872 protein-coding genes, 5 tRNA genes, 1 other RNA gene, 54 pseudogenes and 5 riboswitches (2 of these 937 cut by a window edge) are annotated in these 922,746 nt (G+C 49.5%); of the genes and pseudogenes, 561 read left to right on the forward strand and 371 right to left on the reverse strand.

The genetic code is table 11. The features are described from left to right. A protein-coding gene (locus tag B0W44_RS11545) for a metal-sulfur cluster assembly factor (protein ID WP_077721367.1) crosses the window boundary here: on the forward strand, positions 1-13 show its end. 287 nt of this gene lie to the left of the window's left edge; only the last 13 of its 300 coding nucleotides appear in the window; the start codon falls outside the window, past its left edge; it ends in the stop codon at positions 11-13. 126 nt (positions 14-139) lie between these two features. On the opposite strand, the gene B0W44_RS11550 is transcribed toward B0W44_RS11545, so the two are convergent. After that, entirely contained in the window at positions 140-649 is a 510-nt protein-coding gene (locus B0W44_RS11550; RefSeq protein WP_228441045.1) for a DUF2179 domain-containing protein, read from the reverse strand. A 225-nt stretch (positions 650-874) separates the two neighbouring features. Between B0W44_RS11550 and B0W44_RS11555 the strand changes: the two genes are divergently transcribed. The 6 genes from B0W44_RS11555 (at position 875) to B0W44_RS11580 (ending at position 7,688) form a co-directional block, all read left to right on the forward strand. Beyond that, a complete protein-coding gene (locus B0W44_RS11555; protein WP_077720167.1) occupies positions 875-1,450 on the forward strand; it encodes a biotin transporter BioY in 576 nt (191 codons plus the stop codon). A 218-nt stretch (positions 1,451-1,668) separates the two neighbouring features. After that, positions 1,669-2,802 (forward strand): glycerate kinase, encoded by a 1,134-nt coding sequence (locus tag B0W44_RS11560; protein WP_077720168.1) that lies wholly within the window; start codon positions 1,669-1,671, stop codon positions 2,800-2,802. Positions 2,803-2,847: 45 nt separating this feature from the next. Beyond that, positions 2,848-3,918 carry a class I fructose-bisphosphate aldolase gene (locus B0W44_RS11565; protein ID WP_077720169.1) on the forward strand — a complete coding sequence of 357 codons (1,071 nt, stop codon included), beginning with the start codon at positions 2,848-2,850 and terminating at the stop codon, positions 3,916-3,918. A gap of 92 nt (positions 3,919-4,010) precedes the next feature. Continuing rightward, entirely contained in the window at positions 4,011-5,201 is a 1,191-nt protein-coding gene (locus B0W44_RS11570) for a KamA family radical SAM protein (protein WP_077720170.1), read from the forward strand. 108 nt (positions 5,202-5,309) lie between these two features. Continuing rightward, entirely contained in the window at positions 5,310-6,194 is an 885-nt protein-coding gene (locus B0W44_RS11575; protein ID WP_077720171.1) for a MurR/RpiR family transcriptional regulator, read from the forward strand. A gap of 105 nt (positions 6,195-6,299) precedes the next feature. Further along, entirely contained in the window at positions 6,300-7,688 is a 1,389-nt protein-coding gene (locus B0W44_RS11580; protein ID WP_077720172.1) for an aspartate aminotransferase family protein, read from the forward strand. A 242-nt stretch (positions 7,689-7,930) separates the two neighbouring features. Here the strand turns inward: B0W44_RS11580 and B0W44_RS11585 are convergent. After that, positions 7,931-9,210: pseudogene (locus B0W44_RS11585) on the reverse strand (ISNCY family transposase). Between the two features lie 141 nt (positions 9,211-9,351). Between B0W44_RS11585 and B0W44_RS11590 the strand changes: the two are divergent. Together B0W44_RS11590 and B0W44_RS11595 are read left to right on the forward strand one after the other, a co-directional pair. Then, on the forward strand, positions 9,352-10,329 hold the full coding sequence (locus B0W44_RS11590) for a trypsin-like serine peptidase (RefSeq protein ID WP_228441050.1): 978 nt from the start codon (positions 9,352-9,354) through the stop codon (positions 10,327-10,329). A gap of 74 nt (positions 10,330-10,403) precedes the next feature. Beyond that, positions 10,404-10,763: a carboxypeptidase-like regulatory domain-containing protein gene (locus tag B0W44_RS11595; protein ID WP_169835549.1), complete on the forward strand. Its 360-nt coding sequence runs from the start codon at positions 10,404-10,406 to the stop codon at positions 10,761-10,763. 446 nt (positions 10,764-11,209) lie between these two features. On the opposite strand, the pseudogene B0W44_RS19345 reads toward B0W44_RS11595, so the two are convergent. Both B0W44_RS19345 and B0W44_RS19350 read right to left on the reverse strand, forming a co-directional pair. After that, positions 11,210-11,408, reverse strand: a pseudogene (locus B0W44_RS19345) (transposase); the annotation flags it as partial. Positions 11,409-11,416: 8 nt separating this feature from the next. Further along, positions 11,417-12,542 (reverse strand): annotated as a pseudogene (locus B0W44_RS19350) (ISNCY family transposase); the annotation flags it as partial. Between the two features lie 408 nt (positions 12,543-12,950). On the opposite strand from B0W44_RS19350, the gene B0W44_RS11610 reads away from it, so the two are divergent. From B0W44_RS11610 to B0W44_RS11630, 5 genes are all read left to right on the forward strand, one after another. Continuing rightward, complete coding sequence (locus B0W44_RS11610; RefSeq protein ID WP_077720175.1) at positions 12,951-13,958, forward strand: TAXI family TRAP transporter solute-binding subunit; 1,008 nt, start codon at positions 12,951-12,953, stop codon at positions 13,956-13,958. A gap of 58 nt (positions 13,959-14,016) precedes the next feature. Continuing rightward, positions 14,017-15,960 carry a TRAP transporter permease gene (locus B0W44_RS11615; RefSeq protein ID WP_077720176.1) on the forward strand — a complete coding sequence of 648 codons (1,944 nt, stop codon included), beginning with the start codon at positions 14,017-14,019 and terminating at the stop codon, positions 15,958-15,960. A gap of 551 nt (positions 15,961-16,511) precedes the next feature. Beyond that, on the forward strand, positions 16,512-17,777 hold the full coding sequence (locus B0W44_RS11620; RefSeq protein WP_228441053.1) for a hypothetical protein: 1,266 nt from the start codon (positions 16,512-16,514) through the stop codon (positions 17,775-17,777). A 106-nt stretch (positions 17,778-17,883) separates the two neighbouring features. Further along, positions 17,884-18,561 carry an aspartate/glutamate racemase family protein gene (locus B0W44_RS11625; RefSeq protein ID WP_077720177.1) on the forward strand — a complete coding sequence of 226 codons (678 nt, stop codon included), beginning with the start codon at positions 17,884-17,886 and terminating at the stop codon, positions 18,559-18,561. 49 nt (positions 18,562-18,610) lie between these two features. Beyond that, entirely contained in the window at positions 18,611-19,768 is a 1,158-nt protein-coding gene (locus B0W44_RS11630; protein ID WP_077720178.1) for an NAD(P)/FAD-dependent oxidoreductase, read from the forward strand. A gap of 219 nt (positions 19,769-19,987) precedes the next feature. Here the strand turns inward: B0W44_RS11630 and B0W44_RS11635 are convergent, their stop codons facing one another. Then, on the reverse strand, positions 19,988-21,205 hold the full coding sequence (locus tag B0W44_RS11635; RefSeq protein ID WP_077720179.1) for an aspartate kinase: 1,218 nt from the start codon (positions 21,203-21,205) through the stop codon (positions 19,988-19,990). Between the two features lie 309 nt (positions 21,206-21,514). Here B0W44_RS11635 and B0W44_RS11640 point away from each other — a divergent pair, with 309 nt between their 5' ends. From B0W44_RS11640 to B0W44_RS11690, 11 genes are all read left to right on the forward strand, one after another. Then, positions 21,515-22,996 (forward strand): aldehyde dehydrogenase family protein, encoded by a 1,482-nt coding sequence (locus B0W44_RS11640; protein WP_077720180.1) that lies wholly within the window; start codon positions 21,515-21,517, stop codon positions 22,994-22,996. Positions 22,997-23,015: 19 nt separating this feature from the next. Then, positions 23,016-24,212: an ornithine--oxo-acid transaminase gene (locus tag B0W44_RS11645; protein WP_077720181.1), complete on the forward strand. Its 1,197-nt coding sequence runs from the start codon at positions 23,016-23,018 to the stop codon at positions 24,210-24,212. 88 nt (positions 24,213-24,300) lie between these two features. Further along, positions 24,301-25,764 carry a sodium/proline symporter gene (locus B0W44_RS11650; protein WP_077720182.1) on the forward strand — a complete coding sequence of 488 codons (1,464 nt, stop codon included), beginning with the start codon at positions 24,301-24,303 and terminating at the stop codon, positions 25,762-25,764. 92 nt (positions 25,765-25,856) lie between these two features. Further along, positions 25,857-27,968: a sigma-54-dependent Fis family transcriptional regulator gene (locus B0W44_RS11655; RefSeq protein WP_077720183.1), complete on the forward strand. Its 2,112-nt coding sequence runs from the start codon at positions 25,857-25,859 to the stop codon at positions 27,966-27,968. Positions 27,969-28,193: 225 nt separating this feature from the next. Next, entirely contained in the window at positions 28,194-28,889 is a 696-nt protein-coding gene (locus tag B0W44_RS11660; protein WP_077720184.1) for a CoA transferase subunit A, read from the forward strand. After that, a complete protein-coding gene (locus tag B0W44_RS11665) occupies positions 28,825-29,544 on the forward strand; it encodes a 3-oxoacid CoA-transferase subunit B (protein ID WP_077720185.1) in 720 nt (239 codons plus the stop codon). The genes B0W44_RS11660 and B0W44_RS11665 overlap by 65 nt, the downstream gene beginning before the upstream one ends. 15 nt (positions 29,545-29,559) lie before the next feature. Then, the gene (locus B0W44_RS11670) at positions 29,560-30,417 is read left to right on the forward strand and encodes a 3-hydroxyacyl-CoA dehydrogenase (RefSeq protein WP_077720186.1); all 858 of its coding nucleotides are present in this window, start codon (positions 29,560-29,562) and stop codon (positions 30,415-30,417) included. 52 nt (positions 30,418-30,469) lie between these two features. Further along, positions 30,470-31,594 carry an acyl-CoA dehydrogenase family protein gene (locus B0W44_RS11675; RefSeq protein WP_418304096.1) on the forward strand — a complete coding sequence of 375 codons (1,125 nt, stop codon included), beginning with the start codon at positions 30,470-30,472 and terminating at the stop codon, positions 31,592-31,594. Positions 31,595-31,642: 48 nt separating this feature from the next. Further along, complete coding sequence (locus B0W44_RS11680; protein ID WP_077720188.1) at positions 31,643-32,836, forward strand: thiolase family protein; 1,194 nt, start codon at positions 31,643-31,645, stop codon at positions 32,834-32,836. A 23-nt stretch (positions 32,837-32,859) separates the two neighbouring features. Continuing rightward, positions 32,860-33,852, forward strand: a complete 993-nt coding sequence (locus B0W44_RS11685) for a hydroxyacid dehydrogenase (RefSeq protein ID WP_077720189.1) — start codon at positions 32,860-32,862, stop codon at positions 33,850-33,852. 6 nt (positions 33,853-33,858) lie between these two features. Continuing rightward, positions 33,859-34,635 carry an enoyl-CoA hydratase/isomerase family protein gene (locus B0W44_RS11690; RefSeq protein ID WP_077720190.1) on the forward strand — a complete coding sequence of 259 codons (777 nt, stop codon included), beginning with the start codon at positions 33,859-33,861 and terminating at the stop codon, positions 34,633-34,635. 17 nt (positions 34,636-34,652) lie between these two features. Here B0W44_RS11690 and B0W44_RS11695 read toward each other — a convergent pair whose 3' ends face one another. After that, positions 34,653-35,822, reverse strand: a complete 1,170-nt coding sequence (locus B0W44_RS11695) for an NAD(P)/FAD-dependent oxidoreductase (protein WP_077720191.1) — start codon at positions 35,820-35,822, stop codon at positions 34,653-34,655. A gap of 17 nt (positions 35,823-35,839) precedes the next feature. Between B0W44_RS11695 and B0W44_RS11700 the strand changes: the two genes are divergently transcribed. The 11 genes and pseudogenes from B0W44_RS11700 (at position 35,840) to B0W44_RS11750 (ending at position 47,092) form a co-directional block, all read left to right on the forward strand. Beyond that, positions 35,840-37,177 (forward strand): CdaR family transcriptional regulator, encoded by a 1,338-nt coding sequence (locus tag B0W44_RS11700; RefSeq protein ID WP_169835551.1) that lies wholly within the window; start codon positions 35,840-35,842, stop codon positions 37,175-37,177. Between the two features lie 160 nt (positions 37,178-37,337). Then, the gene (locus B0W44_RS11705; RefSeq protein ID WP_228441669.1) at positions 37,338-37,613 is read left to right on the forward strand and encodes a hypothetical protein; all 276 of its coding nucleotides are present in this window, start codon (positions 37,338-37,340) and stop codon (positions 37,611-37,613) included. Between the two features lie 156 nt (positions 37,614-37,769). Then, positions 37,770-38,537 (forward strand): electron transfer flavoprotein subunit beta/FixA family protein, encoded by a 768-nt coding sequence (locus tag B0W44_RS11710; RefSeq protein ID WP_077720194.1) that lies wholly within the window; start codon positions 37,770-37,772, stop codon positions 38,535-38,537. A 13-nt stretch (positions 38,538-38,550) separates the two neighbouring features. After that, positions 38,551-39,536: pseudogene (locus tag B0W44_RS11715) on the forward strand (electron transfer flavoprotein subunit alpha/FixB family protein). An 83-nt stretch (positions 39,537-39,619) separates the two neighbouring features. Next, the gene (locus tag B0W44_RS11720) at positions 39,620-40,807 is read left to right on the forward strand and encodes an LL-diaminopimelate aminotransferase (protein ID WP_077720195.1); all 1,188 of its coding nucleotides are present in this window, start codon (positions 39,620-39,622) and stop codon (positions 40,805-40,807) included. A 64-nt stretch (positions 40,808-40,871) separates the two neighbouring features. After that, positions 40,872-41,471: a short chain dehydrogenase gene (locus B0W44_RS11725; protein ID WP_077720196.1), complete on the forward strand. Its 600-nt coding sequence runs from the start codon at positions 40,872-40,874 to the stop codon at positions 41,469-41,471. A 135-nt stretch (positions 41,472-41,606) separates the two neighbouring features. Further along, a complete protein-coding gene (locus tag B0W44_RS11730; protein WP_077720197.1) occupies positions 41,607-43,103 on the forward strand; it encodes a Na+/H+ antiporter NhaC family protein in 1,497 nt (498 codons plus the stop codon). A 146-nt stretch (positions 43,104-43,249) separates the two neighbouring features. Then, positions 43,250-44,611, forward strand: a complete 1,362-nt coding sequence (locus B0W44_RS11735) for a YjiH family protein (RefSeq protein ID WP_179947392.1) — start codon at positions 43,250-43,252, stop codon at positions 44,609-44,611. Positions 44,612-44,767: 156 nt separating this feature from the next. Further along, a complete protein-coding gene (locus B0W44_RS11740; protein ID WP_077720199.1) occupies positions 44,768-45,784 on the forward strand; it encodes a helix-turn-helix transcriptional regulator in 1,017 nt (338 codons plus the stop codon). Positions 45,785-45,965: 181 nt separating this feature from the next. Continuing rightward, entirely contained in the window at positions 45,966-46,418 is a 453-nt protein-coding gene (locus B0W44_RS11745) for a GreA/GreB family elongation factor (RefSeq protein ID WP_077720200.1), read from the forward strand. Between the two features lie 101 nt (positions 46,419-46,519). Beyond that, entirely contained in the window at positions 46,520-47,092 is a 573-nt protein-coding gene (locus tag B0W44_RS11750) for a lysophospholipid acyltransferase family protein (protein ID WP_077720201.1), read from the forward strand. A 74-nt stretch (positions 47,093-47,166) separates the two neighbouring features. Here B0W44_RS11750 and B0W44_RS11755 read toward each other — a convergent pair whose 3' ends face one another. Continuing rightward, positions 47,167-47,718 (reverse strand): DJ-1/PfpI family protein, encoded by a 552-nt coding sequence (locus B0W44_RS11755; protein ID WP_077720202.1) that lies wholly within the window; start codon positions 47,716-47,718, stop codon positions 47,167-47,169. Positions 47,719-47,852: 134 nt separating this feature from the next. Here B0W44_RS11755 and B0W44_RS11760 point away from each other — a divergent pair, with 134 nt between their 5' ends. From B0W44_RS11760 to B0W44_RS11770, 3 genes are all read left to right on the forward strand, one after another. Continuing rightward, entirely contained in the window at positions 47,853-48,242 is a 390-nt protein-coding gene (locus B0W44_RS11760) for a hypothetical protein (RefSeq protein ID WP_077720203.1), read from the forward strand. A gap of 108 nt (positions 48,243-48,350) precedes the next feature. Next, on the forward strand, positions 48,351-49,319 hold the full coding sequence (locus B0W44_RS11765; RefSeq protein ID WP_077720204.1) for an HRDC domain-containing protein: 969 nt from the start codon (positions 48,351-48,353) through the stop codon (positions 49,317-49,319). Positions 49,320-49,350: 31 nt separating this feature from the next. Further along, positions 49,351-50,322 (forward strand): N-acetylglucosamine kinase, encoded by a 972-nt coding sequence (locus B0W44_RS11770; protein ID WP_169835552.1) that lies wholly within the window; start codon positions 49,351-49,353, stop codon positions 50,320-50,322. 107 nt (positions 50,323-50,429) lie between these two features. Here B0W44_RS11770 and B0W44_RS11775 read toward each other — a convergent pair whose 3' ends face one another. The 5 genes and pseudogenes from B0W44_RS11775 to B0W44_RS18605 all read right to left on the reverse strand — a co-directional run. Continuing rightward, entirely contained in the window at positions 50,430-51,017 is a 588-nt protein-coding gene (locus tag B0W44_RS11775) for a CalY family protein (RefSeq protein ID WP_077720206.1), read from the reverse strand. Positions 51,018-51,079: 62 nt separating this feature from the next. Continuing rightward, positions 51,080-51,646 carry a signal peptidase I SipW gene (gene sipW, locus B0W44_RS11780; RefSeq protein ID WP_228441056.1) on the reverse strand — a complete coding sequence of 189 codons (567 nt, stop codon included), beginning with the start codon at positions 51,644-51,646 and terminating at the stop codon, positions 51,080-51,082. Positions 51,647-51,686: 40 nt separating this feature from the next. Continuing rightward, positions 51,687-52,172, reverse strand: coding sequence for a hypothetical protein (locus B0W44_RS11785; RefSeq protein WP_077720208.1), 486 nt, complete (start codon positions 52,170-52,172; stop codon positions 51,687-51,689). A gap of 190 nt (positions 52,173-52,362) precedes the next feature. Next, entirely contained in the window at positions 52,363-54,162 is a 1,800-nt protein-coding gene (locus B0W44_RS18600) for a serine hydrolase domain-containing protein (protein ID WP_418304097.1), read from the reverse strand. A 60-nt stretch (positions 54,163-54,222) separates the two neighbouring features. Next, a pseudogene (locus B0W44_RS18605) lies at positions 54,223-55,053 on the reverse strand (endonuclease/exonuclease/phosphatase family protein); the annotation flags it as partial. A gap of 314 nt (positions 55,054-55,367) precedes the next feature. Between B0W44_RS18605 and B0W44_RS11795 the strand changes: the two are divergent. The 33 genes and pseudogenes from B0W44_RS11795 to B0W44_RS11945 all read left to right on the forward strand — a co-directional run bounded on the left by B0W44_RS11795 (position 55,368) and on the right by B0W44_RS11945 (position 90,230). After that, positions 55,368-57,401: a glycoside hydrolase family 3 protein gene (locus B0W44_RS11795; RefSeq protein ID WP_228441059.1), complete on the forward strand. Its 2,034-nt coding sequence runs from the start codon at positions 55,368-55,370 to the stop codon at positions 57,399-57,401. An 82-nt stretch (positions 57,402-57,483) separates the two neighbouring features. Beyond that, positions 57,484-58,752, forward strand: a pseudogene (locus tag B0W44_RS11800) (exo-beta-N-acetylmuramidase NamZ family protein); the annotation flags it as partial. A 9-nt stretch (positions 58,753-58,761) separates the two neighbouring features. Beyond that, a complete protein-coding gene (locus B0W44_RS19230; protein ID WP_418304098.1) occupies positions 58,762-59,016 on the forward strand; it encodes an FIMAH domain-containing protein in 255 nt (84 codons plus the stop codon). Positions 59,017-59,205: 189 nt separating this feature from the next. Further along, positions 59,206-61,746 carry a glycoside hydrolase family 84 protein gene (locus tag B0W44_RS11805; protein WP_169835553.1) on the forward strand — a complete coding sequence of 847 codons (2,541 nt, stop codon included), beginning with the start codon at positions 59,206-59,208 and terminating at the stop codon, positions 61,744-61,746. A 132-nt stretch (positions 61,747-61,878) separates the two neighbouring features. Next, the gene (locus B0W44_RS11810; protein WP_077720213.1) at positions 61,879-62,184 is read left to right on the forward strand and encodes a hypothetical protein; all 306 of its coding nucleotides are present in this window, start codon (positions 61,879-61,881) and stop codon (positions 62,182-62,184) included. A gap of 142 nt (positions 62,185-62,326) precedes the next feature. Next, positions 62,327-63,478 carry a phosphodiester glycosidase family protein gene (locus tag B0W44_RS11815; RefSeq protein ID WP_077720214.1) on the forward strand — a complete coding sequence of 384 codons (1,152 nt, stop codon included), beginning with the start codon at positions 62,327-62,329 and terminating at the stop codon, positions 63,476-63,478. A 416-nt stretch (positions 63,479-63,894) separates the two neighbouring features. Continuing rightward, complete coding sequence (locus B0W44_RS11820; RefSeq protein ID WP_228441062.1) at positions 63,895-64,620, forward strand: GntR family transcriptional regulator; 726 nt, start codon at positions 63,895-63,897, stop codon at positions 64,618-64,620. 126 nt (positions 64,621-64,746) lie between these two features. Next, positions 64,747-66,108, forward strand: a complete 1,362-nt coding sequence (locus B0W44_RS11825) for an ABC transporter substrate-binding protein (RefSeq protein WP_077721369.1) — start codon at positions 64,747-64,749, stop codon at positions 66,106-66,108. Positions 66,109-66,192: 84 nt separating this feature from the next. Next, positions 66,193-67,086 carry a carbohydrate ABC transporter permease gene (locus tag B0W44_RS11830; RefSeq protein WP_077720215.1) on the forward strand — a complete coding sequence of 298 codons (894 nt, stop codon included), beginning with the start codon at positions 66,193-66,195 and terminating at the stop codon, positions 67,084-67,086. Between the two features lie 51 nt (positions 67,087-67,137). Beyond that, positions 67,138-67,992 (forward strand): carbohydrate ABC transporter permease, encoded by an 855-nt coding sequence (locus B0W44_RS11835; protein WP_077721370.1) that lies wholly within the window; start codon positions 67,138-67,140, stop codon positions 67,990-67,992. 83 nt (positions 67,993-68,075) lie between these two features. Beyond that, positions 68,076-69,005 (forward strand): N-acetylmuramic acid 6-phosphate etherase, encoded by a 930-nt coding sequence (murQ, locus tag B0W44_RS11840; protein WP_077720216.1) that lies wholly within the window; start codon positions 68,076-68,078, stop codon positions 69,003-69,005. Next, positions 69,002-70,564 (forward strand): beta-N-acetylhexosaminidase, encoded by a 1,563-nt coding sequence (gene nagZ, locus B0W44_RS11845; protein WP_149027000.1) that lies wholly within the window; start codon positions 69,002-69,004, stop codon positions 70,562-70,564. The genes murQ and nagZ overlap by 4 nt, the downstream gene beginning before the upstream one ends. A gap of 122 nt (positions 70,565-70,686) precedes the next feature. Further along, positions 70,687-71,667, forward strand: a complete 981-nt coding sequence (locus tag B0W44_RS11850; protein WP_077720218.1) for a GNAT family N-acetyltransferase — start codon at positions 70,687-70,689, stop codon at positions 71,665-71,667. Positions 71,668-71,681: 14 nt separating this feature from the next. Then, positions 71,682-73,010 (forward strand): ABC transporter substrate-binding protein, encoded by a 1,329-nt coding sequence (locus tag B0W44_RS11855; protein ID WP_077720219.1) that lies wholly within the window; start codon positions 71,682-71,684, stop codon positions 73,008-73,010. Between the two features lie 63 nt (positions 73,011-73,073). Further along, positions 73,074-73,988 carry a carbohydrate ABC transporter permease gene (locus tag B0W44_RS11860; protein ID WP_077720220.1) on the forward strand — a complete coding sequence of 305 codons (915 nt, stop codon included), beginning with the start codon at positions 73,074-73,076 and terminating at the stop codon, positions 73,986-73,988. Between the two features lie 5 nt (positions 73,989-73,993). After that, the gene (locus B0W44_RS11865; RefSeq protein WP_077720221.1) at positions 73,994-74,845 is read left to right on the forward strand and encodes a carbohydrate ABC transporter permease; all 852 of its coding nucleotides are present in this window, start codon (positions 73,994-73,996) and stop codon (positions 74,843-74,845) included. A gap of 160 nt (positions 74,846-75,005) precedes the next feature. Then, complete coding sequence (locus tag B0W44_RS11870) at positions 75,006-75,953, forward strand: GNAT family N-acetyltransferase (RefSeq protein ID WP_077720222.1); 948 nt, start codon at positions 75,006-75,008, stop codon at positions 75,951-75,953. A gap of 70 nt (positions 75,954-76,023) precedes the next feature. Beyond that, entirely contained in the window at positions 76,024-77,340 is a 1,317-nt protein-coding gene (locus B0W44_RS11875) for an ABC transporter substrate-binding protein (protein WP_169835554.1), read from the forward strand. A gap of 51 nt (positions 77,341-77,391) precedes the next feature. Beyond that, positions 77,392-78,339: a carbohydrate ABC transporter permease gene (locus tag B0W44_RS11880; RefSeq protein WP_077720224.1), complete on the forward strand. Its 948-nt coding sequence runs from the start codon at positions 77,392-77,394 to the stop codon at positions 78,337-78,339. Then, the gene (locus tag B0W44_RS11885; protein ID WP_179947350.1) at positions 78,339-79,211 is read left to right on the forward strand and encodes a carbohydrate ABC transporter permease; all 873 of its coding nucleotides are present in this window, start codon (positions 78,339-78,341) and stop codon (positions 79,209-79,211) included. Before B0W44_RS11880 ends, B0W44_RS11885 begins: the two co-directional genes overlap by 1 nt. Before the next feature lie 91 nt (positions 79,212-79,302). Then, positions 79,303-80,010: a PIG-L deacetylase family protein gene (locus B0W44_RS11890; RefSeq protein ID WP_228441068.1), complete on the forward strand. Its 708-nt coding sequence runs from the start codon at positions 79,303-79,305 to the stop codon at positions 80,008-80,010. A gap of 3 nt (positions 80,011-80,013) precedes the next feature. Then, on the forward strand, positions 80,014-81,192 hold the full coding sequence (locus B0W44_RS11895; RefSeq protein ID WP_228441071.1) for an exo-beta-N-acetylmuramidase NamZ family protein: 1,179 nt from the start codon (positions 80,014-80,016) through the stop codon (positions 81,190-81,192). Between the two features lie 135 nt (positions 81,193-81,327). Further along, a complete protein-coding gene (gene yhfZ / locus B0W44_RS11900; RefSeq protein ID WP_077720227.1) occupies positions 81,328-82,263 on the forward strand; it encodes a GntR family transcriptional regulator YhfZ in 936 nt (311 codons plus the stop codon). A 93-nt stretch (positions 82,264-82,356) separates the two neighbouring features. Then, on the forward strand, positions 82,357-82,731 hold the full coding sequence (locus B0W44_RS11905) for a PRD domain-containing protein (RefSeq protein ID WP_169835555.1): 375 nt from the start codon (positions 82,357-82,359) through the stop codon (positions 82,729-82,731). Next, positions 82,728-83,093, forward strand: coding sequence for a DUF2620 domain-containing protein (locus B0W44_RS11910; protein ID WP_077720229.1), 366 nt, complete (start codon positions 82,728-82,730; stop codon positions 83,091-83,093). The genes B0W44_RS11905 and B0W44_RS11910 overlap by 4 nt, the downstream gene beginning before the upstream one ends. Positions 83,094-83,123: 30 nt before the next feature. Next, a complete protein-coding gene (locus B0W44_RS11915; protein ID WP_228441074.1) occupies positions 83,124-84,422 on the forward strand; it encodes a YhfT family protein in 1,299 nt (432 codons plus the stop codon). 41 nt (positions 84,423-84,463) lie between these two features. Then, positions 84,464-85,378 carry a phosphotriesterase family protein gene (locus B0W44_RS11920; protein WP_077720231.1) on the forward strand — a complete coding sequence of 305 codons (915 nt, stop codon included), beginning with the start codon at positions 84,464-84,466 and terminating at the stop codon, positions 85,376-85,378. Between the two features lie 10 nt (positions 85,379-85,388). Next, complete coding sequence (locus B0W44_RS11925; RefSeq protein ID WP_077720232.1) at positions 85,389-86,501, forward strand: aminotransferase class V-fold PLP-dependent enzyme; 1,113 nt, start codon at positions 85,389-85,391, stop codon at positions 86,499-86,501. Continuing rightward, positions 86,502-87,677 carry a YhfX family PLP-dependent enzyme gene (locus tag B0W44_RS11930; protein WP_077720233.1) on the forward strand — a complete coding sequence of 392 codons (1,176 nt, stop codon included), beginning with the start codon at positions 86,502-86,504 and terminating at the stop codon, positions 87,675-87,677. A gap of 15 nt (positions 87,678-87,692) precedes the next feature. Further along, positions 87,693-88,379, forward strand: coding sequence for an alkaline phosphatase family protein (locus tag B0W44_RS18610; RefSeq protein ID WP_228441077.1), 687 nt, complete (start codon positions 87,693-87,695; stop codon positions 88,377-88,379). Next, positions 88,283-88,909, forward strand: a complete 627-nt coding sequence (locus B0W44_RS18615) for a phosphopentomutase (protein WP_228441672.1) — start codon at positions 88,283-88,285, stop codon at positions 88,907-88,909. Before B0W44_RS18610 ends, B0W44_RS18615 begins: the two co-directional genes overlap by 97 nt. A gap of 93 nt (positions 88,910-89,002) precedes the next feature. Next, positions 89,003-89,485: a gamma-glutamylcyclotransferase family protein gene (locus B0W44_RS11940; RefSeq protein WP_077720234.1), complete on the forward strand. Its 483-nt coding sequence runs from the start codon at positions 89,003-89,005 to the stop codon at positions 89,483-89,485. Between the two features lie 124 nt (positions 89,486-89,609). Then, positions 89,610-90,230 (forward strand): nitroreductase family protein, encoded by a 621-nt coding sequence (locus tag B0W44_RS11945; RefSeq protein WP_077720235.1) that lies wholly within the window; start codon positions 89,610-89,612, stop codon positions 90,228-90,230. 420 nt (positions 90,231-90,650) lie between these two features. Here B0W44_RS11945 and B0W44_RS11950 read toward each other — a convergent pair whose 3' ends face one another. Further along, positions 90,651-91,934, reverse strand: a complete 1,284-nt coding sequence (locus tag B0W44_RS11950; protein ID WP_077719633.1) for an IS110 family RNA-guided transposase — start codon at positions 91,932-91,934, stop codon at positions 90,651-90,653. A gap of 229 nt (positions 91,935-92,163) precedes the next feature. Between B0W44_RS11950 and B0W44_RS11955 the strand changes: the two genes are divergently transcribed. From B0W44_RS11955 to B0W44_RS11985, 9 genes are all read left to right on the forward strand, one after another. Continuing rightward, entirely contained in the window at positions 92,164-92,754 is a 591-nt protein-coding gene (locus B0W44_RS11955) for a TetR/AcrR family transcriptional regulator (RefSeq protein ID WP_077720236.1), read from the forward strand. Positions 92,755-92,784: 30 nt separating this feature from the next. Then, entirely contained in the window at positions 92,785-93,720 is a 936-nt protein-coding gene (locus B0W44_RS11960) for a cytosine permease (RefSeq protein WP_250637970.1), read from the forward strand. After that, positions 93,651-94,079 (forward strand): cytosine permease, encoded by a 429-nt coding sequence (locus tag B0W44_RS18830; RefSeq protein ID WP_250637971.1) that lies wholly within the window; start codon positions 93,651-93,653, stop codon positions 94,077-94,079. The genes B0W44_RS11960 and B0W44_RS18830 overlap by 70 nt, the downstream gene beginning before the upstream one ends. Beyond that, complete coding sequence (locus B0W44_RS11965; RefSeq protein WP_077720237.1) at positions 94,076-95,170, forward strand: S-methyl thiohydantoin desulfurase family protein; 1,095 nt, start codon at positions 94,076-94,078, stop codon at positions 95,168-95,170. The genes B0W44_RS18830 and B0W44_RS11965 overlap by 4 nt, the downstream gene beginning before the upstream one ends. Then, on the forward strand, positions 95,167-96,417 hold the full coding sequence (locus tag B0W44_RS11970) for a hydantoinase/oxoprolinase N-terminal domain-containing protein (RefSeq protein ID WP_335582612.1): 1,251 nt from the start codon (positions 95,167-95,169) through the stop codon (positions 96,415-96,417). The genes B0W44_RS11965 and B0W44_RS11970 overlap by 4 nt, the downstream gene beginning before the upstream one ends. Continuing rightward, positions 96,401-96,718 (forward strand): hypothetical protein, encoded by a 318-nt coding sequence (locus B0W44_RS19090; RefSeq protein ID WP_335582613.1) that lies wholly within the window; start codon positions 96,401-96,403, stop codon positions 96,716-96,718. The genes B0W44_RS11970 and B0W44_RS19090 overlap by 17 nt, the downstream gene beginning before the upstream one ends. Before the next feature lie 240 nt (positions 96,719-96,958). Next, entirely contained in the window at positions 96,959-100,351 is a 3,393-nt protein-coding gene (locus B0W44_RS11975) for a PD-(D/E)XK nuclease family protein (RefSeq protein WP_077720238.1), read from the forward strand. A 318-nt stretch (positions 100,352-100,669) separates the two neighbouring features. Then, complete coding sequence (locus tag B0W44_RS11980; protein ID WP_077720239.1) at positions 100,670-104,254, forward strand: UvrD-helicase domain-containing protein; 3,585 nt, start codon at positions 100,670-100,672, stop codon at positions 104,252-104,254. Between the two features lie 19 nt (positions 104,255-104,273). Beyond that, a complete protein-coding gene (locus B0W44_RS11985) occupies positions 104,274-104,780 on the forward strand; it encodes a YkvA family protein (RefSeq protein WP_077720240.1) in 507 nt (168 codons plus the stop codon). Between the two features lie 229 nt (positions 104,781-105,009). Here the strand turns inward: B0W44_RS11985 and B0W44_RS11990 are convergent, their stop codons facing one another. Further along, positions 105,010-105,672 carry an SGNH/GDSL hydrolase family protein gene (locus tag B0W44_RS11990; RefSeq protein ID WP_077720241.1) on the reverse strand — a complete coding sequence of 221 codons (663 nt, stop codon included), beginning with the start codon at positions 105,670-105,672 and terminating at the stop codon, positions 105,010-105,012. 199 nt (positions 105,673-105,871) lie between these two features. Here B0W44_RS11990 and B0W44_RS11995 point away from each other — a divergent pair, with 199 nt between their 5' ends. From B0W44_RS11995 to B0W44_RS18985, 3 genes are all read left to right on the forward strand, one after another. After that, the gene (locus tag B0W44_RS11995; protein WP_077720242.1) at positions 105,872-107,275 is read left to right on the forward strand and encodes a hypothetical protein; all 1,404 of its coding nucleotides are present in this window, start codon (positions 105,872-105,874) and stop codon (positions 107,273-107,275) included. A 70-nt stretch (positions 107,276-107,345) separates the two neighbouring features. Further along, entirely contained in the window at positions 107,346-107,816 is a 471-nt protein-coding gene (locus tag B0W44_RS12000; RefSeq protein WP_077720243.1) for a hypothetical protein, read from the forward strand. 189 nt (positions 107,817-108,005) lie between these two features. Next, positions 108,006-109,022 carry a resuscitation-promoting factor gene (locus tag B0W44_RS18985; RefSeq protein ID WP_077720244.1) on the forward strand — a complete coding sequence of 339 codons (1,017 nt, stop codon included), beginning with the start codon at positions 108,006-108,008 and terminating at the stop codon, positions 109,020-109,022. Positions 109,023-109,285: 263 nt separating this feature from the next. Here the strand turns inward: B0W44_RS18985 and B0W44_RS12010 are convergent, their stop codons facing one another. Continuing rightward, positions 109,286-109,516, reverse strand: coding sequence for a hypothetical protein (locus tag B0W44_RS12010; protein WP_077720245.1), 231 nt, complete (start codon positions 109,514-109,516; stop codon positions 109,286-109,288). 170 nt (positions 109,517-109,686) lie between these two features. On the opposite strand from B0W44_RS12010, the gene B0W44_RS12015 reads away from it, so the two are divergent. Continuing rightward, positions 109,687-109,917 (forward strand): hypothetical protein, encoded by a 231-nt coding sequence (locus B0W44_RS12015; RefSeq protein ID WP_077720246.1) that lies wholly within the window; start codon positions 109,687-109,689, stop codon positions 109,915-109,917. A gap of 32 nt (positions 109,918-109,949) precedes the next feature. Here B0W44_RS12015 and B0W44_RS12020 read toward each other — a convergent pair whose 3' ends face one another. The 4 genes from B0W44_RS12020 to B0W44_RS12035 all read right to left on the reverse strand — a co-directional run bounded on the left by B0W44_RS12020 (position 109,950) and on the right by B0W44_RS12035 (position 112,147). After that, positions 109,950-110,306 carry a hypothetical protein gene (locus B0W44_RS12020; RefSeq protein WP_077720247.1) on the reverse strand — a complete coding sequence of 119 codons (357 nt, stop codon included), beginning with the start codon at positions 110,304-110,306 and terminating at the stop codon, positions 109,950-109,952. 75 nt (positions 110,307-110,381) lie between these two features. Then, positions 110,382-110,813, reverse strand: a complete 432-nt coding sequence (locus B0W44_RS12025; RefSeq protein ID WP_077720248.1) for a GNAT family N-acetyltransferase — start codon at positions 110,811-110,813, stop codon at positions 110,382-110,384. Between the two features lie 17 nt (positions 110,814-110,830). Continuing rightward, the gene (locus B0W44_RS12030) at positions 110,831-111,346 is read right to left on the reverse strand and encodes a 2'-5' RNA ligase family protein (RefSeq protein WP_077720249.1); all 516 of its coding nucleotides are present in this window, start codon (positions 111,344-111,346) and stop codon (positions 110,831-110,833) included. A gap of 78 nt (positions 111,347-111,424) precedes the next feature. Next, entirely contained in the window at positions 111,425-112,147 is a 723-nt protein-coding gene (locus B0W44_RS12035) for an alpha/beta hydrolase (protein WP_077720250.1), read from the reverse strand. Between the two features lie 101 nt (positions 112,148-112,248). On the opposite strand from B0W44_RS12035, the gene B0W44_RS12040 reads away from it, so the two are divergent. The 6 genes and pseudogenes from B0W44_RS12040 to B0W44_RS12060 all read left to right on the forward strand — a co-directional run bounded on the left by B0W44_RS12040 (position 112,249) and on the right by B0W44_RS12060 (position 114,455). Then, positions 112,249-112,794, forward strand: a complete 546-nt coding sequence (locus B0W44_RS12040) for a phosphatidylglycerophosphatase A family protein (protein ID WP_077720251.1) — start codon at positions 112,249-112,251, stop codon at positions 112,792-112,794. Positions 112,795-113,044: 250 nt separating this feature from the next. Further along, positions 113,045-113,212, forward strand: coding sequence for a hypothetical protein (locus B0W44_RS18205; RefSeq protein ID WP_169835344.1), 168 nt, complete (start codon positions 113,045-113,047; stop codon positions 113,210-113,212). 174 nt (positions 113,213-113,386) lie between these two features. Continuing rightward, positions 113,387-113,463 (forward strand) — tRNA-Asp (locus B0W44_RS12045). Positions 113,464-113,473: 10 nt separating this feature from the next. Then, a tRNA-Ile gene (locus B0W44_RS12050) sits at positions 113,474-113,550 on the forward strand. A gap of 13 nt (positions 113,551-113,563) precedes the next feature. Then, a tRNA-Val gene (locus tag B0W44_RS12055) sits at positions 113,564-113,638 on the forward strand. Between the two features lie 233 nt (positions 113,639-113,871). Beyond that, positions 113,872-114,455 (forward strand): annotated as a pseudogene (locus tag B0W44_RS12060) (GrpB family protein). 20 nt (positions 114,456-114,475) lie between these two features. Here the strand turns inward: B0W44_RS12060 and B0W44_RS12065 are convergent. Continuing rightward, on the reverse strand, positions 114,476-115,216 hold the full coding sequence (locus B0W44_RS12065; protein ID WP_077720252.1) for a CPBP family intramembrane glutamic endopeptidase: 741 nt from the start codon (positions 115,214-115,216) through the stop codon (positions 114,476-114,478). A gap of 682 nt (positions 115,217-115,898) precedes the next feature. Here B0W44_RS12065 and B0W44_RS12070 point away from each other — a divergent pair. The 8 genes and pseudogenes from B0W44_RS12070 to B0W44_RS12105 all read left to right on the forward strand — a co-directional run bounded on the left by B0W44_RS12070 (position 115,899) and on the right by B0W44_RS12105 (position 125,068). Further along, the gene (locus B0W44_RS12070) at positions 115,899-116,459 is read left to right on the forward strand and encodes an NADPH-dependent FMN reductase (protein WP_077720253.1); all 561 of its coding nucleotides are present in this window, start codon (positions 115,899-115,901) and stop codon (positions 116,457-116,459) included. Between the two features lie 758 nt (positions 116,460-117,217). Further along, a complete protein-coding gene (locus tag B0W44_RS12075) occupies positions 117,218-118,207 on the forward strand; it encodes a LacI family DNA-binding transcriptional regulator (RefSeq protein WP_077720254.1) in 990 nt (329 codons plus the stop codon). Positions 118,208-118,266: 59 nt separating this feature from the next. Further along, the gene (locus tag B0W44_RS12080) at positions 118,267-119,568 is read left to right on the forward strand and encodes an ABC transporter substrate-binding protein (RefSeq protein ID WP_077721372.1); all 1,302 of its coding nucleotides are present in this window, start codon (positions 118,267-118,269) and stop codon (positions 119,566-119,568) included. 242 nt (positions 119,569-119,810) lie between these two features. Beyond that, a complete protein-coding gene (locus B0W44_RS12085) occupies positions 119,811-121,052 on the forward strand; it encodes a carbohydrate ABC transporter permease (RefSeq protein WP_077721373.1) in 1,242 nt (413 codons plus the stop codon). A gap of 24 nt (positions 121,053-121,076) precedes the next feature. Further along, positions 121,077-121,903 (forward strand): annotated as a pseudogene (locus B0W44_RS12090) (carbohydrate ABC transporter permease). A 29-nt stretch (positions 121,904-121,932) separates the two neighbouring features. After that, a complete protein-coding gene (locus B0W44_RS12095; RefSeq protein ID WP_077720255.1) occupies positions 121,933-122,967 on the forward strand; it encodes a Gfo/Idh/MocA family protein in 1,035 nt (344 codons plus the stop codon). A gap of 74 nt (positions 122,968-123,041) precedes the next feature. Continuing rightward, positions 123,042-124,103, forward strand: coding sequence for a Gfo/Idh/MocA family protein (locus B0W44_RS12100; RefSeq protein WP_077720256.1), 1,062 nt, complete (start codon positions 123,042-123,044; stop codon positions 124,101-124,103). Next, entirely contained in the window at positions 124,100-125,068 is a 969-nt protein-coding gene (locus tag B0W44_RS12105; RefSeq protein WP_077720257.1) for a sugar phosphate isomerase/epimerase family protein, read from the forward strand. The genes B0W44_RS12100 and B0W44_RS12105 overlap by 4 nt, the downstream gene beginning before the upstream one ends. A 133-nt stretch (positions 125,069-125,201) precedes the next feature. On the opposite strand, the pseudogene B0W44_RS12110 reads toward B0W44_RS12105, so the two are convergent. Further along, positions 125,202-125,318: pseudogene (locus B0W44_RS12110) on the reverse strand (response regulator transcription factor); the annotation flags it as partial. Between B0W44_RS12110 and B0W44_RS18925 the strand changes: the two are divergent. From B0W44_RS18925 to B0W44_RS12120, 3 genes are all read left to right on the forward strand, one after another. Next, positions 125,316-125,441 (forward strand): hypothetical protein, encoded by a 126-nt coding sequence (locus B0W44_RS18925; RefSeq protein ID WP_257788077.1) that lies wholly within the window; start codon positions 125,316-125,318, stop codon positions 125,439-125,441. The pseudogene B0W44_RS12110 and the gene B0W44_RS18925 overlap by 3 nt on opposite strands. 193 nt (positions 125,442-125,634) lie before the next feature. Further along, a riboswitch (SAM riboswitch) is annotated at positions 125,635-125,747 on the forward strand. Between the two features lie 364 nt (positions 125,748-126,111). Next, on the forward strand, positions 126,112-126,657 hold the full coding sequence (gene ssuE / locus B0W44_RS12115; protein ID WP_077720259.1) for an NADPH-dependent FMN reductase: 546 nt from the start codon (positions 126,112-126,114) through the stop codon (positions 126,655-126,657). 28 nt (positions 126,658-126,685) lie between these two features. Next, complete coding sequence (locus tag B0W44_RS12120; RefSeq protein WP_077720260.1) at positions 126,686-128,086, forward strand: LLM class flavin-dependent oxidoreductase; 1,401 nt, start codon at positions 126,686-126,688, stop codon at positions 128,084-128,086. Between the two features lie 143 nt (positions 128,087-128,229). Here the strand turns inward: B0W44_RS12120 and B0W44_RS12125 are convergent, their stop codons facing one another. Together B0W44_RS12125 and B0W44_RS12130 are read right to left on the reverse strand one after the other, a co-directional pair. Continuing rightward, on the reverse strand, positions 128,230-129,150 hold the full coding sequence (locus B0W44_RS12125) for an NAD(P)/FAD-dependent oxidoreductase (protein WP_077720261.1): 921 nt from the start codon (positions 129,148-129,150) through the stop codon (positions 128,230-128,232). Between the two features lie 143 nt (positions 129,151-129,293). Further along, a complete protein-coding gene (locus B0W44_RS12130; protein WP_077720262.1) occupies positions 129,294-129,695 on the reverse strand; it encodes an Rrf2 family transcriptional regulator in 402 nt (133 codons plus the stop codon). Between the two features lie 280 nt (positions 129,696-129,975). Between B0W44_RS12130 and B0W44_RS12135 the strand changes: the two genes are divergently transcribed. The 10 genes and pseudogenes from B0W44_RS12135 (at position 129,976) to gnd (ending at position 141,160) form a co-directional block, all read left to right on the forward strand. After that, positions 129,976-131,253 (forward strand): extracellular solute-binding protein, encoded by a 1,278-nt coding sequence (locus B0W44_RS12135; protein ID WP_077720263.1) that lies wholly within the window; start codon positions 129,976-129,978, stop codon positions 131,251-131,253. A 54-nt stretch (positions 131,254-131,307) separates the two neighbouring features. Beyond that, positions 131,308-132,183 (forward strand): carbohydrate ABC transporter permease, encoded by an 876-nt coding sequence (locus B0W44_RS12140; RefSeq protein ID WP_077720264.1) that lies wholly within the window; start codon positions 131,308-131,310, stop codon positions 132,181-132,183. 12 nt (positions 132,184-132,195) lie between these two features. Then, entirely contained in the window at positions 132,196-132,999 is an 804-nt protein-coding gene (locus tag B0W44_RS12145; protein ID WP_077720265.1) for a carbohydrate ABC transporter permease, read from the forward strand. 7 nt (positions 133,000-133,006) lie between these two features. Next, on the forward strand, positions 133,007-134,764 hold the full coding sequence (locus tag B0W44_RS12150; RefSeq protein WP_077720266.1) for a cache domain-containing sensor histidine kinase: 1,758 nt from the start codon (positions 133,007-133,009) through the stop codon (positions 134,762-134,764). A 15-nt stretch (positions 134,765-134,779) separates the two neighbouring features. Then, the gene (locus tag B0W44_RS12155) at positions 134,780-135,859 is read left to right on the forward strand and encodes a response regulator (protein WP_169835556.1); all 1,080 of its coding nucleotides are present in this window, start codon (positions 134,780-134,782) and stop codon (positions 135,857-135,859) included. Beyond that, positions 135,790-136,293, forward strand: coding sequence for a helix-turn-helix domain-containing protein (locus B0W44_RS12160; RefSeq protein ID WP_077721374.1), 504 nt, complete (start codon positions 135,790-135,792; stop codon positions 136,291-136,293). Before B0W44_RS12155 ends, B0W44_RS12160 begins: the two co-directional genes overlap by 70 nt. A 39-nt stretch (positions 136,294-136,332) precedes the next feature. After that, a pseudogene (locus B0W44_RS12165) lies at positions 136,333-137,771 on the forward strand (glycoside hydrolase family 1 protein). After that, a complete protein-coding gene (locus tag B0W44_RS12170; RefSeq protein WP_077720268.1) occupies positions 137,772-138,668 on the forward strand; it encodes an ROK family protein in 897 nt (298 codons plus the stop codon). It abuts the pseudogene before it with no gap. Between the two features lie 23 nt (positions 138,669-138,691). After that, complete coding sequence (gntK, locus tag B0W44_RS12175; RefSeq protein WP_077721375.1) at positions 138,692-140,230, forward strand: gluconokinase; 1,539 nt, start codon at positions 138,692-138,694, stop codon at positions 140,228-140,230. A 9-nt stretch (positions 140,231-140,239) separates the two neighbouring features. Then, complete coding sequence (gene gnd, locus B0W44_RS12180; protein ID WP_257788048.1) at positions 140,240-141,160, forward strand: phosphogluconate dehydrogenase (NAD(+)-dependent, decarboxylating); 921 nt, start codon at positions 140,240-140,242, stop codon at positions 141,158-141,160. A 101-nt stretch (positions 141,161-141,261) separates the two neighbouring features. Here the strand turns inward: gnd and B0W44_RS12185 are convergent, their stop codons facing one another. Beyond that, positions 141,262-141,609, reverse strand: a complete 348-nt coding sequence (locus B0W44_RS12185; protein ID WP_077720270.1) for a UPF0236 family transposase-like protein — start codon at positions 141,607-141,609, stop codon at positions 141,262-141,264. 282 nt (positions 141,610-141,891) lie between these two features. Between B0W44_RS12185 and B0W44_RS12190 the strand changes: the two are divergent. The 9 genes and pseudogenes from B0W44_RS12190 to B0W44_RS12230 form a co-directional block, all read left to right on the forward strand. Continuing rightward, positions 141,892-142,602: pseudogene (locus tag B0W44_RS12190) on the forward strand (AbrB family transcriptional regulator); the annotation flags it as partial. Positions 142,603-142,806: 204 nt separating this feature from the next. Then, positions 142,807-145,467, forward strand: coding sequence for a penicillin acylase family protein (locus B0W44_RS12195; protein WP_077720272.1), 2,661 nt, complete (start codon positions 142,807-142,809; stop codon positions 145,465-145,467). Between the two features lie 216 nt (positions 145,468-145,683). Then, entirely contained in the window at positions 145,684-147,051 is a 1,368-nt protein-coding gene (locus B0W44_RS12200) for an SLC13 family permease (protein WP_169835557.1), read from the forward strand. 26 nt (positions 147,052-147,077) lie between these two features. Continuing rightward, positions 147,078-148,661, forward strand: a complete 1,584-nt coding sequence (locus tag B0W44_RS12205) for an ATP-binding protein (RefSeq protein WP_077720274.1) — start codon at positions 147,078-147,080, stop codon at positions 148,659-148,661. Positions 148,662-148,796: 135 nt separating this feature from the next. Next, positions 148,797-150,782: a CocE/NonD family hydrolase gene (locus B0W44_RS12210; protein WP_169835558.1), complete on the forward strand. Its 1,986-nt coding sequence runs from the start codon at positions 148,797-148,799 to the stop codon at positions 150,780-150,782. A 244-nt stretch (positions 150,783-151,026) separates the two neighbouring features. After that, a complete protein-coding gene (locus tag B0W44_RS12215; protein WP_077720276.1) occupies positions 151,027-151,692 on the forward strand; it encodes a response regulator in 666 nt (221 codons plus the stop codon). Positions 151,693-151,776: 84 nt separating this feature from the next. Further along, on the forward strand, positions 151,777-152,829 hold the full coding sequence (locus B0W44_RS12220) for a DctP family TRAP transporter solute-binding subunit (RefSeq protein WP_149027003.1): 1,053 nt from the start codon (positions 151,777-151,779) through the stop codon (positions 152,827-152,829). Positions 152,830-152,831: 2 nt separating this feature from the next. Then, positions 152,832-153,917 carry a TAXI family TRAP transporter solute-binding subunit gene (locus B0W44_RS12225; RefSeq protein WP_228441080.1) on the forward strand — a complete coding sequence of 362 codons (1,086 nt, stop codon included), beginning with the start codon at positions 152,832-152,834 and terminating at the stop codon, positions 153,915-153,917. Positions 153,918-154,022: 105 nt separating this feature from the next. Then, the gene (locus B0W44_RS12230) at positions 154,023-155,981 is read left to right on the forward strand and encodes a TRAP transporter permease (RefSeq protein ID WP_228441083.1); all 1,959 of its coding nucleotides are present in this window, start codon (positions 154,023-154,025) and stop codon (positions 155,979-155,981) included. A 183-nt stretch (positions 155,982-156,164) separates the two neighbouring features. Here the strand turns inward: B0W44_RS12230 and B0W44_RS12235 are convergent, their stop codons facing one another. Then, entirely contained in the window at positions 156,165-156,608 is a 444-nt protein-coding gene (locus tag B0W44_RS12235) for a VOC family protein (RefSeq protein WP_077720278.1), read from the reverse strand. Positions 156,609-156,696: 88 nt separating this feature from the next. Between B0W44_RS12235 and B0W44_RS12240 the strand changes: the two genes are divergently transcribed. The 3 genes from B0W44_RS12240 to B0W44_RS12250 all read left to right on the forward strand — a co-directional run bounded on the left by B0W44_RS12240 (position 156,697) and on the right by B0W44_RS12250 (position 160,412). Continuing rightward, a complete protein-coding gene (locus B0W44_RS12240; RefSeq protein WP_228441086.1) occupies positions 156,697-157,599 on the forward strand; it encodes a helix-turn-helix transcriptional regulator in 903 nt (300 codons plus the stop codon). Between the two features lie 289 nt (positions 157,600-157,888). Next, positions 157,889-158,257 carry an NAD(P)H-binding protein gene (locus B0W44_RS12245; RefSeq protein ID WP_077720279.1) on the forward strand — a complete coding sequence of 123 codons (369 nt, stop codon included), beginning with the start codon at positions 157,889-157,891 and terminating at the stop codon, positions 158,255-158,257. A 937-nt stretch (positions 158,258-159,194) separates the two neighbouring features. Then, on the forward strand, positions 159,195-160,412 hold the full coding sequence (locus B0W44_RS12250; RefSeq protein ID WP_077720280.1) for a DUF819 family protein: 1,218 nt from the start codon (positions 159,195-159,197) through the stop codon (positions 160,410-160,412). Between the two features lie 56 nt (positions 160,413-160,468). On the opposite strand, the gene B0W44_RS12255 is transcribed toward B0W44_RS12250, so the two are convergent. Further along, positions 160,469-161,038: an LOG family protein gene (locus tag B0W44_RS12255; RefSeq protein WP_077720281.1), complete on the reverse strand. Its 570-nt coding sequence runs from the start codon at positions 161,036-161,038 to the stop codon at positions 160,469-160,471. A 105-nt stretch (positions 161,039-161,143) separates the two neighbouring features. On the opposite strand from B0W44_RS12255, the gene B0W44_RS12260 reads away from it, so the two are divergent. The 7 genes from B0W44_RS12260 (at position 161,144) to B0W44_RS12290 (ending at position 171,426) form a co-directional block, all read left to right on the forward strand. Continuing rightward, positions 161,144-161,461 carry a MazG nucleotide pyrophosphohydrolase domain-containing protein gene (locus tag B0W44_RS12260; protein ID WP_077720282.1) on the forward strand — a complete coding sequence of 106 codons (318 nt, stop codon included), beginning with the start codon at positions 161,144-161,146 and terminating at the stop codon, positions 161,459-161,461. Positions 161,462-161,937: 476 nt separating this feature from the next. Then, positions 161,938-162,933, forward strand: a complete 996-nt coding sequence (locus tag B0W44_RS12265) for an ABC transporter substrate-binding protein (protein ID WP_077720283.1) — start codon at positions 161,938-161,940, stop codon at positions 162,931-162,933. Next, complete coding sequence (locus B0W44_RS12270) at positions 162,872-163,924, forward strand: FecCD family ABC transporter permease (protein WP_228441089.1); 1,053 nt, start codon at positions 162,872-162,874, stop codon at positions 163,922-163,924. The genes B0W44_RS12265 and B0W44_RS12270 overlap by 62 nt, the downstream gene beginning before the upstream one ends. Beyond that, complete coding sequence (locus tag B0W44_RS12275; protein WP_077720285.1) at positions 163,921-164,745, forward strand: ABC transporter ATP-binding protein; 825 nt, start codon at positions 163,921-163,923, stop codon at positions 164,743-164,745. Before B0W44_RS12270 ends, B0W44_RS12275 begins: the two co-directional genes overlap by 4 nt. 64 nt (positions 164,746-164,809) lie before the next feature. Continuing rightward, positions 164,810-165,739, forward strand: a complete 930-nt coding sequence (locus B0W44_RS12280; protein WP_228441092.1) for a magnesium chelatase ATPase subunit I — start codon at positions 164,810-164,812, stop codon at positions 165,737-165,739. Beyond that, positions 165,729-167,699 (forward strand): VWA domain-containing protein, encoded by a 1,971-nt coding sequence (locus B0W44_RS12285; protein WP_077720286.1) that lies wholly within the window; start codon positions 165,729-165,731, stop codon positions 167,697-167,699. Before B0W44_RS12280 ends, B0W44_RS12285 begins: the two co-directional genes overlap by 11 nt. A 40-nt stretch (positions 167,700-167,739) precedes the next feature. Continuing rightward, positions 167,740-171,426 (forward strand): cobaltochelatase subunit CobN, encoded by a 3,687-nt coding sequence (locus tag B0W44_RS12290; protein WP_077720287.1) that lies wholly within the window; start codon positions 167,740-167,742, stop codon positions 171,424-171,426. 71 nt (positions 171,427-171,497) lie between these two features. On the opposite strand, the gene tatC is transcribed toward B0W44_RS12290, so the two are convergent. Both tatC and B0W44_RS12300 read right to left on the reverse strand, forming a co-directional pair. Then, positions 171,498-171,947, reverse strand: a complete 450-nt coding sequence (gene tatC, locus B0W44_RS12295) for a twin-arginine translocase subunit TatC (protein ID WP_077720288.1) — start codon at positions 171,945-171,947, stop codon at positions 171,498-171,500. Positions 171,948-172,000: 53 nt separating this feature from the next. After that, on the reverse strand, positions 172,001-172,180 hold the full coding sequence (locus B0W44_RS12300) for a twin-arginine translocase TatA/TatE family subunit (protein WP_077720289.1): 180 nt from the start codon (positions 172,178-172,180) through the stop codon (positions 172,001-172,003). A 178-nt stretch (positions 172,181-172,358) separates the two neighbouring features. Between B0W44_RS12300 and B0W44_RS18630 the strand changes: the two genes are divergently transcribed. From B0W44_RS18630 to B0W44_RS12335, 10 genes and pseudogenes are all read left to right on the forward strand, one after another. Continuing rightward, a complete protein-coding gene (locus B0W44_RS18630; RefSeq protein ID WP_228441673.1) occupies positions 172,359-172,535 on the forward strand; it encodes a twin-arginine translocation signal domain-containing protein in 177 nt (58 codons plus the stop codon). Further along, complete coding sequence (locus B0W44_RS12305; protein WP_237087462.1) at positions 172,532-173,785, forward strand: alkaline phosphatase PhoX; 1,254 nt, start codon at positions 172,532-172,534, stop codon at positions 173,783-173,785. The genes B0W44_RS18630 and B0W44_RS12305 overlap by 4 nt, the downstream gene beginning before the upstream one ends. 50 nt (positions 173,786-173,835) lie before the next feature. Beyond that, positions 173,836-174,417 (forward strand): TasA family protein, encoded by a 582-nt coding sequence (locus tag B0W44_RS12310; RefSeq protein ID WP_077720290.1) that lies wholly within the window; start codon positions 173,836-173,838, stop codon positions 174,415-174,417. 284 nt (positions 174,418-174,701) lie between these two features. Beyond that, on the forward strand, positions 174,702-175,361 hold the full coding sequence (locus tag B0W44_RS12315; protein ID WP_228441095.1) for a GntR family transcriptional regulator: 660 nt from the start codon (positions 174,702-174,704) through the stop codon (positions 175,359-175,361). 1 nt (position 175,362) lies between these two features. After that, positions 175,363-175,650: an SDR family oxidoreductase gene (locus tag B0W44_RS18635; protein ID WP_418304047.1), complete on the forward strand. Its 288-nt coding sequence runs from the start codon at positions 175,363-175,365 to the stop codon at positions 175,648-175,650. Positions 175,651-175,696: 46 nt separating this feature from the next. Further along, positions 175,697-175,891: pseudogene (locus B0W44_RS19240) on the forward strand (enolase C-terminal domain-like protein); the annotation flags it as partial. Positions 175,892-175,952: 61 nt separating this feature from the next. After that, positions 175,953-176,264, forward strand: a complete 312-nt coding sequence (locus B0W44_RS18640) for an enolase C-terminal domain-like protein (RefSeq protein ID WP_228441098.1) — start codon at positions 175,953-175,955, stop codon at positions 176,262-176,264. Positions 176,265-176,405: 141 nt separating this feature from the next. After that, positions 176,406-177,656, forward strand: coding sequence for a hypothetical protein (locus B0W44_RS12330; RefSeq protein ID WP_077720293.1), 1,251 nt, complete (start codon positions 176,406-176,408; stop codon positions 177,654-177,656). A 107-nt stretch (positions 177,657-177,763) separates the two neighbouring features. Beyond that, entirely contained in the window at positions 177,764-177,886 is a 123-nt protein-coding gene (locus B0W44_RS19245) for a TRAP transporter large permease subunit (protein ID WP_418304100.1), read from the forward strand. A gap of 149 nt (positions 177,887-178,035) precedes the next feature. Next, positions 178,036-178,428 carry a GIY-YIG nuclease family protein gene (locus B0W44_RS12335; protein WP_077720294.1) on the forward strand — a complete coding sequence of 131 codons (393 nt, stop codon included), beginning with the start codon at positions 178,036-178,038 and terminating at the stop codon, positions 178,426-178,428. A 127-nt stretch (positions 178,429-178,555) separates the two neighbouring features. Here B0W44_RS12335 and B0W44_RS12340 read toward each other — a convergent pair whose 3' ends face one another. Then, a complete protein-coding gene (locus B0W44_RS12340; protein WP_077720295.1) occupies positions 178,556-179,470 on the reverse strand; it encodes an endonuclease/exonuclease/phosphatase family protein in 915 nt (304 codons plus the stop codon). A 380-nt stretch (positions 179,471-179,850) separates the two neighbouring features. On the opposite strand from B0W44_RS12340, the gene B0W44_RS12345 reads away from it, so the two are divergent. From B0W44_RS12345 to B0W44_RS12385, 9 genes are all read left to right on the forward strand, one after another. Continuing rightward, positions 179,851-181,260, forward strand: a complete 1,410-nt coding sequence (locus B0W44_RS12345; RefSeq protein ID WP_228441101.1) for a PTS mannitol transporter subunit IIBC — start codon at positions 179,851-179,853, stop codon at positions 181,258-181,260. Between the two features lie 18 nt (positions 181,261-181,278). Further along, positions 181,279-183,378, forward strand: coding sequence for a BglG family transcription antiterminator (locus B0W44_RS12350; RefSeq protein WP_077720297.1), 2,100 nt, complete (start codon positions 181,279-181,281; stop codon positions 183,376-183,378). Then, positions 183,375-183,815 (forward strand): PTS mannitol transporter subunit IIA, encoded by a 441-nt coding sequence (locus tag B0W44_RS12355; RefSeq protein ID WP_077720298.1) that lies wholly within the window; start codon positions 183,375-183,377, stop codon positions 183,813-183,815. Before B0W44_RS12350 ends, B0W44_RS12355 begins: the two co-directional genes overlap by 4 nt. Next, positions 183,812-184,951 (forward strand): mannitol-1-phosphate 5-dehydrogenase, encoded by a 1,140-nt coding sequence (locus B0W44_RS12360; RefSeq protein ID WP_077720299.1) that lies wholly within the window; start codon positions 183,812-183,814, stop codon positions 184,949-184,951. The genes B0W44_RS12355 and B0W44_RS12360 overlap by 4 nt, the downstream gene beginning before the upstream one ends. A 448-nt stretch (positions 184,952-185,399) precedes the next feature. Then, entirely contained in the window at positions 185,400-186,806 is a 1,407-nt protein-coding gene (locus B0W44_RS12365; protein WP_077720300.1) for a cytochrome ubiquinol oxidase subunit I, read from the forward strand. Beyond that, entirely contained in the window at positions 186,793-187,809 is a 1,017-nt protein-coding gene (cydB, locus tag B0W44_RS12370) for a cytochrome d ubiquinol oxidase subunit II (RefSeq protein ID WP_077720301.1), read from the forward strand. The genes B0W44_RS12365 and cydB overlap by 14 nt, the downstream gene beginning before the upstream one ends. Next, the gene (gene cydD / locus B0W44_RS12375) at positions 187,809-189,533 is read left to right on the forward strand and encodes a thiol reductant ABC exporter subunit CydD (RefSeq protein ID WP_077720302.1); all 1,725 of its coding nucleotides are present in this window, start codon (positions 187,809-187,811) and stop codon (positions 189,531-189,533) included. Before cydB ends, cydD begins: the two co-directional genes overlap by 1 nt. Then, positions 189,530-191,281: a thiol reductant ABC exporter subunit CydC gene (cydC, locus tag B0W44_RS12380; protein WP_077720303.1), complete on the forward strand. Its 1,752-nt coding sequence runs from the start codon at positions 189,530-189,532 to the stop codon at positions 191,279-191,281. Before cydD ends, cydC begins: the two co-directional genes overlap by 4 nt. Before the next feature lie 554 nt (positions 191,282-191,835). Beyond that, positions 191,836-193,029 (forward strand): phospholipase D-like domain-containing protein, encoded by a 1,194-nt coding sequence (locus B0W44_RS12385; protein WP_077720304.1) that lies wholly within the window; start codon positions 191,836-191,838, stop codon positions 193,027-193,029. Positions 193,030-193,295: 266 nt separating this feature from the next. On the opposite strand, the gene B0W44_RS12390 is transcribed toward B0W44_RS12385, so the two are convergent. Continuing rightward, on the reverse strand, positions 193,296-194,111 hold the full coding sequence (locus B0W44_RS12390) for a helix-turn-helix domain-containing protein (protein ID WP_077720305.1): 816 nt from the start codon (positions 194,109-194,111) through the stop codon (positions 193,296-193,298). Positions 194,112-194,431: 320 nt separating this feature from the next. Here B0W44_RS12390 and B0W44_RS12395 point away from each other — a divergent pair, with 320 nt between their 5' ends. The 12 genes from B0W44_RS12395 (at position 194,432) to B0W44_RS12450 (ending at position 208,619) form a co-directional block, all read left to right on the forward strand. Further along, positions 194,432-195,370, forward strand: coding sequence for an ABC transporter permease (locus tag B0W44_RS12395; protein ID WP_228441104.1), 939 nt, complete (start codon positions 194,432-194,434; stop codon positions 195,368-195,370). After that, positions 195,367-196,251, forward strand: a complete 885-nt coding sequence (locus B0W44_RS12400; protein WP_228441107.1) for an ABC transporter permease — start codon at positions 195,367-195,369, stop codon at positions 196,249-196,251. The genes B0W44_RS12395 and B0W44_RS12400 overlap by 4 nt, the downstream gene beginning before the upstream one ends. Before the next feature lie 124 nt (positions 196,252-196,375). Then, a complete protein-coding gene (locus tag B0W44_RS12405; protein WP_077720307.1) occupies positions 196,376-197,941 on the forward strand; it encodes an ABC transporter substrate-binding protein in 1,566 nt (521 codons plus the stop codon). Between the two features lie 101 nt (positions 197,942-198,042). Further along, complete coding sequence (locus B0W44_RS12410; protein WP_077720308.1) at positions 198,043-199,068, forward strand: ABC transporter ATP-binding protein; 1,026 nt, start codon at positions 198,043-198,045, stop codon at positions 199,066-199,068. Then, complete coding sequence (locus B0W44_RS12415) at positions 199,061-200,089, forward strand: ABC transporter ATP-binding protein (RefSeq protein ID WP_077720309.1); 1,029 nt, start codon at positions 199,061-199,063, stop codon at positions 200,087-200,089. The genes B0W44_RS12410 and B0W44_RS12415 overlap by 8 nt, the downstream gene beginning before the upstream one ends. Before the next feature lie 268 nt (positions 200,090-200,357). After that, complete coding sequence (locus tag B0W44_RS12420; protein WP_077720310.1) at positions 200,358-201,233, forward strand: sugar phosphate isomerase/epimerase family protein; 876 nt, start codon at positions 200,358-200,360, stop codon at positions 201,231-201,233. 21 nt (positions 201,234-201,254) lie between these two features. After that, the gene (locus tag B0W44_RS12425; RefSeq protein WP_077720311.1) at positions 201,255-203,507 is read left to right on the forward strand and encodes an FAD-dependent oxidoreductase; all 2,253 of its coding nucleotides are present in this window, start codon (positions 201,255-201,257) and stop codon (positions 203,505-203,507) included. A 358-nt stretch (positions 203,508-203,865) separates the two neighbouring features. Further along, positions 203,866-204,798 (forward strand): carbohydrate ABC transporter permease, encoded by a 933-nt coding sequence (locus B0W44_RS12430; RefSeq protein ID WP_077720312.1) that lies wholly within the window; start codon positions 203,866-203,868, stop codon positions 204,796-204,798. 91 nt (positions 204,799-204,889) lie between these two features. Beyond that, a complete protein-coding gene (locus B0W44_RS12435; RefSeq protein WP_335582614.1) occupies positions 204,890-205,606 on the forward strand; it encodes a carbohydrate ABC transporter permease in 717 nt (238 codons plus the stop codon). A 292-nt stretch (positions 205,607-205,898) separates the two neighbouring features. Beyond that, entirely contained in the window at positions 205,899-207,092 is a 1,194-nt protein-coding gene (locus B0W44_RS12440) for an ABC transporter substrate-binding protein (protein ID WP_169835560.1), read from the forward strand. A 133-nt stretch (positions 207,093-207,225) separates the two neighbouring features. Beyond that, the gene (locus B0W44_RS12445) at positions 207,226-207,819 is read left to right on the forward strand and encodes a histidine phosphatase family protein (protein ID WP_077720314.1); all 594 of its coding nucleotides are present in this window, start codon (positions 207,226-207,228) and stop codon (positions 207,817-207,819) included. A gap of 107 nt (positions 207,820-207,926) precedes the next feature. Continuing rightward, a complete protein-coding gene (locus B0W44_RS12450) occupies positions 207,927-208,619 on the forward strand; it encodes an MgtC/SapB family protein (protein ID WP_228441110.1) in 693 nt (230 codons plus the stop codon). Here B0W44_RS12450 and B0W44_RS12455 read toward each other — a convergent pair. Then, a complete protein-coding gene (locus B0W44_RS12455; RefSeq protein ID WP_228441675.1) occupies positions 208,594-208,932 on the reverse strand; it encodes a DUF4097 family beta strand repeat-containing protein in 339 nt (112 codons plus the stop codon). The genes B0W44_RS12450 and B0W44_RS12455 overlap by 26 nt on opposite strands. Before the next feature lie 653 nt (positions 208,933-209,585). After that, positions 209,586-209,714: pseudogene (locus tag B0W44_RS19095) on the reverse strand (ATP-binding protein); the annotation flags it as partial. A gap of 340 nt (positions 209,715-210,054) precedes the next feature. Here B0W44_RS19095 and B0W44_RS12465 point away from each other — a divergent pair. The 11 genes from B0W44_RS12465 (at position 210,055) to B0W44_RS12515 (ending at position 223,064) form a co-directional block, all read left to right on the forward strand. After that, positions 210,055-210,927 carry a sugar phosphate isomerase/epimerase family protein gene (locus B0W44_RS12465; protein ID WP_077720317.1) on the forward strand — a complete coding sequence of 291 codons (873 nt, stop codon included), beginning with the start codon at positions 210,055-210,057 and terminating at the stop codon, positions 210,925-210,927. Positions 210,928-210,995: 68 nt separating this feature from the next. Continuing rightward, a complete protein-coding gene (locus tag B0W44_RS12470) occupies positions 210,996-212,060 on the forward strand; it encodes a Gfo/Idh/MocA family protein (protein WP_077720318.1) in 1,065 nt (354 codons plus the stop codon). 99 nt (positions 212,061-212,159) lie between these two features. Continuing rightward, complete coding sequence (locus tag B0W44_RS12475) at positions 212,160-213,065, forward strand: carbohydrate ABC transporter permease (protein WP_077720319.1); 906 nt, start codon at positions 212,160-212,162, stop codon at positions 213,063-213,065. 15 nt (positions 213,066-213,080) lie between these two features. Then, positions 213,081-213,917, forward strand: a complete 837-nt coding sequence (locus tag B0W44_RS12480) for a carbohydrate ABC transporter permease (protein WP_077720320.1) — start codon at positions 213,081-213,083, stop codon at positions 213,915-213,917. 43 nt (positions 213,918-213,960) lie between these two features. Beyond that, entirely contained in the window at positions 213,961-215,343 is a 1,383-nt protein-coding gene (locus B0W44_RS12485) for an extracellular solute-binding protein (protein ID WP_077721381.1), read from the forward strand. A gap of 101 nt (positions 215,344-215,444) precedes the next feature. Next, on the forward strand, positions 215,445-216,137 hold the full coding sequence (locus B0W44_RS12490) for a FadR/GntR family transcriptional regulator (RefSeq protein WP_077720321.1): 693 nt from the start codon (positions 215,445-215,447) through the stop codon (positions 216,135-216,137). A gap of 159 nt (positions 216,138-216,296) precedes the next feature. Then, a complete protein-coding gene (locus B0W44_RS12495) occupies positions 216,297-217,589 on the forward strand; it encodes an ABC transporter substrate-binding protein (RefSeq protein ID WP_149027008.1) in 1,293 nt (430 codons plus the stop codon). 59 nt (positions 217,590-217,648) lie between these two features. Next, positions 217,649-218,590 carry a carbohydrate ABC transporter permease gene (locus tag B0W44_RS12500; protein WP_418304048.1) on the forward strand — a complete coding sequence of 314 codons (942 nt, stop codon included), beginning with the start codon at positions 217,649-217,651 and terminating at the stop codon, positions 218,588-218,590. A gap of 6 nt (positions 218,591-218,596) precedes the next feature. Further along, positions 218,597-219,421 (forward strand): carbohydrate ABC transporter permease, encoded by an 825-nt coding sequence (locus B0W44_RS12505; protein WP_077720323.1) that lies wholly within the window; start codon positions 218,597-218,599, stop codon positions 219,419-219,421. Positions 219,422-219,437: 16 nt separating this feature from the next. After that, positions 219,438-222,620, forward strand: coding sequence for an alpha-mannosidase (locus tag B0W44_RS12510; RefSeq protein ID WP_077720324.1), 3,183 nt, complete (start codon positions 219,438-219,440; stop codon positions 222,618-222,620). A gap of 261 nt (positions 222,621-222,881) precedes the next feature. Next, positions 222,882-223,064: a hypothetical protein gene (locus tag B0W44_RS12515; protein ID WP_077720325.1), complete on the forward strand. Its 183-nt coding sequence runs from the start codon at positions 222,882-222,884 to the stop codon at positions 223,062-223,064. Between the two features lie 9 nt (positions 223,065-223,073). Here the strand turns inward: B0W44_RS12515 and B0W44_RS12520 are convergent, their stop codons facing one another. Next, positions 223,074-224,300, reverse strand: coding sequence for an IS256 family transposase (locus B0W44_RS12520; protein ID WP_077718568.1), 1,227 nt, complete (start codon positions 224,298-224,300; stop codon positions 223,074-223,076). A 140-nt stretch (positions 224,301-224,440) separates the two neighbouring features. Here B0W44_RS12520 and B0W44_RS12525 point away from each other — a divergent pair, with 140 nt between their 5' ends. The 17 genes and pseudogenes from B0W44_RS12525 (at position 224,441) to B0W44_RS12605 (ending at position 246,532) form a co-directional block, all read left to right on the forward strand. Further along, positions 224,441-227,569 (forward strand): fibronectin type III domain-containing protein, encoded by a 3,129-nt coding sequence (locus B0W44_RS12525; protein WP_077720326.1) that lies wholly within the window; start codon positions 224,441-224,443, stop codon positions 227,567-227,569. Positions 227,570-227,855: 286 nt separating this feature from the next. After that, a complete protein-coding gene (locus tag B0W44_RS12530; protein WP_077720327.1) occupies positions 227,856-228,971 on the forward strand; it encodes a glycoside hydrolase family 172 protein in 1,116 nt (371 codons plus the stop codon). A gap of 54 nt (positions 228,972-229,025) precedes the next feature. Beyond that, complete coding sequence (locus tag B0W44_RS12535; RefSeq protein WP_077720328.1) at positions 229,026-230,321, forward strand: ABC transporter substrate-binding protein; 1,296 nt, start codon at positions 229,026-229,028, stop codon at positions 230,319-230,321. Positions 230,322-230,347: 26 nt separating this feature from the next. Next, positions 230,348-231,247 carry a carbohydrate ABC transporter permease gene (locus B0W44_RS12540; RefSeq protein ID WP_228441112.1) on the forward strand — a complete coding sequence of 300 codons (900 nt, stop codon included), beginning with the start codon at positions 230,348-230,350 and terminating at the stop codon, positions 231,245-231,247. A gap of 11 nt (positions 231,248-231,258) precedes the next feature. Then, positions 231,259-232,092, forward strand: a complete 834-nt coding sequence (locus tag B0W44_RS12545; protein WP_228441114.1) for a carbohydrate ABC transporter permease — start codon at positions 231,259-231,261, stop codon at positions 232,090-232,092. Between the two features lie 13 nt (positions 232,093-232,105). Further along, complete coding sequence (locus tag B0W44_RS12550; RefSeq protein ID WP_169835561.1) at positions 232,106-234,160, forward strand: glycoside hydrolase family protein; 2,055 nt, start codon at positions 232,106-232,108, stop codon at positions 234,158-234,160. A gap of 178 nt (positions 234,161-234,338) precedes the next feature. Then, the gene (locus B0W44_RS12555) at positions 234,339-235,355 is read left to right on the forward strand and encodes a LacI family DNA-binding transcriptional regulator (protein WP_077720330.1); all 1,017 of its coding nucleotides are present in this window, start codon (positions 234,339-234,341) and stop codon (positions 235,353-235,355) included. A 111-nt stretch (positions 235,356-235,466) separates the two neighbouring features. Beyond that, the gene (locus tag B0W44_RS12560; protein ID WP_077720331.1) at positions 235,467-236,057 is read left to right on the forward strand and encodes a KpsF/GutQ family sugar-phosphate isomerase; all 591 of its coding nucleotides are present in this window, start codon (positions 235,467-235,469) and stop codon (positions 236,055-236,057) included. A gap of 28 nt (positions 236,058-236,085) precedes the next feature. Then, positions 236,086-237,018, forward strand: a complete 933-nt coding sequence (gene rbsK / locus B0W44_RS12565; RefSeq protein WP_077720332.1) for a ribokinase — start codon at positions 236,086-236,088, stop codon at positions 237,016-237,018. A gap of 141 nt (positions 237,019-237,159) precedes the next feature. Next, positions 237,160-238,455, forward strand: coding sequence for an ABC transporter substrate-binding protein (locus B0W44_RS12570; RefSeq protein ID WP_077720333.1), 1,296 nt, complete (start codon positions 237,160-237,162; stop codon positions 238,453-238,455). A 56-nt stretch (positions 238,456-238,511) separates the two neighbouring features. After that, a complete protein-coding gene (locus tag B0W44_RS12575; RefSeq protein WP_228441116.1) occupies positions 238,512-239,603 on the forward strand; it encodes a glycoside hydrolase family 172 protein in 1,092 nt (363 codons plus the stop codon). A gap of 33 nt (positions 239,604-239,636) precedes the next feature. Beyond that, on the forward strand, positions 239,637-240,335 hold the full coding sequence (locus B0W44_RS12580) for an ABC transporter substrate-binding protein (protein ID WP_077720335.1): 699 nt from the start codon (positions 239,637-239,639) through the stop codon (positions 240,333-240,335). A gap of 129 nt (positions 240,336-240,464) precedes the next feature. Further along, positions 240,465-242,090, forward strand: coding sequence for a transposase (locus tag B0W44_RS12585; protein ID WP_077718376.1), 1,626 nt, complete (start codon positions 240,465-240,467; stop codon positions 242,088-242,090). 26 nt (positions 242,091-242,116) lie between these two features. After that, positions 242,117-242,686, forward strand: a pseudogene (locus tag B0W44_RS12590) (extracellular solute-binding protein); the annotation flags it as partial. 102 nt (positions 242,687-242,788) lie between these two features. Beyond that, entirely contained in the window at positions 242,789-243,652 is an 864-nt protein-coding gene (locus B0W44_RS12595; protein WP_077720337.1) for a carbohydrate ABC transporter permease, read from the forward strand. Positions 243,653-243,671: 19 nt separating this feature from the next. Then, positions 243,672-244,478, forward strand: a complete 807-nt coding sequence (locus tag B0W44_RS12600) for a carbohydrate ABC transporter permease (protein ID WP_077720338.1) — start codon at positions 243,672-243,674, stop codon at positions 244,476-244,478. 179 nt (positions 244,479-244,657) lie between these two features. Next, complete coding sequence (locus tag B0W44_RS12605; RefSeq protein WP_149027011.1) at positions 244,658-246,532, forward strand: FIMAH domain-containing protein; 1,875 nt, start codon at positions 244,658-244,660, stop codon at positions 246,530-246,532. Positions 246,533-246,994: 462 nt separating this feature from the next. Here B0W44_RS12605 and B0W44_RS12610 read toward each other — a convergent pair whose 3' ends face one another. Further along, a complete protein-coding gene (locus B0W44_RS12610; protein ID WP_077720340.1) occupies positions 246,995-248,317 on the reverse strand; it encodes an IS1380 family transposase in 1,323 nt (440 codons plus the stop codon). A 222-nt stretch (positions 248,318-248,539) separates the two neighbouring features. On the opposite strand from B0W44_RS12610, the gene B0W44_RS12615 reads away from it, so the two are divergent. From B0W44_RS12615 to B0W44_RS12660, 10 genes are all read left to right on the forward strand, one after another. Further along, positions 248,540-248,698, forward strand: coding sequence for a thiocillin/thiostrepton family thiazolyl peptide (locus B0W44_RS12615; protein WP_077720341.1), 159 nt, complete (start codon positions 248,540-248,542; stop codon positions 248,696-248,698). A 127-nt stretch (positions 248,699-248,825) separates the two neighbouring features. Continuing rightward, positions 248,826-250,661 (forward strand): hypothetical protein, encoded by a 1,836-nt coding sequence (locus B0W44_RS12620; RefSeq protein WP_077720342.1) that lies wholly within the window; start codon positions 248,826-248,828, stop codon positions 250,659-250,661. After that, positions 250,654-252,627 carry a TOMM precursor leader peptide-binding protein gene (locus B0W44_RS12625; RefSeq protein WP_149027012.1) on the forward strand — a complete coding sequence of 658 codons (1,974 nt, stop codon included), beginning with the start codon at positions 250,654-250,656 and terminating at the stop codon, positions 252,625-252,627. The genes B0W44_RS12620 and B0W44_RS12625 overlap by 8 nt, the downstream gene beginning before the upstream one ends. 14 nt (positions 252,628-252,641) lie before the next feature. After that, on the forward strand, positions 252,642-255,320 hold the full coding sequence (locus tag B0W44_RS12630) for a lantibiotic dehydratase (protein WP_077720343.1): 2,679 nt from the start codon (positions 252,642-252,644) through the stop codon (positions 255,318-255,320). Next, a complete protein-coding gene (locus B0W44_RS12635; RefSeq protein WP_077720344.1) occupies positions 255,317-256,309 on the forward strand; it encodes a thiopeptide-type bacteriocin biosynthesis protein in 993 nt (330 codons plus the stop codon). The genes B0W44_RS12630 and B0W44_RS12635 overlap by 4 nt, the downstream gene beginning before the upstream one ends. Positions 256,310-256,317: 8 nt before the next feature. Beyond that, the gene (locus B0W44_RS12640; RefSeq protein ID WP_077720345.1) at positions 256,318-257,298 is read left to right on the forward strand and encodes a lantibiotic dehydratase C-terminal domain-containing protein; all 981 of its coding nucleotides are present in this window, start codon (positions 256,318-256,320) and stop codon (positions 257,296-257,298) included. Between the two features lie 5 nt (positions 257,299-257,303). After that, on the forward strand, positions 257,304-258,881 hold the full coding sequence (locus B0W44_RS12645) for a SagB family peptide dehydrogenase (RefSeq protein WP_077720346.1): 1,578 nt from the start codon (positions 257,304-257,306) through the stop codon (positions 258,879-258,881). Positions 258,882-258,892: 11 nt separating this feature from the next. After that, positions 258,893-259,603, forward strand: coding sequence for an SAM-dependent methyltransferase (locus B0W44_RS12650; protein ID WP_169835562.1), 711 nt, complete (start codon positions 258,893-258,895; stop codon positions 259,601-259,603). 87 nt (positions 259,604-259,690) lie between these two features. Next, positions 259,691-260,461 carry an SDR family NAD(P)-dependent oxidoreductase gene (locus tag B0W44_RS12655; protein WP_228441118.1) on the forward strand — a complete coding sequence of 257 codons (771 nt, stop codon included), beginning with the start codon at positions 259,691-259,693 and terminating at the stop codon, positions 260,459-260,461. 39 nt (positions 260,462-260,500) lie between these two features. Further along, the gene (locus B0W44_RS12660; RefSeq protein ID WP_169835563.1) at positions 260,501-261,226 is read left to right on the forward strand and encodes an SDR family oxidoreductase; all 726 of its coding nucleotides are present in this window, start codon (positions 260,501-260,503) and stop codon (positions 261,224-261,226) included. Between the two features lie 192 nt (positions 261,227-261,418). On the opposite strand, the gene B0W44_RS12665 is transcribed toward B0W44_RS12660, so the two are convergent. The 4 genes from B0W44_RS12665 to B0W44_RS12680 form a co-directional block, all read right to left on the reverse strand. Beyond that, entirely contained in the window at positions 261,419-262,615 is a 1,197-nt protein-coding gene (locus B0W44_RS12665; RefSeq protein ID WP_169835564.1) for a dockerin type I domain-containing protein, read from the reverse strand. 2 nt (positions 262,616-262,617) lie between these two features. Beyond that, positions 262,618-263,004 carry a hypothetical protein gene (locus B0W44_RS12670; RefSeq protein WP_077720351.1) on the reverse strand — a complete coding sequence of 129 codons (387 nt, stop codon included), beginning with the start codon at positions 263,002-263,004 and terminating at the stop codon, positions 262,618-262,620. Continuing rightward, the gene (locus tag B0W44_RS18990; RefSeq protein ID WP_077720352.1) at positions 263,001-265,514 is read right to left on the reverse strand and encodes a S8 family serine peptidase; all 2,514 of its coding nucleotides are present in this window, start codon (positions 265,512-265,514) and stop codon (positions 263,001-263,003) included. Before B0W44_RS18990 ends, B0W44_RS12670 begins: the two co-directional genes overlap by 4 nt. A gap of 366 nt (positions 265,515-265,880) precedes the next feature. Beyond that, positions 265,881-266,759: a LysR family transcriptional regulator gene (locus tag B0W44_RS12680; RefSeq protein ID WP_077720353.1), complete on the reverse strand. Its 879-nt coding sequence runs from the start codon at positions 266,757-266,759 to the stop codon at positions 265,881-265,883. Positions 266,760-266,883: 124 nt separating this feature from the next. Here B0W44_RS12680 and B0W44_RS12685 point away from each other — a divergent pair, with 124 nt between their 5' ends. The 15 genes from B0W44_RS12685 to B0W44_RS12750 all read left to right on the forward strand — a co-directional run bounded on the left by B0W44_RS12685 (position 266,884) and on the right by B0W44_RS12750 (position 282,665). Continuing rightward, on the forward strand, positions 266,884-267,546 hold the full coding sequence (locus B0W44_RS12685) for a type 1 glutamine amidotransferase domain-containing protein (RefSeq protein ID WP_077721386.1): 663 nt from the start codon (positions 266,884-266,886) through the stop codon (positions 267,544-267,546). A 398-nt stretch (positions 267,547-267,944) separates the two neighbouring features. After that, entirely contained in the window at positions 267,945-269,726 is a 1,782-nt protein-coding gene (locus tag B0W44_RS12690) for a cache domain-containing sensor histidine kinase (protein WP_077720354.1), read from the forward strand. Next, positions 269,698-270,498, forward strand: a complete 801-nt coding sequence (locus tag B0W44_RS12695; protein ID WP_077720355.1) for a response regulator transcription factor — start codon at positions 269,698-269,700, stop codon at positions 270,496-270,498. The genes B0W44_RS12690 and B0W44_RS12695 overlap by 29 nt, the downstream gene beginning before the upstream one ends. Before the next feature lie 107 nt (positions 270,499-270,605). Next, on the forward strand, positions 270,606-271,919 hold the full coding sequence (locus tag B0W44_RS12700; protein ID WP_077720356.1) for an ABC transporter substrate-binding protein: 1,314 nt from the start codon (positions 270,606-270,608) through the stop codon (positions 271,917-271,919). A gap of 115 nt (positions 271,920-272,034) precedes the next feature. Continuing rightward, on the forward strand, positions 272,035-272,931 hold the full coding sequence (locus B0W44_RS12705) for a carbohydrate ABC transporter permease (RefSeq protein ID WP_077720357.1): 897 nt from the start codon (positions 272,035-272,037) through the stop codon (positions 272,929-272,931). 3 nt (positions 272,932-272,934) lie between these two features. After that, positions 272,935-273,774 carry a carbohydrate ABC transporter permease gene (locus tag B0W44_RS12710; protein ID WP_077720358.1) on the forward strand — a complete coding sequence of 280 codons (840 nt, stop codon included), beginning with the start codon at positions 272,935-272,937 and terminating at the stop codon, positions 273,772-273,774. Positions 273,775-274,315: 541 nt separating this feature from the next. Next, on the forward strand, positions 274,316-275,128 hold the full coding sequence (locus tag B0W44_RS12715) for a ZIP family metal transporter (protein ID WP_077720359.1): 813 nt from the start codon (positions 274,316-274,318) through the stop codon (positions 275,126-275,128). 144 nt (positions 275,129-275,272) lie between these two features. Continuing rightward, positions 275,273-275,704, forward strand: a complete 432-nt coding sequence (locus B0W44_RS12720) for a DUF2935 domain-containing protein (protein ID WP_077720360.1) — start codon at positions 275,273-275,275, stop codon at positions 275,702-275,704. 455 nt (positions 275,705-276,159) lie between these two features. Further along, positions 276,160-278,199: a BglG family transcription antiterminator gene (locus B0W44_RS12725; RefSeq protein ID WP_077720361.1), complete on the forward strand. Its 2,040-nt coding sequence runs from the start codon at positions 276,160-276,162 to the stop codon at positions 278,197-278,199. 21 nt (positions 278,200-278,220) lie between these two features. After that, positions 278,221-278,700: a PTS sugar transporter subunit IIA gene (locus B0W44_RS12730; RefSeq protein WP_077720362.1), complete on the forward strand. Its 480-nt coding sequence runs from the start codon at positions 278,221-278,223 to the stop codon at positions 278,698-278,700. A gap of 1 nt (position 278,701) precedes the next feature. Then, positions 278,702-278,986 (forward strand): PTS sugar transporter subunit IIB, encoded by a 285-nt coding sequence (locus B0W44_RS12735; protein WP_077720363.1) that lies wholly within the window; start codon positions 278,702-278,704, stop codon positions 278,984-278,986. Between the two features lie 93 nt (positions 278,987-279,079). Then, positions 279,080-280,342: a PTS galactitol transporter subunit IIC gene (locus tag B0W44_RS12740; RefSeq protein WP_077720364.1), complete on the forward strand. Its 1,263-nt coding sequence runs from the start codon at positions 279,080-279,082 to the stop codon at positions 280,340-280,342. Between the two features lie 26 nt (positions 280,343-280,368). After that, a complete protein-coding gene (locus tag B0W44_RS12745; RefSeq protein ID WP_077720365.1) occupies positions 280,369-281,400 on the forward strand; it encodes a zinc-binding dehydrogenase in 1,032 nt (343 codons plus the stop codon). Positions 281,401-281,464: 64 nt separating this feature from the next. Continuing rightward, positions 281,465-281,608, forward strand: coding sequence for a hypothetical protein (locus B0W44_RS18210; RefSeq protein WP_169835565.1), 144 nt, complete (start codon positions 281,465-281,467; stop codon positions 281,606-281,608). A 4-nt stretch (positions 281,609-281,612) separates the two neighbouring features. Beyond that, positions 281,613-282,665 (forward strand): galactitol-1-phosphate 5-dehydrogenase, encoded by a 1,053-nt coding sequence (locus B0W44_RS12750; protein ID WP_077721387.1) that lies wholly within the window; start codon positions 281,613-281,615, stop codon positions 282,663-282,665. A gap of 48 nt (positions 282,666-282,713) precedes the next feature. On the opposite strand, the gene B0W44_RS12755 is transcribed toward B0W44_RS12750, so the two are convergent. Then, on the reverse strand, positions 282,714-283,274 hold the full coding sequence (locus B0W44_RS12755; RefSeq protein WP_077720366.1) for an FAD-dependent oxidoreductase: 561 nt from the start codon (positions 283,272-283,274) through the stop codon (positions 282,714-282,716). A gap of 211 nt (positions 283,275-283,485) precedes the next feature. Between B0W44_RS12755 and solA the strand changes: the two genes are divergently transcribed. The 3 genes from solA to B0W44_RS12775 all read left to right on the forward strand — a co-directional run bounded on the left by solA (position 283,486) and on the right by B0W44_RS12775 (position 286,900). Continuing rightward, the gene (solA, locus tag B0W44_RS12760) at positions 283,486-284,628 is read left to right on the forward strand and encodes an N-methyl-L-tryptophan oxidase (RefSeq protein WP_077720367.1); all 1,143 of its coding nucleotides are present in this window, start codon (positions 283,486-283,488) and stop codon (positions 284,626-284,628) included. Between the two features lie 64 nt (positions 284,629-284,692). Further along, a complete protein-coding gene (locus B0W44_RS12765) occupies positions 284,693-285,211 on the forward strand; it encodes an O-acetyl-ADP-ribose deacetylase (protein ID WP_077720368.1) in 519 nt (172 codons plus the stop codon). 432 nt (positions 285,212-285,643) lie between these two features. Beyond that, entirely contained in the window at positions 285,644-286,900 is a 1,257-nt protein-coding gene (locus B0W44_RS12775) for a cysteine desulfurase-like protein (protein ID WP_077720370.1), read from the forward strand. Between the two features lie 38 nt (positions 286,901-286,938). Here B0W44_RS12775 and B0W44_RS12780 read toward each other — a convergent pair whose 3' ends face one another. Next, positions 286,939-287,829: a manganese catalase family protein gene (locus B0W44_RS12780; RefSeq protein ID WP_077720371.1), complete on the reverse strand. Its 891-nt coding sequence runs from the start codon at positions 287,827-287,829 to the stop codon at positions 286,939-286,941. A gap of 280 nt (positions 287,830-288,109) precedes the next feature. On the opposite strand from B0W44_RS12780, the gene B0W44_RS12785 reads away from it, so the two are divergent. Next, entirely contained in the window at positions 288,110-288,994 is an 885-nt protein-coding gene (locus tag B0W44_RS12785; RefSeq protein ID WP_077720372.1) for a sulfite exporter TauE/SafE family protein, read from the forward strand. 14 nt (positions 288,995-289,008) lie between these two features. Here B0W44_RS12785 and B0W44_RS12790 read toward each other — a convergent pair whose 3' ends face one another. Beyond that, positions 289,009-289,566 carry a GNAT family N-acetyltransferase gene (locus tag B0W44_RS12790; protein ID WP_077721388.1) on the reverse strand — a complete coding sequence of 186 codons (558 nt, stop codon included), beginning with the start codon at positions 289,564-289,566 and terminating at the stop codon, positions 289,009-289,011. A gap of 478 nt (positions 289,567-290,044) precedes the next feature. Between B0W44_RS12790 and treP the strand changes: the two genes are divergently transcribed. The 4 genes from treP (at position 290,045) to B0W44_RS12810 (ending at position 296,100) form a co-directional block, all read left to right on the forward strand. Further along, entirely contained in the window at positions 290,045-291,973 is a 1,929-nt protein-coding gene (treP, locus tag B0W44_RS12795; RefSeq protein WP_077720373.1) for a PTS system trehalose-specific EIIBC component, read from the forward strand. Positions 291,974-292,011: 38 nt separating this feature from the next. Beyond that, on the forward strand, positions 292,012-293,661 hold the full coding sequence (treC, locus tag B0W44_RS12800; protein ID WP_077720374.1) for an alpha,alpha-phosphotrehalase: 1,650 nt from the start codon (positions 292,012-292,014) through the stop codon (positions 293,659-293,661). Between the two features lie 12 nt (positions 293,662-293,673). Beyond that, positions 293,674-294,387 carry a trehalose operon repressor gene (treR, locus tag B0W44_RS12805; RefSeq protein ID WP_077720375.1) on the forward strand — a complete coding sequence of 238 codons (714 nt, stop codon included), beginning with the start codon at positions 293,674-293,676 and terminating at the stop codon, positions 294,385-294,387. 378 nt (positions 294,388-294,765) lie between these two features. Then, entirely contained in the window at positions 294,766-296,100 is a 1,335-nt protein-coding gene (locus B0W44_RS12810; protein WP_228441120.1) for a hemolysin family protein, read from the forward strand. A gap of 50 nt (positions 296,101-296,150) precedes the next feature. On the opposite strand, the gene B0W44_RS12815 is transcribed toward B0W44_RS12810, so the two are convergent. Beyond that, the gene (locus B0W44_RS12815; protein WP_077720376.1) at positions 296,151-297,092 is read right to left on the reverse strand and encodes a 1,4-dihydroxy-2-naphthoate polyprenyltransferase; all 942 of its coding nucleotides are present in this window, start codon (positions 297,090-297,092) and stop codon (positions 296,151-296,153) included. 196 nt (positions 297,093-297,288) lie between these two features. Between B0W44_RS12815 and B0W44_RS12820 the strand changes: the two genes are divergently transcribed. From B0W44_RS12820 to B0W44_RS12900, 18 genes are all read left to right on the forward strand, one after another. Beyond that, positions 297,289-298,683: an isochorismate synthase gene (locus B0W44_RS12820; protein WP_077720377.1), complete on the forward strand. Its 1,395-nt coding sequence runs from the start codon at positions 297,289-297,291 to the stop codon at positions 298,681-298,683. Beyond that, entirely contained in the window at positions 298,680-300,458 is a 1,779-nt protein-coding gene (gene menD, locus B0W44_RS12825; protein ID WP_077720378.1) for a 2-succinyl-5-enolpyruvyl-6-hydroxy-3-cyclohexene-1-carboxylic-acid synthase, read from the forward strand. Before B0W44_RS12820 ends, menD begins: the two co-directional genes overlap by 4 nt. Continuing rightward, positions 300,443-301,252, forward strand: a complete 810-nt coding sequence (menH, locus tag B0W44_RS12830; RefSeq protein WP_077720379.1) for a 2-succinyl-6-hydroxy-2,4-cyclohexadiene-1-carboxylate synthase — start codon at positions 300,443-300,445, stop codon at positions 301,250-301,252. Before menD ends, menH begins: the two co-directional genes overlap by 16 nt. A gap of 14 nt (positions 301,253-301,266) precedes the next feature. Then, a complete protein-coding gene (gene menB, locus B0W44_RS12835; RefSeq protein WP_077720380.1) occupies positions 301,267-302,085 on the forward strand; it encodes a 1,4-dihydroxy-2-naphthoyl-CoA synthase in 819 nt (272 codons plus the stop codon). Between the two features lie 181 nt (positions 302,086-302,266). Continuing rightward, positions 302,267-303,748: an o-succinylbenzoate--CoA ligase gene (locus tag B0W44_RS12840; RefSeq protein WP_077721390.1), complete on the forward strand. Its 1,482-nt coding sequence runs from the start codon at positions 302,267-302,269 to the stop codon at positions 303,746-303,748. A 123-nt stretch (positions 303,749-303,871) separates the two neighbouring features. After that, entirely contained in the window at positions 303,872-305,080 is a 1,209-nt protein-coding gene (gene ilvA / locus B0W44_RS12845) for a threonine ammonia-lyase (protein ID WP_077720381.1), read from the forward strand. Positions 305,081-305,106: 26 nt separating this feature from the next. Continuing rightward, positions 305,107-305,802, forward strand: a complete 696-nt coding sequence (locus B0W44_RS12850) for a DUF554 domain-containing protein (RefSeq protein ID WP_077720382.1) — start codon at positions 305,107-305,109, stop codon at positions 305,800-305,802. A 123-nt stretch (positions 305,803-305,925) separates the two neighbouring features. Further along, positions 305,926-306,702, forward strand: a complete 777-nt coding sequence (locus tag B0W44_RS12855; RefSeq protein ID WP_077720383.1) for an ABC transporter ATP-binding protein — start codon at positions 305,926-305,928, stop codon at positions 306,700-306,702. After that, positions 306,677-308,608 carry an ABC transporter permease gene (locus B0W44_RS12860; RefSeq protein ID WP_077720384.1) on the forward strand — a complete coding sequence of 644 codons (1,932 nt, stop codon included), beginning with the start codon at positions 306,677-306,679 and terminating at the stop codon, positions 308,606-308,608. Before B0W44_RS12855 ends, B0W44_RS12860 begins: the two co-directional genes overlap by 26 nt. Positions 308,609-308,766: 158 nt before the next feature. Continuing rightward, the gene (locus tag B0W44_RS12865; RefSeq protein ID WP_169835566.1) at positions 308,767-309,378 is read left to right on the forward strand and encodes a DedA family protein; all 612 of its coding nucleotides are present in this window, start codon (positions 308,767-308,769) and stop codon (positions 309,376-309,378) included. After that, positions 309,375-310,502, forward strand: coding sequence for an MGDG synthase family glycosyltransferase (locus B0W44_RS12870; protein ID WP_077720386.1), 1,128 nt, complete (start codon positions 309,375-309,377; stop codon positions 310,500-310,502). Before B0W44_RS12865 ends, B0W44_RS12870 begins: the two co-directional genes overlap by 4 nt. A 13-nt stretch (positions 310,503-310,515) precedes the next feature. Beyond that, positions 310,516-311,343, forward strand: coding sequence for a patatin-like phospholipase family protein (locus B0W44_RS12875; RefSeq protein WP_077720387.1), 828 nt, complete (start codon positions 310,516-310,518; stop codon positions 311,341-311,343). Between the two features lie 163 nt (positions 311,344-311,506). Then, positions 311,507-311,632: a hypothetical protein gene (locus B0W44_RS18930; RefSeq protein WP_257788049.1), complete on the forward strand. Its 126-nt coding sequence runs from the start codon at positions 311,507-311,509 to the stop codon at positions 311,630-311,632. Between the two features lie 71 nt (positions 311,633-311,703). Next, positions 311,704-312,459 (forward strand): dimethylarginine dimethylaminohydrolase family protein, encoded by a 756-nt coding sequence (locus B0W44_RS12880; RefSeq protein ID WP_228441123.1) that lies wholly within the window; start codon positions 311,704-311,706, stop codon positions 312,457-312,459. Positions 312,460-312,479: 20 nt separating this feature from the next. Continuing rightward, positions 312,480-313,301, forward strand: coding sequence for a transporter substrate-binding domain-containing protein (locus B0W44_RS12885; protein ID WP_077720388.1), 822 nt, complete (start codon positions 312,480-312,482; stop codon positions 313,299-313,301). A gap of 23 nt (positions 313,302-313,324) precedes the next feature. Next, the gene (locus B0W44_RS12890) at positions 313,325-313,984 is read left to right on the forward strand and encodes an amino acid ABC transporter permease (RefSeq protein ID WP_077720389.1); all 660 of its coding nucleotides are present in this window, start codon (positions 313,325-313,327) and stop codon (positions 313,982-313,984) included. Between the two features lie 33 nt (positions 313,985-314,017). Beyond that, complete coding sequence (locus tag B0W44_RS12895; RefSeq protein ID WP_077720390.1) at positions 314,018-314,746, forward strand: amino acid ABC transporter ATP-binding protein; 729 nt, start codon at positions 314,018-314,020, stop codon at positions 314,744-314,746. 26 nt (positions 314,747-314,772) lie between these two features. Beyond that, positions 314,773-315,723 carry a dimethylarginine dimethylaminohydrolase family protein gene (locus B0W44_RS12900; RefSeq protein ID WP_228441126.1) on the forward strand — a complete coding sequence of 317 codons (951 nt, stop codon included), beginning with the start codon at positions 314,773-314,775 and terminating at the stop codon, positions 315,721-315,723. Here the strand turns inward: B0W44_RS12900 and B0W44_RS12905 are convergent. Next, the gene (locus B0W44_RS12905) at positions 315,714-315,842 is read right to left on the reverse strand and encodes a helix-turn-helix domain-containing protein (protein WP_228441129.1); all 129 of its coding nucleotides are present in this window, start codon (positions 315,840-315,842) and stop codon (positions 315,714-315,716) included. The genes B0W44_RS12900 and B0W44_RS12905 overlap by 10 nt on opposite strands. Before the next feature lie 172 nt (positions 315,843-316,014). Between B0W44_RS12905 and pruA the strand changes: the two genes are divergently transcribed. From pruA to B0W44_RS12930, 5 genes and pseudogenes are all read left to right on the forward strand, one after another. Then, a complete protein-coding gene (gene pruA / locus B0W44_RS12910; RefSeq protein WP_077720392.1) occupies positions 316,015-317,562 on the forward strand; it encodes an L-glutamate gamma-semialdehyde dehydrogenase in 1,548 nt (515 codons plus the stop codon). A 33-nt stretch (positions 317,563-317,595) separates the two neighbouring features. After that, positions 317,596-318,787: pseudogene (locus B0W44_RS12915) on the forward strand (ornithine--oxo-acid transaminase). Positions 318,788-319,000: 213 nt separating this feature from the next. After that, positions 319,001-319,420, forward strand: a complete 420-nt coding sequence (locus B0W44_RS12920) for a Fur family transcriptional regulator (protein WP_077720393.1) — start codon at positions 319,001-319,003, stop codon at positions 319,418-319,420. Positions 319,421-319,445: 25 nt separating this feature from the next. After that, positions 319,446-320,897 (forward strand): catalase, encoded by a 1,452-nt coding sequence (locus B0W44_RS12925; protein ID WP_077720394.1) that lies wholly within the window; start codon positions 319,446-319,448, stop codon positions 320,895-320,897. Positions 320,898-321,123: 226 nt separating this feature from the next. Then, positions 321,124-321,453: a tRNA-binding protein gene (locus B0W44_RS12930; protein ID WP_077720395.1), complete on the forward strand. Its 330-nt coding sequence runs from the start codon at positions 321,124-321,126 to the stop codon at positions 321,451-321,453. Positions 321,454-321,483: 30 nt separating this feature from the next. Here the strand turns inward: B0W44_RS12930 and coaA are convergent, their stop codons facing one another. Further along, positions 321,484-322,440 (reverse strand): type I pantothenate kinase, encoded by a 957-nt coding sequence (coaA, locus tag B0W44_RS12935; protein WP_077720396.1) that lies wholly within the window; start codon positions 322,438-322,440, stop codon positions 321,484-321,486. 165 nt (positions 322,441-322,605) lie between these two features. Here coaA and B0W44_RS12940 point away from each other — a divergent pair, with 165 nt between their 5' ends. From B0W44_RS12940 to B0W44_RS12955, 4 genes are all read left to right on the forward strand, one after another. Next, positions 322,606-324,162 (forward strand): MDR family MFS transporter, encoded by a 1,557-nt coding sequence (locus B0W44_RS12940; RefSeq protein ID WP_077720397.1) that lies wholly within the window; start codon positions 322,606-322,608, stop codon positions 324,160-324,162. A 144-nt stretch (positions 324,163-324,306) separates the two neighbouring features. Continuing rightward, on the forward strand, positions 324,307-326,007 hold the full coding sequence (locus B0W44_RS12945) for a carbon starvation CstA family protein (protein ID WP_228441132.1): 1,701 nt from the start codon (positions 324,307-324,309) through the stop codon (positions 326,005-326,007). A gap of 28 nt (positions 326,008-326,035) precedes the next feature. Then, on the forward strand, positions 326,036-326,371 hold the full coding sequence (locus tag B0W44_RS19100; protein ID WP_335582669.1) for a cory-CC-star protein: 336 nt from the start codon (positions 326,036-326,038) through the stop codon (positions 326,369-326,371). Beyond that, positions 326,314-327,378 carry an ArsA family ATPase gene (locus B0W44_RS12955; protein ID WP_228441135.1) on the forward strand — a complete coding sequence of 355 codons (1,065 nt, stop codon included), beginning with the start codon at positions 326,314-326,316 and terminating at the stop codon, positions 327,376-327,378. The genes B0W44_RS19100 and B0W44_RS12955 overlap by 58 nt, the downstream gene beginning before the upstream one ends. Positions 327,379-327,414: 36 nt before the next feature. Here B0W44_RS12955 and B0W44_RS12960 read toward each other — a convergent pair whose 3' ends face one another. From B0W44_RS12960 to B0W44_RS12970, 3 genes are read right to left on the reverse strand one after another with little or no spacing between them, the layout of a single operon-like run. Then, a complete protein-coding gene (locus tag B0W44_RS12960) occupies positions 327,415-327,744 on the reverse strand; it encodes a P-II family nitrogen regulator (protein WP_077720399.1) in 330 nt (109 codons plus the stop codon). Next, positions 327,722-328,501, reverse strand: coding sequence for a DUF1538 domain-containing protein (locus B0W44_RS12965; protein WP_335582615.1), 780 nt, complete (start codon positions 328,499-328,501; stop codon positions 327,722-327,724). The genes B0W44_RS12960 and B0W44_RS12965 overlap by 23 nt, the downstream gene beginning before the upstream one ends. After that, complete coding sequence (locus tag B0W44_RS12970; RefSeq protein WP_077720400.1) at positions 328,498-329,187, reverse strand: DUF1538 domain-containing protein; 690 nt, start codon at positions 329,185-329,187, stop codon at positions 328,498-328,500. The genes B0W44_RS12965 and B0W44_RS12970 overlap by 4 nt, the downstream gene beginning before the upstream one ends. An 89-nt stretch (positions 329,188-329,276) precedes the next feature. Here B0W44_RS12970 and B0W44_RS12975 point away from each other — a divergent pair, with 89 nt between their 5' ends. After that, positions 329,277-329,825, forward strand: a complete 549-nt coding sequence (locus B0W44_RS12975; protein WP_228441138.1) for a shikimate kinase — start codon at positions 329,277-329,279, stop codon at positions 329,823-329,825. Positions 329,826-330,012: 187 nt separating this feature from the next. Next, complete coding sequence (locus tag B0W44_RS12980; RefSeq protein ID WP_077720402.1) at positions 330,013-330,213, forward strand: YqzE family protein; 201 nt, start codon at positions 330,013-330,015, stop codon at positions 330,211-330,213. 56 nt (positions 330,214-330,269) lie between these two features. On the opposite strand, the gene B0W44_RS12985 is transcribed toward B0W44_RS12980, so the two are convergent. The 3 genes from B0W44_RS12985 to B0W44_RS12995 all read right to left on the reverse strand — a co-directional run bounded on the left by B0W44_RS12985 (position 330,270) and on the right by B0W44_RS12995 (position 333,149). After that, complete coding sequence (locus B0W44_RS12985; protein WP_077720403.1) at positions 330,270-330,545, reverse strand: YqhV family protein; 276 nt, start codon at positions 330,543-330,545, stop codon at positions 330,270-330,272. A 79-nt stretch (positions 330,546-330,624) separates the two neighbouring features. Further along, complete coding sequence (locus B0W44_RS12990) at positions 330,625-331,434, reverse strand: YqhG family protein (protein WP_077720404.1); 810 nt, start codon at positions 331,432-331,434, stop codon at positions 330,625-330,627. After that, on the reverse strand, positions 331,431-333,149 hold the full coding sequence (locus tag B0W44_RS12995) for a DEAD/DEAH box helicase (RefSeq protein ID WP_077720405.1): 1,719 nt from the start codon (positions 333,147-333,149) through the stop codon (positions 331,431-331,433). The genes B0W44_RS12990 and B0W44_RS12995 overlap by 4 nt, the downstream gene beginning before the upstream one ends. A gap of 143 nt (positions 333,150-333,292) precedes the next feature. Next, a riboswitch (glycine riboswitch) is annotated at positions 333,293-333,465 on the forward strand. A gap of 213 nt (positions 333,466-333,678) precedes the next feature. Here B0W44_RS12995 and gcvT point away from each other — a divergent pair. Genes gcvT through gcvPB form a run of 3 tightly spaced genes read left to right on the forward strand, consistent with a single transcriptional unit; the run spans position 333,679 to position 337,603 of the window. Then, complete coding sequence (gene gcvT, locus B0W44_RS13000) at positions 333,679-334,776, forward strand: glycine cleavage system aminomethyltransferase GcvT (RefSeq protein WP_077720406.1); 1,098 nt, start codon at positions 333,679-333,681, stop codon at positions 334,774-334,776. A gap of 29 nt (positions 334,777-334,805) precedes the next feature. After that, positions 334,806-336,152 carry an aminomethyl-transferring glycine dehydrogenase subunit GcvPA gene (gcvPA, locus tag B0W44_RS13005; RefSeq protein ID WP_077720407.1) on the forward strand — a complete coding sequence of 449 codons (1,347 nt, stop codon included), beginning with the start codon at positions 334,806-334,808 and terminating at the stop codon, positions 336,150-336,152. Next, entirely contained in the window at positions 336,149-337,603 is a 1,455-nt protein-coding gene (gene gcvPB, locus B0W44_RS13010) for an aminomethyl-transferring glycine dehydrogenase subunit GcvPB (RefSeq protein ID WP_077720408.1), read from the forward strand. Before gcvPA ends, gcvPB begins: the two co-directional genes overlap by 4 nt. Before the next feature lie 443 nt (positions 337,604-338,046). Here the strand turns inward: gcvPB and B0W44_RS13015 are convergent, their stop codons facing one another. Beyond that, positions 338,047-339,327: an ISNCY family transposase gene (locus B0W44_RS13015; protein ID WP_077718433.1), complete on the reverse strand. Its 1,281-nt coding sequence runs from the start codon at positions 339,325-339,327 to the stop codon at positions 338,047-338,049. 278 nt (positions 339,328-339,605) lie between these two features. Between B0W44_RS13015 and B0W44_RS13020 the strand changes: the two genes are divergently transcribed. The 7 genes from B0W44_RS13020 (at position 339,606) to B0W44_RS13050 (ending at position 347,707) form a co-directional block, all read left to right on the forward strand. Next, positions 339,606-340,298, forward strand: a complete 693-nt coding sequence (locus B0W44_RS13020; protein ID WP_077720409.1) for a DUF3169 family protein — start codon at positions 339,606-339,608, stop codon at positions 340,296-340,298. 61 nt (positions 340,299-340,359) lie between these two features. Beyond that, entirely contained in the window at positions 340,360-340,614 is a 255-nt protein-coding gene (locus tag B0W44_RS13025) for a response regulator transcription factor (protein ID WP_077720410.1), read from the forward strand. Then, positions 340,604-342,760, forward strand: coding sequence for a peptidase domain-containing ABC transporter (locus B0W44_RS13030; RefSeq protein ID WP_169835567.1), 2,157 nt, complete (start codon positions 340,604-340,606; stop codon positions 342,758-342,760). The genes B0W44_RS13025 and B0W44_RS13030 overlap by 11 nt, the downstream gene beginning before the upstream one ends. A 112-nt stretch (positions 342,761-342,872) precedes the next feature. Then, entirely contained in the window at positions 342,873-343,115 is a 243-nt protein-coding gene (locus B0W44_RS13035; protein WP_077720412.1) for a mersacidin/lichenicidin family type 2 lantibiotic, read from the forward strand. Between the two features lie 21 nt (positions 343,116-343,136). After that, positions 343,137-343,379, forward strand: coding sequence for a mersacidin/lichenicidin family type 2 lantibiotic (locus tag B0W44_RS13040; RefSeq protein ID WP_169835568.1), 243 nt, complete (start codon positions 343,137-343,139; stop codon positions 343,377-343,379). Between the two features lie 72 nt (positions 343,380-343,451). Continuing rightward, positions 343,452-346,586 (forward strand): type 2 lanthipeptide synthetase LanM family protein, encoded by a 3,135-nt coding sequence (locus tag B0W44_RS13045; protein WP_077720414.1) that lies wholly within the window; start codon positions 343,452-343,454, stop codon positions 346,584-346,586. Positions 346,587-346,879: 293 nt separating this feature from the next. Next, complete coding sequence (locus B0W44_RS13050) at positions 346,880-347,707, forward strand: lipoate--protein ligase family protein (protein ID WP_077720415.1); 828 nt, start codon at positions 346,880-346,882, stop codon at positions 347,705-347,707. A 9-nt stretch (positions 347,708-347,716) separates the two neighbouring features. On the opposite strand, the gene B0W44_RS18935 is transcribed toward B0W44_RS13050, so the two are convergent. Beyond that, positions 347,717-347,848, reverse strand: coding sequence for a hypothetical protein (locus B0W44_RS18935; protein ID WP_257788050.1), 132 nt, complete (start codon positions 347,846-347,848; stop codon positions 347,717-347,719). 246 nt (positions 347,849-348,094) lie between these two features. Further along, a complete protein-coding gene (locus B0W44_RS13055) occupies positions 348,095-349,321 on the reverse strand; it encodes an IS256 family transposase (RefSeq protein WP_077718568.1) in 1,227 nt (408 codons plus the stop codon). Between the two features lie 372 nt (positions 349,322-349,693). Here B0W44_RS13055 and B0W44_RS13060 point away from each other — a divergent pair, with 372 nt between their 5' ends. Then, complete coding sequence (locus tag B0W44_RS13060) at positions 349,694-350,041, forward strand: hypothetical protein (protein WP_169835569.1); 348 nt, start codon at positions 349,694-349,696, stop codon at positions 350,039-350,041. Positions 350,042-350,102: 61 nt separating this feature from the next. Beyond that, positions 350,103-350,669 carry a sporulation delaying protein family toxin gene (locus B0W44_RS13065; RefSeq protein ID WP_169835570.1) on the forward strand — a complete coding sequence of 189 codons (567 nt, stop codon included), beginning with the start codon at positions 350,103-350,105 and terminating at the stop codon, positions 350,667-350,669. A 115-nt stretch (positions 350,670-350,784) separates the two neighbouring features. On the opposite strand, the gene B0W44_RS13070 is transcribed toward B0W44_RS13065, so the two are convergent. Then, complete coding sequence (locus tag B0W44_RS13070) at positions 350,785-351,219, reverse strand: PH domain-containing protein (protein WP_077720418.1); 435 nt, start codon at positions 351,217-351,219, stop codon at positions 350,785-350,787. A gap of 134 nt (positions 351,220-351,353) precedes the next feature. Then, the gene (locus tag B0W44_RS13075; protein WP_077720419.1) at positions 351,354-351,746 is read right to left on the reverse strand and encodes a thiol-disulfide oxidoreductase DCC family protein; all 393 of its coding nucleotides are present in this window, start codon (positions 351,744-351,746) and stop codon (positions 351,354-351,356) included. A 606-nt stretch (positions 351,747-352,352) separates the two neighbouring features. Here B0W44_RS13075 and B0W44_RS13080 point away from each other — a divergent pair. The 6 genes and pseudogenes from B0W44_RS13080 to B0W44_RS18655 all read left to right on the forward strand — a co-directional run bounded on the left by B0W44_RS13080 (position 352,353) and on the right by B0W44_RS18655 (position 356,728). After that, the gene (locus B0W44_RS13080; RefSeq protein ID WP_077720420.1) at positions 352,353-352,910 is read left to right on the forward strand and encodes an SdpA family antimicrobial peptide system protein; all 558 of its coding nucleotides are present in this window, start codon (positions 352,353-352,355) and stop codon (positions 352,908-352,910) included. Continuing rightward, positions 352,895-353,881 carry a sporulation-delaying protein SdpB family protein gene (locus B0W44_RS13085; RefSeq protein ID WP_077720421.1) on the forward strand — a complete coding sequence of 329 codons (987 nt, stop codon included), beginning with the start codon at positions 352,895-352,897 and terminating at the stop codon, positions 353,879-353,881. Before B0W44_RS13080 ends, B0W44_RS13085 begins: the two co-directional genes overlap by 16 nt. Before the next feature lie 61 nt (positions 353,882-353,942). Beyond that, on the forward strand, positions 353,943-354,509 hold the full coding sequence (locus tag B0W44_RS13090; RefSeq protein WP_169835570.1) for a sporulation delaying protein family toxin: 567 nt from the start codon (positions 353,943-353,945) through the stop codon (positions 354,507-354,509). 179 nt (positions 354,510-354,688) lie between these two features. After that, positions 354,689-355,377: pseudogene (locus tag B0W44_RS13095) on the forward strand (response regulator transcription factor). Continuing rightward, complete coding sequence (locus B0W44_RS13100; RefSeq protein WP_228441141.1) at positions 355,374-356,411, forward strand: HAMP domain-containing histidine kinase; 1,038 nt, start codon at positions 355,374-355,376, stop codon at positions 356,409-356,411. The pseudogene B0W44_RS13095 and the gene B0W44_RS13100 overlap by 4 nt, the downstream one beginning before the upstream one ends. Continuing rightward, positions 356,390-356,728 (forward strand): sensor histidine kinase, encoded by a 339-nt coding sequence (locus tag B0W44_RS18655; protein ID WP_228441144.1) that lies wholly within the window; start codon positions 356,390-356,392, stop codon positions 356,726-356,728. The genes B0W44_RS13100 and B0W44_RS18655 overlap by 22 nt, the downstream gene beginning before the upstream one ends. A 251-nt stretch (positions 356,729-356,979) precedes the next feature. On the opposite strand, the pseudogene B0W44_RS13105 reads toward B0W44_RS18655, so the two are convergent. Continuing rightward, a pseudogene (locus B0W44_RS13105) lies at positions 356,980-357,897 on the reverse strand (IS110 family RNA-guided transposase); the annotation flags it as partial. A 111-nt stretch (positions 357,898-358,008) separates the two neighbouring features. On the opposite strand from B0W44_RS13105, the pseudogene B0W44_RS13110 reads away from it, so the two are divergent. From B0W44_RS13110 to B0W44_RS13120, 3 genes and pseudogenes are all read left to right on the forward strand, one after another. Further along, positions 358,009-359,007, forward strand: a pseudogene (locus tag B0W44_RS13110) (transposase); the annotation flags it as partial. Between the two features lie 123 nt (positions 359,008-359,130). Then, entirely contained in the window at positions 359,131-360,531 is a 1,401-nt protein-coding gene (locus B0W44_RS13115) for a VWA domain-containing protein (protein WP_077720423.1), read from the forward strand. An 83-nt stretch (positions 360,532-360,614) separates the two neighbouring features. Next, positions 360,615-361,322, forward strand: a complete 708-nt coding sequence (locus tag B0W44_RS13120; RefSeq protein WP_228441147.1) for a hypothetical protein — start codon at positions 360,615-360,617, stop codon at positions 361,320-361,322. 595 nt (positions 361,323-361,917) lie between these two features. Here the strand turns inward: B0W44_RS13120 and B0W44_RS13130 are convergent. After that, entirely contained in the window at positions 361,918-363,189 is a 1,272-nt protein-coding gene (locus B0W44_RS13130) for an IS1380 family transposase (RefSeq protein WP_077721187.1), read from the reverse strand. Positions 363,190-363,441: 252 nt separating this feature from the next. Between B0W44_RS13130 and B0W44_RS13135 the strand changes: the two genes are divergently transcribed. The 4 genes from B0W44_RS13135 to B0W44_RS13150 all read left to right on the forward strand — a co-directional run bounded on the left by B0W44_RS13135 (position 363,442) and on the right by B0W44_RS13150 (position 365,989). Beyond that, entirely contained in the window at positions 363,442-364,317 is an 876-nt protein-coding gene (locus B0W44_RS13135; RefSeq protein ID WP_149027017.1) for a hypothetical protein, read from the forward strand. Between the two features lie 28 nt (positions 364,318-364,345). Then, positions 364,346-365,170 (forward strand): hypothetical protein, encoded by an 825-nt coding sequence (locus tag B0W44_RS13140; RefSeq protein WP_077720426.1) that lies wholly within the window; start codon positions 364,346-364,348, stop codon positions 365,168-365,170. Positions 365,171-365,282: 112 nt separating this feature from the next. Beyond that, positions 365,283-365,648, forward strand: coding sequence for a TadE/TadG family type IV pilus assembly protein (locus B0W44_RS13145; protein ID WP_077720427.1), 366 nt, complete (start codon positions 365,283-365,285; stop codon positions 365,646-365,648). Further along, positions 365,645-365,989: a Tad domain-containing protein gene (locus B0W44_RS13150; protein ID WP_077720428.1), complete on the forward strand. Its 345-nt coding sequence runs from the start codon at positions 365,645-365,647 to the stop codon at positions 365,987-365,989. Before B0W44_RS13145 ends, B0W44_RS13150 begins: the two co-directional genes overlap by 4 nt. A 64-nt stretch (positions 365,990-366,053) precedes the next feature. Here the strand turns inward: B0W44_RS13150 and B0W44_RS13155 are convergent, their stop codons facing one another. After that, complete coding sequence (locus B0W44_RS13155; protein WP_077718608.1) at positions 366,054-367,397, reverse strand: ISLre2 family transposase; 1,344 nt, start codon at positions 367,395-367,397, stop codon at positions 366,054-366,056. A gap of 459 nt (positions 367,398-367,856) precedes the next feature. On the opposite strand from B0W44_RS13155, the gene B0W44_RS13160 reads away from it, so the two are divergent. Beyond that, positions 367,857-368,450, forward strand: a complete 594-nt coding sequence (locus tag B0W44_RS13160) for a PepSY domain-containing protein (RefSeq protein WP_077720429.1) — start codon at positions 367,857-367,859, stop codon at positions 368,448-368,450. A 344-nt stretch (positions 368,451-368,794) separates the two neighbouring features. Here the strand turns inward: B0W44_RS13160 and B0W44_RS13165 are convergent, their stop codons facing one another. Further along, positions 368,795-370,171: an MATE family efflux transporter gene (locus B0W44_RS13165; RefSeq protein ID WP_335582616.1), complete on the reverse strand. Its 1,377-nt coding sequence runs from the start codon at positions 370,169-370,171 to the stop codon at positions 368,795-368,797. Between the two features lie 201 nt (positions 370,172-370,372). On the opposite strand from B0W44_RS13165, the gene B0W44_RS13170 reads away from it, so the two are divergent. Continuing rightward, the gene (locus B0W44_RS13170) at positions 370,373-371,647 is read left to right on the forward strand and encodes a serpin family protein (protein ID WP_077720430.1); all 1,275 of its coding nucleotides are present in this window, start codon (positions 370,373-370,375) and stop codon (positions 371,645-371,647) included. A 112-nt stretch (positions 371,648-371,759) separates the two neighbouring features. Here the strand turns inward: B0W44_RS13170 and dat are convergent, their stop codons facing one another. After that, positions 371,760-372,614: a D-amino-acid transaminase gene (gene dat, locus B0W44_RS13175; RefSeq protein WP_077720431.1), complete on the reverse strand. Its 855-nt coding sequence runs from the start codon at positions 372,612-372,614 to the stop codon at positions 371,760-371,762. A gap of 309 nt (positions 372,615-372,923) precedes the next feature. Between dat and B0W44_RS13180 the strand changes: the two genes are divergently transcribed. From B0W44_RS13180 to B0W44_RS13195, 4 genes are all read left to right on the forward strand, one after another. Then, complete coding sequence (locus B0W44_RS13180; protein WP_237087412.1) at positions 372,924-376,238, forward strand: vitamin B12-dependent ribonucleotide reductase; 3,315 nt, start codon at positions 372,924-372,926, stop codon at positions 376,236-376,238. A 217-nt stretch (positions 376,239-376,455) separates the two neighbouring features. After that, positions 376,456-377,187 carry a metallophosphoesterase gene (locus tag B0W44_RS13185; RefSeq protein WP_077720433.1) on the forward strand — a complete coding sequence of 244 codons (732 nt, stop codon included), beginning with the start codon at positions 376,456-376,458 and terminating at the stop codon, positions 377,185-377,187. Between the two features lie 70 nt (positions 377,188-377,257). Beyond that, complete coding sequence (gene mntR / locus B0W44_RS13190; RefSeq protein WP_077720434.1) at positions 377,258-377,719, forward strand: transcriptional regulator MntR; 462 nt, start codon at positions 377,258-377,260, stop codon at positions 377,717-377,719. A gap of 77 nt (positions 377,720-377,796) precedes the next feature. Further along, positions 377,797-378,756 (forward strand): patatin-like phospholipase family protein, encoded by a 960-nt coding sequence (locus tag B0W44_RS13195; RefSeq protein ID WP_335582617.1) that lies wholly within the window; start codon positions 377,797-377,799, stop codon positions 378,754-378,756. Positions 378,757-378,764: 8 nt separating this feature from the next. Here the strand turns inward: B0W44_RS13195 and B0W44_RS18215 are convergent, their stop codons facing one another. Then, positions 378,765-378,956, reverse strand: coding sequence for a hypothetical protein (locus B0W44_RS18215; protein ID WP_169835573.1), 192 nt, complete (start codon positions 378,954-378,956; stop codon positions 378,765-378,767). Positions 378,957-379,225: 269 nt separating this feature from the next. Beyond that, the gene (locus tag B0W44_RS13205; RefSeq protein ID WP_077720437.1) at positions 379,226-379,903 is read right to left on the reverse strand and encodes a L,D-transpeptidase family protein; all 678 of its coding nucleotides are present in this window, start codon (positions 379,901-379,903) and stop codon (positions 379,226-379,228) included. A 170-nt stretch (positions 379,904-380,073) separates the two neighbouring features. On the opposite strand from B0W44_RS13205, the gene aroQ reads away from it, so the two are divergent. The 3 genes from aroQ to efp are packed head-to-tail and all read left to right on the forward strand — an operon-like array spanning position 380,074 to position 382,178. After that, complete coding sequence (aroQ, locus tag B0W44_RS13210) at positions 380,074-380,526, forward strand: type II 3-dehydroquinate dehydratase (protein ID WP_169835574.1); 453 nt, start codon at positions 380,074-380,076, stop codon at positions 380,524-380,526. Beyond that, positions 380,523-381,587 (forward strand): M24 family metallopeptidase, encoded by a 1,065-nt coding sequence (locus tag B0W44_RS13215; RefSeq protein WP_077720438.1) that lies wholly within the window; start codon positions 380,523-380,525, stop codon positions 381,585-381,587. Before aroQ ends, B0W44_RS13215 begins: the two co-directional genes overlap by 4 nt. A 33-nt stretch (positions 381,588-381,620) precedes the next feature. Beyond that, positions 381,621-382,178, forward strand: a complete 558-nt coding sequence (efp, locus tag B0W44_RS13220) for an elongation factor P (protein ID WP_077720439.1) — start codon at positions 381,621-381,623, stop codon at positions 382,176-382,178. 22 nt (positions 382,179-382,200) lie between these two features. Here efp and B0W44_RS13225 read toward each other — a convergent pair whose 3' ends face one another. The 3 genes from B0W44_RS13225 to B0W44_RS13235 form a co-directional block, all read right to left on the reverse strand. Further along, positions 382,201-382,656, reverse strand: coding sequence for a DUF441 domain-containing protein (locus tag B0W44_RS13225; protein WP_077720440.1), 456 nt, complete (start codon positions 382,654-382,656; stop codon positions 382,201-382,203). A 57-nt stretch (positions 382,657-382,713) separates the two neighbouring features. Then, the gene (gene comA / locus B0W44_RS13230) at positions 382,714-383,490 is read right to left on the reverse strand and encodes a phosphosulfolactate synthase (protein ID WP_077720441.1); all 777 of its coding nucleotides are present in this window, start codon (positions 383,488-383,490) and stop codon (positions 382,714-382,716) included. 194 nt (positions 383,491-383,684) lie between these two features. Beyond that, positions 383,685-384,851 carry an MFS transporter gene (locus tag B0W44_RS13235; protein ID WP_149027019.1) on the reverse strand — a complete coding sequence of 389 codons (1,167 nt, stop codon included), beginning with the start codon at positions 384,849-384,851 and terminating at the stop codon, positions 383,685-383,687. 179 nt (positions 384,852-385,030) lie between these two features. Here B0W44_RS13235 and spoIIIAA point away from each other — a divergent pair. From spoIIIAA to B0W44_RS18940, 33 genes and pseudogenes are all read left to right on the forward strand, one after another. Continuing rightward, positions 385,031-385,965, forward strand: a pseudogene (gene spoIIIAA / locus B0W44_RS13240) (stage III sporulation protein AA). Beyond that, positions 385,962-386,477 carry a stage III sporulation protein SpoIIIAB gene (spoIIIAB, locus tag B0W44_RS13245; protein ID WP_077720442.1) on the forward strand — a complete coding sequence of 172 codons (516 nt, stop codon included), beginning with the start codon at positions 385,962-385,964 and terminating at the stop codon, positions 386,475-386,477. The pseudogene spoIIIAA and the gene spoIIIAB overlap by 4 nt, the downstream one beginning before the upstream one ends. 15 nt (positions 386,478-386,492) lie before the next feature. Beyond that, positions 386,493-386,699, forward strand: a complete 207-nt coding sequence (spoIIIAC, locus tag B0W44_RS13250) for a stage III sporulation protein AC (RefSeq protein ID WP_077720443.1) — start codon at positions 386,493-386,495, stop codon at positions 386,697-386,699. 16 nt (positions 386,700-386,715) lie between these two features. Continuing rightward, positions 386,716-387,108: a stage III sporulation protein AD gene (spoIIIAD, locus tag B0W44_RS13255; RefSeq protein ID WP_077720444.1), complete on the forward strand. Its 393-nt coding sequence runs from the start codon at positions 386,716-386,718 to the stop codon at positions 387,106-387,108. A 25-nt stretch (positions 387,109-387,133) separates the two neighbouring features. Then, positions 387,134-388,351 carry a stage III sporulation protein AE gene (gene spoIIIAE / locus B0W44_RS13260; RefSeq protein ID WP_077720445.1) on the forward strand — a complete coding sequence of 406 codons (1,218 nt, stop codon included), beginning with the start codon at positions 387,134-387,136 and terminating at the stop codon, positions 388,349-388,351. A gap of 12 nt (positions 388,352-388,363) precedes the next feature. Further along, on the forward strand, positions 388,364-389,005 hold the full coding sequence (gene spoIIIAF / locus B0W44_RS13265; protein ID WP_169835576.1) for a stage III sporulation protein AF: 642 nt from the start codon (positions 388,364-388,366) through the stop codon (positions 389,003-389,005). Position 389,006: 1 nt separating this feature from the next. Further along, a complete protein-coding gene (spoIIIAG, locus tag B0W44_RS13270; protein ID WP_077720447.1) occupies positions 389,007-389,654 on the forward strand; it encodes a stage III sporulation protein AG in 648 nt (215 codons plus the stop codon). Positions 389,655-389,666: 12 nt separating this feature from the next. Further along, complete coding sequence (locus B0W44_RS13275; RefSeq protein ID WP_077720448.1) at positions 389,667-390,320, forward strand: SpoIIIAH-like family protein; 654 nt, start codon at positions 389,667-389,669, stop codon at positions 390,318-390,320. 163 nt (positions 390,321-390,483) lie between these two features. Continuing rightward, a complete protein-coding gene (gene accB / locus B0W44_RS13280; RefSeq protein ID WP_228441680.1) occupies positions 390,484-390,948 on the forward strand; it encodes an acetyl-CoA carboxylase biotin carboxyl carrier protein in 465 nt (154 codons plus the stop codon). Positions 390,949-390,961: 13 nt separating this feature from the next. After that, on the forward strand, positions 390,962-392,353 hold the full coding sequence (gene accC / locus B0W44_RS13285; RefSeq protein WP_077720450.1) for an acetyl-CoA carboxylase biotin carboxylase subunit: 1,392 nt from the start codon (positions 390,962-390,964) through the stop codon (positions 392,351-392,353). Further along, positions 392,325-392,693, forward strand: a complete 369-nt coding sequence (locus tag B0W44_RS13290; RefSeq protein WP_169835577.1) for an Asp23/Gls24 family envelope stress response protein — start codon at positions 392,325-392,327, stop codon at positions 392,691-392,693. The genes accC and B0W44_RS13290 overlap by 29 nt, the downstream gene beginning before the upstream one ends. 19 nt (positions 392,694-392,712) lie before the next feature. Next, entirely contained in the window at positions 392,713-393,102 is a 390-nt protein-coding gene (locus tag B0W44_RS13295; protein ID WP_077720452.1) for an Asp23/Gls24 family envelope stress response protein, read from the forward strand. 52 nt (positions 393,103-393,154) lie between these two features. Next, positions 393,155-393,553, forward strand: coding sequence for a transcription antitermination factor NusB (nusB, locus tag B0W44_RS13300; protein ID WP_077720453.1), 399 nt, complete (start codon positions 393,155-393,157; stop codon positions 393,551-393,553). A gap of 15 nt (positions 393,554-393,568) precedes the next feature. Next, the gene (locus B0W44_RS19105; RefSeq protein WP_335582618.1) at positions 393,569-394,045 is read left to right on the forward strand and encodes a tRNA (adenosine(37)-N6)-threonylcarbamoyltransferase complex transferase subunit TsaD; all 477 of its coding nucleotides are present in this window, start codon (positions 393,569-393,571) and stop codon (positions 394,043-394,045) included. After that, a complete protein-coding gene (locus tag B0W44_RS19110; protein ID WP_335582619.1) occupies positions 394,006-394,536 on the forward strand; it encodes a Kae1-like domain-containing protein in 531 nt (176 codons plus the stop codon). The genes B0W44_RS19105 and B0W44_RS19110 overlap by 40 nt, the downstream gene beginning before the upstream one ends. Continuing rightward, positions 394,533-395,417, forward strand: a complete 885-nt coding sequence (gene folD / locus B0W44_RS13310) for a bifunctional methylenetetrahydrofolate dehydrogenase/methenyltetrahydrofolate cyclohydrolase FolD (protein WP_077720454.1) — start codon at positions 394,533-394,535, stop codon at positions 395,415-395,417. The genes B0W44_RS19110 and folD overlap by 4 nt, the downstream gene beginning before the upstream one ends. Positions 395,418-395,721: 304 nt before the next feature. Then, positions 395,722-397,097, forward strand: a pseudogene (xseA, locus tag B0W44_RS13315) (exodeoxyribonuclease VII large subunit). Next, complete coding sequence (gene xseB / locus B0W44_RS13320) at positions 397,084-397,335, forward strand: exodeoxyribonuclease VII small subunit (RefSeq protein WP_077720455.1); 252 nt, start codon at positions 397,084-397,086, stop codon at positions 397,333-397,335. Before xseA ends, xseB begins: the two are co-directional and overlap by 14 nt. Positions 397,336-397,341: 6 nt before the next feature. Then, positions 397,342-398,241 (forward strand): polyprenyl synthetase family protein, encoded by a 900-nt coding sequence (locus tag B0W44_RS13325; RefSeq protein ID WP_228441150.1) that lies wholly within the window; start codon positions 397,342-397,344, stop codon positions 398,239-398,241. A gap of 677 nt (positions 398,242-398,918) precedes the next feature. Next, complete coding sequence (locus B0W44_RS13330) at positions 398,919-399,569, forward strand: hypothetical protein (protein WP_077721399.1); 651 nt, start codon at positions 398,919-398,921, stop codon at positions 399,567-399,569. After that, positions 399,533-401,419, forward strand: a complete 1,887-nt coding sequence (gene dxs, locus B0W44_RS13335; protein ID WP_077720456.1) for a 1-deoxy-D-xylulose-5-phosphate synthase — start codon at positions 399,533-399,535, stop codon at positions 401,417-401,419. The genes B0W44_RS13330 and dxs overlap by 37 nt, the downstream gene beginning before the upstream one ends. A gap of 1 nt (position 401,420) precedes the next feature. Next, positions 401,421-402,239, forward strand: coding sequence for a TlyA family RNA methyltransferase (locus B0W44_RS13340; RefSeq protein ID WP_077720457.1), 819 nt, complete (start codon positions 401,421-401,423; stop codon positions 402,237-402,239). A gap of 296 nt (positions 402,240-402,535) precedes the next feature. Continuing rightward, a complete protein-coding gene (locus B0W44_RS13345) occupies positions 402,536-402,985 on the forward strand; it encodes a hypothetical protein (RefSeq protein WP_169835578.1) in 450 nt (149 codons plus the stop codon). Beyond that, entirely contained in the window at positions 402,986-403,909 is a 924-nt protein-coding gene (locus tag B0W44_RS13350) for an NAD(+)/NADH kinase (protein ID WP_077720459.1), read from the forward strand. It abuts the gene before it with no gap. After that, complete coding sequence (gene ahrC, locus B0W44_RS13355) at positions 403,906-404,352, forward strand: transcriptional regulator AhrC/ArgR (protein WP_077720460.1); 447 nt, start codon at positions 403,906-403,908, stop codon at positions 404,350-404,352. The genes B0W44_RS13350 and ahrC overlap by 4 nt, the downstream gene beginning before the upstream one ends. Positions 404,353-404,367: 15 nt before the next feature. Continuing rightward, entirely contained in the window at positions 404,368-406,074 is a 1,707-nt protein-coding gene (recN, locus tag B0W44_RS13360) for a DNA repair protein RecN (RefSeq protein WP_077720461.1), read from the forward strand. Positions 406,075-406,272: 198 nt separating this feature from the next. Continuing rightward, on the forward strand, positions 406,273-407,634 hold the full coding sequence (gene spoIVB, locus B0W44_RS13365; RefSeq protein WP_077720462.1) for a SpoIVB peptidase: 1,362 nt from the start codon (positions 406,273-406,275) through the stop codon (positions 407,632-407,634). Positions 407,635-407,770: 136 nt separating this feature from the next. Next, positions 407,771-408,502, forward strand: coding sequence for a sporulation transcription factor Spo0A (gene spo0A, locus B0W44_RS13370; RefSeq protein WP_418304101.1), 732 nt, complete (start codon positions 407,771-407,773; stop codon positions 408,500-408,502). A 107-nt stretch (positions 408,503-408,609) separates the two neighbouring features. After that, entirely contained in the window at positions 408,610-409,782 is a 1,173-nt protein-coding gene (gene steA, locus B0W44_RS13375; protein ID WP_228441155.1) for a putative cytokinetic ring protein SteA, read from the forward strand. 31 nt (positions 409,783-409,813) lie between these two features. Next, positions 409,814-410,428 (forward strand): copper transporter, encoded by a 615-nt coding sequence (locus B0W44_RS13380; protein WP_077720463.1) that lies wholly within the window; start codon positions 409,814-409,816, stop codon positions 410,426-410,428. A gap of 12 nt (positions 410,429-410,440) precedes the next feature. Next, the gene (locus tag B0W44_RS13385; protein WP_077720464.1) at positions 410,441-411,115 is read left to right on the forward strand and encodes a glycosyltransferase family 2 protein; all 675 of its coding nucleotides are present in this window, start codon (positions 410,441-410,443) and stop codon (positions 411,113-411,115) included. Further along, a complete protein-coding gene (locus tag B0W44_RS13390; protein WP_077720465.1) occupies positions 411,115-411,840 on the forward strand; it encodes a hypothetical protein in 726 nt (241 codons plus the stop codon). Before B0W44_RS13385 ends, B0W44_RS13390 begins: the two co-directional genes overlap by 1 nt. Next, entirely contained in the window at positions 411,837-411,971 is a 135-nt protein-coding gene (locus B0W44_RS18940) for a hypothetical protein (protein ID WP_257788051.1), read from the forward strand. Before B0W44_RS13390 ends, B0W44_RS18940 begins: the two co-directional genes overlap by 4 nt. Positions 411,972-411,976: 5 nt before the next feature. Here the strand turns inward: B0W44_RS18940 and B0W44_RS13395 are convergent, their stop codons facing one another. Beyond that, positions 411,977-412,267, reverse strand: a complete 291-nt coding sequence (locus B0W44_RS13395; RefSeq protein ID WP_169835579.1) for a DUF2627 family protein — start codon at positions 412,265-412,267, stop codon at positions 411,977-411,979. A gap of 154 nt (positions 412,268-412,421) precedes the next feature. Here B0W44_RS13395 and B0W44_RS13400 point away from each other — a divergent pair, with 154 nt between their 5' ends. The 5 genes from B0W44_RS13400 (at position 412,422) to B0W44_RS13420 (ending at position 418,467) form a co-directional block, all read left to right on the forward strand. Next, positions 412,422-413,528: a Leu/Phe/Val dehydrogenase gene (locus tag B0W44_RS13400; protein WP_077720467.1), complete on the forward strand. Its 1,107-nt coding sequence runs from the start codon at positions 412,422-412,424 to the stop codon at positions 413,526-413,528. 112 nt (positions 413,529-413,640) lie between these two features. Next, entirely contained in the window at positions 413,641-415,065 is a 1,425-nt protein-coding gene (gene lpdA, locus B0W44_RS13405) for a dihydrolipoyl dehydrogenase (protein WP_077720468.1), read from the forward strand. A gap of 156 nt (positions 415,066-415,221) precedes the next feature. Beyond that, on the forward strand, positions 415,222-416,163 hold the full coding sequence (locus B0W44_RS13410; RefSeq protein ID WP_077721402.1) for a thiamine pyrophosphate-dependent dehydrogenase E1 component subunit alpha: 942 nt from the start codon (positions 415,222-415,224) through the stop codon (positions 416,161-416,163). Positions 416,164-416,243: 80 nt separating this feature from the next. After that, entirely contained in the window at positions 416,244-417,227 is a 984-nt protein-coding gene (locus tag B0W44_RS13415) for an alpha-ketoacid dehydrogenase subunit beta (RefSeq protein WP_077720469.1), read from the forward strand. A gap of 22 nt (positions 417,228-417,249) precedes the next feature. Next, positions 417,250-418,467, forward strand: coding sequence for a dihydrolipoamide acetyltransferase family protein (locus B0W44_RS13420; protein WP_077721403.1), 1,218 nt, complete (start codon positions 417,250-417,252; stop codon positions 418,465-418,467). A gap of 66 nt (positions 418,468-418,533) precedes the next feature. Here the strand turns inward: B0W44_RS13420 and B0W44_RS18220 are convergent, their stop codons facing one another. Continuing rightward, positions 418,534-418,704: a hypothetical protein gene (locus B0W44_RS18220; RefSeq protein WP_169835580.1), complete on the reverse strand. Its 171-nt coding sequence runs from the start codon at positions 418,702-418,704 to the stop codon at positions 418,534-418,536. 297 nt (positions 418,705-419,001) lie between these two features. Here B0W44_RS18220 and B0W44_RS13425 point away from each other — a divergent pair, with 297 nt between their 5' ends. The 3 genes and pseudogenes from B0W44_RS13425 (at position 419,002) to B0W44_RS18660 (ending at position 421,714) form a co-directional block, all read left to right on the forward strand. Then, positions 419,002-419,439: a cobalamin B12-binding domain-containing protein gene (locus B0W44_RS13425; protein ID WP_077720470.1), complete on the forward strand. Its 438-nt coding sequence runs from the start codon at positions 419,002-419,004 to the stop codon at positions 419,437-419,439. Positions 419,440-419,474: 35 nt separating this feature from the next. Further along, positions 419,475-420,593 (forward strand): M20/M25/M40 family metallo-hydrolase, encoded by a 1,119-nt coding sequence (locus B0W44_RS13430; protein WP_077720471.1) that lies wholly within the window; start codon positions 419,475-419,477, stop codon positions 420,591-420,593. A 114-nt stretch (positions 420,594-420,707) separates the two neighbouring features. Continuing rightward, positions 420,708-421,714: pseudogene (locus B0W44_RS18660) on the forward strand (DUF3866 family protein). Here B0W44_RS18660 and mciZ read toward each other — a convergent pair. Further along, the gene (mciZ, locus tag B0W44_RS17845; RefSeq protein ID WP_149027021.1) at positions 421,698-421,850 is read right to left on the reverse strand and encodes a Z-ring formation inhibitor MciZ; all 153 of its coding nucleotides are present in this window, start codon (positions 421,848-421,850) and stop codon (positions 421,698-421,700) included. The pseudogene B0W44_RS18660 and the gene mciZ sit on opposite strands and share 17 nt — an antisense overlap. Before the next feature lie 94 nt (positions 421,851-421,944). On the opposite strand from mciZ, the gene B0W44_RS13450 reads away from it, so the two are divergent. From B0W44_RS13450 to B0W44_RS13600, 31 genes are all read left to right on the forward strand, one after another. Continuing rightward, on the forward strand, positions 421,945-422,490 hold the full coding sequence (locus tag B0W44_RS13450; RefSeq protein ID WP_077720474.1) for an NUDIX domain-containing protein: 546 nt from the start codon (positions 421,945-421,947) through the stop codon (positions 422,488-422,490). Further along, positions 422,487-423,653, forward strand: a complete 1,167-nt coding sequence (locus B0W44_RS13455; protein WP_228441158.1) for an endonuclease Q family protein — start codon at positions 422,487-422,489, stop codon at positions 423,651-423,653. Before B0W44_RS13450 ends, B0W44_RS13455 begins: the two co-directional genes overlap by 4 nt. Positions 423,654-423,752: 99 nt before the next feature. Next, a complete protein-coding gene (spoIIM, locus tag B0W44_RS13460; protein ID WP_077720476.1) occupies positions 423,753-424,409 on the forward strand; it encodes a stage II sporulation protein M in 657 nt (218 codons plus the stop codon). A gap of 106 nt (positions 424,410-424,515) precedes the next feature. Next, a complete protein-coding gene (fur, locus tag B0W44_RS13465) occupies positions 424,516-424,995 on the forward strand; it encodes a ferric iron uptake transcriptional regulator (protein ID WP_179947353.1) in 480 nt (159 codons plus the stop codon). Between the two features lie 184 nt (positions 424,996-425,179). Then, complete coding sequence (locus tag B0W44_RS13470) at positions 425,180-425,419, forward strand: DUF4227 family protein (RefSeq protein ID WP_077720478.1); 240 nt, start codon at positions 425,180-425,182, stop codon at positions 425,417-425,419. A gap of 1 nt (position 425,420) precedes the next feature. Next, the gene (locus tag B0W44_RS13475; RefSeq protein WP_077720479.1) at positions 425,421-426,311 is read left to right on the forward strand and encodes a tyrosine recombinase; all 891 of its coding nucleotides are present in this window, start codon (positions 425,421-425,423) and stop codon (positions 426,309-426,311) included. Positions 426,312-426,352: 41 nt separating this feature from the next. Next, positions 426,353-427,537 carry a phosphopentomutase gene (gene deoB / locus B0W44_RS13480; protein WP_077720480.1) on the forward strand — a complete coding sequence of 395 codons (1,185 nt, stop codon included), beginning with the start codon at positions 426,353-426,355 and terminating at the stop codon, positions 427,535-427,537. 20 nt (positions 427,538-427,557) lie between these two features. After that, on the forward strand, positions 427,558-428,385 hold the full coding sequence (locus B0W44_RS13485; RefSeq protein WP_077720481.1) for a purine-nucleoside phosphorylase: 828 nt from the start codon (positions 427,558-427,560) through the stop codon (positions 428,383-428,385). Positions 428,386-428,391: 6 nt separating this feature from the next. After that, on the forward strand, positions 428,392-429,216 hold the full coding sequence (locus B0W44_RS13490; RefSeq protein ID WP_077720482.1) for a purine-nucleoside phosphorylase: 825 nt from the start codon (positions 428,392-428,394) through the stop codon (positions 429,214-429,216). A gap of 18 nt (positions 429,217-429,234) precedes the next feature. Next, positions 429,235-430,545, forward strand: coding sequence for a pyrimidine-nucleoside phosphorylase (locus tag B0W44_RS13495; RefSeq protein WP_077720483.1), 1,311 nt, complete (start codon positions 429,235-429,237; stop codon positions 430,543-430,545). A gap of 149 nt (positions 430,546-430,694) precedes the next feature. Further along, positions 430,695-431,738, forward strand: coding sequence for an endolytic transglycosylase MltG (gene mltG / locus B0W44_RS13500; RefSeq protein ID WP_169835582.1), 1,044 nt, complete (start codon positions 430,695-430,697; stop codon positions 431,736-431,738). A gap of 96 nt (positions 431,739-431,834) precedes the next feature. Further along, positions 431,835-433,157, forward strand: a complete 1,323-nt coding sequence (locus B0W44_RS13505; protein ID WP_077720485.1) for a D-alanyl-D-alanine carboxypeptidase family protein — start codon at positions 431,835-431,837, stop codon at positions 433,155-433,157. Positions 433,158-433,275: 118 nt separating this feature from the next. Next, the gene (spoIIAA, locus tag B0W44_RS13510) at positions 433,276-433,629 is read left to right on the forward strand and encodes an anti-sigma F factor antagonist (RefSeq protein ID WP_077720486.1); all 354 of its coding nucleotides are present in this window, start codon (positions 433,276-433,278) and stop codon (positions 433,627-433,629) included. 23 nt (positions 433,630-433,652) lie between these two features. Continuing rightward, positions 433,653-434,081: an anti-sigma F factor gene (gene spoIIAB / locus B0W44_RS13515; RefSeq protein ID WP_077721405.1), complete on the forward strand. Its 429-nt coding sequence runs from the start codon at positions 433,653-433,655 to the stop codon at positions 434,079-434,081. 9 nt (positions 434,082-434,090) lie between these two features. Beyond that, the gene (sigF, locus tag B0W44_RS13520) at positions 434,091-434,846 is read left to right on the forward strand and encodes an RNA polymerase sporulation sigma factor SigF (RefSeq protein ID WP_077720487.1); all 756 of its coding nucleotides are present in this window, start codon (positions 434,091-434,093) and stop codon (positions 434,844-434,846) included. A gap of 74 nt (positions 434,847-434,920) precedes the next feature. Then, entirely contained in the window at positions 434,921-435,463 is a 543-nt protein-coding gene (locus B0W44_RS13525) for a stage V sporulation protein AA (protein WP_228441164.1), read from the forward strand. A 69-nt stretch (positions 435,464-435,532) separates the two neighbouring features. Continuing rightward, a complete protein-coding gene (locus tag B0W44_RS13530; protein ID WP_077720488.1) occupies positions 435,533-435,946 on the forward strand; it encodes a stage V sporulation protein AB in 414 nt (137 codons plus the stop codon). Between the two features lie 102 nt (positions 435,947-436,048). Next, a complete protein-coding gene (gene lysA, locus B0W44_RS13535) occupies positions 436,049-437,386 on the forward strand; it encodes a diaminopimelate decarboxylase (RefSeq protein WP_077720489.1) in 1,338 nt (445 codons plus the stop codon). Positions 437,387-437,406: 20 nt separating this feature from the next. After that, positions 437,407-438,174, forward strand: a complete 768-nt coding sequence (locus B0W44_RS13540; RefSeq protein ID WP_228441167.1) for a segregation and condensation protein A — start codon at positions 437,407-437,409, stop codon at positions 438,172-438,174. Continuing rightward, the gene (scpB, locus tag B0W44_RS13545; RefSeq protein WP_077720491.1) at positions 438,167-438,742 is read left to right on the forward strand and encodes an SMC-Scp complex subunit ScpB; all 576 of its coding nucleotides are present in this window, start codon (positions 438,167-438,169) and stop codon (positions 438,740-438,742) included. The genes B0W44_RS13540 and scpB overlap by 8 nt, the downstream gene beginning before the upstream one ends. Positions 438,743-438,839: 97 nt before the next feature. Then, on the forward strand, positions 438,840-439,478 hold the full coding sequence (locus B0W44_RS13550) for a DUF2953 domain-containing protein (RefSeq protein ID WP_077720492.1): 639 nt from the start codon (positions 438,840-438,842) through the stop codon (positions 439,476-439,478). 15 nt (positions 439,479-439,493) lie between these two features. Continuing rightward, on the forward strand, positions 439,494-439,925 hold the full coding sequence (gene ytfJ, locus B0W44_RS13555; RefSeq protein ID WP_077720493.1) for a GerW family sporulation protein: 432 nt from the start codon (positions 439,494-439,496) through the stop codon (positions 439,923-439,925). 110 nt (positions 439,926-440,035) lie between these two features. Beyond that, the gene (locus B0W44_RS13560) at positions 440,036-441,091 is read left to right on the forward strand and encodes a D-alanyl-D-alanine carboxypeptidase family protein (RefSeq protein ID WP_149027022.1); all 1,056 of its coding nucleotides are present in this window, start codon (positions 440,036-440,038) and stop codon (positions 441,089-441,091) included. Between the two features lie 40 nt (positions 441,092-441,131). Continuing rightward, positions 441,132-441,764 (forward strand): nucleoside recognition domain-containing protein, encoded by a 633-nt coding sequence (locus B0W44_RS13565; RefSeq protein ID WP_335582620.1) that lies wholly within the window; start codon positions 441,132-441,134, stop codon positions 441,762-441,764. 127 nt (positions 441,765-441,891) lie between these two features. Continuing rightward, entirely contained in the window at positions 441,892-442,428 is a 537-nt protein-coding gene (locus tag B0W44_RS13570) for a spore maturation protein (RefSeq protein ID WP_077721406.1), read from the forward strand. A 137-nt stretch (positions 442,429-442,565) separates the two neighbouring features. After that, on the forward strand, positions 442,566-442,919 hold the full coding sequence (locus tag B0W44_RS13575) for a DUF1516 family protein (RefSeq protein WP_077720495.1): 354 nt from the start codon (positions 442,566-442,568) through the stop codon (positions 442,917-442,919). A 138-nt stretch (positions 442,920-443,057) separates the two neighbouring features. After that, positions 443,058-443,774 (forward strand): pseudouridine synthase, encoded by a 717-nt coding sequence (locus B0W44_RS13580; protein WP_077720496.1) that lies wholly within the window; start codon positions 443,058-443,060, stop codon positions 443,772-443,774. 141 nt (positions 443,775-443,915) lie between these two features. Continuing rightward, positions 443,916-445,505: a cytochrome c biogenesis protein ResB gene (gene resB / locus B0W44_RS13585; protein ID WP_149027023.1), complete on the forward strand. Its 1,590-nt coding sequence runs from the start codon at positions 443,916-443,918 to the stop codon at positions 445,503-445,505. Positions 445,506-445,537: 32 nt separating this feature from the next. After that, positions 445,538-446,761: a cytochrome c biogenesis protein CcsA gene (gene ccsA, locus B0W44_RS13590; protein WP_418304049.1), complete on the forward strand. Its 1,224-nt coding sequence runs from the start codon at positions 445,538-445,540 to the stop codon at positions 446,759-446,761. Positions 446,762-446,810: 49 nt separating this feature from the next. After that, entirely contained in the window at positions 446,811-447,527 is a 717-nt protein-coding gene (locus B0W44_RS13595; RefSeq protein ID WP_077720498.1) for a response regulator, read from the forward strand. Next, positions 447,524-449,365 carry an ATP-binding protein gene (locus B0W44_RS13600; protein WP_418304050.1) on the forward strand — a complete coding sequence of 614 codons (1,842 nt, stop codon included), beginning with the start codon at positions 447,524-447,526 and terminating at the stop codon, positions 449,363-449,365. Before B0W44_RS13595 ends, B0W44_RS13600 begins: the two co-directional genes overlap by 4 nt. Before the next feature lie 91 nt (positions 449,366-449,456). Here B0W44_RS13600 and B0W44_RS13605 read toward each other — a convergent pair whose 3' ends face one another. From B0W44_RS13605 to B0W44_RS13620, 4 genes are all read right to left on the reverse strand, one after another. Next, entirely contained in the window at positions 449,457-450,167 is a 711-nt protein-coding gene (locus tag B0W44_RS13605; protein ID WP_077720499.1) for an SDR family oxidoreductase, read from the reverse strand. Positions 450,168-450,299: 132 nt separating this feature from the next. Further along, on the reverse strand, positions 450,300-451,880 hold the full coding sequence (serA, locus tag B0W44_RS13610; protein WP_077720500.1) for a phosphoglycerate dehydrogenase: 1,581 nt from the start codon (positions 451,878-451,880) through the stop codon (positions 450,300-450,302). After that, complete coding sequence (locus B0W44_RS13615) at positions 451,873-453,021, reverse strand: pyridoxal-phosphate-dependent aminotransferase family protein (RefSeq protein WP_077721409.1); 1,149 nt, start codon at positions 453,019-453,021, stop codon at positions 451,873-451,875. The genes serA and B0W44_RS13615 overlap by 8 nt, the downstream gene beginning before the upstream one ends. 377 nt (positions 453,022-453,398) lie before the next feature. After that, a complete protein-coding gene (locus B0W44_RS13620; RefSeq protein WP_077720501.1) occupies positions 453,399-453,890 on the reverse strand; it encodes an inorganic diphosphatase in 492 nt (163 codons plus the stop codon). Between the two features lie 109 nt (positions 453,891-453,999). Here B0W44_RS13620 and B0W44_RS13625 point away from each other — a divergent pair, with 109 nt between their 5' ends. The 8 genes from B0W44_RS13625 to B0W44_RS13660 all read left to right on the forward strand — a co-directional run bounded on the left by B0W44_RS13625 (position 454,000) and on the right by B0W44_RS13660 (position 460,017). Continuing rightward, positions 454,000-454,329 (forward strand): rhodanese-like domain-containing protein, encoded by a 330-nt coding sequence (locus B0W44_RS13625; protein WP_077720502.1) that lies wholly within the window; start codon positions 454,000-454,002, stop codon positions 454,327-454,329. Further along, positions 454,326-455,126 (forward strand): DUF92 domain-containing protein, encoded by an 801-nt coding sequence (locus B0W44_RS13630; protein WP_077720503.1) that lies wholly within the window; start codon positions 454,326-454,328, stop codon positions 455,124-455,126. Before B0W44_RS13625 ends, B0W44_RS13630 begins: the two co-directional genes overlap by 4 nt. Before the next feature lie 146 nt (positions 455,127-455,272). Next, entirely contained in the window at positions 455,273-455,848 is a 576-nt protein-coding gene (locus B0W44_RS13635; RefSeq protein ID WP_077720504.1) for a CPBP family intramembrane glutamic endopeptidase, read from the forward strand. A 72-nt stretch (positions 455,849-455,920) separates the two neighbouring features. Then, positions 455,921-456,352 carry a hypothetical protein gene (locus tag B0W44_RS13640; protein ID WP_077720505.1) on the forward strand — a complete coding sequence of 144 codons (432 nt, stop codon included), beginning with the start codon at positions 455,921-455,923 and terminating at the stop codon, positions 456,350-456,352. 46 nt (positions 456,353-456,398) lie between these two features. Beyond that, the gene (locus B0W44_RS13645; RefSeq protein ID WP_149027024.1) at positions 456,399-456,785 is read left to right on the forward strand and encodes a hypothetical protein; all 387 of its coding nucleotides are present in this window, start codon (positions 456,399-456,401) and stop codon (positions 456,783-456,785) included. Positions 456,786-456,904: 119 nt separating this feature from the next. Next, on the forward strand, positions 456,905-457,501 hold the full coding sequence (locus tag B0W44_RS13650; protein ID WP_077720507.1) for a genetic competence negative regulator: 597 nt from the start codon (positions 456,905-456,907) through the stop codon (positions 457,499-457,501). 170 nt (positions 457,502-457,671) lie between these two features. Further along, the gene (locus B0W44_RS13655; RefSeq protein WP_077720508.1) at positions 457,672-458,955 is read left to right on the forward strand and encodes a Glu/Leu/Phe/Val family dehydrogenase; all 1,284 of its coding nucleotides are present in this window, start codon (positions 457,672-457,674) and stop codon (positions 458,953-458,955) included. 69 nt (positions 458,956-459,024) lie between these two features. Further along, positions 459,025-460,017: a YpdA family putative bacillithiol disulfide reductase gene (locus B0W44_RS13660; RefSeq protein WP_077720509.1), complete on the forward strand. Its 993-nt coding sequence runs from the start codon at positions 459,025-459,027 to the stop codon at positions 460,015-460,017. 12 nt (positions 460,018-460,029) lie between these two features. Here B0W44_RS13660 and B0W44_RS13665 read toward each other — a convergent pair. After that, positions 460,030-461,000: pseudogene (locus tag B0W44_RS13665) on the reverse strand (asparaginase). 86 nt (positions 461,001-461,086) lie between these two features. Between B0W44_RS13665 and prsW the strand changes: the two are divergent. Further along, entirely contained in the window at positions 461,087-461,761 is a 675-nt protein-coding gene (gene prsW / locus B0W44_RS13670; protein ID WP_077720510.1) for a glutamic-type intramembrane protease PrsW, read from the forward strand. Between the two features lie 132 nt (positions 461,762-461,893). On the opposite strand, the gene B0W44_RS18225 is transcribed toward prsW, so the two are convergent. After that, positions 461,894-462,055, reverse strand: coding sequence for a hypothetical protein (locus tag B0W44_RS18225; protein ID WP_169835583.1), 162 nt, complete (start codon positions 462,053-462,055; stop codon positions 461,894-461,896). 123 nt (positions 462,056-462,178) lie between these two features. On the opposite strand from B0W44_RS18225, the gene ypeB reads away from it, so the two are divergent. The 9 genes from ypeB (at position 462,179) to B0W44_RS13715 (ending at position 470,746) form a co-directional block, all read left to right on the forward strand. Beyond that, positions 462,179-463,528 carry a germination protein YpeB gene (gene ypeB / locus B0W44_RS13675; protein WP_077720511.1) on the forward strand — a complete coding sequence of 450 codons (1,350 nt, stop codon included), beginning with the start codon at positions 462,179-462,181 and terminating at the stop codon, positions 463,526-463,528. A gap of 258 nt (positions 463,529-463,786) precedes the next feature. Further along, entirely contained in the window at positions 463,787-464,467 is a 681-nt protein-coding gene (gene cmk, locus B0W44_RS13680) for a (d)CMP kinase (protein ID WP_077720512.1), read from the forward strand. Between the two features lie 159 nt (positions 464,468-464,626). Further along, positions 464,627-465,778: a 30S ribosomal protein S1 gene (gene rpsA, locus B0W44_RS13685; protein ID WP_077720513.1), complete on the forward strand. Its 1,152-nt coding sequence runs from the start codon at positions 464,627-464,629 to the stop codon at positions 465,776-465,778. Between the two features lie 144 nt (positions 465,779-465,922). Further along, complete coding sequence (locus tag B0W44_RS13690) at positions 465,923-466,546, forward strand: YphA family membrane protein (RefSeq protein WP_418304102.1); 624 nt, start codon at positions 465,923-465,925, stop codon at positions 466,544-466,546. Then, a complete protein-coding gene (locus B0W44_RS13695; RefSeq protein ID WP_077720515.1) occupies positions 466,539-467,408 on the forward strand; it encodes a YIEGIA family protein in 870 nt (289 codons plus the stop codon). The genes B0W44_RS13690 and B0W44_RS13695 overlap by 8 nt, the downstream gene beginning before the upstream one ends. Positions 467,409-467,424: 16 nt before the next feature. Next, complete coding sequence (locus B0W44_RS13700; RefSeq protein WP_077720516.1) at positions 467,425-467,619, forward strand: capping complex subunit for YIEGIA; 195 nt, start codon at positions 467,425-467,427, stop codon at positions 467,617-467,619. A 73-nt stretch (positions 467,620-467,692) separates the two neighbouring features. Further along, positions 467,693-469,018 (forward strand): ribosome biogenesis GTPase Der, encoded by a 1,326-nt coding sequence (der, locus tag B0W44_RS13705; RefSeq protein WP_077720517.1) that lies wholly within the window; start codon positions 467,693-467,695, stop codon positions 469,016-469,018. Positions 469,019-469,035: 17 nt separating this feature from the next. Then, a complete protein-coding gene (plsY, locus tag B0W44_RS13710; protein ID WP_228441681.1) occupies positions 469,036-469,635 on the forward strand; it encodes a glycerol-3-phosphate 1-O-acyltransferase PlsY in 600 nt (199 codons plus the stop codon). Between the two features lie 58 nt (positions 469,636-469,693). Then, positions 469,694-470,746: an NAD(P)H-dependent glycerol-3-phosphate dehydrogenase gene (locus B0W44_RS13715; RefSeq protein ID WP_169835686.1), complete on the forward strand. Its 1,053-nt coding sequence runs from the start codon at positions 469,694-469,696 to the stop codon at positions 470,744-470,746. 169 nt (positions 470,747-470,915) lie between these two features. Here B0W44_RS13715 and B0W44_RS13720 read toward each other — a convergent pair whose 3' ends face one another. Continuing rightward, on the reverse strand, positions 470,916-471,299 hold the full coding sequence (locus tag B0W44_RS13720; RefSeq protein ID WP_169835584.1) for a hypothetical protein: 384 nt from the start codon (positions 471,297-471,299) through the stop codon (positions 470,916-470,918). A 269-nt stretch (positions 471,300-471,568) separates the two neighbouring features. Here B0W44_RS13720 and B0W44_RS17850 point away from each other — a divergent pair, with 269 nt between their 5' ends. The 16 genes from B0W44_RS17850 to aroB all read left to right on the forward strand — a co-directional run bounded on the left by B0W44_RS17850 (position 471,569) and on the right by aroB (position 483,626). Beyond that, positions 471,569-471,730 (forward strand): DUF2768 family protein, encoded by a 162-nt coding sequence (locus B0W44_RS17850; protein WP_169835585.1) that lies wholly within the window; start codon positions 471,569-471,571, stop codon positions 471,728-471,730. A gap of 37 nt (positions 471,731-471,767) precedes the next feature. Further along, complete coding sequence (locus B0W44_RS13725) at positions 471,768-472,373, forward strand: nucleotidyltransferase family protein (RefSeq protein WP_077720520.1); 606 nt, start codon at positions 471,768-471,770, stop codon at positions 472,371-472,373. Positions 472,374-472,389: 16 nt separating this feature from the next. Continuing rightward, positions 472,390-473,118: a hypothetical protein gene (locus B0W44_RS13730; protein WP_077720521.1), complete on the forward strand. Its 729-nt coding sequence runs from the start codon at positions 472,390-472,392 to the stop codon at positions 473,116-473,118. 171 nt (positions 473,119-473,289) lie between these two features. Continuing rightward, a complete protein-coding gene (spoIVA, locus tag B0W44_RS13735; protein ID WP_077720522.1) occupies positions 473,290-474,768 on the forward strand; it encodes a stage IV sporulation protein A in 1,479 nt (492 codons plus the stop codon). Between the two features lie 175 nt (positions 474,769-474,943). Continuing rightward, positions 474,944-475,216, forward strand: coding sequence for an HU family DNA-binding protein (locus B0W44_RS13740; RefSeq protein ID WP_077720523.1), 273 nt, complete (start codon positions 474,944-474,946; stop codon positions 475,214-475,216). Between the two features lie 116 nt (positions 475,217-475,332). Then, positions 475,333-475,896, forward strand: a complete 564-nt coding sequence (folE, locus tag B0W44_RS13745; RefSeq protein ID WP_228441170.1) for a GTP cyclohydrolase I FolE — start codon at positions 475,333-475,335, stop codon at positions 475,894-475,896. A 132-nt stretch (positions 475,897-476,028) separates the two neighbouring features. Further along, positions 476,029-476,105: transfer RNA gene (locus B0W44_RS13750), tRNA-Pro, on the forward strand. 120 nt (positions 476,106-476,225) lie between these two features. After that, entirely contained in the window at positions 476,226-476,447 is a 222-nt protein-coding gene (gene mtrB / locus B0W44_RS13755) for a trp RNA-binding attenuation protein MtrB (protein ID WP_077720525.1), read from the forward strand. Between the two features lie 57 nt (positions 476,448-476,504). Further along, positions 476,505-476,978 (forward strand): hypothetical protein, encoded by a 474-nt coding sequence (locus tag B0W44_RS13760; protein ID WP_077720526.1) that lies wholly within the window; start codon positions 476,505-476,507, stop codon positions 476,976-476,978. Positions 476,979-477,069: 91 nt separating this feature from the next. Then, positions 477,070-477,855, forward strand: coding sequence for a heptaprenyl diphosphate synthase component 1 (locus B0W44_RS13765; RefSeq protein WP_077720527.1), 786 nt, complete (start codon positions 477,070-477,072; stop codon positions 477,853-477,855). Between the two features lies 1 nt (position 477,856). Next, positions 477,857-478,612, forward strand: coding sequence for a demethylmenaquinone methyltransferase (locus tag B0W44_RS13770; RefSeq protein ID WP_077720528.1), 756 nt, complete (start codon positions 477,857-477,859; stop codon positions 478,610-478,612). A 44-nt stretch (positions 478,613-478,656) separates the two neighbouring features. After that, the gene (gene hepT, locus B0W44_RS13775) at positions 478,657-479,589 is read left to right on the forward strand and encodes a heptaprenyl diphosphate synthase component II (protein WP_237087466.1); all 933 of its coding nucleotides are present in this window, start codon (positions 478,657-478,659) and stop codon (positions 479,587-479,589) included. Between the two features lie 89 nt (positions 479,590-479,678). Next, positions 479,679-480,125, forward strand: coding sequence for a nucleoside-diphosphate kinase (gene ndk / locus B0W44_RS13780; protein WP_077720530.1), 447 nt, complete (start codon positions 479,679-479,681; stop codon positions 480,123-480,125). Between the two features lie 378 nt (positions 480,126-480,503). Continuing rightward, positions 480,504-481,277 (forward strand): CheR family methyltransferase, encoded by a 774-nt coding sequence (locus tag B0W44_RS13785; RefSeq protein WP_077720531.1) that lies wholly within the window; start codon positions 480,504-480,506, stop codon positions 481,275-481,277. Between the two features lie 88 nt (positions 481,278-481,365). After that, positions 481,366-482,529 carry a chorismate synthase gene (gene aroC, locus B0W44_RS13790; protein ID WP_077720532.1) on the forward strand — a complete coding sequence of 388 codons (1,164 nt, stop codon included), beginning with the start codon at positions 481,366-481,368 and terminating at the stop codon, positions 482,527-482,529. 2 nt (positions 482,530-482,531) lie between these two features. After that, positions 482,532-483,626, forward strand: a complete 1,095-nt coding sequence (gene aroB, locus B0W44_RS13795) for a 3-dehydroquinate synthase (RefSeq protein WP_077720533.1) — start codon at positions 482,532-482,534, stop codon at positions 483,624-483,626. Between the two features lie 103 nt (positions 483,627-483,729). Here aroB and B0W44_RS13800 read toward each other — a convergent pair whose 3' ends face one another. Beyond that, positions 483,730-484,449: a YwiC-like family protein gene (locus B0W44_RS13800; RefSeq protein ID WP_228441682.1), complete on the reverse strand. Its 720-nt coding sequence runs from the start codon at positions 484,447-484,449 to the stop codon at positions 483,730-483,732. Positions 484,450-484,653: 204 nt separating this feature from the next. On the opposite strand from B0W44_RS13800, the gene B0W44_RS13805 reads away from it, so the two are divergent. The 9 genes from B0W44_RS13805 to B0W44_RS13845 all read left to right on the forward strand — a co-directional run bounded on the left by B0W44_RS13805 (position 484,654) and on the right by B0W44_RS13845 (position 492,784). Next, on the forward strand, positions 484,654-485,031 hold the full coding sequence (locus tag B0W44_RS13805; RefSeq protein ID WP_077720535.1) for a YbaN family protein: 378 nt from the start codon (positions 484,654-484,656) through the stop codon (positions 485,029-485,031). 80 nt (positions 485,032-485,111) lie between these two features. Next, complete coding sequence (gene hemQ, locus B0W44_RS13810; protein ID WP_077720536.1) at positions 485,112-485,858, forward strand: hydrogen peroxide-dependent heme synthase; 747 nt, start codon at positions 485,112-485,114, stop codon at positions 485,856-485,858. A 161-nt stretch (positions 485,859-486,019) separates the two neighbouring features. Beyond that, on the forward strand, positions 486,020-486,487 hold the full coding sequence (locus tag B0W44_RS13815; protein ID WP_077720537.1) for a hypothetical protein: 468 nt from the start codon (positions 486,020-486,022) through the stop codon (positions 486,485-486,487). Then, positions 486,484-487,101 (forward strand): molybdenum cofactor guanylyltransferase, encoded by a 618-nt coding sequence (gene mobA / locus B0W44_RS13820; protein ID WP_077720538.1) that lies wholly within the window; start codon positions 486,484-486,486, stop codon positions 487,099-487,101. Before B0W44_RS13815 ends, mobA begins: the two co-directional genes overlap by 4 nt. 53 nt (positions 487,102-487,154) lie before the next feature. Further along, the gene (gene modA, locus B0W44_RS13825; protein ID WP_228441176.1) at positions 487,155-487,976 is read left to right on the forward strand and encodes a molybdate ABC transporter substrate-binding protein; all 822 of its coding nucleotides are present in this window, start codon (positions 487,155-487,157) and stop codon (positions 487,974-487,976) included. Between the two features lie 44 nt (positions 487,977-488,020). Next, on the forward strand, positions 488,021-488,650 hold the full coding sequence (gene modB, locus B0W44_RS13830) for a molybdate ABC transporter permease subunit (protein WP_077721411.1): 630 nt from the start codon (positions 488,021-488,023) through the stop codon (positions 488,648-488,650). Between the two features lie 99 nt (positions 488,651-488,749). After that, positions 488,750-490,147, forward strand: a complete 1,398-nt coding sequence (locus B0W44_RS13835; protein ID WP_077721413.1) for a sigma-54 interaction domain-containing protein — start codon at positions 488,750-488,752, stop codon at positions 490,145-490,147. Between the two features lie 152 nt (positions 490,148-490,299). Beyond that, the gene (gene speB, locus B0W44_RS13840; protein ID WP_077720540.1) at positions 490,300-491,250 is read left to right on the forward strand and encodes an agmatinase; all 951 of its coding nucleotides are present in this window, start codon (positions 490,300-490,302) and stop codon (positions 491,248-491,250) included. 85 nt (positions 491,251-491,335) lie between these two features. Beyond that, positions 491,336-492,784 (forward strand): aldehyde dehydrogenase family protein, encoded by a 1,449-nt coding sequence (locus B0W44_RS13845; RefSeq protein WP_077720541.1) that lies wholly within the window; start codon positions 491,336-491,338, stop codon positions 492,782-492,784. Here the strand turns inward: B0W44_RS13845 and B0W44_RS18230 are convergent. Next, on the reverse strand, positions 492,760-493,011 hold the full coding sequence (locus B0W44_RS18230) for a hypothetical protein (protein WP_169835586.1): 252 nt from the start codon (positions 493,009-493,011) through the stop codon (positions 492,760-492,762). The two genes, B0W44_RS13845 and B0W44_RS18230, sit on opposite strands and share 25 nt — an antisense overlap. A 79-nt stretch (positions 493,012-493,090) precedes the next feature. Between B0W44_RS18230 and B0W44_RS13850 the strand changes: the two genes are divergently transcribed. From B0W44_RS13850 to B0W44_RS18840, 9 genes are all read left to right on the forward strand, one after another. Next, positions 493,091-494,389, forward strand: coding sequence for an MFS transporter (locus B0W44_RS13850; protein ID WP_169835587.1), 1,299 nt, complete (start codon positions 493,091-493,093; stop codon positions 494,387-494,389). A 545-nt stretch (positions 494,390-494,934) separates the two neighbouring features. After that, positions 494,935-495,252 (forward strand): hypothetical protein, encoded by a 318-nt coding sequence (locus tag B0W44_RS18235; RefSeq protein WP_169835588.1) that lies wholly within the window; start codon positions 494,935-494,937, stop codon positions 495,250-495,252. A 58-nt stretch (positions 495,253-495,310) separates the two neighbouring features. Next, a complete protein-coding gene (locus B0W44_RS13855) occupies positions 495,311-496,465 on the forward strand; it encodes an iron-containing alcohol dehydrogenase (protein ID WP_169835589.1) in 1,155 nt (384 codons plus the stop codon). A gap of 17 nt (positions 496,466-496,482) precedes the next feature. Continuing rightward, positions 496,483-496,653, forward strand: coding sequence for a hypothetical protein (locus tag B0W44_RS18240; protein ID WP_169835590.1), 171 nt, complete (start codon positions 496,483-496,485; stop codon positions 496,651-496,653). A gap of 31 nt (positions 496,654-496,684) precedes the next feature. Then, the gene (locus B0W44_RS13860) at positions 496,685-498,079 is read left to right on the forward strand and encodes a purine-cytosine permease family protein (protein ID WP_077720544.1); all 1,395 of its coding nucleotides are present in this window, start codon (positions 496,685-496,687) and stop codon (positions 498,077-498,079) included. Beyond that, positions 498,066-499,139 carry a carbon-nitrogen hydrolase family protein gene (locus B0W44_RS13865; protein ID WP_077720545.1) on the forward strand — a complete coding sequence of 358 codons (1,074 nt, stop codon included), beginning with the start codon at positions 498,066-498,068 and terminating at the stop codon, positions 499,137-499,139. Before B0W44_RS13860 ends, B0W44_RS13865 begins: the two co-directional genes overlap by 14 nt. A gap of 106 nt (positions 499,140-499,245) precedes the next feature. Next, a complete protein-coding gene (locus B0W44_RS13870; protein WP_228441683.1) occupies positions 499,246-500,046 on the forward strand; it encodes a carbon-nitrogen hydrolase family protein in 801 nt (266 codons plus the stop codon). Positions 500,047-500,068: 22 nt separating this feature from the next. Beyond that, positions 500,069-500,722, forward strand: a complete 654-nt coding sequence (locus B0W44_RS18835; RefSeq protein ID WP_250637972.1) for a sodium:solute symporter family transporter — start codon at positions 500,069-500,071, stop codon at positions 500,720-500,722. A gap of 47 nt (positions 500,723-500,769) precedes the next feature. Beyond that, positions 500,770-501,489, forward strand: a complete 720-nt coding sequence (locus tag B0W44_RS18840; RefSeq protein ID WP_228441179.1) for a sodium:solute symporter family transporter — start codon at positions 500,770-500,772, stop codon at positions 501,487-501,489. Positions 501,490-501,811: 322 nt separating this feature from the next. Here B0W44_RS18840 and B0W44_RS13880 read toward each other — a convergent pair whose 3' ends face one another. Next, on the reverse strand, positions 501,812-503,092 hold the full coding sequence (locus B0W44_RS13880) for an ISNCY family transposase (protein WP_077718433.1): 1,281 nt from the start codon (positions 503,090-503,092) through the stop codon (positions 501,812-501,814). A gap of 172 nt (positions 503,093-503,264) precedes the next feature. Here B0W44_RS13880 and moaC point away from each other — a divergent pair, with 172 nt between their 5' ends. The 9 genes from moaC to B0W44_RS13925 all read left to right on the forward strand — a co-directional run bounded on the left by moaC (position 503,265) and on the right by B0W44_RS13925 (position 509,394). Beyond that, a complete protein-coding gene (gene moaC / locus B0W44_RS13885) occupies positions 503,265-503,750 on the forward strand; it encodes a cyclic pyranopterin monophosphate synthase MoaC (RefSeq protein WP_077720546.1) in 486 nt (161 codons plus the stop codon). Next, entirely contained in the window at positions 503,747-504,268 is a 522-nt protein-coding gene (locus B0W44_RS13890) for a MogA/MoaB family molybdenum cofactor biosynthesis protein (RefSeq protein ID WP_077720547.1), read from the forward strand. The genes moaC and B0W44_RS13890 overlap by 4 nt, the downstream gene beginning before the upstream one ends. Positions 504,269-504,318: 50 nt before the next feature. Further along, entirely contained in the window at positions 504,319-505,566 is a 1,248-nt protein-coding gene (locus tag B0W44_RS13895; protein ID WP_077720548.1) for a molybdopterin molybdotransferase MoeA, read from the forward strand. Next, complete coding sequence (mobB, locus tag B0W44_RS13900) at positions 505,563-506,069, forward strand: molybdopterin-guanine dinucleotide biosynthesis protein B (RefSeq protein WP_228441182.1); 507 nt, start codon at positions 505,563-505,565, stop codon at positions 506,067-506,069. The genes B0W44_RS13895 and mobB overlap by 4 nt, the downstream gene beginning before the upstream one ends. Positions 506,070-506,085: 16 nt before the next feature. Next, complete coding sequence (locus B0W44_RS13905; protein WP_228441685.1) at positions 506,086-506,541, forward strand: molybdenum cofactor biosynthesis protein MoaE; 456 nt, start codon at positions 506,086-506,088, stop codon at positions 506,539-506,541. Next, positions 506,534-506,776, forward strand: coding sequence for a molybdopterin converting factor subunit 1 (gene moaD, locus B0W44_RS13910; protein WP_077720550.1), 243 nt, complete (start codon positions 506,534-506,536; stop codon positions 506,774-506,776). Before B0W44_RS13905 ends, moaD begins: the two co-directional genes overlap by 8 nt. 81 nt (positions 506,777-506,857) lie before the next feature. Next, entirely contained in the window at positions 506,858-507,148 is a 291-nt protein-coding gene (locus B0W44_RS13915; protein WP_077720551.1) for a HesB/YadR/YfhF family protein, read from the forward strand. A gap of 429 nt (positions 507,149-507,577) precedes the next feature. Then, on the forward strand, positions 507,578-508,897 hold the full coding sequence (locus tag B0W44_RS13920; protein WP_077720552.1) for a methyl-accepting chemotaxis protein: 1,320 nt from the start codon (positions 507,578-507,580) through the stop codon (positions 508,895-508,897). Positions 508,898-509,043: 146 nt separating this feature from the next. Beyond that, a complete protein-coding gene (locus tag B0W44_RS13925) occupies positions 509,044-509,394 on the forward strand; it encodes a c-type cytochrome (RefSeq protein WP_077720553.1) in 351 nt (116 codons plus the stop codon). 80 nt (positions 509,395-509,474) lie between these two features. On the opposite strand, the gene B0W44_RS19115 is transcribed toward B0W44_RS13925, so the two are convergent. The 3 genes and pseudogenes from B0W44_RS19115 to B0W44_RS13935 form a co-directional block, all read right to left on the reverse strand. After that, a complete protein-coding gene (locus B0W44_RS19115; protein WP_335582621.1) occupies positions 509,475-509,867 on the reverse strand; it encodes a hypothetical protein in 393 nt (130 codons plus the stop codon). A 9-nt stretch (positions 509,868-509,876) separates the two neighbouring features. Beyond that, entirely contained in the window at positions 509,877-511,166 is a 1,290-nt protein-coding gene (locus B0W44_RS13930; protein WP_335582622.1) for a cbb3-type cytochrome c oxidase subunit I, read from the reverse strand. A gap of 5 nt (positions 511,167-511,171) precedes the next feature. Next, a pseudogene (locus B0W44_RS13935) lies at positions 511,172-511,648 on the reverse strand (cytochrome c oxidase subunit II). A 336-nt stretch (positions 511,649-511,984) separates the two neighbouring features. Here B0W44_RS13935 and B0W44_RS13940 point away from each other — a divergent pair. Beyond that, entirely contained in the window at positions 511,985-512,695 is a 711-nt protein-coding gene (locus B0W44_RS13940) for an MOSC domain-containing protein (RefSeq protein WP_077720554.1), read from the forward strand. A 100-nt stretch (positions 512,696-512,795) separates the two neighbouring features. Here B0W44_RS13940 and B0W44_RS13945 read toward each other — a convergent pair whose 3' ends face one another. Next, positions 512,796-513,485 carry a response regulator transcription factor gene (locus B0W44_RS13945; RefSeq protein ID WP_077720555.1) on the reverse strand — a complete coding sequence of 230 codons (690 nt, stop codon included), beginning with the start codon at positions 513,483-513,485 and terminating at the stop codon, positions 512,796-512,798. Positions 513,486-513,661: 176 nt separating this feature from the next. On the opposite strand from B0W44_RS13945, the gene B0W44_RS13950 reads away from it, so the two are divergent. The 31 genes and pseudogenes from B0W44_RS13950 to B0W44_RS19360 all read left to right on the forward strand — a co-directional run bounded on the left by B0W44_RS13950 (position 513,662) and on the right by B0W44_RS19360 (position 540,395). Next, positions 513,662-514,144, forward strand: a complete 483-nt coding sequence (locus tag B0W44_RS13950) for a DsrE/DsrF/DrsH-like family protein (protein WP_077720556.1) — start codon at positions 513,662-513,664, stop codon at positions 514,142-514,144. Between the two features lie 115 nt (positions 514,145-514,259). Next, on the forward strand, positions 514,260-514,832 hold the full coding sequence (locus B0W44_RS13955; protein ID WP_077720557.1) for a sulfurtransferase TusA family protein: 573 nt from the start codon (positions 514,260-514,262) through the stop codon (positions 514,830-514,832). A 25-nt stretch (positions 514,833-514,857) separates the two neighbouring features. Then, entirely contained in the window at positions 514,858-515,991 is a 1,134-nt protein-coding gene (locus tag B0W44_RS13960) for an MBL fold metallo-hydrolase (RefSeq protein ID WP_077720558.1), read from the forward strand. Between the two features lie 26 nt (positions 515,992-516,017). Further along, on the forward strand, positions 516,018-516,245 hold the full coding sequence (locus B0W44_RS13965; RefSeq protein ID WP_077720559.1) for a sulfurtransferase TusA family protein: 228 nt from the start codon (positions 516,018-516,020) through the stop codon (positions 516,243-516,245). 62 nt (positions 516,246-516,307) lie between these two features. Beyond that, positions 516,308-517,087: a sulfite exporter TauE/SafE family protein gene (locus B0W44_RS13970; RefSeq protein WP_077720560.1), complete on the forward strand. Its 780-nt coding sequence runs from the start codon at positions 516,308-516,310 to the stop codon at positions 517,085-517,087. A 198-nt stretch (positions 517,088-517,285) separates the two neighbouring features. Further along, on the forward strand, positions 517,286-517,912 hold the full coding sequence (locus tag B0W44_RS13975; protein ID WP_077720561.1) for a class I SAM-dependent methyltransferase: 627 nt from the start codon (positions 517,286-517,288) through the stop codon (positions 517,910-517,912). Beyond that, positions 517,869-518,129, forward strand: coding sequence for a metal-sensitive transcriptional regulator (locus tag B0W44_RS13980; RefSeq protein ID WP_077720562.1), 261 nt, complete (start codon positions 517,869-517,871; stop codon positions 518,127-518,129). Before B0W44_RS13975 ends, B0W44_RS13980 begins: the two co-directional genes overlap by 44 nt. A gap of 225 nt (positions 518,130-518,354) precedes the next feature. Further along, positions 518,355-518,507, forward strand: coding sequence for a cytochrome c oxidase subunit 2A (locus B0W44_RS17860; RefSeq protein ID WP_149027028.1), 153 nt, complete (start codon positions 518,355-518,357; stop codon positions 518,505-518,507). Between the two features lie 24 nt (positions 518,508-518,531). After that, positions 518,532-519,014, forward strand: coding sequence for a cytochrome c oxidase subunit II (locus B0W44_RS13985; protein ID WP_077720563.1), 483 nt, complete (start codon positions 518,532-518,534; stop codon positions 519,012-519,014). After that, entirely contained in the window at positions 519,014-520,663 is a 1,650-nt protein-coding gene (locus B0W44_RS13990) for a b(o/a)3-type cytochrome-c oxidase subunit 1 (protein WP_077720564.1), read from the forward strand. Before B0W44_RS13985 ends, B0W44_RS13990 begins: the two co-directional genes overlap by 1 nt. 56 nt (positions 520,664-520,719) lie before the next feature. Next, complete coding sequence (locus tag B0W44_RS13995) at positions 520,720-521,307, forward strand: SCO family protein (protein ID WP_077720565.1); 588 nt, start codon at positions 520,720-520,722, stop codon at positions 521,305-521,307. Positions 521,308-521,454: 147 nt separating this feature from the next. Then, complete coding sequence (locus tag B0W44_RS14000; RefSeq protein WP_077720566.1) at positions 521,455-522,561, forward strand: sensor histidine kinase; 1,107 nt, start codon at positions 521,455-521,457, stop codon at positions 522,559-522,561. After that, positions 522,558-523,250, forward strand: a complete 693-nt coding sequence (locus B0W44_RS14005) for a response regulator (RefSeq protein ID WP_077720567.1) — start codon at positions 522,558-522,560, stop codon at positions 523,248-523,250. The genes B0W44_RS14000 and B0W44_RS14005 overlap by 4 nt, the downstream gene beginning before the upstream one ends. A 40-nt stretch (positions 523,251-523,290) precedes the next feature. Then, entirely contained in the window at positions 523,291-523,791 is a 501-nt protein-coding gene (locus B0W44_RS14010) for a CcdC family protein (RefSeq protein ID WP_077720568.1), read from the forward strand. 89 nt (positions 523,792-523,880) lie between these two features. Next, entirely contained in the window at positions 523,881-524,039 is a 159-nt protein-coding gene (locus B0W44_RS18245) for a hypothetical protein (RefSeq protein WP_169835591.1), read from the forward strand. 384 nt (positions 524,040-524,423) lie between these two features. Continuing rightward, a pseudogene (gene trpE, locus B0W44_RS19355) lies at positions 524,424-525,946 on the forward strand (anthranilate synthase component I). A 7-nt stretch (positions 525,947-525,953) separates the two neighbouring features. Next, positions 525,954-526,975 (forward strand): annotated as a pseudogene (gene trpD, locus B0W44_RS14020) (anthranilate phosphoribosyltransferase). Further along, entirely contained in the window at positions 526,965-527,738 is a 774-nt protein-coding gene (trpC, locus tag B0W44_RS14025; protein ID WP_077720569.1) for an indole-3-glycerol phosphate synthase TrpC, read from the forward strand. The pseudogene trpD and the gene trpC overlap by 11 nt, the downstream one beginning before the upstream one ends. After that, a complete protein-coding gene (locus B0W44_RS14030) occupies positions 527,735-528,379 on the forward strand; it encodes a phosphoribosylanthranilate isomerase (protein ID WP_077720570.1) in 645 nt (214 codons plus the stop codon). The genes trpC and B0W44_RS14030 overlap by 4 nt, the downstream gene beginning before the upstream one ends. Then, positions 528,376-529,583: pseudogene (gene trpB, locus B0W44_RS14035) on the forward strand (tryptophan synthase subunit beta). The gene B0W44_RS14030 and the pseudogene trpB overlap by 4 nt, the downstream one beginning before the upstream one ends. Further along, positions 529,580-530,401, forward strand: a complete 822-nt coding sequence (trpA, locus tag B0W44_RS14040; RefSeq protein ID WP_077720571.1) for a tryptophan synthase subunit alpha — start codon at positions 529,580-529,582, stop codon at positions 530,399-530,401. The pseudogene trpB and the gene trpA overlap by 4 nt, the downstream one beginning before the upstream one ends. Before the next feature lie 56 nt (positions 530,402-530,457). Next, positions 530,458-531,564 carry a histidinol-phosphate transaminase gene (gene hisC, locus B0W44_RS14045; RefSeq protein WP_077720572.1) on the forward strand — a complete coding sequence of 369 codons (1,107 nt, stop codon included), beginning with the start codon at positions 530,458-530,460 and terminating at the stop codon, positions 531,562-531,564. Then, entirely contained in the window at positions 531,561-532,682 is a 1,122-nt protein-coding gene (locus tag B0W44_RS14050) for a prephenate dehydrogenase (RefSeq protein ID WP_228441185.1), read from the forward strand. Before hisC ends, B0W44_RS14050 begins: the two co-directional genes overlap by 4 nt. A 227-nt stretch (positions 532,683-532,909) precedes the next feature. After that, entirely contained in the window at positions 532,910-533,389 is a 480-nt protein-coding gene (locus tag B0W44_RS14055; RefSeq protein ID WP_077720574.1) for a hypothetical protein, read from the forward strand. A 211-nt stretch (positions 533,390-533,600) separates the two neighbouring features. Continuing rightward, a complete protein-coding gene (locus B0W44_RS14060) occupies positions 533,601-534,887 on the forward strand; it encodes a tetratricopeptide repeat protein (protein ID WP_169835592.1) in 1,287 nt (428 codons plus the stop codon). A gap of 151 nt (positions 534,888-535,038) precedes the next feature. Continuing rightward, positions 535,039-535,932: a protease HtpX gene (gene htpX, locus B0W44_RS14065; RefSeq protein WP_077720576.1), complete on the forward strand. Its 894-nt coding sequence runs from the start codon at positions 535,039-535,041 to the stop codon at positions 535,930-535,932. 160 nt (positions 535,933-536,092) lie between these two features. Further along, on the forward strand, positions 536,093-536,974 hold the full coding sequence (locus B0W44_RS14070; RefSeq protein WP_077721416.1) for a putative RNA methyltransferase: 882 nt from the start codon (positions 536,093-536,095) through the stop codon (positions 536,972-536,974). A gap of 461 nt (positions 536,975-537,435) precedes the next feature. Beyond that, a riboswitch (SAM riboswitch) is annotated at positions 537,436-537,539 on the forward strand. Positions 537,540-537,676: 137 nt separating this feature from the next. Next, a complete protein-coding gene (locus B0W44_RS14075; RefSeq protein ID WP_077721417.1) occupies positions 537,677-538,141 on the forward strand; it encodes an OsmC family protein in 465 nt (154 codons plus the stop codon). A 115-nt stretch (positions 538,142-538,256) separates the two neighbouring features. Continuing rightward, on the forward strand, positions 538,257-539,339 hold the full coding sequence (sfnG, locus tag B0W44_RS14080; RefSeq protein WP_077720577.1) for a dimethylsulfone monooxygenase SfnG: 1,083 nt from the start codon (positions 538,257-538,259) through the stop codon (positions 539,337-539,339). Further along, on the forward strand, positions 539,336-539,923 hold the full coding sequence (locus B0W44_RS14085) for an NADPH-dependent FMN reductase (RefSeq protein ID WP_077720578.1): 588 nt from the start codon (positions 539,336-539,338) through the stop codon (positions 539,921-539,923). Before sfnG ends, B0W44_RS14085 begins: the two co-directional genes overlap by 4 nt. 391 nt (positions 539,924-540,314) lie before the next feature. After that, positions 540,315-540,395, forward strand: a complete 81-nt coding sequence (locus B0W44_RS19360; protein WP_472462589.1) for a putative holin-like toxin — start codon at positions 540,315-540,317, stop codon at positions 540,393-540,395. 225 nt (positions 540,396-540,620) lie between these two features. Here B0W44_RS19360 and B0W44_RS14090 read toward each other — a convergent pair whose 3' ends face one another. After that, a complete protein-coding gene (locus B0W44_RS14090; protein ID WP_335582623.1) occupies positions 540,621-541,547 on the reverse strand; it encodes a HipA family kinase in 927 nt (308 codons plus the stop codon). Positions 541,548-541,755: 208 nt separating this feature from the next. On the opposite strand from B0W44_RS14090, the pseudogene rlmD reads away from it, so the two are divergent. Next, positions 541,756-543,143: pseudogene (rlmD, locus tag B0W44_RS14095) on the forward strand (23S rRNA (uracil(1939)-C(5))-methyltransferase RlmD). A 296-nt stretch (positions 543,144-543,439) separates the two neighbouring features. Further along, complete coding sequence (locus tag B0W44_RS14100; protein ID WP_077720580.1) at positions 543,440-544,180, forward strand: class I SAM-dependent methyltransferase; 741 nt, start codon at positions 543,440-543,442, stop codon at positions 544,178-544,180. A 701-nt stretch (positions 544,181-544,881) separates the two neighbouring features. Here the strand turns inward: B0W44_RS14100 and B0W44_RS19260 are convergent. Then, positions 544,882-545,025: pseudogene (locus B0W44_RS19260) on the reverse strand (WYL domain-containing protein); the annotation flags it as partial. Positions 545,026-545,132: 107 nt separating this feature from the next. Between B0W44_RS19260 and B0W44_RS14110 the strand changes: the two are divergent. The 11 genes from B0W44_RS14110 (at position 545,133) to B0W44_RS14155 (ending at position 552,619) form a co-directional block, all read left to right on the forward strand. Next, the gene (locus B0W44_RS14110) at positions 545,133-545,321 is read left to right on the forward strand and encodes a hypothetical protein (protein ID WP_149027029.1); all 189 of its coding nucleotides are present in this window, start codon (positions 545,133-545,135) and stop codon (positions 545,319-545,321) included. Further along, positions 545,317-545,394 carry a hypothetical protein gene (locus tag B0W44_RS19265; RefSeq protein ID WP_418304103.1) on the forward strand — a complete coding sequence of 26 codons (78 nt, stop codon included), beginning with the start codon at positions 545,317-545,319 and terminating at the stop codon, positions 545,392-545,394. The genes B0W44_RS14110 and B0W44_RS19265 overlap by 5 nt, the downstream gene beginning before the upstream one ends. Positions 545,395-545,601: 207 nt before the next feature. After that, complete coding sequence (locus B0W44_RS14115) at positions 545,602-546,225, forward strand: SDR family oxidoreductase (protein ID WP_077720583.1); 624 nt, start codon at positions 545,602-545,604, stop codon at positions 546,223-546,225. Positions 546,226-546,423: 198 nt separating this feature from the next. Next, positions 546,424-547,575 carry a hypothetical protein gene (locus B0W44_RS14120; RefSeq protein ID WP_077720584.1) on the forward strand — a complete coding sequence of 384 codons (1,152 nt, stop codon included), beginning with the start codon at positions 546,424-546,426 and terminating at the stop codon, positions 547,573-547,575. A gap of 43 nt (positions 547,576-547,618) precedes the next feature. Next, positions 547,619-548,179, forward strand: a complete 561-nt coding sequence (locus B0W44_RS14125; RefSeq protein WP_077720585.1) for a ReoY family proteolytic degradation factor — start codon at positions 547,619-547,621, stop codon at positions 548,177-548,179. A gap of 99 nt (positions 548,180-548,278) precedes the next feature. Further along, positions 548,279-548,701, forward strand: a complete 423-nt coding sequence (locus B0W44_RS14130) for a DUF2487 family protein (RefSeq protein WP_077720586.1) — start codon at positions 548,279-548,281, stop codon at positions 548,699-548,701. A gap of 184 nt (positions 548,702-548,885) precedes the next feature. Continuing rightward, positions 548,886-549,464 carry a QcrA and Rieske domain-containing protein gene (locus B0W44_RS14135; protein ID WP_077720587.1) on the forward strand — a complete coding sequence of 193 codons (579 nt, stop codon included), beginning with the start codon at positions 548,886-548,888 and terminating at the stop codon, positions 549,462-549,464. Next, entirely contained in the window at positions 549,464-550,135 is a 672-nt protein-coding gene (gene qcrB / locus B0W44_RS14140; RefSeq protein WP_077720588.1) for a menaquinol-cytochrome c reductase cytochrome b subunit, read from the forward strand. Before B0W44_RS14135 ends, qcrB begins: the two co-directional genes overlap by 1 nt. A 20-nt stretch (positions 550,136-550,155) precedes the next feature. Beyond that, complete coding sequence (locus B0W44_RS14145) at positions 550,156-550,995, forward strand: menaquinol-cytochrome c reductase cytochrome b/c subunit (RefSeq protein ID WP_077720589.1); 840 nt, start codon at positions 550,156-550,158, stop codon at positions 550,993-550,995. 84 nt (positions 550,996-551,079) lie between these two features. Next, positions 551,080-551,727, forward strand: a complete 648-nt coding sequence (locus tag B0W44_RS14150; protein ID WP_149027030.1) for a DUF1405 domain-containing protein — start codon at positions 551,080-551,082, stop codon at positions 551,725-551,727. 100 nt (positions 551,728-551,827) lie between these two features. Continuing rightward, positions 551,828-552,619: a sporulation protein YpjB gene (locus B0W44_RS14155; protein WP_077720591.1), complete on the forward strand. Its 792-nt coding sequence runs from the start codon at positions 551,828-551,830 to the stop codon at positions 552,617-552,619. On the opposite strand, the gene B0W44_RS14160 is transcribed toward B0W44_RS14155, so the two are convergent. After that, positions 552,606-553,502, reverse strand: a complete 897-nt coding sequence (locus B0W44_RS14160; RefSeq protein ID WP_077720592.1) for a YitT family protein — start codon at positions 553,500-553,502, stop codon at positions 552,606-552,608. The two genes, B0W44_RS14155 and B0W44_RS14160, sit on opposite strands and share 14 nt — an antisense overlap. Before the next feature lie 136 nt (positions 553,503-553,638). Here B0W44_RS14160 and B0W44_RS14165 point away from each other — a divergent pair, with 136 nt between their 5' ends. The 11 genes and pseudogenes from B0W44_RS14165 (at position 553,639) to ku (ending at position 563,230) form a co-directional block, all read left to right on the forward strand. After that, entirely contained in the window at positions 553,639-553,968 is a 330-nt protein-coding gene (locus tag B0W44_RS14165; protein ID WP_077721418.1) for a nucleotide pyrophosphohydrolase, read from the forward strand. Beyond that, positions 553,961-554,760 (forward strand): annotated as a pseudogene (gene dapB, locus B0W44_RS14170) (4-hydroxy-tetrahydrodipicolinate reductase). Before B0W44_RS14165 ends, dapB begins: the two are co-directional and overlap by 8 nt. A 16-nt stretch (positions 554,761-554,776) precedes the next feature. After that, complete coding sequence (mgsA, locus tag B0W44_RS14175; RefSeq protein WP_077720593.1) at positions 554,777-555,181, forward strand: methylglyoxal synthase; 405 nt, start codon at positions 554,777-554,779, stop codon at positions 555,179-555,181. 58 nt (positions 555,182-555,239) lie between these two features. Further along, positions 555,240-556,361, forward strand: coding sequence for an N-acetyl-alpha-D-glucosaminyl L-malate synthase BshA (bshA, locus tag B0W44_RS14180; RefSeq protein ID WP_077720594.1), 1,122 nt, complete (start codon positions 555,240-555,242; stop codon positions 556,359-556,361). Positions 556,362-556,365: 4 nt separating this feature from the next. Continuing rightward, on the forward strand, positions 556,366-557,613 hold the full coding sequence (locus B0W44_RS14185) for a CCA tRNA nucleotidyltransferase (protein ID WP_169835594.1): 1,248 nt from the start codon (positions 556,366-556,368) through the stop codon (positions 557,611-557,613). Continuing rightward, positions 557,594-558,574: a biotin--[acetyl-CoA-carboxylase] ligase gene (locus B0W44_RS14190; RefSeq protein ID WP_077720596.1), complete on the forward strand. Its 981-nt coding sequence runs from the start codon at positions 557,594-557,596 to the stop codon at positions 558,572-558,574. Before B0W44_RS14185 ends, B0W44_RS14190 begins: the two co-directional genes overlap by 20 nt. A 241-nt stretch (positions 558,575-558,815) precedes the next feature. Next, positions 558,816-559,661, forward strand: a complete 846-nt coding sequence (panB, locus tag B0W44_RS14195) for a 3-methyl-2-oxobutanoate hydroxymethyltransferase (protein WP_077720597.1) — start codon at positions 558,816-558,818, stop codon at positions 559,659-559,661. After that, positions 559,658-560,602: a pantoate--beta-alanine ligase gene (panC, locus tag B0W44_RS14200; protein ID WP_077720598.1), complete on the forward strand. Its 945-nt coding sequence runs from the start codon at positions 559,658-559,660 to the stop codon at positions 560,600-560,602. The genes panB and panC overlap by 4 nt, the downstream gene beginning before the upstream one ends. After that, positions 560,517-560,900, forward strand: coding sequence for an aspartate 1-decarboxylase (gene panD, locus B0W44_RS14205; RefSeq protein WP_077720599.1), 384 nt, complete (start codon positions 560,517-560,519; stop codon positions 560,898-560,900). The genes panC and panD overlap by 86 nt, the downstream gene beginning before the upstream one ends. Before the next feature lie 72 nt (positions 560,901-560,972). Then, a complete protein-coding gene (locus tag B0W44_RS14210) occupies positions 560,973-562,439 on the forward strand; it encodes a tetratricopeptide repeat protein (RefSeq protein WP_077720600.1) in 1,467 nt (488 codons plus the stop codon). Positions 562,440-562,444: 5 nt separating this feature from the next. Beyond that, positions 562,445-563,230 carry a non-homologous end joining protein Ku gene (gene ku, locus B0W44_RS14215; protein ID WP_077720601.1) on the forward strand — a complete coding sequence of 262 codons (786 nt, stop codon included), beginning with the start codon at positions 562,445-562,447 and terminating at the stop codon, positions 563,228-563,230. Positions 563,231-563,237: 7 nt separating this feature from the next. On the opposite strand, the gene B0W44_RS14220 is transcribed toward ku, so the two are convergent. Next, the gene (locus B0W44_RS14220) at positions 563,238-563,546 is read right to left on the reverse strand and encodes a hypothetical protein (protein WP_077720602.1); all 309 of its coding nucleotides are present in this window, start codon (positions 563,544-563,546) and stop codon (positions 563,238-563,240) included. Positions 563,547-563,675: 129 nt separating this feature from the next. On the opposite strand from B0W44_RS14220, the pseudogene wrbA reads away from it, so the two are divergent. Both wrbA and B0W44_RS14230 read left to right on the forward strand, forming a co-directional pair. After that, positions 563,676-564,286, forward strand: a pseudogene (gene wrbA, locus B0W44_RS14225) (NAD(P)H:quinone oxidoreductase). A 74-nt stretch (positions 564,287-564,360) separates the two neighbouring features. After that, on the forward strand, positions 564,361-565,296 hold the full coding sequence (locus B0W44_RS14230) for an ATP-dependent DNA ligase (protein WP_077720603.1): 936 nt from the start codon (positions 564,361-564,363) through the stop codon (positions 565,294-565,296). Between the two features lie 66 nt (positions 565,297-565,362). Here the strand turns inward: B0W44_RS14230 and B0W44_RS14235 are convergent, their stop codons facing one another. Next, positions 565,363-567,042: a high affinity choline transporter 1 gene (locus tag B0W44_RS14235; protein WP_077720604.1), complete on the reverse strand. Its 1,680-nt coding sequence runs from the start codon at positions 567,040-567,042 to the stop codon at positions 565,363-565,365. 376 nt (positions 567,043-567,418) lie between these two features. On the opposite strand from B0W44_RS14235, the gene betB reads away from it, so the two are divergent. Both betB and B0W44_RS14245 read left to right on the forward strand, forming a co-directional pair. Then, positions 567,419-568,903, forward strand: coding sequence for a betaine-aldehyde dehydrogenase (gene betB / locus B0W44_RS14240; RefSeq protein ID WP_077721419.1), 1,485 nt, complete (start codon positions 567,419-567,421; stop codon positions 568,901-568,903). Next, positions 568,903-570,102, forward strand: a complete 1,200-nt coding sequence (locus tag B0W44_RS14245) for a choline dehydrogenase (RefSeq protein ID WP_418304104.1) — start codon at positions 568,903-568,905, stop codon at positions 570,100-570,102. Before betB ends, B0W44_RS14245 begins: the two co-directional genes overlap by 1 nt. 33 nt (positions 570,103-570,135) lie before the next feature. Here the strand turns inward: B0W44_RS14245 and cudC are convergent, their stop codons facing one another. Beyond that, positions 570,136-570,684 carry a choline uptake/conversion transcriptional regulator CudC gene (gene cudC, locus B0W44_RS14250; RefSeq protein ID WP_077720606.1) on the reverse strand — a complete coding sequence of 183 codons (549 nt, stop codon included), beginning with the start codon at positions 570,682-570,684 and terminating at the stop codon, positions 570,136-570,138. Positions 570,685-570,878: 194 nt separating this feature from the next. Here cudC and ligD point away from each other — a divergent pair, with 194 nt between their 5' ends. The 8 genes and pseudogenes from ligD (at position 570,879) to B0W44_RS14290 (ending at position 579,093) form a co-directional block, all read left to right on the forward strand. Next, entirely contained in the window at positions 570,879-571,754 is an 876-nt protein-coding gene (gene ligD, locus B0W44_RS14255) for a non-homologous end-joining DNA ligase (RefSeq protein ID WP_228441188.1), read from the forward strand. A gap of 51 nt (positions 571,755-571,805) precedes the next feature. Then, positions 571,806-573,095, forward strand: coding sequence for an amidohydrolase (locus B0W44_RS14260; protein WP_228441190.1), 1,290 nt, complete (start codon positions 571,806-571,808; stop codon positions 573,093-573,095). A 27-nt stretch (positions 573,096-573,122) separates the two neighbouring features. Then, positions 573,123-574,724 carry an ATP-binding protein gene (locus B0W44_RS14265; protein ID WP_228441192.1) on the forward strand — a complete coding sequence of 534 codons (1,602 nt, stop codon included), beginning with the start codon at positions 573,123-573,125 and terminating at the stop codon, positions 574,722-574,724. After that, entirely contained in the window at positions 574,721-575,401 is a 681-nt protein-coding gene (locus B0W44_RS14270; RefSeq protein WP_077720607.1) for a response regulator, read from the forward strand. The genes B0W44_RS14265 and B0W44_RS14270 overlap by 4 nt, the downstream gene beginning before the upstream one ends. Positions 575,402-575,523: 122 nt before the next feature. Beyond that, positions 575,524-576,506: pseudogene (locus tag B0W44_RS14275) on the forward strand (tripartite tricarboxylate transporter substrate binding protein). A 57-nt stretch (positions 576,507-576,563) separates the two neighbouring features. Further along, complete coding sequence (locus tag B0W44_RS14280; RefSeq protein WP_077720608.1) at positions 576,564-577,022, forward strand: tripartite tricarboxylate transporter TctB family protein; 459 nt, start codon at positions 576,564-576,566, stop codon at positions 577,020-577,022. Positions 577,023-577,044: 22 nt separating this feature from the next. After that, entirely contained in the window at positions 577,045-578,541 is a 1,497-nt protein-coding gene (locus B0W44_RS14285; protein WP_077721424.1) for a tripartite tricarboxylate transporter permease, read from the forward strand. Positions 578,542-578,853: 312 nt separating this feature from the next. Next, positions 578,854-579,093 (forward strand): hypothetical protein, encoded by a 240-nt coding sequence (locus tag B0W44_RS14290; RefSeq protein ID WP_077720609.1) that lies wholly within the window; start codon positions 578,854-578,856, stop codon positions 579,091-579,093. A 127-nt stretch (positions 579,094-579,220) separates the two neighbouring features. On the opposite strand, the gene B0W44_RS14295 is transcribed toward B0W44_RS14290, so the two are convergent. Further along, complete coding sequence (locus tag B0W44_RS14295; protein WP_149027033.1) at positions 579,221-579,442, reverse strand: hypothetical protein; 222 nt, start codon at positions 579,440-579,442, stop codon at positions 579,221-579,223. A 157-nt stretch (positions 579,443-579,599) separates the two neighbouring features. Between B0W44_RS14295 and B0W44_RS14300 the strand changes: the two genes are divergently transcribed. The 8 genes and pseudogenes from B0W44_RS14300 (at position 579,600) to B0W44_RS14335 (ending at position 585,874) form a co-directional block, all read left to right on the forward strand. Further along, on the forward strand, positions 579,600-580,295 hold the full coding sequence (locus B0W44_RS14300; RefSeq protein WP_077720611.1) for a hypothetical protein: 696 nt from the start codon (positions 579,600-579,602) through the stop codon (positions 580,293-580,295). After that, positions 580,292-580,759 (forward strand): cell wall elongation regulator TseB-like domain-containing protein, encoded by a 468-nt coding sequence (locus B0W44_RS14305; RefSeq protein WP_077720612.1) that lies wholly within the window; start codon positions 580,292-580,294, stop codon positions 580,757-580,759. Before B0W44_RS14300 ends, B0W44_RS14305 begins: the two co-directional genes overlap by 4 nt. 129 nt (positions 580,760-580,888) lie before the next feature. Continuing rightward, positions 580,889-581,428, forward strand: coding sequence for a hypothetical protein (locus B0W44_RS14310; protein WP_077720613.1), 540 nt, complete (start codon positions 580,889-580,891; stop codon positions 581,426-581,428). Next, positions 581,421-583,115, forward strand: a complete 1,695-nt coding sequence (locus B0W44_RS14315) for an AAA family ATPase (protein ID WP_077720614.1) — start codon at positions 581,421-581,423, stop codon at positions 583,113-583,115. The genes B0W44_RS14310 and B0W44_RS14315 overlap by 8 nt, the downstream gene beginning before the upstream one ends. A 425-nt stretch (positions 583,116-583,540) precedes the next feature. Continuing rightward, a complete protein-coding gene (locus B0W44_RS14320; RefSeq protein WP_077720615.1) occupies positions 583,541-583,768 on the forward strand; it encodes a hypothetical protein in 228 nt (75 codons plus the stop codon). Positions 583,769-583,851: 83 nt separating this feature from the next. Further along, positions 583,852-584,238: a hypothetical protein gene (locus B0W44_RS14325; protein WP_149027035.1), complete on the forward strand. Its 387-nt coding sequence runs from the start codon at positions 583,852-583,854 to the stop codon at positions 584,236-584,238. 5 nt (positions 584,239-584,243) lie between these two features. Further along, on the forward strand, positions 584,244-584,531 hold the full coding sequence (locus tag B0W44_RS14330; protein WP_077720617.1) for a hypothetical protein: 288 nt from the start codon (positions 584,244-584,246) through the stop codon (positions 584,529-584,531). Positions 584,532-584,693: 162 nt separating this feature from the next. Continuing rightward, positions 584,694-585,874, forward strand: a pseudogene (locus B0W44_RS14335) (pyridoxal phosphate-dependent aminotransferase). A 136-nt stretch (positions 585,875-586,010) separates the two neighbouring features. On the opposite strand, the gene B0W44_RS18250 reads toward B0W44_RS14335, so the two are convergent. Both B0W44_RS18250 and B0W44_RS14340 read right to left on the reverse strand, forming a co-directional pair. Continuing rightward, a complete protein-coding gene (locus tag B0W44_RS18250; RefSeq protein ID WP_169835595.1) occupies positions 586,011-586,175 on the reverse strand; it encodes a hypothetical protein in 165 nt (54 codons plus the stop codon). 87 nt (positions 586,176-586,262) lie between these two features. Then, positions 586,263-587,483, reverse strand: coding sequence for a CapA family protein (locus B0W44_RS14340; RefSeq protein ID WP_077720618.1), 1,221 nt, complete (start codon positions 587,481-587,483; stop codon positions 586,263-586,265). 120 nt (positions 587,484-587,603) lie between these two features. Between B0W44_RS14340 and B0W44_RS14345 the strand changes: the two genes are divergently transcribed. Next, a complete protein-coding gene (locus B0W44_RS14345) occupies positions 587,604-588,329 on the forward strand; it encodes a DnaD domain-containing protein (RefSeq protein ID WP_077720619.1) in 726 nt (241 codons plus the stop codon). Between the two features lie 245 nt (positions 588,330-588,574). Here B0W44_RS14345 and B0W44_RS14350 read toward each other — a convergent pair whose 3' ends face one another. Continuing rightward, a complete protein-coding gene (locus B0W44_RS14350) occupies positions 588,575-589,690 on the reverse strand; it encodes a S8 family peptidase (protein WP_077720620.1) in 1,116 nt (371 codons plus the stop codon). Between the two features lie 277 nt (positions 589,691-589,967). Here B0W44_RS14350 and B0W44_RS18675 point away from each other — a divergent pair. Both B0W44_RS18675 and B0W44_RS14360 read left to right on the forward strand, forming a co-directional pair. After that, positions 589,968-590,884, forward strand: a pseudogene (locus tag B0W44_RS18675) (YheC/YheD family endospore coat-associated protein); the annotation flags it as partial. Between the two features lie 39 nt (positions 590,885-590,923). Next, positions 590,924-592,117, forward strand: a complete 1,194-nt coding sequence (locus tag B0W44_RS14360; protein ID WP_228441686.1) for a glycosyltransferase family 4 protein — start codon at positions 590,924-590,926, stop codon at positions 592,115-592,117. A 15-nt stretch (positions 592,118-592,132) separates the two neighbouring features. On the opposite strand, the gene B0W44_RS14365 is transcribed toward B0W44_RS14360, so the two are convergent. Then, positions 592,133-593,344, reverse strand: a complete 1,212-nt coding sequence (locus B0W44_RS14365; RefSeq protein ID WP_169835597.1) for a UDP-N-acetylmuramoyl-tripeptide--D-alanyl-D-alanine ligase — start codon at positions 593,342-593,344, stop codon at positions 592,133-592,135. A gap of 352 nt (positions 593,345-593,696) precedes the next feature. Between B0W44_RS14365 and B0W44_RS14370 the strand changes: the two genes are divergently transcribed. The 10 genes from B0W44_RS14370 to B0W44_RS14415 all read left to right on the forward strand — a co-directional run bounded on the left by B0W44_RS14370 (position 593,697) and on the right by B0W44_RS14415 (position 601,541). Further along, positions 593,697-594,449: a sugar phosphate nucleotidyltransferase gene (locus B0W44_RS14370; RefSeq protein ID WP_077720624.1), complete on the forward strand. Its 753-nt coding sequence runs from the start codon at positions 593,697-593,699 to the stop codon at positions 594,447-594,449. Between the two features lie 67 nt (positions 594,450-594,516). After that, positions 594,517-595,374, forward strand: a complete 858-nt coding sequence (gene rfbD, locus B0W44_RS14375) for a dTDP-4-dehydrorhamnose reductase (RefSeq protein WP_077720625.1) — start codon at positions 594,517-594,519, stop codon at positions 595,372-595,374. Then, positions 595,367-595,822, forward strand: a complete 456-nt coding sequence (locus B0W44_RS14380) for a dTDP-4-dehydrorhamnose 3,5-epimerase family protein (protein WP_077720626.1) — start codon at positions 595,367-595,369, stop codon at positions 595,820-595,822. The genes rfbD and B0W44_RS14380 overlap by 8 nt, the downstream gene beginning before the upstream one ends. Positions 595,823-595,832: 10 nt before the next feature. Then, positions 595,833-596,777: a glycosyltransferase gene (locus B0W44_RS14385; protein WP_169835598.1), complete on the forward strand. Its 945-nt coding sequence runs from the start codon at positions 595,833-595,835 to the stop codon at positions 596,775-596,777. Next, a complete protein-coding gene (locus B0W44_RS14390) occupies positions 596,774-597,532 on the forward strand; it encodes a glycosyltransferase family 2 protein (protein ID WP_169835599.1) in 759 nt (252 codons plus the stop codon). Before B0W44_RS14385 ends, B0W44_RS14390 begins: the two co-directional genes overlap by 4 nt. Before the next feature lie 194 nt (positions 597,533-597,726). Continuing rightward, positions 597,727-598,230 (forward strand): sulfotransferase family 2 domain-containing protein, encoded by a 504-nt coding sequence (locus B0W44_RS14395; RefSeq protein WP_169835600.1) that lies wholly within the window; start codon positions 597,727-597,729, stop codon positions 598,228-598,230. Next, positions 598,227-598,457 (forward strand): hypothetical protein, encoded by a 231-nt coding sequence (locus tag B0W44_RS14400; protein ID WP_169835601.1) that lies wholly within the window; start codon positions 598,227-598,229, stop codon positions 598,455-598,457. Before B0W44_RS14395 ends, B0W44_RS14400 begins: the two co-directional genes overlap by 4 nt. 66 nt (positions 598,458-598,523) lie before the next feature. Further along, positions 598,524-599,516 carry a CgeB family protein gene (locus B0W44_RS14405; RefSeq protein ID WP_077720631.1) on the forward strand — a complete coding sequence of 331 codons (993 nt, stop codon included), beginning with the start codon at positions 598,524-598,526 and terminating at the stop codon, positions 599,514-599,516. Positions 599,517-599,586: 70 nt separating this feature from the next. Continuing rightward, a complete protein-coding gene (gene cysC, locus B0W44_RS14410) occupies positions 599,587-600,123 on the forward strand; it encodes an adenylyl-sulfate kinase (RefSeq protein WP_077720632.1) in 537 nt (178 codons plus the stop codon). Positions 600,124-600,143: 20 nt separating this feature from the next. Further along, positions 600,144-601,541, forward strand: a complete 1,398-nt coding sequence (locus tag B0W44_RS14415) for an alkaline phosphatase family protein (RefSeq protein ID WP_077720633.1) — start codon at positions 600,144-600,146, stop codon at positions 601,539-601,541. Between the two features lie 41 nt (positions 601,542-601,582). On the opposite strand, the gene B0W44_RS14420 is transcribed toward B0W44_RS14415, so the two are convergent. After that, positions 601,583-602,923, reverse strand: coding sequence for a sulfatase family protein (locus tag B0W44_RS14420; RefSeq protein WP_169835602.1), 1,341 nt, complete (start codon positions 602,921-602,923; stop codon positions 601,583-601,585). 229 nt (positions 602,924-603,152) lie between these two features. Here B0W44_RS14420 and B0W44_RS14425 point away from each other — a divergent pair, with 229 nt between their 5' ends. Beyond that, the gene (locus B0W44_RS14425) at positions 603,153-604,136 is read left to right on the forward strand and encodes a CgeB family protein (RefSeq protein ID WP_169835603.1); all 984 of its coding nucleotides are present in this window, start codon (positions 603,153-603,155) and stop codon (positions 604,134-604,136) included. A gap of 20 nt (positions 604,137-604,156) precedes the next feature. Next, complete coding sequence (locus B0W44_RS14430; RefSeq protein WP_077720636.1) at positions 604,157-605,491, forward strand: glycosyltransferase family 2 protein; 1,335 nt, start codon at positions 604,157-604,159, stop codon at positions 605,489-605,491. Positions 605,492-605,533: 42 nt separating this feature from the next. Here B0W44_RS14430 and B0W44_RS14435 read toward each other — a convergent pair whose 3' ends face one another. The 3 genes from B0W44_RS14435 to B0W44_RS14445 form a co-directional block, all read right to left on the reverse strand. Further along, positions 605,534-605,728: a hypothetical protein gene (locus tag B0W44_RS14435; RefSeq protein WP_077720637.1), complete on the reverse strand. Its 195-nt coding sequence runs from the start codon at positions 605,726-605,728 to the stop codon at positions 605,534-605,536. Positions 605,729-605,740: 12 nt separating this feature from the next. Then, a complete protein-coding gene (locus tag B0W44_RS14440; protein ID WP_077720638.1) occupies positions 605,741-605,953 on the reverse strand; it encodes a DUF2642 domain-containing protein in 213 nt (70 codons plus the stop codon). Between the two features lie 122 nt (positions 605,954-606,075). Continuing rightward, the gene (locus B0W44_RS14445) at positions 606,076-607,464 is read right to left on the reverse strand and encodes a glycosyltransferase family 4 protein (protein WP_077720639.1); all 1,389 of its coding nucleotides are present in this window, start codon (positions 607,462-607,464) and stop codon (positions 606,076-606,078) included. Positions 607,465-607,630: 166 nt separating this feature from the next. On the opposite strand from B0W44_RS14445, the gene B0W44_RS14450 reads away from it, so the two are divergent. Next, a complete protein-coding gene (locus tag B0W44_RS14450) occupies positions 607,631-608,896 on the forward strand; it encodes a nucleotide sugar dehydrogenase (RefSeq protein ID WP_077720640.1) in 1,266 nt (421 codons plus the stop codon). A gap of 12 nt (positions 608,897-608,908) precedes the next feature. Further along, positions 608,909-609,895: an NAD-dependent epimerase/dehydratase family protein gene (locus B0W44_RS14455; protein ID WP_077720641.1), complete on the forward strand. Its 987-nt coding sequence runs from the start codon at positions 608,909-608,911 to the stop codon at positions 609,893-609,895. Between the two features lie 84 nt (positions 609,896-609,979). Here the strand turns inward: B0W44_RS14455 and B0W44_RS14460 are convergent, their stop codons facing one another. The 7 genes from B0W44_RS14460 to B0W44_RS14485 all read right to left on the reverse strand — a co-directional run bounded on the left by B0W44_RS14460 (position 609,980) and on the right by B0W44_RS14485 (position 614,063). Next, positions 609,980-610,168, reverse strand: a complete 189-nt coding sequence (locus B0W44_RS14460; protein WP_169835604.1) for a hypothetical protein — start codon at positions 610,166-610,168, stop codon at positions 609,980-609,982. A 106-nt stretch (positions 610,169-610,274) separates the two neighbouring features. Next, positions 610,275-611,105 carry a S8 family peptidase gene (locus B0W44_RS14465; RefSeq protein ID WP_077720643.1) on the reverse strand — a complete coding sequence of 277 codons (831 nt, stop codon included), beginning with the start codon at positions 611,103-611,105 and terminating at the stop codon, positions 610,275-610,277. Positions 611,106-611,198: 93 nt separating this feature from the next. After that, complete coding sequence (locus B0W44_RS14470; protein WP_077720644.1) at positions 611,199-611,771, reverse strand: hypothetical protein; 573 nt, start codon at positions 611,769-611,771, stop codon at positions 611,199-611,201. Positions 611,772-611,858: 87 nt separating this feature from the next. After that, positions 611,859-612,011 (reverse strand): hypothetical protein, encoded by a 153-nt coding sequence (locus B0W44_RS18255; protein ID WP_169835605.1) that lies wholly within the window; start codon positions 612,009-612,011, stop codon positions 611,859-611,861. 84 nt (positions 612,012-612,095) lie between these two features. Beyond that, positions 612,096-612,341 carry a hypothetical protein gene (locus tag B0W44_RS14475; RefSeq protein WP_077720645.1) on the reverse strand — a complete coding sequence of 82 codons (246 nt, stop codon included), beginning with the start codon at positions 612,339-612,341 and terminating at the stop codon, positions 612,096-612,098. A 68-nt stretch (positions 612,342-612,409) separates the two neighbouring features. After that, complete coding sequence (locus B0W44_RS14480) at positions 612,410-612,697, reverse strand: hypothetical protein (RefSeq protein ID WP_077720646.1); 288 nt, start codon at positions 612,695-612,697, stop codon at positions 612,410-612,412. Positions 612,698-612,851: 154 nt separating this feature from the next. After that, complete coding sequence (locus tag B0W44_RS14485; protein WP_077720647.1) at positions 612,852-614,063, reverse strand: glycosyltransferase family 4 protein; 1,212 nt, start codon at positions 614,061-614,063, stop codon at positions 612,852-612,854. Positions 614,064-614,230: 167 nt separating this feature from the next. Between B0W44_RS14485 and B0W44_RS14490 the strand changes: the two genes are divergently transcribed. The 6 genes from B0W44_RS14490 to B0W44_RS14510 all read left to right on the forward strand — a co-directional run bounded on the left by B0W44_RS14490 (position 614,231) and on the right by B0W44_RS14510 (position 619,525). Further along, the gene (locus tag B0W44_RS14490) at positions 614,231-614,950 is read left to right on the forward strand and encodes a sulfotransferase family 2 domain-containing protein (RefSeq protein ID WP_077720648.1); all 720 of its coding nucleotides are present in this window, start codon (positions 614,231-614,233) and stop codon (positions 614,948-614,950) included. 64 nt (positions 614,951-615,014) lie between these two features. After that, positions 615,015-615,800: an N-acetylmuramoyl-L-alanine amidase gene (locus B0W44_RS14495; protein WP_077720649.1), complete on the forward strand. Its 786-nt coding sequence runs from the start codon at positions 615,015-615,017 to the stop codon at positions 615,798-615,800. A 79-nt stretch (positions 615,801-615,879) separates the two neighbouring features. Continuing rightward, positions 615,880-617,043: a sulfate adenylyltransferase gene (gene sat, locus B0W44_RS14500; RefSeq protein WP_149027126.1), complete on the forward strand. Its 1,164-nt coding sequence runs from the start codon at positions 615,880-615,882 to the stop codon at positions 617,041-617,043. A 124-nt stretch (positions 617,044-617,167) separates the two neighbouring features. Continuing rightward, complete coding sequence (locus tag B0W44_RS18260; RefSeq protein WP_169835606.1) at positions 617,168-617,341, forward strand: hypothetical protein; 174 nt, start codon at positions 617,168-617,170, stop codon at positions 617,339-617,341. A 144-nt stretch (positions 617,342-617,485) separates the two neighbouring features. Beyond that, positions 617,486-618,136 carry a PAQR family membrane homeostasis protein TrhA gene (gene trhA / locus B0W44_RS14505; RefSeq protein ID WP_077720651.1) on the forward strand — a complete coding sequence of 217 codons (651 nt, stop codon included), beginning with the start codon at positions 617,486-617,488 and terminating at the stop codon, positions 618,134-618,136. A 96-nt stretch (positions 618,137-618,232) separates the two neighbouring features. Beyond that, positions 618,233-619,525 carry a S8 family peptidase gene (locus B0W44_RS14510; protein ID WP_169835607.1) on the forward strand — a complete coding sequence of 431 codons (1,293 nt, stop codon included), beginning with the start codon at positions 618,233-618,235 and terminating at the stop codon, positions 619,523-619,525. A gap of 142 nt (positions 619,526-619,667) precedes the next feature. Here B0W44_RS14510 and thiW read toward each other — a convergent pair whose 3' ends face one another. Genes thiW through thiD form a run of 4 tightly spaced genes read right to left on the reverse strand, consistent with a single transcriptional unit; the run spans position 619,668 to position 622,450 of the window. Further along, the gene (thiW, locus tag B0W44_RS14515; RefSeq protein ID WP_257788052.1) at positions 619,668-620,168 is read right to left on the reverse strand and encodes an energy coupling factor transporter S component ThiW; all 501 of its coding nucleotides are present in this window, start codon (positions 620,166-620,168) and stop codon (positions 619,668-619,670) included. Next, complete coding sequence (gene thiE, locus B0W44_RS14520) at positions 620,165-620,830, reverse strand: thiamine phosphate synthase (RefSeq protein WP_077720653.1); 666 nt, start codon at positions 620,828-620,830, stop codon at positions 620,165-620,167. The genes thiW and thiE overlap by 4 nt, the downstream gene beginning before the upstream one ends. After that, positions 620,830-621,627 (reverse strand): hydroxyethylthiazole kinase, encoded by a 798-nt coding sequence (gene thiM, locus B0W44_RS14525; protein ID WP_077721426.1) that lies wholly within the window; start codon positions 621,625-621,627, stop codon positions 620,830-620,832. The genes thiE and thiM overlap by 1 nt, the downstream gene beginning before the upstream one ends. Positions 621,628-621,631: 4 nt before the next feature. Next, positions 621,632-622,450, reverse strand: a complete 819-nt coding sequence (thiD, locus tag B0W44_RS14530; RefSeq protein ID WP_077720654.1) for a bifunctional hydroxymethylpyrimidine kinase/phosphomethylpyrimidine kinase — start codon at positions 622,448-622,450, stop codon at positions 621,632-621,634. Between the two features lie 112 nt (positions 622,451-622,562). Continuing rightward, a riboswitch (TPP riboswitch) is annotated at positions 622,563-622,676 on the reverse strand. 568 nt (positions 622,677-623,244) lie between these two features. On the opposite strand from thiD, the gene B0W44_RS14535 reads away from it, so the two are divergent. Then, entirely contained in the window at positions 623,245-624,453 is a 1,209-nt protein-coding gene (locus tag B0W44_RS14535; RefSeq protein WP_418304053.1) for a CynX/NimT family MFS transporter, read from the forward strand. A gap of 220 nt (positions 624,454-624,673) precedes the next feature. On the opposite strand, the gene ehuA is transcribed toward B0W44_RS14535, so the two are convergent. The 11 genes and pseudogenes from ehuA to B0W44_RS14585 all read right to left on the reverse strand — a co-directional run bounded on the left by ehuA (position 624,674) and on the right by B0W44_RS14585 (position 635,700). Next, entirely contained in the window at positions 624,674-625,507 is an 834-nt protein-coding gene (gene ehuA / locus B0W44_RS14540) for an ectoine/hydroxyectoine ABC transporter ATP-binding protein EhuA (RefSeq protein WP_077720655.1), read from the reverse strand. Further along, a complete protein-coding gene (gene ehuD, locus B0W44_RS14545; RefSeq protein ID WP_077720656.1) occupies positions 625,507-626,208 on the reverse strand; it encodes an ectoine/hydroxyectoine ABC transporter permease subunit EhuD in 702 nt (233 codons plus the stop codon). The genes ehuA and ehuD overlap by 1 nt, the downstream gene beginning before the upstream one ends. After that, the gene (gene ehuC, locus B0W44_RS14550) at positions 626,205-626,846 is read right to left on the reverse strand and encodes an ectoine/hydroxyectoine ABC transporter permease subunit EhuC (RefSeq protein ID WP_077720657.1); all 642 of its coding nucleotides are present in this window, start codon (positions 626,844-626,846) and stop codon (positions 626,205-626,207) included. Before ehuC ends, ehuD begins: the two co-directional genes overlap by 4 nt. 102 nt (positions 626,847-626,948) lie before the next feature. Beyond that, positions 626,949-627,881, reverse strand: coding sequence for an ectoine/hydroxyectoine ABC transporter substrate-binding protein EhuB (gene ehuB, locus B0W44_RS14555; protein ID WP_077721428.1), 933 nt, complete (start codon positions 627,879-627,881; stop codon positions 626,949-626,951). Positions 627,882-628,237: 356 nt separating this feature from the next. Then, positions 628,238-629,677: an aldehyde dehydrogenase family protein gene (locus B0W44_RS14560; RefSeq protein ID WP_228441197.1), complete on the reverse strand. Its 1,440-nt coding sequence runs from the start codon at positions 629,675-629,677 to the stop codon at positions 628,238-628,240. Between the two features lie 56 nt (positions 629,678-629,733). Continuing rightward, the gene (locus B0W44_RS14565) at positions 629,734-630,774 is read right to left on the reverse strand and encodes a homoserine dehydrogenase (RefSeq protein WP_077720658.1); all 1,041 of its coding nucleotides are present in this window, start codon (positions 630,772-630,774) and stop codon (positions 629,734-629,736) included. Between the two features lie 22 nt (positions 630,775-630,796). Then, a complete protein-coding gene (locus B0W44_RS14570; protein WP_335582624.1) occupies positions 630,797-631,786 on the reverse strand; it encodes a M20 metallopeptidase family protein in 990 nt (329 codons plus the stop codon). Next, positions 631,723-632,028, reverse strand: a complete 306-nt coding sequence (locus B0W44_RS19120) for a hypothetical protein (protein ID WP_335582625.1) — start codon at positions 632,026-632,028, stop codon at positions 631,723-631,725. Before B0W44_RS19120 ends, B0W44_RS14570 begins: the two co-directional genes overlap by 64 nt. 13 nt (positions 632,029-632,041) lie before the next feature. Beyond that, positions 632,042-633,265, reverse strand: a complete 1,224-nt coding sequence (locus B0W44_RS14575) for a cystathionine gamma-synthase family protein (protein ID WP_077720659.1) — start codon at positions 633,263-633,265, stop codon at positions 632,042-632,044. A gap of 43 nt (positions 633,266-633,308) precedes the next feature. Next, positions 633,309-634,292, reverse strand: coding sequence for a cyclodeaminase (locus B0W44_RS14580; RefSeq protein WP_077720660.1), 984 nt, complete (start codon positions 634,290-634,292; stop codon positions 633,309-633,311). Between the two features lie 212 nt (positions 634,293-634,504). Next, positions 634,505-635,700 (reverse strand): annotated as a pseudogene (locus B0W44_RS14585) (M24 family metallopeptidase). Between the two features lie 270 nt (positions 635,701-635,970). Here B0W44_RS14585 and eutB point away from each other — a divergent pair. From eutB to B0W44_RS14600, 3 genes are all read left to right on the forward strand, one after another. Continuing rightward, positions 635,971-636,954: a hydroxyectoine utilization dehydratase EutB gene (gene eutB, locus B0W44_RS14590; protein ID WP_077720661.1), complete on the forward strand. Its 984-nt coding sequence runs from the start codon at positions 635,971-635,973 to the stop codon at positions 636,952-636,954. Positions 636,955-636,967: 13 nt separating this feature from the next. Next, positions 636,968-638,680 (forward strand): PucR family transcriptional regulator, encoded by a 1,713-nt coding sequence (locus B0W44_RS14595; protein WP_077720662.1) that lies wholly within the window; start codon positions 636,968-636,970, stop codon positions 638,678-638,680. Between the two features lie 87 nt (positions 638,681-638,767). Continuing rightward, complete coding sequence (locus B0W44_RS14600) at positions 638,768-639,856, forward strand: tyrosine-type recombinase/integrase (RefSeq protein ID WP_077720663.1); 1,089 nt, start codon at positions 638,768-638,770, stop codon at positions 639,854-639,856. A gap of 96 nt (positions 639,857-639,952) precedes the next feature. On the opposite strand, the gene yneA is transcribed toward B0W44_RS14600, so the two are convergent. Further along, the gene (gene yneA / locus B0W44_RS14605) at positions 639,953-640,207 is read right to left on the reverse strand and encodes a cell division suppressor protein YneA (RefSeq protein ID WP_169835608.1); all 255 of its coding nucleotides are present in this window, start codon (positions 640,205-640,207) and stop codon (positions 639,953-639,955) included. A gap of 154 nt (positions 640,208-640,361) precedes the next feature. Between yneA and lexA the strand changes: the two genes are divergently transcribed. Continuing rightward, complete coding sequence (gene lexA / locus B0W44_RS14610) at positions 640,362-640,982, forward strand: transcriptional repressor LexA (protein ID WP_077720665.1); 621 nt, start codon at positions 640,362-640,364, stop codon at positions 640,980-640,982. Here the strand turns inward: lexA and B0W44_RS14615 are convergent. From B0W44_RS14615 to yfmF, 35 genes and pseudogenes are all read right to left on the reverse strand, one after another. Further along, positions 640,976-643,111 carry a heavy metal translocating P-type ATPase gene (locus B0W44_RS14615; protein ID WP_077720666.1) on the reverse strand — a complete coding sequence of 712 codons (2,136 nt, stop codon included), beginning with the start codon at positions 643,109-643,111 and terminating at the stop codon, positions 640,976-640,978. The two genes, lexA and B0W44_RS14615, sit on opposite strands and share 7 nt — an antisense overlap. A gap of 279 nt (positions 643,112-643,390) precedes the next feature. Further along, positions 643,391-644,725: a type I glutamate--ammonia ligase gene (gene glnA, locus B0W44_RS14620; protein WP_077720667.1), complete on the reverse strand. Its 1,335-nt coding sequence runs from the start codon at positions 644,723-644,725 to the stop codon at positions 643,391-643,393. 66 nt (positions 644,726-644,791) lie between these two features. Next, positions 644,792-645,274, reverse strand: coding sequence for a DUF456 domain-containing protein (locus B0W44_RS14625; RefSeq protein WP_169835609.1), 483 nt, complete (start codon positions 645,272-645,274; stop codon positions 644,792-644,794). Between the two features lie 500 nt (positions 645,275-645,774). After that, positions 645,775-646,689 carry a glycine betaine ABC transporter substrate-binding protein gene (locus B0W44_RS14630; RefSeq protein ID WP_228441200.1) on the reverse strand — a complete coding sequence of 305 codons (915 nt, stop codon included), beginning with the start codon at positions 646,687-646,689 and terminating at the stop codon, positions 645,775-645,777. A gap of 331 nt (positions 646,690-647,020) precedes the next feature. After that, positions 647,021-647,834 (reverse strand): annotated as a pseudogene (locus B0W44_RS14635) (phosphoenolpyruvate synthase); the annotation flags it as partial. A gap of 169 nt (positions 647,835-648,003) precedes the next feature. Beyond that, positions 648,004-648,285, reverse strand: a complete 282-nt coding sequence (locus B0W44_RS14640; protein ID WP_335582626.1) for a helix-turn-helix domain-containing protein — start codon at positions 648,283-648,285, stop codon at positions 648,004-648,006. Positions 648,286-648,348: 63 nt separating this feature from the next. Next, the gene (locus tag B0W44_RS14645) at positions 648,349-648,885 is read right to left on the reverse strand and encodes a cupin domain-containing protein (RefSeq protein ID WP_077720669.1); all 537 of its coding nucleotides are present in this window, start codon (positions 648,883-648,885) and stop codon (positions 648,349-648,351) included. Between the two features lie 205 nt (positions 648,886-649,090). Next, entirely contained in the window at positions 649,091-650,344 is a 1,254-nt protein-coding gene (locus B0W44_RS14650; RefSeq protein ID WP_077720670.1) for a methionine gamma-lyase family protein, read from the reverse strand. A gap of 55 nt (positions 650,345-650,399) precedes the next feature. After that, on the reverse strand, positions 650,400-651,227 hold the full coding sequence (locus B0W44_RS14655) for a DNA-methyltransferase (protein ID WP_077720671.1): 828 nt from the start codon (positions 651,225-651,227) through the stop codon (positions 650,400-650,402). Positions 651,228-651,289: 62 nt separating this feature from the next. After that, the gene (locus B0W44_RS14660; RefSeq protein WP_077721432.1) at positions 651,290-652,195 is read right to left on the reverse strand and encodes an AAA family ATPase; all 906 of its coding nucleotides are present in this window, start codon (positions 652,193-652,195) and stop codon (positions 651,290-651,292) included. 145 nt (positions 652,196-652,340) lie between these two features. Beyond that, the gene (gene hfq, locus B0W44_RS14665) at positions 652,341-652,580 is read right to left on the reverse strand and encodes an RNA chaperone Hfq (protein ID WP_077720672.1); all 240 of its coding nucleotides are present in this window, start codon (positions 652,578-652,580) and stop codon (positions 652,341-652,343) included. A 41-nt stretch (positions 652,581-652,621) separates the two neighbouring features. Further along, positions 652,622-653,571: pseudogene (gene miaA, locus B0W44_RS14670) on the reverse strand (tRNA (adenosine(37)-N6)-dimethylallyltransferase MiaA). Then, positions 653,558-654,379 carry a class I SAM-dependent methyltransferase gene (locus B0W44_RS14675; RefSeq protein WP_077720673.1) on the reverse strand — a complete coding sequence of 274 codons (822 nt, stop codon included), beginning with the start codon at positions 654,377-654,379 and terminating at the stop codon, positions 653,558-653,560. Before B0W44_RS14675 ends, miaA begins: the two are co-directional and overlap by 14 nt. A 90-nt stretch (positions 654,380-654,469) precedes the next feature. Continuing rightward, the gene (gene mutL / locus B0W44_RS14680) at positions 654,470-656,329 is read right to left on the reverse strand and encodes a DNA mismatch repair endonuclease MutL (RefSeq protein ID WP_077720674.1); all 1,860 of its coding nucleotides are present in this window, start codon (positions 656,327-656,329) and stop codon (positions 654,470-654,472) included. Between the two features lie 239 nt (positions 656,330-656,568). Continuing rightward, complete coding sequence (gene mutS, locus B0W44_RS14685; RefSeq protein WP_077720675.1) at positions 656,569-659,169, reverse strand: DNA mismatch repair protein MutS; 2,601 nt, start codon at positions 659,167-659,169, stop codon at positions 656,569-656,571. A 64-nt stretch (positions 659,170-659,233) separates the two neighbouring features. Then, a complete protein-coding gene (locus B0W44_RS14690; protein ID WP_077720676.1) occupies positions 659,234-660,598 on the reverse strand; it encodes a putative amidoligase domain-containing protein in 1,365 nt (454 codons plus the stop codon). Between the two features lie 154 nt (positions 660,599-660,752). Then, positions 660,753-661,328 (reverse strand): outer spore coat protein CotE, encoded by a 576-nt coding sequence (gene cotE, locus B0W44_RS14695; protein WP_077720677.1) that lies wholly within the window; start codon positions 661,326-661,328, stop codon positions 660,753-660,755. Between the two features lie 149 nt (positions 661,329-661,477). Next, positions 661,478-661,897, reverse strand: coding sequence for a YlbF/YmcA family competence regulator (locus B0W44_RS14700; protein WP_077720678.1), 420 nt, complete (start codon positions 661,895-661,897; stop codon positions 661,478-661,480). Position 661,898: 1 nt separating this feature from the next. Beyond that, positions 661,899-663,374 carry a tRNA (N6-isopentenyl adenosine(37)-C2)-methylthiotransferase MiaB gene (gene miaB / locus B0W44_RS14705; RefSeq protein WP_077720679.1) on the reverse strand — a complete coding sequence of 492 codons (1,476 nt, stop codon included), beginning with the start codon at positions 663,372-663,374 and terminating at the stop codon, positions 661,899-661,901. A 44-nt stretch (positions 663,375-663,418) separates the two neighbouring features. After that, the gene (locus B0W44_RS14710) at positions 663,419-664,228 is read right to left on the reverse strand and encodes a hypothetical protein (RefSeq protein ID WP_077720680.1); all 810 of its coding nucleotides are present in this window, start codon (positions 664,226-664,228) and stop codon (positions 663,419-663,421) included. 112 nt (positions 664,229-664,340) lie between these two features. Further along, positions 664,341-665,081 (reverse strand): MBL fold metallo-hydrolase, encoded by a 741-nt coding sequence (locus tag B0W44_RS14715; RefSeq protein ID WP_077720681.1) that lies wholly within the window; start codon positions 665,079-665,081, stop codon positions 664,341-664,343. 186 nt (positions 665,082-665,267) lie between these two features. After that, positions 665,268-665,528 carry a stage V sporulation protein SpoVS gene (spoVS, locus tag B0W44_RS14720; protein WP_054949812.1) on the reverse strand — a complete coding sequence of 87 codons (261 nt, stop codon included), beginning with the start codon at positions 665,526-665,528 and terminating at the stop codon, positions 665,268-665,270. Between the two features lie 94 nt (positions 665,529-665,622). Continuing rightward, positions 665,623-666,420, reverse strand: coding sequence for a TIGR00282 family metallophosphoesterase (locus tag B0W44_RS14725; protein WP_077720682.1), 798 nt, complete (start codon positions 666,418-666,420; stop codon positions 665,623-665,625). Positions 666,421-666,478: 58 nt separating this feature from the next. Next, positions 666,479-668,020, reverse strand: coding sequence for a ribonuclease Y (gene rny / locus B0W44_RS14730; protein WP_149027127.1), 1,542 nt, complete (start codon positions 668,018-668,020; stop codon positions 666,479-666,481). Positions 668,021-668,223: 203 nt separating this feature from the next. Next, complete coding sequence (locus tag B0W44_RS14735) at positions 668,224-668,892, reverse strand: RecX family transcriptional regulator (RefSeq protein WP_169835610.1); 669 nt, start codon at positions 668,890-668,892, stop codon at positions 668,224-668,226. 75 nt (positions 668,893-668,967) lie between these two features. Next, positions 668,968-670,014: a recombinase RecA gene (recA, locus tag B0W44_RS14740; RefSeq protein ID WP_077720685.1), complete on the reverse strand. Its 1,047-nt coding sequence runs from the start codon at positions 670,012-670,014 to the stop codon at positions 668,968-668,970. A gap of 163 nt (positions 670,015-670,177) precedes the next feature. Beyond that, entirely contained in the window at positions 670,178-671,764 is a 1,587-nt protein-coding gene (locus B0W44_RS14745) for a DEAD/DEAH box helicase (RefSeq protein WP_077720686.1), read from the reverse strand. Positions 671,765-671,799: 35 nt separating this feature from the next. Next, on the reverse strand, positions 671,800-673,035 hold the full coding sequence (locus B0W44_RS14750; protein WP_077720687.1) for a competence/damage-inducible protein A: 1,236 nt from the start codon (positions 673,033-673,035) through the stop codon (positions 671,800-671,802). Positions 673,036-673,071: 36 nt separating this feature from the next. Then, the gene (gene pgsA / locus B0W44_RS14755) at positions 673,072-673,647 is read right to left on the reverse strand and encodes a CDP-diacylglycerol--glycerol-3-phosphate 3-phosphatidyltransferase (RefSeq protein ID WP_077720688.1); all 576 of its coding nucleotides are present in this window, start codon (positions 673,645-673,647) and stop codon (positions 673,072-673,074) included. A 70-nt stretch (positions 673,648-673,717) separates the two neighbouring features. Continuing rightward, complete coding sequence (locus tag B0W44_RS14760) at positions 673,718-674,560, reverse strand: helix-turn-helix domain-containing protein (RefSeq protein ID WP_077720689.1); 843 nt, start codon at positions 674,558-674,560, stop codon at positions 673,718-673,720. Positions 674,561-674,598: 38 nt separating this feature from the next. Next, the gene (locus tag B0W44_RS14765) at positions 674,599-675,372 is read right to left on the reverse strand and encodes a DUF3388 domain-containing protein (RefSeq protein WP_077720690.1); all 774 of its coding nucleotides are present in this window, start codon (positions 675,370-675,372) and stop codon (positions 674,599-674,601) included. Between the two features lie 138 nt (positions 675,373-675,510). Beyond that, the gene (locus B0W44_RS14770) at positions 675,511-675,762 is read right to left on the reverse strand and encodes a DUF3243 domain-containing protein (protein ID WP_077720691.1); all 252 of its coding nucleotides are present in this window, start codon (positions 675,760-675,762) and stop codon (positions 675,511-675,513) included. 77 nt (positions 675,763-675,839) lie between these two features. Continuing rightward, positions 675,840-676,589 (reverse strand): elongation factor P 5-aminopentanone reductase, encoded by a 750-nt coding sequence (gene ymfI, locus B0W44_RS14775; protein ID WP_077720692.1) that lies wholly within the window; start codon positions 676,587-676,589, stop codon positions 675,840-675,842. Next, positions 676,573-677,874, reverse strand: coding sequence for an EF-P 5-aminopentanol modification-associated protein YfmH (yfmH, locus tag B0W44_RS14780; RefSeq protein ID WP_077720693.1), 1,302 nt, complete (start codon positions 677,872-677,874; stop codon positions 676,573-676,575). Before yfmH ends, ymfI begins: the two co-directional genes overlap by 17 nt. A 2-nt stretch (positions 677,875-677,876) precedes the next feature. After that, positions 677,877-679,157 (reverse strand): EF-P 5-aminopentanol modification-associated protein YfmF, encoded by a 1,281-nt coding sequence (gene yfmF, locus B0W44_RS14785; RefSeq protein WP_077720694.1) that lies wholly within the window; start codon positions 679,155-679,157, stop codon positions 677,877-677,879. A 128-nt stretch (positions 679,158-679,285) separates the two neighbouring features. On the opposite strand from yfmF, the gene B0W44_RS14790 reads away from it, so the two are divergent. Together B0W44_RS14790 and B0W44_RS14795 are read left to right on the forward strand one after the other, a co-directional pair. Beyond that, complete coding sequence (locus B0W44_RS14790; RefSeq protein WP_077720695.1) at positions 679,286-680,704, forward strand: alkaline phosphatase family protein; 1,419 nt, start codon at positions 679,286-679,288, stop codon at positions 680,702-680,704. Positions 680,705-680,808: 104 nt separating this feature from the next. Further along, positions 680,809-681,732 (forward strand): DMT family transporter, encoded by a 924-nt coding sequence (locus B0W44_RS14795; protein WP_228441206.1) that lies wholly within the window; start codon positions 680,809-680,811, stop codon positions 681,730-681,732. A gap of 9 nt (positions 681,733-681,741) precedes the next feature. Here the strand turns inward: B0W44_RS14795 and msrA are convergent, their stop codons facing one another. From msrA to B0W44_RS17885, 87 genes and pseudogenes are all read right to left on the reverse strand, one after another. Beyond that, entirely contained in the window at positions 681,742-682,725 is a 984-nt protein-coding gene (msrA, locus tag B0W44_RS14800) for a peptide-methionine (S)-S-oxide reductase MsrA (protein ID WP_077720696.1), read from the reverse strand. Between the two features lie 76 nt (positions 682,726-682,801). Continuing rightward, the gene (locus tag B0W44_RS14805; RefSeq protein ID WP_335582627.1) at positions 682,802-684,379 is read right to left on the reverse strand and encodes a glycine betaine ABC transporter substrate-binding protein; all 1,578 of its coding nucleotides are present in this window, start codon (positions 684,377-684,379) and stop codon (positions 682,802-682,804) included. A 25-nt stretch (positions 684,380-684,404) separates the two neighbouring features. Further along, the gene (locus B0W44_RS14810; RefSeq protein WP_077720697.1) at positions 684,405-685,514 is read right to left on the reverse strand and encodes an ABC transporter ATP-binding protein; all 1,110 of its coding nucleotides are present in this window, start codon (positions 685,512-685,514) and stop codon (positions 684,405-684,407) included. Positions 685,515-685,718: 204 nt separating this feature from the next. Continuing rightward, a complete protein-coding gene (locus B0W44_RS14815) occupies positions 685,719-688,034 on the reverse strand; it encodes an FtsK/SpoIIIE family DNA translocase (RefSeq protein ID WP_077720698.1) in 2,316 nt (771 codons plus the stop codon). A 109-nt stretch (positions 688,035-688,143) separates the two neighbouring features. Next, positions 688,144-688,356, reverse strand: a complete 213-nt coding sequence (locus B0W44_RS14820) for a YlzJ-like family protein (protein WP_077720699.1) — start codon at positions 688,354-688,356, stop codon at positions 688,144-688,146. Then, positions 688,353-689,135 carry a ClpP family protease gene (locus B0W44_RS14825; protein ID WP_077720700.1) on the reverse strand — a complete coding sequence of 261 codons (783 nt, stop codon included), beginning with the start codon at positions 689,133-689,135 and terminating at the stop codon, positions 688,353-688,355. Before B0W44_RS14825 ends, B0W44_RS14820 begins: the two co-directional genes overlap by 4 nt. Positions 689,136-689,406: 271 nt before the next feature. Further along, positions 689,407-689,763: an amidohydrolase family protein gene (locus B0W44_RS18845; RefSeq protein WP_077720701.1), complete on the reverse strand. Its 357-nt coding sequence runs from the start codon at positions 689,761-689,763 to the stop codon at positions 689,407-689,409. After that, a complete protein-coding gene (locus B0W44_RS14835; protein ID WP_077720702.1) occupies positions 689,700-691,097 on the reverse strand; it encodes an amidohydrolase in 1,398 nt (465 codons plus the stop codon). The genes B0W44_RS18845 and B0W44_RS14835 overlap by 64 nt, the downstream gene beginning before the upstream one ends. Before the next feature lie 190 nt (positions 691,098-691,287). Continuing rightward, a complete protein-coding gene (locus tag B0W44_RS14840; RefSeq protein ID WP_077720703.1) occupies positions 691,288-692,961 on the reverse strand; it encodes a ribonuclease J in 1,674 nt (557 codons plus the stop codon). Between the two features lie 211 nt (positions 692,962-693,172). Further along, the gene (gene dapA, locus B0W44_RS14845) at positions 693,173-694,051 is read right to left on the reverse strand and encodes a 4-hydroxy-tetrahydrodipicolinate synthase (protein WP_228441209.1); all 879 of its coding nucleotides are present in this window, start codon (positions 694,049-694,051) and stop codon (positions 693,173-693,175) included. Positions 694,052-694,092: 41 nt separating this feature from the next. Further along, a complete protein-coding gene (gene dapG / locus B0W44_RS14850; protein ID WP_077720704.1) occupies positions 694,093-695,322 on the reverse strand; it encodes an aspartate kinase in 1,230 nt (409 codons plus the stop codon). 17 nt (positions 695,323-695,339) lie between these two features. Continuing rightward, a complete protein-coding gene (locus B0W44_RS14855; RefSeq protein WP_077720705.1) occupies positions 695,340-696,368 on the reverse strand; it encodes an aspartate-semialdehyde dehydrogenase in 1,029 nt (342 codons plus the stop codon). A gap of 57 nt (positions 696,369-696,425) precedes the next feature. Next, positions 696,426-697,028 (reverse strand): dipicolinate synthase subunit B, encoded by a 603-nt coding sequence (locus tag B0W44_RS14860; RefSeq protein WP_077720706.1) that lies wholly within the window; start codon positions 697,026-697,028, stop codon positions 696,426-696,428. Next, positions 697,025-697,923 (reverse strand): annotated as a pseudogene (dpsA, locus tag B0W44_RS14865) (dipicolinate synthase subunit DpsA). The gene B0W44_RS14860 and the pseudogene dpsA overlap by 4 nt, the downstream one beginning before the upstream one ends. A 77-nt stretch (positions 697,924-698,000) precedes the next feature. Then, a complete protein-coding gene (locus tag B0W44_RS14870; protein ID WP_077720707.1) occupies positions 698,001-698,255 on the reverse strand; it encodes a YlmC/YmxH family sporulation protein in 255 nt (84 codons plus the stop codon). A 148-nt stretch (positions 698,256-698,403) separates the two neighbouring features. Then, a complete protein-coding gene (locus tag B0W44_RS14875) occupies positions 698,404-698,583 on the reverse strand; it encodes a Spo0E family sporulation regulatory protein-aspartic acid phosphatase (protein WP_169835612.1) in 180 nt (59 codons plus the stop codon). A gap of 20 nt (positions 698,584-698,603) precedes the next feature. After that, positions 698,604-699,047 (reverse strand): dUTP diphosphatase, encoded by a 444-nt coding sequence (gene dut / locus B0W44_RS14880; protein WP_077720709.1) that lies wholly within the window; start codon positions 699,045-699,047, stop codon positions 698,604-698,606. Further along, positions 699,040-699,812 (reverse strand): annotated as a pseudogene (locus B0W44_RS19125) (M16 family metallopeptidase). Before B0W44_RS19125 ends, dut begins: the two are co-directional and overlap by 8 nt. 5 nt (positions 699,813-699,817) lie before the next feature. Continuing rightward, positions 699,818-700,300, reverse strand: coding sequence for a M16 family metallopeptidase (locus tag B0W44_RS19135; protein WP_335582629.1), 483 nt, complete (start codon positions 700,298-700,300; stop codon positions 699,818-699,820). 37 nt (positions 700,301-700,337) lie between these two features. Then, positions 700,338-700,526 carry a polysaccharide deacetylase family protein gene (locus B0W44_RS18270; protein WP_077720710.1) on the reverse strand — a complete coding sequence of 63 codons (189 nt, stop codon included), beginning with the start codon at positions 700,524-700,526 and terminating at the stop codon, positions 700,338-700,340. Further along, positions 700,520-701,302, reverse strand: a complete 783-nt coding sequence (locus B0W44_RS14895; protein ID WP_169835613.1) for a polysaccharide deacetylase family protein — start codon at positions 701,300-701,302, stop codon at positions 700,520-700,522. The genes B0W44_RS18270 and B0W44_RS14895 overlap by 7 nt, the downstream gene beginning before the upstream one ends. A 157-nt stretch (positions 701,303-701,459) precedes the next feature. After that, positions 701,460-703,349 carry a polyribonucleotide nucleotidyltransferase gene (gene pnp, locus B0W44_RS14900; protein WP_418304105.1) on the reverse strand — a complete coding sequence of 630 codons (1,890 nt, stop codon included), beginning with the start codon at positions 703,347-703,349 and terminating at the stop codon, positions 701,460-701,462. Then, entirely contained in the window at positions 703,298-703,612 is a 315-nt protein-coding gene (locus B0W44_RS19270; RefSeq protein WP_418304054.1) for a hypothetical protein, read from the reverse strand. Before B0W44_RS19270 ends, pnp begins: the two co-directional genes overlap by 52 nt. Before the next feature lie 73 nt (positions 703,613-703,685). Next, positions 703,686-703,955 (reverse strand): 30S ribosomal protein S15, encoded by a 270-nt coding sequence (gene rpsO, locus B0W44_RS14905; protein ID WP_077720712.1) that lies wholly within the window; start codon positions 703,953-703,955, stop codon positions 703,686-703,688. A gap of 171 nt (positions 703,956-704,126) precedes the next feature. Next, a complete protein-coding gene (locus tag B0W44_RS14910) occupies positions 704,127-705,074 on the reverse strand; it encodes a bifunctional riboflavin kinase/FAD synthetase (RefSeq protein ID WP_077720713.1) in 948 nt (315 codons plus the stop codon). Between the two features lie 6 nt (positions 705,075-705,080). Continuing rightward, positions 705,081-705,980, reverse strand: a complete 900-nt coding sequence (gene truB / locus B0W44_RS14915) for a tRNA pseudouridine(55) synthase TruB (RefSeq protein ID WP_077720714.1) — start codon at positions 705,978-705,980, stop codon at positions 705,081-705,083. Positions 705,981-706,025: 45 nt separating this feature from the next. Further along, on the reverse strand, positions 706,026-706,964 hold the full coding sequence (locus tag B0W44_RS14920) for a DHH family phosphoesterase (protein WP_077720715.1): 939 nt from the start codon (positions 706,962-706,964) through the stop codon (positions 706,026-706,028). After that, complete coding sequence (gene rbfA / locus B0W44_RS14925) at positions 706,939-707,301, reverse strand: 30S ribosome-binding factor RbfA (protein ID WP_077720716.1); 363 nt, start codon at positions 707,299-707,301, stop codon at positions 706,939-706,941. Before rbfA ends, B0W44_RS14920 begins: the two co-directional genes overlap by 26 nt. A 23-nt stretch (positions 707,302-707,324) precedes the next feature. Continuing rightward, positions 707,325-707,606 carry a DUF503 domain-containing protein gene (locus B0W44_RS14930; protein WP_077720717.1) on the reverse strand — a complete coding sequence of 94 codons (282 nt, stop codon included), beginning with the start codon at positions 707,604-707,606 and terminating at the stop codon, positions 707,325-707,327. Beyond that, positions 707,603-709,816, reverse strand: a complete 2,214-nt coding sequence (gene infB, locus B0W44_RS14935) for a translation initiation factor IF-2 (RefSeq protein WP_418304106.1) — start codon at positions 709,814-709,816, stop codon at positions 707,603-707,605. Before infB ends, B0W44_RS14930 begins: the two co-directional genes overlap by 4 nt. Positions 709,817-709,881: 65 nt before the next feature. Further along, positions 709,882-710,175: a L7Ae/L30e/S12e/Gadd45 family ribosomal protein gene (locus B0W44_RS14940; RefSeq protein WP_077720719.1), complete on the reverse strand. Its 294-nt coding sequence runs from the start codon at positions 710,173-710,175 to the stop codon at positions 709,882-709,884. Positions 710,176-710,178: 3 nt separating this feature from the next. Continuing rightward, entirely contained in the window at positions 710,179-710,451 is a 273-nt protein-coding gene (rnpM, locus tag B0W44_RS14945; RefSeq protein ID WP_077720720.1) for an RNase P modulator RnpM, read from the reverse strand. Between the two features lie 54 nt (positions 710,452-710,505). After that, on the reverse strand, positions 710,506-711,618 hold the full coding sequence (gene nusA / locus B0W44_RS14950) for a transcription termination factor NusA (RefSeq protein WP_077720721.1): 1,113 nt from the start codon (positions 711,616-711,618) through the stop codon (positions 710,506-710,508). Positions 711,619-711,661: 43 nt separating this feature from the next. Further along, positions 711,662-712,120, reverse strand: coding sequence for a ribosome maturation factor RimP (rimP, locus tag B0W44_RS14955; protein WP_077720722.1), 459 nt, complete (start codon positions 712,118-712,120; stop codon positions 711,662-711,664). A 282-nt stretch (positions 712,121-712,402) separates the two neighbouring features. Next, a complete protein-coding gene (locus tag B0W44_RS14960; RefSeq protein ID WP_077720723.1) occupies positions 712,403-716,701 on the reverse strand; it encodes a PolC-type DNA polymerase III in 4,299 nt (1,432 codons plus the stop codon). Between the two features lie 71 nt (positions 716,702-716,772). Continuing rightward, positions 716,773-717,699 (reverse strand): TIGR01777 family oxidoreductase, encoded by a 927-nt coding sequence (locus B0W44_RS14965; protein ID WP_077720724.1) that lies wholly within the window; start codon positions 717,697-717,699, stop codon positions 716,773-716,775. 127 nt (positions 717,700-717,826) lie between these two features. Next, on the reverse strand, positions 717,827-719,080 hold the full coding sequence (gene rseP, locus B0W44_RS14970) for an RIP metalloprotease RseP (protein ID WP_077720725.1): 1,254 nt from the start codon (positions 719,078-719,080) through the stop codon (positions 717,827-717,829). Between the two features lie 64 nt (positions 719,081-719,144). Beyond that, positions 719,145-720,296: a 1-deoxy-D-xylulose-5-phosphate reductoisomerase gene (locus B0W44_RS14975; RefSeq protein ID WP_077720726.1), complete on the reverse strand. Its 1,152-nt coding sequence runs from the start codon at positions 720,294-720,296 to the stop codon at positions 719,145-719,147. 22 nt (positions 720,297-720,318) lie between these two features. After that, positions 720,319-721,113 carry a phosphatidate cytidylyltransferase gene (locus tag B0W44_RS14980; RefSeq protein WP_169835615.1) on the reverse strand — a complete coding sequence of 265 codons (795 nt, stop codon included), beginning with the start codon at positions 721,111-721,113 and terminating at the stop codon, positions 720,319-720,321. 39 nt (positions 721,114-721,152) lie between these two features. Further along, positions 721,153-721,926, reverse strand: a complete 774-nt coding sequence (locus tag B0W44_RS14985) for an undecaprenyl pyrophosphate synthase (RefSeq protein ID WP_077720728.1) — start codon at positions 721,924-721,926, stop codon at positions 721,153-721,155. Between the two features lie 82 nt (positions 721,927-722,008). Beyond that, a complete protein-coding gene (gene frr / locus B0W44_RS14990; protein WP_077720729.1) occupies positions 722,009-722,566 on the reverse strand; it encodes a ribosome recycling factor in 558 nt (185 codons plus the stop codon). Further along, positions 722,567-723,292, reverse strand: coding sequence for a UMP kinase (gene pyrH / locus B0W44_RS14995; RefSeq protein ID WP_077720730.1), 726 nt, complete (start codon positions 723,290-723,292; stop codon positions 722,567-722,569). Positions 723,293-723,412: 120 nt separating this feature from the next. Then, the gene (gene tsf / locus B0W44_RS15000; RefSeq protein WP_077720731.1) at positions 723,413-724,066 is read right to left on the reverse strand and encodes a translation elongation factor Ts; all 654 of its coding nucleotides are present in this window, start codon (positions 724,064-724,066) and stop codon (positions 723,413-723,415) included. 97 nt (positions 724,067-724,163) lie between these two features. After that, positions 724,164-724,928, reverse strand: a complete 765-nt coding sequence (gene rpsB, locus B0W44_RS15005) for a 30S ribosomal protein S2 (protein WP_077720732.1) — start codon at positions 724,926-724,928, stop codon at positions 724,164-724,166. A gap of 155 nt (positions 724,929-725,083) precedes the next feature. After that, entirely contained in the window at positions 725,084-725,530 is a 447-nt protein-coding gene (locus B0W44_RS15010; RefSeq protein ID WP_077720733.1) for a hypothetical protein, read from the reverse strand. Beyond that, positions 725,523-725,990, reverse strand: a complete 468-nt coding sequence (locus tag B0W44_RS15015; protein ID WP_169835616.1) for a DUF6115 domain-containing protein — start codon at positions 725,988-725,990, stop codon at positions 725,523-725,525. Before B0W44_RS15015 ends, B0W44_RS15010 begins: the two co-directional genes overlap by 8 nt. A gap of 11 nt (positions 725,991-726,001) precedes the next feature. Beyond that, positions 726,002-726,805, reverse strand: coding sequence for a FliA/WhiG family RNA polymerase sigma factor (locus tag B0W44_RS15020; RefSeq protein WP_077720735.1), 804 nt, complete (start codon positions 726,803-726,805; stop codon positions 726,002-726,004). 24 nt (positions 726,806-726,829) lie between these two features. Next, positions 726,830-727,228, reverse strand: coding sequence for a hypothetical protein (locus B0W44_RS15025; RefSeq protein WP_077720736.1), 399 nt, complete (start codon positions 727,226-727,228; stop codon positions 726,830-726,832). Positions 727,229-727,231: 3 nt separating this feature from the next. Beyond that, the gene (locus B0W44_RS15030; RefSeq protein WP_077720737.1) at positions 727,232-727,711 is read right to left on the reverse strand and encodes a chemotaxis protein CheD; all 480 of its coding nucleotides are present in this window, start codon (positions 727,709-727,711) and stop codon (positions 727,232-727,234) included. Beyond that, positions 727,701-728,318 (reverse strand): chemotaxis protein CheC, encoded by a 618-nt coding sequence (locus B0W44_RS15035; protein WP_077720738.1) that lies wholly within the window; start codon positions 728,316-728,318, stop codon positions 727,701-727,703. The genes B0W44_RS15030 and B0W44_RS15035 overlap by 11 nt, the downstream gene beginning before the upstream one ends. A gap of 13 nt (positions 728,319-728,331) precedes the next feature. After that, entirely contained in the window at positions 728,332-728,802 is a 471-nt protein-coding gene (locus B0W44_RS15040; RefSeq protein ID WP_228441212.1) for a chemotaxis protein CheW, read from the reverse strand. Positions 728,803-728,833: 31 nt separating this feature from the next. Further along, positions 728,834-730,807 (reverse strand): chemotaxis protein CheA, encoded by a 1,974-nt coding sequence (locus B0W44_RS15045; RefSeq protein WP_228441215.1) that lies wholly within the window; start codon positions 730,805-730,807, stop codon positions 728,834-728,836. Then, positions 730,800-731,417, reverse strand: coding sequence for a CheB methylesterase domain-containing protein (locus tag B0W44_RS15050; protein WP_077720741.1), 618 nt, complete (start codon positions 731,415-731,417; stop codon positions 730,800-730,802). The genes B0W44_RS15045 and B0W44_RS15050 overlap by 8 nt, the downstream gene beginning before the upstream one ends. A gap of 1 nt (position 731,418) precedes the next feature. After that, complete coding sequence (locus tag B0W44_RS15055) at positions 731,419-732,309, reverse strand: MinD/ParA family protein (protein WP_077720742.1); 891 nt, start codon at positions 732,307-732,309, stop codon at positions 731,419-731,421. Further along, entirely contained in the window at positions 732,302-733,399 is a 1,098-nt protein-coding gene (locus tag B0W44_RS15060; protein ID WP_077720743.1) for a flagellar biosynthesis protein FlhF, read from the reverse strand. The genes B0W44_RS15055 and B0W44_RS15060 overlap by 8 nt, the downstream gene beginning before the upstream one ends. Beyond that, entirely contained in the window at positions 733,396-735,432 is a 2,037-nt protein-coding gene (gene flhA / locus B0W44_RS15065) for a flagellar biosynthesis protein FlhA (RefSeq protein WP_077720744.1), read from the reverse strand. The genes B0W44_RS15060 and flhA overlap by 4 nt, the downstream gene beginning before the upstream one ends. Positions 735,433-735,447: 15 nt before the next feature. Beyond that, positions 735,448-736,536: a flagellar biosynthesis protein FlhB gene (flhB, locus tag B0W44_RS15070; protein ID WP_077720745.1), complete on the reverse strand. Its 1,089-nt coding sequence runs from the start codon at positions 736,534-736,536 to the stop codon at positions 735,448-735,450. A 3-nt stretch (positions 736,537-736,539) separates the two neighbouring features. After that, the gene (gene fliR, locus B0W44_RS15075) at positions 736,540-737,319 is read right to left on the reverse strand and encodes a flagellar biosynthetic protein FliR (RefSeq protein ID WP_077720746.1); all 780 of its coding nucleotides are present in this window, start codon (positions 737,317-737,319) and stop codon (positions 736,540-736,542) included. 7 nt (positions 737,320-737,326) lie between these two features. After that, positions 737,327-737,596 carry a flagellar biosynthesis protein FliQ gene (gene fliQ / locus B0W44_RS15080; protein WP_077720747.1) on the reverse strand — a complete coding sequence of 90 codons (270 nt, stop codon included), beginning with the start codon at positions 737,594-737,596 and terminating at the stop codon, positions 737,327-737,329. A 28-nt stretch (positions 737,597-737,624) separates the two neighbouring features. Further along, the gene (fliP, locus tag B0W44_RS15085) at positions 737,625-738,359 is read right to left on the reverse strand and encodes a flagellar type III secretion system pore protein FliP (RefSeq protein WP_418304107.1); all 735 of its coding nucleotides are present in this window, start codon (positions 738,357-738,359) and stop codon (positions 737,625-737,627) included. Positions 738,360-738,382: 23 nt separating this feature from the next. Continuing rightward, complete coding sequence (locus tag B0W44_RS15090; RefSeq protein ID WP_077720748.1) at positions 738,383-738,847, reverse strand: FliO/MopB family protein; 465 nt, start codon at positions 738,845-738,847, stop codon at positions 738,383-738,385. A gap of 23 nt (positions 738,848-738,870) precedes the next feature. Then, the gene (locus B0W44_RS15095; protein WP_077720749.1) at positions 738,871-739,236 is read right to left on the reverse strand and encodes a response regulator; all 366 of its coding nucleotides are present in this window, start codon (positions 739,234-739,236) and stop codon (positions 738,871-738,873) included. 30 nt (positions 739,237-739,266) lie between these two features. Continuing rightward, positions 739,267-740,444 (reverse strand): annotated as a pseudogene (gene fliY, locus B0W44_RS15105) (flagellar motor switch phosphatase FliY). Continuing rightward, entirely contained in the window at positions 740,431-741,432 is a 1,002-nt protein-coding gene (gene fliM, locus B0W44_RS15110; RefSeq protein ID WP_077720752.1) for a flagellar motor switch protein FliM, read from the reverse strand. The pseudogene fliY and the gene fliM overlap by 14 nt, the downstream one beginning before the upstream one ends. A 29-nt stretch (positions 741,433-741,461) precedes the next feature. Beyond that, positions 741,462-741,893, reverse strand: coding sequence for a flagellar basal body-associated FliL family protein (locus tag B0W44_RS15115; protein WP_169835617.1), 432 nt, complete (start codon positions 741,891-741,893; stop codon positions 741,462-741,464). A 4-nt stretch (positions 741,894-741,897) separates the two neighbouring features. After that, positions 741,898-742,113, reverse strand: a complete 216-nt coding sequence (locus B0W44_RS15120; protein WP_077721436.1) for a flagellar FlbD family protein — start codon at positions 742,111-742,113, stop codon at positions 741,898-741,900. A gap of 12 nt (positions 742,114-742,125) precedes the next feature. Continuing rightward, on the reverse strand, positions 742,126-742,950 hold the full coding sequence (gene flgG / locus B0W44_RS15125; RefSeq protein WP_077720754.1) for a flagellar basal body rod protein FlgG: 825 nt from the start codon (positions 742,948-742,950) through the stop codon (positions 742,126-742,128). Between the two features lie 71 nt (positions 742,951-743,021). Continuing rightward, complete coding sequence (locus B0W44_RS15130; protein WP_077720755.1) at positions 743,022-743,450, reverse strand: flagellar hook capping FlgD N-terminal domain-containing protein; 429 nt, start codon at positions 743,448-743,450, stop codon at positions 743,022-743,024. Positions 743,451-743,491: 41 nt separating this feature from the next. Then, the gene (locus tag B0W44_RS15135; protein ID WP_077720756.1) at positions 743,492-744,937 is read right to left on the reverse strand and encodes a flagellar hook-length control protein FliK; all 1,446 of its coding nucleotides are present in this window, start codon (positions 744,935-744,937) and stop codon (positions 743,492-743,494) included. Between the two features lie 24 nt (positions 744,938-744,961). Then, on the reverse strand, positions 744,962-745,792 hold the full coding sequence (locus B0W44_RS15140; protein WP_077720757.1) for a magnesium transporter MgtE N-terminal domain-containing protein: 831 nt from the start codon (positions 745,790-745,792) through the stop codon (positions 744,962-744,964). Then, positions 745,789-746,244 carry a flagellar export protein FliJ gene (gene fliJ / locus B0W44_RS15145; protein WP_077720758.1) on the reverse strand — a complete coding sequence of 152 codons (456 nt, stop codon included), beginning with the start codon at positions 746,242-746,244 and terminating at the stop codon, positions 745,789-745,791. The genes B0W44_RS15140 and fliJ overlap by 4 nt, the downstream gene beginning before the upstream one ends. Continuing rightward, a complete protein-coding gene (fliI, locus tag B0W44_RS15150; protein WP_077720759.1) occupies positions 746,245-747,576 on the reverse strand; it encodes a flagellar protein export ATPase FliI in 1,332 nt (443 codons plus the stop codon). Next, on the reverse strand, positions 747,503-748,372 hold the full coding sequence (locus tag B0W44_RS15155; RefSeq protein ID WP_077720760.1) for a FliH/SctL family protein: 870 nt from the start codon (positions 748,370-748,372) through the stop codon (positions 747,503-747,505). The genes fliI and B0W44_RS15155 overlap by 74 nt, the downstream gene beginning before the upstream one ends. Then, positions 748,356-749,363: a flagellar motor switch protein FliG gene (fliG, locus tag B0W44_RS15160; RefSeq protein WP_077720761.1), complete on the reverse strand. Its 1,008-nt coding sequence runs from the start codon at positions 749,361-749,363 to the stop codon at positions 748,356-748,358. Before fliG ends, B0W44_RS15155 begins: the two co-directional genes overlap by 17 nt. A gap of 25 nt (positions 749,364-749,388) precedes the next feature. Further along, positions 749,389-750,987, reverse strand: coding sequence for a flagellar basal-body MS-ring/collar protein FliF (gene fliF / locus B0W44_RS15165; RefSeq protein ID WP_169835618.1), 1,599 nt, complete (start codon positions 750,985-750,987; stop codon positions 749,389-749,391). A gap of 102 nt (positions 750,988-751,089) precedes the next feature. Further along, on the reverse strand, positions 751,090-751,383 hold the full coding sequence (gene fliE / locus B0W44_RS15170) for a flagellar hook-basal body complex protein FliE (protein WP_077720763.1): 294 nt from the start codon (positions 751,381-751,383) through the stop codon (positions 751,090-751,092). Positions 751,384-751,403: 20 nt separating this feature from the next. After that, positions 751,404-751,835, reverse strand: a complete 432-nt coding sequence (gene flgC, locus B0W44_RS15175) for a flagellar basal body rod protein FlgC (protein WP_077720764.1) — start codon at positions 751,833-751,835, stop codon at positions 751,404-751,406. A 1-nt stretch (position 751,836) separates the two neighbouring features. Then, on the reverse strand, positions 751,837-752,274 hold the full coding sequence (flgB, locus tag B0W44_RS15180) for a flagellar basal body rod protein FlgB (protein WP_228441218.1): 438 nt from the start codon (positions 752,272-752,274) through the stop codon (positions 751,837-751,839). Between the two features lie 294 nt (positions 752,275-752,568). Beyond that, positions 752,569-753,978, reverse strand: a complete 1,410-nt coding sequence (gene ltrA / locus B0W44_RS15185) for a group II intron reverse transcriptase/maturase (RefSeq protein ID WP_077720766.1) — start codon at positions 753,976-753,978, stop codon at positions 752,569-752,571. Between the two features lie 476 nt (positions 753,979-754,454). Next, positions 754,455-754,631, reverse strand: a pseudogene (locus tag B0W44_RS15190) (GTP-sensing pleiotropic transcriptional regulator CodY); the annotation flags it as partial. 49 nt (positions 754,632-754,680) lie between these two features. Further along, entirely contained in the window at positions 754,681-756,087 is a 1,407-nt protein-coding gene (gene hslU, locus B0W44_RS15195) for an ATP-dependent protease ATPase subunit HslU (RefSeq protein ID WP_077720768.1), read from the reverse strand. 23 nt (positions 756,088-756,110) lie between these two features. Continuing rightward, complete coding sequence (hslV, locus tag B0W44_RS15200) at positions 756,111-756,656, reverse strand: ATP-dependent protease subunit HslV (RefSeq protein WP_418304055.1); 546 nt, start codon at positions 756,654-756,656, stop codon at positions 756,111-756,113. A gap of 146 nt (positions 756,657-756,802) precedes the next feature. Beyond that, positions 756,803-758,877, reverse strand: a pseudogene (gene topA, locus B0W44_RS15205) (type I DNA topoisomerase). 86 nt (positions 758,878-758,963) lie between these two features. Next, positions 758,964-760,064: a DNA-processing protein DprA gene (dprA, locus tag B0W44_RS15210; RefSeq protein ID WP_077720770.1), complete on the reverse strand. Its 1,101-nt coding sequence runs from the start codon at positions 760,062-760,064 to the stop codon at positions 758,964-758,966. A 130-nt stretch (positions 760,065-760,194) separates the two neighbouring features. Continuing rightward, positions 760,195-761,109, reverse strand: a complete 915-nt coding sequence (gene sucD / locus B0W44_RS15215) for a succinate--CoA ligase subunit alpha (RefSeq protein ID WP_077721438.1) — start codon at positions 761,107-761,109, stop codon at positions 760,195-760,197. A gap of 62 nt (positions 761,110-761,171) precedes the next feature. Further along, positions 761,172-762,332: an ADP-forming succinate--CoA ligase subunit beta gene (sucC, locus tag B0W44_RS15220; RefSeq protein ID WP_077720771.1), complete on the reverse strand. Its 1,161-nt coding sequence runs from the start codon at positions 762,330-762,332 to the stop codon at positions 761,172-761,174. Positions 762,333-762,508: 176 nt separating this feature from the next. Beyond that, positions 762,509-762,649 carry a YqzM family protein gene (locus B0W44_RS17885; RefSeq protein ID WP_149027043.1) on the reverse strand — a complete coding sequence of 47 codons (141 nt, stop codon included), beginning with the start codon at positions 762,647-762,649 and terminating at the stop codon, positions 762,509-762,511. Between the two features lie 157 nt (positions 762,650-762,806). Between B0W44_RS17885 and B0W44_RS15225 the strand changes: the two genes are divergently transcribed. The 4 genes from B0W44_RS15225 (at position 762,807) to B0W44_RS15240 (ending at position 764,466) form a co-directional block, all read left to right on the forward strand. Next, positions 762,807-763,238 carry a cupredoxin domain-containing protein gene (locus B0W44_RS15225; RefSeq protein WP_077720772.1) on the forward strand — a complete coding sequence of 144 codons (432 nt, stop codon included), beginning with the start codon at positions 762,807-762,809 and terminating at the stop codon, positions 763,236-763,238. Between the two features lie 188 nt (positions 763,239-763,426). Then, positions 763,427-763,855, forward strand: coding sequence for a hypothetical protein (locus B0W44_RS15230; protein ID WP_077720773.1), 429 nt, complete (start codon positions 763,427-763,429; stop codon positions 763,853-763,855). After that, on the forward strand, positions 763,852-764,229 hold the full coding sequence (locus B0W44_RS15235; RefSeq protein WP_169835619.1) for a hypothetical protein: 378 nt from the start codon (positions 763,852-763,854) through the stop codon (positions 764,227-764,229). The genes B0W44_RS15230 and B0W44_RS15235 overlap by 4 nt, the downstream gene beginning before the upstream one ends. 48 nt (positions 764,230-764,277) lie before the next feature. Continuing rightward, positions 764,278-764,466 (forward strand): hypothetical protein, encoded by a 189-nt coding sequence (locus B0W44_RS15240; protein WP_077720775.1) that lies wholly within the window; start codon positions 764,278-764,280, stop codon positions 764,464-764,466. Between the two features lie 152 nt (positions 764,467-764,618). Here B0W44_RS15240 and B0W44_RS15245 read toward each other — a convergent pair whose 3' ends face one another. The 21 genes and pseudogenes from B0W44_RS15245 to B0W44_RS15345 form a co-directional block, all read right to left on the reverse strand. After that, positions 764,619-764,879 (reverse strand): hypothetical protein, encoded by a 261-nt coding sequence (locus tag B0W44_RS15245; RefSeq protein ID WP_077720776.1) that lies wholly within the window; start codon positions 764,877-764,879, stop codon positions 764,619-764,621. A 6-nt stretch (positions 764,880-764,885) separates the two neighbouring features. Beyond that, positions 764,886-765,131, reverse strand: a complete 246-nt coding sequence (locus B0W44_RS15250) for a hypothetical protein (protein WP_077720777.1) — start codon at positions 765,129-765,131, stop codon at positions 764,886-764,888. A gap of 118 nt (positions 765,132-765,249) precedes the next feature. Continuing rightward, positions 765,250-766,104, reverse strand: a complete 855-nt coding sequence (locus B0W44_RS15255; protein WP_077720778.1) for a PHP domain-containing protein — start codon at positions 766,102-766,104, stop codon at positions 765,250-765,252. Continuing rightward, positions 766,101-766,841, reverse strand: a complete 741-nt coding sequence (locus B0W44_RS15260) for a phosphonate C-P lyase system protein PhnL (protein ID WP_077721439.1) — start codon at positions 766,839-766,841, stop codon at positions 766,101-766,103. The genes B0W44_RS15255 and B0W44_RS15260 overlap by 4 nt, the downstream gene beginning before the upstream one ends. Before the next feature lie 93 nt (positions 766,842-766,934). Continuing rightward, positions 766,935-768,125, reverse strand: a complete 1,191-nt coding sequence (phnM, locus tag B0W44_RS15265; protein WP_077720779.1) for a phosphonate metabolism protein PhnM — start codon at positions 768,123-768,125, stop codon at positions 766,935-766,937. Between the two features lie 12 nt (positions 768,126-768,137). Beyond that, on the reverse strand, positions 768,138-769,004 hold the full coding sequence (locus B0W44_RS15270; protein ID WP_077720780.1) for an ATP-binding cassette domain-containing protein: 867 nt from the start codon (positions 769,002-769,004) through the stop codon (positions 768,138-768,140). Beyond that, positions 769,004-769,846 (reverse strand): alpha-D-ribose 1-methylphosphonate 5-phosphate C-P-lyase PhnJ, encoded by an 843-nt coding sequence (locus B0W44_RS15275; RefSeq protein WP_077720781.1) that lies wholly within the window; start codon positions 769,844-769,846, stop codon positions 769,004-769,006. Before B0W44_RS15275 ends, B0W44_RS15270 begins: the two co-directional genes overlap by 1 nt. Positions 769,847-769,876: 30 nt before the next feature. Further along, entirely contained in the window at positions 769,877-771,001 is a 1,125-nt protein-coding gene (locus B0W44_RS15280) for a carbon-phosphorus lyase complex subunit PhnI (protein WP_077720782.1), read from the reverse strand. After that, positions 771,001-771,627: a phosphonate C-P lyase system protein PhnH gene (phnH, locus tag B0W44_RS15285; RefSeq protein ID WP_077720783.1), complete on the reverse strand. Its 627-nt coding sequence runs from the start codon at positions 771,625-771,627 to the stop codon at positions 771,001-771,003. Before phnH ends, B0W44_RS15280 begins: the two co-directional genes overlap by 1 nt. Next, positions 771,614-772,051: a phosphonate C-P lyase system protein PhnG gene (gene phnG, locus B0W44_RS15290; protein WP_077720784.1), complete on the reverse strand. Its 438-nt coding sequence runs from the start codon at positions 772,049-772,051 to the stop codon at positions 771,614-771,616. Before phnG ends, phnH begins: the two co-directional genes overlap by 14 nt. Before the next feature lie 15 nt (positions 772,052-772,066). Then, the gene (gene phnF, locus B0W44_RS15295) at positions 772,067-772,789 is read right to left on the reverse strand and encodes a phosphonate metabolism transcriptional regulator PhnF (protein ID WP_077720785.1); all 723 of its coding nucleotides are present in this window, start codon (positions 772,787-772,789) and stop codon (positions 772,067-772,069) included. A gap of 169 nt (positions 772,790-772,958) precedes the next feature. Continuing rightward, positions 772,959-773,834 carry a PhnE/PtxC family ABC transporter permease gene (locus tag B0W44_RS15300; protein WP_077720786.1) on the reverse strand — a complete coding sequence of 292 codons (876 nt, stop codon included), beginning with the start codon at positions 773,832-773,834 and terminating at the stop codon, positions 772,959-772,961. Next, entirely contained in the window at positions 773,834-774,619 is a 786-nt protein-coding gene (locus B0W44_RS15305) for a PhnE/PtxC family ABC transporter permease (RefSeq protein WP_077720787.1), read from the reverse strand. Before B0W44_RS15305 ends, B0W44_RS15300 begins: the two co-directional genes overlap by 1 nt. Beyond that, complete coding sequence (gene phnC, locus B0W44_RS15310) at positions 774,609-775,397, reverse strand: phosphonate ABC transporter ATP-binding protein (protein ID WP_077720788.1); 789 nt, start codon at positions 775,395-775,397, stop codon at positions 774,609-774,611. Before phnC ends, B0W44_RS15305 begins: the two co-directional genes overlap by 11 nt. Before the next feature lie 36 nt (positions 775,398-775,433). Continuing rightward, positions 775,434-776,464 (reverse strand): annotated as a pseudogene (locus tag B0W44_RS15315) (PhnD/SsuA/transferrin family substrate-binding protein). A gap of 560 nt (positions 776,465-777,024) precedes the next feature. Further along, positions 777,025-777,302, reverse strand: a pseudogene (locus B0W44_RS15320) (NUDIX domain-containing protein); the annotation flags it as partial. Positions 777,303-777,309: 7 nt separating this feature from the next. Further along, complete coding sequence (locus B0W44_RS15325; protein WP_077720789.1) at positions 777,310-777,750, reverse strand: FIMAH domain-containing protein; 441 nt, start codon at positions 777,748-777,750, stop codon at positions 777,310-777,312. Then, positions 777,711-781,718 carry a GH92 family glycosyl hydrolase gene (locus B0W44_RS15330; protein ID WP_077720790.1) on the reverse strand — a complete coding sequence of 1,336 codons (4,008 nt, stop codon included), beginning with the start codon at positions 781,716-781,718 and terminating at the stop codon, positions 777,711-777,713. Before B0W44_RS15330 ends, B0W44_RS15325 begins: the two co-directional genes overlap by 40 nt. 375 nt (positions 781,719-782,093) lie before the next feature. Next, a complete protein-coding gene (locus B0W44_RS18680; RefSeq protein ID WP_335582630.1) occupies positions 782,094-785,918 on the reverse strand; it encodes a GH92 family glycosyl hydrolase in 3,825 nt (1,274 codons plus the stop codon). Further along, entirely contained in the window at positions 785,885-787,189 is a 1,305-nt protein-coding gene (locus tag B0W44_RS18685) for a discoidin domain-containing protein (protein WP_228441223.1), read from the reverse strand. Before B0W44_RS18685 ends, B0W44_RS18680 begins: the two co-directional genes overlap by 34 nt. A gap of 101 nt (positions 787,190-787,290) precedes the next feature. Beyond that, the gene (locus B0W44_RS15345; protein WP_169835620.1) at positions 787,291-787,512 is read right to left on the reverse strand and encodes a hypothetical protein; all 222 of its coding nucleotides are present in this window, start codon (positions 787,510-787,512) and stop codon (positions 787,291-787,293) included. 322 nt (positions 787,513-787,834) lie between these two features. Further along, positions 787,835-787,947: riboswitch (SAM riboswitch) on the forward strand. Positions 787,948-788,123: 176 nt separating this feature from the next. Between B0W44_RS15345 and B0W44_RS15350 the strand changes: the two genes are divergently transcribed. Both B0W44_RS15350 and B0W44_RS15355 read left to right on the forward strand, forming a co-directional pair. Then, on the forward strand, positions 788,124-789,497 hold the full coding sequence (locus B0W44_RS15350) for an LLM class flavin-dependent oxidoreductase (RefSeq protein WP_077720793.1): 1,374 nt from the start codon (positions 788,124-788,126) through the stop codon (positions 789,495-789,497). 47 nt (positions 789,498-789,544) lie between these two features. Next, positions 789,545-791,050 carry a sodium:solute symporter family protein gene (locus B0W44_RS15355; protein WP_077720794.1) on the forward strand — a complete coding sequence of 502 codons (1,506 nt, stop codon included), beginning with the start codon at positions 789,545-789,547 and terminating at the stop codon, positions 791,048-791,050. A gap of 357 nt (positions 791,051-791,407) precedes the next feature. Here B0W44_RS15355 and B0W44_RS15360 read toward each other — a convergent pair whose 3' ends face one another. The 6 genes from B0W44_RS15360 to B0W44_RS15380 all read right to left on the reverse strand — a co-directional run bounded on the left by B0W44_RS15360 (position 791,408) and on the right by B0W44_RS15380 (position 799,190). Next, the gene (locus tag B0W44_RS15360; protein ID WP_077720795.1) at positions 791,408-792,490 is read right to left on the reverse strand and encodes an alpha/beta fold hydrolase; all 1,083 of its coding nucleotides are present in this window, start codon (positions 792,488-792,490) and stop codon (positions 791,408-791,410) included. 113 nt (positions 792,491-792,603) lie between these two features. Next, positions 792,604-792,762 (reverse strand): hypothetical protein, encoded by a 159-nt coding sequence (locus B0W44_RS18690; RefSeq protein ID WP_228441226.1) that lies wholly within the window; start codon positions 792,760-792,762, stop codon positions 792,604-792,606. Next, positions 792,759-795,791 (reverse strand): FtsX-like permease family protein, encoded by a 3,033-nt coding sequence (locus B0W44_RS15365; protein ID WP_228441229.1) that lies wholly within the window; start codon positions 795,789-795,791, stop codon positions 792,759-792,761. Before B0W44_RS15365 ends, B0W44_RS18690 begins: the two co-directional genes overlap by 4 nt. A 95-nt stretch (positions 795,792-795,886) precedes the next feature. Then, positions 795,887-796,126 carry a hypothetical protein gene (locus tag B0W44_RS15370; RefSeq protein ID WP_149027045.1) on the reverse strand — a complete coding sequence of 80 codons (240 nt, stop codon included), beginning with the start codon at positions 796,124-796,126 and terminating at the stop codon, positions 795,887-795,889. 257 nt (positions 796,127-796,383) lie between these two features. Beyond that, positions 796,384-798,309, reverse strand: a complete 1,926-nt coding sequence (locus B0W44_RS15375; protein WP_149027131.1) for a glycoside hydrolase family 127 protein — start codon at positions 798,307-798,309, stop codon at positions 796,384-796,386. 53 nt (positions 798,310-798,362) lie between these two features. Beyond that, a complete protein-coding gene (locus tag B0W44_RS15380; protein ID WP_077720798.1) occupies positions 798,363-799,190 on the reverse strand; it encodes a carbohydrate ABC transporter permease in 828 nt (275 codons plus the stop codon). Positions 799,191-799,347: 157 nt separating this feature from the next. On the opposite strand from B0W44_RS15380, the gene B0W44_RS15385 reads away from it, so the two are divergent. Continuing rightward, positions 799,348-800,574 carry an IS256 family transposase gene (locus tag B0W44_RS15385; protein ID WP_077718863.1) on the forward strand — a complete coding sequence of 409 codons (1,227 nt, stop codon included), beginning with the start codon at positions 799,348-799,350 and terminating at the stop codon, positions 800,572-800,574. A 133-nt stretch (positions 800,575-800,707) separates the two neighbouring features. On the opposite strand, the gene B0W44_RS15390 is transcribed toward B0W44_RS15385, so the two are convergent. The 5 genes from B0W44_RS15390 to B0W44_RS15410 all read right to left on the reverse strand — a co-directional run bounded on the left by B0W44_RS15390 (position 800,708) and on the right by B0W44_RS15410 (position 808,552). Further along, positions 800,708-802,372 carry an IS1634 family transposase gene (locus B0W44_RS15390; RefSeq protein WP_077720799.1) on the reverse strand — a complete coding sequence of 555 codons (1,665 nt, stop codon included), beginning with the start codon at positions 802,370-802,372 and terminating at the stop codon, positions 800,708-800,710. 174 nt (positions 802,373-802,546) lie between these two features. After that, positions 802,547-803,773 (reverse strand): IS256 family transposase, encoded by a 1,227-nt coding sequence (locus B0W44_RS15395; protein ID WP_077718863.1) that lies wholly within the window; start codon positions 803,771-803,773, stop codon positions 802,547-802,549. A gap of 1,141 nt (positions 803,774-804,914) precedes the next feature. After that, positions 804,915-806,237: an IS1380 family transposase gene (locus B0W44_RS15400; protein WP_077720800.1), complete on the reverse strand. Its 1,323-nt coding sequence runs from the start codon at positions 806,235-806,237 to the stop codon at positions 804,915-804,917. A gap of 142 nt (positions 806,238-806,379) precedes the next feature. Beyond that, positions 806,380-807,720 (reverse strand): IS4 family transposase, encoded by a 1,341-nt coding sequence (locus tag B0W44_RS15405; RefSeq protein ID WP_077720801.1) that lies wholly within the window; start codon positions 807,718-807,720, stop codon positions 806,380-806,382. A gap of 451 nt (positions 807,721-808,171) precedes the next feature. Then, on the reverse strand, positions 808,172-808,552 hold the full coding sequence (locus B0W44_RS15410; protein WP_077720802.1) for an NAD(P)-binding protein: 381 nt from the start codon (positions 808,550-808,552) through the stop codon (positions 808,172-808,174). A gap of 331 nt (positions 808,553-808,883) precedes the next feature. Here B0W44_RS15410 and B0W44_RS15415 point away from each other — a divergent pair, with 331 nt between their 5' ends. Next, positions 808,884-809,555, forward strand: a complete 672-nt coding sequence (locus B0W44_RS15415; RefSeq protein ID WP_077720803.1) for a transposase — start codon at positions 808,884-808,886, stop codon at positions 809,553-809,555. Between the two features lie 331 nt (positions 809,556-809,886). Here B0W44_RS15415 and B0W44_RS15420 read toward each other — a convergent pair whose 3' ends face one another. The 4 genes and pseudogenes from B0W44_RS15420 to B0W44_RS15435 form a co-directional block, all read right to left on the reverse strand. Further along, positions 809,887-811,017 (reverse strand): mandelate racemase/muconate lactonizing enzyme family protein, encoded by a 1,131-nt coding sequence (locus B0W44_RS15420; protein ID WP_077720804.1) that lies wholly within the window; start codon positions 811,015-811,017, stop codon positions 809,887-809,889. Positions 811,018-811,057: 40 nt separating this feature from the next. Beyond that, entirely contained in the window at positions 811,058-812,317 is a 1,260-nt protein-coding gene (locus tag B0W44_RS15425) for a dicarboxylate/amino acid:cation symporter (protein WP_179947355.1), read from the reverse strand. 54 nt (positions 812,318-812,371) lie between these two features. Beyond that, a complete protein-coding gene (locus B0W44_RS15430; protein ID WP_077720805.1) occupies positions 812,372-813,085 on the reverse strand; it encodes a FadR/GntR family transcriptional regulator in 714 nt (237 codons plus the stop codon). Between the two features lie 13 nt (positions 813,086-813,098). Continuing rightward, positions 813,099-814,282 (reverse strand): annotated as a pseudogene (locus tag B0W44_RS15435) (trans-sulfuration enzyme family protein). Positions 814,283-814,519: 237 nt separating this feature from the next. Between B0W44_RS15435 and B0W44_RS15440 the strand changes: the two are divergent. Continuing rightward, entirely contained in the window at positions 814,520-815,875 is a 1,356-nt protein-coding gene (locus B0W44_RS15440; RefSeq protein ID WP_077720806.1) for an ISLre2 family transposase, read from the forward strand. Between the two features lie 403 nt (positions 815,876-816,278). Here the strand turns inward: B0W44_RS15440 and B0W44_RS15445 are convergent, their stop codons facing one another. From B0W44_RS15445 to B0W44_RS15460, 4 genes are all read right to left on the reverse strand, one after another. Next, positions 816,279-816,662, reverse strand: coding sequence for an OsmC family protein (locus B0W44_RS15445; RefSeq protein ID WP_077720807.1), 384 nt, complete (start codon positions 816,660-816,662; stop codon positions 816,279-816,281). An 80-nt stretch (positions 816,663-816,742) separates the two neighbouring features. After that, on the reverse strand, positions 816,743-817,468 hold the full coding sequence (locus tag B0W44_RS15450) for a hypothetical protein (RefSeq protein ID WP_077720808.1): 726 nt from the start codon (positions 817,466-817,468) through the stop codon (positions 816,743-816,745). 16 nt (positions 817,469-817,484) lie between these two features. Then, complete coding sequence (locus B0W44_RS15455; RefSeq protein ID WP_077720809.1) at positions 817,485-818,204, reverse strand: cytochrome c biogenesis CcdA family protein; 720 nt, start codon at positions 818,202-818,204, stop codon at positions 817,485-817,487. A 13-nt stretch (positions 818,205-818,217) separates the two neighbouring features. Then, entirely contained in the window at positions 818,218-818,790 is a 573-nt protein-coding gene (locus B0W44_RS15460) for a TlpA family protein disulfide reductase (protein ID WP_077720810.1), read from the reverse strand. A 416-nt stretch (positions 818,791-819,206) separates the two neighbouring features. Here B0W44_RS15460 and B0W44_RS15465 point away from each other — a divergent pair, with 416 nt between their 5' ends. From B0W44_RS15465 to B0W44_RS15475, 3 genes are all read left to right on the forward strand, one after another. Then, a complete protein-coding gene (locus tag B0W44_RS15465) occupies positions 819,207-820,031 on the forward strand; it encodes a tyrosine-type recombinase/integrase (protein WP_077720811.1) in 825 nt (274 codons plus the stop codon). Between the two features lie 346 nt (positions 820,032-820,377). Then, entirely contained in the window at positions 820,378-820,989 is a 612-nt protein-coding gene (locus tag B0W44_RS15470; protein WP_335582633.1) for a thermonuclease family protein, read from the forward strand. A 53-nt stretch (positions 820,990-821,042) separates the two neighbouring features. Continuing rightward, entirely contained in the window at positions 821,043-821,828 is a 786-nt protein-coding gene (locus tag B0W44_RS15475) for an HNH endonuclease (protein WP_228441232.1), read from the forward strand. Here the strand turns inward: B0W44_RS15475 and B0W44_RS15480 are convergent. Next, on the reverse strand, positions 821,791-823,152 hold the full coding sequence (locus B0W44_RS15480; protein ID WP_077718657.1) for an IS4 family transposase: 1,362 nt from the start codon (positions 823,150-823,152) through the stop codon (positions 821,791-821,793). The two genes, B0W44_RS15475 and B0W44_RS15480, sit on opposite strands and share 38 nt — an antisense overlap. Before the next feature lie 422 nt (positions 823,153-823,574). Here B0W44_RS15480 and B0W44_RS15485 point away from each other — a divergent pair, with 422 nt between their 5' ends. The 3 genes and pseudogenes from B0W44_RS15485 (at position 823,575) to B0W44_RS18945 (ending at position 826,590) form a co-directional block, all read left to right on the forward strand. Further along, the gene (locus B0W44_RS15485) at positions 823,575-824,897 is read left to right on the forward strand and encodes an IS1380 family transposase (RefSeq protein ID WP_077720814.1); all 1,323 of its coding nucleotides are present in this window, start codon (positions 823,575-823,577) and stop codon (positions 824,895-824,897) included. Between the two features lie 227 nt (positions 824,898-825,124). After that, positions 825,125-826,433, forward strand: a pseudogene (locus B0W44_RS15490) (BCCT family transporter). Positions 826,434-826,461: 28 nt separating this feature from the next. After that, the gene (locus B0W44_RS18945) at positions 826,462-826,590 is read left to right on the forward strand and encodes a hypothetical protein (protein ID WP_257788054.1); all 129 of its coding nucleotides are present in this window, start codon (positions 826,462-826,464) and stop codon (positions 826,588-826,590) included. A 69-nt stretch (positions 826,591-826,659) separates the two neighbouring features. Here the strand turns inward: B0W44_RS18945 and B0W44_RS15495 are convergent. The 4 genes and pseudogenes from B0W44_RS15495 to B0W44_RS15510 all read right to left on the reverse strand — a co-directional run bounded on the left by B0W44_RS15495 (position 826,660) and on the right by B0W44_RS15510 (position 830,048). After that, positions 826,660-827,627 (reverse strand): annotated as a pseudogene (locus tag B0W44_RS15495) (formylglycine-generating enzyme family protein). 14 nt (positions 827,628-827,641) lie between these two features. Continuing rightward, positions 827,642-828,382, reverse strand: coding sequence for a sulfite exporter TauE/SafE family protein (locus tag B0W44_RS15500; protein ID WP_228441235.1), 741 nt, complete (start codon positions 828,380-828,382; stop codon positions 827,642-827,644). A 156-nt stretch (positions 828,383-828,538) separates the two neighbouring features. Further along, positions 828,539-829,438, reverse strand: coding sequence for a LysR family transcriptional regulator (locus B0W44_RS15505; RefSeq protein WP_228441690.1), 900 nt, complete (start codon positions 829,436-829,438; stop codon positions 828,539-828,541). Positions 829,439-829,751: 313 nt separating this feature from the next. Beyond that, positions 829,752-830,048 (reverse strand): hypothetical protein, encoded by a 297-nt coding sequence (locus B0W44_RS15510; RefSeq protein WP_077720816.1) that lies wholly within the window; start codon positions 830,046-830,048, stop codon positions 829,752-829,754. Between the two features lie 458 nt (positions 830,049-830,506). On the opposite strand from B0W44_RS15510, the pseudogene B0W44_RS15515 reads away from it, so the two are divergent. Together B0W44_RS15515 and B0W44_RS15520 are read left to right on the forward strand one after the other, a co-directional pair. Then, a pseudogene (locus B0W44_RS15515) lies at positions 830,507-831,151 on the forward strand (IS1634 family transposase); the annotation flags it as partial. A gap of 495 nt (positions 831,152-831,646) precedes the next feature. Further along, positions 831,647-832,786 carry an IS4 family transposase gene (locus B0W44_RS15520; RefSeq protein WP_077720817.1) on the forward strand — a complete coding sequence of 380 codons (1,140 nt, stop codon included), beginning with the start codon at positions 831,647-831,649 and terminating at the stop codon, positions 832,784-832,786. A 222-nt stretch (positions 832,787-833,008) separates the two neighbouring features. Here the strand turns inward: B0W44_RS15520 and B0W44_RS17895 are convergent. The 3 genes and pseudogenes from B0W44_RS17895 to B0W44_RS15530 form a co-directional block, all read right to left on the reverse strand. Beyond that, positions 833,009-833,195: pseudogene (locus B0W44_RS17895) on the reverse strand (IS1634 family transposase); the annotation flags it as partial. A gap of 175 nt (positions 833,196-833,370) precedes the next feature. Continuing rightward, positions 833,371-834,855: an IS1634 family transposase gene (locus B0W44_RS15525; RefSeq protein ID WP_077720818.1), complete on the reverse strand. Its 1,485-nt coding sequence runs from the start codon at positions 834,853-834,855 to the stop codon at positions 833,371-833,373. Between the two features lie 376 nt (positions 834,856-835,231). Then, positions 835,232-836,554 (reverse strand): IS1380 family transposase, encoded by a 1,323-nt coding sequence (locus tag B0W44_RS15530; RefSeq protein WP_169835621.1) that lies wholly within the window; start codon positions 836,552-836,554, stop codon positions 835,232-835,234. Between the two features lie 307 nt (positions 836,555-836,861). Here B0W44_RS15530 and B0W44_RS15535 point away from each other — a divergent pair, with 307 nt between their 5' ends. Next, positions 836,862-837,218, forward strand: coding sequence for a hypothetical protein (locus B0W44_RS15535; RefSeq protein ID WP_228441241.1), 357 nt, complete (start codon positions 836,862-836,864; stop codon positions 837,216-837,218). 503 nt (positions 837,219-837,721) lie between these two features. Here B0W44_RS15535 and B0W44_RS15540 read toward each other — a convergent pair. Continuing rightward, positions 837,722-838,264: a magnesium chelatase subunit ChlI family protein gene (locus B0W44_RS15540; RefSeq protein ID WP_077720821.1), complete on the reverse strand. Its 543-nt coding sequence runs from the start codon at positions 838,262-838,264 to the stop codon at positions 837,722-837,724. On the opposite strand from B0W44_RS15540, the gene B0W44_RS17900 reads away from it, so the two are divergent. Continuing rightward, positions 838,240-838,680 carry a helix-turn-helix transcriptional regulator gene (locus tag B0W44_RS17900; RefSeq protein ID WP_169835622.1) on the forward strand — a complete coding sequence of 147 codons (441 nt, stop codon included), beginning with the start codon at positions 838,240-838,242 and terminating at the stop codon, positions 838,678-838,680. The two genes, B0W44_RS15540 and B0W44_RS17900, sit on opposite strands and share 25 nt — an antisense overlap. Positions 838,681-838,762: 82 nt before the next feature. Here the strand turns inward: B0W44_RS17900 and B0W44_RS15550 are convergent, their stop codons facing one another. From B0W44_RS15550 to B0W44_RS15585, 8 genes are all read right to left on the reverse strand, one after another. Further along, complete coding sequence (locus B0W44_RS15550) at positions 838,763-839,989, reverse strand: IS256 family transposase (protein ID WP_077720822.1); 1,227 nt, start codon at positions 839,987-839,989, stop codon at positions 838,763-838,765. A gap of 285 nt (positions 839,990-840,274) precedes the next feature. Beyond that, positions 840,275-843,748 carry an FIMAH domain-containing protein gene (locus B0W44_RS15555; protein WP_077720823.1) on the reverse strand — a complete coding sequence of 1,158 codons (3,474 nt, stop codon included), beginning with the start codon at positions 843,746-843,748 and terminating at the stop codon, positions 840,275-840,277. A 136-nt stretch (positions 843,749-843,884) separates the two neighbouring features. Continuing rightward, positions 843,885-844,760: an SMP-30/gluconolactonase/LRE family protein gene (locus tag B0W44_RS15560; RefSeq protein WP_077720824.1), complete on the reverse strand. Its 876-nt coding sequence runs from the start codon at positions 844,758-844,760 to the stop codon at positions 843,885-843,887. A gap of 99 nt (positions 844,761-844,859) precedes the next feature. Further along, positions 844,860-845,882: a glycoside hydrolase family 88 protein gene (locus tag B0W44_RS15565; protein ID WP_077720825.1), complete on the reverse strand. Its 1,023-nt coding sequence runs from the start codon at positions 845,880-845,882 to the stop codon at positions 844,860-844,862. A gap of 18 nt (positions 845,883-845,900) precedes the next feature. Further along, positions 845,901-847,118 carry a mandelate racemase/muconate lactonizing enzyme family protein gene (locus tag B0W44_RS15570; protein WP_169835623.1) on the reverse strand — a complete coding sequence of 406 codons (1,218 nt, stop codon included), beginning with the start codon at positions 847,116-847,118 and terminating at the stop codon, positions 845,901-845,903. 86 nt (positions 847,119-847,204) lie between these two features. Next, the gene (locus B0W44_RS15575) at positions 847,205-848,140 is read right to left on the reverse strand and encodes a dihydrodipicolinate synthase family protein (RefSeq protein ID WP_169835624.1); all 936 of its coding nucleotides are present in this window, start codon (positions 848,138-848,140) and stop codon (positions 847,205-847,207) included. 5 nt (positions 848,141-848,145) lie between these two features. Next, positions 848,146-849,267 (reverse strand): mandelate racemase/muconate lactonizing enzyme family protein, encoded by a 1,122-nt coding sequence (locus B0W44_RS15580; RefSeq protein ID WP_335582672.1) that lies wholly within the window; start codon positions 849,265-849,267, stop codon positions 848,146-848,148. An 80-nt stretch (positions 849,268-849,347) separates the two neighbouring features. After that, positions 849,348-850,160: an SDR family NAD(P)-dependent oxidoreductase gene (locus B0W44_RS15585; RefSeq protein WP_169835626.1), complete on the reverse strand. Its 813-nt coding sequence runs from the start codon at positions 850,158-850,160 to the stop codon at positions 849,348-849,350. A 320-nt stretch (positions 850,161-850,480) separates the two neighbouring features. On the opposite strand from B0W44_RS15585, the pseudogene B0W44_RS19365 reads away from it, so the two are divergent. From B0W44_RS19365 to B0W44_RS15610, 6 genes and pseudogenes are all read left to right on the forward strand, one after another. Next, positions 850,481-850,633: pseudogene (locus B0W44_RS19365) on the forward strand (helix-turn-helix domain-containing protein); the annotation flags it as partial. Continuing rightward, entirely contained in the window at positions 850,634-851,254 is a 621-nt protein-coding gene (locus B0W44_RS15590) for an IclR family transcriptional regulator (protein WP_237087417.1), read from the forward strand. 261 nt (positions 851,255-851,515) lie between these two features. After that, a complete protein-coding gene (locus B0W44_RS15595) occupies positions 851,516-852,799 on the forward strand; it encodes an IS110 family RNA-guided transposase (RefSeq protein ID WP_077719633.1) in 1,284 nt (427 codons plus the stop codon). 416 nt (positions 852,800-853,215) lie between these two features. Further along, positions 853,216-854,508 (forward strand): ABC transporter substrate-binding protein, encoded by a 1,293-nt coding sequence (locus tag B0W44_RS15600; RefSeq protein ID WP_228441246.1) that lies wholly within the window; start codon positions 853,216-853,218, stop codon positions 854,506-854,508. Positions 854,509-854,526: 18 nt separating this feature from the next. Then, positions 854,527-855,417, forward strand: coding sequence for a carbohydrate ABC transporter permease (locus B0W44_RS15605; protein ID WP_077720831.1), 891 nt, complete (start codon positions 854,527-854,529; stop codon positions 855,415-855,417). Positions 855,418-855,483: 66 nt separating this feature from the next. Next, the gene (locus tag B0W44_RS15610; RefSeq protein ID WP_228441249.1) at positions 855,484-856,266 is read left to right on the forward strand and encodes a carbohydrate ABC transporter permease; all 783 of its coding nucleotides are present in this window, start codon (positions 855,484-855,486) and stop codon (positions 856,264-856,266) included. Between the two features lie 96 nt (positions 856,267-856,362). On the opposite strand, the gene B0W44_RS18950 is transcribed toward B0W44_RS15610, so the two are convergent. From B0W44_RS18950 to B0W44_RS19275, 52 genes and pseudogenes are all read right to left on the reverse strand, one after another. Next, positions 856,363-856,497, reverse strand: coding sequence for a hypothetical protein (locus B0W44_RS18950; protein ID WP_257788055.1), 135 nt, complete (start codon positions 856,495-856,497; stop codon positions 856,363-856,365). Positions 856,498-856,499: 2 nt separating this feature from the next. Further along, positions 856,500-856,925: pseudogene (locus B0W44_RS15615) on the reverse strand (tetratricopeptide repeat protein); the annotation flags it as partial. 65 nt (positions 856,926-856,990) lie between these two features. Continuing rightward, a complete protein-coding gene (locus tag B0W44_RS15620; RefSeq protein WP_077718568.1) occupies positions 856,991-858,217 on the reverse strand; it encodes an IS256 family transposase in 1,227 nt (408 codons plus the stop codon). Between the two features lie 1,084 nt (positions 858,218-859,301). Then, positions 859,302-860,006 carry a hypothetical protein gene (locus B0W44_RS15625; RefSeq protein WP_077720833.1) on the reverse strand — a complete coding sequence of 235 codons (705 nt, stop codon included), beginning with the start codon at positions 860,004-860,006 and terminating at the stop codon, positions 859,302-859,304. A 13-nt stretch (positions 860,007-860,019) separates the two neighbouring features. After that, the gene (locus B0W44_RS15630) at positions 860,020-860,565 is read right to left on the reverse strand and encodes a S1 RNA-binding domain-containing protein (RefSeq protein WP_228441252.1); all 546 of its coding nucleotides are present in this window, start codon (positions 860,563-860,565) and stop codon (positions 860,020-860,022) included. A gap of 32 nt (positions 860,566-860,597) precedes the next feature. Beyond that, positions 860,598-860,840 carry a hypothetical protein gene (locus B0W44_RS18695; protein WP_228441255.1) on the reverse strand — a complete coding sequence of 81 codons (243 nt, stop codon included), beginning with the start codon at positions 860,838-860,840 and terminating at the stop codon, positions 860,598-860,600. A gap of 28 nt (positions 860,841-860,868) precedes the next feature. Continuing rightward, positions 860,869-862,575: a type IV secretory system conjugative DNA transfer family protein gene (locus B0W44_RS15635; RefSeq protein WP_228441258.1), complete on the reverse strand. Its 1,707-nt coding sequence runs from the start codon at positions 862,573-862,575 to the stop codon at positions 860,869-860,871. A gap of 12 nt (positions 862,576-862,587) precedes the next feature. Next, complete coding sequence (locus B0W44_RS15640; RefSeq protein WP_169835628.1) at positions 862,588-863,028, reverse strand: hypothetical protein; 441 nt, start codon at positions 863,026-863,028, stop codon at positions 862,588-862,590. Between the two features lie 50 nt (positions 863,029-863,078). Further along, on the reverse strand, positions 863,079-863,267 hold the full coding sequence (locus tag B0W44_RS15645; protein WP_077720835.1) for a hypothetical protein: 189 nt from the start codon (positions 863,265-863,267) through the stop codon (positions 863,079-863,081). Beyond that, positions 863,261-864,259, reverse strand: a complete 999-nt coding sequence (locus B0W44_RS15650) for a replication-relaxation family protein (RefSeq protein WP_077720836.1) — start codon at positions 864,257-864,259, stop codon at positions 863,261-863,263. The genes B0W44_RS15645 and B0W44_RS15650 overlap by 7 nt, the downstream gene beginning before the upstream one ends. A gap of 513 nt (positions 864,260-864,772) precedes the next feature. Further along, the gene (locus tag B0W44_RS15655; protein ID WP_077720837.1) at positions 864,773-865,348 is read right to left on the reverse strand and encodes a hypothetical protein; all 576 of its coding nucleotides are present in this window, start codon (positions 865,346-865,348) and stop codon (positions 864,773-864,775) included. Positions 865,349-865,828: 480 nt separating this feature from the next. After that, positions 865,829-866,221, reverse strand: coding sequence for a hypothetical protein (locus B0W44_RS15665; protein WP_077720839.1), 393 nt, complete (start codon positions 866,219-866,221; stop codon positions 865,829-865,831). A gap of 312 nt (positions 866,222-866,533) precedes the next feature. Continuing rightward, a complete protein-coding gene (locus tag B0W44_RS15670; protein WP_077720840.1) occupies positions 866,534-867,631 on the reverse strand; it encodes a ParM/StbA family protein in 1,098 nt (365 codons plus the stop codon). Continuing rightward, positions 867,612-868,283, reverse strand: coding sequence for a hypothetical protein (locus B0W44_RS15675; protein ID WP_077720841.1), 672 nt, complete (start codon positions 868,281-868,283; stop codon positions 867,612-867,614). Before B0W44_RS15675 ends, B0W44_RS15670 begins: the two co-directional genes overlap by 20 nt. Continuing rightward, the gene (locus tag B0W44_RS15680) at positions 868,283-868,762 is read right to left on the reverse strand and encodes a DUF488 family protein, N3 subclade (RefSeq protein ID WP_077720842.1); all 480 of its coding nucleotides are present in this window, start codon (positions 868,760-868,762) and stop codon (positions 868,283-868,285) included. The genes B0W44_RS15675 and B0W44_RS15680 overlap by 1 nt, the downstream gene beginning before the upstream one ends. Positions 868,763-868,839: 77 nt before the next feature. Continuing rightward, a complete protein-coding gene (locus B0W44_RS15685; protein WP_077720843.1) occupies positions 868,840-869,082 on the reverse strand; it encodes a hypothetical protein in 243 nt (80 codons plus the stop codon). A 33-nt stretch (positions 869,083-869,115) separates the two neighbouring features. Further along, a complete protein-coding gene (locus B0W44_RS15690; RefSeq protein WP_077720844.1) occupies positions 869,116-869,337 on the reverse strand; it encodes a hypothetical protein in 222 nt (73 codons plus the stop codon). A gap of 37 nt (positions 869,338-869,374) precedes the next feature. Beyond that, positions 869,375-869,716, reverse strand: a complete 342-nt coding sequence (locus B0W44_RS15695; RefSeq protein ID WP_169835629.1) for a DUF4320 family protein — start codon at positions 869,714-869,716, stop codon at positions 869,375-869,377. Positions 869,717-869,840: 124 nt separating this feature from the next. Beyond that, positions 869,841-870,062, reverse strand: coding sequence for a hypothetical protein (locus tag B0W44_RS15700; RefSeq protein WP_077720846.1), 222 nt, complete (start codon positions 870,060-870,062; stop codon positions 869,841-869,843). Positions 870,063-870,177: 115 nt separating this feature from the next. Beyond that, on the reverse strand, positions 870,178-870,981 hold the full coding sequence (locus tag B0W44_RS15705; protein WP_077720847.1) for a type II secretion system F family protein: 804 nt from the start codon (positions 870,979-870,981) through the stop codon (positions 870,178-870,180). A 40-nt stretch (positions 870,982-871,021) separates the two neighbouring features. Next, entirely contained in the window at positions 871,022-871,918 is an 897-nt protein-coding gene (locus B0W44_RS15710) for a type II secretion system F family protein (RefSeq protein WP_077720848.1), read from the reverse strand. Then, entirely contained in the window at positions 871,915-873,285 is a 1,371-nt protein-coding gene (locus B0W44_RS15715; protein WP_077720849.1) for a TadA family conjugal transfer-associated ATPase, read from the reverse strand. Before B0W44_RS15715 ends, B0W44_RS15710 begins: the two co-directional genes overlap by 4 nt. A gap of 17 nt (positions 873,286-873,302) precedes the next feature. Then, positions 873,303-874,604, reverse strand: coding sequence for a CpaE/TadZ family protein (locus B0W44_RS15720; protein ID WP_077720850.1), 1,302 nt, complete (start codon positions 874,602-874,604; stop codon positions 873,303-873,305). Between the two features lie 11 nt (positions 874,605-874,615). Beyond that, a complete protein-coding gene (cpaB, locus tag B0W44_RS15725; RefSeq protein ID WP_077720851.1) occupies positions 874,616-875,419 on the reverse strand; it encodes a Flp pilus assembly protein CpaB in 804 nt (267 codons plus the stop codon). Positions 875,420-875,425: 6 nt separating this feature from the next. Next, positions 875,426-875,836: a hypothetical protein gene (locus tag B0W44_RS15730; protein ID WP_077720852.1), complete on the reverse strand. Its 411-nt coding sequence runs from the start codon at positions 875,834-875,836 to the stop codon at positions 875,426-875,428. 13 nt (positions 875,837-875,849) lie between these two features. Next, entirely contained in the window at positions 875,850-876,368 is a 519-nt protein-coding gene (locus B0W44_RS15735) for a hypothetical protein (RefSeq protein WP_077720853.1), read from the reverse strand. 273 nt (positions 876,369-876,641) lie between these two features. Continuing rightward, positions 876,642-879,434, reverse strand: coding sequence for a PQQ-binding-like beta-propeller repeat protein (locus B0W44_RS15740; RefSeq protein WP_077720854.1), 2,793 nt, complete (start codon positions 879,432-879,434; stop codon positions 876,642-876,644). A gap of 66 nt (positions 879,435-879,500) precedes the next feature. Continuing rightward, the gene (locus tag B0W44_RS15745) at positions 879,501-880,238 is read right to left on the reverse strand and encodes a hypothetical protein (RefSeq protein WP_077720855.1); all 738 of its coding nucleotides are present in this window, start codon (positions 880,236-880,238) and stop codon (positions 879,501-879,503) included. Between the two features lie 204 nt (positions 880,239-880,442). After that, complete coding sequence (locus B0W44_RS15750; RefSeq protein ID WP_169835472.1) at positions 880,443-881,177, reverse strand: CpaE/TadZ family protein; 735 nt, start codon at positions 881,175-881,177, stop codon at positions 880,443-880,445. Further along, positions 881,129-882,325, reverse strand: coding sequence for a hypothetical protein (locus B0W44_RS18275; RefSeq protein ID WP_169835471.1), 1,197 nt, complete (start codon positions 882,323-882,325; stop codon positions 881,129-881,131). Before B0W44_RS18275 ends, B0W44_RS15750 begins: the two co-directional genes overlap by 49 nt. 12 nt (positions 882,326-882,337) lie before the next feature. Further along, on the reverse strand, positions 882,338-882,706 hold the full coding sequence (locus B0W44_RS15755) for a hypothetical protein (protein WP_077719524.1): 369 nt from the start codon (positions 882,704-882,706) through the stop codon (positions 882,338-882,340). Continuing rightward, positions 882,706-883,920 carry a peptidoglycan DD-metalloendopeptidase family protein gene (locus tag B0W44_RS15760; protein ID WP_077719523.1) on the reverse strand — a complete coding sequence of 405 codons (1,215 nt, stop codon included), beginning with the start codon at positions 883,918-883,920 and terminating at the stop codon, positions 882,706-882,708. The genes B0W44_RS15755 and B0W44_RS15760 overlap by 1 nt, the downstream gene beginning before the upstream one ends. Before the next feature lie 17 nt (positions 883,921-883,937). Then, positions 883,938-886,145, reverse strand: coding sequence for a hypothetical protein (locus tag B0W44_RS15765; RefSeq protein ID WP_077719522.1), 2,208 nt, complete (start codon positions 886,143-886,145; stop codon positions 883,938-883,940). A gap of 17 nt (positions 886,146-886,162) precedes the next feature. Further along, complete coding sequence (locus B0W44_RS15770; protein WP_077719521.1) at positions 886,163-888,031, reverse strand: VirB4 family type IV secretion system protein; 1,869 nt, start codon at positions 888,029-888,031, stop codon at positions 886,163-886,165. A 3-nt stretch (positions 888,032-888,034) separates the two neighbouring features. Beyond that, positions 888,035-888,838 (reverse strand): TraC-like domain-containing protein, encoded by an 804-nt coding sequence (locus B0W44_RS15775; RefSeq protein ID WP_077719520.1) that lies wholly within the window; start codon positions 888,836-888,838, stop codon positions 888,035-888,037. Between the two features lie 439 nt (positions 888,839-889,277). Continuing rightward, a complete protein-coding gene (locus B0W44_RS15785; protein WP_077720856.1) occupies positions 889,278-889,583 on the reverse strand; it encodes a TrbC/VirB2 family protein in 306 nt (101 codons plus the stop codon). A gap of 344 nt (positions 889,584-889,927) precedes the next feature. Beyond that, complete coding sequence (locus tag B0W44_RS15790; RefSeq protein WP_077720857.1) at positions 889,928-891,214, reverse strand: glycoside hydrolase family 78 protein; 1,287 nt, start codon at positions 891,212-891,214, stop codon at positions 889,928-889,930. After that, entirely contained in the window at positions 891,180-891,941 is a 762-nt protein-coding gene (locus B0W44_RS15795) for a Kelch repeat-containing protein (protein ID WP_077720858.1), read from the reverse strand. Before B0W44_RS15795 ends, B0W44_RS15790 begins: the two co-directional genes overlap by 35 nt. Before the next feature lie 15 nt (positions 891,942-891,956). Next, positions 891,957-892,346: a hypothetical protein gene (locus B0W44_RS15800; protein ID WP_077720859.1), complete on the reverse strand. Its 390-nt coding sequence runs from the start codon at positions 892,344-892,346 to the stop codon at positions 891,957-891,959. Positions 892,347-892,457: 111 nt separating this feature from the next. Further along, positions 892,458-892,967 (reverse strand): hypothetical protein, encoded by a 510-nt coding sequence (locus B0W44_RS15805; RefSeq protein WP_149026954.1) that lies wholly within the window; start codon positions 892,965-892,967, stop codon positions 892,458-892,460. After that, positions 892,909-893,304 carry a hypothetical protein gene (locus B0W44_RS15810; protein WP_149026953.1) on the reverse strand — a complete coding sequence of 132 codons (396 nt, stop codon included), beginning with the start codon at positions 893,302-893,304 and terminating at the stop codon, positions 892,909-892,911. Before B0W44_RS15810 ends, B0W44_RS15805 begins: the two co-directional genes overlap by 59 nt. Before the next feature lie 107 nt (positions 893,305-893,411). Beyond that, on the reverse strand, positions 893,412-893,603 hold the full coding sequence (locus tag B0W44_RS15815) for a Flp family type IVb pilin (RefSeq protein ID WP_077719513.1): 192 nt from the start codon (positions 893,601-893,603) through the stop codon (positions 893,412-893,414). 23 nt (positions 893,604-893,626) lie between these two features. Continuing rightward, the gene (locus B0W44_RS15820) at positions 893,627-893,815 is read right to left on the reverse strand and encodes a hypothetical protein (RefSeq protein WP_077719512.1); all 189 of its coding nucleotides are present in this window, start codon (positions 893,813-893,815) and stop codon (positions 893,627-893,629) included. A gap of 118 nt (positions 893,816-893,933) precedes the next feature. Next, the gene (locus tag B0W44_RS15825; RefSeq protein WP_077720860.1) at positions 893,934-894,242 is read right to left on the reverse strand and encodes a hypothetical protein; all 309 of its coding nucleotides are present in this window, start codon (positions 894,240-894,242) and stop codon (positions 893,934-893,936) included. Then, positions 894,206-894,475 carry a hypothetical protein gene (locus B0W44_RS17905; RefSeq protein WP_149027054.1) on the reverse strand — a complete coding sequence of 90 codons (270 nt, stop codon included), beginning with the start codon at positions 894,473-894,475 and terminating at the stop codon, positions 894,206-894,208. The genes B0W44_RS15825 and B0W44_RS17905 overlap by 37 nt, the downstream gene beginning before the upstream one ends. Positions 894,476-894,648: 173 nt before the next feature. Then, complete coding sequence (locus tag B0W44_RS15830; protein ID WP_077720861.1) at positions 894,649-895,080, reverse strand: type II secretion system F family protein; 432 nt, start codon at positions 895,078-895,080, stop codon at positions 894,649-894,651. Between the two features lie 105 nt (positions 895,081-895,185). Then, the gene (locus B0W44_RS15835; protein ID WP_077720862.1) at positions 895,186-895,563 is read right to left on the reverse strand and encodes a hypothetical protein; all 378 of its coding nucleotides are present in this window, start codon (positions 895,561-895,563) and stop codon (positions 895,186-895,188) included. 29 nt (positions 895,564-895,592) lie between these two features. Next, a pseudogene (locus tag B0W44_RS18700) lies at positions 895,593-896,348 on the reverse strand (ATPase, T2SS/T4P/T4SS family). Positions 896,349-896,417: 69 nt separating this feature from the next. Beyond that, positions 896,418-896,699 carry a hypothetical protein gene (locus B0W44_RS15850; protein ID WP_077720865.1) on the reverse strand — a complete coding sequence of 94 codons (282 nt, stop codon included), beginning with the start codon at positions 896,697-896,699 and terminating at the stop codon, positions 896,418-896,420. A gap of 225 nt (positions 896,700-896,924) precedes the next feature. Continuing rightward, entirely contained in the window at positions 896,925-897,398 is a 474-nt protein-coding gene (locus B0W44_RS15855) for an SAF domain-containing protein (RefSeq protein ID WP_077720866.1), read from the reverse strand. Between the two features lie 25 nt (positions 897,399-897,423). Next, positions 897,424-897,738: a hypothetical protein gene (locus B0W44_RS18280; RefSeq protein WP_169835345.1), complete on the reverse strand. Its 315-nt coding sequence runs from the start codon at positions 897,736-897,738 to the stop codon at positions 897,424-897,426. After that, positions 897,633-897,857: a metal-dependent hydrolase gene (locus B0W44_RS19275; RefSeq protein WP_169835631.1), complete on the reverse strand. Its 225-nt coding sequence runs from the start codon at positions 897,855-897,857 to the stop codon at positions 897,633-897,635. Before B0W44_RS19275 ends, B0W44_RS18280 begins: the two co-directional genes overlap by 106 nt. Positions 897,858-898,506: 649 nt before the next feature. Between B0W44_RS19275 and B0W44_RS18285 the strand changes: the two genes are divergently transcribed. After that, positions 898,507-898,806 (forward strand): hypothetical protein, encoded by a 300-nt coding sequence (locus tag B0W44_RS18285; protein ID WP_169835469.1) that lies wholly within the window; start codon positions 898,507-898,509, stop codon positions 898,804-898,806. On the opposite strand, the gene B0W44_RS15880 is transcribed toward B0W44_RS18285, so the two are convergent. The 11 genes from B0W44_RS15880 to B0W44_RS15925 all read right to left on the reverse strand — a co-directional run bounded on the left by B0W44_RS15880 (position 898,784) and on the right by B0W44_RS15925 (position 906,250). Next, on the reverse strand, positions 898,784-899,224 hold the full coding sequence (locus B0W44_RS15880; protein ID WP_077719504.1) for a RusA family crossover junction endodeoxyribonuclease: 441 nt from the start codon (positions 899,222-899,224) through the stop codon (positions 898,784-898,786). The genes B0W44_RS18285 and B0W44_RS15880 overlap by 23 nt on opposite strands. Further along, a complete protein-coding gene (locus B0W44_RS15885; protein WP_077719503.1) occupies positions 899,182-899,568 on the reverse strand; it encodes a hypothetical protein in 387 nt (128 codons plus the stop codon). The genes B0W44_RS15880 and B0W44_RS15885 overlap by 43 nt, the downstream gene beginning before the upstream one ends. Next, positions 899,543-899,938, reverse strand: coding sequence for a DUF6075 family protein (locus B0W44_RS15890; RefSeq protein WP_077719502.1), 396 nt, complete (start codon positions 899,936-899,938; stop codon positions 899,543-899,545). The genes B0W44_RS15885 and B0W44_RS15890 overlap by 26 nt, the downstream gene beginning before the upstream one ends. Positions 899,939-899,977: 39 nt before the next feature. Further along, the gene (locus B0W44_RS17915) at positions 899,978-900,472 is read right to left on the reverse strand and encodes a hypothetical protein (protein ID WP_149026950.1); all 495 of its coding nucleotides are present in this window, start codon (positions 900,470-900,472) and stop codon (positions 899,978-899,980) included. A 68-nt stretch (positions 900,473-900,540) separates the two neighbouring features. Next, on the reverse strand, positions 900,541-901,197 hold the full coding sequence (locus tag B0W44_RS15900; RefSeq protein WP_077719500.1) for a hypothetical protein: 657 nt from the start codon (positions 901,195-901,197) through the stop codon (positions 900,541-900,543). 120 nt (positions 901,198-901,317) lie between these two features. Beyond that, positions 901,318-902,160 (reverse strand): hypothetical protein, encoded by an 843-nt coding sequence (locus B0W44_RS15905; RefSeq protein ID WP_077719499.1) that lies wholly within the window; start codon positions 902,158-902,160, stop codon positions 901,318-901,320. Next, positions 902,157-904,370, reverse strand: a complete 2,214-nt coding sequence (recD2, locus tag B0W44_RS15910) for an SF1B family DNA helicase RecD2 (RefSeq protein ID WP_169835468.1) — start codon at positions 904,368-904,370, stop codon at positions 902,157-902,159. The genes B0W44_RS15905 and recD2 overlap by 4 nt, the downstream gene beginning before the upstream one ends. Before the next feature lie 210 nt (positions 904,371-904,580). Beyond that, positions 904,581-905,156: a transcription termination/antitermination NusG family protein gene (locus tag B0W44_RS15915; protein ID WP_237087420.1), complete on the reverse strand. Its 576-nt coding sequence runs from the start codon at positions 905,154-905,156 to the stop codon at positions 904,581-904,583. Then, positions 905,137-905,526: a hypothetical protein gene (locus tag B0W44_RS18290; RefSeq protein WP_169835632.1), complete on the reverse strand. Its 390-nt coding sequence runs from the start codon at positions 905,524-905,526 to the stop codon at positions 905,137-905,139. The genes B0W44_RS15915 and B0W44_RS18290 overlap by 20 nt, the downstream gene beginning before the upstream one ends. Positions 905,527-905,681: 155 nt before the next feature. Then, positions 905,682-905,987 carry a DNA-binding protein gene (locus B0W44_RS15920; RefSeq protein ID WP_228441264.1) on the reverse strand — a complete coding sequence of 102 codons (306 nt, stop codon included), beginning with the start codon at positions 905,985-905,987 and terminating at the stop codon, positions 905,682-905,684. Positions 905,988-906,025: 38 nt separating this feature from the next. Then, positions 906,026-906,250: a helix-turn-helix domain-containing protein gene (locus B0W44_RS15925; RefSeq protein ID WP_077720871.1), complete on the reverse strand. Its 225-nt coding sequence runs from the start codon at positions 906,248-906,250 to the stop codon at positions 906,026-906,028. 165 nt (positions 906,251-906,415) lie between these two features. Here B0W44_RS15925 and B0W44_RS15930 point away from each other — a divergent pair, with 165 nt between their 5' ends. The 6 genes and pseudogenes from B0W44_RS15930 to B0W44_RS15955 all read left to right on the forward strand — a co-directional run bounded on the left by B0W44_RS15930 (position 906,416) and on the right by B0W44_RS15955 (position 912,003). Further along, positions 906,416-906,787 carry a helix-turn-helix domain-containing protein gene (locus B0W44_RS15930; protein ID WP_077720872.1) on the forward strand — a complete coding sequence of 124 codons (372 nt, stop codon included), beginning with the start codon at positions 906,416-906,418 and terminating at the stop codon, positions 906,785-906,787. Positions 906,788-906,902: 115 nt separating this feature from the next. Beyond that, on the forward strand, positions 906,903-907,424 hold the full coding sequence (locus tag B0W44_RS15935; RefSeq protein WP_169835633.1) for an ImmA/IrrE family metallo-endopeptidase: 522 nt from the start codon (positions 906,903-906,905) through the stop codon (positions 907,422-907,424). Positions 907,425-907,435: 11 nt separating this feature from the next. Further along, positions 907,436-907,577, forward strand: a pseudogene (locus B0W44_RS19370) (Arm DNA-binding domain-containing protein); the annotation flags it as partial. Between the two features lie 267 nt (positions 907,578-907,844). Continuing rightward, the gene (locus tag B0W44_RS15945; protein ID WP_077721187.1) at positions 907,845-909,116 is read left to right on the forward strand and encodes an IS1380 family transposase; all 1,272 of its coding nucleotides are present in this window, start codon (positions 907,845-907,847) and stop codon (positions 909,114-909,116) included. 265 nt (positions 909,117-909,381) lie between these two features. Beyond that, entirely contained in the window at positions 909,382-910,119 is a 738-nt protein-coding gene (locus tag B0W44_RS15950; protein WP_077720875.1) for a tyrosine-type recombinase/integrase, read from the forward strand. A 657-nt stretch (positions 910,120-910,776) separates the two neighbouring features. After that, positions 910,777-912,003: an IS256 family transposase gene (locus B0W44_RS15955; protein ID WP_077720876.1), complete on the forward strand. Its 1,227-nt coding sequence runs from the start codon at positions 910,777-910,779 to the stop codon at positions 912,001-912,003. A gap of 483 nt (positions 912,004-912,486) precedes the next feature. On the opposite strand, the gene B0W44_RS15960 is transcribed toward B0W44_RS15955, so the two are convergent. Further along, positions 912,487-913,059, reverse strand: a complete 573-nt coding sequence (locus B0W44_RS15960; protein WP_077720877.1) for a TetR/AcrR family transcriptional regulator — start codon at positions 913,057-913,059, stop codon at positions 912,487-912,489. Positions 913,060-913,335: 276 nt separating this feature from the next. On the opposite strand from B0W44_RS15960, the gene B0W44_RS15965 reads away from it, so the two are divergent. From B0W44_RS15965 to B0W44_RS15975, 3 genes and pseudogenes are all read left to right on the forward strand, one after another. Next, positions 913,336-913,869 carry a YceI family protein gene (locus tag B0W44_RS15965; RefSeq protein WP_077720878.1) on the forward strand — a complete coding sequence of 178 codons (534 nt, stop codon included), beginning with the start codon at positions 913,336-913,338 and terminating at the stop codon, positions 913,867-913,869. 206 nt (positions 913,870-914,075) lie between these two features. Next, entirely contained in the window at positions 914,076-915,149 is a 1,074-nt protein-coding gene (locus tag B0W44_RS15970; RefSeq protein ID WP_077720879.1) for an LLM class flavin-dependent oxidoreductase, read from the forward strand. Further along, a pseudogene (locus B0W44_RS15975) lies at positions 915,146-915,691 on the forward strand (NADPH-dependent FMN reductase); the annotation flags it as partial. The gene B0W44_RS15970 and the pseudogene B0W44_RS15975, both read left to right, overlap by 4 nt. Positions 915,692-916,351: 660 nt before the next feature. On the opposite strand, the pseudogene bla reads toward B0W44_RS15975, so the two are convergent. The 4 genes and pseudogenes from bla to B0W44_RS15995 all read right to left on the reverse strand — a co-directional run bounded on the left by bla (position 916,352) and on the right by B0W44_RS15995 (position 919,816). After that, a pseudogene (gene bla / locus B0W44_RS15980) lies at positions 916,352-917,250 on the reverse strand (class A beta-lactamase). A gap of 400 nt (positions 917,251-917,650) precedes the next feature. Continuing rightward, positions 917,651-918,070 (reverse strand): arsenate reductase (thioredoxin), encoded by a 420-nt coding sequence (arsC, locus tag B0W44_RS15985; protein ID WP_077720881.1) that lies wholly within the window; start codon positions 918,068-918,070, stop codon positions 917,651-917,653. 91 nt (positions 918,071-918,161) lie between these two features. Beyond that, positions 918,162-919,457, reverse strand: coding sequence for an arsenic transporter (locus B0W44_RS15990; RefSeq protein ID WP_077720882.1), 1,296 nt, complete (start codon positions 919,455-919,457; stop codon positions 918,162-918,164). A gap of 14 nt (positions 919,458-919,471) precedes the next feature. Continuing rightward, positions 919,472-919,816: an ArsR/SmtB family transcription factor gene (locus B0W44_RS15995; protein ID WP_077720883.1), complete on the reverse strand. Its 345-nt coding sequence runs from the start codon at positions 919,814-919,816 to the stop codon at positions 919,472-919,474. Between the two features lie 159 nt (positions 919,817-919,975). On the opposite strand from B0W44_RS15995, the gene B0W44_RS18295 reads away from it, so the two are divergent. After that, positions 919,976-920,185: a hypothetical protein gene (locus B0W44_RS18295; RefSeq protein ID WP_169835634.1), complete on the forward strand. Its 210-nt coding sequence runs from the start codon at positions 919,976-919,978 to the stop codon at positions 920,183-920,185. 100 nt (positions 920,186-920,285) lie between these two features. Here the strand turns inward: B0W44_RS18295 and B0W44_RS16000 are convergent. The 4 genes from B0W44_RS16000 to rnr all read right to left on the reverse strand — a co-directional run. Then, a tRNA-Thr gene (locus B0W44_RS16000) sits at positions 920,286-920,361 on the reverse strand. Between the two features lie 11 nt (positions 920,362-920,372). Next, positions 920,373-920,737, reverse strand: a transfer-messenger RNA (tmRNA) gene (gene ssrA, locus B0W44_RS16005). A 92-nt stretch (positions 920,738-920,829) separates the two neighbouring features. Continuing rightward, positions 920,830-921,303, reverse strand: a complete 474-nt coding sequence (gene smpB / locus B0W44_RS16010; RefSeq protein ID WP_077720884.1) for an SsrA-binding protein SmpB — start codon at positions 921,301-921,303, stop codon at positions 920,830-920,832. Between the two features lie 78 nt (positions 921,304-921,381). After that, a protein-coding gene (gene rnr / locus B0W44_RS16015) for a ribonuclease R (protein ID WP_077720885.1) crosses the window boundary here: on the reverse strand, positions 921,382-922,746 show its 3' portion. It continues 918 nt past the right edge of the window; the window shows 1,365 of its 2,283 coding nt (coding positions 919-2,283); its start codon lies beyond the right edge, outside the window; its stop codon occupies positions 921,382-921,384.

Raw genomic sequence — 922,746 nt, forward strand, 5'->3', positions numbered from 1 at the left:
GGGCATTCATTAAGGTGAAAACAGGAAATTCCAGTTGTGGAGACGTCCTTTCTCCGCAACTTTTTTATTTTTGACGGCGAGATAAGGCGGGTAAACAAGAGAAACCTTCATGGACCGTTCTCTTTGCGCGGTTGTAAGTTCACTGTACCCGCTTCACCCAGAAGCCGCCGACGAACGTTTTCGGTTCAAAGGAAATGACGAACGCCTGCGGGTCAATCTCTTGCACTTTTTGCAGCAGTTCCCGCTGGCGACTGCGTTTTGTCAATACGTTCAAGACGAGGCGTTCTCCGGCTAATCCTTCCGCCGACCAGGCTGTTACGCCAAATCCTTCTTTCCGCAATTTGGGCGCCATGTCAGAATCGTCCCGCCTCGTCGTGACCTGAACCATGATATAGCCCATCGCCATTTTTTCCTCGATCAGCGACCCCGTGTACACGCCGATGGCAAATCCAAGGCAGTAGACGACGAGGTTGTACCACGTATCCATATTGGCGAGAACTGCTGACAATCCTAGAATGTAAATAAACACCTCAACGAAACTGATGAGGGAAGCGAGGCTGCGGTTTCCTTTCATCATAATGATTAAGCGCAGTGTCGAGATGCTGACGTAGGCAACTTGAACAACGAGAATGAACAAGACGATCCCCAACAGTTATCCCTCCCTGTACGACTGCGGTGAGACATCCGTAATGTAACACGAGGAGCGGGGATTTGGAATAGACGGTGACGCCTCAATTTTGACAAAACGGTAGCAAAATGAATGGGATGTCCGCTGGCACGGTTTTTGTTGACATCGGCGGACCATTGCTCTACACTCTAAATGTAAACCAATTATAATAAATAAGTTAACAATTGTACCGAAAGGATGGAAGACATGGGATCGAGACGTTTACGCATGCAGATGATGGCGGCGCTGTTCGCCGGGATCACCGCAGCTTGTGCACAAATCGCCTTTCCTGTACCGTTTTCACCGGTTCCGTTCACCGGGCAAACACTGGCCGTCGCTTTGGCCGCAACAATACTGGGAGCGCGCTACGGGGCTTTGTCGATGCTGATATACACTCTCATGGGGGCTGTAGGGATGCGCGTGTTTGCAGAATTTAGTGGAGGGTTACACGTTCTCGTCGGACCGACGGGGGGATTCATATTCGGATTCATCTTAGGAGCTTACGTGACAGGAAAAACGATTGAACTGCACCGCAACCCCGGGTTTCTGTGGGCCGTGTTTGCCAACGCTGTCGGATTAGTCATCATCTTTGCGGCAGGGACGGCTCAATTAAAGTTCGTGGCCGACTTAGGCTGGAGAGAAGCGGCGTTAGCCGGAGTCGTCCCGTTCATTCCGACAGGTGTGTTGAAAGTTGTCCTTGCGTCTGCCGTCGGCATTGTCGTCAGGAGGCGCCTGCAGCATATGGGTGTGTTGCATCAACCGGTGCGTCAGAAGACAGCTTGATCGCGTTCTCCTAGTCGCGGTAAACTGACTGTCACAACGGACTCCCTTGCCTTGGACACAAGGAGGGTCTCTTTTTGTCAACGGAAAGTAGCCCGAAGGCCTACCCTTGTGTCCCCGTCGATTTTCACCTGATGCGGCGTTGGTGAAAGCGTGATAAGACGGCGGAATGGAGAGAAATGTGTTATACTTTTTGCAGAAGAAAACAGTGGAGGAAAGAGATGCGTTTCGTTGTAGCACCAGATTCTTTTAAAGGGAGTTTGACTGCCGTAGAAGTCGGCCGGCTGATTGAAAAAGCTCTGCTGCGGGAAATGCCGGACGCCCATGTCGATGTCGTTCCGATGGCGGACGGCGGGGAAGGGACGGTGGAGTCGTTTCTCTTTGCCGTAGAGGGGCAGCGCCTCGACCTGAGTGCGACAGGTCCGACGGGCGAGAGGATACCGACATTTTATGGCCTTTTACACGACGGGGAGACGGCTGTCATCGAGGTGGCGGCGGTGGCCGGTCTCACGCTCGTTCCGGAAGGGAAGCGCAACCCCCTCTATTTGACGACGTACGGCGTCGGTGAGTGTCTGCTCCACGCACTGGACCAAGGGGTCAAACGCATCGTCGTCGGGCTCGGCGGAAGCGCGACGAATGACGGCGGGTTGGGCATGCTGCAAGCCCTCGGCGTTACCTTTCGCGACGGAGACGGAAAACGAGTGGAGCCTTTTGCCGCATCGCTGTCCAGGGTGCAGTTCGTCGATTACGGTACCATCGATCCGCGCATCAAGGAAGTCGACGTCCGAGTCGCGTGCGACGTAGACAATCCGCTGTGTGGTCCGAGGGGGGCGACGCACGTTTTCGGCCCGCAAAAAGGTCTTCGTCCAAATCAACTGGAAAGGGTGGACGCAGACCTCGCATCGTACGCAGAGCGCGTGGAAGCCCATGTGAACCAAGCGTTCCAGCACCATCCAGGTGCAGGGGCGGCTGGCGGTCTCGGCTTTGCCATGCTCTCTATAGGAGCTTCCCTCGAATCGGGGGCGGCCCTCGTCGCTGAAACCGTCGGCATGAAAGAGCGGTTGAGGTCGGCCGACTGGCTCGTCACGGGCGAAGGAAAGACCGACAGTCAGACACTGCACGGCAAAGTGCCGTACTACTTGGCCAAGCTGGCGAAAGAATGCGGGACCCCGACGATTTTGATGTCCGGCAGTTTGGCAGGAGATGTGGAGCCGCTTTACGACGTGTTTGCCAGCATGCACGCCATCCCGAGGGGGCCGATGACGCTCGAGGAGGCCCTCGGCCAGGCTGAAGCGCTCATTTACGACAAAGCGCGAAACATCGCGCGGTTGCTCAACGTACAACACAAAAGGTGAGCAGGATTAAGTACAGATTGACGATAATGCGATGAGGTGATAAGCGTGATTGAACAAATTCGACACTATTTAGGAGATGAGGCCGACGATTTGCTGCACCACGAGTGCAAAACGATTCCAAAGGAGCAGTTAGTTTTGCCTTCGCCCAATTTTGTCGACGACGTCGTCGCCAACTCCGACCGCAACAATCAAGTTCTTAAAAATTTACAGTGGATGTTTAATACCGGTCGACTGGCTCACACGGGTTACCTCTCCATCCTGCCGGTCGACCAGGGCATCGAACATTCGGGAGGGGCTTCCTTTGCCAAAAACCCCGCCTATTTCGACCCGGAAAACATCGTCAAATTGGCCATAGAAGGCGGATGTAACGCCGTTGCCTCTACATACGGTGTGTTGGGGGCAGTGTCCAGAAAATACGCGCACAAAATTCCGTTCGTCGTCAAAATCAATCACAATGAACTGCTCTCGTATCCGAATGCGTACGATCAAATTCTGTTTGCCAGCGTGAAGCAGTGTTGGGAAATGGGAGCAGCCGGAATCGGAGCCACGATTTACTTCGGTTCCAAAGAGTCGAACCGGCAGATTCAAGAGATCAGCGAGGCGTTTCAGTATGCCCACGAATTGGGGATGTTTACGATCTTGTGGTGCTATCTCCGCAACGAACACTTTAAAGTTGACGGCACCGATTACCATACGGCGGCTGACTTGACCGGTCAGGCGAACCACCTCGGTGTGACGATTGAGGCGGACATCATTAAGCAAAAACTCCCAACGTTAAACGGCGGATATAAGGCCATCCGCGCTGCTTCGGGGAAGAGCTACGGCAAGACTGATGAGCGCATGTACACTGAACTTACGACGGATCATCCCATCGATCTCACCCGTTATCAAGTGGCGAACGGTTATATGGGCCGGGCCGGTTTGATCAATTCAGGTGGCGCGTCAGGAGACAACGACTTTGCCGACGCAGTGAAAACGGCTGTCATTAACAAGCGGGCCGGCGGCATGGGCCTCATTTCGGGACGCAAAGCGTTTCAACGGCCGATGAGAGAAGGGGTGAAGCTGTTACACGCCATCCAGGACGTGTATTTGTGTGACGAAGTGACGATCAGCTGACGGCCTCAAATTTGGGGGAAGGGGGGAGTATGTTATAATAAACTTAGTCGTTTGTTTAATAGATTCATATAGAAAGGTGATGATGCGTCGTAATGGCACAACCGAAGTATATTACGAATATTGACCGGATTACACAGATCCCTGCGGCAGAGCGGGAGAAACTGAAGCAGATTACCGAAAAGTTTGTCTTCCGGGTGAACGATTACTATTTAAGTTTGATTGATTGGGATGATCCGAATGATCCGATCAGAAAACTGGTTATTCCGAACACGGGCGAACTGTCTGAAGAGTACGGCAGGTGGGATGCTTCAGATGAGGATACGAACTACGTCGTTCCCGGTTGCCAGCACAAATACAAAACGACGGCCCTCTTGATCTGCTCTGAAGTGTGCGGGGCGTACTGCCGATACTGTTTCCGCAAGCGCCTGTTCCGCCACGACGTGAAAGAAGCTATGTCTGACGTGGAACCGGGTCTCAAGTATATAAGCGAACACCCTGAAATCAACAACGTCTTGTTAACCGGCGGCGACCCCCTCATACTGGCCACGAAAAAAATTAAAATGATTCTCGAACGCCTCCGCGCCATCGATCATGTGAAAATTATCCGCATCGGTTCCAAACTTCCCGTCTTTAACCCGATGAGAATTTATGAAGATGAAGAACTCCTCCAAGTGATCCGCCAACACTCTTCGCCTGAAAAGCGCATTTACATTATGGCGCACGTGAACCACCCGCGGGAAATTACCGAACAAGCTCGCAAATGTTTCCAGGCACTGCACGATGCGGGAGCCATCGTCGTGAACCAGACCCCTGTACTCAAAGGCATCAACGACGATCCGGACGTCTTGGGAGAGTTGTTGGACAAGCTGTCGTGGGCTGGAGTGACGCCTTACTATTTCTTCGTCAACCGGCCGGTCAGGGGAAATCACGACTTTGTGCTGACGTTGGAAGAAGTGTACAACATCGTTGAGCAAGCGAAAGCGAAAACGTCGGGCCTCGGGAAACGCGTTCGCTTGTCGATGAGCCATACGTCAGGCAAAATTGAGATATTGGCCATTGAAAACGGCAAGGCGTATTTGAAATATCACCAGTCAAGGGACGGGAACTACGGCAAATTTATGGTGTTGGACTGCCCGAAAGATGCGACGTGGTTTGATGATCTGCCGGGTAATGAAAAGTATTGGAAGAAACCGGAGAAAAAAGTGGAAGAAATTGTCTCGGTCAACGAGTTGAGTGATATTCCTCAGAAAAAAAGGGTTGGTTCAGCTGCTGCCGCGAAGTAACGATTTTGCCGTACGCAAGAAAAGCGTCATCTTTGAATTGAACCTCTTCCGTACGGAAGAGGTTTTTCATCACTGATTTGGACTGCCCTACGAGAAAGGTGTGAGAGCGTGAAACAGACGGACGTATACCGGCACATAGCGGCTCAAAGACCGCACATGAGCAAATCGCAAAAAAAGATAGCAGAGTACATTTTAGAGAATCCGAATACCGTTCCGTTTTACACTGTGAGCAAACTGGCCAAAATGACAGGTGTGAGCGAAGCGACCATCGTCCGCTTTGCAACGTTTCTAGGGTATTCGGGGTACCCTGAAATGCAGCAGTACATGCTGGATTCCGTGGAAAAACAGTTGACGACGGCCGAACGGTTGGAAATGTCGAAAAGTGTGTACAACGAAGAGGAAAAAGGCATTTATGAAATTTTTCAAGACGACATCGCTAACATCAAGACGACGATGGAGACGCTGGACGTTACAGCTTTGCAGAGGGCGGCCGACACTTTGTTGAGCAGAGACAAAATTTACATCGTCGCCAGTCGCAGTGCCGTCTCCCTCGGATTTTTCCTCCACTACTATTTGGACATGATGTTGGGGAACTGTGAAATGGTACAGGCGGCTGATTCCGTTTACGAAAGGTTAGAGAGTTTGAATCAGAACGATGTCGTCGTCGGACTCAGTTTTGCCCGTTACACGCGAAAAACGATCGACATCGTCTCTTTTGCCAAAGACCGGGGCGCTGCCACAATTGCCATTACGGACAACCTGCTGTCCCCACTCGTTCCTTTCTCTGACATCACCCTTCTCTCATCAAGCCAGATGCCGACGTTCCTCGATTCGTTCGTCGGGCCCCTCAGTTTAATTAACGCCTTAATTGCCTACGTTGGCAAGCAAAAGGGTCAGGAGTTACATCGCCGTTTGAATAAGTTGGAGGACATTTGGGAGCGGTTTGACGTATTTTACCACAAAGAGGAAGATAAGAACACCATCAAGAAATAAAAATTACAAAATAAATTTCGTGATGAAATAATTATTGCATTTTCTCTCCACTCGATTATACTCTTAAGTAAGCACCCTTTATACACAATACGAGTTGAGTGGAGGATGATGATGGTAACCGGCGGATTGACAGATTCCGCAGTCAAAGGGTCGTCTGAGGCGTATGAGAGAGCGTGTCAAGTTCTTCCTGGAGGTGTTACGGCAAACATCAAGTACTTCGCCCCCCACCCCATCGTCATGAAGCGCGCTTGTGGCAGCAAACTGTTTGACGTGGACGGTCATGCATATATTGATTACATGTTGTGTTACGGTGCGCTCATAACAGGACACGGACACCCGCGGGTGTTGCAGGCGATTACGGATCAGATGAAGGAGATCGGTACGACCGTTTTCGGTACGCCGCACGAACTGGAGGCGGAACTGGCTGAAAAGTTGACGGACTTTTACCCTGGCGTCGATATGGTGCGATTTACGAACTCCGGTTTGGAAGCGACACTCCTTGCCATCCGAATAGCTAAGGCGTTTACCGGAAAAGAGAAAATCGCGAAATTCGAAGGACACTACCACGGCGGCTACAATCAGGTGCTCTTCAGCGTACACCCCGATCTCAACCGGGCCGGTGAGAGCGACCATCCTACTCCCGTCCCGGAGTCGACAGGAATGTCTGCCCACGACAGGACACAGACCGTCATTTTACCCTTTAACAATCTGGAGGCAACGGAACGCCTGCTCCGCCGGCACGCCGATGAGTTGGCGGCTGTGATCTTGGAGCCGGTTCAAGGTGGTTTCATTCCGGCCGAATTGGATTTTATCCACGGACTTAGAAAAGTGACGGAAGAATTGAACATCGTCCTCATTTTCGACGAAGTGAAAACAGGGTTCCGAGTGTCCCTCGGCGGAGCACAAAAAGTGTACGGCGTGAAACCGGATTTGACAGCACTCGGAAAAGTGTTGGGAGGCGGATTTCCCATCGGCGCGGTCGGGGGAAAGAAGGAAATGATGCAGATGACCGATCCGCGGCGGGGCCGTGACATTTTGTCCGCTGTTCACAGCGAGTCAGATGAGACGGACGTGTTGTTTCACAGCGGCACGTACAACGGTCATCCCATTGTGTTGGCCGCTGGTTTGGCCACGATACGGATACTGGAAGAAAAGGGAACGCTTGATGATTTGTCCGCCAAAACAGAGAGGCTGAGGCGCATGCTGGAGGAAGTGTACCTCCGTTACGGCGTGCCGATGCAGACTCTCGGTTGGGGCAGCATCTTCAATATCGTCTTGACCAATCGACCGGTGAAGAACTACCGCGACATGCACCAAGACAATCAGGCCCTTCGCAAAGCGCTCGATTACGAATTGCTGCGACTAGGTATTTACGTCAAACCGCTCAACCGTTACTCCATGTCGACCGCTCACGTCGAAGCTGACATTGAGCGCACAGTCGAAGCCCACGAATCCGCACTGAAAAAGATCGTCCCCCGTCATCCTGCACGATAATTTCTCAGAGAGATCTGTCAAGCGTCAGTGAAAATGTCCTATTAACTCGTCAGTGATTCTGTCCTATTTTAGTTATTCCCTCCATCCCGTTCAGGAGCGTAGCTTGTAGTGGCCCTTTCATCAAGGGTAAAGGCTTATACCCGAGTTTCACTCGCCCTTGATAAAAATGCCCACGACAAGCTCCCTGGCTAAAAGGGATGAAGGGATCACAGTCCGTATTCTAACGGCACAGTCTAGATTTTTTAAGCCCGTTGTCGTATCCTAGATTTAGATTGGGTGCGCCCATATTGGCGCCAAGGATGATTGAGTGCGGGCTTGTGAGGTTGTTTCTCCGAGCTCGCCTTTTGTTTTTGCAGCGACTGGCGTTTTGGTTTTACTGTTTCCTTTAGGGGGTAATCCACCCTTTGTGCCGGACAAATAGTCTTCCGTCTAATGTTTCTCGCACTTCGACACGGGTTTTGCGCGGGATGGTTTGTTGGTGATCCGAGCGATCTATTGTGTAGGTTTTTCCTTTGTAAGCAATTGTTTCTCCGGTTCCCAGAGTACGCTTTTCACGGTAGCAAAGAATTAGATCCAACGCTTGTCCTTGTTCCAAAGGGACAAACGCACTTTCTGGGTCACGCGGTTCAACCGCAAACTGTTCGTTATGCGCTTTGATCAACTCCGGCAGCACCGTGTTGGCCTCCTCAATGGTGTCGATGCCCCGGAGGCGCAACTCGACAATCCAACGGTCTTGTAGCGTTTGGAACAGCCGTTCAATCCGTCCCTTGGCTTGTGGTGTTAAGGCTTTGATATGAGTCACACCTAACTCTTCAAGGGCTTGTCCGAATTGCGACAAAGGAACGGGTTCTCCCGCCAATTCCTGCTCGATCGTTTGCTTCTCGTTAGGGGAACGGAAAATCATATGGCGATCCGAATACACACTCATCGGAATGCCAGTTTGCTCAATCATCTGTCGTGTCAGCCTAAAATAGCCCTCGGTGTCCTCCTGTGGCCGGAAAAGAGCAGCCACGACTTTTCCAGTGGCATCATCAATGGCGGCAAGAAGGGACATCGGTTCCGCTCGATCTTCCAACCAAGGGTGAGGGCTCCCGTCCATTTGGACTAACATGCCGGCTTGTGGCTTTCGCTCACGTGGCCGGTGCACGTTAGCCGGACGCCGTTTGCGTTTCGGTTTGATGCCGGCCTCAGAGCGAATGCGACGCACGGTTGACGGACTGACGTGAATTCCTTCGTACTTGGCCAACAATTCGGCAAAATGCACATCATTACACCCTTGATACGCATCGCTTTGGTGGAGCTCCAGAATTCTTTGACGTGTATTGTCAGACAGTGCGTGTGCCGATTTGCGTCCTTTGTTTTTGTGGATAATCCCCGTTTCCCCCTCCTCAAGCACCCGTTTTTTGAGACGACAAACCTGGCGGTAACTTAACCCAAGGAGTTCAGCGGCTTCACCTCCTGTGATCAAACCTTGAATCCAGCGATCAATGACGGTGTAACGCTTCAGCTCTTGTCTGCTCATGAATATGTTCTCTCCCATATGTGACATTTTCACTGACGCGTTACAATATGACAATATCACTGACGAACAACACCTACAATAAATAATATTGTATTATTATAAACAAATAGATATATCTAAATTTTTAAGGAGAGTGGTAGTATGTTGTTTTCAAAGGTCTTCCGAATGTTGTTTGTGTTTACTCTGTTGGTAGCAAGTTTAACTGGCTTTCAAGTATTCGATGTGCCACCAAAGGTTTACGCGGCTGAATCGCAGTCCCCTCACACCCCCATTGCTAGTGATGATTCGAACTATTTTAGCGATGTCAATCCGCCAAAAGACGCGATAATTAAAGAGAAGAATGGGTTCTTATCTCCTGGATTTTCCGGTTCTGGTACGCCGGGTGGGCAAAAATTACAAACCCCTAAGACATCTCAGATTAAACATATTGATTCTCCAATAGACACGTCTGATATAATTGGGGTAGACGACCGCTTGCGAGTTTCTGACACGACACTCTATCCCTATAGGGCAATTGTGCACATCCAGAGCAGTCTAGGCACTTGTTCAGGATGGTTAATTGGACCCTCTACAATCGCAACAGCAGGGCACTGTGTGTATGACGATATTAATAATGTCTGGGCAAGCGGGGTAACGGTCTATCCGGGGCGAGATGGAAACAAATTTCCTTATGGGTCCGTACCAGCTTATCGTCTCTTCACAGTAACAGGATGGACAGAGGGGAATCGTGAGTACGATTATGGGGCTATACAATTAAGTGAGCCAGTTGGTAATACCACCGGTTATTTTGGCTTTCGCTCAACCCCAGCTTCATTGAACGACATCATCGTTAATTTAAGCGGTTACCCGTCAGATAAACCATCCGGAACTCAATGGCAACACTCGAATAGGATTGTACAATCAGAGGATCGTCAACTATTCTATCCCATCGATACATTTCGTGGTCAAAGTGGGTCACCTGTCTACGAATTCAATAACCCGGATTGTGCCGGGCCGTGTGGGTTGGCTATTCATGCCTATGGTAGATACGGAGGTTCCAGCTTCAACAGGGGGACACGTATTAATTCAGATGTATTTGACAACCTTGTAACTTGGATAAACTATCCTGAACCTGAATAACCGTTGCTTCATTTGCATAAAAGTTCAAAGAGAGGGTATTACCCTCTCTGCCCTTTTCACAAGGAGTGGTCATCGTGAAAAAGTACAACACCATTATCCTTGCCATAATATTCACTCTTAACCTTGCTTTGTTTGGCTGCAGTTTTACTAGCGGGGATGTACATGATCAGGTCACAGTCGTAGGTCAAATTACTAATAAAAAGGGGGAACCTATCCCTGATTTGCCAGTCAATCCTGAACCTACTTTCTTTCCTCGTCCACCTATTCCTGAAATTGGCATTTCTACCGATGAAAACGGCGAATACTCTCTTCATTTACCCCCTGGTAATTATAATTTTAATATCATAGATAATGGCGAAGCGATATTAACTGAGAATGTCAACATTAAAAGAGGCGAAAAGGAGAAGCGGTTGGATTTTACGATTGATCCTTAAAATAACACATTATGAATGATTATCTATATTACCTATCACTAGCGTTGCATAAAACTTAATCCCGTTTGTCAAATTGGAGGAAAATGGGCGCCCCTCATTTTCATTAAATATATCGAACATTCCGAATACGTTCTTTTAATTCAAGAACTAAAAGGGCTAGTTGGCTTAAAAGTAGCCCATGATCCACATTGTCACAATATTCTACTTTGTTTAGATAACTTCCATTACATCAGCGTACAGACCTTCAATACTCTCCATTCCTTCTTCTTCTAACTGTTTTACGAACTGGCGAAACTCCTCTTCAGGATCAACACGACGCCTGCCACGGCTAGTACGCGTTGGCTTTCGATGAAGTAACTGAATCAAATCCAGTAAAGGTTTGAAGAGGGTATCACGCACATGTTGTAACAATCGGAACAAAGTGTGTGGTGACTTGGTTCGCTGTTGTAACAACCGCAGGAGACAGTAGGTGATGAGAGCGATCCATATTTGGTTATATACGGCACGCTCACTCTGTCCGTAAAACTTTTTGATCTGAAGGTGCTGTTTTGCCCACTTGAAAAATAGTTCTATCTGCCAGCGTTTGCGGTACAACTCACCAATCTCTTCTGCGCTCCGCCCCCAATCGTTGGTGATCAGTTGAATGAGCTTGCCTTTGCTGTGTGCCGGACAAATAGTCTTCCGTCTAATGTTTCTCGCACTTCGACACGGGTTTTGCGCGGGATGGTTTGTTGGTGATCCGAGCGATCTATTGTGTAGGTTTTTCCTTTGTAAGCAATTGTTTCTCCGGTTCCCAGAGTACGCTTTTCACGGTAGCAAAGAATTAGATCCAACGCTTGTCCTTGTTCCAAAGGGACAAACGCACTTTCTGGGTCACGCGGTTCAACCGCAAACTGTTCGTTATGCGCTTTGATCAACTCCGGCAGCACCGTGTTGGCCTCCTCAATGGTGTCGATGCCCCGGAGGCGCAACTCGACAATCCAACGGTCTTGTAGCGTTTGGAACAGCCGTTCAATCCGTCCCTTGGCTTGTGGTGTTAAGGCTTTGATATGAGTCACACCTAACTCTTCAAGGGCTTGTCCGAATTGCGACAAAGGAACGGGTTCTCCCGCCAATTCCTGCTCGATCGTTTGCTTCTCGTTAGGGGAACGGAAAATCATATGGCGATCCGAATACACACTCATCGGGAATGCCAGTTTGCTCAATCATCTGTCGTGTCAGCCTAAAATAGCCCTCGGTGTCCTCCTGTGGCCGGAAAAGAGCAGCCACGACTTTTCCAGTGGCATCATCAATGGCGGCAAGAAGGGACATCGGTTCCGCTCGATCTTCCAACCAAGGGTGAGGGCTCCCGTCCATTTGGACTAACATGCCGGCTTGTGGCTTTCGCTCACGTGGCCGGTGCACGTTAGCCGGACGCCGTTTGCGTTTCGGTTTGATGCCGGCCTCAGAGCGAATGCGACGCACGGTTGACGGACTGACGTGAATTCCTTCGTACTTGGCCAACAATTCGGCAAAATGCACATCATTACACCCTTGATACGCATCGCTTTGGTGGAGCTCCAGAATTCTTTGACGTGTATTGTCAGACAGTGCGTGTGCCGGTTTGCGTCCTTTGTTTTTGTGGATAATCCCCGTTTCCCCCTCCTCAAGCACCCGTTTTTTGAGACGACAAACCTGGCGGTAACTTAACCCAAGGAGTTCAGCGGCTTCACCTCCTGTGATCAAACCTTGAATCCAGCGATCAATGACGGTGTAACGCTTCAGCTCTTGTCTGCTCATGAATATGTTCTCTCCCATATGTGACATTTTCACTGACGCGTTACAATATGACAATATCACTGACGAACAACAATTTCTCAGAGAGATCTTGTCTTTATCGGGAAATTTCGATAAACTTGTAAAGTGTGTGTAATAGTAAAACTTATATAGAAAAGTCAGTCACTTCAATGTTGTTCGTAACCGACCGGGCGATGGTGTGAATAGGCGGAGCCTCACCTGGTCGGTTCCACACGTCCTACAGGCATACATATACATCCCCGCTTACTCTAGCCAACGATAGACTTTGCGTATAAAAAATTCTCCTACAACCATACAGCTTATTTTTTACTGGTAAAGAAGGTGATAACGGGGCACAATAGGCATACACACAGTAGTACTATTATTTAAAAAAAATTGGGGGTATGTTAAATGAAGAAGAAAGTGACGGTTCTGGTGATATGCGCCACAGTGTTCGCACTCGTCACGGCGTGCAGCGGTGCAGGCGGGGGAGATGTCGGCATTGCCATCGGTCCGTCGGCGAGCGCTACCCAGGCGGTTACAAAAGTCATTCTCGACGCTTATGGAATCGAGGAAGGAAGCTATCGAGAATTTCAAGAAGGTTTTGGGGATGCCATGGACGGCGTCAAAGACGGCAATATTGACATTTCATTCGGCGTTCTCGGTTTACCGGCAGCGTCGATTACAGACTTGCAAGCGTCGACGGGCGATGTCAAACTGCTCAGTCTTTCCGATGAGGCGATCCAATACGTGGAAGAAAAAAGCGGTTACTTGCGTTATACGATTCCGGCCGACAGTTATGACTTTTTGGAAGAAGACGTGGAAACAGTGACAGCGTATGCGGTTCTCGTTGCCAACACCAACACCGTCGATGACGAACTGGCATATGAGCTGGCGAAAGTAATGATCGAGCACGCGGATGAAAATACACACGCACAAGCGGAACAGATGACTTTAGAAAACGCGTTGAACGGTTTGGAAGGGTTACCGATCCACCCGGGCGCGAAACGGTACTATGAGGAACAGGGTTTGACCGTTGAGGCGGAAGAAGCGCAAATTAGTGCAGACGCTGCTAATCGCAAAAGTGAACTCGTGCTCGGAACTGGGAGTCAAGGAGGAACGTATTACCCGTTAGGCGGAGAGATTGCTAACATCTGGAATAATTATATCGATGGAGTCAATGTCACCAATACGGAGACCGGCGCATCAGTGGAAAATCTGGTAAGCATACGGGATGGGACGATGGATCTCGGGATGACCGTTCACGTTCCGGCTAGAGAGGCGCTGGAGGGAACAGGCGAATTTGACGGGTCCCCAGTGGAAAACTTCGCTTTCATCGGACACATCTATCCGGAAGTGGTTCAAATAGTGACACGAGAAGCTACAGGGATCAACAGCCTGGACGAATTAGCAAATTAGTCAAGTCAGGTGGAGAGCCCCTCCACCTGACTTTCTTCACATACGAGGAGGTGACCGGATGAGCAAAGACCAACTGCAGCCAGAACATGCAGAAGCGATCTTGGAAAAGTACGATCGACAGAGCGCCGTGAGGCACCACATCGGAAAGTGGGGATGGGTGGTCACGTTCCTTGCGGTCTATTTGACCTTATTCCATCTGTACACCGGTTACTTCGGCACGTTTCAGACACAGATTCAGGGTGCCGTCCATCTCGGAACAGCTCTCGGGTTGATTTTTTTGTTGTATCCGGCCAAGAAGGGCAAGACCAAAGAGCGAAAAGGGGTTCCTTGGTACGATGTCGTTTTAGCCTTTACGTCGTTATTTGTCGGCTATTATAAAATTGTTTTCTTTGATGAAATTCTGCAGGCACGAGTGACCGGTTACAGCCTGCTCGACTTTACACTGGCTGTACTCGGTGTGTTACTCGTCCTGGAAGCGACGCGGCGTACCGTCGGCATTCCCATCATCGTTGTCGCTTCCGTCGCTATTTTGTACGCCTTGTTCGGCAATGTCATTCCGACACAAGTGCTCTCCCATTCCGGATTTGCCTTTGACAAAGTGATGACCGACTTGTGGTACAGAGAGAACGGCATATTCGGTACGCCGATTCAAATCTCGTCAAAGTTCATCTTTCTCTTTTTGTTTTTTGGAGTGGTGCTGGTGAAGTCCGGAATCGGGCAGTTTTTTAACGATTTGGCCTTTGCCGTCACAGGGCGGTTTACCGGCGGAACGGCCAAAGCGGCTGTAATTGCCAGTGCCTTTCAAGGGATGATCTCGGGCAGTTCTGTCGCGAACACAGTGGCATCAGGGTCGTTTACGATCCCTATGATGAAAAAAGCGAAGTTTAAACCGGAATTCGCCGGAGCGACGGAGGCATCGGCATCGACTGGCGGCCAGTTAATGCCACCTATTATGGGGGCGGCGGCGTTTATCATGGTCGAGTACATCGGGGTTCCCTACTCTGACATCATGTTAGCTGCTGCTGTCCCAGCGCTGTTATACTTTTCCGGTATCTTTATCGGCACACATTTCGAAGCTAAAAAGCAGGGCATTTTAGGTGTGCCGAAGCATGAACTGCCGGAAGCGAAAGAGCTCCTGTTGAAAAAAGGGTACATGTTGTTGCCGCTCATCATCATCGTTTTCACCTTGTTGTCCGGGTTTACGCCGCAAAGGGCGGCCCTGCTCGGGATTGCTGTCGCGTTTGCCGTCAGTTTTTTCCGGAAGGACACGAGAATGTCGCTGCGCCAAATTTTAAACACGTTGGAAGAAGGGGCGCGGGTCGCGTTGCCCGTTATCGCCGCTGTCGCCTGTGCCGGGATTATTGCCGGGGTTGTCGGGATGACAGGCCTCGGTTCAAAATTTGCGGCTGGCATTATTGCATTAGCGGGAGGCACCCTCATTCTCGCTCTCTTTTACACGATGATCGCGTGCTTAATTCTCGGAATGGGGCTGCCGACGACGGCTAATTATGTCGTCACTTCCACTGTCGCCGCGCCGGCGCTCATCAACGAGTTCGGACTGGCGCCGATTGCCGTCCATTTGTTCGTGTTTTACTTTGGTATCGTGGCGGACATCACACCGCCCGTCTGTTTAGCGGCCTTCGCCGGTGCGGGTATCGCCCGGGCCAACCCGTTCAAAACGGGTGTGACGGCGGTGAAGTTGGCCATCGCGGCGTTTATCGTGCCTTACATCTTTGTGTACAATCCGATCATCGTCCTCGTGGATGCGACACCGCTCTCGCTGCTTCTCGCCGTTGTGACTGCCCTGATCGGCATGGCTGCCGTCAGCAGTTCCGTCATCGGTTTCTTCGTTCGCCGATCGAACGGTTGGGAGAGAGTCGTTCTGTTTATCGCCGGGTTGTCCCTCATCTCGCCGGAGAATATTTCTGACGTCGTTGGATTGGTCGTCATTGCGTTCATCTGGCTGCTTCAGAAACGCCGTGCGGACAAAACCCGCTCTTGAACTGTGCAGACGAACAGACAGTCACAAGACGTGAGACAACCATCGCCACCGAGGGAGACCGAGGTGGCGATGGTTTTTTGATGATGCTGTAAACTTGGCGCATCAGTTCATATGCATTGTTCGTTCGAACAGTAAATCGTCTTTTCCGTTCCGATCAATGGGTCTTCTAAATCTACCTCATGCTCCAATTGGTCCGCGAATTGCAGAACCACCAGATATCATTTTGAACCTTAAAAAAAATAATGACGTTACATTATTTACATAATCATGTATGGTGGAATCATTGAACTTGAGGGAGGGTACAGATGTGTAAGCGAGTGGGTGAGCTATGTTAAAAGGAGAATAGAATCTTTCCGCTAGGGAGAGGGGATTGTCTAAACTCGGCGGCGTGGATGGCGTGGATAATGAGTTGAGTAAAAAGAAGAAGGTCCGATTGCGTGAGTAGAGTAAAGGTTGCTCTGGAGCAAAGCAGATATTCGCTGGTCGGTTGAACGTGTGAGGAAGGTGTTGAAGTCTGGAGATTTTTAAGTATTCACAAGGAGCACGATATGATGGTAACCGTCATAATTCCGATTGTATTGTTGCTCGTGATTATTTTAGTGCCAGCTATTCCCAAAATCGGAGGGGAAGTCCGGATCGGGCTGCTCGTGGCCGGCGTGTCCGCGGCTTTCTTGGGTGGGCTGGGAGCAGCGGATACGGTGTCGGCTGCGATTTCCGGCATTGACAAATTGGCTTGGGTCATCATGTTGTCAATCTTTGGCAGTTTTTACGCAGAATCACAGGTAAAGTTGGGTACGATGGATACAGTACTGAACACGTTTCGCTCGCTCTTCGGAAATTCCTCAAAAGGGCTCATTGCATCTATTATTTTCACCTTAGTCCTGGCCGGCTCACTACTCGGCGACGCCATAGCAGCCGCGACGGTGATTGGCTTTTTAGTCGTAAGTTCACTCCGGGATTTGCGGTTAAACGGAGAGCAGATCAGTCTGATTATACTCATGGGAGCTGTAATCGGCTCCGTGATGCCTCCCATTTCTCAGGCCATATTCTTATCTTCTTCTCTCATAGGAATAAATCCTGAGCCCGTGCTAAAGGTCGGATACGTAACCGTTGGGTTAGGTGTTGTGGTTGCCGTTATTACAGGTGTGCGCTTAGTAAACATGAAAAAAATTCCCGAGGCCTTGCTTCCAAAGCAGACATTTAAACAGATTTTGAGTTCTCACTGGTACACACTTGTTCCGTTAGCTCTGCTTGTTGTGATCGTTGTGGCGTCGTCGGGTTTTGGTTTCAATATTTTTGAAAGGTGGACGCCGTTTGTGCGACTTTCTCGTCTTCTGAATCAATATCCGATTATTCAAGGCATCACCTTTCCTGTCGTTCTCGCCATTATCGTCGCCTTGGCTGTGAGCTTTCTGTTCCCGCGAGTGAGGCGTGAAGCAGTGCCGATATTTATAGGCGGACTGCGTAAAGTAAACAAGACGGTGCAAATCCAGCTGTGCGCAGGCATCATGATCGGAATTTTTTATGAGGCTGGTCTAATTGAAATGGTGAAAGCGTTCGCAGAAAGTTTAGAACCTACGGCTATGAAGTGGGGAGGTGGTTTTGCAACGATACTCGTCGGGATGTTAACCGGCTCCCAAACGACAGCCCAAACGGTGATCGTCACCTTTTTGGGACCCGTTTTGATGAACCTAGGGGGTAGAACCAGTGAATACGGCCCTTGGCGCGGCACATCTAGCGATGGCGGGACAGTCCATGCCTCCAGTAGGGTTAACGACATTTGTCATCGTCGGCATTGTCGGCGGGATCATGAATGAAAAAGTAGACCCCGTGAAGGTCATGATCTTGGCCTTGCCACTAACGGTTTACTTTGCAATTTCAGGTTTTATCGCCTGGTTTATTTAGAAGAGGGGAATAAAAGAGATGGAAGAAGCGAAAATAGGGGTTTTGATGTTGGACACTACATTTCCTCGACTTCTCGGTGACATCGGCAATGGGTTGACCTTTCCCTTCCCTGTCAAATACGCACTGGTCAAAGGGGCGACAGTCGATCGCGTGGTCAAAGAAGGGGATCCATCTTTGCTGCAGCCTTTTGTAGAGGGTGCCCTTACGTTACAGAGACAAGGAGTTCAAGCGATCACGACAAGTTGTGGGTTTTTATCCCTTTTTCAGAAAGAGATTGAACAAAAAGTAAATGTCCTGTTTTACGCTTCCAGCCTTATACAAATTCCATTTGTCTATCGTTTAGTAGGAAAGCGGGGACAAATTGGCGTTATGACGGCAAGCAAAGCATCCCTCAGTTCCCAACACTTCAAAGCGTTGGGGATACATCAAATACCGATGGCTGTTGAAGGGATGGACAACATGCCTGAATTTACGCGATGCTTTGTTGAGGGGCAGGAGGACATGGACGCAGACAAAGTAGAAAAAGAAGTGGTCGGAAAAGCGAAGACGCTTGTAGACAACCACCCAGATGTGCGGGCTATTGTTCTCGAATGCACCAACATGTCTCCTTATAAAGAAAGGATTAAAAAGGCTGTAAATCTGCCTGTATTCGATATCGTATCATTAACAGAGTTTGTATATGCCGCGTTGCCGTGACAGTAGGTTTGGATCTCTTTTTGAAAGAAATGGGAAATGGGGAAAGAACATGTCATACCGTGTCATTGTCGTTGGTGGAGGCATCATCGGTACGTCGATCGCGTATTACTTGACGAAACTCGGGGTAGAGGTGACATTAATTGAAGCGAAAGACCTCGCTTCGGGTACGTCGGGGGCGTGCGACCGAGCGATTATGCTTCAATCGAAAAAACCGGGGCCTTTGCTCGATTTAGCGATAGAAAGTGCTCACATGTATGCCGACCTCGAAGCAGAGTTAGGCGCAGATCTGGAATATCGGAAATGCGGTGGCATGATCCTGGTCGAGACGGAACAGGAGCGGGAAGCGATCCAGCGCCTTGTTGACCAACAGCAGAAAGCAGGGTTACAAGTAGAGTTCTTATCTGGAGCAGAAGCGCGTAAACGCCAACCAGGATTGTCCAAGGACGTAATAGGGGCGACCTGGTCTGATGACGATGCTGAGGTTAATCCGTTAAACGTTTGTTTTGCGATGGCCAGTGCCGCTCGAAAACGGGGAGCTGACATCCGTCTCCAATCAAGAGTGACTGGTCTCATCACTGATCGTGAACGAGTCGTAGGAGTTGAGGTCAGCGGTGAGAAAATATTCGCCGACGCCACTGTCCTATCGTCAGGAGTTTGGACACCAAAACTACTGGCTCCACTGGGACTTCACGTCCCGATCATTCCACGCCGGGGACAGATCCTCGTATCCGAGCGAATTCCACCGATGATCAACTCCGTGATTTTGAGTGGAGCCTACATTGCATCTAAAATGTTAAAGAGAGCAAGCAGTGGGGAAAAGACCGATACTGCGGGAATCGGCCTCGCGATTGGACAAACCAAAAGCGGAAACTTGCTCATCGGCGGCTCTCGCGAATTTGTGGGGTTTGATCGGCGGCCGACTGCAGAAGTTTTACATGCCATTAGCCAAACAGCTGTAAGAGTTTTTCCAGTTTTAGGGAGTGTCAACATTTTGCGCGCTTTTGCTGGACTTCGGCCTTATACTCCGGACAAAATGCCTATCCTTGGAGTGGTAAAAGAGTGGTCCGGCTTGTACATTGCAGCTGGTCACGAAGGGGATGGAATCGCCCTTGCGCCGGTAACAGGTAAATTAATGGCGCGCGTTGCGTGTGGCCTTGATCCAGGCTTCGACCTGCGTCCTTTTTCACTGTCGCGTTTTCAGCGTTAAACCAGTAGAAGAGAAAGGAGGAGGTGCGCCACTTCCTATCGCATCCCGTAAAAGGTCGCCAGCAACCAAAACGCCAAGCGGAGTTTTTCAGCTGTGGGGGTGGCATGACCGCCTCCTTCGCTGGTGAGCATTGAGTGGTCGAAACACGGAGAAAGCAATGGTGCGTCTAACGCATGCAGCGGCCCTTGCGAGCTGCAACGCGCCCAATCGCCAGGGCGACTATTGAAACTGCGAGACTTGCAACACAGCCTCTTTCGCCTTGTCGAGGTCGAAAGCCTGGTGTAACGCGTTCGCTGCTTTCATGACATCCTCCTGGCAGATCAAACAGGATACACTGTGTCTGGAAGTCGTGACCGATTTTCCCTTAATGGAAGCGCGGTGCAATTGTTCCTCAACAGTGGAGACAATATCGGGGTTGTCCGCCTCGGCACCGACGACCGAAAGGAGGGCTTTATCGTACTCGTAGTCGACACGTTCGACTGAGCCCTTGAATTCGCTGAGCATAGCCGAAAGTTTTGGCACATGCTCACGCTTGATGAGAAAGGAAAGCTCCCGTGTACCTTTGTCTCTCACGAGGGAAGAGTGGGCTGCAACAGCAGTCAAACGGTTGACGACAGTTGGTTCCCTTTTCGTCAGGGCGAGGGTCACGTTTACCAGATGCTCCATACACGCAATGCCGCTCACGGGGATGGCGGAACGTGTAGCACGAGTTTCGGTTATACGCGTCCCGTCTGCCTCGTGAAAACTCGACCGCACGATTAAAGGGACGCGGTTCTGCATCGCACATGCCACTGCCCGGGGATGTAACACGTGTGCTCCTAAACGAGACAGGGCGAGCATTTCATCGTAACAGATATGGGGTAACGGCCGGGCGTGTGGGACGATGCGGGGATCAGCCGTATATACGCCGTCCACATCTGTCAAAATGTCGCAGCGTTCTGCCCCCAAAGCCGCTGCCAGTACGACCGCCGTCGTATCGGATCCGCCGCGTCCGATGGTGGTCACTTCACCGTCTCCCGTCACCCCTTGAAATCCTGCCACAACGACGACGCGCCCTTTTTCGACGTGGGACAAAATCTTCTCTTGCTGCACTTCGACAATATCTGCTTCAGTGTGAACATCTTCAGTGATAATCCCAGCTTGCCAGCCCGTCAGCGAAACAGCTTTTACCCCGTGTTGATGCAGGGCCATGCACAATAGCGCCATTGACACTTGTTCGCCCGTTGCAAGTAGTTGATCCATTTCCCGCGGATGAGGAAAAGGGGTAATAGTTTTCGCCATGTCTGTTAAATGATCGGTTGTGTCCCCCATGGCGGACACGACGATGACCAGCTGATGTCCCTCGTCGACTTCTTGTGCGATGCGTTTGGCTGCTCTCTGAATGCGTTCAATTGATTTTAAAGACGATCCGCCGAACTTTTGCACAAGTAAACCCATAATATGTTTGCCAGTCCTTCCTTCAAAACAAATTTTTTGTCCTCACTACATGAACATATGTTTATATACAATGGACATTGTATCAGGAAATCCCTTTTTTGACAACTGTTTTTGTTCAAATGTCAGTGAAACCATGACTCTGTATTCGAAAATTTCATTTAATGAATGACTACATTAATCAATGATAATTCGCATTTCTTGTGAATAATCTGTAACGGTACGACAAGATGACACACTTGGGTATGCTGGCATGACATTTGCATAGTCGTATAGTGTCGGAGAAATTGTGCTGTAAAGGAGGAAGCAGACATGAGTGAGTGTGTCAACTTCATTGATGGAGAATGGGTACCGTCTGCGACCGGGAGGTTTCGGGATAATCTGAACCCGGCGACGGGTGAAGTCTTGGGGCAAGTGACTCAGTCTGACGAAGGCGATCTGGATCGGGCCGTAGCGGCGGCTGTTGCCGCACAGCAAAAGTGGCGCCTCGTCCCGGCACCTGAACGTGCTGACGTGCTTTACCGGGCCGGGCAGTTACTCAAAGAGCGAAAGGAAGAGTTATCGCAAGCACTTACAAAGGAAATGGGGAAGGTCATCGCCGAAGCGCGGGGCGAAGTGCAGGAAGGGATTGACATGGCCTTCTTTATGGCGGGGGAAGGGCGGCGGTTGGTCGGAGATACGACTCCGTCTGAGCTCCCGAACAAGTTTGCCATGAGCGTCAGAGCCCCGGTCGGCATTGCCGGACTCATTACACCGTGGAACTTCCCTATTGCCATTGCCACGTGGAAAGCGTTTCCAGCGATCGTCGGCGGCAATGCTGTCGTGTGGAAGCCGGCCTCGGAAACGCCGGTGCTGGCAAACATGCTGGTGGGTATTTTGGAAGAAGCGGGTCTCCCAAAAGGGGTTATGAATCTCGTTTACGGTTCGGGGCAAGTCGTCGGCGAAGCGATGGTTGAGCATCCGGATATCGACATCATTTCCTTTACCGGGTCGACCGAAATTGGGCGCAGCGTTGCAGAGAAAGGCGGACGCCACTTAAAACGCGTCTCGTTGGAAATGGGCGGGAAAAACGGCATTATCGTCATGGACGATGCCGACTTGAAACTGGCTGTGGACGGCATTATTTGGAGCGGTTACGGGACGAGTGGGCAACGCTGTACAGCGGCCAGCCGGGTCATTGTGCACCGCGCGGTAAAAGAACAGTTGGAGGAAATGCTCCTTGAACGCATCCGGAACTTGACATTGGGCAATGGCCTGGACGAATCGGTCGACGTCGGACCCGTCATCAACCCTTCCGCCCTGAACAAAATTCACGGATATGTGAAAATCGGCAAAGAGGAGGGAGCCCGCCTTCTCTGTGGCGGAGAGGTGGCAGATACAGGCGAACTGGCAAAGGGCCATTTTTATCAGCCGACCTTGTTTACGGACGTGGAGCCTTTCATGCGCATTGCGCAAGAAGAAATTTTTGGTCCGGTCATTTCAATCATTCCGGTCGACAGTCTCGATGAAGCGATAACAGTGAACAACAGTGTCGCTTACGGCTTGTCCAGTTCTATTTTTACGCAGGATGTCAACCGCGTGTTTACTGCGATGCGCGACCTCGATACGGGAATTGTGTACGTTAACGCAGGCACGACAGGTGCCGAAATTCACTTGCCTTTTGGCGGCACGAAAGGAACGGGCAACGGACACCGCGATTCCGGTATTGCAGCCCTGGACGTGTTCACGGAGTGGAAGAGTGTGTACGTCGATTACAGCGGAACTTTGCAGCGGGCACAAATTGATAACAATTAGGTCGACAGGGGGAAGCGCGATGACAACACAAACGGCGACACAGCGCATCATACAGGACAACGAGCAGTTCGGTGCACGTATCGACCAGCCGTTGCCGATCGTCATTTCTAGGGCGGAAGGCATTTGGGTTGAAGATGTAGAAGGAAAGCGGTACATGGATATGCTCAGTGCCTATTCCGCACTCAGCATGGGACACCGTCATCCCAAAATCGTTCAGGCGTTAAAAGATCAAGCCGATCGCGTGACACTTACGTCTCGCGCGTTTTACAACGACCGGCTGGGCGAGTTTTTCCGCAAGTTGACGGCGCTGACGAAGAAAGACATGATTCTGCCGATGAATGCCGGAGCGGAAGCGGTGGAAACAGCCGTGAAGACGATGCGCCGCTGGGCGTACGAAATAAAAGGCGTGCCTGAGAATCAAGCGGAGATCGTCGTGTGTGAAGGGAACTTTCACGGCCGGACGACGACGGTGATTTCCTTCTCCTCTGAAGCGTCGTACAAGCGGGGGTTCGGGCCTTTGACGCCGGGATTTAAAACAGTTCCTTACGGGGACATTGACGCACTAAAGGCATCGATCACACAGAACACGGCCGGATTCCTCATCGAGCCGATACAAGGAGAAGGTGGGATACGCATCCCGCCCCAAGGTTATTTGCGCGAAGCGTACAACGTCTGTCGCGAACGGAACGTGTTGTTCGCCGCAGACGAGATCCAAACCGGACTCGGGCGTACCGGACGCCTTTTTGCCTGTGACTGGGAAGGTGTAGAACCGGACTTGTACATTTTGGGCAAAGCTTTGGGCGGCGGAGTGTTTCCAGTGTCGGCCGTTGCAGCGAACGAAGACATCTTCCAGGTTTGGACCGTCGGTTCCCACGGGTCGACGTTTGGTGGAAATCCCCTCGGCTGCGCTGTTGCGATGGCGGCTCTGGAGGTGCTTGAGGAAGAAAACCTCGTAGAGAACGCGTCTGAAATGGGCGAGTACATGCTAGGAGAGTTGAAGACAATTCACAACCCGCACATTCGCGATATTCGCGGGCGCGGTCTGTTGATTGGGGTCGAGTTGGATACAGCGGCACGGCCTTACTGTGAACGCCTCAAAGAGAAAGGGCTGCTCTGCAAGGAGACCCACGGTAACATTATTCGTTTTGCTCCTCCGTTAATTATCGGAAAAGAAGACATCGACTGGGCGATAGCGCGCGTACGTCAAGTGTTGTAGTCATGCATGAATAGCAGCAGGTCAGGCATGTGGCGAACATGGTTGGTCTGTTGCTTTTTTGTAAAAAAAAGGAAAGGAGAAAAAAGGCGTGGACAGAGTCATTTTGACCGAATTGATCGTTTACTGTGCTGTTATGCTCCTACTGGGCTATTACTTCAGCCGGAAGAAGTTAACGCAATCGGATTTTTTGCTCGGTGGAAAAAAACTCCCCGGGTGGGCCCTCGCCTTTTCCGAGCGGGCGACGGGTGAATCGTCCTGGCTGTTGCTCGGCTTGACGGGTTTTACGTTTGCAAACGGCCTTTCTGCCATTTGGGTCTGTATTGGCATTGCGGTCGGGATTAGCTGTGCCTGGCTCTTTTTGGCCAAAAGATTCATGCGCGAAACGAACGCCCACAACTTGCTCACGATCCCAGATTTCCTCTCTCTGAAATTTCAGGCCCACGCGCGACTGATCCGTTGGACAGCCACGCTGCTCATCGTCAGTTTCTTTATGTTTTACCTCGGAGCACAATTTGCCGGTGCCGGAAAGACACTGTTTTCTACGTTCGATCTGGACATTACGGCGGGTATTCTGTTGACGGCACTAATTGTCGTTGTATACGCAAGCTTGGGAGGATTTATGTCAGTCGTGTGGACCGATGTGATCCAAAGTTTGCTCATGGTGATCACACTGGTCGTCCTCCCCGTCGTTGCCCTTTTTCACATTGCTGCGAGCGATTTATCGATCGGATCTGCACTGGCGAATGCCCCGGAAGGAGTTGATTCGTGGACGGGCGGGCTCACCGGATTCGGACTGGGGCTCCTTATTGTGAACAATTTAGCCTGGTTTTTTGGGTACTTAGGTGGGCAGCCGCAATTGACGTCTCGATTTATGGCATTGAGAAACGAGAAAGAGGCGAGAACGGCGAGCGTCGTCGGCATTATTTGGACGGTGTTGGCTTACGGCGGTGCTTTTTTAATCGGCATTACGGCGTTGACCCTTTACGATCCGGCCAATTTTTCCGATGTGGAGACAGTTTTGCCGCATATGGTTACGGATTTGTTGCCGTCTTGGATTTCCGGCATTTTGTTAGCAGGCATTTTAGCCGCCATCATGTCAACTGCAGATTCGCAGTTGCTCGTCGTCACCAGTTCGGTCAGCGAAGATATTATGCACAAAGCGTTGGGATTCAACTTAACGGAAAGACAGCTTGTCGCGGTCTCCAGAGTGACGACCGTCGTCGCCGGCATTGTAGGTCTCGTTATTGCCCTTACGTCGGAGTCCCTCGTTTATCTCGTGGTCAGCTGGGCGTGGGCCGGTGTAGGATGTACGTTGTCAGCAGCGGTCATTCTGGCTTTCTTTTGGAAGCGCACGTCTGGCATCGGCATCGTGGCGACCATTGTCACCGGATTTTTAGCCACGGTCGTCTGGATCAGCACGCCGCTAGAAGAAGTGTTCACGTCCCGCGCAGCGACTTTTTTCATGGCCATGGTTGCGGGTGTCGTTTTCAGCTTGATGTTTCCGGATCGACCGAGCTATAGTAAAAATGAACAGAAGAGTGCCACAGTTTAGGAATGTCATTCGGCTGTGCGACTGACTGTCCCAGAGGTACCATCGTGAACGAGGGTTAAGAAAACGCTTAATTTTGAGGGGTGAACTCAAGGATGAAGCGTTTCGTAAAGGATGTCATGATTGAAATATCGTTGACGTTTACAGAAAACATTTCGCTAGGTGAAGCGTGGGCGATAATGAGAGAAAGGCATTTGCCTGGTGTTCCATACGTGTCGCGGGAACAGTCTGTGGAAGGAATTGTCTCTGTGGAAAACGTGACTCGCGACCTGTTAGCGTCAGGAGATCACTCTCAGTCCGTTAAACACAGCGTTGATCGGCGTTGCCGGTACTTGGAACCTTCCCAGCATATAAGCGACGTTTGGAATAAAATTTATGCCTACAATATCGTGTTGGACAATTCACAAGTCGTCGGGATTGTCCGCGAAATCGACGTGCTCAGAGAGTATGCCCGTGAAGCAGAGTATCGCTTAAAAGAGTTGGATGCCGTTTTTGAATTTGCACACAACGGGATCGTGGCGATTGACGAATACGGCACGATTACGTCTTTTAATCCGGCGGCCGAGAAAATTAGTAAAGTGCCGAAAGAAGAGGCCGTCGGGAAGTACATTTCAGACGTTTTGAAACCGAAAGGGCTGCTGGAAGTGGTGCGCAGCGGCAAACCCCGTTTGGGGGAAAAGTACAAAGTCGGTCGCCGCTGGTACATTACGAACAGGACGCCGATTGTCCAAGGAGGCATGATCAAAGGAGGGGTTGCCGTCTTCCAAGACATTTCCGAAATCGAGGAAATGTCCAACCAGTTAGAGGAAGTTACACACATGAATCAGGAACTGGAAGCGATTTTACAATCCTCGTATGACGGTGTGCTGGTGATGGGGGCAGGCGGTGACATCATCCGGGCCAACCGCTCATTTTTAAACATGATGCACATGCACGGCGCCGAACTTGAAGGGATGACGTTGGAAACCGTCATGCAACAGAAAGGCTTTAGCACATCGTTTGCAGATCTGATTCAATTAAAGTCAACCGTCACGACGATCGAGAAAAACGAGCATACCGGCGAGGTGTTAGGCATTTCGTTGACTCCGTTTGACAACGGCATCTCGTCAGGAGATGACGTGCGTTACGTGGTGAACGTCCGAAACTTGAGTGAGCTGACTGAACTTCGGGAGGCACTGATTAAAACGCGTCTGTTGACGGAGCAGTATAAGGAAAAGTTAAAACCTGAGAAACAAAATAAAGGCGGACTAGTCGCCGAATCGAAAGAAATGCAGAACGTCCTTGAGTTGGCGTACCGGGTAGCCAACGTCGATTCGACGGTTTTGATCTTGGGCGAGTCCGGTGTCGGAAAGGAGGAATTGGCACAGTACGTTCATCAGAACAGCCCGCGCGCTGACGGATCGTTAGTCAAAATCAACTGTGGCGCGATCCCGGATCACCTTCTCGAGTCAGAGTTATTCGGGTATGAACCGGGGGCGTTCACAGGGGCGCACAAAAACGGCAAACCGGGTTTACTGGAAATTGCGCACAACGGGACCGTACTCCTCGACGAAGTGGCAGATTTACCGCTCCAACTTCAAGTCAAACTGTTGCGCTTTTTGCAAGACGGCGTGGTCACCCGCGTCGGCGGCGTGAAAGGGAAAAAGGTGGATGTCCGAATTATTGCGGCGACGAACAAAGACATTCAACAGTTGGTCGAGAAGGGGGAATTTCGAGAGGATCTGTATTTCCGTTTAAATGTCGTTCCGATCACAATTCCCCCGTTGCGAAAACGAAGGGCGGACATTTTGCCGTTAGTGCATGTTTTCTGTAGGCAATTTTGTGAGAAATACGGTCTAAATAAATCGTTTTCGCCAGAGGCGTTAAAAAAGCTGCTTCACTACCACTGGCCGGGCAATGTAAGGGAAATGATGAACATTATTGAGCGCTGTATGATCACGACAAAAGGAAATGTCATCGACGTCGAACAGTTGCCCACGGATCTTTTTGCCGACCGGCGGGCGGAAGATTTAGTGAACGTCAAAGGGTTGCTTCCCCTTCGCAAAGCTCGGTCCATCGTCGAGAAACAGTTAATTGATGAAGCCATTCGGATGTTTGGAACGACGTATAAGGCGGCGGAAGTACTCGAGGTGGATCAGTCGACCATCGTACGTAAGATGAAAAAGATGAGCGAACGTGAAGGAGAAAGGTCAGCCAAAAGAATGTAATGTGTTTTTGCATCATACAATGTAATCATGAGTTCAACCGTACCTGAATAGGTGCGTTTTTTTACATTGCAAACTCTCATGCCACTCTGGGGCACAGGCACACGGGTCGCGGCGTGAAGAGGTGAGACTTACGCAGGTGTTGACGTCATAAGTGGAGCGGGAGGTACTTGGCACAACTTTTGCTATGTACATTTACAGATATTTTAAAGGCGGTGGAATGAGTTCGTGGAAAAGTTACAGACGATTTCCAAAGCCGTTCAGTTGTTAAGTGACGGTGACACCGTCATGGTCGGCGGTTTCGGTTTGTGCGGGACCCCGTTCAGCCTCATCGATGCCTTAGCAGAGCAAGACAAGGCGAGGAATTTAACCGTTATTAGTAACAATTTAGGAGAACCGGGAAGAGGGTTAGGAAAGCTTCTTCTGTCAGGACACTTAAAAAAAGCGATCGGTTCGTACTTTACGACAAATGTGGACGCTGTCGAGGCGTACAACCGAGGAGAGTTAGATATTGAGCTCTTCCCCCAAGGGACGCTCGCCGAAGCGATCCGAGCCGGCGGTGCGGGAATCGGCGGTTTTTACACACCGACTGGCGTCGGAACAAAACTGGCGGAAGGAAAGGAAATTCGAGATATCGATGGGACGAAGTACTTGTTTGTCAAAGGGTTGACAGCCGATGTCGCGCTGATCAAGGCCCATCAAGCGGATACGTTGGGCAATTTGACGTATGCCAAGACGGCTCGTAATTTTAACCCCCTCATGGCCACTGCGGCCGAACTTGTCATTGCGGAAGTCGACGAAATCGTTCCAACGGGGTCGATTCCGCCGGAAGCTGTCGTGACACCCCACGTTTACGTCGATGTCGTCGTCGAAAGTGAGCGATACGAAAAGAAAGGGGGGCATTACGTTGCCAAAGGAAGCTAGCCCGGAGCGCGTGCGCATTGCGAAGCGGGCAGCTGAAGAGTTTCGATCCGGTCAGGTCGTCAATCTCGGCGTCGGCATTCCGACACTCATTCCGGACTATTTGACGCCGGCACAAGATGTACACCTGCAATCTGAAAACGGTTTGCTCGGCATAGGTCCAACGCCGGAAGCAGACGAAATAGACATGGATTTAATCAGTGCGAGCAAGGAGCCGATTACGATGGCGGCAGGGGCTTCTCTCTTTGACAGCGCCTTTTCTTTTTCGATGATTCGCGGCGGTCACATTGACGTTGCCGTCATGGGCGCCTTGCAAGTGAGTGAAAAAGGGGAACTGGCGAACTGGGCTGTCCCCGGGGAGAACATTCTCGGTGTTGGCGGGGCGATGGACCTCGTCTCTGGTGCCAAACGGCTCATCATCACGATGACCCATCACACGAGGGATGGAAAGGCAAAGCTCGTGAGGCGGTTAACGTACCCGTCAAGCGGTTTGCGGCGGGCGAACACGGTGATTACAGAACATGCCGTCTTTACGTTTAAAGACGGGAACATGGTGTTAATAGAGATGCATCCCGACTTAACTGTGGACCAATTGCGGGACATGACGGAAGCTTCCTTTGACGTGTCCCCGACATTAAAACCTTTAGCAGTCGATTAAGGAGGCGTCGGAACTGTGAAACGCATCGCCGTCGTTGGAGCTGGAACGATGGGGCGAGGCATTGCCTACGCCGCGGCATTAGGAGGGTATGAGGTCCGATTGTTCGACATTCGCCCAGAGGCACTGACGAGCGCCCGATCTTACATTGAGACAGAAATGCGGCGCAGTGCTGAAAGGGGATACATTACACCCCAACAGGCGGACCGCGCCCTTTTGGCCATTCACTATGTGTCTCACATGGAAGATGCGGCTCAGGACGCTGACCTCGCCATTGAAGCCGTCCTTGAACAAATCGAATTGAAAGTGGACGTTTTTCAAAAACTCGACAAGTGGTGTCCGACCCGTGCGATTTTGGCCACAAATACGTCGACGATGAGCCCGACGGAAATAGCGGCCGCGACGAAACGGCCGGGGCAAGTCCTGGCGATGCACTTTTTTAATCCAGTGCACAAGATGAAACTGGTCGAAATCATCCGCGGTCTGGACACGTCGGACGAAGCGGTTGAAGCGGCCAAAGACGTTGCCAAGCGCATGGGGAAAGAGACCGTGGAAGTGAATGAATTCCCGGGTTTCGTGACGAGTCGCATGAATTGTCTAATTGGCAATGAAGCGATGATCATGCTGCAAGAAGGAGTCGCGTCAGCAGAAGACATCGATCAAGCGATGAAACTCGGCCTTAACCACCCGATGGGGCCCCTCGAGTTGGCCGATCTCGTCGGTCTCGACACACGTCTTCGCAATATGGAGTACTTACACCAGACGCTCGGGGAAAAATATCGTCCGGCTCCCATCTTAGTTAAGTACGTCAAAGCCGGGAGATTAGGCCGTAAGTCTGGTAAAGGATTTTACGACTACACAAATGTTGATGGCTAAACGTTGGGAGAGAGCGTGAATGAACTTTGAGTTGGAAAAAGACATTCGAGACATGACTCGCATGGTCCGCGAGTTCATTCAAGGGGAAGTGGAACCGGTGGCGGCGCAAATTGAAGAAGAAGACGAGATTCCCCGACACGTCGTGGACATGACAAAGGAGCTGGGGCTCTTCGGGATCAGTATTCCAGAGGAATACGGCGGTCTCGGTTTGAACATGGTAGGGAAATGTGCCATTTACGAAGAACTGGGGAAAACACACAACGGGTACACCACCCTCGTAGGGGCGCACACTGGCATCGGAACCGTCGGGATCGTAGAATTCGGAACAGAAGAACAGAAACGCAAGTATTTACCTAAAATGGCCACTGGAGAGTGGATCGGCGCCTTTGCGCTGACAGAACCGAGTGCCGGGTCCCAGGCGTACAACTTACAGACAACAGCGGTCAAAAAAGGAGACCGATACATTGTGAACGGCAGTAAGCACTACATCACGAACGCCGTGGACGGGCACGTCTTCACGGTGATGGCCGTCACGGATCCGAAGAAAGGAGCAAAAGGGATAACGTCTTTTATCGTGGAAAAAGACTTCCCCGGGTTTAAACTGGGCGCGGTGGAAAAGAAGATGGGCTTGCGCGGCTCACACTCGGCCGAGCTTTTCTTTGAAGACATGGAGGTGCCGGCAGAAAACGTGCTCGGAAAAGAAGGAGACGGGTACATCAACGCTTTGAAGGTTTTGTCCAACGGACGGGCTGGTTTAGCAGCGCGGAACCTCGGTTCATCCCAAAAACTGTTGGATATGAGTATAGCGTATGCATTGGAGCGGGAACAGTTTGACAAGCCGATTTTCGAGCATCAGGCCGTCCAGCACATGATCGCCGAAATGGCCCTTGACATTGAGACGCTGCGTTCGTTAACGTACCGTGTGGCGTGGATGGTCGACGAGAAGATGAACGTCATTAAAGAAGCAGCGATGGCGAAGTGGTACGGTTCAGAAGTGTACAACCGCGTAGCCGATCTCGCCGTTCAGATACACGGGGGGATCGGCTACATGAAAGACTACCCGATTGAACGTTTTTACCGCGATGCGCGCATCACGAAAATATACGAAGGCACGACACAAATCCAAAAAAATATCGTCGCCACCCAATTACGAAAACAGTATACCCGTAAAGGCTAGGATTGGGAGACGACATCTCCTTTCCCACATAAACGGAGGCGATAGTGAATGAAAGACGTGGTCATTGTGGATGGAGTCCGAACGGCGATCGGGCGCATGGGAGGCACGTTGAAAGAGGTACCAGTGGACTTTCTCGCCGCTAAAGTGATAAAGGCAGTATTGACCAGGACAAACCTTGAGGGTGAAGCGGTGGACGAAGTGATTTTCGGCCACGCGAAACAGAGTTCCGACAACCCTAATCTCGCCCGGTTGGCCCTTTTAAGAGCTGGATTGCCGGTAGCCGTACCGGGGTACACCGTCCATCGCCAGTGCGGTTCCGGGTTGCAAGCCGTTCTCAACGCGGCCCAGCAAATTCAATGCGACTTGGCGGACTTCGTCGTCGCCGGCGGAGCCGAAAGCATGAGTACAGCGCCGTATTACATTCGCGGTGTCCGGTATGGCTTGGTAGCGGGGAACGGTGAAATCGTCGATCCGAATACTGAAAGCCAGCCCCGTGCGCAGCCGATTGAGGCGTACGGCCACTTGACGATGGGGTTGACTGCGGAAAACTTAGCAGAACAGTACAACATTTCCCGGGAAGAACAAGATGTGTACGCACTCGAAAGTCAACGCCGTGCGGCGAGGGCCATTGAAGCAGGACATTTTAAAGGAGAAATTGTCCCTTTTGAAGTCAAAAGGCGCAAACAGACGGTCATCTTCGACACCGATGAGCACCCGCGGCAGACGTCGCTAGAGAAGTTGGCGAAACTGCCGGCGGTGTTTAAAGAAGGGGGGACCGTCACGGCCGGAAACGCTAGCGGCAGGAATGATGCGGCAAGTGCCCTCGTCATCGCGTCCCGGGAAGCGGCTGAAATGCGCGGTTTAAAACCTAAAGTGCGCATCTTGGCACAGGCTGTGGCGGGTGTGCGCCCGGACGTTATGGGGATCGGTCCCGTTCCAGCGACGAAAAAGGCGTTGAAAATAGCGGGACTCAAGTTGGAAGACATAGACTTGATCGAATTGAATGAAGCCTTTGCGGCCCAGACGTTGGCCGTCATGAGAGAGATGGGCCTGGATCACAACAGAGTGAACGTCAACGGCGGTGCCATTGCCCTCGGCCACCCGATAGGTGCCACCGGAGCCATTTTAATGACGAAGCTGATCCACGCATTAGAGCGGCGCAAAGTCCGCTACGGATTAGTCTCCCTTTGTATCGGCGGTGGGCAAGGTATTTCGTGTATCGTGGAAAATTTAAACACTTAGACAGTTTGGGAGAGGATGTGGGGATGAAACCGAAAGTGTTGCAAATCCTCCCGATGTACCATCAAGCGGGAGAAACCGTGTTAAACGAAGGAGCCGATGTGGTCCGGACGGATAACCTCGATCCTGAACATTTAAAACAAATGGTGCAGCACGTAGAAGGTGTCGTTCTCCGGGCACCGGCAAAAATGACATCAGACATCATTCGCTCCAACCCGCGGTTGAAAGTCATTTCGGGCGCCGGCGTCGGTTTAGACAATATTGACGTTCAGTGCGCCACCGCATGCGCCATTCCCGTTTTACACGCGCCGAGCGTCAATGCAGTGTCGACGGCAGAACACGCTCTTACTTTGATGTTGTGTTTGTTGCGTCAAATAAAACTTTTTCAAGAAAAGATGCACGCAGGGGATTTCGCTTCTCGGGATACGATCGTGACGAATGAATTGCGGGGGAAGACGGTTGGCTTGATCGGATATGGCGCCATCGCCCAAGAAGTGGCAAAGCGCTGTCGTTACGGATTTGACGCGAACGTCGTCGCTTACGTGAGGCGAATCCCCGACGAACGGCAGAAAAGGGCCCATGACCTGGGCGTGCGGCTGACGACGAACTTGATGGAATTGCTCTCCACCGCGGACATTGTATCCGTGCACGTTCCGTTTAGTCCCGACACGCGCCACATGATACAGAGAGAACATTTTCGAGCGATGAAACGCTCCGCTTTCTTCGTGAACACAGCCCGGGGAGGTGTCGTCAACACGGAGCATTTAATCGAGGCGCTCAAGCGGGGCACGATTGCCGGAGCGGGAATCGACGTGTTTGACCCTGAACCCCCTCCGAAGGACTTGCCGCTCTTAAAGCTGTCCAACGTCGTCGCCACACCGCACATCGGCGGCGTGACAGAGGAGGCCAATCGGATTACGTCCACGACGGTCGCACGCAATGTCCTGCGTGTTCTGCGGGGAGAGATGCCCGAACACATTGCCAATCCAGAGGTGTTGGGAAAAAACGTAAAGGAGTGAAACAGTGTGACGTTCGAACACATTACCGCGAAGGCAGAAAACGGTGTCGGCATCCTGACCATTGACCGTCCTGACGTGTTGAACGCCCTGGACCTCCATACTCTACATGAGGTGGAAAGGGCCCTCGAAAAGTGGCGGCGAGATGAAGGCGTTCGCGTCGTCATCATCACCGGTGCAGGAGAAAAGTCGTTTGCTTCCGGTGCGGATATTGGAGAGATCAACAGACGGACGATGATGGAAGCGCTCCGTCCAAACATGACGGTCACGTATCGAAAAATTGAATTGTACGATAAACCGACAATCGCCGCCATCAACGGCTACGCGTTGGGGGGCGGATTTGAGCTTGCTCTCTCATGCGACATTCGCATTGCGTCGGACCACGCGAAGATGGGGTTGCCGGAAGCGAGCTTAGGGATCATGCCGGGAGCCGGAGGAACCCAACGCCTCGCCCGCATTGCCGGCAAAGGAAAGGCGTTGGAATTAATTTTAACCGGTGACATCTTAACAGCGGAACAGGCTGAAGCAGCAGGCCTTGTCAGCCGTACAGTACCACGGGAACATCTCTTAGAGACGGCCAAAATGTACGCAGACAAAATGAAAGCAAAAGCTCCCCTTGCCCTCCGGTTGGCAAAAGCGGCCGTCCATTACGGTTATGAGATGGATGTCGATGCGGCGCTCTATATGGAAAAATTGTCCCAGACCGTTCTCATGGGATCGGAAGATAAACGTGAAGGGACGGCAGCCTTTCTGGAAAAGCGGAAGCCTCGGTTTAAAGGGAGATAATGGTCGAACCCCCTTCTTCACACGACAGCATCTTCGATGACGAGGTCGTTTTCTTTAAACCGTTCCACACGAAGTGGAGTTAAATCGACCGTTTCGTACCTTCCAGTTCGGATGAGTTCAGAAAGCCCTTTTCCGACGGCTGGCGCTTGTTGCATTCCGTGACCGCTAAATCCGCAGGCAATGTAGTAGCCTTTCAACTCCGGATGTTCGCCGATGATTGCGTTATGGTCTTTCGTGTTGAAATCGTACAAACCGGCCCAGCCCCGCTCAATCTTAATTTGTTCAAAATTCGGCACGCGGTGGGCGAGCACCGGCCACAGTGTTTCCATGAACAGTGAGCGCTTCCAAGTGAAATCAAACCCAGGGCGGGTGTCTTCCTCCGAATACCCAGCAATAATTTTTTCACCCTCGTGTCGGAAGTAAACGCCCGTCGGATCAATGGTGAGCGGCAACTGTTTTTTTAGCGCTTTTGAAACGTCAAATTGGAAAATTTGTCGCTTTAACGGGACGACAGGCAATGGCAGCCCGATCTTTTGACTGATAGAGGCCGCCCAGGCGCCGGCACAATTGACAACGACCGGAGCTGTATACGTACACCCGTTTTTTAGCTTGACCCCGAGCACCTTTCCGCTTTCCGACAAAATGGTGTCGACCGCCTCAAACGTGTACGTCGCACCGAGTTTTTTGGCCTTGCGGATATAGCCTTGCATAACAGAGTAAGGATCTAAGTACCCGTCTTCAGCACAGTACAGACCGCCTGCCAGATCATCCGCGTTCAACTCTGGAACGATGTCAGTCAGTTCTCGTTTTGTCAAAAGTTGTGATGGTACGCCGAGCGTGTGCTGCCGGTTTAAGAGCGTTTCGAACCGGGTTAACATGTGCTCAGTGGCAAGAAACAGATACCCGTGTTGTCTGAAATTTATTTCGGACGGTTCGCCGTCAACGGCCATGGAGTCCGGAAAGGACTTGTAAACGTTTAAGCTGTATCGACTCAATTGAATATTGATCGTTTCTGAAAACAGCTGCCGAATGCCACCGGCGCTGCGAGGGGTTGAAGAGAATTCATATATCGGGTCTTTCTCAAAAATGACAATTTTTCCTGTAAAACCGTCATCGAGCAGATGAAAGGCGACACTAGACCCGATAACGCCTCCCCCGATGATGAGGATGTCAGCTTTGTCGTTCATTGCCTTCCCTCCAAAATGTGAAAACTGTTGTGCCTACGTTTTTTGTCTCATATCCCATCGCTTCAATCTACGGGCAGTTTATACAAAAATTGCGTGAAGGCGTTGTCAGCAAACCGAACGTGGACGCCGTGAAAACGCCCAAAACTTCTATACGAAAGGGGTTTGCCTACATGCGAATACTTGAACAGATTGCACAAAAGGTTGTGGAGAGTACGCGAGAAACGCTCGGTTACCCCATCAGCATCACTGATGCGAAGGGAAAGATCATCGGTTGTACAGAAGCAGAGCGGTTAGGTACGCATCATCCTCCTTCAGTAGACGTGTTGAAGAAAAAAGCACCGATCTGTTACGGAGAAAATGATGTCAAAAAATTAAAAAACGTCCTTCCGGGTGTTGCAGTGCCGCTTTCCCTTAATGGCCGCGCAGTCGGGGTCCTCGGGGTGGTGGGAAAGCCACAAGACCTCCTTCCCTATGTCAAGCTAGTAAAGGGTTATGTTGAGTTGATGTGCCGTGAAGCGTTTCATAACGAAATGGTTGATCTCGAAACTAAAATGACGGAGACGTTTGTACAGTACTTGTTGCAGACACACCATGTGGAAACAGCGGATTGTTTAGAACGGTACAGCAAAATTATCGGATACGATTTTACGCGTGATCGCGCCTGTATTGTGATCGAAATGAAAGGTGTGTCTGAGAAGATAACAGCACAGTCTGACGGTCGTTTTTATTTGCAGCAATTTAAGCGAAATGTGTTAAAGCAAGCAGCATCTACTTTTAAAAATCATCCTTCTGACGTTATGGCTATGCTGAATATCGAGCAATTAATCATTTTAAAATCCTACAATGAGAACGAGTTTCTCTCCAATCAGACGCTAGAGGAAAAAAGTCAGGTTTTCAAACGTTTTTTACAGAGAGTGTACGGGCTTATGGCTTACATCGCTATTGGCGACAAGAGGCCTGGAACAGAAATTCATGAATCTTATCGCCATGCATTAAAAGCGCTGGAAATTGGAAAAAGGAAAAACAGTGACGACGATGTGTTCTTTTACGATCATTGGGGCGTGACATTGCAACTTCTTCCGTTGGAGATAACGAATGACATGAAAGAACAATTGAACAGAATCATTGAACCTTTTGTGAAAGATGAGCAATTCCGTGAGCTGTACCGCACTTTTATGACGTATTGTGAACACAATTTAAATCTGAGCGAGACCGCACGTCATTTATACATTCACCGCAATTCGTTGATTTACCGCTTAAACAAAATGAGTAAACTTACCTCGCTGGATTTAAGTCAATTTGAACAATGCCTTCTCTTGTACGTTGCGTTAAAGTGTGGTGTATGTGTAAAATAACCAAAAAATGATGTCTATTTAGAGTGGTTTTTGTGTACTTTACTAGTAGAACTTATGTTACTGCTTCATATACAAAATTGTTAAAGCGTTTTCAAATATTGGGGGAGGGGAGCAGTTATGGAACAAAAGGAACTTTTTAAAACGAATTCCATCAGAAGCCATTGTTCAAACGGACAAAGTAGTGGTTGAATCACGGGAGGCAGCATTGGAAGAAGCAGGTGATCTGACAATACCTGTCGAAAAAGGAGACTTTAATCCGGAGTGCATTTACGCGGAACTTGGTGAAATTGCGAGTGGGACGAAACGTGGAAGGGAGAGCGATGACGAAACGACCGTTTTTAAATCGGTCGGCTTGGCTGCTGCCGACATAGTGGTCGCAAAAGAGATATATGAAAAGGCGATACGTGCTGGTTTTGGACAAAAAGTGTCCCTTTAAACCAAATAGATGTTCTTTTACATCGTGATGATGCACTTGTGCTTTGAAACAACTGTTGTATGGCGAAAAATAGAGCGAGATTCTTGCAGGAAGCATTGGCACGAATATTGCATAGTATTTAGTGGAGCATTAGCCGATTGGATAGGAGTGATTGCGTTGAACGTCATCGTATGCTTAAAACAGACATTTGATACAGAAGAGAGAATCGTGATTGAAGACGGAAAAGTTAGCGAAGACGGTGTCGAGTTCATTATCAACCCGTATGACGAGTACGCCGTGGAAGCCGCCATTCAGCTGAAAGAAGAACACGGTGGCGAAGTGACCGTCATCACCGTCGGCCCCGATCGGGCTGAACAGGCCTTGCGCACTGCCCTTGCGATGGGGGCGGACAAAGCTGTTCTCATCAATGACGAGTCGCTGTTCGGAGACGAGCACACCATCGCGAAAGTGCTGGCTCAAGCGATTAAGAGGCTGGATTACGACGTCATTCTTGCGGGCTACATGGCCGTCGACGGCGGTTCAGCCCAAGTGGGGCCCCGCCTGGCTGAAGAATTGGGCATTCCCCACATCTCCACGATTACAGATCTGAAAGTGGAGGGAAAAGAGGCCCTGGTCGAAAAAGACGTGGAAGGAGACACCGCTTACATGAAGGCACCCCTTCCAGCTTTGTTCACCGCCCAGCAAGGTTTGAACGAGCCCCGTTACCCGTCTCTGCCGGGAATCATGAAAGCGAAGCGCAAGCCGTTAGACAGGTGGGACGCCGACACCCTCGGCCTCAACCCAGAGGATCTCGTGTCTCCCACGGAAGTTTTGGAAGTTTTCCTTCCGCCGGAAAAGAGTGCTGGCCGCGTGCTGGAAGGAGAATTGGAAGATCAGATAAAAGAACTCGTCCACTTACTGAAACACGAAGCGAAAGTCATTTAAGGGGGAAATGACCATGAGTCGACACGTCCTGGTGATCACCGAGTACCGCGACGGCACGTTGCGACAAGTGTCTTTTGAAGCCCTTACCGCTGCACGGCAAATAGCGGAAGGAGGACCGATCACAGCGTTGGTGACCGGGGACAGACACTCTGACGTGACAGAGGAACTGGCCCGTTATGGTGCCACCCGCGTTTTGTTCATCACCCACGAACAGCTTCGACAGCCGATTGCGGACGTCCACGTTCAGGCGTGGATGTACGCAGTGGAACAGGAAAAACCGGACGCCATCCTGGCCCCGCATACGGCCATCGGAAAGGACGTCAGTCCCCGCGTTGCCGTTAAACTGGATGTAGGATTGATAACAGACTGTACTGCAATTCGTGTGGAAAACAAGCGCGTCGTCTTTACACGCCCCATCTACGCCGGTAAAGCGTTCATGAAAAAAGCGTTTAAAAGTGAAAAGTGTCTCTTTGCCACTATCCGGCCCAACAACGTAACCGCCGAACCCGTGGACACGCCGGCGGAACCCGTTGAAACCACTGTGAATCTGGAGTTGCCGGCCGACGCGGTTCAGACGTCTGTGGAACGGGTGGAGCGGAAGGCGACATCGGGTGTCGACTTGAGTGAAGCCCGAATCGTCGTTGCCGGCGGGCGAGGCGTCAAAAGCGAAGCGGGATTTGAACCGCTGTACGAACTGGCCGACGTCCTTAAAGCGGCTGTCGGTGCTTCCCGGGGGCGTGTGATGCCGGGTACTGTGACTACGCTTTGCAAATCGGGCAAACCGGAAAAGTCGTTACACCGGAACTGTACATCGCCTGCGGCATCTCTGGAGCCATCCAACACCTTGCGGGGATGTCCAACTCAAAAGTGATCGTCGCCATCAACAAAGATCCTGACGCTAATATTTTTAAAGTCGCGGACTACGGCATCGTCGGCGACTTGTTTGAAGTGGTGCCGAAACTGACAGAACAGTTGCGAAGTGTGTGGCAGTCGGCATAAAAATGAGCGGATGTGCCGATACCGTGAGCAGCGCATCGAAAGAAAAGGAAGACGGGGAGAAACCTGTCAGGGGGTAGGGGTAAATGGGCAAAGGGAAAACATTGCGGTTTCAGTCAAAGCGTACAAGTCACATTCCGCCATACATGTTTGCAGAACTGGATGTGAAAAAAGCCCGTTTGAAAGAGACTGGCATGGATTTGATTGATCTCGGGATTGGGGAGCCAGGTTTTTCTCCCCCGCCACACATTATTGAAAGATTGGGAGAAGAAATACGAAAAAGTGAAAACTCTATGTACCCCAGTTATATCGGGTGCCGAGAATTTCGCGAAGCGGTGTCCCGGTACTACAAGGAACGTTACGATGTGGAATTGGACCCGGATACAGAAGTGATAGCCCTTATCGGATCAAAGGAGGGGGTGGCCAATCTCATCCTGTCTCAACTCGATCCAGGGGACCTTGCCCTTGTCCCAGATCCGTGTTATCCGGTGTACCGCATGGCGACCTTGCTTGCCGACGGAGAATGCTATTCACTGCCATTGAAACCGGAAAACGCATTTTTGCCGGACTACCCTGAGATAGAAGAATCTGTCCGGGAGCGGGCCCGTTTATTAGTCGTCAACTATCCCAATAATCCGACGACTGCGACCGCCGATCGAGGCTTTTATGAACGTACCGTCGCCTTTGCGAAACGACATAAAACGATCGTGGTTCACGACTTTGCCTACAATGAGATCTCTTTTAACGGTTACGAGCCCGTAAGCATTTTACAGGTAGAGGGAGCGAAAGATGTTGCCGTCGAGCTGGGTTCACTGTCCAAAACATTTTGCATCCCTGGGTGGCGCATCGGGTACGCCGTCGGAAATCGGGACGCCATTCATGCCCTGAAAACCGTTAAGAGTAACACGGATTCGGGACAATACAGTGCTGTTCAACGCACGGCGGCTTATGCCCTTAACGGCCCGAGGGCGTTTTTAGAAGAGAACCTCAAGATATATCGGAAAAGGCAGCAGGTCGTCGTCTCGGGGTTGAGGGAAATTGGAATGGAGGTGGCAGAACCGAGAGCGACGTTTTTTGTGTGGGCACCTTTGCCTGAAGAACATTCGAACTCCGCTCGTTTCGCAGAGAAAGTTTTAGAGGACACCGGTGTCGTTGTGGCGCCGGGCGCCGCTTTCGGGTCATGCGGGGAAGGGTATATCCGCCTTTCGCTTTCCGCTCCGACTGAACGTTTGCAAGAGGCAATAGCGCGTATGAGAACGTCTTTAAAACGTTGAGGGAATGAACATGTACAGTGTGTTATATTCTATGTAAACACTTTTTCACGAGGTGGAGGTCAAGATGAGAGTGCTCATTGTGGGTGCCAGTGGCACCATCGGGCAGGCTGTGGCGAAACAACTGGACGAACGTCACGACATTATTCGCGCCGGGCGGAAAGGGCCAGACGTTTCCGTCGACATAACATCCGTTGACAGTATCAGGCACATGTATGAACAAATCGGTCCCATTGACGCCGTCGTCAGTACAGCCGGGAGTGCACATTTTGCTCCCCTTACCGAGTTAACACCGGAACTGAATGAAATCGCTGTCGAAAACAAACTTAAAGGTCAAATCAACCTCGTGCTGTTGGGGATGCAAAATGTCAATGATAACGGAAGCTTTACGTTGACAACCGGCATCTTGATGGACGATCCTATTCCGCAGGGGAGCTCGTCGGCCATGGCAAACGGCGGTATCAAGGCATTCGTAAAGTCAGCCGCTATTGAATTACCCCGGGGGATTCGCATAAATAGTGTGAGTCCGAATGTCTTAAAAGAGTCGTTACATAAATACGGCGACTTTTTTCCCGGTTATGAGGCAGTTTCGGCCGAGCGCGTCGCCCTTGCTTACCAAAAAAGCGTAGAGGGAGCTCAAACTGGACAAACGTACGAGGTGTATTAAAACAGTGCATGGCCATTTCGTTTAAGCACGAGGCGAGACGTGTTCCGCGCAGTCGACTGCTGCCTTTTATTTTTTTATGTTATAGTAAACTGACGCCCATTGCATGACAATAAGCGTCGGAAAGGAGAATGGAATGTGGAAGCGACATGGCTATCGGTTTTGCCGCCCCTTATTGCCATCGGGTTTGCGTTGTGGACTCGCGAGGTGATTCTATCGCTTTTGCTGGGAATTTTGAGTGGGGCGTTGATACTGTCCGGTTTTTCCCTGACAGAAGCTCTGGGTGAGACGTTTACGACTGTTTTTGCACAATTGGCAGATCCAGAATGGAATGTGCCGATTCTCGCGTTTTTGTTGTTATTAGGTGGGCTGACGGCACTCATTACGGAGTCCGGGGGCACGGAAGCGTTCGGCCGCTGGGCGATGACAAAAGTCAAAACGCGTGTCGGCGCTCAACTCATGACGTTTTTCACGGGGGGTCTCATCTTTATTGACGACTATTTCAACAGTTTGGCCGTCGGTCAGATCACCCGGCCCATTACGGACAGGCACGGCATTTCCCGCGCTAAACTGGCTTATTTAATCGATTCAACGGCTGCCCCCATCTGCATTCTCGTGCCGCTGTCCAGCTGGGGAGCGTATTTGCTTACGCTGCTAGCAGAACCGGTACAAACATACGGTGTGGCGAATGATCCGCTTTCCGCTTTCGTGATGATGGTCCCGATGAATTACTATGCGATAGGAGCACTCATTTTGCTCGTCATGACGGTGTACCTGAAAATCAATTTAAAGCCGATGGATCGTTTCGAAAGGGAAGCGATGCGCCGCGATCCAACACGAGCGGGAGAAGAAAGGAGCGATACAGCCAGCCAAGTGTCGGACTTGTTGCTGCCGATCCTCGTTCTCATTGTCGGTACGTTGTTCTTTATCTTGCAGACGGGCGGATATTTACAAGGCGGTGTGGGGATATTTGAAGCGCTGGAAAACACAAACGCCGCGATGTCCCTCGCGTACGCGGGTACCTTAGCCATCGTATTCGCTGCCCTGCTGTACATACCGCGCAAGCGCATGGCTGCGAAACAGTTTATACCGACCTTCGTCAAAGGAATGGAAAGCATGTTGATCGCCGTCGTCATCTTAATCCTGGCCTGGTCGATTGGCGACATCGTCGACCGCTTGGAAACCGGGCCGTATCTGGCGACCCTCGCTGAAGCGGGGCTTCAAGCGTGGCTCATCCCGGCGGTGCTGTTCTTGCTGTCCGGCGTGATGGCGTTTGCCACTGGCACGTCCTGGGGAACGTTTGCGATTATGATTCCCATCGCTTCCAGCGTCGTCGGGAGTGTACAGCCGGAGTGGGTGTTGCCTGCTATTGCCGCTGTTTTGGCCGGTGCTGTTTTCGGGGACCACAGCTCGCCGATTTCGGATACGACGGTGCTCTCGTCAGCCGGTGCTGAATGTGACCACATCGACCACGTGAGGACCCAATTGCCGTACGCCCTTTTAGCCGCCACGGCGTCTTTTGTGGGGTACATTGTGTTCGGACTGACAGCCCAAATCTGGCTCGGCCTCATCGTCTCGGTTGCCCTGTTGGTTGGATTCGTCTGGCTGGCGGGAAGAAAGTTGGTCGACGCCTGATGAAGTAAAGTAAATGAAGGTAGACTTGGACTTGTAAGAGCGGTGCTGCCCATTGTGAAGATCGCCTTTATGCTTTAGGTGGTTTCGTGCTATTCTACTTAAAGTGGTCGTTTCAATCTGACGTGAGAGGTGATGGTGAATTGCATATCAAAAAAGGGGACGCCTTCGTTCCGAAGCGGAGCGATTATGTCAAATTCCTCGTTCCGTCCCTCATCGGAATTTTTCTGTTTATTGTGCCAATTAGGTATAAAGGTGAGATCACCCTCCCCGTAGCCTTTCTCGCCAACGGGTTAGGAGATATTTTGGCCGATGTCTTGCCGTTTATCGCTGTCCTCTTACTGCTCGTCACGGTACTGTTGACGGTAGTGGCAAAAGTGTTTAAACCGGAATTTATGATGAACCGCGCCTACCTGAAAGGGTTGTTCGACGTCGGCTACCTTTGGGTAACGGCGCGAGTGCTCGGAGCCCTGTTCGCAGTGATGACGTACTACGAGCTCGGACCGGAGATCGTCTGGTCCGAAAATACGGGTGCGATCGCCCTGTACGATTTGGCTTCCTTTCTGCTCGTCATCTTTTTGTTTGCCGGGTTACTGCTCCCGCTTCTTCTCAACTTTGGATTGCTAGAGTTTTTCGGCACGCTCATGTCCAAAGTGATGCGCCCGCTCTTTACGTTGCCAGGGCGATCGGCGATCGACTGTTTGGCTTCCTGGATCGGGGACGGGACGATCGGCGTGTTGTTGACGAGCAAACAGTACGAAGAAGGTTATTACTCGAAGCGGGAAGCGGCGGTCATCGGGACGACGTTTTCCCTCGTGTCGATTACGTTCAGTATTGTCGTTCTCGGCTATATGGATCTGATGCACCTTTTTCCCAAGTACTATTTAACCATTGTCGCCGCGGGACTGGTTGCCGCGGTGATTATGCCGCGCATTCCGCCCCTGTCGCGGAAGTCGGATGATTACTTTGAGCCGGTCGGAAAGCAGTTGGACAACACAGTGTCTGACGATGCACCCCTCTTCAAAAAAGCGTTGACACTTGCTGCTGAACAAGCTCGTAAAGTAAAGGGAGCTTCGGCCGTTGTCAAAGGCGGGGTTCAAAACGTCCTCGACATGTGGATTGGAGTCGTGCCCGTCGTTGTGACGCTGGCGACCCTCGCGAACATCGTCGTCGAATACACGCCGTTTTTTGAATATCTCGGTGCGCCGTTTGTTCCGTTACTCTCACTGTTGCAGGTACCGGAAGCATCGGAAGCGGCACAAACAGTTGTCGTCGGTTTCGCCGACATGCTTTTGCCCGCTCTTATCGGCAGCGGCATCATCGAAAGCGAGTTCACAAAGTTTGTCATTGCCAGCTTATCGGTGACACAGCTCATTTACTTGTCCGAAGTCGGGGCTCTGTTGCTCGGTTCCAAATTGCCGGTTAATTTTCTCGATTTGATCATCATCTTTCTGGAACGGACCGTTATTACGTTGCCGGTGATCGTATTCATGGCGCATTTACTGTTTTAAGCACTATTCAAAAAAGCTGGGAGCTGTCCATGTCGATCCGATGACAGGGTCTTACCCGGTACGGACGCTCGCCTACAGCTGACAACGTCCGTCCGGATTTAGATCCTCACGATATGTGGTAGAATAGTTGTATCTCATTGGGGGAGGATTTAAAGGGTGTCAGCGAGACAGAAAGAAGAGAAAAAAATCGTCAGTCTTATTCGCATGATTAATCTGATTCAGCAAGCGCCTGGCATCAAACCGAAAGAGCTGGCAGAACGACTGGGCGTCAACGAGCGTCTCATTTACCGTTACAAGCGGGACTTGGAGGATGCTAACATTCCGATCAAGAGCGATGGGTACGGTAAAGGCTACACGTACGCTGGCGATTTCGCCATGTACCCCCTCGATTTAACCGAAAAAGAATTGATGTCTTTCACCGTGATCCCGATGGCGATTCGGCAGTTGGGCAACCAGGTGCCGAAGGAATGGCTGAGCGCTTACGAGAAAATTGCTGCTTCATTGACCAGTTCAAGGCGTGACAGGCGTCGAACTTGGCAAAAATTGAGTGAACACATTTTACTGGGAACGTCGTTGAGCACCCAACTCGTCAACGCAGAGGAGCAAGACGTCGACAGTGGGGCTGAGGGGCGGGATTTGGGCGATTTGTTGCTGGCCATAGCCGAACAGCGGACGATTGAAGTCGTGTATCACACGTTGAGTCGCGACACGATAAACAGAAGAAAGATTGACCCGTACTACTTGATTCCGAAGGACAACCGCTTTTACGTCATTGGCTACTGTCATTTGAAAAAGGAAGTGCGCACGTTTCGCTTCAGCCGTTTTCGCGAGATGACGTTGACGAAGGAGACATTTCAAAAGGGGACCTTTCATCTGGGCAAGTATTTGGAAAACGTGTGGAACATCGAAAAAAAGGATGAAAACGTCCGCTTTGTCGTCCGGTTCAGCGCGGACATTTCACGCTACGTGTTAGAAGAAGAAGTGGCAGTGAAACCGAAGGTGACTCAAAACGAAGACGGCAGTATTGTGATGGAAGTGACAGTATCCAGCGGAGACGAGTTTTTGCGTTGGCTGATGCAGTACGGACCAGAGGCGGAGATTGTGGAACCTCAGCATTACCGTGAAAAAATGCGGGCGCTCGTTGGACGGTGGTCTCGTTTGTACCGAGCTTAACTGTGAACGTGAATCCATTTCCAACCGGTTGCCAAAATTGTGATAAGCTATAAAATGAAAGTGATACTTATCCCTCGAACAGGGATATATTTTTTGGGAGGTTTTTTTATGAAAGAGAGGCGAAACCTTTGGCGAACTCAGACGATGGATGTATCCGTCGTTCGACAACTGAACCGAGAGGATGACGACTGTGAGCCTTGAGTCCGATGCGTTGCGAAAACGCTTAATTGAACAGCTGACGTTCTTTGATGAGAACAAAATGCAGTTGTTGGACACGTATTTTCCCCACGATCGCTTTGGCTACCAAGAGCGGGAAAGGTATCTTCATTTTTTGGACCGATACGTGAAAGCAGTGGAAACGATTGTGCAACAGCTGAATGAGGCGTCTGGTTCCGCCATTCCGAAAGTGCTGATCGGCTGTGAGGTGTTGCTGTTTTACGAGGAGTACGACGAAGAAGACACGCTCACGATATGCTTTCCGGAAAAAGCGGACCCCGATTCGGGAAAGGTGTCGTTTCTTTCCCCCATTGCGTCACAGATTTTACTCCGCTCAGTGGACGACACTGTACAGCTCAATACGCCGCAAGGAGATACAAGTGTCACCATCCGGGATATTCGCTTCGCCGACTGGTGACAGGACAGCCCTTGATTCCGTCCGATCAAGGGCTTTTGTATGGAAAAATGGTATAATAACTCTGAAGTGATCCCTGAGATTCGCTTTTGGGAGGAAAAACCGTGTTATACCGAATCGCGTACATCGTGCTGTATACTTGGCTACATATTCGATTTCGCATTCAGATTAAAGGTGTCGAGCACATTCCCGACGGCGGGTGTATTCTCGCCATGAACCATACGAGCAACTACGACCCGATCATCGTAGGGGCTCACACGCCGCGAAAGATGTACATCATGGCCAAAAAAGAGTTGTTTTCCAACCGGGTGTTCGATTACGTTTTGCGTCGGCTCGGCGGTTTTCCCGTCAATCGAGAGGGGGCCGACATCCGCTCGTTGCGCCATGCGCTAAAGCTGCTGGAAGAAGGGAAAATTTTTGCCATATTTATTGAGGGGACGCGATCGAAGACCGGCCAGTTGCAAGTGCCGAAAAAAGGGGTCGGCTTTATCGCCAGGAAAAGCCAAGCTCCCGTCATCCCGACGTACATATACGGGGTCAAACGGGGATGGTTTGCCAAGGCGGGTGTGACGTTCGGTCCGCCTGTCCGCGTTGAAGATGAAGAGGATTATGAGGCGATTGCCAATAAGATTGCAGATGCCATACAGGAGCTCGTTGAAGCGGAAAAGGCCGATTGAACCGTAGCAGTCAGTGGTGAAGTCCGACACAACGGGCCTTCACCACTTTTGAACTTCCGGGTTTCGCTCAGTTGTCACGGTTGAAGCAACGTGAGAAACTCGCGCATGAAGCCAGGCAAATCTGGCCAGGCATGTCCGGATACGAGGTTGCCCTCCACGTGGAGCGGCTGTTCCACGTAGGTGGCGCCCATTCGTTCTACCGACGGCTTGCAGGCAATGTAAGCTGTCATTTCACGTCCTGCCATGACATCTGGTACGACTTCCAGCACTTGCGAAGCGTGGCATATAGCTCCGACCGGCTTTTGGTTTTCAAAGAAGTGTCGGACGATGCCGGGGAGGTGTTCATTCAGACGAATGTACTCCGGTGCCCGACCACCTGGGATGATGAGCCCGTCGTAATCGGCCGGATTGACTTCCTCAAAGCTGATGTCTGATTCAATGAAGTATCCCTGTTTCTCTTCATAGGTGTCCCAACCGGTGAAATCGTGGACGACTGTTTGCAACTTTTTCTTTTCTGGCGAAGCGATGGTCACCTCTACGCCCGCTTCTTGCAAACGAAAGTAAGGATAGTAGATTTCCAACGCTTCGACAGCATCACCGGAGACGATCAACACGTGCTTGCTCATCACACACTCCTCCTACATGTACTTTACTTAAAATATACCTAAATTGAGGTTCGAAAACAAACAGTTGCCTGACAAGTTTGGCCATGTGGTAATATGTAATTAAAAAGTGTAAACGGTGGGAGCGTGAGGACAGCGTGGACAAAATTCACGTCCTACTCGTGCGTGAATGGGATCAGCAAATGGGCGGCAGCGGTTGTTGCGGGCGTATCGAAGGTGATTGGGCGAGAAAGGTGTTTTCAGAGAGGCGGGCACGAATGGAGCAAATGGGAGCCGTATACCGCGCCCTGTACGAAGCGTTTCCGAACCAAATAGAGGTGGAAGTCGTCGATCCGCGCAACTTGATTGCATACACAGCCGTCGTGTTGCGGGAACAAAACAAACGCGACATGAGCGTTTGGCAAAAAGTGAAGCAGTGGGTGCAAGGATTGAATCAAAGTGCCGTCTTTGTCAACGGAGAGCTGGTCTTTCGGAGAGAGGTGCCAACACCGGAGCAAGTCGTTTCTACCGTTGGAACGATGGCGTGACGGGCTGGTACATAAAAAATTTTAGAACTAACGAAATGGTCGCAAAACGACGAAATAATAGATATAAAGAACTGGGTCTAAAGACTCACAATATTGAGGGGATTGGAAATGGAGAAGCAGGTACGGGCAGCGGAAATGCTGTACCACTTGACAAAGCCCAATCAATTCGTGCAAATCGCGCTGTCTCGCGTAAACGAGCTGGAATATGAGATCAGGGTCGAGTATTCAAATTCGCGTGATTTTAGCGCTGTTGAAACAGGTGATGTGTTCACGCTGTCCGATTTGCACGAAGCGATGAACGTCTACCGTGACTGCTACGTCGCTTTGTTGCGCAAGGGGTATTGCTACTGGGGGCTCATTCCCCGGGACCGGAACGAATGGGAACGGACGGCGGAGAAAAACCGCCTGCTCTACTTTATTGAAGAATACTGTCACTTGAAAGCGTTGAAAGAGTTGAGAGAATGGCGGGACGAACAGGCAGACAAAGAAGGGGTACGACACAGCGCCGTTTTTTCTGACCGCAACTTGCGTACGTTGGCGACGTTCTTGCCCCAAAACAGGGAAGAGCTGATGAATTGCCCTGGGATTGGCGAAGCGAAACAGACGTTGTACGGAAGTGAACTGTTAACCATATGTAGACGGTACAAACGAAAGTTCAGCACACCGCTGCCGAGCATACTGCCAAAATACAAGTACAAAGACGGGGAGGAGGAGCGGTTTCGCCCCTTCCGCGTAAAGCGCATCCCCGCTAAAAATTCGAGTGCATTACGGGAGAAAGTGTTGCGCATTGGCGAGACCGGTCGCGATGTGCAAGAACTCTCTATTCTGTCCAAGATCGATGACCGGGAAACGCGGCGCCGCGTGGCCTCAGCGGCGAACAAACTGCGCAATCCAGAGGTGACGCGCTCGATTCGCCATTTGTTGTTCGATGAGGGGCCGCAAGTTCGTCAGTTTATGTTGCGTGCCATTATTTCTTCTGATTTACGGGAAGAAATGGCAGACGACGTGCGCCTGTTGCTTGAAATCGAACCTAAATCGTACAACCGCGCTTTGTGCAAGCGCATCCTTGCCCAGTAGCGGGCACACCAAAACGCCGTTGAATAAAAGGGTGAAGGACGTGACGACATTTATCGGGATTGACGGTGGAGGAACGAAGACGTCTGCTGTCGTCGCAAATGAGCGGGGGACGATTCTCGGAGAAGCGACAGCGGGGCCGAGCAACCCGAACGGAAGCGACATGGAGCGGATTGGCGACGTGTTCCGCTCGGTAAAGCGGCAATTGACGCCATACGTCGGACATTGGAAGCATGCAGTGGTGTTCGCGGGGATTGCCGGCGTCTCGCACCGGGACGTACACGACGCGTTACGGCGTTGTTTACAAAATGTGTTCAGCGATGTTCAAAAGCTTACACTGGATCACGACGGGATGAATGCACTGGCCTCTGTGACGTACGGTGAACCGGGGGTGATTCAAATTGCCGGTACCGGTTCGCTGACGTTCGGTGTGGGGAAACAGGGAACCCGTTGCCGTATCGGCGGCTGGGGTTATTTACTCGGCGACGAAGGAAGCGGGTTCGACTTGGGAAGGCGGGCGTTAATCCAGGTGATGAAAGCTTACGACGGCAGGGGGCGTCCCACCGTCTTGACGGATTTGGCCCTCAAAAAATGGGGACTCGAAAGTCCGGAAGATGTGATCCCGTACGTGTACCGTCACGATGTCAGACGGATTTTGGCGTCGTTCACGTATGAACTGTTTCAAGCGGCCGAAAACGATGACACCGTGGCTCGAAGCGTGATAGAAGAAGCGGCCGAAGAGTTGGCGCTCTCGATTCTCACCGCTCTTGAGTCACTCGATCTACTGGATGAACCGGTGCCCGTCGGCTTAATTGGAGGAGCGTTTCAACCTCTCCTCATTCGTGCCCTTGAGAAAAAGCTTTCCGGAACTGCTGTTCACCCGTCACGCCTTTTGCGTCCGCAAGTCAAACCGGTTGTCGGGGCACTGGCCTGGGCGTACAAAAGTGCAGGTATGGACCCGAAACTTTTGTTAGGGAAAAATGAAGATTGTAGAACTGCCTATTGATTGTGGACGCGAAAATGGAAAGGAGCCGTGCTCATTAGACGGGGCAGGTGCGTGAATTGAGCGCATAAAAAAGAGGCAGGTGCATCCTGCCTCACGGTCTACTTTCACTATTGCTCTTCACCAGCCGTTTGGGTAGCGGTAAACGTCCACGTCAGATTTAAGGAGTCTCCCTGAAACTGGTTTTGGTCTTCGCCATTGTCGAGGAAGTTAAACTTGACGACGAGGTCGTCACTCGTGCCTGCCGGCAACCCTTGTTCTTCGAGAATCGGATCAAATATGTGCTTATTGACGGCTTCCGGCGTCATGTCCTTCAGTTCAGCCAACGTCGTCTCATATACGACTTCATCAAGTTTGTCGGCGTTGTACAAAAATTCGACTTGGATGTGTTCGCCGAAGTCTTCCGTGTTGTCGCCTTCGGCATCTTCAACGGTGTAGTCTGTCTCTAAATACACCTTGTCAATGTCGAGGGAGCCGTTGTTTTGCAGTTCAAAATCGCGAATGAACGAATCTCCCGGCTTCATATTATCGATGGCGATGATTTCCGTCGGTTCGACCGACAAGTCCAGTGTGCCAGCTGCGAACGTGTTGTTCGTCTGCTCGCTGTCACTGAAGTAGGCGAACGTCCCTCCTCCGATTAACCCTAAACCGACGACAGCGGACATAATCCCCATGCCCAGTCGCTTCTTAACCTCCATGTGTTGTCCTCCTTGTTTTTATTGTGTATTGTGAACTTCTCAAATACTTGAGAAGTTACAACCTACTCCACGTGGGCGGTCGATTCTTTTTCTTTCATGTCGATCAACCGCAGTGCGCGCCAAACGGTAGCCATTCCGTAAATCAAGAGCATGACGCCCGGTACAATTAACAACAAAACAGCACCTTGTTTTGAACTGGCGAAATTCATCACATACCCGAGGTACGGAATCGTGAAGCCCGTATACTCCCCGACGACGTTCTCAGCCAGGACGGGTTCTGGATCGACTGTGTCGTTGTTATCCCCTTTGGTGACGTACTGCTGGCCACCGTTTTTCACGTCCACAATTCTGTGGGTGATGAGAGTACCATCCTTCGTTTGAAAAGTGATGACATCGCCTTCCTGGAAACGGGTCATATCGCCCCCCGGTTTGATGGAGATGACGGAACCAGTCTGTATGTCAGGTTCCATCGAGCCGGACAGCACCGTTTTCAGTTGGTAGCCGAAAATGTCTGGTTCACCGCCGGAGGCTCTGGCAGAGATGACGGCGACCAGCGTGACGATGAACAGTGAAAAGAGGAGAACGGTTATTACATTGCCGATAATGTTAAACGTTTTTTTCCAGAACACGAGTGAACATCTCCTTAAATGCCGCCGAATGAACCCGCTTTCAGTCGAGGTGTCGATCTTCGGTTTGTCCGAATGGCTCATCTTCGGGGTTTGTGACGTAGGCTTGATCCGGTTCTGCTTCAGGACTAGTTGCTCTATCTACAGTGTCATTTTCCCCTTGACTTTCACTATTTTCTAATGCACCGTCTCCGGCATCTATCGTGTCTCCTTTATCTTGACGATCTTGACCGCTCTCTTGACTCTTTCTGTCTTCAGTTGCTGAGCCTACCTCTTGCTCAGCAGTCTCTTTTTCTCCTCGTTTTTCTTCAGTGTCTTCTACGGGTTGGCCATTTTGTTCATCGTTCCACGCGTGAGAAGCTGAAACGGTTCCTTCCACAGTAACCGTGTCGTGGAACGACGCTTGCGTCGGTGTCACGAGTTGGAGAGAGAGACCAAACAACCCGTACAGAAGTGCGAGCGTCACGAGCAACTGAAAGGAAGGACTTGTCCCATTGTGAGACGAACGTCTTAAGCGGGTCTTTTTCATGGACTTCGCTCCTTCTGTCATCACTTGAAAGGATAGTACCGATTCAAGTTTACTCACCATTAAAACTAAAGGATAGATTATTATTTGTCTATACATCGTTTGGACTATCTTTTTAATAGTTTGGTAATTTTATACAACTTTTTGACTACGGTGTTAGACGTGGGTCACTGTTTTTTTGCGTCATGTCCTTTCAACGGCTGCGCTCTTTCCAATGGTCACTTTCCCATTCCGGTTCTACGATGTCCCCGTTTGGCAACACGAGGCGGGGGTTGTGCACATACCAGCCTCGTCCGTTTCCAGAGCTGTCTGTCGTGTATTTAAAGCGGATATACTTTGAACCTCGGGGAACGGACCAAGACATCTCGGTCCACCCATCACTGCTTCCTGTTACGGTTTCCCCGATTTTTGTCCACTCGCGTCCATCTGCTGATACTTCCACAGTCCCGACGTCGTACTCGTTCTCTATCAAGTACCACGTGTCAATAGACAGGCTCGCATCTTGTTCAAGTTCGACAGAGGCGGTCAGGGCGGCTTCAAGATCGTGGCCGTAGCCGGAGAACCAGGCTGTTTTCCCTTTCGGGATCGCAACCGGAATGGAGTCTGCCGCAAGTCGCGCGATTTGGCGGCGAATGCCGTTTGTCGAGACGGTGTCCCGCGTTGGATGAACCCGGTTAGTCAACAGAATGGCGATCGTGTCGTTTGTCGGGCTCACGACGATGGAAGTCCCGGTGTAGCCGGTATGGCCAAGGGTATTCTGTTCTGACAAGGCGTCCATATACCAGATTTGGTTCAGTTCCCAGCCGAGGCCGTGATCATTGCCAGGGAATTGTGGCAGCTGATTTTCTTCCAGCAGTTCGACCGTTTCAGGTTCGAGAATGCGTTTCCCATCGTACTCACCGTCTTGGAGCAGCATGTGGGCGAAAACAGCTAGGTCTCGGGCAGTGGAAAAGACGCCGGCATGTCCAGCGACGCCGTCAAGCGCCCAGGCGTTTTCGTCATGCACTTCGCCCCACACGAGTCCCCTGTCTGTCCAAGGCTGGTATTCCGTAGCGGCAATGCGTTGGCGCAAGGATACGGGAGGATTGTACATCGTATCGTTCATTCCTAGAGGGTCTGTTATCACGTCTTTCACGAACGCGTCGAGCCGTTGTCCAGAAAGGCGTTCAACGAGGACGCCCAGTGCAATCAAGTTTAAGTCGCTGTACGTGTAAGTCGTCCCGGGCTCGTGATCCAGAGGGTATGTGAGCGCGATGTTCAGCCTGTCTTCTCGGTTTTCACCCATTTGATACAACGGAATCCACGCCCTGAAACCGGAGGTGTGGGTCATCAGTTGGCGAATGGTAACGTCGGATTTACCGTTTTGGGCAAACTCCGGGATGTATTTGGCCACGGGGTCGTCTAGGGCGAACTTCCCTTGTTCGTACAACTTCATGGCAGCAGTTGTCGTAAACAGTTTACTGATAGAGGCAAGGTCGAAGATCGTATCTTCCCTCATCGGGAGCGGGTCGTCCATTTCAGAGAAGGTGTCGTCCTCATATTGGGCGGCGTAACCGTATGCGTCGTGTTTGACGATAACTCCTTTACGCGCAATCAGGGTGACGGCTCCGGGCATGACGCGTTCCGCAATGGCCCTTTCAATGGCTCCATCGATATCATTCAGCGGTCGAGGGTCCATTCCGGCACTTTTCGGGCTGCCTGTTTTCAATGCGGGGGAGGAGGGACCCGGTTCTCCCCACGGAAAGTACGAATACCGTTTCAGCATGGCGTCTGCCTCAACCTTCAAGGCTTGAAAAGCTTTTTCGGATATGTGTTCACCGTCTCGATGGTGCTCGAGCAGCTGTGTGAAACTTTCCACATGTTTGATCACTTTGTCCGTTATCCCTTTTTCTTCGTAGCGCTTGACAGCCGTCAGGTGGACCTTTAACGAGCGGGCCACACTGTCACGGGCAAAAGCGCCCTCTGTTTCGAACCGCTCCACGAGTTTGTGCATTGCGGCCGCACTGACCGGGCTTAAGGATACTGTCGATGTGACGAGGAGATGGTCAGAAGCGGGGGACGGGAGAACGGCAGCCGATTGGACGTCTATTCCTGGAGAAGCCAAGATGTAGTCAATGCGACGGTCGGGGGAGTCGGCGGGAAATGTGTAACCGTCACCCGTGCCCGCTGCAGCCCACGCGTCTGTGAACTTCTCAAACAGCGGTTCCAGTTCGCCGGCGTCAGGTCTTGCGTTCATATCGCCGACTAATACGGTGTTGTTGCTGATCGACATGACGCGCTGCATGTCCTCCACTTGCATTTCCCGGACAGTTGGGTCGCTGCGGTAATCGAGATGTGTGACGTAAAACCACACCGGCGTTCCGTTTACGTCGATGAGCGCTTCCAGAAAACCGGGAGAGGGTTTCGGTTCGGGTTCAGGGTCCTGTGTGGACAATCGCGTAATCTCGTGGTTGACGCCCTTCACAATCGGAAACTTGCTTAAGACGGCCACGCCAAATTGTCGCCGCGGCTGATCCGGTTGGGCGGGGTCCATGTCGTAAATGGGGGCAAAGTACGCCTCCATGTCTAACATTTCGGCGAGGAGGCTCACTTCGTCGACAAAATCGCTGCGGCTGCCCCAGTGGACGTCGACTTCCTGCAACCCGACAATGTCAGCTCCCGATGCTTTGATCGCCGTTGCCGTCCGCTCTAAGTCAAACTGTCCGTCTGCGCCTGTCCCTGCGGCGATGTTGTACGTGGCGACTTTTAGCTGTTGCTGTGTGTCAGAACGGGCTAGGGCAGGGGGGACGATTGTGAAAGAGAGGAACACGCACAGTGCCGTTAAGGTACAGACAATTTGCGTCAAGCCAAACTTTTGGGTGCTACTCACGTTTCTTCCCTCCATCGTGAATGGTTTATCTGTCTTTATATTAAAACTATACAATATTAATGTGACAGTCTAGATGACTTTCGGATGAATTGAGTCGACAAGGCATTGCGCTCTAAAAGGGACGCAGCGACAAGGTTTCCTTTAATAGCGTGAGCGAGATAGGAAAACAAACATATTAAATTATTTTGAAATATAGTTCAAAAGTGGTATAGACGATTGTAACTCTATCGTTTAAGTTTAGGATGATTACAGCAATTTGAATGACAAAGGGGGCAGATGGTGACCGCTTGTTTGCGAGACGTTGAGTTTATGAGAACGGGGGGATTCTTTTGAAGTCTCAGTGGTGGCATACTGTTGTAATCTTGACGCTAGTAGGGGTTTTGATGTTACCGGTGGGCAGTTTCGCTGAAACAAACGATGCTCAAGAAAGACGAGTGGACGAACGTGACATCTCGGACATCGTGGATCGCATGACGTTGGAAGAAAAAGTCGGCCAGCTGTTCGTCATCCACGTGTACGGGAAAACGCCGACAGATCCGGACTACGAAGATACGAATTTGAGAAATAACCGCGGGGCCAAAAACTTCAAAGAAGCGATTGAGAAATATCATATCGGTGGTGTCATTTATTTTAATTGGACCGACAACATTGGAACGCCCCTTGACGCAGCACAGGTGAATGCGCTCTCAAACGGAATTCAGGAAATTGCGATGGACCAGCGCGTCCCGGTTCCCCTCTTCATTGCCACTGACCAGGAAGGTGGCATTGTCGCCAGAGTGACCGAACCTGCCACAGTATTTCCCGGCAATATGGCCCTCGGCGCGACGCGTTCAACGGAATACGCCCAGCAGACAGCCGAAATCATGGGAACAGAACTGAAGAGTCTCGGCATTAACATGAATTTCGCACCGACCGTCGACGTTAACGTCAATCCGGCTAATCCCGTCATCGGGGTCCGCTCGTTTTCGGAAGATCCGGAATTAGTGTCGGATTTAGGCGTCGCACAAGTTCTCGGATACCAGTCACAAGGGGTGATGGCCACGGCGAAACACTTCCCGGGGCACGGTGATACCGATGTCGATTCCCACTACGGGCTGCCGATTATTGAACACGACTTGGAGACGTTACACGAAGTGGATCTGAAACCGTTTAAGGCAGCGATCGACCACGGAATCGATGCCATCATGACGGCGCACATTGTCGTCCCGGCCCTTGACGATTCCGGTTTGCCTGCCACGCTCTCAAAGCCGATCTTGACCGATCTCCTCCGCGATGAGCTAGGGTTCGACGGCCTGATTGTGACAGACAGTCTGGGAATGTCCGGCGCCAACGTCGTCCCGCCGGAACGAGTGCCGGTGGAAGCTCTTAAAGCGGGTGCCGACGTGCTGTTAAATCCGCCAGATGTCGACCTGGCTTACCACGCTGTGTTGGATGCTGTACAAAGCGGAGAAATTAGTACGGAACGACTGGATCAATCAGTGTACCGCATATTGGCAGCCAAAGTGAAACGCGGCTTGTTTGACAACCCTTACGCCGATCCCGAAGCAGTTGACAGTATCGGCAGTGAAGAGCATTTGCAGGTGGCAGAAGACATGACTGACAAGAGTATCACGTTGGTGAAAAACGATTACGACCTGTTGCCCCTCGACGGTGAATGGACATGGCTGGTCACTGGACCCAGCAGCGGGAAACCGACCACCCTTTCCAACCTTTTAAGCGACAAAGGGTTGGAAACTGAAAGCTACGAAACGAGTGCGAGTCCCACCGCTGCTGAAATTGATACCGCCGTGTCTTTGGCGGAAAACGCCGACGCTGTCGTTGTGACGACGTATACCGCCAATGCGAACACAGCTCAACAACAACTCGTACAAGCCCTCTTACAAACTGACAAGCCGGTCATCGTCGCCGCGATGCGCAACCCGTATGACGTTGCGGTATTTCCCGAGGTTGACGGCTACGTCACCACATACGGAGACCGGGACATTTCCGTGCGAGCGTTGGCAAGGGTGTTCACGGGCGAGGTGAATCCAGAAGGACAGCTGCCGGTCACCGTTCCGGAGCAGTATGATTTCGGTCACGGCATCGGCTATGAGGACATCTCCCTCAGTGCTGAGCGCATCAAGGCGTACGTCGGGCAGTTGGAGGATGGAGGAGAGATAGACCAACCTGCCGTTCGCGCCTTACAGGTGCATTTGACGGCTGTAAACCGTTACGAAGACAGACAGTTGAAAGACAAAGTGGTGAAACATCTGGAAGGATTTAAGTTGCTCCTGGACCGTCAGCACGAAAGTGGAGCGATTGGTGAAAAGGGGCATCACATTTTGAAACTTAAAACAGACTCTTTGATCAAAAAGTGGGAGTAGTGTCCAAAAGAGGAGCAAGACCGTGTCTTGCCCCTCCTTTTGACCGTACCGTTTCCGAATCTTTTATTGGAGGAGATGAATCTTGAAGAAGTGGTCGTTCGTCACGTTGGCCATCGTGCTCTTGTTTTCCTCGCTTTCTGCGACGGTTTCCAGTCAAGGTGGCGGTGATGCTAACAAAGAAGTGGCGCAAAAAGCGGAGCCGTTTCAGCTAGGGGTCGAAGTGTTGCTCCAGGAACAGCTGGATGAAATTCGCGGCAAAAATGTCGGTTTGATTACAAATCCGACCGGGGTCGATCAAAACTTGAACAGCATCGTCGATCTGTTACACAACCACCCGGACGTGAACCTCGTCGCCTTGTACGGCCCTGAACACGGGGTGCGGGGAGACGCCCAGGCTGGGGAATACGTGGAATTTTACATCGATGAAAAAACTGGGCTCCCCGTGTACAGTCTGTACGGCGAAACGCGCAAGCCGACACCGGACATGCTGGAAGACGTCGACGTCTTGCTGTTTGACATTCAGGACGTGGGCACCCGCTTTTACACGTACATTTACACAATGGCGTACGCGATGGAAGCGGCGGCAGAAAACGATATTGAGTTCATCGTCCTCGACCGTCCCAACCCGCTGGGCGGCACGAAAGTGCAAGGTCCGGTACTGGAACCGGATTACGCATCGTTCGTCGGACTGTACCCGATACCGTTGCGCCACGGCATGACTGTCGGAGAGTTGGCCCTGTTGTTCAACGAAGAGTTTGAGATCGGGGCAGACCTGAACGTCGTGGAAATGAACGGATGGAAACGTTCCATGTACTACGACGATACGCCGCTCCACTGGGTACTTCCTTCTCCCAACATGCCGACGCTGGATACGGCCCTTGTCTATCCAGGGGCGGCCTTGATCGAAGGCACGAATGTCTCTGAAGGAAGGGGGACGACGAAACCGTTTGAACTCATCGGGGCGCCCTTCATAGACGGAACAGATCTGGCCGAACAGTTAAATGCGTTAGAGCTTCCCGGCGTCACGTTCCGAGCCGCTTACTTCACACCGATGTTCTCCAAACACAGCGGTGAACTGTCCGGCGGCGTTCAAATACACATCGACGACGTGAAGACTTTCGACCCGGTTGAGACAGGTTTAGCCGTCGTCAAAACGATTCACGACATGTACCCGGATGACTTCCAGTTTCGGGCTGAAAACGAGGCGGGGATTTCATTTTTTGACAACCTGATTGGAAACGGCTGGATTCGAGAAGAAATAAGCAAGGGGACGTCCGTTGCCGAGATGAAAGAACGCTGGCAAGAAGACTTGCGAGACTTCAAACAGATCCGGAGGAACTACCTGCTTTACACCGTCAGTGTGACAGACTTGAAAACGCTCGTAGACGACTACGCTGAACGCGGGGAGATCGCAAACGACCGTGCGGTCCACTCGTTACAAGTGCATTTAACGGCCGTTGAACGTTTCGAAGGGCAAGCGTTGGCGGATAAAGTGGTCAAACACATGACGTCTTTCATCCAGCTTTTGGATTACCAGAAGGAACAGGGATTCATGTCTGAACAGGCGCACGCTGCACTGAAGGGAGAAGCCGAGGCGTTGATGGGGCAGTGGTAATGGAGTGACGTCATGCGTTTTCAAGTCCCCTTGTGGCAAGAGGGTTGTGTGCCGCGAGGGGACTGCATTGCGTACGCCTCCTGACGCTAAGTGGCTTTTCGTCATATTTTCGGCAAAGAAGGTGGTTGCATGCTACAAAAAAAGGGTCGTTTCCAGACATGTTGCGTGCTGTGCTTAACTGTCCTTTTGTTGTTACCGGCAGGTCTGAACGGTGAAAAAGTGGCGAACGCCCAAGGAGCCGAAGCTATTGTCATCAACCCGACGCCGCAGAGCCTCACCGTCAGGGGAGAAGGCTTTCCCCTTCCCCCTGTCGTCGGCCTGGTAGTAGGTGACGGGACCGACGACGCCGCCGTTCGCGAAGTGGAAGATGCGTTAAAAGCGGCGGACGTCAAACGGATCGAACGGCGGAACGCCGGTGAAGACGCCCCTGACACTCCGGTGACCATTTGGGTCGGGGGCCCGTCTGAAAATGCGGCCTCAGCCGACGTCCTGGAAAGCTTGAACGCCGAAGGGCCAGGTGAACTGGGAGATGAAGGCTATGTTCTCGTCTCAGATGTCGACCCGAAGGGAGACAGACAGATTGTCCTCGCCGGCAGCGATCCGGCGGGCACCTTTTACGCCACCCAAACCTTCCGTCAATTGATAGCGGAGCGCCCGGGGCGTGACCGAGTTCCGGCAGTTGAAATTCGCGACTGGCCGGACATGCCCGTACGGGGAGCCATTGAAGGCTTTTACGGGCCGCCGTGGTCGCACGAAGACCGGTTGAGCCAGCTGGAATTTTACGGAGAGCACAAGATGAACGCCTACATTTACGCCCCGAAAGACGACCCGTACCATCGGGAGAAGTGGCGCGAACCGTATCCGGCAGACGCGTTGGCGGAAATACAGGAGTTGGTGGACAAAGCGAGGAACGAACACGTCACGTTCACATTTGCCATCTCGCCGGGGAACACCATCTGTTTCTCAGACGATGAAGACTTTCGCCTGTTAGTAGAAAAAGCGCAAGCGGTGTGGGATCTAGGGGTACGCTCCTTCGCTATCTTCCTCGACGACATCAACCCGAACTTGCGCTGCGAGCAGGACATCGAGAAGTTCGGCGAAGACCGGAATCCGCCGGCTTCAGCCCAGGCTTACCTGCTCAATCGGTTTAACCGCGAATTTATTGCGACACACGAAGGGGCAGAGCGGCTGATCACCGTGCCGACGGAGTACTCGCAACCTGGAACATCTCCGTACCGCGAAGAATTTGCAGACCGGGTGGACCCGGACGTGATCGTCCAGTGGACGGGGATCGGGGTCGTGGCGCCTACGATCACGACTGAAGACGCGGACACGATTCACGACATCTTCCAGCACGACTTGCTCATTTGGGACAACTACCCAGTGAACGATTACGACCGCAACAGGCTGTTCCTTCACCCGATCGTCGGACGGGACGCCCATTTAACAGAACACGGCGTCATCGGTCTGACCGCCAACCCGATGAACGAGGCGGAAGCGTCCAAAATCCCGCTGTACACGATTGCGGACTACGTGTGGAATTCGGCCGCGTACGATCCGGACACGTCGTGGGACAGAAGTATTGAGTACTTTGGCGGGGAGGCAGCAGACGCGTTAAGGACATTTGCGGAGCAATCCTACTCTTCCCAGTTGAATGAGACGGAATCCCCTACACTGTCCCGCTTGATTCACGCGTTCTGGGAAGGTTACGAAGCGGAAGATTTTGACGCACAGGCGCAGGAGTTGCTGGAAGCATTTGAACGCGTTCGGAATGCGCCGGCAGAACTAAGAAGCGAGTTGAAAAACGAAAAGTTTCTGGAGGAAGTCTCTCCCTATCTCGACAAAACGGAACTTTACGGTCAAGCCGGAATGGCGGCGGTTAAAATGTTGAAGTTCCAGCAAGAAGAGAGAGACGAGGCAGCATGGGAACAGAGAATGACTGTACAACAATTGTCCGCGGAAGCAGGTAACATTCCGCAAAAGGTCGCAGAAAATGTAATAGAACCGTTCTTACAGCAAGCGCTTGAGAAACACGACGAATGGATCGGAATCACGCTGCCTTGGACTGTCAACTTAGCGGCTCACAAACCGGTCAAAGCCTCTTCCGTCGAGGTCGATGACTTCCCGCCGGAATTAGCCGTTGACGCGGATGATTCAACGCGCTGGTCTTCAGGCCTTACCGACGACGAATGGATTTACGTCGACCTTTTGCAACAGTACCCAATCAACAAAGTGGTGTTGAAATGGGAGACGGCGTATGCCACCGGGTATAAGATCCAGGTTTCAAACGATGCAGAACATTGGAAAGATGTGTATGTGACAGACGACGGCAAAGGTGGAGAGGAAGTCGTCTATTTCTCGACAGAAAACGCGAGATATGTACGCATGCTGGGAACGAAGCGGGCCACGAATTGGGGCTTTTCACTGTATGAATTTGAAGTGTATCCACCAGTCCGCGCTGCTGATGTGAAGAGGCTTCTCGTTGAGCGTTTCGAAGCAGAAGGCGATTTGCAGGAGGAAGCTGCCCGTACCTTAAAGGTTCATTTGTCTACGGTGGAGCACTTCGAAAAGCAGGGGGCAGCCGAGAAAGTGATAAAACACGCAACAGGGTTGAAATCTCTGTTGGACTATGAGCGAGAACGTGAGCGAATATCTGCAAAGGCCCATTACTTTCTTAAAATCTCAGCAGATGCACTGATTCAGAAGTGGCAGCAGCCTTTAAACCGTTGAGCCCTAGCAGCAGCCATTTGCATGTCTGAAGACGTAATCTGTCCATCCCTTGTGGCAGGCCATGTCCTGTCACGAGGGATCGGATGAAGTTGAATGAGAGGGATGGTGCGGTCATTGAAGGAGAGGAGAAGCGTGTTTAAAAAAAGCACTGTGTTGGGCTTGGCAGTGATGCTTGCACTCAGTTACTTCGGCTTGACGAGTGTTGCCGAGGGAAGTCCCGAATCTCAGCCCCGACTGACAGCGAAGCCGCACGTGACAGAAACGACGACACTTCCAAACCTCTCGTTAGGGAAGAGACATTTACCTGAGATAAGGAAATCTACCCATGTGACAACTGGCGTCACGCACACTGAGATTGTGAGGGGTACGAATCGCACAAAGCGTTTTACACCGTGGAAATGGGATTTTTTGATACAGGAAGGGAAGCCCGTAAGTTGAGGAAAGCATTGAGAAAGAGTGGATATAAAGCGAAAGTGCTTCCTGTTCGGGATCGAGGATTTAAAGATACCGATGTTCGTGAGAAGTTCATAGGCTATGCCGTCCAAGTGGGGAATACCCCAGTGAGAGAGCAGCAAATGCCATGGCCGAGAAAATCCGCAACAGCGGATTTGTCGTTTCGAGGGTCGTGTATTCGGAGTACGACGGGACGCGGAAGAGCACGGGGCCGTGGCGAGTGCACGTGTTAGAAATAGACCCAGATCAGTTTAGCGGCCGTTTACAGCTCGGCATTGCCCGCGATCAAATAGAGGGCAACGAACCCCTTTCGACAATGGCGGTCCGACATCGGGCTTTAGCGGCTGTGAACGGCGGTTATTTTGTGATGAGCAGCCGAGACGGTACGCCTGGCGACCTTGCCGGCATCTCGGTTCTCGATGGAAAGTTAATTAGCGAATCAGTCGGTGAAAGGACGAGCCTCATTCTGGAAGGAAACCGGGCGTCCATCGCCGAGGTGGGAACGATGTTAACGTTGGAAGGTGAAAACGGCAATTCGCGTGTCGTCGATGGGATTAACCGCAGCCCAGGGCTCATTCGAAGTTGTGGCGGCGTCGATGACGTTCCTTCCGAACTGCCGATGCACGATATGACGTGTACAGACGACGATGAGATCATTCAGTTCAATGCTGCTTACGGGGACAAGACTCCACCTGGGGACGGGTATGAGATTGTTTTAGATGGGGAAGGAGTTGTGACGCGTACGAATGAAGGGCGGGGAAGCGATATTCCCGAATTCGGCACCGTTCTGTCCGCAACGGGAGATGCGGCCGACTGGTTAAGGCAGAATACGGCAGTCGGCGAACGCGTCATTCTCACCCACGATCTGTATGTAGACGGTGAGCTAACGCCGATTTCTCCAGGACTGAATATCGTAAATGGCGGGCCAAGACTGCTGGAAAACGGACAAAAGACGATCCTCGCCGAAACGGAAGGGTTTTCCTGGAGTCCTGAATTTTATTACAACTTTGGCCTTTATCGCCATCCGAGAACCCTTGCAGGAATAAAAGAAAATGGAAACATTCTCTTTGTCACCGTTGATGGACGGAACCCCGGTTCAAGCATTGGTGTCAGCTTCCATGAAAGTGCAGCGCTTCTACAAGACCTTGGAGCAGTCGAGGCGATGAACCTCGATGGCGGGGGCTCTACCACAATGGTTGTCGGGGATGAGGTGGTGAACACCCCATCAGGGTCAACGGAGCGAGCGATTGCTGACGGCATTTTCATACTCGACCGCTGAGTGGTTTTGTACTGACGTGAAGGCGCTGCTCATTTGAGTCAAAGGAGACATTGCCGCTGATGATGCAGCCCCCGCCTCGGCACTCTATCTAGCGACTCTGAGTCTGGAACTGTCGGTCTTAACACACGCGGAAAGTTTTCAAAATTGGCGAGACCGAGAAAGTGAAGGGTTCGATAACCGAAAAGGAGGATCATAACGCGTATTTTATCCTAGGGCGGCATTGAAGAATAGAGTGTGTCGTACACGGTTGTTCCCTGTGGTAAAATGTGTTCGCCACAGGGAATAACAGTTTTAGATTTTAAAAAAAATATCTGATCTTGCAGGTATTTTGCGATCTTTGTCGAATAACATACATATATATACAGATGTCTATACAAATTAACCACTTCTCGAAATCTATGAAAGTTGGAGATGACATGAAGTTTGTGCTCAACAAAAATACACCAATCCCGTTGTATTACCAGTTAAAGCAGTGGATCATCGAGCAAATCGAACGCGGTGACTTAAAACCGGGAGACGTGATTCCGTCAGAGCGCGAATTGAGTGAGGAATTCGAAATCAGCCGCATGACGGTGCGGCAAGCGCTGACAGAACTGGTCAACGAAGGGAAACTCGTGCGAGAGAGGGGAAAGGGCACATTTGTCGCCGAGCCGAAAATCAGTCAAGACCTATTTCGGCTGACGAGCTTCAGCGAAGACATGAAGAGTCGCGGAATGACACCGGGGGCGTCCGTCATCGACGTCACAGTGAACACCGCCTCCTCCGTCTTGCAAAAACACTTAAACGTCGACGCCGAGGATAAAGTGTTGATCATTAAACGTTTGCGGATGGCGGACGACAAACCGATGGCCCTCGAAACCGCCCACTTTCCGCTCTCAAAGTTTCCCGGTCTGGATGAACAAGACTTTAACAATATGTCCATCTATCAATACATTGAGTCGCACTACAACACTGCCATCTCTTCGGCGTCCCAGTCGATTGAGGTCGGGTTGGCGAACGAGACCGAGGCGAAGTTGTTAGATATCAGTCCGAACTCTCCAATCCTCCTGATAGAACGCATGACGTACGATGGCCATCGACAGCCTATCGAGTATGTGACGTCCGTTTACCGGGGGACCGCTACAAACTGTATGTGGAATTAAAGAGATAACCCGTGGAGGGGGTGATGCTCAAACTGAGAGGCGAAGTCAGTGAGGACGGACGATTACTTAGTTGGGTCATTTGTCTAATAAGTAAATAAGTAAAGAGGGGGAAACAGAGTGCTTCTAATCAAAAACAGATGGATCGTTTCAGCAGCGATCCTGGTCTTGTTGTTGGGGCTTTTGGCAGGCTGTGCTTCCGGCACCGAAGAAACGGGTACAGATGCAGAGGAAACCGAGGGAAACAGTGAATCGGATGAATCGGCGACAGAGGGAAGCGGTGAAATCTCTGGCGAACTGGAAATCCAGTACTTTGTCGGAGGGTACGGTGATGCCTGGTGGAAAGAAGTCATCGCCGATTTCCAAGATGCCTATCCCGATGTAGAAATTGTCGAACATGCGGGTCCCAACATTAATGAAGAAATGAGAACGCGCTGGATCTCTAACGATCCGCCAGACGTCGTTTACATTGACGGAGCTGGTTCGAGCGAGACGCAAATGGTCGAAGACGGACAGTTGATGGATCTGACGGAATGGGCGGAAGGCTTGACGCTGGAGGACGGTTCGTCGTTACTGGAGAGCTTCATCGTTGAACCGAACCGACACGACGGAAAGTTGTACACGCTGCCGCTCGTGTTTGACACGTGGGGAATTTGGTACGATGCCGCACTGTTTGAAGATAAGGGATATGAAGTGCCGACCGACTTCGAAAGCTGGATGCAGTCGATGGCCGAGATTAAAGATCAAGAAGGAATCGCGCCCTTTACGACGACAGGGCAGCATCCGTATTACTTCTTGAGAGGGGTGCTCTATCCGGCCTTTGCTTCTGTCGGAGGGGACGAACTGTTGGCTGATCTCGTAACCGGAGCGGAAGGAGCGTGGACGAGCGACCCTGTTCTGGAAATTATGGAAAAAGTGGAACGTATGCAGAAAGAAGGAATGATTGACGAAGGGTTTGCCGCCATCAATCACACACAGTCGCAAATGAACTTCTTGCTCGGGAAGAACGCATTTATCCCTGTCGGATTCTGGCTGCCTAACGAAATGGCGAACGACAAACCGGAAGATTTTGTGTACGGCTTCATTCCGTCACCGATGCAAGATCCAGGTGAACCGTATCGCATCGTCCCGGATTTGCGTCCCTTGGCCATAGCGGAACAGGCGGAAAACCCGGAAGCGGCCAAGGCGTTTGTCGAGTTTGCCTTTAACCGCGACTATGCCGTGCGCTTTTCTGAGTTGACCGGTGCGATGATCAATTTGACGGAAGTGGATCTGTCTTCCAACGACAACGTACCAGAGTACCTCAAAACGGCAAATGAGTTGATCAACGATCCAGAGAAAGTCCAGATCAACCGACTGCCGCACCCGATGAGCGCCGATTTGGAAACGCCGATCAGTGACGCGTTAGTCGCGTTAATGACTGGGAACATCGACGCAGAGGAGTTTACGAAAAGGGCTGAGGAAGCGGCCGCCAATTACAGAAATCAATAAAGAAAAGGGCAGGGGTATGGTGGACATCTCACCATACCCTGACCTTTAGAACACATTCTGGTCTGGTCAAGAAAGGGGAATGACATGGTACAACCGAAAAGCCAGCGCATTGCGTTTATTCTGTTTTGTATTCTCCCGACTCTGATATTATTCGTTTTGTTTACGGTGTATCCCATGGTGAACGGACTTTATTTGTCTTTTTTTGAGTGGTCGGGGGCTTCTGCGGACAAAGCATTCGTCGGGTTGAAAAATTACGTGAAACTGTTAAACGACCCGATCATTCCACGGACGATCTGGCACGACTACTTCCTCGTGTTGACAAAAGTGGTCGGCATCATGGTGTTAGCGACGTTTTTTGCCGTCGCTTTAACCCAATTGCGGATAAAGGAATCGCCCTTTTACCGGGTCATCTTCTTTTTTCCTAACATTATGTCAGTCGTCGTCATCGGCATTTTGTGGTCGTTCATCTACAACCCCGACCTGGGGATTGTCAACTCGGGATTGAGGGCCATCGGTTTGGAAGAGTGGGCGCGCCCGTGGTTAGGAGACGAGACGTGGGCACTGCCCAGCTTGGTGTTACCTGCCGTGTGGGCGGGCATCGGCTTGTTCATGCTGATGATGATGGGTGGCATTTTGAACGTTCCGAAGACGCTGTACGAAGTGGCCAAGATAGACGGCGCGAGCGAGTGGCAGCAGTTTTGGCGCGTGACCGTTCCTCTCATCTGGCCCCAGATCAAAAACTCCATTCTTTACATCGTCATTACGACGTTAAACGGTTCTTTCATCCTCGTCCAAGTGATGACACAAGGCGGTCCGAACAACGCCACGCAAGTGATGGGGTCGTATTTGTATCAACAAGCGTTTAAGCAGTACAACTTCGGGTACGGGGCGACGATCGGGGTCATGATCTTGATCCTGTCCTTGGTTACGGTGCTTGTCTTACAATTTTTTCTGCGCAGAGAGCGCGTTCAGTATTGAGGGGGTGGGCATGTGAGAACTCAGTTGGACAAAGTGGAGACGAACAGACAGATGAAGCCCAAACCTGCCCGGCGTCTCGGCGAAGTGGCGGCGAGGGCCGGCATTCGCATTCCGCTAATTGTCTGGTCGATCGTCGTGCTGTATCCGCTGTTTTGGATGGTGATGGGGGCGTTTAAATCAAATGCAGAAATTTTTGCTTCTCCCTGGGCCCTCCCGGAAGTGTTTAACTATCAAAACTTTATCCAGGCGTGGACCGATTACAACATCGGAACAAGCTTTTTCAACAGTTTGATCGTCACTGTGTTCGGAGCGCTGTTAACGTTGCTGTTGGCCGTGCCCACCTCCTATGCCCTGGAAAGAGTCCGGTTTAGAGGCAGTACGTTTCTGTACAATGTGTACCTTGCGGCGATGATGATCCCGATGGTGCTCGGCTGGATTCCGCTCTTTTTCCTGCTCATGAACTTTAACTTGCTCAACAGCTTGATCGGCTTGATCCTCGTCTACGCCGTAAGTCAAGTACCGTTCAGCGTGTTCATTTTGACTGGCTTTATGGGAACCATTCCGTCCGAATTGGAAGAATCGGCGGCCATTGACGGGCTGTCCCCTTTCGGGACACTGTGGCGCATCGTCACCCCGCTCACGGCATCGGGAATTATTACGGTGACGATTATGAACGCCATTACGTTTTGGAACGAGTACTTTATGGCGCTCATTTTCCTCCAATCCCAAGAAAAATACACACTCGGCTTGGCCATGGACTACATCAACTCTGAGGTTCAGTACACGAACGCGTGGGGAACGCTGTTTGCAGGGCTCACGATTTCAATTATTCCGGTCATCATCGCGTACGCTGTCTTTCAACGGCACATTAATAAAGGGATGACGGAAGGCGCCGTAAAAGGATAAAGCGAGGCACTATACGCGTTCCGTGATGGTGCCGCCAAAGCGGCACGGGAATCAAAAATCGGTAGAGATTGGGAGAGATGGTGATGGATCGTACATTGAGGACATTGACCACAGAGCAAATAAACCCGCATACCCTCCACATTGATACGATGGACAGTGAGTCCATCGTGCGCCTCATGAACGAAGAAGAGGCAGTTGTCATCCAAGCGGTGAAAGAAGCGATACCAGACATTGCTAAAGCAGTGGACCTGATCGTGCAACAATTTAAAAAAGGCGGCCGCCTCATTTACCTAGGAGCGGGGACGAGCGGTCGCCTCGGTATGTTGGACGCTTCCGAATGCCCGCCGACGTTTGGCGTGCCGCCGGAAAAGGTGCAGTTTGTGCTGGCTGGCGGCTCAGAAGCGTTTTTGAAAGGCATTGAAGATGCCGAGGACGACGAAGGGGCGGCCAAACGCGATTTGACTGCCTTGAACCCAGATGAAAATGACTGTTTGGTCGCGATCAGTGCCAGCGGACGGACGCCGTACTGCGTGAGTGCGCTGCAAATTGCGCAGGAGTTAAACGTTCCCACCGTCACGATTTCCTGTAACAAGCCGGCTGAAATGAGCCGGTATGCGGACGTTCCCATCGAAGTCGTCTGTGGGCCGGAAGTGCTCGTCGGTTCCACGCGGCTAAAAGCTGGGACGGCGCAAAAAATGGTCTTAAATATGCTCAGCACCGCGAGCATGATTCGCCTAGGCAAAGCCTACCGAAATTTGATGGTCGATATGGTTCCGATTAATTCCAAATTGAGAGAACGTGCCAAGCGCATGGTCATGGAAGCGACAGAAGTATCTTATGCAACTGCCGAGAAAGCGCTGCTCGAAGCCAACTGGAATGTGAAAGCGGCGATCGTGATGGTGTTAGCCGACGTTCCGGCGGCAAAAGCTGAACAGTTGCTGGAAGAAGCAAGTGGGTTTGTTCGAAAAGCGGTGGCAATGGCTGAAACAGATGGAGGGGAGGGAGACTTGTGAGCGTGAGCCAAATGTCCCTGCGGCAGAAAATCGGACAGTTAATGATGATAGGTTTTCATGGCACGAGACTTTCGGAAAAAGTGCAGCGCATGATTGTAGAAGACTGCGTCGGCGGGATCATACTCTTCGGGAGAAACATCGGTACACCGGAAGAAGTGTTGCGACTGACAAGCGATTTGCAGACTTGTGCCAAAACGGCCGGGCACCCGTTTCCCCTTTTGATTTCCATCGACCAGGAAAACGGGGTTGTGCGGCGACTCGGGAAGGGAACCACTCTTTTTCCAGGCAACCGGTTGCTCGGAGCAGTCGACGATGAAAAGGTGACGCGGCACATCGCCAGGGCGACAGCTGAAGAGCTGAAGGGATTGGGCATCAATATGAACTTGGCGCCCGTTCTCGATGTGAACAACAATCCGCAAAACCCGGTAATTGGCGTGCGCTCCTTCGGCGAATCGGTGGACGGGGTGATCCGGCACGGATTGGCTTTTATAGAGGGCCATCAAGCGGTAGGTGTCGTCACAACGGCTAAACACTTCCCAGGCCACGGGGATACGGATGTCGATTCACACCTCGATTTGCCGACGGTTCCCCACGGTCTCAAACGCTTGGAAACAGTGGAACTCCGTCCGTTCCAAGAGGCAATTGACGCCGGGGTATGTTGTGTGATGATCGCGCATGTCTTTTTTCCTGCATTTGAGGCCGAAGACAAAGTGCCTGCAACGTTATCCCATTCAGTCGTAACCGGTTTGTTGCGTGAAAAAATGGGGTTTAACGGGGTTGTGACGACAGATTGCCTGGAGATGGACGCTGTGTCGAAGACGATCGGGACCGTTGAAGGCGCTTTGCGGGCCCTTAAAGCGGGCGTCGACGTTCTCATGATTTCCCACTCCCATGACCTGCAAGAGAAAGCGATGGAACGGATCGCCCAGGCTGTGGAATCAGGAGAACTGGAAGAAGAAGTCATCGACCGGTCTGTTCGCCGTATCCTGCTCTTAAAAGAGCGGTACCTGTCCTGGCATAGCGTTTCTGCGGCAGGCAAGGGCGTTCCAGATGCGGTCGGCGCTTCAAGACACCGCGAGCTAGCTAAACGCGCGTACGCGCGCGGGGTGACGTTGCTAAAAGACGACGGCATTTTGCCGCTGAGCCGTGATACGGACTGCAAGATTCTCGTTGTCGCCGTGTCCGGTAAAAACGTTTCAACACCTGTCGAAGACCCTCGTTACGCCGATTATCGTCTCGCGGACGCTGTGCGCCGTTACCGTCCAGGCGCCAGAGATATACGAGTCGGCATGGAACCGACGAAAGACGAGATGAAGAATGTGGAACGACACATGCAGTCGGCGGATGTCGTCGTTTTCGGTACGGTGAACGCCCATCTCCACCGGCAGCAGGCAGAGCTCGTGAATCGCTTGTCGTCGTTTGGAAAACCTGTCGTTGTCGTCGCGATGCGGGACCCGTACGACTTAACAGTTATCCCAAACGTTTCGGCTTATGTTGCGGCTTATGAGTATACGCTGCACGCATTAAACGCGGCCGTTGATATCGTCTTTGGAAAGTAGGGTCTGAAGGGAAGTTGCCGGATGAGTGAGAATAAAATAGGGACGCGTAGCATAGTATCTAGTAGGATGTCTAGAACTTATTTGGTCTAGACATATAATCCATTTACTGAAGGAGAACGGCAATGGAATGTATTCCCTTTTCCTTAGATCGTCTGAACGATGTGTGCCAGCTTTGGAATAGGGAGCTGGGACACGATTTTCCGATGAGGTGCGAGTTGTTTAAACAAAATACCATTTTAGACAAGACTCTATTTCGAAACGGCTCGTGGATAACCGTTGACAGAGAAAACAAGGTAACGGGAGTTATCATTTCAAAAATGTGGCATGAGGGGGATTTAAATGTCGATTTTGGAAGAGGGACGGGATGGATTCAAGTCCTGGTCGTAGACTCGAATTACAGGAATTCAGGAGTGGGCACAACGTTGTTAAGGAAAGCTGAAAACGCTTTTAAACAAAAGGAGATTTCCAAAATCGTTCTTGGAAAAGACCCGTGGCATTTCTTTCCTGGCATTCCTGACGAGTATGGTTCTGTAAAAAAGTGGTTTGAACGTCGCGGCTACGCCTATATCCATCGCGTTTACGACATGTATCGCCATTACAGTGTGGGAGAACCTTGCCGTTTATCCCGCCGACGAGGTGTTAGATTTTTTCTCATGGGAAAAAGCGACAAAGGGAAGTTACTCGCTTTTTTGAACAAATGCTTTCCAGGGAGATGGGAGTATGAAGCTATCCAATACTTTGAACGCGGCGGAACAGGGCGGGAATACGTCATCTTTGAAATAAATGGCGAGATCAAAGGTTTTTGCAGAATCAACGATTCAAGATCGCCGTTCATTGCACCCAACACTTATTGGGCCCCACTTTTTGACAGCGAGCTCGGCGGCATCGGTCCACTCGGGGTAGATCCTGAATTGAGGGGTAGGGGGTACGGAACGGGGTTAGTACAAGCTGGAATCTATTTTCTTAGAAAGCGGGGAATCCAACATGTTGTCATCGATTGGACAGATTTGAGGGAATTTTACGGAAAGCTGGGATACAGAGTGTGGAAGAGTTACGGACAATACGAGAAGGATCTTTTGACGACCGATGAAACAGTTCATTGAGGAGGAGAGTGCATTTGGGGAAGAAAACAGTGCGGTGCGTCATTGTTGTGGCTTTGACTGTGATGGTAGTGGCTGCGTGTCGTCAGGGAGGGACGGATTCAACGGACAGCGGGAAAGAAAAGGTGGAATTAACGTGGCTCGTAACTAGCAGTCCCCAGCGAGAGCCATGGCACAAAGAAATGGTCGAGAAGTTCCAGAATGAACACCCTCACATATCGATTAACTTGCAACAAATACCTTACGCCGATGTAGATCAAAAGTTGCAAACTCTAATCGCAGGAGGTACACCGCCAGACATATGGTGTCCTAATTGGAGCCAGTCCGGTTTTCCGACCTTTCAAGCAATGGACGCCCTGTTAGATCTTTCACCGTACATCGAGAAGGACCCGGAAGTTGTGGAAGGGATCGATGACAATTTGATGGAACTGTACCGAGTAGATGGAAAGTACTACGGAATCCCTTTTCAAAACTACGGCTCGTATTTGTACTACAATAAGGAGTTATTTGACAAAAGAGGACTGGATTATCCAACGACGGATTGGGATGACAAAAGTTGGAGCTGGGATCAAATGGTTGAATACGCAGAAAAACTCACTGTAACATCAGAAGATATAAACGAACGGACTTTTGGCTTTATGAGCAATGATGAAACAAACAAACAGGCCTGGCTCTTCGGCGGGGACTTTTTTAGTGCTGACGACTACGCCAACGGTGAAATGGAGACGCCGCAACTTCTAGATAACCCGAAAAATGTGGAGGCGATCCAGGCCCACGTCGATTTAATTCAAAAAGGAATTTCCCCCACGCCTTCACAAACAGAAGGGCTATCTGAAATAGGAGATCCTTTCATTAGTGGAAAAGTCGCCATGGCGACGAACGGGGGGTTTGCGTTTATTAACCTCAAAGCGGCAGACTTTGATTGGGGCGTTGCTGCTCTCCCCTACGTAGAAGGGAGACAGGCTTCACTTTATACTGACCCGTGGAGTATTAGTGCCACAAGCGATCATCCCGACGAAGCGTGGGAGTTTTTAAAGTATATAACAGATCCAGAACACGGTGCGAAGCGGTATTTGGAGTATACGGATGCAACACCTGCCCATCGCGGCTTACTTGAAGACTGGTACCGGGGCATTGCTGAAGAAGCGGGAATGGCCTACGAAGAGATAAAAGAGGTGCACGAAGGGTCACAACGTTACGGAAGGGGGTCAGACAATCATCAAATCAAACAGTTTAGCAGCATTAGAAGAGTCATTGAACAAACGATGCCGGCTGTTTATGACGGAAGTATGAGCGTCGAAGAAGGATTTAAAGTTATTGAGCAAGGGCTCCTCAACTTAGACTGAAATACTTTAAACATTCCTTTGGCTGTACAGCCAAAGGAATGTTTAAGGGAGGTGAAGGATTGGATGTCACGTAACTTCAGGAGAAATCCGGAAATCGTGCGCGAAGAGAGGGCGTTTTGGATTTTTGCCTCGCCTTGGATCGTTGGGACCGTTCTTTTTACAGGGGGCCCGATGATTGCATCGCTATTCCTCAGTTTTTCCCGTTATGACATTATCTCGTCTCCGGTATTTGTCGGATTAGAAAATTATATCCAGCTTTTCCAGGACAAACTGTTTTATAAATCGCTCTCCGTTACGGCCTACTACGTCTTGTTATCTGTTCCGTTTACGATTATAAGCGCTCTCTTGTTAGCCGTTCTTTTGAATCAGAAAGTAAAGGGACTGGCCTTTTTTCGAACGTTTTACTATGCCCCGTCCGTCATCTCAGGTGTATCCGTCGCCTATCTTTGGGCGTGGTTGTTGAATCCCGATTTCGGGGTAGTGAACTCGATCCTGTATGATGTGTTTGGCATTCAAGGACCTAAGTGGTTTCATTCGTCAACGATGGTAGTTCCGTCTATGGTTTTCATGCAGCTTACCGCGTTAGGGAGCACGATGGTCATTTTTTTGGCGGGATTGCAAACGCTGCCTGACGATTTGTATGAGGCTGCACAAATCGATGGCGCAGGGAAAATCCGGCAATTTTTTAATATAACGGTTCCACTCATTTCTCCCGTTATTTTGTTTAACACCATTATCGGCATTATTACTTCGTTTCAGATTTTTACCCAGGCTTACGTCATTACAAAGGGAGGCCCAGACTGGAATTCTTACTTTTATGTCTATTATCTTTTCGAGACGGCTTTTGCAAAGTTTCAAATGGGATATGCATCTGCCCAAGCCTGGATACTGTTTGTAATCATATTCATTTTGACCATGCTCGCTTTGCTCATTTCGAGGCGGTTTGTGTACTACGAATACGTTAAAGAACGGACGTGAGGTGTATGAGTAAAGTATACGCGCGAGGAGAGCACGGACCTGTTGGGAAACTGGGCATATACACGCTCTTGGTTGTCTTCTTGCTGTTGTTCTCATTTCCGGTCTTTTGGATGGTATCCACGTCTTTAAAGTCTATGACTGAAATACACCAAATACCGCAGTCTTGGATTCCGTCTGACTTTTTGTGGCAGAACTACGTTGAAGTGTTTAAGATGGCTCCTTTCGGCACTTATTTGTGGAATACGATTTGGTACACGGGCATTACGGTCATTGGCACCGCCTTAACTTCTTCTTTAGTGGCGTATGCGTTTGCAAGGCTGAGGGCGAGGGGGAGCCAGTTTTTGTTTGGCGTGGTGTTAAGCACGATGATGTTACCGCAGCAAGTCGTCATGATTCCCCAATACCTTTTGTTTAATAAGTTAGGCTGGACTGATTCTTATTTACCCCTTGTCGTTCCGTCTTTTGGCGCCAGTGCTTTTTCAATTTTTCTGCTAAGGCAATTTTATTTAGGAATTCCCCGGGACATGGATGAAGCGGTCAAGATTGATGGAGGTGGCTATTTCACCATTTATTGCAAGATTATACTTCCTTTGTCGGTTCCGGCGCTGGCCACTGTTGGGATTTTAGAATATATGTTCCGCTGGAATGATTTGATGGGACCCCTCATTTATGTGCACAGCACTGACAAATATCCGTTAGCTTTAGGGTTAGCCAATCTAACGGCCGAACAGGGCGCAACCCCTTGGAACGTATTAATGGCCGCTTCCGTTATGGCTGTGTCGATTCCATTGCTCCTATTTTTCTTGGCTCAAAAATACTTTATAAAAGGAATCGCTATAACTGCATCAAAAGGATAAGAATTTAAATATAATTTGATGAAATTTCCTATGAAAAAATGAGTTGCAAGCAGGGAATTCATGTGCGGTGTCGAATATTTACTTGAGGCCCATTTTTAATACAGGAGGTCTATACCTACATACGTATATACCATAGAGGTTACAGGAGTTGAACGTTGAAATGGTGTCGTATCGTTTTTACAGGGCCGGTGACGAAACAAAAGTGGTTCAATTGTGGAACGAATGCTTACTTCAGGACCCGATCACTCAAAAGCGCTTTCGGAACCTCGTACTGTTGGACCCTAATTTTGATCCTGAAGGGCTGCGGTTAGCGTTTGCGGAAAACGAACTGGTCGGATGCGCGTATGCCGTTAGGCGGCGCGTCCCGTTGCACGGAACTGACCTTGAGCCGGACAGTGGGTGGATTCCGTTTTTCTTTGTGCGTCGCGACTGTTCCCGGCGGGGGATCGGTTCGCGGCTGTTGAGCGATGCGTGTCAGTTTTTGCACCGCACCGGACGGAAAGACGTGTTTTTTGCTTCTTACGCCCCGAACTACATTTTACCCGGTATTGATAAAAGCGCTTACCCCGAAGGGTTTCAGTTTTTGCAGAAGCAAGGGTTTAAGGTTCAATACACTCCCGTTGCCATGGACCGTTCACTCGTCGGCTACGAGATTCCGGAAGATGTGCTGGCGTTGAAAAGGCGGCGGGAGCAGGAAGGGTATACATTTGAGACAGCCCGGGACAGCGATTTGTACAACGTGATCCAGTTTGCGAACACGGTGTTTCACCCGGATTGGGGAAGGGCAGTCCGCGAAGGCGTGTTGCAGGGGTTGCCGTTGGAGCGCATCATTGTGGCCCGTCAAAAGGGAACAATCGTTGGGTTTTGTCTCTACGGGGGGTACGAAGGGGTTCCTGAGCGGTTTGGCCCGTTTGGGGTAGATCCGGAACAACGAGGGAAGGGTCTCGGCAAAATACTGCTGTACGACTGCTTGCACAGGATGCGTTCAGAAGGGTTGCACGGGGCCTGGTTTTTGTGGACCGGGAAAAGGACTTCTGCCGGGTATTTGTACAAGCGAGCGGGCTTTGAAGTGACACGACAGTTCCACGTGATGAAAAAGTGCCTTTAGAGTGCCTTTAATTCCCGGTCCAGTCGTTACAGAGGGCCCATAAAGAGTGATGTCAGGAGGAGGAAGTAGCGTGAAGCATTATGTCAAAAGCCTGTTATTAATGTTCTCTGCCGTTTTGGTCGTCGGGTTAATCGGGTGCAGTTCTTCTGGAGCGGGTGAAGGAAATGCAGACAGTAAGAGCGACGAAGGCGCGGTCGAGCTCACGTTATTGACACATTACTCCCAACAACAAGAAGAAGAGTTACAAACATACATTGACCAGTGGAATGAAGAAAATCCGAACATTCACGTCACCCACAAGTCCATTGCCGACTTTTCCCAGTTGTTGCCGACGATGATGGCCCAGCAAACAGCCGGTCAGCAGGCGGATATTCTCCACGTGTACTCCTTGTGGGGCGGGCAACTCGTTCAGAGCAACGTTTTGGCTGCCCCCCCTGAAGACGTCATAGCCGACATTCGAGCGAATTATCCCGACGCTGCGGTAAATGGAGCTACAGTTAACGGGGAACTGTACGGCTATCCGACGGAAATCCAAACGTATGCCCTTTACTACAACAAAAAACTGCTGGAGAAAGCCGGTTATTCAGATCCGCCCGAGACGTGGGACGAGCTGTATGAAATTGCGGAGGCGACGACAGAGCGCGAAGGCAAAAAATTAAAAGTTGCTGGTTTCGGGTTAAAGTCATCTCCGGACTCGTCCGGAACGACTCACCCGTTCCTTTCCCTTTTGTACTCCGCAGGAGGAACGTTTATAAGCGAAGACGGAACCGAGACGTCCATTCATTCGGATGCGGCACTCAAAACCCTGCGGTTTCAACAACAGTTGATAGAAGACGGGTTGACGGACACAAGCTTTGAGGTCGCCGATGCGTTTCCGTCGGAGCAAGTGGCGATGACGATAAACGCCGGTTGGTGGCAAGGCACCTTGAAGGCGACGATGGGGGACAAGTACGCGCACGTCGGCGTTACATCCGTGCCTTCTCCAGACGGATCGGGCAGCGGTTCGGTTTCCTACGGATTCTTTTACGGGGTGAACGAGAGGTCACAACAGCAAAAAGAAGCGTGGGAGTTCTTGAAGTGGCTGAACGGGGAAGCGCAGGAGAACGGCGCAACGCCGGAGGCAAACTTTCTCGCGAGCCAAGGGATTATACCGTCTCGCACGTCTGATTTAGAAGCGCTTGAAACAGCGTTTGCCACGCCGAACAATCAGCCGTTTATAGAAGCGTTGGAATACGCTGTCCCGGAACCGAACGTCTTAAACGGAGAGAAAATTAAGACGTCCTTGCAGAAACAGATCGAGAGCGTGTGGAGCGGTCAAATCACGCCTGAACAAGCGCTTGAAACTGCTGAACAGCAAATATTGAGAGACTTAACAGCGAATCAGTAACGGGGATTCCGTCTTCCCTCGCCATTTCCACAAAGACGTGAGGTGATCGTGATGAAAACCGCAGAAGACATCAAGGAAATCACTCTTCCGCCTCGTCAAACGGGGAGATGGGACAGCCGCCGCAGTCAAACTGTGGTGGGATACTTGTTTTTGGCACCGACGTTGCTCTTTTTCGCGGTCTTTCTCGTCGTTCCCCTCGGGTTTTCTTTGTTTATCAGTTTTTCATCGTGGAGCGGGTTTGATCTGACGTCTATTGAGTGGGTCGGCCTACAAAATTACAAAGACATTTTGTCGAAAGATTCGGCGTTTCTCACGCCAATATTGACGAATACGCTTTATTTTGCATTCGGGACGGTTCTGTTGTCCTTTGTGGCCGCGGTCATAGTCGCCTACATGATCACGCGCCTAAAATTCGAAGGCTTTTGGCGGACGTTGTATTTTCTTCCAATGGTCACGACCGTGGTAGCTGTCGGAAACGTGTGGAAATTCATGTACGACCCGAACGGCGGCTTGATTAATGCCGTCCTGAACCGTCTCGGGATGCCCACCGTCGCGTTCCTGGATAATCCGGACACCGCACTCACGTCCATCGTCGTCGTCTCCGCCTGGGCTGCGATTGGCAGTGCGGTACTCATACTGACCGCCGGGTTGAAAGGGATTCCCGAATCGTATTACGAAGCGGCCGAGTTGGAAGGCGCCAGCGTGAGTAAAATGTTCTGGCACATTACCTTGCCTCTCTTGCGTCCGTCGATGCTCTTCGTCCTCATAACTGGGCTCATCAGCGGATTGCAGTCTTTTACTCTTACGATGGTGATGACCGGTGACGGAGGGCCAGGCAATGCGACAAATGTGGGAGGACTGGAAATGTACAATCAGGCCTTTCAGTACAGTGCGTGGGGAATCGCCTGTGCCATGGCTTTCATCCTGTTCATCATCGTCTTTGTCGTCACGGCCATTCAGTTAATGATCTTCAGACGAGGGGGAGTTGAAAGCTACTGATGAAGACAAAATTCCCTTGGTGTTCTTATTTAGTCGTGACTGTCGGCAGTATCATGATGGTGTTTCCGTTTCTGGACATGTTTTTCACATCGTTCAAAGGGCCAGACGAAATCAATACGACGGATTACAAACTGTTACCCAACTCGTTTGAGTGGGACAATTACGTCACCGTGTTTCGGGAGATGAACATGGCCCTCTTGTTTCGAAACAGCATCATTGTCACCGTCAGTGTGACGGTTCTCGTGCTACTCACGAGCACACTTGCTGGTTACGCGTTGACCAAATTGCGCTTTAAAGGGCGCAATGCCATTTTTCGTTTTATCTTGGCGACGATGATGTTCCCGCCGTTTTTGTTTCTCATTCCGAACTTTTACATCATGGTGCATTTCCCTTTAGCCGGGGGGAACGACATATTCGGGAACGGCGGGTACGGCGGGTTGGCCACGTCGTTGTGGGCGTTAATTCTTCCTTTCGCTGTGAGTGGTTTCGGCATTTTTCTCATGCGGCAATTTATTATGACCATTCCCGATGCTTTGATTGAAGCCGCGAGGATTGACGGCGCTTCTGAGATTCGCATTTTTTGGCAGATTGTGGCGCCGATGACGACACCTGCCCTCGCCACACTGGCGATTTTTACTTTCATAAACCAGTGGAACGAATTTATATGGGCGCTCTTAATTTACACTGTGAACAGTGATCTTGCGACGCTGCCTGTCGGGATTCAAATGTTGCAGTCGTATTTAGATCCAAGCTTAACGCAAGCGTTGGTAAATGCGGCGTTGACGATCAGCGTCGTGCCCGTTTTCCTCGTGTTCCTGTTCTTACAGAAGTACTACGTTAAAGGGATGGTCATGTCGGGGATCAAGGAGTAAAGCATAACGAATGCGTTTGGAGGGTCGAGGGTATGGGAAGGGGGCGTTTACTTAAAATGACATGTCGACGATTACAGGAGGGAATGGAAAGGTGAATCAGAAGAAATCTCACATCTTGGCGATCGGTGGGCACGCAGGGGACCTTGATTTAACCGCGGGAGCCGTGATCGCCAAATACACGCAGTCCGGTCACAAAGCAACGTTTTTGCACTTGACGCCAGGTGAGAAGGGACATCCGCGACTGTCGCCGGAGGACTACGCTCAGCAGAAAATCGAAGAAGCGCATCAATTTGCTGAGATCGTAGGGGCAGACGTGCGTTTTCTCGATTACAAAGATGCTGAATTGCCGGTTAACGATCAAGTGAAGTACGAAGTTGCCGACGTCATCCGCGAGGTGAAACCCGACATTATTATTACGCACTGGAAAGGCAGCATGCACAAGGATCACACGAACACGCATTACATTGTAGAAGACGCCCGTTTTTATGCAGGATTGCCGACGATTGAACGCGAACGGCCGGCCCATTTTGCACCGAAACTGTACTATGCCGACAACTGGGAAGATCCGTACGGCTTCGAGCCGGACGTGTTTATAGACATTCCGGACGAAGCGTATGAAACGTGGGTCCGAGCGATGAAGGTTTACGCTTACGCTCGGGGAGAGACGTCCGGTTTCCCGTTTATCGAGTACTACAAGGCGTTGACGATCGTTCGCGGGGCGCCGGCGGGATTTAAGCGTGCTCAAGCGTTCGCTGTACCGAAGGGAGCTTTGGTCAAGCGTCAACGATTTTTTGAATAATACGTGAGAAAGTCAGCTGGAGGTGTTGTCGTGCGGCTCGGTCTCGATGTTTTTTTACGACGACACGTGCGAGCGTTTAAAGGGGAACGGATAGGGCTCGTGACGAACATGACCGGAGTCAACCGCCGTCTCATTCCGATTATCGATTTGTTTTACGAACATCCCGATATCCGGTTGACCGCTCTGTACGCGCCGGAACACGGAATTCGCGGTGATGCGAAAGAGGGCGAAGCTGTCGCGTCTTCAACGGACGCATACACAGGTTTACCGGTGTTCAGCTTGTACGGGAAATACAGAAAGCCTACTCCCCAAATGCTAGAACCCGTGGATGTGGTTGTTTTCGACTTGCAAGACATTGGATCGCGTTACTATACGTTCATTTATACCATGGCCTACGTCATGGAGGCGTGCGGCGAACAAGGAAAACGGTTTGTCGTTTTAGACCGTCCCAATCCGATCGGCGGGACGTCTGTCGAAGGAAATGTACTTGAACCGCAGTTCAGGTCCTTTGTCGGGCTCTACCCTATCCCGAACCGGCACGGTTTGACGATCGGCGAACTGGCGTTGTTGTACACACACGAATTTGGCATATCGTGTGACGTCACCGTTGTTCAGATGGAAGGGTGGGAGCGGGACATGTACTTTGACGAAACTGGGCTGTTCTGGGTTCCACCGTCACCGAATACGACGGGTTTAGATATGTGTACACTGTATCCGGGTACATGCTTAATTGAAGGGACCAACCTTTCGGAGGGGCGCGGCACGACGCGGCCGTTTGAAATAGCAGGTGCTCCTTTTGTTGACGGATATACCTTGGCGAAACAGTTTAACGAACGCAGAGTGAGGGGCGTGCTGGCCCGTCCGGTTTCATTCGTTCCCACGTATCAAAAGTACAAAGGTTTACGATGCGAAGGGGTTCAGCTGCACGTCGAAGACCGGGAAAAGATCCATGCGTTTCAAGTCGGCATAACGTTGTTGGAAACCGTTGCCGCCTTGTATCCCGATCAGTTTTCGTTCCGGGAAGCGGAGAGGGGGAGCGCGTGCTTTTTTGATCTCTTGGCGGGGACTCAGAAGCTGCGCCACCACATTCTCGCAGGCAGTACAAGGGAATTTTTGAAAGAGTGCGAACCGGAGCTGGAGCAGTTCAAGCGGCGAGTCGAGCCGTATTTGCTGTACGCATGACAAGCGATCAACGTTGGACGTGTAGAGCGGGACTGAACACTTTGCATGAAAGGGGGACAAATTGTATTTTACGTTTAGTACAGAATACTGTATATTAATTATAGAGTGTAGTGTCCGATTCACGGGGGGTGAAAAATGGCGTCGATATCCGACCGGCTGTACACGAAAAACGGTTTGGCTGCGAGGAAAATCGCCGGGCGTCTTCTGTCCGTAAAACCTGGTGAGCGCATTCCACGGGTGAGTGACTTCGCCAGCGAGTTGTCCCTTGGAAGGGGAACAGTTCAAGGAGCGCTGCGGCTGCTGGAAGACATGGGGGCGATTGATCTTGAAGCGCGGGGGCATTTAGGGACGTTTCTGAAGAGTAAAGATGATCACGCCTTGTGGGAAATCGCCGGCATGTCGCAGTTGGTGGGCGTGATGCCCCTCCCCTACTCGCGTAAGTACGAAGGGCTGGCGACGGGTCTCCTCGAAGCGTTTCACGATCTGGATGTTCCTTTCAACCTAGCGTTTATGCGCGGCTCGAAGCACCGTCTGGATGCGTTGAAATCTGGCCGTTACGACTTCGCCGTCATATCCGGCCTGGCGGGAGAACTGGCAGAAGACCAAATGGAGGATTTGCACGTTGTGAAAAGGCTTGGTCCATATTCTTACGTATCGGGTCACGAAATCTTTTTTGCGGATGCAAGTGAAACAGCGATACGTGATGGAATGCGTGTCGGGATAGATTATTCCTCGGCTGACCAGTACATGTTAACGTCATATGAATGCCGGGGGTTAGCTGTTGAATTCGTCGAAGTCAACTACATGCAACTAATCGATATGTTGCGGGAAAGAAAAATTGACGCCGCCGTTTGGAATAAAGACGAATTCAGACATGCCGATCTGTTAGGGCGCGCCCCTTTTCAGTCAGAAAGAGCGCAGAAACTTTCCCAAAAAGTGAGTGAAGCCGTGTTAGTCGCTGAAAGTGAAAACAATGAGGTTGTCAAACAGCGGCTGGCTGATCTTTCCGTTGATAAGGTTCGCCGCGTTCAACAGAAAGTGGAAGAAGGCAGGATGTTTGCGCGTTATTAAAGCGTCAAAGGTCAATATATTGTGATTGCAGGGCACTCAATTGACCGTCTTTTTGAAGTATAATACTATATACTGTATATTGGAGGATTCAACGTGACGGCATTGGATGAACGTTTAAAAGTGTTAATCGAAGGAGGAGTCGTAATTCCGAAGGCAGCCGACATAGCGAAAAATGCTGTTAAGCGGTTGAAAGACATTTACGGTTTTCTGCCTGAGGACAGAGTGAGCGTGTTTGTGACACACCTCGCGACCGCTTTGACGCGCCTTGAACGGAAAGAAACTGTTGGGGCTCCGCCACCGGAGTTGCTAAAAGAGGTGGAGGCGACCCCGTTTATAAAAGAAGCACTTCTTGAGATCGACTGGATCGAGCACGAGTGGGGAACGGAGCTGCCAGTTGAAGAAAAACAGTTTTTAAGCATCCATTACGTCTCTTTAATACAGGGTGCAAAAGGAGGTGAACCGTCGTGAAAGTGGTAATTGGCGGACAGGTCGATAAAAAAGAAGTGGAACAGTTGGTCATAGAACACGGTCCAGCGGGAGTAGAGACAGCCATCAAGTCGGACATGGAAGCGGCGATGGCGATTAAGTCAGGCGCAGCCGATTACTACGTCGGGGCTTGTCACACAGGCGGGGGCGGCGCTTTGGCTATGGCCATTGCCATTGTCGGGAGGGACAAGTGTGAAACGGTGTCGATGCCGGGGCGCAAACCGGACGAAGCGAAAGTTCGAGAAGCTGTCCAATCAGGCAAAAAGGCGTTCGGCTTTACAGCTGACCACAAAGAGATGGCTGTCCCGATGATTATGAAAGCGATCAAGGAATTGGGTGAATGACACTAATTTGAGGGAGAGAAGGTGGGTCACATGATGGAAATGGTGGTTGTCGTCCTGGTAGGCGCGATGGCGGCCGTTCTGGCTAACAGGGGCATTGCTGTCTTTAACGATGGATTGCGGCCGATCGTTCCTGAAAACATTGAAGGGCGTTTGAATCGGCGCGAGCTGGCGTTGACGTCCTTTGCGATGGGGTTTGGTTTGGTGGTCGGCTTTGGCATTCCGTTTACGCTGACGGCCAGCATCATTCTCATTCACAGCATTTTGCTGGGGACAGATATTATCGGCCTTTCCACGCCGAACAATAAATGGGGAACTCCCTTGGCGGCGGTAATCGGAGGCGCGTACGGCGCGGGCTTACTCATCGGGTTGGAAGGTTTCGTCAAACTGTTTGAATACCTTCCAGTCAATTTTATGGAGCCGATGGGGGAAGTCGGCACACCGGTCGTCGTCATGTTCATGGTGTTTCCTGCACTGGCAGTCGCCTTTCAGTTTGGTATTTCAAAGGGAATCTGGACGTTTCTCGCGTCAGCTTTTGTACGGCAGTTGGCTGTCTGGCTGAATGAGAGCGAAATGCTGTCGTTCAGCGGAACAACCGTGACATTGAATCAGGAAGGGATTGCGCTCATTACCGGAATGATCTTTTTGATTGCCTTCGCCGTCAGGCAGAAGCCAAGCGAAGAAAGCGGCAGTGTAAACCTAGCGACAGTGTTCAGCGACCGCGTCAGCCGAATCCGTAAAAATGTCGTGTACTTCATGGTTATGGGCGGATTAATTGCGATGGCGACGAACATGCTGCTCATTGCCGGCGACCCGATTTCTTTGAACTTGCTCGCCGAAGGGCAACAAACAGACGCGGCCATTGCAGCCCTAGCTCGAGCGGTCGGGTTTATCCCACTCGTTGCCAGTACGGCGATCGCAACGGGTGTGTACGGACCGGTGGGATTTACCCTCGTGTTCGTCGTCGGGTTGTTGCTGCCAAACGTCTGGTTAGCAGGGATCGTCGGAGCTTTGGTCATCATGGTGGAAGTGCTGCTCCTCAGTCACATCGCCCGTTTACTGGATAAGTATCCCGGCGTGAGGAAATCGGGTGAAAACATTCGCACGGCGATGACTCGCATATTGGAGGTGGCACTGCTGATTGGGGGTGCCAATGCGGCGAATGCGATCGCTCCTGGCTTAGGTTTCTTTGTCATCGCGGGAATTTATTTGTTAAACGAAGCGGCGGGGCGTCCCATCGTCCGGATGGCTGTCGGTCCCATTGGGGCCATCGCGGTAGGGATTATCGCGAACTTACTAGTCCTCGCGGGATTAATGCCGCCTCCGCAATAAAGTGCCACGAGCAAATTTACGAAATGTAGAAAGGAATTGTCATGGCGAAAAAGATACGCACAGTGACCGGTGACATTCACCCTGACGATCTTGGGAAGACGATGATTCACGAGCACGTGATCATGGACTTGTCGCACGTCCGACAGGACGATGACCCCGTCCTGTCGGACTCTGAAGCGATGCGTACGGAGTTAGAACGGTTAAAGGCGGCCGGTTGCGGTGGAATTGTCGAAGTGACGAACCGCGGCATGGGCCGGGACGTGAAAGCTCTGAGCGCTCTTTCAGAGAGGCACAACCTCCCGATTGTCGCGGCAACGGGCTATTACAAGCAATCGTATTACCCAGAGGAAGTGAAGGCAAAACGGGAAGAGGACATTGTCGAGTTGTTTGTCGCCGAACTGACTGAAGGGATCGAAGGAACAGGAGTTCGAGCGGGAATTATTGCAGAAATCGGCAGCAGCTACAACGAAATGACAGAAGATGAAAAGAAAGTCTTCCGGGCGGCGGGCCGGGCACAGAAGATGACAGGAGCTCCGCTCAGCACCCATTGTGAGTTGGGCACATTGGGGTCTGAACAGGTGCAGCTGTTTGCCGAGATGGACGTCGACCCCGCTAAAATCTCCATCGGCCATCAAGATCTGAACGGCGATCGCGACGAATACGAGCGCTTGCTGCAAGCAGGCGTGTACATTCAGTTTGACACTATCGGCAAAAACAACTACCGCCCAGAGGCGGAACGGCTGTCTGATTTACTGTATTTACTGGACAGAGGGTACGTTGGACAGCTGATGTTGTCGTGCGACGTGACGAAACAGTCGTATTTGAAAGTAAACGGCGGATTTGGCTACGAATACTTGTTCACCCGCTTTATTCCGTTGCTCTTGGAGAACGGTGTATCCGAGAGAGAAGTCACGACGATGATGGTGGATAATCCGCGCCGTTTCTTGTCTTTTTAGGAGGTTGATTATGAGCAATCCAGTATTGACGACGATGACGATCGAACAGGCGAAACAGAAACAGTTTCAGTTGACAGAAGCGATTGCGGAGGAATTTACGGGGCGGGAGTTTTTTGCACAAGGAGACGTCGGCGTGGTTCCTGGACTGGGCAGACCAGTGCAAACGGACAAAGTGGAACGGGTGTTGGCCCGCTTTTTCCGTGTGGAAGCATGTGCCCTCGTACGCGGGGCCGGAACAGGGGCGATACGGGCAGCGTTAAGCGTCCTGTTAGAGCCGGGCGATGCCTTCTTCATGCACACGAGCCCGATGTACAAGACGACGCAGGAGACGGTCCGCCTCATGGGGCTCCGCCCTGTTTACGTGGATTACAACGATGTGAAGTGTTTGCGGGACGCGCTAACTGAACGGACGGAATGCCGTGTCTTTTACGTTCAGCATTCACGCCAGAAACCGGATGACGCGTACGACCTCGAGACCGTCATCAATCTGGTGCGCTCTGTGCGGCCCGACCTCCCGATCGTCGTGGACGACAACTACACTGTGCTGAAAGTCCCCAAAAGCGGGGTCGAGTTGGGAGCGGCGTACTCCTGCTTTTCAGGGTTTAAATTACTCGGCCCTCCGGGAATAGGAGTCGTCGTCGGAAAGGGCGACGGTATCGCCAAAATCCACGAACGGAATTATTCCGGAGGAGGGCAGGTGCAAGGGGAGGAAGCGATGGATCTGCTCCGCTCCCTCGTCCTAGCGCCGGTCGCCATCGCCGTGCAAAACGAACAGACCGAGCGGTTGAACGCGCTGCTCAACGAGGGAGCCGTCCCGGAAGTGAAGAGAGCGTACATCACCAACTCCCAGTCGAAAAATGTCATTGTCGAATTCAGACGACCGATAGCGCAAGATGTGATGAAGGCGTGTGAACGGCACGGCGCCGCCGTTTACCCGGTGGGCGCTGAGTCCCGGTATGAAGTGCTTCCGATGATTTACCGCCTTTCCGGTAGCTTTTTGGAGAGCCGTCCCGATTTGGCGCGAACGGCGGTTCGCGTCAACCCGATGCGTTCTGGGGCAGAGCTTACGATCCGGATTTTACAAAAGGCACTGGCTGACGTGTTAGACAGAGGCGAAGCGTAAATGTTTGTGCCAGTGACACTGGAGCGCAATCCGTCCTTAATTGAGACAGCTGTGACACTTCACCGGAAAGGCGAGATTCGCCCCAACACTTACGTATTGGATCTGGATGCCATCGCCTTCAACACCCGTCAACTGGTCCAGGCGGCTGATCAAAACGGCCTCAACCTGTACATGATGACGAAACAAATCGGTCGCAACCCCGAAGTGGCCAAGTTGATCGCCGCCAACGGCATTGAGCGGGCGGTCGCGGTCGATCCGTGGGAAGCCGTCACCTTGGGACGTGCAGGGATCCAACTGGGGAACGTGGGACATTTAGTCCAAATTCCTTCTCGCATGATCGAGGAGATCCTCTCCTACCGCCCGGAAGTCGTCACCGTCTTTTCCGTGAAAAAAGCAGAAGAAATTTCGCAGGCGGCTGAAAAAATGGGGAGGATTCAAAAGCTGCTCTTAAAAGTTGTCGGCCGCCACGACGTCATGTATCAAGGTCAGCAGGGCGGTTTTAGGGAAGATGAGTTGATCGCCGCCGCACGGGCCATCAGCCGGCTTTCCGGCGTGCGTATCGCAGGGGTGACCGCCTTCCCTTGTCTTTTGTACCGCGAGGAAAAGGGCCGCGTGGAACCGACGGCCAATGCGCACACCGTCCTCAGCAGCGCGGAGAAATTGTCGTCAGAGCTCGGCATCCCCCTTGAACAAATCAACATGCCCAGCGCCACATCGGTCCACACGATTCCGATGCTGGCAGAGCTAGGGGCGACACACGGCGAGCCAGGGCACGCCCTGACCGGGACGACGCCGCTGCATCAAAAGGAAGGTCAGGCGGAATTGCCGGCGATGGTGTACGTCAGTGAAATTTCTCACACAGATCGCCATGTCGCGTATGCGTACGGGGGAGGTTTTTACCGCCGCTCACATGCAAGATGCGCCCTTGTCGGAAAAGATTTTCCTGAGATGCGCCGCCGTGTCGTGCCCATTCGGGAAACGCCGCCCGAATACATCGATTACTACGGGACACTTGAAAAGGGGACGCACCCGATAGAAGTCGGAGACACGGTAATTTACGCCTTTCGCACCCAAATTTTTGTGACGCGAAGTGAAGTCGCTCTTGTGGAAGGCATTCAGAGCGGCAATCCGTCGCTGAGAGCCGTTTACGACAGCTCAGGAAAAAAACTGCGGTAAAAGGAGAAATGGCACATGGGAAACAAACGGGCGATCGTCCTCATTTTGGACAGCCTCGGAGTCGGGGCGATGGATGACATCGTACCGGAACGGTTGCAGGACCGTGGGGCGAACACTTTTTACCACATTTTAGATCAGGCAGAAGAAATACACATCCCGCACTTGGAATGGCTGGGAATCAACCATATTTTACACCATCCGCGGCTCGCCTCACCGAAGGCGCCAGCAAATGCCAGCTTCGGAACGCTCAAACTTGAACACGACGGGGCTGACAGCTATGCGGGACACCAGGAAATTATGGGGACTGCTCCGAAAAAGCCGTTGAAGGAGCCGTTCGTGAAAAACATCGAACAGGTCCGAGAGGCGCTCAAACGTCGCGGATACACGGTGGAGATTCCCGATCCCAATTTGCCGTATTTGCTCGTCAACGGACAGGTCGTCGTCGCCGACAACATCGAAACCGACTACGGGCAGATTTACAACGTGACCGCCCCTTTGGATTGTGTGCCGTTTACGGAAGTGCTGGAAATCGGAAGAGTCGTGCGGTCGGCCGTAAAAGTGAACCGCGTCATCGTCCTCGGCGGAGAGCATGTGTCCCCGAACGGATCAGAGCGAGTGTCGAACGCCGCGACGACGGGCTCGTCGGGGTTAATTCGCCGAAATCGGGGGTTTACCGGCAAGGCTATCGAGTACGGCACTTAGGGTACGGGGTTGACCCGCGCACACAGACGAGCAGCATACTCGCAGAAGAAGGGATTCACGTCACCCTAATCGGAAAAATGCAGGACGTCATTACGTGTGACGGCGCTGAGAAAATTCCGGCAGTTGATACAAACGTGGTGATGCAATCTATCGTTGAATCGATGGTGTCGGTGGATCGCGGCCTCATTGCTGCGACGGTGCAGGAAACAGACCTGGCCGGGCATGCACAAGATGTCGATCGCTATGCTCAGAAAATTATGGAAGTTGACCGTGCGCTGTCCACTGTGCTTGAGCGGTTGTCGGACGAGGATTTGCTTATACTGAGTGCCGATCACGGCAACGATCCCACCATCGGACACAGCCAGCACACGAGGGAGAAGACTTTCCTGCTGGCGTACGGAAAATCGTTCACAAGTACAGATGTCGGGGAGCGGGACAGTTTGTCCGATATTGGCGCAACAGTTGCCGAATTTTTCTCTGTGCGCCAACCGGAAAACGGTAAAAGTTTTTATCCGCTGTTAACCGGGTGATCTCCTCATAAAGTGAGCCTGTGTCTAGTCGTCGAAGGGCGTTCCTTCGTATATTATAAGAATGAGAATGTGCAGAAAAAGGAGGTCGCAGTAGTGCGCAGGCGAGACACGGGCACGCTCTACTTTGCGTACGGTTCGTGTATGGACGATGTGCGGCTGCGGGAGCACGGGGTGAACCATTTGTTTCAAGATGTCGTCGGCCGAGGCGTGTTGCGCGGATACCGACTGGCATTCACGCGCCAAACAGGAGATTGCGCGTACGCCGACATCGTCCCCGACCCGAGAAGCATCGTGGAGGGAAAAGTGTACCGGCTGACGTCAGAAGCGGTTGATTACTTGGACGAGCGGGAAGGACGGGGGAAAGCGTACGACCGCGTCTGGTTGGAGGTAGACGTGAACGGAACACAGATGCCATCTGTACTGTCGTACACTGTGGTACAGAAAAGCGAGGCAGAGCTGCCTCCTCCGAAATGGTACGCTTTAGAAATTTTGCGCGGTGCCGAAGGCACAGTCAGTGCCCGCTACCTAGAGGCTTTACAGAAGAAGTTCCGGCAGGAGTTTAAGTTGGATGTCTAATCTGGCCCTTGAACCCTCTCGATGGTCGAAGTGATTCGCTAAGCTGCGATGAACGATCGCGGCTTTTTTATTTGCCTTTTGCCCGAGAAATTTGGTACAGTCGTGAGTACGAAGGAGGTTACGTATGGACGTACGCGATACGATTGAACAGCGGCGGGCTGTGAAGCGCTATGACCCGACGCGTGAAATCAGTGAAGACCGTATCCGGGAGTTGTTCCGCCTCGCTTCCTTGGCGCCGTCCGCCTGGAATTTACAGCACTGGCACTTCATCGTCGTCAGGAGCGCCGAACAGAAGGAACGGTTGCGCAAGGCAGCCAACAACCAGCCGAAAGTGACAGAAGCATCTTTGACCGTCGTCGTCTGCGGCAATTTAGACGCTTATCGAGACGCAGACCGCATCTACGACTCGTTCGTGAGAAACGGGTATTTGTCAGAGGAACAAAAGCGACGAAAAATTATCGGCATCGAACAGTTTTACGCTGATCCGCAAAACCGGCGCGACGAAGCGATCCGCAACGCTTCCCTGGCGGCCCAGACATTGATCCTGGCCGCCACAGAGATGGGCTACGCCACGTGCCCGATGATCGGATTCGACCCAGACGCGGTTCGCGAGGTGGTCGAGCTCCCCGACCACCTCCTTCCAGTCATGCTGATCACAGTCGGATTCGGTGAGGAAACGCGCCCTCGCAACGACCGCAAACCGTTTGAAGAAATTGTCGACTTTGATGTATTCGGGCGTTCGTGACACGCCAAACCACCTCCCTCTTGAAATAAATAATTTTCTTTAACATGCTCGTTCATTCTCAAATTTTCATAGGAACTTATTTCGAAGCTTTTTCATGGCTTTTACCAGAAAGTCCTCTTTTCGGAATATTCCGATAGAGTGAAGAGTAATGCCCTAAAACTCCTGTAATGGAATTTTCAAAATTATTTATGATCGCGCATCTCTTCTCCACTCAGCTCATGGTCGCTTACCCTCCCATGGCTCACGGGATTTTCTCCTCACATTCCTTCGTCCGGCATATCCATGAGGTGGAGGCCGACTTTGCTCCTTTACGGGGTCTGGGCCCTGATGGTGAAAATATGGTTCGGCTCTGCGCTTCGATTGTGTTCCCACCGTCCTTGAGTGTCAAACGAAAGGTTGCCTACTCCCTAACTTTTTCTTTTAAGCTGCTTCCTGTATGGAAAACTGAGGCATGTCTCGCAGCATTTTCTCGCCGTCAAACCGGTATCGTTTCTTGGCCATTGCAAAAAACACGCGGATGAGTTTACAACTCAGGGCAATGAGCGATTCTTGTTTCTTAAGCGGGTGTTCTTGCCGCGTTGTATAGTATTCGTGCAAGGCTTTAAAGGCCGCATTATGCACAACGAGCGGACGAACCACGAGATATAAGGCTTTGCGCAGTCGCCTGCGTCCACGCTTGGTGATGTGGGTCTGACCTTTGCATTTCCCCGATTGGTGTACGGTTAAGCTCAGCCCGGCAAGGCGTTGAATCTGGCGTGGATGTTCATAGTGGGCGATGTCTCCAACCTCGCCGAAAAAGGTGGCCACGGTCAAAACGTTAACGCCCTTCATGGCGATCATCTCTTCAGTTCCTGGAATCACTTTGACCAGCTGCTCCATCTCTTCATCGATGCTTGCGATGCTTTCTTGAAGATGCTCGTATTGTTTGAGCAAACTTTGCAGGGCACGTTTGGCCATCCGCGTTCCGACGGTTAATCCGATGGAACGCTCAGCTGCTTGCCGCAGTGTATGGGCCCGTTTGATTCCGATGCCTCGCTGGGCGACCTGTTTCCACTCCCTCACCAGGTCTTCTGCCGATATGGCAGTGACCTCTGCCGGCAATGGGAAATGGCTCAGGGTGTACCAAGCGGCTTTGCCATCCCAATCTTTAAACACTCTCCGGAATTCCGGAAAATAACGATCGAGCCAGTTGTCAATCCGACCGGTGATGATCTGCAAATCTTTCGACAGCTGATCGCGAATTTTAAGGCCTTCCCGCAGTTCGGCATATACACCCTCTTGCAGGTTCGGTACGGCGTATCGGCCGTCTGTGATCAATTGGGCGATGACGTGGGCGTCTTTTGTATCTGTTTTAGATGGCGAATTGTCATCGAGCTCCTTCGCTTTTTTCACATGCATCGGATTGACGACGACAAACGGGATTTCTTTCGCCTTGGCGAAATAGGCGAGATTGAACCAATAGTGTCCGGTCGGTTCACAACCGAGGATCACATGTGTTTTTTCATATGCCTGTTGCTTCTCGGACACCCAAGCTAATAATCGCTCAAAGCCCGTTATGTTGTTTTCAAAAACCAATCGCTTACCAAACTCATACCCTCGGTCATCGACTGCTCGGGCGACGTGCTTTTCTTTCGCAATGTCAATCCCTACAACTAATGTCTCCGGTGTGATTTGCTTCAATTTCTTATTCCGGTTATAATTCACTTCGAATCCTCCTTGGGTTTTGAATTTAGGAGTCGATGTCATCGACATCCCGTACTATACCAAGGAGGCTCTTTTTTGTTAAACCTCAATTTTCTTCATTACAGGAATGCTCCTTTAGGTTCTTGCCTAAGGAGGTAATTGTATTTAATGGACAAGTGTTGTGTCGGTGTACGTACTGTTGAATATCTTAAACAACTTCTATATAATAAGCCTAACTATCATTAGTTAGGTGATCGCGGTGACCCGGCAGAACATCAAACAAGCCGCTCTGAACCTGTTAGCCGCACACGGGTATGAGAAGACAACTCTCTCAGCTATCGCCAAAGAGGTCGGCATCAAAGCGCCGTCCATTTATTCATTCTTTGAGAGTAAAGAAGCGTTGTTCGTGGAAATTTACCGCGACTTGCTGGACGAGCACTTCATGCAGCTCAAGCAGCTCATAACCAGTAATGAAGGAAAGGCTCCGGAGAAACGTTTGAAACACCTTTTAAAAGGCATTTTGTCATACCATGTGCACCATCCGAAAGAATCTCGTGTCCTGTTGCAGTTGTTGTTGTTCCCGCCAGAGTTTATGCAGGACGAAATCGAGCGCCTCTTTATAGAAAAAGAAGAGATGCAGCGCAAACTGTTGATGGAGATTTTTACGGATGCCATGAATGAAAACGTCGTCCGAAAACAGGCGATGGACGATTTAATCGCTTCTTTCTTTTGCTTGATGGATGGTCTGTTTTTGGAGTTGTTTTACTACGGAGAAGATGTGCTCATGGGGAAATTGGAACAAATATGGCAGGTCTACTGGACAGGCTTAACCACGTCTTAACATACAACACGAAAAGGCAGGGATACACGTATGCAAGATCTGAAGATAGAAGATTTCGAACGGCGTCCTGTTCCGCCGTCCGTTCGAAAGAGTTGGTGGTCTATCAGTTTGGTTTGGATTGCGATCGGGATTGATTTGTCAGCGATGCTGCTCGGTGCAGAGTTAGGTGGAGGAATGGACTTTCAATCCGCTTTGTTAGCGGTTTTTGTCGGCTCTCTCTTTTTGGGTGTACTGGCTTCTTTTTGTGCTTACATCGGTGCAGCGACGGGGCTGTCGACTTCCATGATTTCCCGCTTTGCTTTCGGGGAATACGGAGCGCGAATCGTCTCCGTCATCATAGGGGTTTCTCTACTTGGTTGGTTTGGGGTTCAAGCAGGCTTTTTTGCTGAAAATGCCTATGCGGCTGTTGAGCATTTATTTGGCGTGTCGGTTTCCACAAAATGGCTCGCCTTGTTTGGTGGATTACTGATGATGACCACTGCCATATACGGGTACCGTGCCATTGAGCGGCTGAGTGTCTACTCGGTTCCATTCCTTGTCGCCTTGATTTTGCTTGCGATGAGCCTGGCGTTTTATCAACAAGGGTCAGGGGCATTGTTTGAAGCTACCGACAACACCTTTAGTTTTGGAGCGGCCACATCATTAGTCATCGGGATCTTTGTATTGGGTGCCATGATCTCACCGGACGTATCTCGATGGGCGAAAAGTCGAAAAGACGCCGTCTTGGCGGCATTTTTCGGATTTTTTGTCGGGAATAGCTTCATGCTGATCATGGCGATCATCTTGTCGAAAGTGCTTCACACAGATGATTTAACCTACGTCTTTTTCGCAGTAGGTTTGGTATTCCCGCACTTTTGGTTCTCACCTTGGCTCAATGGACGACCAATACGAACAACTTGTACTCGTCGTCCCTCGGTTTTTCCGTTGTCTTTCGGCGCACATCGAAAGTTGTCATCACAATCGTAGCGGGTTTGGTCGCAACCATGCTTGCAGTTTTCGGCATTTACGATCGGTTTATTACTTTTTTGTCGATCATGACGATGTTTATCGCCCCGGTTGGTGGGATTTACACCGCTGAATATTACCTCATCAACAAAAAGCGCTTCTCCTTTGAAAATGAACACATTGTCAAACTGAATGTCTGTGCGGTGATCGCGTGGGTGGTCAGCACCTTTATCAGTTATATGACGACGGATGCGCCAGATGGTTTGGCCTTGTTTACGCTCACGAGCGTGCCTGCACTCGACGGCTTTCTTTCGGCATTTGCAATCCAAACGCTTTTAAGCCTTTTGATTCGGAACGAAAAGTGGAAGGTGGTTAAATGAAGCAGCTAAACGAACAGGCTATCGAAGATATTGCCATGGGTGCGGCAGTGCTCGGCACCGGTGGAGGAGGAGACCCTTTCATCGGTAAAATGATGGCCCTGGAGGCGGTGAAAAAGTACGGGCCCGTTTCGGTCGTCACGGTGGACGAATTGGAGGATCAGGCCCAGGTAGTGCCCGTGTGCATGATCGGGGCGCCGACCGTCATGGCTGAAAAAATCCCGTCTATGGAACAAGTAACCGCGGCAATCGAATGTTTAGAACAGGAAAAAGGGCAAGCGGTCGATGCGGTCATGCCGATTGAGATCGGCGGAGTCAATTCGCTCATCCCCATCGTTGCGGCTGCCAAAAAAGGCATCCCGGTTCTCGATGCCGACGCCATGGGACGCGCTTTCCCAGAGTCCCAGATGGTGACGTTTCATTTAGAAGGGTATTTGCCTGGTTCGGTGACTCTAGCGGATGAGAAAGGAAATGTGACCTTGCTTCGACCGATTGACGGTGCCTGGTCGGAGCGGTTGGCACGGGCGATCACCGTGGAAATGGGAGGGTCGGCTTCGATGTGCGATTACTGGCTTTCCGGCGCAGACGTGAAGCGGGCCGTCATCCCTGGCACTTTACACACTGTCGAAAAGATCGGGCGAATCATACGGGAAGCGCACGGGAAAATGGAGAATCCGGTACGGAACATATTGAGAGAACTGCAAGGTTATGAATTGTTTACAGGAAAGGTGGTCCACATTGAGCGGAGCATTGACGGCGGATTTACCCGCGGGAAAGCCGCCATCGAAGGAACAGATCGCGATCGGTCCAAAGTGATGAACCTCTACTTTCAAAACGAACACTTGCTGGCCGAGGAAGACGGGAAATTGCGCGCGGTGCCCCCTGATTTGATCGCCGTGTTGGATGAAGAGACAGGTTATCCGGTGACGACGGAAAACATCCGATATGGAGCCCGTGTAACGGTCGTCGCCTTTCCTGCCCATCTGAAATGGCGCACTGAAGTCGGGTTAGAAACGGCCGGCCCCCGGTATTTCGGTTACGATTGCGACTACATTCCGGTAGAAAAACTGTGTAAAGGAGGGAAAGCCGAGTGACGTATCGACTGGGGATAGATGTCGGTGGCACGAATACAGATGCGGTGATTTTGGATGAATCACGACAGGTCGTGGCCAAAGTAAAACAACCCACGACAAGCGATGTGATGACGGGAATTTATCGAGCCATCGAGAAGTTGTTAGCACAAGCGCCCGTCGATCGCGGATCGATTCGCTATGCGATGCTCGGGACCACTCAGTGTACGAATGCGATCGTGGAAAGAAAGCAGCTCAATCGAGTGGGAATCATTCGCATCGGTGCCCAGGCGACGACGGCTGTTCCTCCGCTGGCCGGTTGGGATGATACGTTGCGGCAAGTGATTGGTGAGCACATTCATGTTCTCTCAGGCGGCTACGAATACAGTGGAAAGACGATCGCTCCCTTTGATGAAGAAGGTTTAAAACAAGCAGTTCGCGAGATGAGAGGAAAAGTCCAATCGATCGCGGTGATTGGCGTTTTTTCTCCTGTCCGCGTGGAACAAGAGCGTCAAGCCGCACAAATCATTCGGGAGATAGCACCAGAGATGCACGTCTCCCTCTCTCATGAAATTGGATCAATCGGCCTCGTCGAAAGGGAAAATGCAACGATCCTAAATGCAGCCTTAATGAATGTGATTCAAGGGGTTGTGGACGGTTTTAACGGAGCGTTGCAAAAACATCGCATTGGGGCTGAACTGTATTTAGGACAAAATGACGGAACGTTGATGTCCAGTCAATATGCGCTTCAGTACCCGATCTTTACCATTGCGTGCGGTCCAACGAATTCCATCCGAGGCGCCATGCATCTGTCGGGTTTGAAGGATGCGATCATCGTGGACATCGGAGGGACGACGACAGATGTCGGTGTGGTACAAAAAGGATTTCCGCGCCAATCGGCGCTAGCAGTAGACGTCGGAGGGGTGAGGACGAACTTCAGAATGCCGGACATACTGTCCATCGGTTTGGGGGGAGGGACCGTGATCCATGAAAAAGGGAGTGAGTTGACGATCGGTCCAGAGAGTGTCGGCTATTTGCTGCCGGAAAGAGGGCAAGCCTTTGGCGGTCCCGTCTTAACGGCCACGGACGTGGCGATCTGCCTCGGCCTCGCCGATATACCTGGAACAGATCCAACACGTGTACGCCTATCACCTGCCTATGCTCAGCGCGCCCATCGACGCATGGTCGAAAAAGTGGCCGACGCCATTGACCGGATGAAGACGAGTCCCGATGCAGTCCCCGTTGTGTTGGTCGGTGGGGGAGCGTCCTGATGCCGGAGCAGCTGCCTGGGGCATCAGAAGTCATTCGCCCCCGCATTCCGATTCGGCCAATGCCATCGGTGCCGCCTTAGGGGATATTAGCGGCGATGTGGAAAAAGTGTACTCCCTCTCTGAGATGTCTTATGACGAAGCCCTCGCCGACGCCAAGCAGACAGCAATCCGAGAAGCGGTTCACGCTGGGGCCGATCCCGATACGGTTCAGATCATGACTATCGAAGACGTGCCGCTCGCGTACATGCCGGGGAATGCGACGCTGATCAAAGTCAAAGCGGCTGGCGAGATTAAAAAGTAAACAACGTCACACCATTCAGGAATTGAATCCACAAGTGCACCCGCCCTTGCATAAGACGTAAAGCAAGGGGGTGCACTTTTTCATGTCGGCCGTTTGGGTGGAACGCAAACAGACGTTTCATGACCATACGGCGTCAAAAGGTTTGCTATAATAAGTGTAAGCTCATGATCGGCGAACAGTAGTGGGTAATGAACCACCATATTGAATAGATTGACGGGAGAGACAGGGGAGGTACTTGTAGTGAAGCGGTTGTATACGGGGCCGTTCTCTGCCCGGCTGCGGCACGTATGGGTGGAGCGGGCGCGTAAGATGCCGACGGAGCAGTGGCTGTGGATACTGCCGACGCGGCATTTGCTCCAGACGGTGCGCGAGATGCTGTTGGAAGGCCGCGGCGGGCTGGTGGACGTGCCGCTCTTGACGTTTGACGACATCGCCGCGCGCCTGGTGAAACACGTCCACAGGCGGACGCTGTTTCTCAATCCGTACGCGCGGGAAAAACTGGTGGAGAAGCTGCTGGAACGTCACGCCGATGATCCCCGCCTGTACGTGTTCCAGCCGATTCTCGATCAACCGGGCCTGGCCCGATCCCTTGCCCACGCCATCGGGGAGATGAAGCGGTCAGGGTTGACGGAACAAGCCGTGGCCTCGTACTTACAGCGGGATCGGTCGGATCAACCGTCCGCCAGGCGGCAGCAAGCCCTCGCTTTTTTGTTTTTGCGTTACCAAGAGGCATTACACTTAGGAGACGGAAACCGTACTGGTGTCGATCCAGAGGAATTGCTGCTCAAGGCGTGCCACATTCTCGAAGGACGTCACACCCTCGATCACTCACTGGTTGACCGGTTGTCGTTTACCGATATACATACGTTGTGGGTGGACCATTTTACCGATTTTACGCCGCTACAAATGCGGCTGTTGCGCTCCCTCGTCAAAGCGTCTGCCGAAGTCGGCATTTACATCCCGTTTCCCTGGGAGAAAGGGGGGCAACTGCCACAACTGACGGCACAGTTGCACGAGACGGTGCGCGCTCTGGAACAGTGGGGGCTGGAGCGTGTAGAGCTCTCCGGGCGTTCGCAGACGGCAGCGCGGGAACAGTTGGAGAGGGACTGGCTCTCTGGCGCATCGACTGCACCGCTCGCTCCTCCCCACCTGTTGGAACGAAGCGGGGTGACAGACGGAAACGAGGAAGGGACTGCCTGTGCGCCGGAGGGGTTGGAATGTTTGCCCGCCTGCACACGGAAGCGGGAAATCGAGACGGTTGCCAAAGAGATCAAACGCATCGTTCGCGCAGAAGGCATCGCCCCAAGCGATATTGTCATCGTCGTCAAAGACGAAAGCTATAAACCGCTCATCCACGATGTCATGCAGCGAGACGGGGTGCCCCTGTACGACCATGAACAGGTCGGTTTGCACGAAACGGCCATGGCGCGGCAGCTCGTGTCGCTGCTGCGCCTTGCCGTATCCGATTGGGAACGGCGCGATCTGATCTGCCTGGCTGAGGGAGGGTACTTACGCTGGCAACACCGTCCGCCCTACGGGTTGGAGACGTGGGTGAAAAAAGTCGGCATCGACAAAGGCCGGACGAACTGGCAAAACGCCTGCAAGCGGGAGTTGGGCCGCCTGGAATGGCTAGAACAGGAAGCGCAAGGTGCCGATTGGGAGCCGGCGGAGCGGGAGAGGCGGCTAAAGCAACTGGCACGACAGAGACAGAACGTACAGCGCATCCTCGCCTGGTTCGACGAATTACAGCAGATTGAGGAGGCGTGGGCATCGGCCGCATCGTGGTCCGCATTTGTCAAAGCTGTTGAACGGATGTGGGACGAGCTGGATGTGGAAGGGTGCGTCAAGCGCGTGTGGAGTCGTCATTTAAAACGGGGAGAGGTAAACGGGTATCGCCGCGATTGGGACGCGTATCGCACCCTTTGTGATACGTTGCAAGAAATGAAAGAGATGGAAGGGCTCATCCCGGAGAGCAGCCGCACGTCCCGCGACGCGTTCGTGCGGGAATTGAGCGCTCTCCTGTCCCGAAAACGGGTCACTGTCACCTTCGGTCACACCGGGGGCGTACGCCTCATGGACCCGTCAGGCGTAAGAGGGGCCAGTTTCGACACGGTGTTCATCATCGGACTGAATGAAGGCAGTTTTCCGGTCCACCATGCTGAAGACTGGCTCATCCGCGATGCAGAACGGGTGGCGTTTCACGGAGGACAAGCCCGTTTGCCGGCCAGTTACGCCCACAACGAGATGGAACAGCTGTTTTTTGAGATGGCGGTCTGCACGGCGCGGCGACGCTTAATTCTCTCCTACGTTTCACCTGAAGGGAATGAGGAAATGTTGCGTTCGCGTTTTTTGGATCAGTTGGAACGCCAGTACGCCACAGGCCCCTGGCTGTCCCCACCCCGGTTCAAAGAAGCGATGGAGAGCCGTTTGTACGCCGAAGAGGCGAGGGATGTGACTTCTCCCCAAGAGTACCGGCACTGGTTTATGGCCAAATGGGCGGAAGGGGGAGAGGCGTTTCAGCAATCGCTCGTCCAAACGGACGATCCCGTCTACAGGGAAGAGCGGCCAGCTCTCTGTCAGCTGGTGGAGCGCGCGGAGATTGAGCAGGAACGTTACCGGCCGACTTACGGGCGATGGGATGGCCATTTGCTCGACCCCCGCATTCACGCCCGGCTCCGTCAGGAGTTTTCTCCGGACCGCACCTACAGCGTGTCGCAGCTCAACGATTACGCCGCGTGTCCGCTGCACTTTTTCTTCTCCCGCGTTCTCGGCGTCGAACCACTGGAAGAGACGGAACAGACGTTGTCTCCCCTCGATGCCGGAAACGTGCTGCACGAAGTATTGCGTCGTCTGTTGGCTTCCCGCTTGGATCGGCACATGTGTGATGTCCCCTTAGAAGAGTGGCAGGCGACCCTTCGTTCCGTGTTCCAGGAGGTGACAGCAACGTGGGAGCACGAACAGGCCCACGCGTTGCCGCCCCTGTGGCCGTTGGAAAAGAAGCGGTTGTCCCGGATGCTGGAGCAGTGGTTGCAACACGAATACAAAAGACAGGGACGACGGCGCTTTAAGCCGCGTCACGTAGAGTTTTCGTTCGGACTTCCCCGCGGCAGGGAGGGCGTCGACAGGCATTCGAGCGAACACCCGATTTCCCTGTCCTTAAGGGGCGAGACGCTCCGGTTGGTGGGGCGGATTGATCGCATCGATCACGACGAAGACGGGCACTTCGTGCTGTACGACTACAAACTGTCGACGATGCGTTACGAAGGGTGCCAGAACGTGGAGGAGACGACGAACTTCCAACTGCCGTTGTACGTGCTCGCCTACCGTCGCTGGCTGGAAGAACAAGGGCGTCCGGGAAAGCCCGTTGGCGCCGGTTTTTACGGACTGCGCGCCCAAGACAAGTACAAAAAAATCGGCATCTGGGAGGAGGCGTCGCTCACCGACCTCGGGTTAGGCAAGTTGCGGTCGGGGGTAGCTGACGACGTCGTGCAAGTGGCAGAGACAGCCTTGGAACGGGTGGCCGACTTGTTGGACGGCATCCGCCACGGCCGGTTTTACATGCTGCCGGAACACGAACCGAACCCGTATTACGGCGATGAGGCCCTGTACCGCCATCAAGGGATAAAGCGTTAACCGGCTGGTTACCTGACTGGCAATTGTGTGAGCAAGCGATGGTGCACGGGTCCACCGTGGATAAGAAAAACGTGTAGGCGTCATTCGCAGCGGGAGAGAGATGTCTTAAGGCCATGGAAGACTGCATCCTTGAATGGACGAGATCCTTATCGAAACGGCAGCGTGGAGATCCGCTTCAAAGGCCGTGCCCTCGAACGGCCACCTTTTTTTGGAATGGCCTCAAGACACCTCCTCTCCGCGCCCGGTCACACCATGTTCATACGATTGCCAGTGCCGTCACAACATTAACGTCTGTCTTTCTGAAAGGGGTGGAACGAAGTGAATGGGAGTGTCCCCATACGTCACATCACACGCGATCCCGCTCCACAGCCGGGACAACAGCGGGCGATTGAACTGATCGACCGCGATGTCATCGTCTCGGCCGGTGCCGGGTCGGGCAAGACGTGGGTGTTGACCGAACGGTATATCGAAATGCTCAACTACGGAACCCGGCCGGAGCAAATCGCCGCCATCACCTTCACGAAAAAAGCGGCGGCAGAAATGAAAGGGCGCATTCGCCAGGCGATTGCCAAGATGGAGGAAACGTCGGCAAGTTCAGAGGAGGCGGCTTATTGGAACCGGTGCAAACAAGAGTTGGAGCGGGCGGTCATTACGACGATTCACGGCTTTTGCACCCGACTGCTGAAGGACGCCCCGCTGGAAGCGGGCGTAGACCCCGCGTTTCACGTCTTAGACGAGAAAGAGGCCGTCCTGTTGGAACGGGAGGTGTTCACAGAAGCCGTCGACACGTGGCTCCAGGAGTCAGGGGCTCGCGCCGAACGCGTGTACCGGGAACTGGGTGACCGCCGCACCGTCATTCGGAACATTTTGGCCTTGCACCACCACATGCGCACTTATCACGTGCGGGAAGAGGACATTTTAAGCGAAACGTTTGCCACGCTGGACGAGCGGAAGGAACGGTTTCACGCCATAAGGGAAGAACTGCTGCAACTGGCGGATGACGCTCTGGCATGTGTGGAGGAACTTCTCGACGAGCGCGAGCATCCGCCCAACTATCTAACCGATGCCCATGCCTGGCTGACCAATCTCGTCTCCGCCATCAACCGGACGGCCGGCTGGGACGGAACGTATGAGCGGGAGACGGCCGACGTCTTCGTTTCACTGAAAGGGAACATGTGGCGGAACACGGGGCCGGACCACCTGAAGGCGCTGCACGGACAGTTAAAGGAAAAGGTGGCGGAGTGGCTGCTCTACACTGAAGCGCCTGCATACCGGGAACTGTTGCGCGACATCGTCAGCTTGACCACCAGCGCGGCAGAAAAGTACCGGGAAGCGAAGCGCCGCAAACAAGGGCTGGACTTCCACGATCTGGAGCAGGTGACGACGGACATGCTCTCCCGCCATCCGGAAGTGGCGGAGCGGTGGCGGCAGACGCTGCATTACGTCATGGTGGACGAGTTCCAAGATACGAACAGTCTGCAAAAGGACATCCTCGACAGGCTCATCGGCAGTGACGGGCGAGTGAAGCAGTTCGTCGTCGGTGACGGGAAACAGTCCATCTACCAATTCCGCGGCGCCGACGTGGCCGTCTTCAACCGGACCGATGCCGACATACGGCAGAGCGGGGGAGCCGCCGTTTCCCTCGACGTCAACTTTCGCACCCAGCACCGGCTCATCCACTACATCAATTCCCTGTTCGCCTTCCTCATGCAAAAAGAAGAAGGGGACCCTGACTACGCTGTTGCTTACGAACCGCTCGTCGCCCACCGCAAGCCTCCACACGACCGTCCGGCAGTAGAATTGCTGGCGACGGCGATTCCGAAGGACAGTGACGACGATGCGCGGCAGATGGAGGCTGAGCGGGTGGCACGGCGCATCCGACTGATGGTTGAGGGAAAAGAGCCCCTCGTGTGGGAGGCACGAGGCGGGGAAGAGAAGCCGCGGCCAGTGGAATACCGGGATATCGCCCTCCTTTTGGCGACGCGGACGCACTTGGACGTGTACGAGCAAGCGCTCCTGAACGAAGGGATTCCGTACACTGTCGTCGGCGGACGCGGCTTTTACCGTAAACAAGAAGTGCTCGATGTGCTGAACGTGTTGAAGTTCGTGCAAAACCGGGACGATGAACTGGCCCTGTTGGGGTTTTTGCGTTCGCCGTTCGTGCACTTAAGCGATGAGACGCTGTACTGGCTGACCCGGGAACAGCGGCTGTCCCGAGCCTTTTTTTACCTCGAGACCCCGCCGAGAGAAGTGGAGCCAGTCGAGTGGGAACGGCTGCTCCAGGCGCGGGAACGCTACTTGCGTTGGGAACAGCTGAAGCAGACCGATAACGTCTACCGCCTGATGCGCTCGATACTGGACGACAGCGGGTACATATCGGTGCTGCTGGCGCTGCCGAACGGGGAGCAGGCGGCACTCAATGTGGAGAAACTGCTGGACATCGCCCGGGAATCTGACGGACAAGGTTTGACCTTGTTCGACTTTTTGGCCCGGATGGAGACGCTGCGCGAGGAAGGGATGGAAGAGACGGAAGCCGAGTGGATTCGCGACCGGGGCAATGCGATGGTGATCATGACGGTCCACGCTTCTAAGGGTCTCGAATTTCCAGTTGTCGTGCTTCCCGACTTGTCCCGCAACGTCTTGCAAAAGGGAGCGCTGAGCCCGCGGGTGTTGTACGCCCCGGGTCACGGGCTCGCTGTGAAAACGTTCCGGGAGAGCGGGGAAGCGGAAGGGGACGGGCTGTTCGACAGCTTGAGCGAAATGGCGCGAGATCGGGAGCTGAAGGAGGCGTACCGCCTGTTTTACGTCGCCGTCACCCGGGCACGCGACTACTTGCTCCTTGCCGGTTCGCAGAAAGAGCAGAAGCGCCCGAGTGAATCGTTGAAGCACCAATGGCTGGACTGGGTCGTCAAGCATTTGGGAGCCAAACAACTGAGCGACCTTCCCCCCGGGGTTCTGTCCCTTGACACGGACTGGTCGTTAAAGGTAACGTGGGAGTTGGATGAGGCAGAAGACGAACGACGTGAAGACACCGCTGCTGATACTGTGTCCGTGAAAAAAGAGAAGGACCTTCCATGGCTTCAACGTGAGGGAGCGACCGCTTTTTACCCGTTGTACGCACCGTTAGATCTTGCACGTGATGCTAAGGGCGGTGACGTTCACTCCGTGTCGGCCTTGATGGACTACACCGAATGTCCCCGCTTATACGTTCTGAAACACTGCCTGAAAATGCCACAGCAGTCTTCTTCAGAACGCAACGGAGTAGAAGCGGAACAACCGGTGAGACGTTTGACGGGGATCGAAGTCGGGAATGTCCTGCACCGCGTCATGGAGCGGGTGGAACAGGAGGTGCCCGTTGACGAGCTTATCGCCGATGCCTGCCAGAGCGAAGGGTTGGACTTCCATACAGACGACGTCGTCCAGACGATTCATGCCATGGTGGACCACTACCGCCACAGTGAGTGGTTTGCGAAAAGCAGACAAGCAAAGCGCGTGTGGAATGAATTGCCTTTCCATTACCGGATCGGCCCCCACACGGTGACGGGCGTCATTGACAAACTGTTTGTCGATGTAAAAGGGGAGGCCACGCTTTTAGATTTTAAGACCAACTGGATTGAGGACGAAAACCATTTAGACCGTTTAGCGGCAGCGTACACAGTCCAAGTGCAAATGTATGCCGCCGTCGTGCAAGAATTGCTCCAACTTCCGGTGAAACAAGCCATCCTCTACTTTTTACAAGGGAATCGCCCGGTGGAAGTAGAGGTCAATGCTCTGCAGTTAGAACAGAAAAAGCGGGAGTGGGAACAGGCGTTAGCTGCGATGCACCGCTTGTCTCTCGAGGGCGCATTGCCGCCTTGTACGGATGAAAGCTGCCACTGCCGCCAATACTTAAATGTTGAATAAAATGGTGAGGTGTTTCTAGATGACACAAGACGGTAATGAAAAGCAAGACAATCCCAACGTCCCCGTCGTTGTATCGATGAATCGCAAGGAACAGCGCTTTTACGACAAGTTGCGCCGCCAGTTGCGGGACAAGTTGAACGAATACCGGGACAAGTTGGGAGAGCGGACAGCGGACTACTTGCTTTTGCTCCCGGATTTGTTCGTCCTGTTCGTTCGCCTGGCGCGGGATAGCCGCGTTCCAAAGGAAACAAAAATCGTGGCCGGGATTACGATCGCGTACTTCATTTCGCCCATCGACCTCATTCCCGACATGATGTTCGGCCTGGGATGGCTGGATGACCTCGTGTTGGCCGTCTACGCGCTGAAGCGGGTGTTATTGGACGTGGAGCAGGAGATCGTGCTGGAGCACTGGACAGGGGATGCCGACTTGCTCGAAAAAGTGCAGGAGATCGTAGAAAAGGCGGACAGTCTCGTCGGAAGCCGCGTCGTGAACGCCATTAAACGGACGCTGTCCAAGGAGAAGTAAACAGGTTGACGGGAGGCGAGGAACGTACACGTCACACACGTGTGCGTTCCTTTCATTTTGTTAGGATTTTGTAAGGAGCAGGAAATATCGAACGTGGTTAAAACGGGCTTAAAGGAGGAGCGGATGAGGCCCCAAAAAGGTGAATGGCAGAATCCGATGAATGGGAAGACCTTTTTGTCGTTCGTGATGGCGGAAAACTTTAAGGTTCACCATCATTGCGATGCGAAGATCATTTCAGCAATTCTCTTGCAAAACAGTGGGCAATAGTGGAATAGCCGTCCACATTGGGGTGGACGGGAGAGCGGCGGCTCAAGGGACGGTACTCTTCCAACCGCCCTGTACGGTAATTTTCCAGGAGGATCGACTCTCTTCCCCGGAAAGCCGCGTACAGATCGGCGACAGGGAACCCGTACCGTTCGGCTGTCGGGCGTATGACACCGTAATTGCAAAATTCCACCGTCTCGACAGCTAATGGCGTCAGCGGAAACGGATTGTAAAACGTCCCGAAGACGACGTTTCCCCTGGCGAGCCAGTGGAGCTGTTCGCAAATGCGGTGAAAGTTGCGGGCTAACGTGTGAACAGCCTCGTCCAAGTACGTGTCGTTTCGCCATAAACGCCATTTGAAGTAGGCGTAAATGAGATCGTTCCCGCCGATGCAGACCGTGACAAACTGGGCGTGACGGACGGTTTCAAATACGCGCGGTGATTGCAACTGATTCAAAAAGCCAGAACTGGACATCCCGTTTTTTCCCCAGTTTCGTCCATACACTGGATGGTGGAAGGACTGTGCCAACCACCTGGTCAAAATAGAAGGGTATCTCTGTTTCTTGCGAACGTTGCGGCCGTTGGTGATAGAATCACCCAGTGCGACGTACATCAACGGATCGTCCATCACCCGTACTCCCTGCACATGAGATACTGTTTATCTTATGTCGTGTGTTAAGACGTGTGACAAACATCAATACGTATCCCGTCAAGTTCGCCGAAGGGAAGAGAACGGGACGTGCTCCCTTAAAACCCCGGCTGAATAGTCTAATACGAACCCGGTATTGACACTGGGTTAGGAGTCTCACTATGGAGGGAGAGGGCGTATGGCGTGGACGATCAGTCATTGGGTTTACTTACTCGGAGCCATTGTCGTTCTGTTCACAATGCTACGGCGAAAAGGAGTGGTCGTCCCATCAATTTTGGCTACATTTTGCCTCGGATTGACTTACCATCACAGTATTGTGGCTGGCATCGGCACCATCTTTCAGGCCAGTCTTTTTTCGGCACAAAAGTTGTTCAACATTTACTTAATCATTGCCGTAATGGTCGGTTTGCTGAAAACGCTGGAAGCGAGTCAAGCGGACCGGTTGATGTTGCGGCCAATCGAGAGATGGATCGTCGGTCCCAATGTGGCGTTCTGCATCCTCGCTATCGTGACGTTCGCCTTGTCCGTTTTTTTCTGGCCGGCTCCAGTTGTTCCCCTCATCGGGGGATTGCTCATTCCGGCAGCGATTCGCGTCGGCCTTCATCCGATGGCAACAGCAATGGTGGTGTCCCTTGCCGGACACGGCATGGCACTCGGCGGTGACGTGGTCATACAAGGTGCACCGAAATTGACAGCTGCATCCTCAGGTTTGCCCGTCGAAACGATCATTTTGCGTGCCGGCGTCCTGTCCTGTGTCGCAGGGATTGTGGCCCTTTCCATTACGTTTTTCATGATGCGTCGTATGAAAACAAATGGCGCTTTTCGTGCGGAAAGACAAGGGAAACCTGTCATCGCGCAAGACATGTTAAACGGAAACCGCTTGTCTGTCAACGATTCAAGCCGTCCGACGGGAAAATCAGCACTCGGCATGGCGATTTTAGTTCCGATTGTGTTGGTCGCCGTCGTAGTTGTCATGGTTTGGCAACATATAACGGGAGACGCGGCGACGGCCCTTTTGGGAGGGACGGCGGCTTTGCTCATCATCCTCGGTTCCTTTTGGAGCGAAGGGTGGAAGGCACTCGATACCGTGGTGCAGCATTTTATTGACGGATTTGTATTTGCCTTTAAGGCGATGGGACCGGTTATTCCAATTGCCGGATTTTTTTTGCTCGGAAGTCCCGATGCATCCCAGGCGGTCCTCGGAGAGCAGGCGAGGGGGTATTTGTTTGACATTTCGATGGGACTGCAAAACGTTGTGGCGGATTTCCCGTTCGTGACCAGTTTGGGCATCCTTACCATCGGTATGTTGACCGGCTTGGACGGTTCCGGATTTTCTGGCTTGCCCCTTGTGGGCACACTGGCGATAGCTATGGGAGGCGGAGAAGTCGATCCTGCTACACTTGCCTCAATCGGTCAAATTGGAGCCGTCTGGACCGGCGGCGGCACACTGGTGGCATGGTCTCCAATTGTCGCCATTGCCGCGTTTGCCAATGTGTCGATCACTGAATTGGTGCGCAAAAGTTTCTTACCCGTGATAACGGGCCTTCTGGTGGCGACCGTTGTCGGGCTCATCGTTTGGTAACAGAAGTCCAAGCAAGCCGCCTCTTTTGAGCATACGGTGTTCATATGCCAACAGAAAAGAGGCGGTTTCCATGCAATGTTCCAACCGCAACCTGCTGCAGAACGGCAATTTTCGGCTAGGCTCCCATCCGTGGAAAGGGCGTAACATTCACTTGACAGCCAATCCACTGGTGGAACACGACTATTCCATGGCAATGGGGAACCTGAACAGTGAAACGCCCAGCCTGCTGTTCCAAACGGTAAGCGGTCCGTTTGAGAGCCAGTGTGCCTACTATCTGTATTTTCGTGTGCTCAATCGCAGTCCCGAGCACATACAACCGCGGTTGTTTGCCGTCGTGTCCTATTTAAGTCGTGACGGGCGCATACAGAGGACGACTCCGCTTCGGGTCCTTCCACCGCATGTGAAACCGCAGCGGTTTAGTTCGTACTTCACAATTGTACCGCCTCCGTCGACGACGACGCGTTCCCTTGTTGTCGTGTTTTACGTCGATCGCGGCACTGTGTTCGTCGACTACATTCGAGTCGCTTCTCACCGTGTGTAAGCCGGGATGAGACATTGTCGATGGATGTCATTTCAACGTGTTCAAAAAATTTTTTGAATCCTGTTATTACAGGGAACGAAAGACGTCGCGGCAATTCGACACAAATTTTGGCAGTGACTCAGTCGGTGAAGTTTGTTATAATGCCTCAAGATTGGCGTTTTCCTCCCGAAACTCCAAAGGAGGCGTTGCATGAAGCGAAAGGTCGTTATAAGTATAGGCATCCTCACTGTCCTCGCTTTGGCCGGAGTGTTCACAAGTTTCGCGATGCAGAAAGAAGTGACCGTCACCTTTAACGACGGGCAAAAGAATATTCTGGCCAAAACGTGGAAGGGAACGCTGGAGGAAGTGTTGGCTGACGCCGGAGTCGATGTCGACGCATTAAAAGCCAAGTACGAGCCAAGTGTTCCTTGGGATCAAGCCATTACCGATGACGTCCACGTTCGGATGACACGTGTATTTAGTGTCACACTCGTCGATGGCGGCGAATCTGCTTCCGTCAAAACGAAACAATTTACGGTTGAAGACTTTTTAGATGAAATGAATGTGACCCTGGGTGAGCTAGACGAAATCAACGTGTCTCTGGACAGTCGAGTTCAGGACGGCATGCACATCGTCGTCGACCGCATTGATAAGAAGGTCAAAACAGAGAAAGACGAGATCCCTTTCGATACGGTTAAGCAAAAAGACGCCAATCTGGTAAAAGGAAAAGAAATCCTCGCCCGCGAAGGAAAAGCCGGAGAAAAAATCACAGAAATTACATACGTCTACAAAAACGGAGAACTCATCGATAAAGATGAAGAAGTCGTCAAAGTAATAGATCCAGTAGACAAAGTCGTCAAAATTGGCACAAAAGAACAACAGACAGAACAAAAAGCGAAGAAAAAAGAGTCTGGAGTAAAACTCGCATCAAGGAAGTCGTCAAACCAATCGTCGTCGTCTGCTAAAAGCACGCCTAAAAGCACGCCATCAGGCAGTGTGTGGGATAAGTTAGCCGCCTGCGAATCTGGAGGCAATTGGTCGGCCAATACCGGTAACGGTTATTACGGCGGCTTGCAGTTCAGTCTAGATTCGTGGCGAGCCGTAGGAGGAAGCGGATACCCCCACGAACACAGCCGGGAAACACAAATTGCGATGGGCAAAAAATTGCAAGCGCGCCAAGGTTGGGATGCCTGGGGGGCGTGCGCGGAGAAACTCGGTTTAAATTAAGCGGGATGAATAAATTATGGGAGGACATTCGCCCGGATGCCACAATGGTATCCGGGCGAATTTTGTTTCATGAAAAGGAAACTTTTTTGAAAACACAACGAAAGTCCGACATTGTAAGCGTTATATTTATATCAAAATAGGTAAAATTACACTAACGGAATCGAGAAGAAGTGTGTATAATAATAATCGAATGACCCCTTTCTAATAGATTCCTCCCTTTGAGCGCTGTCACTTGTGATGGCGCTTCTTTTTTTGTGCGCCCGCTATTTTGTCCACTCGCTCCAATTGGATTCGGTCACGAAGGACGGAATCGCTTTGCCGCTACTGCTCATTCTTTCATACGCTTCATTTAACAGCTTGCGCTCACGCGACTGCTCTTCCGTCAGTTTTCCCTGTCTATCCAGCTGGTTTAATTCCAGGATGCGGTTCTGAATCGCTTTCACCACCGCGGAGGCCTGGGCGTGGGAATCCATCAGCAATATGCGTTTAATCACGACATTACCCTCCATATCGTAAGATCGTGAATGCTATCACAATATCCTGTATTGTTATCATAACGCAAAACATTTACAATATGGTTTAGAAACCGTTAACAATTTGTGAACAATACGATTGGCACATTACAGCCGCACAATCGCCTTGCGCCGTTACAGGAGGCCTAAATATGAAGATGGGTGAACATGATATGTATAGTATTCCACCGTGGTCGGTATTGTATTCGGAACGTCTCCCTGCTAAAGTTGCGATGCGAAATGAAAAGCGTGTGACACCTGTTCAACACATCCCGCCTACAGCGTTGGCTTTAAAACAGTATCAGGGAGATTCAAACGCCGCACGCCTGAAAGATGGAAGGTACACTCTCCAGCAGGGACAGAAAATTGATCGTTACGCGTAAAACAGCATCCGGGATTTTCCCCGGATGCTGTTTTAAGATGGTTTTTCGGACATCGTCTGAAGGTAGGAGGCAATTTCCGCTAGTTTGTGCTGAGCTGCTTCGATGACGGCCTTCGGAATGTGTTGTGTCGATTGAAAGCGACTGGGACCCCGCATTTTGCCAACGTAAGGTCGATCCAGTTGTAACAGTGCACCATCTGTTCCTTTTCCTCCTTTGTGGCGAGCGGGGATGCGCAAAAAATAGACAGTGTGGGACGCCGTGTCTTCAATGTGAATGTGGTAGGTGACGGTTTGGTCTCCGCGACGGGAAAACCCTTGAGACTGGAGGATGTGGTCAATGACGGCAAACGGTTTCACCATTCCGTTGAGCAGCGACTTCTCTAACTCCAAAGGGCAACCTCCTCAACCGGTTCATTTTATAATATACAGTTTTGCCTATAATAACGTATGCACCGACAGCGTGTTTCAATAAAAGGTTTTTTTCATTGCGATGTGCTCAATGTCGGCATCGAAGAAGAGGTCGCCGTAAGCTTTATATCCTAGTCGTTCGTAAAACTGCTGGGCCTGAATTTGCGCGTGCAATTGGATAGAAGTGGCGTTTTTTCGCCGAGCCTCCTCCTCAAGAGCCTGCATCAACAATTTGCCGACCCCGTTCCCGCGGTACGGCTTTAATACGGCAACGCGTTCCGCTTTCACCGTCAGGTGGTCTTTCCAGCGGAGGCGGGCCGTTCCCACCGGCTCTCCATCGATGTAAGCGACAAAGTGCGTCGCTTCGTCCTCGTACTCATCAATCTCGAGTTCCATCGGCACGCGTTGCTCCTCCACAAACACTCGTCGCCGAACACAGAATGCGTCTGATTTGTCCTCAGAGGTGATCTTTTTAACCGATACGTTCACGGGAACTCCTCTTTCATTTACTTCTTTTTATTAAACAGAAACGTTTGGTATACGGTCCACATCTCGTTTTCCATCTGGTACAGAAGGTGGAATCGGTCGATTTCTGCCGTGATGTTTATATCTTTCATGCGCAGTGTTCCGTATATGTCATTTAATTCGGCGTTTGTCATCTCCTGCGCAATGGTCAGATGCGGAACGTAACTGTACGTTTCTTCATCGTATAAAATCCCCTCATTACACTGTTCGTGCAAACGAATGACGGGTTCTTCATTCCGAATGGCCAAGTACACGACATTTGTCGTCGGATGGAAAGTACTCACTTTGTGAAATTCAATTTGAAAAGGTTCTGTACGTTCTGCCACTTTCTCGAGGTGGCTGACGACGTCTTCAAGTTTACGTTCTTTTAACTGAAATGGGTATTTCAACGTAATATGTGGAGGTATCAGTGAATAGCGAGGATCATAGCGTTTCCTGAAAGAATTCGCCAGGTCTTGAACATCCCGTGGCGGGAAAATCACAATACCGTAGTTCATGTAATACAATTCCCTCCTCAAAGATCGTTTATTAAATTATTCGCGTTGGGCAACGGTTTTCCTGCTGGGTTGTCGAAATTATCTGGACCAGAAATAGGCCAGGGCGTCGGGCAGGTTCTTTTGCCACAGTCCCCATGTGTGCCCGCCTTCCTGTTCCTCATAGTGGAACGGAGTGCCTTTTTCTTCTAACAAATTCCGCAGTTTTCGGTTAGCCTGCAGGAAGTCCATCGTTCCCATTGATGTGGAAACGTGACGTTCGTTAGTTCCGACCATGAAGTAGTAGCGAGTTTTATCCAGGTGTCGCGCGTTGTGAAGGGCTGCCGTTGTCGACGGACTGTAGAAAGCACCTGACTGACTGATGACGATTTGAAATTTTTCTGGGTAGTTCCAGGCCAGCTGACAACCGACGACCCCTCCCAGGGAGGAACCGATCGTCGCCCGCTCTTTCGTTCGAAGCTGTAATACACTATTCTCCACGTACGGGATTAATTCTTCGACGACGAACGACAGATACGCTCGATGTCGGTGTCCTTCCGGGTGGTACTCCGCGTTGCGCAATTTTTTGTCCACTGGAATGCCTACTATGACGATGGGTTTTAGTGTCCCATCTCTGTAGCGTTCGTTCGCAATCGTGCGAATCCGGCCCATCGTCAAATAATCTTCGCCGTCGTGTGCATACAGAACAGGATAAGGTTGATCAAGGTCGAAGTCTTCCGGAATGTACAACCAGAACTTCCGCGTTTCCCTTAAAAAACGACTGTCGATCGCATGCCGGGATATTTGGCTGCGCGGTGAAGACATTTAATGACACACTCTCCTTCGGAACACATACCCCTCTCATATGATATTATAAATTTATCCCCCGATAAATACAAAAGAGGGAAGACGAAAGGAGAGGTTTGATGGCAAACATTCAGCGCATTCACAGTAAAGACGTTAAAGAGGCTGCCCTTAAGCGCTTGCGTGATCGAGGGGTTCAGTTAGAAGACATTGCCGATATCGTTTATGAGATGCAGTCTCCGTACAATCGAGACTTGAGTCGTGAACTGTGTCTGGACAGCGTCATTGCCGTGTTAGAAAAAAGGGAGATTCAGCATGCGATTTTGGTCGGAGTCGAACTGGACCAGTTAGCGGAGAAAGGCCTTCTCTCGGAACCGTTACAATCGATTGTCGAAGCGGATGAAGGGTTGTTTGGGTGTGACGAGACGTTAGCTCTGGGCTCCGTGTTCGGCTACGGCAGCATCGCTGTGACGACGTTCGGATATTTGGACAAACAGAAAGTCGGCATCATACGAAACTTGGACAATAAAAAAGGAAAAAAGATTCACACGTTTTTAGACGATCTTGTGGCCAGTATCGCTTCTTCAGCTTCAAGCCGTCTGGCTCACCAAATGCGGGACAGAGAGGAGGCGGAAGGCAGTATTTCGGGGGAGAAAAGTGCCGGTTAACGAAAACAGTGCATAAAAACAGCCGAGACAGGAGGCTCGGCATGACACGAATGAGGAGGAAACATGATAGGCGACTGTTGGCCAAAAATTTGCGGCCAACCCCTTCATTGTGTTTTATGATATCGTATGTTCCCTGAAAGCGATTAGCTTGGGCATCAAGTCGATTTGTGCGTTTGCCAGGAGACATGATTAAAAAAAGGATGAACCGCGAACGATAAACATACAGGCAGTGATGAAGGGGGATTGCGCCATGATGGCTTGGATATACTGGGCAAAATTGTACGAATCGAAGTTTCAGGCTCGCTGCTTGGCTGCCCGCCTGCGAGAAGATTGGTGGATCAACGGTTACGACGGCCCAGCTGAAGTCGAAGTGTTCCGCTCGCGAAAAGGACGTTACGGCGTCAAATATATGTGGTAACAGAAGGATGGGGCTGGCAGACGCTCTTTACATGAAGTGTGTCACCCAAACAAAAATGTTGAGGCGATCTCTTGCAAAGCAGGCCTTAATGGTGTATATTAATGTTTGTCATTGTCATAAACGTCACGGTTAAGCGTAGGCCGAAATTTCTAAATTGGTGCTCACGTTAGGTGTGGAGCTGTGGTGTAGAGGCCTAACATGCCTGCCTGTCACGCAGGAGATCGCGGGTTCGAATCCCGTCAGCTCCGCCACGACATTCTTGGGCCTATAGCTCAGCTGGTTAGAGCGGTCGGCTCATAACCGATTGGTCACAGGTTCGAATCCTGTTAGGCCCACCACTCCGATACTTACGGGCGGTTAGCTCAGTGGGAGAGCGCCACCTTGACACGGTGGAGGTCGGAAGTTCGATCCTTCTACCGCCCACCACTTTAAACCCTTGGGTATCAAGGGTTTTCTTATTTTGGCAGGTGTTATCTTGGTAAGGGAAACGAGATTTGAGGACAAATGGGGGACATCATAGGTATCCATCGTGATACGAATCTCGGTATGTCCACGTCGCTCTGAAATGATTTTGGCATGGACACCTTGGTGAACACCCGCTTCACGACCAATGCCGACCTGCCAGGCGAATCGCCATGAAGGGCGATTAATTGGCGTTGATGCGCGATAGTTCAAAATCTAAAAATGAGGAAAGACTTCAGGAAGTAACAGTAGGAGAACTAAAACCTCATAACGCCCCCATTACACTCGTTGACTATGATCCGAAATGGCCGAAGTTATTTGACCGGGAGGCTAAAAGAATTTACTCCATACTCGGTAAAAAGGTACTTCAGTTGGAGCATGTTGGATCAACTTCAGTGCCAGGTTTATGTGCTCTAAGCCAATTATTGATATTCTATTGGTTGTCAAGGATTCTGCTGACGAAAGGGCTTACGTTCCTGACCTGGAGGAGGCAGGCTACACTTTACGCATTCGAGAACCTGGTTGGTTTCAACACCGACTTTTTAAAGGCCCTGACGCAGATATTCACTTACACGTGTTTAGTAAAGGATCTTCTGAGAATGACCGAATGCTGCGATTTCGCAATTGGCTGAGAATTAATCGCTCCGACCGAGAGAAGTATGCAAGGGTAAAGCGTAAATTAGCTGACCGTAAATGGAAACACGTCCAAGACTATGCGGATGCCAAAAGTTCAATCGTACAGGAAATTATGGAGAGAGCAAACGCAGTCGATGACGCTTGAAAATTTCCAAGCGTTCACAGTCATGTTTGTTTTTCCGTTACATTTTCTCCTAATTGTGCAAAAAAGTCGATTAAGAAATGGAAAACAATCAGTGGTAAAATTGACCCTAAACCAATATAGAGGATAGAAAAAACCATTCCCATCACTGTCGTCCTTAAAACCCCCGTTATCAAGCCCTGGTAAGTGTGGGCGAGACCAAACAGGAATGAGGCTAAAAGCGTAATTAGCCAAATTGAAAAATGAGGAAATAAGAATGCTAAAGCAGAGATTAAAAATCCTCTATATATAATTTCTTCGGTTACGGCTGCGGTGATTGAAACGTAATTCCACAACTTCCTCTCTTTCTTAGTTGTCGGAAGTATTTCTGAGAAAGCTGCTTTTTCCCATTCTTTTTCTTTTACTTGCAATAATTGATTTTTAATCTTCGCACTATAACGGTAGCCAATTAAGTAGTACAAGATAACAAATAAATAAAATAACGCAATACCGAATGCGGAATAGGTAATAACTGGGCCAAAAATCTCGGTGTTAATCGCTGGCCATGTTAATCCAATATCCTTATAAGTCAGGTCGGTAAATGCAGCTAAAAGTAATATAAATATGGCGGGAACCCAAAGACCTATAATTGAATGGATATAGTAATGGATTCTTGCTTTTTCGTTCGTTTTGACATCTAATTTGAATTTTCGAAAATCAACATAACCAACAATCGGTTCATACAATAAAGTAAAAATGATGACTAACCAAAAAGCAAATTCCACATCTCTACCCCATTTCCTAATTTTATTCCACGCCAGCTTTTATTCTTGTTCATAAGGGAGCTTTGCGACATCTGTTTTAATCTGACCAGTCGGTTTAATAGCTGGCAAAAAAAATTGAGAGCACCCCTCTGAGGAAGTACGTAACCGATGGGGATACTGGCCATTCCATTGTATCTTCGTCGATTAACTAAAGAAACAACTCATCCTGACTTTTAAAGCGATAAAAAATACCCCCTTTGCTTACACTGCCGTATCGTACTAAATTCCGTGGAAGTGCCTGAATACGACTTCTGATATAAAACGGTTCTTTTGCTCTCTCCAAAAATATCGTGCTTTTTTATCCTTCCGCAGTTGTCATGGTGCCAGATTCTAAACCGACTGTTTGGTTTAATTTTATATTATTCGATACTTTTTTGCAACCGACATTTTTTCGCGTTCTCCAAAGTGCCACCACAACATCCGAGTACCCTTTTTGAAAAAAAGGGCATCCAGTTTGTTGGCAGCCTCACGGCCTGACGACCTTAACACATGGCCCACAAGTATCCGTGATGTCAAATTTGCGGGAGTGGTCATCGAGCGATACAATGTACTTATCCGCGCGTGTCATCAGGAGGTGGATGTGCGAATACCGTTGCACGGTCAAATTTGAACATCCGTAACTCTAAATGAAAGGGATGGTTATGTGACAAAAATAGGTGTATTAGTCGGCAGTTTGCGAAAGGAATCTTTCTCTAAAAAAATTGCGTCCAATGTCGTATCCCTCTTTCCTGAAGGATACGAGACAGAGTTTATTGAGATTGGCAATCTGCCTTTATATAATCAGGATTATGATGATGAAAACAGGGTTCCGAAAGAATATACGGCATTTCGCAACAAAGTAAAGGAGCTTGATGCGGTTATATTTGTAACGCCTGAATATAACCGGTCTGTGCCTGCTGTATTAAGTAATGCTCTGGATGTCGGTTCCCGTCCCAAGACGGATAATGTATGGAACGGGAAGCCAGCCGCCATTATCAGTCAGTCTCCAGGAAATTTGGGAGGATTCGGCGCCAATCATCATTTACGTCAAATCTTGACGGCTGTCAATATGCCGGTAGTCCAACATCCTGAAGTCTACATTTTCAATACACCGAAGCTATTAGATGAAGAGGGAAAGATAAACAACGAGGGAACCATTCAATTTTTACAGACTTTTGTAGATGCCTTTGTCGGATTGATTAAGAGAAATCTTGAATATGCATAGTAAACGCGGGGGTTCGGCGACAAATTGGCGACAAATTAAGGTCTTCTCTTCCTTGATCCTAAATGCCGCCGAGTAAACCGTGACACGCACCCGTGTACATAGTCGCCATTTGTGGTATGATAAGAGTGGGAAGTGAATACCATAATCAAGACCGCAGGTGCTGTCACACCTACGGTCATCGCACAATAGACCGTGCCCCGCCAAAGGGGCGGCTCAGTTAGTCAGACAATGACCTCCTAAGCCCGCTAAAGCTCAAGGGAGGTCATTAGTCCTTTTTGGACATCATGAACGCGACCAACATCCCAAATGCGATCAGAAGAGACAGCACCTGAAAAGTGGTCATACGCCTCACCCCCTCTCTATCTACAGGGGATGAGCCGCCTCCCTTGAGAAGCCGACCTATTGCATTTTAAGTCTACCATATTGTTCACCTGAATGAATCGCAATTGCATAAAAAATCCCACAATCGCCTTGCTGCTAAGAGCGCATGTTTTTAGGTATTAATGCGTGTGAGCGTTGGCTGTCACACCTTTAATTTTTGTCATCACAAACGCAGATGAGCAGGAAGATAACATTTATTTTATAAACGCTGAAATTTATAAATCAATGCGTTACTCATTTTGAAAGAAAGTGTATTTAAATCAAAAAAATATAGAATTATTTAAATTAACTGTTGCGTTCGCGAGCAAAATGCGGTATGATTGAAATCGATTTCAGAAATCGATTTCAGATTGAGGCGATCAAGAGGTGTATACTCGTTGGCGACAATCGAAGACGTCGCAAAAATGACCGGTTTGTCACCGGCTACGGTATCGCGAGCGCTGAACAATCATCCGTACGTCTCAGAAGAGAAGAAGCGAATCGTACTGGAGGCCGCAGCGAAGTTAAACTATCACCCGAACGCTTCGGCGAAAAAGTTGAGAGAACAAAAAGCTGATACGATCGCCGTCATGATTCCGTGGTTGACAAACCCGTTTTTTGCTTACTTGCTGGAAGGGATCGACACGGTGGCGACAGAAAACGATCTACAGTTGTTAGTGTGTCAGACAAGAAACGATCCTCAAAAAGAACTCGGTTTTTTTACGTTGCTGCAAACAAAACAAGTGGACGGCATGATCCTGACTTCCGTCGAGAACAGTTGGGACACATTGTGTAATTACGTTGAATACGGTCCCATCGTCATGTGTAATGAGTACGACAAAAGGGCGGAGTTACCAGCTGTGTTCACGGATCAAACGTATGGTGGCTACGTTGGCACCCGGCATCTCATCGAGAGAGGACACACTAACATTGCATTTTGTCGGGGGAGAGCTGACAGCAATTTGGTCAGCGAAAGAGAACAGGGATTTAGAAAAGCGATGGAAGAGGAAAACATCCCGATTCGTGAAGCGTGGATGCTCAACGATGTGATGGACCTTGAAGACGGCAAGCGAGCAGTCAGAAAATTGCTGAACATGCGACACATGCCAACAGCTGTATTTACGGGCAGTGACCAAGTAGCTGCCGGTATGATTTTGGAAGCTCGCGCCCATGGATTACGCGTGCCAGAAGATATCGCTGTCATCGGGTTCGACGATCAACCGATTGCTGAAGTGACAGAGCCAGCACTGACGACGATTAAGCAACCGATTAAAGAGATGGGAAAAAAAGCGATGGAATTAATGCTTGACGCTGTCCTTCACAAGAAAAAGTGGGGGAAAGTCGGTATTGAACTGCCGTTAGACCTTATCGTCAGACGATCCACTTAAACGAAGCAATCTGAAATCGATTTCACAAATATTAAACGGAGGTGTTAGAAGTGAAAGTGATGCAAAGTGTTGCACTGTTGTTGCTCGTGATGACGTTGACAGCTTGCAGTACCGCGCAACAGACGCAAGGTGACGCAACGTCTGAGCAAGGAGAACAAGCGGAACAGGGAAGCGAAGATGAACAAGTGACGATCGTTTATTCACGCGGCAAAGATGACACGAAAGGCACTGAGAAGCTTGTCGAAGCATTTGAAGAGAAATATCCCAATATAAAAGTTGATGTCCGCGAGATGCCAACGGATACAGGGAAGCAGCATGACGCCTATGTAACCGCATTCAATGCCAGATCGAGTGAAATTGACGTGCTCGATATCGACGTCATCTGGCCGGCCGAGTTCGCACAAGCGGGCTATACGATGGAACTCGACCGCTTCATCGAACAAGATGGATTTGATTTAGCCCAATACAACGAGGGCGCCCTTGCCGCCGCCCAGTTTAACGGGAAGCAGTGGGCACTGCCGAAATTTATCGACGCCGGTCTGTTGTTCTACCGTAAAGATGTGGTTTCAGACGATGAAGTGCCGACTACTTGGGACGAGTTACAACAGTTAGCGAAGGAAAAGCAAGGAGAGAACGGAACGAAATTCGGGTACGCTTTTCAAGGAATGCAATACGAGGGGCTCGTTTGTAATGCGATCGAGTTTGTCGCTTCATACGGGGGAGCGATTATCGACGAAAATGGCGACGTCGTTGTGAACAGTCCGGAAACGATCAAAGGTCTAGAAAAGATGGTAGAGATCGCCAGATCTGATATAGTCCCCGACAACGTCACGACTTTCACTGAACCGGAAACGTATACGGCGTTTATCGAAGGTCAATCTGTCATTATACGCAACTGGCCGTACGTCTACGCCCTTGCCAACGATGAAGATCAATCGAAGATCGTCGGCAATGTCGGGGTGGCCCCACTTCCAGCCGGTGACAAAGGTTCGGCTGCCGCCCTTGGTGGGTGGATGACGGCCATAAACAAAAACTCTGAACATCCGAAAGAAGCTTGGGAGTTTCTAAAATTCGCGGCTGGGCCAGAGGGGCAAAAGATTAACGCGATTTACGGGGGACGCGCACCGGCTATCCCGGCGCTTTACGAAGATGAGGAAGTGCTTGAAGCGAATCCATTTTATGCGGAGGAAGGGTTTGTGAAAGCTTTGGAAAATGCTGTTCCGCGTCCCGTAGCGGCCAACTATCAAGAAATATCGGAAGTGATGCAAATTCATATTTCACAAGCGATGACTGGGCAAATCACGGTTGAGGAAGCCGTACAACGAATGGAAGCCGATATTGACGAAAAGCTCGTACAGTGACACTGGACGGACTGCATCTGGTAAATGGAGCGGTTGGCCTTCGTGTGGAGAACGTTAACCGCTCTTCAGAAAACGTCTTTGTTCCCCTATCGCCTCAGAAGGGAGTTGACGATGTGAACAACGGAGCGCCTGGCGTCAGCCACCGGTTGGCAACCGAAAAAAGGCTCTTTCCATTTGCAAGCCGTAAACGCAAAAAGGAAAAAAGTGATCAGAAGGCTGCTTTTTTTCTCATCGCACCGTCGATGACTCTCATATTTCTCGTCGCGGTTTGGCCTGTCATGCAATCGTTTTATTTCAGTTTGTTTGATTTACGCCTCAACGACCCGTCAAAGTCCTCAGTCAATTCGAGCTACAGTATCGATTTGGAACGGTACCTGAACAACGCGCCGTTTTTGCTTGGGGCACTCGGTCAAGCAGTGTCTGAAGATGAAACAGTGGCTGAGGAACTGACGGCGATTAAACAACAACTGCAGTCACTCGATGAAACGTTGCAATCTGACGCAAACGTAAAGGAAAAGTACGATGCGGTCAATGAAAAGCTGATCAATTTTGAAAATGTCAGTTCTGACCTTCAATTTGTCAAAGTGGACAAAGAGACGTCGGCGCAATACCTCGAAACGGTAGAGGTGATACAAAACCGTTTAGATGAACTACCGGAAGCACAATTACCGCAAAAAACGAAACTCGTTGGACTGGCATCTGGCATGAACGACGCGATCGTTCAGCCCAATTTCATCGGCCTCAGACATTATGAAAACAATTTTTCTGATCCACGTATGTGGAAAGCCCTTTGGAACACGACATTTTTCACAGTCGTTTCCGTCTTTTGCGAATTGCTGTTCGGACTTGGGATCGCCCTGCTTCTTCATAAAACGTTTTTCGGCCGTGGTCTCGTGCGGGCTACGATATTAATACCTTGGGCTGTTCCGACGGCTGTTTCTGCCTTAATGTGGAAATTTCTGTACGACGGTCAAAACGGTGTCGTGGCCCGCATTTTCGAACAAGTGGGGTTGATCAGTCGCATGTCCGACTTATTGACGACAGAGGCGGGGGCGATGTTTGCCGTCATTTTCTCCGACGTGTGGAAAACAACTCCTTACATGGCGCTGTTAATTTTAGCAGGTTTACAGACGATTCCACATACGTTGTATGAGGCAGCTGGGATCGACGGTGCAGGCAGATGGAAGCAATTTTTGATGATTACGCTACCGATGTTAAAGTCTAGCATCCTGGTTGCCCTGTTATTTCGCACATTGGATGCCTTTCGCGTGTTTGACCTCATCTTTGTGTTGACAGGTGGTGGACCGGGTAATGCCACAGAGACGATTTCCATCCTCGCTTACAAGGTCATGTTTTCACAGACGAATTTCGGGGAGGGATCGGCTTTGTCCGTCATCGTGTTTGTGTGCGTGGCGATAATTTCTGCGATTTATATCAAAATTCTCGGCAAAGATTTGTTAAGCGACGGAACGGCTAAGTCGTGACTGAATGGATTGGAGGGGAGCGGCATGAGAAAAAATGCGGGACCGTTCTTTTACATTTTCTTGACCGTGTTTGTGTTCGCGGTGATGTTTCCGTTTTTGTGGATGTTGGCCAGTTCCATTAAGCCGGCTACCGAATTGTTTGGTGAGACAGCGTTTAACCCGATAGCGAAAAACCCGACGCTCGCAAACTACGTGTCAGTTTTTTTGACTACCCGTTTCTACGCTACTTGTGGAACAGCACAGTCGTATCCTCAGTGACGACGATCTACACTGTCGTCGTCGCTGCTTTTGCCGCATATGCCGTCGCCCGGCTGCACTTTAGAGGAAAGAGTGTTATTTTAGGGATCGTGCTGTCGGTTTCGATGTTTCCACAAATCGCTGTCATTTCACCGATTTACATGTTTTTGAAAAATTTGGGTTTAACGAACTCGTATCTCGGGTTAATCATTCCGTATACGACGATTACGTTGCCGTTGTCGATTTGGATATTAGTGACCTTTTTTCGCAAAATCCCATTTGAACTGGAAGAGGCCGCTAAAATCGACGGGGCCAATTTAATGCAAACGCTGTGGAAAGTTATTTTTCCACTGGCGGTGCCGGGCGTCTTTACAACGGCGATCCTCGTTTTTATCGCCGCTTGGAACGAATTTTTGTTCTCCCTCACAATCAATACAGAAGAACATTACAAAACGGTTCCGGTTGGAATCGCCATGTTTCAAGGACAGTACACCATTCCGTGGGGAGAGATCACGGCTGCAACCGTCGTCGTGACCATTCCCCTTGTGTTGCTCGTCCTCGCTTTTCAACGGCGGATTGTTGCCGGATTGACCATGGGTTCCGTGAAGGAGTAAAGCTAACAAAGGGGTAGGAGGGTTTACGCATGAAAAAGTTGAAAATTGGCGTCATTGGATGCGGCAGTATCGCGCGCCAGCGTCATTTGCCTGAATATGCAGCTCATTCGCAAGCAGAAATCACGTCCGTTTGCGATATCGTCCTGGAGCGCAGCAGAGAGGTGGCTGAGCAGTACGGGGCTGTCCCCTTCACCCGTTACGAAGATCTGTTAGCCAGTGACGTCGATGCCGTCAGTGTGTGTACACCGAATTATTTACATGCTCCAGTGACGCTTGCGGCGTTGAACGCCGGCAAACACGTCTTGTGTGAGAAACCGATGGCGACGACAAAAGACGATGCCTTGAGCATGATGGAAGCGGCCGAAAAAAACGGAAAAAAACTGATGATCGCCCATAACCAGCGCTTCGTTCGTTCCCATGTAAAAGCTAAACAGTTACTCGAAAAAGGTGAAATAGGGAGAATTTACAGTTTTCGGACTACTTTTGGCCACGCTGGTCCGGAAAACTGGAGTATTGATGGTGGCGACAGTTGGTTCTTCCATAAACATGAGGCGTCCTTCGGGGCGTTGGGCGACCTCGGTGTGCACAAAGCGGATCTGATACGGTTTTTGCTAGGCGAAGAAGTGGTAGAAGTGGCTGCGTTTGTCGAAACGCTAGCGAAATCGCACGCGACAGTCGATGACAATGCGGTCTGTATATTAAAGACAGAAAGTGGGATTGTCGGTAGTCTGGCAGCGAGTTGGTCGTATGTGTCGGAAGAAGACAACACTACGATGATTTACGGGGAAAAGGCGATCCTGCGTCTAGAGGACGATCCCAATCACGCCCTCGTTGTACAGTACCACAACGGAGAAGTGGTCAAATACGCGCTAGGGAACATTCAGTCTAATGCTGCAGACGGACAGACCCAATCTCATGTCGTCGATGCATTCGTTCGGTGCATCGTCAACGACACCCCTCCTCCCGTCAGCGGACGAGAGGGACTGCGCGCATTGCACATTATTTTAGCCGCACTTGAATCAAACGAAAAAAAGCGAGTGATCCGACTAGACTATAGTTCGTAAACGGTGGTGCGCGAAAATGGTCGATCCGTTAAATGACCGATAACGGATACTTAAGGCAGATCGGAGTGTTCTAGATGAAAAAACTGCGGATGGGGTTGGTCGGCGCAGGACGTATCGCTACGGCTCGACACATCCCCGCTTATATGACGTTACCTCAGAAAGTAGATGTGACGGCGATTTGCGACATTCACGTCCAACGGGCAGAAGAAGTTGCGCGGGCTTACTCGATTCCACGCGTCTTTGAAGATTACCGCGACATGCTGAACGAGGTCGACGCTGTCACAATATGTACTCCGAACACCTTTCACGCTGACATCGCGATTGCCGCTTTGAAAGCGAATGTGCACGTGTTGAGTGAGAAGCCCATGGCTTTGACGACGAAAGAGTGCGCTTCCATGATCGCAGCGGCAAAACAAACCAAAAAAATATTGTCAATCGGTTACCACTACCGATTTATGAAACAATCGCAAGCTGCCAAAAAGCTGATGATGCACGGCGAAATCGGCCACCCCCTTGTCGTGAGGGTGCAGGCGCTGCGCCGCCGAAAAGTGCCGGGATGGGGGGTATTTACGCAAAAAGAGCTACAAGGTGGTGGTAGCTTGATCGACTACGGATGTCATCTTCTAGATTTGGCATTATGGCTGATCGGTCATCCGCAACCGCTAGAAATTATGGGAAGCACATACAACGCCTTGAGTAAAACGCCCGGACAAGTGAACGAGTGGGGGAAGATCGATTCCGAATCGTTTGACGTTGACGACCACGCGGTAGGATTTGTGAAGTTTGCCAACGACGTCACCTTGTTCATTGAATCGTCGTGGGCCGCGAACATTCGAGAAGATGTGGAAAGTTTGAGCATATCAGGTGACCGAGGTGGACTTGACGTATTTCCGCTTCAATTGAACTATACCAAGCATGGAATGTTGTTTAACACCGAATCCCCGTGGTTACCGGGTTGTGACGATCCAGGCCTGGCACAAGCGGAAAACTTCGTTTCTGCCTGTTTGGGGGAGGCGGACGTCATCGTCAAGCCAGAAGAAGCGATGGCTGTGTCACAGATTATTGAAGCGATTTATGAAAGTAGCGAATCAAGAAAAAGTGTCCAGTTCGAAAAAGGAAAGGAGATCTCACGGTGAAACTCGGTGTGTTCTCGGTGTTGTTGTCAGATCTATCATTTGAAGAAATGTTGGATTATGTGAAAGGAGCCGGCATATCTGCGGTAGAAATCGGTACAGGGAACAATCCTGGAGATGCGCATTGCCCGCTCGACACGTTGTTGGAGAACAAAGGTGAGCGGGAACGGTATTTGCGAGCCATTCAAACACGCGGGTTAACAATCAGCGCCTTCAGTTGTCATGGCAATCCGCTCTCGCCGAATAAGGACGTGGCGCAATCGTCTCACGACACGTTTGTGAAGACGGTCCGATTGGCTGAAATGATGGATGTTCCCGTCGTCAACTGTTTTTCGGGTACGGCAGGTGATCACGATGGAGCGAAATACGCGAATTGGCCGGTAGTCCCGTGGCCGACCGAGTACAGCGACGTACTGAAGTGGCAATGGGAAAAAAAGCTTATTCCGTACTGGAAACAGTGGGGACAGTTCGCACAGAACCACAATGTCAAAATCGGGTTGGAATTGCATGGCGGCTTTCTCGTCCACACACCTTATACACTGTTGAAACTGCGCGAGGCTACGTGCGAAGCTGTCGGGGCCAATTTAGATCCGAGTCACCTGTGGTGGCAAGGCATCGAACCGGTGGCAGCGATTAGGATATTGGGAGAAGCGAACGCGATCCATCATTTCCACGCCAAAGACACGTACATTGATCAAGATAACGTCAACATGCACGGTCTCACTGACATGCAACCGTACAGTCACGTAAAAACGAGGGCTTGGACGTTCCGCACCGTCGGCTACGGTCATGACTTGAAAGAATGGTCAGACATGATGAGTGCCTTACGCACGTACGGCTATGACTATGTCGTCAGTATTGAACACGAGGACCCGCTCATGTCCATCGAGGAAGGACTTACCCGTGCAGTCCGTAATTTGCAATCGATTCTCATGAAAGAGGAACCGACAGACATGTGGTGGGGGTGACACAGGTCGGGCCTTAGGCTCGACCTGTTGTACGCCCGCACCCCTTGAAGCAGAATGTTCCCGTTGAGACCAGAAGAAAAACAGTCGTTGACCAAGAATCTTATTTTCCCAACACCGACCAACTCGTTGTACGTCATGGTTCAATCCAGTGATGCTTCAGCGCATAAATCGCTGCTTGTGTGCGATCCTGTACCTTCATTTTACCGAGAATGTTTGTGATATACGTTTTAACGGTTTTTTCAGTGATGTGATTCAAGCTATATACGGATTAGCTGCCATCGGTTTGTTTGTTCTAATGACGATCATCATTTGGAAACTCAGACATGTCAGGCCAGCAGATACAACGCCTTATGAAGAAGTAACATCGTTTTAAAAAGGAATTCAACGTCTCAATGCAGAAATGGTCTGCTTGTGACCAGATCCGTTTCAAGCACTAGAGGTGACTTGCTGATGTTCAGGGAAAGGTATTTAGCTACCTTCATGAAAATTAAAAGTTGACAAAAAATGCTTGACAGACGATAAACCTTAAGCTACCATAAAAAGACCTAAAATTACATAACAAACATTCCTTATCAAGAGTCGGGGGAGGAACCTGGTCCGATGAACCCGCGGCAACCATTACTTGCCCAAAGTAAACGGTGCCAATTCCAGCAGACTGTGAAGGTCTGAAAGATGAGGAAGAGTTGATCGTTTGTTTATACAAAAACCTCTTCCGAATCGGAAGAGGTTTTAACTTTTCCGGGGTAAAGGGTGTTCGTGGGATGGAAACAGTTCGTTATTACGTTGTTTCCGTAAATCCTAGTATCAAAATTGGATAAGTTCATTTTAAGGGGGTGATCGATCGTCTTCTGTACTTACCATTCGAGCTAGGTAAATTAGTCACTGATTCGTTTAAGGCATTGAATGCGGTACAGAGCTTGAGCCAGTGCACTGTGAGTACAAATGGCATGCCACGTGTCGGATGCCCTAAGAACCCGTCTGTCTCTTGACGTCACGCGATTAGGAGCAGTCTATCACCAAAAAAATTTTAGGAGTGCAAGTTAATGAGCGACGTTATCACGATATCGGGAAGCCCATCTGAACATTCGAGATCAGAGTGTGTCCTGAAATTTCTCTGTTCTTTGATAGAACAGGAAGGACTGTCGACAATCCAAATTTCAGTTCGAAACTTAAAACCAGAAGATCTCGTCTACGCGCGGTATGACAGTCCGTCGATTGAGGACATAGCACTATCAATTAAAAACGCCAAGGGACTCATTGTCGGCTCCCCTGTCTACAAAGCGTCTTACTCGGGTGTGCTTAAAGCGTTATTTGATTTGCTTCCGCAGGATATTTTGAAACATAAGCCAACCCTTCCGATCATGGTTGGGGGGAGTTTGGCTCACTTGTTAGCCGTTGATTTTGCTTTAAAGCCGCTGCTAACTGCGTTAAAAGCGCAAAACTTACAAGGTGTTTACTTGCTCGACCAACAGATTGATCGTGAGAACGAAACAAACCCCATTGTCAATCAAGAGGTTTTGCAACGAGTAAAAAAAGAATTGTATTCGTTCATTCGGACCGTGAAAGAGCAAAAAGCTTTGGTCGTTTAGACGATGTTGTACCTGGAGGTCTGCTCAAATGAAAAAGCAGATTCATTTGAATGGTTTTACCCAAAATTCGGTTGCTCCTCATTCACCAGGATTGTGGAGACATCCGGCAGATCAAGGTTATCGACATGGGGATCTCTCCTACTGGATTGAGATGGCTCATCTTCTAGAACGCGGAAAGTTCGATGCTATCTTTCTGGCAGATGTAAGTGGTGTTTACGATGTATATCAAAACAGTTACAAACCGGCAATCCGTAACGCTGTCCAAGTTCCGCTTCACAATACCTTGCTTCAGATTTCTGCGATGGCTGCGAACACGCAATATTTGGGGTTTGCAGCGACTTATTCGGCTACTTATACACAACCGTACAAATTGGCGCGAGAGTTTTCCACGTTGGACCATTTGACGAAAGGACGTGTAGCCTGGAATATTGTGACCTCCTACTTGGAGAGCGAGGCGGTCAATCAGGGATTAAAGACCAGAATTGAACATGACAAACGTTATGAACGAGCAGAAGAGTATATGGATGTGGTCTATAAATTGTGGGAATACAGTTGGGAAGAAGATGCGGTCATGGCAGACGAGGAAATCGGCGTATATGCTGATCCTGAAAAAGTTCATCCCATTCAACATAAAGGGGAATACTTTAGCGTGCCCGGTATTCACCTAGTCGAACCTTCTCCACAAAGGACCCCCGTGTTGTTCCAAGCAGGCTCTTCTTCTAGGGGGCGCGACTTTGCGGCAAAACATGCAGAAGCTGTTTTTACGACGACCCAGAATACCATAGCGGAATTAAAAGCTTTTTCAACGGATATACGCAGCAGGGCTAAGAAGTTTGGTCGTCGTCCGGAAGATATCCTCATTTTTCCCGGGGTCGTCCCTATCGTGGGCGCTACCGAAGCAGAAGCAAAGGCCAAGTACGAGGAATTGAAACAGTATGTCAGTTATGAAGGAACACTCGCGCTTTTGTCGGGACATACGGGAGTTGATTTCTCCCATTATAATCCTGATGAATACGTTGAAAACTTGGAAACGAATGCATCTCGGGGTTTTCTCCATCAATATACTACTGTCAACCCAGAGAAGAAATGGACGGTGCGGGAAGCCGTTACACATCACGGTCTCGGTATCGGAGCCTGGAAAGTCGTTGGGACACCGGAACAAATAGCGGATCAGTTTGAGTCTATGGCGGTAGAAGGTGACGTTGACGGATTTAATATCATTCAAGCCATTTCCCCCGGAACATTCCGCGATTTTGTGGACTATGTCGTTCCGGAGCTGCAAAGCCGCGGGATTCATAGGACGGAGTATGAGGCAACAACTTTACGTGAAAACATGTTTGGAAAGGGCAGGGTTCGTTTACCTAGTAATCATCCAGCAAAAAGACTCGGTTCACATTTGTCCCGTGAGGCGGCGAAGTCAGTACGTTGAAGAGGATCACCCACCGACTGCGGTAAGCATCGGTGGGTGATTTATGCGACTTAACTTGTACCATTGTCCCACCGCACTTGATGATGGGGCACTTGTATTTTCCGACAACTCCATTCTAACCGAGGATTTTGAAATGGCTCGCTTTATGTTAATAGCGAAAATCTCTCATCCGTCATATCAGCATTTACAGCTACTCCCGCCTTATGACCTTCTGCAGCAGAAATTATTAACGAAGAAGGAGCGAATTGTGCGAACTCACCAGCGGCATAAATATTTTTTTGTGAGGTGCGCCCAAAATCATCTGTTACAATCTGTCCGTTCTCCTGTATTTCAATACCGAGGTGTTCAGCAAATTGATTAGGGCGATAAAATGATAGTTCAATAAACCCACCACTCCTTTTGATTTCCAAGCCTGAAGCAAACGCAACTTTTTCCAGGTATCCATTTTCTCCGTACAATTTTTGTATCGGTTCCGTGTTGACTACTATTCCTTTCCGCTCTAAATCGTCCTTTATAGGTTGAGATATTTCGTGACCGTTGGTTGCCACCAATAAATCCTCAGACCAATTGTGAATCAGCTTTCCCAAATGAAACGCCGCACCTTCGTGTTCTGCAATTAAAATGAGTGGTTGGTCTCTTAACTCCCATCCATCACAATACGGACAGCTAAATAAACTTTTTCCGTAATATTGACTTATTTCTGGAACTTGCGGGAATATTTCTCGTATCCCCGTGGCTAAAATTATTTTTTCCGCAAGGGACTGTCTGCCCTCAGACGTTGTAATCTTAAACAGTGCATCACTCGCTTGTTTTGTGACCTGTGTCACCGTTTCTCTAAAAAAATGAACGGACGGATACTTACTCAGCTCTTCGATTGCAATATTTTTGAACTCCGCTGGCTTAATGCCGTCTCGTGTCAAAAATCCATGGGATTCTTGCGTGACCCGGTTTCTGTTCGTCCCGTCATCAAATAGCGCGACATTTCTTCGCGATCTTCCAAGTATTAAACCTGCACTCAAACCGGCAGGTCCGGCACCTAAAATTGTACAATCAAAGACTTCCACTGTTGTCATCCTCCTCATTCAATGTTCAAGATAGTTTAATTGCAGACATTAAAACTCTATAAAGGCAACAAAGGTGCAAAAAATAAAGAACATCGATAAAAAAGAATTCATATCCACCACAATATACTTGAAAATAACCCAGATTAGAGGGTAGACGTTGCTTTCTTCGCAAGATCAGAAATTTTTTGCTTCTTCAATTGCTCCTCCATTTTTTCTTCTGCCGAAACCATGACCTTTTGAATCAAGCAATCCGGATTGTGGTTTAGGCAGCCTTCAAACAGGGACGCAGATCCTTCAATCGCGTGAATGATGTCTAGAAACGAAATGTCTTCCCAATTCGACTTTAGCTTGTATCCTCCATTGACACCGGAAGAGGACTCAATCATTCCTGCTTTGACGAGTTTCGTCAGGATTTTGGATAAATACGTAGGTGATACCTGAAGCCGTTCTGCCAACTGCAGCACATCCACACGTTGAGTGGGAGTGGTAGCGGCAAGATGGAGCATGGCGTGAAGGGCGTAGTTCGTCGCTTTAGAATACTTCACGTGATGTTCACCCCTTTCAAAGACTTTGTCTATCCATAATATCTTTTATGGAGGTATATGTCAAATATTTATGCTCCGTTAAAATGGCTTTCCAATAATGACCGATTGTGAAAGTTCAAACGTATTTAGAAACGTTCCCAATTAGGTGGAAGCCTTATTTTTGTATTGTTGTAAAGGGTTTCAAATATATTGGATGATTTTATAGTTTTATAGGATACAAATAAAGAAAATTAAACTGTTACACTATATGTGAGCGCTAACATTAAAGGGGGAAACCGTCATGAAGAGGTTAGGATTGATAATGTTAGGACTTTGGAGCATCGTCATTTTAGCTGCTTGCGGTAACGACAGCGAGGAGGCGTCTGCGGACGGTAACATTGAACTGACACTTTGGAACGACTGGACCGAAGACCGTCCTGAAAACACTGTTTATAAAGATATTATCGCCAAGTTCAATGAAGAGCATGAACGTATTGAGATCGTACTGGAAAGTATTCCCCACGACCAGTATGAAACAAAACTCAGAACGCAAGCGGCCGGAAATCAACTTCCGGATATGATGCGTGTGTGGCCGGGAGCTAGAACGGCTCCTCTTGCAGAAGGCGGCGCATTGCTTCCGCTTAATCCAATTATTGAACACTGGGATGGGGTGATCCCAGACGACATTTTACAAGATTATGCGGTGGATGGAAATTATTATGCGATACCGTCCAACATCAGTTTGACCAGTTTAATTTTTTACCACAAAGATATGTTAGAAGACGTTGGTTACGTGGAATTCCCCACGACCTACGAAGAGTTAAAGAAGTTAATACAAGATTTAAATGATCAAGGTATAACTCCCATAGCGCTTGGCAACAAGGCTGCCTGGCCATTGCAGTCTGTTTATATCTCCACTATCGCAGACCGATATACCGGCTCCGATTTTCTGGAAAACGCGTTAAACGACAATGGATCATTTGTTGATGATCAATTTATACAGGCTTTATCCGTCATTGATGAGTTAACGCGGTTAGGTGCATTTAATGAAGACATGAATACAATCGATGAAGCGCAGTCTAGAAACGAATTCATCAAAGGCTCCACAGCGATGCACTTTGCGGGGTCCTGGGCCATAGGTCCGATTTTAGACAGTGTTGAGAACACAGATAACATAGGTGTGGCACCGTTTCCAACATTTGAAGGTGGCGAAGGAGATGCGAGCAAAATTTCAGGTGTCGCGGGTGGCGGCATTGCGGTGAGCAGCAATCTAAGTGAAGAGGAGCAAGAAGCCGTCTTTGAATTTCTCAAGTATTACTATAGCGACGATCTGTTTCAACAACTTATACGAGCTAACATTGTGGTCCCGGCAGATGTAGAAATGGATGACAGCATCCCTCAAGTGTTCCAGGAGGCCAATAGTTTGGCTCAAGGGGGGCTGGCACCAGTGTATGATGCGACTTTGACACCGGAGTTAACCGACGTGATCAACAATGGTCTTCAATCGATAACGCTGGGCGAAAAAACAGCTGAAGCGTTAGCTGAAGACATGCAGAAGCAGTTGGAAGAAAGCAGATGAGTACGGGTTGCCTTTTTAGGCAACCTGTACACACTCTTCGGAGGAGAGGGGAACATGCATCTCGTCAACAGAAAAAGAGTAGCCATTGTTGTTGGCATACTGCCGGCTTTCACAATGTATGCTGTGTTTGCGATCTTTCCGATTATGCATTCCTTTTATTACGCCTTAATGAATTGGGACGGCTTTTCAAATATGACGTTTGTCGGACTCGACAACTTTAAGAAGTTATTTCAAGAACCGTTATTCTGGAATTCGGTTAAAAATAATATTTATGTCGTGTTAGCTTCTGTGTTAGGGCAAGTTCCAATTGCGTTATTTATTGCACTTTTACTCAACAGAAAATTAAAAGGCGCCAGGATATTCAGGACGGTTGGTTTCCTGCCCGTTGTTTTGTCTACAGTGATTATCTCTTTAACGTGGAGTCTTATTTATAACTCTCAAAACGGTATGCTGAATGGCCTGTTGAGGACTATCGGGTTAGAAGGATTGGCCCAAAATTGGTTAGGGGATACGCGGTGGGCATTGATGGCTGTTTTAGTTACGATTATTTGGCAATTTGTTGGCCTCTACCTCATTATTTTTTTGGCGGCGTTACAAAATATACCGGAAGAAATATTGGAAGTTGCTAAAATTGACGGCGCTTCCGAATGGGTCACGACTTGGAAAATCACAGTGCCAATGATTTGGGACACGATTATCGTCGCCGTCATGCTATGTATATCAGGCAGCTTGAAAACATTCGATTTAATTTATGTCATGACGAAAGGCGGGCCTGCCCACTCCACGGAAGTGATGGCGTTATATATGTTTAATGAGACATTCAACAAATTGAACTACGGTTACGGCAGTGCCGTGTCTGTATGTATTTTCATCTTTAGTCTGATTTTAATTCTGATGGTGACGAAACTGTTTGGCAGAAAAATGATGTAGGGGGGATTCGAAATGGCGAGATATCTTGTTTTGATTGTTTTTGCTTTAGTCAACGCTTATCCGATCGTTTGGATGATCATGAATTCCTTCAAGTCAGAAAGGGAGTTTGCTGTCAATCCGTTCGGTTTCCCAAAGGAGATGGTTTTGGAAAATTACGTTGATGCTTGGGAAATCGCTAATTTTGGGGTCTTGTTTAGAAACAGCGCATTTGTCGTTATGACGGCAACCGTTATAACCGTGCTCATTGGGGCGCTCGCGTCGTATTTTCTATCCAGGTTTGAATTTAAAACGAATAAGCTTCTATACACCTTTTTCATTTTTGGAATGTTAATCCCCATTCACGCAACATTAGTCCCCATGTTTATATTAATGCGAAATCTTGGATTATTGGATACGTCTGTAACATTGCTGTTTCCGTACACTGCCTTTCACTTGCCGATCACGATATTTATTTTGACGAGCTTCATGAAGGCTTTTCCGAAGGAGATAGAGGAATCGGCGATTATGGACGGCAGTGGCATCTTTCGCATTTTTTGGTCGATTATTTTGCCCATGTCGCGTCCGGCGTTAGCAACTGTCATTATTCTTAATTTTATATATAATTGGAATGAGTTTTCGTTTGCCTTGGTCCTCATTAACGAACCGTCTCTCCAAACACTTCCGCTGGGCCTTGCAAATTTTGCGGGTCAGTTTACGACGAACTACGGAGCGCAAATGGCTGGGCTGACGATGTCGTTAGTTCCGATCGTCGTGTTCTACTTATTTTTCGAGAAGAACATTGTCAAAGGGATGACAGCCGGTGCTGTAAAGGGGTAAGGGTGCCATGAGGCGGCACTGGGGATTGAGAAGAAAGTTTGTGATTTTGTTCCTCGTCTTCATCACTCTACCGACGGTTCTCTTTGGTTTTCGAGTCTATTATCAATCATCGGTATCGCTAAACAAGCAAGCGGAAAAGGATTTAGTTAGCAAACTGGAAAAGAATGAACAAATTCTTTTATCGATCATCAAGAACGTCGAAAGCATGACATCCTATATGATTTACGATCAGGATTTTCGAACCTTTTTTACAACAGCTGAAGAAGAGATGCACCGGCTAGAATATAAAAACGCAGTGAAAGGCATAAACGGGTACTTTACGTTTCAACTGATGTCCAATGAATACATCTCTTCTGTATATTTAGAGGGGAAAGACGGGCATTCGTTGAGATTCGGGGAACCGATTAAAGGGAATGAAGGGCGATTGGACCGTGTTGCAGAGGAGGGAGAAGGGGCCCCGGTTTGGAGTCATGCTTATCGGGTGACGAGTGACTGGGACGGTGAGAAATATTTAATCAGTGTATCCAGAATCGTCAATGACCTCAATCGAATTAATGATCCCATTGGAAAAGTGAGAATTCGTCTCGATTCGTCAAAACTGTTTAAGCACCTTGAAGCAAATGCGTCAACGCAAACAGGCCATTACTTTGTGGTCACCATGCAAGGAGATGTTGTCATTCACCACAATCCATCGTATGTGGGAAAGCGATATCCCGATCCTAAGCTGACGGACTGGGCAATCAACGGTGAACTGTCATCCTACAACTATGAAACAGATTCCGGTAACTATCTTGTTGTGAAAAAGAGGCTGGAAGGTACAAATTGGATCTCCGTTGCCGTCGTGGATGAAGGAGAATTGGTCAAAGAATTACACAATGTACAAGGTTCTGTAAGAAACATGGTGATCGTTCTCTTTCTATTAGGAATGGCGGGATTTGCATTTTTTTACCAGTCAAATGTAAAGCGCATCATCGCACTGACAACCCAAATCAAGCAAGTGGAAAATGCGAATTTTGCTGCCAGTGTCGATGTGAATTCTTCGGATGAAATCGGAAAACTCGGCATGCAGTTTAATAAAATGGTGCAAAACATCAAAAGATACATTGATTCAGAGTACAAACTTAAAATTAAACAAAAAGAATCTGAATTAAAAGCGCTTCAGAGCCAAATGGATCCACATTTTTTATACAATACACTGGACATGATTCGCTGGACGGCACGGTTGGAAAATGCGATGGAAACCGGACAGTTAATCGAGCAGCTTTCAAAAGTGTTTCGAATGAATGTGAAAAATGACAACATGTGGGTTCTGTTAGAAGACGAGCTGGCTTACATTCAAGCTTATCTCGAACTACAGAAAAGTCGTATGGGTGACCGGTTGGATTTCAGCATTGTGATGGACGATCGAGTGAAAGGACACCTGGTGATGAAGCAAATGCTGCAACCGCTTGTGGAAAACAGTATTCAGCATGGATTTAAACAGTTGCCCAGACAAGGGATGATTTACATACGATGCTATCAAGCTAATGCTCAACTATGGATTGACGTCATAGACAATGGTTGGGGATTTCAAACAGAGGATAAAACGAATGATCGACACACGGGATACGCTTTAAACAACCTAAAAGATCGGTTAAATATTGCTTTCGGAGAAAAATACGGACTCGTTCCGTTGGATACGAATGAAGGGGCGGCATATCGTCTGGTACTTCCTCTTCTGAATGAGGAAAAATTAAAGGAGATCCAAAAGGAAACAGGTGAATAGGCGATGTCTTTCAATATGTTAATCGTGGATGACGAACCTGTTATATGTCGTGGCTTAGAAAATACCATTCAGTGGGAACAGCACAATGTCAAAGTTGTGGATACCGCGCATGACGGTGAAGATGCGATCGAAAAAATACAACGCCACGCTCATGTTGACATTGTGATCACGGATGTAAAGATGCCAAATGTAGACGGTCTGCAATTGGCCTCTTTCCTCCATGAACGCTACCCTCAGATTCGCATGATTGTGATCAGCGGATACGATGAGTTTGCATATGCCCAGAAAGCGATCCAACTCGGTGTGAAAGACTATTTGTTAAAACCCGTCAATGTTGAGGAGCTCGTCCAAAAAGTCCGGGGACTCACGCGTGAAATAGCGGACGAACGGAAATTAAGAGCAGAGTTTCGGGAAACGAGTTTAAAGAACGCGATTTTCCAACAAATAGCTGACGTACCGGTACGATGCCCTCATCCGTTTCGCGCATGTGAAGATGTTAAAATTTATCCGTTTATAAGTGTGTTACAGGAATATATGCAGAAAATGAAGCACTTAAGTGATGACAAGATAAACGTACAAAAGATGCGCTGGAAAAACCTCATCGATACGACCCTGAACCAAAATGGATTTGAATCCGTATCCGTTTTTACAGGGGAAAATGTCTTACTTACATGTGTGAAAGTTGAAAACGAAGACCGTTTCCCAAAGAAAATCGTTTCGCTGTTGAAACAAGACTGGTTGACGTTCATATGGAGTGATGAGGTCATTCACCTCGCCCGCCTTAAGGCAAAAATGACAGAGTTGACAAGGGCGATAAATTATTTGCCTTTAGTAGAGGACGGAGAGATTGTTTTATCTAAATTTGAACGTGAACGACGACGTGTACCGACCTATCCTTACGACCTGGAAAAAAAGTTTGTCGATGAATTCTTGCAATTTGGAAGCGCGGGTTTGCGAGACCTATCGGATGAATTGTTTCGTTACTTCAGGTCACATAAATTTTTTCTGGAAGAGGTTGTTCAAGTATGCAGGGAGATTTTGATCAAGGTCATCAATCAATACGGGCCTCTGCTCGGGACAATGTGTACCCGTTAGATGTCCAGTACAAGCAGTTTGTGGATGTCCAGTTGTATAATTCTTACCGGCTTTTACAAGAATTGTTCGATGACGATGTGATGGCGATTACGAGCAAGCTGGACGAGAAAAAAGAGGATCAAAAGAATTGGATGATTGAAAGGGCTGAAGCGTATATACAGGAATACTATACATCAAACATTAAAGCGTATGAAGTTGCAGATGTGATCAATGTTTCGCCTAATTACTTCAGTTATTTATTTAAACAAAAGACGGGAAAAAAATTTAATGAATATGTCAATCAGCTAAGGGTTGAGGAAGCCAAATCACTCCTCGTCGAAACCCCTTTTAAGGTTAGTGAGATATCCGAGCAAGTCGGATTTCAGGAGTATAAGTACTTTGCAGAAGTATTCAAAAGTTTACTGGTATCACGCCCACGGCTTATCGCCATTTGATGTCAAAAAATGAACGAGTGAAGCAAGGAGGAACATAATATGGGAGAAATCAAGGTCAAAGTGCCGGAAGATTTTATGATGGGGCGGCGGCTTCCGCATGGCAAACAGAGGGATGGTCCGGAAAGAAAGATTTTCAAGATTCCTACTTGGATGTTTGGTACAAACATGACAAAAACGTGTGGCACAACGGATACGGGCCCGCAGTCGCGACAGACTTTTATCATCGTTACAAAGAAGACATACGGCACATGAAGGAGATCGGGCTCACCCATTTTAGAACATCCATCAATTGGTCCCGTTTCTTAGTCGATTATGAACATGCCGTAGTAGACGAAGAGTATGCGCGTTACGTCGACGATGTGATCCATGAACTGATTGAAAATGGTATCGAACCGATGATATGCCTTGAACACTATGAAATTCCGGCCGTTTTATTTGAGAAATACGGCGGTTGGGGCTCCAAACACGTCGTGGACTTATTCGTTCAATACGCGGAAAAAGTGTTTGAACGTTACGGTGACCGTGTGAAACATTGGTTCACCTTTAATGAACCGATTGTTGTTCAAACACGCGTATATTTAGATGCCGTTCGCTGGCCATTTGAGCAAAATACAAAAAAATGGATGCAATGGAACTACAACAAGAGCTTAGCCACTGCCCGGGTCGTGAAGTTGTTTAAAGCATTAGGTTTGCGAGAAAAGACAGGCGCTAAAATCGGTGTGATTTTAAACCCCGAGGTGACCTATGCGCGGTCTGTCGCCGAACATGACCAAGAAGCCGCGAGAATGTACGATTTATTTTTCAACCGCATCTTTTTAGACCCGTCGATCAAAGGAGAATATCCACAAGCGCTATTTGAGTTGATGGAAAAACACAGTATCGCGTTCGAGCATACGCCGGAAGAGTTGGACGTGATCAAAGAAAATACGGTTGATTATGTCGGGCTGAACCTTTACTTTCCACGTCGCGTAAAAGCCCGTTCATCGGCATGGAATGAAAACACCCCTTTTCATCCGGAGTACTATTACGAACAGTTTGATCTTCCCGGCAAAAAAATGAACCCTTATCGCGGTTGGGAAATTTATCCGAAAATCATGTACGATATGGCCATGCGGATGAAAGAAGAGTACGGCAACATCGAGTGGTTTATTGCAGAAAACGGCATGGGGGTAGAGGACGAACAAAGATTCAAAAATGACGATCAGGTGATTCAAGATGATTACCGAATCGAATTTATTCGTGAACATTTAACGTGGCTTTTAAGAGCTGTTGAAGCGGGCGTGAATTGTAAGGGCTATATGCTGTGGGCTTTTACAGACAACGTTTCACCGATGAACGCTTTTAAAAACCGGTACGGTTTAGTGGAGATCGATTTAGAAAATAATCTGAAACGGTCATTCAAGAAATCGGCATACTGGTATAAACAATTAATAGAAACGAGACAGTTTGATGCGACTAACGACGATCAGGTGAAATAAATGAAATCTTACTTGGCTGTTGACATCGGCGGAACGTTTGTAAAGAGTGGCATGGTTCGAGAAAACGGCGAAATAGTTGCAACTCATAAGGTCAAAACGCCTAAAACGCTCGATGACTTATTGCATACCATTCAGGCGTTTTGTCATTCCCGCCCAGGTGTTGCTGGGATTGCGATAAGTTGTCCCGGAGCTGTATCAGACGATGGAGTCGTTTATGGATCTTCTGCGATCCCGTATATACACGGACCAAGTGTGAAGAAATTAGTGGAACGCCGAACAGCACTACCTGTTTTTGTCGAAAACGATGCCAACTGTGCAGGCTATGCGGAAATGTGGAAAGGATCTGCCAGAGGGAAAAAAGACGTTCTTGTGATGGTGATTGGCACTGGGATAGGCGGGTCCGTATTCAAAAATGGGTTACTGCACAAAGGAGCGAATTTACACGGCGGGGAATTTGGCTACATGCTCTTGACCCCCGATGTTCAAGACAGTAACGACGTATGGTCCAGAGTGGCTTCCACTAAAGCACTGGTCAGAAAAGTAGCGAAGATGAAACAGATGAACCCCGATTCCATATTGGGAGAAGACATTTTTAAGATGGCCGAATCAGGTGATCAGGCTTGTATTCAAGCTATAGACGCATTTTATCATCTTTTAGCTGTCGGGATTTACAATTTGCAGTATATTTACGATCCCGAAATCATATTAATCGGCGGGGGAATTAGTGCAAAGGAAGATTTGATAGACGAAATAGATGAAAGACTCGATAGAATTTTAGAGAAGATTGACTTGGCAAAAGTCAAACCTAAAATAGAACCGTGCAAATTTCGGCAAAATGCAAATTTGTTAGGAGCCGTTTACGGATTTATGTTGGAGCATCAGAATAGAGAGCTGTAAGGAGTGGAGTGAAATTGGCGTACGTGATCGGGGTTGATATCGGCACGACAAGTACGAAATCGATCGTGTTTGATCTCGAGGGAAAGATTGTCGGGCGGTATCTGGTTGATTATCCGCTTTACACGCCGGAGCCCGGGGCGGCTGAGCACAATCCAGATGAAGTTTTTGATGCTGTTACGAAGACGATTGCCCAATCCATTCACAAAGCCGGAATCGACCCCCGACACATACGGTGTGTCTCGTTCAGCTCCGCCATGCACACACTGATCGGGGTAGACGACCATGGCCAGCCGCTGACTGGCTGTCTCTCGTTTGCTGACACCCGCAGCTTCGCCCAGACACGACACATCCGCGAGCACCTAAACGGTCACGCCCTTTACCTTCGCACTGGAACACCTTTGCATCCGATGGCGCCACTCTCCAAGTTGCGCTGGTTACGCAACGAACGCGGTGATATTTTTAACCGTGTTTACAAGTTTGTCTCGATCAAGGAATATGTGTTGGCACGGCTGTTTAATCAATACGTCGTCGATTACTCCATTGCGTCTGCCACGGGCCTCTTCAATTGGCAGCAGTTCGCCTGGGATCAGGAAGCGCTACGTGTGGCAGGGGTGAAGGAGGCGCAACTTTCAACCCCACGACCACCTACCCACATGTTGACTGGCTTGGACCGAGCATGGGCTGATACACTGAACTTACCCGTCAATGTTCCGTTTGTCATAGGGTCGAGTGACGGTGTACTGTCCAATATTGGTCTCGGTGCCGTTCGTCCCGGTGTCATGGCGGCCACCATCGGAACCAGTGGCGCGGTCAGAAGGATGGTCCATCACCCTATGATTGACCCGGAGGGGCGCCTTTTCTGTTACGCCTTAACGGAAGATCGCTGGGTGATCGGAGGGCCTGTTAACAACGGGGGACTTGCGTTTCGCTGGGTACGCGATGAACTTGGAGAAGCAGAAGTTGCCACCGCAAAACGATTGGGAAAAGATCTGTATGAAGTGTTGACAGAGGTTGCCGAAAGGGTGCCTCCGGGCTCGGAAGGGTTGATCTTTCTTCCTTTTCTGACAGGTGAACGGGCACCGTACTGGAACGCAAACGCCCGCGGCATGTTTTTCGGATTATCGCTGAATCACCGCAAAGAACACATGATTCGCTCTGTTTTAGAAGGCGTCATCTACAGTATGTACAGTGTCGCACTCGCGTTAGAGAGTCTCGCGGGCGAGGCAAAAGAAATTCGTGCGTCGGGCGGATTTTCCAGATCGCCCCTGTGGCGGCAAATATTAGCTGACGTGTTTGGTAACGAAGTGACGATTCCCGTCCATTACGAAAGCACATGCCTCGGGGCGGCAATACTGGGGATGTGGGCTCTCGGAGAAATTGACTCTTTTGAAGAGGCTCAAGATCTAGCCGGAGCGGTGAACCGTCACAGACCGATTGTGGAAAACGTGAACACTTATCGAAAGTTAATGGCGATCTACCGCCGTGTTTACGATCATTTGTTAGACGAGTTTGAGGCGATCGCAGAGTTTCAAAGAAGCGTTGGTAGACACGGAACCAATTGAACTATAAAGATGTTGAAGGAGAGATCCTGTATGCAGATTGGACTAATCGGTTTAGGGAAAATGGGGTATAATCTTGGGCTCAACTTGTTAGAACATGATTACGAGGTTGTAGCCTACGATGTCAAAGAGGACCGAGTCCATGCTCTTGTTTCCGAGGGCGCCAAAGGGGCTTTTCAGGTGTCAGAGTTGGTGGCTACTCTGAGCAATCCCCGCGTGGTGTGGTTGATGGTGCCTGCGGGAGAGGCTGTTGACCGTATTTTGCACGATATATTGCCTTTAATGGAGAAGGGTGACATCTTGATTGACGGGGGGAATTCCCATTACAAAGACTCCATCGCCCGCTACCATCGAGCACGAGAGAAAGGCGTCCGCTACTTTGATGTGGGAACGAGTGGCGGAGTATCAGGAGCCCGGAACGGTGCCTGTTTGATGATCGGCGGTGACGCTGATGTCTTTCCCACAATTGAACCCATTTTTGCCGACATCAGTGTCCAAAACGGTTACTATTTCGCAGGTGGCATAGGAAGCGGGCATTTCTTGAAAATGATACACAACGGGATTGAATACGGAATGATGCAGGCGATTGCCGAGGGGTTTGAGTTGCTGGAGAGAAGCCCGTTTGACTACGACTACAGAAACGTGGCCAAAGTATGGAGTCACGGATCGGTCATTCGCGGTTGGTTAATGGAACTGACAGAAAAGGCCTTTGCTAAAGAACCGCGCTTGGAAAGTATTAAAGGGGTCATGCATTCGTCCGGTGAAGGAAAGTGGGCGGTGGAAACGGCGCTGGATGTACAAGCATGTGCTCCCGTTATCGCGCTGTCTCTCATGATGCGCTATCGCTCGCTCGAAGACGACACCTTCGCGGGTAAAGTCGTAGCAGCTCTACGAAAGGAATTCGGAGGACATGATGTGGAAAAACACGAGTAAATGAGGAACAAGTCCAAAATTGTGTGTAAATTATCTCCATAAGCCGGCGAGGCGCTTTGTCACCTCTGACGCCAATCGGTAAGTCATCCCCGGAGCGGTCGCTAACTCCGCCCCAGTATCATGACGTCAGGACTGTATCTTTTACGAGGTTTTAATCCTATCGCCTCATCAACCGGATAATGCGCGTTGCCGTTTTTGTCATACATTAAGTGGCGTCGGTAGGTCACTGGCCCAAAGAAACAGGTGAACTGGCGCTGATCACGCCGCTCACTTTTCCAACCGTAATAGGTCTTGTAATACGCCACCAGGGCCTGATCCAGTTGCTCCAAAAACTCCCCCAACTGATCCGCAATGATGCCCATCATTTTCACACGTAGGGTTTCCCAAAAGGACAACATGTCTGAAGACTGTTCTAAAATAGATGCGATTTCTGGTATAATTGGTTTCAAGGAAGACCTCTCCTTTCGTCACGGTTAGGAGTCATGTTTAGGTCTTCCTTTTCTGCATTTTTCCTCAGAAATTCTGCTAAGCCCCTTCGAGTGAAATTTTATACATACTTGTATTCATAACGTGCGTCTGTTTTTATTATTTGAATGTCCCTGCTGGATGGCTGTTAGGGTCACTATGTGCGAGTATTATCTACAATTTATTCGTGAGTCCGAGGAAACCTAATAAGCGATTATTCACTTTTGCGTTATGTTTGATCGGTTTAACACTCGGATCTCTGGCAAGCTGCTCACCGTTTGATTTTTCCTATAATGGTTGGGCTGTTTTTAACTTTAGCAGGAGGGTGGACTCTTGGGCACATTTTATTTCGCTTTTCTAAACTAGATAGAAAAACAGCTTTTTTTTCGTTTATTCCGGGAGGAGCTTCCGAAGTTTTAGGATTGGCAAGTAAACAAGGGGCTAATGTGCCAATAGTAGCTACTTTTCATACAGCCAGAATATTACTTTTTGTAACTATTCTACCTTTTTTAGCAGGTAATGGGGGCGAAAACCCTTTTCCGTCATCTTTAGTAGTGGACGTTATTCTAAAAATAGATGATTTAATTGTGATGTTTTGTTTGGTAACGGTCGCTTTAACATTTAACTATTTGAAATCATTTCCTGCTGGGCCGCTTTTCTATTCGACATTGCTTGCATTGATTTGGAATTTTGGAGGGTCGTTTGAGATGCCTGTATTGGCGACAGGTATTGGTCAAATGTTAATAGGAGTTAACATAGGCCTCAAATTTAATCGAGAAACATTCAAAACATTAAAGTCGATAGGAGTGCTTGGAATTTCGTCTTTGTTATTAATGGTTTCTTTAAGTATTACGGTAGGGTATATTTTTTCCATGTGGACGCAAGTGGATTTTTGGAGTTCTGTTTTAGGATGGGCACCGGCTGGAGTCTGCAGTAATCATGCTTCAGTTTATACGGCTTTATACAGTTTTTTTTAGTTTACCACTAGTGAGTTTGTGGTTAAAAAAATCTTAGATGGATCCTAGCCTATTGACCAAAAAGACCAAAAAGATTCCTATGATTTATATATTGTAAATAAAATTTTATTGTCCTATGATTTGGATATCCAACAAGTCAAAAAATTCTTTTAAATATGTTATGTTTATAGGAATTTTTTAAATGATATACAAGGAGTGAGGTTATTGAAAAGAAAAGCAATATTGTTGATTCTCGTATGTGTGCTTTTGATTACGCCTACTTTTTATTCAGGTAACGCGGCAGAATCGTCGTTGCACTATAAAGTCTCTGGACTTGAAAAACCAGCCGAGATTCTTGTTGACCGGTGGGGAATTCCACATATTTACGCCTCTTCTACAGATGATGTTTATTTTGCACAAGGATTTAATGTCGCCCGTGATCGTTTATGGCAACTTGATCTATGGCGTAGGAATGGATTGGGAAAGCTCTCGGAAGTCCTTGGCCCAGAATACATAGAACAAGACAGAGCGAAACGTTTATTTTTATACCGCGGAGACATGGATAAAGAGTGGGAAGCTTATGGCCCGGATACGGAAAAGATTGTGACATCGTTTGTTAACGGTATCAACGCCTATATTGACCTGACAGAAGAGGATCCCGATCTGATTCCAGAAGAATTCAAGATTCTTGGCTACAAGCCTTCTAAATGGCAGCCTGAGGATGTCGTTCGCATTCGAAGTCATGGTTTGACACGAAATATCACCAATGAAGTAGCTCGAGCTATTACGTTAAGAGAATACGGTAAAGACGTTGAAAACATTCGTAAAGGCTTAGAGCCAGATTGGGAATTTACTATTCCTGAAGGATTGGATCTTGAAGCCATTTCCGAAGATGTTTTGGCAACTTATCGGTTAGCGACAAATGGTGTTTCTTTTGATGGAATTGACAATCAGGTTACAACGGAAAACTTAAATGATCAAATTGAATACGAGTCTAATCTCGGGAGTAACAACTGGGTCATCAGTCCTGAAAAATCAAAAACGGGTCGACCGATCTTAGCTAATGATCCTCACAGAGCACTAGGCGTACCTTCACTTCGTTATATAGCGCACTTGTCAGCACCCGGATTAGACGTTATCGGCGGCGGTGAACCTATCCTGCCAGGCATTTCCATTGGCCACAACGGAACAGTAGCATTCGGGCTCACTATATTTGCGATCGACCAGGAAGATCTGTACGTATATGAAACAAATCCAGACAATCCTTCTGAATATCTTTACCAAGGCAAATGGGAAGAAATGACATCTGTAAAGGAAGAAATCAAGGTTAAAGGTGAGAATCAACAGGAAGCAGAATTAGAATTTACCCGACATGGACCAGTTATATATAAAGATGAAGAAAATAATCGTGCTTTCGCAGTTAGAGCGGCATGGTTAGAACCGGGAATGGCACCGTACTTGGGAAGTTTGGCTTACATGGGAGCTAAAAGCTGGGATGAGTTCTATGAGGCAATGAACAAATGGGGATCGCCATCAGAGAACCAAGTATATGCTGATATAAATGGAAACATTGGGTGGAAACCAGGTGGGTTGACACCCGTGCGAGATAATTGGGATGGGTTATTGCCAGTACCTGGTGATGGAAGATATGAATGGGACGGCTTCCTCAACCAAGAAAATTTACCCTTCGAATATAATCCCGATCGGGGTTGGATTGGTACAGCAAATGAAATGAATTTGCCGGATGATTATGATTATGAAAAATATAAACTCGGATTTGAATGGAGTGCGCCATTCCGTTACCAGCGTATTGCGGAAGTAATGGAAAACTATGAAAAAATAGGATTGGAAGATTCACAGCGCCTTCAAACGGACTACGTATCAATTCCTGGACAGCGCATCACTAGATTACTAGATGGTCTTCAGTCCTCTGAGGAAAAAGTAAACCGTGCTTTGACATTGCTACAAAATTGGGATGGTGACTTATCCATTGATTCATCCGCAGGTGCCTTGTTTGAAGTATGGTATCAACACCATTTACGCAAGGCAGTTGTGGAAGAAATTATGTCAGAAGAAGCAGCTCATCACGTTGGATCTGGTGACCCTGTTGTTATCTTAAATCTGTTAGAAAATCCGGATGAACGTTTCGGAGAGAATCCAGAAGAAGTGCGTGATCAAATTCTGTTGTCTAGTCTAGTAGACGCAATCAGCCATGTAGAAGAGCTTCTCGGATCGCAGATGGATCAATGGCAATGGGGAGATTTGAAGCATGTCTATTTGGAACACCAGTTATCTGATTTAGTTGATGAGGAACAGCGAAAAAAAATGAATATTGGTCCTCTTCCACGTGGTGGAAGTGGAGACACTGTTGGGAATACGAGTTATAATAGAGGAAATTTCCGACAAACCAGCGGCGCAACCTTTAGGATGGTTCTGGATGTTGGAAACTGGGACAATTCAGTTGCGATGAACAGCCCTGGTCAATCAGGAGATCCGAACAGCAAACACTACGATGATCTGTTCCAAAAGTGGGCAAATGATGAGTCAATCCCGTTGTTATATAGCAGAGAAAAGGTTGAGGAAGCAACGGAAAAACGTATTGTTCTATTGCCTAATCTGGAAACAAGTGCCGACAGCATACAAACACTTGTTGAGCATTTCGAAGAAGAGGGTGAATTTGCAAACGATGAAGTTTTTCATTCTTTACTTCTTCATTTGAGGGCAGTGAGTCATTTCGAAAACCTAGGAGCAGCCGAAAAAGTCGTTAAGCATATGGGTGGTTTTAAGGATTTAATCGACTATCAACAAGACAATGGGTTGATTTCCGAATTTGTGTACAGCGTGCTCATAGCTGAAGCTAATAATTTAATTGAGAAGTGGCAATGAACTTTAAAGTGGACAACGTAAACGTCTGACGGAAGGGGGAGCAGAGGATCCTGTTCCTCCTTGTTGTCATTTGTGCGTGATTAAGAATTTTGGGAAATAGGTGTCGAAATGCCGAGAAAAAAAGTTATAAAATCCGAACCACAGTACCGATCCGCTAATCTCGAAGGTCTACACAAAGAAAAGCGTCTGAATAGAAAAACAGCATTCGCTTTCTGTGTGGCCGTCTTATTGTTTGGTATAGCGGTCGAAGGGTTAGGGGCCGAAGTCCCCTGGGAGGCACGCGCAACCATTGGCATTACGCTCGCAGCCATTGTTTTGTGGGCATCAGAGGTCATTCCATTTGGACTGACATCGTTGCTCGTTTTAGTAAGTCTAGTGATGACCGGCGCTTGCACTGTGGAAGTTGCTCTAAGCGGGTTTTCCAAAGGAGCTGTCTACTTGATTGTAGGCGGGATGATGATGGCACAAGCTGTCAACCACACTGCACTGGGAAAGCGATTGACATATGCGCTTATGGCCCGAACAAAAGGTGACATGAAGCGTATTTTATGGGCTGTGATACTCGTTCCGCAAATGCTCGCTTTATTTATCCCTGCGACAAGTGTCAGAACGGCGTTACTGCTTCCGCTCGTCTTGTCTATTGTCAACGTGCTCCACCTGCCCGAACGGTCCGGAGCAAAAAAGCAATTACTCGTCGGTTTGGCTTTCGGGGCGAATGTAAGTGGTACGGCAATACTGCCAGCCGCCATCGGCAATGTGCTCACGGTAGAGATACTCGATATTTATCTAAAACACAGTATTTCATATATTGACTGGTTTTGGTACACATTCCCCGTCTGGTTCGCTATGATTCCAACGACCTGGTGGTGTATTCGCAGAGCGTTTCCGGCAGAACGAGAAACTCATCATGCGTTAACTGCGGTCATGCAGCAGAAGTTGCAGGCATTAGGGCCCCTTACGAGTGAAGAAAAGCGTTGCTTGCTGATCTTGGCTGGAACCGTTTTCTTGTGGATGAGTGCAGAATGGCACGGTTTGGATCCTGCCATTCCAGCACTGCTGGCGGTTGTCGCCATGAGCCTTCCCGGTGTCGGCGTCGCAACGTGGAGGGAAGTCGTTCAAGTCGATTACGGTTTGGTACTGTTGCTCGGATCAACATTATCCCTCGGCATTGTACTAAATAATTCCGGTGCGATTGACGTGGTTACACAATGGTTGAAGGGAGCTTGGTTTGTTCATCTGGCGGAGGCGCCTTTTTTATTAATCGTTGTGATGATTGTGATGGCCCATCTTTATCATCTTGTGGTATCCAATATTTCCACTGCCGTGGTCACGTTCCTCCCCATGGTAATCGGTGTCGCTCTGGAGATGGGGGTTAATCCGGTTGTATTGAGTGTATTGTCGGCGATCACTATTTTGTACGGGTTTCTTCTTGTCGTTGAAACGCTCCCCACGGTTCTTGTGCACGGAACGGGTGAAATCAATCAACGTGATTTTTGGCGTGCCGGAGTCCCCCTCACTGTCGGGTCGATTATGATACTAACATTAGTGGCGGTAACATGGTGGAAATGGATCACTTTTGCATAAGCGATGAGGTGTGAGGTTTTTCAATAATGAAGCGAAGAATGAAATTGCGGACCAAAATGCTGCTCCTCTCTTTTATATTGGTCTCTTCTTCGGTCATCGTCAGTGGTTTGTCAATGCTGTACAGCATTTCCTATTCTTTTGAAAAGGAGATTAGACAGCGTGCGATTGCTATTTCCAGAACGGTTGCCCAGTTAGATGAAATACGGGACTACGTGGGAAAAGAAGGCGGCGCACGGATCATTCAACCGGTGGCCGAACGAATCCGTTTAGCCACGAATGTTGATTACATCGTCATTTTAGACATGAATCGCATAAGGTATTCCCACCCTTCGGAATCGCGGATCGGGGAGAGGTTTGAAGGTGGGGACGAGGGTGCCGCATTTTCTGAATTGGAGTATACCTCGAAGGCGAAAGGGACGTTAGGGTACGCAATTCGCGCTTTTGTCCCTATTATGGATAGAGAAGGCATTCATCAAGTCGGAGTCGCGGTTGTTGGCATTTTAGCCCCAACATTTGAATCTTATTTGGCTGAGTATCAAAGCAATATGTTGCTTTCGTTAGTATGGGGGCTATCGATCGGATTAATAGGCTCTTGGATTATCGCCAACAGTGTAAAAAAGCAAACCCATCAGTTAGAACCCTTTGAGATAGGGCGGTTGTTGGAAGAGCGTTCAGCTGTCATGGAAGCAATGGATATTGGCATCATTTCGATTGATATTAATGGGAAAGTCAACTTCATGAACAGAGTAGCGGAACAGTATACGAAGGTAGCAACTTTATTTGATGACGCTGAGGATCTCACCTTGAGTCAATTGTTTTCAGGGACGTGGCTGATGGATCTGAACTTTGTCAATCAAAAAATTCAAAATAAGCCTATCAGTATCCACGGCACGATGTACTTAATTTCTTCCTATCCTCTTCATGTCCATCAAGATCTCGTCGGATCTGTAGTGACGATAAAAAGTCGGTCAGACGCTCACCAATTGGCCGAGGAGTTAACTGGCATTAAAAATTTGGTCGGCGCTTTAAGAGCTCAGAACCACGAGTACATGAATAAATTGCATAGTATCGCAGGTTTAATTCAGTTGGATCGGACTGAAGAAGCATTGAATCTGATGATTGACGAAACTTCTCAGGAAGAAAACCTTGTTCAGTTTCTGAAAGACAACATTGACGATTACGCTGTTTCCGGGTTACTGCTTGGAAAGCGTTCTCGGGCAAGGGAGCTCGGTGTGACTCTGAGGATAGATAGAAGCTCCTATTTATCCCAAATAGTAGATGGGTTTAGGGCCGGCGATCTTGTCAGTATACTTGGAAATTTAATTGACAATGCCATTGAAGCCTGCCAAGGTCAGGAAAAACACGTTGTCTGTTGTTTGGTGCAAGGTGATGAACATGGGCTGCGTATTGTCGTTTGTGATACGGGGAAAGGGATGTCACACGACGAACAAACAAAGATTTTTGACTATGGCTATAGTTCCAAAGCAGAGGAAGGCCGGGGGATTGGCTTGGCCTTGGTAAAGGAAATTGTAGAGGCTAACCAAGGTTGTATTCATGTTGAAAGTCAAGTTGGAAGCGGGACAAAGGTTGAAATCACAGTCCATCGTTAGAAATGACGACTCGTCCAGGAAACGATTGTTCCCTAAGACCAAAAAGACCAAAAAGATCAGTATTATCGTTATATGGAAAATTATTGTAAGCGCTTTATAATGACAAGAGACATTGTTTCCCGAGGAGGAGCGGCGATGGGTAGAAAAAAGTATTTTTCCGCTTTATTGATGTTGTTACTCTTTGTTTCCACCACCTTAGGGCACAGTATGTTCGACAATACGGCGGAAGCATTTGAGGAGGTTCAAGTTGACGGTCCAAAGGGAGTGGGAACCGAAAACAGAAATTGGGTTACAGAGCCCGAGACACCGCCGACGTCAAGTGAACGCTATCCAGTTACAGTATACGAGGACGTAACCATTCCGATGCGTGACGGTGTCAAATTGAAAGGCCGTTTATTCGTTCCAGACCTTCCGGATGGACCGGGGCCTTGCGTCCTTTATCCGAACGGTTATGGGCACGGAAGCCCGGATTCAGGAGAAAATAGAATTCCCCGTGATTTGGCAGAACGCGGTTATGCGTCTCTACACGTCAGTATGCGCGGTTCAGGAACTTCGGAAGGGGAAGGGAACCTTTACAACAAATACGGAGAAGACGGTTACGACCTTGTGGAGTGGATGGCAGACCAACCGTGGTGTAACGGCAAAGTTGGAACGATCGGATCATCGTTGAGAGGAATTAATCAGTGGTTGATTGCTAAAGAACTTCCGCCAAGTCTAAAGGCGATAAGTCCGATCATAGCCTGTGGTGATTGCTACCATTACTTATGGTATCCAGGAGGCATGCTACCAGGTCCTGGACGGGTTGCCCGTGGCGAGCCTGAATACCCATCTGCCATACAGCATCGCAATTTTGATGACTGGTGGCGTGAACGCTCCACATTGACTGAGGACCTTGAAGCAATAGCTAGCCACGACATTGCCGCCCTGATTTCTGGCGGATGGAATGACTACATTTCCCCGGGTAATGTGCATGCGTTCAAGGAATACAGCGCGGCAGGTGGTATAAGTAAGATGATTATGGGTCCGGGGGCCCATGGTTCGGTGACAGGTTTACTGCCTTATGATTTTGAAACCTACCAGGTACTCTGGTTCGATCGTTATCTAAAAGGGATAGACAACGGGATCGATGAGGAAGATAACGTCTTAATTTATGTACAGGGTCCGAACCAGTGGAGATTTGAGAAGGCGTGGCCAATTCCCGATACGCGAACAGTCAAAATGTATCTGAGTGAGCAAAAAAGCGGCTCTATTGAAAGCAAAAACGATGGCTCCTTTAGGTCAATTCCTTCGTGGGAGCGAAGCGAAAGCGCTAACTACGAGTACTCACCTGAATCGGGCCCGTTTTTACACACGATGCTGGATTCATCCAGCGGCCGGTTAAAGATTGACCAGACGCCCTATGAAGAGCAAACGGTCACATGGACTACATCTCCCCTGCTCGACGCTACAGAAGTAACAGGAACGATGACACTAGACATATGGGCTGAGACAAATGCAGAGGACATTGACTTCGTCGTTCAAATTTCTGACGTAGCCCCAGACGGAACATCCACGGCAGTGACTGCGGGCTACTTGAATGCGCCGCGATCCAAATCGCGTTCTCATCCTCTACCCCTTGTTCCAGGAAAAATTGAGCACTATCAAATCGAAATCCTGCCAACCTCTTATGTTTTTAAAGAGGGACATCGCATCCGTTTAAGTATTGCAGGTGGAACGAAGGAGCATCCGGAACAAAGGGCACCCCAAGGCCCCGGTCTGAATCCGAATGAGGCTTCTGTCAAGATTTATCAGGATGAGAATCATCCGTCGAGTTTAGAGATTCCCGTGATTGGCACTGCGGTGCCACCGTTGGATCCGGGCAGTGCGACGGACATGATTACCGTTGTTGAGCACTTTAAAGAAGAGGGAGAGATCGCAAACGATGCAGCATTTCGGTCATTACAGACTCATTTGACTGCCGTCGGGCATTATGAAAACAGGGGATTAACGGAAAAAGCTGTCCACCACATGAAAAGCTTTAAGCTGTTGTTGGAGCATCAGAACAAAAATGGATGGATTTCCGAAAAGGCTTACAACATACTCAAAAGAGACGCTGATTATTTGATTAAGAAGTGGCAGTAGGTTTTAAGACCGTGTACGTGAATGTCTTGTATCAAGGAAAAGAAGTCCTTCGGGGGCTTCTTTTTTTGGCCGCCGTTCCAGCAAAAGGATGCCCCAGGAACTTTGACATCATGCAGTAGCCATTTTGGCAATAAGTTGACTGTTAATTTTAAGATTTTTAAGTTAGAATTATAAAAATAATCATCGTTAGTTTTATTAAAAATTTATATTTTTAAACGCCAAGTTAATTGAAAGGGGTGTTGATATGATTAAAGTCGTGATGGTTGAGGATGATCCAATGGTATTGGAAGTAAACAAAGGGTTCTTAAAAAAAATCCCTTCTTTTCATCTCATCGATAGTGTAATGGACGGTCGTAACGCCTTGCAGTCCATAAAGACACACAAGCCAGATCTCGTGTTGCTTGATATGTATTTGCCGGAGATATCTGGGTTGGATGTGCTAACGGAAATCAGAACGCACGACATTCCGACAGATGTACTGATGATTACAGCTGCACGGGACGCTAAAACAGTCCACAAAGTTTTTCGATTAGGGGCTGTGGACTACATCGTTAAGCCTTTTCGATTCGACCGATTTCGGCTCGCTTTGGAAAAATACCAGAAGATGTGGAAGAAATTGATGGAAGTGAAGACGATCAGTCAGGAAGATATCGACCATTGGATAGAGAGGGATTACGACGGTAGATCCGAATCACTCCCCAAAGGAATTAGCGACATTACGTTAAAGCAAATCATGATGGCCCTCTTTGAGCAAGATCAACCAGTCACTGCAGAACAACTAGCCAATGACTTGGGAATGGCTAGGGTTACAGTGCGTCGATACCTGGAATACTTGGTACAACAGAATAAGATACGCGTTGAAATTGAATACGGGAGTGTCGGGCGGCCCAGACACTATTATTCGATCTGAGACCAAAAAGACCAAAAAGATCAGTATCCTCGTTTTATTGGCTAAAAAGTGTAAGCGGTTTACAATTTCATTGTCGTTAAAGGGGTGGTGATCATACTCCGGAAAGTTATACTCACGACCTGTCCTATAATCATTCTTTTTGTTTCTGTTTCTTGTCAATACGGGACTTATCCTCAAGATCATGAGCAACTGAGTGCAGATGAACGCATCGTGATTCGTTTTTCTCATGTTGTGGGCGAAGATACTCCGAAGGGTCAGGCCAGTCGTAAGTTTGCCGAATTGGTTGAAAGTCGAACCGACGGTTACGTGGAAGTTCAAGTCTTCCCCAATAGTTTCCTGTACCGGGACGGCGAAGAATTCGATGCTCTTTTGAAAGGAGATGTTCAAATGATCGCTCCTTCGACATCGAAAGTAACAAAACTTGTTCCTGAATGGCAAGTCATTGATTTACCTTTTGCTTTTAACAGTGACCAAGAAGTGAATGAATATTTAGAAAGTCCGGCGGGACAAGTACTGTGGGATAAATTGAAACGCGAAGGCCTGTACCCACTGGCGTTTTGGAATAATGGCTTTAAGCAGATGACGAACAACCGGAACCCTTTAATCGACCTTGCCGATTTTAAGAATCTCCGCTTCCGTGTCATGTCGAGTGAAGTGTTAGAAGAACAATTTTCCCTTTTAGGTGCGCAGGCACACGTTGACGCCTTTGATCAAGTTTACCCGCTCTTGGAAAAAGGAGAAATTGATGCCCAGGAAAATACTTTTTCAAACATTGTCAACAAAAACATTCACACTCAACAAGAGTACATGACGATTAGTAATCATGGGTATTTAGGTTACCTCGTCCTTATGAATGAAAAATTTTGGCAAAACCTGTCAGACGAGATTCAGATCGTGTTGTTGGAAAGTATGCAGGAAGTGACGGAATGGGAAAGAGGGATTGCTGAGGAAATCAACCGCGAAAACAGACAGACGCTTGAACAGTGTGACTGCGTAAACCTTCATGAATTAACCCACGAGGAGCGGGTTGTGTGGGAAAGAGCCCTTGAACCGCTGTACGATTCATTTACAGAGCAGTTTGGAGACAAATACATACATTATATTCCAAAATTTAAGAAAGAAAGGAGTTACAACTGAAAGTGCAAAAAGTAACGTTGAACATGTACAGACAATGGGACAAGATCTTTTTCGTCGTGTTGTTTGGACTGGCGCTAGTAGCCCTCGCTGCGTGTGGGAATCAGGCCGGAGATGCATCTAATGAGACTGGGGGTGAGGAAGCTCCTGAAGAAGCTAATGCAGAAGAACGGGATTACCCCACCACAGTTACCATAGGCACTGCTTCACAAGGTGGAACTTACTACATTTTCGGTGGTGGGCTGGCTAATTTACTGGAAGAACATCTCGGTGTAACGTCAAACGTCGAAGTCACTGGAGGTCCGGTGCACAATATGCAATTAATCCAATCTGGTGATCAAGAACTAGGTATGGTGACAACGGGACCGGCATACGAAGGGGTCACCGGTACCGGGGAATGGACCGGAGGGGAAAAGCTGGATGACGTAAGAATTACGTTTCCGATGTATTCGACCCCCTTCCACTGGTGGGCACTGGCCGATAGTGGTGTGACAGATCTCTCCGGGATTGAGGGACAACGTGTCGGTGTCGGTCCTGCCGGGGGGACGTCAGGGACCTATTTGCCCATGATCCATGAACTTTTAGAATTGAATACAGAAGATGTACAGGCGGGTGCCAGTGATATGGCTTCCCAAATGTTAGATGGTCAGCTTGATTATATCGGGTTCGCTGCCGGGATTCCTATCGCAGCAGTGACGGAAGTGGAGGCGCAGCGGGAAATCAATTTATTTGGAGTTGAGGGGGAGCAACGCGACCTTATTTTGGAAGAGTTTCCCTTCTTCTATGAGTATACGATTCCGGCAGGTACGTACGATTCTTTGGATGATGATTTAGAGACGATCGCGATGTACAACTTTGGTATCGTCCACAAAGATGTGAATGCCGATTTCGTCTATGATTTGGTCAAAGCTTACCACGAAAACATTGAGCAAATGATCGACACCCATGCGTCTGCTAAAGAAGCTGAAGATCCCGAAGCGATTTTAAATAACAAAAACCTTCCCATGCACCCAGGAGCAATTCGCTATTACGAGGAAATTGGAATCAAACTACCGGATGAAGTTTATCCACCGGAGTGGGACGGGAATTAGGCCTGTTTTATGGAGAGAGAATCATTCCCTACCTTTTTATAAAAAGGTAGGGAATCCTTTTCACCTTACAGGTTGAGGCAGTATTTACACAGGAGGTGACCGAATGTGACGGATAAAGGGAAATCGCCAAAAATCGATACATCCGTAGACATTAAATCCTTTTCCAAAACCCGCGATTTAACGGGATGGGTTCGACACTTGTTTATGACGGTCGCTGTCGTCGGCGCTCTTTTTCACCTGTACATTTTAAATATTAATCCTATCGACCCGTGGGTATTCAGAAGTACACACCTTGTATTCGGTGCTGTGTTAGGATTTTTAATTTATCCTGGGTGGAGAACAAGATCCTCCAAAATCCATGTTGTGGACTGGATCTTGGTCGTCGTCACGATTTATGTTGGTTTCTACATTTTTGTCAACCTCGATCAGCTTTTGTTTCGCTTTGGAGTATCGCCTACTCGTATGGATTTCTACGTCGCGTTGGCCGGTTTGTTGATCGTCCTTGAACTTACGCGGCGCACGAGTGGTTGGATGCTTCCTCTTTTAGCTTTACTGTTTGTTTTATACGTATTTGTAGGGCCGTATCTACCTGGCATTCTCCATCATTCCGGATATTCGGTTGAGCGGTTTGTCACGTACATCTACGGACTGGATGGCGTGTTCGGCGTGACTTTAGATGTATCGTCCAAGTACATTATTCTCTTCATTATTTTCGGAGCTTTTCTGCAAATGTCAAGGGTGGGGCAATACTTTATTGATGTCGCCTTTGCTGTAGCCGGGGGATTGCGGGGAGGTCCTGCCAAAGTCGCCGTCGTTTCCTCCGGACTCATGGGAATGATGAACGGAACATCCGCCGGTAATGTAGTGGCGACTGGGTCTCTCACCATTCCGTTGATGAAAAAAGTCGGATATCCACCGCGATTCGCAGGGGCGACCGAAGCCACCGCCTCGGCCGGAGGGCAGTTGTTGCCCCCGATCATGGGGGCTGGCGCCTTCTTAATGGCTGAGATTATTGGCATTCAATACACGGAGGTCATCATAGCGGCAATCATTCCTGCCATTTTATACTTTATTTCCGTTTACTTCATGGTCGATCTTGAGGCGATTAAACAGGGAATGAAAGGATTATCCCGTCAAGAGTTGCCACAGCTCAAAGACATGCTGAAAAGCGCCTACCTTTTTCTGCCGGTCGTTTTACTCATTTACTTGCTGGCGAACGGTTTCTCTGTCATCTTAGCCGGTAGCTTAGGGATTGTGGCGTGTCTTGTCGTCAGCCTGTTTCACCCAAAAACACGTATGGGTCTGAAACGGATTTTACATGCGTTTGAATTAGGAATGAAGGATTCTGTCCAACTGATTGCGGTTTGTGCATGTGCGGGCATCATTGTGGGCGTAATTGCGTTGACCGGTGTGGGACTGCGTTTCAGTTCCATGCTGTTGTCCATCGCTGACCACAATTTGCTGATCGCCTTATTGTTCGCAATGGTGATCTCTATTTTACTCGGGATGGGGATGCCTACAACAGCCGCTTATGCCGTAGCGGCATCAGTCGTGGCGCCGGGGTTAATTCGCATGGGCGTCGAGCCGTTGTTTGCCCATATGTTTGTCTTTTACTATGCCGTCATCTCGGCCATTACGCCTCCCGTTGCTTTAGCTGCTTATGCAGCAAGCGGTATCGCGGGGACGGACCCCATGAAGACTTCCATCCAAGCTTTTAAGCTGGGATTAGCTGCGTTCATTATACCCTTCATGTTCTTCTACAGCCCTCAACTGCTGTTAGAAGGAGGAGAGTCGGTCGGAGGTATCCTATTTGCTGCCATTACGGCAACCATTGGCGTCTATCTGTTGGCTTGTGCAGTCCAGGCATGGTTCTTCGGCAAGAAAGCCAGTTGGTATAGTAGACTCTTGTTATTGGCAGCATCGATTATGTTAATGATGGCCGATGTTACTTCTGATTTCATCGCCCTCGGCTTCGTCCTGATCGTCATTTTGATTCAAACTGTGACAGCCCGAACGGAGGCGGTCAGTCGAGTGACGGGACAGGAGAAAAAGGTCAAGATGTGACTTTTCGGCCTGTACAGCCGGACCGTTCTGATTATAAGATAAGACCGCTATTTCAGTAAGTCACACAAACCATTTTCCACAAATTTAAAAGAAAGTGTGCCCAAAACCTCAGCGGTTTCGGGCAGTAAAAGGGAGGTTCTGCGCGCATTTTCGAGCATACCTTGCGCCTCTTCTTGTGATTTATTAAAAATCATGCATCGTTACACAAAGCTGTATAACGATTCCAAACGGATCTCGAATAATCGCATACCCGGGACTAAACGAATTTTCTTTAAGAGGTACTAACACGGTTACCTTTCCATGTTGAACCAGCGAATGGTATAGGTTCGTAATGACAAGTTTATCTTTTGACTGAATACACAGTGACGAGCTGTTGCCCAATTGCCACGGGTGTGAAGGATCCATCGTCTCGTCTGCTACCATAAGTTTGTTAGCGCCAATTTCCAAGACAGAGTGTGTAATATAATGATCCTGACCTTCTTCATAGGTGAAATGAGGGTCCATTTCCTTCATCTCTTTATAATTTTTCTTAAGGAGAATATTTGCTCCTAAATACTTTTCATAAAACGCAATGGCCGCTGCAGCTTTTCCATTTAAAGATAAAAATGGAATCACTTCAACATTCATTTTGTTGCCTCCTTTATCATCATTCATTACACTATCAAGTATAGTCATCAAAGGTGACAATCTGTGGCACCATTAGGAGGCGTTTTTCGTGAAAAAAACAGAACGTATAAATCAAATGCTCCGCTTCATCAATCAGAAGCAGCGTTTTACTCTTCAAGATTTAGTACAAGAATTTCAAATATCAAAAAGAACAGCATTAAGAGACATAGCAACGTTGGAGGAGATTGGTGTACCTTTATATGCCGAACATGGCCGTTATGGAGGGTACCGATTGCTTAATTTGATGCAGCTCCCACCAATATCTTTTAACAATCAAGAAGTTTATGCCCTTTATTTTGCCATGAAAGCACTACGTAGCTTTGCTAATTTACCTTTTCAAGTATCTTTTCTTTCCATTCACAAAAAATTTCTCAATGCATTAACGGAAAGCCAAAGACAAGCTATCGAGAGAATGCAAAATCGAATTTCTTTTCGGCATACGGAACAAATCAAAGATAGTGAACATTTGGAGATTTTGTTAATGGCAGCTGTAAATAATAAAGTGATCAAGATATCTTATCAAAAACTGTCCAAAACAGATGCTCGTTTGATTCAGCCCATTGCCATTTACTTCATGAAAGGCTATTGGTATTGTCGAGCTTATGATGTGGATAAAAGAGTTTACCGTGTTTTCCGTTGTGATCGGATCACATCTGCTGAAGCAAAAGATATCCAACCCTTAGCGGAGTTAACCGAAATAACGATGCAAAATGCTCATTCACTCTGGCGTCCTTCTGAAAATGCGGTTCAATTCAAATGTTTAATTGACCAAAGGGGAGTAGAGTATTTTCAGCAAGAACATTACCCCTCGATGAGATTAATCAATGAGATGGGAAATACGTACCTTGTCGGTTCATATGAGCCAAACGAACTTGATTTTATCATTAAGTTCCTTTCTGGGTTTGGTAAATCCATAAAAATAATGGAACCTGTTATTTTAAAAGAAAATTAAGACAGTACTATACGGATTTACTGGATAGCATTTAGACCTTAAATGTCTCGACTAAGTTTTGCCGACGGACTTGGTATAAAATTCGAACTGGGGAGGTCACCGAATGACTTCTATTCTCACATAGGTTGACTTGCATCGTGCCTATTTGAAGGTTTGGATTTATATGGTTAACCTCTGGCAATTTTTGTCGGCACTCGATGTGAACATCGATGGTATAAACTGTCTCAGTTAACGATTGATCATTTTGCTTAATCGTGTTCATAAAGGCTGATTTTTGAGGAGAGCTCAAATGAAGCGTGTATTAGTGGCTGGTGCAACGGGTTATTTGGGAAGATACGTTGTTAAGGAACTAAAAAGGCAAGGGTATTATGTCAGGGTACTCGTAAGACACCCAGACAAGTTAAACCAAACGGGGGATTTTCTAGCGCCTTCTATCGGTGACGATGTTGATGAAATCGCCGTAGGTGACATTACAAAACCGAATACGTTAAAACACATTTGTGACGACATGGATTACGTTTTCTCATCTGTTGGAATCACGAGGAAAAGTCATGGTTTGACCTTTAAAGATGTTGACTATCAAGGGAATGTCAACTTATTAAAGGAAGCAGAGCACAGTCATGTTGCGACGACGTTTGGGAGGATCCCGGTCCTTTAATTGAAGCTAAAGCGCGTTTTGTTAAGGTTTTAAAAGCATCGCATATCAGCCATATTGTAATCAGACCGACCGGCTATTTTTCTGACTTAACCCAGTTGTTGACAATGGCCAAAAAAGGTAGAGTTTACCTGATTGGAGACGGTCAATCTAGAATGAATCCGATTCACGGCGAAGATTTAGCGCATTTTTGTGTACAGTCCCTCTCGGAAGTAAATCAATCACTTGATGTCGGCGGTCCCGAAACATTGACATATGAACAATAAAATGGCCTTTGATGTGTTGGATCAGAGAGAACAGATCACACACCTTCCATTCAGTCTATTAAACACCATTTCTTTAGGTCTGAAATTGTTCAGTAAACATCATTATGGGGTTTTACGTTTTTTTATGAACGTCATGCCTCACAATGTGATTGCACCAATGTATGGAAAACATAAGTTTAAAGATTTTTTCAGGAGAGAGTGTAACGAGAAGCGGAGCGGAAAGCGAACTGATGATCCTCGAACTAATCCACTAGACCTGGAATCTGGTGGCTTTTAGTTATGTTAAATTGCATGTTTCGACACATGCCTCAACTAAATGTAAAAAATTTGCGTTTTTCCTTATTCCACGGGAAATAAGCAGAGGTGGTTTCGTTTTAAGCATATTTTAAGGAGGGATTTTATTTGGCTCCTGTTTATCCTGATTTCTACTTGCCTGCATTTTGTTTTTAGTTCTATTCAGGGCATTGACGTTTTTTAGATCGTCGTTTATTCTAATAATTGTAAAAAAATTATTACATAAAATCATGTTTAAAACGAAATGGCAGTCACATCAATGGGATAAGTTTTGGACGCATAGAGAAGAGCAGGAAGTCGAGCGAGGAATTAATTTTTCCATTGGCTTAGGTACTACGCCGCTAAATGACAGAATAATGAAACAATTAGGGGGCTGAAAAATGTCAGATTCGATTATACAGCCTGATGATACATGGATGTTATGGGCATTTTTGGCAGGTTGGGCCGCGGTAAGCATTTATTTAGAGCAAACATATAAGTGGGCATCCAAAATGTCAGGGGCAATCATAGCGCTTGTCGGTGCCATGCTTCTAGCAAACTTCAATATAATACCGACTGAATCTCCCGTTTACGATACGGTTTGGTCTTATGTCGTTCCGTTATCCATTCCGTTACTTTTATTCCGTTCCAACATTTTAAAAATATGGAACGAAAGTGGAAGATTGCTGGTCATCTTTCTGCTAAGCTCAACTGGTACAGTTACGGGCGCAATTGTTGGTTTTTTTTTGTTACGGGATCACCTTCCGGTTCTAGATAAAATTGCTGCGATGATGACAGGTTCATATATTGGTGGGGGAGTCAACTTTGCAGCCATGTCAGCAAAATTTGAAACACCGGGAGAAATTGTGTCTGCGACGGTAGTGGCAGATAATATGTTAATGGCACTCTATTTCCTTGTATTGATCCTCATTCCAACTGTTTCCTTCTTTAGAACACATTATAAAACTCCTTATATAGATGAACTTGAAAAAAATACAGATAACAATGACAATCTAGCTTCTTCCTATTGGAAGAAAAAAGAAGTCGCTTTAAAAGATATTGCCCTTGCCGTAGGGACTGCCTTTGTCATTGTGGGAGTTTCCTTTAAAATTGCCGAATTTTTCGATGGAATCATTCCTTCCGGGGAACACGTCCACTTCTTCCTGAATGTATTGAATGGCATTTTAGGGGACAATTATTTAATGTTGACTACCTTAACGATGACAGCAGTAACCGTGTTTCCACGTTATTTTGAAAGCATTCATGGTGCGCAGGAAATCGGGACGTATTTAATTTACGTTTTCTTCGTCGTCATCGGGGTACCCGCATCCTTACCGTTAATTTTACAAAACGCCCCTCTGATTTTTGTTTTCGTTTTGATCATGGTTTGTATTAACATGTTTGCATCCTTCTTGTTGGGTAAACTGTTCAAATTCTCACTGGAAGAAATTATCCTTTCCAGTAATGCCAATATTGGCGGGCCGACTACCGCTGCAGCGATGGCTATTTCTAAAGGGTGGACCCAATTAGTCGGTCCAATCTTATTAGTTGGGACATTAGGTTATGTTATTGGAAACTACGCCGGAACGGCAATAGGAGTTTGGCTAAGTCATTTCTAAGTTCTTTGGTTAACCTGATGAAGATCTGGCTGACGAAACGAATGCAAGGGCGATTGTCAGCGCCGATAAGTTTTTATAGCCGGTGGTTCATAAGAGTCAAATTGATCAAGTAACCGGTTTGGTTCAACGTCTACAAGGGCCATAGAACGGTACGTTTCATGCATGAATTGTTCCTTCGTCATATGCTGAAACAATTCCAGCAAAGGATCAAAGTAATGATTGATATTAAGAAGACCACAAGGTTTTTGATGGAGTCCTAATTGGGCCCAGGTAAAAATTTCAAAGAACTCTTCCAATGTTCCTGGCCCACCTGGCAAAACGACAAAACCGTCTGCAAGCTCTGCCATTCGAGCCTTCCTCTCGTGCATCGAATCCACAATAATCAGTTCTGACAATCGTGTATGGGATATTTCTCTCTGTTCCAAAAATCTCGGCATAATCCCGATGACGTGTCCGCCTTCCTCTAAAACAGCGTCCGCAACGGCTCCCATCAGGCCGACACTCGCTCCGCCATAAACAAGTGTAAGATTACGCTTGGCTAGCTCTTCACCCAAATTCTTGGCGTTCTCTATATACACATTAGATGCTCCCTCACTGGAACCACAAAATACAGCTACGTTTTTCAATGTGGCGTCTCCTCTCTATCTGAATTCTGTGCACAGCGATCATATTATACAAAAGTCTTGATGAATTGTTAAACTTTACGATAATGGAATGAGGGGTGAGAAAAAATGGATGTCACTGAATTTCAACAATGGGTTAAGGAGTATTATGAAAATAGGGGCTGGTCTGAACTAGACATTTTTATTCGCATTGGTTTTCTAGCAGAGGAAACTGGAGAAGTCGCACGGGCCATTCGAGCCCTTGAGATCGGTAGGGATAGACCGGATGAGGTCACTGACTCGTTTTTAGACAATAGAAAGGCTTTAGTAGAAGAATTAGGAGACGTATTGGGGAACGTCATTGTAATAGCCAATAAATATAACATCTCTTTAGAGGAAGTGTTTCATTCTCACAAGGAGAAACTTTCAAAGCGTTACTCTAGTTAAGTCCGTAAAGTGATCCCATTTCAACATCCTCGGTTTCTGAAACCGTTCAGGTAAGGAGGATGTTGAAATGGCTCCATGAGTTCGCCTCAATCTTGCTCCCATCAAGAAAGTCGTCTTTTCATTGAGCTGTTCCTCCTGTACAAGCCGTCTATGCGAAAAACGTTCCAAAAATCGAGCTGCTTGTGGCTTGCCACATGTGCACAGAGATCGAATGAATACATTCGTCAATCTATTCTTACTATTATAAATAATTTCGAAGCGATTGACGTAATGAAAAGTTGCTGATAAGATGCTGTATGTAAATCGTAATCATTACGATTAAGATGCCGTCATTTTCATGAGATCTGTCGGTTTGAAGTGTATTTTTTGACGAAAGGAGGGCACGGGTTCCATAAGGTAGTCGAAGCCAGAGTTATCTAATTGAACGGGGACATGTCCGTTCTGTTTGATAGTCCACAGCCTGGAGGTAATATGTCATGAGCTCCTCAAAACTTACAAAAATTTGTGCGTACTCGCTCATCATCTGTCATTTTGTGCTGTTGGCGACAAGCTGTTCGCCATCCACTGTAACTCCCACAACACCCGAATCTGTACCGCTCGATCAGCCGGAGCCATTGTCTTTTGAAGATGATGCCGGCCGGGAGATAACGTTGCCCCAAAAACCGCAGCGGATCGTCGTGCTGTCACCTCAACTGTTGAATTTACTATATGCCGTCGGGGGACGCGCAGTTGCCCGCGCCACATCGACAGGCGAAACGGTCCCGGAAACAGCGGAAAATCTGGAAGATGTCGGAGGGATGACGACAGTCCACACGGAAAAGCTGCTGGCGTTAAAGCCTGATCTCGTAATTGGGTCCACCGTTTTTCATCGCGACTTGGCCGGAGTGTTGGACGAAAGCCGTGTGCCGTTTGCCCTGTTTAAACTCGGTACATACTCGGACTTGAAAGAAAAAGCGGTATTGTTCGGCAAAATCGCCGGAACGGAAGGCAAGGCGAAAGAGGAGCTCGTAAAGCTGGATCGGCAGATGAACCAATTAACTGCCAAGGTTCCGGCTAATCAAGCGCCTACGTTTATCATGCTGAACGTGACTCCGAGCAGCATTTCCGTCCAGCGGCAGAACATGATCGGGCTCGAGGTAGCGGCGATGTTGAAAATGAAAAATGTGGCGGAAACGTTGCCCGCTTCGGATACGAGCCCGTCCACTGCCCCATTCAGTTTGGAAAAAATCGTCGAACTCAATCCGGATTTCATTTTTATTCTCATTCACGGCGCCAGAACAGAGGGTGAGCATAAAATCCGGTCCGATCTCGCTGGACAGCCTGCTTGGGCATCGCTCCGAGCCGTCAAAGAAAACCGATTGGCCATTTTGCCGTCAGATTTGTTCCTGTCCAATCCGGGCTTTCGGCTGAATGAATCGGTTGAGTATTTGGCAAAGCTCGTTTATCCGGACGTTTACGGTCATGGCAAGTAATCCGTTTCGCGTTTCAGTCTCCAGGAACGTTCTGGTGTTTATCGCTCTGACGGCGGCGGCTTTTCTTGGGATTGCGTTTGGCATCGGTACTGGAGCGGTATCGATTTCACTGGTGGACATCTGGCAGTACTTGTTTCACGGCTACGACGGTCCGATGAAGGAGATTGTGTGGAATATCCGCTTGCCCCGCACATTGGTTGGAGCGTTTGTGGGAGCCAATCTGGCTTTGTCTGGTGCGATCTTGCAAGCGGTCATGCGCAATCCGCTGGCTGACCCGCACATTATCGGCGTTTCGTCGGGAGCAGGACTGTTTGGTGTCATCGTGTTGATTTTATTTCCCCACATGTGGTCGATACTGACCCCGGTTGCTTTTCTCGGGGCCTCCGGAGCCGCGATCCTGATTTATTTGCTGGCCTGGAGAGATGGCGTCCAACCGGTTCGCCTCATTCTGGCTGGCGTTGCAGTATCGTCTTTTCTTGGCTCGGGTATTTCCGCCTTGCTGATTTTTTTTAGCGACCGAGTCGACGGAGCGCTCGTGTTTATGGTCGGCGGATTGTCTGCCAAAAGCTGGCCTGAGCTGGAAACGATCCTTCCTTATTCGGTTCTGGGTCTATGCGTGGCCCTTTCCGGCAGCTCGCATCTGAATGTGCTGGCACTGGGAGATTCGAACGCCCGGGGGCTCGGACTGCCCGTCGAGGCGGTTCGTCTCATCATGGTAGCGACAGCCGCTTTGCTCGCTGCGAGTGCGGTGAGCGTTGCCGGGCTGCTCGGTTTTGTGGGGCTGATCGTACCGCACTCGGTCCGTTTGCTCGTCGGCAGTGACTATCGGATCCTTCAGCCTGCTACTGCCTTGATGGGCGCTGCCGTCGTGACTTTTTGCGATACGTTCGCCCGCATGATGTTTGCGCCCGTGGAGCTTCCGGTCGGCATTATAATGGGCGTGCTTGGCGCACCGTTCTTTTTGTACTTGTTGAGGAGGGAAGCGGGATGACGGCGTTGGTGCTGGAAGAAGTTACGGTCAAGTATCAGCATCGCACTGTGATCGACAAACTGAACTGGCAGGTGGAAACCGGTAAAATCTACAGTGTTATCGGCCCGAACGGATGCGGCAAGAGTACGCTGCTCAAAACGATCGCCGGCCACTTAAAACCAGACCGGGGAGAGGTTTTGCTGGATGGCAAATCGATCGGCAGCTATTCACGGCGGCACTTGGCGAAGTGTGTCGCCATGCTTCAGCAGAGTCAGGATAAGCTGCCGGAAATGACTGTGCGCGCGCTCGTCGGTTACGGGCGCTTTCCACATAAACCGATGTGGGGAGCCAACCGAAAGGAAGATGAGGAGATCGTAGAGTGGGCAATGGCACAGACCGGAACCCTCCCTTTTGCGGAGCGAAAGTTGTCCGCATTGTCCGGAGGCGAACGCCAGCGGGTTTGGATTGCGATGACGCTGGCGCAAAAGACGAATCTGTTGTTATTGGATGAACCGACGACTTATCTCGATGTGAGCCACCAATGGGAAATTATGGAGCTTATCGCTGACATTAACCGGAAGTACGGCATAACCATTGTCATGGTTTTGCATGACATTAACCATGCTGCCGCTTGCTCCGATGAAATTATGGTGATGAGCGCCGGTCGTATGTATGCGAGCGGCACTCCCGAGCAAGTCATCACCGAAGAAATGCTCGGCGACGTCTTTGGCGTGAAGGGTCTCGTGGAGCGGGATACTGACAGCGGCCGCTTGAACTGCCTCATCAGGGGACTGCTGGGAACGGCGAATCTTCCAGCGGGGAAAACGGTTAAGGCAACGTAAAGTATAACTCGGAAATCTGCTGACGAAAAAGGCATAAAAGCCAGGGAGAGGATGGGAAATAAACGTGAACTCGGAAGTGTTTCCGTTTGCGGCGATTGTCGGGCAGGAAATGATGAAAAAGGGACTGCTGCTCAATCTTGTCAATATGAGTCTCGGCGGCGTATTAATCCTCGGCGAGAAAGGCACGGCCAAATCGACGGCGGTACGGGCGCTCGCCGATTTGATGCCTGGACTGCGCGTCGTCAATTTACCTGTCAGTGCTACGGAAGATCGCGTCGTCGGCACTTTGGATATTGAGCATGCGGTCCGGGAGGGGGAAAAACGGTTTGAGCCGGGGCTGTTGGCGGCGGCACACGGACATATTTTGTATGTGGATGAGATCAATTTGCTGGATGACGCGATTGTCGATGCGCTGCTCGATGCCGCTGCCATGGGGGTGAACACGGTGGAGAGAGAAGGGATATCGCATTCGCATCCGAGCCGGTTTGTGCTCATCGGCACCATGAATCCGGAAGAAGGCGAACTGCGTCCCCAGCTGCTGGACCGGTTCGCACTTTCAGTGGAAGTGAACGGAGAGCGCGAGGTGACGAACCGGATGGAGGTCATTCGCCGCCGATTGGCGTTCGAATCAGATCCCGTCCAATTCCGGCGAACGTACGAGAAGGAACAGGCGGAACTTCGCAGGCGGGTTGAACGCGCCCGAGAATTGCTCCAACGCATCGAACCGTCTGAGGATTTACTGGTATGGACCGCGACGGTCGGGATTCGACTGGGGGTGGACGGCCACCGCGCGGACATCATGTTAATGAAAACGGCCATGGCGCTCGCCGCGTTCCAGGGAAGGACTCGTATTGTGCCAGAGGATATGGTTGAAGCGGCGATGATGGTGATGCCACATCGCATGCGCAAGCGGCCGTTCGAAGAGGAGGCTTTCGACGCCGAAGCGATACGGACGCTTCTCGGGGATTTACAGGAGGTCACTCATGCGCCTTAACGCTGCCGTGTATCCGTTTTGTGCCGTCGTCGGCCAAGACCGTGCAAAAAAAGCGCTCTTGCTTCATGCGGTCAACCCCTTGCTGAAAGGCGTGCTGTTGGCCGGCGCACCGGGCACAGGGAAGACGACCCTTGTGCAAGGCGTTGCCGAACTCTTGCCGGAGCGTAAGAGAATTGACATCCCCCTCACTGTCGACGAAGACCGGCTTTTAGGAGAATTGGATATCGCGGCTGCCGTTCGGAGCGGTGAGCCTGTGTTTGCCCCAGGTTTGCTCGCCGAGGCGGACGGGCACATGGTGACAGTCGACAACGCAGACCTAATGCCGGAGAGACATCTGAAAACAATTTTAACCGCCGCGGATTGTGGGAATTGCGAGTCGAAGAGCCGGGAACGGTCTGATTGGAAGCCATCACGGTTCCTGTTGGTCGGCACGTTGGTTCCGGAGGAGGGGAAGCCGATGCCCGCCATGTTGGATCGGTGGGGCTTGTACGTCCGTCTCGAAACGCCGGCGGATCCTTCAGAACGGGCGGCAGTCGTAAGCCGCTTATTGGCCTTCGATCGGAACCCTGATGCGTTCAGACACAAGTTTGAACGGGAGACAGAAGCTTTAAGAAAAAGAGTTGCCGCTGCAAGAGGGCGACTTTCGACCGTCCATGTCAGTGAGAACGTGCTGCGACTCGCAGCAGAAATTGCGGGGGAAGCCAGATGTCCGGGACACCGAGCAGATATCCTGCTGCTTGAAACGGCTAGGGCCCTTGCAGCGTGGGAGGGTCTCTCCGAAACGACGTCTCATCATCTGCGTGAAGCAGCCGGATTCGTGTTGCCGCATCGCATGATGGGAGCGTTGGAAAATCCGGAAGTTTCAACCGGGGAACCGTCCGAGGGGGATCAAGCGCGGGAGCAGATGGAGAACAGTGCACCCCCCCATCGTTCGAGTGAACCAAGCAGTCCCGAACCCAACGACGCTAGGCAAGAAGATTCGGATAGCCGGAAGCAAGGCGGCCAAGTTGGCCAACTTGAACACACACCCCCGTCCGTACATCCAGGCGACAACGTCGCCGAATCCGATTACGGCCACGCTTCTAACTCCGAAGCACACGCTATCGTTGAAACAGTTGGTCAAGAAATCGACATCCGTCAGTTCATGTTCACGCCGCCCTGCGCCTTGCAGAAGGCGAATGCGGGAAAACGGAATCGAGGGGGAACGGGCTCATCTGCTGGCCGGTACGTTCGGGCTGAGAAACCGCGGGGACCGCTAAAGGACCTCGCCTTCGATGCCACGTTTCGAACGGCGGCGCCTTATCAGCGTTTGCGCCGGGAGCGTTACGGTCCGAACGACAGACAGCTCACATTGTTGATAGAGCCGAGGGACTTGCGTGTGAAGGTCCGGGAAAGCAGAACTGGAACCGCGTTGTTGTTCGTTGTTGACGCAAGCGGCTCAATGAACGCGGGCAAAAGAATGAAGGCCGTCAAGGGCGCCGTGTTATCCTTGCTCCGCGATGCGTATCGGCAGCGGGACAGCGTCGGTTTGATCGCTTTTCGGGGCAGGGGGGCGGAACTTTTGCTGGGCATGACGCGCAGCGTGGAACTTGCCGAGCAAAAGCTTAAAATGATGCCGGTTGGAGGGAAAACGCCCTTATCAGCAGGGCTAATCAAAGGGTTGGAGACGATCCGGTCCGTGTCGAACAAAGGGAGCGGGCTCGTTCCGGCGATGGTTGTCATCACCGACGGGAAGGCGAACGTCAGCTTCGGATCGGGGCTTGATCCATGGCGGGAAAGCCGGATCGCCGCCCAACGCGTTGCCGCGGCAGGCGTGCGAACGCTGGTGATCGATACAGAGGAAGGATTCGTCCAGCTCGGTTACGCCCGCAAGCTGGCGGACGATTTGCAAGGCTCGTATTACCGACTGGCAGAGTTGGAAGCTGACCACATCGAACGTGCCGTACGAACTCTGGTTTAGGTGACGCACTCATGAATTTATGAAATGGGAGGATGACAGGTTGAAGCTGTTCATTTTAACGAGTGGGGACACGACTCTGGCCCTTTTGTCGAGAGCGTATCGGACGCTGGATCAGAAGCAGCGGAGTCAATTGCAGCTGGCCATCGCCGACTTGGGGAACCGAAATCTTGACGAACTGCGGCTGGACATCGAAAAAAAGCTCCCCGGAAGCGACTTGGTGATGATCGATGTGCATGGAGTCCGCCGGGAGGTGGTTGAACAACTCACCTTCATGCTGGGCAAAGGGACGGTTCCAATCGTCCCGCTGGGCGGCAATTCCGCCGAGATCCTACCTCTGCTTCGCCTCGGCAAGCTGACCTCCGAACATTTGCCGGACCCCTCGGACCAAGGTGCAGGAACTTCGCTGCCACAAGATCTCAAAGCAGATTACGATTGCTATTTGCGGTTTGCCGAATATTGGCGGGGCGGCGGTACGTCCAATATGCTCGGGCTGCTATGTCTGGCAGGCCGGGCGTACGGGGGCTGTGACCGGTTGCCGGAGCCAGACGATCCTGTTTGCGTTCGTGAATTGTGCATCTTTGAACCGAGAGAGCAGAAGGTGTATTTATCCGTGTCTGCCTACCGTTTCAGCCGCGGATACACTGACGATCGGCCGAACGTGGCCCTCCTGTTTCTCGGCAACGGAAATCCGCTGGACACTGCCGATTGTATCGGACAACTCATGAGCAAATTGGAAGCCTTCGCCAACGTCATGCCGATCGCCTTTCCTTCCGTGATGAACATCCCCATCGATCGGTTGCGCGATCTTTTGCTTGGAGACGGACGACGTGCGGATCTCATCGTCAATCTGCTGCCTTTCCGGCTTGGAGTGGGCCCTGGCGGGACTAGTGCAGGCGAGGCGGAAGACATGCTCAAAGTGTTGGAAGCCCCCGTGCTCCATCCGGTTTTCCTGTCTAGTACGACGGAAAGGGAATGGAGACAGTCCGTTAGCGGGCTGGAGCCGCCACTGCTGCTTGTCCAAGTCGTGCTTCCGGAGCTTGACGGCAGCATTGAGACGTATCCGATCGCCGCACTGCAGGATGAAGGGGAAGATGCGGAATTGGAAGTGCCCTTGAAGCGGCTGCAGCTCATTCCGGAGCGGACGAATCGGTTGATCGGACGCATTCGCCGCTGGCTGGCGTTGCGAAGCAAACCGAACCATGACAAGAGACTGGCCATTGTGTGTTATCACTATCCGCCAGGCGAAGGAAATGTCTTCGGCGCTTCCTTCCTGGACACGTTCGAATCGGTGGCCCGTTTATTGACCTGGCTCAAGCAGCGGGGATACAACGTGGAAGAGATGTCCGCAGCAAAGCTTCGCGCCCGCTTCACGGAAGAGGGTCTAGTCAATTCCGGAACGTGGACGGGCGATCGTGCGTCCAGGGAAATGATCCGTTACGGCGATCCTGATTTTGAGACCAAGTTATCCGGTCGTTCATGGGGAAAAGAGGCGATGGTCCGTTGGGGCCGACCGCCCGGTGATGTGATGACCGAGAACGGTTCGTTCCTGATTCCCGGAATTGTAAACGGCGATGTGTTTGTCGGTGTGCAGCCGACTCGGGGCATTCACGAGGAACCGGAGAAGTCGGTTCACGATCGGTCGCTGCTGCCGACGCATCAATATACGGCGTTTTATCAATGGATCCGCGAGGAGTTCAAAGCAGATGCCGTCGTGCATGTCGGCACGCACGGCACGCTGGAATTTCAGCGCGGCAAAGAATCCGCCCTGTCAGGAGACTGCATACCAGACGATTTCATCGGGGATTTGCCCAATTTGTATTACTATTACGTCGGAAATCCGTCCGAAGCGATGATCGCCAAGCGCCGCAGCCATGCGGTGTTGATCGGCTACCAGGCGCCTCCCTTTACAGAAGCTGAACTTTACGGCGAGTGGCGCCGTCTCGAAGCGCTGCTTCATGAATACCGTGAAGCCGAGCTGCAAGATCCTGACCGGTGCGATGAGATTCTCGCAAAGCTAAAGACCGAAGCGAAGTCGCTCCACTTGTCCGTCGAGACGCCGGAGCAAATGGAGGAAGAGCTGTACCGGATGCAGCGTTCCCTTATCCCGAGCGGGCTGCATGTGCTGGGAGACGGCTATTCGCCTGAAGCGGCAGCTGCTCACATGCGGTTTGTGCTGCGCCACGATCGGGGAAACATCCGCTCCTTGCGCAGCTTGCTCGCGGAAGGCAGGGGCTTGAAGGCGGAAGAACTGCTTTCCGGCGGGCATGCAGAACGGCTTCGAGAAATAGATGTCGAGGCTGACTCGCTGGTTGAAACGTATGTGGCGACGAAGTCGCTTCCGCCGGCTTACGCGGGGAGGAACCCGGAGTGGGTCAAATCGTTGATTCGTTCATTGGAGTACGGATACAGGGCTTACGAAAGCGCGACGGTCAACGAGGAGGCGGAAAGTTTGCTGCGGGCGTTGGAAGGGCGGTATATACCGGCCAAACTCGCCGGTGACGTGCTGCGCACCCCTGAGGTGCTGCCGTCCGGACGCAATCTGTTTCAATTTGACCCGAGCCTGGTTCCGAGTCGAACAGCAGCTGAAAGAGGGGCGGCGGTGGCGGAAAGTTCGATACGGCAATACCGCCGACAACACGGCGAATATCCGAACACGACGGCGGTCGTACTCTGGGGTCTGGAAACATCGCGGACGCAAGGGGAAACGATCGGTCAAATTCTTCATTACATGGGGGTTCGGATCGGCGGAATCGGTACTTTTCGCACGGAATACGAGGTGATCCCGCTCTCTGAATTAGGCAGACCGCGTCTGAACGTCGTGGTGCATATGACCGGTTTGTTCCGCGATATGTTCCCGAATGTACTGGAAGATTTAAACCGGGTCTATCGGCAGGTGTCCGAACTCGATGAACCCGACGAGTGGAATTGGTTCAAGGCGCATACGCGAAAAGTGGAGGCTGAGCTGCTCGCCGCCGGATATGGGGCAAAACAGGCCCACGACTTGGCGTGCGGCCGGATGTTCGGCCCGGCGCAAGGGGAATACGGTACAACCGTAACCCGAATGATCGAGACGAAACAGTGGCGCGATGAATCCGAGCTTGGACGGGCATACGCGGACAGCCAGCAGTATATTTACAGCTTGGAAGAGCGTGGACGGGCGGAACCGGCGCTGTTCCGTTCCCACTTGCTGGCGGTCGACATCGTATCGCAAATTCGCAGCAGTCACGAGCGGGAGGTAACGGATTCCGACCATTACTATGAATATTTCGGCGGCTTGTCCAAGTCAGTGGAGTTGTTGAAAGGCCGCAAGGCGGAAATTCACATTACGGACACGACGGGGGAGCAGGTGAAGACCGAACCGGCGGATCTTGCGATTGCGCGCGGGGTCCGCACCCGGCTGACCAACCCCAAATGGATCGACGCGTTGATGCGACATCCTTATCACGGCACGATGGAAATTGCCCGCCGGTTCGAATATGTGCTGGGCCTTGCGGCAACGACCGGAAAAGTGGAGACGTGGGTCTTTGACCAGCTGTACGACGTCTACATTGCGGATGAGGAAATGAGTCGCGAGATGCGGGACAACAACCGGTGGGCTTATCATGCGATGATGGAAACACTTCTTGAAAGTCACCAGCGGGGGTACTGGCAGCCGGAGGAAACGGTCATTGATCGCCTTCGGCAAAAATATATGGAACTCGAAGGGGATTTGGAGGACGTCCGGTAAGCCAGAATCCGCCATGCCCGGTTTTTGCAAAACGGATTTTGCTGTATCGGCTTTGCTCAAACCGGGCCTGCCTATATACTCTCCTGTTGCATAAACGTTTTGAGCTGTTCTTGTTTTTTTTCGATAGACGCTTTGGACAAATGGATACTTGCTTCATACAACAAAATGAATGGGACGGATACGAGGAGCGGCAACAAAAAGTCTGGCGGTGTGAGCAGTGTACTTACAACCATTATAGCAAAATAGGCATACTTCCTTATGTTTTTCATGTGATCCGGTGTGAGGACCCCAAGAGTCGTCAAGAACATGGCGCCAACCGGCAGTTCAAACAAAAGGGCAAATGGGACAGTGATTCGGAATAGAAACTTAAAGTACCCTTCTACGGTTATCATCACATTAAACATGCCATCTGATAAAGATAGAATAAACGGGAAAATCAACTGTACAAACACCACGTATCCAAATGCGAGCCCGCCGACAAATAGTAGAAAAACAAAGGGAATGAAGAGACTAAATCCAATTCATTTCTGTTCTGTTTTTTTCTCCACTTGGCAATTAAATTCACGATCAACACCTATTGATCCGACTTTTTCTCATGGTCGATCTCCCTCGCCATGTCTTGAACAGCGTGTTTGAATTCCTTCAACGTCTGCCCTGTAGCCCTCCCGATTTCTGGCAGCTTCTTCGGTCCAAAAATGACGAGCGCAATCGTCAAAATCAAAATTAACCCTGGAATGCCTATTGTTGAGAACATCCTTTCACCTGCTTTCTTCGTCTATTCGTTTTTCTCTATTCTAACAAGAAAATTTCAGAAAACAGAATAATTAACGGAAAATTAACAATAAAACTAAGTGTTTAACTGTTACTTAAACGCTACTTAATGTTTTATTGTTACTTTGGTTCATGAAAATGAAGGAGGGATTGTGATGGGCATGGACAGGCGACAATTTTTAAAGGTTAGTGGACTGACAACAGCGGCTATTGCATTAGGAACGACAGGACTGTTATCACTTGGAGAAAACGGACGTAAGGCATTAGCAGCCCCTAGGCCAACTCGAGGTTCATTTGGGGGTATGGTCCGCTGGTCAAAGATCCAGGAGGGGTTCTGAACCTTCCGAGGGGGTTTCAGTACCGCATTATTTCCGAAGAGGGCGGAAAACTTTCTGATGGTCGCCCTATTCCGGCATTGTTTGACGGCATGGCGGCATTTCAAGGAAAAAACAATGCGACCATCCTTGTCCGCAACCACGAATTGACGAGTCAAACAGATAACCCTGTAATAGGCAAAAATCCGTACGATAAAGACAATACTGGTGGGACCACCGCTCTAGTGGTGGGTCCTGATCGTAAATTGATCAAAGAATATGTGACGTCATCTGGTACCGTTCGAAATTGTGCGGGTGGGGGCACCCCTTGGGGAACGTGGCTGACGTGTGAAGAAACGAGGGAGACAGGACATGGGTATGTATTTGAAGTTGATCCACTAGACCCTGAGAACAATTTATCGAAAACACCGATTCGAGCAATGGGAGCTTTTTCCCATGAGGCCGTAGACGTGGATCCCGCGACGGGGATCGTGTACATGACGGAAGATGATGGCCCAGAGAGTTACTTTTACCGGTACATTCCGAATGATCCTAGCGGAAAAGTCGGTTCTCTGCATAAAGGGGGGAGATTGCAAGCGGCTGCCATTGAGGAAATGAGCTCCAACGAAATAAGTAAGTATTACACTGGCAAGAAATTTGGCATTGTATGGAAAGACCTTGACCCAGAAAAACCGACGTTAGATGCGCGCAATAAGGGATGTATCCAGTTTTCCCGCTTGGAAGGCTGCCATTTCGTGAACGGAGTATTCTGGTTTTCGGACACGGATGCAGGGGATAAGCACTTAGGACGGATTTATCGCTATATCCCAGCTACGAATACGTTAGAACTTTTCTTCGAATCCACAGATGCGAACGATTTGGAATCGCCTGACAATGTCACCATTACGCCGTGGGGTGATTTGTGGATCGTAGAGGATGGAGCGGGATCAGACCGTATCATCGGGTTAACTCCTGAAGGAACGACCTACGTCTTCGCAGAAAATGTACTGAATTATTCAGAATTAGCTGGCCCCACTTTCTCTCCTGATGGACAAACTTTTTTTGTCAATATTCAAACGCCTGGAATTACGTTCGCCATTTGGGGGCCGTTCTCACATAGAAACGCGGCTAGAAGCCGTTTAATGGGGCACGCTGCACCACCGGAGCACTATGCACCTAAAATTTCGGACAACTTAATGGCATTCGCAGAGGTACAAGGCATGTCTACGTTGGAAGCAGCTGCGTTCCATCGCCACGGTGTGCCTATATTATAGAGAGCTAAATTGAATTCAAGAAAAAGAAGTGAAAAGGAGATGGTTTTACCATGAGTGTAAAGAGAAAATTAGGTTATGGATTTGCATTAGTGGTACTTGGATTGTCTTTAGTGGTAGGAGGAACGTTTGCATACTTCAGTGATACAGCGACCGCCAACAACACATTTACCGCTGGTACACTCGATTTGGCATTAGACCCGGAAGTCATCATCGATGTCGAAAATTTGGTGCCTGGCGATTCTGAGTTCCGCACGTTCTACTTGGAAAATAACGGAACGCTCGATATCAAAGAAGTGCTTCTTCGTACCAGCTATACGGTAGAAGATGCTAAGAACGACAATACCGATGACTTTGGAAAACACATCCGTGTCAACTTCCTGGAAAATGCAGATAAGTCTGAGGACTATGGGTACAATGACATTATTTACTCTACCACGCTATACGATCTGCAATATATGGTTCCAGATGCGGTAGAAAAAAACATCATTGGTTTTGAAAATGAGCAAAGCGGATTGCCGGCTGGTACGAATGACACGATGTATGTCGAATTTGAATTTGTGGACAATGGAGAAGATCAAAATCAATTCCAGGGAGATACTCTAAACCTTCAGTGGTCATTTGAAGGCAGATAATAGAATAAAAAAATCATAAATAATCCCCGGTTTGCTCATGTGAGTAAACCGGGGATTACGTATTTATGTAAGATTCCCCAAAAGCGACCTTGATCGGGACGAGGCAGGCCGTAAAACCTGAAAAATTGAGAAACCTCACGGTTCCCGATGAATTTTTTGAAAATAATTATTGACAAACAATTCATGATATACTAATATACAAGTATATTAGAGTTCTAGTATGCCTTTAGGAGTGAGTAGAGCTGCTAAACATTAACGATATGACTGAAACGGCTCACCATTCAGTGAGTGAACGCGCTTACTCTGTATTAAAAAAACTGATTATTAATCTGGACCTGCCTCCAGGGAAAAAAATCACAGAAAACGAAATCGCTGAAGGTTTTAAAGTGAGTCGAACACCTGTGAGAGAAGCTTTTTTGAGATTGTCACAAGAGGGATTAATCGTCGTTTATCCACAAAGGGGTTCGTTTGTGTCCCTCATCGATTTAGATCATGTTGAAGAAGCGAAGTTTATGCGCAAGCATTTAGAACCTGCCGCAGCTAAATATGCTTCAAGTATTGAGTTTCCAAGAAAACAGTTAGAAGAGCTGGAAAAAAACTTAAACGACCAAGAGGCGTGTGTTGAGGAGGAAAATTACAAAAAACTGTTCGATTTAGATGGGGAATTCCATAGAATCATCTTTACCGGATGTCACAAAGAGCGTACGTGGAAGTCACTGCAGCAGATGATGATCAATTTAGACCGGATCCGAATGTTAAGTTTAGCTTCCCACTATAATTGGCAAATTATTTTGGAACAGCATCGAAAAGTGGTTCAAAGTATCCGGTCAAAAAACCCAAACCAGGCGGAACAAGTGATGTTGGAGCACATGAAACTAGTAGACGTGGACATTGGCGACCTTGTACAGCGATACCCCGATTATTTCAAGAGAAGGGCTGGTTAACGTGAGATTAGAAGACAAAGTTGCAGTTGTGACCGGAAGCGGAAGGGGCATCGGGGCTGCTATTGCGCACGGTTATGCTAGTGCCCGGGTCACGAAAATTGTTCAAGGCTTAATCCGTAAAGGGGGGCATCATCCGGAGAAGCTGGAAGCGAGAATCCCTGCCGGAAGGATGGGAGAAGTTGAAGATTTAGTGGGATCAGCCGTATTTTTAGCCTCTAATGAATCGGACTATGTAACCGGAACCACGTTGATTGTAAACGGTGGCTGGCTTGCAAACGGATACACGTAAAAAATCTAGCATGTGAACAACTAAATGTTAAAGGAGAAATGTTCGGATGAAAATTGTTGATGTACGGCCAACCACGGTCACAATACCGTTAGAAGCTCCATTGCGGCATAGCAACGGCGTGCATTGGGGGCGGTTCGTACGGACGATCGTTGAGGTTGAAACAGACGAAGGAATTGTAGGAGTGGGGGAATTAGGCGGAGGGGGAGAAAGTGCTGAACTTGCTTTTCAAGGTCTGAAACAATACTTAATCGGCCACGATCCTTTTCAATTAGAGGCATTACGCTTCAAAATATCAAAACATCTTGAATCCGGCTGTCGACGTCATTTTGCTAGATACGACGTTCTGGGGAGGCATTCGCCCCTGTTTAAAGGCAGCCGCGATTTGCGAAGCGTTTCAATTGGGTGTAGCGGTTCATTCTTCCGGAGAGTTAGGAGTACAATTGGCCACCATGTTACATCTGGGCGCAGTGATCCCAAACATGACGTTTGCGCTCGACGCCCATTACCATCACCTAGTGGATGATGTGATCGAGGGAGGGAAGCTCCAGTATTGTGGATGGAAAGATCCAAGTGCCGGAAAAACCTGGCTTAGGGGTTACAATCGACCGAGATAAACTGGGAAAGTACGCAGATTTATACAAAGAATTAGGGGGATATCCGTATGACCGGGACCCCTACCGCCCTGGTTGGTATCCGTTAATTCCAAATCATGAATGGGCGAATCCAGAAATCTGTTTGGGAGAAGGTGATTCGAAATGGGAAATAACACAGTGAAGAGCCGATCAGAGATTAGAGACGTTGTGGCACAGGGAATTCAAGATACAAAAATAATTGATGTACACACTCACCTGTTTCCGCCCTCTTTTGGGGAACTATGTTTGTACGGCATCGACGAACTTCTGACGTATCATTACCTTATTTCTGAAGCGTTTCTGTGGCTGGATATACCGTACGAATCTTTTTGGAAGATGTCTAAAAGAGAACAGGCCGACCTCATTTGGGAGACGCTGTTTTTACAAAATAGCCCGGTAAGTGAAGCCGCGCAGGGGATACTTACTATTTTAGACGAATTGAATGTACCCGTTTCAAAAAACCTTGACGACGTCCGTCGAGCGTTCGATCAGCGGGACGTAGACGAATACATATCGCGGGTTATGCACGTATCGAATGTCGAAGAAATTGTGATGACAAATGACCCGTTTGATCCTGCGGAAAGGCAATATTGGGAAAAAGGAGAGATGGGAGATGACCGGTTCCGTTCTGCACTCCGATTAGATCCTCTCGTAAACGATTGGGATCACACAGTCGCATTAGTACGGGAAATGGGGTATGAAGTTGATGAAAGGGTGGACCGAAGAACAGTAAAATCGCTACAACAGTTTTTAAAGGATTGGATAGAGAAGATACATCCGTTGTATGTCGCGCTATCTCTACCACATACGTTTACCTTTCCTGAAAGAGGCTCCTCAACCAGGATTCTTGAGGAATGTTTAATACCGATATGCGAACAGTACGAATTACCCATGGCATTAATGGTCGGTACAAAAAGACAGGTAAATCCGGATTTAAAGCTGGCTGGGGATATGGCGGGAAGAGCTGACATGGCAGCATTAGAAAATTTGTGCAGACAATATCCGCATCAAAAATTTTTAGTGACCATGCTCTCCAGAGAAAATCAGTATGAGTTGATTACGCTTTCTCGCAAGTTTAGAAACTTGATGATTTTTGGGTGTTGGTGGTTTTTAAATACACCTTATCTCGTCGAAGAAATAACGCGAATGAGATTTCAACTTCTAGGGAACCGTTTTATACCTCAACATTCAGATTGCCGGGTTTTCGAACAGTTGATTTACAAATGGAAACACACCAAGCATATCTTAGAAAATCTTTTAATGGAGCATTACGAACAGCTATTGAAGAAGGGATGGCCAGTCGAAGTGTCGGACATTCGGAATGACATAGAAAAGCTGCTAAGAGGAAATGTTTTACATTTCATAAACTCATAGCCGAGAAAGGGGAAGAGAAAAATGAAGAGGTTGAGTTAACATAACAGAAAACCCGTACTTGATCACGGTCATGGTGTTAGGGTTTTTAGTGTTCGCCGGGTATGGTTATGGAAAGCACAGTGAATACACTGTTGTTGACGCCTATTTTTCTACCAATTATGCAAAGTATCGGGATGGACCCGGTGCACTTTGGCATTTTAAGGGTGATACCGTGTGAATCATTAATGTGAACTTTGAGAGTGACTGTACTTGGAGGTAGTGCCAAACCATCCTAGCGTCCAGCAGATCCGTTTTCGGCATTAAGTCACTGGTCCAGTCCGACGACATTCTCCGGAAGTACGACGCCAATCGCGTTAAGCAAGAAAGGAAATGCGGTGTCATGAAACCCCTAAAATATGAAAAAAATCATACGCTTTACGCCATTAAAGCCTTGATGACGCGTGACTACGAAAATATTACGATCGGCAAACTGGGGACTTTTTCTTTTCAAAAAGGGTTGTATGTGTATGTCGGCAGTGCCAAAAGGAATTTGCACTCCAGAATTGAAAGGCATATTAAATTGGAGAAAACGAAACACTGGCACTTTGATTACGTACGGCCTTTTCTTCAAATAGTAGAGATAGAGACATATTCAGGAGAAGAAAGAGAATGCCGGCTTTTTCAAAGGCTCATGACAGAAAATGGAGGACATGTACCTATTCGTGGTTTTGGTTCTTCCGATTGCCACTGTAAAGCGCATATGTTCTTTGTTCCTTTGAAACAGCACTTGTGATCGAATAGCTTCTTTTTTTGAAACCGTCAGTCGCCTTTACGATAGAAAAAAGCCCGCTGTTCAGTTTTGGGTATCACAAGCAGAAAACCGCTTGTTGAAAACTTTCTTGCGGGCTATAAAATAGTGGTTATCTCATTTTGATGTCCGCGACGACGGGGAAGTGATCGCTCGGGAACTGACCGTGCTGTTGAAAATTCGAGATTTCGATCGTTTTCGCAGTAACAGATCCGCGCGCCATAATCCAGTCGATGCGCTGCTCAGCTCCTCCGCCGGTTACATCCTCGAAACCGTTAAAAGTGCCAAGCCCTTCGCCGATGCGCTTGTCGGCTGACTCCCAGAGGTCGACAAAGGAACCGTCGTTTACCAGCGTTTCATACGGTGCTGTGCTGGGTCCGGTGTTGAAGTCGCCCGTTAAGACAATCGGGAGTTCGGGATCGAAATCTAGAGCGCGTTCCACGATCAGCCTGGCGCTTTTTTCCCGCGCTTCTTCCGAGACATGGTCGAAGTGCGTATTGACCAAATAAAATTCTTTTTTTGTTTTCACATCAAGAAAGCGAACCCACGTAACCATTCTCGGGATGGTGTTTCCCCATGAAGTTGAACCGATGACCTCGGGAGTATCCGACAACCAGTAATGATCATATTCTTGCGGTTGCAGGCGGTTAGCGTTGTAGAAGACCGCCATGAACTCACCCTTACTGCCGCCTTCCCGGCCCAGTCCGATCCATTCGTATCCAGGCAAGTCTTGGTGGATATGTTTTAGTTGGTGGTAGACGCCTTCTTGTGTGCCGATCACATCAGGTCGTTTGCGCTGGAGCAGCTTTCGCATGACTGGTCGACGCTCTTCCCACGAGTTTGGCGGGACGTCACTGGCGTAGCGCAAATTGTAACTCATCACCCGCAGCTTGCCGGACGAGACAGGTTTCCCTTTGTCTTTGGCGGCGGCGATGCCGTTGTGAAAGACAAGCGGCAGTACCGTAAATCCACTGAGAACAACAGACAAGGCGAGAATACTTACAACGAAGCGCTTCGTCCTTTTCATCTTCTCCTCACGTTCCTTTCTGTTTTGAACTGTACGTAGATAACGATCGTGAGCATTTAATAAGAGTCTATGATCATTTTATTAAGGTTTGATATATTTTATTATTCGCTCCACTTTCATCGGGACAATTGGCATGGATAGCTGAGTCATTGCTTTAGATCCGTTTCAGTAAAAAGGGGAATGGGTGTCGATGTAAAAGACATCGCATCGCCGTTGAGGGGAACCGATGCATGAAGAAGATCAAACGGGCAAGAGATGGTGAGGAGGAAAGGGCCTCCTTTTTTAATTTTGTCAGTATCGCTGATGACGAAATCGTGTTTACATTCCGTTGTCGGCTGGGATGACAGCGTTTTATGATAACGTTAGGGAGGTGGGTTAGAGTGTCCCAACAAGAAGGGGGAACGCTTAGGACGAAGGTTCAGCGGCTTGGAAGTCATTTGAGCGGTATGATTATGCCGAACATCGGTGCGTTTATTGCGTGGGGACTCATTACGATGTTGTTCATTCCGACGGGATGGATCCCGAATGAACAGCTGGCCTCGTTAGTAGATCCGATGATCAAATTCTTGTTGCCGTTGCTCATCGGGTATACTGGAGGAAAGATCGTTCACGACGTCCGCGGAGGGGTTGTTGGAGCGACCGCCACGATGGGGGTCGTCGTCGGTGCGGACATCCCGATGTTTATCGGGGCCATGATCATGGGACCGTTAGGTGGATACGCGATCAAGAAAGTCGACCAACTGTTAGCTGGGAAGATTCGGACAGGATTTGAAATGATCGTGAACAACTTTTCGGCCGGCATTCTTGCCGGATTGTTAACCATCTTCGCTTTTTGGGGAATAGGACCCGTCGTGAGGGGGGTAAGCAGCTTTCTGGCTTCTGGAGTGGATGTGATGATCGGCGTTGGCCTCTTGCCATTGGTGAGTTTACTCATCGAACCGGGGAAAGTGTTGTTTTTAAACAATGCCATTAACCACGGCATCTTAAGCCCGATTGGCGTCGAACAAGCGGCAGAGTTTGGAAAATCCATTCTGTTTTTACTCGAAACGAATCCCGGACCCGGCCTGGGCATCTTGCTCGCGTTTTTGTTCTTCGGCCGGGGAACGGCGAAACAATCTTCATCCGGTGCCGCCGTCATCCACTTCCTCGGGGGAATTCACGAAATTTACTTTCCGTACATTTTAATGAGACCGCTGCTGATTGTAGCGGCGATCGCGGGCGGGATGAGCGGTGTATTCACATTTTCACTCTTCAATGCAGGACTTGCCGCGGTACCGTCACCGGGAAGTATATTTGCATTGCTTGCCATGACTCCCCGGGGAAATTACTTGGGGGTCATCGTAGGGGTTGTCGTGGCAACGGCGATATCGTTTATCATCGCGTCAATCATTCTCAAAACTGCCGAATCCGAGGAGGAAGATTTGAAAAGCGCGAGTGAAAAAATGCAAACGATGAAAGGGAAGAAGAGCCGTGCCGCTGAGGTGTTAGCATCGGTAAAAGGACCGACAAACAAAGTCGTCTTCGCCTGTGATGCAGGGATGGGTTCGAGCGCGATGGCCGCTTCGACGTTCAGGAACAAAGTAAAGGAAGCTGATCTGGACACTGTGGAAGTAGCGAATACGTCGATCAACAACTTGCCGGATGATGCCGATGTGATTATTACCCACCGAGACTTGACTGAGCGGGCGAAGGAGATAAGGCCGGATGCCGAACACATTTCGGTGGAAAATTTTTTAAACAGTCCCGAATATGAGGAGCTCTTGACAAGATTGAAACAACAACAGCGTTGAGGTCAGGAGGTGGATGGTGTGTATGTCACCACCCGGGAGCGCTCAATCTTACAACGGTTACTGGACGGCAGGAACAAAACGACGATTCAGACGTTAGCCGACGAACTCGGTGTGAGTACGCGCACCATCCAGCGCGACCTCAAAGGCGTGGAAGACGTTCTGACGGAGTATCATTTGACGCTTGAAAGAAAGGCCGGCACGGGTTTGGCTGTGCAAGGAGAAGCAGAAGCCCGGGAGCAATTGAGGCGCTTTCTGTCTTCGCTCCGACATGAAGAGTATACACCGGAGGAGCGGCGGTTGTTGCTGCTCACAGTGTTGTTACAACACCGTGAACCGATTAAGCTGTTCGCTTTGGCCAGCCACCTTAATGTAACGGTTGCGACCGTGAGCCACGACTTAACCAAGGTGGGGAAGTGGCTGGAAGACTTCCGTCTCACGCTCGTTCGCAAAAGGGGTTACGGTGTGGAAATAAAGGGAGAGGAACGAGACGTCCGCAGGGCGATCGGTGCGCTGATCAACGAAAATTTAAACGAAGCACACGTTTATCGCGCCATCGTCAGTCGCATATCCGAAAGGGAGGAAGCGACGGACCCGGTCTCGGAGCGCTTGCTTCATTTAATGGATTTAGAGATGCTGCGCGATGTGCAGCGGGCAGTGGAATCGCTGCGGAAGCAGTTCTCCGAACACGTGGCAGACAGTTCTTACTTCGCTTTAATTGTCCATGTCGCACTGGCGATCGACCGCATTCGCCAAGGCAAAAAAGTCGAAATGGCACCGGAGTATTTACAAAAATTGGCGATGCACAAAGAATACCACCTTGCCAGTCAGTTAGCTCACGCGTTAGAAAGGATGTTCGGCATCGACATCCCTGACGAAGAAATCGGGTATATGTCGATGTATTTAAGGGGAGCCAAGTTACGAGAAGAGCGGGATGACGTGCTGGAAGAGTCCAACCTGCAACTGGCTGTCCGAGTGAAACAGTTGATAGACGGTGTGGAAGACGAGCTTCAGACAGCGTTTCACGACGAATCACTGTTTAAAGGGCTGCTCTCCCATTTAAAGCCGGCGCTCTATCGGGTTCGCCAAGGAATGAAGATATACAACCCGCTGCTGGAAAAAATAAAAGCGGACAATCCGGATCTCTTCCACATTGTGAGGAAACAGGCCCAGCGAGCGCTCGATTCCGGGACGATTCCGGACGAGGAAATCGGGTTTCTCGTCATGCATTTCGGTTCGGCGATTGAACGCCGGAAACGGCAGTCTGCCGTTAAAGCGTTGGTCATTTGTTCCAGCGGCATCGGCTCGTCTAAACTGTTAATGAGCCGATTACAAAAGGAATTTCCAGAAATCAGAACAATCGAAAATGCATCCCTGTTCGACGTAGAGAAGAAAAATGTGGATAATTACGACTTGGTCATTTCAACCGTTCCGTTAAAACATGTGGCGGACTACTTTTTAGTCACCCCGTTCCTGTGGAAAAAAGAAGTGAACCAAATCAGAGACTTCCTCGAAAGTTATCAGCCGAAGCAGCCGGTATCCCCACGTGATCCGGATCAACGCCAAACGACTGAACATTTGCTCGAACGGTTCGAGCAAATGGCTTCCGTCAATGAAGACATCGTCTCCATTCTCACTCATTTTCAGGTGAAGGAATTGGAGGAGAACGTGTCGTTAGAAGACGGTCTCAACGACATATGCCGGGATTTCGAACGGAGCGGTTTGCTGTCCGGCGCGAACTCGGTTGTCGAGGGTCTGCTCGCAAGAGAGCAGGCCGGAGGGGTGGCCATTCCGGAGACGTCTCTTGCTCTGTTTCACGTTCGCACAGAGGAGATTGAGAAGCCGTGTGTTTCCATGTGTGAGTTAAAAGTTCCCGCCCTTCGAAAAGGCATGGACGGGATGAGGGTCCCTGTCAAGCGCGCGCTCGTTTTACTCGCCCCTTTAAGTATGAGCGAACAGCGCCTTTCGCTGATGAGTTCCATCAGTGCTCTCCTCATCAAAAGTGAGGCACATACGACGGTGTTTGAAAAAGGATCAGAGACAGAGATTCGTGCATTGCTGGCGGAATCGTGTCAGAACTACGTGCGGAATTTAATCAATCAAGGAGTGGACGATGCATGAGCCTTTCCATTTTGACAGAGAAGAACATTACGATGAGAGCGAAAGCAGCGTCTAGAGAGGAGGCGATTCGCGAAGCCGGTGATGTACTGGTTCAAAACGGGTATGTCGAGCCCGCTTATGTCGAAAAAATGCTGGAACGTGAACGAGTGACCACGACGTATATGGGAAATCTGTTGGCCATTCCCCACGGAACAGAGGACGCAAAAGCAAACATCAAAGCATCAGGAATTTCTGTCCTGTTGTTTGAACAGCCCGTGGACTGGGACGGCCATGACGTACGGCTCGTCATCGGCATTGCAGGGAAGGGGAACGAACATTTGGACGTGCTGTCAAAAATAGCAATTTTATGTTCGAAAGAAGAGAATGTCCGCAAACTGCTGCAAATTCAATCGGCGGATGAAGTGCTTCGCTTTTTCTCAGAAGGGAATGCAACATGAAAGCTGTTCACTTCGGGGCCGGAAACATCGGCAGGGGGTTTATCGGGGCACTGTTGCGCCAATCTGGTTACGATGTCGTTTTTGTCGACGTCGACGCACGGATTATCCATGAACTGAATACCCGCCGAGCGTATGAGGTGAAGGTGGCGGAGCAAACCGTTGAACCTTTCACCGTAGAAGGGATTCGCGGACTGAACAGCCGGACGGACGAACCAGAAGTCATAGAGGAGATCGCTTCCGCTGACCTTATCACGACAGCGGTGGGCGTTGCTGTTCTGAAGTTCGTCGCCGCACCGATCGCCGCGGGACTTGTCGCGCGGAAAGATTCACAGACACCGCTCAACATCATCGCCTGCGAAAACGCCATCGGGGCGAGCACAATGCTCCAGGAATACGTGCGAGCGCTGCTCACGAAAGAAGAGTGGCTACGGCTTAAAGAACGGGTCGGTTTTCCCAACGCTGCTGTCGATCGGATTGTGCCCAACCAAGGCGAAAGGGATCTGCTGTCCGTGACGGTAGAGCCTTATTATGAATGGGTAGTCGATGAAACGGCAATCAACGGACCGGCCCCTTCCATTCACGGCGTGACGTACGTGAAGGACTTGTTGCCTTATATCGAGCGGAAACTGTTTACGGTGAACACGGGACATGCGATGACTGCGTACCTCGGTTTCAAACAGGGCATGAAGACGATTCAGGAAGCGATTCACGACGAGCCGATCGCATCGCGCGTCAGGCAAGCGCTCAGTGAAACGACTGCGCTCCTCGCCGACGTACACGGCTTTTCTGAAGCGGAACTGCGGACGTATGCGGAAAAAATTTGGCTCCGTTTTAGGAACCCGCATTTATCCGACCGGGTGGAACGGGTCGGTCGGAATCCGATTCGCAAGCTCGGCTACAACGATCGGTTGGTCAAACCGGCGAGACTGTTACTCGATCGGGGTTATGAACCGCAGGCGTTGGTTCAAGGAATTGTTGCCGCGCTCGCGTTTGACGTCAGCGAGGATGAAGAGAGTGTACGCCTGCAGAAGATGCTGAGCGAAAACGGTGTGGAGTCGACGATTGTTGAAGTGACAGGGTTAAAACGCGACGATGAGCTCGTGAAACGCATTGTAAAGAGTGAAATGGAAGATTGAATTGACCCGGAGATCCGGGTCTTTTTTTGCCCTTTCCCCATTTCCTTCGCGATTGTTCAGCATGATCACGTTGTGTGCTTCGTCCTTCGGTTTCACGGCAACAACAAGTCCACCAATGAGGTTGTCTCCCCTTGATGGATGTCGTCGTCAACAAGGGACACATTTTGTTCTGCACACGCGTTCACCCTCCTGATTTTTGTTTATAAATGAACATAATTGACGAACCGTTTTTCTCTCCGGCAACGTAACTTATTGTTAACAATGTTTTCGACAATCTTACAGTTGTTCGCATTTTGTTCAATAATTCACAAACAGATTGTCATATCTCGCGCGTTCAGAGAGACAGACTGTATGTGACAATAAAAGTAAAAGCTCTAGCGAGTCGTGCGCGACAATTTTGAACGTTCGACTGTCGCATGACACACAGGAGGAAAGGTGGGGAAACGACGTGGATGTGCTCACCTTATCGAGAATCCAATTTGCAGCTACGACGATATTCCACTACTTATTCGTGCCCTTGTCGATTGGGTTGGTATTGTTAATCGCGATTATGGAGACGATGTATGTCATCAGGGGAAATAAAACGTACAAAACCATGGCCCAATTTTGGGGGAAATTGTTTCTGATCAACTTTGCGGTCGGGGTTGTGACCGGGATTATTCAGGAATTCCAGTTCGGGATGAACTGGTCTGATTACTCCCGCTTTGTGGGAGATGTCTTCGGAGCGCCGCTGGCGATAGAAGCGTTGCTTGCGTTTTTTATGGAATCGACGTTTATCGGGTTGTGGATCTTCGGATGGGACCGTCTGTCGAAAAAAGTACACCTCGCCTGCATTTGGCTCGTATCGGTCGGCACAGTGTTGTCCGCGTTCTGGATCTTGGCAGCCAATTCGTTCATGCAGCGTCCCGTCGGCTTTGAAATCAACAACGGCCGAGCGGAAATGAATGATTTCTTCGCTTTGATCACGAACGGACAGTTGTGGGTAGAATTTCCTCACACCCTCTTTGCTGCTTTTGCCACTGGGGCGTTCTTCGTGACGGGGGTGAGCGCTTGGAAATTACTCAAAAAGCAGGACGTAGCTCTGTTCAAACGATCGTTCCAAATCGGGATCGTCGTCGCCTTGATTTCTTCCTTACTCGTTGCGCTTTTCGGTCATCAACAGGCACAGTATTTAATTCACACACAACCGATGAAGATGGCGGCCAGTGAAGGATTGTGGGAAACGAGCGAAGACCCGGCTCCTTGGACGGTGTTTGCGGCAATCGACCCGGAGAATCAGGAAAATCGAGCTGAAGTCAAAATTCCGTACTTGCTCAGCTATTTGTCCTACAACCAATTCTCTGGGGAAGTAAAGGGAATGAAGGAGCTGCAAGCAGAGTACGAGCAAACGTACGGCCCTGGACACTACATTCCCCCGGTTCGTACGACGTTCTGGAGTTTCCGCATCATGATCGCTGCGGGAATGCTGATGCTTGCCTTCGGATTGTACGGCGTGTACTTGACACTTCGCAAAAGACTGGAGCAAGGCAACACATGGTTCATGCGTCTGATGGTTCCGGCCATCTTTTTGCCGCACATTGCCAATACGTCCGGGTGGATTATGACGGAGATCGGCCGTCAACCGTGGACCGTCTTTGGTTATTTGCGAACAGAGGACAGCATTTCGCCGGGTGTCACCGCTCAAGAAGTGTTGTTTTCGTTGATCTCCTTCTCGACGATTTACACGATACTAGCGGCTGTGATGGTCGTTTTGTTCGTACGTGTCATTAAAAAAGGACCGTATGAAACGGCCAACGTTGATGATGGAACATCCGAAGACCCGTTTGATCGGAGGGAACACCATGCTGTCTCTTAACGAGTTGTGGTTTCTGATTGTCGCGGGGTTGTTTATCGGTTTTTTCTTCTTGGAAGGGTTTGACTTTGGTGTCGGCATGTCGACAAAGTTTCTCGCCAGGACGGAAGGAGAACGCCGTACGCTCATCAACGCCATCGGACCGTTCTGGGACGCCAATGAAGTGTGGTTGATAACGGCGGGTGGGGCCATGTTCGCAGCCTTTCCCCACTGGTATGCCACGTTGTTCAGTGGCTATTACGCACCGTTCGTCGTCGTCTTGCTGGCTTTGATCGGACGCGGAGTCGCTTTCGAATTTCGCGGAAAAGTCGACAACAGGCGGTGGAAGAACGCGTGGGATCACGTCATTTTCCTGGGGAGTTTGCTGCCGCCGTTTTTGTTCGGAGTCGTCTTCGCCGGTCTGCTTTACGGACTGCCGATTGACCGGCAGATGGAGATGCAAGCCGGTCTGTTCGATATCGTCAATGTGTATACAGTAACGGGGGGGATCACCGTCACGTTGCTATGTTTCGTCCACGGATTGCTGTTCACCGCGTTGCGCACGGTAGGGGATTTGCAGGAACGGGCGCGTTTCACGGCACAGCGGCTCCTTTTTCCGCTGGCCTTCCTGCTCTTCGCATTCAGTGCGATGACGGTCTTTATGACTGACGTGTTTCACGTGCGTGGCGAGATACTGTCCGCTACGGCCGCTTGCGGTGTGATCGCGTTTGTGCTTGCAGGGGCGTTCATTTCAAAGCGGAAAGACGGATGGGCCTTCTCCATGTCGGGACTCGTCATCGTTCTTGCCATTGCTTCAGTGTTTATGGGGTTGTTTCCGCGGGTGATGATCAGTGAGATCGACCGTGCGTTCAACTTGACAGTGTATAACGCAGCATCTGGGCCGTATTCGCTCAAAGTGATGACGATTGTGGCTGTGACTCTCATACCGTTTGTACTCGGTTATCAAATGTGGAGCTATTACGTATTTCGCAAACGCGTCAGTGAGAAGGAGCATTTGGAATACTGATGGATCGTACATTGCGGGAGCTTCCGGGAATCAAAGCGGTTCTCGTGCAGCTGTTCATGCTGACACTTGTGCAGAGTGTCGCCATCATCTTGGCGGCAAAATGGTTGGCTGAAGGGGTTTCGTCTCTGTTTGCCGGGGAACCGCTTCCGCAACAGTTCGGGATTATGGGATTGTTTGTGCTCGCTTTTCTCATCCGGCACGGGATGGCTTCCCTCAAGCAAAAGGTCGCATACCGTTTCGCCGAACGAGCGGGGACGGACGTGCGGAAGCGGCTGCTGGAACGGCTGTTTCAACACGGGCCAAAGTTTGCCAAATCAGAGGGGACTGGCCATCTGGTAACCCTTGTGCTCGAAGGCGTGTCCCAGTTTCGCACGTACGTGGAGCTATTTCTGCCCCGCATGATTGGGACTTCCCTCACACCCGCTCTCCTGCTTGCGTTTATTTTTACACAGGATGCCGTTTCAGGCGTGATTCTAGTTGTGACGATGCCGCTTCTTATCGTGTTCCTCATCCTCATCGGATTAGCGGCGCGTAAACAAACAGAGGGGCAGTGGCACACGTACCGGACACTGTCGAACCATTTCGTCGATTCGCTCCGCGGCTTGGAGACGCTAAAGGTTCTCGGTCAGAGCCGTAAACACAGTGACACGATCAGCCAGGTGAGTGACAAGTACCGGCGGGCGACGATGCGTACCCTGCGCGTCGCCTTTCTGTCCTCTTTTGCCCTCGATTTTTTCACGATGCTGTCTGTTGCTTTAGTCGCTGTCAGCTTAGGGCTGCGCCTCATTGACGGACACGCGGTGCTCGGGACAGCGCTCACCGTCCTCATTCTGGCACCGGAGTATTTCCTGCCCGTGCGCATGTTGGGCGCCGATTACCATGCCACTTTAAACGGCAAACAGGCGGGGGAAGCGATTCAGGCGATCATCGAGCGGGAGGAGGAGCTCGACGAAGCCCAACCGATACCTTCCGTTACTTGGACAGACGACAGTGTGCTCACGCTTTCGTCGATTAGTGTCCGTTACCAAGGAGAGGGAGTCTCTTCCTTGAACAACGTATCCGCTGAAATCCAGGGATTCAGCAAAATCGGAATTGTCGGGGAGAGCGGTGCTGGAAAGTCGACACTGATCGATGTGCTGGCCGGCTTTCTGCGTCCGACGTCTGGGACATTCACGTTGGATGGAGCGAAGTTACAGTCGCTCACCTTTGAGGCGTGGCGGAAGCAAACCACCTACATTCCGCAACATCCCTACCTGTTTCATGCGTCACTAGCAGACAACATCCGCTTTTACAATCCTGATGCGTCCAAGGAACAAGTCGAACGTGCGGTGGAATTTGCAGGATTGCGCCACTTGACCGAACGTTTACCACATGGCTTAAACGAACGGATCGGGGATGGTGGACGAAAGCTCAGCGGCGGTCAGGAACAGCGCGTCGCCTTGGCTCGTGCGTTCTTAAGCGAGCGGCCGATCTTGTTGTTCGATGAGCCGACTGCTCACCTGGACATCGAAACTGAGTACGAACTGAAAGAAACGATGCTCCGCTTGTTTCAGCACAAGCTCGTTTTTTTCGCCACCCATCGCCTGCACTGGATGCCGCACATGGATCGCGTGATCGTGCTGGACAATGGCAGGGTGGTCGAGACCGGAACGCATGAGGAACTGCTGGCACGAAATGGCGCGTACGTCAAATTAGTTCGAGCGCTGGGAGGGGCGATTGTATGAAACAGGAGTCTTGGATTCGACTTCATTTTCGAAAGCAACGGTGGCGTTTTATGTGGATCGCAGTTTTAAGCGTGCTGACGCCGTCGTGTGCGGGTGCCCTCATGTTCACGTCCGGCTACCTCATCTCGAAGGCTGCGCTTCGTCCGGAAAACATTTTAATGGTGTACGTGCCTATTGTACTCGTGCGCACATTCGGGATCGGGAGGGCTGTCGTGCACTACGTCGAACGTTTGGCAGGTCACGATGCCGTCCTGCGCATCCTGGCAAACATGCGCGTCCGTCTGTACCGTATTTTGGAACCGCAGGCACTGTTCATCCGCTCTCGCTACCGTACAGGGGATGTGCTTAGTGCGCTCGCTGACGACATCGAGCACTTGCAGGACGTTTATCTCCGCACAGTATTTCCGACAATAGCCGCTGTGGTGATGTATGGACTGTGTATCGCCGCTCTCGGCTGGTTCGATCTGCCGTTTGCGTTGCTCATGGCACTGTACGTGTTCGTCCTCGTCTTTATACTTCCCGCGGTTTCTCTATGGCTGAAGAACGCGAAGCAGCGACATGTGAAACAGAAACGCAATGGGTTGTACCGGATACTCACGGACGCTGTGCTCGGCATGAGTGACTGGGTGATCAGCGGGCGTGCGTCGCAGTTCGTGCAGTCGTATGAATCGGATGAAGCAAAAGTGGCCGAAGTTGAACGTACACTGCACCAGTGGACCACCTGGAGAACGTTCCTCGCCCAGTGTGTCGTCGCTATCGCAGTGATCTCCACCATGTATTGGGCGGGACAGCAATTCGCGGGAGGGGAGCTGGCGGCTACGATGATTGCGGCGTTTACGCTCGTCGTTTTTCCAGTGATGGACGCATTTCTAGCCGTACCGGAAGCGGTCGAGAAAATTCCGGAGTACCGGGAATCTTTGGATCGGATAAACAGAATGAGCGGTACAGAAAAAGCTAGCTCACACACAGAGCGGACACTTCAGGCTGAAGGGGTGCATGCGGCACAGCTGCAGGCTCACATTCGGCTGGAACGCGTCCGTTATCGTTATCCGCAATCAGAAGAGTGGAGTGTCAACGGCATTTCACTCGACATCCCACAGGGGAAAAAGATCGCCGTACTCGGGCGCAGTGGTGCGGGAAAATCGACCTTGATCAAGCTGATACAAGGTGCCGTCGTTCCTCAAGAGGGGCGCGCGACGATCAACGGCAAACATGCGGCCCGTTTCGGGGACGAGATCCCGCGGGTCATCTCTGTACTGAACCAACGTCCGCATTTGTTTGACACGACGGTGGGGAATAACATTCGCCTCGGAAAACCAGATGCCGGAGACGAAGAGGTCCGCCAGGTGGCGCAAAAAGTGAAATTAGACAAGTTGATCGAATCTCTGCCTGCGGGATATGATACGCCAATGTTGGAGACGGGAGAGCGTTTCTCGGGCGGAGAGCGACAACGGATTGCGCTAGCGCGAGTCTTGCTTCAGGACACCCCTGTTGTCATATTGGACGAACCGACCGTAGGACTCGACCCTCACACGGAGCGTGACTTACTTAGGACGATCTTCCGTACGGTTCAAGGGAAAACACTGATCTGGATTACACACCACCTAGTCGGGGTAGAACAGATGGATGAGGTGATCTTTATAGAGGACGGCCGAATAACCATGCACGGCCCGCACGCCGTGTTAATCGAGAAAGTCTCTCGCTATCGTCACCTTTACCATCTCGACCGTCCGGATGACTCTCCGTGATTCATAACGTTTTGATTGACTTAGTCGTTTTTTTATCGCTGGAATATATACGCCAAGTATCGATAAGCAAAGCCAACAAATGGTCGGTGCACATCGGGGTTAGAGTGCGCACAAAATACTGATTTACACTTGACAAATATATTTTTCTTATTCAAAATAAACTAAAAAAATAAAAAACGAACAAAAATAATTATAAAAAACAATTTTACTGCTAGAGTGAAACGATATGAATTATAGTTTTCAAAATCGTGGGCAAAAGAGAAAGTAAGTCTTGTCTCATTAGAATGTGAATGGCAGAATCCGAAATGGTTGCTCGTTCTCGGACATATCGTGTGTTACAGCGAAATGAATGTTGGTAAACGGACCTTGAAAGTGAAGGATTCGATGACACAGCATTGTGAAGTAGATTTTCGCTATACAAAAAGGGGGGAGGCCTCACACCGAAAACCAGTGGTTACAGGTTAACGGGGAAGCGAAGTTCTGCATTGTCAAAACTCTTCTAGGAACAGAGTGGCTATAAGCAGTACTGAACGTAGAGAGGAGAATGCCAAACAATGCCTAAAGCGGTCAAGAGTTTTTTAGTGACGTTAGTTATAATCGTAGTGACAGCAACAGCGATTACTCCCAGCTCGGCTAAGGAAATGGAAGAGGATCCGCAGCCTTATCAGGACGCTTCGGAGGTTACCACAAAAGCTGTCTTCAACAACCCTGCTGGGGGAGACCCTGAAACGATCGTTCGGGAGATCTGCAACCTTATTCGCCAGGCCCCTTCTGGGTCGCGGATACGCATTGCACAGTTCGTAATATCCGGGGCGGCTGGCATGGACTTTGCGAAAGAGGTGATCGCAGCTCATCGGAGGGGGGTTGACGTTCAAATCGTGATCGACGGATGGCAAGTGGACAACCCTGCCATGGCAGCTATTATCGCTGAACTCGGTCGCGACAAATCCGCTCGGTCGTGGGTTCACATCTGTAGTCGACGCTCCCCGGAAGGGAACACGTCAGCCTGCATCGGGGACAAGGGTCAGCATAACAAGTTCTACCTGTTCTCCGAGACCGGTGGAAAGTCCAACGTCGTCGTGCAGTCTTCTGCAAACGTTACCGACCTGAACTCAACGACGTATTGGAATAACGCTCTCATTCTTGTGGGCAACTGGCGTTTGTACCGCGCCTACAATACCTACTTCGAGGATCTTGCCGCTGAAGTCGAAAGTGACGACTACTATTGGACAGTCACGACGGGCATGGCCGGGGGTTCGGTGCGGGCGCACTTTTTTCCTCGCGCAGGTACTGATGCCTCCACCGATCCCATCGTCGAGGCGCTAAAGAAGGTTGACTGTAGGAGCGGAACGTTTATAGGTATCGGCATGTCCGAGTGGGACGCATATCGGATCAAGATCGCCGAAAAGCTTGCAGACTTGGCCAACGACGGCTGCTCGGTCCTCGTCGTTCACGGCCCCATAGACGATGAGGTTCGCGATGTGTTGCAATCGGTACCAAGGATAGAAGTTCGAGAGCTCAATGATGGCAGTCAACTGCCGGGGCGCATCCACTCTAAGTACATGATCATAAACGGTATGTATGACGGCGACACCGACGCGAAGTGGGTGTTCACTGGGAGTCACAACTACAACCTGACCTCGCTTCGTCGCAATGACGAGACGATGCTACAGACTAACATCCGAGGTATCTATGAGTTGTACAAGGCTAACCTTCTCACCATGCGTAAAGCAGCAACGGTTCAATGAGTTTAAAAAACGTAGGGGAGGTACTGCTAAGAGGGCGCAGTGATTAGAGTTAACGTACCGCACAGCTGGGACCAGTTGTCCCAGCTTTTCTGCATTAGTCTTCGTTCGACTACACGGCCACTGTTCCGCGAAGCGTTCCGGCTGATCGGTTATTCACTCGTCCTCCTTCAGATCGAATAATATCGCCCGTGCAAGCGTCACAAAAATTGAGTTTTGTATGTGCACGTTTAGTGTTAGATTTTGTTCATAACGAGTGTTTTCCTTGATTATACCCTGTTCTGTTGACGGTATTTTGACGGACTCACGTTCATATGACGACTGAATACGCGACTTAGGTAGAATCCGTTATCATAACCGCACCGTTTGGCGATTTGATCTAATGTTAGATCAGTGTCCAGAAGCAGCTTTGCTGCTTTACGGATGCGCAGGGTGCGAACTAGTTCTGAAGGTGTGATATGAAATGCCTTTCGAAAACGGCGTGTAAACTGAACTGGGCTTAATTCCAACATCTCGGAAAGTTCGCGCATACTGAATTGCGTATGTGCTTTATTAAATAACCATTCTGCAGCCCGATTCATTAGTTCATCGTCCGAATTTGTCAATTTGGTTAACTCATCTTGGTGAGAGGAGTTGTCCCATTCGTTACAGGCGAGTTGCCATATATCGTTAAGTATCCACTGTTTGAGAAGCATATTCCGCGTGTCAGTCGCGAGATGGAGCTTTCGTAAATAAGCAAAATCTGAAGCGAGACGTTTTTCGTCTGCAGGTTGTGATTTAAACGACGGCATTAGAACTGGAATATCCAATGTGGGTTTCTTGTCAAATTCGAATCCTATAAAATGAAGCGACATCGGCGATAACATTTCTCTTTGGAACGAGTAACCTGGCGGGCAGAATACCAGTTCACTCTTCTCTGCAATCCCTCTTTCAACACCAATTTGATATTGGAAACTACCTGATTCAACGGCGAATACTACCCATACAGGATACGTGTCCGTGCGAAACCTGAACCGATCTTTTCGTTCCCAGTAAACATGAGAAATTAAGTGCAATGAACAGTCGCATAAATATTGTGAAGTCACAAATATCCCACTTTCATTATGAAATAAAGTACATGCTTATTATAATACAGCATTTTTTGTTCAAATACTACTTCTTAACTTAAGGTTTTTGAAATCAAATAAATTTAAAACGGAATTGACAATTTAGGGTGTAACTATATATAATGTTTTATAAACAAGCATATAAAAGCATGTATGATCAAAAAAGAGCATAACCCAGCGGGAAGTCAGTTATAAAAATATATTTAAATGAATTTGTCCATTATGTAATCAGTGTAGTTTGAGTCTTATCACTTCGGTAATGAAAGCACTGAAAACCCTTTCTACTGTCTAAGACGGAGGTGGATCGTTTGGCGGGATATTTAATCCGGCGAATATTGTATTCATTATTTGTTATTTGGGGAGCTGTTACCATTATATTTTTTGTTATTCGTGTTGTTCCCGGTGATCCAGCTACAGTAATGCTGGGAACATCTGCTACTGAAGAGCAAATACTAGAACTGCAGAAAGAACTCGGGCTGAATGATCCTTTATTGGTTCAATACGTGAATTACCTGAAAGATGCGGTAAATCTCGATTTCGGGGAATCGTTTAAATTGGGCGGTTCAGCACTTGATCATGTATTTTATCGGTTTCCATTTACAATCACACTAGCGGTTACAGCAATAATTATTTCGATCACTGTTAGCCTGCCGTTAGGAATTTTAGCGGCAAAAAAATCCAACGGAATCATTGACTGGATGATTTCTACGACGTCCTTGCTTGGACAATCACTACCGACTTTTTGGGTTGGGATAATGTTAATTATTATTTTTGCTCGTTTTTTAGGTTTGTTTCCTAGTGGAGGTTCAGGATCGATTGCTCATTTAATTCTTCCTGCAACTACTTTATGTCTTCCTTTTATTGGTATGATTATCCGTTTGATTAGAAATGGCCTTCTTGATGAACTTAGCCGTGGGTATGTTCAAACGGCAAGATCGAAAGGTCTTAAGGAAAACAGTATTTTGTATATCCATGTGTTACGAAACGTACTTATTCCGGTCATTACCGTTATGGGACTTTTATTAGGAGAATTTATAGGTAGTGCGATCATAATTGAAGTCGTTTTCTCCTGGCCTGGTATAGGCAGATTGTTAGTAGATTCTATTCTCAATCGTGATTATGCGATTGTCCAAGCTTCTGTTGTGTTATTAGCGACCGTGTATGTTTTTCTTAATCTTGTGGTTGATATCTTATACGGTTATATCGATCCGCGTATTCAGGTGGAGGAATCACGATGACACAAGAGAGTACGATGTCTGTCTCTAATGAGATGGTAATGAAAAGGACTACATTAGTTAAATGGGATTGGGGAATCATTATTGCCTGTATACCCGTTACCATGTATGTCCTAATTGGAATTTTCGGTCCGATATTTATCGATTTTGATCCAACCAAAACGTTTACCGGCAGTCGGTTGCTACCACCGGGATCCGTCCTTGAAAATGGAAAAACTGCTTGGCTTGGAACAGATCAAGTAGGAAGGGATATCCTTTCCCAAATTATTTACGGAACACGCATATCACTATTAGTATCCCTTGCCACCGTTTTGATCGGCGGATCTGTCGGTGTCTTGTTAGGGCTGATCTCTGGTTATTTTGGTGGTTTAGTAGATTCCATCATCATGAGAATTGCGGATATTCAACTTGCGTTCCCAGCTATATTACTTGCTATTTTAATTGCTGGTGTCCTCGGGCCCAGTATAACCAATGTTATTATCACGCTATCCATAACCCGATGGGTGACTTTCGCCAGGGTAACGCGAGGGGCGACCATGGCGACAAAAAAACGTGAATTTGTTGATTCCGCAAGAGTATTAGGTGTTTCTAATCTTAAAATATTGTTTAAACATGTTTTTCCGATGTGTGTATCTCCGCTCATGGTTATCATAACGGTACAAATAGGGTTAGTTATCATTTCTGAAGCCTCTCTTAGTTTCCTTGGCTTGGGTGTGCCTCCTTCCCAACCGTCATGGGGATTATTGATTTCGCATGGACGTGATTACATTAATTCTGCATGGTGGATTGCAACGATGCCTGGCATCGCCTTAGCAATCCTAGTTGTGAGTGTAGGTTTTTTAGGAGATAAACTAAGAGATAAATTTGATCCATCTTTAGATTGAGAAATGTACATATAACTGAGCGACAAACATTATCGCAATTTACATTTTGATCAGATACTCGGTGATCATCGTGCTTTTTAGAGTTTTCGATGACACAAAACAACCTAACGGGAGGGTTTACACTATGCAGAAATGGCGTTTTACGGTAAACAAATTCAAATTGATAGTGCTTGGATCCTTTCTGATCTTATTCGCTGGTTGCGCAGGAATCTCGGAAGAATATTCGGGAGGTGTGTCAAGTGAACCAACTGACAAATCGACAGCCGCGAAAAGTGATGACCAAACACTCAAAGTTGCCTTTGATCAAAGTATTAATTCTCTTGATCCGTATGGTGCTCACAACGGTGAGCCGTCCACGGTACTGGCGAGCAGGCAAATTTATGACACATTAGTTATTAAAGATGGTACAGATTACAAGCCTAGGCTTGCCGAAGAGTGGAAAGAAAAAGATGCTAATACGTGGGTCTTTAAAATAAGGAAAGGGGTTACCTTTCACGATGGTTCACCTTTAACGGCAGAAGACGTTAAATACTCCTTGGAGCAACAAGTGAACTCAGAAGATTCTCCTTTAACCGTTTTGTGGAATGATTTTGAGGCTGTTGAAGCTACAAATGATCATACGCTGACCATTAAGACGAAAAAACCAATGGGCACGATGCTATCTAACTTATCTCTCTTATTTATTACACCTGCCGATTCAAAAAATGATGATTTCTATGAAAAACCGGTAGGTAGTGGGCCGTTTAAAGTTGAATCTTTTGTACCAGGGGAAAGCTTGATACTGACAGGTAATGAAGATTTTTGGGATGGGGCACCAGATCTAACGAAGCTTGAATTTGTCAATATACCGGAAACAGCAGCAAGACTCACAGCATTGCAAACTGGAGAAATAGATGTCACGTGGACCATCCCTGCCGATCAAATTGCTGAATTAGAGCAAGCTGAAGACATAGAGATAATAAAAACTCCGAGTTATCTTTATTACTTTAACTGGTTCAACAGTAGTAGAGAGCCTTTTGATGACCCGTTGGTACGTAGAGCAATGTGGCACGCCATTGATACGAAAACGATCGTAAAGGATCTGTTCGGTGAAACAGGAGAAGTCATGAGCTCGCCGATCCCTAAAGAAGTATTCGGGTCTTCAGACATGGAAACTTACGCGTATGATCCAGAGCTGGCGAAAGAACTGTTAGCGGAAGCCGGTTATCCAGACGGTTTTTCAACGAGTATGATGTGGAGTAATGGTGGTGGCCCGCAAATTCTCCAACTTGCGGAAACGATGATGTCCTATTGGTCAGAAATAGGTGTTCAAGTGGAACCGATTCAGATAGAAAGAGCAGAATGGATTGAAAAGCTTGTTGCTCTTGACTGGGATATGGACTTACAGACGAACTCTGTCATCACGGGTGATGGTGACTACACGCTCGGAAGGTTATATATTTCAGATGCGAATCGAAACGGTTATAAAAACGAAGAATTAGATAAACTGTTGATTGCCGCCAAAGAAACGACGGACCAAGCAGAGCGTCAAAAGTTATACAATCAAGTAAATCAAATTATTTGGGATGAAGCTGTCGGTATTTTTCCCCTTGAATTAAAACAAATAGCAGCAATTCGAACTCATGTTGAAGGTTTTAAACCAAGTCCTTCAGATGATCCGGAATTCAGGTATGTTTCTGTAAAGAAATAAGGCTGGAACCTATCTTTTAGTTCAACTTAGATACTTGTAGAGGGGTACTCAAATTCAATTGTACGGATGAAACCAGTTTGCCCGATGGAGGAGGTCAGTCAATGGGTGTAGACCAGGTTTTAGATAGAAGGCAACCTAACACGATAGAACCGTTGCTTGAAGTTCGTGACCTTTCTGTAGCGTTTCGTTCAAAAACTGGCAATGTTACTGTGGTCAAAGATGTCAATTTTTCATTACAACCATCTGAAACATTAGCAATACTCGGGGAGTCGGGAAGCGGTAAGAGCACTGTTGCATTAGCTTTAATGGGTTTACTGCCCAAACCAAATGGACGTATCTCCGGAGGGAGTATTTATTTCCAGGGTAAAGACCTTGTCCGTTTGGGAGAATCAGAAAGAAGGAAGCTCCGTGGTTCACAAATGTCGATGATTTTCCAAGACCCTTTGAGTGCTTTAAATCCAGTATACACGGTAGGCTATCAAATTGGGGAAGTCCTTCGTATTCATAGACGGATGTCCAGAGACAAAATAAAGAATGCAGTTATCGAATTAATGGAGCAAGTTCACATCCCTGATGCTCGTAAACGTTACAACAATTATCCACATCAATTTTCAGGTGGTATGCAACAGCGTATCATGATTGCAATGGCATTGGCTTTGGAGCCGAAGGTCCTTATAGCGGATGAGCCTACAACGGCATTAGATGTAACGGTACAGGCACAGATTATGTATCTGCTAAAAGAACTTCAAAAAACTAAAAAAATGGGATTAATTCTTATTTCCCACGATCTTGGTGTCGTCGCTAACCATGCGGATCGTATAGCGGTTATGTACGCTGGGCATATGGTGGAAACGGGGAAGGTGGAAGACGTATTCCGTAACCCTGCACACCCATATACCGTTGGTCTGATGGAGTCCCTTCCGACGCTTCACAAACATAGTACCCGCCTATCCCCCATAAAAGGTTCTCCGCCCAACATTCTGACACCTCCAAAAGGTTGTGCATTTCATCCTAGATGTCCAATAGCAAAGGACAGATGTAAGGATGATACGCCTTTGTTAAATAAGGTGACTGAAGGTAGAGACAGTGCTTGTCATTTCTATGAGGAGGTTTTAGATAATGACTAGAGCGGAGAAGCCAATCTTAGACGTTGTTAATCTTGTGACATCCTTTCCTATCAAGGGAGGTATTCTTAAGCGAAAAGTCGGAGAAGTTCAAGCGGTTTCAAAAGTTAGTTTTAAGATCTATCAGGGCGAAACCCTAGGATTAGTGGGCGAGTCTGGTTGTGGGAAATCAACTGTTGCTCGAACAATTGTAGGTTTAGAAAAATCTGAAAGTGGCCACATTTATTTTAACGGTCTTGATCTTACAAAGCTTTCAAATCGGAGAATGAGAAAAGTGCGCAAGGATATACAATTCATTTTTCAAGATCCCTTTGCTTCTTTACATCCTAAAATGACGGTTAAAGAACTGATTCAAGAACCTTGGGAAGTACACCCCGAGGTGGTAGACAGGTCTGACTGGGATAAAGAAGTGATGAGACTCATGGAGATGGTAGGATTAAATCCTGCTAGCCGATATAATTATGCCCATCAATTTTCTGGAGGCCAATGTCAGCGTATATGCATTGCACGGGCACTAGCTTTAAGACCTAAGTTAATCATTTGTGACGAAGCCGTTTCAGCACTTGACGTATCTATCCAGGCGCAGATTTTAAATCTACTTCAAGATTTACAAAAAGAGTTAGGCTTAGCGTACTTGTTTATCTCCCATGATCTTTCTGTTGTCCGGCATATATGCGACCGCATTTGTGTCATGTATTTAGGAAAAATTGTTGAATTTGGTGACCGAGACCAAATTTTTCATTCACCTTCCCACCCCTATACCCAAGCATTGCTGTCTGCAGTTCCAGTTCCGGAACCGTGGAATATTGTGGAGCGTAAAGAGTTTATCTTAGAAGGAGATATCCCTTCACCAGCCAATCCACCATCAGGTTGTCGGTTTCGAACTCGCTGTTGGAAAGCTCAAGAAATATGTAAATTAGAAGATCCACCACTCAATGAACAAGAAGAGGGACACGCGAGTGCATGTCACTTTGCGGAAGCTGATAAAGGTGTCATCCCTAAATTTAAAGAGACGGTAAAGTAAAGAACTTGTCCTACATTTATGCATGAGTATGTTTTTGATTTAACTGAAGTGCAGGCAACCCTTTTCACAAGGTGAGTAGATCCGATCCATGACGTTTTTTGACCATTTTTTTGAAATAAAGTATATGGGAAATGACGTAATCGTGTATGTTAAATAGATTATATTGTCTATATAATGAAAAATAATACAAGGAAAGGCGTTTGAAATCTACTGTGACAAGACTTCGTTTCTTGACGGTAACTGAAAATGTACGAAAGGATGAACCGCATTGAGATTAGCGACTTCTACTTGTATATTCGGTCACACGTTAGATGGGCGTTATCTCTCCTACAAAGAATCAATCAGGCGGTGTAAGGCAGCTGGATTTAATGTGATCGACGTCAATTTTTGTCGGGCGCTTTCCGGAAAAACCGACCTTGCGAAGGAAAATTGGCGACAATTAATAGACGACTTGAGAAATGAGGCAGAGAAAATCGGTGTTGAATTTTCACAATCACATCCTGTTTTTTTGCCAGGTCACGTTAAAGATCACCCTATAGAACTACAGGAATTATATGACGAAATGATGAGGCGCTCTATTATCGCGAGCTCGATTCTCGGTGTAAAGTGGGCTGTTATTCATCCTGTCGAAGAAAAAGAAAAGACGGTTTTTGACACTGAAGCGAGTATTAAAGCCAATTTGGAACTTCATGCCCCTATAGTTGAACTTGCCGTTAAACATGACGTTGGAATAGCCTTCGAAAACATGATAGACAAGGCTGATTCCAAAAGGCGCTTTGCCAGTCATGCCGGGGAACTTGCGGCTCTCATAGATGCTTATAACGATCCGGGTGTAGGAGCCTGTTGGGATTTTGGCCATGCTAACTTCCTTTACAAAGATCAGCGCATAGCGCTTCGAACTCTTGGGAAGCGTCTTAAAGCAACGCACGTAGATGATAACTATGGAACTAAAGACGAGCATATGTTTCCGTTTCATGGAAATATAGACTGGCATTCCATCATGCCAGTACTAAGCGAGATTGGATATGAGGGAGATTTTACTTACGAGACACAAAACGAATTTGATAACCTTCCTGATCACGTTAAAGACCATGTTGCAAAAGTGGGTTATGAAATTGGGGTTTACTTACTGTCATTAGCGTAATTATTAAAGGGAGTGATTGTCATGAGATACGAATTTGTTCGATCAGACGTGACAGTGGTTGGCGGAGGTTTGGCAGGGGTTTGTGCAGCTGTATCAGCGGCAAGGATGGGTAAAAAGGTAGCTTTAGTCCAAAATCGTCCAGTTCTCGGGGGAAATTCTAGCAGTGAGATCCGGGTGTGGGTGTTAGGGGCCACTGGCCTCGGTGTTAACCGTTATGCACGGGAAACTGGTATTATCGGTGAAATGTTGGTTGAGAATCAATTTGTGAATCCTGACGGAAACCCATACTATTGGGACTTAGTCGTTTTAGAAACTGTTCGAAAAGAGTCTAATATTCAGCTGTTCCTCAATACAAATGTGTACGAAGTGGAAGCGGACGGTGATGAGTGGAACAGGAAGATTCATTCCGTTACTGGTTTTATGATGGGTTCAGAGAAAAAAATTCGCTTTGAAAGTCCAATATTTTTAGATTGTACAGGTGATGGGACGGTTGCCTTTCTTGCAGGAGCGAAATATAGAATAGGGAGAGAAGCACAACATGAATTTAATGAAAGTTGGGCTCCTGAGAAAGCTGACAATATTACACTAGGGAGCACTATGTTTTTTTACACTAAAGATGCAGGCCATCCTGTGAAATATGTGGCTCCAAGTTTTGCGAAAGATATTACGAAAACTCCTATTCCAATGAAACGTGTATTTAAAGCTGGGGATAACGGTTGTTACTATTGGTGGATTGAATGGGGCGGGGAAGCTCACATTGACACCTTGTATGATAATGAGCGCATCCGTGATGAACTCTGGTCTGTTATTTATGGTATTTGGGACTACATTAAAAACTCCGGGAAATTCGATGCGGACAATATGACATTAGAATGGGTGGGAAGTGTCCCTGGGAAAAGGGAGGTTCGACGTTTTGTAGGTGACTACATATTAACGCAAAACGATTTGGTAAACCAAGTTCAATTTGAAGATAATGTTGCTTTTGGAGGCTGGTCGATGGATCTTCATCCACCAGAAGGAATGTATGCTTCTGATTATGTTTCGAAGCTACTTTGCCCGGACGGCATCTATCAAATTCCATTCCGCAGTCTTTACTCTAAAAATGTTAACAACTTATTATTTGCAGGTCGAAATATTAGTGCAACTCACGTTGCATTTGGTTCAACTCGAGTAATGGCAACATGTTCAGTGATGGGTGAAGCAGCAGGAGCAGGTGCCGCCCTCTGTGTAGATAAAGGAGTAACTCCACGAGAGTTATATCAACATTATATAAAGGAATTACAGCAAACTTTACTTTGGAAGGATGCTGCCATTATCGGGCTGAAGTACGAGGATCCAACAGATGTCGCACTTCAAGCGACAGTTACGGCTTCGAGTCATTTAACGAAGATAGAAGTTGAAAAGGCGAAAAATCCTTTTCATTTAGATACCGATGTCGCATTTTTGATCCCAGTAGATCCCAAAATGATGGATATAGAAATTTTAATGGATGTAAAAAAAGACACTGAGGTAGAGGTTGAAGTGTGGGACACGGGTAAACCGGAAAACTACATTCCACATATTTTGCAGGTGAAAGATACTGTAACAGTAAAAAAAGGAGACCGTCAGTGGGTCAGTTTCCACCTTCCTTGGTCACCCGAAAAAGCACAAAACGCATTCGTCATTGTCAGAGAAAACGAAAATGTATCGCTTTATCAATCGGATGAACCGATGACCGGTACTTTAAGTTTTGTAAGAGAAAAAAAATCAAATATCTCAAGGTTATTGGAAGCGATAAACAACGAACAATTAGTTGTGCAATGGAGTCAAAAACCTGTCATCCGCAAGCCTTTTTGTTTTCGACTGAAGGATGATACGCGTGCGTTCCATCCAAGTAAAGTAACTAATGGTTATCTTCGCCCATACGGAGGACCTAACATGTGGGTTTCGGCCCCCATGGAAGCAGGTCAAGAAGAGTGGGTAAAGTTACAATGGGAAAAACCGATAAGATTTTCACAAATTCATATTATTTTCAATAACGACGTTAATGAAGATTTAAACAACCTTCATTATAAACGTACACCCTTTGAAGTGTTTCCAGAACTTGTTGGGAGTTATCGAATCGAAGCAAAGATAAATGGCGATTGGAAAGTGATAGCTGAAGAAAAAGAAAATCGAGTAAGACGAAAGGTTCACTATCTAAAGCATGCAGAAAAGACGGATCAGTTGAGGGTTGTGGTTGAATCTACAAATGGATCGAGATTTGCAGAAATCGTAGCAATTAGAGTCGTTTAAATACCAGATTTTTAAGACAATGTAAAGGGTGTATTTCCATTTTGAAAATATCTCCAATAGCTTTATTTTTAAAAATATAAACTAAAATAAGCATTAAAAATAACAATATTATATAAATAGTGCTATAAATATGATTAAAACCGTTGACTTTAAGCAATAAAAACATTTATAATGATCAAAAACGAGCAAAAAGAAACAATAATGCTGACGGGAGTTGCATGGTGGAAAAAATACAGAGAGAGACGATAGAAGCAAAAGCGTACCGGTGAGTAGCACCCGGGAAATTGAGGATGATTATTGTGTTTATTAGTAAGGTGGATTGTTAATTAAGTAAGGGTTTACAGGAGGTCAATCAGTAATGAGTCGAGGAACTAGCCGAACATCAGGCCTTAAAAGAATTGGCAGACGTAGTAATAATACATCTATAAAAGACTTTGGCAGTGCAATGTTGTACCTCTTTCCCGCCCTTTTGATTTTTAGCGTTTTTATTTTTTACCCTATAGTGCGTACCGTTTACCTTAGCTTATTTTTAACTGATCGGCAACGAAATCCAGTTGAGTTTATTGGGTTACAAAATTACATAGACATGTTTTTATCAGAAGATTTTCTATCTACTCTAACTGCGACATTTCTATTTGTCCTATACATTGTACCTGCTACTATCTTCATTTCTTTATTCCTAGCGGTGCTAGCGCACGTTAATTTAAAAGGTATAAAGTTTTATAAAGTCATCTATTCTTCCACTCTCGGTGTTTCAGTTGCAGCAAGTGCGATGATATTTCGCTATTTTTACCATCCAGATTTAGGACTATTTAATAAAATCTTAAGTTTTTTTAATATCGGAAAAATAGAGTGGTTGATTGACCCCGATTGGGCTCTATTTGCAATAGCAATCCCAACTGTTTGGATACACATCGGGTTTAATTTCATCGTCTTGACGGGCGGGTTACAAAACATTCCAAAAGAATTATATGAGAGCGCCCAGATTGACGGGGCAGGGTGGTGGCGACAACTGTTGAACATTACCATCCCCCAGTTATCGCCTATCCTATTTTTCGTCACAATCATTTTGGTTATTGGATCGTTTCAATCTTTCGCCCAGATTGATCTCTTGACAGGTGGCGGACCTTCAGGTGCTACGAACCTTATCGTTTACTCAATTTACCAAGATGCGTTTGTTCGGTACAATGTTGGTTCTGCATCTGCACAAGCGATCTTTTTATTTGTACTTATCATTTTGATTACTTTGTTGCAATTTAAATTTGGCGAAAAAAGGGTGCACTATCAATGAAAACAGTTGAAAAGGTTTTTAGATATATATTGCTGTCTATCGCCGCGTTCATTATCTTGTTCCCCTATTATACGCATTTTTCATTAGTTTAATGGAAACTGGACAGTACATTTATCCATCTAATGTTTTGTCATCGTTGACATTTGAAAATTATTATCTTGCTTTACAGACAGCACCTATTTTTAAGTTTTTACTAAACAGTCTTATTTTTGCGGGGCTCATAACAGTTGGACATCTCATTACGAGTAGTTTAGCCGCTTTTGCTTTTGTGTTTATTCCCTTTAGGGGTAAGGGGGTTATGTTTTCAATTGTGTTGTCAACAATGATGATCCCCTGGGAAGCGACAATTATTCCAAATTACGACACGATTATTAAACTCGGGTGGTTGGATGCGTTTCCTGGGTTGATTGTTCCTCATCTTGCTCTAACCTTGGGTATTTTTCTGCTAAGACAACATTTTTTAACGCTACCTAAGGAATTGTATGAAGCAGCTCGAATTGATGGCTGTTCACGTTTCCGTTTTTTCTTACAAATGGTTTTACCGTTATCACGCCCGATTTTAGCTGCTCTAGGAACGTATTCTTTTATCACGAATTGGAATCAATATTTGTGGCCCCTGTTAGTTACCAACAGTAATGAGATTCGTACTGTTCAAATTGGGTTGAAAATGCTTATTTCTCAGGAAGAACAAAATGACTTTCCCATAATCATGGCTGGTATCATCATGATTTTGTTGCCAACATTGCTTATTTTAGTCATTGGTCATAAGTATTTGCAAAAAGGTTTGGCGTCTTATTCACAAAAGTAAACCGAGCGAGAGACAAATCCAAGGTGACGAAAGCTAAGCCCGATATCATGAGGAACAGGAGGGATGTCGAGAAATATGTAGGGATTGCCGTAATGGGCAACGTTCTTTAAAAGTATGTTTAATGAGGTGTTAATATGAGGAGAAAAATTATTGTAAGTTTCTTAATCACTGTATTAATGGTTTTTTCAGTAGCATGTCAAACTTCGCCTGAAGAAGAAGTAAATACTCGGACAGAAGATGGAAAAACCGTCGTAAACTTTTGGCATTCCATGGGGGGCACAATCTTACTATCTTGGAAGAATTAATAGAGCAATATCATAATAGTCAGGACAAAGTCGTAATTAACCCTATCTTTCAAGGAAATTACATTGAAGGGTTTAGTAAAATAAATTCGGTCTTGGGAACAGACGATGTGCCGGACCTCATGCAGTTGAATGAACACTCAAATAAGCCAATGGTTGATGCAGGATACATTACACCGATGCAAGACTTTATTGATCGCGACAACATAGATATACGTTCTTTCGAACCAGCAGTTTTGGGTCGGTACGAAGTTGACGGCAAGCTCTATGCGATGCCCTTTAACCCATCTATTGCTGTCATTTATTACAATAAAGAAGCCTTTAGGGAAGTGGGCCTCGACCCAGAAACCCCACCTCATACCTACAGTGAATATGAAGAAGCCGCGGAAAAATTAACAGTTCGTAACGGGGACAACATTGAACGATACGGTCTTAATATATTTACAACTGCGTGGCGTTTAGAACAACTTGTTGTGAATCAAGGTGGTTATCTCGTTAATAATGAGAACGGACAATCTGGGGAAGCGACAGAAGGAACGATTAACAGTGAAGAGTTTATTCGAGCTTTTACTTGGATAAAAGATATGTATGACAAAGGGATTTATGGGCATTATGGCCGAGATCCTGCGGACGCTCTTGATGCATTTAATGCTGGAAAATTAGCTATGGTGGCTCATACATCTTCGGCCGCAGTGCCCACTATCGACGAAGCCCCTTTTGAAGTAGGAATAGCATTATACCCTGTTCCGGACGGAGTTGAACCACATGGATCGGTTATTGGCGGAGCTTCATTGTGGATTTTTGATGATATCCCTGAAGAGAAACAGGAGGCTGCATGGGATTTTGTTAAGTTTCTCGTGCAACCGGACACTCAAGCATATTGGACAACTAACACAGGATATTTCCCAGTGAACACTGAAGTATATGAAACAGAAGTTTATCAAGAATTCCTGAAAAAATATCCTCAAATTCAAACAACGTTAGACCAACTCCATCTCGGGGAAGTTGGGCCCGCAAACAAGGGCGCTTATATTGGAGTTTACCCAGACATTTACGACATACTCGAAACTCAGTTTGAAAAGGTGATAGACGGTTCTCTTGACATCAAGGATGCACTTTACGAAGGAAACGAATTAGTAACAAAAGAGCTTGAGAGGTATCAAAAGACACAAGGTTCAAATTAATCTTTGTAATTTAATGTCAGGAGAGAGGAAAAGTTCCTCTCTCTGACACCATAGTTGAGCATCGAGTTTCGTTCAATCTGAAATCAAGATCTGTACGCTGTACAGTAACTCGAATCGGAAAAAGGGGTTAAACATGACAACCATTGCTTTTGTAAGACATGGTATCACTGATTGGAACATCAAAAAAAGAGCACAAGGACATTCTAATAATCCTTTAAATGAGATCGGGCGTCGACAAGCTCGGTCTGTTGCTAAACGCTTGTCGGATGAAAAGTGGGATGTGATCGTTTCAAGTGATCTCTTGCGAGCTCGAGAAACAGCTGAAATTATTTCATCTTATATAGGGAAGCCGATCACATTTGATAAAAGGCTGAGAGAGATTGGTCTGGGAGAAATTCAAGGCACTACTGAAGAGGAGCGAATACAAAAGTGGGGAAAGATTTGGCGACAACTTGACCTCGGTGTAGAAACAGATCAATCATTGGGAGAACGAGGGATAGCATTTGTCGAAGCTATGGCTCGAAAATATCCAGGCAAAAGAATTATTGCGGTGAGTCATGGAATAATTATCGGACAAACATTAAAAGAATTATTCCAGAGTGACACTCGGGACAATAATTTAAATAATACTTCTGTAACAATAATAACGAAAAGTAAAGGCGCTTGGAGATATCTTCTTTATAATTGTACGTGTCACTTGAAGACTGAACTAATAAATGAGCAATAACAGACTGGTATCCAGTAAATAACAATTACTCATTTTATCGTAAAAGAACCAGATTCTGTTTTTACGGTTCCGGTTATACTGTACCAATAGTTTAAGGGGAGAATATAGTGGCATTAGAAATAAGTTACACGGTTGTCGCAGAAAGGCTTGTCCTCGCGGCAGTACTCGGCGGAATGATCGGATGGGAGCGGGAACGGCGCAATAAGCAGGCGGGGTTTAAAACCCACTTACTCGTCTCCGTCGGTTCCGCTCTCATTATGTTGACGTCTATTTACGGCTTCGGCGATCTCGTCGACCATCCGAACGCCCGTTTCGACCCGGCCCGGCTCGCCGCGCAGGTGGTGAGCGGCATCGGGTTTCTCGGTGCCGGTGCCATTTTGCGCCATTCTAACATGGTGGTTTCCGGATTGACGACGGCCGCGACACTGTGGGTTGTGGCGGCCATCGGTTTAAGTGTGGGAGCGGGGTTTTACTTCCCCGCCGTCGCGACAACAGGCATCGTGTTAATCAGCGTGGTCGTGCTGAGAGGGGTCGAGGTCCGGTTTGCGAAGAAAAAAGTGAAAGAGCTGAACATCACGGTTGAAGACGTGGAAGGAACGCTCGTGGACATTAGCGACGTCCTGGACAAAGAGAGGGTAGACGTCCGCAAAGTGACCTTTTCAACCAAACAGGGCGGAGAGGAAGCGGCCCTCACTGTCGTCAAGTTCCGCATTCGGATGCCAGCCAAGAAAGATTCCCTCGAACTTGTGAATCGACTGCACAACATTCACGGCGTCAAAGAAGTGCAGTTGAATAAATGAAACTTTTGACAGGGGAGACGGTTACATTTCCCTCTTCTGTCTGGAGATCAACTGATGCGTCGAGCTGTTGCAGTGTTATATTTCCAAACTCAACTGTACCTTTAAGGACCTCTCCCTGACATCCGTTTAGAACAACATCCCCTTCTGCTGCCTTGACATTAATGTTTTTGGCTAATAACGTTTGATCTGACGTGAGATCCCCCAAACTTGTCTTCAGATTCAATGTTTCATGCATTTTGTCAGGGATGTACACGTTGAACTGAGAGGCACAAACAGGGAAAGCAGAAACAAAATCATCCCTCCGCTGTGCCACCAAAGGGGGACGCTTCTGCACATCAGCTTCAGTTCGGAGCGAAAGAGATCATAAAACGAATGTTTTCGCACACTTTCCACTGGTTGTAATGTGATCGTTTCGACTCCTTCAGGCCCATGTTTGAGCCCATCCGTCACAACGTCTGCGTTCGTTTTCCGGATAGATGTTGTGTTTGGTGAGGACAAAAGGGAACTCCTCTGGAACATCGGGACCGAGACCAGAAACAAGAAAGCACCGACCAACAACCAAACTAGACGTCCTGTGACATAGTTTTTGGTTCAAGTGATCCCTGTCCATTCAAATGTTGAAAGAGATTGGGCTGTTTGATATCCAAAATTCATGTGCGTTGCGTTTACCGTCGGAAAGGCTCGTTTGATTCCATTCAAAACTTCAGTGAAGATTAATTGAGAACCAAAGATATCTATCTTCCCAACCCCTGAAAAACTTAAAGCACTGATCGCTGTCCATATACTGAAGAAAACGATATTCCCCTATGACCCAGTGCCTATTTTTTTCCATATTTTTTACTTACTTGGTGAATCTTCAGTTCCATTACAACCCTTCGCTCCTTACCACTCAAATTCACATGTGGGTCTAAGAAGGATTGTAACCAATGAAAGTAAAATTGAGGTAAACGGCAGACAAAATCGAGACTAATTCGAGAGTGGGAACGAAATGTGCAATGCGGTTCCTTCGTTGACGTGGATGTGACCGTTGTGAGCGGAAATCAACTGGTGAGCCACAGCCATTCCCAGGCCGGTTCCTTCCGATATTGTATCTGTTGAGGTTTCCCGATAGTATTAAACCGTACGGCGAACGAGTTCGACGACATCCCTGTTCTCTATTTCCAGAGGAACGTGTGATTCTTCCAGTCGGAATGACAAATTTAAATCTTGCATGAGTTCATTCATGTATTGAGCTTTTCCTTGAATTTCCGATAGGAATTCCCTTTTTTTCTACTCCATTGAAACTGGTTTCGTTATTTATAAGTTAAATTTATAAGCTAAATTGTTCTAAATACGGCGCATAATATATACACTATTTTTAGTATCTTGGGGGAATATTGCAAGGCTTGGAACCAAGCATTGCCTTGAAACTTGGACTAATCCGAGGTGAACGATTGTGAAAATCGGAGTCAGTACGTACAGCTTTTTGGATGCCGTGAAGGCAGGAGAAATGGATGTGCTGGATGTCGTTCAATGGATAGCTGACAATGGCGGAGAACATATGGAAATTGTCCCTTACGGCTTTACGTTGGTAGACAATTTGGAACTAGCCGATGCAGTGCGTGACCAAGCGAAAAAGGCTGGGATTGAGTTATCGAACTACTCCATGCCTGCCAATTTCGTCCGGCGTACGAAAGATGAATTTGAAGCCGAAGTCGCAAGGGTGAAAGAGCATGTCGATCTCCTGGATCGCATGGGAATTCAGCATATGCGCCATGATGTGACAGCTTTTACACTGCCGCCTGAAAACGCGACGATCGAATACTTTGAAAACAGCTTGCCACAAATAGTAGAAGGTTGTCGCCGTATCGCTGATTATGCAGCTCAATTTGGGATTACAACCACCATTGAAAACCACGGCGTTGCCGTCCAACACAGTGATCGCGTTCAACGGGTGCTCCATGCCGTCGATAGACCAAACTTTAAGACGACTCTCGATATAGGAAATTTCATGTGTGTGGATGAAGACCCAATCGTCGGTGTGAGCAAAAATTTGCCGTATGCGTCGCTCGTTCATTTTAAGGACTTTTATGTCCGTCCGTTCTACCACGATCCCGGCGGTGGAAAATGGTTTAAAACGGTTAACGGCAATTTTTTGCGAGGCTCCATCGTTGGACACGGAGACATTGAAGTTCGCGAGATCGTAAAACTGATTAAACGTTCAGGTTACGACGGGTATCTTACTTTGGAGTTTGAAGGCATGGAAGACTGCAGGGAAGCTTGTAAAATCGGTTTGGACAATTTGAGACGTTTTTGGGAGGAGGCATAAGTTTACCATTTGAGGAAGTGCGCTGGAGCGTGTGCGCGAATTCAGAGGGGAGAAGAGAGGGAAACAATGTGGAGCCAATAAAAGTCGGTGTAATTGGTGCAGGTTCTATATCGGAAATGCACTTCGAATCTTATCAACACCATGACGATGTGGAAGTTTATGCCGTGTGTGACTTGAATGGACAAAGGGCCAAGGCGAAAGCGGAAAAGTACGGTGCCGAGAAGTATTTTACAGACTACCGTCAACTTTTGGATCTTCCGGAAATCGATGCCGTTAGCGTGTGCACTTGGAACGACTCCCATGCGGAAATTTCCATAGCCGCCTTAAACTCAGGTAAACACGTGTTGGTCGAAAAGCCGTTGTGTAAAACAGTGGAAGAGGCACTGGCGATCGAAAAAGCCGTTCAAGAAAGTAATGGAAAAGTCCTTCAAGTGGGCTTTGTTCGTCGGTTTGGCACGAACACTCAAGTTTTAAAAAAGTTCATCGATGCCGGAGACCTCGGCGACATCTATTACGCTAAAGCCTCTTGCCTTCGGGTTCTCGGCAATCCGGGAGGTTGGTTTGCCGACAAGGAACGTTCGGGAGGCGGGCCTTTAATTGATCTGGGCGTGCATGTGATTGACCTGTGCTGGTATCTCATGGGCAAACCAAAGGTCCAGTCGGTTAGCGGCAACACGTACAGTCGGCTGGGTAACCGGTCAAATGTCGAAAACAAATCATTTTATAAAGCAGCCGACTACGATCGTCACAAAAATACGGTGGAAGATTTGGCAAATGCCATGATCCGGTTTGAAAACGGCGCTTCGTTAATGGTCGATGTCAGCTTTACTTTACATGCAAAAGGAGAATCTGTTGCAGTCAATGTATACGGAGAAAAGGGAGGGGCGGAAGTCGAACCTGAGCTACAAATTACAACCGAAAAACATAACACTATTTTGAATGCGACGCCACAGATTGACGCCTTATCTTTTGATTTTAAAAAGGGGTTTCAAAACGAAATCGACCACTTCGTATCTTGTTTAAAAGGTGATGTAGAAACCATTTGTCCAGTGCAAGACGGCGTCGAAATCATGAAAATATTAGCTGGCGTATACGAGTCGAGCGAAAAAGGAAAAGAAATCTATTTGAGCTAGCCATTACCTCCTTCGCACCAAAGGGAGGTGGTTCTGTTCTCCGCTGTTGTGTATGCGATTACAATTTGTGCATTAATTTTTCAAGGGGGCTTTAGATTGATGGGAGATGTGTCTCGCAGAAAGAGGTGGTTACAGCCGAAAGATTGGGTCGGATTACTATTTTCCGGCCCGCTAATCATTGGTATGGCGGCCTTCGCCGTCTATCCGATGGTGGCTGCCCTGCTACTGAGTTTTCAGGAATCTAACGGAATCTCGGGCACGTGGGTCGGGTTAGACAATTACAGCCGCATCTTTCGCGATCTCGCTTTTTGGAGAGCCCTTTCCAACACATTTTATATGGCGGCACTGTCTGTGTTGCTCGGGACTTTTTTATCGTTTGTATTGGCGAGCCTGATCAACAGCCTCCCTTGGAGCAGAAGCAAAAATTTTTTCAAAAGCATCTTTTTTTTACCGAACGTTGTCTCTGCCGTCGCGACGAGTATCCTGTTTTCATTTCTTTTATATCCGGAAAACACCGGGTTGTTGAACTACGTGGCCGGTCTCTTTGGCATCGAACCAGTCGGGTGGTTTACCGACCCTGCCCATTCGAGGAACAGCATGGTGTTATTAAGTTTGTGGTCTTCGCTAGGCTATAACACCATTATTTTTTTCGCTGCCCTGCAAAGCGTTCCCAAGCAATTGTATGAAGCGGCGGAAGTCGACGGCGCCGATGGCGTCAAAAGGTGGTGGCATATCACGATACCGTATGTAAGACCGATCTTTTTATTCGTGATCATCATCAGTACGATCAACGGCATGAAGCGTTTTACAGACGTTTGGCTCATTGGCGGAACCGCGGGCAACCCCGATGGAACGTTAATGACCGCGGTTTTGTATATTTACCGCTACGCCTTTGTATCTTCGGAGATGGGGATTGCCTCAGCCGCCTCCTACATCTTGTTTCTTGTGATCCTGGTTCTCACGGGGCTGATGTTAAAAACGAACAAGAAAGCGAGCGTTGATTGAGGGGAGAGAGAGTCCATGGCGCGCAGTAAGGCAGTGACGCATGGGGGCGTTTTGGTGCTCTTGTCCGTCAGTTCGTTGATCATGGTGATTCCGTTTTTGTGGATGCTCATGACGAGTTTTGACTGGGCAGCCAGACTGAATATACCGTTTCCGCCTAAATTTTGGCCACAAGATTTTTCACTGCAGACATACGAAGCGGCGTTTTTGAACATCGACATGCTCCGCTACATTTTTAATTCTCTTCTCGTATCCTTTGGCGTGATTGTCGTCAGTTTGTTCTCTGCGTTATTATCCGGATACGCCATCTCCAAGATACAATTCAAAGGGGCGAACGCCGTTCTCCTTTTAGCGCTCAGTACGATGATGATCCCTTTTGAAATGACGATGATCCCACAGTATTTGCTTTTTGATAAATTACAACTGCTCGACACCTATTGGGCATTTTACTTACCGGCGCTCAACTACGCGTTCGGCACGTTTTTAGCCAAACAGTTTATCGATCAACTTCCTTCCAGTTTAAGAGAAGCGGCGATCATGGATGGGGCGAGGGAATTTACGGTATTTTGGCGTGTTTACTTTCCTATCTGTACGCCGATTGTGGCGACGATGACGATCTTGCAGTTTCTCGCCGTCTGGAACGATTTGTTGTGGCCGCTGCTCGTTCTAAACGATCCTGCGAAGTACACGATTCAACTCGGCTTGGCCATGTTTAGCTACAACCAAGGGATGAATCACTTCCCTTCCATCATCATGGCGGCGACGACGATTAGTTTGATACCGATTCTCGCGGTATACGTCTTTTTGCAGCGGTACATCGTTGAAAGCATCGCTTTAACCGGCTTAAAACAATAGCTCGTAGAGGGGAGAAATGTCAGTGATTAATGGAGGGACGGTCATGAACAAGCGTGTGCTCCTCACATGGACTTCCATATTGGTGATCAGTCTTTCCGGGTGTTCATTGTGGAAGGCGAACAGCGATGAGGCCGATTCGGATATAGCCGTCGTCTCCGAAGTCTCGGGAAAAGTGCGGGTCGCGTTAGCCGGCTGGCAGGTTGCCAATGGGCTCGACCCTGTCACAGTCAAGAAAACGACCGGTTTTAGTGAGTACTCAAAGAAGACATTTAATCACATGTACCCGAATATTGAGTTGGAAGTGATCCAGATCCCGTGGGAAAATGCCCAGGCGAAACAGAAAGCGCTGTTACTGTCGAGGGATGTGGACGTCTTGTACACCGGTGGCGCGTTTGCCTCCCAGTTTTACCAACAGGGTTTGTTGAGAAACATTGACGATCTCATTGAAAACGACAGACGTTTTGACCCTGACCTTTATATCCGGAATGTTTATGAAAATTCGTTTAGCACGAAATCTTTAGACGGTCAGCACCAATTTGGATTGCCATCGGTCCTCGGAAGTTACATGATCGTGTACGATAAAAAGTTATTCGACGATTGGGGCGTCGAGTATTTGTCGGAGACCCCAACACCTGAAGAAGTGCTGCACAAAGCGAAGCGCATGACGGGGAAAAACCCGGTAACGGGCGAAAAAAATTACGGATTGTGGTTCCAAGGGAACAGTTTAAACCAGTACACGTTTGTGACGCTGACGTACGCCTACGGAGCGGAGGGAGCTGTTGGAAGTCTCAATGACTTGAAGCGTGTGCGATGGGAGTTGAACAAGCCTGAAATGAAAAAGGTGTTTGAATGGTTGAAAGAAGCGTCAACGCTTGCGCCTCCCGCCTTTATAAACGGTCAAGGAAAAGAAAACTTCGGTCTCGAAAACAACAACATCGCCATTGGCATTCTCAGTGCCAGCGCCTTTCCGGCGTTTAGCGAATACAAAAGTTCCGGCGACACAAAGCTGATCGAACGATTCGTGCCGGTAAAAAATTTCGGACCGGATGGAAAGGGATGGATCCCGACGGATCCGATTGTCATGGCTAAAAATGCAGACGATGTTCGAGCATCGTGGGAAGTGATGAAGTTTTTGGCCAGTTACGACACGCAAAAACATAACTACGAGAACTTTCAGTACAACCCTTCGATAGCGGACCCCGATTTCGTCGATCCACATGACGTCTACACACAAAAGGCAATCGAAATTGCGAAATTGGCGGAACCTACGTTAATGGATGAAGCGAATCCTTTTTTTGGAACCAAGATGGTGCCTGTCATCAACGGGTTTATCAGTCAAGCGCACAATAACCGTGCACCGGATATTGACGAGCTATTAAAAAATCTGCAACAAGACGCAACGGAGTGGTCAAGACACCAAAAATGACGTTTCTCATTCATACATCCATATAATTCGGAATACAATGAACCTATCATACAGGTGTACCGTCATACTGGGTGGAAGGGTTGGGGAGAAGGGGACGAAGCATGCGAAGAATTAAGAAAGTGTCGTTGAGCAAGATGATTGCAGATGAAATCAAAAATTACATTAAAAGCGAGCACTTACACGAAGGAGATAGACTCCCGTCTATGGATCGCTTGATGAAACAACTCAACGTTGGGCGTTCTTCCCTCCGCGAGGCCTTAAGGTTTTTGGAAGCTATCGAAGTGATTGAAGTGATCAACGGAAAAGGCATTTATGTCAAAGATGCCAACACGTACCGCATTGAGACGAAAATCAACATTCAGAACGAGAAGCAGTTTTTACTGCAAATGAGTGAAGTGCGACGAGCATTGGAAGGAAAAGCAGTAGAATTGGCTGCGAAAAGAGTGACAGAAGCGCAAATAAAAGAGCTCGAAGCTTACTTGACGCAATATAAACACTTTTTGGACAGAGGGGAAAGGGAGGAGGCGTCCGGGGCCGACGCCCGTTTCCACCAAACGCTTTACCGGGCGGCGCAAAACGACATTTTGGAAGGCATTATACATTCGATTCGCGACAATCTTGACGAATTTTGGAAGAGCCCGTTCGGTATTCAGTCAATCTTTGACAATTCATACCCTTTCCACCTCACGTTGTTGGATGCGCTTAAAGCGGGGGACAGCGAGCGTGCGGTACAAGAGTTCGATAAGCTCATGGACGCTGTCGAGCACTCGATACACCAAGTTCACGTTGAGTAATGGGATAACGTCGTCAGCTCTTAACAGGAGGTGAATCGCCAATGGATGACAAAATTCAGTGTCGACGAAGGGGGTGTTGACTGACCTACGACGGGAACTGCTGGGTGCCGGAAGCGGAAGAAGGCCAACCATGTGAACATGAGTTCGGGAGGGAAGGAAATGAAACGCTCGAAACGTATCGATACAATCCTTTTAGCTGTGACCGTTGTGTGGACAACGGTTTTGGCCGGCTGTGCGTCTGGAGAAAGTGAAGTCACATCGGGCGGGAACGGGACAACCGTCACGTTTTGGCACGGGTCGACGGATGTAGAGCAAGAAGCCCTTGAAGAGATCGTAAAAGCGTTTAACGAGCAGCAATCTGACGTGACGGTGGAAGCTGTTTACATCGCGCAACAAGGTGAAGGGCAAAACGAGAAGCTGCTTGCGGCCATTGCCGGTGGCAATCCGCCGGATGTCGCGTATTTTGACCGTTTTGAGGTCGGTTCCTGGGCAGCTCAAGGATCGCTGACCGATCTGACAGAGTACGCCGACCAAGACAACATCGAAGACAACGATTATTACGAATACGCGATAAACGAGGCGAAATACGAAGGAAAACTGTACGGTTTGCCGATGGACACTGACGCCCGTCTATTGTTTTACAATAAAGACCACTTTAAGGAAGCCGGGCTCGATCCCGAAAATCCGCCGAAAAAGATTGCCGAATTGGAAGAAGTCGCGGAGAAGTTGACGATTAAGAAAGGGAACCGCTTTGAGCGGATCGGCTTTATCCCGTGGTATGGCCAGGGATGGATGTACACGTGGGGATGGGTGTTTGGCGGTGAATTTTACGATGAAGATACCGGCCAAGTGACGGCGGACGATCCTAAAATTGTAGAATCCCTGCAGTGGATGACGGACTACGCCCAAGAGTACGGCATCGAAAATTTGACGGCGTTTACGGATTCGGCAGGCTCAGGGGCTGAAAGCCCATTTCTCACCGGTCAAATAAGCATGGTGGTAACGGTGCCGAGCATGGTCGGCAGTATTAAGAAATACAAACCGGATTTGAACTACGGGGTCGCTCCCATTCCTACTCCGACCGGAGATCATTTCACGACTTGGGCGGGAGGATGGAGTTTCGTCATCCCTAAAGGAGCCCAAAACGAGGAAGCCGCCTGGGAGTTTATGAAATTTGCGGCAGGGCCGGCAGGGCAGAAAATTTACAGTGAAAAGACTGGAAATCTGGCTTCAATCAAAGCGATTAACGATGAATTGCATACAGATGACCCGATTATGAAAGCATTTGTTGACATTTTGCCGCAGGCGCGTCACCGTCCCGTCATCTCGGAGGGCTCTCTGTTGTGGAACGAGTTGGTTCAGGCGAGGGACCTCGCGATTCGGGAGAAGGACACCCCGGAAAATTTGTTAAAAGCTGTGTCAGATAAAGTGAATAAGGCTCTGAATCAATGACAAGGGAGGAGGCCGACGGAGGACGGATTTCCGTTACTTCCCAGTAAGGAGGGATGACGGTGGCTAAAACGGAGCAGGTGGTGAGCACCAAAACGGGCAAACCGGTAAAGATGGGGATTTCGTGGCACAAGCGGGAACGGGTTTGGGGATGGCTGTTTGCGTCTCCGTGGATCATCGGGTTTTGCGTCTTCTTCGCTTTTCCGCTCTTTTCTTCCATTTACTACAGTTTTACGAGCTACAGCATTTTGCAACCGGGAGAATTCGTCGGGTTGCAAAACTATCGGACACTCATGCAAGATCCAGTGTTTTGGGACGCGGTTTACAATACGGTGTACTTTACTGTTTTCTTTGTTCCCCTCAGTATCATTTTCGGTGTCAGTCTCGCCCTCTTCCTCAATATGAGAGTGAAAGGGATGGCTGTCTACCGTACGATTTTCTTTCTTCCGACACTAGTGCCGCAAGTAGCTTTGGCCGTTTTGTGGGTCTGGCTGTTGAACCCCCAATTCGGCTTGGTCAACGGCATGCTGGCGTCAGTCGGAATCGATGGGCCGGCATGGCTCGGGGACGAATCGTGGTCAAAGCCGTCGCTCATTTTAATGTCTCTGTGGGCGATCGGGCAGGCAGTAGTCATCTACTTGGCAGGATTGCACGACATTCCACAAGACTACTACGATGCTGCCGATGTTGACGGGGCCAACTGGTTTCAAAAAATTAAAAGCGTGACGTTGCCACTGCTCACGCCTGTCATCTTTTATAACTTGGTTATGGGAGTGATCGGGGCTTTCCAGCAGTTTACCCTTCCGTATACGTTGACAAAAGGACAGGGTACGCCGGCCAACTCGCTCATGTTTTACGTCATGTATTTGTACGACAACGGGTTTAAATATTTCAAGATGGGCTATGCGTCGGCCATGGCGTGGATTCTTTTCCTAATCATCATGCTGTTAACGGGCCTGATTTTCCTGACGTCGAAGCGATGGGTCCATTATCAGGGGAGGTGAGGGAGAATGAAGAACAAGGTGAAAAAAGTGTTGACACACGTTGTCTTGCTGCTCGCTTCTTGTTTTTTTATCATCCCCTTCGTGTGGTTGCTGTCCACGTCACTCAAACCCCCGACGCAAATTTTCACTTGGCCTCCCGAATGGATTCCCAAGCCGTTCACGTGGTCCAATTACATCGACGCTGTGGCGTACATTCCTTTTTTTACGTATTTGAAAAATACAGTCGTCATTACAGTGTTGAGTACCGTCGGCGCGATGCTGTCGTGTCCGTTGGTCGCCTACAGTTTTGCCAAGCTGCGCTGGAAGGGGCGCAATGTGTTGTTTGCCATTACGATCGCGGTGATGATGATTCCCACTCAGGTGACGATGATTCCGCTGTTCATCATGTTTGAAAAGTTCGGCTGGGTTGGGACACCGTTACCTTTGATCGTCCCGGCATTTTTCGGTATCCCGCTGTTTATTTTCTTATTGAGGCAGTTTTTTCTCGGACTTCCTGGCGAACTCCTAGATTCTGCGAGAATTGACGGTGCGGGAGAATTTCGCATTTACTGGCAGATTATGCTCCCGCTGGCGAAACCGGCCGTCCTCGCAGTCGGATTGTTCCAGTTCATGAACAGCTGGACAGACTTTATCGGCCCGCTCCTTTATTTGACAGAGCCGCAATCGTACACGTTATCCCTCGGACTGCAACAGTTCCACAATCTCCGGGGTGCAGAGTGGGGACTGATGATGGCTGTCGCGACGATGATGACGTTACCTGTCGTGGTGTTGTTTTTCCTCTTACAGAAGACGTTTATCCGGGGGATCACGTTTACCGGTATAAAGGGATAGTTAGGAGGCATGGTGCATGTTACTGGCTGAAGCCAAGTTGAAAAAACGTTTGAAGGAGTTGGAACCGTATCGTTACCGGGATGCTGTCCGCGTCTCGCCACTCAAGTTTTGTCTCGACGAAAAACGTGAAGTGGTCAGTTACCCCCCCTCTTCCGCCAAGTGGAAAAGTATCCGTGTGGGTGAGAGGTGGAAAGGACGCGATCTGTACGCCTGGCTCACATCCGACGTTTACGTTCCTGGTGAATGGAACGGGAAGCAAGTGGTCGGTCTTTTCGATTTTGGAAAGACGGGCGGGGGGCACAATTCCGGATTTGAATCCCTGTTGTTTGTGAACGGGAAACCGTATCAGGGGGTGGATTCGAACCATCGAGAAGTGTTTCTTCCGGAGAGTGCCCCCGGCGACACGGTTCAGTTGGCATTCCGGTTGTGGTCCGGTCTCGAAGGGGGCGGGCCCCGGAAAGAGCAGGAACATGAAATCAGGCGTGCGGAGTTGGCGTGGCTGGATGAGGAGACGGATAATTTGTACTATACCGCACGGGCTGTTCTTGAAGCTGTCATGGTGTTGGAGGACAACAGCGCTGAGCGTACGCTGTTGCTTCAAACACTCGACCGTGCCTTTAAACAGATTGACTGGTCTAAGCCGGGTTCCGAAGCGTTTTACCGAAGTGTTCACGGGGCGAGGGAGCGTTTGTCCCGGGAATTGGAGCAGCTTCAAAAACACCATCCGGTGACGGTCCGTTGCATCGGCCATACCCACATCGATGTGGCCTGGTTGTGGCGGCTTAAACACACGCGGGAAAAATGCGCCCGTTCCTTCTCTACTGTATTGCGATTGATGGAACGGTATCCGGAGTACGTCTTTTTGCAGACACAACCGCAACTGTACGACTACGTGAAAGCGGATTACCCCGGCGTCTATGAGCAGATCAAGGAGAGGGTAAAAGAAGGGCGCTGGGAAGCGGGCGGCGGCATGTGGGTTGAAGCGGACTGCAACCTGCCTTCCGGTGAATCGCTCGTGCGGCAACTGTTGTTTGGGACACGATTTTTTCGCGACGAATTCGGAGTGGAATGCCGATACTTGTGGCTCCCCGATGTGTTCGGTTATAGCTGGGCGCTCCCGCAAATTTTAAAGAAATCCGGCATTGACGTCTTCATGACGACGAAAATCAGCTGGAACCAGTATAACCGCATGCCGCACGACACGTTTTTTTGGCGCGGTATTGACGGCAGTGAAGTGTTGACTCACTTTATTACGACACCTGTCCCGGATCCCGAACCTGGCTCCTGGTTTTACACGTACAACGGTACAATTACGCCGGAGACCGTGAAAGGGATTTGGGACGCTTATCGCGATAAGACAGTCAATCGGGAGCTGCTCCTTGCTTACGGATACGGTGACGGTGGCGGTGGCGCGAACCGCGACATGCTCGAAATGCGCCGGCGGGTCGACAGGATTCCGGGCCTGCCGCATGCGGAAACGGGCAGGGCGGATGAATACTTTGCGAGGCTGAAGGAACGGATAACCGGTGCTGAAGATTATGTTCACACGTGGGACGGAGAATTGTATCTCGAATACCACCGCGGCACTTACACGAGCCAAGCGTACAACAAAAAGATGAACCGCAAACTGGAACTCATGTTTCGCGAAACGGAGTGGCTCGGCGCCATGGCGAGCGCGGTTCATGCCGACTGGACTCACTATAAGGACAAGGAGCTGATCGAAGGGTGGAAGATCGTGTTGCGCAATCAGTTCCACGATATTATTCCCGGCTCCTCAATACGCGAAGTGTACGAGGACAGCAGAGAAGAGTACAGGGAAGCGGAAAAGCGCGTCACAGCTGTTTGGCAGAACGCAGTGCGATCTTTCGTGACTCCAAAAGACAATGTTGTGACAGTGTTCAATTCGGCGCCGTGGACGCGTGAGGACCTGGTGAAAATCCCGGTCGGCGATGGTATGCGCACTGGAGAGTGGACCGATGTGAAGGGGCGGAAATTGGAGGCTGAACGTGTCGGCGACCAATGGTTAGTCACTGTGGGCGGATTGCCGCCGATGGGATATTCCACATTGACGTTCCACAGTGAAAAGCAGACGGCAAAAGGAAGTGAAGGGGCGGGTGCAGCTTCAAGTGACTCGTCAGAGGACAGCCAGGCCTTTAAACTATCCGCTTCGGGAATTGTTACTCCATTTTATGAACTGGAATGGAACAGCCAAGGGCAGCTCGTAAAGATATATGACCGCGAAAACCGACGGCATGTGCTAAAGTGCAAAGAGCGGGGGAACGTGTTGCAACTGTTTGAGGATAAGCCATTAGCTTTTGACGCGTGGGACATTGACCTTTTCTATCAGGAGAAGATGGAGGAAGTCGTCGATCTCGTATCGGTAGAGGTATGTGAACACAATGCGTTGCGGGCGGTCGTTCGATTCACGTGGCAGTATCGCGAGACGACAATCAAACAGGACATGATCGTGTACGCGAAAAGCCGCCGCATCGATTTCCGGACAGAAGTAGATTGGCAAGAAACCCAACGTTTGCTAAAAGTCGCTTTCCCTGTAAACATTCGGGCCACGGAAGCGACGTACGACATTCAATTCGGCAATGTGAAGCGGCCTACTCACTGGAATACGAGCTGGGATTACGCCCGGTTTGAGACCGTCGGTCACCAGTGGGCAGACCTTTCTGAGCGAGGGTACGGTGTCAGCTTGTTAAACGACAGCAAATACGGTTACGACATTAAGGACAGTGTCATGCGGCTATCTTTACTGAAATCTGCCGTCTATCCCGATACGGAAGCCGACCGCGGCCGGCATACCTTCACGTACTCACTGTACCCCCATCCAGGCGACTGGTTGGAAGGCGGAACGGTATACGAAGCCTGGGCGTTAAATCAACCCTTAACGTTTGTTCACGGTTCGTCTTCCGTTCCGGAACGGTCTCTTTTCCGCATCTCAAACCCGCATGTAATGATCGATGCCGTCAAAAAAAGTGAAGATCGAGAGCGTCTAATTTTACGCGTTCACGACTTTTCGGGCGGGCGTGAAGACGTTGAAATTTCGAGTGATTTCACGATTCGATCGTGGCAAGAGTGTAATTTGATGGAGCGTCCCATTGGGGAGGAAGTGCGAGAGGATCGAATCCGCTTCCATTTAAATCCGTATGAGATCAAGACGTTTCTAGTCGATATCGTCGATCCCGACTAGCTCAGCGGAGCAAGCGGCATAAGATTGTACACAAATGCGACGTGTTAGCATGCCGGTATTCGGACGGGAGTAATACCGGCTTTTCTCTGTACTTTCATGTTTCGACGAGCCATGCTGTTATAGCACAAAGACTGCCAAAATCGTAGCGAACGGATTGCGATTGTTCGTCTGATTTTTACAACGATGACATCCGTTATCTGCATTTAATACGAAAGCGTTTTCTATTAAACTAGTCGTAAATTATACGAGGGAGTTGAGAAGATGAAGGCAGTATCGAAACTTCGGGTCGTTTACTTACAGCTGGTTCAACGGTGGAAAACGCAGCAGGTTGTACAAAAACTTCGACAGATAAAGGTACTCGGCTACACGTCCAATAGACGGTTCGTTAAGCCGACCGTGTCTGTGATCAAGTCCGAAATTGTGTGTAAAAAGCTCCTCGGTTAGATAAGCTGCCTACATGATGCGTGTCACCTTACTATGTGTTTTTGCTGAATGGCTTTTGCGCCAGGTGAAGTAATCTTCCATATCGAGGTATTTCCGACCACTGGCCCACTTCTCATCCTGTTCCATGAGTAAGGCCCCCAACAGACGAATCACCGATTGGCGGTTGGGAAAAATGCGAATCACACGTTCCCGTCTGCGGATTTCTTCGTTCAACCGCTCGACGCTGTTGGTGGTACGCAGTCGCTTACGGTACTTCTCAGGGAAAGCCAAAACGGCGGTGGCATCATCAAACCCGTTTTCCAAAATACGCATGGCTTTAGGCGCTTTCTCTTCAAAGACTTTCAGCGTTTCGTTCAAAAGCATTCTGGCTGTTTCGATATCCGCTGCATCCAGGATGCCACGGACATGGCGATGAACTTCGTCTCTCAGCGCTTTTGGTGTGGCATCCAGAATATTACGCATCAAATGGGTTTGACAGCGTTGCCAGGTGACCCCTTGGAAATGGTGACGAATGGCACGGACTAAACCGCCATGGTCATCAGAGGTGATCAAATCGACACCACCAAGACCACGTTGTTTTAACCAACTGAAAAATTCGCTCCAGCTGGCTTCCGATTCCGTGTCACCGGTCATGATCCCCAAGACTTCCCGGTAACCGTCTGTGTTGACACCGATTCCTATCATCACTCCTCTGGACCGTACCCGGCCATCCTCACGGACTTTGAGGTACAAGGCATCCACCAGCACAAACGGGAACCGGCGGTCTGAAAGCGGACGATAATTCCAAGCCTCCACAATAGGATCAAGCCTTTTGCACAGGTCTGAAACGGTGGACTTGGAAAAATGAGTGCCGCAAAGCTCTTCGGTAATCTGAGTCACTTTACGTGTGGAAACCCCATTCACGACCATTTCCATCAAAGCCAACACCAAAGCTTGCTCGCTCCGTTGGTAACGGGCAAACAGTTCAGTGGAGAACTGACCGTTTCGAATCCGTGGAACACGTAACGTAATGGTCCCCACCCGAGTGGTTAATTGATGAGGATAGGATCCATTGCGATAGCCTTGACGGGAATCCGTGCGTTCATAGCGTTCAGCTGCCAGCTGTTCGGTCACCTGCGCTTGGAGAATTTGGTTTAATACCGATTCCAGTAATTTCGCTACACCAGCGTCTTTTGAATGTCCTAAAAAAAGTTGCTGCAAAAGTTCTTGATCTACGGTAATCTGGTATTGAGCCATTTCAAAATTCTCCTCTCCAGAATGGTATTTCCGACAACTCCATTCTAACCGAGGATTTTGAAATTGGCTCCTTTATTTTTAAGGAATCCATTTTACACAATTATAAGGACTTAACTGTGTCTGTTCTTCTCACCTTATTAATGGCATGCAGTTTTTTCAGAGGGATATCTGAAGCGGAATCACGAGTTTCGGTACCAGAAGCGCCACGAAATTTACAAATACCGACTCTTGCGTATGACGAAAGCAGCATAACCCTTGTATGGGAAAAGCCTGAAAACTACGACGATATTGTGGATTTTAACGTCTACATGGATGGTAAAAAAATAGGGAGCTCGTCTAAAGATAACAGTGGACCAGCTAAAGCTTACATCGACAATTTTTATGAAAACATCGATAAAGATAATTTCCACACAAACATTCTTATTCACAACTTTAAAGTAGAAAATCTCCAACCGGACACGGCATATGAATTTTATGTCACTTCGGTTAATGCAGACGGTGTCGAATCGATGCCATCTAACAAAATTACAGGGAGAACAACGCCTGTTAAAGACGTTTTTAACGTTGAAGACTTTGGCGCCACCGCAGATGACGATATAAAGGATACAGAAGCAATCCAGGCTACAATTGATGCAGCGACACCAGGTTCCATCGTTTTAATTCCTGAAGGGAAATTCATCTCTGGCGAAATTTGGTTAAAGTCGGATATTACCTTTCAAGTGGACGGTTATTTACTCGGCTCCCCGGATGCGGAAGATTACAGCCGGGGTTTCTGGTTATACGACTATTCTACAGATGAGCGTTCTTTTTCCTTGATCAACGCCCACACGTACGATTACGGCAGCTTGAAAAATATTCGAATAGTCGGTGACGGAGTCATTGACGGCAACGGGTGGAAATACGATGACAGACATCCGACGATAGACGAGCTGGGCAACGAACTGCCACGTCTGGTCGCAGGGGATAACGCTAAAGTGACGGGTGGGGTCAAAGTTGTCGATGGACAAATGTCTCCGTTAGACTTAGACTCCAAGGACACACTTGGCATTTTAGCTGCCAACCAGTCCTATGCGGCTCAACAATCGGGGATGAACGCCAAATCGGCCTACGCGACCCGCTCGAATCTCATTACCGTGCGGGGGGTTGACGGCATGTACTACGAAGGGTTTACTCAACTCAATCCCGCCTTCCACGGTATCGTCAACCTTCACAGTGAAAACATCGTAGTAAATGGAACCGTTTCTAAAACTTATGATGGAAACAATGCTGACGGATTCGAGTTCGGCAACTCTCGAAATATTATGGTGTTCAACAATTTCCTCGACACAGGAGATGACAGCATCAACTTTGCGTCAGGCATGGGTCAAGCTGCAGCAAACGCTGAACCGACAGGCAATGCGTGGATCTTTAACAATTACATTCGGGAAGGGCATGGCGGCGTGGTGACAGGGAGCCATACAGGGGGGTGGATTCAAGAACTTCTAGTCGAAGATAATATCATGTATAAAACGGACGTGGGCCTGCGTTGTAAGACGAATACGCCGATGGGGGGCGGCGCGCGGGATATCCTTTTTAGAGACAATGCACTGGAGAGCATCGATGGAGATGGTCCGTTCGTCTTTACATCTTCGTACACGGACCCGAACGCCGCTATTCTTTATGAGCCTGCAGAAACCATTTCTCAGTTTAAAGATATGGAAATTGTCAATACAACGGTTCGCAACCAGGAAGGTCAGGCGCAATCCATTCTCATCACAGGTCATCGCGATGTGGGTGAAGTCTTTCACGAAAATATCGTCTTTAGAGACGTGAAGTTTGATAACGTCCGATCAACTAACATTCGCTACGGAAAAGACATTCAATTTTACGATGTGGAATTTACGAATGTTCAAGACAATGACGGCGATCCATGGCGAATCGCAAATTCGACTGGACTAGTCTTTGAAAATACAACCATGTCACCCGTCGCCGAAGATGCGGCACAAAAACCGCAATGGGAGAAAGGTTCAACTGTTCGTGCGAAATCTTCATCCGATGGGAGAAGTGTCACGCTCACTTGGAGTGAAGCGACTGACAACGTAGGCGTACAGGGCTATACCGTGTATAAAAATGGTGAAAAAATAGGAATGGACTACACGACCGTTTCCGGAACGAGTTATACGGTTCACGGTTTAGCTCCTGCGACAGAGTATACGTTCAAAATCGAAGCGACAGATGCAACAGGTAACCGCACATCTGATGGACCGGAAGTGAACATAACGACTTTAGGAGCTAAAGATACAACCCCTCCAACACTTCCGGAAAATACAGAAATCAAAGAACTCACCACCCGGATACCAGCGAGCGATACGTTTAGCGGGAAGGAAGAAGAAGTGGTGTATCCTGGATTTACGTGGGCATCTGTCGCTTGGGAAAAGAGTTCTGATGAGAACGGGATTGCCGGTTACTACGTGTACGCCAATGGTGAGCTAAAAGGGTTTACGCCACAAAACCAATACACGTTGACGAAGCTGGAGCCGGGAACAATCTATCGTGTGGAAGTCGAAGCTGTGGATGTTGCAGGTAACAAAGTGGATTACGGCACATCCCTTGAAATTGAAACTGCCCCGCCGTACCCAATTGGCGCCCCCACAATTGAAGGGGATCTAAACGCTACAGTAAAAGGCTCAAGTGTCGAGTTATCTTGGAACGAGGCAACAGCGGTCAACCAAGACATAGTGGGGTACCGGGTGTATGTCAACGGCCAACCCGTTAAGCCCGAAGGTGTAGAATTTACGCCAATTAACCGCGCTGTGACGACGAGGGACACCACCTTTACTGTGGATGGGCTTGATCAAGGAGATTACACGTTTAAAGTGGAAGCCGTTGGTCGCGGAGTCAAACTGTCCAAAAGGGAAAGACTTGCCAGTCAGATTCCGAACGGCCTCGTGGAAGTAGAAGAATTTAGGTGGAGTGGAAGTGGTCCAAGCACTGAAGTTTCATTGACAGCGGATGTAAGTGCAGCCGACATGAAGGCGCTCGTTGAGCGCTTTGAGGAAAAGGGAGAATTTGCGAACCGCGACGCTGCCCGTTCCTTAATCATCCACCTGACGGCAGTCGATCACTTCGAAAGGCGAGAAGCGGCTGAAAAGGTAGTCAAACATATGAAACGCTTTAAAGTGTTACTTGACCATCAGCAAGACGGTGAGTTGATATCTGAAAGGGCGTTTCAAGCGCTTCACTCTCATGCGGATGCATTGATGAAAAAGTGGGAACAGTCCCTTCGGTAACTCTCCCCCGTGACAGGCGATACTGTCACGGGGGGATTAATATTAGGGGCCTTGAAGTAGTCTCTCTGGCTGAAATAAACGTCAGGCTCTCGATTAACGTTTTTTTTGATTGAGGCGTTTTTTTATTGATGCAAAAAGATATAGAGGCGTTACTTTTAAACGACAGATACCGCGATCACGCCAGTGTAATTGACAAATAAAAAATTTAAAAAAAAGTGTTGAAATGGCAAACTGTTCAGTGTATACTAGTAATCGATTACATAAACGTTTACATAAACGATTACATATGAATGGGGGCGTCGAAATGCGATTTTTCGGTTCTTCTCTCAGAGATTTATACCGGGAAAGAAGCGGTAAAAGAAAAAGAGAGTCCAGTTATGACCGTACCGGCGGCAACCGTGACTTTTACAAAATTTATCCCGGAGATCGTTGTGAAATTTTCAATGTGACAGGGTCTGGATGCATCACTCACATTTGGATGACGATGGCTCCTTTAGAAGAAGTAGATGAATCATTTCTCCATCGAAAAATCGTCATAAGGATGTACTGGGACGGAGAGACCATACCGAGCGTTGAGGCGCCCATCGGTGATTTCTTCGGGATGGGACACGGTATCACAAAAAACTATTGGTCTGCTCCGCTCGCCATGAGTCCAGAAGATGGTCGTTCCTTAAATTGTTTTTTTCCGATGCCGTATGCGACAAATGCCAGAATTGAGATCGAAAGTGAAGCTGAACATCCTATTAAATTCTATTTTTACATCGATTACGAAGAGTATGAGGGGGAAGTTGATTCACAGCTGAGGTTTCACGCCCAATGGCGAAGAGAATTGACGAAAGGAATTGACGATAATATTTCGAACGCTTTATACCAGTTCGGCGGTAAAAATACGACAGGCGAAAACAACTACGTCATTTTGGAAGCAGAAGGAAGGGGCCACTATGTTGGTTGTAATTTAAATATTCACAACTTACGCTTTACCCATGAATGGAATTGGTATGGCGAAGGTGACGACATGATTTTCATTGACGGGGAAGCTTGGCCGCCGACACTGCATGGGACAGGGATGGAAGATTACTTTAATACAGCTTGGTGTCCGCAACAAGAGCAGAACACGCCCTATCACGGCATTATTCTCGGCGGAGGACCGAACTGGTCTGGGAAAATAACAGCTTATCGCTATCACATCCAAGATCCGATCATGTTTAATCAGTCCATCAAGGTGACGATTGAACACGGACACAACAATCACAGAAGCGATGATTACTCCAGTACGGCCTATTGGTACCAAACGTTACCGCATAAGACATATCAGCCGATCGCCTCTGTTGAGAAACGGATGCCTCTTCCAGATACGTTGCCGTTTAACAGAGAAGACTTTGAAAAATGCTTCAACTATTGATCTCCTTTTTTAAATGTGTAGTTTACATATCTATTTACAAAGGAGGGCGAAAGAGTGAAAAAATTGATCGGAGTATTCTTGTTTTTCTTGTTTGCTTTGTGTGTAGGGTGTTCTTCAGATGCTGATAATGGAAAAAAAGAAGGGTCTAACTCTAATAGCAGAGAGGATACTGTAGAAGTTACTTTTTGGAGACATGAACATGACCCTGAAGAAAAAGCAATGAAGAGATTAATAGAGTCGTTTGAGGAGGAGCACCCTAATATTAAGGTCAAAATGGAAATAAAAACTGATTATGAAACAGCCCTAAGAACGGCTTTAGCAGGGGGGAATGCTCCAGACATAATGCAAATTGATAGCCCCACATTGGCTTCGTATGCTAATAATGGTGCCCTGTTACCACTTGATGCATTTTATGAGAGAGACGGTGGTAAAGAAGATATTACTGATGCGGTTGTAGAAAGTTTAACCTACAATGGTAAGATGTATGCTGCACCTTTGAACGATGCTAGCCTAGCCATGTTTTACAACAAAAAATTGTTTGAGGAGAAAGGGGTGGAATTGCCTCCAACAGATGTAAATGAAGCATGGACTTGGGAGGAAGTGTTAAATGCCGCTAAAAAGTTGAATGACCCAGATCAAAACGTTTATGGTTGGGTTCCCACTATGGGCATAAGTTCAAACGAAGGGCAGGTATTTTCTGCAATGCCTTGGATATGGCAAGCTGGGGGAGACATTTTAAGCGAAGATAACTCGACCGCCAGTGGTTATTTAGACTCAGATGAATCCAAAAAAGCACTTGATTTTTATAGATCTCTGTTTCATGAAGAGGAGGTTGCGCCACAAGAGATACCTGAAGATGGATTTGCGAATGGAAGACTAGCAATCGATGTTGTAGGACCGTGGCATATCTCTTATTTACAAAGCGAGTATCCTGATTTTGTTTTTGGAGAGGATTGGGATATCGCGCCATTGTGGAGGGGGAAAGAACAGGTGACTCCAATGGGCAGTTGGAATATGGCGATTTCTTCACAATCGGACTACCCGGAGGAAGCATGGTTATTCGTCGATTGGGTGACAGGAGAAGAAGGTTCCAAGATATGGTATGAGCATACAGGTAATTTACCAGCCAGGCATTCTACTTATGAAGCAATCGATTCTCTTAACGAACATCCAATGAACATCTTCGTAGAACAGGCGAAAAATTATGCTAAACCACGCCCTGTTACACCTCATTATCCTGTCGTTAGCAAGGCCGTAGGAGATTTGTTTGAAGATTTAGCAATCAATAACACGGATGTTGATGAGGCGGTAGAAAAGGCGGTACAAGAAATAGATGAATCATTAAAATAATACATTATTAATAAGGAGTGAAAAACTTGAAATTTAAACAGTTTCCACTCCCTTATCGCCACCGAGAGACAATATCCGCATTATTATTCTTATTGCCTGCTACTCTACTACTTTTAACGTTTATCATTTACCCCATGATGCAGGCGTTTCTTACAAGCTTTTACAATTATAACTTGATTAGTACTAGCAAAACGTGGGTCGGAATTAACAATTATTTGAACTTATTTTGTGATCATACGTTTTACTCGAGTTTATGGCATTCATTTTATTTCGCCATAATCGTTATTCCTATACAGACTGCAATTGCGTTAGGACTTGCACTACTAGTAAAAAAGAAATTTGCTGGCGTCGGCATTTTTCGGTCTATTTATTTTCTGCCTGTTATCATTTCAATGGGCGTAGCATCTTCCGTTTTTAAGTTAATTTTCAACAAAGATTATGGACTACTTAACGCTATATTAGAAAGGCTGGGTGTGTCTAGTATTGATTTTCTATCCAACCCAAGAATCGCGATGATTGGAGTAGCTATTATAGGGATTTGGAAAGCCATGGGTTTTTTTATGATCGTGTTTCTGGCTGGCTTAAACAATATTCCAAATGATTTATATGAAGCAGCTGAAGTTGATGGAGCTAGTGTTTTCCAGCGTTTTATTTCTATTACATTACCACTAATTAAGCGGGTAATGGCATTTGTTGTCATTATTACCACAATGGACGCCTTAAAAATATTTATCCCCGTCTACATCACGATGGAAGGAGGAGGGCCCGCTGGATCAACAAGAACGTTTGCTTATTTCATATATCAGACAGCGTTTAATCAAATGGACATGGGATATGCTACAGCGGCAGCCTTCATATTTTTTGTAATTGTACTATTAATATCGATTATTCAATTACGACTATTTCGGTCCGACGTCGAATACTAGGAGGGTTGACATTGAGGGGCTTAAAGGTCATCAAACTCATATTTATGATTTTACTTTCATTTATTGTATTGCTTCCCGTGATTTGGATGGTGACAAGTTCATTTCGGCCGCACTCAGAAATTTTTCGATATACTGAATTTGGTTGGGAATTATTCATCCCAGTAGATTTTACATTTGAAAATTATGTAGACATTTTCTCAAATCAAGATCGTCCATTCGGTGTTTACATATTAAACACACTTTTTGTAGCAGTTGTAGGAACGGTAAGCGGTTTATTTATCAATGCCCTAGCTGCATTTTCCTTTGCTAAATTAAGGTTTCCACTAAAAAAAACCTTAATGGTATTGTTTTTGTCCACCTTGGTCATCCCGTTTGAAGCGATAATGATCCCTCAGTATTTACTTATTAGAGATCTTGGTTGGTTGGACAGTTATAAAGCTTTGATCATACCTCAAATTGTATGGGCATTTGGCATTTTCATGTTAATACAGTTTTTTTCAGATATCCCTAGGGACATGTTAGAAGCTGCACGAATTGATGGTGCCTCTTGGCTTCAAATATTTTTTCGAATTGCTGTTCCGATAAGTACGCCTGCATTAATTACATTGGGAATAATGACTTTTATTAACAGATGGGATGAATTTTTATGGCCACTAATTGTAATAAGTGATGATAGTAGACAATTAATCCAGGTTGCCATTGCTTCATATACAACACAATATTCAACTTCATGGGGATTAATTTTTGCTGCTTCAACAGTAGCCTCTATCCCAACTTTGATTATATTTTTGTTTTTACAACGGTATTATGTGCAAGGAATTACGACTACAGGTTTAAAAGGGTAACTTATTTCATCAAATGGCCTTACTTAAGGAAGGGGATAATAGGGTGCTTTGGTTTAATGAACAGGAACTGGCTATCAAATGGTTTGAAGATGGAGACTGGAAAAAATATTTACTAGCGAGAAAAGATAGAGAACTATTTTGTAGTACTGCAGATCGAACAAGAATTAACGTTGTCATTCAAGAAGAGGAAGTACAGAATGACGATCAACATTTGTTATATCGTATAAAAGTGGAAATAACTCCGAATGCGGAAGGGAGGATAAGTGGAGTACAGCTTTTAATTCCTCTTGTATCGTCGCTAACATGTACATGGAAACCTCACCTTACTCCGAAAGAGGATATGGTGATTGGGGATAAGGTGTTCCGTTCACCGAGTATAATCGTAGAAAATAAGGAAGTGGTTTGTGCACTTATCCCGGACCTAAATGACATCCAAGATAATAGGCCGATGCCTCACGTCATGGACTATGTACGGGATGGACATTATTTACTGTACGGATTGTGTGATTATAAAGCAATAGGTCATGTTTATTATCAAATGAAGCCAATGGAACGTAGTTACAATCAGACTATTAGGTTTCAATTCTATATGGCACAATGGGGAAAAGAAAAACAAGCAAAACGCGATTTCCGTCCAATAGAACGTTTTCTATGGGATCGTTTTGCCAAACCGTATTTGGCTGCTGAGAAAAACCAAACACTTGATTTGAAGCGATTGGAACGCTATGTCAGCTACACTTATGATTGGGCCTTTAAGCGTTGGAAATCTGTCTGTTGGCAGGAATTTGACATTGATGGGCAAAGAGTAGGAGGGCATGTCTTTATAGTAACCGCTAAACAAAAGCCTGGCCAGGGCAAGGAAGAAGAGTGGCGGGAAGCTAAAAGTATTTGGAATCAGGCTTGGTTTTGCAGTTTGCGTAGTTCCTATGGGTATGCCTTATGGGGGAGACACTGGGGAGATCGAAACTTAATAGAGAAAGCAGAGAAGAACTTACAATTTGCACTTAGTGCGCCTCAAATCAATGGCTTGTTTCCCAGTTGTTATGTTGCTGGAAAGAAAAATAGCTGGGAAAAGGGTGGCTGGCAGATGTCTTCTAATCGATGTCCTGATCCTGGACACGTTGAATACGTTCATTTATTAGATGCATCCTGGACGTGTTATTGGCTACTAAAATGGTTTCGAGACATCAAGCGTGATGAGAAAATACTGGCATATGTTCGTCGCTATGTGAACCGTTTGTTGTCTTTACAATTCGAAGGAGGAAATTTCCCATCTTGGGTTCGCCCCCACGACCTAGATTGCTCCCCTTATTTGAAGGAGAGTCCAGAGACATCCATGCATATCATGCTCCTATGTTTATTACATGAAATAGAACCTAATTCAAAGTACATTCAAGCAGCCGAAAGAGCAGCAGCCTTTATTACTGACTATATTATGCCACTAGGGAGATGGGAAGATTTTGAAACGTATTGGTCTTGTTCCAATGAGTGGGAAGGCAAAAAGTACGGAAAGGTTGATCAAAGGAGTGGTTTATATAATCAATGTAACCTTGGTATGTATTGGACAGCAGAGGCGTTAAAAGAATTGTACCGGATAACTAGGAAATCCATATACCTCGAACACGGGGAAAAAGTGTTGGCGGAAATGTCCCTTTACCAACAAATATGGCAGCCTCCCTTCTTCCAAATCCCGACAATGGGCGGGTTTGGTGTGATGACGAGTGACGATGAATGGAATGATGCCAGACAAAGTTTGTTTGCTCTTACTTATCTTGACTATTATAAGTTAACGGGAATTCAAAGATACCGAGATCGGGGAATTTTAGCCATGAAAGCTTCTTTTTACATGATGTATTGTCCCGAAAATGATGAGGTGAAGGAACTGTATGATGCAACTCACCCCAATTTCGATCAATATGATCACGGATTTCACATGGAAAATTTCAATCATGGTGACAGTGCGTTGCAAAATCGTGTAGGTGAATTTACCATTTTTGATTGGGGAAATGGGGCAGCAGCTACATCACTAGCTGAATGTATCCTAGGACACCATAAAAATGCGTTATGAAAATATGTTGAAATAGTTAAAAACTCGTTGTATACTGGAAATCGATTACATAAACGTTTACATATCTTTTTGATGGAGGAAAGGAAATGAATTTTACCTGATATATCCAAGGACGTAAAGCTAAGAGTAACCATATGTTGACATTAAGTAATGATTCAAAGAACTGGAGTAGAGTTACATGGCGAGAGTAACCATTAAAGATGTAGCAAAAAAAGCAAATGTATCGACAGCCACCGTATCAAGAGTTTTGAACAATGTTGGGTTCGTGAGTGAAGAAATCAAAAAACGGGTATTTGATGCTGTCGATCAGTTAAATTATCAGCCTAATGCTGTGGCAAGAAGTTTAAAACAGGACAAGACAAATACGATTGGCGTCGTCATCCCCGATATTTCCAATCCGTACTTCATGACGATTTCTAAAGGGATTGAAGATACCATTCAAGAACTCGGCTATCAATTAATCTTTTGTAGCAGCGACGAAAACCCGGAAAAAGAAAGTGGGTTTTTGCGCCTCTTGTACGGGAATCGGGTCGAGGCTATCGTATTGGCAACGTCTGGAAAAAATGAAGAGTTGATAGACGACATCCACCGCGCTGGTATCCCGATCATTTTAATGGATCGAAGGATCGAGCAGCCTGATTTAAAACTTAACTTAGTAGAAGAAGACAATTTACAAGCTGCTTACGACATTACAAAGTCACTTATAGAACAGGGACATACAAATATCGGTGTAGTAAATGGCCCAGATCACGTAAGTACTGCAAAAGATCGCTATTTGGGCTACAAAAAAGCGATTGATGCGTACGGGATAGCAGAGGATCCCAACCTTACTTTTAATGGTGCCTTCTCTCAAGAAGGCGGTAGGCAAGCTGTTGAACATTTTCTTAATTTAAAGAAAAAGCCGACAGCCATTTTAGCCCTTAACAACGCGATGGCATTCGGTGTCTTGCTAGAACTGTTTAAAAGAGGATACCGGGTTCCTGAAGATATGACGGTGGCTTCTTATGGTGAAATTGAGGCTGCAGAGTTACTACAAAATTTGTGCATCACGTCAATCAAACAATATCCTTACGAGATGGGTAAAAAAATCGGGAACCTCATTCTGAATTGTTTGCTAAAAAAAGATGTGCCTCCGAGTCACGAAGTAATTCAATCTACTTTGGTTTTACCAAACAAAAATCAAAAAAATGAATAGGAAGTTTTTTTACACTCATGTAATCGATTACCTAAGTAAATAGTATGCAATATTCACCGTTTTGCTTAGAAAGAATGAGTGTGTTGAAGAAATCAAGAGGGAGGATAAACCATGAATGTCATCGACAGTTTACGAGATGTCATTAAGGCTGAAAGTGTCGCGATGCAGATGCTTCCTGAACAAATTGAAGAGAGCTTTGAAAAGGCGGTTCAGTTGATTTGGAATTGCAAAGGCAAAGTGATCCTATCAGGTGTCGGCAAATCGGGACACATCGGTAAAAAGATCGCTGCCTCTCTGGCAAGTACAGGGACCCCAGCTTTTTTTGTACACGCTACGGAAGGTCTTCACGGCGATTTGGGCATGATTCAACAGGACGATGTGGTCATCCTTATATCCAACAGCGGTGAGACAGAGGAAGTTCTCAGTCTGCTGCCCTCTCTAAAAAAAATCGGTTCTGTACTTATTGCCATTACATCAAACAAAAATTCAACACTTGCGAAATATTGTGATACAGCCCTCACGTATCAGTATGACAGGGAAGCTGATCACCTCGGTCTTGCACCGACCACGAGTACGACTTTAACGCTCGTGATTGGAGACGCCTTGGCAATCGTTTTGTCAAAGTTGAGGAATTTCAGAAAAGAGGACTTTCACTTATATCACCCCGGCGGCAGTTTGGGTCGACAGCTATCCAACAAATAAAAGATCTTATAAAGGAAGTGGAGAGTAGTTGAAGATACTTGTAGTTGGCAGTTTTATGATGGATATGGTCGTCCGAACGCCGAGGGTACCAGAAATGGGGGAAACAATTATAGGAAACAGCTTTTCACGCGTTCCTGGCGGGAAAGGAGCCAATCAGGCAGTTGCTGCTTCGCGACTTCAAGGTGACGTTGTGATGGCAGGGAAGCTAGGAAATGACATTTTCGCTGATGAGTTTCTAGAGATACTGAGGAATGAAGGGATCGACACACAGTATGTTTTAAGAGATTCAGCACTTCCAACGGGTATCGGGAACGTTACTGTAGACGAAACAGGAAATAATCGCATCATTGTCGTCCCTGGAGCTAATTTGGCTTATCAGCCCACTGATTTAAACGCGATTGAAGATGTCATTCAAAAAGCAAGTGTCGTCATGTTGCAATTAGAAATGCATATGGCGACGGTAGAACACGCTGTTGATCTCGCCTATAAATACGGGGTGCCCGTGATTCTCAATCCGGCACCTGCAAGAGCGTTAAGTGATGAATTACTAAAAAAAGTGACGTATTTAACTCCAAATAAAGCAGAAGCAGAACAGTTAAGCGATATGAAAATCTGTGACAAGAAAGACGTAAAACGGTCTGCAGATGTCCTTCTCCGCAAAGGAGTCAAGAATGTGATCATTACGTTGGAAAAGGACGGTGCTTATTTCGCGAACGCCTCAGAAGAAAGATTTATACCCGGGTTTGAAGTCCAGCCGGTCGATACGGTTGCAGCTGGCGACTCGTTCAACGGGGCCCTAGCAGTCGCGATAGTACAAGGGAAAGACCTGAAACAAGCTGTAGGATTTGCCAACGCTGTAGGGGCTTTAACCGTGACCCATCAAGGTGCCATTCCATCCTTGCCCAATTTGCAGGATGTTGAAAGATTTATTCGCACGCATAAGGCCACGCAACTATTTTAAGGGTTACATATAGCACCGATTCCATATCAAGGTGATGCCGTCTGTATTCTTTTGAAGGGGGGAGATAACGACAGTCAATCCATAGGAAGGGGAAGGTACGTTGGCTCAAAAAACCTAAAATGAAATCGGGAGGAATGTGAAATGCGAAATCGTAAAGCCGCAGTCATTTTGGTCTCTGCGCTGTTAACGGTTGCGTTATTTCTCAGCGCATGTACATCGGATGAAGGATCTGCCACACCGACAGAAGATAGCGAAGGTCCGGCGACATCTGGAGAAAAGGCCTCTCTACAGTTTTGGACCTTCCATACAGAAGCAGAGGAAACATTCTTTAGGGAGTTAGTTGATGAATACAACTCGATACAAGACGACGTTCACATTGAAATCTCATTCTACAACCAAGACGATTATACCACAAAAACGTTACCTGTCGCATTTGCAGGCGAGTCAGGACCAGATATCTTCATGATTAGCCCGGGAGATTTTATGAAATTTGCCAACTCTGGCATTATGGCTGATTTAACGCCTTATTTTCCGGAAGGGTCCTTAAAGGATTTCTTACCGTCTGCGATCGAAGCTGTTACCGTGGACGACAAAATTTTGGCGCTTCCGTTTGAGATGGAGCTGTTAGGCCTCTATTACAACGAAGAGATGTTAGAAGCGGCAAACGTTGAAGTTCCCCAAACGTGGGATGAACTGATTGAAGCTGCTCGAGCTCTGAATACAGATGAAACGGCAGGCATTGTTTTACCGACTGACACGGGACCGTACTTTAACTTCGTTTGGTATCCTTTCCTGTGGCAACAGGGTGGGGATGTCCTGAATGAAGATTACACAAAATCTACATTCGACTCTCCGGAGGTAGTTCAGGCACTGGATTTATGGGGAACGATCTTTCAAGAAGGATTAGCTCCATCAAAGCTGCAATACGGACCGACAGAAATTGACAACTTGGGCACCGGCAAGGCAGCGATGCAAGTTGTCGGTACATGGGCGATTCCGCGAATCGAAAGCGAATTCCCCGACGTACCGATTAACGTAGCGCCAATTCCGATCCCTGAGGGAGGACAACACGCAACGGCTGCGGGTGGTTGGAAAATGGCCGTCAACAGTGCAAGTACACACGTTGAAGAAGCAGCGAAATTTGTGATGTGGGCCTTCGGTGACGACCCGGCTCGTCCGCTGGAATGGTCGACTGAAGTCAAGTTTGCATATCCTGCCAGACAGTCTGTCATTGATGCAGGTGAACACGTGTACACTGATGGATTGCGCAAAGTATTTACAGAAGAAATATATGATTCAGCCATTCCTGAACCTTCATTCCCGCCGGAAGTCGTAGACGCTGTTGGACAAGCGTTACACAGTGTGATGTTCGGTGGCGTTAGTGGTAAAGACGCCGCAAAGGAAGCGCATCAAAAAATTGTAAAGGAACTTGAATAGGAGGATTCAAGTGTGGCTGGAGAAAAACCAGTCACACTTGAACCACGAGGAAGGTGATGAAAGAGATGGATCAGTTTAACGGTTTAAACATGGGCTTAGGAACTCTCGTGAAACTTTCTAACGCGAAGACGAGATCAATCAGTGCCGAAAACTTTACCGGAGAAAAAGGAAAGGGGGGCATGGCGACGAGTGGAACGGGTGAATCTTTTGCACGAGATCTCGGGCAAGGGTGGAAGGTATCGCCTTCTGTCGAAATAGAACCTGGGTCAGTGTTTACAATGGCGGAGATCGATGAACCGGGAGCCATTCAACACATCTGGTTAACGTGTTTTCCAGAAAGTTGGCGGCACATGATTCTTCGAATGTATTGGGATGGTGAAGATGAACCATCAGTGGAAGTGCCACTCGGTGACTTTTTTTGCAACGGTTGGTGTGAGAGAAGTAACGTCAATTCACTTCCTGTCGCTGTCAATCCTGCTGGTGGGATGAATTGCTATTGGCTTATGCCATTTCGTAAAAGTGCGAAAGTCACGGTGGAAAATCGCATGCCGGAAAAAGTCGTCCTTTACTATCAGATCGATTTTACTTTGACTGAAGTGCCTGATGATGTCGCTTATTTCCACGCTCAGTGGCGAAGGAGCCATCCGGTTAAATACAAGGATGTGCATACCATTGTGGACGGAGTGAAAGGGAGAGGCCATTACGTAGGAACTTATCTTGCGTGGCAGACGAACAATAACGGATGGTGGGGTGAGGGAGAAATAAAGTTTTACATGGACGGAGATGACAAATTTCCCACCATATGCGGAACCGGCACTGAAGATTATTTTGGCGGGGCGTGGAATTTCGAACAGCCGAAAGGAGAGTACGGCATTTATTCAACCCCTTTTCTCGGCCTTCATCAGGTCATTAAACCGGACGGACTGTACCGCAGTCAGCAGAGATTCGGGATGTACCGTTGGCATATCATGGATCCGATCCGCTTTCATGAAGATTTACGAGTCACGATACAAGCGCTAGGTTGGCGCTCTGGCCGTCGATACTTACCGCTTCAGGACGATATCGCATCAGTGGCCTACTGGTATCAAGCTGAACCGCACGCTTCGTTTAAACCGTTGCCGGACAACGATGGATTGGAAGTAATTTAACTCGCAAGGAATCAATGGTGGAGGGGCATTCTAATGAAGAGATGGAAAATTGTTACAATTATGGGTATTACTTTAAGTCTCCTGTTTCAAGTCGGCTGCTCTCCACAGGAGTCAGGGAGCAACCGTAAGGCATCAAAAGTGATAGAGCTGACCTTTTGGGATTTTCAGTTCGATATGCATCAAGAACTCTTTCAAGAACTGGTTGATGAATATAACTCGATTCAAGATGAGGTGAAAATTGAGTACTCCAGTCACGGCAATTCAACGGATTATTCTAATCAAAAACTGCCAGTTGCTTTTGCCAATAATGAAGGGCCAGATATTTTTATGACGAGTGCAGGAGATTTTAACAAGTATGCAGATGCAGGTCTGATGGCAGATTTAACTCCTTACTTTAAGGAAGGTGTTCAAGAGGATTTTCTTCCATCGACGATCGATGCCGTGACATACGATGAGAAAATTCTTGCGTTGCCCCTTGAAATGGAATTGTTGGGTCTGTTTTATAACAAGAAGATGTTAGAGGCACATCATATTAAACCCCCGGAAACATGGGAGGAGCTCTTAGATGCTGCTCGTAAGTTGAAAACGGATAAAGTTGCCGGGCTTGTACTTCCGACAGATAAAGGGCCATACTTAAACTTTATTTGGTATCCGTTTTTATGGCAACAAGGCGGAGACGTACTAAACGAAGATGGTACCCAATCCACGTTTAATTCTCCTGAAGTTACCTGAAAAGATAACATAGCTAATCAATTGTCGAATCACCATTAGTTTTGTCGAAATGGGTCAGTCTACAAGGAAAATAGTGGTTCCGGAGCGAATGTCTTCATTCCAGATAAAAATCGGAATGAGGGATGATTGATGAGTAACTTCGCCCACATCTTAAACGACCGTTTTTCCATTGTGGCCGCTACAAGGGATGATGAATACGTCGCCCAGGTGATCAGCACCACGAAAACGATGGACAGCGTACACAACCTGGAAGATGAAGCTATCTTGGATGATTTTATGGGCTACTTGTCAGAAACCGGTGTCCTCCATTCTTTTTCCACCTTTCAAGCTAGCCAGTATCAACGGGTGATGATTCCGTTTTATTACTTCTTGATCACGTATTTGGCCAAAACATTGCTGGGCATTAAGGCGATGAAAAGTTTGCCTGCTCTGTTGTTTAGTGATCAGGGTGTGATGCGAACCTTGGGCTTTTCGGCTATGGTGTTGGAAGAAGGGTACTGTAATCGGGGTGCCGGTAAACGGCATAACGACACCCCACCCGCCAGCCCGTTTACCCCTCAGACACTGGCAGAATTCATGAATAAGGCGACACCACAGGAGATTGAACAACTGTTTAACACCAATATCGCCAACTTAGCGGCATCTGGTGCTTTCTACCAACAAGTGACGGGCATCATCGATGGCACCGATATCGAAACGACGCCGAACTACGAAGGTGCCGGAAAAGTGATGCGCAAAAAGAAAATCCACAACAAAAAGGGCGTCCGGGAGATCGAGTGTGTCGTTTACGGATGGAAAGCGATTGTGTTGTTTGACCAGCACACGGAAATTCCCCTTGCTCTAAAAGTCGTCCCCATTCATGAACACGAGTCCAAATATACGCGTGTGCTCATCGAGCAGGCTCAGCGCAATCTGGGCAAGCACAGCCGGATCACCCAAGTGTTGATGGATCGGGGCTTTCTGGACGGCACCACCTTATATTGGCTCGACCAACAAAAGATCACATTTGTGATTCCCGCACGCTCCAACATGGACGTCGCCCAGGATGCACGGGACTTGGCTCAAGCGTCCATGGGGGTGACGGATACACGCCAAGAAAAACAGACGTCCGGTCGTGGCAAAAGCAAAACCGAGCACATCCTCGAGACCCAAGTTACTGGTGTCAAGGCGTTAACCAGTTATGTCGATTATCGGGACCCGGCAAAGCCCGCAAAGCAATACAGTAAGACGGGCGGCGGCGGTTGCCCAATCAACGCCGTGGTCATTCAACGCTACCGAAACGAGGAGATCCCGGCAGACAAATGCCCTGTTTTTTTGACCAACAGTCCCGTTGACCGCCCTTTTGTTCCGTATGATGCTTATGATGGGCGCAGCCTTATTGAGAATTTACTTTTTCGTGAAGGCAAACAGGGCTGGAATCTGGAACATGCGCCAACCAAAACGGCCAATGGCATGGTATCGCACGTCTATTTCACGTTTTTGACCATTGCCCTGACAACGGCTTATCGAACTTGGTGTGCCGAGCAAACGGAAGAAGGCGAAGAGAGTGAATCCTCTAATCAGCCGTCGAAAGGGATTCGCAATTGGCGTCGTCGCCTTATGCAAGAAAATCAAGATCAGATCATTGTGTTCAGTGGCCCTTATTATGGTATCTTCCATCTCATGACCTTTGTTCAGCTTATGGGAGGTCAAGTTAAAGACCAGTCTCCCCGTGAGACTGCCGTTTTTCGACAAAATCATCATTTTTCGCCTTAAGTTATCTTTTCAGTGAAGTTACGGCAGCACTAGACTTTTGGGGCACATTTTTTAAAGAGGGATTAGCGCCGTCAAAACTGCAAGAAGGTGCAGGAGACATTGACAATTTAACGAACGGTACTGCAGCCATGCAGATAACGGGAACTTGGGCCATTTCTGACTTGGAGAATAAATTTAGTGACTTCGATGCAGGTTTAGTCCCCTTACCAATACCGGAAGGGGGGACTCCTTCAACGGCTGCTGGGGGATGGAAACTTGCTGTCAATGCCAACAGCGAACATGTGGAAGAAGCAGCAGAGTTTATTATGTGGGCCTTTGGAGATGATCCGTCGCGGCCCTTAAAGTGGGCGAAGACGAAATCTGCTTATCCGGCAAGAAAATCGGTCATAGAAGAAGGAGAAGAATTCTACCAAAAAGGTCTGCGCAAAATTTTTACAAATGAAATTTACGAGACAGCAGTTCCTGAGCCTCGTTTTGGAGCAGAAGTGGTAGATGCGGTCGGAGAAGCGTTGCAGATGGTAATGTTTAGTGATGCGACGGGTGAAGAAGCAGCTCAAACCGCACACAAAAAAATCCAAGACGCACTCAAACAATAAATACGTTCACTTCATCCGGTTGGATCTGGCTGGGTGCCAGCCGGATGAAACTTAAGAGGAGAACAAAAGGACCTCGGTGTTTGTGGGGAGGTAAAACTTGAAATGAAAACAAATCGGAAAGAGGCATTTACCGCGTACGGATTTCTGTTGCCTAATCTATTAGGGTTAACCGTCTTTGTGTTTGTGCCGATGGTGTATGCCTTCTACGTTAGCCTGCATGAGTGGAACGCGTTAAGTCCAAAAGTGTTTATCGGTTTTGACAATTATGTCCAATTGACTTCTGATCATGAGTGGTGGAACTCCGTATATAGAACCTTTATATTTACTTTGATTTACGTGCCTGCGCTCTACATACTCGCTTTGTTTTTCGCTGTCATTGTAAACAGTTTGACTCCCAGGGTTCAAAGTTTAACCCGTACAATGTTTCTGCTTCCGTTTGCGATAACGTCTGTCATATCTGCTGTGATCTGGATGTTTTTATACAACCCTCGGGACGGCTTTATAAACCAGTTTTTAAATCTGTTTGGAATTCCAAATCAACAGTTTTTAGGTTCTACCAGTCAAGCGTTAATTTCGATAATCGTCGTCATCATCTGGATTAATCTAGGTTATAATATGGTCATTTTCATGGCCTCACTAAAAGAAATTCCGAAGGACTATTACGAAGCAGCACAAATAGACGGGGCAACGAGCTGGAAGGCCTTCAGGTATATTACATTTCCGTTGCTGAAGGAAACGAGCATTTTTATTTTGGTCGTGACTACCATTGGTTCGTTTACAGTCTTTGACCAAATCATGGTCATGACAAAGGGTGGCCCGGCAAGTTCCACTGAGGTCAGTGTCCTTTATATATACAAACAGGCCTTTGAATTTTTGAATATAGGATACGCTTCCGCACTAGCCGTTGTTTTGTTCTTAATTATTTTTGTGTTGTCTCTTGCACAAATGAGACTGTACTCGAAATGAAGTTAGGGGGCTTAAGGAAGTGACGAAACGTAACATTCCTCTGTCTGTTTTTGCGATTTTAGTCGGAATACTGTTGGTTGCACCCATTTACTTCTTGGTTATCGGCGCATTTAAAATACCAATTGAAGTTTTTAATCTGAACGTCAATTTCACGAATTTAACTTTGGACAATTTTAAAGCCGCCCTGGAAACGAATATTTTAAGGTCGATCTGGAATTCATTCATTGTGTCAACGACTGTCACTGTCGTGGCATTGCTTTTTCACTCCATGTCGGGATATGCGCTCGCCCGCTTAAACTTTCCAGGCAAGCACCTCATCTTTGGGTGGATGATCAGCACCTTGATGGTACCTTTTACTATTATTATGATCCCCCTTTACATGGTGACGAAAAATCTAGGGATGGCAAATTCATACTTCGGGTTGATCGTTCCAATGATTTTCAATGCGTATGGCATATTCCTGTTTCGTCAGTTCTACAAAGACTTCCCAAAAGAATTGGAGGAGGCTGCATACCTGGAAGGCTTGTCCATTGCGGGAACGTTCTTTCGCCTTGTTCTCCCTTTGTCTAAATCGATTATTATTCCGTTGACGATTGGCTTTTTCACGGCCAATTGGAACAATTACTTATGGCCGTTGATTATTAACCAAAAAGAAGAACTGATGGTCGTACAAGTGGCGCTGGCCAATATCGTCGGCGGTGGATATGAAACCGAGTGGAGCATTGTGTTAGCGGCTGCTCTGTTAGGTGCTATTCCTACATTTATGCTGTTTTTCCTCATGCAGCGATATCTTGTCGACGGCATTAAAATGACGGGGATTAAGTAAGAAAAGCCCTTTGGCAGAAAGGAGAGATACAGACGCAACCGTTGATGACGACTGACTTTTGATCTTTCGAAAAAAATCGGGAAGGGTGAACAGTTGTGAAGAAAAGCAGACTGTGTCAAATACTGTATTTCGTTACAGCGACAATCTTGATAGTGCCAATGTCCTTTGGAGGTGATGTCTTGGCAAATACAGCGGATGCCGAAGTCCCCGGAGATAGTACTTTTTTCTCAACCGTTTACGTGGAAGAATCTGACACACTGAACACAGACAGCCAAGGGGATTTATGGGCTTCGTGCTGGTCAGACGACGACTATTTGTATGCAGCAAACGGCGACGGAGACGGGTTTACAATCATTCCACCCAATACCCCCAATGTTCCGCCGGCCCATGAACACCTGACAGATATAGCAGTGAATAGAATCAGCGGTACACCTGGAAACCTTAAAGGTGAGACGATAGCTCGGTCCGATGACATCGGACAAATATGGAACGATCCCGATCACTACAATCGTAAACCTACCGGTATGGCATGTGTCGATGGGGATCTGTATCTTGCTGTTCAAGATTTAAGTAAAGATTTTAATGATGTCCCTTCTGCCACGATTGTAAAGTCTACGGATAAAGGAAAAACATGGACTTGGGATAAGTCTGGTCCCATGTTTGACGACCACACGTTCACGACGATCATGTTTCTTGATTATGGAAAGGACTACGAAAACGCGATAGACGACTACGTATATGCCTATGGATTAGATTACAACTGGAGAGATTCTTTTAACGACCGGGTTGAGGACCCGACCAAACTCTTTTTGGCTAGAGTACCTAAAACGAGCATCATGGACCGATCAGCATGGGAGTTTTACACAGGACTTGATGACGGTCACCCCACCTGGTCAAGCCATATTGATGAGAAAGTACCGGTTTTACAAGACGATCGGTTAGTCTATCAAGACACATACTTTTCTTCCGATCCGAAGAACATGACAGTCATTTCACAAGGAAGTGTTGTTTACAATAAACCACTCGATCGCTATATTTATTCATCGTGGACAGAATATACATTTGAATTTTATGAAGCGCCGACACCTTGGGGGCCGTGGAAACGCTTTTTATCGAAAGATTACGGTGCATACCCATGGACTGAAACAAAAAACGGAGGTTATGCAACCACTATTCCTTCGAAATTTATCAGTCCGGATGGGAAAACGATGTACGTACAGTCCAATACGTTTATGGGCGGCACGAATAATTATAACTTCTCTTTAAGAAAGATGGTGGTTGAACCTTATGTTTCCTCTACCCCTACTAATTCAAAAAACAATGACAATTTGGCGGTAATTGATGAAAGCACGACCCCTATCAATAAAGTGGCACATTTCGGGAACGTAGATTACTTCAACAACGGCATTAAAGAAGAATCAGAAGATAGCTGGAACAACGAGCGGAAAACAGTGGACTGGTGGGGGTATACGTGGAACAAGTCGTACAATATGAACACCGTGAAATATACGACGGGGAACATGTTCAGCGATGGCGGTTGGTTTACAGATGTAAAGGTACAGGTCAGACAAAATTTTGAATGGATCGATGTGAAGAATTTATCGGTGACACCTGATTATCCGAAAGACCAAACAGCGGGCAAACATCAAACGTATACATTTACATTTGACGATACGTGGGGAGACGGTGTCAGAATCATCGGGACACCGGGAGGAAGTAAAACGTTTACTTCCATCGGTGAATTAGAGGTGTACTACGCTAAAGAGACGCCCCAAGGTGTAGGTGCAGCCGACATGAAGGCGCTCGTTGAGCGCTTTGAGGAGAAGGGAGAATTTGCAAACCGCGACGCTGCCCGTTCCTTAATCATCCACCTGACGGCAGTCGATCACTTCGAAAGGCGAGAAGCGGCTGAAAAGGTAGTCAAACATATGAAACGCTTTAAAGTGTTACTTGACCATCAGCAAGACGGTGAGTTGATATCTGAAAGGGCGTTTCAAGCGCTTCACTCTCATGCGGATGCATTGATGAAAAAGTGGGAACAGTCCCTTCGGTAACTCTCCCCCGTGACAGGCGATACTGTCACGGGGGTTATTTTAGTCACCACAAAATAAACTGTTACATTTTCATATTAACAAAAAAACTTTTACTGTTATCTTGCTTTAAAGAAGGTCTTTAATGATAAAATATGTCTCAAAAAAAATAAATAAATGTACATAAGAACTATTGTGAAAATATTTATTAGTCCTTATGTACTCTTTTTAGAAAATTGAGTTACTAGAACATTATCTGTTGCCTGAATTATTCATAACCGCGTCTCAAATGTTTTAAAAACCAGTTTCAAGCCTGATTTTTGTAAGTTTTTGGTTTCCCTAGATGTTTTCTCAAATATATTACCTAATCTACTGGAAAAACAGCAGGAAGTCATACGCTAGCTTTCATAATCGGCTGTAAAAGGGCACACTGATCCTGTGGTCAATGTGAATGCTATGAGATTGACTTTTCTAATATCATCTCATTCAACCAAGCCGTGGGAGGTGATGGATGGTTCGTAAAGTCTGCCAATAAGCCTTTTGATACAGACAACTGCTGCACAGTTTAAATGTCAGATATCTGCCTGAACGAACCAGCTTTCCCGCGATCTTAAGCAACTTCAAACGGATGTTGTCGATACGATTTTTGTTCATCGTTCTAGGTAGACACAGTCGACGAAACCAGTTGTTGAAGTTATAGGCGAGCACCATGAGTTGCAGCTTTGTGGCGTTGCTGTAAAACGATGGACTGCTCATCTGATCGAAAGCAAAGCCGTTCTTGGCTTCTTTGATAAAGTTTTCCATCGTGCCACGGTTTGCATAAAGCTTGACGATGTTTTTGGGTGAGAGCCCCATGTTGGTCACGATGAAGGTGTAGGTGAAGAAAAGCTCACCTTCCGGTTTCTCCATCTTGACCACCACACGACGCGGCTTATCCCAAGCACGTGCCTGGTAGTCAAATGATGTGTAAAACACCTTGGCTTCTGTCGTGTTCAGATCAAACTGTTTCCAGAGTTCATCTTCAAATGGCTGTGCTTTTTGTTTCAACACGTTGTTTGCTTTTAAACGGATCACATAGTGGACATCATGTGTTTCCGCCAATTGATAGAGAGCCGGGATGGCAAAACCGCTGTCCCCGCGTATGCATAGCGTTGCCCATGGACTTTGCTTCCGATATCGCTTGATTTCAGGGCCGATAAAGCGGACGACTTGCCGGGATGTGTACACATGACCAGCGCGCAGTTCTGCTTTGAGACAATCTCCAGTCAGGCCATCAAACATCATCAGGGGATGGTAACCTTGGGCTTGATAATGCGTGTTAAAGGCGGATCCATGCTGTTCACCATAGGTGGCCAAGTGGGTCGAGTCCAAATCCATCATGATATTGTCCTTGGGCTGGATGATGTCGACTCGTTTTTGCATCAGTGAATTGACCGATTGCAACTGCTTCATCGTTTCCTTATCCAATTTCTGATTTAGCCGGGAAATGGTCGGTTGAGAAGCCAGGACTTCTTTACCCAAAATGGTGGTCAACACAGGTTCATGACGTAATTCATCGGCATGATCATCCGCATGATACCCGGCAATGTGCTGATAGATCTTTTGGATGATGACGTCATCGTTAAAATGGATGTGATGACGGTTTGGATCATTCACATTGAGGTGATCCGTGATCGCTTGACTGAGCCCGATTTTTTCATCAAATTCTTTATACAGTAACCAACCGGCATCTGAGGTCAGGTTTCCACCTTCAAAATTGACTTTCACACTTTTGTTGAAATGCATGGTCTGCTCGTTTACACTATGCATAAGGGAGCCTCCTTGGTTTGTATTGGTTTTGGTCACTTTTACAATACCAAAGGTTGGGCTCCATTTCTATTTTTCACCCATTGGGTGAAAAGGTGGAATGCTTTTAATGGCCTGGTATGACGCGCTTTTTGATATTTTAAGTTCAGCTATATGAATAATTCAGGTGTTGTTATAATTGGCTAGGGTAGGGGGGGAAATACTTTTAGAGGAGGCCAAGAACGCATGAGCGATTTAAAGCACAGCCTGAACGAGCTTGAAATCGAAGAGCTTGACGTTTCAGAGATGATGGATTCTGACAGCCTTTCGGAACAGGAAGCGACTCAAGTCATGGGAGCTTCCTGCACCACTTGTGTGTGTACATGCAGCTGCTGTACAACCTGAATACACGCAAGCATCTGTAAGTGAGCATAGAATTGTTGCTGTAAACCTGTCTCGTGTGATCTCCCCCCTACCTTTCAATATATTTTAATCTAGAAGAAAGCTCGACTCAAATGCGGGTGACTTTATCATGGAACGGATTCGCGACGATAAGCGCTTGAAATTAAAACGAGACACTTTTTTTATACCGGATGGAGACAGCGTATACTTTAGGAACAACGCAGGTTCTTTTTCAATTAAGGGCAGGGGTGTGTATACGCTAGTGGAAGCCCTAGTTCCCTATCTGAACGGGCAGTATACACTGAGCGAGATCACGAATGCTTTCCCCTCCAAGCACGTGTCAGCCATTACAAAAGTATGCGTTAGTTTGCATAAAAACGGTTTTTTAAAATATACCAATCAGGAGTTTCATTCCAAGGAAGAAAATATAGAAGAGATCGAGTTTTTGGATTACTTTAGTTCTGACGGCTACAACGCTTTTCTTCGCTTTAAAAATGCGAATTTTGTTCTTACGGGAAAAGGGGAAATTCTCTACAGCGCGTTGCATGCACTGTTAAAACTTGGCGCATGTCACGTACAAGTTCTACAGAGCGAAGAAAGTGAAACCCGCGTCACTGATCTCATTGAGAAGTACAAACAAGAAAGAGAACTGACCTACATCACAGGAAATGTAGATCATATCGGCAGTTTAGTGAAAAAGGCAGATCTTGTGGTCTACGCTTCGAACGATTGTGACCATCCTCTTCTACATAAGCTGACGGAATCCTTAAGCAACGGTCAACGCCTGGTCCCGATAACGTACGTGGAACAAGTCGGACTGGCGGGGCCCTTGTTACATTCATATCTTACTTGGAACAAAGTCAAGGGACGGATTCAATACGAGGAAATAAGGCGAGGCGATCACCATCTTCCGTCTTTTGTCTCGGGATCGACGCTGGCCAGTGTAGCGGCATTCGAAATGTTTAAATACTTCACCCAAGTCCTTCCCTCCAACCTGACCGATCACGTGTACATACTGGATCTGGAGCAGTTACAGGGGGATTTTCATCCCGTTTCATTTCCCTTTTCCGAACAAAACGAAAACCGTGAAAAGGATGGAGCGTCGGACAGACATGCCTTCTATAGCTTTATCGACAAACATACTGACAAGTTTACCGGTCTGTTTACGAATTTGGACAGACGCCACCTTTCCCAAATACCTTTCTCCCAGTGGCGAATAAATGTTGCAGTTCCAGGGCCGGACGGTATGGGTCAAAGTCGGGAGGTCATTGATTTCGGTGATCAACACGACGAGGCTCGCTTTAACACTTGCTTACACGGGATTGAGCAGGCTGCAGCAGTGTGGTTGATGAGTAGCGACGAAGAGAGTGAGTTTTATGAGGGCACCCGTTTTGTGACAAATGAGCGGATTCACGTCTCTCCAAAAGATTTTCACACCATTCGTCTTTCCGCAGGGGTCAACGACGAACACCTTTTGAAATACGGTATACTCAAACAGCTTCTCTCTTATGAGTTGCGAAGCGAAAACGGGGACAGCGGGAAGAGTGTGGCCGCCACGCGTGAACTGTTTATACAAAATCACATCGGCCATTACTACGCTTATTTAAAAACAATGGACGCCATACCCGAATTGACTTATCAGGAGAAAGCGGGTGGATTCGTCGTCGTGAAGGCCGGCAGTCGAGGGGACATGCAAACGGGAATCGGATTTACATTTCGAGATGCTTTAACGAACGCTGTCAGAGCGTATCTCATTCGCGTGCAAAACGGCGGTCGCGACACAGGGATCCGCCGTTCGAACTTTAAGGCCATGACAGGCTGGCATGACAACAAAGTAAAGGCGTATCTGAAAGAACACGATCTCGATATTTGTTTTTTTGAAATAAAGCGATTTGCTCAAAGACCATTGGGGTTAAAAGTTATGGCAACCTTACTTTTAACCGACGGAGCGATCCACAATGGGTAATTTTCGGATATTGATCCTCGGGAACGGCCAACTCATGAGAGAGGTTGGAGAAGTCTGTCATACAAAGGGGTACGTGACGGAGACACTTTCGGATCAAGAGCGCGATTGGCAGGAAAGCCTGTTGCACATTGTCCAGACGAAAGTGTACGACTTCCTGTTGTTAGTGCAGGAGCGTTGGAAACCCGATGTGGCTGTTTGGCTGGAACGGCATCTACACAGTGGCATTCCGTGGGTTCGCGTTTATTCTTTGTTTAACGAAGTGTTGATCGGCCCGATGCGGAGACACGGGCGACGTGGCTGTACCGAATGCGCCGACACGAGAAGGATCATGACGTTGAAGGACCGTACACGCGTTTTTCAGATGAAAAAAAGACTTATGGAGGGACGGGTGACAAGCGGTTGCGAATGGCTGACATCCGCAGCAGTGTATTTAATCGCTGAATGGCTTTGTCACATGATGGAGCAGTCCGACGAAAACGGCTCATCTTACGACAATACTTTAGTGATCATCGATAAAAAGCATTTGAAGCTTTCCACGCACCAATTTTTGCCTGTTCCCACGTGTCCCGTTTGCGGTGAATTGGAAGAGGATCGTCAGGACAAAGTGAAGGACGACTTCGAAACTGAATTCAACAGGAACGATACAAAAGGTTATCGGAAGCACGCCTTTAACGATTTAAGGCAAAAGGTTTTCGAAGACTTCGTAGACCCGAAGACCGGCGTATTCAATGCACTGTTGGATGAATACGAGAGCCCCTTTTCCGTTTCGGTTGCCAATTTGCCGCTGCCGGTAGGTAAAGATGAGGTCGGAGTCGGCAGAACGCTTTCCTATGATCGCAGTCAAGTAGTGGCGATCTTAGAGGGGATTGAAAGGTACGGAGGAATGGAACCGAGGGGAAAAAAAACAACAGTCTTTGACAGTTATAACAACCTGTCGCATGTCGCTCTCGATCCGAGAAAACTGGGATTGCACAGTGAGTCACAATACAACTTGCCGGGATTCCCGTTCAAGCCGTTTGACCCTGCCAAAAAAATGTACTGGGTATGGGGATATTGTCTGACGACTAACGAGCCCATTCTCGTTCCTGAAGTTTGTGCTTACTACGGTTTAAACTACCGTGATGGCATACAAAATTCTTTTGTGTATGAAATTTCTAACGGTTGTTCACTGGGCGGGAATCTTCAAGAGGCGATTTTGCATGGCATTTTTGAAGTCATAGAACGGGATGCCTTTTTAATGGCGTGGTACCGAAAGCTGCGGTTGAAAAAAATCAACACCGAATCCATTGCCGATCGAGAGACCCAATTAATGTTGACGAAGTTTGAACATGTCACCGATTATGACGTGCATCTTTTTGATATGACAATGGAAAACGGAGTTCCGAGCGTATGGGCGTTAGCTAAAAACAGAGGTGACAGCGGAATGAATATTTTGTGTGCCGCTGGTGCCCACTGTGACCCGGTTAAGGCGATACAAAGTTCATTGCATGAGGTAGCTGGAATTTTAATCGCCCTGCAGGACAAATTTGAGAAAAGAAAAACGGCATTGTACGAAATGGTCCACAACAGTCATTTAGTCAAACATATGGAGGATCACTCTCTGCTGTACGGTCTGAAAGAAACCGAAAGTCGCTTTGACTTTCTTTTGGACGCAAATAACAGGGAGTATACGATAGACGAACTGTACAGCGGTAAACTGTATACCGGGTCCCTTGCTTCCGATTTACAGAAGTTGATCCAACGCTTCCGAGATTTGGAGTTGGATGTGATTGTGATCGACCAGACGAGTGAAGAGATGAAAAGGCATGCCCTGTGCTGCGTAAAAGTGCTCATACCTGGAATGTTACCGATGACTTTCGGCCATGACATGCGCCGAGTCGACGGATTTGAAAGACTCACAAAAGTGCCGAAGCAGTTAGGTCTGAAAGAAAACGGCTTGAATCCGTTTCCGCACCCTTTCCCATAAGGAGAGTTACATAAATGTGTGAAACTAAAGTGGCGTATTCCCCTCACTTCCTGGTTCGAGTTGCCGGTCAGCCGGTGGAGCATTTAACGGACTTAACGTTTTCCAACACGCTGCACTGTGTGAACCAAATAAAAGAAGTCGAATCCGAATTAAAGGACGTAACCGAGAGAACGACTGCTTTGTTGTATGATTATATCAGACTGGAAAAAAATCAAGATCGAAAAAAAGCATTGATTAATTTCAAGCGTGACGTATACAATCACCGTCACGTCACCGCGCAAACCTTGAAAAAGATGACACAAAGCATGCCCGCTGAGCTAAAAGAAGCAATAGGGACTTGGCACTCCCTGTTAAACGACTGTGTTCGGTTGAATGAAACAGTGCAAGATGTATTCGAGCGTGAGCTCGTTGAAAAAAGACACCGTTTAAGACAATTATTTTCGGAAGAGAGATTTATCAAAGGGATACAGCTGTCGAACGAAATGCTCTACCGGCAGCTGAATAACTATCTCCGCCATGATTGGTTAGGGGACAAACTCACTAAAAAATTGCGGCATGCAGAGTTATCGTTGTTAAACTACTTTAACCGAATGGTGTTTAAACCTACCCCTTTCAGCACTTTTACCGGACTGTGCCAAGGGGTGTTTACCGATGGTCCCAGCGTGATCCGCATTAGACACTCCCATGAAAAGAGACACGTCAATGTCAATCTCGCTTACATCAAGCGCATTGAAAGAAAGGTGCTGGAGCTGGAAGACGTACGGCCCTCGTTACACGTCAGCTTGAATCCCACGTTTCGCATTGTGAACGACCACATTCTTTTTTTCAGGCGGGGTAAAGACGGGACGGCCCAAGCTTTTAATGATGAAACGTTTGTTAAAATCAAACTGACGTCACCTGTTAAAAAAGTGATCCAGGTCATTCAAGAAAAAAACGGGCCCATAACGGTACATGAATTGGTCCACGCATTGTGGAAAACTTTAAAAAACACGTACTCGCTGGAGGAGTGCCGTGGCTTTGTTGAGAAACTGGAAAGCACTCAGCTGATCACTTTTTCATTTGGGATTGAGGAGCAGGCACGCGATTATTTGCATCAGTTCGTTTGCAAGCTCAAGACCCTCTCATCGCCCAAAATTGAAGACGTCGTGTCTCGGCTAGAAGAGGTTCACGACATTGTCCGCCGTTTTTCGCATGCCGACCATCAAAAAAGAGCGTACCTCTTGGCACAGGCTGAGAGAAATTTAAACCAGCTATATGACACTCTTCACATACCGTTCGATAAGCAACACCACTATGCGAAAGCCAAAGTGTTTGAAGATGTTTCGTATGACGAGTCCCGATTTCAACTTAACCGCGACGAATGGACAGGGTTTCTAGAGGATTTAAGCGTTTTACAGCAATTTATGCCGCTATTTGACGATCACGTTGTGGAAAAGATTGCCGCGAACCAATTTTTCAGACAGCGGTTCGGCGAAAACAAACGAGTCAAACTTTTAGATTTTTACCGGGAATACAGCAGAATGACGCAAAGCGATTGGCAACAAATGTGGCACGAGATACAGCAACACAACGACACCTTCCAAAAGGTGAAGACGCTGAGGAAAGCGTTTTACGATTATGTATCGGATCTTCTAGATAAAACCCCTGCAGGACGTCCCCTTTACCTTGAGAAGAGGTGGATCAAGCAGTTGCTCGAGAAATTTCCCGATATTTTGAGAAATTGGTCCAGTTCCTCGTTTTACTGTCAGCTCGCGCGAAACGGCAATGCGACGCATCTCGTCTTAAATAAAGTCGGACCCGGATACGGAAAACACTATTCACGGTATTGTGATTTGTTTTTCGACGAAGCCGGCAATAATTCGTTTTTGCAGTCCATCCGAGAGAGTTACAAGGTGTTTGGAGCGCAAACAGTTTTTGCCGATTTAAATGCTGTTCTCGGCCTAAACATTAATTTGCACCCTAAAATTTTGGATTACGAGCTCACATATCCGGGCAGCTCCCCCAATCTGGAAACGAATCAAATCAACGTGAGCGATGTCTCTGTTTGCTACGACCGGGCAAAGCAGCGGTTAACACTGTACGCGGATAAACTCGCGAAATCGGTCGAACTCATCCCGATGGGTTTTTTATTTCCGATGTTAGCTCCGCCTTTTTACAAATTTTTGTCTTCGTTATCGTATTCAAACGGCGTCGAGCATTCATTTTGGGAAAAGTTTGACCGGGACCAACGAGGAGGTGCGTTTCGCTACTATCCGAGATTACTGTTCGGAAATGTCGTATTGGATCGAAGAACATGGAAAATACCGGTTGAAGCGATCCGGAGTACGTTTCGTAAAAGCGATTGGGAGTACTTCTGCCAAATTCAGGAACTCGTCGATCAACATCGCCTTCCGTCTCACGTATTTGTCAAAGCACTGTCTTCGTTGGATGTATTTTCCGACGCGGACCGGAAAGCGGATTTAAAATCTTGGATCGAGGATGTGAAAAAAACAAGGCAGCGAAAACCTCAGTACGTCAATTTTCATAACTATTTTGACACAAAAATAATGGAGAAAATTGTTAAAGACGCGAGCGGTGACATCACGTTTCAAGAAGTTTACCCAACCCCGGGCGATGCACTAGCCGGTGAAGACGGTCATTATGTGTCGGAATTTTTATTTGAAGTTCACAACCCGAGGAGTGACGAGACGTGAATGCCCGTGGAAAGTGGTTGAGTTACCTCATTTACTATTACGATGAGCAGGATCGGCTTTTAACGCAATGTATACGTCCGCTCGTTGATACATTAAAGTCCCGTGAATCGTTTGTACAGTATTTCTTCATCCGTTACTGGGAAGGAGGACCGCATATCCGTTTTCGAGTCCTTGCCCAAAACGGTGATGAAGCACTTGAAAACGTGATTGAAACGTGTATCCGAACGTACTTGGAAGTCGAACCGTCCACTTTGGATTTATCGGAACGGGTCATGAGAGAACACTTCCTTAAATTCAGCCGGTTGGAGAATGTAGCCGTATCTTTTACCGTACAACCTAACAACAGTTTAAGGCGAAAGGAATACGAGCCTGAATATGACCGGTACGGTGGAAGAGAGGGCACCATATGTTCCGAAGCACACTTTTTCCATTCAAGTGAACTCTGCCTCGGACTGTTGCGTGATATGAGAGAAAAAGGGCGGCAGAGGTTGACGGTCGCAATGGCGGTGACACTCACGATTCTAGAAGCATTTGGCATGGGCATAGAAGACTCGCTTACTATTCTGTCCAAGTATTCCCGAGTTTGGCAGCGGTACATCCCCCAGGACCCGCGTCAAGTACAGGACTACTTCGGACAAAAATACCGGGCCCAAAAGGACAAAATTGTAAACTACTTGCACCATTACTTCCATGATAAATCGAAGATCATTCCGGAGGAGCTCCTCGCACCATGGATGGCACATCTTGACAACACGAACGAACAAATGACCCAATTGTACCGAAACGGTCAGTTAACCTTTCAAGCCGAAGGGGATCAGTATCTGAAAGGACTGGAACACATCCCGAACTACAAGTTAATTCCCATCGTGATCAGCTACATCCATATGTCGAATAACAGGCTGGGCATACGCCCCGAACAGGAAGCTTACCTCGGTTTCTTGCTGTATAAAGGATTGTTGGAGATTGCAGATAAAATGCGTTTGGAGTAGGTGGCCATATGATTGAAAACGCGTGGTATAAAATAGTGGTGACACTTGAAGACGAGGCGCAGGTAGACGATGTGATCTGTCGCGGTTTAAGACCAGTCGTGGCCGCTCACGGGCGCCAACTGTCGGAACATTTCTTCACCCGATCGTATGATGGCAGCCGGAACACCGTGGAATTTTATATCCATGCAGATGCGGACGAAGCGCATTTTAAACAGATGTATGCCCATTTAGATAGCTGCTCAAAAGGCCAAGTCCGCTATGCCGGTGTCAGTCAATTTAATGAGACCGAACCCTTTTTCGGACGCATGGGCGATCTCTATTTAGCCAGGTACTACTGCCAAACGAACGACTTAGCCTTCCGCGTATTGGAAAAAGCGAACGGGGAATACCCGAAGAAATTGGATGCCGCATTAGACATGATGATCATAAGTGCAGATTGCGCTTACGACACGATTCAAAGGGGGTATCTGTCTTACTGTTCGCACGTGAACGGATTTTTCACCCGGTGGAAAGACCCGCAAAAAATTGAAAAGACGTTTTCTGAAAAATACAAAAAAATAAGCCCTTATTTACACGCGAAGGTCACCCGCCTGTTGAAAAACGACGGGGGAGATGAGGCGTATATACAGTATCGACATGTGTTGTTATCGTTTAAGGAATCGCTCACGGAAGCTTTTCGTCAAGGCCAACTAACGGTCACCAACATAGAGAGCGGCGATGAAACCAGTCAAGGTTACCGGGACTTCCTGAAAAGGAGTCCGTTTCACCGCGAAATCGTGAATAACGACGCCTTTCTCCATTATATGAACCACGATCCCACTTTTTTGAGCGGAAGATTGCTGACGATCTTTACGTACTTGCTGTTGCGCCGCGTCGGGATCAAACATAAAGACAGGTACGCACTTTGCTATTACATCTACCGCACGGTTGAAGAGTTGTTTGATTTAAATTCACTGGATCTGATTAAATCCTTCGCAGAAAAAGGGTGATTCCAATGAAAACGTCTCAAGTGAGCTTTGACGTGAACTTATTCAACCTTCAATATCACCCCGAAAAAGTGACGCCAAAAGATTGGACAGTTAACAGTGAGGAGCAGCCGAGACCGTTTAAAACGTATCGAGGGTTGCCGTCTGTCCGTTTGGATCATCGCGTGCCGGACGCTTTGGGACCATTTGTCCGTTCGGAGCCCGGTTTGTTTGAGCGCCTCAGTGCTTTGTTGTGGCACTCTTACGGATTAACCACGATGAATTGGCTGACGAAAGCCAGCAAACCGGAAGAGGCCGATGCGAAATCACTGACATTTTTCCGGCGCAATGTCGCGTCCGGCGGTGCTCTGTACCCGGCTGAAATCTATCTTTGCTTAAAAGGGTTTCAAGGATTAAGCGCGGGCGTCTATCACTACGATCCGAAAGGGCACCGTTTGGTCCTTTTGCGAGAAGGCGACATGACCCAATATGTCCAAGAGGCGCTCGGGATAGAGTTTGAGGAAGTGGGGAGTTCTGTCTACCTGTTGTTAACCGTTCGGTTTTGCAAAAACTTCTTTAAATACCTCAACTTTTCTTACCGCTTGCACGGTTTGGACACAGGTGTTTTGGCTGGTCAACTGTTAACCCTTTTGAAGGCGTTGGGGATGCAAGCAACGGTGCACTACAACTTTGTCGATCAGGCCCTCCGCCACTTGTTGAATATCGACTCGCATGAAGAAACGGTTTACGCCGTGATCTCGGCAAACGCGGGGCAACGGCTGAAGTCGCGAGAAAACAAAAAAGAAACGGCTGATACTTTAGCGGACCGGTTGCCGCCGGTTGATACGCCGGTTTGCGAGGAAAATAGACGCGGCGACTATTCGATGATCGTGAATCTGAACAACCAAGCGGAATGCGAAACAGTTGAGTCGTTTAAACGATATAAGGACACACAAAACTTGCGAAGTGCCATCGACGGGCAGGCAACTGTCAGGTTAACGGAACGGAAGAAGCCAGTCGATTTGTTGCAGGCGTCTTTGGATCGAATTTCGCCGGGAGAACGTTTTAAGTTGAGTGAATTGCGTTTTGACACGTTGTCAAACATTTTGACCCATCACGGTTTAGATGGCATTAAAAACGATGTGATTGTAAACAGAAATGTCACCGAGACGATACATGTCTTTTTTTACGCGCACCACGTCGAGGGGCTGGCCCAGGGGTATTACTATGTGGATCGTGAGTGTTCATCCGTCCGTTTAATGAAAAAAGGCGATTTATCTCCTTTGTTTCAACAGGGGCTTACGAGAAAAAACTTTAATTTGCACCAGGTTCCGCTCGTCATTCATTTGACATCGGCATTTTGCGAGTTTGTGTCCTCTGTCGGAACGAGAGGTTATCGCATTCTCCAAATGGAGGCGGGAATGCTTACGCAACAGAAGCAATTGTTTGCCGCTGGTTTTCATCTCGGCGCTCACCCCATGCTCAGCTATGATGCCGGATTTCTTGAGCGCGCCTTGGGCCTCGACGACTTGGAGCAAACCATTCTCATGCAAATCGCACTTGGCGAGTACAAGCCTTTACTCAGACTGGCCAATACATTATTTTAGGGGAGATTCAAGTGAGAGTGCCTGATTCGGAAAGGGTCAAAAGTTTTTATGACGGGACAGCGGACAGGGTTTGGAGCTTTAGCCCGTCAAAAGATTACCATGTCGGTCTCTTTCACAGCGAAGACGAACCGCTGGCTGTAGCGCAAACGAGAACGGTTATGTATATGGCGGACCGACTTGAACCGACAGAAGACGACGTACTGTTAGATGTGGGCTGCGGGACCGGGAACGCCGCCCTGCAGATCGCACAGAAGTTTAAATGCAAAATCGTGGGAGTGAACATATCTGAAAAACAGTTAGCCATTGGAGAACAGTTGTTGTCGAACAGTCCAATGAAGACATGCGTTAAGCTGCTTAAAGCCGATGCTCATCACCTCCCTTTTAAACAAGGTGTTTTTACGGCTGGCTATGCTTTGGAAAGCTTGATGCACATGAATCGTAAACGCGTATTCCATCAAGTGTGTCACGTGTTGCGGCCTGGATCTCGATTTGTGCTTTGTGACTGGATTGTAAAAAAGCCACTGACCGCTGCTGAGGAACGAACCGTGAACCGATTGACAATGGGAAGTTACTTGAACATGGACCAGTACACGGCATTGATGGAGGATTGCGGCTTTGTGGATGTAGCCGTGGATGACTGGACAAAGTTGGTGGAACCGACGTATACGCACTGGACAACCGTGACAGAAGAGATGGAACGGGACATCCCGAGGATTGGCTAGATAAAATTAAAGATGCTTGTCAACGCCTTTCCGAGATAGCCGTGGAAAAACTAGGTTATGTTCAAGTGTACGGCAGGAGGGATCGGCTTGCGTGAACATGCAAAGGATGTGTTTCAACATAAAACAGTCTTCATCACTGGGGCAACCAGTGATATCGGTGCGGCCATCGCGGAGAGCTTTGCTGCCTTGGGAGCCGACTTGCTTTTATCCGATCACCCTGATTTGAAAAAACGGTTGAACGAGATGGCCGGGACATTTCAGCATGAATACGCCTCGCATTCAACTGTCCACCCCATCGATTTAAATTCAGTGGACGAGATTCAGGCAAACCTGTCAAGCGTTGAAAAGCCGATTGACATTTTAGTCAACTGTGCAGGGTTGAACACGTTTTTGCCTGCATTAAAGGTTGAAGAGGAAGTGTGGGATCAGATTTTAAACGTTAACTTGAAAAGCCTCTTTTTTGTGAGCAAGTTCGTTGCCGAGACGATGATCAAAAGCCGAACTCCAGGGAAAATAGTGAACTTGGCCTCCCAACACGGGGTTGTCGCCAACGGTCTAAGAGCTCCGTATTGCGCGAGCAAAGCAGGGGTGATTCACCTTACAAAAGTGTTGGCCCTGGAATGGTCCCAATACGATATTCTGGTGAATTGTGTGTCACCGACGTTTACGAAGACGTCGAAAAGCGAAACATTTTTGCAGCATCCAAACGTACAGAAATCGTTTCTGCCCAAAATTCCTCTCAAAAGATTTGCTACGCCGAATGATATAACACGCGCTGTTTTATTTCTGTCGAGCCCGTTTAATACGATGATTACAGGCGAAAATATTCTGGTTGACGGCGGGTACACCATTCATTGAAGGAGAGGAAGTGACGAGGGACAGGAGGTGTTTGCGACGGTGCGAAAGAGAGTAGCGATCGTGACCGGTGCGAGCAGCGGAATCGGTTACGCGATTGCCGCCAAGCTGGCCGAACGGAGTGTAGCAGTTGTCGCGGCGGCAAGAGGGATGGTCGCCTTGGAAAAAGCAGCTTCACATATACAGGCGAAGGGCGGGGACGTTTTGCCCGTTCCGGCAGATGTGTCTCGCTTTCAGGATTTTCAAATACTGTGCGAGAAAGCCGTTCAACATTATGGAACAATTGATATTCTCGTAAACAGTGCCGGAATTATGCCGTTATCGTTTCTGCGTAAAAGAAGAGTGGAAGAATGGCACGCGATGATCGATACGAACATTAAAGGCGTCACGAACGGCATCGCGGCCGTACTACCGCAAATGGAGAAGAAAAACGCCGGTTGCATTATTAACATTTCTTCAACCGCTGCCTATGAGGTAATGCCGGGAGGAGCCGTATACAGCGCGACGAAGTATGCCGTCCGGGCCATAACGGAGGGACTGCGCAAGGAGCTGGAAATGAAGAAATCGAAAATAAAAACCATTCTGGTTTCACCCGGTCCTGTCGATACGAATTTAACTTCCACGATTCAGGATGAGGAAATACTGCAGTTTATGCAATCCTTTCCTGTGTGTAAAATTCATCCAAAACAAATAGCGGATACAGTTCTTTTTCTCCTTGACCAGCCGGAAAATGTGAATATCTCTGAAATTGTGATTCGGCCAATGTGAAAAAACGGAATATTTTGTGCGCGCCTTTTCAACAATAAGATTGGAACCGACCGTCTCAGCTTCCCGCTCCCAGTTATAATAAGCGTTCCGACTGGTCTTCACACAGACAGGTTCGACTAAAAATACTTCTAACAAGCCAAGAGAGCTCACGGATGAACGGCCGGGAGCTCTCTTGAAGCATCTACCGATATTTTACTGTGCCTTCTTTAATGATAACAGCGCCTCGACGCCAGGGATCCGGTCGGGGTTGTTTATCATTTCTTTTAATGTGAGACCGTTAGGCAACGATTTTTGGATGCGTTTAACACCGTTTCTGCCGAGTTTCGCTTCGTTCCATTTTCCGTAGTTGTGAAGTGCAAAGTTGAGGTCGGCATCGTCCACGATACCGTCGCGATTAATGTCGGCATTCTGAGCCAAGTAATCGCCGTAACGCCCGTCTTCAGCTTTCGCGCCGAGGAACTGTAAAATGACTGCCACGTCGTATATGTCAATGACATCGTCCCCGTCAACATCACCTGCAAGCTGAAGCCCGAAGTCGATCGTCACGTTGTGAACGGGGACTGCGTTCCCTGCTTCGTCAGGCGTTGACGTTTCGATCTCTTTTGCCACCCCGGCGAAGTGCCCGGGATAGACAAATTCGACGTCGTATTTTTTGCCTGGTTTTAACCCCTTAATGGAGAAGGTCCCGTCATCATTCAAATTTGTACTCAAATCCGTTCGGTAACCGTCCAACGGGAGCAGCTCTTCTCCTGTCTCTGCATCCCAAACTCTGATATAGCTCCGTGTATCGCGGTAATCGATGTCATTTCTCAAATCTCCGTTTTTGTCCAAATACGCTTCCAGGTTGACTCTGCCGGAGAGCGTTGTCGGTTCCGTATAAACTTCAACTTCTGCGGTACTGCCCCGCAGCGTTTTTTTGGACAGTGATTGGTCGATGTACTGTGACGTCGTGATCGCAAACGGATAACTTCCTAAATTACGCACATCTTTCGATGCGGTAAAGTAAACGTGAACAATGGGGATGTTCCCTGTTGCTCCGCTTACTGGATGCCCGTAGCCAAAATCTTTCGAAAGCGCGCCTCCCACTTGAATCCAATGGTGTTCGCGCCCGTCTTCATCTGTCCACTTTTCCCCGTCAACGAATGAAGTCGTTACGGTATTAGGAGCTAAGGAACGGAATTCTTCCGTAACCTCAACCCGGTCGTACGTGAACACATCGGAAAGGTAGTCAAGCTTAAATTCGCCCGCCACGAGTTTCTCCACCTGGTGCACGGAGAGCGTCAGCTTCAGTTCGTCCCCGACTGCTACGTCATCTCCGCTGATAGACGTGTCGACATCGTAAACGGCGTCGTACTCCACTTCGTTCACGTTGCCTGCCTTGTCCGACACCTTTAAAACGAGTTTGCTCTCGCCCGGGGGAGTTTGTCTTTTAGGTGAAACTTAAGTTTATCGTCCGGGGCTCCGTCTGTCGTCAGTTCGACCCACCCGCTGGACTGTAATTCTCCTCCAGCATAGATCTTGTACTCCATGCTAAGGAACTCCGCCAAATACGGGTCGTTGAAGAACATCCCTCTTATCATCTCAACTAAAGGCGAAGACAGAAAACCAGTAATGGAGTTGTCTTCAGTTGCGATCCGACCGTCTGCCCCTAGCTGATCCACTTCTATCGAGGTGGCTTCGTTGGCGATGAACGTTTGCAAACCCAGTTTGTGTTCATTGTGAAACGCATCATGTGCGACCAGCTCTAACTTGTACCAGCCCGTTGTGACGGTTTTCACTTCTCCTGTTTCACGTTCAACGTAACGGCCGTCCCACGTGAACGTGTGTTTCTTTCCTTTTTGGAGCTCGTCTCCTTCCATTGTTTTGATGACCCCGGCCAACTGACCCTCGCAACGTCTTGCAAGTAGAGGATGGCGTCTGTCATATCTTCGGTTAATTCGTATTGAATGGTTGTCGTTTCGTTGATCCCGTCACCGTTTAACGAGAGGGACCTTGGGTCAGCGGATATTTCGCGAATGCCTTCGACCAACTGTGCATTGTTGTAAGCAATGTAGGGGATGTGTATACCCGGATGGGTTCCGTCGACAGGAGTCAGTCTGACATACCCTTCGTAAAATCCTTCGTCCACCGCTCTGTTAACTCTTAGATGGGCGGTCAATGATTCACTGCCGCCAGCCGGTACGGTCACTTCTTTCTGGTCGAACGTCATGTGAATACTGTTTACGTCGGAGTTGCCTGGGCTGCCTGACCTCGGCAGAAAGTGGTGAATGTCGTAGCTCACTCTGTACGTGACATCTTGGTCAGACACGTTCTTTAGCAAGACCTGTTGTCCTTTTCCGTCCAGTTCGCGGATCTCGCCAAAGTGGATGGCTCCGGTCAAATGTTCAACGGACTGATGTTTGTCGTCGTCGAGTGAGTCCTTTGTGTACTCAGCCGTATGCGGTACTTGTGCCAATGCCGGTGTGCGAAGGATCTCCAACCCTTGAACGCGCCCTGCTCCGATGTCTAACACGCGGTATGCGCCCTGTTCTTTAGGTGCGATTTGCAAGGCAGTATTCATGAGTGCCGTTTTGACGTCAAAAGGATCGAATTCCGGCCTTGCTTGCTTTATTAAGGCCGCCATCCCGGCAATGTGAGGTGCTGCCATACTCGTTCCGTCGTAGTACGCGTAAGCCTTTTTGTCATTTCCGCCAAAGCTTGGCACCGTTGAACGAATGTGAACACCCGGGGCGACGACGTCTGGTTTGATTTCCATGTTGGTGATTACTGGTCCTCTTGAACTGAAATCGGCCAGTTCGTCTCCGGGGTACGTTTCTGTCAATTCATCCGTTAATTTGAACGTTCGGGGTTTCTTATTCGATCGTTCTGCTAAGGCGGCGGCGAGTTCCCGTCCGTCATCCCCGCGCATATCAAAAGTGGGGATACCGTCCGGTAGCGGCGCAGGACGATTGATGTGCTCATTGTAGCCGTCAGAGTTGAAAATAACGACACCTGCTGCCCCCGCCTCTGCTGCCCTCGCGTTTACCTCTTCAAAGTGTGTGACGCCACGCTTTACCAGCACCAACTTGTTCTTAACATTTACACCGTCAAAATCTTCAGGTCGGCCCAACCCCAAGTAAACAATCTCTTTTCCTTTAAACAACGATTTTAGATTTTGTGGTTTTTCCTGCATCATCCACAGCAGTGAATATTCTTTCGTTCCCGTTGCGGACGCCTGTCCGGTGAAACGGTACGAATGGATCGGAGGGGTTGAAGCGCCTACTGAAATCCCCAGTGCAGCCGTCGCCGGGGCACCTACCGACTTTAGACCGGACATTCCCGTATTTCCGTTCGCGACAACGGTTATCACCCCCGCCAGCATCGCGTTGTTAACCGCTCGACTGGTCGGAGCGTCTGCGTCATTTATATGATTGCCCAGCGACAAATTCACCACATCCACGCCGTCTTCGACAGCACGTTCAATGCCGGCTATGACCCACTCGTCCCATCCTCCTTCCGGACCAAGCACACGGTAGACGTACAGGTCGGATTTCGGAGCAACACCGCGAACCCCACCTTTTTCCGGTTTTCCTCGTCCAGCTATAATGCCCGACACGTGCGTGCCGTGCGTCGTGTTGACCGTTTCATTGCCTTCGTAAGGGTCGTCATCGTTATCGACAAAATCGTAACCGCCTTTATACGCTTTCTTCAGGTCAGGATGATGGTAGTCTATCCCTGTGTCGATGACGCCAATTTTGATACCCTTTCCTTCGAACCCGCGCTTCCAATACTCGTCAGCTCCGATGAAGGCGGTGCTTTCCTCGGTGTACGGCGTGATGACTTTCGACTTTGTAACGGGAATGGCTTCGACTCTGTTATTGGCATGAACGGCGCGAACCCCGGCTACTTTTTTTAACTTCGGTACGTCGTTCGCCCTCATTTCAACAGCCGCTCCGCTGAAAACCGTCTTGTACGTTGTCGTGATATTTGCTGAAACATTTATTTCGGTTAAACCTTTGCGAAATTTTTTCAATGCCTGCTGTACAGAATCTTCCGCTTTGTCGAAACGCTTTTGTCTGAAGAGACGCTGCACGACGACCGGGTCTGTTGTAAATTCTACGATCACCTTGATTGTTTTGTCGGATTTCGTATTGATAGACGGGTCGATCTCAGGTTGTGACAACGAACGGAGGTTGACGTTTACCTCGTCGTCTTTAGCCGTTGCAGCGTTGATCGGGATCAAAGGGATCAAAAGGATCAGCGCAAGTGCGGTTGAGATAAGTTTTTTTCTCTGTTTTTTTATGTGCATCGTTTCTCCTCCTCATCTTGACTGGTGTCTCACGAAGTCAAAAACTGTACAGGCTACTCCCTTCATCACTCCTTCTACTTCTTTGCACCTATTTTCATAGATTTAATTAAACATTTACTATAATTACAAATGTTTATTCGACATATAAGAAATTTTTCCTTTATAAATTTAAAAGTATTGTGATAGATTGAAGGGATTTTTGTGTGAGCACAATATGAGACCCCGGGGAGATAACCTCGGGGCATGTACTGTTAAGGAAGCTGTCGCAGAAAATGGCGATGCCGGGCTGTGGCGGCGTGACGTTTCTCACATCCAAGCAACCTGCCTCGCTAAAACCCGTCATCGTCCTTTTGACGGGGTAGGACATCAGTTTTTCATGCTGATCAAAGACTCGATAACCCGCTTGATGGTTTCCTCATCCAGATCGGAGGACCGGTGAACAAGCCACAGATCATTTGTAACCTTTGTTGGAGCACTCCAAAGCTCATGCAAAGCGCCGGAATAGAGGTCGGATGCAACGAGGTAGTCTGGCAACACACTGACGCCGAGACCTGCTTTCACCATTTCTTTAATCGTTCTTAGATCCGGTACGACGTAGTTGGGGCGAATGCCGAGCCGTGTGTGAAACGTTTTAAACCAGAATCTGCGGATAATCGGCAGATCCATGTCGTAACTTAGCCAACGGAAGCTTTCCAGTACGGAAATGGCCGTTTCTTCTTCGACGATGTTTTCCATTCGCTTCTTGTGAGACCAATCTCCGACAAGCACGAACGATTCGGTGACATATTTCGTATACACCAACCCGCTTGCAGCGATCTGCTGCGTCGCAATGACCAGGTCCAGCTCCCCCTTTCTTAAACGATCAAGTAACGGCCTCGTAAGGCCGAGAATCACCTCCAGATCCAAGTCGGTTCGGTTCCATCTGGGAGCGATCCGCTCGTGAAAGTATTCCGGAGGTGCTCCTAGCCGGACAACGGAGGGATGAGGGGAGTGGATGAAGCTGCCCGTCACTTTCTCCAATCGATCGACTGCTTTTACCACCTGATTGTACAAATCCTTCCCTTTCTCCGTCGGAATCATCTGCCTTGGCCCTCTATGAAACAAGCGTTCCCCGATCTCGGCTTCCAAAGAAGCGAGATGCTGACTTAAAGCGGGCTGAGTCATGGATCGATGGCGGGCGGCCGTAGAGACTGATCCTAGTCGGTAAATGGCGACAAACGAGCGAAACCATTCAAAATCTGCCATAAAAATATTTATACCACCTTTATGAAAAAATTATTTGTATTATACCATGAACGTCAATATAATAGGGACGTAACCACTTAAAATTTCCATATTCATCTAATATGGTGGGGGAGGAATGATCGAAATGGCCAAATCCATTCTTGTCGTGTTAACGAGTCATGAGAGGATGAGCGATCATCATAAAACCGGCATCTGGCTGTCCGAATTTGCCGAGCCTTACGAAGTGTTTAAGGAAGCGGGATTTGACATTACGGTAGCCAGCATAAAAGGCGGAAAGGCACCGATCGATCCGCGAAGCATCAGTGACGACGCCAGAGCCAAGTGGGGGGCGATCATCAGGGTTGCGGAACAAACGATTCCGATTGACAGTGTCACATCGGAAGGTTTCGATGCGATTTTTATGCCGGGAGGACATGGAACGATGTTCGACTTGCCGGATGACGCCAAACTGCAGTCTCTGATCGCCGAATTTGCAGAAACGGATCGTATCGTTGGCGCTGTGTGCCATGGTCCTGCCGCACTGGTGAAAGTAAAATTGTCGAACGGGGACTACTTGGTGAAGGGCAAACAAGTGACCGGTTTTACGAATGAGGAGGAAAGGGCCTCTACATTTGACAAATATATGCCGTTCTTGCTGGAAGACGCCCTTCGTCAGGCCGGCGCCCAATTTATCGGGAAACCGAAATGGACCGAGCACGTCGTTGCAGACGGTAAACTGGTAACGGGTCAAAACCCCCAATCCAGCGAAAGCATTGCCCGCACAATTAAAGCAATGCTACAAAACTGAAGTTTGCAAGATCGGAGCCGTTAGCGATAACGGCTTTTTTCTTTGTATGGGCGGTTTCTCCTCTGTCTGCATGCCAAAACCGTCAGAAAACCAGTTCCCTTCTTGCCTCGAAGCACATCAGTAAGTTTTTCAGACGGAAAACGGAGACGTTGTCAAATGTTACGTTCGCCTGATTTTTACCGCAAATGCATCTGATATCTGCATTCACCGCCCAGGCGTTTTTGATTAAAATAGTAATATATGGAAGTTGAGAACATCGCATTTTTGAACAATCCTCTCTGTTTTTTTGTGTTCTGCTCTTAAGGGATCAAGTAAAATTACATTAATGTAAGTACTATGACTGCAAAGGGAGTGGTAACTTTCAGTTGACTGTAGGCTTATGGAAGGGGGAGTGGCAATTGCTCCAAAAAATGAAAGCGCTGTACTGTAATCTGAGAATTAAGCACAAAATGTTTTTATTAATTTCCTTCGTGTTACTCGTATTCAGTACCGGTGCTCTCGCACTTCTCCAATACGCCTTCAACGTTTACAACGCTGAAATTTATCGGCAATCGGCCCAATCGCTCAGTGTGTCCTCCAGCTCCATCGAAAATGAACTGAGGAAAATGGAAAGACTGTCCTATCGCATTGCCACCGACCAGTATGTGCAATCGTACTTGTTGCGTTTAAGGGACAGTGAAACCAAATACGAACGCTACAGTGTCGGGATGGACCTGCGGAGACGGCTGTTAGAGATCGGCGCATTGGATAAATACGTCCGGTCGATCCAAGTGTACGATGTACATGACAAGGAATATGCCACAGGTAATAAAGTGGTCACGCTATCGCGCGACCGCTGGCAGCAGATAAAGGAAGCATCGGCCGCTGAACAGGGAGGTGTAAAGTGGATTTTCCCCGATGAAACAGACAGCGCATTCGTTGCCGCGAGGAGTGTGCGCTCTTATTTAGATGCATCGTTGGACCACATAGGGACGATCGCGGTGCGCATTGACTTCGAAGCGATTGTGGCCAACTTCTCCAGCACTTTCAACGAGGAAGGGGCCCGGCTCGTGATCTTTGATGAAGGTGAGAGACGGGTTTATCCGGTAGACGAATCACTGTCAGCGGGACATATGCCGCGTATGGGCCATAAAGGGTATGCATTGATCAAGGATGAGGGGAAAAGGTACTTTACGACGTATCATCCCGCCGATCACACGAAGTGGACGTATATGGTCGTAACGCCTTACGACAGCCTGTTTACAGCGATCATGTCTGTCAGGAAAGTCGTGTTAGCCACTTTTGCCACATTGTTTTTGTTAGTCATGTTTGTGGGGATGCGTTTTGCCGGTGGGTTGACAGGTCCTATTGAAAGTTTAAACAGGAAGATGAAGCAGGTTGAGACAGGCGACTTCGAATACAGTGACGAGGAAGACGATGTTCCTTTTTCCGGAGATGAAACCGGCCAAATGCATCACAACTTCAATCACATGATGCAGCGAATTAACCGCTTGATAGAAGAAAATTACAAGAAACAGCTCGTCATTAAAGACGCTGAATACAAAACGTTGCAAGCGCAAGTGAATCCGCATTTTTTGTACAATACGTTGGAATCGATCAACTGGGCAGCAAAGGTCGCAGGTCACGAGAAAATTTCCAGCATGGCGGAATCCCTCGGTTACATTCTGCATTCCTCAATGAGTATGAAAGAATTACTGATTCCATTACAGCAAGAGTTAAAGATTGTGGAGAACTATATTACGATTCAAAAGTATCGCTTTGAGGACCGGCTCCTTTTTTACAACCAGGTTCCCGACAGCATGCTTCATTACCAAGTGCCCAAATTCAGCTTACAGCCGTTGGTCGAGAATGCGATCCGCCACGGTTTGGAACGGATGGTCGGCACGTGTACGATCGCCATTTTCGCCAAAATAGAAAATGAACGGCTTGTCATGACGGTGAAGGATAACGGCCCCGGGATAGAGCAACCGCTGTTACGCCAGTTAACAGCGGGACAATACAAGTCAAAAGGGACCGGAATCGGACTGAACAACATTCACGAACGGATTCAAATCGTGTTCGGTGAGCCGTACGGGATCGAAGTTGTGAGTGAGAAATATAAAGGTACGGAAGTACGCGTTGTATTACCTTGTGAGGGGGGAAAGTCGCGCGATGTACAAGGTTTTACTCGTAGACGATGAGAGGACGATCGTCGAGGGAATCTCTCAAATCGTCGACTGGGAGAATCAAGGTGTCACCTTAGCCGGTACGGCAGGAAACGGATTGGAAGCGATGCATTTTATTTCCAAACATCGACCAGATATCGTGATCAGTGACATCCGCATGCCGGGCTTGGACGGAATCGAGCTCATCCGAAAAAGCAGTCGGCTGTTCCCATCGATGAAATGGATTTTTTTATCGGGTTTTAACGAATTCGACTACGCGAGGCAAGTGATGCGCTACGGAGTGAGGCACTACTTGTTAAAACCGTGCAATGAAAAGACGATTACCTCTGCTCTAAGAGAGATTGTACAGGAATTGCGACAACAACAGAGGCAAGGGATGTACGTCAAACGCTTGGAAGCGCAATTAAACAAATTGCAGAGAGACCCTGAAAGAGCGTCTTCCAACAGCCGAGCGTATTCGCCGACTGTCAGGAAGATGATGGTCGCCGTTCAAGAAAATCTGGACAACCCGCACTTATCCTTGCAATGGCTGGCGAGTGAAAAGCTGTACATGAACGCTGACTACCTGGGGAAGCTGTTCAAGAAAGAAGTAGGAGAAAAGTTTTCCACCTATGTTGCAAGGGAAAGAGTAGAAGCAGCCATTAAAATGATGGCACAGGAAGACGACCTTAAAGTGTTCGAACTGGCGGAAAGGGTGGGATACGGGCATAATCCCCAGTACTTCAGCCGAATGTTCAAAAATATCGCCGGGTGCAGTCCTTCAGAGCTGATGAAATCACCTGAATAAAGCCTCTCTTTTTTGAACAATCGCCCCTGTTTTTTCGATTCCGGTATCTCGGCGCAACGATAAAATAAAATTGTAAGCGTTATGAATTAAAAAGGGAGGTAAAGATCATGGTGAAAACGTTGCGGCTACCACTGATGATCGCGCTTTGTATACTCTTGGTTACAGCCTGCAGCAGTAGCTCGGAAGACGCCTCCGGAGACGGGAGAAATGGTGACGGCGGGAGCAGTAAAGGAGAAGATGAACAAATCACGCTCCGAATGACGTGGTGGGGGGACCAGCCAAGACACGATTACACGCTTGAGGTCATTGAGTTGTACCAAGAACAAAATCCGGGGGTGAAAATTGAAGCAGAATACGCCAGTTGGGATGATTACTGGCAAAAGTTGGCTCCACAAGCGGCGGCCAATGAGTTACCGGACATTATTCAAATGGATCTTTCGTACATCTCCCAGTATGCGCAAAACAATCAACTGGCAGATTTGTCACCCTACGTCGGTGAACAGATTGATGTGTCGAACATGGCCGACACGATTGTATCCGCGGGTGAAATAGACGGTGGTTTGTACGGATTTAACACCGGCGTCAATGCAGTAGGTTTCAACTATGATCCGGCGGCACTGGAGAAGATTGGCATAGATTCTCTGCCAGAAGACTGGACTTGGGATGACTACATTGAAATTTCTGACAAGGCAGCAGACGCCGGTATTTACTTTGATTCAGGCATGCAGCCGGACGTGTTTTTTAACTATTACCTCCGCACACACGGTCAAAGGTTGTATGCGGAGGACGGCAGCGGTTTAGGTTACGATGACGATCAGTTGTTTGTCGATTTCTTCTCCATGTTGGTGGATCGAGTAGAAAAAAAGGCCACACCAACACCTGATTTTTTGGCCCAGCTGAGTGGCGTTGAAGACGATCCCGTCGTGAAACAGGAGGGAGTCGGGATCTGGCAATGGTCAAACCAGTTTGTCGGCTTACAACAAGTGGCTGACAGACCGATGGCTATCCATCCGATGCCGGGCCCGAATGTTGCAGAAGGTCTGTTTTTGAAGCCGAGCATGTATTTTTCAGTGTCGGAAAATTCGGAGCATAAAGAGGCTGCGGCTGAGTTTATCAATTTCTTCGTTAACGATGTTGAAGCGAACAAGTTGATCCTCGGCGATCGCGGTGTCCCCGGTTCTTCTGTCGTAAAAGAAGCGCTAAAAGAAGAGTTGTCGGAAGCGCAAGTGGAAGTGTTCGAGTACATCGAGTGGGCGGAACAAAACAGTTCGCCTATGGGCGCGCCAGACCCCGCTCAAGCGGGTGAAATCATTGAGTTGCTCGATAGTTTGTCGGAGCAAATGATGTACGGTGAGATCAGTCCGCAAGATGCGGCTAAAGATTTTCGCAATCAAGCAGAAAGCATACTGTCGCAAAATTAAGTCTTATGACATGTATGCCACTTAGTGGCGTGTACCTTTCGATAGCTGATCAGTTGGATCAGCTATCGGCCTTTAATGGATGAATACGCATGTAGAGTGGCGAGGAGATGAATGGATGAGTACGCGCGTAAGGAATCACCTGTGGGGGTATTTCTTTATTGGGCCATTTATTATCGGTTTTTTGGCGTTCACCATGGTGCCGATCTTGACGTCGTTGTATCTCTCTTTTACAGAATACAATCTATTTTCGGCTCCGCGCTGGATTGGACTGAACAATTACATCAAGATGTTTACGGATGACCCGCGGTATATACAGTCTCTCAAGGTGACCTTCATTTATGTGTTTGGCGGTGTACCTTTACGTCTCGCCTTCGCCTTGTTGGTCGCCATGCTGCTCAATACGTCCTCAAAGGTTGTCGGATTTTACCGAACGGTGTACTACTTACCGTCGCTCATTGGTGGCAGCGTAGCGGTGGCGATTATGTGGCGCAACATTTTCGGGGACGACGGCATCATCAACCTTGCCCTTGAGCTAGTGGGCCTTGATGCCGTCCGCTGGTTTGGCGATCCGACAGCCGCACTTTGGATGCTCATCTCTTTATCGGTTTGGCAGTTTGGGTCCTCAATGTTGATTTTCCTCGCGGGTTTAAAGTCCATTCCGCAAAGTTATTACGAGGCGGCAAGCGTGGACGGAGCGAACTTTGTGCAAAAGTTTGTAAAAATCACCTTGCCAATGTTAAGCCCCGTCATTTTATTTAACCTGATTATGCAAACGATTGCCGCTTTTATGACTTTTGTACCGGCTTACATCATTTCCAAGGGGACAGGTGGGCCATTGGACGGGACGCTCCTCTACTCCCTCTACTTATTCAAACAGGGGATTGAACACTTTAACATGGGCTACGCATCGGCGATGGCGTGGGTGATGTTAATCATCATTGCCATTCTCACCTCTATCATCTTTGCCACATCGCGATTCTGGATTCACTACGAGTCGGAAGGGGGAAGGTGAGTCGTGCGTTCTGTCAAGGTGAAATGGGGGTTATACCACCTTCTCGTCGGCGGATTTGCCATTTTGTTGCTCTATCCGGTCATCTGGCTTTTGATGAGCTCATTTAAAGAGAGTGAAGCGATTTTTGTTACTGCCGATTCGTTACTGCCTGATCCGTTTATCTTCGATAACTACGTGCAAGGCTGGAAAGGTTTCGGCGGTCATTCATTCGGTGTGTTTATCAAAAATACCGTCGTGTTTGTCGGGTTGACGATGGTCGGTCATTTGGTTTCGTCATCGTTCATCGCTTACGGTTTTGCCCGGCTGAAGTTTTTCGGACGAAACTTTTGGTTTGCTGTCATGTTGGTCACGTTAATGCTGCCGTACGAGGTTGTCATGGTGCCGCAGTATATCATTTTTGCCAAACTCGACTGGTTAAACTCATTGAAACCGCTCGTCGTGCCGGCTTACTTCGGCCATCCGTTTTTCATCTTCCTCCTCGTGCAGTTTATTCGCACGATCCCGCGGGAACTCGACGAAGCGGCGACGATTGATGGTTGCGGCACTTTTAAAATATACTACAAAATTATTTTGCCTTTAATCACTCCCGCGCTGGCGACGACGGCTATTTTCTCCTTCTATTGGACGTGGGACAACTTACTCGGTCCGGTACTCTACTTAAACAGTCCGGAAAAGTACACCGTGTCGATGGCCTTGAACATGTTCTTAAGCAATGAAACCGTTTCTAACTGGGGGGCGATGTTCGCGATGTCCATCGTTTCCTTGATCCCGGTGTTCGTCGTCTTCTTTATCTTCCAGCGGTATGTGGTGGAAGGGATCAGCATGACGGGCTTGAAAGGGTAAACTGGATGTGTACCAGAAAAACCCATAAATCAAAGCAACGCCTGGACGATGAATTGGCGAAGAAACTGGCGGAGAGCGGTGTCGACATTCACGTGAATGGATGTTCGTCTCCCTTGACAGGGTGAAGGGAGCCTCCGCTCCCTCCACGTCCTGCGACTTAACCCCTTGCTTACGGCAGGGGGTGGTTTGTAGTTTGCACCCTTAGCCGTTTGTGAAAGTAAAAACGGATGAAATGTGGTATAACAATAACTAACAGATCGCGATCGCCGTATGTAAGGAGCAAATGATACGGCATAAAGAAAGTGAGCTCGGACTCATCGGGTTCAACATGAGCCCCTCGTTCGTGGGAGCCGGTCATTCGGTCAGGGATACTCCGTTTAGTTTACGGGGCCCAACATGCTGACAGGCCTAACGCGTTTTTACCTGCTAATTTCTTCATTAAAAAAGGGTTGATACACTTTGGTCTGGCGTACAATGTATCAACTCTTACTTCTTTTCAGCACTCTGAACTGACTACAAAATGGGGAGAGGTCTGAGACAGATGTCATTTTTTCTGAAGCTCGATCCTGTCTGGCAAGCTTTTTTGGCAACCTTGTTTACTTGGGGCATGACGGCATTGGGAGCCGCCCTTGTATTTCTAACCAAGCGTGCCAATCAAAAGTTTTTAGACAGTATGCTCGGTTTTGCAGGCGGTGTGATGATAGCTGCGAGCTTTTGGTCCCTCATCGCGCCTGCTTTGGAAATGGCTGAGAGCGGAAGCGTCCCGGAATGGGTGCCGGCAGCCGTCGGGTTTTTGCTCGGAGGATTGTTTTTATCGTTGATTAATAAATTGATTCCCCATCTCCATCCCAATTTGCCAATGAGAAAAGCAGAAGGGATGCATTCAGAAAGAAAACGGAGAAGTACGTTGCTCGTCCTTGCCGTGACGCTCCACAATATTCCAGAAGGTTTGGCTGTCGGAGTGTCGTTTGGAGCCGCAGCCACCGAATTGTCTTCAGCAGGGGTTACTGGGGCATTGGCCCTTGCGATCGGAATCGGAATCCAGAATTTTCCGGAAGGTACTGCCGTCTCTATGCCCCTTAGAAGAGATGGCATGTCGAGGCTAAAAAGTTTTGGTTACGGACAATTGTCTGGAATGGTCGAACCGATCGCCGCCGTGATTGGGGCGGCCGCTGTCGTGACCATTGAACCGTTGCTTCCTTACGCTTTAAGTTTTGCTGCAGGTGCGATGATATTCGTCGTGGCAGAGGAGGTCATTCCTGCCTCTCAGGAAGAAGGAAACAAAGACTTGGCATCGATGGCATTAATGGTGGGATTTACCGTGATGATGATTCTCGATGTCGCACTGGGTTAGTTGAAAAATATGAGGAAGAAGTTGGAAAAGTAAAACTGGTTTACTTGAATCGGACGCAGGAAAAAGATGTGCGCGTGTCACGTAAAATTGGGCTCCCGCATAAGGTGTTAAGGAATTGGCAAACAAAAGCGGGAGGATGAGCGGATGCAATATTACTACGGGACTCAGATGCCTTTACGCGTATTGGACGAATGTGAATTTTGGAAACTTCAAGAATCCGAGCACACTGTCGTCATTCGGGAAGCTGTCCAAAATCTGGAGCAGGAGTATGTCGACAAATTAAAAAAGTGGGAAAAGGACTTAACACGCACACATCAGCGGGTGATGAGGTTTATGGAAACTGCCGTCCGCTCCGACGGGACCTTCTTGCATTCGTTATATCGAGACCTCATGCAATTGGTTTCCTACTGTTTAGATGAGAGCCAACAGTTTATTCATTTCCTTCATCAGCTGAAACAAAAGAGTGAACCGATTAACACAAACTTTGTAGCACTTACGATTATGGATCACATCGTTCGAGAATCTGAGTATTTTATTGGCATTGCCCAAACCATTTTGTATCAAAGCAAAGGATAGTTTTTTTTGAGGGCCATCTCCATTTTTGTTGGAAGGTCCCTTTTTTGATTTTTTCTTCTACTTCTGGATGAGAATCAATGTTTTCCCTTAGACTTCGCGGCTTCAACAGTATATGAAGGTGTAAGTGAACACGTCTACAGGCTTTTTGAAATTCAACAACATGGTGTGCGCTTCTGAACAGGATATGGTGAAAGTTGAGAAGTTGCGACTGGAACACGGGCTGTGACAAGAAATTCGGTTACAACATAACGTTCACTTGAAATCAAACTGTGAGCTGAAAAGCCGTGTCCTGTGAAGCGTTCAGCCTTTTTGGCCTCCCGTTTCTTCGGGAGGCCAATTTGGTGACGGCGGATAGTAAATCACACTGTTGTACAAATGATGTCCGGTAAATTGCGCTCAAATCGCATACAGTCGGAGTAGGAGGGATGCTACACTAAAGGCAGAGGATGATGCGTATGCAACTTGACGACCGGAGTAATCTCATACTCGAAGATATATTAAACCAACCGACTCTCAACAGCAGGGACCTCATTCAAAAGTACAACATTACACGCAGACAACTCGGGTACAGCCTCAAAAAAATTAATGACTGGCTCACATACCAAAATCTTCCGCCGATTGAGCGGACCAGGCAGGGGAACTTTCTCATCGACGAGTCCAGTTTCCCCTTACCGGTTAAACCGGAAGGGATGCACATCCTTTCGGAAGACCAAAGAGTGTATTTGATTATCTTGATGTTGTTGAGTCAGGACGACATTTCTCTGTTTCACCTTACGAGTGCACTAGATGTGAGTAAAAATACCGCACTCAAGGATTTGAAGCGTGCGCAGGCATATGTTTCCGATTACGACGTCTCCATTCGGTATTCGAGGCGTCTCGGGTATGTGATGGAGGGGGATGAATTCCGGATACGGAAATTACTGATCCGTATCACGTACAAAGTGCTTAAGATGCACAACGGAGAAAGATGGTTGCGCCAAATGGCATGCATACGAGAAAGCGAATTAGCGGAATTAAAAAAGCGAATCGGCAAAGTAGAAAAGAAGTTAAATTTACAGTTTACAGACGAAAAAATTGAAATGATGCCTTATACGTTGATGTTAGTGTTAAGGCGGGTTAAAAAAAGACATCGAGTCAGGCCTTTTTCCATTCAGTACGAGGAACTGTCTGACACCAAAGAGTACCAGGCGACAGAAGAAATATTGTACGACTTTAGGGACATACCGGTGGAAGAACGGCTGTTTATCACATTGCATCTCCTCACAGCGAGCGTCTACTGGTCAGAGCATTTGACAGAAGAAGAGATTCCGAATTTAAAGCAGGCTCTTGACGAGATGCTGCAATTGTTTGAAAAGAGGGCGTGTGTTGTGTTGCAAGATAAAGAGCAGTTGTTGAATAAACTGCTCCTCCACGTCAAGCCAGCGTATTACCGGATTAAATACCATCTGAGCGAAATGAACGAACATCACGATTCGGTGAGCAAAGAATTCATGGCGTTGCACCACTTGGTGAAACAGTCGATAAACCCTTTGAAAAATTTAATTGGTATGGAAATACCAGAAAGTGAAACGTCCTATTTCACCATGCTGATTGGCGGATGGTTGACGAGACAGGGAGAGAGTCTCCAGGAAAAGGTGAAAGCGATCGTCGTTTGTCCGAGCGGCGTTTCCGTGTCGCGGTTCATGTTCAGTGAGTTGCAGGAGTTGTTTCCAGAGTTTGTGTTTCTAGATTCGTTGTCCGTCAGGGAGTTTGAACATTACACACTCGATTACGACCTCGTATTCTCGCCCATTTATTTAGAGACGGACAAGAAGTTGTTTATCGTCGACACTGTTCTCAAACGTGAAGAAAAAAACCGGCTGCGGCGTCAAGTGATGTTGGAACTGCACGGATACATTCCTCTCGATATTCAAGTGGAAGATTTGATCGGCATTGTCAAGAGGCATGCAAGTATTCAGAATGAACCAGCCCTTTCCAGGGAATTAAATCGTTACATTCATCGCCATTTTTCCCCGAGCGACCACATTCGGCAGGACGACTCGTCCAACGCGAATTTGTCCGATTTTATCACACCGGATAACATCACGTTTAAACATTCAGTGTCGTCGTGGGAAGAAGCGATTCGCCTCGCCGCCGAACCTTTAATTGACAGCGGAAAAATTGAACCAAAGTACGTGGAAGCGATGGTCAAGCATTGCGATCAGGACCCGTATATTGTGATCAACCCGAAAGTTGCCATACCCCATGCATCCCCTGATGAAGGAGTCCATGAAGTGTCCATGAGCCTTTTAAAATTGGACCGAGGTGTTCACTTTGCCGGACAGTACTGTATTCACGTTTTAGTTGTCATTGCGGCTGTCGACAAACACAGACATCTCAAAGCCCTCATGCAGTTGATGAAACTGGCAGGATCTGAAGAAGATGTACGTCACATCTTGCAAGCGGCTTCGGCCGAGGAAATCCGCTCCATATTAAAAAAGTACGCGACAGAATAAGGTGGCAAGAGGTGTACAGCGATGAATATTTTTTTTGACGAATCCGTCATTTTGTTAGATCTAGAAGCAGATACAGCAGAAGAAGTGTTAACCGTCATGGCCAACCATCTGGTAGATAAGGGGCTCGTAAAAGACAGTTTTGTTCACGCCATGATTGAACGTGAAGCACAATTTGCCACTGGTTTACCGACCGAGGGCATCTCTGTTGCGATTCCTCATACAGATATTGAACACGTGAACCAAAAAACGATCAGCGTTGCCGTTTTAAAAGAACCTGTGGATTTTGGAGTGATGGGAGAGGCTGAAGCCAAAACGCCGGTTAAACTCGTCTTCATGCTTGCAATGGACCAGGCTCATTCACAGTTGTCCATACTGCAGCGATTGATGCAAGTTTTTCAAGATAAAGAAACGCTGCACTATCTCACCCACGAGAAAAATAAAACACAAATAAAAAACGTACTAGCTGAAAAGCTGAAAATTGCGTTGAAGGGAGGTGAATGAAATGGGGAAGAAAAAAGTTCTGATCGCATGTGGAGCGGGCATTGCCACATCCACAGTCGTCAGTAACGCAGTTGAAGAAATGATTAAAGAACACAATATAAACGCTGACGTACACCAAATTAAAATTGCTGAAATCGGGGCCCATGTGGATACCGCTGACGTATTAATCACCACGACCATCGTACAGAACGACTATCCTTTTCCCGTTATCAATGCAAGGTCCTTTTTAACGGGAATCGGATTGGAGGAGACGAAACAAGAAATTCTTAAAGCGCTGAAAGACTGATAATGTTCAAGAGACAAGAACGTGATCTCGGTTTTCCGCCGTTGGCTGGAGAATCGAGATTACGATCACAAATGGACGGGGAGGAAAAGAGCGATGCAAAGAGTCGTCGATTTTATGCAATCGTTTTTAGATCTGGGCGCGACGGTCATATTGCCCGTTGTCATCTTTTTACTCGGGGTTCTCTTCGGGCAAAAAATCGGGAAGGCCTTTCGATCAGGCATTATTATCGGCGTTGCGTTTGTCGGGATATTCATGGTCGTCGATTTACTCGTCAATAATTTGGGACCGGCAGCCCAAGGTATGGTCGAACGGTTAGGTGTTGACTTAAATGTGATTGACATCGGATGGCCGGCTGCCTCATCCATTTCGTGGGCTTCTTCCATCGCAGCCTTTATAATTCCCCTCGGGTTAGTGGTCAATGTGATCATGTTGCTGACGAAGACGACGAGAACGATGAATGTGGATATTTGGAACTTTTGGCATTACACGTTTATGGGCGCCATGGTATACGTCATTTCTGGCAGCTTGATACAGGGCTTGATTGCAGCAGTATTGTTCCAGATCGTCTGTCTTAAGGTCGCCGACTGGACGGCGCCGTTGTTGGAGAAGTACTTCGATTTGCCGGGGGTGTCAGTAGCGACTGGCAGTACTATTTCGTACGCCCCGATCGGGATTCCGTTAGTGAAGCTGGTCCAAAAAATTCCAGTCGTCAAAAATTGGAATGCCGATCCTGACACGATTCAGAAAAGGTTTGGCTTTTTCGGGGAATCCATGTTTATCGGCCTCGTACTCGGAGTGGTGATCGGACTTTTAGCGGGATATTCAACCGGTGAGGTCATCGAAATCGGTATGGCGATGGCGGCCGTGATGGTGTTGATGCCGCGCATGGTCAAACTTCTAATGGAAGGTTTAATGCCGATATCAGAATCGGCGCGTGAATTTTTATCCAAGCGGTTTGGCAATAGCAAAATTTATATTGGACTGGATGCGGCGGTTGCCATCGGACATCCAGCCGTGATCTCCACTGCCCTCATACTCGTCCCGATTACCGTTTTGCTGGCCGTCGTGTTACCTGGAAACTCGCTTTTGCCGTTTGGCGACTTAGCGACGATCCCATTTGTTGTCGCGTTCATTGTGGGAGCGGCCAGGGGGAACATCGTTCATTCCGTGATCGTCGGAACCGTTGTCATTGCCATGTCCCTCTACATGGCGACGGACGTTGCGGATGTGCACACCCAGATGGCAGTAGCCGCTGACTTCGATATGCCGGAAGGCGCGGCTAAAATTTCCAGTATCGACCAGGGTGGCAACTTAGTGAACTATGTGATCTACAAAATCTTTGCACTGTTTCACTAACCATTTCCTAGAAGGAAGGGCTTCATGTGAAGGCACTGGTTAAAACGGAACCGGGATTTGGCAATCTCGTCGTACAGGACCGTGAAGAACCGAAAGTCGGCAAAGATCAGGTGAAAATACGGGTCAAGTATGCCGGCATTTGCGGATCGGACATTCACACGTATGAAGGGCATTACAAAGTAAAGGCGCCTGTCACGTTGGGACACGAATTTTCCGGAGAGATTGTAGAGCTGGGAGACCATGTTTCTGAGTTTCAGGAAGGGGATCGTGTCACATCGGAGACAACCTTCTACATTTGTGGCAGATGTAAGTACTGTCAAACGGCAGACTACAATCTTTGTCCGCATCGGGAAGGTCTGGGTACGCAACGGGACGGGGGCTTTGCCAAATATTTGATTGCCCGGAAAGAAAGTGTGCACAAACTGCCGGAGAACGTCGACTTTAAATCAGCAGCGTTGACAGAACCGTTGGCATGTGCCCATCACGCTGTTTCCAAAGCGACGATACGTGAAAAAGATGTGGCCGTTGTTCTCGGTCCGGGACCGATCGGGTTGTTGACTGCGCAGGTGGCTAAAAGCCAGGGGGCTACCGTTGTGATCGCTGGTTTGTCCCACGATAAAATGCGTCTGGAGAAGGCGAAGGCGTTAGGCATTGACTGGGCCGTCAACATCCAGGAAGAGAACGTTGAGAAAGTCGTCGGCCGGTTGACGAACGGCTACGGTGCGGATTTAGTGTTTGAGTGCTCTGGTGCAGTAAAGGCTGTCAAAACGGGGCTAGAACTGTTACGTAAAAAAGGGCAGTACGTGCAAGTGGGGATATTTCCTACAGCGGACATTTCCGTCGATTTTGAAAAGGTGATTCAGAAAGAAATTCGTGTCGTGGGCAGCAGAAGTCAAAATCCCCGCGACTGGGAACCGTCACTCGCTTTAATGAATGACGGCACAGTGAATGCCAAAGCGTTAGTGACCCATGAATTTGAGATTACGCAATGGGAGAAGGCGTACGAAGTGATTAAGAGCGGTGAAGCGATTAAGGTGTTGCTGCGGCCAGTAGAATAGTCCATTGAATTTTGGGCTCCTCACTGCTTTTTTGCGAATCTGTGATTCAAAAGGAGGAGGCTCGATGATCGATTCGGTACTTGATTTTGCGTTAGGTCCTTTCAGATCGATCAGTGGCTTTTACTTTGAAAACCAAACGGTATTTAACGCAGTTGTAATCGGCGCTGTGCTGCTACAAATGGCGAGAAGAAAGAAGCGGGTTAGGTGAGATGATGAGGGCATTGAAGCTTTACGGAAAACAGGATTTACGCTTTGAAGAAGCTCCTGAACCGGTCATTGAGAGGGGCAGTGACGTCATTGTCAAGGTAAAGGCGGTTGGAGTTTGCGGTTCGGACATTTCCCGATACGCAAAGCTGGGACCGTATGTGTCCGGCACGATATTCGGCCATGAATTCTCCGGCGAAGTCGCAGAGGTGGGGGGAGAAGTCAAACATGTGAAGGTCGGTGATCGCGTAGCGGGTTGTCCGGCGATTTGCTGTGGTCAATGTGAAAGTTGCCAGAAGGGCGAGCCGGCCCGATGCGAAAGCCTCCATGTGATCGGTGCTTTTCACCCCGGTGCTTATGCCGAATACGTCAAGTTGCCGGCAGAAAATGTGATTCCCATTCCAGACAGTGTTGATTTTGATACGGCTGCGCTGGTCGAGCCATCGGCCGTTGTCGTACACGGATTTTATAAGACAAACATTCAACCGGGGGCGACCGTTGCGGTAGTCGGAAGTGGAAATATTGGCTTATTGGCTGTACAGTGGGCGAAAATCTTTGGAGCCCGTAAGGTCTTCGCCATTGATGTCGAAGGCGAGAGACTGAAGGTCGCGAGAGACGTCGGAGCCGATGAGTGGATCAACCCTCAAGAGAAAGCGGCCCACGAACAGATAATGGAGTTGACGGACGGTCGGGGCGTTGACCTCGCCGTCGAGTCGGCGGGGTCTCCCCTTACATCGGCCCAAGTGTTTGCACTGCCCCGCAAGGGAGGGGAAGTGCTGTTTTTAGGTATCCCGTACGCCGACGTTTCCATCGAGCGCTTTTATTTTGAGCGAATCGTCCGCAACGAATTGACGGTGTTAGGGTCGTGGAATGCCGTGTCTGCTCCTTTTCCGGGAAGGGAGTGGAGCACATCTATTCACTACATGAGTAGAGGGCACATTCGTGTAAACCCCCTTGTTTCACACCGATTGCCTTTACAGGAAGGGCCACATACGTTTGACGACATAGTCAACGGTAAGGGTTCTTACAGAAAAGTCCTCTTCTACCCCGAAGCAAAATGATCGGCCCGTCTGACTGAGAAAAGAGGGGGCCCCCCTCTTTTCTGTCGCTTATTTAAAGTCGTGATCGACGTAACGTTCTTGGTTGAGTTCGCTGATGATGTTAATGGCCACTTTTGCACCGTCACCCGCTGTGATGATCGTGTGCATACTCACATCTGCAACGGTTCCGGCTCCCCAAATTCCTTTAATGGATGTTTCCCCTTTGTCGTCTAAGTCGAGGACCTTTTTGATCCGCGGCTCTGAACCAGGCTTGGTCGCAACGCCGATTTTTTCAGCTAAATCGACGGTTACCCCGGTAGCTAGGATGACGTACTTTGCTTCGTACGTACCGTTTTCGGTTTCAAGGCTAAATCCGCTGTCCGTTTTGACAATATTCGTCACTTCTTCCTGCTTTAGCTCCGCACCGAACTGTGTCGCTTGTTCTTGTCCGACGCGGATTAAGTCGGGGCCGTCGATATCTTTCACACCGTAGTGGTTTTGGATCCAGGCCCGTTTTGTCACGCTTTTGCCGTGGTCAAACATGATCGTTTTTTTCCCGGCTTTCGCTGCGAAAAGACCGGCGCTCGCTCCGGCTGGTCCAGCTCCAACGATGGCAATATCGTACCTCACTCGCTACACCTCTATTTGTCATTTTGGTCTCTCAAATGTCATTATAGAACGTCAACAAGTAAACTGCAAAACGAAAGTCCAAAAAGAGTATCAACCCATCAACGCTTTTCGTCCAGGTGAAAGGTTTTCAGTTTACGTTCTTGTAGGTGTATAATGGGATGAGAGCAAGCCTCGAACAGGTGTAAAAATGACATGAAGGGGAGGGGATCCGATGGGGACGCATTACGATGTGATCGTAATCGGCGCCGGTTCGATGGGGATGTCTTCCGGTTACTACCTTGCGAAAAAAGGGGTTAAGACGTTACTGGTCGACGCTTTTGACCCTCCGCATACGAATGGGAGTCACCACGGCGATACGCGCATTATTCGGCATGCTTATGGAGAGGGGAGAAAATACGTCCCTCTAGCTCTGAGAGCTCAGGAGCTGTGGGACGAATTGCAGAAAGAAACGAACCTCCCCATTTTCAAACAAACCGGCGTGTTGGGGTTTGGCCCCTCAGATTCAGCGTTTATCAAAGAAGCGATCGCAAGTGGGAGACAGTACGCATTGCCCCTGGAGCTCTTAAAGGCGGAAGAAGTAAGCAAACGCTGGCCCGGGGTCCGACTGCCTGAAGGTTTTCACGCGTGTTTTGAGCCAACTTCCGGGGTTTTGTTTAGTGAAAATTGTGTCAAGGCGTTTCGTCAACTTGCCCAGGAACACGGGGCGGCACTGTCCGTTCACACACTTGTCGAAGACATTGCCGTTAACCGTAATTTCGTTCAGATCGAGACAAGTAAAGGTGCCTATACTGCAGAGAAACTTATTGTCACTGCGGGAGCGTGGAACGGCCAAATCTTGTCCAAACTGAAACTCAATCTCTCTCTCCAACCAAAACGGCAAACGGTTGGATGGTTTGCATGCGACGAATCGCTGTACAATGACAGCGTCTTTCCGGCGTTTTTCGCCGATACCGGAACCGCCCAATATTACGGTTTTCCCAGTTTTAACGGCAGCGGATTGAAACTGGGGCGACACGATTACGGCCAGGTGACAGACCCCGACCAGATCAACCGCCAGTTCGGCATATATCCAGAGGACGAGGGGCATATCCGTCGCTTCTTAGAGGTCTATATGCCGCAAGCGGCAGGGACTTTAAAGCGGGGACGCGTATGCATGTACACCAAGACGCCGGATGACCATTTCATCGTAGACGTGCACCCGGCATACGACCATGTGGTGATGGCGGCCGGATTTTCCGGTCACGGTTTTAAGTTTTCGAGTGTGATCGGAGAAGTCCTCAGCCAGCTGGCTGTGGATGGAAAAACAGAACATGACATCTCAATCTTTTCAGTGACGCGTCCGGCTCTGAAATAGGCCGAATAACCACAAAATTAGGTGGGTTCCATGTCCAATTTGTGTGCGAGAGGGGGAATTTTTCATGGCGAAAGTTGAAGTGGTCAAAGGGGATATAACAAAAATCGAAGTGGATGCGGTCGTCAACGCGGCAAATGAACAGCTTGCCGGGGGTGGCGGTGTAGACGGCGCCATACACCGAGCAGGGGGTCCCGCGATTATGGCTGAATGCCGAAAAATTGGTCGATGTCCTACTGGAGAGTCTGTCATCACGACAGCCGGTCATCTTCCGGCCAAAAACGTGATCCACACGGTCGGCCCTGTATGGAGAGGCGGCAAACAGGGAGAGCGAGAGCTACTCACCAGCTGCTATCACAAATCGTTACAGCTCGCCCTCGAACACGAATTGTACACGATCGCATTTCCGAATATTAGTACTGGCGTGTACGGGTACCCGAAACGAGAAGCAGCTGACGTCGCCATTCAGGCTGTAAACCATTTTGTAGAACGAAATGAACGGATCAAAAAAGTGTTGTTCGTCTGTTTTGACGATGAGAATTATCAGATATACAAAGAAAAACTTGAGAATATGACGAGTGAATAAAGAGAGGACCCTACAACTGAATGAGTGGTCTCTGCAATTCTGCAGAGGGTTTTTGTGTGGGCATGATGAAGTGGAAGTGTAACAAAAGCCGTTCGCTGGATTGAGAAAGTGTGCCATCGCGTATGTTGAACGGCTGGTAAGTTGGTAAGAATGGGTTACATTTACATTGAAATACGGTAAAATTTAAATAGAATAAGAGGGTTGGAGGAGGAGTATGATTGGACGTCACGCCATTTCAAAGCGCACGCGCTGATAGGGTCACTGACGGTTTTTGTCTCAGGTTGAATGAGAAACATGGAGCGTTCCTCGCCCATGGAAGCTTTTTTGGACTGGAAGGACTTGTACGGATCGGTTACGCTTGTGTTACAGAAGTGTTCAGGAATGGGTTGAACGTGTTGTCCGACAATTTGAGAGAACTGGAGGAAAGAAGCAATGCCTGCGCCTACATATCCAATTGAGAAAGTGAGAAATATGTTTCCTGCTTTAAAGCGAACCGTGAACGAACTTCCAGTCGCATACTTTGACGGCCCGGGCGGATCTCAAGTGGCAGGACCCGTGATACGGGCTGTATCTGAATACATGCAAAAAGGTGTCGCTAATCTGGGCGGTACATATGTGACAAGTCGCGAAACGAGGCAAATTGTCGAGAGGGCAAGAGCGTCGTCAGCGGCATTGCTCGGTTCGGATTGTGAAAACATTGCATTTGGGGCCAACATGACCACCTTGGCGTTCCGGATCGCCCGCGCTTTGTCCCGTGAATGGAGAGAAGGAAAAGGGAACATCGTCGTGACCGAACTGGACCATCACGCCAATGTCGATCCCTGGAAGACAGCAGCAGAAGAAAAGGGATTGGACGTCCGGACGATCCAATTGAATCCAGATACGTTGACCCTTGACGACGGCAAGGTAGACGAAGTTATCGATGAACAGACAGAACTCGTCGCCATCGGTCTTGCGTCCAATGTGGTCGGGACGATCAACGACGTCTGCCGAGTGGTTCAAAGAGCGAAGGAAGTCGATGCCCTTGCCGTCATCGACGGCGTTCACGCCGTGCCACACTTTTTGGTAGATTTTAAACAGCTCGAGGCAGATATTTTGTTTTGCTCTGCCTACAAGTTTTTTGGACCGCACGTCGGAATCGTCGCCGTTAAACGCGACTTATTGGAACGCTTAAAAATGTATAAATTGAAACCGCACCCGGGGGGTGTACCGGAAAAGTTGGAAACGGGGACGATTAACTTTGAAGGGCTCGTCGGTGTGACAGAGGCTGTGCACTTCATAGCTGGATTTGGCACGGGACAGTCTTTGAGGGAACGCATCGCAGACGGTTATAAGAACATCGAGACGCATGAAAAGGCGCTTGCCGATAGATTGCGGGCAGGCCTCGCCGACATTGAGGGCGTGACACTGTATCAGGCACCGGACCCGATACCGAAAACACCAACCGTCGCTTTTCGTGTAACGGGCGTTCATCCAGTTGAGGTTTGTCACCGAATGGCAGAGCAGGCGATCCACATCGAAAGCGGAAACTTTTATGCCATGACTCTCATTGACAGGCTCGGCTTTTCTGAAAGTGGTGGATTAATCCGCGCCGGGCTTGCACCATACAACACGGAGGAAGAGATTGACCGGTTGATTGACAGTGTTTGTTCCCTTTCACACAATTCAAGCGTTGAAAAGATAAAGTAAGGGGTGTTCGAAAAGCGAACACCCCTTAAACACGCCTATTACATATTTTTTAACAATTTTTGGGCGATTTCGTACAGGTCTTCCGGATTGACGCCCGGGGCATAAGATTCGGGCTGCTCTTCCATCTCCAAAACCGGGCCGCCTTCGGGGAGAGAATCCGAGACGACTAATTCTTTTCCGTCATCTGGATGTGTTCCGTTCCAGATTGCCTTCACATCTTTGTAGTCATCGAGGCTAAAGCGGTACAACGTGCGGTGCATGCCTTTTTCTTCAAACTTTCTCGCTTCTGGGAACTTGTTGTTGTCGATGTCAGGGATCGGCAACATTTTTTTAATTTCGACGCCTGTCAATGTTTCAAGGGCTTTGGCGTAGGCAAGGGCGTGTGTACCGCCTCGTACCAAAAGATAGCCAACCATTTCCCGGGCAACCGGGTTGTCCGTCATTTGATATACGCGCATTTTCTGAGTGCGGGCACCGACTTCCAAGAAGAAGTTGTGCAACAGGTCCAACACGAGGTTTCCGCTGTTAAACACGTAATCGCCTTGCCACGGTTGCCCCATCGAGTTTCCAACGAGGGTGGCTTGTCCAGTCGCAATAAAGTGATGGGTGTTTCGAGCGTCTTTAGCCGCTTTAAACGGGGTTTCGTGTGGCGGTTTGTTCGGTGCAGCTTTTTCCAACAGAGCGTTGACAGTCGCGGAAACGAGCTCTATATGTCCTAACTCTTCAGCAGAGATATTGGCAATCAGGTCGTAGTAGGGCTTCAGCTTTTTCTTTTCCCTGAAATTAAAGGATTGATACATGTAGTTCATCAGGGTGCTCATTTCACCGAAACGGCCTCCGAGCAACTCTTGAACTGCCGATGCGGCATTAGGATCTCCCTCCTTCGGTTTCGGCAGTTCAATCTGCAGCTTGTCCACGCGCAGGAACATACGATGCATCCCTCCATGAATAATTGTTTGAGACAACCCTATTATGACTGATAATTAGAATCATGTCAACACGATAACCGTTATAAAAAACTAAAAATTACAATAAAACGCTTTTATAAGTTTACAATTACAAAGGCATTGGGAACGACGCGAGTGAAATTTTTGAACCCGTAAAGGCCTATCGTCATAAAATGTCGGGAGACCGGGTTCATGTCGGCGATCGTGCTTCACTATCTCACGACTCGGCAACGAAATTTTCATCTTCAAAGGAGTCCCTACGATGCAAAAACTGTTGATTTTAGCATTGGCCGGTTTTGTGGCGCAATTAGTTGACGGTTCTCTCGGCATGGCTTACGGTGTGACCTCGACATCACTGCTTCTCCTTTTGGGTATTGCTCCAGCCGTCGCTTCGGCTTCTGTTCATATGGCCGAGGTGGTGACAACAGCTGCGTCAGGCATCTCCCACATGCGTTTCGGAAATGTGGATAGGATATTGGTGAGACGATTGATCTTGCCGGGATCGGCAGGTGCTTTTATCGGGGCGTGTTTTCTCAGCAGTTTGCCTGGCGACGTCATTAAACCGTACATCGCAATATTTCTGTTTCTGCTGGGGATTTATGTCATGTGGCGATTTCTTTTTAACAGAAGACATGCTGTCCATCAACCGAACACGTCCCCAAAATTTCTCTTCCCTTTAGGGTTGTCGGCCGGTTTCCTGGACGCAACGGGGGGAGGGGGATGGGGGCCGCTATCCACGCCAATCTTAATGAGCCGCCACGGAATGGAGACGCGGAAAGTGATCGGTTCGGTGGATACAAGTGAGTTTTTTATTGCGGTTTCCGCGACACTGGGGTTCCTCATTTCCCTCGGTTGGTCAAATGTCAGCTGGACGTGGGTCGTCGCCCTGATGATCGGCGGCATTGTTGCCGCTCCGATTGCCGCGTGGCTCGTGAGGGTGATTCCCTCTCATTTGCTCGGGGTGACAGTGGGGGGCATGATCATCTTCACAAACACCCAAACGTTACTGACGGGTTTTTCATTCATTCCGTCAACGTGGCATACTGTTATTTATGTCTTTGTCGTTTTATGTTGGGGCGGCGCCATCGGTTTGGCTGTCTACCGGTACCGTAAAGGCTACTATCAGGAATCGTCATCTCACCGATGAAAGCGACACTTATGTTATCGAGATTTTGGGGTGCCTATCCACTCTTGTCGGAGCATGCTGTACAAATTGTGATCCACGTATCGGTCGTACAACCATTCCGTTTCGCGACAGACCCCTTCCAGGGTAAAGCCGAGGCGTTCTGGGATGGCGCAGCTGGCCCGGTTTTGGACGGCACAGCGAATTTCGATGCGGTGGAGCGTCAATTCGTTAAAAGCATAGTCCGTTAACGCCTTGACGGCTTTCGTCATGAGGCCTTGTCCGCGGTATTTTTCCCCAAGCCAATATCCGAGACTCGTGCGGCGGTTGTACCAGTCGAAAAAGTGGTACCCGATGGACCCGACCAGCTCGCCACAGTGCCAAATGCCGCACTGGAAGCCGTTATTCTCCGCATACTGCTGAAGACCGGAGCGAATAAATTGAAGTGTGTGTTCGACAGTGTGCGTGCGGTCGACCCAAGGGAGCCACTGCCTTAGCGAGGCTCGGTTGGCGTTTGTCAATTCAAACAGCGCGTGAGCATGTTTCTCCTGCAAAAGACGCAATTCCGTTTTTGAATCAATCGGATAATGAAACACGGGCTGTCTCATCCTTTCAACACTGTACAAGGCGCACACAAAAGCTGTTGGCGGTATTATATCCCCTTGAATGAACAAAATCACGTCCTTTAATTTTAAGACTAAATACTTCGTTTTCAAAATGGAAGGGGGGTTGGCGTACAAACCCCTCTGATGAGCTTAAGAAAGACGATTGGCAAGTCGAGGACAGCCAGTCCTCCCACCAAACGCTGTTAAGTTTCGCTTTAGACATCCCCACGCCTTTCCAATCAAAACGCGATCCCCAACCGTTTTCATCTTCGCGAACGCACTTTCCAAACCAATAGAGGAAAGCTCCCTTAGCCTTGCGCGTTCAGGGAACTAGTCAGTTCGTACTCAGGATCAAACGGGTACACGTTTTGTTGTGCATACATTGTCAAAACCATTTGTTGCACAACATGTATATTCAGGTTAAAATAAATTTAAAACCTGTATATACAGGTAGAACGGAGGTAAAGGGATGAACGATGGATCGAGAGTGTCTGATGAAAAAATCGTGTATGCTCCGATGAGCGGGGAGATTCAACCGCTTCATGAGGTTCCGGATCAGACGTTTTCCCAGAAGTTGGTGGGTGACGGTCTTGCGATTGAACCGAGGGAAGGTAAAGTGGTAGCCCCATTTGACGGCAAAGTGCTTTTTGTCCCTGATACGAAACACGCCATCGGACTGCGCAGCGATGCCGGTGTTGAGATTTTAATCCACATCGGTTTGGAAACGGTGTCCTTGGACGGAGAAGGGTTTGAAGTCCATGTCCAGAAGGGGGACCGGGTCAAGACGGGAGATCTTTTGGTATCATTCGATTTGGACTTTATTAAGGAACACGCTGCCAGCGTTGTGACGCCGGTGGTGATTACGAAAGAGAGTGGGCTCGGACATGTGGAATTGACGTCTGATACGAAAGCAGTCGCTGGCGAAACTATTTTGATGGGTGTACGAGATAACAGGCAGAGTGACGGAAACATAAACACCACTTTGAAGTATCGCGACGAAGCCAAACGAATTGTAGAGGCTGTTGGCGGCGCTGAAAATATACAGGCTGCTACGCATTGTGTGACGAGGTTAAGGTTTGCTCTTTTAGATGAAGGAAAAGTGAACCAACAAAAATTAGACGGTGTTGAGATTGTAAAAGGTTCGTTTTCAGCCAACGGTCAGTTTCAAGTGGTGATTGGACAGGGAACCGTTGACAAAGTTTATGCGGCAGTCGTTCGTGAAGCAGGGATCGAAGAGACGACGAAAGAAGAAGTGAAAGCGGCATCCACTTCGAGGCAAAACCCGTTACAGCGGGCGGTGAAGGTTCTGGCCGACATATTTATTCCCATTCTTCCAGCGATCGTGACTGCCGGGTTATTGATGGGAATTAACAACATTCTGACAAATCCGGGTATTTTCTATGAAGGACAATCATTTATTGATGTGCACCAACATTGGGCCGGACTTGCCGATATGATCAACATCATCGCCAACACTGCTTTTACATTTTTGCCCGCCCTGATAGGGTGGTCTGCCGTGAAGCGTTTCGAGGGGAGTCCGCTGTTAGGTGTCGTACTCGGTTTGGTTTTGGTGCATCCTGATCTGTTGAACGCCTGGTCGTACGGTGATGCTTTGAGAGAGGGAACGATCCCCACGTGGGACATATTCGGGTTGGAAATCGAGAAGATCGGCTATCAAGGTCAAGTGCTGCCTGTCCTGTTTGCGTCCTGGGTTTTGGCTAAAATAGAAATTTTTCTTAAACAACGGGTCCTCGACGCGTTGCAATTGTTGGTCGTGGCCCCTGTCGCTTTATTAGTGACCGGGTTCTTAACTTTTATCGTGGTTGGACCTGTCACGTTTGCCGTCGGAAACTGGATTACCGACGGGCTTGTAACGGTGTTTGACAATTTCGCAGTTTTAGGTGGTCTCATCTATGGTGCTATTTATGCGCCGCTTGTCGTTACCGGAATGCACCACACCTTTCTGGCTGTAGATTTACAACTCATCGGCAACACGGGGTCAACATTCCTGTGGCCGATCTTGGCCCTGTCGAATATAGCCCAAGGTTCAGCCGCGCTGGCGATGATGTTTGCCTCTAAGAACGAGAAGTTAAGGGGACTTTCTTTGACATCCTGGGTTTCTGCCTGGCTGGGTATTACGGAACCCGCTATGTTCGGGGTGAACTTGCGTTTTAAATATCCATTCATAGCGGCCATCACCGGCTCGGCTATTGCCGGTGCTCTCATCACAGTGCTGCACGTGAGGGCGGCCTCGATCGGGGTAGGTGGTGTACCGGGCATTCTGTCCATCATACCGGATGGGTGGCTCGCATTTGTCATGGGGATGGCCATCGTGATCGTCATTCCATTCGTCTTGACGTTCGCACTTGGCGTGCGCAATAGAGATCAACTTAAATAAGACAAACGATTGACAGCGGGACAGGCGAGGTGGAAGCAATGAATGAAGCATGGTGGAAAAAAGCCGTCGTTTATCAAATATATCCGAAAAGCTTTAAGGATACGACAGGAAGCGGTACAGGGGATATTCAAGGAATTATTGAAAAGCTGGACTATCTCGCATTGCTCGGGGTAGACGTGATTTGGTTGACTCCGATCTACGAGTCGCCTCAGAAAGACAACGGTTATGATATCAGGAATTATTATGCCATTGATGAAAGATATGGAACGATGGAGGACTTTGAAAAGCTGCTCGAAGAAATACACAGGAGGGGCATGAAGCTGATCGTGGACATCGTCGTCAACCATACATCGACGGAGCACGAATGGTTTAAGCGAGCATCTGCCTCGAAAGACAGTCCGTATCGACATTACTATATTTGGAAAGACGGGAAAGACGGCAAGGAGCCGAACAACTGGAAATCGAAGTTCGGCGGCTCCGCTTGGGAGTATGACGACAAGACGGGACAGTACTATTTGCATTTATTTGATAAGGGACAAGCCGATTTGAACTGGGAAAACGCAAAGCTTCGCAAGGAACTTTACGACATGATGCGATTTTGGGCCAAAAAGGGAATTGACGGGTTTCGCCTCGACGTCATCAATTTGATTTCAAAAGATCAACATTTTCCACATGACCCTGCAGGAGACGGCAAAGTGTTTTATACGGACGGCCCGCGCATCCACGAGTTTTTGCGCGAAATGAACCAGGAGGTTTTTACGCCTTACAACTTGGTGACGGTAGGCGAAATGTCTTCGACAACCTTGAAAAACGGCGCGTTGTACACACGGCCGGACCGGCACGAATTGGACATGATCTTCAACTTTCACCATTTAAAAGTCGACTATCCCAAAGGTGAAAAATGGACGAAAGCTCCTTTTGATTTTCTTGAGTTGAAAAGGACGATGTCTGAATGGCAAACGGGCATGTACAAAGAAAATGGGTGGAGTGCGCTGTTTTGGTGCAACCACGACCAGCCAAGGGCTGTTTCGAGATTTGGCGACGACGGACACTATCGTGAAACATCAGCCAAAATGCTCGCGACGACACTTCATATGATGAGGGGGACCCCGTTCATTTTTCAAGGGGAAGAGATTGGGATGACGAACCCATACTTCAAAAACATTGCGGATTACCGAGATGTCGAGACGTTAAACGCGTATGAGGCGTTAAAGGCCCAGGGAGTGCCGGAACAGGAGATCCTGGACATATTGCAACAAAAGTCACGCGATAACGGCCGAACGCCGATGCAGTGGAATGACAGCCACTGTGCTGGATTTACGACTGGAACGCCGTGGATTCCGGTAAGTGAAAACTACAAAACGGTCAACGTCGAAGAGCAGACAAGCAGAAAAGATTCAGTGTTTTATCATTACAAGCGGTTAATCGAATTACGAAAAAAGTATGATATTATAACGTATGGAGACTACCAATTGCTGCTAGCTGATCATCCACGTGTATTTGTTTATACTCGTAATTGGAAAAACGAGACGCTTCTCGTCGTCAGCAATTTTTATGCAGAAGAGGTAACGGTCGAACTGGATCTGGAAGAAGTAGAGATCCTCATTTCCAATTATCTAGATTCCCAAATATCGCTGAACAAGCTGAAGTTAAGACCTTATGAATCTGTCGTGTACTATAAAAAGTAGCGGGGATCTACAATGCAAAAGAAATATCTGTCCATTTATCGGGATTTAGCCAATAAAATCCAAGATAACCGATGGAAAAAAGGTGACATGCTCCCGTCGGAACATGAATTGGCTGACAAGTACGACACTTCGAGGGAGACGATTCGAAAAGCGCTGAACTTGTTAGTTCAGGATGGGTATATTCAGAAAATACGCGGTAAAGGTTCCGTCATTCTCGACGTTGACAAATGGGATTTGCCGGTATCAGGGATTGTCAGTTTCAAGGAGCTGGCAACTAAATTGAAGTTGGATGCGCACACTGCCGTCCATGAGCTTTCCATTGTAAAAGCAGACGAAACATTGCGGGCAAAATTGAGCACAGATGTTGGAGAACTTGTTTGGAAGGTCATACGAGTCCGTGAGATATCAGGAGAAAAGGTGATTTTGGACAAAGATTTTTTAAAGCAGAAGCATGTCCCAGTTTTGACGAAGGATATATGTGAAAACTCTATTTATGATTACTTGGAAAATGAATTGGGATTGACGATCAGTTTTGCCCGCAAAGAAATTGTGGTTGAAGACCCTACAGAAGAGGACGACACCTTGTTGGACTTAAACGGTTTTTCCAATGTGGTGGTGATTAAGAGCAAGGTCTACCTGAGTGATGCCAGCTTGTTTCAGTATACAGAATCCAGGCACCGCCCGGACAAATTCCGGTTTGTTGAATTTGCCAGAAGAGGACATTAGACACGGCCGAAAGTGACGACAGAGCACTTTTTTTCGCATTTAATGTCGCAATATTCTGTCCATTGTGAGGGGAACATCCCGGACAAATCTGTACAGTTTCACGCACTATTTTGTATAATACAGGTAAACATATGTCCAGTGATAAACGTCCGCGATATGTCATTTCTAGAACAGTATTTGAGGAGTGAGGCTCTGGATTAGCCAGTAAAGCGAATAAACGCGATGAAACGAGACGGCGGGTAAAGTCTGTTGCAAAGCTGTCAATTGATAGTATGCCGCGAAAAATGCGACGTGACATAAGACCTCGCGCTTTTAACAGTTCTAGATGTGTGACGAATCACCTGACCGTCAGGTGAATATTTGGGAGGGGATTTTTCTTTGGAAGACCCGTTACTTATTGGGTTTTACCTTTTGATGGTCGTTTTTCTCGTGCTGTTAAACGGTTTCTTCGTCGCATCCGAATTTGCCATCGTCAAAGTCAGGAGTACACGGATTGCTGAACTCGAGCGACAAGGGAATAAGCGGGCGAAAGTGGCGGGAAAGATTGTCAAGCAGCTAGACGCATATCTCTCAGCCAACCAGCTGGGAATTACACTCGCTTCCCTTGGACTCGGTTGGATCGGAGAACCTGCTGTCGCAAGGCTGATCCAACCGGTGTTAGAACCGTACCTTCCTGCAACAGCCGTTCATTTCATCGCTTTTGTGATCGCGTTCTCGATTATCACCTTTTTGCACATCGTGCTCGGAGAACTGGCCCCAAAATCGTTGGCCATCCGCAAAGCTGAACCGACGACGCTCTGGGTGGCGGCACCGCTGCACTTTTTTTACAAAGTGTTTTACCCGGCGATCTATGTGCTTAACGCGACGGCGAACACTATTTTGAAATGGGTAGGCATTCCGCCCGTAAACGAAGAAGAAGGGTCAGGACACACAGATGAAGAAATCCGCATGATTATGGTCCAGAGTCACCGCAGTGGGATGATTGACCATAAGGAGTTAGAGTTGTTGGACAACGTCTTTGACTTTTCCGAGCGCATGGCGCGGGAAGTCATTGTGCCGCGAATCGACATGGTGTGTCTGTACAGGGACGATTCGTTCGAGGACAGTTACAAGGTCATCAAAGAAAACAAACACACACGCTATCCCTTGTGCGGTGTGGATAAAGATGACATTCTCGGGGTTGTTCACATTCACGACATTTACGAGCAGATGGTGGAAGGGAAGACGCCGGATTTGATGAAATTGGCCAGGCCGATTCTGACGATCCCTGAAACGATGGAGATTAAAGACGTCCTGACGTCAATGCAAAAGAACCGCATGGAGATGGCGATCGTCCTGGACGAATACGGTGGAACGTCGGGTATCATTACGATCGAAGATATTGTCGAGGAGCTGGTGGGCGAAATTCAAGGAGAGTTTGACGACGAGCTCCCCTTGTTTCAAAAGGTAGATGACGGTATTTCCATCGACGCCAGGTTGTTGATAGAAGAGGTAAACGAATACTTCAATATTAACATCGAAGATCGAGACAACGACACGATTGGGGGATGGCTTTTTTCACAATTGCAAGAGTTGCCGCGGGTTGGACAGCAGGCCAGGTGGAATGATTACGTATTTACGGTGTTGGAGACAGACAACAAGAGCATTTCACGCATCATCGTTCGAAAAGAAGAGCTCGAAAGAAATGACGGCGACATGACAAAAGCCATGTAAAACCCGGCTGATTTCAACCGGGTTGAATGTGTTTTGCGGGCACCATGTTTTTACAAGAAATAAGCGCATATGAGACCGGCGGCCATTAACATTCCGAACAACGTGTTCGTTTGGGCTGTCTCCTTCATCGCCGGCATCATTTGCATGGGGGTCGTTTTACCGACAAACAGTTTGGAAGCTTTTACGGCTTTCGGTGCACTTAACAGGACGAGCAACAGCCACGGAGAGACGGTGCCGGTTGCGACCAGACCAACGACCCAAAGGTACGACATGGTAAACATGCCGGCTAAAAGCGTGACAGCCCGATCGTGGCCCAGCAAAATGGCCAGCGTCCGCCGGCCGTGGGCTTGGTCGCCTTCTCTGTCGCGAATGTTGTTGGACAGCATAATACAGCCGATGAGGATGGCGACCGGGACGGAGATGAGGACGCTTGCGGTCGTGACGGTTCCCGTCTGAATGTAAAAGGCGATCAAAATAAGTCCGATTCCCATGAGTGTTCCCGATGTCAACTCTCCGAGGGGGGTGTAAGCGATCGGATACGGCCCGCCGGTGTACAGATAACCGACGGCCATGCAGCACGTGCCGATCACAGCGACCCACCAACTGCTGTTTAAGCAAATGTAGACCCCTAACGGGACGGCTGCCGCAAAAAAGGCAATGGCCAAGGACAGAATGACCTTCGGATGGATGCCGTAGTGAACGGTTGCCCCTCCTATGCCGACCGACTCTTCCGTATCCAGCCCGCGCTTGTAGTCGTAATACTCATTAAACAAGTTCGTCGCAGCTTGAATGATGAGGGCCGCCAGGAGCATTGCCAGAAAGAGCGGGACGTGGATGTCGCCAAAGGGGAGGGCGAGGGCTGTTCCGATGAGGACAGGTGTAAATGAAGCGGTTAACGTGTGCGGCCGCATCTGTTTCCACCACAGTTGCCAGTTCGTCTTAGGATGGGTCATCTTTCCGATTTCTCCGTTGCGTTTAATGCGGTCTTCCATGGGGCTCTCCCTCTGTCTTGTAACGTATTTTGGGAACGAAACGTCAGTTTTCAGTTTATGAGAACCGGTAATACGTGTCAATACGCGGGTTGGAAATGCCGCTCTTGTTGACAGTGAAAGACGGTCAGTTGTATGCTTATCCATGAAACGGTGTGAGATCGATGTCAGACGGGATTACGCGGGAAGGGGATAAAGGGTGGTAATCGCGAAAGAACGAGAAACAGAAGATGTGTTTGAAAAAAAGCATCAAACGCTCGTCAGCACTGTAACACAACTTGCGCCGATCGATCCTTTTTCTTTTTTCGCGGCCGGTGCAAAACATTACAGAGGCAAGCGGTTTTACTGGTCGGATCCAGGGCAGGAGAAAGTGTTTGTCGGTCTCGGAATAGCACACGAGATTGTGGCGCACGGGGACGATCGTTTTGCAAAGGTTGAAGAAGAGCGAAAAAAACTGTTGAACATGATCGAGACGGAGACGGACTTAGCCATTCAAGGAACAGGGCCGCTGTTATTCGGCGGTTTTTCATTTGACTCACAGGCGGCGAAGACAGCGCTTTGGCGTTCGTTTCCGGATGCTTCGTTTGTCGTGCCTGTATTTCTTTTGACTGTGACCAGACAAGGGTGTTGGTTAACCGTGAACCGTCTGGTTCAGGCCGGAGATCATTCGATACAAGAAAAGTGGCTGGAGAAAGAGCGAGAGAGTTTGTTGCGGAATGCCCGTGCCGTTGTGTTGTCGGACGGGAGTGCGCAGAGTGAAAACGTTCGTTACGCGACGACAGATGTGGAACCTGAAGCGTGGAAGCGGGCAGTGGCGGAAGCGGTCGATCAAATTCGGAACGGTGAAGTCGACAAAGTGGCGTTGGCACGGGAAATTCGCGTACACGCCACGGAGCGGATTGACGTCGTCCGCACGCTGAAACGTTTGTGCAAACAGCAAAAGGAAAGTTACGTGTTTGCCATTGAGCGGGGAACGGACTGTTTCTTAGGCGCTTCTCCGGAACAGTTGGTAAAACGAGACGGGAACAAACTGCATGCGACCTGTTTAGCTAGTTCCATCGGCAGAGGAAAAACGGCGGAAGAAGATGAGCGCTTAGGCCAACGGCTGCTCAGCGACGAAAAGTTTATCGTTGAGCATCAGTTTGTGGTGGATATGATAAAATCGGCCATGGAGGCGGAGTGCGAAGATGTGAGCGTCCCAAACGAGCCGTCTCTGTTTAAAACGGCGTACATCCAACACTTGTACACCCCGGTGACGGGTACCGCGCGGCGAGGGACGTCCCTTTTGTCCATGGTGGAAAAGTTACATCCCACCCCTGCCCTCGGCGGCTATCCCCAAGACGTTGCCGTTCGTAAGATCAGAGAGATGGAAAAGCTCGATCGCGGCTGGTACGCCTCTCCGCTAGGGTGGATGGATCGCCATGGAAACGGTGAGTTTATCGGCGCCATTCGCTCCGGCATCGTCCGCGGAAATGAAGTGTCGCTGTTTGTCGGAAACGGCATTGTGGCTGATTCGGACCCGGAGAGCGAGTATGAAGAGACGAAGTTAAAGCCGAAGCCGATGTTGACAGCCCTCGGAGGCAAAAGGTCATGACAGCGCAAGAAGCGATTACCTCGTATGTGGGCGCGTTTGTAGATGAACTGGCCAGGGCGGGTGTGAAGCACGTCGTGATCAGTCCTGGTTCTCGCTCTACACCGATGGCCATGCTGATGGCCTCACATCCCGAATGGCGTGCATGGGTACTTGTCGACGAACGGTCGGCAGCTTTTTTTGCTCTCGGGATGGCGAAAGCCCGCCGCGAACCGGTAGCGCTGTTGTGTACGTCAGGGACGGCGGCCGCCAATTACTTTCCGGCTGTCGTGGAAGCTTGTCACGCGCGGGTGCCGCTCATCGTTTTGACTGCCGATCGCCCCCACGAACTGAGGGATGTGGGAGCTCCCCAAGCGATTGACCAAATCGGGTTGTACGGCTCATACGTGAAGTGGTTCGTCGAGATGGCGCTGCCGGAAAACTCTCCTTCGATGCTACAGTACGTGCGGACGGTGGCGGGGCGTGCGGCGGCAGTAGCCCTTGACTCCCCCAGCGGGCCAGTTCATCTGAACTTCCCTTTTCGCGAGCCGTTCATCCCCTCATTAGACAAGCCAAAAGTGGACGCAGCCGCCCGGGAAGGGGAGCGTCCGTATGTGCAAGTGAAACGGGGAACGCGTCGCCTCGGGCAACCGGAGGTTGCGAGGTTAGCCAGGATTTTACGGCGTGCCGAGCGGGGGCTCATCGTGTGTGGTCCGATGGACGACGACTGTTTCCCGCAGGCTGTTGTCCGTTTGGCCCAACGGATCCAATTCCCCGTCCTCGCCGATCCGCTGTCCCAATTGCGGAGCGGGACACACGACAAAACGTTGGTGATCGATGGATACGACTCTTTTTTACGCCATCCTGGCGTGGCTGCGCGTCTACAACCGGATGTCGTGATTCGTTTTGGCGCAATGCCGGTATCCAAAGCGTTTTTCCTGTATATGCAAGAGCACACCAAATGCCGCTATGTGGTGGTCGACGACAGTGAAGGGTGGCGGGAGCCGACGCTGCTCGCGTCGGATGTCATCTATGCCGACCCTGTTCACTTGTGCGAAGAGCTGGTGAAAAAGTGGAACGAATGCGAGTACGCTTCACGGAATACGTGGACGGACGAGTGGATTGAGCTCAACCGAATCACGCAAGAAGAGATTTTGAGACAAGTTTCTTCCAGCGGGCTGTTTGAAGGGCGTGTGTTTCCGGAGCTTGTGGACTGTCTTCCCGATCAGGCCTTGCTCTTTGCCGGAAATAGTATGCCGGTCCGCGATATGGACACATTTTTCATGAACAACCGTAAAAACGTGCGGACAATGGGAAACCGGGGGGCGAGCGGGATCGACGGTGTCGTCTCCACTGCTCTCGGCGCTGGCGTTGACGGACCTCCCCTCGTGCTCGTCATCGGCGACTTGTCGTTTTACCACGACTTAAACGGTTTGTTGGCGGCAAAGCTTTACCAGTTGAACGCGACTGTTGTTGTTCTCAACAACGATGGAGGCGGCATTTTCTCGTTCTTGCCCCAGGCCGAACACCGAAAACATTTTGAAATGCTGTTCGGAACGCCGGTCGGACTGGATTTTCGCCATGCGGTGGACATGTACGGCGGGACATTCAGGCGCGTGAACGATTGGGAAGCATTTCGCGCAGAAGTGAAAACAAGCCTTTCGAAAAGCGGGCTGACGGTTATCGAGGTGCCGACTGACCGTGAGGAGAATGCAGCCAAGCACCGCGCCATCTGGCAGGCGGTGTCCCACAAGATCAGGGCGTGGCAGGAGGAGGGGGGCTCATGCGCATCCCGGTAAACGGTGTGAAGTGGAATGTGACAGTGACAGGGAGTGGAAGTCCGCTGCTGCTGTTACACGGGTTCACTGGGGCCGGGTCCAACTGGGAACCGTTTGTTCCGTCGTGGCGTGATGCGTTCAGGCTTTTGATAGTCGACATCATTGGCCACGGCTTGTCCGACAGTCCTGAAGACCCTGCCAGATATGCGATGGAGCGGGCAGCGGCTGACCTCGCGGGTATTCTCGATCACGTTGGCATTGCCAAAACGGATGTGCTGGGATATTCCATGGGCGGCCGCTTGGCGCTAATGTTCGCCGTGCGCTATCCAGAGCGAGTCGGCCGTTTGATTTTGGAGAGCAGCTCGCCGGGCCTCGCCGATCCAGGCGACCGGCAGGCGCGTGTTCAACGGGATGAACAGTTAGCGGAGCAGATTGAACGGGAGGGGATTCAAAAGTTTGTTCACTATTGGGAAAACATCCCGCTGTTTGCCTCACAGCGCTCACTCCCTCCTTCCGTTCGGGAACGCATGCGCTTGCAGCGTTTGCGGAACAATGCCGTGGGCCTCGCCAACAGTTTGCGGGGCATGGGAACGGGCGCGCAGCCGCCGCTGTGGCGAGAGCTGGAGGAGCTGTCTGTACCTTCTTTGCTTATTTGCGGGGAAAAAGACCGCAAGTTTTGCCGCATTGGAGAAAAAATGCACGCCCGACTGCCTCGTTCAGAATTCCGGATTGTCGCGGGAGCCGGGCACACTGTCCATGTCGAACAGCCGGCCGTTTTTGGTACAATAGTGAGGGATTACCTTAAAGGTACATAAGGGGGAAAGATTTGATGAAGATTGAGTGGAAAAAGGAGCGGGAATACGACGACATATTGTACGAGACATTTGACGGAATTGCCAAGATTACGATCAATCGCCCCGAAGTGCGCAACGCCTTCAGACCAAAGACAGTCCAGGAAATGATCGACGCTTTCACTGCGGCGCGGGATGATGCCGACATCGGCGTCATTATTTTAGCCGGTGCAGGTGACAAAGCGTTCTGTTCTGGGGGGGACCAAAAAGTGCGCGGTCACGGCGGGTATGTGGGGGAGGACCAGATCCCGCGGCTCAACGTGTTGGATCTGCAACGCCTCATCCGCGTTATCCCCAAGCCGGTGATCGCCATGGTATCCGGTTACGCCATCGGCGGAGGGCACGTGCTGCACGTCGTGTGCGACTTGACGATTGCTGCCGACAACGCCGTATTCGGCCAAACAGGGCCGAAAGTGGGCAGTTTCGACGCCGGATACGGGGCAGGCTATTTGGCGCGCATCGTCGGGCACAAAAAAGCGCGGGAAATTTGGTATCTGTGTCGGCAGTATTCGGCGGAAGAAGCGGAGAAGATGGGACTCGTGAACAAAGTCGTTCCGCTGGACAAGCTGGAAGAAGAGACGGTGCAGTGGGCCCAGGAAATACTGGAAAAATCGTCGACGGCCATTCGCTTCCTGAAGGCGTCGTTCAACGCCGACACCGATGGCCTGGCCGGTTTGCAGCAGTTGGGTGGAGACGCGACGCTGCTGTTCTACACGACGGACGAAGCGAAAGAAGGGCGCGACGCCTTTAAAGAGAAGCGAAAGCCGGACTTCAAAAAATTCCCTCGTTTTCCGTAAGACGCGTCTCCAGGGCTGGTCATGGCAGTTGTCCTCTACGCCCACTGGCGGATCGTAGACAGATGCGTGCAGACAGCGGGTCAAGCCGTTTTCCCGATCTACCTGTCCTTGAGCCGGGGTGATGGCGACAGCCCGTCCAGTGACCCGGCTCGGAGCGGACAGTACTTTAACGGAGGTTTCGATGGCAGAGCAGACGATACCCAACTGGCTGGCGAAAAGAACTTTCCTCACACCGGAGCGCATCGCCGTCGAATCGTCCGGTCACGTGTGGACGTACCGGGAGTTGGACGAGCGGGCGCGGACGACGGCGGCGAAGTTTGCCTGTTTTGGCGTACGAGAAGGCGACCGCGTCGCTCTCCTCGTCAAAAACGGCATGCACACCGTGGAAATCATTCACGCCCTTCACTACATCGGTGCAGTGCTCGTTCCGCTGAATGTACGGTTAAGTGCCGGTGAATTAGCCTGGCAAGTGACGGATGCGGACGCCCGGTTGTTCGTCTACGACAGTTCGCAGGAAGAGAAGGCGAAAGCCGTGGCGGAGAAGGTGCCGGGGTGTGAGGCCGTCAGTTGGGGAACACTTGCCTCCACAGCCCCCGGAAGCGGAGACCCCCCGCTTAAACGGGTCATGGCATTGGACGCACTTCATTCGATTATGTACACATCTGGCACGACGGGACGGCCGAAGGGCGTCATGCTCACGTACGGCAACCATTGGTGGAGCGCGGTCAGTTCGGCCCTCAACCTCGGGTTGCACACCGGTGACCGCTGGTTGGCGTGTGTCCCCATGTTTCACATGAGCGGCCTGTCCATTCTCATTCGCAGCGTCATATACGGCATCACCCTCGTCGTACACGAATCGTTCCAACCGGATGTGGTCAACCGGGCCCTTATGAAAGAGAAAGTGACAATTGTTTCCGTCGTCAGCGCCATGTTGGACCGCATGGTCGAACAATTGGGTTCCTCTGCTTATCCGGAAACGTTTCGTTGCATGTTGCTCGGCGGGGGACCGGTTCCCCTCCCGCTGCTCGACAAATGCCTCCGCAAACGCATTCCGGTGTTTCAAACGTACGGATTGACTGAAACGGCTTCCCAAATTGCCACACTGCCGCCGGAGTACATGGCAGACAAATCCGGCTCTGCCGGAAAGCCGCTGTTTCCGTCCGAGCTCCGCATTGTAGCAGATGGAAAGGAGCAGCTGCCCGGTCAGGAGGGGGAAATCGTCGTCAAAGGGCCGACAGTGACACCGGGCTACTGGAAACGGGAACGGGCGACAGCGAACACACTGCGTGACGGGTGGTTGCACACTGGGGATATCGGGTACGTTGACGAAGACGGATTTCTGTACGTGCTGGACCGCCGCAGTGACTTAATCATTTCCGGTGGGGAAAACGTGTACCCGGCCGAAGTCGAATCGCACCTCACGTCTCACCCGGCCGTGAGAGAAGCGGGGGTCACGGGCGTTCCCCACCCGCGGTGGGGACAAGTCCCTGTCGCATTCGTCTCGCTAAAAGACGATCACGCCGTGAGCGAGGAGGCATTGCGCCAGTACTGTCGAGAAAAATTGGCGAAGTACAAAGTGCCGGTTCGCATACACTTTGTCGATAAACTGCCGCGCAACGCGTCCAACAAGTTGCTGAGGCGGGAACTGTTAAAACTTCTGTGAAGATTCCCCGATGTCCGCCGGCGGCACCGGCAACCTCCATACCACCCGCAGAGAAGCCGAGAAAATGGGTTCGTGTGTGCGGGGAACGGATCAGAATGAATTTTGATGAGTCGGAGGGTCGTCATGGTTCAACTTGAAGATATTCAAAAAGCGAAAAAAGCGCTAAAAGGAGTGGCCCGTTGCACGCCACTGGACTATTCCCAGACGTTCAGCCAACTGGCCGGTAACGCCGTCTACTTGAAGTTGGAGAATTTACAAAAGACGGGATCGTTTAAAGTGCGAGGGGCTTACAACAAGATTATGTCTTTGAACGGACGGGAGCGGGCGAAAGGAGTCGTGGCCGCATCTGCGGGCAACCACGCTCAAGGTGTGGCCTTTGCCAGCCAAATGGCGGAGATCGAGAGCACGATCGTCATGCCGGAGGGAGCGCCGCTGGCAAAAGTGCAGGCGACGAAACATTACGGCGCTCACATCGTGCTGTACGGGGAGACGTTCGATGAAGCGATGGACTATGCACACCGTTTACAGCAAAAAACGGGAGCGGCGTTTGTTCATGCGTTCGACGATGAGCACGTCATAACCGGCCAGGGAACGATCGGTTTGGAAATCGTCGAACAACTTCCGGACGTCGAGGTTATTGTCTGTCCCATCGGCGGTGGAGGACTGATTTCAGGAATTGCGAAGGCGGTGAAAGCGGTGAAGCCGTCCGTCCGCATCTACGGAGTAGAGGCAGCCGCCTGTCCGAGCATGGTCGAATCGATACGACACAAGTTGCCGATTAAAGCCGGGTCTCACAGTACGATTGCCGACGGAATCGCCGTGAAACAGCCGGGAGAGAAGACGTTTCAGATGGTGCAAACGTATGTGGATCACATCGTCACGGTGGACGACCTGGAAATTTCGCGCACGATGTTGTATTTGCTGGAGCGGAGCAAACTGCTCGTCGAAGGGTCGGGAGCCGTTTCCTTGGCTGCCCTCATCTACCGGAAGATACCCGTCGAAAAGAAGAAGACTGTCGCTGTCATCAGCGGGGGCAACGTTGACATTCACTTCGTTTCCCGCATCATTGAACGCGGATTGGTAGAAGCAGGACGCTACGTGAAACTGTCGACGACCGTGCCCGATAAGCCGGGGCACCTTAATCAACTGTTGAGCATCATCGCCGAGCAAAAGGCAAATATCGTCTCTGTAGAGCACTACCGCATTAGCCCCAATGTCATTCCCGGCGAAACAGAAATAGAATTGTCCCTGGAGACGAGAGACCGGCATCATATCGATAAAATTGAACAAGCTCTGAAACAGGCCGGGTACCGATTTACGCGAAAAACGTAGAAGAAGACGCTGGAGGAGTCAAACGCATGGCATTGTTAGGAACACTCGTCAACGCGGGAGCTATCGTCGCCGGGGCACTCATTGGTCTATTTTTGTCCAAAATGCGAGAGCAAATAAGCGATACAATCATGCAGGCAATCGGCATCGTCGTCTTAGTCATCGGGCTTTCGATGGCCTTGGAAACGGACAATTTCGTCGCGTTGCTGCTTTCCGTCGTTTTCGGAGGCATCATCGGCAGTTGGTTGAAATTGGAAGAACGGTTGAACAACTTTGGAAAACGAGTGGAACAAAAATTTGAGGGCAAACGTCCGTTTGCCACGAGTTTCGTCTCGGGAACGCTGTTGTATTGTGCCGGTGCCATGGCTATTGTGGGCGCGATCAACAGCGGGTTGCAAGGCGATCATCAAGTTTTGTACACGAAAGCGCTGTTAGACGGTTTTACTGCCGTTATTTTTTCAGCCACACTGGGTATCGGTGTCATATTCGCAGCTGTACCGGTATTTCTCTATCAGGGAAGCATTGCCCTCGCCGCAGAGTGGATCACGTGGTTTATAGCGGAAGATCTGTTAGATCAAATCATTTTGCACGTTACATCAGTTGGAGGTTTACTCATCGTCGGTCTCGGGATCAACTTGCTTCGCGCAGCGACTATACGGGTGGCGGATTTCCTGCCGGCTTTGCCGTTAGCTGTCGTGAGCGCCTTTTTGATGCACGTTTTGTAAACACATGCCGCTCAACCGGTATGTGTGTTTTTTTTTAAGAAAAAATTAAGTTGGCATTCAAGGTCATTTAAGCGGTCTCCTTTATCTTGATGGGCAGAGGTCCATGAGATGAGGAGGATAAACATGACGGTGTTGCGTGCAAAAGAGATAACGAAAGTGTACGAGATGAAAGGGGGAATCTCCCATAAAGCGTTAGACCGGTTTTCCATCGCGGTCGAAGCGGGAGAATTCGTCGGCGTGATGGGGCCGTCTGGAAGTGGCAAGACCACGTTGTTGAACATTTTGGCTACAATCGACACACCTACTTCCGGTCGCCTGGAGATCAACGGTGTCGACCCGTCCCGCTTGAAAAGCAAAGATCTCGCACTGTTCCGCAGGCGCGAACTCGGGTTTATATTTCAAGACTTCAATTTGTTGGACACCCTGTCGATAAAAGAAAACATGATGTTGCCGTTAGTTCTCGAAAACGTCAAAGTAAACGAAGTGGAACGGCGCGTGCACGAAATGGCCGAGCTGTTGGGCATCGGCGACATTCTCGACAAACGAACGTACGAGGTGTCAGGAGGACAACAGCAACGCGCTGCAGCCGCACGGGCTCTGATACACGAACCGGCCATTGTGTTGGCAGATGAGCCGACGGGCAATCTCGATTCGAAGGCGGCGAACGATTTATTGCGGGCTTTAGCCGCTTTAAACGAACATAAGCGGGCGACGATTGTGATGGTGACCCACGACCCTGATGCCGCAAGTTTTTGTGAACGAGTCGCGTTCATCAGGGACGGCCGGCTATTCAGCGAAATGTGCAAAAAATCAAACCGTCAAGCGTTTTTGTCGGAGATACTGGACGCCTTGCCGCGATTGGGAGGGGACGCCGATGACGTTGCGGCAGTTCGCGTTTAAAAACATCCGCGGCAAATGGCATCAATACACTGCCTATTTTGTCAGCAGCGCGTTCACTGTCATGATTTTCTTTATGTACGCCGCTTTCATTTTTCACCCTTACGTCATAGACGGGGACGTTCACCGCGGCGTCCGTTCGCTCATGATCGCGTGTGAATGGATCATTGTCGTGTTCGCGCTCTTCTTTATCCACTACTCCCATTCGACTTTTTTAAAATCGCGCACCCAGGAGTTCGGCCTCTTCATGTTAATGGGGATGACACGGGCTCAACTGATCCGGACCCTTTTTTTCGAAAATACGATCATTTCAATCCTCTCGATTTTGAGCGGTACGGTGCTCGGAGTGCTGTTTTCCCGACTGTTTTTTGTTTTGATCAGTGCTTTGCTTGATTTAGAGGACCCGATTCCGTTTCACGTAGCCCCGGCGGCTCTCGGGGTGACGTGCCTCAGTTTCTTTCTGATAGGTGTACTGATGAGTGCCCTGTCTTTGTGGCGGGTGGGGCGGAGCCAGATCATTGATCTGATGAAAGAGAAAAGACAGCCGAAATCGTTGCCCGTTTTTTCGAAGTGGCTCGTGGTGGTGTCCGTCTTTTGCCTCGTCAGCGGCTACGCCCTGGCGTGGTTTTCCGGTACGGCTATTCTCATCACCATGTTTCCGATTTTGTTCCTCGTCATCGCTGGCACTTATCTTTTGTTCACCCAGAGCAGCGTCGCTTTTTTGCGGAGTATCAGGCGAAATCGGCGCATTTTGTACAAACACACCCATCTGATCACCGTTTCCCAACTGGTGTACAAACTAAAGGACAACGCCCGGGTCATGTTTGTCGTCGCAGTTTTGTCGGCCGTGGTGTTGACGGCATCTGGGACGCTGTACACTTTTTACGACGGAATGACCAGCCAGATCGTGAAGATGACTCCTCATGCCATCAGCTTGACGGCACAGGGTGGGGAGAGGGACGATGGGGTGCATCCGGACACTGTGGAATCCATCCTCGCGGAACACGGCTTGACAGTGAGCCACCAGTATCGCGTGGTCGGCATTGCAGGGGAAATCGCACAAAAGGGCGACCGCGTTCCGGTCGGAGATGCGCCGCTCATCATATCGAACAAAACGTACAACGATCTGGCGCAGCAGGTGCAAGTGGACAGCCTTAAAGTTGAACGGGAGTCGACAGTCATCGTGAACCCGTTTGCCAGGATGGGCGACGCTACGGTTGATTTGTCGGACATTCGGGTAAAAGCTGGGGACGAGGAAGTAACCCTTTCACCCCAAGCGTTGCGAACAGAGGCTGTCCTCAATCAAGGTGCCCACACGGATGCCATTCTCGTAGTGAATGATGCACTGTTTGAACAGTTAGCGGAGCACACTTCCGCCGAGGACTTGATCGTATCGTACGGATACGAGTTGGAAAATTGGGCGCATTCCCTCAAAGCGGTCGAGGAGGTGGAGGCTCTGTTGCCGGAAGAGCGGCAACAGCATCTTACATCACGGGTTCAGCCTTTTGTCGAGGTGAAACAGATTTTTGGCCTGACCATGTTCATCGGTCTCTTCGTGAGCGTGTTGTTCTTTATTGCAGCGGGCAGCATGCTCTATTTTAAGCTGTTTACAGAGTTTCAGGAAGACCGGCAACAGTTTACCGCATTAAAACGCATCGGGATCACTGACGGTGAAATAAAGAAAATAGTGACGACACAAATTGGAATGATCTTCTTCTTGCCGTTTGGAGTCGGAGTAGTTCACGCTGCCTTCGCTTTAAAAACGTTAGGGGACGTGTTGATGGTTCCGGTGTGGCAGTACGCCGCCATCATCACTGGCATCTACTTCGTTCTGCAACTGGCTTATTTTTTGTTGAGCCGTTACGCGTATGTAAAGCGAATGGCCCATCCGACATCACTGCCGTCGTAAATCGCTTGTCCCGTGATGATGTAGAACCATTCGGGAATACTAAAGACATCCGTCTCAAGTCTTAGGCAGGATCATCCTGCAGCCAGTGTCCCCATCCAGTGCGATACAAGTAAGATAAAAATGCGGACAATAGGGGTATGCGTGTGAGGAGTTGTAGTATGATTCAAAGTTTGCTGAACGCGTTGGAAGGATGGGGGATCCCAGGGCTGCTGATCGTCATGGCGATCGAAGGATCTTCCTTTCCGTTTCCGGGAGTTTTTCTCGTCGTGACTTACGGCTACGTGTTGACCCCAACTTTTCCGAAACTCGTCGGTCTCGCCTTTGGCATGAGTTTCGTCTACAGTGTCGCCAGCTACATCCCGTACGGGATTGGGTATCAACTGGAGTCGATAATACCTCAGCGCTTTAAGCGGAAATTGTACAAGGCCCAAGATGCGTTTCGGAAATACGGGCTGTGGAGTGTCGCTTTGACGCGACCGTTCGGAGTGGGCAACTACATTTCGTATGTGGCTGGAATGTGTAAAGTAAGTGCCTGGCAATACGGGTGCCTGACGCTTGTGGGCGTGTTCCCGTGGGCTTGCGCCATGTTGTGGATGGGGAGTGTCTTTAGAGGCAACGTGTACGCTGTCGGACAAATTTTTTACGACTACCAGTGGTATTTGTACGGACTTGCAGCCATGGCGCTCCTGGTCGTCGTATTCGGGAGATATGTGTGGCAGAACCGCTGGAAATCGACACCGCTGTCGAAAAGGGAGGGAAGTGACAAGTGAAGCGCATTTTGTTTCTGCCGTTACTTCAAATGCCTTCTGGTCATCATCAAGTGGCGAACGCACTGATTCGGTCGCTCCACAGGCGAGCACCTGACATCGACTGCCGGAAGGTCGATTTTCTCAGCTATGCCAACGAATGGCTGGAGAAAGTTGTAACCGGTACGTACTTGAAGTGGATCCACCACTTCCCGGTCACATACGATAAAGCATACCGGACCTTTGCTTCTTCTTCTTCGTCGGATGTCGTCCAGCACTTTCAGTGGTACGAGCGGTTCTTCGTCAAAAAGATGCAGCACTTGTTGGAGAAGGAACAGCCCGATCTCATCGTGTGTACCCACGGATTTCCGTCTTCCCTCATCAACCGGCTCAAAATGCGGAAGGTGTTGAGAACGCCTGTCATCAATGTGTACACAGACTTTTTCATCAATTCCATTTGGGGACGCCACGGCATCGATTACCACTTTGTGGCCGATACGGAATTAAAAATTGAATTGATGCGGAGCGGTGTACCCGAGCACAGAATTTATACGACAGGCATCCCCGTTGACGACTGTTTCAAGCGAACAAGACGTTTTCGCAAGCTTCAACCGCCCTTTCGCGTTCTCGTTTCCGGCGGGAGCAACGGTCTTGGCCACATCAAGGAAATCTTGAAGAAATTAAAGCCATCTCGCGACATTCGCTACGACATCCTTTGCGGCAACAACCGGAATCTGTATAATGAAATTGTTTCAATGCGCTCCGAAAACATTCAGCCGCTGCCCTACATTTCCTCGAGGGATGAGATGAATCAGTTGTACGACTCAGTGGATGCGGTCATGACCAAGGCGGGCGGCGTGACGGTTAGCGAAGCGCTGTTCAAAGGATTGCCCGTATTTGTTCACGCATCCCTCCCCGGGCAGGAAACATTTAACCGGGATTACCTTGAGTCGCGGGGACTGATACGCCATTTAAAATACGACGCACCTTTTGATCAACAATTGCTAGAAGTGCTCACGGACGAGGACGAACTCAACGAGTGGAGAAGCCGTATGGAGGCTTATCGCCTCAGGTTGCGAGAAAAGGCGTCTGACGCAGTATTACAGCTGCTGCAGAACTCGAACCGAATGGAGAAACAGAACGTGTAAGAGGTGAAGGGGATTGGGAGAAATCGGATTGGCCCTGGGGGGCGGTTCACTGAGGGGAGCAGCCCATATCGGGGTGCTGAAGGAGATCACCGCTCGGGGGATCGACGTGTCTCACTTGGCTGGGACAAGTGCCGGGGCCATTGTGGCAGGCCTCTACGCTTGCGGGGTCGCCCCTCAGAAAATGGAGGCGATATTTTGCGACTTGTCTTTAAGCAAAATGTGGGATTGGAAATTCGGAAAACAAGGATTGACCGGCAGGCGCATCTACGAGAAGTTATTGCATCTGACGGACGGGAGGCACTTCTCCGATCTCTCCATCCCATTGGCCGTCGTCTGCGTCGATTTAGTGTCGGGGGAATTGGTCGTCGTCCGTTCGGGAGAAATTGCCGAGGCGTTGCGGGCAAGCATTGCGATTCCAGGTGTCCTTGCGCCGGTTGAACGAGACGATCAGCTGCTCGTGGACGGTTACGTCCTCAATAACAACCCGGCTGATATTGTCAAGAAAATGGGAGCTTCGTACGTCGTCGCCGTAGAGGTGAGTCGCTTGCCGGAACAGCGCTCTCGTCACGTTTTTTCCCATTTGTCCCGCTACATAAGCATTGCCAGTCGACACATGACAGCCCAACAATTGCGGGAAAACGCCGATCTCATCATCGATGTCGATTTAAGACATGTCGGCCGTTTTGATTTCAGTGACCTGGCAGTGACGATTGCACTTGGGGAGAAAGAAGCGCAACGGGCGTTGGCGAAGTACCCGCCTGTTCGAAAAACCGTCGACACGGAAACAGATGAGCCGGACCCGGCTCAACTCACACCCCTCAGGCTCCGTCACGCAGAGTGAAGACTGTCAAAAAGCACCTGTCGCTATCAGGTGCTTTTTCATTGTATAAATTACGAGATTGATGTATATTTAATACATTCGGACAACCTTACTGGAACACTGCATCCTTTAGTCAGTGTTTAAAAACAAAACAATTGCAGAACGGGAGGAGGGGGTTGGGTGTATGGAACAAGTGAAAGTACAAGGGGAGAGATGGTTCCCTTCCGAGACGCGATTTTCCGATGAAGCTAAAGCATTGTGGGGGATTGGTACTGCGATTCTGAAATCGGGCGTCTCCGGGCAGTCTTAATGCGGAGGCCGGGCAGAGAAATTGAAGGAGTCACTGTAAACAACTACGAAACTTTCCGGTGGAAAGCCCCGATGGAAGTGGACCGGGCCCGGAAACAACATGATGCGTTGGCCCAAATTTACCGGGATCACGGCGTCGACGTCCACTATGTGGAGAACCAGCGGGTGGACAGGCCGAACGCCTTGTTTATGCGGGATCAAGTGTTGATGACGCCGGAGGGGGCGATCGTGTGTCGCAACGGCATTTCCGCAAGACGCGGTGAAGAACGGTATGCCGCTGAAACACTGGCTAGTCTCGGTGTGCCCATTGTCAAGACGATAAACGGTGACGGGTATTTTGACGGAGCGTGCGCTATGTGGATCGACCGCGAAACCGTGATCATCGGAACGGGGGCCCGGGCGAACAAAGCGGGGGCACTTCAGGTAGAATCTGAACTGAGAAATATGGGGGTTACGGACATCGTCCATTTTGAAATTCCATACGGGCACGCCCATTTGGACGGTTTGATCAACATTGCCGACAAAAAGGTCGCTGTTTTGTTTCCGTGGCAAGTGCCGTACGATGTAGTTAAATTTTTGCTGGAACGAGATTTCACCATCGTAGAAGCGACAAACTTTGAAGAAATCAAAGTGAAAGCGTGTATCAATTTTGTGGCGATAGAGCCCGGAAAAATTGTCATGCCGGCCGGCTGTCCAGAAACGAAACAAAAAGTAGAAGACGCCGGCGTTGAAGTGATTGAAGCACAAGTGGATGAGATTTTAAAAGGGTGGGGCGCGATTCACTGTATGACCGCCTTTTTGAAAAGAGATCCGGTAACGGACAACTGAGAGTGGGAGGAGAAATGGTGATGAAGAAAACATTTGGACTCATCGTCATGGTATCGTTGTTGGTCATGTCAGCGTGCAGCCAGGCGCAAAGTGACGAACAAGGGGCTGCGTCGACGATTGACCAAGTTTTGGACAAAGGGAAGCTCGTTGTCGGGACGGCTCCCGGGTATTACCCGTTTGAAATGAAAGATATGAACGGAGAATTCGTCGGTTACGATATCGATGTCGCCAAAGCGATTGCGGAAGCGTTGGACGTAGAAGTGGAATTTCAACAATTCGGTTTTGACGGACTGATACCGGCTTTGCAAACAGGGGAAATCGATATGATCCTCGCCGGTATGACCATTAGAGGCGACCGCGCCTTGTCCGTCAGTTTTTCCGATCCATACCATACGACGGGCCAAGTCGTCATGCTACCCAAGGACGATACCGACACAAAATCGTGGGAGGACTTGGATCAACCGAACAAAAAAATTGCCGTTTCTTTAGGGACGACCGGGGCACTGCTTGCCAAACAGATCTTCCAGGAAGCAGAAATACTCGACTTTGAAGATTTTCCTTCAGCCGCAATGGCTTTAATCCAAGGGGAAGCGGACGGTGTCGTGTACGACGAACCGGCCATCAGAGTGTATGAAGCGATGCACAGTGACAGCGTGCGCGGCATTTACGATCTCATTTCGTCGGAAGAGTTGGGAATTGCCGTTCGCCACAACGATTTTGAGACGGTTCAATGGCTGAACTCATTCCTCGCGTCATATTTGAACAGTCCGGAACAAATTGCCACTTATGAAAAATGGTTTGAAAGTTCTGATTGGATGGACGAGGTCGAAATCGAAGACTAAAGGGATGATGAGGAGGAAAATGAATGTCCTACCGACCGGACTGGAGTGTTATTCCTCAAAATCTCGATTTGTTTCTTGAGGGATTGCTTCTCACGATTGAAATATCGGCACTAGCTTTACTGTTTAGCATCCCGATCGGTATTTTAGCCGGATTGTGTAGAATTTCCCGGAACAAAATGGTCTCTTTTATTGCAGTGAGTTACGTTGAATTAATGCGAGGGATACCGCTTTTGGTGCTCCTGTTTTGGATCTTTTTCGTCCTGGGGAAGGTTCTGCAGCTGGGTGCTTACTGGTCGGCTGTGCTGGGGTTGGCAATCTTTTCTGGTGCGTTTATTGCCGAGATTGTAAGAGCGGGTATCCAGGCGGTGCCGAAAGGGCAAATGGAGGCGGCGCGTTCCACCGGCATGACTTACGTGCAGGCGATGCGGTACATTATTTTGCCCCAAGCCCTGCGAAAAGTGCTGCCGCCGATGGCCTCGCAGTTTATCATCTTGATTAAAGACTCTTCTTTAGTGTCCGTCATTTCGGTCGTCGATCTAACGCTTGTTGCCAAAAATTTAGTGGCCACATCGTTTCGATCCCTGGAAGTGTGGACGTTTGTCGCCTTGCTGTATTTTGTTGTTACTTTTACGCTATCTCAAATTATTAGGTTTTTTGAAAACAAGTACAAAGTTTACGAATGAGTGATCTAGCAACGCGATGGGATGTTGATGAATATGATCCAAATGAAAAACGTCGAAAAAAGTTTTGGTAAGACGAAGGTTTTGCACAACATTCAACTATCGGTCCCCCGGTCACACGTCTACTCTTTGATCGGTCCGAGCGGTGCTGGTAAGAGCACGTTGATCCGAACGATCAACGCCTTGGAAACCATTCAAGGCGGAGAAATTTTGGTAGACGGCGTTTCAGTACACGACAAAAAGACAGACATCAACAAAGTGCGGACGGACATCGGGTTCGTATTTCAGTCTTTTAATTTGTACCCGCATTTGACCGCTTTGGAAAATGTGACCATCTCGCCCATGAAAGTGAGGAATGTGAGCAAAAAGGAAGCCGAGGAAAAAGGTAAGGAATTACTCGCTTCACTGGGGCTTGCGGACAAAGCCTCCTTCTACCCGTCTGAACTGTCAGGAGGGCAGCAGCAGCGGGTCGCCATTGCCCGGGCGTTGGCGATGGACCCGAAAGTGATGCTTTTCGACGAACCGACGTCAGCTCTGGACCCGGAAATGATCAAAGAAGTGCTGGACGCCATTCGTCGTCTCGCAAAATCGGGGATGACGATGGTGGTTGTCACCCATGAAATGGGCTTTGCCCGGGAGATGTGCGATCAAATCGTGTTTATGGCAGACGGAAGAATCGTCGAAGTGACACCTCCCGAACAATTTTTTACGAATCCTGAAAGTGATCGCGCCAAAGATTTCTTGTCTAAAGTACTGAATCATTAAATGGGCTGATTGGAGGAATTGGCAAAGTGAAAGTCGTCGTTCAAGGTGAACGGTGGTTTCCGTCAGAGACCGTGTTTGCCGACGAGATGAAAGAGTTGTGGGGAGATTGGTATTGCGACTCGGAAGTGGGCCGTTTACGGGCCGTGTTAATGCACAGGCCCGGACGGGAAATCGAAGGGATTACAGACGAAAACTTCTCACAATACCGCTTTCGGGCACCGATCAATGCTGAAAGGGCGAGAAAACAACAGGACGAATTGGCGGACGTGTACCGCTCCCACGGCGTGGCGGTTCACTATGTCCAAAATCAACGTGAAGACCGTCCTAATGCGATGTTTATGCGGGACCTCGTGCTGATGACACCGGAGGGGGCGATCGTGTGCCGTCCGGCTATACCGGCCAGAAGGGGAGAAGAAAAAGCTGTCGCAGAAACGTTGGCCTCCCTCGGTGTACCGATTATTAAAACAATTAACGGTGACGGTTATTTTGAAGGGGCCTGTGCGATGTGGATCGACCGCGAGACGGTGATCATCGGAACCGGCAGCCGCTCCAACGAGAAAGGTGTGCAGCAAGTCGAAGCGGAACTGCGTAACATCGGCGTCACCAACATCATTCGCACCCAAATACCGTACGGGTCTATCCATCTTGACGGCTACATGAATATGGTAGACAAAAAGAAACTCGTCATATTCCCCTGGCACGTCACGTACGACTGCGCCAAGCAATTGTTGGACTTAGGCATTGAACTCATTGAAATGACGAACATTGAAGAACTCAAAAACGGTATGGCGATGAACTTCGTCGCCCTTGAGCCTGGAAAAGTCGTCATGCCCTCTGGAAATCCCGAAACGAAAGCGTTGCTGGAAAACGAAGGCGTCCACGTGATCGAAGTCGAAATGGACGAAATTGTGAACGGCTGGGGCGCGATACACTGCATGACTGCGTTTCTGAGACGCGACCCTGTCAGTCACGCATGACGGCCGTTATGAATGTTCAATTTTCTCAAACGATACTGTAAACTTTGACGGCTGATGCCGAGGGCATCGGCCGTTTTCGTTACATTGCCGTTGTGTGCTTTAAGTGCCTTTTTGATCACATTTTTTTTCTGCAGCTTCCATCTGTTCCTTCAATGTTTTAATATATCACCGGGGCTGCTTCTTGTCGGTGAATCTCCTGTCCGTCAACCTTCTCACCATTCCTCAATGGATAGCACGAATCTTGTTAGAATAAGATGGGGAAGGAGATAATACGATCAGGAGGTATTGAGAATGGTCACACCTTACCGTCATGAACCGTTTACCGACTTTACAGTGGAAGAGAACCGTGCGGCGTTCCAAGCCGCCCTGAAGCAAGTGGAAGCCGAACTGGGCCAACATCACGATCTCCTCGTCGGCGGGGAACGCATCAAAACCGACGAGACCATCGTCTCCATCAACCCCGCGAACAAAGAACAAGTCGTCGGCACCGTCTCCAAAGCGAACCGGGACATCGCCGAAAAAGCGATCAACGCTGCCGACGAAGCGTTTGAACAGTGGCGCAAGTGGGATCCGGAAGCCCGGGCCGGCCTCTTGTTCCGCGCCGCGGCCATCGTCCGCCGCCGGCGGCACGAATTTGCTGCGTACCTCGTCAAAGAAGCGGGCAAACCGTGGAAAGAAGCCGACGCCGATGTAGCCGAAGGGATCGACTTCATGGAGTACTACGGCCGGCAAATGATCGAACTGAAAGACGGCAAACCCGTGAACAGCCGCCCCATCGAACACAACCGCTACTTTTACCAGCCGATGGGGGTGACGGTTACCATCTCGCCGTGGAACTTTGCCTTCGCCATCATGTGCGGCACGACCGTGGCTCCCCTCGTCACCGGGAACACCGTCCTGCTGAAACCGGCGAGCGCCACCCCTGTTGTCGCCGCCAAATTCGTCGAAGTGCTGCAAGAAGCGGGCGTGCCGGACGGCGTCATCAACTACATCCCGGGAAGCGGATCTGAAGTGGGCGACTTCCTCGTCGACCATCCGAAAACGAAACTGATCACCTTCACCGGGTCGCGGGACGTCGGGATACGCATCTGGGAGCGGGCGGCGAAAGTCCACCCGGGGCAGACCCACCTAAAGCGCGTCATCGCCGAAATGGGGGGCAAAGACACCGTCGTCGTCGACCGTGACGCCGACCTCGACCTGGCGGCGAGAGAAATCATCGTCTCCGCCTTCGGCTTCTCCGGACAGAAGTGTTCCGCCGGTTCCCGGGCCGTCGTGCATCAAGACGTGTACGACGACGTGTTGGAGAAAGTCGTGCACCTGACGAACGACCTCACCGTCGGCGATCCGGCCTCCCCGGACACCTACATGGGACCGGTCATCGACCAGGCCGCCTTTGACAAAATCATGGGCTACATCGAGATCGGCAAAACAGAAGGGAAACTGATGGCCGGCGGGACAGGAGACGACACGAAAGGGTACTTCATCCGGCCGACCGTCATCGCCGATGTGGACCCGGAAGCGCGCATCATGCAGGAAGAAATCTTCGGCCCCGTCGTCGCCTTCGGCAAAGCGCGGGACTTCGACCACGCCCTGGAGATCGCCAACAACACCGAATACGGATTGACGGGAGCCCTCATCACGAACAACCGGGCCCACATGGAGCGGGCAAGACACGACTTCCACGTCGGCAACCTGTACTTCAACCGCAACTGCACCGGCGCCATCGTCGGGTACCAGCCGTTCGGCGGGTTCAAAATGTCGGGGACCGATTCCAAGGCGGGCGGACCGGATTACCTGCTCCTGCACATGCAGGCGAAGACCGTTTCGGAGATGTTTTAAACAATCGATACAGTGGAGATAGGAGGAAACGGAATGACAGCCACCAGTGAGATTATCGAAAAAACGTCACAATACGGCGCCAATAACTATTTGCCGCTTCCCATCGTCATTTCTAAGGCAGAAGGGGTTTGGGTGGAAGACCCGGAAGGGAACACCTATATCGATATGTTAAGCGCCTATTCGGCACTCAATCAAGGACACCGTCACCCGAAAATTATCCAGGCCCTCAAAGAACAGGCCGATCGCGTCACACTGACGTCCCGGGCATTTCACAACGACCAACTCGGCCGATTCTACGAGAAAGTGTGTCAACTGACGGGAAAAAACATGGTGCTCCCGATGAATACCGGAGCGGAAGCGGTGGAGACAGCGGTCAAGGCTGCCCGGCGCTGGGCGTATAGAGTGAAAGGTGTGCCGGACGGAAAGGCCGAGATCATCGCCTGTGACGGAAACTTTCACGGCCGGACGATGACGGCAGTGTCACTTTCGTCGGAAGAAGAGTACAAAGACGGTTTCGGTCCGATGCTTCCCGGTATTAAACGTGTTCCTTACGGAGACATAGACGCGTTGAAAAACGCGATAACCGAGAACACGGCCGCTTTTCTCGTTGAACCGATCCAGGGAGAAGCAGGCATCGTCATTCCCCCGGAAGGTTACCTAAAAGAGGCGCTGGACGTGTGCAAACGACACAATGTGCTGTTGATGGCCGATGAGATTCAATCCGGTTTGGGACGGACCGGAAAGCGGTTTGCGTGTGATTGGGAAGGTGTTGTCCCCGACGTGTACATTTTAGGCAAAGCCCTCGGGGAGGCGTGATGCCGATCTCTGCCGTTGCGGCCAATAAAGACATTCTCGGTGTATTCAATCCCGGATCGCACGGTTCGACATTCGGCGGGAACCCCTTGCCAGCGCGGTTGCCATCGCGGCACTGGACGTGCTCGAAGACGAACGGTTAGCGGAGCGCTCGCTGGAGTTAGGGTCGTACTTCAAAGAGAAACTGCAAGCAATTGACAACCCCACCATTAAGGAAGTGAGGGGAAGGGGACTGTTTATCGGGGTCGAACTTTACGAACCGGCCCGCCCGTACTGCGAGAAACTGAAAGAAGAAGGGCTGTTGTGCAAAGAAACACACGAAAACGTCATTCGCTTTGCCCCTCCCCTCATTATTTCCAGGAACGATCTCGACTGGGCAATTGAGCGCATCTATCGGGTGTTGTTGAAATAAGGTCGTCACGTCGTATTTTGAAACTTAACGGGTATGACCATCGGTCATGCCTGTTTTTTGTGCCGGCAAGTGCTCACTTCGTTTTTGTAGTGTCCTTCATCATGGAACCGCTCGTACGGTTATAATAGACGGGATGATGTTTCATAACGTTTTATGCACATTGAATTGACATAAATTTAGACTAAGTATAATATCAATTAAGGGGAAATCCTCATGCGTTCCAAAGTTCACCTTACAACTCAGAGAAAAGCTGTATACGAAGTGATTCGGGAGTCGAACGATCATCCGACAGCGGCTACCATTATCGAGCGTCTCCGCGATCGGGGACACAACTTCGCCTATGGAACGATCTACAACTCCCTTCGCTATTTGACGGACGTTGGACTGATCCGAGAACTAAGAGTCGGCGATGCCGCCAGCCGCTATGACGCGAATGTGGAAGAACACCATCACATTATGTGTCACGTGTGCGGAAAAATAGACGAAGTGAATGTCACCTTGCCGGAAGAATGGCTCGACGCCGTGGCCAAAGAAACGAACTACGTGGTGGACGCTCCCTTAACTTCGCATCAGGTTGTGTTGAAAGGAGTGTGTTCGAGCTGCCGTAACAGTGCGCGTGCCTGGTTTGTCTAAAAATTAAAAAAATGGGAGAGATTTTATGGCTGACAGGAAAAAGTTGACGACGGCAACGGGAAATCCGGTGTCGGACAATCAAAATTCAATGACGGCGGGATCCCGGGGTCCGACGCTGTTGCAAGACATTCACCTGATCGAGAAACTGGCCCACTTTGATCGCGAACGCATTCCGGAGCGCGTCGTCCATGCCAAAGGAGCCGGTGCTTTCGGTTATTTTGAAGTGACCCATGACGTGACGAAGTGGACAAAAGCGAAATTCCTCTCAGAAGTCGGTAAACGCACGCCAATGCTTGCGCGCTTTTCCACGGTTGCCGGTGAAAAGGGCTCTGCCGACACGGAGCGGGACCCGCGCGGCTTTGCCCTCAAATTTTACACGGAAGATGGCAACTACGATTTAGTTGGCAACAACACACCTGTTTTCTTCATTCGCGATGCGATTAAATTTCCTGACTTTATCCATACGCAGAAACGGAATCCGGCCACTAACTTGAAAGATCCAAACGCGGCGTGGGACTTCTGGTCGCTGTCACCGGAATCACTGCACCAAGTGACGATTTTGTTCTCGGACCGCGGCATCCCGAAGTCGTATCGCCACATGAACGGGTACGGCAGTCACACCTTTAAGTGGACAAATGCCGATGGCGAGTCGGTGTGGATTAAATACCACTTTAAGACTGACCAAGGCATTCAAAACTTGACGCAAGAAGAAGCGACGCGCTTGGCAGGTGAAGACCCGGATTACGCTACGCGGGATCTGTATGAAGCGGTAGCACGAGGCGACTACCCGTCCTGGACGATGTACGTGCAAATCATGCCGCTGGAAGAGGCGAAGACGTACCGCTTTGATCCGTTCGATGTGACGAAAGTGTGGCCACATAAAGACTACCCGTTAATTCCTGTCGGCAAAATGGTCTTGAACCGCAACCCGGAAAACTATTTTGTCGACATTGAGCAAGCGGCGTTCTCTCCGGCCAAAATCGTTCCCGGTATCGGGTTCTCACCGGATAAAATGTTACAGGGGCGACTGTTCTCATACTCGGATACGCATCGATACCGGTTGGGCACCAATTACGAACTGCTCCCGCCCAACAGAGCGCGTAACGAAGTGAACAACTACCAGCGCGACGGCGCGATGCGCTTTGACGAAAACGGCGGCGGCTCAGTCAACTATGAACCGAACAGTTACAACGGGCCGGTTGAATCACCTGAAGACAAGCAAGATCCTTTTGAAGTTTCAGGAATGGCGGACAGTGTCTCGTACGATCGCGACGACCACTACACCCAACCCGGGAACTTGTACCGCCTGATGAGTGAGGAAGAACGGGCCCGTTTGGTGGAAAACATCGTCAATCACATGCGCCCGGTGAAAGAAGACATTAAATTGCGGCAGATTGAACACTTCCGCAAGGCCGATCCCGAATACGGTGCGCGCGTGGCGGAAGGCCTCGGGTTGACGGCCGCTATCGAAAAGTAAGAAAAAATCCGGCAATTGGCGAACCCCTCTTCAGAGGGGTTCGTTTAGATTTTTGCAGTCAAAAGTGGTAAATTGTTGATAAGGGCTCCGTGCCACAAACACTGTTTTCCCGCAGCGTACAAGCTGACATATGGGGATGCCATCTACTGGCGGCATCTGCAGCGGAAATAATGAGTGTGCCACCCATTTTTTGAAAATTTAGTGTCAGGGAAAAGGAGTGAGCATCTTGGCGACAATCGAAGATTGGAACAAGCTCGACATTCGCGTCGGTGAAGTGTTGGACGTGAAAGACTTTCCGGAGGCGCGAAAGCCGGCATACCGCCTTTGGATCGACTTCGGCGAGGCACTAGGGGTCAAACAGTCGAGCGCCCAAATTACGGAACTGTATGACAAAGAAGATTTGCAAGGCCGACAGGTGATTGCGGTCGTGAATTTTCCACCGCTTCGCATCGCGGGATTCAAATCAGAAGTGTTGGTGCTCGGGGTTTACGCCAAAGAGGGAGTCGTCTTGCTCCAACCGGACCGGAACGTGCGCAAAGGGGACAAAATTGGATAAAACGGTGCGGTCAGCTGATTACGATGTCCGTTACAGTTTTCGAAGCTTAACCCCTTGAATGAAATGGTTCGGACCCTTTTCTAAAATGAGGTGAGCGCGCCATTTAGTCGGTAGTATGTTACGCCTCAAATTCCGTCCGTTTATTTCACGCCAAATGCCCATCGCTGTTTCCTCTGCTTCCTCTTCTGACAAATCGGCATAGCGGTGAAAATAGGAAGCAGGGTTGCTGAACGCTGTCCGCTGTAACACTTTGAACCTTTCCACATACCAGCGGGCGATGTCTTCCTCCTTGGCGTCCACATAAATAGAAAAATCGAAAAAGTCCGATACGAAAAGCTGTGGGATGTAGCGGCCGTTTCGTTGTTCGGATTCTCCCGTTTGCAGTACGTTCAGCCCTTCGACGATGACGATGTCCGGCTGGCGGATGACTTGAACTTCATTGGGCAGAATGTCATACGCCAGGTGGGAGTAAACGGGAGCGGTCACTTCTGGCTGGCCCGACTTCACGTCGTACAAAAATTGCAGCAGGCGTCGAATGTCGTAACTTTCTGGAAACCCTTTGCGCTTCATTAAACCGCGTTCTTCCAAAATCCGGTTCGGGTATAAAAACCCGTCTGTCGTGACGAGGTCGACTTTAGGGTGGTTGGGCCAGCGAGACAACAACGTTTGCAGAATGCGGGCGGTCGTGCTTTTGCCGACCGCTACACTTCCGGCAATACCAATGATGTAAGGGACTTTCTCGTTAGGGTGCCCTAAAAAAGTTTTCGTCGCCCTGTACGCATCTTGGCTGCTGGCAACGTATAGATTGAGTAGCCTGGAGAGGGGCAAGTAGATTTCCGATACTTCTTCTAGTGAAATTTTCTCGTTAATTCCTCGCAATTTGACCAGTTCTTCCTCTGTTAGCGGGAGAGGCGTCGAATTGCGCAGTTGGCGCCACTCTTCCCGCGTAAAAGACAAGTATGGGGACAGGTGTTCACTGTGTGCCATCTCCGGGTCTCCTGTGTGTGAAATGGAGTCAATACTTTTCTTATTTTGACAAAAATCTCTTCTCTTTTCAATAAAAAATGACCCTGTACATGAAGGGGGTTGGACGAACAAAGGAGAGTGGATTATCATTATACCTGACGTGTCAGTATAGAGGGAGTGGACCGTGTGGAAGACCTTGAGATAAAAAAGAAAATCACAATCATGGTGGCCGTTATGGCTTCAGTGTTGTTCGTCGCCTTGAATCAGACGATTGTCGGAACGGCGTTGCCGATGATCGTCGCAGACATAGGCGGCATTCACTATTTTAACTGGGTGTTTACGGCGTTTATGCTGGCTTCCAGTGTGACGGCAATACTCGTGGGGAAACTGTCTGACATCTATGGGAGAAAGCCGTTTATACTGGCTGGTCTCGCTATCTTTACCATCGGCTCTCTTTTGAACGGGACGTCGGACACTATCTTCCAGTTAATCGCGTACCGCACCGTTCAAGGGTTTGGGGGTGGCATGATTATGTCCACGGCCTTTACGGCAGTGGGGGATTTGTTTCCGCCCCGGGAGCGCGGACGCTGGCAAGGGCTGATGGGGGCTTCTTTTGGCATTGCCAGCGTGTTCGGCCCGACGATGGGCGGTTACATTGTCGACCATTTCCAATGGCACTGGGTGTTTTGGATTTTTCTCCCTTTCGGAGTCGTCGCCTTTTTCCTCATTTGGCGCTTGTTTCCTCAGACGGCTCAAAGCGGAAAAGAACCGATCGATTTTGCGGGAGCGGTCTTAATCGCCGGCACGATCATTCCACTGCTGTTGGCTTTCTCTTGGGCGGGTACCGACTATGCGTGGACGTCGCCTCAAATTGTCGGTTTGTTTGCCATTTCTGCCATGATGCTCGTGTTCTTTATATGGGTTGAAGGTAGAGCCACTAGCCCGATATTGCCTCTCCACTTGTTTCGAAACAGTGTGTTTACGATTTCCAACGCTGTCGGGTTTATGATGGGATTGGGGATGTTTGGCACGATTATGTACATGCCTTTCTTCATCCAAGGCGTGATGGGTGTTTCCGCCACCCAAACCGGCTTTATCATGATGGCGATGACGCTGAGCAACGTGACGGGAAGTGCCATCAGCGGGCACATCATGACGGCGACGGGAAGATACAAACGTCTGGCGCTGGCCGGCCTACTGGTCATGTTCGGCGGGCTCGGAGCTGCTGCCTGCTTGCACGTCGATGTGGCCACGTGGATGGTCGTCGTGAACATGGTAGTTTTCGGGTTTGGGTTGGGAACGTGCTTCCCGATTTTCACGCTGACGGTACAAAACGCGGTTCAACACCGCTTGCTCGGAGTCGCCACGTCTTCGGCACAGTTGTTTCGTCAGATGGGGGGGACGGTAGGTGTCGCGATTTTAGGGACGATCATGAACGGACTGATGGGGCAAAAATTGCACGAAATAACTCGCTTAACGGAACAACTCCCGGAGAGGGTAGAGGATCAAATCGGTGAATTGACGAACCCTCAAGTGTTGATGGACCACGAGCGACTAGCCCGAATCCAGCAGAGCATACCGGAACAGACTCAAGGTGTTTTTACCCAGTTGATCGGTGAGTTGCGTGATGCCCTCGGTTACGCGTTGAACGGTGCGTTTCTTGCGGCGGCGTGCGTCTTGTTCGTGGCGTTTATCTTGACCTTATTTTTAAAAGAGTTGGAACTGAAAACGACGAATAAGTGAGAGCGCTCGCTATGTCGCGGCAAGCTCTCCATTCACTTCGCCTTCTGATTGATTGGGGAAAATTGTATTTTATTATATGTTGCGAAAAATGTGTTATTATAGAATTGTAACCGGATACAAACTAAAAGAGGGAGGAAATGAACTGTGAGTCCTTGGATGACAGCGTTGGGAGCGCTTATTTTATTTTTCATGGGCTACCGTTTTTATTCGAAGTTTTTGGCAGAGAAGATTTACCAACTGGATCCGAACTTTCGCACGCCAGCCTACGAGTTTCGGGACGGGGTGGACTATTTGCCGACGAACAAATTCGTCTTGTGGGGACACCATTTCAGTTCCGTCGCCGGAGCCGCCCCCATTACCGGACCGGCCATCGCCATGATCTGGGGGTGGGGACCGGCTTTACTGTGGGTGGTCCTCGGCACAATCTTTTTTGCCGGCATGCACGACTTCGGCACACTGTGGGCATCAGTACGCAACAAAGGGCGGTCGATCGGCGTTATTACGAACGCTGTCATCGGTACGCGGGCAAAGGGGCTATTTCTGCTCATCATTTTCTTTTTGCTTCTTCTGGTGAACGCTGTCTTTGCCGTCGTCATTGCCGGCCTGTTTACGTCGTACCCGGAAAGCGTATTGCCGTACTGGCTGCAAATACCGGTTGCCGTGACGATCGGATTTCTGGTGTACAAGAGAGGGATAGGGTTATTCTGGCCTTCTATCATCGGACTGCTCTTGTTATTCACCTTTATTTTTATCGGAACTGGGCTCCCCTTGGCTCTGCCGGAGACGATCGCCGGCTTGCCTTCGTCAGCGTGGTGGGTGATCGTCATGCTCCTGTACGGAGCCATTGCCTCTCGGCTCCCGGTTTGGACCTTGTTGCAACCGCGCGACTACATCAATTCCCACTTGCTGTTTCTAGGGCTGATCGTCATTTACATCGGGTTGTTTGTAGGGCGGCCGGACTTTGTCGCGCCGGTCTTTAACACAAACGTACCCGAAGACACACCGCCTTTATTGCCTCTGTTGTTCGTTACCATTGCCTGTGGCGCCATTTCCGGCTTCCACGGGCTGGTCAGTTCCGGCACATCGTCCAAGCAGCTGGACAGGGAAACGGACGCGAGGTTTGTCGGGTATTTCGGAGCGATCGGTGAAGGGATGCTGGCCGTCGCTTCCGTCATGGCGACAGCTGCCGGCTTTGCCACGTTTGAAGCGTGGAGCGAACATTACGCCACGTGGGCTTCTGCCAGCGGCGGCGGAACGCCGGCGTTCGTATTAGGCGCCGGCAATTTGATTAGCAACCTCGGCATTCCCGCGGTCATCGGAACGACGTTTATTTCCATCATGGTCGTCGCGTTTGCGGCGACGACGCTGGATACGTCAATGCGCTTGCAGCGCTTTATTTTGTCGGAGATCGGGGAGCAGTACAACGTTCCGTTTTTGAAAAACATGAACTTTTCCACCGTTCTCGTGTTTCTCACGTGCGTCGCGTTAGCGTTTCTGGCGGACCCGTCCAATCCAGGGTCAGGCGGGATGGTGCTATGGCCCCTGTTCGGAACGACGAACCAGTTGACGGCAGGATTGTCGTTAATCGTGTTGGCTTTATTGCTGTGGCGCATGGGGCGACCTGTCGTTTACGTCGTCATCCCCCTTGTGTTTGTGGTCACGATGACGACGGCGAGCATGGTCTACAACATTATGAGTTACGTCCAGCAAGGAAACATTTTGTTAGTCGTCGTCGGCACGTTGGTTTTGGCGTTAAACGTCTGGCTCATATTGGAAGGAATGTTAGCGGCAAGGCGTGAAAGCAACCGACCGGACATTCCTTCCGGCCCACCCCACACCAGATAAAGGGTAGGCACTTTACACCTCCATCGTGATGAGAAAAAAGCAGGCATTGGGCTCAAAAGGAGCGTCAATTCGCGGAAAGGAGACGGCTACTTTGGACAGAGGACAGGGACAACGCTTTTGGCAGAAATTCAAACAGTTTTACGAGGAAATGTACTTCGTTCCGTACCGGCAGACGATGAAGCGGGACATTCAACAGGAGGAAGACGTCTTCAAGTTAATGGCACTGTCAGAAATGCTCGGCATCCCCAATCCCGTCTCATTTTACACGCTGGAATTGATGCCGTTTGTGCTCGAAGACTTTCACGAGTGGCACAAGCGGATGGGGATGGAAAAATCGCCATTGGACGGATTTCGATGCTGTTAGCCGGTCTGTTTCGCAAAAAGTTTGCCGCCGACGCGCATTCAACTGCGGACCAAACGAGGAGGGCCGTGCGTCTCGCGTTCTTCGGGGGAAAGGGTGGGGTGGGGAAAACGACGTGTTCGGCCGCCTTTGCGTTGGCATTGGCAGAAAAAGGTTACCGGACTCTTCTCGTCTCTACCGACCCCGCCCATTCCACCGGTGATCTACTGGAGGTGACAGGGGGAGAACAACCGGTGAACGTGAAGGAAAACTTGTGGCTGAAAGAAATCGACGCGGAGGCTGCATCCGATCGGTATATACGGGAGGTGAAGCAACAGTTACAAGGTCTTACCGCACCAGGGTTGTGGAAAGAAGTGGAGCGGCAAATGGATTTTGCCGCTGCTTCCCCCGGCGCAGAGGAAGCGGCCCAGTTCGACGAAATGGTGGGAACTATTTTAGAGGCAGACGGGTCTTACGACCACCTCGTATTCGATACGGCCCCTACGGGGCACACGTTGCGCTTGATGTCGTTGCCGGAACTGATGGGCGTGTGGATCGAGGGCATGATTGCCCGCCGAAAAAAAACGCAAGACCTGAACCGGATGTTGAGCAATATAGCCGGCACAGATGTGGAACCGGAAGATCGAGTGTATGAAATACTGCAGAGGAGAAAAAACCGCTTTGCCGCCGTGCGCGAAGCGCTACACAACCCGGACGTGACGTCCTTTTACTTCGTACTCAATCCGGAGCGTCTGTCCATCGTAGAGACGGAGAAAGCCATGAATCTCCTGCACAAGTACGGAGTACCAGTGAAGGGAATCGTCGTAAACCGGGTGCTGCCGAAGGAGGCGGACGGAGTGTTCATCGCTAAGCGGCGGGAACAGGAGCGAGCGTATGTCAAAAACATCGCGGAGCGTTTTCAAGGTATTTCTAAAATATACATTCCGATGAAACCGACGGACATTCGGGGATTGGACAGTTTAAGGGCGATTTCTGAACTACTCTGGGAAGGCATGTTCAACAAACGTTAAAGCCAATCCAATGACACGGATTGGCTTTAGAAATATTTATTGGTCGATTAAATGGTTAATACCCACAACTTTTTTAGCGTCGATGACAAACCCGACGCCCGTCCCCGGCTTGTTCAATTCCCCGGCTTCAACGATGGCTTCCAGTATGCGATCGGTTTTGTGGTTCGGGACGAGAGTGAACACAATCTCTTTTTCCGGCTCAATGGTGATGCCGAACAGCTTTTTGTGTTCGTGAATCCCTGTTCCGCGTCCGGGGATGATGGTTCCTCCCTCAGCTCCCGCCTTTTTTGACGCGTTCACAATTTTTTCAGACTGTCCTTTCGGAATAATCGTCACGATCAAATCAAAATTCGTCAGTGGTTTCAACTTGGGGCTCTCCTTTCTCGGACGGATCTTCCTGCTTTTTCTCATATACGTTATACAGAATGCCGAACAGTAAAACGGCAATGATGGGAGCCAAAGCGACTAAGGCTACTAAGCCAAACCCTTCAATGAGCGGGTCGCGTCCTTCCAACCCTGTTGCAGTGCCCACGGCGAGGGCGAGGATAAAGGTAACCGTCATCGGACCCGTCGCCACTCCGCCGGAGTCAAACGCGATGGAAATAAACGTTTTCGATGTAAAGCGAGCGAGAATAAACGCGATGACGTACCCCGGCACCAGTATAGCCCATAACGGAATTCCGTACAATACTCTGGCCATGGCCAAAGCGACGAACAAGCCGACACCGAGGGACACGGAATAGATCAACGGTTTGCCCTTGATGGAACCGGATGACGCTTTTTCCACTTCGTAACCTAACACCAGGACCGCCGGTTCCGCCACAATAGAGGCTACTCCCAGGACAAAGCCGATGGGAATCAAAATCCAATTGTAGCTCGCATCGCTCAACGTCAACCCGGTAAATTCGCCGAATGGCAGAAACCCGGCTTTCACGCCTTGGAGAAACAGGGAGAGCCCGACGATCGATAAAACGGTTCCCGCGAGCACATTCGGTAAATTCGGGATAGGCTTGCGAATGACTAATAATTGGAACAAGATAAAGACGAGGAGTAGTGGGGCTAATGCTACGATCACCTCTTCCAATGTATGCCAGTAGCCGTCAAAAATGTTGAGCAGAATCAACTGAACAACACTCCTAAAACCATCACCGCAATGACGGGTCCGACCGAGGCTAAGGCCACCATGCCGAATCCTTGCGACACTTTGTCCCTGCCGCCGAACACCGAGACAACGCCGATGCTTAACGCCATGAGAAAGGGAACGGTAATCGGTCCCGTCGTGACGCCTCCTGCATCTAACGCAATGGAGAAGAAGTCGTCACTGACGAAGTAGCCGAGGACGAATACGAGAATGTAGCTCGGAATGAGTAAGAGCGTTAATGAAATGTTAAAAATACTGCGCAGCATGGCCATCACGACAGAAATGCCCACCCCAAGGGAAATGGCCAGGATGAGGACGTTTTGTGTCGCAATCCTTTCTCCGGCGTCTTCAATTTGCTGGGCAAAAATGCGCACATCCGGTTCTGCCACAGTAATGACAAACCCGAGCAAAAAGCCGAAAAAAATGACCCAAAAAAAACCTTTATGGGGGAGACTGGAGCCGAGGGATTCGCCGATCGGGAGCAGACCGAGTTTAACGCCGAAGAGAAACAGAGAGAGTCCGACGATCGTCAGAAGAGCGGCGAGCAAGAATTGAAGAAAGTCGGAAAACGGCATGTGGATGAGCGTAACTTGTAACAGCACGATGACAAGTGTCACCGGGAGAATGGAAAAAAACACTTCGCGAAATTCTTGTTTGAATTGATCCAATAAAACATCCCCTCACATTAGAATAGGATTTAAGTCTATTTTGTTATATTATAGCAATAAAATAAAAGGTTGTATAACGTCAGGTAGGGATGACAATGAAATTGCACATCATCCTCATCGGATTTATGGGAACAGGGAAAACGACAGTGGGGACCATCATCGCCGAAACCCTATCCCGCCAGATGGTCGATACAGACCAGTACCTTGAAGAAAAAAGGGGGAAGACCATTCCCGACATTTTCAGAGATGAAGGGGAGGCCCGTTTTCGCGATTGCGAACACAACGTTCTCAAAGAACTGATCCAATCCCCAAAGCCGCTGGTGATCACGACTGGAGGAGGCATTGTCCTCCGAAAGGACAATGTAAAGTTAATGCAAAACAGCGGTTTCGTCGTCGCTCTCACCGCATCGCGGAACGCGCTGATCGAACGGTTGCAGCACGATGCGTCCCGACCGCTGCTACAAGGAGACTTGGCACAACGCATCGATCGCCTGTTGACAGAGCGGCGCAACGCCTACGACTTTGCCCATTTTAAAGTTGACACGACGGACAAAACACCGGACGAAGTGGCCCAGATCATCGTCGCCCAGTGCCAACAACACAGCGGCGTGTTTAAAGATATCTTCCGCCGTCAATGATAAGGGTAGACCTCCAGGCCGCACGAGCAATGGTATGATGTGGTAAGGAGAGAGGATGCCTTAAGACCTTTTCTGCAAATGTCTTAAGATCTGCCCTCTTCCGCTACCATTACGCTATATGTGCTGATGTCAGAAGTACAGCCGCACGTTTTGTAAGACTGAGGAAATCCGACTGAGGTGGTTGCGCATGTCTTCAAACGATTATGTACAGTATCTTACGGAACGGTTTGTCCGCTATTTAGAAACACCGCGGGAAGAACGAAAAATGAGGCGCAAGGACAGACAGCGGAACCGATGGAGCCGCGTTTGGTTTGGCGATCTGTTGTTCGGCCTTCACATGTTTTGGCAAAACAGGAAAAACCGCCGTAAGCGCAATGTAATACGATAAAGCCGTCTTCGCGGACGTAGGGTACCGTGAAACATTTTACGTCTACTTTTGCGCGTTTATCCTTTGAACACCCCGATTAAAATGCACACAACACCAGCTGCGATCCACGCTACTTTGTCGTAAGACACCCGTTCGACCAATCCGGCCAGTCCGATCGTCGTCGTCGTAATCAGAACCGCCGGTCCCACTAAAGCGAGCAGTGCGTTGATGGCGATCGACTTTTCTAAGTCGTTGAATTTAAGCATGAGAAACCCTGCCGTCATTTCGATAAACCCGGATATGATGCGCAGGGTTCCCATTGCCAGCACGACTTTTTCAATGATGAACCACATCCCCGGCTTCCTCCTGTAGAACCGTATGATAATGATCTTCCTATATGTGTATGCCGAGGGTTCAAAAGAGTTGTCCTTTTTATGCCAAATAAAACAGGCCGGCATTCACGACACTCACTTGCACACGAGGCTGATACTGCCATTTCGTTTCCCGTACACGCCGTTCGTACTCGGCGAGGAAGGCCTCTTTGTCCATGCGAGCCGGACGCTCCTTGTAGTACTGCTCTAACCGGTTTAGCTCTTCCTGCATCCGGGATTCAGCGGCTCTGGCCCACGCGTCGTCTACGTGGTCCAAATACCCTTCAACGTAGAACTCTAACTCGTTGACTGCTTCTTCCAATGTCAACTTGTGTTTTGTCACGAAGCGGTGGCTCGGAAGACGCGGTGTCCACTCGCGCTCTGATATCGTATGATAAAAGTTGTCGTCAATCGATCCGTCCAACAGCCGAATGCCCAGTGAGTAAATTTCGCTGCGCAGTTGGTCGCAGATCCATTCAATTTTGTAATTAATCCCGAGCCAGGGCTCGTAAGGGCGGGAGCCCCGGGGGCTCCTCAAGTCGAGCGGCGAACGTTCATACAGCCGGACGAAGCGGCCGTGTTTGCGAGCAGACTGAAAAATGTGTTGAAGGCGGGTGGAACCGGGCGTGATCGGTTCTCCCCGTACGCCGGGCGGGATTTGATCGGGGTCGAAAATGAGAGACAGTGTCACCGGTTGCGGATCGAGACCGAGTTTTTCCACGTATGACCAGTAAAAGGGACGGTTGACTAAGTCTTTGTCTGCTTGTTCTGACAACTTTACCTGTACGTGCCCTGGGCTTTTGTCGACGATGTCACAGTGCATGGCATTGAGATAGCGCATCACGTAATTTTTCGTCTCCGCTCTGTTCAAGGGTTCAGCACATCCTTTAGGAGGTCCGCTTTTTGGCTCGTGTGGTGTTTGGCGTCTGACAGCGTGTCCCCGAGATGGGACAGGCGCTGTTTCACTTCTTCGTCATCTCGGGATTCTAACACGATTTTCATAATATTGTTCTCCAACGTTCTCTCTTTGAGGTGAACGTGTGCCAAAATCTTGTCCAACTCTCCGATGACGAGCTGAAACAAGTTAATTTTTTCGTGCAGCAAACGGATGATGTACTCTTCGATCGTATTCCGCGTGCATAAGTTGTAAATGGTTACGTCGTGCTCTTGCCCGAGGCGGTGCACCCGGCCGATGCGCTGTTCGACTCGCATCGGATTCCACGGCATGTCGTAGTTGATAATGTTGTGACAGAACTGTAAATTGATGCCTTCGCCGCCAGCTTCCGTTGCCACCATCACTTGGGCCCGCTGTTGAAAGAGCTGGCGCATCCAGTCTTTCTTGTTGCGGTTGAAGTTCCCCCGATACGGCACGGACGTAATGCCATGCTTTTGCAGAACGCGTCTCAACATGTCTTGAGTGGCCCGGTACCCGGTGAAGACGATCACTTTCTCGTCGCCGATCTTGTCCACTAGCTTCAGCACTTCTCGAGCCTTTGCCTGTTCTTTCACTTGTTTGAGCAGGTGAATGACGTGTGCCACGTCGTCTGGAAGCTGTTGGCGTCCCTGGATTTCTTTTTTAAACATTTTAAACAGGGTGAGAAACGTCGCTTCACGACTACTGCACGCTTCGCGCTGCAAGTTGACGAGGGAGAGGAAACTTCCGGCAAGTCCTCTGTTTTTTTGGTACCTTTCGCGCACGAAGTCGGTGATGCCGTCATATAGCGCCCGCTCTTCCGGCGTCAAGTCCAGTGTCACTGTGTGGACGTGTCGTTGTTTAAAGTCTAGTGGGCTGTCTTTTCGCTCGTTGCGGATCATCACTTTTCGAATTTCCTCTTTCAAAAGCGCCTCGTTTTTCGGCTGGCGTTTGCTGACGACGTACTGGGATTGAAACGATTGCTCTCCGCCGAGCTGTCCCGGCTTGAGCAAGGTCACCAAGTTGTACAGTTCCTGCAAGTCGTTTTGTATGGGAGTGGCTGTCAACAACAGACAAAACTTTTTGCGCAGTTCGTTGGCGAACTGAAAGTTGCGGGTCCGGCGGTTTTTTAACTTGTGCGCCTCGTCGATCACGATGATGTCGTAATCGCGGTTTAAGACGTGGCTGCGGTGTGGTTCGCGTTTTGCCGTGTCGATGGAGGCGACGAGAATGTCGCATTTCTCCCACATCCACTCTTTTTTATGGGCGACGGCGGGAATGCCGAACTTTTCATTTAATTCCCGTGTCCACTGGGAGACGAGGGATGCGGGGACGAGGATGAGGGCGTTCTTCACGAGACCGCGCAACACGTACTCTTTTAGGATCAGGCCCGCTTCAATCGTTTTTCCGAGTCCCACTTCGTCGGCTAAAATGGCACGACCATGCAATTCGTTGAGCACAGTTCGCGCCGTTTCGACCTGGTGGGGCAGCGGTGCAAATGCGTTCAGTTGTTTGAGGCAAAGCAAATCGTCGAAGTTCGGTACACATACGTGCCGCTCTGCCTCCACTGCCAGTTGGAACAACTCCCAGCTGTTCCACGGCCCGTCGGCGTGAACGCGTGCTTTAAATGCCGGCCACCACGAACGGTCAAAACGAATAGGAACGGAGTGCATGCCGATTCTCCTCTCGTCACCAATCTTTCTCTAGTATGGCCGGAAGTGTAAAAGATTATGAAAAAGGTTTAAAAAACGGTCGCCTTTTCCTTGGAAATCAGATACAATACTTGTAAGCTTAAACATTCGTATAGTGTTTGTGGATGAAGGCAAGGGGAGAGACTGTCCTGGCTGACCTGTTTGGTCTAGGAATGAACGTTCGTGACAGTGATGAGTTTCAGGGGCGTTCCGCTTTTCAAACAGGTTGACGGACGGCGCCGAAGGAGCAAGCCACCCAAGTGGCGAATCTCTCAGGCAAAAAGACGCTTGTCTGACACATCTCTGGAGAGTGCCAATAGGGCCACCAAAGGGGTAACCTTCCTGGTTGCAAAGGAGGGGAAACTCTCAGGTAGAAGGACAGAGCATTGTGACAGGTTTGATTCCTGGGCAACGCTCTGTCTTTTTTTAGAAGGGACGGCGAAATGTTGCAGGTGGTCGTAAGTGGGAAGGCTAAAAGTCATCACATGAAAACGATTCGGAGGTGATAGCCTTGAAAAAGTTGAAACGTACGCCGCTCCACCCTGCGTACCAGGACAAGGCTAAACTGACCGCCTTTGGCGGGTGGGAAATGCCAGTGCAGTTTTCAAGCATTAAAGCTGAGCACCACGCCGTGCGGAACGACGCCGGACTGTTTGACGTCTCTCACATGGGGGTAGTGGAGGTGTCGGGTTCTGACGCAAAAAGTTTTTTACAGCATTTGACCACCAACGACATCGACAAACTCAAACGTCATAAGGCCCAGTACACGGTTATGTGTTACCCGGACGGAGGGACGGTGGACGACTTACTCGTGTACAAAAAGGAGGATGACAACTACCGGCTCGTCGTCAATGCGGCCAACGTCGACAAAGACGTGGAGTGGATGAACAAACACGCGACAGGAAACGTCACCATCTGCGATGTGTCCAGTCAAACGGCTCAGTTTGCGTTGCAGGGACCGAAAGCGGAGCGCATTTTACAGAAGTTGACGACGGCTGACTTGGCGGCGATCCCGTTTTTCGGCTTTGTGGACGGTGCAGACGTAGCCGGTGTACAGGCGCTCATCTCCCGCAGCGGGTACACGGGGGAGGACGGATTCGAGCTGTACATGGAAAGTGATGACGCGTTGTTCTTGTGGGAGAAACTGTTACAGACGGGGGAAGGGGACGGCTTGCGGCCGTGCGGCCTCGGCGCCCGGGACACCCTCCGCTTTGAAGCGTGTTTGCCCCTTTACGGACAAGAGCTGTCGGCAAGCATTAGTCCGCTGGAAGCCGGTATCGGCTTTGCCGTCAAACTGGATAAAGGCTCTTTTTTAGGGAGGGAAGCTCTCCTCCGGCAGAAGGAAGAAGGAGTGCCGCGCAAACTGGTCGGCATTGAGATGATCGAGCGGGGCATTCCCCGTTCCCACTATCCGGTGTACGTCGGAGAAAACGAGATCGGGGAAGTCACGAGCGGGACACATGCGCCGACTTTAGGGAAAAACTTAGGATTGGCGCTCGTCCAGAGCGAATACAGCGATCTCGGGCGCGAAGTGACGGTGGACATTCGCGGCAAACGGGTCAAAGCGAAAATTGTGGAAACACCGTTTTACAAGCGTCCGCGCCCATAACGTCGAGAGTAGAGGAGGATGTTTCTCAAATGACATACCGCTATTTACCGATGACTGATCAAGACCGCGAGGCGATGCTCTACACGATCGGCGTCAACCACGTGGATGAGTTGTTTGCTGATATCCCGGAAGCGATCCGCTTTAAAGGAAAACTAGACATCCCAGAGGCGATGTCCGAACCGGAGCTCGTGCGGCACATGCGCCGCCTGGCCGATCAGAACCTCGATTTTGGCCGTGTCGTATCTTTTCTCGGCGCCGGAATGTACGAACACCACATACCGAGCGTCGTCGGACACGTCATTGGACGATCGGAATTTTACACCGCATATACTCCGTACCAACCGGAAATTAGCCAGGGGGAACTGCAGGCGATCTTTGAATTTCAGTCGATGATCTGTGAGTTGACCGGCATGGAGGTGGCCAACTCCTCCATGTACGATGGGCCGACCGCCCTTGCTGAAGCGGCGTCGATGGCATCCGCCGTTTCCCGCAAAGGCAAAGTACTCGTCTCCCGCACCGTTCATCCAGAAGCGCGCAGTGTGCTGCGCACACTGGCGAAAGGGCTCGGCCACGAAATTGTGGAAGTGCCGCATGCCGACGGCGTGACAGACGTCGATCGGCTGGACCAGTTGGCTGACGCCGAGACGGCAGCCATCATCGTGCAGACGCCGAACTTTTTCGGCAACCTGGAAGATTTGTCCGCTATCGAGCCGATCGCCCATCGCCACAAAGGGCTGTTCGTCGTCAGCGTGAATCCGTTATCCCTCGGCATTTTGGAACCGCCGGCCTCTTTCGGAGCCGACGTCGTCGTCGGTGACGCCCAGCCCCTCGGCATTCCGGTACAGTTCGGCGGTCCGTCCTGCGGTTTCTTTGCGACGACAGACAAACTGATGCGGCGCATTCCCGGCCGCATCGTCGGACAGACGACAGACGAAGACGGGGTGAGGGGGTTTGTCCTCACGTTGCAGGCGCGGGAACAACACATCCGACGGGAAAAAGCGACGTCGAACATTTGCTCCAACCAGGCGTTGAACGCGTTGGCGGCGGCGGTGTACATGAGTGCCTTGGGGAAACAGGGGATGCAAGACGTTGCCAACTTGAATCTGCAAAAAGCCCACTACGCCTATCGCCAGCTGCTGAACGTCTCTCGCGTCGAACCGCTGTTTGAACAGCCGTTTTTCAACGAATTTGCCGTCAAACTGCCGCGGTCCGCGAAGGAGCTGCAAAAAGTGCTGTTAGAGAAGGGAATTCTCGGCGGTTACGATCTGTCGAAAGACTATCCGGAACTCGGTGACGCCGTGCTGCTCGCCGTGACGGAAGTGCGGACGAAAGCGGAAATTGATGAACTCGTGTCGACAGTGGAGGGTTGGGTATGAGTAAAGAGAAAGCACTCATCTTTGAATTGAGCCAGCCGGGCCGGGTCGCCTACAGTCTGCCTGAATCTGACGTGGACAAAGTGGAAGGGAGCGACCTGCTGCCAGAGCACTTCAGGCGCAAACAGCCGGCGGAGCTGCCGGAAGTGTCCGAACTAGACCTCGTACGCCACTACACTGAACTGTCACGGCGAAATCACGGGGTCGACACTGGTTTTTATCCCCTCGGTTCGTGTACGATGAAGTACAATCCGAAAGTGAATGAAGATGTGGCGCGTTACGATGGATTTGCCCGCATTCACCCGTATCAGCCGGAAGACACAGTACAAGGGGCGTTACAACTGTTGTACGAGTTGCAACGGGATTTGGCCCACATCACCGGCATGGACGAAGTGACACTGCAATCTGCGGCAGGGGCGCAAGGGGAATGGGCTGGCCTGATGATGATTCGCGCCTACCACGAGGAGCGCGGCGACACGAAGCGGACGAAAGTGATTGTACCGGATTCTGCTCACGGTACGAACCCGGCCAGTGCCACTGTCGCCGGTTTTGATACGGTCACGGTGAAGTCGAACGAACGGGGTCAGGTCGACGTTGACATGTTGCGCCAACTTGTCGGCGAAGACACGGCGGCGTTGATGCTCACCAACCCGAACACTCTCGGGCTCTTTGAAGAAGAAATCGAAGACATCGCCCGCATCGTCCACGAAGCAGGTGGACTGTTGTACTACGACGGGGCCAACGCCAACGCCATTCTCGGCAAAGCCCGCCCCGGGGACATGGGGTTCGACGTCGTTCACCTAAACTTGCACAAAACGTTTACGACGCCGCACGGCGGGGGCGGACCTGGGGCCGGGCCGGTCGGCGTCAAAAAAGCGTTAGCCCGCTTCCTGCCGAAACCGATGGTGAAAAAGGATGGGGAGCGCTACTACCTCGACGGCGACATGCCGGATTCCATCGGGAGGATTAAAGGGTTTTACGGCAACTTCGGCATCCTCGTCCGGGCTTACGCCTACATCCGCACAATGGGACCGGAAGGGCTTAGGCAAGTGTCCGAAGACGCCGTACTGAACGCTAACTACTTGCTTGAGAGACTGTCCGATCATTACGACGTGCCGTTCCCCGGGCTGTGCAAACACGAATTCGTGCTCTCCGGGAACCGACAGAAAAAGCTGGGCGTGCGCACACTGGACATCGCCAAGCGTCTCCTGGACTTCGGCATACATCCGCCGACGATCTACTTTCCGCTCATCGTCGACGAATGCCTCATGATCGAACCGACCGAAACTGAGAGCAAAGAAACGCTCGACGCTTTCGCCGACGTCATGATTCAGATTGCAAAAGAAGCCGAACAAGAGCCGGAAGTTGTGCAGGAGGCGCCGCACCACACAGTTGTGAAGCGGATGGATGAAGTGACGGCCGCGCGAAAACCGGTCCTGCGCTACCAAAAGTGAACGGATCGGTTTCCGCGACGCACGTGTCTCAAACGTTACGATCTTCTGCTCAAAAGGCCACAATGGACGCAGATGATAATATGTCTGATATAGAGGGGGCAGTTGCCCCACCCCAAATCTCTCACACCTCCAACCCGTTTGGCATTTTGAATACCGACCTCCAGTCGACCTTACACAAAACACCAACCTGCCAAAAATTGTTAAATAACAAGGATTCATGTCAAGCGTCAGTGAAAATGTCCTATTAACTCGTCAGTGATTCTGTCCTATTTTAGTTATTCCCCCATCCCGTTCAGGAGCGTAGCTTGTAGTGGGCATTTTATCAAGGGTAAAGGCGTATGCCCGAGTTTCACTCGCCCTTGATAAAATGCCCACTACAAGCTCCCTGGCTAAAAGGGATGAAGGGATCATTGTCCGTATTCTAACGGCACAGTCTAGATTTTTTAAGCCCGTTGTCGTATCCTAGATTTAGATTGGGTGCGCCCATATTGGCGCCAAGGATGATTGAGTGCGGGCTTGTGAGGTTGTTTCTCCGAGCTCGCCTTTTGTTTTTGCAGCGACTGGCGTTTTGGTTTTACTGTTTCCTTTAGGGGGTAATCCACCCCTTTGTGCCGGACAAATAGTCTTCCGTCTAATGTTTCTCGCACTTCGACACGGGTTTTGCGCGGGATGGTTTGTTGGTGATCCGAGCGATCTATTGTGTAGGTTTTTCCTTTGTAAGCAATTGTTTCTCCGGTTCCCAGAGTACGCTTTTCACGGTAGCAAAGAATTAGATCCAACGCTTGTCCTTGTTCCAAAGGGACAAACGCACTTTCTGGGTCACGCGGTTCAACCGCAAACTGTTCGTTATGCGCTTTGATCAACTCCGGCAGCACCGTGTTGGCCTCCTCAATGGTGTCGATGCCCCGGAGGCGCAACTCGACAATCCAACGGTCTTGTAGCGTTTGGAACAGCCGTTCAATCCGTCCCTTGGCTTGTGGTGTTAAGGCTTTGATATGAGTCACACCTAACTCTTCAAGGGCTTGTCCGAATTGCGACAAAGGAACGGGTTCTCCCGCCAATTCCTGCTCGATCGTTTGCTTCTCGTTAGGGGAACGGAAAATCATATGGCGATCCGAATACACACTCATCGGAATGCCAGTTTGCTCAATCATCTGTCGTGTCAGCCTAAAATAGCCCTCGGTGTCCTCCTGTGGCCGGAAAAGAGCAGCCACGACTTTTCCAGTGGCATCATCAATGGCGGCAAGAAGGGACATCGGTTCCGCTCGATCTTCCAACCAAGGGTGAGGGCTCCCGTCCATTTGGACTAACATGCCGGCTTGTGGCTTTCGCTCACGTGGCCGGTGCACGTTAGCCGGACGCCGTTTGCGTTTCGGTTTGATGCCGGCCTCAGAGCGAATGCGACGCACGGTTGACGGACTGACGTGAATTCCTTCGTACTTGGCCAACAATTCGGCAAAATGCACATCATTACACCCTTGATACGCATCGCTTTGGTGGAGCTCCAGAATTCTTTGACGTGTATTGTCAGACAGTGCGTGTGCCGGTTTGCGTCCTTTGTTTTTGTGGATAATCCCCGTTTCCCCCTCCTCAAGCACCCGTTTTTTGAGACGACAAACCTGGCGGTAACTTAACCCAAGGAGTTCAGCGGCTTCACCTCCTGTGATCAAACCTTGAATCCAGCGATCAATGACGGTGTAACGCTTCAGCTCTTGTCTGCTCATGAATATGTTCTCTCCCATATGTGACATTTTCACTGACGCGTTACAATATGACAATATCACTGACGAACAACATAAATAACAAGGATTCATTGACAAGGAAAAACCAATTCTTTATATTATATGTTTGGTTAAAACGATGTCTACCGACAGACTGTCAACCTGATCGAAAAAAGATATTTCTCACTTTTCAAATTACTTGCTTCTTCGAAAATTGACCTCTTCTCATTACACGAATAAACAAGTGTCATGAAATGACGGGAAGGAGTAAGGAGCGCAAAATGTATAAAGGGATCAAGTTCTTCTGCCGAGTCGGTTTTTACGTCATGATCGCTTGGCTGGTGGTAGCTTGTCTCATGGCGCTAGTCTTACCGACTGAAGCGCGGGCAGAGGAGGCAGAAAGGCTTATTTTACCTCCTGCGGTCGGTCTTTTCGTCTTTGGTGGAATCAACGCGTGGATATATTACCGACTTCAACCGCATCAGATGAGGAAATCCCACTCTTCAGAAAAGCACGTCGATCTGCGCCGGTGGGAACAGTTGTTCATCCTCTGTGCAGTTGGACTGTTCGCCATTAGTCTGTCGTTACTGTATTTGATCGGATGGGTGCTTCGCTTTGAAAGCACGGAATCCATGATGCAGGCAGCCGTCATTTTCATCGTGTGGTTGATATGCTTCATCTTACTCGCAAGTCTTCAAGGACATATTGTGAAAAAAATGAGAGGGGTCCATCAGGGCGGGCAGCTACTGATTCTGAAATTGTTAAATTTCCCCAAAAGAGAGTTAGATGAAAGTGAAGTACGTGTGGTGCATCGTGCAGCCTTTCGCACACGTTCACTCATGACGTGGATATTCTTCATCTCAATTCTCATCAGTTTGTACTTTGGACAATTGTTTGCTTTTCTTGTTCTAGCAGCGATCTGGATGGTTCACTTCGGGCACTTTCACTATGTCATTCTTAAGCAGAAAAATTAATCAATAACTGCGGCCATCGGCCTAAATCGTTAGACTACAGAAATTAGAGAGGATCAAAAAAATGTGTAAGCATTCGGTGAATATTAAACCGTTGAGTCAAAGAGAAAAGGAAGTCGCGATATTAATAGCCAAAGGGTATACAAACCAAGAGATTGCAGAGAAGTTGTACGTCAGTAGACGACGAATAGTAGACATTGTGATCTCGATCAAAAAAAAGTGGCAGGTTAAAACAAGAGTAGAAATTGGTATCATTTGCTATCACCTTGGGTACATCGAACTGAAACAAGATGTTAAGGAGACAAATCGTGTTGAGTAGACTTCCCTACATTGAACAAATGGAGCACAGTGAGTGTGGCTTAGCGTGTTTAGCGATGATTTGTGGTTATTACAAAAAACACGTGACACTGACTGAGTTAAGAGAAGAGTTTGGAGTATCCAAAAGTGGAATGTCTTTATTCCACCTCAAAAAAATTAGTGAAAAATTAGATTTTGACGTCAAGGCGTATAGAGGGGATATCACAACTGTCTCGAAAAGCGCCTTGCCGGTAATCGTCTTTTGGGAACAGAGACATTACGTTGTCCTTGAAAAGATGACAAAAAAGTACCTCTACATCGTTGACCCTGCTTCTGGAAGAAGGCGACTCACCATCGATGAGTTTAACACATCGTACTCTGGAATTTTTCTTTCGCTAAAACCGAATGCACATTGGCGAAAGAGAAAGAAACAGTCGAGTTGGGGTTTTTACATTAAACATGCGTTTAAACAACCAAAATGGATCGTGCTCGTGCTCTTGTTTTCCACTTTATTGCAAGGCTTGGGTATTTTGAACCCGATGCTGACTCAATGGATTACGGATGAAGTGTTAGTTCCGAAAAACGTTTCCTTCATTTCTATATTAGGGTATGCCGTGTTCATGCTGTACCTGTTTTACAATCTGAATTTAATGGCTAGGGGATATGTGGTCACCAAGTTGCAAAAGCATATGGATCACGCCCTCATGTCCCATTTTACGCAACACTTGTTTAAACTCCCGTATCAATTTTTTGAGAACCGCTCAAGCGGTGATCTGTTGTTTCGGGCAAATTCAAATACGTTCATTCGCTCTGTTTTTTCGAACCGCTTAATTTCACTCATGATAGATTGCATGCTGCTGTTTTTTTATGCAGCCTTGCTCGTTTGGTATATCCCCTCTATGGGAATATTTGTGATCTTAAGTGGTGTCGTTTGCTTTGTGATTCTTTTGTTAAGCACATCTATCACACAGAGATTGACCTCCAAAGAAGTGGAGGCGCAAGCCAAAGTACAGAGTATTACAGCTGAAAATATTCACAATATTTGCGACATTAAAGTGATGGGGCTAGAACGCGCATCTTACGACACATGGGAAAAAAACTTTATGCAACAGTTGGTTGCAACTGAGAAAAGGAATTTATGGGATACGTTTCTGAATGTTATTTCGTCAGGATATCAGTTTATTTTGCCTGTTTTTTTGCTTTGGATGGGAAGCTCCCGCGTCATTGAAGGGAGCGTAAGCTTAGGCACATTGGTTGCGTTTAGTAATTTGGCGTCTTCGTTCATGGCGCCGATCGTTTCTATCGGAACGGCTTATAACGAAGTGATTTTGGTGAATAACTACATCAAAAGAATTAAAGACGTAGTGGACAGTCGAGCGGAAGGTTCAAAACAAAACGTCTCGCTTCAAAAACTACGTGGCAAAATTGAGATCAAAAATGTAGATTTTCGATACAGTCCGTATGATGAATACGTCCTTAAAAATGTGACACTGACGATTCATCCAGGTGAAAAGGTGGCCATTGTCGGTTCTTCTGGATCGGGAAAGAGCACACTAGCAAAGCTGATTCTCGGGTTGTACCGTGCAACGAACGGTGAAGTGTACATAGACGACTACCCGTTAAGTGATTACGACTTGAAGTCCGTTCGGCGGGAAATCGGAACAGTGTTACAAGAGACTCGGCTATTCAACACAACGATCTATGACAATATTGTGATGAATCAGCCGGGTTTGTCGATTGAACAAGCAGTGAATGCTGCCAAGATGGCGGAAATTCATGACGAGATTATGAAACTCCCTTTAGGATACTATACCGTTGTGTCCGAAAATGGGATTAATTTTTCGGGTGGACAGCGTCAACGTTTATTAATCGCAAGGGCGCTCGTAACGGAACCTTCTATTCTTATTCTCGATGAAGCGACGAGCTCTCTAGATTCCGTAACCGAAAAAAAGATTATGGAGCGATTGCATACCCTTGAATGTACGCGTGTCATGATCGCCCATCGCCTCAGCACAATCAAGAATGCGGATCGAATACTTGTGATGCACAAGGGAACGATTGTGGAGCAAGGAGATCACCTTTCGCTCTATCAAAAGGGAGGTCACTACTATCACTTATACACCCAGCAACTAGAGAGAGCAGACGAGAATTCGCCTTTAATCAGGTAGAGTAACAAATCGTGAACAACATTTCCCTTTAGGGAACTATAAAAAAAATATAATCCTAATATAATAGTTGTTGGTAGAAAAATAAAGAAATTAACGCAAGGAGGGAAAAGGTGTGAATCGTAACGACTTGGTCAAGGCTTGGAAAGATCCGAGTTATCGTGAGCGGGCAGGAGTGTCCATCTCGCACCCCGCTGGAGAGGTATTAACCGAAATAAGCGATGAAGAATTAATGAGAGTTAATGGCGGGGCAGGAGTGGAGCCACAAGCTACCCCTACTACAGTGTCTTCCGCCTGGTGTGTTTCAGCTGGAATAGGCACGGGGCTTCTGCTCACATTCACTGTGTGCAAAAATTAAGGTCAAAGGAGGATGTGTCGAATGAGTGAACAGCTTGTGAGAGCTTGGAAAGATCCTGATTATCGCGAGACAGTTCAACTTAACGTTGCGCACCCGTCTGGAGAAGCGTTAACGGAAATCAGCGACGATGAGCTCATGCGGATCAACGGAGGAGCTGATGACGCCCAAGCTGCTGCTGTCACCCCAACACCTCTCACTAGCTCCATGCCGTGTACAGTCGGAATCGGAATCGGAACTGTCATTTACTCCGTCATGAAATGTTAACAGAACGATCGAGTGAGACGAGCTATATGCGGTACGTATGTAGCTCGTCCATTTTCGGTTGGGGGTTTTTAATTGGAAGGATTGAAAAGTTTAGAAGCAGAAGTCGTCAGAGGCTTGTTTATGGCGGAGAGAAAGCAATCACTCAATTTAAATGATGAATGCCGCCATATGTCAGAAGAAAAGGCCGACTCATCTGCGGAAGCCGTTCGCAAATGGAAAACAAAAGCTCTTTTCAAAGACGAGGCAAGATGGAACAAGAAACTAGCGGTAGAAGGGTTGACAGTCGAAGAGTTTTCAGCTCTTCTCGTGGACAATCACAAAAAGATCAAAGAATTTCCCCGATGGTTCCGAATCTTTAAAGAGTGTATGTCACAAACGGACGATATTGCAGATGATGAGGTTCCGACGTCGATGTCCATCGCTGTGCGACCGTTTTTGCAGTGGGCTCAAAATAAGCTGAACCAAGCGTTGAACGCGTGTAGCGATTCTATGATCAACAAAGAAAAAGTCCTCCATTCAATGATAGAAAGTCTGGGGAAGTACCTCGTTGAGCTTTCCAGTCGCGCACTCGTTCTCGAATTAAACGTCGCCCGCGTTTTAAATGAGTTGGAAGGCGATTCCGAAGAGGATCGCTATGCTTCGTTTATACGTCAATTTTGTAAAAAGCAACACGTGTTACAGTTTTATTTGGAGTACATTGTACTGGCGCGTATCTTGTCTTTACGCACAGACTATTTTGTACACAATATGACTGAACTGATTGAACGGTATAAGGCGGACTGGCCACTGTTAAAGGAAACGTTTCATTTAGATGACTGCACTTTGGTCAAGGTAGAAACGGGTCTAGGAGATTCACACAATAAAGGGAAAAGTGTCGTCAATCTCCAATTTGAATCGGGTCAAACTCTCGTATACAAACCGAAGCGGATGGATATTAATGAGCAGGTGTTTGACCTGTATAAATGGTTTAACGAACGCGGTTTTAGGCCGAAGCTTACAACCTATCCGTTTATTAACAGAGGAGAGTACGGTTGGGAGGCATTTATCAAGCAACAAGCGTGTCAAAGTCAGCGGGAGATTAGAGACTACTACCGGCGTTACGGTGGTTTAATTGCCATCATGTACCTATTTAACGGTACAGATATGCATTATGAGAATATAATTGCGAGCGGTGAAAATCCGTTCATCATTGATTTGGAGACGATTTTCCACAACAGCGACTATCTGTCGCCGCATATCGAAAATGCTGTAGCGAAAGCGAACCGCGAGGTGTTTCAGTCCGTCGTCAGGACAGGATTGTTGCCGACATTAGGCTTTCAAAATGAGGACGGCGTTGGAGTTGAAATCAGCGGTTTAGGCGGTGACAAACAGACGTTGCCCAATCCCGTTCTGCAGTTAGAAAACACGAACAAAGATACGATGCGCTTTGTACTGAAGAGTGCCAAAACGTCTCCTCAGAAAAACAGACCGTCTCTGAACGGCAAACACGTCCATCCCGTGGATTACATAGACGATATCGTCGACGGATTCTCAAGCATCTGCGACATCGTACAACGCCACAAAGAGGAGCTGTTACAGCGCCTCACCTCTTTAAGAGATGTCGAAGTTCGCGCCATTATTCGTCCGACCGAATACTACGCGAGGTTCGTTAAGGAGTCCTGCCATCCTGATTATTTAAGGCACGCGTATGACTTTGAGCGAATGATTGACCGCATATACTTCTCTCCTCTCCCCGTCGAAGTGTGCAAGCTTGAAAAGGACGAACTGGTACAGCACGATATTCCTTATTTTACCACGCGTCCCGGATCGCGAGACTTGATTAATCGAGACGGACGGGTGATCCAAGACTTTTACCTTAAGCCGGCGATTGAGCTCGTGGAAGAAAGGATCAAGAGGCTGTCGAAAGAGGAAATTGATACGCAGTTAAACTACATTAAACTGTCCATTATCGCTACAGACGTGGATCGAATTAAAGTCAGAGATCCCGAGCCCCTTTCACCTCACACGGCGCCTAAAATAAATCGTGAGCAGCTCCTCCATCACGCTGAAAAGATTGGGGAAGAAATTGTGGATGCGGCAGTCTGGGCAGGTTCCGGAAAGGACTTGCAAGCCGCTTGGATTGATCTGAACTTAAACATCAAAGGGCAGTGGCAATTATCGAGTCTCGGTGTGGACTTGTATAACGGAATGGGTGGCATCGCCTTATTTCTCGGTTATCTGGGACACATCACGGGAGAAGACAGATTCGTTACCGCTTCTAAAGCTGCCTTAAAGTCTTGCTTAGAACAGCCTGTATATGGGAATGTCGTGTCTGCATTTTACGGAGGGTATTCTAAACTGTACCCTTTGTGGAAACTGGCTGACATTCATGACGCGCGATCGGCATATCAAGAGATGACTAATCAACTCCTTCTGTCTTTAAAAGACGCTGCGGAGAAGGACCAATTTTACGATTATTTGACGGGGACATCCGGTCTCATCGTACTCCTTCTCAATATGTTTGATGAGCGCAAAGATGAACGCTTGTTGGATGTGGCCAGTCGGTTAGGCGACCATCTCGTTAAACGGGCTCACAAATCTGGACCGTATTGGAAGTGGTCATCTGCCTTAGTGGAGAAGGACACTTTCTTGGTCGGCTTAGGCCACGGCGCGTCTGGCATGACACTGGCTTTGTTTCGCCTCTACCATGCAACGGGAAAAGACGTCTACCGTGAGGCGTTTGAGAAAAGTTTCGCTTATGAACGGTCCATGTACGACGAACAACAACAAAACTGGATAGATCCGAGAAAACGGGATCGTTTAGATTCATGTGCTGACGACACGTGGTGTCAGGGCTCGATTGGGATCGGCATCAGCCGGTTGGCCATGTTGCGTTTGAAGGAGGACGCACGGGTAAGGAAAGATTTGCATCGAGCGATTGACATTAGTTTACAAACCGAAGATCAAGATGATTCCCTGTGTCACGGAACTTCTGGCAGAGTGGACTTCTTGTTACAAGCCGGTGAGTTCATGGACGATCGTCAGCTCGTCGACATGGCCAATAACCTCGTAAAAAACATGGTCGGCCGGAGAAACTGCCGTTACATAAACGGATTGGGTAACCACTTAAAAATACCAGGTATGTGGTTAGGGCTTTCCGGTATCGGCTATCAATTGCTAAGGATGTTGCACCCAAAACACGTTCCATCTGTCTTGCTGTTAAACTGAGGGCGTTTCGCGCGAAGAATCTCCATCCGTCCCACGTCCTTTTCCCATCCGCTTAACCGTTTGAAAACAGGAAGAGCACCTCCGGTTTGGAGGTGCTCTCCTTATGTAAAATAAGAACCCAGTGCTTCTCAGTAGCGACTGAATCCTTATTGATTGCTATTGTAGCAAGCATTAAACGCAACGTATACCTGAAATTGTGTCGATCGTGTGACAAATGCGTCGAAATTGAATCCTTTTGCCAAACCAATTATGATGGATGAAGCGAAACTGTGAGTAGAAAGAAGGACCTGTACATGTCGAAACCTGTATGGAGACTCGTAAACACCGGTTCACTGGACGGGGCGATGAACATGGCTGTGGATGAAGCGATCCTGAACGCCCACACCGAAGGAAACGTCCCGCCGACGATCCGCTTTTACGCCTGGAACATCCCGACTTTATCCATCGGTTACTTCCAGCGCGTCGAACGAGAGGTCGATCTCCACCGAGTGCGGGAAAAAGGCGTCGGGTTCGTGAGGCGCGCTACTGGCGGACGTGCCGTTCTGCACGATAAGGAACTGACATACAGCATCATCGTATCTGAAACATACCCGGGCATTCCGCAAACGGTTACCGAATCGTACCGCCTGTTCAGCCAGGGACTGTTGGAAGGGTTCCGCGCTCTCGGTCTCGAGGCTGACCTCGTCTCACTGGACAAAGAGAGTAGCAAAGAGAAAGCCGAATCGGCTGCCTGTTTTGACTCTCCGTCCTGGTACGAACTCGTCGTCGAAGGCCGCAAAGTCGCCGGCAGCGCCCAAACCCGCCAGCGGGGGACCATCCTACAGCACGGCTCCATCCTGCTGGACATGGACGTAGAATTGCTGTTCAGCTTGCTGAAATTCCGCTCCGAACGGGCGAAGCAACGGCTGAAGCAGGCCTTTAGCGGAAAGGCCGTGGCCATCAATGAACTGACGGCGTCACCCGTGACGTGGGAGAAGGCCGTCGAGGCGTTTACGACAGGGTTTTCAAAGGGAATGGACATTGAACTCCAACCCGAACCTTTGACACCGGAGGAACACGCCATGGCAGCCGAACTGGCAGCGACCAAGTACGGAACAGAAGAGTGGAATATGAAGAGGTAGTCTGAAACGTCAATTTTCGTAAATCGTGTTTACTGAGTTTTGCAAGCAAAGTCGTTCCGCTTCTTCGCCGAATGACCAGATGTCATCGGCTTTTTTTCTGTTCATTAATCCGAGGGGGCGCTGTGCGACAATTTTCACCACTGATGTTTTTGTTCCCCTGCGCCCCGTTTACCCCCGTTTTTTTCATTTCTCCCGAGAGAATGGCGTAATTTTAGCCGTATTACTACAACCGTTCTCCCTTACCAAAATAATAAATTATATTAAAAATATAAAAATATAAAAAATAATATTGACTCTATAATTTATTGCCATTACAATATATACATTAATAATATAAAGATCAAGTCCAAAATTGTGTGTAAAAAGCTCCTCGGTTAGATAAGCTGCCTACATGATGCGTGTCACCTTACTATGTGTTTTTGCTGAATGGCTTTTGCGCCAGGTGAAGTAATCTTCCATATCGAGGTATTTCCGACCACTGGCCCACTTCTCATCCTGTTCCATGAGTAAGGCCCCCAACAGACGAATCACCGATTGGCGGTTGGGAAAAATGCGAATCACACGTTCCCGTCTGCGGATTTCTTCGTTCAACCGCTCGACGCTGTTGGTGGTACGCAGTCGCTTACGGTACTTCTCAGGGAAAGCCAAAACGGCGGTGGCATCATCAAACCCGTTTTCCAAAATACGCATGGCTTTAGGCGCTTTCTCTTCAAAGACTTTCAGCGTTTCGTTCAAAAGCATTCTGGCTGTTTCGATATCCGCTGCATCCAGGATGCCACGGACATGGCGATGAACTTCGTCTCTCAGCGCTTTTGGTGTGGCATCCAGAATATTACGCATCAAATGGGTTTGACAGCGTTGCCAGGTGACCCCTTGGAAATGGTGACGAATGGCACGGACTAAACCGCCATGGTCATCAGAGGTGATCAAATCGACACCACCAAGACCACGTTGTTTTAACCAACTGAAAAATTCGCTCCAGCTGGCTTCCGATTCCGTGTCACCGGTCATGATCCCCAAGACTTCCCGGTAACCGTCTGTGTTGACACCGATTCCTATCATCACTCCTCTGGACCGTACCCGGCCATCCTCACGGACTTTGAGGTACAAGGCATCCACCAGCACAAACGGGAACCGGCGGTCTGAAAGCGGACGATAATTCCAAGCCTCCACAATAGGATCAAGCCTTTTGCACAGGTCTGAAACGGTGGACTTGGAAAAATGAGTGCCGCAAAGCTCTTCGGTAATCTGAGTCACTTTACGTGTGGAAACCCCATTCACGACCATTTCCATCAAAGCCAACACCAAAGCTTGCTCGCTCCGTTGGTAACGGGCAAACAGTTCAGTGGAGAACTGACCGTTTCGAATCCGTGGAACACGTAACGTAATGGTCCCCACCCGAGTGGTTAATTGATGAGGATAGGATCCATTGCGATAGCCTTGACGGGAATCCGTGCGTTCATAGCGTTCAGCTGCCAGCTGTTCGGTCACCTGCGCTTGGAGAATTTGGTTTAATACCGATTCCAGTAATTTCGCTACACCAGCGTCTTTTGAATGTCCTAAAAAAAGTTGCTGCAAAAGTTCTTGATCTACGGTAATCTGGTATTGAGCCATTTCAAAATTCTCCTCTCCAGAATGGTATTTCCGACAACTCCATTCTAACCGAGGATTTTGAAATTGGCTCCTTTATTTTTAAGGAATCCATTTTACACAATTATAAGGACTTAACTTAATATAAATATATTATTAATATTTCAATAAAGAAAGGCTATAATTGGACATTTTTAATAAAATCAAACAGAGTTTATTGTATAAATAGGGGTAACAAAAGGAGTTATGAAGTGTGCTATGTTGCTTTACTTTTCATATTTTTCCTATTGTTTTTAACTTGATTCATTCCGTCTTGCCGCGTAACGCCCTGACGTTGCAGCGCAATATGGAGACGTGGTTTCCGCAAGGGTGGGGATTTTACAGTAAAGAGAAGGATTGGGGAACATCTTGTTTCCTTTGTTAGAAACGCCGTTTGTCGTCGTGCCCACATGGGGGACCATTGTCCTCGAATTCCTCTTATTTGCCGCCTTACTTGCGCCAAAAAAATATTGGAAGTGGTTTTTAATCCCAGGGTTAGCGTTCCACCTTACGATTGCTGTCGTCATCGGGTTGTACAGTTTTGCCACCGTCATGTTCGCAGCCCTCATCCTGTTCTTGCGGCCATTTGAACGAGAGTTTCAAATTCAGCCACTTCTCAAACTGTTTAAAGCGGCACCAAGAATTGCCCATAGATTAAGGAAACCAGCGATGAAAGGTGGTGAGATAAAGGGAGAGTCAGGATGAGAACAGTCATAGTTAGTCACGAACGAAAAAAGGAAAAGGAGCGATTGTGTTGATTCGCTGGATGAAGAAAAGTCTGCCGTTATTGCTTGTGTTCGCGTTGCTCGTGTTTTCGTTTAGCTCTGCTGTCTCCGCAAGCCGGGCCGAAAGTGCACAGCACGAATATTCAGGGAAAGAAATATTTAAAGGGATCGTGTTCGGCGTAGGGGAACTCGGCGGCAAACTGCCGGTGGATTCTAGGATAATGCGTGACACCAACAAGAACCAAGAGACGCTGAAAGTGATTGACAACATCGTGAACGAAATCGAGAGACTGGATTCCGACTATTTCAAAGAATTGAAAGATGCCGCTTACAGCAAGAACCCGACCAAAGTTGATAAAGCCATCGAGCGCGGCGGAGACCTGGTTCAAGAAGCCCTCGACAACTTGGGTTATACCGCCACTTCGAAACAGGATGCTGATTTGGCGGCTTCTGTTGTCGTTGCGAATATCACAGGGGCGATTAATGCACTGGCGTACTTGACTGTCGCAGTTTACGAATACGTATGGTTCTGGGGAAATTCAGCTCCATCCTCGCAGCTGGAAAAGGAAGCGTACGTCATCGAAGTTATGGAAGCGTTGGAGAATTAGAAATTTAAATATTTTAATAAATGTTAAGCTGATTAAGCCGCAGTGTCTGCGGCTTTTGTTTACTTCAGGTGACGCAGGCGTATGCGCTTAAAAGGGGTTAAACAATGGTTTAACTTTATTGTATGAGTTCAACTGGACGGGATCTTCTCTCATTGATCACTTGTACAAACTGTTCGATATTTTCAGGTGCGATAATCGTATAATCGTGTGCATTGTAATGCAAAAAGTAACGTTCTTTCGACAACGCGATGGAGGCGAGTTGCGCGTACGTTTTCTCGATCCTTTTAATAGACGTGAGCTGAATGACGCGTTTAAACGGACCGAAGTGAATGATTAAATCGCGGTCTGTCACGATGTAGAATGTGCGATACCACAGCCAAAAAATAAAAAAACCGCTGATCCCGAATAGAAGGGAGATGAAAAGGCTTGCCCCCAATCCGGCTTCATTGTAAACAGGTACGAAGAGGCCCGCGGAAAGTCCAAAGAAGAGCAATCCTAATGCCCAAACGAGGATTCGGTAAGTCATGTCTTTGTTTGCATGAAACTTCATTAATTACATCCCCCTCATCATTCCGAGTTAAGGACAGATGTCGCCATCGAACGCGGCGTGTGAACTCACTCTCTCTTTCCAGAGAAAAGCGATAAAAGCGTTCTCCAAACGTGGCGTACACCCTGACGAAATGATCAGTCTAAGAATCGTTCGCGAATTTCGGGAGAAGGAATCATACAACTGTCTCTTTTGCCGTAAAACTTGTACCTGTTTTTTGCGATGAGCGAATAAACGGCATTTCGAATGGGTTTAGGGACAATGAGAAAGATAGACATCAGTTTCCATGCCCCTTTTAGATGTTTGCATATGCGGAGGGCAGCGTCAGACTTTAAATACACCTGGTTATTTTCGATCAAAACGAAACTGTCGACATGTGAAGGGACCTGATGTTTTTTTAATAACGATTGCCCCACTTCTCCTTGCAATGAAGCAAAACGGAAGTAACTCTGCGTCTCTCTCTTGATGATAAATTGAACGCTTTTACTACAAAAATTACATACTCCGTCAAAAAGGATAACGGCTTTCATCGTATGCTTCCCACTCCTCAGTCTATATTTTATTATCCAATATCTAAAATATTATAATTTAATCATACCATAGCCGGTTGTTGTTTTGAAGAAACTACACAGTTTTGAGCAGTCAAGTTTTTACGGGAGGTTCCCTCAACCTTTAGCAATAGGCCAGCATGTGTAACGGTTCGTAACCACGTTCAGCCGTGACTTAACATGGAGCTCAGTAAAGTTATGGAACAAAAGCTTGACCGCATTTTTGTCGACGAAGTTTACAGCGATGCATATAAAGTCGCTTGTTCATCGGCGTCTTTTCTTGCTCATTAATCCGAGGGGGAGCTGCGCGACAATCTTCACCACTGAAGTTCTCATTCCCTGCCTTAGAACCGCTCCGTTTACCCCCCCCCCGTATTTTTCAATCCTCTTGAGAAGACGGCGTGATTTTATCGCTGTACGACTGCAATGTAACAGGAAAATTAAATAAGGAATTCTGAAATTAAAATAAAATTAATATTGACTCTATAACTTATTGATATTACAATATGGATGTTATTAATATTAAAAATTTATCTTAAAGGAACAATAATAGGTAATTTTTTATAAAATTTAAACGGAGGTGATTGTATGAATCGGGATGACAAAAAGAGTTATGGAGTGTACTTCGTTGCTTTACTTTTCGTAGTTTTCCTATTATTTTTTAGCTCGATCCATTCTGTTTTGCCACGTAACGCCCTGACGTTGCCACTTATCGACATGCTGAATATGGAGACGTGGTTTCCGCAAGGGTGGGGGTTTTACAGTAAAGATCCTACTGAACCAGCCATTCACATATTCGATTATGAAACGAAAGAACCGTCAACCAGTTGGCCCCACAATTCAAAACAAAACCTTTACGGTTTAAAGAGAGACGGGCGGGCGCAAGGAATCGAAGCAGGGTTAGTGAAGTCCAAAGTGCCAGATGACAAATGGGTGACATGCGAAGAAGCACCGTTTACTTGTGCCGCTGAAAATGGCGGGATTGAGGCTATGGAGGTTCACAATGAATCCCCTTTTCCCACCATTTGCGGCGATCACTTGATCGTGATGCAGGAGCCGGTGCCCTGGGCCTGGAGCAAGTATAAAGATACCGCCGTCATGCCATCTCAAATTGCGAGGGTGAATGTCTCATGTTCAGCAAGTTAGGTGAACAACTGACGCAATATGCGGAAAAACAACTGTTGTGGACGAATGTTTACGGTTTGGCCCGAACACTTTTAGCGGGTTCACTGGCGATGCTCTTGTTGTTTAACCCGACACACATCTTTTTTAGACCGGGGGCCGGACTTCCCGAATATCCGTTGTGTGCCAACAACAGCCTCAGTATCTTCTGTTTTGTACCGAACGATTTCTTCTACTTTGAATTGATACGATGGATATTTATCGTGTTATTGCTCATTATCGCCAGCGGGTGGCGGCCCAGGTATACCGGGATTTTGCATTTTTACATTACGTACAGTTTTTATACCGCAGCGTTGTCCCTCGATGGGGGCGAACAAACCAATGTCGCGTTAACCTTTTTGCTGATCCCGTTGACGTTAACCGACTCGAGAAAATGGCACTGGCAGCGGCAAAGAGCGTCGAACCCTTCATCCAAAGCGTACATGTTCGCGTTTATCACCGGTTTATGTACATACATGGCGCTGCGCATCCAAGTGGCCATCATTTATCTCAACGCGGCTTACGCCAAAGTAATAGGCGAACACTGGATGGATGGAACCGCTGTCTACTATTTTTTGCAAGATACATTACTGGGAACGTCAGAAGGATTGGGGAACATCTTGTTTCCTTTGTTAGAAACGCCGTTTGTCGTCGTGCCCACATGGGGGACCATTGTCCTCGAATTCCTCTTATTTGCCGCCTTACTTGCGCCAAAAAAATATTGGAAGTGGTTTTTAATCCCAGGGTTAGCGTTCCACCTTACGATTGCTGTCGTCATCGGGTTGTACAGTTTTGCCACCGTCATGTTCGCAGCCCTCATCCTGTTCTTGCGGCCATTTGAACGAGAGTTTCAAATTCAGCCACTTCTCAAACTGTTTAAAGCGGCACCAAGAATTGCCCATAGATTAAGGAAACCAGCGATGAAAGGTGGTGAGATAAAGGGAGAGTCAGGATGAGAACAGTCATAGTTAGTCACGAACGAAAAAAGGAAAAGGAGCGATTGTGTTGATTCGCTGGATGAAGAAAAGTCTGCCGTTATTGCTTGTGTTCGCGTTGCTCGTGTTTTCGTTTAGCTCTGCTGTCTCCGCAAGCCGGGCCGAAAGTGCACAGCACGAATATTCAGGGAAAGAAATATTTAAAGGGATCGTGTTCGGCGTAGGGGAACTCGGCGGCAAACTGCCGGTGGATTCTAGGATAATGCGTGACACCAACAAGAACCAAGAGACGCTGAAAGTGATTGACAACATCGTGAACGAAATCGAGAGACTGGATTCCGACTATTTCAAAGAATTGAAAGATGCCGCTTACAGCAAGAACCCGACCAAAGTTGATAAAGCCATCGAGCGCGGCGGAGACCTGGTTCAAGAAGCCCTCGACAACTTGGGTTATACCGCCACTTCGAAACAGGATGCTGATTTGGCGGCTTCTGTTGTCGTTGCGAATATCACAGGGGCGATTAATGCACTGGCGTACTTGACTGTCGCAGTTTACGAATACGTATGGTTCTGGGGAAATTCAGCTCCATCCTCGCAGCTGGAAAAGGAAGCGTACGTCATCGAAGTTATGGAAGCGTTGGAGAATTAGAAATTTAAATATTTTAATAAATGTTAAGCTGATTAAGCCGCAGTGTCTGCGGCTTTTTTATCGTATTTTCTTTCTCGGAATTGTTCATTCTCTGCAGTCGGGTCTCATCCATCTCGTGTCCCAACGTGTTATGATGACTATAAGCACGCAATAAATGATACGGTAAGGATGTGACTGTCGTGTCTAACGGGAACATTCTCATAGTGGAAGATGAAGAAAAGCTGACCAGGGTGATCAGCCTCGAACTAGAATACGAAGGATATTCAGTGAAGGCAGTACATGACGGGACGATAGGCTTGGCAGAAGCGGAGTCTTCCGCTTATGACTTAATTCTCCTGGACATTATGCTCCCCGGCATGAGTGGTTTGGAACTGTTGCGGCGGTTGCGGAGACGCGATCCGTACACACCGGTCATCTTGCTCACGGCACGGGATGAGGTGCCGGACAAGGTGAGCGGGCTGGATTTGGGAGCCAACGATTATGTCACCAAACCGTTTCAGATAGAGGAGCTTTTGGCCCGTATCCGCGCCCATTTACGTCCCGTTCGCGGACTGCCCGGCAAGAGGTGTTAAGCTGCGGCGATTTATCCGTAAACGTGAACACTCGAGAAGTCAAACGCCAGAATCAGACAATTTCCGTGACGCCGCGGGAGTTCGATCTCCTCGTTTACTTGTTGAGAAACAAGAATAACGTCTTAACGCGGGAGCAGTTGCTGAATCACGTATGGGGGTTTGACTTTTACGGCGAGACAAATGTCGTCGACGTGTACATCCGCTATTTGCGCAAAAAAATTGACCGGCCGTTTGACAATCCCCTCATTCACACAGTGCGAGGTGTCGGTTACACGTTGAAGGAGCCTGTAAAGTGAACATTAAAACGAAAATTCAGCTTTACACGGCTATATGGCTGCTCCTCATTTTACTATTGATCAGTTCAGCGATTTATTTTTTGTTTTATAAACTGACAACCGATACGGAAGTGGAACGTGTAGCGGCACAAACCGAAACGATAGTAGAAGTGCTCAGAGCTGACTTGGATCAACCTGTTCAAGCAAGTGATCTGTTCCGGGCGTATATGCCGGCTAACGGGATGATCCGGCTGATCAATGAGGCGGGCGAACCTGTCTCGACAGTTACGAAAGAAGCCCGTCTCACCCGTATCCCCGCCACATTTAGAACGCAACAAGGAAGCACATTTTACACGATGGAGGACGGTGAACGCTACGTCATCGTTTATTTCCCCACGATATGGAAGGATGGATCGATTGTCACGTTAGAAGTGACGGAAAGCCTGGCTCCTGTGCAGGAAAACATGCACACTTTGCGCGTCGTGTTAACGATTAGTTCGCTTATGGTGCTCATTCCTTCCATAATTGGCGGCAGGCTGCTCAGCAATCTGATTCTTCGTCCGCTCAAAGCGATTGTTGGGACGATGAGGGAAATTCAAGAGCGGGGGGTATTCAAACAGATTAAATTAAAGGGGCAGTCAAAAGATGAGCTTTATAACTTGGCCGATACGTTTAACACGATGATCAAAAAACTGAAAACAAATTTCGAGAAACAGGAACAATTTGTATCAGACGCTTCCCATGAACTGAAAACACCGCTGACCGTCATTGACAGCTACGTTACGCTTTTAAAGCGGTGGGGACACCGGAAACCAGAAGTGATGGATGAAGCGATTAAGGCGCTTTCGTCTGAAACAGAGCGCATGAAGTCGTTGATACAGCAATTGCTGACACTGGCCAAAGACGAATCAGAAGGTGAGTTGAAACTGGAAAAGGTCGATTTAATCGCTTTGTGCCGTTCGACAGCTGAAAGGTTCAGGCAGACGTATGAACGGGAAATAGACGTTCAAACGATCCCCCCCACGTTTATGCGATGGCCGATCAAGCAAAAATAAAACAAGTGCTCTATATTCTCCTCGACAATGCTTTGAAGTACAGTGCGGACAAGGTTACCGTTAAAGTTGGATCTCAGGAGGATACGGTATATGTTACCGTAGAAGATCGCGGCCAAGGAATTCCCGCAAAAGACATTCCCCATATATTTGACCGGTTTTACCGCGTGGACAAAACGCGCAGCCGGGAGACAGGAGGGACGGGACTGGGTCTTTCCATTGCCAAGAGCCTCGTACGAGCCCATCATGGAGAGATTAGCGTTCAAAGCGAAGAACATCGAGGGACCGTGTTTACTGTGACATTTCCGGCAGCTGAATGACATTCTCATCATTTTCTCATCTTGTTGTCATAGCATATTAATCTTTCGCTTGTATGATGAGACTATCATCATCAAGCCCAGCGGTAATATGTCAAGGGGGTGATTCAGGAAAATTGGAAAATAGTTTTTAAAAAAGCCCATATTTGCTTAAAAAAGCATAAACGAACTAAACCCGCCTTTAATCACAATTTTCAGACATACTGTTTACGACTGGCGGATACCATATTTGGAACAAATTGGAGGATCGGTCGCTATGATCTCCTTTCGGATGGTGTGTACAATTGGTTGGTACTGAGTAGCGCATATACCAACCGTACCAATTTACGTGCGGTTAAGACGAGAGCGCGTTTATGTTGGTGTTTCGGGACTTCAGCGTACTTTTTCTGGTAGAACGCTTTGTACTCCGGGTCGCTCTTACGTAAAGAATCAGCCGCTTGAATCAGGTAATACCGTAAATACTTATTACCTGTGAGCATCCGCTTGGTATCATCGGCTTCAAACTCGCCTGACTGGTACTGATTCCATACCAGGCCAGCGTATTTCGCTAAGGCATGGTGATTCCGGAAGCGGTCAATACCGGCAATCTCGGCAATCATCCCGGCGGCAAACACCGGCCCGATCCCTTTAACGGACGTTAACGTTTGCGGAATGCCTTTCATCAGCTTGGCGATTTCCTTGTCCAACTTTTTAGCCTCAGCCTCCATATGCTTGATGACACTCAGCATCGTGGCTAAGGACAGGTTCACGGGATCGGCCATCGCTTTATGCAAGCGGTAAGAAGCACGTGCCACCTTTTGCAAGTACTGGGCAACCTCTTCCGGGTCTTTAAAGCGGTTTTTCCCTTTTTCCTTTAGAAAATCAATGAGTGCATCAAGGGACATCGCGACAATTTGCTCAGGTTCAAGCTCTTGAATGACCGCTAAACTCGTGCTGCCAAACGTATTGGAAAAGGGATTATCTTGTCTGAGCCCACTAAACTTTAAAAACACCTGGTTCAAGAAATACGTCTTATCCCGGGCAATGGATTTCATCAAGTGAAAACGTGTGCGGGTGAGCCGCTGCAAGGCTTCGTATTGGATCACATCTTTCATAGCATGAGGCAGTCGGCCAAAACGCAGATGGTCTGCAATCACCCAGGCATCAATGACATCGTTTTTCGGTAAGGTATCATCCTGAATTTCGAAAGTAAAGTTGCTTGATCCAGTAATAAAGGTGCTCCAATCCTTGGTATAATGGTGTTTGAACGAACAACAAAACCCAAAGAGAGGGGCACCCGTTAGGTGAAGTCTACCACAAACATCGCCAAAATGAAAACAGAATTCACGCTAAAGAATGCAACCTCACACGCAGGGAGTAAACCCTTGCTTGCGTACCTTGAAAAAATCAAACTGGAAGACGCTTTTCGTCAGATAGGTTGCGGGAAAGGCCGGAATACGCTTTTTCCGTTCTTCAAGATCTTGATGTACCTTTTAGTCGGATGGCTACTGGGTTGCGAACGTATATTCCATTTCCGCTCATTGCGAGACGATTCGCTGGTACGTCGATTTTTAGGTGGACGTTGTCCCCATCACACTCTTTTGTATAAAGAACTGTGCCGCGCTGCTGTCTCCATGCCCACGATCCGTCGGGACTTGAAGGCATTAAACCTTGATCTCATCACTCCCTGCCTATCCGACGAATGCATTCTCGACCTCGATTCCACCGTTGAGACGGTGTACGGGAATCAGGAAGGGGCCGAAGTTGGGACAAACGCTCAAAAGCCCGGACGTAAAAGCTTCCAACCACTCATCGCCTTTGAAGGAAAGTCCCGTCTTTACCTTAATGCCGAACTGCGTTCAGGCAATACGCATTGTTCCCGCAATGCCCATACTTTCGCGAAGGAAACCCTTCAACGTCTTCCTAAATCGTGTAAAGTCAAGTATGCCCGATTCGACAAAGGATTCGGCGGCGAAACCTTCTATAGTTTTTGGGAAGGCAAACAGATCGGCTACGTTGGCAAACTCAAATGGACGCATCGGTTAGCCAAAGAAGTCGCCAAATGTCCTCATTGGAAACGCTATGTGGACGGAGACGTCATCATCGAAGGCCTTTGTTTAGTGTACAAAGCCACTTCTTGGAAAAAGGCTCGAATGGTGGTCGTCATCAGGAAAGCCGAACGCTACGATGGTGATCAACTCCAATTCGACTTTCTTTGGGATTACGAAGCAATCGTGACCAATTTGGATTGGGAGCCCATCGACATTTGGCGTTTTTGGGTGGAATTAAATTTGCTAGAGTCGAAAAGGAAAGCAATCATTTTTCTAGTTATTGCATTTATTCTAGCAGCAAAATTTCAGAGCTGATTTCACAGATCGGCGGTGGCAGTTAATCAAATCTAACCTTTCAACAGAAGGAGTTATCCTATGGCAAAAAAACTTACCATCGCAGTACTATTTTTCCTAGTAGCACTTTTACTAATTGGTTGTAATGATGATGAGAAGGATAAAGAAAGTCAAAAAGAATTGGATTCGGCCAGCGAGGCAATCGAAACGGAAGATGTCAAGGAGGAAGAGACTGAGAAGGTGGAGGAAGAAGTTGCCGCCTCTTCCCTTCTCCTTCACGCACCAGCAATTCCAACAACGATTGATGAAATGGCCAACCAATTGCCAGGACTATTCGCAGGAGCAGACAATATTTATGATTATGCCGATGAGATTAAGCAGGAATTTGATAAAGTTGGCCCCTTACCGGAAAATCCAACAGATGAAGAGTACGATCAATATTTACGTTATATATATTCTCTTGTAGCTGAAGACTATCCTAATCCAGAGGATGTAATAAAACAGTGGCAGTTTGCTTCCTTTGGAAATCCTGATTTGCCGGACAGCCGCTATCATTTTAAGCCAAACTATAATATTGAAATTCTCTTAGATGCAAGCGGCAGCATGGCCAATTATGCCGGCAGCAGAACGAGGATGGAGATTGCAAAGGAAGCAATTTTACAGTTTGTCCAAAAAGTGCCGAAGGAAGCAAATGTCTCTCTAAGAGTGTATGGCCATGAAGGAACAGGTGCGGATCGTGATAAGGAGCTATCTTGTTCGACGATTGAACAGGTATACGGATTTGCTCCTTATGACGAAGAGAAATTTAAAAATGCATTAAGCGAGTTCGAACCTGCCGGCTGGACCCCGTTAGCAGGTGCATTATCAGCGGCAAAAGAGTCGATGGCATCCTTCCATACGGATGACTATACGAATTTGATTTATGTTGTCAGCGATGGCATCGAAACATGTGACGGAGATCCGGTTGCCGTTGCGGAAGAACTGTCCCAATCGGATATCCAGCCAATTATAAACATTATTGGTTTCCAAACGGATCAGGAAGCGCAAAAACAACTGCAGGAGATAGCTAGAGTTGCAGACGGAATCTATGCCACGGCAAACAATCAGGAGGAATTGCAAGCAGAATTTAAGCGGGCTGAGGAAGTGCTGGAGGCATGGGAAAAATGGAAAAGAGATGCATTGAAAGACGTAAAAGCGGGACAAGTCGATGCTTCCTTTGATATTATAGCCATTCATAATAAATGGAGCTCGATTACGAGAAGAACAATGAACAATATGTGGCGATTGATAACTCAATTAGACGAACTAGAGTTTATTACTTTTGAGCAGAGGATGGAATTGGATGCTCGCAGGAAAGAAATCAAGGATGATATTGAAGAGTTAGTACGTGAATTAAGGAAAAATCTTGAACAAATGAAAGCAGAAAACTTTGAAGAAGCACAGCAGCAGATTGAGAAGATTTTTCAAGAGCAAAACAGCTAGAAAACAGGGGGATTTTTCCCCTTTTCTTTCATAATAATTCGTCATTTGTAGGAGATGAAAATGAGAAAACCGTTGCAATTTGCATGGGAAGTCTATACAAAAAAATTGAAAAAGTATTGCTACTAATGCTTTTCACTACGTTACCCCTTTTAATTTTGCACAACTTTATAACAAACTACATATATGTTGTTACTCCAGTTACCTTTGGGGCATCCGTTGGCGATATTTATTACGGTTTAATAACCATTCTGCTATTTATTTATGGCCAGGTCCCTTATATCCGGTTTTTATATGCGGAATATAAAGGAGGGGAAGCCTCCTTCCGAGATGCTATCTATCATTTTCTTGTCAATGGTTTCACCGTATTTGTGTTTGCATGCATCGTTTCCATCTTAACGTCAATCGGGTTCATTCTGCTAATACTTCCGGGAATACTCTTCCTTTCTATCCTTTTTCCTATCCCGTATGTTGCCATTTTTGAAGAAAAATCTGTCTGGAAATCTTGGAAGGATGGCTGGAATATCGGGAAAAGACATTTTTGGAAAATAGCAATTTTATTAACGTTGACAGGATTGCTAGAATTCCTGCTCTGTATATATGTCACCGTTCAATTATTTAATATTACACCTTCCTATGCTGCCCAAATTATTACCCAAATTGTGATTAACATAATTATTTATCCATTTATCGTCTTTTTGATGACGGCGTTTACGATTAAATGGAGAGAAGCACTAACAATTCTGTCTGTAGAAGAAGAAAGAGGCAAAAATGCAGAACCATTATCGTCTTAGAATAATGAAATAAATTTTGATTATAGAGTGGTTTAAAAATGTTTAAATGGTTGAGAAGATTATTCATCGTTCTTGCAATTGTGTATTTAACCTTCCAGCCTTTTTTGCCAGTTGCTTTAGCCGTAAGCCCATGGCAAGGCAATCCTTGAACAGGTAACCCTTGGGACGGATCTGACTTAACTTGGCAGGGACAGCCATGGCAAGGGAACCCTTGGAATGGAAATCCGTGGAATGGACAAAATTGGAGCGGGGAAGGTACGAGTGAGAGTCCTTGGGATGGAGATAGCTGGGACGGCAGCAGCTGGTATGGGAATTATTGGTCGATGCCAGGCTTTTATGGAAACTATTGGAATTTGCCAGGGTTTTCTGGGAATCAGTTTGCAGGCACTCCGTGGGGAATGCCAGGTTTTTCTTATCATCCCGAATTTCGAATGTGGATAACATCAGCTATTTCTAGCATTACCCACATGGAAACAAACAGTAAAAGTGGAAACTAAACTTGTCCTTTCGATGGGGTTTCTTGTTCTTGGGATACACTTTCCCCCTCCCCACACAAGCGGGCTCGGTTATTTCCATGTAAAAGTTTGGATAGGCATTATTGTAGGAGAACCACCCGTTCTTCCATGCGCCGCCAACTGTACTCATTTTGGAAGGCTGCCGCGATTTTTAGAATGACTTGGCGACTGCGATAGATGATCGTACCAGGGACATGGAAAAACTCCTTACGAAATCGTGCAATGGTATAGCGGCGATGAACCGGTTCACAGCAGTCCATCTTAAAACGCTCGAATACATTGTAGGCCAACAGCTTCAGCAACAGATCGATTTCATTGGCTTTAAACGAATCTGTCGGAATACGGTGAATCGAAAAGCCGTGCTTCACTTCTTTGATGTAGTTCTCCATGCACGCGCGCTGATTGTAAAAACGCCAAATGTCGATGGGCTCCCAATCCAAATTGGTCACGATTGCTTCGTAATCCCAAAGAAAGTCGAATTGGAGTTGATCACCATCGTAGCGTTCGGCTTTCCTGATGACGACCACCATTCGAGCCTTTTTCCAAGAAGTGGCTTTGTACACTAAACAAAGGCCTTCGATGATGACGTCTCCGTCCACATAGCGTTTCCAATGAGGACATTTGGCGACTTCTTTGGCTAACCGATGCGTCCATTTGAGTTTGCCAACGTAGCCGATCTGTTTGCCTTCCCAAAAACTATAGAAGGTTTCGCCGCCGAATCCTTTGTCGAATCGGGCATACTTGACTTTACACGATTTAGGAAGACGTTGAAGGGTTTCCTTCGCGAAAGTATGGGCATTGCGGGAACAATGCGTATTGCCTGAACGCAGTTCGGCATTAAGGTAAAGACGGGACTTTCCTTCAAAGGCGATGAGTGGTTGGAAGCTTTTACGTCCGGGCTTTTGAGCGTTTGTCCCAACTTCGGCCCCTTCCTGATTCCCGTACACCGTCTCAACGGTGGAATCGAGGTCGAGAATGCATTCGTCGGATAGGCAGGGAGTGATGAGATCAAGGTTTAATGCCTTCAAGTCCCGACGGATCGTGGGCATGGAGACAGCAGCGCGGCACAGTTCTTTATACAAAAGAGTGTGATGGGGACAACGTCCACCTAAAAATCGACGTACCAGCGAATCGTCTCGCAATGAGCGGAAATGGAATATACGTTCGCAACCCAGTAGCCATCCGACTAAAAGGTACATCAAGATCTTGAAGAACGGAAAAAGCGTATTCCGGCCTTTCCCGCAACCTATCTGACGAAAAGCGTCTTCCAGTTTGATTTTTTCAAGGTACGCAAGCAAGGGTTTACTCCCTGCGTGTGAGGTTGCATTCTTTAGCGTGAATTCTGTTTTCATTTTGGCGATGTTTGTGGTAGACTTCACCTAACGGGTGCCCCTCTCTTTGGGTTTTGTTGTTCGTTCAAACACCATTATACCAAGGATTGGAGCACCTTTATTACTGGATCAAGCAACTTTACTTTCGAAATTCAGGATCATAACTTTTCCGGCAACCCTTGGCTAGCCCCTGGATTTTTAGGAAATCAATTTGCTGGTGCACCTTGGCTAGCTCCTGGTTTTCAAGGTAATCAATTTGCTGGTGCTCCCTGGATGCATCCAGGATTTAATGGCAATGCATTTCCAGGAATGCCGTGGATGTATTATGCAGGACTGTATGGACCATTTGGCTATGGCCCATTCGCATACGGGAATTTTTCCGGAAATGGAACGAATGCGGATGTAACGATTCCGGATTTGCCGCTAGGTTATGATGTCGGAAAATATATATTTGAAGATGTCATTATGGGGCAAGTTGATTATATTGGAAGTGTCCTTGCCTATGAACAGGGAGTAACCTCGAAAATGGATTATGGCGGCAGTTTTTACCGTAATCTGCTGCTGAATGGAATTCGGCTAGGAGTTAAAGACCAGACCCTCTTTGAACTTGTCGACACCTATGATACTGTAAAATCAGGCTATGATAATTTCAAAACATGGAGAAATTTAAGAAGTTTAAGTGATACGGTTAGTACCGGAGCCGGATATGCACAAGCTGCTTCTAATACAGCTACCATCGCTTCTGGAGGAGTTATAGGGGCGGTTTCCAAATTTAATCTTGCTGGAGCAGCCATAGGTACTGGGTTATCTGCTTTTGAAATGGGATGGAATGCGGCAAAAGCATATCAAGTATTTAACAGTGACGCGACTGGAGCAGAGAAAACCTCTGCAGTGGCAGATGTAACTGCAAGCTTGGGCAGCACACTGATGAATGGTGGTGCAGTGGCTGCGGCAATTCCTGGAGGCCAAGTAATTGGTGCAGGCATGGCTGCTGTTGGTGCAGGAATTTGGGTTGTATCGAAAGGCGTCAAGCTGTTCGCAGATAATTGGCAAGGCGGACTCTGGTCGACAACGAAACATATCGCGAAAAAAGCAGGAGAGAAAATTAAGAAAGGCTGGAATAAAGTTAAGAGCTTCTTTGGATTTTAACGACTAACAACAGAAAGGATGTTCATACTTGTCAGTACATGATGCAACTCTATTGCGGAAAATAAAAGAGCATAAACGGTGGATGGAAAAGTATACCATTCAAAGAGAAAGCTTGCGTTTGAACAGCTGGGATTTTTATCTCGTGTTTTATTCAAAATTTAATAGGCATGCGGGATTTGCAGTTTTTTCGCCACAAGAAGATGCACCGCAGGAATTTTATGAAAAGGCTTTTGACTTATTCCCGTTAATTGTAAATACCCGTTCAAAGATTAATACGTACGTTGCGGAGCGAACACGAATATCGATGGATATGTTTACGGGAATTGCTCACGTAGTAAATAAATTAAAGGCCAGCCTTCCATTAACAGCAGAAGAGCAGCAAATTTACGAAAAAATAGAAATGAACATTGAAAAGATTCTTCAATTCCAGAATGAACTAAAACAACTAATGGCGGAATATAAGAAGAACTATATGCCGGTCCGCCAATATACGGAAGAAGATGTGATGAACCTGGTAGAAGTTTTAGCAGCATTTGACTATTACATTTATAATCAAGCCATCTTAGATTACGAGAATACAGAACATTTAATGCTGGTAAAGGATCACTTGCATAATAATTCCCAGCTTCGGTCATTGATAACAAGAAAGGAAAACAACTATTTAAACTGGTTTACAAGCAAGGAACAAAAAGAGAAACTGGCAAAGGATATTGAATCAATCCGCCTCGTTGAAAAAGATAAACAATATGACAGGGAGGAACATATTAAAACTGCAAAGCAAGTAATTATCGAGGAGCAGCTGAAGGCAAATGAAGCGTTAAAGAAGGAATCCCGCTTTCCAGTATTTGTTTAAGGCAGGGGAATCTGCTTTTTCAGGCAGATTCCTCAGCAAATTTTTTTAAGATAATCGATTCCTTTAATTAGGTTTGTAAGAGGTGCGTCGAATGGAATTTATAAAATAGTGCCTGAAAAAAGAGGAAGGGTCGGCAACGATTGAATTTTTGGGAATTATTCCGTTAGCAATTTTATTTTTAGTAATTTTAATCGAATTTGTCGCAGCGATTCATGCGGTTGCTGTTGTGGAGTCAGCAGCCAACGAATATGCCAACGTATATGCAATGACAAAGGATGCTTATGAAGCGAACGAAGCAGCAAATCATATTTTAAACAGCTCCGGGGATCACATTCAGCCGGGAGCTATATCTGTTACGTCAGGAAAGGAATTTACTGCTACCGTTAATGCAACGATAGATTTGATGTTTTTGTCCAATTATTTTCCAAATTTGAAAGTACCATATTCTGCCACAGCTTATGGACGGGTGATTGAATGAACAAATGGTTTGCAAAAATACGGAAACAAGAGAACGGGAGCATTGCCATATTTGTTGCCGGCTTAATCAGCATAATGATGATATTATTTATACTTGTCCTAAATTTAGGCTCGGTTTACGCTGTCAAAGAAAAGTCTGCCACTACTGCACAGCAAGCAAGCCTTGCCGCTACCAGCGCTTTTTATGAACGGGTTCAGGAAATCGTATTCAGTTTTGACCCGTTTTCTTATTTGCCGGAGGAAGTAGAAGATACAACAATATTAGAACCATTTTTCAGTTTGAACTTCAAAATTCAAGAGAGGGCCAAGTTTGAGTCAAGTATTTATAGGCAGTTTTTTTAACACCTTAAATTTGAAAGCGGATTCAAACCCTTAGGATACTCTCTTGGTAAGAATTTTGCCTTTTTTAAAAGCCAGACAACTCTTTTAATGCTTTGTAAACTGGTATGTTAGCTTTTCTTTTTAGATATAGAACATTGTCTCTAGTGGCTTCACCAATTGTGCTCGTAACTTTTTCTTTATAGTATCTTGGTGGGTTCTTTTCCACCTTTGTTTCAGTCCATTTTTCAATCCTGCCAAATAGTGTTTTTAAGGTCAATTTATCCAAGTAAGCTACCAAACCAGTGAACATGGCACTTACACCTTTATCCACCCAACTACGGCCATTTTTAAGTCTTTTGGCAAATACACTCATGGTTCCTTCTGCACTACCCATCGGACGCATTCCTGTTGTATCTATACCCTGTTCTTTAAGCCAGTTACGATAATCTCCCAAGGCTTCTGGATATTTCTCTAATTGGCGAATAAATGCTTCTAGACGTTCCTCTTGCTCATCATCCTCTAGCGTTCCGACTGCACTGTTAAGCTCTGTAAGCAATTTCTCATAATCATATGATGCAAGCGCCTTACGAATTGGACGATAACGTGGGTGATGACGGAACAAACTTCGAATCTCCCGTGCCACATGGAAACGATCAAGCGAAAAGAATGCACGATCTTTGAAATAGTCACGACAAGTTGTAATCCAATTTGCACCATCTCCATTTATTACCAACTTATGAAAGGTTGGATCATACTCAAAGTTTTCGATGAGAAAGTCCTCAAACGCCTCCCAAAATGGCTGGTTCCCTTCATGTACGAAATGGCGTTTATTCTTCAGTCTTACTCGTTTCCCATTGACTTCCCAGCCTTGATGAACTGCGGCTATTTTCTCTTCTTTTCCCTTTTTTCGTTTACCTTGACGTTTTACAAACAAACCATCGACCTCTACAAATAATACAGGTTGATGTACATGCTCACGCTTTTTTGGAATACTCGAAACTTGTAATAAGTGTTGACGGATTGCCTCATGACTAATAACCCGATAGCCTAAAAGGGTTTCTAACGTACTGGCTGCTTTTCGATAGGAAGGTCCCTGAACAGCTAATTCAATAGCTACCTCCTCAATCAATGGGCTAAAAGAACCTGCATCCTCAAACTCTAAATAACGATCAAGGAGAAAAACATATTCCCCTGTCTCCCGGTCACGGTAATAATTACGATTTAATTCAATCTCTCCGAAGAGACTAGTTATATGATATTTTCTTTTATCAATGAGTCGATAGCGTTTTTTATCTCGTTCTTCTGCAATCTGCTTGTCCATGTCCTCTAATAGTGTTTTCATGACCTTTGAGAAGGTTTCCTGTAATTGCCTCCAAACTAATTGCTCAATCTGTTTTAAATTTGGATATACTGTGTTATTCTTTTGCATGAGGGGTTACTCCTTTGTTTGTGATTTAGTTTTGGTTGACTAAGATTCTACCAAGGAGTAACCCTCTTTTTCATGTTATTTGCTTATTAACTACCGCGCTTTCGCTTGGTGGCCCCCTCATTTGTTGAGCGTTCTAACGTTCCCTCAACAAATGAGGGGGTTAAATTTTGCCCACAATAATTTTACTCATACCATGGAAATAACCGAGCCCGCTTGTGTGGGGAGGGGGAAAGTGTATCCCAAGAACAAGAAACCCCATCGAAAGGACAAGTTTAGTTTCCACTTTTACTGTTTGTTTCCATGTGGGTAATGCTAGAAATAGCTGATGTTATCCACATTCGAAATTCGGGATAACCTGTATCTTATCTGGAAATTCTCATCACCCATTTCCGGCTGTCCGGATCAACTGGAAAAACGGGTGAATCGAAGTTCAAATACTATTATACGAGGAGGTAAAAAATGAACAATAAAACGTGGATCGCGGTGATTGTGGGGGCTGTTCTTATCAGTGTGGCGGGATTGGGCATTCAGCACATAACGGCTTCATCTGACAACAGCCAGCTGACGACTAAAGAGATTAGGGAAATTGTGCAAGACAAATATCCGGGCGAGGTAGAGAAAATAGAACTGGAGCGGGAAAATGGTAAGCTCGTTTATGAAGCGGAACTCAAAGGACCGAAAGGTGAATATGAAGTGACATTAGATGCATTCACGGGTGATGTGGTCAACCTGAAGGAGAAATCGCCTCAAGCGTCACAAAATGACGATGTCAGTAAAAGGACAACTGACGGAACGAAAGAACAAGAAAACCACAATAAGACATCTGGCTCTGATGGAAAGACGTCAGAAAACAGTGAGGAGAGCCCCTCACCCATACGGATCAGTATTGATCAAGCAGCAGAAATTGCTTTGCGAGAAGTGCCCGGAACAATTAAAGAAATGGAATCCGACGTGATTACTTATGAGTTTGAGATCGAGACGGATTCGGGAGAGGCAGGAATTGAGATTGACGCTCTTACCGGTGAAATTATCACGATTTCGTGGGATGACTGATAGAAAACGGTTATGTTTGTACATCTTCTGCCTGTCACAGCCCCGTTCCGAAAAACGGAACGGGGTGTTTCACGTTTTCTTTTTGCTGTTTTCATATTCTAAAACGTCTTGGTACTCGTATTCGAATAGAGAAATGATCAGGTGGTTGAGCGTGTCGGCAAAGCGTTTAAACAGGGTGCGGATCATCCTACTTCGCTTCCTTTTTTAAATTCTGTTCACCTGTTAGCATAGCCAGGGAGAAGGACGATTATCCCGTCAATCGCAAAGGCAGCACGCGTCCTCACTGTCGCAGATCGGTGTCGATGCTGCTCTTACAGGCGTTTGACATTGGCTTATCGACCCTATCACCTTTTTTGGATGATGAACAGGCGCAACAAAAAGCCGAGGGCTGCACACGTCAATCCAGCGGTAATCCCGATCCAAAAGCCGAACGGCCCCCAGTCGGTGAAAGAAGCCAGCCCGTATCCGACTGGAATGCCGATCCCCCAATACGAGGCGAGGGCGGTCACAAACGGAATGGTGACGTCCTTGTAGCCGCGCAACACCCCTTGGAGCGATGCTTGTGCTGCGTCGGACATCTGGTAAAAGATAGCAAAAATAAGGAATTGTTTCACTAAATCCACCACTTCGCCATTGTCAGAGTACAAGTGTGCGATCTGTTCCCGGAAGAAGTACAGGAAAAGAGAAAAAATTGCCATCATGCCGATTGCCGACGTGACACCTAAGCGGGCGTACTGTTTAGCGTCGGCAAAACGTCTCCCTCCCGCTTCAAAACCGACGACAATTGTGAGCGCCATGGAGATACTCAGAGGGACCATGAACAACAGGGACGTGAAATTTATCGACGCTTGATGGGCGGCGATCGTCACCGTGCTGAACATTGTGCTGACCAACAGGGTGACGACGGCAAAAATACTCGATTCAAAAAAGACGGAAAGCCCCATTGGAACACCGATCCGGAGCTGCTCTCTCCACGTCTTGAGCGAGGGGGAAAACCACTTGACGAATAGGTGATACGTGCGCATGTTTTTCACTTTAAAGGTGATGATGACACAAATGATAAAGATAAACCAATAAGTGGCAGCCGTCGCATACCCGACACCGATCCCGCCGAGAGCTGGAAAACCGAATTTGCCAAAAATGAAAAAATAGTTGAGCACGACGTTGACTGGAACAACTAAGAGCATGATCGCCATCATAATGTGTGTATAACCTTGTGCGTCAAAAAAATAACGGAGGACATTGGCCGCGAACAGCGGGACAATGCCGAAGGACAGCCCGATTAAGAAGTGCTTAGTGATGTGGTGAACATTTGGTTCAAGCACCATGAGCGACAAGAGCGGTTCGAGAAATACAGCTCCCACTACCAAGACGATGACCGAGAGCAGGACGGACAAATAAAGCGACTGGGTCACCGACTCGCCGATTTTGTGGCGCTGTCCACTGCCTAGCAACTGGGAAACAATGGGGGTAACCGCCATTAAAATCCCGTTCATTCCAGTAAAAACGGGCATCCAAATGCTCGACCCTATGGCTACGCCGGCTAGATCGTCTGTACCCGAACGGCCGGCCATCATCGTGCCCACTAAGTTCATCGCATACAAGCCAACTTGGGTCACCATGATCGGCCAAAATATCTTGAAGAGTAGAGCGACTTTTTCCTTTGGTGTTTGGGCGTGATGCATGGCGGCATCCCTCGCAATATATAAACGTTCATCCATACGAAAAACCCGGCATATTCTGAACGAATACCTCCCGGGCTTGGTTCCACTCTGTCGGAGAGAAAGCGACTTTTGTGTTGATTGTGATCTAATCTATCACGTCATTAGCATTTTTTCAACTGACAACGGAGTGAAACACCTGGGCTTCCCGCTCGTCTAACGTAAGGAGACAAGAGGATCAGGAAGGACGGTGTATGTGCGATGATACGTCGTCACGTGGGATACGTGTTGACGACCGTTGTCGGAGTGGCTTTGTTGTTTGCTTCTGGCTGCGGTACGGAGAATGGCAATCCGAACGTTCCACCTAATGAAAAGGATGAAACGGCTTACGGAGCTGAAGACGCAGCAGAACGCGTGCTCGCGGCAAACAACCGGTTTGCGTTTGAACTGTTTGCGAACGTGAGGCTTGAAGATGCCGGGCCCAATACGTTTATTTCTCCATTCAGTGTCGCCACCGCTCTGTCCATGACGTATAACGGGGCGGCAGAAGAGACGAAGGATGCCATGGCAGAAGTCTTACACGTGCGAGATCTCAGTATGGAAGACGTGAACCGCTCCCAGGCTGCGTTACACAGCGTAGTCGAACGAACGGATTCCGATGTGGAGCTCAATGTCGCCAACGCTCTTTGGGGCCGAGAAGGGACGCCGTTTCGACCGGATTTTATACGGCAAGTGGGAAAATTTTACAATGCGCAGGTGACAGAACTCGATTTTGACCATCCTCAAGCGCCTCACGTCATCAACGAGTGGGTGCGAGAGGAAACGAACGGCAAAATTGAAGATATAGTAGACAGCATCGATCCGGAAACGTTCCTCTTCCTAATGAATGCCCTTTATTTTAAAGGGAAGTGGACAAATCCTTTTGATCCGGCGGGCACAGTAGACGCCGATTTTTACTTGCGAGACGGGGAAACAAAGCGAGTCCCGATGATGTCCCAGTCGGGAGAGTACGCATATTACGCAGGCAACGGATTTCAAGCTGTAGAGCTGCCTTACGGCAGTGGGCTATTCAGCATGACGATCTACCTTCCTGAAGATCGATCGAGCTCGGAAGCGTTTTACGCACAACTCAACGTTGAGAACTGGGCGAAATGGTCGACTGAGTTTGAAAAGATGTCTGGCACAATTCAACTTCCGCGCTTTCAGTTAACGTACGAAACAACATTAAACGAGGCGTTAAAAGCCATGGGCATGGAAATAGCGTTCGACGAACAGCGAGCCAATTTTCACCGGATGGTTGACTTGTCAGCTGCCCCAGACGAGAATGCCTTTATTAAACAGGTGAAACACAAAACGTTTATCGAAGTGAACGAAGAAGGAGCAGAAGCATCCGGTGCGACTTCGGTTGAAGTGGGGATTGTGTCCGCTCCTGTCGACTCCTTTACTATGAGGGTGGACCGTCCGTTTTTCTTCACCATTCAAGACCGTGAAACGGGAACGCTGTTGTTCATGGGAGCAGTCGAGGAGCCTGAATGAAGCAGTCCGCGCCATGGGTCGGGCATACACCTGGAATAACCTGTTCGGCTCAAGTCGTCCCGCAACAAAAAGCGCTTGTCTCCCACAAGGGGGACAGGCGCTTTGCGGTGGCTCATTCAGCTTTCATCGCTGTCTCTTCCACTATGAGATCATAAAAAGCTCGTTGCAACTGCTTCGTCACGTCGCCGGGTTGGCCGTTCCCGATGGCGCGGTTGTCCACGTGGGTGACGGGACAGATTTCGATGGACGTGCCGGTGACAAACACTTCGTCCGCTTCATACAGGTCTTCGCGCTTGAACGGCGTCTCCTTGACGTTCGTATTTAATTTTTCGGCTAGCTGGATCGCTGCGTGACGGGTGATGCCGTGTAGGATGAGATGGTTGGCCGGGTGCGTATAGAGTGTTCCGTTTTTGACGATGAATACGTTTGTCGAACTGCCTTCCGTAACGGTGTCGCTCCGGTGTAGAATGGCTTCTTGACACCCTTGTTCTACTGCTTTTTGCTTTGCCAACACACTTCCCAGCAGGTTTAGGCTTTTGATGTCACAGCGGAGCCAGCGGATATCGTCTGTCGTGATGGCGCGAATCCCCTCGGCGTGCAAGTCGCGTGGCGGGTTGCTATCCATGATGTAGCCGGTGAGCACGGGTGTCGCGGAGGTTGGAAACGGATGGCGGCGCGGCGCCGCTCCGCGGGTCACTTGAAGGTACACGCTGCACGTGCTCCGCCCTTCTTGCTCGATTAACGCTTGAACCTTCTCTTTTAGTCGTCCTATTGACACAGGGAGGTCCAGCATTAATTCGCGGGCGCTGCGCTCAAGGCGTTGCATGTGTTGATCCATGAGGAACGGTTGCCCGTTGTACACGCTAATGACTTCGTAAATCCCGTCTCCGAACTGGTAACCGCGGTCTTCTAAGTCAATTCGGACGTCTTCCCGGCTCTTGATCTGGTCGTTTACCAATACAAGCATCTTTCCGTCTCCTTTATTCAGTGTCATAGCATTAGTGTGCAGAAATCGGCCAAAAGTTTCAACCGATGATATCCTATCACGTCCACGCCCCACGTCAATACTTGATCAGCGCCAAAAATGCAAGCCGTCAAAAAATGAGGAATAAAGTGTACGGCAGGGTTTGGACAAGCTAAGGGGGAGAAAATAGTGAGAAAGGAGACGAATTGGGCGATTTACAACGGTATTTACACTATATATAGTAGTGTTATAATGAAAATTACATATATATAGTGCTGAGTGCGCGACACTCGGCAACGAGGAGGACTCACCTTGAAGATTAAACGCTACTATACAAAGCCGGGAGAAGATCCCTTTGCATCAGTGGAATATACGCTGAGGGATTCGCGCATTACGAATCCAGACGGATCTGTCGTGTTTGAAATGAAAGGGGCAGAAGTGCCGAAACATTGGTCGCAAGTCGCGGCTGACATTATGATTTCTAAGTACTTCCGAAAGGCCGGAGTGCCGCAAACTGATGAAAACGGCGAACCGATTTTGGACGAGAACGGGAAGCCGGTCACAGGACCCGAGAGAAGCGTTAAGCAGGTTGTCCACCGTTTAGCGGGATGCTGGCGGGACTGGGGGGAACGGTACGGCTATTTTGATACAAAAGAGGACGCACAGGCCTTTTACGATGAGCTCGTGTACATGATGCTTCACCAGATGGCTGCGCCCAACTCGCCGCAGTGGTTCAACACTGGGCTCGCTTACGCTTACAATATTACCGGGAAGTCACAAGGCCACTACTACGTGGACCCTGAGACGGAAGAGATAAAACAGGGTAAAGATGCGTATACACGTCCACAGCCCCACGCTTGCTTCATCCAATCCATCGAAGACGACCTCGTGAACGAAGGCGGCATTATGGATCTGTGGGTGCGGGAAGCGCGCCTGTTCAAGTACGGCAGCGGAACGGGGACGAACTTCTCCAACATCCGCGGCAAAGGGGAACCGCTGTCCGGCGGTGGGAGTTCGTCCGGACTGCTCTCCTTTTTGAAAATCGGCGACCGCGCCGCCGGCGCCATTAAGTCCGGCGGAACGACGAGGCGGGCGGCGAAGATGGTCTGTCTCGATTTGGACCATCCGGACGTCGAGGAATTCATTAACTGGAAGGCGAACGAAGAAAAGAAGGTGCGGGCGCTCATTGAAGCCGGGTACGATCCGTCGTTTAACGGAGAGGCGTACGAAACGGTGTCCGGACAGAACTCCAACAACTCGGTGCGCGTCCCGAATGCGTTCTTTAAAGCGGTAGAAGAAGATGGGACGTGGAAGCTGATTCGCCGCACTGACGGCAAGGTCAGCAAAGAACTGCGGGCCCGCGATCTGTGGGATCAAATCGCCGATGCGGCCTGGGAGTGTGCGGACCCCGGAATCCAGTGTGACGATACGATTAACGAATGGCACACGTGTCCAGCCGGAAGTGACGGTCAACTTGGTGCCAAGCACAACCGCATCAACGCGTCCAACCCGTGTTCGGAGTACATGTTTTTGGACAATACGGCGTGTAACCTCGCGTCCCTCAACTTGCTGAAATTTTTTGACGCCGAACGCCGCCAGTTCGATATAGACGGACTGGAACACAGTGTCCGGTTATGGACGATCGTGCTGGAAATCTCGGTGCTGATGGCCCAGTTTCCGTCCAAAGAAATCGCGAGGCTGTCTTACGAATTCCGGACACTCGGGCTCGGCTACGCGAATATCGGGACGGTGTTAATGGTGTCCGGCATCCCGTACGATTCGAAGGAGGCATTGGCCATTACGGGAGCCGTCACAGCGATCATGACCGGTACAGCTTACGCCACGTCGGCTGAAATGGCGAAGGAGCTCGGCCCGTTCAAAGCGTACAAACACAACAGGGAGCACATGCTGCGGGTTATTCGCAACCACCGCCGCGCCAGTTACGATGCTCCGGAAGACGAGTACGAAGGGCTGACGATCAAACCACTCGGCATCAGTGAAGAACACTGTCCGAAAGATTTGCTCGCGGCGGCCCGTACGAGCTGGGACAAAGCGTTGGAGTTAGGGGAACAATACGGATACCGCAACGCGCAAGTCACAGTGCTGGCGCCGACCGGCACCATCGGGCTGTTGATGGATTGCGACACGACAGGTGTCGAACCGGATTTTGCCCTGGTCAAATTTAAAAAGCTGGCCGGCGGCGGTTACTTCAAAATCGCCAACCAATCCATCCGCCCGGCCTTGAAAAACTTGGGTTACAACGAGAAGCAAATTGAAGACATTTTGACTTACGTAACCGGGACTCTCTCGTTAGACGGCGCTCCTCACATCAACCGGGAGTCGCTCAAAAACATTGGCTTTACAGACGATGACATCAAGAAAGTGGAAGACGCCCTTCCAACAGTGTTCGAACTGCCTTACGCGTTTAATGTGTCGACACTCGGGGAAGAGTGTTTGTCCCGCTTAGGGTTTACGCCGGAACAATACCAATCCCCAGAGTTTGACTTGTTGAAGGCACTCGGCTTTACGCAAGAGCAGATCGACGAAGCGAACGACGTCATTTGCGGTATGCTGACGACGGAAGGCGCTCCGCACTTGAAGGAAGAGCACTATCCCGTATTCGACACAGCGAACAAATGCGGCAAACACGGAACCCGTTACATCCACTACATGGGGCACATTCGGATGATGGCCGCTGCCCAGCCGTTTTTGAGCGGTGCCATTTCCAAGACGATCAACATGCCAGAACACGCAACACGAAAGGACATTCAGCACGCTTACTGGGAAAGCTGGAAGTACGGCTTAAAAGCGATCTCCATTTACCGGGACGGTTCGAAAAGTTCCCAACCGCTCAACAGCAAGGGAGATAAAAATGAGACAAAAGAAACCGACACGGCAGTGGAAACAGATATCCAAGGAGCGGAAACAGTCCAACCTGCGGCCACTTCTGGCGAGTACAGGGAGTTCATCGCCAAAGGGCATGCGACAAGCGAACGGCGCCGGCTACCGCGTCAGCGGGAAGGGTTCACCCAGGAAGCACGCATAGCGGGGCAGAAAATTTTTGTGCGAACAGGTGAATACGAAGACGGCTCCCTGGGGGAACTGTTCATTGACATGCACAAAGCGGGGACGACGATGCGCGGGATGTTGGACGCTTTTGCTGTAGCCGTGTCACTCGGCCTGCAGCACGGCGTTCCCCTTGAAAAATACGTCGACGCCTTCACCTTTACGCGGTTTGAGCCGGCCGGTGTAGTAGATCACCCGAACATTAAGATGGCCACTTCCGTCGTCGACTACGTGTTCCGGATGATCGGCATGGAGTATTTAGGCCGAAAAGACTTTGTTCAAGTGCCGCCAGCCGATGAAGAGCTCCGCTACTACCAAAACAAGTTGAAACAGCAGGAGAGAAAAAATCGAACTGCCGATGTCAAACAAACGGCAACTCAAAGGGAGATGGAACAATCGGCGGACAAACCAACCTTACCCCAGCTTGCCGAGCCAAAGTTGAACAGTGCGAAAGTGGCGAGCAACGGCGCTCCCATCTGCACTGAGTGCGGCGGCATGACGAAGCAAAGCGGGACGTGTTACGTCTGCCTCGACTGCGGTTCGACGACAGGTTGTTCGTAAGATCGGCTTTTGTACGGGCGCTTCCTTTAGGGGAGGCGCCTTTTCATACTACACATCCTGCACCACTTCTTTCCATTGTGGAGACAGCTTCCGCATTCCACGCAGAAAAATGACAGGAGAACTGGGATCCGTAGAGCATAAATGGCAGAAAAAGTTGCGCGAGAGGACTGTTTCGGTCACAATATAATGGACGATGTCACTGCGGGAGATATAAAATATGCGTATATTCGCCATAGCCGATTTACACTTGTCGTTTAATAAAGACGTCACCTTGTACGACATCGACGCGGAGAAAGACCAATACAAACCCATGGACGTATTTTGCGGGTGGGAGCGTCACTTTGACAAAATTCGGGATAATTGGTTGCAAAGCGTATCCGAAAACGACACCGTGCTCATTCCCGGAGACATCAGCTGGGCCATGAAGCTGGAGCAAGCTGTCCACGACTTTCGCTGGATTCACCAGCTTCCTGGCCGGAAAGTGATGTCACCGGGCAACCACTGCTACTACGTGACGACTAAAAAGAAAATTCGCAGCGTCCTTCCTGAAAGTATGGAGTGGATTGACGGAGACTACACACTGGTGGGAGACTATGTAGTGGTTGCAACGCGGGGGTGGATACTGCCACAAGATGCCGACTGGGATGAAACGTATGACCGCAAAATACACGACCGTCAAGTGGGGCGCCTCAACCTCGCCCTGGAAAGTGCGCGGAAAGATCACCCCGAAAGACCGGTCATCGCCATGTTGCATTACCCACCGCTTACGACTTACGCTCCGGACAGCGACTTTTTTCACGTGTTGAAACAGTACGACGTCGAGTTATGCCTTTACGGTCACCTGCACGGAAACGCGCACCGAACTGCGATTAACGGTGAAGTGGACGGAATTGAACTGCGCCTCGTCTCGTGTGATTATTTGAATTTTAACCTGTTGCGAGTCCGATGACAGGTCTCGACTGTGTTATGATAGAGTGGACGGATGAAAAGGACGAACGAAAGTAGAGGAGGAAGTCGAGATGCCGACACCAAGCATGGAAGACTATTTGGAGCGCATCTATCAACTGATAGAAGACAAAGGGTACGCCCGCGTTTCAGACATTGCCGAACACTTGGACGTGCATCCGTCTTCGGTGACGAAAATGGTGCAAAAACTGGATGAAAAAAAGTATTTAGTGTACGAAAAATACCGCGGTCTCATTTTAACCCCGAAAGGCAAAAAAATGGGCAAACGCTTGGTGGATCGGCATGAGCTGTTAGAAGAGTTCCTTCGCATCATTGGCGTGGATGAGGACCTCATCTATTCAGACGTAGAAGGCATCGAACACCACTTGAGCTGGGATGCCATTACGTGCTTGGAATACTTGGTAGAGTACTTCCGCGACGACCCGAAGAGGATTGAGGATTTACATATGCTCAAAGCTGCCGACGAAGCGGAAGAAGCGGAAATGGAAGAAAAAAATAGAGGAGACAGTCGGTAAAAAACCTGCGATCGTCACGATGGCAGGTTTTTTTGTGAAACTGCATCATACGATATACACAAAGGGAGATGGAGGTGGTGCCGTTGTGGGCAAACGCTGTCTTTCAAGGGGGAGGCGTAAAAGCGATTGGATTGGTCGGGGCACTGACCGTCGCCGAACAGCGCGGCTACCGGTGGAGACGGATGGCGGGAACGTCGGCAGGAGCGATTATTGCGTCGTTAGTAGCGGCAGGGTATACGGCTGAGGAGATCCGTCGCGTGATCGAAGAGTTGGACTACACCCTGTTTACAGAACCAGGAGCGTGGCACTTATTGCCTTATATCGGACCCGTGGCGCGGTTGTGGATAAAAAAAGGGCTTTACTCGGGGAAAGAAATCGAGAGGTGGCTGGATGACTTGCTGCGTCAGAAAGGGGTCCACACGTTTGCCGATTTAAAAGCCGGCACATTGCAAATCGTCGTTTCCGACATCACCCGGGGGAGACTGGTGGTACTACCTGAAGATTTGAAGTTGTATGGACTGTCGGCAGTCGACTTGCCGGTGGCCCGGGCAGTGCGGATGAGTTGCGGGATTCCCTTTTTCTTCGATCCGATTGTGCTTTACAGCCGATCCGAACCGAAGCGCAATTACATGGTCGACGGCGGTGTGTTGAGCAATTTTCCGTTGTGGCTGTTTGATGAAGAAGCACCCAAATGGCCGACGTTCGGCTTTCGCCTCGTGTCCGAAGATGGAGAGGCCGCGCCACATGAGATACGAGGGCCGTTCTCTCTCTTTCGGGCCCTTTTCCAAACCATGATGGACGCGCACGACACAAGACACTTAGAAGAGCAAGACAAAGTGCGTACAATTCTCGTCCCTTCATTAGGTGTAAAGTCGACCGATTTTCACATCACCCCGGAAAAGAGCGCGGCTCTCTTTGACGCGGGAAAAAAAGCAGCCGAGAAATTTTTCCGGCAATGGGATTTTCAGCAGTATTTAAAGAACTTCCACGGCAAGGTAGTTGTGACGATCAACAGGAGACAGAACAAGCTGCCTTAGGCTTCCGTTTACTGACTTTTGCGGCGCGGATGCCAACCTTTCTTGTGCCCGTCTATCACTTGGAACGGGTAATGTTTGCGCCGTTTGCGTTTTGCCAGTTTTCCCCTTTGGTTTTGCCGGTGTTTGCCCGTGCGCAGCGCTTTTTGATACTTTTTGTGTTCGTCTCTCGATGCGGAGTGAGGCCGTCCAGCCCATCGCAAAAGCCACTTCGGCGGAAATTTGTACAGGTAGAAAACGATCCCGAAAACGGCGAGGGGCAGGAGGACGCCCCCGGATTGCGGGCGAACCCGGCGAACACTCCTACAGCGATCAAAGCAACCATGAGGTACATCCAGCTGTTTCGGTAGAACATGGCGATACCCCCATTCCGGCCGGTTGTGTGAGCGGGTTTACTGTCATTGTCCCCGTTTTCATATCCGGTAATCACAATTGTATTGTATCGCAAGTCGCTCTAAAGTGCCATATCGCGCTACTCGACTAACCCCAGCTCCAAGTACTCTCGCCAACTGATTTGCGCGGTCACTTCCCAGTTCATATCTCGTTGCCAGCGCTTGACCGCCGCTTCCAACCCGTATCCGAATATGCCGTCGACGGGTCCTTCGTAGTAGCCGGAAGCCCGCAACCGGTTTTGTACGAGCAACACATCGGAACCTTTGTCCCCTCGGACAAGGGTTTTGAGCGCCCACTCGTCGCGCCTGGGAAGAGGGCCGTCTACGATGACAAGTGTGCCGGTGTTCACGAGGGAAAACAGTTCTTCAACGTGTTCGTTAAACATGCGAAAACACCCGTGACTCGCATCTTGGCCAATTGTGTGTGGCAAGTTCGTGCCGTGGATCCCGTAAATCCCCCACGGCACATTTAATCCGAGCCAGCGTGTCCCGAATCCTCCGCCCCAGTCTGTCGACTTGTACGTAATCACCCATTCGCCGATCGGGCTCGGATGCTGTTCACGTCCAGGGGCGACTGGGTACTGTTTCACGACACGGTCTCCTTCGTACAGGAACAGTTGCCGTTTCCATAAGTCGATCAAGATGTAGCGGTTAGACGTCGAGTCCCCCGTATCCCGGGGAACGCCTTGGGGAGGCGCACTGTAGCCGGTTGTTAGAACGAGGCATAACGAAAGCAAAAAGGTTGACAATATCCGCATGTTTTGATCTCCTTAAGTCGTTCGCAGCTGAAAGACGGAGCATGTACATAGTATTCATAGGCAACGGAAACCTTATCCTCCAAATGAAACAATTTGTGCAAAAAGCGGCGCCAATAGGATTTACGGTGTGAATGTGATAAAATGGCAGGGGAGAAAAAGGGGGAGTACAGGTGATAGAAGTACTCGTTTTACACGGTCCGAACTTGAATATGTTGGGTAAACGGGAACCGGGTATTTACGGCCGCATGACGCTCGAGGAAATGAACGCCCGATTGAAAGAAGTAGGGAAAATGTGGGGCTTGAAGGTTCACGCGTTCCAGAGCAACAGCGAAGGGGAAATCGTCGAATACATTCATCAGGCGGACGAACGCTATGACTACATACTGCTGAACGCCGGGGCGTACACCCACTACAGTTATGCGATTCACGACGCACTGCGCGCTGTCGACGTCCCGGCCATCGAGATTCACCTTTCGAACATTCACGCTCGGGAACCGTTTCGCCGTATGTCTGTTCTCGCCCCAGCCGTCATCGGCCAGATTGCCGGTTTTGGTTACGACAGCTACGAACTCGGACTGTACGCCATAAAAAAAGCTGTAGAACGCAAGGTGAATGCGCGATGAAGCGGCTGGAGAGACTGCGGCACTTCATGCACAAAGAAAATATCGACGCCCTCTTGGTGTCTGACGCCGTAAATCGCCGCTACGTGACGGGTTTCACTGGGACTTCCGGCTTTGCCCTGGTCACCCGGGACCGCGCCCTGCTCATAACAGATTTTCGCTACGTGACTCAAGCCCGAGAACAGGCGCCGCATTTCCACATCGTCCAGCATAAAGGGACAATTTGGCAAACGGTTGCCGAACAGTGTGCCCGTTTGGAGATCCGATCTCTCGCGTACGAAGAGCACCACTTAACGGTTGCGCAATTTCGAGAGCTAGAGCAAGAGCTTAAAGGCACGGCATTAAAGCCGTCGGATCAGGTCGTCGAACGCTTGCGCCAGATCAAAGACGAACGGGAACTGGCCATTTTGCAAAAAGCTGCCGAGATCGCTGACCGAACGTACGAGCACATCCTATCGTTCATTCGGGAAGGTGTCACTGAGCGGGACGTGATGTTCGAGCTGGAGTTTGTCATGCGCAAGCTAGGTGCCCAGTCGTCTTCGTTTGACATCATTGTGGCCTCCGGCAAGCGTTCGGCACTGCCCCATGGGGTGGCGAGCGGAAAAAAGCTGGAGCAGGGCGACTTCGTCACACTGGACTTCGGCGCGGTGTACGAAGGATACTGCTCGGACATGACGCGGACTGTCGTCGTCGGCGAACCGAGCGCAAAACAACGGAACATTTACGATATTGTCCTCAAGGCGCAAGAACGTGTGCTCCAAGGCCTCCGGCCGGGAATGACCGGACGAGAAGCCGACGCACTCGCCCGCCACTACATTGCGGAAAGAGGGTACGGCGACAATTTCGGCCACAGTACAGGACACGGAATTGGCTTAGACGTGCACGAGGGGCCGCTCCTTTCACACAAGAGTGAAACCGTTCTGCAACCGGGCATGGTCGTGACCGTTGAGCCCGGCATCTACATTCCCGATTTGGGCGGCGTGCGCATTGAAGACGACGTCGTGATCACGGGGTCCGGTTGCAAACGACTGACACGGAGTGAAAAAGAACTTGTCATCGTGTAGACGGTACAGGACCATTTTAAAGGAGGATGCGTTGTGATATCCACGAACGATTTTCGTACGGGTCTCACCATTGAACTGGATGGAGACCCATGGCAAATTATGGATTTTCAACATGTCAAACCGGGAAAGGGGGCCGCGTTTGTCCGTTCCAAACTGCGGAATTTGCGCAACGGTAATATTCAAGAGCGGACGTTCCGGGCCGGAGAGAAAGTCCCTCGCGCTCACGTGGAGACGCGGCAGATGCAGTACTTGTACAACAGCGGGGATGAGTACACGTTTATGGACAATGAAACGTACGAGCAGATTACACTCCCCGCGGCAAATCTCGAGCGGGAAATTAAATTTTTGAAAGAGAACATGAACGTAAACATTGTGAGTGTGAAAGGAGAAACGATCGGAGTCGAACTGCCGAATACAGTCGAGCTGGAAGTCGTAGACACGGAACCGGGCATTAAAGGGGATACCGCGTCTGGCGGAACGAAGCCGGCCACGCTGGAAACCGGACTGACGGTTCAAGTGCCGTTTTTTGTCAACGTTGGAGACAAAATCATCGTCGACACGCGCAAAGAGGAATACGTATCCCGAGTATGAGCCGTGCAAAGCGGCATGCGCGTCATCTGAAAAAAAATGAAAACACCTTTAGCAAAAAAGCCGTGATCCCGGCTGCCATGAGGGGGCCGACCGGAATTCCACGCATAAAGAGGATACCGAATATGGAGCCGATGACGAGACCGACGATGAGCTCTGGATCGATTTTCAACAAATCGAGCCCCTTGCCGTTCATGTACGTGGCAAGTGCTCCTCCGATGAGAGCCAAAATTCCCGGTGCGCTTGTAAACACAGATAAGACGTCCTTATATCCGATGCTGCCGTTGGCAAACGGTATAAGGACCGCTATCGTCAAGAACAAGAGCCCTAACTCAAGCCCGCGGCGTTCGATGGCGGGAAAGTAGTGTTCTAGGTGTGACAGTTTTAAAATTAGCAGGAAACTCGCGGCAGTGGCGATGATGGGCGAACGTCCGATTATGCCGATCACGATGAGGCCGACGAGTAGTATGTCTCCGTACATACGAAAACCCCTGTCCACTTATTCGTATTACACTTTATGTGGACAAGGGGCGAAATATTATTGCGTCGACAGTTCCGGTTGAAGGTTGACGGAAAATGTGTCTGAACGCAAGCCGCGGCGCAGCGCTTCCACAGCAAGGGCGTCCTTTGACGCGACGTTTCCCAGGTTCACGTTTTCCCCGAGCAACTGAATCAGTGTCGCTTGCTGTGACTTCAACGGTGCTTCCCAAATGATGTCCGTGCCACACCGTTTTTGGGCTTCTTGTACGAATTTGGGATCGAGCTCCCCGTTTTTGTCGTAAATGCCGACGTCTTTTCCCGATTCACGCCCTTCGACGATGACGTAGGAGGCACCCGCCAGTCGATCTTGTTCATAAGTGCGGTACAGCTGGTCGAAGGAGATACAAGTCCCTTTCGTTTTTTTACCCACCTCAGACAAGACGAGAAAAGATTCGCTCATGCGAGAAATCACGTTTTGGCGCATTCCCGGCGGGAGAGTCAGGCTCCCCTCTGAAATCTCAACTGCCGGGAACCCTACTTGTTCTAACGTCTCCATATAGCGCTCCCAACATCCCCTGGCAAAAGCCGCTTCAAAAAACGTTCCCCCGGGATACACCAAAGTGTCGTGCTCTTTGGCACACGCAATCTTTTCTTGCAAAACGCCGGAAGGCGTGAGACCCGCCGTCCCAAACCCTAATTTGACAAAGTCGATGTACGGGCCGGCGATGTTCAGTAAATCCCGAAAGGCGTTCATTCCGAGGCCCGTATCGATGACCATCGTCACGCCGGATTGGCGTGGTTTTGCCGTGCGTTCCTTCACCCATTCCCAGTCCATCGGCGCTCTCCTTTCAAACGTATTTACGATTACAGACTATGCCCCGGAGACAGGGTGGGTGTTTGCGGACGAATTCCATTACGGGTTTTGGGGGTCCGGGTTCCATCGCTTTTTGTGTATGAACGTTCGTTGGTGACCTTTTTTGCTCCTTAGGCGATGGGGGCGCTTGATTAAAAATAAGGAGAGGAGACAACTTAACGCTGTAATGCCGCCGACTGACAAAAACAGGGCGGTTTTTGTGTCCATAAAAGCGCCGAATACGGGGGGCCTAGCGCGACGCCGATAAATCGAACGCTGTTGTACAGAGAGGTGACGATGCCCCGTTCCTCTTTCCCGACAGACGACGTGATCATCGTGTTTAAACACGGCAACACTAAACCACTTCCCACACCCCCGACGACGAGCAAGCTGATGAGCACAATGTTGCTGTTGACGAACGGGACGGCGCCGATGACGACGGCGAGCGTTCCCAGGCCGGCGACGATAAAAGGCTTCATATATTTGATGCGATGCTGAACGAACCCACCGCACCAGTACGACGTCGAGCTTAACGCCAACAACGGAATAGCGAGGACGAGTCCTTTCCTCACCCCTTCAATGCGGTACGTTTTTTCCAGTACGTCGGAGAGGTAAAACAGCACCCCGAACAACACGAACAGCGTGACAGAGCCGGCCAAAAAGGCGGCGAGCAACCATTTCCCTTGGTTTTTCCACGTGTTCATTAAATGATTTTTGTACTGGGCGAGGGGCGGCGGCTCCTTTTGGGTCCCTGGCTCTCTAATCAACCACCAGACGAGGACAGCGGCAGGGAGGCACAGAATAGGGAAAGCAAAAAAGAGGGAGAACCATGTGATCACCGCCAGGAGCGAACCGATAATGGGACTCAAGACTTTCCCCATACCGTTGGCCGCTTCAATAATTCCGAGGGCTTTACTGCGGCTTTGTCGGTCGTACAAGTCGCCGACGAGGGCCATGGCGATGGGGGCGGTCCCGGCAGCACCGATTCCTTGGATGATGCGCCCGGTGAGGAGGAGAGGATAAGACCCGTCCCCAATCCAGGCGGCGAGGCCGGCGACAACTCCTCCCGTCCCGTACAGGAGCAAACTTGGAATGATAACTTTTTTGCGGCCGATTCTGTCAGAGAGGATGCCCGCTAAAGGGATGACGATCCCGGCCGGGATGGAGAAGAGGGTAATGAACAGACTCACTTGAAACTGACTGACGTCGAGAGCCGCTTTTGCTTGTGGCAACACGGGTACTATCATGGAATTGCCGAGCACCATAATGAGAGGAATAAGGCTTAGCGTCGCTATGGCGCTGGCGCGCGGCCGTTCCCTCGATTGACTGTTTTGTCCACTCATGCTGTTGTAACTCCTTTACGGAAAAGCCTCTTCGTTCAACACGTTTAGCATGCCCGTTAACCGACGGTGTATGAGGGTTGGCATAAATGAGCCAAGCTCGCATATTTATGGAGTAAAACGGAGTTGGACAGGAGGTTCTCCCGTTGAAGCCGGAGATCGAACACATTTTGCCGCAACGTTTGCGTCAGCTAATCGAGGCTATCCCCCAGCACATTTCTCCGTACATTGAAGAAATACGCGTGCGTTTGGGACGACCCCTGGAAGTGGTGACGGCGGACAAGGTCCTTTACGTACTTCCGGACGGCACCGTCTCTAAGTACTATCAAGCGGCATACCGTCCCGATGATTCCGACTGCACCGCCTTGCTGAGCCTGATCAGCAATCATTCTCTCTACGCTTTAGAAGAAGAGTTGAAGCGGGGATATGTGACCATTCAAGGGGACACCGCGTCGGGATTGTCGGGAGAGCTGTCGTCGAGGACGGAGAGGTGAGTCATTTGCGCAGTGTGAGCGGGTTCAATATCCGCATCGCCCGCGAATTGAAGGGGGTGGCGCGATCTCTCGTGCCGTTTCTTACCGATCCAGACGGAAGATGCTATAACACACTCATCGTATCGCCTCCCCAGTGCGGCAAGACAACCCTTCTGCGGGATCTTGCCCGTTGCTTTAGCAGCGGAGGAGAACACGAGGCGGTGAAGGCGAACAAAGTCGGCATCGTAGATGAGCGGTCCGAGTTGGCGGGGAGTGTGAACGGAGTGCCGCAGCTCGACATCGGGCCGAGGACGGACGTGCTGGATGCGTGTCCCAAGGCGGAAGGGATGATGATGATGATCCGCTCGATGTCTCCGGACATACTGGTGGTGGACGAAATCGGGCGGCCGGAAGACGCGAGGGCCATAGACGAAGCCGTTCACGCAGGCGTTCAGTTAATCACCACCGTCCACGGCAAGGATTTAGACGATATCAGCCGACGCCCGGTACTGTCCCGCATTTTACAGCAGTCAATTTTTGCCCGTTATGTCCTTCTCAGTAAAAAACGCGGTACCGGGACGGTTGAGGGAGTGTACGATGCCGAATGGAATGAGCTTTGGGAAGGGCGGGTGCATGCCATGTGAAGCTCTTAGGTGCTGTCATGATCTTTCTGGCATGCGCGATGACAGGATTTTGGATGGCGCGCCACTACGCGCGGCGCACGGAGGAACTGCGGCAATTGCGCGGAGCACTCTCGCTGTTGGAGACTGAAATTGCTTACGGTGCGACACCGCTTTACCTCGCCTGTCGACACATTGGAGAACAGGAAACTGGGCCGGTCGGGCGCTTTTTCTCCCTCGTATCCCAGAACTTGACTCAATCGGACGGCCATTCCGCTCTAGAGTGCTGGCAGCGGGCCCTTTCCGAAGTGAAGGGTGAACTGGCCATACGCGAACGAGACCGGCGCATTCTCCACCGCTTGGGCCACAAACTGGGCTTGTCTGACAAGCCCGATCAAATTCACCACTTGCGTTTGGCGCAAGCGAATTTGGAAACGGAGGAGGCGCACGCGATCAAAGAACAGGAAACGTACGAAAAAATGTTTCGCAGTCTAGGCGTGCTCACCGGCGCTTTGTTGGTCATTTTAATGTACTGACGGGAGGGGTAAAGGGTGAACATCGATGTTAACGCCATATTCCAAATTGCCGGCATCGGGATCATCGTGGCCATGATCCATACGATCCTCAAACAGATGGGAAAAGAAGACTGGGCTCACTGGGTCACCCTTATCGGCTTTATCGTCGTGCTGTACATGGTGGCCAACTTAATTAACGAACTGTTCCAAACGATACGCAATGTGTTTTTGTTTCAAGGGTGACGCGGGAGGCGGTCATGTGGACATCATTCAAGTCGTCGGCATTGGTTTGATCACTGCCGTTCTCGTCATCACGATTAAAGAGCAGCAACCGTTGTTCGCCTTTCTGTTGGCTACATTTGTCGGCGTTGCCATCTTTCTCGGCCTGATCGGAGAAATAAGCAAAGTGATCCGCCTTCTGGAAAATATCGCGAACAAGGCGAATATTCAAATCGTCTACCTGGAGACGATCTTGAAAATTATCGGCATCGCCTATATCGCAGAATTCGGGGCACAAATTACGCGGGACGCTGGACAGAGCTCTATCGCTGCTAAAATCGAACTCGCTGGAAAAATACTGATCATGGTGATGGCGATTCCGATTATTACCGTACTCGTAGAGACGATCATGCAACTGTTGCCCGGTTCATGACACGGCGTTTAAAGGAGGTGAGGCCATGCCGCTGGGCACGATGAGGCGATTGTGGCTCGTTATCCTCACCGGATACTGCTTCGTTTTCACAGCCTCGGTAGCGGCGGCAGAAGAAACGACAGACCCACGAGAAATCGATGAGTCGACGGTTCAAAACGACCTAGTGCAAAAACAGTTGGAATACATCGAGACCGATGACATCGAGCAGTACTGGCAACGTATATACGATGAGTACAACGGTTTTTTGCCCGGCAGTGAACCCCCGAGCATTTTCGATTTGATCCTCGACAACCGCGAAGGGTTCGATGTGAAAGGCGCTTTGCTCGGGTTTTTCGAATACTTTTTGTTTGAAATTGTTCACAACATGGGACTGCTTGGCACGATCGCGGTTTTGGCCGTTTTCTGCATGTTGCTGCAGCAAATGCAGACGGCGTTCGAACAAAACACGGTGAGCAAAGTGGCGTACGCCGTCGCCTATTTGGTGTTGATCATTTTGGCGATTAACAGCTTTGCAGTGGCGATAGAGACGGCACAATCGACGATCGGGGGCATGGTGAACTTCATGCTCGCCCTCATCCCCCTGATGTTGACACTGTTAGGCGCTATGGGAAACGTCGTGTCGGTCACTGTATTTCATCCGCTCATCGCCTTCTTGGTACATGTGATCGGAACTGTCGTGTACACCGTCGTGTTTCCGCTGCTCTTTTTTTCCGCTGTCCTCGGCATGATTAGTTCATACGCCGTCCAGTATCCGCTGACGAACTTGGCTCGCTTGTTACGCAACGTCAGCATGAGCGCCCTCGGCATCTTCATGACGGTTTTCCTCGGCGTCGTTTCCGTGCAAGGGGCGGCGACGGCTGTCACAGACGGTGTGACGATCCGTACAGCGAAGTACGTCACAGGCAATTTCGTCCCAGTGGTAGGCGGCTTGTTTGCCGAGGCTGCCGATACAGTGGTCGGGGCCTCTCTCTTGGTCAAAAATGCTGTCGGCATGTCCGGGGTCATCATTCTCATGTTTATTTGCGCCTTCCCAGCACTGAAGATTTTAGCTTTGGCCTTGATTTACAGTTTCACCGGGGCCGTCATGCAACCGCTGGGCGACAGTCCGATTACGCAGTGCCTCGACACGATCGGAAAAGGACTGATCACCATATTCGCGGCCATGGCGACCGTCGGGCTCATGTTTTTTATCGCTGTGACGATCATTGTCGCAGCTGGAAACGTGTCCGTCATGTTGCGGTAGGGAGGGGTGAACGTGTCCTACTTGGCATCGTGGATTCAACAACTCGTGTTAACCGTCATTTTGGCGACGTTCATTGACCTTTTGTTGCCAAACAACACGATGCAGCGTTACGTTCGCCTCGTTATGGGCTTGGTCATTTTAATGCTCATTCTCTCACCGCTGTTATCGTTGTTGCAAAGGGATTGGAGTCTTGAAGATCTGATGTCGCAGGGGCAAGCTGCCGCAAGGGGAGAACTTGAGAGCTTGCCACTCATACAGGAGAAAGCTGGCACTCTGATGGAAAAGCAAGACGAGTGGGTGTCAGAAACGGTCAAAACGCGCATCGAGAGAAATATACGCGATGGGATTGAGCAACAGTTTGACGTAGAGGTTATCGGCGTGACCGCTTCTTTGTCGGAAGGCGGAAAGCACCCAGGGGTTGACAGCGTCCGCGTGACTCTCGATCCCGGTGCACATCCCCATGGTCAATGGGAGATTGAACCAGTAAAACCGGTCGACATTGACGTGGAAGAAGACCGAGAAGAAGAGTCAGAACCTGTTTCCAGTTCCATACCTGCCTGGTATGTCCGCGATATACGGGAGTGGGTGTCGCGCGAATGGCACATCGAAGATGCGAACGTACAAGTGAATATCGCGGAAGAGGAGGGATCGTAACATGCTGAAATCGTGGTGGAAGCGATTGACCGGGGAGACGGAAAACGCTGACGAACAAGACCATAGCTATGGGAACCGACCGCGAACGCTGCAATGGCTGGTTATTCTCGGGTGTGTCGGGGCGGCGTTCATGCTCTTCTCCTCCTTCATCAGCGTCCGGCAGGAAGTCATCCCCGCGCGCGAACCCCCGTCTGAAACGGGTGAAGCGGCTGAGACCTCTGCACTGTCTGGCGACGGCCGCCCTCTTTCCATCGAAGACTACGAAGATAAAATGGCCGCTGAATTGAGCGGACTCTTGGAAAAAGTCGTCGGCCTGGAACAAGTGTCAGTGCAAGTCAATCTAAAGTCGACGGAAATCGCCGTTCTTGAGAAAAACACAGTGAACAAGAAGCAAGTGACAGAAGAAGAAGACAGGGAAGGCGGCAAACGGACAGTGACGGATACGAACGAAGACCGGCAGGTGGTGACGATACAAGGCAAACAAGGGGAAGAGCCGATCGTCGTACAGCGGTTAAAACCCGATGTAAAAGGCATCATGATCGTAGCTAAAGGGGTTGAAAATCTGGAAGTGAAATCTGCGGTGTTGCAGGCCGTCCGAGCTTACCTCGACGTGCCTCCACATAAAATTGCCATTTTGCCAAAAGGTTAAGGAGGGTTTAATTTGAGTAAACAAACGGTTTGGTTAGTGACGATGCTCTCGCTGATGGTCGTCTTGTCCGCCTACTACATCGTCTCGGGTCCGGTAGAGCCGGTGGATGATGTGGCGGCGACCGAAGAAGACGCAGAGGTGACAACACAAGAGGCGAACCCGCTGGAACTGGCGCTGTTCGGGTCTGATGGAGACGGGGAGGAAGATGCAGAGAAAGGAGCAGACGAGGCGGAGACAAAGGAAGAAGCGCGTGATTCAGAAGGAGAAAAGACTGAAGAAACCGGTACCGAGGACGACGACACCCCGGCGATCAGCGGGCAGGATTACTTCCTCGCTATGCAGACAGAGCGTTCTGCCATCAACTCAGAGCTAATTGAAAAGTACACAGACATTATGACCGATCCCCAGTCGTCCGAAGAACAGGCTGAAGCGGCAAGCGCCAAATTGGAAGAGTTGCGAAAGACGATCGACCAAGTGACAGAAATGGAAGAACTGATCAGGGGACAAGGATATAACGACGCCCTCGTCATGCACGAAAAGGGAAAATACGACATTACCGTGCAAACGGACTCCCTCAGCAAAAAGCAAGCCGTGGAAATATTGGAACTCATTCAAGAAGAGACGGATGTTCCGGCCACATACTTGACCATTTCTTATCACCCGTAACGCGTGCCGTTCTCCAATCCCTTTTAACAGGGATTGTTTTTTTTCGCAAATGTGTGGAGGTTGTGGTATGATCGAGTAGTCTTACCTCCCGTTAGTGGATGTGATAAAATACACATGACAGATGGGGATATTTGAACGTTCTGGGAGTGATAATTCAGTGAAGATGGAAGACATACGTGAACTTATACAAATAATGGAACAATCGGACTTGGAAGAACTGGAACTGGAACAGCACGGTGTCCGCCTCAGTTTGAAGAAGTCCCTTTCACCGGGGGACAAGAGACAGCCGAACGGTGAGGCTGTTCAAACGAAAGCCGTACAACACGTGTCAGAGGCGACGGACCGCCCGGAACACGACACCCGACAAACGGCCACTGAGGATACATCATTACATAAGATCGTATCCCCGATGGTGGGGACCTTCTACCGGGCGCCGGCCCCCGATGCCGATCCGTACGTGCAAGTGGGAGATCGAGTTCAGGAGAACACGGTCGTGTGCATCGTCGAAGCGATGAAGTTGATGAACGAAATTGAAGCAGAGGTCACGGGAGAAATTGTGGAAGTTCTCGCCGAGAACGGACAATTGGTCGAATACGGCCAGCCGCTGTTCTTGGTAAAAAAAGACTAGGAGAGGGCTTGTCATGTTTCATAAAGTGTTGATTGCGAACCGGGGCGAGATCGCCGTCCGCATCATTCGCGCGTGTCGTGAAATGGGGATCTACACTGTCGCAGTCTACTCGGAAGCGGACCGGGACAGTTTACACGTCAAACTGGCTGATGAAGCGTACTGCATCGGACCAAAAGCAGCTCGTGACAGTTACTTAAACTTCGCCAACATCATGAGCGTGGCCACTTTGACCGAAGCGGACGCCATCCACCCGGGTTACGGATTTTTGGCGGAAAACAGCGATTTTGCGGACATCTGCGCTGAGTGCAACATCACGTTCATCGGCCCGAGTGCCCATGCGATTCAGTTGATGGGGGACAAATCGACGGCCAAAGAAACGATGAGACGAGCGGGTGTTCCCGTCGTACCAGGGTCGGACGGTTTAATTGACAGCGAAAAAGAAGCGGTCGAAACGGCAGAAGCTATCGGCTACCCCGTTCTCGTAAAGGCGACCGCTGGAGGCGGCGGGAAAGGGATACGTATCGTACGAAACCGAGGTGAACTCGTTCAATCCATTCGCACGGCGAGGCAGGAGGCAGAAGCGAACTTTAGTGATGCCGGCGTCTATCTAGAGAAGTACTTGCAACAACCGCGTCACGTTGAAGTGCAGGTCATGGCTGATCAACACGGAAACGTAATTCATTTGGGTGAAAGGGATTGCTCGGTCCAGCGCCGCATGCAGAAATTGATTGAAGAAGCGCCGTCGCCGGCTGTCGATGAAGACCTCCGCCGCGAGATGGGACAGGCTGCTGTCCGCGCGGCACGGGCAGTTGATTACGAAGGAGCCGGGACAGTAGAGTTCCTTTTGGAAGATGGTCACTTTTATTTCATTGAGATGAACACGCGTATCCAGGTAGAGCACCCCGTGACGGAAATGGTGACCGGGATTGACCTGATTAAGGAACAAATTCGCGTTGCGGCAGGTGAACCGTTATCCGTCAAGCAAGAAGACGTCCGTTTGGACGGGTGGGCCATCGAATGCCGCATCAATGCAGAAAATCCCGAGAAGCAGTTTATGCCGTCCCCCGGGACTCTCTCGTTTTACTTGCCCCCTGGAGGGATGGGGGTACGTGTAGACAGCTCTGCCTACCCCGGTGCTGAAATCACGCCGTTTTACGATTCTATGATTGCTAAACTCATTGTGTGGGGTAACAATAGAGATGAGGCGATTGCGAAAATGAAGCGAGCCCTCGTGGAATTTGCCGTCGAAGGAATTGAGACGACCATCCCCTTCCATTTACAAGTGTTGGAGCACGAACGTTTTGTGAAGGGGGACGTGACGACACAATTCGTGGACCAATTGAAGAGGTCAGTGGAGGCCAAAGGAGATGAAAACGATGGAACACCAAGATTGGACGCCGTTTGACCAGACGGCGTTGGGGACAGTGGAAATCGCCCCGGAAGTCATTGAGTTCATCGCGGGAACCGCCGCACTGGACGTTGAAGGGGTTCACGCTTTGAGCGGCGGTTTTGTCGGCGACATCCAAGAAAAACTCGGGCGCAAAAACGTGCGCAAAGGGATTCGCGTACGCATTGGCGACCAGGAAGTAGAAGTCGCCTTGTCCGTCATTATGGTGTACGGCTCGTCTATCCCGCGAGTTGCCAACGAATTGCAACACAAAGTCAAGCAGTCGATTGAAACGATGACCTCTCTGACGGTGAAACGCGTGAACGTGTACGTCACAGGGGTAGCCTGGGACAAGTGAGGCTGACAGGAGGAAGCACATGGCGAAGAAACGGAAAAGGTTATGGTGTCAAGCCTTTTTAGCGGCTGGCAGTGCATTGGGTTTGTACATAAGTGTCAGCTGCAAAAGGCGTAGCAAACCGCTGCTCCTCGACGCCACGGAAGAGGGGGCCGTCTTTGTGACGGCGCATTCATTGGAACAGGCAATCCGCCGACTGCTTAACGAAGAGCGGAATGTGCATCCCCTCCGCATAAGAGCTGTTTTGGCAGGAGAGCGCGTACAGAAAATCACGGGAACCGTTCAGTTGAAGCAAAGCCGTTTGACCCCGACGACGGAACAATTAGAAGAAAAGATCCGCCTCCTTGTCCGCGAACAATTTGGCGTAGAGCTGCCGGCCGCTGCCCTTCACTTTGACACGATACTGACGTGAACGGACTGTCGGTTGGAGGACGGGTTTCGTTAGGAAAGGAAAGGACGTTAGCATGAGTCGACGCGATGCACGGGAAAAGGTGATACAAGCCCTTTACCAGCTGGACTTTCATCGGGACCGATGTGATTTGCCTGACGACTGGTTGAACGGATTGCGCGAACGGGACCTTCTGTTTTACAGAGAATTGTTGACCGGCGTGCGTAACCGCCTGGACAAACTGGACCAAATGATTCGGCCCGCGTTAAAAGGATGGACGCTAGAGAGGTTGTCAGCCGTTGACCGCGCCATTCTTCGTCTCGGGACGTATGAACTGAGTGAAAGGGACGACATACCGCCCAACGTGACGTTGAACGAAGCGGTGGAGCTGGCCAAGCGGTTCAGTACCGATGAGGCGGCGCGCTTCATAAACGGCGTTTTAAGTCAAATCAGGCGAAATCTCGAAGAGCGCTAAAGGACGGAGTTCTGAATGTCTCGATACGTGCTCGGAATCGACACGAGTAACTACTGTACGTCGCTCTGCCTCTTGTCAGATGCGGGAGAGATTATGGCGGACAAACGGAAGTGGCTGCCGGTAGCGCGAGGGATGAAAGGGGTGCGTCAATCGGATGGAGTTTTTCACCACGTGCGGCAACTGGCCGATCTGTGGTGCAGTGTCACTGTCCCGGATAGTGCCCGGCTGGCTGCCGTCTGTGCCAGTAGCGCTCCCCGACCGGTCGAAGGTTCTTACATGCCAGTGTTTACGGTCGGCGTCAACTGGGGACGGTCTCTTGCCCATGCGGCTGGTGTTCCGTTTTACGAGACGACCCATCAGGAAGGACACATCGCGGCAGCCCTTGGCGCCGCCGATCGCGAGGTAGAGGAAGACGTGCTCACAGTCTTACACTTGTCCGGGGGACATCGGACATGCTGCACGTGCGGCGTTTGGCGTCAGGCTTTCAAATAAGAAAAGTGGGCGGTTCTACAGATTTGTATGCAGGTCAACTCGTGGACCGGATTGGCGTGGCGTTAGGTTTGTCTTTCCCAGCTGGGCGCGAACTCGAGCAGCTGGCGCGAGAGTCGCAGCAACTCCTATCAGTTCCTGCATCAGTACAGGGGACACACTTTTCGTTTTCGGGTCCGGAAACTGCGCTGAAGCGCCTTTTGGAGACGGGGCGGCATCGCGTTGCCGACATCGCCCGCGCCGTGGAAAACGTCATTGCCAAAACGGTGGAAAAAAGTCTTCTCAACGCTTTTAAAGCGGGATTTCCAAAACACGTTTTGCTCGTAGGAGGCGTGGCGGCGAACAACTACATCAGGGAGAGACTGAGACGACGTTTAGAACACCGGGCCGTCGGCGCCCGAATATCTTTTGCCCGCGTTCACTTCTCCGGTGACAACGCATTCGGCGTAGCCTCTATCGGGTGGGATCAACTGAAAAAGGAGCTGGACAGGTGACAGCAACGATCATTGACGGAAATCAGTTAGCAGAACAGAAACGGTCGGAAATCAAAAAAAGAGTCGATGAGTTGAGACAGCGCGGCATCGAACCGGGACTGACCGTCGTGTTAGTGGGAAATGACCCGGCTTCTACCTCTTACGTCCGGGGCAAGGAAAAAGCGTGTAAGGCCGTTGGCATCCGATCAGAAGTGCTCAGACTTCCGAAAGAAACGAGCGAAGAAGAATTGTTAAACCACGTTAGGCGTTGTAACGAAGATCCTCGCGTTGACGGCATTCTCGTTCAATTGCCGTTGCCCGACCACATTAACGAACAGCGCGTGATCAACAGCATCAACCCGGACAAGGATGTAGACGGTTTTCACCCCATCAGTGTCGGGAATCTCGTCATCGGAAATCCGGGATTCTTGCCTTGTACACCGTACGGCATTATGGAGATGTTTCGCGCCTACGATATTTCCCTCAGCGGCAGACACGCTGTCGTCATCGGGCGCAGCAACATTGTCGGAAAACCGATTTCTCTTTTGATGCAGCGGGAACACGCCACAGTGACGATGTGTCATTCGCGCACGAAACATTTGAAAGCATTCACGAAACAGGCAGACATCGTCGTCGCTGCCGTAGGACGGCCGCGTTTTGTGACGGCTGACTTTGTTTCACCGGGAAGTGTCGTGATCGACGTAGGCATTAACCGGGTGGAATCGGGCAAACTCGTCGGTGATGTCGATTTTGAAGAAGTGAAAGAGATCGCGTCGTACATTACACCCGTTCCGAAAGGGGTCGGCCCGATGACGATCGCGATGCTCTTGCACAATACGGTCTGGAGTGCGGAACGGAAAGCGGGCATCGCCACGGGAAGCGGAAACGGCGTACTCACTTGAGGCAACCAGGAACGGTTCGCACGGCGGGCACAAGTTTTTTGCTGACTCACATTGTTTACAGCCTCACTGTGTTTCCCGCTAGTGGTGGAGCAGGCTTTAGCGATAGAACAAAGTTTCGTGTGCCGCGGTGTGGGATAAGGCGAACGGCTACTTTTTTAGTGAATGCCCCGACGTGTGTTCATGCAGCACGAGACCTAAAGGGCGTCTGGAGGGATCAAACTAACTGCGTACAAGGGCCCCAAGGAATGGGCGCAGAAACGTGGTCGAGGAAGATTTCGCCGACTAATCAAACGCGAGGTGAGGCATGGTGGAGCGGGAAGAGCGAGAGATTTGGACCGTCAGCACACTGAACCGGTACGTCCGCGAATATTTGGAACAGAACGTCACCCTGCATTCTCTGTGGGTGCGCGGCGAAATATCCAATTTTAAACATCATTCCCGGGGCACATGTACTTTACGCTAAAGGACGAAGCGAGCCGCATGAATGCCGTCATGTTTGCCAGGCATAACCGCCGCTTAAAGTTCGTACCGAAAGACGGCGACAACGTGTTGGTGCGCTGTTCCTTGTCCATGTACGAAATTGGCGGACAAATCCAGCTGTACGTGAAGGAAATGCAGCCCGACGGCATCGGCACCTTGTTCCTCGCCTTTGAGCAGTTGAAGCAGAAGCTAGAAGCCGAAGGCCTGTTTCAACAGGAGCGGAAACGCCCCTTGCCTCCTCACCCGAAGACGGTAGGGGTCGTCACCTCACCTACCGGAGCGGCAGTACGGGACATTGTCACCACGATTGCCAGAAGATCACCGCATACGAACGTTCTGTTGTTCCCCGCCATCGTGCAAGGAGACGACGCTGTGCAGTCAGTGGTCGACGCCATCGAACTCGCTAACCGGCATTTTCAAGAAGAAGTGGACGTTCTCATCGTGGGCCGCGGCGGCGGTTCGCTGGAAGAGCTGTGGGCGTTTAACGAAGAGGCGGTCGCTCGCGCGATTGTTCTGTCCGACATTCCGGTTATTGCGGCAGTCGGTCACGAAACGGATGTGACGATCGCCGATTTCGTCGCCGATGTGCGGGCGGCGACACCGACAGCTGCGGCGGAACTAGCCGTTCCGTCTCACAGTGAACTCGCGGCCCGGGTTCACGATTTACACAACCGGGTCGGCCGTGCCACAACCCGGTTACTCGAGCGTTACCGCGAACAATTGAATCGATGCCGTAAGTCTCCGGTCATGAGGCGCCCGGCATTGCAACTGCGGGAGTACATCCAACGGCTGGACTATCTTCATGCCGACCTCACCCGCGCCGCGACCAACCAAGTAAAACGAAACGCCGACAGACTAGCCTACTGTCAAGACCGCATCCGACTGCACCGCTTGTCGGAAAAAGTCGCCCTTGTGCAAAAAGAGCTCAGGCGCGCTGAACAGCACTTGGTGAGAGGACTTGAACGCATGATTCGCGAAAAGCAGTCGACGTTAGAACATAAGTTGCGGCAATTGGACGCCCTCAGTCCGCTCAAAGTGATGCAAAGGGGCTACTCCCTCGTCTACCGGGAGGATGACGGACGACTCGTGAAAACGATAGGCGAAGTGGACCTGGGGGATATTGTGCACGTTCACGTGTCTGACGGGAAACTGAGCTGCCAAGTGTGGGGATTGGAGGAGAAGACGCATGGTGGAAAGTAAAGAGAATCAGTACGAGACGTTGACGTTTGAAGAAGCGTTGAAACGCCTTGAAGAAGTGGTACAGAAGCTAGAAGACGGCGATGTGCCGTTGGAAGAGGCGATTGACCTCTTTCAAGAAGGGATGGCTTTGTCCAAACGGTGCAGTCAACAGTTGGACAAGGCGGAACAGCGCATCGAGATGTTGATGGAAGAAAACGGAGAATGGACGAAGAAACCTTTTGCTCCCGAGGAGGACTAGACGCCGTTGAAGGAACGGTTAGCCCAATACTTGGACCACAAAAGGAAACGTATAGATGAAGCGCTCCGCCGTGTCATGGCAGAAGAAAAGGACGTGCCCGCGGAATTAAAAGAGGCGATGAACTATTCTCTTTTTGCCGGTGGCAAGCGGCTCCGCCCGGTGTTGACCTTGACGGTGGCCGAAGCGCTCAGCGCTCCGCTGGAACCCGTCACGCCTTTTGCCTGTGCCATCGAAATGATCCACACCTATTCTTTGATTCACGACGACTTGCCGTCAATGGATGACGACGACACGCGAAGAGGTCGTCCGACGAATCACAAAGTTTTCGGTGAAGCGATGGCTATCCTCGCCGGTGATGCTCTGCTGACGAAAGCGTTCGGATTGATGACTCGATGTTCGTCTGGGGAAGGCGCCGATGCTGAAAAGTTGATCAAGTTAATCGACGAAGCCTCTCATGCGGCAGGGGCCGAAGGGATGGTCGGCGGCCAAGTGAAAGATATCCTGGCTGAGACGAACCCGGTGTCTGTGCAGGAACTGACGGACATTCACCGCCTCAAAACAGGGGCGTTACTGCGTCTGTCGGTGAGAGCCGGAGCGATCTTGTCTGGAGCGACTCTCGATCAGCTTGACGCTTTAACCCGATACGCCGACAACATCGGTCTCGCTTTCCAGATTCAGGATGACGTGTTGGACATCGTCGGAGACCAAGAAAAGACCGGAAAACCGACGGGTCGTGACGAAGCGAGACACAAGGCGACGTTTCCGGCGCTCATCGGTTTGACCGAATCAAAGAAACGGGTACAGACACTCGTGGAGGAGGCGAAAATACAAGTCACTGCCGCTTCGGGAATCCGAGCAGAGTGGCTCTGTGAGATAGCGGACTACCTAGTCGATCGTGAGGCATAATTGTTGGTGGGTAGCTCTTATGATATAATGTGGATACTTATGATGGAATGGTGCAGTATTCTAGTCAGTCTATTTCCTCCGAAGACGGGCCTAAAAATCCGTTAAAGGGCACATCGATGAAGTTCTTGGTGTTGGCTTCCGATGCCCCGTCGGGGGTCGATGCTGAGAGTTAAGGTTGAAGGGCGATCCACAAGGGCATGTGGGCGAAGACCCTTCTTCCGTGGAGGACTCAAGATGCCGCCAAGTTTGTCGTCGGCACCTTGAGTTTAAACCTGCATACGGGGTTCACCCTCCGGATGCAGCGTAGCCTGCCTTGAGTGGGAGCAGAGAGGATTATCTTGACGGACGGCTCGTTCTCGGCAAGGAGCAGTCGTTTCCTTTCAAGATATGAAATCTGCCCTGCAAAAGAGGCTAGGAGGGGCAGAATAGACTGTTGAGGAAAACTCCTAGACTGTTTGCATCAAGCAAGGTTCTCTGAGGATTACAGTACGGTCTAAGTGGCAATCCAGTCCGAAACGGGGAGACCCTTTCGAGTGGCACGTAAAGGGAAACCGCCAAGAACGGCAACGTTCTGGTGTGCCGCTGGGAAAACCTACTGGACCTAAGCCGTAATGTTTACTCAGAGAACTACCATTCCATCCTTCACGCAGGAGACAATCGGAGGGTACACCCTTACTATGATTCACATATTTCGGGGATCTTGGCGCTGGACGGTTACGGTGACGATCGCCACGTTCGTGCTCGCGGCTGTTTTTTCAGTGACGTCCACCGTTTTTCTCAACGGCTTGTCTTGGGGAATTGGCCTCTGCATGCTGTTCGTCATCGTGTTGATCGGCGTCGTGTTCGACGCCATCGGCATTGCAGCGGCCGCGGCGGACGAGAAACCGTTTCACTCTATGGCGTCCAAAAAAGTGCCCGGCGCACGACAAGCTGTTGGGATTATCCGCAAGGCGGATCAGTTTTCGAACTTTTGCAATGATGTGATCGGAGACATTAGCGGAATTGTGAGCGGTGCCGTGGCCTTTGCCGTCGTCACTCAGATCGTGCTGGCGATGCAAAATCCGACGAGTGCGATTCAGGCAGGAATTAACGTGCTGCTGACGGCCATCGTGGCAGCCGTGACGGTCGGCGGCAAAGCGTTGGGGAAATCGGTCGCCATTTCCCATGCCAACGACATTGTCTTTTATGTGGCAAAAGTTTTTTATGTGTTGGAAGCGCGGTTTCGCATCACGTTTTTTGACGTCAGACGAGAAAAACACAAAAGACGGGACAGAAAGCGGGAGATCAAACAGTGCTATTGGAAAAAATCAACTCACCTGAACAGTTGAAACAGCTAACTCCCGGTCAATTGCCGCAGTTGGCCAAAGAAATCCGTCAGTTTTTAGTGGACAATCTTTTTTTTACTGGAGGTCACTTGGGGGCGAACCTCGGGGTTGTGGAGTTGACGATTGCGCTCCATTACTTGTTTGACAGTCCCCGGGACAAGATCATCTGGGACGTCGGTCACCAAGCGTACGTGCACAAAATATTGACGGGCCGAGCTGATCGGTTTAACACCTTGCGCAAGTACAAAGGACTGTGCGGGTTCCCGAAGCGGGCGGAAAGTGAACACGACGTGTGGGAGACGGGACACAGTAGCACGTCGTTGTCGGCGGCGATGGGGATGGCGACAGCTCGCGACATGGCCGGAGACGACTACAAAGTGATCGCTGTGATCGGCGACGGTGCCATGACCGGCGGCATGGCCTATGAAGCGTTAAACCACATCGGTCATGAACAGAAAGACATCATGGTCATTCTCAACGACAACGAGATGTCCATCGAGCCCAACGTCGGCGCCATGTACAACTACTTGGGCAAATTGAGAACGCACAAACACTACCACAAAGTAAAAGAGGAAGTGGAAACACTCCTCAAACGCATCCCCGCCATCGGGGGAAAAGTGGCCAAGTCGGTGGAACGGTTAAAAGACAGCATTAAATACTTACTTGTCTCCGGGGTCATTTTCGAAGAGCTCGGCTTTACCTATTTAGGCCCGGTAGACGGCCATCATATCGACGACGTTATGAGCAGTTTAAAACAAGGTGCCCAAATCAAAGGGCCAGTGCTCATTCACGTTGTGACCAAAAAGGGGAAAGGGTACAAGCCGGCTGAAGAAGCGGCTGACAATCTGCACAGCGTCGGTGCGACGAAGGTGGAATCTGGCGCCCTCCAGCGTGCGCCGAAAGGACCGAACTACAAAAACGTGTTTGCCGACACGTTAATTCAACTCGCCGAACGCGACCCGCGAATCGTTGCCATTACACCGGCCATGCTTGGCGGCAGCGGTTTGATTAAATTTGTGGAACGCTTCCCGGATCGCTGTTTCGACGTCGGAATTGCTGAACAACATGCCACTACTTTGGCGGCTGGCATTGCGACCCAAGGACAAAAACCGGTGTTGGCCATTTATTCGACCTTTTTGCAGCGGGGTTACGATCAAGTGATACACGATATCGCGCGACAAAATTTGAACGTCTTTTTGGCCATAGACCGGGCGGGACTGGTCGGCGCGGACGGCGAAACACATCAAGGTGTCTTTGATATCGCGTTCCTGCGGTGTTTGCCAAACATGACGGTCATGATGCCGAAAGACGAGAACGAATTTCGCCACATGATTTACACGGCTCTTCAGTACGACGGCGGTCCCATTGCCGTGCGGTATCCTCGCGGCGAAGGGATGGGTGTCCCCATGGACGAACCGCTTCGCACCATTCCCATCGGCCAGTCGGAAATGCTGCACGAGGGGCAAGACGTCACGCTGTTGGCGTTTGGCCCGATGGTGTCCCTCGCGTTAAAAGCGGCACACGCGTTGCAAAAGGAAGGTATTCACGCTAGAGTCATTAACGCCCGATTTGCCAAACCCCTCGATGCGGACATGCTGTTGCAACAGGCAAACGACGACATGCCAATTGTCACCATTGAGGAGGGAGTTACGGCGGGCGGTTTTGGCAGCGCCGTATTGGAGTTTTACGCCCAACACCACATTTACCACATGGCCGTGCAAACGATGGGTGTACCGGACTACTTTGTCGAGCACGGCAGCGTTCGCGAGCTGCGGGAAGAAGTCGGGCTCACTGTTGAAAACATTGCTGCGAAGGCTCGCAAAATGGCATTAAAGCGAAGACGGAGAGCGTAATTTGGAACGGAAAGTGCGACTGGACGTCCTCCTTGTGGAAAAGGGACGCTTTTGGACGCGGGAAAAGGCAAAGGCCGCCATTATGGCCGGTTTAGTGCGCGTTGACGGAGAGACAGTGGTCAAGGCGGGAACGAAAGTGCCGTGCCACGCGAAAGTGGAGGTCGACGCACCGCTGCACCCGTATGTCAGCCGGGGTGGATTAAAGCTAGAGAAAGCCCTTCGAGTTTTTGAATTTGAGATGGACGGTGCCGTTGTCGTCGACGTCGGTGCTTCGACCGGCGGTTTTACAGATTGCGCCCTTCAGCACGGCGCCCGGCACGTGTACGCTGTGGACGTTGGCTATGGACAGCTCGCCTGGAAATTGCGTCAAGACCCGCGCGTCACCGTGATGGAGCGAACGAATTTCCGGCACGTTTCGCCGGACGCATTTCGAGACCCGAGGCCGGACGTGGCGGTGGTCGACGTGTCGTTTATATCGTTGGACAAAATACTGCCGGTGTTAAAGCAGGTCCTGCCTCCCCACGGCGATGTACTCTCCCTCGTTAAACCGCAATTTGAAGCCGGCCGGAATCTAGTCGGAAAAAAAGGTGTTGTGCGCGACCCATCTGTCCACCGTTCCGTACTGTTTGACGTCTTTGACGCGGCGGAGTCCAACGGTTTTCACGTGCTCCATTTAACGTACTCGCCGATTACCGGCGGCGAAGGGAATATCGAATTTTTAGTGCACTGGGTCAAACAGGACGAGCCGAAACTCTCGGATGACGACTTGCGTCAGCTCGTAGAGGCGACCGTCTATCGCGCCCACAGTCACTTATACTAATACCCGGCCGAGACTCGCCCACGTAGTTGGAAAAAGTATTGCTCCGTGGTGCAGAAAAAGAGTACGCTAACCTACTCCCATGGACCGCTGTGGAGTGTTAACGGGAGTCTGGCATCGCAACGGAAGGGGATGGTGCGTCCGCGTCAGATTCACTCCGAAGGATTTGGCGGTATCGTGGCAAGCAAAGTTACCGAAAGGGAGGATTTCGCTGTTTTACGGCGAATGGTCATAGTGGGGTGATTGGCGTGCTCGAGCGTGGTGACGGTTTCGTCTATGTGCTGATTGTCTTACTGCTAGTGGCATGGGCGTGGTACTTTGCGAAAAGGCGTCGCGGTTTGTCATCTGGCACCATCCCAACGTCTGGTAAATTGGTTGAACTGTTAAAGGAAGAAGGGTACGACATCGTTTCCGGCAAGGCTAAAATTCCGGTGAAAGTCGATATCGGCGACAGAGAAACCGACGTTATCATGAGTGTCGACTGCATCGTTCGCCAAAACGGACGCAAGTACGTTGTAAAGGTTGAGAGAGAAGAGGGGGAGGCGGTGACGGTCAAGCGCGTCCGGGAACGGTTTCTCGCCGTATGTTTGGCTTTCCAGGCAGATGGGATCGTCGTTGTCAGCGCAGACAAAACGCGCATTAAACACGTCGACATAGACCTCCGCTCTTCTTTCAAGATGCACCGGCTGAGATGGGGAGTCGTTTCATTTTTGTTAGGTGTAGGACTGACGTTTTTCTGGCTATACTGAATGGCGTCACCGTATACGACGACACATGAGGTGAAGCGATTGACGACTATCGGACTTGCTGTGAACCCCGGGAAACCGAATGCTCGCATTGTCGCGAGGGAATTGCTCTACCTGCTGGAAAAGCACGGAGCCAGGGCCTTGATTGAAGATGGAATCGCGCAACAGCTGGGACGACCGGACGTAGCTCTGTCCCTCGACCGCTTTCCTAAACACGTGGACATGGTGTTTGTGCTCGGAGGAGACGGGACGTTGCTGGGCATTGCCCGCAAGTTTGCCCGCCACCACATTCCGATTCTCGGGTTCAACCTGGGGCATCTCGGCTTTTTGTCTGAAGCAGAGCCTGACAGTCTGGAAGATGCGGTAGAAAAGGTTCTCCACGGGCAATACACTGTAGAGAAGCGGATGATGCTGGAAACGGAAGTCATTCGCGGGAACCATAAGCTGGAGCAGAGTTGTGCGTTAAACGACGTCGGAATCGCCAAAGGTTCTTTCAGCCGTTTAATTACGAATGACGTCTACGTAGACGATATTTATTTGGGAACGTATTCGGGAGACGGAGTCATTGTTTCCAGTCCGACTGGCTCTACAGCTTATTCACTGTCCGCAGGTGGGCCGATCGTCAGTCCGCGAGTCGACGTCCTCCTCGTCACTCCTATCTGCCCCCACACCCTCAACGCGCGGCCAATTGTTCTTTCGGCTGAAGACTGCTTGCACATTCGTGTGGACGCCACCCATGAAGACATCGGTTTAACGATAGACGGACAATTAGGATTTAAACTGAAGGTCGATGACATTATCCGCGTGCGCCGCGCGCCGTACAACACACTGCTCGTGAAGTGGGAAGAGAGCTCTTTCTTTGACGTCGTCCGCAAGAAACTTCAGGGGGACACCGGGGATGTGCCGCAGTTGGAGGTTAAAAAATGAAAGGGCAGCGACAAATTAAAATTCGGGAAATTGTCACCAACTACGAGATTGAGACGCAAGAAGAGCTGGTCGAGCGGTTGAGAGCCGAAGGGTACAACGTCACGCAGGCCACCGTTTCCCGCGACATCAAAGAGCTCCGCCTCGTGAAAGTGCCCACCTCCGGCGGCCGCTACAAGTACTCTCTACCGGCGGACAGGCGGTTCGACCCGCTGCAGAAATTGCGGCGTTTGCTCGCGGACAGTTTTGTGGGCGTGGACTACAGCCACTGCTTTATCGTCATGAAAACACTGCCGGGAAATGCGCATGCTATAGCGGCCCTGCTCGACAACCTCGACTGGAAAGAAGTGATGGGCACGATCGCCGGAGATGACACCATTCTCATCATTTGCCGTGAAGAGTCGCAATGCCCGGTACTTGTCAACCGTTTCCTGGACATGTTGTAAGGGAGGTGTCGACGGGTGATCCGCGCATTGTCAATTCGCAATTTGGCTGTCATTGATTCAGTCGAGTTGACGTTCGGTTCCGGTTTACACGTCTTGACAGGGGAAACCGGTGCAGGCAAATCCATCATGATCGACGCGATCTCCCTCGTCCTCGGTGCTCGCGGTTCGTCTGAACTTGTCCGCCATGGGGCAAAAAAAGCGGAGATCGCCGCCCTGTTCGAATTTCCGGAGAAACACCCCGTATGGCAAAAGTTGGACGACTACGGTCTGAATGCAGACGATGACGGAACGTTGCTCATTAAACGGGACATTGCCCAAAACGGCAAGAGTACCTGTCGGGTAAACGGGCAAATCGTCACACTGACGATGTTAAGACAGATCGGGTCGCTGTTCATTGACGTACACGGTCAACACGACCATCAATCACTGCTGCGCGAAGAAGAACACGTGGCCTGGCTGGACGCCTACGCCGGGGAGCAGCTACAGCGGCTCAAGCAGGAGTACCGCCAGCTGTACAGTGAATACCGGCAAGTCGAACACGACCACCGTCGTTTGACAGAAGGGGAACGCGAAACGGTTCAGCGCATCGACCTCCTCGAATTTCAAGCTAAGGAAATCGCCGCTGCTCGATTGTCAGAAGACGAAGAGGAGCGTCTGCAAAGGCGGCGTCAAAAGCTGGCCCATATGGAAAAGCTGGTGCAACACGTTCAGGACGCTTACTATACCTTGAAAAGCGACGGCCAGGTGATGAACGACATCAGCCGCGCCTTGGCCCAGGTAGAGACAGCCGCCGGATACGATCCGGAACTGAACGACGTCGCAGAAATGGTGAGAAATGCGTACTATCAACTGGAAGAAGCGGCGGTGACGTTAGGGCGACAAGCGGAGGGGCAGGAGTTTGACGAACGGGAATTAAACGAAGTCGAAGCCAGACTACACGTGATCGAACAGCTGAAGCGCAAGTACGGTTCGACTGTTCGCGACATCATTCAATACGGGGAAAGAGTGGAGGCGGAACTGGACGTATTGAAAAACCGCGAATTCCACTCGGCGGAACTCAAATCCCGTTTGGATGAGTTACAAAAACAGTTAATTGTCAAAGCGCGCGGACTGAGCCAAATGCGACGTGAAGCGGCGCGGACCCTTGAGCAGGAAGTGGAGCGGGAGCTTGCCCAGTTACATATGAAACAGACGACGTTTAGAATCGAATTTCAAGCGTTGGCCCGTGCCGAAGAGGACAGGCCCCTATACAAAGACGGCTGGGATCGGTTGCGGTTTACCATTTCGCCCAATCCTGGAGAACCGCCCAAACCGTTGGCCAAAATAGCGTCGGGCGGCGAATTGTCGCGGGTCATGCTGGCGCTGAAAACGATTTTCCACGACGTGGACGAAGCGGGAACTTTGATTTTTGACGAAATTGATACAGGTGTAAGCGGCCGGGCTGCCCAGGCTATTGCTGAAAAGTTGTACCGCATTGCCAAAAAGCGTCAGGTGCTGTGTGTCACCCACTTGCCGCAAGTGGCCAGCATGGCAGACTGCCATTTTTACATCGACAAACAAGTGGAGTCAGACAGTGCCGTAACGAACGTGCGCGTTCTGTCGCAGCAAGATCGCATCAACGAACTGGCCCGCATGTTAGGCGGCGTGGAAGTCACTCAAAAAACGAAACAACATGCGGAGGAGATGCTGCGTTTAGCGGCTCAAAGCAAAAAAGGCGCATGAATATTTTACCACCTGAACTGCCATATTACCGTTAGAGGTCTCGTGTTTCCATTTCCTGTTGACCGCTGACACAAGAGGCAGTTTCTTTTTTTTGTGGAATGATTTATGCCGTATGGCCGACGAGGAGTCAGCTCAATTTAAGGGATACGATGAACGGTCATCAAAGGTATGGCTTAGGTAGGCCGCGATCGGAGTGTGATGTTTTTGGACCGAAGACAAACAAAAAAATGTGTCGGTCTTGCCCTCGTGGTCTTGATCGTATTCGTCTCAACGACTCCCGGTTTTCAACAGTTTTTTTCCATACCGAAAGACATTAGAATGCTTAACGGAGCAGAGAAGATATGGAAAATCGGAATGCCGGCCACGGCCACGGCGCAAGTGTCAGATCCGGAAGTCGTCCGTATTAACGGCAATCGTTCGTCGACAGTGCCAGTCGACTTGAACCAACCGTTCAAAATGCATTCCGCCAAAAAAGGTCAAACGACGGTTCGGTTAAAACTGTTTGGCGCATTGCCGATAAAAACCATGAACGTGCGGGTCATTCCGGAGTTGAAAGTCATACCGGGTGGCCAGTCCATCGGAGTGAAGTTGCGTTCTGAGGGAATGCTCGTCGTCGGTCACCATCACGTCGAAAGCGACGGTAAAGACATATCTCCCGGCCAAGCAGCAGACATTCGAGTGGGCGACCGCTTGCTAAAAATGAACGGCGTCAAACTGATAAAGCCTGAGCAAGTGGACGGGATCGTCCAGCAGGCGGGCGAACGTGACGAGGACATTGACATTTTACTTGCCCGGGGCAACAAACAGCTGTCCGTTACGTTAAAACCGGTTCGCGCCACTGAAAGTCAGGTGTACCGCCTTGGGCTCTATATACGCAATGCCACGTCTGGAGTCGGGACGTTAACCTTTTATGATCCGGAACATCGCGTATACGGGGCGCTCGGTCATGTCATTTCCGACACAGATACCGGCGAACCGATACCCGCGGGGGGCGGGAAAATTGTTCAATCAAATGTCACAGCGGTGGAGAAAGGCGCTTCTGGAAAACCGGGTGAAAAGCGAGCGATCTTTTTTAATGAGGACGAGGTTTTAGGGAATATTGAGAAAAATTCCCGCTTCGGCATATTCGGCAAAATGACGGAGTTGCCGGATCATTGCTACACAGACAAAGCCATTCCCGTCGGACTGATGGAGGACGTCAAAGAGGGGCCGGCACACATTTACACTGTCGTCGAAGGCCAGAGAGTGGAAAAGTACGACATTGAAATTGTAAATGTCATCGAGCAGAAGTACGCTGCCACTAAAGGGATGATCATCAAAGTGACCGACGAACGGTTGCTGAACAAGACGGGCGGCATTGTCCAGGGCATGAGCGGCAGCCCGATTATACAGGACGGAAAACTTGTCGGAGCCGTCACCCACGTCTTTGTCAATGACCCGACATCGGGGTACGGGACGTTTCTAGAATGGATGCTGCAAGAAGCAGGAATAAAATTAAATGAAATGGACGAAAAAATCGGGGCATCACCCCCCGATTTTTTTGTCGAACATTTACGGTAAATATTAGTAAGAAAAAAGGAGGAGATAAAAATTGAATGTCGAAAATAAATACTGTAAAGAGGGTAGAGACACAGGAGGGTTTAAGTTGGAGTCCATAAAAATTCTTTTAGCAGACGATAATCGCGAATTTACAGACATGATGCAAGAATGGATCGACGCGCAGGACGATATGACGGTTACGGGCTTGGCCTACAACGGCAATGACGTACTGGATCTGATTCAAGAAGAGACGCCCGACATTTTAATTCTAGACATCATTATGCCCCATTTGGACGGGCTGGGCGTTTTGGAACACATTCAACACATGGAGCTCAACCCGAGGCCTAAAATCATTATGCTCACGGCATTCGGTCACGAGACGATCACGCAGAGGGCGGTGGAACTAGGGGCCTCTTACTACATACTGAAACCGTTTGACATGGAGGTTCTGACGAATCGCATACGGCAGATGGTGAGTGGCGACTCTTCCGCAAAAAAACTGCCGCACCCCGTGCAAACGGCAGCCAAAAAAGAACGGCATCTCGATTCCAATATAACGGACATTATTCACGAAATTGGCGTTCCGGCCCACATCAAAGGGTACATGTACTTGCGCGACGCGATCACGATGGTGTACTACGACATTGAACTCCTCGGCTCCATCACAAAAGTGTTATACCCGAAAATTGCCGAAAAATACAACACGACGCCGAGCCGGGTGGAACGAGCCATTCGCCATGCCATCGAAGTAGCGTGGAATCGAGGGAACATCGATTCGATCAGTTCCCTGTTTGGCCACACGATTAACATGTCTAAAGCGAAACCGACCAACAGTGAATTTATTGCCATGGTAGCGGACAAGCTGCGCATTGAACATAAAGTCGGGTAAAGAGTCGTGAAAGCTCGTCCCCCCACCGTACTTTTGAACGGTGGGGGTTTTTGCATGCCGGCACAACAACTGCGCATACTAAAGGTAAACGCGTGAGGTGAAAATCCTTGCCATGGCCGAAGTCCGTTTTTTCCAGCCGTGGAAAGGCGGAAGTTCAAGCTGCTGTCGTAGTGGACAGAAGTACAAAACGACTGATCAAGCGAATAAAACCGGGAGAAATAGCCCTCATTCACCACTGTGACTTGGATCAGGTGGCGGCGAAAGGGCTCATCGAAAAGGGCGTCAGCGCAGTCCTCAACTGTTCTGATACGTTTAGCGGGACGTACCCCACCCCCGGCCCGGAAATACTCGTCCAGGCAGGCATTCCGGTCTTGGACGGGATTGACGAGGTGTGGATGGACGTTTTCTCCGACGGGATGACGGTCTGGATGGACGGTGAACGATTCGGCTATGTGGATGAATCCGGGAAACGTGTTGCAGCCGGTAAAGGAAATCGGCTCACGCAGAAACGGTTGTCCGCCTTGACAAAACAGGCACACGACAATGTGGAACAGGCATTGGAGCAGTTCATCGACAATACGCTGTCGTATGCTGCCAAAGAAAAACATTTTGTGACGAAACCGTTGCCGCTCCCGGAGCTGCGGACGAAAATCAAAGGCCGGCACGTCGTCGTGGTCGTAAGGGGAGCAAACTACAAGGCCGACTTGCGGGCCATTCGCCCTTACATTAAAGATTACCGTCCAGTTTTGATCGGCGTCGACGGCGGAGCCGACGCCCTGTTGGACAACCACTTCACACCGGACTTAATTGTCGGCGACATGGATTCTGTCTCAGACCGCGCCCTCTGTTCGGGAGCAGAGTTGATCGTACACGCCTACCCGGACGGAAAAGCACCGGGCTTGGACAGGGTAGAAAAACTCGGTCTCACGGCACACATCGTCCCCGCCATCGGAACGAGTGAAGACGTGGCGATGTTGTTGGCGTTCGAAAAGAAAGCCACCCTGATTGTCGCTTTGGGAACGCACTCGCACATGGTCGATTTTTTGGAAAAAGGGCGCAAAGGGATGGCGTCGACCCTCCTCGTGCGCATGAAAATCGGCACACGGCTCGTTGATGCCAAAGGTGTGAACATTTTGTACCAAGGGAAGTACCGCAGGCGGGAATTGACGTATTTAGCGATGAGTTCTGCCTTCCCCGTCATCGCACTGTTCGGGATTAATCCCGACTTTCGGCACATGATGCGCATGTTGTGGCTTCACTTACGCATGATCTTTTCATAAGGGTGATGGATTTCAATGTAGGAGGATTGTCGTGGTTTCCGCTCGCTATCATTTAGTCACAGTGATGTCCGTTTTTTTAGCCCTCGGTCTCGGCATTTTGCTCGGTGGTTCCCTTGGCCAGCAATGGCTATCTGAAAAGCAGCAAGGACTCATTGACCAGTTGGAACGTCATTACGACGAACAAGTGACACAAAATCGCGAATTGAGCGCGAGTTTAAACAAGGTGCAAAAAGCGTATCGAAAGGAGAAAGACAAAACAGACGAACTGTTGCGGTTAACCGTGGGAGATGCGCTAAGCGACCGGTTTTTTGTCGTATATTCTTCGGACCACAGACAGGCGAAACGCTTGAAGAAAATGATTGAGTGGGCAGGAGGACACGCGCGGACACTGGACTCTTTGACGTATACGCAAGACGACGTAGACGCTGTTGTGCTGATGGGGGACAGCTATCTCGATCAAGTCAATCGGGACGTTTTGCGGGATTTGCAACTGCTGTACGGCGCCCCCATCGTCGTGCACACGACGACAGAAGCGGCGCGCGAATGGCAGGGGGCCCGCATTTATCCGTACAACGGGTCCTTGTCTGAAGTGTTGTCGGAATACAAGTTCTTAAAGTTTTTGCAGGAAGTGATTCCGCCCCCTTAAAGGAGGACCGTCATGCCACGTGACATATCTGTCGTCGTACCAGCTTACAATGAAAGTGACCGCATCGGAGAGACGTTGCACGCGATTAAACAGTTGAACAGTGTCGACGAGATCGTCGTCGTGGACGACGGGAGTGCGGACAACACGTACGACATTGCCCGGGAGTGGGCCGATGTCCTCATACGCCGCGAGCACAATCACGGGAAGGGACCCGCTCTCGATCTCGGATGGCGAAAGTCTAAAGGGGACGTTATCGTGTTCCTCGATGCCGACTTAGGGGCTACGGCGGCATTGGCCGAAAACTTAATTGAGCCCGTCATCTCCGACCAATGTGACATGTCTGTCGCCTCCTTTCCTCCAGCAGAAACAAAAGGGGGCTTCGGTTTGGTGAAGACGTTAGCTGCTCAAGGAGTCAAATCGTTAACTGGGAAGCGGATGACAGCACCGCTTTCCGGTCAACGGGCCATGAGACGACGGCTGCTGGAGCGGATCCCACCCCTTGCCCACGGTTTTGGAATCGAAGTGTACCTGACCGTCGAGACGCTTAGAAGCGGATTTCGCGTATGTGAAATTCCAGTGAGTTTTCGCCACCGGGAAACGGGGAGAAACGTGGCCGGATTTGTTCACCGGGGAAAACAGTTCGTCCACATTTCCAAAACGCTGTACCGTTTGTGGAGGACGACGTGATGGGCGTGTCATTTCCCCTCGTGCTCCTCGGCACAGTTTTGCTGGCCTGGAGTGTAGGGCGCATTGTCGTTCCGTTTGGCGTGACGTTCCTGCGGCACCACACCGTCGTCGCCACGAATTACGCAGGAGACGTCGTACCGACGGGTTACGGTCTCGTGCTGTTGTTCGCGTATGCTGCTGTCTATGCCTTCATCGCTCCGTTTTTTTTGTTGGACCTCGTGGGCCATGACGGAGCCGATTTGTACTGGACTGTCGGTACGACGAGTATGTGGATCGTCTTGTTGGGGTGGTTAGACGATACGCTTGGTGATCACACGGCGAAAGGGTTTAGAGGTCACATCGCTGTACTTGCGAAAAACGGAGTGTTCACGACAGGTTTGCTCAAAGCATTGGGGGGAGGCGTTGCAGCATTCGCGGCGGCACGGGTGACGAGCAGCAGTGTGTGGGAGTGGGCGATCGACGGCTTACTCATCGCTCTCAGTACGAACTGGTTAAACTTACTAGACCTGCGTCCTGGGCGTGCCATCAAATTTTATTTGCTCGGCGCCGTCAGTTTGTTTCTCGTTGCTTGGCCAGAACCGTTCGTCTTTTTGTTTACCCCTCTCATGTTGTTAGCAGCGGCGACGGTTCGGGAAGACCTCGGGGGCGGGTTATGCTCGGCGACAGCGGCGCCAATCTGCTCGGAATGCAACTGGGCATTTTTTCCGCCCTCACTCTGCCTGTGACAGTTTGCGGCGCCGTCGTTTTCCTGTTTGCAGCAGGGCACATTTACGCTGAACGGTACTCGTTGACCGAACTGATTAACCGCATTTCTTGGTTGAAAAAGCTGGACAGTTGGGGAAGAGCAAAACCGTGACCACATCAGTCCTTTTTCCGGCGCAGTTTCGGCTGAATGCGTTTTTGTTTCGCATCTCGATAAAAAATAAAACTGCCGAGGTATAAGATGGCGAGTACAAACAAGGCCAGCCCGGTGTACGCTCGCCAATCCGTCAACACTTCGGCAAAGAAGTTTCCGCTTCCGAAAGCGGAAAAAGTCGCATCTCGCATCCATTTCCAGCCAAGCACTCCGCCCGCTGCCGGGATGGCGAGAAGCATGAGGGCTACGATGCGCTCCAGTCGCTGTCTCATCATCTGCCATTCACCCTTTCTCACCCCATCTTAACGAAATAAAGGTGAGTTGACAAATGTGCACACAATTAAAAAAATAAGCGAGGAGGTGGGAAATGAGGCGCAAAATCGTTATCATAGGAATAGGTGCGTTTAAATTGCAAACGGTTACTGACAGAAGGAAACAAGGAGGATGACGATGGAGATTTTTGCTCAACTTTCCCAATACGACTATGAAGAACTCGTCTTTTGCCACGATGAAAATTCTGGACTGCGCGCCATTATCGCCATTCACGACACGACGTTAGGTCCCGCTCTCGGCGGTGTCCGGATGTGGACGTACGAGTCGGAACAAGAGGCGGTTCAAGACGTGTTGCGGTTGGCGCGGGGCATGACGTACAAAAACGCCGTCGCCGGGTTGAACTTGGGCGGTGGAAAAGCGGTCATTATCGGGGACCCGAACAAAGACAAATCAGAAGAGCTGTTTCGCGCCTTCGGCCGCTATGTGCAAGGCTTAAACGGACGTTACATAACAGCCGAGGACGTCGGGACGACAGAGGAAGACATGGACACCATTTACGAAGAGACGGATTATGTCACCGGTGTGTCACCGGCATTCGGTTCAGGGGGGAATCCATCTCCTGTGACGGCGTACGGTGTCTACCAGGGAATGAAAGCTGCAGCCAACGTGGCGTTTGGCAGTGACGACTTAAACGGCAAGACGGTAGCGGTCCAAGGACTGGGCAATGTCGCTTTCAACTTGTGTCGACACTTGAGTGAGGAAGGAGCGAAATTGGTCGTCACAGACTTGAATGAGGAGCGCGTGCAACGCGCCGTCGAACAGTTTGGGGCAGAAGCCGTAGGGGTTCAAGATATTTACGGGGTCGCTTGCGATATCTTTTCGCCGAACGCACTGGGAGGCGTCCTGAACGATGAGACGATTCCGATGTTAAATTGCCGTGTGGTGGCAGGGGCGGCCAACAACCAGCTCAAGGAAGAAAGGCACGGGAAAATGCTGGAGGAGCGGGGGATCGTGTACGCACCTGACTACGTCATCAATGCAGGGGGAGTGATCAATATCGCAGATGAGCTGATAGGTTACAATCGGGAGAGGGCGATGAAAAAAGTAGAATCTATTTACGATACGGTGTTGAACGTCTTTGCCATTGCCGAGAGGGACGGCATTCCGAGTTATCAGGCAGCAGACCGGATGGCGGAAGAGAGAATACAGTCGATCCGTCGGTCCCGGAACCCGTTTGTAAGAGATGAAAAAAACGTGTTTCACTTGCGCCGCGGCCGACATTAGACGGTTGCGGAAAGCTTGGAAACACATATAATGTGACGAGGGGCATTTTATTCCAAAGTTTGACGTTACGTGAAAGGCGGAACTCGTTGAAAGTATAGAAGGGGGAGCGTGAGTGGAAGAGGCATACAACTTAGTTGTCATCGGGGCCGGTCCCGGCGGCTACGTGGCCGCAGTGCGGGCTGCTCAACTCGGCATGAGGGTGGCTGTCGTCGAACGGGAAAAAGTCGGCGGCGTCTGTTTGCACAAAGGTTGCATCCCGAGCAAGACATTGCTCAAGAGTGCCGAAGTGTTCGATACGGTCAGATGCGCCGGTGACTACGGTATCCTGACGGGAGAGGCAAAAGTGGATCTCATCCGAATTCAGGAACGAAAGCGCGGCATCGTGTCCCGATTACATAAAGGTGTTCAGTACTTACTCCGCAAACATAATATTGAAGTCTATCACGGCACCGGGAGAATAATGGGGGCTTCTATTTTTTCTCCGCAAACAGGCGTCGTCACCGTTGAACAAAGTGATGGAAAAGGGGGCGTGCTCAAACCGAAACACTTAATTATCGCCACGGGATCCCGTCCGCGGGAACTGAAAGGTGTCACTGCCGACGGGAACCACATCCTCTACTCGGATCACATGTTGGAACTCGACCGCCTCCCCGATTCAGTCGTCATCGTCGGCGGCGGCGCCATCGGGGTAGAATGGGCATCGATGTTGAGCGATTTCGGGGTACGCGTGACCATCGTTGAAAGTGCAGACCGCATTTTGCCCTTCGAGGACGAAGACATCAGCCGTGAAATGACGCGTCTGCTTCAAAAGCGCGGTGTCCAGTTGTTGACGCAGACGAATGTACAGCCCGAATCGGTAACGGTAGAACAAGGTGCGGTCAGTTTACATATAGGGTGCGGAGGAGAGAGGCAGAAACTCACCGCCGAACGGGTTTTGCTGTCGGTCGGGCGGGAAGCGAATGTGGACGACATCGGATTGTCCAATACCGACATTCAAGTGGTGAACGGGTTTATCGAAGTGAATGAGTGGATGCAGACGTCCGAACCTCACGTGTACGCCATTGGGGACGTTGTCGGCGGTTACCAATTGGCACACGTCGCCTCTCGTGAAGGAGTGATCGCCGTCGAGCACATGGCGGGGTTGAATCCCGAGCCGTTGAACCCGCGGTTTGTTCCGCGTTGCACGTACAGTCGCCCGGAGGTGGCCAGTGTCGGTCTCAGTGAGCAGGAAGCATCGGCTTTGGGATATGCGACAAAAACCGGAAACATCTCGTTCCGCTCCATGAGTAAAGCCCTTGTACACGGAGATGCAGACGGCTTTGTAAAAATTGTAGCCGACGCTGAGACGGACGACGTGTTAGGTGTACACATGATCGGCTCCCGTGTGACGGATCTCATTTCCGAAGCCGGTTTGGCCCGCTTGCTCGATGCGACGCCGTGGGAGCTGTCGCAAGTCGTTCGCCCCCACCCGTCACTGTCGGAAGCGTTGGGTGAAGCCGCGCTGGACGTGGAAGGCGCATCCATTCACGGTGCGTGAAGGCCCGCCCTCATACAGTCGCGCATCACGTACGTGGTGCAGGGTGGGGCATGTGCCGAAGACCGTTTCGTTTGTATTTTCAAAATAGTGAAGGAGGGACGTGCGGTGAGTGAACGCCATAAACAACTCGGTTTGACGGACGATGACCTTTTCGAGATGTATACGTACATGTTGCTTGCGCGGAAAGTGGACGAACGCATTTGGCTGTTAAATAGAGCGGGCAAAATTCCGTTTGCCATTTCGTGCCAGGGACAGGAAGGAGCTCAAGCCGGCGCCGTATTCGCCTTAAACCGCGACGTCGATTACTTATGCCCGTACTACCGGGATTTAACGATGGTGATGGCGTTCGGGCAAACTGCCCGGGAGATTATGTTGTCAACATTCGCGAAAGCTGAAGACCCGAATAGCGGTGGACGGCAAATGCCGGGACACTACGGCGATCGGCGCCGCCGCATTTTAAGCGGCTCCAGTCCCGTCGCGACACAGCTTCCCCACGCGACAGGGATTGCACTGGCGGTAAAAATGGAAAAAAAGCCGATCGTCACACTCGTCTCGCTGGGCGAAGGGTCGACGAACCAAGGGGAGTTTCACGAAGCGTGCAATTTTGCCGGGGTACACCGCTTACCGGTCATTTTCTTCTGTGAGAACAACGGTTACGCGATTTCCGTGCCAGAGAGAAAGCAGCTCGCCTGTGCCAGTGTCGCCGACAGGGCAGTCGGGTACGGTTTTCCGGGTGTGTCAGTGGATGGGAACGACCCGTTAGCTGTCTACGAAGTGGTGAAACAAGCCGTCGACCGTGCTAGGTACGGGGACGGCCCGACGTTGATCGAGGCCAGGACGTACCGCTTCACGCCGCATTCCAGTGATGACGATGACCGCAGCTATCGCAGCCGAGAAGAAGTGGAAGAGGCCCGGAAGCAGGACGCCATCGTGACCTTTCGCAAGTACTTGCGCGACGTCGGCCTTTTGACCGAGGAGAAGGAGCGCGAATTAGAAGAGTCCATTTCACAAGAAGTGGATGAAGCGACGCGGTACGCAGAAGCTGCTCCTTATCCGCCGGCGGACAGTTTGTACAAATACGTGTACGAGGAAAACTAGGGCGAGGTTGGAGTGTTTTTCGGCAGACGGTGCGAGCTTAGTTGATCGAGTCTTTCGACCTTTTTGAATGGAGGAAGTCTATGGCGATCTTATCCTACATTGAAGCAGTGACAAAAGCGCTGAAAGATGAGATGCAGCGCGACGAAAAAGTGTTTGTTATCGGCGAAGACGTGGGCGTCCGCGGCGGCGTTTTTCGCGCTACCGACGGTTTGATCGATCTTTTCGGAGAAGAGCGGGTGATCGACTCGCCGCTCTCAGAAGCGCTCATCGTCGGGGCTTCAGTCGGCGCTGCTGCTTACGGCATGCGCCCGGTGGCCGAGATCCAATTCGCCGATTTTATTATGCCCGCGGTAAACCAAATGGTGAGTGAAGCTGCCAAAATGCGCTACCGCTCGAACAACGACTGGCATTGCCCCCTCGTTGTCCGCGCCCCTTACGGAGGGGGAGTGCACGGAGCCCTTTACCACTCCCAGTGCGTCGAATCGTTCTTCTCCGGTGTGGCCGGTTTGAAAATCGTCATGCCGGCTACACCGTACGACGTGTACGGTCTGCTCGTATCGTCCATCCGGGACAACGACCCGGTCCTCTTTCTGGAGCACAAACGCTGCTACCGTTTGATTAAAGGGGAAGTGCCCGATGAACCGTTCACTGTTCCCATCGGCAAGGCAGAAGTGAAGCGGGAAGGGACGGACGTCACGGTCATCAGTTACGGCCTGACACTGCACTTCGCATTGAAAGCGGCGGAGAAGCTGGAGACAGAGGGCATCAGTGTGCACGTCCTGGATTTGCGCACCATTCGGCCGCTGGATCGGAAAGCGATTGTCGACGCAGCGCGAAAGACCGGCAAGGTGCTCATCGTTCACGAAGACAACAAAACAGGCGGTGTCGGTGGGGAAGTGTCGGCGATTGTGGCAGAAGAGGCATTGTTCGATCTCGATGCCCCGATTGTGCGTTTGGGTGGACCGGACGTTCCGGCCATGCCCTTCAGCACTCCTCTGGAAAGAGAGTACATGTTAAACGAGCAGAAGGTCGAGCAGGCGATTCGCGATTTGGCCGAATTTTGATGAAGAGGAGGTGAAGGTCGTGATGCGTGAAAAGGTGACGATGCCGCAACTCGGAGAGAGTGTGACGGAAGGAACGATTACCACTTGGTTAAAACAGCTCGGTGAGCGTATCCAGCTCTACGAGCCGCTCTGTGAAGTGACGACGGATAAAGTGAGCGCCGAAGTCCCGGCGACGGCGGCTGGTACTTTGGTTGACATTGTAGTCGAAGCCGGATCGACGGTTGCCGTGGGCGATGTCATTTGCACCATTGAAAAAAACGAGGATGAGGGTGGCAAAAGTGTTCGCCCAAAAAAAGGTGCCGCTGAAGGAGAGGAAGGCGCTGATTCAAAACGGCGTTATTCCCCTGCAGTCTTGAGGTTGGCCCAAGAACACGACATTGAGCTCGGGCTCATTGAAGGCAGTGGGCGCGGCGGACGCGTGACCCGCAAAGATGTACTCGCCTACATTGAGAAACAGAAAAAATTGACGGTTCAATCAACGGTCACGTCGTCCGCGCAACCAGACATCGAGCGAAAGGAAACGGGAGCCGTTGTGCAAAGTACCGGTGACCGGGAGATTGAACTCGACCCAGTCCGCCGCACGATTGCAGAGCGTATGGTGAAAAGCAAACAAGAAATCCCTCACGCTTGGATGATGGTAGAGGCGGATGTCACCGGACTGGTGCGTCTGCGCGAGAGAGTGAAAGACGAATTTCTCGCCCGGGAAGGCGTGCGTCTGACGTATTTGCCGTTTTTTATAAAAGCGGTAGTGGAATCGTTGAAACAGTATCCTCGGCTCAACGCTGTCTGGGCGGGGGATAAAATTATTGAGAAGAAGGAGATTAACATTTCAGTGGCGATAGCAGGCGATGATGCTCTGCACGTCCCTGTGATTCGTCATGCGGATTCCTTGAGCATTTCAGGCATTGCCAAAGCGTTGGGCAAACTCATCCACAAAGTGGCCGCCGGAGAACTGTCCGTCAGTGACACGAGAGGAGGCACGTTCACTGTCAACAACACAGGGACGTTCGGCTCCATCGCTTCCAATCCGATCATTAATGTTCCGCAGGCAGCCATCATCAGTATGGAATCCATTGTCAAGCGGCCAGTAGTTGTCAACGACGCCATTGCCATTCGCGATATGGTCCACTTTTGCCTGTCGTTGGACCACCGCATTCTGGACGGAGCGCTGGCGGGCAAGTTTATGCAGTCAGTCAAACACCAGATGGAATCGTTCGGAGACGAAACGCCGTTGTATTGAGTCAGAGGACGACATGACGAAACGAGCCCCCTCACAGTGAGGGAGCTCGTTTTTTAGTCAAGACGATTACGCACTGATAATGCCAAATTCAAACAAAGCTGCGAGGACCGTGATGGCGAGGAGGGCAACGCTGAACACTCCGCCGACTACCGCTCCGAACTTGTTGTTTGTTCTCTTGTTTTTAAGTGTTCCCCAAAAAGCGAGGACGGTCACAAGGGCTAAAATCGCTAACATCATGATTCATCACCACTTATTTCGTTATCTTCGTTGAAAAGCACATTTACGTTTAAGTATAAACCAAAAAGCTCGGGAATACCCCCTGCATTTTCATGAACACTTTATGACAGTTTTCAATCACATGAGGTGCACGACACTCATTAAAACTGTCGACAAGACCATACTAAAAACGATGAGGAGAACGACCGCTTTCATGAGCAGTCTGCGCTTCATGGTTTCGTCACCTCAATCTATTATTGTAGCGAAAAAGACAGGCATTGTCCATGAAAAGCAAATCGTTGAAGGGAGGTGTCCCACTTGGACAGGAAAATCAAAGTGCTTATCGCCAAACCGGGTCTAGACGGACATGACCGAGGAGCCCGCGTGATCGCACAAGGGCTTCGCGACGCGGGCATGGAGGTAACGTACACGGGTATCCGCAAAAGGCCTGATCAGATTGCGGATGCGGCGATTCGAGCCAATGTCGATTGCGTCGGCCTCTCTTGTTTGTCCGGTGCGCACAACGCCCTGTTTCCAGAGGTCGTACGCCTCCTCAAAGAGCGAGGGGCGGGGAATGTGCTCGTGATCGGGGGCGGCATCATCCCCGACCGGGATATTCCGTATTTACTGTCGCAAGGTATCGCTAAAATTTTTACACCGGGTACGCGAACGGCCGATGTCGCAGCGTACATTCGGGAACGATTAAGTGAGACTGAGAGAAGGAACGCAGTTTGTCTTCAGGATGCTTTTGTGTGACAATGGTGTGTGGGAGTGGAGGGAGGAGAAACACCGTGGTGAATCGCCGACGTTTGATCGACACGTTTATGGAACTCGTTCAAATTGACAGTGAGACCAGACACGAACGTCGCATTTGCGACGCGTTAAAAGGGAAGCTTTCCCGCCTCGGATTGGAAGTGGTGGAGGATGATTCGGCCGAGCGCAACGGACATGCTGCGGGCAATTTGATTGCGACGTTGAAAGGGTCGCAAAACGGGGTTCCGACCATTTTTTTTACAGCACACATGGATACGGTTTCCCCCGGAAGGGGGGTCCGACCGTCCATACGAGACGGGTACATTGTGTCCGACGGGACTACAGTGTTGGGAAGCGATGACAAGGCTGGCTTGGCGGCGCTGTTAGAAGCTGTGCACGTGTTAAAAGAGCGCAGGATCGCACACGGCGACGTACAGTTCGTGTTAACGGCGGGAGAAGAGTCGAGTCTGGCCGGTTCACGGGAACTGGATCGGTCTCTCTTAAGAGCTGAATACGGTTTTGCCCTCGACGCTAACGGTCCCGTCGGCGACATCGTCGTCGCCGCCCCGACGCAGGCCAAACTGGAGGTGGCGATCACGGGAAAATCGGCCCACGCCGGCGTAAATCCCGAAGACGGCGTGAGCGCTATCCAAGTCGCGAGTCAAGCCATCTCGAACATGCCGCTAGGGCGCGTCGACAGTGAAACGACGGCGAATATCGGCCGGTTCTCCGGTGGAGTTGCCACGAATGTCGTTTGTGACCGCGTGGACATATTAGGTGAAGCCCGCAGCCTGCATAAGGAAAAGCTAAAAGCGCAGTTGCGGGCCATGGAAACGGCCTTCCGTGAAGCAGCTCGATCCAACGGTGCCACAGCGGAGGTAGATGTGTGCATCATGTATCCGGGTTACCGGTTTACGGAACGGGACGCGGTCGTCAAGCACGCGCAAAGGGCGATGGAACGAATTGGGCGCCCCAGTCGGTTGTTGACGAGCGGAGGAGGAAGTGACGCGAACGTTTTTTCGGGGATGGGCATTCCGACGGTCAATTTGGCTGTCGGATACGAACACATCCACACGACGAAAGAGCGCATACCGGTGACAGAGCTGATCAAAGCAGCCGAGATGGTGGTGGCACTCATTCGGGAAACGCTTAATTGAGTAAGAGAAGGGGCTTACTATGACGGTGCACTGGAAGGAAGGGACAGTCGTCGAAGTTGAGGGGCAGAAGGGGGGGTACAGTATGTTTCCGTTCGGAAGAAAGGGGAAAGCGGGGTGGAAAGGGCGATCCACTACACGGACGTACAGCCGCCTTTAAGCAAAGGGGATACCGTTGTCCTCAACACGACGGCTGTGGACTTGTCACTGGGCAGCGGAGGTTACCACTTTGTGGCGTGGAAAGTGGGCGAATTGAAAAAGGCCGAACCGCTCAAAGGTCACATTATGAAGTTGAGGTACACACCGTGGCAATTGGCTGTACAGTCTGCCGAAGAGGAAAGCTCTCCTCACCACGACGTGCTGAAGGGCGCATCCGATTTGGACGGCATGCCGGTTTTGGCCGGGGAACTGCACAGTATGCTGCCGATTCTCACTGCGTCTTTGCGACACGTCGCGCGTGAACGCGACGCTGACTTGCGCATTGCATACGTCATGACCGACGGGGCCGCGTTGCCGATTCAGTTGAGTAAGCACGTAAGTTGGCTGAAAGAGCGCGAGTGGATCGTCGGAACGGTGACGGCCGGTCACGCCTACGGAGGGACCTGGAAGCCGTTAACGTGTACAGCGGACTGTTGACGGCGAAGTACGTTCTGGAAGCGGATGTCGCCATCGTCTTAATGGGACCGGGAATTGTCGGAACGGGGACGGCGTTTGGGTTTACGGGAGTGGAGCAGGGGCAGATCGTCAACGCGGCACACGCTTTGGGCGGTGTTCCTGTCGTCGTTCCCCGCATCAGTTTTGCAGACGGGCGGAAAAGACACTGGGGCATCAGCCACCATACGTTAACCAACCTGTCCCGCGTCGTCTTGCGCCCTACCCGGGTGGCGCTGCCGCAGTTTGAAGAAGTAGAGTGGCAAGCTCACATTGACCGGCAAATCACAGCATTGTCAGAGGCAGGCCACACTTGGATGCACATCCCGCTGAATTTAAAGGAGGTTGAAGAGCGCCTTCAGCATTACCCGCCCATAACGTCCATGGGACGCGGACTTTCTGATGACCCGGCTTTCTTTATCGGTGTTTCATGTGCAGCGGACGCCGCCTGGGCTGTCATGAGCGGGACGTGAAGCGACCTGGGGAACGGCGTTTCTCCAGCCACTGGGTGAGGGTCACGTCGGATGTGGACAACTGTTTTAACTTTGCCCTCACTTCCCACGCTTTTCCCACAAGGCGCAAACTTCTCGCCTCACAGTACATTTTCATCGCGGTACCTCCTGCGATAAAATAATCATAGGACAATCTATGCCCAAAAACAGAAAAATATACGCCAAAGGCGTAAGGTTGAGAGGAGTACACGATGTCATCATTCACCGAACGGACGATCAAACGGAATACGATTTTTGAAGGCAACATTATTAAAGTGGAGGTTGACGAAGTCCTCACGCCGAACGGAAAAACTGCAAAGCGGGAACTGGTCCGGCATCCGGGCGCCGTTGCCGTTCTTCCGCTCATTGAACACAACCGTCTCGTTGTCGTGGAACAGTTTCGGAAACCACTGGAAAAAGTGATTGTGGAAATTCCAGCGGGAAAGCTGGAGCAAGACGAGGCGCCGTTGCAGTGCGCAAAGCGTGAATTGAGAGAAGAAACGGGCTATACTGCCGACAAGTGGTCGCACTTAGTTTCGTTTTACACGTCTCCTGGATTTGCAGACGAGGAAATTCACCTGTACGTGGCGGAACATTTGCAAGCTGGGCCGAAGCAAACGGATGAGGACGAGTTTGTCAACGTGCGTGAAATCACGCTGGACGAAGCCTTTCACTTAATTGAAACAAAGGATATATGCGACGCAAAGACAGTGGCCGCAGTGTACGCTTGGCACAATCGGGAGTTGGCCAGGAGTTGAGCACACAACGGGTGTTTGCCGATTTACACATTCATATCGGGCGTACGGAAACGGGACGGCCCGTCAAAGTGACCGGCGCCCGCGACTTAACGTTTGCCAACATCGTCGCAGAGGCGAGTGAGCGGAAAGGTTTGGACATGATCGGCATCATTGACGCCGCCTCTCCGGCAGTTCAACAGGACATCGCCGCCATGTTGGACAAAGGGGCTGTCGCGGAACTGGACGGAGGCGGCCTCCAGTATGGCGGGACGACCATTTTGCTCGGGTGTGAACTGGAAGTGCGGCCGGAAGGGTTTGGCCCGGCCCACGTGTTGTGCTATGTCCCCTCTTTTGACGCAATGCAAGAGTTTACAGCTTTTTTATCTGGATACATGAGAAATACGAACCTCAGCACGCAGCGTTTCTACGGCACGATTGACGAGCTGTTCCGTCGTGTTGAAGAGTTAAACGGCGTCATCGTACCGGCTCACGTCTTTACGCCGTTCAAAAGTGTGTACGGCAGTTGTGCAGATCGGATGGCCGACGTGTTTCCGCTCAAGCGCGTCTCGGCTGTCGAGCTGGGTCTCAGTGCGGACTCGGAGATGGCGGACAGGGTGCGAGAGTTGCACCGTTACACGTTTTTGACGAACTCAGACGCCCATTCCTTGTCCAAAATTGGCCGCGAGTACAACGAGCTGCAAGTCAACGATGTCAGTTTTTCCGGTTTTACAGAAGCGCTGCAGCGGAAGGGCGGAGCGGCTGTCACAGCGAACTTCGGGCTCCACCCGCGACTGGGGAAATATCACCGTACGATGTGCAAGCAGTGTGAATCCCGCCTCCCTTACGGCGAATCCGTCTGTTCCCGCTGTGGCAGCCGGTCGATCATCAAAGGAGTGCGAGACAGGATAGGCGAAATTGAGACGGCAAGCGGGGAACACCCGCCGCACCGACCGCCGTACATCTATCAGATTCCCCTGGAGTTTATCCCAAAAGTCGGACCGAGCACGCTGCAGAAACTGTTGGATCACTTCGGAACTGAAATGAATGTTTTACACCGGGCGGACGAAGAGGAGCTCGCGGCCGTCGTCGGACAGCCGTTAGCCCGCTGCATTGTACAAGCCCGCGACTATCAGATGGCAATTGAAGACGGAGGGGGAGGGGTGTACGGCAAAGTCAACATGTAAGGAACGCCTCTGGTTCTACGTCCCCCCTTGTCCACATAAACTGGTTAAAGAAAAAAACGCCAGTCTGTCAGCGAAGTGGCCAAGGAGGATGTTTCTTTCATGCGGCGAACGTGGAACGAAACGATACAACACCATATGGAGGAGCATCTCTCCCTGTATGTGTTTACGACCGTGCTGTTTATTATGGGAATCGTGTTCGGTTCTCTCGCAGTCGGTGCGTTGACGGTAGAGCAGCGGGAGGGGTTGCTGGAGTATTTGATGCACTTTTTTAACGGGTTGGAGCAGGGGGCGGTCGCCGATGCTTCTACCGCTTTGAAACACGCAGCCGCCCATCACTTAAAGTACGTCGGGTTGATGTGGATTTTGGGACTGTCCATCATCGGAGCCCCCCTCGTTGTCGTATTGATTTTCTTAAAAGGTCTCGTCATAGGGTTTACAGTCGGCTTTTTTGTGCGTGAACTTTCATGGAACGGCTTGGGCTTCGTCTTTTTGTCGGTGTTTCCGCAAAATTTGTTGATCGTTCCCGCGATGATCATCGTCAGCGTCGCGAGCATCGCCTTTTCACTGTCACTGTTGCGCAACCGGATCATTCAACGGCGCGGAGCCATTTATCCTCAGTTCGTGTCGTACTCATTCCTCGTATTGGCCATGGCGTGCGTGCTCGTATTTGCGTCCTTTTTTGAAGCGTACGTGTCACCGAGCTTGATGCAGACGGTTGCCGGGAAATTAGGGATGGTTTGGCCCCTGTTCAGCTAACGATAACGATTTTAATTTAATAATTCCTTTTATCTGTTTGACTCCGTATTTCCGACTCGCCTATAATGGTTACATGCAGAAGGTAAGGCGGGGAGGGAGCCCGGTTTTGGATAAACGCATCGAAAAGATTAAAAACGAACTTCACGAAAAGAGTTACAAGCTGACCCCGCAGCGGGAAGCGACTCTTCGGGTGTTGCTGGAAAACGAAGAAAAACATTTGAGTGCTGAGGACGTTTACTTATTAGTGAAGGAAAAAGCGCCGGAAATCGGGCTGGCCACTGTTTACCGGACGTTAGAGTTGCTCAGTGATTTACAAATCGTCCACAAATTGAATTTCGGTGACGGAGTTGCCCGTTACGAATTTCGCGCTGACGACAAAAAGCACCACCATCACCACCTCATTTGCCTGAACTGTGGAAGCGTAGACGAAATTAAGGAAGACTGGCTGGAGACGATTGAAAAGCGGGTGGAAGACAAGTACCACTTTAAGATTGTAGATCACCACCTCATGTTTCACGGCATTTGCCACCGTTGTAGAGACAAAGTGAACGACGAAGATTCGCTGCAGATCCAAAAAGTGACGTAAAAAGCAGGTCGCTCGACCTGCTTTTTTAGTTTCGTCCCCGAACAGAGATTGATAATGTCGGAGTTGGAGGAGATAATAAGGTTGTGAGGGAGCACGCCGTCCCCCTTAAACGTGCTATAGGCGTATAATGTCAAACGGGTGCGAATACATTCGAAAGTAAACAAGCTGTTGAAAGGGGACAAAGATGATTCTCCACTTGCGTCGGATGTGGAATTGGGCTAAGCTGCTCCTCCTCTTTGTGGTGTTTACGCTTTTAGGCTACGTCCTGATCGGTTTGATAGCAGAATGGCTGAAACCTTCTTACCGCTTTGAAGAGCCTTCCGGCAGAGCGGTAAAAGTGTTTTCGTTCGATGAGCCAAATCAACCGACACACGGCATGAGCGACGGGGAACGGCTGAAGCTCTTTTACTGGACTGGTGAATGAGATGAGGAAGTGGTTGGAAGCTTTTGAACAACACGTGCGGCAGGCGAAAAAAATGGCGCCCAACACGTGTGAGTCGTATGTGAGAGACATCAACGGCTACTTGACTTTTTTGGAAAGAAACGGTATGAAACAGATTGACGGCACGACTGGAAACGACGTGCTCGCATACGTGACGTCTTTGGAAACGCAAGGGCGCTCACGGGCGACCATGGCCCGACATTTGGCCTCAATCAAAGCGTTTTATACGTTTTTGTGGGAGCTCGGGGTCGTCTCTAAAAATCCGTGTTCAGACATTTCGCTTCCGAAAGCAGAAGTGAGTACGACGCGGACGGTTTTAACTGTAACAGAAATAGAGCGGTTGTTAACGGCTCCCGACCCCCACACGTTGACCGGTCAGAGGGATCGGGCGATATTGGAGTTAATGTACGCCAGCGGTATCCGCGTGTCGGAATTAGTTTCTTTAAATGTGACAGATGTCAATACAACCCTCGGCGTGATCACGTGTACGGGAACGAACGGGATGGAACGTGTCATTCCTCTGGGAAAAAAGGCTTCACGCGTTTTAGACACGTACGTGAACGACACTCGTCCTCAATTGGTAAACACTGCGTCAGAATCGGCTTTGTTCGTCAATCGGCGCGGACGGCGTTTGACGCGGCAAGGTTTTTGGAAAATACTAAAAAAGTGTGGAGAACTTTGTGGCCTCACGCACAAAATCACGCCGAATGCGTTACGCCGTTCGTTTGCAGCCCACATGCTGGACAACGGGGCCGACTTACGCGTCGTACAAGAATTGATGGGGCACGCCGATTTAGCGACAACGCAAAGGTACGCGAGCTCCGACAGAGGGAGAGTCATGGATGCGTATTTGAGACACCACCCCCGCGCTTAAGAGATGCGGTGGTTCATCGCGCAGTGAAAGGAGATGATGATTTGCCCCATTTCGAGCGCATTGCCTGTGTCGTACTGGACAGTGTCGGCATCGGTGCGCTGCCTGATTCTCCTTCCTTCGGTGACGAGGGCGTGCACACCCTCGGTCACGTCGCCGAGTACGCAGGAGGGTTACATATGCCGAACTTTGCCCGTTTAGGTCTGGGCAACATCGAGCCAATTAAAGGGATTCCTCAAGTGGCATCCCCGATGGCCTCCTACGGGAAAATGGCTGAGATGTCCAACGGCAAAGACACGACGACCGGGCATTGGGAACTGATGGGCATTTATACGGAAAAACCGTTTAAGACGTACCCGGACGGCTTTCCTGAAACGTTAATCAAACGGTTTTCAGAGCGAATCGGGCGCGGTGTGCTCGGGAATAAACCGGCCTCCGGCACGGCGATTATCGAGGAACTGGGTGAACGGCACATGGCAACAGGGGACGTGATCGTCTACACGTCGGCTGACAGTGTGTTCCAAATCGCCGCGCACGAAGAGATCGTCCCGTTAGATGAATTGTATGCCATATGTGAAACGGCACGGGAGTTGACGCTGGAACCGGAACATTCGGTGGTGCGCGTCATTGCCCGTCCGTTTGTCGGGAAACCGGGTGCTTTTAAGCGGACGGCTAACCGGCGCGACTACTCTATTAAACCGCCGGAGAAGACCGTACTGAATTATTTGAAAGACGGCGGCTGGGATGTCATTGGCATCGGTAAAATTTCGGACATATACGACGGCGAAGGCATCACCCGTTCGATTAAGACGAAGGACAACATGGACGGGGCTGATCGCCTGATCGACACAATGGGGGAGCCGTTTAAAGGCTTGGCGTTTCTCAACATGGTTGATTTTGATTCGAAGTACGGACACCGGAGAGACCCCGCTGGCTATGCCAGGGCGTTAGAAGAAGTGGACCGACGCCTGCCGGAAATGTTAGAGGCGCTCAGGACAGACGATTTGCTCATCATGACGGCCGATCACGGCAACGACCCGACGCATACGGGCACAGACCACACCCGCGAGTACGTTCCCCTCCTCGTGTACAGCCCTTCCTTGACGGACCCAGTGCACCTCGGCGTCCGGTCGTCTTTTGCCGATGTCGGTGCGACGATTGCAGACAATTTCCACGTGACGTCTCCGATGGGTCGAAGTTTTTTGCACGCGTTGCTTGAACGATCTTGAAATAAAGGAGAGGTGCCACCATGGCTGATCGAGAAAAAGCCGTAACAGCAGCGGCGTACATTCAGAAACGAGCCGCACAAAGCCCGAAAATCGGCCTCGTCCTAGGGTCCGGCCTCGGCGTGTTGGCAGAGCAAATGACACGTGCGGTGAAAATTCCGTACGGGGACATTCCGTCTTTTCCGATTTCCACGGTTCCCGGCCACGCCGGCCAACTCGTTCTGGGGAAACTGGGCGGCAACGACGTCGTGACGATGCAGGGGCGCTTTCACTACTACGAAGGGTACGCGTTAAGTGAGGTCACGTTCCCCGTTCGCGTCATGCACGAGCTGGGAGTGGAGACGGTCATCGTGACGAACGCGGCTGGCGGCATTAACGAATCGTTTGAAAGCGGTGATCTCATGCTCATACGAGATCACATCAACTTCACGTTTCGCAACCCTTTAATTGGGAGGAACCAACCAGAGTGGGGGCCCCGGTTCCCTGACATGTCTGAAGCGTATGACCGGACATTGCGTAAGCTGGCGCGGGAGGTGGCCAGCGAACAGGGCATTCGCCTTCAGGAAGGCGTATACGCCGGCGTCACCGGTCCGTCTTATGAAACACCGGCCGAAATTCGCATGTTGCGCACCTTAGGCGGTGACGCCGTCGGCATGTCGACGGTCCCGGAGGTGATCGTCGCACGGCATATGGGGATGCGCGTTCTCGGCATATCGTGCATCACGAATATGGCTGCCGGCGTTTTAGACCAGCCCCTGAGCCACGAAGAAGTGATGGAAACGGCAGAGCGGGTGCGCGGTACTTTTATGACGCTCGTCACTGAGATCGTTGGGAAAATCGGAGAGAGGTGACGCCGTGTGACGACCGTAAGGAGCAAGATTAAAGAAGCGGTACACGCGCTCAACGAGCGAACGGATAGGATCCCGGACGTCGGACTCATCCTCGGGTCCGGTCTCGGCGTATTGGCGGAAGTAGTCGAACCATCGACTGTCGTCCCTTATGGGGACATTCCGCACTTTCCCGTTTCTACAGTGGAAGGTCATGCCGGGAGGCTCGTCATCGGGTCCCTCAGCGGGAAACGGGTCATCGCCATGCAAGGGCGGTTCCACTATTACGAAGGGTATTCACAACAAGACGTGACTTTTCCCATTTACGTCATGTCGGCCCTCGGAGTGAAGACGCTCTTCGTGACGAACGCAGCGGGTGGCATGAATCCGCAATTTTCACCAGGGGACTTGATGATTATTCGGGACCACCTCAATCTGACGGGAGACAATCCCCTCATCGGACCCAACGACGACGAACTGGGGCCGCGCTTTCCTGACATGTCCCAAGCGTACGCACCGTTTTTGCGTCAGCTCGCTGAGAGAACGGCAAAGGAGATTGGCATCCACGTCCAGTCAGGCGTTTACGCCGGGATCAGCGGTCCGAGCTTCATGACGCCTGAAGAGTTGATCATGCTGCGGAAACTGGGGGCTGACGCTGTTGGTATGTCAACCGTTCCTGAGGTCATCGTGGCCAATTATTTAGGAATGGACGTCCTCGGCATTACGTGTATAACCGATATGGCTATCGGCGAAGAGTTAGAACCCCTCACCCACGAGCAAGTCATAAAAGTGGCGGAACGGACGAGGCCCACATTCATTCACCTGGTGACGTCCTTGTTAAGGGCGCTACCTTAAACGCGAGGTGACTCAGTTTTGCGCACAGTTAACATCATTTTAAAGAAACGGCGCGGCGAGGCGTTGAGTTACCGTGAAATCGAGCATCTCATCACCGGATTCACACGCGGAGACATCCCGGACTACCAAATGGCGGCGTGGGCTATGGCCGTTTATTTTCGAGGCATGAGCGGGGAAGAAACGGCAGATTTGACTGAGCTGATGCAAAAATCGGGAGACGAGATCGATTTGTCCTCTGTCGACGGCATCAAGGTAGACAAACACAGTACCGGCGGCGTCGGAGACAAGACGACACTCGTGCTGGCCCCTCTCGTCGCGGCGGCCGGCGTGCCTGTGGCGAAAATGTCCGGCAGGGGCCTGGGACATACGGGAGGGACTCTCGACAAACTGGAATCGTTCTCCCGTTTCTCCGTCGATATGACGCGGGAGGCCTTCATCGATCAAGTGAACCGGATTGGGGTCGCAATCGTCGGGCAGACGGAGAACTTAACACCGGCGGATAAACAGCTGTACGCGTTACGCGACGTGACAGCGACCGTCGATTCCATCCCCCTCATCGCCAGTTCTGTCATGAGCAAGAAGCTGGCCGCCGGAGCCGATGTGATAGTGCTTGACGTCAAAGTCGGAAGTGGCGCGTTCATGAAAACGGAAGCAGAGGCCTTTCGCTTGGCCCGGACGATGGTGGAAATCGGGAACCGCTTGAACAGGAAAACGATCGCTGTTGTGAGCGACATGAACCAGCCTTTGGGACAAGCGGTCGGCAATGCGCTGGAAGTCCGAGAAGCGATTGACACTCTAAAGGGAGACGGTCCGGAAGACGTGACAGAACTCTGTTTGGAACTCGCCAGCCACATGCTCGTCGCCGCTGGAAAAGGGGATAGTCGAAAGCAGGCGCGACAACATGTGCAACGACTGATGAAAAGTGGAAAGGCCCTTGAAAAACTGAAAGAGCTGGTCAGAGCGCAAGGTGGCGACGACAGGGAGGTGGATGAACCGGATCGTTTACCGCAAGCTCCGTTAAAGATAGATGTGAGGGCGGATCAGGACGGTGTTGTAGACAGCGTCGATGCGGAACAAATCGGAATGGCAGCCATGTCCCTCGGCGCGGGGCGCGAGACGAAGGGTGATGTTATCGACTTGGCTGTCGGCATCGTGTTACACAAAAAAATCGGGGACGCGGTCCATAAAGGAGAGCCGGTGGCCACCATTCACGCCAACGACGCGTCTAAGGCTAAACGGGCGGTCGACATGGTGTCGAAAGCCGTCCAGTTGACGGATCCGTCACAGCAAGTCACCATTCCTTCTCTCATATACGGTGTCGTCGACTGACGGCGCGTTTTTATTGATTGGCTGCAGCAATACCGCGCTCATCGCCAAAAATCGCCACATATCGGCACGATGCGCGTCGATTCTTTACAAGCCGTCAGTTGCCAGTGCAGGGACAAGTTCTGTATGGTGACAGAGAAGGGGTGGAATCTGTGAGAAAGTGGTGGATCGGCGTAAGCACATGCGCGCTCGTCCTGGCAGGAGCAGCGACAGGCCTTTATGTGTATGTCATGAACCAAATACAGGGGGAAACGGCAGAGGAATCGTTCCAGTTGACGGTAGAGCCGGGAGAGTCGCTCACGCAAGTATTGACGAAATTGGAGGAAAAAGGATTAGTCGGTAACGCCCAGTGGCGGTACATGTACATGCGCGTGAAACAACCGGATTACACGTACCAGGCAGGAGAATATTACGTCGAACAAGGGATGAACTTAGAGCAAGTGCTGTCAAAATTGCAAAACGGCGAGGCGCTAAAGACTGATGCCGTGGAGGTGACCATCCCCGAAGGGTGGAACGTCAAACAGATTGCGAACCGATTGGCGGAAAACGGTCTCGGCGATGAAGGGCGGTACTTAGACCTGTTCGACGACCCCGATTTTTACGGTGAGATGCGAAAAAAATTCACTTTCCTCCCGCCGTTTGACGACAAAACGAAGTTTCCGTTTGAAGGGTACTTGTTTCCGGAGACGTACCACTTTGCTGTGGATTCGACTGAAGAGGCCGTTATCGAGCGCATTCTGACCCATACAGAAGCGGTCATTGAAGATTTGGCGACCGAATACCCTGACGTTGTGAAAAAGACCGACGAAGTGTTTACACTGGCGTCTATCGTCGAACGGGAGACGGTGTTGCCGGAGGAAAGGGCAAAAGTGGCGGGCGTGTTTGCAAACCGTCTGGAAGAAGAGTGGAAACTCGAATCGTGTGCAACCGTTCAATACATTTTAGGCAAACAGCGCGATCGCATCTTGTACGAGGACCTCGATGTGGAAGATTCGTATAATACGTATCTCCACGCGGGACTGCCCCCTGGGCCTATCGCGAATCCGGGACGGGCGTCCCTTGAAGCCGTCCTGAATCCAGACGAACACAATTACTTCTTTTTCGTAACCAAAAAAGACGGGAGCAACGGCCATCACTTTTCTGAAACGTATGAAGAACACCTTCAGAACGACGCGAACAGCCGAGGAACTTGGTAGCGATACAGAAGGCGGCCGCCACGGGGTGGCCGTTTTTTGTGGCCAGTATAATTGTCACAACCCTAGCCCAAAATAGAGACAAAAGGAGGCTAGCGTATGGTCAACAAATGGTTGGCAATGGTACTGTCGGTGTTCCTCACAGTCAATCTCGTCCCCTTGACCGCCTATGCCGGCGAAAATACTAACCTTGCACCGAATGCAAAATCGGCCGTGCTCATGGACATGGACACAGGTACCGTTTTGTACGAGAAAGACAGTCATCTGCCATTACAGCCGGCGAGCATTACGAAGATTATGACGATGTTACTGCTGATGGAAGCGATTGAGGCAGGTCAAACGACGCTAAACGACATGGTGAGAGTAAGTGACCACGCCGCTTCTATGGGTGGTACGCAAATATACTTGGAAGCGGGGGAAGAAATGTCCGTGCGCGACTTGTTAAAGGGGGTCGCGATCGCTTCCGCCAATGACGCCAGTGTGGCGATTGCCGAACACGTGGCAGGGACAGAAGAGGCGTTTGTCCGTCTCATGAACGAACGAGCCAAACAGCTGGGCATGAAGCATACCCATTTTGTCAATTCGAACGGCTTGCCCCACCCTGATCAAAAGTCTTCTGCACACGATATCGCCCTCATGTCCCGGGAGCTGTTAAAACACGACGTCATCACCGATTTTACGAAAGTGTATCAAGACTACTTGCGGCAGGATTCAGATGAACCGTTTTGGCTGGTCAACACGAATAAACTGGTCAAATATTACGACGGGGTGGACGGTCTCAAAACAGGGTACACGTCTGAGGCGAAATTTTGCCTCTCCGCTACAGCCAAACGAGGAGATTTTCGCGTCATAGCCGTCGTGATGGGAGAACCGAATGCGAAGACGCGCAATGCCGAGGTCAGCCGAATGATGGACTACGCTTTTAATCAGTACACGAACCACGTCATCGCCCACAAAGGGGAGGTGTTGGGGAGCGTCCCCGTCGACAAAGGGACGACTACCACCATCACCGTGCGGGCGCCGCAGCAAATGAGCATCTTGGCCAAAAAAGGCAGTCAAGCTAGTGACTACATCCGCGAGATTGTCTGGAAAAAAACGCTTCAAGCTCCCATCGAAGCAGGGGACTCCATTGGCGAGGTACGCGTGACAAAGGACGGAGATACTGTCGCTACTTTTCCGTTAACCGCGCATGAGGACATCCCGAGATCTAGTGTGTGGAATCTGACAAAGCGCACATTGAAAAAATGCTGTTCATTCCTGACGAAGCGCAAGATCCTGAAGTGGAGCAAGCGGCCAAATAAATCGCGACGCTCGACGTCGATGAAGACAAGGGCTGTCGGAAAAGAGCGGACAACGGTCTTTTTTGGCAGCCCCTTTTGTGTGGAATATTCAATACTCCCCTTTTTCCCAAAGCGATTTTAGCTCCCCCTCACGTTTCGTCGCTTTTTTGCTTCTTTTGTCGAAGGGCAGGATTTGAACTGTCTGACAGCGAATGGAAAAGGGTAGGAAAAGGTCTGCAGTGAGAGGGAGTGGAATGAGAGTGAGTCTCGATGTTGAATTGAAAGCCCACAGGGACGTGCTGATCGTTCGCTTAACCGGTGAGTTGGATCACCACACCGCTGACGACGTGCGCCGTCAGATCGACCAAGAGCTGGATAACGACCGTTACCCGCACGTTATTTTAAACCTGGGGGGACTGACATTCATGGACAGTTCCGGTTTGGGCGTCATACTCGGCAGATACAAGCGCATCAACGAACACAACGGCACACTGGTCGTCTGTCAGCTCCACCCACCTATCAAAAAGTTGTTTAAGTTGTCCGGTATGTTTAAAATTGTAAACGAGTACCGACGGGAAGAAGACGCGCTGCGCGATCTGGGGGTGACATTGTGACAGACAAGCAGAAGAAAAACAGCATGCGCCTGGAGTTTTCGAGCGTTTCCGAAAACGAGTCGTTTGCTCGCGTCGCCGTCGCCGCCTTCGTCTCTCAGCTGGACCCGACGATGGCTGAGTTGACAGACATTAAAACCGTTGTATCTGAAGCTGTGACGAACGCCATTATCCACGGTTACGAAAGCGATCCGTCCCAAAAGGTTGTCATCGAAACAGTGATCGAAGGCCATCAGGTCGAGATCACGATTTCTGATTCCGGCGTGGGGATGGATGACATCGAAGCAGCGAGACAGCCGCTTTTTACCTCTAAACCGGAATTGGAACGCTCAGGCATGGGATTTACGATCATGGAAAATTTTATGGACAGTGTCGAGATAACGTCCGCTCCGGGTGTGGGGACAACCGTCAAATTAGTCAAGCGCTTGAAAAAAAATCAGCCGCTAAAGAATTAGGGGTCGCCTATGGATACGGATGTACGCAATGCCCGGCACCCCTACCTGTCAGATGAAGAAGTGAAAAAGCTCATCGCCCTGAGTCAGAAAGGTGATGACCAAGCCCGAGAACGGTTGATTCACCACAATATCCGGCTCGTGTGGTCAGTCGTTCAACGCTTTATGGGTCGCGGGTACGAAGCGGATGACTTGTTTCAAATCGGCTGTATCGGTTTGTTAAAAGCTGTGGACAAGTTTGACCTATCTTATGAGGTCAAGTTTTCCACTTACGCCGTCCCGATGATCATCGGTGAAATCCAGCGCTTTTTGCGCGATGACGGCACGGTGAAAGTGAGCCGGTCTTTGAAAGAAACGGCCAATCGCATTCGCAAGGCGAAAGACGAACTGTCCAAGACGCTCGGGCGGTTGCCCACTGTCAAAGAGGTGGCCGAGCGATTGGAGATTTCTCCTGAGGACGTGGTGTTTGCCCAGGAAGCCAACCGCGCCCCTTCCTCTATTCACGAAAAAGTGTACGAAAACGACGGCGACCCGATCACCCTGATGGATCAAATTGCTGACGACCAGGAAAGTGCCTGGTTTGACAAGTTGGCGTTGAAAGAAGCGATTGAACAGTTGAACGAGCGGGAGAAACTGATTGTCTACTTGCGCTACTACAAGGACCAGACACAATCGGAAGTCGCCGAGCGTCTCGGAATCTCCCAGGTGCAAGTCTCCCGGTTGGAAAAGAAAATACTGAAAACGATGCGGGACCAGATGGAAAGCTGACCATCTGGTTTTTTTGTGGTCGTGTCCACACATACTAACGTTAGTGAATTTGATGCAAAGGTGGGCACATCACGATGACACAGTCCGACAGACAGTTGTATTTGCGCTTAAAAAACAAACTCGACGTGCAACCTGGGCAGTCTTTGTGTCTGGAAGATGTGGCGCAAGTGTTAGTGGCCGACGCGCACCGTGATGTCTTGCGCCTGGAGATATATACGGTCCCGAGGGACGAACACCTCGTTGTGCTGGATGTCATGGACATCATGCAAAAAGTCGTCCGTTACAACCCCCAGTTGCAAATAGAAGCGCTCGGAAACGAAGAGATCATTCTCGAAGTCAAACAGAAGGGACGGTCCCCTTCGCGAGTCGCGCTCTTTTTGGTCTGGATGGTACTGTTCGTCGGTTCCGGGTTGGCGATTATGAACTTCCATACGGATGTCAGCATGCTGGAGGTTCACCAGCGGATTCACTATTTGATCACCGGAGAGACGACTGAGCGCCCCCTGTGGATTCAAATCCCGTACTCATTCGGCATCGGTTTAGGCATGGTGCTGTTTTTTAACCACGTGTTCAGGCGGAGGTTCAATGAAGAGCCGACCCCCTTGAAGTGGAAATGAATTTGTACCAGGAAAATGTCGACCAGTACATTAAACAGCACGAACACTCAAGGGGGCGGCAATCCTAAGATGACAGCCGTTCTGTTAGCCTTTGTGGGGCTGGCGGGCGGTGTGGCGGTCGGAAGCGGGTTTGTAGCGTTTATTACCGTTTTGGACGTCGTGCCCCGTTTGCACCAGCTGTCGCACTCGCCGAATCGAATCGTCTCTTCGGAGCGGGCGATTACGGCAGGAGTCGTTTTTGGAACGTGCGTCGACTTTTTCAATTGGCATGCGGCCTTGCCGTTCTTTGTGAACATCGTCATCGGCCTCTTTTCAGGCTGTTTCGTAGGGCTTTTGGCGGCCGCCCTGACAGAAGTCGTGAACGTCATTCCCATTCTCGCCAAACGGTTGCGGTTGGAACAGTGGATCGCCTACCTGCTGTTGGCGATGGCTCTGGGCAAAATGGCAGGGTCCCTCATCCAGTGGCTCTTGACGATCCCTTAGATCCGTTCGCCTTCGTCCTTGTCATGTTTGCAGGGAATGTGCTATATTCTAACTAATTTTAAAAGGGACTCCCTAGTTGCGAGAGAGGAGAACTACCCGTACATGTATTTACACGGAACGAGTCGCATCAACGAACGCGGCCATTTGGAAATTGGCGGCTGTGATACGGTCCAGCTGGCGAAACAATTCGGGACGCCGCTGTACGTACTGGATGAACAGCTCATCCGGGAACGTTGTCGCGCTTATGTACGCGCCTTTCAACAGAGCGGCGTAGACTTTCAAGTCGCTTATGCCAGTAAAGCCTTGAGCACGATGGCCATTTGCCGCATCGTGGATGAAGAAGGTCTGTCCCTTGACGTCGTCTCTGACGGAGAATTGTACACTGCGTTGAAAGCAGGTTTTCCAGCGGGGCGCATACACTTTCACGGAAACAACAAGACGCCGGAAGAATTGAAGATGGCCCTCGACGCCAAGATCGGCTGCATTGTGGTCGACAACTCGACGGAGCTTAAGCTGTTGCGAAGTATGGCCACAAAACGCAGTCAACAGGTAGATGTGCTCTTGCGCTTGACCCCGGGGATCGAAGCTCATACGCACGAGTACATTCAAACCGGACAGGAAGACTCAAAATTCGGTTTTTCATTGGCCAACGGACATGCCTTACAGGCAGTTGAAACGTGCCAACGTTCATCCTATCTGCGCTTGCTGGGATTTCACTGCCATATAGGGTCACAAATATTCGACGTCAGAGGGTATCAAGTGGCAATGGAAAAAATCGGTCAGTTTGCGTCAAAATGTTACGAACGGTATGACTTCACCACCCGCGTGATCAACGTGGGGGGAGGGTTCGGCATCCGGTACGTCGAAGGGGATCGGCCCCTTTCGCCAGACGCTTACGTGTCGGCCATTGTGGACGGGCTAAAAGCGTCGTTCTCCCACCAGTCTGAGCTGCCAGCCGTATGGATTGAACCTGGACGCAGTATTGTCGGGGAAGCGGGGACGACGCTGTACACGGTCGGAACAGAGAAGCGCATTCCCGGTATCCGCCACTACATCGCAGTAGACGGGGGCATGACCGACAATCCGCGGCCGGCACTTTATCAAGCGAAATACGACGCCATGCTCGCCAACAAAGGGAATCAAACAAACAGACAAGTCGTTTCCGTAGCGGGCAAATGTTGCGAGAGCGGCGACATGCTCATTTGGGACTGTGCTCTGCCCGAAGTAGAAATCGGGGACATTCTCGCAGTCGGCGCCACTGGGGCGTACAACTACTCAATGGCCAGTAACTACAACCGCATCCGCAAGCCTGCTGTCGTACTGGTGCGGGACGGCAAGGCAGACGTCATTGTCAAACGGGAAACGTTAGACGACATCATTGCCCACGACGTCATTCCAGAGCGTCTTGCAAATGACATAGCACTGTCTCGTCAAGAGTGAAACACTTCTATACACATTAGGTGACGCACGTGAACATTGAATTGAAACTGGAGACGTTTGAAGGGCCCCTCGACTTGCTGCTGCACTTGATCGAACGGTCTGAAATCGACTTGTACGAGATTTCCATCGCAGAAGTGACCCAGCAGTACATGGAAGTCCTCGCGGAGATGCAGCGGCTCGAACTGGACGTCGCCAGCGAGTTTTTAGTCATGGCTTCCACTCTTCTCGCCATGAAAAGCAAGATGCTCCTGCCCAAACCGGAACCGGACACCTTTCAACCAGGGTTCGACATGGACGTGGAAGACGTGGACCCGCGCCAGGAGCTTATTCTCCGCCTTGTGGAGTACAAACGGTTTAAACTCCTGGCCGAAATGTTAAAAAAAAGGGGAAAGGACCGGGCCAAAGTGTTTACCCGCATACCGGCAGATCTCCAAGCGTTTATCCCGGAAAAAGAGCCGAACCCCGTCAAAGACGTATCGGTTTACGATCTCGCTAAAGCGTTCCAGTCTATACTGGCAAACAAGAAAAAGGCGGAACCGACGTCTCGGATCAAGCGGGATACGCTTTCCGTCAGCGAGCGCGTCCATGCGTTGCGCACCTTACTCCACCGCAAAAAAGAGATAAAATTTACGAAACTGCTGACGGGCCTGCCGACGCGTGAAGCAGTGATCGTCACGTTTCTCGCTGTTTTGGAGCTGATCAAAAAGCGGGAAGTTGTGTGTGAACAAAAACAGCTGTTCTCGGAGATCGTCATTTGCCGAAACGAGGTGAATGAAGCCAGTGGATGACCGTGATCTGAAGGCAGTGCTGGAAGGACTGCTGTTTGTCGCCGGAGACGAGGGTTTAACCGCGAAACAAATCGCGAATGTTCTCAAACTGGATCAAGAGGTCGTGCGGGATATGGTGGACGATTTAGCAGCAGATTTTAACAGGGAGAAGCGGGGCTTGCAAATAGTGGAACTGGCAGGGGCGTATCAAATGACGACGCGTCCGGAACACGCTCCTTACTACGCAGCCCTTGCCGAATCTCCCAGCAGTTCCTCCCTCTCCCAGGCGGCAATGGAAACGTTGGCTATCGTCGCTTACAAACAGCCTATCACCCGCGGGGAAATTGAAGACATTCGCGGCGTAAAAAGTGAAAGGGCCCTGCAGACGTTGAGCGCTAAGCGCTTAATTAAAGAAGTGGGGCGGGCGGAAGGCGTCGGCCGCCCGATCTTGTACGGCACGACCGAAGATTTCCTCCAACACTTTGGTCTAAGGGACCTCAAGGACCTGCCGCCTGCGGATCAGTTGGTCGATTTGAAAGACGTTGAGGAAGAGCATCGGGATCTGTTTGCCAAAAAGATAAACGCGTAAAGCCTGGAGGAAACTCCGGGTTTTTTTGTTGCATACGACCAGAGCTAATTGGATAAAATAACCAGTATCCGAAAAGCAGTGCCGGGAGGTCTCGCGTGTGGTGTGGTTGGGGTGGACAACCGCCGCCGTTGTCGCGTTCATCGTCCTGATCTCAATGCTGGTGATTCGCATCGACGTCGATTACCGCCGCAAAGGGGGAGACGATCGCCTCCAAGTGACGATCTCCGCTCTGAGGGGACTCGTCAAAGTCAAAAAGACTGTCCCTGCTCTGAAGTGGCGTCCAGAAGCACGGAGTGTGGACGTGAGTGAAGATGGTGTCAGGGAGCAGCGCATAACGTTGGACACCATTCGGCAGTCCCAACAGCAACTGAACCGTTTGAAGGAAAGAGTCGTCCATCTGTTGAACATCGTGAAGGGCTTTTTGGCCAAGGTTCGCTGTGAGCATCTCCACTGGTATACCGCGCTGGGGACGGGGGATGCGGCGGAAACCGGCATGCTGATCGGTGCGGCTTGGGGCCTCAAATCAACGGCGGTCGGTTGGGTTTCCCGTTATGTCCAGATGAAGGACGTCCCGAATTTGGCAGTGACTCCCGACTTCTATCGCACCCGGTTGTACACGCACTTTCACTGCATAGTAAAATTTCGGCTCGGGGAGGCTATACTTGCCGGAGTAAAAATTTTGTTGCACATCCGAAAGACGGAGGGAACGAGGGACAAAATCGGAAGCAGTGCGTAAAGGAGTGAACATCTCATGCCGGAACATCCGATCCAAGGCCTGATGAAAACCGCCATGGAAAACATTAAAGAGATGGTGGATGTCAACACGATTGTGGGAGATCCGGTCGAAACGCCGGACGGTAGTGTTATTTTGCCCGTATCGAAGGTCGGGTTTGGCTTTGCAGCAGGAGGGAGTGAATTTCCGCCTGCCCAGCGGAGTGTAGACTATTCGACAGAAGAAGGGGAGTCGTTTCCGTTTGGCGGTGGAAGTGGCGGCGGCGTTTCCATCACACCGATCGCCTTTCTCATCGTCTCGTCAACGGAAATCAAATTGTTGAACCTCGACCATTCGACCCATTTGTACGATCGTTTAATTGACCTGGCCCCTGGATTAGTGGAGAAGATTCAAGAAATGACGAAGAAAAAAGAAAAGATTGAGACCCACACCAAACTGAGCGACTTGTAAACGTGGAACAGACCTCGTATCCGGAAAGGGTACGAGGTTTTGTTCGGCATACCGGTCCCTTACGCTCATATACATGTACTAATCATGTGTGGACGAGGAGAGACAAGGGTATGGAGCGATACGTCCGCGTGCTCGTTTTCGCTTTGCTGATCTCGGTTTTTCCCTTGCTTGCCCCAGGAGCCGTCGCTGCAGAACCGCCACACATCAGTGCACAAGCGGCTTCAGTGATCGACGTACAGTCTGGGCGTTTTCTTTACGAGAAGAACGCCGATGAACAAAAACCGATTGCCAGTATTACGAAAATCATGACTGCGATCATCGCCATTGAGCACGGCGATTTAGACGAAAAGGTGACAGTGAGTGCGCGTGCAGCGCGACAGGAAGGGTCATCCCTCTATTTAAAGAGCGGAGAAAAAATGACGCTCCGCCACTTGTTGTACGGTCTGATGCTTCGTTCCGGAAACGATGCGGCTGTCGCCATAGCCGAACACATCGGAGGTTCCGTTCCGGGGTTTTCTGTTCTTATGAATGAAAAGGCGGAATATTTGGGCATGACCAATAGCCATTTTGTCAATCCCCACGGACTGGACGCGGAAGACCACTATTCCACAGCGCGAGATATGGCCAAACTGACCGCTTATGCCCTGAACAACGACGTCTTTCAAAGCATTGTCGCCACCCAGACGATCAACGTTCCGAATCCGGGAGAAAAATGGGACCGCAAATGGTATAACAAAAACAAAATGCTGCACTTGTACGCCGGTGCCGACGGCGTCAAAACCGGATATACATCTCGAGCGAAGCGGACCCTTGTGTCGTCGGCCACGCGGGACGGCCAACAACTCGTGACCGTCACGTTGAACGCGCCAGACGATTGGAACGATTCCATCGCCCTCTTGAACTATGGTTTTGAACAGTTCCCCCTTCGCACTCTCGTTGACGGCCGAAAGCCTGTCTCCCATGCCGTCAACCGTGAACTTGAAGCACACGGGCTTCAGATCGTTCCAGAACGTGTGTTTACCTATCCCCTCTCGGAACAAGAGTTGTCGTCAGTCGAGACGAACGTCGACATCCCGGGGGATTGCCGCAAGACCTTCAACCCGGTGTTCGCGTCGGGGAAGTGCAGATTGAGCTGGAAGGGGAACGGATCGGAACGGTTCCGTTAATCGTGGCAAAAGTTCCTCGCGATGAGGAGACTGTCCAGTTGTGGGACCGTTGGACGGCCTTGATTTCCCAGTTGTGGGGCGGGGGATCGCCATGATTCACTACATATGGGCTTTTCTGATCATTTCCGGGATTGTCGTGGCAGCTCTCCAGGGTAATATTGAAGTTATCGTCCCCGCTGCATTCCGTGGGGCCAAAGAAGCCTTGCTCGTGTGCGTCGGTTTAGTAACGGTGCTCGCCTTTTGGCTCGGTCTGATGAGGATCGCGGAAGATGCCGGGTTGCTGAAAAAACTGGGGAGGTGGATCGCCCCAGTCATTCGCTTGTTGTTTCCAGACGTCCCGAAAGACCACCCGGCCATCGGTTACATTGTATCCAACGTGTCTGCTAACCTGTTCGGGTTGGGGAATGCGGCGACACCGATGGGAATTAAAGCAATGAAAGCTTTACAAGATTTAAACCCAGACAAGCAGACGGCCAGTGCGGCCATGTGTACCCTCCTCGCCATTAACACGTCAGGGATGACCATTATTCCGACGATGATCCTGGGCATCCGAATGGAGTACGGTTCGCAAAACCCGACTGAGATCATCGGCACGACCCTCTTCGCTACATGTTGTGCCACCGTAGCTGCTGTCCTCCTCGACAAGTGGTTCCGCAGTCGTCACACACGGTAAAGACTTGCACGTGGCCATCTGGTTTGCTTCCGAGGGAGAAGTTGACTCTTGCCCACATCACATTGCGCTCCCCGTCCAGTTGCGTGCGCAGCGCATCCAATCACTTATGAAGAAAGCAGGTGATGGCGTGTTTGAAATGATCGGCTGGCTTTCGAAATGGCTGCTTCCGGCACTCATCGCCTTCATTCCAGTCTACGGTTTAGCCAAACGGGTTCCGGTTTATGAAAGCTTTGTCGACGGCGCGAAAGAAAGTGTACCGACCATCACGAGCATATTTCCCCATTTGTTAGGGATGATGGTCGGTATACACGTTTTTCGCGAGTCCGGAGCCATGGATGTCATCATTCACGCGTTCGTTCCGCTGTTGTCGTGGGTGAACTTTCCGGAAGAAGTGGTTCCACTGGCCTTTATGCGCCCCATTTCCGGAGCGGGGTCGCTGGCGATGGCATCGGATATCATTCAAACGTACGGTGCCGACAGTTTCCTCGGGAGACTCGCTTCCACGATGCAGGGGAGCACGGATACGACTTTGTACGTCCTGACCGTATACTTCGGTGCCGTCGGCATACGCAACAGCCGTTATGCTCTCAAAGTCGGTCTGTTGGCAGACGCCGTCGGATTGACAGCCGCCTGGTTGATCGCTTCGATCGTCTTTCCATCTTAACGTTCACACATTCGTATCATTATCGTCTGCCATTTTAGGCAGGTTCTATTTAAACTAGACTTTAGAGTTGCCTTCAGCTATCCGTTGTGGCAAGATAGCGATAGGTTTGAATAGTACATACTCGAGGAGGCTAAGTCGTGGCTAACGTGTTATACTTTACGCACGCCGATTCGTGGGCAGTGACACTGCTTTTGTTTATCGCCTCATTTGCCTTGATAAAAACGGGGAAGGTCAAGGGACACAAAATCACCCGCATGATCCTGCGCCTTTTTTTCGTCGTCATGGTCATATCCGGGTTGGGGATGCTCTTCCTTTACCAATTTCCCTTGATGTACATCGTCAAAGGAATCATCGCCGTGTGGCTCATTGCCGTGATGGAGCGGATACTGTCCAGGACGGAGGCGGGGCAAAGAGCAGGCTCTTCCTGGGTCCAGTTCGCCGTCGCGCTTTTACTCGTCCTGCTTTTGGGCTTCGAAGTGATTCGCTTCTAAACAGCTTATATCAACTTTTTTCCTGCCCATGACGTAAAACGGTCCCGTTGCGGCCGTTTTACGTTTTTTAGAACAGGAGCAGACGAAAGGCTTAAAACGATGTGAGTTGGTTAAGATGGGAATGAGGGGTTGGACCATTTGGAACGTTTGCAAAAAGTGATTGCGCAAGCGGGCATTGCCTCCAGACGGAAAGCAGAACAGCTGATCTCAGCGGGAAGGGTGCGGGTAAACGGTCAGACAGTGACGGAATTGGGCACGAAAGTGGATGAGGCGCGCGATGTCATTGAAGTGGACGGCCGCGTGGTAAAAGCGGAAGACAAACACACCTATCTGTTTTACAAACCGAAAAAAGTCATTACGAGTCTCTCTGATCCGAGGGGGCGAAAAACGGTCGCAAACTACTTCCGTGACGTCCCTGTTCGGCTGTACCCCGTAGGGAGACTCGATTACGATACCGAAGGGTTGCTGTTGATGACGAACGACGGTGAGCTGGCCAACCGGCTGATGCATCCCCGCTTCGAAATCGAAAAAAGTTACCTGGCCCTCGTTCAAGGGGTCCCGAATGAATCGGCGCTCAGTCGCCTTGCAAAAGGCGTCGCACTTGAAGACGGTGTAACGGCTCCCGCCCGTGTCTCGACAGTGCGAGCCATGTCGAAGACAGCCTGGATACGGCTCGTCATCCACGAAGGGCGGAATCGCCAGGTGAGGCGCATGTGTGAAGCCGTCGGACACCCGGTGAAAAAGTTAATCCGCGAACGGATCGGCTTTTTGCGCACAGGCGGTCTCAAACCGGGTCAATACCGCGCCCTCACGGTGGATGAAATGAAGAAATTGAAAGAGATGCTGTTTTCGTAAACAGATTCACACAATTTTCAAACGTCGTCCCTGCTGGCGTTTACCGGTAACGATATAATAGAAGGCGATAGAGACAGGTACCACCTTGCGCGAGTGTCACGACACTTTAAAGCTGCGAGTGACCGTTAGGATGAGCATGCGATGATCGAAAACACGAAGTGCACGTGCGGGCACAACAATCCAGTGGGAACGCTATTGTGTGAGAACTGTGGACGCCCTCTGGACAAGGATGCTGAAGGAATCAAACAGGGCGAGCTGAACATGCGCTACGAGGGGGCTGCCCGACGATCACAAACCTATAAGAAAACGTTGATCGACCGCATTTGGAACTTTTTCTCGTCTGTCAAAGTAGCGGTCATCTTAATTCTTATCACATTGGTGGCGTCCATTGTTGGCACCATTTTTCCCCAGGAGCGGTACGTCCCGGCGGCAAATAAGGAAGCGTGGTACGAACAGCAGTACGGCGTATGGGGGGAGGTCTACTACAAACTCGGCTTGGGTGACATGTACGCCTCTTGGTGGTACGTCACCCTGCTGGCATTGATCGGGATTTCCCTCGTCATCTGCAGTTTGGACCGCGTCGTTCCCCTGTATAAAGCGTTAAAAAACCAACGGGTCAAAAAAGACGTCGCATTTATTGACAAACAACGGGTGGCGGCGTCCCGTCACATCTCGGATGGGGAGGAGGAGACCGTCCTCCGCCGTCTGACGGAGAAACTGTCGGAAAAGCGGTACAACGTACGTCGGGACGGAAATGCCCTTCTGGCGGAAAAAGGGCGCATTAGCCGTTGGGGGCCGTACATTAATCACATCGGGCTCATTATTTTTTTGTTAGGGACGTTAATGCGGCTCATTCCCGGCTGGTATTTGGACGAATACGTCTGGTTGCGGGAAGGGGAAACGGCAGATTTACCGGGAACGGACTACGCGTTAAAAAATGAACAGGCCATCATCAAGTTTTATGATCCGGAGGAGGCGCCGGAAAGCCAAAATCTTGAAGGCCAGATTGTGGAGCAGTACGAGACTCACGTGGTGTTGTACAAAAAAGACGAACAGGACGGAGGCCTAGAAGAAATTAAGTCCGACGTCATCCTCGTCAATCACCCGTTAAAACACGAAGATCTGCTCGTGTACCAGTCCGGTTTCCAACAGAGTCAACCTGTGTCGTTAAAGTTGACGCTTAACGACAACGCGAGCGGAAAAACAATCGGCACGTTCGACGTGAATCTGGACGACCCGCAACCGACTTATACGTTTGACAACGGGATAAAGGTTGAAATTTTGGAGTACTATCCCGACTTCGCTCTGGAAGACAACAAGCCGACGACCCGTTCGAACAACCCGAACCGGCCGGCTTTCGTGTTCAACGTCGTCACGCCGGAAAAACCAGAGGGCGAGAAGTCGTGGGTCATTTCGGGTTTGAATCTCGATGAATTGTCCGAGAATAACCGATATGACATCGCGCTAGCGGACATTGAGATGGTCAATGTGAGCGGGCTCATGGTTCGGATGGACAAAAGTCTGCCTATCATTTTTACGGGAGCGGGCATTTTTATGGTCGGTGTCGTCATCGGTTTTTACTGGCAGCATCGGCGCGTGTGGGTCGGGATTCAAGACCGCACCCTTCACTTTGGTGCCCACACAAACAAAAACTGGTTCGGTTTGAAAAAAGAACTGCGGGATGTAGCAGATGTTGTCGGGCTAGACATTCCGGACAAACCGAGCACGTAATCTGCTCTGAGTAGATGCAGGAGGTTTGGATGATGAACATACTGTTAGCGGCGTTTTTTCTTTATTTGTTCTCTACTGTCGCCTTTGTCGTATCCATAACGGGGCGAAAGTGGAAGCGGAGAAACGGAGATCGCGAACAGACGGCCCAAGGCGATTTTGTTGCGCGTCTCGGAACGATCGGATATGGGCTGGCGATTCTAGGTGTGATTTGTCACGCCGTATTTGTCGTATACCGCATGGTGATCGCCGGCCACTTTCCCACGAGTAACATGTTCGAATTTATGTCGTTTCTCGGGTTTTGCATCGCCTTGGCGTTTCTCTTCATTTACGGAATTTATAAAATACGGGTGTTAGGGGCTTTCGCTATGCCCCTCGCCCTCATCTTGATCGCGTACGCTTCCGTTTTTCCGACGGAAGTTCAGCCCCTTATTCCGGCTCTGCGAAGTCACTGGCTGTACATTCACGTCACGACCGTCTCTATCGGTGAAGGCGTGCTCGCCATCGGGGCTGTCGCCGGGCTGATTTCGTTGTTGCGTACCGTCGACCGCAAGAGCCGAAGCGCTTTTTGGCTGGAGATGATCCTGCTCGTCGTCACGATGCTGCTCGCGTTTATCGCTCTGTTTTTCCTCTTTTCCAGTTTGGGGTACGAAGCGGAATACGCCCACGTGGTCGATGCCGGTACTGCGGAGGAGCGTGTCGAGATACAGGCGTACGTCTTGCCGCCGCTTGTCATACCGGCAGACAGTGAGACGCTGTCCGAAGACCCATTCCTCGGCATGGACATGGGGTGGTTTGAAGCTCCCGCGTGGATGAAAGGCGTAAACGCCGCCCGCAAGTTCAATACGGTCATTTGGTCTGTCATCGGCGGGCTCGTTCTGTACGGCGTATGGCGCCTCGTTTTTCGCCGCCGGATGATCGACGTCTTGTACAGGGCCGTAAAGGGAGTTGACGGAGAACTGGCTGAAGAAATCAGTTACCGTGCCATCGCCATCGGCTATCCAATCTTTACCCTCGGCGGTCTCATCTTTGCCATGATTTGGGCCCATGAAGCGTGGGGGAGATTTTGGGGATGGGACCCGAAGGAAGTGTGGGCCCTCATCACGTGGTTGTTTTACAGTGCGTATTTGCATCTGAGACTGTCCAGGGGCTGGCAAGGGGAAAAAGCCGCGTGGTTGGCTGTCGGCGGTTTTGTCATCATTATGATTAACTTAGTGGTGATCAACCTCGTCGTGTCAGGCCTCCACAGTTACGCTTAAAGTAAGATGATATAATAAAGGATAAAGGGTAAGGCAGGTGTAAGTGGACATGTCTGATCAAGAACGGATACTCGTCGTCGATGACGAAGCACGGATTCGACGTCTCGTCCGCATGTACTTGGAGCGGGAGGGGTATGAGATCGAAGAAGCAGAAGACGGAGATACTGCACTGGCTAAAGCGCTGGAGACGGACTACGACCTCATCCTGCTCGATTTAATGCTGCCGGGGATGGACGGGATCGACGTGTGTCAAGAGCTGCGCAAGAAAAAAGCGACCCCCGTCATCATGTTGACCGCCCGCGGTGAAGAAACGAACCGCATCCAAGGTTTTGAAGTGGGGGCGGACGACTACGTCGTCAAGCCGTTCAGCCCCCGGGAACTGGTACACCGGGTAAAAGCCTTGCTGCGCCGTTCCTCGGCCACTGCCTACTTGAAGACAGATCAAAGTGCGAATAACGCCATCGTATTTCCCGATTTGACGATTGACCACGACGCCCACCGTGTCGTCGCAGGTGGAGAAGAAGTGAATTTGACACCGAAGGAGTACGAGCTGCTGCACTACTTAGCCCAGTCGCCGGACAAGGTGTTTTCCCGTGAAGAACTGTTGAAAGACGTCTGGCACTACGACTTTTTCGGCGATTTGCGCACGGTGGATACCCACGTCAAACGTCTGCGGGAGAAATTAAATAGAGCGTCACCGGAAGCGGCTGCCATGATTGCGACGGTTTGGGGCGTCGGCTACAAGTTAGAGGTTCCGAAAGAGTGATCTGGCGCAGCGTCGTAGGAAAACTGTGGCTGACGATCATCGGCCTGGTGTCCGTCGTGCTCATCGTTCTCGTTCTGTTGCTCATTCAATTTTTAGATCAGTTCTTTGAAAACGAGAACGAGCGCTCACTGACGACCCTTTCGCAGGAATTGGCCCAGATGATTGAAGACTCCGGCAGCGGGCAAAGTTTACAAACGCGGCGCCACGTCATTGAAATGGCAGAAGAATTGCTTCCGGCTTACAACACGCAGATGGTGGTCCTCACGGCAGAAGGAAACGGGGCCTCTTACGATTACTTTACGACGGCTCAAGAAGAGAGCTTAGGACCGATCGAACAGCTGCTAAAGCGCTCTGATTTAAAGGAAGTGTTTGAAGGGAAGGAGAAGAAAGTACGCGGCACGCTAGACGTCGAAGTCGAGGGCGGCGGGGAGACGGAAGAAACACCTCCATTTGAGGGCGACGTGCTGGCCGTGGCAGAGCCGATTCGTAGCGAAGGCGATGTGATCGGAGCCATCGTGCTGTATCAGTCGCTGTCCCAACTGGAGCATACGACGAACAGAACGAAAGAGCTCGTCTTTTACGCCGCTTTGATCGGCATTTTCCTCACGACGTTTTTTGCCTTTTTTCTCTCGTCCCGCGTCACGCAGCCGCTGTTGAAAATGAAGCAGGCGGCGAATGAGATGGCAGAAGGGAATTTTGACATACGTGTCCCCGCCCGAACACACGACGAAATCGGGGAACTGGCCGGGACGTTCAACCGCATGGGGGCACAGTTGGAAGAGAGTATCCACGCTCTTTCCCAAGAGAAAGAGCAATTGTCGTCGGTGCTTAAAAGCATGACAGACGCCGTCATTACCGTCAATGCCGACGGTCACGTCATCATCACGAACCCTCCTGCTGACCACTTGCTGGAAGTGTGGTCTGAGTCAGGGGAGGATCAGCGTCAGTTGAACTATCAGCCGCTCCCAAAACCGCTGGTGGACAGTTTTAACCAGGTCGTCGAAACGGAACAAGAGTACGCCACCGATCTGTTCGTTCACGGCCGGACGTGGGCTGTCGTCATGACGCCCCTCTACAACCGGGATCAAGTGAGGGGAGCTGTCGCCGTTCTGCGCGACGTGACCGAGGAACGGCGTATGGACAAGTTGCGCAAAGACTTTGTGGCGAATGTTTCCCACGAACTGCGGACACCGCTGGCCATGCTGCAAGGCTACAGTGAGGCGCTCGTCGACGATATTGCTCAATCGCCGGAAGACAGGAAAGAACTGGCGACCATCATCCATGACGAGACGCTGCGCATGGGGCGCCTCGTGAAAGAGCTGCTTGATCTGGCACGCATGGAGTCAGGTTCCATCCCGTTTAAACCGCGGGAAGTGGTCGTACAAGATCTGGGGCACCGCATTATTCGCAAGTTTCACAGCTATGCGACAGAAAACGGTGTCCACCTTGAGGCGGCGTTTCCTGAACAGCCGCTGTACGGATGGCTGGATGAGGACGGTATGGAACAAGTGTTGACCAACTTGATCGACAACGCGATCCGCCACACCCCGGAAAACGGAACAGTCACACTGGAAATGGATAAGTCCTCCGACGGCGGCGTCGTGATTCGAGTGCGCGACACCGGGACGGGCATCCCCGTGCAAGATCTGCCCTTCATATTTGAACGCTTTTACAAAGCAGACAAGGCGCGCACCCGGGGTGGGTCCGGCACTGGCCTTGGGCTTTCCATTGCTAAACACATCGTGGAAGAGCACGGCGGCAACATTTCCGTCGAAAGCAAAGAAGGAAAAGGAACCGTCTTTACAATTCGCCTTCCCGACAGAAACGGAGAAGAGTGAGACGGCGATCCATTTGCCGGACGTTGTGCTGCTGGTTTGAAGCACTTCATCCGGCTCAAACCCCTGTACGGTCCATGGCACAGGGGGTTTCTTATTGCAGTTCCGGAGGGACTTGCGGGCGCATGACCACCTGGTTCATGATGACGCCTTCCGGCGCCGTGGCCATGTCGTAAGCCACTTTGGCCACATCTCTCGGTTTAAGGGCATACGACTTCGGTTCACTGCTGCCGAATCCCGTTTGGATCGAACCGGGACAGATGACGGACACCCTAACTTTGTGGGGCTTTAGTTCCTGCGTCAACACGTCGGTCAGCGCCATCAAGCCGAACTTGGAAGCGCAGTAACCGCCGCCACCTTTGAACGTCACAGTGCCCGCCACACTGGAAATGTTGATGATGTGGCCGCTCTTTCGCTCGATGAAATGGGGGATGGCGTATTTGCACGTCAAGTACGGTCCTTTCAGATTGACGGCCATCATCGTGTCCCAATCTTCCTCTGCCAGTTCGTGGACAGGGCCCATGTGGCCAACCCCGGCGTTGTTGATCAGGATGTCCAGTTTACCGAAACGTTCCAACACAAACTGAATGAGCCCCTCCACCTGATTGGACTGCGTCACGTCACTGGCGTAGGCGGCGATGGCTCCTTCACCGCTAAAGTTTTGGGCGAGGTCGATTAAGGCCGTTTTGTCCCGGGCAGTGGCCACGACAGTCGCCCCGTTTTCAGCGAACATCTCGGCAATGGCGCGTCCCAGTCCGCGGCTTGCCCCAGTCACAACGGTCACCTTTCCCGTCAATGTCGACATCGTATCCAACTCCTTTATCTCTTAGCGTGATGTTGTCCAGTGCTGTGCCACAAAATAGCACGGCCGTCTCCCCCCATTGTACCACGAAGGGCGGTAGAGGAAACAATCGCTCAATTAGCGGGCGATTTATTATTAAAGGTCGATTTCCGTGACGGAGCGGACTTCTTCGAGTGTTTCTAACGCTGTCACGACGTCGGCTGTTACAGGTTTGTCCACGCTCAACACCATGATGGCTTGTCCGCCGATATCGCGGCGCCCGACTTGCATCGCCGCAATGTTCACGTCGTGACTGCCGAGGATCGTGCCCACGCGCCCGATGGCACCGGGGCGGTCTTGATGCTGGATGTAGAGCAAGTGCCCTTGAGGCTGCAAGTCGATGCTGTACGCGTTGATTTTGACGATGCGTTCTCCGAATCCGTTGACGAGGGTTCCGGCTACGCTCAGTTCTTCCCCTGCCGTCTCCATGTGAACGGTAATCAAGTTCGTAAAGGCCCGACTGGCGGACGAACGCTCCTCTGTCACGTCGATGCCTCGGGCTTTGGCCAAGGCGACGGCGTTGACGTAGTTGACGTCTGTCACAAAACAGGACAACGCTCCTTTCAAAATCATGCGCGTGAGGGGGGACGTGTCGAACTCGTTCAACGAGCCGGCGTACGAGACGGTTATCTTTTCCACGGCATGTTCTGTCATTTGCACGACAAACTTGCCCAACTTTTCTGCGAGCGCCTGGTACGGTGCGATCCGCTCCGCCAGTTCCGCTGGAATGGACGGCAGATTGACGGCGTTCTTAAACGTTTCTCCGCGCAAGACGTGCAGCACTTCTTCCGACACGTCAAGGGCGACGTGTTCTTGGGCTTCCACGGTCGAGGCCCCTAAGTGCGGTGTGGCGATGACGCGTGGATGTTTGAGCAGCGGGTGATCAGTCGGCGGTTCGTCTTCGAAGACGTCCAGTGCCGCCCCGGCAACCTTGCCCGATTCGAGGGCGGCGAGGAGGGCTTCTTCGTCCACGATGCCGCCCCGGGCGCAGTTCAATATGCGCACACCGTCTTTCATGGCGGCAAAGGCGTCGCTGTCAATGAGGTGATGCGTTTCTTTAATTAACGGCGTGTGCACGGTAATAAAGTCGCTTTCGGCGAAGAGGCGGGACAGGTCGACTTTTTCCACGCCGATGCTTTTAGCCCGCTCTCCAGTCAAAAATGGATCGTAGCCCAAGACGCTCATCCCGAACGCTTTGGCGCGTTTGGCGACTTCCGTTCCGATCCGGCCCATGCCGACAACTCCCAACGTTTTGCCGCGCAATTCAACGCCTACGAATTTTTTGCGGTTCCACTCACCGCCTATGAGGGAGCGGTACGCTTGTGGGATGTTGCGCGAGAGGGCCATGAGCATGGCAAACGTGTGCTCCGCCGTGGAGACGGTGTTGCCGTCAGGGGCGTTTAAGACAACAATTCCCCTTTCTGTCGCCGCAGGAACGTCGATGTTGTCTACGCCGACTCCGGCGCGGCCGATGACCTTTAACTGTTTTGCCGCGTCGAGTACGCGCTCGTTCACTTGAGTCTGGCTTCTGACGAGGAGCGCGTCGTAAGGGGGAATAGTGTCAATCAACGCCGACTCTGTGAGGCCAATTTTCTTTACAACTTCCACGTCGCGGGCGTCCGTCAGCTGCCGCAAACCGTGATCGCTCAACGGGTCTGTCACCAGTACTTTATACACGTGCCCACACCTCCTCAGCGGCTTGTACCCCGCGTCCGAGGGAGACGGGGACGTTTAATGTTTTCAGCGCCACTTCCAACGTGGCGATGACGGCAAGGATGTCTCCCGGCTCACAATACCCCATGTGCCCAATGCGGAAGATTTGTCCTTTCAAGTGTTGTTGACCGCCGGCAACGGTCACGTTCATGGCGGACAGTGTCTGGCGCAAATCTTCCACGTGAACGTCATTCGTCCCGTAAACAGACGTGACGGTAGGAGAGGCGGCTTCGTCTGTCGCCACGAGCGGTAAACCGAGGGCCCGAATGCCGGCGCGCGTCATCTCCATCATCAATCGGTGGCGGGCGATGACGTTGTCCATCCCTTGCGCCTCTATAAGGTTCAACACTTCTTCCAAACCGAACAGTAAGGAGACGGCCGGGGTGTACGGCGTCGTCTGTTTGCCCAGGCTTTTTCGGTAAGCCGAGAGATCGAGGTAAAAGCGGGGAGTCGCGTTGTTTTCGATGACTTGCCACGCCCGTTCACTGACGGCGACAAACGCGAGCCCAGCCGGCAACATGAGGGCCTTTTGCGAACCGGTTACCGCGATGTCGATCCCCCAGGCGTCCATCTCCATCGGGACGGCGCCAATACAGCTGACGCCGTCGACGATGGTAAGGGCGTCTGTTTCTTCCCGCGCCACACGAGCTAGCTCCTCTATCGGGTTCAAAACGCCTGTAGACGTCTCACAGTAGGTCATGAAAATAGCTTTGACGTCGGGATGTTGGCGCAAGTGGGACTTTAGCTCTTCCGGCGTACAGCGTTCCCCCCACGGGATGTCGAGGCGGTGCACGTGACAGCCGAAGCGTTCCGTTAATTTGGCAAAGCGGTCACCGAAGGCCCCAGTGACGACGACGCTCACCTCGTCTCCGGCTTGTACGGTGTTTGAAACAGCACTTTCCAGTGCAGACGTGCCGCTGCCGGTTATAATTAATACGTCCTGTTTTGTTCCGAAAATAGGTTGCAGCCGTTTACTGCTCTCTTGGATGATGGCCGAGCAGGTGCTGCTTCGGTGACCGATCATCGGCCGGTTCATCGCGTGTTGAACACTCGGCGGAATCGGCGTCGGGCCCGGCGTGTGCAAGCGAAATTTGTCTTTAAACAGCATCGTTTCCTCTCCTCCTGGTCGTGATAGCTTATCGAAACAGTCATAAAAAAACTCCGCCACACTGCACTCGCGCAGTGAGGGGCGGAGATCCGCGGTACCACCCTCATTTTACCGCTAGCTCGCACTAACGGTCTCTGACGGTTACGCAACCGAAGGATAACGGGACAACCGATTCAACCTACTGACCGAAAGCGGGCGTTCAATTGAATAGCTCGGGAGTGCTCCACATGACAGGCAACACCGGTTCACACCACGCACCGGCTCTCTGAGCTTGCTCCGTCACGTTTAGTTCCGTCATAGCCGATCAACGACTTTAATTTTAAGTAGAACTGTAACACGAACGATTGCGTCGTGTCAACCGGAAATTTTCGCTTTTATCCGTTGAAGCGATCGACACATTCTCGGTACAGGTTTCGAGCGAACGCAGCATCTTCCCAACGGTCGATGCGAGTGACTTTGTTTTCCAGATCTTTGTACACTTTGAAAAAGTGTTCAATCTCTTTTAGCGTGTGGCGAGGAATGTCTTCCAAGCTATGTACGTCATCCCAACGGGGATCGTCTACCGGTACCCCCAACAGTTTTTCGTCTTGGCCTTTGTCGTCGGACATGAGCAACACGCCGATGACGCGGGATGAAATGATACATCCCGGAAACGTTGGAAATGTCGTCAACACGAGAATGTCGAGGGGGTCGCCGTCAAGGGCGAGCGTCTTTTTCAGATGACCGTAATCGGCCGGGTAGTGCATCGGAGAATACAGCACGCGGTCCAACCGGTAAGCACCTGCTTTTTCATCGTATTCGTATTTGTTTTGGCTTCCGCGCGGTATTTCTATAAAGGCGTCGACAACCAGATTATCGTTAGCCATATGATCACCTCTGAGCTGAGTTTTAAGGAACAGCTTACATTATAGCAATTCGCCCTGCACTTGCAAACATATGGTACAATATAGGCAGGAAAGGGTGTGGTGACGACCCATGCAGCGCATTGAACCGGTGGAGTTTGCCCGAAAATACCGTAACGGAGAACTTCGCGATGTGCTTCTGCTCGACGTGAGAGAGACGGAAGAGTGGGAGACTTACCGTCTTGACGAAGCTCTCAACATACCGTTAGAAACGTTGCCCGACAACGTGTCCCGGCTCGAACCCGAACGCCTGACGTACGTATTTTGTGCCCACGGTGTTCGCAGTCAGTATGCGTGTGAATTTTTGCAACGATCCGGTTTTGAACGCGTCGTGAACGTAAACGGAGGCCTCGCTGCGGTTATCCACTACTTGGAAGGCAGTGACAGAGACACACTGTCATGATGCACTTGTTAATCGGGATCATCAGCAGTGCAGCGGTCGCGATTACTGCGTACCGAAAACACGCTTTGTCCGCAGGCGGCAGTGTCGCAGCCGTTGTTGTCGGCACGGTGCTTGTGACGACGGCGCATCCGTTTTGGTTTGCTTTGATGCTCGTTTTTTTCGTTACATCCAGTGCGTGGTCCCGTTATAAACGAAAGCTGAAACGTCAAGTGGCGCAACAGTTTGCCAAAGGGGAACGGCGCGATGCTCTGCAAGTGATGGCCAACGGAGGAGCGGCCGTTCTATTTGCGTGTATGTATATCCAGTGGAACGATCCTGTATGGGTATGGGCTTTTACGGGGTCTCTGGCATCCGTTACAGCTGACACGTGGGCAACGGAGATCGGCGTGCTCAGCTCTGCCCGCCCTCGCTCTGTGCTGAACGGCCGGAAAGTGGACACAGGGGAATCGGGCGGTGTCACCTTGGCCGGGACGCTGGCGGCAGCGGCAGGTGCGGCGCTAATCGCAGTGTGCGGGTATGTCTTGTCCCCCCTTGACGACGTGGCGATGCCACCAAGGTGGCATTATATTTTTGCGGGAACGGCGGCAGGCTTGATCGGTGCGTTCGTCGACAGTCTGTTGGGAGCGACCGTTCAACGCCAGTGCGTCTGTCACGTTTGCCAAAAGACAGTCGAAAGCTTAAGCCACTGCGGCCGTAAGGCGTCGCCAGTGAGAGGCGTGAGCTGGATGACGAATGACGCGGTGAACGCCATTGCCTCCTTCTCCGGGGGAGTGGCTTGTATTTTCTTGATGGGATAGTCCCCGTATCGCTTAGCAGTGACGGCAACTCGCCCAGCGAACAGATTGGCCGGTTTTTCGATATTCCATTGGCAGTTAGGTTTGCGAATGAACGGCAGACTTCCATGACGCCTTTGCAGGACCATTAAAGTGGAGCGTGACTCAACATGAATCGCGTCGACGTTGAACAGCTCAGCCATCGGGTGCTCGTGTGGAATTTGTACGTGACACAGCTAATCGTGCTTGGAGTCGCCTGTGCCCTTTTGTGGTGGCAAGGCAGGTTGACGGTCCAATTGTGGAACGTGGAGTCTTGGACTGTCCTCCTCGTAGGTGCAGGTACCGGGCTGTTAATTGTGTGTGCTGATCTGTTGTTGTCCAGGCGGTTTCCCCTCCACATGACAGATAAAAGCGGCATCAATGAAAAGTTGTTTCGCCATCAACCTGTATGGCACATTTTGATCATGACACTGTTCATTGCCTCGGCTGAAGAGTTGTTGTTCCGCGGGGCCATACAACCGTACCTCGGTGTCGTCGGGACCAGTCTTTTGTTTACCCTGATTCATTTTCGCTACTTGAAACAGTGGGCGATGGTTGCCAGCGTATTTTTGGTCAGCCTTGTTTTGGGCAGCCTCGTGCTCGTGACGCACTCGATCGCGGCTTCTACCGTCGCCCACTTTACAGTGGACTTCACGTTAGGTGTCTGCATTCGGTACGGGCTGATCGACGCGTTCATCCAGCGCTGAATGACCAGGCATGTCTGATGCTGTTTGGACTATACATGTAGTAACAAAGCGAGTTTTTGGAGGCACGTCCGGATGTATGCGCTGTACACCCTCGTTTTTCCTTTTGCAGCCTTGATACTAGCCCTCTTGGCTTCCTATTTTTTCCCGTTTCCACTGCCTGAATTTTTAACTCCCAAAGACAAGCGCCTCTTTTTCATGTATCAGTTTGTCGACTATTTGCTTTCCCTGTTTTTGTTGTTCTTCTGTATCCTCTTGTTGCGCCGCACTGTGAAGCGCTCCCTCTCGTTCCTGTTGCAGTTACCCGTTCCCCTTACAAAGTGGGTGCGGTGGCGACACCTCGTTCCAATCGTCTTATCCAGTGCTGTCGTCGTGTATTTACTGCAGGCGATGCTTGTTCACACCTTGATCGGTGTCGGAGTGACGATTTGGTTTGAATGGTTTTCCTGGAAGCGTGTGAGACTATGGCACGATACGTCCGTACAGAAAAAAAGATCCAAGGTGTGATAAACGGGATGGGACGAGCATAGTCATGCACAGGGGGTGACGGATGGTGAACAAGCGGTTTGTTGTGCTGTGTTGCGGTTTTATCTTGTTATGTGGCGGAATTGTACTGGCACCTCAAGTGCAAAGCGGATTTCCTCCCACTGCAGTTGCCAGTGAAACCGACTTAGAGAAAGTAGTGGAGGTAGTGGGTTCATATGCGGACCGGCAGCGGGACGACGATCCGTTGATCGAAGTGGAACCTGGCATTTGGGCCAAACAGAGTAACGTAAAAGGTGTAGAGATTGACGGTGTCACCTATTACTACAATTTGTCCCCGCACATGAGTTACGATCCGGTTTCACGGAATGCCGTGAGAAAAAGAGATATCACCATCGTTTATGAAGATGGCGACAATGAGGCGCCAATGGTGATTTACAAATTAAGGAATCCGTAAAATTTGTCATGAATTGCGGGTGCAAAAATGAAACAAGTTGTGTATAGTAAAGGTAGTAACATACAAAAATGACATCACATACGCTAAATATATGCTTACGACGTAAGGGAGGGTAAACCATGCGCGTGGAACGTTTGGGGCGGGACAAGATCAGGGTATTTTTGACGTTTGATGACTTAGTCGAACGCGGCATCGAAAAAGAGGACATGTGGCGGGACATACCGAGAGTGCACGAATTATTTAACGACATGATGGAACAAGCGTACGAAGAACTCGGTTTTGAAGTGTCCGGTCCTGTGGCAGTAGAGGTTTTTGCCCTTCCAGCTCAAGGCATGGTGGTCGTTGTGACACGCGGACGGCCAAAAGATCATGAATGGATGGACGACCAGGACGAGGAGCTTTACGAGTTGGAAGTGACATTGGAGGAGAGCGATCAGGTCGTCTTTCAATTCGACGACTTGGAAGCCATCGTGCAAGCCGCGCATCGCACGCTTCCGATGACGGAATCTGGCATGGGGCGTGTTTACATGTATGAAGGGCGCTACTATCTCGCCCTGGACAACGAATGCGGCACAAGTGCGTTTGACGACTTTATCGCGGTCCTCAGTGAATACGGCCAGACGACGACAACGACTGAAGCGGTATTGATCGAATACGGAACAACCGTGTTTGCCGAGGACGGATTGGTGAATCTGGTCCGGTATTTCCCAGCTTAAACGCGTCAATAAGCACCCTCGAGAGAAGTCCTCTCCGGGGGTGTTTTGATTTTACCACTTATTGACATTTCGCTGAAGCTTTTTGGATTAGCCCTTCCCATAACGGCGTTTCCGGTGTATACTAGGACATGAAGCACTGACAACTGGGTAGAGGTGAACATTTTAGGGAAATGGATAAAGACGTAACCGCTTCCGACGGGGAAGTACAAAAAGAAGACAGCTTGGATGTATTGCAATCGACTCAAACGGTGATCAAGGAGGCGCTGGATAAACTCGGCTATCCAGAAGAAGTGTATGAACTGCTGAAAGAACCGGTCCGCATGTTGACGGTGCGCATACCGGTCCGCATGGACGACGGTAAAGTCAAAGTGTTTACAGGGTATCGTGCCCAGCACAACGATGCAGTCGGACCGACAAAAGGAGGCGTTCGCTTTCATCCTGACGTGACCATGGATGAAGTGAAGGCTTTATCAATTTGGATGAGTTTAAAGGCGGGCATCGTCGACCTTCCCTATGGAGGAGGAAAAGGGGGAATCGTATGCGAGCCCCGGAAGATGTCGTTCCGCGAACTTGAAGCTTTAAGCCGCGGGTACGTTCGCGCCATCAGCCAAGTCGTCGGACCAAACAAAGACATCCCTGCACCGGACGTGTTTACGAATTCGCAAATTATGGCGTGGATGTTGGATGAGTACAGCCGCATTCGCGAATTCGACTCACCTGGATTTATTACCGGGAAACCCCTCGTATTAGGTGGTTCCCACGGCCGCGAATCGGCGACGGCGAAAGGGGTCACCATCGTCATTGAAGAGGCGGCCAAGCGGAAGGGGATCAAACTTGAAGGCGCCCGGGTCATCATTCAAGGGTTTGGCAATGCGGGCAGCTACTTGGCGAAATTCATGCACGACGCCGGTGCCAAAATTGTGGCCATTTCAGATGTTTACGGCGCGCTGTACGATAAAGACGGGCTCGACATTGACTATTTACTCGACCGGCGCGATTCCTTCGGGACGGTTACGAACTTGTTCAAGGACAGGCTGACGAACAAGGAAATGTTAGAACTCGATTGCGATATATTAGTCCCAGCCGCTATCCAAAATCAGATTACGTCAGAAAATGCACACAATATTAAAGCTGAAATTGTTGTAGAAGCGGCTAACGGACCGACAACGTTGGAAGCGACGAAAATTCTGACCGAAAGGGGCATTTTGCTCGTCCCCGACGTTTTGGCAAGTGTCGGCGGCGTGACAGTGTCGTATTTTGAATGGGTTCAAAACAACCAGGGCTATTACTGGTCTGAACAAGAAGTGCAAGAAAAACTTCGGGAAGTCATTGTAAAAGCGTTCAACAACGTATATAATACAGCACATAGTCGCAAAGTTGACATGCGGCTCGCCGCGTACATGGTCGGGGTCCGCAAAATGGCGGAAGCGGCCCGTTTTCGCGGATGGGTATAACTCGAAAAACACCCTATTGTCGTTCGATAATAGGGTGTTTTTACAAATGGTAGATGGAGTGAAATGACGATGGAACAGACGAGAGACTTTATCGTGATTGGAGCGGGGCCATGCGGTCTGTCTTCCGCCGTTGAATTAAAGAAACGCGGATTTAATCCACTCGTCATCGATAAAGGGTGTGTTGTCAACTCTATATTCCACTTCCCGACGTTTATGACGTTTTTCAGCACGCCGGAGTTGTTGGAAATCGGCGGGCTTCCGTTTACGACACAAGGTGAAAAGCCGACCCGTCTCGAAGCGCTGAAGTACTACCGAGCCGTAGTGAGCCATTACGGTCTCGACGTTCATCAATACGAAACCGTCACCGATATCGAGCGGCATCCAGACGGGTTCACGGTACACACTGTGAAACGGGATCAGCGACAAGCTTCCTATACCGCCGGTCGCATCGTAGTGGCGACGGGCTACTACGACAACCCGAACATGCTCGGCATCCCCGGTGAAAACTTGCCAAACGTCCACCACTACTATAAAGAAGCCCACCCGTACTTCGGGCAAAAAGCGGTCGTAATCGGCGGAAAAAACTCTGCCGTCGATGCCGCGTTAGAATTGCAGACAGCCGGTGTGGACGTGACGATGGTGTACCGCCGATCGGCGTTCACCAAGAGTGTGAAAGCCTGGGTCAAACCGGTCATTGAAAGCGCCATTGAAAAGGGGCGCATTCGCATGTACTGGAATGCCAACGTGACGGAAATTACCCCAGATGCCGTAGTGGTGGACCAGAACGGAAAGCAGTTTCAACTCCCGTGTGATGTCGTGTTTGCCCTCACCGGTTACACACCGGACACGACGATGTTGGAGAAACTAGGTGTCCACATTGATACCGAAACGGGTGTGCCGGAACACAACCCCGACACGATGGAGACCAAAGTGCCGGGTGTTTTCATTGCCGGTGTGCTGGCAGCCGGTTTCGACGCCAATTCTATCTTTATCGAAAACGGCCGGTTCCACGGCCAGGCGATTGCAGAAAACGCGGCGTCGAAAAGGGAGCACGCGTCTTAATCCCAAACGGCATCAGTCGAACAGTTTTCGCAGTTCACCGATGTTCTGCGTCTTGGACAGGGCGAGCATTAATTTAATGCGCGCCTTTTGCGCGCTTAAGCCGTCTGTAAAGAGGACCCCCCATTCTTTTAACTGCTGGCCTCCCCCCTCGTATCCATAAACATCCTGCACCACCCCGCTGAGACAGCGGGAAACGATGACAACCGGCACTTCGAGCTTTAAGGCGCGTTTCACACCTGACGTCATCTGCGGTGGAATGTTGCCTTGCCCGAGGGCTTCCAGTACAATTCCGTCCACTCCCGCGTCTAGGGCGGCGTGCACAAACAAATCATCTGTCCCAGAAGCCGCTTTGACGATTGCGACATTCGCTGTCAGGTGGTCGATGGGCCCTATCGTTTCGTGTCCCTGGGGCAAGTGGGTGAAGACGACGTCCTGTTGAGTCAAAAAGCCAATCGGCCCGGTGTGCGGCGAGCGGAAAGCGGCGAGGTTGCTCGTGTGAGTCTTCGTCACCCAGCGCGCTGCGTGAATTTCTCCGTTGAACACGACCACAACCCCTTCCCGGTTGCTTGCGGCGAAGCGGCCACTCTGACGGCGCTCGTCAAGTTGAACGGTCCGTCCGCGCCCATTTGGTCGGAACTGCGCATCGCCCCTGTCAAAACGACAGGTTTTGTCGGATGCAAGACGAGGTCCAGAAAATAAGCCGTTTCCTCCATTGTGTCCGTTCCGTGCGTAACCACTATTCCGCTGATGTCCGATCGATTCAAGTACGTGTGAACCCGCTGACTCAACTTCAACATGACATCCGGGGTGATGTGAGGACTGGGCAGATTGGAAAAGGCGTCCATTTCCACGTCAGCGTATTGGCTTAAATATGGAATGGATTTTGTCAACACGTCTGGATCTTTCGGTTTTACTCCGCCCGACTGTCTGTCTTCGCTCATGGCAATCGTTCCCCCGGTCGTGATGACGGCGACTTTTGTCACGCTACGTCCCTCCATTCAATTGACGGTTTTTTTGTTTCCAGCTACATGGTAGGATATATATGGGTTGAACGCAAAGGAGAAGGCATATGTTGGCGCTTATCGCATCGGGACTGGCTCCGGGTTTGGCACTTCTCAGCTACTTCTATTTAAGGGATTCCTACCGTCCGGAACCGTTGAGACACGTCTTCAAAATGTTTGTCGTCGGGGCGATGTTAGTTTTTCCCACCATGGCCTTGCAACACGCGGTTCGGGAAGGAATCGGGAATATTTTCATCTTTGATTCATACATCACGATTGCGTTGACAGAAGAGGCCCTCAAGTTGTTTTTTTTGTATCATCTGGCTTTTAAATACCCGGGGTTTAAAGAACCGTACGACGGCATTGTCTACGCCGTTTCTGTCGGTCTCGGCTTTGCCTCAGCCGAAAATATTTTGTACTTGATCATCAACGGCATTGAACTGGCTTGGCTAAGGGCTGTTATTCCGGTGTCCGGGCACGCCCTGTTTGGCGTGTTCATGGGTTTTTACCTGAGTAAATTCCGCTTCGGAAAGGGAAACAAACGGAGAAAGTCTCTGTTTTTAACCGTCGCCATTCCAGTCGCTGCCCACGGCAGCCTCGATTTTATCCTGTTGTATACGGATTTGTTGTGGATGTGGTTCACCATCCCGTTTATGCTGCTGTTGTGGGTGGCAGGACTGAACCGCGTGAAAGTCGCCCACGAACGCTCACCGTACGCTCCAACCAATACACTGTCACACTAAAGGGACATAAAATGTCCCCACATTGGCGATAATGGGTAGGAGGGGAAAGACAGGGAAGAAAGGAAGTTCAGTTTGGGCAAGGAACGCTTTAGGGTGACGATCCACTGCAACCACTGTGGGGAGCAATTTACGTTAAAGGGCCGCAAGAAGAACGGACGGGTCGTAACGGGTTTTCGCCGTTGCTTGTGTGACAATGAAGACGACTTTACCATTGAGGAAGAAAAAATCGTCCTTTAGTGCGAAAAGAGTCGGAAGAAATTCCGGCTCTTTTTCTCGCTTTGCATAATCGGCCATCAATCCACTCAAACTAGACGGTAGATGACCCTAACGGGTGCTGTATCCAGCAGTCGTGTCGTGTTGGGCATTTACCGGCATGATGGTTTGTTGACATATTGTCTGAAAGAAGGAGTGAGTGGGATGTACAAACGCATTGCTGCCATCACACTGCCTTTTGCCCTTGTGGCCCTTGTGGCCGCCGGTGTGTGGGGTTACCAGGAGAATCAGGAAAAAAACGCGATTTTAATTAAAGCGGAAAACCAGTACCAACGCGCTTTTCACGATTTGAACTTCCACATGGACCAGTTGCAGGACGAACTGGGCAAGGCGTTGGCTATCAATTCGAGGAAACAACTGGCGCCGTGTTTGACAAACGTGTGGCGCCTCGCGTATTCGGCCCAAAACGATGTGGGGCAGCTCCCGCTTTCGCTCATGCCGTTTAACAAAACGGAGAGCTTTTTGGCCGATATCGGGTCGTTTTCCTATCACGTCGCGGTGCGCGATCTGAACGAGGAACCTTTGACGGAAAAAGAGTACGACACTTTAAAAACGCTGTACGAGCGATCCAACAAATTGCAACGAGAACTTCAAACGGTTCAGAAGAAAGTGATCCACGATAACTTGCGTTGGATGGACGTGGAAACGGCCCTCGCATCGGAAGACAAACAGACGGACAATACGATCGTAGACGGGTTGCGGTCCGTTGACAAAAAGGCGGAAGAGTATTCGGAAGTCGACTGGGGGCCGGGTGTCAACGACACAGTGGCACGGAGAAAAGAACATGTGCAGAGCATTGAAGGGGAGCCGATTTCGGCCCAAAAGGCCAAGCAGGTCGTGTCCGACTTCCTCGGCATGAAAAGTTCGAAGGGCATTGACGTCACGAAAAGCCAGGACAAAGATTTCCCCGTTTACAACGTACGAGTCGACCGGCCCGGTGACAATCGACAATTGAACGCCGATGTCACGGTAAAAGGCGGACACGTCGTATGGATGCTGGACAACCGAGAGGCGAAAGAACGAAAACTGTCCCTGAAAGAGGGGCAAGAACGAGCCGAAGCCTTTTTAAAACGCCGCGGTTACGAATCCTTGCAGACCATCGGATATGACGATTACGGCAATGAGGCGTCGTACACTTTAGTTTACCAACAAGATGGTGTCACGGTCTATCCTGATCTCCTGTCGGTAAAAGTCGCCCTCGACGACGGAGACGTCACCGCCTTTGAAGCCTCCCAGTACGTCGCGAATCACAAAAAGCGGAAACTGGAAAAGCCAAAGTTGACGGAAAAAGAGGCTTTAACACACGTCAATCCAAACGTGAAGGTCGAAGAGACTGGGCTTTCACTCATTGCACTCGAAAACGGGGATGAGGTATTGTGCTACGAAGTGCTGGGGACGTTAGGACAGTCGCAGTACCGGATCTTTATTAACGCCCAATCGGGTGATGAAGAGAAAGTGGAAAAACTGAAGAACGTCAACTTAGACAGTATTTAAAGTGCAACGTAAGGGATCCAAAGGAGGAAGTGGGCCTTTGGGTCTTTTCTTTTTTCGTCACCGGCTGCGTTAACATTGCAACAGCGCCTTCTTTGTGGTAGGATTAAACGAGCGAGATAAACTGAATGACCAACCGCCTAAAGTTGTCGTTCCTTGACCGAAGCGTTGCACTTTGGAATTGAATAACGTTTTCACGTTATCCGAGAGCAGGCGGTGCCTGCTTTTATTGTTTTAAAGACACATGAGGGGAAGGGCTCGATGCAAAAATTTAACATTGCAATCGACGGCCCGGCTGGGGCCGGCAAGAGCACTGTAGCGCGATTGACGGCAAAACGCTTAAATTTTCAGTACATAGATACAGGGGCCATGTACCGTGCCGTCACGTGGGAAGTGTTAAGGCGGCAAATTCCGATGGACGATGAACAGCGCATCGCCGAAATCGCCGCAGAGATGGACTTTTCACTGGAAACGACGGCTTCGGGGACAAAAATTTACGTCAATGGCCGAGACGTGACAGAAGAGATTCGTTCCGAGGCCGTCACCTCCCACGTATCGGCGGTTGCCCAATTGCCTTCCGTTCGCGATGTGCTCGTAGCGAAACAACAAAAGATGGCTGCCGCCGGAGGTGTCGTAATGGACGGGCGTGATATCGGAACAAAAGTGCTGCCCGAGGCAGAAGTGAAGGTACTGTTGACCGCATCCATCGAAGAACGGGCAAAGCGTCGATTGCACGAGATGAGAGCGAAGGGGATCCAAACGGATTTGGAGCGACTAAAACGCGAAATTGCTGCACGGGATAAGATCGACAGTGAGCGCTCGGTCTCTCCCTTGCGCAAGGCAAAAGATGCGGTCACGGTCGACACGACGGGCATGACAATCGAACAAGTTGTAGAAAACATCTTGGATTTGTCGCGAACGAAAGTAGGCCCTCTGGAGTAAATATATGTTGTATTCTCATATCAGCAGGGTAAAATAAAGATGTATGTCTGCGTGTTTAATGAAAAAGGATACTCTTTCCTTTTTCATTAATCCCGGCACTGCCGGTATAGATGTGTTTTGGCCGGTTAAAACCGGCCGTCAATTGAGGAGGTTGTCTGAATGGTAGAGGAAATGAACGCTGAAGTGAATGAAGTGAAACATTTTCAGCGGGGTGACGTCGTCAAAGGCAAAGTGACAAAAGTGGAGGATAAACAAGCTTACGTCGACGTAGGCTACAAGACAGACGGAATTGTCCCAATTTCCGAATTGTCCAGCCTTCACGTTGAAACGGTGTCCGACGTGCTGAAAGAAGGAGATGAGATAGAGCTTAAAGTTATCCGCATAAACGACGACGAAGACGAACTGGTGCTGTCAAAGCGGGCAGTAGACGCTGAACGCGCCTGGGCCGAACTAAAGGAAAAAATGGACCGCGACGACATCGTGGAAGCGGAAGTGGCCGAAGTCGTCAAAGGTGGCCTCGTCGTCGATTTGGGTGTGCGCGGTTTTATTCCCGCTTCCCTCGTTGAGCGCTATTATGTTGAAGATTTTTCTGACTATAAAGGCCGTACGCTGCGGATGAAGATCATCGAGTTGGATGAACAGAAAAACAAATTGATTTTATCGCAAAAAGCTGTGCTGGATGAAGAAGCAGAGGCTGAAAAACGAAAAACACTGGAAAGCCTGGAAGTCGGACAGGAGTTGGAAGGGACCGTCCAGCGGTTGACGGACTTCGGTGCGTTTGTCGATATCGGTGGAGTTGACGGGCTTGTCCACATTTCCGAACTCGCTTGGCACCGGGTGGAAAAGCCGTCGGATGTCGTCAATGAAGGTGACCGCGTGAAGGTGAAAGTGTTAAAGATTGACCGGGAACAAGAGCGCATCAGCCTCAGCATTAAAGAAACGCAGCCAGGGCCGTGGGATCAGGTTTCAGACGAAATTTCTGTCGGGGACGTCATCACGGGCACTGTTAAACGACTCGTCTCGTTTGGGGCATTTGTGGAAGTGTATCCCGGTGTCGAGGGTCTTGTCCACATCTCTCAAATTTCTCATCGGCACATCGGGACCCCGCATGAAGTTTTAAAAGAAGGCGAAGACGTCCGGGTCAAAGTGTTAGATATGAATCCGCAAGAACAACGAATCAGCTTAAGTATGAAAGAAGTTGAACCGGAACAGACACAACGCGATAGGCAAGTGGCAGAAAGCGACGATGATCCCGGCATGAACGTAACCCTGGGAGACGTTGTCGGCGACGAGTTGCGCAAGTTGAAGTAGAGGTACTTCAAACACCGGTGATCGCGATGGGGTCACCGGATTATTTTTTATCGTCTCTCTGCTCCCACAATTCATGCTACCCTCTCTTTTTGCCCATACTAAGACCACCGTACACTGTTGATAAAAGGTGGGGACGCGTGGGTGATGCATCCGGGCCTCTTATCTGTCACGCTTTACTTTATCGCGATGACGTTGTTGTCTACGGGCTGGTGGAGCTCATTGCTCAAAAAAAACGACATCCAGCGCAGGGCGCTCATCGTGTTTCTCACGACGTGTTTTTTCAGCGGGTGGATCGCGATCCCTGTCGCAGAGACGATGAATGTGGGCGGGGCGTGGGGACTTGCACTCGGTACAGCCGTTTACGGTTGGAGAAAAACCGAGCTAGAGCAGCGCCCCATGTTGTTTGCGGCTTCAGTTTTGATGGCCGCAGTTTGCTATTTCATTCGTGAAGTCGCCGTCATCGACCCAGCTCTGTTGTTTCTTCCGGCAGATTGGCTTCAGGCCGGTGCACTGTTTTTACTGGCCAGCTCGTCCCTTAAAGGGTTTTGGGGGCGTGTCGTCTTAGTTACCGGCGGCGTCACGTCTGGCTATACACTGAGTTTGCTGTGCCACGCCCATGAACTTGCCGTGCTGTCATTTGGGGATCTCGCGTTGTACGATCTGCTCTCAGTGTGTCTCTTCGGCTTGACGCTCATGGAGAGCATTTCCCCGGTATCCGTCGGAGGAAGGTGGCGCCTGCTCAAGAAAGCGGGTGAGACGAATGGATAGTCACATTTGGGCCGTCAGTTTCGGACTGTTTTTCGGGCTGAGCTCCCGCCTGATGATGTTAATTACCGATTATCGCCAATATCCAACCCACCCTCACGGCAAAGTGATCCACATTGCCCTCGGTGCCATTGCTGCCGGTTTGGGGGCAGTGGCGGTACCGGCTCTATTGGAACCCGATTTTTCGGCGATCACGTTTCTAGGTGTCGCAGCCCAGCAGTTCCGGGATGTGCGCAACATGGAGCGGGAAACGCTGTCCAAATTAGATCAGTTTGAGATGGTGCCGCGCGGGACGACCTACATAGAAGGGATCGCATTGTCGTTCGAGGGAAGAAACTACCTCGTCATTTTTGTCGCTTTCATGACATCCCTGGCGACCATCATTGTGTCAGAGCCCGTCGGCGTCGTGACCGGCATTTTGTTCGTCCTCGTATCGTGGCGATTGAGGACGGGGCAGTACATTCGCGACATAGCGGTCGTCAGAGAAGGGCGGTTGCACTTTGATGACGACCACCTGCTGTACGTCGACGACATCGTCATCATGAACGTTGGGTTAAAGAATAGCCGCGAGGCTATTTTGAAGTACGGCATCGGGCTTATGATCGAGCCGAAGAGCCGTGAATCTGTCATCACCTTGTCGAACGTCGGACAGAGGCAGGCCATTCTCCACGATGTGTCGAGCGTCCTCGGGATTTTTAGCGACACGGGAATTCCGTCCTTAACCCCCTTGGCCAAACGGGATCTTGAAACAGGTCGCATCGGCGTGTTTCTCATCCCGCAAATTCGCGATCTCGACCTTGCGCGCCAAGTGGCGGAGCGCGTTCCCGTCTTGGAGAACGCCGTCCGGCTGCCAAAGGAATTTTAGTTGGGGAGTGTGAAAGGTGGGCACGACAATCGAAAAATCAGTCTTGGCCGTCCTGACCGTTAACCGGGAAGACGTCGAGGGAGGCGCTCCCATTTTTGTCGTAAAAGACGAGGACGAATTACAGAGGTATGCGGTGCTGTTGGAAAACATTTTAGACGGAATGGTGCATACCTTGAAACCGGGTCTGGCGATTATTGTCCGCCACGGGTAACGTGACGTATTGCCAGTTGGCGCAAATCCCGATATGATTAAGACGGCAGTCGGTTGAAAGAGAGGAACGTGTGATGAGCTTTCCAGTCGTTGCAATAGTCGGACGAGCTAATGTGGGAAAATCGACGCTCTTTAACCGGATTGTCGGAGAGAGAGTCGCCGTTGTAGAAGACCAACCGGGAGTGACGCGAGACCGCATTTACGGTCAAGGCGAGTGGAATGGCAGGCGTTTCCACATCATTGACACTGGTGGTTTGGAGTTGGATGCCCGCGAATCCATCCCCATCTCTGTGCGCGAGCAGGCCGAGCTGGCGATCGACGAAGCGGACGTCATTCTGTTTGTCGTCGACATTGAAACAGGCGTCACACCCGATGATGTCGAAATCGCCAGTATGTTGCGGAAAACGAAGAAACCGGTCATCGTCTGTGTGAACAAGATGGATCATCCAAAGCGGCGGGATGACTTGTACGAGTTTTACTGCTTGGGATTCAGTGACATCTTCGGCATTTCCAGCATCCACGGTATCGGAACCGGAGATTTGCTGGATGCAATCGTTAAACATGTTGGCGAAGAAGAAGAGGAGCCGTACGGGGAAGACGTCGTCTGCATCTCGGTCATTGGCCGCCCTAACGTAGGAAAATCGTCTCTCGTGAACGCGATTTTGGGCGAGGAGCGCGTCATTGTCAGCGATGTGGCTGGGACGACGCGTGACGCCATTGACACGGAGTTTGAATCCGACGGAGAGCGGTACGCGATTATTGACACGGCCGGTATGCGCAAACGCGGAAAAGTTTACGAAAAAACTGAAAAATACAGTGTGCTCCGGGCACTGAGGGCGATCGAGCGTTCTGACGTCTCGCTCGTCGTGCTGGATGGAAAACAAGGCATTATAGAACAAGACAAAAAAATTGCCGGCTATGCGAAAGAGGCGGGCGTCGGGACGATTATCGTCGTCAATAAATGGGATGTTGTGGAAAAGGACGATAAAACGGCGCATCGCTTCACAGAACAGATCCGCAGTCATTTCTCTTTTGTGGATTACGCCCCGATATTATTCGTCTCAGCGAAGACGAGGCGGCGTATCGGAACGATTCTTCCGACTGTCAATCGGGTCGCGGACAACTACGCGATGCGCGTGCCGACTTCTGTCTTGAACGACGTGTTGCGGGATGCTGTGGCCATTAACCCGCCGCCGTCGCACAAGGGGCGGAAGCTGAGAATTAACTACATAACGCAGGTCAGTGTCAAACCGCCGACTTTCGTTTTGTTCGTGAACGACCGCAAGTTGATGCACTTCAGTTACGAGAGGTACATCGAAAACCAACTGCGTGAATCCTTTGGGTTTGTGGGGAGTCCGATCAGGCTCGTGATCCGGAATAAAGCCGACGAGAAAGGGTAATGAGGAGAGGTGTTGTGATGGTTTTGGTCGCTTTAATTGGCGCTTATTTGCTCGGCTCGATCAGTTCCAGCTACTTAGTGGCGAAAAAGTGGGCCGGAATTGATATCAGGCAACATGGGAGCGGAAATGCAGGTGCGACCAATACGTTGCGGGTGGTCGGTAAATGGGCAGCACTTCTCGTGTTTGTGCTTGACATTGCCAAAGCGATGATTGCAGTCGGCCTGGGGTACGCATTGACACAGGACGAGACCGTGATGTTCGCTTGCGGATTCGCCGCCATCGTCGGGCACAACTGGCCGGTCTTTTTTCAATTCCGCGGTGGGAAAGGGGTGGCCGCGACGATCGGAGTAGCGGCGATGATGGTGTTTTTTCCCGCGTTGATCGTCGGTGTGATCGCTGTCCTTTCCATCGTTGTCACACGGTACGTGTCCCTCGGTTCCATCATTTTCGCCGTCGGCTTGCCTTTTTCTGTCTGGCTGGCAAACGAACCTCCTTCCTTCGTATGGATTAGTGCAGGCATCGCGTTGCTGACTGTTTTTCGCCACAGAAGTAATATTCAACGCCTTATTCAAGGAACGGAAAACCGAATCGGACAGCGTCCGACAGGGGGGAAGTGACAAACAGGTTGCCGGGTGACCGTCACCCTTGACGGACGTTCGTCTCGTCGTCGTCAACATGACAATAGAAGCGGGGAGTGTTGAAGTGGAGCGCAAAGTTGCTGTATTAGGATCTGGCAGTTGGGGTACAGCGCTGGCTACAGTGCTGGCGCACAACGGATACAACGTGTCCTTGTGGTCGAGGAACCGTGAAAAGGTGTGGGAGATGGCTGAGACACGCCGAAATCAGCAGTACTTACCGGATGTTGAGCTGGAAGAGGCCATCTCCCCGACTGCGCAAATGGAGCATGCCCTTCAAGGGGCTGAAACCGTCCTCTTTGCCGTTCCTTCACACGCGATGCGAAAAGTTGCAACACAAGCAGCCTGTGCCATACATACTCATCAACTCGTCGTGCATGCTGCCAAAGGATTTGAACCGGAAACATTGAAACGAATGTCCCAAGTGTTGAGCGAAACGTTGTCCACACATACTGAAGGGCAAATCGTCGCGCTGTCTGGCCCGAGTCACGCTGAAGAGGTCGTGCGCCGGCAACCTACAACGGTCGTCGTGTCGTCAATGGATGCGCGTTTGGGCGATAAGGCGCAAGACATGTTGATCAATTCGTATTTCCGCGTTTACACAAATCCCGATTTAATCGGTGTCGAAATCGGTGGTGCGTTGAAAAACATCATCGCGCTGGGCGCAGGAATGTCCGATGGCCTCGGCTTTGGTGATAACGCCAAAGCTGCCCTGCTGACGCGAGGATTGGCGGAAATCGGGCGTCTAGGTGTCGCCATGGGCGCCAAGCCGACGACGTTTGCCGGTTTGGCCGGAGTCGGGGACCTCGTGGTTACGTGTACGAGTCAACACAGTCGAAACTGGCGCGCCGGGTACTTGTTGGGGCAAGGTTACCCCCTCGAAAACGTACTCGATGAGATGGGGATGGTCGTGGAGGGCGTGAAAACGACGAAAGCCGCTTATGACTTGTCGAAGCGCTACGGCGTGGACATGCCCATCACCCGGGAACTTTACCGTGTGTTGTTTAACGGTAAACAACCGCAACAGGCGGTCGAAGACCTGATGGGCAGGGGCAAAACACACGAAATGGAAGACGTCGTACGCTATCTGTAGGATTGGGCTAGTTAGCGTGTCGCGGTTGCTTCGCGTCGTTCATACGATGTAGTACAGCTTACCGATTGTCCGCGATTGTTTCACTTCAGTGCAAGGCGGGATGCAGTTCTTCTAATCACACTCACTGAGAGAGAAAGTCGCGGCAACGGTAAGTGAAAAGAGGGATGCGTCATGACGACGTCATCCCTTTTTTTGTGGAAGAACCGCTGTTGAGCGCATCTCCTTGGAAAATCTGTTTTAAAATGTTTTGTACGAAGGGCGATTGCATCAAGGTCATCAACTGTCCGACGTCCACATTGTCAAGCAATCCCGAAAGCTGATCGTCACTTTGTCGCCGTTCTGACTTCTTGTCCCTCCTTTTCGGCGCCCTGTTGTCAGGAGGCAGCAGCCTCAAGGGAGGACGCCCCTTGCCGGACGACTGGTTGTTGAACAAACTTTGCGCTATTTCAACCATTTGGTACGCAGAGTCCATGGCACTGTCGAGCTTTTCTAACGAGACGCGTAAGTCCTTTACTGTCATGCGTATCGTGTAGAACGAGTTTAAGATGCTCATAATATTGATGGAACTGAGTGACCGCAAGATTGACTCAGGGGTGGCTTGAGCTGTGGATGGACGTCGAGTGCTGTGCTTCCGTTGGTGTGATCTCGTTTTTGTCTTGTACTGTCTGTAAGGAACAGGGGTGGCCGGCTTCTTTGCATACACTTTTTTACGGTTAATCTGATTCACACACGTCCCCCTCCTCATGGTATAGACGCTCTTCTAGCATGTTATGCCTTAGGTTTGCATCCTGTGTTATAATGTCTCCTGGGAGTGTGATGGACGTGTTAGATTCGATGATTGCCATCGGACTGCTTGTTTTGGCAAATTTCATACTGATGCTGGCACGCAAGAGAAAACGCGGGTTCTTGCGCTTTACCCTGTCATTTCTGGCGTTCTCTATGTTGTTTCCGGCATTTTTATTCGCACTTCGCGCGTTGACGTAGGAAATAACGACTGGCGGAAAGTGGGCTCGGAACGACGATGGGAAATCATTTGACGGAAGTGTACAGGCCGTTAGTCTCTTTGTGTGAAAGGCTGAATCAACTGGACATTCCTTGGCTGGTGGGAGGAAGCACGAGCTGCCTGTTGCAGAAAGTGGGACTGGACCGCAAGCCAAACGATTTGGACGTTTACACGGATTGCCGGTACCTCGATCAAATCGAGCCTTTTTTGCTCGATTGGTGCATCGAGCCAGTCCAGTACAGCCAGACGGAGCGATACGAAAGTTATTTGGGGCGTTACCGCATACATTTGACAGAGACGGAGCTCGTCGCCAACCTCACCGTCCGTACGGCGAACGGGCGGTATGACGTAGAAGTGGGGGCACTGCTCAGGCGATACGCTCCAACGGTCGAGATCGGGACGGAGCGCATCCCCCTCATGCCTTTAGAACACGAACTTATTTTTAATTTGCTGCGCGGCCGCGAAGACCGCTACGTCCCCATTGCGGAAACGGTGAGGCAAAGGGGAGTTGACGAACTGTTGTGGCAGCAACTGCAGGAACGCAATGCCTTAAGCCTCGATTTTTGGAAGCGGGCGTCGGCGTTAATCGGCCTCTCGCGTCGAACGGGTGAACGACTAGGTTAAGAAGGGGGGATCGGTGATGGGTAAGCCGTTCTCAATCTGTACAGTGACGATGTTATGTGTGTGGCTCCTCTCCGGATGTCTCTATCCTCAAGACAGGTTGAGCGGAGGAATGGAAGCATTGCCGAGGCACGTTAACGAAGTGCAACAGGCAGTGGACCGCTATCAAAAAGAGCACAGGGTCCTCCCGATTAAGACTGAAGAAGGCGATGTCCCAGTTTATCAAAAGTATCCCGTCGACTTCGGGAGACTGGTTCCGGCGTACATCGGCGATGCGCCTCCGAGCTCCTTTGAAAAAGGCGGGCCCTACATGTACGTCTTAATTGACGTCGAGGAAGATCCGACCGTGAAGTTGTTCGATTTGCGCGTCACGGACCGTCTGCGCGGTATACAGCAAGAAATAAATGTGTACACCGTGGAGAACGACCGTTATCCGCGGGGGATGGAAATCGAACCCGGCGTGTTTGAGCTAAATGCTGAACTGCTGGAACAGGCTGACGTGACTGTTCAAAGTCCGTACCACCCTGAGACGGAACTCCCCCTCGTCATGAGCTCTGACGGAACAGTGTACGTCGATTACCGGTCGGATTTAATCCGCATGATCGAAACGATGGATTCACCCCCTCCCCCTGAAACGGACATTCGTTATCTGTTGACGGAAGACTCTCTGTTCGCGCCGGCCCATTCCCTCCCTTACGTGTATGAAGACGGGAACGTCATGTTTAAACCTACAGCAGAAAACCCATAACGGTATTGAAGACGGGAACGGTCGGACTGTGAGAAGATTTTTCTCGCGAAACGTCATAACCGCTTAATCCCCTCATATATTTATAGTGTCCAAATGGTCTCGTACGAATAGGCTTACATCATGCACCTCAAGGAGTACTGTACGGCGTTTCATTATCGAGGAGGGGATTACGTGGAAAAAGTCGATATCTTTAAAGATATTGCCGAACGAACAGGAGGCGATATTTACCTGGGAGTTGTCGGGGCAGTTCGCACCGGAAAATCCACTTTTATTAAGCGGTTTATGGAAATGTTGGTGCTGCCGAACATTGAAGAAGAGGCGAGCCGCGTTCGGGCACAAGATGAATTGCCCCAAAGCGGTGCCGGAAAGACGATTACGACGATCGAACCGAAATTCGTACCGAATGAAGCTGTCAACATCCATGTGGCAGAAGGGTTGAATATGAATGTACGCATGGTCGACTGCGTCGGATACCCCATCGAAGGGGCCAAAGGGTACGAAGACGAAAACGGGCCGCGCATGATCAATACCCCTTGGTACGATGAGCCCGTTCCGTTTCAAGAGGCGGCCGAAGTCGGCACGCGCAAAGTGATCCAAGAACACTCCACGCTAGGTGTTGTCGTCACGACAGACGGCTCGATCGCTGAAATTCCACGCTCGGCTTACGTAGAAATGGAAGAACGGGTCATTGCCGAGATGAAGGAAGTCGGAAAGCCCTTCGTCCTAGTCGTCAATTCGGCAAGGCCTTACAGTGCAGAAGTGCAAGAGCTCAGAGGCGAGCTAGCGGAGAAGTACGACATTCCTGTGTTGGCGTTAAGTGCGGCGACGATGGATGAGCACGACATATTGGGCGTGTTGAAGGAAGTGTTGTTCGAATTCCCGGTTCACGAAGTGAATGTCAACCTCCCCAGTTGGGTGATGGTGTTGGATGAGGACCATTGGTTGCGAAATCACTTTGAAGACTCCGTCCGGGATACCGTAAAAGACATTCGGCGCTTGCGGGACGTGAACCGCGTCGTAGAAAATTTCGATACTTACGATTTTATTGAACGGGCCGCCTTGGCAGACATGAACATGGGGCTTGGAGTCGCCGAAATTGATTTGTACGCCCCTGACGAACTGTACGACCAGATTTTGACTGAAATCGTCGGTGTCGAAATACAGGGGAAAGACCACTTGTTGCAACTTATGCAAGATTTCAGCAAGGCGAAGAAAGAGTACGACAAAGTCGGCGAAGCCCTAAGGATGGTTAAAACGACTGGATACGGCGTTGCTGCCCCGACGCTGGAAGAGATGACGCTGGACGAACCGGAACTGATACGTCAAGGTTCCCGTTTTGGCGTACGCCTCAAAGCGACGGCGCCGTCCATCCACATGATCAAAGTCGACGTTCACTCAGAATTTGCCCCCATTATCGGAAGTGAACGCCAGAGCGAGGAGCTCGTTAACTTCTTAATGCGGGATTTTGAATCAGATCCGCTCAAAATATGGGAATCGGACATATTCGGCCGGTCATTGAACTCGATCGTGCGGGAAGGTATCCAGGCCAAACTGTCCATGATGCCGGAAAACGCCCGTTACAAGTTACAAGAAACGTTAGAGAGAATCATAAACGAAGGGTCCGGCGGCCTTATCGCCATCATTTTGTAAAAAACTGTCAGATTTTGACTCGTAGAGCACTCGAAAGGGAGTGCTTATTTGCTTTTTTCGACAAAAAAAGTGAAAAAGACTTGAATTCCTCAAACGGTCTATATTATGATTAGCGTGTCCGATAGCTAAGCGCGACGCAAATGCGCAACAAAGCCTTATGGATGGAGGTGACTTCATGAACAAGTCAGAGCTGACTGCAAAAGTGGCTGAAGCGTGTAACTTGACGAAAAAGGACGCTTCAGAAGCCGTCGATGCGGTTTTCGACGCGATTACGGAAGCACTGAAAGCTGGAGAAAAAGTTCAGCTCATCGGCTTTGGCAACTTCGAGGTCCGCGAACGTGCCGCTCGCAAAGGTCGCAATCCGCAAACCGGGGAAGAGATCGACATCGCTGCGAGCAAGGTGCCGGCTTTTAAACCAGGGAAAGCCCTGAAGGAGCTCGTTCAGTAAAAAGTGAATACATAAATACGGACAATAGACGGAGCCGCCTGTCGGCTCCTTTATTTTGTTTACCGACGCCTTGTGGTATGATGGTGCTTGGGAGATTTTGTGGAGGTGAACGTTCGTTGGCAGTGGATCACGAAAAGATAGAAGCAGCCGTGCGCATGATACTGGACGCAATAGGAGAAGACCCCGATCGGGAAGGGTTAGTGGATACACCAAAACGCGTAGCTAGGATGTACGAGGAACTGTTTACAGGGATGAACGAAGATCCGGGTGAACATTTTTCCGTCATGTTTAACGAAGAACACGAGGAACTGGTACTCGTGAAAGATATACCGTTTTTCTCCATGTGTGAGCATCACCTCGTCCCGTTTTTCGGTCAAGCCCACGTCGCTTACATCCCACGGGATGGCCGCGTAACCGGGCTGAGTAAACTGGCGAGGGCTGTCGAGGCGGTTTCGCGGCGCCCGCAGTTGCAGGAGCGGATTACGTCAACGGTCGCGGACACGATTATGAAAAAGCTGAATCCGTACGGCGTTGTCGTCGTTTTGGAAGCAGAGCACATGTGCATGACGATGCGCGGAGTGAAAAAACCGGGGGCCAAAACTGTCACGTCTGCCGTTCGCGGCATTTTTAACAAAGATGCGGCGGCCCGGGCTGAAGTGTTTAGCCTGATAAACAGCTGATCTATTTTCACGGAAATAAGATTTTTCGCCTTATTTTTCATGGCCGACGGTATTTGTCGAAAAATTGCGAGACCGTCTGAGCATATTGACTTTCCCCATGATGTGCGTTACAGTAAACTATGGTCACGCCGTCGGGCTATGGCGCAGCTTGGTAGCGCGCTTGCATGGGGCGCAAGAGGTCGTCGGTTCAAATCCGGCTAGCCCGACCATGGAAACCCCTGTTTCACGAAGAAACAGGGGTTTCGCTTTGACGTTGAAAACATTGACAAATAGAGCGGTCGCGATATAGTAAGCAGTAGAGGCAACTGTCTATGTAACGGGGGATGAACATGAACCCATACCATTCTGGTGATTTTATCATTATTCGGGCGCAGGAAGACGGAGTAAACGTCATCGGGTTGACCCGAGGAAAAGACACGCGCTTTCACCACTCGGAAAAACTGGACAAGGGCGAAGTGATGATCGCCCAGTTTACCGAGCACACGTCTGCGATTAAAGTTCGGGGGAAGGCGTTGATCAAAACGGCCCACGGTGAAGTGCAATCTGATTAGTCGCGATGGTTATGACGCGCCCTTTGTCCCAATACAATAGGACAAAGGGGGTTATCTATGTTTCGGTCGCTTGCCAATTCTTTCGTGTTTGCCGTTCTCATTGCCGTGGTTCTATCTTTTTTGCCAAACGTCCAGCTGTTACACGACGGAGACGTGACTGTGTTTCAACCAGACAACCCGACAGCCCTCACAGAAGAATCACTGGTCGATTTACTGTCGCTGAACAAGTTAGAAAAGTTCGACTATCGCCATGTCGAGTGGATTGCAGCTCAGTCTACTCTGGAAGTTGAATTTGTGACGAATGGGCACCCGGAGAAAGGATACGTCGGGGACGAGTGGTACCGCTTTGCCTCAAATGTGTTTCAGTCGACGACAAATGTGGAAAATCTGATTTGTCATTTGTACGATAGCCAAGGAAACCTGTTAGCAGAACTGGAAGTGGACGACCGGCTGTCAGAGAGGGAGAAATCCCAAGGTACAAGAGCCGAAGACTATTTAGAGGAGCACTTTCATTTTCGCTTTCAAAACTAAAGTCATTTGAGGAAAAGCGTGCTGGGTGTGACAGGTTTGTGTTATACTGTACAAGGAATTATTCATCCTCTCAAACGTTGGAGGCACCTTCATGGCATTTATAAGTAAAACGTACCAGCAGGAATTCCAAACAATACTTCGCACCGTCCAAGACGAGACAAGCGATCCATTAGTGGTGAACGTTATCGGAAAGCTGCCCATCCCACGCCTGGCGTTAGCCTTGCAATATTTATACTTTAAAGAGCAGTACACCCCGTTTGACGCCATACGGGATTACTGTATCAGCACTGTTCTCATACAAATGGGGTTAAACGTTCACAATGAAGTGCCTTCCGGCAGTGAAACGCCGTCTAGCTCCGTTCATGACAGGTATCAGCAGTTCCAAGTGTTGGCGGGTGATTTGTACAGCGGAAGATTTTATCAGATCTTGGCGTATCGTGGAGACACGCGCATCATACGGTTTTTGTCAGATGCCGTCAGCGTCATAAATCAGGCGAGAACAAACTTGTACGACTTGTTTCAAAACAATGAACTGACGGTTGCGCTGTACGTTCAGGAAATGGAAAAGATTGGCACAGCGCTCATAAAAGCGTGGTTTCAGTACGAAAGGAAGCACGAGGGAACGAAGTGGGAGAGCGTGGTATCCAATTTGCTGACCGCTGAGAAGCTGTTGTCCGATTCGAACGACACGGTACCTGTTCATTGGCAGCCAAGTGTGGTGTCCCAATTGAAACAGAGGGCCATGCAGTTGATTGCCCACTCCCGGTCATTAGTACAGGAATGGAGCACACTGGAGATAAAACGGGAATTGGAACACTTGATTGACGTGTCGTTTCCAGGCACTACTCAATTGGGGAAGACAGCGGAGGATTACTGACATGAACAGACAACCGGATCACGCGTCTAAAGAACAGTTCGTCCATCAAGTGTTCGAAAGTATTGCCCCGAAATACGATCGCATGAACACGCTGCTCAGTTTTCGCCGGCATAAAGCGTGGCGCCGTTTCGCGATGCAAAAAATGAACGTGCAACCAGGGGATGACGCCATTGACGTTTGCTGTGGAACGGCGGATTGGGCCATCAGTCTAGCTCAGGCGTCGGGCAGCGGACAGGTCATCGGTCTAGACTTCAGCGACCGAATGTTGGCCTTCGGGAAGACAAAAGTAGTGAATGCCGGACTCGACGATCAAGTCACACTCGTGAAAGGAAACGCGATGCAGCTCCCTTACCCTGACAATTCATTTGACCACGCGACAATCGGGTTCGGTCTGCGCAATGTCCCGGACATTAAGCACGTGATCAGTGAAATGAGACGGGTGGTGCGCCCTGGCGGACAAGTCGTCTCCCTCGAATTGTCAAAGCCGACGTGGCCCCCGTTTCGCGCAGTGTATTATGCTTATTTCCGGAAAATTCTTCCCTACCTGGGGAAGGTGTTTGCCAACCGGTATGAACAGTACCGCTGGCTGCCGGAATCGCTCGTGACCTTTCCGGATTACCGCGAGCTCGCCGAACTGTTTCGCGAATGTGGGTTGACCGGGGTGAAGGTATACCCCCTCGCCGGAGGCATTGCGGCGTTGCACATCGGGATCAAGGACCAGGAAGAAGGCAGAGAGGAAGACGGTGGTTGCGGTTGAAACTTACAGGCATTGCACACATCTGTCAGGACTTAAAAAAAGATATGCAGGTCGTGGAGCGGGAGCTGTCGGCCGCCATCGAAACGGATCACCCTGTGCTCAACGAAGCGGCGCATCATCTTTTGCGTGCCGGGGGCAAGCGCATTCGCCCGATTTTCGTCCTGCTGGCGGGAAAATTTGGCGATTACTCCATTGATCGCTTAAAATACGTCGCCGTTCCACTGGAACTGATTCACATGGCGACGCTCGTCCATGACGACGTGATTGACGACGCTGCTACGCGGCGCGGTCACCCGACGGTGAAATCGAAGTGGGACAACAAAATCGCCATGTACACCGGCGATTACATTCTCGGCCGCTCGCTCAGCATCGTCTCCCGCTTGTCTGATCCCGAGGTGCACAAACTGCTTTCAGACGCCATTGTGGAAATGGTAAAAGGAGAAATTGAGCAGATTCGCGACTTCTTCAACTGGAAACAAAATCTTCGCCGCTATTTGCGCCGCATCAAACGCAAAACAGCCTTGCTCATTGCGGTCAGCTGCCAGTTGGGCGGCATGGTGAGCGGGGCGCCAGAGCGCCACGTTCGCGCCCTCTACCACTTCGGCTACAACGCAGGAATGGCGTTTCAAATTACAGACGACATTTTGGACTTCACCGGAACGGCTAAACAGCTCGGTAAACCGGCGGGAAGCGATTTGCGGCAGGGCAATGTGACGTTGCCGGTGCTGTACGCGTTAAACCGTGAAGAAGAGACGAAAAAAAGACAGATTCACGCCTTTCTGCAGTCGGAAGGAGAAGCGGTTCCCATCGACGACATGGTCAGACTGATCCGAAACAGCGAAGGAATTCGATTTGCGCAAGCGTTGGCGGATACGTACTTAAGCAAAGCCATCCACGCGTTAAATGAGCTCCCCCTGGGCAAGTACCGGGATTCACTGAAGCAAATTGCCCACTTTATTGGAGAGCGTTCTTACTGATGAAACGTGCAGTTTGCGAGAATTTCCCGAATTTGGTAACATATGTTTTGTCTTCACACTTGATCTGACAAAAATGGAGGAAACACAAAGTGGAGAGAACGTTTGTAATGGTTAAACCTGACGGTGTGCAGCGTGGGCTCGTCGGAGACATCGTCTCGCGCTTTGAGCGCAAAGGATTTAAGCTGGTGGGCGGCAAGTTTATCACTATTTCACAGGAGCTGGCGGAGAAACACTACGGCGAACACAAGGACAAGCCGTTTTTTGGCGAACTGGTAGATTTTATCACGTCTGGGCCAGTATTTGCTATGGTGTGGGAAGGGGAGAACGTCATTTCCGCTGTCCGCACGATGATGGGAGCGACAAATCCGGCAGACGCAGCTCCGGGAACAATCCGCGGCGATTACGGACAGACGGTGGCGATGAACATTGTCCACGGGTCTGATTCCAAAGAAAGTGCCGCACGGGAGATCAAACTGTTCTTCGCTGAAGACGAGCTCATCTCGTACGATCAAACGATCAGCAAGTGGATCAGCTAAGGTCTTGCTCCCACTCGGGATTCAGACGACCAACAACCTCTATTGAACCGAAAGTTCAGTAGAGGTTTCTTCATCGCCGTCACAGCGGCTCACCGTTTCGTAAAAGCGAGCGCGCTTTTCCAGTCGGCGTCCATGGGAGCGCAGCCAATCCCGGAAACGGAGCATGCGTTCGATCTCAAGTGTTCCCTCGAGCCTCGTACAAGGTGAACATTCACGTTAGGAACGGATTGTTCCGCAACGTGTGGCCGGACAATGCTTGCCTTAGACCTTGAATTTGCTGAAAACAGTACACCCCCGCATTGAGGGGTTTTTAAATAGTCTTTATTGAAGTGTAAGTCCAGCCTTTAACTGTCGATAACGTATACAGGTGAAGCAATGATGGACGATTACGGGCAGTTTGTGGCACAAGTCTACCGCAAAACCGGCATCAACCTCGCCGATTACAAAGAAGCGCAAATGAAACGCCGGTTGACATCGTTCCGCGACCGGGAACAGTACGCCAGCTTTCACGACATGTTAGAGGCTTTTAATCGAGATCCGACGCTGTTGGAACGTTTCTTGAACCGGATTACCATTAAAGTTTCAGAGTTTTTTCGCAATTCTGAACGGTGGCAATCCTTGCAAAAAGAAGTGCTCCCGGTGCTCGCGTCGAACCGCGCCCATCTCAAGTGCTGGAGTGCTGCCTGTTCCACCGGGGAAGAGCCGTACACGTTGGCGATGATCTTAAAGGAGATGGGCATCCCATTCGAACTGTTGGCCACGGATATTGACAGGTCTGTGTTGGAACGGGCGAAAACAGGCGAGTACGGTCCCCAGGCGGTGCGGCACGTGCCCCGCCATTTTCGGGAACAGTACTTTATCCCTTTGGAGGATAACCGTTTTCGTGTGAAGGCGGAATTAAAGCGCGGAATCCGGTTTTTTCAGCACGATTTGCTGCAGGATGCGTATCCAGAAGGGTGTCACCTCATCGTCTGCCGCAACGTGATGATTTACTTTACCGACGAAGCGAAAACGCGCATATACCGCGCGTTCTCCGACAGTCTCGTCCCGGGAGGGGTGTTGTTTGTGGGCAGCACAGAACAAATCCTCAGGCCGGCGGACTACGGGTTAGCACCCCTCGCCCCTTTTATGTATCAGCGCGTCTCGTCGTAACTTGTGTAGATGGCCATTTGTCAATGAAAAGGGGCTGTACTATAATGGGCACATAAACAGCACATCTAGTGCGGAGAGGAAGGCGATCATGCGTTATTTGACAGCAGGGGAATCTCACGGCCCGCAGCTGACAGTCATCATTGAGGGCATGCCGAGCAATGTGCCCATTTCCATCGACGCCATCAACGAACAGTTGGCAAGGCGCCAAAAGGGATACGGGCGCGGCAACCGCATGAACATCGAGAAAGACGAGGTACACGTCTATTCCGGCATACGGTTCGGGAAGACGACAGGCGCCCCCATTACCCTTGTGATAGAGAATAAGGACTGGAAACGCTGGAAAGACGTGATGAGTGTCGAAGATAACGTGGACAATAAAGACAAACGCCGCGTATCCCGGCCGCGGCCGGGACACGCCGATTTGAACGGGGCGATTAAGTACGATCACCGTGACATGCGAAACGTTTTGGAGCGCTCAAGCGCGAGAGAGACGGCGGCCCGCGTGGCGGTCGGTGCCGTCGCCCGGCAGCTGCTGCACCACTGCGGCATTGATATCGCCGGCCACGTCGTCCGCATCGGTTCAGCCGGGACCGTCCCGACACCCGACATCCCGCTAGAAGAGCTGCGTCAGCGATCGGAGGCTTCACCGGTCCGCTGCATTGACAAAGAGCTGGAAGCCAAAATGATAGAGGTTATCGACAAAGCGAAAGCAGAAGGGGATTCCGTCGGCGGCGTAGTCGAAGTGATTGCGGAGGGCGTGCCCGTCGGACTGGGGAGTCACGTTCACTGGGACCGCAAGCTGGACGCGCGGCTAGCGCGGGCTGTCATCAGCGTCCAGGCGTTTAAAGGGGTCGAATTCGGGATCGGTTTTGAAGCCGGGGAAAAAATGGGATCTCAAGTGCACGACGAAATTGCGTGGTCTGAAGACCGGGGCTATTACCGTAAAACGAATCGCCTCGGCGGCTTTGAAGGCGGGATGACTTCAGGTGCCCCCATCGTTGTCCGCGGCGTGATGAAGCCGATCCCGACATTGTACAAACCGCTCAAAAGTGTGGACATCGACAGCAAAGAAACATTTGACGCCAGCATCGAGCGTTCGGACAACTGTGCCGTCCCGGCTGCCAGCGTCGTCGTCGAAGGGGTTGTCTCCTGGGAAATTGCGTGTGTCCTCTGCGACAAATTCAGCCGAGACACGTTGACAGACTTGCTAGACGATTTGGCCGCTTACCGGCGGTACGCGAAGGAATTTTAGCGATGGAGACACTGTACGTCGAACTTGGAGAACGTTCGTACCCGATTCACATCGGTCCCGGTTTGCTCAGACGTCTTCCGTTGCTCCTCGCTGAATGCGACATTGCACCCGACCATCCGCTGTTCATCGTCACCGATGAACACGTCAATCAGCGATACGGCAGTGACGTGCAACAGTTTCTGAAAGATGCCGGATATAAAGTTGGAAAGTCCGTCGTCCCTCCCGGCGATACGTCCAAGTCGCTCCATGTACTGGAACACCTCGTGACAGACGCCCTTCACTTTGGCCTCGACCGCAACGGGGTCGTCCTGGCATTAGGCGGGGGGATGATCGGGGATTTGGCCGGTTTCCTCTCGGCCAGTTACATGCGCGGTGTTCGTTTTGTCCAGTTGCCGACGACCCTTCTCGCCCACGACAGCAGCGTAGGAGGGAAAGTGGCCGTCAATCACCCCCTGGCCAAAAACGTCATCGGCGCGTTCCACCAACCCGTCGGCGTCATTTACGATACGACGACATTGGCGACCCTTCCAAAAAGGGAACTCACATCTGGATTTGCAGAAGTCATTAAACACGGCCTTATTCGAGACGTTACACTGTTGGAGTTGCTTGAGGAGAAGCGCGACCAGTTGGTAGGGCTCGAGTCGCCGTACATTGACCGGGCCATTTTGAAAGGGTGCCGCATTAAAGCCGAAGTTGTGTCCCGCGACGAGAAAGAACACGGGCTGCGGGCAGTGTTAAACTACGGACACACGATTGGACATGCCGTTGAGGCACTGGCTGACTTCGGGCGATTGACTCACGGTGAATCGATTGCCATCGGGATGGTCGGCGAAGCGATGATCGGCGAGCGTCTCGGGACGGTGAAAGAAGATATTGTCACCCCGACGAAGGAGCTGCTTCGCGCCTACGGTTTGCCGACGACGCTTCCCCCTTATTTGGCGGAAACGGACATTTTGGCCCGCATGTACCACGACAAGAAAAACCGATCGGGCAAACTGGTCATGGTATTGCCGACCGGCTGGGGGCAAGTGGACATTTTCCCGAACATCCCAGATGATACCGTATTAGACGTACTAAGACAGTTGAAGGACGAATAGTGAAATCAACGGTAAGGGGCAAATCGCCCAAAACCGCATCACGTTAAGAGGTGGTGCGGTTTTTTTTTGAACGACAGGTTGTCACCTCGGTTGCCTCAACGCCTCAGAAAGGGGAAACCCACAGTATCAAGAGGAAAAAGACGACGGCGTTACATATTTCGATAATTCCGACCGTGAGGGGTCGGATGTGTTTATCCCGCGGTGTGAACCAGTCTTTGAGGGTGCCGGGAACAAATGCCAGTGCGAGCGTCCCGAGCCCGAACAGCCACGGCACGAGCAGCATCAGACCGTGGTAGATGTGCGATGTTTTGTGGAAAGACGTGTTTTTGCGTTCGCGGATGAGCGATTTGACGTAAAAGGCTGTACCGGAAAAATAAAAGGTGACGACTGCCCACAGCAGTATCGCATCCGATGTGAGATCGTCCGTGCCGATGACAAAAGCGGCCGGGGCACCGAATGAGAAAATGGCGATGCCGCACAAGTCGTTCAACAAGTGGCGTTCCTGCTTGCGAAGTACAAAAACGATGTTTACGCAAAATAAAAGCATGATGATGAACCCGAGCCATAAGAGTTCAACGTAAAACAGCATAACAGGAACACAAAAGAGTAAACCGATCGCAGTGTAAGTCAACGCCCAAGGGCGCATCTGTTTCCGCAGCTTAGCGTTGCGCAATTGGCTCAGCCACGGCGTCGCGGACAAGTACAAAAAAAACCACCCGATTAGGAATGGAATGTGGACGAGCGTCGGCCCGGAGAAAACGGCGCCAAGCGCATACGGGAGAAAGAACATCATCCACGTGCCGTGTTCTTTCGGCAAGACCATTTTCAACGAAACCGCCCCCCCATAGAAGATTCCAACGAATTGTACGACGTGTCTCTATTGTAACGGAAAGGTGACGAGTCATTGTGATCTGTATCACGGTGTACATGACGATACTGTGAAACATCGGGGATCGCACTTCAACCCACCTCCTGTTTTTCTTTATACTGAAAGTGAAATTGAGTGATTTTTGCGGGTGGGTGTCCAATGAAACGTCAACTAAAGAACAGTCTATTGATCACCTTCGGTTCTATCGCTTTCGTTTTTGGCATTTTAGGCGTATTTCTGCCTCTCGTTCCGACAACTCCGTTGTTGTTGCTGGCAGCCGCATGCTATGTCAGAAGTTCACAAAAACTGTACCGATGGCTGATCCACAATAAGTGGTTTGGGCAATACATCGAGAACTTCCGCTCCGGTCAAGGCATCCCTCTAAGGGCTAAAGTATCGGGAATTGTCCTTTTGTGGCTCACGATCGGGATGAGTGCCGTCTTTGTTGTCCCGCTCCATGCTGTAAAAATAGCACTTGTCCTCATGGCAGCGGTCGTCACGTGGTACATTCTATCTTTCAAAACGTTAAAAAGCTGACAAAAGGGTGTAGTTGATTCCCGAATGGAGTATGATAGTCTAAAGGAGACAAGTTATCATCTGCAAAGGAGCGAATCAACGTGAGTGAACCGGTTCAAACCCTGGACGGCTGGTACGCGCTGCACGATTTTCGCCTGATCGACTGGAAAGCCTGGAAACAAGCCGATCCGGAAGAACGAAAACAGATCGTCGAGGAATTTCTAGAGCTGACGGCTTCTTTCTCTGCCGTTGAAGAGGCGCGGAACGGCAGCTACGGCCAATATTCGATTGTCGGCCACAAAGCAGACCTCCTGTTTATCCACATGCGGCCGACAGTGGAAGAATTAAACCAACTGGAGCATCAATTCAACAAAACGCGGTTCGCTGACTTTTTGACGTCGCCTTATTCATATTTTTCAGTGGTTGAGCTGAGTGGTTACTTAGCCAAAGGAGACGCCGACCCAGACAGCAACCCTTACTTGCAAAAGCGGTTGAAACCAGTACTGCCGAAAACGAACCACGTCTGTTTTTACCCGATGAACAAAAAAAGGGAAGGGAACGACAACTGGTACATGCTGTCGATGGACGAACGGCGGGAGATGATGAAAAGCCACGGCATGATCGGACGCGCCTATGCCGATACGGTCACACAAATTATTACGGGGTCTGTCGGATTGGACGACTGGGAGTGGGGTGTGACGCTGTTTTCCGACGATCCGCTGCAGTTCAAAAAACTCATTTACGAAATGCGCTTCGACGAAGTGAGTGCTCGGTATGCAGAGTTTGGCTCCTTCCTCGTCGGAAACAGGTTGACGGAACAAAAGGTGAAGGACATGCTGCAAGTGTGACGCACGACGGAAGACGTCTTCGAAAGATGGTCGGGATGACACACTCCAATCCACGACGAGAAGGCCCGCATCCGCTCCTACGAGCTTATTGCGGAAACGTATGAGAAGCGTATGAATTGAAAGGAGATTGTTCGGAATAAAACGCAAGGAGACGTTAAGTCATGGAGAGTCGTGGCATTAAATGCCATAAAGCGTTGCAACCGCCGTCCTGCTACCACCATCACAGTTGGATCATGGCATACCGCTCAATGAAAGCGGGCACAGAAGCGAGTTCGTGTTCCAACGACGAATTAGTAGAGCAGTTGCAGATGTTGTGGGATTCCGGAGGAAAAGACCTCTTTCGTGAGGGAGAAGCATTACTGTTCTCTGCGTATGCTAAGTACGCATCCCCCGATCAGCCGGAAATTGTGGAAAACCTGTTGGAACACGCACTGATTCGCAGCAAGGTGCAGCAACTGCTGACGCAACTTTCGATTTCCGAAGCGCTGATGCACGAACGGGGTTCCCTGTTGGAAGGGCGTATTCAAAAGGAAGAGCGCGTTCTCTTTCCTGTATTTAAACGGGCACTTCCCGAGGAAGAACTGGAGAAACTAAGCCTGGCATTTACAGAGATGACACAGCACCGATGAACCGGATCGTGTTGACAGGTGTCATCCTGGCCGGAGGACAGAACCGGCGGATGGGCGGCCGCGTCAAAGCTTTGTTGCCTTTCCACGGGGAACCAGTTATCGTAAGGCAAATTGGGCGAATGAAACGAATCTGTGATCAGATCATCGTCGTCACCCGTGACCGAGACCTTTTCTCCCAGACTGTGGGAGATTCTGCACGAATCGTCGAAGACCGCATTCCAGGCAAAGGTCCCCTCAGCGGCATGCACGCGGCCTTCTCTGAGCTGAACAGCCAGGACGCGTGGGTGGTCGGCTGCGATATGCCTTTTATCAGTGACCGGGCTGCCCTTCTGATGTGGGAACAGAAGCAGGAAACCGGGTGTGACGTTGTCGTACCGAAAATCGGCGGTAGAATCCAACCTTTGCACGGGATTTATGACGTACGGTGCACACATCACGTAACGGGTCTTTTACAATCTGGTCAGTACCGGGTGAAAGAGCTGTTTAACCGGGTCAAGTGGGCGGCGGTAGAGGAAGGACGTTTTCTTCAGCAAAAGATCGACATCCGGTTTGTGGTGAACGTGAATACACCAGAGGAGTATGAAGAGGCTTTAAGCCTGAAGGTGCACAGTTAGGCAGACCGTGGCGATTCAATCCCCTTGGGATGCCTTTGTTCTTTTGCAGTACGATGATTGATCATCCAGACCAGGAGATGGAGATGAGAGGCTTCAGGTGGAGAGCGAAACACGTCGCAGTGCTCGTGATTTTCACGGTTCTGTCCAGTCTCACTGGCTGTCACAGAGGGGCCCTGCCCGAAACAGAACTAACTGTTTCCGCGGCAGCCAGCTTACTGGACGCCGTGGAGGACTTAAAAGCGGCCTACGAGGAAGAAACGGGTGTCAATGTCATTCTTAATGTTGGATCTTCCGGAGCCTTGCGAAGACAGATTGAACAGGGAGCCCCTGTTGACGTATTTGTGTCCGCGTCGGTCCAGCATGTGGAAGAACTCGTGGAACAGGGCAAAATCGAGGGAGAGAGCGTCGTCCCTCTGCTGACCAATACCCTTGTCCTCATCACGCCGGCGAGTGCAACGACAAGGGTCAAGTCGTTTTATGACTTGACAGATGATGAAGTGAAACGCATTGCCGTCGCGTTTCCCGATTCGGTACCTGTCGGGCAGTACACCCGCGAATCACTGGAACATCTAAATCTGTGGGAGGTCCTATACGACAAGTTCGTCTTTGCCAAAGACGTGCGGCAAGTGCTGTCGTATGTGGAAGGGGAAAACGCCGAAGCGGGCTTTGTGTACAAAAGTGACGTCAGCATTTCATCGAAAGTGAAAGTCGCAGCGGAAGCCCGCTCTTCGTGGCATCAACCGATTGTTTACCCGGCAGCGGTCGTCGCCTCCACCGACCACAAGGAGGAAGCAGAAGCGTTTCTGAACTTTTTACAGTCGAGAGAAGCTGAAACGGTTTTTAAACAGTACGGCTTTTCATTACGGAAGAAGTGAACGGCGTGCACGGAGTTTTCTCACCGGAATTTACATCACCGATCATGTTGTCACTGCAAGTGGCCTCAGTGTCGTCTTTGCTCGTCCTCATTGTCGGCATTTTCGCAGCTAAAGTGATGTCGGAATGGGCATTTCGCGGCAAAGTTGTGGTGGAAACAGCCCTGTTGCTTCCCCTCGTGTTGCCGCCTTCTGTCGTTGGATTTACTTTGTTAGTCATATTCGGGAGACAAAGTCCTGTCGGCCGGGTGTTCGAATGGCTGTTCCATCAGCCCCTCGTCTTTACTTGGTGGGCCGCGGTAGGGGCCGCTGCAGTCGTGGCATTTCCCCTCATGTACCAGTCGGTAAAAGGGGGCTTGACGTCCATTGACCGTGAGGTCATCGACGCCGCCCGTTCCGACGGGGCGAGTGAACGGCAACTGTTTGTCTACATCACGTTACCGCTTGCCACAAAGTTTATCGTTTCCGGGTGGGTGCTCAGCTTTGCCCGGGCCCTAGGCGAGTTTGGCGCCACGCTGATGGTGGCCGGCAGCATTCCTGGGAAAACCCAGACGATTGCAACAGCTATTTACGTGGCGGTGGAAGCGAACGACATGAGGTTGGCTGCTTTGTGGGTGGGTGCCACGGTCGTCGTGTCCTTCTTGATGCTCCTCTTTGTGCAAATTTACCAGAGGTGAGTCGCCGAAAACCAACATATGCCAAATAAAAGGGTTTCCAAGTGTGCTAAGATAGAGACACATCCACATAGGGGAGGTGGTCAATTGAAAGGGCATGAAATGTTCACTGAGATGGAATTGGAAGCGATCGTCCGCTTCTCCCACGACAATATCGTCATTGCCGACGGAGAGGGCACTGTGTTGCGCGTCAGCCCCAACTGCACGGACATTTACGGAAAAGAACCGTCGTACTTAATTGGCAAGACTGTGTTTCAACTGGAGAAGGAACGCATTTTTGCTCCCTCTGTGACCGTCAGAGTGTTAAAAGACAAAAAGGAAACTCAGGTCATGCAAAAGACGAAAAACGGACGCATCGTGATGGCGACAGGCATTCCCATTTACGATGACAACCGAAACATCGTCAGGGTCATCAGTTTTTCCCACGATTTGACCGAACTCGAGCGGCTAAAAAACGACTACGAAGCGTTGCAGGCCAAAATGGAACGGTATGAAACCGAGATCGAAGAATTGAAAGAAAAGGTAGCAAAGGACCAACACATCGTTGTGAAGAGCCCAAACATGGAAAAAATATGGAAACTCGTGAACAGGGTCGCTCGGTCGGATGCGACGGTGCTCTTTTTGGGAGAATCGGGAGTGGGGAAAAACGTCTTTGCCCGCGCCTTACACGACGGAAGTACACGAAGGGAGGAAAGGTTCATCGAAGTCAACTGTGGCGCCGTTCCCAAGAACTTATTTGAATCGGAAATGTTCGGATACGAGGGAGGCGCGTTTACAGGTGCGGACAAACGGGGAAAACCCGGCATTTTTGAAATGGCGGATAAAGGGACGTTGTTTCTCGATGAAATTGCAGAACTGCCCTTGGACATGCAAGTGAAGCTGCTGCAAGTACTGCAGGAAAGGAAAGTGACGAGAATCGGCGGAAGGGAAGCCAAGCCCGTGGATTTTCGACTCGTAGCGGCGACGAACCAGGATTTAGAGAGCCTGGTGAAACAAAAAAAGTTTCGCCAAGACTTGTTCTACCGTTTGAATGTCGTTCCCATCGCGATCCCGCCGTTACGCGAACGCAAAGAAGATATTTATCAACTGGCGCACTACTACTTGTCCAAATTTAATGAGAAATACAACATGCACAAAATGCTCCACACCGCAACGGTTGACGCGCTTATCCACTACGATTGGCCCGGGAATGTGCGGGAACTGGAAAACTTGATGGAACGTCTCGTCATCACGTCTGAAAGGAACACGATATACCCCCATCACCTTCCTTTCGCCACCCGAGAGGAAGCAGGTGACTACGAAAAGCACGATTGGAGTGTGTTAGAGACATTTGAACACCGGGGCCTGACCCTGCAAGAGGCCTTGAGAGAAGTGGAGAAAAACTGGCTTACGAGGGCGTATCGCCAATATAAAACAACGTATGAGATGGCGCAGTATTTAGGGGTGAGTCAGTCGACAGTCGTCCGGCGGCTAAAAAAATACGGCATTAATTCAAAATGAATGAAATCATTCAAAATGAATCGACACAGTGATCATAATTCAGGATTGAATCGGATGATGACGGGTCACAATAGGAATACTCGTCTTTTTTTTTGGCACGATATTTGCAAAAGCTTTAAAGGGGATCGAGATTTTTGTATAGGGGGAGAATCATGTACGGACCGAAAGACTCTTCTCAATCACCTCGCTTTTGCGGGACGCGAACGTTTATGAGACTGGAGCAAATCCGGACGACGGAAAATGTAGACTTTGTCGTCGCAGGTGTGCCGTTCGACACAGCGGCGTCCAACCGCACGGGACAGCGCTACGGTCCTCAACACATTCGCAATTTTTCCGTACTGTTGAGGCCGTACAATCCGGATCAAGACATCAACATTTTCGATTACTGTTCTGGGGTAGACTATGGAGACATCGACGTCATACCCGGCAACGTTCACCGGACGTACGACAACATTGAGAAAGAACTGACACACATTTTGAACCAGTCTGTAACGCCGATTCTCATGGGAGGCGACCACTCCATTACACTGGGGCATTTACGGGCCTTTCACAAGAAGTACGGCCCTGTCGCTCTCATTCAGTTCGATTCCCACGGCGACACGTGGGACCACTACTACGGCGAAAAGTATATGCACGGAACGCCTTTCCGCCGGGCGGTGGAAGAGGGCCTGCTCGACGTCGACCACTCCATCCAAATCGGAATGCGCGGTCCGCTGTACGGTCCCGAGGACATTGACGATGCAAGGCAACTCGGATTTCACGTGTTGACGATGCGGGACGTGCGGCGGCTGGGGTATGACGACGTGATCAAACAAATTCACGAGCGGGTAGGGGATCGACCGGCCTTCGTTACCTTTGACATTGATTTTGTCGATCCGGCTTACGCACCGGGGACCGGAACACCGGAAGTCGGAGGGCCGACCAGTTACGAAGCGTTGGAGTTTGTCAGGGGACTGGACGGTCTGAACTTAGTAGGCTTTGATCTCGTCGAGGTACTGCCTGCATACGACAGTGGTGAAATGACAGCCATAGCGGCTTCAGCCGTTATGTACGAGATGATTACCCTAGTGGCGCTGAAAAAGCGTCGCGAACGAGAGGGCTAAGAAAACGTCAGTCGCAGGTTCAAGAGATTACAAGTGTTTAAGGTTAAAAGACAGGGCAGCTTTTGGACAGGAGGTGCCTGGAAAAGTGACTCAATTGTTTATTAGCGGCCAGTGGGTTGAGGGAGAGGGGGACGAACGAAAAATTGTCAATCCGGCCAACGGAGACGTAATCGACGCAGTCCGTGACGCGACACCGGACCAAGTGTCAGATGCGATCAGCGCAGCTCTTAACGCCTTCGAACGGACGGATTGGGCGACGAACGTCAAGAGACGTATCGACGTGCTGCGGCGCACGGCGGACGCCGTCCACCAACGCGCCGACGAAATCGCCCGGATAGAGACAGAAAATACGGGGAAACCGATCCGGGAAGCTCGTTTAGATGTGGAAGACAGTATCACGTGTTTACACTATTACGCCGATCTGGTGGAAAATCGGACGCCTTGGACAAAAACGATGCCGGACGGCACCACGAGCCGTGTAGTGGAAGAACCGGTCGGTGTTACGGGTTTAATCGTCCCGTGGAATTTCCCGCTGTTGTTAGCCGTATGGAAACTGGCTCCAGCTCTGGCTGCCGGCAATACAGTCATCCTAAAGCCGTCTGAGTTGACACCGCTCAGCATTGCGCGTTTGACTGACCTGCTTCACGCATCCGGTTTGCCCGAAGGAGCGTTTAACCTCGTCCTCGGAGGCGGGGAAGTGGGACAGGGAATCGTCCGCGATCCCCGTGTGGACAAAGTATCCTTTACCGGGAGTGTCGCAACAGGTCAGGCGGTTTACGCTCAGTGCGCCGAAACATTGAAGCGCGTCTCCCTTGAATTGGGAGGAAAATCGCCGCTCATCATCTTCGATGACATCGATCTGGACCATGCGGCCGAGTGGATGATGTTCGGTTCGTTTTTCAACCAGGGCGAAGTGTGTGTTGCGGCATCCCGCATTCTCGTCCATGAGCGGATATTCAAGCCGTTTACAGAACGGCTTATCCAGCGCGCCCAAAACATCAACATAGGCGATCCTCTATCGGAAGAGACAGAGTTAGGGCCCCTCGTTAGCGCCTCTCACTTGGCCAAAGTGCAGTCGTATGTGGAGATAGGAAAGCATGAAGGGGCGCGTTGCTTGTTTGGAGGAGAGGCCCTCGAACAGAAACCGGGCTACTTTTTTCAACCTACCGTGTTCGTCGATGTGAAGCAGGACATGCGCATCGTGCAGGAAGAGATTTTCGGCCCCGTGGCCACCGTTCAGCCGTTTCAACACGAAGAAGAGGCCATCGCATTGGCAAACGGGACGAAATACGGGCTGGCTGCCGGCATACTCACCAATGATACCGATCGGGCAGAGCGAGTGGCTTCCCAGATAAAAGCTGGAACGATTTGGATAAACGGGTATCACACGCCTTACGTGGAGGCGCCGTGGGGCGGATTTAAATTCAGCGGCATGGGCAGGGAACTCGGTCCTCACGGTTTAGCCCATTACGTCGAATACAAACACGTGAACGCGCGGCCAAAGTTTGATCAGCTCGGATGGTATTCTTCATGAAAGGAGGGCACGATTTGGCTTGCCCGATTCTGTTGCGCACAACGGTTGTACTTGACCCGGCGTTTCCAGCCGGGTCGGGTTAGCCGCATTCTCGTTGTAACGGACCGTGTCATTCGGGAAGCAGGGCTCATTGAAGGCGTTTTAAACAGTTTAAAAAAGACGCGTTCCCCTGCGTCGTATTCAACAAACTTTCTGGCGTTCAGCTTTTCGGTCCGCAAGACTTTCAACAGTTGCGAACGTGGCTAAAACGACACCGATAACGGCAACTGTCTTAAAATATTTTCGTTCCTTGAAAGGATGGTTGTCATGGAAAAAAGCATGACGGCAAGAAATTTTAACGAAAAGCTGCCTTTTAAAGTTAAGCTGGCGTACGGTTTATCTGGTTACTACAGCTTCATTACGTGGACAGCTTTCAGTTATTACGGATTGTACTTTTTTACAGACGTAGTGGGTCTCTCAGCCGTGTTCGCAGGGGCGATCATTTCACTCGGTACTTTATGGGATGCAATAACCGACCCCGTCGTTGGAGGTATTTCTGACAACCTTAAGAGCAAATATGGAAGAAGGCGTCCGCTGATTATTGGTGTTGCACTTCCATTCGTGATCCTCAGTATACTGATGTTCACAAACTGGGGATTCAGCGAACCTGTTGCGAATGTATATTTTGTAATCATGATTTTACTGTATTACACAGCACAGACCGTACTTGATATTTCATCATCAGCCCTTGGATCCGAAATGACATTGGACTACGATGAAAGGTCTACACTTGCGACGTACAAGAATTACTTCGGCCTGATGGCAACCGTTGCGATCAGCCCTACACTCGTACTGGTAGCGTATTTTGGGGGATGGTTTGAAAATGCCGATTTCGGTTGGAGCCTCACTCTGGGCGTTTATATGATTGTTGCACTTGTTTTCATTTTTATTCTTTGGAGAACAACGAGAGGATATGAAAGACACAGAGAAGAAGGTATAAGTAAGTTCTCGATTGCCGATATCAAAGAATTGTTCAAAAATAAGGCAGCGAGAATTGTTGCCATTATATTCGCACTCGGAATTTTCTCAAATACTATCAACTATGCAATTCAGGTTTATTACTTCACAAACTATGTGCAGCTGACTGAAGGTCAAATTGCAAGCATTACCTTGGTGTTTGGTGTGGCAAGTATTATTGGAGCCTGGATTGTTGACATACTTATGAAGAAATTTGGTAAGAAGTTGGCGTGGATCATCGGCGTTGGATCTGAAGGGATCGTTTTGTTTGCCATGGTTGGACTATTCATTCACCCAGGACAAATTGGATTAATTTATGCATTGGTCATTCTCATGGCTGTTGGCAATGCTGCAGTTTACCAGGTACCTTGGGCGATGATCCCTGACTGTGTTGATGTTACTGAACTTTATACAAACAAGAGGATGGATGGAATCATATTTGGAATCATTGCTTTCCTTCAAAAGGCTTCAGGTGCTTTAGGTGCAGCATTCCTTGGTGTTTTGCTTTCAGCAATCGGATATTCTGAAGCAGCTGTACAGTCACCTGAAACTGTTTCAGGCATTAAGAACATTTTCGGATTTCTGGTTGGAGGTCTCTATATCGTTTAAGGAAAAACATGACAGAGTTCGCGAAGCAGTTAAAGAAAGAAGGCGGAGTAAAGAGATCGATATGTCAGAGTTGAAAGGGCTGATTTAAAAATTTAATAGTTTCTTTCCACGAAAATAAACTGACTTGTAGCAACCTCTTTGGGTAAGGTTCATGCGTTCCTTGCCATATACCCATAGAGGTTCACTTTTTTTGTCTTAGCATTGAGTAAAGGCTGCCGGAATCAACCGTCAAGGCCACCGTGATGAATGGTATTACCGGATACACCACGACGGTTGGCGCCCTGATTATCCACTATGAGCGGCCCGGGAATGTCGGAAACTGGAAAGCGTTAATTCAAAATGAATGAAATCATTCAAAATGAATCGACACAGCGATCATCATTCAGGATTGAATCGGATGATGACGGGTCACAATAGGAATACTCGTCTTTTTTTTTTGGCACGATATTTGCAAAAGCTTTAAAGGAGATCGAGATTTTTGGATAGGGGAGAATCGTGTACGGACCAGGGAGAGGTGTGTATGGCGGCATCTCGCGTTCTCGTCGATGAACGTATATTTAAAGCCGTTCTGTAAACGGCTATCCAGCGCCATTCAAAATAAGCGATCCTATATCGAAGGAGACAGCGTTAGAACCTTCCACTTGGCCAAAGTGCAGTCGTATGTGGAGATAGGAAAGCATGAAGGGGCGCGATGTCCCAGTGACCACTGTTTAGCCGTTTCAACACGAAGAAGAGGCCATCGCGCACTGGCAAACGGGACAAAAACGGGCTGGCTGCCGGCATACTCACCGATGATACCGAACGGGCCGAGCGAGTGGTTTCCCAAAATAAAAGTTGGAGTGACGTCGAATACAAACACGTGAACGCGCGGCCAAAGTTTGATCAGCTCGGATGGTATTCTTCATGAAAGGAGGACACAATTTGGCTTACCAGTTTACGTTGCGCACAACGGTCGTATCTGAACCCGGCGTTTCCAGTCGGGTCGGTGATTACTTAAAAAGATTAGGGGTTAACAGCACTCTTGTTGTAACGGACCGTGTCATTCGGGAAGCAGGGCTCATTGAAGGCATTTTGGACAGTTTGAAAAATAACGACGTTCCCTATGTCGTGTTCGACGATGTCAAACCCAATCCGAAAGATACGGAGGTTAAGACCGTAACAGATTACGCACGGGAGCACAAAGTGAACGGATTGTTGGCTGTCGGTGGCGGAAGTGCCATGGATCTGGCCAAAGGTGTCGGCATCTTGTTATCCCACGGAGGGGACATTCGGGACTGGGAAGGAGACTTTACACTCGAACGCGATATAGTGCCTCTCATTTGTATTCCGACAACAGTGGGGACAGGCAGCGAAGTGACGTGGATTTCGGTTATCACGGACACGTCGAGAAGTTTTAAAATGGGCATTGTCGATCCAAAGCTCGCCCCGCGCATGGCCCTATTGGATTCAGAAATGATTAAAAGCTTGCCCCCGTCCGTCGCTGCCAGTACTGGATTAGATGCACTGACGCACGCCATTGAAGCCTACACCTCCCGATTGGCGTCACCTTTGACGGATGCTTTCGCTTTACAGGCAATGGAGATGATTCGGGACAACCTGGAAACGGTAGTCTCCGACCCAAAAAACGAAGCAGCTGCTGAGAAGATGTTGACGGCCAGTATGATGGCAGGCATTGCGTTTAACAATGCGGACGTCGGCAGTGTGCACTGTCTGTCAGAGGCTATCGGTGCTTTTTACGATCTGCCCCACGGTGTCCTCAACGGCATCTTTCTGCCGTACGTCTACAAACGGAACATGTCAGCCGATCCTGTCAGACACGCTAAAATCGCGACCCTTTTGGGGGCCGATGAACAACTCTCGCCAGATGAGGCGGCACAAGAAGGATGGAACATCTTAATGGGGCTGAGAAAGCGGTTGAACTTGCCGACGTTCAACTCTTTGGACAAAGTGTCACCGCAAGACTTTCAACAGCTGGCGAAGGTAGCAAAAGAGACACCGATGGATAAGAGCAACATACGGGAACTGTCCGAAAAAGACTATTTGGACATTATGTTAGAGGCGTTCGCCGAAGCGTAAAACGAGGAGGAATCACCATGGATGAAAAAAATCCGGAATATGAACAAGAATTGAAGCGACGAGTGTCGATCATGACGGGCGATGGGAGCGGGGACAGCCCGATCAAAGGACTGAACGGGTTTGACTATGCGATGATTGTCCTCCTTATCGTGTTGTCCTTCATCATATTTTATTTAGGCTGGTTGTAAGACGAGCGCTATAAAAGAAAGGAGTCATTCGATGAGTCAGCACAACGAAAGTACGTTTGGATTGTTACCGGTTTTGCCGAACGAAAGAGTGTGGAACGGTTTCGACTTCTCGATGGTTAACATAGGATTGGCGATCGCGACGTGGGGATTTCTCATTGGCGGAACCCTTTCCGAGTTTGTCGATTTGAAGATGGGAATCGCCGCATCCATTGCCGGGAATACACTCGGCATTATCATGATGGCGTTGGCGACGTCTATCCCGTCGTCGAAGTACGGAATTGACCAGTACGTGTCGTTGCGGAGCGTGTTAGGTTTTCACGGAGTCAAACTGGCATTAGCCGTCATGGTCTTGATCGAGTTTGGCTGGTGCGCCGTCCTGGCGATTATGTTCGGACGGGCATCGACGAATATTTTAAGTGAAATAACGGCACTTTCCCAATCATCGCTCGTTTCGATTGTTGTATTTGCGTTTTTGGCGATCGTCATTAGTTGGCTGATCGTCGCCAAAGGGCCGGTGTCCATTAAATGGTTAAACCGAATCGTCGCGCCCGGTCTAATCATTATTTTGATTGCCATGTTAGCCATTTTGTTGTCGAGGTACTCGTGGGGTGAACTGCTTGCGTTACAACCGATAAATCCTGCCCCTGACCGCTGGTGGAACTACATGGTTGTGTTTGAATTGAACTTGGCGGCTGGACTGTCCTGGTGGCCGATCATGGGCGGGTTAACGCGACTTTGTCAATCACAGCGAGTCGCTTTCTGGCCGAACTTGCTCGGCTTAAACTTGTTTGCTGTGTTTGGCCAAATCGTCGGCTTAATGTCGGGATTGGCCCTCGGGACGAGCGATCCGACCGAATGGATGATTCCGTTAGCCGGTCCGGTGCTCGGAATGATCGTGCTGTTGTTTGTCGCATTTGCGAACGTCACGTCGATTACGTCACTCGCGTATTCGACGTCCATGGCGTTGAAACAAATTAAGTTTATTGAACGGATGGACTGGTCGAGACTGACGTTTTACTTTTTTGCGTTGACGGTTCCTTTTATCTTTTTCCCCGATGAAGTGTACAGCCACTTCAGTACGTTTTTGGCATTTAGTGGAACGATTTTTGGACCGTTGTCGGCGGTTTACTTTGTCGACTTTTTCGTCTTGCGCCGCCAGCGGTTGGATATTGGGAGCCTGTATTTAGAAGGGGATGGCAAACCGTACTACTACTGGGGAGGATTTAACTGGGCGGGTATTCTCGCCGTGGCGATCGCGACGATGATTTACTTTATCATTTTAGATCCGCTCACATTTGACAGTTCGACAGCGTTTCTTTACATGACGGCATCGATTCCGGCGATCCTGTTAGCCGGTGTACTCCATTATGTTCTCTCAAAAATGATAACCGTGCCGAAGGGATTGGGTGCCTATGGAAAGCCATAACAGGCAAGGAGCGGCGTTTACGAAAAACGTTTTTGCAGGAAGAGGAAAAGTAACGGCGGCCATCGCGCAAATTTCACCGGTTTTCCTCGACAAGCAGCGCACGATTGAGAAAGCGATCGAGTACATCCATCAAGCGGGAAAAAGGGGAGCCGATCTCGTCGTCTTCCCCGAGTCGTACATTCCGGCGTTTCCGTACTGGCAACAAGGAAACAATGACCCTGCCGTCGAGTGGTTTGAGATGAATGTTCTCTTTCAAAACGAATCCGTCGTCGTCGGCTCGGAAGACACCGAATCCTTAAGCAAGGCATCCAAAAGTGCCGGCATTAACGTCGTGATGGGATGTACAGAGCTTGATTACGCCGTCGGTTCTCGCACCCTCTACAATTCGATGCTTTATTTTGACCGCGAAGGGAATCTGTTCGGGCATCACCGGAAAGTGATGCCCACTGGCCAAGAGAGAATTTTCCACGGAATGGGCGGTGGAGGCCGCAATTTAAAAGTGTACGATACAGACGTCGGGCGGCTCGGTGGCCTCATTTGTTGGGAGAATCACATGATTCTCATCCGGGCATTGATGGCGTATCAAGGGGAAGAAATTCATGTGGCGACGTGGCCAGGCACGTGGAGCGGAATGCCGACAGACGGTATGACGTACGTGGACAAAGAGTCGAAAAATCCCCAGTCGTATAACACGTGCGACTGGGAGCCTGCCATTCGTGCTCACGCCTTCGAAGCCCAGACGTTTGTCGTTAGTGCATGCGGCTATCAACCGGCAGAGGACGTCCCTGACAGTTTCCCGTATAAAAACAGAACAAATTGGGATTGGGCCAACGGTGGAAGCGCGATCGTCGACCCTTTCGGAAATTACGTCGTCGAGCCAGTGTACGACCGGGAGGAGCTCATCGTTGCTGAACTGGACGGAGATCTCATTAAAGCGGCTAAAAGTGCGTTTGACCTCCTCGGACATTATTCCAGACCAGACCTGGTACAGCTTTTGTATCGTGACGTCGAGGACCCTCATTTAATCCCTAAGAGCCAATTAGGTGAAGTCGACAGGTAAATGTTGGCGCCTTAACGATCGGATACTGCATGACATTAAAAACGAAAAGGAAAAGTGCAAAAAATTTACCGAAAAGGGTGCATACACAGTGTGGTCATTAGCTGTCGTGCAGGACAATTTTAATCGAGGAGACACTTCTCACAACGTGCGACTGATGGAATCCTACATTGTTTCGTGTGCAAGGGATCATCCGCAGGTGAAACTCATCCTGTTTCCGGAATTGGCCACGACAGGGTACCGTTTGACAGAAAAAGTAAAAGATGTAGCCGAATATGCTGAAGGACCGACATTTTCACACTTGTCGGCCCTCGCACAGAAATTCTGTTTGTACATTGGATACGGCTTTGTGGAAAAGGGCGGGGCCTCGTTACCGTCCACTTTTTACAACTCTATGAATTTTATCGGGCCGAATGGGGAAAGGTTGGCGACGTATCAAAAAATACACCTGACCCCTTTGGAAGAACATCTATTTACACCGGGCAGACAGTTAGTAACAGTAGATACGGAAATGGGGCGATTCGGTCTGCTTATATGTTGGGATCTGGCTTTCCCGGAGTTGTCCCGACTGTTGGCGTTGGAAGGCGCCGACGTTTTGCTAGCGCCGAGCGCGTGGGAAGTGCCCCACGATCAGTCCTATCGCCAGATGGCGTCTGCCCGGGCGTTGGACAACGTCGTGTTTGTCGCCACATGTAACCATACAGGAAGGACGGATGATCTGAAATTTTTTGGCAAGTCGGCGATTTACGGTCCAGATGGGCGGACACTGAACGAAGCGAATCGGGAAGGTAGTGGCCTAGTCGTGTCAAAGATTGATTTAGGTGTTCGCCAACAGATGAAGGAAGGATTTTTTTCCATGTGGCGGGATCGGCGAAACGATCTGTATGATGTACGGTGGAAAGGCAACTAGGTGCTAGGCGAGAGCTTTTAAAATGACAGTCATTTTTAGTCAAGAGGGTGAGGTTAAAATGGGTCTCCTCGATGTCTTCGTCTTAACGGTGTATTTTGCTGCGTTAATGACAGTCGGCATTATCGGCACTAAAAAAGCAAAGACGTCAGAAATGTATATGGTGGCCGGGAGAAATCTCGGAGTGTTTATGTTCTTCGGATGTCTGACGGCCGTCTTTCTTGGCGGCTCGTCGACCATCGGAACGGCTCAGCTCGGTTATGAAAACGGAGTCTCCGGAGTGTGGTTTGTGTTTTCGATGGGTCTCGGCATTATGCTGTTTGGCCTTCTGCTGTACAAGCGGGTTACAGGTTATCAATTGATGACCATTAGTGAATTTTTAGGGAAACGTTTTAACACGGGAGCCAAATTGATTGGTGCGACAGTGGCTGCTATATACGCTTTGATGGTCAGTGTCACACAAGTGATCGCCATCGGTTCGATTTTGAATGCCGTATTCGGCTGGGATCTCACGGTCTCCATGTTGGTTGGAGGAGGAATCGTGTTTTTTTACACCGTCCTCGGCGGCATGTGGTCCGTCTCCATGACGGACATCATCCAATTCTCAGTCATGACGGTCGGGATATTTTTTGTCATGTTGCCGTTCAGTTTGTCCAAAGCGGGGGTTGGGGCCAACTGACCACACAGTTACCGAGTGCGTTTTTTGACTTCTCCGCTATCGGCTTTATGGAAATTGTACAGTACATTCTCCTCTACACACTCGGGATGATGGTGGGGCAAGACATCTGGCAACGTTATTTTACAGCGAAGAATATTAACGTTGCCCGGACAGGCGGGATCCTAGTCGGGGTGTACAGCTTGATTTACTCTCTGGCAATGTGTGTCATCGGCATGTGCGCCGTGATCGTCTTACCTGACATCGAAAACACCCAAAACGTTTTTTCCTTAATGGCATTTGAAACATTGCCTTCTGGCTTGCTGGGGATTGTTTTTGCGGCTGTCGCCTCGGCGATTATGTCCACGGCATCTGGAACATTGTTGGCTTCGTCAACACTCATTGCGAAAGACATACTGAAAGACCACTTCTTTCAAAATATATCGGACCAACAGTTTCTCTTCATATCGAGAGTGACGACTTTGGCTGCCGGAACTGCCGCTATCGCCATTGCCCTTTGGATTCAAGAACTCCTCGTCGCGATGGACGTCGCTTACGCAGTACTGGCAGGGTCCATCTTCGTCCCGATTGTTCTCGGTATGTTCTGGAAAAAGGTTACACCGAAAGCGGCATTTTATGCGATAACGTCAAGTGCCATCGTCGTGTTGATCACGCTTGCTCTTGAAGGATTTTCTTCCAACCATCCGATTTTGTACGGAATTGCCACGAATATTGTCGTGATGACAGCCGTTTCATGGATTGATTCATCGCGGAGCAAAATCTCAGCTTAATTATTGAAGCCTGATCTGTCGCGTGTTTCGGTCATTGAACTCCGTACGTGGACGAGCGGTTCGCGTGAGAAACGGATCTCGAACGGAAAACAAACCATGTCAAGCGTCAGTGAAAATGTCCTATTAACTCGTCAGTGATTCTGTCCTATTTTAGTTATTCCCCCATCCCGTTCAGGAGCGTAGCTTGTAGTGGGCATTTTATCAAGGGTAAAGGCGTATGCCCGAGTTTCACTCGCCCTTGATAAAATGCCCACTACAAGCTCCCTGGCTAAAAGGGATGAAGGGATCATTGTCCGTATTCTAACGGCACAGTCTAGATTTTTTAAGCCCGTTGTCGTATCCTAGATTTAGATTGGGTGCGCCCATATTGGCGCCAAGGATGATTGAGTGCGGGCTTGTGAGGTTGTTTCTCCGAGCTCGCCTTTTGTTTTTGCAGCGACTGGCGTTTTGGTTTTACTGTTTCCTTTAGGGGGTAATCCACCCCTTTGTGCCGGACAAATAGTCTTCCGTCTAATGTTTCTCGCACTTCGACACGGGTTTTGCGCGGGATGGTTTGTTGGTGATCCGAGCGATCTATTGTGTAGGTTTTTCCTTTGTAAGCAATTGTTTCTCCGGTTCCCAGAGTACGCTTTTCACGGTAGCAAAGAATTAGATCCAACGCTTGTCCTTGTTCCAAAGGGACAAACGCACTTTCTGGGTCACGCGGTTCAACCGCAAACTGTTCGTTATGCGCTTTGATCAACTCCGGCAGCACCGTGTTGGCCTCCTCAATGGTGTCGATGCCCCGGAGGCGCAACTCGACAATCCAACGGTCTTGTAGCGTTTGGAACAGCCGTTCAATCCGTCCCTTGGCTTGTGGTGTTAAGGCTTTGATATGAGTCACACCTAACTCTTCAAGGGCTTGTCCGAATTGCGACAAAGGAACGGGTTCTCCCGCCAATTCCTGCTCGATCGTTTGCTTCTCGTTAGGGGAACGGAAAATCATATGGCGATCCGAATACACACTCATCGGAATGCCAGTTTGCTCAATCATCTGTCGTGTCAGCCTAAAATAGCCCTCGGTGTCCTCCTGTGGCCGGAAAAGAGCAGCCACGACTTTTCCAGTGGCATCATCAATGGCGGCAAGAAGGGACATCGGTTCCGCTCGATCTTCCAACCAAGGGTGAGGGCTCCCGTCCATTTGGACTAACATGCCGGCTTGTGGCTTTCGCTCACGTGGCCGGTGCACGTTAGCCGGACGCCGTTTGCGTTTCGGTTTGATGCCGGCCTCAGAGCGAATGCGACGCACGGTTGACGGACTGACGTGAATTCCTTCGTACTTGGCCAACAATTCGGCAAAATGCACATCATTACACCCTTGATACGCATCGCTTTGGTGGAGCTCCAGAATTCTTTGACGTGTATTGTCAGACAGTGCGTGTGCCGGTTTGCGTCCTTTGTTTTTGTGGATAATCCCCGTTTCCCCCTCCTCAAGCACCCGTTTTTTGAGACGACAAACCTGGCGGTAACTTAACCCAAGGAGTTCAGCGGCTTCACCTCCTGTGATCAAACCTTGAATCCAGCGATCAATGACGGTGTAACGCTTCAGCTCTTGTCTGCTCATGAATATGTTCTCTCCCATATGTGACATTTTCACTGACGCGTTACAATATGACAATATCACTGACGAACAACAGAACGGAAAACAAACCACTGCATGGTTCTGATATATTTGATAAAATAAGAAAAAAGCCTTTTCTTTTGAGGTCAGCGTTTTTTTAGGAGTTGAGTCGCTCGTGAACCAACGGTTGACGCACTTTAACGAACAGCAGCGGGCCAAAATGGTAGACGTCTCAAACAAAGAGGAGACGAAGCGCACCGCTGTCGCCAAAACGGCTGTCATGATGAAGCCGGAAACGATGCAGCGAATTAAAGAAGGTCAAGTCGGAAAAGGGGACGTCCTCGCTGTGGCGCAGGTCGCCGGCATCATGGCTGCGAAAAAGACACCAGAGTGGATTCCGATGTGCCATCCTCTGCAACTCACCGGCATCGATCTCTCCTTCAGTGACAACGGTCACGATACACTGTACATTGAGGCGACGGTGAAAACATTCGGTGTGACAGGTGTAGAAATGGAGGCCCTCACAGCGGTAAGTGCGGCGGCGTTGACGGTATACGACATGTGCAAGGCGATGGACAGGGACATGAGCATTGGACCGACGTATTTACAGAGCAAACAAGGCGGCAAAAGCGGAGACTACATACGGGGGAACAGCAGATGAGTCACGTTTGGCGCGTCGGTGTCGTCACGGTCAGTGATCGATGTGCAAAAGGGGAGCGCAAAGATGAAGCAGGCCCTCTGTTAAAAGAAAGAGTTAAGAGAATGGATGGGGAAGTAAGCGAGTACACGGTCGTCCCTGACGAAGTGGATGCCATCGAGCGGACATTGATCACTCTCGCTGACGCGGAGCAGTGTGACTTGGTGATCACAACTGGTGGGACCGGCTTTGCTTTGCGGGATGTGACTCCAGAAGCGACGAAACGCGTCATACGGCGGAATGTGCCCGGCATCCCTGAAATGATGCGAATGGAAACGCGAAAAAAGACGATCATGTCTGCGCTGTCACGTAGCGTTGCCGGCATCCGTGGTCGGACCTTGATCGTGAACTTTCCGGGAAACCCGCAAGCGATTGAAGAGTGCTTCGATGTCATTGAACCGCTGTTGCCTCACGCGTTACACCTCTTGCGCCAAAACGTCGATCACGACGTGTCGGAGAATGCGACACGGACGGACGGCTAAAATCCCGGACAGTGTTAAAAACGGACGATCGCAGAGGGAGGAATGGCGCGATGCGCTTTCGCCGAGAGCCGATTAAAGTGAAAGAAGCACAGGCGCGAATGGCGCCGCACGTTCAACTCGGTCCGACTGAGCGGGTGCCTTTGCTGGACAGTGTCGGGCGGCGTTTGGCTGAAGATATAGAGGCTACGCATCCGGTACCGCACTTTCGCCGTTCGGGAATGGACGGGTTTGCCGTCCGCTCTGAAGACACGAAGAACGCAACACGGGACAATCCCGCTTTACTGCGAGTCATTGAACACATTCCGTGCGGAGCAGTCCCGAAACGAGAGGTTCAAGCCGGTACGTGTTCGCGCATCATGACCGGGGCGGCTGTCCCGGATGGGGCTGACGCAGTCATCATGCTGGAGATGACGGACACGGTTGAACGGGACGGCGTGGTGTACACGGCAGTCAAGAAAGAGATGCAGCCGGGAGAAAACACGGCGCAAGTCGCGTCCGATCTCGCCGAAGGGACGTTGCTCATGGAGCGGGGGCGAAAAGTGAACGCCGGTGAAGCGGCGCTCCTTGCGACGTTCGGTTACAACGAAGTGAACGTGTATCGCAGGCCGACGGCCGCGATCTTCGCCACGGGTTCTGAACTGCTCCCGGTAAACGAGCCTCTCCAGCCGGGAAAAATTCGTAACAGCAACAGCTACATGTTGGCGGCACAAGTACAGTCCGCGGGCGGGGTGCCGCGCATCCTCGAAATGGTTCCAGACGATGTCGAACTGGCGATGGAGAAAATAGTGGGCGCCTTTGACAAGGTGGACGTGGTGATCACGACAGGTGGCGTTTCAGTGGGAGATTACGACATTCTCGTCGACATCTTCCAAAAGTGGGACGGCGAGTTGCTGTTTAACAAAGTGGCGATGCGGCCAGGAAGTCCGACCTCAGTCGGTATTCGCAACGGGCAATTTCTATTCGGACTCTCCGGCAATCCCGGGGCTTGCTTCGTCGGTTTTGAGCTGTTTGTGCGTCCCGTGCTGTGGGGAATGCAAGGAAAGAAACAACGGTACTTGCCGGAACGACAGGCACGGCTCGTCGGAGACTACACAAAGCCTTCTGGATTTCAGCGCTTCGTGCGCGGCACGTGTTTCACGGAAGGCGGACAGCTGTTTGCGCAACCGGTGGGAGTTGATAAGTCGGGGATCGTTTCCTCCATTAAAGATGCCAATTGCCTCATCGTCGTCCCGCCGGGAGGCAAAGGGCTGTCCGACGGAGAAATCGTGACAGTCGTCTTGTTGGACGTGGCAGAATGAAGATCAAGCCCATCAGCCCCCCTGTCATCCAGATTGTCGGCTACCGCAACAGCGGTAAAACGACGCTTCTCTGTCGCCTCGTCAATCTTTTGACCGAAAGGGGATGGCGTGTCGGAACGGTCAAACACGACGCGCATCAGTTTGACATCGACCATCCCGGGAAAGACACGTGGAAACACCGTCTGGCCGGAGCTGAGACGGTCGCCATTGCGTCAGAGGAACAGACGGCCGTCATCCGCCAGCGCGCTGTGTCCCTCGATGAACTGCTCCTAGAGATGGACGGACTCGATCTCGTTCTCGTCGAAGGGTATAAATGGGCGCCTTATCCCAAAATTGTCCTCATTCGGACTGAAGAACACCTGCCTCTGCTGATGCAAGTCAGTCGTCTGATAGCAGTCGTTTCCTGGATACCGGTATCCGGCACAACGGTCCCCGTTTTTGACAAAGACGACGATCAAGGCGTTTTTGAACGGGTACTACAACATGTGAAAGAAGAGGATTGACGTGAGAAACTATTCGATAACGGAAAAGGAGATCGACTTTCAAGAGCTCGTCCGACAGGTAATCCACCCTCGGTCGGGAGCCGTCGCCACGTTCCTGGGCACGGTACGGGAACTGACGAACGGAAAGCGGACACTCTTCTTAGAATACGAAGCTTATGTCGAGATGGCAGAAAAGAAAATGCGCCAGATAGGAGATGAAATTCAAGAGCAGTTCCCTGAGTCTAACGTGGCCATCGTCCACCGCATCGGGCGTCTGGACATCAGTGATATCGCCGTTGCCATTGCCGTGTCCACACCGCACCGGCAGGAAGCGTTCGCAGCGTGCCGTTACGCCATCGAACGCATAAAAGAAATGGTCCCGATCTGGAAAAAAGAGCATTGGGAAGACGGCAGTTACTGGGTTGGAGATCAGTTGGAGACAACGTGTTACCCCCAGGGAAAACCGATCTTAGGAGGTCAGGAAAATGATTAAAGTTCAATTGTTTGCCGGATTGGCAGAAGAAATCGGGGCGAGGAGGGTGGAACTGTCCGTCCCCGAAGGCACCACAGTTCAGCAATTGAAACGTGAACTGGCAAGGCAGTACCCCCGTCTCACCGACAAATTGGAAACGTGCATGGTCGCCGTCAACGAAGAATACGTCGATCCGGATGAAAACGTGACGTCTTCTGACACTGTCGTCTTGATTCCGCCGGTAAGTGGCGGATGAACGGGTGACGCCATGCAGGGGAAATGTGTGCTCGCAGCAGGATGAAGGATGAAAATCCGGAGTAGCAGGAGGATGGCCCGAATGCCTTTTACACTGACAGAGGATGCAGCCCGCTGGTTAAAGCGGGAACTCAAGGTGGACTCAGGGGACTACGTTCGGTTTTACGTGCGTTACGGCGGGATGAACGGCCCGGGAAACGGCTTTTCCCTCGGAGTCCATGTGACACCTCCCAGCCAAATTGGGGAGAAAACAGTGGTAGACGGGGTTACGTTTTACGTCGAGCAAGACGACATGTGGTTTTTCTATGATCAGGCCCTCACAGTACAGCACAACAAAGAGACCGACGACATCGAGTTTGTGTACAGTCGTTAGCAAGAGTCGTCATCCCCTTTTTCGCACTCAACGCCCTAAGGGCTTTGCGGAGCTTCTATGGATTGGCAGGACAATTGCACGATGCCGGATGCCGTTAGACCATTTCAGGTGTGTAGCGAAACAAGGCGTTGAGCGGGGATTTCCTCTACCTACTTTAAGTAAAAAAGCGCATCCCTTTTGCGTGAATAAGGGGGTGCGCTTTTACTTACAGAATCTTGACAACGGCCTAATCACAAACACTATTGGGAGCAAAACGCCTATTTATATCCCAGATGCGTCTTTTAGTTCGTCTAGAGCGCGCGTGAAATTTAGACTGCTTCGTGCCGCATGTTTAACATTTCAACAGATGTTAACAGAAGCCGACTCAGGGCCCCGGCTCTTCTTACCGATACTTATCAGTAAGTACGTATTAGATTGGGGGAAAAACAGATGAAACTGGGGGAACACGTGCACAAATGGTTACGGAATTACGGACTGCGTGTACGCATGGTCGGTGCTTTCGGACTCATTAGCCTCATCACTTACGGTGTCACAGCCTTTTGCCTGCTTGTCGTGCGGCAATGGTTTCCCGAAACGATGAACGACGGGGTGTACACGTTAATCGTCCTCATACTGGGAATCGGGTGGTCGCTCGTTTTTGCCTGGATGGTGACCACCTACCTTCTCATCCGCCCTTTACGGAAACTGCAAGAGACTGTCAACCGCGGTTCGACCGGCAATCTAACAGAGCGTTACGACGGGGATGAGAACAATGAATTCGGTCAGCTGGGGAAAAATTTTAATGAGATGATGGATTCCTTCAGCAACATTGTAGAGAGCATCCATGAGCATTTTACCGAAACAGCCGACAACGTCGCCCGCCTGACGGAAAACGCGAAACAGACGGCCGAATCTACCGGGTACATGCAACAGACGATTGAGGAAATATCAAAAGGAGCAGAAAGACAGGCTGAAGCCAGTCAAGTCACCGCCCAGTCAATGGAAGAGATACACCGCCAGGGGGAACGCATCACAGCCCACACCCGTCATTCCTCCGAATTATCCCGTGGCATGTATGACAGTTTGGAGCGCAACGCACGCGTAGTGAAGGCGTTAGTGGAAGGAATGCGCACCATCGCCAAGGAAAGCGACGTCTCGATCCAGACTGTGAAAGACCTCGAAAACAGAGCAAAAGACATCGGCCGAATAACGAGAACGGTGGATGAGATAGCGAGGCAGACGCAGCTTCTCGCCTTAAATGCCTCTATTGAAGCAGAGCGGGCGGGAGAGCATGGTCACGGTTTCGCCGTGGTGGCGACAGAAGTGAGAAAGCTGGCAAACGAAAGTCAGGAAGCGGTAAAACAAGTACGCAGCTTGATTAACGAAATGCAAGAAAAGACGAGTCGTGTCGTTGAACAGATTACAATGCAGGCCGACTCTGCTGTTGAAGAAGCTTCCCGGGGGGAAGAAGCCGAGGCGGCGTTGGAAGATGTGACGCACTCTGTTCAGCAAGTAATGGAAGCGATCCAGTCCATCGCTCAAGAAGTTGAGACTCAGCAACAGAGTGTACAAAAAACGCTTGACGAAGCGGAGAACGTAGCAGCTGTATCAGAAGAAACGTCAGCGGGCGCCCAGGAGATGGCAGCCTCTTCCGAGGAGCAGCTGTCGCGGGTAAAAGAAATTGGAAACATGGCATCGTCTCTCGCTTCCGCTGTGGACAGGCTTCAGCACGTGATCAGCCGTTTCAAATGGCAAGCCGACCGTGATTAACCGTGACAAGTCGCGAATCTGTCAAACAACGTTCAACAAACGTTCATTGTATGATGCCGGTGCCTCGTATACATTTAAATTGAGCACAGGCGCCTGTGTCTCAGCACGGCCGTTACATTACATAAACTTTAGAGGAGGTCGTCACGTTGTATCGGTTACGGTGGTTTCTCGGCTTGGTCGCGGTTGTTTTACTGTTCGTCGCTGGTTGCTCCAGTGATTCGGGGGAAACGAGTGACGACGCCGAAAGTGCAGAAGACAATACGGGTGCAGCAGCTACGGCCAACGCAGAAGAAATTTATAGCGGGAATTGTGCTTCGTGTCACGGAGGGAATCTGGAAGGCGGCATGGGACCGAGTTTGGAAACGGTCGGGGCTAACATGTCTGAATCAGAAATTGCCGATGTGATTCAAAACGGCAGGGGCCAGATGCCAGCGATGTCACAACTTCAAGACGACGAAGTGCAAGAGTTAGCCAGTTGGCTGGCTGAAAAGAAATAGTCTTCCCGCTGTCGTGCCGGTCATGCGAAAAGGGGTACCTCCCTTCGCATGACCGTTTTTTCTTGACAGTGCCGGCAGTTCTACCAAGGTCTCATCGGGAGAGCGCCTGGTGCGGGGTTTAGAATCATGTCGGATAACGGCATCGCGTAGGCGATCATCGACAGAGCGACAGACACGCCGATCCACACCGACCAGCGCTCTAAAATGCGTGGCGGTTCGGTCGCCTTTTCGTACACCACACCGATGGGGAACTCGGCCGGCTGGTCGGTTTTCGGCGCGAAGAACCACAAGTGGATAAAGATGTATACCGCCATTAAAATGGCAATAAAGAGGAAAATGCCGCCGACACCGATCAGTTGTAAGTAAGGCGTCCAGGACGATACGACTTCGTGGTCGGCGTAAGTGGAGAAGCTGGTGCGCCGCGGCGCCCCCATCAGGCCGACAATGTGCATCGTGCCCGACATGAGCAACATGCCGACCGTCTACGTCACGGTCTGTATAATGCCCAACCGGTTCAAGCCTGGCGTCAATTTACGGTTGCGCATAATGGGGATCATCCAGTACAAAGCAGCGAAATACGTGAGTCCGACGGTAGATGCCAGCGTCATGTGGAAATGGCCGGTGATAAACCACGTATTGTGTACAAGCTGGTTTAATTGATAACTCGCCTGAACGACTCCTCCAGCTCCGCCGACAATGAAGATGGCCATGGCCACAAACGGTGTGAAAAACCGGACATCTTTCCAGGGCAACTTTTTCACCCAGCCGAACAACCCTTTGGCCCCTTTGTCGCGTCCCGTCATTTCAAATGTCGCCAATATGGAAAAAGCGGTGATCAGCGTTGGGACGACAACGGCCATCGTCAACGTCACTTGGAGGTACTTCCAGAACGATTCGACACCTGGGTCGTTGAGTTGATGGTGAAGGCCCACCGGAATGGAAAACAGGATGAACAGAATAAACGTCAAGCGGGGGAGAGAGCTGCTGAAGATTTTTCCTCCGATTATTTGCGGGATGTTGACGTACCAGTAAATGTACGCCGGCAACAACCAGAAGTACACGAGGGCATGCCCGAAGTACCAGAAAAGGGTGCGGCTGAGCGAGACGTTGACGCGGTCGACCCAGCCAAACGCCCACGGAATCAACTGCACGACGACTTCTATCGCCACAAAGAGGCTGGCGTGCAACCACAAAATGACAATCGCCAGCGCCATGTAGGCGAAGAGCGGCGAATGTTCCCCTTTGTTTTTTTTCCGCCAACGGATGTAGTTTAAGATGACAACGACGGAAGCGAGCCAGCTGCCCACGACTAAAAGGGCCAGACCGACGTAAAACCAGGGGGCGGCGTGAAGGGGCGGATAAAACGTGTACAGGACGCTGGCGTCGTTCGTTAAAATGTGCACGAGGGCGAGAACGGTGCCTAAGGTCATCATGCCATACCCGATCCACGCCAATGTGCGTGACGATTGGATCAATTGACCATCCAGTGTGCGGGCGAGACCGGCGTACAAATAAGCGAATATGAAAAATGTCGTAAAGACTAGCGCCAGAAGCACTCCGTGCACCGTCAACATTTGGTAGTAGTTGATCCCTCCAGGGAGCTGGACCCATCCGGCCCTTTCGACGACCTGGAGCAATCCTGCGACAGCCCCGATTAGAAGGGCTCCCACTGCGATTCCCACATGAGCTAAAATCAGGTGCCGATCTCGCGGGTCAAAACGATGTTTCGCCAATGTGTCACCCGTTTCGCGTGCTGTTGTACTTTCTGACACGGATATCACTCTCCTGTCACGTGAATTCTTCCTTGCATGAGATGGTGACCGGAACCGCAGTACTCGTGGCAAAGGACCAAATACTCTCCTGGTTCTTTAAACGTGAAGGTTTGCTCTGTAACGTGCCCAGGCTCTACCATCATGTTCACTGTCGTTCCGGGAATATAAAATCCGTGGACGACATCTTTGCTTGTCATTTGAAAATGTACTTTTGTTCCTGTCGGCACAGTCACTTCCATTGGATCGTAACCGAAAACGTACGACACGGATGTAAGGACGTACTCGTTGGAACCGATCTGTCGAAGTCAGGGACGGTCAAAAGGCGGGGATTCCGTCACTTTTTCTGGCTCAATCGTCTTTTCCATTCCGTCCGTCGGATGTAAGCCCATGTAAAACCCCATAAACCCGGTTATGAGCAAAAACAGGATGAGTGTTCCAATGCCGATCCCAAGCCAAATGCGTTCATAGCGGGGGATGTCCATTTGATTCGCCCTTTCTCAATCCAAACTTTTTAAAGAGTCACGCTTATGTAGATATAGAAAACAATCAACCACATCGCCAATATGACTCCGCCAATGAATAAGACGGATACAAACGTCCCCCGTAAGTGTTCATCCTTATTTTTATCTACCTGATTCGCTTTATGTTGGTCTGGTGAACGATTCATGTTAGACTCAACACCATTCGTCATACAATATGTATCTGTCATTAACGTGCACAACGATCGATGAAAATATACAGTGATTCCTGTCTGAACAACAGATTGTGGAAATGGTAGGATTTAAAGTAATAGTACTGTTCATGTTGGAGGTGTCACAATGGGGAAACCGTTTGTCCATAAAATACTGACCGGAAAAGTGAAACAGCTGGGGACCCCTGATGCTCTGAATCGCATGGACAGACCGTGGAAGAGCGGCATGTTCAAGATAGAAACGGATGGCCCCCTTTGGCTGGAGAGAACGGGTCTTAAAGGAGATGAAGTGGCCGATAAGAAAAACCACGGTGGTCCGGAAAAAGCCGTTTTTGCGTATCCGATCAAACACTATGACTACTGGAAAAAAGATTTAGAGCTGGACTCGATCGATGTAGGGGCCATGGGTGAGAATCTGGCAGTACTTGACATGGATGAGTGTTCGGTGTGTGTCGGGGACACATACCAATTGGGCGATTCCATTATCCAAGTATCCCAGCCCCGGCGGCCGTGCTGGAAACCGGCAAGGAGATTTCGGGTCATAGATTTTGCATTAAGAATTCAAAACAGCGGCAGGACCGGCTGGTACTTCCGTGTTCTGAAAGAAGGTTACGTCCAATCAGGCATTGAATTGAAATTGATCGAACGGCCGCACCCAGAGTGGACGATCGCTGCGTGCAACGACGTCATGTATGTTCATAAAGACAACAGGCGACTAGCAGAAGAACTCGCAACGTGCGAACTGTTGTCTGAAAACTGGAGACGTTCATTAAAGAAACGGATCCTCGGCCAGTCCTCCTCGATAGAGCAGCGAGTGTTTGGACCAAATATCGGGTGAGGGACATCATGCCCCGAACACACGTCCTCTTTCGACGCCTAGAGGAGACGGGTCAGGTCAGAAGGTCCAATCTGATTGCTCGTCGTGATTCGGGATGAATTTAATACGCTATGAAGCGATACCCCATTCCCCTCACCGTTTCGATCCATTCCTCTTCACTCACGTGGCGCAGTTTTTCCCTCAGCTTCCCGATGTGGACGTCCACTGTCCGCTCTGTAACGACTTTGTCGAAATGGGGGTACAATTCGTCTAATATCTGGGTACGCTTTAAAATCTGGTTCGGGTGTTTCATCAAAAAGTGTAATAATTTAAATTCGTGATGGGTGAGGGTGAGAGGAGTTCCTTTAAAATGAGCTTCTCCTTTCAACGGTTTTAAGGTCAGTCCTCTGAACGTAATTTTTTGACAACGCTGCGCGGTGCGGCGAAACACCGTTTCCACCCTTACAACGAGCTCTTTCAGACTGAAGGGCTTCGTCACGTAATCGTCGGCCCCCATTTGCAACCCTTTGATGCGGTCTTTTTCTGAGGCTTTTGCGGTGAGCATAATAATCGGAACGTCACTCTTCATGTCACGCCTGATCCACTGGCATACGGCTTCCCCGCTTGTTTTGGGGAGCATCAAATCGATGATCACGAAACACGGATCCTCCTGTTTAAATTGCTTCTTTGCTTCAATACCATCGGCTGCTTCACTCACCTCGTAGCCGGCATTTTCCAAATACGCGCGTACAAGGTTCCTAATTTTAGCGTCGTCTTCCACAATTAAAATAGATTTGCCTTGCGTGTTCATCGCAAACCTCCGACGGTAAGCATCAAAACGTGAATACTAAAAAAGGGTTAAGCTACTATTACTTTACAACATTCTCGAAGACCTCTCCAAAGAGGAAAACAAAGGTTGCATAATATTCGTTTGTCGTGTAATATACATATACAGGTATAGGTATAAATCAAAAGGAGGTGAAACGAATGGCTGAACAGCCAAAAGGGACGACGATCATCCTTTTCAGCGGCGATATGGACAAAGCGATGGCTGCCTTTATCATTGCCAACGGAGCGGCATCGTTTGGTCACGACGTGACGATGTTCTTTACGTTCTGGGGGCTGAATGCGTTAAGGAAGGACGAACGCGTGCCGGTAAAGAAGGGGCTGTTAGAAAAGGCGTTTGGTAAATTGATGCCGCGAGGCGTGGAAAGGTTCGGTCTGTCCAAAATGAACTTTGCCGGCCTCGGCCCGAAATTGATCAAACATGTGATGAAAAAGCACCAGACGGCATCTTTGCCAGAACTAATCGAAATGGCAAAGGAACAAGGCGTGAAATTGGTAGCCTGCACGATGACGATGGATCTGCTCGGGCTGCAAAAAGAAGAGTTGATCGACGGCTTAGAGTACGGCGGTGTCGGAACTTACATCGGTGATGCATCAGAGCGCAATGTTAATTTGTTTATTTAAGTTCATGCAACAAGAGTCTCGTGGCAAATCGCCGCGTTAAAATTTGCGGCCAAATATACCTATACCCGTAAATGTATATGGCGATAAACGAGCGCTTCTGAAGGGAGGTCTCACAGTGAAAATATCGGTAGACAAAGTGTTAGACGCCAAAGGTCTGTCCTGTCCCATGCCCATTGTGAAAACAAAGAAGGCGATGGACCATCTCGCACCCGGACAGGTCGTGGAAGTCCAGGCGACCGACAGAGGGTCTTTGGCCGACATTCAGGCGTGGGCCAAAAGCACTGGACATCAGTACTTGGGAACGACAGAGGAAGGTGATGTCCTGAAACATTACGTGCGAAAAGCCAACCCGAATGAAGAGAAAAAGGAAGCGAAGCACCCGCATGTCGCCGATTTGGAGGAACTTCGCCAAAAACTCGAAGCTGGAGAGAAGTTCACCATACTCGATGTACGGGAACCGGCGGAATACGCCTTCGGTCACATTCCCGGAGCCATATCGATTCCGCTGGGAGAGTTAGAACAACGCCTTGACGAACTCAACCGGGAAGATGACATTTACGTCATTTGCCGCACCGGGAACCGCAGCGATGTAGCCGCCCAACTGTTGGCGCAATCTGGATTTAAAAAGGTGAAAAACACAGTGCCGGGAATGACAGAGTGGACCGGCCCGACGGAAAAAACAACATGATCATTTTGAAGGAGGTCTGTTTAACATGACGGTACAACCGATGAGTGCAGCACAGCTGACGAGGAAAGTTATAGACAAAGAACCGCTGTTTATTTTGGACGTGCGCAATGAACGTGAATTTGCCGATTGGAAAGTTGAAGGCGAGAATTTTCAGATACTCAACAAGCCTTACTTTGAGCTGTTGGATGGAGTCGATTCCGTCGCCCACCAACTTCCGCAAGAGGAAGACATTCTCGTCGTTTGCGCCAAAGAAGGGTCAGCCAAGTACGTCGCAGAACGACTTTGTGATGCCGGTTTTAAACGCTTGTCTTACTTGCAAGGCGGGATGAAGGCGTGGAGCGAGCATTTAGAACCGGTCAAAATAGGTGAACTGAGCGGTGGCGGATCGATTTACCAATTCGTCCGCCTCGGGAAAGGGTGCCTCTCCTACGTCATTGAAGCAGACGGCGAGGCGGCCATCGTCGATGCGAACCGCATGGTGGATGCTTACACGCAGTTTGCAAAGGACAACGGTTTGTCCATCCGGCACATTATCGACACTCACGTTCACGCCGATCACATTTCGGGCGGCCGACGACTGGCAAAACAGACGGGGGCTCTTTACTGGCTGCCGCCGAAAGATGCGGAAGAAGTGACCTTCGATTACCGTCCTTTAGTGGACGGAACGTCAATCGCCCTCGGTGGAGGAAAAGTGGAAATCAAGGCCGTGCACACGCCGGGACACACGATCGGCAGCACGTCGCTCATCGTAGACGGTAAGTACTTGTTGACGGGGGATCTCTTGTTTGTGGCGTCCATCGGCCGTCCCGACCTCGCCGGCAAGGCAAAGGAATGGGTCGACGATTTACGCCATACACTGTACGAAACGTACAGGCAACTGCCAGGTCACCTCGTTGTACTGCCGGCACATTTCAGTGACATGAGGGAGTTAAATCCCAACGGAAGCGTACAGGAGAAGCTGGGCGAACTTTACCGCCATAACAAAGGGCTTAGAATCGAAAGCGATGACGAATTTCGCGTCACCGTCACGGAAAACTTACCGCCCCGGCCGAATGCTTATCAAGAAATTCGTCAAGTGAACATGGGAAAACTCCATCCGAACGCAGATGAACAAAGTGAAATGGAAATCGGGCCAAACCATTGCGCCGTTCACGAGTAATGTTTGTCGAAAGGGAGGTTGCTAAGATGCACAGGGATAAAGTGTTGGATGCAAAAGGTCTGTCTTGCCCGATGCCCATCGTCAAAACGAAAAAAGCGATGGACAGCCTCCAGTCAGGACAAGTGCTTGAAGTCCAGACGACAGATAAGGGATCTAGAAGCGACTTGGCCGCTTGGGCCAAGTCGAGTGGGCACACCTTGCTGGAGACAAAGGAAGAAGACGGTGTACTCACGTTCTTTATTCGCAAAAGCTAAACGAGGGAAGGGCATCCGTGTAAGAAGGGTGCCCTTCGTTTGTAAACAAAGGAGGAGAGTCGATGGCGGCTGAACTTATTATGACAATTTTCGCTATCGGTTTTATCGGATCTTTTATCTCCGGCATGGTCGGAATTGGCGGGTCGATCATTAAGTATCCGTTGCTTTTGTACGTGCCGCCGCTTCTCGGTTTGGCCGCGTTCAACGCGCATGAAGTGTCCGGGATCAGTGCCGTCCAAGTCTTTTTCGCGACAATCGGGGGAGTCTGGGCATTTCGCAAAGGCGGGTACTTGAATAAAAGTCTAATCGCGTATATGGGTGTGAGCACTGTAACCGGAAGCTTTATTGGGGGTTACGGCTCCAAGTTTTTGAGCGGTGACGCCATTAACGTCACGTACGCCGTCCTAGCGTCCATTGCGGCCGCGATGATGTTCGTCCCGAAAAAGGGAATCGACGAGCAACCGCTTGACCAGGTGACATTCCACAAGCTGCTAGCTTCCGCCATCTCCCTCACTGTCGGCATCGCCGCCGGGGTCGTCGGAGCGGCAGGGGCCTTTATTTTAGTCCCGCTCATGCTCGTCGTCTTAAAAATTCCGACTCGCATGGCGATCGCCAGTTCATTGGCTATCACCTTCATTTCTTCCATTGGCACGACCGTCGGAAAAGTGGCCACGGGACAAGTGTTGTTCTGGCCGGCTGTCGTCATGGTCATCGCCAGTTTGATCGCTTCACCCCTCGGGGCTACTGTCAGTCAGAGAATGAACACGAAGTGGTTGCAAGGTATTTTAGCGGTATTAATATTGGCTACGGCGGTGAACATTTGGGTCGACGTTTTAAAGTAGAGCCCCACGAAGCGTTGTTTGTACTCGCAAATGAACTGAATATGGTGTGATCACTTCCCTTGGGACTCATTCGCACGACACGTGCCAATGTCATAAGGACGAGTAGCGCGCATTTTCAGGTTAAAGGTCTGTCGTGGTATACTGTAAGTGTACGGTATACCTCTGGGGGTAAGGCGTTCTGAAAGGAGTCATGCCATCATGGCCGGACACCGGTTTAAACCTGAACACGTTCAGAAGTTGCACGATCCAAAACGGGTTCAGCTCCTCCCTCAAGAAGAAATTATCCGAAACCTCTGTATCGCCCCAGGAGACCGGGTGGCTGATCTGGGAGCGGGGAGCGGCTACTTTACCTTACCGATCGCAAAAGCGACGCAAACCAACGTGTATGCCGTTGACATCGAACCGAAAATGTTAGATGAACTCAAACGGAGAGCTGCAGCGGCAAACATTCACCACATTCAATCCGTTGTGAGCGATCTGGAAGACATCCCGCTAAAAGACGACTCAGTGGACAAGGTCATGGCAGCTTTCGTTTTACACGAAGTAGGAAACTTATCAAACGCTTTACAAGAGATGAAACGCATCCTCAAGCCGGGAGGAAGAGGACTCGTGCTAGAGTGGGAAGCCGTGGACACGGACGTGGGGCCGCCGGTCGCCGATCGGTTACCATCTGCACAGCTTGAGCAAACGTTGCGCCGGCACGGGTTTGACACAGTGTTGACCCATCCGCACGAAGCGTATTACGTCGTTCAGTTCACGCTGGCGAAGGGAGGGGAAAACGATGCACTATACGGAAGACATGAAAAACCGGATCAAACGCATTGAGGGACAAGCCCGCGGCATCTTGCGCATGATGGAAGAAGATAAAGAGTGCCGGGATGTCGTCCATCAATTGTCCGCTGTGCGTTCGGCTGTGGACCGGGTCATCCTGTACATCGTCGGGACGAACATGGAAGCGTGCATCCGAGAGCAGTTGGAAAACGGGGGAGACACCGAAGAGGTCATTAAGGAAGCCGTCCAGCTACTTGTCAAAAGCCGTTGAGAGTGTGAAGAACCGCAGAAAACCGTCAGGGACATTGTGATGCTGCAACGTCCTTGACGGTTTTTTATATTGAGGGAATTCAACAGCGCAATTCAGGGATTTCCCCGATAGGCGCGAGTCCTCCGTCCGCTTAAGATGAAGTTAAGGTATCCCGCCAGACTGAATCAGTCACCGGTTTCGGGATAAACCGAGGAGTTACGTAAAGTTGAGAGGAGGCATCGGCTTATGCCCAATCCGCAGGTGGAGCACAAAGTGACAGAGAAGCGAAAATTGGACGAAAAAAGTCAACTGAAGGGCACTTTCGTTTCCGTGATGATACTGGGTGCCTTGATCATTGTGTGTTGGGTGGGCGTATGGATGCTGTATTTATCCCGTTAGGCAAGAAAGGAGAAAAGCGGACCCATGAACATGCCCAAGTATGAAAAAATTTGGTTGCTTTTTGGGACCGGCACACTGCTCGTCTTTTTAATTGTCGTGGGAATTAGTGCATTTTATATGGGCAATCAGCCGCCGAGCTGTGCCGTGACACTCGATCCGCAAAAAGTGGATGAAACGCCTCCGTTTGACAAGCCAGGTCTCAAACAAATCGGCGACAACGAATACCAACTGGATATCGTGGCTTCTGCCTTTGACTACGACGTCGGCGCCGAGGACAAATTGGTGCGCATCCCGAAAGGGGCGACGGTTCATTTTAATGCCACGACGAAAGACGTCGTTCACGGATTCCAATTAGTCGGGACAAACGTCAATATGATGCTTGAACCGGGATACGTCAGTACGTACTCCAATACGTTCGACAAACCCGGAAAGTACACCCTTCTATGCAACGAATACTGCGGCGTCGGGCACCACATGATGGCCGCGACGATTGAGGTGACAGAGTAATGAAACCGTCCATCAGGAGTATTCATGCCGCTGATGCCAAATTGACGATGGCCCATCTCTTTGTCGCTTTTGGGGCGCTGTTTATCGGGGCGACAGCCGGTTTGCTGCAGACTCTCGTCCGTACCGGGAAGTTCACACTTCCGGCCGGCATTGGGTACTATCAAATTTTGACCGTTCACGGCGTTCTCTTGGGCCTCGTGTTGACGACATTTTTCATCATCGGTTTTGTACTGGCCACACAGAGCAAAACAGCCGGGGCGTACAGCGCGGGAGAACGCAAATGGGCATGGACCGGCTTTATCTTGATGACTGTCGGGGTAGCGATAACGTCCACGTACATTTTGCTCAACGAAGCCTCTGTCTTATATACGTTTTATGCGCCGCTCATGGCACACCCGGGCTTCTACATCGGGCTCGCCCTCGTCGTCGTCGGCAGTTGGCTGGAAGGGTTTGTCGTCTTCCGCCGCCACGCCAGGTGGAGGAGAGAAAACCCAGGCGAGCGCTCTCCGCTGTTAAGCTACATGGGCGTTGTGACCATGCTGTTGTGGCTCATTGCGACACTGGGGGTCGCGGCGACTGTCTTGCTTCAATTTATCCCGTGGTCCCTCGGCTTTACGGAGACGATTGATGTCCTCGTCAGCCGGACGTTGTTCTGGTATTTCGGGCACCCCCTCGTCTATTTCTGGCTGTTACCTGCCTACATGTGCTGGTACGCCATCGTGCCCAAAATCATCGGCGGAAAAATTTTCTCGGATTCGCTGGCCCGCATGTCGTTTATCCTGTTTTTGCTGTTTTCGTTCCCGGTCGGGTTCCACCACCAGTTGACGGAGCCGGGCATTGATCCGTTCTGGAAGTATTTGCAAGTCGTGTTGACATTTATGGTGGTCATTCCATCTCTCATGACGGCATTTGCTCTTTTTGCCACGTTTGAAATGCGCGGCCGGGAGCTGGGAGCCAAGGGCTTGTTCGGCTGGCTGAAAAAGATGCCTTGGAAAGATGTCCGCTTTCTGGCGCCGTTCGTCGGCATGTTGATGTTTATCCCGGGCGGTATCGGCGGCATTATTAACGCCTCGAACCAAATGAACCAAGTTGTGCACAACACGATCTGGGTGACGGGACACTTTCACTTAGCAGTGGCGACGACCGTCGTCCTGACGTTTTTCGGCGTCACGTACTGGCTCGTCCCCTCCATAACAGGTAGAAAATTGACGGCGAGCATGAACAAACTGGGAATTGTTCAAACGGTATTTTGGGCAGTGGGCATGTTAATCATGTCAGGGGCGATGCACTGGCATGGGCTTCTTGGAGGACCGCGCCGCTCCGCGTTCTCAGAATACGCGGGCAATGCGGATACGACTTCATGGGGAGCGTATCAAATGGCACAAGCCATCGGTGGGTCGATTCTATTCGTCGGGATGGTGCTCATGCTCGTCATCTTCGTCTACCTCGCCTTCTTGGCTCCTAAAGGTGAAGAGGAGTTTCCGGTTGCCACCGTTTCTGAGGCGGCCGTTCCGACACCGAAAGTGTTGGAAAACTGGAAGCTGTGGATTGGCGTCACATGCGCGCTCATCTTGTTTGCCTACACGATACCGTTTATCGACATTGTCCAGAACGCGCCCCCGGGATCTCAAGGTTATAAGTTGTGGTAAGAGTGAAGGGGGAGAAGCTTTGGCTTCCCCCGCTCTGTTTATGGGAGGGAAGAGACTTGAAAAAATTGTACATCGCGTTTGTCGTGCTGCTTATTTTGGGCATTTCTTCAGGTGTCCTCTATTTGAAAGTCATCAGACCCGGAAACGCAGAACTGCCGAAAGACGTCGTGATGGAAACGGCGTTTGGAGACGAGTATTCATTCGCCGATCCTCCGAAAAAGGCGAAGTTGATTGAGTTTATGTACACGAATTGTCCCGATGTATGCCCGGTCACGTCTCTCGAAATGTCAAAAGTCCGCAACGCCCTGGAAAGAGAGGGGGTCTTCGGGGATAAGGTGGAATTCATCACCATCACTATCGACCCCAAACACGATACTCAAGACGTGTTACAGGATTACGCCAAACGGTTTGAAGTGACGTCAGATGACGAAGGTTGGGTGTTCTTAAGGGGGTCCGAGGAGGACACGAAAAAACTGGCGGACTCCCTCGGCTTTCTATACCGCGATCCCGGAACAGGCGACATCATTCACTCCACTTACACCTATTTTTTGGATGAAGACAACAACCTTCTGGAACAGTTTACAATGGGGCAAGGGTTTGACAGGGAAAAAGTGTTCAAACGCATTATGAGTACTGTGAACTGAACAGCAGCGTCTTGTGAAAAGTGTTTGTCTTTTCTGTTAAGAAGATCGTAACGCTTTATGTAAAAACGGTGACAAAGCGCTTTGCGTCCCCCCTCCGGTGCTATGATGGATGTATGAGATTCGACGTTCTTTGGGAGGGGGATCAACATGCTAGTAGAAAACGGAGAGTACCGTGTCGCTCTCGATGACCCCTATCGGGCAGAGGACGGCAATCCGTGGAAGGAGTTACTGCATGTGATGGACTCTCTGACAGACGGGATATTCCTCTTGGACCAGGCGAAACGCGTCGTCGGAGTGAACCGGACGGCACAAAAAATGCTGGGATGGACCGAAGAAGAGTGGCAGCAAGGATTTGATTTTTGCCGTCAGGCGTGTGACGGCGTCGTTTCGGAATACAACGACGAGGGGTTATCCAATTGCGCCAATTGCCGTATTTTTCAGGAGAACTGCCCTTACGTGGAAATGGTGTTGCGCAAAAAGAACGGCGAACGCCTGGCCGTCACGGCGAGCAGCACGGTCATGGAGGCAAAGCAGGACCAGCCCGTGTGTACAGTGATGGCCATTCGCGACATTTCCAAACAGAAAAGACGGGCGAAAGAGCATCTGTCGCAACGGTTGAGCAACAAATTGATGCAAGCGCTGGAAGATGAACGAAAGCGAATCTCGAAAGAATTGCACGACGGTATCGGTCAAAGCCTGTTCGGCATTCAAATGACGTTAAATTTGCTGAAGGATCGATTTGAGCAGTTGGGACTGGAGGAATATTACCGGAATTTGTACGACATGACGACGCAGACGTTGGAAGACGTGCGCCATATTTGCACGGAACTTCGCCCTTCGATCTTAGATGACCTCGGACTGGTGCCGGCGATCCGCTCGTACGTCAAAAGGATGCAGTCTTCCGTCCCCTTTGAGGTGACGTTTAAGTACAACGCCAACGTGCGGTTGGACCCCCATATGGAGACGGCGTTGTTCCGCATTTTTCAGGAGGCGCTCAGCAACGCAGTCAAGTATTCAGAAGCGGAGCAGTTTACCGTCGATTTATCCTGTGGGGAGAACGGTGTCGCATTGACCATCGAAGATGACGGGAAAGGTTTTTTACCGGAGGAGATCGGTGAAAACGGCTGCGGTTTAGGTCTGCTCGGAATGAAAGAGCGCGTCGCCCAGCTAAACGGATGTATCGACATCGATTCCGAGATCGGACGGGGAACGCGCATACACGTCGCGCTGCCAGAAAGGGGGCTCCGTCAATGACAGAGACGGTCCGCATTTTAATCGCAGACGATCACGTCATCGTCCGTTCTGGTTTAAGCTTGTTGTTGTCCCGTTGTCCGGATTTTGACATTGTTGGTGAGGCGAGCGACGGGAGAGAGGCCGTGCAAAAGGCGTTGCAGTTGCGTCCGGACGTCGTCATCATGGATCTCAGTATGCCGCCGGGCAAGGACGGCATATCCGCCACTGTCGAGATGAAAAGGGAACTGCCGGACACCCATGTGCTCATTTTGACCATGCACGATGACGAAGAGTATTTGTTTCGCGTGCTAAAGGCCGGTGCCTCCGGCTTCATTGTGAAAAACGCCCTCGATTCTGAACTGATCACTGCCGTCCGCGCCGTCAACAGCGGTCAAGTCTACTTGTACCCGACTGCGGCCAAACAGTTGGTGGAAGATTTTCTGCAACATGGCGACGAGGAAAAAGTGCCGGACGTATACCGCGTCCTTTCAGAACGGGAACGGGAGATTTTAACCCTTATTGCCAAAGGTTATTCGAATAAAGAAATTGCCGAACTGTTGGTCATCAGTGTCAAAACGGTGGAAAGCCACAAAGCGCACATCATGGAAAAACTCGGCCTCTCCACGCGTCCCCAGCTCGTTCACTACGCCATAAAAAAGGGACTGTTAGATTTGGACTTTGAGGACCATTTGGTGTCGCCGGAAATTTAAGTTATAATCGTAGCCGAGAACAGTGGTTGTCAACGGAGAGATGCCCGTGTTACCTTCGAGCTTAAATCTTCACGTGTTAAGCACGGTCGGTTTTATGTGCATGGCCTTGATTGTTTTTCTGATGCGCGCCCGTGCAGCGAAAAGACCGGCGACCGTCAAACGGATTCTCATGCCGCCTATCGGCATGAGTACCGGTTTCTTGATGTTTCTAGTGCCTGAAACGCATATCCCGCTGTCGTTTGCCCTTGTCGCTTTCCTCGTCGGCATCATGTTTTCTCTCCCTTTAATCCGAACCACGAGGATGGAAGTCGTGAACGAACACGTTTACGTCAAGCCGTCAAAGGCCTTTCCCCTCATTTTGTTCGGGCTGCTCGTCATCCGAATCGTGCTCCACGACTACGTCCAACATTACATCTCGGTGCTGCAGACGGCATCCGTCTTTTTCATTCTCGCCTTCGGCATGCTTGGAACGTGGCGTTTCGCCATGTATTGCCAATTCCGCAAACTGGAGAGGCAGCGTCCTTGGAGAGTAACGGGATAAATCGCGCACGCGCTGCGCATAAAACACTGCCCAGTGTCCAAAGTAAAGAAAGACATACATGTCACGATCACGAGATCGGAGGGTGTTTGATGGCAAAGCAGAAAAACAGGCGCGATACGGAACCGACTGTCGCTCCGGGTATCGACGGCGATGAAGAGTTAAATCAAAAAGCAACGGCAAAAGAGACTGAACAGGGTGAAAGCACCGAGGTGACGACACTGTCGTACGACGAAGTCGATCCGAGTTGAAACGGAAGGTCTGTCCTCCCCTTAGCCCCAACACTGTCGATGTAGACTCTAGCCCCGATCCTATCGTACAGGTCGGGGCGTTTTTCGTCCACTGTCCATTCTCACACTACCAAGAACGACATCGTTCAAAATAGGAAAACGGTTGAAACGTTCTGCGCACATTTCATTTTTTCTCGTTGACACAAACAGCGCGAAGCGGTATGCTATACGTAAGACGAGGAGAGTAGAGTTGAGATGAGAACTGAACACGAGTGGAGAAAAGCGGAGCCTGGAATTTAATGTATCTGAACGAAGGATCTAACCAGGGTCAGGCGTACCGTGGTTTTTTATTTTCCCTCACGTTTTCATCTCTTCTCTTCGAACATTTCGAAGGGAGGGAAACACTTGATATATCCCCAGTTTGAGCAAGTCCTCACTTTATCCCGCACGTTCAATGTCATTCCCATCTGTCAAACGTTTCTTGCCGACACGGAAACACCTATCGGTCTTTTTCAAAAATTGAAACGAGCGGAATACGCCTTCTTACTGGAAAGTGTGGAAGGCGGGACGAGGTGGGCGCGCTATTCATTCGTCGGGAGTGATCCGTTTCTCGTATTTACAGCTAAAGACGGACGAGGGTCTGTCCGGCACCGCTCCGGAAAACGTGAAGAGATCACTGGGAATCCGATGGAAGAACTGCAGCGGTTAGCGGAGCGCTACCGCGCACCGCAATACGACGGCTTTCCACCGTTTCTTGGCGGAGGCGTCGGGTCTCTCGGATACGAGTCACTGGCGTACGTAGAAAAGTTGCCGGTGCCTGATGCTGATCCCGTTCAATCACACGACATTCACTTCATGTTTTACGACAAGCTGTGCGTGTTTGACCATCTGAAACAGCAGGTGGTGGCCGTTCGCCTGTTACACGTCCCGGAGCCCCCCCACGTGAAGAACAGCTTCGCCGGCTGTACGACGAGACTATTGCAGAACTGAACGCGTGGATCAATACATTGCGACGTCAACCGGAGGACCACCTCACGAGCCCGAACGTGCAGGACGGGAAGAACGTGACACCTGTCCCATACCGTTCCAATGTGACGAAAGCTGCCTACTTGTCTTGTGTAGAAAAAGCAAAAGCTTACATTCGGGCGGGCGATATATTTCAGGTGGTGCTCTCACAACGTTTGGAAGTAGAAGTGACGGCTGATCCGTTTAACGTGTACCGTGTGCTCCGAACGCTCAACCCTTCGCCCTACATGTACGTGTTGCAAATGGGGGATGAGACCGTCGTCGGCACGTCGCCTGAACTGTTGGTGAAGGTCACCGACGGGCTGGTGGAAACGCGGCCCATTGCCGGTACGCGGAAGCGTGCAGCCTCCGTTGAGGAAGACGACCGGCTTGCAGAAGAGCTGCTCAAGGACGAAAAAGAGCGGGCTGAACACTTAATGCTCGTGGACTTGGGGAGGAATGACGTTGGCCGCGTCACCGAATACGGCACTGTCAAAGTCGCCCAGTTCATGGAAATTGAACGCTATTCCCATGTCATGCACATGGTGTCGCACGTGACGGGGAAGTTGAAAAAAGGTGTCAGTCCGTTCCGAGCCCTGACGTCTTGCTTGCCGGCGGGCACAGTTTCCGGTGCTCCGAAACTGAGGGCGATGGAAATTATCGCTGAATTGGAAGGAGAGAGGCGGGGAATATACGCCGGAGGCATCGGGTATTTGGCTTTCTCCGGCAACCTGGATACGTGTATCGCCATTCGCACGATCGTATTCAAAAACGGTAAAGCGTACGTTCAGGCAGGGGGAGGAATCGTCGCCGATTCCGTCCCGGAGAACGAGTACGAGGAATCGATCAATAAGGCGCGTGCCATGCTGACGGCATTGGCTCACGCGGAAAATATGTTTCAACCTATGGCACAGAGGAGCTGAGAAGAGGATGCAGGACAGTTTGAAGCGAGTCGTCGAAGGACAGAATTTGTCCCGACGAGAGGCAGCTCACGTGATGGAGCAGTTTATGGAAGGGAAAGCAACCCCTTCCCAAATGGGCGCTTTTTTGGCGGCACTCAGGATGAAAGGCGAAACAGTGGACGAGATTACCGGTTTTGCCGAAATCATGCGCCGCAAAGTGGTGCCGGTGAAGCAATCGTTTCATAACACGGTCGATACGTGTGGTACCGGAGGTGACGGCGGCCGAACGTTTAACGTCTCCACCGCCACATCTATCCTCGCTGCGAGCGTAGGGGTTCCAGTGGCCAAACACGGCAATCGATCCGTCTCCAGCAAGAGCGGCAGTGCCGATGTGCTGGAAGCCCTTGGTATCGGAGCCCAGATGTCGGCTGAAGAAGCAGAAACAGCGCTCCAACAAATCGGTATTTGTTTCATGTTTGCCCCGCTGTACCACCAGTCGATGCGCCACGTCATGCCGACGCGCAAAGAGCTGGGGATTCGGACGTGCTTTAACATCCTCGGACCGTTGACGAATCCTGCTGGAGTGAAACGCCAACTGTTAGGGGTGTACAGTCAGTCCTTGACCGAACTCCTCGCTTCTGTTTTAAACGAGTTGGGGTCCGACCGGGCACTAGTCGTGTCCAGCGACGACGGACTGGACGAGATATCGGTCAGCGCGCCGACGCAAATTAGCGAACTGAAAGACGGACAGGTGACGACGTACAGTATCACGCCGGAGGCTTTAGGTCTTGCCCGTTATCCCTCCGTGACGTCGCAGGAGGAGACGCCACTCAGAACGCAGCCATCATTCGCGACATTTTCTCCGGCAAAAAGGGAGCTGCGCGGGACATCGTGTTGGCCAACACGGCTGCTGTTCTGTACGTGGCTGGTGTCGTCGACAGTTTGCGAGAAGGGGTACGCCTCGCCGCCGAAGCCGTAGACAGCGGTACGGCAACGGCGAAGCTAAATGAAATGGTTGCCTTTGCAGGAGGAAAGCAGCATGTTTCTTGAACGCATCCTGGAAGAGAAGAAGAAGGAAGTCGAACAGTTAAAACAACGCCGCGACGCTTTCCCCGAGACGCGGGCTGTGCGCCGGTCACTGTCACAAGCACTGAAAGAGGGGCCGCAGCAGTTCGGCTTGATCGCCGAAGTGAAAAAGGCTTCCCCGTCAAAAGGGCTGATCCGCGCCGATTTTGATCCGACGGCTATCGCCTGCCGTTACGCATCGGCGGGGGCCCAAGCCGTGTCAGTGCTTACGGACAAGACGTTTTTCCAAGGAGATTTGTCCTATTTGACAAGTATTCGGAAAGTAGTCGATCTTCCGCTGTTGCGAAAGGACTTTATCATTGACCGCATTCAAATAGACGAAAGTGTCGCTTTTGGAGCGGACGCCATTTTATTAATTGCCGCAGCCCTTGAGCAGAAGCAGTTGACCGATCTTTGCCGGTACGCCCAGAAGCGCGGACTGGAAGTGTTGCTGGAAATTCACACGGAAGAAGAACTGGCTCCGGCTATTGAAGCCCAACCAGACGTCATCGGGATTAACAACCGCAATTTGCACACGTTTGACGTCTCGCTAGATGTGACGCGTCGTCTCATACGTCACATCCCGCAAACCATTCCCGTCGTGAGTGAAAGCGGCATTTCAACTCCGGAAGTGATGCAGGAACTGCAAACACTTGGCCTTTCGGGGGTGCTTGTCGGCGAATTTCTCATGCGGCAGGAAGACGTTGCAGACGGCATTCACTATTTAAGGGGAGTCCCCGCCAGATGAAGGTGACGGTTAAAATGTGCGGATTGCGTTCGGAGGACGATGTCGCGTCCTTACGCAACCTGCCTGTCCAGTTTGCCGGATTTGTGCTGGCGCCGAGCAAACGTAAGATTACAATAAATACATTATGTAAACTAAAGACACTGCTGCCGCATTGCGTCACACCGGTTGCTGTCATGGTCAACCCGACACAAAAGGAAGTGGATGACGTCATCGACCGGGCAGGAGTGACGACGTTACAGTTGCACGGGGATGAATCGCCTGACTGGTGCCGGGCGTTGCGCAAACGGCATGGGTCGATTGCGCTCATTAAGGCGCTGGCAGCCCGAGGAAAAGAGACGGTAGAACAGATGGCAACGTACGGTGACATCGTCGACACTTTTTTGATTGACACTTACCAGCCTGACGCACGCGGCGGAACCGGGAAGACCTTTCGGTGGGAAGACATCCCTGCTTATCTCGAAGCTGCTCGGGAAGTTAGGAAACCGCTTTGGATTGCCGGCGGACTGACGCCGGAAAATGTGCAGCAACTGTTGACGCGTTATCGACCGGACGGTGTCGACGTGTCGAGCGGCGTTGAAAAAAACGGGGTAAAGTCCGCGGAACGTATGCAGCAATTCGTACAAAGGGTGAGAGCGATATGACGAGGACGAAGACTGTACCGGATGAGCGGGGGCGTTTCGGCCCCTTTGGCGGGCAGTATGTACCGGAAACACTGATGAACGCTTTGGAAGAATTGGAGCAGGGATTCAAAAGCGCTTCGGCGGATGCCACTTTTCACAAAGAGTTGCACGCGTTGATGGTGCAGTACTCGGGACGGCCGACTCCGCTTTACTTCTGCCGCCGGCTGACGGAAAAGTGCGGCGGGGCGCGCATTTACTTAAAGCGGGAAGATTTAAATCACACAGGCGCACACAAAGTGAATAACACGTTAGGGCAGGGCCTTTTGGCCAAAAAATGGGCAAACAAAAAATCATTGCCGAGACGGGAGCCGGACAGCACGGGGTCGCGTCAGCGACAGTGGCGGCTTTGCTCGGCCTTGAGTGCAAAGTGTTTATGGGCGAGGAAGACATTCAGAGGCAACGCTTGAACGTCTTTCGGATGGAGTTGTTAGGGGCTGAAGTCGTCCCCGTCTCATTGGGTTCGGCGACGTTAAAAGACGCGGTTAACGAGGCGATCCGTTACTGGGTGAGCCACGTCGACGACACGTTTTACATGATCGGATCTGTCGTCGGCCCCCATCCTTATCCTCTCATTGTGCGCGATTTCCAGCGCGTCATCGGCGATGAGACGCGGCAGCAGTTTTTGAAAGAACAGGGAGAACTGCCTGGCCACGTCATCGCGTGCGTCGGCGGCGGCAGTAACGCCATCGGCATGTTTACTGCGTTCGTCGACGATGAAGACGTCCAGCTGCACGGTGTGGAAGCGGCCGGTGAAGGACTGAATACGTCGGCGCACGCCGCCACGCTGTCACAAGGGGTCCCCGGCGTGTTACACGGGTCCCTTACGTATCTGTTGCAAGATGAGCACGGCCAGGTGTTGCCCGCCCACTCCATCTCAGCCGGACTGGATTACCCGGGAGTAGGCCCAGAACACGCCTATTTAAAAGAAGCAGGGCGTGTGCGCTACACAGCCGTCACAGATGACGAAGCCCTCGACGCCGTGGCAAAACTGTCGCGAACCGAAGGGATTCTGCCGGCCCTCGAGTCGGCGCACGCCGTTGCGGAAGCCATAAAAATGGCGCCTGAACTCCCGCCGGAACAGTCTGTCGTCGTCTGTCTCTCCGGCCGGGGCGACAAAGATGTGCACACTATCCGTGAAGCACTGAAGGGAGCTGGGGGAGAATGAGAACACAAGCGGACAATCGCATCCAGCAGGCGTTTGACAGACAAGCACATCCTCTTTTCATCCCGTATGTGACGGCGGGAGATCCCCATCCGGACGTCACAGTCGATTTGCTCCTGACACTGGAAGAGGCGGGAGCGGACATCATTGAGCTTGGGGTGCCTTATTCTGACCCCCTCGCAGACGGTCCGGTGATTCAAAATGCCTCCAACCGCGCTCTGCAACACGGCGTGACGTTGAGCAAAGTGCTTGAGATGGGAAAGGAGGCGCGCCTGAGAGGCGTGAGTGTTCCCTTAGTGCTGTTTACGTATGTAAATCCCGTTTTCCGCATGGGTATCGAGGTGCTGTGCCGCCGGGCAAAAGCGGCGGGGTTTGACGGGATGATCGTTCCCGACTTGCCGATGGAAGAAAACGGGGAATTACTTGAAGCGGCAAAACGGCATCATTTGGCGTTCATTCCCCTCGTGGCCCCCACGTCGAACGAACGGATGGAGCGCATTGTAGCCGGCGCCCGGGGGTTTGTCTACTGTGTGTCGTCCCTGGGCACGACAGGGACGCGCGATACGTTCTCCGACGACGTCATTCCTTTTCTCCGCCGCGTCCGGGCACTAAGCGCTGTCCCGACTGCCGTAGGTTTCGGTGTATCCAAGCGGGAACACGTTGAAGCATTTGCGCCTCACGTCGACGCCGTCGTCGTCGGCAGTGCGCTCGTGCGTGAAATTCAAGCCGTCGGTGACAAACTGCTGCACCCGAACCGGGAAAGAAGACAAGCTGGTCACGCCCATATTCGGGGGTTTGTCAGAATGCTCAAAAACGGGTAAACTTAGGAGAAAAAACGAGGGGCTTTTGACACCCCCTCTTTGAGGAGACATGTCAGATGCAACCGAAACCTACCGTACAAGGTTTACCCGTCTATCAGCCGGGAAAACCGATTGATGAAGTGAAACGGGAATACGGACTGCAGCACGTCATTAAACTGGCGTCAAACGAAAACCCGTTCGGCTGTTCACCTTACGTCCTCGAACATTTGCTGCCCAGTGCGAAAGAGGCAGCTCTTTACCCGGACGGAGCTGCGCGGGAATTGCGGGAGCAGATGGCCCGCCACCTCGGGATCGAAGAGGGGCAGCTATTGTTCGGCAACGGGTCGGACGAACTCGTACAGTTGATATCGCGCTGTTATTTACAACCGGGGACGAACGCCGTCATGGCAGACGTGACCTTTCCCCGCTATGAAACGAATTGCCGGATCGAAGGAGCTGACGTCATCAAAGTGCCGTTAAAAGACGGTACCCACGATTTAGACGCCATGGCCCAAGCGGTCAACGACGAGACGAAAGTCGTCTGGCTGTGCAACCCGAACAACCCGACCGGGACGATGGTGACTCACGACGACGTCGTCCAGTTTTTGGACCAGATCCCGTCATCGGCGCTCGTCGTCATGGACGAAGCTTACGTCGAGTACGTCACGGATGACCGATTCCCGGACTCGCTATCACTGTTGAGCGAATATCCGAACCTCATCATTCTCAGAACATTTTCTAAAATTTACGGACTGGCGTCCTTACGTGTCGGATACGGGATTGCGTCCCCTGACATCCTCACCGAGCTCAACCGTGTACGCGAACCGTTTAACGTCAACGCGTTGGCGCAACGAGCTGGTGTGCTCGCACTGGAAGACCAGTCGTTTGTTCAGGACTGCCGCACGAAAAACACGTCCGGAATTGAGCAGCTGACGTCCGCTTTTGACCGTCTAAACATGCGCTACTTCCCGTCACAGGCCAATTTTGTCTTTGTGCAAACAGGGGTGCCGTCCGAAGAAGTGTTTCAACATTTATTGGAACAAGGCATTATCGTTCGCCACGACACGTCATGGGGTTTTCCGACGGGCATTCGCGTCACGATCGGCAGTCAAGAGGAAAATGCGGCGTTCATACAAGCGTTGGAACAATTTATTCAGAAGCGAGGACGAGAACGCGTTTTATGAAAGAGATCGAGCAAGTCAGCATTGTAGGTGTCGGGTTGATTGGCGGGTCCCTCGGCCTCGTCTTTCGGCAGCACGGCATCCGCGTCGTGGGCTTCGACAAGGACGCTGAAAGCCTTAAACGCGCTGCAGCGCTAGGCGTCATCGATGAGGGGATCCCGCAATTGGTGAAAGCCGTATCGGACTCTGACGTGATCATCGTCTGCACGCCGGTTCGTACGATACGTGCCATCTTAGAACAGCTGTCCGCGATCTCGCTGAAACCGGGTGCGATTGTGACGGATACGGGGAGTACCAAAAAGGAGCTCGCGGACTTTGCCAAACGTTTGCGCTGGCAAAACGGGAGCTACATCGGGGCACACCCGATGGCGGGGTCACACCGTTCAGGGGTTGAAGCGGCAACGTCTGATTTGTTTGAAAATGCGTATTACGTCTTGACCCCGTCTAAGGAAACACCTCTGTCCACAGTGGAAAAGCTGACAAAGCTGTTGAAATTCACTCGGGCGAAAATTGTCCAAATGACGGCGGACGAACATGACCGGATCATGGCTGCTATCAGTCACTGGCCCCACGTATTGGCTGCCATGCTCGTCAATCAAGTTGGAGAGTACAACAAGCGCAACGGGTGGTACCATACGCTGGCGGCTGGGGGGTTTCGCGACTTCACGCGCATCGCTTCCAGCGATCCAAAAATGTGGCGCGACATTACGCTAACGAACCGCGTTCCCATCCTGACGATGTTGGAACACTGGCAACGCGAGCTCAGTCAGTTTCGGCACATGCTCTTGAACGAGCAGGAGGAAGACCTGGAGGCATTCTTTCTCGGGGCAAAGCGGTTCCGCGATCAACTGCCAAAGCGGGCACGTGGCTCCCTGCCGCGCGTTTACGAATGTTACGTTGACGTTCCCGACCATCCTGGCAGTATCGGCAAAGTGGCCACGCTGCTCGGAAACAAAGGCATCAGCCTGGCTAACATCGGCATTTTGGAAAACCGAGAGGAAGTGGCCGGCGTTCTCAGACTGGCATTTTACAAAGAAGCCGACTACGACCGCGCCGTTTCCGTGTTGAAAGAACACGGCTATCCGGTGTATCCGGCGGAGAGGGAGAACGGGAACCGTTGAGACAGGGTAAGGAGCGAAAGTTGACAATGTTAAAAAAAGTATTGACGCCATGATAGCGTTTTCGTTATACTTACAGTACAGTATGGTTTCTCTCCACTCCTATCTACTAACGCTTTGCGTGCACCACTGCCTGTGGCGGTGGTTCTTTTTTTGGTCGTGGGACATACGTTGTAACTGAGGTTGAAGCGATACTCACATAATATCGTCTTGTACAGGGGTGGTGCGATGTGAGCAAACAAGTAGTACGTTGGTGCTGTGAATACGCGTTTGTGTTTACATCACTGGCTGTATTAAAAAATGTGTTTTTTCCGTTTATGCTGTGGCTGTGGTTTGTCCCGGGAGATCTCACGGCTGCCTTGCAGGAGGCCACATTCCTCATCTTTAGCGTCATTTCCATCATCCTTCTTCTCAGCCTCGGGTCCATCAGCCGCCACCGTTACGGTCTTGCGATCTGGCACGTCACGTTAGCGACATTTCTCCTCAATGTTCCGTTTATCGTGCTAGGACTGTTTCCCGTTACGCGGTCGTGGGCAGAAGGGTGGTGGAGTGTGATAGGCGACGGAATAGAGCTGTGGGTGCCGGCATTTTCATCGGTGAAAGGGTGGCTGTTGTTCCCCATTAGTCTCTTTTTCGTTTTAGCAGGGCGCCGTTTTTACGTTCGCGACCAGAAACAGGCAGCAAAGCCGTCCCCGTCCAAGCTAACGTGACGGCAATACGCCGCAGCAGAAGAGTGGGGCGCGGGCTTCAAAGGGATGCCGTGTAACGGTCGCCCTTTTAGGATTTGTCTTGAGTCAACCTTTTCCCTTCACTGCACACATGACACGGCACGCGATTGTCACTGCACTGACTGTAAACGCCAGACTGCGTGGAGCACGGGCGCTAAATTTGATACAATCATCTCACGAGGAGGCGTATCCGTTGGAACAGTGGCAACAAACGCTGCAGTCTATCTTGTCTGAACTGGATGATGGCCAATACGAACAAGCCTTAAAGCATCTAGCCGAAGTAGAATCGTTGGCAGCAGACCATCCTGACCGCCTTGCCCAGCTCGCTGAGCTGTATTTCGACCTCGGCCACCAGGGAGCGGCAGAGAGAATGGCTGAAAAGGCACTGGAACTTGAAGAAGAGATGACAGTCGCCTTGCTCATAAAAGGGGAAATCGCAGTGGAGAGAGAGAATTGGGACGAGGCGGTCGATTACTTGGAACGGGCCAACCGGGCTGAGCCGAATCAGCCTGATGTCCTTGTTGCCCTCGCCGACTGCTATCGTGAAATGGGCATTCTGGAAGTAGCCATCCACTACTTGGAACAGTTAGTCGAGCAGGAGCCGTTATCTCCCCACTATTTACACGCCTTAGGGTTAACCCAGCTGGAAAGCGGGGAACCCCGTGCAGCCATCAATTCTCTTATGACTGCACACGAAATGGATCGACAGGATACAGACATCCTCACGGCACTGGCTCAAGCTCTGATGGAAGTCGGGGAGTGGGAAGAAAGTATACGCTACTGGGAGCAAGCGCTACGTCTCAATCCGGACGACACCGATGCTGCGTTGTCAAAAGCCGTATTGCTCTATAAAATCGGGGAATCGGACGAGGCCCTGGACCTATTGAGGCAGTTGAAAGAGAGAGAGCCGGAAAACACGGCCGTATTGAAACAGCTGGGTGAGGTCGAACTCGCCCTCGGCCGTACGAGAGATGCCAAAAACACGTGGAAGGCGCTGCACCGCCTCGATCCGTATCAACCCGACGCGTACCTGTCCCTCGGCAGAATCGCTCTCAAGGAACAAAATTGGTCGGAAGCGCTCGATTACTTTAGACGGGCGTTAGAATACGGCGACGACCGCGATGACGTATGGATCGGGATGGCTGAAGCCTACCGAGGGATGGGAGAGTGGTCAGAAGCGTTGGACTGCTATGAACAGATGATCAATCATTCTGACGAAGCTTCCCCTCCGGCCGGTATCTATCGCGAGATGGCACGTTGCTACATGGAGTTGGAAGCATTGGATGCCGCTGTTGAGTGTCTGGAAAAGGAGTTGCAGATGACAGATGATGCCGACCTGCACAACGAGCTCGCTGACGCCTATTGGCAGTCCGGACGCCGGGCCGACGCTTGCGCTTGTTGGAAGCATTCTCTCCAACTGGACCCGAATCAATGGGAGGTTGCCGACCTGTACGAAAGAAATTGCGGAGATGATGAGTAAAACTTCAGGACTTCTATTTTGCCATGCTTACAGCATCAGCACACGTAGGCGTCGTGACAATTTTTATTCATTGCTGACGCCGCAAAGCGGCATGAGGAAAACTTGGTTCTAATAGTGTCAATCATAGCCTATAGGACGGAGGAAAGTGAACGTGCGACGAATTGTTTTATTCGTTTTAACGAATATTTTGGTCCTGACGACCATGTTGATTGTGTTCACCATTTTGTCCACAGTGTTCGGAATTGACTTCAACTACATTTCGGAGGGGACGATTAATTTTGCCACGTTACTGATCTTCAGTGCTGTCGTCGGCTTTACGGGAGCTCTTTTCTCCTTGGCCATTTCCCGGTGGATGGCAAAGACGATCATGGGCGTGCGCGTCCTCGACCCGAAAAGCAACTTGTCAGCCGATGAACGCAAGATTGTGGACACTGTTCACCGTCTCTCAAAAAGAGCCGGGCTCAAGAAAATGCCGCAGGTAGGCGTATACCATTCACCCGAAGTGAACGCTTTTGCGACCGGTCCGACGAAGAGTCGCTCTTTGGTCGCCGTTTCCACTGGACTGTTACAGTCCTTGGATGAAGACGCCGTCGAAGGCGTCCTCGCCCATGAAGTGGCACACATCGCCAACGGCGATATGGTGACGATGACGCTGTTGCAGGGCGTCGTCAACACCTTTGTCGTCTTTTTGGCCCGGATCGCCGCTTTCATCGCATCCCGTTTTGTGAGGTCAGAGTTGCAAGGTGTGGTGCATTTTGTTGCCGTTATCGCGTTCCAAATACTGTTTTCGCTTTTAGGGAGCCTCGTCGTCATGGCTTTTTCCCGTCACCGGGAATACCACGCTGATCGCGGCGGAGCGGAGCTGGCAGGAAAGGACAAAATGATCCACGCCTTACACTCTCTAAAACTGTACGTGAACCGGGTGGATACGAAACAGGCGGCGTTACAAACGCTTAAGATTAACAATAAGAAGCGCGGGACGACCTATTTCTTTTCCTCACATCCCGATTTGAATGACCGAATTCGCCGTTTGAAAGAACATTAGTGAGCATGTTTTTCGGGTTAAGGTTGCTATTCTCAAAGAGACAGCGAGTAAGCTGATAACCGGTGAGATGTTTTGCCGATTTTCGATACATCTTTTGCTTAACATCTTGCAGAATAGTTGAAAAGGATGGGCGTTGACGGGAGTGTCCAATTTGTCCAAAATGGCGAAGAAAGCGATCAGTGCAACATATGCCCGCAAGTTTGAATCCATTTTCCAATGTCCCGTTTGCGGTTCATCTATGCAGGTAGTTGATTTAAAAAGTCTCGTGTGTTCCCACAACCACACGTTTGATTTTGCCAAACAAGGTTACGTTAACTTGCTCACCCGCCCGACAAAAACTAAGTACAAGAAGGACCTTTTCCAAGCGCGAAGAAAACTCTACGCAGAGGGCGGTTTTTTTGAACCGCTCATCCGGTCCATAGCTAAATTCATCATTAAGCAGGCCTCAAAAAAAGAGACCGTCTACGTTCTCGATTCAGGCTGTGGTGAAGGTTTCCACCTTTCGAACGTATGCGAGATAGTGACAGCTGTGGGAAAAACGGTAACAGGCGTCGGGGTGGATCTATCAAAAGAAGGTGTCGCCATCGCGTCCCAGCATGATTCGAACAAAATTTGGTGTGTGGCTGATCTTGCCCGTGCGCCGTTTAAAGACAAACAGTTTGACGTCATTCTCAATATCTTGTCACCTTCAAACTACACGCAATTCAACAGACTGTTGAAACCGAATGGCTTTGTGCTGAAGGTTGTTCCGCAAAACGGCTATTTAAAGGAGTTAAGGGACGCCTTTTTTGATGAAGCGGAAAAACAGACGTATTCCAACAAAGGGACTGTCGACCGGTTTCAAGAGGCTTTTCCCGAATTCGATCGTTCGCGAATATGTTATACGATGAGCCTCGATCAATCGTCCATTCACTCCTTGGTCCGCATGACTCCTTTGGCGTGGAGAGCCCCTGAGGAGCGGGTCAGATCGTTTTTAGAGCGGGAAGCGGCAGACATCACCGTTGATTTAGAGATTTTAATCGGTTATAAACAGCCCGATTAAATTCGGTTTATTCAAAAAAGCATCATCGCCGCTTTGCCACCCAACCTCAACAAGCCGAGTCGGCGTACCGTCCGTTGCCCGAAGGAACGAATCTGGATTATGTATTCACCGCGCGAAATTACCGGCCAATTACTCGGGGCAGACGATTTCTTATGGCGGGAAGGTCATACCTTAGCAGAATCGAATCCATCTGCTTTCTCCTTCAGAATGAGAACGATTGTTGAACGAGGGAAGGGGTCGATCCCCAAAAAAACAAGTTCAGCTTTGCATAAATACGTGACGCTTGCAAGCCCGGCTGGACAAATGACAACGTTCGGCCGGTTTCTAAAGTGACATTTTCTCGGAACAGTTAAGGGGACAATTTCACTGACGATTGACAATAAATTGAAAAGGTGTTGACAGATATCTCTCTTGTGATATGATTATTTCAAAGTCAGCAAAATGACATAGCAATTGTCTGCTTCTTATCCAGAGAGGGGGAGGGACTGACCCTATGAACTCTCGGCAACCAGCCGCAACGGCCCGGTGCCAATTTCAGAGGAATGGTTCATTCCGAAGATGAGAAGGCTTGACAAAATGTGCCGCGTTTTGTGAACCCTTCTCTTGTTGAGAAGGGTTTTATTACGTTAAAGGGGGATGCGGGAAAAGAAGGAACACACGGGTTTTGATGGCACGAAACATAAGATTGGAGAGGAGATTGAAATGGCACGAAGTACATTTAAGGCAACCGCGCAATTAGGAGAAAAATTTCAAGTTCGGACACACTCGAGGGGCCACACGGTCATCGTCGACGAGCCAAAGGAGCTCGGCGGAACGGATCTGGGACAGAATCCGGTGGAACTCATCCTTTCGGCCCTCGGAGCTTGCCAGTCCATCGTCATTCAGACTTACGCCGAGAAATTTGACATAACCGTTGACGCACTGCGCATCGAGCTGGAAGGAGATTTAGATTTAGACGGCTTTTTGGACAAATCGGACGTTCGCCCCGGTTTTTCCGACGTGAGGTATCAAGTGTTTTTGAAGACTGATGCGCCGGAAGCGAAAGTGAAAGAGTTTTTACAATTTGTCGAAGCCCACTGCCCGGTGGCGGATACGATTGCCCATCCAGTCAACCTCGTGTCCTCCGGTTTTGTCATTGAGAAAGATCAGCGTACTCCAACAACATAAAAACGAAAAAAAGGTACACTTTTGGCAACACACTCTTCACAAAGACATTTGGCACGGGTCCCATCTCCCATAGGATCGGACCCATCGAGGTTCATGATAAAGGAGATAGAAAACATTGAGCGACATAAAGTTTGCTTATTGGGTGCCGAACGTGAGCGGAGGGCTCGTCATTTCCAGACTTCCGCAGCAAACAGACTGGACGTTTGAAGCAAACAAACGTTACGCCCAAACGGCAGAAGCAGTCGGCTTTGAATACGCCTTGTTGCAAACGCGTTTTATAGCGAACTACGGAGCAGAAAATCAACTAGAAGCAGCGACGCTAGCTGCTTCACTGGCCAGTGTCACTTCGAGGATTAAGCTTATCTCCGCCGTCCTTCCCGGCCTTTGGCACCCTGGAGTTTATGCGAAGATGATCGCTACACTGGATCACATCAGTCGTGGCCGCGCCGCAGTCAATGTCGTCAGTGGTTGGTTTAAAGGCGAGTTTACTGGTTACGGCGAGCCGTGGCTTGAACACGACGAACGTTACCGCCGTTCGGAAGAATTCATTCGTGTGTTGCGGTCAATGTGGACAGAAGAGGAGACGACGTTTAAAGGGGACTTTTACCGGATAAACAGCGCCCCGCTCAAGCCGAAACCTATACACACTCCTCCGATTTTCCAAGGGGGAAATTCAAAGGCGGCCCGGCGGATGGCAGCACGCGTGTCCGACTGGTATTTCATGAACGGCAATACGCTGGACGGCCTCAAAGAACAAATTGAAGACGTCCGGTCCCTCGCCGAAGTCGAAGAACGCACACTGAACTTTGCCGTTAACGGTTTTGCTATCGTCCGCCCCACAGAATCAGAAGCCGTCCAAACCCTTCGGGAAATCGTGTCACATAGAGATGAGGAAGCTGTAAGAGGTTTCAGTGAATCGGTCAAAGAAGCCGGTCAGTCCACGAAGGAGAGGGACGGGATGTGGGCCAATTCTTCCCTTGAAGACCTCGTGCAGTACAATGACGGTTTTAAAACGGGGTTAATTGGGACGCCTGAGCAAGTGGCTGATCGCATCATCGAACTTAAGAAGATCGGAGTGGATTTAGTACTCGTCGGTTTCCTTCATTATGAGACCGACTTGGAAGCGTTCGGGGAAGACGTGATCCCGCTCGTCCGAGAAAAAGAGCAGGCTTTGAGAGACAGAGGAGTGGTGGTGTGAGACTGTTAGGTTTGTCGGGAAGTTTGACACCGCGCTCTAAAACGTACATCGCCGTCGAACAGGCGCTCACATTCGCTAAAGCGTACGATGCGTCGGTGGCGACGGACCTCATCAGTTTGCGGGATTATAAACTGTCGTTTTGTGACGGCAGAGATCCAAAACTGTATGAGGGGGATACGAAGCAGGTCATTCAAAAAATAGAAAATGCCGATGCGCTCATCGTCGGAACACCTGTCTATCGCGGTTCGTATACGGGAGCGCTAAAAAACGTGTTTGACCTCATACCCAATGGCGCCTTGGAAGGGAAGGTGGTCGGCTTAATTGCCACTGGTGGAACGTACCACCATTTTCTGGCCATTGAACACCAGCTAAAACCACTTTTCGGCTTTTTCCGCGCCCACGTCGTACCGGGTACGGTCTATGCCCACAACGACCACTATTCCGACAAGAGGTTGGTCGATCCTGACGTTATCGAACGCCTGCGTCGCCTCGGAGAAGATGTCGTCAGATTGCAGTATGCGATCGGAGGCGGCTTGGCAGGTGCGGAGGCTCCGCCCATTCCGAGAAAAGCATTGAAAAGGTGAAGAAGGTAGGCAGCACCTTCTTCACAAAGACATTTGCGCGCAAGGTTTCTCTTGCGCGCCTTTATTTTAGCACAGGTTCCGCAATTCGTCATTGTGGCGAACGAGAGCCCTGCATGCCCTCGAATATGATGGACGGAAGGGGTTGTGCTTGCTGCAAAATGGCTCACAAACCGAATGTCTTTCAGCATTCGATTGTGGTAGCTAAAATAGATCCTCCTTTTTAAAGGCGTTCACTAAATCTATGGCAGTGATGGCCAGTCGTTAAGTGCATAGGGGAACAAATGTTTGTTTAATTTGAAAAATATGATAGAATATCATTAGTACAATAGGTTGGGCTCCTCAAGGGTGGTCGGCTCACTCCTGACCCCATCAGGGAAGGGGGTGAGGACGTATGGACGCCTATCAAGTGTTAACGCTTCTGATATTGTTCGGAACGTTAGTCGCCGTGATGATGTCCGACAAAAGCAAGTAGATCACCCTTGAGCTTGTCGGCTGGGTGATCTACCTCGGCTGACTGTTTGAGCCTGCCCCCTTGAAGGGCGGCTTATTGTACATGGACCGCAGGTGTTGGCCGCACCTGCGGTTATTTATGATGATGCTGCATTCACCTATATATTACCACAAAGGCTGCCGATTCACAAAAATAGGGGAACGGTCGTCGTAATATGATTTATCCCAGATTTAGGCAGATGACGCTTCAACTCTTTCGTAAATAGCGGGCAATTAAACGAGGAAGGCGTTTTTTGGCTCTTTGGAGGTAAGTGAAGAGCGCAGTTCGTTCTCCCCGTGATACATTCCAGTCGTGTGGGATGGAGGCGATGATTTGACAGATCCTTTCATCCGGTATACGTTGAATGTGGTCCACAAACTTGAAAAAGTCATCCGAGTTTCGAGCGTGACGGGCTATCCAATTATACAGACTGTTCGGTTTGATTTTCTGAGGCAAGAACTTCAGTGTGTAGGGTGTCCAGCTACAACGGCGTTTGTGTGACGGTGTCTCAAAGGAAAAACTGTGGCCGTGATCGATGATGTAAAGCTTATAGCCGCCTTTACGGGGTTGGGGTTGCAGGAGAACATTTCGTTTCAATCTGTCAATGTTGTGGATCCATTGATCGAACACGACGATCCCGGGACATTGTGAGCGGTTCACAATGTTCAGTTCCTTCGGAATCGGCCGTGTTTCGGGAAGCTGCTCACAGGGGTGAATGACTTCACTGGCAAACTGATGACCAGGGGTAAAGGCGTATTGGGACAAGATTTTGTTAGACTGGATGAATGTTTTGGGTATATCGACAACTTTAAAACGGGGAACGGGAAGCGAAAGAAGCTGAGCCAGTTGTCCGGCGACGTATTCGTTCACGAGGGCCCTCGTTCCCTGTCTGGCATTGTTTTTAAATTTAACGATATATTGCCGGCCGTCACTGAAGAGAATTTTCTGAGGTCGCGAACTTCCTCTAGGCATTGCTCGGATGTGTTGAACCGGTCGAATACGTTTTGGGTGCATCAGGTCTGTCCGCCCTTTATCCTCGTTTGGAAAATAGAAAAAACTTTGTATATTCCATGAGGTTTCCCTGCAAATGTAATTTAGTGCTGAAGAGCATGAGCTCCCCTGATCGGGCCTCATAATAGTAGTGTATGATTCAGGGTTCAAACGGTGTAGTCATTGACACATAAGCGAAAGGTCCTCATTCAGAAGTCAATATAAATGACGACACAAGGACTTGTAAAATCGGAAATTGAACGTTAAGGTTAAGATGACATTGGCAGGACTTTATTCGCGAATGGATCTATCGCCAATAAATGAGTAGTATTTTTAAAGGGACAGAACCGGAATGAGTGCCATACCACGAGAGACATTTACAGTAGAAGTCAATGGTTTAGATAAAAAAGGCCATGGAAAAGGCGCCATCTGGCGAGAAAATCACTACGGCCGGAAGAAAAAACTGAAACTGTCGATCCCGGGAGCCCTTCCGGGTGAACGTGTGTGCGTGACAGTGGACCAAGTGAACCGTCGCCGAGGGAAAGGCGCTATAACAGAAATTTTACACCCCCATCCCGAGCGAACAGTGCCGCCTTGCCCCCATGTGAGTCGCTGTGGCGGTTGCGCCTGGCAGCACTGGCAATACACCGGACAGTTAAAACAGAAGACGGAACACGTGAAGTCCGCTTTGCAGAAAGAAGGATTGGATTCCGGTGTCGTTCGCGACATAATCGGTATGGACGATCCTTGGCACTACCGTCACAAAATGGAATTTACGTTTGCGCCGGACGGTTCCCTCGGGTTGCATGAACAAGGCAATTATCGCAACGTGATTCCCCTCGAGACGTGTCTCATTGCCAGCCGGGACATCGCGGACGGGGCCATGCTCGTGGCGGAATGGGCAAAGGAGCACGGCCTCAAAGGGTATGACAAGGACGTGCATCGAGGGTTGCTCAGGCATTTGATGGTGCGCCAATCCAGCGCGACGGGGAAATGATGCTCGCCCTTTTTGCCACTGAAGCGCCGATAGGATCCTTAGAGGGTCCGGCAGCCGATTTAGTGGAACGCATCCAGAAACGCCTCCCGCAGGCGAGAAGCGTCTTGTGGATGGAAAATACGCAGTGGGCGGACCGAGCCCAGGCAGAACAGACCCATGTATTGGACGGTCGCGACTTTATTTACGATGAACTGGCCGGGTTTCGGTACCGGCTGTGGTACGACACCTTTTTTCAGGTCAACCCAGTACAGGCTGAGAAGCTGATTGAACTGGCTCTGGAGTTCGGCAAACCGCGAAAAGCGGATACTGTGATCGACCTGTTTTGCGGGGTCGGCACGTTTTCACTGCCGTTTGCCAGACGTGTTGAAACTTTGGCAGGTGTTGAAATCGTAGAGAAGTCTGTCGAATCGGCGCGCCGAAACGCCCGGGATAACGGCATTGACAACGCGACATTTTTAGCAGCCGACGCCCGGCGGGGCATCGACCGGGTGTTGGAACGTTTTGGCCGACCGGACCTGTTGTTGCTCGATCCGCCTCGTTCAGGTGCTGGCGGCAAAGTGATGCGGAAAATCGGGCGGGCTAAGCCAAAGCGCATCGTCTACGTGTCCTGCAACCCGGACACGCTCGCGTCAGACATCGCTCAACTCGCACAGTTCGGCTACACGCTCCACACAGTGCAACCCGTCGACATGTTTCCGCACACGGTGCACGTGGAGACGGTAGTATTGATAACAAGGGTGTAAGCCTTGATTTTAATGGGGTTGAATGAGTACATCTATCTTGTCTACTCGGCCTAAAGTATGTTTTTACGTTTGGGGAACATATCGAGTGATAGAAATTAAATCAAAAAGTGAAGCAGGGTTGAGTGGACAGAACATATAACATCCTTAGGGTCGTGGAGATAGAATAGATATGTTTCATGGGAATAAGAATGCGGGAATGATAAATTTTATAAAATTTCATAATGAATTAAATGGGGATAAATTTATAGAAATTCATTCACGGAGATAAATAACTTTTTAAACGAGGGGGAATTCAGATGAAAGAAAACAAATATGATGATAATATATTTTTTCAAAAATACAGTCAAATGAGTCGCTCACAGCAGGGACTAGCCGGTGCAGGAGAATGGGAAACATTGAGAAAGCTGCTGCCGGATTTTAAAGATAAGCGTGTGCTTGATTTAGGATGCGGCTATGGATGGCACTGTATTTATGCGATGGAACACGGAGCTTCTTCTGTTGTAGGTGTTGATATTTCTCATAAAATGCTCGAGGTAGCCAAAGAAAAAACACATTTTCCACAGGTTGAATATAAATGCTGTGCTATAGAAGATGTGGAATTCCCAGAGGAGAGTTTTGATGTAATATTAAGTTCACTTGCGTTTCACTATGTAGCAGATTATGAGATTTTAGTAAAAAAGATATATAGAATACTGAAGTCTGGTGGTAAGCTAGTTTTTACGGTTGAACATCCTGTTTTTACTGCCTATGGAACACAAGACTGGCATTATAACGAAAAAGGAGAAATACTGCATTTTCCGGTGGATAATTATTATTATGAGGGCAAACGGACAGCTGTGTTTTTGGGAGAAAAGGTTACAAAATATCATAGAACACTGACCACATATCTAAATACACTGCTTTCAAATGGTTTTATAATAAATCATATTGTGGAGCCGCAGCCGCCGGAAAACATGATGGATATTCCGGGGATGCAGTATGAAATGCGCCGTCCCATGATGCTGATTGTATCGGCCAACAAAAAAGAGAAAAGATAAAATTGAAACACCCGCAACATAAACAGCAAAGGAGTGCGATATAATGCTATCTGAAAATAACTCCACACCAAGGAGTGAAAATAATAATCCATGAGGTATATTGATATGTTTCCGAGAACGGACACACTCAAGTGACATTCATTCTATCCTCTCGACCCATGTGGAATGCGTCACATTGATGTCGAGGGCGGAAAAATAGAGGATTGCAAATGCCTATTATATAAAGGGTTTCCAGACATTGAACATTTCTCTAGGCTACTTCCCCGGAGGTGACAAAGTCATAATATACCGACGGTCGGTATAACAATTTGCAGTGCGGTATGATGGCAAGGGTTTTAAAGAAAGATGATTGATGTCGCGACATCCTTTGCGCAGGCTGGTTTCCATGTCTTCACCTTTGATTACCGCCATCTAGGAGAAAGGTGAGGCCAGTCAAGGCAGCTTGTAAGTATTGCAGGACAACAGGAGAATTTTTTATCAGCCATCCATTTTATTAAAGAGCTACCTGACGTTAATGGAAAACGTGTGGCGATATGGGGTTCATCATTAAAGGGCATTGGCTTATGACATGCGGTTCTAGCCAAGGCTGGCTAATACATTTCCGCATACCTTCTCGAGTCAATTCCGCGGACAAATGAATAGAGTCTTCGGGTTCTTGTGTTGTTTGATTTTCTAGCCAGCTATCAAGCTTGATCCCGGGGTTATGCTTTTTTTGTGTTTTTCAATTCGAGAATGCGGTCCAAACGGAAAACTCTAACTTCATCACGACTTAAATCTATGGCAGGGATGTACCAGAATCCATCATAGGCATACACGCCGATAGGAGATACCTCTCTATTCGTGTTTTTGTGCTTTGACTGATCGGCGCTCGCTCCGTGGGCTTGAAGATGTGTTAAGACTTAAGAAAGGCGAATCAATTGTAGTTTTGGGTGCCAGTGGAGGAATTGGACATTTGGCTGTGCAACTTGCACAAAATATGGGTGCCAGGGTGTTTGCGATAGCGTCAGGTGACGATGGGGTTGCGAAACTAAGAAACTTCAGTGTGGGCGCTATCGTGGACGGACGGAAAGACGATGTGTTGTTAGCTGCAAGAAAGGTTAAATCATTGGATCAGTTCTGGTCATTTAAAAGTACACATTGATAAAGTATTTTTATTGGAAGATGCTTATAATGCGCATGTGGCCCTCAATAATCACTATGTAGGTAAACTTTGATTTAAATTAACGTTTAGAAAACACTCTAACTTCCGATCATTTATTTGAAGCGTTACGAACAAAGTTATGGAGGAAAATGATGTCCGAGAAGGCTAGAGTATATGTCGTGACAGGCGCTGATTCTGGCTGAAGAAAAAAGCTACAGTGATCACGAGTGGAATTGGTGACATAGTTGATGTTCGTGCAGACTGATCAACCATTGAGGGGATGAAAACATTTGTTGATCAAATCCGAAAAAGCTCAGGACGACATATTGACGGCATTGCTTTAGTTGCTGGGATAGATAGTGCATCAGCACTAACCGTTAAGCTGAATTATTTTGGAACTGTCGAAGTTCTCAAGGGGCTTAGACCGCTTTTAGCGTCATCCAATCATCCTTCGGCTGTCATCGTCACTTCCTCATCTACTTTAAATAAAGGGGCTAATAGCCTGATAAAAACATGTATAAGAGGGGATGAAGAAAAAGCGGTTACAATTGCTAATCGGCTTGAACGTTTTGGTCTTGGCAGCAAAATTTATAGATCTACGAAAGCAGCCCTTAACTCAACGGTTCGTAGATGGTCAGTCGATCTAGACTGGGCAGGTTCTGGGATCGTTCTTAATGCGGTAGCACCGGGTGTAATTGATACTGAAGCTGTACGTAAACGCTGGTCCACTCACGGAAAATTATTGACAACCTCATTACCCCAGCCTTTAGGATCTCCTGGACCCGTTACATCTGTAGTAGGCTTGATTGCGTTTTTGTTGAGTAGTGAAAACCGTTTTATTACAGGTCAGGTGATTTTTGCAGATGGTGGAACCGACACTCAGACGATTAGACAAACCGCTTAAGATATATCTTAAGTACTCATTCAGGGAGAAGATCCGTCTCATTAAAATAGCCAAAAAAATAAAAAAGTGATTTTAAGCCCACGATATGTGCTCATGCCGAAATACTCGGATTGTGAATATGTAAAGACAAAGGGCCGTCGCGCATAAATTTTCAGCAATCCTCCAATACTGAAGGTAAAAGTTGGGAGGACGCCCGCCATGAACTTGCCTGAATTACTCACTTACGCGGACATCAGCCAACTGTACGACATTGCAGATCATTACGCCTTGCCAAGAACCCACTCAAAAAACGACCTCATCCGAACACTGCTGTCGAACATGCAACGCCCCCAATGGTGGAGAGAACGGACTCAAACGATGGCTCATGAAGAAAGGCGTTTTTGGCAGCTGCTTTTTTTCGATTCGAGGGAAATGTTCAACTTGGAGGAGTTGCTCGGCAAAGGGAGGCAAGCCTTACAGGGAAAAGACGGGAACCCTCGGATCTTTGTCGCGAAATCCTTAAAAGCGGGAGTGCTCTTTCCAGGTGTGGTGATGGGCGACCGTTCCCTTTTCCATGTTCCCCGCGACGTGAGAAAATACGTCATTCAAGCGCTTAAATCCCAGATAATTCCGAAAGTTGCGTGTCAAGAAGAACCGCAGGTTTACCGAGATGAGCAAATGTGTTTAGTGTCGGATTTGAAAACGTTTCTCGACTACGTCGGAAAACAAGACGTACGGTTGACAGCGGAATCCGCCATTTACCGTCGAGACTTGCAGGCTATCTTAGGGCAGATGCTCATTCAGGAAAAACCGATTGACAAAAAACAGTGGCGCTTCGGCTTTGGTCGCCGTTATCACCAATACCCGGACCGCTTTTCTCTTCTTTACGATTACGCTTACTACCGTCAGCATATCGCGGAAAACGGTCCGTTGCTGTCATTAATGACCCCTTTGGACAGAAATGACAAAAACCGTGAAAAGGTAGCGGAAGACTTGTACAACTTTTGGCTTCGCCTTTACCGCAAACCCGTTCCAGCCCTCCCGCTGATCGTCAAGTGGATATACTTGCTTGCCCGTTCCGACTGGATCCGTCTACGCGGGCTTAAAAGCATTGTCGATGAGTGGTTGAGTCCCTATTACTACATGGACAAAGATTCCGTCTTCCAGTTGCTGCTCAAGATGTTGACGCATCTCGGTGTCATACGTTACGCAGAGGACGCGCTCCAAATGACGGAAAGCGGCAATGCGTGGGTCGAACGTTCCGCCGGCTGGGATTTGAGTGAACTAGAAGACCAGTATACAACAACGGCCAGTGAACAAAATTTTTTTAGAAATCAGCAGGGGAATTCTGAAGGTACGTTGAATAAATAATAATAAGAGAGATTGTAAACCGTCCGTCTAGGGAGGGATAAATATGAATGAATGTGTGACCACATCCGAGAAAAAGTCGTTTATTCACTGGTTCCTCGAACATTACGAGTTGCAAGCCAAAGAATCTGCCTGGTTGCTGTCCTTTTTGGCATCCGATGAACGGCTGTTGGCACGCGTTCATTTCATTGACAGTTTTCACAACCTTCCGAAAGTGATCCTAATGTCGACAAAGTGTACACAAATGGCACCGTTTAAATTTTATAAACACAAACGCGTGACGCGGGAAGTGGAGAAGGCGTTCTACGATATTCGTGCCAATCCCCATGAAGATATTTATATCGGACTGTTTTTTAAAGACCGGTCGACGTGTCCGGAATACGCTGCTGTATTGGAGGGGAATCCTATGGACAAACAGAACGTTGTTCAAGATTCACTGCTCAGTTTAATGGCGGAGATCGTCCTCGAACAGTCGCAGCGGGCATATCGTAAAAAGACATTGTATTCACAAATAGACGAGGCGTTAGCAAAAGGTGACGAAGAGACATTTTTCACACTGACAGAAGAATTGAAGGCATTGTTAGAGGTGGATTCGGAAGACGAGTAAACAAGTGAACCAATAATTGGGCACTCAACGTGGACGGCGGCCGTACAGCCGACGTTCTTCTGTTTATATACCATCAAACACGGATAAAGGGGAAACAGCATGATTTGGGACAAGCTCGACGAACAAGACTGGAAAAAAGCCGCTCCGTATGTCGACACTGTGTTGGTGGCGGTTTGCGACATTAAACCGGAAAACAAATTAGACTTGTCTAGCCAAACAAGCCGAACAGTTTACGTGGCTTCGGAAATCGAACGGCAGTTAAAGGGTCGCGTCATGCTAATGCCGCCTGTTTCTTACCTCTCAAACGAACCGTGGTTTCAATCTTACGTCTCCTCTATACGAAGCCGGGCTGAGAAGGGTGGGTTCAGACACCTTTTTTTTGTTGTAGAAGAACGCGTACTGGAAACAACACCAGGAGTCGACTGGGGGACGGCCCTCACTGTCTCAGGAGACGATAATTCTGATGCGCAAATCCGACAGTTGTGTGAACAAATTGTACGACAATGGCAAGAAGAGGTATGATTTCACGCGTGGGAGCGCACTCTACGAGAAAGTGAGGCGCTTTTTTGTACTGAAGTTGTCACCGTCTGTTCCTTGACACCGCGGAATCCCTCGCCTATGATGTAAATGTCCTAGTATATGCGTGTTATAAAGAAGTCCGAGCGGGCATCATGTGATATTTGACGTAGGGGAGGTCAGTTGAGTCATGAGTGAACAACAGTCGCACAACCAAAATCAAGCAAATGACGACAATTCGGATGGCTTGCAGCCTGAACGCGTGTCCCGTCGGCGATTTTTAACGTATTCGCTTGCCAGTGTGGGCGGTTTCCTCGCGTCGGGCATTTTGTTTCCGATGGTGCGCATGGCAGTCGACCCTGTGTTGAAGCACGGGGAAGAAGGCGAATTCGTCAAAGTGGGAACGGTTGATGAGTTCAACGACGTACCAAAAGAAGTTCCCTTCACAAAGCCGGTTAAAGATGGGTGGTATGAAACCGAGGAGAAGTTGACCGCCTGGATCATGAAAGACGAAAACGGGGACATCCTCGCCCTTTCACCGATTTGTACGCACCTCGGCTGTACCGTTAACTGGGAAGGTGGAGGCAACGAAAACCGCTTCTTCTGCCCTTGCCACTTTGGGCTGTACTACAAAAACGGTTTGAACGTTCCGAACACGCCACCGCCAGAGCCGCTTCAAAAATACGAGGTGAAAATTGAGGGGAATGATGTATACCTGGGACCACTCCAACCGAATCCCGTCACTGAAAAGCCGGAGGGTGAATCATAATGTTGCGTAAAATTTACGACTGGATAGACGAGCGTGTCGACATCACTCCGTTGTGGCGCGACTTAGCGGATCATGAAGTTCCAGAGCACGTCAACCCTGCCCATCACTTTTCAGCATTTGTGTACTGCTTCGGTGGTTTGACGTTTTTCATTGTCTTGATTCAAATTTTGTCGGGAATGTTTCTCGCCTTATACTACGTGCCCGATATTTTGAACGCTCACGCCAGCATGGAGTATTTACAGCACGAATTGGCTTTCGGAGCTATCGTGCGGGGCATGCACCACTGGGGTGCGAGTGTGGTCATCGTCATGTTGTTTTTGCACACGTTGCGCGTCTTTTTCCAGGGAGCTTACAAAAAGCCGCGAGAATTAAACTGGGTCGTCGGGATGCTTATTTTCTTCGTGATGTTAGGTTTAGGTTTTACCGGATATCTTTTGCCGTGGGACAACAAAGCGTACTTTGCCACGAAGGTCGGCATTGAGATCGCTGGTTCCGTCCCAGTGTTAGGTCCTTATATTGCTCAGTTTCTGCAAGGCGGGCCAGTCGTAGGGGCCGAAACGTTGACGCGCTTTTTCGCCATTCACGTTTTCTTCCTGCCGGCTGCACTGTTGGGCTTGCTTGCTGTCCACTTTATCCTCATTCGCAGACAAGGCATCTCTGGGCCACTATAAGGTAAAGGGGGAGTCATAAAGTGGCACATTCTCATGAAGATCCGGAAAAAATTCGATATGTCGGCGACTCGCGTGTAAGGGCCGACAGACCCAAACGATATCCGAAAGACTACTCTGAGTTTCCGGGTAAAACCGAACTTTTTTTTCCCGACTTCCTGTTGAGGGAATGGATGGTCGCTGTCGTCGTTTTAGTTGGCTTTATGGCGTTAGTATTTGCCCACGAAGCACCGCTTGAAGATATCGCCGATCCGACCAATACGAGTTACGTTCCGCTTCCAGACTGGTACTTCTTGTTTTTATACCAGTTGCTAAAGTACGATTGGTCATCCGGACCGTTGACGCCGATCGGGACCGTCGTCATTCCCGGGATTGCGTTTGGCGCCCTGTTCTTGGCGCCGTGGCTTGACAGAGGTAAGGAAAGGCGGCCTTCTAAGCGTCCGGTGGCAACAGGGGCGATGTTACTTGCCATTGTGGCCATCGTCTACCTCACCTGGGCAGCCGTTGACGAGCACAGCAAGAACGAACTGGCACAAGGCGGCGCTCAACAGGGCGGCGACGGCGGCGACATCGCCATCGTCGGAGAAGACAGCGAAGGGTATGAGATTTATCAAAACTCGTCCTGTGTCGGCTGTCACGCTAGCGACCTTTCAGGAGCGACAGCCCCTGCCTTGTTAGGGGTCGGTGACAAGTACAGTGAAGAAGAAATTCTCGACATTATCGACAACGGGATGGGAGCAATGCCGCCGCAAGGCGACGCCTTAGACCCGGCCGATAAGGAAACGTTAGTCGCTTGGCTGGCTCAACAAAAAGCCGAAGGCGGCGAAGGTGAAGAAGGCGAAAACGGTGAAGGAACAGAATAGAGTTCACTGCGCTTCACGTAAAAACTGACCGTGACATAACGGTCAGTTTTTCAATCAGTCGGGCAGTCAGACGGAGGGGTAAGTTTGCGCACAACATGGCAATGGTTTTTGCGTCAACTTGGGCAAAGGTGGATGCTGTGGTCACTGTTTTTCATTAATTTCTTTGGAAGCATGTACGGCTTTTACTGGTACAAGAATCAACTCATCGAAGTCGGCAGTTGGTGGAACATATTTGTGCCCGACAGTCCGACGGCAAGTGCCGCCTTTACAATCGTTCTCGCTCTGTTTTTGGCCAGGCGGTCGCAACCGTTGTTGGAAGCTTTTGCCGCTGTCACTCTTTTTAAATACGGTGTCTGGGCGATCGTGATGATTGTGGCCGGAGCTGCGCAAAACGCTGTCCTCCACGGCGGCAACGCGTTGTCTTACATGCAGTGGACGGACTGGATGTTAATGGCGTCCCACGGGGGGATGGCTGTACAAGCCCTGCTTTACGGTCGGTTTTATACATACCGCGTGAGACATTTAGTCATTGTCGGCGCTTGGACGCTGTTGAATGACGCTGTGGATTACGTCTTCGACCTTCATCCGTGGCTGCCTTCGTCCATTGCAGAGTACGATCACATCGTCGGCGCTTACACATTGACCCTCAGTGTTCTTTCGATTACGTTAGCCGCCTGGCTCGTCTTCAAACCTGGGAGAAAACAGCAGTCAATCGGTGAAAGGGTCTCCTGATGTAACAACGTTTGAAAGACAGCGCCCCTCACGGCGTTCGACAAGAAATTGGTCTAATTCGGCCTTCTTGTCCATACAATGGGATCAAGGGGGTCGTCCTATGCTCAGAAAAGCTGTCTGTTTTATGGCCGCCGCCATGATCGTGATCGGAAACGTGCCGCATGTGTCTGCCCAGGATTCCCTGGAGTCGATGGTGCAGCTGTCAGAGGAATTTTACACGTTGACGAAAACAGAAGACTGGACTGAGGCGCGAAATACGCTGTGGAAGCTGACCCATACGTTCAGCAGGCACAACTGGAAAGACACCGATTTGTCAGTTGAAGGGCTTCACGCTTTGTCTGATGCCTTGATTCAAGCCAAGCGCGCCCTGACGAAGGCCAATCCCGATGGGCACGAAATTCTAATGCACGGGATACGGGTCAGGTTGGGCTTCGATGCATTAGAAAACCGCGAGCAACCGTTATGGCACCGTTACTACAGCACTTTGAAACAAGATGTCTCACAGTTAAAAGACGCCGTACCGACGGAAGATAAAACTGAAATTCAACAGTCCCTTGACCGCCTGTACGCCCATTACCACTTGATTCAACCGGCACTGTACGTCTCCCGTACACCGGAAGTGATCGAACGCGTGGATGCGCTGTTTACGTATATGGGAGAACAAATTCACGACGTCACGGTCAACCGTCAGCAGCTGCAACAAGCCGTCGAACAATGGGAAAAATTGATTCCACCGTTATTTTACGGGACGGATGCGGAAGTTTTGGCTGTCGGCCAGCTACCAGAGTATTCAATCCACTTAACGACGTGGCTGTTAGCCGTTTTAATCGGAGGGGTGTTAACGTACGTCGTTTGGAGAAAAGCTCAAGGAGAACAAGTCATTCGCCTTTAGCCGGACGTTCTCTCGACTGCTTTTCTAAGAACATCTTCTGCTTCTCCTCTTCGGTAAACGAGAAGCCTTCTCCAAGGACGTCGTGCACATCGCTAATGACGACGAAAGCATACGGGTCCACACTGTGGACGACTTTTTTTAATCTGGTAATTTCGTTTCGGTGCACGACGCAGTACAAGACGTCTTTGTCCCGTCCCGTATAACCGCCTTTCCCTTTCAGAAGGGTCGTGCCGCGGTTCATGTCGTCCATCATTTTCGAAGAAATCTCCGCCGATAGATTGGAAATGATAAACGCCGCTTTGGCGGCGTATGCACCTTCCTGCACGAAATCGATGACCCGCCCGCCTATAAATACTGCCACAACTGTGTACATCGCCTTTTCCCTTCCGATAATGTAGGCAGAAGACAATATGACGGCTAAGTCGATCGTGAACATCGCCCGGCCCATACTCCATCCGAAGTATTTGTTCGCCAGTCTCACGACGATGTCCGCTCCTCCGGTCGTTCCCCCAAAGCGAAAGATAATGCCCAGACCAAGCCCAACGGACACTCCGGCGTACAGGGCAGCGAGCAGCATATCGCCGTCGACTGGGGTGCCTATGTCCTCCGTCACCCATAAAAACAAGGAAAAAGCGGTCGTTCCGATAATGGTGTACACCATAGACGTGCGTCCCAGTTCCCGCCAGCCGATGATAAACAGCGGAATGTTGAGGGCGAGCGTCGTCAAGGCCGGGGAGAGGTCGAACGTATACTTGAGGATCAACGCCACACCCGTCAACCCTCCTTCTGCTAACTGGTTGGGGATGGTAAAATAATTGACGCCGAAAGCGCAAATGAGCGCACCGAGCAAAATCATGGTCACATTTTGAATGTGTTGTCGCATGTCGGACTCCCCTCTTTCGCTATTCAAACAACAAACGAGTTGCACCGCTCTGATCGGTTGATGTAACATTAAACGTACATTTAGTTTACGTAAAATCGCCGTCGTGCACAACGGAGGTCGGGCAGTGGAAAATGGGATGACGATGAAAGAAATTCAACGAGAAGTCCACCGCTATATCAGCCAATTTGAAGAAGGTTACTTTTCTCCCCTGGCCATGTTGGCGCGTCTGTCGGAAGAAGTGGGAGAACTCGCCCGTGAAGTGAACCACCGCTACGGGGAAAAGCCAAAAAAGGCGGAAGAAGCGGAACGACAGATGAGCACAGAGATGGGAGACATTTTGTTTGTGTTAGTGTGTTTCGCCAATTCGTTAAATATTGATCTGGAAGACGCGTTTAAAACGGTCATGAACAAATTTCGGACGAGAGATGCGGAAAGATGGACGAGGAAGGGATCACAAAATGAGTGAAATTCGTGTAGCCATCGCCGGGGCAAAAGGACGTATGGGACGGGAAGCCGTCAAGATGGTGATGAACGAACCACTGTTTACATTCGTACGGGGAATTGACCGCGTCTTGAACGGCGACGACGTAGGGGAAGTCATCGGGATCGGATCCATTGGTGTCACATTTAGCAATTCAATCGAAGACGTCCTGTTCGGCGACCGCCCGGATGTGCTCGTCGACTTGACTGAACCGACAGCGGCAAAACGCCACGTTCGCCTGGCGTTAGAAGCAGGCGTCCGCCCAGTCGTCGGGACGTCAGGCTGGACGAAGGAGGACATTGCGCAATTGGACGAGCTGGCCCAAGAGCGGAAAGTAGGCGGTGTCATCGCGCCCAACTTCGCCATTGGGCCGTGCTCATGATGCAATTTGCGAAGGAAGCAGCCAAGTATTTGCCCCATGTGGAAATTGTTGAAATGCACCACGACCAAAAGCTGGACGCACCGTCTGGGACGGCCGTCAAAACGGCAGAACTCATAGCCGAAAGCCGCCCTGAACTCAAGCAGGGACACCCGGAGGAAACGGAACTGTTGGAAGGGGCAAGGGGGGCTTACACCGACGGCTTTCGCCTCCACAGCGTGAGGCTCCCCGGATTGGTTGCCCACCAGCAAGTGCTGTTCGGCGGACCTGGTCAAACACTCACGATCCGCCACGATTCCATTAACCGGGAATCGTTTATGCCTGGCATCAACTTGGCTGTAAAAAAAGTGATGCATTTGGATCGGCTCGTCTACGGGCTCGAACATTTGCTTGATTAACGGAGGAGAAGCGGACATGCACATCGCATTTATCGCCCACGACCGCAAGAAGGACGACATGGTTCACTTTGCGACGGCGTATCGGGGCCTGTTGAAAAACCACGTCTTATACGCCACAGGGACGACTGGAAAAAGAATCATGGAAGCGACAGGACTCAACGTTCACCTGATGTGTTCCGGTCCACTAGGCGGAGACCAACAAATTGGGGCGCTCGTGGCAACGAATCAGCTGGACTGCGTCATTTTTTTCCGCGATCCCCTGACGGCGCAACCTCACGAACCGGACATCATCGCGCTCCTGCGCCTGTGCGATGTTCAAGAAATCCCCCTCGCAACAAACTTGGCGACAGCCGAAATTTTGCTGAAGGCGATGGAAAGAGGAGAGCTGGCCTGGCGCGAAACTGTGCGTCGCACGACATAATTGTCATGTCTGTCTCATGTTGCGCACGAACGGTTGAAGAAGGTGAGGTGTCCCTTATATGTACCGTATTGGCATCACGTGTTATCCGACCCACGGCGGTTCCGGCGTCGTTGCCACCGAACTGGGAAAATTGCTGGCTGAAAAAGGGCACGAAGTTCACTTCATTACATACAACATGCCGTTTCGCCTGGGCAAATTTTACCGCAACATTTGCTACCATGAAGTTGAAGTTAACGTTTACCCGCTGTTTCAATACCCGCCGTACGACCTCAGTCTGGCGAGCAAAATGGCCGAAGTCGCGGAGCAGAAAAAACTCGATCTGTTGCACGTCCACTACGCTGTTCCGCACGCAGTGTGTGCGCTCTTGGCCAAACAGATGGTCGGCGATTCCCTTAAAGTCGTCACCACACTACACGGGACCGACATTACCGTACTCGGGTACGACCGTTCGCTGCACAAAGCCATTCGCCTCGGAATCGAATCGAGTGATGCGGTCACGGCTGTGTCCGACAGTTTGATTGGGGAGACGCGCCGACTATTCCATATCAACCGCCCTATTACACGGGTGTACAATTTTGTCGACCCCCGCGTGTACTACCCGAGGCATGTGGATCGCTTGCGATCCGAGTACGCGAGTGACACCGAGAAAATATTGTTGCACATCTCCAATTTTCGTAAAGTAAAGCGCGTCGACGACGTCGTGAAAGTCTTTCACGCAGTCCAGTCCCACATCCCCGCCAAACTCCTCCTCGTCGGGGAAGGGCCTGAGTGGTCTGAAGTTCGCCAACAGGTCAACCAGTTGGGCTTAGAGGACCGCGTCATGTTTCTGGGCAAACAGGACGAAGTGGCCCAAATCATTTCCCTCGCCGACGTTTTGCTACTCCCTTCGGAAAAGGAGAGTTTCGGGTTGGTCGCCCTGGAGGCGATGGCGTGCGGCGTCCCCACGGTGGCATCCAATGTCGGCGGTTTACCTGAGGTCGTTGAACACGGTGTGACCGGCTTTTTGTCCGATGTGGGGAACACGGACGACATGGCGGCCAACGCCTTGAAACTGTTAACCGATCGGGACTTGTTCGACCAGTTTCGGAAACAGTGCATCGAGCGGGCACACACGCGGTTTGCCGCCCAAAAAATAGTCGCAGAATACGAGGCCGTGTACGACCATGTCGTCGCCAGGTGACAGGATGTTCGACCAAAGTGCGCCGCTGTTTCGCGAAGCGTTTCGGCTGGTCGAGGAACTGGAGGGAGCGGGCTATCAAGCGTACGTCGTCGGCGGCTCTGTCCGGGATGCCATGCTCGGGCGTCCCGTCCACGATGTCGACATCGCCACTTCCGCCACTCCGGCTGAAGTGCAACGCCTGTTTCCCCGGACGGTGGCCACCGGTTTGAAGTACGGAACGGTCACGGTCGTCACTGGACGCTATACATTCGAAGTGACGACCTTCCGCCGGGAAGGACCGTACGGAGATGCTCGGCATCCCGATTTCGTTCAATTTGCAGCGGATGTAACCGATGATCTCGCCCGGCGGGACTTTACGATTAACGCCATGGCGGTTGACTCCCGCGGGGTTGTGACAGATCCGTTTGACGGGCAAAAAGACCTGCAGCGCAAAGTCATACGCTGTGTAGGGGACCCACGGGAACGCTTTCGCGAAGACGCCCTCAGGATGCTGCGGGCTGCCCGTTTTGCGGCACAACTCGGGTTTGACGTCTCTCCAGCGACAATTGACGCGATAAAAGCAGAAAGGAAGGGGCTCGCCAAGTTGGCTGTGGAGCGAATCACCGGTGAGCTGCACAAAATTTTGTCCGCTGTTGAGCCGGGACGCGCGCTCCGCCTGTTGTGGTCAGCTTGCTTGATCGAGGAGATCGCTGCGCTCTTCCTCAATCGTTTTCCTGCATCCCCTCCGCGGAACCAGCTAGCGTCGCTGGAGGCTGAAACGGATGTTTATTTGCGCTGGATTTTGTTTTTGCGCTTGTGCGGCGTCAAGTCAAGTGAGGCACAACGTGTATGCCGCGAACTGAAATTGCCGCGCAAGTGGACCCGTGAGCTGTCGCTCTTGTGGAGGGAAGGGGAAAAGTGGTCGAACGGGTTGATGAGCAACGCCGAAGTGCGGCGCACAGTGTTCGCCCACGGGTTGAAGCGCTCTTTGCGCATCGTCCGCCTGGCGTACCGTTTCGGCCGGTTGTCGCGCCGCGAAGAACAGTTGTGGCGTCGCCGCTTCAGACACGCCGACTGGGAGATGCCCTTAGATGACCCGTCACAGCTCGCACTCGACGGAAGGGCTCTGATGCAAATATCCGGGCGCGAACCGGGGCCGTGGATTGGGCGCGTGCTCGACACTTTGCTCGACAAAGTCGTGTCCGGGGAAGTGATCAACCATCCGTCGCGCTTGGAAAAGGAGTGGAGATTACATGGACCGCACGCTCCGTGAAGCAGTGTTGCAACTGTTTACGAATGCAGATTCGTATCTTTCCGGGGAAGAGATCAGCCGCACGCTCGGATGTACGCGCACTGCCGTCTGGAAGCAAATTCACGAGTTGCGTAGCATCGGCTACGTGTTTGACGCAAAGCCTCGTAAGGGCTACCGCTTGAGAGAACGCCCCGACGTCGTGATTCCGGAAGAAATACACTGTTTTAACGGGGCAAAACAGATTGGGAAAACGATTCGCTATGTCAAATCGACGGCATCGACGCAGCATTTGGCCCACGAATGGGCGCGACAAGGAGCTAATCACGGATCCCTCGTGATTGCAGACGAGCAAACGGGGGGAAAGGGGCGGATGGGCAGAACGTGGCATTCTCCGCCGGGAAGCGGAATTTGGATGAGTTTCATCTTAAAGCCAAACATTCCGCTCATCGCGACGCCCCATCTCACCTTGCTATTTTCTGTTGCCGTCACACGAGCTCTCCACACTGAAACGGGGATCGATGTCTCCATCAAGTGGCCCAACGATTTATTTATTGCCGGTCGGAAAGTGTGCGGGATTTTGACCGAAGTGCGGGCAGAAGCGGACCGGGTTCACTACTGTGTGGCCGGAATTGGGATTAACGTCCATCCAGCCTCGGTGAAACATTTGCCCCAACCGGTACGGGAGACGGCCGTCTCCCTCGGCGAGGTCACAAAAAAACCGTTGCGCAGAGCCCAGATTGTCGCCTCCTGTTGCACTGAGATTGAAAATCTCATGTCGCTGTACGAGGAAAAAGGGTTTTCACCTATTCGTACGCTGTGGGAGAGTTATGCCTTTATGCTGGGGAAACAGGTGACGGTCCGCACATCTGACGGGACGAAGTCGGGGGAAGCGATTGGCCTCGACCAGAGCGGCGCGTTGGTATTGAAGACGCCGTCGGGCACTGAACGCATTTATTCTGCAGACATGGACCTCTCACGATAAACATTGTGGTATACTGAACGTGAAGGAGCGGCTGTATCCGGAAGGAACGGCACGATTTCCTCTTTTCAAGAACACTTGATCCGCTCTCTGCTCTTATCCTTGCGGAAAGAGACAGAAAACATGCGGGATTCCCAGGATCAGTCGTGCCTTCTCACGCCTTTTTCAGGCTGTGGAAGGCATTTTTTATGCTCCTTCACTGCATTTTCCTTAAATATCCAATATTGATGAAGGAGGAGCGTCTGTGAGTGAACGTAAAGATCGAGTCACTGTCGCCAGACTGCAAAAAATGAAACGGGAACGGGAGCCAATTGCGATGCTCACCGCATACGATTACCCGACCGGCCAACTGGCCGAAGCGAGCGGTGTGGACGTCGTCCTTGTGGGCGATTCCCTCGGTATGGTGGTGTTAGGATACGAGTCGACTGTTCCCGTCACCCTGGAGGACATGGTACATCACACCCGGGCGGTGCGGCGGGGAATTTCCCGTCCGCTGCTCGTGGCCGACCTCCCGTTTCTCACCTACCGTCTTGGGGTAAGGGACGCCTTACAGGCGGCCGGCCGTTTGATGCAAGAGGGCGGCGCCTCAGCTGTGAAAATGGAAGGCGGCCGGGATCTCGCCCCCACAGTTAAAGCGTGTGTCGAGGCTGGCATCCCGGTCATGGGGCACATCGGCTTGAAACCGCAAGCTGTTCATCAGACAGGTTACCGCATCCAAGGAAAGACAGAGCAATCCGTGCGCGAGCTGGTGGACGACGCCGAGGCGTTGACAGAAGCCGGAGCTTTCGCCTTCGTACTGGAATGTGTGACCGAAGAAGCGGCACAAACGATCAGCGAGTCCGTTCCAGTGCCGACGATCGGCATCGGGTCAGGCCGCCAGTGCGACGGGCAAGTACTCGTCTTTCACGACGTCGTCCAATTCAGTGTGAACGGATTTCGACCATCTTTTGTGAAAACGTACGCCGACGCCGGGGAGACCGTTCTGAGCGGGTTAGCGGAATACGTACGCGATGTGAAAAATCGCCGCTTTCCACAAGAACAACACGTCTTTCACGGAAAAAGTGCGGTTTACGGAGGCACAAAGCGATGAAAGTCGTGACAACCATCCGCGCGTTGCGCCGGTCACTCCCGGACGAAAAGAGGGCGGTCATCGGCCTGGTGCCGACGATGGGCTATTTGCACGACGGGCACTTGAGTTTGATAGAAACGGCAAGGCGCGAGTGCGACTGTGTCGTCGTCTCAGTGTTCGTCAATCCGCTGCAATTCGGCCCCCGGGAAGATTTTGATACGTACCCCCGCGATCTCAATCGGGATAAAGCCCAGGCCGAAAAGGCAGGAGCCGACCTTTTGTTTGCCCCTGACACAGAAGAAATGTACCCGAAACCGCCCTTTACGACCGTCCGCGTGTCCAATGTGACGGAAGGGATGTGTGGCGCCTCCAGACCCGGCCATTTCGACGGAGTCGCGACAGTCGTCACGAAGCTGTTTCACATCGTCCAGCCGCACAGGGCGTATTTCGGTCTCAAAGATGTTCAGCAAGTGGCCGTCATCCAGCGCATGGTGGACGATCTAAACATACCGGTAAACATCGTCCCCTGTCCGACTGTACGGGAACCCGACGGTTTGGCCATGAGCTCGCGCAATGTCTACTTGAGCGAAGAAGAACGCCGACAAGCAACTGTTTTGTTCCAGGCCCTTAAGACGGCAAAAGAAAAGCTGGCGAAGAGGGAATGGCACACCCCACAACAGGTGGAAGACGGCGTCCGGGATATAATCGAAACACAACCACTAGCCGACATCGACTACGTAGAAATGCGGACGTTCCCCGATCTGGAACGCGTCCGTGACATAGGGAATAAAACGTACGTGATCGCTGTCGCGGTGAAGTTCGGTAAGACGCGTTTGATTGACAATATTTTGTTCCAAGGAGGAGAGACGCCTACCGATGTTGCGTACGATGATGACGGCGAAACTGCACAAAGCGACGGTCACAGAAGCGAATCTACATTACGTCGGCAGCGTCACAATTGACGCTTATCTACTGGAACAGGTCGGTATTTTGCCCAACGAGAGGGTGCAAATCGTCAACATCCACAACGGCGCTCGGCTGGAGACGTACGTCATTCCGGGAGAAAGGGGAAGCGGCACTGTTTGTTTAAACGGAGCTGCTGCCCGGTTAGTGCAACCTGGGGACCGTGTCATCATTATCGCGTACGGGCTGATGGACGAAGAAGAAGTGCGGGACCACGTTCCGAGAGTAGCCGTTCTGGACGAACATAACCGCATCGTGCAAATGATGTCAACGGAACCGGCCGGTCAAAAGACATAACATAAAAAGCACGTTCACAGCTCACACTAGAGGGCACCGGCTCTAATATTCAATAAACGGAAGTGACGTGTCGTGACGTACGACGAGTTTGATTGGATGGAAGAAGCCCTCGCCCAAATTGAATCGATCTATCCCCGCTGTTCCACGGAAGTTCAACGGGAATTGGCCGATCGGTTTCGTCACTTACAAGATGTGAGTGACGGCTGGCTGGACGCGTGGCTGTTGTTACAGGAGCGATTTCGCGACGTGATCGAAAAATACCCAGAACTGGCCGGTCAGAACGACACTTCTACGGCGTTTTTCCCGCCTGCTGTGCAACCTGATAACAAGGAGGTCGGAGAAGCTGGTCCGGACTTACAATCAGACGAATCCTTAAAATTTTGGGTCGACGAACGGGCGATGCAGCAATTCCGCATCGGACAGGGGTATTACAACTTGTGGATGTTTTCGGACGCCATGTCTCAATTCCTCCAGGTGGTAGACGACGAACCCGACTTTGTCCTCGCTCGCCTCTACCTCGCGTTGACGTATTTCCAGCAGGAACAGTGGGAACGAGCGGAGACAGAGTTCCAACTTGTGTTGGAGACAGCTCCCCACCCCGAGTTCCTGCGATTTTGCCACCATATGCTCGGTTGTCTTTTTGTCAGGCAAAAAAAAGATGTGAAAGCGGTCCGGCATTTTTCCCGAGCGCTGGAAATGGACGTAGAAAACAGTGACACGCTGTTTAATTTAGGAGCTTGCCACTACCGCCTCGGTTCAGTCCAATTCGCCATCCCGTGTTTTGAGCAAGCGATTGCGCTCAATGGAGACGATTGGGAGAGTATGGTGTATTTAGCCCACTGCTATACGGCACTGGGAGATCACGATCAAGGGACGCACTGGCGCAAACAAGCGTACGAAATGTCACGAAAGCCGTGGATTATCTCTGAAATTGCCGACAGTTACGAGCGGCAACAGCAGCTGGACGAAGCGCTGAAGTGGAACTTGTACTGTGTGACCAACCATCCGGAGTGGGCAGAAGGGTACCACGGTGTTGCGTGGAATATTTGGAAAAAAGACCGCCATCCCCTGGCGGTCGTTTGGCTAAAAAAGGCGTTGACTTTAAAGCGGGACGATGCGAACATCCTATTTTCTTACTGGTGGATTATCCACCACGTGGGCACGCCGGAGGAGAAGGCGCGGGTCAACCGACACGTATCTTCCGTGATGCACCAATCCCCGCTATGGTCCCTCGCCCACGGAAACGTGTACCGAGTGAGCGGCGATTTCGAGCAAGCCAGGAAGACGTTAACCCCATTGTTAACAGCGGAGGAAGTGCGCGTGCAAGGAGCGGCGCACTATCAGTTGGCCCATTTGTGTATGGCAGAACAAAAGTGGAAAGAAGCGGTCGACCATTTCCACAAAGCCCGCGAATGCGATGGTCTCTTACATGAAACGCTGTTATTTGAAGGGATTTGCCATTACTTGACCGGGGACAGGGAAGCGTCCAAAAACTGTCTGCGTCTGTACCAGCAGCAACAATCAAATGACGGGAGGTAACAGGGGTGCACACTGTTTGGAAAGGGTCGATTCGCTTCGGCCTCGTCAACATACCAGTTCGCATGTTTACGGCGACGGAAGAAAAAAGTGTCAAATTTCGCCAATTGCACGCGAAATGTCACACGCCGATCCGCTATCAGCGGACATGCCCCAACTGTGAACAAGAAGTGGACCGAGACGACATTGTGAAAGGGTACGAATTGGAGGAAGGCCGTTTTGTCGTATTGACAGACGAAGAAATCGAGGCCGCTAAACCTGAAGCCGAAAAATCGATTGACATCCTCGACTTTGTGGATTTAGCGGAGATCGATCCCGTTTACTTCAATAAATCGTATTACCTGTCTCCCCAGGATACCGGTGAACGAGCGTATTCCTTACTGCGGCAGGCCATGTACGACACACACAAAATCGGCATCGCCCAGTTTACGCTCCGCTCCAAACAGTCGTTGGCTGCAGTGCGCGTCTTCGACAAAGCCCTCGTCCTGGAGACGATTTTCTATCCGGACGAAGTGAGGGCTGTTGACAACATTCCCGACTTGCCGAAAGAGGGAGCTCTGCCAGAGAAGGAGTTGAACATGGCCCAACAGCTGATCGAGCAGCTCGTGACACCGTTTGACCCGGAAAAATACGCAGATGAGTATCGCCAGTCCTTACTAGACGTCATTGAGAAGAAGGCAAAAGGTGAAGAAATCCGGGAAGCGCCTGACGTCAAACCGCACAAAGTGGTCGATTTGATGGAGGCGCTGAAGGCGAGTCTCGATCAAACCGCTGAGAAAAATAAACGGGCGTAATCGCGATTCATCTTCCCGTCCAGTACCTCATGTATTGCGTCTCCCCCGTCGGCTTTTTCGATACGACGTCCCCGGAGTCGTCCAGTGTGATTTCGTACAGCTCGTAGTGTTCGATTCGCCATCCGTCCGTTTCAGTGACCTTTTTTAATTCGTAGTCGTACTCAGTGAAAGTGCGTTCCGCGCTACCGGCTACAGCCGTTTCAGCTTCAGGCGGAATGGCGATTTGGTATTTGGCCCATATAAGTGCCAACAGGAGGACGTTGGCAGCGATGATCGTACACAAAAGCACCTGTTTTCCTGACATTTTCCACTCCATGGCAAGGACCCCCGTTTCCTTGAGTCATTGTATGTACAGGCTCACCGTTTCATGTCGGAGAACGGTGAAAAGGGTATAAAGGCTCCTGCTTAAACAAACGATAAGCAAAAAAGGAGTCTGATACACGCGATGACCCAAGTCAAACTCGCAGTCATTTACTACAGTTCAACTGGAACGAACTACCAATTAGCGCGCTGGGCTGAAGAGGGGGCAAAAGGGGTCGGTGCGGAGGTGAAAGTAGCCAAAGTGCCGGAACTCGCTCCAGAAGAGGCCATTGCCAGCAATCCGGCGTGGAAGGCCCATGTAGAAGCTACGCGAGATGTGCCGACCGTCCAGCTGGACGATCTGGAATGGGCGGATGCTTACATATTCAGCATGCCGACGCGTTTCGGAAACGTCCCCTCCCAAATGAAACAGTTCCTCGACACAACCGGTGGACTGTGGGCTGAAGGGAAAATGGCCAACAAAGTGGTCAGCGCTATGACTTCTGCACAGAACTCCCACGGTGGCCAAGAAGCGACGATCCTGTCCCTGTATACGACGATGTACCACTGGGGCTGTATTGTCGTGACACCAGGGTATACAGACGATGCTATTTTTAAAGGGGCGGGAACCCGTACGGAACGAGTGTCTCTGTCGACCAAGACGGAAACATGGTCGAAGACGTACGCGACGCCGTCCTGCACCAGGCAAAACGCACAGTAACCGTGGCGGAGTGGGTCAAACACGGGCAACGCTAGAGACATGATGCGGAAAAGAAAGCGGTGCGGCGGATTTCGCCTCGGCACCGCTTTTTAACGGCAGGTGATACGTGTTGGAACCGATTGTACCGTTTGAACCTGTTTCGACTAACCGAATCCCAAAGGGAGATCGCTGGACGGCCCAGGTCAAGTGGGACGGCGTACGCATATTGACCTACTACGACGGACGCGACGTCCGGCTCTTTAACCGCAAACGCCGTGAGCGCACGCGTCATTACCCTGAGTTCACGCAAATTTCGTCATTTTGCAGCGCCCGCTCTGTCATCCTGGACGGCGAAGTCATTGCCCTCGACGCTGACGGAAAGCCGTCTTTCCACGAAGTGATGCGTCGAGACGGCATCCGCAGAATGGATCGGGTCGATCGGATGCGGAAGGTCGTACCGGTGACGTACATGATCTTCGATGTCGTCTACTGCAACGGGGAATGGGTCCGCCACCGAAATTTGAGTGAGCGCATGGACATTCTCTCCGCGGTCATTACGCCGTGTGACCGTGTTCAGTTAGTCCATTCACACCCTGAAGGAGCGGACTTGTTTAAGGTCGTTCAACAGCACCAATTGGAAGGTATCGTCGTAAAAGATTTAAACAGCAAGTACGAGATCAGCGGGAAAGACAGCCGGTGGCAAAAAATAAAAAACTACCGGGACATCACGGCCGTTGTGGGAGGAGTTACCCTCCGAGACGGGATCGTCAACGCCGTGTTACTCGGAGCGTTCGATGCCAAAGGACGCTTGCATTACATCGGCCACGCCGGCACTGGGAAGTTAACGAGGGGAGAGTGGCAAACCTTGACGGAGAGAATCAAGCCGCTCATCGTAACGGATCGGCCGTTTGTCAACAGGCCTCAGCGCATCAAGGGCGCGATCTGGGTGAAACCGGAGATCACGGTAAAAGTCCAATTTTTGGAATGGACAAAAGGCCACACGTTGAGACAGCCAAGTATTCAGGCGTTTGTAGAAACCTCTCCGGAAGCGTGTGTCCTCACCTAGCCAGTGATTCCTCCTTAAGCTTTTTACTGTTTACTTAAAAACCGGGAGCGAAAACTCCCGGTATCGTCACGAGATTTTTTTCAAGTTGCGCAAAGGCAAAGGGGGACAGATGCGAGCCGTCAATTTCGAGACGATGAAAATCGTTAACAAACTGGACACCATCGCCAACGTACGGAAAGGAAATAAAACAACGCCATCTTCGAGCATCGGATAAGGGATAATGGTCGGTATCCCCAACACGGGCTCCCCGCCTCCGAACCTGAGCACAAACGCGACCATGAGTCCCGCTATGGAGCCGTACTTGTTCGCTCCTTTAAAAAAGAGCGCTGTGGTTAACTGCGGGAACAAAATGCAGTAAACAAAATCACTGCATAAATACCACAGTTCGTATACACTTTTCACATTTATCGCGATAAGCGTCGCAGCAACACCGATTATGACGATCGCCTGCTTAATCACTTTTTGCAAGTGGGCCTTCGTCGTTTTCGGACGAATTAATGGTCGATAAACGTTCCACGCCGCCATCGATGAAGCAGATAAAATCGATGAATCAACAGATGACATGACAGCTGCTGCGAGTGCCCCTAGACCGATGGCCGACACCAAGTCAGGTGTCATATAGCGCAAGACGTAAGGCAATATAAGGGACGGACTTTCCGGCTCTTGTGTGCCCAATTGCGCCCAATCGGCATTAAATCCAATCACCCCGATTAAAGCGGCCGGAATTGCGGCTAACAACGCGAACACTCCAGCCATAATCGACAGCCACATCGCCGTCTTTTCATTCTTAGCCGAGAGAACGCGCTGGAAGTATACCTGCCAAGCAATCCCACCGAAAATGAGCATCAATGCGTTGTCCCACCAGTTCCAATACCAATTTCCCCAACTCGGATCGCGCCATCCGTCTAGTGGTGGAAACAAGTTCGCGTAGTTGTTTCCTAATTCTTGCATGCCTGCGACATAATGGGTCCACGTATTTTCTAACCCGCCAGTGTACTGAAGGGAAAAAGGAATGACGAGAAATAAACCAAATATAATCATCGCGAGCTGGACTACGTCAGTGTAGGCGACAGACCACAAGCCGCCGACGACCGTGTAGGCAATGGCAATAGCCGCAGAAAGTATGATTGACGTTGTGAAATCCAGGCCTAATATCGTCCCAAACGTCGTGCCGAGCGCCGTCAAAATGGCACCGCTCCAAAAAACTTCTCCAGCCAACGCCGGGATGTACAAAATGCCAGTCACTTTTTTTCCAAAACGAGCTTCTAAAGGGTCAAGCATTGTCGTAAACTCGTAGCGTCGCATTTTTCTCGCGTAAAAAACACCGCCAATAATGAGACTTAACGCGTAACCCCATGGCGCCTGAACCCACACCATGCCCGAAGCGTAAGCATATTCAGCCGTTCCGTTTATATAGCCTCCGCCGACCCAGGTCGCACCCATCGTCATCATGGCCACCCACAACGGCATTTGCCGGCTGGCTAACATCATGTCCTTTAATCCGGTGTTTTTTCTCCTCGCAGTGACAACGCCAATGTAGTAGATAAACAAGTAAAACAGTAACATGGCGCCAAGCGTGCTCCAGTGTACCGGACTCCCCGCGATCAATGAGTATACGGCAATGAACGTAAAAGCGAGGACGATTCCGATTAATCCGATACCCCAAGAAGGAATTTTCTTTTTCCTCGGTGTATTCGCCAGGACGTTGACACCGTCCTGCCGCTGAGGGTTATCCGTATATGGCATTACTGCACATCACCCCTTGTTCAATTGAATGTGTCACAGATGAACCCTTTCGCCACCATCCCAGAATTTATCCCTCCTTCAACCTTAAATTTTTTCGCGTCAATGGCACATGAAGTATAACAAGCGTGGATGAGAAAATACAGAGAAAAAAACTATTTATACAGTTATTTCTGTTCAATCTTAACATAACGATAATATATGTCAAATAAAATGAACGAATTGTCAGCACTGCATGAATGTGTTAATCTAAATTATAAACTGTTTGTACAGTAATATCTGTATAATTATAATATTGGGAGGGATAGATGTGTCCATTGACCGGGTACAAGCGGGGAAAAGCCAGGACGTCATGAGAGGACAACGTCCCCGGCTCAATATGTACGTAGACGGCAATTGGATTCCGGCAGGAGACGGATCCGTTCACGAGATTATAAACCCATTCAACCAGGAAGTGCTTGCGATGGCGCCTGCCGGAAACCGCGAAGATGCGGAAAAAGCGATACGCGCAGCGAGAGAGGCTTTTGACACTGGACCGTGGCCAAGCCTTTCGGGAAGTGAACGGGGACGATTCCTGTATCGAACGGCAGAACTCATCGACAGGGATCACGAACAGTTGGCGGTACTGGAAACGCTTGATACGGGTAAAACACTGGCGGAAAGTCGTTCTGACATGGACGACATTGCAGACGTCTTTCGCTATTACGCCGGAATGGCAGACAAAGACGGCGGAGAACTCATTGATTCGCCCATTAAAAATTCGATTAGCCGTATCGTCAGAGAGCCTGTCGGCGTATGTGCCTTAATTACCCCGTGGAATTATCCGCTTTTACAGGCATCATGGAAGTTGGCGCCAGCGCTGGCGGCGGGTAACACTGTTATCTTAAAACCGAGTGAAATCACACCTTTAACATCACTGAAAATAGCGGAGCTTGTGGAAGAAGCCGGAATTCCAAAAGGGGTTGTCAACATCGTCACTGGCCTGGGGTCTGTAGTCGGCCAAACGTTAGCGGAATCTTGCAACGTCGATCTCATCTCTTTTACTGGCGGAGGTGTTACGGGGCGAAAAATTATGCGCGCCGCTTCTATCAATTTTAAAAAGATCGCCCTTGAACTAGGTGGAAAAAACCCGAATGTCATTTTTGCCGACGCAGATTTTGACACTGCAGTGGACTACGCTTTAAACGCCGTTTACTTCCACGCAGGCCAAGTGTGTTCAGCCGGGGCGAGACTGATTGTGGAGGAAAGCCTGCACGACCAGTTTGTCGCATCACTCGTGGAACGTGTCAAAAACATTCGTTTAGGTAGCGGGATGGATGACGAAACAGAAATGGGGCCACTCATTTCTGCCGAACACCGGGAAAAGGTAGAGACATTTGTGAAAATTGGATTGAAAGAAGGAGCGAAATTACTCACCGGCGGTAAACGGCCGGAACAAGAAGAACTGTCCCGAGGATTTTTCTTTGAACCGACTGTCTTTGACGAATGTTCACCGGACATGCGCATCGTGCAGGAAGAGACGTTCGGCCCCATTCTAACCGTTGAAACATTCCGTACTGAGGAAGAAGCTATCCGCCTCGCCAACGATTCTGTTTACGGACTGGCAGGAGCCGTTTGGACGCAAAACATGAACCGGGCGGAACGAGTCAGTCGCTCCCTCCGCTTAGGAACGGTCTGGATTAACGACTATCACCCTTACTTTCCGCAAGCTCCGTGGGGCGGGTACAAGCAGTCGGGTATCGGCAGGGAACTCGGTAAAACCGGTTTGGAAGAATATACGGAACAAAAACACATTTTCCAAAATATCAATCCACAACCGATGAACTGGTTTGGCAAAAATCGTGAAAGGGTTGAGGAGACATGATGAAATTCGAACGAATGACACGTTTTAAATCGTTTGAAATGCCGACTGTCGTTAAATCTTCTGTCGGAGCCGTTCACCACGTCGGGGAAGAAGGGAAGAAACTCGGTGTATCGAAAGCGATGATCGTCACCGATGACCGCTTGTATCAAGCCGGTGTCGTCGAGCCGATTGAACGTCGTCTGCGGAACGCCGGAATCAAGGTGTTCGTTTTTCGCGAAGTCAGAGGAGAACCGGATACCTTTCTTGTCGCAAGAGGGAGTGCGGCCTTTAACGAGCACAACTGCGACGGGCTCGTCGCTGTCGGTGGCGGCAGCTGTATGGACACGGCCAAAGCAATCGGAGTGGAAGTCGTACACAGAGCCCCTGTGCTACATTATGAGGCATCCGATCAAGGCAAACCGCTAGAAAAACGGATACCTCCCCTCATAACCATCCCCACTACGGCTGGAACGGGCAGCGAGGTTACCCAGTGGGCAGTGATTAAAGATCCTGAGCGTGAAATTAAATTCAACACGGGAGGGCCGCTCATTGCAGCTCACGTGGCGATCATCGACCCTGAATTACATGTGTCCATGCCGCCGCACGTTACGGCTGCCACCGGGATTGATGCACTGTCACACGCCATTGAATGTTACACGTGCCATTGGGCGCAGCCGATCACGGATGCCGTTGCCTTGCTGGCCATCGAATACGTCAGTAAGTACATCCGCCGTGCTTATGCGGACGGGCACGATATGGAAGCTCGTCACGGTATGGCTCAAGCGGCCATGTTGGCCGGATTGTCATACGGGAGCGAATCCGCCGGAGCCGCCCACGCCATGTCGCAAACACTTGGAGGGATGATCCCGGTAATGCACGGCCAATGTGTGTCAGCGATGCTTCCGGCCGTTATGGAGTACAACTGGATGGGGAACCCGGAAAAGTTCGCTCGCATTGCGGAAGCGCTCGGTGTGAATACGGCAGACATGAGTGTGGAAGAAGCAGCCAAACAGTCCGTTCGCGAAGTAGAAAGGCTGGTGCGCGAACTCAACATTCCAAGTTTGTCAGAACAAGGTGTAAACCCCGGTGAGATTGACCGTTACGCTCAAGCTGCTTTAGAAGATCCACAAACGGTTGGCAACCCGCGGGACATTGATTTAGAAGGGTACAAATGGCTGTACCGGCGTTGCCTCGGACTAGAGGAGTCAACACTTTCATAAAGAATTGAGGGCGGTTTTATCCGCCCCTTTTATTTAATCTCGGACGTCTGGTTTGGGTAACCATTTGTAAATGTCGCCATTTCGGCATCGGTTCAGTAACTCCTGTAACCAGCTGTAGTAAGACTCCGCTTCCTTCAGTTTTTGTAAATCCCGGTGCACTTCAAATTTCACGTCTTCAGATACACTGTCGTCATCCAACAACGCTTCCAGGGAAGCTTGTGTTTTAGCGACTGCTTCTTTATTCATATTCACTTCTTGCTGCCATTTCGTACAAAAAAAGTCGACAAATGTTTTATAAAAATTTTTTTCCGCTTCGTATAAATCTTTTCGAACCCCTTTTTTCCACACTTTTTTGACCATATTGATGTCCGTCAGTTTGCGCACCCCGGTGCTCATGCTCGTCTTGCTCATTCCGAGGGATTCCCGCATTTCATCCAGTGTCATCGGCTCATCTTCAAAATAGAGGATAGCGTACAACCGGCCAATAGAGGGGGTTACACCGTACAAATCCATCGTTTCGGCCAGTGATTGGATAAACGGTTGCCTTGCGTGTTCCAGTAATTCTCTGTCTTTTGCGGTCATGAAGTCCTTCACTCCCTCTTCAATCCTAATTTCAGAGTATACACGAAAAAATATTGGACAAAAAGAAATAAGTGCTGTTTGAACTGTATGTGTCAAACTTAATTCCCATTGTAGTACGTTTGATTAAAATCTGCCAAGATATATAAAAAGAAAAATACGCGTGATGGCGAGTGAAGGAATTGAAGGACAAAATCGTGAAAGTTGAAGGCAAGCACATTCAAGTCACCAATCCAGACAAAATTCTCTTTCCCGACATCTCAATGACGAAATGGGACTACGTGATGCACATGGCCCGCCTCGCACCGTTTATGCTGCCATACACGAGAGACCGCTTGCTCACAGTTATACGCTACCCAGATGGAGTGCGGGGAAAACACTTTTACCAAAAAAACATTCCTTCCTATGCGCCGGATTGGGTCGAGACGAAAACGGACGGAGACAATGAATACATTTTATTGCAAAATACCGCGACTCTCGTCTGGTTGGCCACACAAGCGGCACTGGAATTTCACACGTCGTTTCATTTGGCCGGAAGCGACATCCCGGCTGAACTCGTATTTGATTTAGACCCTTCTCGAGAAGGGTTTGAGGCTGTGACGGAAGTGGCCCTCCTGCTACATCAGGTGCTCCAATCCATCGGACTGAACGCATTCGCCAAAACGTCGGGAGCCACCGGCATTCAAGTGTACGTGCCGATTGAGAGGCGTTACTCATTTAAACAGACGAGACGAGTCGGACAGTTTCTCGGCAAGTATTTACAGGAACGGCATCCTCGCCTCGTGACACTGGAGAGGATGAAACGCCTGCGCGGCCACAAAGTGTACTTCGACTATTTGCAGCACTGGCACGGGAAGACGATTGCCGCCCCCTATTCGCCTCGGGCGAGGGCACAAGCCCCGGTGTCCACGCCTGTTTCGTGGCGTGAATTGGAGAAGGGCGTACATCCTGACGACTTCACCCTCCTCAACATCCACAGGCGGCTGGAAGTGACAGGCGACATCTTCCAAAAGGTGTTAGACGTTCGCAAGCGTCAGTCATTAGACGCGATCTTACACGTCATTCGCACTTGACGTTTTCATCACCTGTCTGATTCAATATATGAGAGAGGAGAGAGTAGATTCGTGAAACGTTTGTTCATCAATGCTGTCATCGTCACCGCAAACGAAAAAGACGACGTTGTTGAAGGAGCCATGGCCGTAGAGGGCGACAAAATTGCATATATCGGAAAAACCCCAGAGAACGTGTGGGCTTACGACGACGTCATCGATGTGCGCGGTAAACTGATAATGCCAGGGCTGATCAACACGCACGGCCACGCGGCTATGTCCCTGTTGCGCGGTTTTGCCGACGACTTGCCGCTCAAAGAGTGGCTGGAGACCAAGATTTGGCCTGTAGAAGACAAATTCGGCCCGCAACACGTCAAGTGGGGCACGTATTTGTCCATTTTGGAAATGATAAAAAGCGGGACGACAACTTTCGTCGACATGTACGACTACATGGACGAAGTGGCCCACGCCGTCATGCAGTCGGGCATCAGGGCGTGTTTGAGCAGGGGCATTATCGGGCTCGGGTCAAAGGAAGAGCAGGAAAACAAATTGAAAGACGCGACGCGATTTGTCCAGGAGTGGCACGGCGCCGCAGGAGGCAGAATTACCACGATGATGGCTCCACACGCTCCATATACGTGCCAACCCGACTTGATTACGCAAATTGTGGACCAGTCCACCGCGTTGAATGTTCCGATTCACGTCCACATGTCCGAAACGGCCCGGGAAGTGCAGCAAAATGTGGAAGAGTACGGCAAACGCCCAGTCGCCCACTTACTGGAGCTCGGCGTGTTCGACCGACCGACTCTCGTCGCCCACGCCGTCCATGTCAACGACGACGAAATAGACATTTTAGTACATAAAGACGTCAAAATATCGCACAACCTGGGAAGCAACTTGAAACTGGGGAGCGGTGTCGCCCCGATTCCAACAATGCTGAAAAAAGGCTTGCGCCCATCCCTCGGAACAGACGGCGCGGCCAGCAACAACAACCTCGACATGATGGAAGAAATGCGCTTGGCTGCCCTGGTGCACAAAGGGACGACACAAGATCCGACCGCCGTCCCGGCTGCTACCGCGTTAAAAATGGCGACACGATACGGAGCTGAAGCTGCCTTTTTAAGTGAATTGGGTTCGTTGGAAGTAGGAAAAAAAGCAGATTTCATCACCCTCGACATAAAGGGAGCCCACTGGTTGCCCCACCACGACTTCCTATCTCATGTCGTGTACAGTGCAACCAGCAGTGACGTGCAAGATGTGTACGTGAACGGCCGTCCGCTCATGCGCAATAGACAATGTCTCACACTGGACGAGGAGCGCATTCATTATCAAGTTAATAAGGTGTGGGGGCAGTTACACATATAAGCGGGCAGAACAACAGGAGGGGAAAACGTGAAGATTGCCGTGCGTACGAAAATTATCGGGTTGACGCTCGGGTTGATGACGTTTGTCATCCTCGTGCTGTCTAGTATTTTCGCTTTCATTGAAGCAGCCGAGATCGAAGAGACGATAGGTGATAAAGCGTTGAGCACGGCAGTCCTCGTCGCCCAGACCCCCTTAGTGGTTCAAGCCTTCGAACAAGACGATCCTTCTGAAACACTGCAACCGTTTGCAGAGCAGGTTCGTAAACAGACTGGTGCCGACTTCGTCGTGATCGGAAATAGCGAATCCATTCGGTACTCGCATCCTGAAGAGCGGAAAATAGGAAAGAAAATGGTGGGTGGGGACAACGACCGGGCCCTCGTCGACGGGGAGTCGTACATATCGAAAGCGACAGGATCCCTCGGCCCCTCCCTCAGAGGGAAATCCCCCATTTTGGATGACGATGGGGAAATTATTGGCATCGTTTCGGTCGGTTTTATGATCGAAGACATTCGCAGTTTGCTGTTTAAAAAGCTCGGTGCCATCGGCTTATTTGCTTTAGTCGCACTCGCTCTGGGGTTTGTCGGAAGTATCTTTCTCGCCAAAAGTATCAAGCGGGACATGTATGATTTGGAACCGTACCAAATCGCTGCCCTCTATCGCGAACGAATGGCCATTTTGCAAGCCATTCGAGAGGGAATTGTCGCTTTGGACAAAAACAATCGGGTGACGATGCTCAACGACTCTGCCCGGCAAATGCTCGGGATTGTAGGAGACATCGAAGGAAAACCGATTAACGAAGTACTGCCCGACGCTGAAATGACCAGCGCGCTCACGAGCGGTAAAACCGAACACAATGAAGAATTTTACCACAACGGGCTTGTATTTATCGTCAATTGCCAGCCCATCGTTGAAAACGGTTCAATAGAAGGAGTCGTTGCCAGTTTTCGGGACAAAACTGAAATGATTCAAATGGCGAACACCTTGTCAGATATTAAACGTTACACAGACGATCTTCGAGCACAAAATCACGAGTTTACGAACAAACTGTACGTCCTCTCGGGGTATTTGCAATTGGGCCACTACGACAAAGCGATCGACCTGATACAGCAAGAAGCGGGCATTCACGAAAAAGGGAGTCGCATGCTCTTCACGCACATTCACGATCCTACTGTCCAGGCTATTCTCGTCGGAAAGATGGCAAAAGCCTCTGAAAAGAAAATCCACTTCACCATAGATGAAAACAGCTCGCTCGATCCCCTTCCGTCCCATATTGGACAAGCCCAGTTAATTTCAGTATTGGGCAATGTCATCGACAATGCGATAGACGCTGTTATACAGAGCGCGAAACAAGAAGTACGCTTTTTTGCGACGGATATCGGACACGACATCGTTTTTGAAGTCATCGATTCGGGACCTGGCGTGCCGGATAACGTGGAGCTCTTGTTTCGAAAAGGATATACCAACAAGTCTACAGGTCAGAACGAGCGAGGATTCGGGCTGGCGATTGTAAAGCAGGCTGTGGAAGAGATGGGCGGTATGATTGAAGTGGTCAACCGTTCGAACGGAGGTGCTGTTTTCACAATCTTTTTACCCAAAAAAGACGCAAGGGAGGAGAGTGTCATTCCATGATCAACGTGTGCATCAGCGAAGATGACTACCGCATTGCTGACATCCACGAAGAGCTCGTGTCGCAAGTGGCCGGATTTCAATGCGTCGGGAAAGCCCTCAATGCCGCGGATACGATCAGTCTTTTAAAGCGGAGGCCAGTGGATCTCGTCATTTTGGACATATACCTGCCGGATGAGCTAGGTGCGGAAATGCTGCCGAAAATGAGGGAACAGTTTCCGTCCGTAGACGTCATTATTATTTCCGCTTCCACTGAAAATGAGCATCTACACTCGGCCCTTCGTTACGGGACGTTTGACTTTATTATAAAACCGGTATCTCTCCCTCGATTGAAACGCACGTTAGAGCGCTACCGCCATTACAGGGAAACGCTGTTGGCACAAGATTCGGTCACTCAAGAACGTATTGACAGACTCATCGGACACGTCCCACCTGATTCACACCCCCTTCCCAAGGGGATTGACTCGTTAACGCTGGACAAAGTAAGGCAATTGCTTCAAGAGACACCGACAGGCATAACAGCCGGAGAAATGGGAAAACGTCTCGGCGCTTCCAGAACGACGGCCAGGCGGTATCTTGAATACCTCATATCAGTGAATGAAGCGGAGGCACAGCCGATCTACGGCGTAGTCGGGCGTCCGGAGCGCCGATATTTTTTGCGTCCGCGGTGCACAAAATGAACAAAATAGAGATTTATATTTTTAATGCACAATATTTTGTTAACGCTTACAATCTTCGTCAAATGTTTTACGATAGTGCCAACTGAACCAAAGGAGAGGTGACTTCGGTGAAGAAAATTCTGATGCTCAGTTTGGCACTGCTATTGACGAGTTTAACCGCTTGTGCCAGTGACGACGGGGAATCGACGGCAGAAGGACAATGGGAACCGGAAAAGTCGATTGAAATTGTCGCGCCTGCCGGCGCAGGGGGAGGCTGGGATACGACGGCGAGAATGGCTGCTGAGGTGTTTGAACAAGAAGGGATCATCGACAAAGGCATGGCCGTCGTGAACAAGGAAGGAGGCGGTGGTGCAGTCGGATGGTCGTACATTGCAGGGAAAAGGGGAGATCCTCACTTTTTGTTTGTAGCGTCCCCCCGCTGTTACTCGTTCCGTTAAACGGACAGTCTGAATACCGTTACGATGATTTTACGCCAATCGCCAATGTGATTTCCGATTACGCCGCTTTTGCAGTGCGGGCTGATGCGAAATGGGACAACCTGAACGATTTGTTCGCGGACATGAAGGAAAGCCCGTCTGACATAACAGTTATCGGGGAGTCGTCCCCCGGCAGTATGGATCACATTCAATTCGCCAAAATCGCAAAGGCAGCCGGTGTCGATATCACAAAAATTAAATACGTGTCCGCGCAGGACGGCAGTGCCATGACGAACTTGCTCAACGGGAGTGCCGACGTATATTCAACCGGTGTCACTGAAACAATTGAGCAAGTCCGTGCCGGCAAAATTAAAGTGTTGGGGGTGACTTCTGAAGAACGTCTGACAGGCGACGTGATGGAAGACTTCCCCACCGCGAAAGAACAAGGCATTGATGAGACCTTTGTCAACTGGCGTGGGTTTTTTGGACCACCGGATATGAGTGAATCTGCACGCATTTACTACGAAGAAAAATTCAAGCAGCTGAATGACTCTGAAGGGTGGCAGGACATTCGCGAGAAATACGGGTGGAATGAATGGTTTATGGACAGTGAAGATTTCGAGGTGTTCTTGTCGGAAGAAGAACAGTCTATGCAGGAGTTGCTGGATGAGCTCGGACTGGGTGACTAGAGGGCTGCACCACTCAGTATTCCTGGTCTTGAAAAAGTTTGGACAGGGTGAAATGCGATGTTAAAACCGACCGACCGAAAAATCAGTCTCGTTTTAATTGCAATTTCCATCTGGTATGTCTATTTAAGCTTGCGATTGCCCAGTTATCCGTACGTCCCAGTAGATGCCGATGTGGTACCGATTGGACTCGGTACACTCTTGCTCATATTGTCGCTAATCCTGTTTTTCAGTTCCGATCGAGAAAGTGAAGACAAAGAGCAAAAGCGAACGGTATCAAAACAACAGGCTGGGAAACTGTTCGGTGTGTTTCTATTCCTGCTCCTTTATGTCGCATTGCTGGAGAGGGTCGGATTCATTGCGGTATCGACGCTGTTTTTGTTTACGTGTACCCGCTTTCTCGGTTATCGGCGGAACATCGTTAACGGTATCGTTTCCATAGTCGTTCCGTCCGTTCTCTACACATTGTTTCGATATGGTTTAGGCATCCATCTGCCGCAAGGTATCGCTCCCTTTTGAACGTGAGGTGAAGGATGTGGCCATGCTCGACGGTCTTGTGAGCGGCATTCAAACAGCTTTCAGTCTGCAAGGTTTGTTGTTCGTCTTCATCGGTGTTTTGGTCGGCACGTTTATCGGCATGATGCCGGGACTAGGGCCTATTAGCGCCATTGCGCTCATGATTCCCGTCACGTACGGAATGGATCCGGCAGTAGCCCTAATTTTAATGGCCGGTGTTTACTACGGCGCTATTTTCGGAGGCTCTACGTCATCCATCTTGTTAAACGCTCCAGGTATTTCCGGAACGGTGGCAACGGCGTTCGACGGCTACCCGATGGCGCAGAGAGGAGATGCGGGCAAAGCTCTCGCTATAGCGGCAATTGCGTCTTTCGTCGGAGGCACAGTTAGTGTCATTCTGCTCATGCTGTTTGCACCAGTGCTGTCCAGCGTGGCAATCGTGTTCGGCCCACCGGAGTATTTCGCCTTGATGTTACTCGGGCTAACGGCGATTACCAGTCTATCTGAAGGTTCGACGGTGAAAGCGTTAATTTCGGCCGTGCTCGGTTTCATGGCCGTCACCGTCGGCATCGATTCGCAAACCGGAACGCCGCGTTTCACTTTTGGTAATCCTAACCTTTTGGAAGGGATCGACTTCCTCGTAGTGGCTCTCGGGCTGTTCGCTCTCGCGGAAGTGTGCACGCTGGTCGCCCATCGTAAACCGGCATTTAATAGCCACAATAAAACGATTGGCAGTCTGAAATTGACGAAAGCGGATTTTAAGGAAATGAGCGGGCCGATGGGACGCCATTCGTTGATTGGTTTTATTCTCGGAGTCCTCCCCGGGGCCGGTGCGACAATCGCTTCGTTTATCAGCTATGTCTTGGAAAAGCGGTTGTCCAAGCATCCTTCGGAATTTGGCAAAGGTTCTATCAAAGGTTTGACTGCACCCGAGACAGCTAATAACGCTGCCACGAGCGGAGCTTTTGTACCGTTACTCAGTCTCGGCATCCCGGGCTCCGGTACGACCGCGGTACTGCTCGGGGCGCTGCTCGTCCTCGATGTCAATCCGGGACCACTACTCATGCAAGATCGACCGGACATATTCTGGGGAGTGATCGTCAGCATGTATATCGGAAACGTTTTTTTGCTGATCTTAAATCTCCCTCTCATCCCTTATATTGCCAAAGTTCTGGCTATACCGCGCCCGATGTTGATTTCGCTCATCATCGTGTTTTGTGTCATCGGTGTGTACGCCATCAGTTTTAATGTCTTCGATCTTTACGTATTGTTGGCATTTGGTGCTATTGGGTACTTGATGCGGCTGTTTTCCTTTCCGGCAGCTCCTTTTATTCTGGCCTTCATTCTCGGCGGGATGATGGAGAACGCCCTCAGGCAAAGTTTGACGATATCAAACGGCCAACTCTCGATCTTTTGGTCTCAGCCGATCGCCTTTTCCCTCCTGATTTTGGCACTGCTTTCTTTAGCCCTTCCCGCATGGCAATCTTTCCGCTCCGGAAAAAGGACAGGCGGCAGCCATTGAAGTTTCTGATCGTTCAAAATCTCAACACGTCGTACTGGCCGGTCTATTGTCCGGCCAGTTTTCAAGCGAGCTTCTGAAAAACGGCAAACTTCAACTTCTTAACTTTAGGAGAGAACTGGATAAAGCTCGGATCGGATGCTGGGGAACGCAGACACAGGCCTTTTTGGCTGAGGGGAATTGCGTCATAAACGGTTCGACGTGTGAATGACGTCTCGTTGTTGTTCCTCGCCGATGTGTCAGTGAACACGAGTGAAACGGAATCAGTATGATCCGCCATGGGGAAAATGGCGGCCGTCGTCTCTAAAGCGACGAGTGCCGAAAATTTCGGTGACCGTTCGCAAAAGCGTACATGCCGGGCGTGACGCTTTAGCAGACCGGTCTTTGGAGAAAATATCGCCTGCCGCTTTCAGGGGGAGAGTTGGCGGTGATGGGGCCGGAGGCGGCCAAAACGCCGTGTACGGCAACACAATGGCTGAATTTCGTTCTGATTTTTTTCAGGGAAAACGGGAAGCATATGAACAGAAATATTCATTAACGCGACCGCGTCACTAGATTCTGTACTTTAAATTAATCAAACGTTTAGACGTGTACCGATTTTTAAATTTAAGACTGAAACAAAAAAATGCCCGGTTAAACCGGGCTGACAGCGGTAGGCATAGGTAGGACATTTTGGGATATACTAACGGTGACAAGACGAACACTCTGCGTCTATGCGAATGTGAAATCGCGGTCGCGATGTCTCCATCCAGTCTCCGTTAGTCAAACGATGACGGTAAGCCAGTGAAGCACAGCACTGTTCATTCACTTTTTCTTCAACCCATTGGGGAGCAATCCCCAGTTCCTGCAGATGTTTGGACAGGGACGGGTCCAGGGAGTGCAACCAGCTGACCAGCACCCTCACCTCCTTGTCTCCTGTAGCTTTAGTATGGCACGTCCTTTCCGCACTATGTCTAACAACTTTTGTACGGTTTAGCCAGCACTTTTCCACGGCATGCAGTTCTAAAAAGCGTACGACTGACATATGTTTAGTGAGACCGTTTACAGACGGAGGGTCCGAAATGCGCTTGTCGTGGAGAAATGCTGCAGTCATTCTCCTTCTGTGTTTGATCGTCGCCGCTTGCCAAAACGGCCAACAGGACAACAGTCCTCTCCAGAATCTTCCACGTCCGGATCCTGCCGAAATCGAACAAGTGATCAACCGCTTTCTCCAAATGGATGATCCTGTCGCTTATCGACTGTGGGCCGAGATTGACGGAAAAACAGTTGCCAGCATGAAGGGAACGGCAACAGGGGAGAGGTGGCAACTGGAAGGAGAACATGTTCGACAGTCCTTTGTCCGGCTATCCGGCCGCGGGGACAAGGTGGAGTGGCAGACGGACAAAGAGAAAAACGACGCGCATACTGCTCCGGAAATGTTTTCTCCCCGTGAACATATGCAACAGTTAAAAAACGGATTTCGAAATCTTTCGTGGGCTCCCGACAGCAGCAAACTGTCCCCGTCAGGTTGGAAAGCAGTGGCAATGTCTTTAACCGACGATCAAGTTGAGGAGTCGGTGCACACTATGTTGGGCGACCAAATGGCGACCCCGGAAATCGTGCGCAACGTGGCACAAAGAATGGAAGTCCGGTATACACTTTGGTACAATGAACATAGCCTCGATTTACATCAAATTCAGGTGGACGTCCTCAAGAGCGGGGAGACACGCGAACTCAAACGGCGCTTAATTTACTTGTTCGGGGAGTCGTCGGAGTGAAAAAGTGGTTTTTTATTGTCGGCATAGTAGTCCTTATCTTTATATGGCAACTGCTGCTCATCTATCGAGATTTCAAATCAGCAGAAGTCGCCAAGGCAGAAGACGCGTTAGCTGTAGCAAAGAGCGAAACGAATGTGGCTTCTGTCCTATCCGTTGACTACTATCCCGGAGACCGCGGCCATCACGTTATAACAGGAAAAAACCGTGACGGAGAGAAAGTCGTCATTTGGGTGCAGGACGACGACGTATGGAGTGAACGTCTTTCTGACGGCGTCAGTCGGGACGACATTTTGTCCCAGTTGCCTGAAGCTAATATTAAACGGATCTTGCCGGGGCTTATCACGGAGAAAAACGGGGAGAAACGGCCCATTTGGGATGTGTACTACACGACTGAAGACGGAAAGGCGCAGTACGTGTACTTTGACTTTTTTACCGGTGAACAGATCCAGTCTATTTCACTGTGAGCCAAGCCACCGAGCCCGCTGCAACAAAACGTTGCGGCGGGCTTTTGTACAATTCTTCCATCATTTGAACGTATCCTTTTATGTTATACTTACGACAGTGAGAGAGTAGTAGAAGGGGGGGACGAGGCATTGAAAATCCGTCCGTTTCCCGCTGTTGTGAGCCTTGTAACGGCTTTAGCTTTTTTGTTTGGCGGCTGGTTTTTATACCAGTGGCTGGACGTGAAACAACCGGTTGCAGAATTGCTAGACGGGGAAAAGCATATCAACCGTTACGATATAACCGTCACTCCGGCTGGTGTGACCGTTGAACTGGACGTGGCACCCGACTTTTCGCTGACGAGGGACTACCTCGTTTTAATGGAGCGCATTCGAGATGAGAGTGGTGAGCAAAATGTGACCTTGTCCCTTTTGGACAAGCCGAACGCCGACCTGCAAACGACGTGGCACGACCTTTATTTCATTGTGGCCGAAGGGATCGCCAACAAAGAGTACAGTGCGATGGTGGAACGGCTGAAAGCGCAATCGCTTGAAAAGGACGTGGACCTTCAAGTTGCCATGGACGAAAACTTCCTGTACGTGTGGTTACGGGAAAAACACGCCGAAAATGAAAGCCTGTTTCGCGCCATGCCCTTAGAACAGAATCGGTCGGAGGTGTACGCCGATGCTTAAGGAGGCTACACTCGGCATAACGGCGGCCGTCGTCGTCTTCCTGGCATTTCTCGGCCAGAATTTTATTCCGCTCATCGTATTCATTTTGGCCGTCACGGGGCTGTGGATGTTTATGCACATGCGCGGTCCGTCGTTCGGTTTCGGCAAAGTGAAGCGGACATCGTCGCGGGAGGGGGTGCCCCACACCACTTTTGACGACGTCGGCGGACACGAACGGACGAAGGAAGAATTGACAGAGGCCCTCAATTTCTTGGTACAGCGCGATGAGATCGAAGCGTACGGCATACGTCCGATTAAAGGCCTGTTGCTTTCCGGCCCACCGGGAACGGGGAAGACGCTGATGGCCAAGGCCGCCGCTCACTATACCGATTCCGTCTTTGTCTCGACTTCGGGCAGCGAATTTGTGGAAATGTACGTCGGTGTCGGTGCCAAGCGCATCCGCGATTTGTTTCGCGAAGCCCGGCAACTGGCCAAAAAGAATCGAAAAAAGAGCGCTATCGTATTCATTGACGAAATTGACGTCATTGGCGGAAAGCGCGAAGGCAGTCAACATCGGGAATACGATCAGACGTTAAACCAGCTGTTGACGGAAATGGACGGCATCGATACGTCCAGTGACGTGCAGATCCTTGTTGTGGCAGCGACCAACCGTCCCGACATGTTAGACAAGGCCCTTACCCGTCCGGGGAGATTTGACCGGCACATTCTCGTCGACTTGCCTGACAAATCCGCACGCCAACACATTTTAAAACTGCATTTAGCGAACAAGCCGCTGGGTGACGACGTCGACATCGAGGAAATTGCCCGGGAGACGTTCGGCTTTTCCGGCGCACAGCTCGAAAGTGTGGCCAACGAAGCGGCCATTTACGCCTTGCGGGAAAAAAGCGGCGTTATCCGGCAACAGCACCTTTCGGATGCCGTCGACAAGGTGATGATGGGTGAAAAAACCGACCGCCAGGCGACAGAAGAGGAACGGGAACGGGTTGCGGTACACGAACTCGGTCACGCCATCGTATCGGAAATCGTGCGTCCCGGCTCCGTTTCGCAAGTGGCGTTGAGTCCGAGGGGGAAAGCACTCGGGTACGTGCGGCAAAACCCGATGCGGGATCAGTACTTGTACACGCGGGATGAAATCGAAGGACAGATAAAAGTGGCGCTGGCCGGTGCCCTTGCAGAAGAAATGGTTTACGGCAACCGCAGTACGGGGTCGCGCAACGATTTTGAACAAGCAAACCGACACGCAGCGATGCTCATTGACAGCGGTCTGTCGGATTTGGGCATTGTCAACAAGGAGCTCGTCAACAAAGACAAATTGCAAGAAGAATCTTCCCGTATTCTAAACCGCTTGTTAGAAGAGACGAAGCAGCTGCTCAAGGACTATGAACACGTGTATTCCGAGGCGCTCTCCATTTTGCTGGCAGAAGAAGTTATCTCAGGCGACCGTTTCCGAAACATGCTTCACGCAGAACAAGGGAGGGAAAAAGGGGCGATCCCCATGCATGTGCTCATTGAACATGGTGGTGTGTGGTGGTTCCAGAAGCGGAACCGCCTTTTTTGTGCACGGCTACATATACTGGATGTAGATGTCTTGGTATGCTTCGTTCAATTCCTTCGGAATGCGAATTTCCAAAATTCCATCTTTAAAAAATGCCTTGCTTCCGTCGTATCGGCCGGCCGCAGGGAGTGAAATCGTCTCATCCCGATCCCCGAGCCCGGATATGCGCACTTTATTCGCGCTGTTAAAAGCGACTCCCAGTTTTCGCGTGTTGGCCCGTTCCGGGATGCGGACGCGTACGATCATGTCTTGATGGGTTTCAAACACGTCGGGACGCAGGCGATTTTGTGTAAACCCGCTAAAATGCTGACTAGACGGGATCGCCTGGGAGATCATGTTTTGGATATAACCATCTAGCCACGACAAATCGTAGTTGAAAGCGTCTCTGTATCCCCGCATAAAGTTTTTTTCGAAGTCTTTCCAGTTTGAATCAAACGGATTAAACTTTCTCTGTGATCCAGACATTTGCGCTGCCTCCTCTTGCAGTCTCAACATTTTGATATAATCCCGACCACATACCAATAAACTGTAATAAAATGCGTTCGGAGGGATCCTTTGTGGCACACATTCATTTAAAACGGTTAGAGATTCATGCCGTATCCAACGTGTCCGGTGTGTTTTCCGGACAGAACGTACAACACAAATGGCGCTACAGCAACAAACAAAATGAAGGATTCGGCACCTTTACGGGAAACGCGAACGTCGCGACAGAAGGTGTCAACGCGCTTCTAGATTCCGATGGCATTGACCAGTGGGTGAAACAGACGGTCGTCGAAAGCACATAGCGCTACGGTATATTTATTACCGAGACAACTATTTCGTGAGGAATGATACGTCACAAATGTTTGCGAGGCGGCACGCAAAGCAAATGAAGGCGTTACAAGAACGCCTCAAAAAAATAGAACAGACGTTAGACGAACTTTCACAAAAACATTCTGCCTACACAGTGAACATTGATCATTTACATGCGCACAACCCGGTTTTGGAAGAGCTTACGTTTCAGTTGGAACGTTTGGACATTGATACCGTCAGCGGCGCTTTGAACTTGGGAAACAATTTTGGGGTTCGCGTCATACAGGATGACGAACAGACGGAAACCTCGGCAAAACCTGAAGACAAAACCCGAGGCGGCAAGGACACTCCTGACGAAAGCAGGCCAACGGAGGGAGCCGCTCGTTACAGCAGTCACATGGAAACAACAGCTAACGGTTTCCGCTTTCGATTTAGCGGTTGTCACAACGACGAGAAAGGATGATGGCGATGTCTCTCACATCACCGACTTTTTATATCGGACACATTCGCATCGGCTCGGTAGAGGGGGCCTCGTGCGTCAATATAGGGAACAATTTGCCCTACGGTTTCGAAAGCTATAAAAAACATACGCAGGGGTTCGGAGAGGTTGGCGGTGACCATAACCGATTAACCGGTGCCCGTTCGGCTGTTTCCGATTCGGAGTTGATTGACATGCTGAACATGTCTGACGATGCCGATATCCCGGACTGGTTGCAAGACATGGTGGAGAAAACCTCCCGCGCGACAGTTGGTTGATCACGGCATAAAAAATCCCAGCGATTTTGTATCCTTTGTGAAATAGATACACTCCATGTTCCGCGTTTTTTTAAACAAATCGCCGAAAAAAGATCAGTGTGCTACAATGTATACTTGTAATGATACTCTATTCAAGATAGGACCAGGAAGGGGAACAGAATATTGCAATTATCTGATCGTGCACAGCAACTCACTCCGTCTGCAACGTTGGCCATTACAGCGACGGCCAAGGAAATGCGGGCAAAGGGATTGGACGTCATCGGACTGGGGGCTGGAGAACCGGACTTTAACACGCCGGAGCACATTCTCGAGGCTGCGGCGAAAGCGGCACAAGCCGGGTACACGAAGTACACAGCTGCCGGGGGACAGTAGAGCTGAGGGAAGCCATCGCCGAAAAACTAAAAAAAGATAACGGTTTAACGTACGATGTGAACCAAATTATCGTGACGAGCGGAGCCAAACACGCGTTGTACAATTTATTTCAAGCGGTGATCAACCCCGGGGATGAAGTGATCATCCCTGCGCCGTACTGGGTGAGCTACATCGAACAGGTCAAACTTGCCGGCGGGCGTCCGGTCATTGTGGAGACGAGTGAAGAGCGACTGTTTAAAGTGTCACCGGAGCAACTGGAACAAGCCATAACGGACAAAACGAAACTGTTTCTCCTGAACAGCCCCTCCAATCCGACTGGCATGATTTACACGCGCGACGAATTGCAGGCCTTAGGTGACATTTGCCTAACTCACGGCATCGGAATTGTGTCAGATGAAATATACGAACAACTGATTTACGAAGGTGAACACGTGAGCATTGCCAGTTTAAGCGATGACCTGTACACTAATACGTTTGTGATTAATGGCGTGTCTAAGACGTATTCCATGACCGGCTGGCGGATCGGATACGCAGCGGGAAACCGTGACGTCATTCAAGCGATGACGGGGATCGCCAGCCACAGTACGTCCAACCCGTCATCTGTCGCCCAGCATGCTGCATACGCAGCCATCACCGGAACACAAGAACCAGTGGCTCGGATGAAACAAGCGTTCGTGGAACGCCGCAATTACGTCGTCGAACGCATCAACCAAATCAAAGGGATCAAGGCTGTCAAGCCGCAAGGAGCCTTTTACGTATTTGCCAACGTGAGCGAGGTCATTGCTGATGCGAACAGCCGCTTTCGCGATGCCAGCGACTGGAGCAAAGCACTTTTGGAAGAAGTACATGTGGCCGTTGTGCCGGGAAATGCTTTCGGCGCCCCGCTTCACATTCGACTTTCTTACGCCACCTCCATGGAACAGTTGGTTGAAGCATTGGACCGCATTGAACGGTTTATCGCACGACAGTGAAGTTTGCAAGTATTTTCACCGACACCGGAGACGATACGCTTTGTCGTCTCGGTGTCGGTTTTTATTTGAATCTATTAAAAAAAAGGCTCATAGTTTGGCCTCGTATCTATAACGTTTTCACAGTGAGATTCATAGATTAGTAGTACCTCGACAAAGAGGAGGTGATCAGTTGAGTCGCAGAGACGACTGTCACCGTCGACGCCGCTTCCCGCGTCGTCGACGCATTCCACGCAGACGCCGCATTCCTCGTCGACGCAGATTTTGTCACTGTAAATTCCACAAGGACAAACATTTTAAACACGACAAAAAATGGGATTGTGATTAAGCGTCGTTGACCATAGAAACCAAATGGGTGGGCGATTGGATATCGCCCACCCATTTCACGTTTTCAATCAGCTTCCTCCAAGTGAAAGACTGGGAAACTTTCATATTGTTCCATGTGCGCAGTCGTCTGCTCCCACGCTTCCCGGACCATGTTGAACGTGAGGCCAGGGTACTCGTACGGCAGTGATTCGCTAGTGACGTGTTTTTCTTCAATAGGAAGAATGGTATACCCGATGCCGTTTTGTTCATATCGGTGGACGACGGTAGGCAGAAAGCGAACCTCTTTTAAAGCGACCGTCTCGTCTTCGGCATGCTTCTCAATATCGAGGTACAGGATGACTCCCTTATTGGCATAAGGGTTGGATACTGTATACGAAAACTGGTTTGAGACAAAGTTGCCGAGGGAGTATATCACAAACTTCTTTTCGCCACCGACTTCCATCTGTTCCATCGGTTGCAGAACGTGCGGATGTCCCCCCAAAATGACGTCCGCGCCCATCTCAAACACCCGGTTGACGAGTTGCCGCTGCTCCTCATTCGGTTCGCGATCAAACTCATTTCCGAAGTGAAGCCCGACAATGATAAACTCGGCGCCGTCTTTCTTCGACTGTTGGATGTCTTGTGCAATCACGTCTTCATCGATGAGGTTAACCAGGTACGGCTGGTCTTCCGGGACGGGTATGCCGTTTGTCCCGTACGTGTAGGCGAGAAATGCGAGCTTGATGCCGTTTTTTTCGACAATGAGCGGTTTGCGGTCTTCGGGCGTCGCCGCCGTCCCGACAGGACTCAAGCCTTTTTCCCGCAAAACGTTGTACGTGCGCACGGCTCCTTTCGCTTTCGAGTCCATCGTATGGTTGTTGGCTGTTTGAATGATGTCAAATCCCGCGTTTTTAAGGGCGTCTGCCATTGCGTCCGGGGCGTTAAACAAAGGGTAACCCGTATACGGTTCACTTCCGCCAAACGTCGTTTCAAGGTTGGCAAAGGTTAAATCAGCCGCTTCCAAGTACGGCTGAATATCTTGAAACACACTGTTAAAATCGTAACTTCCGTCGTGCTGTCTGGCCGCTTTTATTTGAGTGCTGTGTACCATAATGTCCCCTGTGGCCGCAAGAGTCACGCGTTTCGCCGGAGGCGGTTCCCGTTCGACAGCCTTACCTTCTGACATCTCGTCAGACGTCTCTTCCCTTTCCAGTTCCGACTGGTCAGTTGGCGGCATTTGACAAGCACCTAAGACGAAGGTGAGTATCAGCGTAAGCAAAAATGCCGCGACTTGCGATCGCTGCATGACGATCCCCTTTCTTCTAACGAGACAAACCCCTTACTAGTCTGGTACTCTCTCTTTCGTTTGTCAAGTCTGTCATTCGAGACGTCGAGTTGCTATGATAGGAGATAGAGGTGTTGGGACATGGCGAAGATGAACCGAAATGACTGGCGCGAGTTGATGGTGACGTTATTCCAAACCGGCACTGTCAACATTCCGTACGGGTTGTTGAAGTTTTATAAACAGTTGAATTTGAGCGAGGCAGAGGCGATGTTGCTCATGCACATCCTCTCTTTCAGGCAAATGGAAGGAAAGACGTTCCCAACCGTTCACGAATTGCAAGAGAGAATGGCGGTTCCGGCGAAGGACGTCGTCAGACATTTGCGCGAACTCGTCAGTAAAAAGTACATTTCCATCGTGGAAGAAACAGATGAAAACGGGCGGCTCGGGAGCCGGTACGATGTTCGACCGCTGTTCGAAAAACTGGCAGATCGTTACATACAGCAAATGGGTGCACATGTCATCCAGAAAGAAGAAGAGCGAGAAGCCGGTCTGGTGACGACGTTTGAACAAGAGTTCGGACGCCCCCTTTCACCGATGGAATGCGAAATATTAGTCAAATGGCTTGAAGAGGACAGGCTGAGTGACGAGCTCATCCTGGCAGCTTTGAAGGAAGCAGTTTTTACCGGCAAGTTAAACTTCAAGTATATCGACCGCATCTTACTGGAATGGAAGAAAAACAATGTGAATACTGTCGAACAGGCGAAACAACACGCTTTGAAGTTTCGCAAAAAAGGGTCCATCTACCAGTCGACTGACAAAAGGCAGCACACAGATGACTTTCCTTTTTACAACTGGCTGAAATCGTAAAGGTTAGGGAAGTGTGCAACTGAAGCGACCCGTACGATTGACACCGCCGTCCGCGTAAGACGACAACAAAGAAGGAGACCGCCCCGCCGCAGGCCCGGAGATAAACAGCAAGTGCACGTGAGTAAAAAGCTACCCCCACTGTGGGGTAGCTTTTATCGTGATGCTCGATGTGGCAAGAGCAAGGAGATGTCCCAAACGTCCCCTACACGATTGCGTCTTGCTTGTGCCGCAACACGACAAGACACCTATCTGACTTGAACGAGCCCAGCTCCCGTCAGTCGGTCAACCCCTTTTGGTGGAAGATCGATCGCATGTTTTTGCAGTATTTGTTTCACTTGAAGAGGCGTTACCTTTGGATACCGCCGTTTGAGAATGGCCGCCGCTCCGCTGACGTGGGGAGCAGCCATCGACGTTCCGCTTAAACTGGCGTATCGCCCGTCTTTAAAAGTGCTTAATATGTTCACTCCCGGAGCCGCGATGTCGACGCTTGGACCCGTCGAAGAGAACGGTGCACGCTGATTGTTGCGGTCGAGTGCAGCGACTGCGATCGTGTTAGGCAATCGGCCTGGCATTTGCACCGTATCCCCCTTCCCTTGTGAGTCGCCGTGATTGCCTGCCGAAGCGACGACGACAATCCCGTTTCTCACAGCCCTGTGAATGGCGTCTCTCATGACGACCGGTACCGTCTGGCCACCGCTGACACTGATATTCAAGATGTGCATGTTGTGCCGTATGCCCCATTCAATCCCTTTAATTAGCGTCGTCAACGTCCCAGTACCGTTTTGGTTTAACACTTTGATGGCGTAGAGGGACACCCCTCCAGCTACCCCGACGACGCCCCTCCCGTTGTTGACTGCCCCGATAATTCCGGCAACGTGGCTACCGTGCCCGTTGTCGTCCTGCGGAGCAGACGTGGGATTTACCAAGTTGACTCCGCCTTTTACGTTTGCGGCCAAATCAGGATGCTTTAAGTCAATCCCAGTGTCGATCACCCCGACCTTGACGTGCTTTCCGTCGTTAGGTCTCGGCCTGCCGCCCAAAACACGTGCGACATTCCAAGTCAACAGTTGACTGTCAGCCTTGACCAAAAAGGACGGACTGTTTGTGCGGTAGGATTTGCGGGAAAAGACTTTTTTTAGCTTGGGCTGGGGCAACATCAGTTGGCAATCTTTCTCAGCGCAACGCAGATTAGGGTCGGCTAAAATCTGGTTTAGTCGTTTCTTGGACGGAACCCGTGCCGAAACGATCTTGTTCGTCGGGCTTACGTAGTACACGGAACAGCCGAGTTGTCGCATTCTATTAATATTGGGCGTATTGCGAAATAGAAACGTATAGTAGCCGGATCGGTTCGAATCTATCACTTTGCATCACCTCTTGATACAAGAGTATGCCGTGATGATGCAAGTCGATTGGACGCAACGCTCGCGACAATAAGCCACCTGTCCCCGTTACCTTTTGCCAGAACGGGCCATATCATTGTGTATGAGTATCCGGAAGCCGTTTGTCCCGCTCCGCCGCATGGTGTTGTCACAAAGACGGAAAGAAAGCAGGAGGGGTGATATGAACCGCGATGTTGGTATCTTATTCAGTTCGGCAAACTTAGCCGCCTGTTTGACGGGAAAAAAAACGTACGAAGTCATGCCGCTGTATGAAAAATTCGCCCGGCAAAACGGGCTGCGTCCTGTTTTTTTTAATCTGAAACACGTTCAATTTCACAATTTGACGGTTAACGGGTACGTAAAAAGCGGACATACGTATGTACAAAAGGAGCTGCCTCTTCCTACTGTCATTCACAACCGGACGCGTTTAAGCCCATTGCACGATAAACCGCTCGCTCGGTTGCGCCGCATCCCCCACACTGAAGTATTTAACGGCACGAACTACTTCAATAAACTACAAGTCTCGCGCCTGTTAAAGCAGTGTCCAGACCTCACCCCGCATTTGCCAGATACAGAACAGTTAAAGCCCGCAACTGTCTCTAAACTGATCAAGCAGTATCCAGCCCTTTACTTAAAGCCGTTCGCCAAAAGTTTGGGTCGAGGGGTTCTGAAATGTGCAGCGTTGCCCGAAAATAAGTGGCAGATTCGTTTCCAAAAAAACGGTTCCGTTTATCAGCGCACACTGGACCAGGAAAAAGCACTTCCTTTCATTCGCCACATATGCGACAACCGCTACCTCGTTCAGCAGGCGATATCAGTCGTTCACGAGGACAGACGTCCTATCGACTTCAGAGTGTCCGTTCAAAAAGGGGGAGGGGAGAGTGGGGAGTGACAGGCATTGTCGCCAGGGTTGGGTTAGACCGGGCGATTGTCACCAACGTTGCAGCAGGTGGAACGTGTGTGCCGGCTCGACCGTTGCTAAAAAAGCGGTTTCCACACCAACACGACGCCATTTACGCCCAAATGCGAGATGTCGCCATCCGTGTCGCCGCCCAGTTAGAGAAGCACGACCCCACTTGTGCAGATCTCGGATTGGATCTGGCCGTAGATGAAGACGGACACATTTGGTTTATCGAAGTCAACGGACGGGACTTGCGCATCACTTTCCGCCATGCAGGAGAGCTCAACACGTGGCACAACTCCTTTCGCCGACCGATGGAATACGCCGCCTTTTTAAAGAAAAAGCAAAAATCTACTTTCACCCGGAAATTGCCGTCCGTGACGATCGTAACTCCCGGTTCCCTGCCGCTCGTATCATACAGAAGTGGATCAGTGGAAACAACGGCGACACGTCTGGCAAACGCCCTGGCACCGAAAACGGGCGTGCGGGTCGTCGGAGTCGCACCCCTGAAAGAAGGGAAGAAAACGGACCCAGTCTTCATTCCGGTTAACGAAAGTGACAGAGCGTCCTATTTACGACAGACAGCGGCCCAGATGCGCCGGTTTCCCAGTGACGTCATCCAGATCGAAAACCGTCCGACGTTTGTTCCGGTCGTGCGGAAAGCACATCCAGAAGGGCGTATCGTGCTTTCTCTCCACTCTGTCACCTACATTTCCCCTGAGATCTTGCCACGTCACGCCCTAGAACAGATAGTCGCCGCCTGCGACGCCGTTGTGACAAACAGTGATTTTCTAAAGGGCGAGGTACAGCAAAGGGTACCGCGACACGCACACAAAATTCACCGGATACACCTCGGTGTGGACGTGGAAACTTTTCGTCCGGTCGATAAAAACGGCGCGACCCGCAAACGGCTGAGAGAGCAATGGGGGCTATCCGATCAACCGACCGTGTTGTTTGTCGGCCGTCTCATCCCGCAAAAAGGGGTGCACATCTTATTGGCCGCATTGGAACACGTGCGAAAAGAAGTACCGGATGTGGCCCTCGTCGTCGTCGGCAGCCCCTATTACGGCAGAAATGTTGACACGGCATACGTTCGCCAAATTAAAAGACACGCTTCCAAATTGGGGGACGCCGTCCGCTTTGTGCCGTTCGTATCGCCGCAAAGCGTTCAAGACTGCTACAGTGTTGGCGATGTCTTCGTCACCCCTTCCGTCGGCAAAGAGGCCTTCGGTCTAGTCAACGTAGAAGCGATGGCCAGCTCTCTTCCCGTCGTCGCCCACGATGTCGGGGGGATAAAAGAAATTGTAGAGCACGGCAAAACGGGTTATTTAGTTCCGCCGAATTCGTCTGTCCAATCGTTGGCGGAGAAAATCATCGAATTGCTCACGGATGCTGAGAAACGCCGATCGTTCGGAAAAGCAGGACGCCGCCGAGTTGAAGCGCACTTTACGTGGGAACGGACGGCTGAAAGTTACGCTACACTGTACAACCGACTGTTAAAGCCGTAAGGGACCGAGCGGCCCTTATCCAGCTTTTAGCTGTTTGACTAATTTTTCAAAGTGCAAACTTCTGGAAGCTTTAAAGTAGATGACGCTTCCGGAGGGAGCACGGAGCAAATGGCGCAGGGCAGCTTCCCGTGTGCGAAAACTGACCGCTTTTTGTGGATTGAACCCTTTGCTCACGGCGCGGCGCGCAATGAGATTTGCATAGCGGCCTACGGTGACCAGTTGGTCCACCGGGTGGCGCGCAATGTAGTCACCCACTCGGTTGTACGCTTGCTGCGTGTAACTTCCCAGTTCTTTCATGTCACCGAGGACGGCAATCGATTTTCGGTTTCCAGACAGTGCGTTGAGGACGTTTAACCCGGCGATCATGGAGGTCGGATTAGCGTTCCACGCGTCGTTAATGAGCAGTGTCCCCCTCACACCTTTTACGAGTTGCAGCCGCATGTGCGGCTGTTTAAACATGGACAGGCCTTTCTGGATCTCAGCCATACTAAAGCCCATGGCGTAACAGATGCCGATGGCGGCCAGGGCGTTGTACACGTTGTGTTTCCCGAAAGCCGGGATCGTAAACGAATACGTTCGGCCGTTGACATGCACGTGAAAGGACATACCTCTGGAAGTGTACCGAATGTGTGATCCTTGTACGTGGGCGGGTTGATCGATGCCAAACCAGTAGCGGGACACGTTCACGTGTTCAGTTCGCAGCTTTCGAGAGCGATCATTGTCGGCATTGAGCCACACGACGCCCCCGTCACGCATTCCATCGATCAACTCTTGTTTCGCTTTCACAATATTGTGTGCCCCGCCGACGCTTCCGTAGTGAGCTTCTCCGACGTTGGTCACGGCGCCAACCTGCGGTCTCACGACCCGGCATTGCTTGGCGATGTTGCCCAGCGATTTCATCCCCATTTCCAACAGAAGTACGCGATGTTTGGAAGAGAGCCGGCACAAGTAGGTGGGCAAGAAACTCGCGGTATTCAAATTGCCTTCTGTTTTTACAATCGGGTACCGTCTTTTCAACACGGAGGCGACCATCGACGTCGTCGTCGACTTTCCGGCGCTGCCGGTAATAGCGACGGTCTTGACCGGGTATTGGCGAAAATTCCACAATCCTAAACGCCAGAAAGACCTGTATGGATCGCTTACTTGAATGACGGCTGTTTCGGCCGGAAACGACAGATGGCGGTAACGGGATGGAATGACAACCGCGAGAGGTCTGACCTGCTTCACAGCGGCGTACTGTTTATCAAAAGACGTTTTTTTCCCAAAAAAGTAAAGTTGATGACGGCGTACATATTTGGGCCTTCCATAGTTGACAGATGAGACCGTGGTGTCTGTCCTGCCTTTTATCAGCTTACCTTCAATAATGCTGCAAACCGAGCGGAGACTGACTGTTTTCAGAGAAACCCCCTCCTTTTGAATTCACTGGGGATAATCGCTCAGTTCACTATATGTGCAAACGTTTAGGACAGTGTTAGGTAGTCACCCAACTTGGCAGGCCTAAAATACGGGCTGTCGCGGCCGGACCTCGCGTTGAATAAGATAAAGCGCGACGTTGCATCTCGGTGAAGGAGGGCCACTGATGAAAGGCGTCATACTCGCCGGTGGAACCGGGTCGCGGCTGTACCCGATGACGAAAGTGACCAACAAACATTTACTCCCCGTCGGCCGTTATCCGATGATTTACCACCCGATTTCCAAGCTCGTTCAAAGCGGCATACAGGAGATTCTCATCATCACCGGCGTCGAACACATCGGTGACGTTGTTCGTCTCCTCGGCAGCGGAAAGGCGTTTTCCGCACAGTTTACGTACCGCGTACAGGATCAACCTTTGGGCATTGCTCAGGCTCTCGGAATGGCCCGTACGTTCGTGGGAAACGACAAATGCGTCGTCCTCTTGGGTGACAACATTTTCGAAGACGACCTCACACCGTTCGTCCACGACTTTCGAAAACAGCAGAGGGGCGCGAAGTTGCTTTTAAAAGAAGTCGCCAACCCACAGCGCTTTGGCGTTGCAGAAGTAAAAGACAACCGCATCTTGTCAATTGAAGAAAAACCGGCATCTCCAAAAAGCCCGTACTGCGTCACCGGCATCTACATGTTTGACCCCCTCGTCTTTGACTTGATCGACGAACTTGAACCGTCCGAGCGAGGCGAATACGAAATTACAGACGTTAACAACGCTTACATTCGCTGCAGCCAGTTGACATACGATATTTTAAACGGCTGGTGGACGGATGCGGGAACGCCGGAGTCGCTGTTGAGGGCAAACCAGCTTGCCGCTAACGCGGAACTGGCGTTCACACCGCCGTCATCCCGTGACGCGACTGGCTAAACCAGGCGTCAAAGATGAAAGCTGGGGAAAGAACGCGACTCATCACATCTAACGGAAGGGGAGGGTTATGAAAATTTTCGTAAACGGCGCCGCAGGACAGCTTGGACAGGAAGTATTGAGCCGCTTCAGTCCGTCTGACGACGTGCGCGGCTTCTCCCGGGATGAGTGGGACGTGACGGACGGGGAACGGACGCGAGACTTGTTACAGTGTGAACGGCCCGACGTCGTGATCCACTGTGCGGCCTACACGCACGTTGACCGAGCGGAAGACGAACCTATCGTCGCTTACCGCGTCAATGCCTACGGTGCCCGAAACGTCGCCGCGTCTTGCCGTGAGATAGGCGCCGTGATGGTGTATGTGAGCACCGATTACGTTTTCGGCGGTGAGCGGAAGGGGGGCGGATATGACGAATGGGACCAACCTGCTCCACTCAACGTCTACGGACGTTCGAAGGAAGCAGGAGAACAGCTTGTGCGCCAGTTTTGTCCCGAACATTTCATTTTGCGCACGTCATGGCTGTACGGCGTTCACGGTCACAATTTTTTTAAAGCGATCGTCGACAAGGGACGCACTGTGTCCCGCATTCCCGTCGTCAACGATCAGACCGGTTCCCCGACGTACGCCGGACATTTAGTGTCGACAATAAAGGAATTGATCGCAACGCGGTGTTACGGCACGTTTCACACGGCGAACAGCGGGGCGTGCACGTGGTACCAGTTTGCCAAAGAGATTGCGAGACAGATGTTACTAAAAGCGCAGATTGTACCGACTACGTCGTCACAATTCGGACAAAAGGCGCGACGACCCCGTTATTCGGTGCTCAGTTCCGTCAGTCTTCCGGCACAAAACGTAGCGCCTTTGCCTCACTGGCGGGAAGGCGTCAGGGAGATGAGCAAACAGTGGAAGGAGGATACACGTGATTGACGGTGTCCGTCACAAACAACTGGTAAAGCATTGTGATGACCGCGGATACTTTGCCGAACTGGTGCGGGACGACGAAGGACTCTTGGAGCGGTTTGGGCAGATGTCCGTTTCGATGTCCTACCCCGGCGTCATCAAGGCGTTTCACTACCACAAAAAACAGGATGACATCTGGTTTTTTCCTTCGGGAAACGCACAGGTCGTGTTGGTCGACATGCGGGAGGACAGTCGTACATTTAAAGAAACGAATGTGTTTTACATGGGCGAGGAAAATCCGAGCGTGTTGTTGATCCCCCGGGGAGTGGCCCACGGGTACCGCGTCCTCGGCAACGAACCGCTGACCATCGTCTACTTAACCACCCAGTCTTACTCCCCGGACGCACCGGATGAATACCGCATTCCGTGGAACGACCCGGAGATTAATTTCAACTGGCAAACTGAACACCGCTGAGGGACAGAGGATGCGCGTCGTTAGAATCACTGATCCGGGGAACACTCTCGCCCGCTGGGTCCCTGCGTGGGAGAATGACAGGACGTCTCTGCAACTTACGGTGGAGTGTATGGCGTTTCCCGTCATCCGTCAGTCGGAGTGGTTAGACCACGTTCGCCGCTATGTGGAGTGCCATCCAGACACACTGATCCAGTACGAAGGAAAAAGCACGTGGTGGTTAACCGGCTTGGGAAACAGACACGCTGTCATACACGTCCTGCAACACTTGACGGCTGTGCCGAAAAAGACCACCTTTCCTTACACTGTCGTCCCGAGTTACTACGCCCGGGAAAGGCTGCGCAAAAAAGGCTACCGCGCCTTCACGATTTTTCCGGCAGTAGAAGGGAAGACCCTCCCTCAACCAAACGGCGCCAGGCGAAGGACGCTCACCCTTCTTCTGTATCAAGGAGCGACGACGAAGCGTCTCCTCCGCGCCGTTTCATCCCTGTCCCAAAAGGATTTAGACGTTGAGTGGGTGTTAATCGGCGACAAAAGTGAACGCGTGAAAAAGGTGATGCGATTCCTCCCACAAAACAAACAGCCGATTCGCATCCGTACCGTCGAAGCGGGGGACTTAAGTGCGTGGCAAGGGGGAGACGTGTTGGTCACCGACCAACATCCAGTGTACTCTCTCAACGCCTTGCACCTCCGGGCAATGGCGAACGGCATACCAGTGATGACAACGGATGTCGGCGATCACCCCGAAGTGGTGAAACATTGGCACAACGGCTTTTTACTCGAACTGCCCCGTTTACAAGACGACTTGTCCCACTATGTGCAGCACATCTTACGCCAACCGGCACTCCTCGGCCAACTGCGCATAAACGGCCGCTCACTGTGCGAAACGTTTCACGCGAAAGGCCACATTTTACCCAAATGGCAGAGATTGTACGAGTTAGTGGGGCGGCACACATGACGAAAAAACCGTTCGTGAGCATCGTGACGCTAACCCACAACGAGTGGCCGTACACGCAGCTGTGTTTGGCAAACATTCGCAAACATACACATGTACCGCACGAAGTGATTGTCGTCGACAACGGATCGACGGACGGCACGGTGGCTCGCTTACGTGACAGTGAGCCGCGATCCCCTTGGCTTCGCGTTGTGGAAAACAAGGCCAACCGCGGCTTCCCAGCGGGGATGAACCGGGGGATGGAACGGGCCCGCGGCGATTACATCGTCCTGTTAAACAACGATACCGTTCCCTCCTTCCGCTGGCTGGACAATCCGCTACATTTGTTTCAAGAAAAACGGAGAGCGGGGATCGTCGGCCCCGTCTCCAACCGCGTCATTCGACAGCAAAAAGTGAAGACGCGCTGTCGCAGTGTGACAGACATCCACCGCTTCTCTCGCCGCTACAACCGCTTAAACCCGGCGAAATGGAAGAAGACGAAGCTGTTGTCCGGCTTTTGCATGATCTTTCCGCGTCAATTGATGGAAGATATCGGCGAACTCGATGAGCGCTTCGGGGCGGGGACGTACGAAGACGACGATTACTGCCTGAGAGCCCAAATGGCCGGATACACGTGCTGGATCGCCGGTGACACGTATGTGCACCATTTCGGCAACCGGAGCTTCAAACGGAGAGGGAGGAGGGAGTTTCGCAAAATCTTGCGCCAGAACCGCCAGTACTACATGTATAAGTGGGGAAAAAAACCGGTGAACGGCTAAGTCTCCCCTGAAGTCCGACGAGGGACCCGGTCCACTTGAACGAGTGGGCCGGGTTTTTTTACCGTTTCTCCATTCTCGCACATTGCAGTCGTCATTTCCGTGATAGTGGTAGATAACTAGCACTGACTGATAGATTGCGCATAAACTGGTAGAAAGCTGAGATGATCCATCTCATCATATGTGGGGGTTTTGAGATGCATAAGAGAATCGTCGTATTTTTGCATATACCGAAAACTGGCGGCGTGACGATGCGACGCCTCCTGGACCGGCAGTATTCGAAACAACGGGTGTTCCGCTATCCAGCGGAGAAGCCGATGCAAGCGTTAGGTCAACTGACCTCTGCCGAACGCCAAAACATCCGCTGCGTGTACGGACACTTTCGCTACGGTGTGCACAGGCACTTTCACCGCCGGGCTGTGTACATCACGATGGTAAGAGACCCGTTGGATCGCATTGTATCCATGTACTACTTCATCCGTTCCCGGCCACAAAACAAACTGCACCATCTAGCGAAACGGATGAGCTTCTCCCAGTTCGTCACCTCCCGGGACCCTCGTATTCGAGCAGCACTCAACAACCACCAAACGCGCATGATCTCCGGCAAACGGCATCCTGATTTAAAAAAGGCGATTGAAAACATAAAGAGAGATTTTGTCGTAGTCGGCATCACCGACATGTACCCGAATCAGTGTTTATGATGAGCCAATTACTCGGCTGGAAAGACGCCCACTATACGAGAGAAAACGTGACTCAAAACCGCCCGAAACATCCCCGCGTCCCCGATCACATCGTGCGCATCATCAGACAAAACAACACCCTGGACTACCGGCTGTACCGTTTCGCCAAAAACCGTCTGCAACAACAAATCCAGCACTTGACGCCAAAACAAAAACGTGATCTCTCACGGTTTAAAAAACGGCACTAGTCTATTCCACTGTTTCGGTAACGGACGCATATGATAAAGTAAACGCGTGAATCAGGAGGTCACAACGTGCACGCGCTCGTCGTCGTTTCGGGGGTCAAACGCCCCTTTGCACCGATTGACTTATCCATCGTCCGGGCGCTGAAGCAGTTAGGCGTCACGGTGACACCCTTATCTCCCGGACGTGAGCTGAATGACCGTTTGCTGTCCGTCGCCGCCCACGAGAAGCCCGATTTTGTTTTAGTCCACATGGGGTGGCGGTTGACGAAAGGGAACCTCACACGTCTTCAGCAAGTCAACATCCCCAAAATGGTCTGGTTTACCGACGATCCTTACTACATGGACTGGTCAAAAACGGTAGGGAAGCACTTTGACCTCGTGTTCACAAATGAATCCCGCTCTGTTTCCGTCTACAGAGAGAACAGGTGTCCACGCGTTTTTCACCTTCCCCTAGGTGTGGACACCACTGTTTTTTTTCCGCGGCCGTCGGTTCCTCGACATTTTCAAAGTGACATTCTCGTTCTCGGCACCGCTTTTCAAAACAGAGTCGCATTTTTAAAACAGTTGCTTCCCCGCTTGCCTCAAGCCCGTGTGCGTCTCGTCGGCCCGGGGTGGGAAAAACTGAAGCACATCAAAAAACGTCACGTCACCGTCCATCCAAAGTGGGTATCGCCGAAAGCAGCCAACGGTTATTACAACGGAGCCAGTATCGTGCTCAACTTAGAACGTTCTCCCTGGGACGAGTATTTGCGACTCAACCGGGGGAATGTACGCGCCGACACCCCGAACAACCGCACGTTTGAAGTGGCCGCGTGCTCCGCATTCCAACTGTCAGAGGAGCGGGCCGACTACCCTTCACTGTACCCGAACCACGCCAAAGGAGTGACGTTCCGCACGCCCGGCGAATGTCTCAAGCGCATTCGCTACTACTTGCCGCGTGAAAAAGAGCGCCGTCAGATCGCGAACGACATGTACGAGTGTACGATCGAAACCCATCAGTATCAGCACCGCTTACAGCAGTTAATCGACACTTTTAACGAGAATCTTAGTCTGATAGGCTAGGGACGTTCCCCGGAACTCTTAAACGCCATACATTGACTCTATAAAAAATAGCAAAAAGGAGATTCCTCTTTTGACACAACAAGGCGTGACACTGTGGTTTACTGGGTTGTCCGGAGCCGGCAAAACGACGATTTGCCGCCGTTTGCTAACTGAATTAAAAAAACGAAACGTGAAAGTGGAATTGCTGGACGGCGACGTCGTCCGTCAACAGTTGACGAAAGATTTAGGTTTCAGCCGCCGCGACCGGTTAACTAATATTGAGCGGGTGGCCTTTGTCGCCGACCTACTGTGTAAACACGGCGTCATCGTCCTCGCCGCATTCATCTCACCGTACCGGGAAATGCGGGACTACGCGCGGCAGGCGATCACCTCGTTCCGCGAAGTTTACGTCAAGTGTCCCCTTGAAACGTGTGTGAAGCGGGACGTCAAGGGATTGTACCGCAAAGCGATCAAAGGGGAAATCAAGAAATTTACGGGGATTAGCGACCCGTACGAACCGCCGCTCAGCCCGGACCTCGTGTTGGATACAGAACGGGAAACAGTGGAGGAAAGCGTACGGAAAGTGATGCGCTTTTTGGAGGAACAACAGTTTATTCCCAAAAATTGAAGGGAGGGGAGGGATTCGCGATGGGGAAAAAAGTGATGGTCATCGGATTGGACTGTGCCGCTCCCCCGCTCATCTTTAAAAAATGGCTGAACGATCTGCCGAACATCAAACGGTTAGTCGAGACGGGCGTGCACGGGAAACTGCGCAGTTCTGACCCGCCGATTACCGTCCCGGCGTGGGCGACACTCGTAACGGGCCAGGACCCAGGACAATTAGGATTTTACGGCTTTCGCAACCGCACCGAATACGACTATTCGAGCATGTCCATCGTCGACAGCCGGTCGCTCACAGCTGACACCATCTGGGACATCCTCGGAAAGAAAGGCTACCAATCCATCGTCATCGGCGTTCCCCCGTCGTTTCCGCCCAAGCCGCTCAACGGTTGCTCTGTTTCTTGCTTTTTGACACCTGGCACCGACGTTTCGTACACGTATCCGGCAAATTTAGCGGAAGAAGTAGAGCAAGTGATCGGAAACTATCAATTTGACGTGGAAAATTTCCGCAGTGCTGCACCGGACGACATATTAAAACAGATCTACGACATGACTGAAAAACGGTTTAAACTGGCGTCGCACCTCATCCGAACGAAAGACTGGGACTTTTTTATGATGGTGGAGATGGGAGTCGACCGCATCCACCACGCGTTCTGGCACCACATGGACGAAAAACATGTGTTGTACGAACCCAATTCGCCGTACCGACTTGCGATATACGACTACTACACCTTTGTGGACCGGAAAGTCGGCCAGCTCCTCGAACAGGTGAAAGACGACTGCCTCGTCCTCGTCGTCTCCGACCACGGCGCCAAGCGAATGGATGGCGGCTTTTGCCTGAACGAGTGGTTAATCCGGGAAGGACTCTTGACGTTAAAACAGCCAGTTGACCGCATCACGCCGCTTACACCGGACATGGTCAACTGGCAAAAGACGAGAGCGTGGGGGTACGGCGGCTATTACGGACGCATCCATTTAAACGTCAAAGGGCGAGAACCGTCTGGGGTCATTCCGAAACACCGTTACGAACACGTGCGCAACCGACTGATCAAAAAGTTGACCGCGCTCAAAGACGAACGCGGAACACCACTGGGCACGAAGGCGTATAAACCCGAACAGCTGTACCGCAAAACGCGAAACATCCCGCCGGATCTGTTGGTGTACTTCGGCCGTTTGTTCTGGCGTTCCATCGGTTCCGTTGGACATCGTAAACTGTACGTTTACGAGAACGATTCGGGACCGGACGGCGCCAATCACGACTACCACGGCATCTTCATCGCCTCCCGCCTCAACTCCCACAAAAAAGTGGCAGGCGCGGGACGTACCGTCGAAAGACTTCGGCTGTTGGACGTCACACCGTCCCTCCTCCGCTACTTTGGCATCGAGCCCCCCAGATCTATGCAGGGAAAAAGCATCCCGCTGTAAAACGACATCCCTCCCGCTTCTCAAGCGGGAGGGATGTTGCGTTAATAGCCGAGGTCGCTGAGCCGCTTTTTCACTTTTTCTTCTTCGGCGACAGTGAGGGGGTGAAGCTTCGTCTTTTGCCCTTTGGACAGCGGATCAACCGCTTTGTACTTAGAGCGCAGCTGCTTCACGGATTGTTCTAGCAGCCGGTTCAACCGGGAAACGACTTGTTGGCGTTTGGCGGCGACGTTGTGCTGTTCGTCAGCATCCCGTTCCAAGTGGTACAACTCAAATTTGGGATTGCCGTAGACGTCTTGTTCCAGCGACTTAATCAACTTCCACTTCGGGGTGCGAATCGAGCGCTTTAACTGCCAGTTGGCCTCGCATGACGTGACAAACGGACGAATGTGCGCCAATTTCCCCCGAATGAGCGGCACGAGGGATTTCCCGTCGAGTTGGCGGGGAGGAGCGTACTGGATTCCGGCCACGTGTAAGACCGTGGGCAAAATGTCAGCGTGTTGGCACAACCCGTCGACGCGCTTGTTTTCCGGCAAAACGCCAGGTGCGACCATGATGAACGGAACGTGAACGGTTGCATCGTACAAACCGTGGTGGTCGAAGTAAATGTGGTGTTCGCCCAAACTTTCGCCGTGATCTCCCACGAGCACGATCAGCGTGTTGTCTAAGAGGTTGAGTTCTTTCAGTTGCTCGAGCAATTGTCCGATGTGGTAGTCCAAGTAACTGATTTCCCCGTCGTACAAGCCGCGCACGTACTCCGGATTGTTCACCCCTTTGGACCATTTCTGAAACCAACTGTACAACGGTTCCCGCATCACGGTTTTGAGATCGCGGCCGCTGACCTGGGCTTTAATGTTGTGCGTGTAGCGGCGGTTCCACGGTTGCGGCGGGATGTAAGGGAAGTGGGGGTCCCAGTAGTGCAAAAACAGAAAAAATTTCTCCTGGCGGTGCTGTTTCAGCCATTGAAAGGCCAAGCGGTTGACGTCTTCGGCTGTGGCGAGAAAGTGGATCTTCCGTTTTTCTCCGGGATCTAAGTAGTCGTCGTAGCCGCGTTTGAACCAGTTGTTCACGGTTCCGGTACAGCGGTGATTGTTGTCCACAGCTGCCGTCCTGTACCCGTTTCGTTTCAAAATCTGGCTCATCGTCGTGAGCTTTGGGCTGATTTTTTGCGGTTTCATATTGACGACTCCGTGGGCAACCGGATTCCGGCCGGTCAACATCGTCACAAAGGAGCTCTGGGTGACGTTATTTTCGGCTATCATCGAGCGGAACAAGACACCGCGTTTGGCTAACTGGTCGATATGTGGAGTCGTGTTCTTGTGGTAGCCGTAACACCCGAGGTGATCGGCGCGCAACGTGTCCAACGCCAAAAATACGATATTCAAACAATCCACCTGCCTATCAACATTTCATTCTGTTTCTCTCTCATCATATGCCGCGGTACTAGGGATGTGTCAGTAGTCACATGATGGTTTTTGTCTGCCTATGAACTCTCATAAAACAGAAGGAATAAGATAGGATAGGATAGGATAACGCCAATCTGCAAGAATTGGGAGGATCACTGTGCGCCTTTTTTACATCTCATCCGGTTGCGGTTTTTCATTCAGTCCAACGATGACAGATGAAGATTACAACATCATTCGCGCTTTCCGCCAGTTGGAAAAGGAGAGAAAAGGATTTAAACTAGAAGTCTTTTTGTTAAAGAAGGACTCGTCAAGCACGTTGTTGAAACGCATCAAAGCATTTCGCCCCGATGCCGTTCTCGTCTTCAAAGGATTTCGTTTCCCGCACCGTTACGTGACCGCCATTCGCAAAATGGGGTACCGCATCGGAGTATGGTTAGTGGACGATCCGTACCGGCTGAAAACCCACTACCAACTGGTCCAACCTTACGCGTTTGTCATCACGCAAGAAGCGAGTTGCGTCATGTTTTACCGCCAAATGGGAAAAACGTGTTTTCACATCCCCTTGGCTGTCAACACACAGAAGTACACCCCGAACCCTCACGTGCCGTCTAAGTACCACTCGGACATATGTTTTGTTGGAAGCGGCTTTCCCGTGCGGATTAAAATGTTTGACAAGTTGGCACCGTATTTAAAATACCGCCGCTTTTTCATCATCGGACAGTGGTGGAACCGGCTGAAACACTACCCTGTTCTCAAACGCGGAATCATCAACCAACCGATCCCGCCGTCAGAAGTGACCAAGTACTACAACGGAGCTAAAATCGTGCTCAACATTCACCGCACAGCGAACGACAGACTGGAAAACTTTAAAAACCTCCCCGCGCTTACACCGAACAACCGCACCTTTGAAATCGCCGCTTGCGGGGCATTTCAGTTGGCGTCGTACCGTCCCCACTTGAGAAGGTACTACAAAAAGGACGAACTTGTGGCCTTCAGCGGGTGGAAAGAGTTAGAGCGTAAAATAGACTACTACTTAAAACATCCGCATGAGAGAAGGGAGATCAGCGAACGGGCTTACGAACGAACGCTGTCCCACCACACGTACGAAGCCAGACTCACCAAGCTCATCGAAACGTTAAATGAATACATTTGGAAAGAAAACGGTAAAACCGGCATCCGACAGCCGGTGTAGGTGAAGGAGGGGAGAAGCGAATGTTTTCCTTGTTGCTGCGCCACTCGGGATCCGTCAACGAGCTGTATCACACGTTCAGGACTTTGTGCTCCCCGTCCATCAAAAAGCGTTGGGAAAAAGCTTATGTCCTCGTCGACACCGCGTTCCAACACCACACTGAAAAAATCCTACCTGCACGTAAAGAAGACGTCGTGGTCAAACCGGTTCCCAAAAAAGAGTGGCCACACGCCTTGAACACTTTTTTAACCGCGATAAACGAGCCGTGGGTCTGTACGTGTGACACGACTTGCGGGAGAGATGCGCTGTCGGGGTTACTAGACCTTGTGCAAGCCGTCCAAACATTTCCTGATTCCGTCGGTTTCCGATTAGAAGGGCGTCTCGGTTCCCGCGGCCCTCATCTTTTTTGTTGGAACAGGGCGTTTATGATCAAGCGAGGAGGGTGGCCGCTGAGGAGTGAATGGCCGTTCACCGATGAAGCAGACCGCTACGTGTGGGCCGCGCTCCCCGAATCGAACAAAACGTCCATTGTCGTGAACAAACGGCCTGTCACCCCGAACCGCTCTTTTTGGTACAAGCAAAAAGAGCGGTGGGTCGACTACTTTTTAACATTTTTAGAAAACAGAAGAGCGATTAACGTGACAGGAGGGGGAAAAGACCCGCTCGTTTCCGTCATCATATCCGCTTACAACGAAGAGGCACACATCCCGTGGTCGATTGCGTCTGTCTTGTACCAAACGATGCCACACTTTGAGCTTATCATCGTCAACGACGGATCAACGGACGAGACCGTCAAAGTGATTCAGAGATATAATGACCCGAGAATTAAACTCGTCTCCCATTCCACGAACCGGGGGAAAGTGCACTGTTTAAACGAAGCGCTGGCAATGGCCCGCGGCAGTATTTTGTTTGAATTGGACGCGGACGATTGGTTGGGTCCTGAAGCGTTAGACTGGGCAGTAACGGAAATGAAGAAACAGCAGAAGGACGTGGCATTCCTCTACGGAGATCGCCTCTTTTGGAACGAAGACTCATACGGCCAACTGACCGTCCGCCACGAACAGCGCGGGAAACAAGTGTGGTCCCGGCGGCAGTATATGCGTGATTTGACCCCGATCGGCCCCCGGGTCTACAGGCGCGAAGCGCTGGACGCTGTCGGCGGTTGGCCAGTGGATGCGTTTTGCGACGGGCGATTGTACGAAGATGTGCGGATCGTGCTGCATTTGCTAAAAGATTTCCGCGTCGTTTACGCTCCAGGCTTACACTACCACGTCCGGATGCGAGCCAACAGCATCACCAACCGCCATAAGGACACATTTGAGAAATGGAAGAAGTGGATACAGGAACATGGCGACTAAAACGTATAAGCCCCGTGGAAACGGGGCGTTATCGAAACAGTCTTAAACGACGCGAACAAATGCGATGGCTTGTAAGAATACTGTGACTTTCACAGGTGGGTAGCCCGGCGCACTGCTCAAGTACATTTTCAGCCAGCGGCTGCTCACTTCGTATATTCTTCCTTCGTACAGACCGACAGACGTGGCGATCTGGACGTCGCGGTTGATTAATCTCCTTAACCGTCCTCTAAACGTCATCATCATCCCTCCTTATATCGGACTGATAGACACGATATTTTCATACGGCACGATTACTGTCGACATAGACGCTTCCACAAGTTCGATGTAGTCGAAGCCGATATACGACACAGTGCCCTGGACGGTCCCGAAGTTCGTCGTAATCTCGTACGACTGGTTCACTTGGGCATCCAGCTGCTGGCTCAAGTCAAGAGAGGTATCACTGTTGTTTAGAGTGTGATCCAATGTATGTTCTCTCCTTTCGTTTGGCAAAGTCATTTCTTTTTCTCATACTGTTTTATGCGAATAATATTCAAAGAGTGTCCCTTTGGTAGAAAATTAGATAGGAATCTAGCAGCTGGATCGGTCTACTTTTTAACATGCCTAGATCCCTTCCGTCCGTATTTCTGCAATAACTGTACAAATGCGGGATCCGGAATGCGGTAGTTTTCAGGTAGAGACTCGATGATGTTCCGCCACACTTTTGTGTCGACTCCTAGCTTGGTCAGATCTACTGTAAACGGAACCCCTTTGAATGGATCTTGCGTTTGCACACCACTTCCTCCTTTCGACAGGACGGTTTCGTAAACTTGTGTGATGCGCTTCAGCATGGCCTCCATATTCCACGCTTGTTCGCCCCAAATTCTTGCTTTTTGTGATAACCGTTGTCGCAGTGGTCTATCGGAAAGGAGACGATTCATCTGTTCAGCCAACGGCTTCGGATGGCCCGCCGGTGAAATGAGCCCTGTCTCCTCGTGTGACACCATTTCCGGAATCCCCCCTGCATCGGAAGTGACGACGGCTGTTCCTGCTACTTGTGCTTCCATGAGAGCGAACGGGTGATTGTCCATCAAACTCGGCAAAACGAAAATATCAGCTTGGCCGAGTATGGCGGGGACATCAAGGCGGTCTCCCAAAAATTGGACATCTTCGCCAAGGCCGTAAAGGCGGGAGTTGTGCTCCAACTGTCGGCGCAACGGGCCGTCGCCTAAGAAGAGGCACACCCAATCTTTTCTTTTTTTCTTCAATTCGTAGAGCGCCTGAATGAGTGTGTAATGCCCTTTCACACGGGTAAGGCGCGCAGAACAGACGATCACTTTTTTGTTTGCGGGAACAGAAATGTCCGTCGCTTCATTCACCTTCTGGCGAAATCCGTGCACGTCCATTCCGTACGGAATTGTCGTCACCCCTTCAGGCGGAATGAAAAAATCCCGGGCGAACAAGTTCTTCAGCCAATGGGTCGGCATAATCGCTCTGTCTGCAGAAAGGACGCCAACACGCTCTAGGTTTGCGTAGTACTCCCACAATTCCGGGCTCCGACGTCGGTCTAAGCCCGACTCCCGGGTGAAGCACCCGTGGACGGTGGCCACTAAGGGGACGTTTTTCGGTTTGATTCGGGCAAAGGCGCGAGTGGACACCACATCCTGGGTGTGGATGACATCGTACGATGTCAGGTCGAAAGAGAGGGCAGATAATTCATACTCATAGCGGTCTCTTTCGTATTTCATGACCCACGGATCGATGTACGGAAAATGACGACTGTAGGTGTCATTCAGTTTTAACGAGAAAAGGCGCGGCAGCTGAACTTGTAACACTTCGTGTCCTGTGCAGTCGACGTGGAAAACCTGACGGTTTCGTTGTGCGCACAGCCCGACTTCATGTCCTTGCCGTTCCAAACCCTGTTTGAGCTGGCGGATGTATGACGTTACACCGCTCGCGAGTGAATCGTTCCAAAATGTGGCGAGTAAAACTTTCAATCAATCCTGCACCCCCTTTCAACTATCATATGTGCACGCCTTAATCTCTGACAGGGGTACGTGTGCGAAAAACAAAACTTGAGAGAGACGTCTATGACAACAAAATCTGTTAAAGCATAGAATATCGTGTTACGAGATTTAAAGTTTACGAAAGAGGGGTTACAGCATGCACATCGCCGTCATCGGCCTCGGTTACGTCGGGCTGCCCCTGGCAAAGTTATTTTTGGATAAAGGTCACATTGTCACTGGTATTGATTTAGATGAAGACAAAATACGCCTTCTGTCCAACCGTCAGAGTTACTTAGTGGATTTAACCGACCAGGATATTGAACAGATGTTTACGACCAACCGTTTTGATGCTCACAGCACCTATGAAGCTGTCGGCCAAGCGAACGTCGTCATCTTATGTGTTCCTACACCGCTCAACCGTCACAGTGAACCAAACCTGAACTTTGTTCGAAATGCGATGCAATCTGCTTTGCCACATCTCAAAAAAGGGCAGTTGATCGTTCTGGAAAGCACAACTTATCCAGGGACGACGGAGGAGGAGCTGCTTCCGATGCTCGAATCCGCCGGATATACCGTAGGGAAAGACATCTCCCTCGCGTATTCCCCGGAAAGAATAGATCCGGGGCAAAAACAGGTGCCCCTCGAACAAATTCCGAAAGTTGTATCAGGGGTTACGACCACGTGTGCAGAATGCGCTCGAAAAGTCTATGAATCTGTCTTTGAGCATGTTGTCGTCGTTTCTTCGCCGAAGGCAGCAGAGATGACAAAAGTTTTAGAAAACTGCCAGCGCTATGTCAACATTTCCTTAATGAATGAACTCGTCATGTTGTGCGACAAAATGGGAATCGATTTGTGGGAAGTCATATCGGCAGCGAAAACGAAGCCGTACGGTTTCACGCCTTACTACCCAGGACCTGGGATCGGCGGGCACTGTATTCCAATCGACCCTATGTTTCTACTGTGGAAGGCCAAAAAATTCAACGTCGACTTGCAGTTTATCCGCATCGCCAGCGAAATTAACAACCGCATGCCGTCGTTCGTCGTGCACAAAGTGGCACAATCTTTAACCTCGATCGGCCTGTCTTTAGGGGAGAGCCGCATTTTCGTCGTCGGCCTCACTTACAAAAAGGATGTGAATGACCTGCGTGAATCACCTGCTCTCGCTGTCATGAACAAACTCCTCGCTTCCACAGCAGAAGTGAATTTTTACGATCCTTACATTCCGGAAGTTTCGTTAGGGGAGAGCAGTCTAAAGAGAACGGCGCTGACAGAGGAAAACCTCGAACGTCACGATTGCACCCTCATTTTGACCGATCACTCCTCCGTCCCGTACAAGTTGATTGCGGAACACGCACCGCTTGTCATCGATACGCGGCACGCGATGCGCCATTTGAAAGACATCGGAAATATCGTCTTCCTGTAAGAGGTGTTGTAAATGCAAAAAATCGTTGTAACGGGAGGAGCGGGCTTTATTGGCTCGCACTTAGTGGAACGACTCCTGTCGTTAGGGCATGAGGTGTGGACGGTGGACGATCTGTCCACGGGAAACCGCCGCTATTTACACCGTGTCATCGACCACGAGCGCCACACCTTCGTACACGGCTCAACCGATGATCGCAACCTTGTAAAACGCGTGATGACTGATTGTGATGTCGTTTACCACCTGGCCGCTGTCCTCGGTGTCAAAAACACCGTCGAGAACCCGCTAAAAGTGATCGAAGGGAACTTGGACGGAACGCGAAACGTGCTCGAAGAAGCATACGCCAGAAAAGCGAAAGTCATTCTCGCTTCGACATCAGAAGTTTACGGAAAGAACGACCGCCTTCCCTTCCACGAAGACAGCGACCGCGTGCTTGGCGCTCCGTCCGTTCACCGCTGGTGCTACGCGACGGCAAAAGCCATCGATGAGCACCTCGCTTTCGCTTATGCTGAACAAGGCTTGCCTGTCACCGTTGTACGCTATTTTAATGCATACGGACCGCGACAGACGGCATCAGCATACGGTGGCGTCATCTCCAAGTTCATACGTGCCGCTGTGGCGAACGAACCCTTAACGATACACGGGGACGGGGAACAGTCCAGATGTTTTACGTATATCGACGATACCGTCTCCGGGACCGTCGCCGCCATGCGGCGCACGGCTGACGGAATGGCGATCAACATCGGGTCAGATCAACCGATCACCATTCGCAACTTGGCAGAAAAGATCATTCATTTGGCTGATTCTACTTCCTCTGTTCGATACATCCCGTACGAACAAGTTTACGGACGGGGATTTGAAGATATGCGTACGCGCATTCCCGACCTCTCCCGCGCCAAAGCCGTTCTCAACTGGAACCCAAGGATCAACCTGCAAACGGGGTTGTTGAAGACCATCCACTGGTATCAACGGGTTTACACCGGAGAGGACAGGGACGGTTAGCCGCTTACAGAAAGGGGAGGGGGAACCTCCCATGACGAAAAAATGTTCCCTGCAGACTTTTTTGCCCGCAGGGAACACGTACGTTCAGTCTTTTGGACCCTCTTCATTAAGGGAGTGGCCCTTTTTTACGTCACCCTGTGTTTTGTCCCTTTTCTCGTGTACGTTTCTTGTATGTTCTCGTTTTTTCTTAGGCCCTTTTGCAAGTCGTTGAAGCTTTTTTCTCAAAACCTGCCTTTTCCTTTTTCTTCTGTTTTTTTTCTCCACTTGTTTCACCTCGCTCCACAAAAAATGAGGACAAATGAAGAGGCGACTCTATATAAAGTGTATACACGGAAAAGGAAAATGACTGGGTGGATGAAGAGGGGAAAGTGCGGATATTTTAAGGCCGTTGAACGAGCCCGGCGCCCGTGAACCAATCGACTCCCCGTGGAGGGAGGTCAATCGCGTGGCGACAGAGGACTTGTATCACTTGCTGAGGAGTCGCGTGAGGATAAGCCTGCTTGACAATAGCCGCAATTCCTGAAACGTGGGGAGCGGCCATCGAGGTTCCGCTTAACACGGCATAACGCTCATTCGGATAAGTGCTTTTAATGTTGACCCCGGGCGCGGAAATGGCGAGGGAAGGTCCGGTGGAAGAAAAGGGAGCGCGTCGGTTGTGACAGTCAACAGCCGCCACGGCGACGGTACCGGGAATGCGCGCAGGCAGTTGCACGTTGTTTCCAACGCCTGACGGCCGGCCACTGTTTCCTGCTGCAGCTACAACTAAGACACCGCTCCATATCGCCTGTTGTACGACTTTTCTTAAGATTGGAGGCGTGCTCATCCCGAGACTAATGCTAATGTTAAGGATATCCATCTTGTTGACGATCCCCCACTCGATGCCCTTGACTAAGGTCATGAGCGTGCCTTCACCGTAACGGTTTTGGACTTTTATCGCGTAAAGTGAAACAGCGGGGGCTACCCCGACACATCCTGCACTGTTGTGTCTTGCTCCGATGATTCCCGCTACGTGCGTTCCGTGTCCAAAATCGTCAAGGGGTAAAAGAGACGGCTGAATGACGTTGACCCCACCCTCAATGTTGACTTTTAAATCGGGATGGTAGAGATCGATACCCGTATCAATAACCCCCACTTTCACACCTGTTCCGCTATCGCTCTGCGGCTGCCCTCTCAACACTCGAGCGATGTTCCAGTTGAGTGACGCGCCCATTCGTCATTCACCTCATACGGCATTCTATGAACGGCAAAGTAGAAACGACTGGACACTGACGCACAAATAAGCGGGTATCTAAAAAAATACGAGCTAAACCACATTCGAGCTGTTGAGAAGTTGTCGCGCCTCTGGCGTCAACTGAACAGGGGCTTGAATGACCACATTTCGTTCCCCTCTCACGACACTTTTTCGTGCAATATTTTCAATGATGGAGGAGTAGGGAAGATTCCCACCCGATGCACTGGCTTCGTTTTCTGCACTGTCGTAATCGTAGTAGACATCGTCCACGATTAAAACAGGCATTTGGATCACGATGTTTCCCGTTCCTTCGATCGGACCGACTGCCGCCATATTCGTTATTGAAAAAGAGCGCATCTGTTCCGCTTTCAGTCGGCTGAAATCAAAAGTATCTACGATAAAGATGGGAATTTGAATGACAATATTTCCGAAACCCCTGATACGCTGAACGGTGGCATTGTTCATCACGGACAGCGCATCGATTCGACCGTCTCCGTCAACGACTGCCGCGCTGTCACCGGCCAGTTTAATGGGGGTTTGTACGACAATGCGGGAGTCTGCTCTGATCGGCTGGGCGACGGCTTCGTTCATAACGACAGCAGAGAAGGTATCCTTTTCGCGGCTGTCCTCGGTGGTTTGGTCCATCTACATCTTCCTCCTGTCACTCAATTTCATTTGGCACACATCGTTTAAAAAAATAAGGGCTGAGAATAGCCCTTAAAGATACGAACATTACCCGTTGTCTTTGCTTTGGTCGTTCACGCTGTCGCTGATGATCGCCTGCTGTGAGGAGGTCGGCAGAGGGGAAGAGCTACCGCTGCCGCCTAATGTGTCGAGCAAGTTGCCGAGTACACCGACCAGTCCGTTCAGAAAATTGATCAACACGTCATTCAACTCCTTCCTAAAGAGTGAAAGGTTTAGGGCATGGGAGTTGAGTAGACGAATCTCCTATGCCCTATCACAAAGAGGTTAAATAACCGTCGTCGAAACGTTGTCGCTGTCGTTAATGTTTTGTGCGTTCGCGCCGATCTGGATCGGAACTTGAACGTTGATGTTCAAAAGGCCGCTAGTCGTTCCGGTGTCCGCTTCGTTTCTTACGACCGCTACATTTCCTTCTTCCTCAAAATCTAATAGACGTCGGCGGCGTTCTTCGCGCTCCCTATCCCGGCGACGGCGGCGCTGTTCGCGGAGGCGGCGTTTTTGAGCTGCTGTCATACCGATCTCTACTCCTTTCCGAAGATGTATTGGCTATCAAGATACTTCGGTTCATCAGGAGAGGGAGTTCAGCCTTCTTTTGTCGGCCCTTGTTTTTCTTGCGCGTTAATCTGATCAATCATTTGTTGTCTTCGCGCCGCTGTGATGCGCGGCCCGGCGATCGCTCCTATTATATTAAAAACGGGCGATAGTGATTGAGCGATTTGTTGGGGCAGACCTGATAGACTCTTTTCCAGGGGCTCTTTCGCGCTGCCCTCTTTCATCCCCCTGATCAGGGCGCTTTGCAATTCAGCTTTAATCGCTTGTTCCAGCTTTTTGGAAAGGTCATCCAACTCTTTCAATTGGTTTTGATTCACGACCGTCCCCCTCCTTTCTCCTCATGATTGACAGCTATTCTTGATAGCTTGGTATACTATATTACCTGCCAAAAAAGTTTGTGCTACGATCTTCCCAATATAGTTATTTCTCTAAGCCCGTTTTTCATAGATAGCTCCCTATCAGCTACTATCCTTAATGTGTCTGACATTTCAGAGCGAGAGTGTACAGGTCTACGGTCTGTTCCAACATCCGGCTCGACGGCCACTGCCGCAGGGCCCACGAGCGGCTGTTTTTGCCCAGTGTCACGCGCCATCCCGGGTCCTCGAGGAGGGTTGTCAGGTGTTCGGCTAACTGATCGCTCTTACCTTTTGGAAATACTAATCCTGTTTTCCGGTGGGTCACCATTTCTGGAATCCCTCCAGCATCGGAGACGACGACCGGTTTGCCGGCCAGCTGGGCTTCCATGACAGCAAAAGGTTGATTGTCCTGAAGACTGGGGAGCACCACCACATCCGCCTGTTTCAAAATGGACGGGACATCGCGGCGATTCCCCACAAAAAATACTCGACCTTCTAAACCCAATCGTCGGCTTAAGCTTTCCAGTTTTCTGCGGATGGGACCGTCTCCCAACAGAAGACAGATCCAGTCCGTTCTCCTGCGCTTGAGTTGGGCAAGGGCTGAAAGCAAGACCGTATGGCCCTTGACAGGGTCGAGTCGAGCGGGGCAAACGATCAGTGTTTTGTTACCCGGCATCTTGAGTTTCGCCGTTTGGCTCATGTGCTTCTCAAAATCGTCAATGTCTATACCGTACGGGATCACTTCCATTTTGTGTGCGGGTATATCGAACCGTTCCGACAACAACGCCCTTAGCCAGTGCGTCGGCACAATCGTGACATCAGCCTCTCGAATCCCACGAGATTCCTGTTCTCGCTGGTAGTGCCACCCCATGTCGCTTTCCGTAAACACACCCATTAGATAAAGCTCATCGGTATAGGAACCGTGGACAGTCGTGACAAGAGGAATCGATTTTGGTTTCACGCGGGAAAAGGCAATGGTGGAAATCACATCTTGACAATGAATGATATCGTACTCTTCCAAATCAAGATAAGAAGCCGCCAGCTCAAAAGTGTAGCGGTCGGTTTCTTGTACTTTGATCCTGGAAGGCGTTTCCGGTGCTTGTTCACGTAAAAATCGGGTCACCACTTGGGCAACGAACGGTCGCATACTCTGTTTTGACAGTATCGGAACAGCGTTCACGGTATAACGGCCTTTCACGCCTTTTTCTTGGCCAAAGGTATCCACTGTATGGCCCAATCTTTCCAATCCATTTTTTAAATGAGTCAGGTAAGACGCGATTCCTCCGGTCACCGGCATATGCCAGAACGTCGTTAATAGAATCTTCATCTTTTCAGTTCCTTTCTTTAAACCCTTTCACGATATAGAATGATCCTTTTTCTCCGTTTGCAACCGTTATTCGTCGAGTAGAGATTAGAGGAATGCCAGCGTTGCAACTCGTGCTTTTCAACATAATGTACAAGTGTAGGGAAATCTCGTTTTGGGGTTGATGATAGATGATCCTCATTTACACCCATATCCCAAAAACTGGCGGAAATACGTTTGCCAGCGTTCTTTACAGTCAGTACCACTATCAGAAGGAAGTTTGCAGTGTATACCTCCGAGAATCTCTTCCGCCAAAAGTAGATTTTGGAAAAATAAAATTAATTGTCGGACACCTTCAATTCGGCCTGCACAAAGACATCCCCAGACCGTGCCAATACATCACGATGTTGCGAGATCCAGTGGACCGGGTCGTATCCCATTACTATTTCAATCTCAAATTCCACAATAAAAAACCCCAAGATTCACCTTTCGACCAATTCGTCAAAAAACATACGAACGTGCAAACTCGCTGGGTGGCAGGGGAAGACCGCGCTGACGTTCAACTGGCCAAGAAGCATATAGAAAAGCACTTTATCGCTGTCGGCATCACAGAGCGGTTTAACGAGTCTCTCTATTTAATGAAGCAAAAACTCGGATGGGGAGACATTACGTATAAACAGTACAACGTGAACCGGAAACGTCCGAAAACAGACGCGATCTCGCCCGAAATGATTGATTTGATCAAGGAACACAATGCGTTGGACATTGAGTTGTACAACTGGGTGAGGCGTCAAGTGGAACACGAGATACAACATCTCGACACTAAATCCCGCGAAGAGTTGAAACAGATTAAAGACCGTTTGTGCAAAGGGGCTTCTCCCGACTACGCCAACCCGTACGATTTTGTCTAACCTGTCCCACACCACACGCCGTGTTTGGCATATTACTCGATAACTCAGAAAAAGGAGAGGTAACATGGCAAAGGTTGTCATCGATCCCGGTCACGGCGGTTCAGACGCAGGTGCTGTCAACGGCAGTTACCGGGAAAAAGACTTTAATTTGTCCATCGCTCTAAAAGTGAGGGAGTATTTGCGCAGTCGCTACGATGTCAATGTGTTCATGACCCGGACGACAGATAAAACAGTCAGTTTGCGACAGCGCACGGACTACGCCAATTCCCAAAATGCCGATTACTTCTGTTCCATCCACATAAACGCCGGAGGTGGAACTGGATGGGAAAGTTTCATTTACAACGGGTCGGTGTCTAACCGGACTGTTCAAGCCCAAAATGTCATCCACCGGAAGGTCATGGACGTTCTTTCATCCAAGTACGATGTGCGTGACAGGGGCAAAAAACGGGCAAACTTTCACGTGTTGCGGGAGACGCGCATGTCCGCCATCCTGTTAGAAAACCTGTTTATCGATACGACGCGAGATTTAAATTTACTCAAAAACGACACTTTTATTACCGATCTCGCCCACGCCATTGGAGAAGGCATTGCCGACGCGATGTCGTTGAATCCAAAACAGTCGACCTTGTATAAGGTCATCGCTGGCTCGTTTCAAAGTCAGGCCAACGCCCGAGCCCGCGCTCGATTGTTGGAATCGAACGGGATGGATGCTGTCGTTGTGAAGGCAAACGTGTCAGGAAAAACGTGGTACCGGGTTCAGGCAGGGGCCTTTCGCAAACGGTCGAACGCCGAGGCCCGCCTCAATAAAATAAAAAAATTAGGCATCGATGCGTTCATTTTAGAAACGTAAGAGTTTAACACATTTGTGGGCGTCTGAATAGGTTATGTGCAGCAAACTTCACCTTTGAGGAGGAGGAGAAGTGGCCCAGATTCCCCCACACGGCGGACAACTTGTCAACAGAATTGCAACGGCCTCAAACAAAGAAAAACTGTTAAGGGAAAGTGTAGACTGGAAAAAAATCGAGATCGACCTGTGGACGTACGCCGATTTGGAGTGTATGGCCGTCGGCGCTTTTTCGCCGCTGAGAGGCTTTTTAAACAAATCGGATTACGATTCCGTCGTAAATGACATGCGCTTGTCTTCAGGTGAAGTGTGGACAATACCGATTACGTTAGGAGTAGCCGAGGACCTTAAGCATCGTGTACAATTGGGAGAAAAGGTGTGTTTGTGTTACAAAGGAAAGACAGTCGCCGTGATGGACATAACCGACTGTTACCGCCCTGACAAACAACGTGAGGCAAAGTGCGTGTACGGCACAACGGACCATCACCACCCCGGTGTCAAAAGGTTGTTTTCCCAACCGGACACGTACATCGGCGGCCCGATTACGTTGATTGAACGGATGCCTACGCTGTTTCCCGATTACAACTTGACGCCGCATGAGACGCGTGTCTTGTTTCGCACGCGGGGATGGGACCGGGTCGTCGGGTTCCAAACCCGCAATCCGATTCACCGCGCTCACGAGTACATTCAGAAAACGGCCCTCGAAACAGTGGACGGCCTGTTCATCCAGCCTCTCGTCGGTGAAACGAAACCGGGGGACATTCCGGCAACGGTGCGAATGAAGAGCTATCAAGTCTTGCTCCACCACTACTACCCATCGGACCGAACCGCCCTCGGAGTGTATCCGGCAGCCATGCGGTACGCCGGGCCGCGTGAAGCCGTCTTACACGCCTTAGTCCGAAAAAACTACGGGTGTACGCACTTTATCGTCGGCCGGGACCACGCCGGTGTGGGCGACTACTATGGCACTTACGATTCACAGCACATCTTTCGTCAGTTTGAGGATCACGACCTTGGCATCCAACCGATGTTTTTTGAACACAGTTTTTACTGCACCAAATGTGCCGGTATGGCCTCCCTGAAGACGTGTCCCCATCGCGATGAAGACCGCGTCATCCTTTCAGGAACGAAGGTGCGGGAAATGTTGAAGTCCGGGAAAACGCCACCGACAGAGTTCAGCCGTCGAGAAGTGATCGAGGTTTTGATGGAAGGCTACCGACAAGAGAAAGGTTCTGGCACATGCTGCTAGCGGCAGGCTGCATTCCTGTTGGGACAGAGGGTGGCTTAAGGCTACTCCTGTCTCGCATGTTCATCTCGTTGCCGCAAGAAGAAAAACTGTACTGCCCAGTGTGGATTATGAGGAGGGATGTCTAGTGAACATTGCAGACAACTTACAGCACCTTGAAACTCATTACATAAACATCTGGATAAAAAAGTGGGAACAACAGCTAGCTGAGATCGATTCTGAACCGTTACGCAAACAGTTACAAGAGAATATTGACAAAGCAAAACGAGAAATCAAAAAAAGAGAGGAGGGTGGGGAGTAGTCAATCAAGCCCGTCACGACATCCTGCTTACTGTCGTTCCCGGGGAGACAAGCCCCCGCCATATCAATTGACTGCCTCCAACGGACCAAAATGTGATAGGCTGACATTAACTTTAAATTTTAAACAGGGCGGAGTGGTCGCAACATGAAACGGTTGAAGATGAAAGAACCAGTGAACACGTGGACCCATTTTGTCACGTTTATCGCTGCCATTGTAGGGTTAGTGTTTCTCATTACATTGACGCGGGAAAACATGACCAAGCTTGTGACGATGACGATATACGGCGTGAGTATCATCGTGTTGTACGGTGCAAGTTCTCTGTACCATTGGATCAAAACGACACCGCGGAAAGAGTACATACTGAGGAAAATCGACCACGTCGCCATCTATGTGTTCATCGCGGGTTCGTACACACCCGTTTTTTACTACGGACTTGAGGGTTCCTGGCGATGGACGATGCTTTCAGCTGTCTGGGTGCTCGCTTTCGTTGGCATCGTCATCAAATTAGCTTTTGTTCAAACGCCGCGATTGATTTCAACGGCATTTTACGTCACACTGGGCTGGATCGCCGTCGTTCCGTTTGTTCAACTGGTTGACAACTTACCACTCGGAGCCATTGTATTGATGATGGCCGGCGGCATCGCCTATACGATAGGGGCGGTGATATACGCGACGAAAAGTTTTGACTTCTATCCCAACCGCTTTGGATTTCACGAAATATTCCACTTGTTTGTGATGGCCGGAAGCATCCTGCACTTTATCATGATGGTCGCTTTCATTGTGCCGTTGAGATAATAAATATTTAAATTTTACTTCATATTTTTAAAAATTTAAGATATAATGACAATAAAACAGATAAATTTTTTATCGCATGTTGAAGGAGGGAGCATCGTGAATCCATTGTTCAAAGGTTGGGAACAGAAGGCCGTGCAAGTGTTGGATCGCACGTTGGCGGATACGTTGCCAGGAGTAAAGAGCGAATCGACATTACCTGTTATAATCGAGATGACCCCAAACGCAAAAGAAGAGGAGCGGCAGGAGATCAAGCAACTCTGCCAACAGCGTAAACGAGACGAAATCGTAAACGAATTGAAGTACATCCCCATGGTTACTGCCACTATTTGTCAAGATACTTTGCGGGAAGCGGCCCACCACCCGGGCGTCAAGCGCATCTTCTACGATCAACAAGTGCGCGCCTACCTCGATGTGGCCGTTCCGACTGTCGCTGCGGACGAAGCGCACGCCCGGTGGGGGTTGACTGGCAAGGGCATCACGGTGGCAGTGCTCGATACGGGGATAGAGGCTCACGACGACCTCACCAAACCTGAAAACCGTCTCGCAGGTTTTAACGATTTAGTCGGAAACGAGACAGAATCTTACGATGACAACGGCCACGGAACGCACGTAGCGGGGATTATTGCCGGAAACGGCTATCGTTCTGACGGTAAATATGTCGGTAGTGCTCCCGAAGCCAATCTCGTCGGCGTGAAAGTGCTGGACAACCGAGGTTCTGGTCAAGTATCGACGATCATGAGGGGCATCGACTGGTGTATCCAGGAAAAAGAACAGTACAACATCCGCGTGATAAACCTGTCTTTAGGCGGACCGGCAACTGAACCTTACACGGATGATCCGTTGAGTCGAATGGTGGAGCAAGCGTGGCACAACGGTATCGTCGTGTGTGCGGCTGCGGGGAATGAAGGCCCTGAGCCGGGCACTATCGGCACGCCGGGATTCCACCCCTCCATTGTGACCGTCGGTGCTACGTACGATCAGAACACGGAGACGACTGAAGACGATAAAGAATCGGAATTCTCCAGCCGCGGTCCTACCGTCGACCACCTCAACAAGCCAGATGTGTTAGCCCCGGGGGAAAAGATCGTCTCACTTCTGGCAGAGAATTCACCGCTGAACAGAAGAATTGAAAGGGGAGACCTTTCTTCTCCGCTCGACGGATACGTGGAACTGTCCGGAACGTCGATGGCCACACCACTCTGTGCCGGCGTCGCCGCGTTGCTCATACAGCACAATGAATCGTTGTCACCTAACGATGTGAAGTCGATTCTCGTCAGTTCGTCTACACATCTGAAGGGCAGCCAGCCGGGCTACGTCAACGTCGTGAGTGCATTGAAACTGGCTGAAGTGTATTTAGAATACGGGTCGCACGATGTGTATTCAAGTTAGCTGTCATCGGTTCTTTCGATAACCCGTCTCGCCAAAGGGGAACCCTTCGGTTCCCCTTTCCCTGATCATTTCCAGCTAACCTGCGCTGTCTCACCCTATCTCTTCGCCTCCGAAAGACCAGTTTTGGCTTTCCGTTTTTCCTTCAAGATCTGCCGCCGTTTAACGGTAACTTTTGGAGGTACCGGACGATGATGACTCCGATGATGGCGCCAGCGGTACTGCTCACGAGAAAACCTGGGACAAAGGCTAGCACGGCTTTCGTTTCGCCGAAGAAGATACGTGCCATCGGAACACTCAGAAGTGAGCCCAAAATACCCGTTCCGATCATTTCTCCAGCTGCCGCAAACCGTATTAGCCGCTTTCGCCGGTACAGCCACCCTGCCAACAAAGCACCGACCATCCCCCCTGGAAAAGCAAAAATCGTCCCGACACCGAGCAAATTTCGGAGTACCCCGATCAAAAAAGCGACAGTGACCGCGGGAAGGGGGCCGAACAGGACGGCTGCCAACACATTGATGGCATGCTGTACCGGATAGGCTTTCGCTATACCGGCAGGAAACCAGATAAACTGTGAACTGACAGTACCGATCGCAACCAAGACGGCCATCGCTGTCAAACGCTGTACTTGGCTTTTTCTCCTCACGGTTGAACTTTCCTCCGTTCCGTTTCGACCGTTTGCAAAAGCGCTCTGGCCGCCGCCTCCGGGTCCGTTTGGGAAGCTATGGCCGAAATGACAGCCACACCGTCAGCTCCGGCCGAGAGAATGTCAGGGACGTGCGCGGCTCGAATGCCACCGATGGCGACAATCGGGATCGGCCGTGTCAGTTGTTTACAGAGCGCAGCCAACCCTTCTGGTCCGAGGGGAGTTTTGGCATCGCTTTTTGAACGGGTGGGAAACATCGGCCCAACTCCGAGATAGTCAGCCCCAGAAGCAATCGCCTCTTCCGCTTCTTGTAACGTGTGGACAGAGACGCCAACCCACATGTCGTCACCCGTTAACGCGCGAACGTCTTCGACAGGGAGGTCGTCTTGTCCGACGTGAATGCCGTCAGCCTCGAGCAACAAGGCCAAATCTACACGATCGTTCACAATGAAAGGGATGTGGTGTTGGCGACATTCGCTGCGCAAAGCGCGCCCGAGGGCCAACGTTTCTTTCATCGTCAAGCCCGAATGCTTGTCTCTAAACTGAAAACACGTAATACCACCTGCAATCGCCTTTTTCAGCACATCGACAGGAGAGAGGGGAGGGGCACAGTCTTGACTGCCCATGACGAAGTATAAGGATAAGTGACGGGCCGGGACCATCACACATTCCCCTCCAAAACCGATAGTTTGGCCATGTCACGCAGCTCACGAGGTGTCATCAAATAAAGGGCATCGATTAAACGCCAGTTTAGCTCGCCGGGGCCTTTTGCCGACCGTGCTGCCAGCTCCGCCGCTACAGCCATCGCACTTAAACCCGCCACGGCGGCAAGGGTGGAGTCGTTTGTGACGGCGTGACAGGCGCCGACGATAGCGGTGGTTAAACAGCCAGAGCCTGTAATGTAAGGAAGTAGGGGATGGCCGCCTTCAATGACGACGGTGCTGTCAAGGCCCGCGACCACGTCCGTTTTTCCCGTCACTGCCACCGTTGTCCCGTACTTGTTCACGAAAGACTGCGCCAGCTGCACGCGGTCGCCGCCGTCATCAGATGCGTCAACCCCTTTCTGTCCCCACGCCACACCGCACAATGCGGCAATTTCAGCCGCATTTCCGCGGACGACGGCAATGTCCAGTTCGGCTAACAGCTGCTGGATCTGTTCATTGCGGTAAGCCGTCGTCCCGTACCCGACTGGATCCAAAATAACCGGGATCTTCAACCGGTTCGCAGCGTGACCTGCCAACTGCATCGCCTCTACCGTGCGTTCTGTCAAAGTGCCAGCATTTAACACAAGGGCCCCGGCGTGGGCCACCATGTCGGCCACTTCTCGCGGTTCCGAAGTCATCACGGGTGACGCCCCGATCGCGAGCGTCCCGTTAGCTGTAAAATTGGTCACAACGAGATTCGTAATGTTGTGGATGAGTGGTTTCCGTTGGCGCAATGTTGCCAACAACGTCTCCATCTGTTCACGCACGGGATAACCCCTCCTGTCTGTTGCGGTAAGCCCAGTGGTTGACAGGGCCGTGACCGCGCCCTAAATGGATAGGGTGTTTAATCGCTTCGGTAATATAGGTCTTTGCCGTTTCTACAGCCTGTCGAAGGGGAGTCCCTTTGGCTAGCTCCGCCGTAATAGCAGCAGAAAACGTACAACCGGTTCCGTGGGTGTGTTTTGTGTCATAGCGTGAAGCGACCAGTTCGTCAAACACCGAACCGTCGTAATAAATGTCGCGGGCCTCGTCATCCAAATGCCCGCCTTTCACGACGACAGCAGTAGCACCGAACTCATCGACGATCTGTTTAGCAGCGTCTTTCATCTGCTGGACGTTCTGAATTGTGCGCCCAGTGATTTCTTCTGCTTCGGGAAGATTGGGGGTTACAATCGTCGTCAAAGGGAGCAGTTCGTTGACCAGCTCTTTTTTCGCCGTTTCGGCGAGGAGTGCGTCACCGCTTTTGGCAACCATCACTGGGTCCATGACGTAGTTGTCAACATTGTACGCCTTCATCTTCTGCGCGACTAACCGAATGACGTCGGACTGGGAGAGCATGCCCGTTTTCACAGCATTGGGACGAATGTCTTCGTAAACGGCGTCCATCTGGCTTTCAATGAGCTCGAGGGGCATGTCTAAAAAGGTTTTGACGCCCAGCGTGTTTTGACTGACGACAGCCGTGATGACGGACATGCCGTAAACGCACAATTCCTGAAACGTTTTTAAGTCGGCATGAATGCCCGCACCTCCCGACGGGTCCGTTCCGGCAATCGTTAAAGCTCTCGGTACCTGTCCCATGATCATCACTCCGTAAAATAGTTGAGTTTCAGTACATTCATGCACTCTGCTGCAGAGGGGGGGAGGCCCGTCGACGTTCAAGTAAAAACACCGCAGATGCCATCCGCGGTGCAAAAAATTCTTAGATGTTCCCTCCGCTGGCATTACCCAGTTCAGGTTAAGCGGTCGACGGTGACAACTAACCATCCTCTCAGCCCGGTTTACCCGAGCTCCCGCAGAATGTATGAAATTCATGCGCTTACAGCTATTATAGGTTTTATCACCGCTATCTGTCAATGCAACGCTCTCCAGTTTTACAGATCAAAAAGCTACTGAAGAGAAAAAGAAGAGGGCAGCGGTTGTTCTGAGGTTCAGACGATTTTACATATATAGTTACAAAACTTATATTTTGTAACGGTACTATATGGCCAAGAAGTTGACAAAAGCCTCCCTCATCGCCTAACGGAAGTCACCAGCCCTTTCATCCTTCATCAGTTATATAGATGTGATTTGTAATAAGGTTTCCTTACAATCCATTGCCTTGACTATAGTAGTAGGCTCTCCCAAATGCGGACGGATATTATGTTTTCCCTGCTAACCGTCTCTGATCGAACAGCGCTTCGTTAGGGGGATTTGGCCTATTATGCCTTGGAGTTGGTCACATTCGTCCAGTTGGATCGTAAGGATGCTAGTTTCAAATATTTTAATGCGAATTGCTGTGGTGTATATCTACGTTTATGATTGAAACAGTTCTGCCTAGTCTCTCAAACCTGTCCCCCGTTTAAGTTATACTAAGAGTAAGGGGAAAATGACACATGATGAGAATAAAAGACAAAGTAAATGTTAAGCGTGCTGATATTGTTCTTCTTATAGGGATTGTAGCGATCTCCGCCAATTTGCGTCCGGCGATTACGTCTGTCGGCCCTCTCATCGGATTTATACGTGACGACATGCATTTATCCAACGGTTTAGCTGGCCTCCTCACGACTCTCCCTTTAGTCGCCTTTGCCGTCTTTTCTCCGTTGGCGCCGAAGTTTAGCCGCAGACTAGGTATCGAAATGACTTTGTTTCTCGGCCTCATGACGTTAGTTGCCGGGATTATGTTGCGCTCGACCCCCTCAATGTCTACCTTGTATACCGGCACCTTTACGATCGGCACGGCCATTGCGGTCTCCAACGTCCTGCTGCCGAGTCTCATTAAACAGAAATTTTCCGACAGAGTCGGTCTCATGACAGGTGTGTACACGACGTTTATGGGCGGTTTTGCAGCGCTTGGATCCGGTGTGAGCGTTCCCCTGGCGTCGCATTTAGGTTTCGGGTGGCGAAGCGCGCTCGGGTTTTGGGCCGTTTTAGCGGCTTTTGCCGCACTTGTTTGGCTCCCTCAACTCCGCCATCAAAACCGATCGGGTACTTCGCAAAGGATCGACGTGAAGCTAGGGGGGCTTTGGCGCTCTCCTCTCGCGTGGCAAGTGACTTGCTTCATGGGATTACAGTCGTCTATTTTTTATGTCACCGTGACGTGGATTCCCAATCTCCTTCACGATAGCGGCATGGACCCTTCGACGTCCGGATGGATGGTATCCTATATGCAGCTCATCGGTCTTCCGGCGACATTTATCGTGTCTGTTCTTGCAGATCGCCGTCCCAATCAAAAACGCATCGTGTTTGCAATCAGTTCGCTTTATATCGTCGCTTTTGCCGGGCTGCTCAGCTTGAAGACGGCCTGGGTGTACGTGTGGATCACGCTTCTTGGAATCGGCCAAAGCTCCACCATCAGCCTGGCGCTCGCATTCCTCGCCCTTCGTGCAAGAAATGCTCAACAAGCGGCAGAACTTTCAGGGATGGCCCAGTCTGTCGGCTATCTACTGGCCGCAGTCGGTCCAGTGGCTATCGGTTATCTTTACGATCTGACTCAGACATGGTCCGTTCCGTTAACGGTACTGATGTTTGTTTCATTCTGTATGTTGTTTGCCGGTCTCGGTGCCGGGCGCAACGCGTATGTCACGCCGGACAAAAACATGTAACCTTTGCGTCTCCTTTCTTTTCTGAGGGTTAGTTTACATAAAATAATGATTGTATACAATTTCATAAGGAGACGCTTCTCTCCCGCAGTACGTCACTAGAAAAAACAGCCGATGTTCATCTTGTATCGGTGAACATCGGCTGTCGCACACGCGCAAACGCTGTTTTGTCTTGTCTTTAGGCTGTTGCATACTCACTGCTCGGCGGATGCATCACGTGCCATCACGTGCCGTTGCCGTTCGCCCGGAACCGCTTCAAAAACGACTGCAATCGTTCACTCTTTGGGTTTTCTAAAACATCACCCGGTGTCCCCTGCTCTCCGATGCGGCCGTTGTCGAGAAACACAATTCTGTCAGCCACGTCCCGGGCAAACTCCATTTCGTGCGTAATCAAAATCATCGTCGTCTTGCCTTCCGAAGCGATGTCTTTAATGACCGAAAGCACTTCCCCGACGAGTTCCGGGTCGAGTGCCGCCGTCACCTCGTCAAACAACATCACTTTCGGCTGCATCACCAGCGCCCGCGCAATGGCGACACGCTGTTGCTGTCCTCCAGACAGCTGGGAAGGATAAGCGTCCACCTTGTCGCGAAGACCGACTTTTTCCAGCATCGTCACTGCCCGTTCTTCCGCCTCTTCCTTGGACAGACCGAGAACGTGAACTGGTGCGGTGATGCAATTGCGCATAATCGTCATGTGCGGAAATAAATTGTACTGCTGAAAGACCATGCCGATTTTGCCTCTCACTTTGCGTAAATGCTTTTCGTCTGCTGGGATGAGTTTACCGTCTACTCGCTTGTGCCACAACAGTTCGCTATCTACTTCAATCGTACCGGAAGTCGGTTTTTCCAACGTCATCAGCATGCGGATGATCGTCGTTTTTCCCGATCCACTCGGGCCGATAATGGCCAGTTTTTCGTTTGGCTGGACGTCTAGATCCAGTTCTTTCAAGACGTGAACATTGCCAAAAGACTTACTCACCTTATCGTATCGCACGATAGGCTCTGCTCGCCCTTTCTCGGGGGCAGCGTCCAGTGTAGTACTTGCCGTTTCAACCATCACAACGTCTCTCCTTTTGTAAGGGCGCGGCTTCTCCCAAAAGCGCGGTTCGTTCGGCTTTCAAGTTTGCGCACGAGCACTGCCGACGGATAGCTGAGAAGCAAGAACAGAAAGCCGACAATGGTGATCGGTTCCAGGTAGCGCCACGTTTCCGATCCGATGATTTTGGCCGTCTGCAGCATCTCTACCACCAAGATGGCAGACAAGAGGGGAGTTTCCTTAAACAGCACGATTAAATAGTTTCCCAACATCGGAATGACCGGCGGAATGGCTTGCGGCAGAATCACTTTAAACCACGTCTGCGCTTTTGAAAAGTTGAGGGCCGTGCTCGCTTCCCACTGCCCTTTGGGAACCGCTTCAATGCCAGAACGGTAGATTTCTGACACGTACGTACTGTAGTGGATACCCAAGCCTAGCGCCCCTGTTAGAAATGGATTAAGCGAAAACCCGATGTACGGAATTTGCGGAAATGCAAAAAACAAGAAGAACAGTTGGACAAGCGGCGGCGTACTGCGAATGAACTCAATGAACCCGACGGTCAGCCATACGAGTGGTTTAAAGCTGGAGCGGCGTGCTAGCGTCAACACTAGGCCGAATAGAAGCGCGATCCCGTAGGCAGTTACAGTCGCCGCCAAGGTAATCCACATCGCGTCAAAAATACGAGGGAATATTTCAAGCGCAAAATTCCAGTCCCACGTCATTGTACTGCCACTCCTTTCGAAGCTTTCTTTTCCAGCCAACGCGAGAGAAAGATGAGTGGCAAGGCGATGACAAAGTACATCAAGAGCAGTAACGTGAATATTTCTACTTGATTGCCGACGTAATTGTCTTTCAGCACTCTGGCTTGGAACGTTAGGTCGGCCAGCGTGATAAGTGAAACGAGAGACGTTCCTTTCAACAACTCAATTAAGTTGTTGCCGAATCCCGGCAACATGATTCTGATCGCCTGCGGCAGTATGACGAGACGCATGCGCTGCCAGCGCGTCATGTTCAGTGCAATGCCGGCCTCTGTCTGACCGTGGGGAATGGCCAGGATCGCCCCGCGCACGATTTCAGACGCATACGCTCCGTAATTCAATCCGAGGGCGATCACTCCTGCAGTAAAAGGGGACAACTCGATTCCAAAAGCAGGTAGCGCAAAAAAGAAAAAGAACATTTGCACCAATAATGACGTTCCGCGAAACAGTTCAACAAACACAGCCGTGATGAAACGAACGACGGCAAACCGCGAAAGTCTTCCAAAACCAGCCACAAACGCTATACAGAAAGCCAGTACTGCCGACAGCAGAAGTACTTTCACGGTCACTTCTGCCCCTCGCAACAGTTCCGGCAAAAACATCACATACGTGTCTATGGCGCCTTCAACCTCCTTCTTGGTCGCCTATCACATGTGCAGAATCTCGAAAATTGAGATTCTGCACACACTTTAAAGTTTAAAAGATCACGAATTGCAACGGTCTTCAGTTGTAATATCATCAGGAGGTAAATTGTCCTCTGAAAAACCGAACTCCTCCAGTATTTCCAATAACTTGCCGGACTCTTTCAATTTTTGCAGCCCTTCGTTGTACGCTTCCCGGAGCTCATCGTCTCCTTTTCGGAAAGCGGCTGCACCGTAACTCATCACACTTTCGCCGTCAATGACCGGCTGCGTAAACGGCTCGGCTTTTTCCACTTGAGACGGATCGGCAGAGGCTACCGCTTCGTTAAGTGTTGCTTCCGTCATGACAGTAGCATCAACGCGTCCCGACGCTACAGCTGCGATATTGGACGATATGCTGTCCGCTGTCTCAATTTGTTCTTCTTTCACCCCGAGCGCTTTCAGAAAATCAAATTGGTTGGCTCCGGCCATGATGGAAACCTTCACGTCAGGATTAGCGGCGATGTCTTCATAGCTGTGAAGATTTTTCGGGTTTCCAGCTTGCACGGCCATTCCTTCCCCATACTGAATTTCTATGTCACCGAAATCAGCTTCTTCACACCGTTCCGGCCTGATATCCATACCAGCCGTAATTAAATCAAACCGGTTTGCCTGTAGTCCCGGGATGAGTGATCCGAATTCCGTCACTTCCCCTTCCACAGTTTCAATCCCCATATCCTCAAAAATGGCCCTGGCGATTTCCGGGGCAACACCGGTAACTTCACCCTCAGCTGTTTTGAAGCCGTACGGCTTTTCGTTGGCAACGCCGACGGTCACTTTCCCTTCTTCTTTAATTCTGTCTAACGTCGACATTTCATCTGTCGTTTCTTCTGAAGAAGCCCCGCTAGAACTTTCATCACCGTTTCCATTGTCACTTGTAGCATCGCCACTCGCCCCGCAAGCGACCACGATAACAGCCAATAGACCGATGGCCAACATGTACACTATTTTTTTCATCGTTTTCCTCCTCAAATAGTTCTGTTTCTGCTCAAACACGGTCGAACCCCTTTCCGCTCTACCTCGTTCTTTTGAGCGTACGCCTTTCACCATTCCGATCGAATCACATTGAATGATGGAAGGAATACGTTCAAATCGTTCATTTCCAATCTTTTTAAATTTTCTGTAACTTTAAGGTGCTGTTGTTTTATTCCCCTCCCTTCAAGTGGGATAAGCAGCTCTTTTTTATCTTAACATAACGAATTTTGACATCAAACGCACTCATCGGGTGACAGTCGGCGCAGTTCGGACCAATTCGCGAATCTTGATCTGTTACGTCGTATATGCGCCAAATGCCTCCACGAAACGGTCACACATTAGATGATGTGCCTGTCCGGAAATTTAAAGCACACCACTTTTATCTCTGTCATTTCTTCGACAGCGTACTTCACTCCTTCTCTTCCCAAACCAGATCCCTTTATCCCGCCAAACGGCATCGCGTCAATGCGGTAATCGCTGCTGTCATTGACCATAATGCCCCCTGCTTCTACATTGCGGACGGCGACAAACGCCTTCTCCACATCCCGTGTGAAAATGCCCGCTTGCAGCCCGAAGTTTACTCGGTTGGCGGCACGAACGGCTTCTTCCAAACCGGACACGCGGTAAAGTGAGACGACGGGACCAAAGACTTCTTCATGCGCCAAAGTGCAGTGGGACGGCACCCTTTCCAAAACAGTCGGCAGGTAGAACGCACCGTCGCGCTCTCCTCCTGTTAACAGATTCGCGCCGCGGTCGACGGCTTCCTGGACCCACTGTTCCACGCGAACAGCTTCCTGTTCCGTGATCATCGGGCCCATATCCGTCAGTTCGGACAGTTTGTCGCCGACGCGCACTCGCTTCGTGCGTTTTACAAACCGATCAGAAAAATCGTCGTAAATATCGTCTTCTACATACACCCTTTGCACCCCGATGCAGTTTTGGCCGGCGGCACTGAAGGCCCCTTGCACAGTTGCTTCGACAGCCTCGTTCAAGTCTGCATCCTTTAAGACGATGACCGGAGAGTTGGAACCGAGTTCCATGCTCAGTTTTTTCACGCCGGCTTTGCGGCTGATGGCTTCTCCCGCAGATGTGCCGCCGGTGAAGGAAATCATCCGCACCTCTGGATGCATGACCAACGGATCCCCGATTTCACGGCCGTAACCGGTCACGACAGACAGCACTTTAGGTGGAAGTCCAGCTTCGAACAACACTTCTGCCAGTTGGAGCGCACTGAGCGGTGTGACAGTGGAAGGTTTGACGATGACGGCATTGCCGGCCGCGATGGCAGGCCCTACTTTATGGGCCACAAGGTTGAGCGGATCGTTGAACGGCGTGATGGCTGCAATGAGACCGACAGGAAAGCGGTAGTAATACCCCAACCGGTTTTCAGAGCCGGATTTTTGATCAAAGGGGATCGTCTCTCCGTGTAATCGCCGCGCTTCTTCAGCGCTGATTCGGAGTGTATCCATAGAGCGGCGCACTTCTTTCAGCGCTTCTCTGATCGTTTTGCTCCCTTCCCGCGCAATTGTAGTGGCAAACACATCTTCCCGTTCGGCTATCAGGTCGGCTGCGCGGTTTAACACGGCCATCCGTTCATGTGTCGGCATCTGTGCCGCAATTCTTACGCCTTCTGTACCACCTGCGATCGCTTTATGCACATCTTCGGAAGAAGCCGCTGGGACTGTACTGATGAGGCTGTCATCCTGGGGATCGTAAACGCCAATCGTCTTGTCGCGTTCAACCCACTTTCCCGCTACGATCATCTTTTTTTGTTCCATGACTCCTGTTTTCAATGGCATCACCTTCTCTCAGGAATTCGCTCGGACTTCTAGCACTACAGTTGACCACGGTCGATGTTGATTAAATCGATGAGCAAGGAAAACCCGGTTTCCGTACGGCCAGCTCCAGCCCCGACAAGTGTAATCGGCCCCGACAAATCACAGTCGTACGTGATGGCATTCATCGCTCCCGACACACCAGCCAGGGGGTCTGACAGCGGAAGCATCTCCGGGCCGATGTTGGCCTTCACGCCATCGCCCGTTTTTTTGATGCGCGCCAACAGTTTCCACCGCTTCCCTTCTGACTTTGCCTTCTCTATATCCCCTTGAGTCAAGTGGCGGATGCCTTCGCATTCAACGTCTTCTCGACGCAACGGGACATTCATGACGACGTTGGCTAAAATAACGACTTTGTACAGCACATCGTACCCTTCAATGTCACTCGTCGGATCGGCTTCCGCATAACCGTTCTCCTGCGCCTCCCGCAAGGCGTCGTCAAAGGACATCCCGGCTTCCATTTTGGTCAAGATGTAATTCGTCGTTCCGTTCAAAATACCGCGCACTTCGGTGATCGCGTTGCCGGTGAGGGAGACGAGGGGCATGCGCAAGGCCGGTGTCCCACTCATCACCGTCCCTTCATATCCGAGGCGTACTCCCTTTTCCCTCGCCATCTGAGACAGTTCCCGGTATGCGAGGGCCACAGGGCCCTTGTTGCTCATGACGACGTTTTTCCCGCTTTCAAACGCCGCTTTGCAGTGGTCGATAGCTGGCTGGCCGGTCTTGACATTCGTAAAGGTCACTTCCACGACAGTGTCGGCGTTACTCTCCCGTATCGTGCGAAAACTGTCCCATCCGGTTATAAGGCCCGGCTGATCAGGGTAGTCGCGAATGTGACCCGTTTCTCTCACCAGCTGTAGGACGCGTTTTATATTTAAACCGTCCGGATGGTAGAGGGACCCTTTAACCGGATCGGAGATGGCCACGACGTTGGCATCCAACCCGTGAGAATCTCTCAACGTTTCGCCGCGGTCACACAAAATTTCTGCCAACCCTTGTCCAACCACCCCGAAACCGATGAACGCAATGTTGTGCGGCATTGCTGATCAGCTCCTTTCCCTTTCATCTCCTGTCAGTCGTCACGACTTCTCTGCGCTTTGACGTTGTCAAAAACTTTTTCGCAGCTAGAGCTAAAATCGCCGCCCCTATCGGGAGACAGTTTTCGTCGATGTCAAACGAGGGCGTGTGCAATGACCGGGCCACTCCGTCGTCCCGTGCACAACCGAGAAAAAACATGGCTCCCGGCACCTTCTTCGTCATATGCCCGAAATCTTCCCCGCCGAGGCCAAACGGCTCGTACTGAATTGTACAGTCTGGAAACAGCTCCCGCATCGATTCTGTCAACAGTGCGTTCACAGTCGGGTCGTTATAGAGGGCCGGCTCTCCCCGGAAAACATCGAGAGAGTACTCCCCGCCGAGGGTTGTGACGACGGAAAACGCTGTTTCCACCTCTTTCACGAGCTGTTCCCTCGTCTCCGGCTTGTAACTCCTCACCGTTCCTTCCACGACGACCTCTTTCGGCAGGACATTGCTCGCCGTTCCAGCGTGGAGGCGCGTCACACTGACGACGGCAGGTTCAAGGGGGGATACCCGCCTGGCCACGATACCGTACAGCGCTTGTAGAAACGGTCCGAGCATCCACACGGGGTCCCTTCCTAAATGGGGGTAGGCGGCGTGGCCGCCCGTACCGCGAATCACACCTCGAAACACGTCGACATTGGCCATGCTGTACCCGTCGTGGACTAAAAAGACGCCGACGGGATGCTCCGGACTGACGTGCAACGCGATGGCGGCGTCCACATCCTTTAACACGCCGTCGCGGATCATATGCGGTGCCCCCGTCAAGTTGTCTTCGTCTGCCGCCTCTTCCGCCGGTTGAAAAAGAAACTTAACCGTTCCGTTCACTTCCCCCCGGTCGAACATTTCAGCGACAATGTGGGCCACACCGAGCAGGATCGCCGTGTGGGCATCGTGGCCGCACGCATGCATCACCCCGTCACGGCGGGAACGGTAGTCGTGATGTGCCTCTTCTTGAATCGGCAAAGCATCCATATCCGCTCGAATAGCCAGAGTGGGCCCGGGGCACCGTGAAGAGTGCCGACAACTCCCGTCTTGGCCACTCCTTCCGTCACGTTCATTCCGGGGATGGCCTTCAGCGTGCTGGCGACGAGCTCAGCCGTTTCAAACTCGCGGAAACTGAGCTCTGGGTTGGCGTGCACGGTGCGCCTCCACTGGATCAGCTGCCCTTTCCTTTGTAGAGCTTGTTCCAAGACTGAATCGGGTCGTACAGTCAATCTGCCTCACCTTCTATTTTGCGGCACCTACTTCAACGTTGGTTTCTAAATGTTCGAGTGCCTGTTTCAAGTCGTCAATTAAATCGTCTGCGTCCTCGATGCCGACTGAATAACGGATTAATCCTTCCGGTATCCCCATCGCCTGCCGTTCTTCCAGCGTATTTTCCACGTGGCTCGACGTGCGCGGTGGAGCGGCGATCGTCTCTACAGCGCCAAGGTTGGCAGCCAAGTGGGCGTACTTCAGTTTCGGTAGGAACACTCTGACGGAGTCGATGCCCCCTTTTAAGGAAAAGCTGAGCATGCCCCCAAAACCGGACATTTGCTTTTTGGCAATCTCATGGCCATCATGCGAGGCTAACCCCGGGTAAAAAACATCTTCGACGAGTGGTTGTTCTTCTAAGAACTGGGCGATGTGCATCGCATTTTCATTTTGTTGGCGGACGCGCAAATGGAGAGTTTTCATCCCGCGCAGCATGAGGTAAGCTGCCATGGGGTCCAGTGCCGCCCCGTGAATTTCGCGGAAGTGGTACACTTCTTTCACGAGCTTGTGACTGCCGCAGACGACTCCGGCAAGGGCGTCAGCGTGCCCTCCCAAGTATTTCGTCGCGCTGTGAATGACGAGATCCGCCCCGAGGGACAAAGGAAGCTGGTTGATCGGGGTCGCAAACGTATTGTCTACGACGACGAGGGCTTGGGCGGCGTGTGCGGCTTTCGCCAAGCGCTCCAAATCCGTCACTTTCATCGTCGGGTTTGTAGGGCTTTCCAGGTAAAGCAGTTGACACCCTTTCGCGATTTCCCGTTCGATCATGTCGTGGTCCGTCGTGTCGCACAGGGCTACGTCCACGTTAAATCGGGGGAGTGTTTCGATAAAAATCTTGTTCGTGCCGCCGTACGTGTCTTTAATCGTCACCACGCGGTCGCCCGGTGACAGAAAAGCGAATAGCGTACTGCTAATGGCGGCCATTCCTGTGGCAAAACTGCAGGCGTCCTCAGCCCCCTCAAGCAAACGTACTTTTTCTTCAAAGACGCGGACAGTCGGGTTGCTCATGCGCCCGTAAATGTGGCCGGGACGCTTGCCCAGCGCCACATCCTGCCACACGTCAATGTCGTCGTAGCCGTAAGAGACACTGTGGACGACCGGGACTTGGGTCGCCCCTTGCATTAAATACTCGTCTTCCCCTCCCCACACCGTTTGTGTTCCCACTCTCGCGCTCTGATCGCTGTTGTAAGTCGTCACACTATCCTCTCCCTCACATGTGTTTAAATTTTTGTCATTTTCCTCAATTCACATAAATGCCCAAACCAACATTCCTCTCGAGTTTGCGCAGAGCCAGGCGGGCGATGGCCGTATCCTGGACTCCCGTGCCGGTCAGATCACAAACTGTTACTTGCCCGTCACCTGTCCGGCCGGGTGTCTTTCCCGTCGTGAGCTCCCCTAACTCGACTACCCTGTCCCTTCGATCCTCATCCCAGTGCGTCCACACGTGATGCAGTTCTCCCAGTTCTACACATTGAGACTTCACATCACACACACATACGTCGGCTCGCTGTAGAACCTCATCTTCTAGCTCCTGTTTGTGCTCCGCATCCGAACCCATAGCGGTAATGTGCAAGCCAGGGTGAAGCCACTCTGCCTTCACAATCGGCTCGCTGGCCGGAGTTGCCGTGACGACCACGTCGCTCTCCCTCACGACTTCCTCCGGCGTTTCGGCCCGGACAATGTGAACGCCTAATCGCGTTTCCATTTCACGCGCGAACTGCTGTACCCTTTCCGTCGTCGGGCCGTATACGATGAGACGCTGAAAGTGGCGTACTTGTCGCAAAGCCATCACTTGATAGCGGGCTTGCGTTCCGGCTCCGATGACGCCAGCCGTCTCCACGTGTTCTGGAGCCAAATATTTGGCGGCAACGGCTCCGGCTGCAGCTGTACGAACATCCGTTAAATATCCGTTATCCAGCAGGACCGCTTCCGGAATTCCGGTGACCGCACTCAACAAGAGCATCATCCCGTTGCCGCTCGGCAGACCGAGCTTGGCGTTATGAAAAAAACCGGAAGACACTTTGATGGCAAAACTGTCCCAGCTGTGAACGTACGCTGTTTTGACGTCCACTTCTCCCCTGTGTTCGGGAATGTCGACGCGCATAATCGGCGGCATCTCAACCCGACCGGCTTGCAGTTTGCTAAATGCGTCTTCAACGGCGTCCAACACTTCACGGTCCAGTTGCACGCACTGTTTAATTTCTGAACGATTGTAGATTCGCATAGGCGTTCCCCCTTCCATCTGTCCCAAAATTTACGGCATCGGCACGTGCCGTGTGATTCGTAGCGGGAGAGGGGGTCGTTTGAAGACCATGTCGTAATGCGGTGACTGTTTGAGGTCACTGCCTCTGATGCTCACTCTTCACTCTTGTCGCAAGATACCCGCTCCTCACCACCACGTTAAGTGCCGCAAAGCTGTAATGGAGGGTTTTCTTGTCAACTAATAGCGGAATGTAATCGAGGGACCACAATGAGCTCCCGCGGAAAACGGGCCAACACTTCACACCCGTTTTCCGTCACTCTGAAGGACTCGCTGATTTCGACCCCACAATGATCGTCCAGCCAAATGCCTGGAATCATGTGGAACGTCATATTCGGCTCCAGCACGGTACGATCGCCGTACCGGATACTCGCCGTGTGCTCTCCCCAATCCGGCGGGTAATTGAGGCCCATGGCATATCCTATCCGCGAATCTTTCATGTAGCCGTATTGGCTGATCGTCTTCGTCCAGGCGCGTTCGACTTCTTCACACGCCACTCCCGGCGCCACTGTTTCTAAAGCGGCATTGAGGCCTTCTACTGCCACTGCCGCGAGCTCTTTCAGCTTTGGATGCGGGGGCCGATCGACACAGTGCGCGCCAGCGGTGAATGGTACCGTCTGTAACAGCCGGCTAGCTCAATGACGACCGGATCACCTTTTTTAAACCGGTCTTCCGACCACGTCATGTGGGGCGCGTTCGATTTGACACCCGTCGGCATCATCGGCACGATAGACGGATAGTCTCCGCCGATAAGTTCTGTTCCGCTGACGAGGGAGTGGTATATGTTGGCGGCCACATCACACTCCCTCACCCCTTCATCAATGGAGTCGACGCCTTTCCACATCGCTTTTTCTGCAATTTCAGCCGCCCTTTTCATATACTGAATCTCCCGCTCAGACTTGACGATTCTCACCCAGTTGACCAAAAGTGTCGCGTCTTTGAACGTGGCGTCTGGCAAGCCGCGCTTCAGCTTTTCGTAGCCGAGGGCAGTAAAGTAATACGCATCCATTTCGAGCCCTATTCTTCGCTTCGACTGCCCGATCTGCTTTAAAATGTCGCTTACAAAATCCATCGGGTGTTTCACGGGTGATTGTACGTAGTCGTCTGGATAAGAGATGATGTGTGCGTCGTCCAGCCACGTCGTATGTCTCGCCCCGTTCGCGTCAATCCCCCTTCCGATCCAAATCGGTTGCCGTTCTTCCGCGATCAGCACCAGTACTTGCGGGACATAAAACGACCATCCGTCGTATCCTGACAGATAGTTCATGTTGGCTGGATCGGTGACCAACAACACCTCGATCCCTTCCGCATCCATACGCGCTTTGACTTTTTGAATCCTTTCTTCGTACTCTGAAATTTCAAACGCCAACATCGTATTACTTTACCTCCCTTACAGCCGTTTTTTCACTGAGTGACAGCGGTATCATCAGCTACTTTGAGCATACATAAACCCCTTCCAAAAGGTCTACTGCCAAAGTGTATGAACTTTTTGAGCTCCGTCTATACAATTTTACTTTAGCGAAAAGTCGGATAATATCATTTGAGTGATCGTTTTTTACATTCGGTTGACGATATGAGCTGTCCCGTTTTATACTGTCCATATTAAACTGTAAGCGCTTAAAGGAAAGAGGTGAAAGCAGTGATGGACGTGAATCGCGTCTGGGAGGCACGAGCCCGCATCACGCCTTATGTGAACAAGACACCTCTCATCCGTTCTCCAGTTTTATCAGAACAGACCAAAGCGAACGTTTTCCTGAAATTGGAGAACGTGCAACCAACAGGGTCTTTTAAAGTCAGGGGCGCTGCAAACAAAATACTGAGTCTCTCTCAAGCTGAACAATCCCGCGGCGTCACAACATTTTCCACCGGCAATCACGCACTGGCCGTCTCCTCCATTGCCCGCCATCTGGACATGAAAGCCGTCATTTGCGTTTCTCATCGCGTTCCCAAAGCCAAACTTGACGCCATTCGACGCTACGGTGTTGAAATCCGCAATGACTTCGACAGTCAAGACGACGCTGAGGCGTTTTGTTCCCAATTGGAACGAGAGGGACTGACGGTCATCAAACCTTTTGACGACCCTTCCGTCATTGCCGGTCAAGGGACGATCGGGTTAGAGTTGATGGAAGACTTACCACACGTTGAGACAGTGGTCATTCCTTTATCCGGCGGCGGGTTGTTGTCGGGAATCGGCCTCGCACTGAAAGCGAACAATCCCCGCATTCGCGTCGTCGGAGTGTCCGTCGAGCGCGGTGCTGTCATGTATGAAAGCATTCAAGCAGGCAAACCAGTGATCCTGGAAGAAAAAGAAACATTGGCCGACAGCCTTTTAGGCGGCATTGGCCTGGACAACCGCTTTACATTGTCGATGGTGCAACAGCTGGCAGATGAAATCCTCCTCGTCTCGGAGCCATCCATCGCAGCCGGAATGGCATACATGCTCGAGGCCCACCGAATGGGAGTAGAAGGAGCGGCAGCGGTAGGCTTAGCCGCTGTCATGGAACAAAAACTAAAAGTTGATCCCGGGGAAAACATCGCCGTCATCGTCAGCGGCAACAATGTGGATCTGTCCACTCTGTTACGCGTCACCCAACAGTACAGCTCATCCACCAATCATCTAACGTGAGGTGAAGCGAAACGTGCTGCTCACTGTAGAAGATGTGATGAATTTAGACATTATGCAACACGCCGTTGTCCGTTCTGGGAGCGGTGGCTTAAACAGTCGTCTCGTCAAATGGGTTTCCGTGATTGAAGTTCCTGTCGAAGACTTCGTGGGGCAACACGAACTCGTGCTGAGTACAGCCATCGGATGCGGACACGATCAAGCGCTGTTTTTACAATTTGTGAAAGACATTTACAACTCTGGTGCGGCTGCTCTCGCCATCTCAACAGGCCGCTACATTTACGACATTCCCGAAAACGCTGTCGCCTTTGCCGATTCCCACCATTTTCCCATCATCGAAGTGCCTTGGAAGGTTCGCTTTTCAGCCATTATCGAAGCCGTCTTAAACGAGATGAACAGCCGGCGGCACAAAGTGTTCAAACGCTCTGAAGATGTTCAACAACGCCTGTTTAGTCTCATTTTGCAGGGCGCACACCTGTCCAAGATCGCCGAGGTCGTCCATCAAGAACTCGGGCACCCCCTGCTGATTGTCGACCACCGGGGCCACGTGTACGGTGAGAGCCGACGCATCGGCGCTTTCCGAAAAAAGTGGCAGCGCTTGATCCAGTCCGAACCAAAAATACCGAAAGGGGTCCCCGTTCGAACGCCCCAGCACCTCTCCCATTCAGACATCCGATGTCTCCGTGTCGCCCGAGAATCGGCCATTCAAGTTGTCATCCGGTCGTCGGGAAAAATTGTCGGGTACATGATCATTCCTTTGCCCTCCGATGTGACAGCAGAAAACTTTTTACAACCTGATAATTCCATCGTCCTCGATTACGCTTCGATGGCGACGGCACTCTGGTTCTCCCGGGAACACGCCGTCCAAGAAGCGGAAATGCGGTTAAGGGACGATTTCGTCTGGAATCTCGCAAAAGGCGAAACCCCGTCGTGGGAGGCCGTCCTCTCCCGGGCAAAAGCGCTAGGCTACAAAGTGACGCTGCCCTATGTCTGCACTGTCGGGTTAATTGAAAACTTACGCCAACTTTACGAACGACACCCTTCCGACGACGTGTCGTACGAGCACTGGAGGCACAACATTATGCGCTACACCGAAGAACAGATTCACCACATCGGCAACACAGTCAATCTCGAGACGATGACGACGTGCCAAGACGGGCTCTTCGTCATTTTTTTAGAATGCCCGCAACAAAATTTTATAGATGAGGTCAACTACTTCCTCGATCTCATAGAAAACGAAGTGAAAAGCCTGTTACCGGGAGCCGTCATGTCCTGGGGGATCGGCGACAGCCGGGCTGGTGTTCGCTCCTTCCACCACAGCTACAGCGAAGCCCGAGTTACTTTGGACATCGGTCGCCGTCAAAGGGGATCTGGTACCCGCAGCACACACGAAGACACGAGTGTCTATCGGGCCCTCATGTGCTTGAAGGACAACCAAGACTTAAAGGACATTGTGACGTCGACGATCGGTAAACTGGTGGATTACGATCGGCAAAAGCCGGGCATGGATCTAATCGACACGTTGAACGCTTACGTGCGGCATCACGGAAATGTCAGCCGGACGGCCAGAGCACTCAATCTGCACCGCCAGTCGCTGCTCTACCGCTTAAGAAAAATCGAATCGCTGACCAACCGCTCCCTCGTCAACGCAGACGACTTGTTTTTGCTCAACTTGAGTGTTAAATTGTGGACGCTCACTGCAGACGAACAGAAAATTCAAAACGCGTAGTGCCTTGAGAAAGTTCTCAGTTCCCGGTATGCTGGAAATAGATTGGCTTGATTCGTTCAATCGGGCTGACGGAGGAGAAGTGAACCTATGCCTCAACACCCTTTTTCCCGGCGTTTGCCGGAAAGTGTCAACCGCGTCATCAGCCGCTTTCCCCTCCCCGTTCAAGACTTTCTGCACGACATGATCAGCGCGGAAAGATCCAACCAAACGATTGTGAATTACGCGTACGACTTTGACCTTTTTTTGACATATTTGAAAGAGCACGACATTTCGTTTGAAGGTGTGACGGCACACGACATCAAACGTTTTTTTCGCTACGTTGAGAACGGGTACGAACGGAAACTCAACCTGACCACATCGCACATCGACCCGAGAACGGGGGAAAAGACAGAAAGAAAGATTCAACGCACCCACTACCGGGAGAACACCCACAGCGGCAAAGCGAGAAAACGGGCGTCACTCCGCTCACTTTACCGCTATTTACAAAAAAACAACTACATTGCACACGATCCTATGCGCGAGTACGAAGACACCTCGCTGAAACAGAGCCGCCGCAGTCGCGCTCCGGTATTTCTTACGGCTGAAGAAGCCAAGCGCTTAATCGGCGCCGTTACGGATTACTACGGTCAAAACGAGACAGACAGGCGTTACAGAAAAGAATTGGCCAGTCGTGACCGGGCCATTATGCTCGTACTCCTCAACACAGGTATGCGCGTATCGGAGCTCGTACATTTGAACCGTTATAGCCTTCAATCGACAAACGGAACAGTCCACGTCACTGTGATCGGCAAAGGGAATCAAGAGCGGGTGCTCAAATTGAATCGAACCGCAAAAGAGGCCCTGGAGAATTACTTCCCCGACCGGGAGAAATTGGTGAGAACTACTGGAGAGGAAGCGCTGTTTGTCAACCGTTTCGGTCACCGCATAAGCCGCAAAGCCGTGTATGAGATCGTTAAAAAGTACGTGCAAGTAGCCAAGCTGCCGCCGAAAGCCGCCCGCATTTCCCCCCATAAGCTGCGGCACACATTAGCGACACTTCTATTAAAAAACGGGGAAAACTTGCGGGTCGTGCAAGAAATTTTAGGGCACTCCAGCATCAAAACGACTGAAATATACACACACGTCATCAATACGGAAAAAGACCAGGCCCTTGACCATCTCGACCAGTTGTTTTAAAACCGTTGGACATTTGCCCGGAAGTCCAATCTGTTTCAGGTCGAGCGGCTATGGGGGGAGGCGCCATCATCGTAAAACGAGCGATTCGATGAACCGTTACCGAGGCAGGAGCAGCGTGTCGCCCGGACGGATCGTGGCATCGTTCAGTTCGTTGTACACTTTAATTTCCTCAATTACCGCTCGAATGTCACGAGATTCACCGTAATACTTCTGCGCGATTTGCCACAGCGTGTCCCCCTCGTTTATCACCACTTCGATAGGTTCGGTCTCATCAGCCGGCTCTGACAAATAGGTAGAACTGACAAACAACAGAAAGAAAATGGAACCGACAGACATCGCCAACGTTTTCATCACCCGACCCCCAAACATTTGTTCTATTCACTTTCATTATATCTAGAACAAATGTTCTGTCAACATTTTTTTCGAACCTATGTTTGTATTTCGCACGCTTGACTGTTATAATGAAAGAAAATTGCGGTGTCTCAGCGAGGGGTGAAACGAAGTCATGACAAAATTGTCACAACGCCAAGAAGCGATTATCAATTTTATCCGTCTCCAAGTAAAAGAAAAAGGGTATCCCCCGTCTGTCCGGGAAATCGGGGAGGCCGTCGGCCTCAAGTCAAGCTCTACTGTTCACGGGCATTTGTCGCGTTTAGAAAAAAAAGGGCTCATTCGCCGCGATCCGACAAAACCCCGTGCTATCGAATTGTTGGAACACGACCCCACTTCGGAATACGATGTGGAAACTGTCAATGTGCCGTTACTCGGAAAAGTGACAGCCGGGCAGCCGATTACGGCAATTGAAAACATTGAAGACTACTACCCCCTCCCGAAAAGGATGGTCGGCGAGGAGAACAGTTCGTTTTTACTTCGAGTACAAGGCGACAGTATGATCAATGCGGGGATACACGACGGGGATTACGTCATTGTTAAAAAACAACGGACAGCCAACAACGGAGAAATCGTCGTAGCCATGACGGAAGACGATGAAGCGACAGTGAAGCGTTTTTACAAAGAGCAGAACCGCGTTCGCTTGCAACCGGAAAATGACATGATGGAGCCGATTATTCTGTCCAATGTCACCATTTTAGGAAAAGTGACGGGGCTGATGCGCACAATTCAATGAACGCCCTTACGCTTTCCAGGTTGGATGCGCAGTAACCGCATGCCGTTAGCTGTGACGAGCAAAGTCGCCCCCATATCGGCGAGAATGGCTAGCCACAAGGTCAACCAACCGGGAAACGCCATAACCGTGGCCACCGCCTTGATGACGAGGGACGACGTGATATTTTGTTTGATCACTCGTAAGGCAGAGCGGCTGAGGCGAATTGTGAAGGGCAGTCTTGATAAATCGTCTGCCATCAAAACGATGTCCGCCGTTTCTAACGTCGTGTCCGATCCAGCACCCCCCATGGCGATTCCCGACGTCGCGGCAGCCAATGCGGGTGCATCGTTGATCCCGTCTCCAACCATGGCGATTCGGTCGTAGCGTTTCTTCAGCTCCTGAATCGCCGCTACTTTTTCTTGTGGCAGAAGTTCTGATCGAACGTCGTCAACGCCGACTTCACGAGCGAAAGCTTGGGCAGTCAAACGGTCGTCGCCTGTGAGCATCACTGTTTTTTCAACGCCGATTCGCTTCAACTCACGCAAAGTGTTACGGCTCGTCTCCCGAATCCGATCAGCCACGGCGATAATCGCGATAAGTTCATGACCGTCCCCCAGCACCATAACCGTTTTCCCTTCCTGGCGGAGCTTCTGAATCTGGTTTTCCGCAGCAGCCGTTTTGAAAAGCTCTTCTTCAAACAGGCGACGGTTGCCCATCCGGTACACCCTCCCGCCTACTCTCGCTTGGGCGCCCTTTCCGGGAATCGCCTCGAAATCTTTTGCCTCTTTTAGGGGAAGGTTTCGCTCCCTCGCTGCGCGTACGACGGCTTCCGCCAGCGGGTGTTCCGACAGTTGTTCAATGCTTGCAGCCAGTGTTAACACGTCATCTTCGCCTCGACCTTTAAGCGGTACGATATCGGAGACAGCCGGTCTCCCCTCGGTTAGCGTCCCCGTTTTGTCAAAGGCGATGCCTCGGAGCCCCCCTACGTTCTCCAGGTGAATGCCTCCTTTGATCAAGACACCGTTTCGCGCCGCGTTGCCAAGGGCAGAGACGATGGCCACCGGGGTCGAGACGACCAAGGCACATGGACACGCCACGATCAACAGTGCCAAGGCATTGTAAATCCAAGGCTGCCAGGGAGCTCCGAACAATAGCGGCGGAAAGAGGCCGATGCCCACAGCCAACGCCATCACCGCCGGTGTGTACACTTTGGCAAAACGATCGACGAATTTTTGGGAGGGGGCACGCTGCTCCTGCGCCTCTTCCACTAACGTAATCATTTTTGACAGAGTCGTATCCTCTGTTAATTTTGTCACTTCAACCTCAATCGCCCCAGATGTGTTCAACGATCCAGCAAACACCTCATCCCCTGGTTCCTTGTCTACCGGTACCGATTCGCCGGTGATGGGCGCCTCGTTGACGGCAGTCTGTCCTTTGACGATTTTTCCGTCCATAGCGATTTTCTCTCCCGGACGGACAATCATCGTATCCCCGACTCGTACGTCTTCCACGTTCGTGACCTGTTCCACGCCGTTTCGACGGATACTCGCCCGTCTAGGGGCCATCTCCATCAAGGAACGGATGGAGCGGCGGGCCCGTTCCATGCTGAAGGCTTCCAGTGATTCACTCACGCCGAACAAAAAGGCCACGACAGCAGCCTCGGCCCAATAGCCGATCGCCAGTGCTCCACTCACCGCTACCGCCATCAGAGTGTTCATATTGAAGTCCAGTCGCAACAAACTGGGGATACCCTTTTTAAACGTTTCCCACCCCCCTAGGGCGGTAGCTGCAACATACAGACTGATGTACAGTGCTGCAGAAGTTCCCAGCATTTGACACCAAAATGCGGCGATCATGAGCAACAGTGAAAAAGCGATGAGCCCAATGGCTCGGCTCTTTTTCCAGAAAGGTGTTTCCCTCTCCTCTTCAACGGCTACCTTGATGTTGTCAAAGGCGCCCAACGTCTCCACTTCTTCAATACTTAAGGGCCTGCCGACGACTGTCAATTTGGATGCGCCGAAATTAACTTTAGCATCGACAACGCCACTCGATTGCTTCACTTTTTCCTCAAATTTGGCGGCACAATCGGCGCAAGACAGATTAGCCAACCTGTAGGTATGCTGATCGTGCTGTCTTTCCAACAGTCTCATCTCCCCTGTAGCTCAACACAATGACTACAGCTAAAAGTGTATATCTGAAAAGTAAAATAGTCAAATGGTTGTTTGATTGTAAAATTCATATCTGCACACTGAGACGAAAAAAAGGGGGCGCCCCCCTCCGTTATCGGTACGTCATCATCTGCGCTTTTGACACTCACCGTTTGAACGTCAAATCTTTCTCTTTAAGCCTCATGGCTCAGCCAATTACACTGGTTGCCGTAACACCTTCTCCAGTACAAGAAGCTGGCAAAATTGAATGCCCGGACGATCTTAATAATTTTGCAAGTACTGCTCTCGCTCCCACGGGTGAACTTGCGTGCGAAACATGTCCCATTCAATTTCTTTCGCTTCGAGGAAATGTTTCAGAGCGTGCTCACCTAGAGCGTCGCAAATAACAGGATTTTGTTTCAATTCCTCTAACGCTTCATGTAATGAGGACGGCAATACTTCAATGCCTTCATTAATCCGATCTGATTCCTCCATCATGTAAATGTTGCGATCGATCGGGTCCGGTGCTATCAGCTTATTTTTTATTCCATCCAAGCCGGCTTTTAGCATCACGGCCAACGCTAAATAAGGATTAGTCGATGGATCGGGGCAGCGCACTTCTACGCGTGTGCTCAGTCCGCGCGAAGCCGGAATGCGGATCAAAGGGCTGCGGTTCTGAAACGACCAGGCAACGTAAACCGGTGCTTCGTAACCTGGCACCAATCGCTTGTACGAATTGACGAGCGGATTCGTAATCGCCACCCAGGCGCGGGCGTGTTTCAACAACCCGGCGATGTACTGGCGGGCGATCTCGCTCAACCCGTTCTCGTCATGTTCATCGTAAAAGGCGTTTTCAGAACCGCGGAACAGCGACTGGTGTGTGTGCATCCCGGACCCGTTCACGCCGTGCAGCGGTTTAGGCATAAAGGTAGCGTGCAACCCGTGGCGCCGGGAAACGTTTCTGACGACGAGTTCGAACAATTGAATGTTGTCAGCCGTCTGGACGGCATCTGCGTATTGGAAGTCTATCTCGTGCTGACCCGGGGCCACTTCGTGGTGCGAGGCTTCCATTTTAAACCCCATTTGATCCAATGTCAGCACAATGTCGCGGCGGCAGTTTTCTCCCAAGTCCACTGGGGCCAAGTCGAAGTAGCCGCCTCTGTCGTTCAAATCCAGGGTCGGATTGCCGGATTCATCGGTTTTAAACAAGAAAAACTCCGGTTCCGGCCCGACGTTAAACGCCGTAAACCCTAGATCGTTCGCTTCTTTCAACACTTTTTTTAAAATACTGCGCGGATCTCCTGCAAACGGTTGGCCGTCCGGTGTGTAAACGTCACATATGAGACCGGCTACTTTTCCTCCGTTCGCATCCCACGGGAAGATGACCCAACTGTTCGGATCCGGATGTAAATACATATCAGATTCTTCGATGCGCACGAATCCTTCAATAGAAGACCCGTCAAACATTAATTTGTTGTCCAAAGCCTTCGTCAGCTGACGGCGTGGAATCTCGACGTTTTTAACCCTGCCTAACAAGTCTGTAAACATGAGGCGGATATACCGTACATCGTTTTCTTCCACTGACTTTAAAATGTCGTCTCGACTCAATTTTCCCATATACCGGCTCCCTTCCAAAAAATGAATGTATCCTCAAATGCATCACGGAAAACATCAAACAATCCCTCATCCAAGGGCACGCCACAAGAACCAAACGACGAGGGCGCACATGATCAACCCTTTTACGAGAATTCCTCCCAAAAATCCTGCAATGGTGCCCAAGCCAATTTTAAGTGAGTCGACAAGCGTTTTTCTCAGCAACCATTCGGTAACGACCACGGCCAGAAACGGCCCGACGATGAGTCCAATAGGTCCCAGGATAAAAGGAAAAATGACAACGCCTAATGCAGCACTGACCACTGACCATTTCGAAGCTCCGTATTTTTGCGCACCCATCCCGCTTGCTATGTAATCAACGGCGATGACGACAACTGTGAGAATTCCTGCCGTCCACCAGAAAGATGCGGTCAACACGTCACCGTTAATGAAAAAATGGTAGACGAGAAAGCCGGCAAGAAGGAGCAGCGCGTCGGGAAGAACCGGCACGACAAGACCAGCAAACCCGAGCAAGAGTAAAACAGCAACAACGATCCACAACAAAACCGTCACACCTTGACCTCCTCCCTCTACTGTCATTTCCACTACGTCGAATGGACATCACTGCTGAAATGATGTTAATCATTATAACATTTTTAACGTGTGATAAACGATTTTCTGACCCATTTGAGCAGAATAGCCCTCACCTGTTTCACTATCTAAAGCTGACTACACTTTCGCTAACACATCCAAACGCAGTGCATCCCAAACTTCACCACGAACATTCTCCTCTATTTGGGAAATCTTCTTAAGTGGAACGTCTCTCCTTCTTTGCAAACGCAACTAAAATATTCCACATGTAGGAGATGAATCGGGTTTCGCCACCTGCAGCCGCAACGCTTGACATGATGATCCCGTTCCCCATTTCGACCGTTGCGGGTAGCATTCAACCGGTTCTTTTCATGGAAACGATATGTATGGAAGTGTTCCACAAAAAAGTGAGGAGCCTTAACTCCTATCTTTGATTCGGACGGGATGACGCAAATTAACGCCTTCCCGTCCTAGAATTACGATTATTCAACAAACCATTCTTCCACTTGATCCTGATTGTTTTCCACCCACTTGGCAGCCGCTTCTTCCGGCTCCATTCCGTCTTCCATATCAACCATAACTTCGTTCATATCATCGAGAGTCCAGTGGAAGTTATCTAACACTTTGTAAGCCCCCGGATTGTCATCTTCAAGGCCTTGCCGAACGATTGTATGAATCTCTTCGGTTTCTCCGAACACACCTTGCGGATCCTCCAAAAACTTCAGATCGAACTTTGCAAATTTCCAGTGTGGAGTCCAACCCGTTACGACAATCCACTCTTCACTGTCGTAATTTCGCTGCAACTCCGACATCATACCAGCTTCAGAACTTGTCATTAATTCAAGTTCAAGACCGTACTCGTCCGTCGCTTTTTCCGATCTCTGCATGATGCCGGCTCCAGGTTCAACTCCGACAATTTGGTTGTTAAATTTGTCTGCGTTATGGTTCAATTCTTCAATGGAATCAATCGTGACATATTCCGGTACCACAAGGCCGATTTTTGCGCCTTCGGTGTTCGGCCCTAAATCAACAAGTTGGTCTTTGAACCGTTCATAGTACTCATTATGGGTGATCGGCAGCCAAGCGGCCAGCAACACATCAGCACTTCCATCCGCTACGCCAGCCCACGACGCGGAAATGGTGGCAGTTGTCAATTCAACCGTAAATCCTCGATCTTCCATTGCTTTCTTAAGTACATGGCTACTGGCGATTTGGTCAGCCCAGTTATCGTAAACCAACGTTATGGTCCCGTTCCCGTCTTCCGCATCTTGGTCATTGTTGTTATTTGTTTCTTCAGTACTGTTTTCTCCGCTGTTATCAGTCGCACCTCCACAAGCTGCCAACACCATGCCCATCGTCACAATAAATGCTAAACTGATTAGAGTGCCTTTACGCAAAAACAATCAACTCCTCATATCCTTATACCCTATTGTGTTCACAAGTGCTGTTAGAACACAAACAGCAAAAACAGGAGTGAAACGTGTTGTAGCTATTTGTGTATCCAGTCACCATTCCTGACTTACGGAATTCGTGGAGATCTTGTCCATTGCTAATCTATGCGTGTTTTACCAAGCATCAGCTGAAAAGTGAGGAAGACTTTATCAAACGTTGAATCGGCATAGGTTTAGATGTAAAAGATATTCTAAATACCTTTCTGTTCCATTCACCCTGATCCTTCGACCATCCTTGATCAGCATCGTAGCATTTTCCACCCCGACAACGGCTGGTAGTCTTTTTGACTTTTTGTTCACCATCCGTTAATAGCTTTAATCGATCCAGTAATTCTTGTTCTTTTTTCAAAGCAACGCGTCGTCCTTGCTCAAATTGCCGATGGCTGGCATTGGGCTCAAAGTTTTTGATGTTACTGAGAATCATGGGGACAAGTGTCATTGGTTGTTCGCTCCAACGAGGTTTCGTAATATCGATTTCTCCGCTACATCGCATGCCGTATTTCTTGAGAAAATCATAGATAGCGTCTCGGTTTTCTGTCCACCAACAAACTTGACCAGTTCATCCAAAAAGTGTTCATCTTTTACATGTTGTAAATACTTAATGACTTCCGGATAAGGACGGATCGCATCGGCGACATCCAATAACGCCAGTCCCATTTCCGAAGTCATATTGTTTGGCACAGATTGAGTAAGCGTGTCTGCTGCGCTTTTTTTCACCTAACCATTTCTCCATATTTTCATTGATCCACTTTGAAGTATCCATCGCAGCCGTAATCGCCATCCATACCTTGCAGGTCAATTTGAATCGTCCGGTGACGATTTTATAAAATCTCCCCGCATGATGATGGTCATCAGGGCGTCTTTTATGAGCGGATCGGATTGTCCTAGGGTAATTAATACATTTTCTCTGCTGACAGGTGAAGCCAATTGACGTGCGACATCAACAAACAACCTGCCACCAGCTGTACGCATAGGAGCGTTCGTTGTTAACAGGTAGAAAGAAAGTCCTAACGGCTTCATAGGATCGTCATCATTTGCTGGTGGCCGACAGATACATAGACGTGGTTTTCTTGATCATTTGCTTCAGGGATGGGGTATAAAGTCGTGGCGGGCCGACTCTGGACAATATAAAAAGTATCATCAACTAAACACCATTCGAAAAGGACAGTTACCGATTATTTGTCTATCGTAACTGTCCTTTTTTGCAACTAATCTGCAACGCTCCTCTACAATTCCATTCCACCATTCATTCGACACAGTTCAAAATTGAAATTTATGTCCAACAACGTCGAGTTCCTGATTTTCAGTATTTCCACGAAATTGACCTGGTGAAAGTCCTGTATTTCGTTTAAACGCGTTATAAAAGCTAGAGGTGCTTTGATACCCTATTTGATAACCGATCTCCGTACAATTAATGACCGTCGTTAAGAGACGACTAACTCCTACCTTCGGTGCAATTTCATGTAAAGACATGTTTTGAACATAATTATTTTTTATCAACCACATAGTATCATCCAAAACAGATTCAAACGGGTCGTACATTTTTATATTTAGATCCGGTCGGCATCTTTTGCATGGCTTCTTTATTGTTGCGCTTTAATTCGTTTAATATCCACCGCCTTTAGCAGCCATGGCATCTGCTTTCGTTTCATGAACTGTACCAAATGGATGCTCAGGCGGCGCATATATCGAGTAAAGCTTAAGCGGCCTGCTTCCGGTATTGATAATATTGTGCCATTTTCCAGCAGGAACCACAATCGCATAATCGTCGCCTACCCATTCTTCAAAATCTAAATGATCCTTCGTATCCCCCATTTTTACTAACCCCTGCCCCTCTTCAATGCGTAAAAATTGATCAACATGGGGGTGAACTTCTAAACCGATGTCTTCCCCAACATCGATACTCATTAACGTCACTTGCAAATGCTTTCCAGTCCACAAAGCTGTGCGGAATGTGTTGTTTTGCTTCGCAGCCTCGTCAATATTCACGACAAACGGTTGAGATCCATAATCCCTTAAAGGAATTCTGCGACGCATTGTCTCACGAGGAATGTTCCAACAAGGGCGCCGTCCTCTCCAGTCATACGTTGGAACAAAATAACAGTAGTGGGGAAGTGGATGCGGGTGAGATAAGTGGTACATTTTTGTCATTCCCTTCTCACAGAACTGTTAGATATTTTATGCACTCGTCTAGGGTCATGTGCCGTTTGAAACGAACATCGACGCATGCCCAATCCTGTTCCGCTTTCTAACCCGCATCCTGTGATCGAGGTCAGGTCGGGGCTCGGTACAATGTTTTTCGTTTTGGTACGGAAGAATCAATGTTCTAACACGATATGCGTAGCGCTTAAAGCAACAACCCGGTAGACATCATTCTGTCCAGCGCAGAGATGAGGGCAATTTTGACGTGGGAGTAGGTCAGTCCGCCTTGCATAAAACCGGTGTACGGCGGTCTGAGGGGCCCGTCTGCGGACAACTCAATGCTCGCCCCTTGCACAAACGTTCCAGCCGCCATAATGACCGGGACTTCGTAACCGGGCATTGGACCGGGTTCCGGCAAGACGCGGGAGTCGACGGGTGAGGCGGCTTGAATCCCTTGACAAAAGGCGATGAGAAGTTCCGGAGACTCAAAATCGATTTGTTGAATCACATCGGTCCGGTCCTCATTCCACTTCGGACTCGTGCGAAATCCGAGTTCTTCCAAGACGGAAGCGGCCAGGACAGCGCCTTTCAGCGCTTCGCCGACGACGTGCGGCGCGACAAAAAAACCTTGGAAGTAGTCCCGCGTGTACCCGTACATCGCTCCGCCTTCCGTGCTGACACCCGGGGCCGTCAGGCGCCCGCCCACTTGTTCCAACAGTGACTCCTTCCCAACGATGTAACCGCCCGATTTGGCGAAACCGCCGCCAGGATTTTTAATCAGGGAACCAGCCATAATGTCGACACCGTGCTCCGTCGGCTCCGCCGTCTCCACAAACTCGCCGTAGCAGTTGTCGACAAAGACGACCACATCTCGTTTGATCCCCTTTACGAATTGCACCATGTCCGCAATCTCTTGAACCGTAAATGACGGACGTCTGCTGTAACCGCGGGACCGCTGAATGGCGACGCATTTCGTCTTGTCGTCCAATCGGCTCGCAATGCGCTCCCAGTCGGGGGCGTTATGTTTGAGGGGAACGTGTTCATAGCCGATGTTGAAGTCGGCTAACGAACCGTTTCCCCCGCCGTGTGACCCGATGACGTCCTCCAGTGTGTCATACGGCTTGCCTGTAATGTACAACAGCTTATCCCCCGGTCGCAAAATGCCGAACAGGCAAGCTGCAATGGCATGCGTTCCTGACGTAATGTGAGGGCGGACGATAGCGGCTTCCGTGTGAAACACACGGGCGTACACCGCCTCCAAAGCATCCCGCCCGCTGTCGTCGTAACCGTAACCGGTCGATTCATGAAAATGATGCTCCTGCACGTTCGCGTCTTGAAACGCTTGGAGAACGCGCTTTTGATTGTATTCCACCCGTTCTGCAATTCGCAGATAAACCGGCTGTAGTCGCTGTTCCGCCTCGTTCACGAGTCGGGTGAGTGCTGCGCGCGATCGTTCCATACGTGTCTCCTTCTACTAAAAAATCTGACGGTACTCGTATGCCACTCCCTGTCCTCTACTTCCGGGGCTTACGTCCCCTTTCCCAGAACACTTTTTCCTCCGGGAGGCTGGCCGGCTTGGTCTGAAGGGGGTCTTGACCGTATTTGATGTGATGCGCGATGCGCTCTGCCGACGTGTCCACCGCCTTGCGAGAAATGTCGCAGCCAATGAAGTGACAGTTGTGCTTTATCGCGGCAATGGCGGAACTGCCGCTGCCCACAAAAGGGTCACAAACGGTGAAATTCTCCTGTGCGCTGGCGTACAGCATCGCTTGAAACAGTTCGACCGGTTTTTGTGTCGGATAGCGGGCGTTGTGGATGCGTTTAAACCGCCACACATCAGGAAAAGAGCGGTGGCGGATGTTGCGATTGTTCCCGTTGGTGGCAAAGATGATGAACTCGTGCCTTCTCCGAAAGTAGTGCCCCATCCCCATGTTCACTTTATCCCACGTAATGACGTTTTTGACATCAAAGTACAATCTGACTAAATGACCGAGGGACAAAAGGGAGAAGGAATCGAACATAATGTACAGATGGCCTGTCTCCTTTTTTAACACACGCCTACATTCTTTTAAAAACCGAACGTAATTCTCTTCACTGTCCTCAAACTCGGTGAACCACTTTCCTTCTGCCGTCCCCTTGTCTTTATACTGGCCGACGATTCGCCCGTGCCCGAGCTGTAATTGGCTGTTCATGCCCGAATAGGCCGGGTCCGTGACGATGACGTCGACGGAGGCGTCGTCGAGCAATTGCAAAAAACGGATACAGTCTTCCTGCACAATGTGTATACGACGACCGCCGCCGTAAGAAAAGTGTCTCGTTTCCGTCGATAGGGATACATCCATCCAGTTTTTCTCCTTCGCTCCTGAACCGTTTTACAAAAGAAACCGCCATTTGGCGGCAAAGGTTAACCGAGGTACGGGCGATCGCTTGAAAACTCAAAGTCTTGAGCTTCGATTTGCATCAGTTGCTCCCGCGTCGGCTGAGGCATCTGGAAAAGGCGGCAAGCCTGACGGCGGATCGCCTTTTCCACCACGTTTCGAACTTCCCGCGCATTGCCGAAGGTGTGCCGGAACGGACTGCTGTCCTTTTTTAACAAGAACTCCCGCAACTTTTGCTTAGCTTGCGGGGCCAGGCAATACTGTCGTTCCTTAAGCATGGAATCGGCAATTTCCAACAGTTCGTTCACGGTGTAGTCGGGAAAAGACATTTGAATCGGGAAACGTGACGGCAACCCCGGATTGGAAGACAGGAAATATTCCATTTCCTGCGGGTAGCCCGCGAGTATTAAGATAAACTCGTTTTTGTAATCTTCCATGGCTTTCACGAGGGTGTCAACGGCTTCTCGGCCAAAGTCTTTTTCACCCCCCCGGGCGAGGGAGTAAGCTTCATCGATGAACAGTATGCCGCCCATCGCCTTTTTCACCCACTCCCGCGTCCGCTGTGCGGTGTGGCCGATGTATTCACCGACGAGGTCGGCACGCTCCACTTCAATCAAATGCCCTTCTGACAACACACCCATCTCGCGGAACAAACGTCCGAGAATGCGTGCGACTGTCGTTTTTCCCGTACCTGGATTGCCCTTGAACACCATGTGCAACATTTGATGTTCGCTGGGCAAACCGACCAGCTCTCTCTGTCTGCCTATTTTTAATAACGCGTATATCTCGTACACAACGTGTTTAATGTTTTTTAACCCGACGAGGCGATTTAACTCGCCCAAACAGGTTTGGAGGATGTGATCTTCCTTCGGGACGTGGTGTGTGTCCGTCAACGATGTAGCGACAGCAGCATCGTCCCGATGTGTCACCATTTTTGCTCCCTCGGATTGCTGCAACACGACTTGAATCCGATGCTGCTCACGTGTAATCACCCGCTGTGTCACGTGGTGTTCACCTCCCAATATGGACTTCACCTTACTATACGCAAGAGCCCAAAAGGAGGTGACGCCTTAACGCCTACTCGTCGCTGCTATCTTCTTGCACCAGTGACACCGGGCGACTCGGTGTAAATGTGGAGATGGCGTGTTTATAAATCATTTGTTGTTTGCCTTCGCTCTCAATCACGACGGTAAAATTGTCAAACCCTCTTATAATCCCTCGCATTTGAAATCCGTTCACTAAGTGAATAATGACCGGAACAGATTCTTTTCGGATTTGGTTCAAAAACGTGTCCTGAATGTTAATCGACTGTTTCAAGGTGAGAACCTCCTATGTATCTTTATGTTTGGTCTACCATTCTATTCTGCACGACCTGTCAACTTTCCTGCAACAAAATGGCTAATGTCTTCCACTTTCTTTCCACGTTCCGCTTCGTTTGTCATATCCCACCAGCAAATCTCGCTTATTCGCCGGAACCAGGACAACTGTCTTTTGGCAAAGCGGCGGGTGTTCCTCTTGATATGATATACCGCCTCTTCTAGACTCCACACCCCTTCCAATGCCATCATAATTTCTTTATACCCTAAACCTTGCATGGATACAAGGTCTAACGTGTAACCTTTTTGTTTCAGTTTCCGAACTTCTTCTACCATTCCTTGTTCTACCATCTGATCCACACGCTGGTTGATCCGTTCGTACAAGACGCCTCGCTCCATCGTGAGCCCGATCCATACGATGTCGTACGGCGATTCACGTTTTTGCTCCCGGTGAATTTCGGTCATCGTTTTGCCCGTCCGTTCCACAATTTCCAAAGCGCGAATCATACGGCGGACGTCGTTCGGGTGCAAGCGGTCCGCCGACTCCGGATCGACCCGCTTTAAAGCGTCGTGCAACGCTCGACGACCGTGCTGTTCTGCATACTTTCGCCATCGGGCGCGAATCTTTTCATCAGCCTCTGCCTCAGAAAACTGGTAGCCGTGCGTTACCGACTGTATGTACAGCCCCGTTCCCCCACGAGAATCGGGAGCCGCCCCCGACTCGCAATGTCCTCAATCGCTTGCTTGGCGCGCGCCTGAAACTCGGCGACAGAGAACGGGTAGTCCGGATCGACGATGTCAATGAGGTGATGGGGCACTTCCTGCCGTTCAGCACGTGATACTTTCGCCGTTCCGATGTCCATCCCCCGGTACACTTGCATCGAATCTCCGGACACGATTTCGCCGTCAAACTGTTTGGCGAGAACGAGACTCAACGCTGTTTTACCCACTGCTGTCGGTCCAACGATGACGAGTAGTTTATGTTTCTCCATCAGAATCCCCTAGTTCGATAATGCCGTAAGATACCCTGTTCCGTCTCTCCTTTTTCACTTCAAAACCGAGGCGGGCAAATTCTTCACTTCCCACTTTTTCTTTCAACACCACCCGTTTGCGCGCTACGCGGCACGCTTCTGCCACTGCCCATTTCGAGATGGGACGTCGATTCGCTAGAGTTCTCAACGGCTTCATGTGTTGAGAGCGCTCGTCACTTGTTCGGAACATCGGGTCAAAGTACACGATGTCAAACGCGTTATCGGGGCAATGGCTTAAATACGTCAAGTGATCCGTATGATGCACCCGAATCTTGCGCATCGCCTGTCGTACTTCCGCTTCTTCTACCGGAAAATGCCTCAGGCCGTATTCCACGAGAGCCGCAATTCGCCGGTCACTCTCCAAGCCGATCACTTTTCCGCTCTTTCCGACAATGTGTGCCGCCGTTATCGCATCAGCTCCAAACCCGAGCGTCGTGTCGAGGAACGCATCCCCTGCTTTAAGCCCGGCCACGCTTTTTAATACGTCGGTGTCTCCTCTCATTAACCGCTTAATCCGCACGACAGCTAAGCTGGGGTGAAAATTGAACGTTGCACGCTGTCCGACCCAGCGTCCCCCTTCCTGTGACAACACGATGATTTGATCGGCTCTGTACCGTTTCCTCAACTCGTTGATCGATTGGTCTGCGCGTTGAACGTAAGGCCAGCCCCATTTGTGTGCAAAAGCCCGGGCCTCAGCTTCTAACGCGGCTGTCACCCGATACGACGTGGTGACGATGATGACATCTCCGATATTCCCATTATTACCCATTGTCAACAGTTTTTAAAACGCCTCCGGGTCGCGACCTAGACTTCGTTTGCTAAAGGTACGGTACGTTACGCGTTTTCCAGTGGGCATGGTTCACATCACTCTTTTGAACATTTTTTCTATGTCACGGGTGCTGAATTCCACGAGAACTGGACGCCCGTGGGGACACGTAAACGGATTGACACAATCTTCTAAGCGGGATAAAAGGGACTCCATTTCGTCCCGACGCAAATGTCGGTTCGCTTTAATCGCGGCCTTACAAGCCATTTGCTTGGCACTTTCGTCGCGGAGCGCCGCGAGGGATAAACGGTCGTGCTTCAACACCCAGTCAATCAGCTCCCTGATAAGTGCCTCTTCATCCCCTTCAGGAAACCACGATGGATGAGACCGGACGATGTACGACTGGGGACCGAACGGTTCGAGCTCGATGCCGACGCCGTCGAGAAGCGTCCACTTGTCTTTTAGCTTTTCACATTCGTCACTCGTCAACTCAATCGTAAACGGCAGCAGCAGCTCTTGTCGATCCGTGTTTTCGCTGTCCAGTTCAGACACAAAATGTTCGTAGTACACACGCTCGTGCGCCGCGTGTTGATCGATCAGGAACAGACTGTCCTCCGACTGGGCGACGATGTATGTCCCGTGAACTTGGGCGAGGGGCGTCAAGTCGGGAAGACGGCGTTTCGACACATTGCTTTGTACGTCAGGTTGCGGTGGTGAAGTCGTGTTGCTTGGTTGAACCGCTTCCCGCCGTTTTTTCGTCTTTTCCGGCTCATCACCAGCTCGAGAGGTTTCTGGAAGGAGGTGTTGGAGCACGGAGTCGGGAATACGACTGGGAACTCGGAGCTCGCCGTACCGCCCTTTTGCTTCCCTCACTTTAGACGCTTCTTCCCGGGGAAACTGCATCTTTTGCTGTTCCTCTCCCTCGTTGACGTGCCTAGTTTTCACAGGCGCTTTCGGGATGAGCACCTCTTTCATCAATCGCTCCCGAATCACCTCCGTCAACCACGTTCTCAGTTCTTTTTCCTTGCTGAACCTCACTTCCAGTTTGGCCGGATGGACGTTGACGTCGACCAGTTGCGGATCCATCTCGAGGCACAACACAGCTATCGGCATGCGGTTAACCGGCAGCAGTGTGGCATACCCATCCAAAACCGCCTGTGTGAGCAGATAATTCCGCACGTAGCGACGATTGATCAAAAAGGTGATGTAATGGCGCGAAGCTCGAGTAATTTCCGGTTTGCCCACAAACCCGTGCAGTGTAAAATCCAAGTGTTCCGCTTTTAGCGGCAGCATCGCTTTGGCGACAGTCTGACCGTAAATCGCCTGGATGACGTGCACGAGACGACCGTCTCCCAACGTCTTCAACAGCGTCCGACCTTCGTGTTTAAGTTCGAAAGAGACGTCGGGACAGGCCATGGCCAAACGGTTCACAATGTCCGTCACATGGCTGATTTCCGTGTTCACAGTTTTCAAATACTTCAAGCGGGCCGGTGTATTGTAAAACAGCTGCCTGACTTGAATATCTGTCCCTTGCGGATGCGCAACGGTTTGGATGGCCTCTTTCTTCCCGCCTTTCCAAACGACAGACGTTCCGATGTGCTCTTCCTTCGATCTCGTTCGGCACTCCAATATAGAGACGGCGGCGATACTGGGCAGCGCTTCGCCGCGGAAGCCGAGGGAGCGGATGCTGAACAGATCTTTTTTTGATAAGATTTTGCTTGTCGCGTGCCGCATGAAGGCCCGCTCCACGTCTTCCCGACTCATCCCGTCCCCGTTGTCACGGACGCGAATGAGGGACATTCCCCCTTCTTCAAGGGTAATGGATATTTTCGTACTGCCGGCGTCGAGGGCGTTCTCCACCAGTTCTTTGACGACGGACGCGGGACGTTCCACAACCTCTCCAGCGGCAATCTGGTTGGCCAGTTCTTCCGGCAACACGCGCACCTTGCCCATGTAGGACACCTCCTTGTGTGTGGCAATCACCTGTAGAAAGATACGAGTTCACACTTGTTGCGCTCCAAACCTTCCATTGGCCCAGCGAAAGCAAATGGCAAGCACTGGCGTGATACAGTGTAGACGGGGACTGTGCCGCGACACTCTGTTCTGAAAAGTGTGCAGCCGTACTCCCTGCACGTGCGGTGTCGTGCAGAGCGGAGAGGCAAATGCAAGACCGTGCATGGATGTCTGTCCTGTTACTCCGTTTCAATGGCACTGTGCATCAGTTTCTTCTGCAACTTCTCGATAAATTGCACGGTTTCTAACGGTGTGTGATTTAACAGGTCCCACTTTTTTAATTCGCTCACAATTTCCCGTTCACGTGCACGTTCAGGATCTTCGGATAAGAAGAAACTCAGCTGTTCACCAGTGTCAAGTCCGCTGGCCGCCGTTTGCTGCCTGCTCTCCAGTTCTGTCAAAACTGTCCGCGCCCGGTCGATGACCGATTTTGGCATGCCGGCCAGTTCTGCCACGTGAATGCCGTAACTGCGGTCAGCCCGTCCCGACTCGATCCGGTGCAAAAACAAAAGTTCCCCTTCCCGCTCTTCGCAGCGGGCGTGCACGTTGGTCACTCGTTCAAATTGTTCCGCGAGAGCCGTCAGTTCGTGGTAATGGGTGGAGAACAACGTTTTGGCCTTGACATTCTCGTGGATGTACTCAATGACAGCGTGGGCGATCGCCATCCCGTCGTACGTGGACGTCCCTCTCCCGATCTCGTCAAGGAGGATGAGACTCCGTTCAGTGGCCTGGGTGATCGCGTGCCGGGTTTCCAGCATTTCGACCATAAACGTGCTTTGACCTCCTACGAGGTCGTCAGCCGCCCCAATGCGGGTAAAAATGCGGTCTACGAGGGGAATGCAAGCTTTCGTCGCTGGAACGAAACACCCGATGTGCGCCATCAGCACGATGAGTGCCACTTGCCGCATGTATGTACTTTTGCCGGCCATGTTCGGTCCGGTAATTAAGGCAATTTGCTCTTTTTGCGGATTGAGCACGGTATCGTTCGGAGTGAACGCTCCGTCGTCCAACACTTGTTCCACGACCGGGTGGCGGCCCCCTTTTATCGTGAGCTGAAGGCCGTCCGTCATTTCCGGTCGGACGTACCCGTACCGTGCGCTGACCGTGGCCAGTGACTGTAAGACGTCAAGGGTGGCGACACTGTGTGCCACTTGTTGCAACCGTTCCACCTGCTGGCTGACGTTTTCGCGCAACTGGACGAACAGCTCGTACTCTAATTCCACCGCCCGCTCTTCCGCTTCTAAAATGAGCGCTTCTTTTTCTTTTAATTCCGGTGTGATAAACCGCTCAGCGTTGGCAAGGGTCTGTTTACGTTCGTAACGCCCGGCAGGAAGCAAATGCAAATTCGCTTTCGTCACTTCCAAGTAATAGCCGAAAACGCGGTTGTAACCGATTTTCAGCGATTTAATGCCCGTCGCCTCGCGCTCTTTCTGTTCCAGGCGGGCGAGCCACGCTTTTCCACTGCGCTTTGCCTCGAGGAGCTCGTCCAGCTCTTCGTTAAAGCCGGGACGAATCACCCCGCCTTCTTTTACGGAGACAGGAGGCTCGTCCACGATAGCGCGGTCGATCACTTCGGCGATATCCGAGCACAAGTCGGAAAAATCGCACAACCGGGTGAACGCATCCCCTGCTTGCCCTGACACTTTTTGCAGCTGCGGCAGCATGTGAAGCGAACGTTTAAGGGCGACCAGGTCCCGGGCATTCGCCGTGCCAGACGCAATGCGTGCAGCCAGGCGTTCCAAGTCGTAAACGCCTTTCAGTATTTCTTGTACGTCTTTTGTCAAAAGCATGTCTTTTGCGAGTGCCTCTACAGCTGTGAGCCTCTCTTCTATTCCACGTCGGTTCAGAAGTGGCTTGTCGAGCCACTTTTTTAACAATCTCCCCCCCATCGCCGTCGCTGTGTGATCCAAGAGCGACAACAACGATCCTTGACGTTTCTTGTCCCGGATCGTCTCGGTCAGTTCCAAATTGCGTCGCGCATAAACATCGAGGACCATATATTCATTTGCCTCATATACCGTAATGCCCTGCAGATGGCGGAGGGCGCGCTTTTGTGTCTTTTTGACATAAAGCAGTAAAGAGCCGACCGTTTTGACAGCCAAATCATTTTCCACTACTGAAGACGGCACATCGTCAAACTGTTCCTCCAGCAGTTCACGCGCTTGGTCACTGGACAAGCGCACATCCTCAAAGTCGTGGACGAGAGCAGAAACGTATCGTTCGATTTCCTGTTTGACTTCGCTTTGGGTCCCGCCGTCCATTAATATTTCCGCCGGTTCGTAAGCCGCCACTTCGTCTATTAAAGCGTTCCGATCCGTTAAAGTCGCATACCGAAGTTCTCCCGTCGAAATATCGGTCGCCGCCAAGCCGTACGTTTGGCCGTTTTGGCAGACGGCGATGAGGAAGTTGTTCCGCTTCTCTTCCAACATGAGGTCGTCCGTCACTGTACCGGGTGTGATGACTTGCACGACTTCCCGCCGTACGACGCCTTTAGCCTGAGCGGGATCTTCCATCTGTTCACATATGGCGACTTTATACCCTGCTTTGACGAGCCGAGCAATGTATGTATTCGCGGAGTGGTAAGGCACGCCGCACATGGGGACCCGTTCCTCCCGTCCGCCGTCACGGCTCGTCAGCGTGATTTCCAGCTCCTTCGACGCTTTCTTCGCGTCCTCAAAAAACAGTTCGTAAAAATCCCCCAATCGGAAAAAAAGCAAGCAGTCTTCATATTCGTCTTTGATGTCTAAGTACTGCTTCATCATCGGTGTGTAACCGGCCATGACAGTTCCCCCAACACGGATGTTGGTATTATTATAACAATTTTGGCCCCAACGGTGGAATGCCTCATTTTTTCTTTACAGTGTGGTAAGGCGGGATCCTCCATTTTTGCCGAATGTCTTCACTCTCATCCCACGTCTTTCCTGACATTAAATAATCGTAGTACGGATCGAGAGCGTTCTGTTCTTCTGCATACTGCGGCAATCTCCTCACTTCCCGCCACAAAGCGGGAACAATGCTTTTGACGACCTCCTCCTCTCCCCTGTAGTACGCTTTTTGAACCGAAACGTCTCTTAACGGCCAATACGTCAAGAACGGATAATTAAGCGCAATGAGTTTGGCCAAGCTTAGAATCCCTTTCGTCAATGTAGGAGAAACGAGCCAGCTGGGGGGTGTCCGGTACTCGAATCCCCCATGGAATTTTTCCCTGAAATTTCCGAGAAATCCGTACGTCGGTCGTCTTTTGAGGCCGCGCTTGTCTTCAACGAGGACGAGGGGCAAGGTGACATAGTTGTCTAGAGCCCGTAAAATGGCTGATCCCAGCGGAACGCCGCTGAAGTGTATGTGTCCGCCAATGGGAAGTCCCGACCGTGGCAACGCGCCAGCCAGCCAGGACACATTTGGATCGTTAATCTTTTTGGCGGCCAAGAGCATCCCTCGGTACAACCGGACAATCAATTCACGCGGACTGCTGCTGGGGCGGGGGCGCAATTCTACGAGGGGCTTGTTGTGCCGGTTGGACCCTTGCCAGATGGCATCACATCCAACGGCGCCGCGCCGACTGAAATAGCGGGAGGCCAATTTCAGCGTTCCGGACGCATCCACCAAAATAAATTCCGGGTCGGTACCGAGTAACAATTCCGACGTGTTCGGTACGAGGTTTGCGATGCGCGTCGCGTAATTGTCAAACGCCTGTTGGAAAGCACGGGTCATATACGTATTTAATTTTGGGCGGGCAATGACATCGATCACGATGGATTTCCCCTGTGTCCCCTTTCCCAACCGCACGACGCCGTAATCCCACCCCAGAGCGTAAACGGATCGTACGGCCAACCGTTCCATGACTTTCGCTTCCTTATTTTTATCTGCGGGACGGACGAGGTGAAAGCGTTTCGGGGTTTGCAGCTTCCCCTTGGCTAGCCAGACCGTCTGATCGTGTGAAACGTAAGTGAAGACCGCCTTGCACTGGAATACGCCGATGACGTACTGGCGGATGAAGGAGGCGTTCGAGTTTTGATTTAAAACATTTAAACCGTGTAACCGCAAGTGTTGTAACTTTTCATGCCTCGTGGCAAACTGAAGGGTGTTCACATCGTGGTTTAACGTGTATAAAGAAAAATGATATCCTTTCGGCGCTTGCGTTAAAGTCATCGGTGAAATCAACCGCTGGTCCGGGGTGACGATCGTTTGCTCCATCTTGACGGGCGTCATGCTGTTTCTCCTTTCACCGAAAAGATGTTCCTTCCGCTGTCAAGTCTCTGCATCTTATGACAGGAACAAACGCAAGGTGAATGCACATAAACGCCTTCAGATGAAGAAAAAGAAAACCAGGAGGCGGGATTCACTGATAGCCTCCTGTTACACGTTAACTGTCCAGGTCGTCAATGACGAGATCGGGATCTAAATCTTCGTAATCGCCACTTTCTTGTTCAGCCAGTTCTTCCAACTCCAGCTCTTTGTCCGCAAACATTCCCGAATCGGTGACGGCCACGGTCAGTTTCGTCTCACCCATCACCTCAACGAGAAATTCGCGTTCTACTCTGACAATGACTACATTGGAACCTTCCGAGATCGTAGCCTCAATGCAATTCGGTTGTTGCGTGGCCAGGGCAGACACTTCCACCGATCCTTCTCGCACATTTCGGTCGAAGTAACTGAGCGGAACTTGGTCGAGGTAAGAAACAGTTTGTTTGGCTACATCCGTTTTCGTATTGTTTTGGTGGGAATACCATATGTTGATGTCGTAGCTTCCTGTGATTTCTACAACATCGCCCGCTTTCGTCGCCTCATAGGTATGGTTGATAATCCAGGCACCTAAAATGGTCGAGATCGCATCAGGCGGAGTTAACTGGTGCGCATCCTGGGAAAACTTGCGTCCCTTGCCGCAGACCGCTTTACACACAATCTCTCGGAACTGCAAGTCTCTATCTGTATTCGCCATCATGTTACCTCCTCCAGCATTCGTTCATTAACATTTGTATGCAGGGCGAAAACCCAAGGTGCAAAAAAGATGCGGATTCGTTTCCACACCCGTCTAGATTTAAGAGGAGGTTCTTAGCGCTTTAAACAGCGTCTTGCAAATACAGCTTTCTACTTGCAGCCGCACGGTCCTCCGCTGCCGCAGCCCATTCTCACCTCGCCGCCGGTTTCGACATTGAGTTTCTTTGAGATTTCACAAGCCATCACATTTTGTATCAGCTGCAAGAGGTCGTTCATTTCCACCTGACTCTGTTGGTATTCTCTCACGATGGGCATATTGGACAACGTCTCGTTCAACTCTTTCAACCGTTGCTCGAGATAACGTTTATAGTCCGGTTTTGCGTAGTGTTCGGCGTGAACGAGTTCTTTCTGTGTACGCTTTATCTCTTCAATGAGCTGTTGTACCCGAGGACTTTCGTTCACGACTTTTTCCACGTGCCGAAACCGCTGGACCTCATCAACGTGGGACAGTTTTTCGGCGAATGCATAAACGCGTTCCATGATACGCTCTTTCACGAGGGCCTGCTCCATCTTACAGTGCCTCCACCCTCTCTTCTGGTACGAGCTCTCCTTTCAGCGTCCACGTCTGCGGCTCTGTAATGCGCACATTTACCAACTGCCCCACTAAGTCGCGGGGGCCAGGGAAGTTGACGAGCTTGTTTGAACGGGTGCGCCCAGAGAGAACTTCCCGGTTTTTCTTGCTCTCTCCTTCTACTAGCACTTCGACGACTTGACCGCGCAGTTGTTCATTCTTGCGGCGACTGATGCTGTCCTGCAGTTCATTCAAACGGTGCAGCCGCTCTTTTTTCACTTCATGCGGTATATTGTCTTCCCACTTGGCCGACGGAGTCCCTTCACGGGGCGAGTAAATGAACGTAAACGCGGAATCGAATTCCACTTCCCGCACCAGTGACAGTGTGTCTTCAAACTCTTCATCCGTTTCCCCAGGGAAGCCGACGATGATGTCCGTCGTCAACACGGCATGGGGCATCGCCTTTTTAATTTTGTCGACTAATGTCAAATATTCGTCGCGGGTGTACTTCCGCGCCATCCGCTTCAGTACGCGCGAATTTCCGGATTGAACCGGAAGGTGAATGTGCTCGACCAGGTTGCCGCCTTTGGCCAACACGTCGATTAAATGGTCGTCAAAATCGCGGGGATGGCTCGTCGTAAAGCGGACACGCGGAATGTCAATTTTACGAATGTCGTCCATCAGATGGGCAAACCGGTAGTCCATATCTTTAAAGTCTTTACCGTAGGCATTGACATTTTGCCCTAACAACGTGACTTCCCGGTAACCGAGACGCGCCAGTTCTCGCACTTCACCAAGGACGTCATGGGGTAAACGGCTGCGTTCTTTTCCCCGGGTGTACGGGACAATGCAGTACGTACAAAATTTGTCGCACCCGTACATGATGTTGACCCACGCTTTCAGCTTGTTCGAGCGGGCCTTCGGCATGTTCTCGACGACGTCGCCTTCCTTGGACCACACTTCCACGACCATTTCCTTGGAAAAGAGAGCTTCCTTCAACAGATAGGGCACCCGGTGGATGTTGTGCGTGCCAAAGATGAGATCCACGTGCGGATATTTGTGCAAGATGCGATTGACAACTGCCTCTTCCTGTGACATGCAGCCGCACACACCGAGAATGAGGTCCGGTTTTTCCAGCTTCAACGGCTTCAAGCGCCCTAATTCTCCAAACACTTTGTCTTCTGCGTTTTCCCGGATAGCACACGTGTTGAACAAAATGACGTCTGCCTCGTTTTCATCCTCTGTCGCCGTGTACCCCATTTGATTGAGAATACCAGCAATCGTTTCTGTATCGTGTTCGTTCATCTGACAGCCGTACGTCTTGATCAAATAGGACTGTCCGTTTCCGATGTTCCGCATATCCTCGGGAATTTGTTCAAAATCGAGCACTTGTACGTCTTCTCTATACCGTTTACGCGCCTTTTTTAAGTTCGGCGCGGTAAAGTACTTGGAATAGTCCACCGATTCTTTCGCCAACGCGAAACACTCCTTTCACGAGCCTATTGTAACACATTTGGCAATCAATCGCTGTTATGAAAAAGTTCCATCACGTCCTGTACGTGTTGAGGTATTTTCACTTTGTGGATCGTTCCGTAAAAACCGTCGGGAGCAGGTTGTAAAGTGGCGTGTACTTCCGCTAATCCGGCGTGTTGGAGGTAGCTTATGTATCCGAGTACAGCTGATTCTACATCCAACTCTTGGCCGCTCAACTGGTTCTTGTCCATTAATCCTTCTCCGGCTAAAAACTGGGCTACTTGATAAAAAGATATATCGTCTCGCCGGTAATAATGTAAAAATTGCAGCAGCGGCAGGAGCACGGAGTTTCCCGACAGTTGTTCATAAGCGACAAGTTGCGCCAGTTTATACTGCTGCTCTTCTGGGTTTCCCGTGCGTTCTATGTCTTCTAGTGTAGCGCGTTGCCAGGCGTTTAACGGCTTGGCATCCACATCACCTGTCTCCGCACTGTAGGGCGAAACGTTTACAACAGGTGCATCGCCCTTATTCAAACGCATGTAGCGGATTTTGTTCAACAGTTGATACAGATCCCCCGTTTTGATTAACCAGATGAAGGCGATTAAGATTAAGCCGACCGGACTTAAAACCGTATCCGCTAAATAGCGTAAGAGACCTTCTAACGTTTCTAAAAACTGAGACAACCACATGCCGAGAAAGTTTGATGGGGCAGCCACGACTTTGATTAAAGCGTACAGCCATAACAGCACAAAAGTGTAAACGGCCCACACTTTCCTGCGCGGCCTGTCGCCCCGCGAATCACTCGTTTTGAATAATCGTGTCCAGTTACGCGATTGGCGTCTGCCTTTACGCCTCATCGCCGGTTTCCCCCTTTTCATGACAGTCTTTTCTGTAAAGCGTCCACTCCCAGTTTACCAAAAATAGGCGGTGCCCTAAAAGACAGCTTTCTGAAGCAAAGCGTGTCACAATTTACAGAGCGATGTTCCAGCCTTTTTCGGCTACGTACAGGTCTCCGGAGAAATGGGGAGCTGCCTCACGGCGAATGTCCTCCAGATCGTTGTCCGGATAGACATGTGTTAACAGTAACGCTTTAGCTCCGATGCGTTCGGCTGCTTGAGCCGCTTGTCTGGCCGACAAGTGCGGAACATTGTCCTCCGGAATTTGCGCCTCCAAGAACGTGGCCTCACAAACAAACAAGTCCGGTTCTCGACACATGTTTTCCCAGTCCGTCTTCACTCCAGAATCAGCACCGTACAAAATCGTACGAAAACCTTCTCGTATCTCCATGGCGTAGCACGGGATCCCGTGGTCCGTCCGATGAAAGGCGATGCTGACACCGTCTACGTCGATCTTCGTTTGGCTCTCGATATCCACCGGTTCTGTCACTGTACGGAAACGAAGCTTTTGCCACCAAGATTCTGGACGGCGAGGAGCATACACCGGCAGCGGTTTCTTCCGCTTGCCTTGAATGTGTTGCAAGTGCAGCGCGTATTGCAGTGTCAAGACGTCCGCGATGTGGTCGTGGTGCAAATGGGAGAGCATCAACGCTTCTAGTTGATAAGTGGGTAGGTAGTGGGCAAGCTCCGCCATGACACCGCTGCCACAGTCGATCAAAATGTACTTTCCAGAGGAAGTTTCCAACAAATAGCCGGGAGTAGCCCCTCCCGGTCCCGGATAAGGTGATTGAAACCCGAGTACAGTCCACTTCAACGCGTTTTCCGCTCCTTTCGCCCGTTATACCACGTGCGTTTCCGGGAACAAGACCCAAGCGTTCAATCTCTCCACAGTGTAACACGATAACCGCCATTCTCCAAAAAAGCGGACTGGGCAAAAAGAAAGCCTAGGGAGGATCTCCCCAGGCAGTTTACGACGATGACGGACGCCCTTATACTTCATTTAACGCGGTTCTACGATTAACTTTATCGCTGTCCGTTCTTCCCCGTCGATGACAATGTCTGTAAAAGCGGGAATGCAAATGAGGTCCACACCACTCGGAGCAACAAACCCACGTGCAATCGCTACTGCCTTCACAGCCTGATTCAGAGCACCGGCACCGATTGCCTGAATTTCTGCAGAACCGCGTTCCCGCAGAACACCTGCAAGTGCGCCGGCAACCGAATTCGGGTTAGACTTTGCTGAAACTTTTAATATATCCATGGTTGTACCTCCTCTGGTCATGGCAGTGCTACCACTTCTAAATATGTATATTCGCTTTTTTTGTACAAAATTCCTGCTTCCCGACGACAAAAGTTCAGTCCATCCACGGATTGTCATCGTCGATGCGAATGCGTTGAATCCGCTTGGCCTCGCCACTATCAGGGTCAATGTCGATCACGACGGCATTGAATTGTAAACGCCCTTCCTGCACTTCAAATTTCACCGGCAACTGTGTCAAATATTTTCGGATGATCGCATCCCGCTCGATCCCAATCACTCCGTCATAGGCACCGACCATCCCGACATCGGTAATAAAAGCGGTACCATTCGGCAAAATGCGTTCATCTGCCGTCTGTACGTGGGTATGGGTACAGACGACGGCAGACACGCGTCCGTCTAAGTACCAGCCCATCGCTTGCTTTTCCGACGACGCTTCTCCGTGAAAGTCGAGTAAAATGATAGGGGTCTTCGTCCTCAGTTCTTTGACTAGTGCATCCGCTTTGCGAAACGGACAGTCCAACGGGAGCAAAAAAGACCTTCCCATCAAATTGCAGACGGCGGCCGTATACTTTTCGCGCTTGATGAACACATAACCAGCTCCAGGCGTCCCTTCAGGGTAATTGGCCGGGCGGATGAGTTTTGACTCTTCGTCAATGAAATCAAAAATTTCTTTCTGATCCCAGGTGTGATTCCCTAACGTAATGGCGTCAACCCCGAGTTTCCAAAAGTTTTGGACGATCGAGCGCGTAATTCCTTTGCCGCTCGGGGCTGCATTTTCTCCGTTGACAATTGTAATATCCGGTTTCAACGACTGGTTGAGGTGTGAGAACATTTGATGCATGGCGAGCATCCCTGGATCTCCTACGACATCTCCAACAAATAAAATTCTCACAGTGTAACCCCCAATTGAAACGCTTTGTGGTAAAAATAGAGTGGCGAATGGCGCCACTCTATTTTGCGTACTCGACCGCCCGGGTTTCCCGGATGACCGTCACTTTGATGTGACCGGGATAGTCGAGCTCATTTTCGATTTGTTTCGTAATCTCACGAGCCAGGCGGAACGCTTCCGCGTCGTCCACTTTATCAGGGGAGACGAGAATGCGAATTTCCCGTCCAGCTTGAATAGCATAAGACTTCTCGACGCCTTCAAAGGACTCGGAGATTTCTTCCAGTTTTTCCAACCGTCTAATGTACGTCTCTAACGTTTCTCGTCGTGCTCCCGGACGGGCTGCGGACAACGCGTCGGCCGCCCCGACCAAAACAGCAATGACAGATGTCGCTTCGACGTCCCCGTGATGGGAAGCAATGCCGTTAATAACGGCTTCGTGTTCATTGTACTTTTTCGCCAGTTCAATGCCAATTTCGACGTGAGAACCTTCAACTTCGTGATCGATGGCTTTTCCGATGTCATGCAACAGACCAGCTCGTTTTGCGATGTTCACATCTTCACCCAGTTCACTGGCCATTAAACCAGCTAAATGTGCCACTTCTTGCGAATGTTGAAGCACATTTTGCCCGAAACTGGTGCGAAATTTTAACCGACCTAATATTTTGATCAAATCGGGGTGCAATCCGTGCACACCTGTTTCAAACGTCGCCTGCTCACCGTATTCACGGATGCGTTCGTCCACTTCCCGTCGCGCTTTTTCCACCATTTCTTCGATGCGGGCGGGGTGAATGCGTCCGTCCGCTACGAGCCTTTCCAAGGCCGTGCGAGCAATTTCCCGGCGAACCGGGTCGAATCCAGACAAAATGACCGCTTCGGGCGTGTCGTCAATGATCAAATCTATACCCGTCAACGTCTCCAAAGTCCGGATGTTCCGCCCTTCCCGGCCGATAATCCGACCTTTCATCTCGTCATTCGGCAATGTGACGACAGATACCGTCGTTTCGGCAACATGGTCAGCTGCACACCGTTGAATGGCAATGGACAGGATCTCACGCGCACGCTTGTCCGCTTCTTCGCGCGCTTCTTGTTCGAGTTCCTTTACCATTTGAGCTGTTTCGTGCTTAATTTCGCGTTCTACGGTTTTAAGCAGGGTTTCCTTCGCTTCTTCCCGAGACAGCCCAGACAGGCGCTCTAACTCCGCCGCCTGTTTTTGGTACAGCTGCTCGATTTCGTCTGCTTTTTCCCGGAGAGACGCTTCTTTCTGATTGAAGGATTCTTCCCGTTTTTCCAGGGATTCTATCTTCCGATCTAAGCTCTCTTCTTTCTGTACCAGCCGCCGCTCCAGGCGTTGTATTTCATTTCGACGTTCACGAATATCTTTATCCGCTTCTGTCCGCAAGCGATGAACTTCGTCTTTCGCTTCTAATATCATCTCTTTCTTTCGGGCAATCGCCTCCTGTTTGGCACTGTCAATGATGCGCTCTGCAGCTTCTTCCGCACTTGAGATTTTCGCTTCCGCCAAACGTTTACGTACAAAGTAGCCAATTCCGGCACTAACAGCAGCGGTGGCAAGGAGAATGAGAATTTCGCCTAAGCTTCCAATCACTTTTTCACCTCCTCGCCTATTAAGTTTTTCTCAAAAGGACTTACCGCTCGTCCTTTAAATCTCACTTATTCCGGTTCTCACGACAGGAAATTGGAATTATCCAGCTCCCTGATCCGGTTCCACAAGCTAACCTTTGTCATCTGCCATCACGATTTGGGAAGGCAGATATAAACAATTGTATCTTTTTGCCGAACACATTGTCAAGAATCCTGCCCGTCACCATCGCAAGGTGCTCCGTTTCCTTCGGCGCGCAATTCGTTTAACACGGCTGTAATGTGCGAGAGGGAGAAGCCTTTTCGCTGCAGAAACGATCCGATTCGCCGTTCAGCACGCCTCCACTCTAAATGTTTCAACCGTTCGTACTTTTTGTACGCCCACTCCCGCGCCAGTCGGTACTCGTCCTCGTCGTCGATAGGCGCGAGCGCCTCTGTAATAATTCGGTCCTCGATCCCCTTCTGCTGCAATTCTCGCTTAAGGGCGTAACGACCCTTTCCCCGCAATCGACGCCGCTCCTCCACCCACGCTCTGGCAAATGCTTCGTCGTTCACGTACCCGTAATTTTGCAACCGGGTGAGCGCCGCGCGAATGAACTCCGTCTCAAACCCCTTATCTTTTAGATGGCGTTCAACTTCTGCTCTCGTCCGCGGTTTATACCGGACGAACTTGAGTGCTGCGTGTACAGCCGACTGCCGCTCTTCTTCTTGAAGGACGTCCGCAACATCTGCTCCCTCAAGAACTTTCCCTTTCGACAAGCGGCAGCGGATCAAAACGTCTTCATGGACGCTAAAAGCGTACTCCCCGTCTACGTATATGTTAAAGCGGGCAGGGTTCCGCCTTTGTCGCTCGATTTTTGTGATCACCCGTTCCACGCCACATTCATCCTCCTGCTGACGGCAACAATGAAGCACCCGGTCAGGGTGCTTGAAAGGCATTGGATTATATCTTTACCGTTCGAGGTCCAACATGTCCACTTCGTTTTCGTCTGCCCGAAGCTGTTCGCCGTTAGGTTCCAGGCCGTAGTGTTCGCGAATCCGCCGTTCAATAGCAGCCGCTATTTCAGGGTGGTCTCTCAAGTGTTCTTTGGCGGTTTCACGCCCTTGGCCTAACCGCTCACCGTCAAATGAATACCAGGCCCCGCTTTTGTTGACAATGTTCAGTTCCGTCCCAATATCGAGCAAGCTCCCTTCACGGGAGATGCCCTCCCCGTACATAATGTCGACTTCCGCCTGTTTAAACGGCGGAGCCACTTTATTTTTGACGACTTTAATGCGCGTCCGGTTGCCGACCATTTCATTCCCTTGTTTGAGCGTTTCCGCCCGGCGCACTTCCAGTCGGACGCTGCTGTAAAATTTCAAAGCACGTCCCCCAGGCGTCGTTTCAGGGTTCCCGAACATGACGCCGACCTTCTCCCGAATCTGGTTAATAAAAATGGCGATCGTACGCGATTTACTGATGGCGCCGGACAGTTTGCGCAAAGCCTGTGACATGAGGCGCGCTTGCAAACCGACGTGGGAGTCCCCCATCTCTCCTTCGATTTCTGCTTTAGGCACGAGGGCAGCGACGGAGTCGACGACGATAATGTCGATGGCGCCGCTGCGGACGAGTGCCTCAGCAATTTCCAGAGCCTGTTCCCCTGTATCCGGCTGAGAGAGGAGCAACTCGTCAATGTTGACACCAAGTTTCTCGGCGTAGACGGGATCTAGGGCGTGCTCCGCATCAATAAAGGCCGCTTGTCCGCCGTTTTTCTGCACTTCTGCAATGGCGTGCAGAGCGACTGTCGTTTTACCGGACGACTCCGGTCCGTACACTTCGATGACCCGACCGCGGGGATAACCGCCGACACCTAAGGCGATGTCTAAAGCGAGGGCACCGCTGGAAACGGTAGAAACTGGGGCGTTGGCGGCTTCTCCCAGTTTCATGACAGACCCCTTGCCAAACTGCTTTTCTATTTGCCGCAAAGCCATTTCCAGAGCTTGTTTGCGATCCGACACGTCGACCTCTCCTTTTTATGATCACGTTGTCTCTACTTCCATCATAATCGTTTTTGAAGCATTTGCCAAGCATTTTTACGAACGTTTATTCCCCTTCAGGTGTAGCAGCGCAAGCGACGGCATGCGCGTCACAATTTTGGCTGGTGCCGAAGGAGAATGAGTCCTATCTTTTTTCTCGCGGACGGGCCGGCTCCATGTTAATGCGCGCCCCGTTGATCCGCGATTGCTGCAGCGCTTCAAATACGAATGGGGCCACTTCTTCCGGGACTTCGACGAAAGTAAAGCGGTCGAAGATGTTAATTTTTCCGATTTCCCGGTCGGAAATGTCGGCCGCATCCGCTATCGTCTTGACGAGATCTCGGGGGTTCATGTCAATGTTTTTCCCAGCATTGATGAAAAAGCGCACCATGCCGGGAGCCGCCCCTGTCTCCCCGAAACGGTATCCGTCAGCCTCAGGGGACCTCTCGTCAAACGCCAGTTTCAATGCAGCCGCCGCAACGTCCAAAATGTCTACACCGTGTTCCCGGGCCAACGTTTGCACCGTCTCTTTAAACACTTTCACGTCATCGCCGCCGTCGTGGATGGCGTTTAACACTTGCTCGATCCACGTCGCTTGTTGCTTTTCCGCCACTTCTTCTAACGTCGGCAGGTTGCGCGCCTCTAAAGATGACTTCGTCTCTCGGTGAATGGTGTTCAAAAGCTTCATTTCGCGCGGTGTCACAAGCGTCATGGCGATCCCCGACTTTCCGGCGCGCCCGGTGCGCCCAATGCGGTGAACGTAGCTCTCCGCATCTTGCGGGATATCGTAGTTGATGACGTGGCTGACGTTGCTCACGTCGATGCCGCGGGCTGCCACATCGGTCGCCACCAACAGTTCAATTCGGCCGTTGCGGAAGTCTTGCATCACCCGGTTCCGCTGCATTTGATTGAGGTCGCCGTGCAGGGCGCTCGCCAAATACCCCCGGGACTGAAGAGCTTCCGCAAGTTCGTCAACACCCTTTTTGGTTCGACAAAACACGATCCCCAACTCCACGTCATCGCTGTCCAATATGCGGCAGAGTCCGTCGAGTTTATTTTTTTCCAGCACTTTGTAGTAAACTTGCGTGACGGACGGGGCGGCGACGTCCCCCTTGTTGACCGAAATGCGCTTCGCCTGTTTCATGTACCGTTTGGAGAGACGCAGTATTTCCGGGGGCATGGTGGCCGAGAACAAAAGCATTTGACGCTCTTCCGGCAAATGGCGCATCACTTCCTCGATATCGTCGACAAACCCCATGTCGAGCATTTCGTCCGCTTCGTCCAACACCATGATGTTGACGGCATCGAGTTTCAGCGTTCGGCGATGGATGTGGTCCAAGACGCGGCCGGGTGTGCCGATGACGATGTGTACACCTTGCCTGAGGGCCCGTATCTGACGGCCGATGGATTGGCCCCCGTAAATCGGCAACGTCTTGACCCGACTGTTTTTTCCGATGCGGCGAATTTCGCCGGACACTTGAATGGCGAGCTCACGGGTAGGGGTGAGGATGATGCTCTGAACTTTTCCGTAGCGAGAGTTGATCCGCTGCAAAATCGGAATGGCAAAAGCAGCCGTTTTTCCTGTTCCGGTCTGGGCCTGTCCGATCAAGTCCACGCCTTCTAAAATTTTGGGGATACATTTTTCTTGAATGGGGGAGGGTTTTTCAAACCCAATGTCGTGTATCGCTTTTAAAATCGTTGGTTCTACGCCAAGGTCTTCAAATCGAATCAATGTCGCAATCACCTTTCAACCCATACTTATTCTAATTAAATTAAATGCTGGTACAAGAGGTGCAACGCGTGTTTTGCTGCACGCACTTGTATCGTCTCCCTTAGGCCAGTCAGCTGCAACGGCTTCACAACTGTTTCTTTCCCGGGGGAGGCGAGGCCGACATACACCAGCCCGACAGGTTTGTCTTCCACGCGATCAGGACCCGCGACCCCCGTCACACCGATGCCGTAGTCGCTGGAAATACGGGCTCGTGATTTTTCTGCCAGCCATCGCGCCGTCTGTTCGCTGACCGTGCCGTGCTCCTCAAGGACTGAAGCGGGAATGCCGAGCCACTTGCGCTTCGCCTTTCCACTGTAACAGACGTACCCTCCGAGAAACGCTTCGCTGCTACCCGGAACAGAAGTGATCATGTTTGCCACGAGACCGCCTGTACAGCTTTCAGCCAGGGCCACCGTCTTCCTTAACGCTGTGAGACGTTTCACAACGACCTCCGCTAGGGTGACGTCCCCAGTCCCGTATAAGTACTGGCCGACCCGGCGACGTATTTCTTTCTCCGGCCGCTCTATGAGCGCCTCGGCTTCGGCAACGGACGCCGCCTTCGCCGTCAAGCGCAAAGTCACCTCTCCCTCCTTGGCCAACGGTGCAATCGTCGGATTGTCCTGACAGTGGATCAAATCCATGATGTCCGTCTCCAGCTGAGATTCGCCAATACCGAAAAACCTCAGCACGCGAGAGTGTACCACTTCTTCACTCGGCAACAAGCGGCGGAAGTACGGAATCACATGTTTGCGAAACATCGGTTTCAACTCCCGGGGAGGTCCCGGGAGCAGTACGTAATGGCACGCGTTTGCTTCAACGGCCAAGCCGGGAGCGGTGCCGTTTTCGTTGGGAAAAACAGTTCCTCCTTTAAACACAAGGGCTTGCTTGCGGTTGTTTTCTGTCATACTCCGGCCCCGGCGTTCAAAAAAGTCTTTCAGCCGCGATAAACTGGGCGGGTGCATCACTAACGGAACACCTGTCACCTCAGACACAACTTCTCTCGTCAAGTCATCGTCCGTCGGTCCGAGACCGCCGCTCAAAATGATGACGTCCGCCCGCCCATTGGCGTGGCGAATGACGTGCTCCAGGCGTTTACGGTTGTCACCGACGACTGTTTGATAATGAACGTCTATTCCCAATTTGGCCAGTTCCTCCGAAAGGAACTGGGCGTTTGTGTTTACAATCTGACCGAGCAACAACTCAGTTCCGACCGCTACGATTTCCGCTCGCAACCGGCTCTCCCCTTTTGAAAAAAATTGGAAGGCGCATTATGCCTTCACCAGGATTTCCCTATTTTTGACAAAATAGTCTACGCCAGACCAAACAGTGATGATGACAGCCGCCCAAATCGCGATTTGAGCAAACGGAATCTGAACAAAAGAAAACGGAACGTTATTCAGCATTAAGGAGACCAACGCCACGATTTGAATCGACGTTTTCCACTTGGCGAGTTTGCTGGCCGCGATGACGTAACCTTTTTCTACCGCAATCAAGCGCAGACCAGTGACGGCGAACTCCCGCCCGATAATGATGACAGCGATCCATGCGTCTAGCCGCTGCATCTCGACCAAGGACACTAACGCCGCTGTGATCAACAACTTGTCGGCCAAAGGGTCGAGCAGTTTCCCTAAATTCGTGACGAGTTTCCTTTTCCGGGCAATATAGCCGTCCAGTCCGTCGGTGCTGGCAGCGACAATAAAAACGAGCACTGCAATGACTTCACTGACTGAAATGACAGAACTGCCGACTTGCAATGTCCCCAGGTCGAAATTGACCGACAAAAACAAAATGATCACTGGAATTAAAACAATGCGTGCGATCGTAATTTTATTGGGGAGATTCAATGTGGGTACCCTCCCCGCCCTGCAAGCGTTTCGCCGTTTTATGATGATCCATCATCGTCTGTCCATGCCTTTACTCACTTGGATTGAGCTCAAAAATAAAATTGCGCGGCTCTTTGAAGTCTGTCGCAATGTCCGTATCGTTTACCGAAAGTTCGAGCCCGGGCGGATTGCCGACTCGAATGTACAGACCGTTTTTCGATGTGAACTGTTGGGAATCCCCTTCCGCCAACACTTCTGAAGTTAAGACCTCTCCTTTCGAGTCACCTTCCCGCACTTCGACCCACACCCGGTCACTCGTCTTCACGTCCATCGTCAACTCATCTGTTCCGTTTACCGTGTAGTAAATGTTTTCCCCTTCTTCACTTGTTTTTTCGACTGTAACCGCTGGTTCTACGTTTTCTTCAGTTTCCCGTTCCTCCTGAGTGTCGTCACCTGCATCGTCCACGCCTTCCCCACTACTCTCGGAATTCGTTTGTTTCTCGTCTTCGCTGTTCTCCCCTGAAAAAAAGTCCACACCCATGTTGGCCCCGTCGACGGCTGTATAGATGACAGTGCCGACGAGAACCAAAAACAGTATCAACAGCCCCCGCGAAAACCACTTCGCTAGCGAAAAGGAAGGCTCTCTCTCTCTGTCAGCCCGGCGGCTCAAGGTTTGGAACTCCTGCACAGATTCCAGTTCATCTTCCTCGGGTTTCGTTATCTCGGCAAGCAGAGGTTTCGGATCGATCCCGACGTGTTCAGCGTACGTGCGTATAAATGCACGCGTGTAAAAGTGCCCCGGCAACCTGTCAAATCGGTCTTCTTCGATCGCTTTTAAATAATGCGGTTGAATTTTGGTGCTTTCTTGTATATCTTTAAGTGTCAACCCCTTGGCTTCCCGAGCCTCCCTCAGAGTTTGGCCTACACTGGACATCTGTGTACCTCCTTCATCGCACGTTAACACGCTTATACTTAACTGATATCGAAAGAAGAATATCCGGCATTAACAGTCTCATACGTAATCTCCTCGTTCGGATGGCTCCTGAGCTCGATGATGCAATCAAAATCTTCCATCGTATACTCAGTCTCACGCACAAAAATGTCGGGATGTTCAATCACTTTAGTCGCACTGTTGCGCAGGACTTCCCGAACGAGCATCTGATGTTTTTCCGAACCCCGCATCGTGGTCACGATACCGTCAATGATGTAGACGTGCTCATCCGACAGCTCATCGTCGGCTAGCTGGTGGCGCACTGTTTGCCGAAGCAGTGTCGAAGAGACAAACGTCCAACGCTTACTGGCACACACACTGGCGGCGACAATAGATTCCGTCTTGCCGACGCGGGGCATCCCGCGTATGCCGATTAACTGGTGACCCGGTCGTTTGAACAGTTCGGCCATGAAGTCGACCAACAACCCCAGTTCGTTGCGAACAAAGCGAAATGTGCGCTGACTTCCAGTATCTCTCTCAATATAGTGTCCGTGACGGATTGCAAGCCTGTCGAGTATCGTCGGAGGGCGCAATGCTGTAACTGTCACTTTGTCTACATTGTTCAGTAACCGGGACAACGCTTCAACTTTTTCTTTTGCTTCCGTCTGCAACAACATCCCCCTGCGCCGGTGGTCGACACCGTTGATCGTGATGATGTTTATTTTCATCATGCCGAGTACAGAGGCAATATCCCCCAACAGTCCGGGGCGGTTTTTATGTATTTGGTACTCCAAATACCACTCCCTTGAACTCATGACATCTCGCCTTCCCTGTTTTCCAACAATTGCACATCCTCATTATAGCACACACAACCACATTACATTAAACCATCAATTCACAGAGTCTACAACAAAAAAAGCCCTTCGCGTCACGGAAGGGCGTACTCGTCAAATCTAATGGGTTTGGCCGACCAGTTTCACCATTATGTTGGCGAGAGTCTGTTGTTCCTCTTCAGTGCTCACTTCCCACATCTGTTTCAGCAACTTTTCTTCTCCGTTTTCCGGATGGACTTCTTGCGCTAAGTAATCACCGATTTCCTGTGCCATGTTGGCGATCATTTGATTATCCATACCGAGGGAACGGGCTTGCTCGACGCGGTCGTGCAAAAACCCCTTCCAATCTTCAAAGTTCTCTAAGACAGACATCGTGATCCTCCTTTCGACAAATACAAAATAACGTCTATCTCGTACTATGTCCCGTTCATCTCGTTTTATGCATCTGTTTAAGGAGTAAACCATCCGCCGTTCACGTGCAAAATCTGCCCGGTCATATACCCGCTCTCAGGCGAGCACAAGTGGGTAACCCAAAAGGCGACGTCTTCAGGCGTACCCAGTCGGTCGAGGGGAATGGCAGCCACAGTCGCCTCCCGGTCTTCGCGACTTAACGAATCGAGCATGTCAGTATCAATCGCACCAGGGGCCACGGCGTTAACCGTAATGCCCGAAGGCGCCCACTCTTTAGCCAGCGCTTTAACAAACCCGTTCACTGCACCTTTGGCAGCTGAGTACAACACTTCGCCAGCGCCGCCCGTACTCCCCCAGATGGAGGAAAGACAGACGACCCGTCCTTGTTTTTGCTTCAAAAGGCAGGGAGCGACGGCTTTTAGCACGTAAAACAACCCGCGAACGTGTGTGTTCATCACATCCTCGTAATCCTGTTCCGACATGTGCTGAAACAGCCCCGAGTTGCTGATGCCGGAACAGTATACGACCGAGTCGATGCGTCCCCACCGCTGCAAAGCTGAATGCACCATGCACTTAACAGCCTCTCGGTCCTTCACATCGGCCGCGACCGTCCACACTTGAGATCCGTTGGTACGGCAAACCTGCGCCACTTCTTCCGCTTTTTCACGGGATTGGTTGTAATGGAGCGCGAGCGTTGCTCGATATGCGCTGAACCGCTTCGCGACGGCAGCACCTATCCCGCGGCTCGCACCGCAAATGAGCACGACTTGTTCAGCTAGCGGGCGCATCGGCCTTTAGCGGGCGAACGACAGAAGCGGCGCAACGGTCGAGTTGAAAGTGGTGCTGTAAGCGGTCGTTGATATCTTCAACCTGTAAGTTCTCCAACACCGGCACGACCCGGAACAAATCAGCTTGGTTGAAGCGATATCGGGTAAACTGGTTGGCGATGAACTCGGGGGAATTCAATTGGCGCAAAAATTCTCCAATTTTCTTTTTGCGCAGCCGTTCAAACACGTCATCGGCGATCCCTTTGTCAACATATTCGGGTAAAGCGGATCGAATGCGCTGGATCAAGGCGTCCGGGTCTTTCGTGTCTCCACCGAACATACTAAATCCGTAGCCGTGTTCCAACACGTAGTCAAAGCCGAACTGATCGTCTATCAGTCCGTCGTCGTACAGTCGTTGGTACAAGTCGGAACTCTGGCCAAAGAGTGCTTCGAGTGCAATTTGGGTCGCAAATTCCCGCTTGAGAAAATCGTCACCTTGAAGCGCCGACTTCTCCTCTTTAAAGCCCATCAGACACTTCGAGATGCCGACAGGAAGCTGAACTTCGTTCAAGGATTGGTGAATGTCCCCGGTCTCTTGCGGATAAAACCGCTTGATCTCCCCTTTCATCTCAAAAGGTTTAGCCGCCTGATTGTCCCGCACGAGTTGCATAATGTTTTCGTGGTCAACGCCGCCGACGACGAACAGGACCATGTTGCTCGGGTGGTAGAACGTTTCATAACATAAGTACAGCGTTTCCTTTGTAATGTTTGCAATGGAGGCAACCGTACCGGCAATGTCGATGCGCACCGGATGTTCACGGTACATCGCCTCGATCAACCCGAAGTAGACGCGCCAGTCCGGATTGTCGTCGTACATTTGGATTTCTTGACCAATAATGCCTTTCTCCTTTTCCACATTTTCATCGGTAAAATACGGGTCCTGCACGAAGTTGATGAGCGTCGTCAGATTTTCTTCCACCCGATCGGTGCACGAAAACAAATAAGCGGTGCGGTCGAAACTGGTGAAGGCGTTGGCTGAGGCACCGTTTTTGGAAAAGTCCTCAAAAACGTCGCCATCTTCTTGTTCAAACATTTTGTGTTCCAAAAAGTGGGCAATCCCGTCCGGCACTTGCACGCGCTCCCCGTGAGGGGGCTGAAAGTCGTTGTCGATAGACCCGTAGCGCGTCGTAAACGTCGCGTACGTTTTTTGAAAGCCCTGTTTTGGGAGGATATACACGTTTAAGCCGTTCGGCAATTGTTCGTGATAGAGCGTTTCCTTCAACTGGTCAAATACGATCGTTTCCACCTTTACCCCTCCTGTCGGTTGCGCAAAAAGTACACAGTGTCAAGGGTTACTTTGCCTGCCATCTTTTCCACATCACCTTTTGTCGTGCGTCTGATCTCTGACAAAAAGTCGTCTAGGGAGCGACGTCTTCCTGACAAGACGCCGTGATAGTAAAAGTCAATAAGCTGATTCGGACGATCCTGCATCTCCCGCAACTGATTGGAGAGCATCGTTTGCGTTTGTTCCAATTCCTGATCGGTGATGCGTCCCTTTCTGAGATCGTCCAGCTGCTGTTCGATAATGTTGAGGGCGCGTTCGAAATTCTCTATTTCGATCCCGGACTGAATGGTTAAGAGACCCTTGTGCGATTCGAGGCGCGAAGAGGCATAATAGGCCAAACTCGCTTTCTCCCGCACATTGACAAACAGCTTGGAATGGGGAAAACCGCCAAGAATGCCGTTGTAAACCATGAGCGAGACGTAATCGTCATCTTGTATTCCCGTCTGCGTTCTCAGTCCTAGATTTAATTTTCCCTGTTGGACATCTAGGCGGTCCACCACGCGGCGCACTTTTTCTACACGGTGTACCGGCGGGGCGACGTCCACTGGTTGAACTTTTTCCCGCTCAAAGCGGAAGTGACGACCGACGAGATCGACGACGTCTTTTGGTTCGACGTCACCGACGACGAAAACGTCGACAGGGGCTGTGCGCAACATCTCGTGAAATTCGGCGTGTAACCCTTCGGGGTCGATCGCCTCCAGCTGTTGGACGTCACCGTAGTTAAACAAACTGTACGGTTCTCCTTTGCACATCTCTTGGACACAGCGTTCGGCCGCATAACGCATTTTGTCGTCGATGAGGCTTTCAATGCGCTGCCGCAAGTTTTGTTTTTCCGATTGAACGTACCGGCGGACAAAACCGTTTTCTTCCGTAGCAGGCCTCGTCAAAACTTCCCCGAGGAACGCCATTCCCCTCTCCAAAAGCGGTGCCGTGTCAGACAAATAGCGTTCGTTGGCAAGTTCCAGCCCGAACTGTAAAATGTGCCGTTCGCCCCGTTTCATCACATTCCCGTAAAACGTGGCCCCGTACATCTCGTCCAAATGATCTTTTATGGCCTTCAAACTGGGGAAAGATTGTGTGCCGCGGCGCAAAACTTGCGGGAGGAGAGCGGTGCGCGTGACCGCTTCTTCTGTCAACGGTCGCTGAATGTTGACGACAATCGTGTTGGTTTTGTATTTGTCCGTCGGCAGGACGTGGACGTTGACGCGGTTGACTTCTGTCTGCTGAAAAAGCGGCGCTGACAATCGATCGTCTCCCTTCAACTCATAATCAGTGGATACATTGGAAAGTTTAACCTTAACAACGTTCAGACATACAACGTTGTTCCTACATTATATACCATCCTTTACCTGACGGAAAGCGAGGTCATCTCATGGCAAACGTCTTGTTCATCGTCGTCGACTCCCTCATGCCCCAACCGCTCAACACCCTGTTGCAACAGCGGGAACTGCCTGGCTTTTCCTTTTTGATATCCCACGGCTACCAAACGACACTGACCAGTGTCTTTCCGACGATGAGTGTCGTCAACGACAGTTCCATCCTGACTGGGACGTACCCAGACGAGCACGGCATACCGGGATTAGTTTGGTTTAAGCGGGACGAGAGCCGGATCGTGGACTACGGGGACGCGTTGGGAAACATCATCCGACAAGGGGCGTTAACAGTCGGACGAGATACAGTGAAACATTTAAATGACACGCACTTGAGCCAACAGGTGGAAACGATACACGAATACTTGGCCAAACGGGGCATCTCTTCCGCATCGGTGAATCTCATGGTACGCCGGGGGCTGTCAAAACACCCCCTGCGCACACCGTTTAACCGCCTGCTCGGTGTTGAAAGCGTGAGCGGGCCAGAGTACTTGCATTTGGGTTACTTTTTGGACGACGGAACCGAGAATTTCCCCACTCCTTTCAATCAGTACGGATACGGTTACGACCAGGTGAAGCAGATGACCGTCAACTTGATGACGCATCCGAACCGACCTCGCTTGATCATCTCGTACTTGTCCGATCCAGACAAGACCATTCACAAAGAAGGTCCTGACGTAAGACGGCCTGTGTACGATGTGGACCGTTTTATCCAACACATTCTCGGGACCTTTCCTTCGTGGGAAGACACTCTACAGACGTGGACGATCGCGGTCATGGGGGACAGCGGACAGTCCCATGTGTTACAAAACAAAGCCAAGGCGTTGATCCGGCTGGACGAGTTGCTATCCCCCTACACATTGCTAGGGATGGGCAAAGGGCAAAATGAGGCTGATTTGGCCGTTGCTCCCAACGAGCGTTCCGCCTACGTGTATCCGCTCTACAGTCAAATGGATCTCCCGCAGCTAGCAAAACGGATTTTGAGGGATGAACGGGTCGATCTTGTCGCTATGCCAACAGATAAAGGCGCACACGTACTGACCGCAAAAGGAGAGCTTTTTCTCCGTAAAGGAGGATCCCAGTCTGATCCATACGGGCAAGCGTGGGAAGTGGAAGGCGATCCGGCTCTCCTCGACGTAAAAGGAACTAAAAACTGCTGGGAGTACGGGAAATACCCGGATGTGTTCCGCCAACTGTACGGAGCTGTTCACTCGCAACCGCCTCCCTTCGCCTTGCTTGCCGCCAAACCTGGCTACGAATTTCAATTTCAGACTTCCCCGACACACGTCGGCGGCGGCAGCCACGGCGGAATAAGTGAAAAAGAAATGACAGTCCCCCTCATCGTAGGGGGAACGACTCGCAAACCAGTCTACAACCGTTTAGTCGACATGAAAAAGTTTATGATAGATTGCCTTGCATAAGTAGACAATAATAACATTATGTAAACAAAAAAGTCCGCCAAACAGCTGCATAGTCCTTTATAATAGAGTGTGGCAAACATTTTTGTTATTGGCGGTGTTTTCTTTTGCACAAACGGTGGCACGTTGCATTACTCGTTTTGCTGATTACGCTCACTTGGGGCTACGCGTGGGTGCACATGAAAATCGGCTTGGCGTACATGGGCCCTTTTACTTTTTCAGCATGGCGCTTCGGAATCGGCACGTTGACGCTCCTGTTAGTGCTGTGTTTTCGCAAGAAACTGTTGCCCAAACGAACACACATCCCGGGGATAGCCGTTGTCGGATTCTTGCAGACGACGTGCGTCTTTTCACTCGTCATGTACGCCATACGCTTTGTAGCGGCCGGCAAGTCGTCGGTCCTCCTCTACTCGATGCCGATTTGGAGCAGCCTGCTGGCTGTTCATTTTTTGGAAGAACGGCTGAACGTCCGCAAGTTGACCGGGGTTTTGTTAGGAGGCGTCGGTCTTTGTTTCATTGTGGGCTGGGACGTGTTCATCCAGCGTGAAACGTCCACTGCCCTCGGAGAATGTCTCATCGTCCTCGCGGCCCTTTCCTGGGCGCTGGCCAACATTTACGTGAAGAAGCGCTTTTCCGACGTAGACACACTTCAAGTTTCAACCTACCAGATGGGTTTTGGAACGATCGGCCTTATTCTGGGAGCTCTTGTGGTGGAATGGGGCGATCCTGTCGTCTTCAATGCGACAAGCATTGTGGCCGTGTTGTTCACCGGCGTCTTGGCATCGGCTTTTTGCTTTACAGCCTGGTTCTTCGTCTTGTCGGTCATTGACACGACGACGGCGACGATCTCTACAATGCTCGTGCCGGTGTTCGGCCTCTACTTCAGCTGGCTGGTACTGGATGAAGCGTTGAATTGGCAGACGATCGTCGGAACGCTCCTCATATTGTCCGGCATTCTCGTAACTCAGATCAGAGGACCCAAGGAGCGTTCCGCAGTAAGGGGAAGCGCTGCTGATGCAGCCGACGTGTAACGCCTCAAATCATTTGTCCTCTTCTTCAAAGAGGTATCGGTACTCCCCATACCCTTCCTTCTCCAAGTCTTCTTTCGGTATGAAGCGAAGGGCAGCGGAGTTGATACAGTAACGGAGACCGCCCTTGTCTTTCGGACCGTCCTCGAACACGTGACCGAGGTGGGAATCCGCCTTTTGGCTCCTGACTTCCGTTCGAACCATGCCGTGGCTGAGGTCCAGTTTTTCCTTTATTCTGTCCTCTTGAATCGGTTTTGTGAAACTCGGCCAGCCGCACCCTGCGTCGTACTTGTCGCGGGAGCTGAAGAGCGGTTCTCCTGACACGACGTCGACGTATATGCCTTCCCGCTCGTTATCCCAGTACTCGTTGTCAAACGGCGGTTCGGTGGCGTTGTTTTGTGTGACCTCGTACTGAAGGGGAGTGAGCCGCTTCTTCAACTCGTCCTTGTCTTCTCGATGTCCCCAGTGTTTCTCGATAAACGCGTCACGCCCCGACCCCTCGCGGTACCGTTTGTAGTGGTACGGGTTTTTCTTGTGGTAATTCTGATGGTACTCCTCCGCCTCATAAAACGGTTTCGCCGGCAAAATAGGTGTCACGATCGGTTTATCGAAGCGACCGCTCTCTTCCAGCGCTTTTTTTGACGCTTCGGCTTTTCTTTTTTGCTCTTCCGTGTGGTAGAAGATGGCGGTCTTGTAAGAAGAGCCCCGGTCGACAAACTGACCACCTGCATCTGTCGGATCGATTTGCTGCCAGTAAATGTCCAGCAGCTTCTCGTACGGAAACACGGAGGGGTCATACGTAATCTGCACCGCTTCTACGTGTCCAGTCGTACCAGAACACACTTCTTCGTACGTCGGGTTTTCCGTATGGCCGCCCGTATAACCGGAGACAACTTTTTTGATGCCCGGCAACTCTTCAAAAGGCGACACCATACACCAGAAGCAGCCTCCTGCAAACGTCGCCAGCTCGTGATCTGTTTTGTTTGCCTCAGTCATGCAGATCCCTCCATCTATGAGAAAACCATTCGTTTTTTACCATCGTACACGAGCCAACAGCCAAAAGTAAAGTTGTTCAATCAATCAACCCCTCTTCTTCGAGGAAATCAATGGCGACTTGTTCATAATCTTCGCCATCGATATCCACCCGGGCATTGAGTTCCCGCATTTTTTCGTCATCAATTCGCCCCTGCAGCATGTTCAACACTTCTTCCAATTCGGGGTGAGCCTCCAGCGTGTCTGCCCGGATCAGCGGCGCCGCGTGGTAAGGTGGGAAAAAGTTTCTGTCGTCCTCCAGCACTTTGAGATGAAACGCCGGTATGCGCCCGTCAGTGTTAAAGGCGTCAATCACATCCACTTCCCCGTTTTTGATCGCATTGTACATAATGCCCGAATCCATCGGCTGAGTCTCGGCAAACGAGATGCCGTACGCTTCCTTTAAGCCCGGATATCCATCATCCCGTTCTAAAAACTCCGGTTCCGATCCGAGCGTTAAATTTTTCGCGTAAGGTTTCAAATCCGAAATAGTTTCGACCCCCCACGTTTCAGCGTCTTCCTCGCGGATCGTGAGAGTGTACGTGTTATTAAACCCGATCGGTTCCAACCAGACGAGGTCGTATTCTTCTTTAAACCTCTCCTTCACCAATGCGTACGCCTCGTCCGGATCGCTGACAAGCTCTTCCCCCAGGATGTTCATCAGCGCAGTACCCGTGTACTCGACGTACAGGTCGTAGTTGCCCGTTTTGACGCCGTCAAACGCAGGCGCCGTCCCGCCGAGGAACGACTCGTACTCCACGTTCAAATCGGTGTGTTCTTCAATCAGGTGTCCCATGACGTAAACCATGATTTCCTGTTCCGTAAAGTTTTTTCCCGTGATCGTAATCGTATCGCCACCGAAGCCGCTCAGGTCGACTGTGGAAGCAACCGGTAAAATCACGATGAGCGCGATGGCGGCCCACTTAAAGGCACGGGAGCCGCGTGTGGATTGTTTCTTTTCTTTTCTCAGCCCTCTCGGTGTTGCATCTTTTTCCAGCTGCTTCAGCAAAAAGTCGAACAAAATCGCCAACAGAGCAGCCGGAATAGCTCCTCCTAGGATGAGACCGGAGTTGTACGTCTGCAGCCCGCGGAAGATCAAATCACCGAGGCCGCCGGCACCTATCAATCCAGCGATCGTGGCGACTCCGATAATGAGCACTGTCGCCGTGCGGATGCCTCCCATGATGACAGTCAACGCGAGGGGAAGTTCAACCATCCACAGCACTTGTCGATTCGTCATCCCCATCCCGATCCCGGCTTCAATGACAGAACGGTCGACACCGCGTATGCCGAGATACGTGTTACGCAAGATCGGCAGCAGTCCGTACACGGTCAACGCAATAATCGCCGGCAATTCACCGGTTCCGACGAAAGGAACCAAAAACACGAGCAAGGCGAGGCTGGGTATCGTCTGGAAAACAGCCGTTACACCGATAATCGGGTCTGCAATTTTAGGATGACGGGTTAAAAAAATGCCGAGGGGGACGGATATGACGATGGCAATGGCGATCGAAATGAACGACAGGAAGATGTGTTCAAGTATGAGGTTCCACACCATTGGCCATCGGTCGAGAAAAACTTCAAGGGTATCGTCGATAAGTTCACTAATTGCAAACACCTCCTTGACACGTGTTCCAGTCCCACTACACGAACTGATCGACTATGTGTTCAACCAGACTCGCCCGGTTGACAATTCCTCGCAAACGCCTACTGTCATCGATCACGGGGACAAAACCGTAGGGGGACTCGTTGACAAGGTGAAACGCCTCTTCCGCTGAATCGTTGGGATGAATGACCGGGACATCTGTCTTTTTAATGTCGTTGAGGGTTAACTCCTCACGGTCGAAATGTTTCTGCACGTCCCATATGGTGGCAATGCCGAGAAACGTGTCGTCGTCGTCCACGACAAGTAAACTGTCGACTCGCTTTTTGCGCATGTACTTCAGCGCCTCTGCCAATCCCCGTCGAAAGTGTGCTGTCACCGGTTGGACTGTCAACGCTTCAATGCCAGGTAAGGGCAAATTGTCCTGGATACGCTCTTCTCCGATAAAACCGCGCACAAACTCGTTTGCAGGACGACGCAAAATGTTCTCAGGCCGATCCAGCTGGACGATTTCACCGGCTTTCATAATGCAGATGCGGTCGGCGATTTTTAAAGCTTCATCCATGTCGTGCGTGACAAAGACAATCGTTTTGCGAATTTCTCGTTGTAACCTGACCAATTCGTCTTGGAGCTGCTCACGGCTGATGGGGTCCAAAGCGCTGAACGGCTCGTCCATGAGGATAATTTGCGGCTCTGCGGCCAGGGCGCGGATGACACCGACGCGCTGTTGCTGCCCGCCGCTCAATTCGTGAGGGTAGCGGTCACCGTACGTTGCACTGTCCAGGCCAACCATCTCCATCAACTCGTTCACTCGGTCCACATACCGCTTCTTTTCCCACTTTTTTAAGCGGGGGACGAGGGAGACGTTCTCCCGGATGCTCATGTGCGGTAAGAGACCAATTTGCTGTATGACGTATCCGATATTGCGCCTTAAGTTGACTGGGTCTTCTTGTGCAATGTCCTTTCCGTCAATCGTAATCGTTCCGTCCGTCGGTTCTATGAGTCGGTTGATCATTTTCATCGTCGTCGTCTTGCCGCACCCGCTCGGTCCGATTAAAACGAGCAACTCTCCTTCGTTCACTTTAAATGAGATGTTTTTAACCGCTTGAAATTTACCGAATGACTTGGAGACATTTTTGAACTCGATCACCGTTTCACCTCCTAACAACGGTTTTACATCTTACCATTCCCTCAACCGCAAATCAAATACGGTAAAGCCGGCTAGACACGGGATATAGGGGATAACTTTCAGAATTGTTTAGTTTAAATCATTCATACGAAACATTCGGACCTCTGTACGTAGAACTCAAAAAGTAAATCCCGCACACTTAATATAGTGTACGGGATTTTCCGTTTACCCCGTTATTTGTTCACTCGACCGAATTTGTTCCGGTGTGACGAGCACTTCTCGCGGTTTACTTCCTTCGTACGGTCCCACGATGCCGCGTGCTTCCATCTCGTCGATCAACCGAGCGGCTCTCGTGTAACCGACACGCAAACGGCGCTGGAGCAATGAGACAGAAGCGGTCTTGGCTTCCACCACCAGCTTGACGGCCTGCGGATACAACTCGTCCGTAACGTCTTCCGCTTCATCGTTTAGATCGTCGTTCTTGACCATGATCTCTTCATTGTACTGGGCCTCTTGTTGTTCTTTACAGAAATTGACGATACTTTCAACTTCTCGATCCGAAAGGAAGGCGCCTTGGATTCTCGTCGGTTTGGAAGCTCCTACGGGCAAATACAGCATGTCTCCGCGACCGAGCAGTTTCTCTGCCCCTCCCATATCGAGAATCGTGCGCGAGTCCGCTTGCGAGGAGACGCCGAATGCAATGCGCGACGGGATATTGGCTTTTATCACCCCTGTAATGACGTCGACTGACGGTCGCTGTGTCGCGATGATCAAATGAATCCCTGCAGCCCGCGCCATTTGGGCCAGCCGAATAATCGCATCTTCTACATCGTGGGGTGCCACCATCATTAAATCAGCGAGTTCGTCAATGATGACAACGATGTAGGGTAGAGCAGGGTAAGGGCGGTCAGGATGTCGCTCTAACATGATCTCGTTGTAACGAGTAATGTCACGTGCGCCGCTTTCCGCAAACTGCTCATACCGCTTTTCCATCTCGCTGACGACTTTTTTCAACGCTAAGGCGGCGCGGCGCGCATCGGTTACAACTGGAGACAGGAGGTGCGGGATGCCGTTGTATATGTTGAGTTCCACCATTTTGGGATCAATCATGAGGAACTTCACTTCATTCGGATTGGCTTTATATAAAATGCTCGCAATCAACCCGTTGATGCACACGCTTTTCCCGGAACCTGTCGCACCTGCTACGAGCAGATGGGGCATTTTGGTCATGTCCCCGACAATCGGTTCGCCTGAAATGTCTCTTCCGAGGGCAAGCGTCAATTTAGAAGCCGACTCATTATACTCCGGGCTCTCCAACACTTCCCGCAAACTGACGACGGCGACATCGCGGTTAGGCACCTCAATGCCAATCGCCGCCTTTCCCGGAATCGGGGCTTCAATGCGAATGTCCTTGGCCGCCAACGCTAATGCCAAATCGTCTGTCAGGTTCACGATGCGACTCACTTTGACCCCAATGTCCGGCTGTACTTCATACCGCGTCACCGCCGGTCCCCTGTGTATTTGCGTCACCCTGGCCCGTACGCCGAACGATTCTAAAGTTTTTTCTAATTTTTTCGCATTGGCCGTCATGCCCTTGTGTTCTTCTTTTTGTTTCGTCTTCTTCGGCTTGTCCAACAGATTGAGCGACGGCAGTATATAATCGCTCATATCTTCGTCATTACTGAGGTTGACGACAATCGTCCTTTCCCCATCTGGTTCCTCGCGTTTGGCATCTTTTGACAGCCCCTCGTTATCTCGGGACGGCTCTCTCCTGTTTTCGTCATCCGCATTTTCGATAAAGTCGTGTATGACTGGGGTTTCCATTTCAGCGGAACTGGACTCGCTGTTCTCTTCCGTGTCCTGTCGGTTGTCTTTCGCCTCTTCCTGAATTTTCCTCCGTTCGTTGCGTCGCATCTGTATGCTGTCCCACACTTGATCCAACCGTTCAAACAATACGTGTTTTACCCGGCTCAAGCCTTGCTTAATTTTCTGCAATAAAGACACGTAAGACATGCCGGTTAACATCAACAATCCAATGAGCACACATACAGCTACAACCACTTTCGTACCCGTGTCGTCAAACAAGTACTGAAAAAAAGCATAAGCCACTGCACCAATCATTCCGCCCCCGATGTCTGTCGGCAAATCGGCGTTGCTCTCGTCGAGGACGAGTTTCCACGAAGTGCGCACGATAGAGTGCTGAGCATCGGGATTTTCACTTTCTAGCGATTGAAACAAATGGATGTGGTTCGTGATTAAAACCGCCAGCAACAACAGTAAGAAGCCGGCGTGACGCCGAGTCCACCGCTTCGGCCATTCGCGTTTAAACATTATGTACAGTCCCAGCCAGCCCCCGATAACCGGTATGATAAAATCCCACGTTCCCACAAAAAAACGGAATAAATACGTAAAAGACCTGCCGACGGCCCCTAGGCTGGCCATGGAGATCACCGACAGTGCCAGTATGACAATGCCGTACAGTTCAAATGCCAATCCCTTTTTTAACCGGTCTTTCCGCGACCTTCTCCGCTTTCGGGCCATGGCGCTCCCTCCTGAAAGCCTTCGTCGCATTTATTATAACATGGAAACAAAAAAAGAGACCAAGCCAGAAAAGCTTGATCTCCAAAGGAGCGGTGTCCACTCGTCAAACTTAGAAAAAAGATATCGTCCTCCCCGGTTGGAACAGCGGGTTGAGAAAGTCATCCGGGTTGGAACTGATCACGCGCACGATCCTCGCTTCACCTTCTTCAAGGGGTTCTATCAACATGTGCACGCCTTGGTACACAATTTCCCTGGGAGCCGAGCGCGGCTTGTCCCATCCCTCAAAGACTGATTCCAGCGGTAGAGGGGTGTAGTGGATCACTGCATCACATCCTTTACACCGCGTTTGTGTTCTGCAATCATTCGGTTTAAAGCACTCATCGCTTCTGCCAGTCCCCCCACTTCGTCTATGAGACGGTACTTGACAGCATCTGCCCCGATGATATTCGTGCCGATGTCTCGTGTCAGTTCTCCCGTGGTAAACATGAGCTCTTTAAACTTCGCCTCCGTAATGTTGGAATGCTGCGTGACAAACTTGACGACACGGTCTTGCATTTTATCCAAGTATTCAAACGTCTGGGGAACCCCGATGACGAGGCCGCTTAACCGGATGGGGTGAATGGTCATCGTCGCCGTCTCGGCAATGAAACTGCGATCGGCTGAGACGGCAATGGGCACGCCGATACTGTGACCACCTCCCAACACGAGCGTGACAGTCGGTTTCGACATGGACGCAATCATCTCTGCTATTGCGAGACCGGCTTCAACATCTCCGCCGACAGTGTTCAACGCGACTAAAATGCCCTCAATTTTAGGATTTTGTTCAGCTGCCACGATCTGCGGAATAATGTGTTCGTATTTAGTGGTCTTGTTTTGCGGCGGCAATACGACATGCCCTTCAATTTGACCGACGATGGACAGACAGTGTATATTCGTTTCCACCGTCGGTACATTCGTCTGCCCTAGTTGTTGAATTGTGTTGATGACATTTTTTTTGGGCTCCTGGCTATTAGGCTGTGCAGGATTTGGAGCGTTTGGCTGAGGTGTGTCCGGCTGCTGGGGAGACGGTTGCCCAGGGTTAAAGTCGTTTTGATTTTCCATGTAACGCATCCCTCCTGCCAGTAGTATGTGTCCGTTAAGTGTGGATTATAGAAATGAAGTGAGAAGATTGAATCCCACGGCCCTTTCGCAGGTTTTCCGCTAGATGTAACGTTTTCATGACCATTTCAGTTGGGCGAACAGCTTACAAATGGAGTGGATACAAAAGGCGTCCAAGATTCCAAAAGAACGCCGCAACCGCTCCAAAACCAGTCCAAATGGAATAGATGCAAAGTCCGGCCCCGATACCGTGAAAAATGCTCTCGAGCGTCCTTTATTTTTCGTACACCACTTCTCCGCCAACGACAGTTGTAAGGACGTTTATGTCTTTTAGTTGTTGTTCCGGAATTTTCATAAGATCTCTGTCAATGACAACAAAGTCGGCAAGCTTGTCGGCCTCTAAAGACCCTTTTTTCTCCTCTTCAAAACTTCCTTTAGCTGCCCATATCGTAAAGGCCCTCAAGGCTTCTTCTCTCGTCATTTTCTCCTCCGGATACCAGCCTCCAGCCGGTTCTCCATCACGGTCCATCCTTGTGACAGCCGCGTAAATTCCGTGGAAAGGATTGACTAATTCCACCGGGGCATCTGATCCCCGACGATGTAAGAACCGGCATCCAACACCTTGCGCCACGCGTACGAATACTTAATGCGTTTAGGTCCAACCCGATCTTCGGCCATATTTTTGTCCGAGGTGGCGTGCACCGGCTGCATAGAAGGAATGATTCCAAGCTCGGCTATACGCCTAATTTCGTCAGCGGTCGCCACTTGGAAATGTTCGATTTTCCAACGGTGATCGTCGAGCGGATCTTCCTTCAGCACCTTTTCATACGTGTTAATCGTTTGAAGAATCGCGCCATCGCCAATGGCATGTGTGGCCACTTGCCAGCCATGTTTACGAGCTTCCTTGACTAATCGGTACAATTCCTCATCTGTAAATCGATAATTGCCTTTATGGCCCGGCCGATCGTGATAGTCCTCCAAAAGGGCTGCACTGCGAGATCCTAGAGACCCATCACCCATGAGTTTGATGGACCTGACTGTAAAACGGTCTCCGTACAAACCGATTTCGGGCCCTTTTTGATAGTAATGGACGAGACTTTCCCCCGTTTCTCCACCTGTTCCGCTGGCAACCATCACATTTAATCTGACTTTTAAACGTCCGTCCTCGTACAAGCGCTTTATTTCTTCTATGTCATCTAAATGGGAACCGGCATCTGTTGCACTCGTGATTCCATTGGAAAATAGTTCCTCCTGGGCTTTTAAAAGCCCGTCTTTTACACGTTCCGAACTGTAAGGAGGAATTTGGGATGTAACCGGCTCTTCTGCCGTATCAATCAGGATGCCAGTCGGTTCCCCATCGGTATCTCGAATAACCTCACCTCCTGTGGGATCAGGCGTGTGTTCAGTTATTCCTCCTATTTCAAGGGCTTTTGAGTTCACCCAGACAGAGTGTCCATCCACTCTCGTTAGCACAACCGGGTTGTGAGGCGCAATGGCATCAAGCTCTTCTTTGGTCGGAAATTTTTTCTCTTCCCAAAGTTCGTGGTTCCAACCGCGACCTAAAATCCACTCTCCCGGATCTCGACGGCCGACTTCTTCTTTCACCATGTTCAATATCTCTTCCTTCGTTTTGTTAAAACCGTCAATTTGAATTAAATTCCGCGCCATGCCAGGAAAATGCAAATGTCCATCGTTCAACCCTGGTATGACCGTTTTTTCATTTAGGTCTATCACTTCCGTGTCGGAACCTATATATGGCTCCACTTCTTCATCACTACCGACATAGACGAGTTTTTGGCCTTTGATGGCCATTGCACTTGCTTTTGAAAATTCATGATCAACCGTATAAATATTTCCATTTACATAAACCGTTTCAGCCTCTTTCTGCCTGTCGGCGTCAGATACACATCCGTTTAATATTAAAAAAGTAATAGTCATCAAAACAACTGCCAACTTTTTGGCCACCTAGTGTCCTCCTTTGTCACTTAATGTTGAACTTTTATATATTATATTTAATATTTTAATTATATATGATATTGTAAATCACATGATGTTGTGCACCGTTGCCGAGTTTAGTGACAAGGAAATCTTTGTCTCGAAAAAAAAGAGCCACAAACCCTTTAGTCGCAAAGGCTTGTGGCACTACCGTGTCCGGTTACACTTCCATGATGATGGGCAAAATCATCGGACGGCGGCGCGTTTTTTCGTACAAATACCTTCCTAACTCTTCACGAACGCTCGTCTTCAGGGAAGCCCATTCGTTCACATTGTCATCCATACACTTTTCCAGTGTCTCACTTACAATCTCGTTCGCTTCTTCCAGCAGTTTCTCGGACTCTCGGACGTAAACAAATCCGCGGGAAATAATGTCTGGTCCCGACAGGATCGTGCCTTTTTGCTTGCTCAATGTGACGACAACGACTAAAATTCCGTCTTGTGACAAAAGTTTGCGGTCTCGTAGTACAATGTTTCCAACATCTCCTACCCCAAGTCCGTCAATTAATATGTTCCCTGTGGGCAGTTTGGGCCCGAAACGCGCCCCGTCTTTCGTAATTTCGACTGAGTCACCGATATCACAAATAAATACATTTTCTGGCTTTACTCCAGTGGATTCTGCGAGTTGGGCATGAACACGTAACATACGGTATTCCCCGTGGATAGGAATAAAGTACTTCGGTTTCATTAAGTTGAGCATGAGCTTTAAATCTTCCTGACTGCCGTGTCCCGAAACGTGGACACTGTGTGCACCACCTGAACTGTATACGACATTCGCTCCTAGACGGAACAGTTGGTCCACCGTTCGCGCAACGTACTTTTCATTACCCGGAATCGGGGTCGCCGCAATAATGACGGTGTCCCCGGGCATGATTTCAAATTTCCGGTGCGAGCCAGAAGCCATGCGCGCCAAAGCAGACATACGCTCTCCCTGGCTTCCTGTCGACAAAATGACAACTTCGTGAGCCGGCAACCGATTCACTTCATCAGGCTCTATCAGTATGCCGTCCGGAACGCGCAAGTAACCGAGTTCAATCCCTATGTTGACGACGTTGACCATACTTCTTCCGATAATGCACACTTTGCGGTGGTTTTTTTCCGCCGCGTCGATCACTTGTTGCACACGGTGCATATTCGAAGCAAACGTTGCAACGATAATGCGCTGTGTCGCTTTGTGGAATACGTCATTGATCGCTTCACCGACGTCCTTTTCTGACCCGGTAAAGCCTGGACGTTCGGCGTTGGTGCTGTCTGAAAGCAGACACAGTACACCCCGTTCGCCAATTTGGGCCATTTTGTAGTAGTCAGCGTATTGACCGTTCACGGGCGTTTGATCAAATTTGAAATCGCCGGTGTGCACGATTGTGCCGACAGACGTCTCCAAACAGATACCCACGCTGTCCGGTATACTGTGGTTCGTCTTGAAAAACGTGGCCGTCAGTCTGCCCAACTTAACTTTAGATTCGCTGTTAACTAAAATGCGCTTTGTCCCATTTAACATATTGGCTTCCCGCAATTTATTTTCCAGCAAGCCAAGTGTTAACTTCGTACCGTAGACGGGAACGTTCAATTCTTTTAACACATACGGCAACGCGCCAATGTGGTCTTCGTGCCCGTGTGTAATTAAAATTCCCCGAACCCGTTCCTTATTTTCCACGAGGTACGTAATGTCCGGAATGACAACGTCGATGCCAAGCATCTCTTCTTCCGGAAACATAATACCGCAATCGATGACCACGATATCTTTCCCGTCTTCCACGACGTACATGTTCTTCCCAATCTCGCCCAAACCACCGAGAGCAAATATCCTCACGCTCTCTTTTTGTTTGGACAAGTGAAAACATCTCCTTACATCTATTCGATTGTCGCCACAAAAAACCGCACATATGTCACTTAACATGCATTATACCCCAAACCGGGTGACAAAAGCAAATGCTTCGGGACGAAAGAGCGACAAGGACTAAAAAACCACCAGAATGTCGAGTTTGCGACATTCCCGGTGGCAAGGATCACTCAAGTTTCCCGTGTATCATTCTCCGCTTTGTCTATTCCAACTTTATGTCTTTCACCAGTTCCGTCACGACTCTTTTCTCTTCTTCACCCATTTCAACAAGGGGGAGACGAACGCTCGGTCTGCCGTATCCCAGCTCGGCCAACGCCTGTTTGACCGGTACGGGATTGGGAGCTACAAACATCCCTTCAAATACGTCGATCCACTTCTCGTGCAAAGAACGGGCCTTCTCTGTGTCACCGTCGACGAAGGCGTCAATCATGTCTTTGATTTCTGATCCAATAATGTGGCTTGCGACACTGACCACACCGTGTGCCCCTAATGCTAACAGCGGCAACGTGTTTTTGTCATCGCCACTGTACAGGCGGAAGTCTTCAGGGGTTCTCTTCACGATCTCCATTGCTTGCACAAAGTCGCCGCTCGCTTCTTTTACAGACGTAATGTTAGGTATTTTTGCCAAACGAGCAACTGTGTCCGCTGTCAAGTTGGTTCCCGTTCTTCCGGGAACGTTGTAGAGCATGATCGGCAAATCCGTGGCCTCTGCCACAGTGCGAAAATGCCGGTACATCCCTTCTTGTGACGGTTTGTTATAGTACGGAGTGACGAGCATAATCCCGTCGACGCCGCATTCAGAAGCCTGTTTTGTCAACTCCAGCGACGCCTGCGTCGAATTGCTTCCCGTTCCTGCTATGACCGCCGCCCGGCCGTCCGTGACTTTCACCACGTGTCGAATCAGGGCGATTTTCTCCTCCGACGATAGCGTTGGTGATTCTCCCGTCGTCCCGGCAACGACGAGGCCGTCGCTGCCGCTCTGGATCAGCATTTCTGTTATGTGCGTCACTTCGTCAAAATCAATGTCTCCCTTTTCGTCAAATGGCGTGACCATGGCAGTTAACAATCTTCCAAATTCCAATAGGTATCCCTCCCTTGAGGTTGTCCTCACGACGTTTCCATCTATTTAACAAAGCGTACTTTGTGCAATTCAAACTTTCGGTGAAGAGCTCGGACGGCACGCTCCATATCGGCTCCGTTTACGAGGACCCAGATGGTTGTATGCGAATCGGCAGACTGCAGTATCGGAATCTCTTCTTGTGTCAAGGCTTCTACAATGTTCGCCATCACGCCAGGGACGCCGGCAATGCCCGCTCCCACCGTCGACACTTTGGCGCAACCCGGCAAGCAAGTCGGTGTGTAGCCCATGTCACTTAATATGGACTGGGCCCGCTCCGCCACGTGATCGAAAACAGTATAAGCGACACTGCTGGGATTCACGTTAATAAAGTCCACACTGATGTCGTTTTCTGCCATGGCCTTAAACACTTTTAAGTGCATGTCGTAATCGTCGTCACTCGTGTTCAGTTTAATTTGAGTGACTCCGGGAACTTGCGTAATGCCGGTGATGAGCCGGTCATTCACTTCCCCAACCCGGCTCATTTCATTTAAATTCGTCACGAGTGTTCCAACACCGTCGGACATTGTCGAACGCACGCGGATGGGAACGTTCTTCTGCATTGCGATTTCTACGGCCCGGGGATGAATCACTTTGGCTCCCTGGAAGGCTAAATTGCTAATTTCTGCATACGTGACGGTGTGCAGCGGTGCCGCGTCTTCCACGATACGCGGATCTGCGGTCATAATTCCGTCTACGTCGGTAAAAATGTCGACGTATTCGGCGCCCAGTCCGACACCAAGTGCGGTAGCCGTCGTATCGCTTCCGCCGCGACCTAAAGTCGTCACCTCTCCATCTGCAGTCTGACCTTGAAATCCGGTCACGATGACGACAGGGACCCGCTCTAACTCTTCCTTGACCCTTTTCGGATTGACAGTGAGAATTTGGGCGTTGCTGAAATCGCCGTTTGTCAGGATCCCCGCCTGTCCCCCGGTAAGGACGACGTTGCCAATGTCCTTTTCTTTAAGCATGCTGGACAGAGTAGTCGCAGAAATGATTTCCCCGCAACTGAGCAGCAGGTCCATTTCACGTGGATTCAAACCTCGACCATTGTGCTCGATCCAATCTAAAAAAGTGTCCGTCGCGTACGGATCTCCCTTTCGCCCCATGGCCGAAACGACGACGACCACTTTATATTGTGCATCTATCGCGTTTTGGATGTGATGGACGACCCGTCGACGCAATTCGCGTGTCTTGAGAGACGTTCCCCCGAATTTTTGGACCAGTATTCTCATTGAACCGTCCCCAATAACTAGTTTACGAGAAGTTCTGCGATTTGTACCGTGTTCGAAGCAGCGCCTTTCATCAAGTTATCCGACACAACCCACATGTTGAGGGCGCGCGCGTTAGCGAGGTCACGACGCAAACGGCCGACGAAAACATCCCGTTTCCCTTCTGCTCCGATGGGCATCGGGTACAGTTGTTGCTCCAAGTCGTCTACAAGAGTCACACCGTCCGCATCGCGAAGCTGTTGTCTCACGTCTTCCAACTGAAAATCCCGTTCCAGCTCAACATATATCGATTCCGCATGCCCACTTACGACCGGAATTCTGACACACGTGGCAGTCACTTGAATCGATTCGTCCCCAAATATTTTTTTGGTCTCCCTCACCATCTTCATTTCTTCCAGTGTATATCCGTTCTCATCTGGAACGTCTATTTGGGGAATGGCATTAAACGCCATCTGAAAGTGTTTATTCAATTTCCCGACAGGCAATTGCTGTGGGTCAAACGGTTCACCGTTCAACACTGCACGGCTTTGATCCAGCAGTTCTTTCACTGCGTTCGCCCCTGCTCCGGAAACTGCTTGATACGTCGACACAATGAGACGCTTGAAACCGTAATAATCGTACAACGCCTTAAGGGCTACGACCATTTGAATCGTAGAACAGTTAGGATTAGAAATAATTCCCTGATGTTCCCGAATCTTTTCACTGTTAACTTCCGGAACGACGAGGGGAACGTTCGGGTCCATGCGGAATGCGTTCGTATTGTCGACACAGACGGCCCCGTGTTCGACAGCGTGGGGCACGAGTTGTTTACTCACACTGCCGCCGGCACTGAACAAAGCAATATCCACCCCGCGAAATGCGTCCGGAGTGGCTTCTTCGACAACAATGCTTTCGTTTTTAAACGTCACGGTCTTCCCTGCTGAACGTTTGGAAGCCAGACACTTCAAATTTTTGACTGGAAAATCTTTCGCTTCCAATTCACGAATAATTTTTTCCCCAACTGCTCCTGTTGCTCCTACGACAGCTACGTTCACAGTTTTGTTACTCACTCTTTCCTCCTCCTGCACCCGGGAAAACCGAGCACACGCCAATTCTTTTACCTTCTATTATGAGGGTAAGTAGCGGAATTTTTCAACCACTAACGGTTGAATTTGTTTTCCATGCATGGCTTCCCAGCACGTCTCCGGTATGAGTTCCATTCTCGATACGAGAGAATTCGGCTTCGTCTCTGGCGAGTCCTGCCCAAACGGGACAAAATAAACGTTTTTTGCCGCGAGCAGTTTCGCCAAATTCTGAGCATTTAATCCGAGGGCATCGTTTGTCGAAATGGCAACGACAAGGGGGCGACCATTCCGCATCGTCGCTTTGGCCGCCATTAACACCGGACTTTCTGTCAGAGCGTTGGCCAGTTTTGACAGAGAGTTGCCGGTACACGGAGCGACGAGCATCACATCGAGACGCTTACTCGGTCCGAGAGGTTCCGCTTCCGGAATGGTTGAAATAATGTCTTGCCCGGTAATATCGCGAATTTTTTGCAACCACATTTTCGCTTCCCCGAATTTTGAGTCGACATTTGCCACTGTGTAAGAAACGACGGGAATGACTTCCGCTCCAAGGTCGACTAATCGCTGCATTTGCGGCAACACTTGATCGTGGGTACAGTGAGACCCTGTCAGTCCGAAGCCGACCGTTTTTCCAGCAAAGTTCACGACGCTCCCTCCTGTTGACGAATCTGTTCTTGTATTAACTGGGACAAAGTGACCGCAAGAATTCTTCCTGCTGTCTTAGGAGCGACAATCCCGGGTAAACTGGGAGCGAGCATAGCTTTAATTCCCCGTTTTTCTGCGTAGCGAAAGTCAGTGCCTCCGGGTTTGGATGCTAAATCGATGATGAGTGTATGACCCGGCATTTGCTTGATCACTTCAGCCGTCACAACGTGCGCGGGAACCGTATTGAACACGATGTCGGCATCCCGCACGTGAGAGGCAAGGTGATCCGTATAAAACGGGCCGAGCCTCATTTCGTCTGCCCGGGCAAAATGTTCCGACTTTCTAACGCCGACACGAACGTGAGCCCCTAACGCTTTCAACGTTCTCGACAAGGTGAGCCCGACCCTGCCCAGGCCGAGAACGACGACAGTCGAACCGTGAAGCGTAATATTCGTGTGTTGAATCGCCATCATGAGTGCCCCTTCGACTGTCGGGATGGAGTTGTAGATGGCGACATCATCCCGCTCTAAAAGCTCTACAAGCTTGATCCCACGACGTTGACAGAGATTGTGCAGGTAAGGTTTTGCCATACCAGTGTAAATGGTGCACGTTTCAGAGAGAGGCATCATCCAGTCGTTGGTGAGGCGAATTTTTTTGAGGTAAAAATGCTTTCAACATAACCATTTTCATCCGTTCCGACGATAGGCAGCACGAGGACGTCGAGCGTCTGTCTGATTTCCGGTGTTAAATCTCCTTTGCGAGTCCCGCTAAATTCGCTGTCCAAATTGTCAAAACCCATTAGATACACAGTGGCATCCTGTTCGATGCAGTGCTTGATAATTTCCAGCTGGCGGGCATCTCCCCCAATGAAGGCAATTTGAACCCCAGTGAGCATTGGATGCGCTCCTTTCTGGCTTTGGCAGGCGATCACTTTTGATACTCTATCGTATGTCGATGCCCGCTGTACGGTGACTACTCCCTAGTGGCGTACTGTTTTCTCTGAGCCTCGACGATGACCATCTCCGATCCGATTTTTTTAATGTGGTTCCACGGAATCTCTATCTCCATGTCCGCCTTTTTAAACCAAGAGGACCGTACAGGGAGGATAAGAGCTTGAATGGCTCCAGTTTGAATGTCAATGGCAAGATCGGCCTGGGCCACCATCCCGAGTCTTTCACCGTTTATGACGTCAATCATTTCTTTTCCCGCAAGATCGCTCAACCTCATCTCCCACTACTCCTTCACTTCGTAGTTAATAACGCGAAAACCGTTACTCCCCCGCGACAACCGCCTCAGACTTCTCAATGTCTGTTACAGAAATGTATGAGACAGTAAAAAAGAGTAGTACCGTCCCTCCATTCGGCACTACTTGACGTCACTCCACATGTTTTTGTTTCGCTTTCATGTATTCCAAGATGAGGGCATCCAGTTCTTTGCTGAGCAACAAGAGTGACGCACTGGACAAATTGGTGATGTCATCTCCAATCTTTTGGTGCAATTCACGACGGAGCGCTTCAACTCTTGTTTCTAATTCTTTTAAACTAGGTGACTCCACGCGTGTCACTCCTATCCGTCTTATATCCCAGTGTGGCCAAATCCGCCGTCCCCTCTGTCAGTCTCGGAGAGGACGTCCACTTCTTCCCATTGCATTTCTGGCACTTCTTGAATGACGAGTTGGGCAATGCGCAAACCACGCTCGACAGTAAACGCCTCGTCTCCGTGGTTGATGAGAACGACTTTGATTTCACCGCGGTAGTCTGCATCAACCGTTCCCGGTGCGTTCAGAACCGTGACGCCGTATCGCAAAGCCAATCCGCTGCGCGGACGCACTTGCGCTTCAAGGCCTTGGGGCAAAGCGATTTTAATCCCTGTCGGAATTAATGCCCGTTCCCCTGCCTTTATCTGGACCTCTTCCGCTACAGCGGCAAACAGGTCAAATCCGCTCGCTCCACTGGACATGCGGGCAGGCAGGGGAAGATCGTCATTCCCCGGCAGACGGGTAATTTTGACGTTATACATTTGGATCACTCCGAAAAGCTTCTGGCACATCGTCGTGAGGGGAGATGAGGGCGAAACTAAGGGGACCGGAAAACAGCCGTTCAGCCAGTTGAACGACATCGTCCAACTGTATGCTGTCAATCTTTTCGACCACTTCGTCCAAAGAAGGATGTTTCCCTAGCATCAACTCGTTCTTTCCTAAGCGACTCATGCGATTCGTCGTACTCTCCATACTTAACGTAAAACTTCCTTTCAACTGTTCTTTCGCTTTGTTGAGTTCCTTTTTCGTAACGCCGTTTTCGCGCACATCGCGGAGAATGTTCAAAATAAGTTCATACACGCGGTTTGTCTGATTCAAACCTGTCCCGGCGTATATTCCGAACGTGCCAAAATCCTCATAAGCCAAATGGTAGGAGTAGACCGAATACGCCAATCCGTGTTCTTCGCGAATGTCTTGAAACAGCCGGGAGCTCATGCTTCCGCCGACAATGCTGTTTAACAACGTCAAGTCGTAAATGTGCGGATCGTGAATCGCAAGCCCTGGTAAACTGAGGCAAAAGTGGGCCTGTTCAGTCGGTTTGACACGCTGTTCAATCCCCGGATAAAATTGGGGGACGATGGGACGGACTGCCCGCCTCCCCTCTCTCGCTGAAATTGGCCGAACCAGCGCGTGACCTCGTCACGCCATGTGTCGGGGATGTTTCCGGCGACTGTAATCACAGTCCGATCTGGAGTGTAGTGTGTTTTAACGTACTCTTTCAAATCTTCTGATTTAAATTGACTCACATTCTCTATCGGGCCGAGTATCGGGTACCCAAGGGGTGGCGAGGTATTGACGCCTTCGAAGCCAGATCGTGTATCCAATCGTCTGGCGTGTCTTCCACCATGCGAATTTCTTCAATGACGACCTGCTTCTCTTTCTCCATCTCGCCTTCGTCAAATGTCGAATGAAAAAACATATCGTGCAGCACGTCGAGTGCAACGTCGACGTGCTCATCGAGTACCCTCGCGTAGAAACACGTATACTCTTTCGACGTAAAGGCGTTGACATGCCCCCCGATGGCGTCGAACGTTTCTGCAATGTCCCGCGCCGAACGGTTTTTCGTTCCTTTAAACGCCATGTGCTCGATGAAGTGAGCCATGCCGTTAGTATCTGGACTTTCAAACCGCGAACCGGTCTTCACCCAAATACCTATCGCCACAGAGCGAACGTAGGGAATCTTTTCCTCAATGACTCGAACTCCGTTAGGCAGCGTATATTTTTTTTTCAACATACTCCCCCTCAAAAACTTAAGCGATAGTCCTAATATATCAAATGTGAGGTAGGGCCTCAACACGGGGAATACGTGCTGGTGACAACACTTCATCGACTGTTCCCGGCCATAGTTCCCGCTCTTTTATGATGCGAATGATTTCGGGTAGCGCCTTCACTGTCCGATCCGTCGGATGCATGAGCACGAGCGTGCCGTTTTCGATTTTAGGGGCTACTCTTTTTACCATGGCTTGGGGGATGTCGTTTTTCTCCAGTCGACTGTATCCGCCGTCCACAAAACTGTCTTCATTCCGAGTTCGGCCGCCGTTTGTACCACTTGGTCATTAAAGTCTCCAGACGGCGGCGCAAAGTACTTGCTCGTAACCTGCAACGTCTCTTCGATGAGCTCATCTGTCTGTTCGATTTCCCGCCGCATTTGAGCCTTCGTCAACCGGCTCATTTGGGGGTGATGGTAGGCGTGATTGCCAACTTCGTGCCCGTTTTTCACGATTTCCCTGGCTACATCGGCGTGTTTGGCCAGCCAGCTTCCGTCTAAAAAGAACGTGGCTCGAACACCTTCTCGCTCTAAAACGTGCAAAAGGGATCGCACATGCTCGGTTCCCCAGGCCACATTCACCATCAGTCCGACCATCGGTTTTCGCTCATTGCCACGGTAAATCGGATGGGGAGGTAAATCTTCTAACTGAATGTCAGGTGGGATCTCCCGGAATACGAGTTTCAGTGGTTTTTCCGCTCCCCTCTCCCGGGCGAGGGCTAAAGTGCGGGATTCGTCAACGGCGAGGCCGTTGTAGGCGGGAATGGCTTTCCAAACGGGGTCGATGCGCGCGTTAACCGGAGGTTCTGAATACCGCTCAGCTGCTTCCTTCACACGGATTTCGAGATTGTCGTCCGCACGGGGAGACGTTTTGGAAGCCGGAACCCCCGCTGATGCCTTCACGTGTTCGACATAGTGCGTGACGGGAGGGGAAAACAGGATGATCGGCGCACATATAAGTCCTGTCACGATGAGACATAAAAGTTTAACCCTCGTATCTTGCACCCTGTTTCACTCCGGTTTCGTTTTCTCTATTTTATGCAAGGCGGGGACAGGCTATGAAACAGAAATAAAAAAAGAGGCAGATGAACCTCTGTCTCCTTTTTGTCACGATGTTTGACCGATGTTAGGGCTTAGCTGTTTTTTTTGACTGTTCGTTTAGGACGGCTTTGCGCGATAAGTTAATGCGTCCCTGGCTGTCAATGTCTGTCACTTTGACGGTCACCGTATCTCCTAATTTCACGACGTCTGACACTTTGCCCACACGTCTGCGATCCAACTGCGAGATGTGGATGAGCCCCTCTTTGCCCGGCAGCACTTCGACAAAGGCGCCGAATTTCTCAATGCGCTTCACGGTCCCGGTGTACGTTTGTCCGACTTCGACTTCTCGCACCAGATCTTCAATTAATTTTTTGGCCTTCTCATTTGCCTCTGTATTGGCTGAAGCGATGTAGACACTTCCGTCTTGCTCGATGTCGATTTTAACGTCGGTCTCTTCTATGATTTTGTTGATCATGCGCCCGCTGGGCCCAATGACATCGCGAATCTTCTCCGGAGGGATGTGCACCGTCGTAATCTTGGGCGCGAATTCGGACAACTGGTCGTTCGGCGAAGCAATGGTCGACGCCATGTGATCCAATATTTTGATCCGCCCCTCGCGAGCCTGTTCTAACGCTTGAGCCAATATGTCCCGGTCGATCCCTTCAATTTTGATGTCCATTTGTAAAGCGGTCACGCCTTGACGTGTTCCCGCGACTTTAAAGTCCATATCTCCCAAGTGGTCTTCCATTCCTTGTATGTCCGTCAACACTGCCACTTTATCCCCTTCTTTAATTAAACCCATGGCAATGCCGGCGACAGGCGCTTTGATCGGTACACCTGCGTGCATGAGCGCCAGAGTGGAAGCACATATACTCGCCTGGGACGTGGAACCGTTCGACTCGAGAACTTCGGACACGAGACGTATCGTATAGGGAAACTCTTTCTCTGAAGGGATAACCGGTTCCAGCGCCCGTTCCCCGAGTGCTCCGTGCCCGATTTCCCTCCGTCCCGGTGAGCGGATCGGGCGCGCTTCGCCGACGCTGAACGGCGGGAAGTTGTAATGGTGCATAAAGCGTTTGGATTCTTCCAGATCCAAGCCGTCCAATTTCTGCACGTCGCCGAGGGCCCCGAGGGTACAGACCGATAGGGCCTGCGTTTGGCCCCGCGTAAACAGTCCGGAACCGTGGGTGCGAGGCAGTACGCCCACTTCAGACGTCAACGGACGGATATCGCGCAGCCCCCTTCCGTCTGGACGCGTGTGCTCGTCCAGTATTAAACGCCGCACTTCCTCTTTCACCAGTTTATCTAAAATGTCGGCAACTTCGCGCTGCGTCTCTTCCTTTTCCGCTTCGTCTTCAGAGTCGTAAAGGGACAGTATCTCTTCTTTTACTCGCTCAATGGCATCCTCGCGTTCGGATTTCTCTGGCACTTGAATCGCTTCGACGAGCTTGTCAATCGCTTGCTCCCGGACCTGTCTCTCCAACGCGGGGTCGACTTGATGCAACTCAGGTTCCATTTTTTCCACGTCGAGCTCGGAGACGATTTGCTCCTGGAAAACAACCAATTTTTTGATCTCTTCGTGCCCGTACATGATCGCTTCTAACATGACCTCTTCCGGCACTTCCTCGGCTCCGGCCTCGACCATGTTAATCGCTTCTTTCGTCCCGGCGACCACTAAGTGGATATCACTCTGTTCCGTCTGTTCGACCGTCGGGTTTATGACAAACTCGTCCCCGATTCTGCCGACGGTCACGGCGGCAATGGGACCGTTAAACGGAATGTCGGAGATGGACAGGGCTGCACTGGCGCCGACGATGGCCGCCATTTCAGACGAACAGTCTTGATCGACAGACATGACCGTCGCAATCACCTGAACTTCATGGCGGAAACCGTCAGGGAACAGCGGGCGGAGTGGACGGTCGATCAGACGGCTAGCCAGTACTGCCTTCTCACTGGGACGCCCTTCCCGCTTAATAAACCCCCGGGAATTTTACCGACGGCATACAGTCGCTCTTCGTAATTGACCGTGAGCGGAAAAAAGTCGAGATCTTTCGGTTCATCTGAAGCCGTCGCCGTAGCGAGTACCGCCGTATCGCCGTACCGCACCATGACAGCGCCGTTGGCCTGTTTGGCCAGTTTTCCTGTTTCAATGACGAGCGGACGCCCGCCTAGGTCATATTCGTAACGTTTCTCCATGTTGTGATAAAATTCCTCCTCTCTGCTTAATTCATTCGTCATAATTAACAGTATCTCCTGCTCGCAATTGAAATAAAAGTTAAATTGAATAAAGCGGGGAATACCCCGCTTTGCGTTAACGCCTTAAGCCCAAACGTTTAATGAGCTCGCGATAGCGTTGTACGTCTTTGTCGCGCAAGTAATTGAGCAAGTTTCGCCTTCGCCCGACCATTTTCAGCAGCCCGCGGCGAGAATGGTGGTCTTTCTTGTGGACCTTCAGGTGCTCGTTTAACTCGTTAATGCGTTCGGTCAAAAGGGCGATTTGCACTTCTGGAGAACCGGTATCCCCTTCACTCCTTTTGAACTCGTTAATGATCTCGTTTTTCCTTTCTTGGCTGAGACCCACGATGTTCACCTCCTACAATTTTAAACCCCTTTACCCCGTAAGCTGTCGAGGCTATCAGCTAACCGAGTAAAGGTTTCTATGAACTTGAACCGAAAATAAGTATACCACAAAACAGTACACCCTCCAACCGTCACGACGGCCGTCCGGCGAAAACTGGCACGTATGGGATAGCTAACTTCTGACTTGTCCGATGAGCGCCCGCGTGCGCCAAACATCTTCATGCATTTGTCGGACCAGTTGCTCGGCTGAGTCGAATTTACGTTCCGGACGCAAATAGTGCAAGAAGTTGACATACAGGCGTTCGTCGTACAACTCGCCGTCGAAGTCCAAAAGGTACACTTCGACGGAAACCGACTCCCTGTTATCCTCAAATGTCGGGTTGTACCCGATGCTCATCGCCCCGCTGAACATCTTCCCCTTCCACTCGACCTGTACGGCATACACGCCGTTTCGCGGTACGATGTACGGATCGTCCATGTGGAGGTTCGCTGTAGGAAAGCCGATCTCTTTCCCTCTTCCGGCACCGCGTACGACAACGCCGTCGATGCGGTAAGGTCTGCCGAGAAACTGGGAGACCGTTTGAACGTCACCCTTGTGCAGCAAACCGCGCAACAAGGTACTGCTCACCTTTTGGCCTTTTACGTGAAACGGCGGCACGATCTCGACTGTCAACCGACCTTCACAGAGCTGCCTTAAGTCTTCTGCCTTGCCGCTCGCTCGATGTCCAAACGTATAGTCGTAGCCAACAGTCGCTCCCCGCAATTGCAGCGGAACTAACACGTCTTCTACGAACCCCCGCGGAGTAACGGCCGCAAGCTGACGGTCAAAGTGGACGACATAGGTCAGTTCCATTCCCGCCCGTTCAAACTGTAGCAGTTTTTCCCGGAGGGGTGTCAAATATTGAAAGGACCTGTCGGAAGAGAGCACGGCCCGAGGATGGGGGTCAAACGTCATCGCCGCAGGTGGACAGTGTAAACGCGCTGACAGACGTTTCGTTCGATCAAGGACGTGACGGTGCCCCAAATGGACGCCGTCAAACGTGCCGATGGCCACAACAGAGGGCTGAATGGCCATCACGATTTCATCTTCTAGCGGGTACCGAATATGGATGACTTCCATGGCATGTCACCTGTTTCCTGCAAAAACTTTTACCGGTCTCGCTCGTTTGCCGGTACGGTCACACTTGTACAGAGCCAGAAATTCGGATACGGTATACACGCGTAGTAAAGTGCCTGGTTGGTAATGTCCTTCCGGGAGTGGGATCGGGCGCCCGTTCACGACAGCGAGGCGATCCTCAAGGGGAACCGTATGAGCCGGAAAGTGGACAAGGCCGCTGTCAATCGGCTTCAGCCACCTGGATGGCCACAGATCCACCGGAGTGTCTTCCAACTGCGTTAACGTGACACACTCTTCCCGCGAATACGGCCCGCTTTTCAGCCGCACGAGATGCGATAAGTGCGCAGGATATCCCAGCGCTCGTCCAACGTCGACACACAGTGTACGAACGTACGTCCCTTTGGAACACTGAACGACAAACTTCACTTGAGGGAAATTTCCGTCACGTATGTGGACGAGTTCAAGACGATATATGTAAACTTTTCTCGCCTGTCGCTTGATTTCCTTCCCTTCTCGAGCCCAATCGTACAGTCGGCGCCCTTTTACTTTCACCGCTGAGTACATCGGCGGAATTTGCTCAATTTCCCCTTGAAACCGGCGAAAGACGTCAATTACTTTGTCTTTTGATACATGTCTGACAGGTTCCCGTCTGGTAACTTTCCCTTCCTGATCTTGTGTGTCGGTCGCAATACCTAAAGTCAAAACACCCTCGTAAGTCTTGGGCAAGTTTTGAACGTATTCGACAACGCGCGTCGCTCTGCCGAGGCAAAGGGGGAGGACACCTTGAGCAGCAGGGTCCAAGGTGCCAGTGTGTCCCACCTTGACTTGTTTAGCCAGGCGGCGCACTTTCGCCACGACATCGTGTGATGTACAGTTTGGCGGTTTCCATACAGGTAAAATTCCGTTCAAAAAGCGAGCCTCCTCCTCGTGGCATCAAGGACCGTCTTTTGAACGTCAGCGAGAGCTCCTTCCATGTAACAGCCGGCGGCGCGGGCATGTCCCCGCCCCCAGTTCTTGGGCGAGGCGGCCGACATCGAGTTTTTCACGGGACCGCCAGCTCACCTTCACGCCGCCATCGTCGACTTCTTTAAACAGAATCCCGACTTCCACTCCTTCGACATTTCGCGCAAAATTGACTATGCCGCCCACATCTTCTTCCTTCGCTCCCGCTCGTTTCATTTGTGCTGCCGTGACCGTCAGCCAGGCGATCTGACCGTCACTAGACAACGTGAGAGACGACAGGGCTTCCTTTAACAGGTGTAATTTGGCACGGGATATATTTTCAAACACGCGGTTGGCAATATCGCTCGGGACGACTCCGTACTCGAGCAAGTGGGCCGCTAACTTCATCACACGCGGAGTCGTGTTCGGGTAGCGGAAACCACCGGTGTCTGTCATGACACCCGTATACACGGCCTCAGCGAACGACCGATTCCACTTCAACTGCATGTGTGTGATCCACTCGTACAACACTTCCGCCGTCGCCGCCCGATCGTCCAACACGACGTTGACATCGCCAAAGCGATCGTTCGTCGGATGGTGATCGATATTTAACAAAGGGGTTTGCCGTTCAAACACTTGTTGGACGCCACCGAGACGCTCGCGGTCCGCTGCATCTACGCTGATGACCGCATCAAACGAGTGTTTTTTCGCCTCTTCCCAAGGCAGTATTTCCTCCGCCATCTCCAAAAACTGGTATTTCTCAGGAACCGACGAATCGTTGGTGAGCACATACCGCTTGCCGAGCTGTTTTAATGCGTGGGCGACTGCCAAGGTGGAGCCGATGGCGTCACCGTCTGGCTGGACGTGGGACACAACGAGGAAAACGTCATAAGCCTTGACAAAATTCGTTGCCTTTTGCCACTCATCACTGAACGTCTCCAGACGAGTCATCCGATTTCACTTCTTTCAACAGCTTCTCAATCCGGTTGCCATACTCCGTTGATTCATCCACTTTGAACAAGATTTCTGGCGTGTGTCTCAAGCGTATCCGCCTTCCAATCTCCGTTCGAATAAACCCTTTTGCCTTTTCCAGTCCTTCCAATGTACCTTCCAAGTCATTCTTGTCACCCATGACACTGATGTAGACTGTTGCCTGCTGCAAATCGCCTGTCACATCGACACCCGTGACCGTGACAAAGCCGACCCTCGGATCTTTCAACTCGTGTTGCAGTATGTGGCTCATCTCTTTTTTGATCTGTTCGCCAACGCGATGAGGTCGTATGCGCAAAGGGGTCACCTCCCAACGTCTAACTAGCCAACCCAGTGGTCGACTGAGAGCACTTCTAACTCGTGTTCTCCGTCCAGCACTTTGAGGGCAAAATTCAGCTCCCGCTCTACTTGCTTTTTTGTATTAGCGACAACGCCCATCCCGATCGTGGCCAACTGCTGGTGGTCTTGCATATCCACTTCGGCAATGGACACGTTGTACCGGTTTTTGATGCGTGTGATGACACTTTTGATGACACGTCTCTTGTCTTTTAACGAAGTAGAGGCCGGAACTCGGCAGTGGCAGGTCATCGTTCCGATAATCATTTTTTCCCAGTCGTGACTGAGGGCTTGATTTCTTCCATCACGTAAACTTCGATGACATCGCCCTCTTTCACGTCGTTAAAGTTTTCCAACGTGATGCCGCATTCGTATCCCTGCGCTACTTCTTTGGCGTCGTCCTTAAACCGTTTCAAGCTGTCGATTTTCCCTTCGTACGTGACGACACCGTCCCGTATGACACGGGCTAACCCGTCGCGCCTGATCTTTCCGTCGGTCACATAGCAACCGGCAATCGTCCCGACGCTCGACACTTTAAACGTCTGGCGAACTTCTGCGTGGCCGATCACGGCCTCTTGGTATTCGGGATCTAACAACCCGGTCATCGCCTGCTCCATCTCTTCAATCGCATCGTAAATGATGCGGTGCAGGCGAATGTCTACTTTTTCCGCTTCCGCCGTCGCCCGGGCGTTCGGTTCAGGTCTTACGTTAAAGCCGATGATGATCGCATTGGAGGCTGAAGCGAGAATGACGTCAGATTCTGTAATGGCTCCGACTCCGGTGTGAATGATGTTGACCTTGACGCCTTCTACATCAATTTTTTCCAGTGCCCCGCGCAAAGCTTCAACAGACCCTTGCACGTCCGCTTTAATGATCAGCGGCAATTCCCGGACGTCTCCTTCTTGTATCTGTTTAAACAGGTCATCAAGGGACACCCGGCTGTTCTCACCCCGATTCGCTTCCCGTTGTTTGGCCTCCCGCGCTTCCGCAATGGAACGGGCTTTCTTCTCGTCCTCAAAGACCATGAAAGCATCACCGGCATTGGGGACATCACTCAGTCCCAACACTTCCACCGGGGTTGACGGGCCAGCTTGTTTGACGCGGCGACCGCGGTCGTTGACCATGGCACGCACTTTTCCGAAGTAGTTTCCGGCCACGAGGGCGTCCCCCACATTCAAGGTGCCGTGTTGGACGAGAACGGTCGCGACCGGGCCTCGCCCCTTATCCAGTTCGGCTTCAATGACTGTGCCGCGAGCCCGTTTATTGGGATTGCTTTTCAGTTCCTGCACTTCGGCAACGAGCAGAATCATTTCCAGCAGGTCGTCAATCCCCTCTCCTTTTAACGCCGAAATCGGGACGAAAATCGTGTCACCGCCCCACTCCTCCGGCACGAGCTCGTACTCCGTCAACTCCTGTTTCACACGGTCCGGGTTTGCCTCCGGTTTATCGATTTTATTGACTGCGACGATGATGGGGACGTCGGCCGCTTTCGCGTGGTTGATCGCTTCAACTGTCTGCGGCATGACTCCGTCGTCGGCTGCCACGACTAAAATGGTAATATCCGTCACTTGAGCCCCTCGGGCACGCATCGTGGTGAAAGCTTCGTGCCCCGGTGTGTCAAGGAACGTAATTCGTTTGCCGTTCGCCTCTACTTGGTAGGCGCCGATGTGCTGGGTGATGCCACCCATTTCTCCTGCCGTCACTTTCGAGTGGCGAATCGAGTCTAAAAGCGTCGTCTTCCCGTGGTCGACATGGCCCATAATGGTGACGACTGGGGGCCGTTCTTTCAAATCTTCCGGGGCGTCGTGTTCTTCAATTTCTTCGAATGCCTCTTCGTTGACAACGACTTTTTCTTCAACTTCTACGCCGTAATCGTCGGCCAAGAGGGTGACAGTGTCCCCATCGAGCTCCTGGTTAATCGTCGCCATCACACCGAGCGACATGAGTTTTTTAATCAGCTCAGACGGTTCACGATTTAACATGTTGGCCAGTTCGGCGACTGTCGGGCTGCCTTCGATTTCAATTTTTTCCGGCAGCGGTTTAGGGGCTGGTTTTCCTTTGGCCGAGGCTGGTTGATGCCCTCTTTTTCCGCCCTTTTTCCCGGCTCCCTTCTTTTCATTCCTGGCGCTTTTTTCTGACGCTTTTACTTGCGCATTACCCTTTTTCCCTTGTGGGTGGCGGGATCTCGCTTTAGAGGGCTTTCCTTTAGACGCGTGTTCTTTGCGTTCGCGCCGATGACTTTTGGCGTCAGCCTTTTGACTGGAACCGTTGCTTTTTTTCCCTTTGGCACGCGCTGTGTGCTGCTGTTTACCGCGAGTCTGTCCTTGGCTCTCAGACTGTTTTTGGGCGGCTTTTTCCTTTACGTTTTTGAAAAACTGTTCCACTTGTTGGATCATGTCATCGTTCATCACACTCATGTGATTGCTAACTTTTATATCCAGCCGCTTTAATATCGTCAAAATTTCTTTGCTGCTCATGTTCAGTTGTTTCGCGTATTCATATACCCGCAACTTTGCCACAAGCTTCACCTCCAAAAGTACGATTAAGACAATTTCAACAATTGATTGGCAAATCCGTTATCCGTTACAGCTACGGCGACACGCTCCCCCTTACCGATCGCGTGACCGAGCGTCGCCCGATCGAACGAGGTGACGACGGGAACGCCGTAGTAACGCGCTTTGTCTGAAAGGGACTTTTTGGTGTTCTTCCCCGCATCAGTCGCGATGAACACGAGAGAAGCCTGACCGCGGCGGATCGCCTGTAAAACTCTCTCTTCCCCTGTCACGACACATCCTGCCCGCATCGCCAGACCGAGCAATTGGGTGGCCCGATTCAACTGTCAGATTCCTTTCGTAAGCTCTTGTTCGAGGCGCTCGTATATGTCGTCGTTCACTTCCATTTTAAAAGCGCGGTTAAACGCCTTTTGCTTTCGCGCTTTTTGCAAACAGGAAACGTCTGGACAAATGTAAGCGCCGCGACCAGACTTTTTGCCTGTCGGGTCGAAAACGATGTCGTGTTCAGGTGTTCGGACGATGCGCAACAAAGATTTTTTTTCCTTTTGTTCTTGGCAACCGACGCACTGGCGAAGGGGTATTTTTCGTCGTTTTCGCATAGCCAACTCCTCCAACTGCTCAAAAGTTCGCTTCTCTCATCAACCTCTTTCACATTACGACTCAATCTGTTCGCCTTCAATTTCGTCTTCAATGTCAGGAGAAGACTCTGCCGCGCCTTCGACTGCATCGTCTCGCTCCGCTTCTGATTCGCTCTTGATGTCTATTTTCCACCCTGTCAGCTTGGCAGCGAGACGTGCGTTTTGTCCTTCTTTCCCAATGGCGAGGGACAGTTGATAGTCGGGAACCACGACATTCGCCACTTTACTTTCTTCGTCCACATCTACGTGCACGACTTTGGACGGGCTCAGAGCGTTGGCTACATAAACTTCCGGGTCCTCAGACCAGCGAACAATGTCAATTTTTTCCCCTTTGAGTTCATTCACGACGGTCTGTACGCGCATCCCTTTCGGACCGACACAGGCGCCGACGGGATCGACGTCTTCTTCCCGCGAATGAACGGCGATTTTCGACCGGTACCCCGCCTCCCGCGAGACCGATTTAATTTCGACAATACCATCATAAATCTCCGGTACTTCCAATTCAAATAGCCGTTTCAAAAGTCCGGGATGCGTCCGGGAAACAAAGATTTGAGGCCCTTTTGTCGTTTTTTCGACTTTCGTAATGTACGTTTTGACTCGGTCGTGCTGTTTAAACCGCTCGGTCGGCATTTTCTCGTTCACAGGGAGCAAGGCTTCTGCTTTCCCCAGATTAATATAATAAAAGCGACTGTCTTGCCTTTGAACAGTTCCTGTGACGATGTCTTCTTCCCGGTCAATGTACTCTTCATAAATGATGCTGCGCTCTGCTTCACGTATGCGCTGGGTCACGACCTGCTTCGCCGTCTGCGCGGCAATGCGTCCGAAATCGCGCGGTGTCACCTCAATTTCCGCAATGTCGTTCAGTTGATAGGCTGAGCTCAGCTCCGAGGCAGCGGCCAGCGAGATTTCCATGCGCGGGTCCACGACGTCCTCGACGACTGTCTTCCGGGCGAAGACCCGCACTTCGCCTGTTTCGCGGTCGATATCGACGCGTGCATTTTGTGCAGAGTTAAAGTTGCGCTTGTACGCAGAGATCAGGGCCTGTTCAATCGCTTCGAGCAGAACGTCTTTGCTGATCCCTTTTTCCTTTTCCAACTCGGTCAGCGCGTCCATAAACTCTGTATTCATCAACATCTCCCCCGTGCAGTAGTGATCAAAAACGCATGTCTGTTTAGAACAGGATCGCTAAACGTGCCTTCGCCACTTGGTCGAGTGGGATCTCCGTCAGCTTACCGTCCGCTTCGACGACAACATGTGTCCCGGTGTAGTCGGTCAACTTTCCTTCAAACACTTTCTGCCCTTGCACAGGCGCGTACGTCGTCACGTGTACATGGCGTCCGATGGCGCGCCTGAAATCCCGTTCGTTTTTTAACGGGCGCTCGGCGCCGGGCGAAGACACTTCCAAAAAATACGATTCCGCAATGGGGTCCGCTTCGTCCAGCTTTTTGCTCAACTGCTCACTGACCCGCTCACAGTCAGCAATGTCTACGCCGTCTTCTTTGTCGACAAAGAGACGCAAAAAACGGTGGTTTCCTTCCTTTTTGTATTCAATGTCGACCAGTTCCATCTGTTCATTATGCAATATCGGCTGTGCCAGCTGTTCAACGACTTCAGTAATTTTGCGATTCAATCGGCTACCCTCCTACTCTGTTCGTCCATTCTTCCATTTGCACCCCTGTGTCGAATGGCATCGTATGTCGCGATGGCTGCAGTTGACACCGTGAATATTAGGCCTGCATTTAAAACGGAAAGAGTGGGGCGGCCCCACTCTTTCAATCGTCGCACATCATAGTATTGCCGAAAACATTATAGCATAAACGTCGAGACCCGGCAAATGGGTGACAGTCATGCCAGCAAAAAGATAGACGTCAAGGAAGTAGACGACCGTCTCCACCTCCCCACCTTTCCCAGCCTAAAAAAGCGACAGCTGATTCGACAGGGGCAGCCCTTCCAAGCAACCGTGCTCTTCCAACGTCTCCATCACATTTCGGGAAGCGCGGCTTCGCTGTTGCAAATCTTCCACTGAAAGAAATTCTCCTTCTTCCCGGGCCTTGACAATGTTTTGAGCTGCAGAAACGCCTACTCCTGCAATGGCGGAGAACGGGGGCAACAGGGAATTGCCGTCCACGAGAAACTTGGCCGCATCGGATCGGTACAGATCGACGTTGGAAAACGTAAAACCGCGAGCTGTCATCTCACGCGCCAATTCTAAAATCGTCAACAAGTTTTTTTCCTTCGGAGAGGCGTCCAGCCCTTTTTTCTCGATCCGTTCGATTTCTTCATGGATGGCGTCGTAACCCCTCACCGCCACCTCGACATCGAAATCGTCGGCACGGACGGTAAAGTACGCTGCATAAAACTCGATCGGATAGTACACTTTGAAGTATGCGATGCGTACGGCCATCATCACGTAAGCGGCCGCGTGAGCCTTTGGGAACATATACTTGATTTTGAGACACGACTCGATGTACCACTCGGGTACGCTGTGCTCTCGCATCGCCTCTTTCCACTCCGGCTTTAGACCGCGTCCTTTTCGCACGCTCTCCATAATGTTGAAGGCAAGACTCGGTTCCATCCCTTTGTGGATCAAATAAGTCATAATGTCGTCTCGCGTTGAAATCACTTCTGACAGCTGGGCCGTGTTGGAGCGTATCAGTTCTTGGGCGTTGTTCAACCAGACGTCTGTCCCGTGGGACAACCCGGAGATCTGCACCAGTTCGGCAAACGTGTTCGGACGAGTATCTTCGAGCATTTGCCGCACAAACCGGGTCCCGAACTCCGGAATGCCCAGTGTCCCCGTGTTCGAACCGATTTCATCCGGTGTCACGCCCAGGCTGTCTGTCGAGCGAAACAGTTCCATCACTTTCGGGTCGTTTAACGGAATCTGTTTCGGATCAACCCCGGTTAAATCTTGCAACATGCGGATCACGGTAGGATCATCGTGGCCGAGGATGTCCAATTTCAACAAGTTGTCATGGATAGAGTGAAAATCGTAGTGGGTCGTGCGCCACTTGGACTGCTTGTCGTCTGCCGGATACTGAATGGGGCAGAAGTCGTAAATTTCCATGTCGTCAGGGACGACGATAATCCCTCCCGGATGCTGTCCCGTCGTCCGCTTCACTCCTGTGCAGCCGCTCGCCAAACGGCTGACTTCTGCATTGCGCCACGAGTGGCCGAATTGTTCCGCGTACTTCTTGACAAAGCCGAAGGCCGTCTTTTCTGCCACGGTACTGATCGTCCCCGCCCGAAAGACGTGATCTTCCCCAAACAACTCTTTTGTGTATTCGTGGGCAATCGGTTGATATTCTCCGGAGAAGTTTAAATCGATGTCCGGCACTTTGTCCCCTTTAAATCCGAGAAACGTTTCAAACGGAATGTCCTGGCCCTCCCCGATCATGTCGTGGCCGCAGTCAGGACACGCTTTCGCCTCGAGGTCGAACCCGCTGCCGATTTCCCCTTTTGTAAACCACTCGCTTTTCTTACAATGGGGGCATAAGTAATGCGGCGGCAGGGGGTTGACTTCCGTAATGTTCAACATCGTCGCCACAAAGGAAGACCCGACCGAACCGCGGCTGCCGACCAAATACCCGTCATCCAACGACTTTTTGACGAGCTTTTGCGCGATTAAGTAAATGACGGCAAAACCGTGGGAAATGATGCTGTTCAGCTCTTTCTCCAACCGCTTCTCCACAATGTCCGGCAACGGGTCACCGTAAATCTCTTTCGCTTTAGCGTAGCTCATCTCTCGAATGTCATCTTCAGCTCCTTCAATTTTCGGCGTGTACAGGTCGTCCGGTATGATTTCCAACTCTTCAAACTGCTCGACCAGTGCATTGGGCTGGGTCACGACGACGTCCAGCGCCTTTTCTTCCCCTAGGTATTTAAAGGCTTCCAGCATTTCGTCAGTCGTCCTGAAGTGAACGTCCGGCTTGCGCTGTTTTTTCAACGGGCTGAACCCGGTGATGCCGTGGATGAGCATCTCGCGATAACGTTTGTCCTCCGGGTCCAGGTAATGGACATTGCCCGTAGCGATGACCGGCTTGTTCAACTTTTCGCCAATTTTTACAATTTTTCTGTTCGCCTCTTTGAGACGTTCTTCGCTCTCCACCACCTGCTTGTCCACTAAGTGCAAATGAATGTCGCTCGGCTGAATTTCCAGCACGTCGTAAAACTCAGCCACTTCCTCCGCTTCTTCCAAACTTTTGTTCAGCACCGTCTCAAACAGCTCGCCTTTTTCGCATCCGGAACATATGAGCAAGCCGTCCCGGTACTCGTCCAGTTTGCTCTTCGGTATGCGGGGCACGCGGTGGAAGTACTCCGTGTGCGCTAAGGAGACGAGTTTGTACAAGTTCTTTTTTCCTGTTTCGTTTTTGGCGTAAATCGTGCAGTGGAACGGGCGGGCGTTTTGCACGTCTTGTCCCACAAAATCGTTCAGCCTGTGCAAGTGCGTTATCTTTTTCTCCACAGCGTCGTTCAACATGTGGAACAAGATGTACCCCGTCGCCTCTGAATCGTCCACCGCTCTGTGGTGGTTTTCCAGAGACACGTTAAATTTGGCAGCCAACGTATTCAAGCGGTGGTTTTTTAAATTCGGGTACAGGAGGCGAGCTAGTTCCAGTGTGTCCAGCACTGGATTCTCCAGTTTTGGAACTCCCGCACGCTGGCAACCGGCGTGCAAAAACCCCATGTCAAAGCGGGCATTGTGTGCGACGAGCACCGCATCGCCGACGAATTCGGTGAATTCACGGATCACATCTTCCAGTTCCGGGGCGTTTTCCACCATCTCTTGTGTAATGTTTGTCAACTTTTGAATGTGCTCCGGTATCGGCTGGTGGGGATTGACGAACGTTTCGAAACGGTCCACCACTTTCCCGTCCTTCATCTTGACACCGGCTAATTCTATGATGGTATTGTCCACGACAGACAGACCGGTCGTCTCGACGTCAAACACGACGTACTCCGACTCCTTAAGCGGTCGAGGTTCCGGACGGACGACGATGGGAACAGCGTCGTTGACGACGTTGGCCTCGACCCCGTAAAGCACTTTGATCCCGTATTTTTTGGATGCGTAGTACACATCGGGAAAAGCTTGCACCACGTCGTGATCGGTGATGGCGACCGCCCTGTGTCCCCATTCGGCCGCCCGCTCCACCAACTTCTCCGGTCGACACAGACCGTCCATGGCGCTCATCGTCGTGTGGGCGTGCCACTCGACCCGCTTGTCCGGTGCCGTATCCAGACGCTTTGTGAGAAGCGGGTCGATTTGTTCTAAGTCGTTGGCCATGATCACCAGTTCCCGGGCAAACGTGTCATGTTGCACACTGCCGCGCACTTTCACCCACATGCCATCTTTTACGAAAGAAGCTAGATGTGCGTCTTCTTTTTCCCGAATAAACAACTTTACTTGAATGGAGTCGGTGTAATCGGTCAAATTAAAGAGGAGCAGGGTTCTCCCGCTGCGCAGTTCGCGCAATTCCGTGCGGAACACTTCCCCTTGCACGGTCATCCGCCGCTCTTCTTCAGAAATCGACTGGATCGGGACCGGCTCGTCATCAATCTCGTATCCGATCGCGATTTTAGAAACGGCACTCCCTTCGCCCTCTTCTTTCCTCGCAGTCTCACGCTGTTTAAGGGCTTCTTCTACTAACTGTTGCTCTTCTTCCTGTTTTTGTGCTTCGTACCGCTGCTCTATGTCCAAAGACACCTCTTCCGATTGAAAAAAAACGCGAATCGTCTGACTCGCCACGCGTCGAAAATATGTCGTCACAAGCTCGTCGACCTTTTTTTTCCGGGCCATCTCTATCGCTGGTCCGTGGACGTAAAGGGTCACGTAATCCCCTTCTACTTTGCGCCTTGCCTTCTCCAAAACTCTCGCTGCGTAAGTTGAAGCCTCGGCGACGTGCTGGACAAGGTCCTCCCAGTACTCTTCAATTAACGTTTCAGTATGTACCTTTTTCTCATAGTGGATAACGATTCGGGTGTCGGCAATGTGACGGAAACACGCTTGAATGCGATGGGTTAACTGCCGGTACGCCTGTAGGGAGATCATGGCCGGAAAACACAGGTGGAGCGTCCACGTCTTCGCCCGTCTCGCCACTTCCACTTTTTCGATGTACCCGTGACCTACTGTCCCTTTCACGATTTCATCTGGAAGTTCTGCTCGCCGCACCAACAGGTTGAACCGTTCTCTTTTTTCTTCTACTGTGCTCATCGCAAGTCACTCCAACGCTCCGTATTCTTCTCCCTATTTTAACAGAGGAACCCGTGGAAGAATAGGAGATTCTAACGAAAAGCTTGTGGCCCACCATCCTGTAAAACGTCGCGCAACGCGTCCTCAATCCGCTGAAAAGTGAAAGCAAAACCGTTCTCCAAAGCCGTTTCCGGTACAACGCGCTGCCCCTCCAGCAAAAAGCTGCTCATTTCACCCAAAACGAGTTTCAACAACCATTCCGGTACACGAAGCCAGTGCGGACGGATTAACACGCTGCCGATGGCCCGTCCTAACTCCTCCATTCGCACAGGACGAGGCGCTGTAAAATTAACTGGACCGGAGATCGCTTCTTTTTCAATGATAAAGCGAATGAGCCCAATGAAATCGCGAATGTGAATCCAGGATATCCATTGTTCTCCAGCTCCAAGTGTGCCGCCGACAAAAAAACGATACGGCAGCACCATTTTAGACAAAGCTCCGCCTTTTCCCAACACGACGCCGATTCGGGCGATCACGGTACGAACCCCTAAACCTTCCATCTTGACAGCTTCCTCTTCCCACTTTTCGCAAACACGGCTCAAGAAGCTGTTTCCGAGAGGAGAAGACCGTTCGGTCAAGGTGGTATCTCTGGCGTGACCATAATAGCCCACTGCGGAAGCGCTCACAAAAACGTCCGGTTTTTTGTCTAAACGGTCGACCATTCTGATCAATTGTTGCACGGATCGGATACGGCTTGTCAAAATCGCCTCTTTTTTGCGTTTCGTCCATCTTCCCTTGTTGATCGGTTCTCCCGCCACATTGATCACTGCGTCGACGGGTGTCGAGGCTAACGCTCTTTCGGGATGAGAACCTTCTGCCAGCCACTCGATGAACGTGACACCCGGGCGATCCGGTTGAGGACGGCGGGTCAACACGTAGACTTGATCCCCTCTTGCTGCAAAGGCGTCGGCGACAGCTTTGCCGACAAAACCCGTTCCGCCTGCGATGACGATATTCACGGGACATCCCTCCCTTAAACTGTTGGAACCGTTCAGAATGATAAGAATAAAGCCGTTGACCGAGAACAGCCAACAGCTTGTACGTCACACCATTTTGAATTCCACTGCCGATGCCGTAAAACGGGCATCACGAGAAGAGGCGCATGATGTCCTGGTACGTTACGGCGACCATGAGCATCATAAACAGGGCAAGGCCGATTAAGTGCACCATTCCCTCTTTCTTCGGATCGATAGGACGGCCGCGTACCGCCTCCAACGCGACGAACATGAGGCGGCTCCCGTCTAAAGCCGGAATGGGCAAGATGTTAAATATGCCGAGATACAGACTCAAAAAACTCGTCCAGTTGATCAGACTCAACACGCCGGTCTTGGCAACCTCTCCCGTCATGTCCGCGATGCCCACCGGGCCCGCTAAATCCGAAAACCCGACCTGGCCCGTCACGAGCATGGCGAAACTGTCAAAAATGAGCCGCGTGTAATCGTATATGTCGACAAAACTTTTTTGCACCGCCGTTAACAAAGTGGCATCTTTCAGTTCTTCCGACTGAATGACGCCGATCTGGTACGTTTTCGTCTCCTCGTTGTACACGGGCTCAATGCTCGTCTCGAACGTCTCACCGTCACGCTCCACTGTGACTTGTACGGGGTCCCCTTCTCCTTCTTGGATGAGACTGATCAGTTCCTGGGCCCTCTTCACACCTTGTCCATTCACTTCCACAAACCGGTCTCCCGGTTGCAACCCGGCTTCAGCGGCAGGCGAACTTTTCTGGACTTGCCGCACCTCCAAATGATCGGGAACGCCGATGATCATCGTGAGTACGGAAAACAGGATAATGGACAGCAAGACGTTAAAAAGTGGCCCTGCTGCAATAAACATCGCCCGAGCTCCGACTGACTTGGCTCCGTACTGTCGATCCCACGGTGCAATTTGCACGGAATGACTGTCGTACACTAATTCCGCTTGCCGGTCCACACGGTACCGCATCTCTTCGCCCTGTTCATCTGCGATTAGGACGTACAGGCGGTGTTCCAGGTCCCACTCCATCACCCGGCCGCGGACGTCGCCAGGTTCCCCTTGATCCGGATTCATCAAGACGTGCGTGACATATCCTCTGCTGTTTAGGCGCAGGGCCACTTCTTTTCCCGTTTTGAGTTCGGCTGTCTCTGGGTCTTCACCAGCCACCCGCACGTAGCCGCCAAACGGCAACAAGCGCAAAGAGTACAGCGTCTCCCCTTTTTTATGGGCAAACAGTTTCGGACCGAACCCGATGGCAAATTCGCGCACTAACATCCCGGCTCGCTTCGCAAACAGGAAATGGCCCAGTTCGTGAACAAACACAATGGTGCCGAAAACGAGGATAAAAGCGAGTATCGTCTGCATACGTATCACCTGAACTTTCGTTAACGTTCGAGAAACAAAGAAGTGCCCTGTCACGTGGGGGTGACTATTTGACTGGCATTTCCCGCGCAAGTTTTCGCGCCCACTGCTCTGCCTCTTCCACCGTTTCTAAATCTCTGACAGGCACCGGATTGTGAGCGTCCATCACTCGTTCGATCACCTGTTCTATGCCTAAAAATGGAATGGACCCGTTCAAAAACCGCTCCACCCCGACTTCGTTGGCCGCATTTAACACTGTTGGCATGGTTCCACCGGTTTTTCCAGCTTCATACGCCATGGCGAGACACGGGAACCGCTCGAGATCCGGCTCAATGAAATGTAGTGTCCCCACCTTGGTCAGATCCAACACTTCCGAAGCGAGGGGCAGCCGGTCCGGATACGATAAAGCGTACTGAATCGGGACTCGCATGTCCGGAGTTCCCAATTGGGCCATCACAGCTTTATCTTTAAATTCTACCATAGAATGGACGATACTTTCATAGTGGATGACGACGTCAATCTGCCTGTAGTCGATATCGAACAGCCAGTGGGCCTCAATCACTTCCAGGCCTTTGTTCATCAACGTGGCGGAATCGACGGTCACTTTTTTCCCCATTGCCCAATTCGGGTGTTTTAACGCCTGCTCCGGGGTGACATCCTTCAGTTGTTGACGATTGTAATGCCGAAACGCCCCCCCTGAGGCGGTCAGCACAATTCGACTGACGCTCGATCGGTCTTCGCCGTTTAAACATTGAAAAATAGCGGAGTGCTCACTGTCTACTGGCAAGATGGCCACCTGTCTTTCTCGCGCCCGTTGCATGACGAGCTCACCGCCGGCGACGAGCGTTTCTTTGTTGGCCAAGGCAATCGTCTTGCCGGCATCGATCGCTGCGAGCGTCGCCCGCAAACCGAGACTCCCGACAACGGCGGACACGACCATTTCCGACTCGGGGTCGCGGGCGATTTCCTCTAGGCCTTCTTTTCCCCACACAACGTTGACTGTATCAGGCAAAGCCGATGTCACGCGATCTGCCGCTTCTTTCGTCGCCATCGAAATGTGCGACGGACGGAACTCGTGCCACTGTTCAATCATTAAATCCGCATTGGTGCCCGCGGCTAGGGCTGTCACACGGAATTTTTCCGGGTTTTCACTAATGACGCGCAACGTATTTTGTCCGACTGAACCCGTCGAACCGAGTATCGCGATCGTCTTCGCCATCGTGTCACCTCGTTTGCATCCCTTATCCGATCAAATGAAAAATGTGTAAACACATAAACGTAAACAGCAAGCTGTCGAATCGATCCAGCATGCCGCCGTGACCCGGCAACAAGTGGCCGGAATCTTTCACGTTGTTGGCCCTTTTCAACGCTGACTCGATTAAATCGCCCAACTGTCCCAAAACAGAAATGAGGACTGCCAGCAAAAACGCGTTTGGCAAAGAAAACAGGGATCCTTTAAAGAGTGTCCCGAACAAAATCCCCGTCAAACTGGCAAAAACGACACCGGCTATGGATCCCTCGACGGTTTTCTTCGGACTGATCGCCGGCCACAGTTTGTGTTTGCCCCATCGTTTTCCGACGAGGTAAGCGCCACTGTCCGTGACCCACGTCGCGGCAATGACAAACAGGGATAGCCACAGACCGTCCTGTACAAAGCGGGTGGCTGCCATAAAGGCAAATCCCGCCCCAATGTACATTGCCCCTACGAACAAATAGCCTACAGTGTCAACTGTCACCTTGTTCCGGCTAATGACTGTCCACAACATCCACACAAACAAAAAGACGATCGTCACTGTAAACGGTGATATTGCTGCAAAAGGTTTCGGAACAGCCAGCAAGAAAAAAAGAAGCCACACGTAGAGCAAGCCAATGACGCTTTCGACGCGAAACCAAGAGATGCGGCGCATTTCACAATACTCACCGTACGCAATTCCGGCGATGACAGCTAACAGCGTGAGATAGGCGTTACCTCCAAGGGACAAAACGGCGAGAAAACCACCCCCCGCCACAACAGCCGTTAAAATTCGTTGCCACATCCTTGACCACACCATTCCTCATCTGTTTCTGGAAAGCCCTCATTCAACTGAGCCGTAGCGGCGGGACCGCTGTTGATAAGCCGCAATCGCTTCTTTGAACAGTGCTTCATTAAAATCCGGCCACATGACATCCGTAAACCACATTTCTGCATAGGCCAGCTGCCACAACATGAAATTGCTGAGTCGTATTTCCCCGCTCGTGCGAATGAGCAAGTCAGGGTCGGGCAGGGCACAAGTAAAAAGTGCTTGATTAAACGTTTCTTCCGTTATGTCGTCACGCTTGAGAGTCCCCTTTTCCACCTGATCCATTAACGACTGGACCGCCTGTACAATTTCAGAGCGACTCCCGTAATTCAATGCAAAATTTAAGATCATCCCGGTGTTGTGGCGCGTCTCGTTCTTAAACTTGTGTACGGCTTCTACCGTATGGGAGGGGAGCCCCTCTTCACTCCCAATGGTCATCACGCGCACATTGCGCTGGATTAATTCGGGCAATTCCGTCTCTAAAAAGTCGACGGGAAGTTTCATAATGTAAGACACTTCGTCACTGGGACGCTTCCAGTTTTCCGTTGAAAAAGCGTACAGGGTGAGCACTTCAACTCCCAGTTCATCGGCCGCCCGTGTCACGCGGCGTATGGCTTTCATGCCTTCGCGGTGTCCGGCTACACGGGGGAGCCCCCGTTTTTTGGCCCAACGTCCATTGCCGTCCATAATAATCGCGACATGTCGCGGAATATTGCGCGACAACTCCACGCTGCCCTTATCCCCTCTCGGTTTAACACCTGAAAATAGACGGCTCACTTTGTGTATCATAGAGACGTTCCTCCGCCATTTCGCTCTCAAGCAAAGTATCAAAACCCCCTCTAGCTCTGAGGGGGTCAACAAAGAACGCGAATTACACCGTCATAATGTCCTTTTCCTTGCTGGTGACTGCCTCGTCGATTTGCTTGACGAAATCGTCCGTCAGCTTTTGAATTTCCTCCTGGTAACGACGCGCCTCGTCTTCTGACAGATCCCCTAACTTTTCCATTTTTTTGTACTCATCGTTCGCATCCCGCCGAATGTTGCGGATGGACACTTTAGCTTCCTCGCCCGCTTTTTTGACCACTCTGACGAGTTCAGCTCGGCGCTCCTCCGTGAGGGGCGGAATGCTGATGCGGATCACATCACCGTCGTTTGTCGGCGTAATCCCGAGTTCCGACTTTTGCAGAGCTTTCTCTATAGCGGAAATGGCTGATTTGTCCCAAGGCTGGATGACGAGTAGTCGAGGTTCGGGTGCCGAAATGTTGGACAACTGATTGAGCGGTGTCATCGTGCCGTAGTACTCGACTTCGATTTTGTCTAAAAGAGACGGGGCCGCCCGTCCGGCTCTGAGCGAAGCCAGTTCCCGTCTTAGCGCTTGCAGCGTTTTCTCCATTCTGCTTTTCGCATCGCTTTTAACACTTTCCGGCATTCATTCATTCCCCCTTACGACCGTTCCGATTACTTCACCGCATACAGCGCGCTTGATGTTTTCGCGCTTATCGACGTTGAACACAATGAGCGGGATGTTGTTGTCCATACATAAGGAAGAAGCTGTCGAATCCATGACGCCGAGGCCCCGGTTCAGCATTTCCATGTACGTCAACTCTTCGTATTTCACAGCGTTGGGGTTCACTTTCGGGTCTTCCGAATACACGCCGTCCACTTTGTTCTTGGCCATCAAAATGACATCGGCCTCAATTTCCGCTGCCCTGAGAGCAGCAGTCGTGTCAGTGGAAAAATAGGGGTTCCCCGTACCTGCAGCAAAAATGACGACTCGTCCTTTTTCTAAATGGCGTATGGCCCGGCGGCGTATGTACGGTTCGGCGACTTGACGCATTTCGATCGACGATTGTACGCGTGTCGGAACGCCGGCGTTCTCTAAAGCGTCCTGCAAAGCCAGCGCGTTTATAACAGTTGCCAACATTCCCATGTAATCTGCCGTCGCCCGGTCCATGCCTTTAGCACTTCCGGCGATGCCTCGCCATATGTTGCCGCCCCCCACCACGATGGCCACTTCCACTTGCAACGCGACAATTTCTTCAATCTGTTCGGCGATAGAGGAGATAACCGATGGATCGATACTGTTCCCATGCTGCCCAGCCAGTGCTTCCCCGCTCAACTTCAGTACGACGCGCTTGTATTTCGGGCGATCCATAGGTTGTGTACCCCCATTCATGATCTTTATTTCGGCACTGTTGCAGGTATTCGTCCTGTTGCAGGTATTCGTCCTTGTGCAACCCCTTAAAGGGGACACACTGTGTCCCCTTAAGAAGTATCACGACCGTTTTGCCTGCGCCATCACTTCTTCGGAAAAGTTCTCCTCTTTTTTCTCAATGCCTTCCCCGAGGCCAAAACGGGCAAACCGCCGAATCGAAATATTTTCGCCGATTTTGGCGATTTTTTCTTTCACCAGCTGTTCGACGGTTATGTCAGGATCTTTCACAAACGGCTGCTCGACGAGGCAAATTTCTTTAAAAAATTTTTCAAGACGACCTTCCACCATTTTATCGACAATGTGAGCAGGTTTCCCTTCAGATAGCGCCTGTTCTTTTAATAACTCCCGCTCTTTCGCAACCGTTTCTTCCGGGACCTCTTCGCGGCGCACGTATTGCGGATCGGTCGCCGCAATGTGCATGGCGATGTCCCTGACGAGTGTCTTGAATTCATCCGTCTTTGCAACAAAATCGGTTTCACAGTTGACTTCAACCAGAACCCCGATTTTTCCACCGGCGTGTATGTACGAATCCACTAAACCTTCTGCTGCGATGCGGCCCGCTTTTTTGTCAGCGGCAGCGAGGCCTTTTTTGCGCAGCAGCTCGACTGCTCTTTCCATGTCACCTTCCGCTTCTTGCAGCGCCTTTTTACAGTCCATCATACCCGCGCCAGTTTTTTCCCGCAGTTCCTTCACTTGTGCCGCTGTTATTGCCATCACTCTCGACCTCCAACTGGTTAAAACTATGTATTAGAAAGGTGGTACCAGAAACGCCGTCTCTAGTAAACCACCTTCCGCCACTTCACTTTCGCCTTTAAGCTGTCGGCTGCTCTTCGCCAGCGTCCGTTTCATCCGGCTGTTCCTCATTTGGCTCTTCAACTGCCTCAAGCTCTTGTTCTCCTTGCTTCCCTTCCAGAACGGCGTCTGCCATTTTGGACGTCAACAGGCGCACGGCGCGAATCGCATCGTCGTTTCCCGGAATGATGTGGTCAATTTCATCAGGATTGCAGTTCGTATCCACAATCGCAATAATCGGAATGCCCAGCTTCCGAGCCTCAGCAACTGCAATTCGCTCTTTGCGCGGGTCGACGATAAACACGGCGTCGGGAAGTTTCTTCATGTGCTTGATGCCGCCCAAAAACTTTTCCAACCGCGCTTTTTCTTTTCGCAGCATAATGACTTCTTTTTTAGGCAGTATTTCAAATGTACCGTCCGATTCCATTTTCTCGAGCTCGTGAAGACGTTCAATCCGCTTGCGAATCGTGGAGAAATTCGTCAGCGTTCCGCCCAGCCACCGTTGGTTGACGTAAAACATTCCGCAACGTTCCGTCTCTTCCCTGATCGAATCTTGCGCCTGTTTCTTCGTTCCAACAAATAAGAGCGTTCCGCCCTTCTGTGCCAAATCTCTCACGTAGTTGTAAATTTCTTCGACTTTTTTGACCGTCTTCTGCAAGTCGATAATGTAAATGCCGTTTCTTTCAGTGAAAATGTACTTCGCCATCTTCGGATTCCAGCGGCGAGTCTGGTGTCCAAAGTGCACCCCAGCTTCCAACAGCTGTTTCATCGTAATGATTGCCATCACTTTTCCTCCTTGGTTAGATTCCTCCGCACGCGTCATCTCAAACCGGAAACTGCCGCAAGGCAGCACCGCCCGGTCCATCGGCGCACGTGTGTCATAACACCGTTCAATAATATATCATATGCGTATAGGGATAGCAAGAAAGTCCAAATAGATTACTCGCCGGGGCGGCTCAATTTTTCGACAATGTCTTCCACTGAATCGCCAGCTTCAATCGTGTATAAACCTGGTCGCAGCCGCCGTTCCCTTCCCATTTTTCTCAGCGGTTCCATCAGTACATCCCGTTGTTCGACGATGTGGGCTTTTGTCAGTACGTCCGCTACCTCCTGCCACGTAAATCCGCGCGGTACGTATAAGTAGACAGTTGGAGGCCGAGGTGCGTCTTGTCGTTCATCTTTTTCCGTCTTTTCTCGTTTTCCAGTCAAGCGGTCGTATGCGCGGTCGGAAACGAGGTGATACCCCCGTTCTTCCGCCAATTTCCCCAGTTGGTCATCGGTGATGGCTGACGGTGCCAATCCAGCGTGAGATGAAGTCAAACCGAGCAATAGCGACGTGACAATGATGCCGCATCCTGCGCCGAACCAAAAAACACGGCTAGTCATGGCCTGTCCCCCGCTCGGCCAATCCTAAAATCAACTGGACTTCTCCGTTGCCTCTTCCGGTACGGCGGGCGATGTCCGCAACTGACATCCCGTCGTCTGCCATGTCGAATATGTCTTTGTAGCGATCGCGCAGTTGAGACCTGCTGTTTCGAACGCGTTCCACTTCCGATAGTTCTTGCATCGGGCCGTTCTCTTTGGAACGGGCGATGGCATCCAGTGTTTCGACCCGTTCTTCCAAACGGTCTATCCGTTTCATGAGATCGCGGTGCACTTCTGAGAACGTCCTTAAAAAGGCTTCGTTCTCCTTTTCCCACTCCTCCAGGAAGCGTTCAAAACCACTTTTATCGGCACGCTTTGATTTCCCCCGGAAGTCAGTCTTTAAAAAGACGACCAGTACGACGATAATTCCTAGTAGTAGGGTGAGGGTCCATGTGGGAAACAGGTCCACGTTTCTCCGCATCTCCTTTCACACTATGAAGTGACTAAGCTTTGATGCCGTTTCAGAGCCGTCCGCATCCGGTACAGCGCTTTGGAATGGAGCTGCGAGATGCGGGATGGTGACAAGTTCATAATTCGGGCGATCTCTGTCAACGTCAGTTCTTCGTAGTAAAACAGATTGACAACGAGGCGCTCTTTTTCCGGAAGGCGCTCGATCGTCTCTGCCAGAATCACTTTCGTTTGTTCCCGGTCCAAAATGCTTTCAGGCTCTTTTTCTTTGCGGTCGGCTACGAGAAAGTGGCGGGAACTTTCCCCTTCTTCGTCGAGGACAGGGTCGTCCATAGACAACATGTTGGCAAAAGCGGTGTCGGACAAAAGTTTGTGCAACTCACGCAATGACAACCCCAAGTGCTCACACAGTTCTTCGTCTGTCACGGATCGAAGCAATTTTTGTTCGAGGGCGCTGTACGCTTCCTCAATTTTTTTCGTCTTTTCTCTCAGTGAACGGGACAGCCAGTCTTCTTGTCTCAACCCGTCGATCATCGCGCCGCGAATGCGCCAAATGGCATACGTTTCAAACTGTAGCCCCCGTTCGTATTCAAATTTGTTGACGGCATCGAGCAACCCGATTCGGCCGTAACTGATCAAGTCTTCCTTCTTGACGGAACTCGACAACCCGACGGACAGGCGGTTGGCGACATATTCGACTAACGGCAAGTACTTTTTAACCAATCGTTCTTGAGCTTTTTTGTCCCGGCGTTCACGCCACGCCTTCCACCATTCCGAAAGTGGAAGTTCCTCGCCTGTCTCTTTTTCTTCTATTTTCTTCACTTCCATCGACCCCTCCCTGTCATGGATTAATCAGCGTTCGTCACTGCCGAAAGACTGTTTGCGGATGACCTCTGCTACCTGATCGGGCTTTAATTTCGGTGCGCGGAGCGGTTGGAACGGTTCGGTCTTGGGTGATTCTTCCTCTGGCGAAGCATAAACGTCTTTTATCAACTGCTGATCTTCCGGCGTCTGCCAATCAATGTGTTTCCCTGCAGGCGAATCTCCGTTCTCCTCCTCGACCTCCGGTTCGTCGGTGGACAACAAACGAAAAAGCCACCGCAGGCCCAGTCCGAGGACAGCGAAAAAGAGAAAGGCCAACAGCGCTCGGAGCAATGACGTCCCGAGCAAGTTGACAGGTATACTGACAGCAAAAGTGACCGTTGCGATCAGTCCGGAAACCGCGAGGCACCATTTAACGTAGCCACTCATTTACTACACTTTGACTCCTTCATTGACGGTTTTTATCGAAACGGACCCATCTTCGCAAAAAAACTCGACGGTTCTCCCTCTTCTACCACCCGTTTCCTGAAACACGACTGGAACGCCGCAAGTGTGGAGCGTACTTAAACACGCGTCTACATTGCGTTCGCCGATGGAAAGGAGGTGCGGGCCCGGCGTGTAATGAAACATTTGCGCCCCTCCCACTAACGACGCCACGTACCTCGATTTTCTGCCCCCTAAACGGCACAGGGCATCTACCATCGCGGGAATCGCCGTATCGGCGTATTTTCCCTTTTTGACAGAAGAAGACTTGTCCATTTTGGAGTAGGGGAGCATCACGTGGGCCATGGCAGCCACTTTGACCAGCGGATCGTTGATGATGACAGCGACACACGATCCCAGTCCTAACGTCTTGAGACTGTCGGGGGCTTGAGCGGTTTTCCACTCCGCCATCATCACTTTAACGACCACTGACGCTTACTCCCAGTGCCTGAAACAACACAGGCAATTGATCGGGCTGCGGCAACAGGAGGACGTGGGTGTTTGCCGAAACGTCCCCAGTGGAGATTTCTGTTTCGATCAGGAGCGCTTCGTCTGCAGATGCTCCGATTTCGGCGGCACCGACACTTAACACCGCTCCCGCCATATCAAAGGCCAGATACGGAACAGACGGATACAGTTTCACTCCCGCAAAGTCAGACAAAGCGCCTAAATACGTTCCTGCGACGATGTTCCCCACTTCGGACAGAGCCGAACACTCCATCTCTGAGTCCAGGGCGTCGGACGACGATTCGCTCAGCAGCTTCCCGACAAAGCGCTGTGCGGTCTCCCGCTGCATCAACACGTACATGCTCCCGCCCATGTCCCCTTGCAAGCGAAAGTACATCGCCATCACCGCCGCTTCCGTTCCCCCGACAGACTCCGGCAGCTCATGAAACGGTACGACGCGCACGTCCGGAATACGCATGCGGACTCTTACACCGAGCAGTTCGGACAAGGCGGTAGCGGCATTTCCCGCTCCGATGTTAGCTGCTTCCCGCAACAAGTCCAGTTGGTCATTTGAAGGCTGAGCTGACATTTTGTGGGTATCCTCAATCCTCTTTTTGTATTTCGCGTACGTCTTCTCTGGACAACACGCGATCCAAATTCAACAACACGAGCAAGCGGTCTTCCAGCTTTGCGACCCCTTCTAAATAACGGGCGTCTACTTCGCCCAACCCAGAAGGCGGTTCTTCCACGACGCCTGCGGGAATGTGCATAACGTCGTGAGCGGAGTCGACAATGAGCCCCACTTGTACGTTTTCCGTATGGACGATGACAATGCGGGTCGATTCGTCGTGTTCCTTTTGCGGCATGCCGAATTTGCTCCGCAAGTCGATGACCGGTGTCACGACCCCCCTTAGGTTGATGACTCCTTGGACAAAGTCCGGTACGTTGGCTACCCGTGTAATCGGCTGCATGCGTTCAATCGAGTCCACTTGCTGGACGTCGACCCCGTAATCCTCTTCCCCTAAGCGAAAGACGATGACCTTTCGCCCAGTTTCGGCGACACGCGTTTCCAACGCAAAATCCCTCCCCATCCGTTTTAAGAGTTTATACCGCCATGGCTTCTTGCTGCTGGATTAACGCATTCGTGTCCACAATCAGGGCGACGCGGCCGTCCCCCAAAATGGTCGCTCCCGATATCGCAAACACTTGGTTCAAGTAGTTGCCGAGCGATTTCAGCACGACTTCTTGCTGTCCTAGCAATTCGTCGACCACGAGTCCCGTCAATTGATCCCCCTTCTTCACGATGACGACAAAGACGCTATCGTTGTGGACTCCACCGTCGCGTTGCGGAACGGAAAACACTTCATGCAGGGGGACGAGGGGAACGATCCGTTTGCGGAAGCGGAGTACCGGCTGGCCGTGCACTTTTTGAATCTCGCTTCTGTCGAATTTTCCCGTTTCTAATATCGCGTTTATCGGGATGGCGTACGTCTCGTCGCCGGTGCGCACGAGAAGCGCCGTAAGGATTGACAGCGTCAACGGCAGTTGAATCGAGAACGTCGTCCCCTTGCCTTCCTCTGACTGCACGCTGACACTGCCGCCCAGGGACTCAATTTTCGTCCGCACCACATCGAGTCCCACGCCGCGGCCGGACACGTCTGTCACTTGTTCCGCGGTACTGAAGCCGGAAGCAAACAACAGGTCGTACACTTGAGCATCGCCCAGCTTGTCGGCGCTCTCTCGGTCGATGATGCCGTTTTTAAGCGCTTTTTGTAAGACTTTGTCCCGACTGATGCCCGCCCCGTCATCGGCGATTTCGATGAACGCGTGGTTTCCGCTGTAAAACGCCCGCAGTGAAATGTGCCCGGTTTCCGGCTTACCTTTCTCCCTTCGTTCTTTCGGCGTTTCCAAACCGTGGTCAAGGGCATTGCGCAACAGGTGCACGAGGGGGTCGCCGATTTCATCAATCACAGTGCGATCCAACTCGGTATCGGCTCCCGTTATCTCGAGCTGTACGTCTTTGTTCAATTCTTTTGCCAAGTCGCGCACCATGCGCGGGAATCGGTTAAACACTTGCTCCACCGGTACCATGCGCAAATTCAGAACCGTTTCTTGCAACTCGCTGCCGATGCGGTTCATGTGTTCAACCACTTCGGTCAGATCCGCACGGTTCAACTCGCCGGCAATTTGCTCGATCCGTCCGCGGTCGATCACCCATTCGCTGAACAGGTTCATCAACGCATCCAGACGTTCAATGTCCACGCGGATCGATTTAGTCGCCTTCGCCTTGTGAGCAGGCGCAGAGCGCACAGTTTTCGCCGTCACATCGCCTTTCGCAGTAACACCCTGTTTTTGTTTGAGCGCATCTCTTGACAGCGCCGTGACGTCGACGCTTTCCAGTTCAGATATTTGTTCCAGTGACCGTTTGACATGTTGCTCTTCTTCCTTTGTAATCGTGACGAAATGGAATGTGCGGTCGAATTTTTCCTCCTCTAGATCTTCTACACTCGGAACGGCCTTCGCCACATCTCCTGTCTTTTCCAGCGCCTCGTACACCATGTACGCCCGGGCGCCTTTTAAGACACACTGTTCACTTAGCGTCACTTTGACGAGGAAAACGTAGTAGCCGTTATCGAGAGACGTTTCGAAAAGTTCGCGCTCGTACCCGTCGAAAGAAACGTCCTGCTGCGTGACGGCCGTTTTTTCTTCTTCACCCCCTCGCAGCTTGGACAACAAGTCACTCACGTCAGCCAACGGTTCTCCGTTCGCCGCTTGCTCGACCATCATTTCCAGGCGGTCGACTCCTTGGAACAAAATATCCATCGTCTCGTCCTTAAGTGGGTGAACCCCGTCGCGAACTTGCTGTAGTACATTCTCCAACTCGTGCGTCAAATCGGCCATCGTCTCGAAGCCCATCGTGGCGGACATGCCTTTTAACGTGTGGGCGGAACGAAACAGTTCCTGTACGGGTTCTTTGTTTTCCGGATCGTTTTCCAAATCGAGTAACAAAGTGTTCATCCGCTGCACGTGTTCCCGTCCCTCTTCGACAAAAACGTTCAAATACGTTTGGTCACTCAAGGTTTTCGCCTCCTTCTGTATCCCACCCATCGACGATTTCCACGATTTTGTCCGCCATGGACGCGAGCGGCAAAACTTCGTCCACGCATCCCGCCTCGATGGCGGCTTTCGGCATTCCGAATACGATGCAGCTGGAAGCATCTTGTGCCAACGTGACCACAGCCGGATTGGCTTCCTTTACCTGCTTCATGCCGTTGGCTCCGTCCTTTCCCATTCCCGTGAGGAGTACGAGGGCGACGGGTAAGTGTCTGACTGACTTGAACGACAGGAATAACTGATCGACTGAAGGCTTGTGGCCAGACACAAGATTCCCGTCATCTAACGCGACTCGAAGGTCTTTCCCTTTTTGTGCGACAGTCAAGTGACGGTTCCCCGGGGACACGTACACCTTGCCGCCGAGGACCCGCTCGCCGTGTACAGCCTCCACGACCTGTAGCGCGCACAAGTTGTTTAAACGCTCTGCAAAAGGCCGAGTGAAGGTGTGAGGCATGTGCTGGACGACGAACAACGCGGCGGGAAATGACGGCGGAAATTGCGAAAGTATGTGTTGCAAGGCGCGCGGACCGCCCGTTGAAGCTCCGATTGCAATGAGGCCTTTTACTTCTGCCATGTCACGTCCTTCTCCGAATGGCGTTTAGTAAATAGCGCATAAAGCCTTGGTTCCCTTCATCGCCCTTCTCCGAAAACTCAGCTAAATACCGCTTTGTCATAAGCTCGAGCCGGCGTGTTACAGGACTGTTGGGGAAACATTCACTGAACGGTCTCTGCCGTTTTACCGCACGCACGACGTCCACGTGATCTGGTAAGTAACCGAGCAGCTGTACGTCCCGGTGCAGAAACTGTTTCACCGCGAAACACATTTTCTGACCTGTTCTCTCTCCTTCTCTGCGGTTTGCAGCTCGATTGATAACTGTCCACAGTTTTAAGCTGTCCCGTTGTGTAAACAGGTATTTGATGACCGCGTACCCGTCCGTGATAGCTGTCGGTTCCGGTGTCGTGACGAGTATCGCCTCGTCTGCGGCCAAAATGAGAGAGAGGCTCTCTTTCGTCAATCCGGCTCCGGTGTCTACAATAATAAAATCGGCAAAATCTTGAAGTTCTTTTAACTGAGCCACAAGGTACTCTCCCTGTTCCGGGGTGAGGTCCATCCACTCTTGAACACCGGACCTCCCTGGTACGCAGTAGAGGCCGTTCGGCCCCCGCTCCATGACGTCGTAAACGGTGACTCCGGGTTGCAACAGATCGTACAGCGTTCGGCGCGGCGTCATGTCCATGAGCACATCCATGTTGGCAAACCCGAAGTCAGCGTCAAACACGACCGTTTGGTAGCCTGACTTCGCCAGTTGCATGGAAAAGTTGAGTGTGAAGTTCGTCTTCCCTACCCCCCCTTTGCCGCTCGTGACCGCAATCGTGTGCGCTCTTAGCAGCTTGCGGGACGTACGCGGCACTTTTTCCGCTGTGGCCTGCATGCGCAGTCGAAGTGAATCGGCCTGGTCACGCATTCCCGTCCACTTCTTCCATTATCCACTGCGTCAGCTGATCGGCATCCGCCTCCACCATGTCGTCGGGAACATTTTGACCCGTTGTGATCAGTCCCAGCTTGTACGGTGTTTTGGACACGAGGTTCAGCATTAAACCGTACGAGGTCGTTTCATCAGCTTTCGTCAACAACAGATGAGTCACTGGTATGGACGACACGCTCTCGAGGACCGCGTCAATGTCTTCGTCCCGCATCGTCAAACTGAGCACGAGGTGGATCGCCGCCTGGTCACTGTGCTGTATGTATGCAAACAGTTCCGACACGTTCATTTTCTGCCGGTAGTTGCGCCCCGCTGTATCGACCAGGACGACGTCACAGTGGGACAGTTTTTCCTTCGCTTCTTTCATCTCGTTCGGATCGTGGGCGACGTGAATCGGGACGTTTAGGATGTCTGCGTAGGTCTTGAGCTGTTTGACAGCCGCGATCCTGAACGTATCGGCTGCGATCAGTCCAACGGAAAGGCCTTGCTCCAGTACGTATACGGCGGCCATTTTGGCGATCGTCGTCGTTTTCCCCACCCCGGTCGGACCGATCAGGTAAACCGTCTTCGGTCCAGAGCCAACTGAAAGGGGAGTACCCACTCTTGCTTCAAAACGTTCTCGAATCTCACCGGCCACTAGCGAGTAGATCTCTTTCTCATCCGCGTTTTGAATATCGCGAATACGCGGCTGGACGTTGCGAAAGAGAGAGGCGATGACATCGTCTGTCACGTGCTGGCGTTTAAGGTGCGTCTCGACAGCCGCAAAAGGACGGGGCAGGTCGTTCTGTTGTGTGTACATCCACTGTTCCATCATCTGTTTGATCGATTCTATTTCCCTTTTCAGCCCGTCTTGCGGTGAATCCCTTTCGACGCGGTGTTGTTTCAAACGGGGGCCTTCCACCCCGTGATCGACGGCGGCGATCACTTCAAAGCGCTGCTTGCCGAACAGTCCCCACAACCCCCCGTGCTTAATCGGCTTGCTGTCGAGTATGACAGCCGTATCCCCCAAGTCGTCACGTATGCGAGACATGGCATCCGGTAAGGAATTGGCGACATACCGCTTCACTTTCATCCGAGATTCACCACCCCTACACTTTTAATTTCCACTTGCGGCTCTAACTCATTGTAAGAGAGGACGGGCAAATCCGGCATGACGCGCTCGACGAGTTGCTTGACATGGGTACGCAGGGCCGGCGATGTCAAGATGATCGGTTGCTCGCCGATGTCTGTGAGCCGCTTCACCTGTTCAGACACTTTTTGGTAAAAAAGTTGTGACACGCTCGGTTCCATGGCCAAAAAGCTGCCGCGCTCCGACTGTTGGATGTGGTCCGCCACCTGCTTTTCAGTGTCCGGGCTCAACGTGATCACTTTGACTTCTTTCCCGCTCCCGGCGTATGTGCGAGTAATTTGCCGTGCCAACGCTTGCCGTACGTATTCGGTTAACACGTTCGGATCTTTCGAAAACTGTGACGCGTCGGCCAACGTTTCCAAAATGGTATGTAAATCCCGAATGGAAATCTTTTCACGCAGTAAGTTTTGCAGCACTTTTTGAATCTCTCCGATGGACAGCTTGTCCGGAACGAGTTCCTCGATGAGAGCAGGCGCGCTTTCCTTGACGTGGTCGATGAGGGACTTCGTTTCCTGTCGACCCAGCAGTTCGTGCATGTGGCGTTTAATCGTTTCGGTCAAGTGGGTCGCCACAACGGACGGCGGGTCGACCACTGTGTATCCAGCCTGCTCCGCCTTGTCCCGCACGGTCTCCGCAATCCACAACGCTGGCAGCCCGAACGCCGGCTCCGTCGTTTCCACGCCCTGAACGGACGGGTCTTCGACACCGGGACTCATGGCCAAGTAGTGATCGAGCATCAGTGTGTAACGGGCCACTTCGTTCCCTTTTATTTTGATGACATACTCATTGGGCGCCAGTTGAATGTTGTCGCGGATGCGGATCACCGGAACGATCATCCCCATTTCCAGCGCGCACTGACGTCGAATCATGATCACCCGGTCCAATAAGTCGCCGCCTTGCTTCACATCGGCGAGGGGAATCAGTCCGTACCCAAATTCGAATTCAATGGGGTCAACCGTCAAGAGCGACATGACACTTTCCGGACTGCGTATGCTTTCAGCTTCCGCCTCTTCTTGTTGATCCTCAGACTCCTGCCGTTCCTTTTGTTCCGATTGGAGGAGCACGTAGCCGCCAAGCGCCATGAGCGCGGCGATGGGCAAGGAGATTAAGAGACCGATAGGCGTCAACAGACCGAGTGCCAAAATGACGGCCGCCACGACAAACAGCATCTTCGGATAGGCAAACAGCTGTTTCGTGATGTCGCTGCCCAGATTGCCGTCCGACGCAGCCCGCGTCACCACAATGCCGGTGGCCGTCGAGATGAGGAGGGCCGGGATCTGAGTGACGAGCCCGTCGCCGATGGATAACAGCGTAAATAAACTGGCCGCCTCACGCAACGACATGCCGTGAACGATCATCCCGATGGAAAACCCGCCGATGATGTTCACCATTAAGATGACGATGCTCGCAATGGCATCCCCTTTGATAAATTTACTGGCCCCGTCCATGGCGCCGTAAAAGTCGGCTTCCCGTTCGATTTTCTCCCGCCGTTCCCGGGCCTCGGCATCGGTAATCACGCCGGCATTCAGATCGGCGTCAATACTCATCTGTTTCCCGGGCATCGCGTCCAGGGTGAAGCGGGCCGCCACCTCTGCTACCCGCTCGGCCCCTTTCGTAATGACGATGAATTGAATAGTGACGAGAATGAGAAACACGACAAACCCGATCACAGGGCTGCCGCCGACGACGAACGATCCGAACGTCTCGATAATCTGCCCCGCTTCCCGTATAGAGAGAATGGAGCGCGTCGTGGACACGTTTAACGCCAAGCGAAAGAGCGTCGTCACTAACAGAAGAGACGGAAAAATTGAAAACTGCAGCGGTTCTTTCGTGTTCATCGCCACCAGAATGATCGTGAGAGCGAGCGAGATGTTGATAAAAATGAGAATGTCGAGTAACCACGGCGGCAGCGGGATGATCATCATCATGACGATCAAGATGATGCCGACTAGTACGGATAAGTCCGTCCACTTCATCCGATCACTTCCTCCTTAGCTCTTACGCCGAGTTCCGCGCATGCGGTACACGTACGCCAACACTTCGGCAACCGCCTGAAACAGATCGGGAGGAACCGTCTCTCCGATGTCTAATCGTTCATAAAGGGTTCTGGCCAGCGGTTTGTTCTCCATCACTGGCACCTCGTGAGCTTCTGCCAGTTCCCGCATGCGCTTGGCCAACAAGTCAGTCCCTTTGGCGACTACCTGCGGCGCATCCATCTCTTGCGCTTCATACTTGAGTGCCACTGCGTAATGAGTCGGGTTGGTGATGATGACGTCCGCTTTCGGCACTTCTTGCATCATGCGCTGCATAGCCATTTGCCGCTGTTTCTGTTTCATTTTGTTTTTTATTTCAGGCGGCCCTTCCGTCTTCTTCAACTCGTCTTTAATGTCCTGCTTGGACATGCGAATGTTCTTCTCGTGGTCGTATCGCTGGTACATGTAGTCCGGTATGGACAGCAAGACAAGGGTTAAAGCGACAAATAAACCGAGCTGGACGAGCATTTTCCCGATGGCAGCTGCCGTCCCCCCCACCGGCACCCGGGACAGTTTAAACATGTCCTCGAAGTTGTGCTGCAAGACGAGGATGACAACAGCGGCCACAATCACAAATTTCAGCAAGGATTTGAGAAATTCTACCAGTGCCCGTTTGGAAAATATGCGTTTTGCGCCTTGAACCGGGTTTAGGCGTTCGACCTTCACTTTCAACGGTTCAGTCGTAAACAGCGCCCCGATTTGGACGTAATTGCCGAGCACCCCTGCTGCCAGGGAGGCCGCCATTACGGACAGTACGGCAAAAGCCGAATGCGACAGCACTTCCCCGTATATCTCCTGTACCGTGTCGGGAGTCACCTCAAGCAGAACCCACCCCTCGTCGAACGGCAACCGAAACAAGCGGACAATGTCGCCGGCAATCGCCCCCCCTGCTGCGAACAAAAACAAAAAGACCAACAAAAAAATGAGCGATGACGGCACGTCGGCACTTCTCGCCACCTGTCCTTTTTTACGGGCATCCTGGCGCCGCTTCGGTGTAGCTTTCTCTGTCTTTTCCTGGGCAAACCGCTGTAAATCCAGCGTGAGCATCGGCTACGCCCCCACCACGTTAATCAGTTCCCGCATCGTGGTCGCTATTTGCCGGAAAAGCCGATCAAATATCCAGACAAATCCGGGCAAGACGAGCAGCAACACGACGAAACTCGTCACGATCTTCACCGGCAGTCCGACGACAAATATGTTCATCTGCGGCACGGTACGGGCAATGACCCCTAACCCGATATCGACGAGAAAAAGGGATGCCGCAATCGGCGCCGCCATTTTAAACGCCAGCACAAACATTTCATTAAAACTCGACGCCATCAGCTGGGCGAGGGATCCGCTGTCCCAGGAAAAGACAGGCGTCCGCCCCACCGGCGCCACCTGTAAGCTGGACATGATACCGTCCAACAACATGTGATGGCCGTTTAAACTGAGAAAAACGAGAATGGCGAGCAAATATTTAAAACTTCCCGTGAGCGGCGTCTGGGCACCCGTCTGGGGGTCAATCACATTGGCGAGAATAAATCCCATTTGCACGTCGATGACGGTTCCCGCCACTTGCATCGCCGTCAAAAAGAGCATCGCAATAAAACCCAGACTGATGCCGATCGCCACCTCCTGAATCACGAGCAGCGGAAACGTGATGTCAAAGGCGATCCCTTCGTTCCCCTGGAGGGTCCCGGCGACGAGTAACGTAAACAGGGCGGCGAGCCCGATTCTGAATTGCGGCGGCACTCCGTAACCGCTGAAGATGGGCGCGATGACAAAAAAAGCGGTGACCCGGCACAAGAGGAGCAGAAAAAGCGGAAGCGACGTTTCAAACCATTCCATGCGCGCCCTACCCTACCATGTTGTGCATGTTTCTCAACAGATTGCTGGCGAAATGCACCATTCTCGACAACATCCACGGCCCAAAGACGAGGACAGAGACGAAAACGGCAATAATTTTCGGAATAAAGGCCAACGTTTGCTCCTGTATCTGCGTCGTCGCTTGAAATACACTGACGATGAGCCCGACCAGCAAGCTCATGCCGAGTAGTGGAGCAGACACGAGTAAAATGGTGTAAACGGCTCCCTGCCCGATCTCGATGACTTGCTCCGCACTCATTGAGCGAATCCCTCCCTTGTTGTTGTGCTCACGACTCAAAGCTCATGAGCAGCGATTCCACGACGAGGTACCAACCGTCCACCAAAACGAACAGCAGTATTTTAAACGGCAGTGAAATCATCACCGGGGGAAGCATCATCATTCCCATCGCCATAAGCACACTGGCGACAATCATGTCAATGACTAAAAAGGGGACGAATATCATAAATCCGATCTGAAACGCCGTTTTCAGTTCGCTTATGGCAAAGGACGGGACGAGCACGGTGAGCGACAAGTCCTCAATGTTTTCAGGCCGCTCAGTACCGGAGTACCTCAAAAACAGCTCTAAATCTTTCTCCCGGATGTGCTGAGCCATAAACTGTTTCATTGGCAATACCGCTTCATTTATCGCCTCTTCTTGATCGATCTCCCCCGCCAGGTACGGCTGTACCGCATTGTCGTTAATCTCACCGAATGTAGGGGCCATGACGAAAAAGGTGAGAAACAGGGCTAACCCGATCAATACTTGATTAGGCGGCATCTGCTGCGTCGCCATCGCATGACGCACAAACGAGAGCACGACGACGATGCGAGTAAAACTCGTCATGAGGACGAGAATGGCCGGTGCCAAACTCAACACGGTGAGAAGGAGCAACAGTTGTACGGTAACGGCCACGTCTTGCGGTTCGTCCGAGGTGCCGATCGTGATGTCGACTCCTGGAATGGGAGCGTCCGAGTCTCCGCTCTGAACCGAACACCCCCCTAACAGCAGACCAAACACCAATAAGACGGCAATCCCTGTACGCCTCAATCTGTTATCTCCCTTTCTGCTGAACGCTCCTCCCGCCCGTGCAGCCACTCCTTCAACGTCTGTTCACGCTGTGCGCGCATTGCGTGTAGCTTGCGGTTCAAGATGGACGTAAAGTCACGATTGGAGTCATCGGGTTTTCGGCCGAAAAACGGTACGGTCTTGCCTTCTTTAGACACGTTGAAATCCTGCATGATGCGTTCTTTTTCATCGGCATCGTCAATCACTCTGAGCAGTGTCACGTCCTGACCAATTCCCAGCACGTACAGAACGCCGCCGATTTCCACAATTTGCAGCGATTTTTGCGGCCCTAAGCCGACACCGCCCAGCACTTTAAGCGGCCGGTGGCGATACAGCCACTTCGATCGAAGGGACAAAAACTTGGCCAAGAGCCAAATCATACCAATGACGACGGCCAGGCTGACGACCAGCTGAACAACCATTTCCGATACACTGACATTCATACGCTAGATAACCGTCCTGTTTTTTATGTAGACAACGTTTTGTTGACAGCTTCCAACACGCGGTCTGCCTGAAACGGTTTGACGACAAAATCTTTGGCACCCGCTTGAATGGCATCAATGACCATTGCCTGTTGTCCCATCGCCGAACACATGATGACCTTGGCCTCAGGATCCAAGGCCCGTATCTCTTTTAAAGCCGCAATGCCGTCCATCTCCGGCATCGTAATATCCATCGTCACGAGGTCCGGGTTGTGTTCTTTGTATTTTTCCACCGCTTGTGCTCCGTCGCTCGCTTCCGCCACGACTTCATAGCCATTTTTTGTCAGGATGTCTTTGATCATCATGCGCATAAAGGCTGCATCATCTACGATTAAAACCCGTTTAGACAATGTCGATCTCCCTTTCAACGTTTCTTACTTTCAGTTATGGTGTGAAAGCTGTTCTAAACGAAGTTTTCCGTTGAGTATCTCCGTCACTCTCACACCGAAGTTCTCGTCCACGACGACAACTTCGCCGCGTGCAATCCGTTTTTTGTTTACGAAGATGTCCACCGGTTCCCCCGCCAGCTTGTCCAATTCGATGACCGACCCAGGGGAGATAGAAAGCAACTCTTCAATCGACTTTTCAGTCCGCCCTAACTCTACCGTCACTTGTAACGGGATGTCCATAAACAGCCCGAAGTCGACATTGCGGCCAGCCGGTTGGGATTGGGAAATCGGCGAAAATTCTGCAGTTTGCACTTCCCTTGACGGGATGGATGCGACCATTTTCGTTCCTCCCGAGACGAAGAAGCCGGAGCTGAAGCGTCAGACTGCGCCTCTTGTCGATCAGTCACACGGTCGTATTCCCGATTTTCGGCATATGTCGTGTCAGGCGGAGGTGCTGCTTCTGCGCTGACAGCCGTCTCCTCTTCGGTTGCGCTTTGCTGTTGAGCCAAAAGTTTTTTGGTCATCTCTTTGGCAAACGAGATGGGCAGCAACTGCATGATGTAGGAGTCGATCAGACGTCCGACTGTAAGGCGAAATGATATTTTAACCAGCATCTCGTCACCTAACGACCGCTGCGGCTCGTCACTGTGAGAAAAGTCAATGATCTCCACGGTCGGGGGCGAGATGTTGACCATAGTGTCGAAAATGGTGGACATGGACGTGGCGGCTGAACCCATCATTTGGTTCATCGCTTCCTGCACTGCACTTATGTGCATGTCCGTCAGCTCGTCGTCCTCGACTTCTCCATCCCCTCCCATCATGAGGTCGGCGATGACTGCCGCATCCATCGTTTTGATCACGAGCATATTCGTACCAGAAAAGCCTTCCGTGTAGTTGACGGATACAGTGACGTGCGGCTTCGGAAACTCGACGTTCAACTCGTCTGCATAAACGACTTCCACATGGGGCGTCGTGATTTCCACTTTATGTCCGAGGATCGTCGATAAAGCAGTGGATGCACTGCCAAAGGTGATGTTCCCAATTTCCCCCAGCGCATCCGCTTCAGCCTTGGACAATTCCTCTTGCTCGAGCTGTCCTTCGTCTTCTGTTCCATCGCCCGCCAAAAGCGCATCGATTTCCTCTTGCGATAACATCTCATTGTCTTTCATCTTCGTCATCCTCTTCATCTATCGTTTCCTGAATCTGGACAGCGAGTCTGCCTTTAACTGTTCCGGCCTGCGCCAAAAATTTGGGCCGTTTCCCCAGTTTGACTACGAGGGGTGCATCTGCCGCCTGGTCCAGAGGGATCACGTCACCGGCGGATAACTCAGTTAACTCTTTCAGCGTGATGTGGCATGTCCCCAGTTCGACCGTAATTGGAAGCCTTGCCCGTTTCAGCCTTTTTTTGACGGCGACCCGGTCGGACGTGTTGCCCGATTTTTTGTTCGACAGCATGTGGTGGGCCGTCAACTTCGGTAAAATGTCCTCGATCACAACATGCGGAAGGCACAAGTTGATCATGCCGCTCGTTTCACCTATTTCCGTATTCAGTGAGATGACAGCCACCGTTTCATTGGGTGAGACGATCTGCATGAACTGGGGGTTCGTTTCTAAAAAGTCCAATTGGGGCTCTATCGCTGCAACGCCCTTCCACGCATCGCGGAAAAAGTCTAACGTTCGCCTGAAGATGCGCTCCATAATCAGCGCCTCTATCTCTGTTAAGCTCCGGTTTTGGGGTTCGGCTTCGACACCGATACCGCCCATTAATCGATCAATCATGCCAAAAGCGATCTTTGGGTTGACCTCCATCACCATGCGCCCCTCAAGGGGAGGAGCTGAAAAAACATTCAAAATCGTCGTCGTCGGGATGGAACGGATAAACTCTTCGTACGGCAACTGCTCAACTGCCGCCACTTCAATTTTGACAAACGTCCGCAACTGCGCCGACAAATAAGTCGTCAACATCCGCGAATAGTTGTCGTGGATGCGGCTTAACCCGCGCAACTGATCTTTCGAAAAGCGGAGAGCCCGCTTAAAATCGTAAAGTTTAACCTTTTTTTTGTCTTCTTCTTCTTTCAGTTCGTTTGCACTCATTTCGCCGGACGTAATGGCGGCGAGCAGCGAATCAATCTCAGATTGCGTTAGAATGTCCGCCAATTCGTATCACACCCCATCATCCCCTGATGCTACTGCGTGACCCGTTCCGTCACGTAAATATGCTCAATTTTCCCGCCTGCCAGATAGGCATTGGCTCGCTCCTGTAAGTCGGCCTTCAGCCGGTTTAGTCCTTTTTCTCCGGCGACGTCCTCTTCAGAGCGATTTTGGAGCAGGGCAATGAGGGCGTCTTTCACTTGGAACATGCGCTGGTCGAGCTCTGTTTTCGTCTCCGGGCGGTCGACTTCAAAGACGACCGCTAATTTAATGTACGTGTCATCGGATAAATTGGTCGTGACTTCCAGCGGCTCCGACGTCACCTCCATTAACTGCTCCACTTCCTTTTTAGCCGCTTGTGCTTCTTTCGGCATGGCGTAAAACTGTAAGACGAGAAACACAGTAACACCGACAAGGGCGATGATGAGCAGCAAAATTAACGTAAAAGGCAACAAACGAATGTGCACACTGTCAACCTCCATTCGCATTCGACTGCAGGACGGAATGGACGCCCGACTTGGCCAAAAACTGTGTCGCGCGCTTGACGACTTCTTCCACGTCTTCCTGCACGATGTACTTCTTGTGTGTCGTGGTCGTAATCACGGTGTCGGGAGTCGCTTCCACTGTTTCAATGAGCAAAGCGTTCAGGACAAACGGCTGTCCGTTCAATCGGGTGAGGGAGATCATGGCCATCCCCGATTAACGTTTCAAGTTGACGAGTTCCTGCAACACTTCGTCAGACGTGGTGATGATGCGGGAGTTGGCCTGAAACGCCCGCTGGGCTACGATCATTTCCGTAAACTCTGCCGCCAAGTCGACGTTGGACATCTCTAAAACACCTGTGATTAACTGTCCGGTCCCGTCTTCGCCAGGCGTGCTCAAGTTTTCTAAGATGCTGTCACTATCCGTAATGTCGGAATCGGCATTCGGCGTCGGTGAGTACAACGAATTCCCCACTTTTTGTAACCCGGCCGGATTATCTAACTTAACTAGTGCAATTTGAGGGTTAAGTGTCGCCCCATTTGCAAGAGTAACGGTAATGGTGCCGTCCCTGCCTATTTCAAAACTTTCAATATCAATGTCAGGATCGCCCAGTTGAATCGTATTTCCATTAGTTCCAACAACGCGAAGTCCACCGGACGTCACTAAATTGCGGTTTGCGTCAATGTAAAAGTTCCCCGCCCGAGTTAAATAATTTTGATTTCCATCTGTTACGACAAAAAACCCTTCCCCTTCGATGGCGAGGTCCGTCGGGACGTTGGTCGTCATCCAGCTCCCCGGCGTGTGCAACACATCAATACTTCCAATCGTTGTTCCCAAGCCGATTTGCCTCGGGTTCGTTCCTCCTCTGTCGTCTGCCGGTCCTGTCGCACCTGCAACGGTCTGACTGAGAACGTCTTGAAACATGACTCGGCTCCCTTTAAACCCGACGGTGTTGACGTTGGCGATGTTGTCACCGATGACGTCCAGTTTCGTCTGAAAGCTTCGAAGTCCCGAGACACCTGAGTACAGTGAACGCAACATAGTCTTTCTCCTCCCAAACAAAGTTCTTATAATATGGATTCATTTCAATAATTCCAGTCATTGTTGTTCACTCAAATTGATCTCTCTGTCACTTCTTTGATCCCGACGATATCCCCTAAGAGCACTCTTTTTCCATCAACTTCTGCATATGTAAAACCTTCTCTATACACGATGGCGTCGACGATCCCGGACTTCTCTTCACTGCCGTCGACCCACGTGACGTGTTTCCCGATGAGGTGGGCGTTTAACACTGGCGACTCCCGCAACAACAGCATTTGCGTGTTTAAATTGTACATTTGCTCCAGTGAACTGAACTGCGCCATTTGCGAGATAAACTCTCGGTCCTCCATCGGGTTCGTCGGGTCCTGGTTAGCCAGCTGGGTGACGAGCAGGCGCAGAAAGTCGTCTTTGTCCAGCGTCGCTTTGTGTTCCCGTTGGTAGTCGTCACGTTTCCATCCACTGTATGTACGGTACGCACTGTTCACCGCTTCCGACGGCATTTTCCCTTCCTCCTCTCATCAATCCTTTCCATCCGCGATCGTTATACTGTATAGTTCACTGACGAGTGTGGATAGCGCCACGATGCCACCTCAGCCGTTTCCATGTCGGAGTACGTGTCCAACACATTCACTCTGTGACCCCCTTCTGGTTGGGGCGTATGGCCCCCTTCCCCTCCGTGGGAATCTTGGGGGTGATGAAAACGCCGGGACGCGAGTCCCTGTTGCCCGACGGACACTTCCAGCTTGTCCACCTGCATCCCTTGTTGTTGCAAAGCTTGCCGCAGGTGCTCCAACTGACCCTCCAGCAATTCTTTCGCAACCCACGTATCGACGACGAGATGGGCCGTTAACACTCCGTTGTGACTCGTCATACGCACATCGACCTGTCCCAGACTCTCCGGGTAAAGGGACAGTCGGACTGCGGAGGTGCCGTTCGGGTTTACGTGCAGATGGCGGACGATCGTCTGCTGCAGCGCCTCTGAAAACTGTTGCAGCTGAACGAACGGTTTCGTTGCCGCGTTCGTGTTGGCGACGTGAGATTGGGACGCTATCACACTTTGGGAGGCCAACTGCATTTGCCACCCGCTTTCAGCTCGCTGCCCTTGCACCTCCACTAACTCTCCGCCCCCTTTGCCAGTTGTTACAAGGCCTCCGCCGTCGACAACAGTTCCTGGCAAACGGGAGAGGCGTGAAACTGTCGCCGGAGAAAACGTCGCTCTGCCATTCGCAACAGCTACTGCCAAACGGTCAAGTGACGAGTGGTGTGCGTTCAACGCCGGTTTGTCGCCAGCTCCCAATTCCAGGTAACCCGACGGGACCTTTGTAGACGCACGTGTCGTCTCCGGCGACGCTCCCACAAGGAGATGCACTTTTGGCGTTTCGCCCCGACTTTCCGGTCCCCCTTGGACACGTACATGGACGTCGTGTGGAACGCTCCCCTCTTTCAAAACGGAGGGAGTGCGCTGTCCAGAACTGTCGGGATGAAGTTCTCTGAGGAGCAGCCAAACGCCCTTTGCCACCTGTAGGCGTTCTGTTTCAGCAAGTTGGCCAAAGAGTGCGACAAAATCTGACATGATGCGCTGTAACTCGTGTGTTCGTGCTGACACGTCGCGGACGTCGGGCGACCCATCACGCATTTCCCCCTGTTCGAGCCATTGTGTCAGCTCTTCTGACAACTGTGAGAGGCCTGGGTGCTCCTGTTTCGAAGAAATGTCCTCTAAACCGTCTATTAATTGAGCGACCACCTTCTCCCACAGCCCATTTGAACCCTCTCGTGGGTCTCCGATCCTGGCGATCGCGTCTCGTATGGACCGCGTCATTGGATCTGACGACCCGTGATGCGGCAACAACTGAAGGAAAGCGTGAAAAGTGTGCCAAAACGTCGGATGTAATTTTTCATCCTCCACACTCAGTTCCGAACCCACGAGCGACCTGTCGGTCGTTCCCTGGCGCTCCGTTTGCACCGTTGGCCACACGGCGATGTTCAAAGCTTTTTCACCCCCTTTGCGGAATTAACTGTCACCTACGAGCTGCTGCGAGAATCGGCTGGCTGTCTGTGCTTCCATACTGGATAGTATGGCCGCCCTCGTACCGGCCTCTAACTCACGCAATATGCGCAAAGCGGTCCCCTGATTCATCTCACTCAAAATGGCAGCGGCGTCGGACGGCTGCATATTCGCGAACATGAGTGCCCATTCCGCCGGATCTTCTTGCCACTCCCTCATCAGGTCTTCATACGGTGCTATCACTTCATTCGCCGCTTGGAGCAAGGGCATGTTGTTGGAGCTCTGTTCCAAGTCTTTCAGTAAAACGGTGTAAACAGCTGCTTGTTCCGGCGGCAGTTTTCCTAACAGTTGGCTCTGGGCAGTTGAATGCATGAGATGTAGGGTTAAGAGGGCTTCAGCCGGCGGCATCTCGGAAAGAATCAGCGCCGATTTGCTCGCAAACATGCCTTCCAGTTTTTTGGCAATCTGCTTGTAGCTTTTAACCGTCATTTCTTCCGCCTCTGACGCTTCCCTTTCAGCCCGTTCTCTGTTCTCCTCCATCAATTCTTCCGTCTTTTTCTTTTCTGCCTCAATTTCTTGCGTCAACTGCTCAATCGTTTCGTTCTTTTCATTCAACTCCTCAGTCAGTTGCTCGATTTTTCGCTGTGCGAGTTCCGCCGACCGATCCTTCTCGGAGAAAAACGTCCCGACGAGGGGAAGACGCTGTCCGACTTTCGCCACTTCTTGAGCCACATCCACACCGAGAAACATTAACAGAGCAACCGTGACGACAATCGTAAACAAAAACGGCACAATTCCTAACATGAAAAATCTGGCTAATGCACGGCTCAGTTTCACGGCACGCCTCCTCCTGCAGTTCGCCCGTAGTGTTGCACAGCCACTTCATCAGTGAGCAACTGTTCCTTTCGTTTTTCTTCTTGACGGTATCGGGTGAAATCCGCTTCCCGCAATTTGTTCAGTATTTCTTCAGAGATACGCCATTCTTTTAACTGCTTTTGCTCGATTTGGGCTTGTCTTCGCAGTTGGTCCCGCTCCACTTCGTACTGCCTCGCAGCCTCCCGCGTCAACGCGATGTACTGGTCGGCGTCTTGCAACTTCTGTGCCGTCACCGTTCTGTCCGCGGCAGGTTGGTTAGACCCGGCTGCCTGCTGCACTTTCTCTGCAAACTCTGCCAGCTTTGTTTCAACTTCCTCTAGTTTTTTCAATGTTTCTGTGTATTTCCACTGCGCTTGCTGTCGCTTTTGTTCTCTCAAATGACGAATACTTTCCCATTTGAAGTGAAAGGCCATTTAAGACAACTCCTTAAACTGTTCCGTCAACTGCTGAACCGCTTCGCTCAAGCTGCTCCGTTCAAACGTGTCCTGACGGGTAAAAGCGTGAATGTTGTCAATGTACTTGAGAGCTGTATCAATGGACGGGTTGGAACCCGGTTTGTACGCACCGATATTGATGAGATCTTCCGCTTCCCGGTAAGTGGACAACATTCGTTTGACATTCAACGCCGCCTGTCGCTGCTCGGAGGACGCGACTTGGTCCATGACCCGGCTCACACTGTGCAAAACGTCAATGGCTGGATAGTGTCCTTTTTGTGCCAGGTTTCGCTCAAGCACAATGTGACCGTCTAATATGCCGCGTACCGCATCGGCCACAGGTTCGTTCATATCGTCAGCGTCGACCAACACAGTGTAAAACGCCGTGATCGAACCGGTCCTCCCCTGACCGGATCGCTCCAACAGTTTTGGGAGGTTGGCAAAGACGGACGGCGTGTAGCCGCGTGTAGTAGGCGGCTCGCCAATCGCAAGCCCCACTTCCCGTTCAGCCAAGGCGTACCGAGTCACCGAATCCATCAAGAGCATCACATCTAAGCCAAGGTCGCGAAAGTATTCGGCAATGGAGGTCGCGATGATCGCACCTTTAATCCGGATGAGGGCGGGCTGATCGGACGTCGCGACGACGACGACTGAACGTGCCATTCCGTCAGAACCGAGGTCGCGTTCCAAAAACTCCATCACTTCCCGCCCCCTTTCTCCGATGAGGGCAATGACATTAATGTCGGCTGACGTGTTGCGGGCAATCATGCCGAGCAGCGTGCTCTTCCCGACGCCGGATCCGGCAAAAATCCCGACGCGCTGACCTTTCCCGACCGTCAACAATCCGTCAATGGCTCGCACTCCCGTACTCAACGGTTCGCGAATGCGCGGTCGCAAGAGGGGATTGATGGGCGGATTCGACGTCGAATACTTGTGCAGTCCAGCAGGGAGCGGCAATCCGTCCATCGGCTTTCCGAGGCCGTCCAAGACGCGGCCGCGCAACGCGTCCCCTACGTGAATCGTCAACGGCTCACCAGTGTTCACCACATCGCACCCCGGCCCGATGGCTCCGAGATCGCCCAAAGGCATGAGCAGAACGCGGTAGTCGCGAAATCCGACCACTTCAGCGAGCAACGGTTCGGCTCCGAAATGGGGGTAAAGTTCGCACACATCGCCGATTTTACAATCGGGGCCTTGCGATTCAACCGTGAGGCCGATCACTTGTGTCACCCGTCCGTTAACGCGCAGCGGATTCAACTGCTTCAATTTTTGCCGATATTTTGAGATTTGCAGCGTCTCGCGACTCTCCATCTTCCTTCGCCACTTCCATCAATGTCTTTCTGATTTGGTTTAGTTGAACGTCAACCCGTGCATCAACGCTCCCCTGTTGTGAGCGGATGATGCATCCGTCACTCTCAATCATCCGGTCAGGGACGATTTTGAGTTCTTGATTGCCGTTCACATACCGTTTCAATTCCTCCCGGGCCCCTTGGACAAGGGGAAAGCGCTCCGGTTTGACGAACACGGTAATCGACCCTGTCGCGTTGCAGTGATCCAAAGCCCGTTGGACCATGTCCACGATGACGGTTTCGTCCAACTCCACCTGCCGAGCGATCACTTTTTCGGCAATGTCCACGCTCAGTTGAACGAGAAACGGCTCTGCTTCACGGATCACTTGTTGTTTGGCTATGTACGAAGAGTTAACAATGTCCCGCGCCTTGTCCAACTCTTCCTCGAGCTGCCGCTTCGCCTCTGCCAACCCCTTCTCGTAGCCCTCGGTGTACCCTTCGTCGTACGCTGTTTTGCGAATGTCCTCTTTGATGTGGCGATCTTGGCTACGTTGTTCGCTCCACCACTTTTCGATTTCAGCCTTCGCCTCTCTTTTCAGACGTTCCGCTTCACGAGCGGCGTCGCGCAAGACTTCCTCAGCGTGTCGCTTCGCTTCTTCCGCCAGCCGGTCAACGTCTTCTTCCGCTGTCAGTGTCGGTTCATCTTGTGGGTCCTGACCCTCCTCCACACGCAAGGTGTGTTCACGCAGCTGAATGCGAAACGCTCCATCGCGTTCGCGGTATTTGGTATGTTTTAAGACGTTAGACAACGAGATCATCCCCACCGCGAACGATAATGACTTCACCGAGCTCTTCCAGCCTTCGGATCGTGCTCACAATCCGCGTTTGCGCTTCTTCGACATCCCGCAGTCGCACGGGACCCATGTACTCCATATCTTCTTGAAACGTTTCAGCCATTCGCTTCGACATGTTTTTAAAAATGACATCTTTGACTTCCTCGCTGGCAACTTTTAACGCCAATTGCAAGTCGTTGTGGTCGACTTCCCGGATGACTCGTTGAATTGAACGGTTGTCCAAATTGACGATATCTTCAAATACGAACATGCGTTTTTTGACCTCTTCTGCCAGCTCTGGGTCCTCAATTTCCAAACTTTCCAAAATCGTCTTTTCCGTGCTGCGATCCACGCCGTTCAAAATATTGACGACCGTCTCAACGCCGCCCGCCTCGGTGTAATCATGGCTGAAGGTCGTCGACAACTTCTGTTCCAGAACGTGTTCGACTTGTTTGAGCACTTCCGGGGAGGTGCTCTCCATCAAGGCGATGCGGCGCGCGATGTTGGCCTGCATCTCATCCGGAAGCTCCGACAGGATGACAGCGGCCTGCTCGGGCTGCAAGTAACTGAGCACGAGTGCAATCGTTTGCGGGTGCTCGTTCTGAATGAAATTCATAATTTGGGACGGGTCTGACTTCCGTGCTAGGTCGAACGGACGGACCTGGAGCGTGGACGTCAGGCGATTAATAATTTCTATCGCCTTTTCTTCACCGTACGCTTTTTCCAGCACATCCTTCGCGTAGTGAATGCCGCCCTTAGAAATGTACTCCTGGGCAATGCATATTTCGTGAAATTCCCGCAACACATTCTGCTTCTCTTCGTTGCTCACTTTCTGAACATTGGCAATTTCCAGTGAAAGTTGTTCCACTTCTTCTTCACTTAAGTGCTTATAGATTTCAGCTGCGATGTCCGTCCCTAACGCGATGAGCAAAATCGCTGACTTTTGCCGGCCGGACAACGTCGAAGGGAGGGCCACTACCTATCCTCCTCTCTTTATTCCTTTACTCTTCACTCAACCACGTACGCAACAGATTGGCGAACTCTTCCGGCTTTCTGCGCGCCAGTCCTTGCAACTGGCGGCGCATGACCGTCTCCTCGTTTTCAGGCACATCGTGTAAAGAAGGAACCTCTGGTGTAACAGGTTGTGGCGTCAGCTCTTCCTCAAATTCTTCTTCTTCCAGCAACCTACGGCGCCGAACCACGATCCACGTCACGACACCTCCTAACGCCAATGCCGCTACGGCACCGATAACCGTCCACCATAAAGGTGACAGACTAAATCCGTCATCCAACTGAACTCGGCCTGCTAACGGGTGCGGCGTGACGGAAATTTTGTTGGCGATTTCCTCGTCGGTCAATTCTTCATCCGTGTGAATCGAGGCCCTTACGATGTTTCCCAAGATGTTCTGTATCGCTGTGTCCAGTCCGTTCTCACTGATTGAGGCGATGTTGTTCGGGTCCGGCGGCTCGACGCCGACGTTGATCGTTAAGTCTTCGACACGATACGGCTGGGCCGCGATCTCCTTCGTAATGCGGTTTACTTCATAATTGATGCGTTCCTCCAGCCGTTCGGACTCGCTGCCACCGTCACCGCCAGCGGCTGGATACGTCGGAATGTCCGTTTCACCCGTTCCGACTGTCCCTTCACTCGCGCCTTCTCCAGAAAAGGACTCTTGGATTCTTTCAACGCTGACCGCGATTCCTTCTTGATCGTCTTCGTTTACAGGCTCCACCAGTTCTTCCACTCGCTGTTCCTGATCGAAATTCAAGTTGGCCACGACGGAGACGACCACTTTATCCTGACCGATGATCGTGCCGAGCAACTGTCGAACTTCGTGCTGAATGTCCTGTTCAAATTGCTTGCGCACGGCACGGTGATCGGCTACTTCTCGGTTATAGTTCGGCCTGTCTTTTTCCTCGTCGATGTCCAAAGGAGTGAGCAAGTTGCTGTTTTGGTCCACGATCGTAATGTTTTCTATCGGCAAGTTCGGAACGCTCTTGGAGACGAGCAAGTACAGACCGTTAATTTGATCTTGCGTCAGCATCTGGTTCGGGTCGATATCCACAATGATCGATGCCGTCGACGTCCCTTCTTCATCGGTAATCCACACCGACTCTTGGGGGAGATTAATCATTACGCTAGCGGACCTCACACCTTGGACGCGGCGGATCATCCGCTCCAACTCGCCTGCCATCGCATCTCGCTCGAGCACGCCGAATGTCTCTTCCGTCGTTCCAAACGTCATATTTTCCTGAAACAGCTCGTACCCGATACTTCCAGAAGACGGAAGCCCTTCTGCCGCCAGATCGACCCGGACTTGGGCAGCGTCCTTGCTCGGTACGCTTATCGTTGAACCGTCTGAAGACAACTCGTAAGGGATGCCGGCTTCTTTCAACTTTTGCGTGATTTCGCCTGTATCAGCTTCATCTAAATTCGTATAGACGACTTCGTATTCCGGACGAGAGCTGAAATAGAGAATGAGTGCCAACGCTGCCACAAACAGAACGGCTGTCCCGACAACCAGCACTTGTTGCCGCCTGTTAAACGATTGCCAGTGCCTTAGCGCTTTCTCTTTCCACTGCTGCCATCTTTCTTTCACAATCTCACCTCAGCGACTGAGCTACCCAGTGATACAGCAAGTTGTGTATCGATTGCTGTCACGTTTGCTTAATCAGCGCATTTTACTCCTTCACATCTGGTGCTATATTTGCATCCGCATCATTTCCTGGTAAGCTTCCACCGCTTTGTTGCGAACTTGCAAAGCGAGTTGTAAGCTGAGTGACGCCTTCTCTTGTGCAATCACGACGTCATGTAAGTTGTTCACTTCACCGGCTGCTAGCCGTGTATGTAACGCTTCTGCCTGCAGTTGTTGATCATTCACCTGTCGAATTGCATCGGCCAGGGCCTGTTTAAACGCGTCAGCAACGTGAGCTGCACGCTGCTGTTTGGACACTGTTTGCACCGATTGTGTAACGGAACCGACTGACTCAATCATGCCTACCTCTCCTCACCTTTTTACCTTCCGATTTCCAGGGCTTTTAACGCCATTTGCTTCGACGCGTTAAACGCCGTCACGTTCGCCTCGTAAGAGCGGGTCGCCGTCACCATGTCTACCATCTCCTTCAGCAAGTCAACGTTTGGCAGCCGGACGTACCCGTTCTCGTCGGCGTCTGGATGTTCAGGCTGGTACAGTAACTTAAACGGCGTTTCGTCTTTGACAACGCGTGTCACTTTCACACCTTCCAGTTTGCGGTTGAGCACGTCCCGGAAAGAAGACTGGGCCGGCTGCATGACGACCATCTGCCTTTGGTAAGGCATCCACTCGCCGTCGACGCGACGCGCTCGTGTCGTGTTCGCATTGGCGATGTTCGCCGATATGACGTCCATCCGAAAGCGGTTAGCCGTTAGACCCGTAGCACTAATGTCAAGCCCTTGGAAAAGCCCCATCCTATCCCCTTCCTTCCGTGATGACATGCCTGAGCTGACGAAATTCATGGTTGAGCGACTGCGCGAGCGCCTGGTACCAAAGACCGTTCTTTGCCAACAGCGCCATTTCAGCGTCGATGTCGACGTTGTTGCCGTTATTGTTCATCTTCGTTCCCGTCTCCACCGTCACTTCAGGAGTTACAGCGCCTTGACCCGGGCGGCCGATGGGGATGTGTCTCGGATCTGTCACACGGCCTTTAAACCTTGACGCTTTGTTCAACTCCTGAAGGAGCACATCTTCGAATCGGACGCGCTTCGCCTTGTAATAAGGCGTGTCGACGTTGGCAATATTGTGGTTGATGACGTGTTGCCGCAATTGGCTGGCGTCCATCGCCTGGGAAAGTGCGCGGACCGACATGTGATTCACAAGGGACAATCGACTTAATTCCTCCTTTTTCAATTTACAGTATATAAAGACTATTAATAATCGGAAAGTCATGGAAATGTATGCACAATACATTCTACATTATTCTACATTTTTCCTGCTTTTGTCGACACAATTTGCGTAAAAAAGTATAAAAATAGTCATAAAGACCTACGGTCATTTAGGTTGAGAACCGCTTTTACATATAGGATTTAGGTCTTTTTTCTCTCCTCCTCTTTTCAACGTCTCACTGAACGCATCCCGTATCAAATCGAGTAGGAGGGGCGGCTAGCCCCCGTCCTCTCACACCACCTAGCATGCGGGTCCGCACTAGGCGGTTCCAAAAGGTTGACGAAGTTCCATATAACGAGAAAGCATACTCTTCAGCCCTTTCGCTTCCCAGTAGGAAGTCGGAAGGGCATTGTTTGTGTTCCGGGACATTTCCCATGGTCCTCGGCGGGAATTGGCCATCATGAAGCAGGCCCATTCTGGTACGCCAAGGGCCCTAAGTTCACGAAGACGGGTTCTGACCCGTTTCCATTGTTTCCATAGGCACATCCTCAGTCTGCGCCGAATCCATTGGTCGAATCTTTCACAGTGCGTCTTCATCGATGCCAGTCGAAAGTACCTGACCCAACCGATGATGTAGCGGTTGAGCCGTTTAATTCGCTCTTCCATGGAGATCGCCCGTGAACGACTCGTCATCTCACGTATTCTATCTTTGAATCGGGAGATGGTCTTCGGGGCTAACCGAATCGTTGCTTGTTTGTCCGGCAGAAAACTGAACCCTAGGAATTTCCGGTTCCAGGGGCGGTCTACCGCACTTTTGTCTCGGTTCACTTTCAGTTTCAGCTTTCCCTCTACAAAGCGAATTACCGATTCCATGACGCGTTCCCCTGCGCGCTTGCTAGCGACAAAGATGTTACAATCGTCCGCATAACGTGCGAATTGCAACCCGCGTTTCTTTAGTTCTTTGTCCAGGTCGTCCAACAAGATGTTGGCCAGAAGCGGACTCAGCGGTCCGCCTTGCGGCGTCCCTTCCTCTGTCCGTTGGCATACTCCGTTGACCATGACTCCGGCGTTGAGGTACGCCCGGATGAGTTTCAGGTCTCGCTTGTCCTTCACCCTTCTTGCTACCCTCGCCATGAGCATGTCGTGGTTTACTCGGTCAAAGCACTTCTCTAAGTCCAAGTCCACAACCCATCTGTATCCACTCTGGATATAGCGCTGGGCTTGAAGGACCGCATCATGGGCTCGCTTCCCTGGTCGGAAGCCGTAGCTGTCCCATGAGAAGTGAGCATCGAAGATCGGATGCATCACTTGCAGCAGGGCTTGCTGGAGGAGCCGGTCCATCGCGGTCGGGATCCCTAGAAGCCTCACGCCGCCTCCAGGTTTGGGGATTTCCACCCGTTTGACTGGCGCGGGTTTGTAGGTTCCCGCTAGGAGCTCTGCTTTCACCTGTGCCCAGTGTGTGTTCAGGTAAGCCTGCAGTTCAGCTACCGTTACTCCGTCCACTCCGGGCGCTCCTCCGTTTCGGACCACTCGCTTGTATGCGAGCAAGAGATTTTCTCTCTCAAGCATCCTGTCCAGCAAGTCGTTATGGTCTTCGCGAGAGGAAGGGGCGACTTGTGCCGGAGAAGAGCTCGGCGCTCCAACATACCCTCGCGGCTTCACCGCTGCTCTCTGTTGGCAGCTCCCTTGCGGGATATTCTGCTGTCTGCGCTCTTCTCTCGAACGCATCGGTTTCCTCTCTCCTTTCGGTTCGGCCCTTCCGCTTTCCGGCGCCCCGTACTTGCGTACTATGGCCTCTGCTGACTCCTGCGGATTCAGCGCAGCCTCTCGACTGCGGTTACGATGTTACTTCGCGTGTTCCGCAGGCCTCCCCAGATAAGAGCGTCATCTTTCCGCCCGCGATCACTGGAGTTTACAGGATGAGCCCTTGGCGGCTTTGGATTTCGTTGTGTTCTGGCAACTCATCCGACTAATCCTGCCTCAAATCCAGTTCGTGTACCTTGACCCGTGCGTTTGTCTCCGGCTTCCTTCAGATTCCGCCTCGCGACGGACACCCTTGCCTTTGACTACGGTAGGCGCTCGCCAGCCCCCGTTCGGGACTTTCACCCTATAGATGACGCCCATGCTGGGCGTACATAGAAAAAAGGCCTACATCTTGTAAGCCTTTTTCGCATGAAACCTGTTTATCGTTTGTTCACGTGTATCTATCGGTTGGACGCGTTCAACACCGGAATTAAGTTGGGATTCAACACCTTGATGTACGTGCCTTTCATGCCAAGGGACCGGGATTCTAAAACGCCGACATTTACTAGTTTCCACAACGTGTTGACGATCACAGAACGGGTGATTCCGACTCTGTCTGCCACTTTACTTGCCACCACATCTTCTCCAACAAATTCATCCCGTCTCGCCTCCACCATTCTCGTCCGACTACAAAATGTACTGACTTAAATCCCGGTTTTTCACGATATCGGACAGGCGCTCCCGTACGTATTCCGGCGTAATCTGAACGGTCTCCATCGTAATCTCGGGCGCCTCGAAGGACAGCTCTTCCAGCAAATACTCCAATATGGTGTGCAGTCGCCGGGCGCCGATATTGTCTGTTTCCTGGTTCACTTCTTCGGCTAACTTGGCGATTTCCCGAATCGCCTCATCAGTGAATTCGACATGAATCCCCTCTGTCTCCAACAGCGAGGTATACTGCTTCGTGATGGCGTTTTTCGGTTCGGTCAGGATGCGGACGAAGTCGTCCACAGTCAAATCCTGAAGTTCGACGCGAATGGGAAACCGGCCCTGCAACTCCGGTATGAGATCGGACGGCTTGGACATGTGAAAGGCGCCGGCCGCAATAAACAGGATGTAGTCTGTCTTCACCGGTCCGTATTTCGTCATCACCGTCGATCCCTCTACGATGGGGAGAATGTCCCGCTGTACACCTTCTCTAGAGACATCCGCGCTTTTGTGGTGCTCGGCTCCGGCAATTTTGTCGATCTCGTCGACAAAAATGATCCCGCTCTGTTCCGCTCGTTCAATCGATTCTTGTATCACGTCGTCTTCGTCGATCAGCTTTTGTCCCTCTTCTTGTGTCAACACTTTCCGAGCTTCTTTGATCGTCAACCTGCGTTTTTTCTTTTTCTTCGGCATCATGTTGCCGAACAGTTCCTGCATGTTGATGCCCATCTGTTCTACGCCGGACCCTGAAAAAATTTCAAACATGTTCGGATAGTTGTCTTCGACCTCGACTTCAATCACTTCGTCTTCCAGTTGTCCGGCCAAAAGCTTTTGCCGCACTTGCGCCCTCCGCTGGCGCAACGTCGTCCTTTCCTCGCTCCCCTCGTCGACATGGTCACTCGACTCCTGGCTGCCGAACAACACCTCTAGCGGGTTTTTAAAGTTCCCCTGTTTTTTTCCGCCGGGAACTAATATGTGGACGATGCGTTCATTTGCCATCTGTTCGGCCCGATCTTTCACTTGTTCGATTTTTTCTGCCCGCACCATGCGGATTGACGTTTCCACCAGGTCGCGCACCATCGATTCCACGTCGCGTCCGACGTACCCGACCTCAGTAAATTTGGTCGCCTCCACTTTGATGAAGGGAGCTCCAACCAGTTTGGCCAGCCTGCGGGCAATTTCCGTTTTCCCGACACCCGTCGGGCCGATCATGAGGATATTTTTCGGGACAATTTCGTCGCGCATCTCTTCCGGGAGCTGCGACCGCCGATAGCGATTGCGTAAGGCGACCGCTACAGACCGCTTCGCTTTCGTCTGCCCGACGATGTATTTGTCCAGCTCGGCGACGATCTGTTTCGGCGTTAAGGTCGATTGTTCGTAACCCACGTGATTCCTCCGTTCTTCACAATTTAATCCAACGTCTCCACAATGAGGCGGTCATTGGTGAAGACGCAGATTTCCGATGCGATAGTGAGTGCCTGTTCGGCAATGTCTCGCGCACCCAAGTGGGAAGCGTGACGCTTCAATGCCCGACCGGCTGCCAAAGCAAACGAACCGCCGGAACCAATGGCCATCATCCCGTCGTCTGGCTCGATCACTTCTCCGTTTCCAGAGATGAGCAACAGATGCTCCCGATCCATCGCGATGAGCATCGCCTCGAGGCGTCTGAGGACTTTGTCCGTGCGCCATTCTTTCGCCAGTTCGACAGCCGACCGCTTAAGGTGACCGTGAAATGCCTCCAGTTGCGCTTCAAACTTTTCAAACAAGGTGACGGCATCGGCGACAGATCCGGCAAAGCCGGCCACAACCTGGTCTCGGTACAGCCGGCGCACTTTTTTGGCACTGTGTTTCATCACCAGTTGATTGCCAAATGTCACTTGCCCGTCACCGGCCATGGCCCCTTTGCCGTTATGGTGAATGGCGAAAATCGTGGTGGCGTGAAATGTATGTTCCAAATCGGTCCCTCCCATAACTTTAACGTGTGAAAGGTGCAGCGGTTTCAGTTGTGCAGTAAAAAAAGCAGTATGACACTGCTCATCTAATCGTCATCATCTTATCACAAGCGTCACCGTTATGCCAACAAAGATTCTGAATTTTTGTGTCACGCGTTCGTCTCTTTGTAATCGCAGTTTACGCACTGCACTGTCGTCCCTTGTTTCTTCGATTTTTTCTCCACGAGCATCCCATTGCACTTGGGGCACCGGCGGGCGACAGGTTTGTCCCACGACACGAACTCACAATCCGGATACCGGTTGCAGCCGTAAAATTTGCGCCCTTTTTTCGACTTCCTCTCGACAATTTGCCCTTTGCCGCAATCGGGACACGTGACGCCAATTTCTTTTACGATCGGCTTGGTATTGCGGCAGTCGGGAAACGCGGAACACGCGAGAAATTTTCCGTAACGCCCGAACTTGTACACCATCGGACTGCCGCATTTCTCACACACTTCATCCGAAACTTCGTCTTCCACTTCCACTTCCTTCATCTTTTCCTCAGCGACTTGCAACCGTTCCGAGAACTCCTCGTAAAAAGCGTCCAGCACTTTGACCCAATCCGCTTTGCCGTCCTCCACGTAATCGAGGTTTTCTTCCATGTTTGCAGTGAATTCGGTATTCAAGATCTCTGGAAAAAATTCTTCCATCAGCTCAATAACGATTTTGCCTAGTTCCGTCGGAACTAAACGGCGATCTTCCAGTGCCACATACCCCCGTTTTTGGATCGTCTCCAGTGTGGGAGCGTACGTACTCGGCCGCCCGATCCCCAGCTCTTCCAGCGTTTTGACCAGCCTCGCTTCAGTGTAGCGGGGCGGCGGCTGGGTAAAGTGTTGCTTGGGATCGAGGACTTCAGCCCGAAACCGCTCCCCTTCCTCCAGAGGCGGCAAAAACGTCTCTTCTTCCTGCTTTTTGTCGTCCGTTCCTTCTACGTAGACACGCATAAAACCGGGAAACTTCAGCTTGGACCCAGTCGCTCGAAACACGGCATCTCCTGCCGTCAAATCCGCCGATACCGTGTCCAGGATGGCAGGCGCCATTTGGCTGGCGACGAACCGCTCCCATATGAGTTTGTACAGCCGGTACTGGTCACGGCTTAAATACGGTTTTACTGTTTTTGGATCTCGCAAGACCGATGTGGGGCGAACCGCTTCGTGGGCATCTTGGGCACCCGCTTGTTTTTTTGCCTGGCGCGGCTTTTGTGGAACGTAGTCCGGGCCGTGCTTCTCTTGAACATACTGTCGGACTTCTTCTTGTGCGGACTGGGCCACGCGCGTCGAATCGGTGCGCATGTACGTAATCAGGCCGACGGTTCCTTCTTTCCCGACGTCGACGCCTTCGTACAGTTGTTGTGCCACCGCCATCGTCTTTCCGGCCCGGAAGTTCAGCTTACGGGCTGCCTCTTGTTGCAGTGAACTCGTCGTAAACGGCGGAGCCGGGTTTCGCTTGCGCTCACTTTTGCGCAGTGACGTCACGTGAAACGGTTCGTTCTCGATCGTTTTCAACAGCTTTTCCACGTCTTCCTTTGAACGGAGCTCTGTTTTGTCTTTTCCGTACCCGTGGAACTTGGCTGTAAACGTCTCTTTCCCTTTCCGGAACGTGGCAGTGACGGACCAGTATTCCTCCGGCTGAAAGTTGTTGATCTCGTTCTCCCGGTCAATGATGATCTTAACAGCAACGGATTGGACGCGTCCGGCACTCAACCCTTTTTTTACTTTTTTCCACAGCAGCGGACTGATGTTGTAGCCGACGAGGCGATCCAGTATGCGCCGCGCCTGTTGCGCGTTGACGAGGTTCATGTTGATCGGCCGCGGGTGTTTAAAGGCGTCTTTTACCGCTTGCTTCGTAATTTCGTTAAAGACGACACGGCATTTTTCGCCTTTGTCCATGTTGAGACTGTGCGCTAAATGCCACGCAATCGCTTCCCCTTCCCGATCCGGGTCCGCTGCGAGGTAAACGCGCTTCACCTTTTTCGCCGTTTTCCGCAGATCTTTTAAAATCTCTCCTTTCCCCGTATCGTGATGTACTTGGGGGCGAAATTGTTTTCAACGTCGACCCCCATTTGACTGCGGGGCAAATCGCGCAAGTGTCCCATTGACGCTTTCACGATGTATTTTTTTCCTAAGTACTTTCCAATTGTTTTCGCTTTGGCTGGTGATTCGACGATTACGAGCGAGTCAGCCAATATGGACCCTCCCATCCAAACAAACAATCCTAATTATTTATGATGCCATCCCTCTTTGTCAAACTATGCCGCAGCATCCACAATATTTACATTCGCACAAATTGCGAGCCGGGAAGTTGCTTAATCAATTGCTTGACCTGTAATGATAGCAAAATCGGGTGAAGTTCAGCAAGGGAAAGTTCTGTGCGTGTCACTAACACGTCGATGTGAACGGGCTCCGATTCGATGTGGACGAGGACATCCGCTTCCTCCGCCGTCAAGGGGGCAGTTTGTTCTTTTAAGGCGTCCGTTGCGCCCTCTGACTGCGGCAGTACATCTGGATACTCTTCCAAGATGTCTTCCAGCGTTGTGACACATTTTGCCCCTTGCTGAATCAAACGATGCGGGCCGACGCTTTTCCGCGAAGTGATTGGCCCCGGAATCGCAAATACATCGCGGTTCTGTTCCAAACTCGCCTCTGCCGTGATGAGGGAACCGCTCTTCTCTTCCGCCTCGACAATGACTGAACCGCGGGATAGTCCGCTAATAATGCGGTTGCGCTGGGGGAAATGACCGGGGCGCGGCCTCGTTCCCGGCGGAAATTCAGACACGACAGCCCCCCGCTCAACGATTTGGCGGTAGATGTCTCGTCCGCTCTTCGGGTATATGACGTCCACGCCGGAGCCGAGCACGGCGATGGTTTTCCCCTCGGCTTCTAACGCCCCGAGGTGTGCTTCGCTATCGATCCCTATCGCCATGCCGCTTACAACGACCCAGCGTCGCTTCGCCAGTTGGTAGGCCAGTTTTCGCGCCACCGTTTTCCCGTAGTGACTCGGGTGACGGGTTCCGACGATCGCCAACGCCGGTTCGCTTAACAGCGACGCATCTCCCACCACGTACAAGACCCAAGGCGGTTGGGCAATTTCCCTTAGCAGCTCCGGATAGCGGTCGTCGAAAACAGTCACAACGTCTATCCGCTTCTCTCGGAAGCGTTTCATTTTCCTCTGCCTCTCGTATGACGCCAACTCTTCAGCGATGGCGCGCCACGGGAGACGCAACGCTTCCAACTCTGCAGCGTGTTGCTTCAGCCGGTCAGGCAAGTGAGCGAACGACTGACACACTTCTTTAATTTTGTGAATCGTGTGCCAGCCGACCCCTGGAACATGGTGTAAAGCGACTAGCCATTCTGATTCTGTAATCGCACGCATACCGACGACCCCTTGTTCATTTTTTCCAACAACTCTTTTTCGCGGTTTCGCGGTAAAATCCTTCTTTCGCCATTTAAATAAACAAAAAACCTCTCCCGCTCAATGGAGAGAGGTTCCCATTCCCTGTTCGTTACTGCCTGCTGACAGCGGTTTGGCACACTTCCAAAAGATCGTGTTCTTTTAGCGTCTTGACAAGCGTTTCGCCAATCTCGGCCGGTGATTTCGCCACTTTGACTCCGCAGGCTTCCAGCTTGGCGATCTTGTCTGCAGCCGTGCCTTTTCCGCCGGAGATGATGGCGCCGGCGTGGCCCATCCTTTTTCCGGGAGGAGCGGTTTGACCTCCGATAAACCCGACAACTGGCTTATCCATGTTCGCTTCGATCCACTCCGCTGCCTCTTCTTCTGCGGTACCGCCGATTTCCCCGATCATGATCACAGCTTTCGTGTCAGGGTCTTCGTTGAACAGTTTCAACACGTCGATGAAGCTCGTGCCGTTGACCGGATCTCCCCCGATTCCGACGGCCGTCGATTGTCCGATGCCCCGGGTCGTCAACTGATGAACGGCTTCGTACGTCAGCGTCCCGCTCCGCGAAACGACTCCGACGTGACCCGCCGTATGAATGTATCCCGGCATGATGCCGATTTTACATTCGTCCGGCGTAATCACCCCCGGACAGTTCGGGCCGATCAAGCGCGATTTCTTCCCTTCCAAATATCGCTTCACTTTGACCATGTCCAACACCGGAATGCCTTCTGTAATGCAAACAATCAATTCTAGCCCGGCATCGGCCGCCTCCATAATCGCATCGGCGGCGAAAGCCGGCGGCACGTAAATGACGGAAGCTGTGGCACCCGTTTTTTCAACGGCTTCGGCCACCGTGTTGAATACGGGGACGCCTTCTACTTCCGCTCCGCCTTTTCCCGGAGTGACACCTCCTACCACTTGCGTGCCGTATGCAATGGCCTGAGCCGTATGAAACCGGCCGTTAGCCCCTGTAATACCTTGTGTAATCACTTTCGTTTTTTTATTGACCAGAATGCTCATCTTATGAAACCCGCCCTTCATCCACAATGTCGTTCTTTTTGATGTCCACTTCGTTTGAGATCTCACTTTACAGCGGCGACGATCTTTTCAGCCGCTTCATCCATCGACGTCGCCGGTGTGATGTTCAGGTTGGAGTTAGATAAAATCTCTTTTCCAAGTTCCACATTCGTCCCCTCCAGGCGGACGACCAAAGGACGGTCGAGGCCGACTTGTTTCGCCGCTTCCACCACACCGTTCGCTATGACGTCGCACTTCATAATGCCTCCGAAAATATTGACTAAAATGCCTTTCACCTTTTGGTCGGACAAAATAATTTTAAAGGCTTCTGTCACTTTCTCCGTCGAAGCGCCGCCTCCGACATCGAGGAAGTTCGCCGGCTCTCCACCGTGGTGTTTGATGATGTCCATCGTCGCCATCGCCAGACCCGCCCCGTTGACCATACATCCAATATTTCCATCAAGGGCGATGTAACTTAAGTCGTGTTTGGAGGCCTCGATTTCCTTCGGATCTTCTTCGTCTTCATCCCGCAACGCCTGAATATCTGGATGACGGTACAGCGCATTGTCGTCAAAGTTTAGCTTGGCGTCGAGGGCCATGACGTTACCATCTCCGGTGACGACGAGGGGATTGATTTCAGCGAGAGAACAATCTTTTTCCACGAAAGCCTTGTACAGCCCCATCATAAATGTAGCGGCTTTGTTCACCAATTCTTTCGGAATGTTTATGGCAAAAGCTAATTTGCGCGCTTGAAACGGCAGTAACCCGACCGTCGGATCGATCGTTTCCGTAAAAATTTTCTCCGGCGTTTTCGCCGCCACTTCTTCAATTTCCGTTCCGCCTTCTTCCGAGGCCATGATCGCCACGCGTCCGGTCGACCGGTCGACCACCATCCCGACGTAGTACTCACTCTGAATGTCGCACCCCTGTTCGATCAAGAGGCGTTTCACTTCTTTTCCTTCCGGTCCTGTCTGGTGGGTGACCAGCTTTTTGCCCAGCAGCTCTTCAGCGTATGTACGGACTTCGTCTAAATGTTTGGCAATTTTCACGCCTCCTGCTTTCCCGCGTCCGCCGGCGTGAATCTGGGCTTTGACTACCGTCACGTCCGTGCCGATCTCTTCAGCCGCTTTGACAGCCTCCTCAACGGAAAAAGCGACTTTTCCGTCCGGCACAACAACGCCGTACTGCTTCAGCACTTCTTTTGCTTGATATTCGTGAATGTTCATGATAATCCTCCCATCTTCGCAACAAAGAAAATGAACGTCTCCCTTTGCGGTACCGTCCATAAAATTACGAATTAATTCGACAAACTTTGTCAGTCGTTGGCGATACAAAACACTTCTTGCGGTTTTTCTTATTTTTCCGGAAATAAAGGGGAGATATTCTCCCCCGTGTTCAATTGCTACGCAAACAGCATTTCAGCAAGTGTCGCGATCAAGGCGATTCCCATAAAAAAGATGAAGGAAACGGCTGTTCCGACGACCATGTCCATAAAGTCGTTTTCCCTGTTCTCGCGTTTAGAAGGCTGAGTTTCTTCTGTCATGCTCCTTCCCTCCTGCGACTTTATAAAATGACATTATTAGTATACCCCTCTCTTTGTGGAAAGGCAAAGGAAAATAAGAGAGTCGACAGACAGTTTAGAATGAATAGAAGTTGGGAATCAATGGTATAAAGCTCTCACCTTCAGAAAGGAGGAAACGATGAAGTCTACGCGGCATTGGCTGTTCTTATCCGTCGTGTCCGGGCTGTTGGTAGTCGGGGCATCTTTTATCCTGACCGTGAACCCGTTTGACGGTTTAAGCAGGGAAACCGTTTCAGACACGAACACTCAGACTTTTCACATCGTAACCGGCGAGTACAAAACGACGACGAAAGACGGTCAGGAATTGGAAGCATACCACTTTAGTCCGGGCCACATCACGGTACGTAAAGGCGACGAAGTGACGTTCAACATCCACGGTATCAACGGGGAGTCCCACCATTTCCAAATGGAAGAATTCGGCGTCAGCGGTACCGTTGAAAAAGGGAAGACGACGACAGTGACATTTGTCGCTGACCAGGTGGGGACGTTTGAATTGATGTGTACGAACCACGCCACGAGAGAGCACGATGGCCCATGGTCGCCTACGTGACAGTGTTGGAATAGCTTCAAAAAAAGGCCTTCCGCTCTGCGGAAGGCTTCAACATTGGGGTAATGAAGGAATTGTGCAGGTTCCCTTATACAGACGAACAAACGCGATAAAAGTTTCACTTGACGTGTGATTTTTCTTTTGCAATATGTTGCAACATGTGCTACAAAAGTTACGGGGAGGGGATATATGTGCACATCCGGTTTCAAACCCCGCACCAGTATTTTTTTATTTACGAAAATGTGAAGCATTTATTGCTTTTGTGGTCGAAAGAACAACACCGGGAACTGTATATCGTTGAAGAAGAGGGCGATGTTCTGAACTTGCGTTACCCCGGAGAAACGTACCGGGAGCTCGTTCTGGAGCAGCTGGAAGACATCTTCTTTCAACGGTTGGAAACGGAAGATGACCAATTTCGCGCGGCCTTCGCCGCATCGTTCTCTCACAGAGACCGGTTGTACGGCGCCTACTACCCAATCAGACAAGGAGAGTCTGGGCCGGTGGAGCAGTTGTATTTCTTTGAGATTCGGGGACAAAAGATCGTCGAAATCCCTGATGACGAATATGAAGACGTAGCCCAAACTTTTTTCGAGACCTTTCCTGAATACATCGGCAGGTGATGATTGTGGATCAAGAACGACAATCTGCCGATGCACTCCGCGCTTACGCTGAGACACTAGGGCGTTGGCCGAAAGTGTCTGAATGGAATCAGTACGCCAAAGAGCACAACTTGTTACTGTACCCCCAAATCTCTCGTAAACTGAAAAAGAATTGGAAGGCATTGAAGGCGTCTTTCGGGTATGACGACACGCTTCACTATATCGAAAAATCTGAACAGGCGTTGTTTGCATTGGCAGAGGAGCTGGGATACTGGCCCAATGTGGCAGAGTGGGATGAGTACGCAAAAAAGCACGGGTACTGTCCATACAGAATTTTACATGTCAAAACGCGAAAAGGGTGGAAAGTGTACCGAAAAGAGTTTAACCAACTGTAGTCCGTAAAAACGTCCATTTTCAAACAATTGCGGAAAAAGGAGCCGGTTATGTACACGCTTTTGCTCATCATCGGGTTGACTGTCTGCGTGCTTTCTTTAAGCGTGACGATCTTGATCGGAGTGAAACCGAGAGATTCGCGCTACAACTACAAAGTGAGCTTGAGAAATTTGTTCATTATTTATGCCATCATTATGATTTTAGCTGGAGTGGGAACGTATTTGTTGTTTTTTATATAGGGGCTGTCTCGGAATATCAACCCACACGTTTAACAGCCCCAAGCCTCTGTTCGTTCCCTCCCGCGGATGGGTATCAGTGCAATACTGTCCCCTGAGCGTAGCCTTATTTACAAACGTGCGTGCCCTTTTCTTGAACGATGCACCTGTTGCCTTTACTCGCTCGGCGGATGTGAGTTCGTCCCCCTTTGTTTAGTCATCCCTTGTTGTCCTTCACGCCTCGAAAAATCTACGAGATCGTTGTCCAAAATCACATTGATCGTATTGACCGTATGGTTCATCTCGCCTACTACCCTTCCAAACCCTACATTGGTTTTACAAGCTGTGCGCCAAAACGGCTGATGATTGGAACCCGAAAATACGCCGGAATTATGACTCATCACGTTAATATTCAGCACATTTAAGCGGACATCCATCGTGAATCAAACCTGACGAGTTGGCACTGGGTTCACACCCTCCGGCTGAACGGCAGGTGCATCTACAACGTCGCTGTCATAGATGACATTGAATATCGCACTGGTCAGAACGAGCCCTGCATGCAACCCGTTTCCGATGTTCCACTTACCTTGAAAGTTCCACTCAGGTTGGCTGTTTTGCCCAGATGCGATCAACGCGTCGTTACTCATGGAATTGATGTTGACTTGACCGCAATTGACTACCGCTGGCATTTGGACTACCTCCTCGCCCAGACTAACCTCTCGCCATATCCTATTCAAGACTGGAAAAATGGACTCTTTATTTTCTTTACAGTTGATATCCCTCCATGTCATAGATCAATTCGCGTTTTCACCCCCGCCGCTTCATTAGAAGGTTCTTCAACTGTTCCATGCACTCTGGCCCCACACTTTTGGAACCGATGGACGCCCCTGTGTCGCTGTAAAACCCGTGGAAATCAGATCCCCCTGTCTGTACGAGGTCGAACTGTACAGCCAGTTCTCTCGCTCTCGCTTCCTCCTTTGGGCCGTGCAGCGGGTGCTTGACTTCAATGCCCACTAAACCCACATCCACCCATTCTTCTACGGCAGCGAAATTGTTGAACTGCCCGGGATGGGCCAAAACGGGGAGGCCCCCCGCTTCTTCTATGACGCCAATGGCATCGTGTACATCTACATAATGGACCGGCACGTAGGCGATCCCCAGCTTTCTCCCCTCGCCGCCTTTGGAGAACAACTGGTGGTAAAGCTCACCGTAAATGCGATCGGTATAGCCGTTATCGAGTAAGGCGTGCATAATGTGTTGCTTGTACACCCCGGTGCTTCCAGCCGCTAACCGCTCGACGTCTTCCCACGAAATGTCGTACCCCGCGTCCTTTACTTTTTTGACCATCTCGCGCGCAACCCGTTGTCTCTCTTCCACCAGCGGCTCGCACAGTGACGCGATCGCTTTGTGCCCCGGCTCGATAAACAGCCCGAGTATGTGGGCGCGCCTGTTCCGCTTATAGTCGAATGCCGATATTTCAATTCCCGGGATAATCTCCACACCTAATCGCTTCCCGATTTGCATCGCTCTGGGAAGGCCATCCGTCGTATCGTGATCCGTAACCGCTAAATGTGTCACGCCGTTTTGTTTCGCGATGGCAATCACTTCTTCGACGGAAAAAGAGTTGTCTGATACGTTCGTGTGACAGTGTAAATCGATCATTTCACTAACTCCGCCTTATAGCCGTGTCGATTTGCGATTTTTTTCAGAGACCCGTGCGACAAATGGTAATGCTCATCGGCAACCGTTTCCATGAAATCGAGGTCATGGAAGATGCCGATCATACTCGTACCGCTGTTTTTTAAGAGGAGGATCATCTCTTTCACTAACTGCTTTGAGGCATCGTCGAGCGAAGCTGTCGGCTCATCTAGCAAAAGTAACTTGGGACGCTTCGCCATCGCTTGTGCCAGATTGAGACGCAACTTCTCTCCGCCGCTGAATGTCCGCGGAAAGGAATCCCAAAGTAAGGACGGAAGCTTGAAATACGCCAACATTTCTTTTGCTTTTTCTTTCGCCGTCCCGGGCCCCTCCTCCATGTCGAGAATGGCGTCTGTGACAACTTCAAGTGCAGTCACTCTCGGCATCACATTCAGAAATTGCGACACATAACCGATCTCACGCTTGCGAATCGCCAGTATCTCCCTGTCCGTCGCTTTCGCCAAATCGATAGGACCCAATTGGTCGGAGTCAAACAGCACCGTGCCTTCCGTCGGTGTATACGTGCGGTAAATACATTTTAAAATCGTCGATTTTCCGGCGCCGCTTTCACCTGTCAGGCCGATAAACCGCCCTTGCGGTAAAGACAGGTGGATGTCTTCACAGCCTACAATGTCTTTCCCGTGGAAGTGATGCATCGTGAACGTCTTCCGCAACGCCTCAACGACTAACAGATTCTTCATACAGCTCACCCCTCTACCGAAATCATCCAGACGTCCATTTGCCAGTTCCGGTTCTATTTCTGTTTTCAGATACTGTTCCACTTTCTCCTCCGTTTAACGGAAGCCCCTTACTTTCGCCGGCTGTTGGTAACGCATTTGACAGACGACTTGTCCGCCTACAAACACTTTTTGTAAAACCGGGCGTCTGTCATCTTCACTTACAATCAAGATGTCTGCCTTTTTGCCTGGCTCCAGTGACCCGACTTCGTGATCAATCTTTAACGCTTTTGCTGGGTTCAGCGTGACCATGTTCACTGCTTTCCAGATCGCCATCCCACGGCGATACAGTTTAAAAACAGCGTGCAACAAAGAGGCTGGGTAGTAATCGGAACAGAGGATGTCGACGACGTCGTGTTCGACTGCTTCCATCGCGGACAAGTTATGGCTGTGGGAGCGCCCAAGCAAAGCGTTGGGTGCACCCATCACGACATACAACCCCATTTCTTTTGCTTTTTTGGCCACGTCCAGTTCAACTGGAAATTCACTGATCGTCGCTTTCAAACTTTTCACCAGCGCCAATTTGTCAATGGTGTCATCGTCATGGGAAGCGATGGGGATGCCGCGGCGGAAGGCGCACTCAGCCAGGGATCGCAGGACAGCCGGTTCCAACTTTTGCTGACGCCGGCTCTCTTCGATCAGCCGGTCGGCTTGTTCTTCAGTGTAATGCCGGTGCTCGATTAAGTACTTTTTATGTACTTCCAAGTTGCGAAACTGACCTTGTCCGGAAGTGTGATCCATGAAAGACAACTGGTCAACTTTATTCGCCTCGATGCACTCCCGTACATTCGGCACAGCTTCAACATTGGTTATTTCAAAGCGGAGGTGCGTTTTATGGCGAATGAGGTGTACACCTTTTGACAAACGGTTGATGTCATCGATGACGCGAAACACTTTGTCGTTCTGCCTCGTCCACTTTTTTGCGTTTTCTTCAAGGAGAGACAACGAGTGATAGATCGTCGTAATCCCTTGACCCGCCAGTTTTTTCTCTAACTCACGGAAGGACACTTGTATCGGAAAGACACTGCCCGGTCTCGGCTCCAGCTCCATCTCGATCGCGTCACTGTGAGAATCCACAAGGCCAGGAATGGCCCAAGAACCGGCTGCATCCGTAACTTCCACATTCTTCTCATCGGAGTGTCCTTCCTCAATCCACTCAATAGTGTCGTCTTTTATCACGATGGTGCCGTTCGGGATCACCCGGTCGGGCATCACAATCTTTGCGTTATATATTTGACGTACTGTCATCCTTACACCGCCTTACAATAAGGAATGAACCAGCTGCTGGGTGTACGCCCGCTGCGGGTCCTCCAAAATTTGGTCCGTCAGCCCCTCTTCCACGATCCGTCCGTGTCGCATTACCACGGTCCGGTCTGCCAGCATGCGAATCACCCCCAAATCATGGGAGACGACGATCGTGGCAACCTCAAATTCCCTTTGAATTTTGCGTATTAAATCCAAGACCCTCGCTTGTACCGACAGATCGAGACCGGTCGTCACTTCATCAAGTAACAAAATCGGCGGATTGTTGGCAAGCGCTTTGGAAATTTGTACGCGCTGCTGCATGCCGCCGCTAAAATTTTTCGGACGTTCGTCCATGCGCGAAAGCGGAATGTCCACATGCTCCAGCAGTTCTCCCGCTCTTTTACGTATGTTCCCAACGTGGTACATGCCGGATGCGATCAGCTTTTCTGCAATATTGCCACCGCTTGAAAATGACATTTTGAGCCCCATCAGCGGATTTTGGTACACCATCCCCATCAAATAGTTGCGAATATAACGCTTTTGCTGCGCCGATTCGGAGAAAATGTTCACCTTGCCGCCCTTGTACGCCGAGATGGTGGCTACGCCAGAATGAACGTCTTCGTCAAAATATAGACTTTTGACGACCGAACTCTTGCCCGACCCGCTTTCACCGACAACACCCAAAATTTCACCGGCATACAGTTCGAACTGTACGTGAATACACGCCCAAACACTTCCACAGTGCGGACAGCGGTTATCGTCGCCTGCGAGCATCTCCGGCGTCTCACAAGCGGGACAGCCTTTTCCGTAACGCTTATTTAAATCTTTGACCGTCAACAGAGGGGTTTCCGAGTTATCGTCGACTGCTGCGACACATTCCATTACACAACTCTCCTTTCACGCTGTTTCTGCGCACAAAAGCCCGTATCGGAACACTGGTACACTTTGGTCCCCGTTTCTCCGTCGTAAATCTCGTCCAGAAAGGTGTCACGGCTGCCGCACAGGCGGCACGAAGCCCCGTCGAAACGTTCCACTTCAAACGGATAGTCGTCGAAAGAGAGGAGCGTGACATTCGTATAGGGAGGAATGGCGTAAATTTTCTTTTCCCTTCCGGCCCCGAAGAGATAAAGCCCATCAGCTTGGTGAAGTTTTAACAGATCGTATCGCGGGATCGGACTCGGATTAAACACATACCGGCCGTTTGCCATGCTCGGATAGTCCGCTCCAATTGTAATCTTTCCCCACCTGACGATATCCTCGTACAGCCTCAACCACATACTGCTGTAGTCCATTTCCGCGTGCATCCGCTTCGTTTCTCGCTCTTTTGCTTCCACTCGTCGGAGCGGCTCCGGCAACGGGACTTGCAAAACCAGTATTTGATCCTCCCTGAGGGGAATCTCCGGGATGCGGTGACGGGTTTGTATGACAGTCGCCTTTCGCGAATCTTCTGTCGTGGGAATGCCTGTGCAGTCCACCACGAGGCGTTTGATACTGACGGCATTCACGCTGTCATCGTGACCTTGGTCCATCACTTTCAGGCAGTCGGACTTCCCGATGAGCGACAAAGTTAGTTGCAGCCCCCCGGTCCCCCAGCCCCTTCCGATCGGCATTTCCCGAGATGCAAACGGTACTTGATAACCTGGAATGGCCACCGCCTTCAAAGTGGCACGCCTGATTTCTCTTTTTGATCCTTCGTCCAAAAAGGCAAAGTTGTATTCGCTCATCCTTTCGCTCCTTTCCCGTTATTTGAGCCATCAGGAATGGCTGAACGCCGACGTCCGGTCCAACGCCGTGCCGCTTTTTTCGCCTGCCGTCTCTCTCGTTTGCCGGATCCGGTCCAGCATCGATTGAAAGGTAATATAGTGGGGGAGTTTTAAATGGGAGACAAACCCGTGCGCTTCCACACTGTCAATGTGCAGCAGCACAAATTCTTCGTCTTGAGTCGGCGCACGCCCCGCCGTCTCCAAACTTCTTTCCAAAATAGCCATCGCAATCGCCTTGACTTCGTTTTGCCCGAATGTTAACCCGTATCCGAGTACGAACTCGACGTTTTCCCGGTCGTTTTGGGTAAAGGAGTTGATCGTTTCGGCCTCCGTGAGCATCACTTCACCGACGTACACGGACTCCTCCCCATCACCGCCGACGGGATACGGGATGTGGACAGCTGCATATCCTACCCGCAGTTCTCCGACCGTCGGGTGCACCACGCCGTAACCGCGCATGCTGCTGTAAGCCAAAGCCGTCATCGCTCCCGTTTCTCCTCTAGCTAAAATCTGGAGACGGGCCGATCGCGGAGCGGGAAACGCGAGTTTTTCTCGCGTCACGTCAAAAGGTTCCGTCTCCCTTGCAGGGACACGGGGCAACAGTCCTTGTGATCGCAAGAGGTCCGTCACTTTTTCAAACGTAGGCACTTCCTCTCCGGGCACTTCCAGGTTGAATTCGTTTAAAAATTGTTGCACTGGCTGTGGCGCGTCGTCGCACAAATTAAAGTTTAATAACCGGTACGTGTAGTCATAGGTGGGGCCGAGGAATTGCCCTCCCGGGATGTCTTTAAACGCGGACGAGATTCGGCGGATAACCCGCATCTCGCGGGGTTCGACGGTTAAAGAGTAGTGGTTTCGCGGCAAGGTGGATCGGTACGCCCTTAACAAGAACGCCGCTTCCGCCGGGTCTCCCTCCGACTGTTTTAACGCTAAAGCCGCATATTCAGGCGCATAGAGTCCGCCTTCTCCCATGATCCGGTCGACCAACAAACGCATCTGGTTTTTAATTTCGTCCGTCTGCAAAACGTGGCGTACATGCTTCAGCCGGTACGTTTGCACCAGTTTAGCCGCATACTCGATCGCCTGAGTTCCGCCTGTTACCGCAACGTAACCCATCACAATTCCTCACTTTCGATCAAAGTCGTTCTCGGCAGGGCTAGCATATCGCCTGATTCCGTCACCAAGACGATGTCTATTCCGAGCGGAAACTCCCGGTTGATGGATTGCCGCTCTTCTAGCCATTCCGGAAGCAACCCTTCCACGTGACACGTCCTTCGCCCCTTTATGCCCGGTCCTCTCAAGTGCAGGACCATCCCGGCGCCACCCTCAGCTTGTGACACATGCGTCACAAGCAAAAACACCGTCGCGCTTAGGTGGGGGTCAGCGAGTGTCCCACGCTTCACTTGTGCCATCACTTCCCGAACTTCTCGCCCGTTCAATCGCCTTTGAATCAAGACATAGTCTGCATCCGGCAAGGGCCGGTGTCGACTGAACGTTTTCCACTGTAAAAACTTCCTCGCATCATCGCTTCTTTCACACATAAGGTGAAACGAAACCTCCCGGTCGATCAACGTGAAGGCGACTGCGGCCAACACTGGAGAAAGCCCGTGGTCCTGTGCCGTCATCTCGAACGAGCCTCGGATATTCCGAATCACTCCCGGTTTTGCCATGCAGTCTAACAGGTGGCGGTATATGCGCTGTGTCCCGTGCACCATGTCAAACGTTCGCTCAGCTTTTGTCATTGTAATCCTCCATCGTGTCGAACTGAACGCGCGAATGTTCTGCCATCACGTGTTCCCGAAAATGTCGCTGACGAATGCTCCGTTCCTCCCGTTCGAGTTCGGGAATCCATGAATCAACCAGTGGAAGACGAGCGTTAAAAGCGGCATCGACGACCGCTATTTGATAGGAACGTTCCGGATCTTCCCCCATGATCGCTCCGAAGCCGAACTTTCCTTGAATGGAGACGGCGCACTCAGTGACAAGCCCTTCACCAAGGTAAAAAGGCTGCATGGAAATCGAGTCTCGCGCCTTTAACATGACGAGGCCCTTTCGAGGTGGCTGTTCAACCTTGACTTCTACCCTTTTTTCTACTTGTTGTGCCATTTTTTTCAGTAAGTCCCGGTTGCCTTCCACGAGAATTTTGGTCAGTCGCGCCTTTTTCATCGTGCTCCCCTTTCTTTAGAACTCGACTAAACATTTTGTCATGTCGCCTCTGATACGACTTATGCTGAATTCGACCGGAAACCCACCAGGGTGCTTCATCAAACTGGTGATCTCCATCACAGGAACGTTCTCGGGCATTTGCAGTATTTTCACATCCTGCAAGGCGGGAAGCGTCGCTTGAAAGACGGAACGCTCCCGGATGGGACGAAAATGGTAATGGTTGATTAAAATATCGTAAAGTGAGTGAAAGTTGTGAAAATAATCCGGTAAATCCGGGAATTCTGCCACAGGTAAAACGGTCGTCGTCACTGACAGCGGCTGATCTTCAATATAACGTAAAATTTCCAGCCGATAGACGGTCTCTCCGTCATCGAGGGCTAAATTTTCCCGTTCTTCTTCCGTCGGGACCCTTTCTTCCCACTCCAGTAACTGACCTTTATGGCGAACGCCTTGGCTGTTCATGTTTTCAGAAAAACGCGTGCGCGACGAAAGGTCGTACCGAACCGGTTTGGGGATGCGGTTGACATAGCATCCTTTTCCCTGTACAGGTGTCACCCACCCTAAACTGGCGACTCTCGCAATCGCTTGTCTGACGACGTGCCGGTTCACTTGAAACTGGAGACACAGTTCTTGTTCCGAAGGTATTTTCTCATTTTCGGCAAAGACGCCTGTGCGGATGTTCCCAATCAAGTACTCTGCAATTTCCAAATGGAGCGCTTGTTCCTTCGCTGGCATCATACTGCTCTCACCCCCTCTTGTTCGGCTACCTTTAATCTAACTTATCGACAAGTGACAATGGTTAAGCGCTTGTAAATCAGGTTAAATTTGTTTTAAAAATGAAGTGCCTGATCCACAATCGGCACTTCATGCGAAATCAGTATTTCCGCTGATTCTCGAAGAAATGGCGTTACGCGACTTCGCTTCTGTTCAGATTCCTTTTAATCCTCACGGCGATCATTTCCAGGAGGATGGCCAATATCAATACGTAGAGCGTAATCGCGCCCACTTCGCGCAAGTCGTAATAGAAGCTACTGGCCATAAACATGTCGTACCCGATCCCGCCGGCTCCGGCGGCCGCTCCCATCGCAACGGCGACTCCAAAGTTAATTTCAAATCGCAAGAACGTCCACGACACGATGTATGTTATCGTCGAAGGGATAACGGCTTGAAACACGATTTGCCACCAATTGGCGCCACTCGCCCTCATCGCTTCTAGTACTCCTTTGTCCAGTTCTTCAAAGGATTCGGCGTAGGCTTTGATTAAATAACCGACCGAGTGAAACGTCATGCCGATCACAGCGGCAACACTTCCCAAGCCTGCGGCGACAGCAAAAATGAGAACCCAAAGAACGGTTGGCACCGCTCTAATAATGGCGACAAATCCTTTAATCGCAGCGGAAACTGGAGTCGAGGACAGATTGTGGGCTGCAAAAAGTCCTAAAAACAGGGAAATGACGGCACCGAACACGGTCGTCAGCAGTGCCAGGCCGACGGTGACCATCACTTGATACAGTCCATGCCAAAAGGTGAAGTGTTCCAAGCGCGCTTCCGAAAACATCGTTTTAAAGTTGGCCAGTGTAAAGACAAGCCCCTCCCACAACGTTACCTCTTTGTCATCAAAACGGACAAACGCGTACACTGTCACGATGAGCATCGCAGCAAGTGTCAGCCTGGTAACGAATGACGCCTTATTTAAAGGCTTCACTTTCACGCCACTCGACGCACGGGATGGCCGTTTTCCTCCGGATTTTTCGGCAACAGTTTCAGTCGCTGAGCCTTTCATCACAAAATCACTCTTCTCACGTAATTTGACGTAATTTCGAGGAGCAAAATAGTGAGCACGATCGTCAAGACGACCAAGCTGGCGCTGTTATAATCCAAACTTTTGTAGTACAAGTCAAAAGAAAATCCGATGCCTGTCCCTGTCAAAATTCCGACTAACGTTGCACTGCGTATGTTTGTTTCCACCATAAACAACAACCAACTGACCATCTGAGGGAGGCTAGAAGGTATGACAGAATGCATGACGATAGAAACATAACCGGCCCCTGTCGCTCTCAAAGCCTCTACGGAACTAGCGCTTACTTCATCGATCGTTTCCGTAAAGGCACGGGTCAAGAAGCCGAAAGAGACAAAAAACAACGCGACGTAACCCGTCAACGCGCTCTGTCCTAACGAAAACAGCAAGATCATCGACCAGACGGACACATCAATGTTGCGGAACAGTGTTGCGATCCCTCTGCTCACGGTACTGAAAAAGACGTTGATCCGGGTCGTGTTGGATCCGAAAATGGCAAAGAGCAAAGCAAAGACACCGGCAACTGCCGCTGATGCAACTGATATCAGCAGCGTTTCCATCAGTTTGTCTAAAATGTTCGGGAGTTTTTGGATCGCCTGTGCGTCAGGATAAAAGTGGGTGACTCCCCAATTGACCGCTTCCGGAATAGATGTCAACCCTTTCACCGCATCGTACTCGGTTACGACCATCGCACCATACGTGATTGAGATCAACAAAAAGAAAAGGAGAACGGAGTGAATACGCTTTTTTGCAAAATAGTTATCCCGCACTTTTTTCACCCAGATCGACGATGTCATCTTCTAAACGAGAACCGTAAATGCGACGAATCTCTTGATGGGTTATGTGTTCCGGTGACCCGTCGTAAACGACTCTCCCTCCGTTAAGCCCGATGACTTGATCGGAGTACTTGAGTGCCACCTCGACCTGGTGCAAGTTGATCAGCACCGTGATGCCCATGGTGGACGATATGTCTTTCAAATGCTCCATAATCACCTTCGACGCGTTCGGGTCCAAAGAGGCAATCGGTTCATCACACAACAGCATTTTCGGATTTTGAATCAACGCTCTCGCAATGCCAACTCGCTGTTTTTGTCCTCCGCTGAGCTGGTCGCACCGTTTGTAGACTTGCTCTTCCAACCCCAAAACACTTAAAAGCTCAAACGCCTGTCTTTTTTCTTCCTCTTTATAAAGCCCAAGGACACCGGCGATCGTCGACTTGTAACCGAGTCTCCCGTGCAGAACATTTTCGATCACACTCAATCGGTTCACCAAGTTGTAATGTTGAAAGATCATTCCGATCTTCGTTCTCAATTTTCGTAAGTCTCTTTTTTTCAAGCTTTGTGTGTTGATCCCGTCAAACACGATCTCCCCGCGGCTCGCATCAACCATGCGATTAATACAGCGAAGGAGCGTGGATTTTCCGGCTCCGGAAGGGCCGATCACGGAAACAAACGCTCCCGCTTCCACCGAGAAACTGACATCCGACAGGGCAGTCGTATCGCGACCGTACTTTTTGAATACGTTGCGAAACTCTAATAACGTCGCCATCGTTTAATCCCCCTTACACCGAGAAAAGGTTTGAACTTAATTTGACAATTCCCGGATCGGGTCAAACCAGGAATCTTCGACTTCCACAAATCGCTCGTCGCCCGTTTTTGTGAACAAACCTTCTCGATCCGCATCTTCTGGCACGAAAATATTCTCGTTATTTGCAACCTCGTCAGATGTAAAAGCTTCGACCAGTGCTTTCCGGTCGGCTTCACTGACCGTTTCCGTGTTAACGGCAAAAGGGGCGTTTAATACAGGCGTGACGGATATGAGGACAAATTGTTCCCCTACGACCGCATCAAACGGTTCAGCGGCACCCTCCTTCACGCTGTAGACGGCACCGGGTGTGTTCGCCTCTCCCTCAGCTAATTCAATGTAATTGTCGACACACGTATCACAGAACGCGGCAACGTCCACTTTATCTGTGAGTAAGTTAACCGCGGAACCTTGATGAGAACCTCCGTACAACACTTCACGAAAGAACTTTCCGCCCTCAAGCAAATCCTCGGGAGTTAAATCTTTGTATTCCTCTTTTTCACTGAAGTAAGAGACAATGCTGTCTGACGGCACTTTAAACCCCGACGTCGAACTGTTCGACACAAAGGAAAACGTCTTGCCGACAATGTGGTCGATGGTGTATTTGTCACCGTCTTGGTATTCGCCTTCGCTTCCTTTCTTGACAGCGAGCCAACTGTGGTAAACGGCATCGTCCAGCGTTCCAGATTCACCGCTCGGCACGACGAGCGGAGCGACACTTTCATTTTTGGGGCTTCAATATAGCCTTGAGCTCCCATAAATGCCAAATCGGCCTGACCGTTTGCAAGAGCTTCAATGGCGATGATGTAATCCGTCGTCGTCTGGTGCTCCACTGTTTTTCCCGTTGCCTCTTCAATCACGTTCGCAATTTCATCCCGCGCATTCTTTAACTCCGCTCCCGATTCGTTCGGATACCAGGCAATGGTGAGCGTATCGTCAGCTTCTCCAGCCGAAGCAGAGCCGGTTGCCCCGGGACTCGCTCCGTCTGAACATCCCGTCACCACGGATGCGAAAAATAAAACTGCAATCATCCACGTTTTTTTCACAGTCAAGTCATCCCACTCCCCTTTAATCGTTACCGTCGTCAACTCTTTCCCAGTGACAAAAAGTGCTTGACACCAAGCATGACTTAATCGTAGACAAAGTAGTTTAAATGCGTATTAAGAAAGTTTAAGGAATCGGTAAAGACGTACAAATGAGATTCACGGGGAGTTGGAGGAAGGGAATTGGTGGCTACAAAAAGCGCAGCGTGGTGCTGAAAATTGGCTCAGGATTCTTATCCTGCTGCCTTTAGTGCCATTTTTACTTGCTTGTCGCTTTAGGAAAAAGGCAAATTGACCGTTTTCAAAAACAACATTCCTGAAACACAAAGTGTCTCATATACCCCTCTTTTGTCCAGGTGCAATTTGTTACTTTGCACTATCACTGCGGCTTCAAGTACGCATATTTTTTGACTTGTACGATCGACTGAGCGACTGTGTGAAAAGCTTTTGCGTCTTAACGTGTAATATCCATCTTGTGGTGAAGGACCTTCCAATGGTCAACGCGTGTGGACCCGAAGTATGCCCGAATGACTCTGGGCCCTTTTGTATCAAGGGATCAGAGGCATTCGGTTTGCATAGCTATCGGGTTTCTGCAACTCTTCCTTGCTCCACCAATTTAACTCTGACAAGCTTGTGTCAGATTGATAATCTCCCGACTTATAAAAGGACCCTTTTTCCCTTCAATTATTACATCTGTTGCAAATATTGGTTTGTCATCAATTTCAACAACAATGCCAAGTTCTTCGTTTAATTCCCTTTTTAATGCTTCTACTGGGGTTTCATTCTCCTTAACGCCACCGCCCGGAGTTACCCATAACACTTTGTTTCGGTCGTCACAGTTGCCATTTCCTGATCAAATAGTCGGTATCAGCCTTGAGCACACGATAGGCTGCGTCAGTCAGCCGACCATTTTCTCCATAATAATCCAGCAAGTGGTGGAACCCTTGCAAATGTTTGACGACTTTTTCCGAATCATTTTTCTTTTCGAATTGGTTCACAGCTGTTAAATGGACATTCAAGGCATATACAGCCTGTTCATGAATGGCGCCTTCTTCCGCAAGCTGTGTGATACGTGTTTTCAGATCAGCGCCACTTTTGGGCGCTGCGTATTTGATAGCAATATCAAAGATGTGAATTCTTCCCTTGTCGATCGTATCGGCATCCGGAAGTGTGACGCTTCTGACCATTTTATCGGGGTGATCTAACGGAACATAAGTGTAGTAAACGTAAGTGGCTAACCCGTCCTGCCCTGATGGGCTGTTCCGATACGGCATCGTTGCCACAACTTCATTGCTGTTCCCCCGCCCGAAGTCCAATCGCGGAAGCCTAACTCAAATTCCTGTACGCTTCCGTCGACGTAATAAATTTTGCCTTTGCCCGAAGATGGGCCGTGTGTCGCTGAACCGATGAAACCGATCTTCGTCCCGCTCCCTTTCAGTGGTATGGACTGTCCCGCACTGACGATGTTATCTCGTTCCCCCGGCGAGACATCTGGCCACTTAAAAGAGAGCCCGTCGTGAAAAATTGTTGTGCCCGGGACAATGCCTGCATCTTTTAGTGCTTGATAAGAATAGCTCCATCCGGCCAAATCGAAGTTCGCCCCGTCCGGCTTGTCATCATCGCTGATACCGGCGTTGTTGAAATAGACAGACAAATCACCTGATTCAGCTACCCAGACGTTGGCCGTCATCTGTAGTTCCGAAGACTCCGACTTTAGCTGAATCGGGATTTCATAAACACCCGGTGCCGCATTGTCAGCAGCCGCTACCGTGACGCTCGTTGTGTTCACTTTTCCAGAATCAACGGTTATTGTTCCTGCATCCGGAGACAGGCTTAATCCAGAAGGAACAGAGGCGCTCCAATCCATCTCGAACGAATGCGGCACCCTGCTTTTGACTCCAATCTGGAACGTTGTGCGCTCTCCTGGCTCTACTACTTGTTCACCCAATGCCAAACCTGTGACCGGCACATCCCAGCTCAGCTGTACAACAGCATCGGCTGTATTTTCATAGTATTCCAACCTAATGTCATAATGTTTACCGGCTTCAAGCTTCATAAACTGGCTCTTCGTTTCGACCCCGTGATCGCCCCAGTGATCGATCACTACTTCGTCATTAATGTACAGGCGACTCCCGTCATCACTTGTAAGAAAAAACTCGTACGTTCCCGTGACGGGTGCCGTCAGCGTTCCCGTCCACCGCACGGAAAATTGATCGCTGTTGACACCAGAGGCAGGTGAGCCCGTGCCCCAATCAAAATTGACGTGCTCATCTACTTGCGTCAAAACAGGTTCTCCTTCAAAATTCCTGTTGTTGTAATACTTTGCTGTCAGTCCGTAAGTCTGACCATCCTCAGCTCTTAAGTGGTAAGACTGGACCGGTTCGGGTGACGGCGTATAATTGTCGGGCACGACGACCTGCGGTTTTGCACTGCCAATCTGGACCCAGTGAAAGTGCTCATCTGACAATGGATAAGTAAAAGTGACCGTTTGCGATTCACCTGGTGCGAGTGTCACGTTTTGCGAGCTTACGGCCTCGTCGTCTACATACAGCTGAACGTCCTCCGTATGTGAATAACTGCCAACGTTCTGGATGTCAACTTCTGCCGTAATTTCGTCTTTTGAATCACTGGTTTTCACCCGAACATCACTGTACGCAAACTCCGCAGGTTTCGGGTTGACGATGACTGTTTTAGCCGGAAGATTCCCGACAGACACGCTGTGTACACCGCCCTCGTAAAGCCTGGTCGAGAGCGTCACCTGTTTTGTTTCACCTGCATCAAGTAAAACTTCTTCCGTATCGTACGCCTTTCCGTCTACGTAAATTTCCGCCTTTGCCATACCGAGACCACCGACGTTCGTTATCGTCGCCGTCAGTTCGAGCGGTTCATTGGCGTCGACTTCTTGTTTGGTCAGTTCGAAGCTGTCATAAGCGAGTTGCGGTTTTTCTGTTGTCATCGACGACGGTGCCGCTGCGGGGTCCGCCGCCCACTGTTTGTTTGGTTTGGCATCCATCGTAAGTGTCAACTTGCCGCCTTGCGAGACCGTTTCATGTGAGATCCACGCCCGATTGAGCGGTTCTCCATTTAATTCGGCGGAGGCGATGTAACGGATATCACCGTCATCACCGTCTGTCTCTATGACAAAGTCCTTTCCCCCGTAGTGGTACTCTGGCATGTGAATGACAACCCGGTCAAAAATCGGGCTCGTGATCTGATACTCCCCAGTGACGGGTGCAACCGGAGAGATCCCCATCGCACTGAACACAAACCACGCGGAAAGCTGACCCATGTCTTCGTTGCCGGGAATGCCGTTAGGACCGGTCCCGTACAGTTCATGTAAAATGCGTTGTGTCACTTCTTGCGCCTTCCACGGTTGACCGACGAAATTGTACAAGAATGGCACGTGTTGGTCTGGTTCATTCCCATGCCAATAGTGACTGATTTTCTCATTGTAAGCCGGGTAAACAAACGCCTCGAAGAAATGATCCAGGCGGTCAGTGAAAGTCTTCTCGCCCATCAGCTGGGCAAGTCCTCGCACGTCGTGGGGCACAAACCATGAATACGTCCAGGCGTTTCCCTCGGTAAATCCTGTCCAATCACCCGGGTCAAACGGCGTTTTCCAGGATCCGTCCTCATGTCGTGGACGCATCCACCTCGTTTCAGGATCGAAAACATTGATGAAAGACTTCGCCCTTTTCATAAACGTTTCGTAGTCTTCTTCTTTGTCGAGGGACTTTGCGACTTGCGCGATCGCAAAGTCGACGTAGGCGTTTTCTACTGTCCACGACACTGATTGCGAATTGAGCTCATGGGGGATGTATCCGAGTTCGACATACTCGGCCAAATTGGCCCGTCCCCAAGCAGCTTCGTCAGGTTCCGGTGTTTCCGTCGCGTTGTGTACCATCGCTTCATAGGCCTTCTCGACGTCGAAATCCGTGATGCCCTTCATGATCGTTTCTGCCATAACGGAAGAAGCGTGGTCGGAGATCATGTCATTTGTATAGACATTCGCCATCGGCCACCGCGGCAGCCACCCGCCTTGTTCATAATCCGCAATGAGTGACCTCACCGCATCATTTTGTACCTCCGGTTCGATTAATGTGTACAGCGGGTGTGCATGGCGAAACGTATCCCACAGGGAAAATGTGTGATACTGCGTATAACCTTCGGCTCGGTGGATCTTGTGGTCAAACCCGATGTATTCGCCGTTGGCATCGGAGAACGTATACGGACCGAGCAGTACGCGATATAGACTCGTGTAGAATTTGACTTTATCCTCTTCGCTTCCCCCGCTCACTTCGATCCGGCTTAACCGTTCGTTCCAGGTGTTTCTCGCTTGTTCTTTGACTTGCTCGAAGTCCCAGCCAGGCACCTCGGCTTCAATGTTCGCCAGGGCGTTATCGGTGCTGACGTACGAGATCCCGACTTTGACGAGCACTTGCTCTCCTGGGTCTGTGTTGTAATTGAAGAACGCTCCAACGTCCCGTCCGGATGCAGACGGCGACCCTTCCTTCACGCGATTTCCGTTCCACGTGCCATAAGAATCAAATGGCTGGGAAAATTTTGCAGCAAAATAAATGGTGTACGGTGTTGGCCCGTGATGAAACGGACTGGGGTTCGTTTGCGAACCGACGACCGTTTCGTTGTCGAGGACTTGGATCGTGGCATCGCTCACGGGTTCATCTTCTAAAGTGTGGGAAGCATCGAGTAAAATGTGACTCGTATCAGATTCAGGAAATGTGTAACGCAAAAGGCCAACTCTTGTCGTGGCCGTCAACTCCGCCTGAATGTCATAGTCTTGCAGTCTGACACTGTAGTAACCAGCGGAAGCGGTTTCTTCTTCGTGGCTGAATTTTGACTTATACGTGTTCTCCGTCGTGTGAAGTTCACCTGTTGTCGCTGTTGACAGGAAATTGCCGAACCCCCAGGAACCCGTTCCAGAAAAGTGTGTAAAACTAAAACCCTCGATATGGTCGTCACTGTACAAATAACCGGCAATATGTCGCCCCGTATCCGGGCTCAATTGTACCATGCCGTGCGGTGTAGTCGCTCCCGGAAAAACATTCGCCTCGCCCATGGCCCCCTCCGGGAAGTAAACATCCGTGCCAATGAGTGGATCTACGTACTCCACGGGCGGTTTATTTTCCGCATGGACGAAAGGTGAACCTACTGGAGTTACAACCACGCTGAACAACAGCACTGTCATTAAGAACAGCAAAAACAGTTTGTTGCTTTTCTCCATTTGATCTCACCCTCATTCAATAAATTTTAATCACACCACCGAACCTCGCAAACTCGCAACTTCCTATCTGTCACCGTTCGGAGTGATGGAATTGTTTAGGCTTTGTCCCTGTATGCTCAGTTTGTGCACTGATTTCACTTTGGTTTCCAAACAAACCGAAGAATTGGGTAAACACGAACATCACAGTTTATAGCAGGGCCCACCAATTCATTTGCCTCATTCTGTGCTCTGCCCTTCTCCGCCTCATGAGCCACACTCCTTCTTAATATTTTTACAGATCCCTGCATCCGCTTTAGACCGTTATAGGTCTTCTTGGGAATCAACGTCTCTCTGATAAAATACGGCAAGTCTTGTCGCAGAGGAATACTTCCGCTATCACTCAACTTCATTCTTTTGATAGAGTTGCTGGATCTCCTTTGCACTCAGTGCCCAATTGTAGATGCGTAACGCGTCAACCGAGCCTTTCACTTTGAATGCCTCTGAATTCCACGGTGCTCCTCCGATGATGAGGGGGTGTTCGTTCCTTCCGATTGGAGCGGCACTCGCCGGAATGTTTTCAACTTCTTCACCATTTACGTAGCCAATGAGTCTACCGGCTGATTGCCATGTAAGCGCCAGATGTGTCCACTTGTCTTTCGGAATGGATCCACTGTGGAAAGTGTAGTGTGTCCCAATGGCATCCCACAATTCGGGATAAAGCTTTCCATTCTCCACGCCTAGAATAAACCCATTGTCAATACTTGATTTCCCAACGATTTTTTGATTGGCACTCGGGTCCGTAAGGTTCACCCAAACGGACAGCGTTAATTCGTCTCCACCGTCGAGTAGCGCGTCATGCGGCACTTCAACCCGCCCCCCATTTAATCGGAGCGCGTTGCCGAACTTGCCAGTTTCCCACGTGGCCTCACCGTGCACCGTCCCTTCCAATCCATACGGTGAAGAGTCACCAGCCACAGTGCCACTGTCTTCGTCAAACTGAAGCGATAACACGGGTTCGTCATCATGCAAGGCGAACAGCGTTCCACTCAAGTTGTTAATCTGTACTTGATGGGAACCGGCCGTGACGTTTTCTACAGTGAAGGTGACAGTTTCACTTTCACCCGGTTTCAGCGTTAATGTTTTCGCCTCAGCCAATTCACCGTCGAAATAAAACACCACTTTCTCTTCACCCGTCGACATGCCGACGTTTTCAACGAGGGCGGATATGTGTGCGTCTTCCCCAGGCCCCACATGGTCGAACTTTAAATCCGACGCCTTAAATACGGCCACGCCACCGTGTTGCCAACGCTCGATAAAATAATGAGCGCTGTCGTAGAGAATGCGATGAGCATCCGCGGAGATGAGCCCCTTTTCTTGCTGATGGTCGAGCAACCGTTTAAAGCTGTTCATGTGTTTGAGCACCTTGTCGGTGGCTCCTTGTTGTTCGAACTGTTCCACCGCTGTCAAATGTAATTTCAGAGCACGGGCAGCACTCCGGTTCGTAAATTCGCCCTCTTTTTCCAAGCGTTCCACAACGGTTTGCATACCAGCACTGAGGGAACCGATCCTTTCGCCGCTGTACCCGAGCAGTTCCACTTCCGATAAGGACGTCGAACTGTGGCCGCCGTTGTCAGTAATTTCTAAGCGGTAATAGGCGTATCTTCCCGGGTTTTCGATGGCAAAGGCACGGGTATGACGACGCCACTTGAATGATTCATGCTCCCTTTCATCCAGCACCGTCCAGTTTTCGCCGTCGTTCGACCCTTTCAACACCCAGCTTGTCGGGTCCGCCTCGTGCGAATCTGCTCCGGAAGTCAACGTATACATAGTGGCCTGTTGTTTTCCTCCGGCAAACGCATATTGGATCCAGGGCTTGTCGCTGTTCACCGTCCAGCGCGTATCGGATGTGTTGTCGAACAACTTGGCAGTATCGCCGCCTTCACTATCGGACGCGGTCCCTGCATGATCATCAGTCAAATCTTTGAGCGGTTTCGGAGCCGATAATCCGTCTGTTGCCGCAGGCGTAATTGACTTCGGCAAGTCCGTTAGGTTACTTCCCCATTTGGAAGGCTTCGGTCCCATGTCGAAGTCTAACGTCGCACCGTCCACGAGATCGGCATGTGAGATGTAGTTTTTCGTGTAAGTTGTGCCGTTTAACTTTAATGCTTGAACGTATTTATTCTCCTTGCTGTTGTTTGGAGCGTTAATGACAATATCCTTGCCATTTTCCAGATGGATCGTCACTTTTTTGAACAGAGGGGCACCGATGGCATATTCCGGCGTACCCATTTTGAGCGGATAGAAGCCGAGGGCACTGAAGATATACCAGGCCGACATCTCGCCGTTGTCTTCGTCACCCGGATACCCCTGTCCGATTTCGCTTCCGATATAAAGTCGATTTAACACCTCGCGAACTTTCTCCTGCGTCTTCCACGGCTGACCGGCGTAGTTATACATGTAAATGATGTGGTGAGCAGGCTGGTTACTGTGCCCGTACATGCCCATCCTGACGTCCCTGGCTTCTCTCATTTCATGAATCAAGCCGCCGTATCCGCCCGGGAACATAGCTGTCTCCGGTGTTTCGAAAAATTCATCTAGTTTTTTGGCAAGCCCTTCTTTTCCACCGTACAGATTAGCCAGTCCTTGCCCGTCCTGTGGTGCGTGGAACGCCATGTTCCAAGCGTTCGTTTCTGTATAGTCCCTGCCCCATTCGGCCGGATTGAAGTTCTCCGGTGTGGACCGCCAGGCGCCAGAGGCCGTTCGTCCGTTGAAAAATCCGATTTTCGGGTTAAACATTTGGATGTAATTCTGGGCACGATTTAAGAAGTATGTGTAATCTTCCTCGTAATAAGGATCATAGGGATCCGTTTGGTCACCTTTCTCGGCGAGGGCCTTGGCTAAATTCGCGATACCGAAATCATTGATATACCCATCCAGTGCCCAAGACAGACCTTCACCGGTGGATGTGTTCGTATAACCGTCGAATACGGACGTAGCCATCCCTTTTCTGCCAACGTTCGCGTTAGGGGGCACGACAGCGGCATCCTTTATCGCCGACTGATAGAAACTTTTCACGTCGAAATTGGTGACGCCTTTCAGATACGCATCCGCAAAGGCGATGTTTGCACTTGTGCCGACCATCAAATTGGCGTATCCCGGCGAAGACCAGCGGGAGATCCAGCCGCTGTCCCGGTAGTGCTGCACGAATCCGTCAATCATCTCCCCGGCTTGTGTCGGAGTTAGCAAGGCGTACGCTGGCCATGCCGTGCGATACGTGTCCCAAAAGCCATTGTTCACGTACACCTTGCCGTCTTCAATTTTCGCGCACGTTTCAGTTGCTGTACTCGTCGTACACGGGTTCAAGTCAAACTGGCTCGCATATTTGTAAACGGGTTCCTCCAGCGTCCCGACATTTTCGTACGCTGAGTTGGGATACAGGAATAAACGGTACATATTGGAATACAGTGTAACGAGCTGGTCCTCCGTCGCCCCTTCCACTTCGATGATCCCTAACTTGTCATCCCACGCTTGCTGTGCCCTTTCTTTAATCGTTTCAAAGGTGTCCTCAGCGCCGATTTCCTGCTCCAAATTTTTCTTCGCTTGTTCGACACTGATCAGCGATGTAGCAATTTTCATCGTCACCACTTTATTTTCTGTCGTGTCAAATTTGTAGTAGGCCGTCACGTTGTCGCGGCCTTCTCCGGTCAATCTGCCACTGTCGACGATCGGCTGATCGAATGTCGCGTAAATGAACATCCGGGTCGCTCCAGTGGAAAGACCGCTTCTCTGATCTGTATAGCCTGTGATGGTCCTATTATCGGGATCAAGGGTAATGCCACCGTTATTGCTCACATTGTCGAATATGAGGTTAGAGGAGTTTCCCTTAAACGTAAAGCGCATCATCGCCGCGTGATCGGTCGGAGTCATCTCTGTTTGAATGCCATTTTCAAAGGTGACGCTGTAATAGTGGGCTTTGGCCATTTCGTTGTCGTGCTTGAATGGCAACGCACGTTCTTTCCGATCGGCACTCGGTTTGCCAGTTGCATCAGATGGCATCACCTGGAACGTCTGGCGGTCCCCCATCCACGGACTTGTCTCATGGCTTAAGGCAAAGGCCTGGATTTCCGGAAGATTATCTTCATTATTACTTTCGTGATATGCATAGATCCAATTGGACCCTGCGTTCGTCACCGGCGTCCAGAAATTAAACCCGTGTGGCACAGCGACTGCAGGGAAGGTATTCCCCGTGAAAACGTACCGTTTGACTGCGTGCCACGAAGTGTGTTGACATATTCGGAAAGTCTGTCATACGTTCTCTCTTCGGGATTCGCTTCGATTTTAATATCATCGATGCTCCCCTTAAATACGGCCGGGCCTCTGGGGTTATCGTAGGCAATGAGTATGCGCTCGATCGTTTTCCCCGCTGCGACATCTCCGATCTTTGATTTTTTAAAGTTCCATTGATGCGCGTACAGAGTTTTTGAATTTCCTTGGTCTTGTGGATTGAGTTTGATCCCGTGCTGGTCGACGGCTTCAAGCTCATGCAGATAGGTCCCGTCGGAAAATGCGAGATCGACGGCTGCATACGTACTCGCGTAGTCCAAATGATCCTTATCGGTAAATTCCGGAAAAATGTAATACGACAGTTCGGTATTCTCAGTTACCGGAATGTCGACATCAAAAATTTTATTATACGAATAAGCACGCCCTTCTGTGAGATGCGTTCCAGAATACGAGAACGCCTTCAAACCTGTCCATCCGACGTTCGTCTTAGCTGCATACGCGCTCGAAGGTCCTTTTGAGGTGAAAGATTTCATATCTGAAGGAGGTGGCGGCGGGACATCAATACCGTTGGATAGCTGGATTTCTGCTAACTGCGTCAAGCCATCCCCGGCATTTTTCGCAATGTCAAATCGATAATATTGGTAGGCGGTTTCGTTATCAAACTCGTAGATTTTCGTTTGGAAACGCTCTTCAAAGACTTCATTTGTTCTCGTATCCAACGTCGTCCAATTTTCGCCGTCACTGGACCCGGAAAGCGTCCAGTCTCGAGGATCTCGGCCCGGGTAGTCGTTCGCTGAAGTAAAGGCGTATTTCACAACCGTGTCCGGCTCAGAAAGTTGAAGTTCAATCCAAGCCGTACGCTCAAACGCCAGCCATTTCGTATTCACGTCTTGATCCATCAACTTCTGTTCCGTTTCATTCGGTGGATTGTTGGCGCTTGCCGTCACTTGCTCAACTTTATCTGTAATGTTACCTTGAATACCGTCAAATGGAATGTTGCCATCAACGCCCTCCGTCATTTTACGGCCTTCCGCATCCGTTTCGACCGTATTTTCCCAATCCGGTTGCGGATCACCTTCTTCAAACGAAGTGAAAAAATCGGTTGGGGCTGCATGTGCCGTCTGAACAGGTGGTGTATATAAAATCCCGGCAAGCAATGTATATCTGACGATCACTGACAAAACCCTCGTAACCCGTCCCTTCTTCATGTACGGTGAACCTCCTTTAATCCCTCTCTCTTTTTTACAACGACGATATTTACTTCTAAATGTGATGGGCTTTCCTTCAAACCTCCTTTTTTTGGCTTATGTTAGGTCATATTCCAACCTTTAATAGAATGCCTGTCCACTGTCAGAATGTCTGCTTCCGATTGAATTCCTAAAGTCACGCTCTCGGTTGATTCCATATTCCAGCGGTCATCCTCTGAACCTCCGTCTGATGTGTTGACATATTCGTAGTGTGTAATGACTTCTAGCGGGATCGGCATGTAAATGTGCTTACAGAGCGGGTTCATCGTCCACTCCCATCCCAATTGTAGGACAAACCATAAAAAATGTGAGGAATCAATCTCTTTACTTTTATGCTAATTTCTTCAAATTTTTGTTAATAGTTCGATATTACTGGTTGTTTTCGGGCTTTGTGCTCTATCATTTTGATGTATATAGACTATTAGACATAGCGTTCTTCGAAGAAAAATTCCCTTTGTCAAACCATTTTATTCCCAGGTTAGTCGTACAACCCGGATCAAGGCATGGTCCTTTGTGTTCATTGACCTTTGGCAAATTGAAATAAGGGGTTGACAGTCGAAAAAAATATTTTTAAAATGAGGTAAAATTAAAACAACAATACCGGAACTCTTATACAGAGAGGGGGAGGGACTGGCCCTATGAACCCTCGGCAACCATTGAATTGACTCAAACGGTGCCAATTCCAGCAGATCCTTGTGACAGGGTCTGAAATATAAGAGGTTCCGCTACAGAGTTACTACCCTCGTGTAGTCAGTGAGCGGCCTCTTAAACAAGAGGTCGCTTTTCAATTGTCAAAAGTCTGAAAGAAGGTGATTCCTCAAAATTTGTCGTCATATAAACATATTATTCCCATTAGATTAATCTGTTTACTACACTTAAAAAGGAAGGTTGCTCAATGAAAAAACAAATTCATTTGAACGGTTTTGTCCAACATTCTCCATCCCCCCATTCCACCGGACTGTGGAGCTATAAACAACACGAAGGGCATCGCCACAATCGCTTGGCCTATTGGGAAGAAATAGCCCGAATTCTCGAGCAGGGGAAATTTGATGCCCTGTTTTTCGCCGATGTGATCGGAACTTACAGCGTCTATCAAAACAGTTATGAACCAGCTGTGACGAATGCCGTTCAAATACCTGCCCACGATCCCTTACTTGTGATTTCAGCCTTGGCTGCCTCGACTCAACACATTGGTTTTGCCGTAACCGTCTCGACGACCTATTCACAGCCGTATTTCTTGGCGCGGCAATTGTCGACACTCGATCACCTTACAGAGGGTCGAGTCGGGTGGAACATTGTGACGTCCTACCTTGAAAGCGAGGCGGTGAATCTGGGTTTAGAAAGGCGCTTACCGAAACATGTCCGGTACGATCGCGCGGATGAATTTTTAGAGGTAGTTTACAAACTGTGGGAACACAGTTGGGAGGATGATGCTGTCGTCCTTGACCGGAAAAACCGTGTGTTCGCCGACCCCTCCAAAGTCCATTTGATTAACCACCACGGTTCGTACTTCGATGTTCCGGGACCGCATTTGGTAGAGCCGTCGCCGCAACGGACCCCTGTCTTGTTCCAAGCCGGGGCATCCCCGCGTGGGCAGCGATTTGCAGCCAAACACGCCGAAGCTGTGTTCATTAAATCCCATTCCCTTGAATCGTTGAAAAACTACGTCCAGAACATCCGGAATCTCGTGGAGGAACAAGGGCGGGACCCGCACAGTGTCCTCATTTTTCCTCTTATCTTGCCGATCGTCGGTTCGACAGAGGAGGAAGCGCACCGAAAATACGAAGAATTAAAAAACCATGTGAGCTATGAAGGGACACTCGCTTTGCTTTCTGGGCATACTGGCATAGATTTCTCCAAATTTGATCCGGATCAATACATCGAAGACATGGAAACAGAGGCAGTCCAGGGAAATTTGAACCTGTACACGAAAGATCCGACCAGAAAGTGGACGTTGCGGGAAGCGGTCATGAACCATGGCCTCGGAAACGGTACGGTCAAATTTGTCGGAACACCTGAACAAATCGCCGACCAAATAGAGCAATGGGCCGTTGAAGGCGATGTCGACGGATTCAATATCGCCCACGCTCACTCACCGGGAACCTTCCAAGAATTCGTCGAATATGTCGTTCCCGAATTGCAACAACGCGGTATCTACCGGACAGAATACGAAGCAGTGACGCTGAGAGAAAACATGTTCGGAAAAGGGCGTCGGTTCTTACAGGAGGACCATCCAGCAAAACAAATCCAGGTTGCTACAAACAGCTGAATGGTGCGATAGTGTCCCATTCGATTTCATGATAAAGGAGTTCAAACATGACGGAAATCCAACTGTTTTTGTGGATCGGTTTAGCTGCTTTCCTCGTCCTTATACTCGGAATTGGAATTTACAGCGGAAAAAAGACGAAGAGTGTCCGCGATTTTGCCATCGGCGGTGGTCAATTGGGACCGGTCGTCCTTGGGCTTTCTTTTACTGGAACGTATTTGAGTGCCGCGGCTTTTTTGGGTTATCCGGGTTGGTCCTACGAATACGGGTATTCCAACCTCTGGCTTTTTTTGGCGATCATGGGTGGCGGACCGATCGGCGTGTTGATGGTGGCCAAGCGGGCAAGAAAAATCAACACGACCCAACAATCTCTTTCTTTGCCAGATTGGCTTGGAGACTATTACTCCAGCGATTTTTTGCGAATTGCGACCAGCATCATCCTCCTTTTCAACATTTTTTACATCGCCGCCCAATTCGTCGCCGGAGCCAGGATTTTCGAGTATTTGCTCGAAATCCCCTATGGGAACGCACTGATGACGACTACTATCATTGTCATCATTTACGTCTACGTGGGAGGGGCGATCGCCGATGTATACACCGATGCGATCCAAGTCATTCTTATGGCGGTGACCGGACTTCTCGTTTTTGTCTCCGGTATCGTTCTGTTTTGGGAAGGGGGCCTCTCGGAAACCTTTTCCGCTATCACAGCTAAATTGACAGCACAAGATTCAGACTTGGGACGAGTCTTCCACCCCGAATCAGATTACTTTTACTCCCTTCCAGCAGTGATAGGCGCACTTTTGATTCAATGGGCGTTTGCCTCAGCCCCTCACCTTTTCAACAAAGTGCTTGGGGTGAAAGACGAACGGGATCTGGGTAAAATGATTTTCGTCTACGTCGTCACGAAGCTTTGCTGTCTGGCTGTTTTCTTCGGTGGATTTTACAGCCGCGCCCACCTGGGAGACCAGGTCGTCATGAGCGATTTGGCTCTGGTCGAATACATGGTCCGAGTTTTCCCCGCCGTGATCGCTGCCCTAATGATTGTGGTGATTTTGGCAGCGGCCATGTCGACGACGGACGGGCTGTTTGTTTCCATTTCCACCGTCTTCGCCAACGATATTTTCTTAAAAGCGCTCGTTCGACGCGGAATCTTGAAGATGAGCAAAAGACGTGCAGAAAAAACAGCTCTTCTCGTGAGCCGTGTCGCGACTGTCGGGGCCGGTATTCTGGCTTGCTTGCTCGTTTTGAATCCGCCGCGTTACATGGCTGATATCCAATGGCTGGGGATATCCGGTATCGCGGCCGGTACACTCGGCCCCATTTTGTATGCCGTATACGGGAAGAAAAAAGCCCACGCTCGAGCGGCGGAATTTTCGATGGTGATCGGTCTTACGTCCTATCTGGTCTTGTACTTCGGCGGTATCGAAAAAAGCGCCATGGCTGCTGGCGCCTGGGCGACCCTAATCGGTATCGGATTGATGATCGTGTTGGCGAACACTTTGAAAGTCCCTAAAAAAGTTCAACAGCATGCCGAAAAAGCGATAAAGGCAAAGTGAGGGGATGTTTCTATGTTCATTAATCCAATGCTTTCGTTATGGTTTTTTGGATCGATTTTATTTTTGATCGTCATCTTTTTTTTGTTGTGGAAATGGTATTTTCACAAATATTAGGTTGATAAAAACATCAGGGTTTCCCTCAAGATTAGGAAATCCTGATGTTTTAGTTTGACAGGGACGTCATCCTTCTTCAAACGCTCTGTGTCAACTTCCTCTCGATGCTCACGGATTACTCATTGTTTAACCCCAATACGTGATCCGGAGACCCTCCCTATGGATTCTGGTCAAATGTTTAGTCAGTATGAGTTAAAAGCCAAAATTTTTCCGCACGCTTGCTAAATGACTTGATGGCTTAGTTCATAGGAGGCTGGAACTGATTGCATCACCGACCTCTTCTAAAAAATTGATCATAATATTGGTGAATTCATCTGGCTTATCATAATGAATGTCATGTCCAGGGGTATCCACTTTTACCAGCTTCCCATTTTGCAGCAACCTAACGACGCGATCGGCGTCCTCATCCGTAAGTGCCGCGAGCAGCAAATCGCCGTCATAATGGGTCTGTGCCTTCACAAACACAGTGGGACATTCAATCTTCTCAAGCACCTCGGACTGTTCGTAGTCTTCAAACCAGCTGTTATCAAAAAAGGCCTCGCCGAACCTCCTGTCATGCGGATACGTTTCGGATTCGAATATTCGATTGATTGGCGGCGGCAGATAGAACAGGTGTACAGGTTCATTCGGATGCTTCTTGTGATAAGCGACTGCATCCCGCGAAAACCGATTCCACAAAAAGTCTCCGAATACCTTTTTCCAGTAGCTGTTTTTCAAGGAATACTCAAAATAGTTATCAATTTCGTCCTGATGTTTAAAATCCTCATATTGCTGAAAGCCGTACACCCAGGCGTACGTTGTCTCTCTTCTTCCCGGCTCCGTAGCGAAGAACGGCGAGTCCTCGATGACGAGCCCGGTCACAAGTTCAGGATAATGCGCAGCCATCCAGGCCGCCACCATGCCACCCGACGAATGGCCGGAGAGAACCACCTTATCGTCGATCACAGTCTCAATAAATTCAGCGAAATCAGCGGCCATTGCCTTTGCCGAATACTTTTTAGGGTTCCAATCGGACTCCCCATGCCCATGGCAATCGACAGCAAACACATGATACCGTTCGGACAACGCCGGTAGTGATTTTGCATAATCCTCCCAAGTCATACCTTGTCCGTGAATCAGCAGCAACGGCGGTTTCCCGTTGTCAGGACCTTCTCCGTAATTTAGCACGGTCCCGTCCTTCAGTGTCACTTGTTTTTCCGTAAAGCCTGCGTCGCGCATCGCCTTCAGCGGCTTTTCCATGTACGTCAGATTCGTATAAAAATACGACCCGATAAGAAACAGCAGGATGACGAGTACTGTGCCGAAAAAAAGCTTCTTTTTCATCATCACACTCCTTCTTTCTGTCTGACGGCACTATGTTCCAATCGGAAACTGATAATCGTTATGCCGCAATTTGTGATCGCGGCCAATTCTCGCTACACATCGCAAACTTGTCTCATTTATTCTACAAACTGGACCTCCGGGTAATCTTCGGATGGGGAAAGCAGCAACGGCTGCTGAACTCCCTTTAAATGCAGATCAAAAAAGGACGCAATATAATGACGCTGGGCTGCGATCGTCCGTTCCGGGTCGGCGGTCCCGATACTTTGCTGGATCACCCTCGGCGAAAGGCTGAGCTTCTCCTGCAACTGCGGCAGCAGCACCTGGTAATCCGTAAAGGTGAAATGCCCCCCGTGGGTATCGTCAGATCGAGCTTCCAGCCGCTTGAATGCTGCCAGAACATATGACGATCTTTCGCAGTAAGATGCGAATCGATCTCACCTTCGTCGTTGTATCCAGAATTCATCAGCATGAAGGGCCGATCCAGACCGTGCTCTGCCACCGGAAGCGGATTGTCGGGCATGTGGCCCATCGTGCCATCCATGTTGATACCGGCGTCGATTCGGTCGTCCTCATACATCACTTGTGCCGATGTGGCGCCTCCCGCGGAATGGCCGAATACGCCGATCTTGGTCAAATCCCATGCTTCCTTAAGCCCTGTCGGCAGCTGCCGGCTGCCCGGATGGCGACCTTCGTTCATGAGTTCGAGTTGATCCAGCAAAAACCGAATATCTTCCACTCTCACTTTCAACGCCTTCAGAATCGATTCTGCGCTGGATTCCGGTAGTGTCTCCACCGCCACCCGTCCGTCGGGAAACTGAACCGCAGACGTTTCATATGGGTGGTCGACCGTAACGACCACATACCCTCTACTGGCGAGTTCTTCCACCAATACCGTACCAAAGTTTCTCGGAACAGTTCCTCCCGGCGAATAAATGAGAACCGGCCATCCTTCACCGCTGTTCGCCGCAGGCACGTCCAGCCAAGCGTGCATGCCGATGCCGGACAGGTCGATTCGTCCCGGGTCGACTCCGATTGTAGGGAGGATGTTCTCGCCGTTTTCCTTTGCCGCTCCAGGTTGCATGTACAGCGCTTTTTGCCGGCCTTCCCGTTCGGCGGGGTACCAGATGCTGATCATTAATTCCCGCTTCCTGTCGTTCACCCAGGGGTCTTTCCGCTTTTCATCGATCAGATGCATCTCCACAGTCCCGACGGGATGCTCCCCTGCCGGTTCCGGAAGCTCGAGCCGTATCTTCTCTGCTTGGTTGCTCCCTTCCTGTGGCGCTGGGGACTCTAGTCCGATGACTATTCCGACCAGTGACACAAAACTGAGAACAATGGCGACGACGGCAACCCTAACCGCAGGTGCTGACCTGACGTTGATGACCCTGCTGATGGAGTTGACCGTAAGAATATAGTACACGGCATAAATCAGGATGAACACGGCGACGCAGAGAACGATGGGCAGCAGAAGACTGATACCGGCTATGTTGCTGAACAATCGCTTCAGCAATTGCAGGATCACGAGGTAATGGGCGAGCCCGACCGTAAGCGGCAAAGCAAAAATAAACGCGGTTTGCTTGGCGATGGCGATACTGATTTCCTTACTGCCGACTCCAATTTTTTTCAGAATGTCATACCGGGGTTTATCGTCCGCCGCCTCCGACAGCTGCTTGAAGTAAATCATGCTGCCGGTCGCCATTACAAAGACAAGCCCGAGAAAGCCCAAAATAAACACATTGAAGGCTGCTCCTTCAATACCCAACCGGTATTCGGTATAATAGGAGGCCAATTGCGACTCCGGCGTTTTCACGTCCGCCAGCGCGTCAGCCGTCTTTTTCGTCGTTTTCTCATCCTCTACAACGTATCCGACATAACGGGTCGGTGGCACCTGCGCTTTGATTTTGTCGTAAGTTCCGTCGGCAACGACAATCATCACATCCGGATAGCTCCAATTGACGACTCGTTCGACGGTCATGCCGGCAATCGCGAGGGTGATGCTCTGTGCGGGCAAGTCGACAGAGACCGTCTCTCCCGCGTAATCGGACCACTCATAGTCCGTATACATCGGCCGGATCATAACGGCTTCATCTTCGTTTATCGGGTCAAGCGCAGGAAAACCCAGCACCTCAGCCGCCCGGTTATATTGCTCGATTGATATCACTTTAAGCGGCGTGTCATCGGCTTGCAACACTTTCTCCGACAGAATGTCCGAATCGGAAGAGCTTCCCTTCGTTTGCAGCACCGGGATCGTCATTTGTGCAACGACAGGGTGCGCTTCATCCCCGCGTATGATCTCGTCCACCTTCTGGTTAAAGGCATCGTCCTGGGCGACATACATGTAGCTGAAAGGCGCCGCCAGTCGTGTTGTTTTTTCAAATGTGAAATACATGCCCAGCCCGACGCTGAAGGCACATAACGCCGCTGCGGACAACAAAGAAATGACGCTTAACAAACGGGCATTCCCTTTTATTCGGTACACCAGATTCGATACGCCGACCAGATTCATTCCTTTATAGTAGCTTCGCTTTCTCTTTCTGGCCGTTTTCAACAGGACGACAACCAGGGAGGAAAACAGCAGCACCGTGCCCCCGACAATACCGACGGTCATGACACCGAGATTGAGAAGGATTTCTTCGGTAACGGAAAAATCGCGGAAGGCGAACCCGTACCCGATAAGCAGGCAGAAAACCGCTGCAACAGCCGAGAAGCGCGACGCTTTCGGTTCCTGCTCCCCTTCCTGTTCGGCGCGAAACAATTCGATAAGCTTATAGGCGTAAATCAACCGGTAGCCTTGAATGGAGGTTACGACAATCAGGACCGTGAACACGGCGAACGTATGGATCAGCGCCTTCAGGGAAAAAACCATGCCCACCTGCACCGCCGTTCCCAGCAGCTTGATCAAGATCATGGCAAACAGCTTGGATAACAACGTGCCGATGGCGATTCCTAAGATTAGGACGATGATTCCGATGATCAGATTTTCATAGAACAGCATTTTGCCGATCGTTTTTTTGGGCAGCCCGAGCAAGGCGTACAGTCCGACCTCTTTCTTGCGTCTTCTAGTAAAGAAGCGGTTGGAATTCAAGATAAAAGCCGCCACGAAAACGATTAATATGGTGGACGCCACCATGAACACGGAGCGCATGCTTTCTGACGATTCTATCGCATCTGCAATTTCCGCGCTGTACTGCAGAGACACAAACGTAAAAAATATTACGACGCTGAACAGCATCGAAATGAAGTAGACGAGATAGGTTTTGAAATTTCCTTTCAAATTTTTTTTGGCGATGTCATAAGTGGTCACTTACATTTCTCCCATCACGTTTCGAACGTCCAATATTTTTTTGGTGAACATCCGTATCGCTGTCAAGACCTTTAGGCATTCCAACAGGTTCGTCCCTAGAATCCAGCACTTCCTGTCGGCTCATCCGCCAAGCTCAGGTGAGGCCGGATATGATCGCGCAAGCAACCACCGTTCGCGTTTTGGTCCGACAAGATACCGAATTTGTCCGCGATATCCTCTACTCGGCGTTCCAGCTCTTCCACGTTCGATCTAGCTAAGGCCAAAGGCAGCAAATCGATATCGTTTAAGGCTGAATTGACGCTTTCTTTCACACCGAATTCCCTGATCTGTTTCACTACTTTCGATTCTACTAAATTCTACAAAACGAATACAAATAACAACGAAAGAACTGGCTGAAGAACTGGAAGTTTCATAACGTTTTCAAGAAGGATTTTCAAAAAAAGTCTGCCTACACGCTCTAAAAAGTGAGCATGCAGACTTTTCAATTAACTTTCACTGATCGCACCTTTGTTTAGAATTGACCGTGATACCTGCTCATACCTTTTTGCCTAAGCCTTTCCATCATGCAAAAGGTCCACATTTTCCCCTCTATTTATGATTCTCTAATCCAGACAATCATTTCTCCAGGACTCCGATTGCTCCAGGTATAATATGGTACAGCTTTTATCTCCACCGGAACTTTTTCCATTTCTGTGGTTCGGTATAAGTCACTGCTACTAATTGATTTAAGCGACGTTCGAATCCCCCACCCAGTAATGACACAAACGCCGTTAAGCAATTGATCTTCAAATTGTGCGACCAGTTCGGCAGGTGCAGGCAAGGTAATATCCTGAAGATTTTTTCCATTGTCAACTTCTTCAAGACAATAGACAACTGGTCCTCGTTGTAGCGCCACTTTTCCGGCGTTTGACCTCACTTCTGGATTAGACCGAACACGTTGGAGTTCCATTGGAAAATGTATTTCTACACGATCTCCATCCCTCCAACTTCGTCTGATATGTACATACCCTTTTGATAGAAAGTCATTCGCTTCTACAGTTTCTCCATTGACCTTGATGATTCTTGTTTTTGCCCAGGACGGGACACGCAAAGCTAAGGTGAATTCTACAGGAACTTGAGTTGATATGATCAGGTTGACTTTACCTTCCCAAGGGAATTCAGTCCTTTGGGTGATACCTAGATACTGTCCGGCCACATTAAATTTTACTTGACTACCAACATACTGGTGAACGAATACTTCCTTGTTGTTTTCGCTTTTAGAATAAATGTACTGTCCTAAAGATAACAATAATCTAGCGATATTGGGGGGACAACAGGCACAAGCGAACCACGGTTGTCTGCTTACTTTAACACTACTCATGTCATGTCGATGATTTGCTGTTGCAGGCCAAACTTCCAAAGGATTGACATAGAAATAACTTTTGCCGTCCAGAGAGATGCCACTTAATATTCCATTATAAAGCGCACGCTCTATCACATCAGCATATTGGCTGTCAGCTTCGATTTGGAGCATCCGATGAGCCCAAAACACTAAACCAATGGAAGCACAAGTTTCTGCATAAGCTCTCTCATTTGGGAGATCATAGTCGACGGTGAACCTTTCCTCAAATGCCGATGATCCAATGGCTCCGGTAATATACATCCGCTTGTTGGTGACGTTTTTCCAAAGCTCTTGACATACGTTAAACAATTGGTGGTCGCCATATTCGGCAGCGAGGTCTGCCATGGCGCTAAACAGGTAGACAGCCCTTACCGCGTGTCCCTCCGCTGTTTTTTGTTGACGAACAGGAAGGTGGGCTTGATAATAATCATATGCTCTTTTTTGCTTCTCTCCCCGTCGTTCTGCTTCTAATTCAAAAAAGTTGGGCTGTTGCCCTCGTTCCTCTACAAAATATTTGCTTAGACTTAAATACTTCTGTTCCCCCGTTGCATGATACAGCTTAACCAGGGCCAGTTCAATTTCCGGATGACCGTCATAACCCCGTATTTTTCCTGGCTCAGTGCCAAAGATAGAAGCAATGTAATCGGCATAACGACACATGATTTCCAAAAATTTCCTCTTCCCGGTTGCTTCGTAATATGCCACGGCTGCTTCCATTAAATGACCGGCACAGTACAGCTCATGATTATCTCGTAAATTGGTCCATCTTGCATTCGGTTCCTTCACCGTAAAATAAGTATTAAGATACCCATCAGGATTTTGCGCTCTTTCTAATAAATCGATGACTTCGTCGGCCAACTTTTCTAAATGTCCATCCCGTTGTAGAGCTAATGAATAGCTGACTGCCTCCAACCATTTGGCAAGGTCACTATCCTGAAACACCATGCCGTAAAATTCACCTTCCGCTTCGCCTGCTGCTATACGAAAATTCTCAATGGTATGACTGCGTGCTGCACCGGGAATGTTATCATTTAAGGCATCCCATTGGTAGGGAATGACCGTCTCTCTGATCAAACTTTGCCATTTGGACCAGAATGAGTCCTCAATTTGAACATTTCTGATTGAAATAGATTCCATTTGTTTCATAAAATCATCTCCATCATTTTAATTTTATAAGGTTAAAATTTGTATTACAAATCTTTTAACCCTGATAAAGTGACTCCCTTGATAATAAATTCCTGAGCTAAGAAGAAAACAATAATAATTGGCAAAAGGCTGAGCACTGTACCAGCCATCAACACTGGCCAATCGGTTGAGTATAATCCTTGCATGTTTGCAAGTCCCAAGGGCAAAGTCATTCTTTCAACGGAATTGATAAAAATCAACGGGGATAAGAAGTCGTTCCACGTACCCATAAAAATAAAGACTCCTAAAGTAGCCAGAGCTGGCTTTGATAATGGTAAATATATTCTCCAATAAACACCAAAAGGGGTGCATCCATCTATTTTTGCTGCATCTTCAAGTGCTGTAGGAATAGTTAAGAAGTATTGCCGCAAAAGGAATGTTCCAAAAGCTGAAACTATGTTTGGCAAAATTAGTGCAGCATGAGTATCAACTAAGTCATAGAAACGCATCAAAATGAAATTAGGAATGATTGTAACTTGGGCGGGGACCATCAGGGTTGCAAGATATATTCCAAATAATAAATCTCTAAGTCGAAACTGAAGTCGAGCAAATACATACGCAGCAAGAGAACAGGTAATTAACTGAGCAAGCACCAAAGTAAGCGTTATCTTCAAACTGTTTAAAAAAAATAAATGAAAAGGAAAACGCTCAAAAACATGCAAATAATTTTCCCAACGAATTTTATCCCCAAAAAGTGTAGGGGGAAATATAAACACTTCTCCTATATCCTTTAATGAGGTACTTATCATCCACAAAAATGGAATAATCATTGTTAATGCACCTAAACTAAGGATAGCATGAGAAATGATGCGGGGAACCAGACTCTTTTTCATTCTTCTTAACTCCTCTTTGCTAGTATACTGCCTGTTTTTTCAGTTAAGTCCTTATAATTGTGTAAAATGGATTCCTTAAAAATAAAGGAGCCAATTTCAAAATCCTCGGTTAGAATGGAGTTGTCGGAAATACCATTCTGGAGAGGAGAATTTTGAAATGGCTCAATACCAGATTACCGTAGATCAAGAACTTTTGCAGCAACTTTTTTTAGGACATTCAAAAGACGCTGGTGTAGCGAAATTACTGGAATCGGTATTAAACCAAATTCTCCAAGCGCAGGTGACCGAACAGCTGGCAGCTGAACGCTATGAACGCACGGATTCCCGTCAAGGCTATCGCAATGGATCCTATCCTCATCAATTAACCACTCGGGTGGGGACCATTACGTTACGTGTTCCACGGATTCGAAACGGTCAGTTCTCCACTGAACTGTTTGCCCGTTACCAACGGAGCGAGCAAGCTTTGGTGTTGGCTTTGATGGAAATGGTCGTGAATGGGGTTTCCACACGTAAAGTGACTCAGATTACCGAAGAGCTTTGCGGCACTCATTTTTCCAAGTCCACCGTTTCAGACCTGTGCAAAAGGCTTGATCCTATTGTGGAGGCTTGGAATTATCGTCCGCTTTCAGACCGCCGGTTCCCGTTTGTGCTGGTGGATGCCTTGTCCCTCAAAGTCCGTGAGGATGGCCGGGTACGGTCCAGAGGAGTGATGATAGGAATCGGTGTCAACACAGACGGTTACCGGGAAGTCTTGGGGATCATGACCGGTGACACGGAATCGGAAGCCAGCTGGAGCGAATTTTTCAGTTGGTTAAAACAACGTGGTCTTGGTGGTGTCGATTTGATCACCTCTGATGACCATGGCGGTTTAGTCCGTGCCATTCGTCACCATTTCCAAGGGGTCACCTGGCAACGCTGTCAAACCCATTTGATGCGTAATATTCTGGATGCCACACCAAAAGCGCTGAGAGACGAAGTTCATCGCCATGTCCGTGGCATCCTGGATGCAGCGGATATCGAAACAGCCAGAATGCTTTTGAACGAAACGCTGAAAGTCTTTGAAGAGAAAGCGCCTAAAGCCATGCGTATTTTGGAAAACGGGTTTGATGATGCCACCGCCGTTTTGGCTTTCCCTGAGAAGTACCGTAAGCGACTGCGTACCACCAACAGCGTCGAGCGGTTGAACGAAGAAATCCGCAGACGGGAACGTGTGATTCGCATTTTTCCCAACCGCCAATCGGTGATTCGTCTGTTGGGGGCCTTACTCATGGAACAGGATGAGAAGTGGGCCAGTGGTCGGAAATACCTCGATATGGAAGATTACTTCACCTGGCGCAAAAGCCATTCAGCAAAAACACATAGTAAGGTGACACGCATCATGTAGGCAGCTTATCTAACCGAGGAGCTTTTTACACACAATTTTGGACCCGAGTTCGACAGTTACTAGGCAAATACAATGCCCGAAACCCTAGGCAGGGCTTGGGTTTCGGGCATTCAGACAGAAGGGTAGCGTGTATCTAGGCTTTTGGCTGGATTTCAAGAAACCTTGGAGGTGGCTCAATCTCAAGCATAGCAAAGATTTTTCTTTGCTTCGCCGTCATTTCTGTACGCTGATGGACGTCACCGTTTTTAGAAGAAAAATGTCCGAGATGTATCCGGTCTAAATCTTTACGAAGGACATTCCAGGTCTCGCCGGTTTTCACTTCCGCAATGCGTACCAAGAGTAAAGCGAGCCAACTCAGCAAAATATGGGAACGAATCCGGTCTTCGAGACGGTGAAACATCGGCCTTAGCTCCAGTGTCGTTTTCAAGGTCCGAAAGGCATCTTCCACATCCACCAGCTGCTTATACCCTAGCGCAACATCCTCGGCGGAAATCGTGTCATCCGACGTGCGAATTAAATATTTGCCGTCATATTTCTCGGCATCGCGGATTGCCTGCTTGTTCAGCTTGAGTGTGCCGTCCTTCAGTTGGCGCAGGTATTTTCCATACGTCGGGTGGGAACGCAGCTGGCAAGCCGCTTTCGTATGAGCCTGTCCATTCAACTGCTTGAGCTCTGCCAGATGTGCCTGTAGTTGATCGATCGTTTGCTCACGGCGGGCGCGATCACGCTCCGCTTCTTTGGGATTGTACACCAGCACATACCGTTTTCGGGCTTCGCCATCACCGACGACGATGTCTTTCACTTGCAGGTTCTCCCGCACATGATGGTACCGGCCTTTGCGGCTCATGGCTGCTTCTGTCGCCTCTTTGCCGGAACGCAGTTTCTCACCGGCAATGTAATGCCCGCCGGTCTTCTGCAAGGTGCGCAAGTTCTCTTCGGATACAAAACCGCGATCCGTGACGCTGATCACACGCCCCAGTTTCCAGCCGATCAAGTCTTTTTTGACTTGATCCACCACAGATAGGTCCGAGGTGTTCCCGGGCCACACCCATGAACGAATCGGAATCCCTTCCCGTGTGACCGCCAGCCCGATGACCACCTGCACAAGATCTGGGCGCTTGTCTTTTGAAAATCCGGTTTTCCGGAACGATTCTCCCTCTGGTACGTCGAAAGGATCGACTTCAAAGTAAGAAGACGTCGTGTCAAAGTATAGAAGATCGACTTCCAGATTGAGAAGATCCGAGACAGCACAATAGACCTGGTGTTCCAACTGGGATTGAACGTCAAGCAGCTCATCCATCGCCCGGTACAACTGTTGGCTCCTGACCTCGGCAAGGTCAGGAAGAAACACCTCTTCCCGGACCCAGTCCTCCATCGCCAACTTACTGGAAGGGTTCAAGGCACGATTCGCGACCATGGAGAAGATCAGCCGTTCGATGGATGTTTGATGTTTACGGTCAGCAAACAATGTTTCCAAGATGGCATCCAGACCAATCTTATGCCACAGTTGATGTAGCATCCAAGCGCCCCCTAAGCGCTTGCTGGATTGAAACAAAAATTCCGCTGTTTCCCCAATGGCATGCTGAGCTTCAAGCGCCGCCTCGGGCGAAAGATACCGGGAGATGCTTTGAACGAGACGTTCTAAAACGGCACGATCGACTTCGTCCTCTCGGCCAAAAGAGTAGATCACCTTCGCTTTGGCATATTTGGCTTTTGGATCCCATTCATTATGAGCTAATTGGAGATAAGCAGTGGTCGTTCCGTTTTTGTTTTTTCGAGATACGCGTCGTATGTACATACCTATACTATACCATATGAACACAATAAAATAAAGACAAAATATATAAAACGTGTGCCTATGTAAGTTTGAGTGTTTTTCTATCCCGGGAATAGGAAAACCTTAATAAAGCGGGATTCTTGGTTGATCAAGTCCAAAATTGTGTGTAAAAAGCTCCTCGGTTAGATAAGCTGCCTACATGATGCGTGTCACCTTACTATGTGTTTTTGCTGAATGGCTTTTGCGCCAGGTGAAGTAATCTTCCATATCGAGGTATTTCCGACCACTGGCCCACTTCTCATCCTGTTCCATGAGTAAGGCCCCCAACAGACGAATCACCGATTGGCGGTTGGGAAAAATGCGAATCACACGTTCCCGTCTGCGGATTTCTTCGTTCAACCGCTCGACGCTGTTGGTGGTACGCAGTCGCTTACGGTACTTCTCAGGGAAAGCCAAAACGGCGGTGGCATCATCAAACCCGTTTTCCAAAATACGCATGGCTTTAGGCGCTTTCTCTTCAAAGACTTTCAGCGTTTCGTTCAAAAGCATTCTGGCTGTTTCGATATCCGCTGCATCCAGGATGCCACGGACATGGCGATGAACTTCGTCTCTCAGCGCTTTTGGTGTGGCATCCAGAATATTACGCATCAAATGGGTTTGACAGCGTTGCCAGGTGACCCCTTGGAAATGGTGACGAATGGCACGGACTAAACCGCCATGGTCATCAGAGGTGATCAAATCGACACCACCAAGACCACGTTGTTTTAACCAACTGAAAAATTCGCTCCAGCTGGCTTCCGATTCCGTGTCACCGGTCATGATCCCCAAGACTTCCCGGTAACCGTCTGTGTTGACACCGATTCCTATCATCACTCCTCTGGACCGTACCCGGCCATCCTCACGGACTTTGAGGGACAAGGCATCCACCAGCACAAACGGGAACCGGCGGTCTGAAAGCGGACGATAATTCCAAGCCTCCACAATAGGATCAAGCCTTTTGCACAGGTCTGAAACGGTGGACTTGGAAAAATGAGTGCCGCAAAGCTCTTCGGTAATCTGAGTCACTTTACGTGTGGAAACCCCATTCACGACCATTTCCATCAAAGCCAACACCAAAGCTTGCTCGCTCCGTTGGTAACGGGCAAACAGTTCAGTGGAGAACTGACCGTTTCGAATCCGTGGAACACGTAACGTAATGGTCCCCACCCGAGTGGTTAATTGATGAGGATAGGATCCATTGCGATAGCCTTGACGGGAATCCGTGCGTTCATAGCGTTCAGCTGCCAGCTGTTCGGTCACCTGCGCTTGGAGAATTTGGTTTAATACCGATTCCAGTAATTTCGCTACACCAGCGTCTTTTGAATGTCCTAAAAAAAGTTGCTGCAAAAGTTCTTGATCTACGGTAATCTGGTATTGAGCCATTTCAAAATTCTCCTCTCCAGAATGGTATTTCCGACAACTCCATTCTAACCGAGGATTTTGAAATTGGCTCCTTTATTTTTAAGGAATCCATTTTACACAATTATAAGGACTTAACTTCTCTTTCTTTACGAACGCATGTATAAAAATATTTTCAGGAGCGTGTTATAACAATGTCCAGAAATAGGAATTGCCTAAAAAAACTTTTTTTCTTTGCTAGAGTAATTTTGACAAGAAAATCAAGAAAGGTGAAGTCCTTGTTACAGGATACCAATAATGTGCCAATACACCCAATATACTCGGGGTCTCAAGGCAAAATTGAAAAAGCAAAGTATAGCCCTTCTCTTCCCGCATAAGGTGACCTAACACACACGATGCTAGCCCGTTCTGCACAGCCTAACGGCCATTTCAATCATCTCCTTTGGATTTTTAAAATAAAAAAACGCACTCACCCTTTCTGGCAAAATGCGTTTTAAATCACCCTTGATTCGTTTCACTTCCGCGCCACGTGCAGATGAAACGAACCTCGTCTTTTCGTCAACTCCTAATCCAAGAGATGCGCCAGGGGAGATAGCGCCCCCCTATCTTTTGCTGACCATCTTTTTGAGCTTATTCTTGTCCCGATACAAAAAGATTTTGTGGAGATTTCAGTAGACCTTTGCGTTAGTGTTGATTGATCTTTAGCGAAGATTTGCGTGATCTTTCTTTAATTGAGCATTTCCCCTTGTAAGGTCATTAAGCAGTTTCAACTTCTCACTTTCTTCTCTTTAGCTTTATTAATAAAATCCCCTATTTTGGAAACAGCGCCTTCAAAGTCTTCTTTGATTTCATGTTCCCAAATTCGTAATATATTCCATTCATTTCTAACATACTCAACTTTCGCACACAGAAATATTTAAGCATTGCTTGATATAATTAGGCCTGAATTATTCATAACCGCGTCTCAAATGTTTTAAAAACCAGTTTCAAGCCTGATTTTTGTAAGTTTTTGGTTTCCCTAGATGTTTTCTCAAATATATTACCTAATCTACTGGAAAAACAGCAGGAAGTCATACGCTAGCTTTCAAAATCGGCTGTAAAAGGGCACACTGATCCTGTGGTTAATGTGAATGCTATGAGATTGACTTTTCTAATATCATCTCATTCAACCAAGCCGTGGGAGGTGATGGATGGTTCGTAAAGTCTGCCAATAAGCCTTTTGATACAGACAACTGCTGCACAGTTTAAATGTCAGATATCTGCCTGAACGAACCAGCTTTCCCGCGATCTTAAGCAACTTCAAACGGATGTTGTCGATACGATTTTTGTTCATCGTTCTGGGTAGACACAGTCGACGAAACCAGTTGTTGAAGTTATAGGCGAGCACCATGAGTTGCAGCTTTGTGGCGTTGCTGTAAAACGATGGACTGCTCATCTGATCGAAAGCAAAGCCGTTCTTGGCTTCTTTGATAAAGTTTTCCATCGTGCCACGGTTCGCATAAAGCTTGACGATGTTTTTGGGTGAGAGCCCCATGTTGGTCACGATGAAGGTGTAGGTGAAGAAAAGCTCACCTTCCGGTTTCTCCATCTTGACCACCACACGACGCGGCTTATCCCAAGCACGTGCCTGGTAGTCAAATGATGCGTAAAACACCTTAGCTTCTGTCGTGTTCAGATCAAACTGTTTCCAGAGTTCATCTTCAAATGGCTGTGCTTTTTGTTTCAACACGTTGTTTGCTTTTAAACGGATCACATAGTGGACATCATGTGTTTCCGCCAATTGATAGAGAGCCGGGATGGCAAAACCGCTGTCCCCGCGTATGCATAGCGTTGCCCATGGACTTTGCTTCCGATATCGCTTGATTTCAGGGCCGACAAAGCGGACGACTTGCCGGGATGTGTACACATGACCAGCGCGCAGTTCTGCTTTGAGACAATCTCCAGTCAGTCCATCAAACATCATCAGGGGATGGTAACCCTGGGCTTGATAATGCGTGTTAAAGGCGGATCCATGCTGTTCACCATAGGTGGCCAAGTTGGTCGAGTCCAGATCCATCATGATGTTTTCCTTGGGTTGGATGATATCGACTCGTTTTTGCATCAGTGAATGGACCGATTGCAACTGCTTCATCGTTTCCTTATCCAATTTCTGATTTAGCCGGGAAATGGTCGGTTGAGAAGCCAGGACTTCTTTACCCAAAATGGTGGTCAACACAGGTTCATGACGTAATTCATCGGCATGATCATCCGCATGATACCCGGCAATGTGCTGATAGATCTTTTGGATGATGACGTCATCGTTAAAATGGATGTGATGACTGTTTGGATCATTCACATTGAGGTGATCCGTGATCGCTTGACTGAGCCCGATTTTTTCATCAAATTCTTTATACAGTAACCAACCGGCATCTGAGGTCAGGTTTCCACCTTCAAAATTGACTTTCACACTTTTGTTGAAATGCATGGTCTGCTCGTTTACACTATGCATAAGGGAGCCTCCTTGGTTTGTATTGGTTTTGGTCACTTTTACAATACCAAAGGTTGGGCTCCATTTCTATTTTTCACCCATTGGGTGAAAAGGTGGAATGCTTTTAAAGGCCTGGTATGACGCGCTTTTTGATATTTTAAGTTCAGCTATATGAATAATTCAGGTTAGGTATAGTGGCCAACCATTTATTCATTTGATTTTTAAAGATGTCCATGTTCAAAGAAACCTCGGCTTCCGCCAAAGTTTGGAAAAGGTCAATAAGTGATTGAAGGGCAGTAATAAAATCTATGTCTTTTACATCTTCGCAAAGGATGTAAAAAAGGTTGCCAATCGTCTTAGGATCCTCCTCTTTTCGCATTTGCCAAGCAATGAGAATATATCGTGTAAAAACAATGGTTGTATGGCTAATTAACATGTCGTAGGAACGTCCCTGGAATTCTTTCTCTAAATTTAAAAGGGATTTATTGCATTTGAAGAAGACTTCAATGTCCCAACGCATGCCGTAAATACGAATGATCTCTTCATTTTCTAATGTTGTATCTGTGCTGAGAATGGCAAGCCATTCGCTCCGTTTATTACGGTTTCGTACAAATAGAATTTTTACTGGAATTCCATTGTCTAAAGTAGCATAAACGGATCCGAGAATGTCTTTTTTACCCATGTGAGGTTTTGCCAATTTGTAAAGTTGATTCAGTGTGAAACGTTCACCATTGTAAACGTATCGCTGCTTTAATTGCTTCACCATGCCAATGACAAATAACCCTTTGTTCGTAATCTTCTCAATTAAAGGCGCTTGTGTAAACCAGGAATCCATGAGAACATAGTCAGCTACAATCCCTTTTTCAAGCGCATGATCAAGTAAAGCTGAAGCCACGTCTGGTTTTGATTTCAGAGCTTCCTGGCGACGCTTATAGCCAGATGTTCGTTTATCAATATTGGTATTGATTTCTTGCAGGCGATTTTCCTTTTTCGGTGAACTTAGAAGAGCAAAATCAACGGGAATAAAAGTAAAACTATCGGTCCAGCCAAGGGTAAGCATTTGAAACCCTTTCAAGTACTGATGGGTAGAGTGATCAAAAACCTTAGCCAACAGTTCAACCGACTTACTACGGTTTCTTGAAAAGACAGAATCATCAATCACAAAAGCTGTGACACGATCTTTTGAAGTTAATGGTTGAAGCAGACGGATCATTTCACTGCTTAATGAAAGCAGAAACTTTCTCCAATGATAGGTTGGTGTATTTAAAAAGCGATAGACTGTATCCTTTCCGGGCAGATCCTGAGATCGTTTACTCATAAAAGCACGAAACCAGTTCTTATATTGGAAGACTAAAAGAAAAATCAGTTTGAAAACAGTAAGACAAGAATACCCGGAAAGTTTCGTAATATTCGCTTTTCTTAAATGATATCCAATATTTAATTCGGAAAATCCTTGTTTAATTTCTTTTGGTAATTGCGCAAAGTAGTCTTTATTCGTTATCATAGTGGTGACACCTTTCTTTTGGATTTGGTTTCGTCACCAATATTTTACCAAAAGAATAGGTGTCTTTCTTTATGTTTTAAAAAATGTCAAATGATAATTTTGTACTTCCCAAAACCATTTACATCAAGCATTTAAACAAGATTTTGGACTGCGAAAGCTGAGTAACATAATAATTCGAAACTTTTTCATCCCTCTGTTTGTTTTTTTTAATTTTGTTTACCCAATAGTCAGAGTTTGTCTTCGGAATTCTTCCATGGATGGGACAGCCATGCCAAAAGCGTGAATCTATAAAAATGACAAGTTTATATTTTTTATTGCTATATCAGGAGTTCCCAAAAGCTTTTTTACATTTCTTCTGCAACCTAAAACCTTGTTTCCATAATCCTTTGGTTACTTTGTTTTCTAGGTTTGAGACTGAACGAATCGATTGCATATTTTTCTTTCTTTGTTCTTATTTTGCAGCCTGTTGTGTTAAAACGCCCGGGAGAAGTGTCCATCCAGGGAAGACCATCGGAATTTCATAGCTTCCAGTTGCTACATAGACAATTTCTGCTTCTATTTCTAGGAGTTGTTTTTTTTGTTCTGCTATAATTTTCCGTGATTTTGTGATGGATTGGACAAGTGTTTCTGTCATGCAATTACTAAAGTCAATGTTAAGTTCTTCCAGTGGATCTTGATCTTTTAAATACCATTGTTCAAAACGGTATAATCCTCCTAAAAACGCAGACATTTCAAGCAATAAGTAATCTCGCCCCCCTTCTTCTAATTGCTCCGCTAAAAGGCACCCCTTATGGCCTCCACCTATAATGACGTTTTCAACATACTTTCGCAAACAAATCACCTACTCCTGAGTTATAATATCCATATCTGATTCTACCAGCGTGAGGCAGGCTTTTACCTTGACCCCGTTATTTTTCACCATTTGGGTTCTTACTCATTGATGACACATGCAACCCGAAACACCCGACGACGTCTCGAATAGAAGGGCTAGACTTTCATTACGGCCTAGTGAACATAAGCAGGTCTGGTCTCACTCCGTTGTGACGTCACATTTGATCAGTCACGGTATTTCGTTGCCGTTAGATTTTCGTGTCTACCGTCGGCAAGCCGACTGCTAGAACCACGATGTGCCGTTTTATAGTAAAGTCGATTTGGCAAAGGAGTTGATTCAAACATGTGACCCCATCGATGATCGCATGTATGTGTTGGGAGACAGTTGGTATACAAACGATAAGGTCATCTCCGCTTGTGACCGCCGCGGCTTCTTTTACATCGGTGGCCTGAAAATGAATGCCATTGTCTATCCTTGGGAACACCGGTCCTCTGTCAAAATGCTTGCTCATTCCCTGCGTCCCGAAGACCTCCACTCCGTAACCGTGGCGGGAAAGCGGTACGATGTGTTTGTATATGAAGGGAAAGTGAGCAAGATCAATAACGCACAGGTCATTCTTTCTTGGGAGAATGGTTATCACCCGAATGAACTCCCGTTTGTTCTCGTCTGTACAGACGTTAGTTTGGACCCTGTGACCGTCCTGACTTATTACGGAAAACGGTGGGAGATTGAAACCGGGTACCGGTATTTAAAAGAAAACCAAGGATTTGATCAGTACCAAATGCGTTCCTTAAAGGCAATTCGTCGCTTCTGGGTTCTACAGTTTTTGGCGTACACTTACCTTGAAATCCAACGTGACCAACACCAATTTTCGACACTTGGAGAAGTCCTTCATCAGGAACGGCAAGCCTATTTGGGCCGGTTAATGATGTACGCTTATGAACAGGGATTAAAGCGTGTACCGGCCAAACAGATGTTACACGAGTTTGGTTTGACCGCTTAAATTATAGTTGAAACCTTGATTACCCACAATCAGTATGTCTTTTTTAGTCCTGATCATATGAAAATGCAGAACTCAAGCTATATAAGTAAATATTGAACCCACCACGAACATAACCAGTAAGTAGAAACCATTCCACTTCACCATTGCTTTCGACTTGACCTACATTTCTAGTTTCCTGTCCAAATAAAAGAGCCGATAAATCCGATTAAAAAAACTACGATGATCCATTCAACTCCCATTCCCATATCCCCTGTAAAGAGTAATAGGACATCTTCGTGAACAGATGCCCTATACCGTAAGAATTTAAAAAAGACACACGATACTTCTAAGTTCAGCCGATAATCGTAAACTCCCCTTGTTTTTGATATAACTCCGCATAGTGATTCAATTTATCACGGTCAAGCGTTACCCCTAACCCTGGTTTTTCTATTAGATCCATCTTATCCACATCCGGTTTCATCACTTCTTTCACAATATCATCTGACAGCAACTGCGCATACGTCTGATTGCCTTCAGTTAAATTCGGGATTGTTGCTATCACGTGAATCCCTGCCGCTAGTGAAATACCTAACTCGGGTTGACTGTGGCGACAGAAAGGCACGCCCGCCATTTGGCACGCTGCTGCTACTTTTTTTAATGCGAGCAGACCGCCGACGCGATGTGCATCCGTGATGAGTACATCACAAGCGCCATGAGATAAAATATTCATACAATCTTCAGGAAGCCAGGCAGCCTGATCTGCTGCTATAGGTACGCCTGTGCGCTCGCGCAATCGAACAAGGCTATCGACCTGAAGACGGGAAGTAGGCTGCTCCACGAGTTCCACGTTGTAGGCTTTAAACTTCTCTATCAGCACCATCGCCAATCCTTCATCCCATGCTTCATTGGGATCCAACCGTATACGAACATCTTCTCCGACAGCAGACCTTATCGCTGACACCATTTCAAGATCTTCGTTTGAATCAAAACCAACCTTTAAATAAAGAATTCTGGCTCCTTTTCCGACGGCGTTCTTGGCCTCTTCTACCATATGATCAATATTTTTTCGTTGGATCCAAGTAAAAAAGGAAATTTGATCACGTACCTTTCCTCCCAACAGTCGATAAATCGGTTGGACGGTTTTTTTACCTATAATATCCCAGAGAGCCATTTCCACTCCAGCCAAGGCTGAATTTCCGAGATTTCGAAAATAAGCCCAACGCGCCTTTTTATAAAAATCGGCAGTAATATTTTCGATTGAAAAAACGTCTTGACCTATTAAATGTGGGCGGAATAACTGTATAGCTTCTAAAATAGCACCCGCAGAAGGATTTCCCATACATTCCCCAATACCACTAATACCTTCATCTGTTTTAATTTCAATAATGACGTTACTGAGCCCTTCTCGATAACCAAACGAAAAAATTTCGCGTTCTTTGAATGGAACAGAAACGGCAGTTGCTTGAAGGTCAGTAATTCGCATGATTTCTTCTCCTCCTACTTTTTAGCGATTTTAAAATTAATCACATTGCTTCTTCTTGAGTGTATCGTTGAACACCAGACACATTTTTTTTCTCACTCTTATCAACAATGGCGGCACCAACCAAATCTCCTGTCACGTTACAAGCCGTTGCAATCATTCCTAGTACTACATCCACCCCAGCAACAAGCGCGACCACCTCAATCGGCAACCCTGCCTGCGTAAGCACGATTGATAGTGCAATCAATCCTGCTCCGGGCACACCTGCTGTCCCTATTGATGCTAGTGTCCCTGTCAAGACGATCCCGAAAAGAGCCGAAAAACTTAAATCAAGCCCAATAATATTCGCAGCAAATATAGCAGAAACCCCTAAGCGAATGGCTGCCCCATCCATGTTAACGGTTGCCCCAACTGGTAAAGTAAAACTCGAAACATCGTCGCCAATCCCTGCCTTCTTGGCAGATTTTATCGTAATAGGAAGCGTCCCCAGGCTACTTGACGTCATAAAAGCTGTCGAGATCGCCTCGCTCACATTTTTAAAAAACGGTATGATCGGGACTTTGAACACACGTAGTAGCAACATGTAAACAACAATAAATTGAACAGCAACAGCCACATAAACGACACCGGTCAATTTTGCTAGTGAAGCTAGTGCATCCAAACCTTGTCCACCGATTGCGGAAGCACCAATAGCAAACACACCTATTGGAGCGTACTGAAGAACTCCGTTAAGTATACGGAAGACAACTTCACTTCCAGCGTCTGTAATTTTTAACAGTGTGTTACCCCAATCATTCAATTTTGTTTCGCTTGCATGACGGAGGGAAGAAATCGTTACTCCAATAATAATCGCCACAAATATAATCCCCAATATATCTGCATTAACCATTGCCTCAAAAATGTTGGTTGGGACAATTTCCAATAAAACTTGAATAAATGTCGGGGCTTCCGGCACTTCAACATTCTCCTGTGGCAGTGCCAGTCCCAACCCGGGGTTGACTAACATCGCCAACAAGAGCCCGATGACGATGGCAACAGCAGTCGTTAAAATGTAGTAGACAAAAATCTTTCCCCCTATTTTCCCAAGCTTCTTCGAGTTGGTGTTATTAACTGCAGCAATAAGAGTAAACAAAATTAGGGGTACAATAATCATATTGAGCAGACGAAGTAAAAGATCACCTAAAGGGGATAACACCTGAGCAGATGGCCCGAAGATCAATCCTACGAGTACGCCTAATACGAAGCCCACTGTTATTTTCAGCATAAAGGACTTGTCACGATAGAATTCCCACAATTTATACATAAGTAACCTCTCCTCCTATAAAAATTCCTCCACTTAAAATAGGTTGTACAAAGTCTAGTCTTTTTCACTGACAAACCAGTTTTTGTAGGCACTCGTCAGGTGTACCCGCATCGCTTCATCGGCTTTGTCACCATCTTCGGCGACAATGGCCTCAAATAGCAAGCGATGATGGCCGACATACTGATTGGCGAGTGAACGACCGAGGTGATGCGTACCTTCTCTTATTCTTCGACCTAAATTCTGATTCCCGTATTTAATCACCGATTCAACAAATTGTTGAATCACAGCATTTTGACTAGCAATCGCCACTTCCAAATGAAATTGCATGTCGAGACTGCTATACCGACTTAGGTTGTCAAGCGACTGTTCCATCTCTCCTAGCAGTTTCTCCATACGTGTAATACTGGTCGAATCCCTCCTTTCAGCGGCTAATTTGGCACTGCCTGGTTCAACAATCATGCGAGCTTCCAATACTTGCAAAGGGCTCTCTTCGTTTTCTAAAAACCAAAGTTGCTGACTTTTATCCACAGGTGGTTTTCTTAGGACAATTGTGCCCCGCCCCGTATAGGTTTGTACAATACCCAGCAGCTGTAGGGAAGAAATAGCTTCACGTATAATCGGGCGACTAACAGCGAATTTTTCAGCCAACGAACGCTCCGAAGGCAACATGTCACCGGGTTGAAATTCTTCATTTTGTATGGCTTCCATAATTTGGTCTGCAATAAATACGAATAGTTTTTTTGGTCGCTCCGCTTTTTTAAAAGGCATAGCCTTACCACCTTTACATATTTGAAATTTGCCTTAGAGCTTGTTCCAAATCTGATATGATGTCATTTGGACTTTCCAAACCTACTGAAACGCGGATCAGTCCATCAGTGATACCTGCTTCCTCCCGCTGTTTTCGAGTGAGTGGAAAATGAGTCATGGAAGCCGGATGTTCGACAAGTGTTTCCGGATCACCTAAACTGAATGCGAGTGTCGCCAGTTTTAAAGCATCTAATAGTTTTTTCCCCGCATCTAACCCTCCGTTCACTTCAAAGGACACGACACCCCCATCAGTTTCATTTGTTTTTGGGCTAACTCATATTGCGGATGATGACTTAACCCGGGATAAAAAACTTTTTTCACTGCTGGGTGTGAGTCTAAATAATCGGCGACTTGTTGAGCATTGTGACAATGGCGCTCAAGGCGGACACTCAATGTCTTTAAGCCTCGAAGCATTAAAAACGCTTCCCATGCATTTAACGATTGTCCTAAATTGACCACTATCTTTTTCCTCATGAATTCCACATGTTCTTTACTTCCAACAATCAATCCTGCAATGACATCACCATGTCCGTTTAAATATTTGGTTGCACTGTAAACTACAACGTCTGCACCAAGTTCTAACGGTTTTTGTAGATAAGGTGTCATAAATGTATTGTCTACAATTAACGGTATACCGTGGCGATGGGCGATCTCGGCTAAAGCCGAAATGTCCAACACAACAAGATGAGGATTGGAAGGTGTCTCAATATATAGTGCAGTCGTATTGTCCTTTATGGCAGCGCTAACATTTGTCAAGTTCGTACAATCGACAAAGTCAACTTCGATCCCAAAGCGCGGCCCAAGCGTAGTTAGAAATTTATATGCGCCACCATAAACATCCCTAGTCACAACAACATGATCTCCTTGCTTCAAAAATGCCAGTAGCGCGGTCGCGATTGCCGCCATCCCGCTGCTAACTCCAAGTGCTGATTCGCCACCTTCCAAATGAGCTATTTTTTCTTCAAGTATACGGGAAGTCGGATTGCCGAATCGTCCGTATTGTATACCGGGCATCGATCCGTCTACTATAGCTGCCGCTTCGTCCGCATTAGAGAAAGCGTAGGCGACTGCTGGTGTGATAGAAGGTGTGATTGCTTCTTTGTGCGGGTGTTGCGCAGAATGAATAAGTTGAGTTTCAATATCCCAATCTTTATTCATGTTGAACTCCTTTCTAATTAGTGGGTAATTTATGTTTTCGGGTAATTTAAAATTATCCTATACTAATTCTGGTAAAGTTGTCAACCTGTTTGATCAGTTCGTATGAGTAAAATGTTTGTGGGAGAGTGATCCCCCTCGATGGACAAAAGCCGGGGTATTGGTAAAAAGGCATGAAAAAGAGGACCTTCTCTTGTATAGTTAAGTTTAACGCACAAAACCGAAAGAGAGGTCCTCATCATGAAAGATATCATATCCACGATCACAATGAAAGAATTAGAACAAATGACCTTTCGCATTTTACAAGCATGTTTTTCCCAAGTGATGAGGGAAATCCTCCTCGAATTCGACAGCATCATTGCGGAAACAAGGGATAAACAACGGTTTTACCTCAAGGATAAACGGCCCTTAAAATTTGAGTCCGTCTACGGTTCCGTTGAACTAGAGAGGAATTACTACCAAGACCGAGAAACCGGTAAATACGTGTTTTTGCTGGATCAATACTTAAACTTTGACGGGACAAAAGGGCTGAGCCCCGTCGTGCAAGAACTGGCCATTGAACTGGCCGTAACCGGTGTTTCGTATCGTCAGGCGGGACAAGCTTTAGAGAAACTGTTGGGCTATCCCGTGATCAGTCATGAAGGCATCCGTCAACAACTGTTAAACACGGAAGTCGTACCAGAAAAGGACGTCGTCCCTTTACAACAAGACGTTCTGTTTGTCGAAGTGGATGGTCTCTACACCAAACGACAGAGGCATAAGCGAAAGGGCAAAGAAGAAAAAATGGCCGCCGTGCATCGAGGGTGGGAAGTCGAAAACAACCGTGCCAAACTGGTGGGAAAACGGCACTATGTCCATCAAGGAACACACCCGTTTTGGGAAGGATTCGAGACCTTTTTGATGGAGACATACGCGTACGATCCAACCAAGCACCATCTTGTCATTAACGGCGATGGCGCCTCGTGGATCACCGCCTGCCGCGACTATTTCAGGCACAATGTCACCTTCGTGATCGACCGTTTCCACGTGGCCCGCGACATCCGTGCCATTTTTCGCGATCATCCAAGATGCCGGGACATCCAGAAAAAACATGCCGCCTATGACGCTGAAGGCCTTTTGTTGGCATTAAACAGTGCCGTTGGTACCATTGGGGACGAAAAAAAAGAAGCACACCTCGAGATGCTTATAAACCAGCTCTCGCAGTATCCAGAAGCCCTAAGAGATTACCGGGAAAGGCTACAAGAAAAAGGGATCGAAACCGAAGGCTTTCGTCCCATGGGCAGTGCTGAAGGGACGATGAGCGTCTTTGCTAAACGCTTGAAACAGGGGCGCAGTTGGAGTGACAACGGATTGGACAAATTCATCCATGTGTTTGTCGCCATCAAAGACAAATTAGCGATTAAAATCTTGAATGGGAAATGGACATCCACCGTGGAGACTGAGGGAGAACAGCGGCAAGAGACACAACCACCGAAACATTTTGTAGAGAAATTAAAAGATTGTGCTCAAGAGGCGACACGTGGGAACATCGCTTATCTCCAGCAGGCCATTGGGAAGCCGATTGTGGCGGCGTTAAAGGGGCTTCAAGGTGTTTAGAGATTTACCCAAACAGGGATTGTCGTCATCGGCGACACATCCCATTAGACCAACTTTTGAAGACTTGACATTGAGGGCGGGCATGATAGGCTGGTTAGCCTGGCAGACACCCTTGGGTATGGCCCTGGATGCAAGAACTCATGCCCGCGGAGGCTCAATGTCAAGTCGTCGGATACCCGTGCAGTAACATCGCTGGTATTTGTCATGTTTTGGTATGAGTATAATGTAATCTGAAAATTGGAATAGCAATAAACAAGAGAGGGTTTTCGCCTTCTAGAAAAACCTCCCACAAGTACTTGACAGCAACGATCAGTTCATGGGAATCTAGAAACGAATTCCAAATTCACACCAAGAAAAACGCTTAGTTACATCGAGCGACAAAATATGACAAAACCTGAATTCTTCATTCAACTATTTCAAACGATTCCGATACCTGAATGCTACCTTGAACTGATTGAATCATGGCACAATTCTTTCGTGAAAGCACAAGCGCTTTTTCGATCTTTTCCTTTCGCAGTTCCTTTCCAAAGATCTCAAAATGCAAATGCAACTTTTCGATGCGCCTCGCTTCTGTTTCATTACGTTCCACTAGAACTGACACATTGATATCTTTAAATGTTATCCGCATTTTAGTCAATATTTTCCGTAACATTGTGGCACTGCATCCTACAATAGACGATACCATCAGTTGGAATGGATGGAAACCATCTTGGTCATCTGGAGATATATGTAATTCTCCGTATTTCGTTTGCGTGACGAAACCATTCTCTTTCATCTTAAATTCCATTTCATACACACCCTTACATTTTTGACGTTCGTTAGCATAATAACAAAACACTTTTGCCATCAGCATAATCACAGCTCAATCTATCCAGTGCCACTCTTTTTCCGATCTCTTATCACGCTAAATATCCACCCCTTTATTGCCAACGATACCCCGATCCACTGCCCAGTCGCCAAACCGAACACCAATCGACCGGTCTGATAATCGGCAAAGGACGCTAGCGTATACACGATCCCTGTCACAAGAGCCCCCAGGCCGAAAACACGTCCACTTTGAAGCCGTTTCCACTTACAGAATACCCAAACGAGCAACGGCAATAACAAAACAGCCCGGTACACATGCAGAGGATGATAGCGGTACTCACCACTGTTCCATCCCCACCACACTGACGTTGTTTCTCCCAAATCCTTAATCAACACGTTGTAAACAAAGACGGTCAGCAAAGCGGAAACAGCTATAACATCCGCCGTAGCCCAGGGGGACGGCGATTTAACGGTTTTCCATGTCAACCAACTTATCGTGAGGAAGGATGCCAGCAGAACGGATGTATCCGTTCCAGACATATAGAGCAACATTGCCGGGTTGCGCCACACTTCTTTCAGATCGAACAGTGCAGGTGCGAATTTGTACACCAAAAGCGCGATCAGTATGGCGGTTGGGAGCCATTCGCTCACTGTTCGCCGTACATGCTTGTGCTCAGGAGACAACTTTTCCGCAAGCCAAACGGAGAAGAATAGCGAACAGACTGCTACAATCAAAGGCAAAGGAAGAAAAAGCGGACCGATACTGATGATGATCGGATCGAACATGGCATCCTCCCCTTGGTTAAAATCCCGTAAACCCGCCGTAAAGGTCGATCAACGTGGTCGTGATTTTGGTCATGTGGCCGGTGTACAGTAATACACCTGTCAGCACCATAACCGCTCCACCGACTTTCATGATTTTGGACGAGTACTTCAAAATCCACCGTGCACGTCCGATGAAAAAAGCCATCACAAAAAACGGTATGGCAAAGCCGAGCGTATAGGCGGTAATGTAAGCCAATGCCTGGGACGGGTTCGTCGTGGCTATCCCAAGTACAGCGCCCAAAATAGGCCCGATGCAAGGAGTCCATCCAGCTGCAAATCCGACACCGACAAGTGTTGTACCTAAATATCCGGCCGGTTTCCGGCTGACCGACAATTTTTTCTCCTGCATTAAGAACTTGGGCTGGAACACGCCCATGACGAACAATCCCATAGCGATCACGAGGATCCCCGCCAACATGCGAATCAAATCTTGTTGGCCTTGAAACAGTTGGCCGATCCAGGAAGCGGCAAACCCTAAAGCGTAAAAGATAATCGAAAATCCGATAATAAAAAACAGCGTGTGGAACATCGTTAATTTTCGTATCTTGGTTGACTGATGATCACCTCTTAGCTGGCTGACCGACACCCCGGTAATATAGGAGATATATGACGGGTACAGCGGCAGACAGCACGGCGACACAAACGAGAGTACCCCCGCCCCAAACGCCAGCCACAGTGTGACATCTGCTGCATTCACATGATCACCTCATTCAATCCGTTAAATCATCCATGATCGCTTGAATCTGCTGCTCTGTCATCGCGCCTTGAATGCGGTGGGTAATGATCCCTTCCGCATCGACAATAAACGTTGTCGGAATGGCAGCCGCCTGATAGGTCATGGCGACATCTCCTGTTTCGTCCAAAGGCACAGGGAACGTGTAATTGTTTTCCTCAATATATTGGGTCATATTGTCAAAATTGTCATTGAACGCGAGGTCCACCATGTGGAAATTCACATCATCTCCATACTGGTCGTAGGCTTCTTGCAAATGCGGCATTTCCACCTTACACGGCGGACACCATGAAGCCCAAAAGTTAATCAGCGACGGCTTTCCGTTATTTTCATATAGACGTACCGTGTCTCCTGCTAATGTCTCGAGTTCAAAATCCGGTGCGGCAAACCCTTCCTGTGGTTTCACATCTCGGTCAGGTTGAATCGGTTCAGTACTTTGCTGCTCCTCCTGACCCGCCGTCTCTTCATCACCTGTCTGATTGACGACCACCGCTCCGACGACGAGCAACAAAATAATAAAACCGAAGAGCACATTTCTCCAGCGCATCATGTCACCTCACCTCCAATTTTATACCGTTTATCGTATACCCGAGTTCGACAGTTACTAGACAAATAAAATGCCCGAAACCCTAGTCCAGAATTGGGATGACGGGCATTTTATTTGTCTAGTAACTGTCGAACTCGGGTACACACATCGATGGTTTTATTAAACACTTGCTGCGGTTTGTTGGTTGGTTTGTTTCGCTAGCCCCAGCTTTACCCACCATGGTATCACGCTGTAGGTGGTATGCTTGAATCGTTGAGACGTGGATTACTCATTTCTGTTGCATAGAATTATAGCGTAGAATTGTAATTCTGCGCTATAATTGTATTGGTAACCATATCCAAAGCAACCAAAAACACGTGATTATCTCACTAAAATTTTTGCGTAGAATTTCTTAAGACCAAAAATAAAGGGGGATACCATTGGTTGATCGGTTTGTCAAAGAGGGGCTGAAAGGGAAATCGGACACAACCGTCAAAACATACGAACAGGCGTTAAAACAGTTCGAACGTTGGCTTCATGGGGCTGGAACGGATTTGGAAGAGTACTCTCGCTCGGATGTTCAGCAGTACCTTGACTACTTGGTCGCTAACAAGAAAAGTGCGGCCACCATCAACAAAATCTGGAACGCCATTAAAAAGTACAGCCGTTGGAGAGGGAAAGAAGAAACGATAGAGGATATTGCTGTTGTTCAACCTCCTTCATACTATACGGAAGCTCCAAAGAGTTTAAGCCAAGTAGAGCGGAACCGGCTCATCCGGGAAGTGGACCGTTCAGGAAACAAAAGAGATTTTGCTATCGTCCAGATGCTACTCAACACGGGATTGCGTGTTTCGGAATTGGTTTCACTGGACAGAGCGGACGTGGAGATCAAAGAGCGGAAAGGCTCGGTCAAGGTAATAGGGAAAGGGAACAAGGAACGGATTGTTCCTCTTAACAAGGAAGCCCGCCGAGCGTTGCAGAAATACCTTGACGAACGCACGGACTCTCATCCAGCCCTTTTTCTGAGCAATCGTGGTCAGCGGATCAGTGTCCGTAGCGTCCAGTACCTTTTGGAAAAGCATGATGTTCACTCTCATCAGCTAAGGCATACGTTCATTACCGGATTGGTGCGGAATAATGAGGATATTGCTGTGATCCAGTCCATGAGTGGACATTCTTCGACAAAGATGATCGTCAGATATGCCCTACCAACGGAAGAAGATAAAATGGAGGCGGTCGAAGAATTGTGGCACCAAAGTAAATAGAACATATGTTTCCTGACCATATGACGTCAAAGTGAAATGCTAATATAAAAAGTTAAGAGAGGGGATTTCGACGTGATCAGGAAGCCAATGAGTTTGTTTTTGGGGTTATTTATCTCATTATCAGTTGTGTTAACAGGTTGTTCAGAAGAAAGTTGAAAACGACATTGAAAAACAGGAAACAGCTATCGAAGAAGAGAAAGATCAAAATGTAGACCAGGCCGAGAAAAATGATGTAGGGGAAGACCTGGATGAACAGGAACAAGAACCTTCTGATTCAGACACATCGGAAGAGGATAACAATGACAATGTACCTGACAATACTATACCAGCCACAGTTGTCCGGGTCGTGGATGGGGATACACTTAAAGCAACCATCGACGGCAAGGAAGAAACCGTAAGATTAATCCTTGTCGACACACCAGAGACGGTTCATCCGTCGAAACCCGTACAACCATTCGGTCCGGAAGCCTCCGATTTTGCAAAGGAAACACTGGAAGGAAAAGATGTTGAGCTGGAACTGGATGTATCAGAACGTGATCAATACGGGAGAGTACTAGCTTATGTATGGATCGGCGATAAAATGTTCAATGAAATGTTGCTTGAAAAAGGATTAGCAAGAATAGCTATCTTCCCTCCGGATGTGAAATATGTTGACCGCTTCAGGGAAATTGAGAGCAAAGCTCGTCAGAAAGAAATTGGGATATGGAGCATAGAAAACTACGCAACAGAGGAAGGTTATAACGAAACGTCAGAAACCCAGGGGAATACAGGGAATACGTCGTCAGCAAAAGCTAGTGCTGATTGCGATGATCCCAAAATTAAAGGGAACATCAACTCAAGTGGCGAAAAGATTTATCATGTACCAGGCGGACAATTTTACGATGTAACGAATCCGGAAGAAATGTTTTGTACCGAAGAAGAAGCGCAGGCGGCGGGGTATCGGAAATCGAAACGTTAATTTTGTAAACGGAGGTATTTAATTGTATACGAATGAGGACGAACAGTACTGTTGTGGGTGAACAATTAGATAGAGGAATGGAAGGAGGAGGAAGAATGTTTTACAATCTACCTTTAGAACTCAACACTGAAGATTGGGTCAATATACTTTCGGACCAAGAAGTAACAACTAAAGTAGATTTTAACATTCTAAAAGTAGTTTTTGAGAGCAAAAACCATGAGCTGACAGCATCTGAAATTGCTTCACAGTTAAAATTACCCCATCATGTAGCAATAAACTCACAAATCAGTCGTTTTAGTAAGCGGATTGTTTATAAAACCGGAATTCAACCTCCGAAATTGGATGAGGATAAACCGAAATGGTGGCATATCCCATTTTTAGGATACAACAAAAATGGGAAATTTCCTTGGATTATGCGACCCGAACTTGTAAAGGCGTTTGAAAGGTTTTTGGATGAAGAAATTAACGATGAGCATGTTTATTTAGATGAGGTTATACATGATGAAGCTTCTTTAATGTCAGAAGGAATAGTTAAGCAGGTTTTTGTGAACCGTTATGAAAGAAACAGAGCCGCTAGAAATAAATGTATTGAACATTATGGGAGCCAATGTGTAATTTGTGGTTTTGACTTTGAGGAAGTGTATGGACCTATAGGTAAAAATAAAATCCATGTCCACCATCTTGTACCTTTATCAAAAATAAAACATGACTACAAGGTAAATCCTATTTATGATTTGCGTCCTGTATGCCCAAATTGCCATCTTATTATTCATAGTAAGAAGGAGGCTTTTACTATAGAACTCAACTTTCGCAGCTCAATTTTGGTAAATAAGCCTTGATATAATTAGGCAAAACTACAATCCATTTACGTAATTGACTTTCGATGAATTTTTTAATCTTTTGATTTACATTTTGAAGTGCATCTTCAAGAATTTCAATGAGTAGTTGAAGTGCAAAGGCCCAATCTAGTTCATCGATTTCATCACAAAGTTCATAAAAAATGCCGCCTAATGTTCGATAATCTGTACTTACTCGGTTTTGCCAAGACAAAACAATGTACCTTGTAAACACAATAGTGGTATGGCTGATCATGGAATCATAAGATCTTCCTTGGAACTCTTTTTGGAGTTTCAATAAGGATTTGACTGTTTTGAAGAATACTTCAATATCCCAACGTATCCCATAAATACGAATGATTTCTTGATCCGATAAAGTACAGTCTGTACTCAAAATAGCTAGCCACTGTCTCTTTTTATTACGATTACGGATAAATACCACTTTAACAGGTACGCCATTTGCCATCGTTGTGTGAATAGAGCGCAAAATACCCTTTTGATGTTGTGATGGTTTAGCTGTTTGGTATAGTTTTTTTAGGCTCACCCATTCACCGTTCACTTGATATCTTTGTTTTGTATCCTTCACCATTCCAATAACATCCAACCCTTGATCCACAATGGACTTGATCAAAGGCTGTTGGGTAAACCATGTATCCATTAAAACGTATGAGGCATCGATTCCTTGAGAAAGTGCCCGTTTAATCATATTGGGAATAACTTCCGGCGCTTTTTGTAAAGCTTCGACACGCCGCTTATAACCGGATGTACGCTTATCGATTCGGTTATCAATCCCATTGATTTGGGAATTCGTAGAGCTTAATAAAGCAAAATCAATAGGCAAAAATGTAGCACCATCTGACCAGCCGAGTGTAAGCATACGAAATCCTTTGTAATAACGCATTTTTTGAGAAGAATGATCGAAACAGCGAGCAAGCAGTTCAACCTTTTTACTGCGATTTCGTTCATAAGATGAGTCGTCCACGATCAGCACTTTCGGACGGTCGTGTCTCGTTAAACTACTTACCTTCATAATGGTGAAAGTACTCAAAACAAGTAAAAACCTGCGCCAATTGTATTGAGGGTTATTTAAGAAGCGATAAATAGCGTTTTTTTCCGGCAAATCTTTAGCTTTTTTACTTTGAAGAAGTCGAAACAAATTTTTGCCTTCAAAAACCAAACTAAAAACTAGCTGGAATAAATAGGCGCAGGAATAACCGAAACCCTTGTTAATTCCCACTTTCCTTAAATATTTTAAGATTTCAAGTTCATCAAATATAGCTTTTACTTCTTTTGGTAGTTGATTGTTCAGTCTGTTATTCGTTATCATAATAAGAGACACCTCACCTGCTTTTGGTAATGTTTTTTCTGGACAATTAAACTATACCAAAAGTTGAGGTGTTTTTTTTTGCAAATTTTTATGTCAAGAAGTATTCGAAACAACCAACAAACCCATTAACCGTAAGGCTTAGAAATCCAATTTACTGTGAGAAAGTTGAGTATAGAAGAAGTAAAAAATTTGCTTAATAAGAACTGATAACAAAAAATCACCAAAATCGGGTCGTAATATCCATAGCTTATATTATAACCTGAATTATTCATATAGCTGAACTTAAAATATCAAAAAACGCGTCATACCAGGCCATTAAAAGCATTCCACCTTTTCACCCAATGGGTGAAAAATAGAAATGGAGCCCAACCTTTGGTATTGTAAAAGTGACCAAAACCAATACAAACCAAGGAGGCTCCCTTATGCATAGTGTAAACGAGCAGACCATGCATTTCAACAAAAGTGTGAAAGTCAATTTTGAAGGTGGAAACCTGACCTCAGATGCCGGTTGGTTACTGTATAAAGAATTTGATGAAAAAATCGGGCTCAGTCAAGCGATCACGGATCACCTCAATGTGAATGATCCAAACCGTCATCACATCCATTTTAACGATGACGTCATCATCCAAAAGATCTATCAGCACATTGCCGGGTATCATGCGGATGATCATGCCGATGAATTACGTCATGAACCTGTGTTGACCACCATTTTGGGTAAAGAAGTCCTGGCTTCTCAACCGACCATTTCCCGGCTAAATCAGAAATTGGATAAGGAAACGATGAAGCAGTTGCAATCGGTCCATTCACTGATGCAAAAACGAGTCGATATCATCCAACCCAAGGAAAACATCATGATGGATCTGGACTCGACCAACTTGGCCGCCTATGGTGAACAGCATGGATCCGCCTTTAACACGCATTATCAAGCCCAGGGTTACCATCCCCTGATGATGTTTGATGGACTGACTGGAGATTGTCTCAAAGCAGAACTGCGCGCTGGTCATGTGTACACATCCCGGCAAGTCGTCCGCTTTGTCGGCCCTGAAATCAAGCGATATCGGAAGCAAAGTCCATGGGCAACGCTATGCATACGCGGGGACAGCGGTTTTGCCATCCCGGCTCTCTATCAATTGGCGGAAACACATGATGTCCACTATGTGATCCGTTTAAAAGCAAACAACGTGTTGAAACAAAAAGCACAGCCATTTGAAGATGAACTCTGGAAACAGTTTGATCTGAACACGACAGAAGCCAAGGTGTTTTACACATCATTTGACTACCAGGCACGTGCTTGGGATAAGCCGCGTCGTGTGGTGGTCAAGATGGAGAAACCGGAAGGTGAGCTTTTCTTCACCTACACCTTCATCGTGACCAACATGGGGCTCTCACCCAAAAACATCGTCAAGCTTTATGCGAACCGTGGCACGATGGAAAACTTTATCAAAGAAGCCAAGAACGGCTTTGCTTTCGATCAGATGAGCAGTCCATCGTTTTACAGCAACGCCACAAAGCTGCAACTCATGGTGCTCGCCTATAACTTCAACAACTGGTTTCGTCGACTGTGTCTACCTAGAACGATGAACAAAAATCGTATCGACAACATCCGTTTGAAGTTGCTTAAGATCGCGGGAAAGCTGGTTCGTTCAGGCAGATATCTGACATTTAAACTGTGCAGCAGTTGTCTGTATCAAAAGGCTTATTGGCAGACTTTACGAACCATCCATCACCTCCCACGGCTTGGTTGAATGAGATGATATTAGGAAAGTCAATCTCATAGCATTCACATTGACCACAGGATCAGTGTGCCCTTTTACAGCCGATTTTGAAAGCTAGCGTATGACTTCCTGCTGTTTTTCCAGTAGATTAGGTAATATATTTGAGAAAACATCTAGGGAAACCAAAAACTTACAAAAATCAGGCTTGAAACTGGTTTTTAAAACATTTGAGACGCGGTTATGAATAATTCAGGTTTATGTTGCTCTCGCTGTTTTTGGTTTTTTCGAAATACGGCAGAATCAAATTGGGCGACGACGAGGATCGGCCGGAATACAGCCGTCCGACGTGGATTGCCATGCTGTTTAGTGCCGGTATGGGGATCGGCCTCTTGTTTTATGGTGTATCTGAACCGGTTTCACATTTTGTCAATCCTCCTTATGGACCCGGAGGAACGCCTGAGGCAGCAAAACTTGCGCTCCGGTACACGCATCTCAACTGGGGACTGCATGCTTGGGCAATTTATGCCATTATCGGACTGTCTTTGGCTTACTACAAGTTTAGAAAAAAGGTGCCTGGTTTGATCAGTGCCACGTTGTATCCACTTCTCGGGAAAAAAACTCAAGGACCGATTGGAATTAGTTGCTGTCTTCGCGACCGTGTTTGGTGTAGCGGCGTCACTCGGTCTCGGTGCGGCGCAAATTAACAGTGGTCTTTCTTACTTAACCGGCATTCCCACTGCTTTTTGGATACAATTGATCATCATTGCCGTGACCACGGTTCTGTTTATTTTGTCAGCCGCTACCGGTCTCAAACGCGGTATCAAATATTTAAGTAATGCCAATATGATGTTGGCAGTCATCCTGTTCTGTTTGTTTTTCGTGTTGGGACCGGTGGGATTTATCCTCGACTTATTCACGACTGCGGTCGGTGAATACATTCAGTATTTGCCGAGCATGTCACTGCGGATGGCGCCATTTAATGCGGAAAATGCGGAATGGCTGCGCAATTGGACAATTTTTTTCATGGCCTGGTGGATTGCCTGGTCTCCGTTTGTCGGCACGTTTATTGCCCGCGTGTCGAAAGGGCGGACTGTCCGAGAATTTATGGTTGCCGTATTGCTTGTGCCAACCACAGTGTGTGTCATTTGGTTCTCTGTGTTCGGTGGGACAGGTATTTACTTTGATTTGTACCAAGGAACTGAAATTGCGGCACAATCATTGGAAACGGCCTTATTTTATACGTTTCAACAACTGCCTTTGAGCGGCACGATGTCTGTCATTTCTCTGTTTTTGATCACGACGTTTTTCATCACGTCGGCCGATTCAGCGACATTTGTGCTCGGGATGCAAACGACAAATGGCAGTCTCAACCCGCCTAATTTTGTGAAGATCAGTTGGGGACTGTTTTTAGCGGCAACGGCGATCATTCTGATGGGGACAGGCGGTTTGAGTGGATTGCAGACAGCGATCATTGTCAGCGCGTTCCCACTGACCATCGTGTTGCTCTTTATGAGTTATGCAGTGTTAAAAGCGTTCAGGCGGGAAGTACGGAAAGAAAGGAACTGATACGGATTAAATCCAGAGATGCTGTAAAGTGGAAAAGAGGATACAACAAGCGCACATCCGTGGAGCGAATGAACAGCTGTTTGGATGTATCAATTTGGCTTTGGACAACATACCATTCATTCGGGAGGGTGTGGACTATTTTCAGATCGCCCTCTAAACCTACAACCGCTATCACCTGAAACTATGGATCAAGCAAGCATTAAGCATCTCTTCTGCATTTATTTTTTTACGCATCAGCAGCGCATCGAAACCCCATGTGCCCCGTTGAGCTGTCAGGTGTATTGGATGTGCGGGCGGATACTCTGTATCGATTACAGTAAGAACGGTGACAGAGGTACGATCCGCCGCGTATCACTTTTGTTTTTCCTTGTGGAGGGCCCTTTGGGTTGTCCCGTGGTCCGTCAATGTGAAAGGTGGTACTGAACCAATCGGCGCACCACTCCCAAACGTTGCCCGACACGTTGTATAATCCGTACCCATTAGGTGGAAAGGACTTGGCAGGTGCCGTCCCTAAATAGCCGTCAGAAGCGTGGTTTTTCTCCGGAAATTTCCCTTGCCAAATGTTACAACGATGTTCACCATTCGGTCTCAAAGTATCTCCCCACGGGTACGTTTTTTGCTCAAGTCCGCCACGGGCAGCGAACTCCCATTCTGCCTCTGTCGGCAGGCGTTTTCCTGCCCATTGGCAATAAGCGACCGCATCGTTCCAAGAGACGTGCACAACGGGGTGATCCATGCGATCTTCAATTGATGAGTACGGGCCTTCCGGTGACTTCCAGCAGGCTCCTTCAACGGCCAACCACCATGGAAGCCCCCTTACGCTATCTATTACGTATTTTCTCGTTTTCTCAGATACAAAAGAGTAGAAGACATACGACCACCCAAACTGTTCTGCTTCCGTCTTATACCCGGTATCCGCTACAAACTCCGCAAATTGAGCATTCGTCACTGTACAACTGTCTATATAAAAAGGGTCGACTTTCACTTTGCGGACGGGACCTTCACCATCTTCCGGGAACGCTTCCGGATGGTTTGACCCCATTAAAAACTCTCCACCTGACAGGTAAATCATATCATTAGTATTTGGTCTCTTTTTTGGACATTCTCCAGCCGAGAGTGTTCAACTAGCGTTGCTGCTTTTGTTGAAATGGGACGACTTGCTGCACAACAACTCGGTTTCTTTTTATGAGACATATCAGATTCCTCCTTTATGTCACGATGAGGTTGAGGCCGACACCGATTAATAATACGGATAGCATCTGGATAATGACGTTGCCAGGCAACTTATTGGAGATTAATACACCTAGTTGAGCTCCGAGCATGACACCAATGCCTCCCCAAAGGACAGCCATCCAATCAATGTGTTGATAAAATATTTGTAGCCCAACACCCATGGAGGCGTATAAGCTGAGTGAGAAGAGAGAAGTCGCGGTTGCCTGATGTGGCGGTACTTTAAACAAGTAAATTAAGATAGGAACTAGCAACCATCCGCCTCCAATGCCAAAAAAGTTGGAAATGATACCTAATACGAGCCCGAGAATTAATAATCCGATGAATGATTTATGAGAAGCCGGGAACGCGCGTGAAAGTGGTTCCGACGCTGCGGCTGTTTCAAACTGAGCTCCGTGTACTGTGCGGCCAGGCCTGTTTTTGATGAATAAAAACATTCCAAGCGCAATCAACATAACCGCGAACGCAACGTGAAACAATCCATCAGAAACCATTCGAGATAGCTGAATTCCGAGAAATGTACCGGGAACAGCTCCTAAGGTAAGAACGAGGCCGAGTTTATAGTCGATTCTCTTCTGTTTCACATACCCTATTGTGCCGAAAAGTGAATTTAACAGCACGATTACCAATCCTGTACCTGCCGCTATTTGCGGTGTCATGTTAAAGAGAATGAGCAGTGCTGGAACGAAAATAAATCCGCCGCCAGCGCCGACGATCACGCCATATCCCCAGCAAACAGGCCAATGATTAAGAGAAGAAAACATGTAAATAAATCCATGAAAAAGACCTCATTTATGTTGATGGAATCATAATCAACATTAGCAAATCACCTTCATAAGGTAAAATACTATATTTGTATACGGTATAATCAAACGTTATGGCCTGTCGTAGCTTTGTATGAATGCAATAAGCTTGTCCAGTTCCGCATATTCGAAGCGGCTCGATTTTGTCACCAGCCACAAATCGCGTTTAAGCCTTAATTGTTCAATTTTTACTCTGTGTAGGGTGCCTGATTTTAATTCCTTCTCAACAGACATTTTCGGTAAAATACTAATGCCGAGGTTCGCTTCAACAGCCGCTTTAATAGCTTGTGTACTACCGAGCTCCATGTAATTTTCTATTTTATCCAGCATATTGTGCTGTTTGAATACATTTTCTATGATTTTTCGTGTCCCGGAATCTTCTTCACGCCAAATCATTCGTTCGTGAAGCAGTTCCTTTAAATAAATCTCCTGTTTCTTCTCCCATGGATGTTCGGAAGAGCAGACGAGGATAAGCTCATCTTCAGCGAATTTACTTACATCAAAATAATTATCCTCAACGACACCTTCGACAAGGGCGATGTGAATGTGATTCATCGTCAACGCTTCTAACATGGCGGGAGTGTTGCCAATCTTTAAGGACAATTTTATATGAGGATTCACTCGTTTGAACCGGCCAAGTATTTCGGGTAATAAATATTCACCGATCGTTAAAGAAGCCCCAATTTTTAGGTGAGGTTCTATTTTTCCTGCAAGGCGTCGAATGGCTTCTTCTGAGTTTCTGAAATCAGTTGTAATCGTTTTTGCGTACTGATAAAGAGTTTTTCCTGCCTTTGTCACTGCAAGTTTTCCGTCAGTACGATCAAACAGCGGCGTACCGTAATGGACTTCCAGTTGTCTGATTTGCCGTGTGACAGCGGGTTGCGAGAGGTAAGCCCTTCTGGCAGCCTGACTGATGCTACCCTCTTCAACGACAAGGCAGAATATTTCAAGATGACGAATATTGATGTGCATCTCCTCCACGTATAATTGTGTAAAATGGTTTTCTAAAAAGTTCTCGCCTTAAAAAGCGAGTAATCCGAATCCAAAACATTCTAAGAATAGGATTTGAAATTAATATGAATTATTTTTCGAAAAATCTTTAATAAGGTGATACCAACCTAAATACACTAAATTGACTAGATCGACACATCCATCTAAGAAAACGCCGGAGAGCCTCTATTCTCAATTTTTTTCAATTGTTTAACAGTATCTGCGGGACTGATCAGCTGAGTTATTCATTACTATTCTATCATCATCAATATTATACAATTCCCAGTCTCTTTCCTTAATCAAAAGGAATCATCTTATCAATAACTTCAATTTCAACGTCCATTTCTGTAGGATCCCATTTTATAACAGACAATAATCCAATGATCGGCACAATTGCTCCACGAAGTTCAGTTGGATAAGATAGTGCAGCCATTGTTTTCCCTTGAGCTCCCGGACCCATAGAATGCCCAAATATAAATGTGGCAAGTGGAATTGCTGCCCATATTAGGGAAGAGTGATCAATTGCCAACCCTATCACTATTATTAAACTCATGGCAACTATTCTGTAACCTATAATCGCTAATTTACTCATCCCCATTTTGTGAGTAGAAAAGCACCAGTAAACCCTCCGATTATACCAAAAAGGTTAAAAATGATTGTTCCAGTAATACAATTAATAATTCCTTCACCTAAGAGAATAATTGAACTTGTAGGATATAATACCCTACAGCAAAATACTGCATCGACTGAGTAGACGATATAGTGGAAGTGATAAATTTTATATTTACCCGTTTAATAATCCACCTTTTTTTACCGGGTTCCCGTTAACAAAGTTTCGGGAAGATTTGTACCACCGTTTAAACGTCATCCATATTCAGCTCCCGCCACTGAGGGAACGAAAAGAAGACATTGAATACTTGAGTCGATAAACCGGAAAATTGAACCGATATCCGAAGTACTGGAAACTCTGCAAACCTATCACTCAAGTTCGACAGTAATGGGCACATTTTTTAGATCCTTGTTATCCACAATTCCCCCGTTACAGGAATGTATCCACAGGACACGGTGGATGTCACTGTCGTCGAAGAAGTTAAAAAGGACTTAGTCGGTTGGAAACTCGGCCGTGTCATCAGTGTCATGGATCGCGGCTTTTCTTCCGAAGCCAACCTCCGTTTTCTCCAACGTGCCGGTGGTCATTACATCGTGTGGGAACGGATGCGATCCGGTTAATCGACCACACAAGAAGCACTGGCGCGCAAAGGGCGCTATCAAACCGTTCGCAACAAACTGAAAGTGAAAGACATCGGTGAAGCCCGCAAACGCTTGGTGCTCGTCTACAATCCGAAAGAAGCGGAAAAAGAGAAAAAACACCGCGACAAGATCATCGAGGATTTGACCCGGGAACTGGAAAATCTCCGCCAATTACCGGACAAACAGCACACAAAAGCGGTATGTGCCCTTCGGTCTCATCAAGTCTATGGCCGGTATTTGCGCCAATTAAAAGACGGCCAACTGAAACTGAACAAACAAGCGATTCGGGATGCCGAGCGTTACGATGGCAAATACCTTATTCGTACATCGGATGATACCCTATCCGCCGAAGATGTCGCCTTAGGCTATAAGCAGCTGATCGAGGTAGAAGCGGGGTTTCGGAAGCTGAAATCCACCTTATCCCTTCGGCCGATGTACCACCAATAGGCATGATAAAAGCGCGGTTCCTTGAAATCGGTAAACCGCGCAGTATCAATGTTTTTTAGTGGTGCGGACGGAGGGACGAACCCGCGACGAATAAGTAAAAGTGCAATCTGGGCGAAATGAGCTGACTTTGACGGTCTCTTTCTGTATCGACGGATTCATTGCAGGCATCAGCAGCAGCTTGTTGATTGCATAACGCATTTCAACTCCGATTATTTTTCAATTACCACGGTTTAAAAACCATTAGAATGAAAATAGAAATGATTAGTGTGTTTTCTATCCAATCATGCTTGGCTTTTTTATTTAATAATTCTTTATATTCCCGCGGAATACTTTCACCAGCGTGTGTCTTGGAGCACTAGCGTTGCATTAATTAAATCCGATGATTCATAATACCCTCAATGTTCACATTTATTTTGTCCAACTGACAAAAAAATCCTTTACAATGGATGTACAGGGTGGTTCCTGTCCAAATCCAACATAAAGGATACCGTTATGGACAAGAATACACTGATTTCATCATTTGGTAAATGGGTGGCACCCATTAATTTTTCCCATTTTGAAAAACAAGTTGCCGCCACCAATCAGGACAAATACACCAAGAAGCTCACGACAAAGGCTTATCTGATGCTTTTCCTGTATGCACATCTTCAGGAAGAAGAGAGTTTACGCGCAATTTCGGATGCCGTACTCGATGAAGATTTGGGGCAGGCACTCGGACTCGATGGGATTAGCGCTTCCCAATTGTCTCGAAAGAATAGGGAAGTGGATCCATCGCTGATGGCCAATGTGTTTCTTCATCTCGTTCAGCAAATCCATCGGCACAAACAAGGCAAGAAACGGGTGGATCTACCGGTCAAAATCATTGACTCCAGCACCATTCCTTTAAGTTTAAGCCGCTATAAATGGGCCACTTTTCGCAAGACGAAGGCCGGTGTCAAATTACACTTACGCCTTGTCTTTATGGACAAAGGAACGGTCTATCCGGAAAAGGCCATCGTTACACCGGCTAACATCCACGACCGTACCCAATTGGAGGTTCTCATAGACGAAAAAGAAGCGATGTACGTTTTTGATCGCGGTTATGTCGACTACAAGAGATTTGACCGCTATTGTGATAAAGGGATTTTCTTCGCTTCGCGTCTGAAGAAAAACGCGGTGATCCGCACCCTTGAAACGTTTTCCGTCGCGGAAGAAAGCCCCATTATGTCAGATTCGATGGTCGTCATCGGTACCCCTCAGAAACGAACGGAAAATGTATTCCGGCTCATTGAAACCGTTGATTCGAAAGGCAATGTCATTCGCCTTGTGACCAATCGTTTTGACCTGAGCGCCGAAGAAATCGGTGACATCTATCGTTCGCGTTGGGCGATCGAGCTGTTTTTCAAGTGGCTTAAGCAACACGTGCGAATCAAAACCTTTTTCGGAACGAGTGAGGAAGCCATCCAAAACCAGATTTTCATGGCACTCATCGCCTACTGTCTGCTTGTTCTCGTGCAAATGGAGACCAAAGCGAAGCAGTCCATCTTGCAATTAAAACCATGGTTAAAATCTTTTCTTTGGAAATCCTATGAAAAATGGTTTCACCGCATCCAATTTCGTTCGATGAGGCGAAAGAGAAAACTCTCGACATAAGCGTGTTTGTCGTTGTCACTCTAGGACTAACTGTATAATATTACCAAATGGGCAGCACCACCTTTTATGCGGTATTTGTCTTTTTAGCCCTATTAGATGAAATATGGATAACTGAATATTCAATCAAGTAATTGCCAAGTTTTATGCAACAGTAGTGATTCTGTGTTAAATTCAAAATTCCTCCCTTTATGTATTTTTTATATTTTTAATACTATGTCAAGTTATTTCTTCGACAACATTCATATCCGCTGTGTGACCCGACCATACCCAGCAGCGGATGGGGATCCCTTCGCGAGTCACGGCCATTCCGATGACAACCTGAAGTAGATCCAGTCGTTTATCTTTCGAATAACCCTGTTGACGAAGCGTCGTCAGGTGCTTCATGGGGTTCGACTTCGAAATAAGAGGTCAACCTCAAGGTTCATAAGGTTGGTTCGTGTCAAATAAAGTTCGCAAAAACCATCAGCACTCCGAACAGGTTTATGCCGTTTGCGTAGTTCTTGACTCAAGTTTGACACGGCACATCACTGAAAAGCCTGAAACCACTACGATTTCAAGCTTTGTTTCCATCGCATAACACTACATTATTTAGTGTTATGCGTATTCACAAGAACCCTTGGCGGCGCTTGGGTACCAATCGCCACAAATGCGGCATTGGCTTCTCCTTGCAGCTCCGTTCGTACCATTTGATCCTCTCCATTGACGGTGATGAGAGAAGCCTTGATTTGGCTTACATCATACAAAACATCCTTCACGCTTTTCCTGCACCCGGTCTCTTTCAGTTTGTACGCTAGATAGGACTCCAGGACAAGCGCCAGGAAGCAGACCAGGATATGACCACGAATCCGGCTTTCATTCCGGTGGTACATCGGGCGTAATTCAAGCCCGGTTTTCAAGTTCCGAAAGGCCTGCTCCACCCGCCATAATTCCTTGTATGCTAAAGCCACCTCTTCATCCGAAAGGTTGGTGTTGGTCCGTATCGCATACTTTCCATCAAATTTGGCGTCCTCCGCCACCTTGACTTCATCAATTTTCGCCGATGCTTTTTCCACTGTCAGGAACTTGGAGTAGGCTCGGTTTTTCACTAATCCGGAGGGCCCTAATTTCTCCAGCTTGTCTTGTAGCTTCTCCAGCACCAAGTCCCTTGTCAGGCGGTCGCGTGCTTCTGCGTCAGGATTATAACAGAGGACATACTGCTCACCATCCATCTGTTTTGATTTCACCTTTAGGTTTTCACGCACCTTTTTATACGGTCCACGGATGGACAGGAGTTCCTGTGCCTTTTTGGATTTGCGTAATTTCACACCGACAATGTATTGCATACCCAAATCTTTGATTTGTTCCAGATTCTTTTCGCTCACCATGCCACGATCCCCGACAAGGATGACCTTGTCAATTGGGTAACGTTTTTTGATGTCCTCAATGACCAGTGAAAAAGTTTTCGTGTCATGCATGTTTCCAGGAAACACCTGATGTTCGATCGGAATCCCTTGTTTGGTCATCAAAAGACCGATGACCACTTGTTTGCGGTCTCCGCGGTGATCCTTTGAAAAACCGTAACCAGCGATTTCCTCATCTGCATGTTCCCCTTCGAAATAGCTGCTGGTGGTATCATAAAAGACAATATCTACATCCAAGGACATCAAATCCGTTAACCGTCCATAAAGCTGATTTTCAATTTGTTCTTTTCGTTCACTTAAAAAATCCAATGCTCTGTAATAGTGATGAAGCTTTATGTCGGAAAGACCTTCAACCGTTTGGACCCACTTTTTGAACAATCGGTACTTGCTGTTTGGATCCATCAACCGATTCAATACCATGGCAAAGATCGCCTCGTCATAACAGGAGGCCACTTCGGCATCATTCATGAGTTTTTGCAATAAACGGCCCAAACCAATCTTGTCCCATATTTTCCGAAACAAATAGACCGATCCAAACTCTTTTGTCCATTTCATGGAAACGGTAGAGGAAGCCCCCTGACCATGAATACGGTCGAAATAACGTTCCGAGAATTTGGCAAGTCCCTCGATCATCGTATCGATGGAGCCATCCTCTGTAAGATTTTCCAACCTCCCCAGATTACAGAGGGTCTCTTGGCGAACCTTGTTTTCGACACGGTAGGTGCGGCAAATTTGTACATATTGACGGATGGAACCGTCCTTGTTTTTTGCTGATTAATCCGAAAATACATAACACTATTATTATAGCACATTATCTTTATCCTGAATTATTCATAACCGCGTCTCAAATGTTTTAAAAACCAGTTTCAAGCCTGATTTTTGTAAGTTTTTGGTTTCCCTAGATGTTTTCTCAAATATATTACCTAATCTACTGGAAAAACAGCAGGAAGTCATACGCTAGCTTTCATAATCGGCTGTAAAAGGGCACACTGATCCTGTGGTCAATGTGAATGCTATGAGATTGACTTTTCTAATATCATCTCATTCAACCAAACCGTGGGAGGTGATGGATGGTTCGTAAAGTCTGCCAATAAGCCTTTTGATACAGACAACTGCTGCACAGTTTAAATGTCAGATATCTGCCTGAACGAACCAGCTTTCCCGCGATCTTAAGCAACTTCAAACGGATGTTATCGATACGATTTTTGTTCATCGTTCTGGGTAGACACAGTCGACGAAACCAGTTGTTGAAGTTATAGGCGAGCACCATGAGTTGCAGCTTTGTGGCGTTGCTGTAAAACGATGGACTGCTCATCTGATCGAAAGCAAAGCCGTTCTTGGCTTCTTTGATAAAGTTTTCCATCGTGCCACGGTTCGCATAAAGCTTGACGATGTTTTTGGGTGAGAGCCCCATGTTGGTCACGATGAAGGTGTAGGTGAAGAAAAGCTCACCTTCCGGTTTCTCCATCTTGACCACCACACGACGCGGCTTATCCCAAGCACGTGCCTGGTAGTCAAATGATGTGTAAAACACCTTAGCTTCTGTCGTGTTCAGATCAAACTGTTTCCAGAGTTCATCTTCAAATGGCTGTGCTTTTTGTTTCAACACGTTGTTTGCTTTTAAACGGATCACATAGTGGACATCATGCGTTTCCGCCAATTGATAGAGAGCCGGGATGGCAAAACCGCTGTCCCCGCGTATGCATAGCGTTGCCCATGGACTTTGCTTCCGATATCGCTTGATTTCAGGGCCGACAAAGCGGACGACTTGCCGGGATGTGTACACATGACCAGCGCGCAGTTCTGCTTTGAGACAATCTCCAGTCAGTCCATCAAACATCATCAGGGGATGGTAACCCTGGGCTTGATAATGCGTGTTAAAGGCGGATCCATGCTGTTCACCATAGGCGGCCAAGTTGGTCGAGTCCAGATCCATCATGATGTTTTCCTTGGGTTGGATGATATCGACTCGTTTTTGCATCAGTGAATTGACCGATTGCAACTGCTTCATCGTTTCCTTATCCAATTTCTGATTTAGCCGGGAAATGGTCGGTTGAGAAGCCAGGACTTCTTTACCCAAAATGGTGGTCAACACAGGTTCATGACGTAATTCATCGGCATGATCATCCGCATGATACCCGGCAATGTGCTGATAGATCTTTTGGATGATGACGTCATCGTTAAAATGGATGTGATGACGGTTTGGATCATTCACATTGAGGTGATCCGTGATCGCTTGACTGAGCCCGATTTTTTCATCAAATTCTTTATACAGTAACCAACCGGCATCTGAGGTCAGGTTTCCACCTTCAAAATTGACTTTCACACTTTTGTTGAAATGCATGGTCTGCTCGTTTACACTATGCATAAGGGAGCCTCCTTGGTTTGTATTGGTTTTGGTCACTTTTACAATACCAAAGGTGGGCTCCATTTCTATTTTTCACCCATTGGGTGAAAAGGTGGAATGCTTTTAATGGCCTGGTATGACGCGCTTTTTGATATTTTAAGTTCAGCTATATGAATAATTCAGGTTAATCAAATTTTATACGAAAAAGCCTTATAATCATGCTTCTATCGCCTTTGATGAAGAACTATCAACGGTTTATAGTTTTGGAAGAAAAAATCCGAGGAACCCACTTATTGGCGGATTTGTATGCGAAGATATGTATTCGAGGTTGTTTATGCAAGCCGATTGTGCCATCTATTCTTTATCTGTTCGAGAGGAGCAATTTTACAAACTAAAATCCTGTATTCAAGAAATTGCAGCCCGAAAGGAACGATATCACTATAATTTGTTAGGAATCTTTGGTGTCATGTTGAATATGCCAATAAAAAGAAAGAATGCTTTCTTCTGCTCTCAGTTTGTCGCATCCATCTTAAAGCAAGGCGACCTCATTCGCCCGGAAAAGGATTTATCCCTTATTCAACCGCATGAATTGCCTTTTTTGGCAGATTTTCAACTGGTTTACGAAGGAAGGGTAAAGGATTATTCCCACAAAATAATGAGGGAAAGAGTCCCGATCCCTCAATAGTGTTTAGACTTGATGCCAAGAAAATTTTGCCGTTGGAGGGATATGACGAACACTTTGTTGAATTGAACAGTAATGCTTCCCAACGAGCGAAATGTGCCGGCGGTAAAAAGAGATTGCACCCCACCTTAATGATCATGTAGATGGACGAAGTTGCTAACGGCACTTTCTCAGGCAAAACCAAAACTGCCGTCGCATTATCCAAACCCGTTTTTCAGGATGCGCATCGCTTTAGGCGCTTTCTTAACAAATGCTTCCAGAGTATCGTTAAGCAGTAATCGGGTTGTTTGACTGTCGGCCGCTTCCAGTATCGACGGACATGGCGATGGACGTCATCTCTCAACATCTTTAATGTAGCATCCAAAAAGTTGAGCGCACAACAAATCGGTCTGACCAGCGTGGCCAGGTCCTCCTAAAAGTGTTGGCGAATGCCACGGACTAAACCCGCCACGGGCATCAGAAGCGATCCAATCAACATCCTTGAGCCTTCGCTGTTTTAACCAAAATCATCCCAAAGAATCCCAATATTTCCGGTCCAAGCTGCGGTATTGGATCGCCTCAGCGATGTGCGGTGTATCGATCCGTTCTGCACCTTCCAAATCGGCAATCGTCCTCGCGACTTTCAGTATGCGGTCGTGGGCGCGGGCGCTCAATCCGAGTGTGTCGAACGATTGGGCCAACAACTCACGCGACGGCTTCGTCAACTGGCAATACCGGCGGATCGCCTTCGGGTGCATCGTGGCATTTGTTGAAAAAGATTCCCGCTTGTACCGCTGCATCTGCAGAGCGTGCACACGGTTGACCCGTTCCCGTATCGTCTCCGATGACTCATTTGGTCCTGTGTCCATCAGCGTCTGATAGTCGACTTTTGGCACCTCGATGTGGATGTCGATCCGGTCAAGTAAAGGGCCGGACAATTTGGAGCGGTAACGTTGTATTTGGTGCGGCGTACACGTGCACGTGTCGGCTGGCGAACCAAAATATCCGCACGGACAAGCGTGTAAGCCAGTCCTATGGAAATTACGTGATAAAGCGGGAACATACACCACTTGAAAAACTATATTCCCATCTTGAAGAAGAGTCTCCCGGCAAAAGAATCAGAAAAGCCCGCTTGGACAAGAATCTATATCTGTATGAACTGGCAGAGCTCGCTGGACTTACTCCGGAAGAAATTTCCCACATTGAAAGAGGGTTTGTAAAGATTCCTAAACCAAAAACTGTCAAAAAGCTAGCCAAAGTATTGAGTAAACCTATTTGGTACTTAGGATGTTACGACAAACTCCCAGAAAAGACAATCGGCCAAAAGTTGAAAAAGGCTCGACTGTATCATGCTCATACCTTAAGTGATGCGGCAAAATATTTGGGTGTTAATGAAAGGAGCATTAGAAACTGGGAAAAGGACGCAAGAAAGCCTCTCCCTGATAATTTAAAAAAATTGGAAAAGTATTTTGGTGTATTGAAATAAGTAGAATGGCTGGATGGTTCTTCTCTTTCTTTAGATCAAGTCCAAAATTGTGTGTAAAAAGCTCCTCGGTTAGATAAGCTGCCTACATGATGCGTGTCACCTTACTATGTGTTTTTGCTGAATGGCTTTTGCGCCAGGTGAAGTAATCTTCCATATCGAGGTATTTCCGACCACTGGCCCACTTCTCATCCTGTTCCATGAGTAAGGCCCCCAACAGACGAATCACCGATTGGCGGTTGGGAAAAATGCGAATCACACGTTCCCGTCTGCGGATTTCTTCGTTCAACCGCTCGACGCTGTTGGTGGTACGCAGTCGCTTACGGTACTTCTCAGGGAAAGCCAAAACGGCGGTGGCATCATCAAACCCGTTTTCCAAAATACGCATGGCTTTAGGCGCTTTCTCTTCAAAGACTTTCAGCGTTTCGTTCAAAAGCATTCTGGCTGTTTCGATATCCGCTGCATCCAGGATGCCACGGACATGGCGATGAACTTCGTCTCTCAGCGCTTTTGGTGTGGCATCCAGAATATTACGCATCAAATGGGTTTGACAGCGTTGCCAGGTGACCCCTTGGAAATGGTGACGAATGGCACGGACTAAACCGCCATGGTCATCAGAGGTGATCAAATCGACACCACCAAGACCACGTTGTTTTAACCAACTGAAAAATTCGCTCCAGCTGGCTTCCGATTCCGTGTCACCGGTCATGATCCCCAAGACTTCCCGGTAACCGTCTGTGTTGACACCGATTCCTATCATCACTCCTCTGGACCGTACCCGGCCATCCTCACGGACTTTGAGGTACAAGGCATCCACCAGCACAAACGGGAACCGGCGGTCTGAAAGCGGACAATAATTCCAAGCCTCCACAATAGGATCAAGCCTTTTGCACAGGTCTGAAACGGTGGACTTGGAAAAATGAGTGCCGCAAAGCTCTTCGGTAATCTGAGTCACTTTACGTGTGGAAACCCCATTCACGACCATTTCCATCAAAGCCAACACCAAAGCTTGCTCGCTCCGTTGGTAACGGGCAAACAGTTCAGTGGAGAACTGACCGTTTCGAATCCGTGGAACACGTAACGTAATGGTCCCCACCCGAGTGGTTAATTGATGAGGATAGGATCCATTGCGATAGCCTTGACGGGAATCCGTGCGTTCATAGCGTTCAGCTGCCAGCTGTTCGGTCACCTGCGCTTGGAGAATTTGGTTTAATACCGATTCCAGTAATTTCGCTACACCAGCGTCTTTTGAATGTCCTAAAAAAAGTTGCTGCAAAAGTTCTTGATCTACGGTAATCTGGTATTGAGCCATTTCAAAATTCTCCTCTCCAGAATGGTATTTCCGACAACTCCATTCTAACCGAGGATTTTGAAATTGGCTCCTTTATTTTTAAGGAATCCATTTTACACAATTATAAGGACTTAACTAAAACATGCCACAGCACTTAAAAAAAACTCCTTTATAAAAATACGGCTATCAGGCTGTTTAATCATTTTTATCAATCGGGGTTTGATATGACCCTATTCACTCTTAAACATTACTTATTAAGTTAATTGGGTACCCTATTAAGAACGCCCCAACCGGAAAGTATATGTCTCAAGACGGGAAAAAAGACCTTCCGAAATGGAAGGTCTTCGTTAGGAGAAACATGAGTTTGTTCTCCTCATTTTTATAAAATTTTTCTTCAGACCAACGGTCTATGATTACCTGTGCATCAGCATCTAGTATGTCTCTTGCTTCTTCTGAAATATATTTTTGCATGCCCCGTTTATACAAATGTTTCTGAAAATCTTGCATATGTTTAACGGCGGCATTGTCACGTCCATGATCTTTGTGATGCTCCACCTGATCCAGTCGGTTGCTCAACTGTTTATAAAGTGGCGTTTGTAAGGCATTCATATCCTTATAGTATTCAAGGGTGTCACGTATAAGCGGAATACTCACTGCTACGTCAAACTCAACGATATTGGATGTGACAGTGATACCGGCCAGCGTTACTTCCGACCATACTTCAAATGATCGGACATCTTGGACTTCTTCCGCCAGTGTGATCCGGCCTTCAGCATCGATTTCAACGATATCGGGGTGACTGCTTGCATATTCAATGTCCGCTCCGCTTAAGTCCGCTTCTGTTCCGTCATTCATCAAACCACTGACAGATAAGACAGTACTTTCTCCGGGATTCAACTCTGTCTGATCCGCACTTAAGCTGACATCATCTAAAACAGCTGGATCATCTACTTCATCACTCCATCCCATGACTAATAGATTATCAAATACAGTTTGTTCATGATAAGTTCTAAATCCAATTCCACCTTTCATCAAAGAAGTTCCTTCATCAATTATACTGATTAATAGCTCATCATTTACATAACCATCTATTTGTTCTCCTTGAACATCAATTTTTAGCTCATACCAGGTTCCTTGAGTAAAATTATAATCAATTTCTTTAAGAAGTTTAGCTACTCCGTTTTCCCACTTGTAAAGTTCGGCAACTGTCCTACCAGCATTATTAGATAACCTGAAGTGATAGAAATTTCCTGTGCCATTATATCTAAATATTATCCCTGAACTCAGATTAGCTGGCGCAGTTCTCATAATAGGTTTCATATCAACTGAAATGATATAATCACTCCAATCACGATCACCAGCTACACTCAAGGCAGCAGCATTGCTTGACCCTTCATAAACAGTGCTTCCATCCTCTAAAGTTGTTGCCCATTCACCTGATTCAACTGTCCAGGTATTTTCATTAAAATCTTCAAAGTCTTCCTCAAAGAGGGTAGCATTGGGTGCTAGTCTTACTACTACTTCAGACTGTAAGTTTATTACTTCGCCCTGTCCGTAAGAGATGTTTATTGGTATGACATATTTGCCGCTATCAATACCTGGTAATACTTCTATGTCGTAAGACAAATTTACAGTTTCATTTCCAGGTATCGTCACTTCTTGGCTGTTCTGACTTGTATCAAATCCCTCTCGTAAGTCTATGCTGCTTTGAACAGTAATATCATGTTCTGTTGTATTAAACAAGGTAACACTTACATTTATTGTTTCTCCTGGAAAAGCAGTATTTGTTTGATTTGAAAAAACATACCCTAAGTTATCCGGGGCATTGATTTGTACATTTTCAAATACCGCCTCAGAAGCCTGAGAAAGACTGCCAGGAACGGTTACAATTCCAATGTAACTATCATTACTAATATTATCCATTGATATAACTTGAGTTGTGATAAGATTCCATTCGGCTCCATCAGTGGAATAATATCCGTTTATGGTATTTCCGACCTTTTCAAGTTTAAACCAGACCGGGATATCCTGACCAAATTCTATTGGTGTTTCAGTATGAGTCTCTTCACCTTTTTCGTTCCGATAACTTATACTAATATCACCTGAAGCTGTATAACTAACATAGACATTCTGAGCGTCTTGATCCAAACTTTTTCTAATCATGATGCCAGCTGTTGCATTTTCACTTGTACTTTCTAGTGAATTCAATCTCGCTATAATGGTTGCATCACCATACACTTGTTTATAAGCATATTTAAAGCTATCATTAATACCTCCTACATGTCCTGTGCTTTCGATACTAAAGGTATCGCCCGAATAATCACTGTAGCCTGATGCACCACCTATTGTTTGTTGTTCCCATGATTCCGGTAATGAACCAAAATAAGAATCATTCGTGAGTATATATTTATTTTGATGTTTTATCCACTTAGCTTGATAAGCTCTTGCAGCTAATAATGCGACCCACTGTTCCCTTCCGGAGTAAGTATCCTCTGAAGATGCTGAGTATGTTCTTCCATCGTCATGCCTGTTTTGCATATCTAAAACCATTTGTGCATGGTAGTTTTCCCAATAATCAGCTTTCTGTGTGACTAAGTTATCAAAACCAAAAGCATCTGCATATGTGTCCATCATAGCAAAGTTCATACGCCGGTGAGTTCCCCAGTCATTTCCCTGTGGATAGTATATATCCGGAGAATCATCGATATATATTGTTCCTCCAGGTGCATTATAAGGCGGACTATCAAATTTAAGGTCTACCAATGAATTATATACAATATCAGCGTTAAAAAATGCTGCCTTAGGTGTAGCCATTTCAGCAAGAGTGTATAGTACGGGTGCGTTAATAATTTGACCTATAGAAGTCATATAATCTGGATGTATTCTTGAGTGATTGATAACTGTACCGTCATCATATGCATTTGTTCCATTGAGCCATTCTTTAACTTGTTTTCCATGTAGAATCTCGGTATTATTAAGGTCATGTGGTCGGGCATAAGATGAAATCATAAGTTCAATATTTTTATCCATCCAGCCATTCCAGTTAACATGACTTGGCATCATAGATGTTGCAAGTTGTAATATGCCTGAATTCCATGCATTCTCTTCAGCTTTGGTATCTCCTGGATACTTTATATTGCCTGATTCATCCATATAATAAGGAACTTCATAGGTTATAAATCTATTTGCCTCGTACTCTACCATTTTTCTGACATATTCCCGATCAGTTGTTGATAAATCATCCCACATTAACCATCCTGAAGTACCTACTAGATTTGCCCATAAAGCACTTTGCCAAGCATCACCCCAGCCTCCAGGGGAATTTACTTTATGGTAATAAGCTGCAGATTTTATGATTTTTATAGCCCGGTTAACAGCTTCCTCCTTAGAAATACCGACGAATGAAGCATCATATATCCCTAGTTTAATGGCAGTTGCTATACCTAAAGCTGCACTTGCGGGGGGTCTAATATTTCCTTCTCCCACTCCTCCTAAATCAAGATAGCCACCTGTTTGTGAACCAAAATTCTCTTCATACCACACTGTTAAGTTATATTTAACTGCGTTCAAAAGAATATTTTCCATACGTAGTGACGATTCATCCTCAGGAAGTCCGTTTGTAAAACGTGACCAATCTATAGGTTTCACACTATTCCTGTCATTATCCCCAACCGTATTATTTCCATCCTCCGCCATTACAAGCATAACAGGACCTGCGATTGAGAGTATTACACCCAAAACACAGATTATTGATATTAATATTAATTTCTTTAAGCCCATTTATATCTTCCCCTCTCGGAAATTATTAATGAAATCCTTCTTCCGTTCCCTTATACACGCTTCTCAGTGACTTTGCTTTCATTAGTTGCAAAATCACGATACAATTTGACGACAAATTTTTCTAAGAGTCTAATAACTAACCTTTAAATGCATAGGTGGGGGCTCCTTTCACATTTGTTTTTACTCTGAACAATCCTCCGGCATGCGGCTGCTTGGATAACTCATCCTCGCTTATGCCGAATCTGGCCGTAGTGATAAACAGTTCATCCAAATTTTTCCCACCAAAAACGCACGAAGTGCATAATGATGCAGGCAGTAAAATGCGGTCTAACTTTTTACCCGTATAAGGATTCCATCGAGCTACCTGATAGCCTCCCCAATGTGCAATCCATAGCATTCCTTCCTCATCGATCGTCATACCATCCGGTTTACCTTCTCGATCCGGTACCTTTATCACGACTCGTGACTTCGAAATATTGCCAGTTTCGAGTTCATAGTCAAAAGCGGTTACGCTCTGTGTGGGAGTGTCGATGTAATACATCGTTTGATGATCCGGGCTCCAGCAGATACCATTGGAAACGCTCACATTAGTAAGAACAGGTTGAATACTCTCATTAGTATTCAGGCGGTACAATGTTCCCTGTTCCGCTTCACCCATTAGTGACATTGTACCCGCCCAGAACCTTCCTTTGGGGTCACACTTCCCGTCATTAAAGCGGTTGTTAGTCAAATGTCGCTCAGGATCGCCAATAAAACATAAAGCTTCCGTTCTAAGATCTAAAGTATAAAAACCACTGGCCAGAGCTAATGCGACCCCGCCAGCTTCTCTTGGGACAACCGCTCCGACAAACTGATTTAATTGGATGCTCCGATTCTCGTGCTTGTAAGGATCATAAACATGTACTCGTTTTTCTTGAACATCCACCCAATAAAGCACTTGATTGGTCTGATCCCAAGAAGGTCCTTCGCCAAGTGTCGCATTTGCATCCAGCACAAGTTGCGGTTCTTTCATAAACAACACCCTCCTCCCAATCCTTAAATAATAAAGACGTCCAGCATATGTCGTGATTCCGGCACCTACCTAACTTTGTTTAGGTAATCCGTTAAAGTTTCAAACGTCTTCGTTTTTTCGCCTTCCAGACAGCCTCTCCTTCTCCAAGAATGCTCTTAACAGGGCACCCTGCCCCCAAATATAACTGCCAGTTTTTCTTGAATTGTAATTATGTATATTACCTACTGGGGTGGCGTCCGACACTCCTAACAATTGACCATTTTGATTAACGGAGTTTAGTAAGTGGTAGAATGACTCATCAGCTACGTTTAAATAGCTCTTGTCACACACTTCCAACCTGCATGCCTTGTAAACAATTCCAGAGAATAACGCTGGCAACGAATTTTCAATATATGTTTCCGGGTGGTCCAGCACAGTGTGCCAGCCTTTGTTGCCGCTATCATAATAATAGATAACAGTGTTTAAACACTCTTTGAAGACCTTTAATAAATAACTCTTGATTGGACTTGTTGGCAAGTTTTCATACGTGTCTAAAATCCCATACAATGCCCAGCCATTTCCCCTTCCCCAGAAGATATTGTTCGGAGCACTTTTATCTACTTCGTAACCATGTGAAAAGAGGTGATTTTTTTCGTTGTATAAACAATGAATATGGCCTACGAAATGTTTAATTAATAATTCATTAAATCTTTCATGTCCCTGTTTAATCATCTTTGAAAAAAATCGCCCATCTGTATACAAACAATCAACCCACAAATGATGATTCAACGGGTATTCTTTATCAGGCCGATGTACGGGCGGTTCCCCTTCATTGTAATTAAAAAATAAGCTTGTTAATTCAACTAACGGCGCATCCGGGATATCGTTGGTTTCGACTAATTTCACTAACGAGTAGGAAGGCGTCACATGATCTTCAAACTGAACTTGAGAATCTTTTAATTCCCACCATTTTTGAAAATGATCAACCGTTCTCTTTTTTAGTTTTTTATCATTAAATAGCTCGCCCGCATCCAGCAAAGCATCTATAGCAATAGCTTCACCAAATCCCCAGTATTTTGGCTTATAATTGTAAACTGTTGAAAGAACATTCATAAAACATTTTTCATATTGTTCGTTAACCACATAATCCCCTCCCTTTCTTTAATTGGCATACGCCAAAAGCTTGTCTTCTATTATGTCGATTCCTAAACCTGGTTTCTGAGGAAGTTTTAGTTTTCCATTGACTTGTTCAAACGGAGTTTTTAAAATAGCACTGCCAATTGGGTTCACTCCGGCCCAATACTCCATGATCATAAAATTCGGGACAGCCGCCGCTAAATGGGCGCTTGCTGCAAAATGAATGGCTGAACCGATACTTACATGTGGAGCAAAGGCCGCACCGTTAACATCTGCTAAAAATGCGATCTTACGACATTCCGTAATTCCCCCGGCACGACATATATCAGGTTGTACGAGATCCAGTGCTTTTTTCTCAAAATATGCTTGTGCTTGATATCGGCTAGTAATTAAGTCACTTGCGATTGGAATATTGATTGCATTTGACAATTCACTATAAACTGAAATGAGTTCAGGGGGCGCGGGGGCTTCTAAGAAACCAACACCATACTCTTCTGCAAACTCTCCTAACTCCTTTGCAGACTTAAGATTATAATTACCGGCTGTATCTAAGTACAATGCACATTGACTTCCAGCTACATCCCGTACGATTTCTATCGTTTTCTTATCAGCGGTAATGCCATGTCCGCCGGCTATCTTTATTGCATTAAACCCTTTTTGAAGCAAGTTTTCAGTATCCCGAATTAATTGATTCACTGCATCTTGGTCAGCACCTTGCCTCAACCCCGGGACTCCGGAACCATACAAATTAATTTCATCTCTAAATGCACCCCCCAACAGTTTATAGATAGGTTGGTTTAATGATTTACCGAGAATATCCCATAGAGCAATATCTATGCCACTAATCGCTTCTAAGAAAAAACCCGACAGATGCCCTCGTAAACGCATGGTGGAATACATTTTTTCCCATAAAACTTCTGTCTCAAAGGGATCCCGATTTAATATTATAGGTGTTAACAATTCGTCAATAATAGTTTTGACTACTTTTGGAGCAACGGGTGCCTTTGCTTCTCCCCAACCAATAATCCCTTCATTTGTTTGTACTTTTACGATACATGTGTCTATGGTGTCAGAATAACTCGCCCGCATTCTCCATTTAGGTGGATACTCTAATCCTTCTGGAACAACGACCTTCGATTGGTTCTTTTTTTGTTCAGTAACCCATGACCTTTTCCCCCAATACTCTTGCTCACCTGTATTTTCAGCTTGTATAGCATATGTTTCTACTTTTGTAATTTTCATTCGTCCAAACTCTCCTTTCGTAACCATCATTCTTTTCTCAAGGCAAAGCGGCTGCAACGCGGACACTCATATGAATCCGGAACTGGTTACCTTAACTTCGTTTCCTGCCAATTTAAAGCATTCAATGTAAGACCTTCGAGTGTATTGTACACATGTCTTTTAATATCATCAGTAAGGGGTACATTCGGGTTTCTCACATAAGAAGAGTTTATAACCCCGCCCGTTTTTAAGATATCTTTGTGTACGGCCATAGCATACTTTCCTAGTGTGCCAATTCTTATAAAAGGCAAATATTTGTAAAATACACTTCTAGCTTCTTTAAATTCTTGCCTTGAAAAGTGCCTGTATATTTTTACACAAACATCGGGAAATTCGCATGCCGGCATTGTCCCGATTGCTCCGCTTTCCAGTTCTTCAATGAGATACATCCCGTTCATACCGCCGAACACTTTTAAATTTCCTCCCGATTTGTCAACAATTTCTTTTATTTTAGGAGTGGTCGGCGGTGATTCAACTTTAACATAAGAAATGTTAGGAAAGTCCTTGTTTAACCTGATAATAAAATCAACGGAAAGATTCACTCCACTCGCATTTGACGCATCTTGAATCATAATCGGAATATCGACGGACCGGGCGACCTCTGCAAAATAGTCATACAGACGTTCATTGTCGGGCTTTACATAATAAGGCGGAAGAACCATTAAAGCACTTGCACCTGCCTTTTCAGCTTCCTGACTTAACTCGACAGCCCCTTGAATACCTGTATGACCGGTTCCGTATACGAGCGGCACTTTTCCACCGGTCTCTTCAACCACAATGCTTGAAATCCGTCTGCGTTCATCATTCGTTAAGGTATACATTTCACTGGCATTGCCAAAAAGAGCGATCCCATTCACTTGTTGAGCAATCTGGAAACGAACCAATTCTCTTAAACTATGTTCATCCAAATTGCCCTGCTCATCAAAGGGAGTGGCCAGTATGGGATAAACACCTTCTAAATGGACTGAATCTAATTTTGCCATGATAGTCATGATAGCCTCCTTCCGTTAGTTAACAAGAGTGGATTACTGCAATTTTCTCTTATAAAGGCTTCATCGACGTTTACTCCTAATCCGGGTCCGTCAGGCAATAAATATCTCCCTTTTTCACAAACTAAAGAATTACAGACTAATTTGTTCGCATTTGGAAATACACTTGGTTGAAACTCCAAGATGTAAAAATTGTTGATCGCCGCACTCACTTGCAAGGTCGCTGCAATACATATTCCGAGGCCGACACTCAAGTGAGGAGCAATAGGGATGCCGAACGTTTCCGCTAATACCGCAATGTTTCTCATCTCGGTAATCCCGACACGCCCCACATCGGGCTGCAGGACGTCCGCAGCGCGTTTAACCAGACGCTCTTTAAATTGAAACTTCGTTCGCTTCGCTTCACCGATCGCGACTGCCATATCCAACGATCTTGTAATCTCAACATGACCGTCCACATCTTCCGGCAGGGTCGGAGCTTCCAAAAATTCAATATTTAATTTTTCAAGCTCTCTACCTAATCTGATGGCATCGGGTACAGTATATTGCCAATGGGCATCGACCATTAGGCGAAAATCGGCTCCAAGATGTTCCCGCAATTGATTCATGATCTCGACATCTTCTTTAATTCCATAGCCCAAGTGCAATTTGATAGCATTGAACCCTTGCTGTTTCCACTGTTGAGCTCTTTCTATTTTTTTGGCCATTTCTTTTTCCGGCAGTCCGGATACATAAGCAGGAATTTCACTTCTGAACGCCCCGCCAAGCAGTTGATGAACAGGCAGATCGAGCGACTTGCCATAGAGATCCCACAAGGCAACATCAACAGCGGTAATCGCATCCACCATAAAACCGGTAAAGTATCCGCGTTCACGCATTGAATCATAAAGTTTATTCCATATGACGTTAATTTGCCTCGGGTCTTTCCCCAATAAAAAAGGTTTGAACAAACTGGAAATAATGTTCCCGGGTATTTCCGGGCCTACCGGGGCTAAAGCTTCTCCCCACCCTTCTAGACCATTGTCTGTCGTAAGCTTGACGATTAAACTTTCCAGATTTCGCGAATAGATGGATCGGTACTCGGGCGTACATAGTAATCCTCTTCTTTTAAACCTGACGATTCACCCAAATAAATGGGAGAATTGTTTATTTTAACTGGAAAAATTTCAATCGAAACAATCTTCATTGGCTCACCTTCATGTTACTTTTCTAATTTAAAGAACCCTTCTTTCCAACGGCTTCTCAATCCGGGTTTAATCACCGCCCCGACCGCTTGGACAGACATCCCCCCGTCGACGACCAGATTGATGCCGTTAATAAATCCCGCCTTGTCATCTGCCAAAAATAGAGCAGCATAAGCGATATCTTCCGGTTTGCCCAATCTTCCCAGGGGATAACATTCCAACGTCATTTCCCATTCACTTTCATGCTCTTTAAGAGCTCTTTCTGTCTGTTCAGTTAAGATAAATCCGGGTGAAATAGCATTGACCCTTATATTTTGAGCGCCATACTCGACTGCCATTTGTTTTGTGAGCGAGATGATTCCTCCTTTGGCAGCAGAGTAAGCGGGAAGCCCGGGACTGACACAAAAAGCATTAATGGAAGCCATGTTGATAATGCTCGGATGTTCCGATTTTTTGAGTGCGGGCAAGGCGTATTTGCTGCATAAAAACACAGATTGCAAACACAAATCAATGATCGTGTTCCACTCACTTGCCGGCAAATCTTCGACCGATTTGGCATAAGTCATCCCAGCATTATTAACTAAAACATCTAAGTGCGAAATAGTGTTGAAAACCTTTTTGATTGCCTGTTCGTCTCGAACATCGAGGCGGATAAATTTCGCCGACCCGCCTCCATCAATGACGCGCTGCTCGACTAGCTTTCCGTTGTCAACATCAATGTCCGCAATAAATACAAAGTATCCTTCCTCCGCAAATTGAATCGCCATACTTCTACCGATACCGTTAGCAGCACCCGTGATAAAAACTGTCTTTTGTTCGATAGCGTTCACACCCTTGATATATTGGAAATTGATTTTTATAATATGTAAATAAGTTTTATATAATGAATGATAAAGTATTCAAAATGATTCAGTCAAGTCCAATCCGCATATTTTTTTATTTTTCTTGCAAAGGGCCAAACCAATTTTATTATATTCTTTTATCTATATGAAGAATTTAGATGCTGTATCATAATGAACGAGACAGGTCAATGACAAAAATTAATAAAATAATATTGCTTATTATGAAATAAGATTATATAATACGAAATAACTCTAATAAAGATTCATTTGCGAAAGGGTGTAATTGGTTGTCAGTACAAAAATCCACAATGCCAACGCAAAGTGTTACCAGAGCTCTGGCTATCCTGTCATGCTTTACGGAAGAAGAACCACTCCTCAGAGGATCCGATATAGCCAAAAAGTTGGACCTTACGGCCAGTAATGTTTCAAGACTTCTCTCTACAATGGAAAGCTTGGGATTCGTGGAAAAGGATGAATTTTCAGGTTGTTACCGCTTAGGACCGGAGATTATATCCCTAAGCGGAATCGCTTTAAACAATTATGAAATCAGAAAACAAGCGCTTCCGGAACTTCACAAGTTGGAACAAGAACTGCAATTGGGGGCTAACCTGGCCATTTTAAATAAAGGAAAAATGTTTTATCTGGCCCATGTAGATAGTCGCAAGTCACCGCGCATGTACACCATGGTCGGCTATCGGAACCCTTTGCATTGTACCGGGATCGGAAAGGTGCTGCTTGCTCACCTGGAAAAAGACGAGCTTGATTCGATCATAAAACAAGAAGGGCTTTATCCGCTTACCCAACACACTATTACCAATAAAGAAGATTTGCTTAAGGAACTGGAAACGGTGAGAAATCGAGGTTATGCGGTGGAAAAGGAAGAGTTAGCACTCGGAAGAGCATGCATCGCTGCCCCTGTTCGCGGCAGGACCGGGAAGGTTTTAGGCGGAGTTAGCATTTCGGGCCCTTTATCCGAGATGAATCTGGAAGAACGCGAACAAAAGCTGTCGAGGAAGTTAATAGAAACAACGGACCTTATCTCATTAAAAATGGGGTATATCACGGTCGCCAATCGGTTATAGATTGGATTCAGTTTTTAAGGGATTGTTCAGTTTTTACCTTGGCACTTTACTTTCGCTCGATTTTCAAGCGTTTACACACATGATTTCCGCTAATTCCTGAGCAGCAATCCAAATTGTAAAATTTACGAAACATTCTTACATAATAAAAGGAGCATTCCTGTAATGAAGAAAATTGAGGTTTAACAAAAAAGAGCCTCCTTGGTATAGTACGGGATGTCGATGACATCGACTCCTAAATTCAAAACCCAAGGAGGACTCGAAGTGAATTATAACCGGAATAAGAAATTGAAGCAAATCACACCGGAGACATTAGTTGTAGGGATTGACATTGCGAAAGAAAAGCACGTCGCCCGAGCAGTCGATGACCGAGGGTATGAGTTTGGTAAGCGATTGGTTTTTGAAAACAACATAACGGGCTTTGAGCGATTATTAGCTTGGGTGTCCGAGAAGCAACAGGCATATGAAAAAACACATGTGATCCTCGGTTGTGAACCGACCGGACACTATTGGTTCAATCTCGCCTATTTCGCCAAGGCGAAAGAAATCCCGTTTGTCGTCGTCAATCCGATGCATGTGAAAAAAGCGAAGGAGCTCGATGACAATTCGCCATCTAAAACAGATACAAAAGACGCCCACGTCATCGCCCAATTGATCACAGACGGCCGATACGCCGTACCGAACCTGCAAGAGGGTGTATATGCCGAACTGCGGGAAGGCCTTAAAATTCGCGATCAGCTGTCGAAAGATTTGCAGATCATCACCGGTCGGATTGACAACTGGCTCGATCGTTATTTTCCGGAATTCCGGAGAGTGTTTAAAGATTGGGATGGCAAAGCCGCTTGGTATACCCTGAGCCATTTCCCATTGCCGGCAGAGGTCACTGCCATATCGGCAGAAGACCTGGTGAGGGAGTGGAAACAGGTCGCCCAGCGAGGCATCGGAATCAAACGGGCCCATACACTGCGGCAAGCAGCTGAGCGTTCCATCGGATTAACCGTCGGAACGCGGATGGCCAAACGTGCCCTGCAAAGTTTGCTCAAACAATACGAGCATCTTCAAGAAAGCATCGCAAGCATCGATGAAGAGATGGAGCAGCTGGTCAAAGTGATTCCAGGAACTGAAGAGATGATCGCCATGAAGGGCGTTAACGTTTTGACCGTGGCCACCTTTTTCGGCGAGGTTGGAGACATCGCCCACTATGAACATCCACGCCAGATCCAACGCCTTGCCGGGCTGAGCTTAACCGTACACCAATCGGGGAAATGCAAAGGTCAGACCCACATCACCAAGCGTGGACGCAGGCGACTGCGCAAAGCCTTATATCTCGTGGTTCGTCCGCTCGTTGTGCATAATGCGGCCTTTAAAGCCTTGCACGAATACTATACAACGCGGCAAGAACACCCGCTTAAGAAACAAGAATCGCTCATTGCCCTGAGTTGTAAACTCATCCGCGTGTTTTTTGCAATGGCCAAGAAACGATACCGGTTTGACGGCGAGAAAATGCTGCGAGACATGCCTCAGTTTTCCATACAGGAAGCAGCTTAAAAGAAAAAGTTAGGGAGTAGGCAACCTTTCGTTTGACACTCAAGGACGGTGGGAACACAATCGAAGCGCAGAGCCGAACCATATTTTCACCATCAGGGCCCAGACCCCGTAAAGGAGCAAAGTCGGCCTCCACCTCATGGATATGCCGGACGAAGGAATGTGAGGAGAAAATCCCGTGAGCCATGGGAGGGTAAGCGACCATGAGCTGAGTGGAGAAGAGATGCGCGATCATAAATAATTTTGAAAATTCCATTACAGGAGTTTTAGGGCATTACTCTTCACTCTATCGGAATATTCCGAAAAGAGGACTTTCTGGTAAAAGCCATGAAAAAGCTTCGAAATAAGTTCCTATGAAAATTTGAGAATGAACGAGCATGTTAAAGAAAATTATTTATTTCAAGAGGGAGGTTATTCATTTGAAAGTCAGAAAGAGGTTATTGTTGGGTGTACTTATCACGTCGTTGCTTGTCTTGTCAGTCGCTTGCTCCAATGAAAGTGAAAGCGAAACGGCAAATAAAAGTAAAGACGGCAAGATGGTCTGGGTTGGCTGGAGTGGAGAAGAAGAAACTTTTAAGCCGATCATTCAGAACATGATCCAGGATTGGAATAAGGATAATCCGGATCATAATGTGGAATGGGTTGGATGGCCGTGGGCTGAAGCTTTGCAGCAAATGATTATTAGAACCCAAGGCGGCGAAAATATTGATGTCGGACAAATCGATATCGCCTGGTTACAAACCTTGGCCGATACGGGAAAGCTCGTCGATCTGAATACAGTCTTTGATGAGCAGTGGTTGAAGGAAAACATTCAAGAATCTTATCTCGAATCGGGACAAATTGACGGAAAACAGGTAGGTATTCCTTGGACACTGGCATCGATCGGCATGGTTAACAATCCCTCACTGTTGGAAAAAGCGGGTGTTACCGAGACTCCCAAAACAATCGAAGAATTTGAGAAAGCGTTAAAAAAATTAAAAGAATCGAATCCTGACGTTATCCCGTATGCTTTGACAACCAAAGACGCCGGCAGCGTGTCGGGCGATTTTCAGGCCTGGCTCTGGACATTCGGCGGTGAAGTCTTTGATGAGGAGGGCAATGTCACCATTAACAGTCCGGAAGGCGTTCAAACACTTGAATGGTTAAAGAGCCTTAAGGACCAAGGTTACATCAAGATGGACATGAGCCGTTTTGATGCCCGCGAACTGTTTGCTCAAAATAAAGTCGGGTTTTATGATGACGCCGTTCTGGCAAAAAGTATTTTAAAATCAAGTGGCGTGTCTGATGATGAATTGAATGAACGCATTCAGCCAATGCTTCGACCTGTTCTAAATGAAGAGGACCAACCACAATCCAAGTTATGGGGCCATATGCTCGTCATCTTCGACAATGCCAACAACAAGGAAAAAGCGGCTGAATTTATTAAACATCTGATTAGTAAAGAACAGTCGGTACGCTACTTTGAAGAAGGCGGATTGCTGCCGGTGATTAATTCAGCGCTCGAGAGTGAAGCCGTACAACAAGATGAGTTCTCGAAGAATTGGGCCGAAATTACAAAGGCTGGACGACCCAGCAATGTACAAAAGTTTAACCAAAGCAGTGAGATCGACACCATTATTACCGAGGAAATTCAAGCTGCTTTACTCGACGGAAAAACCGCCCAAGAAGCTTTAGATAACGCCGCTTCTCGCATCGAATCTACCCTAAATTAATTGAGGTGTTAAAACTTCATGAACCAAAAGAAGCCATTAAGACTAACAGAAAGCCAAACAGGCTTTCTGTTAGTCTTACCAGCACTAGCCGTATTTTGTTTTATTATATTGTACCCTTTTTTAAATTCATTCGTCATGAGTTTGACAAACCAAAATTTGCTCCATGCCGAAAGCCAATTGATTGGTCTAACGAATTTTAAAAAAGTTCTCGCCGACCCTAACTTTCTGGATGTAGTGCTCAATACCGTTATTTTTGTTATAGGGGGAACATTACTGCCCTTTTTGTTAGGTCTTATATGGGCTTTAGTATTGAATCAAGGGTTCAAAGGTTCGGAAGTTCTTCGTGGCATTACGCTTGTGGACTGGATTATTCCCAGCACCGCGATTGGATTCTTGTGGATGTGGATTTTTCACGGTGAGTATGGTTTGTTTAACGCACTTTTACAAAAAGTCGGTCTAATCGATGCAAACGTTAACTGGCTGGGAAATACAGATACCGCCATGCTCGTGGTGATTATAGCAAAAACGTGGCAAACCTTACCGTGGTTTATGGCCTTCCTCTTAGGAGGACTCCAAGGTGTCCAGCATGATCAAGTCGAAGCTGCAAAAATCGACGGGGCCGGAAACTGGCAAGTGCTGTGGAATGTGATTCTGCCCAGCATAAAACCGATCATCTCGCTTGTATTAATCTTGGGCACTATAGGGAGTTTACAACATTTTGACCTGCTCTGGGTCATGACTGAAGGCGGACCGGCGAGGGCCACAACAACGTTCTCGGTTGAAGTTTACCGCACCGCTTTCCAAGAATGGAATCTGGGAGTAGCGGCTGCAATCGGCATGATCTGGGTCTTTCTTTTATTCGTTTTTTCAATTTTCTATTTCAAGAAACAAAAAGAAGAAACCGTTTAACATGGGAGATGGATAGCTTTGTTTGAGAATACTATCGGTTTTAAACTGGTCTTCATTTTTTCCTTAGTGCTCATAGGTTTTTTTGTTTTTTTCCCTTTGTACTGGATGTTTAATACAGCTTTGAAAACACCTGAAGAAGTATTTTTACCCACACTTTTTCCCAATAACCCTACTCTCTCCAACTTTACAAGTGCCTTAACGGATGGCTTGTTGCTCAATTATTTAAAGAATAGTTTATTTGTCGCGATACTGAGCAGTTTTTTTGCGACGATGGTTTCGGCTTATGCCGGTTACAGTTTTTCCAAGTTTCGCTATAGAGGCAGGAAGACCTTTATGGTTTCGATATTAATTTCCCAAGTGTTTCCCCATGCCGTTCTCTTATTGTCCATTTATGTCATGATGCAAGCATTCGGTTTACTCGACAATTATTTGTCGCTCATACTGTCGTTTATCGTATTCGTATTACCCGTCGGCACATTAACCATGAAAGCTTACTTCGACCAACTGCCTGACGCCCTTATTGAATCAGCCAAAATCGACGGGGCGAATCAATGTAGGATCATCCACAAAATCATTTTCCCCATCTCTATACCGGGGATGATTTCGACGGCTATTTACGGATTCGTATGGAGCTGGAACGATCTGCTTTATTCGCTTACGCTCATTACTTCCCCTGAAAAAAGAACACTCGCTCCGGGGTTAATCCTCAATTATATGGGAGAATTCCAGCAAAACTGGGGGGAAATGATGGCTGCTTCCATTATTGTTTCTCTGCCGGTAACGGTGATGTTTATCCTATTACAACGGTTTTTCATTCAAGGCCTCACGTCAGGAGCTGTTAAAGGGTAGGTATACGTTGATCCTGTCACGGACGCTCATTATGGCATAACGAAATAAGCAGCCCGGCCTCATGATGAGACGGGCTGCTTGATACACACTTGCACCCTACGATCCGCTATCACTGTTACGATCATCGACAATGACAATGCTGTTTGCTCCTGGAGTTGTATCCGCAGCAAAGGCTGTGAAAGGCATCGATAATAGGACCGCCAGTAATAATCCGATCACGATCTTCTTCATCTTCATTCCTCCCCTTGTAATAAACGTTCTACACGAAATAGATTCTCCGTCTCACGCAGGAAATGCTCCTTATTACCGCACCTGTCGTAATATTTTGCCAGGACCATATGAAAATCCTTCTTTTTGTTGTACAGTTTAGTTTTCTCCGCCAACTGAATAGCTTCTTGACAAATATTTAAAATATGCTCGGAATGGATACCCAAAGAAATATGTGCTTTTACGAGAAGTAACTGAAGGTACTCATAAGTAAAGTGAAAATTTTTCACTAAATCAGTTGCTTTGTTAGTGAACTCCAAAGCCTTTTCATAATCCTTTGTCTGATAATATACTTCTCCGTATGAAATATATACAACAGCAAGGTTGTGCTCGTCTTTTGTTTCCTGACACAATTTACACGCAATATCAAGAAAGTGAATAGCTTTATCGTACTCTCCGACACGATAAGATCAAGTCCAAAATTGTGTGTAAAAAGCTCCTCGGTTAGATAAGCTGCCTACATGATGCGTGTCACCTTACTATGTGTTTTTGCTGAATGGCTTTTGCGCCAGGTGAAGTAATCTTCCATATCGAGGTATTTCCGACCACTGGCCCACTTCTCATCCTGTTCCATGAGTAAGGCCCCCAACAGACGAATCACCGATTGGCGGTTGGGAAAAATGCGAATCACACGTTCCCGTCTGCGGATTTCTTCGTTCAACCGCTCGACGCTGTTGGTGGTACGCAGTCGCTTACGGTACTTCTCAGGGAAAGCCAAAACGGCGGTGGCATCATCAAACCCGTTTTCCAAAATACGCATGGCTTTAGGCGCTTTCTCTTCAAAGACTTTCAGCGTTTCGTTCAAAAGCATTCTGGCTGTTTCGATATCCGCTGCATCCAGGATGCCACGGACATGGCGATGAACTTCGTCTCTCAGCGCTTTTGGTGTGGCATCCAGAATATTACGCATCAAATGGGTTTGACAGCGTTGCCAGGTGACCCCTTGGAAATGGTGACGAATGGCACGGACTAAACCGCCATGGTCATCAGAGGTGATCAAATCGACACCACCAAGACCACGTTGTTTTAACCAACTGAAAAATTCGCTCCAGCTGGCTTCCGATTCCGTGTCACCGGTCATGATCCCCAAGACTTCCCGGTAACCGTCTGTGTTGACACCGATTCCTATCATCACTCCTCTGGACCGTACCCGGCCATCCTCACGGACTTTGAGGTACAAGGCATCCACCAGCACAAACGGGAACCGGCGGTCTGAAAGCGGACGATAATTCCAAGCCTCCACAATAGGATCAAGCCTTTTGCACAGGTCTGAAACGGTGGACTTGGAAAAATGAGTGCCGCAAAGCTCTTCGGTAATCTGAGTCACTTTACGTGTGGAAACCCCATTCACGACCATTTCCATCAAAGCCAACACCAAAGCTTGCTCGCTCCGTTGGTAACGGGCAAACAGTTCAGTGGAGAACTGACCGTTTCGAATCCGTGGAACACGTAACGTAATGGTCCCCACCCGAGTGGTTAATTGATGAGGATAGGATCCATTGCGATAGCCTTGACGGGAATCCGTGCGTTCATAGCGTTCAGCTGCCAGCTGTTCGGTCACCTGCGCTTGGAGAATTTGGTTTAATACCGATTCCAGTAATTTCGCTACACCAGCGTCTTTTGAATGTCCTAAAAAAAGTTGCTGCAAAAGTTCTTGATCTACGGTAATCTGGTATTGAGCCATTTCAAAATTCTCCTCTCCAGAATGGTATTTCCGACAACTCCATTCTAACCGAGGATTTTGAAATTGGCTCCTTTATTTTTAAGGAATCCATTTTACACAATTATAAGGACTTAACTCAATCACACGTGGCTATTTTTCCAATCCCACTCATCTTTTTTATAAATAACGATGGGAACGCAAGTCAACAATTCTTTGATAAGTCATAAAGTTATTCTACAACATATAAAAAAAATTAAATTTATGTCTTAATAGCTAGCATGATTCAAGTTTTACTCGATACGCTAATAGGTTCAAGGATCAGGGATGAAAAGGATCAGGGATGAAAAGACCTCCAATCATCCCAAATCCCAGAAAACAGATGATTATAGATTAACGAGACGCGGCGTCCATTTTGCTCCCAACTATTCTGTTATTCTGTGTGCCAACAAGATCCCAACGGCGGTGGATGACAGCATACCTTTATCTCTCAAAAGTCATTCACATGCCCCACAGTCGGTATAGGCGAGTAAATACCCTTGCTTTCTCTTGATTTAAGTCATCGGCTTCGCAGCTTAAATGCGCAACGAGTGGAAAATAAACCTTGGAGGTGGCTCAATCCCAAGCATAGCAAAGGTTTTTCTGCTTCGCCGTCATTTCTGTATGATGATGGACGTCACCGTTTTTAGAAGAAAAATGTCCGAGATGTAACTGGTCAAATCTTTACGAAGTGGCTCCCATTACAATCACGGGATCGTCCACATGGGCCGGTTGACCATTTATCAGCTGCTAGTTCTTGTGTCACTTTCGATATACACCCACTATTGTACTGTCGAAAAAACTACGCTTCGTTAGCAATAAACTTTGTCCGATCAAAATAATCCAGTATGGTTTTGGTGTCAATCAAGACAGCTTTCAACACATCTCCATTGTGGAAGACAATCTGTGTGGTACTGTAACCAATACCGGTTTGACGACTAGCACGTTATTTCCCCGTGCACCGGCGGATCAGTTCTGTGGTTTTGCCCAAAAAGTTGCAACAGAGATGGTTCATGCCATCCTTTTACTATCCTCCTTATGTAGAGGGTCGAGTGATTTCTCTAACCCCTCATTTCTGGTAAATCGACTCATTCTTGACCCACACGTTATCTCCGGCATCCCATTCGTAGAACATCTGGTCAATACTTTCTTCGTTGATCAAATCCTCATCCGTGGTCACCCGTATCTTGACGCCATTTAAAAACGGATTCAAAGAGGACAGGTGTTCCAATTTTTCAGTGACTATTATGATCCGTTGATCCGGGTTCTGGTTCCATTTCATGTACAAGAGCAGATCATATACATCATCACGGGCCACAAAAACGTGATACAGCTTGTGTCCAATCTGCAGGGCCCCCACAAACGGTTCAGGTGAGGGCACTATGTTCGGCTCATAGTCCCAAAATACTTCATACAGTTTGAAAAAGACCAGACGTTTCAAAACGTCTTCTGCCTGCCAGTTGAGCCAATAGTTATGCGGCAGGTGAAATTCACGCACGCCGTTGGATCCTAAAGTGTAGACCGGAATGAGTTTGTCCCCTTGAAACAATTCGTGTTTTAAAAGCAAGTAACTTCCTGCCAGGGACTTGAGTTTCTTCTTGTTATAGAGGCCGAACAGGTTTTTCAACTGGACGCTCCCCGCGCAGCCAATGGTGGCGACTGCGTACAACACGGGGTAATATGTCCTGGGAATGTCGATGTCGCGCGGCATTCCCCGTTCCCGCTTCCACCCCACTTTCCAGTCATGGTGCGTTGAAAAAGGACTGACGAACATCTTGTCCAGCCCCTTACAACTTCCGAACGATTTTCCCATATATTTTCTCTTTATCCACGTTCACGTCCCGAATACGCACCAGCACCCGCTCTCCTTTGCGAAGTTTCTCAAATTTCAAGTGGGGCGTCGATACGTCTACTCCCGGCTCCAGGTTGACAAACACACCGTACTCCACCACTCCGGTTACAGTTCCGGCATACTCCGAACCGGGGGTATACCGTTTAGCACAGTCCGGAAAGGGAGAGGGTTTCAACGCTTTGGCACTCAAGGTCACGTGTCCGTTTTCTTTGTCTACTTCCATCACTTTCACTTTCAGGTGATCCCCTATCGCATACCGTTCGCGCAAATCATCAAGCCACCCGTGATCTACTTCCTGAACCGGAATTTTGACACCGATCCCCCCAATGTCCACGCGCATTTCTTTCATGGACACTTTCCTCACGACGGCTAACACCACTTGCCCTTCTTCCAGGCGGCTCCAGGTAAGCGCGGCCATAAACTCCAATGCCGCCTTGCGCGAAGCTGTAAACACGTCGTTCTCCCGGTCATAGTTTAACACCCGAAAGGCAATCTTTGTCCCTAACAGAACCCTCAATTCCTGGATGTTGTCGCATCCTGTTTCCTCGAGAGGGATATACCCCGAATGTGTCCCATTTGCACTATACCACACGGCTGTCCCAGTTTGTGTTCAATTCCCGACATCTCTGCCTGCAAGACCGTACGGTTTTGGTAGGCGGCAATAATCTCTTGCCAGTACTGGTCTTGCTGTTCCTTCTGCACCGCCTTTTCAGGGTCAAACCCTTCAACCAATACATTTAACATTTGATCTGTCATATCTTATCATCCTCCTGCTTAAAAAATTTTAAAAAAGTTCCTGCCGAATTTTTCGTTGTTTTGTGCTGTCATGCTTTTTCACGTCTTGTTTTTGACTCTCTTTTGAAACCTCTTTTGTCTCCGGATCATCTTGTGAAGGCTCACGTACTTCCCTGTCAGTATGGGCACCGCCTTGTTCAGGTTGTTTCTCTTCCCCTTGGTCATGGCGGAAATGATTGACCGTTTCATCAAAGAAAATGGGATGTGGGTCTTCGTGGTGAATATAACGGGTTTTATTTTCCCGCTTCGGCGGGATGATCTCGATTTCATGTCTGATCAGTTTAGGGACCGTTTCCTTCTTCAGTTCCGACGATTGCTTTCTTGCAAAGAAGCGCATGAGTCCTTTGGGCTGGCGGGTGGTCGTCTCCCATTCCCGCTGTTTTTTCCAGTCACGGGGGACGAAACGGCCCCGGCCGATCTTGGGCGGTTGGGGTGTTCCGTTCTGAACCAGCTTGTACACAAAGTGGAACCGGGGAAGCCCGTCCATCAACTGGGTGTAGAAGAAGCGATATTCCTCCTGCTCGGTGTCCCGGTAGTGAGACGGAAAAAGGTTCGCCCCGATGATCTTCGTGTCATAGGTGGCCTGTCGGACGATAATCTGCTTCTTCCCAAACTCTTCCGCGAACTCCTTGGCGTCTTCTGCCGATATACCGCCAAAACAGATTTTGTTGCGGCAACCGTTTATAATCGCGCGTTTCACCGCCTTGCCACTCATTTTGCCCGTCTCCACTTCCAGTTGGCTCAACGATTGACAAGCAAAAATGCCGGCCACCCGGTATTCGGCGGCAATGTTCAAAAACCGCTCAATATCCGGGTTAATATACCGGGAATACTCGTCCACGATCAGAAAATGGGGAACACGGGTCTTTTCGGTTCCGCCCCGTCTGAACGTCCCTGCCTGTAGGTGCATGATGATGTACTGGCCAAACGCATCCCCACTTGTCCCCAGTTCCCCCAAGGCGGTGTTCACCGCCAAAATACCGCCTTTTTCAAAATGCCGGTCCATGTCAAAGCTGGACTGTCCGGTCATGATAGTTCGCAAACGACTGTTCGCTGTCAGGTTCTCTAACTGTGCCCTGAGACCGATTACAAACTGGCGGTATTTGTCTTTCATGGCCCCCAACAGTTCCGTCTTGAAAAATTTGGTCAGATCATCCTCGCCCTGCCGATGGATCAGTTCATTCACCTTGTATTCCAGAAGTTTCAGGTCACGTAAGGTATTGACTACATCACCTAAATCAATTCGGTCCCCATGAAGCCGTTTCAACAGCTTGGTCACATTCCGAGCAGAGACTTCCTGAACGGTAGCAAAAAAGGCTTCCTGCTTGCCAAAAAGGCTCTTTAATACGGCCACGGTGGCCTCAGCAACGGTATCCTCATCGCCAATCATCGGGTTAAACCGGTGGCTCTCGTATGACGGGTCATAACCAGTATCCACGGCATATCCCCGCTTTTGGGACGGGTCAATATGCACAAAATCCAATCCCATTTCCTCACACATTTCCCGCACCATAAAGGCGACGCCCCCTTTCGGTTCGATAACCGACAGCCCAAGCGGTTTCCCCCTCGCTTTCTGTACCAAGAGGTTGTAAATAATCGGTTTTAATATAGTGGCCGTTTTCCCGGTACGAGTTGGACCGACGACGAGCATGTGCGTATAGGGATCGTCACCGCCCCAGATGATCTTGTTGTCCACGTTTCCACCTCCCTAACGCTCTTCTACTTCATCCCCCAGGATGAGGTAGATGTCCTGGTTATCTGTTTTCTCACCCCTGAAACGGCGTTGAATGTTTCTCCACTTTTCGGACAGCGGTTCGTCCGTCCGCACCAGTTGCTCTTTGTCCACGTTGCCCCGCTTGTGCTGAAAGGCGGTCACGGCGCGCCACCAGACGGCCACCAAACCGAGCATGACGAAAAGGAACAAAACGTACACCACGCGCATGACAATGAGGGGCTGGACGATGAAGTCCCGCTCATCCCAAAAGGTGTAGATCCATACCCCAACGAGGCCGGATACATAAAGAGCAACCGCTACCATGTGCAGGTACGGCTGCTTCCGGGTCTTGAGATAGTGGAAGATACTTATCCACACACTTATCCCCAACATAATCCACAAAAGCCAAGAGGGAACAAGCCATGCCCCGCTCATGAGCAGGGTTCCGCTTGTCAGGGCAAGGAAAAGGTTGATTTTGTCCCAGATCAATGTGCCAGATACTCCTTCTCTGTCCGGTTGTATACCGCTAAAACAAAATGCATGTCATCGGTCATGATCTCTTTCATCAGCGAAAAGATTTCTTCTTGCTGGGGGACAGTGTATGTTTTCCGTTCTTCTTCAATTTCCGGTCGGCTGATTAAGCGGCATACGTCCTGCAACGGCTCGATCAGCATAGCCTCAACTCCTGATCCGTGATTTCGATGATTTCAACTTTCTGAACACCTGTCAAATACTCTCTGACTCGGTCTGCAAAGGCTTCATAAACAAACAGCACAGCTTTCCGGTCAAGACGGTCCCGCCGCATCCGGTCCATCAGCGTCAGGTCGTTCATGAGCAAATTGACCGCATACTTCTTTTCCCCGTTGTGGAAAATAAAATGTCTTTTGTATTCCTCCGGCATACGCTCTCGATTGGGTTCAACCTCCCCGTATTTTGTGATTGTTTTCACAAATTCTTGATCTGTTTTAAATCGCTTGAGTACGTTCAGTGCATAGGTGTACGGCAGGGCACACACGGTGTCGAAAACACGGTCGCTGGCGAGATACATAGTCCGAAACGCGTCAAACGATTCCAACCCCCTGAATAATACAAGATTGTGCCGTTTTCCCATCTGCCGGTAACTTCTGTTCATCTCTTTCATTATGCGGCGCAAGGTCTGATCTTTTGCTCCGGCCCGGACGATGTAGACCAGGTACTCTCGTCCGTCTTCTGTCACCACGGCTCCTTTGCACAAATCGCCCCGCTCCATCTGGTACTTCTTCTTTAACGCCCGCGAATCCAAAAAGGTGTAGCCTTCTCTTTTTAACGCCACATACAGGTCATTAAAATCCAGATACCCTTCCATGTTCTGCCTCTCTATTCTTAAATCCTTTGCTTCAATGTCCTCGTCTATCAATCCCCTTTCCCGTAATAACCGGATTCCTTTGTCGGTGATGGTGTATATGGCGGTCCGTTCTCTCCCTTTCTTTTTGGCTCGCATGATGATTTTTGATTGAATGTACCCGCTGTTTCGCAGAATGTACATTTTACGGTACGTATATGCCTTACTTCCTCGAAAATACAGCCGTTCTATCTGCTCCCTGGTCATGATCCGGAACCGGTACAAGTCATACAATATTCCCTCATCCGTTTCTACCACTCGCTTAATGGTCTTCCGCTCTCCCATTCCACCACTCCTGCAACGTTGGTAAGGTTTACCGTAAATTTTGGCTTGTGGGGCTGTTTGTTCGTGTCTACTTTTACGGTAGACACTCCCAAACTTACTGAAAAACGAACTTACGTTCCTTTCCGTAAGATATGGAAAATAATAAAAGGATTCACTGGATTTTCGACAGTTTTTTCGTGTCAAATACACCTTTTGAAAAAATCAAGTTTAACGGAAAATGGTGACCACAACTTTTTATTGCCATCAAGGCATTTTTACAACTATGAAATCCATTGTTTTTGACATTTCTAAAACGTGTCATATTAACATTCTTAAAAAATGACTTTATTTGACACAAAAAAAATGCTTTTTAACCCCGTCTGTATGTGTCAAATAGAAGATTTATTTTGACATTAAAAAAGCGATTCCCGCATTTGGCTTTTCATAGGATAATCCGTAGAAGGTTTTCCCAGGTCAATATTTACGATTTCTACCGCTTTCTTTTTGGCCTGTTTTTCCATTTTCCGCTCCACTTCACTGGATTGTTTTTTTTAACAGGTCAATATGTTTAGCACCAAAATCGGCCAAATGTTTATCATCAACCACAAACAGGACCACTTTTGCCTCGTTACCCAACAATCCTGTTTCTGTCCACGATACATGTTGCCAACTATCGTCCGGGATAAAACCAGCATGTCTAAAATTATCTATCAGGAACTTTGTATAACGGTTGTCCAAGTCCCGAACCATTCTGTCAGGGAAATAATGTATGACATAAATGTGGGCCTGTTTAAACTCATGTTTAATGGGAATTCCCGACTTGGCAAGCCAAAACGCTCTTTGATACATGTCCCGAACCTTGCCTTTAATTTTCATCTTTTCATCATAATGGGGAAGCATCCCCATGTATTCAACCGAAAGCACCGGATAACCAAACCCATCCAGCCACTTCACTGTACAGGGGCGTCCGACCTCATCATCAGGCAATTCAGCATGATCATTGATATACCCTTCGTAATACGCTTCCAGCGCATCCAGCCACCGATGGTACAGCTCAATTCTCATCCTTTCAGCCAATTCGATAGACTTGGGATATGGTTTATAAAACATTTCTTTTCCTCCTTGTCTGACTATGTTTTCCTATCGAAAAAGGCATTCTAACGATTGTCGTCCGACATGCTTCGACATGAAAAACATCGCAGATTCTATTGTCCGACACCATCTGCTTAAAACCCGTCTTGACGCTAAAAAATAAGAAAAACTAATTCGATCTGCTCAAATAAAAATACATGCTAACAGCTACAGCTAACGTATTCATAATAATTACAGAAGATTGTATCTATTTTTTCTAAAATATACTAATATGCTTATCCATTGGATAACCAGTCTAAAGAATACTACAAATACATAGAGTACAGGTACTAAAACCGCCGTTAAATATAATATTGGTGTTGCGACTGTTGTCATAATAAAAAATGTGAATCCGGTTAACACTACCGCGTGTAAAAGAATCCAAACAATCAAATATTTTAATGGTTCCTGTTGAATTTTTTTTAAGGACATTTTTATACTCTTCCTTTCTGATCAATTCTAAAGTGATATATCGCCGAGTGACATCCCTAAAAAATCGACATTGTCCGCAAAGCCTTCCTGTTTCTCAGCCCTTCGTTTTGATTGTTCTGGCTTGATTGTCGTACCTTTTAACATCGCGACTTGCTTATTTAATTCGGTCACCTGTTGAGATATCGTTTTTAGATTCCGTTCAACCGCTTCCAACTTTCCGTCATACCGACTGAGCTTATTGATGAGATCCTGATGTTGATCCAGCAACACCTCAATCATGTGGCTTTGTTTCTCAAAAGCCGTTTTATACGTAAGGGTAAATTCCACGGCCTGGTTTAGAAATCTTGTCTTTTCACCCCTTTCCGTTAAGGTTTCAAAATAGGATTGAACCCTTTTATTCGGACGAAAACCGATCTGCATACCACCACCTCCCTGTTTAACAGTATCAACCCTTGTGTCTATTGGCCTTATACCCTTGTTTTTCATGATATGTTTAACAAAAGTGTTTAACAGCTTAATCGCTTGATATGACAGCGCTCATTAAGCTTTTTCACGCACTCTGTACAACAACAAACCAATTCCCATCAAACTGTTGTTTAACAAAAACTAAAAAAACAGCTTTTAAACCCATTTGTACCAAGGGTTTTAGCTGTTAACGTGTTTGTTTAACAATTTCACGCAGAATGAGCAATAAAGCCTTTGCTGATGCACCTTTCTGCTGTTTAACAAGATTTACCCACTATACGAAAGTCTGTCTTGTGTTTCCTGTTCCATTCTAGGTTCATCTTGTCGTTGCTGTATCTCCATAAGTTGCAGCATACCGCGTGCCTCAGACAACTGTGGATCTTCTACAATATGAATTTGTTTGGATAGCGGATGCTGTCTCAAAAGGTGCCCAACATCCGCCGTTGTTCCGCCCGCAAAAAAGATTTTGCGAATAAAACTTATTTTGTTGCCCCACCTGTTTTGTAGGCTGTCTAATACTTTACGGGTGATATGCCGTTTGCTGTCTTCTATTGTGTTGGAAAAGTCGTACTCGACTCCGTCGTAAAAAACAATCCCGTCATCATTTATAATGTCCTCTGCTTCCATGACAGATATTGGTGCTCCTACTTTGCTGTGAAAAGCACGCTGAACCATTCGCCGAATTTCCATTGCGCCTACATCATCAAGTGTAAATGACAACTCGGATTGAAGGCGAAAACCGTCACGACCGCTTTTAAATACGACAACATCTGCCGTTCGGGTTCCCCAATTAACCATGGCAACCAGACTTCCGTTTCGCATCAACTCAGGGTATCGAAAAGCCCCGTTTGGATAAAGGAGAGCGTCGTAAATGCTCGTTGCACCTTGTGCATAAATCGACACACGATCAAACGTAATTTTTCTGTCGTAACCGTTGCCCTTAAACCTCACCCTCGCATTAAAATCCATTAGGAGACGCTTCATTTCCTCTCCCTGAGCTTTAAAATACTCAAAGGGTAGTCCAACCCCTACCCACAACCGATCGCCCTCAGAAGACAAAATAGCGGCTGTTGTCGCGATGAGTACTCTCGTATTGAGATGATTCACTTTATTCCGATCAAAAGAATAGGTGGCGTTTCGGCTTTCCCTTGCCAAGTCGCCTACAAAGAGCCTATAGACTCCCTCCGCATCTTCATATTCAATTTCTATTTCTTTGAGTGAATTCCCATTCGATACGCCACTCAGTACCTCTTCCATGGAACGGTCATGTGCCGGTGCTACAAGGGAAGGAAAACAAACAGCGTTTTTAAACTCATCAATTCCTTTCACATAACCATAACCGGGATCAATTGCTATCTTTTTCATCACCTTTACTCCTTTCTAGATGAACGTCATACCAAAGGGTGGAGCCATCCGTATATACCACAGACATATGAAGTGAGCGCACCGTTTGGTTGTTCGGATTCACTTCAACAAAAATCTCCGCAGGATCAATGGGTGCCACATCCTCAATACCCGTAACCTCCACGACCTTTTCGGTGCCAGGTAATTTTTTCTCGTCCTTAACAAGGATCTTGTATACATTCTGCCTATCTGTTGTCTGAATGGTTAAATCCCGTTCCCGGAGACTTTTAGCTAATTCAATCGGACTATTTGCAAAATCAAGTCCTAACATTTTGAGATCTTGTGCCGTTGTCTTCTGCCAATTCCCCGACTTTGGCAGTTTGATGTAAATCTCATCATTTTCTCTCTTCACTTCCGCTAGTGTGCCAAAACCTGTCCCTTGTGTATCTATAGACATGGTGTATTCATCGCCGTCATGCTCCCCGTCATATTTGACATGCAGTAAAGTACTGCCTCTTTCACTTTTAACAATATAAGAACCGTGCCATACGGACGGTTGGTCAAGTGTTTTTTCAATCGTGTCCTTTACAACCGTACTTGCATCCTTATCCGCAATGGAACATGCAGTGAACAACACCAGGATTATGGTACTTGAAACCAAAGTACGTATCACTAATGTTCTACCTCCAACAGCGTTAGTTGTTCTATGTTTGAAGGGGATATCTTTTTTCTCTCCTTGCGTATCTCCTTTCCTTGTACAACCGGGATACCCTGTTGATTGATCCATTCCCCAATGATTTGTTTGTGGCAGTGTTGTTCATCGCCGCAATCGCAAGCAACCGCAACATCAAAACCTTGGTTTAGCCGTTTAAGCAAATGCCTTAAGTGTAGGTTCTTTAACGGTATTTTGATGAGTTCATGCTTATACAGCTTCTTATATTTAGGCCACATCCTTGGCCATTTTGAATCCCACTGCCACTTCTCAAGTTGTTTAAGTAATTCTTCACTTGGTGAAAGTCCTGGAACATTAATCCACCCAGGAATTTGTCGGTTCGTCACCTTAATGAGCAGATTGATGTCCCGATCAGGCGGGTCTTTGTCGACATGATAGATAAACAATTTTCCCGACAATGAACGATTAAGAGCTGTCATAAGTGTGCCCCCTGTTGAAAAATAGTTTCCAAACAAAAAAGCCCGCTCTAAATTGAGCAGGAAAAGAGGCGTATGTGCTATTTCCTTTGAACTTCCTCGATTATTCGTTGTACATTTGCCAATGACTCATTATGAATTTCCAACTCTTCCAGGGCTTTTTCGAGCGGCATTCCCATACTTAACGATAACTCACGAATAATCTTGACCGCTTCGCTAATCTCGAAATACGCATAACACTTATCTGTTTCACGGTTGTACACGAACGGATCATGCAGATTTAGAAAATCAGGGACGATTTCAACACTTGCCTCAATCGTCACTTTAAACACCCCTTATACAAGATGTTAACGGTATCATAAACCGGATTTTTTGAATGTCAAATCAGATTGAGCTCTAAAGTGATTCAGAACCAATGCTTTACAATCAAATTGTCCTTTCGCATATCCTTGTTGAAACGAGGCCTTTTTTTCCATCTCAATCAGGTTGATGATGAGTTCCTCAGCTTGAGCTACACTCAATTTCCGGTTATGCACACCCAGCAACACAGGGGTCAGGTTATTCTGGGCTAACATCATGTCGTCTCTCCTCCTTTTTTGAAAAACCCCTACTTTTTTAACGAATATAGACTTGGCTCGCTTGTACCTTTTGCGCCACCACAGGCAGTGTTAAAACGTCCGCCAATGCCCGCCCCATGGATTCTCCAAAAACATAAAAAGCGGTAATGTGGTAGTCCCGCTCCATTCTCAGGTATACGGTTTCCGGAGCGCCAACTCGACCTGCCGTGTGTTCCACTTGCCACCGATCAGGGTCCAAGTTATGTCTTCTTAGTTCGTTTTGAACCGCTTCAGCTACCTCTTCTGTCCATCCCCCTTCAATCGCCATACGTTCTACTGCAAAGTCTGCCACCTGATTCGCTTTAAATGTCACTTTAGCATACTGAATCATATCCGGCATAAGGAAAAAGAAAAATGCCAATATCGTTATAAATACCACGTATTCGACAGCTCTCATTTCGTCACCTCACCATCCTTTTCACTAAGGGAAAAAGCAGGGCACATATGGCCCTGCTTGTCATGTATCATTGCCACCCATCCACAATATCTGGAGGAGTATCGGGATCCATGCCTTCTGATGTATCGGCCATATCTGTCAAGATATTGTGAGACGCCGGCTTGACATAGTACATGACCAGCCATACAACTCCAACAGCCGCCAACAGTCCGCCCAGGATTAACATCGCTTGTGTCGTAACATCCGATACCGACTTTTCACTTTTAAGCCACGCGATTACGCTTTTCAATCATCTCACACTCCTTGAAGATTTTTTCAGTAATTAACCGGCACAACACCTAAATCTGTCTTAGGGTGGTGCTCTGCCAGTGTGACCGTGAATGGTCTTCACTTAACTTCCCCCTTTAAAATGAACTGAATATTTGAATGAAGTTGATAGCAAACACCCCTAACGGAATCGCCAGTATCAAAGCGAAAATTCCCATGGACACAAACCGTACTTTCAGCGGTTTTTCTTTAATAATCTTTCGCATCCTTTGTTGCCGTAACTGGCGCATCACTTCGGATTGGTTTTGAAAAATTTCATCAGCATGCTGACGATCTGTTGCCGCCGCCTGCCAAATCGCACGGACGAACTGTCGCGCTTCAACAATGCCGACATAACAGGCAAAACGTTCTAACGCTTGCTCAGTGTCCATTGTGTCTAAATCAACAGACAATCTTTCCAGATCAGGCTGTAAAGCTTTAAATTTTGTTTGGCTTACTGCTTGCTTGATCGCTTCATACGGAATGAGCCCCGCCCGCATAAGCAAGATAATTAAGTCAATAAAATCGGGAAGTTCCGCGAATACACCTTCCTCTTTTTCTCTAATAGCTTTATTGACATAAAGCATCGGAAAGGCATAAAAGAAGCCGCTCACCCCGACACCCAGCAGAAGCCAGATCGGCTGCCAAAACACAAGAGCGAGCAGGGCAAATAGTATAAATGCCGCGCCAGCCAGAAGCCATTGTCTGGCCTTGACATCTTCCGGTGTGTCATCCATTCCCAATCGTTCAAACTCCCATTCTAGTTCATCCCGAACGCTCTCTTTTACCTGTACTTTGTTTCTTAACCAGCGGTACAGATGTTTATGGGTATCTGTATCCTTTGGTTGAATGTACAAAGCAAACAAGGCGGTCAAAAGTACCGCCCCTATAAACCAAAGCATGAATGGTCCTCCTTTTTATCAAAAATTTACCTAGGAGTGTTCAAACTTGGGTGATTCGATCGACACGCTGAATACTCCAGGCAACGTACAGGAGTAACCCGCCGACCAAAATGTCACCTACTACCGTTTGAGCAAAAGATAAATAAAAATCCGGTTGCATAAAACGGAAAAACAAAAGTACAACAGCTGCAACTCCAATCAAGAATCGATGCTCTTGACGTGAGTCCGCTAATTCCGTCCGCATCTCGGCCCGCAATAAGCGATTGTGTTGAATGACACGTGCTGTATTCTTAATGACATCACTCGCTTCACCGCCAGACTGTTCAATCAAGTTCATAATCGTTGCAAACGTTTGAAATCCTTCTACTTGTATGCCCTGCTGCATATCTTTCATAATCTCACTGAGCGGCCGTCCTGAACGGTACTCCAGTACTGCCCGATCTAAATGCCCTTTTAGCGGTTCATCCACATCCTCTTTTGCTTTGTCCAGGGCATAGGCAATGTTGTGATTCAAACTGTAAGCACTCGAAACAGAAGATATCATCAGTTCGACCTGATATTCCAAATAATCGCGAAATTGATTTTGTTTTTCTTTCAGCCACATCCACGGTATGGACAGACCCACGAGCATCCCCGCGATGGTGGCCAAAAGGTTTCCAAGTATAAAGCCGAATACAGCACCTGCAACACCGCACCCATATAATAAAAATGGAGCGAACGCAGCCACGTTCCACTCCACTTTCTTTGCCTCGTGTATAAACTCTCCTACATTGATGTATCTTAAGAATTTAATTGTTAAAGAGAATGAAAAACGTTTCTTTGAATTCTTCGTATCGTTTTGAACCGTATACCATATGCTTTTCTTCTTTTTGGGGATGATCAGATACAGCATGAGAAAAAGCCCGATAGCACCTATCGTGTACAAAATGGCAATCAAGAGACCATTCCCCCTCTCATCCCGTTTGGTATCCACTTATCGAGTTCCATTTCAGTGATGCCTTTTCTTAATAACCTTTCTGTTAATCCTTCGCTGAGGCTTGTATTCTTTACGAAAACATGTTTTCCATACGGTTTCCCGTTTTTCACATCCGAAATGTCAAACCGGTAAAGGTCGCGGATGCCGTCCGGTGTCACTTCCGCTATTTGCGTTATTCGCCTTGTACCGTCAAACATTTCCTCTTGGAAGACGACAATATCAATGGTGTCCATCACCAGTTCCCGGATCAACTCAGCAGATAAATTTAACCCTGCACGCAAAATCATTTGAACCAAGCGTTTGATTGCGTCTTGGGCACTATTCGCATGCAAGGTCGTCATGGAGCCGGTGTGCCCCGTGTTCATCGCTTCGATCATGTCGTATGCCTCCGGCCCACGCACTTCCCCGACGATAATCCGGTTGGGTTGCTGTCGAAGGGCGTTTCTAACCAAACGGGACATACTCACATTAGTATTTTCCTGCCCTGTCCCCCTGCATTCCATCGCAATCACGTTTTTGTCAGGATAATGGTCTTTCACACGTAATTCTTCTGTATCCTCAATTGTCACGATTCGCTCACGCAACGGGATATACTCCGTTAATTTACGGATCAGCGTTGTTTTCCCGCTGCCGGTTGCCCCGCTCGTGACAATATTGGCCCCTCCCCTCACCAATAATTTAAGGAGTATCATCATCTCTTCTGTTAACAGTCCGCTGTTGATCAGCTTCTCCTCAGACAAATTCACTTTTGAGAATCGGCGAATAGACAATGATGTTCCGGTTCGTGCCACAGGCGGAATGACAACATTAATACGCGTGCCTGGTAATCTTGCGTCGGCAATCGGCTCAGCTGTAGTCACCTGTTTTCCAGCTGCATTGAGCATTTTTCTTGCAATGTTTTGTAAAGTAGCTTCATCACGAAACCGGATGTTTGGATCCAATGACATTGAACCGTTCTTTTTGACATATACTTCACACGGTCCGTTGACTAAAATATCCGTTACATTTTCGTCCTCAAAAAGGGGAGCCAGCGGGCCTACGCCCGCCAACTCGTCCACCACACGCTTCACTGTTTCTCCTACGCTCAGTCCTGGATGTTCTACCGATTCCTGCCTTAAATACCCCTCCACAACGACTTTTAATTGTTCCTGTCTTTCCGGATTCATGATCGCTTCGCCAAAAAGCTCTCGATGTTCTGTTCCCAAGTAGTCCCTGACCTTAGTCAGTAACCGGTCAAAATACCCTTCTAACGCAAAAGTGCTTTCCTCTGTCAATTGATCCTTGGATTCATCAGCTATCGCTAGCTTAATATCGCTCCAACTTTGCACACATGCTCCCTCCTGTCTTAAGAAGAAAATTTTAGAAAAGCCGCAAGCTCATTCGGCTTTTCCTCCGCTTTGTTTTTCCTTTTCTTCATCGCCTTGGAACCCAACCACTTCCGCTTCTTTTCCGGTTCCTGTATGAATCCTTCATCTCGCAAGAAGTCTATCAATACCGTGCGATACTCTTCACCCGGGCTTGGATTCAATTCCAGTGAACGTTTCCCCAGGGAGGTATCGAACGGTATATGCAATACAGCGTGTTTGTCCATCCCTTTTTGAATGTTTTTAACCTCTCCTTCATCTACACGATTCAACACCAAGTGAAATGAGATGCCTAACTCTTTTTCTATGAAATCTACGGCCATCTTTGTCAATACGGCATGTGATCCTTTACCATCTACCACAACAAAGGAGTGATCTGCTTTTTGAAACGTGACAGCCGTAGCACTATGGGTCACTTCAGAAGGAACATCGACAATCACCATGGAAAAGCCGAGTTCTTTTACGTCTTCCAGCGTTTTTTTGATCGTACCTACCTTGGAAGTCAGAGGTTCCCACGGTTTAATTTCGTTAGAAGGTGCCAGCACGTAAAAATTGTCTGGCAGTTTCTGAATCGCTTTCCGAATGCCTCTGTCCTTATGCTCCGATAACCATCTTTCTTTATTCAACAGATAATCCTGTATTCGGGGATTTACCCCGCTTTCCACATCCATTACCCATTTTTCTAAGCATCTCGTCCGGTCGGCTAAACCAAAGGTAAAAGGCACAGACGGATACGTTGTGTCCCACTCAATTAACAGTGTCTTATGTCCTGCTTTGGCCAATTCAATCGCAAGAGATTGCGTTAAGGTTGAAACCCCCATTCCCGGCTTAGCCGACCAAAATGCCCACACATTTGTTTTCTGAATCGTGTCTTCAAGTTTTGTTTCAGTCGGGTCATCCGTAAAGATTAATTGAGGCGTTGCCTCCCTTTCTGTCTGTTTTAGCGAGTCTTCAATGATGTTGAACAGCCGCTTAATCGGAACGTTGTTGTTTGTTATCGGAACCAATCCGGTAAAACCATCTTTCTCCAGTTCATAAATCCAATCCTCATATGGACAGAGAAAGACGGATGTTATCTTTTCCTGCCTGAAATGTACCAGCCACTGCCGCACCCGTTCCTTCTTTTGCGCGTTATTCCGTCCGTTTATCAGGTAATAACTCCACACAACGAGCGGTGTGTGGAGTGTGTTCAACTGATCTTCGGTTTTCAGGATCGTCGATTCGGTGAACGTCTCAGCGATTTTGTGATCTAAAGCCGGTACCCCCGTTGCAATAGTGATCAATATAATCCCTCCTATTGTTGTTCGATCCATTCCAAAATTTCTTGTTGTTCTTCGCTCGGCTTATCTTTTAACCCACTGTCAACTTCTTCTTCCTCATCCTTCTCTTCATCCAAAATACTGACAATCGGACCGCTTTGGGGAATGTACGTCAATTCCCCAATTTGGCTCGCTTTTTGGATAATACCTATCTGTTCGTCGGATAACGCCAATTGAATGACAGACGCATACAGGTCTTTACGTGTGCTGGAGTCATTTTCTTCCTCATCTGATGAGGTGGTATTCATTTTCACGATATCCTGCGCCCGCCGATCCTTTGCTCCCACAACAAGGACGTCTTCAAACAACTTTCCATTAATCACTTTCTTGCTGTCTGGATCTTTTCCTGTAAACCATACATCGACTAAAACCCCAGGCACGAGGTTTCCTGCATGGCTCTCCACAATGTCCGCTTTTACTGTCCACAAACGCTGTCCGTCTTTGAGCTTCATCCGTTCCGCATCCAGAAGTTCCTCTTGTGTGACGACTTTTCCTTGATAAAAATATCCGTTTTTCGGTATACCGTAATCGACTTGCGTATACTTGCCAATGATCTCTTCCTGATCGAGAATGGCATTCGGTGGTATCCCTTCTCTAGGCACAACAACCGACGTATTGAGCATGTCTTCTGTAATTTCCGTATGTGGCGGAATGTCCACTTTGGCGACAATGACTTCTGTCGGTTTGATCTCCGCCTTGACTTTAAATTCCGTCGCGCCGTACAGGAGTAAAATCACTCCAACAGCCAGTACTGATGCCAGTAAAATACGTTTAACCATGGTTCACTACCTTTCCTCATTTTTTTGATCCCAAATCACAACGACACGATCCCTTACATGTGTCATACTTGGTTGATTCATCATTTTTAAAGCCTTACTTTCAATTGGTGATTGCACTGCAAACGCCAATAGCGGTTGCTCTTCATTCAGCTCTTCCAGTTGGACAGTCGCATATTGAGAGATGTTGTTCCTTACCCAATAAGGCAAGTTCTCCATGACTTCATCCGGATTCACTCTCACTTTCTTTTGGGTTCTCAGATCCCCTTCATATATCGATTGTTGCAGAACAGAATTGCCACTTTTGCGAATGCCGTTTCGCATTTCATCCCCTTTTACCCCAAAATGGAGAATATCTCCCCCAAAAAACGCCAGGATGACAAGCGACAAGGTGAAAAGGAGTATTTTAGGTGCATCCAATGTCATTCCTCCTTCAGATCGTGACTAGTAGGGTCAACCCCACTGCGCATGCAATAGGCACTGCTCCCGGAAAACTTAACAAGGTTCCGTCCGTTTTACGAAGCGAGACGCGTGTATACAGGGATCGCAGCATCGCCTTCCAGCCAAATTTGCGGACAGTAAGGAAAACACTTACCGCCAAATAACTCAAAATGAACCAAAAGGCTAATAGCCACAACGTCTCTTGAACCCCCTCCCATTGACCGGATTGATACGATAAAAGGGACACCCAAAACGCATTCACAACCAGCATTTTGGTGTCCCCAGGAGAAAAGAAACGAAAAGATTCAAAAAACAGTCCTGCCAACAACCATAAAACGACGGCAATACCTAAAAACTGGAGCATCTCTATACTCCAAAAAGGTGGCCCTACCATTTGTAACAATACAAACGAAGCAAGAAAATAGAGCAAGTGCCAGGCGTTTTTCGTCTTCCGCCAGCGCATGTCCGTGTAGACATTCACTGCGTTATACAAGATGAGTGGCCATATCAAGAGACAACCTCCTTTCTCCAAACACCCTTCTACCTTAGAGAAACAAAAAAGCCCTTCGACATTTTTTCGTCGACAGAGCTAATCTCAAAATCTATTAACACATAGAAAAAGTAACCCACCCTGAAAGAGGGTGGTTATTTGAAGCCCTTTGATTCTGACCGTCCATCGGTCAGACAGTTGTACCTCTGGCCGGGGTGTTGCCGCATCCCGGCTTTAACATTTTACGCTTTCTTACTTTATTTTACTTTCTTTACTCAATTTGTGCAAAGATTACTATTCTCTGCCTTCATACCAATCCAGAAGATCCGTCAGGAGATGTTCGTGACCTTCCCACATGGGGGTTACACCAAACGGAAACGGATTGCCCGGATACACACGCCGGACATAGAAATCATCGTACAACATGCCGTCCACAATGACTTCCCCCTCCATACACATTTCCAAATTATTTCTCCCCGCTTCGTACACTTTGACAGTAAACGGATAGGGACCGTCTTGTGTATCCATCGGTGTATAGAACGCTCGTCCTCCATCGAGCCACTCTCCATGTGGTTTATTTTGTTGATACTTCACTTCATACCCGTTCCGTTCAACCCATGCTTGGGAAAGACGCCACTCGTTATAATCAGAGCCGGCAGGGTACACGTGATCCATGTCGGAACGCGTTCCGTCAGGCACTTCCATATGGGCTTTTCTTGGTCCGCTGTAACGACCACTTTCATCAACATATTCGCTTTCGATTTCAAAGTTAAATCCTTGGCCGGCTTCTACTACATTAGTCCCTTGCCGTTCAATATTTCCGTCGTCATCGACAAAACTTCCTTCCGGTTTGTTCTTGTATGAGGCGTGGAGATGTTCGTAATAGTAACCTGTGATCGTTTCATACTCCCATCGTTCTCTGTCCTCATTCCACCTGGCGTTTCCTTGATACTGGAACGTCCCCGTGATACCGTAAGTCCCACTGGGGCTCACTCCACACAATGCTGCGCTTTGCTTATCCCAAACTGTAAGCGGCGCACGGGCAATATCGTTGCTGTACGTCGTCTCTTTAATGCTTCTACTCGGATTAATTTCCGCAATCAACTCATAATCTCCCGCACGATCGGCTGTCCATTCAAAGTACAATGAACGTGCTTGTCCACGGACAAGTGAAACAGACTGTTCTCCCAATGTTCTGGTGCTGCCGTTTTCTTTGTTACGGAGTGTGAGTCGCACTTTTGTGTCAGTATTCGGCGCTTCTCCTTTGTTCATGCGTCCGACATTTACCCGCGTCAGTAGTTTTTGTGTCTCAAAATATTTACCACCCGTAACCGAATCCGTATAAAGATCAATACCACCGTATAACGGGAAGTTTTTGGTCATGGCATTATCACTGTATGTTTCTTCATTATCCGGTTTGTTTTCGTCCGGATTAATTTTTGCCCATACCTGTAAGACAGTTGCGTCATCTGATAAAGTTCCTGCCCTTATGGTTGGCCCTCGTACCCATTTCCTTTCGTTCGCCTGTAATGTGAAGTTTCCTGTCTTTTGAATGGACCCGTTCTGTATCCTCCATCCCATGTTAGTCGTCATTGCACGCCCTGATTCATTTTCTACTTGCGCCTCGATTATGATGTCCTCTTCCCTGTTAGGCTCAGATGGTCGAGTACGAATATCGTGAATTTTAAGGTTTGGAAGACCTGCCGAATACGCAAACAAATAGCCGTTAGTACCACTCGAATTTGGCAGTGAACCTGAGTTCCCTCCAACTAACAAATGTTGGGCCGCAGGCATTGTTTCAGTCGCTAACCCCATACCGGGGAAGAATGAACCTTCTCCGCTTGAACTCACTACACGCACTTTCTGTTGTGGTTTCCCATTATAATCATGCGTAATCGTTCTCCGGTTACCCGTAAATAAATCTAATACATGGAGATAACCGTCAGTTGTTCCAAATAGGACATAATAGTCATTCCTGCTTTCTCTAATAATCGTTGGCGAGTTCGCGACTTCGACACCGGGATTATGAACCCAACGGGTACTTCCATTGCGAGCATCAAAAGCAACGATACGACCGCTTCCCCTCCCGTTCATATAGCGATATGGCACGACGATGTAATTGCCTACTATGGATGGAGAGTTATTGACTAACGTGACGGTATTATTTCCTGTTTGGTGTTGCTGATTTTGCCATATTAACTTCCCATTATTAGCGTTAACCGCATACATTCCACCGGACTTGTCTGAAAAATAAACAACACCGTCTCGGTAGACGGTACTGGTGGCAACGCCGTTTCTGGTTTTAAATTGCCATGCCAAACTTACAGATGGTTTACTTCCACTCTTACTTACATCGATGGCGACAACTCTACCTTCCTTGTTTTTGGCAGAGTAGGTTATAGGTATAAACATTCGGTTATCATGAACAGCAGGTGAACCCGTAATAGTTATGGAGCTGTCCCCATCACGAAAACTAACAATCGTACTTTTATTTGTCACACCTTTATATAAATCTTTATACAAACGAAGATTTGCGTTGGCATCCGCAATCGCTAACGTACCATTAACTATCGGTGTAGGCGCAGAAACTAAACGCCCTCCTGATGTTTGGATCCATCCTTTTGATTTTAAAGTTACAGGATCTAATGCATAAACTCTATCATTTCCCGTACCCACGAACAAAGTATCATAAGCAACTGAATATGACAATTGACTTCGTCCCTCATAATTCGACGTTAAAAACCTACTTTTTCCTCCTTTTGAAATAAAGTCTTGATATATTGTTGACTCTGCTTCACCTTTAGGATGGAAGTCCATATTTATTGGTATTTTAAAAATAATCCCACCTGCAAAATGGTAGAAAAAATCACCCACATGAATAGGTTGTGAAATACTCCACCCTAAGTTCATCGCCCATTTATAATACAAAGGCGGTTTCGTCATACCATCGTCTGTTATACGTTCTCGTTTTCTCGTTTGTCCAAAATTGTACCAAGTGCTATTTGCCGCTAAAACCTCAAAAGGAAAAGTGGATAACACTAGAAGAAAACACAACAAAACAATACTCCATATTTTCTTTCGTCTCAATACTTGACAACCTCCTTTCAACAAAAAGAAGCCCTCTGTAGAGAGAGCTTCTTAGCTTATTAACAACTAATCTAACTCAATAATGATTACATCGGCATCTTCATCTGAACCTCCTGGCCCAGAATCAGGATCATCAGGTACGGTTGGATTTCTCCAAGGATTATCCTCCTCCGGCGGTTTCGGCTGAGGCTTCGGCTTTGGTTTTTCCGGCTTCTTCGGTTTCTCAGGTTGTTTCGGTGGTTTCGGCGGTTTCACTGTTCCTTTATTCTTATCTTTGGGCTTGTCTTGTTTTGGTTTAGACTTTGGTTTACTTTCTGACTTCGATTTGGTATTACTGTCCGACTTAGATGACGTTGATTTAGAAGATGACTGTTTAGATGTACTCTTTCCAGAATCTTTCTTCACCGCACTACTGTTTGCCTTATCACTGGCTTTCTTACTTACAGCCGCATCTTTGTCCTTCGTGTCATCACGGTCCTCTAACTTCCCGCTGTTATCCTTATCGGCCCCGTCATCACTAACGGACTGAACCCCATCGTCTTTTTTTCCGTCGTCACCCGTTTTAACACCGTCGTCCTCACTGTTGAGGGCATCTTTTACTTTGCTGTCGTCAATTTCAACAGTATCTTTCTCATCGGGAAAACCCATACTATCCAAGTCATCATTGCCGAATACTAATGCCGTCCCCCCGATAAACAACACACCGATCACCGAAAACACGACAACATACGTCAGTTGCGTCCAGTTCTTTGGCGATAGTCTCTTCCAAAGACTCTCCTTTTGCCTATCCTCTTTTCGTTTCATTGGTAAAATTCACCTCCAAAGGTTTTTATTCAATCAAAACACGGATTCTCCAAAAATCAAGCGCTTTCTCTGCCATACACGAATAAAACTTCCTATTTTTGTATATCGACATATCACGTGGCATCATATACTCGAAATACAAAAGTGCGCGAACACACCGTATTCTTCCATATTTTTTTTGCATTTTTTTGGGTTAGTTCTCACTCACACTGTCGCAACTGGCGACATCTCTCTGACATGCTTCTTATTTGGAACTTGATCCCGCACAAACTGATAGATTTCCTTACTCCACGCATGCCGTTTTTTTACCTCGACCATGAGTTTTCCTTGCCAGGATAAACGGGTCACCTTCGGTGTTTCAGGCAAAACCATACTCACCGGACATCCCGTCACTTCTTCCAATTCAGATACTTTGTACGGCAATTTTCGGCTTGAACGGTTTAAGACAATATCCACCTGCGCCTCTTGATTATCTATCCATTTCAAGAAGTTTAAACTGTTAATGATGCTCATTTGATCAGGCGTTGTCACGAGCAAAATCCGATTTGCTAATCGGCACACTTCCTCTAAATAGTCACTTAACCATGACCCGTTATCCACAATGACAAACCCGCATTCACGCCGCATAGCCTCTATTCCGTCAATCGCTTTCTCCACCAAAGGAGACTTTGGTTTCATATTCGGTTCGTTCTGTGCACTCATCAAATAAACATTCTCCCGAATCCGATTACTTCTGCGCACTATCGAGTCTTCAGGATCCCAATCCTCCCAAGTAAACGTCGGTTTATACCGGAATAAACTGGCCATATTCGCAAACGGTACATCCAAATCCACAAGCCCAACCGGCCGATTAAGTGCCACTGCTAAATTGGCAGCAATGGTCGTTTTCCCTACACCTCCTTTCGGACCAACGACGGCCCAGACTTCGCCTCCAGCCATGCTCCGATCTGATGGACGGTTCTCTCTATTTCTCCAATATTCATCTTCGTGAGTACCGGAATGTCCAGTACCTCCCACGGAAGTTTCTTCCCGTGTATGTCCTCCACCAAAAGGACTGAATCCTCCAGTAATACTCCCTGCTTGACCAAAGTCTCTATCTGTACGTCGGCCATCCCCAAGTCCACTTCCGTATCCTGTACCATCCAAATATTTGCGCTCGACCAGCTCATCACTTCTTTGAGTACGGGTATCGGCATTTGTCTTCCCAAGTGAAGCACGATCATCCGTCCCCGAAAATAGTCCTCGATGATTTTCAACCATTCCTTGACCACCTCCGAATTCCACTTCTGACGCACGGGATAAACGACTGGCGAACTGATGATCGGTACCCCCTCCATTTCCCAAACCGGGTTTTGCTTGACCCTCTCTTCCGGTGGCATAAGCGTCACAGGAGGAATGGATTGGAGAAAAGCTGCCAGTTCGCTGTACGGATATGTGATCTCCGCTAAAGCCCCGTTCGTCCCCGCTGACTGCGCGATAGTCCAACTGAGCATGACGGAATGTGTGCTCGCTTTCGGTGCGTAAATGACGAGACGGTTCGGGATGAGCATCCAACTGTTCGATCTTTTCTCCCTTCTCAATTCTTTCGGGAACCAATCTTTCACCCCCTTGACTTTGCTCATTTTCCCGAAAAAATCCATCCCTTCTTTTTTCCGGTTTTCTAATTTCCCTTTGTTTTGTATGAGTGCTGGTTTTTCTCTAGATACTCTACTTAATTCTTTCACGGGTTGAATTTCATTTTCATTAATGGTAAACATTTCCTCATCTTCGTCCACTGTCGGCTCGCTCTTCACGTGTTCTTTTTCTGCTCTCGAGAGCTCTTCTTGAAGATCCTTTAGGCAATGTTCAAAATCTGACCTAAAGTCTCGGATGCTTCCCTTATACACGACTTTTGGGAGCGGCAAGCTGGAGATGGTATCCGCAAATGGAATACTCATGTCTATGACAAGCAACTGAGCGCCTGATTCTACCCAATCTATGGCTTGATCCCATTTTGTTAGCGGCGGCGATACCTCCCCACCTGCCTCCTTCACCACTTTAATCAGAGCCTCATACGTTTTTTCATGACACACCATTGCGATTCTCACACGATCAACCTCCTATTTAAAATAAGAAGCTAGATGCTCAAAAAATCCTTTTGTCCACCCCACGGCCGTACTGAGATCAGAAAGTAAAAAGAAAACAAACCCGGATGCAATGGAAAGAAAAAATCCGCCTTTTGCCATGCGTTTAGAGAAAATCAATCCTAGAATGACCATGACAGCCCCAATCAAAAATCCACCAAACGCTAACACTGGAGCCATACCGGAACTCAATGTATCTAAGTCTCGACTCATTTGTTGAAATCCTTCCGCCGCTTTACTCGGGTCTTGCGGCGAAACATTTATCCCCTCAGCAAACGCAACACCCGATAAAGACCATAAAAAAAGCGCACATATCCATGCACAGAGCAGCCATTTTTTTGTCATCACGATTCTCCCTTCGCTAATAATGAAAAAAACCGGAGCGGATCAACAGCATTTTGAGCAAGATTGTTTCCGACCCGCACTTCCCAATGTAAGTGCGGACCCGTACTCTTCCCTGTATTGCCGCTTAGTGCGATCATGTCACCTGCCTTCACTTTTTGCCCTTTTTTCACGGTGTAATGAGAGAGATGCCCGTACAGCGTATAGAACCCGTCGTGTTTGATATAAATTCTTTTGCCGTACCCTTTTGAACACCCCTGAGTGTCACACCCGACCAAGATCACTTCACCGTCAGCCGGTACGTAAACAGGAGTCCCGACGGGAACAGCAAAATCCACACCGCGATGCATTCTTCCCGGCTCTCCCGTTACCGGATCGGTCCGCCGGCCAAAAGGTGATGAAATGACATCCCCTCCATTTTGGACTGGATAACTCCCTATCGCTCCTCCGGCAAATACGGGTATCCCCTCCATATTCCCGATACTCGCGGCAAATACAGTCGCATATCCCATGACATTTTGTGCGTATTCCTGTCCAGCTGGACTATTTGCGCTTCCTGCGTTGTATGCCGCTAAAGCACCTGACGGATCACGGTCATACCCAAGGGATTTTAAGTATTTCGCCGCCGTAAAGATTGCATCATATGCATCCCACGGGTCTGCTTTTCCGTCACCGTTGGCATCCATGCCAATCCCGCCATATCGTTTAATCAACTCAGGATCAGTTAATTGGTGTGACGGTATCCCTCCTTTCGGACTCCCTTTTGTTCCTTGACACCCCGGATATTTCCATCCCACCCACGTGCAGGGCATGAATTGCATATGTCCAATAGCCCCTGCAGGGGAAACATTTCGATTCCGGCCAAAATCAGATTCTACCTTATGCACTCCTGCCAGAACCGTCCACGGGATGCCGTACTCCTTTTCCGCCTCCAAATAAATGGTGTAATAGAGATACATCACCTCTTCGTATCCCGCATACTCTTCACCCTCAAAAGGGGAAGAAAAAGAGAGCACCGCAACAGACACCAGCATGACCACGATCAGGAGAAGGAGTAAAACACCCAAAATCACCAGAATAATTGGACCTGCCGCAGCAAGAACAGATCCTCCTGCTTTGGCCATCAGTTTTTTTCCGACTTTCCGAACAGCAAACGACGCGCCTTTTTTCGCGATTTTTTTGGCGCGCTCCCGTTGTTTGGTATCCGTTTGTTCCACCGTTCACCCACCTCCTTCTAACGCTTGGAAGGTGGATGAGAACGATCCACCGTCTGATCGGGAAATGGTGGTTGTATGTCAATATGTTTTTGCGCGTCTTTATAATGCGGCTCATCTATTACATCCGGTTGATTGCGTTGCGATACCCCTCTCTGAGTTTGCTGTTGTTTAACACTAGGTCCTGTTGGCCGGTAATGGGTTGGTTCCGCCACATTTTCTGCATTTTCTTGTCCCTTTGGCATTACATGTTCTTTCAATGACGGGATCAAGTGAACCGCACGTTGTTGTTGCTCTGGTGTCATTTCTTTAAAAGACATGACAGCTTTATCTGCCACATCCTCACGGGCACTATCTGTATTGAGCAAGTCAGCCGCAATACGTGATTGCGTTTTTTCAGGTAATTGCCCATAGTCGTTTAATGCCGGAATCATGTGAGCCAGTTGTTTTTGAATGTCCGGTGACGCGTTTCTGTATTCGCTTGCCAGCTGAGATGCGACGGCATTCGGTGACCGGTTATTGAACTGGACTCTTGGGAACAATTCTTGAATGGCTTTTTGTTTTTCCGGTGTTAACCCTTGTACTTGCTTGGCCAATTTTGATGCCAAAGGCGCCGTTTTCTTTTCAAGATCCTCAAAGTTCACATTCGGAAACAGCCGCTGAAGTTCTTGTCTTTGTTCTGCATTTAAATGGTTGAAATCTGATGCTAATTTATCAGATAGCGGTATGTCGTCTGTATCCGCATCCTCCATCGGCAACTCCGGTTTGTGTTGTGCTAATCCCATCAAGCCTGTCACGGCTGAAGCCGTTCCTGTCGCGCGCTCATCTCCCGTGGCAGCCGCCACCATCATGCCCGCGCCTGTACCGGCTCCGACCGCTGTCATCAGTTTCCCGGCAGTTTTTGCCCTATCACCGAGTTGCCCCATCCCTTTTCGGAATGCATGGCGAAAACCAGCCCGATTTTGAGCCCCTGCTACATTGGTAGATCGGGTTTTCGGCAACGCTTTGACGTTTTCCCCTTTTCCGGTTTCACTACCTCCTGTTCCTTTAATCACAGATTCTGAACCGCCTTTCGCAGTCCCTTTGCCCTGTAATGACCGAACCATTGATGTAACTGCCATAACCGTTCCTGCTCCCATCGCACCACCTACCGCACCGAGCGTACCACTGGGCATTTGTGCCCCGAACATGATGCGAACAAGTGACGTCAAGGCAGGGATGGAAAACAGCATCGGGATTAGTATCCAGAACGACGCTTTATTGTATAGCAACAATAAAAAAAACGCCCAAATGATGGCGTGTGCCCCATTCATAAATACTTGCGAGGCAAACTCTCTTGCCCAAAGATCAAATGCTTTTTGCCGGGCCGGAAAGATAGAAGCAAAGGCGACTATAGGATAAATAATAATTAAGATCCCGATCGATACCATTCTTACGGCATATTGATAGTTAATCAGCCCGATGATGACGACCATAATCAACAAAACGACCAATAACGCGATGGTTCCCAGCACTAAATTGGTTTCACTGTAAACTTTTGTTCCTGTAGCAGCCAATATGATGTTGAGAAAGCTCACCCCGTCTGCCGTAATTTTCACGCCGTTTGACAGATTAAACGATCCCACAACAGACTTGGCCCACTTCACCATAAGGTCATTGACCGTGAAAAACAGTTCAATGAAATAACTCATGCCGAGCATTAATACAAAGAATGTCACGAACCCTTTGAGCATTTCACCGATATTGTATTGCCCCAAAGTCGATTCTGAACGAAACACGAATAAAAATCCCCATATGGCGAGGGCGACAACCAGTAAGTATATGATGGTGCCGCGGACAATTTCATAGAACGTGTCAATGATTTTCCACGTTGACGGTGTAAATGTGTTATAGATCGACGCCTTTTCTTTATCTTTCGTATCGCTTACGGCTTTCCCGATGGCCGTGGAATTATTAAAAATTAATTGTCCCGGGTCCGCTAACCCTAAAGCTTCGATGAAACCCGTGACTAAATCTCCCAAAAACCACGAAACGCCTTCGATCATTTTGTTGACCGGCCATCCGGGGCCATCGTTCTCCCCTTCCTCTTCTTCCGTCCCGAAAAGCCCGTCACTGATATACTGTTCGGCTTGATTCAGTTTGACGTCTTCTTGTGCCGACACAGTAGGCGCGCAACCCATCACCAAGATGATGATGACAAGAAAGGCGCTTGCCCTTCGCTTCCACATCACGTATCCCCTCCCTTCTAATCGTTCGGATTGGTGGTATACAGCCAGTATTCCTGCGGGGTTGCTTGAATCTGCACCACGGTGCTTTCTTCATCCACTTTCAGTATGCCAAGCCCATCTGAAGCTGAAAGCAAAAACTTCGCCTCCCCTTCACTTAATGCAAATCGGCCTTGTACAGAATCGATGTCAATCGGTTCTTGCCGCAAAAGAAGTTTTGTTGGTGCGTTTTTCAAAATCCCCATGCCTTGTTCCTTACGCATGAACACCTCAAAGCCCTGCGTTACCGCGCACATTCCCGTATTCAATTTCCTTGCACGACGGTACGCATTCTCAAACCAATTGGCTTCTTCGTCATGTGCCATGAAAGTTTGCGCTTCATCAACGATGAGCCGTTTTTTCTGCTTTGGATTTTTCTTGGCAAACCGCTCCCACGTCCATTTAGTCGCGACCAGATTTCCGATCGGTTTAATCATTTCCTCGTCTAAATCCGCAACGGATATGCCGAACGCCATCGGATTTTTCAGGTCAACGGTACTCTGTCCGTCAAAGATGGATTGCTGCTTGTTGCCGTAGTCGCGCGTGAACAGCCGTATGATATTTGCGACGTCTTTCAGTTCAGGATGTTCCTTCATTAAGGCGTAATGATCAGACAGTGTCGGCATCTTTTTTTTGCGTGTCGCCGTTTCATAGAGACTGTTTGGGTTTTCCGTTATCCCGAACTTGTTGACATACAGATCTCGCAACGTATCATGAAACGCGACTTTGACTTGTCCGGTTAAAGCTTCGGGATCAACCATGCGAATCATCTTGTACAGGACCGCCCGTACGGATTGCATGGCCTCTTCTAAATTGACTTCCACCCGTCCGTCCTCGTTTTCCTCTTCCTCTACGTCGTAAATGTTAAGACGGCTCGGATTTTCGCTTCGCGGCGACAATTCAATATACGGGCATCCCATCGCATTCAGTATGTTTCGATATTCCCTCTCCGGCTCAATGATAGCCGTCCGAATCCCTACAATGGCTGAACGCCGCGTAATCGTCTTGATGGCAAAACTTTTTCCAGCACCGGAACGCCCGAATATGACCATGTTGTAGTTGGATAGCCTGCGATCCCAGTTATCGTAAAAAACAGGACGATTGTAATGGTCAAGTCCTAAAATCACCCCTGTCCGATGGGACAAACCGCCATACCCAAACGGAAACAAATCGGCAACATTGCTCGACTCCATGTCTCCGAAAGTATCCCGGAACACTTCACGATCACCGACACCCAGTCCCTCCCGCCACGCCTCCAGTTGTCGTGTATCTGCCGTTTTGAAATGTATGCCCTGGCTTCCCATCCTTTTCACGAGCGTCCGTCCCAACTTACGCAGCCGATCCGGGTCTTTGGCACTGTAACTGACCATCATGGAGACATTGAATTTCTTTTCCGCATTGACGCGAAGACGTGCAATCTGCTGTTCCAAATCATGTAATTCCTGCTGAATCTCACTGATTTTGGTTGGGCTCTCCTCCAACAATAAATCTGCCCGTAATTTAGCATCGCGAATACTCAATTTGCGCATTTCGGTATACGTATCTTTCGGATCGATTGTTAAGCTGACATCAATGTCACCCTCTCCCGACTCCGCTATGAATAGTGGATCTAGCATGCCTAACCATGTCGTTCTTCCGTTAAATTGTGCAAATAAGCTCCGGACATATCGCGGACCGGAGCCCGCATCATCTATTTCCACCCAATAGTCTGTGCATTCTCCACCCAGTCCGTCGCCTTCTCCCGGTCGTCGTTCAATAACAAGAGGCGGTCCAATCACCCTCGCTTCTCTTTCTTCGATACCGTGTAACTTGTCCCGGGTCTTTTTCTTTTTAAACCATTGTTTGATCAATTCTTAATGACCTCCTTCAAACCTGAGTTTTCCAACGCTCACTTTCTCACTTTCCCGGAACACACCGTGATCCTCCATCTCCTCCCACGTGAGAAGCGGCGACGTATCCCGGTTAGACGAGCGGTACAGATAATCGAGCACATCCTTTTTCTCCATCTGTTTGATGTTAACCCCGACCCGGTTAAAGTAATTTCTGACGACGCGGTAAGTGTTCGTTAGCTCTTGTCTAGCCAGGTCACGCATCTCTTCATCGGAAACCGTGTCCTGTTTTTTGGTTTTCTTGAGTAACTCTTCTACGGTCGGGTTGCCAAACGTAAAACCAAAATCCGATAAGTCCTCTCGGTTGATTTCCAACCGTAGAATATATTGCAGATCCCGAACAGATTGTTGTTCCATCAGTGATATAAAATAGTCGCGCAGTTCATCCGCATAGCGAATGAAATCCGCATCTTCTGTCTGTATCGCTTGAGCTTTATACTCTTGAAAATAATCCTGTATGTCATAGTGGTGGGACTCCGCACGACACGTCATGCGGTGGGACAGCGTATTGACAATATCCCGGAAACTGTTCCAAATCATGCTTTGTTCTTGTGGAGACTTTAACGGTAAAGCCACCGGTGTTACCCGGAAATACATGACATACCAGCCGTCTTCTGTCTCCACTAATCCATCACTATCAATACGTTCCACCTGAATTAAATCACTGGTATTTTCTTTCGGTGCTTTCAGCTTTTTACTGCTCCGGAACAGAAAAAAAGCCGCGATCCCAAGGACAACTAACAATAAATCACTCCATGACAATGTCATCTCGCTTCTCCTTTCCTCTTTCTACCCTTAGGGAAACAAAAAAAGCCGCAAAATGCGGCTTAAGGTCTGAAATATACTCTTTGTCTTCGCGCACACTTTACCCACTCCGCGATAAACGTCCCAAATGTCATCCCTGTCCCAGGATGTCTCACAAAAGCAAATATGGCACTCACGCCAAAAGGAAGCCAGTAGGGAAAATATCCCCAAATGCCCAATCCCGGAATGGGAGGAAATGCAGTCGCTAACTTTACACTGATGACGGAACCGGCGGCTAGCCAACCGAGTTGCCGGAAGGAGAACCGCCAGACAATTTCATTCTCACCTTGAGATTTATATGGCAACACATGGTGTTCTCCAAACATGGCATTCCCCCTTTAAAGTTTTAATCCAAACAGACCCATAATCAACGAGACAATCCTGTCCGCCATGAAGACGACAATCAGCGCAAGGATAGCGTAACCGAATTTCGACTTAGCAGACGCCATGCGTTGTGGATTGCTTGACCCCCTAATAACAGAAACGCCCCCCAAACGAAGAGAACCGCTACAATGACACCAAAGATGGTGCGGACAAAAGTGACAATATTATCTGCCGCGGTATTCACTTCATTTTTAAGGGCGTTTTTATTGGGCTTCACATCTAGCGCAGCTTCAGCGGGGCTTGCGACAAATATGCTCACTAATACCGCCGCCAAAACTGCTAAAATCAAGACTTTCCTTCTCTCCATTAACTTGACGATCGCCACTTTTTAGACCTCCTCTTGCGTGAACGAGTTTTTTTTAACAGCCAATAATCCTTTTTCTACATCAGTCTCACCCCCTCACCCTAAGAGAATAAAAAAAAGAACGCGGATAGGCGTTCCTTAATAGGTACGGTGCACTTTAACACTTAATTTGCCTCTTATGGTTATTGGTACATTCACACTCTCCTCGTACCCGTTATGGTATCTCGATGTCACTTTAAATTCATACGTTCCAGGCGTGAGATTTTCATATACGGGATCGTAAAAAGAACTTCTCCACTCATCCCCATCTTTAGTTAATTCCACCCTTTTTGGCCCCGTATCGAAAGGCGATTCCACAAACACCTCTACCGCTTTATCACTCGTCTCGGCGACGATAATAAACGGCTCACCGGCGAGAAACTCATGCTCTGCACGACCGGTTTCCCGACGAAGTTCCTCCCACCTCGGGCATGTTCCACACGTGCTTCTAACTGTTTGGGGACTACAAAGGATTGGACTGGAGACCAACTCGACCAATCGCCGTGTACATCCCTTCCCATTACACTCCAATAGTACGTCTGGTTCGGGTTTCGATGAGAAAAGTCGAAGGTGTAAGTTGTGATCCAATTTCCGGAAATACTTAATACGTCATCTCCACCCGGAGTTGTCCCGATTTTTAACCGGTACTGATTCATTCCGTCTTTTTCCGGATCGTTCGCCCGCCACTTTAATTCGACTTTTGTTTGACCCATCTCTGTCACATAACCTGATGGAGGAAATAATGGTTCGATCTCAGGTGCTAGATTATATATCTCCAATCCGGTTTTTGTATTGGAATGAGATGCGCCATACGGGTCGGTTACCGTTAAGCGCAGGTCATATATACCAACCTCTGGGAACTTAACACGCGGTTCTTTTGTTGTTGAAAACTGCTTCCAACCCGATGATCCCTGCAAACGGTACTCCCATTTGTACGTCAAGCTGTCGCCATCTGGATCACTTGACATGTTAACAAACGAGACATCGCGCAATCTGTCCGTTTTACTGGGACTAAACTGAAAGACTGCTTCAGGCGTTCTGTTTCGCACTGTAAACGACCTTGTTGGTGCCCAGTCCGACCAGTCCCCTAACTCGTCACGGGCCATGACTGTCCAGTAGTAAGTTTGATTAGGTGGACGTTCGGAAAAATCGAAGGTGTAGGATGTGCGCCAACTTCCGGAGGTATTGGCAACGTCGGAGGCCCCCGGCGATGTTCCGATTTTTAGCCTGTAGTTCGTAATACGATCTCCTTCTATATCGCTAGCCGTCCACCTTAGTTCGATTCGGTTGTTGTTGGCATTTGTGACGGAATCATTAGCCGGTGAGGACAGTTTTACAATGGGAGCATGGTTGAAGTATCCGATTTCTGCCGTTTTCAACTCTTTATTGTTACGGTTCCTCCCTCCAGCTGCAATGACGTGGCCGTCCGGAAGAATAGCAGCAGCCGGAAGCCTGCGCACTGAAGTCAGTTCGCCTATCTTCTCCCAGGAGTTGTCTTCAGGACGATAGACTTCTACCGTATCTAAGTTAGTTCCACTCCTCCGGCCCCCCATTACCAAAATTCTGCCGTCTCTTAGTCTACCCGATTTGACCGCTGCTTTCGCTTCCGTCATACTGGCAGCGGTTGTCCACTTTTTGTTTGAGGGTCATATATTTCAGCTGAGCTTGGTATTTACCGTTATCATCGGTCCCGCCAGCAAAAAGGATTTTTCCGTTTGCCAATACTTCCATCACAAAACTAAAGCGTGTCGTTCTCATATTTCCGACCGATGACCACGTGTTCGATTTAGGATCATAGATCTCCATCGATCGTATCCGTTGGGTCTCATCATTGCGACCACCGGCAACCAATACACGTCCGTCAAGAAGTTTGACCATCCGGTAATTACGTCTGGGCGTTTTCATTGGGGCCGCATACGACCAGGTATTGGTTTTGGGGTTGTATATTTCAACTGTATTTGTCGCTCTTGGCTTCGGATCTGGGCTAAATTTGGTTCGACCGCCAGGTACTAATACTCTCCCGTCATCCAGTGTAACGGCTTCTATTTCTAACCGCCTTTCTTTCATAGGGGCTTTGTATACCCACCTGTCCCGGTTTTTGTCATATAACTCAACTGTCCTTGAAATTTGATTTGTTTTTTCTCCCGACGCACCCCCAATTACAAGAAAATCTCCATTATTCAGTACTACCCCCGCTGGCCCATGCCCCCTTGCTTCATTCATATCGGCAATACGCCGCCAATTTCCGTCAGCTGCCTGTACACCTTCATGAGGGAACATTATAGAGGTAAAGAGGACGAGAGTGACGATAACTATTAATCCCCTTTTTCCTTTAAACAATAAGAAAACCTCCCCCTACACCATAAAAAACTTTTGCACTACACCAGCGACGATTACACTCATACCAATTAAAAAAGCCGCAGGAAAGCGGACAGGTTGGATACCAGATCCTGTTTTGCTGACAAACCCCCTTACGTCTTGTATTAACAAAGTCAAAATTTGCCCCGGCTTATAATCGGCTTGTTTAACTAAATGAACAATCCCGATCAAAAGATGCCCTGTCATGTAAAGGATAAAAGCGAGCCCCATCATACGAATGTCTGCTGTAATGCTACCCAAAACGGCAAACAGCTTCACGTCTCCCGCACTCGTCATTTTAATCAGGTAAATAACGAAAAAGATCGTAAAACTAACGGCCAGCGTTTCAATGGACGCTCGCCATGTCCCTTGCAATACGTGCAACATTATAGCTAGTCCCAAATGAATAGGAGCACCTTGTTATAGATTTTGAAATACTTAAAATCAGTATAAGACGTGTAGGCGACGGCAAAGCCCAACAGTAACAAAAGCAAAGGTTCAATCATCAACCGTGACCGCCACCTCAGCTATTGCCGATGTATAAAGGGTAGTCATCCCGCCGCCGAATTTGGGGATGTCAGCCTTTACAACCGCCCAAATCCCCGGATTTTCAAACATATGGGTTAATCTCCCATCGGAAACACTTCTCGGGAATGTTCCTCCTTCTACGACTTGAAACGTCTCCACATCCCACATGTCTATTCCTCTTATATTGTCTTCAAGGTACTGATCAAACTTTTGCCTCGCCTCCGCCTCATCAAAGTCTACATTGCCTTCAAGTGCTAAAACATCATCTGAATACGCATGAGCTGCGGCTTTAACGGCCCGATTGACGGCACTTTTTAGTTGGTGTTGAGCGGTTATGTTAACCGCTTGTGTCACAACAAAAAACATAAAAAGGGTGATGGTCACGATCACAAACATGTATTGAATCGTGGCCATCCCTTGCTCATTGCGGAATATATTCCGAGATAATGGTGCCTTTAAGATAGAGATAATCGTTGTCAAGGTTATCACCTCCGATTAATCCCATAATGGCACCATATAAATTTTTTCCTGGGCGAGGAGCTGTAATCCCTACTTCGATGACACTTCCTTTTTCTACCCGACCTCTGGTTGTATCTGATGTGAAACTGGCATTTTGTATTCCCTGTCGTTCTAAGTCGCTTTTGATTGTATTTTCTATTGCGGTCGTTACCCCTCCTTCAACCGCCGCCATTTCAAGTGCACGGTCGAGTTGTTGCTGCAAGGTGTTAATGGATTGGAATTCAACCAACACCGCTATTGGAAAGAACATGACAAATGTCATGACTAAAGCACCAACCATAAACTCTACAGTTGACATTCCGCGTTCATCTATAATGCATCGTTTAATAACTTCTCCCCTTCCGGCTATAAAAAAAAGTCGAAGGGAGGAAAATCCCCCCTGTGATGGGCATGGGAGGCGTTTTTTTATCTTGTTGCCTCTGTACCCGCTTCTTCTATCGCTTGTCCAACTTTATCCGCTGTCCCTTCAATCTCAGGTTTAAATACTCCGGTAAATACGAAGAGGGCTAATAACACCATAACACCTGCGCCCACAATGTACTCCAGCGTGCTTAATCCACTTTCATCTTTCCAGAACTGTTGAATGCTTCTTACCATACAAATCATTCCTCCTAGATCGTTTAATTTGGTTGATACCAGTCTGTTTCATACTGATCCGGCGCCAGTTCCTTTTGTTCTTTGACAACTGGTTGAATCGCAAATACAAAAGCGGCAATGGCAATCGCGGCCACAGCTGCTGATCCAATCAAAAATTCGAGTGTGCTCACCCCCTCGTGATCCTTCCAACAACGTTGGAGCTTCCGCCTCATGCAATCCCTCCATTCTCTTTAATCTCTCTTCTTAAATCTTCACCACCACCTTTCACTTATAGGCATAAAAAAAGGAAACGTTGATCAATAACGTTTCCTTTGGATGTGTTAATTTAGATTAACCTATCGTAAACCCATCAAACATGCTTAATGCCTGAACAATAAGGGGATAAAACCACGAGATTACGGCCGCGCTGAACGGTACCATGAGTAACAACGTGTGGTAAACAGGCTTTTTAGTAGCGTTTTGTATCCGCTTATAGTGATTGGTCTGAGACACCTGTTCTTTGTAGTTTTCTAACATCACAATGGCATGTTCACTTCCTTGTGCCAGCTGAACGAGCAAACCAGATAGTAATTGCAACTGAATCACATCGCTTTTTTCCAGCCTTATGATAGCTTCAATGGACCTTTTGGGTTGTGCCATGCGTCCAAAACAGGTTTCATTTGCCTATAAATCGGTTGAGATACATGGATGGAATCCCTCAACGCTTGTTCCATAGTACTGCCTGATTTCACAAGACTAATAAAGGCATCTAAAAAGATTGGCAATTCAAAGGCAAGTTTTCTTCTTCCTTTTTGGATAGATGAATCAAAATCCGCTTTAAAAAGGTCGCAGAAAAGAAAAATGCGGCAAATATTAAGTAGCCGGTCATCCACTCCCCCGTAAGAAAGAAATATAACCCAAGTAATATTCCTGTATAAAACAGGCACTTTTCCACGATCACAACCGATTTGGAGTCACGGTAAAAGGCAACTCTAACTTTGCAAGAGCCTTTTCAAGTTTAGGATCAGATTTAATAGGGTTGTCTCGATTTTGTTCTTGAACCCGGTTAGCAATTGATAAACACCATACCCAAAAACAGGCTCCAACCCCTAAGGAAACTGCTGCTGTCAGCACGTTCATTCCACCTCTTTTCTATCCAAATAATAAAGATCGCTAAACTCACCAAGAGAAGAACGGCTACAACCGTCACGATACTGCGTCCCAGCGGTTCAGTGGTAACAAACCCATAATTCCCTGGCAGATTGTAAAGAAACAGCCCCATCGCCGATATCATGAGGATCAAATGAATCATGCGCGTTTGCGCCATCTCCGCTTTTTCCCGCTGTGTTTCAATTTGGCTCGTTTTCATCTGTTTCACTAAATTAAACAGACCATCCTCGATGTCTGCTCCCCGTTCTTCCCTGAGTAACAAAAGATTCACAAACTGTCTTGCCCACCGGTTATTTACACGTCGCCCTAAACCCTTCCAGTACTTCATGCACCCGATACCCCGTATACATCTCTCTTGCGATTCGCGCAAACTCCGATTTGATCGGTTCCGGCAGTTGTTTTGACGCATGATCAAAACTCCTGGCCAGATTTTTTACCGCCACATATTCGGCACTAAACACTTCAATGCTGACGATAAACTATCCATCATATTCATACGGTAACGTGTGGCTTTGTAAGCGATAAAGAAAGTTGGAAGATACCCAAACAGAATACACAGCAACATACCGACAAAGACATTCTTTAATCCATATCCACCGATTGCGCCGGCCACCACGCCAATAGCGGTATAAAAGAGCCATCTGTCTGCAGTTATAGAGAGGCCTGCGGCGTCGATAATTGAGCAATCGGCCGAAACCATTTCGGTGCTTTTTTTACATGTTGCTTTGGTTCGTGCATTCTTCCTGTTCATGAACATATAGGATACTGAGAAAATCAAAACAAAAAGCAGGACTGGAACAGCAACATTCAATAAAAAAACTCTACTCCTCCTTCCTTGCCTTAAGCTAACTTAAAAGTGTCCTCGGGCGGATCAAACAGGTTGAGTTTAGCCTGCAGTAGATCAGATATCGCGTTTGGCATTTCCCATGTGTCACCCGTAAACCGGCACAAATCACGAAACTGCACGTTGTTGTCCGTCTCCGTGCAATGGACTTCGGTTATGCGCCATACCCTGCGAATTCCTGTTCCCGGTTCCACATGAAGCTGTATGACCACATCGACGGATCGCGCAACACGAAGATACAAGTGGCTGGAATCCCAGCTGCGACCGTCTTCCATAATCATGTCTACCAGATCCTGTATGGACGCTTCCGGTGAATTAGAATGGATTGTCCCCATCGAACCTGGATGTCCGCGGCGGAATGTTTTAACTAATTGATCGGCCTCTGCTCCCCGTGCTTCCCCTAAAATGACAATATCCGGCGACAGGCGCAACATGGTATGAAATTGGTTGAGTAACGTCCTGTCAAGGTGTTTTTGTTCTTCAAAACGTAATGATGTTCCTCCCTTTTAATATTGATCTAACGCTAATTCATAGGTACTTTCCAATACCCCAATGCGTAAATTAGGGTCAATAAATTGGGTCAACCAACGCAATAAACTCGTTTTTCCTGATGACGTTGGCCCGATGAGAAGAATATTCGCCCGTCCTCTCACCAGTTGCGCAAGGAGATCTACCACTTCTTGGTTCAACGTGCCATAATACAATAATTTTTCCGTCGTCAATCCTTTTATCCGGTGTTTGCGAATAGTAATGGTGGGATGTGGTGTTTCATCCCGGGCGCGTCAGGGTAATGCGTGATCCATCTGCCATCTTGGCTTCTACTACCGGGTGGAACGGTTAATTTCTTTGTTCTCGTTCGACAATAGCCTTGCCTGTATTTCCATAACTTCATCGTCATGTTGGAACATGACGCCATGTGCTTTTACCCGTCGCCCTTCCCTTTCAACCCATACATTTTCTCCTGCACCGTTGACCCATATTTCGTTGACTTCCGGATCGTCATACAGGTGTTGAATCTGTCCTAACCCCCAAATGACATTAAAAATATCCTGTATCAAGTCATTCGTTGCATTAATCCGCATGTCGTACAATTGCTCACGCACTAATGTCTTGGTCTCGGCGACGGCTTTTTATCCCCTGCACGAGCTAAACGAAACAAATCATTATTGTCCGTGTTTTGAATGATCCGTTCTTTGACACGTTCAGCAAGTTGAGAAACGCCTTCCATCAATGGACATCCTCACCTTTCACTACTAAAAAAAGCGGAGCTTGTGCTCGCGCTGTTTCCAGTGCCTCTATCTCTTTTTGGTGAACCTGTAAGGTCACCCCTACATCCGATCCCAATTCAATCGGTTCTTCCTTCCGATGATTGAATAGACTGTGGATTCTGTTACGAGAGCAGCCGGTCTCTCCTCTGTTGCCTGAACCCACACTTCAACATTCATTCCCGGTTCAATTACAGGACCATTAGCCGTTGTGTATGTAGCATCGACTGTGTAAAGCCTTGTGTTTTCATCGGTTATTTCAGTGACTAACTCTGGTATTATAAACTCCCCTGCTTTAATATCCTTTTTTGCTGATTTCCCTAATAATTCAGCAGGATCAAGTGCTTGAACTGCCTCCCCCATAACAGCCACTTGATTGAGGTGGTGGTCTTCTATCGTTTCCCCAGCTGATATATCTTTCGCGGCAACGACGATTCGCACATCGCTCTCTTGAGAAGCCTGAACATAATAGGCGTATCCTCCTGCTACGACCACGGCCATCAGGAATGATAAAACGATTTTCACAGTTTTCCCCACAAGTAAGTCCTCCTTTAAAAATTTTTCATATCCAAGAAAACCATTCTGAAAGATACGTGTTCCATACAAAAACCAAAGCTACGGCCGCTAATCCAATCCGTGTGATTAAATCAACCACAACATAGAGGGCATACGGCATTTTTACACCGATTTTTAATTCGTAAGGAAAGAAAAATTGTACTCTTCCGACGAACATGTCGAGCAAAATATGTGAAGAGAATCCTGTTAAAATGGCTAATGTGACCCACCTTCCCATATAAGGGCACAAATGGTCAGTAACAAAACCGGTATCCATGAGTGAAAAAGAGTGCGATGCCCTACGATATGCCGCAATGGCCATGATATAAAGAAAAATACCCTGCCCGCAAAGCTGCGATTATCGTCAATATCCGGCAGGAGACCCGCTACACCTCCTATCACAGCACCAGTGATGGAAGGGTAGACGGTGTAGCCTACCACTACCCTCCTAAAAAGTGTGTAGATGCTTTCATGCCAGATATTTCACTCCAATACTCTTCTATTAATAACAAAATATGGGATAAGCCGCCACCAAAGCCGGCCTTATCCGTCTTTTACTCAAAACAGCGGTAGCAAACAAATCTTTTGTTCCTTGGCCTTTTTCTGTTTTCAACTTTCCACATCACCTCTTCTCCTAATGCAATTGAATTACCACATTCCATACAACTAGGTAACACTTTATGCACAATATACCAGGCTTGTAAAAAACTTTTATCAGCCTTAAACGGTATGTTGTAAAAAGAAACCTGTTCCGTTTTTGTGATGGTTAATCACTTCCTTTCGTTCACCTTCTTTCTGACCTCCCAGGTTGAGACATTTCTTTTGCTCATGTACAATTTTTCCAAACGGGCAATGAGGTGATAGAATGAAAGACTTTAACACACTGATGGCAAACAATATCGTAAAAGACAGCCCACCCACTTATCGTCAATCCTGTTTGGTCTTGACGTGTACCCGCTGTTTGCAAAAACGAACAGCAGATCATTCTCCTTCCATACTTCTGTTTGAAAGTGAAATTAAACGGCTTGATGAAGGAATAGCCTGTCCTACATGCACTAGCAAGTGCCTCCCTGACCTCTGTTTTACTGAAATGGTTCAAAAGCTGATGTACGGTCCGTTCAACATTTACTCCAAAGACGCTGCCATCAACTTTGAAAGCCAGAATAACAGCATCACGATCCCGCTTGAGTTGCACACATCCGAGTGGACCCTTCCGGAAACGGCAACACATGACTTGTTTGAATGGTTTCTGGACATCGGGGTAGAACATTATCCCGCTTTTGGGACGGGTCTCAAGCATTTCGACTTCAAAAACTGGTCTTTCAGAATCCTGAGCCAAAACTGCAATACCATCCATGCTGAAGATTTCATTGACTTTGTGATGGAATGACCGTTTTTTCCAGCGGGCGCACCTCTATCTCCGCCCGTTCTTCTCTCTTGTTTTTCACCGCCTGCTTCGTCACATGCAATACTTCTACTTGCACGTCATCCACATAACAGATGCCGCACATGCCGTCCAAAATGCTCTTGGCCACATTGTCCAGATCAAATCGGCTTCGGGAAAACAATTTCATGGAAACTTCCACCGGACCTGTTAACGGCTGTTTACAGACCTTCCTTGCCTCCCATCCCACCAACTGCTGGTATGCTTTTGTCTTCTCCGGGGTGTACACAAAAGCCGCTCGTCCTCTCATCCCCAACCTTGGCCGGCTCTTGGGAACGGGACGTCCGCTCACAATAATCTTGATTGTTTCTACCTCCCTCCTTAAGCCACAATGTCCTGTATCTCCCTGGATGAAAGACAACATGCGGCAAAACCGGGCAATGATGTTTTGTCAGCCAAACATGACGCAAAACGTTCGTCCGTCATCTCTTCGTACGGAAAAACGACTCTGCTCGTTTCTGCCAGCATCCGGATGTGTTCTGCTAAAGCTATGAGTTGGTATACATCCAGTTTGGATACATCACACGCTTTTACGTCAACCAAAATGCAGACACGTTTCTCTAAATGGGCGAACCTGAAAAAATGTTCAGGACCACCTTTGGCGTTGTAGATATGCCAGAACTGAACCATCCATACCGATTCGTCAAACTGTTTCCGCATGACTTCCAACGCTTGAAACTGGTCATTCAACTGTTTCAGAATGCCCAACTGAACACCCCCTTTCGTGTGTCGTTAATCTGAACCGGATCGCTTCCAAAGCCAATTCCAGATTATGAACATCCAGTTTGAACAATTCATTGACCGTCACTTCCATCCCCCGGTTGTACAAAACCACTGCCAGCTTTGCCAGTATACGCATACCACTTGAAAAATCCTGCTCGGCAAACATCTCCGTAAATTCAAACACCCCCTTGTCCGGCTTGTAGTACGGGAATGCTTTCTGTCTCAGTTCTTCATTTCCGCTGATGAGGTAGACGAGTGACAAATGCTCTTTGTTGTTTCTGTACCGTTCAGGCAACATGGAACGCAATTGGCCAAAGTGAACCGCATGGTCTTTGGAAAGAAAGTTGGTACCCAAATTTCCCCTCCTTTTCGTGGTATGCCTAACTGGAATCGTTTAGCCAACAGAAGCTCTGAGGGGCTGGAAGGCGAAGACTGAAACAGACTCACCCATCGGAAACATCTGTCTCCAGCCCCAAATGTCCCCTACCAGGTTCCAGTCTTTTTGGGCTGGACAGGCCACTTTTCCCGTTCCCTCACCAGCCCTTTGAAAGAATATTTTTTTCGCAACAGAAGCACCTGCAAAAGAAGTGGTGTGAGGTATCAGGCTTTTTACCATTTCCTTGCCATTCAGGCCGTTTACGCGTCTTTGTTTCCCACCGGATACGCCACGGTATAGCGAAACCTTTGTACGTGGACATGGAGCCACGGGATGGTTGCCATCAAAAAAACACGCCTTTGATCGTATTTCCCATTTTCCGGAAGTCGATTGTATACTTAGAGAGTGAGAATAGGGGCGACCAGCCAAAACGTCATAAACATTGATTTGACAAGGTTTTTGGCCAATATGAGGTGTGAACGATTGTTCACACATGTGTGAACGATAATTCACACTTCTTTTTTACTCCAATCCCTTGTACGGCAAGGGTTTCCTCAAATTATACATGTCGATTTATAGGGTTATTTTTTCGATTTTTGCTCTTTCTTATATTTCAGGAATGTTTTGCGCTTGACGAGCTTCCCGTACTCCTTTCCACTATGGAGCCACACTTTCCATTCCAGTAACACCCCTTTCTTTTCCAGCTTGTCATACCGCATAGCGAGTCGGGCCAACGTGGGGTTGATTCTGTTTCGCTCTCCGCAAAACACGATCTCCGGATTAACAAAAAGAGGACGTTCGGTTACTGGACGCCCGAATTCTCGTATCTCATCAGTATTGGCAAACTCATAGACGATCCCCTTCTCTATGAGTTTGTTAATTATCTTGCTTACATGTTCTCTTGTACAGTTCAAGCACTCTGCGATCTCACTCACGGACATAAACCGTTTGGTTTCCGGGTGTACGATGGCGTTTGAATGCATCTCGTACAGATCGGTCATCCCAATCAAAAAGCCAAGCTCGTTAAATGACAGGTAATCCTTCTCGATTAAAACCCGGATGTTGCCTTTCAGCGTCTGCACAAACCCGGCACTGTTTGTTTCCTTCTTTTTGACTATCACAAACCCTTTCTCATTCGCCTTCTGCTCTTCTTGATTGACAACATCAAGGTTAATATGACTGTTCAATAAGTCTCTTTCCCTTGCGTTACGTTCAGCTTGATCCCATGCCTCTTTCACGGCACTTCACCTCTTTTTTTGGGCAGAATGTGGCATCCGTGCTTCTTGCAGGATCGAACCCACAGGCAGTTGTGGCAACCCCTTTCTCCTTTGCCAAACCTGAAATACAAAAAACATCTGTTAGCTGTACGTTGCGATGTCGTCATGTTGCACCTCCTTTGGCCAATCAAAAAGAGCCGCCATCTGACCTTTAAGCCAGTCGGCAGGCTCCCCGCCTATTCGGATGATTTCTTCCACCTGCTGATAGATTCGTTTGGCATGCTCTAACTGCTGTTCCGTTTCGGTTCGGACAATACGTCCCTTGCCTTCGTCTTCCAATATCTTTTTCCTCAGTTCTCTTGTCGAAAGCCCCTCGTCATTGGCTTTCTGAATGTATTTTGAAGGATCGGGCGAATTGGCGGCCACCCGATGATGATACCAGCTTAGGGACGGTATCCTCATCTCCGGCTTAGGAAAAGCCCTGTACACCTTGACCAGTTCCCTGATCTGCGCCGGGCTGATCCCCAATTGGGACGAGAGCCACGTCTGTTTGACTCCCCGTTTGAACATTTCATCCAACAGTTGGCCCTTGATCCAACGGGCCTCCTGCTCGCTTTCCTCCACTTGAACGTAAGCAGTCAGCAATTCTTCCAGAGAAGGATCGCTGGCCGGTTCGTTAATAGGCCGGATATTTTCCGGTTGTATCAGTTTCAGCGTGTCGTACATCTCATCAACGGTCTTGTTTTCCCTCCGAGCCACCGCCACAATAAGATGGTGGCGGTCAATGTTTCCGCCGTGTATCTGTGCATGGTGAACCCCACACAGGTGAATCAGATTCTCCCGAACATCCTTACCGCCAGCCCCTCTGGTGCGAATGTGGTGTGGTTCACCGGGGGCCGGCTGATTGCAACGAAGGCCCGTGTCCGGATCAATGTATTCGCAAAACCCGCCGGATTCCTGCCGGATGTCGTGCACAACACTCATGGAACCACCTCTTTTTCAGGCACAACCTCTGCCAATCCATTGATCAACCGTTCTGTTAGTTTAGTGTTCCGTTCGGCGATCTTGTTGTTACGAATGGCTATATTAAGGGCCTTTTTGGTCCCAATCATGACCACTTTCTGTTCAGCCCTTGTCATGCCTGTATAGATCAAATTTCTTGCCAGCATAATGTAGTGGCTTGTGGAAACCGGCATGATTACGATAGGGGCCTGACCACCTTGAGACTTGTGAATAGTGATACAATAGGCCAATTGTAGTTCCTTCAATTCATCTTTGAGGTAGAACACTTCCTGCCCCATAAAAGTGCAATACAATGCTTCATGGGCTTGTCCGTCCTCGTCATAATAAACACCTACACGTTTCACAACGCCCATCTCACCGTTATTCAGGCCCTTCTTCCGGTTGTTTTTGGTGTGGATCACCTTGTCTCCCTGACGGAAAATGGTCTTTCCCACTTTCCATTCGTCTTTGGAAGGATGGGCGGGATTGACGGCCTCCTGCAAAATGCGGTTCAATTCTTTTGTCCCGATCACCCCTTTTTTCATGGGGCTTAAAACGAGAATGTCCTCAATACGGTAACCTAACTGCACGAAACGGAGAACGCTTTTTTTGATCAATTGAGCGATATATTCCGGCTTTTCCTGGTGGATAAAGTAAAAATCCTTTTTCGCCTCGTCGATGACAACAGGAAGACCCTGATTGACCCGGTGGGCATTGACGACTATCTGACTCTCCTGTGCCTGCCGGAAGATTTCCGTGAGCCTGACCGTTGGTATACCGGCTTCAATCATATCTTTCAGGAAATTACCCGGATTGACAGATGGCAACTGATCCACGTCTCCCACAAACAGGACTTTGGTTCCCGGTTTAACAGCGTCCAAAAGAAAATGGGCCAACTGAATGTCCATCATGGACACTTCATCCACGATGATGAAGTCATAGGGTAACGGATTGTGCCGGTCGTATTCGAGTTCCTCCCCTTGCCGGAAACCGATCATGGAATGGATGGTGGATGCCCCCATTTCTGTAATTTCAGCCAGTCTCCGTGCTGCCCTTCCCGTTGGGGCACATAAGCCAATATAAGCATCCCTGTTCTTTTGTCGATAAATGTCGATCAAGGCCTTCGTGACTGTTGTCTTCCCAGTACCAGGTCCGCCTGTCAGGATAAGGACATTGTACGCCAATAACCGTCGAATGGCGTCCCGTTGCCGTTCCGCCAGAACAATGCCGTTTCTGCGTTGATAATCCTTGATCCATGCGTCCAGTTGTTCAGGCATCGCTCCGTCCCCATCCCGGCAATCTGTCAGTTTTGACAGTTTGCAGGCCGTGAGTGTCTCATATGTGTGTAAGTACTTGGGATAAACAGAACCTTCCTCAAAGATCAACCGCCCTTTGAGTTCCAACTGGTAAATGGATCGACTCACATCCTCCCATGTGACTTGCTCGTTTTCCGACTGGTTATGGTTTAAAACTTTAAGTGTCTGTTCTATCAGTTCGTTTTCCGGCAGATAACAATGTCCCAGTGACAAACATTTCTCTTTCAGCACATAGTCGGCACACGCCTCTACCCGATAGCCGGATAAGGGAGATACGCCCACTTTTCTTGCGATCTCATCTGCCTTCAGAAAACCAACCAAGTCCAGCTTTGTAAGCAGGTACGGGTTTTCCTTGACCACACTGACGGTGTTTGAACCAAACTCTTTGTAAATTTTCATAGCCATGTTTGTGCTGATTCCGTACTGGCTGAGTTTACCAATGATTTTCTGTACTTCAAAATTGGATTTTACGCTTTTAATAATGGTACGGGCATTCTTTTCCCCTATGCCCTTGATGTGCCGGATGGCGGATTCACCCTGTTCCATCATCACTTCAACAGCAGACGCTCCCAAATGGTTAACGATCACTTTGGCCCGTTTAGGGCCGCAACCTTTAATCAATCCGCTTGAGAGGAAGGCAATCGCCTGTTCTTTTGTGGCTGGAAGGGGACGCTCCCACCGCTCTATTTCAAACTGTCGACCATACCTTGGATGTACCGACCATTCGCCATGTACCATGATTTTTTCGCCCTTTTCTACGCCAAGTACTGATCCCTTTACGATATGTTGGCCATCATCGGTTATTAGGAGCGCAATGAGAAAATCATCGTTGCGGTAGATAATACGGCCAAGTTCGCCCTGTAAACACTTTGACACAAAAGTCACCTCCTTCTGTTGGAAAATAATGGTTATCAATTGAGCATAGCTTCGCTATCCCACAATCCGGAACAGATTCAGGCAGTAGCAGTAATCGATTCAGTTTTGTTTACCACACCGTCACAATTATCCGCCTGCTTTAACGCAACCCTCGCAATGAAATCCGTCTCACAACTGACAGGTCCAAATACGGCCAATACTTTAACCTACTCAACAGACCATTTTCTCATTTAAGTACATGGATAATCTGTTCCAAATCCTTCTGAAACCTGTCCCCCTTTCGTTCATCAAAAATTCAAGGGTCGCGTTATCGAAAAGATCTTTGACCAAATGGACCGACACGGCTAACCACCGTTTTGTTCTTGTCCTCTTTTGTTCAACAAATTCTCTGCATTTAGCGATTTGATGCTTCAGCCTTTCTGCCAGTTCCTCTTTATCCTCAGTAATTTCCACTGCCACCTCATCTTCTGAACGGGACATCCAGGGAACCAGTTTGTCTTTAGACATGATGCCGGTGCCATAATATGTATATTTGGGTCTTTTGTCCCCTTTTCGCCATACATGGTGCGGGATTAATTGCCCCATCAATACGCGTATAACCCCATAAGTGTCTTTGATTATACGGTACAGCCGATCTTCCCAGCACTCAAAACCAACAAAGACATAACCGGGAATCTCTGCAACATGTATACCATCCACTTTTTTCTCGTCATACTTGCTGACATCTTTTCCCGGTACGAAAACGTCCAATTTGACACCGTGACGTTCACCTTCCTTTTCGATCATGCACGCTATCCTGGATTCCTTTTTCGTCAGAACCTGCACGGCCAGATAAAACACGGTGATTCCCTCCTTTTCCATAACGGACATGCGAATTGATGTGTCCCAAAGCATAGGCAATGTTACTTTTGCAAGACGATATAATTTCTTTATGCAAAAGGTACTCTCTGAACGCTTTCGTCCCCGGCTTTGCCATAACCGGGACTCCCAGTTGCTTGCGTGCCGAAAGATAAGCAAACTTGACACGTTCCATATCCAGTTGTTTTTTTATCCTTTCGTTTTGTAAATGGCTCCTTATTCTATATTCCTCAGAATTTTGTTGAGACATACCGCAGTGTTTTCGCAAGTTTTTATTTTGTTCCGAAGGAGTACGCACGGCGTTTCCTCCTTTATGTTTGGGTTTTAGTTCCTCCAACTAAATCCGATTAGCTACCAATAAATGAAATTAACTGTTAATATAAAAACAAAGGTCATGCTGACGGCATCATCTTTGGGCCGCCTTACTCATAGAGAGTGAAAGATCGGTCATATTTAAATTGCTTTGTCAAAGTATGATGTATTTTTTTCGACCCATTGAGTGTGTTCTTCAATCCATTTCATTAGCAAATGAGTAGGAACTTTTGGATGACCAAATTCTCGTGTTACTGGAAAATCCTGACGATTAAGCAATTCACTGGCCTTGTTCGCTTTTATACCGAGAAATTCCATTAATTGATTTCGGGAAAGCAGCGGAGGCCATTTCGTATAGTTCTGCTTTTTTGATTCCCATTTTTCAAGTTCTTCTTGGAGAACCTTACGGAACTGTTCATTATCAAAGTCAATGTCAACTTTAATCAAAATAAGACCTCCTTCATGCATTCTTTAATTTTTTATTTCTATTTTAGCAACATTTTTTCCAAAAATAAGTCATTCATATTGCAGTGTAATACCTTGCATAAAATTGGAAGGTGTTCAGCCTTAAATGAATAAACTCCTTTTTCATACTTTAAATATGTCGATGGTGATTTAAAACCAAACTCCTTTGCCATATCATTAAGTGTAAGATTAAAAATCAAACGACGGCTTTTTATAAAATCTAAATCAATCAATTTTACAACCATACCTCCTTTATATTGCTATATTAGAAACGTAACTTAATCTAATTGTACAGTTCTAATATAGCAATGTCAATACCTAGTAATTCTGTTTTAGAAATAATTGTCTTTTTCTTTTGAGAAAAAACATGTTATTATAATGAGTGCAATTATAGAAAGATGGTGTTGTAAATGTCTTCGGTTGTAGGAAATAGAATAAAATTAAGAAGAAATATAAAAGGTTGGTCACAAAGGGAGTTAGCTCGAAGAGTTGGGCTCAATTATAGTGTTATGAATAGAATTGAATCTGGCAAAAGACCTGTGGGAGATACTGAACTTAGAAAGATTGCGGAGGTACTGGATGTCTCAACCGATTACCTTCTCGGTCGGACAGACGATCCTATCCCTGATAAAGCAGAAAAAACATTTGAAGAATGGATAAACGATCCAGAAACAGTCATTTTTTTTAAGGATTACCTAAAGGCTCCTGAAGAACGCAAAGAGGAATTAAGGCGGTTTTGGGAGTTTATGAAGGAACAGGAAAATCAAAAAAGGAAAAAATAGAGTAATATCAAATTTTCTTTAATATAGGTCGATATATCTGTTAGGCGGGTATATCGGCCTATATATTTTTTACCATTAAACAGAACACATGTTTGGTCAGGAGGTTGTAAATTCAATGGATGTTAGTAAACCCAAATCATTAGCCCATTCTATTGAGTACCTTTATGATCACCTAAACATTACCCATCCTTCGGAACTGGATATGTTTTATATTGCTGAAAAGTTTTCGCTAAATATTCACTTATTCCCTATACAAAGCCGTACATTTAAAAAAGATAGTGTCTATTATATCATTATTGATAGCCGATACCCTCAAAAACAGTGGCAAGATTTTGGACATGAGATAGCACACATTTTTTTACATGGATGGTTACCCGAAATTATAAATTACGGAGGGAACCAGTTGTTTTTGACTAACCAATTTATTCAGTATCAAGAGATAAAAGCGGATTTATTTTCTTACGAGTTCTGCATTCCCACATTCATGCTAAGAAAGATGGAGATCCCCAATCATGTGCAAAGGGCCGCTAGTTATATCGCTGAACAGTTTTGTGTTACGAATGAATTTGCATACAAGCGTTTAAACCGTTTAAAGCAGAATATGATAAAATCTAATATTGCAAATATTATGGGATAGGAGGAAATTATTTGAGAGGTCACATTCGCAAGCGGGGAAACAAATGGTGTTTTGTGTTGGATGTCGGGATTGACGAAGAGACCGGAAAACGAAAGCAGAAATGGTTTTCGGGGTATCGCACAAGTAAAGAAGCTGAACGCGCGATGATTGCAACAATTAAAGAGATTAACGAAGGTACTTTTATCGAACCATCAAAGGAGAAACTCGGCGATTACATGATTAAATGGTTAAATGAACGAAAAGACAGTTTACGCGAAACCACTTATACGAATTACAGACATTATCCTGAATTTCGAAAGTAAAGTTGCTTGATCCAGTAATAAAGGTGCTCCAATCCTTGGTATAATGGTGTTTGAACGAACAACAAAACCCAAAGAGAGGGGCACCCGTTAGGTGAAGTCTACCACAAACATCGCCAAAATGAAAACAGAATTCACGCTAAAGAATGCAACCTCACACGCAGGGAGTAAACCCTTGCTTGCGTACCTTGAAAAAATCAAACTGGAAGACGCTTTTCGTCAGATAGGTTGCGGGAAAGGCCGGAATACGCTTTTTCCGTTCTTCAAGATCTTGATGTACCTTTTAGTCGGATGGCTACTGGGTTGCGAACGTATATTCCATTTCCGCTCATTGCGAGACGATTCGCTGGTACGTCGATTTTTAGGTGGACGTTGTCCCCATCACACTCTTTTGTATAAAGAACTGTGCCGCGCTGCTGTCTCCATGCCCACGATCCGTCGGGACTTGAAGGCATTAAACCTTGATCTCATCACTCCCTGCCTATCCGACGAATGCATTCTCGACCTCGATTCCACCGTTGAGACGGTGTACGGGAATCAGGAAGGGGCCGAAGTTGGGACAAACGCTCAAAAGCCCGGACGTAAAAGCTTCCAACCACTCATCGCCTTTGAAGGAAAGTCCCGTCTTTACCTTAATGCCGAACTGCGTTCAGGCAATACGCATTGTTCCCGCAATGCCCATACTTTCGCGAAGGAAACCCTTCAACGTCTTCCTAAATCGTGTAAAGTCAAGTATGCCCGATTCGACAAAGGATTCGGCGGCGAAACCTTCTATAGTTTTTGGGAAGGCAAACAGATCGGCTACGTTGGCAAACTCAAATGGACGCATCGGTTAGCCAAAGAAGTCGCCAAATGTCCTCATTGGAAACGCTATGTGGACGGAGACGTCATCATCGAAGGCCTTTGTTTAGTGTACAAAGCCACTTCTTGGAAAAAGGCTCGAATGGTGGTCGTCATCAGGAAAGCCGAACGCTACGATGGTGATCAACTCCAATTCGACTTTCTTTGGGATTACGAAGCAATCGTGACCAATTTGGATTGGGAGCCCATCGACATTTGGCGTTTTTACAATCAGCGCGCGTGCATGGAGAACTACATCAAAGAAGTGAAGCACGGCTTTTCGATTCACCGTATTCCGACAGATTCGTTTAAAGCCAATGAAATCGATCTGTTGCTGAAGCTGTTGGCCTACAATGTATTCGAGCGTTTTAAGATGGACTGCTGTGAACCGGTTCATCGCCGCTATACCATTGCACGATTTCGTAAGGAGTTTTTCCATGTCCCTGGTACGATCATCTATCGCAGTCGCCAAGTCATTCTAAAAATCGCGGCAGCCTTCCAAAATGAGTACAGTTGGCGGCGCATGGAAGAACGGGTGGTTCTCCTACAATAATGCCTATCCAAACTTTTACATGGAAATAACCGAGCCCGCTTGTGTGGGGAGGGGGAAAGTGTATCCCAAGAACAAGAAACCCCATCGAAAGGACAAGTTTAGTTTCCACTTTTACTGTTTGTTTCCATGTGGGTAATGCTAGAAATAGCTGATGTTATCCACATTCGAAATTCGGGATTATATTAATTCATATATCAATCCTGGATTGGGACATCATCGACTTGATCGACTTAACACCGACCATTTAAAGAGATTTTATAATCAAATGGGCAAAAAATATTCAAGATCTACCGTCGCCAGCTTACATCGTGTCATAAAAGCCGCTCTAAACCGTGCACCAATCAAACAAAACCCCGCAAAATTAGTCAATCCTCCTAAAATCCCTAAACCAAAAATGCGCGTATGGTCGGAAGATGAAGTAACCCAATTTTTGGAGGTTGCAAAATCTAACCGGTTGTACATTGCATTTTTACTTGCTCTAACCACAGGTATGAGACGCGGGGAGATACTTGGATTATCATGGGAAAATATTGACTTTAAAAACCGAACAATATATGTTGAGCAATCTTTAACAATGTTGGGCGAAATACAAGAACTTAAGTCCGATTCAGCTCGTCGTCCCATATCACTGCCGAAAACAACGGTTGATGAACTAAGAAAGCACAAACTTACTTTGCAACATGAAAAATCTATAGCAGGACCTTCTTATGAAGATAGTGGCTTAGTTGTATGTACAAGGTATGGAACAAAAGTATTGCCGCGCAATTTAAATCGTACATGGTATAAACTACGGGATAAAGCAGGTGTTACATCGATCCGATTTCATGATCTTCGCCACACACATGCTACACTAATGCTCAAACAAGGAATACACCCAAAAATTGTAAGCGAACGATTAGGACACTCAAGTATCCGTGTTACATTAGATACCTATTCCCACGTCGTACCCGGATTACAAAAAGCAGCAGCTGATCAATTTGGAAAGATGTTGTTCGGAAGATAAAAAAATCGCCTTAGCATACTAAAGGTTTGCAAAATGTTTGCAAGTGAGCCTTTCATAATAAAACGGCGCGGTTTCTTGAAATCGATAAACCGCGCCATATCAATGTTTTTTAGTGGTGCTGACGGAGGGATTCGAACCCCCGACCCCTTCATTACGCCCGAAGTGGTACAGCACCTTCGCCCGAGGTTGCCCTGTTTCGGGATGACGCTCATTATGTGCCAATTGCACATACTTCGTCACCGATCCGTTTTTATTTTTACGGGAGATTGTTCGAATATACATGTCTACATTATACAACATGTACTACAATATTCAAACTAAAACATATACTTATTTATCCACAATTTATAAGATATAAATAGTCAAAATAACACCGAGTTATCCACATTATTTTAGTGCCTACGGGTTTTGGATCAAAATCAGCATGTGATACCTGTGCAAAAGATCGTGAAACCGTTGGTATATAAGGATTCTTACTTATCCACAGATGATAATTTAGTACTTATTTTTGGCTACAACTGTCGAACCCGGGATTAAATTAAAGTTATGTCCTTAAAATTGTGTAAAATAGGTTTCTAAATAATAAGAGCCAATTTCAAAATCCTCGGTTAGAATGGAGTTGTCGGAAAATACCATTCTGGAGAGGAGAATTTTGAAATGGCTCAATACCAGATTACCGTAGATCAAGAACTTTTGCAGCAACTTTTTTTAGGACATTCTCAAGATGCTGGTGTGTCTAAGCTTCTGGAATCTGTATTAAACCAAATTCTCCAAGCGCAGGTGACGGAACAGTTGGGAGCTGAACGCTATGAACGTACAGATTCCCGTCAAGGCTACCGCAATGGGGCCTATCCTCATCAGTTAACCACTCGGGTGGGAACCATTACGTTACGTGTTCCTCGGATACGAAATGGTCAGTTTTCTACTGAATTGTTTGCCCGTTACCAACGGAGTGAGCAGGCTTTAGTATTAGCCTTGATGGAGATGGTCATAAACGGGGTTTCTACACGCAAAGTCTCCCAGATTACCGAAGAGCTTTGTGGTACCCATTTCTCTAAATCAACGGTTTCCGAACTGTGTAAGCAGTTAGATCCCATCGTCGAAGCCTGGAATGGGCGCCCGCTTTCCGACAGCCCGTTTCCGTTTGTGCTGGTGGATGCCTTGTATCTGAAAGTACGGGAGGACGGTCGCGTCCGATCCCGGGGAGTGATGGTGGGCATCGGTGTCAACACTGACGGTTATCGAGAAGTCCTTGGTCTCATGACTGGTGATACGGAGTCGGAAGCCGATTGGCGTGAATTCTTTGGTTGGCTCAAACAACGTGGCCTGCGTGGTGTGGATTTCATCACGTCTGATGACCATGGCGGTCTCGTGCGTGCGATTCGCCAGCATTTCCAGGGGGTCACCTGGCAACGATGCCAAGCCCATTTTATACGCAATATACTGGATGCGACTCCCAAAGTCCTGAAGGATGAGGTATACAGCCGTGTGCGTACGCTTTTAGATGCTCCTGATCTTGAGACGGCTAGGTTGTTGCTTTCTCAAACCTTGGAAGCTTATGAAGAAAAAGCGCCCAGAGCCATGCGCATCCTGGAGGCCGGGTTTGACGATGCGACGGCTGTTCTATCCCTTCCGGAAAGGTATCGCAAGCGTCTGCGTACCACTAACAGCATAGAACGATTGAATGAAGAGATTCGCAGACGGGAACGAGTGATCCGGATATTCCCAAATCGTCAGTCCGTCATTCGATTGCTTGGTGCTTTGCTCATGGAACAGGATGAAAAATGGGCCAGTGGACGAAAATATCTCAACATGGAGGAATACTGGTCCTGGTATAAAAACAATCCCAAAAAGCAAAACGCTAGCGTAACAAGGATCATGTGACAACTTCTCTAACCGAGGAATTTTTACACACAATTTTGGACTTGATCTTAAATTAATGCCTTATACTACAAGGGATTGGAAGCCTAAAAAAGGACTTCACCCCTGCTTGGAGAATTCTTCAAGTGACCAAACAATCTAAAACCCAAGAGGAGAAGTCACTTTGTATATTCATTCTCCAATAAAGTCTGTTTTCCTTCGAAATTGTTTGTAGAACAGGCTCCTTATTCCACTTACGGGCTCTTTGCCGATCACTTTTATCACTGTTACAGGTTATGTGCCAGGTAAGTGGTTACCAAGCCCAAAATCCCATAAGAGAGGGAAGGAAAAGGAAAAACAGGTAGAAAATCAATACCCCATTTCATCTTAAAATTAAAAGGTATCCAGGGAGTCTGTTATTTTCCCCATATACCTTAATTCGAGAATGGAAAACCCTGACTGGTCTAATGGATGTCCATCCATACCGATCATGGATCTACGATTCCTTTAAGAGACAAGGAAGTCCATTCCATGGGTAACATAGGGTAAAGCAAATTTAATATATTCTTCCGGCGGCATCGTGCAATTGTCTTGACAATCCATAGAAGCCCCGTAAATGCCCCAACTTAACATAACAGCGGCAACTCGTAGAGAATGGTCACTGACATTAGACCCTTGCTTTAATAACATCTGGTAAAAAATATCTTTAAGTTCTTTCATGATAATGGCTTCAATGGTTGTTCTAAATGCCTCGAAGCTTCTTGGGCAATTCTTTTGCAAAGATTTTTGGAAGTTCGTTACAGATAAGAAAATACTGACAATGGTTTCTTGGTTAAGTTCATCATGCTTAGCGATTTCATTGGTTACACTGAGCATCAAATCTTCCTTTAACACCCTTTCCATTAGGTCATATTTATCCGTGAAATGATAATAAAATGTCGCTCGATTGACTGTTGCTTCCGACGTAATATCTTTGATCGTAATATCTTTAAACTCTTTTTTCCCTGAAAGTTTAATAAATGCATCCATGATTAACTTACGAGTACGCAGAATACGAGGATCTGTTTTCACTTGAGGCATGAAAGGGTCTCCCTTCAATTTTTTAGACATTTTAATAAAATTGTTGTTTATACGATAAAAAGCAAAAAGTATTGGTTGAGCCAATTTCATACGAATCCTATAATAAATTTTACAACATATGTTGGAAAAACAAAAGGTGTTAAAAATAAACGTTTGGAGGGATTGGAACAAGTCATGTGGTTCCTGCATTCGAATGGAACACTTTAAAAGAGCCCTCTGAAATTTTTTTGAGGTGGATCCAGCATATGGGAAAAATGATGGAGGGAGAAATTTATCATGACAAAAACAAAATGGACGGTCGATACGGCACACAGTAGTCTGGACTTCTCAGTGAAACATATGATGGTTTCAAAAACAAAAGGTACGTTTCATAACTTCGAATCAACAATTGAAGCGGATCCTGACGATTTAACGACTGCAAATATTGAATTCGTCATCGATGTGGCAAGTGTTGATACTCGAAATGAGGGACGGGACAATCATCTGCGTTCTGAAGATTTCTTTGATGTGGAACAGCATCCGAAAATGACGTTCAAAGCAACCAATATAGAAAGAACAGGTGAGGATGAGTATAAAGTGACCGACGACCTGACGATTTGTGGCATAACCAACTCCGAAACGTTCTCCGTGACATCGGAAGGACAAAGGAAAGACCCTTGGGGCAATGAAGTGGCCGGATTTAGTGGAGAAGGGAAAATCAACCGTAGTGATTACGGGTTGACATATAATGCCGTATTGGAAACAGGCGGCGTCGTTGTAGGAGACGAAGTTAAAATATCGATTGAAATTGAAGCGCAAAAAGCCACTTGAACACGTTAGGAGATGCGGAGAAATAATCTTAACGACAGCGTTGTTGAGTGCAACTGACCATCAGTGGGGGACGAGAAAACCCCACTGATGGAGGTTTTACTTTACGTCGGTTGATTGGATAGTTGATATCCGGGGTAAAATCTTGGTTCTCTGTTATGTAAACCTACAGGGATTATGAATATAAATTGGAAGGAGCGGAAGAACAGATGGAAAAATATCGTATTGATGAAAGTAAAGGATTGGAGTTTGGTGTGTTTTCACTGGGAGATCACTTGCCAAATCCTTTAACGGGAAAAAGGGTTTCGGCAGAACAGCGCATACACGAATTCATTGAATTTGCAAAACTCGCTGAGCAGGCAGGTATTGATTTTTTTGGCATAGGAGAAAGTCATCAGAAGTACTTTGTCGCACAAGCACACGCTGTTGTTCTTGCGGCTGTTGCCCAGGCGACAGAAAAAATAAAACTCGGAAGTACTTCCACAATTATTAGTACATCGGACCCCGTGCGTGTATATGAGAACTTCGCGACGATTGATTTGATTTCGAAGGGCCGCGCAGAAATTGTGGCAGGGCGGGCCTCAAGAGTCGGGCTCTACGATTTATTGGGCTACGATCTTCGTGATTATGAAGAATTATACGAAGAAAAGTTTGATCTGTTATTAAAGATTAATGAAGAAAAAAAGGTGAATTGGCATGGACAATTTCGTGCCCCATTAAAAAATGCGGAAGTTCTTCCTCGTCCCAAAAACGATTGGATGCCGATTTGGCGTGCAGTTGGTGGGACACCGGCGAGTGCCATTAAGGCGGGGCTTGCCGGTGTGCCGGCGTATTTTGCCGGTCTGGCTGGCCCCGCTTCGGGTGTAAAACAAAGGATAGATGCCTATCGGGAAGCTGCACGAAGCAACGGTTTTGATCCTTCGAACTTACCCGTAGCAATGGCAGGCCATTTATATGTAGCTGAAACAACACAACAGGCATTAAAAGAATATTGGCCTCTCTTCAGTGAAGGGACTAAGCGAACGAACGGTCTGACCTTTCCAAAGCAAGTTTTTGCCCAGGCGGCTCATCCTCATAATGTTTTGAATATCGGAAGCCCTCAGGAAATCATTGAAAGAATCCTTTACCATCATGAACTATTTGGCCATCAGCGTTATATCGCGCAAATCGACTTTGGGGGGATGCCTTTTGATAAAGCCATGAATAACATTGAGCTGATTGGCACGGAAATCATGCCCGCCGTCAAGAAATATACAGCCAAAAGGAAGGAGGAAGTGAAATGAAGATTGTTGGGTTATCTGGTTCAAGTGTCGGTACGAAAACAAGAACGGCTATGGACTACACCATAAAAACCGTCAAGAAAAACTACCCCGACACTGAAGTGACATTGATTGATTTAGCAGAATACGATGTTCAATTTAGTGACGGACGTGACTATTGGGAATACGAAGGAGATACTGCATATGTGGCACGAACAGTCATGGAAGCCGATGCCATCATTATTGGAACGCCTATTTTTCAGGCGTCTATCCCAGCCACATTGAAGAATATATTTGATTTACTTCCCGTCAATGCCTTTCGTGATAAAGTGGTCAGTATGCTTGTAACGGCAGGTTCACCCAAGCATTACTTAATTGCAGAACAGCAACTAAAGCCGATCTTATCTTATATGAAGGCACAAGTGGTTCAGGCCTATGTGTTTATCGAAGAAAAGGATTTTTATAGAAAAGAAATTACGAATGATGATGTGATTTTCCGAATCGAACGTTTGGTTGAGGATACAGTTATATTAACAGAAACCTATACGAAAATTCGTGAAGAAAAAGGTAGCATACGGCTTTTAGCAGAATCCATCAAACCTACCGTTATCATCCACGGGATAGGTTCTTTGGTGACTTGGTTCGTTTGGTCAACCCATCTACGTCAAGGAGCCTATCCTTATTTCAATCCTGAAAAGGCTGGAACAAAAGGACTGTTTCCTTATCATCCTTTTTCAGTTTCTTTTTTAAAGTGATTAACTCACTTTCGGATACGACCGAGCAAGGTTGTGTAACAATTTAGCAGGTGGAACCCCTGCTTGGTAAGACTTTAGCCAAGTCGACAATAGCGAGTCTTGGATCTCCAAGAGTAATTTTGTAGATTAGCGTAGATAGTCAGTTTTAGTAGGATTGAATGTGATTGAGCCTCGAAATGACTAATAATTTAGCTTGTATACAGGTATCTTTTCAACACTCGGAAAGGTGGTTTAAGTGGTAGAACAACAGATGGTGGTTGATTTACAAATAATAACGAGTATTCGGCGAAGCAAGTGTGGGAATTATTAACAAACGAAGATGATGTAAATAAGTGACATCCGAGGTAAGAGTGCCGAAAATAACTAGCCACGGATCGCGGTTTTGCATCCCCCTGACAATAGTATATTATCTATTTCATGATGGTAGATGACGGCCCAGGTGAATGAGCAGGCGTTAAATAATATTGTAATTCACCTTAGAGCGTTAAGTGCAACCTTGGCAGCCTTCGCAATCAGCGTATCGTCATATTTGGCATTCTTCGTATCATAGCGGGACATAATCGCAATGACGATTGGTTCTCTGTTTGGTGGCCAAACAACTGCAATGTCATTTCTCGTTCCGTAACTTCCGGCCCCACTCTTATCACCGACCTCCCATCCTTCAGGTGCACCCGCACGATCAGTGTATCTCCTGTCGCATTGCCCTGCATCCAATTCGTGAACCGTTCACGCTCATCATTCGAAAGCAAGTCGTTGACTGCGAATGCCTGAAGATCGAAGGCAAGAGCTCTCGGTGTACTGGTGTCACGAGTATCTCCCGGTGTGAATTCATTCAAATCTGGTTCGTATCGGTCCGACTGGGTAACGTTATCGCCGATTTGCCTTAAGGCTTGTTCAAATCCATCAAGACCTCCTAGTGCCTTAAGTAAGAGGTTCCCTGCGGTGTTGTCACTGGACCGGACCGCGGCCTCACTTAGTTCCAAAAGTGTCATCCCGGTATTCACGTGTTTCTTGGTAATCGGAGAATAGGGAACCAAATCATCCTCGGTGTAAATGATGACTTCCTTAAGCTCTTCCATAGAATTCTGCCGCAGCACGATGGCAGCGGCCAAAGCCTTGTAGGTGGATGCAAAAGCGAAACGTTCCTCTGGTCGATATTCGACGGTCTGATTCGAGCCCGTATCGATCGCATAGACACCGAGCCGAGCATCAAACTCATTCTCGAGCTGGGCAAACTTTTCATCTGTATTTTCTGTTTGTCCCACTTCGTTCCCCTCTTTAGATGAGGAATCGGTTGAACTGTCTGCATCCGCGCAAGCGGCGAGTGTAATCAATGCGAGCAACGACATAAACAATGTAAACTTACGCATGCTGAATTTGGATTTGCATGTTTTTTTCAAATTGATAACCTCTTTCTGTTTTTGATCTATCAAAAATTGAACTGGCCTCTTTTGGTCTTAAAAATGGTTAAGTCTGTACATGTTTGCCATTAAGAAGCTATCCAATAATTCCGCCGCCCTTTTGCTCTTCATACATTTTTATGCGTTCGACTAAACTTATATCCCCATGGATAAATCAGGGGCTTTACGGCTTGATTCGGTAATTAATTACATTTCTTGTTCCATGCGGTCGATCACAGGGAGTGCAGAGGGCATCTCCCTTCCTTTTGAAAGATTGATTTAGCGCACAATATCAACGGAATATGTAGCAACTTTTTACTTCTGTTTCACAGTTTAAATGCACTTCGACCTGGTAGGAACGTTGAAGATACTATTTCCCTTCTATAGCAAATTGCTTTATACGCTTCTCAATTTCATCGCGAACTCGCCGGAAGACGGCCCACTTTTCCTCCTCTGTCCCTTCTGCTTTGGCCGGATCGTCAAATCCCCAGTGGTACCGTTTAACGTGAGGAGGTGTCGTCGGACATGCGTCTTCGGCATCCCCGCAAAGGGTAATCACATAGTCTGCACGGTTCAAAAGCTCAGAATCAATTGTTTTTGATTTTTGATTGGAAATGTCAATCCCAACTTCTTTCATCACCTTGACAGCATTCGGGTTGACACCGTGCGCTTCGATGCCAGCTGAGTGAATGTCATACTTGTCCCCAAGATACTTACGGCCAAATCCTTCGGCCATTTGACTACGGCAAGAATTCCCTGTGCACAAGAAGTAAATAATCGGTTTGGACATGCCTATACCCTCCTTTGGTTTATACTTCATATTGCACGAGCTGAGCGACTTTTTTTGTAAAATGACGTATGGGAAATGGTATCAATACTCTTTAAATGATCAACAACCACAGGTAGAGTCCGACAAGCGTCATGAACAATGTTGGGATCGTTAGTACAATACCGACTTTAAAATAGTACCCCCAAGAAATCTTAACACCTTTCGTTGCGAGTACGTGTAACCATAATAACGTCGCCAGTGATCCGATGGGCGTAATTTTCGGACCGAGGTCCGATCCGATGACATTGGCGTACACGAGCGCTTCCCGCATCAATCCTGACGTGTTTGTCTCCGCAATCGCAAGGGCGTCAATCATGACAGTGGGCATGTTGTTCATAATAGATGATAGGAAAGCGGCGATAAAGCCCATCGCGACTGTCCCGGCGAACAAACCACCCTCTGCTGCAGCTTGTATCTCTTTTGCCAACAGAGCGGTTAACCCGACATTTTGCAACCCATAGACGACAACGTACATCCCGACAGAAAAGAATACAATCGCCCAAGGCGCCCCCTTGATGACCTCGTTGGTCGGTACGGCAGGACTCCTTTTGGCCATAATCAAAAAGAAGACCGCAATAACGCCGGCGACAATAGAAACCGGGATGTCCAGAAGTTCGCCTCCGAAATATCCGATGAGCAGGATCGCCAGAACGAACCAGGACAAACGAAACATCCGATGGTCTTTGATTGCTTCCCCCGGCTCCTTTAGTTGCGATATCGCATAATGGCACGGAATGTTTTTACGAAAGTACACATACAAAACGAGCATACTGGCACCGAGTGCAAAAACGTTCGGTACAATCATACGGGACGCATATTCGGAAAAACCAATCCCGAAAAAATCCGCCGACACAATGTTAACCAAGTTGCTGACAACGAGAGGCAGAGAGGTAGTGTCGGCAATAAAGCCGCTGGCCATAATGAACGGCAATACCATCTCCTCCTTGAATTTCAAGTTCCGCACCATGGCGAGTACAATCGGAGTCAAGATCAACGCCGCTCCGTCGTTGGCGAAGAAAGCCGCCACGACGGCCCCAAGTACGGTAATGTACACAAACATTTTAATCCCGTTGCCTTTCGCCACTCTGGCCATGTGCAAGGCAGCCCATTCAAAGAACCCAATCTCATCGAGAATGAGCGAAATAAGAATCACGGCGACAAACGTCAAGGTCGCATTCCACACAATGCCTGTTACGGTCACTACATCGTGAAGATCAACCACACCGACAAGTAAGGCCAGGACCGCGCCGCCGCAGGCCGTCCAGCCGATTCCTAACCCTTTCGGCTGCCAAATAACGAGGATCAATGTTGCGACAAATATAACGGATGCTAATAGTACAGTTGACAATCTAACGACCTCCACTATTCACATATGACTCGTAATCCTTCTGCCTCCAATGCTTCCAGCTTTTCCTTTTGATCCGGTAGGTGATAGAGTATATCTTGTATGAGCGGATAGGTTTCATGTTCTTTGTTTAGCTTGTAAAAAATCCATTGTCCTTTTCGGCGTTCTCTCACTAAACCTGCATCTCTTAATTTCCTAAGATGCTGGCTGATGGCAGGCTGGCTCATTTGAAAAATTTCTACGAACTCACACACACAACATTCATGGTCTTCCAGAAGTCCGATCATTGTGAGGCGCGTTTTATCGCCTAATAGCTTAAGAATGTTTACGGCTTTTTCAATATCTACAACAGTATTTTCCATAACAAGAACCTCCCTTCACACTCCAACATCAGTATATAAGGATATCCTTATATATGCAACAAAGATATGTAGACATCGTCAGGAAAATGCCCATAGAAAATCATGTGCCCATTTTCGACGACATCATCTAAATATACCCCCACTGCTACATCTTTAACGATGTTGGGCGAAATTCAAGAACTGAAGTCTGATTCAGCCCGTCGCCCTATATCACTACCAAAAGCGACGGTTGATGAACTAAAAAAGCACAAAAGTATTTTGCAACATGAAAAATCTACGGCAGGAGCTTCTTACGAAGATAGTGGCTTAGTTGTATGTACACGGTACGGAACAAAAGTATTGCCGCGCAATCTAAATCGTACACTTTAGCATACTAAAGGTTTGCAAAATGTTTGCAAGTGAGCCTTTCATAATAAAATGGCGCGGTTTCCATAACTTTTGGAAACCGCGCCGTATCAACGTTTTTTGGTGGTGCTGACGGAGGGATTCGAACCCCCGACCCCTTCATTACGAGTGAAGTGCTCTGCCAGCTGAGCTACGTCAGCATATTTTGTTTTGGTGGAGGCGAGCGGAGTCGAACCGCTGTCCGAAGACATCGCCACGCCAGCTTCTCCGAGCGCAGTCACTGTTTTGGGATTTAACTGTTTGATCTGCCCAGTGACAGGCGTATCAAACAGCGAGTTACCTTCGTTTCGCTTTCCGGCCGGTAACGTTCCGGTCAGCTAGCCCACTGAGTGTGAGACCCGGTTGCACCACATGGGCGATGGTACAGCGGATCCTGGCTGAACTTTATTAAGCAGCCAGAGCGTAGTTTTGTTGTTTGCCAGTTACATTTGGCGTTCTGCGTTTTTACGAGGTACGCAGCCCCTCGGCTCGCTACTGACGCTCGATCCATCTCCGTCGAATCCAAAAAACGCCCCCGGATTCAACAGATGGTACGAGGCTTTTTTTCAGCCTCGGTATATCATTATATAATGGGTCCACCTCCATGTAAAGAGGGAATTTCAGGGGAGTCAGGACCGCTGCCGTTCTTTGAAGGCCCGCTCCATTTCCCGCTGGGCATCGCGTTTGGCCATGTCTTGCCTTTTGTCGTACAGTTTTTTCCCTTTTGCCAACGCCAGTTCCACTTTGCAAAAGCCGTTCCGCAAGTGTAAGTCGAGGGGGATTAAAGAATACCCTTTGAGTTTCGTTTTCCCGATCAATTTCCGGATTTCGTCTTTGTGCAAAAGGAGTTTGCGCGTCCGCGTCGGCTCATGGTTGAAACGGTTGCCTTGCTCAAACGGGCTAATGTGCAAATTCAAAAGGAAAACTTCACCGTCTTTAATGCGGGCGTAACTGTCCTGCAAGTTCACTTTTCCCGCGCGTACAGACTTTATTTCCGTCCCGGTGAGCACGATCCCGGCCTCGTACGTTTCCTCGATTGTGTAATCGTGACGGGCTTTTTTGTTCCGCGCCACCACTTTCACTTTGACGCCGCCTTTTCCCATGTGCTCACCTCCCACAGAACGCTAAAGACTAATGGTCAGTATAGCAAGGGAACACCGTTTCGTCAATGAATGGAGGCTTCACCGTTCTCTTGTCCTCCTTTTCTTCGCCGTTTTTTCGTAAAACGGTGTAACCGCCTTTTGTCGGCGCCGTTTTTTTCCCTTGCGTCCGTTGTTTTGATGGAACTCTTCCCCGGCGATAACGGCCGCCTGTCTGTTTTTTCGCTTTTTCCTCGGTTTGATGTCCACCAGTTCAAAATCGACCGACCGCTCGTCTACATTCACGTTCGTCACGCGAATTTTCACTTCATCCCCGATGCGGTACTGTTTGCCCGTTCGCTCTCCGACGAGCATGAACTGATCGTCCAGAAAGTGATAGTAGTCGTCCACCATGTAGCTGACGTGCACCATTCCTTCAACGGTGTTCTCCAGTTCGACGAATATGCCGAACGACGTCACGCTGCTAATGATGCCGGTAAACTCTTCACCCACTTTGTCCAGCATAAACTCGGCTTTTTTCAAGTCGTCCGTTTCCCGCTCTGCATCGACGGCAACGCGTTCCCGCTCGGATGACTGTTCGGCGATCGATGGTAATGTTTCGCTCCAATGGGCCGTTCGCTCATCTGAAAGGGTGTGGTCTGTTAACACTTCGCGGATGATGCGGTGAACGACTAAGTCGGGATAGCGCCGAATCGGAGAGGTGAAATGGGTGTAATGTTTGGCTGCTAATCCGTAATGCCCGTCGTTTTTTGCCGCATAGCGCGCCTGTTGCATGGACCTTAACATGACGCGGCTGATGACCGTTTCCTCGGGCTCGCCCCTCACCGTTTCCAGCAACTGTTGCAAGGCACGGGGGTGGAGGTCGTCAGCTTTGCCGCGCACCGAATAGCCGAAATGCGTGACAAATGAGAAAAAGGACATCAGTTTCTCACTGTCCGGGTGTTCGTGAATTCGGTAGATGAACGGCACGTTGAGCCAGTGGAAATGCTCGGCCACCGTTTCGTTGGCGACGAGCATGAATTCCTCTATGATTTGTTCTGCGATCGTCCGGGGGCGTTCCACAATGTCCGTCGGCTTCCCAGCTTCGTCTACAATGATCTTTGCTTCAGCAAAGTCAAAATCGATGGCCCCACGCTGCAGCCTTTTTTGGCGCAATGTGAGGGCCAACTGCTTCATTAACTGGAAATGGGGTACGAGCTCCGCATAGCGCGCTGTCACTTCCGGATCTTCTTCTTCGAGTATTTTCCACACATCGCGGTAAGTCATTCGGGCGTTCGAGCGGATCACACTGGGAAAGATGTCGTAACGCACCACAGTGCCTTGCCGGTCGATTTCCATCTCGCACGACATTGTCAACCGGTCGACGTGGGGATTTAAGCTGCAGATCCCGTTAGACAAGCGCGGCGGCAACATCGGGATGACCCGGTCCACCAAATACACGCTGCA

The organism is Novibacillus thermophilus, assembly GCF_002005165.1.
GTDB lineage: Bacteria > Bacillota > Bacilli > Thermoactinomycetales > Novibacillaceae > Novibacillus > Novibacillus thermophilus.

What these genes read in the sequence shown, in the direction of transcription:
- B0W44_RS11555 (WP_077720167.1), top strand. Translation starts at nt 875, where the DNA reads ATGGGATCGAGACGTTTACGCATGCAGATGATGGCGGCGCTGTTCGCC.
- B0W44_RS11560 (WP_077720168.1), top strand. Translation starts at nt 1,669, where the DNA reads ATGCGTTTCGTTGTAGCACCAGATTCTTTTAAAGGGAGTTTGACTGCC.
- B0W44_RS11570 (WP_077720170.1), top strand. Translation starts at nt 4,011, where the DNA reads ATGGCACAACCGAAGTATATTACGAATATTGACCGGATTACACAGATC.
- B0W44_RS11580 (WP_077720172.1), top strand. Translation starts at nt 6,300, where the DNA reads ATGATGATGGTAACCGGCGGATTGACAGATTCCGCAGTCAAAGGGTCG.
- B0W44_RS11590 (WP_228441050.1), top strand. Translation starts at nt 9,352, where the DNA reads ATGTTGTTTTCAAAGGTCTTCCGAATGTTGTTTGTGTTTACTCTGTTG.
- B0W44_RS11610 (WP_077720175.1), top strand. Translation starts at nt 12,951, where the DNA reads ATGAAGAAGAAAGTGACGGTTCTGGTGATATGCGCCACAGTGTTCGCA.
- B0W44_RS11615 (WP_077720176.1), top strand. Translation starts at nt 14,017, where the DNA reads ATGAGCAAAGACCAACTGCAGCCAGAACATGCAGAAGCGATCTTGGAA.
- B0W44_RS11620 (WP_228441053.1), top strand. Translation starts at nt 16,512, where the DNA reads ATGGTAACCGTCATAATTCCGATTGTATTGTTGCTCGTGATTATTTTA.
- B0W44_RS11625 (WP_077720177.1), top strand. Translation starts at nt 17,884, where the DNA reads ATGGAAGAAGCGAAAATAGGGGTTTTGATGTTGGACACTACATTTCCT.
- B0W44_RS11630 (WP_077720178.1), top strand. Translation starts at nt 18,611, where the DNA reads ATGTCATACCGTGTCATTGTCGTTGGTGGAGGCATCATCGGTACGTCG.
- B0W44_RS11635 (WP_077720179.1), bottom strand. Translation starts at nt 21,205, where the DNA reads ATGGGTTTACTTGTGCAAAAGTTCGGCGGATCGTCTTTAAAATCAATT.
- B0W44_RS11640 (WP_077720180.1), top strand. Translation starts at nt 21,515, where the DNA reads ATGAGTGAGTGTGTCAACTTCATTGATGGAGAATGGGTACCGTCTGCG.
- B0W44_RS11645 (WP_077720181.1), top strand. Translation starts at nt 23,016, where the DNA reads ATGACAACACAAACGGCGACACAGCGCATCATACAGGACAACGAGCAG.
- B0W44_RS11655 (WP_077720183.1), top strand. Translation starts at nt 25,857, where the DNA reads ATGAAGCGTTTCGTAAAGGATGTCATGATTGAAATATCGTTGACGTTT.
- B0W44_RS11665 (WP_077720185.1), top strand. Translation starts at nt 28,825, where the DNA reads ATGTCGTCGTCGAAAGTGAGCGATACGAAAAGAAAGGGGGGCATTACG.
- B0W44_RS11675 (WP_418304096.1), top strand. Translation starts at nt 30,470, where the DNA reads ATGACTCGCATGGTCCGCGAGTTCATTCAAGGGGAAGTGGAACCGGTG.
- B0W44_RS11680 (WP_077720188.1), top strand. Translation starts at nt 31,643, where the DNA reads ATGAAAGACGTGGTCATTGTGGATGGAGTCCGAACGGCGATCGGGCGC.
- B0W44_RS11685 (WP_077720189.1), top strand. Translation starts at nt 32,860, where the DNA reads ATGAAACCGAAAGTGTTGCAAATCCTCCCGATGTACCATCAAGCGGGA.
- B0W44_RS11695 (WP_077720191.1), bottom strand. Translation starts at nt 35,822, where the DNA reads ATGAACGACAAAGCTGACATCCTCATCATCGGGGGAGGCGTTATCGGG.
- B0W44_RS11720 (WP_077720195.1), top strand. Translation starts at nt 39,620, where the DNA reads ATGGGCAAAGGGAAAACATTGCGGTTTCAGTCAAAGCGTACAAGTCAC.
- B0W44_RS11725 (WP_077720196.1), top strand. Translation starts at nt 40,872, where the DNA reads ATGAGAGTGCTCATTGTGGGTGCCAGTGGCACCATCGGGCAGGCTGTG.
- B0W44_RS11745 (WP_077720200.1), top strand. Translation starts at nt 45,966, where the DNA reads ATGACGACTGTGAGCCTTGAGTCCGATGCGTTGCGAAAACGCTTAATT.
- B0W44_RS11755 (WP_077720202.1), bottom strand. Translation starts at nt 47,718, where the DNA reads ATGAGCAAGCACGTGTTGATCGTCTCCGGTGATGCTGTCGAAGCGTTG.
- B0W44_RS11765 (WP_077720204.1), top strand. Translation starts at nt 48,351, where the DNA reads ATGGAGAAGCAGGTACGGGCAGCGGAAATGCTGTACCACTTGACAAAG.
- B0W44_RS11775 (WP_077720206.1), bottom strand. Translation starts at nt 51,017, where the DNA reads ATGGAGGTTAAGAAGCGACTGGGCATGGGGATTATGTCCGCTGTCGTC.
- B0W44_RS11785 (WP_077720208.1), bottom strand. Translation starts at nt 52,172, where the DNA reads ATGAAAAAGACCCGCTTAAGACGTTCGTCTCACAATGGGACAAGTCCT.
- B0W44_RS18600 (WP_418304097.1), bottom strand. Translation starts at nt 54,162, where the DNA reads ATGCACAAACTCGTGGAGCGGTTCGAAACAGAGGGCGCTTTTGCCCGT.
- B0W44_RS11815 (WP_077720214.1), top strand. Translation starts at nt 62,327, where the DNA reads ATGGCCGAGAAAATCCGCAACAGCGGATTTGTCGTTTCGAGGGTCGTG.
- B0W44_RS11820 (WP_228441062.1), top strand. Translation starts at nt 63,895, where the DNA reads ATGAAGTTTGTGCTCAACAAAAATACACCAATCCCGTTGTATTACCAG.
- B0W44_RS11830 (WP_077720215.1), top strand. Translation starts at nt 66,193, where the DNA reads ATGGTACAACCGAAAAGCCAGCGCATTGCGTTTATTCTGTTTTGTATT.
- B0W44_RS11835 (WP_077721370.1), top strand. Translation starts at nt 67,138, where the DNA reads ATGAAGCCCAAACCTGCCCGGCGTCTCGGCGAAGTGGCGGCGAGGGCC.
- murQ (WP_077720216.1), top strand. Translation starts at nt 68,076, where the DNA reads ATGGATCGTACATTGAGGACATTGACCACAGAGCAAATAAACCCGCAT.
- B0W44_RS11850 (WP_077720218.1), top strand. Translation starts at nt 70,687, where the DNA reads ATGGAATGTATTCCCTTTTCCTTAGATCGTCTGAACGATGTGTGCCAG.
- B0W44_RS11860 (WP_077720220.1), top strand. Translation starts at nt 73,074, where the DNA reads ATGTCACGTAACTTCAGGAGAAATCCGGAAATCGTGCGCGAAGAGAGG.
- B0W44_RS11865 (WP_077720221.1), top strand. Translation starts at nt 73,994, where the DNA reads ATGAGTAAAGTATACGCGCGAGGAGAGCACGGACCTGTTGGGAAACTG.
- B0W44_RS11870 (WP_077720222.1), top strand. Translation starts at nt 75,006, where the DNA reads ATGGTGTCGTATCGTTTTTACAGGGCCGGTGACGAAACAAAAGTGGTT.
- B0W44_RS11880 (WP_077720224.1), top strand. Translation starts at nt 77,392, where the DNA reads ATGAAAACCGCAGAAGACATCAAGGAAATCACTCTTCCGCCTCGTCAA.
- B0W44_RS11885 (WP_179947350.1), top strand. Translation starts at nt 78,339, where the DNA reads ATGAAGACAAAATTCCCTTGGTGTTCTTATTTAGTCGTGACTGTCGGC.
- yhfZ (WP_077720227.1), top strand. Translation starts at nt 81,328, where the DNA reads ATGGCGTCGATATCCGACCGGCTGTACACGAAAAACGGTTTGGCTGCG.
- B0W44_RS11915 (WP_228441074.1), top strand. Translation starts at nt 83,124, where the DNA reads ATGATGGAAATGGTGGTTGTCGTCCTGGTAGGCGCGATGGCGGCCGTT.
- B0W44_RS11920 (WP_077720231.1), top strand. Translation starts at nt 84,464, where the DNA reads ATGGCGAAAAAGATACGCACAGTGACCGGTGACATTCACCCTGACGAT.
- B0W44_RS11925 (WP_077720232.1), top strand. Translation starts at nt 85,389, where the DNA reads ATGAGCAATCCAGTATTGACGACGATGACGATCGAACAGGCGAAACAG.
- B0W44_RS11930 (WP_077720233.1), top strand. Translation starts at nt 86,502, where the DNA reads ATGTTTGTGCCAGTGACACTGGAGCGCAATCCGTCCTTAATTGAGACA.
- B0W44_RS18610 (WP_228441077.1), top strand. Translation starts at nt 87,693, where the DNA reads ATGGGAAACAAACGGGCGATCGTCCTCATTTTGGACAGCCTCGGAGTC.
- B0W44_RS11945 (WP_077720235.1), top strand. Translation starts at nt 89,610, where the DNA reads ATGGACGTACGCGATACGATTGAACAGCGGCGGGCTGTGAAGCGCTAT.
- B0W44_RS11960 (WP_250637970.1), top strand. Translation starts at nt 92,785, where the DNA reads ATGCAAGATCTGAAGATAGAAGATTTCGAACGGCGTCCTGTTCCGCCG.
- B0W44_RS11965 (WP_077720237.1), top strand. Translation starts at nt 94,076, where the DNA reads ATGAAGCAGCTAAACGAACAGGCTATCGAAGATATTGCCATGGGTGCG.
- B0W44_RS11985 (WP_077720240.1), top strand. Translation starts at nt 104,274, where the DNA reads ATGACACAAGACGGTAATGAAAAGCAAGACAATCCCAACGTCCCCGTC.
- B0W44_RS11990 (WP_077720241.1), bottom strand. Translation starts at nt 105,672, where the DNA reads ATGGACGATCCGTTGATGTACGTCGCACTGGGTGATTCTATCACCAAC.
- B0W44_RS11995 (WP_077720242.1), top strand. Translation starts at nt 105,872, where the DNA reads ATGGCGTGGACGATCAGTCATTGGGTTTACTTACTCGGAGCCATTGTC.
- B0W44_RS12000 (WP_077720243.1), top strand. Translation starts at nt 107,346, where the DNA reads ATGCAATGTTCCAACCGCAACCTGCTGCAGAACGGCAATTTTCGGCTA.
- B0W44_RS18985 (WP_077720244.1), top strand. Translation starts at nt 108,006, where the DNA reads ATGAAGCGAAAGGTCGTTATAAGTATAGGCATCCTCACTGTCCTCGCT.
- B0W44_RS12015 (WP_077720246.1), top strand. Translation starts at nt 109,687, where the DNA reads ATGAAGATGGGTGAACATGATATGTATAGTATTCCACCGTGGTCGGTA.
- B0W44_RS12030 (WP_077720249.1), bottom strand. Translation starts at nt 111,346, where the DNA reads ATGAACTACGGTATTGTGATTTTCCCGCCACGGGATGTTCAAGACCTG.
- B0W44_RS12035 (WP_077720250.1), bottom strand. Translation starts at nt 112,147, where the DNA reads ATGTCTTCACCGCGCAGCCAAATATCCCGGCATGCGATCGACAGTCGT.
- B0W44_RS12040 (WP_077720251.1), top strand. Translation starts at nt 112,249, where the DNA reads ATGGCAAACATTCAGCGCATTCACAGTAAAGACGTTAAAGAGGCTGCC.
- B0W44_RS18205 (WP_169835344.1), top strand. Translation starts at nt 113,045, where the DNA reads ATGATGGCTTGGATATACTGGGCAAAATTGTACGAATCGAAGTTTCAG.
- B0W44_RS12080 (WP_077721372.1), top strand. Translation starts at nt 118,267, where the DNA reads ATGCAAAGTGTTGCACTGTTGTTGCTCGTGATGACGTTGACAGCTTGC.
- B0W44_RS12085 (WP_077721373.1), top strand. Translation starts at nt 119,811, where the DNA reads ATGACTCTCATATTTCTCGTCGCGGTTTGGCCTGTCATGCAATCGTTT.
- B0W44_RS12095 (WP_077720255.1), top strand. Translation starts at nt 121,933, where the DNA reads ATGAAAAAGTTGAAAATTGGCGTCATTGGATGCGGCAGTATCGCGCGC.
- B0W44_RS12100 (WP_077720256.1), top strand. Translation starts at nt 123,042, where the DNA reads ATGAAAAAACTGCGGATGGGGTTGGTCGGCGCAGGACGTATCGCTACG.
- ssuE (WP_077720259.1), top strand. Translation starts at nt 126,112, where the DNA reads ATGAGCGACGTTATCACGATATCGGGAAGCCCATCTGAACATTCGAGA.
- B0W44_RS12120 (WP_077720260.1), top strand. Translation starts at nt 126,686, where the DNA reads ATGAAAAAGCAGATTCATTTGAATGGTTTTACCCAAAATTCGGTTGCT.
- B0W44_RS12135 (WP_077720263.1), top strand. Translation starts at nt 129,976, where the DNA reads ATGAAGAGGTTAGGATTGATAATGTTAGGACTTTGGAGCATCGTCATT.
- B0W44_RS12140 (WP_077720264.1), top strand. Translation starts at nt 131,308, where the DNA reads ATGCATCTCGTCAACAGAAAAAGAGTAGCCATTGTTGTTGGCATACTG.
- B0W44_RS12145 (WP_077720265.1), top strand. Translation starts at nt 132,196, where the DNA reads ATGGCGAGATATCTTGTTTTGATTGTTTTTGCTTTAGTCAACGCTTAT.
- B0W44_RS12150 (WP_077720266.1), top strand. Translation starts at nt 133,007, where the DNA reads ATGAGGCGGCACTGGGGATTGAGAAGAAAGTTTGTGATTTTGTTCCTC.
- B0W44_RS12155 (WP_169835556.1), top strand. Translation starts at nt 134,780, where the DNA reads ATGTTAATCGTGGATGACGAACCTGTTATATGTCGTGGCTTAGAAAAT.
- B0W44_RS12160 (WP_077721374.1), top strand. Translation starts at nt 135,790, where the DNA reads ATGCAGGGAGATTTTGATCAAGGTCATCAATCAATACGGGCCTCTGCT.
- B0W44_RS12170 (WP_077720268.1), top strand. Translation starts at nt 137,772, where the DNA reads ATGAAATCTTACTTGGCTGTTGACATCGGCGGAACGTTTGTAAAGAGT.
- gnd (WP_257788048.1), top strand. Translation starts at nt 140,240, where the DNA reads ATGTTGAAGGAGAGATCCTGTATGCAGATTGGACTAATCGGTTTAGGG.
- B0W44_RS12205 (WP_077720274.1), top strand. Translation starts at nt 147,078, where the DNA reads ATGAAGCGAAGAATGAAATTGCGGACCAAAATGCTGCTCCTCTCTTTT.
- B0W44_RS12210 (WP_169835558.1), top strand. Translation starts at nt 148,797, where the DNA reads ATGGGTAGAAAAAAGTATTTTTCCGCTTTATTGATGTTGTTACTCTTT.
- B0W44_RS12215 (WP_077720276.1), top strand. Translation starts at nt 151,027, where the DNA reads ATGATTAAAGTCGTGATGGTTGAGGATGATCCAATGGTATTGGAAGTA.
- B0W44_RS12235 (WP_077720278.1), bottom strand. Translation starts at nt 156,608, where the DNA reads ATGAATGTTGAAGTGATTCCATTTTTATCTTTAAATGGAAAAGCTGCA.
- B0W44_RS12245 (WP_077720279.1), top strand. Translation starts at nt 157,889, where the DNA reads ATGAAGCGTGTATTAGTGGCTGGTGCAACGGGTTATTTGGGAAGATAC.
- B0W44_RS12250 (WP_077720280.1), top strand. Translation starts at nt 159,195, where the DNA reads ATGTCAGATTCGATTATACAGCCTGATGATACATGGATGTTATGGGCA.
- B0W44_RS12260 (WP_077720282.1), top strand. Translation starts at nt 161,144, where the DNA reads ATGGATGTCACTGAATTTCAACAATGGGTTAAGGAGTATTATGAAAAT.
- B0W44_RS12265 (WP_077720283.1), top strand. Translation starts at nt 161,938, where the DNA reads ATGAGCTCCTCAAAACTTACAAAAATTTGTGCGTACTCGCTCATCATC.
- B0W44_RS12270 (WP_228441089.1), top strand. Translation starts at nt 162,872, where the DNA reads ATGAATCGGTTGAGTATTTGGCAAAGCTCGTTTATCCGGACGTTTACG.
- B0W44_RS12275 (WP_077720285.1), top strand. Translation starts at nt 163,921, where the DNA reads ATGACGGCGTTGGTGCTGGAAGAAGTTACGGTCAAGTATCAGCATCGC.
- B0W44_RS12285 (WP_077720286.1), top strand. Translation starts at nt 165,729, where the DNA reads ATGCGCCTTAACGCTGCCGTGTATCCGTTTTGTGCCGTCGTCGGCCAA.
- B0W44_RS12300 (WP_077720289.1), bottom strand. Translation starts at nt 172,180, where the DNA reads ATGTTCTCAACAATAGGCATTCCAGGGTTAATTTTGATTTTGACGATT.
- B0W44_RS18630 (WP_228441673.1), top strand. Translation starts at nt 172,359, where the DNA reads ATGGACAGGCGACAATTTTTAAAGGTTAGTGGACTGACAACAGCGGCT.
- B0W44_RS12310 (WP_077720290.1), top strand. Translation starts at nt 173,836, where the DNA reads ATGAGTGTAAAGAGAAAATTAGGTTATGGATTTGCATTAGTGGTACTT.
- B0W44_RS12330 (WP_077720293.1), top strand. Translation starts at nt 176,406, where the DNA reads ATGGGAAATAACACAGTGAAGAGCCGATCAGAGATTAGAGACGTTGTG.
- B0W44_RS19245 (WP_418304100.1), top strand. Translation starts at nt 177,764, where the DNA reads ATGGAAAGCACAGTGAATACACTGTTGTTGACGCCTATTTTTCTACCA.
- B0W44_RS12335 (WP_077720294.1), top strand. Translation starts at nt 178,036, where the DNA reads ATGAAACCCCTAAAATATGAAAAAAATCATACGCTTTACGCCATTAAA.
- B0W44_RS12340 (WP_077720295.1), bottom strand. Translation starts at nt 179,470, where the DNA reads ATGAAAAGGACGAAGCGCTTCGTTGTAAGTATTCTCGCCTTGTCTGTT.
- B0W44_RS12355 (WP_077720298.1), top strand. Translation starts at nt 183,375, where the DNA reads ATGAGCCTTTCCATTTTGACAGAGAAGAACATTACGATGAGAGCGAAA.
- B0W44_RS12360 (WP_077720299.1), top strand. Translation starts at nt 183,812, where the DNA reads ATGAAAGCTGTTCACTTCGGGGCCGGAAACATCGGCAGGGGGTTTATC.
- cydB (WP_077720301.1), top strand. Translation starts at nt 186,793, where the DNA reads ATGCTGTCTCTTAACGAGTTGTGGTTTCTGATTGTCGCGGGGTTGTTT.
- cydD (WP_077720302.1), top strand. Translation starts at nt 187,809, where the DNA reads ATGGATCGTACATTGCGGGAGCTTCCGGGAATCAAAGCGGTTCTCGTG.
- cydC (WP_077720303.1), top strand. Translation starts at nt 189,530, where the DNA reads ATGAAACAGGAGTCTTGGATTCGACTTCATTTTCGAAAGCAACGGTGG.
- B0W44_RS12385 (WP_077720304.1), top strand. Translation starts at nt 191,836, where the DNA reads ATGCCTAAAGCGGTCAAGAGTTTTTTAGTGACGTTAGTTATAATCGTA.
- B0W44_RS12400 (WP_228441107.1), top strand. Translation starts at nt 195,367, where the DNA reads ATGACACAAGAGAGTACGATGTCTGTCTCTAATGAGATGGTAATGAAA.
- B0W44_RS12405 (WP_077720307.1), top strand. Translation starts at nt 196,376, where the DNA reads ATGCAGAAATGGCGTTTTACGGTAAACAAATTCAAATTGATAGTGCTT.
- B0W44_RS12410 (WP_077720308.1), top strand. Translation starts at nt 198,043, where the DNA reads ATGGGTGTAGACCAGGTTTTAGATAGAAGGCAACCTAACACGATAGAA.
- B0W44_RS12415 (WP_077720309.1), top strand. Translation starts at nt 199,061, where the DNA reads ATGACTAGAGCGGAGAAGCCAATCTTAGACGTTGTTAATCTTGTGACA.
- B0W44_RS12425 (WP_077720311.1), top strand. Translation starts at nt 201,255, where the DNA reads ATGAGATACGAATTTGTTCGATCAGACGTGACAGTGGTTGGCGGAGGT.
- B0W44_RS12430 (WP_077720312.1), top strand. Translation starts at nt 203,866, where the DNA reads ATGAGTCGAGGAACTAGCCGAACATCAGGCCTTAAAAGAATTGGCAGA.
- B0W44_RS12435 (WP_335582614.1), top strand. Translation starts at nt 204,890, where the DNA reads ATGGAAACTGGACAGTACATTTATCCATCTAATGTTTTGTCATCGTTG.
- B0W44_RS12445 (WP_077720314.1), top strand. Translation starts at nt 207,226, where the DNA reads ATGACAACCATTGCTTTTGTAAGACATGGTATCACTGATTGGAACATC.
- B0W44_RS12475 (WP_077720319.1), top strand. Translation starts at nt 212,160, where the DNA reads ATGGGAGATGTGTCTCGCAGAAAGAGGTGGTTACAGCCGAAAGATTGG.
- B0W44_RS12480 (WP_077720320.1), top strand. Translation starts at nt 213,081, where the DNA reads ATGGCGCGCAGTAAGGCAGTGACGCATGGGGGCGTTTTGGTGCTCTTG.
- B0W44_RS12485 (WP_077721381.1), top strand. Translation starts at nt 213,961, where the DNA reads ATGAACAAGCGTGTGCTCCTCACATGGACTTCCATATTGGTGATCAGT.
- B0W44_RS12490 (WP_077720321.1), top strand. Translation starts at nt 215,445, where the DNA reads ATGCGAAGAATTAAGAAAGTGTCGTTGAGCAAGATGATTGCAGATGAA.
- B0W44_RS12495 (WP_149027008.1), top strand. Translation starts at nt 216,297, where the DNA reads ATGAAACGCTCGAAACGTATCGATACAATCCTTTTAGCTGTGACCGTT.
- B0W44_RS12505 (WP_077720323.1), top strand. Translation starts at nt 218,597, where the DNA reads ATGAAGAACAAGGTGAAAAAAGTGTTGACACACGTTGTCTTGCTGCTC.
- B0W44_RS12510 (WP_077720324.1), top strand. Translation starts at nt 219,438, where the DNA reads ATGTTACTGGCTGAAGCCAAGTTGAAAAAACGTTTGAAGGAGTTGGAA.
- B0W44_RS12515 (WP_077720325.1), top strand. Translation starts at nt 222,882, where the DNA reads ATGAAGGCAGTATCGAAACTTCGGGTCGTTTACTTACAGCTGGTTCAA.
- B0W44_RS12520 (WP_077718568.1), bottom strand. Translation starts at nt 224,300, where the DNA reads ATGGCTCAATACCAGATTACCGTAGATCAAGAACTTTTGCAGCAACTT.
- B0W44_RS12525 (WP_077720326.1), top strand. Translation starts at nt 224,441, where the DNA reads ATGGCATGCAGTTTTTTCAGAGGGATATCTGAAGCGGAATCACGAGTT.
- B0W44_RS12530 (WP_077720327.1), top strand. Translation starts at nt 227,856, where the DNA reads ATGAATGGGGGCGTCGAAATGCGATTTTTCGGTTCTTCTCTCAGAGAT.
- B0W44_RS12550 (WP_169835561.1), top strand. Translation starts at nt 232,106, where the DNA reads ATGGCCTTACTTAAGGAAGGGGATAATAGGGTGCTTTGGTTTAATGAA.
- B0W44_RS12555 (WP_077720330.1), top strand. Translation starts at nt 234,339, where the DNA reads ATGGCGAGAGTAACCATTAAAGATGTAGCAAAAAAAGCAAATGTATCG.
- B0W44_RS12560 (WP_077720331.1), top strand. Translation starts at nt 235,467, where the DNA reads ATGAATGTCATCGACAGTTTACGAGATGTCATTAAGGCTGAAAGTGTC.
- B0W44_RS12570 (WP_077720333.1), top strand. Translation starts at nt 237,160, where the DNA reads ATGCGAAATCGTAAAGCCGCAGTCATTTTGGTCTCTGCGCTGTTAACG.
- B0W44_RS12575 (WP_228441116.1), top strand. Translation starts at nt 238,512, where the DNA reads ATGAAAGAGATGGATCAGTTTAACGGTTTAAACATGGGCTTAGGAACT.
- B0W44_RS12580 (WP_077720335.1), top strand. Translation starts at nt 239,637, where the DNA reads ATGAAGAGATGGAAAATTGTTACAATTATGGGTATTACTTTAAGTCTC.
- B0W44_RS12585 (WP_077718376.1), top strand. Translation starts at nt 240,465, where the DNA reads ATGAGTAACTTCGCCCACATCTTAAACGACCGTTTTTCCATTGTGGCC.
- B0W44_RS12595 (WP_077720337.1), top strand. Translation starts at nt 242,789, where the DNA reads ATGAAAACAAATCGGAAAGAGGCATTTACCGCGTACGGATTTCTGTTG.
- B0W44_RS12610 (WP_077720340.1), bottom strand. Translation starts at nt 248,317, where the DNA reads ATGCATAGTGTAAACGAGCAGACCATGCATTTCAACAAAAGTGTGAAA.
- B0W44_RS12615 (WP_077720341.1), top strand. Translation starts at nt 248,540, where the DNA reads ATGAGCGATTTAAAGCACAGCCTGAACGAGCTTGAAATCGAAGAGCTT.
- B0W44_RS12620 (WP_077720342.1), top strand. Translation starts at nt 248,826, where the DNA reads ATGGAACGGATTCGCGACGATAAGCGCTTGAAATTAAAACGAGACACT.
- B0W44_RS12625 (WP_149027012.1), top strand. Translation starts at nt 250,654, where the DNA reads ATGGGTAATTTTCGGATATTGATCCTCGGGAACGGCCAACTCATGAGA.
- B0W44_RS12630 (WP_077720343.1), top strand. Translation starts at nt 252,642, where the DNA reads ATGTGTGAAACTAAAGTGGCGTATTCCCCTCACTTCCTGGTTCGAGTT.
- B0W44_RS12640 (WP_077720345.1), top strand. Translation starts at nt 256,318, where the DNA reads ATGATTGAAAACGCGTGGTATAAAATAGTGGTGACACTTGAAGACGAG.
- B0W44_RS12645 (WP_077720346.1), top strand. Translation starts at nt 257,304, where the DNA reads ATGAAAACGTCTCAAGTGAGCTTTGACGTGAACTTATTCAACCTTCAA.
- B0W44_RS18990 (WP_077720352.1), bottom strand. Translation starts at nt 265,514, where the DNA reads ATGCACATAAAAAAACAGAGAAAAAAACTTATCTCAACCGCACTTGCG.
- B0W44_RS12680 (WP_077720353.1), bottom strand. Translation starts at nt 266,759, where the DNA reads ATGGCAGATTTTGAATGGTTTCGCTCGTTTGTCGCCATTTACCGACTA.
- B0W44_RS12685 (WP_077721386.1), top strand. Translation starts at nt 266,884, where the DNA reads ATGGCCAAATCCATTCTTGTCGTGTTAACGAGTCATGAGAGGATGAGC.
- B0W44_RS12695 (WP_077720355.1), top strand. Translation starts at nt 269,698, where the DNA reads ATGTACAAGGTTTTACTCGTAGACGATGAGAGGACGATCGTCGAGGGA.
- B0W44_RS12700 (WP_077720356.1), top strand. Translation starts at nt 270,606, where the DNA reads ATGGTGAAAACGTTGCGGCTACCACTGATGATCGCGCTTTGTATACTC.
- B0W44_RS12705 (WP_077720357.1), top strand. Translation starts at nt 272,035, where the DNA reads ATGAGTACGCGCGTAAGGAATCACCTGTGGGGGTATTTCTTTATTGGG.
- B0W44_RS12715 (WP_077720359.1), top strand. Translation starts at nt 274,316, where the DNA reads ATGTCATTTTTTCTGAAGCTCGATCCTGTCTGGCAAGCTTTTTTGGCA.
- B0W44_RS12720 (WP_077720360.1), top strand. Translation starts at nt 275,273, where the DNA reads ATGCAATATTACTACGGGACTCAGATGCCTTTACGCGTATTGGACGAA.
- B0W44_RS12725 (WP_077720361.1), top strand. Translation starts at nt 276,160, where the DNA reads ATGCAACTTGACGACCGGAGTAATCTCATACTCGAAGATATATTAAAC.
- B0W44_RS12730 (WP_077720362.1), top strand. Translation starts at nt 278,221, where the DNA reads ATGAATATTTTTTTTGACGAATCCGTCATTTTGTTAGATCTAGAAGCA.
- B0W44_RS12735 (WP_077720363.1), top strand. Translation starts at nt 278,702, where the DNA reads ATGGGGAAGAAAAAAGTTCTGATCGCATGTGGAGCGGGCATTGCCACA.
- B0W44_RS12740 (WP_077720364.1), top strand. Translation starts at nt 279,080, where the DNA reads ATGCAAAGAGTCGTCGATTTTATGCAATCGTTTTTAGATCTGGGCGCG.
- B0W44_RS18210 (WP_169835565.1), top strand. Translation starts at nt 281,465, where the DNA reads ATGATCGATTCGGTACTTGATTTTGCGTTAGGTCCTTTCAGATCGATC.
- B0W44_RS12750 (WP_077721387.1), top strand. Translation starts at nt 281,613, where the DNA reads ATGAGGGCATTGAAGCTTTACGGAAAACAGGATTTACGCTTTGAAGAA.
- solA (WP_077720367.1), top strand. Translation starts at nt 283,486, where the DNA reads ATGGGGACGCATTACGATGTGATCGTAATCGGCGCCGGTTCGATGGGG.
- B0W44_RS12765 (WP_077720368.1), top strand. Translation starts at nt 284,693, where the DNA reads ATGGCGAAAGTTGAAGTGGTCAAAGGGGATATAACAAAAATCGAAGTG.
- B0W44_RS12775 (WP_077720370.1), top strand. Translation starts at nt 285,644, where the DNA reads ATGCCTGCGCCTACATATCCAATTGAGAAAGTGAGAAATATGTTTCCT.
- B0W44_RS12780 (WP_077720371.1), bottom strand. Translation starts at nt 287,829, where the DNA reads ATGTTCCTGCGCGTGGACAAGCTGCAGATTGAACTGCCGAAACCGAAG.
- B0W44_RS12785 (WP_077720372.1), top strand. Translation starts at nt 288,110, where the DNA reads ATGCAAAAACTGTTGATTTTAGCATTGGCCGGTTTTGTGGCGCAATTA.
- treP (WP_077720373.1), top strand. Translation starts at nt 290,045, where the DNA reads ATGAACGATGGATCGAGAGTGTCTGATGAAAAAATCGTGTATGCTCCG.
- treC (WP_077720374.1), top strand. Translation starts at nt 292,012, where the DNA reads ATGAATGAAGCATGGTGGAAAAAAGCCGTCGTTTATCAAATATATCCG.
- treR (WP_077720375.1), top strand. Translation starts at nt 293,674, where the DNA reads ATGCAAAAGAAATATCTGTCCATTTATCGGGATTTAGCCAATAAAATC.
- B0W44_RS12815 (WP_077720376.1), bottom strand. Translation starts at nt 297,092, where the DNA reads ATGGAAGACCGCATTAAACGCAACGGAGAAATCGGAAAGATGACCCAT.
- menD (WP_077720378.1), top strand. Translation starts at nt 298,680, where the DNA reads ATGACAGCGCAAGAAGCGATTACCTCGTATGTGGGCGCGTTTGTAGAT.
- menH (WP_077720379.1), top strand. Translation starts at nt 300,443, where the DNA reads ATGCGCATCCCGGTAAACGGTGTGAAGTGGAATGTGACAGTGACAGGG.
- menB (WP_077720380.1), top strand. Translation starts at nt 301,267, where the DNA reads ATGAAGATTGAGTGGAAAAAGGAGCGGGAATACGACGACATATTGTAC.
- B0W44_RS12840 (WP_077721390.1), top strand. Translation starts at nt 302,267, where the DNA reads ATGGCAGAGCAGACGATACCCAACTGGCTGGCGAAAAGAACTTTCCTC.
- ilvA (WP_077720381.1), top strand. Translation starts at nt 303,872, where the DNA reads ATGGTTCAACTTGAAGATATTCAAAAAGCGAAAAAAGCGCTAAAAGGA.
- B0W44_RS12850 (WP_077720382.1), top strand. Translation starts at nt 305,107, where the DNA reads ATGGCATTGTTAGGAACACTCGTCAACGCGGGAGCTATCGTCGCCGGG.
- B0W44_RS12855 (WP_077720383.1), top strand. Translation starts at nt 305,926, where the DNA reads ATGACGGTGTTGCGTGCAAAAGAGATAACGAAAGTGTACGAGATGAAA.
- B0W44_RS12860 (WP_077720384.1), top strand. Translation starts at nt 306,677, where the DNA reads ATGACGTTGCGGCAGTTCGCGTTTAAAAACATCCGCGGCAAATGGCAT.
- B0W44_RS12865 (WP_169835566.1), top strand. Translation starts at nt 308,767, where the DNA reads ATGATTCAAAGTTTGCTGAACGCGTTGGAAGGATGGGGGATCCCAGGG.
- B0W44_RS18930 (WP_257788049.1), top strand. Translation starts at nt 311,507, where the DNA reads ATGGAACAAGTGAAAGTACAAGGGGAGAGATGGTTCCCTTCCGAGACG.
- B0W44_RS12880 (WP_228441123.1), top strand. Translation starts at nt 311,704, where the DNA reads ATGGAAGTGGACCGGGCCCGGAAACAACATGATGCGTTGGCCCAAATT.
- B0W44_RS12885 (WP_077720388.1), top strand. Translation starts at nt 312,480, where the DNA reads ATGAAGAAAACATTTGGACTCATCGTCATGGTATCGTTGTTGGTCATG.
- B0W44_RS12890 (WP_077720389.1), top strand. Translation starts at nt 313,325, where the DNA reads ATGTCCTACCGACCGGACTGGAGTGTTATTCCTCAAAATCTCGATTTG.
- B0W44_RS12895 (WP_077720390.1), top strand. Translation starts at nt 314,018, where the DNA reads ATGATCCAAATGAAAAACGTCGAAAAAAGTTTTGGTAAGACGAAGGTT.
- pruA (WP_077720392.1), top strand. Translation starts at nt 316,015, where the DNA reads ATGGTCACACCTTACCGTCATGAACCGTTTACCGACTTTACAGTGGAA.
- B0W44_RS12920 (WP_077720393.1), top strand. Translation starts at nt 319,001, where the DNA reads ATGCGTTCCAAAGTTCACCTTACAACTCAGAGAAAAGCTGTATACGAA.
- B0W44_RS12925 (WP_077720394.1), top strand. Translation starts at nt 319,446, where the DNA reads ATGGCTGACAGGAAAAAGTTGACGACGGCAACGGGAAATCCGGTGTCG.
- coaA (WP_077720396.1), bottom strand. Translation starts at nt 322,440, where the DNA reads ATGGCACACAGTGAACACCTGTCCCCATACTTGTCTTTTACGCGGGAA.
- B0W44_RS19100 (WP_335582669.1), top strand. Translation starts at nt 326,036, where the DNA reads ATGAGAAAAAAGCAGGCATTGGGCTCAAAAGGAGCGTCAATTCGCGGA.
- B0W44_RS12975 (WP_228441138.1), top strand. Translation starts at nt 329,277, where the DNA reads ATGACAATGAAATTGCACATCATCCTCATCGGATTTATGGGAACAGGG.
- B0W44_RS12980 (WP_077720402.1), top strand. Translation starts at nt 330,013, where the DNA reads ATGTCTTCAAACGATTATGTACAGTATCTTACGGAACGGTTTGTCCGC.
- B0W44_RS12985 (WP_077720403.1), bottom strand. Translation starts at nt 330,545, where the DNA reads ATGTGGTTCATCATTGAAAAAGTCGTGCTGGCAATGGGAACCCTGCGC.
- B0W44_RS12995 (WP_077720405.1), bottom strand. Translation starts at nt 333,149, where the DNA reads ATGCACTCCGTTCCTATTCGTTTTGACCGTTCGTGGTGGCCGGCATTT.
- gcvPA (WP_077720407.1), top strand. Translation starts at nt 334,806, where the DNA reads ATGACATACCGCTATTTACCGATGACTGATCAAGACCGCGAGGCGATG.
- gcvPB (WP_077720408.1), top strand. Translation starts at nt 336,149, where the DNA reads ATGAGTAAAGAGAAAGCACTCATCTTTGAATTGAGCCAGCCGGGCCGG.
- B0W44_RS13015 (WP_077718433.1), bottom strand. Translation starts at nt 339,327, where the DNA reads ATGAGCAGACAAGAGCTGAAGCGTTACACCGTCATTGATCGCTGGATT.
- B0W44_RS13020 (WP_077720409.1), top strand. Translation starts at nt 339,606, where the DNA reads ATGTATAAAGGGATCAAGTTCTTCTGCCGAGTCGGTTTTTACGTCATG.
- B0W44_RS13025 (WP_077720410.1), top strand. Translation starts at nt 340,360, where the DNA reads ATGTGTAAGCATTCGGTGAATATTAAACCGTTGAGTCAAAGAGAAAAG.
- B0W44_RS13040 (WP_169835568.1), top strand. Translation starts at nt 343,137, where the DNA reads ATGAGTGAACAGCTTGTGAGAGCTTGGAAAGATCCTGATTATCGCGAG.
- B0W44_RS13050 (WP_077720415.1), top strand. Translation starts at nt 346,880, where the DNA reads ATGTCGAAACCTGTATGGAGACTCGTAAACACCGGTTCACTGGACGGG.
- B0W44_RS13055 (WP_077718568.1), bottom strand. Translation starts at nt 349,321, where the DNA reads ATGGCTCAATACCAGATTACCGTAGATCAAGAACTTTTGCAGCAACTT.
- B0W44_RS13065 (WP_169835570.1), top strand. Translation starts at nt 350,103, where the DNA reads ATGAAGAAAAGTCTGCCGTTATTGCTTGTGTTCGCGTTGCTCGTGTTT.
- B0W44_RS13070 (WP_077720418.1), bottom strand. Translation starts at nt 351,219, where the DNA reads ATGAAGTTTCATGCAAACAAAGACATGACTTACCGAATCCTCGTTTGG.
- B0W44_RS13075 (WP_077720419.1), bottom strand. Translation starts at nt 351,746, where the DNA reads ATGAAAGCCGTTATCCTTTTTGACGGAGTATGTAATTTTTGTAGTAAA.
- B0W44_RS13080 (WP_077720420.1), top strand. Translation starts at nt 352,353, where the DNA reads ATGAATCGGGATGACAAAAAGAGTTATGGAGTGTACTTCGTTGCTTTA.
- B0W44_RS13085 (WP_077720421.1), top strand. Translation starts at nt 352,895, where the DNA reads ATGTTCAGCAAGTTAGGTGAACAACTGACGCAATATGCGGAAAAACAA.
- B0W44_RS13090 (WP_169835570.1), top strand. Translation starts at nt 353,943, where the DNA reads ATGAAGAAAAGTCTGCCGTTATTGCTTGTGTTCGCGTTGCTCGTGTTT.
- B0W44_RS18655 (WP_228441144.1), top strand. Translation starts at nt 356,390, where the DNA reads ATGGCCGATCAAGCAAAAATAAAACAAGTGCTCTATATTCTCCTCGAC.
- B0W44_RS13115 (WP_077720423.1), top strand. Translation starts at nt 359,131, where the DNA reads ATGGCAAAAAAACTTACCATCGCAGTACTATTTTTCCTAGTAGCACTT.
- B0W44_RS13120 (WP_228441147.1), top strand. Translation starts at nt 360,615, where the DNA reads ATGGGAAGTCTATACAAAAAAATTGAAAAAGTATTGCTACTAATGCTT.
- B0W44_RS13130 (WP_077721187.1), bottom strand. Translation starts at nt 363,189, where the DNA reads ATGAAAACAGAATTCACGCTAAAGAATGCAACCTCACACGCAGGGAGT.
- B0W44_RS13135 (WP_149027017.1), top strand. Translation starts at nt 363,442, where the DNA reads ATGCATCCAGGATTTAATGGCAATGCATTTCCAGGAATGCCGTGGATG.
- B0W44_RS13150 (WP_077720428.1), top strand. Translation starts at nt 365,645, where the DNA reads ATGAACAAATGGTTTGCAAAAATACGGAAACAAGAGAACGGGAGCATT.
- B0W44_RS13155 (WP_077718608.1), bottom strand. Translation starts at nt 367,397, where the DNA reads ATGCAAAAGAATAACACAGTATATCCAAATTTAAAACAGATTGAGCAA.
- B0W44_RS13160 (WP_077720429.1), top strand. Translation starts at nt 367,857, where the DNA reads ATGAACAATAAAACGTGGATCGCGGTGATTGTGGGGGCTGTTCTTATC.
- B0W44_RS13165 (WP_335582616.1), bottom strand. Translation starts at nt 370,171, where the DNA reads ATGGATGAACGTTTATATATTGCGAGGGATGCCGCCATGCATCACGCC.
- B0W44_RS13170 (WP_077720430.1), top strand. Translation starts at nt 370,373, where the DNA reads ATGATACGTCGTCACGTGGGATACGTGTTGACGACCGTTGTCGGAGTG.
- dat (WP_077720431.1), bottom strand. Translation starts at nt 372,614, where the DNA reads ATGCTTGTATTGGTAAACGACCAGATCAAGAGCCGGGAAGACGTCCGA.
- B0W44_RS13185 (WP_077720433.1), top strand. Translation starts at nt 376,456, where the DNA reads ATGCGTATATTCGCCATAGCCGATTTACACTTGTCGTTTAATAAAGAC.
- mntR (WP_077720434.1), top strand. Translation starts at nt 377,258, where the DNA reads ATGCCGACACCAAGCATGGAAGACTATTTGGAGCGCATCTATCAACTG.
- B0W44_RS13205 (WP_077720437.1), bottom strand. Translation starts at nt 379,903, where the DNA reads ATGCGGATATTGTCAACCTTTTTGCTTTCGTTATGCCTCGTTCTAACA.
- B0W44_RS13215 (WP_077720438.1), top strand. Translation starts at nt 380,523, where the DNA reads ATGAAGCGGCTGGAGAGACTGCGGCACTTCATGCACAAAGAAAATATC.
- B0W44_RS13225 (WP_077720440.1), bottom strand. Translation starts at nt 382,656, where the DNA reads ATGTACGGAGACATACTACTCGTCGGCCTCATCGTGATCGGCATAATC.
- comA (WP_077720441.1), bottom strand. Translation starts at nt 383,490, where the DNA reads ATGGACTGGGAATGGGTGAAGGAACGCACGGCAAAACCACGCCAATCC.
- B0W44_RS13235 (WP_149027019.1), bottom strand. Translation starts at nt 384,851, where the DNA reads ATGAGTGGACAAAACAGTCAATCGAGGGAACGGCCGCGCGCCAGCGCC.
- spoIIIAE (WP_077720445.1), top strand. Translation starts at nt 387,134, where the DNA reads ATGCCGCTGGGCACGATGAGGCGATTGTGGCTCGTTATCCTCACCGGA.
- spoIIIAG (WP_077720447.1), top strand. Translation starts at nt 389,007, where the DNA reads ATGCTGAAATCGTGGTGGAAGCGATTGACCGGGGAGACGGAAAACGCT.
- accB (WP_228441680.1), top strand. Translation starts at nt 390,484, where the DNA reads ATGGAAGACATACGTGAACTTATACAAATAATGGAACAATCGGACTTG.
- accC (WP_077720450.1), top strand. Translation starts at nt 390,962, where the DNA reads ATGTTTCATAAAGTGTTGATTGCGAACCGGGGCGAGATCGCCGTCCGC.
- B0W44_RS13290 (WP_169835577.1), top strand. Translation starts at nt 392,325, where the DNA reads ATGGAACACCAAGATTGGACGCCGTTTGACCAGACGGCGTTGGGGACA.
- B0W44_RS13295 (WP_077720452.1), top strand. Translation starts at nt 392,713, where the DNA reads ATGGCGAAGAAACGGAAAAGGTTATGGTGTCAAGCCTTTTTAGCGGCT.
- nusB (WP_077720453.1), top strand. Translation starts at nt 393,155, where the DNA reads ATGAGTCGACGCGATGCACGGGAAAAGGTGATACAAGCCCTTTACCAG.
- B0W44_RS19105 (WP_335582618.1), top strand. Translation starts at nt 393,569, where the DNA reads ATGTCTCGATACGTGCTCGGAATCGACACGAGTAACTACTGTACGTCG.
- B0W44_RS19110 (WP_335582619.1), top strand. Translation starts at nt 394,006, where the DNA reads ATGCTGCACGTGCGGCGTTTGGCGTCAGGCTTTCAAATAAGAAAAGTG.
- xseB (WP_077720455.1), top strand. Translation starts at nt 397,084, where the DNA reads ATGGTGGAAAGTAAAGAGAATCAGTACGAGACGTTGACGTTTGAAGAA.
- B0W44_RS13330 (WP_077721399.1), top strand. Translation starts at nt 398,919, where the DNA reads ATGATTCACATATTTCGGGGATCTTGGCGCTGGACGGTTACGGTGACG.
- B0W44_RS13350 (WP_077720459.1), top strand. Translation starts at nt 402,986, where the DNA reads ATGGCGTCACCGTATACGACGACACATGAGGTGAAGCGATTGACGACT.
- ahrC (WP_077720460.1), top strand. Translation starts at nt 403,906, where the DNA reads ATGAAAGGGCAGCGACAAATTAAAATTCGGGAAATTGTCACCAACTAC.
- spoIVB (WP_077720462.1), top strand. Translation starts at nt 406,273, where the DNA reads ATGTTTTTGGACCGAAGACAAACAAAAAAATGTGTCGGTCTTGCCCTC.
- spo0A (WP_418304101.1), top strand. Translation starts at nt 407,771, where the DNA reads ATGATGCAAGAATGGATCGACGCGCAGGACGATATGACGGTTACGGGC.
- B0W44_RS13385 (WP_077720464.1), top strand. Translation starts at nt 410,441, where the DNA reads ATGCCACGTGACATATCTGTCGTCGTACCAGCTTACAATGAAAGTGAC.
- B0W44_RS13390 (WP_077720465.1), top strand. Translation starts at nt 411,115, where the DNA reads ATGGGCGTGTCATTTCCCCTCGTGCTCCTCGGCACAGTTTTGCTGGCC.
- B0W44_RS13400 (WP_077720467.1), top strand. Translation starts at nt 412,422, where the DNA reads ATGGAGATTTTTGCTCAACTTTCCCAATACGACTATGAAGAACTCGTC.
- B0W44_RS13410 (WP_077721402.1), top strand. Translation starts at nt 415,222, where the DNA reads ATGTATACGTACATGTTGCTTGCGCGGAAAGTGGACGAACGCATTTGG.
- B0W44_RS13415 (WP_077720469.1), top strand. Translation starts at nt 416,244, where the DNA reads ATGGCGATCTTATCCTACATTGAAGCAGTGACAAAAGCGCTGAAAGAT.
- B0W44_RS13420 (WP_077721403.1), top strand. Translation starts at nt 417,250, where the DNA reads ATGCGTGAAAAGGTGACGATGCCGCAACTCGGAGAGAGTGTGACGGAA.
- B0W44_RS18220 (WP_169835580.1), bottom strand. Translation starts at nt 418,704, where the DNA reads ATGATGTTAGCGATTTTAGCCCTTGTGACCGTCCTCGCTTTTTGGGGA.
- mciZ (WP_149027021.1), bottom strand. Translation starts at nt 421,850, where the DNA reads ATGAAAATGTACTGTGAGGCGAGAAGTTTGCGCCTTGTGGGAAAAGCG.
- B0W44_RS13450 (WP_077720474.1), top strand. Translation starts at nt 421,945, where the DNA reads ATGTCATCATTCACCGAACGGACGATCAAACGGAATACGATTTTTGAA.
- spoIIM (WP_077720476.1), top strand. Translation starts at nt 423,753, where the DNA reads ATGCGGCGAACGTGGAACGAAACGATACAACACCATATGGAGGAGCAT.
- B0W44_RS13470 (WP_077720478.1), top strand. Translation starts at nt 425,180, where the DNA reads ATGATTCTCCACTTGCGTCGGATGTGGAATTGGGCTAAGCTGCTCCTC.
- B0W44_RS13475 (WP_077720479.1), top strand. Translation starts at nt 425,421, where the DNA reads ATGAGGAAGTGGTTGGAAGCTTTTGAACAACACGTGCGGCAGGCGAAA.
- B0W44_RS13485 (WP_077720481.1), top strand. Translation starts at nt 427,558, where the DNA reads ATGGCTGATCGAGAAAAAGCCGTAACAGCAGCGGCGTACATTCAGAAA.
- B0W44_RS13505 (WP_077720485.1), top strand. Translation starts at nt 431,835, where the DNA reads ATGGTCAACAAATGGTTGGCAATGGTACTGTCGGTGTTCCTCACAGTC.
- spoIIAB (WP_077721405.1), top strand. Translation starts at nt 433,653, where the DNA reads ATGCGCCTGGAGTTTTCGAGCGTTTCCGAAAACGAGTCGTTTGCTCGC.
- sigF (WP_077720487.1), top strand. Translation starts at nt 434,091, where the DNA reads ATGGATACGGATGTACGCAATGCCCGGCACCCCTACCTGTCAGATGAA.
- B0W44_RS13525 (WP_228441164.1), top strand. Translation starts at nt 434,921, where the DNA reads ATGACACAGTCCGACAGACAGTTGTATTTGCGCTTAAAAAACAAACTC.
- B0W44_RS13530 (WP_077720488.1), top strand. Translation starts at nt 435,533, where the DNA reads ATGACAGCCGTTCTGTTAGCCTTTGTGGGGCTGGCGGGCGGTGTGGCG.
- lysA (WP_077720489.1), top strand. Translation starts at nt 436,049, where the DNA reads ATGTATTTACACGGAACGAGTCGCATCAACGAACGCGGCCATTTGGAA.
- ytfJ (WP_077720493.1), top strand. Translation starts at nt 439,494, where the DNA reads ATGCCGGAACATCCGATCCAAGGCCTGATGAAAACCGCCATGGAAAAC.
- B0W44_RS13560 (WP_149027022.1), top strand. Translation starts at nt 440,036, where the DNA reads ATGGAGCGATACGTCCGCGTGCTCGTTTTCGCTTTGCTGATCTCGGTT.
- resB (WP_149027023.1), top strand. Translation starts at nt 443,916, where the DNA reads ATGATCGAAAACACGAAGTGCACGTGCGGGCACAACAATCCAGTGGGA.
- ccsA (WP_418304049.1), top strand. Translation starts at nt 445,538, where the DNA reads ATGAACATACTGTTAGCGGCGTTTTTTCTTTATTTGTTCTCTACTGTC.
- B0W44_RS13595 (WP_077720498.1), top strand. Translation starts at nt 446,811, where the DNA reads ATGTCTGATCAAGAACGGATACTCGTCGTCGATGACGAAGCACGGATT.
- B0W44_RS13605 (WP_077720499.1), bottom strand. Translation starts at nt 450,167, where the DNA reads ATGTCGACATTGACGGGAAAGGTGACCGTTGTGACTGGGGCAAGCCGC.
- B0W44_RS13620 (WP_077720501.1), bottom strand. Translation starts at nt 453,890, where the DNA reads ATGGCTAACGATAATCTGGTTGTCGACGCCTTTATAGAAATACCGCGC.
- B0W44_RS13625 (WP_077720502.1), top strand. Translation starts at nt 454,000, where the DNA reads ATGCAGCGCATTGAACCGGTGGAGTTTGCCCGAAAATACCGTAACGGA.
- B0W44_RS13630 (WP_077720503.1), top strand. Translation starts at nt 454,326, where the DNA reads ATGATGCACTTGTTAATCGGGATCATCAGCAGTGCAGCGGTCGCGATT.
- B0W44_RS13635 (WP_077720504.1), top strand. Translation starts at nt 455,273, where the DNA reads ATGAATCGCGTCGACGTTGAACAGCTCAGCCATCGGGTGCTCGTGTGG.
- B0W44_RS13640 (WP_077720505.1), top strand. Translation starts at nt 455,921, where the DNA reads ATGTATGCGCTGTACACCCTCGTTTTTCCTTTTGCAGCCTTGATACTA.
- B0W44_RS13650 (WP_077720507.1), top strand. Translation starts at nt 456,905, where the DNA reads ATGCGCGTGGAACGTTTGGGGCGGGACAAGATCAGGGTATTTTTGACG.
- B0W44_RS13655 (WP_077720508.1), top strand. Translation starts at nt 457,672, where the DNA reads ATGGATAAAGACGTAACCGCTTCCGACGGGGAAGTACAAAAAGAAGAC.
- B0W44_RS13660 (WP_077720509.1), top strand. Translation starts at nt 459,025, where the DNA reads ATGGAACAGACGAGAGACTTTATCGTGATTGGAGCGGGGCCATGCGGT.
- prsW (WP_077720510.1), top strand. Translation starts at nt 461,087, where the DNA reads ATGTTGGCGCTTATCGCATCGGGACTGGCTCCGGGTTTGGCACTTCTC.
- B0W44_RS18225 (WP_169835583.1), bottom strand. Translation starts at nt 462,055, where the DNA reads ATGGCCGATTATGCAAAGCGAGAAAAAGAGCCGGAATTTCTTCCGACT.
- ypeB (WP_077720511.1), top strand. Translation starts at nt 462,179, where the DNA reads ATGTACAAACGCATTGCTGCCATCACACTGCCTTTTGCCCTTGTGGCC.
- cmk (WP_077720512.1), top strand. Translation starts at nt 463,787, where the DNA reads ATGCAAAAATTTAACATTGCAATCGACGGCCCGGCTGGGGCCGGCAAG.
- rpsA (WP_077720513.1), top strand. Translation starts at nt 464,627, where the DNA reads ATGGTAGAGGAAATGAACGCTGAAGTGAATGAAGTGAAACATTTTCAG.
- B0W44_RS13690 (WP_418304102.1), top strand. Translation starts at nt 465,923, where the DNA reads ATGCATCCGGGCCTCTTATCTGTCACGCTTTACTTTATCGCGATGACG.
- B0W44_RS13695 (WP_077720515.1), top strand. Translation starts at nt 466,539, where the DNA reads ATGGATAGTCACATTTGGGCCGTCAGTTTCGGACTGTTTTTCGGGCTG.
- der (WP_077720517.1), top strand. Translation starts at nt 467,693, where the DNA reads ATGAGCTTTCCAGTCGTTGCAATAGTCGGACGAGCTAATGTGGGAAAA.
- plsY (WP_228441681.1), top strand. Translation starts at nt 469,036, where the DNA reads ATGGTTTTGGTCGCTTTAATTGGCGCTTATTTGCTCGGCTCGATCAGT.
- B0W44_RS13715 (WP_169835686.1), top strand. Translation starts at nt 469,694, where the DNA reads ATGACAATAGAAGCGGGGAGTGTTGAAGTGGAGCGCAAAGTTGCTGTA.
- B0W44_RS13720 (WP_169835584.1), bottom strand. Translation starts at nt 471,299, where the DNA reads ATGAGCATCTTAAACTCGTTCTACACGATACGCATGACAGTAAAGGAC.
- B0W44_RS13725 (WP_077720520.1), top strand. Translation starts at nt 471,768, where the DNA reads ATGGGAAATCATTTGACGGAAGTGTACAGGCCGTTAGTCTCTTTGTGT.
- B0W44_RS13730 (WP_077720521.1), top strand. Translation starts at nt 472,390, where the DNA reads ATGGGTAAGCCGTTCTCAATCTGTACAGTGACGATGTTATGTGTGTGG.
- B0W44_RS13740 (WP_077720523.1), top strand. Translation starts at nt 474,944, where the DNA reads ATGAACAAGTCAGAGCTGACTGCAAAAGTGGCTGAAGCGTGTAACTTG.
- mtrB (WP_077720525.1), top strand. Translation starts at nt 476,226, where the DNA reads ATGAACCCATACCATTCTGGTGATTTTATCATTATTCGGGCGCAGGAA.
- B0W44_RS13760 (WP_077720526.1), top strand. Translation starts at nt 476,505, where the DNA reads ATGTTTCGGTCGCTTGCCAATTCTTTCGTGTTTGCCGTTCTCATTGCC.
- B0W44_RS13765 (WP_077720527.1), top strand. Translation starts at nt 477,070, where the DNA reads ATGGCATTTATAAGTAAAACGTACCAGCAGGAATTCCAAACAATACTT.
- B0W44_RS13770 (WP_077720528.1), top strand. Translation starts at nt 477,857, where the DNA reads ATGAACAGACAACCGGATCACGCGTCTAAAGAACAGTTCGTCCATCAA.
- hepT (WP_237087466.1), top strand. Translation starts at nt 478,657, where the DNA reads ATGCAGGTCGTGGAGCGGGAGCTGTCGGCCGCCATCGAAACGGATCAC.
- B0W44_RS13785 (WP_077720531.1), top strand. Translation starts at nt 480,504, where the DNA reads ATGGACGATTACGGGCAGTTTGTGGCACAAGTCTACCGCAAAACCGGC.
- aroC (WP_077720532.1), top strand. Translation starts at nt 481,366, where the DNA reads ATGCGTTATTTGACAGCAGGGGAATCTCACGGCCCGCAGCTGACAGTC.
- aroB (WP_077720533.1), top strand. Translation starts at nt 482,532, where the DNA reads ATGGAGACACTGTACGTCGAACTTGGAGAACGTTCGTACCCGATTCAC.
- B0W44_RS13800 (WP_228441682.1), bottom strand. Translation starts at nt 484,449, where the DNA reads ATGGTCTTGCCGAAAGAACACGGCACGTGGATGATGTTCTTTCTCCCG.
- B0W44_RS13805 (WP_077720535.1), top strand. Translation starts at nt 484,654, where the DNA reads ATGAAACGTCAACTAAAGAACAGTCTATTGATCACCTTCGGTTCTATC.
- B0W44_RS13815 (WP_077720537.1), top strand. Translation starts at nt 486,020, where the DNA reads ATGGAGAGTCGTGGCATTAAATGCCATAAAGCGTTGCAACCGCCGTCC.
- mobA (WP_077720538.1), top strand. Translation starts at nt 486,484, where the DNA reads ATGAACCGGATCGTGTTGACAGGTGTCATCCTGGCCGGAGGACAGAAC.
- modA (WP_228441176.1), top strand. Translation starts at nt 487,155, where the DNA reads ATGATTGATCATCCAGACCAGGAGATGGAGATGAGAGGCTTCAGGTGG.
- modB (WP_077721411.1), top strand. Translation starts at nt 488,021, where the DNA reads ATGTTGTCACTGCAAGTGGCCTCAGTGTCGTCTTTGCTCGTCCTCATT.
- B0W44_RS13835 (WP_077721413.1), top strand. Translation starts at nt 488,750, where the DNA reads ATGTTCACTGAGATGGAATTGGAAGCGATCGTCCGCTTCTCCCACGAC.
- speB (WP_077720540.1), top strand. Translation starts at nt 490,300, where the DNA reads ATGTACGGACCGAAAGACTCTTCTCAATCACCTCGCTTTTGCGGGACG.
- B0W44_RS13850 (WP_169835587.1), top strand. Translation starts at nt 493,091, where the DNA reads ATGGAAAAAAGCATGACGGCAAGAAATTTTAACGAAAAGCTGCCTTTT.
- B0W44_RS18235 (WP_169835588.1), top strand. Translation starts at nt 494,935, where the DNA reads ATGAACGTATATTTAAAGCCGTTCTGTAAACGGCTATCCAGCGCCATT.
- B0W44_RS18240 (WP_169835590.1), top strand. Translation starts at nt 496,483, where the DNA reads ATGGATGAAAAAAATCCGGAATATGAACAAGAATTGAAGCGACGAGTG.
- B0W44_RS13860 (WP_077720544.1), top strand. Translation starts at nt 496,685, where the DNA reads ATGAGTCAGCACAACGAAAGTACGTTTGGATTGTTACCGGTTTTGCCG.
- B0W44_RS13865 (WP_077720545.1), top strand. Translation starts at nt 498,066, where the DNA reads ATGGAAAGCCATAACAGGCAAGGAGCGGCGTTTACGAAAAACGTTTTT.
- B0W44_RS18835 (WP_250637972.1), top strand. Translation starts at nt 500,069, where the DNA reads ATGACAGTCATTTTTAGTCAAGAGGGTGAGGTTAAAATGGGTCTCCTC.
- B0W44_RS18840 (WP_228441179.1), top strand. Translation starts at nt 500,770, where the DNA reads ATGGAAATTGTACAGTACATTCTCCTCTACACACTCGGGATGATGGTG.
- B0W44_RS13880 (WP_077718433.1), bottom strand. Translation starts at nt 503,092, where the DNA reads ATGAGCAGACAAGAGCTGAAGCGTTACACCGTCATTGATCGCTGGATT.
- B0W44_RS13890 (WP_077720547.1), top strand. Translation starts at nt 503,747, where the DNA reads ATGAGTCACGTTTGGCGCGTCGGTGTCGTCACGGTCAGTGATCGATGT.
- B0W44_RS13895 (WP_077720548.1), top strand. Translation starts at nt 504,319, where the DNA reads ATGCGCTTTCGCCGAGAGCCGATTAAAGTGAAAGAAGCACAGGCGCGA.
- mobB (WP_228441182.1), top strand. Translation starts at nt 505,563, where the DNA reads ATGAAGATCAAGCCCATCAGCCCCCCTGTCATCCAGATTGTCGGCTAC.
- moaD (WP_077720550.1), top strand. Translation starts at nt 506,534, where the DNA reads ATGATTAAAGTTCAATTGTTTGCCGGATTGGCAGAAGAAATCGGGGCG.
- B0W44_RS13915 (WP_077720551.1), top strand. Translation starts at nt 506,858, where the DNA reads ATGCCTTTTACACTGACAGAGGATGCAGCCCGCTGGTTAAAGCGGGAA.
- B0W44_RS13920 (WP_077720552.1), top strand. Translation starts at nt 507,578, where the DNA reads ATGAAACTGGGGGAACACGTGCACAAATGGTTACGGAATTACGGACTG.
- B0W44_RS19115 (WP_335582621.1), bottom strand. Translation starts at nt 509,867, where the DNA reads ATGTTGCTCATGTCGGGCACGATGCACATTGTCGGCCTGATGGGGGCG.
- B0W44_RS13940 (WP_077720554.1), top strand. Translation starts at nt 511,985, where the DNA reads ATGGGGAAACCGTTTGTCCATAAAATACTGACCGGAAAAGTGAAACAG.
- B0W44_RS13945 (WP_077720555.1), bottom strand. Translation starts at nt 513,485, where the DNA reads ATGAACACGCAAGGCAAATCTATTTTAATTGTGGAAGACGACGCTAAA.
- B0W44_RS13950 (WP_077720556.1), top strand. Translation starts at nt 513,662, where the DNA reads ATGGCTGAACAGCCAAAAGGGACGACGATCATCCTTTTCAGCGGCGAT.
- B0W44_RS13960 (WP_077720558.1), top strand. Translation starts at nt 514,858, where the DNA reads ATGACGGTACAACCGATGAGTGCAGCACAGCTGACGAGGAAAGTTATA.
- B0W44_RS13965 (WP_077720559.1), top strand. Translation starts at nt 516,018, where the DNA reads ATGCACAGGGATAAAGTGTTGGATGCAAAAGGTCTGTCTTGCCCGATG.
- B0W44_RS13970 (WP_077720560.1), top strand. Translation starts at nt 516,308, where the DNA reads ATGGCGGCTGAACTTATTATGACAATTTTCGCTATCGGTTTTATCGGA.
- B0W44_RS13975 (WP_077720561.1), top strand. Translation starts at nt 517,286, where the DNA reads ATGGCCGGACACCGGTTTAAACCTGAACACGTTCAGAAGTTGCACGAT.
- B0W44_RS13980 (WP_077720562.1), top strand. Translation starts at nt 517,869, where the DNA reads ATGCACTATACGGAAGACATGAAAAACCGGATCAAACGCATTGAGGGA.
- B0W44_RS17860 (WP_149027028.1), top strand. Translation starts at nt 518,355, where the DNA reads ATGCCCAATCCGCAGGTGGAGCACAAAGTGACAGAGAAGCGAAAATTG.
- B0W44_RS13985 (WP_077720563.1), top strand. Translation starts at nt 518,532, where the DNA reads ATGAACATGCCCAAGTATGAAAAAATTTGGTTGCTTTTTGGGACCGGC.
- B0W44_RS13990 (WP_077720564.1), top strand. Translation starts at nt 519,014, where the DNA reads ATGAAACCGTCCATCAGGAGTATTCATGCCGCTGATGCCAAATTGACG.
- B0W44_RS14000 (WP_077720566.1), top strand. Translation starts at nt 521,455, where the DNA reads ATGCTAGTAGAAAACGGAGAGTACCGTGTCGCTCTCGATGACCCCTAT.
- B0W44_RS14005 (WP_077720567.1), top strand. Translation starts at nt 522,558, where the DNA reads ATGACAGAGACGGTCCGCATTTTAATCGCAGACGATCACGTCATCGTC.
- B0W44_RS14010 (WP_077720568.1), top strand. Translation starts at nt 523,291, where the DNA reads ATGCCCGTGTTACCTTCGAGCTTAAATCTTCACGTGTTAAGCACGGTC.
- B0W44_RS18245 (WP_169835591.1), top strand. Translation starts at nt 523,881, where the DNA reads ATGGCAAAGCAGAAAAACAGGCGCGATACGGAACCGACTGTCGCTCCG.
- trpC (WP_077720569.1), top strand. Translation starts at nt 526,965, where the DNA reads ATGTTTCTTGAACGCATCCTGGAAGAGAAGAAGAAGGAAGTCGAACAG.
- B0W44_RS14030 (WP_077720570.1), top strand. Translation starts at nt 527,735, where the DNA reads ATGAAGGTGACGGTTAAAATGTGCGGATTGCGTTCGGAGGACGATGTC.
- trpA (WP_077720571.1), top strand. Translation starts at nt 529,580, where the DNA reads ATGAGAACACAAGCGGACAATCGCATCCAGCAGGCGTTTGACAGACAA.
- hisC (WP_077720572.1), top strand. Translation starts at nt 530,458, where the DNA reads ATGCAACCGAAACCTACCGTACAAGGTTTACCCGTCTATCAGCCGGGA.
- B0W44_RS14050 (WP_228441185.1), top strand. Translation starts at nt 531,561, where the DNA reads ATGAAAGAGATCGAGCAAGTCAGCATTGTAGGTGTCGGGTTGATTGGC.
- B0W44_RS14070 (WP_077721416.1), top strand. Translation starts at nt 536,093, where the DNA reads ATGGCGAAGAAAGCGATCAGTGCAACATATGCCCGCAAGTTTGAATCC.
- B0W44_RS14075 (WP_077721417.1), top strand. Translation starts at nt 537,677, where the DNA reads ATGGCACGAAGTACATTTAAGGCAACCGCGCAATTAGGAGAAAAATTT.
- B0W44_RS19360 (WP_472462589.1), top strand. Translation starts at nt 540,315, where the DNA reads ATGGACGCCTATCAAGTGTTAACGCTTCTGATATTGTTCGGAACGTTA.
- B0W44_RS14090 (WP_335582623.1), bottom strand. Translation starts at nt 541,547, where the DNA reads ATGAGGCCCGATCAGGGGAGCTCATGCTCTTCAGCACTAAATTACATT.
- B0W44_RS14100 (WP_077720580.1), top strand. Translation starts at nt 543,440, where the DNA reads ATGAAAGAAAACAAATATGATGATAATATATTTTTTCAAAAATACAGT.
- B0W44_RS14115 (WP_077720583.1), top strand. Translation starts at nt 545,602, where the DNA reads ATGAAAACATTTGTTGATCAAATCCGAAAAAGCTCAGGACGACATATT.
- B0W44_RS14120 (WP_077720584.1), top strand. Translation starts at nt 546,424, where the DNA reads ATGAACTTGCCTGAATTACTCACTTACGCGGACATCAGCCAACTGTAC.
- B0W44_RS14125 (WP_077720585.1), top strand. Translation starts at nt 547,619, where the DNA reads ATGAATGAATGTGTGACCACATCCGAGAAAAAGTCGTTTATTCACTGG.
- B0W44_RS14130 (WP_077720586.1), top strand. Translation starts at nt 548,279, where the DNA reads ATGATTTGGGACAAGCTCGACGAACAAGACTGGAAAAAAGCCGCTCCG.
- B0W44_RS14135 (WP_077720587.1), top strand. Translation starts at nt 548,886, where the DNA reads ATGAGTGAACAACAGTCGCACAACCAAAATCAAGCAAATGACGACAAT.
- qcrB (WP_077720588.1), top strand. Translation starts at nt 549,464, where the DNA reads ATGTTGCGTAAAATTTACGACTGGATAGACGAGCGTGTCGACATCACT.
- B0W44_RS14155 (WP_077720591.1), top strand. Translation starts at nt 551,828, where the DNA reads ATGCTCAGAAAAGCTGTCTGTTTTATGGCCGCCGCCATGATCGTGATC.
- B0W44_RS14160 (WP_077720592.1), bottom strand. Translation starts at nt 553,502, where the DNA reads ATGCGACAACACATTCAAAATGTGACCATGATTTTGCTCGGTGCGCTC.
- B0W44_RS14165 (WP_077721418.1), top strand. Translation starts at nt 553,639, where the DNA reads ATGACGATGAAAGAAATTCAACGAGAAGTCCACCGCTATATCAGCCAA.
- mgsA (WP_077720593.1), top strand. Translation starts at nt 554,777, where the DNA reads ATGCACATCGCATTTATCGCCCACGACCGCAAGAAGGACGACATGGTT.
- bshA (WP_077720594.1), top strand. Translation starts at nt 555,240, where the DNA reads ATGTACCGTATTGGCATCACGTGTTATCCGACCCACGGCGGTTCCGGC.
- B0W44_RS14185 (WP_169835594.1), top strand. Translation starts at nt 556,366, where the DNA reads ATGTTCGACCAAAGTGCGCCGCTGTTTCGCGAAGCGTTTCGGCTGGTC.
- B0W44_RS14190 (WP_077720596.1), top strand. Translation starts at nt 557,594, where the DNA reads ATGGACCGCACGCTCCGTGAAGCAGTGTTGCAACTGTTTACGAATGCA.
- panC (WP_077720598.1), top strand. Translation starts at nt 559,658, where the DNA reads ATGAAAGTCGTGACAACCATCCGCGCGTTGCGCCGGTCACTCCCGGAC.
- panD (WP_077720599.1), top strand. Translation starts at nt 560,517, where the DNA reads ATGTTGCGTACGATGATGACGGCGAAACTGCACAAAGCGACGGTCACA.
- B0W44_RS14220 (WP_077720602.1), bottom strand. Translation starts at nt 563,546, where the DNA reads ATGGAGTGGAAAATGTCAGGAAAACAGGTGCTTTTGTGTACGATCATC.
- B0W44_RS14235 (WP_077720604.1), bottom strand. Translation starts at nt 567,042, where the DNA reads ATGCCATATACGGATAACCCTCAGCGGCAGGACGGTGTCAACGTCCTG.
- betB (WP_077721419.1), top strand. Translation starts at nt 567,419, where the DNA reads ATGTACGTAGACGGCAATTGGATTCCGGCAGGAGACGGATCCGTTCAC.
- B0W44_RS14245 (WP_418304104.1), top strand. Translation starts at nt 568,903, where the DNA reads ATGAAATTCGAACGAATGACACGTTTTAAATCGTTTGAAATGCCGACT.
- cudC (WP_077720606.1), bottom strand. Translation starts at nt 570,684, where the DNA reads ATGACCGCAAAAGACAGAGAATTACTGGAACACGCAAGGCAACCGTTT.
- B0W44_RS14270 (WP_077720607.1), top strand. Translation starts at nt 574,721, where the DNA reads ATGATCAACGTGTGCATCAGCGAAGATGACTACCGCATTGCTGACATC.
- B0W44_RS14280 (WP_077720608.1), top strand. Translation starts at nt 576,564, where the DNA reads ATGTTAAAACCGACCGACCGAAAAATCAGTCTCGTTTTAATTGCAATT.
- B0W44_RS14285 (WP_077721424.1), top strand. Translation starts at nt 577,045, where the DNA reads ATGCTCGACGGTCTTGTGAGCGGCATTCAAACAGCTTTCAGTCTGCAA.
- B0W44_RS14300 (WP_077720611.1), top strand. Translation starts at nt 579,600, where the DNA reads ATGCGCTTGTCGTGGAGAAATGCTGCAGTCATTCTCCTTCTGTGTTTG.
- B0W44_RS14315 (WP_077720614.1), top strand. Translation starts at nt 581,421, where the DNA reads ATGCTTAAGGAGGCTACACTCGGCATAACGGCGGCCGTCGTCGTCTTC.
- B0W44_RS14325 (WP_149027035.1), top strand. Translation starts at nt 583,852, where the DNA reads ATGAAGGCGTTACAAGAACGCCTCAAAAAAATAGAACAGACGTTAGAC.
- B0W44_RS14330 (WP_077720617.1), top strand. Translation starts at nt 584,244, where the DNA reads ATGTCTCTCACATCACCGACTTTTTATATCGGACACATTCGCATCGGC.
- B0W44_RS14340 (WP_077720618.1), bottom strand. Translation starts at nt 587,483, where the DNA reads ATGCAGCGATCGCAAGTCGCGGCATTTTTGCTTACGCTGATACTCACC.
- B0W44_RS14345 (WP_077720619.1), top strand. Translation starts at nt 587,604, where the DNA reads ATGGCGAAGATGAACCGAAATGACTGGCGCGAGTTGATGGTGACGTTA.
- B0W44_RS14360 (WP_228441686.1), top strand. Translation starts at nt 590,924, where the DNA reads ATGGAATACGCCGCCTTTTTAAAGAAAAAGCAAAAATCTACTTTCACC.
- B0W44_RS14370 (WP_077720624.1), top strand. Translation starts at nt 593,697, where the DNA reads ATGAAAGGCGTCATACTCGCCGGTGGAACCGGGTCGCGGCTGTACCCG.
- rfbD (WP_077720625.1), top strand. Translation starts at nt 594,517, where the DNA reads ATGAAAATTTTCGTAAACGGCGCCGCAGGACAGCTTGGACAGGAAGTA.
- B0W44_RS14385 (WP_169835598.1), top strand. Translation starts at nt 595,833, where the DNA reads ATGCGCGTCGTTAGAATCACTGATCCGGGGAACACTCTCGCCCGCTGG.
- B0W44_RS14390 (WP_169835599.1), top strand. Translation starts at nt 596,774, where the DNA reads ATGACGAAAAAACCGTTCGTGAGCATCGTGACGCTAACCCACAACGAG.
- B0W44_RS14395 (WP_169835600.1), top strand. Translation starts at nt 597,727, where the DNA reads ATGCATAAGAGAATCGTCGTATTTTTGCATATACCGAAAACTGGCGGC.
- B0W44_RS14400 (WP_169835601.1), top strand. Translation starts at nt 598,227, where the DNA reads ATGATGAGCCAATTACTCGGCTGGAAAGACGCCCACTATACGAGAGAA.
- B0W44_RS14415 (WP_077720633.1), top strand. Translation starts at nt 600,144, where the DNA reads ATGGGGAAAAAAGTGATGGTCATCGGATTGGACTGTGCCGCTCCCCCG.
- B0W44_RS14425 (WP_169835603.1), top strand. Translation starts at nt 603,153, where the DNA reads ATGACAGATGAAGATTACAACATCATTCGCGCTTTCCGCCAGTTGGAA.
- B0W44_RS14430 (WP_077720636.1), top strand. Translation starts at nt 604,157, where the DNA reads ATGTTTTCCTTGTTGCTGCGCCACTCGGGATCCGTCAACGAGCTGTAT.
- B0W44_RS14435 (WP_077720637.1), bottom strand. Translation starts at nt 605,728, where the DNA reads ATGACGTTTAGAGGACGGTTAAGGAGATTAATCAACCGCGACGTCCAG.
- B0W44_RS14450 (WP_077720640.1), top strand. Translation starts at nt 607,631, where the DNA reads ATGCACATCGCCGTCATCGGCCTCGGTTACGTCGGGCTGCCCCTGGCA.
- B0W44_RS14455 (WP_077720641.1), top strand. Translation starts at nt 608,909, where the DNA reads ATGCAAAAAATCGTTGTAACGGGAGGAGCGGGCTTTATTGGCTCGCAC.
- B0W44_RS14465 (WP_077720643.1), bottom strand. Translation starts at nt 611,105, where the DNA reads ATGGGCGCGTCACTCAACTGGAACATCGCTCGAGTGTTGAGAGGGCAG.
- B0W44_RS14470 (WP_077720644.1), bottom strand. Translation starts at nt 611,771, where the DNA reads ATGGACCAAACCACCGAGGACAGCCGCGAAAAGGATACCTTCTCTGCT.
- B0W44_RS14475 (WP_077720645.1), bottom strand. Translation starts at nt 612,341, where the DNA reads ATGACAGCAGCTCAAAAACGCCGCCTCCGCGAACAGCGCCGCCGTCGC.
- B0W44_RS14485 (WP_077720647.1), bottom strand. Translation starts at nt 614,063, where the DNA reads ATGAAGATTCTATTAACGACGTTCTGGCATATGCCGGTGACCGGAGGA.
- B0W44_RS14490 (WP_077720648.1), top strand. Translation starts at nt 614,231, where the DNA reads ATGATCCTCATTTACACCCATATCCCAAAAACTGGCGGAAATACGTTT.
- B0W44_RS14495 (WP_077720649.1), top strand. Translation starts at nt 615,015, where the DNA reads ATGGCAAAGGTTGTCATCGATCCCGGTCACGGCGGTTCAGACGCAGGT.
- trhA (WP_077720651.1), top strand. Translation starts at nt 617,486, where the DNA reads ATGAAACGGTTGAAGATGAAAGAACCAGTGAACACGTGGACCCATTTT.
- thiE (WP_077720653.1), bottom strand. Translation starts at nt 620,830, where the DNA reads ATGGTCCCGGCCCGTCACTTATCCTTATACTTCGTCATGGGCAGTCAA.
- thiM (WP_077721426.1), bottom strand. Translation starts at nt 621,627, where the DNA reads ATGGAGACGTTGTTGGCAACATTGCGCCAACGGAAACCACTCATCCAC.
- thiD (WP_077720654.1), bottom strand. Translation starts at nt 622,450, where the DNA reads ATGGGACAGGTACCGAGAGCTTTAACGATTGCCGGAACGGACCCGTCG.
- B0W44_RS14535 (WP_418304053.1), top strand. Translation starts at nt 623,245, where the DNA reads ATGATGAGAATAAAAGACAAAGTAAATGTTAAGCGTGCTGATATTGTT.
- ehuA (WP_077720655.1), bottom strand. Translation starts at nt 625,507, where the DNA reads ATGGTTGAAACGGCAAGTACTACACTGGACGCTGCCCCCGAGAAAGGG.
- ehuD (WP_077720656.1), bottom strand. Translation starts at nt 626,208, where the DNA reads ATGACGTGGGACTGGAATTTTGCGCTTGAAATATTCCCTCGTATTTTT.
- ehuC (WP_077720657.1), bottom strand. Translation starts at nt 626,846, where the DNA reads ATGTTTTTGCCGGAACTGTTGCGAGGGGCAGAAGTGACCGTGAAAGTA.
- ehuB (WP_077721428.1), bottom strand. Translation starts at nt 627,881, where the DNA reads ATGAAAAAAATAGTGTACATGTTGGCCATCGGTCTATTGGCTGTTATC.
- B0W44_RS14560 (WP_228441197.1), bottom strand. Translation starts at nt 629,677, where the DNA reads ATGGAACAAAAAAAGATGATCGTAGCGGGAAAGTGGGTTGAACGCGAC.
- B0W44_RS14565 (WP_077720658.1), bottom strand. Translation starts at nt 630,774, where the DNA reads ATGCCGCACAACATTGCGTTCATCGGTTTCGGGGTGGTTGGACAAGGG.
- B0W44_RS14570 (WP_335582624.1), bottom strand. Translation starts at nt 631,786, where the DNA reads ATGGATGCTTTGCCGATTCAAGAAGAGGCACATCACGACTACCGTTCC.
- B0W44_RS14580 (WP_077720660.1), bottom strand. Translation starts at nt 634,292, where the DNA reads ATGCGAATCTACAATCGTTCAGAAATTAAACAGTGCGTGCAACTGGAC.
- eutB (WP_077720661.1), top strand. Translation starts at nt 635,971, where the DNA reads ATGGACGTGAATCGCGTCTGGGAGGCACGAGCCCGCATCACGCCTTAT.
- B0W44_RS14600 (WP_077720663.1), top strand. Translation starts at nt 638,768, where the DNA reads ATGCCTCAACACCCTTTTTCCCGGCGTTTGCCGGAAAGTGTCAACCGC.
- yneA (WP_169835608.1), bottom strand. Translation starts at nt 640,207, where the DNA reads ATGAAAACGTTGGCGATGTCTGTCGGTTCCATTTTCTTTCTGTTGTTT.
- lexA (WP_077720665.1), top strand. Translation starts at nt 640,362, where the DNA reads ATGACAAAATTGTCACAACGCCAAGAAGCGATTATCAATTTTATCCGT.
- B0W44_RS14615 (WP_077720666.1), bottom strand. Translation starts at nt 643,111, where the DNA reads ATGAGACTGTTGGAAAGACAGCACGATCAGCATACCTACAGGTTGGCT.
- glnA (WP_077720667.1), bottom strand. Translation starts at nt 644,725, where the DNA reads ATGGGAAAATTGAGTCGAGACGACATTTTAAAGTCAGTGGAAGAAAAC.
- B0W44_RS14640 (WP_335582626.1), bottom strand. Translation starts at nt 648,285, where the DNA reads ATGTACGACCCGTTTGAATCTGTTTTGGATGATACTATGTGGTTGATA.
- B0W44_RS14645 (WP_077720669.1), bottom strand. Translation starts at nt 648,885, where the DNA reads ATGTACCACTTATCTCACCCGCATCCACTTCCCCACTACTGTTATTTT.
- B0W44_RS14650 (WP_077720670.1), bottom strand. Translation starts at nt 650,344, where the DNA reads ATGGAACGATCGCGCGCAGCACTCACCCGACTCGTGAACGAGGCGGAA.
- B0W44_RS14655 (WP_077720671.1), bottom strand. Translation starts at nt 651,227, where the DNA reads ATGGATGTATCCCTATCGACGGAAACGAGACACTTTTCTTACGGCGGC.
- B0W44_RS14660 (WP_077721432.1), bottom strand. Translation starts at nt 652,195, where the DNA reads ATGGTGACACATCGGGACGATGCTGCTGTCGCTACATCGTTGACGGAC.
- B0W44_RS14675 (WP_077720673.1), bottom strand. Translation starts at nt 654,379, where the DNA reads ATGGGTAATAATGGGAATATCGGAGATGTCATCATCGTCACCACGTCG.
- mutL (WP_077720674.1), bottom strand. Translation starts at nt 656,329, where the DNA reads ATGGGCAAGGTGCGCGTGTTGCCGGAAGAACTGGCCAACCAGATTGCC.
- mutS (WP_077720675.1), bottom strand. Translation starts at nt 659,169, where the DNA reads ATGGCCGGTTACACACCGATGATGAAGCAGTACTTAGACATCAAAGAC.
- B0W44_RS14690 (WP_077720676.1), bottom strand. Translation starts at nt 660,598, where the DNA reads ATGACGCCCGTCAAGATGGAGCAAACGATCGTCACCCCGGACCAGCGG.
- cotE (WP_077720677.1), bottom strand. Translation starts at nt 661,328, where the DNA reads ATGGCGAATACAGATAGAGACTTGCAGTTCCGAGAGATTGTGTGTAAA.
- B0W44_RS14700 (WP_077720678.1), bottom strand. Translation starts at nt 661,897, where the DNA reads ATGGAGCAGGCCCTCGTGAAAGAGCGTATCATGGAACGCGTTTATGCA.
- B0W44_RS14710 (WP_077720680.1), bottom strand. Translation starts at nt 664,228, where the DNA reads ATGAGGCGTAAAGGCAGACGCCAATCGCGTAACTGGACACGATTATTC.
- spoVS (WP_054949812.1), bottom strand. Translation starts at nt 665,528, where the DNA reads ATGGATATATTAAAAGTTTCAGCAAAGTCTAACCCGAATTCGGTTGCC.
- B0W44_RS14760 (WP_077720689.1), bottom strand. Translation starts at nt 674,560, where the DNA reads ATGTCCAGTGTAGGCCAAACTCTGAGGGAGGCTCGGGAAGCCAAGGGG.
- B0W44_RS14765 (WP_077720690.1), bottom strand. Translation starts at nt 675,372, where the DNA reads ATGAGTTCAAGGGAGTGGTATTTGGAGTACCAAATACATAAAAACCGC.
- B0W44_RS14770 (WP_077720691.1), bottom strand. Translation starts at nt 675,762, where the DNA reads ATGTCTGTCTTAGAGAACTTTGAAGATTGGAAGGGGTTTTTGCACGAC.
- ymfI (WP_077720692.1), bottom strand. Translation starts at nt 676,589, where the DNA reads ATGCGCCCGCTAGCTGAACAAGTCGTGCTCATTTGCGGTGCGAGCCGC.
- B0W44_RS14790 (WP_077720695.1), top strand. Translation starts at nt 679,286, where the DNA reads ATGGCAAACGTCTTGTTCATCGTCGTCGACTCCCTCATGCCCCAACCG.
- msrA (WP_077720696.1), bottom strand. Translation starts at nt 682,725, where the DNA reads ATGACTGAGGCAAACAAAACAGATCACGAGCTGGCGACGTTTGCAGGA.
- B0W44_RS14815 (WP_077720698.1), bottom strand. Translation starts at nt 688,034, where the DNA reads ATGGCCCGAAAGCGGAGAAGGTCGCGGAAAGACCGGTTAAAAAAGGGA.
- B0W44_RS14825 (WP_077720700.1), bottom strand. Translation starts at nt 689,135, where the DNA reads ATGGAAAATCAAAACGACTTTAACCCTGGGCAACCGTCTCCCCAGCAG.
- dapG (WP_077720704.1), bottom strand. Translation starts at nt 695,322, where the DNA reads ATGAGAATACTGGTCCAAAAATTCGGGGGAACGTCTCTCAAGACACGC.
- B0W44_RS14870 (WP_077720707.1), bottom strand. Translation starts at nt 698,255, where the DNA reads ATGAGGTTGAGCGATCTTGCGGGAAAAGAAATGATTGACGTCATAAAC.
- dut (WP_077720709.1), bottom strand. Translation starts at nt 699,047, where the DNA reads ATGTATAACGTCAAAATTACCCGTCTGCCGGGGAATGACGATCTTCCC.
- B0W44_RS19135 (WP_335582629.1), bottom strand. Translation starts at nt 700,300, where the DNA reads ATGTTGAAAAAAAAATATACGCTGCCTAACGGAGTTCGAGTCATTGAG.
- B0W44_RS18270 (WP_077720710.1), bottom strand. Translation starts at nt 700,526, where the DNA reads ATGGTAAAAAGAGTAGCCCCTAAAATCGAAAACGGCACGCTCGTGCTC.
- B0W44_RS19270 (WP_418304054.1), bottom strand. Translation starts at nt 703,612, where the DNA reads ATGACGAATGAATTAAGCAGAGAGGAGGAATTTTATCACAACATGGAG.
- B0W44_RS14910 (WP_077720713.1), bottom strand. Translation starts at nt 705,074, where the DNA reads ATGGAAGTCATCCATATTCGGTACCCGCTAGAAGATGAAATCGTGATG.
- B0W44_RS14920 (WP_077720715.1), bottom strand. Translation starts at nt 706,964, where the DNA reads ATGACTCGTCTGGAGACGTTCAGTGATGAGTGGCAAAAGGCAACGAAT.
- B0W44_RS14930 (WP_077720717.1), bottom strand. Translation starts at nt 707,606, where the DNA reads ATGATTATCGGAACGATGACCTGCCACTGCCGAGTTCCGGCCTCTACT.
- infB (WP_418304106.1), bottom strand. Translation starts at nt 709,816, where the DNA reads ATGAGCAGCAAAGAAATTTTGACGATATTAAAGCGGCTGGATATAAAA.
- rnpM (WP_077720720.1), bottom strand. Translation starts at nt 710,451, where the DNA reads ATGCGAAAACGACGAAAAATACCCCTTCGCCAGTGCGTCGGTTGCCAA.
- nusA (WP_077720721.1), bottom strand. Translation starts at nt 711,618, where the DNA reads ATGAATACAGAGTTTATGGACGCGCTGACCGAGTTGGAAAAGGAAAAA.
- B0W44_RS14960 (WP_077720723.1), bottom strand. Translation starts at nt 716,701, where the DNA reads ATGAGCACAGTAGAAGAAAAAAGAGAACGGTTCAACCTGTTGGTGCGG.
- rseP (WP_077720725.1), bottom strand. Translation starts at nt 719,080, where the DNA reads ATGCAGACGATACTCGCTTTTATCCTCGTTTTCGGCACCATTGTGTTT.
- B0W44_RS14975 (WP_077720726.1), bottom strand. Translation starts at nt 720,296, where the DNA reads ATGGCGAAGACGATCGCGATACTCGGTTCGACGGGTTCAGTCGGACAA.
- B0W44_RS14980 (WP_169835615.1), bottom strand. Translation starts at nt 721,113, where the DNA reads ATGTGGCAACGAATTTTAACGGCTGTTGTGGCGGGGGGTGGTTTTCTC.
- B0W44_RS14985 (WP_077720728.1), bottom strand. Translation starts at nt 721,926, where the DNA reads ATGATACACAAAGTGAGCCGTCTATTTTCAGGTGTTAAACCGAGAGGG.
- frr (WP_077720729.1), bottom strand. Translation starts at nt 722,566, where the DNA reads ATGCCGGAAAGTGTTAAAAGCGATGCGAAAAGCAGAATGGAGAAAACG.
- pyrH (WP_077720730.1), bottom strand. Translation starts at nt 723,292, where the DNA reads ATGGATCGCCCGAAATACAAGCGCGTCGTACTGAAGTTGAGCGGGGAA.
- tsf (WP_077720731.1), bottom strand. Translation starts at nt 724,066, where the DNA reads ATGGCAATAACAGCGGCACAAGTGAAGGAACTGCGGGAAAAAACTGGC.
- rpsB (WP_077720732.1), bottom strand. Translation starts at nt 724,928, where the DNA reads ATGGCAATCATTACGATGAAACAGCTGTTGGAAGCTGGGGTGCACTTT.
- B0W44_RS15010 (WP_077720733.1), bottom strand. Translation starts at nt 725,530, where the DNA reads ATGACTAGCCGTGTTTTTTGGTTCGGCGCAGGATGCGGCATCATTGTC.
- B0W44_RS15015 (WP_169835616.1), bottom strand. Translation starts at nt 725,990, where the DNA reads ATGCGGAGAAACGTGGACCTGTTTCCCACATGGACCCTCACCCTACTA.
- B0W44_RS15020 (WP_077720735.1), bottom strand. Translation starts at nt 726,805, where the DNA reads ATGGAAGTGAAGAAAATAGAAGAAAAAGAGACAGGCGAGGAACTTCCA.
- B0W44_RS15025 (WP_077720736.1), bottom strand. Translation starts at nt 727,228, where the DNA reads ATGAGTGGCTACGTTAAATGGTGCCTCGCGGTTTCCGGACTGATCGCA.
- B0W44_RS15035 (WP_077720738.1), bottom strand. Translation starts at nt 728,318, where the DNA reads ATGTCAGCTCAGCCTTCAAATGACCAACTGGACTTGTTGCGGGAAGCA.
- B0W44_RS15050 (WP_077720741.1), bottom strand. Translation starts at nt 731,417, where the DNA reads ATGGCAGAAGTAAAAGGCCTCATTGCAATCGGAGCTTCAACGGGCGGT.
- B0W44_RS15055 (WP_077720742.1), bottom strand. Translation starts at nt 732,309, where the DNA reads ATGCGTGACCAGGCCGATTCACTTCGACTGCGCATGCAGGCCACAGCG.
- B0W44_RS15060 (WP_077720743.1), bottom strand. Translation starts at nt 733,399, where the DNA reads ATGAAAGTGAAGCGGTATGTCGCCAATTCCTTACCGGATGCCATGTCT.
- flhA (WP_077720744.1), bottom strand. Translation starts at nt 735,432, where the DNA reads ATGAAGTGGACGGACTTATCCGTACTAGTCGGCATCATCTTGATCGTC.
- flhB (WP_077720745.1), bottom strand. Translation starts at nt 736,536, where the DNA reads ATGCTCACGCTGGATTTACAGCGGTTTGCCCAGGAAAAGACAGAGAAA.
- fliR (WP_077720746.1), bottom strand. Translation starts at nt 737,319, where the DNA reads ATGGAATGGTTTGAAACGTCGCTTCCGCTTTTTCTGCTCCTCTTGTGC.
- fliQ (WP_077720747.1), bottom strand. Translation starts at nt 737,596, where the DNA reads ATGAGTGCGGAGCAAGTCATCGAGATCGGGCAGGGAGCCGTTTACACC.
- B0W44_RS15090 (WP_077720748.1), bottom strand. Translation starts at nt 738,847, where the DNA reads ATGAATGTCAGTGTATCGGAAATGGTTGTTCAGCTGGTCGTCAGCCTG.
- B0W44_RS15120 (WP_077721436.1), bottom strand. Translation starts at nt 742,113, where the DNA reads ATGATCTCCCTCACCCGATTGAACGGACAGCCGTTTGTCCTGAACGCT.
- flgG (WP_077720754.1), bottom strand. Translation starts at nt 742,950, where the DNA reads ATGTTGCGTTCACTGTACTCAGGTGTCTCGGGACTTCGAAGCTTTCAG.
- B0W44_RS15130 (WP_077720755.1), bottom strand. Translation starts at nt 743,450, where the DNA reads ATGCCGTCGGAAGCGGTGAACAGTGCGTACCGTACATACAGTGGATGG.
- fliJ (WP_077720758.1), bottom strand. Translation starts at nt 746,244, where the DNA reads ATGGCCTTTCACTTCAAATGGGAAAGTATTCGTCATTTGAGAGAACAA.
- fliI (WP_077720759.1), bottom strand. Translation starts at nt 747,576, where the DNA reads ATGGAGAGTCGCGAGACGCTGCAAATCTCAAAATATCGGCAAAAATTG.
- B0W44_RS15155 (WP_077720760.1), bottom strand. Translation starts at nt 748,372, where the DNA reads ATGATCTCGTTGTCTAACGTCTTAAAACATACCAAATACCGCGAACGC.
- fliE (WP_077720763.1), bottom strand. Translation starts at nt 751,383, where the DNA reads ATGATTGAGTCAGTCGGTTCCGTTACACAATCGGTGCAAACAGTGTCC.
- flgC (WP_077720764.1), bottom strand. Translation starts at nt 751,835, where the DNA reads ATGGGGCTTTTCCAAGGGCTTGACATTAGTGCTACGGGTCTAACGGCT.
- ltrA (WP_077720766.1), bottom strand. Translation starts at nt 753,978, where the DNA reads ATGCGTTCGAGAGAAGAGCGCAGACAGCAGAATATCCCGCAAGGGAGC.
- dprA (WP_077720770.1), bottom strand. Translation starts at nt 760,064, where the DNA reads ATGCGTGCGATTACAGAATCAGAATGGCTAGTCGCTTTACACCATGTT.
- sucD (WP_077721438.1), bottom strand. Translation starts at nt 761,109, where the DNA reads ATGAGCATTCTGGTCAATAAAAAAACGAAAGTGATTACACAAGGTATT.
- sucC (WP_077720771.1), bottom strand. Translation starts at nt 762,332, where the DNA reads ATGAACATTCACGAATATCAAGCAAAAGAAGTGCTGAAGCAGTACGGC.
- B0W44_RS17885 (WP_149027043.1), bottom strand. Translation starts at nt 762,649, where the DNA reads ATGACAGAAGAAACTCAGCCTTCTAAACGCGAGAACAGGGAAAACGAC.
- B0W44_RS15225 (WP_077720772.1), top strand. Translation starts at nt 762,807, where the DNA reads ATGAAGTCTACGCGGCATTGGCTGTTCTTATCCGTCGTGTCCGGGCTG.
- B0W44_RS15240 (WP_077720775.1), top strand. Translation starts at nt 764,278, where the DNA reads ATGTACACGCTTTTGCTCATCATCGGGTTGACTGTCTGCGTGCTTTCT.
- B0W44_RS15245 (WP_077720776.1), bottom strand. Translation starts at nt 764,879, where the DNA reads ATGGATGTCCGCTTAAATGTGCTGAATATTAACGTGATGAGTCATAAT.
- B0W44_RS15250 (WP_077720777.1), bottom strand. Translation starts at nt 765,131, where the DNA reads ATGCCAGCGGTAGTCAATTGCGGTCAAGTCAACATCAATTCCATGAGT.
- B0W44_RS15255 (WP_077720778.1), bottom strand. Translation starts at nt 766,104, where the DNA reads ATGATCGATTTACACTGTCACACGAACGTATCAGACAACTCTTTTTCC.
- B0W44_RS15260 (WP_077721439.1), bottom strand. Translation starts at nt 766,841, where the DNA reads ATGAAGAATCTGTTAGTCGTTGAGGCGTTGCGGAAGACGTTCACGATG.
- phnM (WP_077720779.1), bottom strand. Translation starts at nt 768,125, where the DNA reads ATGACAGTACGTCAAATATATAACGCAAAGATTGTGATGCCCGACCGG.
- B0W44_RS15270 (WP_077720780.1), bottom strand. Translation starts at nt 769,004, where the DNA reads ATGGAATGTGTCGCAGCAGTCGACGATAACTCGGAAACCCCTCTGTTG.
- B0W44_RS15275 (WP_077720781.1), bottom strand. Translation starts at nt 769,846, where the DNA reads ATGAGCGAATACAACTTTGCCTTTTTGGACGAAGGATCAAAAAGAGAA.
- B0W44_RS15280 (WP_077720782.1), bottom strand. Translation starts at nt 771,001, where the DNA reads ATGGGTTACGTTGCGGTAACAGGCGGAACTCAGGCGATCGAGTATGCG.
- phnH (WP_077720783.1), bottom strand. Translation starts at nt 771,627, where the DNA reads ATGACAAAAGCTGAGCGAACGTTTGACATGGTGCACGGGACACAGCGC.
- phnG (WP_077720784.1), bottom strand. Translation starts at nt 772,051, where the DNA reads ATGAAAAAGGCGCGACTGACCAAAATTCTCGTGGAAGGCAACCGGGAC.
- phnF (WP_077720785.1), bottom strand. Translation starts at nt 772,789, where the DNA reads ATGATGCCAGCGAAGGAACAAGCGCTCCATTTGGAAATTGCAGAGTAC.
- B0W44_RS15300 (WP_077720786.1), bottom strand. Translation starts at nt 773,834, where the DNA reads ATGAAAGGCTCAGCGACTGAAACTGTTGCCGAAAAATCCGGAGGAAAA.
- phnC (WP_077720788.1), bottom strand. Translation starts at nt 775,397, where the DNA reads ATGGCGACGTTATTAGAGTTTCGCAACGTATTCAAAAAGTACGGTCGC.
- B0W44_RS15325 (WP_077720789.1), bottom strand. Translation starts at nt 777,750, where the DNA reads ATGCCGTATCGGAACAGCCCATCAGGGCAGGACGGGTTAGCCACTTAC.
- B0W44_RS15330 (WP_077720790.1), bottom strand. Translation starts at nt 781,718, where the DNA reads ATGGAGAAAAGCAACAAACTGTTTTTGCTGTTCTTAATGACAGTGCTG.
- B0W44_RS18685 (WP_228441223.1), bottom strand. Translation starts at nt 787,189, where the DNA reads ATGAAGAAGGGACGGGTTACGAGGGTTTTGTCAGTGATCGTCAGATAT.
- B0W44_RS15350 (WP_077720793.1), top strand. Translation starts at nt 788,124, where the DNA reads ATGAAAAAACAAATTCATTTGAACGGTTTTGTCCAACATTCTCCATCC.
- B0W44_RS15355 (WP_077720794.1), top strand. Translation starts at nt 789,545, where the DNA reads ATGACGGAAATCCAACTGTTTTTGTGGATCGGTTTAGCTGCTTTCCTC.
- B0W44_RS15360 (WP_077720795.1), bottom strand. Translation starts at nt 792,490, where the DNA reads ATGATGAAAAAGAAGCTTTTTTTCGGCACAGTACTCGTCATCCTGCTG.
- B0W44_RS15375 (WP_149027131.1), bottom strand. Translation starts at nt 798,309, where the DNA reads ATGGAATCTATTTCAATCAGAAATGTTCAAATTGAGGACTCATTCTGG.
- B0W44_RS15380 (WP_077720798.1), bottom strand. Translation starts at nt 799,190, where the DNA reads ATGAAAAAGAGTCTGGTTCCCCGCATCATTTCTCATGCTATCCTTAGT.
- B0W44_RS15385 (WP_077718863.1), top strand. Translation starts at nt 799,348, where the DNA reads ATGGCTCAATACCAGATTACCGTAGATCAAGAACTTTTGCAGCAACTT.
- B0W44_RS15390 (WP_077720799.1), bottom strand. Translation starts at nt 802,372, where the DNA reads ATGTACATACGACGCGTATCTCGAAAAAACAAAAACGGAACGACCACT.
- B0W44_RS15395 (WP_077718863.1), bottom strand. Translation starts at nt 803,773, where the DNA reads ATGGCTCAATACCAGATTACCGTAGATCAAGAACTTTTGCAGCAACTT.
- B0W44_RS15400 (WP_077720800.1), bottom strand. Translation starts at nt 806,237, where the DNA reads ATGCATAGTGTAAACGAGCAGACCATGCATTTCAACAAAAGTGTGAAA.
- B0W44_RS15405 (WP_077720801.1), bottom strand. Translation starts at nt 807,720, where the DNA reads ATGATAACGAATAAAGACTACTTTGCGCAATTACCAAAAGAAATTAAA.
- B0W44_RS15420 (WP_077720804.1), bottom strand. Translation starts at nt 811,017, where the DNA reads ATGCGAATTACTGACCTTCAAGCAACTGCCGTTTCTGTTCCATTCAAA.
- B0W44_RS15425 (WP_179947355.1), bottom strand. Translation starts at nt 812,317, where the DNA reads ATGTATAAATTGTGGGAATTCTATCGTGACAAGTCCTTTATGCTGAAA.
- B0W44_RS15430 (WP_077720805.1), bottom strand. Translation starts at nt 813,085, where the DNA reads ATGCCTTTTAAAAAAGCGGAGCGACCAAAAAAACTATTCGTATTTATT.
- B0W44_RS15440 (WP_077720806.1), top strand. Translation starts at nt 814,520, where the DNA reads ATGAAAGATATCATATCCACGATCACAATGAAAGAATTAGAACAAATG.
- B0W44_RS15445 (WP_077720807.1), bottom strand. Translation starts at nt 816,662, where the DNA reads ATGGAATTTAAGATGAAAGAGAATGGTTTCGTCACGCAAACGAAATAC.
- B0W44_RS15450 (WP_077720808.1), bottom strand. Translation starts at nt 817,468, where the DNA reads ATGTTCGATCCGATCATCATCAGTATCGGTCCGCTTTTTCTTCCTTTG.
- B0W44_RS15460 (WP_077720810.1), bottom strand. Translation starts at nt 818,790, where the DNA reads ATGATGCGCTGGAGAAATGTGCTCTTCGGTTTTATTATTTTGTTGCTC.
- B0W44_RS15480 (WP_077718657.1), bottom strand. Translation starts at nt 823,152, where the DNA reads ATGATAACGAATAACAGACTGAACAATCAACTACCAAAAGAAGTAAAA.
- B0W44_RS15485 (WP_077720814.1), top strand. Translation starts at nt 823,575, where the DNA reads ATGCATAGTGTAAACGAGCAGACCATGCATTTCAACAAAAGTGTGAAA.
- B0W44_RS15505 (WP_228441690.1), bottom strand. Translation starts at nt 829,438, where the DNA reads ATGCACATCAATATTCGTCATCTTGAAATATTCTGCCTTGTCGTTGAA.
- B0W44_RS15510 (WP_077720816.1), bottom strand. Translation starts at nt 830,048, where the DNA reads ATGAGTAAATTAGCGATTATAGGTTACAGAATAGTTGCCATGAGTTTA.
- B0W44_RS15520 (WP_077720817.1), top strand. Translation starts at nt 831,647, where the DNA reads ATGGACAAGAATACACTGATTTCATCATTTGGTAAATGGGTGGCACCC.
- B0W44_RS15530 (WP_169835621.1), bottom strand. Translation starts at nt 836,554, where the DNA reads ATGCATAGTGTAAACGAGCAGACCATGCATTTCAACAAAAGTGTGAAA.
- B0W44_RS15550 (WP_077720822.1), bottom strand. Translation starts at nt 839,989, where the DNA reads ATGGCTCAATACCAGATTACCGTAGATCAAGAACTTTTGCAGCAACTT.
- B0W44_RS15555 (WP_077720823.1), bottom strand. Translation starts at nt 843,748, where the DNA reads ATGGGCTTAAAGAAATTAATATTAATATCAATAATCTGTGTTTTGGGT.
- B0W44_RS15560 (WP_077720824.1), bottom strand. Translation starts at nt 844,760, where the DNA reads ATGAAAGAACCGCAACTTGTGCTGGATGCAAATGCGACACTTGGCGAA.
- B0W44_RS15570 (WP_169835623.1), bottom strand. Translation starts at nt 847,118, where the DNA reads ATGAAAATTACAAAAGTAGAAACATATGCTATACAAGCTGAAAATACA.
- B0W44_RS15575 (WP_169835624.1), bottom strand. Translation starts at nt 848,140, where the DNA reads ATGGCAAAATTAGATTCAGTCCATTTAGAAGGTGTTTATCCCATACTG.
- B0W44_RS15605 (WP_077720831.1), top strand. Translation starts at nt 854,527, where the DNA reads ATGAACCAAAAGAAGCCATTAAGACTAACAGAAAGCCAAACAGGCTTT.
- B0W44_RS18950 (WP_257788055.1), bottom strand. Translation starts at nt 856,497, where the DNA reads ATGAAGAAGATCGTGATCGGATTATTACTGGCGGTCCTATTATCGATG.
- B0W44_RS15620 (WP_077718568.1), bottom strand. Translation starts at nt 858,217, where the DNA reads ATGGCTCAATACCAGATTACCGTAGATCAAGAACTTTTGCAGCAACTT.
- B0W44_RS15625 (WP_077720833.1), bottom strand. Translation starts at nt 860,006, where the DNA reads ATGTTCGTCAGTCCTTTTTCAACGCACCATGACTGGAAAGTGGGGTGG.
- B0W44_RS18695 (WP_228441255.1), bottom strand. Translation starts at nt 860,840, where the DNA reads ATGACAGATCAAATGTTAAATGTATTGGTTGAAGGGTTTGACCCTGAA.
- B0W44_RS15640 (WP_169835628.1), bottom strand. Translation starts at nt 863,028, where the DNA reads ATGAGCGGGGCATGGCTTGTTCCCTCTTGGCTTTTGTGGATTATGTTG.
- B0W44_RS15645 (WP_077720835.1), bottom strand. Translation starts at nt 863,267, where the DNA reads ATGCTGATCGAGCCGTTGCAGGACGTATGCCGCTTAATCAGCCGACCG.
- B0W44_RS15650 (WP_077720836.1), bottom strand. Translation starts at nt 864,259, where the DNA reads ATGGGAGAGCGGAAGACCATTAAGCGAGTGGTAGAAACGGATGAGGGA.
- B0W44_RS15655 (WP_077720837.1), bottom strand. Translation starts at nt 865,348, where the DNA reads ATGTTTTATAAACCATATCCCAAGTCTATCGAATTGGCTGAAAGGATG.
- B0W44_RS15665 (WP_077720839.1), bottom strand. Translation starts at nt 866,221, where the DNA reads ATGCAGATCGGTTTTCGTCCGAATAAAAGGGTTCAATCCTATTTTGAA.
- B0W44_RS15670 (WP_077720840.1), bottom strand. Translation starts at nt 867,631, where the DNA reads ATGAAAAAGATAGCAATTGATCCCGGTTATGGTTATGTGAAAGGAATT.
- B0W44_RS15680 (WP_077720842.1), bottom strand. Translation starts at nt 868,762, where the DNA reads ATGACAGCTCTTAATCGTTCATTGTCGGGAAAATTGTTTATCTATCAT.
- B0W44_RS15690 (WP_077720844.1), bottom strand. Translation starts at nt 869,337, where the DNA reads ATGATGTTAGCCCAGAATAACCTGACCCCTGTGTTGCTGGGTGTGCAT.
- B0W44_RS15695 (WP_169835629.1), bottom strand. Translation starts at nt 869,716, where the DNA reads ATGCCGGATATGATTCAGTATGCTAAAGTGACATTTAAAGCGAATCAG.
- B0W44_RS15705 (WP_077720847.1), bottom strand. Translation starts at nt 870,981, where the DNA reads ATGCTTTGGTTTATAGGGGCGGTACTTTTGACCGCCTTGTTTGCTTTG.
- cpaB (WP_077720851.1), bottom strand. Translation starts at nt 875,419, where the DNA reads ATGGTTAAACGTATTTTACTGGCATCAGTACTGGCTGTTGGAGTGATT.
- B0W44_RS15745 (WP_077720855.1), bottom strand. Translation starts at nt 880,238, where the DNA reads ATGAAACGAAAAGAGGATAGGCAAAAGGAGAGTCTTTGGAAGAGACTA.
- B0W44_RS15750 (WP_169835472.1), bottom strand. Translation starts at nt 881,177, where the DNA reads ATGGCTGGAGGCGAAGTCTGGGCCGTCGTTGGTCCGAAAGGAGGTGTA.
- B0W44_RS15755 (WP_077719524.1), bottom strand. Translation starts at nt 882,706, where the DNA reads ATGACAAAAAAATGGCTGCTCTGTGCATGGATATGTGCGCTTTTTTTA.
- B0W44_RS15765 (WP_077719522.1), bottom strand. Translation starts at nt 886,145, where the DNA reads ATGTGGAAGCGAAGGGCAAGCGCCTTTCTTGTCATCATCATCTTGGTG.
- B0W44_RS15775 (WP_077719520.1), bottom strand. Translation starts at nt 888,838, where the DNA reads ATGACATTGTCATGGAGTGATTTATTGTTAGTTGTCCTTGGGATCGCG.
- B0W44_RS15790 (WP_077720857.1), bottom strand. Translation starts at nt 891,214, where the DNA reads ATGACGGAAGCGAAAGCAGCGGTCAAATCGGGTAGACTAAGAGACGGC.
- B0W44_RS15800 (WP_077720859.1), bottom strand. Translation starts at nt 892,346, where the DNA reads ATGTTGCACGTATTGCAAGGGACATGGCGAGCGTCCATTGAAACGCTG.
- B0W44_RS15810 (WP_149026953.1), bottom strand. Translation starts at nt 893,304, where the DNA reads ATGTCAACTGTAGAGTTTATGGTTGGTGCTTTAGTCATGACATTTGTC.
- B0W44_RS15815 (WP_077719513.1), bottom strand. Translation starts at nt 893,603, where the DNA reads ATGGTAAGAAGCATTCAACAGTTCTGGAAAGATGAAAGTGGATTAAGC.
- B0W44_RS15820 (WP_077719512.1), bottom strand. Translation starts at nt 893,815, where the DNA reads ATGAGGCGGAAGCTCCAACGTTGTTGGAAGGATCACGAGGGGGTGAGC.
- B0W44_RS15825 (WP_077720860.1), bottom strand. Translation starts at nt 894,242, where the DNA reads ATGGCACAACCCAAAAGGTCCATTGAAGCTATCATAAGGCTGGAAAAA.
- B0W44_RS15830 (WP_077720861.1), bottom strand. Translation starts at nt 895,080, where the DNA reads ATGAAGTACTGGAAGGGTTTAGGGCGACGTGTAAATAACCGGTGGGCA.
- B0W44_RS18280 (WP_169835345.1), bottom strand. Translation starts at nt 897,738, where the DNA reads ATGGCCATTGCGGCATATCGTAGGGCATCGCACTCTTTTTCACTCATG.
- B0W44_RS18285 (WP_169835469.1), top strand. Translation starts at nt 898,507, where the DNA reads ATGGTTCAAAAGCTGATGTACGGTCCGTTCAACATTTACTCCAAAGAC.
- B0W44_RS15880 (WP_077719504.1), bottom strand. Translation starts at nt 899,224, where the DNA reads ATGTTGTCTTTCATCCAGGGAGATACAGGACATTGTGGCTTAAGGAGG.
- B0W44_RS15905 (WP_077719499.1), bottom strand. Translation starts at nt 902,160, where the DNA reads ATGAGTGTTGTGCACGACATCCGGCAGGAATCCGGCGGGTTTTGCGAA.
- B0W44_RS15915 (WP_237087420.1), bottom strand. Translation starts at nt 905,156, where the DNA reads ATGATCGAAAAGGAAGGTGAACGTCACGGTGTCAAATTGGACGTTTTC.
- B0W44_RS15925 (WP_077720871.1), bottom strand. Translation starts at nt 906,250, where the DNA reads ATGGTTGTAAAATTGATTGATTTAGATTTTATAAAAAGCCGTCGTTTG.
- B0W44_RS15930 (WP_077720872.1), top strand. Translation starts at nt 906,416, where the DNA reads ATGTCTTCGGTTGTAGGAAATAGAATAAAATTAAGAAGAAATATAAAA.
- B0W44_RS15935 (WP_169835633.1), top strand. Translation starts at nt 906,903, where the DNA reads ATGGATGTTAGTAAACCCAAATCATTAGCCCATTCTATTGAGTACCTT.
- B0W44_RS15945 (WP_077721187.1), top strand. Translation starts at nt 907,845, where the DNA reads ATGAAAACAGAATTCACGCTAAAGAATGCAACCTCACACGCAGGGAGT.
- B0W44_RS15950 (WP_077720875.1), top strand. Translation starts at nt 909,382, where the DNA reads ATGGGCAAAAAATATTCAAGATCTACCGTCGCCAGCTTACATCGTGTC.
- B0W44_RS15955 (WP_077720876.1), top strand. Translation starts at nt 910,777, where the DNA reads ATGGCTCAATACCAGATTACCGTAGATCAAGAACTTTTGCAGCAACTT.
- B0W44_RS15960 (WP_077720877.1), bottom strand. Translation starts at nt 913,059, where the DNA reads ATGCCTCAAGTGAAAACAGATCCTCGTATTCTGCGTACTCGTAAGTTA.
- B0W44_RS15965 (WP_077720878.1), top strand. Translation starts at nt 913,336, where the DNA reads ATGACAAAAACAAAATGGACGGTCGATACGGCACACAGTAGTCTGGAC.
- B0W44_RS15970 (WP_077720879.1), top strand. Translation starts at nt 914,076, where the DNA reads ATGGAAAAATATCGTATTGATGAAAGTAAAGGATTGGAGTTTGGTGTG.
- arsC (WP_077720881.1), bottom strand. Translation starts at nt 918,070, where the DNA reads ATGTCCAAACCGATTATTTACTTCTTGTGCACAGGGAATTCTTGCCGT.
- B0W44_RS15995 (WP_077720883.1), bottom strand. Translation starts at nt 919,816, where the DNA reads ATGGAAAATACTGTTGTAGATATTGAAAAAGCCGTAAACATTCTTAAG.
- B0W44_RS18295 (WP_169835634.1), top strand. Translation starts at nt 919,976, where the DNA reads ATGTTGGGCGAAATTCAAGAACTGAAGTCTGATTCAGCCCGTCGCCCT.
- smpB (WP_077720884.1), bottom strand. Translation starts at nt 921,303, where the DNA reads ATGGGAAAAGGCGGCGTCAAAGTGAAAGTGGTGGCGCGGAACAAAAAA.